General features: G+C 43.8%; 795 protein-coding genes, 33 tRNA genes, 1 other RNA gene and 7 pseudogenes (1 of these 836 cut by a window edge). 359 read left to right on the top strand and 477 right to left on the bottom strand.

The window, feature by feature from the left end; translation table 11 throughout:
• From ACM0P2_RS10085 to sdhC, 11 genes are all read right to left on the bottom strand, one after another.
• On the bottom strand, nt 1-317 hold the beginning of the coding sequence (locus ACM0P2_RS10085) for a tryptophan halogenase family protein (RefSeq protein ID WP_419227663.1). Its footprint begins 1,186 nt before the window's first position; the window shows 317 of its 1,503 coding nt (coding positions 1-317); its start codon is at nt 315-317; its stop codon lies off the left edge, out of view.
• Between the two features lie 174 nt (nt 318-491).
• Nucleotides 492-3,359, bottom strand: coding sequence for a TonB-dependent receptor (locus tag ACM0P2_RS10080; RefSeq protein WP_419227662.1), 2,868 nt, complete (start codon nt 3,357-3,359; stop codon nt 492-494).
• A gap of 507 nt (nt 3,360-3,866) precedes the next feature.
• On the bottom strand, nt 3,867-4,778 hold the full coding sequence (locus tag ACM0P2_RS10075) for a sialate O-acetylesterase (RefSeq protein ID WP_419227661.1): 912 nt from the start codon (nt 4,776-4,778) through the stop codon (nt 3,867-3,869).
• Nucleotides 4,779-4,940: 162 nt separating this feature from the next.
• Nucleotides 4,941-5,813: a succinate--CoA ligase subunit alpha gene (gene sucD / locus ACM0P2_RS10070; RefSeq protein ID WP_419227659.1), complete on the bottom strand. Its 873-nt coding sequence runs from the start codon at nt 5,811-5,813 to the stop codon at nt 4,941-4,943.
• Nucleotides 5,813-6,979, bottom strand: coding sequence for an ADP-forming succinate--CoA ligase subunit beta (gene sucC / locus ACM0P2_RS10065; protein ID WP_012518365.1), 1,167 nt, complete (start codon nt 6,977-6,979; stop codon nt 5,813-5,815). Before sucC ends, sucD begins: the two co-directional genes overlap by 1 nt.
• 151 nt (nt 6,980-7,130) lie before the next feature.
• Nucleotides 7,131-8,633, bottom strand: a complete 1,503-nt coding sequence (gene odhB, locus ACM0P2_RS10060) for a 2-oxoglutarate dehydrogenase complex dihydrolipoyllysine-residue succinyltransferase (protein ID WP_159120327.1) — start codon at nt 8,631-8,633, stop codon at nt 7,131-7,133.
• Nucleotides 8,634-8,642: 9 nt separating this feature from the next.
• Entirely contained in the window at nt 8,643-11,462 is a 2,820-nt protein-coding gene (locus tag ACM0P2_RS10055) for a 2-oxoglutarate dehydrogenase E1 component (protein ID WP_419227658.1), read from the bottom strand.
• A gap of 174 nt (nt 11,463-11,636) precedes the next feature.
• Entirely contained in the window at nt 11,637-12,347 is a 711-nt protein-coding gene (locus tag ACM0P2_RS10050) for a succinate dehydrogenase iron-sulfur subunit (RefSeq protein ID WP_012518362.1), read from the bottom strand.
• A 14-nt stretch (nt 12,348-12,361) separates the two neighbouring features.
• Nucleotides 12,362-14,134: a succinate dehydrogenase flavoprotein subunit gene (sdhA, locus tag ACM0P2_RS10045; RefSeq protein WP_014949447.1), complete on the bottom strand. Its 1,773-nt coding sequence runs from the start codon at nt 14,132-14,134 to the stop codon at nt 12,362-12,364.
• A gap of 1 nt (nt 14,135) precedes the next feature.
• The gene (gene sdhD / locus ACM0P2_RS10040; protein WP_105931245.1) at nt 14,136-14,483 is read right to left on the bottom strand and encodes a succinate dehydrogenase, hydrophobic membrane anchor protein; all 348 of its coding nucleotides are present in this window, start codon (nt 14,481-14,483) and stop codon (nt 14,136-14,138) included.
• On the bottom strand, nt 14,477-14,851 hold the full coding sequence (sdhC, locus tag ACM0P2_RS10035) for a succinate dehydrogenase, cytochrome b556 subunit (RefSeq protein WP_105931244.1): 375 nt from the start codon (nt 14,849-14,851) through the stop codon (nt 14,477-14,479). The genes sdhD and sdhC overlap by 7 nt, the downstream gene beginning before the upstream one ends.
• Nucleotides 14,852-15,554: 703 nt before the next feature.
• Between sdhC and ACM0P2_RS10030 the strand changes: the two genes are divergently transcribed.
• Both ACM0P2_RS10030 and ACM0P2_RS10025 read left to right on the top strand, forming a co-directional pair.
• Nucleotides 15,555-16,832, top strand: a complete 1,278-nt coding sequence (locus tag ACM0P2_RS10030; RefSeq protein ID WP_159120330.1) for a citrate synthase — start codon at nt 15,555-15,557, stop codon at nt 16,830-16,832.
• A 100-nt stretch (nt 16,833-16,932) separates the two neighbouring features.
• A complete protein-coding gene (locus ACM0P2_RS10025) occupies nt 16,933-17,355 on the top strand; it encodes a DUF3429 domain-containing protein (protein ID WP_419227657.1) in 423 nt (140 codons plus the stop codon).
• Between the two features lie 272 nt (nt 17,356-17,627).
• On the opposite strand, the gene ACM0P2_RS10020 is transcribed toward ACM0P2_RS10025, so the two are convergent.
• The 4 genes from ACM0P2_RS10020 to ACM0P2_RS10005 form a co-directional block, all read right to left on the bottom strand.
• Nucleotides 17,628-19,088, bottom strand: a complete 1,461-nt coding sequence (locus tag ACM0P2_RS10020) for a phosphomannomutase CpsG (protein ID WP_419227656.1) — start codon at nt 19,086-19,088, stop codon at nt 17,628-17,630.
• A 242-nt stretch (nt 19,089-19,330) separates the two neighbouring features.
• The gene (locus ACM0P2_RS10015) at nt 19,331-19,525 is read right to left on the bottom strand and encodes a hypothetical protein (protein ID WP_419227698.1); all 195 of its coding nucleotides are present in this window, start codon (nt 19,523-19,525) and stop codon (nt 19,331-19,333) included.
• A 102-nt stretch (nt 19,526-19,627) separates the two neighbouring features.
• Nucleotides 19,628-20,491: a pirin family protein gene (locus tag ACM0P2_RS10010; RefSeq protein WP_159120333.1), complete on the bottom strand. Its 864-nt coding sequence runs from the start codon at nt 20,489-20,491 to the stop codon at nt 19,628-19,630.
• Between the two features lie 83 nt (nt 20,492-20,574).
• Nucleotides 20,575-21,540 (bottom strand): glutathione S-transferase family protein, encoded by a 966-nt coding sequence (locus ACM0P2_RS10005; protein WP_159120334.1) that lies wholly within the window; start codon nt 21,538-21,540, stop codon nt 20,575-20,577.
• 215 nt (nt 21,541-21,755) lie between these two features.
• Here ACM0P2_RS10005 and tcdA point away from each other — a divergent pair, with 215 nt between their 5' ends.
• The gene (gene tcdA, locus ACM0P2_RS10000; RefSeq protein WP_159120335.1) at nt 21,756-22,532 is read left to right on the top strand and encodes a tRNA cyclic N6-threonylcarbamoyladenosine(37) synthase TcdA; all 777 of its coding nucleotides are present in this window, start codon (nt 21,756-21,758) and stop codon (nt 22,530-22,532) included.
• Between the two features lie 226 nt (nt 22,533-22,758).
• The gene (locus tag ACM0P2_RS09995) at nt 22,759-23,172 is read left to right on the top strand and encodes a hypothetical protein (RefSeq protein ID WP_105931474.1); all 414 of its coding nucleotides are present in this window, start codon (nt 22,759-22,761) and stop codon (nt 23,170-23,172) included.
• A 31-nt stretch (nt 23,173-23,203) separates the two neighbouring features.
• Here ACM0P2_RS09995 and ACM0P2_RS09990 read toward each other — a convergent pair whose 3' ends face one another.
• Nucleotides 23,204-23,674 (bottom strand): DUF2919 family protein, encoded by a 471-nt coding sequence (locus tag ACM0P2_RS09990; RefSeq protein ID WP_159120336.1) that lies wholly within the window; start codon nt 23,672-23,674, stop codon nt 23,204-23,206.
• Between the two features lie 368 nt (nt 23,675-24,042).
• Between ACM0P2_RS09990 and rimO the strand changes: the two genes are divergently transcribed.
• The gene (gene rimO, locus ACM0P2_RS09985; RefSeq protein WP_419227654.1) at nt 24,043-25,488 is read left to right on the top strand and encodes a 30S ribosomal protein S12 methylthiotransferase RimO; all 1,446 of its coding nucleotides are present in this window, start codon (nt 24,043-24,045) and stop codon (nt 25,486-25,488) included.
• Nucleotides 25,489-25,645: 157 nt separating this feature from the next.
• Here rimO and ACM0P2_RS09980 read toward each other — a convergent pair whose 3' ends face one another.
• The 6 genes from ACM0P2_RS09980 to ACM0P2_RS09955 form a co-directional block, all read right to left on the bottom strand.
• A complete protein-coding gene (locus ACM0P2_RS09980) occupies nt 25,646-26,305 on the bottom strand; it encodes an SDR family oxidoreductase (RefSeq protein ID WP_419227652.1) in 660 nt (219 codons plus the stop codon).
• A gap of 125 nt (nt 26,306-26,430) precedes the next feature.
• Nucleotides 26,431-27,180, bottom strand: a complete 750-nt coding sequence (gene kdsB, locus ACM0P2_RS09975; protein WP_419227651.1) for a 3-deoxy-manno-octulosonate cytidylyltransferase — start codon at nt 27,178-27,180, stop codon at nt 26,431-26,433.
• A gap of 41 nt (nt 27,181-27,221) precedes the next feature.
• Nucleotides 27,222-27,416 carry a Trm112 family protein gene (locus ACM0P2_RS09970; protein WP_419227650.1) on the bottom strand — a complete coding sequence of 65 codons (195 nt, stop codon included), beginning with the start codon at nt 27,414-27,416 and terminating at the stop codon, nt 27,222-27,224.
• 5 nt (nt 27,417-27,421) lie between these two features.
• On the bottom strand, nt 27,422-28,453 hold the full coding sequence (gene lpxK / locus ACM0P2_RS09965) for a tetraacyldisaccharide 4'-kinase (protein ID WP_419227649.1): 1,032 nt from the start codon (nt 28,451-28,453) through the stop codon (nt 27,422-27,424).
• Entirely contained in the window at nt 28,450-30,198 is a 1,749-nt protein-coding gene (gene msbA / locus ACM0P2_RS09960) for a lipid A export permease/ATP-binding protein MsbA (RefSeq protein ID WP_159120341.1), read from the bottom strand. Before msbA ends, lpxK begins: the two co-directional genes overlap by 4 nt.
• 196 nt (nt 30,199-30,394) lie before the next feature.
• Nucleotides 30,395-32,983: a DNA internalization-related competence protein ComEC/Rec2 gene (locus ACM0P2_RS09955; protein ID WP_419227648.1), complete on the bottom strand. Its 2,589-nt coding sequence runs from the start codon at nt 32,981-32,983 to the stop codon at nt 30,395-30,397.
• Nucleotides 32,984-33,090: 107 nt separating this feature from the next.
• On the opposite strand from ACM0P2_RS09955, the gene ACM0P2_RS09950 reads away from it, so the two are divergent.
• Nucleotides 33,091-33,618 carry a DUF2062 domain-containing protein gene (locus ACM0P2_RS09950; protein ID WP_159120342.1) on the top strand — a complete coding sequence of 176 codons (528 nt, stop codon included), beginning with the start codon at nt 33,091-33,093 and terminating at the stop codon, nt 33,616-33,618.
• Between the two features lie 210 nt (nt 33,619-33,828).
• Here the strand turns inward: ACM0P2_RS09950 and ligA (ACM0P2_RS09945) are convergent.
• Nucleotides 33,829-34,839: pseudogene (gene ligA, locus ACM0P2_RS09945) on the bottom strand (NAD-dependent DNA ligase LigA); the annotation flags it as partial.
• A 113-nt stretch (nt 34,840-34,952) separates the two neighbouring features.
• On the opposite strand from ligA (ACM0P2_RS09945), the gene ACM0P2_RS09940 reads away from it, so the two are divergent.
• The 6 genes from ACM0P2_RS09940 (at nt 34,953) to ACM0P2_RS09915 (ending at nt 42,622) form a co-directional block, all read left to right on the top strand.
• Nucleotides 34,953-37,139: a hypothetical protein gene (locus tag ACM0P2_RS09940; RefSeq protein ID WP_052009988.1), complete on the top strand. Its 2,187-nt coding sequence runs from the start codon at nt 34,953-34,955 to the stop codon at nt 37,137-37,139.
• A 3-nt stretch (nt 37,140-37,142) separates the two neighbouring features.
• Entirely contained in the window at nt 37,143-39,164 is a 2,022-nt protein-coding gene (locus ACM0P2_RS09935) for a hypothetical protein (protein WP_419227647.1), read from the top strand.
• Between the two features lies 1 nt (nt 39,165).
• The gene (locus tag ACM0P2_RS09930) at nt 39,166-39,702 is read left to right on the top strand and encodes a hypothetical protein (protein ID WP_032094202.1); all 537 of its coding nucleotides are present in this window, start codon (nt 39,166-39,168) and stop codon (nt 39,700-39,702) included.
• An 11-nt stretch (nt 39,703-39,713) separates the two neighbouring features.
• Nucleotides 39,714-41,057: a site-specific integrase gene (locus ACM0P2_RS09925; RefSeq protein WP_232043425.1), complete on the top strand. Its 1,344-nt coding sequence runs from the start codon at nt 39,714-39,716 to the stop codon at nt 41,055-41,057.
• Between the two features lie 282 nt (nt 41,058-41,339).
• A complete protein-coding gene (locus tag ACM0P2_RS09920; protein ID WP_032094204.1) occupies nt 41,340-42,242 on the top strand; it encodes a GIY-YIG nuclease family protein in 903 nt (300 codons plus the stop codon).
• Nucleotides 42,243-42,367: 125 nt separating this feature from the next.
• Nucleotides 42,368-42,622, top strand: coding sequence for a helix-turn-helix domain-containing protein (locus ACM0P2_RS09915; RefSeq protein ID WP_032094205.1), 255 nt, complete (start codon nt 42,368-42,370; stop codon nt 42,620-42,622).
• Here ACM0P2_RS09915 and ACM0P2_RS09910 read toward each other — a convergent pair.
• The 8 genes from ACM0P2_RS09910 to ACM0P2_RS09875 form a co-directional block, all read right to left on the bottom strand.
• Entirely contained in the window at nt 42,605-42,736 is a 132-nt protein-coding gene (locus ACM0P2_RS09910; RefSeq protein WP_232043427.1) for a MerR family DNA-binding transcriptional regulator, read from the bottom strand. The two genes, ACM0P2_RS09915 and ACM0P2_RS09910, sit on opposite strands and share 18 nt — an antisense overlap.
• A 258-nt stretch (nt 42,737-42,994) precedes the next feature.
• Complete coding sequence (locus ACM0P2_RS09905) at nt 42,995-46,105, bottom strand: efflux RND transporter permease subunit (RefSeq protein WP_032094206.1); 3,111 nt, start codon at nt 46,103-46,105, stop codon at nt 42,995-42,997.
• 60 nt (nt 46,106-46,165) lie between these two features.
• Nucleotides 46,166-47,113 (bottom strand): efflux RND transporter periplasmic adaptor subunit, encoded by a 948-nt coding sequence (locus ACM0P2_RS09900; RefSeq protein WP_032094207.1) that lies wholly within the window; start codon nt 47,111-47,113, stop codon nt 46,166-46,168.
• A complete protein-coding gene (locus ACM0P2_RS09895) occupies nt 47,106-48,533 on the bottom strand; it encodes a TolC family protein (protein WP_032094208.1) in 1,428 nt (475 codons plus the stop codon). Before ACM0P2_RS09895 ends, ACM0P2_RS09900 begins: the two co-directional genes overlap by 8 nt.
• Nucleotides 48,534-48,604: 71 nt before the next feature.
• Complete coding sequence (locus ACM0P2_RS09890) at nt 48,605-48,982, bottom strand: hypothetical protein (RefSeq protein WP_032094209.1); 378 nt, start codon at nt 48,980-48,982, stop codon at nt 48,605-48,607.
• 19 nt (nt 48,983-49,001) lie between these two features.
• Nucleotides 49,002-49,913, bottom strand: a complete 912-nt coding sequence (locus tag ACM0P2_RS09885; RefSeq protein ID WP_032094210.1) for a cation diffusion facilitator family transporter — start codon at nt 49,911-49,913, stop codon at nt 49,002-49,004.
• Nucleotides 49,900-50,265, bottom strand: a complete 366-nt coding sequence (locus ACM0P2_RS09880) for a DUF3703 domain-containing protein (RefSeq protein ID WP_032094211.1) — start codon at nt 50,263-50,265, stop codon at nt 49,900-49,902. Before ACM0P2_RS09880 ends, ACM0P2_RS09885 begins: the two co-directional genes overlap by 14 nt.
• A complete protein-coding gene (locus ACM0P2_RS09875; protein WP_032094212.1) occupies nt 50,262-50,888 on the bottom strand; it encodes a cation transporter in 627 nt (208 codons plus the stop codon). Before ACM0P2_RS09875 ends, ACM0P2_RS09880 begins: the two co-directional genes overlap by 4 nt.
• Nucleotides 50,889-50,969: 81 nt before the next feature.
• Here ACM0P2_RS09875 and cadR point away from each other — a divergent pair, with 81 nt between their 5' ends.
• Entirely contained in the window at nt 50,970-51,395 is a 426-nt protein-coding gene (gene cadR / locus ACM0P2_RS09870; RefSeq protein ID WP_032094213.1) for a Cd(II)/Pb(II)-responsive transcriptional regulator, read from the top strand.
• Nucleotides 51,396-51,496: 101 nt separating this feature from the next.
• Here cadR and ACM0P2_RS09865 read toward each other — a convergent pair whose 3' ends face one another.
• Entirely contained in the window at nt 51,497-51,952 is a 456-nt protein-coding gene (locus ACM0P2_RS09865) for a hypothetical protein (RefSeq protein ID WP_013783939.1), read from the bottom strand.
• Between the two features lie 942 nt (nt 51,953-52,894).
• Between ACM0P2_RS09865 and ACM0P2_RS09860 the strand changes: the two genes are divergently transcribed.
• From ACM0P2_RS09860 to ACM0P2_RS09835, 6 genes are all read left to right on the top strand, one after another.
• The gene (locus tag ACM0P2_RS09860; protein ID WP_032094215.1) at nt 52,895-54,715 is read left to right on the top strand and encodes a copper resistance system multicopper oxidase; all 1,821 of its coding nucleotides are present in this window, start codon (nt 52,895-52,897) and stop codon (nt 54,713-54,715) included.
• Between the two features lie 10 nt (nt 54,716-54,725).
• Nucleotides 54,726-55,475 carry a copper resistance protein B gene (locus ACM0P2_RS09855; protein ID WP_032094216.1) on the top strand — a complete coding sequence of 250 codons (750 nt, stop codon included), beginning with the start codon at nt 54,726-54,728 and terminating at the stop codon, nt 55,473-55,475.
• Between the two features lie 22 nt (nt 55,476-55,497).
• Nucleotides 55,498-55,914 (top strand): hypothetical protein, encoded by a 417-nt coding sequence (locus ACM0P2_RS09850; protein WP_032094217.1) that lies wholly within the window; start codon nt 55,498-55,500, stop codon nt 55,912-55,914.
• Nucleotides 55,915-55,935: 21 nt separating this feature from the next.
• Nucleotides 55,936-56,445, top strand: a complete 510-nt coding sequence (locus ACM0P2_RS09845) for a DUF305 domain-containing protein (protein WP_032094218.1) — start codon at nt 55,936-55,938, stop codon at nt 56,443-56,445.
• A gap of 46 nt (nt 56,446-56,491) precedes the next feature.
• Nucleotides 56,492-57,232, top strand: a complete 741-nt coding sequence (locus tag ACM0P2_RS09840) for a MauE/DoxX family redox-associated membrane protein (protein WP_032094219.1) — start codon at nt 56,492-56,494, stop codon at nt 57,230-57,232.
• 95 nt (nt 57,233-57,327) lie between these two features.
• Nucleotides 57,328-58,665, top strand: a complete 1,338-nt coding sequence (locus ACM0P2_RS09835; protein ID WP_032094220.1) for an APC family permease — start codon at nt 57,328-57,330, stop codon at nt 58,663-58,665.
• 106 nt (nt 58,666-58,771) lie between these two features.
• Here ACM0P2_RS09835 and ACM0P2_RS09830 read toward each other — a convergent pair whose 3' ends face one another.
• From ACM0P2_RS09830 to ACM0P2_RS09805, 6 genes are read right to left on the bottom strand one after another with little or no spacing between them, the layout of a single operon-like run.
• Nucleotides 58,772-58,975 carry a hypothetical protein gene (locus tag ACM0P2_RS09830; RefSeq protein WP_032094221.1) on the bottom strand — a complete coding sequence of 68 codons (204 nt, stop codon included), beginning with the start codon at nt 58,973-58,975 and terminating at the stop codon, nt 58,772-58,774.
• A 52-nt stretch (nt 58,976-59,027) separates the two neighbouring features.
• Nucleotides 59,028-59,393: a hypothetical protein gene (locus ACM0P2_RS09825; RefSeq protein WP_032094222.1), complete on the bottom strand. Its 366-nt coding sequence runs from the start codon at nt 59,391-59,393 to the stop codon at nt 59,028-59,030.
• Between the two features lie 58 nt (nt 59,394-59,451).
• A complete protein-coding gene (locus ACM0P2_RS09820) occupies nt 59,452-60,105 on the bottom strand; it encodes a methyltransferase family protein (RefSeq protein WP_032094223.1) in 654 nt (217 codons plus the stop codon).
• Nucleotides 60,095-60,394: a DUF2933 domain-containing protein gene (locus tag ACM0P2_RS09815; RefSeq protein WP_032094224.1), complete on the bottom strand. Its 300-nt coding sequence runs from the start codon at nt 60,392-60,394 to the stop codon at nt 60,095-60,097. The genes ACM0P2_RS09820 and ACM0P2_RS09815 overlap by 11 nt, the downstream gene beginning before the upstream one ends.
• Before the next feature lie 29 nt (nt 60,395-60,423).
• Complete coding sequence (locus ACM0P2_RS09810) at nt 60,424-60,780, bottom strand: cupredoxin domain-containing protein (protein WP_172602873.1); 357 nt, start codon at nt 60,778-60,780, stop codon at nt 60,424-60,426.
• Between the two features lie 9 nt (nt 60,781-60,789).
• Nucleotides 60,790-63,141, bottom strand: a complete 2,352-nt coding sequence (locus ACM0P2_RS09805; protein WP_172602874.1) for a heavy metal translocating P-type ATPase — start codon at nt 63,139-63,141, stop codon at nt 60,790-60,792.
• Between the two features lie 793 nt (nt 63,142-63,934).
• On the opposite strand from ACM0P2_RS09805, the gene ACM0P2_RS09800 reads away from it, so the two are divergent.
• Nucleotides 63,935-64,936: a hypothetical protein gene (locus ACM0P2_RS09800; protein WP_032094225.1), complete on the top strand. Its 1,002-nt coding sequence runs from the start codon at nt 63,935-63,937 to the stop codon at nt 64,934-64,936.
• Nucleotides 64,937-65,111: 175 nt separating this feature from the next.
• Here the strand turns inward: ACM0P2_RS09800 and ACM0P2_RS09795 are convergent, their stop codons facing one another.
• From ACM0P2_RS09795 to ACM0P2_RS09745, 11 genes are all read right to left on the bottom strand, one after another.
• On the bottom strand, nt 65,112-66,182 hold the full coding sequence (locus ACM0P2_RS09795) for a hypothetical protein (RefSeq protein WP_032094226.1): 1,071 nt from the start codon (nt 66,180-66,182) through the stop codon (nt 65,112-65,114).
• Between the two features lie 507 nt (nt 66,183-66,689).
• Nucleotides 66,690-67,037 (bottom strand): cupredoxin domain-containing protein, encoded by a 348-nt coding sequence (locus tag ACM0P2_RS09790; protein WP_052009990.1) that lies wholly within the window; start codon nt 67,035-67,037, stop codon nt 66,690-66,692.
• A 164-nt stretch (nt 67,038-67,201) separates the two neighbouring features.
• The gene (locus ACM0P2_RS09785; protein ID WP_032094227.1) at nt 67,202-67,555 is read right to left on the bottom strand and encodes a hypothetical protein; all 354 of its coding nucleotides are present in this window, start codon (nt 67,553-67,555) and stop codon (nt 67,202-67,204) included.
• A gap of 94 nt (nt 67,556-67,649) precedes the next feature.
• A complete protein-coding gene (locus ACM0P2_RS09780) occupies nt 67,650-68,018 on the bottom strand; it encodes a hypothetical protein (protein WP_052009991.1) in 369 nt (122 codons plus the stop codon).
• A gap of 321 nt (nt 68,019-68,339) precedes the next feature.
• Complete coding sequence (locus ACM0P2_RS09775) at nt 68,340-68,822, bottom strand: YybH family protein (RefSeq protein ID WP_032094229.1); 483 nt, start codon at nt 68,820-68,822, stop codon at nt 68,340-68,342.
• 46 nt (nt 68,823-68,868) lie between these two features.
• Nucleotides 68,869-69,795 (bottom strand): copper resistance D family protein, encoded by a 927-nt coding sequence (locus tag ACM0P2_RS09770; protein WP_032094230.1) that lies wholly within the window; start codon nt 69,793-69,795, stop codon nt 68,869-68,871.
• Between the two features lie 28 nt (nt 69,796-69,823).
• Nucleotides 69,824-70,246 (bottom strand): copper resistance CopC family protein, encoded by a 423-nt coding sequence (locus tag ACM0P2_RS09765; RefSeq protein WP_032094231.1) that lies wholly within the window; start codon nt 70,244-70,246, stop codon nt 69,824-69,826.
• A 182-nt stretch (nt 70,247-70,428) separates the two neighbouring features.
• Entirely contained in the window at nt 70,429-73,566 is a 3,138-nt protein-coding gene (locus ACM0P2_RS09760) for an efflux RND transporter permease subunit (protein WP_032094232.1), read from the bottom strand.
• A complete protein-coding gene (locus ACM0P2_RS09755) occupies nt 73,563-75,395 on the bottom strand; it encodes an efflux RND transporter periplasmic adaptor subunit (RefSeq protein WP_032094233.1) in 1,833 nt (610 codons plus the stop codon). Before ACM0P2_RS09755 ends, ACM0P2_RS09760 begins: the two co-directional genes overlap by 4 nt.
• Nucleotides 75,392-76,753, bottom strand: coding sequence for a TolC family protein (locus ACM0P2_RS09750; RefSeq protein ID WP_032094234.1), 1,362 nt, complete (start codon nt 76,751-76,753; stop codon nt 75,392-75,394). The genes ACM0P2_RS09755 and ACM0P2_RS09750 overlap by 4 nt, the downstream gene beginning before the upstream one ends.
• On the bottom strand, nt 76,753-77,277 hold the full coding sequence (locus tag ACM0P2_RS09745) for a DUF411 domain-containing protein (protein ID WP_052009992.1): 525 nt from the start codon (nt 77,275-77,277) through the stop codon (nt 76,753-76,755). Before ACM0P2_RS09745 ends, ACM0P2_RS09750 begins: the two co-directional genes overlap by 1 nt.
• 761 nt (nt 77,278-78,038) lie before the next feature.
• On the opposite strand from ACM0P2_RS09745, the gene ACM0P2_RS09740 reads away from it, so the two are divergent.
• Nucleotides 78,039-78,722, top strand: a complete 684-nt coding sequence (locus ACM0P2_RS09740; protein WP_013783912.1) for a heavy metal response regulator transcription factor — start codon at nt 78,039-78,041, stop codon at nt 78,720-78,722.
• Complete coding sequence (locus ACM0P2_RS09735; protein WP_032094236.1) at nt 78,706-80,103, top strand: heavy metal sensor histidine kinase; 1,398 nt, start codon at nt 78,706-78,708, stop codon at nt 80,101-80,103. The genes ACM0P2_RS09740 and ACM0P2_RS09735 overlap by 17 nt, the downstream gene beginning before the upstream one ends.
• A gap of 281 nt (nt 80,104-80,384) precedes the next feature.
• On the opposite strand, the gene ACM0P2_RS09730 is transcribed toward ACM0P2_RS09735, so the two are convergent.
• The 4 genes and pseudogenes from ACM0P2_RS09730 to smc form a co-directional block, all read right to left on the bottom strand.
• Complete coding sequence (locus tag ACM0P2_RS09730; protein WP_032094237.1) at nt 80,385-82,319, bottom strand: BRCT domain-containing protein; 1,935 nt, start codon at nt 82,317-82,319, stop codon at nt 80,385-80,387.
• A 187-nt stretch (nt 82,320-82,506) separates the two neighbouring features.
• Nucleotides 82,507-83,535: pseudogene (gene ligA / locus ACM0P2_RS09725) on the bottom strand (NAD-dependent DNA ligase LigA); the annotation flags it as partial.
• Nucleotides 83,536-83,765: 230 nt separating this feature from the next.
• The gene (gene zipA, locus ACM0P2_RS09720) at nt 83,766-85,325 is read right to left on the bottom strand and encodes a cell division protein ZipA (protein ID WP_419227645.1); all 1,560 of its coding nucleotides are present in this window, start codon (nt 85,323-85,325) and stop codon (nt 83,766-83,768) included.
• A gap of 20 nt (nt 85,326-85,345) precedes the next feature.
• Nucleotides 85,346-88,897 (bottom strand): chromosome segregation protein SMC, encoded by a 3,552-nt coding sequence (smc, locus tag ACM0P2_RS09715; protein WP_419227644.1) that lies wholly within the window; start codon nt 88,895-88,897, stop codon nt 85,346-85,348.
• A 241-nt stretch (nt 88,898-89,138) separates the two neighbouring features.
• Here smc and cysZ point away from each other — a divergent pair, with 241 nt between their 5' ends.
• Nucleotides 89,139-89,876, top strand: a complete 738-nt coding sequence (cysZ, locus tag ACM0P2_RS09710) for a sulfate transporter CysZ (protein WP_159120346.1) — start codon at nt 89,139-89,141, stop codon at nt 89,874-89,876.
• 132 nt (nt 89,877-90,008) lie between these two features.
• Here cysZ and ACM0P2_RS09705 read toward each other — a convergent pair whose 3' ends face one another.
• The gene (locus tag ACM0P2_RS09705) at nt 90,009-91,607 is read right to left on the bottom strand and encodes a sel1 repeat family protein (protein ID WP_419227643.1); all 1,599 of its coding nucleotides are present in this window, start codon (nt 91,605-91,607) and stop codon (nt 90,009-90,011) included.
• Nucleotides 91,608-91,619: 12 nt separating this feature from the next.
• A complete protein-coding gene (gene nlpI / locus ACM0P2_RS09700) occupies nt 91,620-92,522 on the bottom strand; it encodes a lipoprotein NlpI (RefSeq protein WP_159120348.1) in 903 nt (300 codons plus the stop codon).
• Between the two features lie 135 nt (nt 92,523-92,657).
• Here nlpI and cdd point away from each other — a divergent pair, with 135 nt between their 5' ends.
• Entirely contained in the window at nt 92,658-93,065 is a 408-nt protein-coding gene (cdd, locus tag ACM0P2_RS09695; protein ID WP_332874098.1) for a cytidine deaminase, read from the top strand.
• Nucleotides 93,066-93,158: 93 nt separating this feature from the next.
• Here the strand turns inward: cdd and ACM0P2_RS09690 are convergent, their stop codons facing one another.
• The 26 genes and pseudogenes from ACM0P2_RS09690 to ACM0P2_RS09565 form a co-directional block, all read right to left on the bottom strand.
• Nucleotides 93,159-93,827 carry a hypothetical protein gene (locus tag ACM0P2_RS09690; protein ID WP_159120349.1) on the bottom strand — a complete coding sequence of 223 codons (669 nt, stop codon included), beginning with the start codon at nt 93,825-93,827 and terminating at the stop codon, nt 93,159-93,161.
• 2 nt (nt 93,828-93,829) lie between these two features.
• Entirely contained in the window at nt 93,830-94,432 is a 603-nt protein-coding gene (locus tag ACM0P2_RS09685) for an RNA polymerase sigma factor (RefSeq protein ID WP_159120350.1), read from the bottom strand.
• A 9-nt stretch (nt 94,433-94,441) separates the two neighbouring features.
• Nucleotides 94,442-95,134, bottom strand: coding sequence for an energy transducer TonB (locus ACM0P2_RS09680; protein ID WP_419227642.1), 693 nt, complete (start codon nt 95,132-95,134; stop codon nt 94,442-94,444).
• Nucleotides 95,135-95,230: 96 nt separating this feature from the next.
• Nucleotides 95,231-95,401, bottom strand: coding sequence for a hypothetical protein (locus ACM0P2_RS09675; protein ID WP_419227641.1), 171 nt, complete (start codon nt 95,399-95,401; stop codon nt 95,231-95,233).
• A 96-nt stretch (nt 95,402-95,497) separates the two neighbouring features.
• Nucleotides 95,498-95,641: a hypothetical protein gene (locus ACM0P2_RS09670; protein ID WP_419227640.1), complete on the bottom strand. Its 144-nt coding sequence runs from the start codon at nt 95,639-95,641 to the stop codon at nt 95,498-95,500.
• Nucleotides 95,642-95,675: 34 nt separating this feature from the next.
• Entirely contained in the window at nt 95,676-96,356 is a 681-nt protein-coding gene (locus tag ACM0P2_RS09665; RefSeq protein WP_419227639.1) for a DUF4328 domain-containing protein, read from the bottom strand.
• Nucleotides 96,357-96,451: 95 nt separating this feature from the next.
• Nucleotides 96,452-97,501, bottom strand: a complete 1,050-nt coding sequence (locus ACM0P2_RS09660) for a DUF2157 domain-containing protein (protein WP_419227638.1) — start codon at nt 97,499-97,501, stop codon at nt 96,452-96,454.
• 77 nt (nt 97,502-97,578) lie between these two features.
• Nucleotides 97,579-97,836 (bottom strand): hypothetical protein, encoded by a 258-nt coding sequence (locus tag ACM0P2_RS09655; protein ID WP_159120353.1) that lies wholly within the window; start codon nt 97,834-97,836, stop codon nt 97,579-97,581.
• Nucleotides 97,837-97,856: 20 nt separating this feature from the next.
• Nucleotides 97,857-98,081: a hypothetical protein gene (locus ACM0P2_RS09650; RefSeq protein WP_159120354.1), complete on the bottom strand. Its 225-nt coding sequence runs from the start codon at nt 98,079-98,081 to the stop codon at nt 97,857-97,859.
• Nucleotides 98,082-98,182: 101 nt separating this feature from the next.
• Nucleotides 98,183-98,587 (bottom strand): MAPEG family protein, encoded by a 405-nt coding sequence (locus ACM0P2_RS09645; RefSeq protein ID WP_159120355.1) that lies wholly within the window; start codon nt 98,585-98,587, stop codon nt 98,183-98,185.
• A 34-nt stretch (nt 98,588-98,621) separates the two neighbouring features.
• Nucleotides 98,622-98,939: a hypothetical protein gene (locus tag ACM0P2_RS09640; RefSeq protein ID WP_159120356.1), complete on the bottom strand. Its 318-nt coding sequence runs from the start codon at nt 98,937-98,939 to the stop codon at nt 98,622-98,624.
• 133 nt (nt 98,940-99,072) lie between these two features.
• On the bottom strand, nt 99,073-100,017 hold the full coding sequence (locus tag ACM0P2_RS09635) for a hypothetical protein (RefSeq protein WP_159120357.1): 945 nt from the start codon (nt 100,015-100,017) through the stop codon (nt 99,073-99,075).
• A gap of 109 nt (nt 100,018-100,126) precedes the next feature.
• Nucleotides 100,127-100,612 carry a shikimate kinase gene (locus tag ACM0P2_RS09630; RefSeq protein ID WP_159120358.1) on the bottom strand — a complete coding sequence of 162 codons (486 nt, stop codon included), beginning with the start codon at nt 100,610-100,612 and terminating at the stop codon, nt 100,127-100,129.
• 67 nt (nt 100,613-100,679) lie between these two features.
• On the bottom strand, nt 100,680-101,534 hold the full coding sequence (locus ACM0P2_RS09625; protein WP_159120359.1) for a DUF1444 family protein: 855 nt from the start codon (nt 101,532-101,534) through the stop codon (nt 100,680-100,682).
• Nucleotides 101,535-101,716: 182 nt separating this feature from the next.
• Nucleotides 101,717-101,908 carry a YHS domain-containing protein gene (locus ACM0P2_RS09620; protein WP_071951487.1) on the bottom strand — a complete coding sequence of 64 codons (192 nt, stop codon included), beginning with the start codon at nt 101,906-101,908 and terminating at the stop codon, nt 101,717-101,719.
• Between the two features lie 65 nt (nt 101,909-101,973).
• Entirely contained in the window at nt 101,974-102,351 is a 378-nt protein-coding gene (locus tag ACM0P2_RS09615; RefSeq protein ID WP_159120360.1) for a hypothetical protein, read from the bottom strand.
• A gap of 104 nt (nt 102,352-102,455) precedes the next feature.
• Nucleotides 102,456-102,692: a hypothetical protein gene (locus ACM0P2_RS09610; protein WP_159120361.1), complete on the bottom strand. Its 237-nt coding sequence runs from the start codon at nt 102,690-102,692 to the stop codon at nt 102,456-102,458.
• Between the two features lie 61 nt (nt 102,693-102,753).
• Nucleotides 102,754-103,014, bottom strand: a pseudogene (locus ACM0P2_RS09605) (GNAT family N-acetyltransferase); the annotation flags it as partial.
• Between the two features lie 93 nt (nt 103,015-103,107).
• The gene (locus ACM0P2_RS09600; protein ID WP_159120362.1) at nt 103,108-103,557 is read right to left on the bottom strand and encodes an MBOAT family O-acyltransferase; all 450 of its coding nucleotides are present in this window, start codon (nt 103,555-103,557) and stop codon (nt 103,108-103,110) included.
• Between the two features lie 8 nt (nt 103,558-103,565).
• Nucleotides 103,566-104,102, bottom strand: coding sequence for a GNAT family N-acetyltransferase (locus ACM0P2_RS09595; protein WP_159120363.1), 537 nt, complete (start codon nt 104,100-104,102; stop codon nt 103,566-103,568).
• 250 nt (nt 104,103-104,352) lie between these two features.
• Entirely contained in the window at nt 104,353-104,733 is a 381-nt protein-coding gene (locus ACM0P2_RS09590; RefSeq protein ID WP_159120364.1) for a VOC family protein, read from the bottom strand.
• Between the two features lie 84 nt (nt 104,734-104,817).
• Nucleotides 104,818-105,753 (bottom strand): hypothetical protein, encoded by a 936-nt coding sequence (locus tag ACM0P2_RS09585; RefSeq protein WP_419227636.1) that lies wholly within the window; start codon nt 105,751-105,753, stop codon nt 104,818-104,820.
• 77 nt (nt 105,754-105,830) lie between these two features.
• Nucleotides 105,831-106,193, bottom strand: a complete 363-nt coding sequence (locus tag ACM0P2_RS09580; protein WP_159120366.1) for a hypothetical protein — start codon at nt 106,191-106,193, stop codon at nt 105,831-105,833.
• Between the two features lie 181 nt (nt 106,194-106,374).
• Complete coding sequence (locus ACM0P2_RS09575; RefSeq protein WP_167390646.1) at nt 106,375-106,545, bottom strand: hypothetical protein; 171 nt, start codon at nt 106,543-106,545, stop codon at nt 106,375-106,377.
• 90 nt (nt 106,546-106,635) lie between these two features.
• The gene (locus tag ACM0P2_RS09570; protein WP_419227635.1) at nt 106,636-106,878 is read right to left on the bottom strand and encodes a hypothetical protein; all 243 of its coding nucleotides are present in this window, start codon (nt 106,876-106,878) and stop codon (nt 106,636-106,638) included.
• A gap of 210 nt (nt 106,879-107,088) precedes the next feature.
• A complete protein-coding gene (locus ACM0P2_RS09565; RefSeq protein ID WP_159120367.1) occupies nt 107,089-107,538 on the bottom strand; it encodes a hypothetical protein in 450 nt (149 codons plus the stop codon).
• Nucleotides 107,539-107,801: 263 nt separating this feature from the next.
• Between ACM0P2_RS09565 and ACM0P2_RS09560 the strand changes: the two genes are divergently transcribed.
• From ACM0P2_RS09560 to ACM0P2_RS09525, 8 genes are all read left to right on the top strand, one after another.
• On the top strand, nt 107,802-108,779 hold the full coding sequence (locus ACM0P2_RS09560; protein ID WP_419227634.1) for a transposase: 978 nt from the start codon (nt 107,802-107,804) through the stop codon (nt 108,777-108,779).
• A gap of 141 nt (nt 108,780-108,920) precedes the next feature.
• On the top strand, nt 108,921-109,166 hold the full coding sequence (locus ACM0P2_RS09555; protein ID WP_159120373.1) for a type II toxin-antitoxin system CcdA family antitoxin: 246 nt from the start codon (nt 108,921-108,923) through the stop codon (nt 109,164-109,166).
• Nucleotides 109,166-109,483 (top strand): CcdB family protein, encoded by a 318-nt coding sequence (locus ACM0P2_RS09550; RefSeq protein WP_173358613.1) that lies wholly within the window; start codon nt 109,166-109,168, stop codon nt 109,481-109,483. Before ACM0P2_RS09555 ends, ACM0P2_RS09550 begins: the two co-directional genes overlap by 1 nt.
• Before the next feature lie 298 nt (nt 109,484-109,781).
• Nucleotides 109,782-110,102, top strand: a complete 321-nt coding sequence (locus tag ACM0P2_RS09545) for a hypothetical protein (RefSeq protein ID WP_419227633.1) — start codon at nt 109,782-109,784, stop codon at nt 110,100-110,102.
• A gap of 158 nt (nt 110,103-110,260) precedes the next feature.
• Nucleotides 110,261-110,503 (top strand): type II toxin-antitoxin system Phd/YefM family antitoxin, encoded by a 243-nt coding sequence (locus ACM0P2_RS09540; protein ID WP_173358614.1) that lies wholly within the window; start codon nt 110,261-110,263, stop codon nt 110,501-110,503.
• A 6-nt stretch (nt 110,504-110,509) separates the two neighbouring features.
• On the top strand, nt 110,510-110,743 hold the full coding sequence (locus tag ACM0P2_RS09535; RefSeq protein ID WP_419227632.1) for a type II toxin-antitoxin system RelE/ParE family toxin: 234 nt from the start codon (nt 110,510-110,512) through the stop codon (nt 110,741-110,743).
• 629 nt (nt 110,744-111,372) lie between these two features.
• The gene (locus tag ACM0P2_RS09530; RefSeq protein ID WP_419227249.1) at nt 111,373-112,527 is read left to right on the top strand and encodes an IS110 family transposase; all 1,155 of its coding nucleotides are present in this window, start codon (nt 111,373-111,375) and stop codon (nt 112,525-112,527) included.
• Between the two features lie 571 nt (nt 112,528-113,098).
• Nucleotides 113,099-113,317, top strand: coding sequence for a hypothetical protein (locus ACM0P2_RS09525; RefSeq protein ID WP_419227631.1), 219 nt, complete (start codon nt 113,099-113,101; stop codon nt 113,315-113,317).
• A gap of 368 nt (nt 113,318-113,685) precedes the next feature.
• On the opposite strand, the gene ACM0P2_RS09520 is transcribed toward ACM0P2_RS09525, so the two are convergent.
• From ACM0P2_RS09520 to pnp, 6 genes are all read right to left on the bottom strand, one after another.
• Nucleotides 113,686-114,327 carry a DUF2971 domain-containing protein gene (locus tag ACM0P2_RS09520; RefSeq protein ID WP_419227630.1) on the bottom strand — a complete coding sequence of 214 codons (642 nt, stop codon included), beginning with the start codon at nt 114,325-114,327 and terminating at the stop codon, nt 113,686-113,688.
• 129 nt (nt 114,328-114,456) lie between these two features.
• On the bottom strand, nt 114,457-114,939 hold the full coding sequence (locus tag ACM0P2_RS09515; protein WP_419227629.1) for a hypothetical protein: 483 nt from the start codon (nt 114,937-114,939) through the stop codon (nt 114,457-114,459).
• 2 nt (nt 114,940-114,941) lie between these two features.
• A complete protein-coding gene (locus ACM0P2_RS09510) occupies nt 114,942-115,208 on the bottom strand; it encodes a hypothetical protein (protein WP_419227628.1) in 267 nt (88 codons plus the stop codon).
• 129 nt (nt 115,209-115,337) lie between these two features.
• Entirely contained in the window at nt 115,338-116,510 is a 1,173-nt protein-coding gene (locus ACM0P2_RS09505; RefSeq protein ID WP_419227627.1) for a hypothetical protein, read from the bottom strand.
• Between the two features lie 273 nt (nt 116,511-116,783).
• Nucleotides 116,784-117,077 (bottom strand): DUF1244 domain-containing protein, encoded by a 294-nt coding sequence (locus ACM0P2_RS09500; protein ID WP_012518312.1) that lies wholly within the window; start codon nt 117,075-117,077, stop codon nt 116,784-116,786.
• Nucleotides 117,078-117,238: 161 nt separating this feature from the next.
• On the bottom strand, nt 117,239-119,350 hold the full coding sequence (pnp, locus tag ACM0P2_RS09495) for a polyribonucleotide nucleotidyltransferase (protein ID WP_173358616.1): 2,112 nt from the start codon (nt 119,348-119,350) through the stop codon (nt 117,239-117,241).
• 339 nt (nt 119,351-119,689) lie between these two features.
• Here pnp and ACM0P2_RS09490 point away from each other — a divergent pair, with 339 nt between their 5' ends.
• Nucleotides 119,690-120,244, top strand: coding sequence for an HNH endonuclease (locus tag ACM0P2_RS09490; RefSeq protein WP_173358617.1), 555 nt, complete (start codon nt 119,690-119,692; stop codon nt 120,242-120,244).
• Nucleotides 120,245-120,300: 56 nt separating this feature from the next.
• Here the strand turns inward: ACM0P2_RS09490 and ACM0P2_RS09485 are convergent, their stop codons facing one another.
• The 5 genes from ACM0P2_RS09485 to ACM0P2_RS09465 all read right to left on the bottom strand — a co-directional run bounded on the left by ACM0P2_RS09485 (nt 120,301) and on the right by ACM0P2_RS09465 (nt 126,775).
• Nucleotides 120,301-121,251 (bottom strand): mechanosensitive ion channel family protein, encoded by a 951-nt coding sequence (locus tag ACM0P2_RS09485; RefSeq protein WP_159120597.1) that lies wholly within the window; start codon nt 121,249-121,251, stop codon nt 120,301-120,303.
• A 128-nt stretch (nt 121,252-121,379) separates the two neighbouring features.
• Nucleotides 121,380-122,627 carry a glutamate-5-semialdehyde dehydrogenase gene (locus tag ACM0P2_RS09480; RefSeq protein WP_120959453.1) on the bottom strand — a complete coding sequence of 416 codons (1,248 nt, stop codon included), beginning with the start codon at nt 122,625-122,627 and terminating at the stop codon, nt 121,380-121,382.
• Complete coding sequence (gene proB / locus ACM0P2_RS09475) at nt 122,624-123,733, bottom strand: glutamate 5-kinase (RefSeq protein WP_173358618.1); 1,110 nt, start codon at nt 123,731-123,733, stop codon at nt 122,624-122,626. The genes ACM0P2_RS09480 and proB overlap by 4 nt, the downstream gene beginning before the upstream one ends.
• A 16-nt stretch (nt 123,734-123,749) precedes the next feature.
• The gene (gene putP, locus ACM0P2_RS09470) at nt 123,750-125,264 is read right to left on the bottom strand and encodes a sodium/proline symporter PutP (RefSeq protein ID WP_173358622.1); all 1,515 of its coding nucleotides are present in this window, start codon (nt 125,262-125,264) and stop codon (nt 123,750-123,752) included.
• Nucleotides 125,265-125,722: 458 nt separating this feature from the next.
• Entirely contained in the window at nt 125,723-126,775 is a 1,053-nt protein-coding gene (locus ACM0P2_RS09465; protein ID WP_419227626.1) for a DNA topoisomerase IB, read from the bottom strand.
• Between the two features lie 520 nt (nt 126,776-127,295).
• Between ACM0P2_RS09465 and ACM0P2_RS09460 the strand changes: the two genes are divergently transcribed.
• A complete protein-coding gene (locus ACM0P2_RS09460) occupies nt 127,296-127,886 on the top strand; it encodes a hypothetical protein (protein WP_173358620.1) in 591 nt (196 codons plus the stop codon).
• Nucleotides 127,887-128,061: 175 nt separating this feature from the next.
• Nucleotides 128,062-128,892: an HAD family hydrolase gene (locus ACM0P2_RS09455; RefSeq protein WP_173358623.1), complete on the top strand. Its 831-nt coding sequence runs from the start codon at nt 128,062-128,064 to the stop codon at nt 128,890-128,892.
• Between the two features lie 82 nt (nt 128,893-128,974).
• Here ACM0P2_RS09455 and ACM0P2_RS09450 read toward each other — a convergent pair whose 3' ends face one another.
• A complete protein-coding gene (locus ACM0P2_RS09450) occupies nt 128,975-129,679 on the bottom strand; it encodes an SDR family NAD(P)-dependent oxidoreductase (RefSeq protein WP_159120603.1) in 705 nt (234 codons plus the stop codon).
• Nucleotides 129,680-129,698: 19 nt separating this feature from the next.
• Nucleotides 129,699-130,229, bottom strand: coding sequence for a DUF2878 domain-containing protein (locus ACM0P2_RS09445; protein ID WP_419227625.1), 531 nt, complete (start codon nt 130,227-130,229; stop codon nt 129,699-129,701).
• A gap of 149 nt (nt 130,230-130,378) precedes the next feature.
• Here ACM0P2_RS09445 and ACM0P2_RS09440 point away from each other — a divergent pair, with 149 nt between their 5' ends.
• The 3 genes from ACM0P2_RS09440 (at nt 130,379) to ACM0P2_RS09430 (ending at nt 134,058) form a co-directional block, all read left to right on the top strand.
• Nucleotides 130,379-132,007 carry a diacylglycerol kinase family protein gene (locus ACM0P2_RS09440; protein WP_419227624.1) on the top strand — a complete coding sequence of 543 codons (1,629 nt, stop codon included), beginning with the start codon at nt 130,379-130,381 and terminating at the stop codon, nt 132,005-132,007.
• A gap of 7 nt (nt 132,008-132,014) precedes the next feature.
• Complete coding sequence (gene gdhA / locus ACM0P2_RS09435) at nt 132,015-133,358, top strand: NADP-specific glutamate dehydrogenase (RefSeq protein WP_159120606.1); 1,344 nt, start codon at nt 132,015-132,017, stop codon at nt 133,356-133,358.
• Between the two features lie 244 nt (nt 133,359-133,602).
• A complete protein-coding gene (locus ACM0P2_RS09430; RefSeq protein WP_159120607.1) occupies nt 133,603-134,058 on the top strand; it encodes a hemerythrin domain-containing protein in 456 nt (151 codons plus the stop codon).
• A gap of 389 nt (nt 134,059-134,447) precedes the next feature.
• On the opposite strand, the gene ACM0P2_RS09425 is transcribed toward ACM0P2_RS09430, so the two are convergent.
• The 9 genes from ACM0P2_RS09425 to rlmE all read right to left on the bottom strand — a co-directional run bounded on the left by ACM0P2_RS09425 (nt 134,448) and on the right by rlmE (nt 143,726).
• Nucleotides 134,448-134,606 carry a YqaE/Pmp3 family membrane protein gene (locus ACM0P2_RS09425; protein WP_014949371.1) on the bottom strand — a complete coding sequence of 53 codons (159 nt, stop codon included), beginning with the start codon at nt 134,604-134,606 and terminating at the stop codon, nt 134,448-134,450.
• 195 nt (nt 134,607-134,801) lie between these two features.
• Nucleotides 134,802-137,096 (bottom strand): putative bifunctional diguanylate cyclase/phosphodiesterase, encoded by a 2,295-nt coding sequence (locus ACM0P2_RS09420; protein WP_159117471.1) that lies wholly within the window; start codon nt 137,094-137,096, stop codon nt 134,802-134,804.
• A 228-nt stretch (nt 137,097-137,324) separates the two neighbouring features.
• Nucleotides 137,325-137,410, bottom strand: a tRNA-Leu gene (locus tag ACM0P2_RS09415).
• An 11-nt stretch (nt 137,411-137,421) separates the two neighbouring features.
• Nucleotides 137,422-137,835 (bottom strand): preprotein translocase subunit SecG, encoded by a 414-nt coding sequence (gene secG, locus ACM0P2_RS09410; protein ID WP_105931183.1) that lies wholly within the window; start codon nt 137,833-137,835, stop codon nt 137,422-137,424.
• A 10-nt stretch (nt 137,836-137,845) separates the two neighbouring features.
• Complete coding sequence (gene tpiA / locus ACM0P2_RS09405) at nt 137,846-138,589, bottom strand: triose-phosphate isomerase (protein ID WP_159117470.1); 744 nt, start codon at nt 138,587-138,589, stop codon at nt 137,846-137,848.
• Nucleotides 138,590-138,684: 95 nt separating this feature from the next.
• Complete coding sequence (gene glmM / locus ACM0P2_RS09400; RefSeq protein ID WP_159117469.1) at nt 138,685-140,028, bottom strand: phosphoglucosamine mutase; 1,344 nt, start codon at nt 140,026-140,028, stop codon at nt 138,685-138,687.
• Between the two features lie 9 nt (nt 140,029-140,037).
• Complete coding sequence (gene folP / locus ACM0P2_RS09395; protein WP_173358625.1) at nt 140,038-140,862, bottom strand: dihydropteroate synthase; 825 nt, start codon at nt 140,860-140,862, stop codon at nt 140,038-140,040.
• A gap of 186 nt (nt 140,863-141,048) precedes the next feature.
• Nucleotides 141,049-142,995 (bottom strand): ATP-dependent zinc metalloprotease FtsH, encoded by a 1,947-nt coding sequence (gene ftsH / locus ACM0P2_RS09390; protein ID WP_105931179.1) that lies wholly within the window; start codon nt 142,993-142,995, stop codon nt 141,049-141,051.
• A 101-nt stretch (nt 142,996-143,096) separates the two neighbouring features.
• A complete protein-coding gene (gene rlmE / locus ACM0P2_RS09385; protein ID WP_159117467.1) occupies nt 143,097-143,726 on the bottom strand; it encodes a 23S rRNA (uridine(2552)-2'-O)-methyltransferase RlmE in 630 nt (209 codons plus the stop codon).
• Between the two features lie 95 nt (nt 143,727-143,821).
• Between rlmE and yhbY the strand changes: the two genes are divergently transcribed.
• On the top strand, nt 143,822-144,115 hold the full coding sequence (gene yhbY, locus ACM0P2_RS09380) for a ribosome assembly RNA-binding protein YhbY (RefSeq protein ID WP_105931177.1): 294 nt from the start codon (nt 143,822-143,824) through the stop codon (nt 144,113-144,115).
• A gap of 112 nt (nt 144,116-144,227) precedes the next feature.
• Nucleotides 144,228-145,004 (top strand): 3-hydroxyacyl-CoA dehydrogenase, encoded by a 777-nt coding sequence (locus ACM0P2_RS09375; protein WP_159117466.1) that lies wholly within the window; start codon nt 144,228-144,230, stop codon nt 145,002-145,004.
• Nucleotides 145,005-145,127: 123 nt separating this feature from the next.
• Here ACM0P2_RS09375 and ACM0P2_RS09370 read toward each other — a convergent pair whose 3' ends face one another.
• The 3 genes from ACM0P2_RS09370 to ACM0P2_RS09360 form a co-directional block, all read right to left on the bottom strand.
• A complete protein-coding gene (locus ACM0P2_RS09370; protein WP_159117465.1) occupies nt 145,128-146,042 on the bottom strand; it encodes a GGDEF domain-containing protein in 915 nt (304 codons plus the stop codon).
• Nucleotides 146,039-146,845 (bottom strand): alpha/beta fold hydrolase, encoded by an 807-nt coding sequence (locus ACM0P2_RS09365; RefSeq protein WP_159117464.1) that lies wholly within the window; start codon nt 146,843-146,845, stop codon nt 146,039-146,041. Before ACM0P2_RS09365 ends, ACM0P2_RS09370 begins: the two co-directional genes overlap by 4 nt.
• A 130-nt stretch (nt 146,846-146,975) precedes the next feature.
• Complete coding sequence (locus ACM0P2_RS09360; RefSeq protein WP_159117463.1) at nt 146,976-149,372, bottom strand: Lon protease family protein; 2,397 nt, start codon at nt 149,370-149,372, stop codon at nt 146,976-146,978.
• Between the two features lie 264 nt (nt 149,373-149,636).
• On the opposite strand from ACM0P2_RS09360, the gene ACM0P2_RS09355 reads away from it, so the two are divergent.
• The 16 genes from ACM0P2_RS09355 (at nt 149,637) to ACM0P2_RS09280 (ending at nt 166,162) form a co-directional block, all read left to right on the top strand.
• On the top strand, nt 149,637-150,218 hold the full coding sequence (locus ACM0P2_RS09355; RefSeq protein WP_419227623.1) for a hypothetical protein: 582 nt from the start codon (nt 149,637-149,639) through the stop codon (nt 150,216-150,218).
• A 279-nt stretch (nt 150,219-150,497) separates the two neighbouring features.
• Entirely contained in the window at nt 150,498-153,101 is a 2,604-nt protein-coding gene (leuS, locus tag ACM0P2_RS09350) for a leucine--tRNA ligase (protein WP_159117461.1), read from the top strand.
• Nucleotides 153,102-153,112: 11 nt separating this feature from the next.
• Entirely contained in the window at nt 153,113-153,646 is a 534-nt protein-coding gene (lptE, locus tag ACM0P2_RS09345; RefSeq protein WP_120959488.1) for an LPS assembly lipoprotein LptE, read from the top strand.
• A 2-nt stretch (nt 153,647-153,648) separates the two neighbouring features.
• Nucleotides 153,649-154,677 (top strand): DNA polymerase III subunit delta, encoded by a 1,029-nt coding sequence (holA, locus tag ACM0P2_RS09340; RefSeq protein WP_419227622.1) that lies wholly within the window; start codon nt 153,649-153,651, stop codon nt 154,675-154,677.
• A 12-nt stretch (nt 154,678-154,689) separates the two neighbouring features.
• The gene (gene nadD, locus ACM0P2_RS09335) at nt 154,690-155,382 is read left to right on the top strand and encodes a nicotinate (nicotinamide) nucleotide adenylyltransferase (protein WP_419227621.1); all 693 of its coding nucleotides are present in this window, start codon (nt 154,690-154,692) and stop codon (nt 155,380-155,382) included.
• A 17-nt stretch (nt 155,383-155,399) separates the two neighbouring features.
• Nucleotides 155,400-155,717, top strand: a complete 318-nt coding sequence (gene rsfS / locus ACM0P2_RS09330) for a ribosome silencing factor (RefSeq protein ID WP_105931167.1) — start codon at nt 155,400-155,402, stop codon at nt 155,715-155,717.
• 116 nt (nt 155,718-155,833) lie between these two features.
• A complete protein-coding gene (rlmH, locus tag ACM0P2_RS09325; protein WP_419227620.1) occupies nt 155,834-156,304 on the top strand; it encodes a 23S rRNA (pseudouridine(1915)-N(3))-methyltransferase RlmH in 471 nt (156 codons plus the stop codon).
• Between the two features lie 30 nt (nt 156,305-156,334).
• Nucleotides 156,335-158,251 carry a penicillin-binding protein 2 gene (gene mrdA / locus ACM0P2_RS09320; RefSeq protein WP_159117457.1) on the top strand — a complete coding sequence of 639 codons (1,917 nt, stop codon included), beginning with the start codon at nt 156,335-156,337 and terminating at the stop codon, nt 158,249-158,251.
• Complete coding sequence (gene rodA / locus ACM0P2_RS09315) at nt 158,248-159,363, top strand: rod shape-determining protein RodA (RefSeq protein WP_105931164.1); 1,116 nt, start codon at nt 158,248-158,250, stop codon at nt 159,361-159,363. The genes mrdA and rodA overlap by 4 nt, the downstream gene beginning before the upstream one ends.
• A gap of 5 nt (nt 159,364-159,368) precedes the next feature.
• A complete protein-coding gene (locus tag ACM0P2_RS09310) occupies nt 159,369-160,322 on the top strand; it encodes a septal ring lytic transglycosylase RlpA family protein (RefSeq protein ID WP_173358629.1) in 954 nt (317 codons plus the stop codon).
• Between the two features lie 391 nt (nt 160,323-160,713).
• The gene (locus ACM0P2_RS09305) at nt 160,714-161,898 is read left to right on the top strand and encodes a D-alanyl-D-alanine carboxypeptidase family protein (RefSeq protein ID WP_173358630.1); all 1,185 of its coding nucleotides are present in this window, start codon (nt 160,714-160,716) and stop codon (nt 161,896-161,898) included.
• 101 nt (nt 161,899-161,999) lie between these two features.
• Nucleotides 162,000-162,263: a DUF493 family protein YbeD gene (gene ybeD / locus ACM0P2_RS09300; RefSeq protein ID WP_105931162.1), complete on the top strand. Its 264-nt coding sequence runs from the start codon at nt 162,000-162,002 to the stop codon at nt 162,261-162,263.
• 87 nt (nt 162,264-162,350) lie between these two features.
• Nucleotides 162,351-162,935 (top strand): lipoyl(octanoyl) transferase LipB, encoded by a 585-nt coding sequence (gene lipB, locus ACM0P2_RS09295; protein ID WP_419227696.1) that lies wholly within the window; start codon nt 162,351-162,353, stop codon nt 162,933-162,935.
• The gene (lipA, locus tag ACM0P2_RS09290; RefSeq protein WP_105931160.1) at nt 162,928-163,890 is read left to right on the top strand and encodes a lipoyl synthase; all 963 of its coding nucleotides are present in this window, start codon (nt 162,928-162,930) and stop codon (nt 163,888-163,890) included. Before lipB ends, lipA begins: the two co-directional genes overlap by 8 nt.
• Nucleotides 163,891-164,234: 344 nt before the next feature.
• Nucleotides 164,235-165,242, top strand: coding sequence for an asparaginase (gene ansA / locus ACM0P2_RS09285; protein ID WP_120959498.1), 1,008 nt, complete (start codon nt 164,235-164,237; stop codon nt 165,240-165,242).
• An 80-nt stretch (nt 165,243-165,322) separates the two neighbouring features.
• Complete coding sequence (locus ACM0P2_RS09280) at nt 165,323-166,162, top strand: DUF2797 domain-containing protein (protein WP_173358632.1); 840 nt, start codon at nt 165,323-165,325, stop codon at nt 166,160-166,162.
• A gap of 80 nt (nt 166,163-166,242) precedes the next feature.
• On the opposite strand, the gene ACM0P2_RS09275 is transcribed toward ACM0P2_RS09280, so the two are convergent.
• Both ACM0P2_RS09275 and ACM0P2_RS09270 read right to left on the bottom strand, forming a co-directional pair.
• Nucleotides 166,243-166,794 (bottom strand): NAD(P)H nitroreductase, encoded by a 552-nt coding sequence (locus ACM0P2_RS09275; protein WP_105931157.1) that lies wholly within the window; start codon nt 166,792-166,794, stop codon nt 166,243-166,245.
• 177 nt (nt 166,795-166,971) lie between these two features.
• Entirely contained in the window at nt 166,972-167,583 is a 612-nt protein-coding gene (locus ACM0P2_RS09270) for a DoxX family protein (RefSeq protein ID WP_159117449.1), read from the bottom strand.
• Between the two features lie 44 nt (nt 167,584-167,627).
• On the opposite strand from ACM0P2_RS09270, the gene ACM0P2_RS09265 reads away from it, so the two are divergent.
• The 3 genes from ACM0P2_RS09265 (at nt 167,628) to ACM0P2_RS09255 (ending at nt 170,415) form a co-directional block, all read left to right on the top strand.
• Nucleotides 167,628-167,804 carry a hypothetical protein gene (locus tag ACM0P2_RS09265; protein ID WP_173358633.1) on the top strand — a complete coding sequence of 59 codons (177 nt, stop codon included), beginning with the start codon at nt 167,628-167,630 and terminating at the stop codon, nt 167,802-167,804.
• A 214-nt stretch (nt 167,805-168,018) separates the two neighbouring features.
• Nucleotides 168,019-169,884: a signal peptide peptidase SppA gene (gene sppA, locus ACM0P2_RS09260; RefSeq protein ID WP_173358634.1), complete on the top strand. Its 1,866-nt coding sequence runs from the start codon at nt 168,019-168,021 to the stop codon at nt 169,882-169,884.
• Nucleotides 169,885-169,923: 39 nt separating this feature from the next.
• Nucleotides 169,924-170,415 carry a SprT family zinc-dependent metalloprotease gene (locus ACM0P2_RS09255; RefSeq protein WP_308469227.1) on the top strand — a complete coding sequence of 164 codons (492 nt, stop codon included), beginning with the start codon at nt 169,924-169,926 and terminating at the stop codon, nt 170,413-170,415.
• 59 nt (nt 170,416-170,474) lie between these two features.
• Here the strand turns inward: ACM0P2_RS09255 and yfbV are convergent, their stop codons facing one another.
• Nucleotides 170,475-170,924 (bottom strand): terminus macrodomain insulation protein YfbV, encoded by a 450-nt coding sequence (yfbV, locus tag ACM0P2_RS09250; protein ID WP_105931153.1) that lies wholly within the window; start codon nt 170,922-170,924, stop codon nt 170,475-170,477.
• 672 nt (nt 170,925-171,596) lie between these two features.
• Here yfbV and trxB point away from each other — a divergent pair.
• The 4 genes from trxB (at nt 171,597) to infA (ending at nt 174,365) form a co-directional block, all read left to right on the top strand.
• Nucleotides 171,597-172,562: a thioredoxin-disulfide reductase gene (trxB, locus tag ACM0P2_RS09245; protein WP_173358635.1), complete on the top strand. Its 966-nt coding sequence runs from the start codon at nt 171,597-171,599 to the stop codon at nt 172,560-172,562.
• Between the two features lie 43 nt (nt 172,563-172,605).
• Nucleotides 172,606-173,352 carry a leucyl/phenylalanyl-tRNA--protein transferase gene (aat, locus tag ACM0P2_RS09240; protein ID WP_159117446.1) on the top strand — a complete coding sequence of 249 codons (747 nt, stop codon included), beginning with the start codon at nt 172,606-172,608 and terminating at the stop codon, nt 173,350-173,352.
• Entirely contained in the window at nt 173,349-174,071 is a 723-nt protein-coding gene (locus tag ACM0P2_RS09235) for an arginyltransferase (protein ID WP_236547036.1), read from the top strand. Before aat ends, ACM0P2_RS09235 begins: the two co-directional genes overlap by 4 nt.
• 75 nt (nt 174,072-174,146) lie before the next feature.
• A complete protein-coding gene (gene infA / locus ACM0P2_RS09230) occupies nt 174,147-174,365 on the top strand; it encodes a translation initiation factor IF-1 (protein WP_008844395.1) in 219 nt (72 codons plus the stop codon).
• 188 nt (nt 174,366-174,553) lie between these two features.
• Here infA and clpA read toward each other — a convergent pair whose 3' ends face one another.
• Complete coding sequence (gene clpA, locus ACM0P2_RS09225) at nt 174,554-176,830, bottom strand: ATP-dependent Clp protease ATP-binding subunit ClpA (RefSeq protein ID WP_173358636.1); 2,277 nt, start codon at nt 176,828-176,830, stop codon at nt 174,554-174,556.
• 23 nt (nt 176,831-176,853) lie between these two features.
• Nucleotides 176,854-177,174: an ATP-dependent Clp protease adapter ClpS gene (gene clpS / locus ACM0P2_RS09220; RefSeq protein WP_014949331.1), complete on the bottom strand. Its 321-nt coding sequence runs from the start codon at nt 177,172-177,174 to the stop codon at nt 176,854-176,856.
• A gap of 219 nt (nt 177,175-177,393) precedes the next feature.
• Here clpS and cspD point away from each other — a divergent pair, with 219 nt between their 5' ends.
• The gene (cspD, locus tag ACM0P2_RS09215) at nt 177,394-177,612 is read left to right on the top strand and encodes a cold shock domain-containing protein CspD (RefSeq protein WP_105931148.1); all 219 of its coding nucleotides are present in this window, start codon (nt 177,394-177,396) and stop codon (nt 177,610-177,612) included.
• Between the two features lie 570 nt (nt 177,613-178,182).
• On the opposite strand, the gene ACM0P2_RS09210 is transcribed toward cspD, so the two are convergent.
• Complete coding sequence (locus tag ACM0P2_RS09210) at nt 178,183-180,402, bottom strand: NADP-dependent isocitrate dehydrogenase (RefSeq protein WP_419227619.1); 2,220 nt, start codon at nt 180,400-180,402, stop codon at nt 178,183-178,185.
• Between the two features lie 515 nt (nt 180,403-180,917).
• On the opposite strand from ACM0P2_RS09210, the gene ACM0P2_RS09205 reads away from it, so the two are divergent.
• From ACM0P2_RS09205 to ACM0P2_RS09175, 7 genes are all read left to right on the top strand, one after another.
• Nucleotides 180,918-181,460 carry an rRNA large subunit pseudouridine synthase E gene (locus ACM0P2_RS09205; RefSeq protein WP_159117443.1) on the top strand — a complete coding sequence of 181 codons (543 nt, stop codon included), beginning with the start codon at nt 180,918-180,920 and terminating at the stop codon, nt 181,458-181,460.
• Between the two features lie 424 nt (nt 181,461-181,884).
• The gene (gene mnmA / locus ACM0P2_RS09200) at nt 181,885-182,994 is read left to right on the top strand and encodes a tRNA 2-thiouridine(34) synthase MnmA (protein WP_419227618.1); all 1,110 of its coding nucleotides are present in this window, start codon (nt 181,885-181,887) and stop codon (nt 182,992-182,994) included.
• Nucleotides 182,994-183,620 (top strand): high frequency lysogenization protein HflD, encoded by a 627-nt coding sequence (hflD, locus tag ACM0P2_RS09195; RefSeq protein WP_159117441.1) that lies wholly within the window; start codon nt 182,994-182,996, stop codon nt 183,618-183,620. The genes mnmA and hflD overlap by 1 nt, the downstream gene beginning before the upstream one ends.
• A 13-nt stretch (nt 183,621-183,633) precedes the next feature.
• Nucleotides 183,634-185,001, top strand: coding sequence for an adenylosuccinate lyase (gene purB / locus ACM0P2_RS09190; protein WP_105931143.1), 1,368 nt, complete (start codon nt 183,634-183,636; stop codon nt 184,999-185,001).
• Nucleotides 185,002-185,104: 103 nt separating this feature from the next.
• Complete coding sequence (locus tag ACM0P2_RS09185; protein ID WP_173358639.1) at nt 185,105-185,908, top strand: adenylate/guanylate cyclase domain-containing protein; 804 nt, start codon at nt 185,105-185,107, stop codon at nt 185,906-185,908.
• Between the two features lie 280 nt (nt 185,909-186,188).
• Nucleotides 186,189-187,355 (top strand): cupin domain-containing protein, encoded by a 1,167-nt coding sequence (locus ACM0P2_RS09180; RefSeq protein WP_159117439.1) that lies wholly within the window; start codon nt 186,189-186,191, stop codon nt 187,353-187,355.
• 9 nt (nt 187,356-187,364) lie between these two features.
• A complete protein-coding gene (locus tag ACM0P2_RS09175; RefSeq protein ID WP_159117438.1) occupies nt 187,365-187,823 on the top strand; it encodes a GNAT family N-acetyltransferase in 459 nt (152 codons plus the stop codon).
• Nucleotides 187,824-187,871: 48 nt separating this feature from the next.
• Here the strand turns inward: ACM0P2_RS09175 and ACM0P2_RS09170 are convergent, their stop codons facing one another.
• Nucleotides 187,872-188,288, bottom strand: a complete 417-nt coding sequence (locus ACM0P2_RS09170) for a DUF4826 family protein (RefSeq protein WP_159117437.1) — start codon at nt 188,286-188,288, stop codon at nt 187,872-187,874.
• Between the two features lie 331 nt (nt 188,289-188,619).
• Between ACM0P2_RS09170 and ACM0P2_RS09165 the strand changes: the two genes are divergently transcribed.
• The 3 genes from ACM0P2_RS09165 (at nt 188,620) to ACM0P2_RS09155 (ending at nt 191,978) form a co-directional block, all read left to right on the top strand.
• Nucleotides 188,620-188,835, top strand: a complete 216-nt coding sequence (locus ACM0P2_RS09165) for a PGPGW domain-containing protein (RefSeq protein ID WP_159117436.1) — start codon at nt 188,620-188,622, stop codon at nt 188,833-188,835.
• Between the two features lie 378 nt (nt 188,836-189,213).
• A complete protein-coding gene (locus ACM0P2_RS09160; protein ID WP_159117435.1) occupies nt 189,214-189,720 on the top strand; it encodes a (2Fe-2S)-binding protein in 507 nt (168 codons plus the stop codon).
• Nucleotides 189,717-191,978, top strand: coding sequence for a molybdopterin cofactor-binding domain-containing protein (locus ACM0P2_RS09155; protein WP_419227617.1), 2,262 nt, complete (start codon nt 189,717-189,719; stop codon nt 191,976-191,978). Before ACM0P2_RS09160 ends, ACM0P2_RS09155 begins: the two co-directional genes overlap by 4 nt.
• Before the next feature lie 1,114 nt (nt 191,979-193,092).
• On the opposite strand, the gene ppsA is transcribed toward ACM0P2_RS09155, so the two are convergent.
• Entirely contained in the window at nt 193,093-195,465 is a 2,373-nt protein-coding gene (ppsA, locus tag ACM0P2_RS09150) for a phosphoenolpyruvate synthase (RefSeq protein ID WP_105931136.1), read from the bottom strand.
• Nucleotides 195,466-195,737: 272 nt separating this feature from the next.
• On the opposite strand from ppsA, the gene ACM0P2_RS09145 reads away from it, so the two are divergent.
• Nucleotides 195,738-196,550 (top strand): pyruvate, water dikinase regulatory protein, encoded by an 813-nt coding sequence (locus tag ACM0P2_RS09145; protein WP_105931135.1) that lies wholly within the window; start codon nt 195,738-195,740, stop codon nt 196,548-196,550.
• A gap of 274 nt (nt 196,551-196,824) precedes the next feature.
• Here ACM0P2_RS09145 and ACM0P2_RS09140 read toward each other — a convergent pair whose 3' ends face one another.
• Together ACM0P2_RS09140 and ACM0P2_RS09135 are read right to left on the bottom strand one after the other, a co-directional pair.
• The gene (locus ACM0P2_RS09140) at nt 196,825-198,822 is read right to left on the bottom strand and encodes a tetratricopeptide repeat-containing sulfotransferase family protein (RefSeq protein ID WP_173358641.1); all 1,998 of its coding nucleotides are present in this window, start codon (nt 198,820-198,822) and stop codon (nt 196,825-196,827) included.
• 172 nt (nt 198,823-198,994) lie between these two features.
• On the bottom strand, nt 198,995-201,697 hold the full coding sequence (locus ACM0P2_RS09135) for a TonB-dependent receptor (protein WP_173358642.1): 2,703 nt from the start codon (nt 201,695-201,697) through the stop codon (nt 198,995-198,997).
• 319 nt (nt 201,698-202,016) lie between these two features.
• Between ACM0P2_RS09135 and ACM0P2_RS09130 the strand changes: the two genes are divergently transcribed.
• Both ACM0P2_RS09130 and ACM0P2_RS09125 read left to right on the top strand, forming a co-directional pair.
• Complete coding sequence (locus ACM0P2_RS09130) at nt 202,017-203,987, top strand: BCCT family transporter (protein WP_159117431.1); 1,971 nt, start codon at nt 202,017-202,019, stop codon at nt 203,985-203,987.
• A 30-nt stretch (nt 203,988-204,017) separates the two neighbouring features.
• Complete coding sequence (locus tag ACM0P2_RS09125; protein ID WP_173358643.1) at nt 204,018-204,494, top strand: MarR family winged helix-turn-helix transcriptional regulator; 477 nt, start codon at nt 204,018-204,020, stop codon at nt 204,492-204,494.
• 77 nt (nt 204,495-204,571) lie between these two features.
• Here the strand turns inward: ACM0P2_RS09125 and ACM0P2_RS09120 are convergent, their stop codons facing one another.
• Complete coding sequence (locus ACM0P2_RS09120; RefSeq protein WP_173358644.1) at nt 204,572-204,919, bottom strand: RnfH family protein; 348 nt, start codon at nt 204,917-204,919, stop codon at nt 204,572-204,574.
• Complete coding sequence (locus ACM0P2_RS09115) at nt 204,916-205,347, bottom strand: type II toxin-antitoxin system RatA family toxin (RefSeq protein ID WP_173358645.1); 432 nt, start codon at nt 205,345-205,347, stop codon at nt 204,916-204,918. The genes ACM0P2_RS09120 and ACM0P2_RS09115 overlap by 4 nt, the downstream gene beginning before the upstream one ends.
• Before the next feature lie 145 nt (nt 205,348-205,492).
• Here ACM0P2_RS09115 and smpB point away from each other — a divergent pair, with 145 nt between their 5' ends.
• Nucleotides 205,493-205,972 (top strand): SsrA-binding protein SmpB, encoded by a 480-nt coding sequence (gene smpB, locus ACM0P2_RS09110; RefSeq protein ID WP_131092847.1) that lies wholly within the window; start codon nt 205,493-205,495, stop codon nt 205,970-205,972.
• A 109-nt stretch (nt 205,973-206,081) separates the two neighbouring features.
• On the opposite strand, the gene ACM0P2_RS09105 is transcribed toward smpB, so the two are convergent.
• Nucleotides 206,082-207,305, bottom strand: a complete 1,224-nt coding sequence (locus tag ACM0P2_RS09105; protein ID WP_419227616.1) for an NADH:flavin oxidoreductase/NADH oxidase family protein — start codon at nt 207,303-207,305, stop codon at nt 206,082-206,084.
• Between the two features lie 381 nt (nt 207,306-207,686).
• Between ACM0P2_RS09105 and ssrA the strand changes: the two genes are divergently transcribed.
• From ssrA to ACM0P2_RS09085, 4 genes and pseudogenes are all read left to right on the top strand, one after another.
• Nucleotides 207,687-208,045: a transfer-messenger RNA gene (gene ssrA, locus ACM0P2_RS09100) on the top strand.
• Between the two features lie 227 nt (nt 208,046-208,272).
• Entirely contained in the window at nt 208,273-209,850 is a 1,578-nt protein-coding gene (locus ACM0P2_RS09095) for a replication endonuclease (RefSeq protein ID WP_419227615.1), read from the top strand.
• Nucleotides 209,851-209,893: 43 nt separating this feature from the next.
• Nucleotides 209,894-209,941, top strand: a pseudogene (locus tag ACM0P2_RS09090) (hypothetical protein); the annotation flags it as partial.
• Nucleotides 209,942-210,313 (top strand): hypothetical protein, encoded by a 372-nt coding sequence (locus ACM0P2_RS09085; RefSeq protein ID WP_419227725.1) that lies wholly within the window; start codon nt 209,942-209,944, stop codon nt 210,311-210,313.
• Between the two features lie 30 nt (nt 210,314-210,343).
• Here the strand turns inward: ACM0P2_RS09085 and ACM0P2_RS09080 are convergent, their stop codons facing one another.
• Entirely contained in the window at nt 210,344-211,273 is a 930-nt protein-coding gene (locus ACM0P2_RS09080) for a hypothetical protein (RefSeq protein WP_419227614.1), read from the bottom strand.
• 103 nt (nt 211,274-211,376) lie between these two features.
• Here ACM0P2_RS09080 and ACM0P2_RS09075 point away from each other — a divergent pair, with 103 nt between their 5' ends.
• Genes ACM0P2_RS09075 through ACM0P2_RS09060 form a run of 4 tightly spaced genes read left to right on the top strand, consistent with a single transcriptional unit; the run spans nt 211,377 to nt 214,525 of the window.
• Nucleotides 211,377-211,553, top strand: a complete 177-nt coding sequence (locus ACM0P2_RS09075; RefSeq protein ID WP_039229509.1) for a hypothetical protein — start codon at nt 211,377-211,379, stop codon at nt 211,551-211,553.
• A gap of 4 nt (nt 211,554-211,557) precedes the next feature.
• Nucleotides 211,558-212,619, top strand: coding sequence for a site-specific integrase (locus ACM0P2_RS09070; RefSeq protein WP_419227613.1), 1,062 nt, complete (start codon nt 211,558-211,560; stop codon nt 212,617-212,619).
• Complete coding sequence (locus ACM0P2_RS09065) at nt 212,616-213,704, top strand: DUF262 domain-containing protein (RefSeq protein ID WP_419227612.1); 1,089 nt, start codon at nt 212,616-212,618, stop codon at nt 213,702-213,704. Before ACM0P2_RS09070 ends, ACM0P2_RS09065 begins: the two co-directional genes overlap by 4 nt.
• On the top strand, nt 213,704-214,525 hold the full coding sequence (locus tag ACM0P2_RS09060; protein ID WP_419227611.1) for a HEPN domain-containing protein: 822 nt from the start codon (nt 213,704-213,706) through the stop codon (nt 214,523-214,525). The genes ACM0P2_RS09065 and ACM0P2_RS09060 overlap by 1 nt, the downstream gene beginning before the upstream one ends.
• A gap of 311 nt (nt 214,526-214,836) precedes the next feature.
• On the opposite strand, the gene ACM0P2_RS09055 is transcribed toward ACM0P2_RS09060, so the two are convergent.
• Nucleotides 214,837-215,439, bottom strand: a complete 603-nt coding sequence (locus tag ACM0P2_RS09055; protein WP_159117428.1) for a thiamine biosynthesis protein ThiC — start codon at nt 215,437-215,439, stop codon at nt 214,837-214,839.
• Nucleotides 215,440-215,755: 316 nt separating this feature from the next.
• Between ACM0P2_RS09055 and ACM0P2_RS09050 the strand changes: the two genes are divergently transcribed.
• From ACM0P2_RS09050 to ACM0P2_RS09035, 4 genes are read left to right on the top strand one after another with little or no spacing between them, the layout of a single operon-like run.
• Nucleotides 215,756-216,478 (top strand): ABC transporter ATP-binding protein, encoded by a 723-nt coding sequence (locus tag ACM0P2_RS09050; RefSeq protein ID WP_159117427.1) that lies wholly within the window; start codon nt 215,756-215,758, stop codon nt 216,476-216,478.
• On the top strand, nt 216,475-217,917 hold the full coding sequence (locus ACM0P2_RS09045; RefSeq protein ID WP_419227610.1) for an ABC transporter permease: 1,443 nt from the start codon (nt 216,475-216,477) through the stop codon (nt 217,915-217,917). The genes ACM0P2_RS09050 and ACM0P2_RS09045 overlap by 4 nt, the downstream gene beginning before the upstream one ends.
• Complete coding sequence (locus tag ACM0P2_RS09040; RefSeq protein WP_419227609.1) at nt 217,914-219,230, top strand: DUF3526 domain-containing protein; 1,317 nt, start codon at nt 217,914-217,916, stop codon at nt 219,228-219,230. The genes ACM0P2_RS09045 and ACM0P2_RS09040 overlap by 4 nt, the downstream gene beginning before the upstream one ends.
• A complete protein-coding gene (locus ACM0P2_RS09035) occupies nt 219,227-221,422 on the top strand; it encodes a TonB-dependent siderophore receptor (RefSeq protein ID WP_419227608.1) in 2,196 nt (731 codons plus the stop codon). The genes ACM0P2_RS09040 and ACM0P2_RS09035 overlap by 4 nt, the downstream gene beginning before the upstream one ends.
• 83 nt (nt 221,423-221,505) lie before the next feature.
• Here the strand turns inward: ACM0P2_RS09035 and ACM0P2_RS09030 are convergent, their stop codons facing one another.
• The 5 genes from ACM0P2_RS09030 to ACM0P2_RS09010 form a co-directional block, all read right to left on the bottom strand.
• Entirely contained in the window at nt 221,506-222,732 is a 1,227-nt protein-coding gene (locus ACM0P2_RS09030; protein ID WP_419227607.1) for a hypothetical protein, read from the bottom strand.
• A 245-nt stretch (nt 222,733-222,977) separates the two neighbouring features.
• A complete protein-coding gene (locus ACM0P2_RS09025) occupies nt 222,978-223,229 on the bottom strand; it encodes a hypothetical protein (RefSeq protein WP_236547035.1) in 252 nt (83 codons plus the stop codon).
• A 107-nt stretch (nt 223,230-223,336) separates the two neighbouring features.
• The gene (locus ACM0P2_RS09020) at nt 223,337-224,176 is read right to left on the bottom strand and encodes a DUF3307 domain-containing protein (protein WP_173358731.1); all 840 of its coding nucleotides are present in this window, start codon (nt 224,174-224,176) and stop codon (nt 223,337-223,339) included.
• 90 nt (nt 224,177-224,266) lie between these two features.
• Nucleotides 224,267-224,986, bottom strand: coding sequence for a hypothetical protein (locus tag ACM0P2_RS09015; protein ID WP_419227606.1), 720 nt, complete (start codon nt 224,984-224,986; stop codon nt 224,267-224,269).
• Between the two features lie 131 nt (nt 224,987-225,117).
• Nucleotides 225,118-226,542 carry a diguanylate cyclase domain-containing protein gene (locus ACM0P2_RS09010; protein WP_159117421.1) on the bottom strand — a complete coding sequence of 475 codons (1,425 nt, stop codon included), beginning with the start codon at nt 226,540-226,542 and terminating at the stop codon, nt 225,118-225,120.
• A gap of 146 nt (nt 226,543-226,688) precedes the next feature.
• On the opposite strand from ACM0P2_RS09010, the gene ACM0P2_RS09005 reads away from it, so the two are divergent.
• Together ACM0P2_RS09005 and ACM0P2_RS09000 are read left to right on the top strand one after the other, a co-directional pair.
• Nucleotides 226,689-227,264, top strand: coding sequence for an exopolysaccharide biosynthesis protein (locus ACM0P2_RS09005; RefSeq protein WP_159117420.1), 576 nt, complete (start codon nt 226,689-226,691; stop codon nt 227,262-227,264).
• Between the two features lie 180 nt (nt 227,265-227,444).
• A complete protein-coding gene (locus ACM0P2_RS09000; protein WP_419227605.1) occupies nt 227,445-228,218 on the top strand; it encodes a DNA/RNA non-specific endonuclease in 774 nt (257 codons plus the stop codon).
• A 60-nt stretch (nt 228,219-228,278) separates the two neighbouring features.
• Here ACM0P2_RS09000 and ACM0P2_RS08995 read toward each other — a convergent pair whose 3' ends face one another.
• The 8 genes from ACM0P2_RS08995 to ACM0P2_RS08960 all read right to left on the bottom strand — a co-directional run bounded on the left by ACM0P2_RS08995 (nt 228,279) and on the right by ACM0P2_RS08960 (nt 238,963).
• Nucleotides 228,279-229,130, bottom strand: coding sequence for a sterol desaturase family protein (locus ACM0P2_RS08995; RefSeq protein WP_159117418.1), 852 nt, complete (start codon nt 229,128-229,130; stop codon nt 228,279-228,281).
• 115 nt (nt 229,131-229,245) lie between these two features.
• Nucleotides 229,246-229,887 carry a CDP-alcohol phosphatidyltransferase family protein gene (locus ACM0P2_RS08990; RefSeq protein ID WP_173358732.1) on the bottom strand — a complete coding sequence of 214 codons (642 nt, stop codon included), beginning with the start codon at nt 229,885-229,887 and terminating at the stop codon, nt 229,246-229,248.
• Nucleotides 229,881-230,519 carry an ATP-binding cassette domain-containing protein gene (locus tag ACM0P2_RS08985; protein ID WP_419227604.1) on the bottom strand — a complete coding sequence of 213 codons (639 nt, stop codon included), beginning with the start codon at nt 230,517-230,519 and terminating at the stop codon, nt 229,881-229,883. Before ACM0P2_RS08985 ends, ACM0P2_RS08990 begins: the two co-directional genes overlap by 7 nt.
• Complete coding sequence (locus ACM0P2_RS08980; protein ID WP_419227603.1) at nt 230,509-232,272, bottom strand: ABC transporter permease; 1,764 nt, start codon at nt 232,270-232,272, stop codon at nt 230,509-230,511. Before ACM0P2_RS08980 ends, ACM0P2_RS08985 begins: the two co-directional genes overlap by 11 nt.
• On the bottom strand, nt 232,272-233,489 hold the full coding sequence (locus ACM0P2_RS08975) for an ABC transporter substrate-binding protein (protein WP_373995994.1): 1,218 nt from the start codon (nt 233,487-233,489) through the stop codon (nt 232,272-232,274). Before ACM0P2_RS08975 ends, ACM0P2_RS08980 begins: the two co-directional genes overlap by 1 nt.
• Nucleotides 233,490-233,579: 90 nt before the next feature.
• Nucleotides 233,580-234,470 (bottom strand): DUF547 domain-containing protein, encoded by an 891-nt coding sequence (locus ACM0P2_RS08970; protein ID WP_159117414.1) that lies wholly within the window; start codon nt 234,468-234,470, stop codon nt 233,580-233,582.
• A complete protein-coding gene (locus tag ACM0P2_RS08965) occupies nt 234,455-236,608 on the bottom strand; it encodes an FAD-dependent oxidoreductase (RefSeq protein ID WP_159117413.1) in 2,154 nt (717 codons plus the stop codon). Before ACM0P2_RS08965 ends, ACM0P2_RS08970 begins: the two co-directional genes overlap by 16 nt.
• 15 nt (nt 236,609-236,623) lie before the next feature.
• The gene (locus ACM0P2_RS08960) at nt 236,624-238,963 is read right to left on the bottom strand and encodes a TonB-dependent receptor (RefSeq protein ID WP_419227602.1); all 2,340 of its coding nucleotides are present in this window, start codon (nt 238,961-238,963) and stop codon (nt 236,624-236,626) included.
• Nucleotides 238,964-239,129: 166 nt separating this feature from the next.
• Here ACM0P2_RS08960 and ACM0P2_RS08955 point away from each other — a divergent pair, with 166 nt between their 5' ends.
• The gene (locus tag ACM0P2_RS08955; protein ID WP_159117411.1) at nt 239,130-239,540 is read left to right on the top strand and encodes a hypothetical protein; all 411 of its coding nucleotides are present in this window, start codon (nt 239,130-239,132) and stop codon (nt 239,538-239,540) included.
• A gap of 118 nt (nt 239,541-239,658) precedes the next feature.
• Here ACM0P2_RS08955 and ACM0P2_RS08950 read toward each other — a convergent pair whose 3' ends face one another.
• Nucleotides 239,659-240,123, bottom strand: a complete 465-nt coding sequence (locus ACM0P2_RS08950; protein WP_159117410.1) for an EVE domain-containing protein — start codon at nt 240,121-240,123, stop codon at nt 239,659-239,661.
• Nucleotides 240,124-240,420: 297 nt separating this feature from the next.
• Between ACM0P2_RS08950 and ACM0P2_RS08945 the strand changes: the two genes are divergently transcribed.
• Nucleotides 240,421-242,799, top strand: coding sequence for a YgiQ family radical SAM protein (locus ACM0P2_RS08945; RefSeq protein WP_419227601.1), 2,379 nt, complete (start codon nt 240,421-240,423; stop codon nt 242,797-242,799).
• Between the two features lie 116 nt (nt 242,800-242,915).
• Here ACM0P2_RS08945 and ACM0P2_RS08940 read toward each other — a convergent pair whose 3' ends face one another.
• From ACM0P2_RS08940 to ACM0P2_RS08930, 3 genes are all read right to left on the bottom strand, one after another.
• Complete coding sequence (locus ACM0P2_RS08940) at nt 242,916-243,335, bottom strand: hypothetical protein (RefSeq protein ID WP_159117408.1); 420 nt, start codon at nt 243,333-243,335, stop codon at nt 242,916-242,918.
• Nucleotides 243,335-244,990: a S41 family peptidase gene (locus ACM0P2_RS08935; protein WP_419227600.1), complete on the bottom strand. Its 1,656-nt coding sequence runs from the start codon at nt 244,988-244,990 to the stop codon at nt 243,335-243,337. The genes ACM0P2_RS08940 and ACM0P2_RS08935 overlap by 1 nt, the downstream gene beginning before the upstream one ends.
• 286 nt (nt 244,991-245,276) lie before the next feature.
• Nucleotides 245,277-246,341, bottom strand: coding sequence for an SMP-30/gluconolactonase/LRE family protein (locus tag ACM0P2_RS08930; protein WP_419227599.1), 1,065 nt, complete (start codon nt 246,339-246,341; stop codon nt 245,277-245,279).
• Between the two features lie 212 nt (nt 246,342-246,553).
• Between ACM0P2_RS08930 and ACM0P2_RS08925 the strand changes: the two genes are divergently transcribed.
• Nucleotides 246,554-247,132, top strand: coding sequence for a demethoxyubiquinone hydroxylase family protein (locus tag ACM0P2_RS08925; protein WP_159117405.1), 579 nt, complete (start codon nt 246,554-246,556; stop codon nt 247,130-247,132).
• A gap of 341 nt (nt 247,133-247,473) precedes the next feature.
• On the opposite strand, the gene ACM0P2_RS08920 is transcribed toward ACM0P2_RS08925, so the two are convergent.
• The 5 genes from ACM0P2_RS08920 to ahpC all read right to left on the bottom strand — a co-directional run bounded on the left by ACM0P2_RS08920 (nt 247,474) and on the right by ahpC (nt 252,391).
• Nucleotides 247,474-248,958, bottom strand: coding sequence for a PepSY-associated TM helix domain-containing protein (locus ACM0P2_RS08920; RefSeq protein ID WP_419227598.1), 1,485 nt, complete (start codon nt 248,956-248,958; stop codon nt 247,474-247,476).
• A gap of 10 nt (nt 248,959-248,968) precedes the next feature.
• Nucleotides 248,969-249,505, bottom strand: coding sequence for a hypothetical protein (locus ACM0P2_RS08915; protein WP_419227597.1), 537 nt, complete (start codon nt 249,503-249,505; stop codon nt 248,969-248,971).
• A gap of 9 nt (nt 249,506-249,514) precedes the next feature.
• Nucleotides 249,515-249,838 (bottom strand): hypothetical protein, encoded by a 324-nt coding sequence (locus ACM0P2_RS08910; protein WP_159117402.1) that lies wholly within the window; start codon nt 249,836-249,838, stop codon nt 249,515-249,517.
• Between the two features lie 226 nt (nt 249,839-250,064).
• Complete coding sequence (gene ahpF, locus ACM0P2_RS08905; RefSeq protein WP_159117401.1) at nt 250,065-251,654, bottom strand: alkyl hydroperoxide reductase subunit F; 1,590 nt, start codon at nt 251,652-251,654, stop codon at nt 250,065-250,067.
• Nucleotides 251,655-251,827: 173 nt separating this feature from the next.
• On the bottom strand, nt 251,828-252,391 hold the full coding sequence (gene ahpC, locus ACM0P2_RS08900; protein WP_014949268.1) for an alkyl hydroperoxide reductase subunit C: 564 nt from the start codon (nt 252,389-252,391) through the stop codon (nt 251,828-251,830).
• 311 nt (nt 252,392-252,702) lie between these two features.
• Here ahpC and ACM0P2_RS08895 point away from each other — a divergent pair, with 311 nt between their 5' ends.
• Nucleotides 252,703-254,031: a DUF2252 family protein gene (locus tag ACM0P2_RS08895; protein ID WP_419227596.1), complete on the top strand. Its 1,329-nt coding sequence runs from the start codon at nt 252,703-252,705 to the stop codon at nt 254,029-254,031.
• A 307-nt stretch (nt 254,032-254,338) separates the two neighbouring features.
• Nucleotides 254,339-256,930 (top strand): ExeM/NucH family extracellular endonuclease, encoded by a 2,592-nt coding sequence (locus ACM0P2_RS08890; RefSeq protein ID WP_419227595.1) that lies wholly within the window; start codon nt 254,339-254,341, stop codon nt 256,928-256,930.
• Between the two features lie 117 nt (nt 256,931-257,047).
• Here the strand turns inward: ACM0P2_RS08890 and ACM0P2_RS08885 are convergent, their stop codons facing one another.
• Both ACM0P2_RS08885 and ACM0P2_RS08880 read right to left on the bottom strand, forming a co-directional pair.
• On the bottom strand, nt 257,048-258,733 hold the full coding sequence (locus ACM0P2_RS08885) for a response regulator (protein ID WP_159117398.1): 1,686 nt from the start codon (nt 258,731-258,733) through the stop codon (nt 257,048-257,050).
• A gap of 276 nt (nt 258,734-259,009) precedes the next feature.
• Nucleotides 259,010-259,681 carry a 2OG-Fe(II) oxygenase gene (locus ACM0P2_RS08880; RefSeq protein WP_105931086.1) on the bottom strand — a complete coding sequence of 224 codons (672 nt, stop codon included), beginning with the start codon at nt 259,679-259,681 and terminating at the stop codon, nt 259,010-259,012.
• A 351-nt stretch (nt 259,682-260,032) separates the two neighbouring features.
• Between ACM0P2_RS08880 and ACM0P2_RS08875 the strand changes: the two genes are divergently transcribed.
• The 3 genes from ACM0P2_RS08875 (at nt 260,033) to rluF (ending at nt 263,547) form a co-directional block, all read left to right on the top strand.
• Nucleotides 260,033-261,589, top strand: a complete 1,557-nt coding sequence (locus ACM0P2_RS08875) for a bifunctional GNAT family N-acetyltransferase/carbon-nitrogen hydrolase family protein (protein WP_105931085.1) — start codon at nt 260,033-260,035, stop codon at nt 261,587-261,589.
• Between the two features lie 215 nt (nt 261,590-261,804).
• Nucleotides 261,805-262,614: a hypothetical protein gene (locus ACM0P2_RS08870; protein WP_159117397.1), complete on the top strand. Its 810-nt coding sequence runs from the start codon at nt 261,805-261,807 to the stop codon at nt 262,612-262,614.
• 180 nt (nt 262,615-262,794) lie between these two features.
• Nucleotides 262,795-263,547 (top strand): 23S rRNA pseudouridine(2604) synthase RluF, encoded by a 753-nt coding sequence (gene rluF, locus ACM0P2_RS08865; RefSeq protein ID WP_159117396.1) that lies wholly within the window; start codon nt 262,795-262,797, stop codon nt 263,545-263,547.
• Nucleotides 263,548-263,610: 63 nt separating this feature from the next.
• Here the strand turns inward: rluF and rpsO are convergent, their stop codons facing one another.
• The 14 genes from rpsO to ACM0P2_RS08795 all read right to left on the bottom strand — a co-directional run bounded on the left by rpsO (nt 263,611) and on the right by ACM0P2_RS08795 (nt 280,052).
• Entirely contained in the window at nt 263,611-263,880 is a 270-nt protein-coding gene (gene rpsO / locus ACM0P2_RS08860; RefSeq protein ID WP_025255019.1) for a 30S ribosomal protein S15, read from the bottom strand.
• A 111-nt stretch (nt 263,881-263,991) separates the two neighbouring features.
• Nucleotides 263,992-265,269, bottom strand: a complete 1,278-nt coding sequence (locus ACM0P2_RS08855) for a hypothetical protein (RefSeq protein ID WP_159117395.1) — start codon at nt 265,267-265,269, stop codon at nt 263,992-263,994.
• A gap of 158 nt (nt 265,270-265,427) precedes the next feature.
• On the bottom strand, nt 265,428-266,399 hold the full coding sequence (truB, locus tag ACM0P2_RS08850) for a tRNA pseudouridine(55) synthase TruB (protein WP_173358744.1): 972 nt from the start codon (nt 266,397-266,399) through the stop codon (nt 265,428-265,430).
• Nucleotides 266,400-266,801: a 30S ribosome-binding factor RbfA gene (gene rbfA / locus ACM0P2_RS08845; RefSeq protein WP_419227594.1), complete on the bottom strand. Its 402-nt coding sequence runs from the start codon at nt 266,799-266,801 to the stop codon at nt 266,400-266,402.
• 117 nt (nt 266,802-266,918) lie between these two features.
• On the bottom strand, nt 266,919-269,525 hold the full coding sequence (infB, locus tag ACM0P2_RS08840) for a translation initiation factor IF-2 (protein WP_159117393.1): 2,607 nt from the start codon (nt 269,523-269,525) through the stop codon (nt 266,919-266,921).
• A 24-nt stretch (nt 269,526-269,549) separates the two neighbouring features.
• Nucleotides 269,550-271,046, bottom strand: a complete 1,497-nt coding sequence (gene nusA / locus ACM0P2_RS08835) for a transcription termination factor NusA (protein ID WP_159117392.1) — start codon at nt 271,044-271,046, stop codon at nt 269,550-269,552.
• 45 nt (nt 271,047-271,091) lie between these two features.
• Nucleotides 271,092-271,550: a ribosome maturation factor RimP gene (gene rimP, locus ACM0P2_RS08830; RefSeq protein ID WP_105931078.1), complete on the bottom strand. Its 459-nt coding sequence runs from the start codon at nt 271,548-271,550 to the stop codon at nt 271,092-271,094.
• Between the two features lie 292 nt (nt 271,551-271,842).
• Nucleotides 271,843-272,844 (bottom strand): response regulator, encoded by a 1,002-nt coding sequence (locus ACM0P2_RS08825; protein WP_173358745.1) that lies wholly within the window; start codon nt 272,842-272,844, stop codon nt 271,843-271,845.
• A 14-nt stretch (nt 272,845-272,858) separates the two neighbouring features.
• Entirely contained in the window at nt 272,859-276,194 is a 3,336-nt protein-coding gene (locus ACM0P2_RS08820; protein ID WP_419227593.1) for an MHYT domain-containing protein, read from the bottom strand.
• A gap of 160 nt (nt 276,195-276,354) precedes the next feature.
• Nucleotides 276,355-276,431, bottom strand: a tRNA-Met gene (locus ACM0P2_RS08815).
• A gap of 47 nt (nt 276,432-276,478) precedes the next feature.
• A tRNA-Met gene (locus ACM0P2_RS08810) sits at nt 276,479-276,555 on the bottom strand.
• A 53-nt stretch (nt 276,556-276,608) separates the two neighbouring features.
• Nucleotides 276,609-276,685 (bottom strand) — tRNA-Met (locus ACM0P2_RS08805).
• Nucleotides 276,686-276,888: 203 nt separating this feature from the next.
• On the bottom strand, nt 276,889-277,191 hold the full coding sequence (locus ACM0P2_RS08800; RefSeq protein WP_105931075.1) for a 4a-hydroxytetrahydrobiopterin dehydratase: 303 nt from the start codon (nt 277,189-277,191) through the stop codon (nt 276,889-276,891).
• 167 nt (nt 277,192-277,358) lie between these two features.
• Entirely contained in the window at nt 277,359-280,052 is a 2,694-nt protein-coding gene (locus ACM0P2_RS08795) for a TonB-dependent receptor plug domain-containing protein (RefSeq protein WP_419227592.1), read from the bottom strand.
• A 431-nt stretch (nt 280,053-280,483) separates the two neighbouring features.
• On the opposite strand from ACM0P2_RS08795, the gene ACM0P2_RS08790 reads away from it, so the two are divergent.
• On the top strand, nt 280,484-281,470 hold the full coding sequence (locus ACM0P2_RS08790; protein WP_390604745.1) for a mechanosensitive ion channel family protein: 987 nt from the start codon (nt 280,484-280,486) through the stop codon (nt 281,468-281,470).
• Nucleotides 281,471-281,487: 17 nt separating this feature from the next.
• On the top strand, nt 281,488-281,652 hold the full coding sequence (locus ACM0P2_RS08785) for an entericidin A/B family lipoprotein (RefSeq protein WP_105931072.1): 165 nt from the start codon (nt 281,488-281,490) through the stop codon (nt 281,650-281,652).
• 167 nt (nt 281,653-281,819) lie between these two features.
• Here ACM0P2_RS08785 and ACM0P2_RS08780 read toward each other — a convergent pair whose 3' ends face one another.
• Nucleotides 281,820-282,269: a MaoC family dehydratase gene (locus tag ACM0P2_RS08780; RefSeq protein WP_159117386.1), complete on the bottom strand. Its 450-nt coding sequence runs from the start codon at nt 282,267-282,269 to the stop codon at nt 281,820-281,822.
• A gap of 232 nt (nt 282,270-282,501) precedes the next feature.
• Between ACM0P2_RS08780 and ACM0P2_RS08775 the strand changes: the two genes are divergently transcribed.
• Nucleotides 282,502-283,404, top strand: a complete 903-nt coding sequence (locus ACM0P2_RS08775) for a LysR family transcriptional regulator (protein WP_105931070.1) — start codon at nt 282,502-282,504, stop codon at nt 283,402-283,404.
• A 165-nt stretch (nt 283,405-283,569) separates the two neighbouring features.
• On the top strand, nt 283,570-283,962 hold the full coding sequence (locus ACM0P2_RS08770) for a DUF3718 domain-containing protein (RefSeq protein ID WP_105931069.1): 393 nt from the start codon (nt 283,570-283,572) through the stop codon (nt 283,960-283,962).
• A gap of 155 nt (nt 283,963-284,117) precedes the next feature.
• Here ACM0P2_RS08770 and ACM0P2_RS08765 read toward each other — a convergent pair whose 3' ends face one another.
• Nucleotides 284,118-284,330: a hypothetical protein gene (locus ACM0P2_RS08765; protein WP_236547032.1), complete on the bottom strand. Its 213-nt coding sequence runs from the start codon at nt 284,328-284,330 to the stop codon at nt 284,118-284,120.
• A 388-nt stretch (nt 284,331-284,718) separates the two neighbouring features.
• On the opposite strand from ACM0P2_RS08765, the gene ACM0P2_RS08760 reads away from it, so the two are divergent.
• Together ACM0P2_RS08760 and ACM0P2_RS08755 are read left to right on the top strand one after the other, a co-directional pair.
• A complete protein-coding gene (locus tag ACM0P2_RS08760) occupies nt 284,719-285,117 on the top strand; it encodes a DUF3718 domain-containing protein (protein WP_120959637.1) in 399 nt (132 codons plus the stop codon).
• Nucleotides 285,118-285,359: 242 nt separating this feature from the next.
• Nucleotides 285,360-285,758 (top strand): DUF3718 domain-containing protein, encoded by a 399-nt coding sequence (locus tag ACM0P2_RS08755; RefSeq protein ID WP_105931066.1) that lies wholly within the window; start codon nt 285,360-285,362, stop codon nt 285,756-285,758.
• Nucleotides 285,759-286,440: 682 nt separating this feature from the next.
• Here the strand turns inward: ACM0P2_RS08755 and ACM0P2_RS08750 are convergent.
• From ACM0P2_RS08750 to ACM0P2_RS08740, 3 genes are all read right to left on the bottom strand, one after another.
• A complete protein-coding gene (locus ACM0P2_RS08750; RefSeq protein WP_159117385.1) occupies nt 286,441-288,240 on the bottom strand; it encodes an acyl-CoA dehydrogenase C-terminal domain-containing protein in 1,800 nt (599 codons plus the stop codon).
• Between the two features lie 9 nt (nt 288,241-288,249).
• Nucleotides 288,250-289,431: an acetyl-CoA C-acyltransferase gene (locus ACM0P2_RS08745; RefSeq protein ID WP_159117384.1), complete on the bottom strand. Its 1,182-nt coding sequence runs from the start codon at nt 289,429-289,431 to the stop codon at nt 288,250-288,252.
• A 155-nt stretch (nt 289,432-289,586) separates the two neighbouring features.
• Nucleotides 289,587-291,710, bottom strand: a complete 2,124-nt coding sequence (locus tag ACM0P2_RS08740) for a 3-hydroxyacyl-CoA dehydrogenase NAD-binding domain-containing protein (RefSeq protein WP_159117383.1) — start codon at nt 291,708-291,710, stop codon at nt 289,587-289,589.
• Nucleotides 291,711-291,955: 245 nt separating this feature from the next.
• Between ACM0P2_RS08740 and ACM0P2_RS08735 the strand changes: the two genes are divergently transcribed.
• The 3 genes from ACM0P2_RS08735 (at nt 291,956) to ACM0P2_RS08725 (ending at nt 294,175) form a co-directional block, all read left to right on the top strand.
• Entirely contained in the window at nt 291,956-292,870 is a 915-nt protein-coding gene (locus ACM0P2_RS08735; RefSeq protein ID WP_159117382.1) for a haloalkane dehalogenase, read from the top strand.
• A gap of 46 nt (nt 292,871-292,916) precedes the next feature.
• Nucleotides 292,917-293,681 (top strand): SDR family NAD(P)-dependent oxidoreductase, encoded by a 765-nt coding sequence (locus ACM0P2_RS08730; protein WP_159117381.1) that lies wholly within the window; start codon nt 292,917-292,919, stop codon nt 293,679-293,681.
• 218 nt (nt 293,682-293,899) lie between these two features.
• Entirely contained in the window at nt 293,900-294,175 is a 276-nt protein-coding gene (locus tag ACM0P2_RS08725; protein ID WP_159117380.1) for a hypothetical protein, read from the top strand.
• A 32-nt stretch (nt 294,176-294,207) separates the two neighbouring features.
• On the opposite strand, the gene ACM0P2_RS08720 is transcribed toward ACM0P2_RS08725, so the two are convergent.
• Nucleotides 294,208-294,339, bottom strand: a complete 132-nt coding sequence (locus tag ACM0P2_RS08720) for a DUF4870 domain-containing protein (protein WP_236547031.1) — start codon at nt 294,337-294,339, stop codon at nt 294,208-294,210.
• 52 nt (nt 294,340-294,391) lie between these two features.
• Between ACM0P2_RS08720 and ACM0P2_RS08715 the strand changes: the two genes are divergently transcribed.
• From ACM0P2_RS08715 to ACM0P2_RS08705, 3 genes are all read left to right on the top strand, one after another.
• Complete coding sequence (locus ACM0P2_RS08715; protein ID WP_159117379.1) at nt 294,392-296,212, top strand: M2 family metallopeptidase; 1,821 nt, start codon at nt 294,392-294,394, stop codon at nt 296,210-296,212.
• A 155-nt stretch (nt 296,213-296,367) separates the two neighbouring features.
• The gene (locus ACM0P2_RS08710) at nt 296,368-299,322 is read left to right on the top strand and encodes a ligand-binding sensor domain-containing diguanylate cyclase (protein ID WP_159117378.1); all 2,955 of its coding nucleotides are present in this window, start codon (nt 296,368-296,370) and stop codon (nt 299,320-299,322) included.
• Nucleotides 299,323-299,523: 201 nt separating this feature from the next.
• Entirely contained in the window at nt 299,524-300,156 is a 633-nt protein-coding gene (locus ACM0P2_RS08705; protein ID WP_159117377.1) for an SDR family oxidoreductase, read from the top strand.
• 166 nt (nt 300,157-300,322) lie between these two features.
• Here the strand turns inward: ACM0P2_RS08705 and ACM0P2_RS08700 are convergent, their stop codons facing one another.
• The 14 genes from ACM0P2_RS08700 to yceD all read right to left on the bottom strand — a co-directional run bounded on the left by ACM0P2_RS08700 (nt 300,323) and on the right by yceD (nt 311,920).
• Nucleotides 300,323-300,880: a pyridoxamine 5'-phosphate oxidase family protein gene (locus ACM0P2_RS08700; protein WP_159117376.1), complete on the bottom strand. Its 558-nt coding sequence runs from the start codon at nt 300,878-300,880 to the stop codon at nt 300,323-300,325.
• 35 nt (nt 300,881-300,915) lie between these two features.
• Complete coding sequence (locus tag ACM0P2_RS08695) at nt 300,916-301,698, bottom strand: TatD family hydrolase (RefSeq protein ID WP_159117375.1); 783 nt, start codon at nt 301,696-301,698, stop codon at nt 300,916-300,918.
• Between the two features lie 60 nt (nt 301,699-301,758).
• Nucleotides 301,759-302,646, bottom strand: a complete 888-nt coding sequence (gene holB, locus ACM0P2_RS08690) for a DNA polymerase III subunit delta' (RefSeq protein ID WP_419227588.1) — start codon at nt 302,644-302,646, stop codon at nt 301,759-301,761.
• Nucleotides 302,646-303,317 carry a dTMP kinase gene (gene tmk / locus ACM0P2_RS08685; RefSeq protein ID WP_159117373.1) on the bottom strand — a complete coding sequence of 224 codons (672 nt, stop codon included), beginning with the start codon at nt 303,315-303,317 and terminating at the stop codon, nt 302,646-302,648. Before tmk ends, holB begins: the two co-directional genes overlap by 1 nt.
• A 71-nt stretch (nt 303,318-303,388) precedes the next feature.
• Nucleotides 303,389-304,408 (bottom strand): endolytic transglycosylase MltG, encoded by a 1,020-nt coding sequence (mltG, locus tag ACM0P2_RS08680; protein WP_159117372.1) that lies wholly within the window; start codon nt 304,406-304,408, stop codon nt 303,389-303,391.
• A 108-nt stretch (nt 304,409-304,516) separates the two neighbouring features.
• A complete protein-coding gene (pabC, locus tag ACM0P2_RS08675) occupies nt 304,517-305,365 on the bottom strand; it encodes an aminodeoxychorismate lyase (protein ID WP_159117371.1) in 849 nt (282 codons plus the stop codon).
• Nucleotides 305,366-305,703: 338 nt separating this feature from the next.
• Entirely contained in the window at nt 305,704-306,942 is a 1,239-nt protein-coding gene (gene fabF / locus ACM0P2_RS08670) for a beta-ketoacyl-ACP synthase II (RefSeq protein ID WP_159117370.1), read from the bottom strand.
• A gap of 79 nt (nt 306,943-307,021) precedes the next feature.
• Entirely contained in the window at nt 307,022-307,261 is a 240-nt protein-coding gene (gene acpP / locus ACM0P2_RS08665) for an acyl carrier protein (RefSeq protein WP_012518211.1), read from the bottom strand.
• A 200-nt stretch (nt 307,262-307,461) separates the two neighbouring features.
• Nucleotides 307,462-308,202, bottom strand: coding sequence for a 3-oxoacyl-ACP reductase FabG (fabG, locus tag ACM0P2_RS08660; RefSeq protein ID WP_105931048.1), 741 nt, complete (start codon nt 308,200-308,202; stop codon nt 307,462-307,464).
• A 12-nt stretch (nt 308,203-308,214) separates the two neighbouring features.
• On the bottom strand, nt 308,215-309,141 hold the full coding sequence (gene fabD / locus ACM0P2_RS08655) for an ACP S-malonyltransferase (RefSeq protein ID WP_419227586.1): 927 nt from the start codon (nt 309,139-309,141) through the stop codon (nt 308,215-308,217).
• Nucleotides 309,142-309,209: 68 nt separating this feature from the next.
• Complete coding sequence (locus tag ACM0P2_RS08650; protein ID WP_105931046.1) at nt 309,210-310,175, bottom strand: beta-ketoacyl-ACP synthase III; 966 nt, start codon at nt 310,173-310,175, stop codon at nt 309,210-309,212.
• On the bottom strand, nt 310,172-311,167 hold the full coding sequence (gene plsX / locus ACM0P2_RS08645; protein WP_419227695.1) for a phosphate acyltransferase PlsX: 996 nt from the start codon (nt 311,165-311,167) through the stop codon (nt 310,172-310,174). The genes ACM0P2_RS08650 and plsX overlap by 4 nt, the downstream gene beginning before the upstream one ends.
• Before the next feature lie 45 nt (nt 311,168-311,212).
• Nucleotides 311,213-311,383 (bottom strand): 50S ribosomal protein L32, encoded by a 171-nt coding sequence (gene rpmF, locus ACM0P2_RS08640; RefSeq protein ID WP_012518206.1) that lies wholly within the window; start codon nt 311,381-311,383, stop codon nt 311,213-311,215.
• Nucleotides 311,384-311,386: 3 nt separating this feature from the next.
• Entirely contained in the window at nt 311,387-311,920 is a 534-nt protein-coding gene (gene yceD, locus ACM0P2_RS08635) for a 23S rRNA accumulation protein YceD (protein WP_105931044.1), read from the bottom strand.
• 177 nt (nt 311,921-312,097) lie between these two features.
• On the opposite strand from yceD, the gene ACM0P2_RS08630 reads away from it, so the two are divergent.
• Nucleotides 312,098-312,718 (top strand): Maf family protein, encoded by a 621-nt coding sequence (locus ACM0P2_RS08630; RefSeq protein WP_159117369.1) that lies wholly within the window; start codon nt 312,098-312,100, stop codon nt 312,716-312,718.
• A 6-nt stretch (nt 312,719-312,724) separates the two neighbouring features.
• Here the strand turns inward: ACM0P2_RS08630 and ACM0P2_RS08625 are convergent, their stop codons facing one another.
• Nucleotides 312,725-313,330 (bottom strand): HAD-IA family hydrolase, encoded by a 606-nt coding sequence (locus ACM0P2_RS08625; protein ID WP_419227584.1) that lies wholly within the window; start codon nt 313,328-313,330, stop codon nt 312,725-312,727.
• A gap of 107 nt (nt 313,331-313,437) precedes the next feature.
• Nucleotides 313,438-314,379, bottom strand: coding sequence for a 23S rRNA pseudouridine(955/2504/2580) synthase RluC (rluC, locus tag ACM0P2_RS08620; protein ID WP_419227583.1), 942 nt, complete (start codon nt 314,377-314,379; stop codon nt 313,438-313,440).
• Nucleotides 314,380-315,171: 792 nt separating this feature from the next.
• Between rluC and rne the strand changes: the two genes are divergently transcribed.
• The 5 genes from rne to ACM0P2_RS08595 all read left to right on the top strand — a co-directional run bounded on the left by rne (nt 315,172) and on the right by ACM0P2_RS08595 (nt 323,320).
• Nucleotides 315,172-318,627 (top strand): ribonuclease E, encoded by a 3,456-nt coding sequence (gene rne, locus ACM0P2_RS08615; RefSeq protein WP_419227582.1) that lies wholly within the window; start codon nt 315,172-315,174, stop codon nt 318,625-318,627.
• 93 nt (nt 318,628-318,720) lie between these two features.
• Nucleotides 318,721-319,902 carry an oxidoreductase family protein gene (locus tag ACM0P2_RS08610; RefSeq protein WP_419227580.1) on the top strand — a complete coding sequence of 394 codons (1,182 nt, stop codon included), beginning with the start codon at nt 318,721-318,723 and terminating at the stop codon, nt 319,900-319,902.
• A 114-nt stretch (nt 319,903-320,016) separates the two neighbouring features.
• A complete protein-coding gene (locus ACM0P2_RS08605; RefSeq protein ID WP_159117364.1) occupies nt 320,017-321,588 on the top strand; it encodes a sensor histidine kinase in 1,572 nt (523 codons plus the stop codon).
• 42 nt (nt 321,589-321,630) lie between these two features.
• Nucleotides 321,631-322,320: a response regulator transcription factor gene (locus ACM0P2_RS08600; protein ID WP_159117363.1), complete on the top strand. Its 690-nt coding sequence runs from the start codon at nt 321,631-321,633 to the stop codon at nt 322,318-322,320.
• Between the two features lie 175 nt (nt 322,321-322,495).
• Nucleotides 322,496-323,320, top strand: a complete 825-nt coding sequence (locus ACM0P2_RS08595; RefSeq protein WP_159117362.1) for a haloacid dehalogenase type II — start codon at nt 322,496-322,498, stop codon at nt 323,318-323,320.
• A gap of 145 nt (nt 323,321-323,465) precedes the next feature.
• On the opposite strand, the gene ACM0P2_RS08590 is transcribed toward ACM0P2_RS08595, so the two are convergent.
• The gene (locus ACM0P2_RS08590) at nt 323,466-323,930 is read right to left on the bottom strand and encodes a GNAT family N-acetyltransferase (protein WP_173358767.1); all 465 of its coding nucleotides are present in this window, start codon (nt 323,928-323,930) and stop codon (nt 323,466-323,468) included.
• A gap of 229 nt (nt 323,931-324,159) precedes the next feature.
• Nucleotides 324,160-325,068: a LysR family transcriptional regulator gene (locus ACM0P2_RS08585; protein ID WP_236547030.1), complete on the bottom strand. Its 909-nt coding sequence runs from the start codon at nt 325,066-325,068 to the stop codon at nt 324,160-324,162.
• 142 nt (nt 325,069-325,210) lie between these two features.
• Between ACM0P2_RS08585 and ACM0P2_RS08580 the strand changes: the two genes are divergently transcribed.
• The 4 genes from ACM0P2_RS08580 to ACM0P2_RS08565 all read left to right on the top strand — a co-directional run bounded on the left by ACM0P2_RS08580 (nt 325,211) and on the right by ACM0P2_RS08565 (nt 329,889).
• A complete protein-coding gene (locus ACM0P2_RS08580) occupies nt 325,211-325,672 on the top strand; it encodes a DUF1348 family protein (RefSeq protein WP_419227579.1) in 462 nt (153 codons plus the stop codon).
• A gap of 52 nt (nt 325,673-325,724) precedes the next feature.
• Nucleotides 325,725-326,387: a glutathione S-transferase family protein gene (locus ACM0P2_RS08575; RefSeq protein WP_419227578.1), complete on the top strand. Its 663-nt coding sequence runs from the start codon at nt 325,725-325,727 to the stop codon at nt 326,385-326,387.
• A 9-nt stretch (nt 326,388-326,396) separates the two neighbouring features.
• Nucleotides 326,397-327,434 (top strand): pyridoxamine 5'-phosphate oxidase family protein, encoded by a 1,038-nt coding sequence (locus ACM0P2_RS08570; RefSeq protein WP_419227577.1) that lies wholly within the window; start codon nt 326,397-326,399, stop codon nt 327,432-327,434.
• A 130-nt stretch (nt 327,435-327,564) separates the two neighbouring features.
• Nucleotides 327,565-329,889, top strand: a complete 2,325-nt coding sequence (locus ACM0P2_RS08565; protein WP_159117359.1) for an FdhF/YdeP family oxidoreductase — start codon at nt 327,565-327,567, stop codon at nt 329,887-329,889.
• A 1-nt stretch (nt 329,890) separates the two neighbouring features.
• Here the strand turns inward: ACM0P2_RS08565 and fdhD are convergent, their stop codons facing one another.
• From fdhD to ACM0P2_RS08550, 3 genes are all read right to left on the bottom strand, one after another.
• Nucleotides 329,891-330,709 carry a formate dehydrogenase accessory sulfurtransferase FdhD gene (gene fdhD / locus ACM0P2_RS08560; RefSeq protein WP_159117358.1) on the bottom strand — a complete coding sequence of 273 codons (819 nt, stop codon included), beginning with the start codon at nt 330,707-330,709 and terminating at the stop codon, nt 329,891-329,893.
• A gap of 64 nt (nt 330,710-330,773) precedes the next feature.
• Nucleotides 330,774-331,373, bottom strand: coding sequence for a molybdenum cofactor guanylyltransferase (gene mobA / locus ACM0P2_RS08555; protein WP_236547029.1), 600 nt, complete (start codon nt 331,371-331,373; stop codon nt 330,774-330,776).
• Between the two features lie 72 nt (nt 331,374-331,445).
• A complete protein-coding gene (locus tag ACM0P2_RS08550; protein ID WP_159117356.1) occupies nt 331,446-332,261 on the bottom strand; it encodes a leishmanolysin-related zinc metalloendopeptidase in 816 nt (271 codons plus the stop codon).
• A gap of 3 nt (nt 332,262-332,264) precedes the next feature.
• On the opposite strand from ACM0P2_RS08550, the gene ACM0P2_RS08545 reads away from it, so the two are divergent.
• A complete protein-coding gene (locus ACM0P2_RS08545; protein ID WP_419227576.1) occupies nt 332,265-332,444 on the top strand; it encodes a hypothetical protein in 180 nt (59 codons plus the stop codon).
• A gap of 283 nt (nt 332,445-332,727) precedes the next feature.
• Here the strand turns inward: ACM0P2_RS08545 and ACM0P2_RS08540 are convergent, their stop codons facing one another.
• Both ACM0P2_RS08540 and topA read right to left on the bottom strand, forming a co-directional pair.
• Nucleotides 332,728-333,279, bottom strand: coding sequence for a DUF2058 domain-containing protein (locus ACM0P2_RS08540; protein ID WP_159117355.1), 552 nt, complete (start codon nt 333,277-333,279; stop codon nt 332,728-332,730).
• Nucleotides 333,280-333,410: 131 nt separating this feature from the next.
• On the bottom strand, nt 333,411-336,071 hold the full coding sequence (gene topA / locus ACM0P2_RS08535) for a type I DNA topoisomerase (RefSeq protein WP_159117354.1): 2,661 nt from the start codon (nt 336,069-336,071) through the stop codon (nt 333,411-333,413).
• 396 nt (nt 336,072-336,467) lie between these two features.
• On the opposite strand from topA, the gene astB reads away from it, so the two are divergent.
• Complete coding sequence (gene astB / locus ACM0P2_RS08530; protein WP_173358772.1) at nt 336,468-337,808, top strand: N-succinylarginine dihydrolase; 1,341 nt, start codon at nt 336,468-336,470, stop codon at nt 337,806-337,808.
• A 53-nt stretch (nt 337,809-337,861) separates the two neighbouring features.
• Here astB and ACM0P2_RS08525 read toward each other — a convergent pair whose 3' ends face one another.
• Nucleotides 337,862-340,402 carry an Ig-like domain-containing protein gene (locus ACM0P2_RS08525; protein ID WP_159117352.1) on the bottom strand — a complete coding sequence of 847 codons (2,541 nt, stop codon included), beginning with the start codon at nt 340,400-340,402 and terminating at the stop codon, nt 337,862-337,864.
• 114 nt (nt 340,403-340,516) lie between these two features.
• Here ACM0P2_RS08525 and ACM0P2_RS08520 point away from each other — a divergent pair, with 114 nt between their 5' ends.
• Complete coding sequence (locus ACM0P2_RS08520) at nt 340,517-341,863, top strand: dicarboxylate/amino acid:cation symporter (RefSeq protein ID WP_105931027.1); 1,347 nt, start codon at nt 340,517-340,519, stop codon at nt 341,861-341,863.
• A gap of 182 nt (nt 341,864-342,045) precedes the next feature.
• Here ACM0P2_RS08520 and ACM0P2_RS08515 read toward each other — a convergent pair whose 3' ends face one another.
• The 9 genes from ACM0P2_RS08515 to dnaQ all read right to left on the bottom strand — a co-directional run bounded on the left by ACM0P2_RS08515 (nt 342,046) and on the right by dnaQ (nt 348,865).
• Entirely contained in the window at nt 342,046-343,272 is a 1,227-nt protein-coding gene (locus ACM0P2_RS08515) for a lipoprotein-releasing ABC transporter permease subunit (RefSeq protein WP_159117351.1), read from the bottom strand.
• On the bottom strand, nt 343,259-343,969 hold the full coding sequence (gene lolD / locus ACM0P2_RS08510; RefSeq protein WP_159117350.1) for a lipoprotein-releasing ABC transporter ATP-binding protein LolD: 711 nt from the start codon (nt 343,967-343,969) through the stop codon (nt 343,259-343,261). Before lolD ends, ACM0P2_RS08515 begins: the two co-directional genes overlap by 14 nt.
• Nucleotides 343,970-344,056: 87 nt before the next feature.
• On the bottom strand, nt 344,057-345,610 hold the full coding sequence (locus tag ACM0P2_RS08505; protein WP_159117349.1) for an EAL domain-containing protein: 1,554 nt from the start codon (nt 345,608-345,610) through the stop codon (nt 344,057-344,059).
• 301 nt (nt 345,611-345,911) lie between these two features.
• Nucleotides 345,912-345,988 (bottom strand) — tRNA-Asp (locus ACM0P2_RS08500).
• Nucleotides 345,989-346,018: 30 nt separating this feature from the next.
• Nucleotides 346,019-346,095 (bottom strand) — tRNA-Asp (locus tag ACM0P2_RS08495).
• A 30-nt stretch (nt 346,096-346,125) separates the two neighbouring features.
• A tRNA-Asp gene (locus ACM0P2_RS08490) sits at nt 346,126-346,202 on the bottom strand.
• Between the two features lie 30 nt (nt 346,203-346,232).
• Nucleotides 346,233-346,309, bottom strand: a tRNA-Asp gene (locus ACM0P2_RS08485).
• 215 nt (nt 346,310-346,524) lie between these two features.
• Entirely contained in the window at nt 346,525-348,024 is a 1,500-nt protein-coding gene (locus ACM0P2_RS08480; protein ID WP_159117348.1) for a TIGR03503 family protein, read from the bottom strand.
• Nucleotides 348,025-348,160: 136 nt separating this feature from the next.
• Nucleotides 348,161-348,865, bottom strand: a complete 705-nt coding sequence (gene dnaQ / locus ACM0P2_RS08475; protein WP_120959714.1) for a DNA polymerase III subunit epsilon — start codon at nt 348,863-348,865, stop codon at nt 348,161-348,163.
• A gap of 97 nt (nt 348,866-348,962) precedes the next feature.
• Between dnaQ and rnhA the strand changes: the two genes are divergently transcribed.
• Nucleotides 348,963-349,433, top strand: coding sequence for a ribonuclease HI (gene rnhA, locus ACM0P2_RS08470; protein ID WP_159117347.1), 471 nt, complete (start codon nt 348,963-348,965; stop codon nt 349,431-349,433).
• Nucleotides 349,434-349,644: 211 nt separating this feature from the next.
• Here rnhA and ACM0P2_RS08465 read toward each other — a convergent pair whose 3' ends face one another.
• On the bottom strand, nt 349,645-350,622 hold the full coding sequence (locus ACM0P2_RS08465; RefSeq protein ID WP_159117346.1) for an NAD(P)H-quinone oxidoreductase: 978 nt from the start codon (nt 350,620-350,622) through the stop codon (nt 349,645-349,647).
• Nucleotides 350,623-350,774: 152 nt separating this feature from the next.
• Here ACM0P2_RS08465 and ACM0P2_RS08460 point away from each other — a divergent pair, with 152 nt between their 5' ends.
• Nucleotides 350,775-351,968, top strand: a complete 1,194-nt coding sequence (locus ACM0P2_RS08460; RefSeq protein WP_159117345.1) for a class I SAM-dependent rRNA methyltransferase — start codon at nt 350,775-350,777, stop codon at nt 351,966-351,968.
• Between the two features lie 229 nt (nt 351,969-352,197).
• Here ACM0P2_RS08460 and ACM0P2_RS08455 read toward each other — a convergent pair whose 3' ends face one another.
• The 6 genes from ACM0P2_RS08455 to ACM0P2_RS08430 all read right to left on the bottom strand — a co-directional run bounded on the left by ACM0P2_RS08455 (nt 352,198) and on the right by ACM0P2_RS08430 (nt 361,234).
• Nucleotides 352,198-352,437 carry a DUF2061 domain-containing protein gene (locus ACM0P2_RS08455; protein ID WP_419227575.1) on the bottom strand — a complete coding sequence of 80 codons (240 nt, stop codon included), beginning with the start codon at nt 352,435-352,437 and terminating at the stop codon, nt 352,198-352,200.
• A gap of 329 nt (nt 352,438-352,766) precedes the next feature.
• The gene (locus tag ACM0P2_RS08450; protein WP_120959722.1) at nt 352,767-353,069 is read right to left on the bottom strand and encodes a PilZ domain-containing protein; all 303 of its coding nucleotides are present in this window, start codon (nt 353,067-353,069) and stop codon (nt 352,767-352,769) included.
• 185 nt (nt 353,070-353,254) lie between these two features.
• On the bottom strand, nt 353,255-357,262 hold the full coding sequence (hrpA, locus tag ACM0P2_RS08445) for an ATP-dependent RNA helicase HrpA (RefSeq protein WP_159117333.1): 4,008 nt from the start codon (nt 357,260-357,262) through the stop codon (nt 353,255-353,257).
• A gap of 100 nt (nt 357,263-357,362) precedes the next feature.
• Nucleotides 357,363-358,709, bottom strand: coding sequence for a Na+/H+ antiporter NhaC family protein (locus ACM0P2_RS08440; protein WP_419227574.1), 1,347 nt, complete (start codon nt 358,707-358,709; stop codon nt 357,363-357,365).
• 289 nt (nt 358,710-358,998) lie between these two features.
• Nucleotides 358,999-360,273 carry an AraC family transcriptional regulator ligand-binding domain-containing protein gene (locus ACM0P2_RS08435; RefSeq protein WP_419227573.1) on the bottom strand — a complete coding sequence of 425 codons (1,275 nt, stop codon included), beginning with the start codon at nt 360,271-360,273 and terminating at the stop codon, nt 358,999-359,001.
• A gap of 49 nt (nt 360,274-360,322) precedes the next feature.
• Nucleotides 360,323-361,234 (bottom strand): diguanylate cyclase domain-containing protein, encoded by a 912-nt coding sequence (locus ACM0P2_RS08430; RefSeq protein ID WP_159117330.1) that lies wholly within the window; start codon nt 361,232-361,234, stop codon nt 360,323-360,325.
• Between the two features lie 447 nt (nt 361,235-361,681).
• Here ACM0P2_RS08430 and ACM0P2_RS08425 point away from each other — a divergent pair, with 447 nt between their 5' ends.
• The 3 genes from ACM0P2_RS08425 to ACM0P2_RS08415 all read left to right on the top strand — a co-directional run bounded on the left by ACM0P2_RS08425 (nt 361,682) and on the right by ACM0P2_RS08415 (nt 367,860).
• Nucleotides 361,682-364,387: a TonB-dependent receptor gene (locus ACM0P2_RS08425; RefSeq protein WP_419227572.1), complete on the top strand. Its 2,706-nt coding sequence runs from the start codon at nt 361,682-361,684 to the stop codon at nt 364,385-364,387.
• 81 nt (nt 364,388-364,468) lie between these two features.
• A complete protein-coding gene (locus tag ACM0P2_RS08420) occupies nt 364,469-365,587 on the top strand; it encodes a metallophosphoesterase (protein WP_419227571.1) in 1,119 nt (372 codons plus the stop codon).
• A 5-nt stretch (nt 365,588-365,592) separates the two neighbouring features.
• Nucleotides 365,593-367,860 carry a phytase gene (locus tag ACM0P2_RS08415; RefSeq protein ID WP_419227570.1) on the top strand — a complete coding sequence of 756 codons (2,268 nt, stop codon included), beginning with the start codon at nt 365,593-365,595 and terminating at the stop codon, nt 367,858-367,860.
• Nucleotides 367,861-367,924: 64 nt separating this feature from the next.
• Here the strand turns inward: ACM0P2_RS08415 and ACM0P2_RS08410 are convergent, their stop codons facing one another.
• A complete protein-coding gene (locus tag ACM0P2_RS08410; RefSeq protein WP_120959734.1) occupies nt 367,925-368,344 on the bottom strand; it encodes a CBS domain-containing protein in 420 nt (139 codons plus the stop codon).
• A gap of 161 nt (nt 368,345-368,505) precedes the next feature.
• Nucleotides 368,506-369,498, bottom strand: a complete 993-nt coding sequence (locus ACM0P2_RS08405) for an isoaspartyl peptidase/L-asparaginase family protein (protein WP_419227569.1) — start codon at nt 369,496-369,498, stop codon at nt 368,506-368,508.
• 419 nt (nt 369,499-369,917) lie between these two features.
• Here ACM0P2_RS08405 and sbcB point away from each other — a divergent pair, with 419 nt between their 5' ends.
• Both sbcB and ACM0P2_RS08395 read left to right on the top strand, forming a co-directional pair.
• Nucleotides 369,918-371,348, top strand: coding sequence for an exodeoxyribonuclease I (gene sbcB / locus ACM0P2_RS08400; protein WP_159117326.1), 1,431 nt, complete (start codon nt 369,918-369,920; stop codon nt 371,346-371,348).
• Between the two features lie 125 nt (nt 371,349-371,473).
• Nucleotides 371,474-373,129: a DUF342 domain-containing protein gene (locus tag ACM0P2_RS08395; RefSeq protein WP_159117343.1), complete on the top strand. Its 1,656-nt coding sequence runs from the start codon at nt 371,474-371,476 to the stop codon at nt 373,127-373,129.
• 158 nt (nt 373,130-373,287) lie between these two features.
• Here ACM0P2_RS08395 and ACM0P2_RS08390 read toward each other — a convergent pair whose 3' ends face one another.
• The 4 genes from ACM0P2_RS08390 to ACM0P2_RS08375 form a co-directional block, all read right to left on the bottom strand.
• Complete coding sequence (locus tag ACM0P2_RS08390) at nt 373,288-374,724, bottom strand: diguanylate cyclase (RefSeq protein ID WP_419227568.1); 1,437 nt, start codon at nt 374,722-374,724, stop codon at nt 373,288-373,290.
• Between the two features lie 99 nt (nt 374,725-374,823).
• Nucleotides 374,824-376,059: a kynureninase gene (kynU, locus tag ACM0P2_RS08385; protein WP_159117325.1), complete on the bottom strand. Its 1,236-nt coding sequence runs from the start codon at nt 376,057-376,059 to the stop codon at nt 374,824-374,826.
• Complete coding sequence (locus ACM0P2_RS08380; RefSeq protein ID WP_419227567.1) at nt 376,052-377,329, bottom strand: alpha/beta hydrolase family protein; 1,278 nt, start codon at nt 377,327-377,329, stop codon at nt 376,052-376,054. The genes kynU and ACM0P2_RS08380 overlap by 8 nt, the downstream gene beginning before the upstream one ends.
• A 91-nt stretch (nt 377,330-377,420) precedes the next feature.
• Complete coding sequence (locus ACM0P2_RS08375; protein WP_159117324.1) at nt 377,421-378,596, bottom strand: thiolase family protein; 1,176 nt, start codon at nt 378,594-378,596, stop codon at nt 377,421-377,423.
• 375 nt (nt 378,597-378,971) lie between these two features.
• Here ACM0P2_RS08375 and ACM0P2_RS08370 point away from each other — a divergent pair, with 375 nt between their 5' ends.
• The 7 genes from ACM0P2_RS08370 to ACM0P2_RS08340 all read left to right on the top strand — a co-directional run bounded on the left by ACM0P2_RS08370 (nt 378,972) and on the right by ACM0P2_RS08340 (nt 387,587).
• Nucleotides 378,972-379,379, top strand: coding sequence for a MerR family transcriptional regulator (locus ACM0P2_RS08370; RefSeq protein ID WP_105931008.1), 408 nt, complete (start codon nt 378,972-378,974; stop codon nt 379,377-379,379).
• The gene (locus ACM0P2_RS08365; protein ID WP_120959748.1) at nt 379,376-380,545 is read left to right on the top strand and encodes an isovaleryl-CoA dehydrogenase; all 1,170 of its coding nucleotides are present in this window, start codon (nt 379,376-379,378) and stop codon (nt 380,543-380,545) included. Before ACM0P2_RS08370 ends, ACM0P2_RS08365 begins: the two co-directional genes overlap by 4 nt.
• 231 nt (nt 380,546-380,776) lie before the next feature.
• A complete protein-coding gene (locus ACM0P2_RS08360) occupies nt 380,777-382,384 on the top strand; it encodes a carboxyl transferase domain-containing protein (RefSeq protein ID WP_173358776.1) in 1,608 nt (535 codons plus the stop codon).
• A gap of 11 nt (nt 382,385-382,395) precedes the next feature.
• Entirely contained in the window at nt 382,396-383,196 is an 801-nt protein-coding gene (locus ACM0P2_RS08355) for an enoyl-CoA hydratase/isomerase family protein (protein ID WP_419227566.1), read from the top strand.
• On the top strand, nt 383,186-385,207 hold the full coding sequence (locus tag ACM0P2_RS08350) for an acetyl/propionyl/methylcrotonyl-CoA carboxylase subunit alpha (protein ID WP_419227565.1): 2,022 nt from the start codon (nt 383,186-383,188) through the stop codon (nt 385,205-385,207). Before ACM0P2_RS08355 ends, ACM0P2_RS08350 begins: the two co-directional genes overlap by 11 nt.
• Nucleotides 385,208-385,211: 4 nt before the next feature.
• Complete coding sequence (locus ACM0P2_RS08345; protein ID WP_159117320.1) at nt 385,212-386,108, top strand: hydroxymethylglutaryl-CoA lyase; 897 nt, start codon at nt 385,212-385,214, stop codon at nt 386,106-386,108.
• A 501-nt stretch (nt 386,109-386,609) separates the two neighbouring features.
• Nucleotides 386,610-387,587, top strand: a complete 978-nt coding sequence (locus tag ACM0P2_RS08340) for a transposase (RefSeq protein ID WP_159117319.1) — start codon at nt 386,610-386,612, stop codon at nt 387,585-387,587.
• A 4-nt stretch (nt 387,588-387,591) separates the two neighbouring features.
• On the opposite strand, the gene ACM0P2_RS08335 is transcribed toward ACM0P2_RS08340, so the two are convergent.
• Both ACM0P2_RS08335 and ACM0P2_RS08330 read right to left on the bottom strand, forming a co-directional pair.
• Nucleotides 387,592-388,746 carry an MFS transporter gene (locus tag ACM0P2_RS08335; protein ID WP_159117318.1) on the bottom strand — a complete coding sequence of 385 codons (1,155 nt, stop codon included), beginning with the start codon at nt 388,744-388,746 and terminating at the stop codon, nt 387,592-387,594.
• Between the two features lie 71 nt (nt 388,747-388,817).
• Nucleotides 388,818-389,348 (bottom strand): SRPBCC family protein, encoded by a 531-nt coding sequence (locus tag ACM0P2_RS08330; protein WP_159117317.1) that lies wholly within the window; start codon nt 389,346-389,348, stop codon nt 388,818-388,820.
• A gap of 862 nt (nt 389,349-390,210) precedes the next feature.
• On the opposite strand from ACM0P2_RS08330, the gene glgC reads away from it, so the two are divergent.
• The gene (gene glgC, locus ACM0P2_RS08325) at nt 390,211-391,497 is read left to right on the top strand and encodes a glucose-1-phosphate adenylyltransferase (RefSeq protein WP_120959761.1); all 1,287 of its coding nucleotides are present in this window, start codon (nt 390,211-390,213) and stop codon (nt 391,495-391,497) included.
• Nucleotides 391,498-391,547: 50 nt separating this feature from the next.
• Here the strand turns inward: glgC and ACM0P2_RS08320 are convergent, their stop codons facing one another.
• Nucleotides 391,548-392,351 carry an alpha/beta hydrolase gene (locus tag ACM0P2_RS08320; protein ID WP_159117316.1) on the bottom strand — a complete coding sequence of 268 codons (804 nt, stop codon included), beginning with the start codon at nt 392,349-392,351 and terminating at the stop codon, nt 391,548-391,550.
• Nucleotides 392,352-392,421: 70 nt separating this feature from the next.
• Nucleotides 392,422-393,744 (bottom strand): spinster family MFS transporter, encoded by a 1,323-nt coding sequence (locus ACM0P2_RS08315; RefSeq protein ID WP_105930998.1) that lies wholly within the window; start codon nt 393,742-393,744, stop codon nt 392,422-392,424.
• Nucleotides 393,745-393,914: 170 nt separating this feature from the next.
• On the opposite strand from ACM0P2_RS08315, the gene ACM0P2_RS08310 reads away from it, so the two are divergent.
• Nucleotides 393,915-394,730 carry an acyl-CoA thioesterase gene (locus ACM0P2_RS08310; RefSeq protein ID WP_105930997.1) on the top strand — a complete coding sequence of 272 codons (816 nt, stop codon included), beginning with the start codon at nt 393,915-393,917 and terminating at the stop codon, nt 394,728-394,730.
• Between the two features lie 39 nt (nt 394,731-394,769).
• Here the strand turns inward: ACM0P2_RS08310 and ACM0P2_RS08305 are convergent, their stop codons facing one another.
• Nucleotides 394,770-395,615, bottom strand: a complete 846-nt coding sequence (locus ACM0P2_RS08305; RefSeq protein WP_159117314.1) for an HDOD domain-containing protein — start codon at nt 395,613-395,615, stop codon at nt 394,770-394,772.
• Between the two features lie 480 nt (nt 395,616-396,095).
• Here ACM0P2_RS08305 and ACM0P2_RS08300 point away from each other — a divergent pair, with 480 nt between their 5' ends.
• Entirely contained in the window at nt 396,096-397,367 is a 1,272-nt protein-coding gene (locus tag ACM0P2_RS08300; protein WP_419227564.1) for a glycosyltransferase, read from the top strand.
• A 19-nt stretch (nt 397,368-397,386) separates the two neighbouring features.
• On the opposite strand, the gene ACM0P2_RS08295 is transcribed toward ACM0P2_RS08300, so the two are convergent.
• Both ACM0P2_RS08295 and ACM0P2_RS08290 read right to left on the bottom strand, forming a co-directional pair.
• A complete protein-coding gene (locus ACM0P2_RS08295) occupies nt 397,387-397,779 on the bottom strand; it encodes a SufE family protein (RefSeq protein ID WP_159117312.1) in 393 nt (130 codons plus the stop codon).
• A gap of 10 nt (nt 397,780-397,789) precedes the next feature.
• Complete coding sequence (locus tag ACM0P2_RS08290) at nt 397,790-398,185, bottom strand: DUF2750 domain-containing protein (protein WP_105930993.1); 396 nt, start codon at nt 398,183-398,185, stop codon at nt 397,790-397,792.
• A gap of 256 nt (nt 398,186-398,441) precedes the next feature.
• On the opposite strand from ACM0P2_RS08290, the gene ACM0P2_RS08285 reads away from it, so the two are divergent.
• The 5 genes from ACM0P2_RS08285 (at nt 398,442) to ACM0P2_RS08265 (ending at nt 403,596) form a co-directional block, all read left to right on the top strand.
• Nucleotides 398,442-399,218: a hypothetical protein gene (locus tag ACM0P2_RS08285; protein WP_159117311.1), complete on the top strand. Its 777-nt coding sequence runs from the start codon at nt 398,442-398,444 to the stop codon at nt 399,216-399,218.
• 173 nt (nt 399,219-399,391) lie between these two features.
• The gene (gene xthA / locus ACM0P2_RS08280) at nt 399,392-400,201 is read left to right on the top strand and encodes an exodeoxyribonuclease III (RefSeq protein ID WP_159117310.1); all 810 of its coding nucleotides are present in this window, start codon (nt 399,392-399,394) and stop codon (nt 400,199-400,201) included.
• Between the two features lie 41 nt (nt 400,202-400,242).
• A complete protein-coding gene (locus ACM0P2_RS08275; protein ID WP_105930990.1) occupies nt 400,243-400,884 on the top strand; it encodes an energy-coupling factor ABC transporter permease in 642 nt (213 codons plus the stop codon).
• Nucleotides 400,885-400,975: 91 nt separating this feature from the next.
• Nucleotides 400,976-402,151 carry an FIST signal transduction protein gene (locus tag ACM0P2_RS08270; protein WP_419227563.1) on the top strand — a complete coding sequence of 392 codons (1,176 nt, stop codon included), beginning with the start codon at nt 400,976-400,978 and terminating at the stop codon, nt 402,149-402,151.
• Nucleotides 402,148-403,596 carry a sensor histidine kinase gene (locus ACM0P2_RS08265; protein WP_419227562.1) on the top strand — a complete coding sequence of 483 codons (1,449 nt, stop codon included), beginning with the start codon at nt 402,148-402,150 and terminating at the stop codon, nt 403,594-403,596. Before ACM0P2_RS08270 ends, ACM0P2_RS08265 begins: the two co-directional genes overlap by 4 nt.
• 4 nt (nt 403,597-403,600) lie before the next feature.
• On the opposite strand, the gene ACM0P2_RS08260 is transcribed toward ACM0P2_RS08265, so the two are convergent.
• The gene (locus ACM0P2_RS08260; protein WP_159117307.1) at nt 403,601-404,170 is read right to left on the bottom strand and encodes a phosphoribosyltransferase; all 570 of its coding nucleotides are present in this window, start codon (nt 404,168-404,170) and stop codon (nt 403,601-403,603) included.
• 77 nt (nt 404,171-404,247) lie between these two features.
• Nucleotides 404,248-405,726, bottom strand: coding sequence for an FtsX-like permease family protein (locus ACM0P2_RS08255; protein ID WP_419227561.1), 1,479 nt, complete (start codon nt 405,724-405,726; stop codon nt 404,248-404,250).
• Between the two features lie 174 nt (nt 405,727-405,900).
• Between ACM0P2_RS08255 and ACM0P2_RS08250 the strand changes: the two genes are divergently transcribed.
• The 4 genes from ACM0P2_RS08250 (at nt 405,901) to ACM0P2_RS08235 (ending at nt 412,406) form a co-directional block, all read left to right on the top strand.
• Nucleotides 405,901-406,500, top strand: a complete 600-nt coding sequence (locus ACM0P2_RS08250; protein ID WP_419227560.1) for a PilZ domain-containing protein — start codon at nt 405,901-405,903, stop codon at nt 406,498-406,500.
• A 62-nt stretch (nt 406,501-406,562) separates the two neighbouring features.
• The gene (mfd, locus tag ACM0P2_RS08245; RefSeq protein ID WP_419227559.1) at nt 406,563-410,060 is read left to right on the top strand and encodes a transcription-repair coupling factor; all 3,498 of its coding nucleotides are present in this window, start codon (nt 406,563-406,565) and stop codon (nt 410,058-410,060) included.
• Between the two features lies 1 nt (nt 410,061).
• Nucleotides 410,062-411,777 (top strand): CsiV family protein, encoded by a 1,716-nt coding sequence (locus tag ACM0P2_RS08240; protein ID WP_419227558.1) that lies wholly within the window; start codon nt 410,062-410,064, stop codon nt 411,775-411,777.
• Nucleotides 411,778-411,890: 113 nt separating this feature from the next.
• Nucleotides 411,891-412,406 (top strand): cob(I)yrinic acid a,c-diamide adenosyltransferase, encoded by a 516-nt coding sequence (locus ACM0P2_RS08235; protein WP_159117302.1) that lies wholly within the window; start codon nt 411,891-411,893, stop codon nt 412,404-412,406.
• A gap of 164 nt (nt 412,407-412,570) precedes the next feature.
• Here the strand turns inward: ACM0P2_RS08235 and nagZ are convergent, their stop codons facing one another.
• A complete protein-coding gene (gene nagZ, locus ACM0P2_RS08230) occupies nt 412,571-413,581 on the bottom strand; it encodes a beta-N-acetylhexosaminidase (protein ID WP_159117340.1) in 1,011 nt (336 codons plus the stop codon).
• 98 nt (nt 413,582-413,679) lie between these two features.
• Between nagZ and ACM0P2_RS08225 the strand changes: the two genes are divergently transcribed.
• Nucleotides 413,680-416,094 (top strand): penicillin acylase family protein, encoded by a 2,415-nt coding sequence (locus tag ACM0P2_RS08225; protein ID WP_419227557.1) that lies wholly within the window; start codon nt 413,680-413,682, stop codon nt 416,092-416,094.
• Nucleotides 416,091-416,561, top strand: coding sequence for a Cys-tRNA(Pro) deacylase (gene ybaK / locus ACM0P2_RS08220; protein WP_419227556.1), 471 nt, complete (start codon nt 416,091-416,093; stop codon nt 416,559-416,561). Before ACM0P2_RS08225 ends, ybaK begins: the two co-directional genes overlap by 4 nt.
• Before the next feature lie 17 nt (nt 416,562-416,578).
• Here ybaK and ACM0P2_RS08215 read toward each other — a convergent pair whose 3' ends face one another.
• The 4 genes from ACM0P2_RS08215 to pheS form a co-directional block, all read right to left on the bottom strand.
• Nucleotides 416,579-417,124, bottom strand: a complete 546-nt coding sequence (locus ACM0P2_RS08215; RefSeq protein ID WP_173358785.1) for a hypothetical protein — start codon at nt 417,122-417,124, stop codon at nt 416,579-416,581.
• A 117-nt stretch (nt 417,125-417,241) separates the two neighbouring features.
• Nucleotides 417,242-417,541 (bottom strand): integration host factor subunit alpha, encoded by a 300-nt coding sequence (gene ihfA / locus ACM0P2_RS08210; protein WP_012518129.1) that lies wholly within the window; start codon nt 417,539-417,541, stop codon nt 417,242-417,244.
• Between the two features lie 3 nt (nt 417,542-417,544).
• Complete coding sequence (gene pheT / locus ACM0P2_RS08205; RefSeq protein ID WP_419227555.1) at nt 417,545-419,932, bottom strand: phenylalanine--tRNA ligase subunit beta; 2,388 nt, start codon at nt 419,930-419,932, stop codon at nt 417,545-417,547.
• Nucleotides 419,933-419,946: 14 nt separating this feature from the next.
• Entirely contained in the window at nt 419,947-420,927 is a 981-nt protein-coding gene (gene pheS, locus ACM0P2_RS08200) for a phenylalanine--tRNA ligase subunit alpha (protein ID WP_015066912.1), read from the bottom strand.
• Between the two features lie 326 nt (nt 420,928-421,253).
• Here pheS and ACM0P2_RS08195 point away from each other — a divergent pair, with 326 nt between their 5' ends.
• Both ACM0P2_RS08195 and ACM0P2_RS08190 read left to right on the top strand, forming a co-directional pair.
• Nucleotides 421,254-422,087, top strand: a complete 834-nt coding sequence (locus ACM0P2_RS08195) for a class I SAM-dependent methyltransferase (RefSeq protein WP_419227554.1) — start codon at nt 421,254-421,256, stop codon at nt 422,085-422,087.
• A gap of 158 nt (nt 422,088-422,245) precedes the next feature.
• A complete protein-coding gene (locus tag ACM0P2_RS08190) occupies nt 422,246-424,093 on the top strand; it encodes an acyltransferase family protein (RefSeq protein ID WP_419227553.1) in 1,848 nt (615 codons plus the stop codon).
• A 546-nt stretch (nt 424,094-424,639) separates the two neighbouring features.
• Here the strand turns inward: ACM0P2_RS08190 and ACM0P2_RS08185 are convergent.
• Together ACM0P2_RS08185 and ACM0P2_RS08180 are read right to left on the bottom strand one after the other, a co-directional pair.
• Entirely contained in the window at nt 424,640-425,653 is a 1,014-nt protein-coding gene (locus tag ACM0P2_RS08185; RefSeq protein WP_419227552.1) for an acyltransferase family protein, read from the bottom strand.
• Nucleotides 425,654-425,663: 10 nt separating this feature from the next.
• Nucleotides 425,664-428,234 (bottom strand): AMP-binding protein, encoded by a 2,571-nt coding sequence (locus ACM0P2_RS08180; protein ID WP_419227551.1) that lies wholly within the window; start codon nt 428,232-428,234, stop codon nt 425,664-425,666.
• Nucleotides 428,235-428,575: 341 nt separating this feature from the next.
• On the opposite strand from ACM0P2_RS08180, the gene ACM0P2_RS08175 reads away from it, so the two are divergent.
• The gene (locus ACM0P2_RS08175) at nt 428,576-431,044 is read left to right on the top strand and encodes a right-handed parallel beta-helix repeat-containing protein (protein ID WP_419227550.1); all 2,469 of its coding nucleotides are present in this window, start codon (nt 428,576-428,578) and stop codon (nt 431,042-431,044) included.
• 89 nt (nt 431,045-431,133) lie between these two features.
• Here ACM0P2_RS08175 and ACM0P2_RS08170 read toward each other — a convergent pair whose 3' ends face one another.
• From ACM0P2_RS08170 to ACM0P2_RS08125, 10 genes are all read right to left on the bottom strand, one after another.
• A complete protein-coding gene (locus ACM0P2_RS08170) occupies nt 431,134-431,751 on the bottom strand; it encodes a hypothetical protein (RefSeq protein WP_419227549.1) in 618 nt (205 codons plus the stop codon).
• 191 nt (nt 431,752-431,942) lie between these two features.
• Nucleotides 431,943-432,587, bottom strand: coding sequence for a sulfotransferase family 2 domain-containing protein (locus ACM0P2_RS08165; protein WP_419227548.1), 645 nt, complete (start codon nt 432,585-432,587; stop codon nt 431,943-431,945).
• Between the two features lie 9 nt (nt 432,588-432,596).
• Entirely contained in the window at nt 432,597-433,817 is a 1,221-nt protein-coding gene (locus ACM0P2_RS08160) for a glycosyltransferase (protein WP_419227547.1), read from the bottom strand.
• Nucleotides 433,818-435,242, bottom strand: a complete 1,425-nt coding sequence (locus ACM0P2_RS08155; RefSeq protein ID WP_419227546.1) for an oligosaccharide flippase family protein — start codon at nt 435,240-435,242, stop codon at nt 433,818-433,820.
• A gap of 15 nt (nt 435,243-435,257) precedes the next feature.
• Nucleotides 435,258-436,139, bottom strand: coding sequence for a glycosyltransferase (locus ACM0P2_RS08150; RefSeq protein WP_419227545.1), 882 nt, complete (start codon nt 436,137-436,139; stop codon nt 435,258-435,260).
• A gap of 11 nt (nt 436,140-436,150) precedes the next feature.
• Nucleotides 436,151-437,011, bottom strand: a complete 861-nt coding sequence (locus ACM0P2_RS08145; protein WP_419227544.1) for a glycosyltransferase family 2 protein — start codon at nt 437,009-437,011, stop codon at nt 436,151-436,153.
• Nucleotides 437,012-437,986 carry an acyltransferase family protein gene (locus ACM0P2_RS08140; RefSeq protein WP_419227543.1) on the bottom strand — a complete coding sequence of 325 codons (975 nt, stop codon included), beginning with the start codon at nt 437,984-437,986 and terminating at the stop codon, nt 437,012-437,014.
• A 9-nt stretch (nt 437,987-437,995) separates the two neighbouring features.
• Nucleotides 437,996-439,102 (bottom strand): glycosyltransferase family 4 protein, encoded by a 1,107-nt coding sequence (locus ACM0P2_RS08135; protein ID WP_419227542.1) that lies wholly within the window; start codon nt 439,100-439,102, stop codon nt 437,996-437,998.
• Nucleotides 439,102-440,442 (bottom strand): O-antigen ligase family protein, encoded by a 1,341-nt coding sequence (locus ACM0P2_RS08130; protein WP_419227541.1) that lies wholly within the window; start codon nt 440,440-440,442, stop codon nt 439,102-439,104. The genes ACM0P2_RS08135 and ACM0P2_RS08130 overlap by 1 nt, the downstream gene beginning before the upstream one ends.
• Before the next feature lie 2 nt (nt 440,443-440,444).
• Nucleotides 440,445-441,584 carry a glycosyltransferase gene (locus ACM0P2_RS08125; RefSeq protein WP_419227540.1) on the bottom strand — a complete coding sequence of 380 codons (1,140 nt, stop codon included), beginning with the start codon at nt 441,582-441,584 and terminating at the stop codon, nt 440,445-440,447.
• Nucleotides 441,585-441,918: 334 nt separating this feature from the next.
• On the opposite strand from ACM0P2_RS08125, the gene ACM0P2_RS08120 reads away from it, so the two are divergent.
• The 5 genes from ACM0P2_RS08120 to ACM0P2_RS08100 all read left to right on the top strand — a co-directional run bounded on the left by ACM0P2_RS08120 (nt 441,919) and on the right by ACM0P2_RS08100 (nt 447,129).
• Nucleotides 441,919-442,599 carry a transglutaminase-like cysteine peptidase gene (locus tag ACM0P2_RS08120; RefSeq protein ID WP_419227539.1) on the top strand — a complete coding sequence of 227 codons (681 nt, stop codon included), beginning with the start codon at nt 441,919-441,921 and terminating at the stop codon, nt 442,597-442,599.
• Nucleotides 442,599-444,536, top strand: coding sequence for an EAL domain-containing protein (locus tag ACM0P2_RS08115; protein ID WP_419227538.1), 1,938 nt, complete (start codon nt 442,599-442,601; stop codon nt 444,534-444,536). The genes ACM0P2_RS08120 and ACM0P2_RS08115 overlap by 1 nt, the downstream gene beginning before the upstream one ends.
• A gap of 119 nt (nt 444,537-444,655) precedes the next feature.
• Nucleotides 444,656-445,225, top strand: a complete 570-nt coding sequence (locus ACM0P2_RS08110; protein WP_159117284.1) for a hypothetical protein — start codon at nt 444,656-444,658, stop codon at nt 445,223-445,225.
• Nucleotides 445,226-445,272: 47 nt separating this feature from the next.
• Nucleotides 445,273-446,700, top strand: a complete 1,428-nt coding sequence (locus ACM0P2_RS08105; RefSeq protein ID WP_419227694.1) for an O-antigen ligase family protein — start codon at nt 445,273-445,275, stop codon at nt 446,698-446,700.
• Between the two features lie 18 nt (nt 446,701-446,718).
• Entirely contained in the window at nt 446,719-447,129 is a 411-nt protein-coding gene (locus ACM0P2_RS08100) for a 3-phosphoshikimate 1-carboxyvinyltransferase (RefSeq protein WP_159117283.1), read from the top strand.
• Here ACM0P2_RS08100 and ACM0P2_RS08095 read toward each other — a convergent pair whose 3' ends face one another.
• From ACM0P2_RS08095 to ACM0P2_RS08075, 5 genes are all read right to left on the bottom strand, one after another.
• A complete protein-coding gene (locus tag ACM0P2_RS08095) occupies nt 447,130-447,885 on the bottom strand; it encodes a VpsP family polysaccharide biosynthesis protein (protein WP_419227537.1) in 756 nt (251 codons plus the stop codon).
• The gene (locus tag ACM0P2_RS08090) at nt 447,878-448,618 is read right to left on the bottom strand and encodes a tyrosine-protein phosphatase (protein ID WP_159117281.1); all 741 of its coding nucleotides are present in this window, start codon (nt 448,616-448,618) and stop codon (nt 447,878-447,880) included. Before ACM0P2_RS08090 ends, ACM0P2_RS08095 begins: the two co-directional genes overlap by 8 nt.
• 9 nt (nt 448,619-448,627) lie before the next feature.
• Nucleotides 448,628-450,844: a GumC family protein gene (locus tag ACM0P2_RS08085; protein WP_419227536.1), complete on the bottom strand. Its 2,217-nt coding sequence runs from the start codon at nt 450,842-450,844 to the stop codon at nt 448,628-448,630.
• A gap of 24 nt (nt 450,845-450,868) precedes the next feature.
• A complete protein-coding gene (locus ACM0P2_RS08080; RefSeq protein ID WP_159117335.1) occupies nt 450,869-451,330 on the bottom strand; it encodes a polysaccharide biosynthesis/export family protein in 462 nt (153 codons plus the stop codon).
• 83 nt (nt 451,331-451,413) lie between these two features.
• The gene (locus tag ACM0P2_RS08075; protein ID WP_159117280.1) at nt 451,414-452,619 is read right to left on the bottom strand and encodes an outer membrane beta-barrel protein; all 1,206 of its coding nucleotides are present in this window, start codon (nt 452,617-452,619) and stop codon (nt 451,414-451,416) included.
• Between the two features lie 675 nt (nt 452,620-453,294).
• Between ACM0P2_RS08075 and ACM0P2_RS08070 the strand changes: the two genes are divergently transcribed.
• The 3 genes and pseudogenes from ACM0P2_RS08070 to ACM0P2_RS08060 all read left to right on the top strand — a co-directional run bounded on the left by ACM0P2_RS08070 (nt 453,295) and on the right by ACM0P2_RS08060 (nt 455,767).
• The gene (locus ACM0P2_RS08070) at nt 453,295-454,749 is read left to right on the top strand and encodes an undecaprenyl-phosphate glucose phosphotransferase (RefSeq protein WP_159117279.1); all 1,455 of its coding nucleotides are present in this window, start codon (nt 453,295-453,297) and stop codon (nt 454,747-454,749) included.
• Nucleotides 454,750-454,836: 87 nt separating this feature from the next.
• A pseudogene (locus ACM0P2_RS08065) lies at nt 454,837-455,055 on the top strand (cupin domain-containing protein); the annotation flags it as partial.
• A gap of 340 nt (nt 455,056-455,395) precedes the next feature.
• Nucleotides 455,396-455,767 (top strand): glutathione S-transferase N-terminal domain-containing protein, encoded by a 372-nt coding sequence (locus ACM0P2_RS08060; RefSeq protein WP_159117277.1) that lies wholly within the window; start codon nt 455,396-455,398, stop codon nt 455,765-455,767.
• A gap of 151 nt (nt 455,768-455,918) precedes the next feature.
• Here the strand turns inward: ACM0P2_RS08060 and rplT are convergent, their stop codons facing one another.
• The 4 genes from rplT to thrS all read right to left on the bottom strand — a co-directional run bounded on the left by rplT (nt 455,919) and on the right by thrS (nt 459,178).
• Complete coding sequence (gene rplT, locus ACM0P2_RS08055; protein ID WP_012518092.1) at nt 455,919-456,275, bottom strand: 50S ribosomal protein L20; 357 nt, start codon at nt 456,273-456,275, stop codon at nt 455,919-455,921.
• Nucleotides 456,276-456,293: 18 nt separating this feature from the next.
• Complete coding sequence (gene rpmI, locus ACM0P2_RS08050) at nt 456,294-456,491, bottom strand: 50S ribosomal protein L35 (RefSeq protein ID WP_012518091.1); 198 nt, start codon at nt 456,489-456,491, stop codon at nt 456,294-456,296.
• A 117-nt stretch (nt 456,492-456,608) separates the two neighbouring features.
• Nucleotides 456,609-457,148 (bottom strand): translation initiation factor IF-3, encoded by a 540-nt coding sequence (gene infC / locus ACM0P2_RS08045; RefSeq protein ID WP_105930956.1) that lies wholly within the window; start codon nt 457,146-457,148, stop codon nt 456,609-456,611.
• Nucleotides 457,149-457,261: 113 nt separating this feature from the next.
• Nucleotides 457,262-459,178 carry a threonine--tRNA ligase gene (gene thrS, locus ACM0P2_RS08040; protein WP_419227534.1) on the bottom strand — a complete coding sequence of 639 codons (1,917 nt, stop codon included), beginning with the start codon at nt 459,176-459,178 and terminating at the stop codon, nt 457,262-457,264.
• A gap of 440 nt (nt 459,179-459,618) precedes the next feature.
• Between thrS and ACM0P2_RS08035 the strand changes: the two genes are divergently transcribed.
• Genes ACM0P2_RS08035 through ACM0P2_RS08025 form a run of 3 tightly spaced genes read left to right on the top strand, consistent with a single transcriptional unit; the run spans nt 459,619 to nt 462,372 of the window.
• Nucleotides 459,619-460,503, top strand: coding sequence for a fructosamine kinase family protein (locus ACM0P2_RS08035; protein ID WP_159117275.1), 885 nt, complete (start codon nt 459,619-459,621; stop codon nt 460,501-460,503).
• 49 nt (nt 460,504-460,552) lie between these two features.
• Entirely contained in the window at nt 460,553-461,302 is a 750-nt protein-coding gene (locus ACM0P2_RS08030; RefSeq protein ID WP_159117274.1) for a pteridine reductase, read from the top strand.
• The gene (locus ACM0P2_RS08025) at nt 461,299-462,372 is read left to right on the top strand and encodes a DUF3080 family protein (RefSeq protein ID WP_159117273.1); all 1,074 of its coding nucleotides are present in this window, start codon (nt 461,299-461,301) and stop codon (nt 462,370-462,372) included. Before ACM0P2_RS08030 ends, ACM0P2_RS08025 begins: the two co-directional genes overlap by 4 nt.
• Before the next feature lie 148 nt (nt 462,373-462,520).
• Here the strand turns inward: ACM0P2_RS08025 and ACM0P2_RS08020 are convergent, their stop codons facing one another.
• Together ACM0P2_RS08020 and ACM0P2_RS08015 are read right to left on the bottom strand one after the other, a co-directional pair.
• Entirely contained in the window at nt 462,521-463,825 is a 1,305-nt protein-coding gene (locus ACM0P2_RS08020) for a mechanosensitive ion channel family protein (protein WP_236547020.1), read from the bottom strand.
• 160 nt (nt 463,826-463,985) lie between these two features.
• Nucleotides 463,986-464,612: a CPBP family intramembrane glutamic endopeptidase gene (locus ACM0P2_RS08015; RefSeq protein WP_159117272.1), complete on the bottom strand. Its 627-nt coding sequence runs from the start codon at nt 464,610-464,612 to the stop codon at nt 463,986-463,988.
• A gap of 383 nt (nt 464,613-464,995) precedes the next feature.
• Here ACM0P2_RS08015 and ACM0P2_RS08010 point away from each other — a divergent pair, with 383 nt between their 5' ends.
• The 11 genes from ACM0P2_RS08010 to ACM0P2_RS07960 all read left to right on the top strand — a co-directional run bounded on the left by ACM0P2_RS08010 (nt 464,996) and on the right by ACM0P2_RS07960 (nt 479,205).
• Nucleotides 464,996-465,829: a MurR/RpiR family transcriptional regulator gene (locus tag ACM0P2_RS08010; RefSeq protein WP_159117271.1), complete on the top strand. Its 834-nt coding sequence runs from the start codon at nt 464,996-464,998 to the stop codon at nt 465,827-465,829.
• Nucleotides 465,830-465,982: 153 nt separating this feature from the next.
• Nucleotides 465,983-466,546: a DUF924 family protein gene (locus ACM0P2_RS08005; RefSeq protein ID WP_159117270.1), complete on the top strand. Its 564-nt coding sequence runs from the start codon at nt 465,983-465,985 to the stop codon at nt 466,544-466,546.
• Between the two features lie 183 nt (nt 466,547-466,729).
• Nucleotides 466,730-467,989 carry an amidase gene (locus ACM0P2_RS08000; protein WP_159117269.1) on the top strand — a complete coding sequence of 420 codons (1,260 nt, stop codon included), beginning with the start codon at nt 466,730-466,732 and terminating at the stop codon, nt 467,987-467,989.
• Nucleotides 467,990-468,106: 117 nt separating this feature from the next.
• Nucleotides 468,107-469,684 (top strand): gamma-glutamyltransferase family protein, encoded by a 1,578-nt coding sequence (locus ACM0P2_RS07995; protein ID WP_159117268.1) that lies wholly within the window; start codon nt 468,107-468,109, stop codon nt 469,682-469,684.
• A gap of 70 nt (nt 469,685-469,754) precedes the next feature.
• Entirely contained in the window at nt 469,755-470,573 is an 819-nt protein-coding gene (locus tag ACM0P2_RS07990) for a sulfite exporter TauE/SafE family protein (protein ID WP_159117267.1), read from the top strand.
• 10 nt (nt 470,574-470,583) lie between these two features.
• Nucleotides 470,584-471,864, top strand: coding sequence for a pyridoxal-phosphate-dependent aminotransferase family protein (locus ACM0P2_RS07985; RefSeq protein ID WP_159117266.1), 1,281 nt, complete (start codon nt 470,584-470,586; stop codon nt 471,862-471,864).
• The gene (locus tag ACM0P2_RS07980) at nt 471,857-473,092 is read left to right on the top strand and encodes an allantoate amidohydrolase (protein WP_159117265.1); all 1,236 of its coding nucleotides are present in this window, start codon (nt 471,857-471,859) and stop codon (nt 473,090-473,092) included. Before ACM0P2_RS07985 ends, ACM0P2_RS07980 begins: the two co-directional genes overlap by 8 nt.
• A gap of 135 nt (nt 473,093-473,227) precedes the next feature.
• The gene (locus ACM0P2_RS07975; RefSeq protein ID WP_159117264.1) at nt 473,228-473,593 is read left to right on the top strand and encodes an AraC family ligand binding domain-containing protein; all 366 of its coding nucleotides are present in this window, start codon (nt 473,228-473,230) and stop codon (nt 473,591-473,593) included.
• A gap of 238 nt (nt 473,594-473,831) precedes the next feature.
• A complete protein-coding gene (locus tag ACM0P2_RS07970; RefSeq protein ID WP_236547019.1) occupies nt 473,832-475,280 on the top strand; it encodes a uracil-xanthine permease family protein in 1,449 nt (482 codons plus the stop codon).
• A gap of 242 nt (nt 475,281-475,522) precedes the next feature.
• Nucleotides 475,523-477,940, top strand: coding sequence for a TonB-dependent siderophore receptor (locus tag ACM0P2_RS07965; protein ID WP_159117263.1), 2,418 nt, complete (start codon nt 475,523-475,525; stop codon nt 477,938-477,940).
• A gap of 146 nt (nt 477,941-478,086) precedes the next feature.
• Entirely contained in the window at nt 478,087-479,205 is a 1,119-nt protein-coding gene (locus tag ACM0P2_RS07960; protein WP_419227533.1) for a purine nucleoside permease, read from the top strand.
• 34 nt (nt 479,206-479,239) lie between these two features.
• On the opposite strand, the gene ACM0P2_RS07955 is transcribed toward ACM0P2_RS07960, so the two are convergent.
• Both ACM0P2_RS07955 and ACM0P2_RS07950 read right to left on the bottom strand, forming a co-directional pair.
• On the bottom strand, nt 479,240-481,243 hold the full coding sequence (locus ACM0P2_RS07955) for an ATP-binding protein (protein WP_419227532.1): 2,004 nt from the start codon (nt 481,241-481,243) through the stop codon (nt 479,240-479,242).
• 217 nt (nt 481,244-481,460) lie between these two features.
• Nucleotides 481,461-482,381: a diguanylate cyclase gene (locus ACM0P2_RS07950; protein WP_419227531.1), complete on the bottom strand. Its 921-nt coding sequence runs from the start codon at nt 482,379-482,381 to the stop codon at nt 481,461-481,463.
• 394 nt (nt 482,382-482,775) lie between these two features.
• Between ACM0P2_RS07950 and ACM0P2_RS07945 the strand changes: the two genes are divergently transcribed.
• Entirely contained in the window at nt 482,776-483,138 is a 363-nt protein-coding gene (locus tag ACM0P2_RS07945) for an Hpt domain-containing protein (RefSeq protein WP_419227530.1), read from the top strand.
• 296 nt (nt 483,139-483,434) lie between these two features.
• Here ACM0P2_RS07945 and ACM0P2_RS07940 read toward each other — a convergent pair whose 3' ends face one another.
• Nucleotides 483,435-484,433 carry an adenosine deaminase gene (locus ACM0P2_RS07940; protein ID WP_419227529.1) on the bottom strand — a complete coding sequence of 333 codons (999 nt, stop codon included), beginning with the start codon at nt 484,431-484,433 and terminating at the stop codon, nt 483,435-483,437.
• 323 nt (nt 484,434-484,756) lie between these two features.
• Between ACM0P2_RS07940 and ACM0P2_RS07935 the strand changes: the two genes are divergently transcribed.
• Nucleotides 484,757-486,088 (top strand): NCS2 family permease, encoded by a 1,332-nt coding sequence (locus tag ACM0P2_RS07935; protein WP_159117257.1) that lies wholly within the window; start codon nt 484,757-484,759, stop codon nt 486,086-486,088.
• 104 nt (nt 486,089-486,192) lie between these two features.
• Here ACM0P2_RS07935 and bamE read toward each other — a convergent pair whose 3' ends face one another.
• The 3 genes from bamE to ACM0P2_RS07920 form a co-directional block, all read right to left on the bottom strand.
• The gene (gene bamE, locus ACM0P2_RS07930) at nt 486,193-486,450 is read right to left on the bottom strand and encodes an outer membrane protein assembly factor BamE domain-containing protein (protein WP_105930933.1); all 258 of its coding nucleotides are present in this window, start codon (nt 486,448-486,450) and stop codon (nt 486,193-486,195) included.
• A 94-nt stretch (nt 486,451-486,544) separates the two neighbouring features.
• Nucleotides 486,545-487,474, bottom strand: a complete 930-nt coding sequence (puuE, locus tag ACM0P2_RS07925) for an allantoinase PuuE (RefSeq protein WP_419227528.1) — start codon at nt 487,472-487,474, stop codon at nt 486,545-486,547.
• A gap of 1 nt (nt 487,475) precedes the next feature.
• Complete coding sequence (locus tag ACM0P2_RS07920) at nt 487,476-488,120, bottom strand: TetR/AcrR family transcriptional regulator (protein ID WP_120959870.1); 645 nt, start codon at nt 488,118-488,120, stop codon at nt 487,476-487,478.
• Nucleotides 488,121-488,500: 380 nt separating this feature from the next.
• On the opposite strand from ACM0P2_RS07920, the gene xdhA reads away from it, so the two are divergent.
• The 7 genes from xdhA to ACM0P2_RS07885 all read left to right on the top strand — a co-directional run bounded on the left by xdhA (nt 488,501) and on the right by ACM0P2_RS07885 (nt 496,783).
• Nucleotides 488,501-489,946 (top strand): xanthine dehydrogenase small subunit, encoded by a 1,446-nt coding sequence (xdhA, locus tag ACM0P2_RS07915; RefSeq protein ID WP_419227527.1) that lies wholly within the window; start codon nt 488,501-488,503, stop codon nt 489,944-489,946.
• Complete coding sequence (gene xdhB / locus ACM0P2_RS07910; protein ID WP_419227526.1) at nt 489,939-492,305, top strand: xanthine dehydrogenase molybdopterin binding subunit; 2,367 nt, start codon at nt 489,939-489,941, stop codon at nt 492,303-492,305. Before xdhA ends, xdhB begins: the two co-directional genes overlap by 8 nt.
• Nucleotides 492,302-493,243, top strand: a complete 942-nt coding sequence (gene xdhC / locus ACM0P2_RS07905) for a xanthine dehydrogenase accessory protein XdhC (protein ID WP_419227525.1) — start codon at nt 492,302-492,304, stop codon at nt 493,241-493,243. Before xdhB ends, xdhC begins: the two co-directional genes overlap by 4 nt.
• Nucleotides 493,230-493,736, top strand: coding sequence for a 2-oxo-4-hydroxy-4-carboxy-5-ureidoimidazoline decarboxylase (uraD, locus tag ACM0P2_RS07900; protein ID WP_159117251.1), 507 nt, complete (start codon nt 493,230-493,232; stop codon nt 493,734-493,736). Before xdhC ends, uraD begins: the two co-directional genes overlap by 14 nt.
• Nucleotides 493,737-493,823: 87 nt before the next feature.
• Entirely contained in the window at nt 493,824-494,156 is a 333-nt protein-coding gene (uraH, locus tag ACM0P2_RS07895) for a hydroxyisourate hydrolase (protein ID WP_159117250.1), read from the top strand.
• A 5-nt stretch (nt 494,157-494,161) separates the two neighbouring features.
• Nucleotides 494,162-495,451 carry a guanine deaminase gene (gene guaD / locus ACM0P2_RS07890; RefSeq protein ID WP_159117249.1) on the top strand — a complete coding sequence of 430 codons (1,290 nt, stop codon included), beginning with the start codon at nt 494,162-494,164 and terminating at the stop codon, nt 495,449-495,451.
• Nucleotides 495,452-495,499: 48 nt separating this feature from the next.
• Entirely contained in the window at nt 495,500-496,783 is a 1,284-nt protein-coding gene (locus ACM0P2_RS07885; protein WP_419227524.1) for a urate hydroxylase PuuD, read from the top strand.
• A gap of 36 nt (nt 496,784-496,819) precedes the next feature.
• Here the strand turns inward: ACM0P2_RS07885 and ACM0P2_RS07880 are convergent, their stop codons facing one another.
• A complete protein-coding gene (locus ACM0P2_RS07880; protein ID WP_419227522.1) occupies nt 496,820-498,097 on the bottom strand; it encodes a diguanylate cyclase in 1,278 nt (425 codons plus the stop codon).
• A 224-nt stretch (nt 498,098-498,321) separates the two neighbouring features.
• Nucleotides 498,322-498,681 (bottom strand): winged helix-turn-helix transcriptional regulator, encoded by a 360-nt coding sequence (locus ACM0P2_RS07875; protein WP_105930922.1) that lies wholly within the window; start codon nt 498,679-498,681, stop codon nt 498,322-498,324.
• A gap of 433 nt (nt 498,682-499,114) precedes the next feature.
• On the opposite strand from ACM0P2_RS07875, the gene ACM0P2_RS07870 reads away from it, so the two are divergent.
• Both ACM0P2_RS07870 and ACM0P2_RS07865 read left to right on the top strand, forming a co-directional pair.
• Nucleotides 499,115-499,606, top strand: a complete 492-nt coding sequence (locus ACM0P2_RS07870; protein ID WP_419227521.1) for a (2Fe-2S)-binding protein — start codon at nt 499,115-499,117, stop codon at nt 499,604-499,606.
• Nucleotides 499,603-501,900: a xanthine dehydrogenase family protein molybdopterin-binding subunit gene (locus ACM0P2_RS07865; protein ID WP_159117245.1), complete on the top strand. Its 2,298-nt coding sequence runs from the start codon at nt 499,603-499,605 to the stop codon at nt 501,898-501,900. The genes ACM0P2_RS07870 and ACM0P2_RS07865 overlap by 4 nt, the downstream gene beginning before the upstream one ends.
• A 75-nt stretch (nt 501,901-501,975) precedes the next feature.
• Here ACM0P2_RS07865 and ACM0P2_RS07860 read toward each other — a convergent pair whose 3' ends face one another.
• Nucleotides 501,976-502,485: an acyloxyacyl hydrolase gene (locus ACM0P2_RS07860; protein ID WP_159117244.1), complete on the bottom strand. Its 510-nt coding sequence runs from the start codon at nt 502,483-502,485 to the stop codon at nt 501,976-501,978.
• Nucleotides 502,486-502,798: 313 nt separating this feature from the next.
• Here ACM0P2_RS07860 and ACM0P2_RS07855 point away from each other — a divergent pair, with 313 nt between their 5' ends.
• The 5 genes from ACM0P2_RS07855 to ACM0P2_RS07835 all read left to right on the top strand — a co-directional run bounded on the left by ACM0P2_RS07855 (nt 502,799) and on the right by ACM0P2_RS07835 (nt 512,150).
• Nucleotides 502,799-503,437, top strand: coding sequence for an NAD(P)H-dependent oxidoreductase (locus tag ACM0P2_RS07855; RefSeq protein ID WP_159117243.1), 639 nt, complete (start codon nt 502,799-502,801; stop codon nt 503,435-503,437).
• 1 nt (nt 503,438) lies between these two features.
• On the top strand, nt 503,439-505,379 hold the full coding sequence (locus ACM0P2_RS07850; protein WP_159117242.1) for a monovalent cation:proton antiporter-2 (CPA2) family protein: 1,941 nt from the start codon (nt 503,439-503,441) through the stop codon (nt 505,377-505,379).
• 246 nt (nt 505,380-505,625) lie between these two features.
• Complete coding sequence (locus ACM0P2_RS07845; protein WP_159117241.1) at nt 505,626-506,759, top strand: efflux RND transporter periplasmic adaptor subunit; 1,134 nt, start codon at nt 505,626-505,628, stop codon at nt 506,757-506,759.
• 3 nt (nt 506,760-506,762) lie between these two features.
• The gene (locus ACM0P2_RS07840) at nt 506,763-509,810 is read left to right on the top strand and encodes an efflux RND transporter permease subunit (protein WP_159117240.1); all 3,048 of its coding nucleotides are present in this window, start codon (nt 506,763-506,765) and stop codon (nt 509,808-509,810) included.
• Nucleotides 509,811-510,218: 408 nt separating this feature from the next.
• Nucleotides 510,219-512,150 (top strand): EAL domain-containing protein, encoded by a 1,932-nt coding sequence (locus tag ACM0P2_RS07835; RefSeq protein ID WP_419227520.1) that lies wholly within the window; start codon nt 510,219-510,221, stop codon nt 512,148-512,150.
• 113 nt (nt 512,151-512,263) lie between these two features.
• Here ACM0P2_RS07835 and ACM0P2_RS07830 read toward each other — a convergent pair whose 3' ends face one another.
• From ACM0P2_RS07830 to ACM0P2_RS07815, 4 genes are all read right to left on the bottom strand, one after another.
• A complete protein-coding gene (locus ACM0P2_RS07830; RefSeq protein ID WP_159117238.1) occupies nt 512,264-513,985 on the bottom strand; it encodes an EAL domain-containing protein in 1,722 nt (573 codons plus the stop codon).
• A 196-nt stretch (nt 513,986-514,181) separates the two neighbouring features.
• A tRNA-Val gene (locus ACM0P2_RS07825) sits at nt 514,182-514,258 on the bottom strand.
• A 158-nt stretch (nt 514,259-514,416) separates the two neighbouring features.
• Entirely contained in the window at nt 514,417-515,490 is a 1,074-nt protein-coding gene (locus tag ACM0P2_RS07820; protein WP_159117237.1) for a patatin-like phospholipase family protein, read from the bottom strand.
• 144 nt (nt 515,491-515,634) lie between these two features.
• Nucleotides 515,635-516,063, bottom strand: a complete 429-nt coding sequence (locus ACM0P2_RS07815) for a MarR family winged helix-turn-helix transcriptional regulator (protein WP_419227519.1) — start codon at nt 516,061-516,063, stop codon at nt 515,635-515,637.
• A 329-nt stretch (nt 516,064-516,392) separates the two neighbouring features.
• On the opposite strand from ACM0P2_RS07815, the gene hmgA reads away from it, so the two are divergent.
• Complete coding sequence (hmgA, locus tag ACM0P2_RS07810) at nt 516,393-517,688, top strand: homogentisate 1,2-dioxygenase (protein ID WP_419227518.1); 1,296 nt, start codon at nt 516,393-516,395, stop codon at nt 517,686-517,688.
• Nucleotides 517,689-517,946: 258 nt separating this feature from the next.
• A complete protein-coding gene (gene hppD, locus ACM0P2_RS07805; protein ID WP_159117234.1) occupies nt 517,947-519,020 on the top strand; it encodes a 4-hydroxyphenylpyruvate dioxygenase in 1,074 nt (357 codons plus the stop codon).
• 70 nt (nt 519,021-519,090) lie between these two features.
• Here hppD and ACM0P2_RS07800 read toward each other — a convergent pair whose 3' ends face one another.
• Nucleotides 519,091-519,450, bottom strand: a complete 360-nt coding sequence (locus ACM0P2_RS07800) for a VOC family protein (RefSeq protein WP_159117233.1) — start codon at nt 519,448-519,450, stop codon at nt 519,091-519,093.
• Nucleotides 519,451-519,985: 535 nt separating this feature from the next.
• On the opposite strand from ACM0P2_RS07800, the gene ACM0P2_RS07795 reads away from it, so the two are divergent.
• From ACM0P2_RS07795 to ACM0P2_RS07765, 7 genes are all read left to right on the top strand, one after another.
• Nucleotides 519,986-520,375, top strand: a complete 390-nt coding sequence (locus ACM0P2_RS07795; RefSeq protein ID WP_159117232.1) for an ACT domain-containing protein — start codon at nt 519,986-519,988, stop codon at nt 520,373-520,375.
• 4 nt (nt 520,376-520,379) lie between these two features.
• A complete protein-coding gene (locus ACM0P2_RS07790) occupies nt 520,380-520,880 on the top strand; it encodes a PTS sugar transporter subunit IIA (protein ID WP_419227517.1) in 501 nt (166 codons plus the stop codon).
• A gap of 282 nt (nt 520,881-521,162) precedes the next feature.
• Nucleotides 521,163-521,510 carry an ArsC family reductase gene (locus ACM0P2_RS07785; RefSeq protein WP_334047834.1) on the top strand — a complete coding sequence of 116 codons (348 nt, stop codon included), beginning with the start codon at nt 521,163-521,165 and terminating at the stop codon, nt 521,508-521,510.
• Nucleotides 521,504-522,640, top strand: coding sequence for a succinyl-diaminopimelate desuccinylase (dapE, locus tag ACM0P2_RS07780; protein ID WP_419227516.1), 1,137 nt, complete (start codon nt 521,504-521,506; stop codon nt 522,638-522,640). The genes ACM0P2_RS07785 and dapE overlap by 7 nt, the downstream gene beginning before the upstream one ends.
• 15 nt (nt 522,641-522,655) lie before the next feature.
• A complete protein-coding gene (locus ACM0P2_RS07775; RefSeq protein ID WP_419227693.1) occupies nt 522,656-523,354 on the top strand; it encodes a M15 family metallopeptidase in 699 nt (232 codons plus the stop codon).
• Nucleotides 523,351-523,665 (top strand): DUF2897 family protein, encoded by a 315-nt coding sequence (locus tag ACM0P2_RS07770; RefSeq protein ID WP_419227515.1) that lies wholly within the window; start codon nt 523,351-523,353, stop codon nt 523,663-523,665. The genes ACM0P2_RS07775 and ACM0P2_RS07770 overlap by 4 nt, the downstream gene beginning before the upstream one ends.
• A gap of 188 nt (nt 523,666-523,853) precedes the next feature.
• Nucleotides 523,854-525,113, top strand: a complete 1,260-nt coding sequence (locus tag ACM0P2_RS07765) for a dicarboxylate/amino acid:cation symporter (protein WP_419227514.1) — start codon at nt 523,854-523,856, stop codon at nt 525,111-525,113.
• A gap of 105 nt (nt 525,114-525,218) precedes the next feature.
• On the opposite strand, the gene ACM0P2_RS07760 is transcribed toward ACM0P2_RS07765, so the two are convergent.
• From ACM0P2_RS07760 to seqA, 8 genes are all read right to left on the bottom strand, one after another.
• The gene (locus ACM0P2_RS07760; RefSeq protein ID WP_419227513.1) at nt 525,219-527,636 is read right to left on the bottom strand and encodes a prolyl oligopeptidase family serine peptidase; all 2,418 of its coding nucleotides are present in this window, start codon (nt 527,634-527,636) and stop codon (nt 525,219-525,221) included.
• A 150-nt stretch (nt 527,637-527,786) separates the two neighbouring features.
• Nucleotides 527,787-528,113, bottom strand: coding sequence for a heavy metal-binding domain-containing protein (locus tag ACM0P2_RS07755; RefSeq protein WP_105930899.1), 327 nt, complete (start codon nt 528,111-528,113; stop codon nt 527,787-527,789).
• A gap of 53 nt (nt 528,114-528,166) precedes the next feature.
• A complete protein-coding gene (locus ACM0P2_RS07750) occupies nt 528,167-528,577 on the bottom strand; it encodes an HIT domain-containing protein (RefSeq protein ID WP_159117224.1) in 411 nt (136 codons plus the stop codon).
• Nucleotides 528,570-529,601 carry a succinylglutamate desuccinylase gene (astE, locus tag ACM0P2_RS07745; protein WP_419227512.1) on the bottom strand — a complete coding sequence of 344 codons (1,032 nt, stop codon included), beginning with the start codon at nt 529,599-529,601 and terminating at the stop codon, nt 528,570-528,572. The genes ACM0P2_RS07750 and astE overlap by 8 nt, the downstream gene beginning before the upstream one ends.
• 275 nt (nt 529,602-529,876) lie before the next feature.
• A complete protein-coding gene (locus ACM0P2_RS07740) occupies nt 529,877-531,181 on the bottom strand; it encodes a putative bifunctional diguanylate cyclase/phosphodiesterase (RefSeq protein ID WP_159117222.1) in 1,305 nt (434 codons plus the stop codon).
• Between the two features lie 514 nt (nt 531,182-531,695).
• Nucleotides 531,696-534,173, bottom strand: a complete 2,478-nt coding sequence (locus tag ACM0P2_RS07735) for a glycogen/starch/alpha-glucan phosphorylase (protein WP_159117221.1) — start codon at nt 534,171-534,173, stop codon at nt 531,696-531,698.
• Between the two features lie 218 nt (nt 534,174-534,391).
• Nucleotides 534,392-536,044: a phosphoglucomutase (alpha-D-glucose-1,6-bisphosphate-dependent) gene (pgm, locus tag ACM0P2_RS07730; protein ID WP_159117220.1), complete on the bottom strand. Its 1,653-nt coding sequence runs from the start codon at nt 536,042-536,044 to the stop codon at nt 534,392-534,394.
• 47 nt (nt 536,045-536,091) lie between these two features.
• Nucleotides 536,092-536,877 carry a replication initiation negative regulator SeqA gene (seqA, locus tag ACM0P2_RS07725; protein WP_159117219.1) on the bottom strand — a complete coding sequence of 262 codons (786 nt, stop codon included), beginning with the start codon at nt 536,875-536,877 and terminating at the stop codon, nt 536,092-536,094.
• 509 nt (nt 536,878-537,386) lie between these two features.
• Between seqA and ACM0P2_RS07720 the strand changes: the two genes are divergently transcribed.
• From ACM0P2_RS07720 to cynS, 6 genes are all read left to right on the top strand, one after another.
• Nucleotides 537,387-538,334 (top strand): AAA family ATPase, encoded by a 948-nt coding sequence (locus ACM0P2_RS07720; RefSeq protein ID WP_159117218.1) that lies wholly within the window; start codon nt 537,387-537,389, stop codon nt 538,332-538,334.
• Nucleotides 538,335-538,370: 36 nt separating this feature from the next.
• Nucleotides 538,371-539,504 (top strand): DUF58 domain-containing protein, encoded by a 1,134-nt coding sequence (locus ACM0P2_RS07715; protein WP_159117217.1) that lies wholly within the window; start codon nt 538,371-538,373, stop codon nt 539,502-539,504.
• Nucleotides 539,501-541,567 (top strand): transglutaminaseTgpA domain-containing protein, encoded by a 2,067-nt coding sequence (locus tag ACM0P2_RS07710; RefSeq protein WP_419227511.1) that lies wholly within the window; start codon nt 539,501-539,503, stop codon nt 541,565-541,567. Before ACM0P2_RS07715 ends, ACM0P2_RS07710 begins: the two co-directional genes overlap by 4 nt.
• Nucleotides 541,568-542,007: 440 nt before the next feature.
• On the top strand, nt 542,008-542,856 hold the full coding sequence (locus tag ACM0P2_RS07705) for a formate/nitrite transporter family protein (protein ID WP_014949030.1): 849 nt from the start codon (nt 542,008-542,010) through the stop codon (nt 542,854-542,856).
• Between the two features lie 126 nt (nt 542,857-542,982).
• Entirely contained in the window at nt 542,983-544,893 is a 1,911-nt protein-coding gene (locus tag ACM0P2_RS07700; protein WP_159117215.1) for a protein kinase domain-containing protein, read from the top strand.
• An 18-nt stretch (nt 544,894-544,911) separates the two neighbouring features.
• Nucleotides 544,912-545,361 carry a cyanase gene (cynS, locus tag ACM0P2_RS07695; RefSeq protein ID WP_014949029.1) on the top strand — a complete coding sequence of 150 codons (450 nt, stop codon included), beginning with the start codon at nt 544,912-544,914 and terminating at the stop codon, nt 545,359-545,361.
• 113 nt (nt 545,362-545,474) lie between these two features.
• On the opposite strand, the gene fusA is transcribed toward cynS, so the two are convergent.
• The 5 genes from fusA to ACM0P2_RS07670 form a co-directional block, all read right to left on the bottom strand.
• Complete coding sequence (fusA, locus tag ACM0P2_RS07690; protein WP_159117214.1) at nt 545,475-547,562, bottom strand: elongation factor G; 2,088 nt, start codon at nt 547,560-547,562, stop codon at nt 545,475-545,477.
• A 183-nt stretch (nt 547,563-547,745) separates the two neighbouring features.
• Nucleotides 547,746-548,843 (bottom strand): 23S rRNA (cytidine(2498)-2'-O)-methyltransferase RlmM, encoded by a 1,098-nt coding sequence (gene rlmM / locus ACM0P2_RS07685; RefSeq protein ID WP_159117213.1) that lies wholly within the window; start codon nt 548,841-548,843, stop codon nt 547,746-547,748.
• Nucleotides 548,836-549,279, bottom strand: coding sequence for a DUF423 domain-containing protein (locus ACM0P2_RS07680; protein ID WP_159117212.1), 444 nt, complete (start codon nt 549,277-549,279; stop codon nt 548,836-548,838). The genes rlmM and ACM0P2_RS07680 overlap by 8 nt, the downstream gene beginning before the upstream one ends.
• Nucleotides 549,280-549,312: 33 nt before the next feature.
• Entirely contained in the window at nt 549,313-549,996 is a 684-nt protein-coding gene (locus ACM0P2_RS07675; protein WP_159117211.1) for an alpha/beta family hydrolase, read from the bottom strand.
• A 2-nt stretch (nt 549,997-549,998) separates the two neighbouring features.
• Complete coding sequence (locus tag ACM0P2_RS07670; protein WP_159117210.1) at nt 549,999-550,901, bottom strand: transcriptional regulator GcvA; 903 nt, start codon at nt 550,899-550,901, stop codon at nt 549,999-550,001.
• 216 nt (nt 550,902-551,117) lie between these two features.
• Between ACM0P2_RS07670 and ACM0P2_RS07665 the strand changes: the two genes are divergently transcribed.
• Nucleotides 551,118-551,396: a hypothetical protein gene (locus ACM0P2_RS07665; protein WP_159117209.1), complete on the top strand. Its 279-nt coding sequence runs from the start codon at nt 551,118-551,120 to the stop codon at nt 551,394-551,396.
• A 61-nt stretch (nt 551,397-551,457) separates the two neighbouring features.
• On the opposite strand, the gene kdsA is transcribed toward ACM0P2_RS07665, so the two are convergent.
• From kdsA to hemA, 6 genes are all read right to left on the bottom strand, one after another.
• Nucleotides 551,458-552,312, bottom strand: a complete 855-nt coding sequence (gene kdsA / locus ACM0P2_RS07660) for a 3-deoxy-8-phosphooctulonate synthase (protein WP_159117208.1) — start codon at nt 552,310-552,312, stop codon at nt 551,458-551,460.
• Between the two features lie 20 nt (nt 552,313-552,332).
• Nucleotides 552,333-552,704, bottom strand: a complete 372-nt coding sequence (locus ACM0P2_RS07655) for a SirB2 family protein (protein WP_159117207.1) — start codon at nt 552,702-552,704, stop codon at nt 552,333-552,335.
• 316 nt (nt 552,705-553,020) lie between these two features.
• Nucleotides 553,021-554,586: a response regulator gene (locus tag ACM0P2_RS07650; protein ID WP_159117206.1), complete on the bottom strand. Its 1,566-nt coding sequence runs from the start codon at nt 554,584-554,586 to the stop codon at nt 553,021-553,023.
• 160 nt (nt 554,587-554,746) lie between these two features.
• Nucleotides 554,747-555,586: a peptide chain release factor N(5)-glutamine methyltransferase gene (gene prmC, locus ACM0P2_RS07645; RefSeq protein ID WP_159117205.1), complete on the bottom strand. Its 840-nt coding sequence runs from the start codon at nt 555,584-555,586 to the stop codon at nt 554,747-554,749.
• 19 nt (nt 555,587-555,605) lie between these two features.
• Complete coding sequence (prfA, locus tag ACM0P2_RS07640) at nt 555,606-556,691, bottom strand: peptide chain release factor 1 (RefSeq protein WP_105930879.1); 1,086 nt, start codon at nt 556,689-556,691, stop codon at nt 555,606-555,608.
• 15 nt (nt 556,692-556,706) lie between these two features.
• On the bottom strand, nt 556,707-557,981 hold the full coding sequence (gene hemA / locus ACM0P2_RS07635) for a glutamyl-tRNA reductase (RefSeq protein ID WP_159117204.1): 1,275 nt from the start codon (nt 557,979-557,981) through the stop codon (nt 556,707-556,709).
• A gap of 131 nt (nt 557,982-558,112) precedes the next feature.
• Between hemA and lolB the strand changes: the two genes are divergently transcribed.
• From lolB to ACM0P2_RS07615, 4 genes are all read left to right on the top strand, one after another.
• The gene (lolB, locus tag ACM0P2_RS07630; protein ID WP_159117203.1) at nt 558,113-558,739 is read left to right on the top strand and encodes a lipoprotein insertase outer membrane protein LolB; all 627 of its coding nucleotides are present in this window, start codon (nt 558,113-558,115) and stop codon (nt 558,737-558,739) included.
• Nucleotides 558,739-559,605, top strand: coding sequence for a 4-(cytidine 5'-diphospho)-2-C-methyl-D-erythritol kinase (gene ispE / locus ACM0P2_RS07625; RefSeq protein ID WP_419227510.1), 867 nt, complete (start codon nt 558,739-558,741; stop codon nt 559,603-559,605). Before lolB ends, ispE begins: the two co-directional genes overlap by 1 nt.
• A 33-nt stretch (nt 559,606-559,638) precedes the next feature.
• Nucleotides 559,639-559,714, top strand: a tRNA-Gln gene (locus ACM0P2_RS07620).
• A 33-nt stretch (nt 559,715-559,747) separates the two neighbouring features.
• The gene (locus ACM0P2_RS07615) at nt 559,748-560,695 is read left to right on the top strand and encodes a ribose-phosphate pyrophosphokinase (protein ID WP_105930876.1); all 948 of its coding nucleotides are present in this window, start codon (nt 559,748-559,750) and stop codon (nt 560,693-560,695) included.
• Nucleotides 560,696-560,770: 75 nt separating this feature from the next.
• Here the strand turns inward: ACM0P2_RS07615 and ACM0P2_RS07610 are convergent, their stop codons facing one another.
• A complete protein-coding gene (locus ACM0P2_RS07610; protein WP_105930875.1) occupies nt 560,771-561,076 on the bottom strand; it encodes a hypothetical protein in 306 nt (101 codons plus the stop codon).
• A gap of 660 nt (nt 561,077-561,736) precedes the next feature.
• On the opposite strand from ACM0P2_RS07610, the gene ACM0P2_RS07605 reads away from it, so the two are divergent.
• From ACM0P2_RS07605 to ACM0P2_RS07535, 15 genes are all read left to right on the top strand, one after another.
• Nucleotides 561,737-562,192: a ribose-phosphate pyrophosphokinase gene (locus ACM0P2_RS07605; protein WP_159117200.1), complete on the top strand. Its 456-nt coding sequence runs from the start codon at nt 561,737-561,739 to the stop codon at nt 562,190-562,192.
• Nucleotides 562,193-562,325: 133 nt separating this feature from the next.
• Nucleotides 562,326-563,327: an NADPH-dependent aldehyde reductase Ahr gene (gene ahr, locus ACM0P2_RS07600; protein ID WP_159117199.1), complete on the top strand. Its 1,002-nt coding sequence runs from the start codon at nt 562,326-562,328 to the stop codon at nt 563,325-563,327.
• A gap of 342 nt (nt 563,328-563,669) precedes the next feature.
• A complete protein-coding gene (locus tag ACM0P2_RS07595; protein WP_159117198.1) occupies nt 563,670-564,302 on the top strand; it encodes a 50S ribosomal protein L25/general stress protein Ctc in 633 nt (210 codons plus the stop codon).
• A gap of 5 nt (nt 564,303-564,307) precedes the next feature.
• Nucleotides 564,308-564,889 carry an aminoacyl-tRNA hydrolase gene (gene pth / locus ACM0P2_RS07590; RefSeq protein WP_159117197.1) on the top strand — a complete coding sequence of 194 codons (582 nt, stop codon included), beginning with the start codon at nt 564,308-564,310 and terminating at the stop codon, nt 564,887-564,889.
• A 41-nt stretch (nt 564,890-564,930) separates the two neighbouring features.
• Complete coding sequence (gene ychF / locus ACM0P2_RS07585) at nt 564,931-566,022, top strand: redox-regulated ATPase YchF (RefSeq protein ID WP_105930870.1); 1,092 nt, start codon at nt 564,931-564,933, stop codon at nt 566,020-566,022.
• A gap of 194 nt (nt 566,023-566,216) precedes the next feature.
• Nucleotides 566,217-567,236, top strand: coding sequence for a peptidylprolyl isomerase (locus tag ACM0P2_RS07580; protein WP_419227509.1), 1,020 nt, complete (start codon nt 566,217-566,219; stop codon nt 567,234-567,236).
• 171 nt (nt 567,237-567,407) lie between these two features.
• Nucleotides 567,408-567,484: transfer RNA gene (locus ACM0P2_RS07575), tRNA-Met, on the top strand.
• Nucleotides 567,485-567,519: 35 nt separating this feature from the next.
• A tRNA-Leu gene (locus tag ACM0P2_RS07570) sits at nt 567,520-567,604 on the top strand.
• A gap of 4 nt (nt 567,605-567,608) precedes the next feature.
• Nucleotides 567,609-567,684: transfer RNA gene (locus ACM0P2_RS07565), tRNA-Gln, on the top strand.
• A 34-nt stretch (nt 567,685-567,718) separates the two neighbouring features.
• Nucleotides 567,719-567,803 (top strand) — tRNA-Leu (locus ACM0P2_RS07560).
• A gap of 2 nt (nt 567,804-567,805) precedes the next feature.
• Nucleotides 567,806-567,881, top strand: a tRNA-Gln gene (locus ACM0P2_RS07555).
• 52 nt (nt 567,882-567,933) lie between these two features.
• A tRNA-Met gene (locus ACM0P2_RS07550) sits at nt 567,934-568,010 on the top strand.
• Nucleotides 568,011-568,044: 34 nt separating this feature from the next.
• A tRNA-Leu gene (locus ACM0P2_RS07545) sits at nt 568,045-568,129 on the top strand.
• 3 nt (nt 568,130-568,132) lie between these two features.
• A tRNA-Gln gene (locus tag ACM0P2_RS07540) sits at nt 568,133-568,208 on the top strand.
• Nucleotides 568,209-568,528: 320 nt separating this feature from the next.
• Entirely contained in the window at nt 568,529-569,935 is a 1,407-nt protein-coding gene (locus tag ACM0P2_RS07535) for an alanine/glycine:cation symporter family protein (protein ID WP_159120169.1), read from the top strand.
• A 65-nt stretch (nt 569,936-570,000) separates the two neighbouring features.
• Here the strand turns inward: ACM0P2_RS07535 and ACM0P2_RS07530 are convergent, their stop codons facing one another.
• The 3 genes from ACM0P2_RS07530 to ACM0P2_RS07520 form a co-directional block, all read right to left on the bottom strand.
• Nucleotides 570,001-572,574 carry a PKD domain-containing protein gene (locus ACM0P2_RS07530; RefSeq protein ID WP_159120170.1) on the bottom strand — a complete coding sequence of 858 codons (2,574 nt, stop codon included), beginning with the start codon at nt 572,572-572,574 and terminating at the stop codon, nt 570,001-570,003.
• Between the two features lie 218 nt (nt 572,575-572,792).
• Nucleotides 572,793-573,449 (bottom strand): cupin domain-containing protein, encoded by a 657-nt coding sequence (locus ACM0P2_RS07525; protein WP_159120171.1) that lies wholly within the window; start codon nt 573,447-573,449, stop codon nt 572,793-572,795.
• 50 nt (nt 573,450-573,499) lie between these two features.
• Complete coding sequence (locus tag ACM0P2_RS07520) at nt 573,500-574,120, bottom strand: flavin reductase family protein (RefSeq protein WP_159120172.1); 621 nt, start codon at nt 574,118-574,120, stop codon at nt 573,500-573,502.
• 92 nt (nt 574,121-574,212) lie between these two features.
• Between ACM0P2_RS07520 and ACM0P2_RS07515 the strand changes: the two genes are divergently transcribed.
• The gene (locus tag ACM0P2_RS07515) at nt 574,213-574,806 is read left to right on the top strand and encodes an acyl-CoA thioesterase (RefSeq protein ID WP_159120173.1); all 594 of its coding nucleotides are present in this window, start codon (nt 574,213-574,215) and stop codon (nt 574,804-574,806) included.
• A 115-nt stretch (nt 574,807-574,921) separates the two neighbouring features.
• Here ACM0P2_RS07515 and ACM0P2_RS07510 read toward each other — a convergent pair whose 3' ends face one another.
• On the bottom strand, nt 574,922-575,314 hold the full coding sequence (locus ACM0P2_RS07510) for an Lrp/AsnC family transcriptional regulator (protein WP_236547210.1): 393 nt from the start codon (nt 575,312-575,314) through the stop codon (nt 574,922-574,924).
• 242 nt (nt 575,315-575,556) lie between these two features.
• Between ACM0P2_RS07510 and ACM0P2_RS07505 the strand changes: the two genes are divergently transcribed.
• The 3 genes from ACM0P2_RS07505 (at nt 575,557) to ACM0P2_RS07495 (ending at nt 579,653) form a co-directional block, all read left to right on the top strand.
• Entirely contained in the window at nt 575,557-576,900 is a 1,344-nt protein-coding gene (locus ACM0P2_RS07505) for a purine-cytosine permease family protein (RefSeq protein WP_159120174.1), read from the top strand.
• Nucleotides 576,901-576,973: 73 nt separating this feature from the next.
• On the top strand, nt 576,974-578,557 hold the full coding sequence (locus ACM0P2_RS07500) for a hydantoinase/oxoprolinase family protein (protein WP_159120175.1): 1,584 nt from the start codon (nt 576,974-576,976) through the stop codon (nt 578,555-578,557).
• A gap of 1 nt (nt 578,558) precedes the next feature.
• Nucleotides 578,559-579,653 carry a DUF917 domain-containing protein gene (locus ACM0P2_RS07495; RefSeq protein WP_159120176.1) on the top strand — a complete coding sequence of 365 codons (1,095 nt, stop codon included), beginning with the start codon at nt 578,559-578,561 and terminating at the stop codon, nt 579,651-579,653.
• A gap of 108 nt (nt 579,654-579,761) precedes the next feature.
• Here ACM0P2_RS07495 and ACM0P2_RS07490 read toward each other — a convergent pair whose 3' ends face one another.
• Nucleotides 579,762-582,323 carry a TonB-dependent receptor plug domain-containing protein gene (locus tag ACM0P2_RS07490; RefSeq protein ID WP_159120177.1) on the bottom strand — a complete coding sequence of 854 codons (2,562 nt, stop codon included), beginning with the start codon at nt 582,321-582,323 and terminating at the stop codon, nt 579,762-579,764.
• Between the two features lie 494 nt (nt 582,324-582,817).
• Nucleotides 582,818-582,988 carry a hypothetical protein gene (locus tag ACM0P2_RS07485; protein ID WP_173358795.1) on the bottom strand — a complete coding sequence of 57 codons (171 nt, stop codon included), beginning with the start codon at nt 582,986-582,988 and terminating at the stop codon, nt 582,818-582,820.
• 184 nt (nt 582,989-583,172) lie between these two features.
• On the opposite strand from ACM0P2_RS07485, the gene ACM0P2_RS07480 reads away from it, so the two are divergent.
• Nucleotides 583,173-583,355, top strand: a complete 183-nt coding sequence (locus ACM0P2_RS07480; RefSeq protein WP_159120178.1) for a hypothetical protein — start codon at nt 583,173-583,175, stop codon at nt 583,353-583,355.
• Between the two features lie 14 nt (nt 583,356-583,369).
• Nucleotides 583,370-583,840: a hypothetical protein gene (locus ACM0P2_RS07475; RefSeq protein ID WP_159120179.1), complete on the top strand. Its 471-nt coding sequence runs from the start codon at nt 583,370-583,372 to the stop codon at nt 583,838-583,840.
• Between the two features lie 111 nt (nt 583,841-583,951).
• Here ACM0P2_RS07475 and ACM0P2_RS07470 read toward each other — a convergent pair whose 3' ends face one another.
• Nucleotides 583,952-584,503, bottom strand: coding sequence for a carboxymuconolactone decarboxylase family protein (locus ACM0P2_RS07470; protein ID WP_159120180.1), 552 nt, complete (start codon nt 584,501-584,503; stop codon nt 583,952-583,954).
• 152 nt (nt 584,504-584,655) lie between these two features.
• Between ACM0P2_RS07470 and ACM0P2_RS07465 the strand changes: the two genes are divergently transcribed.
• Nucleotides 584,656-585,246 carry a TetR/AcrR family transcriptional regulator gene (locus ACM0P2_RS07465; protein WP_159120181.1) on the top strand — a complete coding sequence of 197 codons (591 nt, stop codon included), beginning with the start codon at nt 584,656-584,658 and terminating at the stop codon, nt 585,244-585,246.
• Between the two features lie 10 nt (nt 585,247-585,256).
• Here ACM0P2_RS07465 and ACM0P2_RS07460 read toward each other — a convergent pair whose 3' ends face one another.
• Together ACM0P2_RS07460 and ACM0P2_RS07455 are read right to left on the bottom strand one after the other, a co-directional pair.
• On the bottom strand, nt 585,257-585,433 hold the full coding sequence (locus ACM0P2_RS07460) for a hypothetical protein (RefSeq protein WP_173358796.1): 177 nt from the start codon (nt 585,431-585,433) through the stop codon (nt 585,257-585,259).
• Nucleotides 585,433-586,632, bottom strand: a complete 1,200-nt coding sequence (locus ACM0P2_RS07455; RefSeq protein WP_159120182.1) for an FAD-dependent monooxygenase — start codon at nt 586,630-586,632, stop codon at nt 585,433-585,435. Before ACM0P2_RS07455 ends, ACM0P2_RS07460 begins: the two co-directional genes overlap by 1 nt.
• A 307-nt stretch (nt 586,633-586,939) precedes the next feature.
• Between ACM0P2_RS07455 and miaB the strand changes: the two genes are divergently transcribed.
• From miaB to lnt, 5 genes are all read left to right on the top strand, one after another.
• The gene (gene miaB / locus ACM0P2_RS07450; RefSeq protein ID WP_159120183.1) at nt 586,940-588,373 is read left to right on the top strand and encodes a tRNA (N6-isopentenyl adenosine(37)-C2)-methylthiotransferase MiaB; all 1,434 of its coding nucleotides are present in this window, start codon (nt 586,940-586,942) and stop codon (nt 588,371-588,373) included.
• Nucleotides 588,374-588,402: 29 nt separating this feature from the next.
• Entirely contained in the window at nt 588,403-589,530 is a 1,128-nt protein-coding gene (locus ACM0P2_RS07445) for a PhoH family protein (protein WP_159120184.1), read from the top strand.
• Entirely contained in the window at nt 589,527-590,003 is a 477-nt protein-coding gene (gene ybeY, locus ACM0P2_RS07440) for an rRNA maturation RNase YbeY (RefSeq protein ID WP_159120185.1), read from the top strand. The genes ACM0P2_RS07445 and ybeY overlap by 4 nt, the downstream gene beginning before the upstream one ends.
• A 115-nt stretch (nt 590,004-590,118) precedes the next feature.
• Complete coding sequence (gene corC, locus ACM0P2_RS07435; RefSeq protein WP_105932015.1) at nt 590,119-590,976, top strand: CNNM family magnesium/cobalt transport protein CorC; 858 nt, start codon at nt 590,119-590,121, stop codon at nt 590,974-590,976.
• A 104-nt stretch (nt 590,977-591,080) separates the two neighbouring features.
• Nucleotides 591,081-592,595, top strand: a complete 1,515-nt coding sequence (lnt, locus tag ACM0P2_RS07430) for an apolipoprotein N-acyltransferase (RefSeq protein ID WP_159120186.1) — start codon at nt 591,081-591,083, stop codon at nt 592,593-592,595.
• Between the two features lie 262 nt (nt 592,596-592,857).
• Here the strand turns inward: lnt and ACM0P2_RS07425 are convergent, their stop codons facing one another.
• The 4 genes from ACM0P2_RS07425 to ACM0P2_RS07410 all read right to left on the bottom strand — a co-directional run bounded on the left by ACM0P2_RS07425 (nt 592,858) and on the right by ACM0P2_RS07410 (nt 596,937).
• Entirely contained in the window at nt 592,858-593,058 is a 201-nt protein-coding gene (locus tag ACM0P2_RS07425) for a type II toxin-antitoxin system RelE/ParE family toxin (protein ID WP_159120187.1), read from the bottom strand.
• Nucleotides 593,058-593,306: a type II toxin-antitoxin system Phd/YefM family antitoxin gene (locus tag ACM0P2_RS07420; RefSeq protein ID WP_159120188.1), complete on the bottom strand. Its 249-nt coding sequence runs from the start codon at nt 593,304-593,306 to the stop codon at nt 593,058-593,060. The genes ACM0P2_RS07425 and ACM0P2_RS07420 overlap by 1 nt, the downstream gene beginning before the upstream one ends.
• A gap of 260 nt (nt 593,307-593,566) precedes the next feature.
• Entirely contained in the window at nt 593,567-595,711 is a 2,145-nt protein-coding gene (gene pta, locus ACM0P2_RS07415; protein ID WP_159120189.1) for a phosphate acetyltransferase, read from the bottom strand.
• A gap of 44 nt (nt 595,712-595,755) precedes the next feature.
• A complete protein-coding gene (locus ACM0P2_RS07410; protein ID WP_159120190.1) occupies nt 595,756-596,937 on the bottom strand; it encodes an acetate kinase in 1,182 nt (393 codons plus the stop codon).
• A 387-nt stretch (nt 596,938-597,324) separates the two neighbouring features.
• Between ACM0P2_RS07410 and ACM0P2_RS07405 the strand changes: the two genes are divergently transcribed.
• Nucleotides 597,325-597,777: an Hsp20 family protein gene (locus tag ACM0P2_RS07405; RefSeq protein ID WP_105932012.1), complete on the top strand. Its 453-nt coding sequence runs from the start codon at nt 597,325-597,327 to the stop codon at nt 597,775-597,777.
• A gap of 152 nt (nt 597,778-597,929) precedes the next feature.
• Here ACM0P2_RS07405 and ACM0P2_RS07400 read toward each other — a convergent pair whose 3' ends face one another.
• The 8 genes from ACM0P2_RS07400 to dapB all read right to left on the bottom strand — a co-directional run bounded on the left by ACM0P2_RS07400 (nt 597,930) and on the right by dapB (nt 609,183).
• Complete coding sequence (locus ACM0P2_RS07400) at nt 597,930-598,322, bottom strand: DUF3224 domain-containing protein (protein ID WP_159120191.1); 393 nt, start codon at nt 598,320-598,322, stop codon at nt 597,930-597,932.
• A gap of 91 nt (nt 598,323-598,413) precedes the next feature.
• Nucleotides 598,414-598,953, bottom strand: a complete 540-nt coding sequence (locus ACM0P2_RS07395; RefSeq protein WP_159120192.1) for an NUDIX domain-containing protein — start codon at nt 598,951-598,953, stop codon at nt 598,414-598,416.
• A gap of 72 nt (nt 598,954-599,025) precedes the next feature.
• Complete coding sequence (locus ACM0P2_RS07390) at nt 599,026-601,026, bottom strand: methyl-accepting chemotaxis protein (protein ID WP_159120193.1); 2,001 nt, start codon at nt 601,024-601,026, stop codon at nt 599,026-599,028.
• 274 nt (nt 601,027-601,300) lie between these two features.
• The gene (locus tag ACM0P2_RS07385) at nt 601,301-602,710 is read right to left on the bottom strand and encodes a cytochrome-c peroxidase (RefSeq protein WP_159120194.1); all 1,410 of its coding nucleotides are present in this window, start codon (nt 602,708-602,710) and stop codon (nt 601,301-601,303) included.
• Nucleotides 602,711-603,056: 346 nt separating this feature from the next.
• Nucleotides 603,057-603,533 (bottom strand): transcription elongation factor GreA, encoded by a 477-nt coding sequence (gene greA, locus ACM0P2_RS07380; protein WP_159120195.1) that lies wholly within the window; start codon nt 603,531-603,533, stop codon nt 603,057-603,059.
• Nucleotides 603,534-603,650: 117 nt separating this feature from the next.
• Entirely contained in the window at nt 603,651-606,872 is a 3,222-nt protein-coding gene (gene carB, locus ACM0P2_RS07375; protein WP_159120196.1) for a carbamoyl-phosphate synthase large subunit, read from the bottom strand.
• Between the two features lie 13 nt (nt 606,873-606,885).
• The gene (carA, locus tag ACM0P2_RS07370; RefSeq protein ID WP_159120197.1) at nt 606,886-608,016 is read right to left on the bottom strand and encodes a glutamine-hydrolyzing carbamoyl-phosphate synthase small subunit; all 1,131 of its coding nucleotides are present in this window, start codon (nt 608,014-608,016) and stop codon (nt 606,886-606,888) included.
• Nucleotides 608,017-608,379: 363 nt separating this feature from the next.
• A complete protein-coding gene (gene dapB, locus ACM0P2_RS07365; RefSeq protein WP_419227508.1) occupies nt 608,380-609,183 on the bottom strand; it encodes a 4-hydroxy-tetrahydrodipicolinate reductase in 804 nt (267 codons plus the stop codon).
• A gap of 365 nt (nt 609,184-609,548) precedes the next feature.
• Between dapB and ACM0P2_RS07360 the strand changes: the two genes are divergently transcribed.
• Nucleotides 609,549-610,229 (top strand): cytochrome b/b6 domain-containing protein, encoded by a 681-nt coding sequence (locus ACM0P2_RS07360; protein WP_159120199.1) that lies wholly within the window; start codon nt 609,549-609,551, stop codon nt 610,227-610,229.
• Between the two features lie 68 nt (nt 610,230-610,297).
• Here ACM0P2_RS07360 and ACM0P2_RS07355 read toward each other — a convergent pair whose 3' ends face one another.
• From ACM0P2_RS07355 to grpE, 6 genes are all read right to left on the bottom strand, one after another.
• Entirely contained in the window at nt 610,298-612,214 is a 1,917-nt protein-coding gene (locus tag ACM0P2_RS07355; protein ID WP_419227507.1) for a propionyl-CoA synthetase, read from the bottom strand.
• 149 nt (nt 612,215-612,363) lie between these two features.
• Complete coding sequence (locus tag ACM0P2_RS07350; protein ID WP_159120201.1) at nt 612,364-614,934, bottom strand: GGDEF domain-containing phosphodiesterase; 2,571 nt, start codon at nt 614,932-614,934, stop codon at nt 612,364-612,366.
• 379 nt (nt 614,935-615,313) lie between these two features.
• Nucleotides 615,314-615,796 carry a c-type cytochrome gene (locus tag ACM0P2_RS07345; RefSeq protein ID WP_159120202.1) on the bottom strand — a complete coding sequence of 161 codons (483 nt, stop codon included), beginning with the start codon at nt 615,794-615,796 and terminating at the stop codon, nt 615,314-615,316.
• A 466-nt stretch (nt 615,797-616,262) separates the two neighbouring features.
• Nucleotides 616,263-617,396, bottom strand: a complete 1,134-nt coding sequence (dnaJ, locus tag ACM0P2_RS07340) for a molecular chaperone DnaJ (protein WP_159120203.1) — start codon at nt 617,394-617,396, stop codon at nt 616,263-616,265.
• A gap of 204 nt (nt 617,397-617,600) precedes the next feature.
• Nucleotides 617,601-619,526 carry a molecular chaperone DnaK gene (gene dnaK / locus ACM0P2_RS07335; protein WP_159120204.1) on the bottom strand — a complete coding sequence of 642 codons (1,926 nt, stop codon included), beginning with the start codon at nt 619,524-619,526 and terminating at the stop codon, nt 617,601-617,603.
• A 116-nt stretch (nt 619,527-619,642) separates the two neighbouring features.
• Entirely contained in the window at nt 619,643-620,266 is a 624-nt protein-coding gene (grpE, locus tag ACM0P2_RS07330; RefSeq protein WP_159120205.1) for a nucleotide exchange factor GrpE, read from the bottom strand.
• Between the two features lie 302 nt (nt 620,267-620,568).
• On the opposite strand from grpE, the gene ACM0P2_RS07325 reads away from it, so the two are divergent.
• Nucleotides 620,569-624,132, top strand: a complete 3,564-nt coding sequence (locus tag ACM0P2_RS07325) for a PAS domain-containing hybrid sensor histidine kinase/response regulator (protein ID WP_419227506.1) — start codon at nt 620,569-620,571, stop codon at nt 624,130-624,132.
• A 158-nt stretch (nt 624,133-624,290) separates the two neighbouring features.
• Here ACM0P2_RS07325 and ACM0P2_RS07320 read toward each other — a convergent pair whose 3' ends face one another.
• The 3 genes from ACM0P2_RS07320 to ACM0P2_RS07310 all read right to left on the bottom strand — a co-directional run bounded on the left by ACM0P2_RS07320 (nt 624,291) and on the right by ACM0P2_RS07310 (nt 628,601).
• Nucleotides 624,291-625,184: an aspartyl protease family protein gene (locus ACM0P2_RS07320; protein ID WP_159120207.1), complete on the bottom strand. Its 894-nt coding sequence runs from the start codon at nt 625,182-625,184 to the stop codon at nt 624,291-624,293.
• 209 nt (nt 625,185-625,393) lie between these two features.
• The gene (locus ACM0P2_RS07315; RefSeq protein WP_159120208.1) at nt 625,394-626,062 is read right to left on the bottom strand and encodes a response regulator transcription factor; all 669 of its coding nucleotides are present in this window, start codon (nt 626,060-626,062) and stop codon (nt 625,394-625,396) included.
• A 178-nt stretch (nt 626,063-626,240) separates the two neighbouring features.
• On the bottom strand, nt 626,241-628,601 hold the full coding sequence (locus tag ACM0P2_RS07310; protein ID WP_159120209.1) for a TonB-dependent receptor: 2,361 nt from the start codon (nt 628,599-628,601) through the stop codon (nt 626,241-626,243).
• Nucleotides 628,602-629,130: 529 nt separating this feature from the next.
• Between ACM0P2_RS07310 and ACM0P2_RS07305 the strand changes: the two genes are divergently transcribed.
• From ACM0P2_RS07305 to ACM0P2_RS07290, 4 genes are all read left to right on the top strand, one after another.
• Nucleotides 629,131-630,426, top strand: coding sequence for a GntP family permease (locus ACM0P2_RS07305; protein ID WP_159120210.1), 1,296 nt, complete (start codon nt 629,131-629,133; stop codon nt 630,424-630,426).
• A 176-nt stretch (nt 630,427-630,602) separates the two neighbouring features.
• Nucleotides 630,603-631,913 carry an E22 family MetX-like putative esterase gene (locus ACM0P2_RS07300; protein ID WP_419227692.1) on the top strand — a complete coding sequence of 437 codons (1,311 nt, stop codon included), beginning with the start codon at nt 630,603-630,605 and terminating at the stop codon, nt 631,911-631,913.
• Entirely contained in the window at nt 631,913-632,971 is a 1,059-nt protein-coding gene (locus tag ACM0P2_RS07295) for a prolyl oligopeptidase family serine peptidase (protein ID WP_373996028.1), read from the top strand. The genes ACM0P2_RS07300 and ACM0P2_RS07295 overlap by 1 nt, the downstream gene beginning before the upstream one ends.
• Nucleotides 632,964-633,731 carry a 3-hydroxybutyrate dehydrogenase gene (locus ACM0P2_RS07290; RefSeq protein ID WP_105931991.1) on the top strand — a complete coding sequence of 256 codons (768 nt, stop codon included), beginning with the start codon at nt 632,964-632,966 and terminating at the stop codon, nt 633,729-633,731. Before ACM0P2_RS07295 ends, ACM0P2_RS07290 begins: the two co-directional genes overlap by 8 nt.
• Nucleotides 633,732-633,833: 102 nt before the next feature.
• Here the strand turns inward: ACM0P2_RS07290 and ACM0P2_RS07285 are convergent, their stop codons facing one another.
• Nucleotides 633,834-634,994 (bottom strand): iron-containing alcohol dehydrogenase, encoded by a 1,161-nt coding sequence (locus ACM0P2_RS07285; protein ID WP_159120212.1) that lies wholly within the window; start codon nt 634,992-634,994, stop codon nt 633,834-633,836.
• Nucleotides 634,995-635,265: 271 nt separating this feature from the next.
• On the opposite strand from ACM0P2_RS07285, the gene ACM0P2_RS07280 reads away from it, so the two are divergent.
• The 6 genes from ACM0P2_RS07280 to tmpT all read left to right on the top strand — a co-directional run bounded on the left by ACM0P2_RS07280 (nt 635,266) and on the right by tmpT (nt 642,596).
• On the top strand, nt 635,266-637,623 hold the full coding sequence (locus ACM0P2_RS07280; protein WP_419227505.1) for a fatty acid cis/trans isomerase: 2,358 nt from the start codon (nt 635,266-635,268) through the stop codon (nt 637,621-637,623).
• 90 nt (nt 637,624-637,713) lie between these two features.
• Nucleotides 637,714-638,589: an NAD(+) kinase gene (gene nadK / locus ACM0P2_RS07275; RefSeq protein WP_105931988.1), complete on the top strand. Its 876-nt coding sequence runs from the start codon at nt 637,714-637,716 to the stop codon at nt 638,587-638,589.
• A gap of 272 nt (nt 638,590-638,861) precedes the next feature.
• Entirely contained in the window at nt 638,862-639,371 is a 510-nt protein-coding gene (dps, locus tag ACM0P2_RS07270) for a DNA starvation/stationary phase protection protein Dps (RefSeq protein WP_105931987.1), read from the top strand.
• A 304-nt stretch (nt 639,372-639,675) separates the two neighbouring features.
• Nucleotides 639,676-641,361, top strand: coding sequence for a DNA repair protein RecN (gene recN / locus ACM0P2_RS07265; protein WP_159120214.1), 1,686 nt, complete (start codon nt 639,676-639,678; stop codon nt 641,359-641,361).
• A 124-nt stretch (nt 641,362-641,485) separates the two neighbouring features.
• Complete coding sequence (locus ACM0P2_RS07260; protein WP_105931985.1) at nt 641,486-641,842, top strand: outer membrane protein assembly factor BamE; 357 nt, start codon at nt 641,486-641,488, stop codon at nt 641,840-641,842.
• Between the two features lie 100 nt (nt 641,843-641,942).
• Nucleotides 641,943-642,596 carry a thiopurine S-methyltransferase gene (gene tmpT / locus ACM0P2_RS07255; RefSeq protein ID WP_159120215.1) on the top strand — a complete coding sequence of 218 codons (654 nt, stop codon included), beginning with the start codon at nt 641,943-641,945 and terminating at the stop codon, nt 642,594-642,596.
• Between the two features lie 95 nt (nt 642,597-642,691).
• Here the strand turns inward: tmpT and ACM0P2_RS07250 are convergent, their stop codons facing one another.
• Entirely contained in the window at nt 642,692-643,978 is a 1,287-nt protein-coding gene (locus ACM0P2_RS07250; RefSeq protein ID WP_173358801.1) for a DUF445 domain-containing protein, read from the bottom strand.
• Nucleotides 643,979-644,986: 1,008 nt separating this feature from the next.
• Between ACM0P2_RS07250 and ACM0P2_RS07245 the strand changes: the two genes are divergently transcribed.
• Nucleotides 644,987-645,658 (top strand): DUF4097 family beta strand repeat-containing protein, encoded by a 672-nt coding sequence (locus ACM0P2_RS07245; protein WP_159120217.1) that lies wholly within the window; start codon nt 644,987-644,989, stop codon nt 645,656-645,658.
• Nucleotides 645,659-645,697: 39 nt separating this feature from the next.
• Entirely contained in the window at nt 645,698-646,264 is a 567-nt protein-coding gene (locus ACM0P2_RS07240) for a sugar O-acetyltransferase (protein ID WP_159120218.1), read from the top strand.
• Between the two features lie 156 nt (nt 646,265-646,420).
• Here ACM0P2_RS07240 and dkgB read toward each other — a convergent pair whose 3' ends face one another.
• From dkgB to ACM0P2_RS07210, 6 genes are all read right to left on the bottom strand, one after another.
• Nucleotides 646,421-647,224, bottom strand: coding sequence for a 2,5-didehydrogluconate reductase DkgB (dkgB, locus tag ACM0P2_RS07235; protein ID WP_419227504.1), 804 nt, complete (start codon nt 647,222-647,224; stop codon nt 646,421-646,423).
• A gap of 225 nt (nt 647,225-647,449) precedes the next feature.
• The gene (gene rluB / locus ACM0P2_RS07230) at nt 647,450-648,346 is read right to left on the bottom strand and encodes a 23S rRNA pseudouridine(2605) synthase RluB (RefSeq protein ID WP_105931979.1); all 897 of its coding nucleotides are present in this window, start codon (nt 648,344-648,346) and stop codon (nt 647,450-647,452) included.
• Nucleotides 648,347-648,384: 38 nt separating this feature from the next.
• A complete protein-coding gene (gene scpB / locus ACM0P2_RS07225; RefSeq protein WP_159120220.1) occupies nt 648,385-648,978 on the bottom strand; it encodes an SMC-Scp complex subunit ScpB in 594 nt (197 codons plus the stop codon).
• The gene (locus ACM0P2_RS07220; protein WP_159120221.1) at nt 648,965-649,825 is read right to left on the bottom strand and encodes a segregation and condensation protein A; all 861 of its coding nucleotides are present in this window, start codon (nt 649,823-649,825) and stop codon (nt 648,965-648,967) included. The genes scpB and ACM0P2_RS07220 overlap by 14 nt, the downstream gene beginning before the upstream one ends.
• A 110-nt stretch (nt 649,826-649,935) precedes the next feature.
• A complete protein-coding gene (locus tag ACM0P2_RS07215; protein ID WP_105931976.1) occupies nt 649,936-650,556 on the bottom strand; it encodes an L-threonylcarbamoyladenylate synthase in 621 nt (206 codons plus the stop codon).
• 156 nt (nt 650,557-650,712) lie between these two features.
• Nucleotides 650,713-651,570: a PHP domain-containing protein gene (locus ACM0P2_RS07210; RefSeq protein WP_159120222.1), complete on the bottom strand. Its 858-nt coding sequence runs from the start codon at nt 651,568-651,570 to the stop codon at nt 650,713-650,715.
• Between the two features lie 278 nt (nt 651,571-651,848).
• On the opposite strand from ACM0P2_RS07210, the gene ACM0P2_RS07205 reads away from it, so the two are divergent.
• Genes ACM0P2_RS07205 through ACM0P2_RS07175 form a run of 7 tightly spaced genes read left to right on the top strand, consistent with a single transcriptional unit; the run spans nt 651,849 to nt 658,935 of the window.
• Nucleotides 651,849-653,552 (top strand): anthranilate synthase component 1, encoded by a 1,704-nt coding sequence (locus ACM0P2_RS07205; protein ID WP_159120223.1) that lies wholly within the window; start codon nt 651,849-651,851, stop codon nt 653,550-653,552.
• The gene (locus ACM0P2_RS07200; RefSeq protein ID WP_159120224.1) at nt 653,549-654,181 is read left to right on the top strand and encodes an aminodeoxychorismate/anthranilate synthase component II; all 633 of its coding nucleotides are present in this window, start codon (nt 653,549-653,551) and stop codon (nt 654,179-654,181) included. The genes ACM0P2_RS07205 and ACM0P2_RS07200 overlap by 4 nt, the downstream gene beginning before the upstream one ends.
• Entirely contained in the window at nt 654,174-655,205 is a 1,032-nt protein-coding gene (gene trpD / locus ACM0P2_RS07195) for an anthranilate phosphoribosyltransferase (RefSeq protein ID WP_105931974.1), read from the top strand. The genes ACM0P2_RS07200 and trpD overlap by 8 nt, the downstream gene beginning before the upstream one ends.
• Nucleotides 655,198-656,619 (top strand): bifunctional indole-3-glycerol-phosphate synthase TrpC/phosphoribosylanthranilate isomerase TrpF, encoded by a 1,422-nt coding sequence (trpCF, locus tag ACM0P2_RS07190; protein ID WP_159120225.1) that lies wholly within the window; start codon nt 655,198-655,200, stop codon nt 656,617-656,619. The genes trpD and trpCF overlap by 8 nt, the downstream gene beginning before the upstream one ends.
• Nucleotides 656,620-656,640: 21 nt before the next feature.
• Entirely contained in the window at nt 656,641-657,822 is a 1,182-nt protein-coding gene (gene trpB, locus ACM0P2_RS07185) for a tryptophan synthase subunit beta (protein WP_105931972.1), read from the top strand.
• Nucleotides 657,822-658,631, top strand: coding sequence for a tryptophan synthase subunit alpha (gene trpA / locus ACM0P2_RS07180; protein WP_159120227.1), 810 nt, complete (start codon nt 657,822-657,824; stop codon nt 658,629-658,631). Before trpB ends, trpA begins: the two co-directional genes overlap by 1 nt.
• Before the next feature lie 4 nt (nt 658,632-658,635).
• On the top strand, nt 658,636-658,935 hold the full coding sequence (locus ACM0P2_RS07175) for a YciI family protein (protein ID WP_159120228.1): 300 nt from the start codon (nt 658,636-658,638) through the stop codon (nt 658,933-658,935).
• A 273-nt stretch (nt 658,936-659,208) separates the two neighbouring features.
• Here the strand turns inward: ACM0P2_RS07175 and ACM0P2_RS07170 are convergent, their stop codons facing one another.
• Nucleotides 659,209-659,673, bottom strand: coding sequence for a pyridoxamine 5'-phosphate oxidase family protein (locus ACM0P2_RS07170; RefSeq protein WP_159120229.1), 465 nt, complete (start codon nt 659,671-659,673; stop codon nt 659,209-659,211).
• A gap of 804 nt (nt 659,674-660,477) precedes the next feature.
• On the opposite strand from ACM0P2_RS07170, the gene ACM0P2_RS07165 reads away from it, so the two are divergent.
• The 3 genes from ACM0P2_RS07165 to ACM0P2_RS07155 are packed head-to-tail and all read left to right on the top strand — an operon-like array spanning nt 660,478 to nt 662,751.
• Nucleotides 660,478-660,747 carry a PepSY domain-containing protein gene (locus tag ACM0P2_RS07165; RefSeq protein WP_105931968.1) on the top strand — a complete coding sequence of 90 codons (270 nt, stop codon included), beginning with the start codon at nt 660,478-660,480 and terminating at the stop codon, nt 660,745-660,747.
• Nucleotide 660,748: 1 nt separating this feature from the next.
• Nucleotides 660,749-661,423, top strand: coding sequence for a response regulator transcription factor (locus tag ACM0P2_RS07160; protein WP_159120230.1), 675 nt, complete (start codon nt 660,749-660,751; stop codon nt 661,421-661,423).
• Complete coding sequence (locus tag ACM0P2_RS07155) at nt 661,420-662,751, top strand: ATP-binding protein (RefSeq protein ID WP_159120231.1); 1,332 nt, start codon at nt 661,420-661,422, stop codon at nt 662,749-662,751. Before ACM0P2_RS07160 ends, ACM0P2_RS07155 begins: the two co-directional genes overlap by 4 nt.
• Before the next feature lie 246 nt (nt 662,752-662,997).
• On the opposite strand, the gene ACM0P2_RS07150 is transcribed toward ACM0P2_RS07155, so the two are convergent.
• Nucleotides 662,998-664,038 (bottom strand): AI-2E family transporter, encoded by a 1,041-nt coding sequence (locus tag ACM0P2_RS07150; protein ID WP_105931965.1) that lies wholly within the window; start codon nt 664,036-664,038, stop codon nt 662,998-663,000.
• A 73-nt stretch (nt 664,039-664,111) separates the two neighbouring features.
• Between ACM0P2_RS07150 and folX the strand changes: the two genes are divergently transcribed.
• Both folX and ACM0P2_RS07140 read left to right on the top strand, forming a co-directional pair.
• The gene (gene folX, locus ACM0P2_RS07145) at nt 664,112-664,480 is read left to right on the top strand and encodes a dihydroneopterin triphosphate 2'-epimerase (protein ID WP_105931964.1); all 369 of its coding nucleotides are present in this window, start codon (nt 664,112-664,114) and stop codon (nt 664,478-664,480) included.
• Nucleotides 664,481-664,503: 23 nt separating this feature from the next.
• On the top strand, nt 664,504-665,394 hold the full coding sequence (locus ACM0P2_RS07140) for a TIGR01777 family oxidoreductase (protein WP_159120232.1): 891 nt from the start codon (nt 664,504-664,506) through the stop codon (nt 665,392-665,394).
• 340 nt (nt 665,395-665,734) lie between these two features.
• On the opposite strand, the gene ACM0P2_RS07135 is transcribed toward ACM0P2_RS07140, so the two are convergent.
• Nucleotides 665,735-668,257 carry an ABC transporter permease gene (locus tag ACM0P2_RS07135; RefSeq protein WP_419227503.1) on the bottom strand — a complete coding sequence of 841 codons (2,523 nt, stop codon included), beginning with the start codon at nt 668,255-668,257 and terminating at the stop codon, nt 665,735-665,737.
• Nucleotides 668,258-668,956, bottom strand: a complete 699-nt coding sequence (locus tag ACM0P2_RS07130; RefSeq protein WP_159120234.1) for an ABC transporter ATP-binding protein — start codon at nt 668,954-668,956, stop codon at nt 668,258-668,260.
• A 16-nt stretch (nt 668,957-668,972) separates the two neighbouring features.
• On the opposite strand from ACM0P2_RS07130, the gene ACM0P2_RS07125 reads away from it, so the two are divergent.
• From ACM0P2_RS07125 to ACM0P2_RS07115, 3 genes are all read left to right on the top strand, one after another.
• Nucleotides 668,973-669,629 (top strand): arylesterase, encoded by a 657-nt coding sequence (locus ACM0P2_RS07125; RefSeq protein ID WP_159120235.1) that lies wholly within the window; start codon nt 668,973-668,975, stop codon nt 669,627-669,629.
• 45 nt (nt 669,630-669,674) lie between these two features.
• Complete coding sequence (locus tag ACM0P2_RS07120) at nt 669,675-669,857, top strand: hypothetical protein (RefSeq protein ID WP_159120236.1); 183 nt, start codon at nt 669,675-669,677, stop codon at nt 669,855-669,857.
• Nucleotides 669,858-670,185: 328 nt separating this feature from the next.
• Nucleotides 670,186-671,160, top strand: coding sequence for a transposase (locus ACM0P2_RS07115; protein WP_159120237.1), 975 nt, complete (start codon nt 670,186-670,188; stop codon nt 671,158-671,160).
• A gap of 20 nt (nt 671,161-671,180) precedes the next feature.
• On the opposite strand, the gene dusC is transcribed toward ACM0P2_RS07115, so the two are convergent.
• From dusC to gltX, 10 genes are all read right to left on the bottom strand, one after another.
• Nucleotides 671,181-672,119: a tRNA dihydrouridine(16) synthase DusC gene (gene dusC, locus ACM0P2_RS07110; protein WP_159120238.1), complete on the bottom strand. Its 939-nt coding sequence runs from the start codon at nt 672,117-672,119 to the stop codon at nt 671,181-671,183.
• A 298-nt stretch (nt 672,120-672,417) separates the two neighbouring features.
• The gene (locus ACM0P2_RS07105; protein WP_159120239.1) at nt 672,418-672,588 is read right to left on the bottom strand and encodes a DUF1289 domain-containing protein; all 171 of its coding nucleotides are present in this window, start codon (nt 672,586-672,588) and stop codon (nt 672,418-672,420) included.
• On the bottom strand, nt 672,585-672,806 hold the full coding sequence (locus ACM0P2_RS07100) for a hypothetical protein (protein ID WP_159120240.1): 222 nt from the start codon (nt 672,804-672,806) through the stop codon (nt 672,585-672,587). The genes ACM0P2_RS07105 and ACM0P2_RS07100 overlap by 4 nt, the downstream gene beginning before the upstream one ends.
• Before the next feature lie 59 nt (nt 672,807-672,865).
• Nucleotides 672,866-673,771 (bottom strand): M14 family metallopeptidase, encoded by a 906-nt coding sequence (locus ACM0P2_RS07095; RefSeq protein WP_159120241.1) that lies wholly within the window; start codon nt 673,769-673,771, stop codon nt 672,866-672,868.
• Nucleotides 673,772-674,100: 329 nt separating this feature from the next.
• Nucleotides 674,101-674,176 (bottom strand) — tRNA-Glu (locus ACM0P2_RS07090).
• A gap of 152 nt (nt 674,177-674,328) precedes the next feature.
• Nucleotides 674,329-674,404 (bottom strand) — tRNA-Glu (locus ACM0P2_RS07085).
• A gap of 148 nt (nt 674,405-674,552) precedes the next feature.
• Nucleotides 674,553-674,628, bottom strand: a tRNA-Glu gene (locus ACM0P2_RS07080).
• A gap of 152 nt (nt 674,629-674,780) precedes the next feature.
• Nucleotides 674,781-674,856 (bottom strand) — tRNA-Glu (locus ACM0P2_RS07075).
• A gap of 89 nt (nt 674,857-674,945) precedes the next feature.
• Nucleotides 674,946-675,021 (bottom strand) — tRNA-Ala (locus tag ACM0P2_RS07070).
• 85 nt (nt 675,022-675,106) lie between these two features.
• Nucleotides 675,107-676,516: a glutamate--tRNA ligase gene (gene gltX, locus ACM0P2_RS07065; protein ID WP_173358809.1), complete on the bottom strand. Its 1,410-nt coding sequence runs from the start codon at nt 676,514-676,516 to the stop codon at nt 675,107-675,109.
• 555 nt (nt 676,517-677,071) lie between these two features.
• Between gltX and ACM0P2_RS07060 the strand changes: the two genes are divergently transcribed.
• The 5 genes from ACM0P2_RS07060 to ACM0P2_RS07040 all read left to right on the top strand — a co-directional run bounded on the left by ACM0P2_RS07060 (nt 677,072) and on the right by ACM0P2_RS07040 (nt 679,496).
• Nucleotides 677,072-677,147, top strand: a tRNA-Val gene (locus ACM0P2_RS07060).
• 36 nt (nt 677,148-677,183) lie between these two features.
• Nucleotides 677,184-677,259: transfer RNA gene (locus tag ACM0P2_RS07055), tRNA-Val, on the top strand.
• A 36-nt stretch (nt 677,260-677,295) separates the two neighbouring features.
• A tRNA-Val gene (locus ACM0P2_RS07050) sits at nt 677,296-677,371 on the top strand.
• Between the two features lie 36 nt (nt 677,372-677,407).
• A tRNA-Val gene (locus tag ACM0P2_RS07045) sits at nt 677,408-677,483 on the top strand.
• A gap of 390 nt (nt 677,484-677,873) precedes the next feature.
• Nucleotides 677,874-679,496, top strand: a complete 1,623-nt coding sequence (locus ACM0P2_RS07040) for a response regulator (protein ID WP_173358810.1) — start codon at nt 677,874-677,876, stop codon at nt 679,494-679,496.
• Nucleotides 679,497-679,540: 44 nt separating this feature from the next.
• Here ACM0P2_RS07040 and ACM0P2_RS07035 read toward each other — a convergent pair whose 3' ends face one another.
• Complete coding sequence (locus tag ACM0P2_RS07035) at nt 679,541-680,068, bottom strand: GNAT family N-acetyltransferase (protein WP_159117949.1); 528 nt, start codon at nt 680,066-680,068, stop codon at nt 679,541-679,543.
• A gap of 125 nt (nt 680,069-680,193) precedes the next feature.
• The gene (gene moaA / locus ACM0P2_RS07030) at nt 680,194-681,162 is read right to left on the bottom strand and encodes a GTP 3',8-cyclase MoaA (RefSeq protein ID WP_159117950.1); all 969 of its coding nucleotides are present in this window, start codon (nt 681,160-681,162) and stop codon (nt 680,194-680,196) included.
• Nucleotides 681,163-681,512: 350 nt separating this feature from the next.
• Here moaA and ACM0P2_RS07025 point away from each other — a divergent pair, with 350 nt between their 5' ends.
• The 3 genes from ACM0P2_RS07025 (at nt 681,513) to ACM0P2_RS07015 (ending at nt 683,982) form a co-directional block, all read left to right on the top strand.
• Entirely contained in the window at nt 681,513-683,309 is a 1,797-nt protein-coding gene (locus ACM0P2_RS07025; protein WP_159117951.1) for an ABCB family ABC transporter ATP-binding protein/permease, read from the top strand.
• A gap of 60 nt (nt 683,310-683,369) precedes the next feature.
• Entirely contained in the window at nt 683,370-683,585 is a 216-nt protein-coding gene (locus tag ACM0P2_RS07020; RefSeq protein ID WP_159117952.1) for a DUF3820 family protein, read from the top strand.
• Nucleotides 683,586-683,658: 73 nt separating this feature from the next.
• Entirely contained in the window at nt 683,659-683,982 is a 324-nt protein-coding gene (locus ACM0P2_RS07015; RefSeq protein ID WP_419227502.1) for a hypothetical protein, read from the top strand.
• Here the strand turns inward: ACM0P2_RS07015 and ACM0P2_RS07010 are convergent.
• The 8 genes from ACM0P2_RS07010 to ACM0P2_RS06975 all read right to left on the bottom strand — a co-directional run bounded on the left by ACM0P2_RS07010 (nt 683,979) and on the right by ACM0P2_RS06975 (nt 691,794).
• Nucleotides 683,979-685,343, bottom strand: a complete 1,365-nt coding sequence (locus ACM0P2_RS07010) for a TrkH family potassium uptake protein (protein WP_173358812.1) — start codon at nt 685,341-685,343, stop codon at nt 683,979-683,981. The two genes, ACM0P2_RS07015 and ACM0P2_RS07010, sit on opposite strands and share 4 nt — an antisense overlap.
• Nucleotides 685,340-685,996 carry a potassium channel family protein gene (locus ACM0P2_RS07005; protein WP_173358813.1) on the bottom strand — a complete coding sequence of 219 codons (657 nt, stop codon included), beginning with the start codon at nt 685,994-685,996 and terminating at the stop codon, nt 685,340-685,342. Before ACM0P2_RS07005 ends, ACM0P2_RS07010 begins: the two co-directional genes overlap by 4 nt.
• Nucleotides 685,996-686,691 (bottom strand): response regulator transcription factor, encoded by a 696-nt coding sequence (locus ACM0P2_RS07000; RefSeq protein ID WP_159117956.1) that lies wholly within the window; start codon nt 686,689-686,691, stop codon nt 685,996-685,998. Before ACM0P2_RS07000 ends, ACM0P2_RS07005 begins: the two co-directional genes overlap by 1 nt.
• A 4-nt stretch (nt 686,692-686,695) precedes the next feature.
• Complete coding sequence (locus ACM0P2_RS06995) at nt 686,696-687,694, bottom strand: sensor histidine kinase (RefSeq protein WP_419227501.1); 999 nt, start codon at nt 687,692-687,694, stop codon at nt 686,696-686,698.
• 171 nt (nt 687,695-687,865) lie between these two features.
• The gene (locus tag ACM0P2_RS06990; protein ID WP_105931942.1) at nt 687,866-689,209 is read right to left on the bottom strand and encodes a class II 3-deoxy-7-phosphoheptulonate synthase; all 1,344 of its coding nucleotides are present in this window, start codon (nt 689,207-689,209) and stop codon (nt 687,866-687,868) included.
• Between the two features lie 177 nt (nt 689,210-689,386).
• Entirely contained in the window at nt 689,387-690,322 is a 936-nt protein-coding gene (locus ACM0P2_RS06985) for an ATP-binding cassette domain-containing protein (protein WP_419227500.1), read from the bottom strand.
• Between the two features lie 10 nt (nt 690,323-690,332).
• Nucleotides 690,333-691,304, bottom strand: a complete 972-nt coding sequence (locus ACM0P2_RS06980) for a FecCD family ABC transporter permease (protein WP_419227499.1) — start codon at nt 691,302-691,304, stop codon at nt 690,333-690,335.
• Nucleotides 691,305-691,317: 13 nt separating this feature from the next.
• The gene (locus ACM0P2_RS06975) at nt 691,318-691,794 is read right to left on the bottom strand and encodes a low molecular weight protein-tyrosine-phosphatase (protein ID WP_419227498.1); all 477 of its coding nucleotides are present in this window, start codon (nt 691,792-691,794) and stop codon (nt 691,318-691,320) included.
• A 93-nt stretch (nt 691,795-691,887) separates the two neighbouring features.
• On the opposite strand from ACM0P2_RS06975, the gene pepE reads away from it, so the two are divergent.
• The gene (pepE, locus tag ACM0P2_RS06970) at nt 691,888-692,610 is read left to right on the top strand and encodes a dipeptidase PepE (RefSeq protein WP_419227497.1); all 723 of its coding nucleotides are present in this window, start codon (nt 691,888-691,890) and stop codon (nt 692,608-692,610) included.
• On the opposite strand, the gene bioD is transcribed toward pepE, so the two are convergent.
• The 4 genes from bioD to bioB are packed head-to-tail and all read right to left on the bottom strand — an operon-like array spanning nt 692,581 to nt 696,831.
• Nucleotides 692,581-693,342 (bottom strand): dethiobiotin synthase, encoded by a 762-nt coding sequence (gene bioD / locus ACM0P2_RS06965; RefSeq protein WP_419227496.1) that lies wholly within the window; start codon nt 693,340-693,342, stop codon nt 692,581-692,583. The two genes, pepE and bioD, sit on opposite strands and share 30 nt — an antisense overlap.
• Nucleotides 693,339-694,331, bottom strand: a complete 993-nt coding sequence (locus ACM0P2_RS06960; RefSeq protein WP_419227495.1) for a methyltransferase domain-containing protein — start codon at nt 694,329-694,331, stop codon at nt 693,339-693,341. Before ACM0P2_RS06960 ends, bioD begins: the two co-directional genes overlap by 4 nt.
• Before the next feature lie 2 nt (nt 694,332-694,333).
• Nucleotides 694,334-695,707, bottom strand: a complete 1,374-nt coding sequence (locus tag ACM0P2_RS06955; protein WP_419227494.1) for an aminotransferase class I/II-fold pyridoxal phosphate-dependent enzyme — start codon at nt 695,705-695,707, stop codon at nt 694,334-694,336.
• A complete protein-coding gene (bioB, locus tag ACM0P2_RS06950) occupies nt 695,707-696,831 on the bottom strand; it encodes a biotin synthase BioB (RefSeq protein ID WP_419227493.1) in 1,125 nt (374 codons plus the stop codon). Before bioB ends, ACM0P2_RS06955 begins: the two co-directional genes overlap by 1 nt.
• A 98-nt stretch (nt 696,832-696,929) precedes the next feature.
• On the opposite strand from bioB, the gene bioA reads away from it, so the two are divergent.
• The 4 genes from bioA (at nt 696,930) to ACM0P2_RS06930 (ending at nt 700,779) form a co-directional block, all read left to right on the top strand.
• A complete protein-coding gene (gene bioA, locus ACM0P2_RS06945) occupies nt 696,930-698,195 on the top strand; it encodes an adenosylmethionine--8-amino-7-oxononanoate transaminase (RefSeq protein ID WP_419227492.1) in 1,266 nt (421 codons plus the stop codon).
• A gap of 116 nt (nt 698,196-698,311) precedes the next feature.
• Nucleotides 698,312-698,833: a DUF2937 family protein gene (locus ACM0P2_RS06940; protein ID WP_159117965.1), complete on the top strand. Its 522-nt coding sequence runs from the start codon at nt 698,312-698,314 to the stop codon at nt 698,831-698,833.
• 207 nt (nt 698,834-699,040) lie between these two features.
• Nucleotides 699,041-700,294, top strand: a complete 1,254-nt coding sequence (locus ACM0P2_RS06935; RefSeq protein WP_419227491.1) for an ABC transporter substrate-binding protein — start codon at nt 699,041-699,043, stop codon at nt 700,292-700,294.
• Between the two features lie 203 nt (nt 700,295-700,497).
• Complete coding sequence (locus ACM0P2_RS06930) at nt 700,498-700,779, top strand: hypothetical protein (RefSeq protein ID WP_159117967.1); 282 nt, start codon at nt 700,498-700,500, stop codon at nt 700,777-700,779.
• Between the two features lie 61 nt (nt 700,780-700,840).
• On the opposite strand, the gene ACM0P2_RS06925 is transcribed toward ACM0P2_RS06930, so the two are convergent.
• Together ACM0P2_RS06925 and ACM0P2_RS06920 are read right to left on the bottom strand one after the other, a co-directional pair.
• Nucleotides 700,841-702,061 (bottom strand): GNAT family N-acetyltransferase/peptidase C39 family protein, encoded by a 1,221-nt coding sequence (locus ACM0P2_RS06925; protein ID WP_419227691.1) that lies wholly within the window; start codon nt 702,059-702,061, stop codon nt 700,841-700,843.
• A 107-nt stretch (nt 702,062-702,168) separates the two neighbouring features.
• Nucleotides 702,169-703,656, bottom strand: coding sequence for a RimK family protein (locus ACM0P2_RS06920; protein WP_105931930.1), 1,488 nt, complete (start codon nt 703,654-703,656; stop codon nt 702,169-702,171).
• Nucleotides 703,657-703,906: 250 nt separating this feature from the next.
• Here ACM0P2_RS06920 and ACM0P2_RS06915 point away from each other — a divergent pair, with 250 nt between their 5' ends.
• On the top strand, nt 703,907-704,875 hold the full coding sequence (locus ACM0P2_RS06915; RefSeq protein ID WP_159117969.1) for a calcium/sodium antiporter: 969 nt from the start codon (nt 703,907-703,909) through the stop codon (nt 704,873-704,875).
• Between the two features lie 114 nt (nt 704,876-704,989).
• Here the strand turns inward: ACM0P2_RS06915 and ACM0P2_RS06910 are convergent, their stop codons facing one another.
• Nucleotides 704,990-705,478 (bottom strand): hypothetical protein, encoded by a 489-nt coding sequence (locus ACM0P2_RS06910; RefSeq protein WP_159117970.1) that lies wholly within the window; start codon nt 705,476-705,478, stop codon nt 704,990-704,992.
• Nucleotides 705,479-705,865: 387 nt separating this feature from the next.
• Here ACM0P2_RS06910 and asnS point away from each other — a divergent pair, with 387 nt between their 5' ends.
• On the top strand, nt 705,866-707,263 hold the full coding sequence (gene asnS, locus ACM0P2_RS06905; RefSeq protein WP_159117971.1) for an asparagine--tRNA ligase: 1,398 nt from the start codon (nt 705,866-705,868) through the stop codon (nt 707,261-707,263).
• 111 nt (nt 707,264-707,374) lie between these two features.
• Here the strand turns inward: asnS and ACM0P2_RS06900 are convergent, their stop codons facing one another.
• The gene (locus ACM0P2_RS06900; RefSeq protein ID WP_236547070.1) at nt 707,375-708,400 is read right to left on the bottom strand and encodes a phage scaffolding protein; all 1,026 of its coding nucleotides are present in this window, start codon (nt 708,398-708,400) and stop codon (nt 707,375-707,377) included.
• Nucleotides 708,401-708,550: 150 nt separating this feature from the next.
• Between ACM0P2_RS06900 and ACM0P2_RS06895 the strand changes: the two genes are divergently transcribed.
• From ACM0P2_RS06895 to ACM0P2_RS06865, 7 genes are all read left to right on the top strand, one after another.
• A complete protein-coding gene (locus ACM0P2_RS06895) occupies nt 708,551-709,693 on the top strand; it encodes a paraquat-inducible protein A (protein WP_159117972.1) in 1,143 nt (380 codons plus the stop codon).
• A complete protein-coding gene (gene pqiB / locus ACM0P2_RS06890; protein ID WP_159117973.1) occupies nt 709,690-711,342 on the top strand; it encodes an intermembrane transport protein PqiB in 1,653 nt (550 codons plus the stop codon). Before ACM0P2_RS06895 ends, pqiB begins: the two co-directional genes overlap by 4 nt.
• 194 nt (nt 711,343-711,536) lie before the next feature.
• Nucleotides 711,537-712,136, top strand: a complete 600-nt coding sequence (locus tag ACM0P2_RS06885; protein ID WP_159117974.1) for a PqiC family protein — start codon at nt 711,537-711,539, stop codon at nt 712,134-712,136.
• Nucleotides 712,137-712,148: 12 nt separating this feature from the next.
• Entirely contained in the window at nt 712,149-713,276 is a 1,128-nt protein-coding gene (locus tag ACM0P2_RS06880) for a sensor domain-containing diguanylate cyclase (RefSeq protein ID WP_159117975.1), read from the top strand.
• 119 nt (nt 713,277-713,395) lie between these two features.
• Complete coding sequence (locus tag ACM0P2_RS06875; RefSeq protein WP_159117976.1) at nt 713,396-714,544, top strand: efflux RND transporter periplasmic adaptor subunit; 1,149 nt, start codon at nt 713,396-713,398, stop codon at nt 714,542-714,544.
• A gap of 9 nt (nt 714,545-714,553) precedes the next feature.
• On the top strand, nt 714,554-717,724 hold the full coding sequence (locus ACM0P2_RS06870; protein WP_173358823.1) for an efflux RND transporter permease subunit: 3,171 nt from the start codon (nt 714,554-714,556) through the stop codon (nt 717,722-717,724).
• A gap of 89 nt (nt 717,725-717,813) precedes the next feature.
• Nucleotides 717,814-718,302, top strand: coding sequence for a GNAT family N-acetyltransferase (locus tag ACM0P2_RS06865; protein ID WP_105931919.1), 489 nt, complete (start codon nt 717,814-717,816; stop codon nt 718,300-718,302).
• Here ACM0P2_RS06865 and ACM0P2_RS06860 read toward each other — a convergent pair.
• The 3 genes from ACM0P2_RS06860 to ACM0P2_RS06850 all read right to left on the bottom strand — a co-directional run bounded on the left by ACM0P2_RS06860 (nt 718,299) and on the right by ACM0P2_RS06850 (nt 721,767).
• Nucleotides 718,299-718,529: a hypothetical protein gene (locus ACM0P2_RS06860; RefSeq protein ID WP_419227490.1), complete on the bottom strand. Its 231-nt coding sequence runs from the start codon at nt 718,527-718,529 to the stop codon at nt 718,299-718,301. The genes ACM0P2_RS06865 and ACM0P2_RS06860 overlap by 4 nt on opposite strands.
• 50 nt (nt 718,530-718,579) lie before the next feature.
• Nucleotides 718,580-720,685: a TonB-dependent receptor gene (locus ACM0P2_RS06855; RefSeq protein WP_173358824.1), complete on the bottom strand. Its 2,106-nt coding sequence runs from the start codon at nt 720,683-720,685 to the stop codon at nt 718,580-718,582.
• 467 nt (nt 720,686-721,152) lie between these two features.
• Nucleotides 721,153-721,767 (bottom strand): TetR/AcrR family transcriptional regulator, encoded by a 615-nt coding sequence (locus tag ACM0P2_RS06850; protein WP_173358825.1) that lies wholly within the window; start codon nt 721,765-721,767, stop codon nt 721,153-721,155.
• A 211-nt stretch (nt 721,768-721,978) separates the two neighbouring features.
• Between ACM0P2_RS06850 and ACM0P2_RS06845 the strand changes: the two genes are divergently transcribed.
• Together ACM0P2_RS06845 and ACM0P2_RS06840 are read left to right on the top strand one after the other, a co-directional pair.
• The gene (locus ACM0P2_RS06845; RefSeq protein WP_419227489.1) at nt 721,979-723,067 is read left to right on the top strand and encodes an efflux RND transporter periplasmic adaptor subunit; all 1,089 of its coding nucleotides are present in this window, start codon (nt 721,979-721,981) and stop codon (nt 723,065-723,067) included.
• A 3-nt stretch (nt 723,068-723,070) separates the two neighbouring features.
• Nucleotides 723,071-726,112, top strand: coding sequence for an efflux RND transporter permease subunit (locus ACM0P2_RS06840; RefSeq protein ID WP_173358827.1), 3,042 nt, complete (start codon nt 723,071-723,073; stop codon nt 726,110-726,112).
• Between the two features lie 101 nt (nt 726,113-726,213).
• Here the strand turns inward: ACM0P2_RS06840 and ACM0P2_RS06835 are convergent, their stop codons facing one another.
• Together ACM0P2_RS06835 and ACM0P2_RS06830 are read right to left on the bottom strand one after the other, a co-directional pair.
• Nucleotides 726,214-726,633 carry a CBS domain-containing protein gene (locus ACM0P2_RS06835; RefSeq protein ID WP_159117983.1) on the bottom strand — a complete coding sequence of 140 codons (420 nt, stop codon included), beginning with the start codon at nt 726,631-726,633 and terminating at the stop codon, nt 726,214-726,216.
• Between the two features lie 189 nt (nt 726,634-726,822).
• Complete coding sequence (locus ACM0P2_RS06830) at nt 726,823-727,320, bottom strand: M48 family metallopeptidase (RefSeq protein WP_419227488.1); 498 nt, start codon at nt 727,318-727,320, stop codon at nt 726,823-726,825.
• A gap of 386 nt (nt 727,321-727,706) precedes the next feature.
• Here ACM0P2_RS06830 and ACM0P2_RS06825 point away from each other — a divergent pair, with 386 nt between their 5' ends.
• The 4 genes from ACM0P2_RS06825 (at nt 727,707) to asd (ending at nt 732,513) form a co-directional block, all read left to right on the top strand.
• Entirely contained in the window at nt 727,707-728,951 is a 1,245-nt protein-coding gene (locus tag ACM0P2_RS06825; RefSeq protein WP_173358828.1) for a hypothetical protein, read from the top strand.
• 9 nt (nt 728,952-728,960) lie between these two features.
• The gene (locus tag ACM0P2_RS06820) at nt 728,961-729,404 is read left to right on the top strand and encodes a hypothetical protein (protein ID WP_236547072.1); all 444 of its coding nucleotides are present in this window, start codon (nt 728,961-728,963) and stop codon (nt 729,402-729,404) included.
• Nucleotides 729,397-731,001, top strand: coding sequence for a diguanylate cyclase domain-containing protein (locus ACM0P2_RS06815; RefSeq protein WP_419227487.1), 1,605 nt, complete (start codon nt 729,397-729,399; stop codon nt 730,999-731,001). The genes ACM0P2_RS06820 and ACM0P2_RS06815 overlap by 8 nt, the downstream gene beginning before the upstream one ends.
• A 387-nt stretch (nt 731,002-731,388) precedes the next feature.
• Nucleotides 731,389-732,513, top strand: coding sequence for an aspartate-semialdehyde dehydrogenase (asd, locus tag ACM0P2_RS06810; protein ID WP_159117987.1), 1,125 nt, complete (start codon nt 731,389-731,391; stop codon nt 732,511-732,513).
• Between the two features lie 133 nt (nt 732,514-732,646).
• Here the strand turns inward: asd and ACM0P2_RS06805 are convergent, their stop codons facing one another.
• The 3 genes from ACM0P2_RS06805 to ACM0P2_RS06795 form a co-directional block, all read right to left on the bottom strand.
• Entirely contained in the window at nt 732,647-733,003 is a 357-nt protein-coding gene (locus ACM0P2_RS06805; RefSeq protein WP_159117988.1) for a VOC family protein, read from the bottom strand.
• A 122-nt stretch (nt 733,004-733,125) separates the two neighbouring features.
• Entirely contained in the window at nt 733,126-734,352 is a 1,227-nt protein-coding gene (locus ACM0P2_RS06800) for a porin (protein WP_159117989.1), read from the bottom strand.
• A 126-nt stretch (nt 734,353-734,478) separates the two neighbouring features.
• The gene (locus ACM0P2_RS06795) at nt 734,479-735,495 is read right to left on the bottom strand and encodes a 2-dehydropantoate 2-reductase (RefSeq protein ID WP_159118040.1); all 1,017 of its coding nucleotides are present in this window, start codon (nt 735,493-735,495) and stop codon (nt 734,479-734,481) included.
• Nucleotides 735,496-735,717: 222 nt separating this feature from the next.
• On the opposite strand from ACM0P2_RS06795, the gene ACM0P2_RS06790 reads away from it, so the two are divergent.
• On the top strand, nt 735,718-736,773 hold the full coding sequence (locus tag ACM0P2_RS06790; protein ID WP_419227486.1) for a patatin-like phospholipase family protein: 1,056 nt from the start codon (nt 735,718-735,720) through the stop codon (nt 736,771-736,773).
• 102 nt (nt 736,774-736,875) lie between these two features.
• Here ACM0P2_RS06790 and ACM0P2_RS06785 read toward each other — a convergent pair whose 3' ends face one another.
• The gene (locus ACM0P2_RS06785; RefSeq protein WP_159117990.1) at nt 736,876-739,389 is read right to left on the bottom strand and encodes a TonB-dependent receptor; all 2,514 of its coding nucleotides are present in this window, start codon (nt 739,387-739,389) and stop codon (nt 736,876-736,878) included.
• Between the two features lie 450 nt (nt 739,390-739,839).
• On the opposite strand from ACM0P2_RS06785, the gene ACM0P2_RS06780 reads away from it, so the two are divergent.
• Complete coding sequence (locus ACM0P2_RS06780) at nt 739,840-740,274, top strand: hypothetical protein (RefSeq protein WP_159117991.1); 435 nt, start codon at nt 739,840-739,842, stop codon at nt 740,272-740,274.
• A gap of 187 nt (nt 740,275-740,461) precedes the next feature.
• Here the strand turns inward: ACM0P2_RS06780 and ACM0P2_RS06775 are convergent.
• The 17 genes from ACM0P2_RS06775 to aspS all read right to left on the bottom strand — a co-directional run bounded on the left by ACM0P2_RS06775 (nt 740,462) and on the right by aspS (nt 752,811).
• Nucleotides 740,462-740,551: transfer RNA gene (locus ACM0P2_RS06775), tRNA-Ser, on the bottom strand.
• Between the two features lie 122 nt (nt 740,552-740,673).
• Nucleotides 740,674-741,729 carry a quinolinate synthase NadA gene (gene nadA, locus ACM0P2_RS06770; RefSeq protein WP_159118038.1) on the bottom strand — a complete coding sequence of 352 codons (1,056 nt, stop codon included), beginning with the start codon at nt 741,727-741,729 and terminating at the stop codon, nt 740,674-740,676.
• 302 nt (nt 741,730-742,031) lie between these two features.
• Nucleotides 742,032-742,107 (bottom strand) — tRNA-Lys (locus tag ACM0P2_RS06765).
• Nucleotides 742,108-742,145: 38 nt separating this feature from the next.
• A tRNA-Lys gene (locus tag ACM0P2_RS06760) sits at nt 742,146-742,221 on the bottom strand.
• Nucleotides 742,222-742,245: 24 nt separating this feature from the next.
• Nucleotides 742,246-742,321, bottom strand: a tRNA-Lys gene (locus ACM0P2_RS06755).
• Between the two features lie 292 nt (nt 742,322-742,613).
• Nucleotides 742,614-743,408, bottom strand: coding sequence for a tol-pal system protein YbgF (gene ybgF / locus ACM0P2_RS06750; RefSeq protein WP_159118042.1), 795 nt, complete (start codon nt 743,406-743,408; stop codon nt 742,614-742,616).
• Entirely contained in the window at nt 743,408-743,974 is a 567-nt protein-coding gene (pal, locus tag ACM0P2_RS06745; RefSeq protein ID WP_024015998.1) for a peptidoglycan-associated lipoprotein Pal, read from the bottom strand. The genes ybgF and pal overlap by 1 nt, the downstream gene beginning before the upstream one ends.
• Before the next feature lie 40 nt (nt 743,975-744,014).
• Entirely contained in the window at nt 744,015-745,370 is a 1,356-nt protein-coding gene (tolB, locus tag ACM0P2_RS06740) for a Tol-Pal system beta propeller repeat protein TolB (RefSeq protein WP_159118043.1), read from the bottom strand.
• Between the two features lie 4 nt (nt 745,371-745,374).
• Nucleotides 745,375-746,244 (bottom strand): cell envelope integrity protein TolA, encoded by an 870-nt coding sequence (tolA, locus tag ACM0P2_RS06735; RefSeq protein ID WP_159118044.1) that lies wholly within the window; start codon nt 746,242-746,244, stop codon nt 745,375-745,377.
• Between the two features lie 7 nt (nt 746,245-746,251).
• Nucleotides 746,252-746,671, bottom strand: coding sequence for a protein TolR (gene tolR / locus ACM0P2_RS06730; RefSeq protein ID WP_071814188.1), 420 nt, complete (start codon nt 746,669-746,671; stop codon nt 746,252-746,254).
• A 29-nt stretch (nt 746,672-746,700) separates the two neighbouring features.
• A complete protein-coding gene (gene tolQ, locus ACM0P2_RS06725; protein ID WP_025254600.1) occupies nt 746,701-747,390 on the bottom strand; it encodes a protein TolQ in 690 nt (229 codons plus the stop codon).
• Nucleotides 747,380-747,778: a tol-pal system-associated acyl-CoA thioesterase gene (gene ybgC / locus ACM0P2_RS06720; protein WP_159118045.1), complete on the bottom strand. Its 399-nt coding sequence runs from the start codon at nt 747,776-747,778 to the stop codon at nt 747,380-747,382. Before ybgC ends, tolQ begins: the two co-directional genes overlap by 11 nt.
• 580 nt (nt 747,779-748,358) lie before the next feature.
• The gene (gene ruvB, locus ACM0P2_RS06715; protein WP_419227485.1) at nt 748,359-749,363 is read right to left on the bottom strand and encodes a Holliday junction branch migration DNA helicase RuvB; all 1,005 of its coding nucleotides are present in this window, start codon (nt 749,361-749,363) and stop codon (nt 748,359-748,361) included.
• 68 nt (nt 749,364-749,431) lie between these two features.
• Nucleotides 749,432-750,052 carry a Holliday junction branch migration protein RuvA gene (gene ruvA, locus ACM0P2_RS06710; protein WP_419227484.1) on the bottom strand — a complete coding sequence of 207 codons (621 nt, stop codon included), beginning with the start codon at nt 750,050-750,052 and terminating at the stop codon, nt 749,432-749,434.
• Nucleotides 750,053-750,088: 36 nt separating this feature from the next.
• Nucleotides 750,089-750,607 carry a crossover junction endodeoxyribonuclease RuvC gene (gene ruvC / locus ACM0P2_RS06705; RefSeq protein ID WP_419227483.1) on the bottom strand — a complete coding sequence of 173 codons (519 nt, stop codon included), beginning with the start codon at nt 750,605-750,607 and terminating at the stop codon, nt 750,089-750,091.
• Nucleotides 750,607-751,047, bottom strand: coding sequence for a dihydroneopterin triphosphate diphosphatase (gene nudB / locus ACM0P2_RS06700; RefSeq protein WP_159118047.1), 441 nt, complete (start codon nt 751,045-751,047; stop codon nt 750,607-750,609). Before nudB ends, ruvC begins: the two co-directional genes overlap by 1 nt.
• A 3-nt stretch (nt 751,048-751,050) precedes the next feature.
• Nucleotides 751,051-752,811, bottom strand: a complete 1,761-nt coding sequence (gene aspS, locus ACM0P2_RS06695; protein ID WP_159118048.1) for an aspartate--tRNA ligase — start codon at nt 752,809-752,811, stop codon at nt 751,051-751,053.
• Between the two features lie 247 nt (nt 752,812-753,058).
• Here aspS and ACM0P2_RS06690 point away from each other — a divergent pair, with 247 nt between their 5' ends.
• Both ACM0P2_RS06690 and ACM0P2_RS06685 read left to right on the top strand, forming a co-directional pair.
• A complete protein-coding gene (locus tag ACM0P2_RS06690) occupies nt 753,059-753,910 on the top strand; it encodes a DUF72 domain-containing protein (protein ID WP_159118049.1) in 852 nt (283 codons plus the stop codon).
• 83 nt (nt 753,911-753,993) lie between these two features.
• Nucleotides 753,994-754,470: a GAF domain-containing protein gene (locus ACM0P2_RS06685; RefSeq protein ID WP_419227482.1), complete on the top strand. Its 477-nt coding sequence runs from the start codon at nt 753,994-753,996 to the stop codon at nt 754,468-754,470.
• A gap of 87 nt (nt 754,471-754,557) precedes the next feature.
• Here ACM0P2_RS06685 and ACM0P2_RS06680 read toward each other — a convergent pair whose 3' ends face one another.
• The 8 genes from ACM0P2_RS06680 to ACM0P2_RS06645 form a co-directional block, all read right to left on the bottom strand.
• On the bottom strand, nt 754,558-755,898 hold the full coding sequence (locus tag ACM0P2_RS06680) for a sigma 54-interacting transcriptional regulator (protein WP_159118051.1): 1,341 nt from the start codon (nt 755,896-755,898) through the stop codon (nt 754,558-754,560).
• A complete protein-coding gene (locus tag ACM0P2_RS06675; protein WP_159118052.1) occupies nt 755,895-756,479 on the bottom strand; it encodes a hypothetical protein in 585 nt (194 codons plus the stop codon). The genes ACM0P2_RS06680 and ACM0P2_RS06675 overlap by 4 nt, the downstream gene beginning before the upstream one ends.
• Nucleotide 756,480: 1 nt before the next feature.
• Nucleotides 756,481-757,878 (bottom strand): sensor histidine kinase, encoded by a 1,398-nt coding sequence (locus ACM0P2_RS06670; RefSeq protein WP_159118193.1) that lies wholly within the window; start codon nt 757,876-757,878, stop codon nt 756,481-756,483.
• Nucleotides 757,879-757,939: 61 nt separating this feature from the next.
• Nucleotides 757,940-758,221, bottom strand: a complete 282-nt coding sequence (locus tag ACM0P2_RS06665) for an EF-hand domain-containing protein (protein WP_236547075.1) — start codon at nt 758,219-758,221, stop codon at nt 757,940-757,942.
• Nucleotides 758,222-758,534: 313 nt separating this feature from the next.
• Nucleotides 758,535-760,604 (bottom strand): putative bifunctional diguanylate cyclase/phosphodiesterase, encoded by a 2,070-nt coding sequence (locus tag ACM0P2_RS06660; RefSeq protein WP_159118053.1) that lies wholly within the window; start codon nt 760,602-760,604, stop codon nt 758,535-758,537.
• A 170-nt stretch (nt 760,605-760,774) separates the two neighbouring features.
• Nucleotides 760,775-761,224, bottom strand: a complete 450-nt coding sequence (locus ACM0P2_RS06655; RefSeq protein WP_159118054.1) for a TerB family tellurite resistance protein — start codon at nt 761,222-761,224, stop codon at nt 760,775-760,777.
• 151 nt (nt 761,225-761,375) lie between these two features.
• Entirely contained in the window at nt 761,376-763,052 is a 1,677-nt protein-coding gene (locus ACM0P2_RS06650) for a fused response regulator/phosphatase (RefSeq protein ID WP_159118055.1), read from the bottom strand.
• A gap of 21 nt (nt 763,053-763,073) precedes the next feature.
• The gene (locus ACM0P2_RS06645) at nt 763,074-763,379 is read right to left on the bottom strand and encodes an STAS domain-containing protein (RefSeq protein WP_105931888.1); all 306 of its coding nucleotides are present in this window, start codon (nt 763,377-763,379) and stop codon (nt 763,074-763,076) included.
• Nucleotides 763,380-763,548: 169 nt separating this feature from the next.
• Here ACM0P2_RS06645 and yciH point away from each other — a divergent pair, with 169 nt between their 5' ends.
• The 3 genes from yciH (at nt 763,549) to pheA (ending at nt 766,236) form a co-directional block, all read left to right on the top strand.
• Complete coding sequence (yciH, locus tag ACM0P2_RS06640; RefSeq protein ID WP_159118056.1) at nt 763,549-763,881, top strand: stress response translation initiation inhibitor YciH; 333 nt, start codon at nt 763,549-763,551, stop codon at nt 763,879-763,881.
• Between the two features lie 61 nt (nt 763,882-763,942).
• Nucleotides 763,943-764,743, top strand: a complete 801-nt coding sequence (locus ACM0P2_RS06635; RefSeq protein ID WP_105931886.1) for a response regulator — start codon at nt 763,943-763,945, stop codon at nt 764,741-764,743.
• A 311-nt stretch (nt 764,744-765,054) separates the two neighbouring features.
• Nucleotides 765,055-766,236: a prephenate dehydratase gene (gene pheA, locus ACM0P2_RS06630; RefSeq protein WP_105931885.1), complete on the top strand. Its 1,182-nt coding sequence runs from the start codon at nt 765,055-765,057 to the stop codon at nt 766,234-766,236.
• 59 nt (nt 766,237-766,295) lie between these two features.
• Here the strand turns inward: pheA and tyrA are convergent, their stop codons facing one another.
• On the bottom strand, nt 766,296-767,450 hold the full coding sequence (gene tyrA / locus ACM0P2_RS06625) for a bifunctional chorismate mutase/prephenate dehydrogenase (protein ID WP_159118057.1): 1,155 nt from the start codon (nt 767,448-767,450) through the stop codon (nt 766,296-766,298).
• A 41-nt stretch (nt 767,451-767,491) separates the two neighbouring features.
• On the bottom strand, nt 767,492-768,580 hold the full coding sequence (locus tag ACM0P2_RS06620; protein WP_105931883.1) for a 3-deoxy-7-phosphoheptulonate synthase: 1,089 nt from the start codon (nt 768,578-768,580) through the stop codon (nt 767,492-767,494).
• A 473-nt stretch (nt 768,581-769,053) separates the two neighbouring features.
• Between ACM0P2_RS06620 and ACM0P2_RS06615 the strand changes: the two genes are divergently transcribed.
• Complete coding sequence (locus ACM0P2_RS06615) at nt 769,054-769,770, top strand: enoyl-CoA hydratase/isomerase family protein (protein ID WP_173359502.1); 717 nt, start codon at nt 769,054-769,056, stop codon at nt 769,768-769,770.
• Nucleotides 769,771-769,846: 76 nt separating this feature from the next.
• Here the strand turns inward: ACM0P2_RS06615 and ACM0P2_RS06610 are convergent, their stop codons facing one another.
• From ACM0P2_RS06610 to rpsP, 5 genes are all read right to left on the bottom strand, one after another.
• Nucleotides 769,847-770,497: a trimeric intracellular cation channel family protein gene (locus ACM0P2_RS06610; RefSeq protein WP_120960172.1), complete on the bottom strand. Its 651-nt coding sequence runs from the start codon at nt 770,495-770,497 to the stop codon at nt 769,847-769,849.
• Between the two features lie 129 nt (nt 770,498-770,626).
• Nucleotides 770,627-770,986, bottom strand: coding sequence for a 50S ribosomal protein L19 (gene rplS, locus ACM0P2_RS06605; protein WP_024015986.1), 360 nt, complete (start codon nt 770,984-770,986; stop codon nt 770,627-770,629).
• Nucleotides 770,987-771,004: 18 nt separating this feature from the next.
• Nucleotides 771,005-771,766, bottom strand: a complete 762-nt coding sequence (gene trmD / locus ACM0P2_RS06600; protein WP_159118059.1) for a tRNA (guanosine(37)-N1)-methyltransferase TrmD — start codon at nt 771,764-771,766, stop codon at nt 771,005-771,007.
• Nucleotides 771,767-772,288: a ribosome maturation factor RimM gene (rimM, locus tag ACM0P2_RS06595; protein WP_105931879.1), complete on the bottom strand. Its 522-nt coding sequence runs from the start codon at nt 772,286-772,288 to the stop codon at nt 771,767-771,769. It lies immediately after the preceding gene.
• 23 nt (nt 772,289-772,311) lie between these two features.
• Nucleotides 772,312-772,563, bottom strand: a complete 252-nt coding sequence (gene rpsP / locus ACM0P2_RS06590; RefSeq protein ID WP_105931878.1) for a 30S ribosomal protein S16 — start codon at nt 772,561-772,563, stop codon at nt 772,312-772,314.
• Nucleotides 772,564-772,945: 382 nt separating this feature from the next.
• Here rpsP and ACM0P2_RS06585 point away from each other — a divergent pair, with 382 nt between their 5' ends.
• Entirely contained in the window at nt 772,946-773,440 is a 495-nt protein-coding gene (locus ACM0P2_RS06585) for a hypothetical protein (protein ID WP_159118060.1), read from the top strand.
• Between the two features lie 25 nt (nt 773,441-773,465).
• Here the strand turns inward: ACM0P2_RS06585 and ACM0P2_RS06580 are convergent.
• Nucleotides 773,466-774,101 (bottom strand): annotated as a pseudogene (locus ACM0P2_RS06580) (DsbA family protein).
• A 237-nt stretch (nt 774,102-774,338) separates the two neighbouring features.
• Between ACM0P2_RS06580 and ACM0P2_RS06575 the strand changes: the two are divergent.
• The 4 genes from ACM0P2_RS06575 (at nt 774,339) to ACM0P2_RS06560 (ending at nt 782,138) form a co-directional block, all read left to right on the top strand.
• Complete coding sequence (locus ACM0P2_RS06575; protein ID WP_159118061.1) at nt 774,339-775,616, top strand: O-acetylhomoserine aminocarboxypropyltransferase/cysteine synthase family protein; 1,278 nt, start codon at nt 774,339-774,341, stop codon at nt 775,614-775,616.
• 399 nt (nt 775,617-776,015) lie between these two features.
• Complete coding sequence (locus ACM0P2_RS06570; protein WP_173359501.1) at nt 776,016-777,830, top strand: ABC transporter transmembrane domain-containing protein; 1,815 nt, start codon at nt 776,016-776,018, stop codon at nt 777,828-777,830.
• A gap of 140 nt (nt 777,831-777,970) precedes the next feature.
• Nucleotides 777,971-779,029 carry an efflux RND transporter periplasmic adaptor subunit gene (locus tag ACM0P2_RS06565; protein WP_419227481.1) on the top strand — a complete coding sequence of 353 codons (1,059 nt, stop codon included), beginning with the start codon at nt 777,971-777,973 and terminating at the stop codon, nt 779,027-779,029.
• Nucleotides 779,022-782,138 carry an efflux RND transporter permease subunit gene (locus ACM0P2_RS06560; RefSeq protein ID WP_419227480.1) on the top strand — a complete coding sequence of 1,039 codons (3,117 nt, stop codon included), beginning with the start codon at nt 779,022-779,024 and terminating at the stop codon, nt 782,136-782,138. The genes ACM0P2_RS06565 and ACM0P2_RS06560 overlap by 8 nt, the downstream gene beginning before the upstream one ends.
• Before the next feature lie 118 nt (nt 782,139-782,256).
• Here ACM0P2_RS06560 and ACM0P2_RS06555 read toward each other — a convergent pair whose 3' ends face one another.
• The 7 genes from ACM0P2_RS06555 to ffh all read right to left on the bottom strand — a co-directional run bounded on the left by ACM0P2_RS06555 (nt 782,257) and on the right by ffh (nt 794,216).
• Entirely contained in the window at nt 782,257-783,492 is a 1,236-nt protein-coding gene (locus ACM0P2_RS06555; RefSeq protein ID WP_419227479.1) for an alpha/beta hydrolase, read from the bottom strand.
• A gap of 30 nt (nt 783,493-783,522) precedes the next feature.
• Nucleotides 783,523-783,915, bottom strand: a complete 393-nt coding sequence (locus ACM0P2_RS06550; protein WP_159118066.1) for a TerB family tellurite resistance protein — start codon at nt 783,913-783,915, stop codon at nt 783,523-783,525.
• 435 nt (nt 783,916-784,350) lie between these two features.
• A complete protein-coding gene (locus tag ACM0P2_RS06545; protein ID WP_159118067.1) occupies nt 784,351-785,568 on the bottom strand; it encodes a phosphoenolpyruvate carboxylase in 1,218 nt (405 codons plus the stop codon).
• A complete protein-coding gene (locus ACM0P2_RS06540; RefSeq protein ID WP_159118068.1) occupies nt 785,565-786,200 on the bottom strand; it encodes a condensin complex protein MksE in 636 nt (211 codons plus the stop codon). Before ACM0P2_RS06540 ends, ACM0P2_RS06545 begins: the two co-directional genes overlap by 4 nt.
• Complete coding sequence (locus tag ACM0P2_RS06535) at nt 786,197-789,919, bottom strand: ATP-binding protein (protein WP_173359500.1); 3,723 nt, start codon at nt 789,917-789,919, stop codon at nt 786,197-786,199. The genes ACM0P2_RS06540 and ACM0P2_RS06535 overlap by 4 nt, the downstream gene beginning before the upstream one ends.
• Nucleotides 789,920-790,511: 592 nt before the next feature.
• Nucleotides 790,512-792,587, bottom strand: a complete 2,076-nt coding sequence (locus ACM0P2_RS06530) for a hypothetical protein (RefSeq protein WP_419227478.1) — start codon at nt 792,585-792,587, stop codon at nt 790,512-790,514.
• A 189-nt stretch (nt 792,588-792,776) separates the two neighbouring features.
• Complete coding sequence (gene ffh, locus ACM0P2_RS06525) at nt 792,777-794,216, bottom strand: signal recognition particle protein (RefSeq protein WP_159118071.1); 1,440 nt, start codon at nt 794,214-794,216, stop codon at nt 792,777-792,779.
• 234 nt (nt 794,217-794,450) lie between these two features.
• Between ffh and ACM0P2_RS06520 the strand changes: the two genes are divergently transcribed.
• Both ACM0P2_RS06520 and ACM0P2_RS06515 read left to right on the top strand, forming a co-directional pair.
• Complete coding sequence (locus ACM0P2_RS06520) at nt 794,451-795,242, top strand: cytochrome C assembly family protein (RefSeq protein ID WP_159118072.1); 792 nt, start codon at nt 794,451-794,453, stop codon at nt 795,240-795,242.
• Nucleotides 795,243-795,415: 173 nt separating this feature from the next.
• Nucleotides 795,416-796,711, top strand: a complete 1,296-nt coding sequence (locus ACM0P2_RS06515; RefSeq protein WP_159118073.1) for an HlyC/CorC family transporter — start codon at nt 795,416-795,418, stop codon at nt 796,709-796,711.
• An 18-nt stretch (nt 796,712-796,729) separates the two neighbouring features.
• On the opposite strand, the gene ACM0P2_RS06510 is transcribed toward ACM0P2_RS06515, so the two are convergent.
• Complete coding sequence (locus ACM0P2_RS06510; RefSeq protein ID WP_159118074.1) at nt 796,730-796,924, bottom strand: hypothetical protein; 195 nt, start codon at nt 796,922-796,924, stop codon at nt 796,730-796,732.
• 147 nt (nt 796,925-797,071) lie between these two features.
• Nucleotides 797,072-797,587, bottom strand: a complete 516-nt coding sequence (gene sixA / locus ACM0P2_RS06505) for a phosphohistidine phosphatase SixA (protein ID WP_236547078.1) — start codon at nt 797,585-797,587, stop codon at nt 797,072-797,074.
• A gap of 171 nt (nt 797,588-797,758) precedes the next feature.
• On the opposite strand from sixA, the gene ACM0P2_RS06500 reads away from it, so the two are divergent.
• From ACM0P2_RS06500 to ACM0P2_RS06490, 3 genes are all read left to right on the top strand, one after another.
• Nucleotides 797,759-800,506 carry an insulinase family protein gene (locus ACM0P2_RS06500; RefSeq protein WP_159118075.1) on the top strand — a complete coding sequence of 916 codons (2,748 nt, stop codon included), beginning with the start codon at nt 797,759-797,761 and terminating at the stop codon, nt 800,504-800,506.
• 228 nt (nt 800,507-800,734) lie between these two features.
• Nucleotides 800,735-805,291 carry an EAL domain-containing protein gene (locus ACM0P2_RS06495; RefSeq protein ID WP_159118076.1) on the top strand — a complete coding sequence of 1,519 codons (4,557 nt, stop codon included), beginning with the start codon at nt 800,735-800,737 and terminating at the stop codon, nt 805,289-805,291.
• Nucleotides 805,292-805,599: 308 nt separating this feature from the next.
• On the top strand, nt 805,600-805,764 hold the full coding sequence (locus ACM0P2_RS06490; RefSeq protein ID WP_173359499.1) for a hypothetical protein: 165 nt from the start codon (nt 805,600-805,602) through the stop codon (nt 805,762-805,764).
• A 99-nt stretch (nt 805,765-805,863) separates the two neighbouring features.
• Here the strand turns inward: ACM0P2_RS06490 and ACM0P2_RS06485 are convergent, their stop codons facing one another.
• The 3 genes from ACM0P2_RS06485 to fadI all read right to left on the bottom strand — a co-directional run bounded on the left by ACM0P2_RS06485 (nt 805,864) and on the right by fadI (nt 809,740).
• Nucleotides 805,864-806,061: a hypothetical protein gene (locus tag ACM0P2_RS06485; RefSeq protein ID WP_159118077.1), complete on the bottom strand. Its 198-nt coding sequence runs from the start codon at nt 806,059-806,061 to the stop codon at nt 805,864-805,866.
• Between the two features lie 207 nt (nt 806,062-806,268).
• Nucleotides 806,269-808,410, bottom strand: a complete 2,142-nt coding sequence (gene fadJ / locus ACM0P2_RS06480) for a fatty acid oxidation complex subunit alpha FadJ (protein WP_159118078.1) — start codon at nt 808,408-808,410, stop codon at nt 806,269-806,271.
• 19 nt (nt 808,411-808,429) lie between these two features.
• Nucleotides 808,430-809,740 carry an acetyl-CoA C-acyltransferase FadI gene (fadI, locus tag ACM0P2_RS06475; RefSeq protein WP_120960201.1) on the bottom strand — a complete coding sequence of 437 codons (1,311 nt, stop codon included), beginning with the start codon at nt 809,738-809,740 and terminating at the stop codon, nt 808,430-808,432.
• A 408-nt stretch (nt 809,741-810,148) separates the two neighbouring features.
• Between fadI and ACM0P2_RS06470 the strand changes: the two genes are divergently transcribed.
• From ACM0P2_RS06470 to ACM0P2_RS06390, 17 genes are all read left to right on the top strand, one after another.
• Complete coding sequence (locus ACM0P2_RS06470) at nt 810,149-811,105, top strand: AAA family ATPase (RefSeq protein WP_419227477.1); 957 nt, start codon at nt 810,149-810,151, stop codon at nt 811,103-811,105.
• A gap of 3 nt (nt 811,106-811,108) precedes the next feature.
• Nucleotides 811,109-812,083: a DUF58 domain-containing protein gene (locus ACM0P2_RS06465; protein WP_159118080.1), complete on the top strand. Its 975-nt coding sequence runs from the start codon at nt 811,109-811,111 to the stop codon at nt 812,081-812,083.
• Nucleotides 812,083-812,736, top strand: a complete 654-nt coding sequence (locus tag ACM0P2_RS06460) for a DUF4381 domain-containing protein (protein ID WP_159118081.1) — start codon at nt 812,083-812,085, stop codon at nt 812,734-812,736. The genes ACM0P2_RS06465 and ACM0P2_RS06460 overlap by 1 nt, the downstream gene beginning before the upstream one ends.
• Nucleotides 812,729-813,778, top strand: coding sequence for a vWA domain-containing protein (locus ACM0P2_RS06455; protein WP_159118082.1), 1,050 nt, complete (start codon nt 812,729-812,731; stop codon nt 813,776-813,778). Before ACM0P2_RS06460 ends, ACM0P2_RS06455 begins: the two co-directional genes overlap by 8 nt.
• Nucleotides 813,778-815,796 carry a VWA domain-containing protein gene (locus tag ACM0P2_RS06450; protein WP_173359498.1) on the top strand — a complete coding sequence of 673 codons (2,019 nt, stop codon included), beginning with the start codon at nt 813,778-813,780 and terminating at the stop codon, nt 815,794-815,796. The genes ACM0P2_RS06455 and ACM0P2_RS06450 overlap by 1 nt, the downstream gene beginning before the upstream one ends.
• Nucleotides 815,797-817,623, top strand: a complete 1,827-nt coding sequence (locus ACM0P2_RS06445) for a BatD family protein (RefSeq protein ID WP_159118084.1) — start codon at nt 815,797-815,799, stop codon at nt 817,621-817,623.
• A gap of 199 nt (nt 817,624-817,822) precedes the next feature.
• The gene (locus ACM0P2_RS06440) at nt 817,823-819,676 is read left to right on the top strand and encodes a DUF885 domain-containing protein (RefSeq protein ID WP_159118085.1); all 1,854 of its coding nucleotides are present in this window, start codon (nt 817,823-817,825) and stop codon (nt 819,674-819,676) included.
• A gap of 115 nt (nt 819,677-819,791) precedes the next feature.
• Nucleotides 819,792-820,349 carry a sigma-70 family RNA polymerase sigma factor gene (locus ACM0P2_RS06435; RefSeq protein WP_159118086.1) on the top strand — a complete coding sequence of 186 codons (558 nt, stop codon included), beginning with the start codon at nt 819,792-819,794 and terminating at the stop codon, nt 820,347-820,349.
• Nucleotides 820,342-821,046 (top strand): DUF3379 family protein, encoded by a 705-nt coding sequence (locus ACM0P2_RS06430; protein ID WP_159118087.1) that lies wholly within the window; start codon nt 820,342-820,344, stop codon nt 821,044-821,046. The genes ACM0P2_RS06435 and ACM0P2_RS06430 overlap by 8 nt, the downstream gene beginning before the upstream one ends.
• A 194-nt stretch (nt 821,047-821,240) precedes the next feature.
• Entirely contained in the window at nt 821,241-823,208 is a 1,968-nt protein-coding gene (locus tag ACM0P2_RS06425; RefSeq protein ID WP_419227476.1) for a GGDEF domain-containing protein, read from the top strand.
• Between the two features lie 116 nt (nt 823,209-823,324).
• The gene (gene putP, locus ACM0P2_RS06420; protein ID WP_159118089.1) at nt 823,325-824,830 is read left to right on the top strand and encodes a sodium/proline symporter PutP; all 1,506 of its coding nucleotides are present in this window, start codon (nt 823,325-823,327) and stop codon (nt 824,828-824,830) included.
• Nucleotides 824,831-825,094: 264 nt separating this feature from the next.
• Nucleotides 825,095-826,009 carry a sulfate adenylyltransferase subunit CysD gene (cysD, locus tag ACM0P2_RS06415; RefSeq protein WP_159118090.1) on the top strand — a complete coding sequence of 305 codons (915 nt, stop codon included), beginning with the start codon at nt 825,095-825,097 and terminating at the stop codon, nt 826,007-826,009.
• Nucleotides 826,009-826,605, top strand: a complete 597-nt coding sequence (gene cysC, locus ACM0P2_RS06410; RefSeq protein WP_049585841.1) for an adenylyl-sulfate kinase — start codon at nt 826,009-826,011, stop codon at nt 826,603-826,605. Before cysD ends, cysC begins: the two co-directional genes overlap by 1 nt.
• Nucleotides 826,605-827,396, top strand: a complete 792-nt coding sequence (gene cysQ / locus ACM0P2_RS06405; protein WP_419227475.1) for a 3'(2'),5'-bisphosphate nucleotidase CysQ — start codon at nt 826,605-826,607, stop codon at nt 827,394-827,396. The genes cysC and cysQ overlap by 1 nt, the downstream gene beginning before the upstream one ends.
• A gap of 1 nt (nt 827,397) precedes the next feature.
• Complete coding sequence (gene cysN, locus ACM0P2_RS06400; RefSeq protein ID WP_419227474.1) at nt 827,398-828,813, top strand: sulfate adenylyltransferase subunit CysN; 1,416 nt, start codon at nt 827,398-827,400, stop codon at nt 828,811-828,813.
• 16 nt (nt 828,814-828,829) lie between these two features.
• Nucleotides 828,830-830,554 carry an SLC13 family permease gene (locus ACM0P2_RS06395; protein ID WP_419227473.1) on the top strand — a complete coding sequence of 575 codons (1,725 nt, stop codon included), beginning with the start codon at nt 828,830-828,832 and terminating at the stop codon, nt 830,552-830,554.
• A gap of 323 nt (nt 830,555-830,877) precedes the next feature.
• Nucleotides 830,878-831,582, top strand: coding sequence for a YIP1 family protein (locus ACM0P2_RS06390; protein WP_120960227.1), 705 nt, complete (start codon nt 830,878-830,880; stop codon nt 831,580-831,582).
• Between the two features lie 168 nt (nt 831,583-831,750).
• On the opposite strand, the gene ACM0P2_RS06385 is transcribed toward ACM0P2_RS06390, so the two are convergent.
• Nucleotides 831,751-832,668: a DUF3025 domain-containing protein gene (locus ACM0P2_RS06385; protein WP_173359492.1), complete on the bottom strand. Its 918-nt coding sequence runs from the start codon at nt 832,666-832,668 to the stop codon at nt 831,751-831,753.
• A gap of 70 nt (nt 832,669-832,738) precedes the next feature.
• Between ACM0P2_RS06385 and ACM0P2_RS06380 the strand changes: the two genes are divergently transcribed.
• Entirely contained in the window at nt 832,739-834,406 is a 1,668-nt protein-coding gene (locus tag ACM0P2_RS06380) for a M28 family metallopeptidase (protein ID WP_419227472.1), read from the top strand.
• Nucleotides 834,407-834,792: 386 nt separating this feature from the next.
• Entirely contained in the window at nt 834,793-836,463 is a 1,671-nt protein-coding gene (asnB, locus tag ACM0P2_RS06375; RefSeq protein WP_159118097.1) for an asparagine synthase B, read from the top strand.
• Between the two features lie 81 nt (nt 836,464-836,544).
• Here asnB and ACM0P2_RS06370 read toward each other — a convergent pair whose 3' ends face one another.
• Both ACM0P2_RS06370 and queE read right to left on the bottom strand, forming a co-directional pair.
• On the bottom strand, nt 836,545-837,432 hold the full coding sequence (locus tag ACM0P2_RS06370; RefSeq protein ID WP_419227471.1) for an amino acid ABC transporter substrate-binding protein: 888 nt from the start codon (nt 837,430-837,432) through the stop codon (nt 836,545-836,547).
• A 37-nt stretch (nt 837,433-837,469) separates the two neighbouring features.
• Nucleotides 837,470-838,144: a 7-carboxy-7-deazaguanine synthase QueE gene (gene queE / locus ACM0P2_RS06365; protein WP_120960235.1), complete on the bottom strand. Its 675-nt coding sequence runs from the start codon at nt 838,142-838,144 to the stop codon at nt 837,470-837,472.
• A gap of 94 nt (nt 838,145-838,238) precedes the next feature.
• Here queE and queC point away from each other — a divergent pair, with 94 nt between their 5' ends.
• The gene (queC, locus tag ACM0P2_RS06360; RefSeq protein WP_159118098.1) at nt 838,239-838,895 is read left to right on the top strand and encodes a 7-cyano-7-deazaguanine synthase QueC; all 657 of its coding nucleotides are present in this window, start codon (nt 838,239-838,241) and stop codon (nt 838,893-838,895) included.
• Between the two features lie 121 nt (nt 838,896-839,016).
• Here the strand turns inward: queC and ACM0P2_RS06355 are convergent, their stop codons facing one another.
• The 3 genes from ACM0P2_RS06355 to ACM0P2_RS06345 form a co-directional block, all read right to left on the bottom strand.
• On the bottom strand, nt 839,017-839,943 hold the full coding sequence (locus ACM0P2_RS06355; RefSeq protein WP_159118099.1) for a LysR family transcriptional regulator: 927 nt from the start codon (nt 839,941-839,943) through the stop codon (nt 839,017-839,019).
• A gap of 262 nt (nt 839,944-840,205) precedes the next feature.
• Nucleotides 840,206-842,221 (bottom strand): excinuclease ABC subunit UvrB, encoded by a 2,016-nt coding sequence (gene uvrB, locus ACM0P2_RS06350; protein ID WP_159118100.1) that lies wholly within the window; start codon nt 842,219-842,221, stop codon nt 840,206-840,208.
• 132 nt (nt 842,222-842,353) lie between these two features.
• Nucleotides 842,354-843,637 carry an MATE family efflux transporter gene (locus tag ACM0P2_RS06345; protein ID WP_236547083.1) on the bottom strand — a complete coding sequence of 428 codons (1,284 nt, stop codon included), beginning with the start codon at nt 843,635-843,637 and terminating at the stop codon, nt 842,354-842,356.
• Between the two features lie 1,102 nt (nt 843,638-844,739).
• Between ACM0P2_RS06345 and ACM0P2_RS06340 the strand changes: the two genes are divergently transcribed.
• The 3 genes from ACM0P2_RS06340 (at nt 844,740) to ACM0P2_RS06330 (ending at nt 845,157) form a co-directional block, all read left to right on the top strand.
• A tRNA-Asn gene (locus ACM0P2_RS06340) sits at nt 844,740-844,816 on the top strand.
• A 27-nt stretch (nt 844,817-844,843) separates the two neighbouring features.
• Nucleotides 844,844-844,920, top strand: a tRNA-Asn gene (locus ACM0P2_RS06335).
• 93 nt (nt 844,921-845,013) lie between these two features.
• Nucleotides 845,014-845,157, top strand: a complete 144-nt coding sequence (locus ACM0P2_RS06330; protein ID WP_419227470.1) for a hypothetical protein — start codon at nt 845,014-845,016, stop codon at nt 845,155-845,157.
• Between the two features lie 333 nt (nt 845,158-845,490).
• Here the strand turns inward: ACM0P2_RS06330 and ACM0P2_RS06325 are convergent.
• The 3 genes and pseudogenes from ACM0P2_RS06325 to ACM0P2_RS06315 form a co-directional block, all read right to left on the bottom strand.
• Nucleotides 845,491-846,450, bottom strand: a pseudogene (locus ACM0P2_RS06325) (recombinase family protein); the annotation flags it as partial.
• 18 nt (nt 846,451-846,468) lie between these two features.
• The gene (locus ACM0P2_RS06320; RefSeq protein ID WP_419227469.1) at nt 846,469-846,822 is read right to left on the bottom strand and encodes a hypothetical protein; all 354 of its coding nucleotides are present in this window, start codon (nt 846,820-846,822) and stop codon (nt 846,469-846,471) included.
• A gap of 515 nt (nt 846,823-847,337) precedes the next feature.
• Complete coding sequence (locus tag ACM0P2_RS06315) at nt 847,338-848,336, bottom strand: tyrosine-type recombinase/integrase (protein WP_419227468.1); 999 nt, start codon at nt 848,334-848,336, stop codon at nt 847,338-847,340.
• Between the two features lie 493 nt (nt 848,337-848,829).
• Between ACM0P2_RS06315 and ACM0P2_RS06310 the strand changes: the two genes are divergently transcribed.
• Nucleotides 848,830-849,099: a helix-turn-helix transcriptional regulator gene (locus ACM0P2_RS06310; protein WP_419227467.1), complete on the top strand. Its 270-nt coding sequence runs from the start codon at nt 848,830-848,832 to the stop codon at nt 849,097-849,099.
• Nucleotides 849,100-849,209: 110 nt separating this feature from the next.
• Nucleotides 849,210-849,347 carry a hypothetical protein gene (locus tag ACM0P2_RS06305; RefSeq protein ID WP_419227466.1) on the top strand — a complete coding sequence of 46 codons (138 nt, stop codon included), beginning with the start codon at nt 849,210-849,212 and terminating at the stop codon, nt 849,345-849,347.
• On the opposite strand, the gene ACM0P2_RS06300 is transcribed toward ACM0P2_RS06305, so the two are convergent.
• The 24 genes from ACM0P2_RS06300 to ACM0P2_RS06185 all read right to left on the bottom strand — a co-directional run bounded on the left by ACM0P2_RS06300 (nt 849,316) and on the right by ACM0P2_RS06185 (nt 860,082).
• Nucleotides 849,316-849,897: a hypothetical protein gene (locus ACM0P2_RS06300; RefSeq protein WP_419227465.1), complete on the bottom strand. Its 582-nt coding sequence runs from the start codon at nt 849,895-849,897 to the stop codon at nt 849,316-849,318. The two genes, ACM0P2_RS06305 and ACM0P2_RS06300, sit on opposite strands and share 32 nt — an antisense overlap.
• A 92-nt stretch (nt 849,898-849,989) precedes the next feature.
• On the bottom strand, nt 849,990-850,169 hold the full coding sequence (locus ACM0P2_RS06295; RefSeq protein ID WP_419227464.1) for a hypothetical protein: 180 nt from the start codon (nt 850,167-850,169) through the stop codon (nt 849,990-849,992).
• 1 nt (nt 850,170) lies between these two features.
• Nucleotides 850,171-850,713, bottom strand: a complete 543-nt coding sequence (locus tag ACM0P2_RS06290) for a Bro-N domain-containing protein (protein WP_159578654.1) — start codon at nt 850,711-850,713, stop codon at nt 850,171-850,173.
• A 243-nt stretch (nt 850,714-850,956) separates the two neighbouring features.
• Nucleotides 850,957-851,109, bottom strand: a complete 153-nt coding sequence (locus ACM0P2_RS06285; RefSeq protein ID WP_419227463.1) for a hypothetical protein — start codon at nt 851,107-851,109, stop codon at nt 850,957-850,959.
• On the bottom strand, nt 851,106-851,513 hold the full coding sequence (locus ACM0P2_RS06280; RefSeq protein WP_419227462.1) for a phage protein NinX family protein: 408 nt from the start codon (nt 851,511-851,513) through the stop codon (nt 851,106-851,108). The genes ACM0P2_RS06285 and ACM0P2_RS06280 overlap by 4 nt, the downstream gene beginning before the upstream one ends.
• Nucleotides 851,513-851,773 carry a hypothetical protein gene (locus ACM0P2_RS06275; protein WP_419227461.1) on the bottom strand — a complete coding sequence of 87 codons (261 nt, stop codon included), beginning with the start codon at nt 851,771-851,773 and terminating at the stop codon, nt 851,513-851,515. The genes ACM0P2_RS06280 and ACM0P2_RS06275 overlap by 1 nt, the downstream gene beginning before the upstream one ends.
• The gene (locus ACM0P2_RS06270; RefSeq protein WP_419227460.1) at nt 851,766-852,320 is read right to left on the bottom strand and encodes a hypothetical protein; all 555 of its coding nucleotides are present in this window, start codon (nt 852,318-852,320) and stop codon (nt 851,766-851,768) included. The genes ACM0P2_RS06275 and ACM0P2_RS06270 overlap by 8 nt, the downstream gene beginning before the upstream one ends.
• A 2-nt stretch (nt 852,321-852,322) precedes the next feature.
• Nucleotides 852,323-852,541: a hypothetical protein gene (locus ACM0P2_RS06265; RefSeq protein ID WP_419227459.1), complete on the bottom strand. Its 219-nt coding sequence runs from the start codon at nt 852,539-852,541 to the stop codon at nt 852,323-852,325.
• A complete protein-coding gene (locus ACM0P2_RS06260) occupies nt 852,538-852,711 on the bottom strand; it encodes a hypothetical protein (RefSeq protein WP_419227458.1) in 174 nt (57 codons plus the stop codon). The genes ACM0P2_RS06265 and ACM0P2_RS06260 overlap by 4 nt, the downstream gene beginning before the upstream one ends.
• 40 nt (nt 852,712-852,751) lie before the next feature.
• Nucleotides 852,752-853,018, bottom strand: a complete 267-nt coding sequence (locus tag ACM0P2_RS06255) for a hypothetical protein (protein WP_419227457.1) — start codon at nt 853,016-853,018, stop codon at nt 852,752-852,754.
• Nucleotides 853,019-853,067: 49 nt separating this feature from the next.
• Entirely contained in the window at nt 853,068-853,466 is a 399-nt protein-coding gene (locus tag ACM0P2_RS06250) for a DUF2528 family protein (protein ID WP_419227456.1), read from the bottom strand.
• Between the two features lie 47 nt (nt 853,467-853,513).
• Entirely contained in the window at nt 853,514-853,876 is a 363-nt protein-coding gene (locus ACM0P2_RS06245; RefSeq protein ID WP_419227455.1) for a single-stranded DNA-binding protein, read from the bottom strand.
• Entirely contained in the window at nt 853,854-854,045 is a 192-nt protein-coding gene (locus ACM0P2_RS06240; RefSeq protein WP_419227454.1) for a hypothetical protein, read from the bottom strand. Before ACM0P2_RS06240 ends, ACM0P2_RS06245 begins: the two co-directional genes overlap by 23 nt.
• Nucleotides 854,042-854,275 (bottom strand): hypothetical protein, encoded by a 234-nt coding sequence (locus ACM0P2_RS06235; protein ID WP_419227453.1) that lies wholly within the window; start codon nt 854,273-854,275, stop codon nt 854,042-854,044. Before ACM0P2_RS06235 ends, ACM0P2_RS06240 begins: the two co-directional genes overlap by 4 nt.
• 214 nt (nt 854,276-854,489) lie before the next feature.
• On the bottom strand, nt 854,490-857,243 hold the full coding sequence (locus ACM0P2_RS06230) for a toprim domain-containing protein (RefSeq protein ID WP_419227452.1): 2,754 nt from the start codon (nt 857,241-857,243) through the stop codon (nt 854,490-854,492).
• Between the two features lie 17 nt (nt 857,244-857,260).
• On the bottom strand, nt 857,261-857,527 hold the full coding sequence (locus ACM0P2_RS06225; protein ID WP_159118122.1) for a hypothetical protein: 267 nt from the start codon (nt 857,525-857,527) through the stop codon (nt 857,261-857,263).
• Between the two features lie 5 nt (nt 857,528-857,532).
• Nucleotides 857,533-857,799 carry a hypothetical protein gene (locus ACM0P2_RS06220; protein WP_419227451.1) on the bottom strand — a complete coding sequence of 89 codons (267 nt, stop codon included), beginning with the start codon at nt 857,797-857,799 and terminating at the stop codon, nt 857,533-857,535.
• Nucleotides 857,789-857,938 (bottom strand): hypothetical protein, encoded by a 150-nt coding sequence (locus ACM0P2_RS06215; RefSeq protein ID WP_419227450.1) that lies wholly within the window; start codon nt 857,936-857,938, stop codon nt 857,789-857,791. Before ACM0P2_RS06215 ends, ACM0P2_RS06220 begins: the two co-directional genes overlap by 11 nt.
• Complete coding sequence (locus ACM0P2_RS06210) at nt 857,935-858,567, bottom strand: tyrosine-type recombinase/integrase (RefSeq protein WP_159578672.1); 633 nt, start codon at nt 858,565-858,567, stop codon at nt 857,935-857,937. The genes ACM0P2_RS06215 and ACM0P2_RS06210 overlap by 4 nt, the downstream gene beginning before the upstream one ends.
• Nucleotides 858,560-858,742 (bottom strand): hypothetical protein, encoded by a 183-nt coding sequence (locus ACM0P2_RS06205; protein WP_419227449.1) that lies wholly within the window; start codon nt 858,740-858,742, stop codon nt 858,560-858,562. Before ACM0P2_RS06205 ends, ACM0P2_RS06210 begins: the two co-directional genes overlap by 8 nt.
• Nucleotides 858,735-858,989 carry a hypothetical protein gene (locus ACM0P2_RS06200; RefSeq protein WP_419227448.1) on the bottom strand — a complete coding sequence of 85 codons (255 nt, stop codon included), beginning with the start codon at nt 858,987-858,989 and terminating at the stop codon, nt 858,735-858,737. Before ACM0P2_RS06200 ends, ACM0P2_RS06205 begins: the two co-directional genes overlap by 8 nt.
• Entirely contained in the window at nt 858,970-859,476 is a 507-nt protein-coding gene (locus ACM0P2_RS06195) for a phage regulatory CII family protein (RefSeq protein ID WP_419227447.1), read from the bottom strand. Before ACM0P2_RS06195 ends, ACM0P2_RS06200 begins: the two co-directional genes overlap by 20 nt.
• A complete protein-coding gene (locus ACM0P2_RS06190) occupies nt 859,469-859,906 on the bottom strand; it encodes a hypothetical protein (RefSeq protein ID WP_419227446.1) in 438 nt (145 codons plus the stop codon). The genes ACM0P2_RS06195 and ACM0P2_RS06190 overlap by 8 nt, the downstream gene beginning before the upstream one ends.
• 5 nt (nt 859,907-859,911) lie before the next feature.
• Nucleotides 859,912-860,082, bottom strand: coding sequence for a hypothetical protein (locus ACM0P2_RS06185; RefSeq protein WP_419227445.1), 171 nt, complete (start codon nt 860,080-860,082; stop codon nt 859,912-859,914).
• A 120-nt stretch (nt 860,083-860,202) separates the two neighbouring features.
• On the opposite strand from ACM0P2_RS06185, the gene ACM0P2_RS06180 reads away from it, so the two are divergent.
• On the top strand, nt 860,203-861,069 hold the full coding sequence (locus ACM0P2_RS06180) for a hypothetical protein (RefSeq protein ID WP_419227444.1): 867 nt from the start codon (nt 860,203-860,205) through the stop codon (nt 861,067-861,069).
• On the opposite strand, the gene ACM0P2_RS06175 is transcribed toward ACM0P2_RS06180, so the two are convergent.
• The 26 genes from ACM0P2_RS06175 to ACM0P2_RS06050 all read right to left on the bottom strand — a co-directional run bounded on the left by ACM0P2_RS06175 (nt 861,066) and on the right by ACM0P2_RS06050 (nt 889,705).
• The gene (locus tag ACM0P2_RS06175; RefSeq protein ID WP_419227443.1) at nt 861,066-861,605 is read right to left on the bottom strand and encodes a hypothetical protein; all 540 of its coding nucleotides are present in this window, start codon (nt 861,603-861,605) and stop codon (nt 861,066-861,068) included. The genes ACM0P2_RS06180 and ACM0P2_RS06175 overlap by 4 nt on opposite strands.
• Nucleotides 861,598-862,041 (bottom strand): DUF5675 family protein, encoded by a 444-nt coding sequence (locus tag ACM0P2_RS06170; RefSeq protein WP_419227442.1) that lies wholly within the window; start codon nt 862,039-862,041, stop codon nt 861,598-861,600. The genes ACM0P2_RS06175 and ACM0P2_RS06170 overlap by 8 nt, the downstream gene beginning before the upstream one ends.
• A complete protein-coding gene (locus ACM0P2_RS06165) occupies nt 862,038-862,400 on the bottom strand; it encodes a hypothetical protein (protein WP_419227441.1) in 363 nt (120 codons plus the stop codon). The genes ACM0P2_RS06170 and ACM0P2_RS06165 overlap by 4 nt, the downstream gene beginning before the upstream one ends.
• Nucleotides 862,401-862,484: 84 nt before the next feature.
• Nucleotides 862,485-862,748, bottom strand: a complete 264-nt coding sequence (locus tag ACM0P2_RS06160) for a hypothetical protein (RefSeq protein WP_419227440.1) — start codon at nt 862,746-862,748, stop codon at nt 862,485-862,487.
• A gap of 13 nt (nt 862,749-862,761) precedes the next feature.
• Nucleotides 862,762-865,449 carry a PKD domain-containing protein gene (locus ACM0P2_RS06155; RefSeq protein ID WP_419227439.1) on the bottom strand — a complete coding sequence of 896 codons (2,688 nt, stop codon included), beginning with the start codon at nt 865,447-865,449 and terminating at the stop codon, nt 862,762-862,764.
• Between the two features lie 11 nt (nt 865,450-865,460).
• Nucleotides 865,461-868,361 (bottom strand): hypothetical protein, encoded by a 2,901-nt coding sequence (locus ACM0P2_RS06150; protein ID WP_419227438.1) that lies wholly within the window; start codon nt 868,359-868,361, stop codon nt 865,461-865,463.
• Nucleotides 868,354-869,778 carry a hypothetical protein gene (locus tag ACM0P2_RS06145; protein WP_419227437.1) on the bottom strand — a complete coding sequence of 475 codons (1,425 nt, stop codon included), beginning with the start codon at nt 869,776-869,778 and terminating at the stop codon, nt 868,354-868,356. Before ACM0P2_RS06145 ends, ACM0P2_RS06150 begins: the two co-directional genes overlap by 8 nt.
• Nucleotides 869,775-873,068 carry a phage tail protein gene (locus tag ACM0P2_RS06140; protein WP_419227436.1) on the bottom strand — a complete coding sequence of 1,098 codons (3,294 nt, stop codon included), beginning with the start codon at nt 873,066-873,068 and terminating at the stop codon, nt 869,775-869,777. Before ACM0P2_RS06140 ends, ACM0P2_RS06145 begins: the two co-directional genes overlap by 4 nt.
• A complete protein-coding gene (locus ACM0P2_RS06135) occupies nt 873,068-873,475 on the bottom strand; it encodes a DUF6950 family protein (RefSeq protein ID WP_159118140.1) in 408 nt (135 codons plus the stop codon). The genes ACM0P2_RS06140 and ACM0P2_RS06135 overlap by 1 nt, the downstream gene beginning before the upstream one ends.
• Entirely contained in the window at nt 873,472-874,083 is a 612-nt protein-coding gene (locus ACM0P2_RS06130) for a hypothetical protein (protein WP_419227435.1), read from the bottom strand. The genes ACM0P2_RS06135 and ACM0P2_RS06130 overlap by 4 nt, the downstream gene beginning before the upstream one ends.
• Complete coding sequence (locus tag ACM0P2_RS06125; RefSeq protein WP_159118142.1) at nt 874,080-874,682, bottom strand: hypothetical protein; 603 nt, start codon at nt 874,680-874,682, stop codon at nt 874,080-874,082. The genes ACM0P2_RS06130 and ACM0P2_RS06125 overlap by 4 nt, the downstream gene beginning before the upstream one ends.
• Entirely contained in the window at nt 874,679-877,915 is a 3,237-nt protein-coding gene (locus tag ACM0P2_RS06120; protein ID WP_419227434.1) for a tape measure protein, read from the bottom strand. The genes ACM0P2_RS06125 and ACM0P2_RS06120 overlap by 4 nt, the downstream gene beginning before the upstream one ends.
• Entirely contained in the window at nt 877,902-878,186 is a 285-nt protein-coding gene (locus tag ACM0P2_RS06115) for a hypothetical protein (RefSeq protein ID WP_419227433.1), read from the bottom strand. Before ACM0P2_RS06115 ends, ACM0P2_RS06120 begins: the two co-directional genes overlap by 14 nt.
• An 83-nt stretch (nt 878,187-878,269) precedes the next feature.
• Nucleotides 878,270-878,590: a hypothetical protein gene (locus ACM0P2_RS06110; RefSeq protein WP_419227432.1), complete on the bottom strand. Its 321-nt coding sequence runs from the start codon at nt 878,588-878,590 to the stop codon at nt 878,270-878,272.
• Nucleotides 878,590-879,543, bottom strand: a complete 954-nt coding sequence (locus ACM0P2_RS06105; protein ID WP_419227431.1) for a hypothetical protein — start codon at nt 879,541-879,543, stop codon at nt 878,590-878,592. Before ACM0P2_RS06105 ends, ACM0P2_RS06110 begins: the two co-directional genes overlap by 1 nt.
• Entirely contained in the window at nt 879,540-879,740 is a 201-nt protein-coding gene (locus tag ACM0P2_RS06100; RefSeq protein ID WP_159118147.1) for a hypothetical protein, read from the bottom strand. Before ACM0P2_RS06100 ends, ACM0P2_RS06105 begins: the two co-directional genes overlap by 4 nt.
• A gap of 64 nt (nt 879,741-879,804) precedes the next feature.
• Complete coding sequence (locus tag ACM0P2_RS06095) at nt 879,805-880,212, bottom strand: hypothetical protein (RefSeq protein ID WP_419227430.1); 408 nt, start codon at nt 880,210-880,212, stop codon at nt 879,805-879,807.
• On the bottom strand, nt 880,209-880,700 hold the full coding sequence (locus tag ACM0P2_RS06090) for an HK97-gp10 family putative phage morphogenesis protein (protein WP_159578718.1): 492 nt from the start codon (nt 880,698-880,700) through the stop codon (nt 880,209-880,211). Before ACM0P2_RS06090 ends, ACM0P2_RS06095 begins: the two co-directional genes overlap by 4 nt.
• Complete coding sequence (locus ACM0P2_RS06085) at nt 880,697-881,299, bottom strand: hypothetical protein (protein ID WP_419227429.1); 603 nt, start codon at nt 881,297-881,299, stop codon at nt 880,697-880,699. The genes ACM0P2_RS06090 and ACM0P2_RS06085 overlap by 4 nt, the downstream gene beginning before the upstream one ends.
• Nucleotides 881,286-881,738 (bottom strand): hypothetical protein, encoded by a 453-nt coding sequence (locus ACM0P2_RS06080; RefSeq protein ID WP_419227428.1) that lies wholly within the window; start codon nt 881,736-881,738, stop codon nt 881,286-881,288. The genes ACM0P2_RS06085 and ACM0P2_RS06080 overlap by 14 nt, the downstream gene beginning before the upstream one ends.
• Nucleotides 881,739-881,812: 74 nt before the next feature.
• The gene (locus tag ACM0P2_RS06075; RefSeq protein WP_419227427.1) at nt 881,813-884,359 is read right to left on the bottom strand and encodes a phage protease; all 2,547 of its coding nucleotides are present in this window, start codon (nt 884,357-884,359) and stop codon (nt 881,813-881,815) included.
• Nucleotides 884,360-884,429: 70 nt separating this feature from the next.
• The gene (locus ACM0P2_RS06070; protein ID WP_419227426.1) at nt 884,430-885,479 is read right to left on the bottom strand and encodes a hypothetical protein; all 1,050 of its coding nucleotides are present in this window, start codon (nt 885,477-885,479) and stop codon (nt 884,430-884,432) included.
• A gap of 10 nt (nt 885,480-885,489) precedes the next feature.
• On the bottom strand, nt 885,490-885,771 hold the full coding sequence (locus ACM0P2_RS06065; RefSeq protein WP_159118154.1) for a GroES family chaperonin: 282 nt from the start codon (nt 885,769-885,771) through the stop codon (nt 885,490-885,492).
• Nucleotides 885,755-887,152 (bottom strand): hypothetical protein, encoded by a 1,398-nt coding sequence (locus ACM0P2_RS06060; RefSeq protein WP_419227425.1) that lies wholly within the window; start codon nt 887,150-887,152, stop codon nt 885,755-885,757. The genes ACM0P2_RS06065 and ACM0P2_RS06060 overlap by 17 nt, the downstream gene beginning before the upstream one ends.
• Nucleotides 887,153-887,157: 5 nt before the next feature.
• On the bottom strand, nt 887,158-888,759 hold the full coding sequence (locus tag ACM0P2_RS06055; RefSeq protein ID WP_419227424.1) for a hypothetical protein: 1,602 nt from the start codon (nt 888,757-888,759) through the stop codon (nt 887,158-887,160).
• On the bottom strand, nt 888,752-889,705 hold the full coding sequence (locus ACM0P2_RS06050) for a hypothetical protein (RefSeq protein ID WP_419227423.1): 954 nt from the start codon (nt 889,703-889,705) through the stop codon (nt 888,752-888,754). Before ACM0P2_RS06050 ends, ACM0P2_RS06055 begins: the two co-directional genes overlap by 8 nt.
• Nucleotides 889,706-890,069: 364 nt before the next feature.
• Here ACM0P2_RS06050 and rsxA point away from each other — a divergent pair, with 364 nt between their 5' ends.
• From rsxA to ACM0P2_RS06010, 8 genes are all read left to right on the top strand, one after another.
• On the top strand, nt 890,070-890,651 hold the full coding sequence (rsxA, locus tag ACM0P2_RS06045; protein WP_105931838.1) for an electron transport complex subunit RsxA: 582 nt from the start codon (nt 890,070-890,072) through the stop codon (nt 890,649-890,651).
• The gene (gene rsxB, locus ACM0P2_RS06040; RefSeq protein WP_105931837.1) at nt 890,651-891,232 is read left to right on the top strand and encodes an electron transport complex subunit RsxB; all 582 of its coding nucleotides are present in this window, start codon (nt 890,651-890,653) and stop codon (nt 891,230-891,232) included. The genes rsxA and rsxB overlap by 1 nt, the downstream gene beginning before the upstream one ends.
• A 5-nt stretch (nt 891,233-891,237) precedes the next feature.
• A complete protein-coding gene (rsxC, locus tag ACM0P2_RS06035; protein ID WP_159118199.1) occupies nt 891,238-893,841 on the top strand; it encodes an electron transport complex subunit RsxC in 2,604 nt (867 codons plus the stop codon).
• Entirely contained in the window at nt 893,838-894,923 is a 1,086-nt protein-coding gene (gene rsxD, locus ACM0P2_RS06030; RefSeq protein WP_159118159.1) for an electron transport complex subunit RsxD, read from the top strand. The genes rsxC and rsxD overlap by 4 nt, the downstream gene beginning before the upstream one ends.
• On the top strand, nt 894,923-895,702 hold the full coding sequence (locus ACM0P2_RS06025) for an RnfABCDGE type electron transport complex subunit G (protein ID WP_159118160.1): 780 nt from the start codon (nt 894,923-894,925) through the stop codon (nt 895,700-895,702). Before rsxD ends, ACM0P2_RS06025 begins: the two co-directional genes overlap by 1 nt.
• A gap of 2 nt (nt 895,703-895,704) precedes the next feature.
• Nucleotides 895,705-896,397 (top strand): electron transport complex subunit E, encoded by a 693-nt coding sequence (locus ACM0P2_RS06020; protein ID WP_159118161.1) that lies wholly within the window; start codon nt 895,705-895,707, stop codon nt 896,395-896,397.
• Nucleotides 896,398-896,442: 45 nt separating this feature from the next.
• Nucleotides 896,443-897,153, top strand: coding sequence for an endonuclease III domain-containing protein (locus ACM0P2_RS06015; protein WP_173359488.1), 711 nt, complete (start codon nt 896,443-896,445; stop codon nt 897,151-897,153).
• 204 nt (nt 897,154-897,357) lie between these two features.
• Nucleotides 897,358-898,773 carry a M20/M25/M40 family metallo-hydrolase gene (locus ACM0P2_RS06010; RefSeq protein WP_159118162.1) on the top strand — a complete coding sequence of 472 codons (1,416 nt, stop codon included), beginning with the start codon at nt 897,358-897,360 and terminating at the stop codon, nt 898,771-898,773.
• 234 nt (nt 898,774-899,007) lie between these two features.
• On the opposite strand, the gene ACM0P2_RS06005 is transcribed toward ACM0P2_RS06010, so the two are convergent.
• Together ACM0P2_RS06005 and ACM0P2_RS06000 are read right to left on the bottom strand one after the other, a co-directional pair.
• Entirely contained in the window at nt 899,008-899,187 is a 180-nt protein-coding gene (locus tag ACM0P2_RS06005; protein ID WP_120960249.1) for a hypothetical protein, read from the bottom strand.
• A 139-nt stretch (nt 899,188-899,326) separates the two neighbouring features.
• Nucleotides 899,327-899,539, bottom strand: coding sequence for a cold-shock protein (locus ACM0P2_RS06000; protein ID WP_105932040.1), 213 nt, complete (start codon nt 899,537-899,539; stop codon nt 899,327-899,329).
• A gap of 489 nt (nt 899,540-900,028) precedes the next feature.
• Between ACM0P2_RS06000 and gloA the strand changes: the two genes are divergently transcribed.
• Together gloA and glpQ are read left to right on the top strand one after the other, a co-directional pair.
• Nucleotides 900,029-900,430, top strand: coding sequence for a lactoylglutathione lyase (gloA, locus tag ACM0P2_RS05995; RefSeq protein WP_159118163.1), 402 nt, complete (start codon nt 900,029-900,031; stop codon nt 900,428-900,430).
• A 62-nt stretch (nt 900,431-900,492) separates the two neighbouring features.
• Nucleotides 900,493-901,605 (top strand): glycerophosphodiester phosphodiesterase, encoded by a 1,113-nt coding sequence (gene glpQ / locus ACM0P2_RS05990; RefSeq protein WP_159118164.1) that lies wholly within the window; start codon nt 900,493-900,495, stop codon nt 901,603-901,605.
• Between the two features lie 61 nt (nt 901,606-901,666).
• On the opposite strand, the gene ACM0P2_RS05985 is transcribed toward glpQ, so the two are convergent.
• Nucleotides 901,667-902,539 (bottom strand): flagellar protein MotY, encoded by an 873-nt coding sequence (locus ACM0P2_RS05985; RefSeq protein ID WP_159118165.1) that lies wholly within the window; start codon nt 902,537-902,539, stop codon nt 901,667-901,669.
• A gap of 387 nt (nt 902,540-902,926) precedes the next feature.
• Here ACM0P2_RS05985 and rnt point away from each other — a divergent pair, with 387 nt between their 5' ends.
• Nucleotides 902,927-903,562 (top strand): ribonuclease T, encoded by a 636-nt coding sequence (gene rnt, locus ACM0P2_RS05980; protein ID WP_159118166.1) that lies wholly within the window; start codon nt 902,927-902,929, stop codon nt 903,560-903,562.
• A 130-nt stretch (nt 903,563-903,692) separates the two neighbouring features.
• On the opposite strand, the gene ACM0P2_RS05975 is transcribed toward rnt, so the two are convergent.
• On the bottom strand, nt 903,693-904,298 hold the full coding sequence (locus tag ACM0P2_RS05975; protein ID WP_105931825.1) for a peroxiredoxin: 606 nt from the start codon (nt 904,296-904,298) through the stop codon (nt 903,693-903,695).
• Nucleotides 904,299-904,571: 273 nt separating this feature from the next.
• Here ACM0P2_RS05975 and ACM0P2_RS05970 point away from each other — a divergent pair, with 273 nt between their 5' ends.
• A complete protein-coding gene (locus ACM0P2_RS05970; protein ID WP_105931824.1) occupies nt 904,572-904,766 on the top strand; it encodes a bacterioferritin-associated ferredoxin in 195 nt (64 codons plus the stop codon).
• A gap of 177 nt (nt 904,767-904,943) precedes the next feature.
• Here ACM0P2_RS05970 and ACM0P2_RS05965 read toward each other — a convergent pair whose 3' ends face one another.
• The 5 genes from ACM0P2_RS05965 to ACM0P2_RS05945 form a co-directional block, all read right to left on the bottom strand.
• Nucleotides 904,944-907,814 carry a TonB-dependent receptor domain-containing protein gene (locus ACM0P2_RS05965; protein WP_419227422.1) on the bottom strand — a complete coding sequence of 957 codons (2,871 nt, stop codon included), beginning with the start codon at nt 907,812-907,814 and terminating at the stop codon, nt 904,944-904,946.
• A 282-nt stretch (nt 907,815-908,096) separates the two neighbouring features.
• Nucleotides 908,097-909,152 (bottom strand): FecR family protein, encoded by a 1,056-nt coding sequence (locus ACM0P2_RS05960; protein ID WP_159118168.1) that lies wholly within the window; start codon nt 909,150-909,152, stop codon nt 908,097-908,099.
• A 1-nt stretch (nt 909,153) separates the two neighbouring features.
• Nucleotides 909,154-909,714, bottom strand: a complete 561-nt coding sequence (locus ACM0P2_RS05955; protein ID WP_373996009.1) for an RNA polymerase sigma factor — start codon at nt 909,712-909,714, stop codon at nt 909,154-909,156.
• Between the two features lie 159 nt (nt 909,715-909,873).
• On the bottom strand, nt 909,874-912,444 hold the full coding sequence (locus ACM0P2_RS05950) for a TonB-dependent receptor plug domain-containing protein (RefSeq protein WP_159118170.1): 2,571 nt from the start codon (nt 912,442-912,444) through the stop codon (nt 909,874-909,876).
• A 333-nt stretch (nt 912,445-912,777) separates the two neighbouring features.
• Entirely contained in the window at nt 912,778-913,128 is a 351-nt protein-coding gene (locus tag ACM0P2_RS05945) for a Grx4 family monothiol glutaredoxin (protein WP_014948765.1), read from the bottom strand.
• Between the two features lie 349 nt (nt 913,129-913,477).
• On the opposite strand from ACM0P2_RS05945, the gene sodB reads away from it, so the two are divergent.
• From sodB to ACM0P2_RS05925, 4 genes are all read left to right on the top strand, one after another.
• Nucleotides 913,478-914,059, top strand: coding sequence for a superoxide dismutase [Fe] (gene sodB, locus ACM0P2_RS05940; protein WP_159118171.1), 582 nt, complete (start codon nt 913,478-913,480; stop codon nt 914,057-914,059).
• Between the two features lie 242 nt (nt 914,060-914,301).
• Nucleotides 914,302-916,224, top strand: coding sequence for a PrkA family serine protein kinase (locus ACM0P2_RS05935; protein WP_419227421.1), 1,923 nt, complete (start codon nt 914,302-914,304; stop codon nt 916,222-916,224).
• Nucleotides 916,225-916,308: 84 nt separating this feature from the next.
• Complete coding sequence (locus ACM0P2_RS05930) at nt 916,309-917,595, top strand: YeaH/YhbH family protein (RefSeq protein ID WP_159118172.1); 1,287 nt, start codon at nt 916,309-916,311, stop codon at nt 917,593-917,595.
• A 1-nt stretch (nt 917,596) separates the two neighbouring features.
• Nucleotides 917,597-919,144, top strand: coding sequence for a SpoVR family protein (locus tag ACM0P2_RS05925; RefSeq protein ID WP_159118173.1), 1,548 nt, complete (start codon nt 917,597-917,599; stop codon nt 919,142-919,144).
• 28 nt (nt 919,145-919,172) lie between these two features.
• Here the strand turns inward: ACM0P2_RS05925 and ACM0P2_RS05920 are convergent, their stop codons facing one another.
• From ACM0P2_RS05920 to prmB, 3 genes are all read right to left on the bottom strand, one after another.
• Nucleotides 919,173-920,402 (bottom strand): MFS transporter, encoded by a 1,230-nt coding sequence (locus ACM0P2_RS05920; protein ID WP_159118174.1) that lies wholly within the window; start codon nt 920,400-920,402, stop codon nt 919,173-919,175.
• Nucleotides 920,403-920,553: 151 nt separating this feature from the next.
• Nucleotides 920,554-921,651: a chorismate synthase gene (gene aroC / locus ACM0P2_RS05915; protein ID WP_105931815.1), complete on the bottom strand. Its 1,098-nt coding sequence runs from the start codon at nt 921,649-921,651 to the stop codon at nt 920,554-920,556.
• A 9-nt stretch (nt 921,652-921,660) separates the two neighbouring features.
• Complete coding sequence (gene prmB / locus ACM0P2_RS05910; protein ID WP_159118201.1) at nt 921,661-922,596, bottom strand: 50S ribosomal protein L3 N(5)-glutamine methyltransferase; 936 nt, start codon at nt 922,594-922,596, stop codon at nt 921,661-921,663.
• Nucleotides 922,597-922,746 lie beyond the last annotated feature (150 nt).

Genomic DNA, 922,746 nt, shown 5'->3' with positions numbered 1-922,746 from the left:
CCAGCTGCGCCGAAGGTATGAAAATAATCCTCGCCTTTTACCCGCCAATTTTCGAACTTGATGGCAAGCTTCATCGTGGCATTGGTTTCTCGTAAGAATTCCTTTTCATCTATACCGAGAACATTATTTAACGTAATAATAGGAGGTATTGTCGCCTCGCCTACTCCGACTGTTCCAATGTCTTCAGATTCAACCAAAGTAACTGTTAAGTCTGTACCAATTAAGCGCTTGATGACTGCTGCAGAGATCCACCCTGCAGTTCCACCGCCAACCACTACTACCTTTTTTACAGCTTTATCGTACATATTTTCTGCCATCACTCTACACCGCTGACCTACCACACTTTGATAACACGACCTGTATTGCTATACAACAAAAAGCCCCAACACATATTACAGTTTTGGGGCTTTGAAATTTCATAATATTGACTAGCGTCTCATTTACAACATTCTTTATCTGCCGCTTGTTAACAACAAGCGGCAGATAGCTATTTAGAACGTGTAGTTGAAACCAAGTAGGAAGTTACGTCCGTAGCTTTGGTACTCAGTAATTTGACGACTGTCACCTGGGTTAACACGAACAGTAGGCTCGTCAGTCAGGTTTTGACCTTGAAGCGTAACACGAAGCCCTTCAAGATACTCAATTCCAGACTCACTGAAATCATAGCCAATCTGCGCATCTATCTGTTTAACACCGTTATCTTCGATAGGTGCTAGAGAAAGGCTGATGGCACGAGTTTCTGTAGCAAACGCATCACGCTTAGTTCCAGACACACGAATTTCAAAACCATTGCTTTCATAGAAAGCGGTTAGTGAGTAAGTCTCTTCAGATAAACCTGGTACCGCTTCACCATTTTCTAACTCACCATCAAGGAACGTTGCACTTGCAAACACGCCAAACCCTTCTAGTGAATCGTGGATCATGTCAAACGGTAGACTACCTTGAAGCTCCCAGCCACGTACAAACCCTTCAAGTCCATCTTCACGGAAGCTCACAATTCCGTTAAATGTTCCTGGTGGTACGATATCGTTTTCATCAAGTACACCATCGTTATTGATGTCAGTTTCACCAGACGTTTCGTGGAAACCTTCAATATAAGACTCACTAAAATCGCCAACAGTTTGTCCAGCTACGTGCCAGTTAGTCAGGTCTTTATAGAAGAAACTAGCGGCAAAGTAACCTGAGTCTGCGAAGTAATTTTCGTAAGCAATATCAAACTGATTCGCTTCAAGCGGTCTTAGGCGCGCATTACCTGCGCTTGCAGACCATGGACCATTAGCAACATTGGTCGATATGATTTGCTGGTCGTTAAAAGTAAAGCTTACTGTGTTATTCGGGCGCATGTCATCCATACGAGGACGGCTAATCACTTTTCCTAAAGCGGTACGAATAAACTGGTTCTCAGCGATTTCGAAGCTCAAGTTCAATGTCGGTAACACATCTGTGTAGGAATCGCCATCCGACAGTGGAGTTACTGCTGTAAACCCAGTAGGACCGGTAGTTGTGTTAAAGCCCGAACCTGATTGGTCAACGTTAACAACTTGTAGTCCAAGATTACCGAATACCAGTACGTCGCCAATTACTGTTTCAATGTCTAACTTCGCATATGCGGTTAGGATATCTTCTGAGATCGTGTATGAGTCACCCAAGCGACCATTTTCAAATAGTTCCGCTTCTGTCTCGATGTAGTAACCGCTTCTGTACAAACCAAGGCCATCGTAAGCTACGACACCGTCAATTCCGATGTGGCTCAGGTCTGCTGTACCGATTGGGTTTGGAACCAGTTCTTGACTTGGCCATGCTGGCGATGTTAGATAAGCACCATTGTTATCTTTAGTTTTTTCACGCTCTTGGTAGTTAACACCTGCAGTCAACTTAGTGAAGACGCCCCACTCAACAAAACCTTCTAGGTCAAGGCGAACAGCATCAAGTGACTCTTCAAAAATCGGCTCGTTAACGAAACCGTCCTGTGCTGTATTTGGTCCAAAGCCTTCTACGCCTTGGAAGCGTTCTACAGGGCCTAGCGAGCCCCCCCACGCCTGCGGACCGGCAAGGAAGATAGCATTCGGGTCTGCCAGATCAACACTATCAAGAGTAGGATGATCGCTGTAAACCGCACCTGTAGATGTCATAGTCCATGCACGTGGCGTAAGTGGACGACCGTCGATACCGGCTCGACCCACACCTGAGTAACTTTCGATGTCAGTGATAGTCTTGTCCACTTCACCTGTTGATACGTCTAACGTAGCAGTCCAATTATCATTGATAGTATATTCAACATTAAGCCCGAAAGTAGTCAGTTCAGCTTTTTGTTGACGAGAATCGTTACGAATTACAGATAAGAAACCATCATAGTAGCCAGATGTCACAAGACCATCTTCAACACCAGTAATAGTGTAAGCACCGGTTCCCCACTCTGCGCCACCTTCTTCAACGCCACGGCGTGCATCATTTTCTTCAAAATCAATGTAAAGGGCATCGAACTGAATCTTTAAATTATCTGTAGGTGCATATTCAATTACACCGGCAACAGATGTGCGTTCTAACATAGCTGAACGCGTAAATGAATCATGACCACCAAGAATCACTGTTCCTTCAGGAACTTCAACCCCTTCAGCAGCGTTCGCTGGGTTAGCATTTGCATATCCCCATCCACGGAAATACTGTTCTTGACGTGGTGATTCCATATCTGCGATGACTAACGCTACACCAAGTTTGTCGTCAGCGAATTGATCTACGTAGTTAAAAGATAAGCGATGACCTTTATTATCAAAATCAGGGTTACCGGCTTCTTCTTGGTTTGCTTCATACGTACCGTTGATTGTTACCGTTTTTTGCGCACTGAGTGGGCTAACAGTTTGAATATCAACAGTACCACCAATACCCTGAGTCATTAGGCCAGCTTCAGGTGTTTTATAAACTAAGATATTTGAAACAATTTCCGTAGGGTAAAGGTCAAACTCGACACCACGGTTATCGCCCATACCTAATAGCTCGCGACCGTTTAGCGTAGTACCCACATAGTTTTCGTTGAAACCACGAACAGAGATACCGCTAGTACGACCGTTACGGCGTTCACCAGCTAAACCTGGAAGACGAGCGATTGACTCAGCAATACTTGTGTCTGGAAGCTTACCAATGTCTTCAGCAGATAACGCTTCTACAATTGACGTGTTATCCATTTTAATTGCCTGAGCACGCTGCAGACTGCCGCGAATACCGCTTACTTGAATAACTTCAAGACTGGCTTCATCAACAGAATCAGTGTTTGCTTCTTGAGCTAGTGCAGGTGCACTACCAAACGCCATTCCGCCAGAAATAAGTGCAGCTTTAATTAGGTTGGGTTTAAATTGTTTCATAAAACGGGTGTCCCATACGGTTATAGTTGTTGTCTTTTTGTTATTCTTATGACAAGAAAATGACAATACATCATGTGGGCTAATCCTATAGAGGACACACGTCTTGCACAATTGCCTGCATACGTATTCAATAAAATTTATGCAACACAGTATTAACAAGTGCAGGATGAAAAGTAACGTAACATTACGACATATAGCCAATAAAACCGTGAAATTGTAAAATATTTATGAAATATAATTTCACATCAGGCTTTGACTGAGATGTTTTTTTGCCAAATAACGTTCGTTCGGACATGACAGCATTGTAACGCTTGCGCGAATACGAAACCATTACGTTGAGGGGCAAAATAGAGAAATTGTGGTGGCAGGGTCAGGGGCTATTTCCAGATAGCTAATGAAATACAATAAACTATAAGAGAAATATTCATAAGAGGAATAAATTTTCGAAAACCTAAACGTCGTGAAGTACAAAGCCCCATATTATTAGCGAATTTTGATGTCGAATAATTACTTACGTTTAAAAGTCCTGCAGGTCTGTGCAATCTGTTTATACGATAAAGCAAAGTCTTTCCCCATTTGTATAAAACTCTTACTCGTATAGTGCCAAGGATCATCACCGTAGGTATAGGTATCAGAATTAGACATATAAGTAGCGCAGTTATCTGATTCAACAAAAAGTTGCTGTGCTAAGTGCACCCGATGGATGTAAGGCATAATATCTTCTTCGCCCATTTCGGAATCGGTGATTTTACCGATGACCACAGGCAAATCATCTTCCCTAAGTGCAGCACGGAACAAGTTCATCATAGTTGTTAAATTGGTAAGGTATGCATTGGCTGACGCTTCACTTGCGTGTGCATCGGCTTCACCTTGCATCCAAATAATACCCATAGGTTTTAACGTGTCTGACTTGCCATCGCCATTGATATCACTAACCGCGTAGGCGTTTTTAATAGCCTCTAGTGCAAAATCGTACTGATTGAGGCCGCTACCTTCAGTAAAATTCGGGTACCAGTTACTGTAACCTGTGTTAAGCGCAAGGCCAGTTCCACCAACTGCATACTTTATAATGGCAATTTTTTTATTGGGATATTGCTGCTGTATTGCGTTGGCGAAGGTTAACTCTGCTCCAAATCTCTTTGAAAGCGTATTGCTTCTGCCATCCGATTTAAAACCTGTACCGTGGCCAGGTTTAAGTTTGTCCCACTTCCCTACACCGCCGTTGTCTTGATTGTCAAAGACCCCATTTCCATGAAAAATCATTACGTCTTGTTCTTTTACTAAGTCGCTTGGAAGTTCAGAAACGTACCCATAGCCATCCATATTGGATTGCCCCGCCATAAAAAAAGTCAGGTATTCATCAGCTATCGTTGAGCATGACAGCAGGGAAGCGAAACAAGCTAACGCAGTTTTTTTCATTAGAATTATCTTCATTTATTTGGTTGATAAAAATAGAGTACTTATAAACGTCACCTTAACAAAGTGAATACGTTTGCAAGCAATTTAAAGCAATGCATGTTTCATACAGGTATAAAAAAGCCCGCTTAAAGCGGGCTTTTAAACGTATTAATAAGCGTTAGCTTACCAACCTGTAGTTTCGCGAAGCGCCTTGCCGATTTCAGCAAGTGAACGTACAGTCTTAACGCCTGCGTCTTCTAGTGCTTTGAATTTCTCGTCAGCAGTACCTTTACCGCCTGCGATGATTGCACCAGCGTGACCCATACGCTTGCCCGGAGGAGCAGTAACACCAGCAATGTAAGAAACAACTGGCTTAGTTACGTTCTCTTTAATGAACGCAGCCGCTTCTTCTTCTGCAGTACCGCCGATCTCACCGATCATTACGATAGCTTCAGTTTGTGGGTCATCTTGGAACATCTGAAGGATGTCGATGAAGTTTGAACCAGGAATTGGGTCGCCACCGATACCAACACAGGTAGACTGGCCAAAACCTTCGTCAGTGGTTTGCTTAACCGCTTCGTACGTAAGTGTACCAGAGCGAGAAACAATACCAACTTTACCAGGCTTGTGGATGTGACCAGGCATGATACCAATTTTACACTCTCCAGGAGTGATAACACCTGGGCAGTTTGGACCAATCATGCGAACGCCTTTAGCGTTTACGTATTCTTTAACGTAAAGCATATCTAGCGTTGGGATACCTTCAGTAATACATACGATAAGCTCGATACCCGCGTCTGCAGCTTCAACGATTGAATCTTTACAGAAAGGTGCTGGTACGTAGATAACTGTCGCAGTTGCGCCAGTTGCTTCTACCGCTTCACGTACAGTATTAAATACTGGAAGACCTAGGTGCTGAGTACCGCCTTTACCTGGTGTTACACCACCAACCATTTGCGTACCGTAAGCAATTGCTTGCTCAGAGTGGAAAGTACCCTGACCGCCAGTAAAACCCTGACAAATTACTTTAGTATCTTTATTAATTAATACAGACATTATTTGCCCTCCGCTGCAGCAACAACTTTCTGCGCTGCATCAGTTAGCGATTCAGCAGCAATGATATCTAGACCAGAGTTCGCTAAAACTTCACGGCCAAGCTCTGCATTGGTACCTTCAAGACGTACAACAACAGGTACTTCTACGCCAACTTCTTTAACCGCACCGATAATACCTTCTGCAATCATGTCACAGCGTACGATACCACCGAAGATGTTAACCAATACCGCTTTAACATTGTCATCAGAAAGGATGATTTTGAATGCTTCAGCTACACGCTCTTTAGTCGCGCCGCCACCAACATCTAGGAAGTTAGCTGGCTTACCGCCGTGTAGGTTTACGATGTCCATGGTACCCATTGCTAGGCCTGCACCGTTAACCATACAACCTACGTTACCGTCTAGCGCTACGTAGTTTAGTTCCCACTGAGCTGCGTGAGCTTCACGCGCATCTTCTTGAGAAGGATCCTGCATATCTTTCAGCTTAGGCTGACGATATAGTGCGTTACCATCGATACCTACTTTTGCATCTAAGCAGTGTAGGTTACCGTCAGTTTTGATAACTAGCGGGTTAATTTCGATAAGCGCAACGTCAAGCTCTTCAAACATCTTAGCTAGGCCAAGGAAGATTTGAGTGAATTGCTTAATTTGAACGCCAGAAAGACCTAGAGCAAACGCCATTTCACGTGCTTGATAAGGCTGAGGGCCTACAATTGGGTCGATTTCAGCTTTAAGGATTTTCTCTGGTGTTTCTTCTGCAACAGTTTCAATCTCAACGCCACCTTCAGTAGAAGCCATGAATACAACGCGACGGGTTGTACGGTCAACTACTGCACCAAGGTAAAGCTCGTTTGCGATATCCGTGCAAGATTCAACTAGGATTTTGCTCACAGGCTGACCGTTTTCGTCAGTCTGGAAAGTCACCAAATTTTTGCCTAGCCAGTTTTCAGCGAAAGCGCGAATGTCGTCTTTGTTTTTAACTAGCTTTACACCGCCAGCTTTACCGCGACCGCCCGCGTGTACCTGACACTTAACTACCCACTCTTCACCGCCGATGCGGTCAGCCGCTTCTACAGCACCTTGAGCAGTGTCTGCTGCGTATCCTTCAGAAACAGGCAAGCCGTATTCTTTGAATAGCTGCTTACCTTGGTATTCATGCAAATTCATGGTGTTTCTATCCGATTTTTAGTAAGACAAAAGCCGCAAATGCGACTTGATTAGTTTGACTGATATTATAGGAAAATATCAGCGTTGCGTTAGGCGCAAAGCTAGCATACACAAGCTTAGCACCTAACCACAATTCCGTGAGACGAAAGTCTTACACGTCTAGAAGTAGACGTGTTGGATCTTCAAGCATCTCTTTAACGGTTACCAAGAACCCTACTGATTCTTTACCATCGATAATACGGTGGTCATAAGAAAGTGCTAGGTACATCATTGGTAGAATTTCTACTTTACCATTAACAGCCATTGGACGATCTTGGATCTTGTGCATACCAAGAATTGCGCTCTGTGGCGGGTTAATGATTGGTGTAGACATTAGTGAACCAAACACACCACCGTTGGTAATAGTGAAGTTACCACCTTGTAGTTCAGCCAGTGACAACTTACCGTCACGACCTTTAAGTGCTAGTTCTTTAATTCCTTTTTCAACACCCGCCATTCCCAGTGTATCAGTATCTTTAAGTACTGGAGTCACTAGACCGCGTGGTGTAGAAACAGCAATCGATACGTCAAAGTAGTTGTGATAAACGATGTCATCACCGTCGATAGACGCATTAACTTCAGGGAAACGCTTAAGCGCTTCAGTTACCGCTTTCACGTAGAAAGACATGAAACCAAGACGAATACCGTGACGCTTTTCGAAGCTGTCTTGATACTGCTTACGAAGATCCATGATTGGCTTCATGTTCACTTCGTTAAACGTAGTAAGCATTGCTGTAGAGTTTTTCGCCTCAAGAAGACGATTAGCAATCGTCTTACGAAGACGGGTCATAGGAACGCGCTTCTCTGTGCGGTTGCCGGTTGGCAACTCTGCAGGTACAGATTCAGAAGCCGCAGGCGCTGCCTTCGCTGAACTATCACCACCTTTAAGGTACTTTTCTACATCTTCTTTAGTGATACGTCCGTTTTTGCCCGTACCCTTAACTTTAGACGCATCTACGCCTTTCTCAGCTAGTAGACGACGTACAGATGGGCTAAGCGCATCGCTGCTGTCATCGCTCTCTTCTGAAGCCGCTGGAGCAGATGCGCCGCTCGCAGCACCTTCTACAAATTTAGCAATCACTTCTTCAGCAGTAACCGTTGCGCCTTCTTCGGCAATGATTTCAGCAAGAGAACCGTCAGCTGGAGCAACAACTTCAAGTACGACTTTGTCAGTTTCAATATCAACCAAGTTTTGGTCGCGAGAAACGGCTTCACCTACCGCTACATGCCATGTTGCAATTGTCGCGTCAGCCACTGATTCTGGAAGTACTGGAACTTTAACGTCAGAGGTTTTGCCAGAAGCCGCAGGCGCTGCATCTGATTTAGAATCTTCGTCTTTTTTGCTTTCTGTTTTAGCTTCAGACGATGCAGCTGCACCACCCTTTTCTAGTTTAGCAATAACTTGCTCACCTAAAACAGTTGCACCCTCTTCGTTTAGGATCTCACCAATTGTACCGTCCGCTGGCGCCACAACTTCTAAAACTACTTTATCAGTTTCAATATCAACCAGGTTCTGGTCTCGTTTAACTGCGTCACCGGCCTTTACGTGCCAGGTTGCAATGGTGGCATCGGCAACTGACTCAGGTAGAACCGGAACTTTTATCTCAATTGTCATTACTGTTCCTTATTTAATTGTGAGTGCGTTTTCAACCAGGGCTTTTTGTTGCTGGTTGTGAACGGATACATAACCTACTGCAGGTGACGAGGATGCATCACGGCCTGCATATGTTAATTTTGCACCATCTGGAATTGCTTGCCAGAAGTGGTGTTGGCTACAGTACCAAGCGCCTTGGTTTTGAGGCTCTTCTTGACACCAAACCCAATCTTTTACGTGGCTGTATTGTGCCACAACTTTAGCGCATTCTTCTTGTGGGAATGGGTAAAGTTGCTCCAAACGGACGATTGCGACGTCTGTTTGCTCATTTTTACGGCGCTGGTCTAGTAAATCGTAATAAACCTTGCCCGAACACATTACAACGCGCTTAACGCCTTTCGGATCGATATCATCAATTTCATCAATTACGTTGTGGAATTTACCCTCTGCTAGTTCTTCAAGTGAAGATACCGCTAAAGGATGACGTAATAGTGACTTAGGCGACATTACGATGAGTGGCTTACGCATCGGGCGTACCACTTGGCGACGAAGCATGTTGTAAACCTGTGCAGGTGTAGACGGTACACACACTTGCCAGTTGTGGTCAGCACACATTTGAAGGAACCGTTCAAGACGTGCAGAGCTGTGTTCTGGGCCTTGACCTTCGTAGCCATGAGGAAGCAATACTGTTAGACCGCACAGACGACCCCATTTCGCTTCACCTGAACTCAAGAATTGGTCGAATACTACCTGCGCACCGTTAGCGAAGTCACCAAACTGAGCTTCCCAAATGGTCAAACACGTAGGCTCAGCCGTTGCGTAACCATATTCGAAGGCCATTACGGCTTCTTCTGAAAGTACAGAGTCGTAGATTTCAATTTCACCCTGCCCCTCGCGAATATGCTGTAAAGGCATATAGGTAGAAGCATCTTTTTGGTTGTGCAGTACCGCGTGACGATGGAAGAACGTGCCACGGCCAGAATCCTGACCTGTAATACGAATATCTTCACCTGCATCAACGATTGTTGCATAGGCTAAGTTTTCAGCCATACCCCAATCAAGTTTCTTCTCGCCGGCAACCATTGCTTTACGGTCTTGATAAAGCTTATTAACACGTGACTGTAGTTTGTGCTCTTCCGGAATGGTGGTGATTGATTCACCTAGCTCTTTAAGCTTTTCAACTGAAAGCGCACCGTCGTATGGCGTGTCCCAGTCATGACCAAGGTAAGGAGACCAGTCTACACTGTGCTCAGTCATTGGGCGCCACTCTTCTACCACGCATGCGCCATGGTCTAGTGCTTCACGGTATTCTTCAAGATAGCGGTCCGCGTCACGTTGCTCAATTACGCCTTCAGCTATTAGCTGGTCGGCATAAATTGCACGTGGCACTGGGTGCTTTTTAATTTTTTGGTACATCAACGGCTGCGTAGCATTTGGCTCATCCGCTTCGTTGTGACCATGACGACGGTAACAAACTAGGTCAATTACTACGTCTTTCTTAAACTTATTACGGTATTCCAGGGCTAGCTGTGTAACAAACGCAACGGCTTCTGGGTCGTCTGAATTCACATGAAAAATGGGTGCCTGAACCATTTTTGCAATGTCAGTACAGTATTGGGTCGAACGAGTATCTTCCGTTTTCGAAGTAGTGAAACCAACTTGGTTGTTTACCACAATACGAACTGTACCACCCACAGCAAAACCGCGAGTTTGTGACATGTTAAAGGTTTCTTGAACCACGCCCTGACCTGCAATAGCAGAGTCACCGTGTATTGTAATAGGCAGCACGGTGTTAGTGTCGTTATTGCGACGAGCCAACCGTGCACGCACAGAGCCCATAACTACAGGGTTAACAATTTCAAGGTGAGACGGGTTAAACGCTAGTGCTAGGTGAACATTGCCGCCTGGCGTAGCGAAATCTGAAGAGAAACCTGCGTGGTATTTTACGTCACCTGCGCCTAGCGAGTCGTCGTGTTTACCAGAGAACTCATCAAACAGCACTGATGGGTTTTTACCCAATACGTTTACTAGCACATTCAGACGGCCACGGTGAGCCATACCGATAACTACTTCTTTGGTACCCGCTGTGCCAGCTTTAGTGATAAGCCCTTTAAGCATTGGAATTAGTGCATCGCCACCTTCTAACGAGAAACGCTTAGCACCTGGGAATTTAGAACCCAAATATTTTTCCATGCCGTCAGCAGCAGTCAACCCTTTAAGAATCGCTAATTTTTCATCGCGAGAAATTTCGGGTTTTGCCTGAACAGACTCAATCTTTTGCTGTAGCCAGCGTTTTTGTTCTGTATCGGTGATGTGCATATATTCAGCACCGATAGAACCACAATATGTACGGTTAAGTGATTTGAACAACTCACCCAACGGCATAGATTCCTTGCCAATAGCATATGAACCTACGTTGAAAACGGTATCAAAATCGTTTTCAGAAAGACTGTGATGAGAAAGTTCTAAATCGCGAACACGCTCTTGTTGCCAAAGACCAAGTGGATCTAAGTTTGCGTGTTGATGACCGCGGAAGCGAAATGCATTGATTAACTGGAGAACTTTAACTTGCCTGTCGTCTGACACATTCGCAGAAGGCACTGAAGGACTAGACATACGGGCTGTTGGCCCTAACGCAGCAAGTTGCCTAAATTGATTCTTAATAGTTGTATGATTAGTTTCTAACTCTACGCCATCGACTTTGGGGAGGTTATCGAAGATTTGTCGCCAATTTTCAGAGACACTTTGCGGGTCTTCTAAATAGGTTTCATACAACTCTTCAACATAGGCAGCGTTGGCACCTGCCATGTGCGAGGAATCCCACCACGCTTTCATCACGCTTTCTTGCATTTAATTTGCCTTGCTACGTTTTATAAAATCTAGTTAACAATCAAGATGTATTATAAGGTTATTCTCAGCATAACCAAGTGTTATAACGGAGAATATATAAAAAAATAGCCATCCTAAGTGGATGGCTATTTAGCTTATCGCATCTATAACTTAAAAAGTTATCAGACTATAGTACTAAACAGCCCGTTGTAAAAGCATAGACTTAATTTGGCCTATCGCTTTCGTCGGGTTCAAGCCCTTAGGACATACACTTACACAGTTCATGATACCGTGGCAGCGGAATACGCTGAATGCATCATCAAGGTCGTTAAGACGCTCTTCAGTTGCAGTGTCACGGCTATCGATTAGGAAACGGTAAGCATGTAGTAGACCGGCTGGACCGATGAACTTGTCAGGGTTCCACCAGAATGATGGGCATGACGTTGAACAACAGGCACATAAAATACACTCGTAAAGACCATCAAGCTTTGCACGCTCTTCTGGCGACTGCAAATGCTCACGCGCTGGCGGCTGCTTGCTGTCGTTAATCAAGAACGGCTTGATTTTTTCGTACTGTGTATAGAACTGCGTCATGTCAACAACAAGGTCGCGCACTACTGGCAGACCTGGAAGTGGACGAACTACTATTTTGCCTTTGCCCAGTGCAGAAAGCGGAGTAATACATGCTAGGCCGTTTTTGCCGTTCATGTTCACACCGTCCGAACCACATACACCTTCGCGGCAAGAGCGACGGAAAGAAAGCGTCGGATCTTGCTCTTTAAGTGCGAGTAGCGCGTCTAGCACCATCATGTCTTGACCTTCCTCTACTTCTAGAGTGTAGTCTTGCATGCGAGGCTTCGCATCTACTTCTGGGTTGTAACGATAAATCGAAAAAGTTAATTGCATGATCGTTGCCTCTCTTAATATGAACGCACTTTAGGCGGGAATGCTTCCCTAAGCTTAGGCGCCATATTCACTTCACGTTTAAGCATTTTATCAGTGTTCGGATCGTAGATGCTGTGGCACAACCAGTTGTCATCGTCACGGTCCGGGAAGTCGAAGCGGCTGTGCGCACCACGGCTCTCCGTTCTGAAGTTCGCTGCTACTGCTGTGCTGTACGCGGTTTCCATTAGGTTATCAAGCTCTAAACATTCAATACGCTGTGTATTGAAGTCTGCGCTCTTGTCGTCAAGGCGTGCATGCTTAAGACGCTCGCGAATTTCGCTAAGCTCTTTAAGCCCTTCTGCCATTGCTTCACCTTCACGGAATACTGAGAAGTTAAGCTGCATGCATTTCTGCAAGTCTTTCTTAATTTGTACTGGGTCTTCGCCCTTACCTTTCTCTGAATTTTCCCAACGATTGAAACGCGTCATCGAGGCTTCAAGATCAGACTCAGATGCGTCACGTGTTGGTGCCATTTCAGATAGTGTCTTGCCAAGGTGTAAACCAGTCGCACGACCGAATACAACAAGGTCAAGTAGTGAATTACCGCCAAGACGGTTAGCACCGTGTACAGATACACAAGCGATTTCACCACAAGCAAACAAACCGTTAACGACTTTATCGTTACCGTTTTCGTCAACTGTTAGACATTGGCCATCAACATTTGTAGGAATACCACCCATCATGTAGTGACAGGTTGGAATTACAGGAATAGGCTCTTTCACTGGGTCAACGTGCGCGAACGTACGTGACAGCTCAAGGATACCAGGTAGACGAGATTCAAGAACGTCTTTACCTAGGTGGTCGAGCTTAAGTTTAATGTGAGTACCCCATGGGCCTTCACAACCACGACCTTCACGGATTTCAGTCATCATTGAACGTGCAACAACGTCACGACCCGCTAGGTCTTTTGCGTTAGGTGCATAACGTTCCATGAAGCGCTCGCCGTCTTTGTTAAGAAGGTAACCACCTTCACCACGACAACCCTCAGTAACCAATGTACCCGCGCCAGCTATACCCGTTGGGTGAAACTGCCACATTTCCATATCCTGAACCGCAACACCAGCACGAAGAGCCATACCAACACCGTCACCGGTATTAATGTGTGCGTTTGTCGTTGAGGCGTAAATACGACCCGCACCGCCTGTAGCAAGAACAACTGCGCGAGACTTGAAGTAAACTACTTCACCAGACTCGATATCAATTGCGGTACAACCAACCACGTCACCGTCTTGGTTTTTTACTAGGTCAAGTGCATACCACTCTGAGAATACTTTTGTTTTGTTCTTTACGTTTTGCTGGTAAAGAAGGTGTAGAAGCGCGTGGCCAGTACGGTCAGCCGCAGCTGCTGTACGAGCGCCCTGCTCACCACCAAAGTTCTTTGACTGGCCGCCAAAAGGACGTTGGTAAATTTTGCCATTTTCAAAACGAGAGAATGGTAGACCCATGTTCTCCATTTCGATAATAGCTTCTGGACCAGTCTTACACATATATTCAATCGCGTCTTGGTCGCCGATATAATCAGAACCTTTAACGGTGTCATACATGTGCCATTCCCAGTTATCCTCGTGTGAATTACCAAGTGCTACGGTAATACCACCCTGTGCTGACACAGTGTGAGAACGGGTTGGAAATACTTTAGATAACAGTGCGCATGATTTACCAGATTGTGAAATCTGCAGTGCCGCGCGCATACCTGCTCCGCCAGCACCAATTACTACTGCATCAAACTCGTGAACGGGTAAACTCATTTTACACTCCCCACAGTACGAATAGGCCAACAGCTACATAGCCGAATGCGATGATATTTAGTATATATTGTAGTCCAGCGCGCAGACCTGCTGATTTAACATAGTCTGTAAGCACCTGCCATAGGCCGATGCGCACGTGGATCATCACTGCTACTAGTGCTGCCAATGTGAAAACTTTCATAGCTAGGCCAGAGAATAACCCTCGCCATTCAACAAACGTCAAATTGTCTGTGGTGATAAAAAACCACGCCATGAAAACCGAGTACGCGAAAATTATTGCTGCTGTTGCGCGAAGAGAGACGTAGTCTTGTACGCCGTCACGCTTAATGCTTGCTTGGTTGGTTACCATAATGCAACTCCCAATACTACGGTCAATACAACCCAAAGCGCGATTACTGCTTTCGCACTCGTGTTGCCCGACTCTAATTCTTCCCAGTGACCTAAATCCATAACAACGTGTCTTAGGCCGCCTAGAATGTGATACGTCAGCGCTGAGGCTGTGCCAATTGCGACAAATTTTCCAAGGAAACCGTCCATGATTGCTTGTACGTTCGCAAAACCTTCAGACGAATGAACAGAAACTGCCCATGCCCAAATGACAAATAGTAGCGCGAAAAACATTGCAACACCGGTAACACGATGGAGAATTGACGAAATAGCAGAGGGCGGAAATTTAATAGTATTGAGTTCTAAATTTACTGGTCTTTGCTTTTTCACAATGTATGCCTGTTTAATCCGTAGGGGATAATGAATTTCTTACCTTTTTTATGTCCTGAGTAAGTAAATTCGATTTTTAACCTGTTAATTGCCTCATCCACTGAGTTGTTAACAATTTGTGAATTATTCTTTAACGCTTGTAACAGAATAAATATTCTGACGTTCAAGCACCGCTGAGTATATCCAGCGTAGTATATAATTACAATTTTTTGTGCCGTAGTAAGACTTTAGTCGCTATACACACATTTTTGATAATTATTTACTATTAAAAGAGATCAAAATTGGATGCAACACGTTTAAACGAGCGCAATTACAGTGTCATAAGTTTATCAGTAGCCTTTCGGAATAACTATGTATATCAATGGCAAATTAAGCACTTTTAATCTGAATGCGTATTTATTCAACGTTGGAAGGTTACTTTTTAATCTAAGCTGTTAATATAATTATCGATCGGTGGTTTACCTTTTGTGAAAAGCCATTGATAATTGCGATGTATCGGGCAAAGTGACAATCCATAAAGTTAATTAATCGTTATCTGATTGCTAGTATTCTTTTAAGCAATTTGGAATATTTATTGTGCAAATATGCAATTAAATTGACTTGTTGGTACATAATAAAGTACAAATACGCCCACTTTTCCCAACGAAGCGGATATTTTCGTCCGTTTTCGCTGCAAACAGAACCATTCTGAGGAGAGCATTTTATGGCAGATCAGAAAGCCATTCTTAAAGCCGGCGGTAAGGAAATCGAACTTCCTATCTTGTCTGGCACCGAAGGACAAGATGTAATCGATGTCCGTACGTTAGGCCAACACGGTTATTTCACGTACGACCCTGGTTTTATGGCGACAGGATCTTGCGAGTCTTCAATTACGTATATCGACGGCGCTCAAGGTGTGTTATTACACCGCGGTTTCCCAATCGAAGAACTAGCGCGTGACGCAGACTACCTAGAAGTTTGTCACATGCTACTTCACGGTGACGCACCGACTAAAGAACAGTACGAAGAGTTCAAAGAGACAATCACACGTCACACCATGGTTCACGAACAAATAAACATGTTCTTCCACGGTTTCCGTAACGACGCACACCCTATGGCTATGCTATGCGGTACAGTTGGTGCAATGTCTTCTTTTTATCACAGCGACTTGGACGTATCAAATGAAGAGCAGCGTGTTCGCAGTGCCCATCGTTTAATCGCTAAGATGCCAACTTTGGTTGCAATGTGCTATAAGTACAACGTAGGTCAGCCATTCGTGTATCCGCGCAACGACTTAAGCTATGCAGCTAACTTCCTGAACATGATGTTCTCTGTACCAGCAGAAGAATATCAAATCAGCCCAGCTGTTGAGCGTGCGATGGACCGTATCTTTACGCTACATGCTGACCACGAACAGAATGCTTCAACGTCTACCGTTCGTCTTGCCGGTTCTTCTGGTGCGAACCCATATGCATGTATTTCTGCTGGTGTTGCTTCACTTTGGGGTCCTGCTCATGGTGGTGCAAACGAAGCATGTCTGAACATGCTAGAAGAAATTGGCACAGTTGATCGTATTCCTGAGTTTATTGCACGCGCTAAAGACAAGAATGACCCATTCCGTCTTATGGGCTTCGGTCACCGTGTTTATAAGAACCACGATCCACGTGCAACAGTAATGCGTGAAAGCTGTCACGAAGTATTAAGCGAGCTTAACGTAAAAGATCCACTACTAGAAGTAGCGATGGAACTAGAAAAGATTGCGTTGAGTGACCCGTACTTTGCAGAGAAGAAACTGTTCCCGAACGTTGACTTCTATTCAGGTATCGTACTTAAAGCGATTGGTATTCCTACCAATATGTTCACGTGCATCTTCGCCCTGTCTCGCACAGTAGGCTGGATTTCACACTGGCACGAAATGATGAGCGACCCTAAACAAAAAATTGGTCGTCCTCGTCAGCTTTATACTGGTCACAACCAGCGTAAATACACGCCAATTAAGTAGTTAGTTAGAAAATACTGAACTAAGAGCTACATGTAATAGTAGAAATAGCGCCTTCACGGCGCTATTTTTGTTTTAACCATTTTATTTTCAAGGAACATCAATGCCCTACTCTGCAGTTTTTCTAGGTATTGCAGGCCTTATTCCTTTTGTAGCGATGCCTCTGGCATATCAACTTAACCTGTTATCCATAACACAAAGTGCGGTTTATTTTGTGCAATATTCTGCTGTGCTGCTTTCATTTTTTGGCGGCATACACTGGTGGGACGCAATAAGCAACCAACGTTACGATAAACAAATGTTGATCGCTATGTTACCGACTATTATTGGTTGGCTGTGTTTGGTGTTCTCACATGATGTAAAAGTATTTGGCGTATTGTCACTTAGCTACGTCGCGATATTAATCTATGACAAGTTCACTCTTAGTATGCCCAAAGAACAGGTCGTTAGTTATATTAGTTTGAGAATGGGATTAACGAGCGTAGTCGTTATCTGCCACGCATGGATGATTTATTTGCTTGTATAGAACAGAAAAATGTTTGTGGTCCTTGTTTATTTCAAACTGGTAGCACAGTGTTGAAGTCATGCGTGGTAGTGGTGAAAAAATAACTTCAATACTTGCCATTAACATGGGATGACGCTAAAAAACAGCTAATGAAACGTTACGCATAACTATCTTAAGCTTTTGAATAATATATTTTTTATGAAATGACATAACAAAAAAGGCGATAATATTTCAATACTATCGCCTTGGCTTTTTATCTAACGCTTTGTTATTTAAATTATATAATGCAGTGTTTATTCATCGCGAATAATCGATAGTAACTCTTCTGTTTTCTGTTCCATTAGCGCAATGTCACCCTTACTCTCAACGTTTAAACGAATTACTGGTTCTGTATTCGATTTACGTAAATTAAAGCGCCATGTACCAAACTCGAGACCTAAGCCATCGGTAGTATCAACTACGCTAGCTAGTGGCTTATACTTGTTTGTAACACGCTCAAGTGCTGCATCAGCATCCTTTAACTTGCTATTAATCTCACCTGAAGATGGGAATGCTTCGATACGCGCTTTAACCATGCTAGCCAGAGTTTGCTTTTTCACACACACCAATTCAGCAATCAGCAACCAAGGGATCATACCCGAGTCACAATATGCGAAATCTCTGAAATAGTGATGAGCACTCATTTCACCGCCGTAGACAGCATCTTCTTTGCGCATACGCTCTTTAATAAAAGCATGGCCTGTTTTCGACTTAATGGGTGTACCGCCTGCATTGGCTACAATGTCTTCTGTATTCCAATATACGCGTGGGTCGTAAATAATTTTGCTGTCTGTGTTCTTCTCGATGAATGCTTCAGCAAGCAAGCCTACGATGTAATATCCTTCAATAAATTCACCGTCTGCGTCGAACAAGAAGCAGCGATCGAAGTCGCCGTCCCAAGCGATACCGAAATCAGCACCTGACCCTTTAACAGCATCAGCCGTGTCAGCGCGATTCTCAGGTAATAACGGGTTAGGTATACCGTTTGGAAATGTGCCATCTGCGTTGTGGTGTACTTTTATAAATTCAATTGGCACACCCTGCGCTTTCATTTCTTTTTCGATAGCGTCTAGCGCTGGTCCCGCCGCACCATTTCCTGCATTCACCACTACTTTTAGCGGCGTAAAATTGCTTAACTTCACATAAGAAAGCATGTGAGAAACATAGTCAGACATACACGATTTAACAGCATATTTGTCAGTCTGAGAAAGCATCTCTTCTACCACATGGGCAGTACCGTTAAAGAATGCGTCCGCGTTTATCGCCGCACCGTTTGTATAATGCGCTAACCTTTCTGACACATAGCTATCTTCTAAAGCTTCTGCTTTTTCTTTAATAGCGTTCAGGCCTGTATCACCGCTGATGGGCACAGAACCCGCTTTTACCAGTTTCATGCCGTTGTAGTTAATAGGATTGTGGCTAGCGGTCACTTCAATACCACCATCAACACCAAGATGCTTTGTAGCAAAATAGATTTCTTCGGTTCCTGCCATACCAATATCAGTCACCGTTGCACCAGCATCAATAAGACCTGCGCTTAAGGCTAATTTTAATGGTGTTGATGTAAGACGCACGTCACTACCAACAACAACAGTCTTTGCATTTAATTCTTGCGCAAAAGCATAGCCAATTCGATAGGCTACTTCTTCGGTTAGTTGAGCGTTTAGTTCGCCACGAATATCGTACGCTTTAAAGCAGGTAATTGGGGTTGCCATTTAAATCGAAATTCCCTGTGTTTTAACTATTTGTGATTACATTATCGCCTTTTACGACTAAAAAGCGCATACCGCTCTTTTGTTATTGTCGTAAAAGAGATTAGACATATTGATATTAAATCATTAGAGGAAGTGAATTACTAATTCAATTTGAGTAGCGGAACGTTTTGCGGTCGCACTTTAAATTCATGAATTTAAAGTACGAGTTCAAAGTAGATACTGTTATGGAAAACGCCTTGATGTTAATACTTTCGGCGAAAGCACTGAGTAGGACTAAAACCACTCTTGATAAGTACTTTTTCAGAAGCGGGGTTGTTGTTCATAACTTCAGTGTTAAGCAAAGTTATGCCCATTCTTTTGGCCTCATCAATTAAAAATGAGACGCAGTGAGAGACAATCCTTTTTCCACTTTCCTTCTTTACAACTCGATAGCCTATTTCAGCCTCGTTGGTTGCTCCTTGCTGAACCCAATAAAAAGGTATTATTCAAAAGCCCCGTTTAACTACACAAAGTCTAATCAAGACAGACAATCCTTGTCCCTACTTCGCTAATGAGCCGCTTTGATAATCGTTAAATGCCTGAACAATTTCCTGCTGAGTGTTCATCACAAAAGGTCCATATTGCACTACAGGCTCATTGATAGGTTTGCCTGACACCATAATAAACTTGGACTCTGTATTAGTAAAAACAGAGAGCGTCGTGCCCGTTTTCGACAGCACGCCAAGTTCTCCATCACGCAGTACAGATTCTTTACTCGCGTTATCTCTATTAATAGTTAAGCTGCCATCATAAACATAGATAAACGTTGCTTCATCTGAATTTACGTCAATTTCAGAACTCCCACTTCTTAGCGCGATGTCTAAAAAGGTGGGAGAAACCGCCGTTGTCTTAACTGGGCCTTTCACACCATCAATTTCACCTGCTAACACTTTTATGACAGCACCTTGACTGTGTACCGTAGGCACGCAATCTGGCTGTATGTCTTGATAGTTTGGCGCTGACATTTTCTCTACTGCAGGAAGGTTTACCCACAACTGAAAGCCCTTTAATAGCCCTTCTTCCTGCTCCGGCATTTCTTCGTGAATAATACCTCGCCCAGCGTTCATCCATTGAATGCCGCCCGCATCAATCACTCCCTCGTTACCTACAGAATCCTTATGGCGCATTTTACCTGCCAACATGTAAGTAACAGTCTGAAAACCGCGGTGAGGATGAGGTGGAAAACCGGCAATGTACTCACCAGGATTATCTGAGCCAAAAAAATCTAACATAAGAAACGGATCTAAACGAGGAAGGTCAGGCTGACCGATAATACGCGTTAGTGACACGCCCGCACCGTCACTGGTAGCTATACCCGAGACGATCTTTTCTATCGTTTTTGGTCCATTTAATTCAACAGACATATCTTGTACTCACCTACAATTCGCTATAACAAACAGCATTTTATGTTTAATTTTTAATATTGGCATTTGTCTACATTGACGCCCTAGCTTCCCATTTTTTCACGGCCGTGGGATGACATGAGATCTTGCTCTGGCCCCACGGGAATGACCTGTGTCGGGTTTATCATTGTGTGACTATAGTAGTAGTGCCTTTTAATATGCTCAAAATTCACCGTTTCAGCGATACCCGGCACTTGATAAAGCTCTTTCATATAGCCGTAAATATTGGGGTAGTCTGCAATTTGCTTTTTGTTGCACTTAAAGTGTCCGTGATACACCGCATCAAAACGAATCAAGGTAGTGAATAACCGCCAGTCAGCTTCTGTTATTTCACTACCCACTAAGTAACGCTGTTTACTTAGTCTTTCTTCAACTAAATCCAACGCGTTAAACACTGCATTAACAGCTTCTTCATACGCTTCTTGCGTAGTTGCGAACCCGGCCTTGTACACGCCATTATTAATATCGTGATACACCATGTTATTAATGGTATCTATTTCTTCGCGAAGAGCCTCGGGGTAATAATCAACTTCATTGCTGGTAAGAGAATTAAATCCACTGTTAAAAATACGTATAATCTCTGCTGACTCATTATTAACGATAGTTTCAGTTTTTTTATCCCAAAGGATAGGCACCGTAACACGCGTTGTTATCTCAGCTTCCGCTTTAGTATAGATTTGATGTGCGTAATCAAATCCGTAAAGCTTATCGCCCGTTGAGCCTGGGTAGTCTTTAAACTCCCATCCATTGTCGAGCATTTCAGGATGAACTACGGAAACATCAATATGCTTCTCTAAGCCCTTAAGTTTTCTAAATATGAGCGCTCTGTGTGCCCATGGACAAGCTAACGATACATAAAGATGGTAACGACCTGGTTCAACAGGGAACGGCGCCTCCTCATTATCGCTGATTTTGTCGCGAAATTTAGACGCTTGTCGCTCAAACTTACCGCCGCTTTTGCTCGTGTCGTACCATTTGTCTTGCCATTGCCCATCAACGAGTAAGCCCATATTCCCAATCCTTTCAACGTTTATTAAACTATTTTATTATTAAACCATGTATTGTGTAGAACGTATGTTGCGTTAAATCGGATTTATTATTCGAAAAAACTGGAGTGTATTGATTTTTGGTCATCACTTTTGAGATGATGCGCGCCCTGCAGCAGTGACTACGATCATTAGCGCATATCCATACCCTTGTTATTTTTTATTTAGTGAATTAAAGCATGTCTGATGATCCTCGTTTAGGCGGCATTGTGCGTTTGTACGGTGCACAACAAACTAACAATTTAGCCAATAGTCATGTGGCCGTTGTCGGCATAGGTGGTGTAGGAAGTTGGACTGCCGAAGCATTGGCCCGTTCGGGTGTTGGTACTATCACGCTTATTGACCTCGATGATGTCTGTGTAACGAACACAAATCGTCAGATTCACGCACTTTCAAATACGATAGGCGAACCAAAGGTCGAGGCCATTGCGTCGCGTATCGCGCTAATAAATCCTAATTGCAAAGTAAACTGCGTTGAAGATTTTGTCACACCTGAAAATACCGCCTCGCTCTTAACCAAAGAAATGCACGCTGTGGTTGATGCTACTGACAGCATACGTGCTAAAGCCGCAATGATAGCGCACTGCAAGCGCAATAAAATTCCTATTGTTACAGTAGGCGGCGCTGGGGGTCAGATAGACCCAACACAAGTTACTAAAGGCGATTTAGCTAAAACAACGCAAGATCCGCTTGCTGCAAAGCTACGCAGTGAACTGCGTCGAAACTATAATTTCAGTAAAAACCCCAAGCGCCGATTCGGCGTTGAATGTATTTATTCAACAGAACAGCTGCGCTACCCACAGCCTGATGGCTCTGTTTGCTACAATAAATCAGCAATGGAAGGCGGCACGCGTCTCGACTGTGCGGGTGGATTTGGTGCGGTAGTCACAGTAACAGCCACCTTCGGTATGTTCGCTGCTGCTAGCGTAATCAATAGATTAACTGGACAAAAATAGACTTTGGCCGATAAGTTACGCACAATAGCAAAATAACAGTAACGTGCTGACGGCAGATAGTTTTAATTAAAGTGTTTTATTCGTTAGACCCAGAAAATGAATTTTAACTTAGCGCTAAGCAAAACAATCTGGCAGAAAACGCTTTAACAAAGCAACCGTCACGGGTTTTAAAAATTAAAATATTGGTATGTATGCCAATGCCATTCTCGGTGAGAAGGAGAATAAGATGTCACCTGATGAACTCAATAAATTAATGTCAGATTGCGCAAAAGACGCGATAGTAACCGCATCCGATGAGTTCAATATTGTACTGGATAAGACTCCCGAGAGTATTGCGCTAGTTGACGACGTTTTACTTAGCTTTGTAGATAAGTATCACGATTTAGCGTTGGAAGATGAAGCAGTATTTACTATTTGTAATATCTTTGGTGCGTATATTGGTGAAATCCTAAAAGCGCAATTAGACGGCGAATGGATATATGACCAGTCAAATCCTCAAGCGCCAACCGTATTTTTAAAAGTCGGTGATAATACCTATGCATTTGCGGGAATTTGCTATGAACGTTTGGTTAACGACAGTCAGGTAAGCGTTTTCGCTTACTACGAAAAGGCATTGGCCAATCACAAATTCACTCACTAGTGGCTAAAACCTTAAACCAAAAATAGCGCCTTCATGGGTTAGGCGCTTCCCAATCTTCTATCATCCATCTTAAATGGCGACTTTTCGAAATAGCGTAAAGCGCGACGCCATAAAAAACAATTTTTACGCCAGTAATGGCCTCAAATCCCCAGTGGTGGTGCATGGCATAATAAAGTTGTGTGTTAAATAGAAGCAGTACGCCAAACTGTGCAAGTGGAATGACTAGGCGGCGCCATTTTGTATACCCTTTTTTCCACAGCCTATCTCTTTGGCTAACCAACACAAGCGCTAAAAGAACCGGTAAGCTAGCGACTAATCCAATGCCTAAACTTTCTTTTTGTGGATAGAAAAAGGCGAGTAAATCACTGGTTTGGGTTCGAGACGCCAGTGAAAAAATAAACGCTAGCCAATCGATGCATAACAGAATAGACACAGCGTATAACCATCGAGGTGGCAGTATTCGCCCTGACTCGTCGTAACATGAGAGTGGAAGTTTTAGCATGCGTTCACTTTTGTCATCTCTACTATTCATCATAGAACGTAAGCGTTCTAACTAATGGAAATTTTTTCTTCTGAAGAGTTCAAGGTGGGGGTGACTTCATTTTTTTAAACACATTAGTTATCAAATACGCTCTGTAACCTAAACGCTTGTCTTCATCTCGCCTTTTTTTATTAAAGTTCGTACCGTTCCAAGTTCGTACCGTGTCACAACACTGTACAACGCTTGTAACCTGCTGTTCGTGTTTTTATGCTTTATCCTCTACATTAAACTAGCAACGATTTATCGCTTAAAACTACTGCGTATTAATGCGAGTTACTGTATAATCCGCGGCCATTTTAGACACAGTCATTTGCCAGGTGATATTTTAGATGACAGTAGAAACGTTTGATCCGAACAAAGTAGTAAACAAAACCACAACGCTTGAGACGCCCGTGAAAGTGCTTAGTGAAAACAAGCCTTCAGACCAACGCATTGGCAGCAGAATTGGTTTTGTTAGCTTAGGTTGTCCTAAGAACTTGGTTGATTCTGAGCGTATTCTTACTCAACTTCGAACCGAAGGGTATGATGTTGTTCCTACCTATAACGACGCCGATTTAGTTATCGTTAACACCTGCGGATTTATAGACGCAGCTGTTGAAGAGTCGTTAGACACCATCGGAGAAGCGCTAAAAGAAAATGGCAAAGTTATTGTAACTGGTTGTCTCGGTGTAAAAGAGGATGAAATCCGAGAGCTTCATCCAAACGTGCTTGCCATTACTGGCCCCCATGCTTATGAAACTGTTGTTGAGCAAGTGCATGAACACTTGCCAAAGCCCCAACATGATCCTTTCGCAGACCTCATCCCTGACCACGGGGTAAAATTAACCCCTCGTCATTACGCTTACTTAAAAATATCAGAGGGCTGCAATCACCGCTGTACGTTCTGCATTATTCCTTCAATGCGGGGCGACCTTGTTAGCCGCCCTGTCGGCAACGTGCTAGATGAAGCGAAGCGCTTAAAAGATGCTGGGGTTAAAGAGCTTCTGGTTATATCTCAAGACACCAGTGCTTATGGCGTGGATGTAAAACACAGAACAGGTTTTTGGAATGGCATGCCTGTTAAAACTCATATGCAGCAGCTATGCGAAAAGTTAGGTGAAATGGGTATTTGGGTTCGCCTTCACTACGTTTACCCTTACCCTCATGTCGACGACCTGATCCCACTGATGAATGAAGGTAAAATCCTTCCTTATTTAGACATTCCATTCCAGCACGCAAACAAGCGCATCCTGAAGCTGATGAAACGCCCTGGTAGTGCTGAACGCGTGCTTGAACGTGTCAAGAAGTGGCGTGAACAGTGCCCTTCTCTCGTAATTCGTTCAACATTTATAGTGGGTTTTCCAGGGGAAACTGAGGAAGAATTTGAAGAGTTGCTAGACTTCTTACGTGAAGCTCAACTTGATCGCGTTGGTGCTTTTGCTTACTCACCTGTGGAAGGCGCTCGCGCAAATGATTTACCTGATCCTGTACCAGAAGAGGTGAAACAAGCTCGTCTTGCTCACTTTATGGAAGTACAAGGTGAAATAAGCGCTGCTAGGTTACAAGCGAGAATTGGAAATGAGTATCAAGTCGTCATCGACAGCGTTGATGCGGAAGGCGCCGTTGGTCGAACCTACGCTGATGCACCTGAAGTGGATGGTTTAGTTCATCTCAACGGCGTTTACGATGTAAAGCCTGGCGACCGAGTGTGGGCTGAAGTCATCCACGCTAACGAACACGATGTGTGGGCTGTACTTTCTGAAGACCAAGACGAAGACGGCGATACCGCAGAATAAATAATCAAGCCAGAGTTACGCATATTACATCAATGCGCTACCTGGGCTCTTGCTGCGTTACTTGGCAATAAAAAACCCTATCGATTACTATTTTTCGATAGGGTTTTTCGCATTTAAGGCTTAGTAAACTCGTAGTCAACGGTGATTTTGAGCCACGCTACCAAGGTAATTCTTCACCGTTTGAGTGAATAAAGCGGCCAGAGTTGTCTACAGTAAGCTCATCAATACGACTAGCCAAACGCTCTGCGCACGTATCAGCGTCGATGTCGCCTGCTCCGTTAACCATTTCGGTTTGCACAAATCCTGGGTGGAAAATGCCAACTGCAATTCCCTTCGCCCTAAGATCGTTTGCCATCGATACACCAGCGGCATTTAACGCGGCCTTTGACATGCGATAGCCATAATACCCACCCGAGCCGTTATCAGACATAGAGCCCATTCGACTTGATATCAACGCTATTTTTGCATCCTCTGCTAGTGCTGGTAATAGCGATTGAGATACTAACAACGGTCCCATCGCGTTAACGCGAAACTGATAATCAATCGTATTGGGATCCCAGTCATCAATACTCTCTCGGCCAAGCACTCCTGCATTATTGATAAGCAAATCAATTTTTACGTCCATCAAGGGCGCCAGTTTTTCAGCCAACGTCTCCGGCCGTGCTACATCGACACCACTGACAATGTTAACGCCGGCACTGTTTAACTCGTCGCAACTATTACGGCACGTCGCATAAACTTTCGCGCCTCTTGCTTTATATTGCTTGGTAAGCGCAAGGCCAATGCCTCGGTTACCACCTGTAATAACTACATTCATAACGAATCCCTTGTTATTTTTTATGTGCTTAAATCAGTCTTATAATTTTAAAAATAAACGTGTGAGTAAGCCAATTACACCTAATTGGCGAAGACCAGATAAAACGAATCATCACGTTTACTTCGCTATTTTATAGTCTTTAAAAGACGTTCTAGATCTTCAGGCGTATCAATTCCAACAGGCGGTGGCGCCGACGCTACTTCACAGTGGATTTTATCGCCGTACCATATTGCGCGAAGCTGCTCTAGTGACTCAATTTGTTCAAGAGCGCTTGGCGCATATGAAACGTACTGTTTAATGTAATTGGCACGATAGGCGTAAATACCGATATGACGATTATAAAGTCCGGTATTAGCAGACGTAGGGTTAGCCATCATATAATCCCGCTCAAACGGTATTGGCGCGCGTGAAAAATAAATCGACTCTCCTTTTTGATTAACCACTACCTTTACAATATTGGGATTAAATACATCTTCAACACTCGCGATAGGCGTCGACAATGTCGCCATTTGACATTGCGGCGCATTCGCCAAGTTAGTAGCAACCTGATTAATATTTTCGGCAGGAATAAAAGGTTCATCTCCTTGAACGTTCACCACTATTGTGTCGGAAGAAATTCCCTCTTTTTCTACGACCTCTGCGATACGCTCAGTCCCAGACTGATGGTTTACTGAAGTCATGCATACATGAGCAAAGCCAAGAACTACATTTTTAATCCGTTCATCATCTGTAGCTACAATGATGTTATCAGCACCCGCTTCTGTGGCACGTTCAACCACATGTTGTATCATGGGTTTTCCGTCGATAAGTGCTAATGGCTTGCCAGGAAAACGACTTGAACCGTATCGAGCGGGGATCACAACTGTAAATGACATATATTTCTTTCGCCCTTACTGTCTACTAGTTAAACGGGTTATCAGCGCGTCGCGTCTACTTCGTCTAGCGACAGTGATATTGCCTTGCTTTCTATTAACACTGGGATACCGTCTTTGATTTCATAGGCTAACCTATCAAACCGACACACTAGCTGGGTGTTATCTTCTTTTAATACGAGTTTTCCCTTACATACTGGGCAAGCTAAAACTTCTAAAAGCTTTTTATCGAACGCCATTGTTGTTATTCCTGTCCGTTCTGGTGAATATTTAAACCTGCGTTTGCAAGTTTCACGTTTATTAAGTTAAAAAAATCTGGGGCTAAATGCGCACTAACAGGCAAAAACCAACAGTCATTATGTGCAAATGGTGCGGCTTTTACTGCATCCTTTTCTGTCATTAGCACCCTTCCATCTGGAATATCAGACGACGAGATAGCGTGATGATCTGCTAAGGGATGGGTAACCGATAAGTCAATTCCCATTTCCCTAAGCTGACTGAAAAAGCGCTGAGGAGAACCGATACCTGCGATGGCACTACAGGGAATCTTTCTAATTTCTTCTACCGTTGTGGTTTTCATCCTATTAGAAACTGATGTGAAGTCTCCAGGAACCAATGTCATAAGAAATTGTGGCGATACTGCACTGTCAAATGTTGGCATAGAACGGCTGTTATGAACAAGAGCATCTACGGTACCCAGTCTCCATTGGCCTTCTCGAAGTGGTCCCATTGGGAGCAAATATCCGCTACCTACCTTTCTATCATCCATGACTACAATTTCAACATCTCGATGGAGCGCATAATGCTGCAATCCATCATCGCAAATTATCAGTTCACACTCTAATTCATTCGTTAAGTAGGCAGCTCCCCTCGCCCGCACGGGATCAATAACTACATCACTCTGGCTGCGAATTGCCAGTAATCTGGGTTCATCGCCTACTTCAGACGCGTCGTCGTCACCTTTCACTAACCTTGGGTATAAGGGTGAATTAGCGCCGTAGCCGCGACTTAAAATACCTACCTTTAGGCCTTGCGCTTGATAGTAAGTCGCCAATGCTAAAACTACTGGGGTTTTGCCATTGCCGCCAACAGATATATTGCCCACTACGATGACGGGTACCTTAGCTTTAAATGCTTTTTTTATCCCTATTTTAAATAGCAGTCGTCGAATAGCGGATACGAAGTAAAATAGCAAAGCGAGCGGAGCAAAAACCCAAACAAACCCGTGACCAAAATACCACTTATCGTGAAGGGTAGCGTTTTGCCTTTGGCTCACTTTGTCTCACCAAACTGCAGTGCATGAAGTTGTGCGTAATGACCGCCTTTTTCAAGCAACGCGTCGTGTTTACCCTTTTCAATAATCTCACCTTGTTCTACCACCATAATGCAATCTGCATTTTCAATTGTAGACAACCGGTGTGCTACTACGATGCTGGTGCATCGTTTTTGCAATGTTTCTAATGCGTCTTGGATTAAACGTTCCGACTCTGTATCAAGGGCTGATGTGGCTTCATCTAAGATAAGTATAGGTGCGTCTGCAAGTATGGCGCGAGCAATCGCTATGCGCTGGCGTTGACCACCAGAGAGCATAAGGCCATTCTCCCCAATAACAGTATCTAAACCATCAGGAAGGTTTGCCAGGAATTCCTCAACATGCGCAATTTTAGCTGCATTTTCTATCTCTTTCCGCGAAACATTCTGTCGAGCGCCATAAGCTATATTGTTGGCGATAGAGTCATTAAACAGCGTGACGTTTTGAGATACCACTGCAAACTGAGCGCGCAGATCTTTCAAATCGATGTCGTTAAGCCCAACATCATCTAGCCGAATTTGCCCTTTTTGCGGAACATAAAAACGAGTAAGCAAAGAAGATATGGTAGATTTCCCGCTTCCTGAACGCCCTACTAGTGCAATGGACTGCCCAGGGTTGGCGGTGAAGCTTACATTGGTTAATGCTGGCGTCTGCTTTCCTGGGTAGTAAAAGGTAACGTCATCAAACTCTATTTTGCCCGTAGCTCGCTTGATTTTGGTTTCACCTTTGTCTTCTTCATCCGCTTCATCCAGGATTTCGAAAATACTAGCGCACGCAGCCATTCCCTTTTGAAATTGATTATTAATAGTGGTCAATTGTTTAAGAGGCTTAAGCAGCATAACCATACAGAACACGACATTAATAAAAACACCAGCGGTAAGCTTTTCTAGCATGCCAGGTGTACTGGCAATGAATAAAACAACGGCAAGCGCTATGGATGCGATAACTTGAATAGATGACACACTTAAAATAGACGTGACGTTGAGCTTCATTGACTGCTGGCGATTATGGTTGTTTTTCTGTTTAAAGCGCTCTTGCTCTATGTCCTGACCGCCAAACATGATCACAACTTTATGACCTTTTACTGCCTGCTCTACCGAAGAGGTAAGGTTTCCCATAGATTGCTGAATATTTTTGCTAACAACGCGGAACCGTTTACTAACAATAGACACGATAATCGCAACCACCGGGCCAATGAGAAGAAAAATTAGCGATAGTTGCCACGAGTAATAAAACATGACGCAAAGAAGTCCTATTACTAACGCTCCCTCTCTCACTAAAGTAAGCAGCGCTTTACCAGAAGCGTTAGCCACTTGCTCAGTATCGTACGTAACCTTGCTTATTAAGCCACCCACCGCGTGATGATCGTGAAAAGACACTGGTAAATGAATATATTTTTCAAACAACTGCTGGCGCATGCGCATCACAACTTGTGCACCAATCCAACTCAGCGTATAGCTGCCTAGAAAATTGAACACACCACGCAATAAAAACAGCGGTACAATTGCGAAGGCTGCTAAACGAAGATAGTCGTGGTCGTTTTTCCCAAGAGATTCGTCAATCATCGGCTGAAGCTGAGAGAATACAAACGTATCTACCGCGGAATAGCCAATCATACCGATAATGGCAAAAACGAATGGAACTTTGTACGCCTTTAAATACTGTAAAAAACGTTTAATTTGATAATCCGAGTTGTCGGCTTTCTGCATGTAGTTATTTTAACCTGTCTAAAACGTTGGCAAAAACGCGTTTTTTCTATTGTACTCGTTCTCGCTTTAATTCACTAATATAGCGATAAAATTGATTAGTCTGTCGACGACTTGAGTAATGTGTGGTCAGTTGCTGCTCATTTAAAGGTTCTGCCAAAACTACGCTCAGCAGTCAGTGGATTCCATAGAAATCAGCTTAAAGGTGTCGCGGAGGCTTGCCCTTTAAATACCATCGTTTTTTCAAATCACTACGTAGCGTGTTAACTTCAAAACTTCCTTTCCTAAAGGTTACGAGGGTATAGCCTTCTGAGCTTGTAAAATATTGCTGTACGTTGTGCTGCCTGTAGCGCTCTACAACATTTAACGCAGGGAACCTCCATCGATTTTCGTACCCTTGGGTATAAATTACCGCTTTCGGTGCCACATGCTTAATGAAAATATCCGTTGAGGAGGTCTTGCTACCGTGGTGTGGTGCAATCAATATATCTGCATTAAGCGCTGACGTTCCTCTCGCTAACTCCTTGGTAATTAAAGCATACTCACTTTCTTTTTCGATATCGCCTGGAATAAGTACACTGCCAGATTGAGCTGCAATTCTGACAACACACGACATCGCGTTATTATCTTGAGAATTGCCTTTTAGTGGCCACAAAAAACTGATGGTTAGCCCCTGCCAATCAAACATTGTATCTCTCTCGCAGCCAAAGGTTGGAGAGTAAAACGTGGCATTACCTGCAATGGGGTGTGCCATCACTGTACTTAGACCGCCGGCATGATCATTGTCACTATGGGTATGAATAACATGGTCCACATGCTTCACTTTAAGATTTTCAAGTAGTGGAAAAAGATATTGCGTAGCTGTCATAGCATTACCACGAAATTGCGCGCCAGAGTCGATGATGATGGCTCTATCACCTTTGGTAACCGTGATGGCACTGGCCTGCCCTGCATCAAGCACATGCAGCGCCCAAATCTCATCATTAGGCGGTAACCATTGGATTAAGGAGGTACCCAACGGTAGCGAAAGTAACACTATGCAAAGGCGCTTAAATCGCCAGTAGGGTAAACAGAAAAGAATGATAGCGCCTAAAAAACAAAGTGCACCTGATGTGTCTATGAATAGCGTAAAGGCACTCAAATCTAGATCACTCAAAAAAGCCAAGAGTGAAAGCAAATAGCCGAATAGGTAGTCACTCCATTTCAGTACTTCTACAGCAAAATTACCAACAAAAGATGTACTCAAATAATAGCTAATGAGTAGCGAAATCAGGCAAATCGGTAACAAAAGCGTTATAACGGGCAGCGCTAATAGATTAGCGACAAGCGATACAACGCTCACATTGCCAAACCAAATAGTCGTCAGCGGCATCATGATAACCGTCAACGCTATTTGAAGTTTTATTATTGCGAAATACCAAGGTTCTCGATGTATGCTAAGCGTGTTTATAAAAAACCAGATGCAAATAACTGCACCAATACTCAAGTAAAAGCTCGCGTTTAGTACAGAAAAAGGAAATAGCAGTAAGCATAGGGCTAGCATGGCCAGGCCAATATTAACCGACCGCCACGCCACTTTGAATATCGTGAGTAGGCAACCAAGTGTAAGTAGAAGTAAAGCGCGTACTACTGGCAGAGCCATACCACTGAGTAACGCATATAAGTAACACACGGCAATTACACAAACTAAAATCCATACTCTAAGGCCAGTATTTTTTAAACTAAACAAGCAACCTTTATGCTGTATTTTATATGCGTAAAACCCCACTAGCTGTAAGGAAGCAAAGCGCCTTAGCCTGCGTAATAACTCAAATACTTGAACTAGGATAAAAATAAAGGGAATGAATACAAAGAAGCACACTCCAGCTACTATCGACAAATGCATACCTGAGATACTAAACAAATGCCCCGTTCCTGTGCGCTGCAATAGGATCCAGTCGTCTTGGGTAAAGTGCGTTTTATTACCAAGTAACAATGCACTCCACCATGAGTGATGTGTAAGATTCAAACTCGACAACCAATCGGCTAGTTCGTTACGATGGCTGTGCTCGTGGAAAGTCGTTTCTGTGTGCAATACCTTAATGTAGCCGGTTGCATAGATAAAGTGACTCACTAAATATTGCTGTCGACTAAAACCAACGGGGTTCGCAACGCCATAAGCGGGCTTTAGTTTAGCTACAGCAGTAAAAACGTCTCCATCGTGCAGGCAGGATGCCTTTGCTTTTTTGGGTAGAGATTCATCGTCGCTACGCTTAAAAGTAAATAAATGGCTGGTAACGCCATGATTTTCAGCGCGATACTGGGAATGGCTGAGCCTAACCTTAAATTTAAGGCCGGCGATCAACAATGCTTTAAAGAATGGAGGATTAAAAAATTCTCGTGTGCTTTGTCCGTCTACAGACTGAATAGCTACAATATATTGATGGTAATCTTGCGCGTTAAGCAAATCATCTGATAAACATCCGCCAGAGATAACGTGCCCTACTATTGTGACATCTTGTTGAATTTTGTGCTGAGGCAGTTGCCAAGCATAGTAAAAATGCCCTAAACTCGCCACCCATAGAACACCTACAAACAAACCATTAATCGCCAAGCACAGCAGGACTTCCATCACTGCTTGCCCAGTAATGCTACCGTGGTTTTGATAGAACAGTATAATTGAGCTGGTTACTACGAGTAAGGCAAGCATTACCGCCATGCTTTGTGTAGAGGGAAGTTCTCGCCAGAAAACTGCACTTATTGCGCCAGCGCAAAAACAGCTTAACCAAATTGTGATACTATTGACCATGTTTTTACGTAGGAATTTCTAGTTATCGGATATGGTTTAAGTAAAAACACGCAGTATTGGTCCATGTTCTGTCTTTTTTGATTTTTTTTCGAGATGCATTGATATTTATGCCTAAGAAATTTATTCGACGTTTTTTGCCAAGCCATCAAAGCATCAAGCAAAACAAAGCTTTAAAAATATTCGGAAGCGTCCTACACGAGCCTAATTTATGGCACCTAAATCGCCGTTCAGCGGCTGGCGCTTTTGGAATCGGCCTATTCTTCGCGTTCTGGCCAGTGCCTTTTCAGATGTGGCTTTCTGCTGGTTTAGCCATTCCTTTTCGAGTGAATTTACCGCTTTCAGTCGCAACCGTATGGGTAACTAATCCCTTCACTATTCCTCCTATATTTTACGGCGCTTACAAAGTTGGAACTACTGTACTCGGGACTAAACCTGAACACTTTGAATTCCAGTTCAGCTGGCATTGGGTAGTGGAAAGTATTAATACCATAGGGCCTGCGTTTTTAGTGGGTTGTGGTATTTGCTCGGTGGTGTTTGGCTTGGCGGGGTATTTTTCGTTAAATTGGGTTTGGCGTTTTCAAGTTAAAAAGGCATGGGAAAGACGTCGTCAATTGCGCAGTCAGCAAGCTAATTAAAACCAATACCTTACTGAAATATTGTTAAACCTTAAGTTTTAAGGTGTTTTTCACCACTGGATAAATAAGAACGCCACTTCATTGAAGTGGCGGTTTTTATGATGAAATCAGATTCACTGATAAGCACTTTCGATATGGGCACTTTCGAAATTGATATCTTCGAATTACTCTCCATGCCCTTTACAAAAAAATCATAAAGGGCACATCAGATTATTCATGCTCAGACAAAAACGCTATCAGGGCAGCTTCGTCCCATACCTCGACATCAAGTTCCTGCGCTTTTGTAAGTTTTGAGCCCGCTTTTTCTCCAGCAACCAAAAAGTCAGTGTTTTTACTTACCGAACCGGCAACTTTAGCACCTAATAACTGTAACCGTGCTTTTGCATCTGAGCGTCCCATTTCGCTAAGTGTACCGGTAATTACACAAGTTTTACCTTCCAACGGCAGGTTTTCCGCATCAGGTTTTTCGATGGCTGGCCAATGCACGCCTTCTTTTAAAAGTGCATCAATTACATCTGTGTTATGAGACTCATTAAAGAAATTGAAAATATGCGTAGCTACCACACCTCCCACATCTTGCACTTCAACTAGCGCATCAAGCGATGCGTCTCGAATAGCTTCAAGGGTTTCGAAGTGCGCGGCTAAATTAGCAGCGGTCGCTTCCCCAACTTCCCGTATACCTAATGCATAAAGAAACTTAGCAAGGGTAGTCTTCTTCGATGCTTCCAACGAAGATAACAACTTGCTTGCTGACTTTTCCGCCATTCTTTCAAGGCCGACTACGTCACCCAGTGAAAGCGTAAAAAAGTCTGCGGGGCTATGAACCAGGTCAGCATCTACAAGCTGGTCAACTAATTTGTCACCCAGACCGTCGATATCAAATGCTTTACGCGAGGCGAAGTGCTTAAGTGCTTGTTTACGCTGCGCTGCACATATTAAACCACCTGTGCAGCGTGCAACGGCCTCGTCTTCAAGCTTTTCAACCTGAGAGTCACACACTGGGCACTGGCTTGGAAAAGTGATGTCGGTTTCATCACCTGTACGATTAGCCTCTACTACTGATACCACTTGAGGAATAACGTCACCGGCGCGACGAATAACAACCGTATCACCAATCTTAACGCCCAAGCGCGTAATTTCATCTTGATTGTGAAGCGTTGCATTCGATACCGTTACGCCACCAACAAATACCGGCTCTAGTCGCGCAACTGGGGTTACAGCTAAGTGTCACCAGAGCAACCTAATTTCAATTAGAGAACATCCGGTTATATTAGACTTTATATCAAAAATAAAATAGCTTCACCTATTTGAAAACATACAGGTAGGAAATGCAAATGGATACGACAATGAGCTTAGATGAAAAATATGCCTTTATCAAAATCCATTATGGAGAGTCTATACACGGTGGCACGGTTGAACTGTTCAAAGAAATAAGCTACTCCCAAGTCATGAAAATATCAAAAAATCTTGTTGCATATAGCAATATCCTCTGCCCTGTATTGCTATCTAGTGGTAGAAAGGACTTAACTTATTGTTTGAAACTTGTAGCTATAGATTTAAGCCAGCGACTTGCTAAACCTACTGCATATTCAAACTTTATATCACTAAAAACACATATTATTAAATTGATAGAGCGTGGCGATATAACTTGGGTACCTTATTCTACAGAACATCTCTCTTTTCTCAGTGTTGCTATCCCCAAAATGACTTATGAAGAACTTAAAAAGCAAGCAATCCCTAGAAAAATTCAATTAGGATTCAAGCATGTAAATCCTAAAATTGGAGTATTTAAAGAAGTCCTGAATAAAACATGTAGCCCTGAAATCTCTGGCGCTTTGATAAATCACGCGATGGCATACAAGAAGAAAACGAAGCAGAGGATAATAGCTCAATTAACAGATTTTCTTAACGGTATAACTACAGATAAGCCTGATTGGTATAATCATCCACTGGTTTTACAAAGTGAATTAATTAAGTTCCGGGCGAACCTGCTTGACCGGTATCAAAGAAATACAGCTTATTTGCATTTCCATATTATTAGTAAAGCAATAAGAACACTAATGGAACAAGGACTACTAGACAGCCAAATAGACCTGCCTGACAACTATAAGGGGTCATGGCGTGATCAAACATTGCATGCAAACAATCCCTTAGTATCTAGCTTAGATTTATACGATTTAAAAAGTATATCTTCTAATAAAGATACGCCACGATTTCTCGAACTGTTGAAAAAAGAAATCCATACGAACCTTGCCTGCTTGACGGATGTAGCAAAAGATATTGTTTGGAAAGGTTATCAAGATTATTTATTAGGATCCGAAGTTGTTACTCAATATAAAAATTTCATTGTACAACATACAGATAAAAACATTGATATCGAAGCTGAGCTTGCTCCCAAGTTTCAAGCTAAATTAAGCGCGATTTGGCCAGAAAACAACATATCTGACTTTTTAACATCTAAGCGCGTTGCGTATTATGACAGCAACTATGAGTTTTATATCGCAGGTGGGACCAATGACCCAAATAGCCCTTACAAAGTAAGTAATTCTGTAAACAGATATTTGGGACTGACCATAGAAGTAGCTTCAGCTATGCAAACGATAATCGTGGAAGAAATTGGCATCAATCCATTTTCTCTCTACGATATCTCGATATCATCTGACGGGGTTGGTAGAGAGTTTGTTCAAATTACTGATGAAGGGTCTGTCCGACTTCGCGCTTTAAAAAAACGCGCAAAACAATCAAAAACAAGGAAAGCTAAAGGAGGCCCCGTCTTACTCTCACAGATACAAAAATCAGATATAGATGCTGCTACTTGTCTGAAAATGGCTTTAGAAATGACAAGTAGAGCCAGAAATTCGAGCGAAATTAGAAAGCTTTGGATAATTCGGACAGCAAATGGGGTGCAACATGTTTCAGACACTGCATTTCAACATAACTTTAACAAAATGAAAGCGAGCCTACCTAGTGAAAATAATGCCTTACAACACTCAACATTAAAAAAAATAAGAGGTTCCAAAGGGGTGTTAATATTTCTTCAATCAAGAGGGGATGCATTGAGAACCGCAAATTACTTAGGTAATAAAGTCGAAACAACCTTAAATAGATACATTCCCCCTTATCTATCAGAGCTAATCTATAGAAATAAAATTAGAGCGTTTCAAAATATATTGCTATACATGGCGATTGGTTTGGAAGATTCGCCCTCAGACGCGCTTAATATGAGTGAGGAGGAATTAAAGTCTCAGCTTGAAGTTGCTTTTAACAATGAAGATATGGGTGGTAATTTTTACGACAAACTTAAAAACCCGAATGATGAAAATACCCAGAATAAAGAGGTGTATTTTTGTGTTTCTATCGACAATATAAAAACAGCTCTTATCTATATTAAAACTGGTAGTGATCCGATACTTAAGGAGCAATGTGTCAATGCTGTTTCAGCAATATCTGAAAGCACTGTCATAATGAAACAAATGCTCCGAACTGCTCAACTTGCAGTGCAAAAAAGCGAGGTTAAATAAAACATGAGTGAAAGTGCAAATTTAATAGACGATGATTTTGTTGACTTTTCCAAATTGATTGATTCCGCAGGAAAGTTTGAATACGAAATGCCCAGATGGCTATTAAATGACAATATTTACGACCAAGAATGGTTAGCTTCAAAAGTGGCTATAGATATTGACTACTATCGTAAGAACAAAAACAAAGCACTAAAGATAAATTTTAAAAGAAAGATTTCTGACGTGGAGTATTTGACTGACGGAAATAATGAACCTTTATTGAAAGACATTATGCATAGCTTATTATACTTGGACGCACGAGGAAAAATAACACGACCATTAAGAGCTAAAGCCATTCTGGTCGCCATTACAGACTTAATTAAACATGCTAATGAGGTTCGGCAAAAAAAATCAAGATTGCTTGTACGGGGACTAGATCAAATAAAATTAAACGAGCTTAAAGATTTTATTATGGATTATAATACACAGCCTCATGTATTTGCTGCCGCCCTTAAAATCATAGATTTGAACTATGGTTCATCTTCACGAATCGACTGGATTAAGATAAAAAATGAGCTTAATTTAACAACAAGATCACTAATGTCATTGCAGCACTCTTTGAAAAAACACTATAAGAGTAACCCACCTAAAAACGATAAGAGTTCTTATCAAGAAGACCACTCAGTGACAAAGAAATGGAACCAACCCAATAAGGTTCGTGAATTTCAACCTGCGAATACAATGGATTTCGATATAGACACAGATTTACAACCTTCAGAAAAGACAATATCAAATATAGTATCTTTGCTTGAGGCGGTCTACACAGCAAGGGCATCTCAAAAGTATAAATTTGCTCACTCGCCCGCAGCATTATTTAGCAATGGTGAAACTCTGTTTGATAGCATGAGACAATCAATAAAAACCCCCATAATGCCTACTTCTAATTACCTGCATTCTATTTCAACAAGCCTTAAATTTGCTAGGAAGTATGGTTATGCTATCCGCCAGCATTTATCCGTTCTTGCGAAAAATGAGCTTAAAAAAGTAGATAACAGCGACGTTTACCGCTCAAGCTCATCATTACAAGAGGAAGTGTTTAAAGAAACACCTTTGCCAGACGTATTAAAAGAACTGAATACTACGTCGTGGTGTGACGACAATTTGGTGTGCTTCAGCCAATTTAGACGAGAAATGTCCATGGCCGTTGCGATAAGGTTATATTTAGCCTCAATTTACATACTAGTAGCAGGTTTTGTTGCTAGTAGAGTTATGTCTATGAGAAGTTTAAAACGGAACTGCTTTGTTCAATCGCCTATTGATGGACTTTTCGATTTAGTCTTAAGAATTCCAAAAACTTCTGAACGTATTGAACTTGAAGATGTTCACCGCCCAATACCAGACTTGATATTCGATTATGGCTTAGAGTTTGCACTTTTAAATAATGTTCTAGAAGAGAGAAGAGGCTTTATTGTAGATGAAAACGAACAGTTCTTATTTGGTGGTTTTTTGTCACACACGTCTTTTAAAGCCTATACATCAGAATTTGCTCAATCGCGTGTTACCCCTCTCAGCGATGATTATATAAATGGTTGCCTAGACTTGTTTGCAGACTGGAGTTTCTCTCCCTTAATTAATGGAAAACGATGGTATCCAAGAAGTCACCAATACCGACGAACGTTTGCTGTACTGTATTTCAACATGACTGACAATACGGGGTTAGAAGAATTGTCCTGGTTTTTGGGGCACGCTGACCTAGAGCAAACTTTTCACTACGCAGAAGTATCTCCAAGTTCCGAGTGGATTGACGAAGCAGAAGTTACAATTGCAAGGATTGGTGCTTCTCTTGGTAAGGCGATACTGGGTGATTCAAGCGTAACAAATATTGTAAATACAGCTCGTAAAAAAGCAAAAACATCTCTGGTAATTGAACCTTTAGTAAGAGATTTGATCGATGAGCATAAAAAAAATACTGGTGAGACAGTTCGATTTCATCGAATTGAAGGAAATGCTGTGTTTTTTTATTTTCAGAAAAAAGAGGCATATTGACGTGGCGAGATTTCAAAAAGGGCAAACTTCTCAATCTGTAATTTTGAAAAAAAAAATGATCACTGAATCAATGATTCGTAAAAGTGAAATCCTCAATAGCATAAAGCATTATGATGAGATTCCCGATAGCTTAACGACCAGTAAATCCACCATCACTAAGACAATGGTAAATAAGTGGCACGACGACTCATTAGGCGTAATAAGGTATTCTTACAACTCTTCAATGACAGAACACAACGCATTAGCTTTACGCGAATTATCAGTTGCTATTGAAGACCTTAATGTAAGGCTTAAAAAATCAGAAGCAAACAAAAATAAAAACGTTGCGATAAAAAAGACTCGGTTAACAACCCATGATATTAATGAGTTGAAAAGAGAAAATGAAGACTTAAAATCTGCACTTGCAGAAGTTTACAGGGCATACATGCAACTTTTAGATAATTGTAGAGAGGACGAACAAATAGACAAAGCTTATAGAAAACTGATTTTGGATCAGGCTCGTATTTTAGGAAATAACAGATTGGCTTTGATAAAATAATGTCATATGTCATGACGGCTAAATCACCCTGCCTTGATTTCCTTATAACCAGTCAGCGCAGAAATGAAAAACATGATTGCTCACTGTCTTTAATAATGAAGAAAGGCGGTGGCATAGATTGGCACGCCAATGCTTACCTAACCAAATTGGGCGGAGGCGCTCAAATATTTAATATTAGGCCGTTAGCACCGACGGTTACAAAGAAAGCTTATAGCCTAAATATATTTTGTTCTTTCCTTGAAGATAAAAAAATTTCTCTATCCGACATCAATGATTCGGCTTTATATCAATTCATAGGCGTATTAAAAGATCGAAAGATTGCCGATGAAACAGTATTAACGCACGCCAGAGTCGCTTTGGGTTACGTTATATTTTTATCTGATGAAAATCCCCACTGGAAACTAGCAACTGAAGAAAAAGACACGGTGAGAGCATACAGTGTTCATTACTCTGAAAAGAAGTTTAAAGCAGGTAATAGAGAAATAACTTATGTAGATCATGTATCATTTGCGGGGTTGATTAGCATTGCCGTGGACGTAGAGTATATTCACGATCATGAATTTGTTTTATGGTTGGACGCCATTAATGAAAGCACGTATCACCCAGAGCTTAATGAATTTTTAATATACAGATGGCAAGCCTTCTCCACACTACTTGAGATTACTGGGGCAAGAATAAGTGAAGTTCACCAGATAACAAAATCTTCAGTTGAAAACGCTTCTAAGTCGCTCCTGAATTCCAAGAAGTGTGTATTAAGAGATATTCCGATTCTAAAGGGTAAATATAAAGGTAAAAAAAGAGAAGTAGAAGTCACAGGTGATGACCTACAGATCATAATGTATTACCTAAAGTTAGTCGAAAACACATTTCCCAACCAAAACCATGACGCCATTTTTGTTGATGCACGAAGTGGCAAACCATTGGCAAAATCATATCTAAAAAACTATGCAAAAAAAGTAATTAATGCCAGTAAGTATAAGGAAGAGTTGCGCCATGTCACAAATCACTCTTTCCGACACAGATTTATTACAATGAATGTAGCTAAGGCGATTAAGAAACTAGCAGCATCAGGAAGCTTTAATAATATTTTGAGTGTTGCTGCTACAGCATGCCGAAAAGTCACAATGCATGCTTCAAATGCAACTATGGCAAGATATGTCCATTTGGCGTCTGAACTGAATCATCAATCAACTCAGCTAGATAGTGTTTTACTTGCAATGTCGTCTCAGGTCAGAATTAGAATGATTAGAATGATAAATATCAGTAAGTCCTTGAAAGCGAAAAAAATCGATGAGACTGAGGCGATTCAATCGTTATTGACTAACATTGACGAGATTGCAAAATTCGATTTATAAGTTGTCTTAGTGTGGTTGCCAGATCAAGTCTGAGCTAGTACAAGTTACTAGTACAAGTTACCGCACTTTACGCTCAATAATCTTTCCACTAAGACCACTACAATCGTTCCCTGTAGTGGCAGAATAAACCCGTACACCTTCTTATAATTCGGCTACCAATAGATAACAGTCACAAAGTTAATTAAACACCGGCAAATATTTATTTGGTTTAAATAAGGTAACTGTATATTATTCAATATAATCGGGACAAAATAATTGAGCCGAAGATATTTGGGAATTAATATGACCGTCAGCTCTTATGAAAAAGACCTCGCTATATGTGAACATGTATTTAATCATTTTATTTTAAGTGACCAATTCTTTGGATTTGTCACCATTGGTATCCTTGCAAAGTATGCTAACAAAAATAATGTTTATTCTAGTGATTTTAAATTATTGGTTCGCGAACGAGGTTTTGATTTAAAATCAAAATGTAACGAAAGAGGCGTATACTTCTCTCGCTCGTGCTCCAAGGCTCTCGCAAACAAACATCCAGTTAAATTATTACGATGTGCTGAAATACAATCAGTGATTGCTGAAAGCGGTATAAAGGGGGCTTTATCGCAGTTAAAAATTAAAAGGAGCATAATCGACCAACTCTTTTACGAAATGCTAGGGTCGGTGCAGTACCGAACCAATTTTTTAGAGCTTGGATGGGATATTGCCGACTTACCCCACCTTACCACTCCTCTTTATAAACAGATGGTCAAATACATAGTAAACAATCAGGTTACCGATAAGCATGCATTACGCAATGCAATTGTGAGAGATATGAATGATGGAAAAAAATGGTGGTTGCACGAACATTTAGTGAATACTGACAAGCCTGGCTTCATTTACGTAGCTATGCTGTCAGAGGAAAACAATTTGTATCGGGTTAAAATAGGCCAGACTGAGCGTGAAATAAAAAAACGCCACAGTGAACATCTCAGAGCAAAAAAAGTAAATATCGATACCACGTTTTTGTGTAAATATGTCGAGTCTCCTGTTAAAGAAGAATCCGCTATTTTGTCTTATTTCAGGGAGCATGGGCAGCTGATTAGTGGCAGAGAAGAATTTATCATTAATAATAAGTTGGCAGCGACACTCAAGGACTATTTAGTCAGCGATGTTAGCTTTGCTACTTTCGTTTCTCAAGCACAATAATAGCCTAAAGATGTCCATAAAAGGCGTAGCAGTCCAAATTACAATGGCAAGTTGGCAACTAATCTCTTAGCATGAACGATATTCCCTAATTTCGGGACATAAGGTTTCACTGTCATAATGCAGTGATGATTAAATCTCTTGCACATCCCGATTATTTAGCCCTTACAAGTTGGCTTAAAAATTCCCGTAAACAGAAAGGGTTAACTTTGAGAGATGTTGCTGAAAGAATTGACGAACCATTTCAAACAGTGAGCAAGATTGAAAATGCACAGCGCAATTTAACGATCTTAGAGTACGTAGAGTATTGCAGAGCAATAGAAGTAGATCCGGCAATTGGCTTAGATTTGATCATTAAACTATCGTCAAAGAGAAGATATTGATAGTACACCTTGAGATGGTTTTATCGGTTGCTGCAACAAGGCCTTCTTTTCATAGAATCGAATAGTATCTACACCCACATTTGCTTCCTTTGCGAGTTTACTTATTGTGTACATATAAAGCCCTAAATAGTTTGACTCACTTACTAAACGAAAAATAGCATCAAGTCATAATTTATACCGAGTTTGCATAAATTCATCACGAGCATCAACAATAACTGATGATGGCAATTCGACAAAATCGAACGGTAAAAACAACACAACCCCTTGGTCGTCATGCTCAGTCACACCCTAAAGTCGTCTATAAAGAGCCTGATATCACAGAGTTAGCATGGCAGATGTCTTTTTTAAAGAAATCTGCCGTTCACTTCTCCTTTATTTAAGTTTTCTGCCGTGCACAAGTCGATATAAAACAGGCAAGACTATCAATGTCAGCAAAGTAGAAGAAATTATTCCGCCAATGACCACTGTTGCCAAAGGTCGCTGCACTTCTGCTCCCGTTCCCACATTAAGCGCCATTGGCACAAAACCAAGGCTAGCAACCAATGCCGTCATCAGTACCGGCCGCAAACGCGTTAAAGCACCATCAACAATAGAGTTAATTAACTCACCTGTCTCTTCCAGCCTTTGACGGATAAACGACAACATAACCAAACCGTTAAGCACAGCAATGCCAGACAGTGCAATAAAACCAACGCCTGCTGATATAGACAAGGGCATGTCTCTCACCCATAGCGCAAAAACGCCACCTGTTAATGCTAAAGGCACACCGGTGAAAATTATCAATGCATCTTTCACCGAGCCAAAGGCAATGACTAGCAATGCAAGAATTAAGAAAAGCGTCGCTGGGACAACAAGGCTCAATCGCTGACTCGCACTTTCTAACTGCTCGAACGTACCGCCATAATCAACCCAATAACCACTTGGCAATACGACATTTTCTGCTATTTGCATTTTTGCTTCAGTAACAAACGAGCCTAGGTCGCGCTCTCTTACATTCGCCGTTACCACAATACGGCGCTTGGCGTTTTCTCGGCTGATTTGACTGGGTATACTGGCATATTTAAGCGTTGCAACCTCTGCTATAGGCACATAATCACCATCCCCTGTCATAATGGGTATGGTGCCTAGCGTATCAAGATTATTGCGAATATCCTCTGAGTAGCGCACGACTATCTCGAATCGCCTGTCGCCCTCGAATATCAAGCCAGCTTCTTTGCCGCCAATCGATGCGCTTAACCAAGTTTGCAAATCAGTGACATCCAAATTATAACGCGCTAAAGCATAAGGCTTGGGGTTCACAGTAAAGATAGGAATTTCATCAACTTGCTCAACGCGTGCATCCGCAGCGCCGGGTATATCTTGCAGTACCGCTAATATATCACCGGCTGAATCGCGCAGTTTATTTAAATCATCCCCATAAATTTTTATACCTAAGTCGGCTCTAACGCCACTAATTAATTCGTTAAACCGCATTTGGATAGGTTGAGTAAACTCGTAATTATTGCCGGGCACGTTTTGAAGCTCACGCTCCATTTGCTCGACAAATTCGGCTTTAGATAAAGTAGGATCTGGCCATTGGTCGATAGGTTTCAACATCACAAACGTATCGGTAACATTTGGCGGCATCGCATCTGTGGCAACTTCTGCCGTGCCGGTTTTAGCAAAGACAGTGCTCACTTGTGGGTACTGCATAATGACGTCTTCCAGCCTTTTTTGCATATCCACGGCTTGCTCTATGCCAGTGCCGGGCACTCGCATAGCGTGCAAGGCAATATCCCCCTCATCAAGTTGAGGAATAAATTCAGAGCCAAGTCGCATGCTTAGCCAAACGCTTACAACAACCAATAATGTCGCTGAGCCTATTACCAACCAACGTAGTTTAAGCGACCATAAAAGAACCGGACGATACACCGATTTCGCCCCAACTATAATTGGGCTCTCTTTTTCACTGACTTTACCCGACATAAACATCGCAACGGCTGCTGGCACAATAGTGATTGAGAACACCATCGCAGCAAGTAATGCCAAGATAACGGTGGCCGCCATCGGGTGAAACATCTTCCCTTCTACCCCTGTTAAACTAAAAATAGGGATATATACAATGGTAATAATCATCACGCCAAAAAGACTAGGTCGTATTACTTCGTTGGTTGCTTCATATACAACTTCAAGTCTTTCCTTGATGAGCAGCACTGAGCCGGTTCGCCGCTGCGCTTCACTTAAGCGCCTGATACAGTTTTCAACGATGATAACCGCACCATCTACAATTAACCCGAAGTCTAACGCTCCTAAGCTCATTAAGTTTGCGCTTACTCCTGTTTGCACCATCCCTGTTATTGTGGCGAGCATAGCGAGCGGTATCACAGCGGCGGTAATAATAGCTGCTCTTATATTCCCAAGCAGAAGAAACAACACCACAATCACCAGTAATGCGCCCTCAACGAGGTTTTTACGCACGGTATTGATGGCTTTATCTACCAGTGCGGTCCTATCGTAAACGGTTTCTATTATCACACCTTCGGGCAAGCTAGCTTGGATTTCATCCACTTTGTCAGCCACTGCCAAGGCCACAGCACGACTATTTTCACCAATGAGCATCATGGCAGTGCCTAAGACGGTTTCCTTACCCTCTCGTGTCGCAGCCCCCGTTCGAAGCTCTTTACCAATAGCCACTTCGGCAATATCGTTAACGGTCACTGGAGATTGGTTAGTGAGTGTCACCACGACATTACCAATATCTTCAATTGTGGCCAGCTGCGCTTGAGAGCGCACCAGTATTTGTTGACCGTTACGTTCGATATATCCGGCACCTTGATTGGCATTATTTCGCTCCAATGCCCTCAGCAGATCGTCAGTGCTCACACCATAATTAAGCATACGTTGAGGATCAGGATTCACATGATATTGCTTGGTAAAGCCGCCAATAGCGTTTACTTCGGTGATACCTTTTACTAAAGCGAGTTGAGGTTTTACCACCCAGTCATGCAGTTCTCGTAGTGCCATCGCATCAAAGTCTCTGCCGTCAGCCGTCAATGTGCCCGGCTCAGCGCTGAGCGTGTACATGTAGATTTCACCCAGACCCGTGGCAATCGGCCCCATTTCTGGCTCGATACCCTCAGGTAGCTGACTTTTAATAATGCCTATCCGCTCATTAATGAGGTTTCTGGCAAAGTACAGGTCGGTGCCTTCTTCAAATACGGCGGTCACTTGAGACAAGCCATAACGAGATAGTGAACGGGTATAATCCAAGTTTGGCAAACCCGCTAAAGCGTTTTCTACCAAAAAGGTGATGCGCTGCTCAGTTTCAAGCGGCGAATAACCAGTTGCTTGTGTATTGATTTGAACTTGGATATTGGTGATATCGGGTACGGCGTCAATAGGCAGCTTTTGATAACTAAATAAGCCAAAACCAATGACTAAAAAACTCAGCATCAAAAATATACCGCGCCTGTCGATTGCAGTGCGAATAATGGAGGCTAGCATGTTAAGCCTCCCTTAGAGCCTTGCAGTAGCAAACATGTATATTCAGGTTGTATTGAGGCATTAATGATCATGACCGGCCTCCGATTTTTCTAGATCTGCTTTGATCAGGTAACTATTTGTAGCCACCACACGCTCACCTATTTCAATGCCGCTTATGACTTCAATATAGCGACCATCAGTTACACCGAGCTGCACGGGTCGTGGTTTATATTCATTATCATGGTTAACAAATACCACTTGCTTTTCTTCATACTCTTGCACGGCAGTCACAGGCACCATATGACTCACGGCCTTGGTGGTTGTCGTTACCTGCGCTTTTACCAAGGTGCCTAATGGCCAATAGCCACTGCTATTGTCAACAGTGACATTAGCAAGCGAATGCGGACTACTATCAGCAGATGGTGTCAGGTAAGCAATTTCAGATAGCTGCTCAAAGTTTGCATGCCTTAATTCAACAGCTTGTCCGACCTTAATTTTGCCGAGGTGCTGCGAGAACACGGTTAATTGTGCCCACACATCCTTGTAGTTGGCTAAGGAAAAAAGTACTTGTCCGTTTGATAACTCACCATTGTTGGCATGCCGAGCTATTACGTTGCCATCAAATGGAGATGTAATTGAGTAGCTTTTTAAACTCTCATTTGATTCTACGACCGCTAAAATATCTCCTTTTTTAACGGTGTCGCCAATGTTGACTTTGACATCGTTGATCACACCGTCAAAACGCGCTCTGATATGACTCAAAGAAGCAGGATCTGCACTTATTCGGCCATAAAGTGTGGTCGAGAGTGCAATGTCGCCAGCAATAACATTTGTGGTAGTAATGCCATTTTGCAAAGCAGTCTCGTCGCTCATCGCAACGACTTCACCAGCGTGTTTATCATCCTCATGAGAATCACCGTCTGCGTGTTTGTCTCCCGCGCTCACCGCCCCATGTATCATCATTAGCGTGATGCTTAAAACGAGTACTTTTAATATTGTGAATGTTTTTAATAGAGTAAATTTATTCATGATAGTTACTTCTTATCGAAATGTTTGATGGCTGCTGCATAGTGATGTCGTGCGCTAGCTTTTTGGAAGCGTTGCTCTTTGCAGTATCCGTTTTTGCAGTGCTGCTTTGTGAAGCCTTAAGTGCGAGACCGGTAAGCGTTTCAATTTCTGTTTTGCTTAGGTGCACTTGAGACGCCGCCTCAATTAATGTCAGGCGCGTATTTAAGAACTCTTGTCGAGTAGATACCCACTCCAAATAGCTAAACCGGCCATCTAAATAGGCGCTTTCGACTAACTCCAAGGCTTCTGTAAGAGGCGGTATGACAGTTTGTTGGATAGCGTCAACCTCTAATAATGCGCGGGTGTGCTCACCTAAGGCTTGATTAACTGAATGTAAAAGACTGCGCACATTACTCTGTTTTTGCACCTCTATTGCATCAAGGCGAGCTTTTTGCGCCTCGTATTCACCTAAGTTTCGTTTTTGTTGAAACAATGGCACGCTGATCCCGGCTATTAAAGCAGTTTCATCAATACCTTGTATTCGTCGAATACCCGCCGACCACTCAATGTCAGCTCGATTATTGGCTTGCACTAATCTGAGCTGTGCTGCTTGAACACGGCTTTGTTTTGCAAACAAGTCTATATGCGGACTGCTTTGGATAGCGGCAGAAAGCATCTCGAATGACCCAATGTCTTGAAACGCAAAAAGCTTACCTTCCACACGCTTAAAAGTGGGCGTTTGTTCGCCCCACATGGTGGCAAGACTGCGCAGTGCAAATTGAAGACCTTCTTGAGCTAATTTAACATCGAGTTTTGCTTGGGCTAGCGCTGCTTGGGCGCGTTTTTGCTCTAGCAATGGTGACGCGCCTGCATCAACGCGCTTAGAAACTGCGTTATAGGTATAGAGTGCAAGTGTCTCTGCATCGTTTTGCACGTCTAAGGTGGCTTGCAATACAAGTGCATCGATGTACCGACGATTCAGCTCGCCAAGGACATCCAATGTGCGTATTTTCTTTTCCACCTCTTGTTGTATTTTACGCTCAGAGAGTACGTCCAATCTTGCGCTAGGCTTGTCGTTGAGCTGTAGTACAGATGACAAGGTCAAACTGACTTCGAGCTCCTTAATGCCCGACACCTCGCCGGTTCCCATAAAGTTTTCTAGTTCAATCCCAGCATTCAGTGCGGGTTTAAGCGCGGCAGTTTTTGATTCACCGTCAATCACTCGCTGTCTAAATTCAAACTCATACAAACTTGGATTATTGGCAAGTGTAAGTCTGATTGTATCTTCAAGGCTCAGCGTTTCTCGTACGGGCGCTTGAACACCTTCATCTAAATAGCGACTAGTTTGCACCGCTTGTGCGGCAATTGGACTCAATGTTAAGCCCAGCATGCAAGCAAACGCAATGGCGCGTGCATGCACAAAAATATGAAACATTTTCATTAGAATATCCTAATAATTTATCAATATTCAGTGACGCGCTTTTTCTCAGCGAGACACTATCGAAAGCGATATTAGGATAGTGTTTTGGGTGGGCGTAGTAATCGGTTGATGGGTGCGTCGATAATCGCATCCAAATAATTAAAGTTGTGGGTAGACACCACAGATTGTAGATTGTTGATGTCGTGCTGGCCTAACCACTGCGCATGCGTACCGTGGCAGTGGCCACAATGATGGCAATCGGCAGGGTTATGGTGATCTGCTTTTGCTGACTCACCAAGCACTTTAGTTGGCATATCATTTGAAGCTTGATTGTGCTCTGAATGCTGATGTTCATGTTGCAAATGTTGTGTGTCTATTGCATGAAAATCTAACGAATTGGCCACAGCAGAAAACGACTGAAAGAGTATCAGCGAGATCATGATGTAACTTATTCGTTTTAAATTTTTCATAAGTGCCAGTCTACCAAGCCTATTTCACTTCGTCACGACATTGTTCGTCAGCAAATTCCAGCTCTACTGTGGTATGTTCAAAATGATACTTTGCTAATGAGCTTTGTATGCCCTCTTTCAATGACTGTATGTGCTCAACACTGACTTCACCTTCCAACACAAGGTGGACAGTCATCACATTGCGCTCTCCGTCTAAAGACCAAATATGAAAATGATGGAGGTCGCTTATCTTATCGTTTGCAAGCAAGTCGTTTCGGATTTTTGACATTTGCTCTTCATCTGGCGTTGCCTGTAAAAATAGCATCAGGGTTTCTTTTAGGTTACGAAACACATTGAAGAGGATGAACAAAGTAAAGCCAATGGACAGGATGGGATCTAAAATCGCCCAAGGCTTAAACATTAAGACGATGGATACAATAAATACGGCAACCCAACCGAGAACATCTTCTAGCAAATGCCAATTAAGCACGCGCTCATTTAATGACGTTCCTTCGCTTAGTTTATAAGCGGCGAAACCGTTTACTGCCATACCAAAAATAGATAAGGCTAACATCCCCTCTACTTGTGGCATTTCAGGCACAGCCAAACGTGGGATTGCTTCAAACAATATCCAAATAGAACCTACCGTGAGCACTAAACCGTTAATCAACGCGCCCAATAAAGAAAAGCGCTTATATCCATATGAGAAGGTTTTATTAGCTGATTTATCGCTAAGTTTGTTCAATCCCCAAGCTGTGCCAATTGACAAACTATCGCCGAGGTCATGCACCGCGTCTGCCATGATAGCGGTGCTGTTGGTTAGCCAACCACCGATAAACTCGATGATGGTGAACACCACATTTAAAAAGAACGCCCAGCCAATGCGCCTTGATGCATCGTCTGAATTTCCATCTGAGTGCGTATGGCTATGTGAATGATTATGACTGTGCATGTTTGATCTTATCCAAGATTACTTTATTTGCAGGTGAAAGCGGCATGAGTTTGAACGGGCTTACACTTGCCCCGCCCGTATTGCCCTCCGGCAACAAGCCAATAGCCGTTTTGGTAACAGCACCAATCAGCCTGAAGAGCTGCCCGAAGACTTCTATAAAGTCCTTACGTTTTAATCCAAACTTGAGCATTTCATAGTGTACTCGGGTATGGTGATAAGTTGAATGTTGCCCAATCACATGTGCATCTTCCAATGCTGTAAATCCAGCCTCATCATCTTTGTCAGTAAATAATTTATGTGCTTCATTCAATTTCTGGGTTACGTAAGGCTTTGCTGCTTGCGTAAAATTCATAAAACTTCTCCATTAGATGCGCTGTTATTACGAAGTTCTTGCTTGGCATCTTTTAAGATTAAGATTGCACCCCGCAAGACGATAATTGAAACAATAAAGCCAATCACTAAATCAGGCCAGCGAGTGTCAAATAGATAAACCGTCACTCCCGCTACAATTACGCCCACGTTGGCAATAACGTCATTCGCCGAGAAAATCCAACTCGCTCGCATATGTACTTCGCCACTCTTCTGTTTTCTAATGATTGCTAAACATATAACGTTAGCGATTAAGGCAACAAACCCCATCCCCATCATTAACAATGACTCGGGGTCACTGCCTAATATCGAACGACGAGCAATATCTAATAAAATAATAAGGCCTAGAATCAATTGAAAATATCCGCTAATTTTTGCGGCATTTGCTTTGTGAATGATGGTTTTACCCACTGCATAAATACCAATGCCATACACCACCGCATCCGCAAGCATATCCAATGAATCAGCAATAAGCGCTGTTGAGTCAGCCAATAACCCTACACTCATTTCAACAACGAACATAACGGCATTAATGCCTAATAACCAATACAACACCCTTTTTTGTTCTTGGTCTTTGATTTCAATGTCGCACCCACAGCCGCTCATAAAAACACTCGCTTTACTGACTTATGACACAAGTGTAAACTCTATACTTGGTATAGAGTCAAGCGCATTAGGTAAAGTAAAATGAAAATAGGACAGTTAGCAGATAAAACGGGCTTAAGTATTCAAACTATTCGCTTTTATGAACGAAAGGCGTTGTTAGCAGCACCACAGCGCACGCAATCGAATTATCGAAGTTATTCGGACGAAGCACTAAAGCAGTTGCTGTTTATTAAGCAATGCCGTTCGCTAGATATGACGATTGAAGAAATTAGTTTAGTACTAGAAACACGAACTAACCCAGAAAGCAGTTGCGAAAACGTCAATGCTACAATGGACAAACATATTGATGATATTAAGCATCGAATATCTGAGCTAAACGCTCTACAGAAAACACTTAAATCCATGCGAGCCGCTTGTAACGACGATAAGAAAATCAAGGAATGCGGTGTTTTGCACAGAATAGACAGCATTGTAGATTCGCACTGCCCTGCAAAACGTAACGACTGAGCCTCAATGACTCGTTCGCTAGCGAACGGTATAACAAGTTGTTGCCTCACAATAAATAGTATTTCCAATGAAACGCTAGTTTTACCGATTGGGTTATAAAATTAAATATCCTGAAATCTATTTAATCCTTGAGCCATCCGCACAATTTCTTGATTTTCCAGTGCCAGTAAGTTGTCCAAAAGTTCTTTATGATGAGGGATTACAGCCTGCTCTCTTAGATAAGAATAAAGTGCTATCACTTCTTGATGTTGTTCAATTACGATTGCTGCAATCTCTGAGTCTGCCTTTTGTTCAAATGCGCCGTCGCAATGTTCGTGTAAAACTATTGGATTCTTTTCCAAATATTCTATAAAGAGCGTTTCCAACTCTCCAGATTCCGCTTTCACTGAAAATGATTTAATAAGCGCTGCTAAATGCTCCTCATGAGCAATCAAGTATTGCATTGCCATTTTTGAGCGCTCAGAATTATTTGGTTCGCAATGCGTGAGGCAGCTTGCTAGTTGTTTATGGAAATCCATGGTCCACTCTAAAATATCTCTTACACTTTCTATTTTCATACTAACTCTCGATATCCCGCACAGATTAAAAAGGCTCCAGACAGAAATTTAAAGTAAATACCGCTTAAAATCATAACGGCTAGATTACAGTTGCATTACAAATTTGTCAGATCCGCTCGTTTATGTGTCGTTTCACGTTGGGTCACTTTAAATTAAAAATTAAGCCATGAATACGTCACCACTTATTCGCTTATTTCAATTAAGAAAGAGGCTAAAACTCTCATCTAGGCTTGACTAGTCATAGTCGGACTGCTTTTTGCACTACTCTCAAATATGACTAGGAGAGAGTGACTATATGGACATTAAGTTGTGCTCTACTTCCCAAGACTTAGGGCGTTTTGACTTGATTTGTTGTAGAAGAGCGATTTTTTATTTCTGTAAGGTTGATTGCATTATTTACCTACATATGTGAACTTTTTACCCGATATTGACGGGGTTTGAGCAACATTATGAACGCAAATAAAACAGATAAAGGATTACTTGATGCATTTGTAAAATGCGCTGCGTGCCTCGCTTTGCTTGTTTTATCATTGTCTAGTGTTGCATGTGAGCCTTCAAACAAAAATGACGCAACTGCCAACTTCATTGAGTCCGCAACGACTCAGCATCATTCTGACAATACGCAACATTTGGAACATTCGCAACACTCGGAACATCAAGATCATACAGAGTGCGACGGTAAGTGTTGTGACGGTGTTTGTGAGTGTAAATTAGGCTCGAGCTCTAACCTTTCATCAATGGTTGCACCTGTTTTGAAATCAATCAATGCACCATCTTTTTCAAACTTTTATTTCTTCAATTTTTATCATTTCTACTCGGGGTTTAGCCTCCTGAGGCCGCCTAAAATCAACTTCAATTCTTAAGCAGTTTGTCAGGTTACTACCTTACAAACATGTAAACAGTGCAGCGTATCGCACATATCGCTAAAGAAGTGAGGTTCTTATGAATAATCGAATGAAGCAACATAGGCGCATTTTTTTGAGAAACGCGGCTTATGCCACTGGTGGCTTTGCCCTGCTAGGTCAGATGAGAGCACCTTGGGCTTTCGCAGAGGGTTATAGCAATAGCAAAAATGACAACAGTATTGCAGAGGTAAACTACGGGGATGCAGTAGTAAGTGGGAAAAACATCAACATGACTATTTCTCGCCAGCAAAAGAAAATTGCCGGCGATGTTGCAAGCCCTATTACCATCAACGACATATCACCTGGCCCATTGCTCCGGTTAAGAGAAGGTCAGCAAGTTAAGATTCATGTTACCAACGAATTACCAGACAGCACGTCTATTCATTGGCATGGTTTTATTCTCCCATTTAACATGGATGGAGTACCTGGCGTTTCATTTCCTGGTATCGACCCGAACTCTACGTTTACCTATGAATTTGATATAAAACAAAACGGCACCTATTGGTATCACAGCCACTCGGGACTGCAAGAGCAACTGGGGCACTTAGGCCCGGTCATCATTGACCCTTCCGACGGTGACATAGGTGCAGACAGGGAGCATGTCATTCAGTTAAGCGATTGGACCTTTGAAGATCCACACGATGTGTTCAGGCATTTGAAAGTGGCAGAGGGTTACTACAACTATCAACAACGCACCATAAGCGACACTGTTAACGATATTAAAAAGCAAGGTTTTTTTAATACAGTAAAAGAAAGAGCTATGTGGGCCAATATGCGGATGAATCCCAGAGATATTCTCGATGTAACAGGCTCCACATATACATATTTAATAAATGGCAGAGATGCTCAAACCAACTGGACCGCGCTCTATAAGCCCAATGAAAGCATTCGATTAAGGCTCATAAATGGCTCCGCCATGACGTATTTTGATTTTCGTATTCCGGGCCTCGAAATGACGGTAGTGGCTGCTGATGGACAACCAATAAAACCCGTTAAAGTCGATGAACTTCGAATCGCGGTTGCTGAAACCTATGATGTAATTGTAAGGCCAATCGGCACGACTACATACACTCTTTTTGCAGAAAGCATGGACAGAAGTGGCTTTGTTCGTGGAACGCTTAGTACTGAACTTGGGAAAGAAGCGCCTGTGCCGACATTGCGTGAAATGCCAGAGCGTGGCATGGCGGCCATGGGGATGAATTCAGATATGGCCGGGATGGAAGGCATGAACAAGCAATCTAATAAGCCAATGAATAAAGAAGAGTCTTCTGAGTCATCAATGGACACAATGAATGACCATTCATCGATGCATATGCGAGCACTCCCGGTAGATAATATTAATATTGAGCATGATGAGGAGGGTCATGGACCCGGTGCAAGTATGCTTGCAACAAACCCTACCAGTCGACTTGATGAGCCAGGCATTGGCTTAGAGGACGCAAAACATCGGGTACTATTATATAGCGACTTGACCGGCGCTGAGGAATGGCCCGACACCAGAGAGCCGACCCAAACTATTGAATTACATCTTACTGGCAATATGGAACGTTATATGTGGTCGTTTGATGGACTCAAATTTAACGAAGTCGATGGCCCTATTCATTTTAGGTATGGCGAACGAATTCGTTTGATTTTAGTGAACGATTCTATGATGAACCATCCAATCCACTTACACGGTATGTGGATGGAGTTAGAAAACGGGAATTATCCGCCCCCCCGAAAACATACGATAAGTTTAAAACCCAGCGAAAAAGTGTCGCTCTTGATAAGCGCAGATGCCCCCGGAAATTGGGCATTCCATTGTCACCTGCTCTATCACATGGATGCGGGCATGTTCAGAATCGTATCGGTCTCGTAGGGGAAATTATATGAAAAACACGTCTAAAATTTTCAGTACTTTACTAATTGGTCTTTGCGCATCGTCTAATGCGCAAGAGATTCCATCAGATTGGCCAAAACCAGTCGAACAGTACAACACGGGCATGATTTTATTTGACCGTTTTGAATATACACGCACAAACGATGAAGAAAACATCGGAGTGTGGGACATGATCGGATGGTACGGCGGTGATACCTATCGCCTTTACTTCAAAAGTGAAGGCGAAAACAAGCAAGATGATGGCGAACCAACAGATTTAGAGCGAGCTGAGCTCCTTGCTAGTAAATTAATTGCGCCATTTTGGGAATTTCAAGTCGGTATTGGCACAAGAGGACTGCTAAGTAGCGATACGAGTATGGAGAACTATGCCGTCATTAGCTTGTATGGGGTTGCTCCTTATCAATTCGAAATGGATAACTCCATTGTGATTAATGAGGATGGTGATGTCAGTTTCTCAGTAGAAGCCGAATATGAAATAAGAGTAACCCAAACGTCATTCTTACAACCGAGACTTGCCCTTGCTGGTTCGCTTTCAGAATCTGAAAGGTTTGACCGCCCCTCTGGCCTCAATTCGATACGTTTAGGTTTGCGATATCGCTATGAGTTTGCAAGAGAGTTTGCACCATACGCAGGCATTTATTGGAGTCGGAGTCTCGTTAATAGCGCTGATATTGCTCGAAACAAGGGTGAGTCGGTAAGTGAAACTGGTTTCGTGGTGGGTGCTCGATTCTGGTTTTAAGCGCTTTTAAAAGGAGCAATCAATGGAAGTAATTATTCAGTTGATGATAGCTTTAGTGGCAATAGGCCTCGCTACGACGAGTCATTTTTTAAGCCTCAGAGCGTTAAAAAATTACGTTGTTAGCTCAGACCTTTCTGCATACTTAAAGCTCATTGCAGTAGTTTATGGCATAACCTTTAGCCAGTTGATAGCTGCCTTTTGGTTCGCCGTAGGGTTTCTGTTATCTATAGAGATCGGTCTAGGCGATTTGCAGGGATCAAGTTCTCTTTATTTTATTGAAATTTATTACTTCTCACTCATTAACTTAACCACCTTAGGATTAGCTCAACTAGAGCCAATTGGGCATTTAAATTTCTTATCAGGTTTGGAGGCAATGACGGGCTTTTTGCTTGTTAGCTGTTCGGCCTCTCTAATATTTAAAACAATGAATCAGTCCTAGAAGGACAGACAGGATAACGTGATGACTAAATATACAAAATTTTTAGCAATGATCTTTACATCAACTGCGGCCATGCTGTTAATGATGTATTTCAATACATATGCATTTGACCACATTTTTTTTAGCGAAACGCGGTTTTACATGGCTATCTATATGGGCTCAATAATGGCAATCATTATGTTGCTATTTATGCTTAACATGTATGAGAACAAAGCCAAGAATTGGACAATTTTGCTAGGTAGCGGACTCATCTTTGTGATCTCACTGTACCTAGTCCGCTCTCAATCAACCATCGCTGATGAAGCGTGGATGAAAGCAATGATACCGCATCACTCTATTGCGATTTTAACTAGCGAGCGAGCCAATATCTCAGATAAGCGAGTCCTCAAGCTAGCAAACGAAATCATTGCGGCGCAAGAGCGAGAAATCAAGGAAATGAAATGGTTACTAGAGGACATAGAGAAGAATGGTGAAGTAAAAACTGAAGCTGAAGTTGAAAGTCGTCAAGTACCGGATTTCAGTCAAAAATAGACACGCCATTGGAAAATTACAAATTACTTATAATTAGGAGAAGACCATGGAATTAAGAGCAAAATTATATCGAATGCATACAGATGAACACATTTGTCCCTATGGCTTGCGATCTAAAGACCTACTGGAACGAGAAGGGTATCAAGTAGAGGACCACAAGCTAGCAAGTCGTGAAGAAACCGATAAGTTCAAAAACGAACACGAAGTAGAAACAACCCCTCAAACGTTTATCAATGGAGAAAGAATCGGAGGGTATGACGATCTACGTGAATATTTTGATTTAGGGGAAGCAGGACAAACGGGCACCACCTATACACCTGTCATTGCAATATTTTCAGTTGCATTGTTAATGGCACTAGCAATCGCATATGCCTTTGTTCAAAGCAATTTTTTCATTCAAGTTATAGAATTATTTGTTGCATTTAGCATGAGCTTATTAGCGATTCAAAAGCTTAAAGATCTCTATAGTTTTACGAACTCCTTCATCACCTATGACTTACTCGCTATGAGGAATATACGCTACGGCTACATTTACCCCTTTGCCGAAGCGTTCGCTGGAATCGGAATGCTCGCAGGCCTGTCTGGTTATCTCGTTGGCCCTGTCTCTCTATTTATCGGGACAGTAGGCGCGGTTTCAGTATTCAAAGCGGTGTATATTGATAAGCGTGAACTCAAATGTGCATGCGTGGGCGGTGATAGTAACGTACCGCTTGGCTTTGTATCACTCACAGAAAATCTCTTTATGATTGCCGCAGGGTTATGGATGCTCTCAACCGCAATGATTTAAAGACGGTGGAGACATATTTAAAGCTTTAAAAACAAAATAGATTTGTGTCTCCACAAAATAGTCTTTCTTAAACCGCATTTTAAGGAATATTTACAATGAGTTCTCACAACGAAGATTATGAAAAAGGAAGCTTAAGTTTAACCGGTACAATAGCGATGGGCACTGGTGTAATGATTGGAGCAGGAATATTTGCGCTCACCGGTCAAGTCGCGGAATATGCAGGTTCGCTTTTCCCGCTTGCATTCATCATAGCCGCCATCATTAGTGGATTTAGTGCCTACAGTTACATCAAGGTTTCAAACAAATATCCATCTGCGGGCGGGATCGCAATGATATTAAAAAAGGCCTATGGACCAAGTGCCGTGACCGGAGGTGCCGCATTATTAATGGCACTTTCAATGATTATCAATGAAAGTCTGGTGGCCCGAACGTTTGGCACATACACCCTTCAGTTATTTGATGTGCAAGAAAATAGCATATTAGTCCCGATACTAGCTATCGGACTCATCATTTTTGCATTTGTTGTAAATGTTGCGGGTAACAAGGTAATTGGAAGTGTATCTAAGGTTACAGCCGTCTTGAAAATTGGTGGCATATTAATTTTCGCCCTTGTAGCACTCTGGGCAGCAGGGTTTGCTTTTCAAGCCGCTAGTGCTGATGTAAGTGAAAATTCCTCTGCTAGTGGATTTTTAGCTGGGACCGCTTTGGCGATTTTAGCCTACAAAGGATTTACAACTATCACCAATAGCGGCGACGAGGTGGTCGACCCAAACAAAAATGTTGGGCGAGCCATTATAGTGTCTTTATTAATTTGTTTGGTTATCTATTTATTAGTCTGCTATGCCGTAGGCTCCACATTAACGGTCAAACAGATAGTTGCAGCTAAAGACTATGCACTCGCTGAAGCGGCTCGTCCCGCTATCGGACAGTATGGTGTTTGGTTTACGGTGGGTATTGCAATAATAGCGACCGCATCGGGTCTACTAGCCAGCGTTTTTGCGGTTTCGCGTATGTTGGCAATGTTGACAGATATGAATTTGATCCCCCATCGGCACTTTGGTATGCCCGGTAATATTCAAAAACATACTTTGGTCTTTACTGTAGTTGCTGCCGGACTACTTGCCGCTTTTTTTGATCTTTCAAGGATCGCATCTTTAGGAGCCATTTTTTACTTAGTAATGGATATTATCATTCATTGGGGCGTATTAAAGGTACTTAGAAAAGAGGTTGGAGCAAACCCACTGGTGGTGATCACCGCAATTATATTAGATGCTGTTGTTCTTCTCGCATTCATTTGGATCAAAGGCAGTGATGATTTACAGATTATCATCATTGCTGGCATTGGCATTGTTGCCGTTTTTGCCTATGAGCGCTTTTTCCTCAGGCATAAGCGCAAAGATGATGACGATGAAGGACATGCCCATGATGGCTAGAATAAAAAAACTTTGAGGATATAGTGCGGGAAATGCACGTTTATCGGCCTGAACATTCTATAAAATTGAATCAGTCCGATAGACGTGTAGATATGAGCTCTACTAGTTACACCTTCACAGATATTGATTGCTTAATTTCACTCGGCTCGGTCTGGTTATTACCGTTCACTTTATTCGCCTCCGCAATGGCGCTTTCTCCAGCTTCTTTCTTTTTACAGTTGGATGTTTCTGCTTCTGCTGTTTGATGATTTTTTTCCAATTTGTCACTCACAATCGGTCGATAAACTGGCGTGTTGTTAGAAATCTGCATTGATAATGTCTCCTTAAGATTAAAAAGGTTTTGAACGATGTTTTAAGTCTTTTTATTTAGAGCGCTTGCCCAGATCAGTTGTATGGCAGCTCCATGGCTTATGTTTGGCATTTTCGCGAATATTTTCGTCAACAAATTGATAATAGCCTTCTTTGAAATGCGTCCACCAATCGTCCGAAATGTCGGCTCTGTGCGTTCGAACTATATTCTCGATGCCATCCAGTTCACAATGCGTCGCATCATAACCAATATGAAGCGTGTTGGATGACTCTTCAAAGGACACTGCATCAACGCCGATGGTTGAATCTATATCTCGGACAATTAAGTCTAAATTGTCCGCAGTCACACCCGTCAGTCGAAGGTGACGAATTACTAAATTTAATTCATTTACACCAACTCTATGATGTTTGTTACTCATTGTTTTTTCCTGCCTATAAATATGTTGATACCTTCGACCATCGCGTTTTACAAAAACGTTAATTGCCATATTGTAGATTTGAACTGCTTAATTTAGGGAGCCAAGCAGGCGTGTTATCTTTGTATGCTAAATAACGCTCCCCAAATTCGGCTATCGCAGCCTTTTCTTCACGTTTCGCTAAGCGAATATAGACTAGTGTCAATATTGGAAACATGATCAATGTCGGGATGGTGGGCCATTGCAATAAAAAGCCAAACATTATGATAATAAAAGCTAAATACTGTGGATGGCGACATCTTGCATACCAACCTGTATTGGCAAGCGAATGGTTTTTCTGCGCATGATGTAAAACGTTCCACGCAGAAGATAAAATAAAGAAACCAGCAACGATGAGTACATTGCTAGTAATGTGCAATATGCTCCAATGGGCATCCCCCTCAAGACCTAAAATCGTTTGGAGCAAATGTCCATTTTCATGTGCAAAAAAATCTGTGTTTGGGTAAAGCTCTGTTAACCAGCCTGACAAAAAATAGATGGTGAGTGGAAACCCATACATTTCTGTGAACAAAGCAAGTATAAAAGCGGAAAAAGCACCCAAGCTTCTCCAATCGGTCTTTGATTGTGGTTTTACAAAGCTAAATGCAAAAAATATAAAAATGGCCGAATTTATGAAAACTAAGCCCCATAGGCCATAGTCGGATTCACCGTGCATCGTTTTCTCTCTTTTCTTCGATGTTTGTAGTTGTTTTTTGTTGAGGCCTTTCTTTGAACGTCATTTGGTCTTCTTCTGTCTCTTTTTGCTCGTTATTATGACGATCGTGCCCGTGACTCCCATGCATAAAAAAATGCATAAAGGGGCAAAGTAACAGAATCAGGTAAGGCAAATATGACCACACATGCTCGCCATGCTCAAAAAATAAAAAGTAACTCGCAGCAGCAATGAGTCCCAGTGCAGCCCACCCAGAAGGCGTTTTCCAAAATGATAAATTTGAATTGCTCATATTTATTCTCCTTTTTGAAAGCTAACGAATCATTGAACCGTTATCTTCCCTTTATACATTTGCATTTGACAGTGAAACGCGTACTCACCTGATGGTAGCGCTGGAAGAGATATAACTGTCTTCTTATTTAAAGGTAGCCGTTCTGAAATATCTAAATCGGGTATTGATAGCATTTCTGCGCAAGGAGTCGCATCAGCTCGATGAAATACTATTTGTCTTTCTTCATTCGCTCTGATTTTGATGTGTGCTGGTTGGTAAATACCGTCTTTTACCAAGACCTCTAACGAGCCTTCAGCGATACTAATATTGTGCTCTTTGTACAACCAAAACCACCAGACGATTAGAACAATAAGCGCAATTCCTACAAGGTTGATCCATAGCATCATCACAATCTCCTAATGCTCTTTTGCTTTAAACAATCGCAAACGATTGGCGTTGGTGACGACTGTTAGTGATGAAAACGCCATCGCAGCACCAGCTATTACTGGACTTAATAAAAGACCGAAAAATGGATATAAAACACCGGCAGCGAATGGAATACCCGCAACGTTGTAAATAAATGCTCCGAATAGGTTTTGCTTAATATTGGTTAGAGTGGCTTTACTCACCGCAATTGCGTCAGCAAGACCATGAAGAGAGCCCCGCATTAGCGTAATGTCAGCGCTTTCAATGGCTACGTCAGTACCTGTACCTATTGCAAAGCCTACATCTGCGTGAGCTAGGGCGGGTGCGTCATTAATACCGTCACCTGTCATACCCACAATTTCTCCCATCGTTTGATACTCAGCTACTTTATTTGCTTTTTCCTCAGGCATAACTTCAGCCACAAACTCTGTGATACCTGCTTTTTCAGCTACTGCCTTTGCCGTTGAACGATTATCGCCAGTTAGCATTACTACCCGAATTCCATTGTTCTGAAGGCGCTTTATTGCATCAATAGAATCAGTTTTAATTGGGTCGGCAACTGCAATTACTGCAACAAGTAATGAATTAACCGCAAAATACATTGGGGTTTTAGCTTCAGAGGCTAAGCCTTGGGCTTTTTCGACGTAGTCGCTAATGTCAATATTTCGCTCTTTCATTAGCTTTTCGTTACCGAACAAAAGCGTGTCACCCTTAAGCTGTGCTTCAACGCCCTGCCCAGCAATCGAGGAGAACTGAGTGACTTTTTTAGGTAATATGTTTTTTGATTTGGCACTTTCAACTATCGCCATCGCTAAAGGATGTTCTGAGCCTGCTTCGATACTCGACGCGAGCATTAGCACTTGTTTTTCATCTTGACCGGGTGCTAACAATACATCGGTTACCTTAGGTGCTCCCTCAGTAATAGTGCCTGTCTTATCTAAAATCATCGTAGTAATTTTACTGGCTGTTTGCAGCGCCTCGCCGTTTCTTATCAACACACCAGCTTCTGCGGCTTTGCCTACTCCTACCATTACTGACATCGGTGTCGCTAAACCAAGTGCACATGGACAAGCGATGATGAGAACTGTTGTTGCCGACACAATTGCGTAAGCAATAGCTGGAGACGGCCCAAAGTTTAGCCAAACTAGAGCGCTTATTACGGCGATGATCATAACAACGGGCACGAAGTAAGCTGAAATGATATCGGCTAAACGTCCTATCGGAGGCTTTGAATTTTGAGCGCGTTTTACCATGTTGATAATTTGAGCAAGCGCCGTATTTTTGCCTACGCGCGTTGCCTTAAAAATAATTGAGCCTGATTTATTAATCGTACCAGCGACGACTTCTACCCCCTCTGTTTTTTCTACAGGCATCGGCTCACCGGTCAACATAGATTCGTCAACTGTGGAGTGTCCTTCTACCACCACGCCGTCTACTGATATTTTTTCACCTGGCCTGACTCGAATAAGCTCATCGAGCAATACTTGTTCTATTGGAATGTCTTCATCTTTATCGTTTCTAATAACACGGGCTGTTTTAGCTTGCAGGCCAATTAAACGCTTAATCGCTTCTGAAGTCTTACCTCGCGCTTTAATCTCAAGAGCTAAGCCAAGATTGATTAAACCAATAATCATTGCAGTCGCTTCAAAATATACGTGTCTTGCCATTAGGGGAACCACATCAGGAGCAAACACAACCACCATTGAGTAAAGCCAAGCAGTTCCTGTTCCGAGAGCTATTAATGTGTCCATATTCGCAGAATGATTTTTAAATGAATTCCAAGCGCCCACATAAAAGTGTTTACCCGCAAAAACCATTACGCCAAGAGTCAGCAATCCGACGGTTAACCAAACGAGTCTTTCTGTAGTAGTTGTTACTGTCATTTCGCCAAAGACCAGACTGTAAATCATCAATGGCACACCAAGCGACAACGCAACGGCCATTTCGCGCATTAATTTTTTGTAGTATTGCCAGTCGGCTTTTTCTTTTTCGTCCAGAGCTTCTTGCTCAGAGTCGCTGTCGTCTAATTTTGCTTTGTATCCGGCTTTTTCCACCGCTTCTATAATATTTGAAACCGATGTATCTCCAGTTACCGTGACAACACGCTGAGCGAAGTTCATCTCCGCTCGTTCAACCCCAGGCAGATTGTTTAATGCCGCCTCAATTTTGTTGACGCAGCTGGCACAACTGGCTCCTTCAATTATAAATCGATTTTCTGATAGATTATTGGGCTCTTGGTTGGTTATGTCTTTGACCGCAGGAGTTTCGCTCGCTGATTGGGCTTGCTTGTTACAACAACAGTTATTCGCTGTCTTTTGGGTAACTTTTTCAGTTGCTGTCATTTAGACTCCGTCGTGTTATTGGCGCGTTTAACTTTTTTCTGTGCTCTGTATTTGCATAGATTCATATTTTTTTGACTCTAATTGCATAGTAATTAGGGGCAATACGGGAACAAGACAAAAAGCAATAAGGTTGCTTTTATATTAAACATAATTTTAACGGTGTAAGATGTTAGGAACACGGCACTGGCATTACAGTTTGATTACTTTTCTGTCATTTATGAGATAAATAATTGGTATGCGCAAAAACGACAATGTGAACGGCTACTAATTGACTAGAAGACTTTTAGCTAGAAATTGGACTCACCCAACATTATGAACATCTTTAGGCTATTATTCGCGAGAAACGAGGTCATCAGTAATCAATGATGTAGCCCTGAATTTTAAATTAAATTACCACTGACTACGCACAACTTTTTGCGCTTCGAGATAAATATTGATAAGTGAAGATTCACAAAAATGTATCATACTTTGTGGACGTTTCGACTGGCTGGATTGCCCAAGATAGCGGACGGATCTGTTTAGATGAATTTAATCCCTTCAGAGCGATAAACAGACATCAGATGGTCAGCTCGGGAGAATAGACCCCTAAAGACAAATATTAGAAATTCAGATTTGAAAATTCGGGGCTGGCCACACTTCGTAAAGCAGAAGCTCTAGACTCAATCAGATTTGGCCTGATGAGGCGTAAATTTCTTGATTAAAGTTAATTATGCACAAAATATAGGATCTGTAATTGCGATTGTTGATATTGCCCCAACTGTATTAGTAATCCGAATTGTAGGTGAAAAATAGTTTGAATAGTAATATTGAACATTTGGAAAAAACTCTTCCAGAGGACTTGACCATTTCACTCAGGCAGTTTGAGAGTGAAGAGTTTGCAAAAAAATTTGGAGAAACTTGCATATATATTTTGAGCGAGCTCTCCAAACGTTTCAACTTGTCTAATTTGGACGGAGTAACGATTGCTTATGATTATTCGAGTGAGGTCGCGGCAATAGATCGAGGTTCTAATGGTTTTGGTGAATTAAAACCAAGCACAGGTGATGTAGAAGGAATCGCAATGGCTCCCGCAGTTATGCGAGACGGTAAAATCAAATCTCATCTTATATTAAATGCTAATTATCTAGTTCCTATGCTAGATTTTAACGGAGAGCATATAGAAAAAGGTATAAACGTAATCGCACACGAGTGTGCGCATGTAGAATCAAATCACGCATTTTACGAGTGCTTTCCAGAATATTCATACGGTAAGATAATTCATAGCGTAACCGAATATCTAAGAATACTTGCTGGTCAGGCATCTTGGGATGAGTATTTTGCAACAAAGCTTTCCGCCACGATCGGAGACAGTGATCCAAAAGCTTTTCAAGAGACTTTTTTGCGTGTTCTAGATACATCCGAAAAGTCCATCTACTCAGTTCTTATTGACTACCAGCACCATCATGATGTAACTAAAGGTATCGAAGAAGTGGGAAACGCAGTTATTGAATTAATGAAGTTTGCTTCATATATGATTGGTGACTGCATAGGTAGAAAAGAAAGCCCTTCAGAAATACCAAATGTAAGAGCAGCATTGGATAAAAGCTGGTTCACACCTTATTTTTTCGAGTTGGTTAACTCTCTTAACGCACTTGATGAAGACTATCCTAATTGGCCTTCGTTTGAACCTTTCGAACGAGTTATGAGGCTTTACGATAGCGTTTTAGCCCACTATGGTGTAGTTGTTGAAAGTAGCGATTCAGATTCACCTTACGTTCATTTTTATAAAATGCCATTTTATGATGACTACTTTTAACAATACGTTTAATTTTTTAACTGACCGAGAAAAGAATGCTGAACGTCATTCCATTGATAACATATTAAGCTCAAACAAACCTGAGTCCTCTATAGGCAAACAATGGACATTAAACGCCTTAATAATCGACATCCGGTATGGCTGTCCTGCGTCGTACAAGCTATTGATTGACTTATTAAGCATAAATTCCCGGATATACCAAATTAATTGCTTCACGCACATCATCTGTATAGTTGTCTTCCACAGAATCTAGATACCTGTGAAACTCATCCCAGTTTCCTACAGAAAATATCTTTGTATCATAAGGTTCTAAAAGCATTGATTCAGGGTTCTCGCACCATTGCTTCATGGCCCTGTCTATAAAAATTGCATCGCTGTAAGGACCGAAAACAGAAATGCACTCAGAATCATAGAATAGTCCAGCCAGTTTCCGGCGTGCATTGATGGGGTTAGTGTATGCTCCGTTCTTGACCATCTTTCGTAAAACCGCAAAGATTCCACACGAAACCTTTATATTTGGAATGCTTGTAAAATAATGCGATGAAAAAAATGCGCTTATTCTTCTTAATCGCTCATCAATTTTCATGGTTGTTCTATCACAATGAAGTAGCGATTCTACGTACATCGTGTCCATTGGGGCATCCATATAACTCATCAGGTTTCCAGTTCCAACATTGGCAACCATCTGCAAATACTGATTAAGCAAAGATATCCCGTATCCTCTGGCCTCCATACTTACATCTTCTTCGAAGGAAGTTGTCAGTTTTGCCCAGTCCGGGAACAGATTTACCAGACCTTCGATTGCAGCAGCCTTTCCTTGTCGCATAGCCTCTAAGTCTCCCAAGTAGGGACGTAAATCGATCCAAATATAATCATCCCATCCATGGATTTCATCGCGAAATGCATCGCGCTCTTCGATAGGTTGAATAATTTCTGAATTGGACCTAAATGCGTCAAATAATCGATGCATTTGTTCCAGCTTGATCTCGTAGGCTTCTCTAAATTTATAGCCGCGTGCAGTTTGCTTTATGAATTTATAGAGGTTTTCTTGTTGCTCGTGTCTCCACAAGTGCGTTTCGTCTGTATGAACGGATGAATATGGACATACAACTAATTGCCTAGCAGCCATGTCTTTTATGCGATTGGCCGCATCTATAAATGATCGCTCTTGATCCCTAAAAGCATGAGACAGAAAAAACTGATCAAGATAAATTATCTTTTTTCGAATATCTGGGAGAGGGAACATTGTCCGTTCTCCACAACTATTACACCCTCTATTTAGGATGTTTCTACTGACATTGACGTTCCCATACTTTCCTGTAACACCGCACTTGGGGCATGGTTCATCAAGATATCTGGATATCAGCACGCTTTTTTCCTTGTGAGCTTAACAACTTAATATCGAACCCATGGGTCATTTATATAATTTGTTGGTTTTAATATATTAACTGCCGTGTTGCCAAAGATATATTTTTAATCATTAATTAATTTTTTAAGAAGATAAAACGATCATAGGAACGTTTTTTTGAATATAGGAGTAAGTCATTGAAACGTCTGTTTTACGCACTTTGTAGTCTATCAGTCATCTTTGACTGGCATCAATAGACAAGGATCAGGCTTTCCAAAGGCAGGCTCCAAACTGCTGTTTCAGATAAGAGAAGAGCCGCCGGTCGGAGTATATCAATAATCAAAAAGTAGTATGATACTCTTTTGTAAAGCATGACACTTTCGGTGTTTGTCAGCCTACACCGAGCTACACTATTGTAAGCTTCCCAGAATACACATTCATCGCGCTATAAAACTCATACTCGCCTGGCGGATAAGCAGAAAAGTTCACCGATACTTGTTTATTAAGTTTGAGTCTTATCGATAATCCTAGCTCCGGAAAAAGTAGGTATTCAGAGCATAAATTTGAATCCGTTCTCAGAAAAACAATTTGATTAGCTTTACGAGCTTTCAATTTAACCCTTGCGGGTTGATAGTGTAAGTCTTTTACCTCGACTAAGATGCTGTCGTGTCGATGTCGCTTTTTAATGTACTCGCGAAAACTTAGTATTAGTAGTAAACATATTAAAAACAATGCGCCGCTAATCCATGGCATTTTAGAATCCTTTTATACAGTTCGCTGAACAGCTACTTTTTGATTATAAAGAAATGCTCGTTCGAGCGATATTTAAGTTAGCTGGTACGTCTTGATTAATCAGGAGAGCGAATGAAAAAATAGGGCAGCAATTGCTACCCTTTATTGGTTTGAGCAATGTTTAATTATTTATCGAACTCCACCATATCATGTTGGTATATTTCTCCTGTGACCACACTAGCGCTTGCAAAGTGTTCATCCTGCTTTTCTCCGAGCCTCACTTTTCCCACAAACTCACGAGAATAGCCAGTTTCACCCTCATTTATAACAAGCTTATCCATTACCGTTCTGTAAACGTTAAATACATCGCCTGTTTCGAGGCTTTCTGTGTTTGCAACGCAAATAAGAAGAGTGTTGTCACCTTTAACACTAGCAACTTGGCCGCTCATTACATAATCATGGTATAAACTGTTGGCACAACCGCTTAGAAGCGCAGTTGCGATTAATATCAGTGTCGCTAATTTAAGTGTTTTATTCATTTCAAATTCCCTTAATACGTTTATCCTTAGCTCAAAACGCAACTACCTTGCTATTAAGCGGCGCAAACCAGCATGCATATTAGTTGCTTGATATCTATTTGTGTTCATGCACCTTTTTGGATTTTTCTACGGTATGCTCCATCATTTTTTCCATCATCTGAAGGCGCTTTTCCATCATGGACATTTTCATTTCAGCAGACATTTCCTTGCCATGCATCATGCTTGAATCACCTTTAGAGTGATGCATCGTGCCCATCATGTCTTGCATGCTTTTAGCATGCTCATTGAGCATTTGTTCTCGTTTCGCTGGGTCGTTTTCTTGTTTTATTTTCTCTAAGGCACTGTTCATTTTTGTAATGTGTTCATTCATCTTTTCTATCGATGCATCATCCATCATATTCATCGGCATATGCGATTTATCGCTGTGTTGATGCGCACTGGTGATACTTAATGGGGAAAACATCAAAAGTGAGGAAAAAGCGATTATAAGTAGGTTTTCATATTCAATTTCCTTGTTGTTGAGTTAATGATTTCTGTCTTTCGATGCAAACAAAATCTGCTTATTGCATCAAATTTTGAAATGTAACTGTAATTCAAAATAAACGTTGTTTCACGGCAGAAGCATTACAATTTAATTACCTTTTGGTAATCAAACTTTGTGTAGTAATTAACTTGCAGGAGCGTTAAGCGGACTAGCATGAAAATGCGAAAGGTGGAAAAAAATTTGGCAATAAGATAAACGCTGCCGCCCCATTAATAACAAGAAGTCGACAGCGCGGTGTTTTTAATTAGACCAATGAATATGCGTGATTTTCCAATCATCATTCAACTTTTCTAAACCTATGGTTTCGTTCCCAATATGGTTTACTTCTTTTCCTTTGTATTGCCCTTTCACCAAGCTTCTCGACAAAGATATTGCATATGTGCCGTTTTCTTTTACATGATGCTCTATAAGCTCAATTTGCATTTGTGACAAATACTTCATATCAGAGAGCATATGATGACTTGCATACTCTTGGGCGCTTCGCTCCACACCCTTTCCTTCAAAAATTAAAACATCATCTGCCAAAAGGCTTGCAGCTAAGTCGCCATTCCCTGTTTCTAAAGCTTTATGAAATTTAAGCACTAACGTCGCTGCATCAGAATCTGTTCCGCTAAAGTACTGTGATTCTTCGTTGTGTTTCTCATCTCCATGAGCACTAACTACTGCACTAAATGACAATAGAAATGCAAAAACAGTCAAGGGTCTTAAAGCAGTCATTTTCATAAACATTTTCCTTTTCTTATTTTGGCGAAAACGCCGATTATTTATGTTAAAGGTTCGGGCTCAGCGCAGTAGTTAACAGCGCTGTAAGAGACAAAATGAAAAGCCCAATAATGAACTCAAATTTGATTGATTTGAGTAATTTAAAGCGCACATTTTGATCCTTAGGTAGCCTAGGTACCCAAAAAAGCTTATGCCCAGCTGCTAACGTGAGCATTAGAGCAACTGCAAAAAGTTTGGATAAAAAGGCAAGTCCATATTCAGTGAATATAAGGGTCGATGGGGAAGACAGTAGCTGTATCAACATTACTACACCAACTGTGACTAAGATAAACACCAACACTATGGCAATGTTACCGTAACGTTTCATGACGAAAGCTAATTCGGAGTGATTGAGTAATCTACAAGCAGTAATCAGTGGGTATAACGAGCCTACCCATGTCAAACCAATGAGGGAATGGATAAAAATTTGAATTTCGCCCAACGTGACAAACTGACTAGCATGTCCGGTCAGGGAAAAAGTAAACGCTAGCGGCAATGAAAACATTGCGGTGCTTGTTAGCAGTAGCTTGGATGACACTAAACTCTGGTCACGTTTGAGTTTTTGTAATAGAAACCACGTAAGCAACGCGAACAAAACAAAGATAGCGCTACGAATTGCGGCAATAGTTCCTACCTGTGAGTGCCACATCATCTCCACCATGAAAGGAGAAAACATACCCGCTAATCCTTTCTCCGCCATATAGCCAGTCTGAAGAAAAAAACCAGCGACACTAGCAAAAAAGCCAACAACTGAAAGGCGAACAGAATAGTTTAAGGTAACCAGTTGCCAGCTTTTATGAGCCTTGAATGCTACGCGCTGCTTGCTGCCTTTTAAAAGTAACAAAGTAGCGCTAGAGCCCATAACACCCATCATACCTAAATAGACTAGGAATTTGCCTAACACTAAAAATGCGGTCCACCATTCTGGCAACATATCGATTTACCTATTTAACTCTTAATAACTAATGAGTCATACCTGAATGATCCATCGAAGTATTTTTCATGTCTTTGTGCTTCATTCCTTTCATTTTTTTGCTCACATGCACCATAAATGAAAGCTGTCCCTTCATTTTATGACCGTCATCTCCCATAATGGTCCATGAGACTACGTAAGTATCCACAGCAAGCAAAGGTAAGCTGAAACTATAGTTTTTGTTTGCGTCCATCGAAGGTTCAAAGCCAACATCCACAAGCTCACCTTTTTTACTTTTAACCTTTAAGTCAACAAGACGCACATCATCTGCAAAATTGAGATCCAGGTTGTCTGGACTTTCCATCAACATAGCATTGTCTTTCGGCATTGATGAGGCCAACGATGTATGAGCATATGCTTGTATGCTTAAGCTCAGACTTAAAACGAAAAGTGCGATGATTATTGATTTCATATTATTTCCTTAATAGATAGTTTGTTTAAATAATGTAGTTGTTCTTGTTTGTTGTCGTAAAAAGTGAATCGTTGGTGATAGGCCGAATGTCACGGACGCATAGTCGCGGGCGAAAAAGTTCGCCACGCTACTACATGTCAATAGTCCTCTTATGAAATGTCGTTCCTTGCTTGAAGCTAGCATCAGAAAGTATCCAGCAAGTGTTGAATTTGCCTTCTCTTCCACAGAAAATAAATTGCGGGTAAAACCAACAAGGTCAGTAGTAAAGCGCTAACCATGCCACCAACCATCGGAGCAGCAATACGACTCATGACTTCAGACCCAGTGCCTGAGCCGTAAAGTACGGGTAATAAGCCAAATATTATGGTCGCTGTGGTCATCATAACCGGTCGGACACGTAATCCAGAGCCATGAATAACCGCTTCAGTTAACATGTTTATGGTGGGTTTGACGCCCTCAGATTTACATTTTTCGATTAAGGCTTGATACTCCTGATTTAAGTAAACAAGCATAATTACGCCAATTTCTACGGCAACACCTGCAAGTGCAATGAAGCCGACGCCGACGGCAACTGAAAAGTTAAAACCCTCTATGTACATCAGCCAGATACTTCCCACCATAGACAGTGGTAAAGTCCCCATAATGATCGCTACTTCGATGAAGTTGCGAAAATTGAGATACAGTAGAATAACGATGATAGCTATGGTCAAAGGAACCACATAGGTTAATTTCTCTTTAGCCCGCAACATATACTCATATTGTCCAGACCACTTCACCGAATAACCTGCCGGTAAGACTAATTGCTCGCTCACTGCTTTTTGGGCTGAAACCACATAGGAACCAATATCTACACCATCGATATCCACATACACCCAGCCATTAAGCCGTGCATTTTCACTTTTAATACCTGGAGGACCATCTTCAATATACACATCCGCCACATCGGCCAAAGCAATTCGTTTACCCTGTGGTGTAACGATAGGTAATAAAGATAAGGACTCAGGCGATGAACGATAAGACTGAGGATAACGAACATTTACAGGGTAACGCTCTAAACCTTCAACACTCTGAGTCACATTCATCCCGCCGATAGCACTTGAGACAACTTGTTGGACGTCAGCGATGTTTAGACCATATCGTGCTGCCTTTTCGCGCTGAATATCTACTTTGACATAACGTCCTCCTGCGACACGCTCAGAATAAACAGAAGCAGTGCCGTTAACATCGGAAAGTATGGTTTCAATTTGCTGTCCGATTTTCTGAATTTCCTTGAGATCAGGGCCACCAATTTTAATACCAACGGGCGTCTTTATACCTGTTGCCAACATGTCAATTCTAGTCTTAATTGGCATTACCCAAGCATTCGTTAGGCCCGGCAATTTGACCACTGAGTCAAACTCCTTTATTAAATCATCAGTTGTTAAGCCTTCTCGCCACTCCTCTTTAGGTTTTAATTGAATGAAGGTTTCTATCATCGTTAAAGGAGCCGGATCGGTTGCGGTATCAGCGCGACCTACTTTCCCAAACACGGTTTCGACTTCTGGGACCGTTTTGATCAGCTTATTGGTTTGTTGCAACAACTCTCGGGCTTTGCCAATCGATATACCCGCATAGGTTGTTGGCATGTACATCAAATCCCCCTCATCCAAAGGTGGGATAAACTCGCTGCCAATCTTGTTCACAGGCCACAAACCTATCGCTAGTACTAAAGCCGCAGCTAACATCGTTACCTTAGGGAAACGCAGAACAGTTCTAAGCGTCGGCATGTACAAAAAAGTTAAGAAACGATTGACTGGATTTTTGCTTTCAGCAAGTATTTTACCGCGCACAAAATATCCCATAAGAACGGGCACAAGCGTAATTGCAAGAGCTGCTGAGGCTGCCATTGCATAGGTTTTGGTAAAAGCAAGCGGTGAAAACATGCGCCCCTCTTGTGCCTCAAGCGTAAACACAGGCACAAAACTGACTGTTATAATTAGAAGACTGAAAAACAATGCAGGGCCCACCTCAGATGCTGAATCCACAACTATTTGCCATCTATTCTCTTTGGTTAAGGGGGTGCGCTCCATGTGTTTATGCATATTCTCAATCATCACAATCGCCCCGTCGCTCATCGCACCAATAGCAATAGCAATTCCACCCAATGACATGATGTTGGCATTAATACCTTGCATGTACATCACGATAATTGCTGTGATAATCCCTACTGGAATACTAATGATCGCAACAAGTGACGAACGTACATGAAACAAGAATGCAATACACACCAGTGCAACGACGATAAACTCTTCCACTAATTTCGATGCAAGGTTGTCTACCGCTCTTTCTATTAGTGCAGAGCGATCGTAAACCGTGACAATTTCGACCCCATCGGGTAAGCCTTTTTTAAGGTCTTCAAGTTTTGCTTTGACGCCGTCAATCGTTTTTTGCGCATTTTCACCAAAGCGCATAACAACGACACCGCCAACGGTTTCCCCTTCACCGTTTAACTCAGCTACCCCCCTTCGCATCTGTGGACCAAGACGAACATCAGCAATGTCTTTTACCAAAAGCGGCGTTCCATTTTCGTTTACACCCAAAGGAATGAGCTCAATATCCCTTTTACTCTCTATGTAACCTGTGGCACGGACCATGTATTCAGCTTCAGCCATTTCGATGACCGATGCGCCTACTTCCTGATTTCCGCGCTTAATCGCCGTTTGAATGTGAGAAAGCGGAATGCCATATGCTCGCAACTTCTCCGGATCGACCTGCACTTGATATTGCTTTACCATGCCTCCAATAACTGAAACTTCAGAAACGCCTGGCACCGTTTGAAGCTCATACTTAAGGAACCAATCCTGTAAGCTTCGTAGTTGGCTGATATCGTTTTGTCCCGTTTTATCAACAAGTGCATAGAGATAAACCCAACCCACGCCGGTAGCATCTGGCCCCAATTGTGGTCTTGCGTTTTCGGGTAGATTAGGAGCAACTTGCGATAAATATTCAAGCACTCGACTACGCGCCCAGTACAAGTCGGTGTCGTCATCAAAGATGATATAGACATAAGAATCGCCAAAAAACGAATATCCTCTCACTGTTTGTGCCCCGGGCACTGACAGCATTGCGGTAGTCAAAGGATAGGTAACTTGATCTTCTACCACTTGAGGCGCTTGTCCTGGATAACTAGTTTTTATAATTACCTGTACGTCCGACAAATCGGGTAATGCATCAACCGGCGTGTTTTTAATGGCAAACAACCCACCACCCACGAGAATAAGCGTAGCCAGTAGAACAAAAAATCGGTTATTGACCGACCATCTAATTATGGCAGCTATCATTGATGAGCTCCTTGATGGTCTGAATGATTAGAATGATCCATGTCTTGGGTATCGTTCATGTCTGTCATCGAGCCCATGATGTGGACAGTTGCCACTTCAAAACTTCCAGAGTCGGTTTTGACAATTTCCATGTGCAGTGACATACCGGCTTTCAATTCTTCAATAGCAACGCTATCGGCAACATCGAAATCCATTGTCATACTCGGCCATTCCCACTCATCAATAGGACCGTGATCAACGTTGATTTTTCTGCTCTCCATCATCACGTTATTTATGGTTGCCTCTGTCCAAACCGACATAATAGGCTCTTCCATACTGTGCATTGCGTCATGACCTGAATCAGTGCTCTCCTCAGAGCTATCCATGTCATTCATCGAATCCATGATATGAACGGTGGTTACTTCGAAACTTCCAGAGTCAGTTTTAGTGATTTCCATATGAAGTGACATGCCGGCTTTCAACTCATTAATGTCGACGCTTTCGGCAACGGTGAAATCCATTGTCATGCTCGGCCATTCCCACTCTTCAATAGCGCCATGATCAACATTTATCATTCTATGATCTGTCATCACACTGTTTACGGTCGCCTCGGTATATACCGACTGCGCAGTCGCTTCAGGCTCCTCCATCCTTTTGAAATCAGAACTAATGCTGCTTTCTGAATCGAGTAAGAATTGTGCTGACGTAACGATTTTGTCGTTGAGTCTCAAGCCTGATAAGATCTCTGTATATTCATCAACTACCTGTCCTACTTCTACTGACACCGACTTAAACTTACCGTCTCCAAGTGCTAAAACCACTCTATCTTGGCTACCAGTTCTAATTACCGCCTCAGAGGGCACGAGTAAATTCTCACCTGTTAAATCGGAATGGATCGTTACCTGAGCGAACATGTTAGGTTTTAGTGCATAATCATCATTGGTAAATCTCAGTCTGACTTTAAGCGTCCTAGTCGTTTCATCTAGGGTTGGATAGATATAATCAACCTCTCCTGTCCACTCTTTACCTGGGAGATATTCTAAAGTCATAGTCACAGGCAAACCCTCTTGAATTTGAGCAGACTGTCGCTCAAACACCTCAGCATCGACCCAAACTTTATCCAAGGCACCAATTGATAAAATTGTCAGTCCTGGCTTTACGTAAAACCCTTGACGCACATTCAAGTTATCAACAAAGCCAGTTTGGGGTGCATAGAAGGTTATTGTTTGCTGAACTTTACCAGTTGAGATAAGCGATTGAATCTCAGATTCTGGCATTTGCAGCGCTTTTAACCTTGTTTTTGAAGCCTCTATCAGCTCCTTATTTGAGCGTTTTAAGGCAATAAGATATTCTTCTTGAGCATTTACAAGTTCGGGAGAATAAAGCGCGTATAGTGGCTCGCCCTTTTTGACATATTCGCCCGCTGCTTTTACGTATAGCTCATCTATCCAACCCTCTACCCTTGGGTGAATATGAACGAGTGTGTCCTCATTATATTGGATATAACCTACTGTTTTTATAGGTACGTGCAAAGACCGCTTTTCCACTTTAGCAGTACGCACACCTAGATTGTTCACTACAGTTGGCGAAATCTTCACCGTACCTGGGCTATCGCCAGCGCCTTGTTCATCTTCGTAAACAGGTACTAAATCCATGCCCATAGGGGACTTCCCAGGCTCATCTCTTCTATAGTTTGGATCCATTGGCGCAACCCAATACAAAGGCTGCTTTTCTCCAGCATCCGCCGCACTATCATGTGAGTCATTTGAGCTTGGTAATATTGAGTAGGTAAGAGCTGTCATTACAGCGCCTGCTATCACGCCTATAGCGATTGCGTTAACAGTTTTCATTGGTTTGCTCCAAATTCAGATACAGCTTTAAGACTCTGCTCAGAAAAAAAGTAATTTAGTTGAATGTTTGTTTTAAGTAGTTCGACTTCGATTTCTAATGCGTCAATACGAGCATTTAGATCAGCAATCCTAGCTCTCACAACTTCAGCAAAATCACCGTCATCATTGGTATAAGCTGTTAACGAGGCTTCGGCTTGTTCGCTTGATTGCTGGAGAATATTCGTGCGATATAAGGTCTGTCTCTCCAACAGCCGTTCTCTTGCTGCAAAAATGGATTGCATTTGAGCAAGCATGCCTCTAAGCACTAATCGTTTTTCAGTTTTAATTGCTTCTGATTCGTTAACGGCGGCGCTTACTTCTTTATCTTGTTTATTTTCTGTAAACAAAGGGAGGTCAAAGCTAACGCCGATTGAAAGAAAATCTGCTCGGCTTCTGTCCATTTGGTCATCTGCTCGATATGCATAACTGGCATTTACTCCCCATTGCGGCTTGTATTGTTGTTTCGCTAGTTTAATGCCAGTCTGACTAGACTTTATTCGGCTTTCAACAGCTCTTATTAGAGGATGCGAGATGAGTATATTTGCCAACATTTGTTGATTATTAGCTTTTAATATCTTGTAGTAGGCGTTCTCTATTCCTTCAATTTCTGGCAACGTTTTTGGTAGTTCAAGAGAGGCAACATTTACCGAGTTATTGAACGCGCCTGAATCGCCGCCGGTCAACCATTCTAAAAGTTCGGCCGAGGCTCTTTCTTTTTGAGAAGATAGCTTTGTGAGTCTGTCTTCAAGTCGCGCTAGTTCCAACTGCGCTCGGATAATATCTTGTTGCCTGACTTTACCGACGGCAGAGGAGTAATTCGCTTCTGCAATTTCACTGAGTTGTTCAAACAAAGATCTGTCTTTCTCAATTAGCGAAATGCTTTGCTGCGCTAGATAAACGTCTAACCACTTCATAGAAACGGCAACTTGTGTTTTGGCTATTCTGTCCAATCGCATAAATGGATGCTGCGTTGCCAATTCTTCGAGTTGCTTGCGTCTAATACTCAAGCTTTCTCCACGAGGAAACATCTGTGAAATGCCAGCTTTAATTTGAGTCATAGGCTCTTGGTCGAATGCGAAACCATCAGTAGGGACGTTTGCCAACCCTAATGACACAACTGGATCAGGCAAAGTATCTGCGGCGATACTTGAAGAAATAGTTGCGTTTTCCCGATATTGGCTACCTTCCAACCACGGGTCCTTTTGAATAGCTTGGGCAACAGCCTGCTGCAAAGTAAGGGGGGTCTTTTGTTCTGCTGATATTTGACTACTTGTTGTAACAAGCAAAATTAGGCATGCAAGGCCTTTAAAAGCACTCATCAGAATTGCTCCTCATACGAATTCACCTCTGCAAAAACCTCTGCTGTACCGTCATCTTTGAGCAATAACACTTGATATGGTCTGAATTGATCGCCGTTCTCCATTCCTGGACTGCCAACAGGCATACCCGGCACCGAGAGGCCGATTGTGCCTTGCGGAACATTATCTAAGTATTTAACAATAAATTTGACGGGTATATGACCTTCGAAAACATACCCTTCAGTTGACACCGATGTATGGCAGGAGCGGTACATTGGCTCGATTCCGAGATCTTGTTTTTTAGTAGTGAGAAAAACAATATCATCTACATCGGTTTGGATGCCTTGAGATTCAGCATGATCAATCCATCCCTGACAACATCCACACGACTCGCGTTTAAAAACGTCCAACTTTAAACTTGGCTCAATATCTTGGGAATTGGTCTTGTTTTGTTCAGTAGTAATTGATTCATTTGTGCATGCAACGACGATAGTCACTGAAATAAGCAGCACTAATTTAGTAAAAAGCAATTTTATTGGCTTCATTTGATTTCTCTTTCTAACAATTTAAATGTCGGCCACAGCCTTCATTGGGCGGCGTTCGATATTGGAATTTTGACGAGCTTCGCCAAATTTTTGGAGTTAGGCTAAAGAGCGTTTTGGGGGACGTTGCAAGCGACCAAGGACAGCATCATCTGCATCCGTGATAAAAGTGTTGGGCTTAAGGGATTTGAAGTCGATTGGAGTTAAAATGTCAAAATTCACGAGCATCGCGATGGACACGATGCCTAGTGGACAAGCACACCCGTCGCCACAGCAATCCGCGTCCATCTGACTCGTCTCATGGCTATTTTGTGATGAATTATGGTCGTTATCCATAAGGTGTTGCTCATGCATATCGTTTTGCATGTCGCAGCCAGGGCTGGACATCGCAAACGAATCTGCAACTTGAGTGCTTAAAAATATTATAAGCAAAACAGTTTTAATGCATTTACTGACCAAACCGACCCTTAATGAATAATCTAATACGACTTTACTATTCTTGAAATACCTTTGATAAGGTATTCTAAATATAGTTCCAGTTGAAGAGTATAGTTAAGCAACATGGCAGTGCGATTACCTGCTCATTACAATGTTGTAATCTAGTCAGAGCAATCGTTGGTTATTTTTATGCATTGGAATATATTGCTTGTGAGTGAGGTACGTTTTGTTGGCCCGAGTTGCAACATCCAATCTCGAACACCCACTTGTTAAACATTTAGCAACACTAAGTACCGAAATCGCATTAAACATGACGTGAGTGAACTATGAAAATTTTGGTAGTCGAGGATGAAAAGAAAATCGGTGACTATATAAAGCAAGGACTAACAGAGTCTGGATTTGTCATTGAACTCGTGCGCAATGGTTTAGACGGTCATCATAAAGCGATGACAGGCGAGTTTAATCTAATAATATTAGACGTCATGCTCCCAGATATTAATGGTTGGCGGATTTTAGAGTCATTACGTCAATCTGGCAATCAAACGCCGGTATTGTTTTTGACAGCGAGAGATAGTGTAAATGACAGAGTAAAGGGTCTAGAGCTGGGCGCTGACGATTATCTAGTCAAGCCTTTTGCTTTTGCAGAATTGTTGGCTAGAGTCAGAACCCTTTTTCGAAGAGGAAATACAGTAGCTGCCAACCTGCTACAAGTCGCAGACTTACAAATGGACATCCCGTCTCGTGTTGTAAAACGCGCTGGCCAATCCATTAACTTGACAACAAAAGAGTTTTCGCTTTTAGAACTCATGGTCAGAAGACAAGGAGAGGTGCTTCCTCGCTCCTTGATTGCGTCTCAAGTATGGGATATTAATTTCGACAGCGATACAAACGTCATCGATGTAGCGATACGCCGCTTAAGAGCTAAAATTGATGATGCATTTTCCCCTAAATTGATTCAAACGGTTCGTGGTATGGGATACAAGTTAACAACTGATGAAGAGCAAAATTAAAAGGCAAAAGCCGTATTCAATTTCCTTTCGAACAATGGTATTTGTGGGAATAGCTATCTTTGTGTGTTTGGGCGTTATGGGCACACTCGTAGTCACCTCCATCGAAGATCATTTTCAAGAACAAGATGCCGATGAGCTTGATGAGGTGTTTCATGCCATTAAGTTAAAGCTCGAAAAGTCACATAATCAGTCAGTACAACCCAGTAAGCTTTTATTTCAGGCGGTTTCAGGACATCATGGTGTGTACTATTATGTTGAGGATGCCGAAGGAGATACAATATTTTCAAGCGAAGGAGCCGACTTTTCTTTCTTTCCTAAAACAGCCAAAACATACACATCAATTAATCCCGCAGACATGCTGTTATTTAGCGATGAAAACCATATGCATAGAGCCATTAAATTAGGTTTTAATACGCATGATACTAGCTATACCATCATCGTTGCTTCAAACATGGAATTTCATATGACATTTATGAACAGCCTTTTGAAATCGATTATTGGCATCATTATTTGTTCGGGCATTATTACAGTCTTAGCTGCGCGTTTTGCGATTTACAGAAGCCTATCACCATTGAGAAAGCTTACGCGAAAAATTGAAACCATCACCGCCGATAATCTTGATATACGACTAAACCCAGATGTGGTACCGGAAGAATTAATCACTCTAGTAAGTTCTTTCAATACCATGATTGAGCGGCTTGAGGATGGATTTGAAAAACTATCCCACTTCTCAGCCGATATCGCGCATGAATTACGAACCCCAATAACTAGCTTAACTACCCAAACCCAAGTGATGTTGGGACAAGCTCGGTCAAATGACGAATATGCTGAAATACTTTATTCGAATTTAGAAGAATATGAGCGTATGACGAAAATGGTAAGTGATATGCTGCTATTAGCTAAAACCGAGCACGGTCTTATAAAGCCATCAATTGAACCTTTAGATATTCAACAGGAAATATCAAGCCTACTCGATTACTTTAATTTACTCGCTGACGAAAAGCATATAAACATCCAAGTCACCGCATCCGCCCTTACTATTCAATGCGATAAAACCATGTTCCGACAGGCAATAGGAAATCTGATTTCAAATGCGATTAGACACGCTCCTAGTAATAGTACGGTAGAGATCAAAACGGAGTCCAAAGGAAAAAAGCAGAAAATAATGGTGTTAAATAACGGGGAGAAAATTGAGCCTCAGCATATTCCCAAATTGTTCAATCGTTTCTATCGAGTTGACCCATCTCGACAAAGAGATGGGCAAGGTACAGGCCTTGGATTGACTATTGCTAAATCTGTGATGAAAATCAATGGAGCCGATATGTACGTCGAATCAGATGAAAGTAAGACGGTTTTTATTATCGAGTTTAGCGATACTTAAAAATAAGATGATGACGACGGGTAATCATGTTTGGAAAATTGCTAATTTATCGGGCTATTTATTGAGGTCGCAATATGAATTAAATTAAGACTTATGAACATGTTAATTAGAGCATGTTCAAATATTAATAAAATAAATGAAAATTATTTTGAACATGCTGCATTACATGAGCCCAATTTGTCGTTAGATTATTTATTGGTCTGACTAACGGGAAAACCTATTTTAATTATCGTGTATTCTTACAACCGTGTTACCCATTTCGCCAAATCAATAAAGGAGCTTTACCTAATAAAGTCAAGATACTGCTGCTCAGACAAAACTTTTACTCCTTTGTCTTTTGCTGCGTTAATTTTAGTTTCGCCAACTTTATCGCCTGTCACAAGATAAGTTGTCTTTGAAGTTACCGATTTTCCAACTTTTGCGCCTAGGGCTTTAGCCTTCTTTTCCATATCTGATCGGGAACCTTCAATCATAGTGCCTGTAAAAACGATTATAGCTCCAGATATCGGTGATGACAATTTTTCAGTATTTTCTATAGCTGTTGGTCTTAATGCAAAGCCTAAATCATAAACCTTAAAAAATTCTTCCCTTATATTTTCTAAACCCTCTTTAATAGCCTCAGCGCTAATTTCAGCGAATCCATCAATTTGGATCATGTCAGAAACTGTGAGTTCAAATAAACTAACTAATGAATGATGTTCTAGAAGTTTTTCGCAATTCCCTGAACCTAACCGGCTAACCCCAAACGCAGATAGGAATCGCCAGTCTTCAATCTCAATACTTCTGCTCGCTTGGAGTTGATTAAATAAATTTATCGCCGTCTTCTCACCAAAGCCAATCCTTAAGAAATCGTCAACTTCTAAGCCATATATTTCATGGATATATTTAACTCCAAAGCTGGTCAGCTTTTCAATCGTCTTAGACCCAAACCCATCATTATTACCAAGAGTTTTGAAAAAATGAACTAAGGTGTTTTCAGTTTGCGCGGGGCAGTCTATTTTATTAGGACAAATTAAATTATCTGATTCCCACAACAAATGAGATCCGCAACTGGGGCATGAATCAGGAATATCAGGTGCAACCTTCGTTAAGACCTCTTCAATTTTGGGAATTACTAAACCACTTCTCACCAACCTAATTATAGCGCCAGCTCCAACGCCATTTGTTTTGACCATATTGTAATGGTGAACTGTCACTCTGCTTATAGTGACTCCACTTAATTTCGTTGGCACAAGTTCGGCTACAGGTGCTATCCTTCCAGTTCTTGATGTTTGTGGTATAACCCTAACTACTTCGACATTTGCAGATTCTTCATTTACTTTAAATGCTATTTGCCACCTATGGTTACGTCTTGTCGCGCCCATATACTTTTTAATAGTCTCATTTGTAGTCTCTAAAATTACACCATCCACATCAAAGTCTACCGAACTCCAAATACCCTCAACGATTGATTCAAACTCATCCATCAACACCGAAATTTTGACTGTATTATTTTTAAGAAGAGCGAAGGGATAAAATACACATGCGCCATCTTTTATAGCCTTCTGGATTCTGTTATCAACCTTCTTTTCAGCTATAATAGCGGCTTGGATATTTCTAGAATTTTCAAAATAACTACTGAGTACCTCAGTGAAATAACTTTTTTTAATGACTATTTCACCGGGCCCCAAACCACGCTCTCCGGAGTTGGCTACCTTCAATCCGCGTTTAAATGCTCTTGTTACATCTTGTCCTCTATAACCATCCCCTCTGGTATATAGAGTATCACCGTCATCAAAGGCTGCATAACCATCGAGTTTAGGTGTCACCCTAATATCAATCTCTTCTTCAGGTACATTCGTCTCTTGAGCTGCTTTTTGTATTCTCTTTACCCACTTCTCGATATCTTGAAGTGAATATGCTTTTTCCGTTGACAACATTCTTTCTGGAAGTTCGACTGTTTTAGACTCAATTAAAGGCTCTGGCTCAACAGTGTTAAGGTATGGATGAAGATGATTTTGATCTCGCAATAATGAAATGTATATATCATATTGCTTATCTGACAGAATCGGACTACCCGCCCGATAAAGGGCGTTGGATGCTTTTAGAATAAATACTAACTCTTCAGTATTTAAGTCTGACCGAGAGAACAACGATACTAATTTTTCTGGCTTAAATTCTTCACCTATCTCATTCAATATTTCCAATTGTTCTTTGGTAAAGTCAATATTCAGCATATCAAAGCCCTCCATTTAAACGAACAACTAAGGTGGTATTGTTATATCCTAATGATGGCTGATAAATATCCGTTTGGAAAAACGATGTAAGGGTATCGTTGAGACCTTTTGTGAAGACATTAATTAAATAATGTAACTTGAGTATTTGAACAAATCTATTTGAAACAATTTTGTCCATGGTGACACCCATAGCACCCGTACGTCCAACTTGGAATTCAACATCAAGTAAGGTAGTCACTTCTTCCTGCGCCGGGAATTTTTGTGCTATCGCCCAGCGTGGCGCCCTAGCCACAAATCCAAGCGCAGCTTGAAGATCGATGCGGTCAACTTTAAAAACCACGCCATCTATATCGTACGGCAGGTTGTCACGCTTTTCTAAAATACGGTTGTAGTAGTCGAGGCAACCCCTACCGCCTTCTGCAGTATCGATATCAGGGCACAACGGTAAACCCCATTGGCCAAGTTGCGCTAATCGCGCACTGTGTGTAGAGGGTAAAGTGAAACTCTCAGGCTGTACTACACCTAATGAATAGGCGTAGAACATCAGCGGGCGTTTAGCCGTTATTTTTGAATCTAGCTGGCGCAGGCTTCCTGCTGCTGCGTTACGAGGGTTAGCAAAAACCTTTCCTCCGGTTTCTTTCTGTTGCTCATTTAGTTTTGCAAAACCTTCTCTTGGCATAAATACTTCACCGCGCACTTCAACACGAGCGGGATAATGATCGCCGCGAAGCGTTAAAGGCACATTAGAAATAGTGCGAACATTTGCGGTAATGTTTTCCCCTACCTGACCATCACCGCGCGTTGCTGCACGAACCAACTCGCCATTTTCATACAAGATGCTCACTGCAAGACCGTCTAACTTAGGCTCACAGCTGAAGTCCATAGTTGCAGAGTCTTTCAATCGATCTTTCAGCCGCTTTTCAAAAGCAAGCAAAGATTCTTCATCAAAGGCATTGTCTAGCGACAACATTGGCACATCGTGCGTAACCTGTTCAAAAGATGAGAGAGCCGCTCCCCCCACTTTTTGACTCGGTGAATTTGGACTTAAAAGCGTTGGATATTGCTTTTCTAGCGCAATTAGCGCCTGCATGTCTCGGTCGTAGACCGCATCAGGAACAGACGGTTCATCAAGTACATAATACTGATAGTTGTATTCATTTAAGGTGTTGCGAAGCTCGGCAACTTTTTGTTGTGCTTGTTCTAAAGTGTCAGACATGGAAATTGTTGTCACGTATTAATCATTGAGAGTTTTACAGGGTGTTGTCTTTTAAAATCACTTGAGACAACGATTTATTTTTTTCAGGCACCAATAACAACGCGCTAGCGTCATTCCACTAAAAGTGAGAATGAATCGGCCACTCTTTCGCCCAATCTAATTGAAAAGGACTTGGGTATAAGCCAAGTCCTTGAGCGTAGTGAAAGCGCAAAAAATAGCGTTTAGGTAAGCTAATTACGGCAGATCATTCGTTTGCGTTCAAACTCACGAATTTTCTCAACATATTGCTGCAAACCCTGTTTAGTTAAAACGCTACGTCTTCCATCTAAAACCTGAGCGCCAAATTCATCGGCTAGTTTACGTGCCGCATTATGCATCATATTAAACACCTGATGCGGATCGCCTTCGATAGGTAGAATCATGAATAAGGAAACACCTTGGGTTTCAAACGTTTCAAGGTTGTCGATATCAAATACCCCAGGTTTAAACATATTGGCTAAGCTAAATAATACAGGCCCCTTACCATTGGAGTTAACGTGACGATGGAATATATCTTGGTCGCCAAATTTAAATCCAAGCGTAAGCAACATGGGTAACAGTGCAGCGCCAGAAATTGGTTCACCTTCTGGGGTTCTAACGTTTAACACCAAAACTTCAGGGTCAATACTAGACGACTTGCTCTGAGACGCTGAACTTTCATTCGCTGTATTTTCAGTGCCATTTGCATTGAAGCTATCTTGTTCATATTCAGAGATATTTTCTTCGCTGGTGTCGAAGTCTATGCGCATCTGATCGTCGCCAAAGTTTGGCTCTTCGCGTCTTCTAATTGGCGATTTACTGCGCTTGCTACGCGCAAAACGCCTTGGCTGTTCATTTTCTTGTTGCGCATCACTCGGTTTATGAGGCTCTTCAGGCGCATCTAAACTGAAGTCAGCCACTTCCCTCTCATTTCTTGCAGGTGGAGCAGTGTCTACCGATTCTTCTTCAACCGTAGGATCAATGTAAAACTTTTGCGCCGCTCTGCGTTGCTCTTCACGGGGCTTTTCACTTTGAGTATCAGCGTATTCGCCTGTCGAAGCAGTATTGCCTTGTAAATGATGGAATTCGCTGTCTGCATTATCAGATACATTGTTTGATTCTGCGTTACGGTAACTTTGTTCAGCTGATGTTATACCTTGAGACGATGTCGAAACCTCTTCATCCGCACCTTCGCGAAGTAAAAAACCTGGAGGTTCTGGAAATGCAGTTCCACCACCGTTACCGTCACTCGATAAAGTATCTGCAGGACGGGACACCCCCTTCATATGTGGCTTTGGATTGGTGACCACAGAACCATAAAGTTTTGGCTCATCGGGCTGCGGCGCTTTGTGAGGTTGATTTGAGGACTTGTTTTTGTCCCCATCGCCTACAGCGTCTTCTCGGCTTTCGCCGGTAATCGTCTCTTTATAAGCGCTAGATGATTCAGAATGTGGCGCTTTTGTGTGAAGGTCTGCATCAACCACGTCATGCTCAACTAAACGTTCATCGTCGTTATAAGTATTTGACGACGCGCTTTTCGCATCTTCTGGTTGTCCAACAACTCTTACTGCACCAATTCCTAGCTCGTCAAATCCTTCCTGTGATTCTGAATCGACATCGTTATCATCAGCATCCTGCCATTGTCTTGGCTCTAACCGCTCTTTTGCAGCTGGCTTACTGTTTTTACGAATTTTCCAAATACCGTGGGCTAGCACTGCAATAATGAATACCGTGCCCCCTAGGAGTAAAAATAGACGTAATTGATCTTCCATTTAATTTCTTTCGCCCTTTGTTATGCTTCTGCGAAGGCGACAGCTTCGTCAACATCTACCGCTACCATGCGAGAAACACCAGGTTCCGCCATGGTTACACCGGTAAGGTGACTTGCCATTTCCATCGCTATTTTATTATGGGTGATATAAATAAACTGCACTGTTTGTGACATCTCTGACACTAGGTTACAAAAGCGCCCTACATTTGCATCATCCAATGGTGCATCTACTTCATCCAACAAACAAAATGGTGCTGGATTTAATCTAAAAATAGCAAACACCAATGATAAAGCGGTTAACGCTTTTTCTCCACCGCTTAAAAGGTGAATCGTACTATTTTTCTTACCGGGAGGGCGAGCCATAATAGTCACACCCGTTTCAAGTAAATCGTCATCGGTTAACGCAAGATAAGCAGAGCCCCCACCAAACACTTTTGGAAAAAGTGATTTCAAATCTTCGTTGACTTGCTCAAATGTTGCAGAGAAGCGAGTGCGCGTCTCTTTATCGATTTTACGAATAGCTGACTGCAAGGTTTCTAGCGCTTCGGTTAAATCGTTATGCTGGGTATCTAGATGAGATTTTCGCTCAAACTGGGTTTCATATTCTTCCACCGCGGCTAGATTGACTGCGCCTAAACGCTGTAGATTTGCTTGGGTTCTTTCGAGGTCGTCCTGCCACCGCGTTTCCTCCGCTTCATCTGGCAGCGTTTCAAGGATACTTTTTAATGATTGCTGAGTTTCATTAAGCTGCTCCAAAATAGTGCTCGCGCGAACTCGATACCCTTCAATATCTATATTAAGCTTATCGATGTTAGTTTGGCGCGCCTGAATATCTTTTCCAAGCAATTGGTGGCCTTTTTCAGCCTCACGTAGCCACTGTTCTATATCGTCTAGCGCCGCTTGCTTTGTGCGCTTCATTTCTTCAAGTTCCGCCTTACTATCAAGCAACGACTGAAGCTCGGCCGCTTGCACTTCCTGTGGCGAAGTAAGCTGAGAAAGCTCCTGCATTAACCTATCTTTATTTTTTATGTATTCTTCGCGCTGCTGAAGGTTACGCGCAACCTGTTGATTATATAGATTTTGATGGTTTTCTAGCTGCTGTTTTTTAAGCGCAAGCTCATGATTTTGCGAGGTAAGTGAGTCTACCAAAGCGCGTAGTTCTGTGGTGTTTCGCTCATTAGCTTCACGCTTGGTGTTCACTTCATCTATGTGCACTTCATGTTCAAGAATTTGTGCTTCTTGAAGCTCTAGCTTTTCCGAAAGTTGCGCTAGTTGCTCCTCTTCTTTAGCTAGCATAATTTCTTGCTTCTCACGTTCCTCATTAAGCTTTGTAGTACGTGAAGACTGCTGTTCTTGCTGCATCTCAAGCAGTGATAGCTTGTTCTTTAACTGGGTAAGTTGATTCTCTTTTTCACTTATATTGCGTTTCAGTGTTAGGGCTTGTGTCTCAGTTTCTGCAAGTGAATCCTGCGCGTTATTCAGTGACACCTCAACTTCCGCGATTAGATGCTCGGTAGCCTCAACAGTAGAACCAAGTGCCTGAATTTTATTTGCCCTTTGCAATGCACCGTCGTTCACCTCACCAGGCTTCACAACCCATTGCTCACTTGCCCATAGTCCTGATGGGGAGATGAAGCTAGTAAACCCTTTTGAAAAATAGTAATGCAGCTTTTTACCATCATCAGCAACGCTATTAATTAGCGAGGTAAGTTCCTCATCATTTTCGCAAAGAAAAATATCATTAAAAAATGCCGGCACGCGATTGCGCGACGACACGTTGTTTTGATGGCTTTCACCTTGCTCACAAACTTCATTAACTAACTCGCTCGCCAGTGAACCTGATTTTGCGTTGGTAACAAACGCCGAATTCGAAAAGACTTTTATTCCGCTGGGCAAGCTTTCTTGTTGACTAAGAAGCGCCTCAATACTGTGGCTCGTTGCAACAACAGGGTCTTTTATATGTTGTAGTATGGCTTCTACACAAGGTGCTAAGCTCTCTTTAGGCTGAAATTGTTGCCATAGCTTTTCGATTCCCTCAAGACGTGTATCGTCATTATTAGCCGCATCTTGTTGAAGCGCTTCGAGTGCAGCCATTGTCGAGCGTGCAGTTTGCAGCTTTCCCTGCGCCTCGCGAAGCGTCAACTCCAATTCCTTAACCTGAGCTTTTTGATTTGAGGACATCTCGTTAACAGCACCGAGCGAGGCTTGAATCTCTTCTATCTCAAGTTCAATTTCTTCACATTGACCGGTCAACAACGCAATTTGATTCGTATAATCTTCGTTATTTATCTGTGTTAATTCATCGTTTATTTCACTAATTCGCTGCGATGTTCGCAGCTGCATGCTCATTGTCGACTGAATTTGGCTGTGACACTGCTGCACATGTTGTCGTAGTTGATTGTAAGTTTGCTCTTGCTCTCGGGATTTTGCGTTAAACTCTCTAAGCGCTTGCTCAGCATCTTCGAACCGCTCTTTCGCGCTGTCTAATTCAGCTTCTTTCAACGCAATTTCGGGTTCAATACTCTCTAGCGCCTCGCTTGATACTGCAAGTGCCTCTTGCGCTTCCTCAATGGATTGGTTGAGCACTTCATGCTGCTCACTAACTCTTGCTAACTCTTGCTCTACCTGCACTTTACGCTGTTTAGCATGAAGCGCATTTTGCTCTAGACGGGTTATCGCATTGCTAGTTGTAAAAAGCTGTTGCTGCAGATCATCAATAATCTGTTTGGTTTCTACCTGCTTAACTTTGTATGACTCAAGCCCTGCCTCGTCACCTTGTAACCTTGCAACTAAGTCATCAATTTCAAGCTGAAGGGCTTGCTGCTGCTTTTGTAACGCTTCTATGTGTTCACTATTTTTTAAAAAGCGGATAGCCGCTAGCTGACCTTTGAGTTCTCTGGCTTGTGCTCGTAGTGTTTTATAACGGGTAGCAGCGGCAGCTTGCCGCTGCAGTTTCTCAAGCTGTTTGCCAAGTTCATCACGAACATCATTCAATCGTTCAAGATTATCTTGTGTGTGCCTTATGCGATTTTCAGTTTCTCTGCGACGTTCTTTGTACTTTGACACGCCTGCGGCTTCTTCGATGAAAACGCGGAGATCCTGTGGTTTAGACTCAATTAGCCGTGAAATCATGCCTTGTTCGATAATGGCATAAGAACGTGGTCCTAACCCTGTTCCTAAAAACAGATCCGTTACGTCTCGTCTACGGCATTTGGTGCCGTTAAGAAAATAGGTAGAAGTAGCATCTCGCGTAACTAAACGTTTAACAGAAAGCTCATTATAATTGGCAAATTCACCGGCTATTCGCCCCGCGCTATTATCGAAAACAAGTTCGACACTGCACTGCCCGACCGGCTTACGGGAAGATGAGCCGTTAAAAATCACGTCGGTCATAGCGTCACCACGCAAGTTTTTAGCGGAACTCTCTCCTAAAACCCAGCGAACGGCGTCGATAACGTTTGATTTCCCGCATCCATTAGGGCCAACAATAGCCGTCATTTCTCCGGGAAAAGGAATAGTAGTGGGCTCGACAAAGGATTTGAAACCCGCGAGCTTTATCTTTTTAAGTCGCATATGTCATTCCTCTGTAAAACAGAGTCAGCGGCCGAAAGAGCAAAAAGTACGACTGAAAAAGCTGACGAATTAGGAATGATGCAATCACACGTAAGATTCTTTTGTTATTATGTCTCGACTCTACCAAATCTAACAGCTTGTAACAATTACCATTTAAGTGAGTGAGGCAGAGTTTGCGCCTTGCGCGTATGATAAAGCAGATAGTCATAAAACTTGGCGTTTTCACGCAAAAGGAGTAGGAATGAGTTCAGGTGGTGTACATTATTTTTTTGAAGGCTTCTCGCTTATTAAAACCAAAGGGCTTAAGCGTTTTGTTTTTGTGCCTCTTACCATCAACTTAGTGCTGTTTTCCGTGGCCTTTTATTTCTTATTTGGCCAGATTGAAATGGGCATTGCCTATGTTATTGACCTTGTCCCAGAATGGTTGGGTTGGATAAAAACAGCAATCAGCTTTTTCTTATGGCCCTTAGCGGTAATCAGCGTACTCTTAATTTTCGCGCTTATTTTTGGCACCCTCGCTAATTGGATAGCCGCACCTTTCAATGGGGTGCTATCAGAAAAAGTAGAGCGACATTTGACTGGTCAAGACTTAGGCGATGAAGGCGTAATGTCTTTAGTTAAAGATATTCCTCGCACCGTAGGCCGAGAATTCACAAAATTCATTTGGTACGTGCCTCGCGCCATTGGCTTTTTACTATTATTTTTCTTTCTCCCCGTCATCGGTCAAATCCTGTGGTTTTTATTTAACGCATGGATGATGGCTATTCAATATTGCGATTATCCTTACGATAATCACAAGGTAGATTTTACTCGTATGCGTTTGCACTTAGGCGAACACAAAGGTAAGGCGATGACCTTCGGAATGATGGTTAACGTTTTTTCTCTTATACCTGTGGTTAACTTTATTGTAATGCCAGTGGCAATTTGCGGCGCTACGTCTATGTGGATTCGCGAACTTAAGCATACTCTTCACGACTAAGACCACACGTCTCGTATCAAAAATGGTTACGAACACATTCAATTAGAAAGCTAGAAAATATTGCGCCTATATTAATTTACTTATTTAAGTGAATATGCGGCGCATTTGCTGCTATTGAAAAACAGGTTAGTACTACCCTTTAGAGCCAGTAAAAGCTTCATATTCTGCTAACCAGTGTGCCGCTTCTTTTTGATTTCCACTGTTGTGGAAGGCCTGAAAAAAATTCATCGATATAGGTCGCTGTACATTTTGTCTTTCGAGCTGCTGTTGCCAAAGCACAAGATATAAAGGAGGGATAACACCGCTGTCGTGATGCTCCATAAAAGTGATCCGTCGGCTTGGCTTATAGCTGTTTTTCCCTAATATTGTACAGGTTTTAGCGCGCGCGATTATTGTAGCAGGGTCTATATCCAGCCAGTTGTTAACCGTGGCGTAAGGCGCATACCAGAACTCCGAGTCAACAATGAGATTAGGGGGCGAAAAGTCACTGATATCGTTTTCATCACACAGCCTTGTCGCCATTCCTTTGCCAATAGGATACTCATCAGCAAAGCCTGCGAAATGGGCCAGTTCATGAACGAAAACCGAGTATGCGTCGCTGATATCTAAATACATTACCCCATTTTGAACATTCGCTTTTCCTTGCTCGGCCACAACAACGGCATGACTAAACTTACGCTTTTTGGCAATACTTGCTAAAGGCGTGATATTACACCCTAAAACGCCCGTGTTGTTGAAGTCTGGATTGCAGCGCAATACGTCAGCTTTAAGCCAAATTGGCGGGGCAAGACAGATAGAAAGCCCTTTTAAACGCTCATCATTTTCAAACGACTGATAAAGACTGTGCGCGCGCATAATAGTAGCCAAGCTTGTTGCAAATGGCTGTATACGCTGCAGGCAATCTGCATTACTCTCCCAATTATATGAATCTGCAAGCTTTATCGCTTGGCTTTCAGAGAGTGGCGTGTACAGGCCAGTCGATTCTAGGGCTTTCTTTGCTTGTAGGTGACCCTTTTTAGCAGCGAATTTGAAGTGTTCTTTGGCTTTTGAGTATTCGCCCTCATCCCACAGCAATCGGGCATACTTAAAAGCGCTTTGCATATCGAGTGTCGCTGTTGCCGCTAAAAGAGGCTTTGCAAGGGCTTGTTGTCCATGCAAAAGATACCAGTCAGCCAATGCTGCTTGAGCAGGCAAGTAATCTTGCGAAGCTGCCCGAATTAACCACTTTTCACGCTTTTCTGGTGATTCTGTCGACATAGCAAATGCAAGCTGAGCTTCAGCGACATCACCCAGTGCCGCTAAGCGCATAAAGCGCTGAGACGCGCCTTCCTCTCCTAGAATCTGATAAAGCAGCCATGCCGCATCTGCGTTTTCAAGGTTAACGAGTTTTTCGAGGTAATAAGTAGCGGTTGATTCCTCTATACCGTTTTGTTGGGCAAATTGTTGTTCGTACGCCTTTTCAAATTGCATTAATAAAGCAGATTGCGCCACCTCACTGCCCTGCTTAGATGCCAACCAGAGTAACGCGAGCGCTTCAGTAGTTTGACTGGCAGGAAAGTGTGACAAAGATGACGTTTGATCATTTGGCGTTTTTGCAACTCCAACTAAATCGTCGTTAATTTGTGGCAGTTGGAGCACGCTTAATGCATTGGCGATAAGTTGAGGAGCATATCGCCCACTGTCGCTAGCAACAATAAGCAGCGCGAACACGGCTAGAAATAGGCCTCGCATAATGTAGGTCTATTACTCTTCGTTTGCTGGTGTGCTTACTGCGTTCTCACGCAAACGGTTAAGCTCCATTCTTGCGTATCTGTGTTCAACATAATCGAAAACGTTAGTACTAAGCGCTAGCTTAAAATAGTTAGACGCTACGCCACTGTTTCCGCGGTGACTGTGGAATTTGCCCAAGTAGAAATACGCTTCGCACAATCTGTCTGTCAGCTCTTTTTGGCTTTTCACTCCGTCAAGCAACGAATTAAGCACGTCATTTTCATTAACGGTACCTAGAAACAAATCCACCAGCGTTGTTGCCCAATGGTCATTGTTTAGCGTAGGTCGAATAGACGCTAAGTAGCTTTGTCCATCAAGCTCAGACACGTCATGATGAGCAAAATACGCCCATAGAGCACGGAATGGGTCAGTGTCATCTTTTTCAAAGAAGCGATTCAAATCAGTAATTGCAAGCTCTGCTCTTCCGCCGTAATACAATGCAATACCCCGATTTAAAAATGCAAAATCATAATCCGGGTTAATTTCTAAAGTAGAGTCGAATGCGTCATAGGCTTGAAGAAAATCGTTTTGCTGAATGTAATGAATGCCCATCGAATTATGAGCCTCAGCGAGGTCAGGCTTTAAGTTTATCGCCTGGGAGTAATCAAATTGAGCAAGGCCCCCTAAGCCAACGCTGTCATAGAGCATTCCACGTTGAAAATGTAGCTCAGCTTTGTCTTCATCGGAAAGCGCAGGACTACTTAAAACTTGGTTGTAACGGGCAATCGCCATTTCCGAACGCGGATTAACGGGCGCAGGCTCGGCTAAAAGCAAGTTTCCCATTTGAGGCCTTTCTGAAACAGGTGGTGTTTGTGCACAACCGGTTAAAATAGCAGCGAATAAAGAAAAAAAGATGAGACTAACGTTTCTGCGCATGGTAAAAAAGCATTCTATAAAAAAAGAAAAAACCGCCTGAGTATTTAGTATACGCTTGTCGCGGCATTAATGCCGCCAACCTTCTCGCATTTGATGATAAAAGTAAAGCGTATTGGGTGGTTAACACAGGTAGCTATGAAGAAAAATAATTTAGAAAAACTATCACAACTTGCTTTTGACGCACAGAAAAACTCTCATTCACCTTATTCCAACTTTAAAGTTGGTGCTGCAGTGCTCACTCCAACAGGCGACACTTTCTCTGGTTGTAATGTAGAAAGTGCCGCGTTTCCATTAGGGCAATGTGCAGAAGCCACCGCCATTGGCAATATGGTGACACAAGGCCAAAAGCGTATCTCACATATTGTTATTGCTAGCCCTAACGACGAATTCTGCTTCCCATGCGGCGGATGTAGGCAGAAAATTGCTGAGTTCGCGCCAGATGAAACCCCCGTTACCATGGTAAGTCAAAGTGGAGAAACATTTGAAACCACTATTGGTGAATTACTTCCCAACGCTTTCCGGGCCCACGATCTAGACAAATAAACATACTGCGAAACGCTGTTCGTAAGCGAGGCTTGAGCGAAACATTACCGCCCTTGCCTCGTTTACGAATTTATATACCCTGCTCTATTCCTATCAGCATATCAGCGGCTTACTTGATTGCTTTATTGAAAGTATTCTTCCCTGTGCATCTAAGGCCAGCGCCACGTTAGCACCAACACTAATATCACCCTGTATGCGACCGTTGATATTCAACGATGTAATTAGGTTTTCAGAAACCACAACCTGCTGCTTTTTACAATTCACTAGAAGCCAGTCCCCATCTTGCGATTGCAACGTAGCTGGCTGCAGAGTTACCGCTTTAGCGACTAAGTCACTCTCAACATATTGGCGCGTGTAGGCGTTGAAACGCGCTTGATAGTCGTTACTCGTTTTATTAGCGAACAATTTATCTTCGCCTTTAAAACCGTGGTAGTGAACAATGTCTACATTATGTGCAGCGGTTTGCCTACTTGGCAAAAAACGGCTTTGGAATGTTCCAACATTATATACTCCTAGCATAGCTACAATAGCAAATGCCACCGCGGTAAATCGCAGGGTTGAAGAAGCAAAATAGGCGCGAATGTGCGAGCCAACGTGCTCGAACATACGTTCTTTTTCATTTTCACGTCCTTTAGCCTTGTTATGTGCAAGCACATTGGCGCGTATTCGGGCGTTTACCTTGTCGGATGATGTATCATTTTGCTTCTGTATTTGCTGGCTGCGTCTAAATGCATCTTGTAGCTCTTTATCTGAAATAGACATGATTACAATTTCTCCAGCATTGTTTTAAGACTGTCTTTTGCATACCGTATTCGTGTTTTGACCGTTTCTTTTTCAGCTCCACATATGGCGGCTATCTCCCTAAGCCCAAACCCTTCAAGCTGTAGCGAAAGCGCTTCTTTTTGCTTGTAAGGCAATTGCTGAATACAAGCCTTGAACACGTCTTTTTCTAACCCTTTTGCCACATCTTCTTCTATCGTTGACTGGGCATGCTTTGTTAATTCACCTGACGAGAACGATTCAACCGCGTCGTTGTTATATTCAAGCTTGGCGCTTTTTCTTAACTCATCTATAAGCGTTCGCCTACCAATGGTGAAAAGCCATGCTTGAAAGTTGTCGCCGCTCTTAAACAAATGACTATTTTCGATAACTTTTATCCAAGTGCGCTGACAAATATCTTCAGCTACTGTGCTATCACTCAACACCTTTAGAAAATAGAATAGCTTGTTGTTGTGTAAATCAAAAAGTGCGGCTAAGGATGCTTCATCACCCTTTGCGCTGTACTGCAGCATCAGCCTTTCACTCACACCCAACGCTTTTTCGCGCTTACCTTGAAACAGGTTTTGTAAGCTTGCGCCTATACTCATAGGCAATCCTTATTGTTCTAGTTTGAAATCTAATACTACAACCATACCTGGTTGACTAACAGGCTTACCGCCATCTAGCTTGGGTTTGTATTTCCATTTTTTAAGGGCTCTGCGTGCGGCTCTATCAAACACCCGTTTGGGCTGTGAATCTAGTACCTCAATATCAGATACAGCGCCACCAGCAGTAACCGTAAACCCAAGTTTGACCCAGCCCTCAACACCATCACGACTAGCTTCTGGCGGATAAGTAGGATCTACCCTAAATTGGGGTGTAGCCTGCATATCACCTTGAGCACTATTTAAATTTATCGATAGATCTAATTTTGTATTAGGAATGTGTGTTTTTATTTCAAAATTGCCAGGGCCGTCGTTGGGCTCAGGATCAAGTTCGACAACTTTTTGTGGCGGCGTTTTAAGTACTTGCTCAATGGGCGCAATGGGCTTTTTAGTAATAGTGCGCTCATCTTCAGGCTGGAAAATGATGGGTTCAAAAAGCACAGGTGGCGCTTCGCTTATGTTTACCTGATCTTGCTTAATAAGTTCTGCCATCAAGACAAAAAGCCCTGCGGTGACGGTTCCCCCCACAACTGCGATTACAGCGGTACTAATAGTGCGTTTCAGCAGAGGCGCTTTCTCAAACGGTAGAACACCATATTGTGATAGGTGCTGTGAATTAGCGCTTGGTAGTATGGTAGTTTGCATAATGTTCCCCCTTTTTTCACTAAACGGGGGAACTCAAAGAAAGGGGTGAAAATAATTATTTTTTATTTACGCTAAGCGTAGGTAAAGAGAAAACCCTTATTTATTTTGATCGCTGGGCCTTTCGCCTTCACGTGCATCTTCACTAGAAGTTCTTGCACTATTAGCGTCTTGGCGTTTATTTAATTTAGCTGCCGCCATAAAGCCAATAATAAAAATGGCGAAAATAACCACGCCTACCCAAATTAATACGTTAAAAAGAAAGTCCATATCATTCCCTAGTCACAATTTTGTGAAATAACTTTAACATTTATTGGTTTAAGTAGGCGAAATAGATCATAACGCCTGTTTTAGCCATAAACTCGGTTATTCAGAATGCTCAACACCTATGGCCATTACGGATTGCCCATCCTTAATTGCAGGCATTTGATTGACCATCATCACGGTACCATCAACAGGTGCTTGTATAGTTTCAAGGTGATTACCAAAGTAATCGACTACCGTTCCCACATCTTGCCCTTTCTCAACCTTGTCTCCTATTGCCTTAGACGTTCTGATAAAGCCTGTGGTTGTGCAACGCTAGCTGCGCTCTAGAAACGTTTTTAATCAATAACCATGTGATTAACGCTAGAGGAATAGAAATGATTTCTGAAGCCTGTGAGACCAAATTTACATTCATAATTTCTGGTATTTCCTCCGCTCTTCTGGACATTCGAAAAACCGCCTGTCCCACCATGCTATTCGCAATCCAAAAAAACCACCAAATACCTAAAATTGAACTGACTTTTTCAACCGGCCAATCACCTGGGTTTTGACTAGCCTGCCAGATTTCTTTCATCGCTTGATAGGGTTTCCATAGCGATACTATTGGAATGAAATAAAAACCTATCGACCAGCCTGGCGAAAACGACATATCTTTCGCACCAAAATGACGTGCATTTTGATTTGATTGATAAATCCACTTGAGAATTAAAACACCGGATAGGATAAACACTCCAAAATACAAGAGTGCAATGGCCTGCTGTCTTTTGTCATTGACTTCAGCATCGGCTACCGCCATTTCTTGGCTAAAGTAAACACCATTTTGAAAGTCGGTTAGAAGCTGATATTCCATTAAATTTGAGCCGATAGCGACGAGTGCCAGAACAACTTGCAACACAAGCAAATATTTAATCCACACCATAAGGCGGCTAGGGTCTTTAAACTCTACCTGCTTCTCTGACATATCTATTTACTACCTTCAGTTTTCGCCACTTTAATGGCTGTTATAAAAATGTATTTTACCGATTGTCTTTTCGCGCATTTACTAAGCGTTCTTCGTTACCCAAGTTTTTTATCTAGCAGTTCCTGTAGCGGCTTTGGCAAAACATGACGTGCTTTGCGCGTAATCTTAATTTCATTCTTTTGCCACCATATGCCTGCATACACTACACCCAAACCAATTGCCGTTAACGCAATGGGAAAAAGCCAACTGTCCTTAAACACGTTGGATGCTAAGTGCCCAAGATAAAAGCAAGATCCTAACGCACCGAATATCACAAAGACTTTTCGAACCAGAAATGCACCTAGCCCCACCATGGCGAGGTTTATACAAAAATATAAAAACTTTGAAAGTTCACTGTCTGAGTGCTGGCTTGAAAGCCCGCCCCAAAACGCAATAACGCCAAATAAATACAACCAAAATGCGTAATCAGCAGTGTGCCTTGAACGTATATCGACCCAAAAAGCCAATAAGGTCATGAGTATGCCGAAGTACATAGATACTTTTGCGCGAAATTCCCACGTATGAGAATTCCATATATCGTCTTGGTCAATGATAAGCATGACGACATCCATGCTGATGTACCAAAGCGTTACAGCAATAGGCATAATTAAAAACGGGAACTTATAACGCCATGCTATGATTAAGCCAGTCATCAATGTACCTAGTTCCATGTACAACCACAGCCATTTAATACGCGTATGGAACTGACGGTAGACCGTATCGTCATCGGGCCACAGGCCAAGCCACTGTTGAAAGCCGTAGATAGCAAGCGGCGTTAAACACACCACAAAGGTAGCGCAAATACCTGCCGGAATGACTAGATTCTTATGTGCTAACGAATTCGCAAGCTTTAGGCCTACACCGGCATAAAGCAGCGATATAAAGACGATTCCTAAGCCGCCAAACTGCTCCCACCCCAAATTCATAAATAAGGTCATAGCGCCTATCGCGATTAGACCACCTAAATAATAAAGAATATGGGTAAAGGTAAATGCAGGAGTATGTTGGCTTTCTGCCTGAAAAAAATTATAAAGGTCAACGCCCTGCTGTTCAGAGATAATGTTGTTGGCCACAGCTTTTTGAATACTTGCTTTCGATACTTCCATGTAATTCTCTGAAATAGCTTGTAATACTTAGAACTTTTACTTTACGCGGTTATGGCTAAAAAGCCAGCCTAGAAAAGTTACAGAGCTTTTCTTATCTCTTTGTCGTACGCTTTTTCAGATTTTTTCCACATTAAGTGGCCAAAAGCGACGCCTGCAATGGGAAAGATAATTAATGCGATGATTGGCCGTACCCAAATATTCTCTGATGGCTCGATATACTCCATTAACGCGGCCCAAAGGATGGCTGTGGTGACACCCCACCCTAAAACCCCGTTAATTAAAACGAAGCGTTGCTTGCCTTTTTCGCGCGTTTTTGCCCACTTTTCCATGTTCATTAAGATATCCTTTTTTAAAATCAAGCAATCATTACTAAGCCGACGAAAACAGCGACTACGCTAATAAAACCAACCGCGAAAGTCCGTCCTTCATCTTTTCCCGCTCTTGGATATTTGCCGAAGGTTAGGAGTTTAAGCACCACATGGCCTATACCTTTTAAAACCAATTCGACGATAAATTCTACCAGTATCCACTTTATTATTCGAAGTATAAAGCGGCTCAGCGGCTCCAATACGTCTTCCATAACTTTAATACCTTTTAATTTTATTTTTTATTAGCGGTCGCCTTTTAACCATGGCGCTGATAACGTCCTTTGCTCGATAATCAGGTTGCTTTGACCTTGAACTACCAGCTAAAATTACGAATAAAAATCAAAGTCCACATTGCCAAAACCGCAATAAAATTGATAGTAAATACCACACCGCGCAATCTGATATTGTCGGTAAATATCTGAACAATGCTGTGTAGCACTCTGCCAATCACAAATGTCCATGCCAAGTAGATTTGCACACTGGCTATCGGCTCATCCATTGCGATTAGCAATACGCAAGCGGTATAAAAGAACATTGGCCATTCAAATTGGTTGCTTAAGTTTGCGCTGATTTTAGGCTGAATAGTGTGAAAAGGGTTCGAGCCGTTTATGCTTCGACCTACTCCCCATACAACGGGTGCGCGAGCTACGGTTAACAAAGCATAAAGCACGGCACACCAAACGATGTGAAGGAAAACGGGAGTGAGAAGTGGGCTCATGACTGCTACGTGATATCCGTATTATAAATTTCGCCTATAAAGAAACGGCTTTAACTCGGCGTTCGCTGTCTATGTAGAAAAGTGAATACCCCTTTGTTTTAAACTGTTCTCGCAGCGTTAAAAGATACTCTATATCTTTTTCAATCACTATTAGCTTCTTACGCCCGGTATTATCGAGGGCGGACATCAATGCCTCGCCGTTGGCTTTATCAATCTGTGTACCAGCAACGATATAGCTGGTATCTGTAGACATAATTAATAAGCCTTTACCAAGATCCGCTGATTTCTTACTTGTAGAAGCACAACCAGTAACTAGAAAGCAAATTAAGAGAAGAGAAGTCCAACTTTTCATAGATATCCTTTAATATTGTGTATCGCCTTATGTTTGAAAGTACCACGTTTCGCCTTAAACGAAAAACCTTCGTCATCTGTGAATTTTTTGAGCCTATTTACAGCGACTTGAGATGTCAAAGCTATATTTGCTCTCATATAGCACTATGAATATATGCTTGCTCGTTAGGATAGTCGACAACAATGTGCAAATACTTCAATGCAGACCCACCTAGTGCCCCATCAATCCGCCTGTCCATCATCGAAGACATAAATTGATGAAAATTAGGGTCGGGTCTGCGCGTGAACCACACAGGCCCTATCGTCGATTTGCCAACGGTTATAGCCGGAACGCGAATCATATCTTGGTTTGAAACTCGGCATCCGTTTTCAATCACTAACCAATCGGAGTGGGCTTTCGTCCATTCATCAAATATAGAAGCAGCTATAAAGGACGTTCCACTTTGTACTTCTGGTAAACCTGCCACTGTTGCTGCTTCACTTGAAGGCCATGCTGACGCACCTGTATCTAGAAGCATGGGAATTAATTTTCCATCCACTGAAATATCAATACTAGGGAATGCTAACGTGTAGTGCCCTTCTTCATTTTTCTGAAACCCTAATGGTATGGTGATTATCGTGTCTGATAGAGGTGCTTCATTTAGTACAGAAATGCTTTTATTGTGGTAATCGAATTCAATAATCTTTTCAGCATGCCAGCGCCCACCTAAGGTCCCGTCGCTCATTCCATTCCGGCTAATATCCCCTTTTGGCACAACTTGCAACTTGCCTTCCCACCAATTATTTAGACCTGCACCTGGTATCGAAACAGATTTATTAAACTGAGGCATAGCAGTAACCTCGATAGGCCCATCTTCGGCTTCTTTTGTCTGCGTATGCCAATGGTATTTATCACTTAGTTCTTTAGAAATCGCATTCCACCCGCCACCTGTATCCGTAAAAAAAGTAATGGTTGTACCATCAGTAAGCTTTGGTGTTAGGTAGATCAAATCATTTTTAAATTCACTGGGTAACTCATCAGAAAAGCAAAAAGAAGAAGGAAATAAAAATAAAAATAAAAATAACAATATAGATTTCATGCTGGCCTTCCTTTGGCAATGTTTTTTGTGCGAAGAATTGTGGCTATTATTAATTAAGAGATTTAAGCAAAAGCTTTACTTGTTCTTAAATGTTAGCTAAGCCGAACTATCAGCTTTTTTCATTTTGGGTAACCATTTTTTTATGACCACTATAGCTTTCATAAAATTGCTGGTGCGCAGAATAAGAAAACGTATCGTCTCTTTCCGTATATTGCCCTATCCAATCTATCAACATTGGTAAATTATCATCTTGGGCTTGTTTGGTCTTGTACTTATGGGGTTCCCAAGGTCTTGATTTCGCATTAGCTATACACAACTTTACAGGTAAATTCATAAATATAATCTCAGTAGACTGCGCTTCGACAAGTTGTAATAAGTCTGTGTAACACCCTTCAATAACCCAAGTTTTATTAGAGCCGGTAAACGCCTGTATCTCTTGTGCAGATTCTTTGATCGGCTTCCTTTCAGGCGGGCTAGTGGGTTTCCATGCGAGGGTATCGAGTTCTAAATGTGATAGACCGCGTGTTTCACGCAAATGTCTCGCCAACGTAGATTTACCAGAACCGGAATTACCAAATATTAAAATTTTAGCCACGGTGTTTTCCTTAATTCGTCAGCAAAAGGTGTCAAGAAACACTGCTTATTCTATCGCCGTTAGCCTGCTACTCGTAAAACTTAACCCATTTACCTTCTTTGCGAATAAACCCAATGTTAGACACGGGATGTGGCCAGTGATTATCTGGGTTATGCACGATCTCTCTCACCGTCTCTAAACTATCCACATCCTCTGAGCCCGTTACAATTACAACGTCTCTAGAGGGCACATAAACTACTATATCGCCTTTCACAGGAAAGTTTTCTTTTGACCATAGCGCGTCATAAATTAAAAAAGACGCTTCGTAAGTACCATCGGCCACAACCATCGAGATGGTAGAAGGGTCACCTTTAATTTGTAGTGACTCAACAGTATTCATCAAATTTGACAATGAAAGGTCTCTAAGGTCTTTTTGCTCTACACCTAAGTTAGCAATATCGTCTTTTGGCATGAACTTAATAGAAGAAGGCGTATCAATGGCATAAAGAATATAAAGAACGTCATTTAACTTTTCATAAAAGAAAGGAAACTCACCCTCATTATTTTTGCTCATTAATTCCGTTATATGGTTAATATAACCTTTATCTTTAATAACGGGGACGATATGAGTTTTCTCCATATTGGCCTTTACGTCACTACTGTTTTTCGTTAACGCACTAATATACGACTCAATAATTACGTCGAGCTCTTCAGGGTCAGAAAGGTAATTCATGTAAGCGTTATTGAGATAAGCGGTAGACGTTCCTCCATCACTATAAGTCATTTCAATCTCTAGACGACCTTTTATATCGGCGCTTACAACCTCAGTTTTGGTGATAACTGCGTTCGCATACCTTTGAGTAAATGCACTTTCATTTAAAATACTTTGAGCAAACGCACTACTTATAAAAAAACACACAAACGCCAATATGAATATTTTCATTTTTTACTCACTTATTTCCTTATTAATTGGAAATCTTACGACTTCCTTTTTTGATCTAATGTCGCATTGATGAGCTTTTCAAATGACGTATTTGCTTACTCTAGATACTCTAACGTACGCTGGTTTCGGAGTTATTATTTACATTCATGCCTGTTAGTACGCGTTAAAAAAATCCTGATATTTCACTTCCCAAACTTTTCTTTTATTAGCACATCAAAGTACTGAGTATCGTTCGGGCTTGCTTGGAAGTTTTTAGCAAAATCGCTGCTACACCCAGGATTACAAAAGCCTACCGTATAGCCACGATAATCGGTTAGCGAATCAGGCTTTACTGGTTTGCCAGATCGAGGGCAGAACTTGTTAATTGGCTCCACTGCTTTTCCTTAAAAGGTACTTACCACATTGCTTTCAAATTCCAAATGAACGAGCGCAAGGTTCACTACTTACCATGATTAAAATGAAAAAGTTCGCCGATTGCCCACCCAATTGATATAGCGGCTATATATGCGATTGGGCTGTATAAAATCATAAGGCCAGCACCAATATTCGCGCCACCACCAACAAACACAAAAACCTGCCCGTAACTAGCAGATGTCACTAACAATGCAGCTAAAGTCATAAAGAGAAGGCTTCGCTGGCTCAGTTTTTTGTTAAAGGCCCCTAAAACAGCAAGTACTACAAAAGGCAAACCGGGCAATATGCCCCAATATAATAAATTAAGAGATGACGTGGACCCGCTCCCAGCTATGAAGGCAGTGAATGAAAATATGGCACCACCGAGAGTATTAAACGCTAACAAAGCAATTCTACTGTTCATATATAAACCTAAATCCTTTTAAACTTGCAGAACAAAAAATCGACGAAAAGTATACGCTTTTTTTAACGCTTATCTCGTGAATCACCCATTCACAACAAGAAGCCCTATTTTCGCTGCGCGTCTCTTTGGTCTAAGTCGTTACACAACTGGCAGTTGATGTTCTTTTTAAAATTGTATGCACGACGAGTGGCAAATATGGCTATAGAAATAAAAGCCCAGGTTAGTCCAAATGTTACAGAGTAAGAAACGGTTTGACCTTTAATATATTGAACGCCTGAAAACAAAGTAAACAGCATGGGAAAAGCAAGACTGTATTGCAAAATCCATTTTTTAATTGGCATGTGAGTTCCTTTTTATATCTTCCACACTGAGCTTGTTATCTATTTAAAATAACGTGCTTTGTTAGCTACTTTTTGAGAGTTTAAAAGTTAAGTTCTCTTTAACAGCGAGCCATTCTGAATTAATAATGGAAAACACGACCGTATCTCTATAGCCACCATTAGCCATTTTCTGATGGTTCCTAAGCACGCCGTCTTGCTTTGCTCCTAATCGAGCAATAGCGGTACGTGAAGCTTGGTTATGCCAGCTTGTTCTAAACTCTACAGCAATTGCTTCGAGCGTTTCAAAGGCGTGAGTGAGCAAAAGTAACTTACATTCCGTGTTCCATGGTTAAGGGAGTAAGCGTTATATTTTCAGATTCTAATTCTACGTCTTTAAACCACATATCACTTTCCATGTCTGATTAGTCGTATGTTATCAAGCATACAGGGTTTCCAAAAAGTACGTTATACCTAGCGAAATTAAAATAAACGATGCATTAATTAGTGCGCGAACAGGCCAACTAACAAGACCGTATGATACCCCTGCCCATTTAGAAAAAATAACTGTTAATCCCATTAACCCAAACCACGGCGTAAAGAAAAAAATGGTTTTCCACTTAATGATTGATACGGCGATATCGTGAAGAGCTCCGCTAACTAGAAATGTAATAAAAGTAGCTAAAGAAATGGGCAAGAGATTCGCAATTGGGCGCATAACATTGCGTGATAAATAGTAACCCCAGATAGGATTCCAATATCGCCAAAAAACCGGAAAAGAAGATGCACCAAAAGAGCGTAAAAGCATGTTTTTCATGGAATCACTCGCGCCCAATGGTACGCCATTCCGTTTCTTTACATATTGCGCAAGTGAGAGTTTGCTTTTCATAGTTAATGTTACCAAAGACCGGGCTCATTTAATGCTTCGACACATTTAGTAGGACCGGCCATAGGCTCAATTACCTGCCCTTCTAGCGATTGAGCAAGCCAACCAATAGGCTGACTCAATGGGCAAGGCGCTTTCACAATATGTTCACTAATTTGCTCGAAACCAGTGTTAGAATAATAACTTGGGTCGCCATAGGTAAAAGCCAAACTTACGTTTAAGGACCTTAAATGATATAGGCCATAATTAATTAGATTCTGGCCTATACCAGTCCTTTGCATATCTGATGAGACGGCGACCGGCGACAAAATGAAAGCGTTCTGCCCACTTGGTACCGTTAGACGACTGAAAAATATACATCCGACAACAGTCTGGTTTATTTCTGCAGTGCACCCTATTAAATCTTGTGATGCAGTAGTAGCGATAAGGTTGGTAACGAAATCTGCAATAACTTGACCTTCTGCTTGCCCCTCAGATTCAGAGAATACTTTCCTGAAAAGTTCGATAACCTCAAGAGATTTCGATTCATCAAATAGTGAAAATTTCATATTGCCTTATACTTTATTTTTTAACACAAGGGAGCACAATGCCGCAAAGACTCAGTGATACACGAGCTACACTCGGCAACGACGTAACGGAGTGTACATGTTTCAGTATCAGAGAGGCCTAAATGAACATTTCTAAACTGGTAAACACTATAGCCTAAGAAGCGAAAGCATATCTTCACCATCTTCGTCCAAGCCGAAGCTTGAATGAAGTCGTTAGCAAAAGGATTTTTCTGGCTTATGCAGCAATATGCTATAAACGCTTCTCTACTTTCCAAGGAGGATTTAAGCGGTTCTCACCTGCCCAGTAAAGTTTGATTTTGTTACCAGATGGATCTTTTAGTATTGCTTCTTTCCATAAGTACCGTTGCTCTGTCGGTTGCTGTTCAAACTGAACACCTTTCTTAGTTAACTCAGCACACAGTTCATCAAGCTTTTCATGCTCGAAGTAAATCACAGAATTATTTTCAAACTCACCAGATTCGAGTGATAAGGAGAAAGTAGAGTTCCCGTCTGGGCAAGAAAACCTTGCGTAATGAGGAGTATCAACAATTTGAGTAAAGCCGAGCTTTAGATAAAAGTTAGCTGCAATATTCATATCTTTTACTGGCAAAGTTACCTGATTAAGTTCCATTTAAACTCCTAGCGTATAATAACTAAAAAACAGACTAAGTAATGATTGACCCGAATGCGAAATAAACTGATACATAGCTAGCTGCTACGTGCCCCTAGTTATTTTCTTATTATGGCGCTTCAAAAGGACCTCCAGCTTGTCATGCGTAATATTAAATACTTGAACAACTTTAGTTCCGTCTGGTGAAAGCTCCACTTGCTCCTCATTCTCAAATTTAATATTAAGCCCAAGATATTGAAGGGTTTCTTTGTCGTAAGAAAAGAGCATAGAATCCCTTTCCTCATTCAACCCTGGCATCATACCCAAAATCGTGACAGCTTGGTTTACACCAACTGTCTCAAAGAACTCTAATTCTCTCTCTTGCCATCTGAGCAAATAAGTGTCCATATCTTCATTATAATCAGCCTGTCTGAAAAATCTTTGTATTCGCGAAAACCAAGATATTTCCTCTTCAAAAGGAGTGTACATCGGTTGTGTCGAACCTCCATGCCACCCGAGAAACGCACCTTCAGATACGACAACATCATTACTTGCCGTAACAATGTAATTTGCACAGGAAGACGTGCCATTATAATCAGCCTGTCTGAAAAATCTTTGTATTCGCGAAAACCAAGATATTTCCTCTTCAAAAGGAGTGTACATCGGTTGCGTCGAACCTCCATGCCACCCGAGAAACGCACCTTCTGATACGACAACATCATTACTTGCAGTAACAATGTAATTTGCACAGGAAGACGTGCAATAGCGTTCTATAACAACCTTCAAATCAAACTTATGCACTAAATACCCAATATGCATTCCCCCGAAAACTTCACCTCCTGAACTAGTTACAATTAACGTGTCAATTTCCTTGGGGTGTTTGGTTAATATACTTTCAAGTAACTTTGCATTTTCTTTTGACGTGTTGCCAATGAAACGAACAGTATATTTATCAATTAAATCTATCTCATTTATCTTAACTTGAGGGGAGCCTGCACACCCAAGGAATAAGAGTAAGGCGAGAAATAAAAGATTACGCATTCTTGCTCCATAAAGCAGATTTTGGGGTTCACGTGCGCGGCTATAACCCGAAAGAAGTGATTGAGTTTATTTTGTGTTTACACCATTACCCCATTTAACAGCATACCAGGCATGAAAAAGCTAAATGCAAATACACCTGAACCTGTTAATGCTAACGCCAGACAACAAAATGAAGCCTGTAACGCAAAGACACTGGGTTTAGCAGAATTACTATGCCTAATAGAAATGGCTGCGATACTTATAATGTTTTTCAATTGCACGTAGGTGCGCTGGAGCCAAGCCGAAAAAGGTTGAAAGGCGACAAGCAAAAACGTGAACGCTACTTCAATGCCGCCAAACTGTAAAAGTAACGCAATTTCGGGAGCAAACGCTGCGACTGCTACTATGCAGGTGCCAATTAGAGCCTTTTGAACGAAGGTTAAATCTTCCCAATTTTTCATCTAATTCCTTTTATCAACGCCTAAACAATGGGGAAATATCAGTTAGTAAAACTTAACAATGCAGGAGCAAGGAACAACTGTTTCCGCCCTGCTGAAGTCACATGTTGTGTAGCGAAAAAAACAACATACAAACTTGGGTTAACACAGAAACTAAACCTTGCAAATATCGAGCGCCGACAGGTTAAGTCTCTTTTCGCCTTTTGATTGGAAACAAGCCAAACCAAAAGGCGCCTTCAAGAACAAGGCCCAATATGATGAACAAAAACACACCTGACTGAATTCCTTTGCTGTAAGATGCGATAGCGGCTGCTAGAAGAACTAGCGCAATAAGAATTCGATAAATAGCTTTCATTTAAACTCTCCTTTTTAAATGCCAAACGCTAAGCTGAATGGCAGTGATGTTGCGGCATTTAATGGCTCACGCGTTAAGCGCCGGCCGATACTACAAATAACCTGCTTTTTGGTACTTTCCATACCCTGCCCTAGTCAATTCCTTAAGCTCTTGAAAGAGTCTGGCATCTGTTGCTTTAAAATTAAAGCACGATTTGCCTTGCATTCGTTTTTGAAGCTCTGGGGATATACTTTCTAATAATTCTGGAAATACATAAACGGGCATCAGATGAAAGCTGACATAATTCTTATTGATCTTGACTGAGCCAAAATACATTGGCTTCTTGTTTTTCATAACGTGATGCGTGTTCAAATAAAAATTATCGGGATTGTCAGTAACCACTGACCATGCCATTGGAATATGGAGTCAGTATATCTTTGAGATGATGAAAAACTTCGTCTGGATTATTCACTTTTTTAAAACCTCATAGGCTTAAACATTACAAAGTCACATAACACCCTACTTTTTGTTCCAGAGAGCAAAGCGATTGACTTAGTGTGCTAGTTATATCGCGATTTTCGCCTCAGTTTCAGAAGCTATAGATTGGTTTATCTTGTGTTGAAAGTAAATGACATGAAAGAAACTGCTGAGAATAGGATCTAGCCACAGCGTATTGCCTTTTGAAACGTTATTTATTCTGTTTATCCTATTTCTCACTTTGATAATCCATATAATATGAAAAATGGTAGACAGTAGATGAAGAAGTTTAGCAGTGAGCAGTAGTGTCGCTGGGGCGGGGAAAAGAAAGTAGTAGATGAGTCCAAGAAGAGAAACTAAATGAATAGAAATTGTGATTGTTGTGAAAACCTTTGAGATAGGATTTTCCGTTTTTGAATTCAGTATATTAGTTAATTGCCACAAGCGAAAAATGACATAAAGCCCAAAAGAGAAAACACATAAGGCTAGGACTGCAATTAAAGATTTTTCTTTAAACACACTATTTGACTGAGACATTTCTTCTTCCTTGAAATAAACATAAAGACATTGATGCGGTCTATTGATTAATTTTCAAGGAGGCAAATCAATCAGAGCCAGTCAACTGTTATGCCTAAAGCCCGAAAGTTGCAAAATATAGAGACACCTTATTAAACTCACTGAAAAAACTTAACATGACAGGCATAACTTAGAAAAAATCAAAACTGTCCCCTTGTACACTTTCTCAAATCTAACTCTCCATTCAAACTGATATACGAGTTAATCAGAGTAAGACAGCCGCAATGCCTAAAGCCCGAAAGTCTCAAATTAGTTTATCGGATACGCCCTTTTACCATTGTGTTTCCCGCTGTGTTCGTCGTGCCTTTTTATGTGGCGAGGAAAACGGTAGAAGCTTTGAACATCGTCGCCAATGGGTAGAAGACCGTATTCATGTTCTAAGTGAGGTGTTCGCCATTGATGTATGTGCTTATGCGGTAATGAGTAATCATACGCACCTGGTATTACACGTAAACAAAGAGAAAGCAGACGCACTAAGTACAGAGGACGTGATTAAACGTTGGCACAAACTGTACAAAGGCACATTACTCTCGAAGCGCTACATATCACCAGATTCATGCAAAGACTTACATGAAATTCAAATTAAAACTGTGGAGATAACGGCTGAAGTATGGCGTAAAAGGCTGTTTGATATCAGCTGGTTTATGCGTGCACTGAATGAATACATTGCCAGGGCCGCTAATAAAGAGGATGGCTGTACGGGGCATTTTTGGGAAGCACGATTTAAATCTCAAGCGCTATTGGATGAGTCAGCCCTTGCCGCCTGTATGGCTTATGTTGATTTAAACCCAGTACGAGCAAAGATGGCCAAAACGCCTGAAACATCAGACCATACCAGCATTAAACACCGAATTAACGCAGCCAAGGTAGGCAAAACACCGAAAAAACTTATGCCTTTTGCGGGCAATCCAAGGCAAGAGATGCCACACGGTTTACCTTTTACTCTTCCAGACTACTTACAGCTTGTAGATATAACCAGCCGATACCTTCACCCAAACAAGCGTGGCAAGGTTCAGCATAACCTACCCTCTATTCTAGAGCGTCTCAATATTGAACAAGAACATTGGCTAACTCTAACCACGCAGTTTGAAACCTGTTTTAAGCACGCCGCCGGTAAAGCAACTCACCTAGAGCAATACGCTCAGAATCAACACCAGCAACGTGTGCAAGGCCGACAAAGTGCAATGCGATTACTTGGTTAGCTCTACCGCTTAGTAGATAGCAAGACGGACACAAAATGTATATTTCTGCACAAAGATTTCTGTCTCGCTAAGTAGAAGGCATTTTTACAATGCGCATCCGCATGCGTATACTAAATATGTAAGACCATTTGGAGTGATAACATGCAAGATTTATATGACGTCCATGCCCCAAAAAAAGCGACTAACTTAAGCTTAAATAGCGACTTATTGCAAAAAGCTCGTGACTTAAAAGTTAACCTATCTGCAACGTTAGAACAGGCACTTAAAGACAAGTTGAAAAGTGTTGAAGAAGAACGGTGGAAAAAAGAAAACAAAGCTGCCATAGCTGCGTATAACGAGTTTGTTGCTGAAAACGGCTGTGTAGGTGATGAGTACAGGAACTTCTAATGGCACAGTTTGATGTTTACAGAAACCCTAGCTTAAAAACAAATAAAGCTTACCCTTTTCTTGTAGATGTTCAGAACTCTGTAATTGACCAGTTAGCAACAAGATTAGTTGTACCGCTGACAAAGAATAAGACTAGAAATAGTCTTTATATGAAAAACCTAACACCGGAGATAGAACTCGAAGGCGAGACGTACCTATTCCTGGCTCAACAACTGAGTTCCATACCCGAAGATGTGCTCAAGGACTACATCGGTTGCTTAGACCAATCCCGGGAATTGCTAATAGGTGCAATAGACTTTGCTATTACTGGAATATAGCTTTCAATAACAACTCAGATAGGTGGGTATACAGAAACATGCCTGTCTAGAAAAGAAGTATGCCTGTCTTGTTTAGTCATTCACTTTCACAAAGATGCCTGCCTTGTTAAGTACTTTTGAAACTAATATGCCTGTCTTATTTAGTTTGACCTAAGCCATCTCACCAAATTTCATTTCAAGCACAACTTGCATAAGCCGCGCTCTATTCGAAGGAGTGTGGAAATAGCTTTTAGACGTTTTTGATTCCAGAATGGGGATTTTGGTATTTAGCCATTCTTCTCTGAGCACGACTACAAATATGCCTGTCTTGTTTAGTACTGGCAATCCAAGGCAAGAGATGCCACACGGTTTACCTTTTACTCTTCCAGACTACTTACAGCTTGTAGATATAACCAGCCGATATATTCATCCAAACAAACGCGGTAAGATTGAGCATAACCTACCCTCTATTTTAGAGCGTCTCAATATTGAACAAGAACATTGGATAACTTTAACCACGCAGTTTGAAACCTGCTTTAAGCACGCCGCCGGCAAAGTGACTCACCTAGAGCAATACGCACAAAATCAACATCAGCAACGTGTGCAAGGTCGACGAAGTGCAATGCGCTTACTTGGTTAGCTTTGTGGTTAAATAGCGAGCGAAACTTACACACAGAAAGATGCCTGTCTTTTCTATCAGTAAGTTAATCTTTCGCACAAATCGCACGATTTGATTATATTGACCATTTCGCGCGATTCATTATAATCTTAGCCTTACTTCAGATTTGGAGATTAATCATGCACACATTAACAGCAAATGACGCCAAACGTAATTTTGGTGAGTTACTTCTTAGTGCCCAGCGCGAGCCAGTCAAGATTAGCAAAAACAACAAAGATGTCGTAGTTGTAATGTCTATTAGAGATTATGAAGAGCTAGAAGCAATGAAAGCTGACTACCTTAAATATTGCTTCGAAGCAGCCAAACAAGACCTAGCACAAGGTAATGCCGTTGATGGCGAAGATTTTCTGAAAGCCTTATAAAAAGTTATGCAGAAGAATAAATACAAAATAAATAAACTAGCTCAGGCTCATTTGCGAAAAATCAAAAGCTATTTCGTTAACAATTTCTCTGGAGTGCAGTGGCGCAACTACAAAGATACATTACTAACTGGATTTCAGATGCTTGCGGATAACCCTGCCGTAGGTCGAAGTTGTGATGAAATTTACCCAAACGGGTTTTACTTTCCTGTAGGCAAACACACGGCTTACTTTACAAAATAAGACGGCTTTATTTTGGTCGTAGCTATACTCGGTCAATCACAACTACCTGAAAACCATTTGTCATCTTATTTATAAGTTCTTCAACGCATAAGAAGCAAAAAATTAATAACTTCATACAGAAACATGCCTGTCTCTTTTAGTCATTAAGCTTGGCTAAAATTAGCGAAGAATGAGCGCCAGCCAAGCTTTAGACGTCCCACACATAATTGCCTTGTTATAAGTACTCTACTTCACTCTTTAAGTATCTTACAGATATAACAATACCATCATCATCAGATAGTTTCAGGACGTGTTGAACGTCATCTAAGCCAAACCAAGAATCACTGATATATACAGGGTCATTAACAGAGCAATAATCAACTCCGAATAAGCTCAATCTAAAGTTGGTGCTTCTAAAGTCTCTAACTTCCAAACGGAATATCGACTCTTTGACATCGTGTGAATACATTAGAACCGAGCTATCTGACCAGATAATATTTTTTAAATTGCTATCCTGCTTAGACATGACTTCCTGTACTTATAGACACAATGACTCCCTGAGAAATGCTAGCCTCCGCATTTTCGTGGGTTAACTTTTCAGCCAGAGCCATAATTAGTTTGTTCAATACTAAATCAATTTGGAGGCTAGCATGAACAAACATAGCATGATTTTTATCGGGTTGGATACGCATAAAGAGTTTCATGAGGTTGCTTATTGTGAAGAACAGCGTGGAGCGACACCAGTTCATTATGGGCGTATTCCCTCGTCTAAGGTCAGTGTAAAGAAGCTGCTCCGCCAGTTTGAATCCAAATATCCTGGCGCAACGCTTCACGTTGTTTATGAAGCTGGACCGTGTGGTTATTGGATTTACCGGCTGATTACGAGCTTGGGACATTGTTGCTATGTCGTGGCTCCATCTCTTATCCCTAAAAAGCCAGGGGAGCGAATTAAAACCGATCGCAGGGATGCGCTTAAACTCGTTAGGTCACTAAAATCTGAAGACCTTACACCCATCTATGTGCCTGAGCCGGAGGATGAAGCAGTTCGAGATTTGTCCCGAGCCCGTGAAGCAGCAATGAAGGATTTAAAAGAAGCCAAGTATCAGCTTAAAGCCTTACTGCTTCGCAACAACATTCGTTACGAAGGCACGGCCAATTGGTCCAAGAAGCATCTGCGCTGGCTTACCGAACTCATATTGCCTCATCCTGCCCAGCAAATTGTCTTGCAGGAACAATTGCAAACCATAGAAGAGCGTATTCGCCGGCTAGAAAGGCTCGACAATGAGTTAACCCATCACGTTCACCAGTGGCGTTATTATCCTGTGGTGAAGGCTATTCAGGCTATGCGTGGCGTTCGATTGCTAGTCGCCGTTGGTGTGGTGGCAGAGCTTGGTGATTTACACCGCTTCGATCACCCAAGAAAACTCATGGCGTATTTAGGTTTAGTGCCCAGCGAACAATCCTCCGGTGGTAAACGTCACTTAGGTGCCATTACCAAAGCAGGTAACGGCAGAGCAAGGCGTCTACTAATTGAAGGTGCGCACAGCTATCGCTATCCAGCGAATGTCTCTACCGAATTACAGTTAAGGCAAGAAGGCTTACCCAAAGACATCGTCGATATTGCTTGGAAAGCACAATTGCGTCTGTGCAAACGCTATCATCGTATGAGTAAAAAAGGTAAACACTACAATTTAATCATTACCGCGATAGCTAGGGAGATGGCGGCTTACATATGGGCCATTGCAAAGGAAGTGGTACTTACTCCGGTTAATCCAAAACTAAGACTGAGCCGAGTACCTGCATGATAAACGAGTTTGAGCTAACGCATTCGGATCAGGCCGCGGGATGTGGCACAACCTACGAGGGCGTTATGATGGCAATCACTTAATCGTGATTGACCCACGAGCATAGACTGATGAGAAGGTGCTACGGCGGAACATGTAAGGTCAGCACTGCTCATTCAACGAATGAGTAACCTACGAATACCAGCATACTAACCGACGACATTACTGCCTCATCCGGTGCGTTAGCTCATTTATTTTAAGTGAGAAACAAAGCTAATTATGGACTGAAAGAATGTCAGGGATACGCTCGTTCAGGGTTGACAAAGGGAGTCATACCAACGCCCCGCTATGGGGCTAATTAATAAGTTGGCTAAAATAACGAACGCAGTGAGAAAAAGCCAACTTTAATTAGTCCCACATGAGCGCCTTGTTAGGTGATTGCTTTTTGTAGTGCTAATAACGCCACACAACTAAAACCACCAATTGGTGGAAGTGAGAAATACCATGTACTTCCGCCAATTTTACCCAAACGTTAATTTGAGCCGTTTCGCTAAACTTTAGTTTTAAGCCACAAAACTCTTACGGCGAAAACATGAAAGCAGAGTATGCCAAACTAATTGTTTTGCTACAAACTTGCCGCACCAAAGATAAAGCCACATCAGCCAAAATTTTAGATAAACCACCAAACTCACAAAACAATAAATTAAAGAATTGGCGGCACCTAACAGCTTACTCATCCCCAAACCGTCATGCTAATCCACACCATTTTGGGGCACTTCTCTTTTTTTCTTCTTACAACTCTAAACCATAACCAACAGAGAAATAAAGAAAAATCCGTAATGGCGTTTTTAGCTCATTTATTAAAAACACCAAATCGACATGCAGATGATTTCGGTGTATTTAACGCTACACAAACATGCCTGTCTATTTAAGTCTTTTTGTGTCTTTTTAAGTCCTGCACAAACATGCCTGTCTTATTTAGTTCTCATTGTGCACAAACATGCCTGTCTTATTTAGTTCTCATTGATTCAAAGTGCAAAAGTGACTGTCTTGTTTAGTTGTGTACATCATCCATACGTGTAACTTCCCAAAAAGGAGCGCAAACACGTGTGCGATAATGGAGTAGCCGCGCACGTGTTAGTTTTCCAGCTAGCGGTAGCGAGTGACATAATTTGTTTGTTAAGTGCGTTCACTTTTTTTGCTCCGATCCCACACAATGCGGAAGTCTCGAAATGATGGCCTAGTAACTTTTGTTATTACGCTTTTATTACCACTTTTATAAGCCGAAGAAATATCGGCAAACGTTAAAGCCGACTTGCAACCTATGTAGACCTCTTTAAGAACCATCTCATCACTGAAACTCTCAAAGCGTAACCCACCACCATTTATTTTGTTACTATTTAAATCTATTATGAGTCTTCGTTCTTGCTCATAGCTCCAGTGGTTAAATTTTGTAGTAAGCAATTTCTCATTACAGTCTGGTTGATCTAGGGTCTCTCGAGCGAGCCGCTCTGCAACATACTTAACCTTCTTTAGCTTCTTTTCTGGGATATCAAAACCTAAACAAACTCCTTTGTGATTTTCAGCATAATGCGCCCATTGAACAGGGTTGTACTTGTCTGTACTAAAACAAAGCAAACCATACCTTTCGGATATTTGGGACTTTTCGAAATTTACTGCCTTTCTCACGACTTTATCTCGTAACTCAATTCCGAGTAACTCAAACGGGTCATTAACATTGGAGAAATCAGACACCTTTAGGCGTCTATTCTTTAAGTTTTCAATTCCATATTTAGCAGAAGTAAAGTAGTAAACAATCATTTTTTGCTAGAGCACCTAACGCTCGGCTCACCAGCGCCCAAGCCGGAGAGCTTTTTGTGGTAATGTGAGCGCAGCGAAACCCACAAAAAGAGCGTAGGTTTGGGCGTCTGCGTGCAGCCGTTTGTTAGATTATTTGTCGGCCCATTGCTCATACACTTTTTTGACATTTCGATATGGTGTTGCTGTCTGAAAATCTTCAGAGAAATCTCTTACTGCCGAGTTTATTATTTCTCTGTATTCCAACCTCATATCTTCGCTATCCAAGAGACTTTTTAATACACAAAAGCAGAGGCGATCCAAGCCGTTCAAATACATTTGCTTTGCCTCATCAAATTTAAGCTTACATGAGTCTATTTTATTTTGATCATCAGAGCCTTTGAGCTCGGCTAGTTCGACACCAGCCTTACTTAAACTTAGGCGCCTATCTGCAATTTGTTGCTCTAAAGATAGGAGCGCATTAAGTTGATTGATTGAATTTGACTTAACTGCCTGTTTGACTTGATCGGTTAACCCCTTAAGTTGAGATAGGGCTACGCCCAGCATAACTAACGCAATCAATGCAGAAATTGAGTACAGCCAAACATTTACTAAATTATATGTTTCTGTAGTCATCGTTATTCCTTAACCTTTTTCGCAATAACCTCTTTTGCGGCGGCGACTATTGCAGATAGCGAGGACGAGGCTTGCTTTTCCATTAGCACATAATCATCACCACCAAGATCTTCATACAAATCAACCCAAAACTGCTTCTTGGAAGATTCGCTTATATCTGAATCCTTTAGTACCTCATCTGCGGTTTTTAGTACAGACCTTACTTCCTGCTCTGAACTGCTAGCCTTCAGAAGGCCAAGAATTTTCTTTCTATATTCATCGATAGTCATATCACTTCCTCAGAATTGTTTGTGGAGTACATGGAAATCTAACGCCTCAATCAGAGGCAAAAAATAGTTGGTTAAAATTAGTGACGCAGGAGCAAAACCAACTGTTTTTTGTCCTGCTGAATTGACTTGTTAGCTTTCGTCTATAAGTAAATAGCCCCATACATGTTCATCGTATGATGCACCATCCTTTTGAGGGTATAAGTGAATGTATAGGTATCGTTCATTCGAATTAAACCCAGAAACAATTCTGTCTACTGAGTAATAAAACTCTTCTTGTACTTCGGTTAATACGCTTGAATCTTGCGATGGCCTTTCAAAGACAGGTTTACCTACATATATTGGCGGAGTTAAGGTTTCTTTATCATTTTTGGGGAATTTCTTTCTTAAATCGAATTCTTGTTTTTTCAACAAGAAATCTATCAGTATGTCTAAACAAAAATTGAAGTTTTCACTATTAAGTTCATTAGCAGCATAATTAGGTGTGTAATCAATATGCCAAGCTTCATTTTCAGTTCTTACGATTTCAGGTGTAAGCCGCCTAAAGTTTTCGATATCAACGGTACTAACTCCCCACTCCATACAATCAGTTTTTAGTTGCTCATGATTAATTTGAACATAGTCGATAGGTTTTTTTACGTGCTTTTGGATCCACTGCTTATTTCTAGTCCAATAATGGGCTTTCATACCACCTGATAAGCCTGAACCCAAAAAACCAAGTAAACCCTTTTGGTTTTCGTCATGTTCTCGAAATGGATAAACGTTATACTCATATTCATAAGCTGTAAAAAAAGCTTTTCTCAGGCCAGTTAAAGAATCTAGGTGCTTTTCGTCTTCTGATAATTTTAAAGCCTCTTTTATAATCTCTTTCACTGGGCCATCGTTCAATAGATCAGTTAAGAAAATGTCTTGAAGTTTAGAGCCAACAACATTTTCTAGGAGCGCATCAACAAACCTTAGAGCTACGTTATAATAGTTGACTACAGATGCTGGTTCAGAAAGTTGACCATAGTGTTTGCAGATAACCCTTTGCTTATTTAGTGCTTTGATAGTTCCAGACTTAACAACGGGTACTTTTCTTTTTTTTAATTCACCTAGTAATTCGTCAAAAGATTTAGATTCAAGACTTCTTTGCTCATCGACATCTAACTCATCTAATGCTGCAAGTACCACTAGTTCTACAAAATCCTGCAATAAAATAATCCCAGCGGTACAAGAGTGCTTATCTCCTGAGTTCACTAAATATTTTGTTTCACCAAGAATCGATTTAGCGACTAACAAGGTATTTAAAGTTGAGGATTTCATCTGACTCCAATTAGAAAGCTAACAGCTTACTCGCCCCCAAACCGTCATGCTATTCCACACCACTCTGGGGTACTTGTCCTTTTAATCATCCACTACTCTAAACCACAACCACAAGAGAAATAAAGAAAAAACTAAATTGTCGTTTTTTGCGAAAAAGTTAAAAAACACCAAATCGGCATACAAATGAATCTGGTGTTTTTCACGCAAGCCAAACAAAAAAGCCAGCATAAGCTGGCTCCAAAACACAAAAATAAATGTCGTTCTAACTAAAAACTACTTCCCCTGCCTAGCAGCCAGCTTTTCCAACTGCTCATCAGTAGCAGGAAGCTGATGCTTTTCCTTCCACTCTGAATACGGCATTTTGTATACCACTTCACGTGCGGCTTCGTAGTCGATATCAGCGCCCTGCTCGCTTGCAGCGGCCGAATACCATTTCGCCAAACAGTTACGGCAGAAATCCGCCAAAATCATCAGGTCGATGTTCTGAACGTCTTTGTTCGCGTCTAGGTGTTCTACTAAGCGGCGGAATACCGCTGCTTCTACTTCGGTTTGCGTTTGCTTATCCATTTTCAAATACCTCTAAAAAAGCGCTTTTCGTTATGGTTTGAATATGTGTATTAACGAGTAAAACCCAACCCGTTACCTCTTTTAAAACCTAAAACGAAAAAAGGGAGCCAAGCTCCCTTTTTACTTAAACATATCTAACTAGGTTTAAAACCTAATTGCTATTACTCTGCGTCGTCAGACTTAGGCGCAGGCTTTTCTAGAAGCTCTTTAATGCTTAAACGTACACGGTTCTGGCGGTCGATTTCCATAACCTTAACGTCAACCATTTCACCTTCTTTAAGGTAGTCAGTAACCTTGTTCACACGCTCGTGAGCGATTTGTGAAATATGAACAAGACCTTCTTTACCTGGAAGTACTTCTACAAACGCACCGAAGTCTACAATACGTGTAATCTTACCGTTGTAAGTCTTACCAACTTCAATTTCAGCCGTTACTTGCTCAATCTTGCTAATAGCGATGTCTGCTTTCGCACGCTCTGTCGCGAAGATTTTGATAGTACCGTCGTCTTCAATCTCGATGTTAGTGTCAGACTCTTCAGTAATTTGACGGATCATTGCGCCGCCTTTACCGATAACGTCACGAATCTTGTCTTGGTCAATCTTCATTGTGTAAATGCGTGGAGCAAATTCACTTAGCTCTTCACGGTGACCACCAATCGCTTCGTCCATTACTTTAAGAATGTGCAAACGTGCTTCTTTTGCTTGTTTAAGCGCAATTTGCATGATTTCTTTAGTAATACCTTCAATCTTAATGTCCATTTGAAGTGCAGTAATACCGTCGGTAGTACCCGCTACTTTAAAGTCCATGTCGCCAAGGTGATCTTCGTCACCAAGGATGTCTGAAAGTACAACAAAGTTGTCGTCACTCTTAACTAGGCCCATTGCGATACCCGCAACCGACGCTTTAATTGGAACACCCGCATCCATAAGCGCTAGTGAAGTACCACATACCGACGCCATTGAAGATGAACCGTTTGATTCTGTGATTTCAGAAACCACACGTACTACGTACGGGAATTCTTCTTCACTTGGCATTACTGCTTGAATACCACGCTTCGCTAGACGACCGTGACCAATTTCACGACGCTTAGGCGAACCAATCATACCGGTTTCACCAACACAGTATGGAGGGAAGTTGTAGTGAAGCATGAAACGGCTGTCGCGCTTACCTTGAAGCTCGTCAATCATCTGTGCATCACGCTCTGTACCTAAAGTAGCAGCAACAATTGCCTGTGTTTCACCACGGGTAAATAGTGCAGAACCGTGAGTACGAGGAAGAATGCCCGTTGCTACGTCTAGCGCACGAATCATTGCAGGCTCACGACCGTCGATACGTGGCGCGCCAGAAAGGATGCGTGAACGTACTACGTCAGACTCAAGTTCGTGAAGAAGGTCTAGTACTTCTTTCTTGTCTTGTTCTTCGTCTTCAGCAAGGATAGCTTCTAATGCCTTTTCAGTGGCTGCAGTTACCGCGTCTTTACGCTCTAACTTGTCAGAAATCTGGTAAGCCGCTGTCATTTCAGCTTCAGCTAGTGCTTTAACTTTGTCTTTTAGTGCAGTGTTTTCTGCTTCTGGTGCCCAGTCCCACTTCTCAGTGCCAACTTCAGCAGCAAATTCATTTACTGCGCTAACCACAGTTTGAAGTTGCTCGTGACCGAACATTACCGCACCTAGCATAGTATCTTCAGAAAGCACGTCAGCTTCTGATTCAACCATAAGTACTGCACCTTCAGTACCCGCAACAACAAGGTCAAGCTGGCTTTCAGCCTGCTCTTCTGCGCGTGTATTTAGAATGTATTCACCGTTGCTATAACCTACACGAGCAGCACCAATTGGGCCGTTGAAAGGAATACCAGAGATAGCAAGGGCTGCTGAAGTACCAATCATAGAGATGATGTCTGTAGGGATATCTGGGTTAGCAGACATTACAGTAACAACAACCTGTACTTCGTTTTTGAAACCTTCTGGGAATAATGGGCGAATTGGGCGGTCGATAAGACGCGCAGTCAATGTTTCGCCTTCAGATGGACGGCCTTCACGCTTGAAGAAACCACCTGGGATTTTACCCGCAGCGTATGCTTTTTCTTGGTAGTTAACTGTTAGAGGAAAGAAGTCTTGATCTGGCTTGGCTTCTTTTTTACCAACTACTGTTACCAGTACAGACGTATCGTCCATGCTCGCAAGAACCGCAGCTGTTGCCTGACGAGCAATTACACCCGTCTCTAGAGTTACAGTATGCTGTCCATACTGAAATGATTTAGTAATAGGAGTCACTATTTGTCCTTTAATTTCAATCTTTATTTTATCGCTTTTAAACGCGGCGCATAGTATAGCTTTGAAGTGGCATTAATACCATTCCCAAATTTAGCGCTGCGAGGAATTTGTTGCGTTATTCGTTGTGTATTTATCCACGTTCATTGCAACATGACTATATGAAATATCTGTGAAATTTCAATATTTGGCTATATTTTCATCATATTGACACAAAACGGCGTATGCTAGAACAAAAAGCAAACAAAACAGAAATATAAAAACACCTACAGAGCTACATATAAAGAGGCAAGATTAACCACAACAAGAACGTCTAATATTAGTGTGCTAAAGGAGATAACCATGTTGGTACTTCGACTTAACAAAGCAGGCATGCCACAAGAGTGGATAGATGTTGAACAAGCCGCCAAGCTTTACAGTCAGGACAAGGTGCTATTTGAACTAGGTAGCGACGCTATCACGCTTAGAGGAGGCTGGAATCATGAAGGGCTGCAAAGCCAGCTAACGCTTTCTAGTATTATCGCATGTGATGGCAAGGTAACCGATTTGTCAGGTAAAGTTGCGTTAACTAATCGCTATTTATTTAGGCGTGATAGTTATTTATGTCTTTATTGCGGCAATAAGTTTACGCCAAAGCAGCTTACCCGAGACCATATTATCCCCCGCTCTCGCGGCGGTAAAGACACTTGGACAAATGTTGTCTCTGCGTGTCAGCGTTGCAATCACGCTAAAGCAGATAAAACGCCAGAAGAAGCCAATATGCCTCTTCTTGCTGTGCCATTTAGGCCGAATGTTTACGAACGTTTTTATTTGATGAACAGGCGGATACTGGCTGATCAGATGGCTTTTTTAGAAGGGCATTTTTCTCATAAACGGAACTGGACGTGTCAATACTAGCGCAGTAAACACATGTTATTCATACAGTGTGCGTACTGCGCTAGCGCTATGTTCTACTATAGCCCAGTGCTTGTGGTTGTTTGTTGCTCTGTGGTAGCTGCTTGCTGAATATTGTTCGCATTTAAATCGCTTTGCTGTTGCATAAGCGATGCTTGCTCTTCTTTCTGTGCTCTAAACCACAAACTCAACCAATCTGAACACATTTTATGCTCTAGTTCATGCGCTTCGGCTGTCGGGCAAAACAAGCTTACCTTCACTACTACTTTGGCAAGTTCATTGGTTTTAATCTCAACCTCTGGGTCAATGCGAATAAACTCTTGGTCGAGATGCCGTTCGATTAATCCTTTATAACGCTCTGCAACATCGCGGAAATATTCGCAGTGCGCTTGTGCTCTGGCATGGAAAGCTGGCAGTAAGCTGTAAGCATTTACCGTCGGCTCATTAACAATTTCAAAGGAGTGTAGGCGGTAACGGCGCATAAAGTTTAGGTTGCGAACGGTTTGGGTAACAAGTTGGCTGTTTGGCACATACACGTGCTTACCCGTGTAGTTGAAGCTTTCTGGGTCTACTTCAAGTAAGGCGGTTTTTGCCCAATCCATTTCTACCACTTCACCAATAATATTATTCATTTGGATCCAATCTCCTACCCTGAATGGCCTTGCGCCCAAGTAGTAGATGAACCCCATAAAACATTGAATAAACTCGCGGGTAGCAAGTACAATTGCAACCATAAACGCAGCAATTGAAATAGCCAGTGTTTGTATTTCAGAGCTCCATACCATCATTAACACTATGATAATGAAAGCATTGCCCAACTGCTCTAATATATTTATTTGATTTCGACGGTCTTCTCCGCGCTGCGAACTAATGCGTCTTATAAGTAGCAATACCCCTTTTTTAGTGAAATGCAGTACAATCAAAAGCACTAACGATGTCAGCAGCTTGTACTCGCTCGCAAAAACGATAAGCTGTTGCCATAACTGCGCGGGGTCTATCACTATCTCCATGTAAGCTCCGTTTGTGCTTGGGGTAAATCTTTGAATAGGCGAAAAAAAGCGCCGACGAATGTCAGCGCTTATCATTATGAAGCATGTAAACTCACGGCACAATGCCGACCAGTTATTGCTTAACGTTATTATTCACGAATTTGACCCTCACCATTTACTAAGTACTTCTCTGAAGTTAGCGACTCTAAGCCCATTGGGCCATAAGCGTGAAGCTTAGTCGTTGCAATACCAATCTCTGCACCTAGGCCCAACTGACTGCCATCAGAGAAGCGTGATGAAGCGTTAACCATCACAACACTTGCATCTACTGCACGCTGGAAAAGCTTACCTTTCTCGGCGTCTTCAGTAATGATAACTTCGGTGTGGTTACTGCCGAATTGCGCAATATGCTCAACCGCTGCGTCAAAATCATCAACCACACGGATAGCAATCTCTAAACCAAGGTACTCTTCGCCGTAGGCATCCTCAGCGATAACATCGGCACCTTCAAAGTACTGACTGCCTTTTTCATTTACGTGAACCGTTACGCCTTTTTCTTTAAAGGCATCTGCCACTTTGGGTAAAAAGTCACCTGCCACTGCTTGGTGCACAACTAGGCCTTCTAACGCGTTACACACGCCTGTACGCTGTGTCTTACCGTTTAGCAGTATCGCTAATGCTTTATCTAAATCCGCATCTTTATCAACATACAAGTGACACACACCTTTAAAGTGCTGAATAACCGGCACTTTAGCGTTATCCGTCACGTAATTAATAAGGCCTTCACCACCACGTGGGATTATCACGTCAATGTAATCACGCTGTTCCATTAACTCTTGCATAAGTGCGCGGTCTGGGTTCGGCACAACAGTAACAAGGGCCTTCGGTAGATTGTGCTTTTCAAGCACATCCTGCATTAGTTGTGCAATCGCCAAACTCGTATCGAGTGCTTCTTTACCACCACGTAATATTACTGCATTGCCCGATTTGAAGCACAGTGCGCCAGCATCGGCAGTAACATTAGGTCGTGCTTCATATATCATGCACACAACACCTAAAGGAATGCGCATTTTCTTGATTTCGATACCATTTGGACGAGTACCGATAACACGCTCTTTACCTACAGGATCATCAAGTTCTACGATAACCTCAATGCCTTCAGCCATGCCTTCGATACGCTCATCATTAAGGATTAAGCGGTCGATCATTGCTGCATCTAAGTTATTTTCTTTGGCTCGTGCCACTTCTTTTTCATTTACTTCAATGATCTTACTTTTGTTTGCACGAATTGCCGCTGCCATATCGGTTAGTACCGCGTTTTTCTGGCTTTCACTTAGAATTGCCAGTGTACGTGCAGCTTTTTTTGCTTGTTGTGCTAACTCTGTAATAATACTCATTCTTTCTCCAAATTTGCTATGTGCTGATCAGAAATGATTGGCCCTGTTTTTTCTTCGAACTCGTGGGCGAAGTCGTCATTTTCCTGATTAGCAATAAAATTCAACAAACAGCTACTGTAGTTCGATTTTGCTTTTACCAATTTAGTGCCGTCTTCTTTACGCACTAAAATTGTATCGCCTACCGAAAACTCACCTTTAACGTCGATGATTTCACTACTCGTGAGTTGTTCAGCGTCGCCAGCTAAAGAGGCATCGAAATCCCCTTCCACAATCACTTCACCTTGCGCATTTGACGTATGGCGCATCCAATGCACGTTTTCTTGCATTGGTTTAGCGTGTGGTTTGAAATGCGTGCCAGGGTTTTCACCTGCAAGAAGCATATTAAACGACAACTCAGTAAAGCCATTAATAATATATGTATCTATACCATGCGAAACCGCTTTTTCAGCTGCTTCAATTTTAGTGCGCATGCCGCCAGTTCCTACCCCGCCTTTAACAGCGCCACCGGCCATGTCATAAATACTTTGATCGATAGTTTCCACAGACTTAAGCATTTTAGCATCGTCAAATTCATGTGGATTCTTATCATATAATCCGTCGATGTCCGAGCAGATTATTAATGCATCCGCTTCAGCAGCAGACGCCACCATTGCCGATAAATTGTCATTATCACCCACTTTTAGCTTGTCGGTGGTAACAGTATCATTTTCGTTAACGATTGGCAGAATGTTGTTATCTAACAAACTAAAAATCGTTTCACGAATACTGACGTAACGCTCTCTATCTCGTAAGTCAGCGTGCGTTAAAAGCATTTGCGCAGAAGGAAAGTCAAACAACCTATCCCATGTGGCAATCATTTCTGTTTGCCCTGCTGCCGCCATCGCTTTTTTAACTGCAATGTTGCTTTTCTCTTGTTCTGGAAACAGGTGCGCTCCCGCTGCAACCGAACCAGAAGACACAAGAACAACTTGTGTACCGTTAGCTCGGCATCGCACAATAAACTGTGCAATGCTCAGTAAATAGTGACTGCTACAACCTTGCTGGTTGGGCGATATTAGTGCACTACCTACTTTGATGACTACGCGTTTCCAATTAGGATGACTCATAATAAACTTTTTAACCTTAAGATTGTTGATTCGCTAATTCTTCACCGGCTTGCGCAAACGTTGCCTGTACGTTTTTAGATGGGTTTTCACCGAAGCGACTTACCAAATAAAGCGTTAACGTACTTACCGCAAACCCTGGAATAATTTCATAAATAACGCTGCTTAACGTTTTACCGTCAGCCAGAACCGGGGCATATATCCAAAACAATACAGTGACTGCGCCACTGATCATGCCTGCCATCGCCGCTCTTGCTGTTAAGTCCTTTTTATACAGACAAAACAGCACTAACGGACCAAAAGCGGCACCAAAACCTGCCCAAGCATTACTTACCAAAGATAAAATTGTATTCGATGCGTCCATGGCCAATAGCAATGCTGCAACTGCAACGCCTGCTACACCATAGCGCCCTATTGTTACCGTTTGCTTCTCACTTAGCGCTTGCTGCGACGATTTTTTACTCATCATCACGCGATAAATGTCTTCGGTTAACGAACTCGCACTTACTAAAAGCTGCGAAGAAATCGTACTCATAATCGCTGCTAAAATAGCTGCCATTAAAAAACCACTAATTAGTGGGTGAAACAGTAACTGTGAAAAAATAATAAATATGGTTTCTGGATCATCAACCGCTAGCCCAAATTGATTCGCGTAAGCAATGCCCACGAATCCTGTCGCTAACGCACCAATGATCGTCACCGTCATCCATGACATACCAATGTTTCTCGCCGTGCTGATCGCGTTTACCGAGCGAATAGCCATAAAACGTACGATGATATGTGGCTGACCAAAGTAGCCCAACCCCCAGCCTAAGCTCGACAATAAACCCACCACGGTTAACGTTTCCAACGACTCGGAAAAATTAGGTACAGATTGATAAGCCGCGCCTGTCATCTGCGAAACGCTATCGAATTCACTGAACGCCACAATAGGTACTAGCACCAATGCGACAAACATAATGCAGCCTTGAACAAAATCAGTCAGACTTACTGCTAAAAAACCGCCCAATAAAGTGTAAGAAACCACTACACCCAGCGTTATAAATAAGCCTAACTGATAATCTACAGAAAACGCGCTTTCAAAAAGCTTGCCCCCTGCAACCAACCCGGCTGATGTATAGAGCGTGAAAAATAAAACAATGATGACTGCAGAAACAATACGCAAGCTCGAATTAGGCGTATTAAATCGCTTTGCGAAAAACTCGGGTACAGTCAACGAATCGTCCGCCACTTCTGTATATACGCGAAGCTTTGGCGCGACTAATAAATAATTTGCCAAGGCACCTGCAACAAGCCCGATTGCTATATAAACAGCGTCGAACCCTGTTAAGTACATTGCCCCCGGCAAACCCATTAACATCCAACCTGACATGTCAGACGCACCAGCTGAAAGTGCAGTTACTTGAGGGCTTACTTGCCGCCCACCTAAAATATAGCCAGAAATATCACTGGTTGACTGGCGATAGGCAAACAACCCTATTCCCAACATCGCTAAAAAATACACAGCCAGCGACAGGTAACTTTCCATTGGCATAATGTCTAATGTTTCCTCTATTACTATCAAAATCTCTTTAATGATTCTTTGTCTTGCTGCTAAAGCAATGAAGAGGTGCTTATTTATCAGCACTCTCTCACAGCCTCATAAATAAAAAAGGCGAGACTTGCACAATGCTGTTCGCCCTCGACGATTGACTAGCTTCTGTAATTTAGAAGCAAATTAAATCGAACAATAATCATTAGAGTTCTAATAATATAAGGATTTGAAAAAAAATTTCAAGTTTGAATTTTAAACAAATAGATTTAACAAGCTCTTAGCTCGTTTTAGAGACAAGTAATGTTTCACAATAAAACTGCATCCAATATATTTATATATTCACTATTTTTCAGATAGATACAAAATCTAAATCAATCATGAAACAATATAACTTTGCACCAGCGTGGCCTAATTTGGCCTACTTTACTTCTTACTGAAACATTTTCACTTAAAACCCATTACTGAACGCTATCAGTAGAAATAACACGCAAAAGAAGCTTTTCTACGGGCAGTAAGTGATCAAGCTGCACACAATCTTCATTGTTAAGCGCATTTAGCTTTTCGATAAGTTCGTTGAAGGATTCTGGGGCGGAATACACACTAAATAGCTTCGGATGAATATAATATTTTCTGCAAACAGCGGGGGTATTACCAAGCTCTGCAGAAACAGTTTTACTTAAAGTACTTTCCCATTTTTTAGTTCGAGAGTTTGCCACCTGCTCGTGAACGTCAGGCATAACTGTTAGCGCAAAGCGACTAGATGCCCAAGTTCTGAAGTCTTTACAGCTAAATTGCTCACCCAATTCACGATGAATAAAAGCATTTACATCTTCGCTGGAGACATCGCTCCATTGATTATTCGGGCCCTGGTAGCGGAACAAACAGTAACCCTGCTGTTGAGCGCAATCACATATAAGTGAAGCCAGTTCTGGATCGTTCACTTTTAACGTACGCGGTTTGCCATGTTTTCCCACATAAGCCAACTCTACACTGTCATCGCATTGGGCCTGAATGTGCTTTCGCCTCAGTGTGGTTAAACCGTATGTGTTGTTCTCTTTACTGTACTGAGCATTTCCCACTCTCGCTCCTGTATAGTCAAGTAGCAAACACACTAGCGCACATGCTCTCTCTAGCGTCCATGAGGGCATTTCAACCAAAGTTTGGCAATGTTTGCGAAACTTAGGTAAAGCATTACCAAAAGCAACTAACCTTTTAAATTTCTCTACCTGTTGTTGCTCGTGCCATTTCTCATGGTAGATGTATTGCTTTCGTCCTTTTTCGTCATAGCCTGTCGCCTGTACGCTGGCTTTACTGTCCCGACTTATAAAGGTATCTTGCCAATTAGGTGGAATTACGAGCTTTCTAATTCTCTTTATTACCCGTTCGCTCGACACTTTTCGTCCACTTGCGTAAAGATAGTAGAAACGTTTATTCCCACAGGCAATTCGTTTGATGGATAAGTGGCAATCATCCGAATAAACATTGCAGTAGCCCTTCGTCCGTGCTGTCAAAGCATTCTCCATATTCTTTGTTGAGATTTACAACACCTTGCAAACATGTGTGTTATTTTTCTGACTGAATAAAATTACAGTTAAAAAGAAAGAAATGATCACCTAACATTGTCAGGTTATTTAACCGTTATCCTAAGATTCTTCGCTGTGTAACCTTTTTCATCGCCGTGTAAGATTGTCACACTACCGCAATATTTTTATTGCGATAACCCTTACAGTCGACAGTCCAGATTGAAATATGTACTAAAAACATTTGCCTCAACCTTGTCTAAAAACCTTGTAATATTCATGAATTCCTTTGTTAATTCATAGTGATAGCTGTAGCGCTCAAGCTTTTAACCTTGGTAGAAAGCACATTTAAACACCACCCGGAATACTACTTGAATACTTATCTTCATTAATCGTATGAATTCATGTGCTTGGATGGATTACCGGGCACAAAATTGAATGTAGAAGTTGAGCTGTTGAGCGTCACAAACTTAAGTTGGGTGAGCTCTTAAACTGACTGAGAGGAATTAAGATGACTATCGAAAACTCAAAGAACACGAACTTAGATAAGAATGACGATAACGGAAACGAAAATTTGAGGACTAAGATCGTCTCTGATAAAGAACTTCAGGTTGCCGCTATCTTTCCTTCAAAAGAAAAAGCGAGAGAAGTAATTGATGTGGTTAAAGGTCAAACATCAATAGAAAGCGCTCAGATAGAAATTGTTGAGGCAAAAGATCCGCGCATGAGCGAAAAGCTGGAACGCAACAGTGAATCAATTGGGAAAAGAATGTGGTCGTCTCACTTACTACTAGGTTTTATTGGGCTAGCGGTGGGCCTAATTGCTGCGTTTCTACTCACGCAATTCGGCCCTGCACTTACGAAGCAAAATCCTTTATTTACCTATATTGCGTTAATTAGCCCAGGCCTATTTATTGGCTTATTTATCGCAGGACTGATGGGTCTAAGGCCTGATAGAAACGAAGTAATTCAAACCGTTAGGCATGCAGTGCGATATGGTAAAGTGGCACTTGTTATCAACTTAAAGAAATCTCAGTCTGCTTCTAAATTGTCTTCGTTGCTTCGCCAACATTCAGACAAAGTCGTCGAGTCTATTCGATAAAAAGTTAAAATACCTGTAATAAGCAGGGGCAGATAGTTAGAGTATGATAGTGTACACAACGCAAAAGCGAACGTGTTCAGCAAACAATTCTGAGAGGCGATGCACATAGTAATATGTGTATTGCCCTTTCGCATTTTGTATTCCTTATTGTTTAAAGACACCGAGTACTGATTGTATGGATTTAATTTTTTTTGACTTGGACGGGACTCTTTTAAATAAGTCTTCCCAAATCTCGACATTTACCAGAAAAACGCTGGGTTTACTTAGCGAAAAGGACATTGCGTTTACCGTCGCTACCGGACGTACTATGCATTCAGCGCAATTTGTACTGGAAGGCCAGTCGTTCGTACTACCTCATATTTACAATAACGGGGTCGCAATTTGGGATCCAACCGGTAACGCGTTAACTTTAGAAAACCTTCTTGCGCCAAGCGAAGTGAACCTTATTGTCGAATATGCGGTTAAAAACAACATCACGCCGTTTATCAATACAGTGAATTTGGAAAGCCCTGAGCACGAACATATTATTTATTATCCAACGCCAAAACATCTGATAGAGCGAAACTTGATAGACAAGTACTTCTCCAGAACTAAAGCCAGACTGGCGCCTATCGAAGAGCTACCCGCGGCGGCTCACATCACAAATATCAGTATGATTGGCGATGCGACACTCGTTTACGATATTTACCAGCAGTTAAATAATCACGATGAGTTAATTGCATACTCCGGACCAGCCATCGAAGGCGACGAATACCGCTGGATGGACGTTCATCATAAATTGGCAAGCAAAGGAAGTGCAGTTGAACTTTTGCGAAATCAGTTGGGTGCAAGTAATGTGATTTGTTTCGGCGATAGTGACAATGATTTAAGCATGTTCGAATTGGCTGACGAGGCTTATGCGCCCGCTAATGCGAAACCTTATATTAAAGAAGCTGCAACGTCTGTTATCGGTCATCACGATGAAGATGGAATTGCTCGTTTCCTTCGAGAGCGTTTTTCGCTCTAGCACAGCATTCTCTAGCACATCTCAACAAAGGCTACATCACGTAGCCTTAAAGTTTAATACCGCGTTCACGTAATTAAAGGTTCTACCAATCTATGGATTTTCTGTCTTTCAAGAACTGACCGTGAGGGCCACCCTCTTCCATAGTAGCTAACCAAATTGCCGTGTCAGCCCCCTCTTCAGGTGTTTTAGGCGCATCACTCCCTCCCATTCTGGTGTGGACCCAGCCTGGTGTCATACTGTTTACTGTAACGTCTAAAGGCTCGCCGTTTGCTGCCTCGTCAACCGCCGCTGCCATCTTTACCGTTAGTGCGTTAACGGCTGCTTTCGAGATGGCATAGCTAAAAGGCCCTTTTAGTTCCTCTGCAAAGCTTCCATAGCTAGAACTTACGTTAATGATCCGTCCGAAACCGCGTTCAATCATTTGAGGTAGGGTTTGTTGAATGAGCGTTAGCGGAGCATAAACGTTGACTTGCATTGACTTTGCTAGCGACTCTGCGGTTACCTCTTGCCATAGAGTATCGTCTAATACGCCTGCATTATTTATTAGAATATCTATTGGTCCAAACACTGCCTCGGCGCGCACAAAAGCGTCGACGATGGCTGTTTCATTATCAAGCGGCATTTCGATAACGTGCAAATCTCCACCCACAAGTTCCTTCTTTGCTTCAAGCCCTGATTCCTCATCACGGCATCCCATTAGCACTTTGTACCCTTTAGACAACATTCCTTTTACTATTTCGAAACCGATGCCACGATTACCACCAGTTACCAATACATTTTTCGTCATACCAATACACTCCTTGCATTTACGTTTCGACTTGGGTTGCCTCGAAACGGTTGGATAAATAAAAGCACAGTGGGAATACCACACTCCATACTAGTGCTATGAAAATGTAAGCAAGTAGAAGATCAACGCCAAGCTCTACCGCTCCAAACTTTGCGCCAGCAATATAGCTAAGTGGAGCAAAAACAGCGCCACCAATTGATGCCAGTATTAATCGCCCCTTAAAGACCATCATGCTGTGATAGATGGTTCCTGCAAAAGCCGCCCACAGCAGACTTAACCAAATCGGAATGGGCCAAAACGTTATCAACGCTTCAGACTCGTCAAAAATAAACAGCCCGCTCTGCGTCAGCGCAGCATCAACAAAAGTGCCTAACAAGAATATGGTTCCCATAAGCTTTGCATCTTCTAAGCGCTTGGGAGAAAGAAAGAACCACAACACAATTAGAGCAAGCACGGGTATGACGGCTTGGTTCTGAAATAGAATCACTAGCCACCAAATTCCCTGAAACCACGCAAAGTTTATTACCTTAAATACTGCACTATTTTTCATTACTAACGCTCATAGATTTACTACAAAAGCATACGTACCCATTTAATTCTAAGTTCATCTAGCAACAGTAAAAGTAAACGAAAACATAAGAGTGAAAGTATAGATGCATACACTGTTCGCTTTTTTTAACAACAAAGGATGTGTTAATTGTGAAAATGGTAAAGTATTACGTGCTAGGCGCAATTTTATCGTTAGTTTTAACGGTATTTGTTACCGGTGTTCTTTTGAAATTATTGTTTGGATGGACTGCATTTTCACTTATCGCTGTGAGCAGTGCTTATTTGCTTAACTATCCAAGTCTGTTTAGAAAGCGTGAAGATGGCTCTATTCCATTTTATATACGATGGATTTTTGTACCTTTTCTTTTGGGGTCATGGCTTTACAACGAGTATGCACGCAGAAACGATAAAGTCCCCCCGCTTCAAAAAATTGAGCCACACCTGTTTTTAGGGTGTCGCATGTCTAATACGCATGTAGCGCTGCTAAATGAGAATCAAATTGACGCTATTCTCGACGTTACGGCTGAATTCGACGGTCTTGATTGGACTGCGTATCAAGAAGATTATCGATATCTGAATATACCGGTACTCGACCATACCAGCCCAACCTCAGAACAGTTGGTGCTTGCCATTAATTGGCTCAACCAACAAATTTCTGAAGGTAAAAACGTGGTGGTTCACTGTGCACTTGGTCGAGGTCGTTCAGTATTGGTTGTCGCAGCCTATTTGTTAGCTAAAGATCCTAAACTTAGTGTTGATGATGCGCTCAAACAAATAAACAAAATACGCCAAACTGCTCGCCTTAATAAGCGCCAACTCGCCTCACTACAGCAAGTAAGAGATGGCGGTTTACTCTCTTTAGAAAAGACGCTGACGCTGATTGTTAATCCTGTCGCAGGTGGCGGAAAGTGGTCGCAATATAAAGAAGACGTGCTATCTCGCCTGAATGAAAAATTTAAAGTAACTGTCAAAGAAACAACGCCCGAAGTTGACGGAAAAATGCTGGCTAAAGAAGCGAGAGATGAAGGCACTGACATCATTGTTGCTTGTGGCGGAGACGGTACTCTTACAGAGGTTGCTTCAGCCTTAATTAATACTAACGTCACCATGGGAATAATCCCTTTTGGAACAGCAAATGCGCTTAGCCAAGTTCTTCATGGTTATATCAGCAAAGTCATGCCCATCAGTACAGCCTGCGATATCATTATTGATGGGGCTACGTTAAAAATAGACACCGCCACGTGTAATGACAAAGTCATGCTTTTAGTCGCGGCTGTGGGATTTGAAGAGAAGATGATTTCCGCAGCAGATAGAGAAGAAAAGAATGTGGGCGGACAGTTTGCTTATTTAAAAGGGCTATGGAATGCAATTTCAAATAATGAAAGCATGACGTTTGACGTAGCAATTGAAGACAACGAGCCTGAGCGCTTTCAAACTCCTAGTTTCGTTATCGCCAATGCAGCCCCAATGACAACGGCGTTAGCCCAAGGTGCAGCACAACCCGATATAACTGACGGTAAATTAGATATAACGTGGCTGTTGCCACAAACCTCTTCTGACAAACAATTTCAATCTTTAGCGGAATTGGTTTTTAGCCCGGTAGAATCAAAAAAGGAGTCAGACTCTATACGTCACAAACAAGCGTCCAGTCTCACGTTGACGTTCGATAAACCCACCGCTTACGCAGTAGATGGTGAAATTTATGAAGACCAATCTCTCGTCATAAAAACACTCCCTCATAGCCTTACTGTATTAGTAAACCGTGAACAAAAGGATTAAGTAGTTAATGGCACATCAAAGCAACTTCGATGAAATATATTCATTTCTTAACGAAAAATTTGAGGGTGAAAGTGAATACCTTCAAGCGGTACATGAAGTACTTGAAGACATAATTCCCATTTCTAACGCTCATGATGATTACAAAGCATTCGATATCGTTAGGCGAATATGCCTACCCGAGCGCGTTATCTATTTCACGGTTTCTTGGATGAACAGCAAGGGCGAGATTGAGGTTAATCAAGGATGGCGAGTTCAGCACAATTCAGCAATGGGCCCGTACAAGGGTGGCTTGCGTTTCCACCCAACCGTAAATCTCTCCGTACTAAAATTCTTAGCGTTTGAGCAGTGTTTTAAGAACGCACTCACAGGCCTTCCGATGGGTGGAGGTAAAGGTGGTTCTGACTTTAACCCTAAAGGGCGGACGGACAGAGACATTATGCTTTTCTGTCAATCTTTTATGCGTGAGCTACAAAGGCATATTGGTGCTAACACTGACGTACCTGCTGGCGACATCAACGTAGGTGCGCGAGAGATTGGTTATTTATACGGCGAGTACCGAAGACTCAATAACAGGTTTGAGGGTGTGTTAACTGGAAAAGGCTTAGAATTTGGTGGAAGCTACGTTCGCACCGAAGCTACAGGCTTTGGTCTTATCTATTTTCTAGAGGCCGTTTGCAAACATCAAGATTCGCATATTGACGGTAAAACAATTGCTGTTTCTGGCGCAGGCAACGTTGCATTGCACGCTGCGTTAAAAGCTACGGAGAAAGGCGGGAAAGTAGTCACGCTTTCAAATAGTCGTGGTTTATTGCACAACGAAAAGGGATTGAACGATACAGCCATTAAGTGGGCAATTGAGAACCACGCATCTCGTAATAATATACTTAAAGACATGGCTGAAAATGACATGGGAACTTGGGTAGATAATAAAAAACCATGGCACATTGCATGTGATGTTGCCCTACCCTGCGCTACGCAAAATGAGCTTACCGAAGATGATGCTAGAGCATTGCTAGACAATGGATGCAGCATGGTGCTAGAGGGAGCAAATATGCCGTGTACGAATAAAGCTCAGGCCCTTTTTATTGAAGAAAAAATAACGTATGTCCCTGGTAAAGCCTCCAATGCCGGTGGCGTTGCCTTATCTGGCTTGGAAATGGGGCAAAATGCCATGTTTAATCAACGTGAGGCTGACGTACTCGACGAGCAACTCTACTCCATTATGACGAGTATTCACGAACGATGTGTTTCTGAAGGCAAAGCGGAAGGTGACTTCATTAACTACATGAAAGGTGCAAATATTGCCGCCTTCCGTCGACTCGCGGACGCAATGGTCGCACAAGGCGTCTAACTCAATACTTCGGTCGCTGGAATTACGCTACTCATTACGCAGTTTTAGCGGCCATATATGGGCGTGTACAACGTGAATTTATCGGAAAAGTTTTTGTAAAAATTGCGCTCTAAATATCAAAACGTCGAGGAATTGTTTCTTTCGAACAAAAAATCTATTAAAAATCATAATCTAACGAAGCTTGAACACATGGAATAGAAATAGCATTACTGAAAGTAGTAATTAACTATTTGGGGATATATCCATGAAAATTTTTGAAGCATTGCGTCAAGATCATGAAAAACAGCGTCTGTTATTGAAAATTCTTGCAGAAACAAGTGGTAACACAGCTGCACGCAGAGAATATTATTTAGAGCTTAAAACGCAGTTGGAAAGTCACGCCATTGCAGAAGAGCGTCATTTCTACACCCACCTTTTAGAAAAAGATGCCGCGGTTGATTTGACTCGCCATGGTATTGCAGAACACCACGAAATCGATGAGCTTCTAGAGAAATTAGATGAAACAGACATGAGTTCACCGGCATGGCTACGCCATTTAAAAAACCTGCAGGAAAAAGTTGAGCATCATTTAGCTGATGAAGAGCAAGAGTTTTTCCAAGTTGCAGGAAAAGTGCTAAACGACAGCCAAAAAACAAGGTTGGCAAAAGAATACAGAGAAGAGATGAACAAAGAACTGGATGCCGAAAAACTCACGGTGTAGCCATAATGGAAAACGGAAACAAGCAGTTTCATTTATACCAGTCCGCATAGATAATTACCCACTCAGCGAGAGTTAAAATGTTCGTAATCGCGGCGTGTTACCGCAGGTATAGTGGTTCTACATCAAGGTGACACAACAAAGAGTACGGACATTTTAAACTCGCCCTTCGGGAAGGTCTGGCAAGCTTCCTAGCTTCATTCTGGGAATTTGAAAGGGAACAGCCATTCCTGCATTCCCACGCTTCGCTAGGAAACTTGCCAACGCCTTCTGAGTGGGCACTTTTCTATGCGGATTGGTATTAAGTGTTTTCTATTAAAAAGCCAGCTTAAATAAGCTGGCTTTTTTTGATTCAAAGATAAGGTTCGTCGTTCGAAACGATGTCTTTGATGTTATTTCTTAGCAATGATGTATACAGCGTGGATAACGCCTGGGAAGTAACCCAAAATAGTTAAAAGAATATTTATCCAAAAATGTGCGCCAATACCCACTTGTAAAAACACGCCTAGCGGTGGTAACAAAATCGAAAGTAGTATACGAATGATATCCATAATAAATTCCTTGTTATTGAAGTAATTTCACAACTCAATGGGTAAAAAGCTCACGTCTTGCCGTGGAATTAGCTCCCAAAGAGGGTTTTACACGCTTCGCTATGTTTCGTTGCATTTACAATGCCATCTCGAATGCGAAAGCGCCATAGCTTTTATAATTTCAACAAAAACAATAAATTTTATTTAATAAAATAGCTATTCGCCGAAAGGTGTATTTTGAAGCCACTCTTCTAAATCAGCGAGCTTAAGCGGTCTGCTTATATAATATCCTTGGGCAACGTCGCACCCCCAATCCTTGAGAATATTGAGAGAGGCGAGGTCTTCAACGCCTTCTGCAACGACTTTCAAATTAAAGACAGCGGCTAAGCTAAGCACCGTATGAACAATTTGCTGATCATTTTCGTCACTGGCAAGAGAAAGAATGAAGCTCTTATCTATTTTGATAGTCTTAACAGGCAGGTTCTTCAAATACGCGAGTGAAGAATACCCAGTACCGAAATCATCTATAGCGAAGTGAAACCCTCTCGCCGTCAACTCATTCAAATTCTCTATCGCTAACGATGCATCTGCCACCAAATCGCTTTCCGTAATTTCAAGTTCGAGGGCATCTGGAGATAGGCCTTTTTCGTTGAGTAGGGACACCAAGTTGCTTAGCAGCACCTTATTTTGAATATCTTGAGTAGACAAGTTCATTGCCACAGTAAAGTCGTACCCTCTTTCCCGAAAATAGGCCAAGTCTGAAATAGTTTGCTTCATTACCCACGATGTAACTTGCTCGATTAGACCTGCCTGTTCAGCGATAGTAATAAACTCATCCGGAGGAACGAAGCCCAACACACTGCTATTCCAGCGAATGAGCGCTTCCATGCTGCACACTTTCATCGTTACTAAATCAATTTTAGGCTGATACACCATAGACAGCTCGTTTTGCTGACTTGCCAGCGCGCGCTTAAGCTCAGTGGTAATAGATAATCTACGATTATATTTATCCTCTAATTCAGCACGATATCGAACGCACCACTTATCGCTATGAATCGCTTCGTCCGTAACGATATTCATTTTCCTGAACAGCTCTTCTGACGTGAATGCGTCTTGCGGGCACTCTAAAACTGCCATTGCCACTTTTAAAGGAATCGCTATCAAGTTACTTTCAACCGGTTGCTCTAGAATGTGCTTAAGTGTCTCGAGCTGTTCATCATTAAGCGATTCATGCGAGATGTATAGCACTTCTCCGCCCGCTAATCGGGCTGATATACCAGGCCAACGCTGTAATCTCTGCGCTAATGCTTTTAATGTATTGTCGCCGTTAGAATAGCCGTACAGATCGTTGATAGTACGAAAACCGATGACGGTAATGGCGACAACTTGTAAGGCACGCTCCTTATTAATTTCAGACTCGAAGTAGTTCTCAACGTAATTGCGGTTAAAAAGACCAGTAAGCACATCATGCTCAGCTTGGTAACGGATATCTAACTCACGACTTTTTATGTTTGCTTGCATGCTATCAACAGCGTTGGCAAGCTCAGTGATTTCTCGTAATTTCGATGGCTCATCAAGTGTCGAACCATAAGAGCCAGACGCTACTCTGTTGACCGCTTTCACTAGATTAGACACTGGCTTAGTCACATTTTTCGCTAGCACGAGAGAAAACGCCAATGCAATAATCATTGCTCCCAAGCAAAACACTAAAATAGTAATCTGAATTCTGGAAAACGCATTGAATGCTGAGGTGGTATCAACCGCAAGAGTAATGTTAACGGGAAGTCTATCGGTAGCACCAATGTTTACTCGGCGAGTAAAATAAGTAAGCTCATCATTAAACGTAACATCTACCCATGATGGATCGCGTTTTAAAGCTAAAACTCTCTGCGCTTCACTCGTACTTAAAGTAGTGGTGAGAATTTCGTTTGTTTCGGTTTTTGAAATAATGATCTCGGCATCTACAAGTTGCTTAAGCTCTTGTAAAAGCGCATCGTCAAATTCAACGCCTATCAGCATGTAATACCTAAGTGTAGGTATTTCAACACGTATAAGACTGAGTTGAACTAAATAGTCATTTACAACAAACAAACCACTTTCTTTCTGGTTTACCACCAGAGCGACGCTGCTCTTAAGACTTTGTCCAACCTCAAAAAGTGGGGAATGTGAAGCCACAACCTTATGGTCTAAGCTTACCAGGGCAATAATGTCGGTATTAAGTCTTTCAGCGTAACTTCTAAACGCGGCCTCGATAGAGGGAATATTTTCTGTGCCCACCGCACGCCTAAAGTCAAATGAGCGTGACAACACTTTTGAAACACTTAAGATAACAGCCTGCCTGTCTGCAACAACCTTGTCGAAGACTTTTTCTGCTAGGGAGACATCGTGGTCAATATTTTGCACAACAAGTGTACTGGCAGAACGCCAAACGGCGCCAACAATCAGAAGCGATGCTATAACAATTCCTATGAATAAGGTTTGAAATAAACTCTGACTAAGTGTTTTTTGCACTGGGGTGCCCCATAGTTGTAACGGTAATTAGGTGGCAACAAACGCGACCATAGGCTAAGAGAATAGCCGAAGAATAGAACGAGTAACAGGGGTAACACGCTGTATATTTTGAAATTTAACGCTTTGTTACAATTGCACTATTGAACGCCTTAAAAGATTCGCAAAATCTTATATCAACGTCAATTTCTGAAATAAAAAAAGCCAGCAATCTGCTGGCTTTCTTATATATGGTGCGGAAAGCGGGACTTGAACCCGCACGAGCTATGCTCACCACCCCCTCAAGATGGCGTGTCTACCAATTCCACCACTTCCGCAAAAACTTTACTTAGTTTGAACCTTCGCTGTCGTCAGCCGCTGGTACGTCGGTTCCGTCAGTCTCGATAGCAGGTACGTCATTTTGTACCGCGTCTTCGATAACCGGAACGTCTTGGTCAGCAGGACGCTCAACTTCCTGCTCTACAGCAGCAGGAACTTCAAGGTTGTTCCACTCATCATCAGCACTTTCGCGATTCGCAGTAATTGCGCCTAGCGTTAAGCTGATAAAGAAAAACAAACCTGCCAAAATACCAGTGGTACGTGTCATGAAGTTACCAGAACCTGACGAACCAAATACTGTATTCGAGCCACCTGAACCGAATGAAGCGCCCATGTCCGCACCTTTACCCTGCTGGATTAAAACGAATCCAATTAATAAAAGAGCAACAATTAGGTATGCTACTAAAAGCACTTCGTAAATCATAAATACCTCGTCAGTTTGCCGCTTGGCAAATTGAAATAAAATCTTCAGCTTTTAAACTGGCCCCGCCAATCAAGCCACCATCTACATCTTTTTGAGCAAATAGCGTCTCAGCGTTATCTGGCTTCACACTACCACCGTATAAAATACGAAGGCTCTGAGCCAGAGTCGCATCTACTTTCGAGAAGTAAGTGCGAATAAATTCATGTACTTCTTGTGCTTGTTCTGGGCTTGCCGTTTTACCCGTTCCGATTGCCCAGATTGGCTCATAAGCGATAACGGTTTTGCTTAGCTCTTCTATAGACATCTTGCCTACCAGAGCGTCGAGTTGTTCGCCTACAAATGCTTCAACCTCACCGGCTTCTCTTACATCAAGAGGCTCGCCCACACAAATAATAGGGACAATACCAGCAGCAACACATTTTTTAGCTTTAAGAGCAACAAGTTCGCTTGACTCACCTTGGTCTTCGCGCCTTTCTGAGTGCCCAACTATAGCATAACTACAGCCAGCTTCTTTAAGAAGGTCTACCGAAAGCTCACCAGTATGAGCACCATTATCAAGGTGACTAACGTTCTGAGTACCAATTGAAAATGAATCCGTCTGAAACGCATATAAAAGCAATGAAGGTGCACATACAACTACTTCAGCTTTTGCTTTTAAACCCGCTAATTTCTGATTGAACTCAGCGACCAGCGCCAAATTCCCATTCATTTTCCAATTGCCAGCCACGAATGGCTTTCTTACATTATCACTCACAATGTAGACCTTAGCCCTGTCTTAAAGCGGGCGTGATATTAACTATTTAATTAAAAAGATACAAGCACAAAAAGCAAAATTTCCAGCTACGCCAACTAATTGGCGAGTTTACGAACAGTTTCGGCAATATGCTCTGCCCATTTTTGCGATTGGGATTCGTCGTTAGACTCAACCATTACACGGATAAGAGGCTCAGTACCGCTTTTTCGTAACAGTACCCTACCCGTTTTACCCAATGCTGATTCAGCCTCTTGTTTAGCACTTTGTACTTCATTGTGCGCGAGGTAATCCACGTCTTGATTAACATAGCGAACGTTGATGAGGGTCTGGGGGTACATGTCGAAGCCACTTGCCAAATCGTGCAGGTCCATGTGAGAACGAAGCATCGCTGCAAGAACTTGTAAACCCGCTACGATACCATCGCCAGTAGAACTCATATTAAGGTTCAATACGTGCCCTGAGTTTTCACCGCCAATAGACCAGCCTTTTTGCTGTAAAAGCTCCATCACGTATCGATCGCCCACATTACTTCGCGCGAAAGGAACACCTAGCTTAGACAAAGCGTTTTCAAGTCCAAGGTTACTCATTAGTGTGCCTACAACGCCGCCCTGCATTTTGCCGTTTTTAAGCGCGTCACGAGCAATAATATAAACAATCTGATCGCCATCCAGCACATTACCTAAATGGTCGACCATCATTAATCGATCACCATCACCGTCTAGCGCAAAGCCTAGGTCTGCGCCTGTTTCTTTAACCTTTTCAACGATAGCGTTCATTGATGTCGCACCAACGCCGTCATTAATATTCAAACCGTTTGGCGAAGTACCTAGCTCAATAACCGTAGCACCTAGTTCCCGTAGCACATTAGGTGCAATGTGATAGGTAGCGCCATGAGCACAATCAACCACAATTTTTAGACCGGTAAGAGAAAGCTCAGATGGGAATGTTCCCTTGCAAAACTCAATATAACGACCCGCGGCGTCGTTAATTCTTGTTGCTTTACCGAGTTTATCTGACGCAACACAAGTCATGGGTTGCTCAAGCATGTGCTCAATGGCTAGTTCTATGTCGTCGTCAAGTTTGAAGCCCTGTGCAGAGAAGAACTTAATGCCGTTATCATAGAATGGGTTGTGCGATGCACTAATCACAATACCGGCTTCAGAACGAAATGTTTTGGTCAGATACGCAATAGCTGGTGTTGGCATTGGCCCGAGCAAACCGATATCAATACCCGCTGCTGACAAGCCAGCTTCTAATGAAGACTCAAGCATGTATCCCGAGATACGCGTATCTTTACCGATAAGAACCTTATTTGTACCGCGACCTGCCAAAACTTTTCCGGCTGCCCAGCCTAACTTGATTACAAATTCAGGATTAATGTTGCTCTCGCCAACCTTTCCGCGAATGCCATCTGTTCCAAAATATTTGCGCTGCGTCATTATTATTCCTTATTTTATGGTATTCAGCATTTTCACAATATTGACAGCATCCGCTGTTTCTTTAACGTCGTGAACCCGAATAATCTGTGCGCCCATTTGTGCGACAATTGTAGCGAGGCTTATGCTTCCCGCCAAGCGCTCATCCACTTTTCTATTGAGTAAATTGCCAATCATTGATTTTCTAGACATACCAACAAGCACTGGATAACCAAGGTCCATTAACTTAGGTAAATGCTTCACCAATGCATAATTGTGTTCTAGCGACTTTCCAAACCCATAGCCGGGGTCAAACAATATTTTTTCTTGCGAGATTCCTGATGCTTTACACGCTTTCGCTCGTTCTAATAAAAACTGGGCAACGTCTTCAACCACATCATCATATGACGGATTGTTTTGCATGGTGCGAGGTTGACCTTGCATATGCATAAGACAAACTGGTACGCCAGCTTCTGATGCAGCCTCTAATGCACCTGGCTCTTGTAGGGCCCTAACGTCATTAATTAATCCGGCTCCCACACTAACGGCCTCTCGCATAACCTCGGCCTTACTCGTATCGATAGAAATTACACAACTTGCATTTTTCGCTACCGCTTCAATGACGGGAATAGTGCGATCTAACTCTTCCTGTAAAGATACCTCTGGCGCACCGGGCCGCGTAGACTCACCACCAATATCAATGAAAGTCGCTCCTTCATCGACCATTTGAAGTGCGTGTTCTGCGGCTTGATTAACATTTGCATGTTTTCCGCCATCAGAAAATGAATCGGGCGTGACATTTAAGATACCCATTACTTGGGGCTTTGAAAGATCGATAAATTTGTTACCAAAGTGCATGGACTACCTGCGTTATTATTTTTTACTTTACCAAGAGCATTAGAGCGAACTGATATAAATGCCTTTATAGCCTACTAATACGACTCAAGAGAAAGTTATAACTATAAAACATCTAGGCGATGATAAGCCCGCGCCAATAAAAAACGCCAGATATACTGGCGTTTTTATTTCAATATTAATGGGGACTTAGCTTGGGATATCGCCCGGCTTGCCCACTGACGGTTTGTCTACACCGTCGTTTTTAATTTCACCCTCTCGTACTGGCGCACCGCCACTTGGCTTATCACCGCCAGATGGCTTGCTGTCATCCCAATCTGCGGGAGGACGAACGTCAGTACGGTTCATTAGGTCATCAATTTGCTTTGCATCAATGGTTTCGTACTTCATTAGTGCGTCTTTCATTGAATGCAAGATATCGATGTTGTCTTCAAGGATCTTCTGAGCACGCTCATAGTTGCGATCAATTAATGACTTAATTTCCGCATCGATAGCACGCGCTGTGTCGTCAGACATGTTTGTTGCCTTCGACATAGATTTACCCAAGAACACTTCACCTTCGTCTTCAGCGTAAAGCATAGGACCCATCTTACTTGATAGACCCCACTGGGTTACCATCTTACGAGCAATTTCAGTAGCGCGCTCGATGTCGTTAGAAGCCCCGGTTGTGACCTTGTCGTCGCCGTAAATAACTGCTTCTGCAATTCTTCCGCCAAACAAGCTGGAAATCATGCTCTCTAGATGCTGTTTAGAGTGGCTTACGCGGTCTTGTTCAGGTAAGTACATAGTCACACCTAATGCACGACCACGTGGAATGATAGACACTTTGTAAACCGGATCATGCTCTGGCACTAAGCGACCAACAATGGCATGACCTGCTTCATGATAAGCTGTCATTTCTTTTTCAGACTCAGACATCACCATCGACTTACGCTCAGAGCCCATCATGATTTTGTCTTTCGCTTTTTCAAACTCTTCCATTGAAACAAGGCGCTTGTTGCCGCGTGCAGCAAACAGCGCAGCCTCATTTACCAGGTTAGCAAGATCAGCACCTGAGAAGCCTGGCGTACCACGAGCAATAACTGATGGTTCTACATTGTCAGCCACTGGCACTTTGCGAATGTGAACTTTAAGAATTTGCTCACGACCACGAATATCTGGAAGACCTACCACTACTTGACGGTCGAAACGACCAGGACGAAGAAGCGCGGGATCTAGTACGTCAGGACGGTTTGTCGCAGCAATAACAATGATACCTTCGTGACCTTCAAAGCCATCCATTTCAACAAGCATTTGGTTAAGGGTTTGTTCACGCTCGTCGTGACCACCGCCTAAACCGGCACCACGCTGGCGACCTACCGCGTCAATTTCATCGATAAAGATGATACATGGCGCCGCTTTTTTCGCCTGTTCAAACATGTCGCGAACACGTGAAGCACCAACACCTACAAACATTTCGACGAAATCAGAACCAGAGATAGTAAAGAACGGTACTTTAGCCTCGCCTGCAATCGCTTTGGCAAGCAAAGTTTTACCCGTACCCGGAGGACCTACCATCAATACGCCCTTCGGAATTTTACCACCTAGTTTTTGGAACTTAGACGGGTCACGTAAGAAATCTACCAGTTCAGATACATCTTCTTTCGCTTCGTCACAGCCAGCTACGTCAGCAAACGTTGTCTTAATTTGGTCTTCACCAAGTAAGCGGGCTTTGCTTTTTCCAAAAGACATGGCGCCACGGCCGCCGCCACCTTGCATCTGACGCATGAAGAATATCCACACACCGATAAGCAAAAGCATGGGGAACCATGAAATAAAGATTGATGTGAGAAGAGACTGCTCTTCTGGTGGCTCGCCATAAACCCTTACGTCATTCTTGACTAAGTCAGAGACCAACTTGTCATCGAAGTAAGGTACGAAAGTTTGGAAAGTTTCGCCTGAACGCTTAGTACCGCGAATTTCGCCGCTATTATTAATGCGAACTTCACGAATATTTCCCTGCTCTGCTTCTCTCAAAAACGTTGTATAGTCAGTTTGCGAACGAGACGATTCACTCGGTGAAAAGCTCTGGAAAACCGACATCAAAACAACGGCGATGACTAACCATAAGATTAAATTTTTTGCCATATCGCTCAATGCTAATAACCTCTATAAACCCGAATTGCTTGTATATCCAACAAGTTGTTTATTGAATAAACGACACAACTCGCAACGAAAACCGCTTAACCCAAAGCGTACTACACTTTATACCCACAAGCCACCAAATACACCTCACGAGACCGTGATCTGGACGAGTCTGGCTTACGTGTCTTGATGGTGGTGAAAGATTGTTTAAGTTCGTTCATGAACTCAACAAACCCTTCCCCTTGGAACACCTTTATGACAAACGAACCGCCGGGCTTTAAAACCTGATGACACATATCGAGCGCTAGTTCGCAAAGGTACATAGAGCGCGATTGATCAACAGACGCATTTCCTGCCAGATTCGGTGCCATATCTGACAACACTATATCTACGGTCTTCCCACCGATTCTGTTCAATAGTGCATCGAGAACAGCGTCCTCTCTGAAATCTCCTTGTAAAAAGTCGACGCCAACGATAGGGTCCATGGGCAAAATATCGCATGCGATAACTTGACCATTGTCGCCAACAAGCTGAGCTGCCAACTGCGACCAGCCACCTGGGGCCGCGCCGAGATCTACAAGCGTCATTCCTGGTTTGATAAGCTTATCTTTTTTATGGATTTCTTCCAATTTGTAGATAGCTCGCGATCGCCAACCTTCCTTCTGCGCTTTTTGCACATAATGGTCGTTAACATGTTCTGTGAGCCAGCGTTTACTGCTGGCGGAGTGTTTCTTTTTTGTCATTCCAATACAATGTCATTAGGATTGTAGAGAAGATGGCGTTAGAATACGTTATTTCAAGCATAAACTAACAGATTAATTGTAAGAATTATTAATACATGAAACTTTCAAACAAACAGAAACAATTTCTTAAAGGCCTTGCACACCCGCTAAAACCTGTTGTGCAGCTAGGCGCAAACGGCCTTACCGAAGGGGTGGTTGCAGAAATTGACAACGCCCTTAATCACCACGAATTAATTAAAGTTAAGGTGCCTACTGATGACCGCGAAGAAAAAGCGCTAATCATGGACGCCATTGTTCGTGAAACCAACTCAGTTAAGCTTCAAGTAATCGGCCACACGCTAATTATCTACCGTCAAAGTGAAGACTGTAAAATTCAGTTGCCAAGGTAGCTGCGAAATAACTGAATTAAAGGTGCCGATCCACATCGGCACCATAGTCTTTTCTCTTACTTCCCGTTAACATCACGTTAATAATAGTGAAAACACGGTTTAAGGGAAAATTATGACGCTAAATAATCTTACTGCCATTGTTACCGGTGGTTGCTCCGGACTTGGCCACGCCACCGCTATCGCCCTTCGAGACGCTGGTGCGAATGTCAGCCTTTTCGATCTTAATGACGAAGTCGGCGCACAACGCGTTGAAGAATTAGGTAAAGACAACACCATTTTCACCAAAGTAGACGTACGCGATGAAGCATCGGTTCAATCAGCTATCGACGCTACAACGGAAACGTTCGGCCCTATCTCGCTCGTCGTCAATTGCGCTGGTATTGCCCCCGCTAAACGTTTACTTGATAAAGAAGGCAATCCTGCCCCCCTTGGTGATTTTCAAAAAACAATAGACATTAATTTAGTGGGAAGCTTCAACGTTTCACGCTTGGTCGCCGCTACCATGGCAAAACAACCACCGATTAATGATGAAGGTGAACGCGGTCTTATTGTAAACACAGCATCAGTTGCTGGCTACGAAGGTCAAATAGGTCAAACGGCTTATGCTGCCAGTAAAGGTGGCATTATCGGGTTAACGCTCCCAATGGCGCGAGATTTAGCGCCATTAGGTATAAGGGTAAACACAATAGCGCCCGGCGTAATGGGCACACCGATGCTGCTTGCCATGCCTGAAAAAGTGCAAGATGCGCTGTCTGCCAACGTGCAATTCCCTAAGCGATTAGGACTGCCCGAAGAGTTTGCTAAATTGGTTATACATATGGCAAATAACAGCTACTTAAATGGTGAAACAATCCGCTTGGACGGCGGTTTGCGTATGCCGCCTAAATAAATATTAGGCGTATTATCAATTGGGGAGCGCAGTGCTCCCTTTTTTGTATTTTATAGCCAAAAAGAAGACAAAGAATTAAAGACGTTTAAGAGTCGCGCCGTTTTTCTGCGCGCTTGAAGGCGTTTAGAGCCTTATAAAACCTTTCTCTTTATCAAATATCCGCGTGTGCGCTCTTTGATTGTCTTTCGCTGAATATAGTGCTTTATCGGCTTTTAATAATTGCGCAGCAATAACGTCTGACTCTTTCAGTCCATCTTGCTCTAGTACCGCACCACCAATGCTTACAGTTAATGGATTACCATTTGGAAGTACAATGGTCTCGATTGCATTGTGTAGCCTGTCGCTGAAAGACTTGATGGATTCAATATTCGCGTTATATAGAACAATCAAAAACTCTTCTCCGCCCCATCTAGCAACCACATCCGTTTCACGAACTTGTTCAAGGAGTAGTTTGGAAAGCGCTACCAAAACCTTATCTCCCTCATCGTGCCCGAAAGTGTCGTTAATATCTTTAAAAAAATCGATATCTAAGAGCAAAAATGATAAGGGGAAAAAAGCACGAGATGATTGGGTTATTAATACGTTTATGTCGTCTTTCGCTGCTCGTCGATTCAGTAATGGCGTTAGCGAGTCTTTGCGACTAACCGCTGTTAGTTCTTCCGTCTTTTTTTCAAGCAGATCTCTTGCTTCTAGCAATTCCTGATAAAGCTTATCTCGCTCTTCGGCTACATAAATAGCCCAGTACACAATGTTGTCTGACAACGTTAAATTCGCCACGGCGGGAACACGCATCCCCCCTTCAGAAATCAACGTAATTTGGACTTCTAAGTACTTTCCGTTAGCGAAAATGATGGGTTTTATATAGCTTTCATAAAAAATTAAGCTGGCTTTAGACACAATTTTGGCTATTTTCGCCTCAACCGGCTTTTTCAAACCAAGGTAGTCGTACGCAAAAGGGTTCAACCAGATAATTTTAGTAGTTTCAATATCTGACTTTATTAATAAACAGGGAAAATCTTCCCCAACCCACTCATTCAACTGACAAACTCCCTTACGATTGAAGATACAATGGCGGGATTTGTCATATGCAAACAATGTCCGTGTGCATCAACAACTTTTAGCTGGGAGCTTGGAATTATTTGATTCATGTACTCTCCCACTGCGGTGGAAGCTAGATTGTCGTGTTTGCTTTGTACGATGAGTGTGGGAAGGGTAAGCTTAGAAAGCATAGCCCTGTCGTCAGCGAAAAACGTAGCTTTAGCAAAGGGTTTTGCAAACTTTGGATCAGTGGAGCAGAAACTGGTCTCAAGTTCTTGCGTTAGTGCTGCATCGCTATCTTGCCCCATCACAAGAGGTGCCAAGTAGTTCGCCCACCCTACATAGTTTTTGTCCATTAAATTAATTAACTCTTCTAAATCTTCCTTGTCGAAGCCACCTTCATATTCAGGAGGAAAATTAAGAAAACAGGGGGAGGGACATATCATAACAAGCTTTGAAAAAATATGAGGAGACTGAATGGCCGCATGCATGCCAATCATGCTGCTTACAGAGTGACCAACAAAAATTATATCTTCTAAGCTAAGTTCCTCGCAGATATCTAGTACGTCTTGCGCGTAACCTTTCAGCGTTGAATAACGCTGTTTGCTATAAGCTGAATAGTCAGAAGAACCGCACCCCACATAATCGAATAGAATCACTTTATATTGCTTATCGAGATACGGTAGCAGGTGGCGCCACATTTTCTGATCACAGCCAAAACCGTGAGCCAGCATTATTACCTTATCGCCAGAACCATGAATCGTGACATTATTTCTCGCCTCTACATTATGAGAAGGTTGCATAGTATTGCCTCAAAATCTTTTACGTTTGCAAAATAAGTATCGCGAACAAGGCGACAATTATGGTCGCCGTTGTTCTTCTAGTTGTTCTAAACGTAGCACGATTACCTGAAAGGAAAGGTTAATATTTCATTTATTCTCCATCCCCACCATTTACGATAAGCGCGATATTGTATAAACGATTCACCGCATGGTAGTTAATAGAGTTTTTCGGGTAGCGTCCTTTGCTGCTGATCTTACCCGCTTCCTGCTCCATCAAAATAGTAAGCGCATCGTCCACGGTTTCAACAGTATAAATATGAAATAGCCCCTTTTTCACCGCATCGATAACCGTGGCATCTAACACCAGATTAATCGCATTCGATTTAGGGATGATTACGCCCTGAGTACCGGTTAAACCACGGTGTTGGCACAAGTCAAAAAAGCCTTCTATCTTTTCGTTTACACCGCCAACTGCTTGCACTTCGCCATATTGGTTAATCGAACCTGTAATGGCCAAGGTTTGTAAGCATGGGATTTCGGTAAGCGCTGAGATAAGGGCAACCAGCTCGCCAAGAGACGCACTGTCGCCGTCAATGTGTCCGTATGACTGCTCTAGCGCAATATTCGCTGATAGCGTTAGCGGGAAATGCTGCGCATACTTGTTGCCTAAATAACCGTTGAGCAACATAACACCTTTAGAATGTATAGGTTGTCCAAGCTCTACTTCCCGCTCAATATCAACCACACCACTAGCCCCCGCAAAAACAGTAGACGTAATACGAGCCGGAGTACCAAATGCTGTATCGCCAATGTCTAACACCGTCAGGCCATTAACCTTACCTACCGCTTTACCTTCAGTGGCAATGAGCACGTGCCCTTCTTTAATGTCGTTTAGAAGGGTTTGACTTACGCGGCCAGTACGACGCTTTTTCGCACTCAACGCGGTCTTTAAGTGATCAAGCTCTAGCGTATCCGCATTAGATTTCTGGCAAAAATAGTAGGCTTCGTTAACCAGTTCGATCACTTCCGCGAAATGGGCTGAAAGCTTCTCTTTGTGCTCTGCCATTCTCAGCGAGTATTCTACAAGCCTACACATGGCGTTAGCTGTGATACCTTTGAGCCCAAGGTGTATGAGATGGGCACGTACCTTACCCACGAAATCGAAAAGCGCTTGCCTTGTGACCGGAATCTCCAAGTCAAAATCTACCAACACTCTGAACAGTTCATCAAACTCGTCATCATAATCTTGCAGTGTGTAATATAAATCGCGGGAGCCTAACAAAACGATTTTCACATTTAGGTCGATGGGCTGTGGGTTAAGCGTAATATTATTCACCATACCCACGTCTTGCTGGGGTAAATCCATGCGTAAACGTTGAGATTTGATGGCGAGCTTCAAAGTATCCCACACGAAAGGCTGTTCAATGAGCTGGTCTACATCTAGCAATAGATAACCGCCGTTTGCTCGGTGCATAGCACCAGGCTGTATCATTCGATAGTTAGTAAATACACTGCCATGAATGTTGGTGTACTCGATTTTACCAAACAGGTTTTGGTAGGTGGGGTTTGGCTCATAAATAACGGGGGCCGCATCGTCAAGTTTATTCGACACCAAAACGTTGGGTAGAAACTGCTCTTCTAAGAAAATCTTTTTGTCAAAATCGTCGCTTTTCTCGTCCTTCTGCTCTTCACTGTGAATAACTAAAACGGCGTTGACCAAGGCCGTTTTGAGCTGTTTGAGGTACTTCATCACCCCGAGTTCAGACGTGTATTTATGTTCAAGCACTTTTAGCAGGGGCTTAATGCCCTGCTCTGCAGTCTTTTTATCGAGCTCACGCAAACGCTCTGAGTTTTCGCGCTTCCACGTTGGCAAGCTCAATAAGCTTTCACTTAATCTGTTTTCTAGCTCGTCGATAAGCGTGTAAAAGCCTTCTCTTTGCTCATCTGTTAACGTGGCAAACTCGGTATCGCTTATAGGCTTACCGTTTACGATAGGTGAAAAGGTGATTGAACCGCCTTCTTCATAAAGCGCAACGTCGTTTGCTTGTGCGTAACGCTCTACTGCGTCAATCGCAGCATCATATTTTTGTTCAAACTCTCTTGATATCGACGCGCGACGACGTTGATAACCCGGGTTGTCAAATGCAATGGGCAATGAGTCCAAAACATCATCGATAAGTGCAGCCATGTCTTTGTGAAACGCTTTGCCGCCACCAGGAGGGAATTTTAGCGCTACAGGTTCACGCTCTTCCTCAAAATTATTGATATAGCACCAGTCATCAGGTGCAGAAAGTTGAGATACTTGGCGCTCTATGTAGTCTTTTACTAGGGTAAAACGCCCGGTCGCAGGCTCGCCCATAACATAAAGGTTATAGCCCTTTGTGTTAATGCCTAACCCAAAAGTTAGCGCTTCACGGGCACGCTCTTGTCCGATAAAGGTAGCATTAAGCGCTTCCTCATCTTTTAGGGCACTATTAATCGCGCGGCGGTTAATGGTAGGTGATAACGCGTCTACGTCTAACGCAAATGGTTTACTGTCTACAGACATCTTATTCTATATTCGTTACTTTACTTAAGTGAAACCCTAATTAACATTAGTGTCAAACGCTTATCCGTAATAAAGCACCTTTGCACCGCCAATTGCACAACAAACAACCAGCTATATGTAGATATGGTATATTTTGTTTTTAGTGGTATGCCACTTACCACGCATGCTCTGCTAAGAGTCGCTTTACTCTTATCGGATAATATCAATGTGCTGCAGTAGCAATACAAGAGCGAAAACAAGCAATAGTTAATCAGAGTATTCATAATGACAAAAATAACAACTTCAACATCGCAGGTTCGCCTTACTCCTCTTTTAATACTGCTCATTGGTGCCGCTTTTTCGCCTTCGAGCATCGCAAACGTCAATTACGCGGACAACTCGGGTTTTTCAATTACCAACGTCAGTGAAAGCCATGCCCCTATCGAAGTGGTTTATTCTCACTTTATTGAACATGTTGATATGTGCTGGCCTAAAGATCATACGTGGTGGAAAGGCTCCCTGAGAATTGATGAACAAGCTGGCGGTTGTTTCTGCGAGACCACCGATAATGCAAGCGCTGTGCATATGCTCATAAGCTACGTTGAGCCACAAAAAAAAGTAATAATGACCGGTGGCTTAGGACCGCTTCAAGAAATGGGGGTAACTGGTGCGTTAACGTGGGAATTTAGCACTATAGAGGGAAACACGTCCAAAACAAAAGTTACCCTTACCTATAACGCGTCGGGTAACATCCATTTTGACGGAAAAAAGGCGTCGAATGAGGATGCCGCTAATTTGGTCAATGTAATTGATAAGGTGCAGGCGCAGCAACTTAACGCATTGACTACATTTAGTGATGCGAATTAGTTAAAAAATAGCAGTTTACTTCGCTGGTTACATACTAACTTATTAATTAATGCTCACTTTTCAAGCAAGCGACAATAAAATTCGCCTAGTTCGGTGTTAAGCTATTGAGGCATAGCTTAGCGCTGGGTTATTCTATTGGGCTATATATGTGTAATGTGGGAATATCCCACGCTCGGTTAGCCGGCAATATTGCGAAATTACCCATCAGAGTATTTGCAACAAATTCGCCTCACACCGACCCATAAACGTTTTAACTTTTAATGCGGAAGCCTAAGTTTCATGGCCGATAATCAGTACAACCCGAAAGACATTGAACAACGCGTTCAGCAATACTGGGAAGATAACCAATCTTTTAAAGCAAATGACGACGTAGAAAAAGAAAAGTTCTACTGTCTGTCTATGTTCCCATATCCAAGTGGCCGACTTCACATGGGTCACGTGCGCAACTACACCATCGGTGATGTAATTAGCCGTTTTCAGCGCATGCAGGGTAAAAATGTATTGCAGCCTATGGGTTGGGACGCTTTCGGTCTTCCGGCTGAAAACGCTGCGATCAATAACAATACCGCACCGGCTAAATGGACATACTCAAATATTGATTACATGAAAAACCAGCTTCGCTCGTTAGGTTTTGGCTACGACTGGGACCGCGAAGTAACGACATGTAAGTCAGACTACTATCGTTGGGAACAGTGGTTCTTCACGCGCCTTTATGAAAAAGGTCTTGTGTACAAGAAAAACTCTACTGTGAACTGGGACCCTGTTGACCAAACTGTTTTGGCTAATGAGCAGGTAATTGATGGTCGCGGGTGGCGTTCAGGTGCGCTTGTTGAGCAAAAAGAAATTCCACAGTGGTTTATTAAGATTACTGATTACGCTGAAGAGCTGTTACAAGACTTAGAACAGCTTGAGGAATGGCCAGACCAAGTTCGCGCAATGCAAGCTAACTGGATTGGTCGCTCTGAGGGTGTTGAAATTACCTTTGATTTAGCGTCAGCGGTTAACGATATTGCCGATTTAACGGTATACACTACACGCCCAGACACTTTCTACGGTGTAACCTACGTTGCGGTAGCAGCGCAGCATCCACTTGCCGAATTTGCAGCAAAATCTAACCCAGATTTAGCGGCCTTCATCGACGAATGCAAAAACACAAAAGTTGCTGAAGCTGAATTAGCAACGATGGAGAAGAAAGGCTTCGCAACAGGGTTTGAAGTGGTACACCCATTAACGGGTGAGAAGCTTCCAATTTGGGTGGCTAACTTTGTATTGATGGACTACGGTTCTGGTGCCGTTATGGCAGTTCCAGGTCACGATCAGCGCGATTGGGAATTTGCGACTAAATACGGCCTTCCAATTCAACAAGTTATCGCGCCAAATGCAGGTGATGAAGATAAGTGCGATTTATCAGCGTCTGCCTATACCGAAAAAGGCTGTTTGATCAACTCAGATAGGTTCAACGGTCTTGAATTCGCCGCTGCATTTAACGGCATTGCTGACGAGTTGGAGAGCAAAGGCTGTGGTAAGCGTAAGGTTAACTATCGTCTCAGAGATTGGGGCGTAAGCCGTCAACGCTACTGGGGCGCACCTATTCCAATGCTGAATTTGGAAAATGGCGAGTCAGTTCCTGTACCTGAAGACCAACTGCCTGTCGTTCTGCCAGAAGATGTGGAAATGAACGGCGTAACGTCGCCAATTAAAGCAGACCCTGAGTGGGCGAAAACCACTTATAACGGTGAACCTGCATTGCGTGAAACCGATACCTTCGATACCTTTATGGAGTCGTCGTGGTATTACGCACGCTATTCGAGTGCTACAAGCAATGACGCTATGCTGGATCCCACTTCTGCTAACTACTGGCTACCAGTAGACCAGTATATTGGCGGTATCGAGCACGCTATTTTACATTTGCTTTACTCTCGCTTCTTCCACAAGCTTCTTCGTGATGAAGGTCTCGTGAATTCTGACGAGCCGTTTAAGCGCTTATTATGTCAAGGCATGGTGCTGGCCGACTCTTACTACCGCGAAGACGCGTCTGGTAAGAAAACTTGGTTCTCGCCTACCGAAGTAAGCACAGAAAAAGACGACAAAGGCCGTATTGTTAAAGCATGGCTTACTGCTGACGGTGAAGAAGTTATTCACGGCGGCATGACTAAAATGTCTAAATCGAAGAACAACGGTATCGACCCACAAGAAGTTATCGACCAGTATGGTGCTGATACTGTGCGTTTGTTTACCATGTTTGCCGCGCCACCTGAACAAACGCTTGAATGGGTAGACTCTGGAGTTGAAGGTGCCAATCGTTTCTTGCGTCGTGTATGGAAACTGGTAACCGAACACGTTGAAAAAGGAACGCCTGAAGCTATTGACGTTAAGGCACTGTCGAAAGATCAGCAGGCCCTTCGCCGCGAAGTGCACAAGACCATTGAGAAAGTGTCTGATGACTTAGGTCGTCGTCAAACCTTTAATACTGCGGTTGCAGCCGTAATGGAATTGCTAAATCACCTTCAAAAAGCGCCTCAAGAAAACGCACAGGACATCGCTATTATGCGCGAAGCTTGTGAATCAATCTTGTTGCTTCTTAACCCAATTACGCCACACATTGCTCACGAGCTATGGAAGGTATTGGGTCATAGCGAAGATATCGATTTAGCTCCATGGCCGAAAGCTGACAAAGATGCGCTGGTTGAAGATGAAAAACTTATCATTGTTCAGGTTAATGGCAAGGTTCGCGCTAAAATGACGATAGCCGCTGATGCAACCAAAGAGACCATTGAAGCTTCTGCTAAAGCGCAGCCAAACGTTCAACAATTCATCGAAGGTAAAACCATTCGCAAGGTAATTGTTGTTCCTGGCAAGCTTGTGAATATTGTAGCTAACTAGGTCTGCATACTATGAAAAAGCACTTACAATTCGCAGCAGTTGTAATGAGTATGGTACTGGTAACAGGCTGTGGCTTTCACTTAAGAAGTAGCCCTAGCCTGCCAGATGACGTCAACACAGTTGTCATTGAAAGTGCTAGAGCACACGCGCCGTTGGCGCGTGCTCTCAACAAACGTTTAAATGTTTACGGGTTAAATCGTGTCGATGTGAGCGACTCTGCGTCATCAAGTCAAAATATCAACATATACCTCCTTCCTGAAAAGCTAGAACGGCAACTTCTTTCTGTCTACCCTTCTGGGCAAGTGGCAGAATACGAGCTTATCTACGTTGTTCGCTATCGCGTTCAGTTTCCCGGAAAAGAAGCCGTTATGGCCCAATTTGAGGTGGTGAGAGATTATCAGGACGATCCTGACCAAGTACTTGCAAAATCACGAGAGCTTGATTTGATGTTAAGTGAAATGCGCGACGAGGCAGCAGACATCATGATTAGGCGCCTCTCTAGCCAAGCCACTGCAGCGCCGGCTTTATCAACGAATCAGCCATAAGCATGCAAATCTATCCAAATCAATTTAGCCAAGATATAGCAAAAACACTTCGTCCAACCTATTTAGTGTTCGGCGATGAACCCCAGCAAAAATTTGAAGTTATCGAGCAAATTCGTGCTAAAGCCAAAGCCAATGGTTTTGAGGAACGCACAGTGCTGGTTGCAGAAACCGGGTTTAATTGGAACCAACTTATAGAAGCGACACAAAGTATGTCGCTTTTTTCAAGCCAGCAGTTTATTGAATTAGAATTACCTACTGGGAAGCCAGGTTCTGAGGGCAGTAAAATGCTGCAAGAGGTTGCTGCGTCGCTAAACCCGGATATCTTGTTACTGGTACACGGCCCTAAAATTGGCAAAGACGTACAGCGCGGCAAATGGTTCAAAGTTTTAGACGATATGGGTGCGTCAGTCTTGTGCTATCCCCTTGAAGGCAAACAGCTTAATGCGTGGCTAAACCAGCAGCTAAAGTCTCACAACCTCACAGTATCAGCGTCTGGCGCTAAAATGATTGCCGATTTCTGCGAAGGTAACATGCTGGCTGCCAAACAGGAAATTGACAAACTCGCCCTGCTCTATCCTCAGCATTCAATCACTGAAGAGCAGATCGAAAAAGCCATGGTAGACCAGTCACGCTTTAGCGTATTTCAGCTAGTTGACGTAATGCTAAGCGGTGATAGCACGCGCTGTATAAAGATGCTTTATCGGTTAGAAAGTGAAGGTCTAGAGCCCAACATTATTATCTGGGCGCTCATCAGAGAATGGGAACAGCTTTGGAAGTTAAAGTTAGCACAGCAAAGCGGTACACCTATTCAATGGCAAAAGTTTGGTATATGGCGTAACAGGCAGGGTTATTACCAAAGTGCTTTAAATCGGCTTAGCCTTGCTCAGCTAGAAGATATTCAAAAAGCGCTCACGAAATCAGACCATGCGTTTAAGCAAAATGTGGTTGCTCGCCCATACGTTGAAATGTGTCATCTTTGCATGATGTTCATGGGGATTGACTTACGCAACATTCCACTGCTTCAGGCATAAAGGCAGTATGTAGTGCGTGAGACAATACAACCCCGAGTTAGGTCCACTGTGAAAGCCATTCTTGGCGGAACATTTAATCCTCCACATAAAGGCCATATATTTGCTGCCTTAAAAGCTGCAGATGAAATTGGGATTGCGCATGTACACCTGATGCCCTGTAAGCTTGCGCCGCATAAGTCCGTTGGTGTGTCAGAGACTCACCGGGTTAAAATGATTGAACTGTGCGCTCAAACCAATGAAAGACTTATTCCAGAATTGATCGAGCTGTCATTACCATCGCCGTCTTACACGGTAAAAACGCTGCGCGCCTTAAAGCAAAAAAGCGCTGACACAATCTGTTTTTTCATTGGCGCAGATTCGCTGTATAATCTAGATAAATGGTACGAGTGGGAACACCTGCTCGATTATTGTCACTTAGTGGTAATGCGTAGAGACGATGAAATATTTTCGCCTCCCCCCGCAGTACAAACGTGGTTAGATTGTCATGTGACTCGCGAAAAACGTGTTATACACGAAAAGCCTGCTGGTCACGTGTTATTAATCGACACACCACTTTATAGTGTTTCATCAACTGAAATTCGAGATGTGCTATCTGGTATAGCAAAGCCTGCGAAGGCCGATGTATTAAATCGTTCCTCTATCAACGGATGGCTAGAAGAGGATGTACTTAAGTACATCAACGAACATCAGTTATATAAAAGTTAAGTAAGTGAGGAAAACTCTTGGAGAGTCAACAGCTCAAACAGTTTGTTAAAGACAAAATTGACGATATGAAAGGCCGTGATGTTATTGAATTAGACGTTCGCGGCAAATCTAGCATTACAGACACAATGATCATTTGTTCTGGTAATTCGAAGCGCCATGTTTCTTCTATTGCAGAAAATGTAATGGTAGAAGCAAAAAATGCCGGCCACGCTCCCGGGAGTGTGGAAGGTAAAGAGACTGGCGAATGGGTACTTGTCGACTTTGGCGATGTTATTTTGCACGTTATGCAAGACGAAACCCGTGATTTCTATCAGTTAGAAAAACTGTGGTCATAGCGGTTTAACCTGCCGCTTGTCGCAAGCAGTAGCACGGTCGGTAAAGGCCATACTTTGTTGTGTATGGCCTTTATTGCGTAAGTGAAACAGTAAATCCTGAAGTAAGGTAAAGTTAAGTGCGTATACAGATTGTCGCCGTTGGAACAAAGATGCCGAACTGGGTTAGTGCGGGTGTTGATGAATTCATACGCCGTTTTCCTAGTGATATGCCGGTTTCTTTTACCGAAATCCCTGCAGGCAAACGGGGGAAAAACGCCGACATTAAACGCATCTTAGAAAAAGAAGGCGAGCTTATGCTTGCCGCCATTCCAAAAGGTAACCGCATTGTGACCTTAGAAGTTACAGGTAAACCCTGGGATACACCGACACTTGCTAGGCAACTCGATAACTGGAAAATGGACGGAAGGGACGTCAGTCTTCTCATCGGTGGGCCTGAAGGGCTTGCTCCAGAGTGTATTTCCGCGTCAGAACAAAAGTGGTCGTTATCGGCTCTAACCCTTCCACACCCTCTTGTCAGGATTATCCTAACAGAGAGCTTATATCGTGCTTGGTCGGTGACGCAAAACCACCCTTATCACCGTGAATAAGATGTTGTTCCGCTAATGCAAAGGAAGTCAATGCAACGAAAACGCCAGGCAATACGCGACCACTCTGCTGAAGCAAACTTATTCGCACGTCGCGCTTCCATAGCATTTATCATCGTGGTCGCAATGTTAGGAATAGTGCTAAATAACTTATATTCCCTGCAAGTTACTCAGTTCGAAGATTATCAAACCCGCTCAAACGGCAATAGGATAAAAGTTCTGCCTATCGCGCCAAACCGAGGGCTAATTTACGACCGTAATGGTGTTCTTCTGGCGGAAAATCGCCCTGTTTTTAGCTTGGAAGTTATCCCTGAAGACGTCGAAGATATCGACAAAACACTTGCCGATTTAACCGCTCTAATGGGAATAACAAGCGATGAATTAGAGCGCTTTCAGTCAACGCTTAAAGGTACTCGTCGATTCAAACCTGTGGCGTTGCGTACACAGCTTACAGAAGAAGAAGTTGCGTTATTTTCGGCGAGTAAGCACAAATTCCCCGGTGTACAAATTGAAGCCCGGTTGGCCCGTCATTACCCTTATAAAGAAACGCTTACCCATGCACTAGGTTACGTTGCGCGTATTAACAAGCGAGACTTACAAAAATTAGTTGAAGCTGGCCAAGAAGATAACTACGCGGCCACGCATGACATTGGCAAGCTGGGCATAGAAAAGTATCACGAAGAATTACTGCATGGAGAGGTGGGTTATCAGCAGGTAGAGGTGAATAACCAGGGGCGCATTATTCGCGTCCTAAGTGTAGAACCGCCAACACCTGGCAAAGATATCGTGCTGAATCTCGATTTAGAACTTCAGTTAGAAGCGCAGCGTATTATCGACGGCATGCGCGGCGCGGTCGTGGTAACTGATATCAAAACCGGCGGTGTACTCGCCCTTTATTCGAACCCCAGTTACGATCCAAACTTATTCGTCCACGGTATCAGCAGTAAAAACTATTCTGCGCTTTTAAATTCACCCGACCGCCCACTTATTAATCGCGCCACTCAAGGGCAATACCCTCCAGCATCAACGATAAAGCCACATCTCGGCTTTGTAGGCTTGGAAGAAGGTGTGATCACAAAAGACTACACCATTACTGACACAGGTCGCTACAAGCTACCTAACGTATCACACGTGTGGCGTGACTGGCGCAGATGGGGGCACGGTAAAGTTGACGTATCGAAAGCGATAGAGGTGTCGTGTGATACCTATTACTACGAACTGGCCTATAAACTTGGTATCGATAAAATCAGTGAGGCCATGTATGAATTTGGTTTCGGCGATTTCACCGGAATTGATTTGTACGAAGAGTCAGACGCTAATATGCCCAGTCGTGGATGGAAGCGAGCGCGCTTTAACCAACCATGGTATATCGGTGATACCATTCCTGTTGGTATAGGGCAAAGCTACTGGACTACCACCCCTATCCAACTAAACACGTCCGTCAACGCACTGATAAACGCTGGCGAACGTTATATTCCTCAATTAATAAGAGGATATATGAATTCCGATACGTCGGTTGACCTTATTCCACTCAAATCGCTTCGTCCTATCGAGATTAAAAACCGCGACAATCTGGATGTAGTACTAAACGCAATGCGAGACGTGGTAAGTGGTGAAGAAGGCGGCGCTAGACATGCCTTTGCCGATACACCATACGATTCAGCGGGAAAAACCGGGACGGCCCAGCTATTTACAGTTGGACAAAACGAAAAATACGACGCATCTAAAATAGACGAGCGACTAAGAGACAACGCAATGTACGTTGGTTTCGCGCCGTTTGAAGACCCTGAAATATCTGTGACTGTGGTGCTAGAAAATGTAGGGGGCGGAAGTAAAAATGCGGCACCGGTAGCCCGTCAAATAATGGACTTTTATTTTCGAGACCGTATCTTCGACACTAATAATGAAGAAACCGCACAAAATGATTTAATGTTAGGGGCATCGCAGTGAAAAGAACGACTATAAACCCCAACAAAATTAATTTACTGCAGCGGATTCATATTGATGGATGGCTGCTGGTTGGCTTACTTGTTTTAAGTGGTGTGGGTCTATTTACGCTGTATTCAGCATCTGGCCAAGACATGGAGCAAATGGAACGACAGTTCATTCGCCTTGGCTTTAGCTTTGTTGTTATGTTTGTGTTAGCTCAATTCCCCCTCGGCGTTTATCGCTTTTTCTCCACCTATGCCTATGTTGGTGGCCTACTCATGCTTATCGCCGTTTTGCTGTTTGGCGATATGGGTAAAGGTGCGCAGCGATGGTTAGATTTGGGCTTTATACGCTTTCAGCCTTCAGAATTAATGAAGTTAGCTGTTCCCATGATGGTAGCTTGGTATATCAGCAAGTTTACCCTACCGCCTCGCAGCGCCCATATTATTTTGGGGTTTGCCCTTGTTGTCGTACCCACAATCCTTATTGCTAAACAACCAGACTTGGGTACATCACTGCTTATAGCAAGTTCGGGGGTATTCGCTATCTTTCTTGCAGGCATGAGCTGGAGGCTTATTTCTGTAGTCGGCGCCCTCATTGGCGCGTTTGCGCCGGTCATGTGGTTCTTCTTAATGAAGGATTATCAGAAACAGCGCGTATTAACATTTCTAAATCCAGAGAGCGACCCGCTGGGTTCAGGTTATCACATTATTCAATCGAAGATTGCCATCGGCTCAGGTGGCGTTGATGGTAAAGGTTGGCTACAGGGCACTCAATCTCAATTGGAGTTTTTGCCTGAGCGACACACCGACTTCATATTTTCTGTATTTAGTGAAGAATTCGGCCTGACAGGCGTAATGTGTTTAATGGCTATTTATCTTTTCATAATTTTGCGCGGCCTAATTATTTCAAGCAGAGCACAAGACGCCTATGCAAAATTACTAGGTGGCAGTATAACTCTGACTTTCTTTGTATACGTGTTTGTGAACATGGGCATGGTATCGGGGTTACTACCTGTTGTAGGTGTTCCCCTACCTTTGGTGAGCTTTGGTGGTACATCTATGGTGACTTTGATGGCCGGATTTGGCATTCTAATGGCAATAGCCACACAAAAACGATTAATGTCTAGATAAACCCTATGTTGCATCATCTGATTTCAGTACGTGTAATGCTTATCGAAAAACTGGCAAACCGGAAGTACTATAAATATGGTGCAGCCCTTCTAGTAGGATTACTGCTAAGCGGGTGCCAGAGCACACCAACACAAAGTAGCCGCTATACACAGCACAAAGACTCTGCACCAAAGCACGTAGCCAAGACACCTGAAACATTGGATGCCGTGCCTAAGTATGAGGCGTATCGCATGTTTAACAGCAGGCCATACAAAGTGCTTGGTAAACATTATACGCCAATGAACAGTGGTAAAGGTTATGAAGAAGTAGGCTACGCGAGTTGGTACGGTCAAAAATTTCATGGCCATTTAACCTCAAATGGCGAAACTTACAATATGTTCGCCATGAGCGCCGCTCACAAAACTCTACCTCTTCCCTCTTATGTTCGCGTGACCAACTTAGAGAATAACAAACAGGCGATTGTGCGCGTTAACGACCGCGGCCCGTTTCACGACAATAGAATTATTGACCTGTCTTATGCAGCAGCAGTCAAATTAGGCTATCACAGTAAAGGCACGGCCAAGGTCAAATTAGAAGTTATCCATTTTGACGAACGCAACAATGTTACCGTAGGTAATGGTCCCACGGTCTCTTATGACGAATATCTTGGTATTGATGTAGTGCCGTCTCCTAAAGTTGTAGTGAATACAAATTCCCCTGAAACGGCGACAGAAAGCAGTAGTGAAGTCGGTAACGGTATCTATATACAGGTCGCAGCACTATCTAACGCTGAAAAAGCGAAATCTATTTCTAATGTTTTATCGGCGCTATATCAAATTCCGGCCCACCTCCCTGTTGCGGATAACATTTATAAACTTCAACTGGGCCCTATCCACGACGAGGCCGTCGTTGCAGAAGTGCTGCAGCAACTCAAGCAGAATGGCTACCCGAACGCCTACGCTATCACTCAAATGCTGTAAGCAAAATGAAGGCTCTTTATTAACACGTGAGCATGAAAAGCCCACGCCTTGTAATCCATTTTTCCTCTCCTTTTCCATGACACTGCAGGTTGCTTACTAAATCGTCTATTTTGTGGCATTTTTGTGTCATTCAGCAGGCAATATCACGGTTTCTTCGTCTAACACCTACTAAGACGTAAACTTTTTTGATAAAACCTAGTCTTACAGGCAGCCTTTCGTTAGGATCTAGCTTAGCCCTTTGATAAATCAGGGTTGGCATTAATGATTCGGTTACGAACTGGACAAAAGCTAAATTTGGGTAGCCATGTTTTGCGGTATTCGCTTCGCGGTCTCCGCAACAATAGGGTAAGCTTTAACTCACACGGATAAAACGGTCAAAGAAATTAGAACCATGCTCAGAATAATTCAACGCGCTAAACCGTCATTACTTTCATTTGCCTTTTTGGTAATGGGCTCTTTACTAATTACAGCAAACGCTGCAGTAGTAACACCGCCTGCACCAACAGTTGCTGCTGAAGGTTTTTTACTTACCGACTATGAAACAGGCAATGTCATCGCATCGAAAAATGCAGACATGCAGCTTGCGCCCGCAAGCTTAACCAAAATTATGACTATCTACGTAATCGGTAAAGAACTTCAAGCAGGCAATATCAGCTTAGATGACGAAGTTACCATTTCTGAAAATGCATGGGCGAAAAAATTCCCTGACTCTTCAAAAATGTTTATCGAAGTGGGTACACAAGTTTCAGTAAGAGATTTATTACGAGGCATCGTTGTTCAATCAGGCAATGACGCATGCGTAGCCATGGCAGAGCACGTTGCGGGGTCTGAGTCTGCCTTCGCTAGCATGATGAATGCGCATACTGCGTCTCTTGGTATGACGGGTTCACATTGGGTAAATGCACACGGGTTACACGACCCAGATCACTACACTACTCCTCGTGATATGGCCATTTTGTCTCGCGCACTTATTGCAGAAACGCCAGAGATGTACAAAATTTACAGCGAAAAAGAATTTACGTACAACGGTATAAAGCAGTATAACCGTAACAGCCTGTTGTGGGATAAAAGCCTAAACGTAGACGGCATCAAGACAGGTCATACTTCAGATGCAGGTTACAGCCTAATCACTTCAGCAGAGCAAGGCGGTATGCGTCTTATCTCTGTAGTAATGGGCACTGACAGCGAACGTGCCCGAAAAGTGGAAAACAAAAAGCTGCTTAAATACGGTTTCCGTTTTTATGAAACACTTACTCCCTATCAAGCTGGTCATAGCTTTGTAGCACATCGTATCTACATGGGTGATAGAGAAACGGTAGACCTTGGAATTAATCAATCTACCCCCATTACTATTCCCCGTGGACAAGCGGCTAATTTAGAAGCTAACTTTGAGCTGGACAACAAGCTTGAAGCACCTCTGGCAAAAGGTCAGGTTGTTGGAAAACTCTACCTGCAGCTAGACGGTGAAGATGTAGCTAGTTACCCACTGGTAACCCTTCAAGAAGTTAAAGAAGGGAGCTTCTTTAATCGCGCTAAAGACTACATTATGCTTCAGCTAGGATTTGACGACGAGTAAGTTCACGTACTGAAAACGTTAAAAAGCTAGTTGTGAAGCGGCCAGATTTGTTACAATCTGGCCGTTTTTTTATATGATATTTTAAGTACCAAGGATATCGCATGGATACCCGTTTCGACGAATTACTAGATTTTCCAACTCACCAGACGTTTAAAGTAATGGGCGTTGCCCATGAGAAACTACCTGAACAGGTGGTAAGCTGTCTTCAGGAGCATGCTCCTGGCGACTATTCACCTAATGTAAAACCAAGTAGTAAAGGTACCTATCACTCGGTTTCAGTTAGTGTGCGTGTGACGAGCAAAGAGCATATGGAAACCATCTACACTGAACTGGCTAAATTAGAGCTTGTTAGGGTTGTACTTTAAGTGAATGAGCAGTCGACGTTAGCTGTCACCGATGGCGTTATTATACGTCAGCTAGGACGTCAGCCGTATGAGCCCATCTTTGAGGCAATGAAACGCTTTACAGATGAACGTGGAGAGACCACCCTAGACGAGATTTGGCTAGTAGAGCACGACGCCGTTTTCACCCAAGGACAGGCGGGAAAAGCTGAGCATATACTCATGCCTGGTGACATCCCGGTAGTACAGGTCGACCGTGGCGGTCAAGTTACCTACCACGGGCCAGGCCAGCAAGTTATCTATCTTTTACTCAATATAAAACGTAGAAAGTTAGGTGTGCGCCACTTAGTAACGGCCATGGAGGAAGCTGTGGTCGGACTACTTGAAAAGTATGGTGTAAAGGCATACCCGAAGCCCGATGCGCCGGGTGTTTATGTTGATGAAAGAAAAGTTTGTTCGCTAGGTTTAAGAATACGTAATGGCTGCTCGTTTCACGGCTTGGCATTAAATGTTAATATGGACCTAACACCGTTTCAGCGTATTAATCCCTGTGGTTATGCCGGTATGGAAATGATAGATACCGCTCGACTCAATGGTCCAACTACGCTTGAAACCGCGGGTAATGAATTAACGCATTTATTACTAGAAGCACTTTCTATTGCGGAACCAACATACAAAGAAGGTTTTGATGAGTAACGCACGACCTCAAGCGGGGGTAAAACTCCGTGATGACGAAAAAGTAAAACACATTCCAGTCACTATTATCCCTTCCGAAAAAGAAGAGATGCTGCGTAAGCCAGAGTGGATAAAAATCAAACTTCCTCGTACTACCGAGAAAATTGATCACATAAAGCAAACGCTTCGCAAAAATAACCTTCACTCGGTATGCGAAGAAGCTAGCTGCCCTAATCTTGCTGAGTGTTTTAACCACGGTACTGCCACCTTTATGATTTTAGGTGATATCTGTACTCGTCGTTGTCCGTTCTGTGACGTAGCGCACGGTAAGCCCCTGCCCCCAAGCGCAGAAGAGCCAGAAAAGCTAGCGAAAACCATTGCTGAAATGAAGCTTCGTTATGTTGTTATTACGTCTGTTGACCGTGATGACTTACGCGACGGTGGTGCGCAGCATTTTGTAGACTGTATCAATGCCATACGTGAGCACAGCCCAACCACGACTATCGAAGTATTAGTTCCTGACTTCCGTGGGCGTATGGACCGAGCGCTAGAAATTTTCAAAAATGGAGTCCCAGACGTATTTAACCACAACTTGGAAACCATTCCTCGCTTGTACCGTGAATGTCGTCCGGGTGCTAACTACCAATGGTCATTAGACTTACTTAAAAAGTTCAAGGCGCAACACCCTAACGTAATGACCAAATCAGGTCTTATGATGGGCATGGGTGAAGAAAACGAAGAGATCCAAGGTGTACTTGATGACCTTCGCGCTCATGATGTTGATATGCTTACGCTAGGACAATATTTGCAACCTAGTCGCCACCACTATCCGGTAAAACGCTATGTGCACCCTAAGGAGTTTGATGCCCTAGGTGACTATGCAAAAGAAATCGGTTTCAAGCATGCAGCATGTGGTCCTATGGTTCGTTCAAGCTACCATGCCGATCAGCAAGCAGCAGGCAAAGAAGTCAAATAACGACAGCGTGTATTAAGACAACTCGCATGGTTATGAACATCTATGAAAATCACGGCCGTTAACGACTGTCGATACTCTCTAAAGCGGTGCTCATCACCGCTTTTTTGTACCTAGCTCATCTCAGATAGCGCGAAATACTAGTTCTCAACAGTCGTTAGTGGACCATATTTCCACTTACTTGATGAGCTTTAACTAAGTATTATACCAATCCGCATAGATAAGTGGGTGATTATCTATGCGGACTGCTATTACGGGGTGACAACGCCGTGGGTATTGATAGAATGCCCGTCAAATTCGCTATCTCCCTTTGAAAGTTTTTTCAAACAGGTGTTAAAGGTCACGTAATGCGCAAACATATCTACATTGCCTATACCGGTGGAACAATTGGTATGAAGCCTTCTAAACAAGGCTATGTGCCTGCTGCCGGCTTCTTGTCAGATACATTGAAAAAGATGCCGGAGTTTCATCGAACTGAGATGCCTCTTTTCACATTGCATGAGTACGATAATCTTATCGACTCATCAGATATGGACCCCTCTGATTGGCAACGCATTGCAGATGATATATCCGCCAACTACGATAAGTACGACGGCTTCATCATTTTACATGGTACTGATACGATGGCGTACACCGCCTCAGCGCTAAGTTTTATGTTAGAAGATTTGTCAAAGCCAGTCATTGTGACAGGATCTCAGATTCCTTTGGCTGAGCTTCGTTCTGATGGACAAGTCAATCTACTTAATTCGTTGTATGTTGCCGCGAACTTTCCCATTGCTGAAGTGGGGCTTTTCTTTAACAACAGGCTACTGCGCGGAAACCGCAGTCGAAAGGTCGACGCTGACGGATTTAGTGCCTTCGATTCACCAAACTTCCCTCCTCTCTTGGAAGCGGGAATTAACATTCGCCTTAAAGCGGGTACGATGGCAAGCGCACCAGATAACGGCCTTACGGTTTCAAACGTTAAAGCTCAGCCCATTGGTATGGTGAACCTTTATCCGGGCATAGCGCCTGAGGTAATAAAGAATACGCTTCAACAACCGGTCAACGCCCTTATACTTTTAAGTTACGGTGTGGGCAACGCACCACAAAACCCTGAACTTATTGCCCAGCTTAAATATGCTAAATCAAGGGAAATTCCGGTATTGAACTGCACGCAGTGTATGCGTGGTCGGGTCAACATGGGCGGTTATGCAACAGGGCATGGCCTCCAAGAAGTCGGAGTACTCTCTGGAAGTGATATGACGCCAGAGGCAGCGCTTGCAAAACTTCATTATTTACTAAGCAAAGACCTGGCTTTTGACGAGGTGTGTCGATTACTTACTCAGAACTTGCGCGGTGAATTAAGCGACTAATTATTCGCTTATTCACAATACGCCATTAAATCTTCAACGTTTTGATTTTGATAACGTTAATTTGAGAAAAGGTTATAACCGTGACAACTATATACTCAGGTGCGCTAAAAAAGATGCGCACCTCTGCCGATGAAAGTAATACCGTACATTACACACTGCCAATTGGCGAAGAGCTGATAGATATAAACGCGCTTATCGGCAAAGAGATAACCGTGACCTATTCCGGCGACATAAATTGTGTGCACTGTAACAGAAAAACCAAGAAGAGCTTCAATCAGGGTTATTGCTATCCTTGCTTGATTTCACTTGCCCAATGCGACAGTTGTATCATCAAACCTGAAAAATGCCATTTTCACGAAGGCACGTGCAGAGAGCCTGAGTGGGGAGAAGCACATTGTTTTAGTGAGCACTTTGTTTACTTAGCAAACACTGGCACAGTAAAGGTGGGCATCACTCGTCAGGTTACTGATGGTGTTTCAACGCGCTGGATGGATCAAGGCGCAACCCAAGCCACTGTTATGCTGCGTGTGCCTGATAGGCTTACCAGTGGATTGGTTGAAACTTTGTGTAAAGACCATATCGCTGATAAAACGAATTGGCGTACCATGCTTAAGGGCAAACCTGATGAGGTTGACTTAGAGCAGGTAAAAACTGAACTAATGGAAAAAATCGAAAACGATTTAGACGCATTGAAACAGGAAAAAGGGCTTCAAGCCGTATCAGAAGTGAACAGCACCATTCACGATATTCACTACCCTGTTGAAGACTACCCAGTCAAAATTAAATCACTAAATTTGGATAAGACACCTGCGTTTTCAGGCGTTTTACAAGGCGTGAAAGGGCAATATTGGATGTTAGATGAAGACCGCGTTATTAATATTCGAAAATTTGCCGGTTACAACGTTCAGCTAGCATTTTAAAATACTCATACCTTATGGCCTGCTACATTTTACCTAGTAGCAAGCCATGCAGAAAGACGGCGGTACTATGATGATTTACGTTACTGCCAAAACTCGAAGTAGTCGCTTGAGTTTCTCTGCGGTTTAGGGGCCGGTTCAAATGTAGGCGTGCCGAGGTACAAAAATCCAACTAATTCGTCTTCTTCACTTAAGCCAAGCCCATTTCTTACTGTTTCGCATTGTGCGTAACTGCCCGTGCGCCACATACCGTTAAACCCTTGTGCAACGGCTGCCATTTGCATTGCCATAACGCCACAGCTTGCTGACGCTATCTGTTCAACCCTCGGAACCTTTTCATGTTCAATATGTTTAGCGATAGCAACGATAACCATAGGAGCACGATGAGGAAGTTGAACAGCCCTCTCTATCTCTTTCTGCGTTTTATCGTTTTCTATGGCAGATTGCTCGTACAAAGCACCAAGCTTATCTAGCCCCTTTCCCGTACAAACAATGAATCGCCAAGGTGTTAAACACGCATGATCAGGAGCACGCAAAGCTGCCTGCATAATATTTTCTAGCGCATCACCGCTGGGCGCCGGAGATTCTAAACGTGGCTGAGAGCTTCGATTCAGTAATAGTGTTAATGCGTCCATTTACGTCCCTTCTTTTATGAATAACACGGTCGTCAACACAATAATCGTGTTGCCGCTACCCATTATTAACTTTAAAACTTGCTTAGAGTAATTTGAAGATCCTACGGTCCGCAAACAAAAAAGACCAGAATATTCCGGTCTTTTAGCTATGCCTTCAAAAAAATAATCTGTTTACTTCTACGACTTTTGAGAAGAGCGCCATTTGCTTATAAGGTAATCCACGCTGACAAAGCGCCCGCCCCCGTATACCAACAACACAAATAGCATGACAAAGTAGGTCGCGGCAAACTCTACTCCATTATTTAAAATGACAAGGTTTCCACTTGAAGTCAGCCAGTCGTAGTGACCATATTCTTGTAGAAGCGACTTTGCTGCGTTTAGCTTTTGTGGAGCTTCCATAACGCTTTGGTTATAGAAAATTGTGCCATCAGCTAGCCAAGATGATGCATCAGCAATGGCTAGCCAACCGTTTTTTGCATGCACACTAAACATGGCTACGAGCATGGTTATTAGCAAAGGTATACTCACAAGGCGAGTAAGTGCCCCAAACAGAAGAAATATTCCGCCTACCAATTCGGCAGCAGTGGCCAAAAATGCCATTACTAAAGGTGCGGGTAAACCCAAACCATAATCTTCATTGCCAAACCAATCGACAATATTTTCAAAACTCGAAGCCTTGTTCCATCCTGCTTGAATCATGACTGGTGCTAAATATAAGCGTATTAAAAGTAAGGGTAAACCGTCGACTAAATACAGCCGCGCTACACTCTGATGATAAAGCTGAAACATGGTATTCTCTGGTTATTGTGATTTTTATAAAAGAACGAGAATTCATGAAAAAAATTTCATCACGTAGAAGTAGCTCGTCACCATTTTCTAAGATCATGAGAAAAGGACATCAAAAGACTGGCTACAAGGACCGAAACGGCGCGTTGCTGATGTGTATGAGTGAAAATGACCATAAGCGAATCGCCAAACTCATTGCTAAATGGCTCGAAAACGGCGTTTAATACTAATCCACATAGTGAGCCCAGTTGAGTTCACAGGCTGTAAAAGGGCGGTAAATGCCATTTGTCTATTCAGATTAATGTCTCGCTCACAAAAAATTACAATTAAGTTAGCGATCTTATTCGTTTTAGGTAACATAATAGAACGCAGTACATTGAGTAAGCTAAGCCTAAATTGTCTTGCTCTAGTTAGTTAATCAAAAAAGGTAGTGACAACATGGCAGCCAAAGGAAATTGGACCAAATCCTTGTTTATTGGCTTGTGGACGGTGCTTAACTTTACCCGCAAACTTTTCTTTAATTTGATTTTCATCGTTATTTTTGTCGGATTGATTATCGCAATATCCGGGCAAGACGACGAAAAGCTCACCGTCAACAAAGACAGTGCATTATTCCTGACGCTGAACGGTAAACTGGTTATCGAGAAAGAAAGTATCGATCCCTTCGAGCAGTTTTTACAGGAATCGTTGGGCAGTGAACCGGAAAATCCTGAAGTGCTCGTTCGCGATGTGGTAAAGGTACTGGAAAATGCCCAGAAAGACCGTCGTATAAAGGCGTTAGTGCTTGACCTTCAAGGCTTAACCGGTGGAGGTCTAGATAAACTTCGCGCAGTGGCTAATGCTATCGACGCATTTAAAGAATCTGAAAAGCCTGTATATGCCATCGGCGACTACTTTTCACAAGACCAATACTATCTAGCTGCTCACGCCGATAATATCTACCTAAACCCAATGGGCGGTTTAATGTTTGAGGGTTATGGCCGCTATGGCATGTACTTTAAAGACATGCTCGAGAAGCTAAAAGTAACCACGCACATCTTCCGAGTGGGAACCTACAAGTCTGCCGTTGAACCTGTAATGCGCAATAACATGTCGGATGAAGCTAAAGCTGCCGAGAAGAAGTGGCTTGATGGCTACTGGTCACAGTACAAATCTGATGTAGCTGCAGCTCGTGGCATCGACGAAACTAACTTCGATGAAACACTAGAAGGTTTACTGTCTAAGTTTGAAGCCGCAGGTGGTGATTTCGCTCAGTATGCGCTTCAGAATAACTGGGTAGACGCGCTTAAAACACGTGAAGAAGTGCGCCTTGAGCTTGTTGAACTGGTGGGTGAAGATGACAACGAGCTTGGCGTTAATTTAACGTCATTTAACAGCTATCTGAAGGTCATCAACCCGCCTATGCCTGTGATTGAATCTGATATAGATAAAGTAGCTATTGTCGTGGCAAAAGGCACTATCTTAGATGGCAATCAAAAAGCGGGAACCATTGGCGGTGACAGTACGGCTCGACTTTTGAGAAAAGCGCGTTTAGACGATAAAGTGAAAGCCGTAGTGCTACAGATAGATTCACCAGGGGGTAGTGCTTTTGCGTCTGAGGTAATCCGTCAGGAAGTATTGCAGCTTCAACAATCAGGTAAGCCCGTAATCGCATCAATGAGCACCTACGCGGCTTCAGGCGGTTATTGGATAGCAGCGAGTACGGATAAGATTATTGCAAGCCCAAGTACTATCACCGGCTCTATTGGTGTGTTCGGTATGTTTATGACCTACGAGAACTCACTGGATTATTTGGGCATTCACAGTGATGGCGTTGGTTCAACCGAACTTGCCGGATTTTCTGCAGTTCGTCCGTTAGCCCCTGAGTTCGGTCAAATTCTTCAGCACAACGTAGAAAATACCTACGGCAACTTCTTGTCGCTTGTTTCTCAAGCAAGAGGCATGACCGTAGAGGAAGTAGATAGCGTTGCACAGGGTCGCGTGTGGATTGGTTCTGATGCTATCGAATTGGGTTTGGTTGACCAGCTTGGTACCGTTGATGATGCTGTCGTCGCAGCCGCTGAGATGGCTGAGCTTGAAAAATACGATACTTTCTATGTCAAACGCACGTTAACTGCTCAAGAAATTTTCTGGAAAGAATTTTTTGGCCAAGCAATGACCGTCGTTGGTAAGTGGCAGTTCGCTCATGCAGATTCTGCACTTGTTAATGAGTTTAAGCGTGTGCTTAGAGAAATAAGCGTAGTGAGTAAGCTTAATGACCCCAAGGGCACCTATGTGCTGTGTTTGCCCTGCGATATTAAATAGTAGATTGAAAAATTTAGATAAACGCTAAGAGATAGTAACATCGCAGCAAATGATTTAACCCAAGAACAGCGTCGCATCATTACCGACGCTGTTTTTTATTGCTTTAAACAAGCAGAAGATTACTTCTCGCGTACCTTTTCCTACCCTACCGTCACGTTTCGACGCTCAGGAAAAAATGCAGGAACGGCCTTCTTGCAGCAAAATCGCCTTAACTTCCATCCTATTTTATACAGAGAAAATACAAACGCCTTTTTAGATGATGTGGTGCCACATGAGGTGAGCCATCTTTTGGTTTGGACACTTTTTGGAAGAGTACAGCCCCATGGAAAAGAGTGGCAGTCCATGATGATTGATGTGTTTGGCTGCAAACCTGACGCGACACACCAGTTTGATATAAAAGGCGTTGCCCGCACTTTTGAATACCACTGTGACTGCGACACCTATGCATTAAGTACCCGCCGGCACAATAAAATCTTAAGAGGTGCGCAATACAAGTGTAAGAAGTGTAGTGCCCTTTTACAAATGGCCTGACAACCAGGACTTATAAACTAAAATCATAAGCTCAAGCTGTTTAGCAACAATAAATGTCTTTAATTAAACCAATGCTTAGTAAATACGTTATCGAGATCGTTAAATGCCGTTTTGAGAAGCTGTGCTAGTTCTTTGTATTTGGGTTTTGATTTAGCATTCGCAATGTTCACGCCCTGTGAGCGCATTTTGGTGTGAATTTCTTGATACCAACTTTTAAGCTGCGGCGGTAAATATTGATCTGAACGATGCCCCAACCACAGTAGACCTTGCATCGGCAAACTAAGAAAAAATGCACCTATCGCGATGGTTTGAGGCAAATAATCTGAACCTAGGTTTTGAAACAATAGTGCGCAAGATACCATTGCTACAGGAGGCATCGTTTTTATTGCAAACTTGGTAGCGGCAACAACGCGGCACTCAGGGAAGAATGCATAGAGTTCTTTTCTCACAGGCCATGTCTTCATGTACTGCTGACCGTTTTTCAACATTGTCATTACTGATTGAGACATGGTCTACCTCTCTTCAACCCGTTCACTTTAAAATTTAGGAACGCAGTTCATATATTTTTAATACGTATCTAGCTGAGAGCCCGTTCAACAGCGCTCATACTTTTTTAACAGTGTACGCAAATATTATGAATCACGTGTAGTTAAATTGTAATAATCATTTCGACTAAAACAAGCTGAATTCGTTTAATGTTACAAAATAGTCGAAGCGAGGTCTTTGGTGTTCTCAGTGCACTTTGAGATTTTCAGACCTAATAAACTCACTGTGCAAAAGCCATTTTTCACTATTTGGGCTAGTTCAATTGGTATATCCGCTCAATTAAAATAGATTTAACTAACGTGGCATTTCTATTTCAATACGATTAAAGCTAGGGTTTACATATAAATCGGCGGGAAAAGTGTAGAAGTAAATGATGTAAGCTATGGTTATCTTTAAGTGACATTTTCTTCGCTTGGAGGCATCATATACGCCTAAAGCCTGAGTGATATCGAACCAGAGTGCCCATCGTTTTACAAAAACGATTCAGGGCGTAAATACCGTTTCTATGTCGCTGGCAGATAACCATTGTAAAAGTAACTAGGTGTTGTGCTTGATTTAAATATTTTTGCCCCTACCTAGCCTTCTAAGAGAAATTATATAAGTAACCCAAACGGGTGAATTATTTGGAGAGGAAAATGGCAGAAAGCAGACACGTCCGTCTACTTATTTTAGGTTCTGGACCTGCAGGATACTCAGCGGCAGTTTATGCTGCACGCGCGAATCTCGAACCTGTATTACTGACTGGTATTCAACAAGGCGGACAGCTTACTACCACAACAGAAGTAGAGAACTGGCCAGGGGATCCTGAAGGTCTCACTGGTCCTGATTTAATGGTTCGTATGCAAAAGCATGCAGAAAAATTTGATACTGAAATCATTTTCGACCACATCAATAAAACAGACCTTTCCAAGCGTCCATTTACTCTATATGGCGACAGCGGTACATACACATGTGACGCGTTGATTATCGCAACGGGTGCATCTGCTAAGTATCTGGGTCTTGAATCTGAGCAAGCATTCATGGGTAAAGGTGTTTCTGCCTGCGCAACCTGTGATGGTTTCTTCTATCGCAACCAGAAAGTCGCGGTTATCGGTGGTGGTAATACCGCAGTTGAAGAAGCGCTTTACCTTTCAAATATTGCGTCAGAAGTGCATGTTGTTCACAGAAGAGACAGCTTTAGAAGTGAAAAAATTCTTGAGCAGCGCCTTCGTGATAAAGCGGAAAACGGTAACGTTGTATTACACCTTAATCGCACATTAGACGAAGTGCTTGGTGACGAAATGGGTGTGACTAAAATTCGCATCAAGGATACTGACAGCGAAGCAACAGAAGAGCTTGACGTAATGGGTTTATTCGTTGCCATTGGTCACAAGCCGAATACGGATATATTCGACGGCCAGCTTGAGATGAAAGATGGCTACATCGTTGTAAATAGCGGCACGAACGGCAATGCCACGCAAACAAGTGTTGAAGGCGTGTTTGCCGCTGGCGATGTGAGTGACCACATCTATCGTCAGGCGATCACTTCTGCGGGTACAGGCTGTATGGCGGCCCTAGACGCTGAAAAGTACCTAGATGGTGCTATGCCTGAACAAGGTTGATAACAGACCTGTCAGCCCTACTTTTCGGTAGGGCTTTTTATTTATGATAGCGTTGCATTATATTGAAGAAGGCGCGCCCTTCCCTGCTGTAGATACTGCACTAGAGGATCCAAATGGTCTGCTAGCTTTTGGTGGTGACCTTAGTCCGGCGCGCTTATATTCTGCCTACTCTCAGGGCATATTTCCTTGGTTTAGCGATGAAGAGCCACTATTGTGGTGGTCACCTGATCCAAGAGCGATAATAGAGCTCGACGATTTTGTTGCTTCAAAGAGCCTCAAAAAGCTCGCTCGTAAACAAAAGTATAAAGTTACCCTTAACTATGCGTTTGACCGAGTGATAAAGGCATGTTCAAGCACGCCACGGAAAAATCCAACTTCAGGCAGTGTTTCCATTGATACGTGGATAACTGACGACATGATAGCCGCCTATCGACAGTTAAACGGTATCGGGTTGGCTCATTCTGTGGAAGTGTGGAACGAGGATGAATTAGTCGGTGGGCTATATGGTGTCGGTATTGGCAACGTATACTGCGGCGAATCTATGTTTCATCTTGAAAGCAATACGTCTAAGCTTGCGATGTTAGCGTTAGTTGAGCATATGAAGTCTCAGAACATGGCATTCATTGATTGCCAGCTACCTACTGATCACTTAGCTTCACTAGGTGCAAAGGTTGTTTCAAGGCCAGAATTTATTGAAAAATTAGAAAATAACAACCAAACTCTAACGGACGAAGGGCGTCTTCTAGAAGACTATCTAGTTCGATGGAAACCAAGAGTGATTACACCGTGAAGTTTGGTATAACCCAGTCTTTTTCTTGCAGCTATTTACCCGACGAACAAGAGCAGCTTCTTGTTTACGCGGAAGATAGTGAATTGCACACCCTGCGCTACTCACAACTCATCCAGGCAGGCTTTCGGCGTAGCGGCGAACAAATTTATCGTCCGCATTGCCCAGCTTGCACTGCGTGTAAGTCTATCCGAATTCCCGTAGATAATTTCATTGCATCTAAGAGTCAAAAACGGATACTAAAAGCAAACGAAGGTTTCAAGGTTCAGTTTTCAAAAAGCATCAAGGAAACCTATTTTCCACTTTACGAGCGCTACATCAATGAACGTCACTCTGACGGCAGCATGTATCCCCCCTCTCGGACACAGTTCGACAATTTTGTACAATCTGACTGGATGAAAACCCATTACCTTGAGGCATATGATGGCGATAAGCTAATTGCTGTTGCTGTGACTGATATAGTAGATGCAAACGTTCCAATGAGTTCTCTATCTGCCCTTTATACGTTTTTCGACCCAGACTACGCTTCAGCATCATTAGGCACCTGGATGATCTTAATGCAAATCATGCAGGCGAAGCAGTTAGACTATCGTTACCTCTACTTAGGCTATTATGTGGAAGGCTGTAATAAGATGTCGTATAAACACAAGTTTTTGCCATTCGAGCAATTTAGTGACAACCAATGGCATATATTTAGTAAAAGTAGTAAAATACCCACTTAATTGCTTTACAGCGAACCCAAGATTGGGTAAGGTCTGCGCGGCAAAAATTTTGAATTACTGAGGTAACTGCTTTACATGGCAAAAGAAGATTGTATTGAAATGGAAGGTACTGTGTTAGACACACTACCTAACACTATGTTCCGCGTTGAACTGGAAAACGGTCACGTAGTGACTGCGCACATCTCTGGTAAAATGCGTAAGAACTATATCCGTATTCTTACTGGCGATAAGGTCACCGTTGAGATGACTCCATATGATTTGACTAAAGGTCGTATCATTTATCGCGCAAGATAATGAGCCATCTAAGCGGTAACGCATTAAAAAAGCCCGATTAAAATCGGGCTTTTTCGTTTTTATCCGTAGGTGCTGACTTAGTCTCTATCGTGAAAAGCAGCTTTAACGACCTTGACTAATCGAATTGAACGAAGCGCCTTCAACTAAGTAAATAATTTACTGTCTCAGGCGCAACCGTTTTAGTTTTGTTAACTAGGCTCAGCCTCTGCCGATGTGGCATCAACCCCTGTGTATTGGAAAGTCAGTTTATCATCTACACAGTCAACCTTAACGTTTCCGCCTTTAGATAACTCGCCAAACAGCAACTCGTTAGCCAACTCTTTCTTAAGCTCATCTTTGATCAGACGTGACATTGGTCTTGCACCCATTGCCTTGTCGTACCCTTTCTCGGCCATATAAGCGCGCGCGTTGCTGGTAACCTCAAGCGAAACACCTTTGGCATCTAGCTGAGCCTGCAGCTCAATAATAAATTTGTCGACCACTTGCAGGATAATTTCTGGATCAAGATGATTGAACCAAATAATGCCGTCTAAACGGTTTCTGAATTCAGGTGTAAAGACCTTGTTTATCTCAGACATCGCATCATGACTATGGTCTTGTTGCTTAAAGCCAATAGACTTACGCACCGTTTCCTGAACGCCGGCATTTGTTGTCATCACTAACACAACATTTCTGAAGTCGACTTTTCTGCCGTTGTTATCCGTCAAGGTGCCATGATCCATAACCTGGAGAAGAATATTGTAGATATCGCTATGCGCTTTCTCAATTTCATCTAACAGCACTACCGAGTAAGGATTTTTAATAACGGCATCTGTTAATAAACCACCTTGATCGAAGCCAACGTAACCAGGGGGCGCCCCAATGAGTCGACTCACGGCATGACGTTCCATGTACTCAGACATATCGAATCGCACCAGTTCCACACCCATTATTTTTGCAAGCTGCTGTGTAACTTCGGTTTTACCTACACCCGTTGGGCCTGCAAACAAAAAGCTACCTATTGGCTTAGTTTCTGCACCAAGACCCGAGCGCGACAGCAAAATTGCATCGTTAAGCGTCTCAATAGCCTTATCCTGGCCAAAAACAACCATCTTAAGGTTTCGCCCAAGGTTCTTGAGAACTTCTTTGTCAGAGGCCGATACAGACTTCTCTGGGATACGCGCCATTTTCGCGATGATCTGCTCAATGTCACCCACGCCAATCGTTTTCTTACGCTTCGAAGGTGCTAGCAAACGCTGACTTGCGCCTGCCTCGTCCATCACGTCAATCGCTTTATCAGGCAAGTGACGCTCATTAATGTATTTCGCCGATAGCTCTGCCGCTGCTTGAATCGCTTTTTGTGTAAAGCGCACGTTGTGGTGCTCTTCGTAACGGCTTTTAAGTCCCAGCAGAATTTTCGTTGTATCGCTGACGCTTGGCTCAGTAACGTCGACCTTTTGGAAACGACGAGCTAAAGCGCGGTCTTTCTCGAATATTCCCTGATACTCCTGATATGTTGTAGAGCCAATACAGCGTAGTTCACCGCTAGATAGCTTAGGCTTGAGAAGGTTTGATGCATCCATTACTCCACCCGACGCCGCACCGGCACCAATAATGGTGTGGATTTCATCGATAAACAAAATCGCGTGCTCATCTTTACCTAGCTCTTTGAGTATTGCCTTCAAACGCTTTTCAAAATCGCCGCGGTATTTAGTACCTGCCAAGAGGCCGCCCAAATCCAGAGAATAAACCGTGCTTTCAGCAATAACTTCAGGTACGTCGTTATTAACAATGCGATACGCTAAGCCTTCGGCGATAGCAGTTTTACCCACACCGGCCTCACCGACCAGTAATGGATTGTTCTTGCGACGACGGCACAAAATCTGGATCGTTCGCTCAACTTCAGCGTCTCGACCAATAAGGGGGTCAATTTTACCGTCTTTAGCATGGCGATTAAGGTCAGTGGCGTATTTGCTTAACGCTGAGCCACTCTCCTCGCCAACTTCTCCTTCTTCTGAAGCTTCAGGATTAACAGAAGCGTCATCCTCGGCTTTGCTCACGCCATGGCTGATGAAATTAACAACGTCTAATCGCGTTACATCAGACTTTTTAAGGATATACACTGCCTGTGATTCTTGTTCACTGAAGATAGCGACAAGGACGTTTGCACCTGTCACCTCATCTTTACCTGATGACTGAACGTGGAAAACCGCTCGCTGCAGCACACGTTGGAAACCCAATGTAGGCTGTGTCTCACGTTCGTTTAGTTGGTCGTCAAGAATGAGAGGCGTGGTGTCTTTTACAAACGAAAGCAATTCGCTCTTAATCGCCTCTATATCGGCACCACATGCCTTGAGCGCGTCGCGAGCAGCTGAGTTATCAAGCAATGCCAACAACAAGTGCTCTACCGTCATAAACTCATGACGGTGCTCTCTGGCAAATACAAACGCGTCATTTAACGTTTGTTCTAATTCTTTATTTAACATATTGCTCGCCCTCTAAAAAAACCTTATGCCTGCTCCATCGTGCACATCAACGGGTGCTGATGTTTGCGTGCGTACTGATTAACCTGCATCACTTTTGTCTCTGCTATTTCAGCAGTAAAAATGCCACACACGGCTTTTCCCTGATAATGAACGGTCAGCATAAGTTGGTTGGCTTTCTCAGCGTCCATATTGAAAAACTGCATGAGTACCTCAATGACAAAATCCATGGGTGTATAGTCGTCATTGTTCAACAACACTTTATACATGGGAGGCGGCTGCGGCTTCTGTCGCTGCGCGTCTTTTTGTTTTTCCTTTTCGATACTAATAGCGTTGTCTTTACTCATAACTTAATAATAGTGGTTAACTGGCATATGTGTGTACAAACTTTTGGATAAATTTATTCACATTAGCCCTTGACATAATATGGTTAAAAAATCTACATTTTGTAAAGTGAATTTAAGTACTGAACAGTATTACTGTATTCAATACTTAATTCACTGTGTCTCCGGATCTATAATGGGGGCATATACTCGTGAGTTCAAGGATTAAGAGGAAGTCGAAGTATGGCGGTTGGCAAAGTTAAATGGTTTAACAACGCAAAGGGTTTTGGATTTATTGTGCCTGAGGATGGCGGCGAAGATATTTTCGCGCACTACTCCACAATTCAAATGGAAGGCTATCGTTCACTCAAAGCAGGTCAGGAAGTGACTTATGAGGTACAGCAAGGTCCCAAAGGGCTCCATGCTGAAAATATAGGCTTCAAAGAAGAACCAGAGCGTTAATAAAAGAATTCATTGAGCCTGACTTAAAAGTTAGGCTTTTTCTTTTTATTAATACTTACTTTTTAAAAGCACGCTGTTGCGTGTGGAATCTGGCGTCTTAAATTCTGCTAGCACTATACGTTTGCTTAAATATTCTTAAGTAAAAAAGTGCTAACCGTATGTGTAGTGTGAAAGCTTATCAAATTCCTGTGATTTGGTATTAAACTCGCCTTAACGGCTCCCAGCCTTCCCCTTTCCTCTGAGCAATTCAGTATTCCGTATTAATAGCAGTTTATGTTTAAACCCTTCTAAGCTTTTGGGTTTGAAGCACTTGTGTCGATACTCATCAACTCACTTCTTTTATTTGCTTTCCAATAAAAATTGAAACACGTCATTTTCAGGTTGAAGATTACTGAGCGTTTAAGTCTTCCTAGTGTTTTCATAGGTTTGAAATACACAATAGACCTAATTGGTAAACAACTACAAAAAAGCCCGCTCAACTGGTGGGCGGGCTCTTCAATATTGGCGACCCATTATCCAACAGGCTCGCATCGCATTAGTAGCTTGGCACTAACGCATTTTTTGATACGACTACGCGTCAAGAATTGCTTTAAGTGTCTTACTTGGAGACATTGTTGCAAACATCTTGTCTTCATCTGGATAGTAGTAACCACCTATGTCTTGCGCACTGCCTTGTGTTGAATCAATTTCAGCAAGAATGTCATCAATTTTCGCAGATAACTCTTCATACACTGGCTTAAACTGCGCCGCTAGGTCTGCATCTTCAGTTTGGTTTGCTACTTCTTCAGCCCAATAAAGACCTAGATAAACATGGCTACCACGGTTGTCTAGCTGACCTGCTTTACGAAGCGGAGACTTGCCGTTGTTAAGCAGTTTTTCCGTTGCTTTATCAAGCGCTGTAGCTATGACTTTTGCCTTGGTATTGCTATGTTTGATGGCAACATCTTCTAGCGATACCGCAAGAGCAAGGAACTCACCTAGAGAGTCCCAACGCAAGTGACCTTCTTCAACAAACTGTTGAACGTGTTTAGGTGCACTACCACCAGCACCCGTCTCATAAAGACCGCCGCCAGCCATCAATGGAACGATTGATAGCATCTTAGCGCTTGTACCAAGTTCTAGGATTGGGAACAAATCAGTTAGATAGTCGCGAAGAACGTTACCGGTTACTGAAATAGTATCAAGACCGCGAATTGCACGTTCCATGCTGTATCGGATAGCGCGTACAGGAGACATGATTTGAATATCTAGACCATTTGTATCGTGATCTTGCAGATATTTTTCAACTTTCTTAATAAGTTGCGCATCGTGAGCACGTTCGTCATCTAGCCAGAATACCGCAGGCATACCAGATTGACGTGAACGCGTTACCGCAAGCTTAACCCAATCTTGAATAGGTGCATCTTTCACCTGACACATGCGCCAGATATCGCCTTCTTCAACATCGTGAGAAATAAGAACGTTACCGTCTTGGTCAACAATTGATACGGTGCCGTCTGCTTCTAGCTCAAACGTTTTATCGTGTGAACCGTACTCTTCTGCTTTTTGCGCCATTAGACCAACATTAGGTACCGTACCCATAGTCGTTGGGTCGAATGCACCATGCGTTTTACAGAAGTTAATAACTTCTTGGTAAATGGTGGCGTAAGTACTTTCAGGAATAACCGCTTTAGTATCGTGTGCCTTTCCATCTGGTCCCCACATTTGACCAGAATTACGGATCATTGCAGGCATTGAGGCATCAACAATTACGTCACTTGGTACGTGAAGGTTAGAGATGCCTTTATCAGAGTTAACCATCGCAATTGGCGGACGGTCGGCATAACATGCGTTGATGTCTTTTTGAATTTCAGAACGCTGACTCTCAGGTAGGCTTGCGATTTTGTCGTAAACGCTACCAAGACCATTGTTTGGATTTACACCAAGCTCTTCAAAAAGATCGCCCCATTTGTTGAATAGATCTTTGTAGAAAACCTTTACACAGTGACCGAACACGATTGGGTGAGACACCTTCATCATGGTCGCTTTTACGTGTAGTGAGAAAAGAATACCGGTGTTCTTCGCATCTTCAATTTGTTCTTCAAAAAACTCGCAAAGCGCTTTTTTGCTCATGAACATACCGTCGATTACTTCGCCAGCAAGCAGATCTACACGCGGCTTAAGGGTTTTCTTGCTGCCATCTTTGCCTGTAAATTCAATGCTAACGTAACCGTCTTTTTCTACCGTTACTGACTTTTCACCTGAGTAGAAATCGCCGCCGCGCATGTGCGCTACATGTGACCGTGATGCTTGAGACCACTCACCCATTGAATGCGGGTGTTTACGTGCGTAATTTTTAACTGCGGTTGGCGCACGACGGTCTGAGTTACCTTCACGAAGTACAGGGTTTACCGCACTACCTAGAACTTTTCCGTAACGCTCGCGAATTTCTTCGTCTTCAGCTGTTTTAGGTGAATCAGGAAACGCTGGAACGTTAAAGCCTTTCGCATTTAATTCTTTGATCGTTGCACGAAGCTGTGGAATTGAGGCACTGATATTTGGAAGCTTAATGATGTTAGCGTTCGGGTCTTGAGTCATCTCACCCAGTTCAGCTAGCGCATCTGGCACTCTTTGTTCTTCAGAAAGATACTCTGGGAAATTTGCCAAAACACGGGCAGCAAGTGAAATATCGCTTAGCTCTACGTCGATATCAGCCGCTGCAGCAAACTTCTGGATGATTGGAAGCAATGAATAAGTCGCCAGCATTGGCGCTTCATCAGTCTTCGTGTAAATGATCTTAGACTTGGTCATTATATACCTCAATTTTTTCGACAGGGTACTGCCGTTTTAGTCCATTAGATCGCAACGACCCGCAACAAATTAAATTGTCGCGCCCACAGTCATTGCGAAACGTATTTGATGTTTTCCGCCTTATACTCTTTAAGAGCACTAGGCCACTTGCTGTTTTCTTCCCCACATATTATTCAATTCCCTATGTTAGCAATAAGGAACTCAGCGCCCTGAACTTGACTGACTAGTCGCGCACTACGGCGAGTTCCAATGTATAAGCAAGCCCGCTTATCACTGCTAAAACTGTCTAATAATTATGCAGATGCGCTCTCTTATAAAACTGGGAGCGACCATTAGTATAGGGTCGAAAGTTAGACTTACAAGTCATACCATTGTCTTAACACATAAGATCAATGAATTTATCAACAAAGTTGGCGACCTATATTGCAAAATGAACACTATTTTCTTAAGCGTAAGCGCTTCGTTTATCGTAGACTTACACTGAAAATTTTATAAACCATTCAAGCGGACTTTTCATGTCATCAACCTCTACAGTCGTGCTCTTCAATAAGCCTTTCCAAGTACTTTCACAGTTTACCGACGCGGATGGAAGAGAAACCCTCAAAGACTATATCGATATTCCCAATGTTTACGCTGCTGGACGATTAGACAGAGATTCTGAAGGCCTACTTGTATTAACCAACGATGGTAAACTGCAGCACAAACTTGCCAACCCTGAAGCTAAAACAAGCAAAACCTACTGGGTACAAGTTGAAGGGGTTATGGACGAAAAGGCCATGCAATCGCTGCGCGATGGCGTCGAATTGAAAGATGGAATGACGTTACCAGCCAAAGTTAAGCCCATGGACGAACCTGATGTTTGGGAACGGAATCCACCCGTACGTTTCAGGCAGTCTATCCCTACGAGTTGGGTCTCTATAACCATAACCGAAGGAAGAAATCGACAAGTACGTCGTATGACGGCGCACGTTGGCTACCCTACCCTTCGCCTTATAAGATACCGCGTAGGCAGCTGGACTATTGATGGTATTGAGAACGGTAAGTACGTAAGCTTTTAACGATAAAGCCAATAATCAATGCCATAAAAAGCTTAGTGAGGCGCTGAACTAGCGCCCCCAAGCGTTAATAAAATTGCGCATAACGGTACCGCAACACGGTGGTTCTTACTTGAATTTGCTTTTCAAAGCCTTACTTTCAATTCTACTGAAGGACGCGAATCTACACATACATATTTAATTACTTATTCAGATAAGGATTAAATGTGAATTAGCTATCGTAATCTGATAAAATCCGCGTCCTCGAAATCGGGCCGACCAAGTAATGTCTTAAATCGAAATCTATGTGTGATTGATCTTTGGTACTTACTCAACCTGGTACACGCTATGTGTCTATATGAGTGAGTATTATTTACGCCAATACACCAAAAGGATTTCCAACTATACCGGCTTCTTTTTTATTAAATAAATGAGTGTGCAAACTGCAGTGAGTGATATTGAATCTAACGCCAGCAAAAAAGTAATCGTCGGTATGTCCGGCGGTGTCGATTCGTCTGTTTCAGCCTACCTACTTCAACAGCAAGGTTATCAGGTTGAAGGCCTTTTCATGAAAAACTGGGAAGAAGATGATAATGATGAATACTGTGCCGCAGCAGAAGATTTAAAAGATGCGCAAGCGGTTGCTGACAAACTTGGCATCGAATTGCACACTATCAACTTTGCTGCTGAATACTGGGATAACGTGTTTGAGTATTTCTTAGAGGAATACAAAGCAGGCCGTACGCCTAACCCAGATATTATGTGCAACAAAGAAATTAAGTTTAAAGCATTTCTCGAGTTCGCAGCAGAAGATCTTGGCGCAGACTATATCGCTACCGGGCACTATGTACGCCGACGTGAAGTGGATGGTAAATGGCAAATGCTTCGAGGTTTGGACAACAATAAAGACCAAAGCTACTTCCTTTACACACTAGGTGAAGAGCACGTTGCCAAAACGCTCTTTCCTGTGGGCGACATTGAAAAGCCATTGGTTCGCAAAATCGCTGAAGAGCAAGGTCTAATTACACATGATAAAAAAGATTCTACGGGGATCTGTTTTATAGGTGAGCGCAAATTTAAAGACTTCCTAGCCCGTTATCTTCCAGCTCAACCAGGCGTTATAGAAACTGCAGAAGGCGAAGAAATCGGCCAGCATGAAGGTTTGATGTATCATACGTTAGGTCAGCGTAAAGGCTTACACATTGGCGGATTGGCCAAATACGGTGACGACCCGTGGTATGTGGTAGATAAAGACGTTGCTCGCAACGTGTTAATTGTGGGTCAAGGTGCCGACCACCCTCGCCTTTACTCAAAAGGCTTGGTAGCTAAGCAACTACATTGGGTAGATAGAAAAACAATGACTGAGCCAGTGCGCGCTGTAGTTAAAACCCGTTACCGTCAGGCTGATATACCTTGTACCATTACGCCAACGGATAATGACACCATAGAAGTGTTATTCGATGAACCACAAAAAGCGGTAACACCAGGACAATCTGCGGTGTTTTACAGTGATGAAGTATGCCTAGGCGGCGGTATTATTGAGAGTTATATTCGATAATGTTAGATACCGACATAGAAAATAATCTCGCCCTTGCAGGGGTATGCCAAGCTGCGGCGCTCGTTCAGCAGCTTGCTCGACGGGGCTCAGCAGACAATGAGGCCATAGAGTCCAGCTTATCGAGTGTACTGGTTACCGATCCAGAGACGCCACAGCAAGTATTTGGGCAACTGAACAACCTAAAGGTAGGTTACACCACGCTCGCGGCGCAGCTATCAGATAAGCAAGCAACAAAAGATACAGAAATTACACGTTACATTGCTAGCATCCTTGGCCTAGAGAGAAAGCTCGCAAAAAAACCGAAAGCCATGCAAGAATTGGGGGAACGCATTTCCCATGTTCAGCGCCAGCTGGCTCACGTCGATTTTCAAAATCCGCAAATTGTAGCCTCATTGGCGAGTATATATAGCGATATCATCAGCCCTCTCGCTCCTCGTATTCAGGTTGCAGGCAACCCCGATTATTTAAGCCAACCAGCGACTCAACACAAAGTTCGTGCCCTTCTACTTGCGGGCGTGAGGGCTGCGGTAATGTGGCGTCAAATGGGTGGCAAACGCAGAAATATATTATTGAAACGCAAACATATTCTTAACAGTGCTGTGAAGGCACTACGATTAATAAACTAGTGAGGAGCTTAAGGTGGAACTGAGTCAGTTAACTGCAATTTCCCCTGTCGACGGTCGATATGCTGGCAAAAGCGTAGAATTACGCAGTATTTTCAGTGAGTTCGGCTTGTTAAAATACCGTGTAGAAGTAGAAGTACGTTGGTTACAGATGCTTTCTGCCAACCCACAAATTGAAGAAGTTCCTGCTTTCACAGACAAGTCAAATGCACTGCTTGATAAAATAGTAGCAGAGTTTAGTGTTGAAGACGCTATGCGTATTAAAGAGATTGAGCGCACGACTAACCACGATGTAAAAGCCGTTGAATACTTCTTGAAAGAGAAAGTATCTGACAACAGTGAACTATCAGCTGTAAATGAGTTCATTCACTTTGCATGTACGTCTGAAGACATCAACAACCTTTCACATGGCTTAATGCTTCGCGAAGCTCGTGAGACGGTTATCCTACCTTACTGTGACAAGTTAATCGAAGCGCTAATAGAGCTCGCTAAGCGTTATCAAAACGTGCCTATGATGGCAAGAACACATGGTCAGCCTGCATCCCCCACTACCATGGGTAAAGAAATGGCTAACGTGGCGGTACGCTTAAAGCGTCAGCGTAGCCAAATTGCCGGCGTAGAACTGCTTGGTAAAATAAATGGTGCTGTGGGTAACTACAACGCGCATTTATCTGCCTACAAAGACGTGGATTGGCACAAGGTTTCAGAACAGTTTGTTACCTCACTCGGCTTAACCTGGAATCCGTTCACAACGCAAATTGAGCCTCACGACTACATTGCTGAAATGTTTGACGCCATTGCGCGCTTCAACACCATTCTTATCGATTTCGACCGTGATGTATGGGGTTATATTGCGCTAGGTCACTTTAAGCAGAAAACAGTAGCTGGCGAGATTGGTTCATCTACTATGCCGCATAAAGTAAACCCAATCGACTTCGAAAACTCGGAAGGCAACTTAGGTCTGGCTAACGCTATTTTCGACCATTTGGCTGCAAAACTTCCTATTTCTCGTTGGCAGCGCGATCTCACTGATTCTACGGTACTTCGCAACCTAGGTGTAGGCGTGGGCTACGCGGTTATTGCTTATCAAGCAACATTGAAAGGCATTAGCAAATTAGAAGTAAACGAAAAAAGCCTGCTTAACGAGCTAGACAACAACTGGGAACTGCTCGCAGAGCCAATTCAAACCGTTATGCGTCGCTACGGTATTGAAAAGCCATACGAGAAGCTTAAAGAGCTAACCCGAGGTAAAAAAGTCAATGCAGAGGTTATTGCCGAGTTTATCGACAACTTAGACATGCCTGATGCTGCAAAAGCTGAGCTTAAAGCATTGTCGCCAGCAACGTATATCGGTGATGCAATCAGGCTAGTAGATCAGTTATAAGCTTCATTACTTTGTACTACATTAAAAACGCGGTCATTACGACCGCGTTTTTTTATTGTCGTCTTAATAAGCCACTTTTTAAATACTGTTCTGGAGCATGTAAATGGATTTACACAAAACAATGGGATCATATTGCCTTGCCATTGATGCGCATCGCCGCCCTACTCCAGCTTCATACTCACAAACTCCAACAAAATCACTGGTAAAGCAAGACAAAGGTGTAAGCGTAAAGCCTACTGTAAAAAACGCCGTAGTTATCTTTTGCGATCTTTCTAAGTTTCAACAACTCACAGTGAAATATGGTGACATCACCTGTTCTAGTATCGTGGAGAGTTTGTTCAGCCAATTTGACGATATTGCCACCTCTTTACAACTCACTCCTTTAAAAACCAATGGCGACCAATACATCGCTGTGAGCTTTTGTGCCGATGATACCAGTTCTACAACTTCACTCTCCCGTTGCGTAAGCAATACCATTGAGTTTGCGTTAAAAGCGCGCAACCTCGTTAATAGCAACCCAGTGCTGGTTTCGTCGTCTTGCCACCTTCGGGTGGGTATTGCAACGGGCGATGTGGTCGCAAGAGATTCTGCTCGCTCGTTCGCGGGGTTTGATATTTGGGGTAATACGGTAAACAAAGCGGCAATGCTCGAGCAGTTCACCGCGCCAAGCACAATAGCAGTATGCAAAAAAACCTACAATATATTTGCTAAGCGAGCTTTGTATTCAGGGGCTACGAAAATCGATGATAGCGCTAACGAAACGTTGCAAAGTCATCTCAATGGGAATAGCGATGAGGAATTACTGGCAAGGGATATGAGCGTTCAAGGTAAAGACCGGCAACATATCATGTTTTATAAAACTCAGCTTCAGACCAAGTCAGCGCTCTCAATTGCGTTTATTTGCTAATGACCTGGAAAAAACAGCGGACGAAATATCACGCGCCAATAGCTATTCCTCACTAACGTATGCTCTGGATATACACGTTTATTTTTGACTTCCCACGCGAAATGCCTAGGGTTTGACTGGGATAAGGTAGCAATCGCGTTTTCAATAATCGATAATGCAGCACTTGAAATTCAGCGACCTACTACCTTCATACTTACGTTTTTCTGCATGTCTATTATGCCTTACGTAAACCAAAACCAGCAGGTCTATATCATTACATGGCCTTACAAAAAGAGATACTATGCGTACTAACGACAACACCTACTTTATCGATGCACAAACCGGTAAAGGCTTTGATGCAGAAACTTTCTTGAGGGACTATTGGCAACAAAAGCCGGTAGTTATAAAGCATTTTTTCCCAGACTTCGCTGACCCCATCGATGAAAACGATTTAGCAGGTTTAGCGCAAGAATCTGAAGTTGATGCCCGTATCATTAGCAACGTGCAAGGTAATTGGCACGTGGAGCAAGGCCCCATTAATGATTTTGATAACGCATGTCAGGGTAAATGGACTCTGCTCGTTCAGGGAGTAGACAAGTATGTACCCGACGTTACACCAATATTGGACCCCTTCGCTTTTATTCCCAATTGGCGATTAGACGATTTGATGGTGAGCTTTGCCACAAAAGGCGCGGGCGTCGGTGCTCATATTGACCAGTACGATGTCTTTCTCGTTCAAGGGAAAGGGAGTAGACGCTGGCGAGTGGGTAAACCAGCAGAATACAAAGAAGTGTATCCCCATCCAAAGTTAAGGCAAATTGATGGGTTTGCCCCTGTGATTGATGTCATGGTTGAGCCTGGCGATGTGGTTTATGTCCCACCGGGCTGGCCTCACGATGGTGAAACTGTGGAAGATAGTTTAACTTACTCAGTTGGCTATCGCGCACCTGACAATCTACAGTTAGCTGAAAGCCTAGCCATGATGCTAGATAAAGGTGCCCACAATTATCGTTTCACTGATGCGGGACGCACTCTTCAAGGAAGTCGTGCAACGGTAAATCCAGGAGATATTGCAGCGCTAAAACAACAACTCATAGAAGCAATCAACGGCGAAGATTTCACGTTGGCGCTTTTAGAAGCTATGAGCGAACAAGGTATACCTGAATATCCGCTAGAAAACGAGGTATCGCTAGAGCAAGTTGCAAATGAATTTGCTTCAGGTATTAGCTTTGCGCCCGCACCAGGCGTACGCGCGCTAATTTGCGACGGCAAACGCGGACTTCCCCGAGCACTCTACGTTAACGGAAGTCAGTTCGAGTTCGCGAAAAGTGACCAAGAGTGGTTTGAAGCGTTGGCATCAGGTAGCGTTTTAAATGAAACGTGCTGTCAAGATGCCCCCTCTTTTACATTTTTAGAAACCTTGACTACACTTGTAAATAACGGTTACTGGGAATGGTATGAGGGATAATAGCTACGTATGGCGTTTACTATTCAAAACGTCGATTGGGAAAAGGATAAAAATCGACTAAAAGCATTGAGGGAACATGTATTCGTTTTAGAGTGGCGAGTACCCGAGGCAAGCGAGTTTGACGAGCACGACAGCTCTGCTTGCCACGTGCTTATAGTAGACGATAAAAACGTTCCAATAGCGACAGGGCGTCTGACCAAAAAAGGCGAACTCGGCCGAATAGCCGTCAAACGTAGCCATCGAACACTTATGGTATACCGCTTACTTTTTGAAGCGTTAATTAACATGGCTCGACAGAATAACTGTCCAATTATTAAAGTGGTTTGCAACTTAGAAAGCGTTTCATACCACCGTTCTATTGGTTTTATTCCCGACGGACAAGTGTTTATGGACGCAGGAGTACCGCGGCAAAGGCTTAAATGTCCAGCTGAGCGTTTTCCCCTGCCGGACGTAACGCAGTTACATTAGTACCTCGAACAGGCGTGCTTAAAACTCACTACCTTCCTAATGCTCAGTTTAAACCCAAAAATCTGGAGTGTTTTGCATGGCAAATAAGCTTTCAGCACGGTTAACTAGCAGTTCCCCGAATGCCTTTTGATTGTCGTCCGCCCCTTCAGCGTTCATTAAGTTTTCAGCCTTAAGTTGCCAATGCATAGCGAAGTGACGCAAGACTTCTTTAGCGTCTGTAGCATTTTCCACCGAAGTAAAATCTGTGGGTAGATCTCCACTGATTACCCAATAAAGCTTGCTATCCATCGCTCTAATTTTCCAGACGGCTAAATAAGGCATTAAGTAACGGCTTTCTTCAGTAATCACGGTGTCGAACAATACGCCATTTTCAGCTAGAAACTTATTTGCTTTCTGAAACTGCTCTCTTACCCAATTAGCCCGCTCTTCTTCGCTGATAGGTTGTCTTTCTTGTTGCTCAGCCATGCTCACTCTCTTTCTTGTCGTTATTTTAGTTGTGCGAACTTTTTAGTAATGCACGCATAATTGTGTACTGTAAGGTCATTAATATGTGAATCTTACCCCTTACAACTCTCTTACTTTGTACTGCATTTCTACTGCGCTTTCCACAGCAAAGGCATCATTGTCTGCCCATTAGCAATCAAACGATTACTTATTCACCAATATTGTAAAAATCACGAGGTTCCTTTATCTCTAAACAAATCCAGTACAAACATTTACATTTTTATTATTGGCAAACAAAGTAGGTTGAGCGACACTACAATAATAATTAGCCTTATAAGACGAGTTTAGACACATGCGTATACTAAGACTTACTCTTGGCGCAATACTATTTGCTGGTGGAATTGTTTTAACATTGCTCCCTGGCTCAATTCTCTTCATTATTGCCGGACTTGTTCTATTGAGCTATGACTGGCCTAGAGCGCGCGGTTGGCTTAAGTATAGCCAGCGCACCATGACATTAAGTGCTCGCAAAATAGATCGCTTCCTTCTTTTGAGAAAGCTTCGATAACATTTGCGTCTGCCAAAGCGTACACGCTTTTCCATTCATCGCCATGCTTATCACGTTCTGGGGTAAGCTAAAGGTTTAAAATCACCAAGATTTTTTTCTATTTTGTCGCACCACGTTAGCAACTAAACTTATGTAAATGCGTAAAAATACAATGCGTGTTAACGTAAACTAAATTATCAATTACGAAGCCTTTAACAATAATAGTAGTGGCATATATCTCAGCATGCTCTGCATCTTAGATAGCTCGTATCATCAGGCAATGTAACCGTATAGATATGACACTGTGTAAAGCGTATAGAGACGCTGCACTGTTTGGGTAGACCATATTTAGTTAATCTGGTCAGGTCATATCTCTCGCTTACCTATGGAGAAAAGATCATGATCACGTTTACCGTTAATGGTAACAAACACGAATTTGCTGGTGACCCGTCAACACCAGTGTTGTGGTACCTTCGTGACGAATTAAATCTTACAGGACCTAAGTTTGGCTGTGGTATGGCACAGTGCGGGGCGTGTACTGTACACATTGATGGCGTAGCGCAGCGGTCTTGCGTAATGCCAGTATCTACAGTTCAAGGCAAAGAGATTACGACTATCGAAGGGCTAAGTGAAAGCGGCGACCATCCGGTTCAAAAGGCATGGGTAGAGCATAAAGTGCCCCAGTGTGGATTTTGCCAATGCGGCCAAATTATGCAGGCAGTCAGCCTATTATCTACCAATCCAACACCTAGCGATGAAGAAATTGTCCAGAATATGTCTGGCAACATCTGCCGTTGCGGCACCTACCCCCGTATTCACAAGGCTATAAAATCAGCATCGAAATCAATGACAGGCAATGCAGGCGTAGGCTTCTTTGACCCAAGCCAAGCGGGAGAAGAAGCATGAGCGAGAATACCTATTTTGATATGAATCGCCGTAGCTTTTTGAAATCCACAGCAGCGGCAGGCGCTTTGGTTCTTGGCACTTATTTCATAGGCAGCGCGCCACGTGCGATGGCTGGTGTTTTGGCGAAACCAGCTGAAAATGCAAAACGTGCAAACTTATTTATTGCACTTCGTCCTGACGGTATGGTTGAAGTGACCTGTCACCGCAGTGAGATGGGCCAGCAGATCCGCACCGCAATAGCACAAATAGTCGCAGACGAAATGGAAGCGTCCTGGGAAAAAGTAATTGTTATACAGGGTAAAGGCGACCCTAAATACGGCGACCAAAACACGGATGGCTCGCGCAGTATTCGCTTTAATATGCAGCGTTTACGTGAAATGGGCGCAAGCGTACGCTATATGATGCAACACGCTGCAGCAAAACGCTGGGGTGTTGAGCCAAATACCTGCGTTGCCGCGCAGCATGTTGTCACACACACATCAGGTAAAACCCTGGCTTATAAAGACTTAATCGACGATGCGCTTACCATTACGCCGCCAGAAGCAGATAAGTTGAAGCTTAAAGATAGAAAAGAGTGGCGTTACATCAACACAGGTATGGCGCATATCGACCTTCAAGATATCGTTACCGGTAAAGCCACGTTTGCAGCTGATGTCCGTGAACCTAAAGCGCTTGTTGCAATCATTGAACGCCCACCTGTAGTAGGCGGTAAGGTGAAAAGCTTTAACGCAGAAAAAGCAAAAGCAGTAAAAGGTGTCGTTGACGTTATTGAAATGCCTGCGCCTAAAGGTGCGCCTCAGTTCCAACCTAAAGGTGGAATAGCCATCATTGCTAACAACACATGGGCTGCGTGGCAGGGCCGCAAAGCGCTGGAAGTAACCTGGGATGACGGAGCAAACGGCGACTATAATTCAGAAAGCTTTAAAGCGCAGTTGCTTAACACGGTAAATGCCCCCCAGGCCCTTGTAAGAGAAAAAGGTGATGCGCTAAGTGTTTTAGAAGAAGCCAGCGACAAGCTTGTTGCTGACTATTATGTGCCGCACCTTGCTCAAGCGCCGATGGAGCCACCGTGCGCTACAGCCATGTACTACAAAGACCGAGTAGACGTGTGGGCCGCAACGCAAAACACACAGGCTGATATGGAAACGGTAGGCGCCATGGTTGGCATGGACAAAGAGAAAATCAACGTTCACGTTACCATGTTAGGCGGTGCATTCGGACGTAAGTCTAAACCTGATTTCTCTGCTGAAGCGGCATACCTTTCGATGAAAACAGGTAAACCAATTCGCGTTCAATGGACCCGTGAAGATGATATCCAGCACGGTTTCTATCATGCAGTCTCTGCTCAGCACGTTGAAGCAGCCCTCGATGAAAACGGCAAAATTGATGCTTATCTTCACAGAACGGCGTTTTCACCGATTGCCTCAACCTTTCAAGAAGGTGCTAATGCGCCGTTTAGCTTTGAACTAGATTTGGGCTTTACAGACAACCCTATTCTTACGCCAAACATAAAGCTAGAACGCGGTGAAGCCCCCGCCAAAGCGCGTATAGGATGGATGCGTTCCGTATCAAACATTTTCCATGCCTTTGCGGTTCAGTCGTTTATTAATGAAGCGGCGCACAAAGCAGGCAAAGATTCGAAAGAGTACTTGTTAGAAGTCATCGGCCCCGACAGAATTTTGGATGTTACTGAACAAAAAGCCGAGTACAACAACTATTGGGGCGATAAGTCTGTCTATCCATTAGACACAGGCCGCCTACGTAACGTTATCGAAAAAGTGTCTGACATGGCTGGCTGGGGTCGAGAGATGCCTAAAGGGCGCGGCTTAGGTATTGCCGCACACCGCAGCTTCTTGACCTATGTAGCCACTGTGGTTGAAGTAGAAGTGTCTGCGGCTGGCGATCTTAACGTTATTAAGTCTTGGGTTGCCATCGATGCTGGTACCGTGGTGAACACTGATACGGTCAAAAACCAAACCCAAGGTGGCTCGGTGTACGGTATCACTACTGCTATCAGTGACGGTATTACCTTCGATAAAGGCCGTGTACAGCAAAGTAACTTCCACAACTATCGTGTACCGCGCATGAGTGACTCACCGTTAGACGTTGAAGTAGAAATAGTTGAAAGCGATGCACCACCTGCTGGTGTAGGCGAACCAGCAACACCGGTATACGCGCCAGCACTTTGTAACGCTATATTTGCAGCATGTGGTAAGCGTATTCGTCAGTTACCTATCGGAAACCAGCTTAAAGCCTAATGGTAAAAGTACTAATGGCCTAAAAAACTGAGTCATTACCAGCACTGAAAATTAACTGTAAACCGGCGCGTGTAATGCACCAAAAAAGGGTAAACACAACATGTGTTTACCCTTTTTTATGAATGTACTTATGTGACATCCTCAGCTTCAAGTGTAACTTTGGCCTGAGTTAATTCCCTTGTTTTAACCGTAATAGTAAACCCAAATTTTAATCAAACGATTCAGGCGTTAATTGAAGACTTTTAAGGATGAGAGAAAAGGCAATAAAGGTTGTAGATACTCAGGCAGAAACATGCGACGGATATGATGAGGCACGCAACGAAAAGATGGATAAAAATACCATAACTTGCGTAAGCAAAAACTGCGCATATTAGACCGATTGTGAATTCTACTAGCGCTGCTTCACAGAGGGTTCTTATATTACTGATTACAGGTTGAGCAAAAAACTTGAATCGGTAAGTCATTTTGTTTCCTTTCCTGCGCTTAAAATACTGCTAACGTTACGTAATTACATTAGCACATTAAAGACAATTCGAAAGAAACAGAATGCTTTGTAGATAAGCACCATAAAATGAAAGTGAGCATGAAAACTTTCATATTATAACTTCTAATAAACAATAAAACTCGGACTCGTTGAGCCCGAGCAGATCAACTCAGTATTTATTCGTAGTTGCGTTCCATCCACATCAACTGCATTTTTAGTTCGTTAATTTCTTTTTGCGCTTCCGCCAGCTGCTCTGCTGCAGAGCGTGATTGCATAACATTCTCTTCAGAAGTATTTACTGAAACTGTGCTGTCATTATGTGCCATAAGAGTTCAACCAAGTTAATAATTAATCTAAGATTCGATGTGAAAGTCACTTTGTAATATTACATTTTTTATTACACAAAGTCATGTCGTCAATTGGCAAAAACACATACTTTTGCGAAATAACCACTGTTTTTTTAAGGAATGTACCACTGGCATGTAACAATGCTAAATCGGCAATATATTCAGTAATAACCAATAAAAAAGAGACCCGAAGGTCTCTTCTAAAAATCGTTATAGCTGGCTCTAATGTTAGAAAAATCGCTAACTAAACGCTTATTAAGCTAAGAGCCTTAACGTTACGCTATTAACCGTGCTTTTCAGCAAGATATAGCCATGTCTCTACAACGGTGTCTGGGTTGAGTGATACCGAGTCGATACCTTCATCTACCAACCAAGCTGCGAAATCTTCGTGATCAGACGGTCCTTGACCACAAATACCTACGTACTTGCCACGTTTCTTCGCTGCTTGAATTGCCATTGAAAGTAATGCTTTTACTGCCTCATCACGTTCATCAAACAAGTGAGCAATTAAGCCACTGTCTCGGTCTAACCCTAGCGTTAGCTGTGTTAAGTCGTTAGAGCCAATTGAGAAGCCATCGAAGATGTCTAGGAACTGATCGGCAAGTAGCGCGTTCGATGGTAGTTCACACATCATAATAACGCGAAGACCATCTTCACCTTTCTTAAGCCCCTGCTCTTCTAGTAGCTCGATAACCTTACGACCTTCCTCTAAAGTGCGAACAAACGGGATCATAATCTCAACGTTAGTTAAGCCCATTTTATTACGAACGCGCTTGATAGCCTCACACTCTAGTGCAAAACAATCGCGGAAGTCTTCGGAGATATAACGGCTTGCACCACGAAAGCCCAGCATTGGATTTTCTTCATCAGGCTCGTACTGGTAACCACCAACCAAGTTGAAATATTCGTTCGACTTGAAATCTGACATACGAACAATGACTTTCTCTGGCGAGAATGCCGCACCAATAGTTGAAATACCTTCTACCAATTTCTCAATATAGTATTCCGTAGGCGATTCGTAGCCCGCTATCATGTCGTTAATCTCTTCTTTCAACTCTTCCGGCTGACTGTCGAAATTAAGTAGCGCTTTAGGGTGCACACCAATCATTCGGTTAATAATGAATTCAAGACGAGCTAGACCAACACCAGCATTGGGTAAGCGAGCGAAATCAAACGCGCGATCTGGATTACCCACGTTCATCATTACTTTAAGCGGTAGGTCCGGCATCGCATCAATGCGTGATGTCACAACATCGAACTCAAGCTCATCACCATAGATAAAGCCGGTATCACCTTCAGCACAAGACACAGTTATCTTGTCGCCGTTTTGAATGCTATCAGTCGCGTTACCGCAACCAACAACCGCTGGTATGCCAAGTTCACGTGCGATGATTGCCGCGTGACAAGTTCGGCCACCTCGGTTGGTAACAATGGCAGACGCTTTTTTCATGATAGGTTCCCAATCAGGGTCCGTCATGTCAGTTACCAATACATCACCCGCCTGGATTTTGTCCATCTCTTCAATTGAATCGAGTACTTTGGCTACGCCTGCGCCAATCTTGTGACCAATTGCACGGCCTTCACACACGATGTTGCTTTGACCCTTAAGCTGGAAACGCTCTATGCTTTGCGAGTCTTCACGGCTGCGTACCGTCTCTGGACGCGCCTGAACGATGTAAAGTTTGCCGTCTGCGCCATCTTTAGCCCACTCAATATCCATCGGACGCTTATAGTGGTTTTCAATAATCTGTGCCTGCTTCGCTAGCTCCATTACTTCATCGTCAGTCAATGAGAACGTTTTGCTATCAGCAACATCAATATCAACGATAGACACTTGCTTACCGTGTGCTTCATCGTCTGAATACACCATTTTGGTAAGCTTGCTACCCAGGTTACGACGAACAATTGCCGGTAACCCTTTATCTAAGGTTGGCTTGTGTACGTAAAATTCGTCAGGATTAACCGCACCCTGCACTACCATTTCGCCTAAACCAAATGAGCTGGTAATAAATACAACGTCTTCAAAACCAGACTCTGTATCAATAGTAAACATAACACCTGACGACGCGATATCACTTCGCACCATGCGCTGAATACCTGCAGATAGGGCTACCCCTTTGTGGTCGTAACCTTGGTGTACGCGGTAAGAAATGGCGCGGTCATTGAAAAGTGATGCGAACACGTGCTTTATCGCCACAAGCACAGCTTCATAACCTTTAACGTTAAGGAAAGTTTCCTGTTGGCCAGCGAATGACGCATCCGGCATATCTTCAGCAGTCGCAGATGAACGTACAGCAAATGACGCTTCTTCGCCCGCATCGCCCTGAAGCGTCACAAACGCAGTTTTAATTTCTTCTTCTAGCTTTCCTTGAAAAGGCGTGTCGATGATCCATTGACGAATGTTCTTGCCCGCTTCAGACAGTGCGTTCACATCATCGACATCAAGCGAGTCTAGTACTTCATGGATCCTTGCTTCTAAGCCACTTTGCTCTAGAAACTCATTGAATGCTTCAGCCGTAGTTGCAAAGCCGCCCGGCACCTGCACTCCGGCGTTAGCCAGGTTTGAAATCATCTCGCCTAATGATGCATTTTTGCCGCCTACGCGACCCACATCATGCATGCCCAGTTCTTGATACCAAAGTACGTATTCTTGCACAGCCCAAGCCTCCAGCTTTTTTATGTGTAGGGTATGAGGTACGTTTCAGGTTTGTGCTTTTTATTACCTGAAACACATCAAATTCTTGTCGATGGGTGGTGAATCCCACCTTTACTCATGTTCATTCAGTTTGACGGCAAATAAGTTGATATTTGTCGCCATTCACGAGAACCGTGTAGCTTTTCGACGAAATCATCTTAGAATGGGGGAATTCGGAATGTAAACCCTTTATTAATTTTGTAATTAAATTACACCAATGTTAAGGAATTGTTGTGCGCACAGCTTTTTATATATCAGATGGTACCGCCATTACAGCAGAGGTCTTCGGCCACGCCCTGCTTTCACTCTTCCCTGTTTCTTTTAATCACAACACCATCCCTTTCGTTGAAACTGAAGAACAAGCTCATAAAGTTTTGCAGCAAATTTCTGAAAGTTTTCAAGACACCGGCGAGAGACCGCTCGTTTTTTATACAATTGTGAATGTAGATGTACGCAAGATCATCTCTAAGTCTGTGGGTATTAACTATAATTTCCTTGACCAATTTGTGGCTCCCCTTGAAAAAGTGTTGGGGGTACCTTCTAAACCTGAAAAGCATCGCACACACAGTATTCATGAAACCACCTACGACATCAGAATAGAAGCGGTAAACTACGCGCTGGCCAATGATGATGGCTCCAACCTTAAGGATTACGATGAAGCCGACATCATCCTTACTGGCGTTTCTCGCTCTGGAAAGACCCCAACGAGCCTTTATTTGGCCCTTCAATACGGAATAAAAGCAGCAAACTATCCGTTTACCGAAGAAGATATGGGCGACATGCTGAAACTACCCCCTGCGTTACGCCGGTTTAAGCATAAACTTTTTGGGTTGACCATTGCGGCCGATAGACTTCATCAAATACGTTCAGAGCGTCGGGCAAACAGTAAATATGCATCGTTACCACAATGTAGAATGGAACTTCGAGAAGTTGAAAACTTATACAGAAAGGAAAAAATTCCGTTTTTAAACAGCACCAAGTATTCGATTGAAGAGATTTCGGCGAAGATATTGGCTGAAACGGGTCTTAAGCGTAGAAAGTATTAGCGAGCTAGATGCAGGTAATAACAAAAGCGTTGCACTATATTTATATTGCCTGCATTTAACTGAATAAGACTCAAAAGTTAATTCGGTGCATTTTCTCTGACCAACTTTCTGTAGCGTGGAAGCTGTAAGGGTGGAAGCTCTTCTACAGATACCCGCTTAAGCCAATGTCTTGCTTTTTCAGCATCATTATCAAGCGTTGCGTTTTCCGCTATACGTAACTTGATACGGTTAACTTGTGCAATATCCTTCGCTTGCTCGGCACAGGCTAAACCTTTTAGAAAAGCTTTCTCGGCCTCTTAGTGCTACTTACGTTAAGCACATCCTTTAATTCACTCAAATTAGATTCAAAAGGTATCCACTGCCCCATTCCCGTTCTGTAAATAGGCTGACGAACCTGCTCAGAGCTCGGCGTTTTTATTACGCGCTTCGTTTTATGGAATGTTAAGCACGCCTCTTCAAACTCTAAGCCACAAAAGTCCAATAGACGACGCACTTGCCCTTCCAAATCATCTAGCACATCCTCATGTTGTACTGTCAGAATTTCGCCTGGCAACACTGTATTCCAGTGGGCCATTAGCTTTTCATAGGCTTTGTAATATCGACCAATATCAGTCAGAGAGTAGCTAAACTCTTGCCCATCACCAAACAGTTGCTTAAAGCCGCTAAAACAACAGTCCATTGGATCTCTTCTTGCGTCGATAATTTTAGCGTTGGGAAGGATCTTTTTAATAAGCCCAATATGAATGAAGTTGTTAGGCATTTTATCAATAAAGAACGGCGCCCCTTGCCGATAAGCTTGGGTCTGCTGAAGATATTGCTCACCTAGTTTTGCCAGCGTACCTTCGTTCAATGCTGATACATTTAGTGGGTAAGGCGTAGACTGATGGCTGAGTGACGACGCGATTCCTAATATATCGTGTAGTTCCATAGTGCCGTCGACTTGAGAGTGCGATGCTAAAATTTGCTCAAGGAGTGTTGAACCTGCGCGAGGTAGGCCAACAATAAAAATAGGATCGGGCGCCTGGCAGCCTTGTGTTTTGTTGAAGCATTCTTTGGTAAAAGCCTGCTGCTGAGCCTGTAATGCCTTCTCTGTTTTAACGATATCAAACTGCAGCGTACGCTTTTTAAGTTTATTGCCGCGCTCGTAGTACTCAAACGCGCGGGTGGCGTTCGCACTGTCTTCAAACCCCTTTCCTAAAGCAAAGCAAATATGAATTTCATCATCCAATTTTGTCGCTTCAGCATCTACCAACGAGACCATTTGCTTGAGTAGTTCATCACTAAAACGATAGGTCTTCGTATTGGCTAGGCTCCAATACGCATCGCCAAAGTCCTTTTGAAATAAAATGGCTTTCTCATAAGCCTTTATCGCATCGCCAATATCACCTTTAGCTTTTAGGGCATGTCCTTGTGCCACCCAAACTGCCGGCCTATCTTCGTTCTCTCTAAGAAGCCCTTGATAGATGTTAATTGCCTGCTCTAGTTCGCCAACACCAACGAGTGCATGAGCCAAGCCTACTTTCACGGTGAAGTTATCAGGTGCGTATTTCAGTCGCTGTTTCGCAACGGCTGCGGCATCAGGGAACTTTCCAAGCTTAGATAAAAGGCTTTGGTAGGCAGCGGCAGCTCTATCATTTTCTGGGTATAGCGTTACACAGCTTTCTAATAAAAATTCAGCGTCGCTATAAACTTTTAATTGAATACCAATTTCAGCAAGCAACATCATTGCTTCTGGATGATGCTCATGACCGGCTAGAAATTGTCGACACACTTGTTCGGCTTTGTGCAATTGCCCTTCGTGCATTAAATCTGTAGCGCCTAGTAACGGCTTGGGTAACGATGTGAGAAATGCAATTTGCTGCTGACAAAGCGCGAGCGCTTGTGGTTGATTATCTGCCTTGTACACTTTTTCAAGCTGGAGCCAGGCAGTTAATAAAGCAGGGTTAAATCGTGTAGCCTGATAAAAACTGTGGGCAGCCTTTTTGCTGTCAGCGGCTAAATAGCAATAGCCCAGCTCTTGATAAGCGCGAGCATAATTGGGAACGTAAGCAATCAGTTCATTTAGCGTTTCGATGGCGCTGTTTACATCAGCCAACAGACGGTATGCCACGGCTTTTAAATAAAGCACCTCTTTAAGGATGTTTTGGCTTACCCCCAACTGTTCCCTAGCGCGTAGCAGTATGTCATTGCACCCAGAAATGACGGACTGATGCTGTGATTGCATAAGCCACTGCTTTAACTGCTGTATTTCTTTTTGTTCTTCTAGTGTCATTAAAAACGCCTGCTTTAAATTCAGCGTAAAATAAAAAACGGCGAACTCAGTGAGTTAGCCGTTTTAAACTTGAGGCCGTGCAGTTTTCAAACGATAAAAACACGGAAAGCGCATTGCCTCATAACGTTATACGCTATTCGTACATGACCAATCTAGCTATACTAACTTAGCCTTAATAGTAATCGTATGAAAAACGAAGACCAATAGTACGAGGCCTATTGGTTACTACCTTCGGCGTAAATTGCTGAGTGTCAATATTTAAAATAGCACGCTCATCAAATACATTATCAATGTAGAGCTCGGCTTTCCAAACGTCATTTGTTACACCAACAGCAAGGTTGGTTAATATATACGACTCTTGCACGTAACGGCCGCCGCGGAACGTTTCACCATTTGAGTCGGCATACGTTACCCCTTCGAACACGCCAGCCTCTTGTTCAATCTTAAGACCTGAGCCTGTATCATAAATAAGGGACGTTGCATCCTCCATTACGTAGGCATCCATAACCATGCCTGCCAACCGGTCGCCGGTATAGCTTACAGATCCATTAACATACCCACGCTTATCACCTTCTAGTTCAAAGAAATAACGCGCGTTGATGTTTCCAGAGAAATCCGCTGAGTATGGCAGCTTCGAACCTACACCTGCCGCAATACCCTCAAGCTCCGAGTTTACGCGAGTAAGTTCAGTATCTAATACACTAAATGCAGCATTAATGATTAGGTCGTCAGTGGCAAGCCACGTCATGTCAGCATCAATACCTTTAATCTCAGCATCACCCACATTATCAGTGAATACCAAGAATGAGATATTTGTAGGGTCGAAGCGCGACGTTTGCAGCTCTTCAATTTCAGAATAATAGGCCGTAGCGTTTACACGGAATTGGCCATCAAAAAAGTCACCCTTAAGACCCAATTCATAGTTATCCAGCGTATCCGTTGTGGAATATACAGGAATACGGAAGTTTTCGAATTTGCCAGACTGATTATTTGACAGACCACCACCAACGCGGTTAGTAACCGGTGGTCGGAATCCTTCTGAATAATTAGCAAACAATAAGATGTCTTTGTTAACCTTCCAGTCTAGCGAGAACTTAAAGATTGTGTCGTCAACGGTTAAGACGCCGTTCTCGTCAAGCAAATCTACCTCTAACTGCCCACTTTGAATAGCGGCGGCAACAGCTTCAGGATCCAGGCCAACGGCTGCAAGCTCATCGGGGTCTTGCGTACCGAATGCACGAATACGTCGCGTTACGTCAACAGTTGACGTTGAGCCTACGTAGATATCATCAATTTCATACCAACGGGCACCAATACTTGCAGTAACCGTGTCGGTAATATCGTATTCCAGCTGACCAAATACAGCAATTTGTTCAATGGTATGCGTAATATCGTTGATAAAGCTTACTTCAGAAGGGAAAGGGCCACCATCGCTGTTAATGCCTTCATTACCTACTAGGGTACGTTGAAGGTTATCAAAGCCAAATGTCGTCATTTCAGTGTTGGCAATCTTGAACTGACCTACTGTTGCTACCTCTTGTTCGTCATAAAACAATCCGGCAGTTACTCGCCATGGCGTATCCATGGTGGTATTGAAACGTATCTCATGGGTATTACGGGTAGAAGACGTGTCTTCTTTATAGTATTTGGTTGGATCTAAACAGCGCTCATCAGCTGTGTTATCAGGCGTATCGTAGTGGTTACACACGTAATACGCAGAAAATAAACCGCCGTTTGTATACCCTGTGTAGTCTGCTAGCGTATCAATTTCACGGTCTAAGTAGCCACCGGTATATACAACGTTCAGCTTTTCTAAGCGCCCTTCAAGCGTCCACGTAGTTAAACCGAATTCGTCTTTGTTCTCTTCCTGTTGGAAACGCAGAGCAGAGCTTTCACCTTCAAGTGTGGGGTCGTACGCAAATACACCCTCTGTATCTAACGTTTGCTGGGTGTGCTGTACAAGTAAGTCCCAGTTATCATTAAAATGATAAGACAGACCAAAACGTGCACCTGTATACATTGCATCATTAAAGTCTTCTTCTACCAGTGCATCATTTTGTGGAGAAACGACTGCGGCTTCGGTATTAGAGCTAATGTTCGGGTTGGTAATTCTGTTAGCATCCATGGCCACTGGATCAGCCAACGGCCCACCAGAAATACGGTCAATAACCACGGCGCTTCCAATGTATCCGCCCTCGCCAGGCACATTCATTACATTGTCTATCCAGCCACCTTGCTTATCGTTGTACGCAGCAACTCGAACAGCCAAGTCGTCGGTAAGCGGCATATTAAAATATGCTTGAACCGAGTTACTCATTTCACCGCCTTTGGTAAAGCCGATATTTGTATCAAAGCCTGTAGCAAAGCTCGTATGGTCGGGTTTGTTAGTAATTAAACGAATAGTACCCGCCTGAGAGCTTGCACCAAACAATGTGCCCTGTGGCCCAGGAAGTACCTCAACCCGCTGAACGTCAGTAGCGTAGACATCTAAATTACGCCCTGCCATGGAAACTGGCATTTCATCAAGGTAGAAAGCAACTGATGGTTGTAAGGCCTGTACAGACGACAACATGATATTAGATTGGGTTGTTGCGGCACCGCGAATGTAGATTTCATTCTGTCCCGGCCCGGTTCCTTGGAATACCACATTTGGTAAAAATTCAACATAGTCTTGGAAATTATCTATACCAAGATTTTCTAGTGCTTTACCGTTGAGCGCGGTAACTGCGACCGGAACGTCTTGTATAGATTCACTTCGCTTAGTAGCGGTGACTTCTATTGTTTCGAGTTTAGCAGGCGCTTTTGATTCTTGCGCGGCCAGAGGAGTGGTAGCCAGTGCAGCGACAATTGCACAGCTAAGCTGAGTTTTTCGCATTTGTGTGTGTTTCCTTCATTAGTTTTTATTTTTAACAGCGTTTAGTTAAAACACTTATCAAAAAGGTCATATATTAAAATACACAATAGAATTATAATTACTACTCTAACGATTAATTTTTAATCTAAAATCTTTGAAACTTAGCATAAAGTATAGTTTTTGAAGATTTTCATGCTCGATAAAGATGAAGCAAACGCCATCTGAAAAACAAATACATACAAAGCTAATTATTTCATTTGATGTTTATAAAAAGTGTTCCATGCGGTATATTTCACCGTATTACTAATAATTAATATGAAAGGTGAAAGGAAATTACTGCGTGAGCGAAAACGAAAAGAAATCCCCTCTCAACAAACCGGTGTTTTTAACATCGTCAGCATTAATCCTCTGTTTACTGATTTTTGCTGCTGGCACTCCGGAAACGGCGGATGCTCTCTTCCAAAAATTGCAAAGTGTGATAGTGACCAACGGGAGTTGGTTTTACGTGTTTACTGTTGCAGTCATCGTGGTTTTCGTAGTCTTTTTGGGCATGTCTCGCTATGGTGAAATTAAGTTAGGCCCAGACCATGCCACACCAGAGTTTGGTTTCGGTACATGGCTTAGCATGCTGTTTGCTGCTGGCATGGGTATTGGCTTGATGTTTTTCGGTGTCGCAGAGCCCTTAATGCACTTTTTAGCACCTCCTACTGCGCAAGCTGAAAGTATTGACGCGGTGCGTGAGGCGATGAAAACGACCTTTTTCCACTGGGGTGTTCACGCATGGGCAATATATGCCGTCGTAGCATTAATCTTGGGTTACTTCGCTTATCGCCAAAACTTACCACTCACTCTGCGCTCTGCGCTTTATCCTCTCATTGGCGATCGGATTTACGGCTGGCCTGGTCACGTTGTTGATATCTTTGCGGTAACATCCACGGTATTTGGTGTATCTACCTCATTGGGCTTTGGTGCATCTCAGGTAAACGCTGGCTTTAATTATTTATTTGGATTGCCGTCGAACACTGGCGTTCAAATCGCTATTATGGCGGGCGTGGTTGGTCTTGCAGTAATTTCAGTTACCACGGGCTTAGAGAAAGGCATTCGCCGCCTATCAGAAACCAATATGATACTGGCGATAATATTGCTCCTGATTGTTTTAGTATTGGGCCCCACGGTATTTTTACTTCAAGCCTTCATGCAAAACACAGGTGCTTACCTATCTGATTTAGTTCGTAATACCTTCAATTTGTTTGCGTACGAAAAAACAGATTGGATTGGCGGTTGGACCATATTCTATTGGGGATGGTGGTTAGCCTGGGCACCATTTGTGGGGCTATTTATCGCGCGAATCTCTTACGGTCGAACTATTCGAGAGTTTGTATTGGGTGTACTTTTAATACCGTCGGCATTCACGCTCTTTTGGATGACAGTTTTCGGTAATGCTGCAATCGATCAAGTACTAGTTCAAGGTAAAGACGTTCTAGCCCAAATGGTTAACGAAGATACATCTGTAGCGCTGTTTGTCTTTTTAGAACAGTTCCCGTTTTCATCTTTGCTGAGCTTTATCGCAGTTCTTATGGTTATTGTATTCTTTGTTACATCATGTGACTCAGGTGCAATGGTTGTAGATATGCTCTGCTCCCATGGTGAGAATAATACGCCGCTATGGCAGCGAGTTTATTGGGCCGTAGGAGTAGGTGTAGTGAGTTCAGTGCTGCTTTACGCCGGTGGACTGGGTGCATTGCAAACAATGACGATAGCCGCTGCTTTACCCTTTGCAATTGTTTTGCTTATCTCGATATTCGGCTTGCTTAAAGCCTTGAGAATTGAAGCGTATAAACGAGAGAGTTTACAAGTAATGGCTGGTACGCCTCAGCACAGTGATTCAGATAAAAACTGGAAAGATAGGTTAGAAAACATTGTGTCTTTTCCTGACGAAAGTGCGGTGCGTCGTTATGTTAATAAAGTAGTTAAGCCAGCACTTACCGAGGTAGGTGACGAGTTTAAAACGCAGCAGTTCGAAATAAACATAGAAGACAACGAAGAGGCGCTCATATTAACGGTAGATATGGGGAACGACCCTGAGTTTGTTTATGCTGTTTATCTGGTGCCAACAGAACAGCCTGAATTCGGCCCAAGTGAAACATCAGAACTAGACGAAAATAAAAAGGCGACGTACTATCGCGCCGAGGTGCATTTGTCTGAGGGTGGCCAAAACTATGATATTATGGGCTGGTCTAAGATTTCGGTCATCAATGACGTAATCGACCACTATCACAAGCACCAACATTTTATTCACTTGCTTAAGTAACCATAAGGTTGCTTAATCGTTGGAAGTATAATGCGAAAAGAAGAAGAACTATTAGTAGCACTACGGCGCGTTATTCGCGCTGTAGATCTACGCAGCAAGCAGCTAAGTAAACATGTGGGTCTTACCGGCCCACAGCTTCTAGTCATGCAAAATATTGAAGAGCGGCCTGGTATCATGGTTCGTGAAATAGCGGAAAATATTAATTTAAGCCCCGCAACCATCACCAATATTTTAGATAGATTGGAGTCACGAGATTTAGCCACGCGCATCAGAAGTACGCAAGATAAACGTAAAGTTGGCGTTTATCTTACAGAAAGGGGTAAAATAGCTGTTGTTGACGCCCCTCGTCCTCTTCAAGAGCACTTTGTTGAGCGTTTCTCGCAGCTAAAAGAGTGGGAACAAAGCCAGATGGTGGCGACCGTCCAACGAATAGCAAGCATGATGGACGCAGAAGATATCGATGCATCTCCGTTCTTGGAGTTGGGAAGTATCTCGGAAAAAAACTAGCATGCTTCTTATTTAAAAGTGGCCTTCTTTTTGAAGGCCATTTTTATGACTAAGTGATCACTATTACTTACATAGATTCACGACTTGGCTTTAAGCGGGTTCACCTTTCCACCCGTGATTTTATCTGCGCGACCTTCTTCTTTTGCTTTTTCAGCTCGACGTTTTCGGATTTCTTTTGGATCCGCAATGAGTGGGCGATAAATTTCAATCCTGTCGCCATCTATCAGCGTATCGCGCAGTTTAACAACTCTGCTCCAAATACCCACTTTGGTCGACTTTAAATCAATCTCTGGAAACTGCTCAGTAATATTTGACGCATTAATTGCTTCTTCAACGGTTGCATTTTCGTGAATTGCAACATCAACAATCGCTTGCTTTGTTGGTAGCGCGTATGCGACTTCGATGTTGATGAGTTTATTACTCATGCGTAAACACTCCTAGCCCGCTCAGTAAACGCTGCCACCATACTGCTCGCTAAACTATTGAATACCTTGCCGAACGCCATTTCCGCTAGTTTATTACTGAATTCAAATTCTAAGTTGAGTTCAATTTTACAGGCTTCTTCTGAGAGCGCAGAAAAGGTCCACCCTCCCGTAAGTGAGCGGAATGGACCATCGACCAACTGCATTTGAATACTCTTACCAGGCTCTAATACGTTATGGGTTGTAAACCACTGCTTAATACCCGCTTTCGCGACTAACAAAGACGCCTTCATATTTTTGGCAGATGTGTCGAGAACTTTACTGTCTGCGCAACCTGGCAAAAACTCGGGATAGGAAGCTACATCGTTGACTAAGTTAAACATGGCTTCTGCGCTGTGTGCTACTAGCGCGCTTCTGTGAATACTTGGCATTGATTCCACTATTATTAAAACTCTTATCGGCATTGTATCACAGAAAAATTGCATCGCTTGTATTCGGTTTTGAACCAAACGCCCCAATATAAGATAACAATGACAACTAAAGACATTCCTTTGAACAATCAGTATAATAGCCAGCATGAAAAAGAATAAAGCCAACAAAAATACCACAGGAAATATCGCGCAGAACAAAAAAGCGCGTCACGATTATTTCCTAGAGGACAAGTTCGAAGCAGGACTTGAGCTTCAAGGGTGGGAAATTAAAAGTATTCGTGCCGGTAAAGTAAACATTACCGATGCGTACATTATTATCCAAAATGCCGAAGCGTATCTGGTAGGTTGCCGAATTAGCCCGCTAAATCAAGCATCTACACACGTTGTTGCAGCACCAGAGCGGGCACGTAAGTTGCTGCTAAACAAACGTGAAATAGACCGTTTGATGGGTGCACGAGACCGCCAAGGTTATTCAATCGTTGCTACGTCTATGTATTGGAAAAAGTGTTGGGTGAAGCTAGAAATTCACTTGGCAAAAGGTAAGCATGCGCACGATAAACGTGACACCATTAAAGACAAAGACTGGCAGCGCCAAAAAGAAAGAATGATGAAACACAGCGTTTAACGCTGTGTTTTTCATTTTGCCACTAGAAAACTTTCGTTATTTTTCCAGTGATTAAGTGCCAAACTGAATATCTACGATAAACATTTTAATAAATTGTACTAAGTGGCACTTATCCTACGTCCCGTTTCGTCATTTTCTTGCGATGAAGCATGTCGAGAATTAGGCTCCACAGCGGTGATGGGTTTCTAAGCGTAGTAAGGTTATTTCCTAATCGCCTCAACTGCCGGCGTACCATCGCCATATTGGCTAAGCTGGCGAGGGATTTATCTTTCCACGTGCAATGCGGAATGATGCCCGAATAGCTCCATTCTTGCTGCCATTTTTTCGAAAGGTCTGGCGTTACCGCTAGCGCACTGGCTAAACCCACCAGCGCGCAACCTTGTTGCACAACCTTCTCCGCGACTTCCGCCCGTTTTATACCGCCAGTTGTCATTAGCGGAATATCAGTTTTGCATTCTAAGACGTTAGCAAATTCTAGAAAATATGCTTCTCTGGCAAGCGTAGTATCGTCGCGAGTCTGCCCCTGCATTGCCGGTGCTTCATAACTACCGCCAGATAGCTCAACCACATCAACGCCCAATGCTTCCAACCTGTTTACTACTTCACAGGCATCATCGAATGAGAATCCGTTCTTCTGAAAATCAGCGGAGTTAAGCTTTACCATAACAATGAAGTCTTTCGCGCACACCGCTCTCACCTGACTCACTATATTTATTAGTAAGCGTGCCCGATTGATAATAGACCCGCCCCACTCGTCCTGACGCTGATTGGTTAGCGGCGATAAAAATTGCGTTAGCAAGTAACCGTGAGCAGCGTGTATCTCCACACCATCAAATCCTGCTTTTTCAGCTTGCTTCGCTGATTGAACAAAACGTTTGCAGACATCGTGAATATCTTGGCATGTCATTTCACGAGGCTGGGCAAACAATTTCGAATGTTTCCCCATATCAAGCGGTACGGCAGACGGTGCAATCGCTTTTCCGCGCATAGCCTTGAAGACTTGTCTTCCGGGGTGGTTGATTTGCATCACTGCCAGTGCCCCGTTCGACTTAATAATTTTTGCCCACTTTTTAAACGGAGTAAGCTCTGTGTCTTCTTCTAATGCGACGCCACCTGGCCCTGTCATCGCATTTTTATCCACCATGACATTTCCAGTGATCACCATGCCTAGGTGGCCATGAGCCCAGTAACGATAGAGAGAATAAAGTGACTCGCCGGGAATATTTCCCTTGCTCGACATGTTTTCTTCCATGGCAGCTTTTACAAGTCGGTTTCTTACCGTTACGCCACAGGGCAAAGTATACGGAGAATACAATATAGAATCTGAAGACATTTACACTACAAGCCTTTTCATTATGCTGTGGTACTTTAATTGTTCTTGATGCTAATTGCATCCTTACTTGTCTATTTTTACCTTAAAAATAAACTAAAGTAATCAGACCTATAAGAATCAAAATGACTGTCTTATTACGTCTCTTGCCACTTGTTTTCGTTACCAGCACTTGAAAAATGACTAAAAGGCCACATCTCTTTTAAGGCTCAGTAATAGACTGCGTTGATTGAAACGTCTTCGTTTTCACAAAGCCGTGTAACCTTTTGAAAAGATAAATGTTATTTTTGGTTGTTTTATGGCCAAACCCTTAAAATTTATAGCAATTTTCAAAAGAATGTATTTAACCACTCAGCAAATGTGCTATTATTGACAATCACACTCGGGGCTGATTAGGATTCGACAGGATCTAGGAAGCCGGAGGTGCATGCAGAGGAGCGGTTTGCCTCTTAAAAAGCCGCATTTAAATAGTCGCAAACGACGAAACATACGCACTAGCCGCTTAATAACCGGCATAGGCCCTTCCACCCTAGTCTTTTCCTGCTAGCGGGGATTCGGAAGGTCATCCAAGTAGGATAGCGAGGGAACCTTGTCTGAGGGTGAACCGCGAAATAGTATCAGGCCAGCTGCAAGGAAATCCTGTTTGTCGGAGTTCCAAGCAGTTAAATAAATGACAAACTAAGCATGTAGTACCAAAGGTAGACATTTTCTGGACGCGGGTTCAAATCCCGCCAGCTCCACCAATTTCAGAAGCGGTCTAGACCAATCTAGACCGCTTCATCCCTTTAAATTCGCCACCTCTGGCGATACCACTCAAAACCAACCACAGGTCTCTAACGGTCTTAATAGGGCTGTAAAGTGTCGCGAATCTGTACTTGAATGTCGCGAGACTGTCACTTCTCCCGAACAAATCACTTATGGTTTAGGTACGCGGGAATGTCATAGATTTCGTGCTGATTTATTCAGTGCAATGCCCTCAATAGCCTATGACGCTGCGCACAAATACGTAAAAATTTCAAAGCAAGCAAGTTATGTTCAAGCAAACCTGTTCCTCTCCAACCTCAGCAAAGAGCTTCAAATAGCTGACTTGAATCTTTCAAAAGATATTCGTGAACTTAAGCTTTTTGCCAAGCAGAAAGCCAACCAATGCTTGAGAAATACCGCTCACCTAACTACTGAACAAGCTTTTGACTACTGCTTAAACAAATTTGAAAAATACGGCTTCTCTATTCCATGTGATATGACACATGTGGAAGCCCTCACACTTTTTAGAACTGAAAAGTTTTGGTTTAACAAATTCAAAACGCTGGCTACGCAAAAAATGGAATCAATTAGACGCCAGCTTGATTTGGTAAATCAGTCGAAAAGCGCTTATTGCAGCGACGAAAGACTCAGACAACACCAGTGGGAAAAAGCGCAAGCAGAAGAATACATGCAAAACAAATGGTTTTGCAGCGCAGATGGTGAATATGTCTCCATGCTTGATGTATACAATTCTAACGTATCAAACCCCAAAGTAAGACGCGCTGAATTAATGGTGAGGATTAAAGGCACTGAGGAATACTCACAACTGCAAAAGCATGAGAGTTGGTTTTACACGCTTACTACACCCTCCAAGTATCATTCCCATTATCCGTCAGGTAAACCCAACCCTAAATACAAAGCATACTCGGTAAAAGATGCTAATGATTACCTTAACGGGCAATGGCAAAAGGCACGCGCTCAATTTGACAGAGAAAACATCACAGTTTACGGGATACGTGTCGTTGAGCCACACCATGATGGAACACCACATTGGCATTTGATGCTATTTATGCCACCACATCAGTCAGCCAGAGTTACAGAAATACTCCATCAGTATGCTTTAGAACAAGATACAAATGAACGTGGTGCGGCAAAGAATCGCTTTAAGGCTGAGAAGATAACAAGCGATAAAGGCTCTGCACAAGCGTACATCGCTAAATACATTTGTAAAAACATAGATGGTGAATTTCTAGATACTGACACCTACGGAAACGATGCAAAAGTATCAGCATCAAAAATTACTGCATGGGCTTCGCTTTACAATATCAGGCAGTTTCAATTCTTTGGATTACCTTCTGTTTCATTGTGGCGGCAACTTAGAAAAATCAATCATACCATCGACTATTTTGAATTGAACAAGCTAAGACAAGCCGCTGACGCATCTGACTGGCTAGCCTACTTATTGATGATGGGTGGCACCAATATTCGCAAATCTGAACGCCCTTTCGCCATGGAATATGAAAAGCAGTTAAAAGAACTGTATGAGCATATAGAGTCTGACAACTTGTCTAAACATGCATATAACAAAATCCCCAAAACAATCTTATCTGTTTCCGCAAGATACCCCATCGAAAACAAACAATGGCTGCTTTTGGAATCACCCGCTGAACGAGTTGACAGTCTGCCCTTCCCTTGGGAAGGACGGACTGTTGACGAAGTCTCAGGGGGTAGCCGAAGGCAGTTGGGAGGGCCTCCGCCCTGCGGGGAGGGGCCCAAAAGCCGAAGGCGTCTTGGACTTGTGTAAATAACTGTACTGAAACTAAACCACCATATAAAGAGAATAGAAAATGAAAGACCCGCTAAGCATCCCATGTAATTGTGGAAGTGGAAAAAAATTGAAAGATTGTTGTCTTTTTGGACGAAAAAAAACCGCAAACACCAGCATATTAGATAGCAATAACGTACCTGACTACACTGGCGTTTCTGTATTCTATGGCTTTCGCTCACAACTCAAAGACGTTAACCCATTTGAAATAGACTTTGAAACAGCATGTTGCCAAGTAATACGAGCCAATAAGTATCTTGCTGATACTCACAATACAATGATTCAGTTCCAAATGTTGAAGCCTGGCGATTGGTATGTCATGGGTAAAGAGGACGGACAAATGAAATATAGCTTTCGTTTCGACAACGAAGTTGAAGCAATGGAAGTCGCTAAAGAAAAGTTCAAAGCAGTTAGGTTCTTGCAAATGCCAGAGTTTATATAACTCTGGCTCGTTCTTTAACAATTTGACTTATTAGCGTAAGAACTTACCCGTTTTTGTAACGTGGTCGAAAGAGTAAATATGCTCAGTAGGTGCAACAGTGCATTTACCGATAAAGCGTCCATTAAACTCTTTGCTTTTTTCTATAACAATATTTTCACCACAAATACCGCATTGAGCTTCGAAGGTCACAGCTTGCATTTTGAGTGAAACATTTTCATCTTTTCGCTCTTTATAAAGCACAAGCAAAGCATTTTTAGTTCGAATTGGAGCCATTAACGTGGGCAATTCGGTTATACCTTTATCAAGAATTTCTTTTAGCTTTAAAAGCAAATAAGCACTTGGAAAGAAAGTCGTAATCAAGGCTAGTTCCAAAACTCGTTCATCCCAATCAAAGACGTCGAGTAAAGTAAGAATTGCTATTAAACTGAGTAGTATCAATATAATAGAAACAATCATTACTCTGGAGAGTTTTAACTCCATATCTAAGAAAGGCTTCGTGAACAGGTACACCTTTGGGAGCTGTATTGCAGAGTACTGAACATTTGGTTTTTCGCTATTAAAGTTGTGCGTAGTGTTCTTACTTTGTATAACCGATAAACTTATTTGGGTTTTGCGCCCCCCAGTAGAAGATTCAACAATCAAAGAAAGTGGTGATTTCCCATGTTCCTTTAACTTTATATTTAATGAGCTCGTTATCGCAAAACACTCATTTGTAACTTTCATGTGTCTTCGTATATCGGCAGAGGCTTTAACGCTATCAACCTCTTTGCCCCACACTTCTTTGTATATTTCTGAGTAATCGAAGTAAATATCTTTTAAACCGACACCCTCATTGATATAGCCAAGAGATAGTTCACAGACTGCCCTTGCTATTTCATCACCCTTTTTAAGAAGTTTTTCATTAGTTTCGAAGTGTTCTAAGGCAATTTCAATAGAACTCTTAAGCTCTTGTATATCCATAATAATTTGAGACTTTGTAACCCGTTCCCTACCCGTTAGGCATCTGTTTTACCAGACCATTGAAGACCAAGCTAGTACTTCATTTATACGGGGGTACAAATTAATGAGCGGATTAGTCACAACAAACAAGCTTTCTGAAATGACAGGCTATAGCAAAGAAGCAATTCGAATGAAAGTTAAAAAAGGCGTTTGGATAAAGCAGCAACACTACCTGAAAGCGCCTGACGGTAAGCTAATTTTTATCGTCGAAATGATTTACCAATGGATGAGAGGGGAATAATAAAATGAGTGTTAAAGAAGTAAATGGTGGGTATGTTATCGACTTCACGCTAAACCATGAGCGATATAGAGAAACGATTCCAGCTCCACATAATAAAACAGCTTCTAAAAGAATTGAGGAACAAGAAGCTATATACAAAATGGCGATCTCTCTAAATGATAAAGCTATAGCTGGCCGCTTTCCAAACAGCAAGATAATTCAAAAAGCTTTTGATACAGGCTGCGATTACACCATCCATGATTACTCAAACATTTGGTTTAAACAGAAGCAGCGGAATTGGTCTCATACTACTATTCGTGGCTATACCCAGAAGTATAATTCTTATATCAAGCCTAATTGGGGGCATTTGTTATTATCTGACTTCAAAGCAAGTATGTTTGATGAATGGGCCTCGAGCAGCCTTTTATCAGGTAAGTCAATTAATGAAACAAGAAATGTTTTGAAGCAAATTTATAACAGAGCTTTTATGGACGAAGTCATTCTCAAAGATCCAACAGACTTTATTCAGCGTTACAAGCAAACTCATCATGAGCCAATCCCTTTCACAAATCATGAAATTGCGAAAATACTTGGTGCACTTAAACTTCCATACAAATCATATTTTCAGATGGCATTTTATACTGGTTTGCGGACTGGAGAGTTATTGGGTCTGAGGTGGGAAGATGTCGATTTATTTAAAAGATGTGCGTACATAAGAGTAAACTTAATTGCAGGTATAGAAAAAGCTCCAAAAACTTCAGGTAGCATTAGAAGAATAGAGCTACATGACCTAGCGCTTCAAGCGCTTACAGATCTTAAAAATTCAGAATACTATGATCCTAAAAGAGTTTTTATTGACCCCAGGACTATGAGGGAGTACAAATACGCTGACGGGTTGAGAAAATACGTTTGGAAACCTACGCTTCAAAAACTCAACATACAGTATCGGTATCCATATCAGTGCAGACATACATACGCCTCAATGATGTTGACTCAAGGTAGAAATCCAATGTGGGTAGCCAAACAAATGGGTCATGCTGATTGGGGGATGATTAGAAAAGTATACGGACGTTGGATAGAGCAATGAAAAAGAGTTTAAAAGTGAACCTTGAAACACTTCAGCAAAAAGCTAAAGAAAGGACTGTAAGAACGCAAACAGTCGAATATGACCTAGAAACAATTGTAAAAAAAGTAGATAAACAAGTAATTAAATTAAACCCAGAATATCAACGTAGACACAGATGGGACATTCCTACAGCATCAAGACTAATTGAAAGCCTTATTTTAAATATTCCAGTGCCCTTTATTTACATTTCTCAAGACGTTGACGTAGATGACGAAGTTGAAGAAGGAATAGCAAGATACTCTGTAATTGATGGTCAGCAACGATTGACGGCGATTTTCAATTTTTTCAAAAACGATTTTGCTCTTCAGGACCTTGAGGTATTAGAAACTCTCAATGGATGCCGTTATGCTGACTTGCCATCATTTCTAGTAAGAAGGCTAGAAGAGCGTAGTATAAAATGTCTCAGGATAGATTCCACTTTAGACCAGCAAGTAAAATACGACATATTTGAAAGACTGAACTCGGGTTCTGTAAAGTTAGAACCTCAAGAACTCAGAAACGCGACTTGCAGGGGGCCTTTCAAAGACCTCAGTTTAAAGTTAGCAAAATTAAAGCCTTTTCGTGAGATGAGTAACTTGACGGAAGATAGTAAACGTCTGAAAAAAATGGAAGACGTTGAGCTTGTTCTACGCTATTTCGCAATAAACTACCAAGACGGCTATTTGCAATACAAAGGCGGATTTAAGAAGTTTCTTACGCAAAAAATGGTTGAGTTTAATTCTTTAGACTCAGCTGCATTATTGGACTTCGAAACGGACTTTGTAGCTATTATTAGTTATTTGAAACAACAGAATATTGCTCATCCTTTTGCCAAATATAGAGTAGATAAAAATGATACTTTAGAGCAAATGTCTACATTCAATGTCGCTGTATTTGATGCCGCAATAGCCTTTTACAGAGAGTCCCTTAAGCGAGGTGGCGCGAATAAGGAATTCACTGAGATTTTCAGGGACCCAGAGTTTTTTGCTGCGGTTGAGGGGAGTACCAACGATGTTAAAAAGTTAGTAACTCGGGTTTCAAAGGCTATAGAACTTGCGAGAAAGTAATGCAATCAAATGTATATTCACTACTAATATCCTCTAAGGAAAGATGGGAAGAGATTGAATTACTTTTAGAAAAAGCTACCCCCGACAATAGCGATTGCCAGATCGAGCAGAAGTTTAAGAACTCACTCTGTAGAGCTAGTTGTGTTTTGATGGTTTCTCACCTTGAAGGCTTTCTAAAGGATCTTTCGAAAGCCTTAATTGACGATTTAAACCATAATTTGGAGTACAAGGATATTCCTGAAAGTGTAAGAAGGACAGCTTGTTCTCACTTTCTTCCTGAAGGTGCAAAATCTTCAGCCCATTACGTAAATAGACTGGACGAAGAGTTTTCAAATTCTCCGAGTTACAAATTGAATAGTGATGCATTTCAACTTGACAACAAGAACCCAAAAGAAGATGTTGTGAGAAAGATAATGTCTAATTTTGGAATACAAAACATATTCAAAAACTTACATAAATCAAGGTTCGAAGTAGTGTTTGAGAGTTACTCGAAAGCTATTAGATACTTAGACAGAATGGAAAAAGTAGCATTAGCGACAACTGAAATTTTTCCATATAATTGCAGAACGAAATCTTTTAATTTCAAAACGACAAACTATAGTGGCACTACGTTATGGGAAACGTTTCTCCAAGACATAAACTTTGTTCGACATAAAATTGTCCATGGTTCTTCATTAGATTCAGAACGCAGCATAGGATCTATAAAAGACTCGTTAACGAAAATCAGGTTGTTTCAATATTTGGTCACATATATCTCATGTTCATATGTAACACCAAATCGTATTGGTCAGCAAGATAACATTACTTTGTTAAATGATTAAAAAACATAGAAAAATTGCGGGTTCAAATCCCGCCAGCTCCACCAATTCAATAAAAAAGACGTCCCATGACGTCTTTTTTTATGTCTCAAACTCAGTAACTTCACCTCGACAATAGCCATGATGTGAAAACATGCTATGGAATTCACACGCCCTCTGTAACCCTACTATCGACACAACCTTAATCAATTAGAAAAGTCGTTAGCGGCAGGTTAAATACACTAAACAGCATATCGCTGCTCACGCCCCTACCGACCACTAACACGCTTCGACGTTTTATTTAATGAAGTACCTTAATTAAAAGATACTAAGCCCTAGCCTGCTTTTCGATTTAGGCTGATTAAGCAGAAAGCCAATAATAACGTTGCAATCATCCCTGAAGCGCCAGCTACACCTGATGGTAGAAAGCCATCGCGACCAAATATTATTAATATGGTATTGGCAAACATAGCGACTACGCCTGCTATAGCTGTAAGACCACCAATCGCTTTACCACCTTTTGCCACAAAAGATAGGCCGAAAACAAAGGCTGCTAAGCCTAATAACAATTTTGCTGCGTAGTAAATCATGAAAGACAAAGACACTACGCCGCCAATTAAAGGCTTAGCACCTTCTACTGCACCAGCAACTTGGCCGAAGGTTGAAAATAACGTTAGGCCAATGCTTACCTGCACTATATTCAGAACCGCGCTTAAAGTAATAGCCGACCAGCCTAGCTGCGTGTTTTTTGCCTGCACCATAGCGGTACTAGCAAAAGCAGCTAGCACGGTAAAGATTACGGCTTCAAATCCCCAGGCATACTGCCTTGAAAAGCTAATTCCGCTGCTGTAAAGCGCTGTAAAAACAGCCTGTGTTATCGCTAGTAGTAATAATAGCAACGCTGTAATTTGAATGGTGCGCTTATGTGTAAATTCCATTATGACTCTCTTTTCTTTTAGATATGTAAGTAACATTTATTGATGTGGCTATAAGACAGGTATAGCTAATTAATAATTTCACTAAATTCGTTAAAAATTAAAAACCATCTATAAAGGAAGGAAGCTTTGTACTCTGAAAGGCAGTCTTATACCAGGCGGCAAGTCATCTCGTTCATATCTTCATCAGTTTTTTATTGAGCCACAGGTTTCACTACGTGATTGGTCATTCCACTCGCACTTGATAGTAAAACGTATTCCCATTTAATTGGTTATATTATAACATTGCGCACAAATTTCAGTTACAGCACGTTATACAATGCAAACAAACTCAGTAATATGCGCAGACGCGCTTACCGTGCGCGTTGAAAACCGCACGCTCCTAGACAATCTAAACTTCAACGTTGGTAAGGGCGAAGTTTTCGCGCTTTTAGGCGGAAACGGTGCCGGTAAATCTACTACGCTTAAAACCTTTTTAGGTTTGATGAAGGCAAGTAGTGGTAGCGCTACTGTGTTGGGGCACAACGCCACTACTCACCCTAACGATGTTCAAAAGTCAGTCGCTTACTTACCTGAATCTGTAACGCTTTATGGTCACCTTTCTGGCTTAGAAAATATCCGTTACTTTCTTTCGGTAGCTGGTGTAGAAAAATCAGACGAAGACATGTTTGCAGCACTTCGCAAAGTAGCGCTTCAAGAAGATTCATGGAATAAGGCGTTATCAAACTACTCGAAAGGTATGCGTCAGAAAACAGCCATTGCGCTTGCTTTGTTGCGTAATGCCCCGGTACTGTTTTTAGATGAGCCCACCTCAGGCCTAGACCCTGCTGCTATTGACGAGTTTAATGCGTTGGTTTCTGAGCTAGCAGCCAATGGCGCTACCATTTTTATGGTAACCCACGACGTATATGGTGCTTGCCAAGTCGCTCACCGTATTGTGCTTTTAAGCAACGGTAAGCTAACCGGCTCCTTCGAGCGTGTTGGCGATACGCCTATCGACACAGAAGCGGTACACGCAGCATTTTCAGGGCGCAAAGCATGATATTTAGTGTAGCAAAAACCATTTGTGCAGATCAGTGGCGCTATTGGCTGCGCACGAAAGTCGCTGCTACGGTACTCTTGCTAGGGGCGATACTGACCCTTGCGGCATTGGTTGTGAATGCATTTCACATTGAGGAAGCCGCGCACGCTAGAGAGCACCTTCAAACTGAAGCAGAAGAACGCTTTAAAGCGCAGCCTGATAAGCATCCTCACCGCATGGTGCATTACGGTCATTACGTTTTTCGTGCCCCTACTCCATTAAGCGTGATTGAACCTGGTGTAGACACCTACACGGGTAACGCTATTTTCTTAGAAGGGCATCGACAAAATAGCGCCATGTTTGCCAAGCAGAGGCAATCAGCTGGTCTTACGCGTTTTAGTAGCTTAACCCCTAGCTTTCTTGCGTTAGTACTTGCGCCGCTGTTTATTATTATTATTGGTTACGGCAGCGTATCGCGAGAGCGCGAGGCCGGCACACTTACTTTGTTATTGTCGCAAGGTACTACGCGCTGGCAGCTAATGTTAGGAAAACTGTTAGCGCTAATTACAGCTAGCGGCTTGTTCTTACTTCCTTTGCTTTTGGCCTGCTTGTATGTGGCTTTTTCAAGCGAAAGCCCGCTTGTGGTGCTGCTATTTTGCTTAAGTTACGCCGTTTACTTCTTGCTATGGGCTACCGTTGTAACCGCGTGTTCAGCGTTATTTGAAAAAAGCAGTGTTAGCTTCACCATGCTTATTGTTATTTGGATGGCCGCATGTGTTTTACTTCCTCGCTTGGGAAGCAGTGTTGCCACTAATGCTGCCCCTTCTATTGGCAAACTTGAAGCTGACTTCAAAGTAGAAGAAAAGCTTAGAAGTTTGGGCGATGGTCACGACGTTAACGACCCTGCATTTAAAAAGCTAAAAGAAGATTTGTTAGCAAAATACAATGTAGATTCCGTAGACGACCTTCCCGTTAATTTCCGCGGTGTTGTTGCTCAGTATTCAGAAGGCAGACAGGCAAAAGTGCTGAATGAATTTGCCGAAAACAGAATGGGTGAAGAGTTAGAACAAGCACATATTGCACGTCAGTTTGGTTGGCTATCGCCTACCGTTGCGGTTCGCGCAATCTCTACAATATTAGCGGGTACCAGCCTTGAAACCCATCATCGTTTTTTACGAGAAGCAGAAGCTCTGCGCCTTGAGTTCGTGCAAGGGCTAAATAAAGTGCATGTTGAAAAACTGGATTACAAACTCGACATGAACCGTAACGCAAGCGAAGAAGCGGCTGATAAAGCGGTTGTGGATGCAGACAACTGGGCATTACTATCAGAATTTAACTTTAAGCCCGAAGCAGCAAATACACGCATTTCAAATGCGCTTGTTTATTTTCTACAACTCTTTGTTTGGGTCTGCATTACCGCCTTACTTTTAAGAGCGGCTGTTAGGAGGTTAAACCCATGATGCGTTTTACCGATCTTAAACGTGAAGCTAATTTTGTTTTTGGTCACCGCCAAATAAAACTTACGTTATTAGTCGTATTTCTTTTAAGCGCGGTGTCTTTGTGGTCTGGTTATGCAGAAATGCAGGAACAACAAGCCACTATTGAACGCTTATTAGAAAAAGACCAAATAGAGCGTGAAGCCGTTATCACGCACCAGTCTAGCTATGGCATGGTCGCGTATTACGCATTTCACCTTACTTATGCACCTCCCTCCCCACTTGCTTTTGCAGCCGTAGGTGAACGCGATGTATTCCCTTGGAAGCATCGTATACGCATGCTGGCGCTAGAAGGCCAAATTTACGAAAGCGATACCGATAACCCCGAACTGGCGTTTCTAGGACGTTTTGATTTTGCCTTTGTAACCAGTGTATTGCTGCCGTTATTTATCATACTGCTGCTCTACGATTTAAAAGCTAAGGAACGTGAAGCTCGCCGTTTTGATTTACTCAATGTAACAGCGCGCAATGCCCACGCTATATGGACAGCGCGAGTGATCGTTACCTTGGTTCCTTTGGCTCTTGTTACGCTTGTTCCCTTTGTGGTTTTCGGTTTATTTAACGGCGCTTCTATTTCATCAATATCAACCGTTTGCGCAATAGTAATAGGTAACATTGCAATTTGGAGTGCCATTGTTCTTGTAATTGGCGCCGCAAAACGTTTTGCAAATTTCAGTGCAACGCACCTTGCCTCTATCATGCTGGGCGTTTGGCTTGTTACCACCGTTGTTGTGCCTGTAACTGCACACTCGGTAATTAATGCGGTGGTTGAAACACCTGAAGGTGGCGATATTGTGCTTACCCAACGTGAAGCAGTAAATAGCGCGTGGGACAAGCCTGTTGAAGATATGTGGGCGGCATTTATTGCTACTCACCCACAATGGGCAGACTTCACAACGTTTGATCCTGAGAGAGATACTTCATTTAATTGGAAGTGGTATTACGCATTTCAGCAAGTAGGCGACCAAACGGCTAGTGACTTGTCGAAAGCTTATCAGGCCGCCACGCTTCAAAGAGACACCATTGCAAGCTACGTAGCCTTGCTTTCTCCTTCCTTGCTTACGCAACGTTTATTATCAAGCGCTGCTGATACTAATGTAAGCGCGATGGTGGGCTATGAAAATGATGTACGCGCTTTTCATCAGGCGCTACGAAAATTCTATTACTACCACCTTTTCAAAGACCCTGAATTTTATCAGGAGAGCTTTGAAGCACTGCCACAATTTACACCAAACACTAAAAGCTCACACGAGAACAGCACAGGAACAAAAGAATGAAAACTTGTTGGGTGAAAACATCACTTGCAGCCTCTATATCAGCTTTATTAAGCACGTCGGCTTTAGCGCAAAGCGATAACAACCAAAATGAAGCTGATGTTGAAAAAATAACCGTGCACGGAATGCACCGCGCGTATCAAGGGGCTTTTGAATACAAAGAAGTGCCTGCAGCTGCCCAAGATATAGATTTAGGGCTACTGAACGATGCTGGTGCTATTAATTTGAATGACGCATTAGACCTTTCTGCATCTGTCGCGCGTCAAAACAATTTTGGTGGTCTTTGGAATAGCTTTGCTATTCGTGGCTTTTCAGGGGATGAAAACTTACCCAGCGGTTTTCTGGTAAACGGCTTTAATGCCGGTCGTGGCTTTGGCGGCCCGCGTGATTTATCTGGTATCGATCATGTAGAAGTATTAAAAGGCCCGAAAGCGGCGCTTTTCGGTCGTGGTGAACCGGGTGGTGCAATTAACCTGGTAACTAAACGTCCTCAGTTTCGTGAAGGTGGTGAGATTAGAGCTACTTACGGAAGCTGGGAGCAAATGCGCGTTGAGGCTGACGTACAAACCGTTGTAGGCGCAACCGAGAATGTCGGCGTACGCCTAGTTGGTTTTTATGAAGACGCGGACAGTTTTCGCGATACAGTAGAAACCGAACGCTTTGGGTTCTACCCGTCGGTAACTTGGGAAGCATCGGCAGATACAACCGTGACTTACGAACTAGAGTACACAGAACAAAAGATTCCGTTTGATCGTGGTGTAGTGGCTATTGACGGCGAATTAGGTCATCAACCCATTGAAACCTTTACTGGCGATCCGAATGGCGACACTATCGATACCGAAGTTGTTGGTCATCAAATTGAAGTTTCTCACAAGCTTGCTGATGACTGGAACTTGTTGTTAGGTGCAGGACTGCGCGACACCACGTTTGAAGGTAATGCGCTTGAGACTAACTTTGGCGGCCGTCAAACATTATTTATTGACCCAAATCAAGCCTTGTTATCGCGCTTTAAACGTTATCGTAATTTTGAGACAGATTACCTTGTTTTACGAGGCGAAATAGCGGGTGAATTTGAAACAGGCTCACTGACCCATCGCGTAATTATTGGTGCTGACTACGACAAATTTGAAAACGATCAGTTAATTCTGCGCTATCGCCCGCCGTTTTTCTCAAGTGATACTGACATTAACGATTTAGATTTAGACCAGTACCTTGTTGTCGATATATTTAACCCTGATTACTCGCCCCTGCCCGATGTTGAGCTTTCAGATAATTTAGATCGTCTAGAAGTGCAAAAAGCGTGGGGTGTTTACTTCCAAGACCAAATAAACCTTACCGATAATCTTCAAATTCGTTTAGGTGGCCGATTCGATAAGTTCGAGCAGGAGATTGATAATCGCTTAGCAAGCCCGGTAAGCACAACCTCGCAAGATGATACCCGTTTCTCGCCGCAAGTGGGCGCCATTTATGTGTTTAACGACAGCACAAGCGTGTATGCCACCTACGGCGAAAGCTTCCGTCAATTAACAGGTTCAGACTTTGCGAGTAACCCTTTCGAGCCGAACGAGTCAAAATCTGCTGAGATTGGCCTTAAAACCGATTTAACGTCTATGTTCGATAATGTACGAGGCGATATCACGCTTTCAGTTTTTAATATTGAGCAAAGCAATATCCTAGTGTTTGACGACAGCGAAGAAGCATCAGACGGCTTTTTCTTAACTCCGGCAGGCGAAGCGCGAAGCCGCGGTATCGAACTAGATATCAACGCCGAGTTTGAAAACAAAGTTTCACTTTGGGTGTCTTACACCTTTGTTGATGCAGAAAGTACAAATGATGCGGCAGATGCTAACTTTGTGGCTGCGATAGAGTCTGGCGACCCGCTAATTAACGTTCCAGAAAACCAGTTAAGTATTCAACTAAGTAAAGACCTTACTTTAGCTGATATGCCAGTGCGCATAGGTTCTGGGCTGCTGTACGTTGATGAACGCTTAGGGCAAACTGCCACCGACTTCTATTTACCTAGCTATACTACAGTGCGTGCTTTTGCTGAGATAGAGCCTGTTGAAAACCTATTGGTTAAAGTGGCGGTAGATAACCTGTTTGATAAAGAGTTTTACACTAACTCTTTTGCTGACGTATGGGTTGAACCGGGAACACCGCAGCGCTTCAGGCTAACGGCTGCCTATCGCTTCTAATCCACCGATTTGTAAGAATAGGGAAGCTTACTTTCGTTAAGCTTCCTTTTTTATAATGCCAAACCCGTTTATCTAACGTTGATTCAAGAGCTTTGCAAGGTTTGAATTGGCTCAATATCAGTCGTGTTATTTCTAATAAACGACTCTATATCGTTGATTTTCTCTTTAGAGAAACCCAACCTTGCTTCTATTGCAGTAGTACCATCAGCGTTTTCAATAATATCAAATTCATTTACGCCCAAGGTGCGTGAAAATGCGGTGTGAACTTGATTATTGTTAATGTCGACAATCTTGATTTTGGTCGACGTTCTATAAATAGCTAGCGGACCTAATTGAGTCTGTACCCAGTTAACTGACCAGTAATAGTGGCTGTAATTAGGTAGGCCAAGCTTAGTGTAGAGCGCCTCTTTAAAATCGACATTATCGCACTTGTTCATCACGGCATTTTGACGTCTACAGTTTGAGTATTCTGCAACATCCTTTCCGCCCAAACTTACGTCCATAGGTACAATAGTATTACCGTCAAGGCTGACTAATACATAGTCGTCGAACTTAGTAAGACCAAACGTACTGCCTATTTCTTTAAAAGAATCGAATAGACCTCCTACACTGTCATTAGCATCTCGCGGATCCTTTTCAAGGAGAATAAAACCGGTGGAGGCGGCATCACCTTTTTGATGCTGTGCAATATGATAATTATCTAAAAGCGTTATATTCTTTACACTGTCACTATTGATGAAATAACGAAATGCTGACCCTGGACGTCCAATGATGAAGCCATCTGACGTCGGAATTACGCTGCTTCCTGTTGCAGTCTTGCCCGTAACCGTTTTAACTTCATATCTGTCGCCACGTTTCCATACGGTAGCAATTTTCATCGGCGCTTCAGCCGATTTAGCCTTGTGGTATTTAAGGGTAAAAGAGCCGTCAAAGTTCTCTACTGCATAGGTAAATTCACCGGTGAATCTGTTGCCGCCAAAGTTAGCCACTTGTCCTTCGAAATCATGAAACATATCACCATCAATCATGATCCCATCTTTTTTGCGGTAAAAAATTGCTGGGCCGCCAGTTTCATCAATTTTTTGCTTTTGGGCGGTAAGATCGTTAGCGCTGATCACCACCTCCGGTTTAGGTGCTGCCTGTTGTTGCTGCTGAGCACCAACGGGTAGTGACATTCCCTGAATTTTAGCAAGAAATGCCTGTCTCATCTGATTTGCCATCGCTTGCTCTTCAGGTGTTGGGGGCGTGCTTCCACAGGCGGTTAGGAGCGAGACAGCCAGTAAAGTTGGAGCGAAAAGTTTTGCGTTCATGTGTTTTCTCTTTTTTTACGCTTTAGCCAATTATTTTGAACTGAAGCTTTTTTATGAAAACAAAGGATTACGAACGTTATGGCACTAAAACCACGCTACCCTGCATAGTTAAGTGTTTTTGAAATGCCGCAATCCCTTGCTCCCACTATTAAAGAGTATTCTGACCTTAATTTCAATTACAACATTTCTTTTTATGTATATTTTTTAATCACTTAGAGCGCAAATACATTTTCTCAAGACCACCTTCAAACCTCGTCAGAAGCAGGCCATTCTTGCTCTGTTAGAATACTTGCTTCAATAAGACGCTTACGCTTATTCTCAATGACTAATTTCAATTCATCTCTAATTAATCTTACTGCAGGCGTAATAAGATGACGACTGGGAAGCATCAGCCACATTTCTGTTAACGGTATACGGTAGTCGGTCAAAATTCGCTGCAGCTTTTTACTTAATAAATCATTTGCCACATCAATTACTGACTTTAATGAATAACGCATAGGTTAGTTTCATTTAATAATTAATAAGCAGAGTAGCAACCGCTAGTCTGCTCAATTGTTTGTTTAAAGGCGAGGGTTTTGCGGGCTTTCTAATAATACGTGCCGATCTATTTTACAGGTACGCTTCCCAACACGGCCCCACATGCCAATCCGACTGCCATGGTAAGTGCAACACTGGTAAACGTTCCCAAAAGCACATATTCGGTAAGCTTTCTGTCTTGATGTTTAGTTAGATCTCCAAAACGAAAAATGGACTTCGCCGCAATAAGAAAGCCAATAGCAGAAAATTGGTTTAACAGCACGAAAGTCAACATGAGTGTACGCTCTAGGTAGCCAATACGCTGCCCCGCCAGTGATAAGGTTTGTTGTGCTTCGGTAATGATTGTGGGCGGGTCGTTAGGATGTTTAGGTGAAGGGCTAGTTGCCAGTACTTCGCTGCTCCAAGGCGATAACAACTGTTTGATAATAATAGAGCTAGGTTTTAGTACTGCTAAATAAGCAAGTATGACTGCTAAGTGCGCTACGCTGAGCTTCTTGAAAAGATGAATGGCAACTTCCCATTGATTCGTTGCATACAGGAACACGGCAACAAGAATCAGTATGTGCGCAAATTGATCAGCAATAAACGCCTTAGTACTCTGTGCACAATACGACTTAATTACATCAATTTTAAAATGGGAAACCGCTATAACTATCGAGCTAACACCTAAAGTCCAACCATTTACGTTTTGAGTAAGCAACAGCATTGCCCCTGCTGCTAGTATCCCGTGTAAAAGCGTATGTAAATAAAGAGGTAGTGCCAACGCATGCCGTTCATTTCTCTCTTGTACCCATGCGTAAGGCTGAAAATAAAAATCTGCAAGTATATGCGCCAGCAATAACCCGACTAAAACTTCAGGTTGTTCCAATGATAAGTCAGCCGGGATATTTACGTTTTGAGCCAGCATGTTACTTCCCTTTATAAACGTGAATTTTTGATGTTAAATTGAGAGTGATTTTCTCAACCTGCGTCGCTCTCTTGCGTAATATCGCTATTGTCATTTTTCCGCGTCGCAGCTTTGCTGCCAAGATGCAATTTCTTCTTCCATGTAGCTGAGATATTCTGCAACTAACTTATAATTACTGGCGTTTAGAATACGGCTTATATTGCTTCTGTTTTTATTAAGTATGGTCGCAATGTTCTCATGACTTTTATCTTTTGCCTCCAAGTAAGCAAGCACAGTTTGCGATTGTATTTGCGTAAGACCGGATATGTGCGCATCGGCAAATCGTGTGAGTAATTTCGTTTTATTCTCTAGTTGCTCATTCTGACAAGAAAACGCAATATATTGGGGTTTTATTGTATCAAGGCCCCGCCCCGATAGAACAAAGGCCTCGCCTGTACCAATTTTTACCTCTTGCTGTCGAAATTGAGCTTCTCCTATTGCAGCGCTTACCCTCACATCTGCACTCAAAGGGAGAGCCTTCAAGGCTAATCGTATACCAATTGCAATTTGCATGCAGTGCTGAGGCTGCGTCACAGCAAGTTGAAACGCATCGCCTCGATACATATCGAAGTTGCCTACATACTGTGACGCGTATTTTGAAAGTTGTAATTTTAACGCTTCGAGTATGTGATTAAGTTCGTCATTGGAAAACGTTTGAGAATTCGAAATGTCGCCGGTTATCACACCTAGCATATTATATTTATGAGGCGCTTGGGATAGACCGTCCGCACTATTGGATTGCGTAGTACTTGTTGTTTTTGAGTTTGACATCGCCGCTTCCTTTACATCACATATCTCGATATGACGCTTTTGATATAGCAAGTATACACCTTACACTCAACACAACAAAAAACAATCACAAAATAGGATGTGATTATTTTTAATCACATTTGTTACTGTGATTAAAATGAGTAATAGATCAATGTTGATAGGGCAATGAATAAGGATTGATATGAGTGGTGGTTGAAGCAAGAACAAACAACACTTACCGTAAGTTTTTTGTCATACGCGGAAGCCTCGCGCGGTATATTCAAAAGCGTGACATTGCGTAATATGCGAGAAGCAATTGCTTTAGCGGCAATGTTGTCTGTTCCGGGTAAAATAATCGCAAACTCTTCACCACCATACCGGGCAACTAAATCATCACTGCCTAAACAACTGTTAGATAAGGTCTCTGCAATTTTTATCAGAACCTTATCGCCGGCAACGTGCCCGTAGTCATCGTTATACTGCTTAAAGAAATCCACATCGATAAGAAGTAGGCTAAGCGCAAGCTCCTGCTCTTGGCATCTTTGAATATCACGTTTTAATGTAGTGTCGAATAGACGCCTATTTGCAATACCGGTAAGGCCATCTATGTTTGCTAGCTGTTCAAGCTGCTTATTAGCCTCAAGAAGTTCGAACTGCATTTTTTGTAAAATTTTGCGATTGTGTAGACTTTGTAACGTGTTACCTAGCATCTCCCCTATTCGGCGCAGATATTGAATATCAAATGTATTCCATGAATAAGGACTACCTATGATGTCACAGCCAATGAAACCGTATGGGGTATCGTTCACCATAATACGAACACACAAAATAGAAAAGATGCGCTCCTCTTCAAAAACCGCTTTTTCCGCCGCAGCACTCTCGGGGAGCGACGACACGTCGTCTACTTTAAATAAACCGTTTGCAATATGACTCGTGAAGAAGGGCAGCGAGCTAGTTGGCATATTTTGCAGCTCATCAATAAAAGGTGAAACCCCCGCTGCAACCCATTCATGGGTGTTCGACATAAGCGCCATGTCTTCGCTGAACTCAAATAGGTAGCACCTATCCACATTGCTAAACTCTCCAAATCCAGCAAGAGCCTGATCAATAATATTGTCTAACTCGTTAACACTTGCATTAATAAGCTTTGAAGAAAAGTCTGAAAGCAATTGATTAAAAACAATATGCTTGCCCGCTGCAGAGCCTTGTTGATTGTTGGCAACCAAATCACTTCCGTCAGGTCTAATATAAAGTACCAGCCAGTTGTCTTCTGACGTGGTGATAATTCCACCCTCTACGTGGCAATTCATGGCTCGACATTGAGTTTGCACCCTGTACTGTTGGGATACGGTCCCCTCAGTAGCAGCGATATAGAAAGGAAGCGTATTTGCGGCAGCTTTTTGTTTAGACTGGCTGTCAAAAAACATTATTGAACTCTCGTCGAGACCGTTCAATTTTGTAATCCCAAACGTTTTTTCAAACCCCGTGCTGCAATAAACTTCCTCCCTATTAATACGTTTAAACAAAATACTTGATGGCATTTGCTTTAAAACGGCAACAATATCTTCACTACTCAAGCGCATCCCCAAACATGAACATTCTTTAAATGTAGCAAAGCACGACCAATAGTAAAAAGTACACCTCGCGTTTTATTAAACTTATTTAAGAAATTGGCGTATTCATTACAGACGTGGCCGTTTAAAAAAGGATTTGACTGCATATTATGAGTAACTCCATCGCTGATTTGTTAGATGAGATGTATGATGAAAATTCTGACAAGACGTCTCTAGGAAAAGTTATAGAGCGCTTTGAAGACAGAGGGTTTGGCCCCTTACTGCTGGTTCCAGCGTTAGTCGCACTACTCCCTACCGGCGCTATCCCAGGCGTACCAACAATATGCGGAATAACGTTGTTTTTTATTTGCATACAAGTGGCTATCGGGCAGAAAAGCCCATGGCTCCCCCGCACTCTAAAGGAAAAAGAAGTTGATTCCGATAAGTTAGAAAGCGCAATAGATAAAGCTAAACCCTATGTAAGAAAAACTGAAAAGTTACTTAAACCTCGCCTAACTTTTTTATCTGACACTTCTGCTAAAAATGTTATTGCCGCGTATTGCGCCATTGCTGCACTTTGTATGATCCCGCTAGAAGCGCTTCCCTTTGCCGTCGCCCTACCTGCCTTTGCGCTTTGTATAACAGCCCTAGGTATGACTAATCGAGATGGCGTGTTTCTTGCGATAGGCATGACGCTTCAGCTAGGTACCGGTTACTTAGTTTTTAAAGCGATGACTATGATGTAAAACTGTAAAACCGCGCGAAAGCACATTCCTACTTAGCAAACAATCTCTTGTTTTTTGATACGTCTTACGTACTATTCGTGGAATTAGAAAACTGTACTTCGGGCCAGTTGACTTTAGTCATCTCAAAATGTGAACAGCCTCACGTGCGAGAAATTGCTACCACTAAAACAGAGTCAAAAAATGAAGAGAAGTGTTGTTGTATCTCTTGCTATATCCTTTGTTTTCACTGCATTTGATACTTTTGCTGAAAACTGTGTTTTCAGCTGCCCCATTGGTTTAAACGGGCAAACCATTACCCGCTCTATATACACGCTGCATAATAACCCTCAAACAAAGTTCGCAAACTGGGTGGCGTATCACGTCACCCCAGAGACTATCGACGGCCCAACTAGAAGCCGCAACTGGAAAGCAGACCCTGAATTGGATGATGAAAGCACGCTAGAGCCTAATGACTACAGGGGCGCGTGGCGGGGCATAGGCACCGATAGAGGGCATCAAGTTCCTCTTGCTTCTTTTAGTAACTCACCTAATTGGCGAGAGTTGAATTACCTTTCAAACATTACGCCTCAAGACTCTGATTTAAACCAAGGTCCATGGGTGAAGCTGGAAAACGCGGTTCGCAGTCTCGTTAGAACAGGTCAAGATGTCTATGTGGTATCAGGTCCTTTGTATGAATGGTTTTTCGCTGCGTTACCCGATGCAGATGAGTTGCATAGCATCCCTAGCGGTTATTTCAAAGTTATCGTGAGTGAAGTTAACGGTTTAATGGAAGCCTCTGCATTTATCATGCAGCAAAATGCTTCTCGCCGTGATGATTACTGCGCCACGCAAGTTACCATTGACGAAGTAGAAGCGAGAACCGGGTTAGATATCATGCCAGTATTACCCGATGAAAGTGAGCAAACCATTGAAGGCAGGGTCGGTGAGCTAGCTATGCGACTTGGCTGTAGCTAAGCCTTTCTTCGCCATACAAGCGTAAAACTATTATTGATAGACAGCCTTTTTACTTGCTAACTAGTTGCTTTTAAAAGGTTGCAGTAGCAAGGCACGAATTGAAGCATTTTCTTTTACCGCAGGCACATCCCGTTGGCCTATGGAAAGTGTTTCGTCGCTTTGCTTCGCTCTGGGGGTAAAGCTTTTAAAAAGTCTGTCCCACCAAGATACGCTAAAGCCATAGTTAGAATTTGATTCTGCCTTTGCTTGGCTATGATGTATGCGGTGCAAGCGTTGTGTAATAAGCACCCAGCCCACTCTGTCATCCCACTTTTGCGGCAATCGAATGTTAGCGTGGTTAAATAGCGCAAACCCATTAAGTGCAACTTCAAAGATAACAATAGCAATGGCTGGTATGCCTAATATCGCTACGGCCAAAGCTTTAACACCTAGGCTAATAGCAATTTCCACGGGGTGAAATCTAAGGCCTGTAGTGGTATCCACATGGCTATCGGCGTGATGCATTTTGTGGAAGCGCCATAGAAGAGGCACTGTATGAAACAACCGGTGTTGCCAGTAAATAAGCATGTCTAGCAGCAGTACGCTTGTTACCACTATACCAACAAAAAAATAACTGCCGTATTGGGTATTATTCGTTGGTTCTTTGGACAACGAAATGCTGTCTATTTGACCTGTCATTAGGTTAAACAGCCCAACGCCCTCTTGCTGAGCCCATATGGATACGCCAACTAACGTTGCGGGAAGTAAAACTCTAGATACTAGTGCCCCTAACACCACCATGGATAGGTTTCCTACCCAGCGTGTTTTTCTATCTAGCACGGCATTACGCGCTGGAAACAAGGACTCCAGTACGGCCATAAAGGCAAAGATACCAAGAAATACACTTAGACGAATAACAGACGCATTATCCACTGTAGCTCTCTTTTCGACTTGATTTCATATTTACTTCTTAACTACTAATTACGCTTTGTCCACAGAGAAGGCGCAGTTCTGGCACCCTACCCTTATAAGTTGTGACGCCCTCAATCTAATCAGTTGCCGAACACTGACTTTGTTCTACTTTATTTAAGGTGCTGAACCCACCTGCAATTCGGGTGATCACCGTTACCGCGCAAGCAGCGGCAAAAATATAAGCAAGTGCCGCGAAATGCTCGGGCCAGATGCAGAAAGCTAGAAACATGAGAATTGTTTCTGTGCCCTCGGTTAACCCCTGCATATAATAAAAGCTCTTGTTAGCGAACTGTGGTCTGTCGATATCAAATTTTTCAGCTGCAATGGCAAAAGCCAAAAAGCTACTGCCCGTACCGATAAATGTGGCAAGTAGCACTATTGCTGGTATGCCCCAGTTGATAGGATCAGCAATACCAAATGCCAAGGGGATAGATGCATAAAACAAAAAGTCTAGGCATATATCAAGAAACCCACCTGCACTGCTGCTACTTTGTTGATAGCGCGCTAACTCACCGTCAATACCGTCAAACGCCCTGTTGAGTATAATGCAGCTAAGTGCCATTCCCCACCAGTTAAGAATAATAAAGGGAACAGCGAAAATACCTATAATGAAGCCTGCCACAGTAACTTGATTCGGGCTAATGCCTGTTGCATCCAGTTTTGTGATCAAGGGCTTTAATAGCGGTTTAATAAATGGGGTAATTTTCGCGTCTAGCATGATGATAGCTCTATTATTTGACCGCCGGCTGCAATGGCGTCCTCTTTGTCGTGTGTTACAAGAACTGCGGGAATGTTTCGCGCTTTAAGCTGCACGAATGTCCAGCTACGAATTTGCTCACGAAGAGCAAAATCTAGCTTACTAAAAGGCTCGTCTAACAATACGACGTCAGGTTCGGAAGCTAGCGTTCTTAGCAGAGAAACACGGGATTGCTGCCCTCCTGATAATGAAGTGACTGCGCGTTCCCCTATGCCCTTCAAGTCGACAGCGCTAAGCATTTCATCGATAGCCTGCATTTTAGCTTTTCGGTTAGCGTGACTGTCTGAAGGCATGGCGAAGGCAATATTTTCAGCTACCGTCATGTGCTCAAAGAGCAAGGCGTCTTGGAACATTATGCCTACTTTACGCAAGTGAGCGGCTTTGTCGTTTACCACCGCCCCATTAATTTTGATGATACCGCTAAAACTGAACGGCGCGTTAAGTTGACCAGTAATAGCCTGCAGCAAGGTAGACTTTCCGGCCCCACTAGGCCCCATTACCGTTAAAATTTCTCCGTCTTTCACACATACATTCACTTTTAATAGTGTGTTTTGTGCATGAGAAACCACCAAATTTTCTAATCTAAGCGCCATGTAATACTGCCCTGCTCTTTTTTTCTGAAGTACGTACTTTGCTACCCGTTTTCACTAAAGCGGCGGGTAAATACCACGCTATTACAAAGCCAACTAAAGGCATAATCGCTTGGATAATAACGAATACCGCCGTTAAGCGCGTACTGCTTCCCGACACTGACGCTACGGCTTCTGTAGTGATAGTGGCAATAGTGCCTCCCGAGGCCAATAATGTAGGTAAATACTGGCTGAAGCTAATAGCAAGCCCAAGCGCCCAGGCCACCATAATGGCGGAAAACAGGGATGGCAATTTAATATGGTAGAACACTTGCCAGGGCGTTTTCCCCAAGCTTTGTGCAACCTTTGCGTATCGTATGTCGAATTTGCGATAGGCTACCGCCATAGACAAAAACACGTAGGGAACGACATAAACCATATGGGCAATGTAGGTGTGAAACCAAACAGCGTCTTGCAGCACGAGTTGCTGGAACCAAACCAAGCCATATAAAAAAGCCACGCCGGGTACTAATAGCGGCAAAAACAGTGAGACGGAAAAAGCCCTGTCTGCATTTACACCTGCGGGTTTAAGCTGTTCACTTTCAAGTGTAAATAGCACTAGCCCCAATGCTGAGGTACTTACCAGTATGCCTAGTAATAAACTATTAGAAAGTGGCGTTGCGAGAGTTTCAAGTGCTATTCGCCAATGCAATAGCGTTGTACCTTGTGGCAATAAATCAGGGTACAGCCACTGCTTAGCAATTGAGTACATAAGCACCGAATAAACCACCGCGCCAATTAAAGCAACGTATAGTGCTACCGTACTATAAGCGGCGCATTGCACAAGGCGATCAAAAAAGCGCCTATTCCCCTTCGAAAGCCTTTTCCTTCCCGCATATATCACTATACGCTCGACACCTAACAACAACAGTAACGCCAAACCACTAACGGCAACCTGAAGCACGGCTGCACTGCTTGCCAATAGGCGCATAGATAAATCGATATGATTAAACCAATGCATAATGGCCACGGCCAGGGTGCTGGGGTTATTCCCTCCTAATATAAGCGGAATTTCCACGTTAGAGGTGGCAAAGACCAACACTGCTAATATAGGTAATCTGATTTGTGTGAAGACAGTGGGCATTAAAAGCTTAAAAAAGGTTGCCACGGGCGAATAGCCAAGTGCCGTGCCCACTTTGATATAGCCAGAAAGTTTACTTTTCACTAATGGCTGGGACATCACACTTAACGCCATTAAAATAATAAACGGCAGCTCTTTTAAGCTTAACGCCAGCAGTACGCTTAGCCCCCCAGAGTCGTATGGAAAAAAAGCATCATATGGGAAAAAAGCGTCGCCGGCACCAGGAATGGCAAAGTTCGTTCCAACTGCAGCTATCCGAGCAAATATGCCTGACGGGCTGAATACAAATAGCAAGGCAATGGCGGCAGCGGCGTGTGGAAAAACAAGAAACGGGCTCAATAAGCCTTGTATTTTGTTAAGCCAATTCGATTGATAAAACGAAGCTAATAATAAAAACGCGCCAGCTATCGCCAGCAATGTGGACCCCACCCCAGTAAAAAGTGAAAGCCACACCATCTGCCAAATATCATCAAGAGAAAATAGCGTTTTAAATATGTCGAATGAAAAGGTGTTGGCACCTATGGCAGGGAAATAGCCTAACGCAGGAAATGCCACCCCAACCAATCCAGCTAAAACAGGAATGCACAGTAAAAGTAATAAGCACCAGCGTGCAAACCGGGTAAATTGAGCGAACATTAATAGCGTGCTCCGTAGCGTTCGTACCAAGCTTCTCGCAATGCATCAGTCCAGCTTGAATGAGGTTCAGCCAGCAATACGGTTGGTTGAGACTTATCCAGCGCCGATGGGTGAATATTATCTTGTACGAAAAGCGCTCGGTCTGACGCTGAGAGGCTTTCAAGATCAAGCACGGTATCGTCTCCCCACACCTCTACCGCCTGTTTTTTAGCTTGTGCCTGCGGTGAAAGCAAAAAGTTAACCACCGTTTTGGCCGCCGCTTTGTTCTTTGAATTATATGTAAGCCCTACAAAATGTACGTTTGCCAGGCTGCCGTCTTGCATAACATAAGTACGAACATCGTCAGGTAAATCGAAACGAGTTACCGCCGAAGGAATTTCTGCAGCGGTAAAAGAGAAGGCCATTGAAAGCTCGCCCGTTCCCACTAAACGTTGCAGTTGGGAGGCTTGCCGTAACATGTGCTTACCCTGCTGCCACATAGTAGGATGCAGCGCATCAAGATACGCCCACAAACTCGGTAAAACCGCGTTTAACGCTTTATCGTTTACTGGTTGATAGAACAGGCCTCGTTTGTCTTTATTGAGTCCAAGCGCTGCATACTTGATAAAACTAATACCTAAATAATCGCTCGGTACTGGGTAGGTAAATCTACCCGGTGACTTTTGGCTAAATCGTAGAAGTTCTTCAATGGTTTTCGGTGCCATTAGCCCTAGCGTATTAAAGTGTGCGCTACGGTAGTAAAAAACCATAGACGCTTTGCCCCAAGGCGCCTCCATTCCTAAAGTAGGCTCACCAAAGTCTGTGGTTACAGCGGGGTTTTCATCAGGATTAGTTAGGCTAAAGTTGTCAAGTTCACCTACCCACGAAGCACTAAGCAGGTCGTGCTTTTTCATTGCCGCGAAGTTTTCGCCGTTTATCCAAATAAGGTCAACACTGCCGTTATTGTGATTCCCTGACGCCTTTTCAGCAAGCACACGAGAAACTGCATCACTGGTGTCAGCCAGCTTTACATGCTGAAGCTCAATATTAAAACGGGTTTTTACTTGCTCGGCTACCCACTGAAGATAGCCATTGACCTGGGCGCTACCACCCCAGGCATTAAATCGAACAAGAGGTGCTTTTTCGCCGGCTGCTTCATCGTTGGTTTTGCCCACCGCGGGCTGGGCTAAAGCAAATACTGACAAAACGACTATGCAGGTAAAAAAGAATACCTGCATGGGGGTACACAAGGGTCTATTTGTACTTAACTGTCCCTTAGCTTGCCACCCTGAATTCATTTGGGTGCCCCCTTAGCGCGCCTGTTAATGTTACCGCGTAGCATTAAGCGCCCAGTCATAGTTTAGGTATTCAATGTCAGCAGTATCATTTTTTAACGCAGAAACTTGCGCTTCGGTTAACTGCATTGCGTCTTTGTACAGCAAAATAAACTCGGTAAGCTTTGATGTGCCGCGCCATTCGCCCTCTTTACGTTCAAAATCCTCACTGTACCAATCAAATATTTTTGATAAGTGAAGTGTGTTATCGCTCATTTTATTACGAGAGCCATCAGCCAAAAATCGCTTAGTTTGTGCCTCTAGCTGTACGTCTAGTTTACCCCCTGTGTAAGCTTCTTCACGAAGCGCCGGGCAACCTACGCTGGCACAATTCACCGCGAAATGAATGCGAGGCTCGTTATAGGTTTTTGTAGTTTGGTTTGTACCGCGAATAAGTTCGTGTTCAATTTCATCTAACGTGCGAGTTTCGCCTAGCAGCGGCGCTGTTTCTTTTTTCCAAGGCGAGGAAAAGAAACTGCCTAAATCTCGAATGGATTCGATATCTGGGTACTCAGTTAAAATAAGCTCGATAGTGTAGGCGTTGTATGCGTTAATCAGAAAAGCGAGCTGTTTATCCTTATTCCATGAATCGAATGTACTTTGCTCGACCTTAGCCAATCGCGCTAAATACTCGTTAAGCCTGGTCCGCTCTTTTTTAAAGCCATCGTAATCTACTTGTGTACTTGCGCCGTTGGAAATCGGCGTTACATACTTACTTAGTAAATTATCAAACGTGCTATGCAAGCCCTCTTCAGCGCTAGCATAGAAACTTACGCTTGCAGCAAACAGCGCTATGCTGCTTGCTGCAATACTACGAAATAGAAACGCCAATTTACGCTTTGGAATCACTTGGTTAGTTTCCACAACGATTACCCTCTGCGCCATGTGTGGAATTTCTCTACGTAGCTAAGTAGTTTTTCAGGTGCATTGGCGCGCTTCCAATTGCCTGCTGCATATTTTGCGCCTTCAGCCCACGTAGGATAAGCGTGAATAGTGCCAAGAATTTTGTTAAGCCCCAGATCATGCTTCATGGCAATAACAAATTCGGCAATTAAATCACCTGCATGTTCAGAGACCACAGTCACGCCCAGTATTTTGTCTTTACCTGGCGGCGTAAGCACCTTTATAAAACCCTTACGCGCACTCTCGGCAACTGCACGGTCCAATTCTGCAAATTCATAGCGGGTAACTTCTACATCGATATCTTGTTCTGCAGCATCCCGCTCGCTTAAACCAACCCTGGCTACTTCTGGGTCGATAAACGTTGTCCAGGGGATAACGCGATAATCGACTTTGAACTTTTTAAACGTGCCAAAAAGCGCATTAACCGCCGCATACCATGCTTGATGTGCGGCAACGTGGGTAAATTGATAAGGCCCTACTACATCGCCAGCAGCAAAAATATTTGGCATGAGGGTTTGCAAGTATTCATCGGTTTCAATGGTTCTATCAAATTGAATACCTAAATCTTCAAGACCAAATCCATGCAAGCGTGCCTTTCGCCCCACAGCCACAATAACTTGGTCGTAGGCAATGGTAGATTCAACACCTTCTTTTGCTACCACTAGCACTTTTTCGCCATTTTGTTGCTCAAAGCGAAGAGCATCATGAGAGGTTAATACGTTAACGCCATTCTCACGCAGCACAGATTCCGCGTATTCGGCCACGTCTGCATCTTCGCGGCCCATTAAGCGAGGAGCCCGTTCAACTTGTGTCACTTCGCTGCCAAGACGTGAAAAGGCTTGAGCTAGTTCACAACCAATAGGCCCACCTCCCAGCACAACTAAGCGTCTTGGCGCGTTTTCAAGCTCAGCAAATTTGGTCCATAAGGTGTCAGAGGTGACATAACCACTTTGCTCAATACCGGGTAGGTCAGGAACAAAGGGCGCTGCGCCTGTAGCCACAACAATATTCTTTGTGGTCAGCGTTTGCGTGCCGCCATCGTTCTTTTTAATTTCCACTGTCCATGGGTCGATGATCTTCGCATAGCCTTTTACGACATCTACACCCAAGTTAGTGTAACGCTCCACGCTGTCATTAGGCGCAATTGCCGCGATCACGTCATGTACACGTGCCATCACTTTTTTAAACGACATGGCAGGGGCTACTGGCTCCAAACCGTAACTATCAGCATGGCGCATTTGGTTGGCCACTTTAGCCGTTTTTATTATGGCTTTACTGGGCACGCAGCCATAGTTGAGGCAGTCGCCCCCCATTTCCCCAGCTTCTATAAGCGTGACTTTTGCTTTCACCGCCGCAGCAATGTAGCTGGTAACCAAACCACCCGCACCCGCACCAATTACCACTAGGTTGCGATCGAACGTCTTCGGTTTATTGTAGCCTTTGTAAACGCGACGACGATTGACTACCGCCACGATAGCTTTAGCAATCCAAGGGAATATGCCTAAAAGGACAAATGAAAAGATAAGCCCTGGCGAGACAATGCCAGACAAACTGTCTATTTGTGCAAGCTGGGTACCTGCGTTTACATACACTGCAGTACCTGCGAGCATGCCCACTTGGCTCACCCAATAGAATGTCCATGTCTTAAGTGACGTCAGCCCCATTAATAGGTTGATCAGGAAAAACGGGAATACTGGCACTAGGCGCAATGTAAACAAATAAAACGCACCTTGTTTCTCCACGCCTTCATCAATCTTTTTAAGCTTTTCTTTAAACTTGTTGCGTACGGTGTCGCGCAAAATAAAACGCGATACTAAAAACGCCAGCGTTGCGCCTATGCTCGAGGCAAACGATACAATAACCAAGCCCTGTACCAGGCCAAACAAGGCCCCTGCTGCCAAGGTTAAAATAGCCGCCCCCGGCAATGACAGTGCGGTTACTGCAACATAAATGGCAAAGAACACACCAATGCTCAACACCGGGTTTTGTGCTATTTGCGATTGGAACGTATCTAAAGAATCCTTCATGCCTTGAAGGGTTAAATAGTTATTTAAATCAAAGTAAAAAAAGCTGAATATGGCGGCAACAATTACCCCTAAAAGCGCTATTTTTTTAAACATAAAAATCCTTAGCGCTTAAAACGCGTATTGCATGGTAACTTGAGCGTGACGAGGTACGTTTGGCATGACAAGTGTCGCACCGAAATACCCACCTTCAAACAGCGGCTGCCAGTTTTCTTCATCGGTCACATTAATGATATCTAAACGCAATCGAAGGTCATCTGTTACTTGATAGTCTGCATTTACGTCAACCGTATATTGGTCGCGAATATGCACAGTTTGCAGAAAGTCTAGTGGGAATGACTTGGTATAGAGAGCACTTGCACCCACTTGCAAGTCATCTGTAATTTGCCAGCCAGCGTTAATTGAAGCGATTTGTGGCGGAATTCCCTGAACACGACTGTCTGATGCAGGGAAGGCAGCAAATGATGGCGACCCTACCCCCGTACCTTCAATAATGTCTGGGCGACTGTTGTCGAAGGCGTCGATAACCTGCGCGGTACCTTGGAACGCCGCTGAATTATCAAAACGCGCGTCTAAATAACTATAAGCCGCATTGACCCAAACGTTATCAGCTTGATAGAACATTTGTAGTTCGAAACCTTGTGTTTTAACACCGCTGTTACTGCCATCGCGATTGCGTAAGCTTCGGGTCTGGTCAAACACAGCGGCCTCTGCGTACCAGCTACTGTTCGGCGCGTATTTTACGCCCACTTCATATAGCGTATTTTCAGTGGCAAAGTTAAGCGGGTTAATCTCGTTATTACCGCCTAACACCGTGCCCCCCGCCATACTGTTCGATGTCGCGTCGTTTTCTGAAAACGCGGCGTATATATTGACATCGCTTGTCAGCTTATAAACTGCACTTAACTGATAGCTGGTTAATGTATCACTGTACGAATCTGAAGCCGCTTCAACACCAATAGGTGCTAGTGGGTCACGTGCCTCAACGTCGTAGTAATCGACACGCACGCCAGCAATGGTAGAAAACTTGTCTGTCCATGTAGAGCGTTGCTGAAGCGCGAGGCCTGTTTGCCATGCGGTAGAGTCGGTGGTGTCTGACAAATTAAAGTCGCCGCTTCCATCACCATCTAGATCGTATTGCGCACCCGGTGAAACATACACGCCAGGACGCAGCTCAACTAATCGGGCTTTTTGGGCATCGGTAAGCGGAATAACGCGATTTGAGATAGGCCCGGTTAAATCAATCGGATTATCGGCCTCAGTGGTAAACTGGCTATAGCCCAGCACGTCGTTGTAACGTAGCGCTAACCCTATCGTCGTGGTTTGGCTGTCGTTCCACTTATAATCTAGCTCAGTGCGGTTTTCGAACGTGTCAGCCCCGTCAATGATCTCAACAAAGCTATTTTGCGCAATTTCTTCACGCTCAAGGTATTGGTAATAAGTAATGTTGCGAAGCGCCACGTTATCAGCCACTTTGTATTCTACATTGCTTCGAATAACTGTGGTTTCGGCACCATTGATGTCATCAGGGTTAGTAAATACACGGTTACGAGGAATAACCACTTCACCGGTAGGAGAAATAATAGCACCAGCACCAGGTACGGAACTACCATTTGGCTGAGTGCCTTGACCGGTAATATAAACGCCGTTGTCGATAAGGTCTTGTGTTGGGCGGTTTATACCTGCGTTATCTGGATAATCTGTGTCGTAATATTCAGCGCTGATATCCCACGTTAGTGCATCGCTCGGTGTATAACGATATGCAACAAATAGGTTTGTACTATCGCGCTCAGCAAAGTCATAGAAGCTGCCGTGGTCTAGGTATTCAGCACTAAAGCGAATGCCACTTTTGCCTTCTTCTATTGCCGTACCGTAATCGACTTGCGCTGAATACTGATCCCATCGCCCGGCGCGAAGGGTGACTTTACCGTTGCTTTCTGTGGTGGGCGCAACCTTAGTTTGAAGGTTTACAAAGCCACCATTGCGTTGGGTACTGCCAAATAGCACTGGTGATGGCCCTTTCACTACATCAATTTGCTCAACGCTATTAAACGACAACGGCAAGCCAAAGCCGTTATTGCCAGCTTGACGACGCACGCCATCTTGGAAAAGCTCGCCGAGTTGGCCCCGTATACTCGGTAAGCTTGGCGTACCAAACCCGCTTGATGCGTACGCATTGGGCGCTGCTTTTACGATGTCGTGTAAATCGTTAATGTTAAGTGCTTCAATGGCCTCTGCCGAAAGTGAAGTTACCGCCCGCGGGGTCTCTGCTGCACTTAAACTGCTACCAAAAATGCCTTTAAGTGTGTTGTCGCCGGGATTTAGCGTGTTTATATTTTGCTGGTTGCCGGTGACTTCAACAACTTCAATATCTGATACGTCTTGAGCATAGAGCGATTGACTGATGGCAAGTGCGAGTGTGCTAAGCGCAAGGCCGATTACTTTTTTCATTAACAATTCCGTATTTTTAATTCTTATTCGACAAGACCGATACGCGTATCAAAAAATTTCAGAACAATTAATTTTCAAAAAATATTTAAAAACAGAAAATTAATTGAAATTTTTATTTTGAACGGTCGTTCTAGTATGCTTGCACTATTATACTTTTGGGGCATGTATGCAAAACAACACCGATATTCAAAACCGACTGCAGTGGTCGTTACTTTCTCTTCGCGTAACTATTTTTATTGTTATGTTCGTTTGGACCCTTGATAAATTTGTTAATCCTGCACACGGCATGGCCATTTTCGAAAAATTCTATGGTATCGGCGGCGTACCTGAAGTCGCTGTTTATATTATGGGCGCTTTACAGCTAGCATTGGTTTTGTCCTTCCTAGCGGGCATTGCGAAAAAATACACCTACGGCCTTATTTTTATTCTGCACGGTGGGTCAACCCTTTCTTCATTTCCCCAGTATCTAGACGCCTTTAATCACTTGCTGTTTTTTGCAGCCTGGCCCATGTGGGGCGCGTGCTTTGCCCTTTTCCTATTGCGCGATGCCGATACAAAATTTGCCTTTGGCAAATAATAACTTTGCGGCGAGGCGAACTGCGCGGTGTTTACAAGCGAGCTCAACTTATTGATATCATCTCAATGTCGGCGCTTTTTTATAGCAAGAGAGCGGCCCACACTCTTTTGTCATTGATCTAGTCTTTGGCGGCAGCATAAAGTTGCTGCCACTCAACCTCTTCCACGGGCATAATAGAAAGTCTTCCGCCTTTCTTTACTAAAGGAAGCTCTGTAATACCTTCCATACTTTTGATCACAGAAAGTGGAAGTACGCTGGAAAATTTCTCTGCAAATTTCACATCGACGCGATACCAACGCGGTTTGTTCTGACTCGATTTAGGGTCGTAATATTTTGATTCAGGGTTAAACTGTGTGGTGTCTGGATAGCCGTCTTTTACCACCTCGGCAACCCCTGCAATACCTACCTCTTTGCAACTGGAATGATAGATAAATACTTTATCACCCTGTTTTACACCGTCTCTTAGAAAGTTACGGGCTTGGTAATTTCTTACCCCATCCCACGGTTCCGTCTGATCAGGTCGACTTTCTAAGTCGTCGATAGAAAATGCGTCGGGTTCCGTTTTAAATAGCCAATACGCCATAGTTGTTGTTATTTCTCTTCGTTGTAAATACACAAGCCATACAAGCACCTATTATTGAATGCACTCCGGTTATCGATGAGCCGTCACTCAGGTTGCTTTTTCATACGGAACACTCGCAAAAACGTGTGCTCACACATAGTCTTTTGGCTTTTTTGTTTAAGTGAGTATACAAAGCTATTTTATTTAATGACAGCGCTATACCTTAGCTTGGCCAACACTGCTATAATTGCGCACTAATTCTGAGCTTCTGCCTACCTTTAGCTCAGCAACTTCCTGATTTATCTAGATGTGATTACTATGCAAGCCACCATTAAGGCCGATCGCGGTCTGTTTTCCTACCCAAAATATTGGCCACATTGTTTGGGTACTGCACCTTTTCTCCCGATGTCAAAGGAAGAGATGGATGCCCTTGGCTGGGACAGCTGTGACGTTATTTTGGTAACGGGCGATGCATATGTAGATCACCCAAGTTTCGGTATGGCGGTTATCGGTCGTGTACTGGAAGCTCATGGTTTTCGTGTTGGCATTATTTCTCAGCCAGACTGGACCAGCAAAGATGACTTTATGAAGCTGGGCAAGCCTAACCTATATTTCGGGGTAACAGCCGGAAATATGGACTCTATGATTAACCGCTACACGTCAGACAAAAAACTTCGCCACGACGATGCCTACACGCCAGGCAATGTGGGCGGTAAGCGCCCTGACCGCGCGGTTACTGTGTATTCACAGCGCTGCCGTGAAGCGTTTAAAGGTGTACCTGTTATTGTTGGCGGTATTGAAGCTAGCTTGCGACGTATTGCGCACTATGACTATTGGAGCGAAAAAGTACGCCGCTCTGTGTTATTCGATTCGAAAGCGGATATGCTCTTTTTTGGTAACGCCGAACGACCTCTTGTTGAAGTCACCCATCGCTTAGCGGCAGGTGAAGATATTGCGGATTTGCGCGACATTCGCGGAACTGCGATTATCGTGAAAGAGGCCTTACCTGAGTGGCAAGGCGTTGACTCTACATCGCTTGATAGACCTGGCAAAATAGATCCAATTTCAAGCCCCTATCAAATGGAGCCTGAATGCGACTCGCAAGAGAAAGACACCAAAAGTAGCGAAGCGCCAGAAGCCGCGCCTATTGTTATTCAGCCTGCGCAGAAAGAAAAAGAAAAGCGCAAGCCTTGGGAGAACGTGTACGTTAAATTGCCTGCATATGAAACGGTAAAAGACAACAAAGTGTTGTACGCCCATACGTCGCGTATTTTGCATCAGGAAACTAACCCGGGTTGTGCTCGCGCGCTCATGCAGCGCCATGGCGACCGACACATTTGGATTAATCCACCTGCCATGCCGCTTGAAACCGAAGAGATGGACGCGGTGTTTGATTTGCCCTATCAGCGCGTGCCCCACCCTGTATATGGCGATGCCAAAATCCCTGCATACGATATGATTCGTTTCAGCATTAATATTATGCGCGGGTGCTATGGCGGCTGCACATTCTGCTCAATTACCGAACACGAAGGCCGTATTATTCAAAGCCGCTCTGAAGACTCTATAATTCGTGAAATTGAGCAAATTCGCGACACCGTACCTGGCTTTACCGGCGTGATTTCAGACTTAGGCGGACCAACCGCAAATATGTATCGCCTGCGTTGTAAGAGCCCGAAAGCAGAAGCAACATGTCGTCGCCCTTCTTGTGTGTACCCTAGCATTTGTGCGCACATGGATACGGATCATAAGCCAACTATCGATTTATACCGCCGTGCTCGTGAATTGCCTGGAATTAAAAAGATATTGATTGCTTCAGGCGTGCGTTACGACCTAGCAGTAGAAGATCCAGAATACGTGAAAGAACTGGCTCTTCACCACGTAGGCGGCTACTTAAAGATCGCTCCAGAACACACCGAAGATGGCCCGCTTTCAAAAATGATGAAACCGGGCATGGGCAGCTACCACCGCTTTAAAGAATTGTTTGATAAATACTCGCAAGAGGCGGGCAAAAAGCAGTACCTCATCCCTTACTTTATTGCTTCGCATCCGGGTACAACAGACGAAGATATGCTAAGCCTTGCGATTTGGCTTAAAGAAAACAAATTTAAGCTCGATCAGGTACAGAACTTCTATCCGTCGCCAATGGCAACGGCGACCACCATGTACCACACAGAAGTGAATTCACTTCGTAAAGTGACTAAAGAAAGTGAAGAGGTGCCTTCTGCAAAAGGTGAGATTCACCGTCGATTGCACAAGGCGATGTTGCGATACCATGACCCGAAGAATTTTGCGCAAATTCGCGAGGCGCTCAAGCGTATGGGGCGCGAAGATCTAATTGGCCGCGGTCCTCAACACCTTGTTCCACCTGAAACAGCAGATGAAAAGCGCCAAAAAGCGCAAAAAGGCCGCCGTGGTGAGCGCGCGCTTACCAAACATACTGGGCTTCCTCCTACTTTTCAGGGAAAGAACAGTAAAGGTAAGGGCCGAGATGGCAACACTGCGAACAAGGGGCGGCGCAATTCAAATGCGAATAAGCACGACCAAAGCAACGCACAAGAACAACCCAACGGCAATTCCGCCAACAGAAGCACAGGCAAGGCCGGAAATAGAAATGGGGCCAATACGTCTAAAGCGAATAACGGCAGTGGTAACAACCGTAACCGCTCCCAAAAGCAGCCTAGCATGCATAAACGTTAAACTAAAAAACGCCCGATATTTCTAAACATCGGGCGTTTTTTTTCAGTCTACCTTCGGCTTCTTAGCACTTAATGTTGTTCATAATTTACGGGGTAGTCCACAACGAAAGTTTATCGCTACACCTTTTCATTAACGTGACACTTCACGTTTGCAAGCTCCGCTAGCGCTTCAGTTTGATCATTTCGCAGCAGACACTGCTTACCATCGCTAAGCAATGTAAAGCTATACAAAGGGTTATCGTGCCTTCCTTCAATGGGTAGCCCCCTGCTATCTAGTTTTGCTCTTCTTTCAATCGTAACGCTAGAAGTTTCACTAAAAGCATTTGATGCAATAGTAATTCGCGTACCGCCAAACCAATTGCTGATCGTATCTTCTATGGTTTGCTTTTCGCTATCGCTAATAGATGTAGCAAGTGCCTTTTGCAACGTAATGTCCTTAGTAGAAGCACAACTCGCTACCGATAAAACAGACGCTGATAGCAGAACTAGAGCAACAAACGAATTTGACTGTCCTGCAATTTTACTGTTCAAACCCATTATTTTCGTTCCTGAATAACTGGCTGATTAATTTTGTTTTGTAGAACGAAGTTATCCCTGCGCGTATTCGGAGTGTCGATAGGAATAAGCGTTTCGCCCACTAACGCACTTTGATCACTACGCAGCGCTTTTACATCAGCTATACCGTTACCCGTCACCACTACAGGGCACGAGCCAGTAGCAGCATATTCGAGCGTTGCAGCTAACATTCCTTCCTCTGGCGCACCTAAGCTTGTGGTAAAGTCATCCTCAACTTCACATCCGGGCAGTTCAAAGTCAAAATTAGGCGTGGCGGTTGGCATAAAGCCATCTGCATAGTCGCCAAAGCCTTTGTTATTTACCCCTTGGAACTGAATAGTGAAATAAGTCTCACCGCAGTTGTCTGTAGGATAAAAACCGTATGGCTTACCACAAGTTGTAGAACCAATTTGAACTACCTCTACGTCTATACCGCGAAGAGCATTCATTACTGCTTCGCTCGCTGAGCAAGTGGCGTCTGTTGAAATAACGTAAACTCGCGTCAGTGATAGGCTTGGAAGTAGCGTATTAGTAAGTAAACCTTCGTTATAATCGATAACGGTGCTGTAGAACGGCGTTGGACTAATAGACTGCCCTGTTACTGGGTTGGTCGTAGGATTCTTATCGTTAAATCTCAAAGTTTCAAACGTAGCATTGTTCGTTTGATTTGGGCCCGCTACCATGTATGAAAGCTGTGAAGCTAACGCCAAGCGGCCACCTCCGTTATAGCGTAAGTCCATGACCAACTCTGTCACGTTTTCCTCTACAAAGGTATCAAACGCATCAATCAGCCCTTCTTGCGCTGTAACAATAAAGCTATTGAACTGAAAATAGCCTACCTTACCGTTATCGGTATTTAGCACTTTAACGTTTTGCACTGGGGTTACACTGATATCATCAGACGTTATGTCAGCGGTTAGTGTGGTGCCGTCAACCAGTTCAAACTCAAAGCTTGTGGTTGTTCCAGCATCATCAGGAAATAATCCATCGTTGATAGCATCCACGCCTTGTTGAGTATTATCATTTACAAAATCAACGCCGTTTATACTCACAACCTTGGCGCCTCGAGGTACGTTTGCTGATGCAGCAGGCGAGTTTGGCTCGGTGAATCGAACGGTTAGCTCTCTTGGCACCGTGGTAGAACCGAATTCCCAACTAAATCCAAAGCCCGATAATATCCCAGATTGAGATAACTCATTATATTCTGCGGTGTCTTGTGAAAAATGAAAATTATCTTTTGCCGTGCCGCTTGGCGTTAATTCGTTTGTTTTAAGTTGATCGAAGTACGCCAATACGGAGAAATTTTCAGGATCGTTATCGTCGACTTCGTCATACCAGAGGTAGGTATCGTTAGTCCAAGAACGCAACCAAAGCTTCTCATCCATGGCGGTACCTTGCGTATCTGGGTAAGCATTTCCTGTGAAAGGATCGATGCCGCTTCGTGGAGTTTCGCATTTCGCAATGAACTGTGATTGCGGCTCGTAAACACCTCTTTCCCATTCTGGGTCAGGCGTTACGGGTGTAGTAGGTGTAGTAACGACAGGTGACGTGTTAGACGAGCCACCTCCTCCTCCGCATCCTGCCAATAGAGAAATTGTTACCGCTAATGCAACTGAAGAATACACACACGCTTTCATAGGTTTAACAGTCCTTATTTTAAATGGCTAACCAAGGCCAACAGCTCAATACTTAAACAATAGCATAGCCGATAATGACATATCCTTATAAACCTAACTACATAACAAAAGTTTAAAATGTTTCTAATTGTAAAATAAACGAGCGTTAGCAAAAAATATTTCTAAGGTCTTCGGTCCACTGGCTAAGTCACCTTTCTATATAGCAATTTATCAAGCTTTCCCTAACGTTCCTTTTAAATAGCTTTAAATTAGACTTGCATTGATACGGTTATTACCGGTGCCGTTGTTACCGCAAAAGCCCAACATTTTGTGCAGTAAGACTGCTAACATAGAGCCCATCTTTTGTTTTAATCGCACCAGTTACGAAGGGGAAAGCGCCGGTCGGGTCTTGCCAACTTTCTTCTATCTCACCGATTTCGCTTATTTTAACGAGATGACCATAAGGCTTACCTTGAGGACGCATAAAGCCAGGAAGGCGCTGTACTATTTTTCGAATAAATGGTTTATCAGAAAGTATATCGACGGGGGCTGAGCGCGGCGACGCAAGGCCAATGTAGTAACTGCCATTATCTGCACGGCTGATGTTATCTGGAAAGCCAGGCAAGTTATCGATAAGTATGTCAACTTGCCCTTTATTCGGCCCCACCAGCCAATAACGCAGCACCCTATATTTTCCGGTTTCGTTAACCAGTATCGATTGCTCATCGTGACTTACTGTCACACCGTTCGCGAACACCAACTTATCCATGAGTATTACACTATTGCCAGTATCAGGGTTGTACTCAATTAACCTACCATTACCTTTATGTTCGAATATCTCAAGCAAGCTGGCACTAAGGGTACCGCCGTTATCCATAGCCGGAAATTTAGTGGTCGCATCGGTAAAATAGATATTGCCGTTTTGAGCAATATCTACATCGTCTGCATACACGACAGGAGTTTTGTTTACCTCATCAACCAGCACAGAGACTTCACCCGCCGTATTTATCTTGAGTAACCCAAGATGAGCGTCAGCGACAAGAAGATTGCCTTTATTGTCATATTCGATGCCTAAGGGACGACCGCCCGTGTTTACCCAAGGGGAAAAAGTGCCCTCGCCTTTCTTCTTCAAAAGAATAGCGCCGGAATGACTCGATGTGGCTACGGTGCCATTCTGATTCAACGCGAAATCTTCAGGTCCATAGTCGGTTCCCATGTCAACGAGCGTTAACTCAGATAGTCGTGTATTTTGCGCGAACTTACCCTCAAAACCCACATTGACTGGTGCTTGCCATGCAACGGGCTCTATGGGCAAAGGCCATAACAGTAAGTAAACAGTACATAGTAAAAGGACACACCACACTGCTTTCATTTGTTTTACCTCATGGGTGTTTAGGCTGTATGAGAGCCAAGGTAACAAGCAATCATACAACTTACTGCTTTCGTTTTTTAATAGTGAACTATTAATCAACGTGTTCAATTTCGTGTTTAGCGCAATGATCTAACCGTGCATTACAATTTCGTAAAGTGGCATCTTTAAATGGCTTTTGTGCGTTTTAAAACAAAACGTTGTTGAGGTACACCATGCCATTTTACTCAAAAGTATTGGAAACCTCCTGCGCAAAGCACGTAGACAAAGAGCTGCGTGCAAGCCATGCAGGAGAAACTGGTGCAGTATGGATATATCGCGGCGCACTCTGCGCGGAGTTTTTATTAAGTCTTTTTATTATTGGAAATAGACCGAGCAAAACAAAGCCGTTTATTCATGAGCATCTTAGGACAGAAAAAAGTCACCTCGCTATTTTCGAGCATGAGATGCCGCTCTTCAGAGGTAGCTTTCTGTTACCAGCATGGATAGCCGCTGGGTTTGTTACCGGTTTTTTGCCGCGATTATTGGGTCGCAATTGTTTTTTTTATACCATTTACTGTGTGGAGCAATTCGTAGACAAACACTATGAGAAACAATGTAGCAGTATGATAATGTTATCAGAGCCTCCTTCTAACGTTATAAATCGCTTTAAGGAATGTCAAATTGACGAGCAACATCACAGAGATGAGGCACTTTCACTGATGACTCAACAGCCCACGTTGTTTATGACATTGTGGGGGAAGCTGGTAGGTTCAGGCTCATCACTTGCCGTTGCAATGGCAAAACTGATTTAGGATCGGGTGAGGTAATAAGAGCCAAGAACTATTTTCGAAAGTTACGTTTCAGGGTTAAACCATTTGGGTAAAAAGGAAAGGTTAAGGCCTTTGAAACCCTGCGACAACTGCGGGGCTGAGGCTGATGTACAATACAGAATTAGCAGCAATAAAAGCGAGAGCTGGCAAATAGTGTGTAAAGCATGCCAAGAAAAAGCAAAAATGCTGACAGGCTATATCTATGGTGGGACATGGAAAAGAAAAAAGCGTAACTAGTCGCATAGACCGTATTGCATCATAGTTACGCTCATTAGATTTATATTTGAAACCACCACGTGGTGATCTAGCAATTTAAGCCCTTGTCACAGGTTTACGCTTTCGCCGTGACTTGCATCGTAAAGGTTAGGTTTCACCTTACTTTTGTTTTCTGCATGATTCATTTTCTCTCGTTTTAGCAAAGTCAGGCCACGCCAAATACTCCACAGTACATAAATTGTCATAGGGAGATTTAACTGCAGTGAAGAAACCGTAAATGTTGCGTTCCCATGAACCGCTGTGTAGACAACAAGCAGCGCCAAAACACTTAAACCTGATAGGAATAGCCATACCGGCTTTGTGAGTGATTTGATGCCAACAGTGAGTGCGATATTCAATAACATTACACCCCAAAATACTGCAATCAATGAGCCAGCAAATAACATATCTGCCACCGCCGTTACCGCCAACGCGCTAACGCTCCCCCATACAATGCTGTACCACAGACGACTCGCTAATCGCGGATGGGCTTTTTTCGATAACCAAATTTCCATGCCCGAGACACAAAGCACGGTCAGCATTACGCCTAAAATGAAGTAAAGCCACTTACTAAGCATGCCAGCAAAGTCGCCAAAGTGGAGTCGATACATTGACCATAATAACTGCTTACCCCATTCCCCGTGTTCGTACCCTGCTACACCGATAAAGTTTCCAGCAGTGTCAAAACGATAGCCTTCAGCGTAAATCATTCTGTTCGGCGCTTTCGCGTAAATTTCAATAAATTGCTCTGGCTCACCTACTTCGTGGACGGTTAAAAAAATGGGCGACTTTTCTGGTGCCAAAGTTTTCATTTGGCCAAACGCTTTGCCTATAGCTGGCTTACCGCTTTGGGGCGCAAGCACCGGATCCGGTGTGAAAATTTGATCGACGACAGCATCTCTGTCGCCACCGTAATTTACCGTAGCAACTAAAGTTAAAATGATACCGGCCATACCAAAGTAAGTACCGCTGATACCGATGAGCAAATGAAACGGCGCGGCCCATAAACCTAAACGATTGTGTAAATCGATTTGCGCCTGTTGTCCGTTGCCACCTCTTCGCAATTTGAATGCATCTTTTGCAATTCGTTTATGTGCAATAATACCCGTGATCACCAGAGTACAGATTATGGCACCTAAGGCGCTGACTAAAATCATGCCCCAGCTATGCGCCAGGTTCAGATATAAATGAAGATCAACGAGCATCTGAGTAAAGGACACACTTTCTTCTTCCAGCAAATTACCTTCGCCATCAGCGAAATAGGCTACGTGGTCATTTTCAACGACCAATCGGGGTATATCCGATGTAGGAAACACAACAAAGAGATGATGAGATTCTTCTGTGTGTTTTGCTAAAAAGCTATCCATAGCTTTTTCAACCGCCTCTGGTGAGACATTTTCCATCTCTTCAATATGAGGTTGCTCCCAACGCTCGAACTCTAAGTGAAAAACAGCAATGGTGCCTGAAAGGCATACTAAAAAAAGGAGTACACTTAAAAAAACACCAGCCCAAGTGTGTGCGTTTAATGCATTTTGTTTTGTAACTTTATCCATCGATATCCACCTACATGGGCAAGAAAGCAAGTATTGGTAGACAAAACGCAGCTAAAACGGCGTATATACCAACAACTTTGAATTTGTGACTAGAAGCGAGGTAGTGATAAACAATAAGCCCCCACAAGACAGGTAAAAGAATGGTTCCAGTTGCCAACTTTCCAGCAATAGCAAATGGAAGTAACGCACAAACCCCAAGGGTAATTAGCACGCTAATTACCAGCAAAATAACCATTACAACAAAGTAATTGGTAACATTTACTATAACCGCACCACGGGAAAAATCGAAACTTCTGGGCTGAGGTACGTTTTTAGGTTGAGGAAGTTGTACTTGGTTAAACGCAATGAATGGCCACACTAGAAACGCTGGAACACACAGTGCGTACAACAAACCAAACTCCCACCCTTGTGCATAAGACCAGCACACTGTGGAAACCAACCAGAAAACTATGCCCAAATAGAGGTAGCGTGATACTTGAGCCCGCCAACTTCTATATGCGGCCACCAAGGCCACAAGTGATAAGCCACCTGCTGTAATTGAAAGCATGAGTATTCCTTAAAACGAATAGGTAAGCGACGCGTTTACTTTATTTAAAACAAAGGAAGCACTTCCCCCTGACATATCAGTGGCAGACTGAGAGAGGTTTAACACTCCCTTTTGCTTTAAGTCTGACGCGGTTTCGATGGAAATTGTTCGTGCAAGTTCAACGATAGGTGTGTTTGTTTTTGTTGCGCCAAACGGGCTTCGCTTGCCGACAACTTCAACTTTTTCGATAGTGGTGTCGTCTTCGAGATCATCATTATTAACGCTAAGTTCTTGTGCAAAAAGCGGGGAAATTAAGAGCGTAGATAAAGGCAAAATTAAAAATGTTTTGTTCATGCGCGTATTCTGTCTTTTATTTTTGGCGAGAGAGCACTGTTTTTAATATTCTTAAAACCAAGTACTTAATACTTTCGTCTACGTTAACAAATTTTTTCGCGAATGAGAACAGATATCATTTACATTTTTGATTACATATTTAGTTTCTTATATTTCGGGCATTAAAAAAGCCGAACTTACTAAGTAAGTTCGGCTTTGCTTTTGTGCAATTCGCTACTGCTTTACATTATGCTGCAGCACTCTCGCTTTCGGTTTCAACCACTTCATGGCTCAACAGGTACTCAAAAGCTGCAAGCGAAGCTTTAGCACCCTCACCCATTGAAATAACAATTTGCTTATAAGGCACAGTTGTAACGTCACCTGCCGCGAATATGCCGGGTTCAGACGTATGGCACTTAGCATCGACAATAATTTCGCCATACTGGGTCATATCCACCGTGCCTTTCATAAACTGACTGTTTGGCACCAAACCAATTTGAACAAACACACCAGAAAGCTCACGTGTATGCACTTCATTGGTTGAACGGTCTTGGTACTCAATGGCATTCACTTTGCCATTTTCGGCATTAATCTGTCGCGTTGCCGCATTCTTGATAATGGTAATATTATCTCGTTTTTCGGCTTGGTCGATCAGCACTTGGTCAGCTTTAAGTTCTGGCATAAATTCAAACACCGTCACCGATTTAACAATACCCGCTAAATCTAGTGCAGCTTCAATACCCGAGTTACCGCCACCAATCACAGCAACATCCTTACCTTTGAAGAACGGACCATCACAGTGCGGACAATAAGCTACGCCATTACCTATATTTTCTTTTTCGCCAGGTACCCCAAGCTCTCTCCAACGAGCACCCGTCGCCACAATGATACTACGCGTACGAATCTGCTCTCCAGATGATAGTGTAATAGTCTTAATATTACCCTGCTCAATGTTGTCTACACGTACGTGCTCTTTAAGCGTAATTTCATAGTCACGAACGTGTTCCATCAAATTACCAACAAGCTCTGGGCCTGTGGTTTTAGGCACTGAAATTAAGTTTTCGATGCCCATAGTATCTTTTACCTGACCGCCAAATGTCTCTGCAACTACAGCTACTTTTAAACCTTTACGGGCACTATATATGGCAGACGCTACGCCAGCAGGACCACCACCTATTACTGTCACGTCTTGCAGTGGCAATACTTCACCTTTGTTCGCCTCTTTAAGACTAGGGTCGCGCTCGATCAGTTTGTTTATAAGTACTGAAGCATCGACTTTGCCGTTGGCAAACAGTTCGCCATTAAGATATACGCTAGGTACACCTTGAATATCACGCTCTTGGATTACGTTTTGGTACAGACCGCCATCAATCATTTCAGTCTTGATATTTGGATTTACTAACGCAAATTGGTTGAGCGCCTGTACTACTTCAGGACAGTTGTGACAACTTAAGCTGATGAAAACTTCAAAGTTCAAAGGTTCATTGACCGCCTTAACCATTGATTTCACACTGTCGTCTAATTTCAGTTCAGTGCCTGCTGCATGAAGCATGGCAAGTACGAGAGAATTAAACTCATGACCTCCAGGGATCCCCGAGAAGCGTATCCCTGTATCTTCACCATCAGCTTCAAGTAGAAAGCTGATAGCACTGCGTAACTCACCACTGGTGTCACGCTCTTCAACGTTTAGTTTCTCGCTTACAGAAGCAATGTCGGACAGAAACTTAACAAGTTCTTCACGCTTGCTATGTTCACCGGTCTGCACGACAAAGGTTACGTTTTTCTGCATTGATTCCGCGTACGATTTCAATGCTTGTAAAATTTCTTTAGTTAACACGGTTAATCTGCCTTATTTTCGACACGCCGATCCCCGCCAACCTTTAAAAAGGTCAACTCATAAGCGGAAATTGGAAATTAATATCAGGGAGTGGAGACCCACTCCCTACTTACGGATAGCCTAGCAATTTAACAGTCAGACAGCGCCGACATACTAGGCTTTAAGCATGTTGCTTAGATTTTGCCTACTAGGTCTAGTGAAGGAGCAAGTGTTGCTTCACCTTCTTTCCATTTAGCTGGGCACACTTCGCCTGGATTATTTGCTACATATTGTGCCGCTTTAACTTTACGCACTAGGTCATCTGCGTCACGACCGATACCTTCAGACGTGATTTCCATCGCTTGAATGATACCTTCTGGGTCAACGACGAACGTTGCACGGTCAGCAAGACCCATGGTTTCACGCATACAATCAAAGTTACGAGTGATTTCGCCTGTTGGGTCGCCAATCATTGCAAACTTGATCTTGTTAATTGTGTCTGAAGAATCGTGCCACGCTTTGTGAGTGAAGTGAGTGTCAGTTGATACTGAGAATACTTCAACGCCACGAGACTGAAGCTCTTCGTACTTGTCAGCGATATCACCTAGCTCTGTTGGGCATACGAACGTGAAGTCAGCTGGATAAAATACGAAAACTGCCCATTTACCTTTGATGTCTTCACTGCTTACGTCTACGAACTCGCCGTCTTTAAATGCAGTTGCTTTGAAAGGTTTGATAGCAGTATTGATCAATGCCATGTTTAATTCTCCATTTGGTTTAAATTAGTCGCAAGCATAGTGCATGCGATTACAATTTTACGTTTATTGTAAGAACAAAGTTTTATGCTTTTGTGAAAGTCATCACTGAAGCTTAAAATCTCGTCCTTCGAAACTGGTGATAAGAATAGCGCGCTCTGTCAAAAAAAACTAATTGGTAAAAATGAATCGCTTAATCAGATTATTGAATCGAAAGTTCACCGGGTATTCAAAATTGACAAATTACACTAACAACAGTAGGTATGGGCGTAATACTGAATTTAAAGACTCGTTCAAAATATATCGAGGAATAAATGTCTGACCATAGACTTCAACACTTAATCAACACCATTACGCGGGTTGACGGGCAAAAACCGTCCCCTCGCCTTTCAAAACATCAAAAAATGGCGACAAGTCCTTTTGTTTTCTATCGAGGAAGTGCGCAACTTTTTTACGCCGATATAAAAGGTGGAATAATCAGTATTCCAAAAGAATGTGAAGCAGTGCCGCTCACCAGTGTTATGGGAGATTGTCATACTTCGAATTTTGGATTCTTAACCGAAGAAGGTTCACACGGTGATACGGTGATTTTCTCACCCAATGATTTTGATGATGCGTGCGTGGGTCGTGCAGAGTGGGATATACTTCGCTTCCTTACTTCATTGCACCTTGCTAAAGTGCACTGCGACGGTGTTGTTGACGGCAGGTATTTGAGTGACGATATTAACCCAACTAAGCCTGTTGTTAGTTTTAAACAAGTCAGTGATGCGCAACAGGCATTTATCGCCAGTTACGTTAAAACATGTAAGCGCGTTGTTGATAACGCAGCGGTATTGAATGAAGCGGTAGACTATTGCCCTAATGCAGTACCAAGTAAATTGACGAAACTTTATAAAAAAGCAAAGGCGCGAAGCGCAGGAGGCGAGGATTTCCTCACAAAAAGTGCGCTAGCCAAAGCCGTACATTTAGTCGATGATGGTCTGGCATTCAGAACAGATGAAGAAAAATTTTCTTTGTTGAACGAGCACACATATTCAACACTTCTTAACGTCTTCGCCCCCTACATGGATGACGCTGTAGTCGATATTGTGAAACGACATAATGCAGGAACAGGGTCTGTTAATATGAGCCGCTATTACTTTTTAGTAGGGCCTTCAAAACCTCACAACCCGACAAGTTTTTCACATTGCCATATCGTAGAAGTCAAGCAGCAACGCGAGGCTGCTCCCTTGCATTACTTTCCTTCGATAAACCCTGTTAATCGGCTCAATGCGGCTCACCTAACTGCTCGCTGCCAAAGAAGAATGCAGAGAAAACCAGACTTGGTACTAGATGAAGTCATGTTTAACAACGCGCATTACTTAACGCGCTCAAGGCACCACGCCAAAGTGGGTGTAGATCCGCATGATATTGCCATGGGAACGAAAGCGGTAGAGGGTGGCTTCACCTATTTTGCCGACCTTTGCGGCTATACACTTGCGTTAGCACACTGTCGTGGCGATAGACGAAGCACGCGCTTTGCATCTCATGCAGCAAATACCTTTGGTCAGATTAAAGATTTACTCATAAAAATAGCTAACCTTTATGCAGAACAGGTAGTTGAAGACCATGCGCTATTTGAAAGTATGTTGAAAAACAACTAGCGCCTTTTTTGAGGCGCTTTTCACATTAAAAAGTAAATGTAGGCTTACTTGTCGTTTATTTTCGTCAATTGATAAGAAACATAAACATAAGTAAACTTACCCGTAACCATTAATCATCTGATTAATAAAGATATTTTTAAAAACAGCTTGAATAAGGTTAAGTCATTCCTACCCATTAGGAATGCCCGTAATGTAGTACCGCAATATAAAATTGCACATCGCAAATGGTTTCGTTCGTCTTCTTCAAAAGCGGTACGAGCAACGCTAAGCGATTTAAAAATAACGAAAACTACAAAGGGAAAATGCCGTGAGAGCATCATTAACTTTATTATCTGCAGGGATCTTATCTGCACTTTCTACCACCTCGGTTAACGCTAGCGATTTAGTTATCAGTGGCGTTATCGATGGGCCGCTCAGTGGCGGCGTTCCAAAAGCCGTTGAACTTTTTGTTGTAAACGATATCGCCGATTTATCTGTTTATGGTATCGGCTCAGCCAACAATGGTGATGGCACTGATGGAGAAGAATTCACTTTTCCAGCCGGCGCATCAGCAAGTGCTGGAAGCTACATCTATATCGCATCAGAGGTAGAAGGGTTCACTGCTTTTTTCGGCTCTGCACCCGATTATGACAGCTCATCAATGGCCATCAATGGTGATGATGCTGTAGAGCTATTCAAAGATGGCAGCGTTATTGACACGTTTGGTGATATCAACACCGACGGCAGTGGCACTGCGTGGGAATATCTAGATGGCTGGGCTTACCGTACATCAGGTCAAACCGCAAATGGCGGCAGCTTCGAAGTAGCTAACTGGACTTACAGTGGTGTTGACGCCCTAGACGGCTCGACCACTAACACGGACGCTGCAACCCCATTCCCAGCGGGCACATTTACCACTGAAGGTGGTGGTGACGTTGTTGTGATACCAGAAGAGCCAGCTATTGAGCTTGGTATTTGTGGTGCAGACGCAACACTTATCAGTGGTATTCAAGGCAGTGAGAGCAGCTCTGCTGAAGTTGGCAATAGCGTTACTATAGAGGCTATAGTCACAGGCACGCGCGCTGGCGGTTTCTTCGTACAAGAGGAAGCATCAGATTACGACGCTGACGACGCAACGTCTGAAGGCCTATTTGTTGAAGGTTCGGTTGATGTTGAAACCGGTAATCTAGTTCGCCTTTACGGTGAGGTAGAAGAAAACTACGGCATGACAACACTTGCTCTGGACAGCGATGTAGGCGCACTTGATTGTGGCGCAGTAGACGCTGTAGCGGCGGTAGAACTTTCTATGCCGTACGAGATTGACCTTGAAACTGTTGAAGGCATGGTAGTTAGTGTGACGGATGCAACAGTAACAAGCACAAACAACCTTTGGCGCTTCGGTGAAATTGTTGTTAGCGACGCAATTAAACGTCAACCGAGCGACGTGGCGGCCCCCCTGTCAGACGCTTATACAGCGGCAGAAGAAGCTGGCGAGACCAGTCTTCTTACCATCGAAGATAACAGTAGCTCGCAGTACCCGGATGCACTGAATTACTTTCCTACGTTCAGCTACGCTAACGCCATTCGTATTGGTGATTCGGTTTCTGCAGCGGGTCCACTAAACTATAGCTTTGGCACTTACAGAATTAATCCTAGCGACATTATTGAGGTAACCTCCACCCGTGAAGCTAACCCTGTTGTTACAGAAGGCAACCTCTCCATTGCCACCTTTAACGTACTTAACTACTTTAATGGCGAAGTAGACGAAAACGGCGATGTAACGTTTGATTATGACCAAAACCGTGGCGCTAGTGATGCAGTGGCGTTTGAATTACAACAAGGTCGTATTGTTGAAGCTATCGTGAATCTAAACGCTGACGTTGTCGGCTTAATGGAAATCGAAAACGATGGCTTCGGTGAAGATAGCGCTATTCAATCTCTTGTTGATACCATCAACGCTGAACTTAGTGAAACCGAACAATACTCATTCATCGCTACCAGTGATGGCAGTGAAATTGGTACGGATGCGATAACCGTTGGCTTGTTGTACAAAGCTGCCGTAGTAACGCCAGAAGGTGACGCGATGGTTGTGGCTATGCCAGAGCAGCAGGTTGATGAAGATAGCCTGGCACGTATGCGCCCAAGCCTTCTTCAATCTTTTACTCATGCAGAAAGCGGCAAATCATTCCTTGTTGCCGTAAATCACTTTAAGTCAAAAGGTGGTCAATGCGCTGAAGACGCGGTAGAAGCACCGTCTGAAATAACTACAATCCAAGGCAGCTGTAACGCACTTCGCGTATCGGCAGCTATCACATTAGGCAACGCATTAAGTGATGAGAGCCTGCCTGAGCGCAAGGTTATCTTAGGCGACTTAAACGCGTATAGCGCTGAAGATCCTGTTGCAGTGCTAACCGATTACACACCTGAGTCTCGCGGATATACCATTACCACCGCGGTTAATACAGGTATGGATGAAGGTGCTTCAGTAGAAGTTGAGTCTGGCTTCGGCTATCACAACTTAGCTGAAGAATTTGATGCAGACGGCTTCTCATATTGGTTCTACGGTACGGAACAAGTGGGTAGTTTGGACCACGTACTAGCAAGTGATGCTATGCTTGCAGATGCAATTGATGGTACACACTGGAACATCAACTCTGTTGAAGCATATCAACTACAGTACGATCAAGCGCTTCGTTACTATGCGGATGAAGACGGTTACGCGTTCACTGATGTGGGACCATTCAGAAGCTCAGATCACGACCCTTTTATCGCTACCTTTGACCTTCAGGCAGACGTTGTTGAGGAAGAAGTGGACAACGATGATAGCTCAGGCGGCGCTATGGGAGGAATCCTTGCATTGCTAGCCGCAATGATAGGCTTTCGCCGTCGTCAGAGTAGCCTTAAAGCGCAGAAGCTTTGATCACTAACCATCACCGTTATTAGTCATTTTTAGCGGAATATGTTGCTAAAAAGCTGCCTTAATTGGCAGCTTTTTTAATAGCGTACAATTTTCGAATTTGAGATAGGGAATGACGTTTTACGCTTTAGACACGACCATGCCAACTAAATCGGAAGCTTTAGTATCATCCACCTCAATGCCAATCAGCTTGACATACTGATCGCGCTTTTCTGCTTGTGTGGCAGATAATCCATTGGCTTGCAATAGTTTGGCTGCTCGCTGGGCGGTTTCCATTTGTTTATCGGTTAAGGTGTCATCTAAATGAATCTGCGCTATCACTTTAAGCAAGCTTAACGCGATTTGCTTGTCTTTAGGCGATAGCGTTAACGCTTGTCGCAAATTGTTATAGGCAGGTATTAAGCGGTTCTCTTTATAGTTTACCGTTGCCATCTGCTTGAGTTCTTTCGTCGTAAACTGAATTTCAGTTCTTTCAATCGACTCTTGATTCAAGTATTCATTCACCACCTGCGACGTAAAAGTATCACCTTCAATCTGCTTTCTGAGCTTGTCTAAGATACTAACGCACTGTTCACGCATACCGAGTTCATGAAACGCTTTCATTTTATCAAGACTGTCTTCCATCGACAGACCTTCCGTAGAAGCAGAGCGATCTTTCATTATCTTCTCGGCACTTCTTTTATCATCTCTCAGGCAGAGAACCCGCGCCTTAACCACGTCAATTTGCTCACCTAGTTGATTCTGCATACCTTTTTGATTTTTAAGTTCTTCAAGCTCTGCTTCCGCTTTTTGAAGATACTTTTCCGTCTCGGTATTTCCAAGGCTGGTAGCTAAATCTATAGTGGAACGAATTACGTTTAGTGTAAGTTGCGGGGAGTCATGAATTGAATTTTTGGCGAATTTAGCCATGTTCTGTACGGCCGATAATTGCCCTGCCTTATCGTGATTGAGTCGAGCTAGGTCCCAAAGTCGCTTGTTGCGTTCAATATTCCTAGGGGCGAGCTTACTCGCTTCCTTCATTTGCTCATAAGCAATGTCAAACTGCTCTTTTTCTATAAAATACTGCGCTAGCAAATCAAAGGTTAAAAATCGCGTATCCGGGCGCAAAAGCAAATCATCAACAAGAAGCTGCGCTTCTTCTAATTCATCCTGTCGCAAAAGAGATCGTGTTAAACCTATATGGACCCACGCATGATCCATGCTTTGCAGCAAACCTCTAAAATAGTCTTCAGCAGTCCCATAATCGCGAAGCTGCAAAAGGCAGTCGCCAATTAAGCGTTTTATTCGGGTGTGATATTCTGAAAGCGATGGGTCTTTCAACTGTCGCTCAGCGTAATACATGGCTGTCGAGTAGTCGCCCATTTGCATGCAGTGCAACATTTTATGCAGTTTGAGACGAACCTGAATCAAATACTCTAAGCGTGTTTCAATCTTATTTCGCTGTAAAGGTTTAACCCAAAAGTCATCTGGTTGAAGCTCAACAATGCAATTGACGAGTTCTGGAGACGTTTCGGCACTGAGGAACACCACCGTTGTTGTGTCATTAATATGGTTTAAATGCTTGAGTTCTTCGAAAAGATGAAAGCCATCTTTATCGTGACTAACATTAAATGCGAGTAAAACAAAATCATACTGTCGTGATTCACACAGTCGCTTTGCATGAAACGCGTTGAATGCACTACTTACATTTTTAATTCCAATTTCATGCAGTGCGGATGCAATAACATCGTGGACAAGCCCCTGGTTATCAATAACCAGTACATGTAAATCTTCTCGTGGCGTGGGGGCAGGTATTTTTTCCAGCATTAAGCGATCACTTCTAACGTCTTTTCCCTAAGCGACACAATAGATTATTGGGAAGATCTATTGCGAACTGCACTATATTACTCTTAAAAGGTGTTCTAAATCTTCTAACTCATTATTGTAGCACTTACTTGAAATGGAGCATGCAGATATAGGATTTATACTATATTAGCCTTTACAAGTAGTATGCGCTTTTTTCTAAGTAATACAGCGAAAAGTTATTATACATAAGTCTATGACTTTTGATACTAAGCTCGCTTAACAGACGTCGACCAGTCCTTAGCGAGGTGGATCTAAATTGTCATTTACACTGCCATTTACTCTAAACCAGCCAGCAACAGAGTGACGTGTTCGCGCTGCTGGTAATACTTCATGGGGGAAGTCTTCGCTTAGAAAAACAACAAACGTCCCAATTTTGGGTAACACGCGTGTGCCAATAAGGTCTTCACTGTCAGCATACAACACCAGCTCTCCCCCATCCTCTCTTTTCCAATCGTCATTTAAATACGCAACCAGCGATAAAACGCGATTACCTTGACCTTTGAAAGCATCTACATGACGTTTGTAAAATTTACCGGGTTCGTAGCAAGCAAAGTGACTTTCAAAGGAAAACAGGCCCATGAACAAAGAGCGATTAATATAATTCTGCATTGCTGCGCACCAATCGAGCCAAAGCGCGCCTTCTGGAGTAGAACCAGTTATCCAACAGATTTCATCGCCCCTTATCTCTTCCGCTTTTTGATAGTTAAACGAACGACCTATACCCGCCTTTTTATATTCCTCATCAGCAATCCAACGCTGACGGGTTAAGAGCGCATCAGTTATAAACTCAGGTAAACCGTTTTCTTGGATAGAAAAACCTTTTGATACAAGGTCATCAACGATATTTTCAAAAATTAATTCATCAAAAATGCGAAGGGGTTGGTGCGAAGCGAGTTGTTCTCTGTTCATCTAATTGTCATTACCTAAATAATCTTCCCGGTTATTTTATTTAGCAGTGGCAGCAAAGGGCCACGAGAGTGGCGAAGTTATACGCTGAGGTTCATCATATAGCAACGATCAATCACGCTGAAATGCCGCAATTTTTTAATCGAGAATAGAAAAAATATTAATCGTAAGACATTGCACTTCAAGGTCGCACACTTCTTGCTTGATTTCGCTAACCGTACTTGAGTTATCTATATTTCACGTTCACTTAAATGAGAAAAATTAAGATGAACAGTGGCGTTTCTAAGCGTACTATCACATGGTGATGTAGACACTCTTAGTTTCGTAAGAAATTTTCAGCAAAATGAGTAACCCATGAGTCAAGACCAAACACAAATAGAAGAAACTGAACACCATCTAGATTTAAGACATTTGAGGCTAGATGATTACGACGATGTAAAAGCATTGATGGATAAGGTGTACGCCAATGTTGGAGGCGCATGGCCTTATTCTAACTACAAAGCCCAAGTAACCACTTTTCCTGACGGTCAAATTTGTATTGAAGACAAGGGCAAAGTGGTAGCGTTCGCGATTTCAGTAATTGTGGACTACGACCAGTTTGGCGATAAACACAGCTACGATGAAATAACTGGCGATGCTTACTTGACCACTCACGATCCTAATGGCGACGTTCTCTATGGTGTTGAGGTTATTGTTTGTCCAGAATACCGTGGATTAAGACTGGGTAGACGCCTTTATGAAGCACGTAAAGAGCTATGTCGAAACTTGAATTTAAAGTCAATAATGGCAGGCGGGCGTATTCCAAATTACAAAAACCACGCACATGAACTGTCGCCTTATGAGTACATCGAGCAAGTTAAACTTAAAGATATTTACGACCCTATACTCACCTTCCAGCTTTCGAACGGGTTTGAAGTAAAGCAAGTGATGTCGGCTTACCTACCTGAAGATGAAGCCTCTAAAGGGTATGCAACGTTACTTCAATGGCACAATATTTACTATGAGCCGGGCACACCCTCGCTTATTGCAAGTAGAAAATCCAACGCACGTATAGGCTGTATTCAGTGGCAAATGCGATATTTCAACAACGTTGAAGAGCTGTTGCAGCAAGTAGAATATTTTGTTGATGCACTATCGGATTATTCATGCGATGTTGCTCTGTTCCCAGAGTTTTTTAATGCCCCACTGATGGGCCTTAGCCCGTCAGAATCGTCGATAGACGCAATATGGCACTTAGCTACTTACACGAACGAAATTTTAACTGCCGTTTCGCATTTAGCCGTGTCTTACAACATCACTATTATCGCAGGCTCAATGCCAGTGGTTGAAGATGAAGAGCTCTTTAATGTGAGCTACATCTGTAAGCGTGATGGTACGATTGAAAGCCAGTACAAGCTGCACCCCACGCCTCATGAGAAGAAAGATTGGATTATGAAAGGTGGAAACAGCCTTAAAACGTTTGACACGGATTTTGGCAAAATTGGCGTGTTAATCTGTTATGACGTAGAGTTTCCAGAGCTTGCGCGTATTTTATCAGAGCAGGAAATGCAGATTCTGTTTGTGCCATTTTGGACAGACACCAAAAACGGATATTTGCGGGTACGTCGTTGTGCGCAAGCCAGAGCGATTGAAAATGAGTGTTATGTCGCCATCGCGGGCAGCGTAGGCAACCTGCCTAAGGTTGATAACGTCGATATTCAATATGGACAAACGGCTGTATTTTCACCGAGTGATTTCGCTTTCCCTCATGATGCGATTGTGTCGGAAACGACACCAAATACAGAAATGACGCTTATTGTTGACTTAGACTTAGACAAACTTACCAAACTTCAAAATGAAGGTTCTGTCCGAAACTATTTGGATAGAAGACGTGATTTATATCGCGTCGAGTGGATAGGCGACAAAAGCTAAGAAAGCAAGATAGACGCAACAACACTAATCGTACAAAAGTTAATGTATGTCACCATGGCTTATGTGGAAATTAAGCGCCCCATAAGCCGTGGAATTTCCTTCGATTTAGCGATAACATAGAATCGTGCGCAAATACAATAAGGGCTTTCCTGTTAAGTGACGTAGCTCCCATGACTTAATTCGAAAGTGCTTCATAAAGAGATAAATAACTGACTATGGCAAACAATTCAAAAAACGACGATTTTCCTACCATTAGGCTTGATGAGGAAGACCGTCGAGATTATCAGACTAAAAGGCAGGCGACTCCAACAACGTCACCATCGACTCCTCGTTCTACGCCACCTTCTCAACCACCCTCCAATAATGGTGGCGGAAATGGTATCTGGGTCACTTTGATTGCTGTTATTGCGCTAGCTGCGTGTGGTGGATGCTATTATCTTTATACGCTACTGGAACAGCAAAAAACTGTCGCTGACCAAGCTGAAAAGCGCATTATGCAGCTTGAAAACAAACTCTCTGCGACAGGTGAGGAAATTGGTGAATCTACCGTTGCGCTACAAGTTAAGGTTACTGAACTCAGTAACAAAACCAACGAATTGTGGGAGCAAATGGATAAGCTTTGGGCTTCAGCATGGCGTCGTAATCAAAAAGAAATTGCAGATTTAGGCGACCGTGTTGGTGACGTGCAAACTGCCGTAAATAAAAACATTAGCGCTGTGTCTGACGATGTTAAATCTCAGTCGGCAGCCATTAACTCTGTTAAAAACCAATTAGCTTCTCTAGCCGATGAACTATTGTCTGTGAATGTTCAGTTAGAACAAGCAGCGAGCGATAAGCAAAGTGCTCAGCAAAGCGTACGAAACCTCAGTGATAAGCTTTCTGTACTAGAGCAACGCAACACCACCCTTTCAGGCAGGATCACTAGCCTTGAAAATGAAATTCGGGAAATCGCAACAAAGGTGGTGTCTAGTGGCGGTGCATCAAGTGGAGGTGGTTCTGCGCCATCAACAGAACCAAACAACTAACTTTGTTTTGTACTTACCGCGACAGGAGCGACTGCTTTTAACGTTTTTGTGGTAAATGAAACCGACGTCAAAGTGAATTTGAATATGAAAGGGGCTATTAGCCCCTTTCGTTTTTTTAAAAATTAGACTGAGGCGTGATAATATCGACCTCTTTCAAGAATCTACAGGAAACACTGCGCAATGAGTGACCAAGCGCTAAAACGTTTAAATAAATATATCAGCGACACGGGCCTTTGTTCACGCCGTGAAGCCGACAAACTCATTGAGCAAAACCGCGTTATTGTAAACAATAGTCCCCCAGAGCTAGGTACAAAGGTTGGCCCCAATGACATTGTGAAAGTTGATGGAAAAGTGGTTGGTAAAGTTGCAAAAGACAAATCTGACCGCGTTTACATCGTCTACAACAAACCAATTGGTATCACTTGTACAACCGAACGTGATGTTAAAGGAAATATCATTGACGCTATTGGCCATAAAGACCGGATATTTCCTGTGGGAAGACTTGATAAGCCATCGGAAGGTTTAATAATTCTTACAAGCGATGGCGATATTGTTAATAAGATTTTACGTGCCGAAAACGCTCACGACAAAGAATATGAAGTTACGGTCAATCAGCCGATAAGCGAACGCTTTGTGAAGCGTATGTCTCGTGGCGTGCCTATACTGGGAACAGTAACAAAACCTTGTATCGTAAAACCTACTGGCAAGGCTAAATTTACGATTATCCTTACCCAGGGCCTTAACCGACAGATACGCAGGATGTGTGAATTTCTCGGTTACGAAGTGACCAAACTAAAGCGTACCCGCATCATGCATCTTGAACTTGGCACACTTAGACCAGGTCAATGGCGTAATTTGACGGAGAGAGAACTCAAAACGCTCAACAATGCGGTAAAAGATTCTTCGAAAGTAGCGAAAGAGCTACCAGAGTAAATACGAACCTGTTTTCAGATACAAAAAAAGCGCCCATTGGGCGCTTTTCTTTGAAACCTAGTCTTATCGACGTAGACCTAGACGCTTGATAAGGTCAAGGTAACGCTCAGCGTTCTTGCCTTTAAGGTAGTCTAGAAGCTTACGACGTTGGCTAACCATACGTAGAAGACCACGACGTGAGTGGTGATCTTTCTTGTGATCAGCAAAGTGACCTTGAAGCTTGTTGATGTTGTGAGTTAGCAAAGCAACTTGAACTTCTGGTGAACCAGTGTCGCCTTCTTTAACGCCGTACTCAGCAATAATTTTTGCGGTTTCTTCTTTAGTTAGTGACATATCATTCTCCTAATATTAATGCTTCGCCGATCACTAATTCAGCAAAGCGGAATGAGCGCAGTATTATAATGACCTTTTTACAGTTAGCAAGAACTCTACAGGGTATTTTCATTAGTTGGTGCTATTAAATCCTCGGTACTGCGGGCCGAGCTTTTTCTTTATCTCATTTTTGTAAGTAAGTCCGTCTAAAAAGCGTTCGGCGCGCTGACGGCTTTTGTCTTCATAGCTGCGGTACACAAAGAGTGCTATTTCTATCTGGGATTTTTGGTCATGAACTAAAGAAAGCTTATCTTCGACGAACTCTGGGTGATTGCGCGCGCCACGATATAAAACGTTCATAATGGCACGCTGTGTATCAATACCTGTTCGTTGTTGAACCCACTCAAGCGCCTCTTGTGGCTCTATACCAGCGATAAGATCAGCGGCATGCTCAACATCTGTTTTATAATTTTCTTCTACGCTTTGTGCAACATACCAAGACGCTGCTTCTACAGGAGCAACGTGAAAATAATTATTGAATATTTCCTTTTTGATTTCGCGAGTTTCGGCGTTATCTTCCAGCGAAGCAACCCAGGTTTTTACGCCTTCTACGTCGTTTCGAGCCCATTGCTGAAGGTGACTGCGTTCAATTTGTTTATCATTTTGATCCTCAACTACCGGCAAAATATCAATAAACTCACTCGACGTTTCTAATGCGCTAAAGACACCGTTGAATGCAAGCCGCTTTTGGTTGTCTGTTTTAAGTAAAGAGATAGAGTTAATAGCATTAAACACGTCTTTCTTGGCCATCTCTTGAAATATTATCATGGCATAAACGCTATTTTGCAGCGATGGCGACTGGGCATCAGCGTTTTGATTCATAAACCAATCTAGGGCTTCGGCTGGGGCTTGATTTGCCCAGTTTACAATGACTGACACCTTGAGTTGCATCTTGAATTCAGGGTTGCCCTCTAAATTACTTGCAAAATCAATAGCCCGGTTGGGATTAAGCTCGACTAGGCGAGTTACCATTGAGGAGAGTAAAACCGCAGTTTCGATTGATATAGCTGAAACATCCCAGTCAGATAACGCTTTTATTACGGAAGCTTCATCCATCTCACTAATAAGCGTAATGAAAGCCCCGGTCTCTTTTAAACTGAGCCTTTTTTTATCACGCAGCCATAAATCGATATCAACCTTAACAGGCTCATTTGTTTTTACAGAAATATGCGCAGGATTGGTGACGTCGGTATCGACGGATGCTTTATGAGCTGTCTTGTTTTGAACCTTACTGTTGTCGTCTAATTGAGATACGACGCTATTTGGCGTGTTTGTTAGTGAAGCATTTAACCAAAAACCTAATGTGAATGCGATGCCCACAGAGCAACACCAAGTGACTATCCTTTTCATTAAACTGCAATCCTGTTTGGGTAAAAGAGTAACAACACAAGTTACAACGCTACAACTGCCTTGTAACTAATTTTTATGGTTCCTATATAAACATGAAAAAGCTCGGCTTCATAGCCGAGCTTTGATGATATATGACAATAGTGACAGAGGCAGCAGCGTTAGTTGTACACGACCCGGCGTTTAGGGTTAACAAACACTTCTTGTTTAGGGATACCTTGGTCTTTAGGGTCGAGAACCCCTTCTCCTACGCCTAAGAAAATACCACTGGTATCGTCGCCATGGTAAACGCGATAAGCAGTGCCTTCACAAAGTGCTTCGCTGCACTCGCCTTTTACAGATTGGCCGTTATCAAAACGGTTTCTTTCAGCGTCGTTAATCGTCACAAATGGCAAACGACTTACGGCGGTATCCATAGGAATAAGCAACTCATCAAGCGCTTTAAAGTCACCTTCTTCCAGTGATTCCTGAATTTCAATCAACTTATCAAGCGATACCATTTTATCCGTAGGGTAGTCTGCTACTTCAGTGCGATGCAAACGAGTCACGTAAGCACCGCAGCCAAGGTTCTGACCTAAATCATCTACGATGGAGCGAATATAAGTGCCTTTGCTGCACTTAATGCGCATTTCTACAAACGGCAGTTCAATGCGCAGTACATCTAATTCATACACTTCAATATCACGGGGTTCACGCTCGATTTCTATACCTTGACGGGCATAGTGATAGAGCGGCTTACCTTGATGTTTAAGCGCTGAAAACATGGACGGGATTTGTTTGCTCTTACCAAGAAATGCCAAGCACGCATCGCGCACTTGCTCTTCGCTCACATCAACAGGCTTTTCTTCAACCACTTCACCGTCTGCATCAGACGTAGTTGTGCGCACGCCCAGTTGAGCCGTTACTTCGTAGGTTTTCTCGGCATCCAGAAGAAACTGAGAAAACTTAGTGGCCTCACCTAAACACAGCGGCAACATGCCACTGGCAAGTGGGTCAAGTGCGCCTGTATGCCCGGCTTTAGCCGCTTTGTAAAGCCAGCGCACTTTTTGAAGCAGTTGATTAGATGACCCACCAAGCGGTTTATCAAGCAATACTATGCCGTTAATCTCACGGCCTTTACGACGTCTTGCCATTTACTCCTGCTCTTGTGGATCGTCTTTAACGCGCTTTGACTCATCTTTTGCGATGGTCTGCGACACAAGATTAGAAATTCTCATACCTTCTATAATCGACTTGTCTTCAAAGAAATGAAGATCAGGTACTGAACGCATGCGAAGACGTTTAGCTAGGATACTGCGAATAAACTTCTTGTATTCAGCAAGTTGCTTGATTTGCACTTTGCCTTCTTCTTCAGTGCTATTGTAAATAGTCACGAAGATTTTTGCGTGCGCTAAGTCGCGCGACACGTCAACATCAGAGACAGTTATTAATGGCATGTCCCCAACACGATGCTTATATTCATTTTGCAGAATGCTCGCCACTTCTTTATGAACTTGCTGAGCGACTCTGTCGGTACGTGAAAATTCACGGGCCATTTGTACTCTCCTTTCCTTATTTACTTTCAAACATGAATTGCGCCTGCTTTTTTAGAATACAGACAAAAACGGGAGCACTCGGCCCCCGTTTTTCACATGCCGAATTAACTAAGGCAATTAAATTTCGCGTTTAACCTCAACGATTTCGAAGACCTCAATTTGGTCACCTACTTTCACGTCGTTGTAGTTCTTAACGCCAATACCACATTCCATACCGCTACGAACGTCTTGAACATCGTCTTTAAAGCGACGTAGTGATTCAAGCTCACCTTCGTAAATTACTACGTTGTCACGAAGTACACGGATTGGATTGCTACGCTTAACGTTACCCTCAGTAACCATACAGCCCGCGATTGCACCTAGTTTAGGTGACTTAAATACATCACGTACTTCTGCAAGACCAATGATTTCCTGCTTGAACTCTGGTGCAAGCATACCGCTCATGGCCGCTTTCACTTCATCAATTAGGTTATAGATAACGCTGTAGTAACGTAAATCGATTTCTTCCGCTTCTAGTACGCGACGCGCTGTTGCATCAGCACGAACGTTAAAGCCAAGTACGATAGCACCTGATGCAGCTGCAAGGGTTGCGTCCGTTTCAGTGATACCACCTACGCCGCTACCTACAATATTCACTTTAACTTCAGCAGTAGAAAGCTTAACAAGTGATTCAGAGATCGCTTCAACAGAGCCCTGTACGTCGGCTTTAAGCACGATGTTAAGTTCGCTAACATCGCCTGATTCCATGTTTGCAAACATGTTCTCAAGCTTCGCTTTTTGCTGACGAGCCAGTTTAAGTTCACGCTTCTTCTGATGACGCTTAGCGGCAACTTCACGGGCTTTGCGCTCATCTTTAACAACAGCGGCATCTTCACCTGCAACAGGAACGCCTGACAAGCCAAGTACTTCTACTGGTGTAGACGGGCCAGCAACTTTCATGTCTTGACCGTTTTCATCGCGCATAGCACGAACACGGCCGTACTCTTCACCACACAGAAGGATATCGCCAGGACGTAATTGACCTTCCTGAACCAATACAGATGCGACAGGACCACGACCTTTATCAAGACGAGACTCAATAACGATACCGCGACCAGGGCCTTCAGCAACCGCTTGCAAATCAAGTAGCTCCGCTTGAAGAACGATAGCTTCTAATAGCCCATCAACGCCCATACCGGTTTTGGCCGATACGTTACAGAACTGGTGCTCACCGCCCCACTCTTCTGAGATAACTTCTAGTTGAGAAAGCTCAGTTTTAACGCGGTCTGGATCGGCTGTTTCTTTATCCATTTTGTTAACTGCAACGATAAGAGGTACGCCAGCAGCGCGAGCGTGCTGTACTGCTTCTTTCGTTTGCGGCATTACACCGTCATCAGCAGCAACAACCAAGATAACGATATCTGTTGCCGTAGCACCACGGGCACGCATCGCTGTAAATGCAGCGTGTCCAGGTGTATCTAGGAAAGTGATTTCACCGTTGTCCGTTTCTACTTTGTAAGCACCGATGTGCTGAGTAATACCACCAGCTTCACCATCTGCTACTTTCGCGCGGCGGATGTAGTCAAGTAATGATGTTTTACCGTGGTCAACATGACCCATGATAGTTACAACAGGTGCACGGCTGGTTTTGATGCCATCCATACCCTCTGCTAACAACTCGTCTTCTAGCGCGTTGTCGTTTACAAGCTCGTATTTATGGCCCATTTCTTCAATAACTAGTACCGCAGTATCTTGGTCTAGTACTTGGTTAATGGTTGCCATTTCGCCCATCTTCATCATCGTTTTGATAACTTCGTTAGACTTAATAGCAAGCTTACTTGCCAGTTCGCCTACGGTGATGGTTGCGCCAAGCTTAACTACGCGCTCTACAGGCGCAGCTGGCTTGTTAAAGCCTTGCTTAAGATGTTCACCAGCGTTTTTCTTCGACTTGCGACGACGACGAGATGAACGCTCAACCTGCATATCTTCTTCGTCTTCTGCTTCTTGCGCATAACGGTTAGAGTGCAAGTGAACTTCTTCTGCTTCTGCTTTCTTACGACGCTCTTCTTCTTCTTTCCAGCGACGCTCGTTTTCTTCAGCTAATTTACGCGCTTCTTCCGCCGCTTTCTTAGCGTCTTCTTCAAGTTTCTTCTGCGCTTCTTCTTCTTGCGCTTTGCGTAAACGTTCTTCTTCTTGACGAGCCGCTTCCGCTTCTGCTTTCTCAGCCTCGCTTAATTCAGGCTCGTCTTTCTTACGCGCCTCTGCTTCTTTTTTCGCTTGCTCAGCACGACGAGCGCGCTCTTCATCAGCGGCTTTTTTCGCTTCTTGCGCTTTACGTGCTTTTTCTTCTGCAGCTTTTTTCGCTTCCGCCGCAGCTTTCTCTTCCGCTTCGCGCTTCAAACGTGCTTCTTCTTCAAGACGCTTCGCCTCTTCTTCCGCTTGGCGCTGCTGTTCTTCAATGTCGCTACGCTTAACGTAAGTGCGCTTTTTGCGTACTTCTACTTTCACTTCTTTAGACTTACCAACACTGAGTGTGCTCGTTGTCTTACGCTTAAGTGTCATACGCGTTGGTTCAGCTGCGCTGCCGTGTTGCTTACTTAAATGATCCAATAGTTTTTGTTTCTCGTCTTCGTTTACCTGATCGCCGGCACTCTTAGAGATACCCGCGTCTTTAAACTGGCCAACCAATCGGTCAACGGTCGTACCAATGTCGCTGGCGAGCTTTTCAATAGATACATCTGCCATTACGTAATTTTCCCCCTGTTGACCTTACTCTTCTTCACTGAACCATACGATATTACGAGCCGCCATGATTAATGCACCGGCTTTCTCTTCGTCTAGTTCATCGATATCACTGATATCATCGGTACCTTGTTCTGCTAATTCTTCTAGGTCGGTAACACCGCGGCTGGCCAACACATAAGCCACGTGTTTACTCATACCTTCAAGATTTAATAAGGCTTCGGTAGGTTCTGCACCTTCAAGCGATTCTTCGTTCGCAAGTGCACGCGTGGTTAAGAAAGCACGCGCTCTATTGCGCAGCTCTTCAACCATTTCTTCATCTAACCCTTCAACCGCTAGAAGTTCACTTGCTGGCACGTATGCCACTTCTTCTAGTGTTGTAAAGCCTTCATCTACTAGGACTGACGCGAAATCTTCATCGATGTCCAAACCTGCAGTAAATAGATTAAGTACCTTCGCGTTTTCTTCTTCGTGTTTCTTGTTGAGATCGTCAACCGTCATCACGTTAAGTTCCCAGCCAGTCAGTTGGCTAGCTAGGCGTACGTTTTGACCACTACGGCCAATTGCTTGCGCTAAGTTGTCAGCTTCAACGGCTACGTCCATATTGTTGCTGTCTTCGTCGACAACAATAGACGCTACCTCAGCTGGTGCCATTGCATTGATAACGAATTGCGCTGGATTTTCATCCCAAAGCACGATATCAACACGTTCGCCGCCAAGTTCACCCGACACAGCTTGTACACGTGATCCACGCATGCCCACACACGCACCAACTGGGTCCAAACGTTTGTCGTTAGTTTTAACAGCAATCTTTGCACGTGAACCTGGATCCCGCGCTGCAGATTTAATCTCTAGTGTTTCTTCCGCTATTTCTGGCACTTCTAAACGGAATAGTTCAACTAGCATGTCTGGATGCGTACGGCTAATAAATAGCTGTGCGCCACGCGCTTCTGGGCGGATAACATATAGAAGACCGCGTACACGGTCGCCCGGACGGAAGGTTTCGCGAGGAAGCATATCATCGCGATAAATAACACCTTCAGCATTGTTGCCTAGGTCGATGATGATGTTATCGCGGTTAACTTTCTTAACCGTACCTGTTACCAGCTCACCTACTTTGTCTTCATACTCAGCGATCATTTGCTGACGCTCAGCTTCACGCACTTTTTGCACGATAACTTGCTTAGCGGTTTGTGTAGTTATGCGGTCAAATTTAATAGATTCAATCTGTTCTTCAACATAATCACCAAGTTGTATTTCAGGCTCGTCGATTTGCGCTGCAGAAATCGTGATTTCGGCAAATGGATTTTCCTGTACTTGATCATCAGGAATTACCAACCAGCGACGGAATGTATCAAAGTCACCTGACGATCTGTCGATGCTTACACGAACTTCAATTTCGCCTTCGTTTTTCTTTTTGGTTGCGCTAGCGATTGCAAACTCTAGCGCTTCAAAAATTTTCTCTCTAGGCACTTGTTTTTCATTTGAAACGGCTTCCGCCACTAACAAAATTTCTTTATTCATTTTCGCCTCACTTTTGCTTTCGTCGATGAAAGCAGAGCTGTTCCGTTAATCGAACGTGGGAACAACGTTACCTTTTTCGATATTCGCCACAGCTAACTGGAACTGCTGGCCGTCCACTTCAATACTTACCATGCCGTCTTCGCAAGCAAGTACTTTGCCTTTAAAATTACGTCTGTCGCCCATCGGCATAGACAAACGAACTTGAACTACTTCACCCACAGACTCAATGTAGTGCTTTTCTTTGAAAAGCGGTCTGTCCATACCTGGTGATGACACTTCCAAGTTGTATTCAGTACTAATTGGATCTTCTACGTCCAAAATTGCGCTAACCTGATGACTTACATCTGCACAATCATCTACGGTAATACCGTTTTCATGATCTATAAAAACACGAAGAATCGAATGTTTCCCCGCTCGTACAAACTCGATACCAACCAGCTCGAAACCCAGTGCTTCCACACCCGGCTCTAACATTTCGGTTAGTTTCTCTTCAAGTTTTGCCAATGCAAACCTCCAAAAACGAAAAAAGGGCCTAAAGCCCACCTGTCATCACCCGGCTCAGCCAGGCTGACTCCAGGTTTTAATACAACAAAAAGCCCCGGACTAGCGGGGCTTTTATTAAAATTCTGAACCCATACCTGCCAGCAAGGGCAGTTGCAAACCTATGGGTAAAACCACCGTTAGGTGATAGCTTGCTATGGATAAGTGCGTTACTTTCCTAACTTGAGGGAGCCCGCTCTCATCACTCGATGAAAGCATTATACGTATAGGTGACACATTAAGCAACAGCCAATACCTACTCTTCGTCTTTGAAGGCTGCTCTTATCTCCAAGACTTTGGGCAGTATCTCTATCATTAAATCGACTAACTTAGGTTCAAAGTGCTTACCTTTTTGACTTTTTAGAAAATCAACGGTTTCATCAATGGTCCACGCTTCTTTGTATGGCCGTTTACTGGTCAGCGCGTCAAATACATCAGCGATGGCACAAATACGTCCCTCAATAGGAATATCCTCACCAACTAGCCCTCTAGGGTAGCCTGTTCCGTCCCATTTTTCATGGTGTGTTAGTGACACTGATTTCGCCACCTGCAACAACAGAGAATCGCCGCAATCACCAATGATTTCCGCACCAATTTCTGGATGCTTTTTCATAGTTGAAAACTCTTCATCAGTCAGCTTTCCAGGCTTTAGCATTATACTATCGGCAATACCTATTTTTCCTATATCATGCATTGGTGCAGCATGTAGTAGTATCTCTGCCTGCTGAGCTGTCAGCCCGTAAGCGAGTGCCAATTCTTTAGCAAAATGACTCATGCGCATGACGTGCATACCGGTCTCGTTGTCTTTATACTCCGCCGCTTTACCCAATCGTTGCACAACCTGAAGGCGGCTGTTAAGCAACTCATCTGCTTGCACCAGGCTAAGGTGAGTTTTCACCCTAACTCTTACAATAGCTGGGGATATTGGCTTAGTTATGTAGTCTACTGCACCGGCATCAAATCCCTCGGCTTCATCATGCTCATCATTTAATGCAGTAACAAAAATAATGGGAATATGCTTAGTATTGCTTTGCTGCTTTAGATGACGGCATACTTCAAAACCCGTTAACCCTGGCATCATAACGTCAAGAAGAATTAAGTTAGGTAGCCTAGTCTCGGCGAGCTTTATCGCCTCTTCACCATTTTTTGCGAATATCAGCTGATACTCAGACTCAAGAAGCCTTTTTAAAACACGAAGGTTAACAGGCTCGTCGTCAACAATAAGTAATGTCGGTTTAGCAATTTCAGTTTCTAACATCCCGTATCTCTTAACTACGTTAACTTTTTAATGAGCGCTCTGATACCCTGTTGCGCTAGCTCAAATTCAAAATCATCAATATCAAGGAGAATTTGATTAATCTCATCATTATATAGGGTTGGCGCGGCTTCACGCAGAACGACCAATTCCTCTTCATTGACCATGTTTTGCTCAACACTAATTAATAATATTTTGAGGTGCTCAAGTATGAGTTCATTGTCGATGCTTTCATTTATAGCATCTTCAGCGTAAAGCGGAGACTCACTTAACATTAATTCAATTTTATCTAACGCCTCTCTTAACGCATTAATGTCATCAATATCCACCGTCGACTTTAGCGCTTGAGACTCAATATCACTTGCTATATTGAAGAATGTTGTCAAACCGAGGTTGCCTGACATACCTTTAAGTCGATGTGCTTGCTTCGCTATAGCAGCAAAGTCTTCTTTTATGGCTGAGTTCATCAACGCGTTTATTTGATCGCGACACGTAGAAGTAAATTTGTCTACCTCTTGAAGAACCGCCGCTTCACTGCCCCATAACTCAATGGCTCTGTTTAAATCTAAGACGTGCTTTTCAACCAAAAGCGTTGACGCAGTTTGAGGTTTTACGCGACTTTGACTGTGAACAGGTGCTTTGTTGCTTTCGACATTAAGTACTCGCGCAATCTCGTCCATCAATGAAGAAAAATCAACAGGTTTGTTGGCAAAGCCCTCCATACCCGCTTGCTGAGCAGCGTGCTTGTCCTGTACAAGTACACTAGCAGTCAAAGCAATTATGGGCGTTGCCGGTAGCCCCTGCTCTCTTTCAAAGATCCGACGTTGTTTGGCTGCCTCCAACCCATCCATTCTCGGCATTTGCAAATCCATCAAAACAATGTCAAATGCTTCCTCGCGCATTTTTTCCAATGCTTCAATGCCATCCGTTGCTGTTTTTACTTTATGGCCAGAGCGTGTAAGCAGCAGTGTTAGCAACTCTATATTTTGCAAAACATCGTCAACGACTAATACGTTCAATGTAGCGTCAAGATACGTCGTTTGTTCATTAATCATTGGAACACTACTTTCAACAAATTCTGAGACTTCAAGGGGAAGCCTGAAAGAAAAAACAGACCCTTTGTTCACTTCACTTTTCGCGAAGATAGTACCGCCCATTAGTTCTACTAGCTGTTTAGAAATTGTCGTTCCTAATCCTGTACCACCGTACTTCCTGCTCATCGACGCGTCAGCTTGTGAAAATGGGTCGAAAACCCTGTCGAGTTGCTCACTCGTCATGCCAATACCGGTATCTGAGACATCAAAACGAACGAACTTTTCGTCGCTTTTCACATTGATGATCACCTGGCCTTGGTGGGTAAATTTCACCGCATTTCCAATTAAGTTATTAAGAACTTGTCGAATACGCTCTGGCACACCTCGATAAGACGTGGCGACTTGATCATCCACATGAAGTATCAATTCAACCTTTTTCCGTTTGGCCTCTAACCAGAATGTTGAAATAACTAAGTCGAGCTCTTCACGGATTATAAAATCTCGATAATCCAATTCGAGTTTTCCTTTGTCTAACTTTGCGCTGTCCAAAATGTCGTTGAGAAGGTGGAGAAGAGAACGCGCGGAACGATTTATGGTGGTAAGGTGAGACTTTTGCTCGTCTAATAATTCCTCGCCAAGCATGAGATCACTAAAGCCAATAATGGCATTCATTGGCGTGCGGATCTCATGGCTCATGTTTGCAAGAAATGCGGTGCGAGTTGCTGCCGCTAACTCTGCTTTTTCTTTTGCAGCTTTAAGCTCTTCTTCCATAACGCGCCTATGCGTTATATCCGAGATGAAGCCATCCATATATAGTACGTTTCCATCATCGTCTTTAACATGGACGCCATGTTCTGTTACCCATTTCACGTCGCCAGACTTTGCAATAATGCGGTATTCAAATGAAAACCCGCCAGCGTCGCTATCAATATTTGAAAACATTTCCACATCATCGGGGTGGTAAAGCTCTGAAAACGAACGTTTAGGACTGGGCAAAACAAAATCTTCGGGAGGATAGCCTGTAAGTTCTATTACTGCATCACTAATAAAAACCATCGGCCAATCTGGATTAACAAGACAACGGTAAGCCACACCGGGAATATTGGAAATTAAACTTCTAAATTTAGCTTCACTTTCTCGAAGCGCATTTTCCATTTCTTTTCTTTTACGCAAATCAGAAGCGAAGGAGACAAACGTTGGCCTTCCATCTAGTTTGGTGTAGCCCACACCAACGCGGACGGGTATCTTTTCGCCATTTTTCCTTAAAATTTCGACTTCTCTTCCAGTACCTATAATTTGTTCTGTAGGCACACTTCGTTGACTAAAAAAGTCGTCACCATATAGATAGCGTTTTTCATGGGGGATAACTACGGATGCATGCTGTCCAACCAACTCGTCGGGTGTGAAGCCGTATATATCTTCAACCGCAGGGTTGGCTGTTTTAATGATACCCTTATCATCGACAGTAAGAATAGCATCGACCGCCGTATCCGTGATTGCTCTTTGAACCCGCTCGCTTTCTATGGCTCTAACCATCACATCGCGGTATTTGAACAGAAGGCTTACACCTAAAACCATCGTAATCAGTATCAGGGTAACAACGGCGATAGAGACAGCAAGATAACCTGCAATACCTGATGATTGCGTAGACGTTTCCATGCCCGGCGGTAAAACAAATCGTGCGGCGGCCATACCGGTATAGTGCATACCTGATATTGCACCGCCCATAATTACGCTGGCCAATACCACATACTTTCCAAGAAAATTATGAGACTTTGTTGCTTTTTTAATGCCGAATTTTATCCAAAGAGCAAGCATTGCAAGGAGCACGGCTATCACAATAGAAAACGCGAACATAGTAAGGTCATATCGCAGCAATGGCGCCATTTCCATTGCTGCCATGCCGCTGTAATGCATTGTTCCAATACCTGAACCAACCAGTACACCGCCCAGTACAATCTCACCTGCGCTAATACGCGACTTAGTTAAAAGGTAAAGCGCTACCCACGCGGCCGCTACGCCCGGTAATGACGACAACCCCGTTAGCGTAGCGCTGTAACTTACAGGTATGCACAATTCAAAGGCTGTCATACCTAAAAAATGCATAGACCAGATCCCACCGCCTAGCGCGACACTTCCAGTCCCTAGAAGAATATTCCGACGTAAACTGTCTTTTGTAACAGCCGCTTGTTCAGCAACGTTAAACGCCATAAACGAAGCAAACATGGCAACTAAAAGTGATAAAACAACCAAGGGAAAATGATACGCACCTTCAAGTAAGGTAGCGTGCTCGTCAAAAGTAAAAAAGCGGGAAATCATAGGGCGGCCAAACTACCTTATATGCAATTATTCTATTGGCGTATTGAAGTGACAACCATACACAGTTGTAGTGTAGTCGTTAATTTATTGTTTGTGATGTAGACAAAAGTCAGATAACAGCAGAAATAAAAAAACCCAGCAAATGCTGGGTTCTTCTATGTGGTTGCGGGAGCAGGATTTGAACCTACGACCTTCGGGTTATGAGCCCGACGAGCTACCAGACTGCTCCATCCCGCGTCTGTTCGGTAAAGCTTGCTGAGCAAGACTTTTCTGGTATGTAAAAGTGGTTGCGGGAGCAGGATTTGAACCTACGACCTTCGGGTTATGAGCCCGACGAGCTACCAGACTGCTCCATCCCGCGATTGTACGGTAAAGTGTGCTATGCACAACCTTGAAATTCTGGTTTATTTTCTGTGGTTGCGGGAGCAGGATTTGAACCTACGACCTTCGGGTTATGAGCCCGACGAGCTACCAGACTGCTCCATCCCGCGCCAGAAAATATCTGTTGAAAGCGTTTCGTTTAATGCCTCGCTTCAACGTGGTGCGTATTATACATAGGGACTTACTCAACACAAGTGCTTAGCACCGAAATATTTCATTTTTCTGACTGTTCGCAGCTTAATTGACCAATATGCGCAAAGTTAATACGAAAAAGCGCGTATTCAACCCTACGCCCCCGGTTTTCCCAGCCGACCTATTGAAATTTTTCCATTTTTTCAGCAAGAGAAAAGTCGAGTTCTGTCAATCCATCGGCATCGTGCGTTGTAAGTGTTACCTCAACCCTGTTATAAACATTAAACCATTCTGGATGATGCTTTAACTTCTCGGCCCAAATAGCAATTTGAGACATCCAGCCAAATGCTCTGATAAAACTTTTAAACGTGAATGTTTTTTTGATGCAATCACCACTTCGCTCCCAATGCGTGCCGTCTGTAACTAAATCATTAAGTGCAGCCAATTTAGTGGCAATAGTATCGTCCGCTAGCTTTGTCGGCATTCTAATCTCCCAGTAGGTTTCTATAAGCCTTTTACTTACTTTAAATAATGAGAGTTAGATTAGAAAAGGGATATGCATAAAACTTGAAAAAATGTGTGGAGCTTTTAGTTTACAAAAAGCCGGCTTTGGAAGCCGGCTCTATCTTTCAGCAATTTTCAGCAATAACCTTAAAACTCTATTGCTAGCCTCGCATAAATTTGTCGACCACGAGGATCATGCACTTTTGAATCAAAGCCGCTGTTTGTGAATACCTGCGGTGGTTCTTCGTCAAATAGATTGACTCCACCTATGGTCAATACATAACTTTGATCGGTGTCGAAAACGCTACCTAAGTCAATGTTGTACTGAGCGTCAACCGTTAGCATGCTGTCGATTTCATAAAAACCATTTGCACATCCACCGGTATTACTTGTTCCATCTGCACAGTTTTGATCATCGTCATATGATGATATGTATCGCAAGAACAGGTTTGCTGCATGTACATCATGTTGCCAGTTAAGACCAATATTCATACGTAACTCTGGCGATGACACACCTATGTTATTGAAGTTACGGCGACCAGCACCATCTATATCCCCTGCTTGCGGGTCGTTCAAGTCATACTTGGTAATATAAGTTGCTTGAATAGTCGGTGTAAAGTTCCCGAGCTCCGTCTCCATTTTATAGCTAGAAACGAAGTCTATGCCCGATGTTTCAAGCGAACTTGCGTTAACATAAGTATTGTTAATCTGTAATACTGGCCCCGTTAAAGGGTCTCCAGCACGAACGATCCGCGAAGTATCAGTAGGATCTGCGTTCAATAGCGCTTGCGCATTCTCCTGAATGATCAAATCTTCAAATTCAAAGTTCCAATAATCTAACTCGATTGATAGGTCTCTGAACGGCTCGTAAGAAAAACCTATGTTGTACGCTGTAGATTCCTCAGGTTTCAAATCCTCATTACCCGATGTACGCACTGCGACAAAAGCCTGCGCACCTTGCACTGGGTCGACAACTTGTTGCAGTGACGTAGCTCCCCCTTGCGCTAGGAATACGGTTGGCGCTCTAAATGACGTCGAGATCGAGCCTCGTAGCGAAAATTCGTCTGTCGCGCGCCATGATATAGCCAACTTAGGATCGACTGTGCTACCAATACTACCGCCGTAATCTTCATAACGAACAGCCAACTGCACGTCGAGTTCGTCACTAACCGGTAATGCCAATTCCCCAAATGCTGCCCAAACATCTTGGCTTCCATCTAAGTCAGGGTTACCGATAACAAAGGTGAAACTGTCTTGATTAGATAATTCATCGTAATCCTGTCTCAGGCTGTTTTCACGATACTGAACCCCGAGTGCGAGCGCGGCATAACCGCCACCCATTTCGAAGGTATCAAAAGAAGTAAACGCTTCGAATACTTCTAAATCAGATTTCGAGTCGATGACCTGCTTAGCCGTAAATGAATTAAGTACATAGTCTGAGTTAGGTGCACTTGTGTATGACGTTGCAAATGGATTGAAAAATTCGCAGCTACCCTCACCTGGTGTTCCCAAGACTGGATTACAGTTTGAGCCACCGAAACCTAACAGCGCGAGTTGAAATTCAGTGTTCAATACATCGGGTACTGAAAATACAAAATCATTCACCGCTCTTGTATAACTTATTTCCCAGAAACCACTATCAGTTACGCCTTGTAAATTTGTGCTAAAGCGGAATGTATCTGACTCGGTATTTGCAGCATCACCTGGCTGCCCGTTGCCTTCAGCACGGCCAAAAAACGACACCGCACGCCCAAATGGGTTTTGTGGGTGATAGTCTGGAACCACTGGTGCAGTCAAAATAGGAAAGCTTGGCGCACCACCGCGCTCGGCTCGGTTCCGTGCCATGCCAATTTCAGTCGTCCATGTAATATCGTCTGTAAATTCGTACTCGGCGCGAGTATATGCATTGATGCGGCTTTCATCCGGCACATAAGAATAAAACGGCCCGAAATCGAAACCACAAAGGCCAACATCAAGCCCAGGAACGGTACCTTCCGGTGCTAGTATCTGTGGAAAACCGCCAAATTCTTCACATCCAAACGGATCAATAACTGGAACACCAGGCGCAATGAAGAAGCTAGCTGGATTCCCTAAGGCACTGGTATCGTCCTGCGGACGACTCAAGCGTCTATCGTTTATAAAAAGCGGAGAACGATTTGTATAACTAATTGCCGCAATAACATTACCTTTATCGCCTGTCGCTCCCCATAGGCCCTGAAGGACATATTCCTTATTATCGCCATGTGCACCGTCTTGATAATCGACGCTCACCATCGCACCATCGTAATTACGCTTTGTAATAAAGTTCACTACGCCCGCTACAGCATCAGAACCGTATAAAGCAGATGCACCGTCCTTTACTACTTCCATGCGATCGATGGCAATCATGGGAACTAATGAACTTGTATCTACGAAGTTCAACCCTTCATTTGTAGGCTGAGCGGTTACAACTTGTCGCTTGTTATTAAGGAGTACTAGGGTTGAGGCAACACCAAGACCGCGAAGGTTTATGTTAGATGTGCCTGCGGTTGCGTTTTGAGTAAACGCATCAGGGTTATTTTCAGCGCCGGTATTAATAGTAAGGGTCTGAGTAATATCTGCAATATTTTTCGCGCCAATCGCGTCAATAGCGACGCTATCGACGACAGCGAGGGGTGAAGGAGATTCAAAGTTTTCACTTCGACGAACGAAACTTCCGGTAACTAGAATGAGTTCGACATCTTTTTTAGCTTCTTGCTCATTCTCTACTTCAGCTTCTTGGGCTGATGCAAGGTAAGGAGAACAAAATAAAGCAGTGCCTACCATGGCGGCAACCGCTGTCTTACGCGTTTTAAATTTCATAGTGTGATTCCAAATCTGGGCTTATCACTACCGGCACTACTACCCACACTTTCCGCTAGCAACAGGCTGTTCGATTTTGTGTTGTTATTGTGATAGGCCATCCACAAATTGTGACCTACCGTTTTGATACTATGCGCGATTCCTAACTTTGTAAATTTATTGTGAATAATATGTTTACATTAATTTTACACATGGTCTGACCAGGTAGACTTTAGACTAATATGGGATGCCCATCTCACAATTTCTTGAACCTACTTTATGTGAATATGTTTCACTCAATCGGTAATTCATACACACCAGCTACTATTTGGCTCTTAACCTTCGGCCACCCACCTTTATAAAACTCATAAATTTCATAAACATACCCCATCTATATACTAGGAATGAATCTTGAAACTCTCTAAATAAAATATGTGAAGGTAATGAGGGTTATGGAGTTTCCAAAAGTTGATGAGGTCTATAAGCTTTTAAGTGAAAAGCTTGAGAGTTGGATAGAAGGAGGTATCACCCTTCTCCCCAATATCGTTGTTGCGTTTCTTATCGCTATTTTGTTTGGAATTATTGCGAAAGTCGTCGGCAACGTAGTTGGAAAACTCATGCGACGTACTTTCGAGTCTCGTCAAATAGCTGGTCTTCTTACTTCTATTATTAAATCTATTATCCTCGTGGCGGGTATCTTCATTGCGTTAGACTTTGTTGGGCTCAAAGGTACAGTCACATCTCTTTTGGCCGGGGCCGGAATTGTAGGTTTAGCCATAGGCTTTGCCTTCCAAGACATGACTGAAAACTTTATCGCTGGTGTAGCGATGGGTATTAGAAAACCCTTTGAAATCGGTGATGTTATTGAGGCAGAGGGCGTTTTTGGGAATGTTAAGGAAATCAACCTTCGAAATACGCTGGTCGAAACCTTTTACGGGCAGTTAGAGGTAATTCCAAACAAAATACTATTTCGCAACATACTGACTAACTATTCAACGTTGGGTTATCGACGAATAGAGGTGCCGGTAGGCATATCATATGCAGATGATATCGAGCAAGCTGCAAAAGTCATCACAGATGCAATGAACGATAAAGACTATGTCATTAAGAAAGACGAAACCGCCGTTTATGCAGAGTCTTTCGGCGATTCCAGTATTAACCTTCTTTTATGGTTTTGGATTCGATATCCAGGAGAGCCTGGGTTTATGGTAGTGCGCCACGATGCCATAAATACGGTCAAAACAGTATTAGAGGATAACGATATTCTTATTCCGTTTCCTATCAGGACATTGGACTTTAACGCCAAAGGCGGCGATAAGCTTAATGCAATGATTAACCAAAAAGAGGAACGCGGAACAGGCAAGGCAGATTCAACTTCGACACAAACAACGTCGGATAAAAAAGCAGGTAACGATTCAGATCAACCTGGTGAAGAGTAAATCCAAAGGAGAGACAAATGGAAATGTTAAATTCAAATACACGTAAACACGCATTTTTGGCCCTTATACTTGCAGCAAGCATTGGTAGCCTAGGTGGCTGTGCAACCATTGAAGGCGCAGGCAAAGATATTCAAAGTGCAGGCGAAGCGGTAGAAGAAGGCGCAGAAGAAGCATCGAACTAGTACGTTCACAATGTCGCTTCTAACGCTCATTGTTCTTTAGAAATTTAAAAAGCCTGAAGATAAGCGAAAGCATCGTTCAGGCTTTTTTATTTCTAGTATTTCAGTGATGAGTTTTATATGGAAAAGCTAAAACGTTGGGAAAATTCTAAACGTGCACGTGCGCAGGCCTACGGCTTTAACACGGCTAGCATAAGGAAGCTACCGACAAGCGCTGGATTCCCGCTCGATTTGAGTAAACATGATGCTTCTACTTTAAACAGTTTGCCCTGTGGCTTTTCAGTAACCTCAACGAGAGTAAAATGATACTTCAGCGAGTCGTTACTTTTAACTGGTTCTAGAAAGCGCAATTTATCTATGCCGTAATTTATCATAGACGCAATTTTATCACTGGGAGATATGACTTCCGCGAAAGCCTTTGGCATTAGACTTGCGCTTAAAAAACCGTGAGCAATGGTTGATTTAAAGGGGCTTTCCATCTCGCAACGCGCTACATCTAAGTGTATCCATTGGTGATCTCCCGTCGCATCTGCAAACTGATTAATCATGTCCTGAGTTATTGGCAGCCATTCAGACTGCTCAAGTGAATCTCCTACCGATAAATCCAAAAGTGTTTTCATGTTCGCGTCTCTTTCCTGTTGAATATTGTTAAAACTACTATTATTCACTTGAATGTTTCAATTAACTTTTAATAATAGGTATTTATAAACATTCTTGTTACACTAACGTAAATTATTCGTAGATGCTATGTAGCGGCACGAGAAGTTGTTGCAATTGTTTTCGCTGAGTCGCACTCAGTGCTTTTTCATCTATTGGCTTTTTTTCAGGGCATTCGCTCTTAAAGGATTAGTTATGAATCTCAATAGAATAGATTTGAACCTTTTTGCTGTATTCGACGCCATTTATACCGCCGGAAGTTTGACCAAGGCAGCAGATGTTTTGTGTATCACACAACCTGCTGTGAGTAATTCATTAGCTAGATTAAGAGAAATGCTAAATGACCCGCTTTTTGTGAGAACGGGCCACAGCATGACACCAACACCCGTTGCGCAAAACATTATTGTACCTGCCCGCCAAGCCTTGGCGTTACTTCGCAAAAGTGTGCAAGAAAGCCATACCTTCGACCCGCTAACAGCGGAGAAGTCGTTTAACTTTGCGAGCCGAGATTTGCTTGAAGCTAGTATCATGCCTCGCTTAGTTGCAAGACTTCAAAACCTGGCACCAAATATAGGTCTAACTAACTATGAGATACCGCGAAGCCAAGTGGTATCGGCAATGGCGGCAGGTACACTAGACTTTTTTGCCGATGCATCTACCTTTACCGACCCTCACTTGTGCAAAGAAAAGATAGCGCAGGACAGATTCGTCGTATTGGCTCGAAAAAATCACCCTGCCCTCAAAAATGGACTGGATCTCGAGACTTTTCTTCGACTTGGGCATATCAATGTTTCCCAGCGGAAATCAGGGGCAGGTCCTATTGATGTCGCATTAGACAAGATGGGGAAAAGAAGAAAAGAAGTCATGCGCGGTCAACACTTTCTTACTGTACCAAGCACAATTGTGAAAACTGATTTGATAGCGTGTTTACCATTTCATTTAGCAAAACATTACGACCTTGCTATATATGAGATGCCGTTTGACCTTCCCCCTGTAGAATACTATTTATATTGGCATGTAAGCGCAGACCATGACTATGCTCACATGTGGATGCGTGAGCAGATTATGGAAGTGGCAAGTAACTTCAAACCGCACTAAAAACACTCAATAAAAGCGCTTAAATTTAAGCGCTTTTTTCAGTATCCAGTCTTAGTTATAACCCTGCATACCGGTGTATTGTTAATAACATTTCCATACTCCTCGCTTTATCTTTTAATTATCTCGAGCGAACAAACAAATCTAAATTTACTCGAGGAATTAACCATGTTGAAAATAGTTAAAACTTCTCTTGTTATTGCTGCATCATTTGGTATGTCGGGTATCGCACATGCCGATGTTAGCGAAGCACTAGCAAATATTTGCACTATCGTACAAGCAGACGATAAAGGCGAACTTAGAAAAAAAATGCGTTCAGTTGAATCTGACTATCGCATGAAATTGAAAGACTACTATTCCGGTATCAGCTGCGGTGGTAACAGTCTTATTCGTACCGCACTTCTAAGCAACGCCGTTGAAGCTGGCGAGCTGCTTGTTAAAAAAATGCCTAAGAGCGATTTGGAAGCACCAGAAGCTGACGGAAAAACGCTTCAAGCTTGGGTGGCTGAAAACGGTCTGCAGGATAATCCCATTGCAGCGGTAATTAACGACCGTCTGTAATACCTTTTCACACCATGTGAACCATTTCAACATGGTTGCAGAGAAATCTGCACTTTAAAAAGCGACCTTCGGGTCGCTTTTTTCTTTTCATCTTAAAAAGATAAAAGGAGAGTTATTGTTAACTCTCCTTTTATCTAATTATGAGTAACTAATACCTAACTGGCCTGAGTCACCGCTCGCTTTTCTCCGGAAACTCCTTCGCTTATCGAAAGTACAGGCTCATTTTTGTAAACACGCTCTAGAAACGCTTTGTACACATCAGCAAATTTTTCTTGCTGAGCAAACTCACCAAACACTTTTTCTATCATCAAAAAGCGTAAGGTACCTGTTTCGTTTTGCTGAGCAGCGCGATGAAATATCTCGGACAATACATCGTTTTATTTCTAATGACTTTCCATCTTGATAGATAATATATCGTCTCTTAATAACGTCGATTTTATTGATGATGCGCTAAGCAAACTCGCTGGTTCGAGTATGCATAGCGAGAACAGCAAACGCAAAAAACAGCATGAACGCTGTTTTTTTACACTTTATTTGATCATTTCCCATCCACCAGTTCTGGTATGCGTTAACCTCGCAAGCCCTTTAATATTAAAGGCTATAACGAAGCTCACGCTATCTACGCCTTTAGTATAAGGTATTAAGTGACATACATGGTTATTTGAGTGAATGTTTTTTAATCATCTCGATTGTCTTTTAATAAAACCCGAACAAACAATCTCTCTGAATAATTAAATATACGAAGGAAATTTAACCATGTTGAAAATCGTTAAAACTTCTCTAATCATCGCTACATCAACACTTGCTTTTTCAAACACAGCGCAAGCGAATGACATAAACGAAGCACTTGCAAACATTTGTACTATCGTTCAGGCAGACGATAAGGGCGAGCTCCGCAAAAAGATGCGTAGCGTTCAGTCAGACTTTAAATTAAAGCTTCGCGATTACTACTCAGGCATTTCATGCGGCGGGCAAAGCTTAATCCGCACCGCGCTTAGCAGTAATGCAGTTGAAGTAGGTACGCTACTTGTTAAGAAAATGCCGAGTAAAGATCTAGCTGAACCAGAATCAGACGGCAAAACATTACAAGCTTGGATTGCTGAGCAAGGACTGCAGAGCTCTCCAATTTCAGCTGAGCTTAACGACAGAATTTAGGTATCATATCACATCACCATGTGAATCAATTCAACATGGTTGCAGCGAATGCTGCACTCGAAGGCCCCACTGCTACGGGGCCTTTTTTATTGGCGCGCTGCCTTCGCTAAGACTGACTACCGCTTAAAGTATGCTTTCGTATACCCTGTTATTTTACAGCATGTTTTTCAATTAGTTAGATTAGGGTTTAATACATCTCAACGAACAAACATTAACTAAACAACAACCGAAGGAATTTAACCATGTTGAAAATCGTTAAAACTTCTCTAGTAATTGCGGCATCTACTTTAGCTTTTTCTAACGCAGCACAGGCGAATGATATCAACGAAGCGCTAGCAAATATCTGCACAATCGTTCAAGCAGACGATAAAGGTGAACTTCGTAAAAAAATGCGTAGCGTACAGTCAGACTACAAGTTAAAACTTCGCGACTACTACTCAGGTATTTCTTGCAACGGCCAAAGCCTCATTCGAACGGCTATTACTAGCAACGCAGTTGAAGTGGGTACGCTACTCGTTAAGCAGATGCCTAGCAAAGACTTGGCTGAGCCTGAGTCAGATGGCAAGACATTGCAAGCTTGGATTGCTGAACAAGGTCTTCAAAGCTCACCAATTTCAGCTGAACTTAACGGCAGAATCTAATATAAAAATTTAGTCACACCATGTGATGTAACGCTTCAACATGGTAGCGGCGGGACGCCGCACTAGAGGCCCCTTCTTGGGGCCTCACCCTTTTCTAAGCCTCAAAATATTCTGCTATTTTTTCTCACATCTCAAAAGCTATGGTTTTTGAAAGTTGAGTAATGATTGCTCACTTAAATATACGTCAATTGTTGTAAAACCAGTTCGCATAGATAATTGCCCACACAGTTCGAAAGCATCAATCTACTTTCCCATAACGTTAAAATCAGAGAGTAAATAAAGATAAACAGGTATGCACTTGATGATCTTCTTCGTGTTCAAGGAGACTAAACAAATTCTAGCTTTAGTGATATCAGGAAGGAGAGTCAGGCCCAATTACATAACTATGAGAAAGTTATCAATCATGGAGCCATTTATCGTAGCAGCTCTGTCAGGCAACCTGTGGTGCAAATTAATAGAGAAGTTTCAGCCATTCTCCTCTCACTGAGGTATACAGCAAGTCCGCCGTCTATATTAGAATAGTGTAGCAACTATCACGTTGCACGCTTGATTTAAGTTTTAAAAACAAAAAGACCGAACTAAATGGGGTATCCAACTATAAATTGGTTACCCCATTCGCTCGGCCTTAGATGCGCATCTTTAGCTACGCGCGTATTTTAGAGCTCGTTTAACTACTCTGCCATTACTCGACAGCAAACATACTCTCTGGCATAGACATCAAGTTATCTGCACCTGATTGCATCGCAGAAACCAGCGAGCGAGTACGCGTTAACAGACGGTCAAAGTAGAAGCCTGTCGTTAAGATCTTGCTCTTGTAGAACTCGGTTTCTGTACTACCTGCATCAAGCTGCTCTTGCGCTTTTACTGCCATTTTGAGCCAGAAATAAGCCACCGATACATAGCCTGAATACATTAAGTAATCGACTGACGCAGCACCAATTTCATCTGGATTAGACGCGGCTGCTTTACCAATATCCATAGTAATTTGCTGCCACTCGTCAAGGTGTGAGCTAAGCGCGTTAGTCCAAGCACTGAACTGTGCGTTGTCACGTAGAGAGTTGCAGTAGTCGCGCACTTCTTGAACAAATACGTTAAGCAGCTCACCATTAGAACCCATCACTTTACGGCCTAATAGATCAACCGCTTGGATACCTGTAGTACCTTCATACATGGTACAAATACGTGTATCACGGGCTAGCTGTTCCATGCCCCATTCTTTAATGAAGCCATGACCACCATAAACCTGCATGCCGTAGCTAGTTGCTTCTTGGGCTGTTTCAGTTAGAAACGCTTTCACGATAGGTGTTAAGAAGGCCAGTTTAGCTTCGGCTACTTGTTTTTCTGCAGCGTCATCACCGTATAGCGTAACGTCTACTAGTTGCATGCAGTAGGCAGCAAGCGCGCGATTACCTTCCGCGAAGGCTTTTTGCGTCAACAACATACGGCGTACATCTGGGTGCACGATAATAGGATCAGCCGGGCCATCTGGGTTCTTGCGCCCCGTCAATGAACGGAACTGGATACGGTCTTTTGCGTAGCGTAATGCCCCCTGGAAGGCTGCTTCAGACGCGGCTAAGCCTTCAAGCCCCGTACCTATCCGTGCAGTATTCATGAAGGTGAACATGCAGTTAAGACCGCGGTTTGGTGGGCCAATCAAGAAGCCTTTAGCACCGTCAAAGTTAATCACACAGGTAGCGCTGGCTTTGATACCCATCTTATGTTCAATGCTGCCACAGCTCACTGCGTTTCTATCTTGCTTTTCCCCGTCTTCAGAGACGTTGAATTTAGGCACAACAAATAGCGAGATACCCTTAGTGCCTTCTGGTGCATCTGGTAAACGAGCCAACACAATGTGAACGATATTTTCCGACATATCGTGCTCGCCAGCAGAGATAAAGATTTTTGTCCCCGTTAAGCTGTAGCTACCGTCTTCCTGAGGTTCCGCACGGCATTTAAGCATGCCGAGGTCTGAACCGCAGTGTGCTTCAGTTAGGCACATCGTTCCTGTCCACTCGCCACTGATGAGTTTCTCAAGGAACATCTTTTGCTGTATTTCAGTGCCATGAGCTTTTAACGTTTCCATACAGCCTTGGCTGAGACCTGGATACATTGCCCACGAATGATTCGCACCTGAGAACCACTCAGCAATGATAGAAGACAGTGAGTACGGCAGCGCCTGCCCGCCAAACTCTTCCGGGTGAGACATACTTGGCCAGCCGCCTTCTACGTAGGTTTGGTAGGCTTCTTTGAAGCCTTTCGGCGTCGTTACTTCACCATCAACCCACTTACAGCCTTCCTCGTCACCCGACGCGTTGATAGGCGCCAGCGTGTTTTCAGAGAACTTTGCGGCTTCAGCGAAAATTGCCGACACCAAGTCTTCTGAAGCTTCTTCGAAACCTAACTTCTGATAGTGATTTTGATAATCTAATAGCTCATGTGTTACAAACATGGCGTCACGTTGTGGAGCTTTATAACCTTCCATACCCAATACCTATAGAACTTCAAATAAACCAGCAGCGCCCATGCCGCCACCGATACACATGGTACAAACTACATACTTTGCACCGCGTCGTTTACCTTCGATGAGTGCGTGACCCACCATGCGAGCACCGCTCATGCCGTACGGGTGACCAATAGAAATGGCACCGCCGTTTACATTTAATAATTCGTCTGGAATGCCCAACTTATCGCGACAATACAGAACCTGTACTGCGAACGCTTCGTTAAGCTCCCATAGACCAATATCGTCCATGGTTAATCCATGCTGCTTTAATAGCTTAGGAATGGCGAATACTGGGCCAATTCCCATTTCATCTGGCTCACAGCCTGCTACTGCAATACCGCGATAGATACCAAGTGGCTGAGCACTCCCCTTCGCCGCTGACTGCTCATCCATAATAACGGTCGCGCTAGCGCCGTCAGAGAGCTGACTTGCGTTACCTGCGGTAATGCAGCCACCTTCGATAACAGGGTTAAGTGCCTTTAGGCCCTCTAACGTGGTCTCTGGACGATTACCTTCATCTTTTGACAAGGTGACTTCACGCTCTGATGTTTCACCTGTTTCTTTGTTAAATATCGCTTGGACTGCGGTAATTGGCACAATTTCATCATCAAACTTACCCGCTTCCTGCGCCGCTGCGGTTCGCATTTGACTTTGATAACCGTATTCGTCTTGAACGTCGCGGCTAATATTGTAGCGCTTGCCCACAACTTCAGCAGTTTGAAGCATTGGCATGTAGATATCTTTGTGCTTAGCGACAAGCGCAGGGTCTACCGCACGAAACATGTTCATATTCTTGTTTTGCACTAAAGAAATCGAATCTAAGCCACCTGCTACCATAATATTGGTATCGCCAGTGCGGATTGAGTTTGCTGCGGTGGCAATTGCATACATGCCAGAACTGCATTGGCGGTCAAGCGTCATACCCGCCACTGTCACCGGTAAACCACCAGCCAAACCAGCCAAACGACCAATATTCATGCCGCCACTGCCTTGTGTCAGTGCTGCGCCCATCACCACGTCATCGACACTGGCAGGGTCGATGCCCGCACGTGCTACTGCGTTTTGAATAGCGTGCCCACCTAATGACGGTGCGGGTAAGTTGTTTAGGGCACCTTTATAAGCCCGCCCAATTGGCGTTCGTGCTGTACTTACGATAACTGCATCACGCATATTTATATTCCTTTCATTTAGGCTGAGAGTTCAGCCAGAATTTAGCTAGGCTTGTGTACTTTTCACTGGCTGCCTAGCTTTCCCAAGTCTTTATATCTAGTGACGAAAACTTTTACCCGCTCTCGTCGCTAATTTCTTGCTACATCAAGTTACGACTACTTCGCTTGATAGCTTTTAAACGTGCCGCCGTTTTGCGCTAATTTCACTAGCAGATCACTTGGCTCAAGCCACATTTTTCCGTACTCACCCAATTGATCACGATAAGTAGTCAGCTTTTCTAAAATAGTGCCAACCCCTACTTCATCGGCATATTGCATAGGGCCGCCGCGATACACTGGGAAACCATAACCGTAAACGTAAATCACATCGATATCGCTTGATTTAGCCGCAATGCCCTCTTCTAAGATGGCAGCACCCTCGTTTATTAATGAGTACATAACGCGAACGAGAATTTCCTCATCGCTGATGTCTGAGCGCTGCTCAACCCCAAGACGTTCTGCCTCTTGTTTTGCAATTTCTAGTACCTCAGGGTCGGGGATTGGCACTCGACTGCCTGGCTCATAGTTGTAGGTCCCACGTCCGGTTTTAAGACCGTTGCGCCCCTTTTCTACCAAACGATCGGCTACTGCGCCATAAGCAGGATCGTGTGAGATATATTCTTGGCGAGATTGACGCACGTAGTAACCAATATCTAAGCCTGCCATGTCGCCCATGGTGAACGGCCCCATCGGCATGCCAAACTCGGTTAGGACGCGATCAACCTGTTCAGGCGTCGCTCCCTCAAGAAGCAATCTGTTGGCTTCACGACCGTAAGGCTCAATCATGCGGTTACCCACAAAACCGAAGCAAACGCCAACCAACACCGCTACTTTTTTAATGCGTTTAGCCATTTTCATACAAGTCTTAATGACTTCTGCAGATGTCTTCTCTGCTTTTACGACTTCAAGCAGCTTCATTACATTAGCCGGCGAGAAGAAGTGAAGACCAATAACATCTTCTGGGCGCGATGTGGCAGTCGCAATTTCGTCAATATCTAATGTTGACGTATTAGACGCTAAGATGGCGCCGGGCTTACACACTTTGTCAAGCGTCGAAAACACCGTTTTCTTCACTTCCATCTTCTCGAACACGGCTTCAATAACAAGATCAACATCAGCTAAGTCGTCATACGAAGTCGTACCAGACAGGAGCGCCATACGGCTTTCCACTTGTTCTTGAGTTAACTTGCCTTTTTTCGCTGAATTTTCGTAATTCTTTCGAATTAGCGCCAACCCTTTTTCCAGCGCCTCTTCTTTTAATTCAAGCATCGTGACCGGAATGCCAGCATTGGCAAAGTTCATGGCAATACCGCCACCCATGGTACCTGCGCCAATGATGGCGACTTTCTCAATACTGCGTTCAGGGGTGTTTTTATCGAAATCACTTACGTGACCCGCCGCGCGTTCGGCAAAGAAAAAATGCTGCTGAGCACGAGCCTGTGGCGTATTCATGCATTCCATGAAGAGTTTGCCTTCGTTTTTAAGGCCGTCTTCAAACGAAAGTGTGTAGGCACCGCGCACAGCTTCAATACATTTAAGCGGTGCGAAGAATCCTCGCGTTGCTTTTTTAGTTTGTGCAGTAACTGCATCGAAAACCGCCTGCGTTTCGTCAGACATGGTTAACGCAATGTCACTGGTACGCTTTATCGCTTTTTCTGGCGTTAGCGATTGTAGGTAATTTTTTGTATCTTCAAGCAAATGCTCTGGCTTGTCAGAAATTTTATCGAACACACCAGGAAGCTTAACCACCGACGTTGGTTTACCAGTTACAATCATTTCTAAGGATGTTTGAGCGTCAGCTAAGCGTGGAAGTCTCTGCGTACCGCCTGCGCCAGGCAAAATGCCGAGATTAACTTCAGGTAAACCGACTTTGTTGTCGGCAAAGGTGATGCGATGATGACAGGCTAATGCTACCTCTAAACCGCCACCAAATGCAGGCCCAGGGAGGACAGCAACAACCGGCTTAGACGCATTTTCTATCTTGTCTAAAACTTCAGGCAGCATGGGCGATAAATCGCCGCCAGAGAATTCGCTAATATCGGCACCGCCGGAGAAAATAGGTAGTGAAGAAGTAATGACAATAGCGTTTACACTATCATCGCGTAATGCGTTGTCTATACCGCCTATCAACCCTACTCGAAGCGCGCGTGACAGCGCATTCACCGGCGCGCTCTGCATTGTCAGCGTAGCAACACCATGTTGTACTGCATATTCTACGGCTTTATTTTCCATCTCAGTCATAACCATGTCCTGTTTATCACGTTAATTGGATGTTATTGCAGTGTTGTTAATCATCCAAGTTTATTGGTGTTATAGACATTTATCATAATTTTTAATAATCACCGCTAGCCCCTTTGCTGTTTCATTTCTTGATGTAGAGCTTGTCCTACCTTGCTTAAGGTTTATTTGACAGAAAATAAAACCAGTGTTTTTGTTAATTGAGCAACACTTGTTATTACATTTTATTTACAAAAGGATAATTGGCTATGCAAGTGCTTAAAACACCGGAAAGCGCCTTCAACAAAATTACAGACTTTCCCTACTCTCCATGCTTCACTGAAATAACAGACACAGTCAGCAGTGAAATGACAATGGCCCATTATCAATGCGGACCAGAAGATGGACACACAGTCCTTTTAATGCACGGTGAACCTACATGGGCATATTTATACCGTAAAATGATGCCTGTATTGGCCGAAGCGGGATTCAACGTCATAGCACCGGATCTCATTGGTTTTGGGCGTTCAGATAAACCTGTTAGAAAAGAAGATTATTCCTACGCTCGACATCTTATATGGATAAAGGATTGGTTTACGCAGGTTGTGAAAGGGCCTACCACGTTGTTCTGCCAAGACTGGGGAGGATTGTTAGGGCTGCGACTCGTCGCTGACATGCCAGATTACTTTTCGGGTGTAATGGTTTCGAATACCGGATTACCAACCGGTGACCATTCGCCAAGCGAGGCGTTTATTAAATGGCGCCGCTTTTCACAAGATGTGCCGATATTTCCCACTTCAACAGTTATCCAAAATGGGACGACAACAGAATTAGATGAAGCGACACTTGCTGCTTACGACGCTCCCTTCCCTGACGAGCAATACAAAGCAGGGGCGCGGATGTTTCCCCTTCTTGTCCCTACAAGCCCAGACAGTGCAGAAGCACAGGCTAATAAGCAAGCATGGGATAAATTAAAGCAATTCAAAAAACCATTTATAACGGCTTTCGGCGATAGCGACCCCATAACGAAAGGCGGCGATAAATTATTTCAAAAACTTATCCCCGGCTGTAAAGGGATGGCCCATAGGTTAGTAGAAAACGGTGGTCACTTTATTCAGGAAGACCAGGGGGAACTGCTAGCTAACTTGCTTATTCAGTTTATTAAGAAAACCCAACTTAAGTAAGCAGGTTTTCAACAGACACTAAACCATTAACCATTAGGAGATAACCATGGATGCTCTACTCGATTTTTCAGGGCAAGTTGTATTAATTACAGGCGCTGGAAGCGGTTTTGGCCGCTTGTTATCACTCGGCCTTGCCAACCGCGGCGCAAAACTTGTTCTGTCAGATATTAATGAGACTGCACTAGAGGAGACGAAAAAGGACGTAAAAGCCCTCACTGATGTGGTGGTACTAGCGGGTAATATTGCCAGTGAATCACTTAATAAAGACTTAGTTGATAAAGCCATGGAAACCTTTGGCAGGCTGGATATCGCCGTGAATAACGCCGGTATTGCCCATAATCCAGCGCCTATTCACCAAATGACTGAGGAAATCATGGACTCCCAGTTTGCAGTGAATGTTAAGGGCGTTATGTTTGGAATGAAGTATCAAATTCCGGTAATGCTCGCACAAAAACAAGGGCACGTTTTAAATGTGAGTTCACTAGCAGGGTTAGGTGGAGCACCTAAAGGTGGCGCATATGCAGCCGCTAAACATGCGGTATCGGGTATAACGCGAACCGCCGCAGTAGAATACGGCCGCAAAAACGTACGCATTAATGCAATTTGCCCATTCTATAGTCCAACCAACATCCTGAACGTGGATGGTTATAATACCCCTGAGGCACGGGAACAGCTTGGCATGGGCAGCCCAATGAAACGTTTGGGCGAGCCGCAAGAAATCGTAAACACCATGATGCTAATGTTGTCACCAGGCAATAGCTATATGAACGGGCAAACAATAGCCGTAGACGGTGGTGTAACTGCGTGGTGATGCACTTCAAATATCCACAAAAGGCTTATTTAGCTAAATAAAGGTATAATAATGAATACCCTGGTATAACACGTAACGTTTCGATTTCATTCTACTTTAGGTGTAATGACTTTGAACAAACAAAGCCGACGAATGAGGTGGGTGCAACCGCCTCTTACGTCGAACCAGTCTTAGACAAGATGTAAGCCACGCTAATTGATTTTTAAGAGAAACGTGTTATGAAAACGCTGAGTAAATACATGCTTTTATCAATCGCGCTTAGTTCAATTGCATCCTCACCCTCTTTTGCCCTAGAGAATGAGGCATCATTTTCGATGATTCAAGCAAAGGAAATCTCGTCTAACCAAAACGTTAAAAAGCAACGCCTGAATAAGTCATTGGCGCTTAATGCTGTTAAACGCAGTATTTTTCCAGTGCCTCAAAGTAAAAAGCAGCCAAGCGGCCTTTTCTTAATTCATAGCGTTTTGCCCAACAACAGTTCAAAAGCTAACTAGCAACTATTCGACATTTAGCTGGGCTGACCGAGCTATCGCTTGATAAATTCAATGCTTAGTGGATAAACCCACAATTCACCTTTGTTAGCTTTTACCGCCGCCACGATGGCGAAGTTCAAATTTGTTTTACAAAAGCCACGTAGCGTTACACAATGCTTTCGCATGTCTATGTGAACGTTGATTCACGTTAAAAATAAAACAATTAAAGGACAAAGTATGCTCAATCATAAACGCACTCTGATAGCGGCTGTGGTCAGTCTATCACTTATAGGATGTGGCGAAAGTACTACACAGACAGAAATCAACCCCGAACTCACCGCACAAGATGCAAAACAGTTCTTGCAACAAGCACAAGACGATGTTGCAAAAATGCAGGTTCCGGCTGCGCACGCAGAGTGGAGCTATGCCACTAATATCAACTTCGATACTGCTGCAGTCAGCGCCTACTTTAATGAAGTGCTTTCAACGAAAGTCGCTAAGTTAGCTAAAGAGGCGGCGAAGTTTAATGATGTAGACGTTGATGCTGATACCCGCAGGCAGCTTGAACTGCTAAAAAACAGCTTAACTATGCCGCCGCCAGCCGATACAAAAAAAGCAGAACGTTTAGCAAAAATAGGCTCTGAACTTAGTGCCATGTATGGTTCGGGCGAATATTGTAGCAATGACGGTTCTTGCAAAAGCTTAGTAGAAATGAGCAGTGAAATGGCGACCCTGCGCGACGCCGATAAACTATTAGAGTATTGGGCGGGCTGGCGTGAGGTATCAAAACCAATGGCGCCACTTTATGCCGAACAAGTGTCGCTTGCTAACGAAGGTGCAGCAGAACTAGGATTTGAAAACGTAAGTGCGTTGTGGCGTGGCAAATACGATATGCCTGCTGATGAATTTCCAAAAGAATTAGATCGTTTATGGACCCAAGTTGAACCTTTCTACGAGTCACTTCATTGTCATGTTCGAGCGAAGCTTGGTGAACATTATGGTGAAGACCTTGTGCCGCAAGACAAGCCTATTCCGGCGCATTTATTGGGAAATATGTGGGCGCAGAGCTGGGGCAATATTTACGATATCGTTAAACCTCAACAAGAAATGCAAGTGCCAGATGTTACCGGTGCTTTGGCTGCACAAGGCTATGACGAAATTGCTATGGTGAAACAGGCTGAGTCGTTTTTCTCGTCCCTTGGTTTTGAAGAACTGCCAGATACGTTCTGGGAACGTTCTATGTTTCAAAAGCCCGAAGGCCGTGACGTACAATGCCATGCTTCAGCTTGGGACCTAGATGACAAAGACGATCTTCGTATTAAGATGTGTATCCAGAAGACTGGCGAAGAGTTCAACGTTATTCATCACGAACTGGGACACAACTATTACCAGCGTGCTTATAAGGATCAACCTTTACTCTATCGCGGTTCGGCGAACGACGGCTTCCACGAAGCCATCGGTGACACTATCGCCCTGTCTATTACGCCTAAATATCTTAAGCAAATCGACTTAATTGACGAGATTCCAGACGCGTCTAACGATATCGGTATGCTAATGCAGGTTGCACTAGACAAGATAGCCTTTATTCCTTTTGGTTTGATGGTTGACCAATGGCGCTGGAAAGTCATGTCTGGTGAGGTGACCCCAGAGCAATACAATCAGCTATGGTGGGAACTAAGAGAAAAGTATCAAGGCGTAATGGCTCCTAATGAGCGCAGCGCCGATGCGTTTGACCCTGGTGCAAAGTATCACGTTCCTGCCAATGTTCCTTACACACGCTACTTTTTAGCGCATATCCTTCAATTCCAATTCCACAAGGCGTTGTGTGATATCGCAGGTGACGAAGGCCCGCTAAATCGCTGCTCTATTTACGGCAGTAAAGAGGCCGGTAAAGCACTGAACGAGATGTTGGAAATGGGCATGAGCCAGCCTTGGCAAAATGCATTAGAGACATTGACAGGCTCACCGCAAATGGATGCCAGCACCATTGCAGACTATTTTGCACCACTAAAGGCATGGCTTGATGAGCAAAACGCCTCTCGCCAATGTGGCTGGTAAATGATCCGCTAAAAAGAGCAAGATAAAACGCTCAATGTAAGTGATAAAGCCTCGACTATTCGAGGCTTTTTTGTTCAAATTAAACTTTTGTCCCATTGTAAGTTTGCGGTAAAAGCGTACCGTTTACGCCACTATAGCGTTAAATTTATTTAAGTATGAAAGGCCTATTTACTCACTTGCTTATTACTATCAGTATTTTTCTTAGCCTTGCACTTAATGCTCAAGCTAAAATTGATGCGCCCGCCTTTCAATCTTTCAATAAAGAGAGTGGGATTGCTCACGTCTCCATTGCTGACATTGCAGAAGACAAATACGGCTTTCTTTGGCTCGCATCACAGTCTGGCATTGATAAGTTCGACGGCTATACTTTTTCTAATTTTGGTATGTGGGGTGAAGACAAAGCCTCAGGTTTACAGACTCTCCTAGCACTACAGATAGAAGCGAGTAAGGATGGCCAATATATGTGGATCGGCACATTTAGTGGTTTAAGCCGCCTTAATGTAGATACCGAAATGTTTGAACACTATACGCTTCCAACGTCGTCTTCACTTACTAAACACGTTATTAACCGTATCAAAAGAACTGAAGATGGAAAACTCTGGATTATTTCAGAACGTGACCTTTATACATACAATGAAGAAACGGACAGTGTAGAACTTGTAAGCTATCTAGCAGATACGACTAGCACGCTTACTGATGTTGCACTTTTAGGTAAAACCCTTTACGTAGCATCTACCGCTGGCCTTTTCAAATTTGACCCTATTAAGAAGAAATTAGAGTCAGCCGCGACGGATAAAATCAACATAACAAGGTTGGCCGTAGCCGAGCGCTCAACGCTGTTTTTGGGCACAGCCACTCGTGGCGTCTGTCTTTATAACCCAAGTCGTAAAAGCGAGAAGATTACGGCTCAGTGTACTTCGGAAGTGCATGGGTTGTCTGACAATTATGTGACAGACATTATGCTTAGCGCTAAGGGCGACGTTTGGGTTGGCACTGAAAGTGGACTCAATCTATTGACCTCTTTTAGCACCTACACGGTAGTGGAAATTCCAATGTCAGAAAAAGAGGCTGGCAATGAGCGAGTCTCAAGTATTTTTCAAGGTCGAACAGGCCTAGTTGTCGTGGGAACCAAAGACGATGGTTTTGCCATCGGTAATCCGGGGTTAAGCCACTTTCAGTCAACAGAAGTAGGTGACGGACGAATCATCGGGTCCATGACAAGTTATAAGGACAATAAAGTCTGGATTACCAATGAGAAGGGGCTGTGGCTTTTCGACACCGTTGAAAACAGCTATGAAGGCCCCTTCACATCAAGCGATGCTAGAGAAAATGACGATATATCGAGCGATAAGCTCCTGGGTCTCGTTTATGATGATAAGAGAGACGACCTTTGGGTCGCTACCCGCTCTGGGCTTGCAAAACTTAATAAGCAAACCAATCAGTTAGATATTGTAGCTATGCAAGGTAAAGCTGGATACAGTGTTAACGTAGATGCAGAGGGTGATATTTGGTTCGGCGGCTACAGTGATGGTGTATTCGTTTTTCGGCCATCCGAAAGAAGAATAATAAAGCAGTGGCCCTTGTCATTAACCACCCGAATTTTGATGGAAGATAAAGAAAGCGCATGGCTCAGTACGGTTTCTGGACTGCACCTTGCCAACAAACTTACCGGGGAAATAGCCAGCGTTAGCCAATATACTGACAAAATTACTGATAAAACCGTTGTTACTTGGATCTCTCGCTCGAAACGCGGTGGCTACTGGGTAGGCACTCAGGCGGCAGGCTTATTTTTCATCACCAAAGACGGCAATGATTTATCCTCCATCAAGGTCACACAATTGAAGCGAGAGAGCAGGTTAAGCAATATTTCGATCGGCGCAATAATAGAAGACGATGAGTATGGGTTATGGATATCAACGATCGAGGGCATAACTTATATCGCGCCAAACCTTTCTTCCCTCTCCTACTATGGCGCTGAGCATGGCGTATTGACAACGGGTTATTACATTGGCTCAGTGGCTCTGACACGAAATAACACCATTCTTTTTGGCGGCGCAGAGGGGCTTACACTTTTTAATCCATTAAATGTGGTAAGTACAAAATGGGATCCAAGTATCCATCTTACAAAAATAGAGGTAGTAAGTAAGGAGCAAGAGAGCGGTAAGACGTTTCAGCAAAAAGTAAGCTTAGGTAGTACTGTGAGTCTTAACCACAATGACATTGCACTATCTATTGAATTTGCAGCGTTGAATTACATCAATGCGAATGAACTCCGCTATGCTTACAAACTAGCCGACTTTGAAAACAGTTGGCGCTTTACCGACGCCAAAAATCGCGCAGCGACTTATACAAATCTAGATCCGGGTCGATACCGATTTACGGTAAAAGCCATTAATAAAGAGAATGAATGGAGCAGTAACGAAGCGCAAATTGAGGTTATTGTTGTACCGCCGTGGTGGGATAAACCGATATGGCGAACGGTATTCCTGCTCACCATTATTTTACTCTTGTCCTCTGCCGTCTGGTTCAGAATTAGGACATTAAAAAAACGCTCGGCCGAACTCGCGCTAAAGGTGGAAGAAAAAACAAAAGACTTAGAGGCAGCGGTTGAAAAGCTTACCCTACTCTCTACTCAGGATACGCTGACCGGCCTGAAAAATCGCCGTTACTTTTCGCAGCGCGCAAGTGCTCAATGGCATGAATACAAACGACACAACCGCACGTTCTCTCTACTCATTATTGATATCGACCATTTCAAGCGCATCAACGATAACTACGGTCATCAAGCTGGAGATATCGTACTAACGAAGGTGGCGCGAATTCTCGAAGATAACCTTCGTGAGAGCGATGTAATCTCTAGATGGGGCGGTGAAGAGTTTCTGATATTACTTCCCTCTTTAAGTCTAAAGGAAGCCTACTGGGTTGCTGAAAAATTACGTAAATGTATAGCCGAGACAAGTATTGCTATTTCTGATAATAAAATCAACGTGTCTATTACGTGCGGCGTCGCTGATATTACCGACTACGAAAGTATTGAAGCCTGTATTTACGCGGTTGATAAAAAACTATACCGAGGTAAAGAATCTGGACGAAATGCTGTAATCAAATAAGCGCTAACGTCAACTAGCACTCTACCGCGGGCAAAACACAGCCCTCCTATTTTCATTTTTCTATGGCAAGGCTGATGTCGTCAATCTCTTCATCATGCATTTAACCGCTCTTTTTGATCGCTTTACGCATGTGACCACTATCCATCTTTGAATTCATATTTAATAACGATTCGCTTATAGAATTTAAAGGAGTATCAAATAATGGCTAATGTATTAGTAATCGGCGCATCAGGACAAATAGGTAAACAGGCAACCGTAAAATTATTAGATGCGGGGCATAAAGTACTAGCCCCAGTAAGAAGCCCTGATAAATTATCAGATATAGAAAATGATAGTCTCACTGTTGTTGAGCAAAATTTGGAAGACGATTTTTCAGCGCATTTTGACGGTGCCGACGTTGTTGTATTTACCGCTGGGTCTGGCGGAAACACGGGCGCAGAGAAGACTATCATGATAGACCTGTGGGCGGCACGTAACGCAGTTAACTATGCCAAGGATGCAGGTACACCTAAATTTGTAATGATAAGTTCAATTGGTGCGGGTGATCCAGATGCGGTTTCTTCGGAAATTAAGCCCTATTTAGTCGCTAAACACATGGCAGACGAGCACTTAATTAATAGCGGTTTGCATCACGTTATTTTACGTCCTGGCACGCTATTGAATGAACCTGGAACACACCTGGTTCGCACCGATATGCCTGATAATAAAGACGATGCCGTTATTCCAAGGGAGGACGTTGCTACCGCCATTGTAGAAAGTGTTGCAAGAGAGAGTAGTGATAACATCATCACCTATTTATTTAAAGGTGATACGCCCATTTCTCAGGTTTTCTAGGCTAGCGAAAGTAACTCGCTTGGCTAAAGCTTATTAAGCGTTAGGATGAGCGGCCTTCTTGTATTATCTAAAGACAAATATAAGAGGGTCGCTTTTTTTGTTTATTCTATCTGTTTTAATACGAGGTTTGATCACAAATAATTAAGTGTGTTAGCCCATTGAAACATTATGGTATCAGCGATTGGCTAACCCAATTTCCATTCTCGTCTTTTTCATGCCACTCACGATTTTGTGGGTTTCCTCGCAAGTTTAAATAATCTACATTTTGTATAGCGAGCAATATGGTACAGAAATGTGAAGGAACCTGCTTAAAGTCCCCTTCAATATGAAGCGCAGAACCATCATTTCGAGGGGTACCCGGCTCTCCCCAAAAGAACTGTTTTTTTCCCGCATCAGATAGCTTGTCCCACTGCTGTTTTACCAAATCATAATTATCATCAGCGGTCATCACTGTCGCATTACATGAAAAACGATACTGCTCTCTGGTCTTCGAAAAATACCAGCACACTTGAGCGTTAGCGTTTTGAGAAAGCTGGTCAAATTTCTCGGAACGAGTATCTGAGATAACAACTAATTGGTCATCGTTTGTTATCCCTCGAAACACCACGGTTCGACAAAAAGGCGCACCGCTTTCCCCCACGGTAGCCAATTGAAAATATCGACTTTCGGGCATACTTCGGGTTTGGTGCAAACTTTTCGTTAATCCTTGTCGCCACTGGGGCATGATTACCTCCGATTGCTTGTCGTTAACCGTACGCGTTAGGCCACTTTTTGTTTGCTGGCAAGAGAAAACAAAGTATAAAAATTACGCGTAGTTATCTTTGCTAATTCTTCCACCGATACGCCTTTAAGTTCTGCAATAAACTCAGCAACTTCTACTACGTAACCCGGCTGGTTTTGCTTGCCTCTATAAGGGACAGGAGCGAGCCAAGGAGAGTCAGTTTCAATCAATAACCGCTCTAAAGGGATCGCGCTTACTACGTCTCGTAATTCAGCAGCAGAATTGAAGGTCACAATACCAGAGATAGAAATATAAAAATCCATGTCGATGGCTGCTTGTGCCATTTCCAGCGACTCTGTAAAGCAATGTAATACGCCTCTCGTATGTGGCGCCTTATGCTCTTTCAGCAAATTAATGGTATCTTCCCGCGCATCTCGGGTATGGATAATTAGCGGCTTATTGGTTTCATTCGCCACTTTGATATGATCCACAAATGATGTCAGCTGTACATCTTTGCTTTCTGGGCTGTAAAAATAATCCAACCCGGTTTCACCTATAGCGACAACCTCTTTACGTTTTGCTTTTTCCAAAAGCACTTCATAAGTGCATGCCTCGTCTTGGTGTAATGGATGAACACCACAAGACACAGAAACATCATCAAAACCACTTACCGCTTCCAACATGCTGTCATAATCGCCTACCGACACACAGACGCACAAGAAGTGCTCAACACCACGGGCTCTCGCAAAGTTAAGCGTTTCTGCCAGTTCTTGCGGGCTTTGCTTTAATCGGTCTAAATGACAATGAGAATCTACGAACAAACTACACCTATATTTTTGTAGTTAATACCCACAACATAAGATGGTTTCTTATATTGTTTATTAACGTTGAAATTGTTTGAGTAACCCAAAAAGCACCATGGACTTGTTGACACCTGCATGCTGAAGCGTTTTGACGGCCTCAACACAGGTTTTGTAACGATTAAAGTCAACAACTTGCTGGCGCTGCATATAGTCATCATGAGCTATTTGCTGACACCACAATGCAACTTGTTGAGCATTGTCCTGCCACTTACTCGCCAGCGTTTGTGCCTGCAAGTTGGCATCACCGGCTAGCAGCGCCTGGATACCATCGCTGAAATTGCGGTAGCTAAAATCATTATCGCCTGATAATGCTTCTTCCACGCGCAACGGGGCATAGCCATAGGCGGCAAGTAATGCTTCGCTTGCATCTTTTACGCCTTTGGCTTGCAAGTAGTTCAAACTCTCTGATACTGACGGCAGTGGCAATAATTGCCTCTCACAACGGCTTAGTATTGTAGGCATAAGCTTGTTAATATTGTCAGTTATCAAGAGCAAGAATGTGTTATTTGTGGGCTCTTCCAAAGTTTTCAACAGCGCATTAGCTGCCGCCTCAGTCATAGAGCCAGCGCTCGGGATAAGCAACACCTTGTTGCCTCCCATTTGCGCCGTTCCTGAGAGCTTGGCAATACCTTCGCGAATTTTATCCACGCCGAGTTGCTTCTCACTTTCAAGGATGTGGAAGTCAGGATGATTGCCAGCTTGTCTTAGCTGACAGCTCTGGCACTGCTCACACGGGCCGTCTGCACCTGGGCGCTTGCACAGCAGTGCGTTGGCAAGCCCAATAGCAAGACGGTGCTTACCGATGCCCTCTGGCCCAGTTAAAAGCAATCCATGATGCAGCTTTTTAGCCAGATATCGAGAGAGTAAGGTGGCATAGGTTGCAGTGAACCAAGGCAACATCTGCATTAACCGTCTCCTAACACAGATGTATTTCGCTGGCTGACATCGCCGCTGCATTCGCTAGTTATATAGTGATGAATAACTGCAATAACGTCTTGATGAACCTTGTCCATAGACTGCATAGCACTCACTACTACTATACTTTCATCTTGGTCTGCTAATTCGAGATATTTAGCGCGGGTACGCTCAAAGAACGCTAAACCAGCTTGCTCTATACGGTCTAGCTCGCCACGCCCACGAGCACGTTCTAGGCCCACTGCAGGGTCAACGTCTAGGTACAAAGTCAGGTCTGGCTTGAAACCTTTTAACGCGATGTCGCTTATCGCCGTCATCGTTTTTTCGCTAACACCACGACCGCCGCCCTGATAAGCTTGAGACGATAAATCGTGCCTATCTCCCACTACCCACGCCCCCGTATCGAGGGACGGCAAAATTTTATTCGTAAGCAGTTGAACCCGGGCAGCGTACATTAAAAGCAGCTCCGTCTCTTCACTTACCGTTTCATGCCAATCATGCTTCACACATTCGCGAATGGCTTCGGCCATTGGTGTACCGCCAGGCTCTCGAGTTTGTTCCACGCGCTTTCCGGCTTTTTTTAACGCCTCAACAATCAACCCGATTACAGAGCTTTTACCTGCCCCTTCAAGGCCCTCTACTACAATAAACTTTCCGCGCATGACGTTTTAAACTCTATTTATTTTTCAGTGTTTCGCGATAGATAATGAACGCATTGGTCAATTTCACTGCGTTATCTTTTAAGCTGATATTTTCGCACAGCAGCGTTGTGTTCTTCTAGTGTTGTGGAAAATTGATGACTTCCATCTCCTTTTGCCACAAAGTACAGCGCATCAGTTGATAAGGGATGCAGCGCAGCATGAATAGCAGCTTTTCCGGCCATGGCAATCGGCGTTGGCGGTAACCCTTTAATAACATAGGTATTATAGGGTGTAGCGGCACGCAGGTGCTTGCGCGTAATATTTCCGTCGAACGTAGGTCCAATACCGTAAATTACGGTGGGATCTGTTTGCAGACGCATATTTCTATTAAGCCTGTTAATAAATACGCCTGCTATCATATCCCGCTCTGACGGCACTGCAGTCTCTTTTTCAATAATACTCGCCAAAATGAGCGCTTCATATGGGGATTGCAACGGCAAATCAACAGCGCGCTGTTCCCATTCGCTAGTCACATAATCGACCAGTGCACCATGAGCCCGCTTCAAAATTTGGCTAGCCTTGATACCTTTCGTGAAAAAGTAGGTATCGGCTAAATAAACGCCTTCAGTGTGTTCAACGTTTTCACAACACCACTTTACGTCATTATCATTGGTTATCTCTCGTAACGTAGCATCAGTAATATCAAATTCTAGCTGATTGTTTTGTCTCAACGTATCAAGCCACTGGGAGAGCGTTAGGCCCTCAACTAAACTTACTGCAAACAAATGCTCATCACCCTCGGTAAAAAGGGTAAAGGCATCAACGAGGGATTGACCGGGCCGCAACATATAAGAGCCTGATTTAACCAACGTGTTACCTGCAAAAAGCTTTAGCCAAACCTTAGCCACAAACGGGGATACCTCACTCAAACCTTCATTACGCAACAGCTTTACCGTTCGATAGGCATTGCTTCCGCGCTCAATAGTAATGAGGGTTTCTTTTTGCAGCTTTAAGGGCGTAGTCACCTTCGAAGATACAAACATAACGCCCGATACAGCCCCGATGACAACCAGTAAGCCAAGGGTTAAAAGGAGAATTACTAAGCGCTTCATTCTTACCGCTCTCCTAAATTCACAGGTTTTAATTCCATTTTAAGCTCTCGCTTTTTATGCTTATCATTATTTTGAGTTTGTCGGCGTACCCTGCGCGAGTGCTTTGGGTTAGCGCTTTCCATCATTCAGTCGCTGCTGTAATGCTTCAATTGCCTTGTTCTTCACGTCAAAACTAACCATTGAAAAATCGGGCATTCGAAGTTCCTTCACGGGTATTACACCCATTAAAGCATTCGTCATCACGACAGCGCTGGCGCTTTGTAAATGAGAAAGCTGATACTCTCCCACATGTAATTCATTATTATCATTTAGCAATGAATCGATAAGATATTGCCTCACCACGCCATTAACTCCACTCCCTTTCAGTGAAGGGGTGTACCAGGCATTGTTATAGAAAAAAAACAGATTGCCCGCGCTTGCTTCAATCACATTGTCTTGAGTGTCACATACGATAGCGTCGTCTGCGCCTGCCTCATTCACTTCATGTTTAATCAGGACCTGTTCTAATCTATTCATATGCTTCACGCCCGCGAGCAGCGGTTGAATGGCTAACCGAGTTTGAGCACATATAACAGATAAACCTTTCCGAGACATATTGTCATAATAACTGGGAAAAGGATGCTGACTAAATCTGACCTGAACCACACTGTCTTCGCTTCGCGCATACCCTCTGCCCGTCTGTCCACCTGAAATGTGCACTTTTAAGACGTATTTAGATTCCAAATCGTTACGTGACGATGTGGCGATATGATCTATATGCTCAGAAATAGCGACGTCCAGGGCTTTGATATCAATATCAAGTTTAATTGCTGCGGCGTCGTGCTTTAACCTGGATAAATGATAAGGCTTTAGCTGTGCTTTATTGCGATGGACCAACAATGTGGTAAACACACCGTCTCCGTAATTAAATGCCCGGTCACTGGGTGAAATAGGCGTAGCATTTGGAATAATTATCAATGCTTGGTCTTACTTGCTGATTTACTGATTAGAAGGAGTATACCAAGTTGCGTTGGTCAAACAACTCATAGCGCTACTCAGCATAGGCTAATCATTGCATTTCAACACCTGGTAATCCTTTAACCCATTTGACTAGATTAATAATCAAACAACTAGGAGGGTTTAGGGAGCCTTGTGATTGTCCATCGCTAATACCAGTCCGCATAGATAATTTCACTTCGCTTACAGCGAATTTTTGCTGCTGGGGTTTATTGATGTGCGAAATCAGTTAACGAGAATGTAAGAAAAAGGCAGCGGTTCGCTGCCTTTTGAAAATAACATCTATGCTTTTGCTAGATCTAGATTCGTTTGAAAACCAACGAACCATTGGTACCGCCAAAGCCGAATGAATTACATAGCGCGTAATCTTCATTGAAGGCTTTCGCTTTGTTTGCGACAAAATCTAAGTCGCACCCTTCGCCTGGTTCATCTAGATTGATCGTTGGCGGCGCCATTTTGTCACGCAATGCTAAGATAGTAAAAATTGCTTCTACAGAGCCAGCAGCACCTAGTAGGTGGCCTGTCATTGATTTAGTAGAACTTACCAGTAGCTTGTAAGCATGATCATTGAAAACGCGCTTAACCGCCGCAACTTCAGCAATATCGCCGGCTGGCGTTGATGTACCGTGAGCGTTCACGTAACCAATGAGGTTCGCATCTACGTTCGCGTCATTGATAGCATTTTGCATTGATGCTGCTGCCCCCTCACCATCTTCTGGTGGTGATGTCATGTGATATGCGTCGCCGCTCATACCGAAACCAACAAGCTCAGCGTAAATATGCGCGCCACGGGCTTTCGCTGCCTCGTACTCTTCCAGCATGATGACACCAGCGCCCTCGCCCATAACAAAACCATCGCGGTCTTTATCCCATGGACGACTTGCAGCCTGTGGATTGTCATTGCGAGAAGACAACGCGCGCGCTGCTGCAAAGCCTGCCATTCCTAACGGTGTGATAGAGGCTTCAGCACCGCCAGCTAACATAGCATCTGCATCGCCGTAAGCAATAGTTCTTGCGGCAATACCAATATTGTGAACGCCTGTAGTACATGCAGTCACAACGTTTAAATTCGGTCCTTTCAACCCTTCCATGATAGACAAAAAGCCTGAGATCATGTTGGTAATGGTTGAAGGTACAAAAAATGGCGATACGCGCTTAGGACCGCTATTTGTCAGCTTTAAATGGTTTTGTTCAATTTGTTCTAAACCACCTATACCTGAGCCAATAGCAACACCAACACGGTGAGCATTATCTTTAGAAACACTGAAACCAGAATCGACCAGCGCTTGCTTGCCAGCTGCAATACCCAACTGGATGAAGCGGTCCATTTTTTTGGTTTCTTTCTTTTCAATGTATTGCTGCGGATCAAAATCATTGATTTGACCTGCGAAACGGGTTGAATAGTTACTACAATCGAAATGGGTGATTTCACCGATGCCGCTCTCGCCCGCGAGCAATTTGCGCCATGTGTCTTCGCTATTAAGACCTAATGGTGAAAGCATTCCAAGACCAGTAACCACTACGCGACGTTTTGTCACAAAAAGCCCTCGCTTTGGAACTAAGGTAGGAGATACAAAAACGGCTCTTAATAAGAGCCGTTTTGTCGCTACTTAAGACTTAAGCGTCTTTGTTAGCGTTGATGTAGTCAATTGCTGATTGAACTGTAGTAATTTTCTCTGCTTCTTCGTCAGGAATTTCAGTATCGAATTCTTCTTCCAAAGCCATTACTAGCTCAACAGTGTCAAGTGAATCAGCGCCTAAATCGTCAACGAATGAAGCTTCTGCTTTTACTTCTTCTTCTTTAACGCCAAGTTGTTCAACGATGATTTTCTTAACGCGTTCTTCAATGTTACTCATAATTCTAGGTTTCCCTTAAAACGTCACTAGATAATAAAAGTGCCGCTAGTTTATTTTGCAAGGTGCATCCTTGCAAGCACCAGTTTAAACAAATTTTCTGGTCAAACCAGCGACATTCGAAATTCGTAAAATACTATTTTTACATCCAAGTTCGGGTAAATACCACCCCAAACTAGGGAAAATTCGCAAAAATTGCGAATTTACCCCATATACATACCACCATTAACATGGATGGTTTCGCCTGTAATATAGGCTGCACCATCGCTCACCAAAAAGGCAACAGTGGCTGCAATTTCATCAGGCTCGCCTAATCGGTTAGCCGGAATATCTTTAAAAATGGCTGCTTTTTGATCATCACTTAGCGCCTTTGTCATATCTGTATCGATAAAACCAGGGGCAACAACGTTGATTGTTATACCACGAGAAGCCACTTCTCTCGCCATAGATTTAGAAAAACCAATGACGCCGGCTTTCGCAGCAGCATAGTTGGCTTGACCAGCATTACCTGCGCTGCCTACCACAGAACCAATATTTACTATGCGCCCAAAGCGTTTCTTCATCATACCGCGAAGTACAGCTTTTGACAGCGTAAATATTGAAGTAAGGTTAGTATCTATAATATCTTGCCACTCGTCATCTTTCATGCGCATCAAAAGATTATCGCGCGTAATGCCTGCATTGTTGACCAAAATATCAATCCCACCGTGAGCGTCGTTAATCGCTTTCAAGGTGGTATCAACACTTTCCTTGTCGGTAACATTCAGTGCAAACCCTTGACCACCGAACTCAGAAAGATAGTCACTAATTGCTTGTGCGCCATTTTCGCTCGTGGCCGTGCCAATAACCGTTGCGCCTTGTTGCGCTAGCTGTGTGGCAATCGCTTTGCCTATTCCTCGGCTCGCTCCGGTTACCAGCGCAATTTTACCGTCTAATTGACTCATTGCGATTCCTTATTATTTTAGTGCTTCTACACCGTCAGGTGTATTTACTGCAAGAGACGCTAAGCTCTTATCAATGCGTTTATTAAGACCTGTCAGCACTTTACCCGGGCCAACTTCAATAACGCGCTCTACACCTGCTGCAGCTAAGTATTCCACGGTACGTGTCCACTGTACTGGGCAGTAAAGTTGTCTCACTAGCGCGTTTTTGATTGCATCACCCTGTGTTTCAATGGTGACATCAACATTATTAACAATATTGATTGCAGGCTCGTGAACATTTAAAGAAGAAAGCGCTTCTTCGAGTTTATCCGCGGCCGGTCGCATTAGCTCACAGTGAGAGGGCACACTTACCGCAAGTGGAAGTGCGCGTTTAGCGCCCGCTTCTTTACAGGCGTTAGCAGCTTGCTCGGCGGCGTTCTTTTCCCCTGCAATAACCACTTGGCCTGGAGAGTTAAAGTTAACTGGTGCAACTACATCGCCTGTAGCAATAGCAGTTTGCTGACAAATATCTGCAATTTCAGCATCATCCAAACCGATAATGGCATACATAGCGCCTGCGCCTGCCGGCACAGCTTCCTGCATATACTTACCGCGTGCTTCTACTAGTTTAATGGCGTCAGAAAAGTCCATCGCCCCACCGCACACTAGCGCTGAATACTCTCCAAGGCTGTGCCCTGCAAGATAGTCTACGTCTAAACCTTGCTCACGAATTACACGCCAAATTGCAACACTTGCAGCAAGCAACGCTGGCTGAGTAATATTGGTTTCGTTAAGTTTACCGTCTGTATCGTTCTGGACTAAGTCCCACAGGTCATAACCAAGTGCGTCAGAGGCTTCTTTAAAGGTTGCTTCGATAATCGGAGACGTTTCAGCAAGCTCTTTTAGCATGCCTACGCTTTGAGAGCCTTGCCCCGGAAATACACAAGCTGTCTTTGTCATGTCGATTCCTTGTTATTGTTTTACTAGAAACGAGAATACATCAAAAATTTCTGAAGCGATTGCCGAGCTTAATAGCGTACCAGCGCCGATGCCCAGGCAAATCCGCCGCCAAATGCTTCTAGTAATAAATGCTGTCCGCGCTGAATACGCCCGTCTCTGATAGCGGTATCAAGTGCTGTTGGTACAGTAGCCGCAGATGTATTACCGTACTGCTCCAAGGTAAGCACGACCTGGTCAAGAGACATATTCAACTTTTTCGCTGTGGCTTTTATAATTCTAAAGTTTGCTTGGTGTGGCACTAACCAGTCAAGATCAGTTTTTTCCATACCGTTAGCAGCAAGGGTTTGCTCCACTACTTCTGAAAGCTTAGTTACCGCAACTTTGAAGACCTCATTGCCGCGCATCACCCCCCAGTTTTCGTGCACTGATTGCTCATCTCCACGAGTTGGGTTTCCAACGTACAACAAATCTCCGTGAGAACCAGATGCGTTAATGTGGGTCGAGAGAATACCAGGCTCATCGCTTGCTTCTATTATCGTTGCCCCTGCGGCATCACCAAATAGAATAACCATGGTTCTGTCTTCGGGGTTAATCAAACGACTTAAACAGTCAGTACCGACGACAAGAATGCGTTTTGCCATGCCTGACTTTATGTACTGATCGGCTACACTCAGAGCGTAGCAATACCCTGCGCATGCTGCAGCAACATCAAATGCGGGAATACCGTCTAAATCAAGAATGCGTTGAATTTCGCATGCTGTGCTTGGAAGCGCATAGCGACCACTTGTGGTAGCGCACACAATCATGTCGATAGATTTTGGGTCGATACCGGCCATTTCGATGGCCTTTTTACTGGCTTCTGCCCCCATGGTAGCAGCGGTTTCATCTGCTCCAATAATGCGTCGCTCTTTAATCCCAGTACGGTCAGTGATCCATTCATCACTGGTGTCTACCATTAATTCTAGGTCAGCGTTCGTACGCACGTCGCTGGGATAATAGCTACCTGTTCCTATAAAGCGTGAATATTTGCTCAAAGCTGCTCCAACAATACCGTTTCTATCTTTGTCTTTATCTTTTCAGGTAAATGCATCTTTGCTTCTTTCATTGCTTGCACGATGGCGTAATAAAAGGCGTCTTTTTGTGCATTTCCGTGACTCTTGATAACAATGCCGCGCAATCCTATCAGACTCGCACCGTTATACTGGTCGGGGTTCACACTGTTATAGATAGATTTCAGTAATGGGAAAGCAATTTTGGCTAATAATCGGGTATATAAATTCTTTTGTGTTTGACGTTTCACCTCGTTAATCACTAACTTAGCTAACCCTTCGCTAGATTTTAGTGCTACGTTTCCAGTGAAGCCATCGGTAACTACCACGTCCGCATGGTCGGTGAAAATATCATCGCCTTCAACATAACCAATGTAATTAATGCCAGGCGCGTCTTTGAAAAGCTGGTCGGCAGATTTTACCTGCGCATTACCTTTAATGTCTTCTTCACCCACATTTAGCAAAGCAACGCGGGGTGACGCAATGCCAGCAACTTCTTGTGCCAGTACTGATCCCATGACGCCATATTGAAATAGTATTTCAGGCGTGCAATTTACATTGGCGCCTAAATCGAGGAGAAATACGTTGTGATGTCCTGTGGTAGGCATCATGTTAATAAGCGCGGGTCTATCAATACCAGACAGTGTTTTAAGCAGGTAAAAAGATAGAGTGAGTAGCGCTCCTGTATTGCCTGCACTTACGCACGCATCAGCTTCGCCACTTTCGACAAGCTCAATAACACGGCGCATAGAAGAGTCTTTTTTATTTCTGAGCGCTGATGTCGGCGCTTCGCCCATTTCAACAACTTGCGAGCAGTGTTTTACAGAAACACGACGTCGCTCTGTATCAGAAAGAGGTTGAAGACCTGAATGGATAATTTCTTCGTCACCGCACAATGTAAAGTGAACATCGGGGTGAAGTTGGATAGCCTTGACGGCTGCAGAAAGGATAACAGGGGGACCATGATCGCCCCCCATGATATCTAACGCGATGGTTAGTGTAGACAAAATGTAGTCGCCGTATTACGCGCCGATTACTTTCTTGCCTTTATAATAACCGTCAGCAGTCACGTGGTGACGACGGTGAGTCTCGCCTGACGTTGAATCGACAGACAAAGTCGCGCCTGTCAATGCATCGTGTGAGCGACGCATACCGCGCTTAGAACGCGTTTTACGATTTTGTTGTACTGCCATAACTTACTCCTGGTCTCGCTTAAGTTCTTTCAAAACCGCGAAAGGGTTTTGTCGCTCTTGTTCCGGTTCAATCTTTCCAAACGACATGTCGTCTCGCTTTACCGTACACTCCGACTCTGCATGAAGGGGTACAATTGGCAAAGATAACAGTAGCTCGTCTTCAAAAATTTGAAGCAGACTAACTTCTCCGTGGTCGTTGACCTCTACCGGTTCGTAAGCCTCGGGAATGATGTCGTCGCTTTCCTGCTCTTCTCCCTGCACTGGAGTAAAACAGAATTCCGCTTCCACGGGATAATCAAGTTCACCATTACACCTTTGACAGATAAGTGTTACCTGCGTGGCTAGGCGGCCGTGAAAAACAGTAAGACCCTGCGCGTCTTTTTCGAACTGCACTTCTGCGTCCACATAGTCGTTGCATCGGACAACTGCTTCACTCAATCGTTCCATATCTTTAGACGCAATCACGCCCCGGTAATCGGAACGTTTCATGGCGCTTTTAGTCGGTTCAACCGAATGAGGGAGTTTCACTTTCTGCATAGGGCGCGCATGATAAAGGGTCAACCCCTTCCTGTCAAAGCATAATTGCGTTTTAACTTACAATAAAAGGCTGTATATATCGAGCAATGATAATGTACCATCGCAGAATAAAGCGTCGGTAAAAACACCGAATAACACATGTTCTGCAACATATTGATTTCAGCACAAGGAGTTTTTGTGGCTCATCTGGTTCTAGCTTCCTCTTCTCAATACCGAAAAATGCTGCTTGCCAATATTGGTATTCAGGTAGATACATATGCTCCGGATATTGATGAAACGCCCTTATGCAATGAAAGCCCCACTGCATTGAGTTTGCGTCTTGCAGAGGCGAAAGCGCGCAAGGTAGCGGCTGAATACAATTCTTCAGATAGCGATGTCATCGTTATCGGTAGTGATCAAGTCGCGCTCGTACAAACAGACATTGGCCCCCAGTTGCTAGGGAAACCAGGTAGCTCAGATAAGGCTGTGGAGCAGCTTATGTCGTGCCAAGGTAAGCAAGTTTCATTTTATACTGCCCTTTGTTTGCATCAGCCCGAAACGAATAAAACGATTACACAGGTGGATGAAACACGAGTATTTTTCCGACACAATAGTGAAGAAGCCATTCGCGCTTACATAGAAAAAGAACAACCTTTAGATTGCGCGGGCAGCTTCAAAAGCGAAGGGTTAGGTATTTTACTGTTTGAGAAAATTGAAAGCCGAGACCCTAACAGTTTAATAGGGCTTCCTATTATGCTGTTAAATGAATTACTCGGCGCACACTTCAACGTTGACTTGCTAGAGATAGCTGCGCGTTAAAAAGCGCTAATTAAAAAGTGCGGCTTCCAACTCACTTACAGAATGAACTAACGCAACGGGTGACAACGCTTCTAAGTGCACCTGCGCATGCACGCCGTATGACACCCCTATTCTGTCCATACCAATGGTTTTAGCCATTTGCATGTCGTAGGTGGTATCGCCAATCATAACTGCATCGCTTATTTCAAATTCAAGCTCATCTAAAAGCTGCAACAGCATATCAGGCGAAGGCTTTGACTCGGCCTCGTCGGCGGTTCTTGATGCACTAAAGAAGCTGCCTGTATTGGTTTGCGCCCAAGCTCGGTCAAGGCCGCGGCGTGCTTTTCCTGTAGCAACTGCCAACGTACAACCAGCTTCCTTTAAACTGGCCAATAGTGGATTAACACCATCGAACAACGGACAAGGCGTGGTATCACGGGTCACAAACGCATCTTTATAAGCATCAACTAGCTGCTCCGCTAATTTGTCATCTTCAATGTTGAACAGCTTTTTGATAGCCGGTTTTAGGCTTATACCAATAATATGCCCAACTTCGTCATAGGTTGGAATTGGCATACCGCACTGCGTTGCGGCAATTTGCATACAGCTTACTATTTTTGCAGCCGAGTCCATTAAAGTCCCATCCCAATCAAAAATAACTAACTTATATCGGGGCTGCTTTTCGTTTAACGAGGTAGAGGACCGCACAGCGGCTTCGTGAGCTTTTAATTCCATAACGACTAAAGGGCTTTAAGTGTGTTTACAAGAGTATCGTCTAACGGTGCAGTAAACGTAACGCGTTCTTCGGTTGCCGGGTGCAACAAAGAAATACTGCGAGCGTGAAGAAATAGTCTATTCAAACCTTTTCGACGCATGACTGCATCAAAATCCGCGTCACCGTATTTTGGATCACCCGCAATTGGATGCCCTGCATGCAGACAATGCACACGTATCTGATGGGTCCTGCCTGTAATTGGCGATGCCTCAACAAGGGTGGCACCCGCATATTTTTCCAATATCCGGTAGCGAGTTTCAGACGGCTTACCATCGTCACTCACACTGACCATGCGCTCACCTGATTGCAGCACGTTTTTGCGAAGGGGCGCTTTAACTTTAAATCTGCTATCTGGCCACTCTCCTGCCACTAGCGCATTGTAGCGCTTGTCCATCTTACCTGTGCGCAGTTGCTCGTGCATATGGCGAAGTGCAGAACGCTTTTTTGCTATTAAGATACACCCAGAGGTATCTCTATCTAACCGGTGGACCAGCTCCATAAATTTGGCATCCGGACGCAACGCTCTCAACCCCTCAATAAGCCCGAAGCTTAACCCGCTTCCGCCATGAACCGCTGTACCTGATGGCTTATTGATAACAAGGAGACGATCATCTTCAAACAAGATATGCGACTCTAACGATGCGATTTTATCCAACTTTGGTGAGGGTGCAGGCGCGCCTTCCGACACGCGAACCGGTGGAATTCTGATTAGGTCGTCAGCCTGAAGCTTATATTCTGGCTTCACTCGACCTTTATTTACTCGCACTTCGCCTTTACGCAAAATGCGATAAATCATGCTTTTTGGCACACCTTTTAGCTGCGTGCGCAAAAAATTGTCGATACGTTGCCCAGCCAAGTCGGCCTCAACGGTTACAAAACGTACTTTTTGGAGAGATTCTTCTTTCATTCACTCAGTATACCTCAATGCTATTTCTCTCGGCTAACTGAAAGTCACAAAATATCGAAAATAACCCTTTTCGCTTTAATTTTGAGCAAAGTACTAGTTTCGTGCGCAGACCAGTAAGAGATATAAAAGATATACACAATTTATTCACTTGCTTTCCTTGCTAAAAACGGGGTTTTGGTGCGATACTTACCGGCGTTTTTGGCACGGAATAATTCACACTATAATTTTTGGTAGCAGGCGGTTTCTCCCCCCTACCTCAAAATCGTGAAACTCAGCGTTATAAAAACAACAAACAAGACCGAATCAGCGAAAAATAATGGCGCTGTTCAAACTTGTATACGAAAAAGCATGGCGATCGTGTTGGTGGCATCCGCAATGAAAAAGTACTTTTCATACCAACCTAGCTAGAGAGGCAACGACTACACTGCCGTAATAAAGCAACCGCCATTGCTTGCGAACATAAAATAAGTTTGCCGTTAAAACAGAATTAAATGACACGTGAGCAATAAAAGATTGCTCGCGATAATGAATACAGTAATAAGGGCAAGTCGCTCCCGACATCCTTAAAGCAGTGTGACCATAACGATTCATTCGCTACGTTTTTTTAATACGAAGTACGAATGATATTGAGTGAGCTAAGACGTTAAAAACGACGTCAAAATGGTCAACCACCAAGGATAATGCGGCGTTACAACAAAGTCCCCGTCCAGCCGTGAGGTTGCGCGGTGAGGGTTTGCACATGTCACTTTAATTTTGTGTCTTAACGGCTGTACTAAACCAGAGTTAGATACAATGAAAAGAATGTTAATTAATGCAACTCAGCAAGAAGAGTTGCGCGTAGCCCTTGTCGATGGGCAACGGTTGTACGATTTAGATATAGAAAGCCCGGGGCACGAGCAAAAAAAAGCAAATATTTACAAGGGTAAGATAACCCGCGTTGAACCTAGCTTAGAAGCTGCTTTTGTCGACTACGGCGCTGAACGCCACGGTTTTCTCCCCCTCAAAGAAATAGCCCGCACCTACTTCCCTAAAGGTTACAAATTCGAAGGCCGCCCAAACATCAAAGATGTGATCAAAGAAGGCCAAGAAGTTATTGTTCAAATTGATAAAGAAGAACGCGGTCAAAAAGGCGCTGCCCTCACCACATTTCTTTCACTTGCAGGCAGCTATTTGGTACTTATGCCAAATAATCCTCGTGCTGGTGGCATATCTCGCCGTATTGAAGGCGACGAGCGCACAGAGCTAAAAGAGTCGCTTAGCAAGCTCGAACTTCCAGACGGCATGGGCCTTATTGTTCGTACTGCTGGCGTAGGAAAATCTTACGAAGAATTAGAGTGGGATTTAAAAGTACTTCTGAAACACTGGGAAGCTATTTCAGAGGTTTCTCAAGAGCGTGAAGCACCGTTTCTAATTCACCAAGAGAGTAACGTTATTGTGCGTGCGATCCGTGACTATCTTCGTCGCGATATTGGTGAAATCCTAATTGATAAAACCAGCATATATGAGCAGGCGCTACAGCATATTCAGCTAGTACGACCAGACTTTGCTAGCCGTGTAAAATTGTACCGCGGTGAAGTTCCACTGTTTAGTCACTATCAAATTGAAAGCCAAATCGAGTCTGCATTCCAACGTGAAGTTCGCTTACCTTCTGGTGGCTCAATTGTTATTGACCCAACAGAGGCACTAACTTCCATCGATATTAACTCTGCTCGCGCAACGAAGGGCGGTGATATTGAAGAAACTGCGCTCAACACCAACTTAGAAGCCGCTGACGAAATTGCTCGTCAGCTACGTCTGCGTGACTTAGGTGGCCTTGTGGTTATCGACTTTATCGATATGACCCCTGTGCGCCATCAGCGTGAAGTAGAAAACCGCATGAAAGATGCAGTGAGAAGCGACCGAGCACGGGTTCAGTTAGGGCGTATTTCACGCTTTGGCCTGCTTGAGATGTCTCGTCAACGCTTGCGCCCGTCGCTAGGCGAATCAGCTCACCACGTGTGCCCCCGCTGTTCGGGCCATGGCACTATTCGCGGAACCGAATCTTTAGCGCTTTCTATTCTTCGTATTTTGGAAGAAGAAAGCATCAAAGAAAATACAGGGCAAATTGAAGCGCAACTACCTGTTCCAGTAGCAACCTATCTACTTAACGAAAAGCGTAAGTCAATTCAACTGTTAGAAAAGCGTCATGGTGTTGATTTATTGCTTATTCCAAACGCTAATTTAGATACGCCGCATTACCAAGTATTACGCCGTCGTCCTGATGATGTTCTATCAGATGCTAGCTATGAAGTAGAGTTGATGCCAGCGGTAGAAACAGAAACTGAAGTTTCAACCACTGCCCCAGTTAAGCGAGAAGAGCCAGCACTCAAAGGCTTAGTTGCACCTACGGCAGCGCCAGTAGTTGCGCCTAAAGAAGAGCCGGTTAAGAAAGCTGATGATGTGCCTTCTCTATTTGCACGTATCGGCAAGTGGATAAACGACTTGTTTGGTTCTGAGAGTGAACAAGAAGCAAGTCAAGACAAGAAGCAACAGTCTGACGAAAATAGTAAGCCGCGAAACAACCGCAGTCGTAATAATGACGACCGACGCCGTAAGCCACGAAACAAGAACAACCGCAGAGGCAACCAAGCTCAAAACAGAGACCAAGCTAAAGACCAGAACCGCGAACGCGAGGAGCAAGACAATCGCAAACCTCGTAGTGAGCAGCGTCCAGAGCAAGAGGACAAACGCAGCAGCAAGGGCCGTAAGCCGCGCAAAGCACAGCAGCCTCGTGACGAGCAGCCAAAGCCTAAGCAGGAAAAGCAAGAAGGCGAACAGCAAGAAAACCAAGCGCAGAAAAAGCGTGAAGTAGCTGAACGTAGAAAGCGCCGTGACAAGCGTCGTAGTGTTCGCGTCAATAAAGATGAAGTTGCATCTGATACTATTGAGCAGATTGATGCAAAAGCGCCGTCAGCACCAAAAGGTGATGATGCGGTAAAAGCACCTCAACAAGAGAGCAAGGCGCAAAGTAAATCTAAGAGCGATGCTAAGCCTCAAAAAGCAACAAAGTCTGACGATGTAGAAGACAAAGCAGAAAGTGTTGTAGAGCAAGAACAAAAGCCACAGGCTAAGAAACCTGCAAAGAAAGCTACTGATTCTGCTGCAGAGGCAACAACGACACCTGACGTCGAAAAGCCAGAAGAAGGCCAAGCTGAAACGTTAGACTCTACAGATGCTAACGCTGACGAAAATGGACAGAAACGAGAGGGACGCGGACGTTCACGTCGTTCTCCTCGTCACGTCCGTGCAGCCGGTCAGCGTCGCAAGAAAGAGTCGCAGTTAGCGGATGATTCAGAAACACAGGTTAAGCAGCCAGGTGAGCTAGAGTCTCAGGATTCAGAGGCAAAGGTTGAGTCTCCTGTTAAATCTGACGCCCCTGTTGTTGAGGAAACTCAAGCTGAAGAGCCAGGTCAATTAGCTCCTGCTGATGAGCAGCCTGAATCAACGCAAGAGAAGCAACAAACTGCTAAACTTGATATGGAGGCGGTTCAGGATGAGCTACAATTTGACGCAGAGCCTTTAGCCGAGAAAGTAGAGCCTTCAGCTGAAGGTGAAAAACCGTCAGCCGAAGGTGAAAAGCCTTCAGCTGAAGGTGAAAAGCCATCAGCTGAAGTTGAAAAGCCTCTAGAAGAAGCTGATGACTCCGTTGAAACAGCGGACTCAACTGAGAAAGAACCAGTGGCTGAACAAACTCGCGCGTCAGAAAATAAAGCACCGGTAGCAGACACCGCTCCTGTTGCTGATAGCTTGGCCCCGAAAGAAGAAGAGAAACCAGAGGCTCCTGCTGCTTCTCAAGAAACAACGGCGTCGCCAGAACAAGCGGAGATTAACTTAGCTGATACATCTGAAACGTTAGGTTCTGAAAAGACGGAAGAGCCAGTGTCAGAAGATGCGACATCAGAAGCAGCAGTTGAAACACCTGTAGTTTCTAAGCAGGTTGATGATAGTGTTGCCTCCTCCACTGAGGTTAGCCTTGCGGCTAGTGGACAAGGTAAGCGTGGCGCATCACATCCGATGGCCCTACCTGCAACAGTGAACGACACATTCGTTGATGTTGCGCTAACGGCCAAAGCTGATGACGCTCGCCCTGCACTAACAGTATCAGGAAAAACTGCAGCGATGGCTCGCGTAGCGTCTCGTGCTTCGGCACCGACTACGTTACCTAAGTCAGTCGAAACTGCTGATGAGCCTGAAACGGCTGCCGAATAGCATTTTGCTAATCAGGTAAAAAAAGCCGCTTTCGAGCGGCTTTTTCGTTTGTTAAATTGGTACATACCTCTTCCCAAAAGTCGCAGGTGAGTAATGGAAAGTTCAGTCGATAAAGGCTATATAACCTGGCTTAGCGAAGCATGCCGTGCCCGTGTTGTCCATACACAAATGATCCAGCCTCTTTGGAGCGGCTATGGCGCGTGCTTTAGAGCCAAACTTGATTACTCTGCGTCTGTTGGCCAAGAAAAAGAACATAAACTTGAGCAAGAAAGCAATGGCTATGGGGTTGCTACTAATACTAAAAACAGCGCGTTTTATCCCATCGCTCATAGCAAGAGCTTCACACACGTCGTTGTGAAGTGCGCGTCGCCGCCACCTAATTTAGCTCACCCAAGAGGATGGAACGGACAACGAAGTGACGAACGAAAGCGTCGCTCTTTTCGTGTCGAAAACTATTTTTACGATAAAGTGCAGTGGTTAACTACTGACCGATGTAGGACGGCCACTTGCGTATCGCATGCGCAAAGAGGTACTTCAACGCTGCTTGTGATGGAAGATTTAGCACCCAGTGGCTTTACCCATACCTCAATGTCTCTTTCACCGGATAATGCAAAAACGGTTCTTAAATGGCTGGCTCATTTTCACGCCCGCTTTTTAACTAAAGAGGCCGTTGAGAAAAATCGCGATACCAATCTTTGGCACGAAGGCACCTACTGGCACTTATCCACAAGAGAAGATGAATATCAGGCAATGCCTGAAAGTTTGTTGAAGCAAAATGCCCAAGCTATTTCTAATCGTCTTTCCAGTGCCCGTTATCAAACACTCGTGCATGGCGATGCTAAAGTAGCTAATTTTTGTTTTACCGCAGATTTCTCATCCTGTGCGGCTGTTGATTTTCAATATGTCGGCTACGGCGTTGGAGTAAAGGACGTTACCTATTTTTTGGGAAGCGCACTAACCACGCAAGAGCAGCAGGAACATCGTAAAGCTTTACTCGACACTTATTTTAACGAGTTAGAAATAGCGTTGCTCGCTCGCTTGTCTGAAAAAGAACATCACTGCGACTTTACACACAGCGATGGCTCTTTAAACAACGATACTCTTACGTACAACGACGTAGTGCAAGTAATCAAAGAATGGAAAGACCTTTATAGTTTTGCCTGTGCAGATTTTTATCGTTTTTTAGCGGGCTGGAGCCCAGAGCATTGGAAAATTGACCAAGAACTTCAGCATCAGACAGACATTGCACTGGCCAAGTTAAGTAAAGGCATTTAGCGTTTTGCACACAGCACGCATTTCCGCCCTACGTTGAACCTCAAATAGCGCTAATTTTGCACCGTTACATACAGTTGTGCGTATATACAAGTAAATATATATAACGCACTTATCATGTATAAACGCAAACTTTACCTATTCGGCCTGCTTTCAACGTTTATTTTGCTGATCGCATTAGCAAGCGCGGCAATATCTGCTCATTTGACCCGAACTAATTTGGCACAAGCCCAACTTGCTCAGTCACTATTATCAGAACATCAACAGCTCTCCAGTATTTCTTACCGCTTGTTTAAGCAACTTACCGACGAGCTCATTTTCGGTAAAAATGCTAATCAGGCAAAGGTAAGAAACAAACAGCAACAGATTGAAAATTCACTAAACCGTATTAAATCACTGGAACTCGATCAGCGCGAGGCACTGGGTGTTGAAGCGACTCTCGGTAGTGTAGAAGACACCGATGAACTAGAGACACTTATTCAAAGCATTGTAGAGGAATTCAGGGCAATTGCGCTTAGCAACGACAACACTCCGCTTAATCAACAGGAAAGGTTACAAACCCTGCTTGAGGTAACCATCGACAATCAGTTTAGAGAAGCCATCAACTCTGCGGTAAATCGCCAAACAGGCGTGGTTTCACGTATCAATGCAAGTATTGAAACGCTCAACACCAGCATTGTGTGGTTTACGATTAGCTTAGGGCTCATCACCTGCCCATTCATTTTGCTCGGCTGTTATTGGCTTTTTAACGCACTTTATCAACCGCTTACTGTTATACGCACAGGTACCGATGCCATTGCATCGGGTAATTACCATTATCGGCTGCCGGAAACCTTGGATGGCGAATTCACTGATCTAGTGAAAGCTCTCAACTCAATGATAGTAAGGCTTCAAGAGCACGAAGACCAGGCTGATGCCCACCGAAAACATCTAGAGTTTGAAGTTGAAAGTCGAACACGAGCGCTCAAAGAGGCCAATGACAAATTAACCCAGCTAGACACTAAACGCCGCCAGTTCATGGCTGATGTTAGTCATGAATTACGCACGCCGCTTACTATCATTCGCGGAGAGGCGCAGGTAACGTTACGCCAAGCTGCAGCAACCAATGAAATTTACAAAGAAACCCTAGAGACCATCCTTGAGCAAGCCGTGAACTTGAGTAAGCTTGTCGATGACCTTCTGCTGCTGGCACGTGCTGAAATGCACGAATTCACCGTAGATCTAGTGAAATCAGACTTACACGGCCTGCTTACTCAAAACATGCACTTATGGCAAAAACTCACAAAGCCCAGAACCTTTGATTTGCAGTGGCTTGCCAACATGAACCTTAACGTGCTGATCGATAAAGACCGAATATTGCAGGTGTTGACCATCCTTATCGAAAACGCACACAAATATTCTTATGCCGATGCCCTTATAACACTTAAGGTTGAGAATGTTGGCTCTACTATCATGGTCTCCGTAATCGACACGGGAGATGGCATTTCATCAAGCGATTTACAACATGTCTTCGAGCGTTTTGTTCGACTAAAACGCAAAGGCAATGGTATGGGGCTAGGCCTGTCTATCGCTAGAGCAATAGCAGAGGCCCACAATGGTACCCTTTCAGCTCAATCGACGTTGGGTAAAGGGTCGCAATTTACGCTCACGCTACCTGTATTGGATGACCAAAACACCCCGTCAGCGTAAACCGTCTAGAATAATTTTCGAACCTTTAGGATTATAAAAACCATGAAAATTCTTATTGCTGATGACGAAGCCCCGCTATTGCGCTTTCTGTCCCGAGGTTTGAGCGCCGAAGGTTTCGAGTGTGTCGAGGAATCAGCGCTACATAATTTAGTGACGCGAATTCGTCATGAATCCCCCTCTATCATTGTGCTCGATAGAATGTTCGGTGACGAAGACAGTGTGGAATTGCTACCCGCTATAAAATCATTACCAAACGCCCCTATGGTGTTACTTTTAACTGCTGTAGATGAAGTACGCGAACGGGTAAACGGTTTAAAGCAAGGGGCCGACGACTATCTGTGTAAACCCTTTGACTTTGATGAGTTACTGGCCCGTATAACAGCCCTTGGTCGCAGGGTAACAAATGCACCGGCGTCAAATGAGGGGCTTTCCGTTGGTCCATTATTTATTGATGACGAGTCGAGGATAGCCACCTTGAACGACGTGGAGATATCCCTCACTAAACTGGAATACGATGTGCTCTATTATTTTGCCGAAAATGCAGAAAAGGTGTTGTCTCGAGAGCGTATTTTAAGTCGAGTATGGCGAAGTCATGCCGACCCGCTTACCAATGTTGTCGACGTATACATCAGCCGATTAAGACAAAAACTTCAGGCAAGCAATAGCATTGTAATTGAGACATTACGCGGAAATGGCTATCGCCTTACAATTAAGCACACTGGCAAAGAGTAAATGCGCGAAACTAAATAATAGGTTGCACCTTTCCCAGCACTGGAAACATGCAGCCTCTTACCACGATTACAACCCCATAAATCAGTAAATTCATCACAGGTTCTATTGCTTTCTTTATTGATTAGAACTAACTTGAACACTCGTTCAAATGGCATCTTAATTACTAAGGATAATGATGACTCGATTTCTTTCTAAACAGATCCCCACGTTTCTGTGCGCCACCTCTCTAGTTTTAAGCGTGGTATCCGCTCAATTGTCTGCACAAACCCATGAAAGTCGACATTCTCAGCAAGAACCAAATTCACAGGTGACAAGTAAATTAAAGGCACCAAAAATTATCTTTTTCGATGTCAATGAGACCTTACTCGACCTGACCGCCATGCGCGGCTCGGTAGGTGAAGCCTTAGGCGGTCGAGATGATTTGTTGCCACTGTGGTTCTCTACCATGTTGCATCACTCACTGGTGGATTCAACCACCGGTCGCTTTCATACCTTCGGAGAAGTTGGCGTTGCCTCACTGTTGATGGTCGCAGAAATTGAAGGGATCGAATTGACCAAAGCGCAAGCCAAAACGGCAATCGTCACGCCGCTTAGAAGCCTTCCGCCCCACCCTGACGTGCGCGATGGCTTGCAAGCACTTAAAGACAAGGGCTATAAACTGGTGAGCCTTACCAACTCATCTAATCAGGGTGTTTATACCCAATTTAAAAACGCTGATCTTTTGTCTTATTTTGATGAACGACTCAGTGTAGAAGACATTAATCTCTACAAGCCCGATACACGTACGTACGAGTGGGCTATTAAAAAAATGGGGATAGCACCAGAAGACGCTATGTTAGTGGCGGCCCACGGCTGGGATATTGCTGGTGCTAAACAAGCGGGCTGGCAAGCGGCGTTCATTGCACGTCCCGGTAAGGTACTTTACCCGTTAGCAATAGCGCCTGACACTGTTGTAAGCGGGCTAGATGAACTGGTCTCTCAATTACCCGATGCCAAATAATCGTTAGGGTTGATGGTATGTAGGTGCCACATAAAAGCACTGTTTATTGGCTTGCACGGGAGAGCAGGTTAGCTTAATGCTCAGGCTAAACGCCTGAGCCAAAGCTAAAAGTTATGCCAATCGATTTTTCGAGATAGGCACTTAGCTACGACCTCGCCATGCCAGCTCTTTTCATATCAATGTGAGGAATATCGTCTTCCAAATACATCGTCGAGGTGGCTTCAAACCCAAAACTTTCATAAAAACGTTTTAAGTACTCCTGCGCGCCAATTTCAATATCACAGCCCGGCCATAGTGCCTCACAATGTTTGATGGCTTCGCGCATAAGGGCCTTGCCCGCTCCCTTCCCTCTGAACGCCTCGCTGGTAGCAACACGGCCAATACTTACCGATGGATAACTTACGCCTTCGCTAAGTAATCGTGCACACGCTACTAATCGGTTGTCTTGAAACCCCATCAAGTGACGGGTTTGCGGATGGCGGTCTTTTTCATCAAGCTCAGGGTAAGCACAGTTTTGCTCAACAACAAAAACATCCACACGCAGCTTGAGCAAGTCGAAGAGTTGATTATTAGTCAGTTCACTAAATGTGAGTGATTGCCAAGAAACCATGTTGCCTCCATGGATTTTATTATTAACGTTTGAATAGTGCCTTTAACAGATCCTATCAAAGATACTGACTTTATGATGCCAATTTCAGCATGCACATTTAAGAGCTTAGCGACGATAACGATTGGTTTAGTGTAACGCAGTCCATTTAACTCAAAATGCCCTTTATATTTATGCTACACGGGTAAACAGCCTGAGCACAACGCTCGTAGACCATGGCATTCTGGATTAATCAAGTCTTGAGGTTTAGATACTCGTTGTTCACCAACCCAGCCTTTACATAGTCGATGAACATTTTGACCTTAGTCAGGTTTTTACGCCCTTCAACACTTACCACCTGTATAGGTAGTTTTTTGTCTTCCACATCCTCTAACAGACTGACCAGTTCACCACTTTTGAGCGCTTCGGCTACTTGGTAGGACATCAGCCGCACCACACCTAGGCCTTGTATCGCAGCATTAATCGCGGCGCGATTTTGATTAGATTGAAAACGAGGCGTGAGCTTAATAGCAATAGGTCTGCCGTTTTGGTGATACGTCCATACTGCTGGCTCGTTAAAGCGCGTAGGATACAGCACGCTGTGCTGTTTTAAGTCTTCTGGCTTTTTTATAGCCGGATTACTTGCCAAGTAACTAGGCGCCGCACAGGTTACACGCCGTACGTAACCTACTGTAACTCCGTAAAGTGAAGAGTCTTTGGGGCTACCTATACGTATTGCTAAATCAATATTGCTATCGATTAAGTTTACCACATCGTCATGAAAATGACCGTTAACCCTTATATCGGGATAGTCCTTAAGGAATTGGGATATAATGGGCGTTACATAACGTTCACCGAACAAAATTGGCGCCGTGACATTAAGCTCACCTCTGGGCACCAAGTCAATTCCAGACACAGCAGCTTCACTTTGCTCAATATCTGCCAGTATACGTGAAACATGAACAAGGTAATGTTCACCAACTTCGCTCAATTTCACTTGCCGCGTTGTGCGATGAAAAAGCCGAGTATTTAACTGTGCCTCCAAATGCGCAATACAGCGAGTAACCGCGGGTGCTGACATCGACATCGTGTCTGCAGCACCTACAAAGCTTCCCGACTTAGCAACCTCTGCAAATACTCGCATGCACAAAAGCTTGTCCATATTATTCCATTTAATGAAATTATAAATTTCAAAAATAACCAATTATTAAAAAAAAGGAAAGTATTAGTATCACTATCAGTTTTTACATATTTCTTTCTGGCTGTCGTTTTAAAAGGCGGCCCAACATTAACAGGAGATAATTATGAGACCGCCCCTTCCACCATTTTCACTTGAAACCGCAGCGCAAAAAGTGCGCCTTGCTGAAGACGCTTGGAACAGTAAAGACCCGGTAAAAGTTGCAGGTGCTTATACCTTTGACTGTAGCTGGCGTAACCGCGCAGAGTTCATTGAAGGGAGAGCTCAAATAGTAAGTTTTTTAACGCGAAAGTGGAATAAAGAGCTCAACTATAAATTAGTAAAAGAGCTATGGGCCTTCAACGAGAACCGCATAGCGGCGCGCTTTGCGTACGAATATAAAGATGATTCCGGACAATGGTATAGAGCTTACGGTAATGAAAATTGGCAGTTCAACTCTGAGGGTCTTATGGAAAAACGTATTGCCAGTATTAACGAACACCCTATTGCAGAAAGTGACCGAAAGTTCACTTGGGATGGAGAACGACGTCCTGACGACTACCCCTCTCTGTCCGAGTTTGAGCTTTAAGCATTGTTAATAACATCAATCATTTAACCATTTTTACAGTAAGGAAAAATTCGTGACGAACTCAACAAGTAAAGTTATGCCTAAAAGCCCTATTACTTTGATTCAAAACCCTAAGTCTGGCCACTGTCATAAAGTGTCGCTATTTATGGCGCTTAACGCCATTCCCTATGCCACCATTGAACCTGATATGGCCAGTGGCGAGCACAAGAGTGAGCGCTTTAGTGCACTTAATGTGTTCAAACAAGTCCCCGTGATAACAGACGGCGATATCACCTTGGCTGACTCTAATGCCATTTTAATTTATTTGATCCACGCATACGCAGACAGTGACTATTGGCTAGGAAAGGACGCTAAAGAAAAAGCGCTGATTCAACGCTGGCTCTCTGTCTCAGCAGGTGAACTTGCTAAAGGGCCGGCCGCCGCCCGATTAGAATACATATTTGGCGCAACCATCCATGTTCCTACTGTTCTTGCCACCAGCGCTACATTGCTTGAAAACATGGAAGCACATTTATCAAATTCGAAAAGTACATTTTTAGTAGGTGATCACATCACCGCAGCAGACATCGCTATGTATTCGTACATGGCTCACGCCCCTGAAGGTGGTATATCACTGGATAAGTACCCTCACATAACTGAGTGGCTAAGGGCCATCGAGGGTCTAAACGGTTTTGTTTCAATGCCATCATCAGATATTGCCCCAGCTCGAAATTAAGAGGTTGTTATGTCACTACCTAGGCTATCGTCAATAAACCCTGCGTTTCACCACGGTGAAATCGCTCTGCAAAAGAAGCTGGGTATTGATAAGGAAATAGGCGAGCGAACCAATGGTTTTATCCGTAGCTACATGCCAGAGCAACACAGGCAGTTCTTTACTTCCTGTCCGTTCACCGTCTTAGCCTTAGTAGATGACGAAGGCTACCCTATAGCCCTGCCAATTTGGGGAGGGGATGACTTAATTGAAAGCCCCTCTCCGACTCAGTTAAGGTTCCACCTGCCCGATGAAGTCTTAGACATGATACGAAACGCATTAAACTTAGATGTGATGGCAGGAAGCAAAATCGGCATAGTCGGGATTGAATATGCTACAAGGCGCAGAAATCGATTAAACGGTACAATAAGCCACGCAACTGATGGAAACCTAACAATATTGGTAGATCAAAGTTTCGGAAACTGCCCTCAGTATATTCATAAACGAAACACGACAAAAAAGCGACGGCTTGCCATAGACGGACAGTTAGAGAATAGCATGTCTGACAACGTCAATATGACTACTACCACTACACATACAATTAACGCCAGAGTACGCTCAATAATAGAAAGAGCCGAAACCTTTTTTATTGCTTCACGACATAATTCTCTGGGACAAGAGGCAAACGAAGGATTGGATGTTTCTCACAGAGGAGGGAACCCCGGCTTTATTAACGTGAAGGGAAATACAATAACCTTCCCTGACTTCAGCGGTAATAAGTTCTTTAATACTTTGGGCAACATCTTGTTAGATCCTCATGTAGGTATACTATTTTGGGACAATGAAACAGGTGATCTTTTTTTCGTCAAAGCAAAAGCTAAAGTAGAACCGACCGAATCTAAAGTTACTGTGTTTAGAGAGACTGGGGTTAAAGGGGCTGCCTTTAAAGGCGCAGAGCGTTTTGTGTCTTTATCGGTAATATCGGTTACACACATCAAGGGAATATACCCTTACTCCCATAAAATAACGGACATGTCTCCCTATGCTCTTCAGACTGGCGACTGGAAATAAGCGTTTAATTGATGAACCCTATAATTTAGTCGGCGTAATTAATTGGAACACCATTTAAAAATAGTTAAGGTGTTTTGCTACTAGGTCTTATATACATGAGCAAACACCCGCGCGGGCACAGGGGCAAAATATGAGTGATAAGCGCAACATCAAAACTTACGATAAACCCGCTGGCGGATGGGGCGCTTTGAAAAGTGTTACCCAAAGCTGGATCCAAAGCGAAAAGCCGCTTAAAAATTTGCGGGCCATGCTCAAAACCAACCAAGACAAAGGGTTTGACTGTCCTGGCTGTGCGTGGGGTGAATCACCGGAAAGTGGTTTAGTGAAGTTTTGCGAAAATGGCGCTAAAGCAGTGAACTGGGAGTCTACCGGTCGCTATGTTGACCCTGCGTTTTTCTCAGACCACTCAGTAAATTCGCTAAAGAAACACACTGACTATTGGCTGGAGTCACAAGGCAGACTCACCCACCCTATGCGCTTCAATGCTAAGACTGATCATTATGAACCCGTATCATGGGACGATGCCTTTGCGCTCATCGCTAAACACCTAAATGATTTACCCTCCCCTCATCAGGCCGAGTTTTACACCTCTGGACGAGCGAGTAACGAAGCTGCCTACCTGTACCAGCTATTTGTACGCGCATATGGCACCAACAATTTTCCCGATTGTTCAAATATGTGCCATGAAGCATCAGGCCAAGGCATGAAACCAACTATAGGTGTAGGTAAAGGCACGGTCACCTTCAATGATTTTGAAAAGGCCGATACCCTATTCGTAATAGGTCAAAACCCAGGAACTAACCACCCTCGCATGCTAGAGCCACTGCGTGACGCTGTTCGCCGAGGTGCTCAAGTTGTTTGCTTTAACCCGCTTAAAGAGAGGGGTTTAGAGCGCTTTCAACACCCTCAACATCCTATCGAAATGATCACCAATGGTTCTACGCCGACAAATACAGCTTACTTCAGACCGTCACTTGGTGGCGATATGGCAGTGATGCGCGGCATCGCTAAGTGGCTAATAACGTGGGATGACGAAGCAAAAGCGAACGGCGAGCCATTGGTATTAGACCATGACTTTATCCAAACTCACACAAGTGGGTTAGACGATTACTTAACTGCGGTTAAGGCTACCAGTTGGGAGCAGATTGAAGCGCAATCAGGTCTTTCAAAAGACGAGATACAACATGCTGCTATGATGTACAAGCGCGGTGAACGGGTCATCATGTGCTGGGCCATGGGGATCACACAGCACAAACACTCTGTCGCGACGGTACAGGAAATAGTAAACGTGCAGTTATTACGAGGCAACGTAGGTAAGCCTGGTGCAGGGCTTTCTCCCGTTCGCGGTCACAGCAATGTACAGGGCGATAGAACCGTAGGTATTAACGAGGCGCCGCCAGAAGCATTGCTCGACGCGCTGGAAAACAGATTTAATTTTAAGGTACCGAGAGAAAGAGGTCACAACACTATTCAAGCCATTCAGGCTATGGAAAGTGGTGAATCAAAGGTATTCATTGGTTTAGGCGGTAATTTTGCCCAAGCCACACCGGATACCCTCCGAACTCATGCTGCTTTGTCGAAGTGCAATTTGACTGTACATATTGCGACAAAGCTTAATCGCTCTCACCTCACAACGGGAAAAGATGCCCTAATTCTGCCCTGCTTAGGCAGAACGGAAATTGATATGCAGGCAAATGGACAGCAAGGTGTAACAGTAGAGGACACCTTTTCAATGGTCCATCTCTCTTATGGTCAACTCCCCCCTAGTTCAGAAATGTTGCGTTCAGAGCCAGCCATTATTGCGGGTATAGCGAAAGCCACGCTTGGCAATACTCCCGTAGACTGGGACTTCTTAGTTAGCGACTACGGCAATATTCGCGAGCTTATTGCTGATACTATTGACGGCTTTGAAGACTTTAATAAAAAAGTGTCTCAGCCTGGTGGCTTTCATCTAGGTAATACAGCAAGTGAGAGACGTTGGTTAACACCTTCGGGTAAGGCAGAATTTGCCACAAATACATTGCCAGCGTCTTTGTTGAACTCCGAAATAATAGCAAGAGGCGAAAAGCCTGACCTCATACTGCAAACGCTACGCTCCCACGACCAATACAACACCACCATTTACGGCATGGACGATAGGTACAGAAATGTGTTTGGTGCGAGAGACGTGCTGTTTGTAAATGAAAGTGATATAAAAAAGCTTGGCTTTAAAGACGGGGAGAAAGTGGATATTACGTCGTTGTGGAACGATGGTCGAACCCGTCAAATAAAACAGTTTATGCTGGTGGCTTATGATATTCCTGAGGGGCAAGCTGCTGCATATTATCCTGAAACAAATCCCCTTGTACCCCTTGATAGTTACGGAGACGGCACCTTTACCCCGACGTCAAAGTTTATTGCTATCAAACTGACTAAATCTAAATCTGATGGGCGTATTCCGATTTCTTCAACGTAAACTAAGGCGCGCCTGGCACGAATGCTCGGGGAGCATCGTACTTGGGCACATGGATAAGGGTTACACCATGTCGGTTCGCCCATTTTACTGAAAGAGCCGTTGGTGCAGACAGTGTTACTAACAACGCAAGCCTTGCTCTAATTGCTTTTTGAACAAGCTCAAGGCTGCAACGGCTAGTTAAAACCGCAATGTTCTCGGTATTGTAATAACCCTTCGATGCAATAGCCCCAATAAGCTTATCAAAGGCATTATGCCGCCCTATGTCTTCTCTACATGCTATGACATTTCGATCTTTATCAAAATATAAAGCCGCATGAACAGCGCCACTTTTTTGGGCGAGGCGCTGAGATTTTTCTATAGCAATTCGCAAGCCTTCAAACCAGTTAGCAGGAGGCAATGCTACGATGTCCACAGGTACCAGTGCCGGTAGTGCATTTTCGAGCGCTTCAATACCGCATAAACCACAGCCTGACGCACCAGTTAGCTGACGCTTCTTTTCTTTTAATTTCCAAAACGCCTTATTTGCTATTTCGACTTCAGCGTTAATATGCTCTTGATGATAAGACACTTCGATATTATAAATCTGCCTGGTGTGCTCAATAATGTCATTGGACAAGCTAAAGCCAATAATAAAATCCTCGATATCGTAAGGAGTCACTAACATTACCGCGTAATTTATGCCGTTATAGCTAATACTAAGCGCAACTTCTTCAGCAAGTATAAACCCTTCGCTATCTGCGCTATCTTGAATAATCACGGCTTGCGTTTTTTCAGCGCGTTCTCCTTTGTTTTCATTCTTATTTTCGTTTTTTACGGCCATAGATGCCCTGACATGTTGAGCTAAAATTTTTTTTGTTGAGGATTTTCTTGTTGACACTTTTCGCTCACAAAGAAGGATGTGGTTTGTTTGTAGGCCAATCGTTTGGTGTATTAACATTAAGCCATTGCGCTTCATTTTCAACACTTGATGAAGAAAGCGCTAACGCATTTACGTGCTCTAGAAAACCAATAACTCGTCTTTTACCTTGGTTAACAAGATAATCATTTAACGCCTCTTGTGTGTTGCTGCTAATCGGTAAATAAAAAGGGAGAAAGCGGTTTTCGACGAAACAAGCCCGTTCATTTTGCCTTCCTAGTGAAACTAATTGATTAAGTAACTGTGATGTCATTTTAGGCATATCGACTGGCAAAACCAAAAGTTCGCGCTTAAGCGCTTCCTCTTCCCCATTTTTCATGGTTTTGCATGGCGCGCTTTTTAATATTTCACAAACAGCGGCGTGCACACCTCCAAGTGGCCCAGCGTTTTCAATTTTATCAATGACGTACCCCGCTTCATTACGACTTACTAGTACGCTTTTACACCCCGCGGCCTCAAGCAGATGCGAAGCGTGTGTTATCAAAGTACGCCCTTGAAATTGCATCAGCGCTTTGTCCTTCCCCATGCGTCGAGATGCACCACCTGCTAGCACAACCCCATATAACATACCTATCTCCATTTTCTTGGGTTATAAAGAATTTCGTCTTTGAAATAAATTATAGGGCGCGCTTAATGCAAATTAAACGTAGTTGAAAAAGCGCCGCTGCCTTCCTGAGTTACTCCTCATAGCCACTAACCCCACAGAAAAGAGAAATATCCAAACCGTCGCGGCCTCACTTACAGCATGAGTTACTGTGGTGTAATAACCAATATCAGCAAACGACGCCACTGTGGTGTCACTTAAGGTAATTGGATACGGCCCCAAATATCCGGTCATTAAGTCCGATGAACCACCAGGCCAAGGTTCGTCCCAATGACTGTTGGCAGTGCCCGCTCCGCCACCAAGTTCGACTGGGATAAATTCAGCGTTTTCAACAAACTCACGGCGATAAATTTCTAAAGCATATTCTCCAGTATAGCGCCCAGACCCATTTACATAGTTCGACTGACTACCCGCGATAAAAAAGTCTGTCGTCCAGAGCGTTCCAAACCCTATCACATGGGCCATTTCGTGAACGATAACGTCAAAAAGCCGGCCACGATTTTCGAGGCTACTCAAATCAGCGCTATCAAACCGCATCCGTCCTCTATTTGCATAAACGAAAGGACTATCGCCTAATTGTGTTATTGCAGTAGGTCCAGCTTGACCAAGGATCCCCCCCGTCCCATCAATGGATACGCCGCTCGCGTCAATAAGAATACTATGATCAAATGTGCTTTGAACCCCTGTAAGATATGATTCCCAATATTCTATAGCATCATTAAAAATACTTGATTGTGATGGTGTTAATCCGCCCAGGTTATTGATTGAAATACTAAATAAACCTGCTTTTGCAGAAGTAGAAAAGAATAGAGCAAAAGTAATAGCTAACACTAATTTAGCTGCGCCGCCCATAGTATGACTCCTGAATCAGCAAACGTGAAGATGTACAATACCAATCCGCATAGAAAAGTGCCCACTCAGAAGGCGCTGGCAAGTTTCCTAGCGAAGCGTGGGAATGCAGGAATGGCTGCTCCCTTTCAAATTCCCAGATTAAAGCTAGGAAGCTTGCCAGACCTTCCCGAAGGGCGAGTTTAAAATGTCCGTACTCTTTGTTGTGTTACCTTGATGTAGAACCACTATACCTGCGGTAACACGCCGCGATTACGAACATTTTAACTCTCGCTGAGTGGGTAATTATCTATGCGGACTGGTATAACTATAGTTCAAGAATGTTTAAGCAGCTTGCATTGTTCAGTTTTAAATTACTTGAAAAATCATAACATCAGAAGGATAAATGACGAGCGCTAATTGCGAAAAACATAGGTAAGCCAACGCAACCCTGTAAAATTAGTGCTGCGTCGACGCTATTAGAAGTGGACTACCAAGTTAAATCGTCAGGAATTTCGTAGTCAGCATACCAATCATCTTCAGCCTCATCTTTACCGTCAGTGCCGCTTTTATCTAGATCAGCCCGATAAATGACTGACGCTTCGTCACGCTGAGCAATTTTGTCAGCAACAGGCATGGGGACGAGCTCATAGGCATCGTCTAACAAGACAATAGCCAAGCGACCTTTGGTCACTTGCTTGTGAATGGACTCGCTCACATACATACGCTTTACCACGTTATCGTGAGTAAAGTTCAAAATAACGTCACCGTTTCTGGGTTGTTTATTCGCTGTGATCAGCTGTCTAACTTGGGCCACAATTGAGCGCTTCTCACGCTCTTGCTGCTGCATTTGATTTAACTCACGAGAGCGCGCTTTTTTCTCTTCGGCAGCCTGTTGAGCCGCTAAGGTTGCTTCATCAAGTACCGGCTGTTTCTGTTTATTTTTTTGCTTTTGCTTCTTGCGCTTGTCTGCACGAGCTTGCTTTGCAGAACTTTTATCCGCCAAACCGGCTTTTAAAAGTTGGTCTTGTAAAGAGGACATAATCAACTCTCATTAATAGATATCTAAATTTCACGTCTAAACGCATCAAAATAATGGCTAATACGTAATAAGCCCGAAAAATTCGGGCTCATATTTTACGCTTGAGGCAATGCATTTACCTTAACTATGCGTTACTTTTTCTTGGCTTTTGACTTAGCCGCCGGTGCTTTCGTCGCCTGTTCTTGCCATTTCCCGTTGTCGTACCAGGCTGACCATCCTGTTGCCTTACCGCTGTCATTTTCAGACATTACGTATTGCTGCTTGGTCTTTCTGCTGTAGCGTACTATTGCAGGGTTTCCGTCCGGATCTGTTTTTGGTGCATCAGCAAGATAATAGAACTTCGGCGAAATTCTGTCTCTAAACCGTGCAAGTTCTTCCACTTTCGGCGCACGAGTCTCTCGCGACTTAGGGAAGTTATGGGCCGCCAAGAAAATGCCTGAAGCGCCATCACGTAACATAAAGTGGGCGTCTGACTTTTCACATGGAAGCTCAGGCAAATCCACTGGATCTTCTTTCGGAGGCGCAGCTTCGCCGTTTCTAAGCAGCTTGCGGGTGTTTTTACACTCTTCGTTAGTACAGCCAAAATACTTACCGAATCGCCCGTTTTTAAGCTCCATATCGCTGCCGCATTTGTCACACTCGATAATGGGGCCGTCATAGCCTTTTATCTTAAATGTGCCCGTTTCAACCAAGGTGCCATCACACGTGGGCGTGTTACCGCATACGTGAAGCTTACGGGTTTCATCTACTAAGTAACTATCCATAGCCGTACCGCACTTCGGGCAACGCTTTTTAGAGCGAAGCGCTTCTGTTTCAAGCTCTTCCTCGTCGTCCACCTTCACCACTTCATCGCCAGGCGTTAAATTCATGGTGTTTGTGCAGCGCTCTTTAGGCGGCAGATTGTAACCTGAACAACCCAGGAACACGCCCGTCGATGCGGTTCTTACGTTCATTTCTCGACCGCATTTGTCACAATCTATACCCGCAGGTATCGCCTGATTTAGGCGCATACCGCCTTCTTCCGGGTCTTTCTCAGCGTTTAACAGCTTACCGTAGAAGCCACTGTAGAATTCGTTGAGTACGTCTTTCCAGTCCTTGTTGCCTTCAGCAATATCATCGAGATGTTGCTCCATGTTGGCAGTGAAGTCGTAGCTCATCAAATCATCGAAGTTTTCCATCAGACGATCGTTAACAATCTCCCCCATCTTCTCGGCATAGAAACGTTTGTTTTCCAAACGCACATAACCACGGTCTTGTATGGTAGAGATGATACTTGCATACGTTGAAGGACGGCCAATGCCTCGTTTTTCAAGCTCTTTAACCAAAGACGCTTCGTTAAATCGAGCCACTGGTTTTGTGAAATGCTGCTTAGGATCTAGTGCTTTCAAGTCAAGCACATCGCCTTTCTGCACATCTGGCAACATTAGTTCTTCATCGCCTTTTTTGCGAAGCTGTGGCTGCACACGAGTCCAACCATCAAACTTAAGCACGCGACCTTTCGCGGTAAGCTCATAGTCGCCTGCCGCAACTTTAATGGTGGTAGCGTCATATTTTGCCGGTGTCATTTGGCAAGCCAAAAACTGACGCCATATAAGTTCGTACAAACGCTGCGCATCGCGTTCCATATCACCTAGGCTCGCCGCACTGATATTTACGTTAGAAGGACGAATAGCTTCGTGCGCTTCCTGTGCGCCTTCTTTGCTGCCATAGCGAATTGGTGAATCTGGCAGATATTTATCGCCAAACTTATCTGTAATATACGCTCTTGCGCTTTCAACCGCCTCTTGACTCAGGTTAGTCGAGTCAGTACGCATGTAAGTGATGTAACCCGCCTCGTAAAGGCGCTGCGCCATCATCATGGTTTTCTTAACACCAAAACCTAGTCGAGTACTTGCTGCCTGCTGCAGTGTTGACGTAATAAACGGCGCTGACGGACGGCTCTGCGTTGGCTTAGATTCGCGGCTTTCTACCGTGAATTTTGCATTTTCTAAATCAGCCAATGCCTTGTCGGCTTGCGCTTTATTTTTTGGTTTGAAGCCGTCGCCCTGATACTTGGCAACAAGCATGCGAAGTGCCGCTTTTTCCTGACTGGTTAGATCAGCGTGAACATCCCAGAACTCTTCTGGAACGAAAGCTTTTATCTCTCGTTCGCGCTCTACCACTAATCGCACGGCGACCGATTGAACACGGCCAGCTGAAAGACCGCGAGCAATCTTCTTCCACAGTAATGGCGACACCATAAAGCCCACTACGCGGTCTAAGAATCGACGAGCCTGCTGTGCGTTTACACGAGAAATATTTAACTCGCCTGGCGCTGAGAATGCATCCTGAATAGCGTTTTTAGTGATCTCGTTAAACACCACTCGCTGATACGTTTTGCCTTTAGTGCCAAGCAGCTCTTGTAGATGCCATGCAATTGCTTCTCCCTCGCGATCCAAATCGGTTGCGAGATAGATAGTATCGGCGTCTTTAGCAAGCTTTTTAAGTTCGTTTACAACCTTTTCTTTACCTTGCAGCACTTGGTAGTGGGCCTTCCAGTCTTTCTCTGGATCCACGCCCATCCTGTCTACAAGCTTTAAATATTCGTGGCGGCGTAGGTATTCTTGACGCGCTTCTTCGCTTAAAGTTTTGAGTTCTTTAGCCGGTTTTTTAGGCTCTACTTTGCCTAACGCCTTCGTCGGAAGATCTCGCACGTGGCCAACCGAACTTTTTACGATAAAATCTTTACCAAGATATTTATTTATCGTTTTTGCTTTGGCTGGTGACTCGACTATGACCAGTGATTTTGCCATATAATTGAACTAAACCTATTGATTTTTAATGACTATTTACGTCAAATTCTGAAAATTGGAGCAACCTTGCACTATATATAGGGTACCCGCTCTTTTTTAACATATATCTACAAAGTGAATGGAAAACAAGATCTTCTTCATACTTATTCTTTCCATCGCTCTAATTGCACGCAGATTCTGTACGTTAAATAACCACCACGATTGGCATTGGCTTTAAAAGCCGTATAATGCGAGCCATTCCAACCTAGCCTGACAACGTTTTCAGGTAATAAGAAGTGTATCGTTTTACTCTCTACTGCGAGCTCTAATGTGACCGATGATGAAAAAATCAAGGTCGCACGAGGATTAAAGGTAGCATATGAGTCAACCGGTAACACACCTAGAATGAGGGAAAGTATGAAGCAGTTTGAAGTTAACTTTGACGGTCTAGTAGGCCCCACCCACAACTATGCCGGTTTATCCTTCGGCAATGTTGCTTCACTGAATAATGCCAATGCGGTAAGCAGCCCAAAACAAGCTGCAAAGCAAGGTTTGGCTAAAGCCAAAGCCCTTGCCGACATGGGCATGATGCAAGGTGTCTTAGCGCCACAAGAGCGTCCAGATATTGCGGCACTTCGTCGTTTAGGCTTTACGGGGAGTGATGCAAGAGTACTAGAAAGCGCTGCAAAGCAGTCTCGCGAGATTTTTCTTGCCTGCTGCTCTGCTAGTAGCATGTGGACTGCAAATGCCGCTACTGTGTCTCCTAGCGCCGATACAGCCGATGGACGTGTTCACTTTACCCCTGCAAATTTGACCAACAAGTTTCATCGCTCTCTAGAGCCCCAAGTTACGGGAAACATTCTGCGCGGTACCTTTGCCAATGAAAAGTACTTTGCCCATCACCAGCACCTTCCTGACAATGAGCATTTTGGTGACGAGGGCGCTGCAAACCATACTCGCCTTTGCAGCAACTATGGCCAAGCGGGCGTAGAGCTGTTTGTTTATGGCCGTCATGCGTTTGATACCAGCAAACCTGCACCGACAAAATACCCTGCTCGCCAAACGCTAGAGGCTTGCCAGGCTGTTGCACGTTTACACGGTCTTGACGACGACGGTGTAGTTTACATGCAACAAAACCCTGACGTTATTGACCAGGGTGTATTTCACAATGATGTTATCGCGGTAGGTAATCAGAATGTGTTGTTTTTCCACGAACAGGCTTTTTTCCAAAAAGAAGCGGGCCTAAAGGAACTTCAGGCAAAATTTGGTGATGAACCATTGCATTTCATTGAGGTGCCAACGGATGAAGTCTCAGTATTAGATGCGGTTAAAACCTACTTGTTTAATACGCAAATCATAACGCTTCCCAGTGGCGATATGACCATTATCGCGCCAACGGAGTGTCAGGAAAACGAAGCGGTTAGTCGCTATCTGGACAAACTGGTTACATTGGGAACACCAATTAAATCTGTAAACTATTTCGATGTGAAACAGAGCATGCGTAACGGTGGCGGCCCTGCTTGCTTGCGCTTGCGCGTTGCGATGAACGATCAAGAGCTTGCTGCGGTAAACCAAAATACGTTAATTAACGATACGCAGTTCGCACGCTTAAACGCGTGGGTAGATAAACACTATCGTGATGAACTTACCGAAAATGATTTGCGTGACCCGCAGTTGCTTGTTGAATCTCGCACAGCGCTTGATGAGTTGACTCAGATTCTTAAAATTGGATCTGTTTATCCTTTTCAGCAGGGGTAAAAACCTTGATAAGCCCGTTATTCAACAGAATACCGGGCTTATTTATTTCCAACTTATGGTGCAGGATCTTCTACGGGACACTCACCTGTTCCAAACGGATTAGCAGGGGGGCTTCTTCCTTCATCAGTTATATCATCAGCAAGAATTTCTAATTGATACTTCATAGAAGCTTGAGCTTCACTGCCAGTTGACTGCCCAAACACAGTAATTTCAGCGAAATACCATACCGCGTAGCTTTCAGGGTAGCGGTATTCAAGCTCAGCAAAACCATTTTCGTCCGTTACTCCATTATTGGAAAGAGTTACAGTACCAACGATACCAGGAGTCAATTGCTGGTCTTTATTTAAGTCTTCGCCCTCGTCGAGTATTCCATTATCATTTTCGTCCTCGTTGTCACACTGGAAAATATCTACAACGTTCCAGATCGAGTCTATATCGTTGTATACCCAGCGACCTTTCCAATAAACTCCATCTTCATTGTATTTAACAGGATTTATTGAAGCTGTAAGGTTAACGTCACTAACAGGGCGGCCTGACGAATCTGATACGAATACAGCAAACTTTTTGAGATATGACGTTGTGGAAGGCGTTTCGATTTCATTACCCGTCCCAATAACAATATCAAAAGCTCGCGCCCCAACGGTAAGTGCGACTTCGTCAAAAATTGATTCGTCATCTGCTATCGAAGCAGTAATTATAACAGCCTCATTAGATGACACAGAACCTGAAGTAAACACCGTAGTTGCAATACCCTTGCTATCCGTAGTTGCTTGCGAAGGAGAAACGAAGCCTGTTGACACATCGGATACAGTAAAGTTAACAACGCTGTTTTTTACCAAGTTGTTGTTGGCATCCCTAACAACGGCGCTAATTGTACTCGTTTGCCCATCGGGACCAAGGTTGTCTAATGTCGCATCAGCTATAATGGTAGCCGGCGTGGTTGCAATAAACTCAATTTGAGTAAGTGCTGAAACCAACACATTACCGCTTCCGTCACTTGCAGTTGCCGTGATTGAAGAAATACCAGCATTGTTGGCGCTGATATCGATACTTGCCTGTCCTTCTGCATCGGTTTGTACTGTTGAGTTGCCGTCAATTACGCCACGAGAGGCACTAAATGTCACGTCTCGACCAACCACAGGCGTGTTATTCTGACGCCATTGCACGGTAATGGTTTGCGATTGTCCCAATGGCACCTCTTCTTCCGGCAAATCAACAAAGTTAAATTCATCTTGCTGAACCTGCACCGTAAAGCTTGCTTCAGCATTGAGTGCTGAAGCCGTAATCGTGTCTTGACCTGAAGTCGAAGCCTTATAGGTAACGGTAGCTTGACCATTCGCACCTGTATTTACCGTAGTACTGCTCAATGAACCATTAACAGCGCTGAGCACAACATTTTGATTGAGTATCAAAGTACCGTCCGAGTCCTGTACGCGAATTGTGTAGTCAACACTGTTATTAAGTATTACTGATGATGCTCCGTTGATTGTTACCTCTGTACCGGCGATCGTGATATCAACAGTTTGCGTAAGACTCCCAGCACCTGCTGTAATGGTGATGGTACGGTTTGATTTGTCGTTTTGCGATGTAAGTACAGCCCTCGCTGTGCCATCCGCTGCGGTTTCAGGTTGAATTAATTGAAGCTCAACACCGTCTCCTGTTGCCGCAGAAAAACTCACTTCAACACCTTCCATCAATACGCTTTGTTCATTTTTGACCAGCGCAATAAGCTCCACTTCATCGCTACCGCTCGAGGCAAGCTGAATGCTGTCAGCGAAAAGTTCCAAGGAGGCAGGCTCTTCGCTAACTGTTGTACTTCCTGTCGAGCTGAATGTAGTTGAATCACTCTCACCTGTGGGTAATGTGGCGGTTACCTGACCGTCACCTGACGCACTGCCTACCGTCATCCCGATAGTGGCTACGCCATCCTCGTTAGTCAATGCCGTTGCCGTATCATTAGAGAAAGTGGCTAGGTCGTCGTTGCTTAATGAAAAGGTAAGGAGAAGATCTGCTTGGGGTTCACCTTGAGAGTTAGTAACCGTGGCTACCGCTACCAATGCATTGTTTGTTGATAGGCTGTTGTCGGTTTCGCCCGCTGCGTTCTGCAATGTTAACGCCACGGCAATCGTTGTTGGGTCTACAGTACTCACCGCGGTGGCGGAAAATGTTGTTTTTCCGGTTTCCCCTGAACTCAATGCTGCAGTAATCTCACCATCGCCAGACGCAGTGCTAGCATTAAGGCGAAGCCTTGCTACACCATTTGCGTTTGTTCGTGCTGTGCCTGTGTCGTTGCCAAATTCAGCGAGTTCAGTATTGCTCAGCGTGAACGTTAAAAGCGCATCTGCAAACGGATTACCGTCTTCATCTGTCACCGTTGCGACCGCAAACAAGCTATTGTCTTCTGATAGGTTATTATCGCTCGTTCCGCTTTCGTTCTCTAAGGATAGTGAAATCGTATACGTTGGGGTTGTTGTACCGCCGCCTCCGGTTCCATTGTCCGTATCATCCCGAGAGACTGACGAACCGCCTCCACCACATGCTGTTAGCATAAATATTGCGCTAATTAAGCTTAGCGTTCTCGCTAATGTCGACATAATTCGTTCCTGAACCTCTTTTATTGACAATTGCGTCGTTTTTTATGTTTAAAAATCAACTGAATCTGGCACACTACGGAAGATTAAAAATATAAAAATGCACAGGAAACATTGATGTCTTCAACTGCACATAAGTATAGTTTAACCGCACGTATCTTTATCGGCATGGCTGCCGGTATCTTGACTGGTGTATTTCTCCAATTGTTATTTGATGATAGCGGAGATTTCGCTTTTTCGATATTCGGTTTCGAGTTCTCAACGTATAACATTCTTGTAGAAGGTATATTTTCGACTCTCGGGCAAATATTTATCGCCAGTTTAAAAATGTTGGTCGTTCCGCTTGTCTTTGTTTCTTTGATCTGTGGCACCAGTACCCTTTCTGACCCAAGTAAATTGGGAAGACTTGGTGCAAAGTCCGTCGGGCTGTATGTTGTCACAACGGCAATCGCTATAACACTAGCCATGAGTATAGCTTTGGTAGTGTCTCCAGGTGAAGGGCTAAATTTAACAACACAAACAACATTTGAAGCGAAAGAAGCTCCTAGTTTATCTGACGTTATCGTCAATATGTTCCCAAGCAATCCGATAAATTCGATGGCGCAAGGCAATATGCTTCAAATTATTGTTTTTGCGGTACTCTTTGGTATCGCAATGGCGATGACTGGCGACGCAGGGAAACGCCTGACAGCCATCTTTGAAGACATTAATACCGTTATTATGCGCTTAGTTACTATTATCATGAACCTAGCGCCATATGGCGTATACGTGTTAATGGCAAAGCTCTTTTCAACCATTGGTGGCGAGACCATACTGAGTTTAGCGAAATATTTCTTCTTGGTATTTGGCGTGCTTATTCTTCACGGGCTTGTGACTTACTCTGTATTACTCAAAGCGCTAGCTGGTTTGAACCCGCTAATATTAATGAGAAAAATGCGAGATGCAGCACTTTTCGCCTTCAGCACATCCAGTAGCAGTGCCACACTTCCTGTAACCATGGAAACTGCAAAGAATAAATTAGGTGTAGGTAATTCAGTCTCTTCGTTTACCCTACCGCTAGGTGCGACAATCAATATGGATGGCACTGCCATCATGCAAGGTGTGGCAACCGTGTTCATTGCGCAAGTCTATGCTGTAGATTTGAGTTTGAGCGATTACATGATGGTAGTGCTTACTGCTACCCTAGCCTCTATTGGTACCGCTGGCGTGCCGGGCGTGGGGCTTATTATGCTTGCCATGGTGTTGCAACAGGTAAACCTGCCCGTTGAAGGTATTGCCCTTATTATCGGTGTAGACAGACTGCTCGATATGACCCGCACCGCGGTTAACATCACTGGCGATTGTATGGTGTCGTGCGTAGTGGCAAAGAGCGAGGGCGCGCTAGATGAGAGTGTTTATAACGATCCGAAAGCGGGCTTGAAACAAGAAGACGTGGATTTCGAGCACTTTGAGAAAAACCAATAGCAGAAGTTTGAAAATCTAGCTAAAAAAAGGCCAGCGTCGCTGGCCTTTTCTAAAATTAAATAACCATCTACCCTGATAGCTTAACACCGAAGCCAAGTCGTTTTTCCTGAGAGCCATCCTAGGTCCCGAGAGCCTGCCAAAAATTTTCCCTTAAAACTATTAAGTGCAAGCAATTCAAACTTTTAATGAAGCGCAGAAGATGGCGAAATGTTTACAGCTTTCTGTGCAGGATACAGGGTAGCCCCTACGCTCAAGAACATAGCAACAACAATGGTTACAAGAACATCTTGCCAATGCAGGCTCGACGGCAAGAAGTCAATGAAATAGATGTCGCCAGACAATATTTCCACGCCCAACCCTGACTCAATAACACGTACAATATCTGAAAGATTAGGCGCGACTAAAAGCGCAAGTGTCACCCCTACCGTTATCCCGATAAAACCGTTTATAACGCCCTGTAGTACAAATGCATTGCGAATTAAGCTGTCGCTGGCACCCATTGTTTTTAAAATAGCGATAGACGCCTGCTTCTCTCTAACCGCCATAACCAGAGACGAGACGATATTGAAGCATGCAACGGCTATTACTAACGATAATGCAATATAGACAACCGCTCTTACTAATTGGATATCGCTGTACAAATGCCCCTGAGTGCGTGTCCAGTCAGACATATACACCGCTTGTGGATAGCTGTACCCAATATCGCGCATGGTGTCATAAGCAGAAAAAGGGTCCCTCAACGTAAACTGCAGACCTTGTGCTTTAGATGATATCCCAATGGCATTTGAGGCAGTCTCAAGGTGCATGAGGCCTAGCTGGTTATCAAGTTCTCCCCCCACCGACAGTACCCCCGCTATTTCAAGTGTAATAGCACGCGGGGCTTTGAATGTGAGATCGTGCGTGGTTTGAGGAATAAGAACCTGCACTTTATCACCAACTTGAAGGCCCATTGAGGAGAAAATTCCTTTTCCAACAATCAAACTGTTACTTTGACGGCTAAACCTCAGCCAATCTTGCGTTGACACTCTTTCAGCATATTTATCCGCTACTTGTTCAACGGAAATACCGGTAACACTGATCGCCTTTAGCTCTCCATTCGACTGAAGCATGCCTGTAAGGCCGGTATAAGGCGTCACACTTGCTAAGCGACTATCCTGAGAAAAGCGATATAGCTGCGCTTCAAGATTTTCAATACCACTTTCGCTTTTGCTGTAAATTTCACCGTGAGGAACCACGCTCAATATTCTGCCGGTAAGCTCTTTTTCAAAGCCGTTCATCACGCTAAGTAACACGATTAAAACGAAACATCCAAGCCCTATGCCAATGGTAGAAGACATTGAGATAAAAGATATAAAGCGCTGTTGGGACCGGGTTTTCCTAAACTTTTGCGCAAGTTCAAGGGCGAGCATTATGGCTCTCCTTTGGCATGACTTCACTTGCTAGACGGCCATCTTTTATTTTTAACACCCTATCCATTTTACCCGCTAACGCTATGTCATGGGTCACAACGACAAAAGCAGTACCTTTTTTTTCACTCAAGTTTTTAAGCAGTTTATAGATTTGCTCTCCGGTGGAATCATCAAGATTTCCCGTTGGCTCGTCAGCTAAAACAACAGAAGGCTCTGTAACCAAAGCGCGAGCAATGGCTACTCGTTGGCGCTCACCGCCAGACATGGCAGAGGGTAAATGGTCGAAGCGATGTGATAAGCCCACTTCTTCCAGCATATCTCTTGCTTTAGCCTCAGCATGCTTTGATGAAAGACCTCTGATACGAAGGGGCATTGCCACGTTTTCCAGAGCTGTAAATTCACCAAGCAAATGATGGAATTGATAAATAAACCCCATTTCGTCGTTGCGAAGTTTTGCCAAAGCATTACTTGATAACTGATTAAGCGCCTTACCTTTAAACTCAACGTCACCGGTTGATGGTTTATCCAAACCACCTAGAATATGCAAAAGTGTACTTTTTCCTGAGCCTGAGCTCCCTAATATTGCGACATGCTCGCCTGCTTTAATCGCGAGAGAGACATCATGTAGAACGGGCGTGGCGTTGCTACCGTCTTGGTAGGTTTTATTGATATTGCGGCAAATTAGCACGTCTTGCATGCGACTGTTCTTCTAAGTTTTTCAGGCGGTTAATGGTAGCGTTAAACACTACCAACACCAACCGAAAAATGACAGTCATAAAACGCGTTAGAGGGTCTCTTGAACGGTTTTTGCAAGTGCATTGACTGATTGTGGCTTACCGAATAACCAACCTTGCCCAAAACCAATCTTTAACCCTTTCAGTTCATTAAGCTGTTCAAGGTTTTCCACGCCTTCCGCTATCAACTCTACATTGAGGCCATCTGCAATACTTACGATATGGGGAATAAGTGACGAGCGGATGCTGTTTTCTTCCATATCCATGACAAAACTTCGATCAATTTTTAGATAATCACAGTTTAATGTTTTTAACTGTCCTAAATTCGAATACCCAACCCCAAAATCATCAATAGCAAATAGGAAACCTTTGCTTTTTAGTGACTTAATATGTTTTGCTGCGCTTTGCGTTGCTATTTGCTCGTCTTCGGTTATTTCTAACACTAACTTGAAATTTTTAATGTTCATATCAAGAACAAAATCTAAGTTGAGGCAACTGTCGCGGGTAAAATCGAACGGAAATAAGTTGAACGACACTTTAAACCCCTCGGGAATATCGGGGTTATCGTTAAGATCGTTCATGGCTTTGGTTATCATGTCGATGGTGAATTCCCACGTCATGTCTTGCTCTTTTATTTGGGGAATAAATTCATCCGGGTATATTGGCCCAAACTCGTCTTTATAACGGCTTAATACTTCACAGCCAATAACTTTACCAGACTGTAAGTCTACAAATGGTTGATAAAGTGAGTAAAATCTGTGTTCTCGCAGCCCTTTACTCACTCTTGATTCTAATGAACGTCTTCGCCTTAAATAGTTAAACGTTATCATATGTGTGAGTGCTGCCGTCATTAGCATCACGAAAACAAATAGCACAAGCTTTCCAAGATGAAGATCTAACACTCTTCCGTGATCAGATTTAACCTGAAGGCATGTACTGGTATAACGTTCATCACACAAAATAAACTGTAATGAGAAATACCCGGTGCGTGCATCCATGTCCTGCTGACTAAGTGTCGAGTCCACTAAAACTGGGTTTCCAGCCATGTGATAAAATTGGTCACCGTTGTAAAAAAGCTGCCAGTCCTGGATATAACTGTAGCCAATGATACTATCCATATCTAACACGGCATTGTAACGACCTCGTTTTACAATAGTCCCTGTCGCTTGCTTGTCAAAAAGCTGCAGCGGCGTATTGATCCAAAACGCATCATCAAGCTTGGTATAAAAATCGGGCTCGTCTGTCGCTAACGGCTCCTCTAAAATGCCCAGATAGGTGCTGCAAACAAGCGCATTTTCTTCATAAAAACCTATTTCTTTTACAAAACGAGAGCGAAAGAGCGTTTTTCTCATTTCAGCTAGGTTGTCTTTGCCACACGATTCGTATGGAAGTGCATTGAGGTAGTCTAATGTTATTTCTGCATCTCTAAAAACAGCACGCACATTATTGAGAATCTCTGATGCACGGTTTTCTTCCTGCTCTCGAACAAACAGAAACATAACAGCGCCAAGCAGCAGTGTCACAGCTGCTACACTGATTAATGAAACGAGAATGGCTTTTAGGTTATCTGCAAGAAAATACTGTTTTTGTTCGCTTTTTGTCATAAGTCTTTGCTTCTAGAACATGCAGAGCGTAACTCTAGTACATCTGTGAAAAAAAGCATTACGACTTTAGCGCATATTATACTAGCCCGCATAGATAAGTATTATTTCTAATTTGTCAGTTTTAATGAAAAAAATCGGTAAAGCAGAATTTTATAAACGGGAACTGGGATTAAAAATTCAATGGAAGTATAGAGTAAAGCATAAAGTAATACTTTGGGCGTAGACTACTGTTTTCGAGTGGGCTTTTGCTTTGAAAATAAGGATGACATTTCTGAGGAGGATATCTAAAGGCTTCCAAAAATGGCGGAGCGGACGGGACTCGAACCCGCGACCCCCGGCGTGACAGGCCGGTATTCTAACCAACTGAACTACCGCTCCGCATTATGGGAAGCGCGCATATTCGATTAATGGCGGAGCGGACGGGACTCGAACCCGCGACCCCCGGCGTGACAGGCCGGTATTCTAACCAACTGAACTACCGCTCCACATAATCGAGATTGCGCTGTATAACTAAATGGCGGAGCGGACGGGACTCGAACCCGCGACCCCCGGCGTGACAGGCCGGTATTCTAACCAACTGAACTACCGCTCCGAAGACCTTTTAGTTATACCATTGAAAGAGTGGCGGAGCGGACGGGACTCGAACCCGCGACCCCCGGCGTGACAGGCCGGTATTCTAACCAACTGAACTACCGCTCCACATCTTCAATGTTATCAGTTAGTTGACTTGGCTTATGTTGCCCTGTCCCCTGACTGCGGCGCAGATAATACGTATTCCCCCATGTGGAGTCAACGCTTTTTATTAATAAAATTGTCATCTGCGGTTTGTTTGCCTGTTAAATAAGCATTATGTCGAAATAAAATTCAATGTGGATAAATTAGCGACGGTGATTCTCTTATATAAATCGATTTGACTAAGCGCCGTCAGAATTTTTCTTCTTTTTAAACATGCCCAATATTTTTTTGAAGCCCTTAGGCTGTGCTTCCATTGTAATATCCGCATCAGTTGTTTGTGTGGGCTGCTTAACCGCAGCTTTCATCGTTGAACTTGATTTAGCAGTACTTCTTTTCTTACGCACAACAATAATCACAACCGCTGCAATAACACCAATAAGAACAATTGAGCCATTAACGACAACCAACAACAGCGTTAAGGTGCCTTCATCAATTTCATCTTCATCAATAGCACTATCTTCAATCACTGTGTTATCGGCCATTGGCGCAATGATAGGTGCGCTTCCGTCAACTATCGGGTCTTCCCCATTTATTAACGGGTCTTCAACTTCAGGCTCTACCGGTCCTTCCGCTACAAAACTAAATTCAGGCACATCTAAAATAAAGTCTCTTCCATCAACGGTAGCACCGTATGCGGTAACTTTTACGCGGAAAATGCCTCTTTCGTAAGCTACAATAAGATGCTCTCGTGGTTCGCTACCTCCCTCAGTAAGAGAGAAGTTCTGCATGTCTGCATTAGGGAACTTAACTTTTCCGTCCACCAACAAAGATTCGATGTCTACCAATTCCCTATTAACGTCAATAATAATTTTATGATAGCCATCACCGCCACCATTCATCTCGACATTAATTGACACAGGGTTGTCATGAAGCACGATAGGCGTGCCCTCTTCCTCTCGGGTATACATAGGCGTAGTGACTCTGAAGACAGGTTTCCATTCGCCAGCGGCAACTTTTAAATTAAATTGCCCTGTGAAAATACCGTCGGCGGGTCGCTCGTCCATTCCCCTCCCATCATCGCGAAAGGTGGCGATAGTCTGATCTCCAGTTCCAAAGTTACCAAAATTAGGGTTGTTGGTACTTTTAAACTCAATATCAAGCTCCACGACGTCTCTGAATTGTTTATGCTCAATTTTTTTACCGTTATTGGTAAGGTAGGCCGTTGATTTCAGGATTTCACCAGCAAACAGTATCTCAGGCAGAGGGTCTGCGTGAAGTTCAATATTCGATAAAACCATGACTCGACTTTCTGGTAGCACTTGGCCGACTGCCTGCCATGGCCCTGGTACCGGATCTTTTATTGTGATCATGTCAAAGGTATCAGAATCAAACCACTGGACCTTTTCTTCATCGAAACGCCCTTGAAATAGCTTTGAGCCATCGGGTCTAACTAAAACGACAGGGGCGGAGCCATACTCGCGAAAGAAAACCATGGTGATTTCCTTTATATTGTAGTCAACGCGGAAACGATTCTGTAAGAGCTTGATCGAATTCGTGTAGTCGTCGCCTAGCTCGGTAAGCACAGACGTGTCGACAGACTGATTATTTTCTTGAGTAGTTTGAAGCACGCTGTCAGCAAGCTGACGCGCAGCGTCTCGCTCATCTTCTTGAGACTGTGCTGCAGCAATAGAGTAAATCAATGATGCTAAAATAATTACCCAATAAAACCACACTCTCACGCTACGCTGCTCCTGCACTCTAATGGTGTGTTAAATATGATGTGAAATAGCAAATACCCGTCCGCATCGACTACGAACATTTTAACTCTCGCTGACTGAGTAATTATCTATGCGAACTAGTATTAGACCCCTCTTCTTACTGAGGACGCCATAGACATTTCCCCCCCGCCTTTTCAACAATATCTAAGCGAGCTTCATGCTGTGTTAACTCATCGGCGGTAGCTTTAACAACCTTTAATTTATTTGCACTGCGAACGACTCTGCGAATTGCAGTAGAGTCAGTCTCACTGCCTCCTGATGATGCGAGTTTTAATTTAGTTTGGCCACCGGTCATCAACAGATAAACATCGGCGAGTATCTCAGCATCGAGTAAGGCCCCGTGGAGGGTACGGTGGCTGTTGTCTATGCCGTAACGCTTACACAGTGCATCAAGGTTATTTTTCTGCCCAGGATGCATTTGGCGAGCAAGGGTAAGTGTATCCAGAACATCGCAAATTTTGCTGGTAATAACGCCCGACGTTGACGCCTCCATTTTGAATTCATGATCCATGAAGCCCACGTCGAACGGCGCGTTGTGAATAACCAGCTGAGCACCTTTGATGAAACTAACAAATTCTTGAGCAACTTGTGAAAACGTTGGCTTATCGGCAAGAAATTCGTTGGTAATACCGTGAACTTCAATAGCCTCTTGCTCTATGTGGCGACCAGGGTTGATATACACATGAAAGTGATTCCCCGTTAATCGGCGGTTTACTAACTCAACACAGCCAATTTCGATAATACGGTGGCCTTCTTTGGGGTCAATACCAGTGGTTTCAGTATCGAGTACAATTTGGCGCATGGAACCTCTACTATAATTACGCTTTCATTTTTTGATAGTATATCAACCCCTTCGCAATCCGCTAAGGGAAAAGACAAGATAAATTAAAGGAAGCGTTGTGGCTCAAAAAACCATCCATATATACACCGACGGTTCGTGTTTAGGTAATCCGGGGCCCGGCGGCTACGGTGCCGTACTCATTTATAAACAGCATAAAAAAGAGTTGAGCGACGGTTTTTCACATACTACAAACAACCGAATGGAGCTTCTCGCGCCTATCGAAGCACTTAATAGTCTTACTGAACCATGTAAAGTAGAACTTACTACCGACAGTCAATACGTAAAAAATGGTATTAATCAGTGGATCCATAACTGGCGTAAGAATGGCTGGCGTACCTCAGATAAAAAGCCAGTAAAAAACGCGGATTTGTGGAAGCGTTTGGATGAAGCGGTTAAAAAGCATGATGTAAATTGGCATTGGGTAAAGGGCCATTCTGGCCACCCGGAAAACGAACGTTGCGATGATTTAGCAAGAGGCGCCGCAGAGGCTAACCCTACGAAGGTAGATGAGGGTTTCGTCAGTAATTAGCATGAGCACAAGGGCTTAGCATGATCACAAAGGCAAAACGTTTTGGATTGAAATTACCTCATGCCCCTTTCAACTGATAACGATTTTGCCCAACCTTATCTATCTTTAGAAAGAAAGTGGGGCGATATCTCACATGAGATAACGCTCCTTTGAATACCCTAATACCCTCTCTATTTTTGACGCTGGCAAGCAGGCTTCCCAATAGTCTCCCCTACCAAGAAACCACTAATTTCCCTTGGGTATCATTATTTTCTAATCTGGCATGGGTCTTACTGACGTCATCAATATGATAATGTGTATCAATATTTACTTTTAACTCACCACTTTCGAACGCGGGTAGGCACACAGCCGCAAAATTTCGAATAAGCTCCGCCTTATAATCATCACTGCGATTTCGCAGCGTAGTGCCAATGATTGAGGCACGCTTTCCAAGCAACAACGCCATATCGAGATTATCTGCATAACGTCCTGCCAGCATGGCAAGATTAACCACTTTGCCGTCTTGTTTAAGCACTTTTAGATTGCGATTAAGGTAGTCTCCTCCCACCATGTCCAGCACCATATCTACACCTTCGGGCCATGCATTGTTGAGCACTTCATCGAACGCTTGTTGTTTGTAATTTATTATGTGTTCCGCACCATTTTGCTCACACAGCGACAGTTTCTCTTTGCTCGATGCCGTTACTGCGCTATGTACTCCCCAATAGCGACATAATTGCGTAGCCGCCAAACCAACACCGCTAGCACCGCCGTGAATGAGAGCACGCTGAGCAGGTTTAATGTGAGCTATGGCACGCAAGCATTGAAATGCAGTAAGGAACACCTCGGTAAGACCGGCAGCTTCGAAAAATGGCATTCCTTCAGGGATAGACATAAGGTGAGCGGGGTTTACCAAAACTTCTGTTGCGTATCCGCCACCTGCAACTAAGCCAAAGACCTTATCCCCTTCTTTAAACGTACTTACATCACTGGCGACTTCAGAGACCACGCCCGCGACTTCTAAACCTAAAATTTCACTCTCTCCTGGCGGTGGCGGGTATTTTCCCTGACGCTGAAGTGTATCGGCTCTGTTTACCCCAAACGCCTTTACGTCTACTTTTACTTTACCCTCTGACAAGGAGTAGCCTTGACGTTCATTTACGGTCAGCGCCTCGGGTTTGCATCCTTTTTCGAAATTCACATAGTGCATAGTGATAACTTATCCTTTTCAACAAAAGATTCGGTACGTATTTTCTTGACGAACAGTTTGGGTTTCTTTCGAGTTTATTCAACACAGAGCACACGAAATTGCGTATAATCGCGGCTATTCGCAGTACCGCATAACATATTACGAGAGCCCATATGTCAGCACAGGTTATATTACAACCATCTAGAGATAAATCACTACGCCGCAAACACCCTTGGGTTTTCGAAAGCGCCGTGGCTGAGTTAAAAGGACGGGCTCGCGTTGGCGATACGGTAGACGTGTACGATTCAGAAGGCGACTGGTTAGGCAAAGGCGCATATTCGCCAGAATCAAAAATCCGCGTTCGCATGTGGACGTTTAAGAAAGAGGAAAGCATTGATAATGGTTTCTTTCTGCGCCGTCTAGAAACCGCTTTAACATTGCGTAAACGCCTTTTTGACCCGAGTAAAACCAATGCCTTTCGTTGGGTTGCCTCAGAGAGTGATGGCCTTCCCGGGGTAACAATAGACCTTTACGACAATGTCGCCGTAGTTCAACTGTTAAGCGCTGGCGGTGAGAAACACAGAGATAAAATAGTCTGGGCTATCACCAAGCTTATGCCCGACATTCACATCTATGAGCGAAGCGATGTGGATGTACGCAAAAAAGAAGGGTTAGAGCCTGTGACAGGCGTACTTCATGGCGAACCGCCCATGCAGGTAACGGTTTTAGAAAACGGCATCAACATTGTAGTGGATATCGAAAACGGCCATAAGACGGGTTTTTATTTAGACCAACGAGACAGTCGTGCAGCCGCCGCTCATTACGCAAAAGACGCAGACGTACTTAATTGCTTTAGCTATACAGGTACGTTTTCATGCTACGCCCTATCAGGCGGCGCAAACTCGGTGACCAACGTCGACGTGTCTCAACCAGCGCTAGATTTGGCTAAACATCACATTGCAATAAATGGTTTAGACGAAAACAAAGCGCAATATATCAATAAAGATGTGTTTAAAGCGCTTCGCGAGTATCACGAACAAGGTAAGCAGTTTGATATGGTTATTCTTGACCCACCGAAGTTTGTAGATAGTAAAGCAACGTTGAATCGCGCTGCGCGCGGATATAAAGATATCAACATGTACGGCATCCACGCAGTCAAGCCTGGCGGGCTGCTGCTTACGTTTAGCTGTTCTGGGCTAATGCCTGCCGATCTCTTTCAAAAGGTCGTCGCCGATGCCGCGCTCGACGCAGGTCGTACCATAAAGATCATCGCACGTTTAAATCAAGCGTCAGACCACCCTATTATCGGAACTTACCCAGAAGGGTATTACCTAAAAGGGCTGGTATGTGAAGTAACCGACGATTGATACAAAAGCGCCTGTACAGAATATGCACAGGCGCACGTTTATGCTCGTTATTGAAAGAAAATCTTCTCATTGAACGCCGCTGGGCAACACTACATTAGGATGCGAACGTAATACCAGTCCGCATAGATAATTACCCACTCAGCGAGAGTTACAATGTTCGTAATCGCGGCGTGTTACCGCAGGTATAGTGGTTCTACATCAAGGTAACACAACAAAGATTACGGACATTTTAAACTCGCCCTTCGGGAAGGTCTGGCAAGCTTCCTAGCTTCATACCCTTAAATGACGACCCTTCTTTTCGTGCTTCTAACTTTTTCCAAACCATTTCGTGAAAGTAAAATGCAACCGTATTAATTGATGGCTCTACAAGCGCAACGGCTCCACCGACTACAACGCTGCCAGTAAGTAAATAAGCGACGGTAAACGCTACGGTAAAGTGCATAACGGCAAAAGTTATAGTTTTCTTCATAGTGATAACTCTCTTTACGTTGAAATCAGGATGCTTTCTTAATATTGAGAATTATTATCAATTAGAGATTAATTAGAAAATAGAAAAAATTAAACGCGCTATTCGTTTAAGTAGATGAAAGTGTAGATACTCATTGAAGAGCGAAGAACGTTTACTTTGATAGGACAACGCAGTAACAGAACAGCGTTGCAATAGAACAGCCTAATTTTGCCATTCCCTAAACGCGGAAACGAAGACGCGCAACGACAACACTACATAAAGGCAAAAGTAGCATAGCGGCAATCACGAAGGCGAAGCGAAAGCCTCGCCAAAACATATGCGAAGCTCTTTTATTTCATCTGCGAAATTTCAACGCCTATGATACAGCTCGATTCTGATTCAGGCTCGCAACGTACTACGGTTGCTAACGCTGCTAGAGAAGGTATTTGTGAGCTCGAAGATTCGATCGCAACGCTTACTTGTGTACCTACTTCAATTGAAGGTTCATCTACCTCTAACGACATACCCGTAGCACTGATATCTTTACACAATGCCTGCATGGTCCGGCTCGACTCATCGTCAGTTATTTGCAACTGACACGGCGAATTTACCATCATCCTGAAAAAATTTCGCTTATCGTCGTATCCCAACATCTCTACTTCTCCTGATTTTTAGCACTTCGCTTACGACTACATCTGTTGTTATAGGGGGATGCGCATAACTTGTCAATCTAACTGTTCAATATTTATTCAACAAAACTAAAAACCCTTGATTCCTATTGCTTTGAAGTCAATTCAAACGAATGAGGTAAACTGGCTATATTAAGAAGGAATAGCTCCTAAAAGTCAGCGAGATACAAGGTGATCCGTTTGGCTGATATTGGATAAGCAGTTCCCAACTGTTGGGCGAATAAAGAAACCCTTAACTCCTCTATCATCCAGCGCACATCAAGCAGGTCTTGAGGTACTTTACCTTTTGGATATTTCGCACACGCCTTTTCCCACTCTTTAATAGACTTTTCTACCGTAGCCTGGTGCATTCTGTCTTTGTTCGGATCAATAGGTAATTTCTCAAGACGGCGAGCAAGTCCTTTAATATATCGGTTCCAGTCATCGAGCCTTGACTCACCAATCTCTGAAACAAAACCAGGGAAAACTAACGATGCCAAGTGCGCTTTACAATCACCTAACGCATTAATCATGGTCAAAGGCACATTACCTTTCATTTGCTTTTGACATTGGTGAGCAAGGGTTAACCCTTGTTCAACCTGTTGTGCTATCTCTAATACTTTGTCGTTGATATTCGCACGTGCAATGTCTAAACATGCTTCAAAATCAGCTTTATTGCGGATATCTGTATTATTAGCTTTGCTATACTCGGTCACTATGGCATCAATGCCAGCAAAAATGCAGTCATCGATTAACGCTTTTATCTGGCCAAACGGATTAAAATACAGGCCGAGTTTAGCTTTATTGGGGAGCTTGCTTTGCAGGTAGTTAAGTGGCGATGGCATGGCATTTTTAATCAACACATTAACGCCCTGTTTGTGCAGTACTTGAGCCTTGTCTGCCTCTTCAATTAGAGCAATGTCGACCTTTTCACCTTTTTGAACCAGTGCAGGGAAAGCTTGCACTTCAAATCCACCGACTTTTTGAACGAACGTTTCAGGTAAGCTTTCAAAATCCCATTGCTCTATGTTGCTACGCTCTAATTCTGGGGTCGCGGCCTTCTCAAAAGTTTGCTTCACCTGTCCTGCGCACTGCTGTTTGAGTGCATGAAGATCATCGCCTTTGGCAATATCGTCACCGCTGTCATTGACCACGGCGAAGTGCATTTTTAAATGCTTATCAAGCTGTGACAGGTTCCACTCTTCGCTTTCAATAACGACTCCTGTCATTTTGCGCAATTTATCGGTAACGGCATCAAGTATAGGTATGGGGCGGTTGTTCTTGTCTGTCTCGCTTATATCAGCTAGGCACGCCTCTGCAAAGTTGGGGGCCGGAACAAAATTGCGGCGAAGGCGTTTCGGCAAGGTTTTAATTAAACCAACGATTAGATCGTGCCTCAACCCCAGCACCAACCAGTCGAATCCGACGTTATCTACTTGGTTAAGCACAGGCAGGGGAATAACTACGGTAACACCATCATCTTCAGCGTTGGGCTCAAAGTTGTAGCGCAGCGGTAAAGTAATGTTGCCTTGACGCCATACATCCGGAAAAGCATTGGCTACCGATTGACCTGGCTGCTGACGATAAACGTCTTCTTCTTTAAAAGTTAAGCCGTCATTGCTACCGTGCTGTCTAAACCATTTTTTAAACGCAGCATCGTTGTTCGCTTCAACAGGAATACGCTTAGCGTAAAAACTAACTAGTTCCTCGTCATCAACAATGAGGTCGCGCCGACGGGTCTTTTGTTCAAACTCATCCGCTTGTTCAAGTAACGCCTGATTATCTTGCAAAAAGCTATAATTTAGCTTGGTATTACCTTCAACCAAGGCCTCTCGAATAAACAACTCGTGACAGATTGCCGGGTCGATGAGACTGTATACCTTGGCCCGCTTCATGACGATTGGCAGGCCAAACAGCGTAACTTTTTCAAACGCGATAACCGCTCCGCGCTTTTTTGACCAGTGCGGTTCTGAATAACTTCTTTGCACCACGTGTTCGGCCAAGGGCTCAACCCATGCAGGGTCTATTTTCGCCACTACTCGGGCAAAGAGCTTAGACGTTTCAACGAGTTCGGCCGCCATCACCCATTTTGGCTGGGACTTTGATAAGCCAGAACCAGGAAAAATAAGGAAGCGAGAATTGCGCGACCCCATGTACTCGCGCTCTTTGTCTTTAAAGCCCATGTGTGACAGCAAACCGCTGGCAATGGCTTGGTGAATAGCCTGATAGTCTGCTTCTTGCTTGGAAATACCAAAACCAAGCTCAGCGATAGATTTTTTAAGCTGGCTCACAATGTCCTGCCATTCACGCATGCGCAGATAGTTAATAAAGTTCTGCTTACACCATTTACGTAATTGGTTTTGACTAAGCGAATTTTGTTGCTCTCTGAACGCTACCCACAAGTTGTAAAGACTTATAAAGTCAGAGTCTTTGTCGTGGTATTCACTGTGTTTCTCATCTGCTTGCTGGCGTTTTTCCTGCGGGCGCTCTCGAGGGTCTTGGATAGAAAGTCCCGCCGCTATCACCATCACTTCACTTAATGCGTTAGTGCGTTCGGCCTCAATCACCATACGTGCATAGCGCGGGTCGATAGGCAATCGTGCCACTTGGCGCCCTAACGAAGTAAGCTGCATTTTGCCTTGCTGTTTGCCCTTCCCTTTAGTTATTGCCTGAATTTCTTCAAGCAGGCGAAAGCCATCGTTAATATTGCGATTGTCCGGTGGCTGAACAAAAGGAAAAGCGGCAATATCACCTAAGCCCAAGGCGAGCATTTGCAAAATAACCGATGCTAAGTTGGTACGCAGAATTTCAGGGTCGGTAAATTCTGGACGCCCTAAATAATCGTCTTCACTGTATAAACGAATACAAATACCGTCTGAAACACGGCCGCATCGTCCTGCCCGCTGGTTTGCTGATGCCTGTGATATTGGCTCAATAGGTAGGCGCTGCACTTTGCTTCTGGCGCTGTATCGTGAAATACGCGCAAAGCCTGGGTCTATAACGTATTTGATACCAGGCACAGTTAACGAGGTTTCTGCTACGTTGGTAGCAAGCACGATTCGTCTGCCGCTGTGTGACTGGAAAATACGGTTTTGCTCTGCAGCCGATAGCCTTGCGTAAAGGGGCACGATTTCAGTATTGCGATAATGCTGCTTGCTAAGCGCATCCTGCGTGTCCCTGATTTCACGCTCGCCGCTTAAAAACACCAAAATATCACCTGGTGCTTCGCGCATAAGTTCGTCAACGGCATGGACGATAGCATCGCTTTGGTCCATGTCCTCATCAATATCTTCAGGGGCGTGATAGCGAATTTCTACCGGATAAGTACGACCGCTTACTTCGATAATTGGCGCATTATTGAAGTGCTTTGAAAAGCGTTCAGGATCGATAGTAGCAGACGTTATGATAAGCTTTAACTCAGGGCGCTTATCTAAAAGCTGACGCAAATAGCCCAGTAAGAAGTCGATATTAAGGCTACGCTCGTGAGCTTCATCGATTATGATAGTATCGTACTGATTTAAGAAACGATCTTGCTGCATTTCAGCAAGCAGCATACCGTCAGTCATCAGTTTTACGTAGCTTCGCTCACTGACCTGATCGCTAAAGCGAATTTTAAAACCTACCTTCTCACCTAAAGGGGTATTTAGCTCTTCGGCAATGCGGGTAGCAACACTTCGCGCCGCCAATCGTCTAGGCTGGGTATGGGCAATCATGCCGCTAACACCACGGCCTAATTCCAAGCAAATTTTTGGCAACTGGGTGGTTTTACCTGAACCGGTTTCACCAGCAACAATCACTACCTGATTATTAGCAATGGCCTCTTTGATATCTTCTTTCTTATCGCTTACCGGCAGCGGTGGGTACTCTATCTTGGGTAAATTGGCCTTCCGCCAAGTGCGCTTTTCTATCGATGCTTCAATATCGGCGTTTAGCTTTTCAAACTGCGCCCGTAAACTGTCTTCGTTAAGCACACTCTCGTTTTGTGATCCTTCACTGGCAGGCTTAAGCGTGCTTTTATTTACCGAACCGCCGTTTTTGGCTTGCTCTTTATTACCTAAAGACGCGCCATTTGCTTTTTGCATAAGTTGCATTATGCGGCGCTTTAGACGAAATTTATCGGCGCTTAAGCAGTCATCAAGTTTGTTATAGAGAGGTTTTATTGCAAGTGGTGAAGACAAAGTTGCATCCTACAGAGTTTTTCTATACGTCAATAAATTTCGGGCGGTGATCCTAGAAGATACCGCCCTAAAAAGCTAGTGTGTTAAGCGTTACGTGATTTTAAGCGCTTTGGGTTAGTTCATCGTCTTGTGGAGTTTTAAAACGGGGGAATCCAAACCAAATCGCCGCTACGCCAAACACAAATATGAGCATGGGGTACCAGCAGTAAGGCGTGATGGCTAAAGGTGAAATCCCCACTACCGCGGCAGCACTTAATAGCTGCGCTCCGTAGGGCACTAAACCTTGAAAACTGCAGGAAAAGATATCCAGTAACGATGCGGTACGACGAGGGTCAACGCCGTACTTTTTATTCAAATCTTTAGCAATCGGACCTGCGGTAACAATCGCGATAGTATTGTTTGCGGTGGTAATATCTAGAAAGCTGACTAAACCAGCAATACTAAACTCTGCACCCTTTTTAGACGTCACTCTGCGAGTTAAACGTTCAATTAACCAGGCAATGCCACCATTAGCGTGCATAAGCGCTACAATGCCGCCTATGGTAATAGCAATCATCGCCAAGTCTTGCATCCAGCCCATCCCCTTTTGAATGCTTTGCATCATCGAAAGCATGGTAAAGCTTTCTTGCACCAATCCAACCACACAGGCACTAGCAATACCAACCGCCAAAACGCTGATAACATTAAATCCGGTAAGCGCGAAAGCAATGATGCACAAATAAGGAACTATGCGCCAGAAATCATAGCTGCCACCCTCAACGATACCTGATGTGTCTACATCGACCATAAGCAGTAACCCCATGGTGACGATGCAGGCTGGCACGGCAACCATTAAGTTCGCCCTAAACTTATCTTTAAGATGCACTCCTTGGGTACGCGTTGCAGCAATGGTGGTATCTGACACGAACGACAAGTTATCACCAAACATAGCGCCACCTACGACAATACCTAGCGCCATTTCCACCGGCAGACCTAAGCTTGTGGCAAGGCCCGCGCCTATAGGAGATAACGCGGTAATGGTGCCCATCGACGTGCCCATAGAGAATGATATAAAACAGCAAATCAAAAACAGGCCTGGCAATATCAGTGCCGAGGGCACAAATTGCAGCGCCATATTCACCGTGGCATCTCGTGCACCAATATCAATGGTTACCGCATAAAACGCGCCAGCCAATAGGAATATGAGCACCAACAGAATAATATTTTTATCACCGCCCCCTTTACAAAAAGTCTGAACTTTTTCAGAGAAGCTAATCTTTTTTCCTTTCGGATTTAAACACAAGCCATACCCAGCGCTTATAAAAAACGCCACTAAAATTGGCATTGCTGTAATGTCGTTCGTAGTGATCCCAGTAACGACAACAAGAACCACGAAAAGCAGTATTGGCGTTAGACCCATCGCATTGGGCAATACAGAAGGTGGTGAAGTAGCGTTATTTTCGCGCACAGGAAAACTCTCTTTTGATTTTATACTTATCTACAATTGATTAGCGACAACGGTGCCGTCTTGGATTTGGCCTTTCTGGATCGCAAATAAACAGACAATCTAAGCACTTAAGACCTTTACACGCATGGTTTGCTGCAGCCTTAGCGGATTTTACGTCAATTTTTTACGTCAATAATATAGCGCAATGAACATTGCGTCTTTCATAATTTAAAAACGTAAAAAAACATAAGCGGGAGAGGATAAAAGTTTTTAGCGCTATTGAAAAGGGAATTACTCGGGTTTACACAAGTTACGTGTTTAAGAGTCTTAGCTCACTCGGGGTTTTGCCCGTTAGCCGCTTAATTGTACGGCGAAAATTAGGTAAATCGTTGATACCCATTTTACTGGCCGCCTCTTCGTTATTGGCTTTATATACAGACAGCAAAATCAATGCGTAGTTGCGCCAGACTTCTTCTGATAATTGACGATAGCTGGTATTAAACTCTTTCAACTTGCGCTTGAGTGTAGCTGGGCTAATGGTTAACTTTTCGGCAAGCTCGGGCAGAGCACTGCCCGAATGCCCCGATCTTATCGATTGGTAAACATGACTTCTTACATAGTCAGGAAGTGAGATAAGTGGGGAAAGTGTGAGGCCAGCATGCGTTGCTAATGCAGGCTCATTGGTCATATCCGATGCACTATCAATAGACGCTGACAGTGATTCATGTAACGCGCTTTTTTCAAAACTAATGCTGCTGACTGGACAATTAAAGGTAAGTTTAAGCCCTAAATGGGTTTCAAAATCAGCGATATTTTTTGGCCGAGGGCAGGTAAAAGAAAAAGAAGCCGGAACGCGTTGTTTACCGATGCCTTTTAAAAGTGCAATTAAGGTGGCAAATCCTATTTCGCTCACAAACTGTGCCATTTTCACATTGGCCGGGGTGAACAGAGGGACCAAAATTATCTTACCGTGAATATCAAAGCGCTGATATTGACATAAGGGCATACTGCTCCAACGAAATGCCTGATGCTGTACAAGGTGAGTCAGCAGTTCCTGCAGCGTATCGCAGGTTTGCAAAACGTGTAAAGGGCTGCGCAACCACTGAGAGGCTAACGCATTGCCCAGTAGAAAGCTGACGTCTGCGCCTTTTGTTTGACTTTGAACATTGGCAAGTAGCGACTGGTATTGTTTAATACTGATCAAAGAATTAGGCTGCAGCGTGTCTTCAAAAATACCTGTGCCCCTGAACAACTTGTTTTTGTTCGCGCCACGGGTAATTGAAACGTCAAGTACAGCCTTAACCAGCCAATAACCCGCAATGACCTTATCGTGTATTGACTGCACAACATCAGAACTAACAAAGACATCCACGCAAAATGCATCGACATTATCTTTTGTAGTGTTTTTTACTGAGTCTTTTGCTGTGTTTTTTGCAGAGCCCCCCATACCAGCATTGCGTTTTACGTCAACATCCATTGAAGCTAGCTCAGACGAACGCTTCTTGTTCTCACAATGTGTATCGCTGCCGTCATCGAGTAATGACGGTGTCGCTCCTACGGTAAAACTTGGTACGCTCAATTCCATCTGGTCTTTACTGCGCTAAATTTCGTTTTTTTATTCATTATATTGTCGATTACGCGGCGCTTTTTTGGGGCCGTTCAAGTTCAAAAAGCATTGCGTTTAAGACTGCGGAAAGCTTCTGATTGGGCAACAGCGTTACGCGTGTACTTCGGGCCGTCGTATAAATCGCATTAGCGTTTAAATTGTGTCTGAAAGCGAGATGCTGAATACTGACCTTTATCTCATTAATAATGATATCGGCCTGTGTCGACGACACATCCGGTAAAAGAATAGCAAAGCGATCGCCAGCATAGCGGCAGGCTAGGTCATGTTGACGCAAGTTCATTACCACTAGCTGGGCAATCTCGTGGAGATACCGGTCTCCTTCCGCGTATCCATATTGCTGATTAAACACGGAGAAATTGTTGATATCTATGATGGCGAGCACAGCGGTTTTATTAACTTGCTGGAGCTTGTGAATTTGTTCTTTCCAGTATTCTGCTCGATAAAGCTGGGTTATCGGGTCAATTTTGTCATGATCGCGATAGTCCCATTCACGGCGTCTTAGCTGCAAATTGAGCGCTCTCTGTTCAAGATGCCACTGGTAAAGGGCAGCTGTCATAACCACCATGCCAACGGCTGCAGGATAAGACTCAATCATGCTTATCCAATGCGCACTTTCAGGGTAATGTAAAAACTCATCCAAAAAATCTAAGGTAGCCGAGAACAAGAAGAATCCCAGCCCAAAAACAAGAAGGCTTGTAACTTTACCTGGCGGTCGGCTGGCAAGTGCTGCGAGTATCCAAGCAAGCGTTAGTAAGACGATGCTTCCCTCCCCTACGATATCTAACCCTGAAATGTTAGCACTTTGTTTAGCGTTACCGACAGAAAATGATAAACACATAGCAAATGCGACAACGCTAATGGTAAATGCGAGCCACAATTTATGATGTCCAAACTGGGTGTTATTGGTAAAGGTAAACATAATGCCTCTTGGTATCTCTTAATAATTTGCACACTGCAAGCTGTTCTGCTGTTGATAAGCGCGCTAAATTGCGTAGACCTTGATAGTCAAACGCAGAAAAATCGTTATCAAATGCCGCCACGAAGCGTTGACTTTTCAAGGTTGAAGCGTGGAGTCTTGCCTAAATAAGTTCGCAGTGTCGAGGGTCAGTTTGGCTCATCAATGTGACATCTTCATGGCAAATATTTCTACCCCTGTCTTTATTTCGCAAAAAAACCATTAAAATCAAAATCATAAGAAAGGGTCAATTTAGCTCAAAAAATTCTTGTCGCTAGGGTTTTAACCGGTACGTCTTTTTACAAACATCAAATCGTCATATAACTGTCATGCGGGATTCTTAGGGTACTCTCTCGTTAACTTAGCACTTACTAAACACTCCTTTTGACTGCTTAATTGATTGGAAAACAAATGAAAATTAAAACCGCGTACTCTTCTCTTGCACTTGCTTGCGTTACGGCACTAGGCCTAAGCATTGCTTCACCTGCTATGGCGGCTGATGGTGTTATTATTGGCTCAGTAAAAGATGCCGCCAAGGCTCGAAGCTATGCCGGCGCACGAATTAAACTTATTGAGCTAGGCCTTACCACTGAAGCAGGCAGAGACGGCACGTTTCGCTTTCCTTCTATTCCTGAAGGCACCTACACCCTAGAAATCTCTTATCTTGGTGAAGATACCGTCACGCAAACGATTAACGTGACAGACAATGGTATTGCCCGCGCTGCCGTCGAATTTGGTAACGGCGATACCATTGATGAGATTTTGGTGCGAGGTCAACGAAGCGGACAAGCAAGCGCCATCAACCAGCAGCGCGTATCTGACCGTATCTCATCTATTGTTTCGGCAGACGCTATCGGTCAATTTCCTGACCAAAATGCTGCTGAATCCCTACAACGTCTGCCCGGGCTCTCTATAGAACGTGACCAAGGCGAAGGTCGCTTTGTAGGAATTCGCGGTATCGACCCCAACCTCAATAACGTAACCATCAACGGTTTGAATATTCCTTCTCCAGAGTCTGGCGTGCGCTCTGTTGCCCTTGACGTTATTCCATCTGAACTCATCCAAACATTAGAAGTATCGAAATCTGTTACACCAGATATGGACGGCGACGCCATTGGTGGCTCGGTGGCGGTTAAAAGCGTAAGCGCCTTTGATAAAGCCCGTGATACTGCAAGCGTTACCGTTCAAGCAAGTCAAAATGATTTAGTGGATAAAACCAGTCCAAAGCTGTCCGGTACCTTTACTAAAAAGCTTTCATCTGAGTGGGGTGTTGCCGGCGCTATCTCTTACTTTGACAGAGACTTTGGTTCGGATAACGTTGAAAGCAATGGTGATGACGAGCTTGAGCAACGCGACTACACAATCACTCGCGAACGTTTAGGTAGTGCGCTGAACATTGATTTTCGTCCCGACTTCAACAACCAGTATTTCCTTCGCACACTATATAGTGAATTTTCTGATGACGAATACCGTCAGGGCAACATTTTCACTTTTGACGGTGAAGACTCGGAAATAGAAAGAGAAAGTAAAGATCGTTACGAAAGCCAAAGTATCTTTACTGTGGCACTAGGTGGTGAGCATCAGTTAGAGACGTGGAGAGCAAACTGGCAACTTGGCTATGCAAAGTCTGATGAAGACGAACCAGACGCTTTGTACTATGTATTTAAAACAGAAAACGACAGCATTAACGCTGATTTAAACACCATGCGCCCAACAGTGTCGCAAAACGCTGATGCCATGGACTTATCTACCTATGAAGTAGATGAAATCAGTTTTGAAGATAACTACACCAAAGATACCGAAACCAGTATTAAATTTGACGCATCACGCCCTGTTAACCTGGGTGGATACATTGGTGAATTCAAATTCGGTTCAAAATACCGCAGCCGAGAAAAAGACAGAGACAGCAGCATCACGATTTTTGATGGTGACTTTGACGGGCTAGATGCCTCTCAGTTTGGTACTGCTAGCCCAGAGTATGCACTCGGTGACTTCGGTCCAGGGCTTAATCGCGGCGTTATGCGCAGCTACTTTAACGATAACCGCTCCAGCCTTGAAGTAGACAGCCTTAATTCAGAAGTTGAATCTCGCGGTGCCACATATGTAAATGAAGAAGATATTTTTGCCGCCTACGTGATGGGCAGCGTTGATATTGAAAAGCTTCACTTGGTCGCCGGTGTTCGCTATGAGCGTACCGACTTTTCAACGTCAGGCATGCGCGTAGAGCTTGTTGAAAACGAACAAACCGATGTAGAAGAAGTGGTCAACACACCATGGGAAGCTGAGCGCGATTATGACTATTGGCTACCGAGTGTAAACGCCAGATATACGTTTTCTGATAAGCTACAGCTTCGTGCTGCCTACACGCAAACCATTTCACGTCCAAAATTTGAAGATGTGGCTGCGTTTCAAATTATCGAAAGTAAAACCGAAGAAGACGATGGCGTATTCGTTACGGAACGTGAGGCAGAAGTGGGGAACCCAGAGCTTCAGCCTTATGAAGCGCAAAATGTTGACTTGTCACTTGAATACTACCCTGGTGACATTGGTGTAATTTCAGCAGGATTGTTCTATAAGAATATCGACAACTTTGTTGTGTACGCAGATGTTGCAGGTACCACCGGCTGGGAAGGCTTTGAAGAAGTTATTCAGCCAATTAATGGCGACTCTGCTGACTTAACTGGTTTGGAACTTTCTTGGGTCAAAGCCTTCAATAACGGGTTTATTGTATCTGCCAACGCAACGTTCACCGACTCTGAGGCCACCACATTCTTAGATGGCGAAACGTTCGAAACTCAGTTACCTAACCAATCAGATCGCATTAGTAACTTAACCATTGGTTACGAAGCGAATGATTTCAGCGTACGTCTTGCCACCACGTATAAAAGTGAAAACTTTGAAGAAATTGATGGTGATATGTTGAGATTTGAAGATGACCACGTACAGATTGATTTCATGGCCCGTTATTACATTAACGACAGCATGCAGGTGTATTTCAACGGCATTAACCTAGGTGACGAGCCTTTCTATAACTACTTTGATACGCGTAGTCAAAACGCGCAGTACGAAGAGTATGGCCGTACCTTCGAGCTAGGTTTTACTTGGCAGCTTAACTAGTCACTTTTATTTGTTGTTAATGTTCAGATGTTCGCAAGCTTCTATCATGGGGCTTGCGTCATCTGCTTTTGAGAGTCTTTCATGCACGGTTTACCCACATTTCTCCCTACCACAAAGCCAACATTCGCAACCTTGTTTGCGGTTGCGTTTTGTTTCACTTGCAGCCTTACTTCAGAGTTTGTAAAGGCAGAGCAAACAAGCCCCGCTCATTCCGCGGCAAGAACTAACGTAGCTATTGAAAATGCGAAGGCTACCAACGAGCAGTATTCAAATAGTTACTATGCGCACACCACGATTGAAGGTTTATCGGTACCGGATGACGCGATTTCTTTTTTAACGTTAGGTGACTGGGGCCGCAACGGTCACTTTTATCAAAAACACGTTGCTAAATGGCTAGATATTGCAAGCTACCAATTAGATGCCGAATTTATCGCAACCACCGGCGATAACTTCTACGATAATGGCATTGCGTCAATTGACGACCCTTACTGGCTGTCTTCTTACGAAAACATTTATCATCAACCTCATTTATTCATCGACTGGTACCCTGTGCTGGGTAACCATGACTATCGAGGTAACTGGCAGGCGCAAATAGATTACAGCACTAAGAGTCGACGTTGGGAAATGCCGGCGCGGTATTACAGTAAGACGTTAAAGCTTGACGATGGAAGCTCAGCACTCTTGTTATTTATCGATACGTCTCCGCTAAACCCCGACTATGCAGATGAAACTAAATATCAAAAAGCGTATTCACAAGGGGCATCCGAGCAGCTTGCTTGGATAAATACTATGTTGGCTAAAGAGCAATACACCTGGAAAGTTGTCATTGGACATCATCCACTTTATTCAAGTGGTAAACGCTATGGCAAAACAGAAGCTATCAAAGACGTATTAGAGCCCATTTTTCACAACCATGGCGTGAACCTTTATATTGCGGGGCACGAGCACGATCTTCAGCACAATCAATTACCCGGGGATGACCTGGTGCACGTTGTATCCGGTGGCGGCTCAGAAGTGCGTCCGGTTGGTAATTACGACTTTACACAATTCGCAAAATCGACGGGCGGCTTTGTCAGTGTGAGCGTTACAGCTAAAAACATCTTCCTTAATTACATCGATCACAATGGGAAGACGATTTACACCCACACAATGAATAAAGCCAGTAAGGCGTCTTCGACGACCACGATTCAGGATCAATAATGACAATGGATAATCAAAAAACAAAAGTGCTACACCGCGCATTAGCAAAGACCGCCGTTTTTACCGGCACTTTAACCGCACTCTTTAGCTGTGCAGCGCAAGATACGACAGCCTCGAAGACTGAAGTCGCGTCCACAGTTACTGTACTTACGCTTACACACCTTAAAAAAGGTTTTGAACAAACGCTCTATTACCAAAGCAATGATCACACTTATAAAGACACCCAGGCTAACAGCACAAAAACCTCAGAGCCTGAGTCACGAACTTACAATGACACCCATGGCATTGACACGCTTGAAGTAACACGGACTTATAGTGACACCCATGGCAACGACACGCTTGAAGTAAAGCCATCAGAAAAAAGTCATTCTTACGAAGACACCCAAGCTATTAACCTTCAAATAAACGAGTATGAAGGCATTTCGCTAACTAACCGCCTAGGTAAAACTCAATTTATCGAGGGCAGCTTTGCGCTTGCACACGCCGAAGTAATTACCTCAGAAAATAAGCAATGGGTGTCTTTGGTAGTGTTTAATAACAACACGCAACATATAGAAGTTTATCGCTTGTCTGTTGATACACTAGATAAGGAACAACGACTTAGCCAACCGACTAAAGGCTCAGAAGCACTATGCGCAGCCACTAGTGCTAGCGGAACGCCCCATATCGTCAATGTTGATGCCACTGGCACCCTCAACCAGTATGAACTGCACAATGACCAGTTTTTACCGCTTCGTAATTTTGCCATAGGCCCAGGAATCAAAAGCTGTAGTGTCGATCTTAAGACGCAAAACATCTATTTGGCGGATGAGTTTGCTGGGGTTTGGAAGATTGATGCTCACATTGAAAGTGAGTTAGAAAAAACGCTTATTTTTCATGACGCAGATACGCCGGTTGAAGGCGTGAGCACTGTGTCGAACAACATCTCACATTTAAACAGTAGCCTTGTTGGCTGGGTTAGCCCAGATAAAAGCGGAGTATGGCTACAAAATCAATGTCATGCTGAGTTCATAACTTTGGTGCAAGACACAAATGGAATAGCTGAAACCATTGAGCCTGAATTTATTCACTTGGCAGTATCTTCACGTGGGATAGAGCCACGTATTTCGCTAATCGTAGACGATGACGCATCGGGTAACGTTTATGCGGCAGAACTGCCTAGTAAGTTGTCTGACGCTTATTTTAACGATGGGTGTCTTTCTAAAGAAAACGAAACAGGTACAAGCAATAATGGTGACTTTTCCAAGCATTCTACAGCCAATGTTTTCCCATCAGCTGAAACGCAGCCTGTGCAAAACTTTGGAGATGCGGCTGATGACCCTGCTATTTGGGTGAACGCACAGACCCCTTCGCAAAGCCGCATAGTGGGCACTGATAAAAAAGGCGCGTTGAATACCTATGATCTTTTAGGTAAGCAGCATCAAAGCCTAGCCGTCGGGAGAGTTAATAACGTCGACGTTGGATACAAGGTTGCCGTAAACAGTATGAACAGCGTTGGCGATAAAAGGTTTACCGACATTGCTGTTGCTTCAAACCGCTCACACAACAGTTTGTCTGTTTTTGATATAGATAAAAACGGCAACCTCACCCATTTAGGCGAGATCAAAACAACGCTTAGCGACATTTACGGTATGTGCCTCTATGTTGATGACGGTATAGCTCATGTGTTTGCGAACGATACCAGTGGTCGCTTCGAGCGATACAAACTATTAATCGGCGAAAACAAGGTAGTGGAAGGAAAGTTAAGCCAGTCGTTTTCTCTTCCTTCGCAGCCTGAAGGTTGCGTGGTAGATACGCAAACAAACACCGCTTACCTCGGTGAGGAAGCTGCTGGTGTTTGGGCGCTAGATATCAGCTCTACTGATAATACACCTACATTTATTGCAGCAATCACACCGCCAGTTGAAGCGGATATTGAGGGGTTGGCGCTATTTACCGTTGATGAACAAAAATATCTGATCGCATCTAGCCAGGGGAATAACAGCTATGCAATCTACGCGATTAACACAGAAAACACCGGCCAACTGACATATACAGGGCTTATACAAATCACTGCCGATGTAAATAATGGGATTGATGGCGTATCCGAAACCGATGGGCTGGAAGCTACCAACGCCAACTTAGGTGGTATTTACAGCGAAGGTCTGTGGGTAGTGCAAGACGGCAGAAACGTTATGCCATCAGAAACACAAAACTTTAAACTGGTCTCTGGGGCGACCTTAAAAGAAGCGATAAGACGCTTAGTAAACAATACAAACGAACTGATTAACTAATACGCGCAAATAACGTAGACAAGAACGAGTACCCTCTTCCTTGTCTACATTTTGACATCCCTTATCAGCCTGCGCGACGATACCCGTCGTTTAGCTGAACGTCTATAGCTCGCAGCACCGCCGTTCGGTTTATACAGCCTAAAAGTACGCCATCGTCATCAACTACAGGGTAAACCCGGGGCTTTTCTTTTAACAACAACTGCGCTAGTTCAATTACCGACATGTAAGGCTTTACAGAAACCACGGGAGTTTTCATGATTTCCCCCACCCTACAAATTTGTTCGCGGTAATAACTCGATGCAATCATTTGAGCAATGCAATCTTGCTCAGACAGGAAACCAACGACTTTACCTTTGTTATCAATTACCGGGCCACCACTCTGACCGCTGGCTAGTAAAGCTTCAACGGCCTGCGCGACAGGCATATCAACGTTGAGCTTTACTGGGTGAGTGTTCATATAATCACTGACTTGCAACGATTCCATCTTCATTCTCCAGCCGCGGCGCCTGCTGTGACCGATACTGCTAACTATTGGCGATACGGCACTTTAATTATTTTAAGTATACGTGAAAGCAATTTCCCCCACACTTTAAGACTAGTCCTTTACTGAGCGACAAGCCAGCACATTTAACATTAAAATAACAACTAGTCTTTATAGATAGACACGGTTGTGTTTCCCTCGGTATCTATGCTAGCGCGGTACATACCTGCTGAGTTAAATGGCATAGCAATATTACCTTTGCCATCAATAGCAATAACCCCACCGTCGCCACCGGCTTCAACTAACACATCATGTACAACCGTGTTGGCCGCCTGCTCTAGCGTTATTTCTTGATATTTCATGCGAGCACAAATATCAGCTGCCACATGATAACGAATAAAATACTCCCCATGCCCAGTGGCAGAGACAGCGCAGCTCTCGTTATCAGCGTAGGTGCCTGCGCCAATTATCGGTGAGTCCCCTATTCTTCCATAGCGCTTTGCCGTCATTCCGCCGGTAGAGGTTCCAGCGACAATGTTGCCGTCACTGTCCAATACAACAGCGCCAACCGTTCCAAAGCGTTCGTTACCTTGTTGTGAGCCATAACCATTAGAGGCTTGCTCCATTCGCGCCTTCACTCTATCAAGCGCTTCTTTGCGAAACTCTGTATCAAAAATAGAATTGTCGACTTGCTCAAGACCATTTTCTTTTGCGTATTCTTCAGCCCCTTTCCCAGATAGCATTACATGGGGTGACTCGTTCATTACCAGTAACGCAGCTTCAATGGGGCTTCGAATGGTTTTAACCCCCGCCACCGCACCTGCATTTTTGCTTCCGCCATGCATGATCGAGGCGTCAAGCTCGTGTTCACCGTCAAAGGTATACACCGCCCCAATGCCCGCATTGAATAAGGGTGAACTTTCGAGTATTTTGATGGTTTCCACCACGGCAACCTCACCTTTTTCACCCTGTTGCAAAAGCGTATACCCATGCTTTACCGCTTTAGACAATATCTCTTTGTACGCCGCCTCTTTTTCCGTCGTCATCGACGATTTCAAGATAGTGCCGGCACCACCGTGTATAGCAATTGCAACCTTGGACGACCGTTGGCCTCCCTTTTCAGCGAAAGCATTCCCACTCAACGCAACCGTCGTCATGGCTACTGCGCCTGCGGCCAAAACGGTTTTGCAAAGTCTTTTAACTGGCACGAAACAATGAGTTTTATTCAACGTGTGTACTCCCAAAAAAGGTTTCTGAATTTATTACCTTCAATACCAATCCGCATAGGTAACCTAGCATTTATGATAATAATGCTTTGAAAATAGTGATGTAATAACATGGCACAATAATAGGAGACAAGCTAGGCCGCTTCATGGTTAAAGATAATGGTTAAGGTGAGTGCGTATATAATTTTTACAGCGCTGTCGAGAAGATAAACGTGCGTGACAAGTGTGTTTGATATTCTTTAACACCACTTATCTTTAAAAGAATTGGCTATATAATCGTCAGCATTTGGTATTGTATTTTACGCAGTGTACACTGCCTTCAATATTTCACTTAAAACACACTGGTGGTTATGCATACACCTACATTTTTGTGGCACGACTTTGAAACCTTTGGCACGAGCCCACAAAAAGATCTCCCTTGCCAATTCGCCGCGGTTAGAACGGATATGGATCTAAACGTTATAGGCAAGCCCATCAATATTATAAGCGCTATCGCCAACGATTACTTGCCTCATCCAGAAGCGTGTTTAGTGACGGGAATAACCCCTCAACAGACAATAAGAGACGGCTCAAATGAGGCGGATTTCGCTGCAAAGATTTATCAAGAGATGTCTACACCCAATACTTGTTGCGTCGGTTTCAACAGTATTCGTTTCGATGATGAAGTGTCGCGCTATTTGTTTTATAGAAACTTCTACGACCCGTATTCACGAGAATGGCGAAACGGCAATAGCCGCTGGGATATTATTGACGTAGCGAGAGCTTGTTATGCATTACGGCCAGAGGGAATAAACTGGCCATTGCGAGAAGATGGAGCACCGAGCTTTAAACTTGAAGCCCTAACCGCTGCAAATAATATTGGACACGACAACGCTCACGATGCGTTAAACGATGTATATGCCACAATATCGCTGGCTAAGCTTATAAAAGAAAAGCAGCCACGTTTATTTGACTATGCGTTGTCGTTACGCAACAAGCATACGGTTATGCAGCAAATTGATTTGAGCAAACCTTCCGTCTTATTGCACATCTCTTCAAAACTACCCGCTTCTCAAGGTTGTTGTACTTGGGTGATGCCCATTGCTAAACACCCTACAAATTCAAACGCATTTATAGTTGTTGATTTATCCCATGATATCGAAAGCTTAATCAACGATTCGCCAGATGAGATTAAACAAGCGCTCTATGCACCTTCAGATACGTTTGACGACCCGCGAGAGCGTCCGGGCGTTAAACTCATTCACGTAAACCGCTCTCCTTTCATTACGACTGCAAAAGCGATGACAGAAGACAATGCAGAACGACTAGGGTTGAACAGAGAGCGTTGCCTAGAGAACTATAAAAAATTAGCCACTACACCAGAATTAGCTAGCAAACTTGTAGCCTTATACGAAAGTGAGCAACACGAGAGCGAACAAGATATTGACCATGCGTTATACAGCGGCGGCTTTTTAAACGACGAGGAGCGCCGCTGGTGTGAGAGCGTTATTGACGCTGAGCCAGAAGAGTTGGCGACGTTCAGTGACAAAACGCAACATCAGGGATTGAAGAAGCTGTTGTTTCGCTATCGAGCGCGAAACTATCCAAATACTTTGACAGCCGATGAGATGACAAAATGGCAATACCACCGTCAAGCACGTCTTACTGATCCTGCGTTTCATGGCTCAATAACTTTAGAATCTTACATGATGAAACTTGAGTCACTCGCTCAGGAGCACAGCGACAACCCAGATAAACAAGCCATTTTGCGTGCGCTTTACCAATATGCCGAAAACCTTTGACGGAGGTTTTAGAACATCATAAATTAGAGAGACTCAGAGAAGAACGGCAACCTGTGAACAAGGTCAAGGAATGCGTTTATGCTGCCGATAACAATAATTCACGTGCGCAAGGGAATAACGATGTCATGAACGGCGTAACAATAAGTTTCGATAAATCTAGAACCTATATTAACCTGATGCTTAACCCTTCTGAATTTACGTCAGAAGTGGACATAAGAGAAATAAGACAGCTGCTAGATACCGGCGAAACAAAACGACTTTATGTTTCAGAAAAAGCGTTAAAAACAGCCTGTGACACTGCAAATCACTATTTTAAAACCGGTGATGGCACTATCGTTCAAGAGCGAATTGGTGAGCGCAAAAACGCAGAGATAGAGTTCAGAGTGCCAGAAGATGGCATGAGGGCTAACCTTATCCTCACTACGCCTTACGGCGGTAAACTTCCGTCACTAAGCACAGTTAAATCTTTAGCCGTTAAAAACAGAGTTGTTCGCGGCTTAAGTACAAAAACCATAACCGCTATGCTTAGTGCTGCTAAGCAATCTCAGCCTGGTACTGTGCTTGAAGAAACCGTGGCGAAGGGCCTTCCCGCGCGTAATGGTAAAAACTCCAAATTTATTCCACTGGTTCCTAATGCATTAGAGCGTGTACTCAAACCTCAAACCAATGATGGCGAGCGCGTTGACATGCGTAACTTGGGTGAAGTTATTTGTGTAAAAGTTAATACGCCTGTTTTGAGGCGTACTGAACCCACGAAAGGTCGCTCAGGTTTTGACGTAAGGGGCAATAAGCTCCCCGCCGTATCTGGCGAGTGGGTTGACTTTAAAATGGGAAGCGGCACTGTAGTTTCAGACAGCGACGCCAACCTTCTTATGTCATCTATTTCTGGTATGCCTAAGTATCGCGATCAGATAATGAACATCGATGACACCTTTATCTGTAATGGCGTGAATGTAGGTACTGGCCACGTTAATTACGAAGGCGCAGTATTAGTGAACGGCGATGTCACTGAAAAAATGCAGATTAAAGCGGCAGGTGACGTAACCATAAATGGTTTTGTTGAGTCAGCGCATATTGAAGCTGGTGGCGACATTATCATTACCGAAGGCGCTATGGGCAAAGTTAACGATACCCAGGGTGAATATCAATGCAAATTAGTTGCAGCCGGCAGTATTCACGTACAGCACGGTCAAGGTATTGATGTTCAGTGTAGTGGGAACATAACAGTAGGTAGGCAGCTTGCGTACAGTCGTCTTCGCTGCGGCGGAGCCGTTATTGTTGGGCAAATCGACAAACCTATGGGCAACCTTTTTGCTTGCGACATTATAAGTCAAAGCAGGGTTGAAGCGGGTACACTTGGCGCTGTGTCTGGCAGTACGTTAAAAGTAGACTTTAGCCCTGGTTTTAACCAGTTACTAGAACGAAAAGACTCGTTAGATGAACTGCTGCGTCAGATTCGTGAAAACAACTTGAAGCATAAAGAAAAAATAACCCTTATCCAGAGTAAAAAAATCCCCAAAGAACTTCAGCGTAAAGCCGCTGAAGCAATCGAGCTGTTTAATAACGAGAGTGCATTGCTTGAGTGGTTAGAGAATAAAGCCAACGAGGTCAAAACGGCAAAAGAAACCTATCAGTCTGATATAAAGCTTATCGCCAACAAACGTTTATATCCAGGCGTGTCAGCTAAGCTAAACAATAGAAACTGGCGGTCTGAGCGAGAGTATGATCGCGCACAAATCCACTACGACGCTCATCAATGGCACTATGAACCTATTATCTAATCTGGCGTGCTGCCTAACGCGATTAATACGCTTGGCAGCCCATGGTTATCATTGACTGTAAAGCGTGCGGTTAAATGTAATTAAACAACTACTGAGCGCAGTATTGCTAACAGCTCGCGTTAAATGTCTGCGATAAGTCATTCAGCGAGCAAATAGTTTTATTGCGCTACACTTACGCTTCCAAAACCCTGCCGTTTTGATTGGTAAAGCGCTTTAACAGTGCGTTCCATCCATTCGGGAAATTCCTCAGACTCTTTAAGCTGTGACATACCAATGGCTACGTTAAAGTTTTCACTTAGCAGATAGTGTCCCATAAGACATACAAGCAACCTATCTGCAAGAATTTTCGCTGAGTCTAGCTCGGTTTGCGGGCAAAGGATGATAAATTGTTCCCCGTTAAAACGAGATACTACGTCCACTTCCCTTACTGTATTCAAACAGTGAGTAGCGACTACTTTCAGCGTATCTTCTCGCATCGATGCGTCGAGGGGAAGATCACCATCTTGGGATGGCGTTAACTCTAGAATGATGAGTGAAGCAGTGGTGTGGAAACGGTTGAACCGAGAAATTTCTTCCTCCGCACGTTGAATCATGTGGTTACGGTTATACAACCCGGTGACCGTGTCGTGAGCGGTAAGAAAGCCCAACGTTCTGTTTTTCTCCAGTAAGGTCGCCTGTAGTGCTGATATTTCTTCGTTTTTCTGACTTATTATACGTTTGTAGCCACCCACATGGCGATTTCGTGATATCAGCCAAAGCAAGCTTATTAGCACAATAACAGTAGTCAATATCATCACTGAATAATTGCGGCTGTAGCGAATTTGAACATTGTTCCATTGTTTATATATTTCTACTTTCCGCGACTCGGGAATATGCTCGATAGCATAATTCAATTTTTCAACCAAATGACCGTAGGATTTATTGACACCAAAGGCCAAAGAGTCGAATGGCTCTGCATAACCAACGATATTTAAGTCCTTTAGTTTCAGATTATTAATGTGCATATTAACGCTCATTAATGAACCAACCATGACATCAAATTCGTCGTTTTCGAGCTGTTTTAAGCCTTCCTCTTCCGACGGAATAAGCTTTAAACGTAGCCCGGGATAATGGCGAGAAATATATTCGACCTGCCTGTAACCTTGAACTATACCAACAGTGCGATTTCCAACACCTGAATACCCCTGAAGCATAGGCGTTCCGGCCTTTGCCACGAGTACATTGGGTGCTTCAAAATACGGAATACTAAAATCTAAAAATTGTTTTCGATAGTCAGAAGTATTCAGCATAGGAATAAGCTGACACTCCCCTCGTTGAATATACTCCAAGCTTTGCTGCCAACTGTCGGTTTTAACCAGTGTGAATTTCAAGCCAGTAATATCGGCAATTAGATTCATATACTGTGCCGAAATACCCACATGAATTCCATTTCTTATTGCTTCATAAGGTGCCCAGTTTGGGTCGATGCAGTAGGTAACTTCTTCGGAAGTCGTGGATGAAATTTGATCTTCGGGTGCAGCATATAGAAGCGCACTAAAAAAGCTTGCTCCTACGAAGAGAATATAGACCCAAAGACGCATTTCTATTTTTTTCAACCACACACCCAAATATTGACTAAAAACAATGACAACCGCGAAGTATTAAGCGTAATCGCTTAAATTGCAATTAAATAGCGGACGAACTTGTTTAATCGCTCAGGTTACACTCTGTCTTTGTTGGAAAGTAGCATTTTCATAGCGTTTTTCGACCATGATGTCGCTAAGCGTTTGTACTGCTTTTTCTACATTAGTGAAGCTAAGGTAAAGCGGAGCAAACCCGATACGTAAGATATTAGGCGCTCTAAAATCGGCAATAACGCCCTCCGCTATCCATGCTTGGCAAATCGCGTATGCCTCGTCATGAGCAAGGGCAAGTTGACTCCCTCTTACATCAATCGGCGGGCTAACCAGGCTGAAATAGTCTAAAACGCCAGCCCTTTTTGCCTCTGCAATGAAAAAAGCCTGAAGCTTCTTTGATTTTTCATCGATAGCCTTGAGCGACACGCCGTCAAACACATCTAACGCCGCATCTAAAATACTCATCCCAATAACACCTGGCGTTCCACACAAATTCTGCTTTACCGTGCTATCTGGTGCGTAGTCTGGAGAAAATGAAAAAGGAGCGCTATGTCCCATCCAACCGGACAAAGGCTGCTTGTACTGTGACTGGTGGCGCTCGGCAACGTAAATAAATGCAGGTGCGCCTGGACCACCGTTCAGATACTTGTAGGTGCACCCTACCGCAAAATCGACGTCACAGTCGTCGAGACAAACTGGAAACGCACCAGCGCTATGGGCGAGATCCCATAGCGTTAAAATGTTTCTATCGTGTGCTAACGCTGTGATGCTTTGCATGTCTAGTTTAAGGCCAGTTCTAAAATTTACCTGGGTGAGCATGAGTACTGCAATGTCATCAGATAGCTGAGCGCCGATGTTTGATTCATCGATATAGCGCACGCTGTATTCATCGCCTAACAGTTCGAGTAACCCTTGAACCATATAAATATCAGTTGGAAAATTATCCCGTGTAGTGGCAATGACTTTTCGCTCAGGGCGCATTTTTAGCGCAGCGCTCAGTACTTTAAATAAATTAATAGAAATTGAGTCACAGCAAATAACCTGACCGTTCTTTGCACCAATCAAATTACCAATCTTATCACCTACAAGCTGCGGCAAAGAAATCCACTGATGCTTGTTCCAACTTGTAATAAGGTCCTGCCCCCACTGCTGTTTCACCACTTCACTTGCTCGCGCTTCGGCTGACTTAGGTAATGGACCAAGCGAATTACCATCAAGATAGATGGTGTCATCTGGCAGAGAAAATGCTTCCACTTTTAGCGCTAGCGGATCTTTATTATCAAGCTGCTCTGCGGAAAAAACCTTGTTAATCATGTTCACTAATAACCTCAAGTAAAGCATCAAAAGACGTCGATTCAGGGTGCAGCCAGTCAAAATGGCCGCCATTATTTATTATGCGCTTTTCTGCCCCCGCCATTGTAGCGTGCTGTACTGGCACAATGCTATCAGCATCACCTTGTAGCAATACAACCGGAGTGTGAATAAGCGTTGCGTTCGGCGAGGCGTTGTTATACGCGTCTGGATTTTCAGTAGGCGTAGTTTTCATAAATGCCTCTGTTGCAGTTTGACAGCTATTCGTGCCATGGGCATATGAGCGGACATCCGTTATTGCCGCCAAGCCAACGACTTGTTTCACTCCATAGCGTGCTAACTGCTGTGGCATTTGCTGTGTCGCGAGCAAGGCAAGATGGCCACCCGCTGAATGGCCCGCTATAAACGTTTCTGAATAATCACCTTGTAGCGTAATACGCTCAAGTGAAGTATTTATTGCACTAACTACATCGTTTAGGCTTCCTGGCCAGCCACCACCTTCATCGCCTACACGCCGGTATTCTATTGCATAGACACCCATCCCTAAATTCGCCAACGCGCTGTATAAACCTTTCGCATGTTCGTAACCATAAGCATTTAGCCAACAGCCTCCATGCACGAACACCATTGCCTTCCCACTTAAGCTTGTATCTAACGCATCACGCCCATGCCAAACATAAACACGCTGCAAGGCTTCTGCGCCATAGCTAAACTGCTCATCATGCTCTCGCATTGGCAAGACACCCAACGCAGCATAGGGCACTTGCGATAGCTTTTCGTTCTGAACGGCCTCTTTTTCTTCGCTATTAAAATTGAGGCTTTTTGTGTGGGTGTCTTCTTTATTGCTATTAAAATTGAGGCTTTTTGTGTGGGTGTCTTCTTTATTGTCTCTATTAACATTGAGGCTTTTTGCGTGGGTGTCTTCTTTACCGTCAATTTTATCATGGGTGTCTTTTTTAGAAATTGTTGGCGGAGCAGTCCCTGCATTTGTTTGATATGAAACGTTAGAAAGCATCGCGGATTCGTCATTGCTGCCATGACTGAATAATGGGTTTGAAACCGTGCGATGGGTGTCATTGTTAATCGACATTGCTGATGGTGTTTGTGAAACGGTAAAAAAAGAAGCGTTTGTGCGATTAACAACGTTAGCGTCAGATTGCGTGAAAATAACTTGATGCTGCGATAACTGCGGTAGAGCTGTAGCAAACTTTTGAAAAAGGCAAAGCGCTGTTAGAAGCCCCCAATACTTGAACGTTTTGGCTGTATTCTTCATGGTGTATATTTTTTCTCTTATTAAAACACAGAGTGCCGCAAAAACAGCGGCACTCTACGATTAAATCATTTTCATGTAAGCCAATGTCGAGCTACAGCATTTCAACAGCAAGGGCAACACCCTCGCCTCCTCCAATGCATAGAGATGCGATACCTTTTTTGGCATTTTTTTGCTTTAAAGCGTGAAGAAGCGTAACAAGAATGCGCGCACCTGATGCACCAATAGGATGACCTAACGCACATGCTCCGCCTTTTACATTCACCTTGCTTTCATCAAGGCCTAGCTTTTTGATCGCCAGCATAGTGACCATGGCAAACGCTTCATTAATCTCAAAGAGATCAACGTCCTCTTTTTCCCAGCCCGCTTTATCTAGTACCTTTTCCATTGCTCCAACAGGGGCAACAGTAAAGTTTTCAGGTTCAATGCTGTGTGTTGCATGTGCAACGACCCTCGCAAGCGGGGCTAAGCCTAACTCTGTCGCTTTACTCTCACTCATTACAACAAGAGCGGCAGCCCCATCAGATATTGAACTAGAGTTTGCAGCCGTTACCGTTCCGTCTTTTTTAAATGCTGGTCTTAGCGTAGGAATTTTTTCAGGGCGCGCCGAGCCTGGGCCTTCATCGGTATCGACAACGCTATCACCTTTGCGTGAGGAGACCGTAACTGGAACAATTTCGTCAGAAAAAGTACCGCTATTTATAGCTTCGTGAGCTTTAGAGAGTGAGCTTAGTGCAAACTCATCCATCTCCCCACGAGAGATATTTTCTTCATCTGCGGTATCCTGTGCAAAACATCCCATCGCTTTACCGTCATAGGCATTTTCAAGACCGTCAAGCATCATGTGATCGAGCACTTGACCATGACCCATTCGATATCCCGTTCTTGCTTTAGGCAACATGTATGGTGCATTGCTCATGCTTTCCATACCACCGGCTACGACCGCTGTAGCGCTGCCCGCTTTGATTAGGTCATGCGCCATCATTACTGCTTTCAAACCTGAACCACACACTTTATTTATGGTTGTTACGCCAGCGCTAAGCGGAAGCCCGGCTCCCAATGATGCTTGACGAGCTGGTGATTGACCAAGACCCGCAGGTAATACGCATCCCATAATAACTTCATCAATTGCAGAGACATCCATCCCTTCACATGCGGCTTTAATCGCAACTTCTCCGAGTTTGGTCGCAGCCAACGAAGACAAACTACCATTAAAACCACCCATAGGTGTGCGTTTAGCCGCGACAATCACTACTGATTCGTTACTCATGCTCGTGCCCTTTAATTATTAATATCCATAATGTTAAGTGAAGGAAGACTTTCAGATGTATACAAAAGTAAACACCACAATCAGCTGCAACGCCCTGCCTTCACCATGAAAAATTGACGTTAGCAAAATGTTACTTTACCTTAACGTAAAATGTAATTAACGTTAACGTAAACCTGTACTGAGTATGTGTCAACTAAACACTACGTTTTAACTATAGCGTTGTGAAGAAGTGTATACGCTAGAACCATAGTGCTATTGCGATGACACCCACTCAATGCTATTGCGATGACACCCACTCAACGTACAGAACGTAATTACAATGACACCCATGTTAAATAACGGGTGTTAAACAGCGCTAAACACAAGGTACGTGTAATGAACAAGTACGACGAAGAACAAACGTATGCAATAGGTGAGCTCGCTCGAGAGTTTGATATCACTCCTCGTTCTATCCGGTTTTATGAGGAACAAGGGCTGATGTCGCCTTCAAGAACGGGGCAGAATCGCGTTTATCTCAATAAAGACAGGGTGAGATTAAAACTTATTCTACGCGGTAAACGTCTAGGCTTTTCGTTAGCGGAAGTTAAAACACTGTTCGACATGTACGACACTAATCCAAATTCGGCTGTTCAGTTAGAAGCGATGCTTGAAATGACTGAACAGAAAAGAGCGGTGCTAAAGCAACAATTAGAAGACATCCAGATGTTGATGACAGAGCTGGATGACGTCGAAGCCCGCTGCCGAGAAGAACTCGCAGAACTCAAACGAGGAAAAATCGCATGAATACCTCCTACCCTACTTTAAATTTTGGACTTGGCGAAGACATCGAAATGCTGCGCGACCAGGTCTATCAGTTTGCTCAAAACGAAATAGCACCTCTTGCTGAACAAGCTGATGCTGACAATCAATTTCCAAACCAATTGTGGAAAAAGCTTGGTGACATGGGTCTTTTAGGTGTGACGGTCTCAGAGCAATACGGCGGTTCTGACATGGGATACCTTGCACATACCATTGCTATGGAAGAAGTTAGTCGCGCGTCTGGTGGTATTGGCCTTAGTTATGGTGCCCACTCTAACCTTTGCGTAAATCAAATTTACAAGAACGGGAACGATGCACAAAGAGAAAAGTATCTCCCTAAATTAGTCAGCGGAGAGCATATTGGTGCATTAGCAATGAGTGAACCAAATGCGGGCTCTGATGTTGTCAGCATGAAATTAAAAGCCGAAAAGCGCGGTGACAAATATATTCTAAACGGCAATAAGATGTGGATCACGAATGGTCCCGACGCCCACACTTTTGTTATTTATGCGAAAACTGACCCTAATGCTGGCCCGAGAGGCATCACGGCGTTTCTTGTAGAGCGAGATTTCCCGGGCTTTAGTCGCGCACAAAAATTAGACAAACTCGGTATGCGTTCTTCAAATACGTGCGAACTAGTTTTTGAAGATTGTGAGGTGCCTGCAGAGAATATTCTTGGTAAAGAAGGCGAAGGCGTACGCGTATTGATGAGTGGATTGGATTACGAGCGACTTGTTTTATCCGGTGGCCCACTGGGTATCATGCAGTCTTGCATGGACATCGTTGTTCCTTATATCCATGACCGCCAGCAATTTGGGCAATCAATAGGCCAATTTCAGCTTGTTCAAGGCAAAGTTGCTGATATGTACACGCAAATGAATGCGGCCCGTGCTTATGTCTACACGGTTGCTCAATCCTGCGATCGCGGTGAAACAACGCGTAAAGACGCGGCTGGCGCTATTCTTTATTCAGCAGAACTTGCCACCAAGATGGCACTCGACGCAATCCAGCTGCTTGGCGGTAACGGCTACATCAACGAATATCCCACAGGGCGTTTATTACGAGACGCAAAGCTATATGAAATTGGAGCGGGTACTTCGGAAATCCGCCGAATGCTTATAGGGCGTGAACTATTTAACGAGTCTAAATAGAAGGGATTACAGGGTGTCGACCTATGTTTTATAGCTGGGTTGTTTTTAATATGCGTTAAAAGCAACCTAGCAAGACACCCACGCTTTAAAGCGTTAACAAACATAAAGCATTACTCAATTAGAAAAACGAAATTACAAAGACACCCATCGCAACAGCATCTCTTGGCATGGGTGTCATGCTAACCATGGTTTACTCGGCAACGTCGCCGATGCCCAACACAAGGAGGGGTTATGCCCGTTCTTCGCTCAAGTATAAATACGAAATCTGAAACATTTATCGCTAACGCCGAGCATATGCAGGCACAGGTGAATGATCTCCTCGAAAAAATTGGACAAATTTGCAAGGGTGGTGGCGAAAAAGCCGCCGAACGGCACGTATCTCGAGGAAAGTTATTACCTCGTGACCGAATAAATGCACTCATTGATGACGACACCCCATTTTTAGAAATAGGCCAGCTTGCCGCATGGGAAGTGTATGATGACTATGTACCCTGTGCGGGCGTTGTTGCAGGTATAGGTATCGTTGCTGGTATAGAGTGTATGATCGTTGCCAATGATGCCACGGTGAAAGGCGGAACCTACTACCCTCTTACGGTTAAAAAACACCTTAGAGCGCAAACCATCGCTGAACAGAACCATCTACCATGCATCTATTTGGTTGACTCGGGGGGCGCCAATCTGCCACGTCAAGATGAGGTTTTCCCAGATAGAGAGCACTTTGGCCGAATATTCTTTAATCAAGCCAATATGTCAGCGAAGAATATTCCTCAAATCGCGGTCGTCATGGGCTCTTGTACCGCTGGCGGTGCTTATGTTCCAGCGATGGCTGATGAAAGTATCATCGTGAAAGAGCAAGCGACTATTTTCCTTGGAGGCCCGCCTCTGGTGAAAGCTGCCACCGGCGAAGTAGTTACCGCTGAAGAACTCGGTGGTGGTGATGTACACACGCGTATTTCTGGTGTTGCAGATCACCTTGCCAATAATGATCATCACGCCCTTTCATTGGCCCGAAATGCGGTCTCTAGGCTTAACCGGAAAAAGCCTGAATGCGCCGATATTGCAGAGGTTAAGCCCCCTCGTTACGACACTAAAGAGATTTATGGCATCGTGCCTGCTGACAGTCGTCAAACATATGATGTACGTGAGATCATCGCTCGCATCGTCGATGACTCAGATTTTGATGAGTTCAAATCTCTATACGGCACAACGCTAGTTTGTGGCTTTGCACGTATCTTCGGTTTTCCTATAGGCATCGTGGCTAATAACGGCATCCTTTTTGGTGAAAGTGCACTTAAAGGCGCGCACTTCGTCGAACTATGCGCCAAGCGCAAAATACCTTTGGTATTTTTGCAAAACATAACTGGCTTCATGGTAGGTAAGCAATATGAGCACGGTGGCATAGCGAAACACGGTGCAAAAATGGTTACCGCAGTAGCATGTGCGAACGTGCCTAAACTCACTGTCCTTATCGGCGGTAGCTTTGGTGCGGGGAACTACGGGATGTGTGGAAGGGCTTACGACCCGAGGTTTTTATTCATGTGGCCTAATGCTCGTATCTCTGTTATGGGTGGTGAGCAAGCGGCGGGCGTTTTAGCTCAAGTCAAACGCGACCAAAAAGAACGCGCTGGTGAAACATGGAGCAATGAAGAAGAAAAAACGTTCAAACAACCTGTAATCGATACCTACGAGAAGCAAGGTCACCCCTATTACGCATCGGCAAGGCTTTGGGACGATGGCGTCATCGATCCTGCAGATACGCGTTTAGTGCTTGGGTTGTCGCTTTCAGCGTCTCTCAACAAGCCTATTGAAGACACCCAATTTGGCATATTCAGAATGTAGGAGTACCGATTATGGAACAATCAGTTATCTATAGCGTAGATGAAAGAAACGTAGCCACGGTCACATTAAACAGACCAGAAAAGCACAATGCTTTTGACGATGAAATGATCAGCGAGCTTACTCGTGTTTTCAAAAAAGCAGCGGAAGATTCGACAGTAAGGGCACTTATTCTAAGGGCTGAAGGAAAAAGCTTTAGCGCTGGTGCAGACCTGAACTGGATGAAAAAAATGGCGAGTTTTACCAAAGAGCAAAACGAAAGTGATGCTTTAGCGCTAGCAGTAATGCTGCAGACACTTTACGAAATGCCAAAACCAACCATTGCCAGAGTTCAGGGAGCCGCTTTCGGTGGTGCTGTTGGCTTAATAGCCTGTTGTGACATTGCCATTGGAAGCAAACTCAGCAAATTTTGTCTAAGTGAAGTTAAGATTGGCCTTATCCCGGCAACCATAAGTCCCTATGTAGTAGAGGCGATGGGAACGCGCGTTAGCCGACGTTATTTCCAGACAGCAGAAGTATTCTCTGCCCGTCGCGCCCGACGACTGGGTCTACTTAGTGAGTCAGTGACTGAAGATGAACTCGACAGTACCATTGATAATCTTTTATCAAACATTCTCAAGAACGGCCCGCAAGCAGTAGCGAAGGCTAAGAGTCTAGTTCAATGGGTGTCATCGCAAGAAATTAACGACTCGCTTCTTTCAGAAACTAGCAAACTTATTGCTGAAGTGAGAACGTCTGACGAAGGTCAGGAGGGTTTATCAGCCTTTTTAGAGAAACGCAGTGCTTCGTGGGTAGAGGTGAAAAATGATAAATAAACTATTAATCTCAAATCGCGGTGAAATTGCTTGCCGTGTTATCAAGACAGCCAACGCTCAGGGTATAAAAACGGTCGCCGTTTATTCCGAAGCTGATAAAAACGCGCAACACGTAAAAATGGCCGATGAGGCTGTTTTTCTGGGGCCCTCACCGTCGAAAGAAAGTTATCTACGTGGCGAATTAATCGTTGAAAAAGCGAAGGAACTCGGTGTAGATGCTATTCATCCAGGCTATGGCTTCCTCTCTGAAAATGCAGAATTTGCGAACCTTTGTGCAAAAAACGATATTATTTTTGTAGGCCCACCAGCTTCTGCTATCGAAGCAATGGGGTCTAAATCGGCTGCGAAACACATCATGGAACAAGCCGGCGTTCCTTTAGTGCCCGGCTATCATGGAGATGAGCAAAGCGAGGCTGTCTTAAAAGGCGCGGCTGATGACATGGGCTATCCCGTATTACTAAAAGCAGCTGCAGGTGGCGGCGGTAAGGGGATGCGACAAGTCTGGAATTCAAATGAATTCTCGCAAGCGTTAAATGCAGCTAAACGTGAGTCCATGGCTAGCTTTGGCGATGACCATATGTTGGTTGAGAAGTACCTTACTCGTCCTCGCCACGTTGAAATCCAAGTTTTCTGTGACACCCATGGTAACGGCGTTTACCTCTTCGAGCGAGACTGCTCGGTTCAACGAAGACATCAAAAAATAATAGAAGAAGCGCCGGCTCCCAATATATCTCCCTCAATTAGAGAAAAAATGGGCGAGGCCGCTATTTTGGCTGCACAAGCAATCAATTATGTGGGTGCTGGCACCGTCGAATTCTTATTGGACGAAGACGAATCTTTCTATTTTATGGAAATGAACACGCGTTTGCAGGTTGAGCACCCTGTTACAGAGATGATCACTCGCGAGGATTTGGTTTACTGGCAGTTAACCATAGCCGAGGGTAAGCCGCTACCCAAAAAACAAAATGAGCTTACATTAACGGGACACGCATTCGAAGCCCGTATTTATGCCGAAGATCCAGGAAACGAGTTCTTGCCTTCTACAGGCAACTTAGCATTACTTCGTACGCCAAAAGAGACCGATGTTGTCCGAGTTGATACCGGCGTGGTTGAAGGCGATGAAGTTAGCGTTTTCTACGACCCCATGATTGCGAAACTTGTTGTATGGGGCGAGAATCGAGAAATCGCATTGAAGCGTTTAATCAGTGCGCTTGGCGAATACTATATTGATGGTGTTAGCACAAACATCGACTTTTTAAAGCGAGTGGCTGGTCATCCTGCTTTCGTTTCAGCTGAACTAACAACAACATTTGTAGAAAAGCATCATGATTCCTTGTTTAATTCAGACGCAAGCAGCGCAAGCAATGACACCCACGTAAATACACCTGCGATAGCGTTACTAGCATTATTGCACAGAAAGAAAAATGCCAAGGGTTTAGAGAAGACTCCACCTGTATGGTCAGCTCCAGGGGCTTGGAGATCGAACAGTCGGCATTTTGAATACTTAACGTTACTATGCGATCAGCAAGAAATCCTGGTTGAAGTTCAACACCAAAATGATGGAGTATCCTGCGGTTTCCGATTAACCATAGGCGAAAACACTTATAATGCAACGGGTTCGATTGCTGGTGGCGTTCTACATGCCACCATTGATGGCTATAAAACCACATATTCATTTTCTGATAATGATGGTCAATATACTCTATTTAACAAAGACACCCATGCCAAGTTCAGCGTTATCTCTCCTTCGCTGGGCGACGAAAATTCCGCAGATGCTGATGCGAACTTTAGCGCTCCAATGAACGGAACCATTGTTGCTCATTTGGTAGAGAAAAATCAGCCGGTTGCTAAAGGTCAACCTATCTTGGTAATGGAAGCGATGAAGATGGAGCATAGTATTACCGCCCCCTATGACGGCTCAGTTGAGGAATTCTTCTTTCAGCCAGGCGAACTAGTTGATGGAGGTTCGACCTTATTAGCTTTTTCTTCTAAAGAAGCTGACGAGGGCTAACGGCATGTTTCCAAAAAAAGTAAGCATTGTTGAAGTTGGTCCACGTGATGGCTTACAAAATGAAAAGTTGGCATTAACTGCCGCTCAAAAGGTTAAACTTATTGAGTTGCTCTCAGTTACAGGTTTAGAACGCATAGAGGCCGGAAGTTTTGTATCACCTAAATGGGTGCCTCAAATGGCCAACTCCGATGAAGTTTTCAAGGCATTGGATGCTCACCCAGGGGTCCAATATTCGGCTCTCACACCGAACCTCAAGGGACTAGAAACTGCAATTGAAGCAGGAGTTAGGGAAGTAGCAGTCTTCGGCGCTGCATCTGAGTCGTTTTCACAGAAAAACATCAACTGTTCAATCAGCGAAAGTTTGAAGCGTTTCGAGGCTGTTTTCAGCATGGCTAAAGAAAACGACATAAAAGTTAGAGGCTATGTTTCGTGTGTGATGGGCTGCCCTTACGAGGGTGAAATTGCCCCCGGCGCGGTGGCAGAAGTAAGCAAATCTCTGATTGATATGGGATGCTATGAAGTGTCTTTAGGCGACACGATTGGTGTGGGTACACCATTAAAAACACGTCTCTTGCTAGAGAGTGTATTGGAAGAGGTCACCATCGATAAGCTAGCAGCACATTTCCACGACACATACGGACAGGCACTCGTCAATTTATATACCGCTTTAGAGTATGGCGTATCAACTATTGACTCTGCGGTTGCAGGCCTTGGCGGCTGTCCTTACGCTAAAGGAGCAAGCGGTAATGTGGCTACTGAAGATGTGCTTTACATGCTTGATGGCATGGGTGTCTCTACAGGAGTTGATATGAAAGCCTTACTTAGAGCATCTTCATATATCTCTGACACATTGGGACGCGCGCCTATTTCAAAGGCTGCTAATGCCCTTCTTGCGAAATGATTACTCGAGACTGCGTGTATGAAAATACACGCAACTCGTTTGACTAACAGCTTATAAACGCGACCTTCAAAAATACTGCATAAGGATAAGAAGACACCCAATACAAATTTACTCTGTTTAAAAGACATCCTTTCGTAATTTTTCTAGATGTATCTCTGCTACAAATAGATTTGGAAATAACTACATATCAGACACCAACCTTTTTGTCTGAAAGGAAATGAGACGATATAGCGCTGGGTGTCTTTGTGACTTATCTTTTGGATTACCATTCTAGCGTTGGATGTCTTCCTAACTTACCTTCGTAACTTACCTGCAATCAACGCCTTAAATATTTATATTTGCTTCTTCGTACTAAACCTCTCAGAAGTTAAAAATACAATGGGTGTCTTCATTGTTGTTTATCTCGTTAAACCTGTTCCTAAACAGTGCTTTCAGTCAGGTCACAAGATGCACTAAATGTTGATATGGTCGTGCGACCGTAAGCTTTTTTGACAAGATAAAATGGCTCAAAGTAGAAAATCTCTAATAAGTCTTGAAGACACTCCCTATTATCACTGCATCTCACGGTGCGTCCGTCGAAGCTATCTTTGTGGCTACGACGCAAAAAACGATGTTAGCTACGAACACAGAAAGTCGTGGGTCGAAAAAAGACTTTTGTTTCTTGGTACCATATTCGCGATCGACATCTGTGCATATGCCGTGATGAGTAACCACGTGCATATAGTGCTATGCGTTGACAAAAAAGCTGCCTGTTCCTGGTCTACAGACAATGTGCTAGTGCAATGGCATAAAATGCATAAAGGAACGCTGCTTACCAGAAAGTATTTAAGAGGTGAATCGGTAAGCGAGAGTGAATTAAAAACAATACAAAATACTGCTGAAATTTATAGGAGAAGACTTCACGATATTAGTTGGTTCATGAGGAACCTTAATGAATATATTGCCAGGAAAGCCAACGCAGAAGATGACTGTACAGGCCGATTTTGGGAGGGTCGATTTCGTTCTCAAGCCCTGTTGACGGAAAAGGCGTTATTGTCGTGCATGGCTTATGTCGATTTGAATCCAGTACGAGCAAAAGTAGCCACTCATCTACGCGATTCGTTACATACTAGCATAAACAGAAGGCTGCGCTACATCGCTAAAAGTAAACGTATAAAAGGGCTCATACCGTTTAAAACTATCGCCACCGTGAACCCAAGTCGCGCCATTAATTACTTCTTGACAGATTACTGTGCGCTTCTAAATTCCTCAATAGAAATGATGACTGACAACTCTTCAGATTCCAAGGTAATAAAACTCAATAACAGGTTAACGAAGCTTGGTATTAATCAAGCCAAATGGCTCCAAATGATCACAAACTTTGAAGACACGTTCTCCTTTGCCGCGGGAGACCGTGAATCCATGGAGCTCTTCAAGAAAAGTACGAACAGAAAGAGAATAGCAAAGCTAGAATCAGCAGCCTCGTGCTTAGGTGGTTAGACTGCTACTTTTCATTAGGTAGTATGACCGTTGCTAAAATCGCTAGCACAAGCATTACCGACATAATGTAAACGACGGTAAAAGATAGAATAGATGTCAAAGCTGCGTAAAGCGCGCCGAAACCTAATAGAATGAGTCCTATAGCCGTGTTAGAAAATCCAACGAGCTCGGTTCTTTCGTGCCCCTCCTTCACATCCAAGCTATATGTTTTCCTTCCTGTTCTAACTCCCGCATGCGCTATTGCTAGCACAAAAAACAAAAGGGCCGAAATGAAAATAGACGTTGAATCTAGGGTGAGAAGCCCTACACATGCAAATAAAGCGAGAACTCCAGAAAGCTGAAGTGTGAGCCTTGCACTCTTATCTGCAATTTTACCCCAGACTATGGACGATAACAGCGCTGCGAGTGCTTCAGCGCCAATATAAATTGGCAACAATTCCTGCACATTTCCATCGCGTTCAATCATGAAGTAAGGGGCGACTAATGCAGAATGGACGAACAACCCTCTTACAAATATAAATTTATAAACGGTAGAATCGAAATCAACACTAAAGGTGTCGCGTGACTTATCACCGACATCTACACGTGTTTTGATAGGCCACACGCAAATCAAAGTAGCACCAAACGAAAGCAAACTTGCACACAAAATTACTAAAAGCATATTTGAAGAAAGTGCACCTTCAAAAACAACTAATGGGATAGCAATGCATAGCGTTACCAGCCCTGAAATTGTCGACGCGATGCCAATTAAATTACCTCGTTTGCCCTTTTTCGCAACGTCCGCCTCAATATCTTTGACTGTTAAAGAACACGCTGAACGACCAATACTAAGAATAACAAGAGACAGTAACACTCCCGCCCCAGCTGTAAATCCAGTAAACAGAGTTACAGACGCTATAATTCCAATTACTGAGAATGCTTGGATGAACATGCCTAGACGCCAAACCTTGTGTCTTTCCGCATGATTTCGAAGATAAACACTGATAAGTACTTGAGGTAGAAGTGCGCCAGACTCCCTTATTGGAACAAGCCAGCCAATCATCCATACAGGAGCTCCTACACTCACTAGAAGTGCTGTAAGCGTTGTTTTGGCGGAAATTAAAAGGTCGGCTAATTTGTTGAGCGATAAGCCTGAGATGAGTCGTTTTTTTTGATTCATAGTTCGTTAGCGTTGACTCTTTGTCTCTAATACTAGGTGACGTTCTTTTGAGATCAGGTTGAGCTGTTTATTCAGCTCTTTTCAGCGAGGATTTTTAAGTTCTCTAACCCCATCTCGAAGTCTGGACCAATCATGCCATCCATCATCAGAGCGAGGTAACGATTAATAGGGTTATTATCTACTGTGCCTTCATCACGCCAAGTAACGATAGAACCGTTAGAAGTAGGCTTTATTTCTACCGCCCCATTAGAGCCCATATCAAAATCTGGAAAGTAAAGACGATAGAGAACTCGTCTGTTATGTTCTAACTGGGTAATTTCCATTTCACCGTTACCCTCAGTTTCACTTTTCCACTCAGATCGCATACCTATAGCTCTATCGGGCCCAGAAAATTCGAGCTCCATATTTGGATCTCGTTTGAACCATACTCCCCACTTGCTCCATTCCTTTAAGTCAACAACATACGGATAAATTTCCGATGGTTCTGCATTAATAACAATCGTTCTTTCGACACTGTAATCTTTAGAAATAAAGAAACTTGTGGCTACAAACAGTGTAATTAACACGCCTACTAACACTAAAAGTTTTTTCAATACACTCATCTGAGAATCCAAGTCAAAGTCAGCCGCCCAAATATAACATTTGATTAACATTTGTCACCTACAGATTGGTCTTCCTAGCGCACATATTGACCTTAAACTCTTGGCGAGACACCCAACCATAGCTCTCGACTAAAGGTATCAATAATAAAATTAGCCGTATTTAGTAAAGAATGACTTCAGATGTAAGCGCACCTAACCGACTCGCTGCCCAAAAGATGCGCTAAACGTTATCGAATGAAAAACTTTTTCAGGAACTAGAATATTTTTGAGTCAACACAGTCGATATCGTTTCATTGCGTTTCGCTAAGTGATGAGCAATTGGCTTTGGTTTATGAGATGGGTGTCTTGTTTTATTGGCAAAGGGTACTAGATAAAGTGGATTTAGCACCTCGCTAAGACTCAATGCTGCATTTTTATCTTGGGTGTCTTGGTAAGTATTATTTTTAAGTGGTCAGTACCAATTCAAAATATTTAAGCTTCGATTGGATGTCTTGCTTACGTATTGTTGGGTGTCTTGCTTAAATTTTTCCGTTTTTGACTAAATTTCTTAAAAAGAAAACTGACACGGTCAAACATTAAGGTGGGTGTCTTTGTATGGAGTGCAGTCAAACATTAAAGTGGGTGTCTTTGTATGGAGGGGCTCACTGCCAAAAACAAAATTTTAAATAAATTTACTATTTCATCACAAAGGTTATAAATCACACTGTCATTCTAAAATATCTTGTGTAATATGAAGTTATGTTATTAAAAAGCCCCTCAATCAAGGGGTTCAATGTATAGCGCTATCAATCGCAACACTTCGCTTTCTTTTTATATTTCTATCGATATTCAACTATCGCTTTTTGACAGGAGTTTATAGGAAATGGCAGATCAGAGTTCACGTTACATCAGTAACTTAACACGCGATACTTATGCGCTTATCCTCGCCGGAGGTAAAGGGTCTAGGTTGCACGAACTCACCACTTGGCGTGCTAAGCCAGCACTTTACTTTGGTGGTAAATTTAGAATTATCGACTTCCCCCTTTCGAATTGTGTTAATTCAGGCATAAGGCGAATAGGTGTTGTCACACAATACAAGTCTCACTCTCTCATCCGGCACTTAGTCAGAGGCTGGGGTCACTTCAAGAAAGAGCTTGGTGAATCCGTCGAGATTTTACCCGCCTCTCAGCGTTTCTCAGACAACTGGTACGAAGGCACTGCCGACGCTGTTTTTCAGAATATCGATATAATCCGAGATGAGCTCCCTAAATATGTGATGATACTTTCCGGCGATCACATTTATCGAATGGACTACGGCGACATGCTGGCTAAGCACAAGGAATCGGGTGCTAAAATGACCGTCTCTTGTATGTCAGTACCCGTTGAAGAGGCAGCTGGCGCTTTTGGCGTAATGTCGGTGGACGAAAACTACCGCATTATCGGATTTGAAGAAAAGCCTGCCAACCCTACTCCACTTCCCAATGACCCATCTCGATGCTTGGCCTCAATGGGTAATTACGTGTTTGATACCGAGTTTCTTTTCGAACAGCTACGCGTAGATTCCGAAAACATGGGTTCTCAACGGGATTTTGGGAAGGATATCATTCCATCTATCATCGCTGACCATCCCGTATACGCGTTTCCCTTCGAACAGAGCGGTAGCGACAACGCTTATTGGCGAGACGTAGGTACAATAGACTCTTTCTGGGAGGCCAATATGGAAATGGTCGCACCGGTTCCGCAACTTAATTTGTACGATAGAAAATGGCCAATTTGGACTTATCAGGAACAGCTGCCACCTGCGAAGTTTGTCTGGGAAGACCATGACCGAAGGGGCGAAGCAATTAATTCTGTGGTTTCAGGTGGCTGTATTATTTCTGGTTCCACACTGCGCTCGTCTATTTGCTTTTCTAACGTTAGGGTTCACTCTTACGGCCTCATTGAGGACGCAGTGATCCTTCCCGATGTTGAGATTAAACGTCACTGCAAGCTAAAGAAAGTAATTATCGACCGCGGTTGCGTGATACCAGAAGGCACCACCATTGGATACGACCACGAACAAGACAGAGCTCGTGGTTTCCGCGTATCAGAAAAAGGCGTGGTTCTTGTTACAAGAGAAATGCTTGGACAACCCGTTGGTGGCCTAAGCCCCACTAAAAAGTCTGATTAAAAAGCCATAAACTTGATTTTGGCGCATTAGCGCCAAAATCAAGCTTCTCGCTAACAATTCCAATGTGTAAGGGTTTCTTTGATAAACGCGGCAACCCTTTCTGGGTGTTCTAGAGGGAACATATGCCCGCCGTCCAAAACAACGTGCTCAATATTGTTGTGCTTCATTAGTCGAGCATACATTTCTGGTCTACATACCTTACTTGTACTGCCCGTTGCTAAAATCGCCGGGCATTTTAACTTCCCTTTATACTTGCCAAGATTATGCGGTATATTTCGAAACAGTGATGCCTCAACATCAGCTTTGAAGGTAAGCGATATAGCGTCTCCTTTTTCTGCTGTTACCGACTTCACATAGTCTCTTACACACCGCTTGTCCATATCTCTGAACAAGGCCTTGCCATGAAAATACGTGACCATATCGGTACTTTTTGGCCAACTCGTGTTTCGTGTTTGCGCAAGCTTAGCTGGAGTAAGCTTATTTATCAGAGGCGTATACTTGGCAAATCTAAAAAAATAACTAAGCGGGCCTACCACCAAAGGGGGGTCAAACAAAATGAGCCCTCTAAACAACTCTGGTGCTTCGCAAGCTGCCATGTAAGTGATGACGGCGCCGAATGAGTGGCCTACCCCAAATACACCACGAGGATCTTTGTTTTCTTTTTTTATATGCTTAATGAGCTCTTGAACTTGGTTTCGCCAATTACCGTTAACTGGCAGCTTGGGATCATGGCCAAAACGCTCAACGTGCAAACGATTAAAGTTATCAGGCAGTGCGGAAAACATCGCATTATAACTTCCCGCGGGAAATCCATTTGCATGGGCAAAGTGGAAACTTAAATCAGTCGAAGACACCGAAGACTCCCTCAAATATAAACAAATAAGGGGCTTAAAATCAGCCCCTTAGAAGAAAGTGATGATAATACTACAAGCCCCTTGCTTCTGCCATTTCCCAGTCTTTTACTATTTTAGTGCTCGTCCACAAAAATACAGCAATAGAAATCGCATAGGGTATCACTAGGTAAATAAGTGCTTGCCTAAGCGCTTCTGTTTCGCCCAAAGAAGGAACCAGAGCCTGACTAATAATACCCGTGAGTGTAGGCCCACCACCCAGCGCAATAATGTTGAGAACAAAGAAAAAGAGCGCTGTAGACATTGCCCTTACGTTTAGCGGTGCAAGGGTTTGCGCCATTGCAAAACTAGGGCCCAAGTAAGAGCCACTGGTAAATAGCAGCAGCGCCATTAATGCAACCGACATCCATAAATCTTGCACTTGAAGAGACATGTAGAATGCGGGAACACCAATGATCAACGCAATAGCAGGAAGTAACGCGTACGCTTTTTTATTGTGTTTCCCCCAACGGTCGGCAATATAACCACCTAACCAAACACCAAGGGCATAAGCGGTACCGTTAATAATACCAAACACGATGAGCAGCTGTGTTATATCTAACCCCGCAAAGGCGCGCACATAATAATCAATCACCCATGTTGAGATTGCGTAGTTTCCGAAAGAACCAAATGAGATACCCAGCGCCATTCCCCACCAAGTAGGTATTCTAAGCAAGGTTTTTAGCGACGACTTTACGCTTGGTTTATTGGCTATGTCATCGCTTGGCGCAGATGCTGTTCTGGAGGGCTCTTTCACTGTAAGCTTGAGTAATATAGCAAGGATAACCCCTGGAATGCCCACACTATACATAACGGTACGCCAGTCAGCCGAGCCACCTTGTAAAAAGAAGGCAGAGGCGAAAAATGCCAACATAACGCCAAAGGGAATACCTAACGAATAAATCGCAAGTGCGCCCGCCCTCTTTTCTTTGGGAAACAGGTCTGAAATGATGCTGTGCGAAGGAGGGCTACCACCCGCCTCTCCAATACCCACACCAATTCGTGCAATAGCTAGCTGCATGTAGTTCGCTGCTAAGCCCGATGCAGCGGTAAACCCGCTCCACAATGTGAGTGAGATAGCAATAATATTAACGCGGCTGTAGCGGTCAGCAAGCCATGCAATGGGGATCCCCATTACCGTATAAAGAAGGGCAAAGTAGATACCCTTTAGCCATCCTAATTGGGCATCATCCAAGCCTAAGTCGGCTTTAATGAAGGGAGAGAGGATCCCAATAATCTGTCTATCGATAAAATTAAAAGCGTAGACCAAGGTCAATATGAATAAAACGTAGTTCCGGTAACTTCTAGATACCCCAGCTTCTGCAGCAGGAACACCTTCAACGTGAGTATGGGCCATAACAGTCCTTTTAAGTGACGATATCCCCAGTCTACGCATCAGGTAAAAAAATAGACAACTAATTGTTACTTATTTGTAAACATAACGAGAATTACTAAGTCAGGCTTTCCGTCCGACAGCGCTTAGGGTACGATTATATTCATACAACTCATCAGACCAGACAAGTAAGCATGACAGTAGACGAATTGCTCAATATTCCTCAATTATCACAAACATCTGACAATACATGGCGCGTTGATGGACTCGTCATTCCGAAAACATGGGGGCAAGGCCGCACTGCATTCGGTGGTATTTCTGCAGGCATGCTATACACAGCGGTAAAGCAGCAAGTCACTGATAATCAAGTATTGCGCTCTTTCACCACTAATTTTGTTGGGCCCTTGTCACTTGAAGCGCCCTTTTCCATAGAAGTTACGTTGCTCAGAACGGGTAAAAACGTTTCTCAATTCACCGCCCATGCGACTCAAGAAGGCAAAAGCTGCGTTTTTTCTCAAGCGTGTTTTGGTGTTGCTAGACAGTCTGGCATTCGTGTTGAAAATACTGAGAAACATGACATGCCGCTTCCTACTAAAGCTAAATTTATTCCTCAAATCCCAAAAGTTACGCCTAAGTTTTTGCGTTATTTTGATTTAGCCATAGAGGATGGCGGTATTCCTTTCACCCGCAGAAAAACGAGTCACTACCACGGATTTATGCGTTTTAAACACGCTCCAGAGGCTATTACTGACGCTCACATTATCACCATGATTGATGCGTGGCCGCCAACGCTACTTCAAATGATGAAGCTACCTGCTCCAGCGAGCACGGTGAGCTGGAATTTAGAGTTTATTCATCCTCATAAAGCCGTAAGCCCAACGGACTGGTTTGGGTATAAGGCGCATACTCGACAAGCGGCTGACGGATATGGGCACACTGAAGCGACGATATGGGACAAGGACAATGAAGTAATTGCTATTAGTAGACAAACCGTAGCTGTATTCGACTAACAACTACGCTTTCACTTGAAGCGCAATATGCGCTTCAAGTTAATACAACATGAACGCGTTAGGATTAAACAAGGATATAACTGAGATACATTGTAGATTAGTGATATCTAATGCATCTTCCAAATCCTCTCGGTTTAATGAAAGCGCTTCATGCTGTTCTGGTTTTAGATTGTGATAGCTTGGATATATCTCAGGGTTAACATTATCAAGGGCTAAAACGTAAGAAAGCTGTAATATCTTATCTTCAATGCCTTCTGCATTATCATCTCCCTTGTGAATGTTAGCAATGGGGGTATGTATTGAGCTAGGAATGCCCCACTTTTCGATGAGCTTCGCAGACAACTCAGTATAGGTAAAGCCAAGAACACCAAACTGCAACTCAGATGGACTAACACGCGTGTTAAAAGCCTGACATCGTGTCGCTGATTCTGGCAGTAACGAAACCGTTACTAACTCACCAATATTATGCAGTAAACCAGCAACAAAAAGACGTTCCGGCTCGCGTATATTGCGCATGTCGGCAAAGTATTTGGCCAACAGTCCGCACGATACACTCTGTTCCCAGAATTTATCCAAATCAACTAATTGACCGTCGATATCACTAAATGCCTGACTCACGCCATAGGCGAGCGCCAGGTCATAAGTGGAACGTGTACCCACCACTTGAATAGCTCGGGTCACCGTATCTATTTTGTTGGGAAACCGATATAACGCAGAGTTTGCAACCCGCAGCAGTTGGGTCGCTAGTGAGGGGTCGAAAGCAATAATATCGCCGATGTCATCGATACTTGAAGCTTCGTCATCCATACAAGCTTTAAGCCGGGTAACCGAGTCTGGTAAAACGAAGAGATTTTCCGCCTTCGAAACTAGTTCTTCTAAATTCATTCGTGCACTCTCATTAATGCCGCCCTTCCCAATGTAGCGTTCAAGGCACCTCCATTCGCCTTCTTTGTTAAGGTATAGGCTTAAAAAACGGGTTGGTCAACAACTACGCTCTAGTAAAAAAGTATGATTTCCATAGATATCATTACGTTACTAAAACGCTTTATTTTTCGTAATGTGAGTCCTGTTAGCGCCTAGTTTCAAAATTTGAAAAAAGCCTTTGCCTATTTAGGCGTCGCTATCGGCCGAAATTACACCATTTATTTGTAGTAGCTGACGCGCCATTATTATAACGCGCCGCTCTAAAATCTATACCGATTATTGTAAAACAAAGAAAAACTCAGGGTAATTACCTAAAAGAATTAGATTTTCTTGGGCGTATTGTCTTGAATGATATCAAAAGAGAAAATTGTGCTAGCATGTATGCGTTTAAAATCATGTCGCTTTGACGTCAATTCTAATAAAAGTTAAAAAATCACTATCATGTTAAATGTAGTAATCATTGGTTACGTGTGGCCTGAGCCAAATTCATCAGCAGCGGGCCAGAACATGCAATCGATCATCACCCGCTGTGTATCCTATAACTTCAACGTGTCATTCCTCACTGCTGCATCTGAAAGTGAACATAAGGCAGACTTGTCAACGCTTGGTGTAGATACTTATTCAGTTGCACTGAACTGCAGCTCATTCAACACCTTAATTGAAAAGTTGAAGCCGGACGTGGTTATTTTCGACCGATATATGACGGAAGAACAGTTTTCATGGCGTGTGAGAGAGAGCTGTCCGAATGCAGTGCGTATTTTAAATACAGAAGATATGCATAGCCTTCGTCAAGCTAGACATGACGCCGTTAAGCGATGTGGCGATGCCAAATATGCAGCGTTAAATAGCGAGCTCGCGCAAAGAGAAATAGCGGCCATTTTAAGGAGCGACCTCACTCTGATCATTTCCGAATCGGAGATGGCACTTCTTACCGAACATTATGGCGTACCAAAGTCGCAACTTTATTACCATCCTTTGGTTGTGGGGCCAACACCTTCATACTCGACGACTTTTGAAGAGCGTGCACATTTTATTCATATCGGAAATTTCCGTCATGCTCCAAATTGGGACGCAGTTTTGCATCTTAAGCAAACGCTCTGGCCCGCTATTAAAAAAGCGCTTCCCGATGCAGAGCTTCACATTTACGGCGCCTACCCTCCTAAAAAAGCGACACAGTTGCATAACGACAAACAAGGTTTCTTAGTCAAAGGTTGGGCAGAAGACGTTACATCGTTAATGGCTAGCGCTAAAGTGCTAATTGCCCCCCTGCGCTTTGGCGCAGGGATAAAAGGAAAACTACTCGACGCAATGCGCTGCTCTACGCCATCGATTACCACATGGGTAGGTGTAGAAGGAATCATTTCTAAAAGCAAAAATGAAAGCACTGAGTGCAGCTCACAGACTGATTTATGGCCGGGTGCCGTGTGTAGCACCGACATCACAAAACCAGAGGTTATTCAAGATTACGTTAATCAGGCCGTGTCGCTGTATACCAACAAAGACGTGTGGGAATTTGCTAGCCTTCAAGCGAAGAAAACACTCGACATATTTAGTGCAAAACAGCCCGACATTTCATTAACGGATAAAATTATAAGCTTAAAAAACGAGATTGACGGACACAGAAAAACTTTGTTTATGCAAAGTCTTCTATGGCATCAGACACTAAATGCCAGTAAGTATATGAGTCAGTGGATAGAAGCTAAAAATAAATAAGCCAGTAAAAGCTCGCTAACTAAAGGCCTTTGAGTTTAGCTATTACTGACTTTATACCATTTCCACGAGACTGACTTAAATAACGTTCGAGCTGGCAGCGCGACAAATATTGTTCATAGTCGAAGGTTTCGCGCTGCTGTTGCGTCAAAGCGTTCGCTTTTTCCAATAACACCGCAAGTACACCCCTAATTACCTTACTCGGAGAGTAGGCCATCACACGTGTTTCGTTCTCCGAGAAAGCAATCCATACTGGGCTTTCGCACCCTTCCACTGCGTTTGTTTCGGTTCGTGCGTCTAGCGGCAATGGCGCTAGCGCTTTTCCCGATAACATCAGTGTTCGCGTAAAATCATCCCACCCTTTTGCATCTGCGAGCGATTGTGCAAGAGGTAACAATGCATCTTCAGAAATCATAAAAAACGAATTAATTACCGTTTAATTCTGCAGCCAAGTCTTCGGCAGTCATCACTAAGTTTTCAACATCGCTTGTGGTTGGAAACATCACAAGCTCCACACCGTTTTTCTCTAAACCGGGCAACCAAGTTTGCGTAAATTCGTCAAGCGCGATATTCACACACTGCCCCTGTATATCGTTCATGCTTACAAACTTTTGCGCTAAGTCCTTATGAGGAAAAACGGGTAATTGCACGTTTTCTCCATCTTCGAACATCACAAACCCTTCGGTGCCTTGCACCAACCAGATTTCATTCGCTTTAGCAATATAGCTGACCACCAGCTCTTGTCGTTCTTCGGCGCTTAGCTTCATCGCCTGCTCGATGACAGCATCACTTAACTTGTCTGCAATAGTTTCTGGGAACACGTGTTTTTACCTATCTTTAAATTTGCCGCAAGTATACCCGCACCATTATTAGGCGCAATGCAATAAACGTGAAAAACTTCCTCACGCTCTACCCTTTACAAAGACACCCATGATATTGTTGTTGTACCCTTTACAAAGACACCCATGATATTGTTGTTGTATAAAGACACCCACGATTACCATGTAAGCAAAGCATTCAGTAAAACGTTACATAGAATCGATGATGCATATGCAAGAATAAGAAGAACTTTAGGCCATGCGAAACCTTTTCACTGCTCTTAAGCAAGACACCCAAGCAAACCACACTGCTTTAGAAAACACTTTTCCTTTTTCGATTTATCATCACGAACACCTGTTTAATAAGGCAGCGTATTGCGCGGTACTTGCGATTATGAAGGAGTTTCACCAAACCACCGCTGGTGCAGTAAAGCAAGCGGGAGATGCAGAAGCAAGGCTAGCTCAAATAGCCGCGATGATTGACAGCAATGCGGTGTTAGCCGCGATTAGCAAAGACATCCATGCGCTAGATGCTAACCACACTATTTTGAATGGAATACATGACCCTTCTTACAGAGACACCCACCAAACAAAACCTGATAGTTCTTACGGTACTTTTGCAGCGGATAAAGAGACTAGCTCAGTAAAAAGTGGTCTTGGTGAGCGCACATCTAAAGACACCCATGCTCATTCAAACTTGCTACCTACTTTTCGTTCACCAATAACGTCTGCGATAGCCGCCATTTACGTTTGGCTTGGCTCATCAATGGGGGCAAATATCATTTCAAGACGGTTAAATGCGATGGAGCAAGCCATTCCTACTCATTATTACAAAGCGATGTCTGAGTGTGCTAAATCGTGGGTGTCTTTCAAACAATGTGTCGATGCATTGCTGCCTGAACTTGCTCTGAACAATGAAAACCTTGTCGATAATATCGTGCGAGATGCTAACGCATGGTTCGAATACTTAATTAAATTAGGTATGCAATTTCAGGCTACAAGTGCTTCGAAGAACATGGTAGTTGACACCCTTTAGTGGGCACCTCAGGCCAACGACAACACTCTTTACAGCTCATTTTCAGCGTAAGCTATAAATAAACTTAATCTATACAATCGGCCTATTGCATTAATATACAAAAAATTGAGCATTAAGGGCATCTTCGCTTTCTGGTAAACTTGCTCCAACGTGAAACAACTGACTAATTAAGCATGAAAGTAATTTCTTTTAACATAAATGGTATCCGCGCACGTCTTCACCAGCTACAGGCACTAATAGATGCCCACCAACCAGACATAATCGGCCTACAAGAGATTAAGGTTCATAATGAACAGTTTCCCGTAGACGCTGTTGAAGCTATGGGATATCACGTATATTTTCACGGGCAGAAAAGCCACTACGGCGTCGCTTTTTTGGCAAAAAAAGAGCCACTTTCGGTTTCAATGGGGTTTCCTTCTGACGATGATGAAGCGCAACGTCGTATGATCATATTAAAAACCACTGATGATGCGGGTGACCCCGTTACCATACTAAATGGCTATTTCCCTCAGGGCGAAAACGAAAAACACGAGACGAAATATCCTGCAAAACGTAAGTTCTATAAAGATTTAATGACTTATCTAAACGATAACCACACGCCTGATGAAAACATCATCGTCATGGGTGACGTCAACATTTCTCATACCGACTTAGATATTGGTATTGGCGAAGATAATCGCAAACGATGGTTAAGAACAGGTAAATGTAGTTTTTTACCAGAAGAGCGTGAATGGTTGAACACCGTGATGAGTTGGGGCTTTGAAGATAGTTTTCGCTCACTAAATCCAGAAACCAATGATAAGTTTTCATGGTTTGACTACCGTTCAAAAGGGTTCGACGACAACCGAGGCCTTCGAATCGATCTTATATTGGCCACAAAATCCTTACATGCAAATCTCGGTGACGCTGGGATTGATTACGAACTTAGAGGTATTGAAAAGCCCTCTGATCACGCTCCTATCTGGGCTGACTACAAAAGTTAGGTACGGAAAAAACGCGTGAAAGCCACAGCCAAGGAGTAAACGTGAGTACACTACAAGTCTTAGCTTTTATAGCTTATGGCGCGTTTTTGTTGGGCGCTATCAAACAGATCGACTTGGCTCACTTTGCCAAAAATAAAAATCAGCAACACCTTATTTTTGGCACTGCCGCTTCTTTATTCGTGCTGTGGCTCTTTAAAGCTGGTATTTATGAAGGCTTGGATGTCCATTTTCTGGGCCTTTCTGTACTTACCCTTATGCTTGGTTTTAGAAACGCGATTATCGCGTCTTTTATCGCTTTGCTCGGTGCCCATACCATCGGATATGGCGCGTGGGAGAACTTTGGGGTCAACGCGCTGCTCGGTACAATTCTTCCCATAGGCATCACCTACCTCTTCTATATGCTGTCTTTTCATCGCATACCGCGACAGCTCTTTGTTTATATATTCGTCTGCGCTTTCTTCCCCGCAGCACTTTCAATAGCGTTGAAGACGCTTGCTCTAGGTACTTTTTATTACGCTGAGGGCGTCTACTCTTGGGATATTGTCTTCGACAATTATATTTTGCTTGTGCCTCTTTTGGTTTTTCCAGAAGCATTACTAAACGGTATGGCAATAACTATACTGGTGATTTATCAACCAACCTGGGTTTATACTTTCCACGATAAATTCTATCTTGATAACTAGAGCGAGTTCGCCTAACCAATTCGACTAATAGTTAATAAAGCTTTTCTAATTTTCATCTATTCTTAGATTTGAAAGAAAAAGGTAGGTAAGAATGCAGATAGAAACGGTTGAAATTGAATGTGCTGATACGGCAGAGTTGGGTACCCGCGTATCTGCAGTATTTGAAAATAAATCGCCATCGTTGGTTATTGGCTACGGAAATTCCCAGCTACCTTTTGCAGAAATACAAGCGTCGCTCTCTCCTTATCAATTTCCTTTTCTTGTATCTAGTTCTTGCTTGGGTTCCCTTCTCTGCGACAGTCAAACGGTTAAAGCGACTTGCGATCTGGCTTTTTTCTGCGTGTTTGATGATGAAGGCGCTTACGGCGTAGGCAGTGCAAATGTAGTTGATAACGGCCCCTTTCAGGCTGGCGCAAACGCACTGATTAATGCTCTTAAAAACTCCGGTCGACCCTATGAAAGCCCCGCTTTGATTTGGTGTGCGCTTCCTCCTGGCGAAGAAGAGAGAATATTGGAAGGTTTTGCCAGCGTTGTGGGGGAAAATGTGCCAATTTTTGGCGGTTCCATGGCCGACAATACCGTACAAGGGAATTGGAATACCGTGACATCAGACGCAATAGGCCCACAAACCCTTGCAGTTGTGGCTATGTTCCCCTCCACCCCATTGGGTCTTAGCTATAGCTCAGGCTATAAACCTACGGATAAAGAATTTTCTGTGTCGAAAGCTCACGGAAGGCAGCTCGTTGAACTCGATGGTGTTCCAGCCAGCTACGCATATAACCACGCAACCAATAACCTAATTGAAAAACAACTTAATGGCGGGCAGATTCTCGGGCTTACATCGTCAGCTCCGCTAGGTCGCCCGGTTGAGTTAGAAGATGGAGCGATAAATTATCTTTTGTGTCACCCCGATTCGGTAAATGAAAACGGCGCGCTTAATGTATTTTCCGAGGTGAAAGAGAACGACAGCTTAGTGTTGATGGAAGGGAGTATTGCAAGTCTTACGTCTCGCGCTCAACGTGTTATCAATAATGCCATTATGCTATTGCCCGAAAACAGAAAGCCCGTGGGAGTGCTTATGATCTATTGCGCAGGATGCCGTCTTATGGTGGGAGATGAAATCAAACAGATGCTTTCCTCGCTACAAAAAGAGTTTGCTTCGCTGCCAATATGTGGCCCTTTTACCTTCGGTGAGCAAGGGCGCTTTCTTGACGGCAAGAATAGACACGGTAACCTTATGATATCAGCTATAGTATTTTCTCAATGAATAGAGATTACGAAAATGTTCTAGAAGACCTTGCTCTTGTTTATAGGCTAAAGCAGCAGGCTGAAGCGCACAAAAAAGAAACCGACGCCTTACTTGAAGGCACTCATGCTTTGCTAACGGCTGAAAATGAACAAGACCTTTACATGAAAATGTTTGAGGTATTTAAAGGGCTCTATAATTACGAAGTGTGCTTTGTGCTTGAAAACGATGGACCAAAGCGGATGAGATGTATTAACAGCACTCACAGCCCGCTGCTAAACACCATCTGGAACATAGACGACACTCTTTCTCGCGCAGTTAAAAGTACACCAATTGCATTATTTAATATTAGGCAGCAGCCTACGTGGCAAGAACATATCATCCTTTTCGACTCCCCCGTTACCTCAGTGCTTTACTGCCCGTTTAAAGTACATCAACAGCAAGCTGTTATTGTATTTTGTCATCAGTCATTGGGGTATTACACGCAAGAATATGTAGAGATGGCTAACCGCTATCGCACCTTTACAGAACAAATTGCCATGGGCATGCAAGCTAAAATGATGGCGCTGGAAACCGTTAGGCTAAAAGAGGAAAAAGCGCAGGTTGAAAAAAGCTTAATTGATTCTGAAAAAATGGCCTCACTAGGCCTTTTAGCTGCGGGTGTCGCCCATGAAATCAACAACCCTATAGCCTTTATCAATAGCAACATTCACTTTTTGAAAAATATAATCCCGGCTTTACTCGATATGCAAGGTATTGTGGAAAATCTAGCCAAAAGCGAAAGCGAGGAAGAGCGAGCCCAGCTAAAAAACGACGCCATAGCTTGGCAGGCGCAACATAAACTAGAGTCGTTAGTAGATGAAATTAACGATATTTGTAACGAGTCTGAAGATGGATTAAACCGAGTAACGGATATCATAACCAGTTTACGTTCGTTCTCCCATGATGCCGACATCCCTGATGACGAGACTATTGACGTTAACGATTGTGTAAACCACGCGCTGAGGCTGGTAAACAGTGAACTCAAACATAGAATAAAAATCCACCAAGAATTGGGGGATGTCTTACCCATCCAAGGAAAAACTGGCAAGTTAAACCAAGTACTCGTGAACCTTTTCGTAAATGCTGCGCAGGCGATGGAAGAAGGAGATTCGCTTACTATCAAGTCGTTTAACGAGACTAAAAGTCAAAGCGTAGTGATTACCGTAGCAGACACGGGATGTGGCATAGAACAGCACGCACTTCAAAAAATGTTTGAGCCTTTTTATACGACCAAACCTATTGGCAAAGGGACAGGGTTAGGGCTTTATATTTCATTTTCTATCGTAGAAGCAATGGGAGGAACCATCAGCGTTGACAGCGAGGTGAACGTTGGTACTACCTTTACCCTTTCCTTCCCAGCCGTGAATGAACATAAAAAAACCGCACAAACGTGCGGTTCTAATACATTAAGCGAGAAAACTTAACTCTTTAAGACTTTTTATCAAACAAAATGTCCATAACATCAGAAAGTTCGCCTTTCCCTTCGCGGATTTCTTCTTCCGTTAGCCCTGCAATTTCATGTGGAAACACAAGCCACTCGTCACTTTCGTTAACGTAGTAGTCAGGTACGATATCAGTGGTGTTGTTTTGAGGCTTGTACCAAGGGCATGCAATACGAATGTCTTTAGGCATGTTCAAACGCATAAGCTTGTTAATTTGGTTAATTAGCGCATCAACGCTTCGGCCTGAATCGAAAACATCGTCAACAATCAATAGTTTGTCGTCTGCGTTCGCGTTTTCTACCAAATAGTGCAAACCGTGAACACGAATTTCTTTCGATTGCTTGTTGATACCGTAGTAAGACGATGTACGTACAGCAATATGGTCGGTCGACGTGTTCTTAAACTCAAAGAATTCTTGAACCGCGATACCGATTGGAGCACCACCACGCCAAATACCAATAATAAAGTCAGGGCGGAAGCCGTCTTCATACACCTTTGCCGCTAAGCGAAAGGAATCCTGTAGAAGCGATTGCGAGGTGATAAAATTCTTGTTCATGACGTCTCACTGGGCAAAATTTAAAAGACCGCGAGTATAGTGAATTTCGCACTAATTTGCACGGCTAATTCAAGGAATTATTCGTTTTGAAGCGCCTGTGAGGGCGCAATTTTCATCGCCTTTCGCGCTGGATATATACTGGCTAGCACACAAAGCAGCAAAGAGAGCAACGTAATACTCACTATTTGTATTCCATCCATTTCTACAGGCAAGCCTCTACCATCTGCAGCTAACGCCAACGGCGAGCCAATCAAATCCAAGAAGTTATTCAACTGTAAGGTGACGACGATGCCAACAATAAGGCCTATACCCGCACCTTTTACGCCGTTAAATAGCCCGTTAAGCACAAAGATCCACATAATGGTTCTAGGCAGCATCCCCTGCGTTTGAAGCACTGCAATATCTCCCTTCTTTTCGGTTACCACCATCACCAAAGCAGAAACAATATTAAATGCAGCCACGGCGATGATGAGTAACAGCATGAGTGTCATCATGTTCTTCTCCATCTTAACTGCATCAAATAGCGGGCCTTGTCGTTCACGCCAGGTTTTAACGTTGCTTGCAGAGACACCCATCGTATCAGTGAGATAGTTCACAACCGACAGGTAATTAAATGCATCATTTAGAAAGAGGCGAAGTGACTGTCCATTTCCTTTAGGATCGCGCATTAAACGGTTCACGTCGGTCAGGTTCATATACATCACCTTATCGTCCATTTGCGACCCCATATCGAAGACACCCACTACAGTAACAAGTCGCTGACTGGGCATGCGACCGAAAGGCGTATAAACACTCGCCCCGGCCACCATAACACGTAATCTATCACCCACTCTCACATCCAATCTGATAGCAAGCGCACGACCAATTATTGCGGCAAAACTACCTTCCTTTAAGTCGTCAAATCGCCCTTGCTCCATATGGCTTGCAACCAAGGTATGCTCCAGCATCACCCCAGGTTCCACACCGTGTACTTGCACACCTCTCAGTTCAGAGCGAGATTGCACAACGGCTTCCGCTTCTCGATAAGCCATGCTGGCAACAACACTATCGATGGGTGTCTTGCTAATTTCATCTAAAGTAACGTACTGCTGTTGTGGCACGTTTTTATTGGGTGTCTCGCTACGACTTCCCGTATTAAACGTGGGTGTCTCATTAATTTTCGCTGTTGCGGTGGATGTCTGTGCAACTTCATTAATTTTCGCTGTTGCGGTGGATGTCTGTGCAACTTCATTATTTGAGGTGGGTGTCTTTGTAACTTCAAGAGAGTTGCTGACGTCTGAACTGTTTTGCGTGGGTGTCTTGCTAAGTTCGCTGACGGCTGAACTATTTTGCGTGGGTGTCTTTGTAATTTCGATATGGGGCACTATGCCTAAAATGCGTTGTTTCAACTGCCCTTCTAAGCCGTTCATTACCGATACTACAATGATAAGGGCCATCAGCCCCAGCGCGATGCCGGCTACCGAAAATCGATTTATAAAAGAGACAAAACTGGTTTGGCTTTGTTTGCTAGATTTGGCATAACGATAGGCAATGAATGCAGAAAGAGGATAAAACATAGCGCCTTGCTTTTCAGTAATACGGTAATCTGCCCCACGTTTGGCTATGCTTAACGAATGAAAAATTCAGATAAGTAGCCCAAAGGCGAGATGACGGGCTAAGCCCAAAATAGTAAAGTGGCTATACTACGTGTAAGCTACTGGCTGTACAAGAATTAGTGGCAGAGGAATGATGTGAGCGAACTAAGCCTAGAACAAAAACAAGCCCAATTCGATGAATACTTCTCAATAGCGCATTGTATTAATGCAAACGTGCGTCCTTTAGGTATGGATGAAACCGTACCCAATGAGGATGCACTGGAAGACTCGATGCCGTATGCCTTTCGTATTGCTAGCGAAATGGCGGCATTGGAAGCCCAAGCAATTCGACCGCTACGAAATCTTGGCGATCATGCTGAAACCTTGGCTGAATACCTAAATCATCAATCAAGAAAAATTGATTTGATGATGTCATTTGTCCTGCACCAGCAAGATGAGCCAGAGCACCGCTTTAAAACGGTAAAATTAGGTGGTGGCGGTGTGATAATCGACTCCAAAGAGGCATTGGACGTAGGTACTAAAGCTGAACTTAAGCTTTTCCTAGATGCCGAAGCCGCAGCTATTTTTTGTTATGGCGAAGTTATTACTTGCGAGCAGGTTGAAGATAGCTACCATATTGCTTTCATTTTTAATTCGATACGAGAGCAAGATCAGGAGCTTTTGGTTCGAGCAAGTTTACACATTCAAACCCAACAGCTAAGAAAACGGTCGAAAGAAAGAAAAGCGGGATCCTAAAAGGCCCTCGCATCAGTATATAAGCCGTAAAATCAAACTTGCATGTAAAAAAACAGGACCTCATGACTGCCACTTTATTATCGCTACCATTACCTGCGCCTAAAAAAGAAGCCTCATCACAAGATCACAAACACTGGGGCCAGCTTCAAGGCAGCAGTGCTGCGCTATGCATCAGCCAAGCACTTAGCCAATACAAAGGCCCTATAGTTCTGATCACCGCCGACACGCCCTCGGCCATGAAGCTTGAAAAAGAAATTGCGTTTTTCCTAAGCGACGATACAAAAAATACGCCTATTACGCTGTTCCCTGACTGGGAAACGCTGCCTTATGATTCATTTTCTCCTCATCAGGATATTGTATCGCAGCGTCTTGAAACTCTGTTTCGCTTTACGCAACAAGTAGACGGTATCTTCATCGTTCCCGTTAATACCCTCATGCAGCGCCTTGCGCCCACTGATTATTTAGCTAAATACTTACTTATGCTAAATAAAGGACAAACGCTAGACAGAGACCAGTTCAGAAGAAACTTAGAGCAAGCAGGCTACTTACACGTAAGCCAAGTAATGAGCCACAGCGAATTCTCGGTGCGCGGCAGTATTATCGACTTGTTCCCTATGGGAAGTGACCAGCCGTTTCGTATCGATTTGTTCGACGACGAAATTGATTCTATTCGTTATTTCGATACCGAAACTCAGCGCTCTGGCGAAGCGGTCAACGAGATTCGCTTGTTACCCGCGCGCGAATTTCCAACAGACAAAGACGCCATCACTCTTTTTCGTCAGCAGTTTCTGAAAAAATTCGATGCTAATAACGCCTCTGAAAGCGTATTTTCGCAGGTAAGCAAAGGCACAATGCCAAGTGGTGTAGAGTATTACCTTCCCCTATTCTTTGAAAAAACGGCAACATTATTTGACTACCTTCACCCTAAGAGTTTGCTTTTACTCCACGGTGACGTACAAGACGCCAGCGAATTTTTCTGGGCCGATGTGCAAGAGCGCTACGAGCAATACCGTTACAATTTAGCGCGCCCTTTACTTGCTCCTGATGAGCTATTCCTGCCTATTAACGAGTTATTCGGTGCCATTAAGCAATGGCCTCGCACCTCGCTATCAAGCCAAGTGCTAGAAGAAAAATCAGGCACCACCAACCTGCAGTGCGCAAAACTCGATGACATTGCAATCAATTCGCAGAAAAAAGTCCCTGCTGAACAACTCATTAAAACCGTTAATCACGCTACCGACAACGGTGCGAAAGTACTGTTTTGTGCCGAAACTCAAGGTCGTCGAGAAGGGCTCCTTACCGTGCTGGCCAAAGCCGGCATAAAGCCAAAGATTGTCGATAGCTTCAGTGATTTTATTGAAAGCCACGACAGTATTGGTATTACGGTTGGTATGGTTGATAACAGCTTTCGCTGGCAGACATCTGAAGGTGAGCTGCTGTTTATTACCGAAACCGAACTACTCGGACAGAAAGTAAGTCAGCGACGCCTTCGTGATAAGCGTTCCGCCACTGATGAAAGTGCTATTATCCGCAACCTAGCCGAGCTTTCTATCGGTCAGCCTGTGGTGCACCTCGACCACGGTGTTGGGCGCTATTTAGGGCTTCAAACCTTGGATGCGGGCGGCGTTACCACCGAGTACTTATGCATTGAATACGCCAAGCAATCAAAATTATACGTCCCCGTTGCGTCGCTACACCTTATCTCTCGCTATACCGGCGGCGATGCCGATAGCGCCCCTGTTAGCTCGTTAGGTTCCGACGCATGGACAAAAGCAAAGCAAAAGGCAGCTGAGAAAGTTAGAGACGTAGCAGCAGAACTGCTAGATGTGTACGCCCGTCGCGCTGCAAAACCAGGCTTTGCTTACAACATAAACTGGGATGACTACCAAGCCTTTTCAGACAGCTTTCCGTTTGAAGAAACGCCCGACCAAGCGCAAGCGATTGCTGCGGTTATGCACGACATGGGCAGTCCATCAGCGATGGACCGTTTGGTGTGCGGTGATGTTGGCTTTGGTAAAACCGAGGTTGCCATGCGAGCCGCCTTCCTTGCCGCAAATGCCGGCAAACAGGTTGCAATATTAGTACCTACCACCTTGCTTGCGCAGCAGCATTACGAGAACTTTAAAGATCGCTTTGCCGCATGGCCTTTTGAAATTGAAGTAATGAGCCGCTTTGTAAGCGGTAAAGCGCAGAAGTCGGTGGTAGAACGCATCGGTGAAGGTAAAGTCGACATCGTTGTAGGCACACATAAACTGCTGTCCAGCGATATAAAATACAAGGATTTAGGCCTTGTTATTATTGACGAAGAGCACCGATTTGGCGTGCGTCAAAAAGAGAAACTTAAGTCCCTTCGCGCCGATGTAGATATTCTTACGCTAACCGCCACGCCTATTCCACGTACGCTGAACATGGCGCTGTCTGGCATGCGCGATTTATCTATTATCGCTACCGCACCGGCCCGTCGCCTTTCTATTAAAACCTTTGTACAACAGCGCAACAAGGCGGTGATCCGCGAGGCAATAATGCGTGAAATACTGCGCGGCGGTCAGGTTTATTTCCTTCATAACGAAGTGGAAAGTATTGCACGAACTGTGGAAGAAATTGCAGAGATTGTGCCTGAAGCGCGTATTGCAATGGGCCACGGTCAAATGCGCGAGCGCGATCTAGAAGCGGTGATGAGCGATTTCTACCATCAGCGTTACAACGTATTGGTGTGTACCACCATTATTGAAACGGGTATTGACGTACCAAGCGCTAACACCATTATCATGGATAGAGCCGACCATTTAGGTCTGGCACAGCTACACCAATTGCGTGGTCGTGTTGGACGCTCTCACCACCAAGCCTACGCCTATTTGTTAACGCCACATCCAAAGCGAATGACAAAAGATGCCGTTAAGCGCTTAGAAGCCATATCTCAGCTAGAAGACTTAGGTGCAGGTTTTGCCCTCGCCACACACGATTTAGAGATACGAGGCGCCGGCGAGTTGTTAGGAGACGATCAGTCCGGTCAGATAGCAAGCATTGGATTTAGCCTGTATATGGATATGCTAGACAAAGCCGTTAACGCGCTGAAAGATGGCAGAGAGCCATCGCTAGAAGACGCCACATCGGGCCATACCGAGGTAGAGCTGCGTATTCCGGCACTGCTGCCTGAGGATTATATTGCCGACGTAAATACGCGCCTTTCGCTTTATAAGCGCCTGGCAAGCTGCACAACGCAAGACGACATTGACGAGTTCCAAGTAGAGTGCATTGACCGCTTCGGCTTATTGCCAGAACCGGCTAAAAACTTAATTGAAGTGGCTGAAATTAAACTAAAAGCACAGGCACTTGGCATTCTAAAAGTAGACTTGTCGGCACAAGGCGGTACCATAGAGTTTAAAGAAACCACTAAGGTCAACCCTGGCTATATCATTAGCCTTGTTCAAACCAAACCAAACACGTTCAAGTTTGAAGGTAGCCAAAAGCTTCGCTTGGTGAAGAAGACCGAAACAGCTAAAGAGCGCCTCGCGTTTATTAGCGATATTATTGCCGATTTTGCAAAGGAGTCGCGATAACATGAAGTTATCCCGCTGGTGCCCGTTAGTCGCATCCATAAGCGCCGTTTTCTTAAATACTGTGTCAACCACAGCCCTTGCCAACGACGATTGGTGGTTTGATGTGGAAGTCATTGCATTTAAGCGTAATGTCGCGCTTACCGAGTTGGAAGAACAATTTTCGCTTGCAGATAATTTATCGGCGCCGCGGGCTCAAGCAGACCTTATCAGCGAGATTATCGCGCCAGATATTAGTTATTTAAAACAGGGCTTATCCGTTTGCGGTGCCAACAACAGCATAAAATGGCCAGATGATACCCTGTTTGCCGTTCCATCAAGCGATGTAGATTTTTTATCGCTGCCTAAATCACTTGCGCCACAAGAGATTGATTGGCAACAGAATCCGCGCCAACAAGAATCTTATTCTGCGCCATCAGATAAAGAAATCGATGGGTTCAGTGATACTGATGCATTGGCTAGTGAGGCGACGGAAAACCGCGTTATCGAAGATGCCACCCTAGCCCCCGATGCCCAGACCATTGCTGGTTATTGGACGTCGTTTTTTGGGGTTAAGCGTGCAACGCCAATTAGCGTTCCCGCTTTTAAATACTGCGAAGAAGATAAGCCTTGGCTTAGCGCTGAAATTACTACAGCAATTGTTGCATCTGCGGCCTCGAATATGGGTAAGAACGATAATGCGGCTTTACCCTCTGCTGCCAGCAGTACGCTGCAACCCGCTATAGTCTGGAAAGTAAATAAACCTGATAACCGCACGCCTGCCCCCGCTAGCCTGCCTATCATAATAGAAGGTCACGACTGGCCGCTGGCATCGAAAGCACACTTACTCACCAGTAACGAGCAGGCTTTGTCGTCGATTTCGCGCCAAATTCGCTCCAGTCGCGATTTAGAACGTTTATTTCACGCCACATGGCGTCAGCCTGTGATGTTTGGTAAAAACAAGGCGTTTGACGTACGTGTTTACGGCGGTCAAAACTATGCACAGCAGTTCAATCTTGATGGCGAAATGCGCGCTCAAACGCAAAGCGCGTTATTACAAGAGACTTCAAACCAACCTTCAATGCAGTTAGCGTCAAATGAGGAAGCCCCTCTTGATAGCGACACCAGTATCGGCGGCGAAAGCCAAGCATTGATTCCATACAGTGCAGAAGAAGCCGCTAATACTAGAAGTGTTCGACGTTTAGCGAACGATGACACGCAGGTGCAGAAACCTAGCAATTCGGAATTGCTCGCCGTTTCAGATATTTTTACAGATCTCGAAATGCGCCTAGCGAATCCATCTCCTATCTCCTTTGACGATTTCAAAGCACTAGATACGCCACTCATTGTAGAGCAAGACGAAGATGGTGTAAGCGATGTAGCGTTCAGAACGCCCATCTGGGAAATAGACGGCACAATAAAAGTTTTTCTTAAATACATTAATCGGGTGCCTTATCTTCACGTAGACAGTGAGATGTATTATCGACAGCCTGTACCTATGCATTACTTTAGCAACGAATTTGGCGATGAATTTAGCAACGAAGATGCCAGCACTACTAACATTAGCAATGAAAAAGGCAGCGCGGCTACTTATTCTGAAGGCCAAGCGTATAAGCTGGTGTCGGTACCTCTGATTGAACAACGGCGGATAATAAGCACCCAACTGCATTATTTTGACCACCCGTTATTTGGGTTTGTAGTGCAAGTAAGACGTTACAACCGCCCGTCTACAAACGAATAATTCTTTAAACGTGCCGCTAACCTAAGGTTACGGATTAAGTATGGGGTTGAGCAAAGCGTTTGATTGCGGCTCTGCCCCCTTGTTTCAAATTCAGGTTTATATTCAAGGGCTTTATGAAAATTTACACTCGCACTGGCGATAAAGGCAGTACGCAAATATACGCAGACAAGGCTGTTCGTGTAGATAAAGACGATTTAGTAGTGAAAAGCTATGGGGATATGGACGAGTTAAACAGTCAAATCGGCCTCTTAGCAGCGCACGTTGCAACGAAACACCAGCCGATGCTACATGATATTCAGCGCAATCTTTTTCAGGCAGGGTTTGCCATCTCAGCAAGTTCAACATTGGCGCAGGATGACATCGAAAATCTTGAAAAGCTTATTGATAACATTACCGGCCAAATGCCGCCCAATACATCGTTCGTTTTACCAGGTGGTTGCAAGTCAGCGGCACAAGCTCATGTATGCCGAGCAGTTTGCCGTCGTGCCGAACGCTCAGTTATCAGCCTTTCAAAGCACTATGACGTGCCTGAAGTTGTTCACGCGTACCTAAACCGCCTGAGCGACTTTTTGTTTACCTTCGCACGCTTTTTGAATATTGAAGCCGGCGTAGACGAAGTAGCGGTGTAAATCGCGATATTCGTTTTTACAAAATTCGTATCCAAGCTTTTATCTAAGCTTTTATGTGAGCTTTTATACGAATTTTTAGATGAGCTTTTATATAAACGTCCATTGAATTAAAGATAAAAGCACCGGTGTAAAGGTGCTTTCTCACTACCTTCTTATTACCTGTTTTAACGCTCGCTCAGGCGCTTGACCAAATCTACTGCGCTTTCGTATTTATCTTGAAGCCCTGCAGGCAGCACGCGTCCGTATAAAGCCATAACCCGCTCTTGCTTTAACTCATCATCACGACTTGGGCTAGCGTAGCGAGACTCGATACCATCAAGAATGCTCTCAGCGCCTTTAGGGTTGTTGCATGCCAGCACCATGTCACAGCCAGCCTCTAGTGCAGCTTCAGCGCGCTCCACGTAACTACCCGCCACACTGGCACCATGCATGGATAAATCATCAGAAAAAATAGCGCCCTGAAAGCCAATATCGCCCTTAAGAATAGATTGCAGCCATGTTGACGAAAAACCAGCTGGCTTGTCGCACACCTGATTGTAAATCACGTGTGCTGGCATCACGCCCTCCAACATTTTGCGTTCAATTAAGCGTTGAAACACCACCATATCGGTAGTTCGAATCTCTTCAAAATCGCGTTCGTCCACTGGCAGTGCAATATGGGAATCTGGCGCAACGCTACCATGACCCGGGAAGTGCTTACCAATTGCAGGCATGTTTACCGCTTTAAGACCTTGAATTAAATGGGTAGCAAGACGAATAACGTCATTTGCGTTATCCGCAAACGCTCTATCACCGATAACCTGTGACACGCCGTTAATGTCAAGCACAGGCGCAAAACTGAAATCAATATCGAGGGTTTTAAGTTCGTAAGCTAACGCAAGTCCGCAAGCTTTTGCATAGGCAGCGCTTTCATCTTGATGCTCAGACTGGCGTAAAATCTCGCCCATGGCCGGAATAGCGGTAAAGCCTTCACGAAAGCGCTGAACTCTTCCACCTTCATGGTCAACAGCAATCAACACAGGAGTTTTCGCATAGCGCCTTATATCTTGAACAAGTGCCGATAACTGGCGCTTATCATGATAATTGCGACTAAATAAAATGACGCCGCCCACCACAGGGTGTGCCAGCTTTTCCTTTTCTTCAGGCAAGAGTTCTTCGGCCTGACAATCCAACATTAACGGGCCCACATCACCACCTTTACATGTGTCATAAAACATCACTTTAATTTTTCAGGTTCTGTGGTTAGGATAGAGAAAAACTAGGAGTTTTACACGTGATTAATTGGATCAAGTGGTTGGTTTTAGGTGTTTTTACCCTACTTTCTCTGGCCGCTATTGCGGTTTATATTTCACTACGCTTAAGTCTTCCCGCACTTGATGGCAATAGCGCGACTTATCACGTGGTTGCTCCTACAGAATTAAGCCGCGATAACCTGGGTCAGGCCGTTATAAACGCTAACGATATTTTTGATGCCGCCTACGCCCTTGGTTTTGCTCATGCGCAAGACCGTTTCTTCCAGATGGATCTTCAGCGTCGCGCTGCATCAGGCAATTTGTCTCAATGGGTAGGAGAAATAGCCCTAGATATCGACAAAAAAGCGCGCTTTCATCAGTTCGAGCAACGGGCAAAGGTCGTATTTGAAAATCTACCGGCAAGACAGCAGGACTTACTTGTTCGTTACGCACACGGCGTAAACGAAGGGCTATCGGAGTTCACTTTACCCCCGTTCGAATATTTGGCAGCAGGCGTTGAAATTAAGCAGTGGCAACCTACCGATAGCATATTGGTTATCTATAGCATGTACCTCGATTTACAGGGTAGCCAGGTAGAGTTTGACCTTGCCAGAGAAGCCCTGCTCAATACCTTTGGTGAAGAGGTTTATAATTTCATTACGCAGCCCAGCAATTACCAAGCCGCGTTAGATGCCAGTGAAATTCCCCTGCTCGAGGCTGCGGCCCCTTCCTATCCGGCTATTCTTCGCTCTCCCACTGATACCATGGACACTAGTAGCAACAGCAACACTAGCCAACAAAGCCAAGCAAAAGAAGGTACGACACCAGAGATTTCTCAAAGCCCAACTACCATAAATACTGCGATTGCCAGAGCCCAATACAATGCCACCGAACTGCCCGATATCGGTAGCAACAACTGGGCAGTCACGGGGGCGTATACCGCAACTGGCGCAGGCCTTTTGGCTAACGATATGCACTTAGGCCTTCGAGTACCCATCATTTGGTATCGCGCACAGCTTAATTACCAAGAGTCAGGGAGCGATGTTCAGGTTACCGGCGTATCGCTACCCGGGCTTCCTGGAATTGTTGTAGGAACCAACGGTCATATTGCGTGGGGCTTTACTAATGCCAACTTAGACAATGTGGATTGGGTTGAGTTAGACGAAGGCACCACAACGAAAACCATCACAGAACGAATTCCCCTTCCTGACAGCGAACATGAATTTACGCTACAAATCAGTGATTTTGGCCCCGTAAGAGAAGTAGACGGAAAACGTTACGCGCTAAATTGGGTAGCACATCACCCGTTTGCGGCCAACTTAAGCATTGTGAACTTCGGTACCGCCAAAACCGTTGAAGCTGCCATGAAAGTAGCCAAGCGTATTGCCATACCAACTCAAAACCTCGTGATTGTAGATGAAAATGGCAGTGCCTCATGGCAACCAGGGGGCGCAGTTATGGCAAGAGAACAAGCCACATTTACAGCAATAAGCGAGGCCTCTGCAAACACCTCCCCTACACAAGCAGAGAATTTACCGCAGGTTATCAACCCTGATGCGGGGCGAATATGGACAGCAAACGCACGAGTGATATCAAGTGAAGATTTTAAAACATGGGGCGACGGCGGCTATGCGCTCGGTGCGCGCGGTCAACAAATAAGAGACCGACTGTTTGAAAAAGACACGTTCAGTGAAACCGACTTCTACGCTATTCAACTTGATAACCACGCTCGCTTTCTTATTCCATGGCAACATCTGTTATATGGTTTGCTCAACATGAAAGATGTGGAGTTTAAGCCAGACCTTGCTTATTTAAACACATGGAAAGAATGTGCCTGCGAAGACTCTGTCGGCTATACGTTGGTTAAACATTTCAGGCAAGAGGTAATACAAACCTTATTCGGCGACATACTCTCAAAACTAGATGAGCAGGGTGTAAACAGCCGTACTCTGCTGCGGGGCATCGAACCCGCAACGTGGCAGCTTATTTATAGCCAACCCGACTCTTGGCTGCCTGCCGACACTGAAAGCTTCGACGAGTTACTGGTAGACGCTTACAGGCGCGCTAAACACAAACTGCTCGATAAATACTCGCCTGTAGAAGCTGACATGGAAACACTAGCATGGGGCAAGGTTAACGCCCTTTCAGTTGAGCACCCTTTTGCTAAACAAATTCCCTTGGTAGGAAACTTGTTAAATATGGAAAAAGTTGAAGGTTTCGGCGATACCTATATGCCTGCTGTTCAGGCACCTAGCTTTGGCGCATCTGAACGCTTTTTTGTGAGCCCAGGGCATTTAGACGATGCCATCCTAACCTTACCTGGTGGGCAGAGCGGACATCCACTGTCAGATTTTTTTACAGCAGGTTTTAACGACTATGCCACCCATGCGGCAACGCCTTTGTTACCTAGCGAACCTATTCACCACCGCACTTTTTATAGAAAAGAAACTGAATGACACCTGCAATCACACTGCTTACCAAAAAGCGTATAACCCATAAGGTATTAAAGTATGACCACGATGCAAACGCAGCATCATACGGATTAGAAGCGGTTGAAAAGCTAAACTTAGACGCGGATACCGTATTTAAAACCTTAGTGGTGAGTACAGATACCAACAAACTAGCGGTTGCCGTAGTACCCGTTAACACCAAGCTAAGCGAAAAGAAAATGGCGAAAGCATTAGGTGTAAAAAAGGTAGAAATGGCCCAAGCAAACGCGGTAATGGTTGCCACGGGGTATGTGCTAGGTGGGGTTAGCCCGTTGGGGCAGAAAAAGCGGTTAGCCTGCGTAATTCACAAAAGCGCTGAAAGCCTTGCTACTATTCACGTTAGTGCGGGAAAGCGAGGGTTAGAAGTGGCGCTTTCCCCTACTGACCTAGCAGCACTTACCGGTGCTCAATTTGCAGATATCTCGGTAGCTTAAGATAGCGTAATGCTTAGCTATTTACTCGCTTGCGCTAGCCACTGCTTGCGTGCTTCTTCAAGCGCTGCTTCATCAGGCTGCTCGCTACCTGAAATGGCTACAGCAATTTGCTGAATAATTGCATCGCGCTTTTCAATTAGCGCATCGGTGCGAGTGAATAGGTCTTTGGCTTCAGGGTATTGGGCTTTTAGCGGCTCTACGTCTTCCAATGCGTAATAGCGCGCTTCAAACGCTTCATTATACAACTGACGTTTAGCATTGAAAATCACATAGTCTTTCGCAGTTTCTGAATTAAGATAATCCATATCTTCTGAAGATAAATTAGCGGCCTGCCCTACTTCACGGGCTTGCTCCATCCAAGAGTCTACCCCTTCGGCGTTTTCGTTTTTCACCGCCTGCTTAACACCTTCTTGTAAATCGCTGGCGTGAAGAATTTCCATTACCGTAATTAATGGCACTTCAGCTGCGTCTTGATCACGTTGGTCGGCATCCAGCGACAGGTAAGCAAACCAAGAAAAAACAGCGGCGATAACAATAGCAAGAACAACAAGCGCTTTTTTCACACTTTCCTCCGAACAGATTGCATATGAAATTCAGTGCGGGGGCACTGTTAAAAAGAAGCAATACAAAAAAAGAGCGAGAGACCTCGCTCTTTTTTCAATATTGTAACGACCTAAAGATTATTGGTCGACAGGCTCAGAGTTTTCAACTCGGCTTTTTAATTTTTGACCCGGGCGGAATGTTACCACTCGACGCGCTTTAATAGGAATGTCTTCACCGGTTTTAGGATTACGGCCAGGACGTTCGTTTTTATCACGCAGGTCAAAGTTGCCAAAACCTGACAGTTTTACTTGCTCACCAGATTCCAGAGCGCCTTTAATCTCTTCGAAAAAAAGCTCTACCAGATCTTTTGCATCACGCTTGTTAATGCCTAGTTTCTCGAATAGGTGTTCAGCCATCTCGGCTTTGGTCAATGCCATAGTTTACTCTCTTAACGCGGCCCCAAACTCAGATTCCAGACCTTTAACCACAGTATCTACGGCTTGCTGAATTTCAGCTTCTTCCAAGGTTTTATCCGGATCTTGTAAATGAAGTGACAAAGCAAGGCTCTTGTAGCCTGGCTCAATTCCCTTGCCTTTGTACTCATCGAACAAGTTTAGAGCAACTAGTTGATTTACGCCAATATTTTCTATGTAAGAAAGTACATTTCCTACACGCACTTCATCTTTAACCGTAATAGCAATATCACGACGGTTTGATGGGAAGCGCGATACTGGTACGGCTGACGGTAAATTGCGTTCAGTAATGGCATCTATCACCAGTTCAAACACAAATACGCGGCCGTTAACACCAAGCAATTTAGTAAACTGCGGGTGTATAGCACCAATATAGCCAACTTCTTCATCATTAAGCAAAATTTTTGCAGTCATACCAGGGTGTAGCGCGCTGTGCTCCCCTGTTACGAATTGGAACTCGCCAGTTTTACCCGTTAGCGCCAATAACGCCTCAACGTCTGCTTTAGCGTCAAAGAAATCAACCGGGTTATCACCCAAGTCCCAATGTTCTTCATTACGACGCCCTGCTACTACACCACCAATTACTTGTTGTTGCAATACACCATTTGGCGCATCTTGTTGAGGAATAAAGCGTAATCCTGTTTCAAACAGGCGAACGCGTTGTTGCTGACGCTTCTGATTATAAGCAGTAGCACCCAATAAACCCGGCCATAAACTAACGCGCATTATCGACATATCAGATGAAATTGGGTGTGGTAACACCATGCCTTTCACATCTGGGAATAATGCGTTTTGAATTTTAGGGTCAACAAACGAGTAAGTAATCGCTTCGTTGTAGCCACGGCTTAATAGCAACGACTTCATAGTGTTTAGCGGCAGCTTGGCTTCCTGTGAAGGCAACATGGCCAAGGTGGCTTGTGGCGCAACGTTTGGAATGTTGTTGTAGCCGTAAACTCGGGCAATTTCTTCAATCAAATCTTCTTCAATTGAAATATCAAAACGATAGCTTGGCGCAACCGCTTCCCAACCTGCTTCGGTTTGCGTCACGTCTAAACCAAGGCGAGTAAGCATTTCTGTTACTTTTGCATCATCAATGCTAATACCTAGCACACGAGCTAAACGTTCACGACGAAGTGTAACCGTTGCTTGCTTAGGTAGCTTGTCTTCAGCCACAGCCTCAACAACAGGGCCAGCTTCACCACCACAAATTTCAAGTACAAGTGCTGTAGCGCGCTCCATGGCTTTACGCTGAAGCTGCGCGTCTACACCACGCTCGTACCGGTGTGATGCATCGGTATGCAAACCGTACTGACGGGCACGGCCCATAATCGCATCGCGACTAAAGAACGCACTTTCAAGCAAAATATCTTGAGTTTCGCCTGTTACACCAGAGTGAAGGCCACCGAAAATACCCGCCATTGCTAGCGCTTTGTTGTCATCAGCAATAACCAAAGTGTTGCTTTGCAGCTTCGCTTCAGTTTCATCAAGTAACGTAAGGGTTTCGCCTTCATTCGCCATACGCACATTAATGTTGCCTTCAATGCTGGCAAGGTTAAACGCGTGCATTGGCTGACCAAGCTCTAGCAATACAAAGTTAGTCACATCAACAATGGGGTCTATACTGCGAATACCGCAACGACGGAGCTTTTCAACTAACCACAGTGGCGATGCTGCTTTTACATTAACGCCCTTAACTACACGGCCTAAATAACGTGGGCATGCGTCATCAGCGCTTAACGTAATTGATAATTTGTCATCAATAGTAGCCTCTACCGCTGCTACTTCAGGTTCGCACACGTCAAGGTTATTGAGCACGCCTACTTCACGGGCAATACCGCGAATACCCAAACAGTCTGCACGGTTTGGTGTAAGGTCTACTTCAATGGCGTTGTCATCAAGACCAAGGTAATCGCGAATATCTTCGCCAATAGGTGCATCGGCTGGAAGCTCGATAATACCGTCGTGGTCGTCGCTAATACCTAGCTCAGAGAAGCTACATAGCATGCCAAAAGATGGCTCGCCGCGAAGCTTCGCTTTTTTAATTTTAAAATCGCCTGGCAATACAGCGCCAACAACGGCTACCGCTACTTTAATACCTTGGCGGCAGTTAGGCGCACCACAAACGATATCTAGTAGTTCATCGCCACCTACGTTAATTTTAGTTACGCGCAGTTTATCGGCGTTCGGGTGCTGACCGCACTCTACTACTTCACCTACTAGCACGCCTTTAAAATCGCCTGCTACTGGCTCAACACCGTCTACTTCCAAGCCAGCCATGCTCAACTGTTCAGACAGCTCATGTGCCGACAGCGACGGGTTAACCCACTCTCTTAACCATTTTTCACTGAATTTCATGTGTACTCTCTGCCTTAGTTGAACTGCTTAAGGAAACGAAGATCGTTTTCAAAGAACGCGCGCAAGTCGTTAACACCGTAACGAAGCATAGTTAAGCGCTCTACGCCCATACCAAAGGCAAAACCTGTGTACTCTTCTGGGTCGATACCCACAGCTTTAAGTACATTTGGGTGCACCATGCCGCAGCCTAGCACTTCAAGCCACTGACCGTTTTTACCCATTACGTCTACTTCTGCTGAAGGCTCAGTAAACGGGAAATAAGACGGGCGGAAGCGAATTTCTAGCGACTCTTCAAAGAAGTGATGTAAGAAGTCATGCAAAATACCTTTAAGGTCGGTAAAGCTAACATTCTTATCAACCATCAAACCTTCCACTTGGTGGAACATCGGCGTGTGTGTTTGATCGTAATCGTTACGATAAACACGCCCTGGCGAGATAATACGCAATGGCGGCTTTTCCGCTTCCATGGTACGAATTTGAACACCAGAGGTTTGCGTGCGAAGCATCATGTCTGGGTTAAAATAAAAGGTATCGTGATCGGCACGCGCTGGGTGATTCGCAGGAATGTTCAGTGCGTCGAAGTTGTGAAAACCATCTTCAATTTCAGGGCCAGTTTTAACTGAAAAACCAAGCTCGCCAAAGAAAGATTCAATACGCGCAATAGTACGGCTAACCGGGTGCAAGTTACCTGGCTTTTCAGTGCGACCAGGCAAAGTTACATCAATGGCTTCTTCGGCTAGCTTTTTGTTAAGCTCTTCAGTGCGTAAAAACTCACCTTTTGCAGAAATAGCTTGCTGAATAACCTGCTTAGCTTGGTTAATCTTTTGGCCTGCGGCAGGACGTTCTTCGTTCGATAACTTTCCAAGCCCTTTAAGTAAGTCGGTAAGTTTACCTTTCTTACCCATGAATTCGACCCTAACTTGGTCTAATGTGGCTGCATCTTGTGCAGCGTCAATCTGGCTTTGTGCCTGATTGATAATAGCGTCAAGCTCCATGTTTTCCTCAATTTACATGATGACTGCATGGCCAAAGCATAGGAAGAATTTTTCTGTGCGCTAAGGCTTGCCTGAAATAAAAGCGGTAGTTTACACGAGTGACAGACATTACCGCTACCCTATATAGCTGATAATGGCGAAATTTTGTGTGAGTAGGCTACAAAAATAGTGAGGGACAACCAATATATTGATTAAACTTATGAGATTTAGTACACAATTTCTTCTATCAATTTACCCTACCGCAGAAATGCCTTGAACATCTGTTCACATTCTTTAATATCTAACTAGCAAAAAACAAAAAAATTTGATTATACAGGGATAGTAAAATGCAGATAAGGAAACCACTTCCTTCAAACCGTACTTACGAACAAGTACTCAACCATTACCAAGTTGAAAAAAACCTTGCTTCGCAGCTAAAAGCAGCAAACAGGGAATCGCGCAAAGTAATCTACAGTAAAATGTACGATGAGTTGTTCTCAAAAGTTCCAGACCATCCACGTTTAACAAAACGAAATGATGAAACTGAAAGTCGTAAAAAAGTAAGCCATAGAATGGCTTTTATAAAACGCTTTCTTAAACGAGATAAAGTATTCGTTGAATTTGCCTCTGGAGATGGCAGGCTGCTTAAAAAAGCAGCTCAACACTGCCGACAGGCGATTGGTGTTGACATATCTGATCAGCGGGACAAAAGCGAACATTTTCCAGAAAATACCTCTGTTGTGGTGTATGACGGTTATGACTTATCTCAAATAGAGAATGAAAGCGTAGATTTTGTTTTTAGTGACCAACTAATTGAACATTTACACGACGAAGATGTTGAACATCACTTTGCTATCGTTAACCAAATTTTGAAAAAAGGCGGAGCTTACGCTTTCAGAACGCCGCACGCCTTTTGTGGCCCGCACGATGTATCTCAATACTTTACTGATGCTCCAGAGTGTTTTCACTTAAAAGAGTGGACATTCAAAGATGTTAAATCGGTAGAGGATATCGGCTTTGAGCAATTTAAATATTACTGGAGCGCAAAGAGCATTCACGTGCGTATGCCTCGCTTTTACTTTTCGACAATGGAATCCCTCTTAAAAAATGTTGATTCCTACAAGGGGCGCAAAATTGCCCAACTATTTTTACCTTCTGTCACTTGTGTATTGGTGAAGTGATTGATAAAAAAGAAATTTCTAAGAAGGCGCCGTTTATAGGTAATTATTTAGTAACTTGGCAAAGTAAATATCCCAAAATATTGTTATAGCGCTGTTCATAACAGCCTTTATAAGTATAAAATTGATAAAAACAATCTTCTGCAACAGGTAAACAAAAAATGACATTCAGGGAAGACATTCAAGGCTTGCGAGCATTAGCTGTATTGAGTGTAGTCATATATCATATTAGCCCTCACCATTTACCTGGAGGCTTCATAGGCGTAGACATATTCTTTGTTATATCTGGTTATCTCATCATGGGGCAGATATACAATAAAATTCAGCAAAACGCGTTTTCTATTTCAAACTTTTACGTGAAACGTTTTAAACGCTTATTTCCCGCTTTTTTTGCAACAGTTTCGGTATCTTCTTTCTTCGCTTTTTTGTACTTCCTCCCCGGTGAATTCAGTAAATATGCGTGGAGTTTAATATCTTCTTGTCTTTATGTTTCAAATTTCTATTTTTATACCAAATCAGGCTATTTCGATAGCGAACTACAAGGTTCTCCTCTGCTACATACTTGGTCGCTTTCGGTTGAAGAACAATTCTATGCATTCATGCCAATAATTATGATACTAGCGTATGGGGCATATAAAAGGTTTTCTATTGCTATTTTAACTACCATTGGCGTATTGAGTTTTATTGGATGTGTTTATTTAACAAAAAGTGATGTTAGCTTTGCGTTTTTCGCATCATTTACGAGATTTTGGCAATTTATTTTAGGGGGAACCATAGCTATTTATGGCTTGCATTTGAAAAGCCATCGCACACTTTGCGAATTATTGACAACTATTGGTGTAATTACCCTCCTCGCAAGCTGCTTTTTTCTAACTCACGATGAGTTTCCTGGAATAAAAGCTGTTATTCCTACATTAGCTACAGTTGCCGTGCTTGCTTTTTCAAGAAAGGGTTTATTCATCTATCGATTATTATCAATCAAACCTGCGGAGTTTATAGGTAATATTTCGTACTCTCTCTACCTATGGCATTGGCCTGTTATAATCTTCTATCAACTTCATTTTGAAACAGAACTGAAAGCGCTAGATAAAGTTATTGTATTAACCCTTTCAATTTTACTGGGTGTACTTTCGTATTACTTTATTGAACAGCGTTTTAGAAAATCAAAAAATAGTAAAGGTGTTGCGCGAAAAGCATATCTACAAGTAGCCTTTTCTAGCGCGATCCTATGCGCTGTAGTTTATAGTTTAACTTATGTATTGCCCATGCGCTTCAACGAACAGCAATTAGCCTATGAGGAATTCATGAACAATCATGATGCGTCTTACTTTAGGCCTGGCGTATGCTTTTTAACAAGTAAGTATTCTGATATTTCATATTTCAAAAAAGACACTTGCTTAATTGCTCAAGAAGAAAAAGAAAATATTCTATTGGTAGGCGATAGCCATGCCGCACATTGGTATGCCGGACTAGAAGCGAATAAAAAGCCTAATCAAACGATAAGTCAAATAACCGCTAGCGGATGTAAGCCAACGATAAGCTACCAAGGTGAAAAGCGGTGTGCTCAGTTAATGCGCATTGCGTTTGAGGAGATAATTCCGACTGGAAGATATGAAAAGATCATTATTTCTGCTAGATGGAAAATCGACGACTTACCGTGGCTACTGAAAACACTGGACAGAATAGATACCGCGAATACTGAAGTGACAGTGCTAGGACCAATTATTGAATACACGCAACCCCTTCCACGTATATTGGCCCATAGTGATTTTGAATACAAACTAATTCGAACGCAAAAGTATGAGTTTATTGAGAAAATTGACTCAAAGTTTGAAAATGAGCTTAGAAATAAAAACGTAAAATATATATCGATTTTTAAAAATATTTGTGACAGCACTGGCAATTGTAAAACGCTTGTAGGCGACAAGCCGCTTCAATTTGACTATGGGCATTTAACGCTTGAGGGCTCACGCTCGCTATTAAATAGGCAATCGAATATCAGTCTGTAAATTAGGCAAATGATATTTTACATAACTCTGCGAAGTCAAAATGCACCGAACAAATTACGTTTTGTTCGGTGCATAAGGTGCCACCGCTTTCTGAATTAACTTCTTCGTAATCCTATTTCGCGTAACTATTTTTTAATGTTGGCAAGTCCAAATTTATTAAACAGTTCACCAAGCCTTTCGCATTACTTAATAATCCTACTTTTATTTTTTACCCACAATTTCTTTTCTGATTTAGGTTAACGATACCATAAAGTCAGCGGCTCCCAACTAGCTCTGCTCTTTAATGAAAATAGTGTGAATTTCCGCGCATTTCTAGATTCCACACTAATTGCATGACCAAAATGTAAGAAGAAGCTTGATGAGACTAGGATTTCAGGCATTTAGTACGGTCTCATCTGAAGTCAGCCGCTTATAAAATCCCTGATGCGCAGTGAATAAACAACTGGTTCATGTCACACACTTGTACTTAATTACTAATAACCCATAACTATCGCATAATAAAAATAAGCAATATACAGTTTGTAAAAATCACCTCAACTGAAGCATTTAACAAGTTTTAACTTTTTTATTTAAAAACAAACCATTAAAAAAGTTTATTAAGAATCTTTCAAAAGTAAGGTGGAACGCTAAACCGGCTAAAATGCTACCCAGTACTAAAACGACTAGTAGCGGCCAAGCATCCAACATACCATTCAAAACTTTTTCATTTGCAATCATCGTAAATCGTATTATCAATGGGTGGATGAGATAAGTAGCATAAGAAGCATTTCCAAGTAACATCAGAAAAGTCAACTTTCTGAACGAAACATGTTTTTCCAGGCCTAGAAATGAAACCACAATTAAAGCGGCTGGTAGAGCCCAGGCCACAGGCCTCCAGACAGTGTAAGCGCTGGCATTTGGCGCAAACCATAGCCAAATTAAAGCAACTGATAATAGAAAAACGCAAAAAGCTTTGCTGAAGTTAAAACCGTTTATGTAAAAGTAGGCAATCCAGACACCGGCCAAAAACTCTAATGTGATTGGTAATAGAGGAACGGTAAAGGGGCTCACCTCCCAGTCGTTAAACAACAGTAAAATTAATCCAAGCATGACGAGTGCAAAAATTGTTATCGAGGCTCCCTTTAATAGATTTGCGTTAAAGAAAATAAGTGCACCAAATATTAAATAGAACCACATCTCGTAGTTTAGAGTCCAACCAACGTATAAAATTGGAAATAAATCACCGTGAGGTATAAACAACAATGAAAGTACAAACTCGTAAAATACTTCGTTCATTGTTCCTTTCGCTAATAAAACAGCCCCCATGAGTGCAATGCTGCTTACTAACCAGTATAACGGTACTATTCTAACGAGCCTTTTCTTTGCGAAAGTGCGCCAATCAACATTTCGAGATGTGAGATAAATAACAAAGCCGCTAATAACAAAAAAGAGGTCAACACCGAATTGTCCTACCTCAAAATTAAAGCCATCGATTTCTTTAGTGCCATGCCTAACAATAACTAGGAATGCTGCCAGCCCTCTGAGAATTTGAATCCCGTCAATCATAGGTTTGTTAACCATAACCATTTCCCTACCTCCCCATCAGAGACTGTCTAACAACTTTCGGTAATATATTTGCAGCCTTATACATCATAATTGGTACAAGCACACCTACAAAAAGCCCTACGATGAATAAAAACAACTGATTATCTAACCCGAGTTTCGTCAATAATGTTCGAGCACTGGCATTAGCCATCGGATGCCATAGATAAATGGCATAGGTATAGACTCCTACCCACTGTATTGAAGATAATTTCGGAACAAATCGATAGCACGTAACTATAAAACTTGTTGACACTACTAACCAAAGGAAAGAGACATTAAATGGCACGTTAACAACTTTTAAAAATAGGAGCGCTTTTAATACACACCCTAAAGCAGTTATCAACGCTGCAGTATAGATAACTCTTTTCTTTAAAAACAATTGCGTATGCTGATAAATAACTATTCCTAAGATGAAATAAGGCGTCAATTCAATAGCTTCTGCGACTCTTAAGAAATCTATCCCTTTTACCATTATCGAAAATACGAAAGTAATTGGTATAAAAATTATGTAGGTTGTTAGTGATGGTTTAAATAGAACTTGAATACCACCTATAACTACAACCATAAAAAACAGAGCATATAAGTACCACAAATGCATATAACCATGCAAAAGAGCAGTAGTAAGTTCCCCCCCTTCTTTACCTATAAAGCTTCTCAAATAAAAGTATATAATCGAAACTATTAAGGCTGGAACTAATAAAGTAGAAATTCTATTGAGAACGATTTTAGGGAATTCAAGCTTGTTTGGTGCCATAGCAATAAACAGCATACCGGCAAGGGCCGTAAACAATGGCATTCTAATTAAGTCTAATATCTGAAATGCAGACCTGTATGGGGAGTCCTTGGCTACATTTAATCCAAAGTCTGGTGTACTACCAAAAACGTGGTAAGCCACTACCAAGAAGCAGACAATCGCTCGCAGTGTATCGACGTTTGCTAGCTTAGCAACCTTTGGTTTATTTGAAACAGAACTTTGTTTAACATTATTAGCTAATTTTTCAAGTTCAAAAATTTTTAAATGTACCCAGTTTTCTGGTAGCTCACCAATAAGTTCCTCTAGGTAAATAGAGACTTTCACGTAATTTAAAGAATCACCTCCTAAGTCTGAAAATGACTTATTTTGATCAACTTTAGCCGCTCCGAATATTTCTGAAAAAATACCTATAACCGAACTGGTATCAGTTTCTGAATTTGTGGAAGCAATGGCCAGAATTGAAGCATAGTCTATTTTGCCTGTTTGAAGTGTTGGAAACTTTTTTCCGAAGACGATTTGAATGCTACTAGTTGGTATTTTTAAAACTTGTGACAGATGCTTTTCGATTAAATCAGACTTTTCGTTCTCTACAGTAAAAACAATTAGTTTATCGTCATGCCCTGTAGCAACACAGTTTAATTTCTCTGCCTTTAAAATAACTTCAACTTGATCAAGGCTCACACGGTTACCGAACAATTTTATGAATCGGCTTTTCCTTCCTGTGATTACAAACAATCCATTTTCTAATTTCTTGGCAATATCACCTGTCATTAAGCAATTTAACTCTTTACTCTTTGACAAGTCAGAGCGGTTTCTTGCGTAGCCCATCATCACATTAGGCCCAAAATAGGCAAGTTCGCCTTCTGCTCCATCCATTTCATCTTCACCGGCTTCATTTACCACTTTCAGCTCACCACCGGGTATAGCTTGGCCTATTGAATCTGGGTATTCAGAAGCAATTTCTGGCGATAAATAAGAAATTCTTGGGGATGCTTCAGTTTGCCCATACATCACAAAAAACTTAATACTATTCTGTTTCGCAAAGTCCGAAAACTCGATTACTTTATCTCGACTTAATTTTCCACCTGCCTGCGTGAAATACCTTATTGATGGAGGTATTTTTGTCTGATAATTGGTTCTTGCTAGTAGTTCGTAACTATGTGGAACCCCAGCGAAACTTGTTGCATTTTCTTTATCACAGACTTGCCAAAACTCATCATCAACTACAGAGTACTGGTTAAAGAGAATTGTTCCTCCCATGTATAAATGACTATTAACAATAGATAGTCCATAAGAGTAATTTGTCGGAAGATTGACAACACCAACATCATTAGATGTGATGTCTAAATACTCAGAGATTGACGCCGCGTTCGATGTCAAATTGGTGTGAGACAATTTCACACATTTCGGGCTTCCTGTAGAACCCGAAGTAGACAGCATAATACATAAGTCATCATTTAAAGTTGCAGTTTCATTATCCTGTTGTGTAATCGAAATTCCATCATCAGTATTTACAATATAGCTTGCACCGAACAACTCACTAAAATGCGTACTTAAATCTGGCTTATCGTTGGGTAAAAGTAGTGCAACGTGATTTCTCATTAATGTAGCTACATACACAATCAGCCAGTCAATAGAAGGGTTACATTCCAATATAATTACACTTCTTTCACTACAGAAGTTTTCGCTTACTTGCTTAGCTTCTAATAATAGCTCTGCATAAGTAACACTGCGATCGCCATCCTTCGCAGCTATATTGTCGCTCGGGTGTTTGTTAAGAAATGATTCTAAGTTTTCGAACACGTCACTACTGTCCTTTTAAATGTGTCGCTCAAAAAGCTGTTGTTATACGTTTTAAAGAAGCATTGATATTTAGCAGTTAGATAGAGTTCTAACACATTAATTGTTCAATAATATTAAACCTCAGATACATGTGGGGCGTTATTCGCCATTTTAAGTACAGAATGGCAAAGCTGAATGCACGCAAGATTAGTTCCACTTTATATTCTAATGTTTGCGTTAGATTACTTGTCCTACCGTGTTTAAAGTATCGCTGACTACTTGCTAGCTATAACCTTAACCACTACTCTTTTAAGTGGGGCGACTTTTTCTTTTCACATCTACCAAGTGGACGAGGCATCTATATGGAATATTGTAGAATCTACGCTAAAGCCTGGCTTATTATTTTGCTCTCATTTTTTCTTATTTCTTGCGCTAATCATTCGACTGAAAAAAGCCTAGAGCCAAGCGCCTTTCAGCCAGGTGAAAAAATCTACGCATATCTTGAAACTAATACTGAACCAAATCATAACATCGAAAGCGTTTTGAAACATTACACGGGGGACGAAAAGCTAGTACAACTTATTGAAAAATATAATACTAGTATTGCAAGCCTCTATGAAAAAAAAGTGCTGAACTATTCAGATTCACGAAACCAAAGCGGCATTGACGGGAACATTAGTTCACTCTCTTCGGCAGAAGTTACAGCACTTTTTGCATTATTTCCTTTAGACACAGCCAAATGGATGAAGAAAGTATCAACTCATTCCATGCTAAGCAAAAATGAAATTTATGAATCTGCTATTACGGCCGGATTAGATCCATCGATAGTGTTCGCTGCCTCAGCATCGGGTTTTTCCGACACTGCCACTCCTCTTATTAACTCTATCGGTATAGTTATTTACGGTCAGGATGAAGATAGTGTAGCCACTGTCCAGTTTAAAGCGCATAACGAAACAAATTGGCAAAAAGGGTTAGACTTGTCCTGGGAGCCAATTTACGGCTCCTATGCTGGAAGTTTAGTGTATCTTGAGGCAGACACAACTTATGACATTCAAGTTCAAATTACGAATGTTAATGGCGACATTGCGGAACATACCTTTCAATCTAAAACAAAAGCCAACACCCCCCTTATTGATCCGAGCAAAGTTTATTACTTATCAGAGATTTATTCAGGCGGGCAACTGGACCTAGAAGCCTTAAATATAGAGGGAAGTGTAAATGGTTATGCAAAAATAATTGGTGACGGCCCCATAATTGACGCTGGAAGTGATGTACTTTCAGCAGTGAATATTGGAAACAATTCATATGTCATGCTTGAAAACCTTACGATTAGAGGCGGTCAACGCTATGGCATACTTGCCCAAAAAGCTCACCATATTTGGATTAAAGGCTGCAATATTTCCGGATACGGTAGAGAAGCGGTAGATATTAGAAATGGTAAAGCTTATTCAAGCCCTACCAGCAGTTCTCCCATAAACTACGACTCTGGCATTTATCTAGAGCGCAGCGGAATTGCTGTAATTGAAGAGTGTGAAATACATAGCCCCAACCTAGGCGCAAACAACTGGTCAGTTGGTCACCCTAAAGGTGCAAACGCGCTTCAAGTTTGGGCATATCACGACAGCGATGAGTACAGGGGTGAATTTATAGTAAGAAATAATCGTTTTTATGGTGCTCCAAATCACAGGTTTAATGACGTCATTGAAGGTCGAATGAATTTCGAACGGCGCGGTGGCTTTGTCTGTAATTCTGCAATTTATGGCAACTACCTAGCCTATGCCAATGATGACTTAATCGAAATTGATGGTGGCCAGCAAAATGTGTTGGTGTATAACAATGAAATGGAACAGGGGTATGCAGGGGTTAGCGTGGCGCCAAACATGCTTGGACCTAGCTACATATTCCATAATCATATACATAATTTAGGAGACGATAGAGGCAAAGAATGGACCGCTATTAAAGCAGGCGGTTTGATGTCAAAGCCAGGAGGCAGAACATATGTATTTGAAAATTTTATAGATGTAAATCGTAATGGAATAGCTTCATCGGGTGTCAATGGTGATAGTACATTTTGGATTACTTCACAGAACAATATAATTTTTACGAAATATAAGAACAATAACGTGGGTTACTGCATCCTCGATAAGGAAAAATACATAGGCAGCTCATCAATTAATGACCTCTGCTATAACGAAGCAGCTATGGATTCGAGATACGATTTTGATATGGATAATTTGATCGAACACCCTTATTCAGATAACTATGAATACATCGCGCAATTAAAAAATACCAACGCACCTAAACTAGAAGTACAAGAGGAATTTAGAATTCCAAACTTTTCACCTACTGGGAACCCTATGTTATCAACGCGACCAAGTGTAACTTCTTGGCAACTTAATGCTTACGAGATAGAACACTCTGGCTTTGCTAATCAATACAGATATGGTGCTACCGTGATTTCAGAAGACAACACCGTAACGCTCACCGGTAATAATTGGCGAATGTTTCCTGTCGACTACACTTTAACAAAAGATTCAGTTTTAAGTTTGGTTCTGGAAGTTGAAGGGAACCCAGACATTGTTGGTGTAGGTTTCGAAACTGATACGAAATTAAGTAGTTCGCGAATTGTTAAGTTTTATGGAACACAAAATTGGGGAGTTCGTGCCGAAGAATTTTACGATTTAGAAAAAAAGAAGGTGCTATTTCCAGTAGGCCAACATATCACGGGGAAAATAACTTCCATTATTTTAGTCTTAGATAACGATAATGTTAAGAGCTGGAAGAATATTGACCGTGCAGAATTCAAAACATTAGAGATTTTGGAGAATTAATTCTCGGAGGATTCAACGGAGGAGACCAAAAGAAAAGTAAGCAATGAAACAAAAAAACCGCCTAGGCGGTTTTTTTATTTTAAAAAAGACTATCTCTTAAAACGTCGTGCCCCAATAAAGAAAGCACCAACTAAAGAAAGTAGAAGAACCGAAGGTTCGTGAACTTGTGCAACATTGCCAGATGATGCCGCATTTAAAGCTTGAATGTTCTCATCAGTCAAAGCCAGCAAATCACCACCTAACAAGTCAGATGAAAAAGCGATACTGCTAAGGCCACCACAGCACTCTTCCGCCCAAACAACATCAATAGTTGTTAATCCGATTGAAGTGATATCAACCGACTGAACGTCACTGTTTGACCACGTTCTTCTCCACCAAAGATCGTCCTCGGTATCCAGTACATTCGACCCATTCACGTAGATTTCTGCACCATAAAACGCGTCTAGGCCAGCAAAAAGCGTAAATTGAACAAGCGAGGAAAAATCAAATTCAAACGAGACAAGAGAAACTGACTGAGTCTCAGAATTAACCATATCAAAAGCAGATACATTTGATACGGTAGCAGACGAGCTATTGTTGATGTAATCCAATAGACTAGAACTAGCGTCGAAAGTGTTGTCTATGGCAGTGTACTTGTACTCGATTAGTGCCGCGTTTGATACGCTTGTGGTAAGCGCAAATAGCAGTGCTGCAATGTACTTCTTCATATGGACCTCATTAATGCTTTAAATAATTAATATGTTACTAAGAACTAGTTAAGCAAAATTCAGGCCACTACAAAAACCTATACCAATCAACAAGATAAGATAGTCATGGGATATTAAGGCTACACGTTGTAAATATTACTGACAGTAACAATCATTCCCTAATGTACCGCCTGCATAGCGCTAAAGTAGAACTAGTATTTAAATAATTCGAAATCTTTTGAGTACAAATCAAAAATTTTTTCGCGAACATTATCAGAAACATCCGACCCATTAGATAACTTTGAAACGTTAGACTTTGGTAACGTAGTACTTAAATCGAGTTTATCTGCTACGACTTTGAAATCTTCATCAATTCTTTCGTATTTACCCACAAAGTCGACCATAACTTCATAATATTCATTGCATAAAAAACTAAATTGCGGCCTGAAAAGTACTTCAGTATGTAACCGCATAGAATCAAGGTATTTTAGGACAAAGTCATCAAATTGATTGTATTCGCTATTTATAAGTGCACTTAACCGCTTATTATTAGTTCCATTTCCACCGGACAATAAATAACGGTGAACCGACAGCAATCTATCAACTGGATGGCGCACGAATGCGAACTTGAAACTTCTTTCAAAACGCTTTTTGTCTGCGCTTTTAAAATTGAAAGCTGAGCAGTGGTCACGTTGAACATGCTCAGTAGAACCAGATAAAGCATGTAGTACGCTAGTACCCGCCGCCTTGGGAATATGAATAAATATGCAATTATGCTTACACATATAGCGACGATAAGGATAAATATTGAGATGACTTTTAACATGATAACTTATTGCAGTTTTTATACCTAACATGTGCTCTCCCTAAATACCTAAAATCTTAATTAAGTCATCTCTCAAAACTTGTGAATTGAATGATTGCTCTATCTTTTTTCTAGCATTATCACGTATTTCACTGAGGTCCTGCCGCTTTGATATATCTAATATTGTATTGCTTATAGCATCACTGTCATGCTCTTGTACTAAGAAGCCTGTCTTCTGATTTTCAATAAGTTCCGGTATTCCACTATGATATGTTGACAACACGATTACGCCGCTAGCCATTGCTTCCATCAGAGATACAGGAATACCCTCTTTGTCACCATATCGGTCCTGTATTGAAGGGAGTAAAAATAGATCAGTGCGTTTTAATTCGTTAGCAACTTCCGCGGGCGAGCAAGCACCTAAAAAGCTTACCCTATGCTTATTTTCATGCCTTGCCACTATCCTTTTTAAATTTGGAAGCAAATTTCCATCACCAATCAACGTTAGGTGGCACTCTACTTCCGTGTCTAGAATTGCCTTTATAGCATACTTAAGCCCTTTCTTTTCTGTCGCTCTGGCCACAGAAAGCACCTGAAGTGGTGTAGATAGTTCTTTATCGCTGAAAGAAAAAGTATCGACATCTACGCCCATATGGACGACTTCTATGCTCGATTTGTTAGCACCAAAATTAACTAAAGATTCAGCCCAATGTTTGCTAATAGGTAGCAACTTTCCACCTAGCTTGCCATATTCTTCTTTCCATAACTTCAATTGGTCATAACGGCTTATTTCATAACCATGAAAAACCGTAAATAGGTTTTCACAGTCTATAAGCCCAGCATTTCGAAGATAATCTAGTACTACACCATTACTTCCAAAGTGCGCTATGCAATTTTCCATAACGACTTTTTTGTTCCGCAAATGCCAAACTAAACATAGTAAATCTTTTGCCGTAAAAAAATTTCTTTTCTTTATTAGCCTGCTTGCTAAACCTAAAATCGGCCAACGCTGCTTAACACAAGCGCACAACAATGCCCCGAGGAACATATATACCCACGACTTTTTTGAGTGCGGCTCTGGTAATATTGACGATACTTTTTCATCCACATCCGGTCCAAATATGGAAGTTAGTATTGAAGAAGTATGATCAATTGGATTTACAGCCAATACATGAACATCCATTCCCTGGTTCTTGAGATCTTTTACTTGATTAAGGACGAACGTTTGCGATAACACAGGGAACGTCCGTACAAAAAAGTAAACTTTTTTGGAAATTGACATTTAAAATCCTTTTACTCTTATAAGTGAGTTTTTTAGCTCTTTATAGAAGACCAACAACATAGCAGCTACAGCAAATGTAAGCATTGCTACAATAATTTCTTTTACCAAAAATACTTCGGGTATAAGAGGCAAAACAAAATACTTTAGTATGCCTAGCGGGACAGCCAGTGAAGCCACGACTAAAAGCATATTTTTAACTGAAAAAGAGAAGCTGACATTTGTGATAAATAATATGAAGTAATAATTCACAATAGGAAACAAGATAAGCTGGAATACAGCCATTGCCGAGACCAAAGCAACTACACCATACTGTGAGGAAGCATAAATAACTAGTGTATTAGGCAAAAGTAAGATTACATTCCAGAGAAAATTTCTTTTGGTAAAGCCAGTCGCCTGAACTAATGGTCCGACTAAGTTAGAACTAGCTACACGGATGAACCAAAATATTGAAAGTATTGATAATACCCAGCTATGTTGCACAAAATCGGAACCGAAGAACAACGCAGTGACTAGGTCTGACGCAATGATTACTGGTATGTAAATAATTGCTAATACAAACAGTTGTAGTATAAAGAAGTCTTTATAGACTCTGGCGAATCGCGTTTCATTTTCTTTTACTTCTGCAAACGCGGGTAATGCCACTTTACCTATAATAGGCTGTAGTGCCTGTGCAGGTCTGCTGGCAAGTTGCTTTATAACATGGTAAACCCCTAATTCGTTGCTCGGAAGGGTTACAGCAAGAATAATAACGTCAAGCTGCCTTCTAAGAATATTTAGAGCCTGAGATCCAAAGTCAAATATTCCATAATTGAAAGCTTCACGATAAATAGCAGTATTTACTTTAGTCGTTAGGTTTACTTCTCTTCCCAAAACCATCATGAACCCAACCAGACGAGCTAACTGGTATACGATAGTGGCTCCGACCAAACAAAGTAACTCCAAATGACTAAAACTGATCGCAAACACAAAGGATAGGACTTTCGCAAATATATCGACTTGCGCTACCCGTTGATGATGAAAGTTTTTCATTCCTACTGCTTGATATTGCGAGGCTACAGATGAAATTACTAGTAAAACAGTGGCCAATCTTAGCTCTTGGATTATGCTTTCATACCCAAGCGCAGTTGCTAAAAAGGGCGTTAATAAAAATAACACCGAGCTGAAGATTGCGCCTATCCCAAGAGCAAGAAAATATATGGCATTACTTGTGGGTTGGTCTGCATTCTTTTTATATACTAGAAAGTTCGAGATTCCTCCCAAAGCGAAAGCAACAAATACCTCTATCACCATATTAACAACGGCGAACTGACCAAATACTGCTGGAGCTAAAATGCGCACTAATATAGCGAGCTGCGCCATCGTTAGCAGTAGGTTTACTATTGTTGCTAATGTCGTCCATGAAGTAGCACTTACGATCCTGCTCAATTTATATTATTCCTTTTAGCTTCTTGTACTTTGTTGACCAGCTGTGAGCTTCGCTATTTCTGATAACGATACAAAGAATATCGCTGATATGATTCCAAAGACCGACAACCTTTGTTTAAGAGAGGCTTCATTCGAAAAAAACACAAGAAGCGTACGTTTGATATATAGTTTAACGGCCTCCCAAAGCAGCTTTATGGACTTGAGCTTAACGTCTGTTTTATCCCAAGAGCCACCGATAACCCGCCTTCTTTTCTTAAGAATTTCTTGCTTATTTCTGGCTGGGTGAGCAACTACTGCCTGCTTACAAAAAACAACACTTAAACCATTGTTAGTAAGTCGCTTTGCCATATCATGATCTCCTCCCGATTTAAGTTTGGCGTTGAACCCACCTAACTCGAGAAGTGCCTTTTTTTTCGACAGCCAATTTGCTGTAATGCAAACGCCTTTCCTCGCATACTCTTCTTGATTCATTGAGAAAAAGCTCTCGTATGCTAGAGATGCATCATCAATAATATCAGCGTCATCTTTGAAAAAGCTAACATCACCCGCGACTACACCTATATCCCTCTGAGTTTCGGCGCACTCAATTAGGGAAGCCAACCAGTTTTTATCTGGAACGCAATCAGAGTCTGTAAATGCTACATAGTGTCCTTTAGCAACTGAAAGCCCTTTGTTTCGTGCAGCATAGGAACCAGGCTGAAGCTCTTGTAAAACAGTGATACCTTCAATTCTTTGAATTTCTTCAAAAGTCCTATCAGTAGAGCCGTTATCAATAATTATTATTTCGTAAGCTTCAGGTACAAACTGTTGATTCTTTAGCGCGTTAATGCATTTAACAACTCTTCGTTCATCATTCCATACGGGAACAATTACAGAAACTTTTACGTTTGAAGTCATGTAAGACACTCTTATATGGACATTGGCTTGTTGAGTACTTTACGTCTCAACGCATTAAAAAAGAAAACGAAGGTAGCTTTAAAACCTGCCATTTTTAAAGCCTGGATTATCCAGCGAGACTTTTCATTCTTATGCTTCAGAGAAAACAAGATTTGCTCACAAACACGTTTTTTAAACCAATAGTCACCGAGAAAAACCTTATGCTTATATGCAGAACCTAGCCTTTTATCAATGTCAGAGGGTTTCATTTTACGTACTTTTGCACCTATACCATCCTCATTTTGGAAACGGTATAAAAATATAGGTGCTGGAATATTCTTAAATTTGATTCCTTTCTGGAACAGCCGAACATACATGTCCCAGTCTTGCCCATTATTCAATGTTTCGTCGAAGCTATTTTGCAGAAGTAAATCACGCTTGGCACTGAATCCACTCATCCCGCAGTAAGTATTACCTCTTAGAAGAGAAGATTTAGTAACAGTTAAATCTTTATTTGTTACAACTACTTCTTCTTTGCCTAGCTGTTTAAAGCCACTAACAATAGCATCTGCACCACCCAAATATTCTTCATGAATCACCTTGAGATAATTAGGCAACCAAATATCGTCATCATCTAAGAAGGCGACGATGTCACCTGACGATTCTTTAATACCAATGTTTCTGGCGGCATTTGCTCCCACACCTGATTTCTGTTTCAAATATCGCGCATCCAGCTTTTCTACCAATGGAAAAACCTCATCGTATGATTTTGTCGAACAGTCATCGATAATAATTATTTCGTAAGCAGAGAGCTCTTGCTGGCTTACACCTATCAGGGCTTCTTGCAAAAAGTCGGGGCGATTAAATGTCGTTATTACAACTGAAATTTTCATTTAGACTACTTCCTGTATAACCGTTTTTTTCCTACCTCTCTCGCCTAACAACAAGCGTCCTAAGGGAATTTTGTTTGCGATGAAGTAAACAATGATTGGTCCAACTATGCCCAGTATTAAACTGATTAAAAAGTCTACCTCGATGTAAAATTCCGGCAGTTGCTTCAAGATAATTCGGCTCCCTGCAGTGAAAAACACGTGAAAGATATATATGCTATAAGAATAGATGCCAATTTTAGCTAACCAACCAATTTCGAGTTGTAGTCCAAACAGAAAATAGCAGCCGAACAAACCTGTTATACAGCCTATTAAACTTCTACCATCCACATCGTTTACACAAAAATAAATAGCAAACATTAACAAAGTAAACCCTAAAAAACTTTGCAATACCGATAGTGTACGGACTTCAAAACGCACTAAACCCATTCCAAATAAAAAGAATGGCGCTAAATAAATAAAACCCTTGTATCCAAAATATTTTGAATAAGGTTGCTCAAGTGCTAATAAGATAAAAAAGCAAATAACTGTCGCTACAGTGAATTTATTGTCAAACAACCTTTTTAGTTCGAACGGAATAATAAATACAAACACCCAGAACAACGCTTCTACAAACCAAAAATGTTGGACTGGGACAATATGTAATAACCACCAGTTTTCCACCTCATTCGAAGTGCCCGGAACAAGCGATTGTATAACGGCAAAAGCAGTTCCGACTACTAGCATGGGGATGAGCAATCTACGTGCTTTCCCTTTCAAAAATGTTGGCCAATTTTCGGTAAGAGGACGGTATGCGTATACCATGCCAGACAGAAAAGTGAATAAAGGCATTCTAACCGTTTTTAAGAGGTCGCTTACTTCACGTAAAAAACCCGACTCTAATTGAAGACCGATCGAAGGGTTGTTCCCCACCACATGATATGCAACCAGAAAGATGCATGCTAAACCACGAAGCGTGTCAACTCTTATATCTCTCATTTAAACTGCTTACTTGGAACTTTCATCGATAGATTTAATGTACTTTTTAGTGTAAAGCGCAATCTGCTCCCAATCGAACTGAATCAAAAACTTATCTCTGTCTATATGTAGATCTAGACCATCAAGTTTTTCTATCTTTTCCGCAAGCATTTGTTCATTACCTACTCCGAAGTACGAATCTTCAGGCGCTTCTATGTCTAAATTAGGGGTGATATTACTTAGTAATACATTAGTGCCTGAACTGATTGCCTCCAACGCAACAATTGGAAGACCTTCGTGATAAGAAGGCAATACAAAAACTTTTGCATGTTGATATAGTGCCTTTAGTTCGCTGCCAGAACGCCGCCCTGCGAAAATAATATTTTCAGATGCCATTGCTTTTAGCGACGTTGAATATTCGTCTTCGTGGTCGGTACTACCTACTATCACTAGTTTAAGCTGGGTGCTTGCATTTTTATAAGCGTTTACTAGGTTATGAAAACCTTTTTCGGGTACTAAGCGCCCTACGGTTACAATGTAGCCGTTACTAGTAAGGTTAAGTTCAGCAGGCAAGTCACTCGCTGGTGATTGGCCAGTAAACGAAGGCAACATACCGTTGGGTACATAGTGTATTTTGTGTGCATGTTTTGGATACTGTTCTTGTAGCCGCACTGTTAGAGATTTGCCAACCACGAACATTTTCTGGGAAAAAACTACCCCCATTTTTTCACCAAACTTTAAAATGCTTTTTGCAAAACTATTCCACTTTTGCCTGTCGTAATCTGCACCATGGTGAGTAACTACCGCCTTCATACCCAGCAATTGTGCAAGAGGTGTGAATAGTGCTGGGCCTATAGCATGAAGATGGATGACATCGGGCTTTAAAAACAAACGTGCATAAAATATTGCTATGAAAGTGTGAAGAAAAGTTTCTAAGAATTTATTTCGCACAGCCCATACCGAACGCACTTTAACGCCTTCGTATTCATACGCATTTTCACTTAAGTATGGAGAGCGACCAATAACGGTGATATCGAAATCACCACTTTTCATTCGAGGGTAAATATTTTGGCAATGAGACTCAATGCCGCCCATTATGTCAGGAATTCCACGTAATCCGATTACAACAATATTCATTAGATAGCATTTCCCTGTGTTGGATTTAATCCCATAATTTTCTCAATTCCCGAAATAGGGGTTCTGCGTTTATTATTTGGTTTGCTTGCAAAAACCTGAGCACCTATTAGGCTAAAGAAAATAAGCCCCTCTATATTCCACAATGGCATTGTCGCCATATTCATTGCCAAAAAGCCTATGAACGATAACAACAATACCTTTCTCAATCCCAGTTCAAATACCGATATTGCTTGCAGTACTATAGAAAGGCATAACAGTATAAAAAGTGAAAGCCCAACAACTCCGTATTCATATAAATAGGAAACAAATGTGTTGTGAGCGTAAAGATCAAATGCTTTGCTCCACGCTCCAGGCCCAAATCCGAAAACTTGGTTTAAAAGATCAGCGTTAACAAAAGCATTTATATACAAACTCCAAATATAAACTCTGGCTGACATAATATCCTTTTCAGCCTCGCTAAAATAAATAGGCGCTTTTAATACTAAATCTAGATTTGAAATTAAGGTTCCGACGTCAGCGAATCGCTCACGCATCGAAATAGACACAGCCATAAAAGATACAATAATAACCATAGTTACAAGCGTCATTACCGATACTTTCTGAGATGGCTTAATTCGCTGCTCGATAAGGTTGTAGTAGAAAACAGCAACGATAGGCAGAATCGCAAGCATTGCTGTTCTATAATTTACCAACATTAGTAAGACTACAGCTAATGTGAATAATGTACTACGAAACCTAATACTACCCCGCTCAGTTAATCCAATAACAAAAACGAAGCTTGCGATAATCATAGAAAAGGCCGCTTCATGATTATAACCGCCAATATAGCTTGCCGAACCATCTGCCTCAGTAGCTTTAACCTCACCCAATAGCAGAGAAAAAACTTGTAAAGTAACAGGCATAACGAAAGCCACAGCAAGCTTTTTAAACGTTTCAGCATGCCCCTGCATGCGGATTGAAAGAAACAGTGCGCCAGATAGAACTAGGAAATAACACCATTTAACCAAAACATTAATGGTGCCGGGTATTTCAAAATTTACTATGCCGCTTGCCGTTATCGCAGCGAAGAAAAGATAATAGGGAAATAGTTTTCTTAACGTAAAAACAGCGGTTGGTATTAAAAGTAACCCTAAGCCAGCTACGCCAATACTTCCCAAAGCATTTATCGAAAACCCTGCAACCAAAGAAGGGTACGTAATAGTATGAAATGCTGACAAAAAGAAGCGCAGCCATATAGCACAAATAGCAAACGCTAAATATTTATTGCAGTTCCCCGTTATGGTGCGATACACCATAATGAAACTTATTAGGCCAACAACTACCTTTAACCCTTCAAACATGTTTATTTGCAAACCTTTTCAATAATGGCTATTACTTTTTCTTGAAAGGCATTGTAAGAAAATTGCTTTGCACAGCTTTTGCTTTTTGCGGCGTAGGATACCCGAACAGTTTCATTACTGAATAAGCTTAACGCTCTTGCAACGCCTTCAGCGTTATTTAACTCACACAGAATACCGTTTTTTTCCTCGCTAGCGCCAGTTACTCTGTAAGGGTATTGCTCAGCAATAATTTCCGCAGGGCCCGACTCACAGTTTGTTGCTATTACCGCTTTTTCTAAACACATAGCTTCAACAATGGCATTAGGGAACCCTTCAGCATTCGACGTACTTACAAAGTATTCGGCATTACTTAAATAAGGGTATGGGTTTGCTTTAAAGCCAAGAAACTGCGTTTTACTTTCAATTCCTAGTTCTTTGGCTTGCGCTTTAAGGTTTGCTTCTTCATCGCCCACGCCCAGAATTACCAAGTTTTCGGCTATGTTAGCTTTGGCATAGGCCTTAAGCAGTAAAGAGAAGTTTTTATTTTTAACTAAGCGCCCTACTCCAATTACATAGGGCTTCGGGGGTAAGTCTGAAACCCTCTCTGATGCCTGAACTTGAAGCTGCTCAATATCGTAAGGGTTATACAGTACTGAGATTTTATCGCTAGATACTGCATAGTTCTCGATAAGGTCGGCCTTAACTCCTTCTGATACGGCAACAACGCTGTCTGCCTTGTTGTAGAGCAGCCGAACAAGTAAGCGACTTACGCCATCTTTCATACCGCCTGATAGGTGGCTTGTAGTATTAACTCGCTCGCTAATTATAGCTTTAAACTTTAAGCGCTTAGCTAGTGTAACGTTCAAGAAATTACTTCGCGTTAAGAAACTAAAACAATACTCTGGGTTTAGTTTTGCTAAAACGGGCTTTAGCTGTTGATAGCCTGAAACTAAACTTCCCTGGGAATTAAGCACTATTTTGTTTACATAGTCGGGGCACACTTGAGATTCTGGCAAGTCATCTAGCAGAATAAGATGTACGGGAATGTTTTTCGCAACGAAATAAGATTGCATTATGGTTAATAGCTTAACCATTACTCGTTCAGCGCCACCACCTTCTAGTGAATTAATGATAAACACCGCTGGACGCGCTGAGTACTTCATGAAAGTTCCTTTTCGTTGTAAATTTACTACATAACTAAGCGATGATACCAGATGGCGTGTAATTTAATAACCCGAACAACCTGCATATCTGCTCAAAACCTTTAATTAAACATGATTTATGCCAAATAGATCAATTTCAGATTAAAATTCTTTCAGTAATTTAAAAACCTTTTAAGTTACCATCAATTTTGCCATCATTAACTCATCATTAGGTAAGCGATACTACCGCGTAGTAGTGAAACATTTTTTACACTTGCCTTAATCTTTTGCATAAAGTACCAACAGTTTGCACCAAAAAGAACGTTTATGGTCATCTATAAAAGGCTTTACAGTAATGCGCAGTGCATCTAGCACTTTACGCGCACTTCTTGTTGTGAGCTGTACTTTATTGGCTATTACCTCGCCCATTGCTCAACAAAAAACAGTGTTTACAGAGCAAGTTTATGCGCGCATCAATTCAATTTACGGCACTGAAGCAAAAGAGAACGTAGCCAAATGGCGACAATTAGTAGCTGAGTTACAGAGCGAAGACGTAGACGAAAAACTTTACGAAATAAACCGCTTTTTTAACCGTTTTGATTTTGTTGACGATCTTGTTCATTGGCAACAAAAAGACTACTGGGCAACGCCAATAGAGTTCATTTCCACCGGTGCTGGCGATTGTGAAGATTACACCATAGCGAAATACTTCTCTTTAATTGAACTTGGCATTTCTGAAGATCAATTGCGATTGATGTATGTTACTGCATTGGAATTGCGTCAACCCCACATGGTTTTAGCGTATTATGAAACCCCTACTTCTGTCCCGCTTGTTTTAGATAATATAAACAGGCGTATTTTGCCTGCTAACAAAAGAAGAGATTTGTCGCCCATTTATAGTTTTAACGGTAACGGACTGTGGGCCGCGAAAGCAATGGGCACTGGCCGGAAATTAAGAGGCAGTGGCCCAATGAAAATGTGGGACGATATGGTAGAGCGGCTAGACCGCGTAATGTACGGAGATAAAGAAGAATAATGAGACTATCTACCCAATTAAGTACAAGCTTACTCGTTTTTTTAATATTGGTTTTCGCCGGTTCCTTCGTGATTAATGTAAAGCTAACCAGAGAATACGTAAACGAGCAGCTTGCCACACACGCGCAAGATACCGCGACTTCGTTGGGGCTATCTATCACTCCATACTTAAGTGAAGACAATGGCATTGCGGTAGCCGAGACCATGGTAAACGCTATTTTCGATAGAGGTTTCTACCAATACATAACCATTACCGATATGGAAGGTAACTTACTGATTGAAAAGCGCAACCCAACTACCGTTGATACCGTACCTTCTTGGTTTACTGATATTGTAGAAATTACGCCACCTGTTGAAAAAACCGAATTAAACGATGGTTGGACAATGGCTGGAGAACTCGCCGTACAAAGCCACCCAAGGCTAGCCAATGAAACTTTATGGGAAAGTGTTAAGCAAAGTGCATTTATGTTTTTTGCAGCCTTCGTTTTTGCCTACATTGCGTTGCTTTTCATTATTACTGCCATCACAAAACCGCTTCGTATTGTCGTAAACAAAATTGAAGATATACAAAACCAAAAGTTTTCTCACATAAACTACAAGCCTTTTACCAAAGAACTTTCTTTTATAACCCAGGCGGTAAACCGGCTTTCTTCATCTGTTGAGGCCATGTTTAAAGAACTCACCCAAAAAGCAGAGCAGTATAGAATTCAAGCTTATGAAGATAGCCTTACCGGAACGCAAAACAGAAGTGCCTTTTCACGGCATATGACGGCGCTATTAAGCAAAACAGCCACCTCAGATGAGGGTTATGTAATATTAATACGTCTTGCTCAACTTAACGCTATTAATATGACGTTAGGCGCCCAAGAAGGCGATAATTATGTCATTTCGGTAGCCAATGAACTTAAAAGTTTCACCTCCAGCATTCAAGAAACGGCGTTTTTATTTAGAGTGTCGGGAGCCGATTTTGTTTTGGTAACAGAAGCCATGACCAAGCAAGACTGCGAGGCACGTTTGCAAGAACTGAGTACTAGCCTTTCTCATTGCAATCCGATTAAAGATGGCAGTAAAGCGGTATGGATAGGCGCTGCGCAATTTAATGATGAGCAGTCTTTTTCTGAGATTATGGAAAACGCTGACAGCGCTCTTATGGCCGCGACCAAACAAGCTAACGGCTGGCAGTTCGCATCGGAACTTTCCCATATTCACAGTAATACAGCCTGGAAAGAACGCTTGAACCAAATATTAGAGCAACAATACGCCGACATTGTTATTCAGCCTGTTATGAATATTGAGAAAAACGCGCCAAGTTATTATGAAGCATTTGCGCGCTTTAAAGAAAAAAGCAGTGGTAATGCCATACCTATGTCGCAGCTTATTCCCGCCTCGGAGCGCTTAAACTTAATTCCTGAAGTGGATAAGCTGGTAGTAACCTTGGTGCTTAATAAATTGGCGCAAAATAAACGGAATGTGGCGATTAATATTGCGAATGCATCTTTAGCTAACGCTGCTTTCAGGCAATGGTTATTAACTCTGTTGAACCAAAATACAGCGCTTTGCACCCAATTGGTGTTCGAGTTAGAAGACTCTGCGTTAATCCACCACAAGGACGATGCAATATCGTTTTGCAAATCGCTAGTAAATTTGGGCTGTAAGATAACGATTGAGCATTTTGGAGACAATCTTGCATCGTTAGCTGGGTTGAGGGCTATACAGCCTCATTTTGTAAAAATTTCCGGCAAACTAACAAAAGATATTCACGCAGACAAAGACAGTCAGCTTTTTGTGACGAGTTTATTGAGTATCGCTCGTGGATTAAATATTAACGTTATTGCCGAACTTGTTGAAAATGAAGCAGAGTCAGTTGCGTTGAGCCGATTAGATGTTGCATACCAACAAGGCTTTTATTTTGCAAAACCAGCCTTGTGGCAATATTAATTGGTGGAAGCGGAAAGTGGTACAACAAAAACGAGACCTCGCCCGTTCACTTGTTGTACAATGTTAAAGTATGGTGTTAGCAAGAAGCTAGCCCGAGGTTTTTAATCTAAGGATAAGTTATGCGTAGCAACGTTTTTTTATCTGTTCTTTTGAGCGCATTAATCGCTGTCTCAACCTTTTCTTTTGCACAAGAAGGCAGTGTACCTGGTTTGCAAGTAAGAAACCTTTTGGTTACCGAAATTGAAGAAGGCGCGGCGATTGAACAAGCTGCGGAAGAAGTAAGCCAAGCAGTGCTGAATGAAAGTATGTTTTTCGATGCTGCAGGTTTATCGTACTTAAGTGAAAATCAAGCAGCCTATCGGTCTCTAGTAGCGCTTTTGAATGACAACGCAACAGGCTTCGAATTAGCGATAGCCGGTTTTGGTGAATTACCTGATCAACCATCACAGGTAGTGACAATTGCTGTCTTAATGTTCCCAGAAGACGCTAATGAAATTTACAACATTGCCCTTCAGATGCAGGTTATCAGCGAAGAGGATGCGCTATTAGCGGTTATCAATGCGGGTGTAGACCCTAGCACATTAACTGCGACGGCGGCCGGCGCGGCTGGCAATACCTTTTCTCCGCTGGGTGTAGGCACTGGTGCTGCTGGTGCAGGTGGCGGCGATACAACTATTTCAGCGAACTAAAGCGGTCTTATTGGTTAAAGCTTTATATCAGCTGGTTGTAAGTGGCTATATTTAACTCTCAGAAAACCGAAAAGTTTCTTTTCGGTTTTCTTTTATTCACCCTGTTTTGGTTGCCTTTATCATTAGGTGCTAACCGCCCTTGGGCGTGGGCATTAATGCAAATGTCGTTTTTCTTTATTGGCGGTGTTTTGTTATTAACCCACGAAGGTCTGCTTTCAAAGCTTTACTCTAAATACAAACCATTAGTTGTGCTTTGGCTGGCTTTTTTAGCTTGGCAGCTTATTAATTTAGTTCCCCTTCCTTTCGCATTAGTAGAAGCTATTCGCCCAGAGCGCGTGCAACTTTTGTTAAACGAAAATATAGAGGGAATGCGAAATATAACGTCACAATGGCTTTCGTTGAGTTTCGATGTAGGGCAAAGTGACGTGACGTTTTTTAAATCCCTTGCCTATTGTTTCTTATTTTTTATTTCATTAGCGCTTATTAATTCCGCGAAACGTTTAAGGTATACCCTTATCGTTATTAGTGGTGCGGGGATATTCCAAGCTATTTATGGTTCGCTAGAAGTGTTATCTGGCTTAAAATATAGTTTGGTCTTTAAGCTGCCTGTGTCTCATATTGCAACAGGTAGTTTTGTTTATAAGAACCATTACGCTAATTTTTTATTACTTTGTTTAAGTGCCGCCATTGGCTATATGATTGCTAGTCTTCGGACGCAAACTAGTTCAAGCAACCGTGAGCGATTACGTAGAATTGTACGTTTTTGGCTAAGTAATAAAGTGCTGTTTCGTATTGGTATCATAATTATGGTTATCGCGTTAGTTATGTCTCGTTCTAGAATGGGTAACAGCGCTTTTTACATTGCTATGACTATTACCGCCACACTAGGATTAATTTACTTTAAGCCGCGCCAAAAAAGCTACGTAGTGCTGTTTATAAGTATGCTGGTTATCGATATTCTTATTGTAAGCAGCCTATTTGGGCTTAAGCAGGTACAGCAACGCATAGAGCAAACCAACTTGACTCAAGAAAGCAGAGATGAAGTCATCACTGATGCCCTGCCCCTTCTTTCTGAATATGGAATTATAGGTACAGGCGGTGGTACCTTTTATACGGTATATCCTCAGTTTCAAAGTGAATCTACTCAACACTTTTACGATCACGCCCATAACGAATACTTGCAGTTTGCCATTGAATTTGGCGTAATCGGCGCAGCACTCTTGGCTGCACTTCTATTGATGTGTGCTAAAAATGCAATGAGCGCTATTCGACATCGACGACATCCGTTACCACGAGGCGTCGCCTTTGCTACAGTTATGGCAGTTATCGGTATGGCCTTACATAGTACAGTGGATTTCCCTCTACAAGCGCCAGCGAATACCGCTATATTTATAGTGCTATTAGCCCTTGGTGCGTTAAGCCGCGATATCCCTATGGGAAGGCATAACATGGAAAATAACCAAGTACAGTCTTAACGATATAAGAGGCCTTGTGTGGTATTTAAGATAAAGCGACCGATAAAAGAAGAACCAAACGTGCAGCACATGCTTGAACGTATGCCAAAAAATGTTGCCGACTCTTTTACCGACGACCAGCTATTTTATTTAAATGCGGCGCTTGCAGGCAGACGCTGGGGCAGCCACAAAGTTGATGTAAGAGGCACTATCGGTTTGTTAAGAAGTAGGTATTACTTTGTATTACTAGCGGGTCGAGATAAGCGCGATCTATCACGTACCGAAAGCCGAATAGGTAAGTTAGTGATGGCAGCGGTTGTTGCTTTGTTCCTGTGCGTTTCATTAGTATTAGGCTTGGTACTGCTGTATATTTTAAAAAGCTGGCTGGGTATAAACCTTTTTGAAGGGTTTTCATTAGGTTTGTGGGATTGGCTAAATGGAAAAAGCTAGCTAATCATAAGTTATGCAGTTGGGAATGCGTTTTCTAACCGGGTAACTGGCGTCGCGCAACCACCTACAAACCGTTTCACTTGCATCGTGCTTTTGTATTGTTTTTAAAACAAAGTCTCTGCTAAGCGGGTTCTGAAGGCCTAAATTTAAATGCTGTTTCAATAACTCTTTAACTGTTACGTAGTGGACAGACCTAGCACTAAACATATCTAAACCGAACTCCACTATGAATTTATGCACTATTGCATCCTGCGGGCCGGCTTGCTTTGCATTTTTTAGATAATGATAAAACTCATTATCTAACTCACCCTGCTGTAGCTTTACAGAAGCCAAGCCAATCCAGCTGCCGCTCCAGGTAGGCCTCAATAATAAGCTTTTTTCATAGCTTAGTGCCGCGTTGTTTAAGTTAGCATTGTTGCGCTGCGTGCCTAATTCAACACTATCTAGTTCTTTACTTCTCTTTTCAACAACGGCTTTCCACTCGAACAACTGCCCCTGTATTTGATAGTAAAGGGCGTTGTTTGGGAAATAATCAATAGCATTCGCAATTTTACCTAATCCGCTATTTATTTTTTGCACTGACGCTTTGTTCGGTGATAGTTGCCATGCCTCTATATCGTTTTTCACGCTGTAATACGCATTACCCGCTATAAAAAGCTGCATACTCCATATAAAACCGAAACCGGCAAGTAGCACCATTATCCACTTAAGTATCAGGCGGTTATTTGTGAAGGCCTTGAGTAAACCGCTAGTCATTAGTCACTTCGTTTTGGTGGCCAACCGACACTATCGCACCAGGTCGTGTTACAAAAGTCTCTTGAGCAAAGTCATCACTAAATGTCGACACGACCTCGTAAGCAGCCTGCATATCGTTAGGTCGGCGTACAAGGTCGTGAGTGTCAGACGCAACTACATGAAATGCTTTGTTTCGCATCATAGATAATGCAAAGTCTTCTACCTTGTCACCAAAGCGGCCTGTTAACGCCCCTGCAGTAACCTGGAACATGCAGCCTTGTCGCTGCAGCCAACTAAATTTGTGCTGCTCGGCTAATAGCTCGCGATTGCGCTCTGGGTGGGCTATAAGTGGCTGAACGTTATTTTTTAAAAGCCATTTTATAAGCACTTCCAAGCCTTGTGGTATATGGCTATGTGGCATCTCAAGTAACAAAATACGCTTGCCGTTATATTCGCCTAGAAATGGCAGCTCCTGTTGTTTATACCAAATAGGAATTAGTTCGTTAACGCGCACTTCCGCTGCGTACGAAAGGGAGAGAGGGATAGACGCATCGGCAATGGCTTTTTGGAATTCGTTAAAAGCGTGCCTAATGGTGTTCAACGTATTGTCGAAGTACCCTTTGTGGATATGAGGGGTACAAACCATATGGCGAACGCCGCTATCTACAGCTTGCTGTGCCATTTGTAAGGAAATGTCTAAAGACCTGGCACCATCGTCGATGCCAGGCAGTATGTGGCTATGTAAGTCTATCAATAAATGCTGTTAGCTGTTTTTATGACTGGTATACCCATATTGATCATAAAACCCAGCGTACCTTTGTGCTGCCCCTGATTTGCGTAAGTCTACTTGATTTAGTACTACACCATCAAGACGATGACCTACTTGTAAGAAGCGAGACAACCCATTGTTGATTAGCTTTTCGCTAGTACTGTCAGCACGCACAACGTAAATAACCGAGTCGCAAGAATTAGCAATAACCATAGAGTCGCTAACCGCTTGAGTAGGTGCGGTATCAATCACTACATACTTATATTGCGTTTTTAGTTGCTCAATAAGTTCGTTGAAACCTTTATCTGACAATAGCTCCTGCGGATTAGAAGGAATAGTACCCGCAGATAGAATATCGATTTTGGATTCTTCATCTCTTACCAAACACTCATCAAAGGTATGAGACTTCAAGATAAGGTTGGCAACGCCCGGCTGATAGTTCGGAATGTTGAATTGCTTTCCTACACTAGGGCGACGTAAGTCTGCATCGATAAGTATAGTTTTATCCAACTGGCCTAACGCAAACGCCAAGTTAATAGAAACCGTTGTTTTACCTTCTTTAGGTACACTTGAGGTTACCATTATTGCTTGTTGTTCTTTATCTAAATTAAGTAACGACAAGCTGGTTCGTAGTGTACGCACAGACTCGGCAAACTGATGCTTTTTACCGTCGAAAAATGAACGAACAGGCAAGTCGGTCTTTTTCTTATGTGGTAGCCATGGAATAAGCCCCAACATACGTTGACCAAGCTTGCGCTCAACGTCTTCAACTGAGCGAATTCCGCTGTTAAGTGTTTCCATAGCAATCGCGAGAAACACGCCAAAACCAATACTGAATACAAATGCAGCACCAATTAACAACTTTTTATTAGGTTTCGAAGGTACATATTTTGGCAAGGCAGAATCTAATACACGTGCATTAGCAGATTCAAAACCACCTAACTCGTCAGTTTCTTTTAAACGAGTGAAAAATGAATTATAAAGCTGCTGATTTATATCCACTTCACGCTGAAGGCCTTTACGCTGATTATCAAGTTCTGATAAACCACGGAATTCTGCTTTTGCACGAGAAACTTCTTTTTCGAGCTGAGTTACTCTGTCTTCAGACACTTCATATTGAGTTGTAATACTTGTGATCAAGTCTCGTATTTGGCCATTCAAAGTTTCTCTGATAGAAGATAGCTCTGCATTTGCAGCAATCATTCGCGGATGTTTCGGGCCGTATACGTTACTTAGTTCACTTACACGGGTCATAGCTTTAGCTTCGTCGCGGCGAACGTCTCTTATCGTAGGGTGATTAAGCACTTCGGGTAAACGAGCAATGTCATCTAATGAAACATCGTTTCTAGTTTGTTTGTAAATTACTGCATTTAGCTTGAGTGACGTTTGTGCGTCTAGCAATTGCTTACTTAATTGCTCAAGTTCTTCTGAAGCTAAACCAACAACGCCATCTATGTTTACAACTTGGTTTTCTTCGTAGAATTTAGCTAAGTTACGCTCTGCTACATCTAATTTTTGCTTAAGCCCCTCAAGACTTTCCGTAAGAAAAGAGGTGGCTTTTGCAGTCATATCCAGTTTTGCTTGCAGATAATTTTCAATATAAACATCGGCTACCGCGTTAGCTAACTCGGCTGAAAGCGTCGGCGATTCGGTAGTGACAGTAATTCTCATCAACTGCGTATTGTCCACCATCTCAACCGTAAGCGCGCTCATTAACATTGAGGTTGCTTTGCGCTTTTTCGCGGCAAGAATTTGTTCTTCCGTGAGCTCTTTAGGCTCTTCCTGGGGAAGAAACGGCAAGGCTTCAACAAGATTTGCTTTTAAATCGTCAACGAAAGAAGGCTCTTCGTCTTTCGGCATAAATTCTTCGTTGTTGTAAAGCGACAAACTCTCAACAGTTCGTTCGGCAATTTGTCTAGATTGCAAAATCTCAAATTGAGTTTGCATATAGTCTTTACGCTTTGTATCTAAGCCATAGACTTCCTCAATTGAAACAACATTTGCCTTATCTGCCTCTACTAAGATTGTTGTTGTTGAGGTGAACATGGGCGTCATTCGCATAACTAGCAACGCCACTAATATGGTAAAAGCGAGTGCGAGTGAAACGATTCGAAATGCGTAACGCTTAATAATTCCTAAATAGTGAGCAATGTCGATGGTTTCATTTTCAAACACACCTGCATTAAGCTCTTCCCTGCTATTTACTACCATTTTTATTCCTGCACGCTACGTAATTTAGAAGAAACGTTGATTAATGGTGATAATGTCACCAGGTTGAATCATGTCGCTAACCGTTACCGTGAACTCGTTAGTTCTACCGTCTTTTTCACGGATAATAGTAATCTTGTCGCGCGCTGCGCGCTCGGTGTACCCGCCAGCTAGGGCAGCAGCTTTGTTTACCGAAAGCCCAGGTTGATAGGCATAGCCACCAGGGCGTTTAACTTCGCCGTCTATAAAGAACGGACGATATTCTACAATAGCCACAGATACCGACGGATTAACAAGGTAATCCCCAAGAAGCCCATTGTAGATGAGCTGCTCAACTTCTGCAGCAGTCATACCCACAAGTTTAATTTCACCTAAAAACGGATAGTTAATAGTACCAACGTCTGGCAAGCGTACTTCCATTGACAGGTCATCTTGCCCAAAAACGCTTATTTGAATTCTATCGCCAGAGCCCAGTTGATATTGGCTCATACTTAAATTGCCCTCTTGGGCTACTACAACATTGGAAATAAACAAATAGCAAATAAAGAAGAAGCTTAAAACTACACTATTCTTCACAACGTAACCTCAGCTGAAATTCCTACTAGGTTCCTATCATAACCAATAGATTCTCTATTACTGTCTCTGTCAGCTAACTGATAGAACAAAGAAAACGATAAATAACGGCGAGCTTGATAATTTAAAGATGCTGAATATCTCATTAGTTCGTCGTCTCGATTATCGATGCCCTCATCATCAAGTATATACTCATTTGTCTCACGTGAAATGCTGACAGAAGAAGATAAACGATCAAGCCATTCATGGTTCCAAGACGCTGAGTAATCTCGACCTCGGATGAAGTTACCTTCACCATTTGTCTCGCGAGTATCTGCATTAGTTGATAGCTTAAACGTAGAGTAAGATAAAGGCTGCCACTCAACGCCTACTTCCCAGTCTGTGCCATAAAATGTACTTCTAGTCGCTGCTTCAAAATCCTTTTCTTTATAACCTACTTTCGCAAACCCCGTGGTAGCAGCCGTCGACTCCCATCTTAATCCTAAAAGAACACGAGTCTCATCACTATCGCGAGTTTCTATACCCGTTTGATTATCGTACCTTACATAAGTTTGAGTAACATCTAAAACAGCTGTCGTCGCAGTTCCAATCCGATAGCCTAGCTCTGCACCAATTTGATTTTTAACACGATCTCGAATCAAGTAGGCTTGCTCAGTTCTATCATAATCTAACGTTTCGCGATTAGCTTTTAACGTTATCATGCCGTCTGATGTCACCGCCCCGTACATATATTCGCCACCGAAAGCCGTACTTATATATCTGTCAGGAGTTGTAATAGCAGTGCCAAGCCCTAAAGAGAACCCAGTACCCCGCTCTTCATGTCCATCTTCAAATTGGGCTATAGCGTTAACTCGATGCCTGCTATTCAATTCAAACTGTCCAGATGCTTCTGCAAAGTGATCAGTGTAGTCGTCAGCACTGCTTGAAAAAAACACACCTCGCTCCAGTCGATAACCTATTTGTAGAGGATTGCCATCGACCTCAGTCGCTGCGATGAGTTCTGGTGAAAGTGTAGCGCGCCAACTATATATTTTCGGATCGTTATCTCTCGCGTAAGCAACATTGTCGACATACGCCATCGACGATGAAAATGATGGAATTAAATCGAATTGCCCAGCTTGAATTCGACCGGCCTCCTGTGCATATAGGGTTGGAGTGGCGCAAATTACCGACAGCGCTATAATGCTTTTGGTCCTTTTAATCATGTTTTTCCCTTCCTTCGATGACCTTTCGTACAATGATGCAATGAATTTTGTATATATTCTTTCAAACGCGATAACTCACTGTGTACACATTCTTCTTAAACGTGTCCATCTTTTACAATAAATTGGTGATTATTACCGAAACTGTTAAAAACTGTTTTATCCAGCAATAGGTATGCCGCTTTTAAAAGGTGCGTCTAACGTAAGTAGACTGACATAAAGTAAATCTTGGTAACTCCTGAGAGAACAAGCCCTACACACCACGTTAGATGGCCTTAAATACCATACAATACCTATATATTGTTTCATCAATGTGTCTACTAATTAAACTATGATGTGTGCAATCGCATTTGAGACAATATTGAAAGCGTTAGGTTAACATTCTACTCGTTTTGCACCAAATTAGTACGAAATAAATTAGATTTTGTAATAAAATTACAATGTGCAGAGAATATTGTTATCATGCACCGAAATACCATTAATCTAGACACAGTCAAAAAGTCACCAGAACTTTTAATTCTAATCTGGAATAACTTTTTAGAGAATTTTTGGGCACCAATTTTGCTTACGCATTATAGTTAGAAATTGTCTTTACTGTTTTCTATACATAAGGCTTGGCTTTTTCATATAGCCAGCTGCATTCGCTTCAGACATCACTTTCATCTAGAGATTACCTAAATGGACAATAGAGTAGAATCTAACAAAGTACTTAAGGCTCATCCGGTAGAACCCAATACCAATGGCGGATTAGTTGTACGTAACCAAAGTGGTTTCTCAACCATATACAGGTTAATTGACCTTTCATTGGTCACTATCCTTTATTATTCGTGTGCTGCCTATTATGGTACACAGATTGACACCACAAGCCTCATCCTTCTATTTGTTAACGTTATATGCTTCCAGATTTCTGCAGAAGGTGTGGAGCTTTACCGTTCATGGCGTGGCCACGGAACACAAGAAATGCTGCGCGCAGCCGCGATAACGTGGGCACTGAGTATTTTAGGCACAATGACCATGGGCTATTTTTTCGTTCAAGAAATTCAGACTCCACCACCAGCCATACTCCTTTGGTTTGCGTCTTCGTTCGTTATTCTTATTATGTGGCGATTTGTGATGCGTAAGTTTCTTTTTCGCATTCGTAAAAGTGGTTTGAACTCACGTCGCTCTATTATTATTGGCGCTACTCAACTAGGTGCGAATGTCGCACTTCAAATACAGCAAAATGAACATTTAGGTATTAAATTCAACGGTCTATTTGATGACCGTGAGCCAGAGCGCCTGCCACACGAAATGCAAGGAGCGGTTTTAGGCAATATTGAAGCAGCGATAGAAATGGCAAAGCGTAACGAAGTTGATTATATCTATATTGCGCTACCAATGAGTGCAGAAAACAGAATCCGCACGATTTTAGAGCAATGTAGTGATACTACGGCAAACGTTTATGTTATTCCAAACTTCTTCATGTACAACTTACTAAATGCTCGCTGGCAAACGGTAGGCAACGTGCAAGCACTAAGTGTATACGATACACCATTCCAAGGCGCAAGTGATGTTTTAAAGCGACTTGAAGATATTGTGTTAAGCTCTTTGATATTAATCATGATATCTGTGCCCATGCTTTGTATTGCAGCAGCGGTGAAGTTAACGTCTAAGGGCCCTGCAATATTTAAGCAAAAGCGTTACGGCTTAGATGGTAAACAAATTACTGTTTATAAATTCCGGTCTATGACGACGCAGGACAATGGCGCGGTTGTTAAACAAGCCACAAAAAACGACGCGCGTTTAACGAAGATTGGTGGATTTTTAAGAAGAACGTCTTTGGATGAACTTCCACAGTTCATTAATGTTCTACAAGGTCGCATGTCCATTGTTGGCCCTAGGCCTCACGCTGTGGCGCACAACGAGGAATACCGCAAGATTATTACTGGTTACATGCTACGCCACAAGGTTAAGCCAGGAATTACAGGTTGGGCACAAGTGAATGGCCTACGTGGTGAAACTGAGACGACTAATAAAATGGTACAGCGCGTAGAATATGACCTAGATTACATACACCGCTGGTCTATTTGGTTTGATATCAAAATTGTATTTATGACCGTTTTCAATGGCTTTATTAATAAGAACGCCTATTGATAAGGTTCACTAAAGTTTTACAAAAGCGGCAATTTGCCGCTTTTTTTATATTCGTAAATAAGATGATGCAGTACACCGAGCATCCAGTGGATTGTGGTATCTGGCAGTGCCAACGTCACTATTGACGATAATACCCAGCTAGTTACAGAAAACGAATCTATCTATATCCCAATTGGTGCTGTACATGCTCTAGAAAACCCCGGAAAAATCCCTCTAGAGCTTATAGAGGTGCAATCAGGCGCTTATCTAGGCGAAGATGATATAGTTAGGTTTTCAGACCGCTATGGACGTGTAGAGAAGAAATAAGAGAGAGCGCTTTACGCTAACGTGATAAATATAAGCAGAGCTTTGGCTCTGCTTTTTTGTGCTTGAGGATAAAAAGGCTCTATTACCTACAACAATTGAAACTACAGTAACGGGTTGTCCACCCGAGATAAGAAAATCTCTTAACGGGCCTGGCTTCGATTTTCGGAAAACCCACTATTGGTGAGGTTAGTTGTTGGCTTATCCGTATCGGTCACTGCGATTTACTTTTTCGCTATGATTCTACACTTAGAGCTTATTCGCATTTTCCTTCACATAGAATCCTATATAGAAATTTTGCTATACTGCGCCGCTCAAATTCTCAACCTAAAAAGTCACAAAATTGCGCTTATTCATTTCCCTAATTCGTAACGCACTTGGCGGTGTTATCGCCTTACTTGATATAATAACTCGTGGCAGAAAACTTAAACGGTTGCCACAAGAACAACAGCAAGTCGAAAACGCCGTACAAGAATTAACACTTTATCAATTTTTTGCTTGCCCTTTTTGTATTAAAACACGCCGCGCTATATATAAAATGAATCTACCTATTCGCAAATGCAGCGTATCGAATGGGTCCCCGTATCGTGATGAATTGGCGCAAGGCGGAGGAAAAGTGAAAGCCCCTTGCCTACGCATAAAAACTCCTGAAAAGGATATTTGGTTGTACGAGTCTTCAGAAATTATTAAGTATTTACAGCAACGCTTTCAGTAAGTTGTTTATATTCGCCGATTGAGGGAATAGAAGATTGGCGACAAGGTAAATTTGCTTTAAAGTGAGTGTTTTATCTAAACTCCAAAAACGAAAAAAGGCGAGCATCCTGCTCGCCTTTTTCCGAAAGAACTTAAACTTAATTAGTTAATAATTAAGCTAATGCGCCTTTAGCCGCTTCGACTAGTGCGCTGAAAGCTGCTTTGTCATGTACTGCGATGTCGGCAAGGATCTTACGATCGATTTCAACAGACGCTTTCTTCAAACCGTTAATGAAACGGCTGTATGACATACCATTTTGACGAGCAGCAGCATTGATACGTGCAATCCATAGTTGACGGAATTGACGCTTGCGCTGACGACGGTCACGGTAAGCATATTGACCAGCTTTAGTTACAGCTTGTACCGCTACGCGATATACACGTGAACGTGCACCGTAATAACCTTTTGCCTGCTTGAGGACTTTTTTGTGACGAGCACGTGCGATAGTGCCGCGTTTAACTCTAGCCATTAATCAGTCTCCTAAGTCTTATACGTAAGGCAACATGCGCTGAACCAATTTGGTATCAGAGTCATGAACCAGTTTTTTGCCACGAAGGTGACGTTTACGCTTAGAGCTCTTCTTAGTCAGAATGTGACGTAAGTGAGACTGTTTGCTTTTAAAGCGGCCAGAACCCGTTTTCTTAAAACGCTTGGCGGCACCGCTTACAGTTTTCATTTTAGGCATTGCTAAAACTCCGCATTGTTAATATCGGTATTTATTGTGTTGCAGTCACGTCATACCGGTTAATGTTTAGCAGCAAGGTGTTTAAGGGTGCAGATTCCTTAAAACTTTAGACCGTTACTACTTCTTATTTGGGGCTAGTACCATGATCATCTGACGGCCTTCCACACGACGTGGGAAAGACTCGCATGTAGCGACTTCTTCTAAATCCGTTTTAACGCGGTTTAGTAAGTCGATACCGATGTCTTGGTGCGCCATTTCACGTCCGCGGAAACGGATCGTAACTTTGGCTTTATCACCACCTTCAAGAAAGCGACGCAGGTTGCGCAGTTTGACCTGGTAATCGCCTTCATCAGTGCCAGGGCGAAATTTAATCTCCTTGACCTGAATTTGCTTCTGTTTTTTCTTCTGCTCTTTTTGAGCTTTACTTTTTTCGAAGAGGAATTTGCCATAGTCCATAACTTTACAGACTGGCGGCTCGGCATTCGGACTGATTTCTACTAGATCTAGGCTCGCTTCTTCAGCGGCACGCGTAGCATCTGCTAGCGAAACCACACCAACCTGTTCACCGTCTTTGCCAATTAATCTTACTTCTCTGGCTTTAATCTCATCGTTAATGCGGGCTTTGTCGCCCTGAGCCTTATTGTTAGCGCCTTTAATGTGCTATTCCTCCAAACATTTAATTCTTCTGTCTGCTTTTGGGTGATTCTTATGAATCGGAAAATAAAACCAAAAGCAGACACCTTGGTGTGCATTATACACAAAATGCTCAACTATTTAATTGTCTTTTCTACAACTTCTTGTTGAGCCATGGCAATAAAGTCTTCCAGGCGCATTTTGCCTAGGTCGTCACCGCGGCGAGAGCGTACTGCTACTTCACCCGCTTCCATTTCTTTATCGCCTACCACTAGCATATATGGAATACGCTTCAATGTGTGCTCGCGGATTTTAAAGCCGATCTTCTCATTTCGCAAGTCAGACTTTGCTCTAAACCCTAAATCATGCAGTTTTTTTACACAATCTGATGCATATTCAGCTTGTTTGTCGGTAATGTTCATTACCACAACTTGCTGAGGTGCCAACCACAGTGGGAAGAAGCCTGCGAATTCTTCGGTTAAAATGCCGATAAAACGCTCTAGTGAACCCAAAATAGCACGGTGAATCATTACCGGCACTTTGCGCTCGCCATCTTCAGCAACATAGGTAGAGCCTAAGCGACCCGGCATTGAAAAATCAAGCTGTACGGTACCGCACTGCCATGCACGGTCTAAACAATCGTGCAGTGTAAATTCAATTTTAGGGCCGTAGAACGCACCTTCACCTGGTTGATAATCGAACTCGATATTGTTGGCTTTAAGTGCATCCGCTAGCGCAGCTTCTGATTTATCCCATATCTCGTCAGCACCTACACGCTTTTCTGGGCGAGTTGATAATTTAACTTTGATATTTTCAAAACCAAATGCAGCGTATGTCTCATACACCATTTTAATACAGCCACTTACCTCATCTAGGATCTGTTCTTCTGTACAAAAAATATGAGCATCGTCTTGGGTAAAGCCACGAACACGCATAAGACCGTGAAGTGCACCTGATGGTTCATTTCGGTGGCAGCAACCAAACTCAGCCATACGAAGCGGTAAGTCGCGGTATGATTTCAAACCTTGGTTGAAAATTTGTACATGACCCGGGCAGTTCATTGGCTTAACGGCATATTCACGCTTTTCAGATTCAGTTGTGAACATGTTCTCAGCGTACTTATCCCAGTGACCTGATTTTTCCCAAAGCGAACGGTCCATCATTAATGGGCCCTTTACTTCGTCGTAGCCGTATTCGCGTAGTTTCTTACGCACGTAGCTTTCTAGTTCGGTGTAAATCGACCAACCATCGTTGTGCCAGAACACCATGCCAGGGGCTTCTTCTTGCCAATGGAAAAGGTTAAGTGCTTTACCAATTTTACGGTGGTCGCGCTTTTCCGCTTCTTCTAAGCGCTGTAGGTAAGATTTAAGCTGCTTTTTATCAGCCCATGCCGTACCGTAGATACGCTGTAGCATTTTATTGTCGCTGTCGCCACGCCAGTAAGCGCCTGCCACTTTCATTAGTTTGAAGTGGTGACAGAACTTCATGTTCGGCACGTGCGGGCCACGACACATATCTGTATATTCTTCGTGGTGATAAAGTGCTGGGCGGTCGTCCTTGCTGATGTTTTCATCAAGAATTTCCATTTTGTAGCTTTCACCGCGCGCTTCAAACGCATCGCGGGCTTCTTGCCAGCTTACTTTGTTTTTAACCACGTCGTAATTGGTTTGAGCCAATTCAAGCATGCGCTTTTCTAATTTGGCTATATCTTCCTGGGTCAGGCTTTCTTCCATATCAACGTCGTAATAGAAACCGTTGTCGATAACTGGGCCGATAGCCATTTTGGTGTTAGGCCAAAGTTGTTTGATAGCGTGGCCTAACAAGTGCGCACAGCTGTGACGAAGAATTTCTAAACCTTCATCATCTTTTGCAGTGATAATTTGAAGCTGCGCATCTGCGTCAATCATATCGACGGCGTCGACTAACTCGCCGTTTACTTTTCCTGCAATGGTTGCTTTGGCTAAACCAGGGCCAATATCGTTTGCAACATCTAGTACAGAAACAGCGTTATCGAAAGCGCGTTGGCTTCCATCAGGAAGGGTAATTACAGGCATTTTAATTCCTTTACAGTGGTGACGCCTACTCTGCGCCACATGCATCTTTTTGAAAAATTTAAGCGTGCGCAATGGCACCCGTACATTGCTCTTTGTAAAAGCAAGGGGTGGATTATAACTAGTGTAGGTTCAACTTCAATATTCAAAAGCCGTTCTTGACCAAATAATGGTAGTTCGGGCTTTAAATTAATTATTTTGAATTAGGATTTATGCATTTATCGTTTTCTTATCCCATACTTCACGTAAATGCGATAGGTCTTCATGAGGCTGTTCTTATTCGATGATTTTTTAGTTGTCGATTGTACAAGCCTCGCAGTCGAACCTATTGTGAGATGGACGTCACAGCGCATAAAAAATAAGGTTAGTGAAATCGGCTATAGTGAAACCGGATTAAGTAACAAGGTCAACTTTTTTCAAAACATAGCGTACAGAGCGTTTATATGTGGCATTTTATTAGCGAGCATATTTCAGACGAGACTCAGCAGTTTTTTAGCTGCCAGAAAGCCGAACGGGTAAGCGGCGGCGATACTCACGACAGTTTTATTATTAAAGACAGTACGCATCGCTATTTCGTTAAAACAAGACGCTACGACGATACGCAGCAACTATTCCTTGAAGCTGAGGGGCTTAAAGCAATAGCAAGCTCACAAACTATTGCTACCCCACGTGTTATTTGCCACGGCATAACCAAAAACGAAACGCCCAACATGGAGTATTTGGTCCTTTCTCATATTCGATTTATTGAACCAAGCACCGAGAGCTACTTCAACCTTGGGCAGCAATTAGCGTCGCTGCACGCCCTTAATGCGTATACTAGTTATGGCTGGCCTCACGATAACTATATTGGTGCTAACGTTCAAACTAACGGTCGAATGGCGTCTTGGGCTGACTTTTTCGCCGAAAAGCGTATTGGAAGTATGCTGGAGCGCCTGGCTACGGCTGGGCTTTGGGATAAAAAAGAGGGCAATATCGACGATATTGTTACTTATGTACGAAACCTCCTTAGCCTACATCAACCCCACCCGTCACTATTACATGGCGACTTATGGGCTGGAAATGCTGGCTTTAATAACAAAGGGCCTGTCTTGTTTGACCCAGCGGTATATGTAGGTGATGGCGAGACAGATTTAGCTATGGCAGAGCTGTTCGGAGGTTTTCCCCAACCTTTCTTTGATGGCTACCATACACACACACCTATCGAAAAAAATTACCAATTAAGAAAACCAATCTACCAGCTTTACCATATTTTAAATCACGGGTTATTATTCGGCGCGCATTACATAGCACAAGCAAAACAGCTTTTAGATGATATCTACAGGTCCTAACGAAGCTAGAACCGCCGAACGCGAATTTAAAATAGAGAGCACTTAAATTATGACAGACTCAGGCCCTGTTGCACTGATTACCGGGGCGGCTAAGCGTATTGGTGCAGCCATGGCAACGCGTTTACACAGCGAAGGCTTTCGCGTAATTATTCATTATGGTCACTCAAAAGACGATGCACACACCCTTGCACAAAAACTCAATAACATCCGCCCCGAGTCTGCTACCTGCTTGCAAGCTAACTTGTGCGATAGCGAAGATGTGGAAGCCCTTAGCGAAAATGCAGTAAACGTATGGGGGCAACTGGATGTACTTGTTAACAATGCGTCGAGTTTTTACCCTACTCCAATTGGCAGCATTTCAGAGGAAGACTGGTTGTCTTTAGTAGGAAGTAATGTGAAAGGGCCTTTGTTCTTATCTCAAGCGTTAGCCCCTGCGCTTAGAAAAGCGAAAGGCTGCATCGTTAATATGGTAGACATGCACATTGACCGCCCATTACCCAAACACAGCGTTTACTTGCTGGCAAAGTCGGGGCTTGCCTCGCTCACACAGTCACTAGCCATAGATTTAGCCCCCGATATTCGGGTAAATGGTATAGGCCCTGGCGCAATACTCTGGCCAGAAAGAGAAATGGAAGACGATGAAAAAGACAAACTATTGTCGAGTATTCCCTTAGGAGAGCTAGGTAAACCTGAGGATATTGCTAAAACGCTTTCATTTTTAATATCGGCGTCTTATGTCACCGGTCAGATTATTTTTGTAGATGGTGGACGAAGCCTATACACAGGAGCATCGGCATGAAAAAGCCTGCACGTAACGCAGTAATACGCTGCGGTGCGGTTACTATTGCTGCGCTGTCACTGGTAGGCTGCTTTGGCAGTACTACCGTAAAACACAGCTTAGACGACTATGCTGAACGCCTTTCTCGGGTACTCGACATGCCTCTTCCAACGCTATTTGAGAAAGGTATTGTAAAGCCATTACCTAAATTAACTGACTCAGCTACCCTTAAACACAATATTGAAGGTATAAGTATAAACCTGCGGGAATTCTATGCGCTGCAAGATTGTGAGTTAGGAACGGTGGTGGCTGAACGCAATACATCGTTAGGCAAAAGTCAGCTACCTTCACAACGGTTGGTTCATGAAAGCAAATTGCTTACTGTGTTGAGAGACTGTGAAGCAGCATTGAAGGAAACACAGAACAATGCCACCAGTAAACTCGCCAATACAATAGCCTCTTGGCGCGAACAAAAAACGTTAGATTACGGCAAAACATGGGGAAATCTTATTCAGGGAAGCCAAGAATTGCGCCTGGCGCTAAATACACCTGAACGCTTGCTGTCCATTGAAAACAACAAAGACGCGTTATCAAGCATAAATGCGCTCTTTTACCTGAATACATTAAACAGTGCAGAAACTCTTGAGAACCCTGTAGATAGCACTGAACTGGAAGAGCAATTACAAATTATACGCAGTGCGCGTTTGCCAGCCACACTGTGGCAAACGCAGCAAACGCTAACTGATGCATTGTCTGAACTTACCCCTGTATTGACCACAAAGCTTGCCGAAGTAAGCTGCCCTAACGGCAGAGCCAGCGACCAGGCTGAAATACTGCGTAATGTGTTTTATCTCTTTTTTATCGAACAAATACAGCCCGTAGGCAGCTTGGTTAATCAATATCACTACAAGCTAATGTCTTTGTGGGATGCGTGGATTGACGACCCTTCGCTACATAGCGACCTTAAAGAATACATAGAGTCCGAAGCAAAAGAAGGCTTTGAACAATACAGCCAGGCAATGCAAGCACATGTGAACCTGTGGCAACAGTTTTTGGGCCGCTGTAACTTATCGCCTGTTGCCCCTAGCTGATACAAATAGACGCTACGTTGCACAAAAAACATTAAAGAAAACAGTGGAAGGCTGCTCACGAACGCGCCCAGAAAAGCGCATCTCAAGGTTAAGTGACAGTTAAAGCGGCAGGTACACCTACAGAATTAAAAAGCCGCTGTGAAAGCGGCTAAAGAATATTCTCTCCTGCCTCGGGATCTCTTGAGTTTCGTGCCTGCTCTCTTATTTCATGCGCGTCAGACGTTACGTCATCTTCACCCTGCTGAGCCTTAACCAGATTTTTAGCCGCGCTTGACGTTGCGTGCTGCGTATCTTTGCTCTTGGTGTGAACATCGGCGTTAATTGCATTTACCGCAACGGCATCGTCTGCCTTATCGTCTGCCTTATCGTCAATGTTCTCGTCTTTGTGGCCGTCTCCGCTATTGCCTTTCCGCTTTTCAATCTCGTCTTTCGGCTGGCCGTAAGTATCATTCTGTGATGTGAATTGAGACGCTGGCTTTTCTGTTCTCTCATTTTTTTCGTTAATGCCTTCGATTCTAGCTGTATTGGCACCTTTCACGGTTAACCCCTGTGGAAATATAATTTCCCGCGCATCGTCAGGCATGCTAATACCGGCTTCAAGAAAGGCTAGCGTAATGTTCCGCATTAGCACCGATGACATTTTGACCACACTGGTTTTCTCTACATCCACCCAAAAGTAAACTTTCAAATTGTAAGTGGATGAGCCTAGCTCATCGATAAGTATTTGTGGTTCAGGGTCGCGAAGTACGTTTTCCTGCCCTATTGTGATTTCACGTGCCATTTGTTGAGCATGCTGGATGTCTGCATCATAGCCAACGCCCACAACGAATTGCCCCCGCATAAGCGGGTTAGCGGTAAGATTTTTGATAACGCCTTTGTAAATAGTCGCGTTAGGGATTTGAATATGATTGCCATCGAAATCTACCAGCGTTGTGGCTCTGGCGGTAACCTTTTGAACAATGCCGGTAAAGTCATTAACCTGAACAATATCGCCAATTTTGAAAGGGCGTTGAATAGTAAGCAGCAAACTAGAAATAAAGTTTTCAGCAATATCTCTAAACGCAAAGCCTAGTATAAGGCCAACAACCCCAGTTCCACTTACCACTGCAATAGCAAACCCAGTAAGCCCTGCTAGAAACAAAAACAAATAGATGCCAAGCAAAATGAGTACTAAGCTTACGCTTCGCTGAATAACTGATCGCAGCAGTGGTGACGTTGTTGTGCGGGTTAGAGGCTTAACCAGAACCTTGGCAACATAGGGTGCCAGCAATATAAACACCAACATGACTACCACACCGAGAGCTAGACCGGGTAAACGATAGACAAAGTTATTCCAGAGCTCAGCAAGTAAAGATTGGGCGTTAGATAAACTTGTTACACCGCCGCCTTCAGTACTTTGCATGAAGGTAGAGAAAGGTGGAAGCCACTGAATCGATGATATTGTTGATAACATAACCTAGTTCCTTGGTACGATGTTTTGTGCATTTGCGCGTTGTTCTAGCTTCTAATTAAACCACGTCGGACCTAGCCCGGTCAGACACAGCCCGCCGCGTCTATTAAAGCAGTGTAAACAGGTATTCTCAGCGCAATTACAGAAGAGTTTGTAAAACGTTTTACGCTGCTATAACGAGATAAGATCCCAGTCCTATCGTGAAAAGAAAACTTCCCCAGATAGCATGCTCAATAACCACCACTGGCGTTGAGTTTGTATGCATGTAGCGATAGCCGAATATCGCGCCGCCTATCCAAGACACCACTACGGCAACCCAGTTTCCATAAACCAAGTGAGCTAATCCAAATAGAAACGTACTTAACGCCCATCTCGCATATTTAGACGGCAAAATGCGCTTATAGCGATGAAAGAAAAACGTTCTAAATATAATTTCTTGGGGAATAACCGAAACTATCGGGTAAATGAGCAGCGTTGCTACCCACATCCAAGGCTGATTCATAGGCCAATGCAAAAACAACTCTGGTTTTAAAAAGTAAACCACTAGCGCAAGCAAGCTCGCCCACGGTAAAAATAGCCGTAGCGTGCTTTTCAAATGAATTTTATAGTCGTCCCAATGCCATAATTTAATGCGCTTAAATTGTTTATCCGCTAACAAAATGGTCAAACAACAAAGCCCCATAATGCCCAAAATTGGCATGAGGTAGTCTGCAAAATGTTTAATCCAATACAGCACGGCAAAGGGAACCGCCACAAATAGCAAGATCAATTCAGACCAAAGCTTTGCCACAACACACCCCTTCTAAAAACGCTAGCCGTACGCACCCTGTTAGCCTATTAACAGGCAAGTGCGAAACAACAAATTAATTACCAACTGATGACAGTTTTATGAATATTATCTGTATATGAAATTGTAGTGCCAAAATGGCAGGTACAGTGAATTAATTGATTGCAACTTTAGCCTATATGCCAAAGCTGATAAGTAAGCACCTAATTTCCAATAATTTTTACTTTAGCTTTGCCTTGAATAGCAGTTAACTAACGACGAGAATAAGTGAAAAATCACGATGTAAATCTATGAATAAAGGCTAGCCAGACTTCTAAACTCAGGTAGTGTTTGTACAACGCACAGAAGTCGTGAAATAATTGCACAAGATGTATAAGGCGAAACCAATGACAAAAAGCAGCCCTAGCGACGTTCTAAAACAGATTGAAAAACATTACGCATCACTCTCTCCTTCAGGCCAATCGATCGCGCATTATATTCAGCAAAATCCTATTGCGGTGCTTAGCCAATCCATATCACTTATTGCGGAAAAAACAGGTACATCAAAGGCAACGGTAAGTCGCTTTTTTCGACAGCTAGGTTTCGACTCTCATCAGCAGGCAAAAGATGCACTGGTGCAGCTAAGGGAACAAGGCGTTCCGGTAGTTAGCCCTTCAAGTGGTGTATTGCAGCACGAGAGCGACAGCAAAAATCTGGCGAACACGTTTGAAGGCACGTCACCCGCTGCATTAAACGAAATAGCAGAAATACTTGCTACCGCCCAACAAGTCACATTAATAGGGTTTCGAAACGCCTATCCTATTGCCCTTCATTTCAGACAACAGCTAAAACAAATTCGTACGTCGGTTCGCGTGTTGCCTCAGCCTGGGCAAACGTTGAGTGAAGATATTATCGACTTAACTGAAAATGACGTTGTGGTTTTATTTGGGTTTCGCCGTAGGACGCGCCAGTTTAAATATGTTCTAAATAGTATTAAACATTGCAAGACGGTACTTATTACCGACCCAACGGGGCAAGGCTACCGGCAAGATGTTGATCACCTGCTGATAACCCATATTGGCGGAGACTCACCTTTTGACAGCTACGCGGCGCCTATGAGCCTTGTAGCCTCGCTGTGTAACTTAACTTACGAAGTGTTAGGTAGTGCAGCTGCAAACCGAGTGGATGCCATTACCGACATTTATATACAAATGGATGAATTAGAGAACCCTAAGCGCTGACACTTCCATTCGTACGCTTTTTAAGCAATACTACCAAATCCCCTAGCAGGTATTTTTTATTTTTCAAGCGAAGAAGGAACTTTTTAGCTAAAAAATAGGTATAAGTGAAATTAACGTTAATTTTGCTGCTTTGGACGTGTTGTTGGAGTAGATATGGATAAAACACAAGTGGTCATGGAAGAAGCTAACGGTGTGTTAGATTTTTGGTTCGGGGAACTTTCGCCCGAACAATGGTTTGAAGAAGACGCGGCGGTTGATAAAACCATCACGTCTCGATTTTCTAAACTGCGTTTAGCTGCATTAAACGGCGAACTATGGCCTTGGCGTGCCACCCCCATTGGTCGCCTTGCAGAAATCCTACTTCTTGATCAATTTTCCCGAAATATATTTCGGGGTCATGCCGATGCCTACAGCGCCGACAACATTGCTTTAGTATTAGCACAAGAAGCGGTAAGCGTTGAGGCCGATAAAGTGCTTACCCCACAGCAACGCACATTTTTGTATATGCCCTTTATGCACAGCGAGTCCCTCGCTATTCATGATGTAGCCCTTGAACTATTTTCACAGGAAGGGCTAGAGCAAGCCTTCGAATTTGAACAGCGACACCAAAACGTGATAGAGCGGTTTGGTCGATATCCGCATCGAAACAAGGTGTTAGGTCGTGAATCAACCCAAGAAGAAGTTGCCTTTCTAAAAAATACCCCTAAAGGATTTTAAGGGTTAGTGCTGCTCTTTCGAAGCGCCCTGCTCGTAAGCCGCTTTTTTCCATTTTCCACCATTCATCACATTTTTACTCCAGCGCCTGTTAAAAAGTAACAAACGTTTCCACTTGACTTTTTAATGAAACATATGTTTCATAGAAAGACAAATAAAAGTAAAAAATGATGTTAAGAACACGCTGTGAGCTCACCTTTTGTAATCAAGCCCTGTGACAAACGATATGAGCAGGCAATTAAATCTTTAGAAACCTCGTCTTGTAAGAACAGCAGTAATGCCAAAAACGTTGCAACAGACGATGCTTTACTTAGCGGCCTGGGCCTGGCGGTAAAAGACTTGTTTCATGTGAGAGGTTTGCCAACGGCAGCAGGTAACCCAGACTGGGAAGCCACTCATCTGGTACCAGAAACTACCAATTGCTGTGTAGCAAATATGCTTAATGCAGGTGCCACGTTTAAAGGCAAAACTATTACCGACGAGCTAGCCTACAGTTTACATGGTCAAAACAAGCATTATGCTTCTCTAGTAAACCCGACTGCACCGGCGCATATTCCGGGCGGCTCTTCATCTGGCTCTGCGGTGGCGGTTAGCGCTCACCTTGCAGACATCGGCCTTGGAACCGATACGGGTGGCTCCATTCGCGTTCCATCAAGTTATCAAGGTCTATGGGGGCTTAGAACTACTCATGGGCTCATACCTTGCGACAACATGGTCGCGCTTGCACCATCATTCGACACAATCGGGTGGATGACAAGAGACCTTGATACGCTGCAAAAAGTCGCTGAGGTATGCATAGCCGGTGCGTCTGCAACTGGTGTATCTCTAAATAACGAAGAGCAGGCAGCAATTGGTGATGACCCCTATTTTGGGGTAGCTACTCATTTATTTGAGAACGCGGCCCATGGGGCACTGTGTAAAACATGGTTACGTAAGCTTGGAAAAAGCAACAAGCACGTGGCGTTATCTGCCGATCAGTTAGACCTTCAATTATTACAAACCGCTGCAACTTTTCGCACATTACAAGGTGCAGAAATTTGGCAGCAGCACGGCGAATGGATTGAGACAACTCAACCCGATATTGCCGACGATATTATGTTGCGCTTGAATTGGTGTAAAACCATAACAACACATGATGTACAACAAGCCAAAGCGCAGCAAGAAGTGGTGATTAACCAGCTAAATATGCTCTTCGAGCATATAGATGTATTGGTAATTCCCACAACACCAGGCGTTGCACCTCGATGCGACGCCGATGAAATGACATTGGCAAATGATAGGAACGCGCTTCTTGCGCTTACCGCAGTAGCGGGGCTTGCTGGGCTACCCCAGCTTCATTTGCCTTTATTTACCCTACATAACGCTCCATGCGGTTTATCGCTTGTGGGCAAAAAAGGCAACGATCTTGCACTTCTCGCGTTAGCCAAAAAGCTGACCACTGGCTAAACGTGTATCGCACACGCTTACTGGGCTTTCTCGCTAATTTAGAAAGCAAAAAGAAGAATATTATGCAGTGTTTATAACAAGTTGACTGCCGTTGCTAAATTTTCGAAGGATATAACAATGAGTGAAAAACCAAACATCGCGTTTACCGCCCCACACTATGCCGCATCTCAAGTGGGATTAAATATATTAGAAAAAGGCGGTACAGCAATTGAAGCAATGGTAGCTGCTGCGGCGTCTATCGCCGTTGAATACCCTCACATGAATGGGATGGGTGGCGATGGCTTTTGGCTTATTAGCGAGCCAGGCAAGCCCCCCGTTGGCATTGATGCGTCAGGCGTTGCTGCGAAAGGTGCAACCCCTTCGTTTTACGAGGGTCTAGATGCAATTCCTAGCAGAGGCGGTAAGTCTGCGCTTACTATGGCCGGTGCAGTAGCCGGCTGGAAAAAAGCCCTTGAGATAAGCCACGAATGGCAAAGTGGAATGCCGCTGAGCACATTGTTTGATACCGCTATAAGCCAAGCCAATTGGGGAATAGAAGTTACACAAAGTTTGGTTGATGCCAGTAACAAAACTTTCGATGAGTTAAGTCTTGATGAAAATTTTGCGCAGTTTTTGATAAAAGGCAAAGCCCTTAAAAAAGGGAAGATACTTAAGCTGACTAAACTTTCTGAAACCTTAGCGCATTTAGCCGAAAAGGGCTTAGATGATTTTTATCACGGTGAACTTGCAGCACAACTTGCTGAAGACTTAGAAGCCGCTGGCTCCCCTATTCGCCTTGAAGACTTTAAAGATTACGAAGCAAAAATTGTTGAACCCTTATCGGTATCGACCAGCAAGGGTAAGCTATATAACTTGCCAGCGCCTACCCAGGGTGTGGCCTCATTAATTATTTTAGCCCTCTACGACAAAGTTCAACATCTTGGCAGTACCGATGCAGATATGGTGCATTTACTCATTGAGTGCACCAAGCAAGCCTTCATTGCACGTAACGCAAATGTGACTGACCCATCGCGTACGCCTGTAGATTTACAAAGCCTATTGAGTGACGACGCACTGGAGGTGATGGCAAAGCGTATCTCATTGCATAAAGCGTTGCCATGGCCTCATGAGGCAAAACACGGCGACACAATATGGATGGGATGCTGTGATTCGCAAGGGCGAATGGTGAGCTACATTCAATCGCTTTATTGGGAGTTTGGTTCAGGCGTGGTCAGCCCGCAAACCGGCATTGTGTGGAACAACCGCGGCACCTCTTTCTCACTTGATCCTTCTAGTAATCAGTACCTAGCGCCGGGGTTAAAACCGTTTCATACATTGAACCCAGCATTCGCTGAACTCATAGATGGTCGCCGAATGAGCTACGGCACTATGGGTGGTGAAGGACAGCCACAAACTCAAGCCGCCTTGTTTGCTCGCCACATCTATCATGGGCAGCCTATCGCCAAGGCGATTTCATTAGGCCGTTGGCTGCTTGGTAGAACTTGGGGCGATCAAAGTCACAACTTAAAAGCAGAAAGAGATCTTGTTGAATACGTAGGTGAAAGCCTGGTCGCTCGGGGCCATGACATGGTGACGGTAGACCCATGCAACGAGCTAATGGGTCACGCGGGCGCGATTATTCGCGACACTGAAGGCACGGTGACCGGAGCCAGCGACCCACGTAGCGACGGTAAAGCTTATTTAGGACATCGCTAGCACACCTTACTTTTGCCCAAGAGCTTAAGTAACAACTATCAGTTAATCATTTAATCGAGAAATAAATTACATGCAGTTTTTAATGGATAACCTTACGGTTATATTGTCTTTAATAGGTACTGGCATATTTGCGGGTTTGTTAGCGGGTATGCTCGGTGTAGGTGGCGGCATCGTTATTGTGCCGGTGCTGTTCTTTTTGTTCCAAGCTTTGGGGGTATCCCCCGAGAGCGCAATGGTTGTAGCAACAGCAACATCGCTAGCGACTATTGTGCCTACCTCAGTAAGCTCTATTCGCGCCCACCACGCAAAAGGTAATGTTGATTTCGAATTACTTAAGGCTTGGGCCATATTTATACTTATCGGCGTTCTGGCAGGAAGTTATTTAGTAACCGTAGTTAACCCTACGTTTCTCACTTTACTGTTCGGAGTAATTGCAACGCTTTCAGCAATCAACATGCTTATTGGTAAAAAAGACGCGCTGTTTCAGGGCCTTCCCGGACGCGCCGGGCAATCAATTATGGCCAGCTGTATTGGCTTGTTTAGCGCTATGGTAGGTATTGGTGGTGGCACACTTACTGTTCCTACTCTGACTTTTTGTAACTATCCCGCTCACAAAGCAGTGGGTACAGCAGCGGCAGTAGGCTTAATTATCTCCCTTCCTGCAGCGCTAACCTTACTTTTTGTTGGTGCAACTCCTGCAGATGCGCCTTATGCCACCTTCGGTTATGTAAACTTGTTAGGTTTTGCCTGCATTGTGCCACTAACCGTGCTGTTTGCTCCGGTAGGCGCAAGCATTGCCAACAAGCTAGATGCGGGGCTACTTAAGAAAATCTTCGCCGTTGTTCTAATCATTACAGGCTTGCGCATGTTAGCGCAAGTGCTTATCTAGGAGTGCTCTCATGTCTAACGAAATGGCTAACAGAACAATTAACGGTGCTTTAGCACCTTTATCTCCACCTCCCCGTTTGCTTATGGGCCCGGGCCCCATCAACTGCTACCCCCGTGTTTTAAGCGCAATGTCTACGCAGCTCGTGGGGCAATACGACCCTGTAATGACTGGATACATGAACGAAGTCATGCAGCTTTATCGCGATGTTTTTAATACCAAAAATCAGCAGACATTTTTGGTTGATGGCACGTCGCGTGCTGGCATCGAAGCCGTGTTGGTGTCAGCTATAGAGCCGGGCGATAAAGTGCTAGTGCCTATTTTCGGGCGCTTCGGGCATTTGCTTGCCGAAATTGCCGAACGCGCCGATGCAGAAGTGCATACCTTAGAAGTGCCGTGGGGCGAGGTGTTTACGCCTGAGCAAATTGAAGCTGCGGTTAAAGAAGTGAAACCAAAGCTCTTGGCTATTGTGCAAGGTGATACGTCTACAACCATGCTTCAACCTTTGGCCGACATTGGCGCTATTTGTGAAGAACATAACGTTTTGTTCTATTGCGATGCCACAGCTTCTATAGGCGGCAACCCGCTTGACGCGGATGCATGGAAATTAGATGCAGTGTCTGTGGGCCTGCAAAAGTGCTTAGGTGGCCCATCGGGTAGCGCCCCAATTACGCTTAGCGATAAGTTCGTTAGAACTGTGCGTACTCGCCACCATGTAGAAGCCGGTATTCGCGACGCGCATCACGAATCAGCCCGCGGACCGAAAATTCGTTCAAACTATTTTGATTTGCCTATGATCATGGATTATTGGGGTGAAGAGCGTTTAAACCATCACACCGAAGCAGCCAGTATGCTGTATTGCGCCCGCGAGTGCGCTCGCCTGCATCTAGAGGAAGGCCAGCAAAACGTAATTGCCCGACATAAGGTCGCTGGCGATGCCATGCTAGCCGGTGTTCAGGCTATGGGGCTTAAACCTTTTGGCGACTTGAAACACAAAATGTACAACGTAGTAGGGGTATATATTCCAGACGGTGTACAGGGTGAAGAAATACGCGAAACCCTTTTGTTGCGCTTCAACATCGAAATAGGCACCAGCTTTGGCCCTTTAAAAGGCAAAATATGGCGTATTGGTACCATGGGCTACAACGCCCGAGAAGATGCCGTACTGCACACGCTTCAATCTCTTGAAACCGTGCTGCGCATGCAAGGATTTAAGGCGCCGGCAGGCAAAGGAGTAGATGCAGCACTGGCCGTGTATGAAGACGCTAAGCTTGCGGGAGCGACGAATGGGTGAATTTGCTGAATTAGCAATTCAGGTTATGGCAAGGTGCGAAACATTAGGCACCTTAAGTCAAAACCCTTCCTGTCTGGACAGGCGCTATCTCACCGAACAGCATCGACTTGCAAATCAACTGGCCTCGGGCTGGATGATTGAAGCTGGCATGACGACGTGGCAAGACGCAGTGGGTAATATTTGGGGTCGCTACACCTCTAGCGTACCAAACGCCCCTCGGCTGATATTAGGTAGCCATTTAGATACCGTGCCTAACGGCGGTAAATATGATGGAATGCTGGGTGTTGTTGCTGCTATCTCGCTGGTCGCCATGTTCGATGGCACACAAACCAAGTTTCCTTTTCACATCGATATTGTGGGTTTTTGTGATGAAGAAGGCACACGATTTGGCACCACGCTTTTAGGTAGTAGAGCACTAACCGGAAAGTGGGAAGACCAGTGGCGCTTTTTAAAAGATGAAAACGGAATAAGCCTTGAGCAAGCCATGGTGAACTTTGGTTTGAACTTCGACGCGGTAAACAGTGCAGCTATCGCTCGTACTGATATTTTAGGCTACCTGGAGTTACACATTGAGCAAGGCCCTGTTTTGGAGCAAGAAAACTTGCCAGTGGGCGTAGTCAGTGCAATTGCAGGTGCAAAGCGTTTTAATTTCACTATAGAGGGCATGGCCGGCCACGCGGGCACAGTGCCAATGTCGATGCGAAAAGACGCGCTTTGTGCAAGTGCAGAAATGTTATTGGCGGTTGAGAATATCAGCCTACAGCGCCCAGGCGTAGTAGCGACAGTGGGTAAAATTGAAAACGCGCCCAACGGCGTAAACGTTATTTCAGGTCGCACCCGCTTTTCGTTAGATATTCGCAGTGAAGACGATAATTTACGAGATTCTGTATTGGCAGAAATATTGCAAAAATTTGATGAGATTGCGCAAAAAAGGCAGTTGACGCTTAGTCGAGAACAAACCCACAGCGCGCCAGCAGTTCACTGCGATGAATATCTAAAAAAAGCGCTGGTGCGTGGTGTTGAGGAAAGTGAAATTGCGCCGCGGGTGCTTGCATCAGGTGCGGGGCACGACGCGATGGCGATGGCGGATATTTGTCCTGTCGCCATGTTGTTCACTCGCTGTAAAGGAGGCATTAGCCACCACCCGGCTGAATCAATAACTCACGATGATGTCGCCGCAAGTTTGTCTGTACTTTATAAAACCATTAGCAAATTACAGCATGCTTAGTTGTAACATTGGTTGAGCAGCACTTTTTAATTTTAACAATGCTTTGCTTCAATAAACGCATATTCTATGTTTGCAAAGCTTTGTGAGGTCTTCTTTTGCTCAATATTGAACCACTATAGTTTTAAAGGGTTGATAATGAAAATAACAAGGATTTACAACGATGAAGCAGGCAAAAGCCACTTTGGTGAAGTGGAGATTGCTCTTAAAGACGGTGGCCCTATCGGGATGCTTTCAGAGAAGTTTGGCGCAGATAAAATTATCTTTCGCGAAACGCCGGCAGACTACGACTTCAAATGGCATCCAGCCCCTGCTCGCCAACTGCTTTTCATTCTGAAAGGTCGAGCAGAATTTACTGTATCAAATGGCGAGCGCCACGTGTTTGGCGCGGGGGATGTGTTGTTACTAGAAGACACAGAGGGCGAAGGCCATTGTTCTCGCGCTATGTATAACGAAGTGCGCCATTCAATATTTGTTACCTTAGGTGAAGGCGTTGCGCTATAAAACCTATTGCTTATCCCGTTTTCCTGCTGATAGTTAAAGTGCGCCAGATTGGCGCATTTTTTTGTTATAGCACCAAGATGGGGCTCCTTAATTACCAGTGCTATTCGCTGCTGACAAAATAATCATTTAACTTTCGTAAATTCAACCACTTAAAAAACCCTCACCATACAGACCATTTGGTCAACATCTTGCAATATTCCCGTTTTATCTACCTTTTGCATGGAGTAAGGGAATAAGCATGTCTTCCAGCAACAACGAGTTAATATACGACTTACATGACAATCCAGCTTTGCTGCCCGCTCTTACGGCTGCTTTCCAGCATTTATTAGCAAGTTTCGTTGGGGTAATAACACCTACGCTTATTGTCACATCCTCGTTGGGTTTAACTGAACACACACCTTATTTAATTAGTATGGCGCTTTTTGTAAGCGGCATTGGCACAGCCATCCAAACTAAGCGAATTGGCCCGGTTGGCAGTGGTCTTGTGGCCATTCAAGGCACAAGCTTTGCGTTTATCAGCGCATTGATTTTGGCCGGCGGTCAGGTAAAAGCAAGTGGCGGAACCTCTGAGGATGTTCTGGCGCTGCTATTTGGGCTCACCATGGCGGGCGCGCTGGTAGAAATTGTATTCAGTTTTTTTGTAGGCCGACTACAACGCATTATCACTCCGCTTACCACCGGCATTGTTATTACTGCAATAGGTCTAAGCTTGATTAATGTGGGAATGACAGACCTTGCGGGAGGATTTAATGCAAGTGATTTTGCCAGTACCGACAACTTGCTTGTAGGTCTGGGAGTCTTATTGATTATTGTATTTTTGAATGCATCGACTAATCACTGGCTTCGATTAAGCGCTATTTTTATCGGCATGGCTGTGGGCGCAATTTATATCGCTTTAACCAAAGGGTTAGATTTTAACGGCTTATCTTCACTTTCTATTGTTGCCATTCCCACTCCGTTTGCCTATGGCATCGATTTCGACATCAATTTGTTCCTTCCTGTCGCGCTTATTTACTTATTTAGCGCAATAGAAACGGCAGGCGACCTTACGGCAAACAGTCTCTTCTGTAAGCAGCCAGTGAGCGGGCCTGTGTATTTAAAACGAATTAAAGGCGGCATTCTTGGTGACGGCGTAAATTCGTTGCTTGCCGGTATGTTCAATACGTTTCCCAACACCACATTTGGACAAAACAACGGCGTGATCCAACTAACCGGAATCGCCAGCCGTAAAGTCGGCTTTTTCGTTGCGGGGCTATTTGTGTTTATAGGGTGCTTCCCCATCGTTGGCGGAGTTTTACAAGCAATACCGAAACCGGTTTTGGGCGGCGCGACCTTGGTTATGTTTGCCATGGTAGCCGTGGGCGGTTTAAAACTCTTGGCGAGCTATGCGCTTGATAGACGCAGTAGCCTAGTCACTGCTTGCGCGTTAGGCATGGCCATTGGCGTAATGATGGTGCCACAGGCGCTTGCGCAACTGCCTAGCTGGCTTGAAAATATTCTTCTATCGCCTGTTACTTCTGCAGGGCTTACCGCAGTCATCTTAGAATTAACCTTACCTGGTAAAAAAGTGAACGGTATCAGCGAGATAAAGCCTACCCCGAAATCATCTACTCCTGTAAGCACCATTGTAGGAATGCAGACAAAAGCGGAGGACGTCTCCTCCCTTTTTAGTGCAAAAGCACGCTAAAAATCACCTCAATGGTGCAAGTATATTGAAAACCTTATTTATTAACATAAAGACAACAATATAAGAACAATATTATATTTTAAAATCCATATAATTCAGAAACTTAAATGCATGTCAAAAGTTGACCAATTGGTTAAGTAGTTGGCATTCATCCTGCTAAACCTCTTGCATTACAGCAAGACGCAGTAGAAATACCGCGTTAATAAAGCCCTAAATGGGCAAATAAAAATAATGAGGAAACCATGAAAAACACTACATTCAAATTATCTCCTCTGGCAAAAGCATTAGCGATAACAACTGCAGTAGCATTGTCGTCACCCGCATTTGCTCAAGAAGAGAAAGAAGTTAAAGAGAAAGATGTTGAAAAGATTCAGGTCACTGGATCACTTGGCAGCTTACCAGGCCAAGACGTTGAGTCTGTATTCGGGTTCGGCAAATCTATTCTTGAAACACCGCGCTCTGCTTCAACCATTTCGCAAGAGCAAATGGAGCGCTTCAACGTTTCTGACATCGATGAATTGGTAGCTTTTGCACCAGGAACATTCACACAGTCTTTCTTTGGTGTAGCCGGTTCACTAGACGTACGTGGTACGCCTGGTGAAACCTATTTTCGTGGTGTTAGACGTTTAGATAACCCGGGTAACTACCCTACCCCTATCGGCGCTTCAAGCCGAATTGATATTGTCCGAGGTCCCGCTTCTCCTATTTATGGCCCTGCGAAAATTGGGGGCTATCTAAACTTTAATCCTAAGTCGGCGCGAGCCTCTGGCGGACAGTATTTAGATGCCCCAACAGGTGCACTTTCATACACAACTGGCTCATGGGATAAAAGTATCTTAACTGCCGAAGTGGGCGGTCCTGCGAGTGTTGCTGGTAAGGAGATGGGGTATTACATCTATGGTGAGCTAGAGAACTCCGATAGCTACTATGATAATACTCAAACTGATCAAACCGTGCTTCAGGCGTCATTCAACATAGATATTACTGATAACCTGCGCTTCGAATTTGGAGGTATGTATCACGACTATGATGGCAACCAAGTGGCGGGCTGGAACCGTCTAACACAAGAATTGGTAGATGATGGTACCTACATTACAGGTACTGCTCAGCCCCTGGATACTGATGGTGACGGTCAAATCAGTCACGAAGAATATGGTGCTGTAAATATTGCGGGCGAAAGTTTCTTCTACGTACCTGCGTCAAGCTTCACAGATGATGAAGCTACTGCGCTCATGCAGCTACAAAACGTAGGTACTACAACGCTTAGCGGCAACCAAGTACTTGTTGCACCTGATGACCAACTAGGCAACGAAGCCATTACACTTTATTTCGACACTATTTATTACTCGGATAACTGGGAAATTCGAAACCAGTTTTTCTATGATGCCTACGATAATATTAACGAAAACGCCTACGGTTTCTCACAATTCCACGATAGCTGGGTTGTAGAAGATAAGCTTATATTTGCAACAGAATATGAAAATGACGGGTTACTTGCACAGTTCCAGTTTTCACCTTCAGTACGTTACACCGACTTTAAACATGGTGATGACTTCACTTATGAGTACTTTAACCGTCGTGATTTGACTATGCCGTCATCAGCACTTGACCGTCGTCTTCTTTCGACGCGCTCAGGTAAAAACTTCGATAACTACGATGTGGGTAATTATCTAGACTTGGGCGTCGCTGCGATGACAGACTTAACGTGGGATTGGGGCTTGAATTTAGTCCTTGGCCTACGCTACGACACCATTGACATTGAAAGCACCTCTCGTACTGACTTACTACTCGGTGCAACGGGCGAGGAAACGCCCGTATATGCTGAGGAAACGGTTGACGGTTGGTCGTGGAACGCAAGTATTTCATACGAGTTCGAATTTGGTTTAATTCCTTATTTCACTGCGGCAGAGCAAGCGACGCTAGTTGCAGGTCAAGGTGCTGAGATTGGAGTTGGACAGCTAGGTGACGGTAGCGCCTTTGACACATCTGAACTTATTGAGTTCGGTATTAAAGGTTCATTGTTAGAAGACACGTTATATTTCGCACTTTCTTCATTTGAACAGGAACGTACCGACTTCAACGCGCAAAATACGGTTACTAACAACACGACTAACAACAAAGGTACTGAGTTTGAACTACGCTGGGTTGTAAATGACAACCTCGTCGTATCGGCTGGTTATACAAACATAAAAGTTATTAACTTAACGGCGCTTGAAAACGGTAATCAGTTTGGCTTCTTAGGTGCTGAAGACCTAGTTAACCTTGAAGACCCGTCTTTGATCTTTGGTGGTAATGTTATTGGTCTAAACTTAATCGGTGAAGGTTTCAATAACACTGATGGCCGCAAGGCAGGTATTCCTGAAAATATTTACACGCTTACAGCAACGTATGACTTTCAAAATGGCTATGCGGCTAACGTAAGTATTGTCGATGTTGAAGAAGTGGCGTCGGGCTTCTCTGCTGCGGTTACTTTGCCTGCGTACACCCTTGTAAATGCTGGTTTATCCTATCAAGCAGAAGACTGGGCGTTTAACTTAACAGTTAAGAACTTAACCGATGAGCGTTATTTCCGTTCTAACTTCCCAGACCTATTCGGAAGCCAAATAGTACTTCCTGAGTTACCGCGTCACTTCAACGCGAAATTCACTTACTCGTTCTAGGTAGCGAAATCTGCGAAGGTTGTCGTGTTAAAGCATAGACATTAGCGCGACAGCCTCTTGCAATTTGTCTCCTCTCTTTTACTAAAGAGTCCAGTATACTTTCTGAAAATCACTTCAATACTGGGCTCTTATTAGGATTTTTCCCCATGCATATTGCTCTTCAAAAAACTGTTAATTTCTTCAATCCTCTTTTAGTTTTCACCATATTGCTTAGCTTTTCATTTACTGCAACGTCGGCAGAGGTTAATGCTCATGGCATAAAACCGATGAAAGTGAAGGTGGTCATCGTGAGTATGTTTGAAATTGGAGAGGACGAAGGCGATGCACCGGGCGAGTTTCAACTATGGAAAACCAGGCAGGCGCTAACTTCGCGATATGCTATCCCACATGGCTTCCACGATATTTACGCTAACGAAGAAACCGGTGTAATTGGGCTGGTTACAGGGATGGGAATTGCGCGGGCTTCTGCTGCCATTATGTCGTTAGGTTTAGATAAGCGGTTCGATCTTAGCCAAGCCTATTGGTTGGTGGCTGGTATAGCGGGCGTGGACCCCGCCGACAACACTATTGGAAGTGCTATTTGGACCGATTATGTTGTAGACGGTGACTTGGCCCATGAAATTGATGCACGAGAAATACCTGCTGACTGGGAAACGGGGTACTTCCCGCTGTTTACCCATGCTCCCTACGACAATGCTGACGCAGTAGATACAAGCAATAGCCCTAACGGCGAAGTATATGTACTCAACATCTCCCTAGCAAAATGGGCTTTTGCTCTTACAAAAGATACCAAGCTTTTAAATAACGAAGCAATGGACATTTTAAGAGCAAAGTATACACATTCACCGCGAGCAAAGGCTTTACCAGGTGTGTCTATGGGCGCGCATTTATCTGCCTCTACGTTTTGGCACGGCGAGAAACTTAACGCATGGGCGAATGATTGGGTCTCCTATTGGACGAAGGGCAAAGGAAATTTCGTTACGTCAGGAATGGAAGACTCCGCAACCCTTCAAAGCTTAACTTATCTAGATAATGCAGGGCTTGTAGATAAAGATCGACTTCTCATCTTACGTACTGCGAGCAATTTTACGATGCAGCCTCCAGGTTTAGGCGCTGCAGAAAATCTAAAACGTGAAAGTTCGGGGGATGGCTATGCCGCGATGGGCGCAGCAATAGAGGCCGCATATCGGGTGGGCTCTCAAGTAACCGACTACATCGTTAAGCACTGGAGTGAAGTGCAACATTCAATACCTAACGCACAGTAAAAGCCAAAACCGCTTAGTATAAAAAGTTATGCTGCTAAGCGGTGATGGACTTTGCGTTCAATGCTACCCTAACCTGCGCCGTAACATCATTTTGTACAACGGGTTTTGAAAGAAAATCAGCCATTCCCGCTTCGCTACAGCTAACTTTATCTTCGGCTGTAGTGTTAGCGGTTACGGCAACAATTCTTCCGTATTTTGATAGTAGACCTTCTTGCTTAATAATTTTTGTTGCGCTCATCCCATCAAGCACTGGCATCGCACAGTCCATAAAAATGAGATCGTATTTCTTCGCCCGGGCCATTTCGACGGCAACCTCGCCATTATCGGCTTCATCTGGTACGTAGTTAAATTTTTCAAGCATGGAGGCGAGCACAAGGCGGTTAATATCGTTATCATCAACAACCAATATATTTAGCGGTATGTTAAGAAGCTCCGATGATAGCTCAACGTCGCTTTTCACCTCTTTTTCTAGCGACGCCATTTCAACAGGTATCGCTATATCAAAACATGTCCCCATACCAACTTTTGAACGAACCTCTAGCTCGCCGCCCATTTTTTCAATAAGCTGATTGACGATAGACAACCCTAAGCCATTACCGTTTAACTCTTCAGACGCACTTGCCCTATCGTTCTGGAATGGTCTGAATATGCGAGACAAAATATCCTCATTCATACCCACCCCCGAGTCTTCAATTGAAGCGAGTAAAACAGGAATATTGCTCTGTTGTTTAAGCGTAATTTGAATGGAGATGTAACCTTTAGAGGTAAACTTAACGGCGTTTGACAGCAAGTTAGTAAGGACTTGGCTTATCCTTGCAGCATCTCCGTTTACATAAGTTTTTTCGTCAAATGACAAAACAGCATACAGCCTAATTCCTTTATCTGCGCACCTACCTTTGAACACGTCGACGATATCTTCGGCCAACGAACGCACACAGAAATCGCTGTAGCTTAGCGAGAATTCGCCATTTATTATTGAGGTATAATCGAGTACATCGTTTATCAAAGCCAGAAGGCGGTCAGCGCTGTGCAAAGCAATATCGGCCTTTTTAATACGCACATTGTCTTTCTTTTCAAACCTAATTGCCTGAAGCATGCCAGTGATACCATTAAGAGGAGTCTTTAATTCATGACTGATCCTTGAAAGCAATAAGCCTCGCTCTTTTGAAGCAGCTTCGGCTTCTTTGCGGCGAGCGTCAAGCTCCAGCCTAAGTTGCACTGATTTGTTCACATTCTGGCAAGTACCAAATAAGCGAGTACACCTTCCGTTTTTAAACTCTGCCATTCCATGAGTTTCAATCCAAACCGAGTTTCCCTTGGCAGATATTAACTCAAGAGTTGCGGACCAAGGCTCTCCAGTTTCAATAGTATGGGAAACAATCCGACTAATTTCATCCCGGTTAAAACCTTCTTTATAGAAACTAATTGCGTCTTCTATCGTAGGTTTGAAATCATCACTCACCTCATGGATGCGTCGCGTTTGGGATGACCAAGTTAGAACATCATTGATAATATCAACTTCCCAAGTTCCTATGCTCGCAACGCTTTGTAGCTTTTCATAGAGGGTATTCTGATGAGACTCCCCTTTTTCTAACTCAAATTTTTCTAACGTGACGGCTAAACAGTCGTCTAAAAGTGCGACTTTATCAAGGTTAACTGGCAACTCAGGGCATGCATTAATAAACACGAGGAAAACGTGTTGTCCATCCAAATTGTGAACGCGACCGCGAATATATTTTTCAGCGTTAAAATAAGTCGCAAACCATTGTTTGAAGCCCGTAGAGGCTTTTGCGCTATTTGCTGGAAAACTATTTTCAATGGGAATACAGGAAGCAAATGATGGTAATGTTTTGAAATTAGGCGGGTAAGCAGATGACGCTTTAATAATAACATCAACAGCTTCATCTTCGATTTGCAAAAGCAAGCCTTGGAACACACCCAAGGTGTCGCACCCACGCTGAACAAGGTTGGATAAAGATGTTTTAAGCTGCTCTTCCAACTTAAAATTTAAACTCGACTGCTCGTCAAAATAAATCATCTTCCGATTCCTACGCTTAACACTCGTTATCCAAAGTCACAAATAAACGCCAAAACGCATACAATGCGAAATAAATATTGTTATCTGCGTTAAATAATAGCTTGGCTTAGTTGTGAAGGATATTAAACAATAGGATAGGTAAAACGTTACGCTTTAAAGAAAATTTAATCTATGGCGAGGCCTGTTGTGCCTCGTTAACACTAAAGTTTAACGGTACTTATCCTTTCGCTTGATTTCTACCACGCTCTTTGGCTTCAAAAAGAGAAATGTCGGCATCTTCAACAAGAGCGGAGTAATCATCGTCAACTACATCTGCAGCCTTCCAAACCGCAAACCCAGCGCTTATTGAGACTCGCCCTTCTATGCCCTTGCCGTGTGGAATGCTAGCGTTAGTTACCGCTTCGACCAATTGTTGTGCGACAATTTTTGTCCCTTGGTAATCGATATAAGGTAACAGTACTAAGAACTCCTCTCCTCCAAATCGGATAACCGCATCCTTCGGACGTTTGACTGTGTCTGAAATAATTTTCGCCACTTTTTGGAGACAAAGATCTCCCTCTAGATGCCCATAGTTATCGTTGAAGAGCTTAAAATAATCAATATCGATCATTATTGCCCCAATATTGCTTTGATCTCTAGCAACCTGCCTTATCAGTAGCGGAATTTCTTTAGTCAAGTACGTACGATTATAGAGACCTGTTAGCTGATCATGAAACGTCATTTTTTCTAGAAACTCAGTTCGAAGCTTATTTTGAATATGCGTTTTGATGCGATGGGTTAGTGTAGACGCATTGACTGGTTTCATAACGAAGTCGGACGCGCCAACCTCCCAACATGCATTTTCACTTTCCACATCCAAAGTAGAGGTTACAAAAATAACAGGGATTTGATTGGTAACAGGTGATTGTTTGAGAGTCTTACATACTTCTAAGCCGTTAATATCAGGCATATTCATGTCTAGCAGTACTAAGTCTGGCGCATTTTCAGCACAGTATAAAAGTGCCTCGTGGCCAGATTCAGCCGTCGTGCAGCGAAATACGGGTTCTAATATCGACTCCAAAAGCATTCGACTTATCGGCTCATCGTCAACGATAAGAACATTACATTCTGTGTAGGGCTTAATTTCTTGTAAATTCATTAAATTAGGTAATCTTTACTGATAAGACAGTAGGGCCGGACTGCAAGTAACCTTAGAAGAATCGATTATAACGTACCTGAGTTTAACATTATCAATTTACAAATCTATTGAAAATTCAGGATTTTATTCCTCGTCTTGCATACTTCTATAACAAGGGCTTTAAAGAACTACACATCATACAATTGCAGTACCAACACTTTTTGTGAAAAAAACCTTTCATGATAAATCTCGCACCTGTTTATTCACAAGCATTTCAGTATTATCTGATATACGTAGAATAGAATTAGCCTTTAGTATATTTGCCATATAAATCAATGCATATTGGCGACTTAATCATTGACTCTACTTTATAAATAACGAAATATTGTCTCAAGAAAATTGATTGGTGATAACAATGCATACCTTAAGCGATGGCTCCCCCCTTTCAAAAGAGCAGTTATGGAACAGAGATGCTGCTGTAAGTCGCCTTGGCGGAAATGAAGGGTTACTCAACCGTATCGTTGACATGTTTTTGGCGCAAATAGAGCAAAAGCGTGAATTACTAAAACAAGCTGTGACGGATAGCGACTTAGAAGCCGTGCGATTCAATAGTCATTCCATGAAAGGAGTAGCTGGGGATGTGGGTGCTGATGCTATTCGTAGCAAAGCGGCGACGATTGAGCTAAAAGCCAAGCAGAATAATGCCAATGAACTGCACGAAGACATGGAAGAACTAGAAGCCCTCATTAAGCAAACGATTCAAGTGATGCGTGCCTGACGTCAGTCCTGCTAAAGCCGTATGCCCTATTGAGGCCATAGCAGTTCTTACCTCGAAGGATGATTTGGCTGCAGTACATGAATTGGATTAGTGCCGGCTTAACTTGCCACTTTGCGTGCCTACACGTTCACTATTGAAAGCCCTTTATACCGTGAGCGGCGTTTTAAAGGGCCAAAGTATTTTTAATCGTTAAACACACTTTTAACCGTTAAAGACTTTATTCATCGTTAAAGACATTTTTAACCATTAAAGACTCTTTTAAGCGTTAAAGACACTTTTAATCGTTAAAGACTCTTTTAAGCGTTAAAGACTTTATCAATAAAGTCAGCTTTTACATTTTCAGGTAGAAAGCTCGCTTTAAAGCTATTCGCAGCCAGTGTTCTCACCGTGTGTTCATCCAAATTCAGTGACTGATGTAATGCATTAAAATTATCGTTAAGGAAGCCCCCAAAATAAGTCGGGTCGTCCGAGTTCACCGTTACCAGCAACCCCGCATCTAATAGCTCGATGATATTGTGCTCTTTCATATCATCTATCACACAAAGCTTTAGATTACTTAGCGGACAAACAGTAAGCGGTATCTGTTTTTCTTTTAAATGTGCCATCAATGCATCGTCTTCTTGACAACGAACACCATGATCAATGCGGTCAACATCAAGTAGTTCAATGGCTTCCCAGATGTAGGACGCTGGTCCTTCCTCACCAGCGTGAGCAACAATTTTAAAACCAAGAGATTTCGCATGTTTAAACACACGCTCAAATTTTGAAGGTGGATGACCAAGTTCAGAGCTATCAAGCCCCACGGCTGTTATATGCTCGTAGTATGGTTCCGCCTCTTCCAATGTTTTAAAAGCGTCGTCCTCTGATAGATGACGCAAGAAAGACATTATAAGATAACTACTGATACCGTACTCTTCTTTGGCCTTGGCCATTGCGCGTAGAAACCCTGCCATAAACACATCAAAGCTTATTCCCCTTTCCGTGTGGGTTTGCGGGTCAAACATGATTTCAGTATGAACAATGTTGTCGTCGAAACACCGTGATAAGTATTCCCACATTAAGGTGAAGAAGTCTTCTTCGTCCCTTAACACTCCTGCTCCTGCATAATATAAATCTAGAAAACTCTGTAAATCTTCAAAGTTATACGCTGCTTCTATCTCTTCCACGTTGGTATAGGGTAGTGTTACACTATGTTTCTTAGCTAGGCGCCACATGAGTTCAGGCGTTAAGCTTCCTTCTATATGCAGATGCAATTCGGCCTTTGGAATGTTGTTAATTATTGATGACAGCGACATGGCCCCTCACTTAATTGCACTATAACGATGCAATCGCATTAGTTTAGTGCGTATTAGTTTATCTTTAATGCTATCTGTAAACGAGTTCTATTGCTCATTTAGGTTTTGTTTGCGGTTTTTTTTAACATTGTTTTTGTTGTTTATAAACCGCATGGCTGCTCGTGGGCTGCCTGGCTAGTGACGTTGAGTCACACAGTGATTGTTACTTGATCACTGTACTACATTGTAAGTTAGCACAAAACGCACCAACAAGTTGACTAACTGGTCAGTTTATTGCTTTCCATGCACAAAATACTTAGTGAAACACATACAGAGAACTCTTGATGTCTAACAACGTTATTGAGCGGCTATTTAAGCTGCAGGAACACGGAACCACGGTAAGAACAGAGATTATTGCAGGACTTACCACGTTCGCAGCCATGTCATACATACTTGTTGTAAACCCTGGCATTTTAGGGCTTAGCGGCATGCCCGTTGAGGGGTTAATTACGGTTACAGCACTGGCAGCTTGTATCGGCACGCTGATGATGGCGCTTATGACAAACTACCCTATCGCTCTAGCGCCAGGTATGGGGTTAAATGCGTTTTTCGCGTTTACTATTTGCCTTGGTAGAGAGGTTCCTTGGGAAGCCGCGCTGGGCATTGTGTTTTGGAACGGTATTCTTTTTCTACTTCTTTCGCTTACGGGTGTTCGAACTAAAATTGCCGAATCAATTCCGCCATCGTTAAAAATAGGGGTTCAATGCGGAATAGGCTTGTTCATCGCTTTTATCGGTCTTAAAAATGCGGGTCTTATCGTTGATAACCCAGCGACCTTTGTTCAGCTTGGCGACCTTTCAGAACCCGCTGTAATGCTTGCTTTGGTTGGTATTATATTTACCATTGTTTTGATGGTTAAGCGCGTAACTGGCGCTATTTTAATTTCAATTGTAACGCTCACGCTTATTGGCGCCTTTATACCAACAGAAAACGGCACATTAACGGCAACTCCCACAGCCGTTGTGGGCATGCCAGAATCTATTTCAAATACCTTTATGGCAATGGATTTTTGGTATCCTATCGATCATTTAGCAGAGACCTGGGACCTTATTTTCGCACTTATGTTTGTCAATATGTTCGATACTATCGGAACGTTAATTGGTGTTTCTCGCAAAGCGAACCTTTTAACTCCTGAAGGTAAACTGCCTAAAATTGGTGCTGCCATGACAGCCGATGCCTCGGCAAGCGTTGCTGGCGCATTTGTAGGCACATCCCCTGTCACCAGCTACGTTGAATCTGCTACCGGCGTTTCTGCTGGCGGCAGAACAGGTCTGACAGCAGTGGTGGTTTCAGTGTGCTTTTTATTATCACTTTTTTTGACGCCATTGATGAAAGTCATTCCGCTTATGGCTACCACGCCAGCGCTGCTTATGGTTGGGATTTTGATGATGGAGTCTATTCGGCAAGTCGATTTTGATGACTTGGGCGCCTTGGCTACCGCATCAGTGGCACTTATTGCGATGCCGCTCACATTCAGTATCAGCGAAGGTATCGCCCTTGGTTTTATAACGTACGTGGGAATTAAGGTTGGCACAGGAAAATTTAAAGAAGTTACGCCGCTCACCTACGCACTAGCTATTGTTTTCTTACTTAGATATCTACTCGACTTGAAATAAGTCACCTTCGTTTGAAGGGTATAGCGCGCAACACTACCGTCGGATACAAAAAAGGTGGCTTCTAAGCCACCTTTTTTAAGATTGCTATAACGCAGGCTACACGCCTACTTAAGTCCATCGTACGTGAAGGTAACCGCTTTATCGCCCATGAATACAATCTTCACATGCTTGCTGTCTTCGTTACCCCAAGTACATGCCATAGTGCCCATTGTTTTGCCACAGTTGTCGGCAGACCCTAAAATGGCTTCAACTTCGTCTTGAGTCATCCCCATTTCTAACTTATCGTAATTTTCTTTCGTCAGCTTCGAGCACGCTGTCAGGGCTAGTGCACTTAAAGCAATAATGGCTAGTTTTGTTTTCATGTTTTTGTCCTTTGTAAAGCGAATCCGCAAGCGACTTATCAAACTCGCGAACATTTGTTCAATATACTTTGAAGATATCAGCGTACTTTAAACGCTAAATATGCGGCTTGTCATTACTCTCTTTAGGATGATTAGCTAACCAATGACGTGCAATTTGCTCCCGCGTAGCTATCCACACCTTATCATGAGATTTGATGTATTCGATAAAGCGTTTAAGCGCGGCCATACGCGCAGGTCGACCTACAATGCGATTATGCAAACCGATGGATAACATTTTTGGTGCTTCATCCCCTTCTTCATACAAGATGTCAAAGGCATCTTTTAAGTAGGTGAAGAATTGCTCCCCACTATTAAACCCTTGAGGTGTTGCAAACCGCATATCATTTGTATCTAACGTGTACGGTACCATCAACAGTGGCTTACTATAATGACAGTCGTAATAGGGCAAATCATCAGCGTAAGAATCAGCGCAATATAAAATATCGTCTCTTTCTGCGATTAGTTTAAGCGTATTCGGGCTCGTTCTTCCTGTGTACCAGCCTACAGGCTTCGCACCTGTTAACTGCTCGTGAAGCATAATCGCATCGTCTATTTGTTTACGCTCTTGCTCCTCACTCATGTCTTGGTAATGTATCCAGCGCATGGCATGACTCGCAATTTCCCATCCTGAATCCATCATGGCTTTTACGGCATCTGGGTGACGCTGCATAGCCATGGTTACCCCAAAGACAGTAACAGGAATTTGGTAATTATTGAGCAAGCGATGCAAGCGCCAAAATCCAGCGCGGCTACCATACTCATAAATTGATTCCATACTTAAATGGCGATCTTTGTAAGCTTGTGCGCCAATAATTTCTGACAAGAAAATCTCTGATGCCTCGTCGCCATGAAGTACGCAGTTTTCACCGCCTTCTTCATAGTTTAATACGAACTGAACGGCTATTTTTGCTCCGTCAGGCCAATTTGCATGGGGGACATGTTGGCCATAGCCAACGAGATCACGAGGATATATAGACTCTGTCATACTACACCTCGAAACTTTCAGGCACAGACAACCCACAACCGCCGAGCACTAGCTTTACAACCTGCTTTGTGGCGTCTTCAAAATCCGCTTTTGTCATTTTTTTACCGCGAAGACGAGTGATTTGCGCAGAAAAGTCAGCATAGTGCTGGGTACTTGCCCAGATGGTGTAGAGTAAATATTCACCTTCAATGGGAGGAAGCTTACCCGCGTTAACCCACGCATCAATAACGGCGAGTCGTCCTTTCATCCAAAGTGCGTGCTCTTCGTCAAAGTATCCACTTAGGTTTTGCGCACCATTTATTATTTCCATCGCGAAAATTTTTGAAGCCATAGGGTGGGTTCGCGATACTTCCATTTTCTCAGCAATGTAATTTGCCAATACCTCTGCCGGATCGTCTTCTACCGTGGCTTTATCAAAACGCGAGTTCCAGAGCGACAGGGTTTCTTCTAGAACTGCAACATAAAGTTCTTGCTTAGTTTTGAAGTAATATAAAACATTGGTTTTTGGCAGCCCTGCTTCGTCGGCAATCTTTTGAACGGCAGTTCCTTTAAAACCAAATTGCGCAAAGCACTTCTCGGCGGCTTGGAGTATTTTTCTTCTATTCATAGCGCCAACGCCAGCGTCGACACTTTTTACCTTCATCATTATTCTTTTAATTCCTTTGCAAATTGCCTTGCAAGCACACAGGCCCAACAAATGCTGCATGTATTTTGATAGGTTAGCATTTATTGATAACGCGATGCTACAGAGTATACACGCCACTCAACTAAGGTGTTTATTATACCAAAGCTCGACTTATGCATTTTTTTAAAACCTTGCACGAATCTTGCCTTGTCTTTATTAACTATGCAAAAGTGAGGGTTGCTGAAGCGTTTATTTACCCTCCACTTATTTGTGCAAAAACTTGGCCTTTTATAACCCGGCCTTTTTTTATAAGCAAAAAATTGACCATGTGGTCTACTTTTATTGAAAAAATACAGCTATATTAATGGATACAAGAATGAACATAGAAAGAAGGTGTGAGTATGATTCGCTTTCTAATAAATAACGATATCGTTGAGATTAATGAAGCGCGAGCCGACCTCACCCTTCTGCAATTTATACGCGAACATCGCAAACAAACAGGAACTAAAGAAGGCTGTGCGGCAGGTGATTGCGGCGCATGTACTGTCGTACTTACTGAGCCTGTAACTACGAATAATGGAACCAAGCTTCACTATCGAACGGTGAATAGCTGTATTACGCTAATGAGTGCAGTACACGGTAAACAACTAATATTTGTTGAACATTTAAGCGATGGTAAACACTTGCACCCAGTTCAACAGGCTTTAGTTGAACATCATGGCTCCCAGTGTGGTTTTTGTACCCCTGGTTTCATCATGTCTATGTTTGCGCTGTATCATAGTGATAGTAAGCCCGATAGAGATGATGTACTACATGCATTATCTGGCAACTTGTGTCGATGCACCGGCTATCGCCCTATTATCGATGCCACAATGGCGGTATGTGAAAGCGCGCCAAACGATAAATTTACCGCAGCCCAAGATCAAACCTTGGCTACATTAAAGTCGCTTGAGCGTACTGCCCCAACGGGTACAGGCAACATTCATACACCGTCCTCTCGCGAAGAATTAAAAGCGCTGATTACCGCCTTTCCAGATGCGCAGTTAGTAGCAGGAAGCACTGACCTAAGTTTGCAGTTCACGCAGCAGCTTAAAAAAGTCGATACCTTAATTAGCCTGACACATATTGATGCACTTAAACAGCGCACCAAAAATGAGCATTCTATCGCTTTTGGTGCAGCGCTTCCGCTAAGTGATGTCGCGCCTGACTTGTTAGCAGCGTTTCCACAAGTGGCAGAACTCGTCACTCGCTTTGCATCCTTACCTATTCGTAATCAGGCTACCATTGGTGGAAACGTAGCGAATGCTTCACCTATTGGGGATATGCCGCCGCTTTTACTCGCCCTGAACGCAACGCTGCATTTGGACAATGGCAATGAAATGCGCACCGTTCCTATTAGCGCGTTCTTTACTGGTTATCGCGAAACACAATTAGCGCACGGCGAGTGGATCAGCGCCATAGAAATTCCCTTAAAACAATCTAATCAAGTGTTAGCCGCTTATAAAATTTCCAAGCGATTTGAAGATGATATTTCGGCGGTATGTGCCGTGTTTAATGTCACCATTGAGGATGGCAAAATAGAAGCGATTAGCAGTGGTTTTGGTGGCGTAGCGGCAACACCGATAACCTGCAGTGCGCTTGAAAGCGCACTTATTGGTAAACAATTTTCTAGCAAAGAGTGCTTGAACTTAGGTAAGCAAATACTGTTTGATGCCTTCTCGCCCATAGACGATGTGCGCGCCACCGCCGAGTACCGCAAAACAGTTTTAGCCAACTTGTGGCATCGTTTCTGGTTAGAGCATCAGTCGGTAAGCAAAATAGAAACACGAGTGGTGCAACATGCGTAAGTTAATTAACACCCCTTTCTCAGAAGACGAAAACAAAAATCAAAGCGTCGTTCACACGTCAAAAAGACATGAAAGTGCTGAGCGCCAAGTTCAAGGCAGTGCTAACTACGTTGATGATATCGTTGAACCTCAAGGTACGCTCTACGCCGCGGTTGGCTTAAGCCAATGTGCTAAAGGCACAATCAACAGCATAAACCTTAACGCGGTGCGTGAAAGTGAAGGCGTGGTTGACGTGGTAACTATTGAAGATGTTCCCGGGCATAAAGACATCGGCCCCGTTTTTGAAGGCGATCCCTTACTTGCTAATGGCGAAGTTAAGTTTTTCGGCCAGCCGGTATTTGCCGTACTGGCTACGTCAGTCGCGTTAGCGCGCCAAGCAGCATTAAAGGGCAAGGTTAATGTCACTGAGGTCGCGCCAGTACTTAGTGCAGATGAAGCACATAGGCAGCAGACGTTTGTGCGCCCATTACATAGATTCGGCCAACACTCTGAGCGTGTTGATGACGCCTTCGCTAACGCTACGCATCAAGCATCAGGTACACTTAGCATTGGCGGCCAAGAACATATGTACTTAGAAGGTCAAGTAAGCCTCGCGATCCCTGATGAAGAAGATCGCATGAAAATCTACACCTCCAGCCAACATCCAAGCGAAGTTCAAAAGCTAGTTGCCGAGGTACTAGACGTAAAGTTGCACCGCGTAATGGTAGACATGCGAAGAATGGGCGGTGGTTTTGGTGGAAAAGAAACGCAGGCGGCACAATGGGCTTGTATTGCAGCGTTACTAGCGCACCGCAATAATTGTGCAGTAAAGCTTCGTCTTCCTCGCTTTACCGATATGCATGTAACGGGTAAACGCCACCCCTTTGAAAATTCTTTTGATATAGCGTTCGATAGTACAGGTAAAATTAACGCCACCCGCATGACAATAAATGGGATATGTGGGCACTCTCCTGACTTATCTGATGCGATTGTAGATAGAGCCATGTTCCATGCAGATAACGGCTACTTCCTTGGTGATAGCGACATAACGGGTCACAGGCTGCAAACTAACATGGTGTCACATACCGCTTATCGCGGCTTCGGTGGCCCTCAGGGAATGATCATGGCGGAAGCTATGATGGATAAAATTGCTCGTGCCATCGGTAGCGATCCTCTTTCAGTTAGAAAGCGCAATTTGTATGGACCTACAACGGGTACTACCACGCCCTATGGAATGGAAATTGAGCACAACCTTTTGCCAGAAATGATTAGCGAATTAGAAGAGAGCGCCCATTACTGGCAGCGTCGAGAAGCGATTAGTGCATTTAACAGAGAAAGCCCTGTAATAAAGAAAGGGCTTGCATTAACGCCGGTTAAATTTGGCATTTCCTTTACCGCCAAACACCTTAACCAAGCTGGAGCGCTCGTTCATATCTACACTGACGGAAGCATTCAGGTAAACCATGGCGGCACCGAAATGGGTCAAGGTTTGCACACAAAAATAGGCCAAATCGCGGCGAACGAGTTCGGTGTCGAATTGGACATGATTGAAGTGACCGCTACGCGAACCGACAAAGTACCCAACACATCCCCAACGGCAGCATCGAGCGGAACAGACTTAAACGGTAAAGCCGTCCAAAACGCGTGTATTACGCTTAAAGCACGCTTGGCCGAATGCTTTGCGAAAAGCCTCGATCAAGAAGCGAAGGCGGAATACGTTCAATTCAGCAATGGTTACGTGGTTTTAGGTGAACACCGAATACGTTTTCCAGAGCTTATACAACAGGCGTATTTTGCACGGGTATCTTTGTCTTCAAGCGGCTTTTACAAGACACCTAAACTTCAGTACAACCGCGATACCGGTGAAGGCCGACCGTTTTTCTACTTTGCTTATGGCGTGTCGATGAGCGAGGTTTCTATCGATACACTCACCGGCGAATACACGGTTGATAAAGTGAACGTGATACACGATGTGGGCAACAGTCTTAACCCTGCCATTGATATTGGTCAAATAGAGGGCGCATTTATTCAAGGAATGGGCTGGCTTACCACAGAAGACTTAAAGTGGAACGAAAACGGCAAATTAATTAGCGAAAACATGGCCACATATAAAATTCCAGCCATTGGCGATACGCCAAAGGAATTTAACGTGAAGCTATTTGGTAGAAAAAATGCTGAAGACAGTATCTATCACTCAAAGGCCGTGGGTGAACCACCATTCATGCTAGCGATATCGGTTTGGTGTGCGCTAAAGGACGCGATTTCAAGCTTGTCAGGCTACACCATCGATCCGCAGCTAGATACTCCAGCTACACCTGAACGCGTTTTAAACGCCGTGGCTGCAATTCAGCAGGCTGATAGCCGAGGCGGTGGTGCATGACGAGAGCGGCTACCTCTTTTCGCGCTAGACACTGGCACGAGGCAATTGCCGAATGCCAAGATCGCAACGAAGGCTACGTATTGGTTACCGTTGTAAATACGGCTGGCTCGACACCCCGTGAACCGGGAAGCAAAATGGTGGTTACCGCTTCAACCAGCATTGACACTATAGGCGGCGGGCATCTTGAATTTGATGCAATTGCAAGAGCACGGGAATTTCTGGCCAAAGGCGAGCCATGCACGGAACTGCACAGCTATCCACTAAGCAGTGCGTTAGGTCAGTGCTGCGGGGGTGCAGTAAAAGTACTGTTTGACGTTTGCAATGTGCATCAGCAGCATATCGCCATTTTTGGCGCTGGCCATGTAGCAAAAGCTCTAGTGCCTATTTTGGCACAACTTCCTGTGCGCCTATCTTGGATAGACAGTCGTGATGATTTGTTCCCCCCGTTGCTACCCGCTAATGTTCAAAAAGTGGTAGAGGAAATACCAGAAAGCGAAGTGAGGCACCTTGATGAAAACAGCTGGCTTGTCATATTAACCCATGATCACCAGCTTGATTATCGCATTACGGAACAGGCATTGAAGCTTCCGTCTTTGCCATTTGTAGGTTTAATAGGCTCAGACACGAAAGCTAAACGCTTTATCACAAAGCTTATCCAGCGAGGGTTTGACGAACGTGCACTATCGCGACTTGTCACGCCTATTGGTAATCGCGACATTCCGGGCAAACAACCTATTGAAGTTGCCGTTTCTATTGCAGCCCAATTAATTGCAAGGCTTCACGATGATAAGTCGGTAGCAGTGGATGACTCAAAAGACGCTGATAGCGCGCCATCCGACGTCAGGGCCACGTCTGCAAACGCTAACGAAGCAGGTCAAAGAAAAGAACAAGCCTTAAGCAATAGCAAAAAGAGGAGCACAATCAGTGACGTTAAATGATGTAAACGAACTAAACGCTGACGACGCGTCTTCATGGTTTGAACAGTGCTGCGCGTCAAAAGTGTGGATTTACCACATGGTTAACGCCCGCCCTTATCAAAATGTTGAGGCGCTGACTGAGCAGGCAAAAAAAGCATGGGCAAAATGCAGTTACGATGATTATCTTGAAGCGTTTACCGCACACCCTATGATTGGTGATGTAGATTCTCTTCGCAAAAAATTTGCTAACACTAAAGAAATCGCAGCTGGTGAGCAGTCAGGGGCAGCCAGTGCGTCAGAGTCTGTATTGTATCAACTAAAAGAAGCCAACCACGCTTATCTGGAAAAGCACGGATTTATTTTTATTATTTGCGCAACCGGTCTTTCTGCGCTCACCATGCTAGAAGCATTGCAGGCGCGCCTTCCTAACTCAACTCAAGAAGAGATGAGTAACGCCGCAGCAGAGCAAATTAAAATAACCTTGCTTCGAATTAACAAAGCGCTGGATGAATAGTGATCATCTAAACTCTTTTAGCTATGCGACGAGATTTATAATGCACGCTAGCTAGACGCGCAGAAGAATAGGATTAAGGAATTACGTATGAATACCCTTTCAAGTCACGTACTAGACACAACATTAGGTAAACCGGCGAAAGGCATTGCACTAACATTAACACTGCCTGATGGCAGCACGCTGTCAGGTGAGACGGATAATGATGGCCGTTTTAAAAACTGGGCGCTAGTCGATGATGGCGGCTTCCCTGCAGGCATTTACAACCTGAGATTTCACTGCAAGCCGTATTTAATCGAAACCCACGGCAGCAGTTTTTACCCACATATTGATATCACGTTTGAACTTACTGAGAATGGCGGCCACTATCACGTGCCATTGCTTATTTCTCCCTTTGGGTTCAGCAGCTACAGAGGCAGCTAGTATATATGCAGCTTTTTCGTGCAAGCATTGCGCACTTTCCAAAACAAACTACTCAGTTCGACAATGACATCGCTATTTTCAAAGACGGTGGTTTGTTAGTTAATGACAGCGAAATACAAGACATTGGCGAATTTCACGTAATAGCTGAGCGCTATCCAGCCGCCACTGTGACCGACTTTTCGGGCAAATGGATATTACCGGGTTTAATAGACAGTCACCTGCATTATCCTCAAACCCAGAGCATTGCTCACTATGGAGAACAGCTGTTGAGCTGGCTCGAAAACTACACGTTTCCCACAGAGATACAGTTTGCAGATAGTGCACACGCCACAACAATAGCCAAAGTTTTCTTAAACCAGCTATTGAGAAATGGCACCACCACTGGTTTTGTTTTTACCACCGTACATAAGGAAAGCTGCCATGCACTATTTAGCGCAGCGAGTGAGATTGATATGGCGATTGTGGCAGGCAAAGTGTGTATGGACAGAAACTGCCCTAGCGAGCTTCGCGACAACGCTGAAACTGCCCAAGCAGATAGTGCGCAGCTCATAGAAACTTGGCACAACAAAGGCCGTAGCCGTTATGCACTAACCCCTCGTTTCGCCCCCACCAGCACAGAAGCCCAACTTGCTGCGCTAGGTGAACTTGCCGAGCAGTATTCCGACGTTTTTATTCAAACGCATTTATCTGAAAATTTAGATGAGATTGCGTGGGTAAAAAGCTTGTTCCCTCAAGCTGATGGTTATTTAGATGTCTATGACAAATATAACTTAGTGCGAGAGCGTTCCGTTTTCGGACACGGTATTCACCTTACGCCAACTGAATGGGCGCGATTAGGTGAAAGTGGTGCAACTATTGCCTTTTGCCCAACATCGAACTTATTTTTAGGCAGCGGCCTTTTTGATATGACCGCGGCACGGGCGAATAATGTTCATGTTGCTATGGCTACCGATGTAGGCGCGGGTACTACATTTAATATGTTTAAAACCTATGGCGACGCCTATAAGGTTAGTCAATTACGTAATGAGCCTATCAGCCCGTTAGAAGGATTTTACCTGATGACTCAAGGTGCCGCCGTGGCTCATGCCCTTGATCATGAAATAGGCAATTTAAACCCAGGGTCTACGGCCGATTTTATTGTTGTTGAGCCGAGGTTCGATGAATTGACGCGCTTAAGAATAAAAGAAGACGCTGAGTTTGATGACGTGTTTTTTGCGTTGAGTATTTTAGGTGACGACCGTGCTATCGACCAAACGTGGTTAAACGGTACCTGCCGCTATAAAAAAGAAGATTAAAGTAACAGGCTACAGTAGGGCTTTATACCCTAAATAAGGAGAATAATAATGCCGTGGCTAGATTGGATTAGTTTATTTGTACGTTGGTTTCACGTCATCGCAGGTGTGGCGTGGATTGGCGCGTCGTTTTACTTTATTTGGCTAGACAATAACTTACGTACGCCACCAAAGTGGAAGCAAGACAAGGGGATTAAAGGCGATTTATGGGCTATTCATGGCGGAGGATTTTACGAAGTTGCTAAATACGCTTATGGCCCAGAGAAAATGCCCGAGACCCTGCATTGGTTTAAATGGGAAGCCTATACGACTTGGCTATCGGGCTTCGCCCTTCTCATTATCGTTTACTACTTTGGAGCCAGCGCCTATCTTATCGACCCATCGGTCAATGCCATGTCGCCAGCCACGGCAATATCTTTGGGGTTAGGGTTAATCTTTGGTGGTCTAGCCTTGTACGAGCTTGCCTGTCGTAGTCCGTTGGCGAAATATCCACTCACCTTCGGCATTGGATTAGTTGCGCTTATTTGCGTTGTTAGCTACCTGTCTACTCAGTGGTTTAGCGGTCGCGGCGCCTATATCCACGTGGGTGCACTTATCGGCACTATTATGGCTGGTAACGTGTTTTTTAATATTATGCCGAACCAGCGCAAGATGGTGGCAGCGGTAGCAGATAAAAAAGACATTGACCCAAGCTGGGGAGCAAGCGCTAAATTGCGCTCGGTGCATAATAACTATTTCACCTTACCCCTGCTTTTTATCATGATTTCCAATCACTATCCCATGACTTACCAGCACCCACAAAATTGGCTGGTACTTATTGCCATCATGGCGACAGCTGCGTGGATAAGACATTTCTTTAATTTGCGTCACGTGGGCACCACTAAACCAAGTATTTTAGTTTCTGGTGCAGCAGCGATGCTCGCGATAGCACTGTGGGTGTCTTGGCCGCAATCATCTTTAGAGACAACGTTTAGTCATGAAACGGCCCATTCGCCGAATAGTGCTGAGGTCGATGCAATGCACACCTCATCTAATCGAGATGGAATGAGCAATGAAAGCGGTGACTTACACACTAGCATGGTGATTAGTGATGAGAGGGTGGCAAGTTTGGTAGCAACGCACTGTGTGAGCTGTCATTCACGAACGCCAACGGATGATATCTTCAAAGTTGCACCATTGGGCGTGGTGCTAGATACATGGGAAGACATTGAGCGGTTTGCACCGCAGCTGGTTCGCAGAACCACAGTGACCAAGGATATGCCGTTTTTAAACAAAACCCAGATGACTGATGCCGAGCGTCAGGACATCGCTGCATGGTTTGCACAGAAACGATAGGCTCACCGAAAAGCGGTATAGGCACGCTCTACTTACCTATACCGCTTTATCAATTATTGCTTCGGCTTGCCGACAGTGCTTTTTTCCATACATTTCCTCGTCAGCTCGGTCCAACCACTCCTGAACCGAAGTTATATCTTCGTGCCACTCGACCCAACCCACGCTATATTCGATAGGGACAACTTCGCTTTCGCTTACCTTTATTTGAAACTTGCACTGTGCAGCTCGTTCAAAAAATGCTTCTGCTTCCTTCCCACTTGTTCCATAGAGCAAAATAACGAACTCATCGCCACCAATACGGCCAAACCGGTCACTATCCCTCAGTAGCTGGCTCATTGACTCTGAGAATGTGACTAAGGCCTTATCTCCAAGTTTGTGACCGTACTTATCGTTTATTTCTTTAAATTTATTAAGGTCTATATACACAAGGGTGGAGGTTTGTTGACCTCTATCCATTCGCGCTATCTCATCACTTAACTGACTAAAAATTTCTCGTCTGTTGGCCAGCCCTGTGAGGGAGTCAGTTTTTGAAAGGTGCTCTAGCTTGGTTACAGCACTCATTAGCGCTTGCTGTTGAACTTTTTCTCTCGTTATATCATCTGCCGTACCCAGAATACGGGATTCTCTTTCTCTATCATCGAATAAAAGACTTCCTCTATCATGAAGGTACTTTATTTCACCTTTCGAGTCATAGATCCGGTATTGAATATCCCAATTTTGAAGTGGTCGACGGTTGAATACGTTTAACACTCTGGCTTTGTCATCTTCGTGAACATAATCGAGAAACCGCATTGGATGGCAGTATAGTTCGTACTCATTGCGACCAAAAATGTTCTCATAGCCATCATTGACGTACTGCATTTTGCCAAGGTCGGGCGTGGCCACCCATATGAAGGTTCTATCTGAAAAGGCGCTGACTATTTTGCTAAATAATGCATCGATTTGAAAAAGCTCTGACTGGATACGCTTTTTATCGTCGATATCTTCAACCACTGAAATGAAATAATCGGGGTTGTTGCTTTTATCTCTGACAAGAGAAACTGTCAGTTGCGCCCACACATACTCGCCGTCTCGCCTTATGTAACGTTTTTCTAGCGAATATTTGTCAATTTTACCTTTCAACAAATTTTCAAGGTAATCGAGATCTTCATCTAAATATTCTGGTGCGGTTAACTCTTGAAAAGTAAGTTGTGTAAGCTCTTTTTCAGCGTACCCCAAGAAATCACAAAGTTTCTTGTTAACACGTATAAAGCTTCCGTCAATACTTACGTGGGCTAACCCCACAGGACAGGAGTGAAAAGTCTTTTCAAACATGGGGCTTAGCCCCCTTACGTGACTGCATTCCATCGCCTCTTAAGTGAGTAATCACACAATATGATCACAGCTTATACTTTCGTATAACTAATTATAGATTAGTTTTATTTTTCCGCTAAAAAATGTCCCTAAGAAAAAGGATTAGATACGTTCTGTAGAATCTGACCTTTCAAGCACGCCGAAGAGAAGCGGTGCATCACGAACGCACCGCATAGGCACTCGTTTTAATTATCTGAGTGACTTTCAGACCACACGCGAAGCTGTTCGAGTATGTCTAACGCAGAGCGACCAAATTCAGTAAGACTATAAGTGACAGCAATGGGTCGGGTATCAATAACGCTGCGCAAAACCATCCCATTGTTTTCAAGTTCTTTTAGGCGCTGATCGATCATTTTACGGCTTGCGCCACCAAGCATTCTGCACAAGTCGTTAAAGCGAACCGGTTCATCTTTAAGATGATAGATGATTGAGCCTGTCCACTTTCCACCTATTAACCGCATTCCACGCTCAATAGCACAGGGTTCAGTACACGTATTTAGTACCGTTTTTTTACCCTTGGCATCTGTTTTAATCTCAGTTTTCATTCATGTCCTTTAAAAGAGCGACCAGTAACCAAAAGTATACTAATTGCTAAATTAAACAAGGTTACTAAACTATACCATGCTTAGAAGCTAACCCAAAGGCTAGCTCCTTTCGCATTTTAGCCTTGTGTTTTTTAAAAGGTTCATGCCTGACGCGCAACTTAAAACCCTATTACACATATTTTTTTTGAGCTTTGAAACCCTCGCAAGCATCGAAAAATAGATCTTTTCAGAAGCTTTGCGAGTAAGGGTTTCCAATACACCAACTTAATGTTGAAGCTTAGCTTTGCCCTAAAACGGCGTTGTTTGTGAATAAACACAGGTAAAGACGAAAAATTTAGCATTAAGCACTATAGTAATTCGGTATGCCAAGCGGGCTAATCAAACCTTTCTTGGTGAGACTGTCTGTAACTCTAACTACTCGGTAATAACGACCATGATTGAATTTATATTGAATGGAAATAAAGTGCAGACGGATGCTGCCGCAGATACCCCACTTGTATGGGTAATACGAGACGAATTTGGGCTTAAAGGAACGAAGTTTGGGTGTGGTGTTGCCATGTGCGGAGTTTGCACTGTTCATATTGATGGTAACGCAATTCGTTCATGCTCATATCCGGTTTCCGCGGCCAATGGCAAAGAAGTCAGTACCATAGAAAGCTTGAATGGCGAGCACCCACTTCAGTCTGCTTGGGTCGAAGAGCAGGTTCCCCAATGTGGCTACTGTCAATCTGGTCAAATTATGCAGGCTGCAACCCTTCTTAAAAGCAACCCTAACCCGACAGACGAAGAAATTGTCAACCATATGAATTCAAATTACTGTCGCTGCATGGCCTATACGCGGATTAAAAAAGCAATTAAACGCGCCGCAACCTCTTCTGTAGAATATTTTGACCCAAACGCATCGAAAAAAGGTGAAAACGCATGAGCATAAAAGATATTTCTAAAGAAAAGAAAGACATGGTTAGCCTTTCTCGCCGCTCTTTTATGGTAGGGTCGGTGAAAACTTCATTACTCATGGCTTTTGGTGCTTCAGCCCTCCCTTCCTTGTTATCTGCAAAAGAAGCGCTAGCATCAAAAACCTTTGCGCCTAATATATGGTTTGAAATGGACACCACCGGCAAGGTAATAGTGAACATTGCTAAAGCAGAAATGGGTCAGCATGTTGGCACAGCCATCGCTCGAATCTTAGCTGACGAACTGGAATGCGACTGGAATAAAGTTGCTATTGTTCACGTTGATACAGATCCGAAGTGGGGCTATATGGTCACAGGCGGCTCTTGGTCAGTTTTTCAAACCTATAAACCCATGTCTCAAGCTGGCGCTGCCGGCCGGCAAGTGTTAGTTCGCGCGGGTGCTGAACTGCTTGGAGTTTCAGAGTCTAGCTGTGAAGCAAAGTCAGGGTTTATCGTATCTGGGAGCAAGAAGATAAGCTACGGCGATATTGTTGCCAAAGGAAATATTGACAAGACATTTTCAGCGGATGAGTTGTCGGCGTTACCAATCAAGCCTGGCAATAAGAAGCACCTTATTGGCATAGGTAACGATTATAAAGCGCTGGATATCCCACCTAAAACCGATGGAACTGCAGTGTATGGTATTGATGTTGAAGTCGACAATATGCTTTACGCTCGCCCTATCCTTCCGCCTACGCGATATGGAAGCACGGTAACGAATGTAGACGACAGCCAAGCTAAATCACTGCCTGGCTACAAAGGCTATAAAGTGTTGTCTGACCCATCGAATACTGTTGAGGGGTGGGTAGCTATTCTCGCCAGCGATTACCCTACTGCTATCAAAGCCGTGGACATGGTTAAGGTGACATACAACGCCGGTAAAACGGTTAATGTAAATGAAGCTGATATTCAAAAAGAAGGCGAGCGAATTTGTAGAGACCGTAATGAAGGTACACTTTTCGTCGATGAGGGTAATATTGTAGAAGCGCAACAAAAAGCGGCGAATACTATCGAGGCTATGTACACCACCTCTACTGCTAGTCACTTTCAACTTGAACCCGTAAACGCCGTTGCCGAGTTTAAAGACGGAAAGTGGCATATTCACACGGGAAATCAGTGGCAGGGCCTTACGCTACCGGCCGTTGCCAAGGCGGCAGGTGTCTCTGATTCTGAGGTTGTGATTCATCAATATTACTTGGGGGGTGGCTTTGGTCGCCGTCTTTTTGGCGACTGGATTATTCCTACAGTACTTACAGCGAAAGCGGTAGGTCAACCTGTGAAAATGTTGTTTATGCGGCCTGACGACGCAATGTTCGACCAACCGAGGTCTGCGTCTACATCGCTCTTTAACGCTGCTTTTGATGAATCTGGCAAGTTTTTAGGAATGGAGCATGCGCTAGCCGCTGGCTGGCCGACTCTCGCTATGGCACCGAGCTTCATGCCCGACGGTGTGGATGGAAAAGGTAAAGTAGACCCGTTTTCAGCTTCCGGCGCAGACCACTGGTATACCATGGAGCATCACAGAGCACGGGTTATTAATAACAAAGTAGCGCAAGACACCTTTACTCCCGGCTGGCTGCGTTCAGTGGGCCAAGGGTGGATAGTGTGGGGACTGGAAAGCTTTATCGATGAGGTTGCTCACGAAGCTAAGCAAAACCCTGTCGATTTCAGACTTGCCATGCTTGATGGTAAAGGCAAACAAGCGGGCAAAGCGCCTGAAAGTGTTGGCGGAGCTAAACGGTTAGCCAACACCCTTGAAATCCTTAAGAGCAAGACCGCAAATGTAAAGCTAGCTGAGAACGAAGGCATTGGCTATAGCGTCACCGCAGGGCAAGAGCGCACTATGCCTGCTTGGTTAGCTACCGCTGCCCACGTCCATGTTGATAAGGCGTCAGGCAAAATCACACTTAAAAAACTTTGGGTTGTGGCTGATGCTGGTATCGTGGTTCATCCAGATGGTGCTATGGCACAAATGGAAGGCTCTTTACTATGGGGCACTAGCCTAGCACTGTTCGAGCATAACGAAATAAAGAACGGTTATGTTGCGAAGAAAAACCTTACCACCTATCAACCGCTGCGAATGAAAGATGTACCTGAAATGGATATCGAATTCGTTGAAAGCGACGAATTCCCGGTGGGCTTAGGTGAGCCTGGTGTTATCGGTGTCGCACCTGCTGTGGGTAACGCGGTTTATCAGGCTGCGGGGGTGCGTTTGCGTCACCTTCCTATGTTATCTTCCCATGTTACTGAGGCGCTTAGTGCCTGAGATAGAATGTAAATCAAACAACCCGCGAAATCGCGGGTTGTTTTTTTGTTAGCTACGCAAAGCGAGAAGATCAGTTTAGAAATGATAGTGCGCGCTTAAAACGAAAGATTCAGAACCTGGGTTTCTATCCCCTAAGCCACCGTTTGAAATATGCCCAATCTCAGCTTCAAATGACAATAATTCAGAAACGTTATACAGCCCGGCAATTGAAGAATAAAACTCGACGGTATCACCTAAGTTTTCAGCTTCATCAACGATACCTGCGTGAAACGCAGCGCGTATTGAAAACCCCTTGTATCGGTAAATATCTTTGGCAATGCCCGCTGCAAAATAGTGCTGACCTTGATCTGCATTAATTAAAAGTACCGTCGGTCTTAAATCATAAAATTGCGCTATGGGCTTATGAATATAAGCGACATGCATGGCATAGCGGTCGGCATCGTCGAATAGGTTCCAAACTGCCGCACCGGCTTTTAACTCGCTTCCTTGCGGTAAAGCGTAACTTTTAGGCGCGAAAAGTGAAAGAATTGCAGATGAAAAGATTAAAGGTAATGTAAGTGTGAGTGTTTTACGTGTCATTTTCATGGTTATACTGTTCTCAGAGATTGTTTCGTTTTAATGTTTAAGAAAAACTAACAGTCCTCATAAAGGTGAAAAAATACCGTTCTGTCGAAGACGTCAATGTATCGTTAACAGAATAATGGATACTAGGTTACTTTTTTCAACCTGATTACTTTTAGTAATCTTATAACTTTGTAGAAAAAGACATTCACTATTGCTCTAAATATTTTGTTGCATGTGGATAATAGTATTAAGACACCAAAAGGTTTCGTTCTTTGGCGTACGTACAAGGCCGGTAAACCAGGCCATTTAAGTTGGATGATATCGAGTGCAGTGTATGAGTGACAAAAGTACTATTGAAGAGACAAAGCGCAGTAAAAAGGTCCTCGTGCTTTTTGCCCACCCTGCACAGACTGAATCTGAGGTGAATGTTCCCCTTTTTCACGAGGCCAATTTAAACAGGCACGTCACTGCCGTCGATTTATATGCAGAATATCCCGACTTTAATATTGATATTGAGCGAGAACAGCAGCGCTTAATCGATCACGATGTGATCGTATTTCTTTTTCCCCTTTACTGGTACTCAACGCCATCCATTTTGAAAGAGTGGCAGGATTTGGTGTTAGAATATGGTTTTGCCTACGGCCATGAAGGCACTGCACTTAAAGACAAAATCTTTCTCTGCGCGCTTAGCGCTGGCGGAAAAGAAGAAGCCTATCAAACCGATGGTTTTAATCACTACACGATTAGGCAATTGCTTCAACCCCTCGAACAAATGGCTCAGATCACGCAAATGACTTATGTTGCTCCGTTTGCCCTTTTCGGTTCTAGAACCGCTCAAGAAGAGGCGCGAGTTTATGAGCATAGGGGCAAGTGGACCACCCTATTGAATAAACTGACAACCAATAGCCTTGATATAGAAAAAGCACAGCATATCGAAAATCTTGCTGACCTTTGTACTTCGCAGGGAGAATAACGTGACGGGCTATTTTTTATACGCATTTATCTATCTGGTTGCCGCTGTAATAGCCGTACCCATTGCGAAACGCCTTGGATTAGGTTCTGTATTAGGTTATCTCATTGCAGGGCTGGTTATAGGCCCAATATTCGGCCTTGTTGGCGATGAAACGGTTGCCATTCAACACTTTGCTGAATTTGGTGTTGTGATGATGCTTTTTCTAGTGGGTCTTGAGCTTGAACCGCGCTCTCTCTGGGCGATGAAGTCTAAGTTGGTTGGCTTAGGTGGCCTGCAATTAGGTTTAACAACGGCCCTCATCACAGCAACAGCCATGTGGCTAAGCCAGCCATTCGGTATTTCGCTCACCATTGGCCTTATCTTTGCCCTTTCTTCAACCGCTATTGTCTTACAAACACTTCAAGAAAAAGGTCTTCAAAAGACTGAAGGGGGTAAAAGCGCCTTCTCCGTCTTATTGTTTCAAGATATTGCGGTTATTCCCATGCTCGCGTTTATTCCGCTCCTTGCCATTCCCGAACTGATAAACGCAGGCACTGAACATGGAGGTAACTCAAGCTCCCACGACAGTTTTAATCTGGTTGAAGGGCTTGCCCCGTGGGCCTCGGGGCTTGTTATTATCGGGTCTGTCGCATTTCTAACTATTGGCGCTCATTACTTAAGCCGCCCACTTTTCAAGTATGTTGCGGCTTCGGGCTTACGGGAAATATTTACGGCCACGGCGCTTATGCTCATTATCGGCATTGCCGCGTTAATGGGGCTTGTTGGCTTATCACCTGCCCTTGGGGCTTTTTTAGCGGGTGTGGTACTCGCTAACAGTGAGTTCCGACATGAACTGGAAGCCAATATAGAGCCATTCAAAGGATTATTACTGGGGCTTTTCTTCATAACCGTTGGAGCCGGCATTAATTTTTCTGTGCTTTCTGAAAACCCCATGTTGATAGCGGGGCTAACAATAGCGGTAATGTTATCTAAAGCCATTGTACTTTTTGTCGTTGCTCTAATCTTTAAGATTAAAGGCACCAACAAATGGCTGTTTACGCTGAGTCTTGCTCAAGCCGGGGAATTTGGCTTTGTTTTACTCAGTTTTGCTTCTCAAAATTACGTGCTGCCCAGTGATATCATTTCGATCCTCTCGTTGGTTGTCGCCATCTCTATGTTCTTAACGCCCGGGCTCTTCATTTTATTTGATAAGGCGATTATTCCCCGCTATAAAAATGCGAAGTCAACGCGCTCTGACGACGAGATTGATGAAAAAGGTACCGTTGTTATTGCTGGGATAGGACGCTTCGGTCAAATAATCAACCGTTTGCTCGTTGCAAACGATGTCAAAACCGTTGTACTCGATATTCGTTCTGAGCAAATAGACCTTATTCGTCGTATTGGTACCAAAGCCTTTTTTGGCGATGCATCTAAACCCGATATCTTACATACCGCAGGGGCGCACGAGTCCGCTTTATTAGTTATCGCTATTGATGACCGGGAAACGGCAGCAGAGATGGTCAAATACGCAAAACATGCTTACCCAAATATAAAAGTCCTTGCCCGCGCTTTCGACCGTGGTCACGGTTATCGGCTGCGTCAACTCGGTGCAGACTATGTGGTATCAGAAACCTATCATAGTGCGCTTGAAATGGGCGCTGAAGCTTTGCGTTCTCTCAACATTCATCCTTTTCATGTTGAGCGTCAAAAAATGGCTTATAAAAATATCGAGTCTCAGCAAAATGACGTGCTTTATCATGCCTGGGCAGACGATGCCAGTGGTGAACGAGTTGATAACAATTACCTTAAGCTCTTTATTGAACTTGAGTCGCTAATTGAAAATGCCCTAAAAGCAGATTTACACGACAAACATTCTAGAATGCGTGGCTGGACACCGCCACCCAAAGGCTATGCTGAAAAGCTTGCACCAGATGAAAAGCCGGATGAAACTGAAGGGCATTAAGAGAGAATCGTTCGAACGTTAGGGCAAATTGAAAATAACGAAAATATCGCAGCTGTGAATAAAAGTTAACTTTCACCTGATCGAATTGGGAAAATAACGCTATAACCTTTATGTACACATAGCGCAGCGTGTATTGCCTTTTACTCGCTTGCGTAGATTGAACAGGGATCGATTGTTCGATACATATAAATATCCCTCCGAGATATGTAGCTGAAGCAAACGTAATTTATTTGAATGGAGAGTACCATGTTGTCTGAAAAAAGCCGTTATCGCAGCCTAGCCACACCCGCTGTGATTGCTTTCATAGCACTTGTCGGGTTAAGCGCCTGTCAGGAAGCGCCAACCCCGCCCAAAGCGGCTTCCTCAACACCGGTAACCCTTTATAATGTTCAACACTCAGACGAAACCATCGCTAAATTTCCCGGACAAGTAGAAGCAGCGGAGTATTCAAATCTTTCATTTCGCATCGGCGGCAAGCTTCAAGAGCTAAACGTAAAAGCGGGCGAAGAAGTAAAAGAAAATCAGCTTATAGCGCGACTTGATGACAGAGATGCAAAAGCCCAGCTTGCTACGGCCCAATCTCAATTTGATGTGTCTTCTGCTATGTTCGAACGCATGGAGGCATCGGTAGAAAAAGGGGCGGTAAGCCGCTCTACGTTTGACGAAGCCAGGGCAAACTTTTTGGCGGCTAAAGCAAGTCTAACTAACGCAAAAGACCAATTGAGCTACACAGAACTTCGCGCTCCATTCGCCGGTCTCATTGCGTCTGTACCGGTTGAAAACTATCAAGTGATCGTGCCTCAGCAAACCATTGCTGAACTTCATTTGCCCGGCGCTATCGACGTGACATTCCAATTGCCAGAGCAAAAAATGCGTATGATTGACCGCTCGCGAGCAAGAGAAAATAGTTCATCTGAAATGGCTTGGGTTACCTTCTCTGGCATGCCAGAAAAGCGCTACCCCGCCATGTATAAGGACCACGAGAGCACCACGCGACAAGGGGAACTTAGCTACGAGGTCACCATTACCCTACCTGAGCCTGACGACATCAACGTGTTATCGGGTATGAGTGCAACCGTATTATTAGACATGTCTAAGCTTATTGAGTCTGATACAAAACTATGGCTGGTACCTTTTGGCGCAGTTGTTACAGATAACGCCGAGCCTGACAAGGCAATAGTGTGGCGTTTTAAACCCGACAACGGTAACGGCAAAAAGGGAACGGTAGAAGCCGTTCAAGTTATGATAACTCGCGGCATTTCTAACGGCTTATTGGTAGAAGGCCCATTAAACGATGACGATAGAATCGTCGCTGCTGGTGCCCACCTTGTCAAAGAGGGCCAAGCTGTTACGGAGTGGACGAAAGAAGGAGGCCTGTAGATCATGGTCGAGTATTTTTTTCGTCAAAAGGTTATTAGCTGGATGGTCGCCATCATTTTGGGTGTGGGCGGCGTAGTTACTTTTTTAGGCTTAGGTCAGCTTGAATTTCCCGAGTTCACCATTCGAAATGCCCTTGTTATTACACAATATCCGGGCGCGACACCAGAACAGGTTGAAGAGGAAGTCACTCTGCAACTTGAAAAGGCTATTCAGCGAATACCCAATGTTAAGCGCATTAGCTCGGTCAACATGGTAGGCCTTTCACAGATCACCGTTGAGCTTAAAAGCGGTGTTCAGGCAAAAGATTTAGAACAGTATTGGGACAATTTGCGCCGCAAAGTAGGAGACGCTCAAGCGTCACTGCCCCCTGGAACAAGTACCTCCATCGTGAACGACGACTTTGGCGATGTATTTGGCTTATTACTTACTTTAAAAAGTGAAGATTATTCGCTTAAGCAAATGGAAGACTTTGCCGACTTGATGCAGCGGGAAATACAGCTGGTTGAAGGGGTTAAAAAGGTTTCTATTGCGGGCACGGTCCGTGAGCAAATCATCGTGTCGTTAGATCACGATAAAATGAAAGCCCTTAACGTTTCGGCTGAGTCGATTGCTGGCCTGTTAACTGCGCAAAATGTTGTGGGCAACGCAGGCTCGATCAAAGTGCAAGGTAAACGCCTGTCCATTCAGCCAACTGGCGAGTTTGACAACTTAGAAGCCCTCGGCCAGGTAGTGATTGGCTCACCTGCAAGTGGCCTTATTCGCCTAACGGATATCGCGACTATTGAGCGAAAACTTAACGACACGCCGTCTATTCTTTATCACAGTTCTGGCACACCTGCCCTTTCCATTGGTGTATCGTTCGCTTCAGCAGTGAATGTGGTGGATGTGGGCAAGCGATTAGATACTAAAATTTCCGAATTAGAACAGCGCATGCCATTAGGGATGACGCTTAACACCGTTTACAACCAGCCAATCGTGGTAGATGATTCTGTTACCGGTTTCCTGATTAATCTTGTTGAAGCGGTAGCCATCGTCATCTTTGTGCTTCTTCTTTTTATGGGCTGGCGCAGTGGCGTATTGATGGGGCTCATTCTTGTACTGACTATTCTTGGCACCTTTATTTTGATGTCGGTAAAAGGCATTGAGTTACAAAAAATCTCTTTGGGCGCCCTTATCATTGCCCTTGGCATGTTGGTCGACAACGCCATTGTGGTAACTGAAGGTATGTTAATTGGTGTTAGAAAAGGGCAGACCAAGCTTCAGGCGGCGAAAGACGTGGTGTCTCAAAACGGTTTACCGCTTCTTGGCGCTACCGTTATCGCCATCACTGCTTTTGCGCCTATTGGTCTATCACCCGATGCCACAGGTGAATTCGTCGGCTCACTTTTCTGGGTGCTTTGCTTCTCGCTTTTCTTAAGCTGGATAACAGCCCTTACTATTACGCCTTTCTTTTTCGACCTGCTGTTTAAAACTGAAAAAGAACGTGGCGCTAATGATGAAGATGACGACCCATACAAGGGCATTATTTTCACGGTATATAAACGCGTGCTTACTGCTGCGATTAATCATCGTTACGCGACAATAGTACTGGTACTCGTTGCACTAGTCGGCAGCATGGCGTCAGGTAAATTTGTGAAAAACGCATTCTTCCCAGATTCGTCTACTCCCCTTTTCTTTGTCGATTTGTGGCTGCCCGAAGGCAGCGATATTTTAACCACCGAGCAGTCGATACGACGCCTAGAGTCCAAGGTGTTGGACATGAAGGACATAGCTAATATTACTAGCGTTATAGGCGGTGGTGCACAGCGGCTTACTCTGACCTATGCGCCAGAAGATAGATATGCCAGTTATGGACAGCTCATTGTTGAGACCAATACGGTTGAGTCGCGCGACGCGCGTATGCGAGAAATCATTGAGTTGGTGCGAGAAGACTTCCCTAATGTGCAATACAAAGTAAAAGCACTTCAAGTAGGCCCTTCTGCAAAAGCGGCAATTGAAGCGAGAATTTACGGGCCAGAGCCTGAAATTTTGCGTGAGATCAGCAGCGATATTGAAGCCATATTTCAAGCAGAGAAAACTATGGACAGCGTTCGCCTGTCGTGGAGCAATAAAGTTCCTTTTGTCGAACCTGTATTTTTGGAAGAACAAGCCCGACGTATCGGCGTAACACGAGATGCCGTTCACACTGCGTTTCTACTTAACAACGAAGGTGAAACAGTTGGGCTTTATCGCGAAGGTAGCGATTTAATCCCCATTATCATGCGCAATGATCCAAACCAACGCTATGATATCGACAACCTTGCCTCTCTTAACGTATGGAGCAAAGAACAAGGTAAGTACATCAGCATGGCCGACGTGATCAGTAACGTTGATGTATCGCTTGATAACCCTATCATCAAACGCCGTAATCGGGTGCGTATGCTGGCAGTTTATGCTGAACCCATGCCTTTATCCGGAGAAACGGCAGCTAGCGTGCAAGCGAAAGTTCGCCCTCTTGTAGAAGAACTTAAACTGCCTGATGGCTATCGCATTGAATGGGGCGGCGAATATGAAACCTCTCGCGATGCGCAGAGCGCCCTCTTCGCGAGTATGCCGATTGGTATTTTGGGTATGTTTATCATTACCGTGCTCCTTTTTGGCAGACTTCGCCAAGCGTTAGCGATATGGGGCGTAATACCGCTTACCACCATCGGCATTATTGGCGGCTTAGTATTAGTGGGTGCACCGTTTACTTTTATGGCACTGCTTGGCAGCTTGAGCCTTATTGGTATGGTGCTTAAAAACGGCATTGTGTTGATGGAAGAGATTAACGTGCAAGCCAAGGGCGATAGCGGCGCATTTGAAGCGGTTGTTACCGCGTCAGTGTCTCGTGTTCGCCCTGTTTCTATGGCGGCTATTACTACTATATTGGGTATGATCCCACTGTTTTCTGACGCGTTCTTCGCATCAATGGCGGTCGTCATTGTATTTGGTCTGACCGTCGCCACCGTGCTAACACTGCTTATTTTACCAGTGCTGCACTGCACGTTCCACGGTATTAAGTCTGAATGACCATTTGCTTATAAGCTTTAACGCGCGTTTAAGGTGGATGCGAAAGCAAAAAACGCAAACTGAAAGCCAGCGTATTGAGTTTACTTAATTACGCTGGCTTTTTTATTACACTACCATCAACACCGCTATTTTAACATCAACCTAAAGCGTAATTTAGATTAGGTAGCTTGAGTCTACAGAGTCATTATCACTCGCTTAACATTTTGTTTTGCTATACATTTGTGGTTACATTGTGTAAATAGCACTCACACATTCTATAAGCTACAATTAGGGCACATGACGTTAATTAAAAAAAGATGTCGCGCCATTTTGCTTTGGTATTAAATAGCTATTCAGGGGTTGTACGTCAGTGCATGCAATCGTTCAAGCAAACGTGAAGTTCTCAGTTAAAGGAGATGACTGCTAATAATGAAGCTATCTAGTCGAATTAATTGGGGCATTATTGCCCTAATGTTTATTGCGTTTATTGCGTTGTCTGTCGCTGAATTACGGCTGCTTCAGTCAAACACGTCAACGTTGATTAGCAATGTAACTGAGAAAGCGCTGGCTAGCTACACGAAAGCCACGAATGCGACGCCCGCTTCTTCGCAAACAAAGTCAATGATGTTAAGTGCTGTGGCGGAAACGTTGGCAGCGAGACCATCCATCGCATCTGCGAATGTTACAGACGAAGAAGGCAATGTGAGCGTTAGTCATGAGAGTGCATCTACAGGCCCTATTCCATCTTGGTTTTCGTTAATCGACCCAGCGCCCGCGTTTAAAAAACGTATTGCATTGCCGAATAACGACAGTTATCTGGTTGTCACATCAGATAAGCACGATACATACAGCAAATTTACTGCGATTGTTATTAAAAATGCCACTATTTTTATGTCGCTTTCTTTTATCGTTTATCTACTCGTTACGGTTTTGACTAAATCGGCGTTACGCCCTATTAATGATGTTATTAGAAAGCTGAGTGACATGGGCGGTCATAACTTCACATCACCTGACGCTAACACGTCAGCTAAAGATTTCGAATCGCTGAGCATCACCGTTAATAACCTGGCAGCCACCCTCGCCTCGAAATTTGATGATTTAACACGCCAAGCTGAGCTCTTTAAAAAAGAAGCGAGTAAAGACGCATTAACCGGGCTTTCAAATAGAGGGGCTTTTGAACGCCATATGCGAGCGCTGCTAAATGAAAACGCAACGTCGCAAGAGAAAGAACTCATTGTTGTTCGGTTAGCACAACTTGCCAACATAAATACCAAGCTAGGTATGGTGCCCGGTGACAACTATGTTAAAGCCATAACCAATATATTGATGGAAGAGACAAAGAATAACAGCAGCATTCGTTTCGTTTTTCGCTTGTCAGGCGGCGATTTTGCGCTAATTAGCGAGCCAATGGAAAAGCCAACAAGAGACTTGGTTCTCACGAACATTTCTACACAATGCGCAAGCGTTACTCCACTTAGGGACGGAACTAAGGCTACGTGGATTGGCGTTACGCGATTTACCGGCTCGATGACTATGCAACAAGTTATGGAAAGCGTAGATAGCGCACTAATCGCATCGATGAAGACCCAAAGCGGCTGGCAACTGGCATCTGATATTGCACATGTGCACAGTAACTCACAGTGGCGTGAGCGCCTTAATCACATCGTTTCGCAACAGTATGCTGATATCATGATACAGCCCGTCATGGATATCGAAAAAAACATGCCCGCTTATTACGAAACATCTGGGCGATTTAAAGACAAAAAGACAAACGACGTTATTCCTATGTCTCAGTTAATCCCTGCCTCTGAGCGATTAGACCTAATACCGGAAGTTGATAAGTTAGTAACAAATATCGTTTTTAAAAAGATGGAAGTAACTTCTCAACAAGTTGCGATAAACCTAAGCATTACGTCCATTGCCAATCGTGAGTTTAGAGAGTGGTTGGTTAAAGAACTAACGCAGCGAGAAAACCTCTGTTCGAAGTTATTCTTTGAAATTGAAGATGCAGCTTTGATACAGCAAAGAGAGTATACAGAACTGCTTTGCCGCCACCTGATGGGACTTGGTTGCAGAATTACCATAGAGCATTTTGGCGATAACTTCGCGTCGCTTTCTGGGTTAAGGGTAATTCAACCTCAATTCGTTAAACTTTCTGGAAGGCTTACGCAGGGCATTCACACTAACAAAGATAATCAGCTCTTTGTTTCTAGCCTTATCAGCATAGCGAAGAACCTCAATATTAAAGTCATTGCGGAGATGGTAGAGACTGAAGCTGAATCGATAGCGCTCACAAAGCTTGGGGTTGAACATCAGCAGGGCTATTACTTTGCTAAACCAGCGCTTTGGAATGTTTATTAGCCTTTAAAACCACCTTCAGGTAGCGAAGATGCCTTGGCACTTTTCATTATCATTGCGACATATGGTGTAGCGAAGAATGTGAGAAGTGCTAGCACTGCCGAAGCGCTAGCACACTAACCTTGCTTTTTAAGTAGCGCCTCCATCGCGTCAGCACTTATGGGTTTTGAATATAAATAGCCTTGAACAAATTCTACATTCAGCGATTTGCAATAGTCGGACTGTTGTTCTGTTTCAACCCCCTCAACAACGATGAACAAATCCAGCTTATGACCAACGTTCACTATTGCTTCCATTAATGCACTATCAAAGGCTTTTTCCGGCGCGCCTTTTAAAAAGGATCGGTCGATTTTTAAATGGCTAACGGGAAAGTGCTTTAAGTAACTAAGCGATGAATAACCTGTACCAAAATCGTCTAGAGAAATCTCAACGCCTAAGTCTCGTTGATGTCGAAGGTTTTCTAGTATTGCATTGTCTGACTTTATAAGGATATTTTCAGTGAGCTCTAAACCAATATCCTTGGGCAATAAATGATATTGATTTCGGCAATCCGCAAGGCGCTCAAAGTACGCCGTTTTTTCTAGTTCTTTACCAGAGACATTTACATCTATACGAACCTCAATCCCCTTTTCTTTCCATAATCTCGCCTGCTGACAAGCGTTTTCTAGCACCCAATTACCAATTTGCACTATTAAATCACTGCGTTCAGCTATAGGAATAAAGACATTCGGTGGAACTGCGAGGCTTTCATTTTGAGGCCGCCATCTAAGTAGCGCTTCGCACGATGCCACCTTTCCTGTTTTCAAATCATACTGAGGCTGGTAAAGCAATTCGAACTCGTTGTTACTTAGCGATGTACGTAGGTTTGCCGCAATATCCCTATGCTGTCGCAACTGCTGACTCAATGCATGGGTGAAGAGGTGATAGCGATTACGCCCTTCAGCCTTGGCTTGGTACATGGCAACATCTGCATTTTTAAGCAGATCATCAATTTCTTGGCCATGTTTAGGATACAAGCTTATGCCGATGCTAGAGGTAATGTGAATATTTTCAGCGCTTAGCTGAAAGCTTTGTTTAAAACAACAGGAAAGGTTTTTTGCGATATCTTCACAATCACTCTCATCACTTATGTTGGTAGCTACATAAACAAATTCATCTCCACCAAAACGAGTAAGCAAGCCATCACTGTCTATACAGTCAGATAAACGCTCAGCAACAGCACGAAGAAGCTCATCGCCCCATGTATGCCCAAGGGTGTCATTGATTTCTTTAAACATGTCTAAATCAATGAAAAATAGCGCAAAGCTTAAGTTATTTGTCGATGCTTCACTTATTGCATTTGCAAGGAATTGCTTGAGTAATCGACGGTTTGGTAATTCTGTCAGCAAATCTGTCGATGCCATGCGCTCTAGCTCTTGACGCACAGCATGCTGCTCACTTAAATCGATATCGACGCAATACATTTCCGGGGAGTCGGTATCTTCTTTTAACATCACGTGAGACGAAAAAACGTGTACAGGCTCCCCTCCCTTTTTTTTCAACACCAACTCTTCAGACGGTATCGCTTCACCGAATTCAATCCAGCGTTGATGCAACTTAATCACATCTGCTTTCATAAAGTCTGGAATAATTAAGTCTTCTAGTTTACGGCCAATGGCTTCACACTCGCTGTAGCCATAAATATCTTCACTTGATTTATTCCAGTAAATAACGTTTCGCGCTTTGTCATAACCTTGAACTGATACTTTAGGAAGGGCACTGATAAGCTGCAAGAACCGCCTTTCGGCTGAATCATGTTCTAAAAATGAAGCGGGTTCTCTGTATTCCGTTAAGCTCATCTAACTCCCTCGCGTGCTAAACTACATAAAAGCATCTTAAGCAAAAATAACTGCCACTGCTAAAGTGTAGTCTAAAATAACTGACTAGCAGAAACTGGTTTTTAAAATGAAAGCCAGGATTCGAGAAATCAGCGCTGCGAAAGTGTTACAAAATATGTGTTAAGGAGGATTAATGTGTTTCGATAGAGGGATTAGATGGTGCGTCTACCCTGATTCGAACAGGGGACCTCTACCATGTCAAGGTAGCGCTCTAACCAACTGAGCTATAGACGCATTACATGTTGCTAAACCAGAAAGGTCTGCGAATGCCTAACAACGCCGCGTATAATACTTAGCGCAGGCACCACCTGCAAGGAAAACTTCACAAAACAACGTTCAAGTGACTAATTTGACAGCAATTCGATTGTTTTTTAGTGGTTTGGGGGGGTTATTTATCTCATCTTAAAAGGTAATGGTTTAATTGAGTCAACCAGCGTGCCGTCATTTACTGCGCGCATAAAGTACTCCCCTAACCTGTCAGTTTCTTGAAGCACTGTTTGCCAGTACTTAATTCGGGTGTCTGCATCAAGAACTTCAAAATCCTTCCGGTCAGGTATTTTACTGTAGGGTAAATTAGCAACAAACGAGGCTGACGGAACTAGCATAACCACGTTGTCGTAGCTAGATTGATGAGGCACTCTGCCTTTTAATCCCTTATCAAACCAACCAGGGATGGGCTTATCGTAAAAGTGAGGATATAAAACTAAGCCTTCATCGGGCCCAAATGACAGATCAAAATGGTAATCGACTATCCCACCATCTCTATACATCCCAGGTGGGGCCCCCTCAATATTTTGAACCCCCTCAATAACAACTGGAATAGAGCCAGATGCCAATAAAGCACTGTGGATATTTCCGTGCGTTAAATCGTGGTACTTCGTGGGCAGCGCGTAAGGGTCTTTTATGGCAAAATTTGTATCGGGTGTAGAGAAAACGTATCGCGTATATAAGCGAGAAAGGTTCTTCCTATTTACCGTATTAGCCGCAGCACTCATTGCAAGCCCTGAAAGCTGTCTGAATTTGCTTTCAAAGCGAGTGGCACCTAGGCACCTTGCTACAATAAGATGAGCTTTGAAGCGAGGATTAGACAAGACCTCTTGCTTACCTTTCTCATCTACCATTTCCTTCAACAGATCTTCTGCTTTAGCAGTAATTTCTCTTGGCGTTGGTTTTTCACTGTACGTAGTGGTTGAATAAGATGATGCAAGGCGGTTAATTGCAGCAAGAGGATCGTTTTGCACCGCGCATATTGCGCGAAACGCGCCAGCAGATGAACCTATAACGTGAATCTGATGTTCGATGTTGGCAAACCACTCAGGAAACAGTACACGGTCTAAACCTGCAAGAGAAAACCATTTTGGTCCACCAGAAGCGCCTAAAAAGTAATTAAATAATTCCGGACGAAAGCCGTTTTTCATAATTACTTCACGTGCTTTTTTGCCTGCATATATGTCTAACGGTGCCACTTAAATTCCTTGCTGCTAACAGGTGAAAACCCGCTGCTTTGTCTATTCCGATGGAATTTAACAGCAAAAAGGGTAAAAGTAACTGTCAAAGCCTTTTCTTATGTGCTGTTCAGACCACACTAGTAACGGCCTATGCTTGATAAACTAAGGGGTAAGCGCTTCTATCACTTTTAGAAATACGCGATACTCATCATCAGTGATATTTTCGAGTCGCTTGTTTTGCCATTCCACTACGCGAGGAATTATCTGCTCATACATTGCTTTTCCCTCTTTTGATAGCGCGATTAGGCTAGACCTTTTGTCCTTTTTACTTAGCCTTTTTATCACCACGCCATTCTTATTTAACCGTTCTATTGCACGAGAAACCTGCACTTTATCCAAGCGGGTAGCATGGGCTATCTCTTTCGCCGTTTTATACTGATTTTGAGAGCCCTCTAGGCATGCACCGAGCGTTGCCATAACACGCCACTCAGGCATTGTAAGTTGATGGGCCTCATATTCTCTCGCAAGAGAGCCGCTTAAATCGCTAGCCAACATTGCGACTTTGTAGGCAAGCATGTCATTTAACTGCACCTCGTTACTCCTGATTTTTATATACGACTAAGGTTTGCGTATGTTTCGCCACAATAGTTCAACTCTTAAACCCTGCCCGCTGAAAGCGTAACAGTGTTGAACCATTAAGGCGCTTTTATGCCTTTATTTTTAGCAATGTACTTATTACTAGCGCGCTTATGACTGATACCTTTGTAAACCTTGCTTACCAAAACGTTAAATATACGAAAAAACTGCGCTACCACCTTTATTGATTTACATTTCATTTACCTCTAGCCTAGTTCATATAGTTTCATTTGTAACTAATTTCAGCGCATAGCTGCCTTCGAGACCTAATAGTGGAAAGCTTTATGGAAAACTTATCGTATTTAACCGGGTTTAATAACGAACATGAAACCGAAGCCTTGCCTGGGGCGCTGCCTAAAGGGCAATTCAGCCCACAGAAGGTCAACTATAAGCTATACGCTGAACAGTTCAGCAGCACTGCTTTCACTGCACCCAGAGCCGAAAACCGCCGAAGCTGGACATACCGACTTCGACCTTCTATCGCCATGGGAGACTTTATAAAAATAGACAACGGCTTAGTGCGCACAGCACCCGAGACAGACATTCCCTGTCCTCCTAATGTGCTTAGATGGGACCCTATTCCGCTTCCACAGCAAGATACTGATTTCGTTGATTCTCTCGTTACCATTGCCACCAATGGCGATGCCAAAACTCAAGTAGGAATGGGCATTCACTGCTACAGTGCCAACGCCAATATGCAAAATCGCGTGTTTTATTCATCGGACGGTGAAATGCTTTTCGTCCCCCAGCTCGGCAAAATGGAAATTACGACAGAATTTGGAAAGCTACACCTATCGGTAGGTGAAATTGCGGTCATTCCCCGTGGCGTGCGCTTTGCTATCAATCCGCTAGATGGTCCCATACGAGGTTATATTTGTGAAAACTACGGGCACCCTTTTGTTTTACCGGAACGCGGCCCTGTTGGCGCAAATGGCTACGCTAACCAAAGAGATTTTTGCTATCCCACCGCATGGTTTGAGGACAACGATACGCCGCATACTTTGATAAATAAATTCTGTGGCAATCTGTTTGAAGCACAGCTCGACCATTCACCTTTCGACGTCGTGGCATGGGTAGGAAATTCTGCGCCTTATAAGTACGATCTTTCACGGTTTAACGTTATGAACACCGTAAGTTTTGATCACCCCGACCCCTCTATATTTACCGTACTTACGTCACCTTCAGAACTTGAGGGCACGGCAAACGTAGATTTTGTAATATTTCCGCCTAGGTGGATGGTTGCAGAACATACATTCCGCCCGCCTTACTATCATAGAAATATAATGAGCGAGTTTATGGGGTTAATTGAGGGAATGTATGACGCCAAAGAACACGGTTTTGTACCAGGGGGCATGAGCCTGCACAACTGCATGACGCCTCACGGTCCAGAGGCAGAAGTCTTCGAAAAAGCGTCCAATGCTTCTCTTTCACCTCAGCGTTATGAAAATACATTGGCGTTTATGTTCGAGTCTCGATACGCCATAGCGCCAACCGAGTTCGCCATGAACAGTGATTTACGACAACGTGATTATCTTGCTTGTTGGAAAGGTCTTAAGAAATACTATAACGGGGAGAAATAGCGCTTCTCCTTCAATTGTATTGTTTTATGGACACATAAGATTGCAAACCAATCTTCATTTTTTTGTTTTTTAACAGTGGCATAGATTGAAAAAAGAGTGGATTATTGCGCTTTAAAGCAGCAACTGAAAACAAAACGTTACAGTCGAGCTTTCCAGCGCACAAACCCGTTGTCATGTCTGCTATTGCTTGCTTTTTCACTGGGCACTTACAATCAGCTAACAATTATAAAATGTGTTTTACGTTGAGGATGTAACGCTATGGCTGATTTATTTGAAAACCCCATTGGTTTAGACGGGTTTGAATTTTTGGAATTCACAGCGCCTAAGAAGGGAATGTTAGAACCAATTTTCGAGGCGATGGGATTTACCCGCGTTGCTCGCCACAAGTCAAAAGACGTAGAGCTATGGCGTCAAGGTGATATCAACTTATTAAGTAACTACGAAAAAAATTGCCATGCAGGGTATTACGCGGAAGAACACGGACCGTCTGCGTGTGGTATGGCATTTCGCGTAAAAGATTCTCAGCACGCCTATAAAGAAGTCCTTTCACGTGGTGCACAGCCTATGGACACACACACTGGCCCGATGGAGTTAAAACTTCCGGCCATTAAGGGCATTGGCGGCGCTATGCTGTATCTAATCGACAGGTACCAAGGCGAAAATACCATTTATGATATCGATTTTAACTGGATTGAGGGCGTTAACCGTCATCCTGAAGGCTGTGGTTTTCATACGCTAGATCACCTTACTCACAACGTTTATCGCGGGCGCATGGACTTTTGGGCTGGATTCTATGAAAAGTTATTTAACTTCAGAGAAATTCGTTATTTTGATATCAAAGGCGAATATACAGGGCTATTGTCTAAAGCGATGACAGCGCCTGATGGCAAAATCCGCATCCCCTTAAACGAAGAAGCCGTTGGTGGAGGCGGTCAAATCGAAGAGTTTTTGATGAAATACAACGGCGAAGGGATCCAGCACATTGCATTCGCCTGTGACGACCTAGTGGCCTGCTTAGATAAGCTCAGAGCGAAGGGCATGAAATTTATGACGCCCCCGCCAAATACTTATTACGACATGCTTGAAGAGCGCCTTCCAGGACACGGTGAAAATGTCGATGAGTTGCAAAAACGAGGCATCTTATTAGACGGCACTACAGAAAATGGCGAGCCAAGACTATTACTTCAGATTTTTTCTGAGACAGTGTTCGGCCCTGTGTTTTTTGAGTTTATCCAGCGAAAACAAGATGAAGGCTTTGGAGAAGGTAACTTCAAAGCGTTATTTGAATCAATTGAGCGCGACCAGGTAAATCGCGGCGTGTTAAACAAGTAACCTTCATCACAAAGAAAAAGTATTGAAGGCAGGGCACGTCGTTTTTGACTGCGTTGTCCTGCCCTCATCCCTATCCTTTCTCATAAAGCGCGCAAGCCGCCCCGCTGGGATCTGTAATTACACAAAAACTGTCGCTCCCATGATGCCGAATTTTACCCATTTGGGCCCCGCCGTTTTCCACCGCTGCCGCTAAAGCAACCTCTAAACTGTCAACGGTAAAATAATTTATCCACCCGCTAGGATAGTCGGCATTTACGCCCCGCTTATGACAGATGCCCCCTACTGGCGTGCCATCGGGTTTCATTACCACATAATCACTGTAGCCCCCCATATCTATTGCTTCTTTTTTCCAGCCCATAACGGCTTCATAAAAGCGCACAAGTTGGTCTGCATCTTCTGTGGTAATATCGCACCATGCTGAATCGGCCATAATTTCCCTTCCTCACATGAAAGTTGGGTTTCAAACTATAAATATAGCGTAAACGGCAGAAGACGTTTTTGAATTAGTGCTTAACGAGTAGTTGAACCTTTCTTGATGAGAAAGTGCATATGCCAATAAATATTCACTGCATAGTCACTGTTAATCGATCGCACGTCGATATTTTTACTATTGACGGTGGTCCGGAAGTCGATTTGTAGATAGATCAATCAAGCATTCACTCAATTCCCGACGCGGGATTTTTTGAAGAAACCGACTATTGTCAAGGGAAGAAATTGCAAAAAGACTAAACATTTTCTATTTTAATGGTAGACACAGCCTGTGGAAAATGCTTGTTAAATCGAGAATGTTATCCACTGCACATTGTTTGTACAGTTTAAATAATCTATATATTTCAAATGCTTAGAATAAGACCCCAAACTACTCAACAAACTTATCCACAGATTAAGTGGATAACACGTAGAAGTTAGCCACAGTTAGTGGTTTAATGTGAACATCTTCGAAGTTTTCATTTTCTTGGTTTCTCATGCCCAAACAAACACTTTTAGTCAGAGAATCATTATTCACTATTCACAGCTTAGATCCCCAGAGTAATATTCCAGCTTCTGTTCTCAATAGCCCCCTTTTTTTCTTGGGTAAAACAGAGGATGAGCTATCAATTGTGGTTCCCGACTCCGTCGAAGTTGATTCACTTGATAGTGACGAGGGGTGGCGAGCGTTAGAGCTTTTGGGTCCGTTACATCTATCGATGGTAGGCATAATGGCGCAAATTGGTGAGGTACTTGCCTCGGCGAAAGTGGCAATCTTTGTTGTATCAACATTCGAAACTGACTTCTTTCTTGTTAAAGATAAAAAGTTAAGAGTCGCGATAAGAGCTTTAAAAGAAGCGGGCTACTCGGTAAATGAGGACCATTAGATCTGTGAACGCCAAACAACTTCAGAACGCACCAGATAAATTCACTAAAGAATTTACTACGCTAAGCCCATTTTCAGGTCAGGTTATCCCTATTTCACAAGTAGATGAGCCCTTTTTCAAAAAAGGTTACATGGGACCTGGCGCTGCGGTAACTTCTACTTCTAATACCGTAGTATCACCATTTGATGGAAAAGTGCTGAGCGTGGCTCCCCTAGACTATGCTGTTGATATACAGTCAAAAGCGGGTCTTAAATGCAGAGTGAAATACGGGGGTGACACAAGTCATCTTCACGGCGCACAGTTTGGGTGCTCGCTAACACCTGGAGACGCTATATCCACTAAACAGCCCCTATTTACCGTAAATTCTGCGTGGCTTAAACAACGAGGGGTCAGCAATACCTGTGTGCTAACCGTGCTTAATTCACAAGCACTTCTTGGCGTGTTGCCTACTCATCAGCGATTTGTAGAAGCCGGAACCGACGTCCTTTTCACCCTCTACCTATAATGCGTGTTGATATTTTCAGTCCATTAAGCCCAAAATTCGTAACGCAAAGTTCAACATGTCTTAATGCCTCTGCGTTAAAAATACATGGTAAGTAAGTTTATCAACGTACTAACAGCTTGTATGATGTAGCAAAAGGTCAACGAATTTTCGGTGCGCTGCTTTAGATGGAGCTTTGTTATCTCTATACAGTATCAGTCATCTTTAGATTAGCGCCCAATATAGGCACTGTTGAAAATAGTGCCTTCTTTGTAAATACAACTAAGTAGTACGGAAGAATTCATCATGAGCACTATCCTTTACGGGATCCCAAACTGCGATACCATAAAAAAAGCTAAAAAATGGTTAACTGACAATGACATTTCGTTTTCATTTCACGATTATCGCAAAGACGGTATCGATAACGATTTTCTCGTTCGAGCAGAAGCGGAATTAGGCTGGGAAGCTATGGTAAACAAACGCGGCACAACATATCGTCAATTAGACGAACAAGAAAAGGCGTTTCTGGATAAAGATAAAGCCCTGGCGTTGCTTGAACTTCACCCTGCAATGGTGAAACGCCCTATTCTTTTGCACAACAATACTTTTCACATTGGCTTTAAACCAGCTCAGTATGAGGAAATATTTTGTTAAACGACTCTGTAATTGATATTGCTAAGCAATTAATTAATCGCCGCTCTGTAACACCGGAAGATGCCGGCTGCCAAGACGCTATGCGTGAATTCTTAGGCGCACTGGGTTTTAACAATGAAACTATGGTTTTTGAAGACACCACCAATTTGTGGTCTCGTCGAGGAAAAGAAGGCCCAGTTTTTTGTTTTGCCGGCCATACCGATGTCGTGCCGAGTGGACCTGAAGATTCGTGGAAAACGCCGCCGTTTACCGCAACGGAAATAGATGGTTATTTGCACGGGCGCGGAGCGGCCGATATGAAAGGTAGCCTTGCGGCAATGCTTGTTGCTACACGGGAGTTTGTGAATAAACATCCCGACCACCAAGGTAGTATCGCTTATTTAATTACCAGTGACGAGGAAGGGTCTTTCATTAACGGTACAACCCGCGTTATCGATACCCTTGAAGCTCGCAATGAGAAAATTGACTGGTGTATCGTTGGCGAACCGTCATCTACCAATGAAGTGGGTGATATCGTTAAGAACGGTCGTCGAGGCTCGTTAACCGGAGATCTGGTTGTCAAAGGCATTCAAGGTCACGTCGCCTACCCTCATTTGGCAAAAAACCCAGTGCACAGCGCAATGGCAGCGCTTGATGAGTTGGCTAAATCTCACTGGGATAACGGCAACGATTTTTTCCCACCAACAAGTTTCCAAATTTCTAATATTCACGCAGGGACAGGTGCGGGTAATGTTATACCTGGTGAGCTGCACGTATGTTTTAACTTCCGCTTTTCAACCGAGGTAACTGATCAAATCCTTATTGAACGGGTTACAGCGGTTTTAGACGCTCACGAACTAGAATATGAAATTAAATGGACGTTTAACGGCCAACCGTTTTTAACCGATACTGGTGCATTGCTTGAAGCGGCGCAAGGTGCAATTGAAGCCGTGAAGGGGTCTCCGACGGTTCTTTCCACTGCTGGCGGCACCTCAGACGGACGCTTTATTGCTCCAACAGGCGCGCAAGTGATAGAGCTAGGGCCGGTAAATGCCACTATTCACAAGATAGACGAATGCGTGAAAATGTCTGATTTAGAGCAGCTAGCTGATATGTACTTCGGTATCTTAGAACGCTTGCTGGCGAAATAGCCTCTATTGATAGATATGAACCCGATATCAGAACAATCATGGTTAGGCCAGCAAAACGATGCCCTCGTTGATGCTGGCAACGGCCATCGGCTGCATCGCGACGTAATATCGCCGTTTCTTGCGATGCAGGATGCTGCGCAAAAAGACGGCATAGACTTACAATTAGTCAGTAGTTTTCGCGATTTCGACAGGCAAACTGCCATATTTAACCACAAATGGACTGGCCAAGCCCAGCTTCTCGATATCAAAGGCGACGAACTGTCTTACGAAGCGCTCAGTGATAACGAAAAGCTACACGCAATTTTGACATGGTCTGCACTACCGGGCGGCAGTCGCCACCATTGGGGCACTGATATTGACGTGTACGACAGAGCCGCGGTGCGTAACTGGGGCGGTAAGTTTAATCTTGTCGAAAGCGAATATATAACGGGAGGCCCGTGCCATACGCTTTCCTGTTGGCTCGCTGACAATATGGAAAAGTTTGGCTTTTATCGCCCTTTTTCAGTTAATACTGGCGGTGTAGCGGTGGAGCCTTGGCATTTAAGCTTCGAAAACACCGCACGTGTTTTTGAAAATGCCAGAAACTTAGATGGCTTCACAAAGGCCATTGAACAAAGCGATATAGAAGGCAAAACTTGTATTTTGCCGCAGTTGCCTACCCTGTATAATCGCTATGTTTTGAACAAAGGGCGCGAGCCTACGGAATTTATATGAGTACGACCTGGGTTATTATCATTATTGTTTTGGTATTGGGCGTTGTGATTGGGAATATCACTTTGCTTAAGTATAGTGCTAAATTTAAATTTCCCACGCCTTCTAAACCTTTTGATGACGATGAAGACGATAATCAGCCCAAAAGTACTGGCGGCTCGCATGCATCGAGTAATACGCAAAATGAAAATTCAGCATTAGCTCAATCGCAGACTTCTCAGGGGCTTACCCCAAATAAAGAAAAGCAAAGTTCTCATGGCGAGAATGCCGAAAAAAACGAAAGCAGTGAAAGCAGCCAGAAACCTGGAAAATAACATCTTTCACGAATAACCACATTAGCGATAGTAGCACTTGACGCTTACGCTTAATTTGTTCCCCACCGAAAGAATTAAGCGCATGTAGCAATCATGTACATGAACATTTGCACTGAAGAAAAAGCCTTCGAATTAAACCGTTCACTATCTTCCTATCATTTGTAAACACACTCTAAGAGGTTCTAGACGTGTCTAAAAAGCAATCCTTACTGGGCAACATTGGCGTACAAGTCGTCATTGCCATGATTATTGGTACCGCCGCTGGCGCCTTCATGGGTGAAAGCGCTGAAATGTTCGCACCACTGGGTACCATTTTTATTAACCTGATAAAAATGCTGGTTATCCCGCTCGTGGCAGTGGCACTTATATCGGGAGCTGCGGGGCTTGGTAACAGCACCAACGCGGGAAAAGTTGGGCTATCTACCCTTGCCTATTTCGGTTTAACTTCAGCACTAGCCGTGGCGCTCGCACTAATAATGGGTGAAGTTTTTAAGCCAGGTGTGGGTATTGACGTTTCATCTGTACAAGGGATGTTCTCCGGTGAATATGCATCTAAGGGCGAACTACCTTCATTTTGGGCCACCGTTACGGGCATGATACCAACCAACGTATTTGCATCGTTAACTAATGCCAACATTCTGCAAATTTTGGTGTTCTGCTTATTCTTCGGTCTTGCCCTTTCTAAGCAGCCTAAAAAGAACCGTGAGCCTATTTTGAATGGGATAAACACCATTGTCGATGCCATGGTATGGATGATTAACTGTGTGATGAAAATAGCGCCTATCGGCGTATTTGGTTTGATGGCCGAAGCGGTAGGTACCTTTGGCTTTTCGGCTCTTATGGTGGTATTCAAACTATTCTTAGTGTTTACAGCAGCTATTTTCGTATTTGGCTTTGTGGTTTATCCGCTGCTCGTTCAAATATTCACAAAGACATCCGCTAAGTCTTTCCTTGTGGCAATGAAAAAGCCCCAAGCGGTAGCGTTATCAACCGCATCATCAATGGCCACACTACCAGTTACCATGAACACAGTAGAAAACGAACTGGGCGTAAGAAATGCCACGGCATCCTTTGTACTGCCGTTAGGCGCCACCATCAACATGAGCGGCAACGCTATTTATTATGGTTTGGTCGCCGTATTTTTCGCGCAGCTTTTCAATATTGAGTTATCTATGGGTGCGTATATTGCCATTATCCTAACCTCCACGCTTGGAGCAGTTGGTCAAGCCGGCGTGCCAGGGCCGTCATTTTTAGTGGTTGCTGTATTACTTGCTGCTGGCATTCCTATTGAAGGCTTACCGCTACTATTTGCTTTAGATAGGATTTTCGACATGATTAGAACTGCCCTCAATATTACAGGCGATGCAGCCTGCGCCGTGATCATCGACACGATAGCCATTGATGCGGCTGCAATTGAAGACGCAGACAACAATGATATGCGAGATTGATGAATGGCCAGTGAGCACTGGACGCGCTATGTAAGATTTATTATTACTGTAAAAAAGGTGGCCATAGCCACCTTTTTTAATGTTTCAGCGATAGATATCGCTAAATTATTGCGCGTCTTTGGTGCCTTTGTTTTTCACATACTTTTCAAGCCACTGATCTTGCTCCCAAAGGGTATGTAACACACTTTCTTTTGCGCGATATCCATGGCTTTCTTTTGGCAACATAACTAATCGCGTCACCGCACCTAAGCCTTTGAGCGCGTTAAAATAACGCTCACTTTGCATAGGGTACGTACCTGAGTTATTGTCCGCTTCACCATGAATGAGCAGAAGAGGCGTCTTCATTTTTTCAGCATGCATAAACGGTGACATGGAATAATAAACTTCAGGAGCATCCCAGTAATGGCGCTCTTCCGACTGAAAGCCGAAGGGAGTAAGCGTACGATTGTAGGCGCCAGAACGTGCTATACCTGCCGCAAATAAATCTGAGTGAGACAACAGGTTTGCTACCATAAATGCGCCGTAGCTATGACCGCCAACCGCAACCCGCTCTGGGTCAATCAGCCCTTTTTTGTTCAACGCATCAATTGCTGCTTTTGCATTGGCAACAAGCTGCGTTCTAAAGGTATCGTTTGGCTCTTCATCACCTTCCCCTACAATAGGAAATGATGCATCGTCTAGAACAACGTAACCTTTTGTTACCCAATAAATTGGCGAACCATACCATGGGTAAATAAAACGGTTAGGGTTTTGTGTGTTTTGGCCCGCGCTTGATTTGTCTTTAAATTCTTCAGGATAGGCCCACAGGATCATCGGGTAGCGTTTGCCTTCCTCATAATCTGTTGGCAAATACAGCGTGCCCGTTAGGTCTAAGCCATCATTACGCTGATAAGTAATCACTTCTTTCTTAACGTTTTGAATGCTTTCAAACGGGTTTGAAAAATGTGTTAGTTGAGTCAGCGCGTTGTCTTTTAAGCTTCGGAAATAGTAATTAGGGTAATCTTGTTTCGACTCAATTCTTACCAGCAAGCGATCGTTATTTATGTTGAAATCGCGCAATTCTTCGAATTTGTCCGTGTACTCACTTAGATAAACCCGAGATGTTTCAAGCGTTTCTAAATTAAATTTATCCAAGAACGGAAACTGTCCTTCAGGTGTAAACCCCTCTCCCAATAAAAACGCACTTTCTCCGTCTACAGCAAGAACATCTTTGAAGTATTCATTTTTGCGAGTAACAAAACTACCAGGATCACTGTAACTATCTTGATAGCTTCTGTTTGAGATAATCTGTGCGGTTTTACTTTGGTCAGGGCTAAACAAATACGTTTTAATATTGCGCGTATTCCACCAATAATCCATAGCGACGGCTGTGCTGTCGTCGCTCCAAATAAAGCGATAAAACCTGTCTTCTGTTTTGAGGATTTGCTCGGCGTCGCCATCAAATGGAGGCGCTAACTGCATAAGCCTGTCTCGATGGGTGACCTCTGTTTCCGGGTCGCCACCGTCTAGCGCTTCAGCATACACAATGGTATTGGGCTTATCGTTGCGCCACTGAATATCACGAGGCCCAGTGCGAACCGCCATGAAGCCTTGAGGTAAGTCTTCGATAAGCGGAACGTCGACAAGTGCTTTAGCTAGCTTACCTTTTTCATCATAAAGGCCAATGCTGTGAGGAAAACGCCTGTAGGTCACTAAGTAGGAAAAAGGAAGCTTGTATTCCTCTACCATCACATAATCGCCGGCAGGAGAAACACTTACATCTCCATACATTCCCGATGCAAGCCAAAGCGAAGGCTGACCATTAAGAGGAACCTTATAAATTTCAGAACGTGCTAATTGCTCGAAATTAAATTCGTCATTTTTGTTTTTCAGCAAATCTTGATATGTGCGGTTTTGTGCTTTTTTACCGTCGCTTACTGATATTGTTGGCCCGCTTGGAACGGCGATACTTGTGTCGATTAACGCTTTTCTATCTTTTGGCACAACTTTTACAAGAAGAGAAAGGCTATCGGCGTTCCAGTTCAGGGGTTCGCCCATATTCGCATTAATGGGTTTATCAAAAAGCTTTCTCGCTGACGCCGCTTCGATATCAAGCACCCAAAGTTCAACGTCTTTCTTTGCTGTATGAGTAAATGCCATGTAGCGCTGGTTAGGGGACCAAGTAAAATTGGTTAACCGAGGCGCTTCTGGCATACCTTTAATAGTAAGGCTATCTTTACTACCTACCCGCTGAACCTGAAGATTGTTGTAATACGTTACTCGGCTTCCAATGTTAGTAGTAGGGTCAATTCTTAGCCCTGCTAAACGAAGCTCTTCTTTCGATAAGTCTTCTATCGACTTATAGTTGTCGCGAAACAACAGCACCATATTCTGTTGTGCATCGTCTACCAGTGTCGCTGGAGCTAGCGTAACATCTACCAGATCAAGAATTTCTTTAGATGGCTTTTGATATTGCAGTGCATCCTGTGCAAATAGCTGAGAAGAGCATGCGGCAAATAGGACAAACATCCATTTTCTTAGCATTCTATTTCCTTAATGTAGTTATTGAGAATATCTAAAAAAAACGAGGTATCGCCTCTGTAAACAAACAGCTGGCTTAATACCTCGCTCTGATATATTTGATAAGCGCATACTTTAACGTTTACGAGCTTTGACGCTTACGAGCTTTGACGTTTAAAGAGGGCTTGTTTTCACCGCAGTGCCGCTAATGCTTACCATAAGCATGCTGCCTTTATCGCCGATGACTTGATAGTCTAAATCGATACCAACTACCGCATTGGCCCCCATGCTTCTGGCTTCATGCTCTAGCTCTGTAAACGCTAACTTACGTGCAGTAGTAAGTTCTTCTTCATAGGAACCTGAGCGGCCGCCAACGATATCCCGAATAGAGGCAAAAAGATCTTTGAATACGTTTGCGCCCATTACGGCCTCGCCTACAACAATACCGTAATACGCTTCAATCTTGTGCCCTTCTAGTGTTGGGGTAGTTGAAACAATCATGTGTAACTCCTTTTAATATGCACCATATTTTTAGCTTTAAAGGCTTTTGCCGTTTAGCTGTTGTCTTTAAACCATTGCTGAATCGACTCAACAAGCGCCTGCGCTTTACTGCTGTCATATGCCACGGTAGGCTGATTTCCCCAAACAGGTTTTGGCCACGCACAATCAGTATCAAACCGCGCAACATGGTGCACATGAAGCTGTCGCACCACGTTACCTAGTGCAGCCACATTTAACTTAAGCGGTGAAAACAGGGCCTGCAAGGCTTTAGACGCTAGGGCCGACTCTCGCAATAAGGTAACTTGTTCTTCTTCTGACAAGTCGATAATTTCCGCAATATCATTTTTCATAGGCACTAAAATTAGCCACGGAAACTGACTGTCGTTCATTAACAGTACACGACATAGCGAGAGATCACAGACAAAAAATGTATCATTGTGTAAACGGCTATCTAACTTAAACATCAAGATTATCCAATGTAGTAGGCACAACGGTAAGCAGAGCGCGTTGACCTATCGCTACCTTTGCATTAGGAAACACAATAGCCTCACCATCTTGCTCTGCAAGATATTGTTTACCCGGCTCAGAGGCTAATACCGTGCCCTTGGGATAGTCAGTGAAATTTGGCGTATCATCATCAAAATGAAGTTCAAACTGCTCTTCATTGCGATTTATAACCTGGTTCACGCGATAGATATCAAGGTCGTTGATATCAACCGTGGGCGCATAATCATCTTGAGTAATAAGCTGCGTTATGGCGTTTTTCGCATCTTCAAAACGTCGCATATCGTTTTGCCCGAATGGACGAACTTTACCAAGCTCGACGGTGAATGCATGGGCATTGTATTGGTATGATGAAAAATAGCTAAAGGTGGTTGTGGGGCTCTCTGATAGCAAAATAGTTTTAACACCGCATGCTGCTAAAAATGCAAGCTGACCTTTGCTATGAACCCTGTCATGTAAGTAAGGATAAACAGCAAATTTTTCGTTTTTGGATGCGCGAATTGCGGTATGCAAATCGTAGTGATAACGAATGCCTTCTTCCGCTTCAAAGAACGATGCTACAGCGTCTTCAAGCTGTTTAGCACGCACACGCTCTGCGTTGACCATGCCCTCGCCCTTTGAATGGGCGCCACTAAATAAACGGTTCATGTTTTCTTCAACAAAGCGCTCTGCAATATCCATCGCCGGCAAATTACCGAACAAGAACAACACATCGTGGGACAGGGTAATTGCGCCTGTAAGAATACCTTTAACCAAATCATCACAAATTTCGATGGGCGCGGTCTCGTTGCCATGTACACCACAGGATAAAACGATGCGCTTTTTTTGATGGGCGGGAGACTTTACAGAAAAGCTAATAATACCCGGTGCGGTGATATCGACCCGCGTCCCGTTTGAAAGCATAAAATGGCTAGGTTGTTCGAATAGTGCGGAGTCGCGGCGAGATAAAGCTAAAAAGTTGCCGCTGTCAATAAGTTCTTGCATGATTTTCTGCTTAACTACTCTGTCTGATCTAAATTGTTATCAGTGTACCGAGTGAGGCCTGTAAAATCACGTAGTCTCAATGTTTTATTGTTGCAACATGTAAGCGGGTGATGACGCCCATATAGTTAATGTAGCGAAGAAATATTGAACGTGATCATTTTGACGCAAATGCTAGCGCCACGGCAACGTTGATGAAAAGAGTAAGGGCGGGATTAACACACTGAAAGAGGGAGAGTATGCACTGTTTTTATGCACATTCTATTTAGGCGTAACCGCTACGCCTTTAACCGAGTGGGCGAATTGCCAATGATTATTTCTTGCTGAGCCAACGTAACAAAGTCATTAAATGGGATGGCCCTTGAAAACAAGTATCCTTGGCCTTGCGATACATTCACTTCTCTTAATATGTGAAGCTGTTCTATTGTCTCAATGCCCTCTGCCACAACACTGCACCCTTTCGCGTGACCGATAATTTTAGCCGCTTCGATAATGGCGCGATTGACTGGATCACCCTCTAGTTCCATTACAAATGACTTGTCAATTTTCAATGCGTCTAGGGTTAAGTCTCTTATGTAGGCAAGATTAGAATACCCCTTACCAAAGTCATCAACGGATATGGATACGCCTAAACTGCGTAGCTCATCTAACTGTTTTTTCACCATAAGTGAGTTTGATAAAGCAACATCCTCAGTCAGCTCCAACTCGATTGATGACAAAGGCATGGAGTAAGTATCACTTAACATAGTTAAAGTGGGCACTAACTGATTGTCATAAAGCTGGGTTGGAGAAATGTTTACCGACAAAACAATGGGCATTTTCAGTTCGTTTAGCTGAACCAAAGCTCGGAATGCTTGTTCAAGTGTCCAATAACCGAGTTCATTCATCATATTATATGATTCAGCCGCTTCAATAAGCGGGCCCGGAAATAACACGCCATCTAATGGGTGATTCCAACGCAACAGACACTCGGCTCCTATTACGCTAAGCGTTTTTAAATCCACTTTAGGTTGGTAGTACAACTCAAGTTCATTTTGAGCAAGCGCGCGTTTAAGGTCCGCTTTAAGCGCCAAGCTTCTTCCTGTGTCAGTTTTATCCGATTTGGTCAGCGCATAATAATTTTCGTACTTGTTCTCTTTCGCCTGCTTTAGGGCGGTTTCTGCACGAGAAACAAAGTGTGTTATATCAAAATCGCACTGTCCGCTGCACACCACGCCAACGTTGAAGTCTGCAATAAAGGCCGTTCCTTCATAGTGCATGGGTGTTTTAAAATGCTCGACTAGCCGTTCAAACATTTGACGCATGAATTGTTCGTTGTTCGTGTTAGGAAAAACGATGCCAAATACATCGCCGCTGATCCTACCTACAAAAGCGGTTTGACCAAAAAGAAGCTGAATACGATTTGCTATCTCGAGTAGAAAGCGGTCGCCAACATGGATACCTAAGCTAGTGGTCACGTCGGAGAAACGCACCACATCCACCAGCATCAAAGAAATAGAAGCACTACTAGATGCTTTTTTTGAAATGCTATCGATAAACGAGAATCGATTAGGAATAGTTGCCAGTGATGTATGTTGGCTCATGATGTTTTCCTTGAGCTTTACGCTTCTAGGTACTAAAAACAACTACTTATACCAGTCCGCATAGATAAGTGCCCACTCAGAAGGCGCTGGCAAGTTTCCTAGCGAAGCGTGGGAATGCAGGAATGGCTTTTCCCTTTCAAATTCCCAGAATGAAGCTAGGAACCTTGCCAGACCTTCCCAAAGGGCGAGTTTAAAATGTCCGTACTCTTTGTTGTGTCACCTTGATGTAGAACCACTATACCTGCGGTAACACGCCGCGATTACGAACATTTTAACTCTCGCTGAGTGAGTAATTATCTATGCGGACTGGTATCATATAAAAGCACGGTCGAGCAATAGGCGCAACGACGGTAACGTATTAATTTGAATACTTGTATATAGCATCAAACAACAATAACGTAAAAATTGAGTAAAGGCCTGTTTTAATTTTACGCTTATCTTTGTTGTCAGCATTTCAAAAACAAAAAACCCGGCTAGTTTAGCACTGCCGGGTTCTTTATTTTACGCCTTGCGATTAGCCTTCAATCTTACACGGTGAAAGCTTCCAAACGCGCTCAACGTAGTCACGAATTGAGCGATCTGAGGTAAATTTACCCATCTTAGCCGTATTTATAATGGCCATTTCAGCCCAGCGCTCTTTGTCGCGATAGGCAGCATCAACTGCAATTTGTGCATCAGAATAAGCTCGGAAATCTGCCAATACCATGTACGGGTCGCCATTATCCAGCAAGCTTTGCTTGATAGATACTAAGGCACCTGGTTTGCCCGGCGTGAAGTAATCGGTTTCTAACCAATCAAGCACAGCTTTGATTTCTGAATCTTTGTAATAGTAATCGTACGGGTTATAGCCCTTAGCTTTAAGCTCGTTTACTTGTTCTACCGTCAATCCAAAAATAAAGATGTTGTCGTCGCCTACTTCTTCGGCAATTTCAACGTTTGCGCCATCTAGCGTACCGATAGTTACTGCACCGTTTAGCGCTAGCTTCATGTTACCGGTACCCGATGCCTCTTTACCTGCTGTACTGATTTGCTCAGATACGTCTGCCGCCGGGATCATTTTCTCTGCAAGAGAAACGCGATAGTTTGGTAAAAACGCAATCTTAATCTTGTTATTAACCCGTGGGTCGTTGTTAATCTTGTCGGCCACTTTATTGATAGCATAAATGATATCTTTAGCTAGTTTGTAGCCAGGTGCTGCTTTCGCACCAAAGACAAACACTCGAGGGTGCATATCGTAATCAGGGTTTTCAAGAATTCGACGGTACAGTGCCATTATGTGCAACAAGGCTAGGTGCTGACGCTTATATTCATGAAGACGCTTAATCTGCACGTCAAATATGGCATTAACATCCACTTCTAAGTCGAGTGACTTACGAATTTCATCGGCCAACAGTTCCTTATTTTCTAGCTTCACTTTCATGAATTGCTTCTGGAACGTTTTGTTGCTCGCGAATTTAGCTAAACCTTGAAGTTTGTCTAAGTCACGTGGCCAATCATCACCAATTTTCTTATCAATTAGCTTAGAAAGCCCAGGGTTACACGCTTTCAACCAGCGACGTGGCGTAATACCATTGGTTACGTTAGTAAGTTTACCCGGATATAGCTCATCGAATTCTGGGAACAATGACGACTTAACAAGACGAGAGTGCATTTCTGCAACGCCGTTTACCGCAAACGAGCCGATAACCGATAGATGACCCATGCGCACCATCTTTTCGTTGCCTTCTTCAATTATAGAAAGCTTCTCTTTCATGGCATTGTCACCGGGCCATTTCTTATCAACCTCAGCCATAAAGCGATGGTTAATTTCGTAAATGATCTCTAGGTGACGAGGAAGGATCTTCTCTATCATTCGAGCAGGCCACTTCTCTAGCGCCTCTGGTAACAAGGTATGGTTGGTGTACGCGAAGACCTTAGTACAAATACCCCATGCTTCATCCCAACCAAGCTCTGCGCGGTCAACAAGAATACGCATAAGCTCTGGCACAGAAATAGCCGGATGTGTGTCATTTAGCTGAATAACAACTTGGTCAGCGAAACGGCTCCAATCATCGCCATGGGCGCGCTTGTAGCGGCGAATAATGTCTTTCAATGAACATGAGCAGAAGAAATACTGCTGGATTAAGCGAAGCTCTTTACCGGCTTCCGTCTCATCATTGGGATAAAGCACTTTTGAAATGGTTTCTGCCTGCACGTTTTCACGCTGTGCATCAACATACCCACCTGCATTAAACACGTCCCAGTTAAAGTAGCCCGACGCTTCTGACTGCCATAGGCGCAGTACGTTGACAGTTTTACCTTCATAACCCACCACAGGAATATCCCACGGCACACCTTTAACGATAGAGCCTGGGTGCCACTCTTTTAGCACTCGGCCATTTTCTCCGTACTTGGTTTCTACGTAGCCGTATAACGATACTTCTTGTGTAGATTCTGGACGGCAAATTTCCCATGGGTTGCCGTAGTCTCGCCAGCTGTCTGGACGCTCGATTTGCGCACCGCTTTTAATTTCCTGACGGAATAAGCCGTGTTCATAATGAATTCCGTAACCGATAGCCGGTAATTCCATTGTTGCTAGAGAGTCGATGAAGCACGCTGCAAGACGACCAAGGCCGCCGTTACCCAACGCCATATCAGGCTCTTCTTCGAGAATATCTGAAATTTCCACACCCAGCTCTTTTAATGCAGCACTTGCTACATCAAACAAGCCAAAGTTTTGCAGGTTGTTTGATAACAAACGACCCATAAGGAATTCAGCAGAAAAGTAGTGAACAGCGCGGGTGTCGTTCAGATAATGGGTTTTCTGCGTTTTGCGCAACCCTTCTAGCACTTGCTCTTGAATTGCTGCGCACGTGGCTTTCCACCAGGCGTGATTGTTTGCTTTGTTTTCGTCGGTGCCTAATGTGCAGTGTAGGTGTTTGATCACGGCAGACTTAAAAGCCGCTTTATCGATCACTGGAGAGGGTTGCGTCTTGGTCGCTTTTGCGTTCATTTTGCGTCTCACTCTTAAATAAGAAATGGCGTTTTAGCGCCGAAAAGTAATTTAATTACAAAATATCTTAAGAATATGACAGCAATATATCAGTACTAAAACGGTTATGTTGTAATAATTTTGTTAAAATTACAAAAAATCGCATGAATTCGTATTCATTCATGCGATTTTTAACAATTTTATTACAAATAACAATTGAAGTAGGTTTAATTTTGACCTTATTTAATGATTTTTCCTACAAGCAATTCAGCCTCAGCGATTAATTCTTGTAAGTGACTTTCACCATTAAAGCTTTCAGCATAAATTTTGTAGATTTGCTCAGTGCCAGAAGGTCGTGCTGCAAACCAACCATTCTCCGTCGACACTTTTACCCCGCCAATCGCGGCGTTATTTCCTGGAGCATGTGTTTGAACAGAGATAATTGGCTCTCCAGCAAGGGTATCGCTGGTAACCACCGACGCATCCATAGCTGACAATTTTTGCTTTTGTTCAAGGGTTGCTGCTACATCAACGCGGCTGTATACAGGCGCAGCAAATTTTTCAGTTAGCGCTTCGTAATGCTCACCAGGATCTTTACCCGTCACGGCAAGAATTTCTGCCGCTAGCAGGCATAGAATAAAACCGTCTTTATCTGTAGCCCAGGTGCTTCCGTTTCGTTCTAGGAAAATACCACCAGCACTTTCCTCACCCGCAAAACCAATAGTGCTATTAGATAAACCTTCCACAAACCACTTAAAGCCTACTGGCATTTCGGCTAATGGTTTACCCAAACTTTTGGCAACACGATCTATCATGCTGCTCGAAACCAGGGTTTTACCAATATTAAGTTCGCTCGGCCAATCTGGGCGATGTGTATACAAATAATTGATGGCAACCGCCAAGTAATGGTTAGGGTTCATAAGCCCTGCGCTTTTACACACTATACCGTGACGATCAAAATCGGGGTCATTCCCCCAGGCTAAATCAAAGTTGTCTTTAAGCTCGATAAGCCCCGCCATGGCATAGGCAGAGGAACAGTCCATGCGAAGCTTGCCGTCTTTGTCTCGGCGCATAAAACCAAATTGCGGGTCAACAGCGTCGTTAACAACCGTAATATCCAGCCCATATTTTTCAGCAATTTTTGACCAGTAGCCTACCCCAGCACCACCTAATGGATCTGTGCCTAGCTTTAAATTAGCCTTGGCAATGGCCTCCATATCAACGACTTTTGCTAAGTCTTCGATATAAGGTTCCATAAAGTCTTCTTCGCGAAATAGTTTGCGAGCGCTCGCTTGGCGGATATCAATACGCTGAACGTCTTTATTCCCATCTGCAATTAATGCGTTGGCGCGTTCTTGAATTTGCTTGGTCACGTCGCTATCGGCAGGCCCACCGTGAGGCGGGTTATATTTAAAGCCACCGTCTGAAGGAGGGTTATGAGAAGGCGTGATGACAATGCCGTCTGCTTTGTCGGTATTGCCCGCACGATTGTAACGGATAATAGAACGAGAAATAACAGGAGTTGGTGTATAGCCCATGCTTTCGTTGTCCGCGCGCTGTACAACAACATCAACACCATTGGCGCATAAAACTTCTATAGCGGTAACCATGGCAGGTTCAGATAGTGCGTGGGTATCTTTACCGACGAATAGTGGGCCGTCAATTCCTTCTTGCTGTCGATATTCTACCAGTGCCTGGCAGATTGCACTGATGTGCGTATCGGTAAACGTAGCGTTTGACGCTGTACCTCTATGACCAGATGTACCAAAAGAGACCGCCTGTCCCGGGTCACTCATATCCGGTTTATAGCTGTAATACTGACTCACTAGCTGCGCTACGTTAATGAGCTGCTCTTTTGCTGCATGCTCTCCAGCCTGCGGATGTAATGCCATGAAAAAAATCCTTATTTAGAAGTTTCGTTGTTCTATACCTTGGCTTGCTATTTACCTTCTGAAGAGAAACGTGCAATCACGGTTTCAATAACATCGGGTTGATAGCCTAAGTTACGCAAAACTTGTTCCAGCATATTCGTTTTCTTGGCAGTATTGTTATTTGTTACCACCCAGAACGGGCTATCAGGGATAGCTTTAGGATTAGTACTGCTGCCGTTTTCCAGCAATGCCGCCTTACTTGTTGCAAAGTACGTACGGTCTTTACCTTTTATACTTTCAACACGAGTAAAGTTTTCTGCATTAAGCTTGTGCGCTGCACTTAAAACAAACAAGAATTGATCAACGCGCTTGGTAAACGTGCCTAATGCATCTTTTGACACCGCTTCAAGAATGTCTCTTTTCGAGTGAGCTTCTGCTGCTGGCGTTACTGAAGAAACTTCCGAAACCTTTTTAGCTGCCCTTGAGCTCGCAGGCGCTTTTGCTGCCGTTGTTTTAGCTGGAGCTTTCTTCGCTGCAGCCTTTGGCGCTGCTTTAACTGCTGAACTGGCTGTCGCTTTAGTAGGCGCTTTGGTTTGTACTTTGGTCGCCTCTTGAGTTTCAACTTCGGGTGTTGACTCACTTGCGTTATCTGCGGTTTCTACAACGTCTGTACTTTTTGACTGGCTTGTTTTTACAGATGTAGATGAAGCCCCACCATGCTGGACACCATGAGACACGGCACCGTCTTCAGGCAAAAGTAAACGTCTTAAAATTTGTGATGCACTCTCACCAATATGCTTCGTTTGGCTGGCGATGAAGGCATATAAATCGTCATCTATTTCAATGCTTTTCATAACTACTTCCTTTTTAAGAGGCACCATTATAGACAACACAGATAAACTACGCAGCACTTAATAACAGATGTTTTGCGGGAATCTATGCTAATAAGGTAAGAAAGTGACGTTTTACTGCTTCCCATTCCGTCGTATTTGCTGTCGATAAAGTCCATGTAAGCCGTTTTTACTTTTTCAAAAATAGACGTCGCCTTAACAATATTAAGAACATAGGAGAAACAACTCAACGAACCATCAAGTCGCTGATATACCTGCGTATAAAATTTAACAGGTAATTCAATAGAAAGCCTTTCACTATCGTTGCTATTATTAAGTAGTGACCTTCGAAACACCACATCGTCGGCACTCGTTACCGTTCGCTAAACATGTAAACTAGAACATGAACTCAGACATGAACTCAGACATGAACTTAAACATCATTGCGCAACATCCTTAGAAAAGCCTTAATCGCTTTCTCACTGTTTAATACGTAGTGTGACAGAGTAACTTTAAACTTAAGTGACAATTATATGCGCCAAGATATCATTAATGTACAGCGGGCTCTTAGTCAGAAAATTATTGGTAAAGATCACCAATTAAAACTCGCAATAACCTGTTTACTTGCCAATGGCCACTTATTAATTGAAGACTTACCGGGAATGGGTAAAACCACCCTTTCTCATGCGCTTTCCCAAGTTTTTGGCCTACAATATTCTCGCATTCAATTTACTTCTGACTTACTCCCATCAGATATGTTGGGCGTAAACATTTTTCATAGTAATGAACAAGACGAGGCAAAGCGCTTTTCGTTTAGACACGGCCCAATTTTTAGCCAAATGGTGTTAGCGGACGAGCTAAACAGAGCCAGCCCCAAAACACAAAGCGCCCTGTTAGAAGCGATGGAAGAGCGACAAGTAAGTATAGATGGTGTAACCCACGCGCTACCTTCTCCATTTTTTGTTATTGCTACACAAAACCCAAGCTATCAATCGGGCACTTATCCCTTGCCAGAGTCCCAACTCGACCGTTTCTTTATGCGTATCTCTTTGGGCTATCCAGCATGGGAAGCAGAAAAAGCCATGCTATTGCAACAGGATGCATCAGCACCGCTTGCACAAATACTAAATGAGGAGAATTTGCGCGAGATGCAACGAAAGGTAGCCGCTATTCATACCAGCGATGCCATTATTCATTACATACTAAGATTGGTTAGTGAAAGTAGAGAAAGTAATGATTACCCTAATCCCCTATCGCCACGAGCGAGTAGAGCGATACTCCAAGGTGCCAAAGCCTGGGCGTTTGTTTCCGGAAAATCATATGTTACTCCCGAAGATGTACAGGCCGTCTTCGTGGCCATTACCGCTCATAGGCTAACATTGTCTTCACATCAGTTGGCACAAGGGCAGCAAACCCATGCTTTTGACGGTGAAAAACTGAGCCAGAAATTACTTGATAGTATTGACCCACTGGCAGCCTAGCATTCATGAATTTTCGGAGCGCTAAAGGTGCGTAGAATGCCAGCTTCACTGTCGAATTACCTACAACGCAGGCTATTAAAGTGGTTAGACAGGCGAGTTCCGGCTTCTCACGAACATCACCTCAACTTAAATAGTATTTTTATATTGCCGAGCGGATTCGGTTGGTCTTTTATTATTCTATCGCTGTGTTTGTTTTTACTTGGCACTAACTACCAAAACAACTTGATGTTGCTGCTTAGCTATTTGTGCTTAAGCATTATGCTATTAACGCTGTTTTACACTCATCAAAACTTTGCGCGTTTAGCGCTTAAAGCGACGCCCCCCAGTCCATTTCACTGTAACTTACAGGGTGAATTGCAGCTTCAGGTTATCCCTCACGCGACAGCGCCAACAAAAACGTGCAATGGTGTATTAGCAATAAAATGGCTAAATACAGTGCGCCCCATGGATACGACTGCTCATGCAAGCAATGAAAACATCTCAGTGGCTCAGCAGACGTACAGCTTTTCTTTAAACGGCAATGAAGTTACGGATACAAGACAAACGCAAACCCTCAGCGTGCCTCTTCCAATACCCGAACGGGGGCGATTTGCACTCGGCAGACTAACCATTGCATGCGATTTTCCGTTGGGATTATACAAATGCTGGACCCACCTCGATTTTGACCAACAAGTCACTGTCTACGCAAAACCTCAAGAAGGTCCGGTCACTGTTAATAAGGTAGCGAGTTCTAATGACTCGGATAGCGTCAGTCAGGTTAACGACCTTACAAGTAACGAGGACTTCTACGCATTAAGCGATTACGAAGTTGGACAGCCGCTTAATCGCGTATCATGGAAGCATGTGGCGAAAAACGGAAATTGGGTTTCGAAATCCTTTACCTCCTTGCAAAGCGACAGTTTTGTACTTTCAGTTCCCTCAAACATAGATGTGGAAACTGCCGTATCGGCACTTACCTATGCAACATTGTCTTGGACAGGCGCAGACCGGGTATTTGGGATACAGTACAAAGGGCTTAACATTGCCCCTGCTCACGGGGTAAAACAAATGCACGAATGTCTTAGTGCACTTGCTTGTTTGAATTCGCATTCATCACAAGCTTCTTCAACCTCAAATAAAACGGTCTCAATATCTTCCATAAAGACTGAAAAAGCGAGGTCAACGAAATGAGCTCCGCTATCTTAAGCCGTTTATCACAATTAACTGTTGTTAAAAGCGTGTTTAGCCAACCAACGTCCGTGGCTGTGCTTATGCTCTGCATAGCTTTCTCTCTTATTCTTTTTACTCTCACCGCGCCGCTTATGACATGGGTAATTATGCTAGGTGGATGTGCTGTGACAGTGAGAGCCGCAGGCCTTAGTGCGTTGAATAGTTTGCCAACATCACGCACGGTTAACTTGCTGGCGATCTTGGCAGTGTTCGCATTATCGTGGTTCGGCTTTTCAGTAGGATTGCTTGATAGCATGATCAACCTATTGACCGTCGCTTGCGCGCTCAAAATCATGCTGGTTGAGAAAAAACGAGATTTTCACTTAATTGTATGTACCTGTTTGTTCTTAATCGGCTGCGGATTTATTTCGTCTCTAAGCGTATTTGCGTGGATTGGCTATACAGGAATACTGGCCCTGCTGCTATTTGCGACTGCCATTTATCACGGTGCAGGAATACCTAAATCAAAAAGCATTAAATTCGTGACCGTGCTTATTGTCCAAGCTTTCCCTATCGCGCTGCTACTGTTCTTACTGCTTCCCCAACTCCCTCCGCTTTGGCAGATGCCCACGTCAAAGTCGACTGAAACCGGGCTTTCTGACACGGTGACGCCAGGTGATATTGCGTCACTTGCAAGTTCGTCTGAATTGGCTTTCAGCGCCACATTTGAAAACGCAGAAGCAGTCCCTGTTGCACCGTCCAGGTATTGGCGCGCTATGACCTTAGAATATTTTGACGGGAAAACCTGGTCTATTAGCAACAAACGCAAACAGGCAGAGCAGCAGTTAGCTTACATGGGCAAGCCAACACCCTTGTCAGCTCTGGCCGAGGAAAATACGCCTCAAGTGATAAGTTATGAATTGATCGTGGAACCCACACAGCAAACGTGGCTGTTTGCGCTAGCGCCTTCGACCCCCAACAACCGCGAGAACAGTATTTTCGTAAGAAGTCTTTTTGATTTTACGTTAAGGGCGAATAGCCCAATATCCAGTAAGAAGGCGTTTTATCTGCGCTACTATCCAACTGCTCAAATCACTAGCGGAATAGGAAATTTTGAATCGCAACTAAACCTTCAGGTTTCCATGAATGGCAACCCTCAAGCCAGAGCATGGGGACAGACACTTGCCAAACAATACTCGAGCGCACAACAAATAGTTAGCGCAATAATGCGTGAATTTAATCAAGGGGGCTTCCGCTACACCCTATCGCCGAACGCCATGCCTACCGACCCCATCGACCGTTTTTTATTTGAAGAACGCTCAGGTTTTTGTGCCCATTACGCAGGCGCCATGGTGTATGTGCTTCGCGCCGCAGGAGTACCGGCAAGAATGGTGACAGGCTACCAGGGCGGAAACGCACTTAATGACAATGTGCTTCAAATAAGGCAGTACGATGCACATGCGTGGGTGGAAGCATTTATTGATGGTGTGTGGATTCGACACGACCCAACGAGTATGGTGGCACCGTCACGCTTAACCTTCGGGCTTGAACGTGCGCTGGAAGAGCTTGGGGAGTCTCGTGAAGCCAGTATTTTGGGCGACCTTAGCAACGCTGCTATTTTTGCAACGTTACAAAGCTGGTTTCAACAGCTCGATTACTCATGGAGTAAATGGGTACTGGGCTTTGACAATACTGCGCAAACCAACATGCTTGAAGAATTACTAGGCTCGCTAACGCCGCAAAAAATGCGAGTTGTATTTCTTTCCGCCATTGGCCTAATTGGGCTTATTTTAGCGCTTTATTTTTTACCCAAAACGCATCGCAACACACTGTCGCCCTCACACAGAGTTTTACTAAACGCAATAAAATGGGTTGAAGCTAAAACAGGAAAAGAAAGAGGGAATAAAACCTTGTCCGCCTTTATGACTGAAGTTAACCCTTTGATAAACGAAGATGCTGCCAAGGCACTAAGACTACTGTGTGAACTATTTGAGCACGAAAAATACGCACACCGAACACAAGAGGCAAATGTTTATCCAACCATGAAGCGTCAGCTAAAAATGTTAAAACAGGCATTAAAGTAGGAAATAGCTAAACCGGTTGCACCTTTAACACTCACACTTCCCCCTTTTTAGTGCAGACTAATTAATAGTGCCTTGGCGCGAGCGCCTATCAACACAACCACAAATTTGTACAAGCCATTGTTTTTAATAGCAATAAGCAACGAATTTAAGCGTATTTTGGTTATTGGCACTTTTTTAGCTTTGTACAAGTGGATAACAAAAGTACGAAGGCGCTTATACAAGTATTAGTTGCCAACGGGCTTTAGAGTACAAAGGCGTACACATAACCGACGGTTTATTTGTTAGCTACCACAATGCATGAGTTTCGGACAAAGGCGTCCCCAGTTCTTTCTTACGAGAGCGCTGCGGACGCCTTTTTTTGATCTTCTGGAACGCATTGAAACAGCAAACGCCAACACACAGATGACAACTTATTAATAACGACAACGTGAGGTGAAACCATGGCTTATCTTCTCCCCGCTGAGTTTGCAACCAAGATGGTAGATGCAGGCGAAGCTAAAATTTATATGTCTACACGAGATACTCTAATCCGCGCTTATATGGCAGGTGCAATATTGGCCCTTGCCGCTGTTTTTGCCGTTACCATTGCCGTTCAAACCGGCGTGTTTCTTCTTGGCGCAGTGTTGTTCCCAGTGGGCTTTTGTATGCTCTACCTTATGGGATTTGACCTATTAACCGGCGTGTTTGTACTTACCCCACTCGCTTGGCTTGCACAGCGACCTGGCGTCACGCCAAAACAAATTCTACGAAATTGGGGATTAGTATTTTTAGGTAACTTTGGCGGCGCATTAACCGTGGCCTTTATGATGTCGTTTATTTTTACCATGGGGTATAACGTGGATGGCGGTGCCATCGCGACTAAGGTAGCCAGCATTGGGGAAGCTCGTACATTGGGCTACGCAGAGCACGGCGTTGCAGGCTGGTTCACCATTTTTATTCGCGGCATGTTGTGTAACTGGATGGTGTCGCTAGGCGTAGTGGGTGCAATGATTTCAACCCACGTTAGCGGAAAAGTACTAGCCATGTGGATGCCAATCATGCTGTTCTTCTTTATGGGTTTTGAGCACTCAGTAGTAAACATGTTCCTTTTCCCATTTGGCCTTATTATGGGCGGCGATTTCTCAGTTATGGACTACTTCATTTGGAACGAGATCCCAACTGCACTTGGAAATCTTGTTGGTGGCCTCGCCTTTACTGGACTAACCCTATACACCACCCACGTTAAGACGCTACCAAAACGTACTATCCCTGTTGATAAAGCCGCTGCATCGCAAACACTGCCTATTTAATTAAGGCGCTTATCTTAAAGCCATCATGTCTTGTCCCTACAAGACACGTCATGATGGCGTTATCCGTTTCCTTGGAAATAACTAATTGGGCTCATAATTAAATATGCAGGTAAGAAGCAATTAAACATGAATGAGCGAGCCGCGTTAAACGCCCCAATTAACCCACCAGCTAACATGCTCAGTGTAAGTGCATTTTCTACAGCCGGCGTTAAAGCGATAAACCAAGATGCATACGCTTTTCATGTTTCTGATAACCCAAATCAAAGCAGCGTTTTTGTTATCGCCGACGGTGTAAGTAGCAGTACGGTTAGCCAAGTTGCTAGCGACTTTGCTACCAGTCAGTTTATTAAACTGTTTAATATGGCGCCGGAACAATGGTCGGTTAAGACGCGCGCGGAAACCATTATTAAAGAGATAAACGCGCTACTTTATACTCGTACGCAGAGAAGCCCTTTTTGCTATACACCAGAAAAAGGTTATGTTTGCACGTTAACAGTGGCGGTGGTAACAGGCAATCACATGGATGTATTTCATGTAGGGGATTGTCAAATTCAGGTTATTTCTAAGAAGGCACAGTCGCCTGTCTTACTCACAAAACCTCATCGTCAAGTATCGGAAAGTGAGCCTTCGCAGAGTTATCTTACTAGAGCATTAGGCGTTAAAGCGAATATAGACATCGACCACACAACACTCACCCTCAACTCATCGAGCACGTTTTCGATAAGTAGCGACGGGGTTTATGAGTTTGTTTCGCTACCTACCATTCTTATGAAAATCAATGAGGCCGATACGCTTTCGGAAAACCAAGCCGCGTTGGTAGTACATGAGGCATTTACTAGAGGAAGCGATGACAACCTCACCTTACTTCTCGTAAAGGTTCTCGTAGCTAGCCATGATGGCCTAAACGATCACAGACATCCAACGTATGCCGGCGTTTCAAGTTCACCTCATTCATCTGTACTTCACAGGTCATTGGGCGACCAGCTGATAAGCAATTCTGAGGTATCTGATGCTGCGATTCATTACTCAAATCAGCAGTCTGATGAACAAGTATACGAAGAGCCTGCTGCCGCAAGCTTCAAAACGGGTGATGATGTTGATGGATTGAAGCTAGAACGACAGCTTTATACGTCGGCCCGAAGCCATGTCTTTATTGCCACCAATTCGTCTTGTGACGCTACGCACACAAAAAGCCCTGTGGTTGTAAAAACGCCGGCTACCGACTTTACCCTATCACCAGAAATGATAAATGGGTTCCTAATAGAGAGCTGGTTTTCGAGACGGATTAATTCGGCACACGTCATTAAAAGCCCAACGTTTACTGATTTGGGTTTACCGTACTCTCCTTCTGCTTTTTACAGCGTAAGTGAATATGTGCAAGGTCAAACGCTAGCTCAATGGGCTGTTGATAATCCTACGCCCCCACTAGAGCAAGTTAGGAATATAATCGAGCAAGTTGGTAAAGGTTTACAGGCAATGCACCGTCAGGGCATTGTTCATAGGGATATACGCCCCGACAATATTATTATTAGCGAACAAGGGCACTGTACTATTATAGATTTGGGTTCAGCAGCCTTAGCCGATGCCCCAAGCCTCTATAGTGACACACCTATTCCTGGCGCTGCACTTTTTTCCGCACCTGAATACTTTTTAGGAAATGTAGGCACGGAGCGCTCTGATCTGTTCTCCTTAGCCGTACTGACCTACTATCTTTTGTGCGGGCGTTATCCCTATGGCACAAAGCTCGCTCACTGTCGCACGTTGGCCGAGCAGAAAAAGTTAAAATACCAAACCGCATTGGCTCCTAATCGGCCAATACCTAATTGGGTTGATAGCGCCCTGAAACGTGCTTTGCATGTGAACCCTGATAAGCGATTTTCTGCACTATCTGAGTTTCTTTTTTCGCTTCGCTACCCAAATCCATCACAGCATACGGCGTACGAGCCGTTAGTAAAACGACACCCTCTTTTTGTGTACAAGGTGCTAATACTGGCACTTATTTTCAGCAATCTAGTTACGCTCATTTTGTTTAACTAACCCTTTAAGGAAATGCAAATGATTACATCGAGAACCCAAGTTACCGACATGATCCAGTCAGCCAAAATTTTAAAAGGCATAAAGTGGAGTCAGATTGCCGAAGTTGTTGGTCAGTCAAAAGAATGGAGTACAGCAGCTTGTTTAGGACAAATGGCCATGACAAAGCAGCAAGCTGAAGCCGTGGGTGAGTTACTTGAGCTTACCGACGAAGCGATTGCCTGGCTTCAAATCGTGCCTTACAAAGGCTCGTTACCCACAGAAGTCCCTACCGACCCGCTTATTTACCGCTGGTATGAATTGGTGAGTGTGTATGGCACTACATTAAAGGAATTAATTCATGAAGAATTTGGCGACGGCATCATGAGTGCCATTGATTTCTCGATGGATTTACAGCGCGAAAACGATCCTAAAGGCGACCGTGTAAGCGTAGTTATGTCAGGGAAGTTTCTGCCATATAAGATGTACTAAACGTATTTCAAGACGGGACACCCGACATAAAAAAAGCCGGTCTTGCGACCGGCTTTTTAGTATTTCTTGAAGCGTAAGCTAACCCAAGGTCAGCTTACGTTCGCAAAGGCTAATTACTTAGCAGCTTTACGCGCTTTCGCTTCTTCAATTACTTTGTCAGCTACGTTCTGAGGACATGCTGAGTAGTGGCTGAATTCCATAGAGAACTGACCACGACCAGATGTAATAGTACGTAGGTGACCGATGTAACCAAACATCTCAGATAGAGGTACGTCAGCCTTGATGCGAACGCCAGTAGCGCCAGCTTCTTGGTCTTTGATCATACCACGACGACGGTTAAGGTCACCGATTACATCACCAACGTTGTCTTCTGGGCTGAACACGTCAACTTTCATGATTGGCTCAAGAATCTGAGGACCCGCTTTTGGCATTGACTGACGGAATGCACCTTTCGCTGCAATTTCGAACGCGATTGCTGATGAGTCAACTGCGTGGAAACCACCGTCGTAAAGTTCAACTTCAACGTCTAATACTGGGTAGCCCGCTAGAGGACCCACATCCATCATGCCTTTGAAGCCTTTCTCAATGGCTGGGAAGAATTCCTTAGGAACGTTACCACCAACAACAGATGAAACGAACTTAAAGCCAGTGTTAGTTTCGCCCGGACGGATGCGGTAATCAATCTTACCGAACTGACCAGAACCACCAGACTGCTTCTTGTGCGTGTAGCTGTCTTCAACTGCTTGCGTGATAGTTTCACGGTAAGCAACTTGAGGCTGACCAACTTCTAGCTCAACGCCGTAAGTACGCTTCAAGATGTCAACTTTGATGTCTAAGTGAAGCTCACCCATACCTTTAAGGATGGTTTCGCCAGAATCTTCGTCAGTTTCAACTTGGAAAGATGGATCTTCTGCTACTAGTTTACCGATAGCAAGAGACATCTTTTCGTTAGCGCCTTTATCTTTTGGCTTAACAGCAATTGAGATTACTGGCTCAGGGAAGATCATTGGCTCTAGTGTACAAGGGCTCTTCGGATCACACAGCGTGTGACCAGTTTGAACGTTCTTCATACCTACGATAGCGATGATGTCACCTGCCTGTGCAGATGATAATTCAGTACGGTCGTTCGCGTGCATTTCTACCATACGACCAACACGTTCAGTTTTACCAGTAGCAGAGTTAAGGATGGTGTCACCCTTGTTTAGCTTACCAGAGTAGATACGTATGAAAGTCAAGGCACCGAAACGGTCATCCATAATTTTGAACGCAAGCGCACGGAACGGCTCGTCAACAGATACTGTTGCAACTTCGCCAGTAGGCTCACCCGTTTCTTCGTCAGTTAGATCTTGTGGATCAACTTCTGTTGGAGAAGGTAGGAAGTCGATTACTGCGTCAAGAACTAGCTGAATACCTTTGTTCTTAAATGCAGAACCACAGTATGTTGGGAAGAACGCTAGGTCACGAGTACCTTTACGGATACAACGCTTGATGTCTTCTAGAGACGGCTCTTCGCCATCCATGTACGCCATCATTAGATCGTCGTCTTGCTCAACAGCAGTTTCGATCATTTGCTCACGATATTCTTGCGCTTTGTCAACCATGTCTGCAGGAATGTCTACAACTTCGTAGTTTTCAGGAAGACCTGAATCGTCCCAGATGTACGCTTTCATGTCTAGAAGGTTAACAACACCTGTAAACTCGTCTTCGATACCGATTGGAAGCGTCATTACTAGTGGGTTAGCAGCAAGTACTTTCTTAACTTGGCCAACTACACGGTAAAAGTCTGCACCCATACGGTCTAGTTTGTTTACGAAGATTACACGCGCAACTTCTGATTCGTTAGCATAACGCCAGTTAGTTTCTGACTGAGGCTCAACACCGCCAGAACCACAGAATACACCGATACCGCCGTCTAGTACTTTAAGTGAACGATATACTTCAACTGTAAAGTCAACGTGTCCCGGAGTATCGATGATGTTCATGCGATGATCTTTCCAGAAACAGGTTGTTGCCGCTGACTGGATGGTAATACCACGCTCAGCTTCCTGCTCCATGAAGTCAGTTGTTGATTCACCATCGTGAACCTCACCAGTTTTATGGATTTTACCAGTAAGCTTCAAGATACGTTCTGTTGTGGTAGTTTTACCCGCGTCTACGTGGGCGAAAATACCAATGTTTCTGTAATGAGATAGTTCTGACATTAGTTCACTTTCATTGGTTCAGAGTAAAAAAACGGCCGGATTATAAAGGATTTCTGTACCAGATTTACACCTTTTTTAGCATAAACCTTAAATTCGTTTGCTAAAATCCGCACCAGCATTAATTCTTTTCTATAAATATCAAAAACTTAACAATTTATGACACTTTTTTGAAAAATAACAAAATCACACCTCATCTTTTGAAGTGCGAACAATTGTTACTGTAACTTCATCTCTGTCGTGGTAGAGATGCCTAACTTTTACCGCGAATGCATCATCTAGAGCATTTAAACGGCTTTTTAGCAACGCCATGGCTTCGACTAAAGTTTCATAGCGCTGTTTCATGGGTAGCTTTAAATTAAAAATCGCGTGAGTCGCCCAGTGCTTAACCAGCCAATCACCCATTAATTTCGCTACCCTATCAGGTTGCTCTATCATATCACATACAAGCAGATCTACACGACCAAATTGTGGTCTATAGGCAAACCCGTCTGCAGCGTGATGTTCAACCAACCCCGTATTCATTAAACTGTCGGCTACCAAGCCATTATCGATGGCTTCAACATACATGCCTCGCTTAACTAGTTGATAGGTCCACCCTCCAGGGCACGCTCCTAAATCGACGGCGCGACCTCCACTTCGAAGAACCTTAGCTTGCTGCTTATCACTAAGCATGTTCACCAATGCATCTTCTAGTTTTAGCGTAGAACGGCTTGGTGCATCACTTGGGAACTTTAAACGACAAATGCCCAAGTGATCGCGACTGGCATGACTGGGTAATGTATAGCCAATATGGCAAATTTCAAATGACTCGAAAAAAATATGGAGTTTAGGCTTACCTAAATTCTCCTTAGCCGTGAGCCAACCAGCCTTTCTTAACGCTTGGCGAAGAGGAACAGTAAACTTACGGCTGAACTTAGCGAGCGTTTTACCCTCTTCAGTGTCAGGGTATTCCACATCGACAGAGCCAAAATTAGAAAAAGGCTTTTCAACCTCTTCTAACGCATTGAGCACTTGCCCTACTCTGTCTTCTTTTTCTATGTCGGTTAGTGAAGCAAAAACAGCCACTAACTGACGTGGAAAGATACTCTCGTGAACCGCAAACCGTGTGATGGTTTGTTCTAACTGCGTGGCATCATATAAGTGATAAAGCACAAAACCGCTGTTCTTTTTTGACACAGGATAGCCATAGCATTGCGCTTCGCCGTATCGAGATGTAAGTTCGTTGGCCGTATCGTTTTCGTAACCCGGGCGGCAATAACCTAAAATACTGCTGTTAGACATTACTTGCTCCCGATTTATGACTCGTTTGCTGTTTTACGCTCTTCTGCGCTTTTAATAAACCTATAACCAGAAACCCCCAACCAACAATAAAGAACATGCCGCCCACTGGGGTTATCGGGCCAAACCATTTTATGCCGCTGATAGATAAAGCATAAAGACTTCCACTAAACAAAACTGTACCAACAACAAAACAAAATGCTACGCGATTACCCCATGTCGATGTAATAGAAAGTGCGGGTAAAGTTAACAGCGCTAACGCATGATACATTTGATAACGCACGCCTATTTCAAATGTATTAAGCTGCTGCGACGTTAATAGGCTTTTTAGGCCATGTGCACCAAACGCGCCCAGTACGACGGCTAAGCCTGCCAGTAGCGCGCCAATAATAAGATATGATTTTGCAACGGCGCCTAAACCAATGTGTTCGTTTTTCATTTAATTAATCTTTTGCCTTAATTTTTGATGTCATCACGGGTTACTTAAAACGCTAGATATAAAGGTCGCTGTTAACTCTGCGGCTTTGATTATATGTGCCTGCTGCGTTGTGCCGCTCGCTTTTCGAGGCTTGAAGCTGTGGTCGCCATCTTCTAGAAATACGCATTCTATACTTGAAGATAGCCCATAACCTTCTACTTCTAACTTTGTGCCGAACGTGTCTCTTTCACCTTGTATAATAAGCAAAAGTTTACAAGCCTTCAGCAAGTGGTCGGTGCGTGTATTTTCTGGCTTGCCCGGTGGATGAAAGGGATAGCCGAACGCTATCGCACCTTCCACATTGCCCAGCTCCTCATATACCATGGTTGCCATGCGCCCGCCCATCGACTTTCCTCCAACAAAAACAGGAAGTTTATTCAGCGTTTCCTTTTCATTACAACACGACTCAATCAATGCGGTGAAGTGTGACATAAGCTTTTCGGCTTTATCGGGTGGCCTACGTTTACCTGTTGCCTTCATAGTTTGCATATAAGGAAAATTAAAAAGTACGATAGATACTCCCTTTGCAATCAGGGCTTTCGCCATGTCTTGCATAAACGCGTGCTCTTTACCTGCCCCTGCACCGTGCCCCATTATCAAGCAAGCGACGGGGTTCTCGGCGTCAAGCACCTCAATATCAAAAGTATGGCCTTCAGGACTTTCATTTTTCCCAGACATGACTACAACAAATCCTCTTGCTCAGCTTCAACCAACGCTAACATCCAGTCTCTAAATGCAGCAATTTTTCCAAGTTCAGCCTGCGACTCCTCACACACCAAATAAAAGGCGTCTCGACTCTCTACCCTTTCTTCAAAAGGCATGACAAGTCGCCCCGCCTCAATTTCGGGCCTTGCAAGCACAGTATTCCCTAATGCAATACCCTGTCCTAGCGCCGCGGCCTGCAACACCAACATGGAGTGACTGAAAACGGGGCCTTGGTTGACGTTTACGCCAACTACGCCGACATGCTTCAACCAATTCTTCCAGGCCGTACGGCTTAAATCGTGAAGCAAAACATGATGCCTTAAATCAGATAAGCTAGATAAGGTCTTAGGGCCTTGAAAAAGTAAGGGAGAGCAAAGCGGGGTTAAAAATTCCCGATGGAGCTGATCTGCCTGAAGGCCCGCCCAGCGACCTTTTCCATAATAGATCGCCACGTCCACATCGTCCTCTAAGAAACCTTCGTCAAAATCGACCGCCTTTATTCGAACATCGATGTCTGGATGTGCCAAACTAAACTTATGAATACGAGGTACAAGCCACTGGCTCGCAAAGCTTGGGGGCATAGCTACTGTAATAGCGCCCTTACTCCCTTTTGCAAGCAGCCTTTCCGTTGCGTCTTGTAAATTCTTAAAAATGTCTTTCAACTCAAGAAAATAGGCCTGACCTTCCTCAGTTAATAGCAAAGTCCTATTACGTCGAAGAAATAGCTTCATCGATAAGAAATCTTCGAGTGCTTTTATTTGATGACTAACCGCTGCTTGGGTGACAAACAGTTCATCGGCTGCCTTCGTAAAGCTTAAATGGCGCGCGGCCGCTTCAAACGATTTTAGGGCATTGAGAGGGGGTAAACGTCGGTGCATATATCGTTTTTAATCCAGTGTGACCGAAGCATGACAAATTCATTAGATTTTCTAATGACAGCCCATACTTTTACTCGTTTTAACAATCACCACAATCTGACTATAATTTGCCCGAAATTAAAAAAGAGCATTTAATTTCAGTATTTTATGATGATTATTTGTTAAACATTTTAACATTCATCAACAATTATTTAATTATTTTTATTAGGTGTGAATATGAAAAAGTTATTATTAGCTAGTGTATCTGTTATGGCATTCGCAAGTGCTGCTGCAAATGCTAACGCACAACCAGAAAAGATCAATCTACAATCGTTAATCAATACTGCAATGACAAGCGTGAAAATGGCCGAAGTTCTGCCAGAAAACGACGCACACATTGTTGTTAAGAAACAATCAAAAGCAATTCTTGCAGAAGAAATTCAAGTTCAGCTTCACAAGAATCTATTAGCAATGGCAAAAGGTGAAGCGCGCACAAACGTCACTGAAGCGGAATAATCCACTTACACACCTGATACGCATGCCGGTGCTTGCACCGGCATACGCCATCAACAACTGCTTAGGTATTACTCGTATCTAACGCGTCAAAACCTTTTACTAGTTCGTCTAACGCTTTCATCTGCTGTAAATATGGTTCCAGCTTCGCAAGAGGCAATGCACACGGCCCATCGCATAATGCTTCATCAGGGTTTGGATGTGCCTCGATGAAAAGACCTGCTAAACCTAACGCCATACCACTTCGCGCTAGTTGTGCTGCTTGAGCACGACGGCCATCAGCTGATGTTGCCCTTCCACCTGGCATCTGAAGCGCATGCGTTGCGTCAAAAATAACGGGGGCATACTCTTTCATTGCATCCATACCAAGCATATCGACAACTAAATTGTTGTAGCCGAAGCAGCTTCCGCGCTCACAAAGAATAACCTTATCGTTGCCCGCTTCACCCAGCTTACCAATAATGTGGCGCATTTCATGGGGCGCAAGAAACTGAGGCTTTTTCACATTGATTACGCAACCTGTTTTTGCCATGGCAACTACAAGGTCAGTTTGACGTGCTAAGAATGCAGGCAACTGAATAACATCAACTACTTCTGCAACCGGTGCGGCTTGATGAGGTTCGTGTACATCGGTAATTAAAGGTACATTAAAGGTAGACTTGATTTCTTCAAAAATACGCAGCCCTTCTTCCATTCCAGGCCCACGGTAAGAAGTCACCGATGAGCGGTTAGCTTTATCAAAAGACGCTTTGAAAACGTACGGAATATTCAGTTTTTGGGTAACTTCAACATAGTGCTCTGCAATACGCATAGCGAGATCGCGAGACTCAAGTACGTTCATTCCACCGAAAAGCACAAACGGTAAATGGTTGGCAACGTCAACGTTACCAACACGAATAATCTGTTGAGATTCAGACATTATCTATTTCCCATTAAATCTTAAAAAAGAGGTTGTTTAGTAACGGCAACCATGGCTGTTGCCATTAGTACACCAATTGCAGCAATGAAAAAGGCCCATTTGCTTAACGTCGTTTTTGCTTTCTTAAGTGCAAACAAACCGAAAACAATGTACAGGATCACGCCAATTACTTTAAATGTCAGCCATGCATTAACGAATGGGTACTGAGATAGAATGATACATAACCATACTGCGCTTCCTAACAACACGGTATCAATAATATGTGGGAGTATTTTCATCCATTTTTTTGAAAGTGCATTGGCATCTAATTGACTCCAAACAAAACGGAAGATAAAAAATAAGATGCTTAAGCCAACAGCAGTTAAGTGGAGATGTTTAGCCATCATATACATAATTTAATTCCTGTTTTTATAAATAAGCAGCCCGAAGCCGTGGTAAAAAAGTGTTTTCGCTATTGCGCAAGTTGGACAAACCTCATTTACATGCAGCAAGCTGTAGTTAAAAAAACAGGCGCTATTAAGCACCTGTTTTCTTTAAAATTGAGCGCGAATTTCAAGGCAACATTGTAGCGTATATTACCAAGCAAAAAACGCAGAAATGTTGAAGAAATCACATTTATACGTTTCGATTCGTATACTCGTCGCTATCTATGCGTAACGCTACCTTATACCACCAACCCATTTTTCTTTATTTCTTTTGAAAACCCATCTACTTCTCGTCCGCATATTCCGTCTGGATAGCCATGAATGCAGACATATCGCTTAATAAACAGTCAACTAAATAGGGGTCGAAGTGCTGCCCTTTTTCTTCTATTAGAACTGCTTCTACCTTCTCAATAGGCCATGCCGGTTTATAAGGACGAGCATTCAGTAAAGCATCGAAGACATCAACCAAGGTAGCGATGCGGCTTTTAATATCGATCTCTTCTTTTTTAAGGCCATCAGGGTATCCCTTGCCATCCCAGCGCTCATGATGTTGTTTTGCGAGCATCGCTGCCAACTGAATAGTCGGACGACAGGAATCGCGTAAAATTTGATATCCAAACTCTGCGTGTTGCCGTATTTTAAATATTTCTTCTTCAGAAAGAGGACTGGATTTTTGAAGGATAGACTTCGGCACAATAGACGTGCCTATGTCGTGAAGCGGTATCGCTAGGCCGAGCTCGTGTATTGCATGTTCGTCAAGTCCCGCTTTTTTTGCAAGGAGCTGGGCCATTTTCACCATTCGTTTTAAGTTATTAGAACCATTAGATTCATGCTCCAATGCTCGCCCTAAGCGCTCAATAATTTCTTTCTGCGTGGCTTCAACGTCTACGGTTTTCAAAACATTATCAAAAGCTAGCTGCACGCTATCAGAGAACCGCTTAACCAGATGACGATCGCTTTCCCCTATTCTACGAGGCAAGCCAGATAAGTATAAAAGCGCTCCGTTATGGCTTTTACTATTACAATAGGCAACAACGTGATCTTCGGCGTAAACAATTTGCTTTTCGCGCATTGCCTTTACACACAACGCATATTCTTGATCATTTATCGCATCTTTTAGCGGCACACCTTCTTTGCTCGCATACTCGCCGTTACCGGCAAACACGTAAAGCTCATCGTCATCGAGCGCGTTGTTGGATGTACTCATTGTACGAGAGGTCGTTGCCACCGCTGTTGTTATATATGCCGCGTCTTTAGAGCATCCTAAAATAGAGGCAAGCTGCTGAATAATGCCCTGCATGAACTTCTCAAGAGAGCGGGACGAGAATAAATCCACCGAGGCATCAATAATTTTTTCTAAGCCCCGTCGATTTTCTTCTATAACAATAATATCCCGATACGACCGAAGTGCCGCAATAATCACAGTGAAAAGCTTCTGCGCAGTAAGTTCGGTTTTAGATTTATAATCGTTGATGTCATAATTAATGATGACATCTTTTTCAGGAGCCTGCCCAGGCTGGCCGGTCCTTAGAATAATACGGGTAAAATGGTTATCTAATTCGTTTCTAACGTATTCAGCTACCTTTAGGCCGGCATCGTCGGTCTCCATGACAACGTCAAGCAGCACAACGGCAATATCATCATGGCTTTTAAAAATCGCCTTTGCTTCTTCACCGCTATACGCACTCACAAATTCAAGGGTTTTGCCATTGAGATTAAAGTCGTTGAGCGCTAGCTTCGTTACCGCATGGACTTCAGGCTCATCGTCAACAATGAGTACTTTCCAACAGCCTAGCTCTTCGACGTGTATATCATCATCGTCTTCTGCGAAAAGAAAGTCATCATTCATCGGAAACATCCTGTTATATAAGTATTTTTTGTAATTGCGCTTAAAGAATAAACGTTGCTCAACAATACTAATGTAAAACAGAATATTAGCAAGTATGCAATTATGAAGATTAACTTAGGTAGTGTTTTGAAGTGATATCTGCAAACGTTATAGCCAGACGTTATAACCAAACTCCGAACGTGACGCGGTCGTTTTCTCCGTAATCTTTAACTGTACTTACCGATGAAAACCCAGCGGCTAACAGCAGGTCTCTTACTGCACGTCCTTGATTAAACCCATGCTCAAAAGCTAACAACCCACCTTTATTTAGAAACATCGGCGAGGTACTAATTATATGCTTTATGTCGTGTAAACCATCGACGCCGGACGTAAGTGCAGTTTTAGGTTCAAAGCGTACGTCACCTTCATTAAGGTAGGGGCTGGCCTCTTCAATATATGGTGGGTTTGAAACAATGACATCGAAAGATTGCCCAGTAAGTGCGCTGAACCAGTCGCTTTGTAAAAACTGAGCGTTAGTTACCCCATTAGCTTCAGCATTACGCGTGGCAAGTTCAACTGCGCCTGTCTGAAAATCAACGCCAACAACAAACGCCTGAGGCAGCTCACTTGCAAGCGCTAGGGCAATAGCCCCCGTTCCCGTACCTAAGTCACATATAGCTAATGGTTCACGCTTACTCTCAACTGCCCAATTCAGAACCTGCTCAACAAGCACTTCTGTATCCGGGCGAGGGATAAGTGTATCAGGGGAGGTAAAAAGTGAAAGCGTCCAGAAATCGCGCCTGCCAACAATATAGGCAACCGGTTCGCCCTTTTTACGTCTGGCTATCGCGTCTTCAAAGTGCGTTATTTGAAGCGCATCAAGGGTTTTGTCTGGCCACGTAAAAAGAAATGTCTGTGGCTTTTCAAGGATATTTGCCAGTATAACTTTGGCGTCAACAGAGGGTGATTCCCCACCCTCTAGTTGCTGTACCGCCCATGCTAGAGCTTGGTCTATGCGCATTATTGTATGTCAGATACCGTTATTCGTCAGACAGTGACGCTAACAAGTCGGCCTGATGCTCCTGCAATATCGGGTCAATAAGCTGCTTAAGGTCACCTTCAACAACTTCATCCAAACGATAAATAGTGAGGTTGATACGATGATCGGTTACACGCCCCTGCGGGAAATTGTAAGTACGAATACGCTCAGAGCGGTCGCCGCTACCGACTAGGCTCTTACGAGTAGATGCCTCCTCTGCCGCACGCTTCTCCTCTTCAATTTGATTTAGGCGCGCTTGAAGTACCGACATTGCTTTCGCACGGTTTTTATGCTGCGAGCGTTCGTCCTGACATTCCACTACCAAGCCCGTTGGCAAGTGAGTAATACGAATAGCAGAGTCGGTTTTGTTAACGTGCTGACCACCAGCACCCGATGCACGGAAGGTATCAATACGAAGCTCAGCCGGGTTAATTTCAATAGCTTGCGACTCTGGAATTTCAGGTAACACCGCTACCGTACATGCGGAGGTGTGAATTCGGCCTTGCGATTCGGTTTCAGGTACACGCTGCACTCGGTGACCACCTGATTCGAATTTTAAAACGCCATATACGCCATCGCCACTAACGTTAGCGATAACTTCTTTATAGCCGCCGTGTTCGCCTTCATTCGCGTTTACAAGTTCTACACGCCACCCGCGTGTTTCTGCATAGCGGCTGTACATGCGGAACAAGTCACCTGCGAATATTGCCGCTTCATCACCACCCGCACCTGCGCGAATTTCCAAGAAACAGTTGTTGTCATCGTTGGGATCTTTAGGCAGAAGCAATACTTGAAGCTCGGTTTCAAGGCGCTCAATTTCCGCCTTAGCTTCTTTCATCTCTTCTTGTGCCATTTCGCGCATTTCTGCATCGTCTTCGTTCAGCATTTCCATCGCTGACGCTAAGTTCTCTTGCGCTTGCTGATAGGCATTAAAGCCAGCAACCACATCTTCTAGCTGGCTAAACTCTTTTGACAAGTTGCGAAACTTGTCCTGATCGCCGATAACTCCAGGGTCGCCGAGCAACGCCTGAACTTCTTCGAAACGCTCGACAAGGTGTTCGAGTTTCCTAACTACCGACTCTTTCATATATTTATTATTACCTTATTTATTATTGTCTGACGAAAAGTCAGATAAATCTAATGCCTGTCCCATCCAGCGACTCAGTGCCGGATCGTCGTGCATGGCAGCTTCGCGTAATGCTAACGTCGTGGAGTGCATTAGCGTATTGGTAAGTTTGTACGCCATTTCCTCTAATACCGTCTCGGCATTTTTGCCTTCCGCTAGTTGCGCTTTGGCTTTTTCTACAATATCGTCACGCTGTGCCATGCCTTTTTGGCGATACTGTCTTACTAAATCTATCGATTGCTGGGACTGTTTCCACGTCATGTAGTCGCCAGCTTGCCTTTCAATGAGTTTTTCTGCTTCTTTCGCCGCTTGTTCTCTATTTTCTAGGTTCTTTTGAACAATGTGCTGCAAATCGTCAACAGTATAAAGGTAAGCGTCGCCTAACTCATTAACTTCCGATTCGATATCCCGTGGTACAGCAAGATCAACTAAGAACATGGGCATATTTTTGCGTTGCTTCAGCGCTTTCTCTACCATGCCTTTACCGATTAACGGCAGTTGGCTTGCGGTAGAGCTAATAACGATATCGAAATCTTTTAAATGCTCTGGAACTTGAGACAAAGTAAACACATTGGCGTCGAGTGTTTCAGCTAACGCTTCTGCGCGGGCAATCGTTCTATTTGCCACAGCCAAACTACGGACTCCTTGTTCCTTCAAATGTTGCGCTACCAGCTCTATAGTTTCTCCGGCCCCTACAAGCAGAACAGAACGCTTGGGTAACTCGGCAAAAATGTGCTTCGCTAACTGAACCGCTGCGTAAGCTACGCTTACCGCATTGGCACCAATATCCGTTTCACTGCGAACGCGCTTTGCCACTGAAAAAGTATGTTGAAACAGCTTGTCGAACTCACTGTTAATCATACCCGAGTGTTTCGCATCGCCAAATGCCTGCTTCACTTGTCCTAATATTTGTGGCTCGCCGAGAATTAATGAATCAAGCCCACTGGCTACACGCATGATGTGCTTAACCGCTTCTTCTTGCGCTAAAACGTAGCTATTATTAGCAATCTCTTCTACATCGAGGTGATGAAAGTCGCTTAGCCATTGAAGGAGCTCTTGGCCACTGTCGTCTTGCGTATTGACATAAAGCTCGGTGCGATTACAGGTAGAGACAATGACAGACTCATCGACGCCCTGCAGCTTTTTTAAACTCGCAAGCGCTTCCACCAGAGAATCTGGTGTAAAGGCCACTTTTTCGCGAAGTGCTACTGGTGCTGTTTTATGGTTAATACCAAGGGCGAGTAAAGTCATTAAAATCTGTGCTGGCAACGTCGGAGCGGCATTGTACGAAAAACCCAAAATGATTGAAAGTGTTGGTGAAACTGTGTTCCCATAATGTCACAACATAACGTGTTCTATTTTTATGCAGGTACTAAGCTTCGATGATTCGCTTATTTTCCGTTTTAATTGCCCTTTGTTTTTTGTTGAGCGCATGCACTACTGCTCCCAAAGGCCCGCAAACTGCGGTGAACTTAACTGCTCAGCTAGAAAAAGTCGCCGAGGTAAGTACGTGGCAAATGCGAGGAAAGATTGCCTTTCGCCAAGGCAAAGACGCCGCCAGCCTTAATTTAGTTTGGAAAAACGATTCGGGAGATTTTGATTTCCGATTAACGAATTTTCTGGGTGTTAGCTTGGTTAAACTAACGGTTACAGATGAAAAGTCCGTTTTAGAGGCGGATGGCGAGACATTTAGTAACGCCCTCCCCGAGCCGCTTATCTATCAAGTAACGGGTATGGTTATACCCGTAGCGCCCCTTTTATCTTGGGTAAAAGGATTACCTCTTGAAGGCGATAAGTTTACACTCACTGAAAAAGGCCTTGTTGATACCCTTGAAAGCTACTGCAAAGGTTGTCGCAATTGGCAAGTTTCTTATGGCAATTATGGTAGTGTTCTTATGGGCAACGAAGAGCCTGTATGGCTGCCCCACAGCATAACACTCACCCAAAACGAAACACCAGATATGCCGAAAACCCAACTCAAAATTAAAATTTATCAGTGGACGCTGTAGTGAACGCATCTGTTACAACACAAAAAGACTGGTGGCCTTCGCCCGCTAAACTCAATCTTTTCCTTCATATATTAGGTCAATACGAGAATGGTTATCATCAGCTGCAAAGTTTATTTCAAATGTTGGATTATGGCGATAGCCTTGCGTTTGCCGTCTCTAATGACAACACAGAAATAAAGATGGACAAACCGCTTGAGGGCGTGCCGGACGATGAAAACTTAATTATCAAAGCTGCGCGTTTACTTGCTCGAAAAACCAATTGCGATAAAGGCGCGGTAATATCACTTGATAAACGCCTTCCCATGGGAGGTGGTATTGGTGGGGGTTCATCAAACGCGGCAACAACATTAGTGGCACTTAATTATTTATGGGATACCGGGTTAAGTGAAGATGAGTTAGCTGGGTTAGGCTTAAGCTTGGGTGCTGATGTACCGATTTTTGTACGCGGTTTGACCGCATTTGCCGGTGGTATTGGCGAAGACATTACCCCTGCGCCCCAACCAGAACAGTACTTTTTAGTCGCAAACCCTAACGTCCATGTCAGCACTGCTGAGGTCTTTACATCTGAAGATTTGCCTAGAAATACACCGCCAATACGATGGGAAGACTACGAATTTGAAAAAACTTGGAACGATTGTCAGCAATTAGTCGCTAATCTTCATCCCGAAGTTGCAAATTTATTACAGTGGTTGGTACACTACGCACCGTCGCGAATGACGGGTACAGGTGCATGCGTGTTTGCCACTTTTTCTGACTACACTTTAGCCGAACAGGTTAGGGCTAAAATGCCTGAAGCTTGGCAGAGTTTTGTCGCAAAAGGTGTGAATCGCTCACCACTATTAGACAAATTAAAACAACAAAGATAGCGTGTACGCCACATCGGACAAGAACTTAAAAATTGGGGTATAGCCAAGTTGGTAAGGCAGCGGGTTTTGATCCCGCCATTCGTAGGTTCGAGTCCTGCTACCCCAGCCAAACCTCTTTTATCAACGCACTGAGGAACCACTTGTGCCAGATATGAAGCTCTTTGCAGGTAATGCCGTACCAGAACTTGCCCAGAAAGTCGCCGATCGCCTGTATACCAAACTTGGAAATGCCAAAGTTGGCCGTTTCAGTGACGGTGAAATTAGCGTAGAAATTCATGAAAACGTCCGTGGCTCGGACGTTTTTATTATCCAGTCTACGTGTGCCCCTACTAACGATAACCTAATGGAATTAATTGTGATGATCGATGCTCTGCGTCGCGCATCCGCTGGTCGTATTACAGCAGTTATTCCATATTTTGGTTATGCACGCCAAGACCGTCGTGTTCGTTCAGCTAGGGTGCCTATTACAGCTAAAGTAGTGGCTGACTTCCTGTCTAACGTTGGTGTTGACCGCGTACTTACTATTGACCTACACGCAGAACAGATTCAAGGTTTCTTTGATGTTCCGGTAGATAATGCATTCGGTACTCCTATCCTACTTGCTGATATGGTAAGACGTGACTTTGCCGACCCTGTGGTGGTTTCACCTGATATCGGCGGTGTTGTGCGAGCGCGCGCTACTGCGAAGTTGCTTAACGATACCGACCTTGCCATTATCGATAAGCGTCGCCCTAAAGCGAACGTAGCCCAGGTAATGAATATTATCGGTGATGTCAAAGACAGAGACTGCATTATTGTCGATGACATGATTGATACAGGCGGTACGCTTGCAAAAGCTGCAGAAGCGCTTAAAGCACATGGTGCTCGTCGCGTTTACGCTTACGCAACGCACGCTATCTTCTCAGGCAATGCTGCACATAATCTCAAAGAGTCTGTTATTGACGAGATAATCGTTACTGACTCTATACCTCTGAGCGCAGAGATGAAGCAAATTGGAAAAGTAAAACAACTTACTTTATCTGAAATGCTTGCTGAAACTATTCGTCGTATTAGTAACGAAGAATCAATTTCAGCCATGTTTGAATACTAATTCATACAAAAAAGCGAGTGAGACAATGTTGCTTATTAGCATTGTTTCACTCGCTTCTCTTTGAAGCGCTATTGACTAATTATCAATATCGTCTTCGTCATCTTCTGGCATTTCTACATCAACAACAGGAACTTCTACTTCTTTAGTCTCTGTTTTAACGTCAACATCCATTGTTTCAACGTCGTATTCAGGCAGCTTACCGCCTTCAACGTCAACATCTGGCATTTCGCCGTCATCCGTTTTCTTTACTTCATACTCAGGTAATTCACCAGACTTCACCTCTACGTCAGGCATTTCCCCGTCTTCAGTCTTGTTCACATCACATGCACTTGCCGCCAGCGCCAGACTCGATACTGCAAAAATTTTAGTTAAATGCTTCATTTTCTCTCCTTAAAAACTGCGTAACTAATTGATGGTTAATGACAAAACGCCGCTAATACGATTTATATGCCTTTTTCACCGCTATACTATTTAGTGCTTGTATATTGGTAGTAACACATCGTTGTTTACCTTTTGGAAACTACCTTAAGGTTTTTATTTCAAGGTATTTTTCCTTCGGTACTCACGTTTATGTCATTGCATGTATGTCACTGCATGCTCCATGCCATAACCGTTTTACTATGATTTCAACGCGAGCGAAATAATGTGTTTGACTAAACTCTGCGGTAATTTAAAAACGAAGCTGGCGTAAGGAACAACTCAATTTCTCATTCGTTTTTCTTTATATTTCTGTCACTTAGATTTATTCATTTAATCAGCCATCCGAGGAAAAAATGACAAAAAGCCTGTCCTCTCTCCCTTCGCCCCTTTTTTAAAGTGCAATTTGAAATTGGAAATAAAATAGAAATGAGAGTTAATCGCCTGCTACTTCTTTTGAAAATGTGAAAAAGATGTACGGGATTATTTATTATTTGTAGAAATTACGCAACGCTCGTGGAAGACTAGCTAATCAAAGTGATGTAGAAAGAACCTATCTTATCATCATTTTTCGAGGACATTATCCACAATAAGCGTGCTACGACTTGATAAAGGAATAAGAAAATGAAAATCAATCGACTCAAATTAGTACTCATTTTGACTTCCATGACACTGCTTGCCGCGTGTGCGGAAGAAGAGCAGAAAAAGGACATCACAATGGTAGATAAGAAAGAAGAGTTACAAAGTAGTGAAGATAACTTACCTACAGAACTAAAGGCAGAGCCTGTTACTCAAGCGGAAGCGGTAGAAAACACCGTGGAAGGTGAAGTTACCATGAAGGGCAGCATTATATTCAAAGATTTGGAAGGCGGTTTTTATGCCTTTATCGCTGAAGACGGCGGCCGATATACATTGCACGGTTTAGATAAAGCCTATCAAAAAAATGGCCTTATTGTTGAAGTTAAGGGTACACCTAAGCCTAACATGATGACCTTTACCCAGTTTGGCACGGTGTTTCAGGTATCTGACGTTAAGGTACTTGATACCAGCAAAGTAATTGGTAACGAACGAACACACTGATCGATATCAGAATGTTGAAGGTAGCAAATTACAACTATGCGTTCGAAAGGCACAAATTAAGAGAATTTGACTATATTCGAATATTTTATCCACGGGTTACCGAAACCGTATTACTTCTAAAGGACTGATATCAATGATAAATGCATATGCTGCCAAAGAAGCTGGCGGGAAGCTTGAAAAATTTCAGTATGATCCTGGTGAGTTAGGCGCACACGATGTTGAAATTAACGTTGAAAGCTGCGGTATCTGCCACAGTGACTTGAGCATGCTAGATAATGAATGGGGCATGACAGAATATCCTTTTGTTCCAGGCCATGAAGTGGTGGGCACAATTAGTCAAGTTGGCGAACACGTTACTTCGCTAAAGGTCGGTCAGCGGGTGGGCTTAGGTTGGCACGCGAGTTATTGCAATAGCTGTAGAACGTGTGAAGCAGGCGACCATAACCTTTGCGCCGACGCAACCATGACGATAGGCGGTCGACACGGAGGTTTTGCTGATAAAGTACGTGCACAAGCTCGTGCAGTGATCCCTCTTCCCGACTCAATAGATAGCACAAAAGCAGGACCGCTTTTCTGCGGCGGCATAACGGTCTTCAACCCCCTTGTTCAATTTAACATTAGCCCAACGAGTGAAGTAGCGGTGATTGGAATTGGCGGTTTAGGTCACCTAGCCCTGCAGTTTTTAAACGCATGGGGCTGCAAAGTGGTCGCTTTCACATCAAGCGAATCGAAAAAACAAGAGGCGCTCGAGTTAGGTGCAACTGAAACCATAAACAGCCGCGATGAAAGTGAAATAAAACAGGCCCGAGGCCGATTTGATCTCATCATATCAACGGTTAATGTAAAACTAGATTGGAATTTATACCTTTCTACACTTGCACCGAAGGGTCGTCTGCATTTTGTCGGCGCAACCTTGGAGCCCCTTGATATTGGCGCATTTAATTTAATTGGTGGGCAGAAAAGTGTGTCAGGCTCTCCTGTTGGAAGTCCTGCGACGATTAAAACCATGTTGGATTTCGCTGCGCATCATAATATCGAGCCTGTAACCGAAACGTTTAAATTTGACGATGTAAACAGTGCGATTGAAAGGCTTAGAGAAGGAAAAGCACATTACAGAGTGGTGCTGACAAAATAAGCCCCGACTTCGTTGGTCACTGATAAATAAATGCTAACGTGGATGGATTAATAAGTGACCAGCAATGTGAACATACACTGTTTACGAATAACGTAATAAAGGCGTGTTGCGGCACGCCTTTACGCTAAATGCATCACGTAAAGGTGTTCGTGCACCTGCTTTTTATCTGCGATGACAATTGTATGTTTTGGTAGGTGGTGTTAGAATTCGCCGCCCTTGAATTTTGGGCTGGTGTTTTCTTGAGCATAAAAATAGATTTTTAGCGCTTATAACATCATTTTACAGTGAGATTTGGTCGCAAAATTTCACATCATTACACTTATATATTTTTGGAGACAGACAATGTCTGAAGCAAATTTCAAACTAGATGCTTCTGTTCGTACAGATCTAGGGAAAGGTGCGAGCCGCCGCCTACGTCGCGAAGATAAGCTACCTGGTATCATCTACGGTGGTGAAGAAGCACCAGTTTCTATCACACTAGATCATAACAAAGTAAACAACTCAGCTGACTTTGAAGCGTTCTATTCTCACGTTCTTGAGATTAACCTTGATGGTAAAGTTGTTGAAGTTCTAGTTAAAGATATGCAACGTCACCCTTTCAAGCCAAAGATCACACACATTGACTTCCAACGTGTAATCGCTGGTCAAGACGTTCACACTAACGTACCACTTCACTTCGTAAATGAAGATCAATCTGCTGCTGCTAAAGCTGGCGGTATTGCTGAGCACCACGTAACTGAAATCGAAGTTACTTGTCTACCTAAGAACCTTCCAGAGTTCATCGAAGTAGACATGGCTGCTGTTGAAATGGGTCAAACTGTACACCTTTCTGACCTAACTCTTCCAGCTGGCGTTTCTTCAGTAGAACTTGCTAAGAACGACGAAGCTCACGACCTAGCGGTTGTAACTGTTAAGCCTGCTCCTAAAGCGGCTGACGCAGAAGAAGACGGCGAAGAAGCAGCTTCTGAGGAATAATCCTCTTGGCTGATATCCGCCTTATCGTGGGTCTGGGTAATCCAGGCCCCGAATATGAAAATACCCGACACAATGCCGGTGAATGGTTTCTTAACCAACTTGCCGACACCTTCAACGCCCCGCTAAAACCAGAAACCAAATTCTTCGGTAAGACTGCTCGCATTACTATTGCTGGCAAAGACGTCCGTTTGCTCTACCCCACTACGTTTATGAATAAAAGTGGACAAGCCGTAGCAGCAATGGCTAATTTTTACCGCATAGAACCAGAACAAATATTAGTAGCGTTTGACGAATTAGATTTACCTCCAGGCGTAGCAAAATACAAAGTGGGCGGTAGTTCAAGTCAAAATGGTGTTCGTGACATTGTGGCTAAAATGGGTAACAACAAGAATTTTTTGCGTTTGCGTATAGGTATTGGTCATCCAGGTCATAAAAGCCGCGTTACCGGCCATGTTCTTGGCAAGCCACCAGCAGATGAAAAAGCAGCCATTGAAAGTGCCATAGATGAAGCGGTTCGCTGTACAGAGATTTTGCTGAAAGAAGACCTTAAGCAAGCACAAAACAGGTTACACTCGCACAAAGGGTAAACCTAGCCAGTTATCACTTTTCCAAACTAAGGATCCATACCATGGGTTTTAAATGCGGTATTGTTGGCCTACCAAACGTAGGTAAATCAACACTTTTCAATGCATTAACTAAAGCAGGTATTGAAGCGGCAAACTTCCCGTTTTGTACTATTGAGCCAAACACAGGTGTTGTTCCTGTGCCAGATCTTCGTTTGGATAAGTTGGCTGAAATTGTAAAACCACAGCGCGTTATTCCCACTACCATGGAATTCGTAGACATTGCTGGCTTGGTAGAAGGTGCCTCTAAAGGTGAAGGTTTAGGAAACAAATTCCTAGCCAACATCCGTGAAACCGACGCTATTGGCCACGTAGTACGCTGCTTTGACGATGAAAACATTGTACACGTTGCGGGTCGCGTTAGCCCTAAAGACGATATCGATGTTATTAACACCGAGCTTGCGCTTTCTGACTTAGAAACAACAGAAAAAGCACTTCACCGTGTTGCTAAGCGCGCAAAAGGTGGCGATGCTGATGCCAAGTACGAAATGAAAGTGCTTGAGAAGATTAAGCCGCATTTAGACGAAGGTTTGTTGCTTCGATCACTTGAGCTAACTAAAGAAGAGCTTGCTGCAATCAGCTACATGAACATGCTTACTCTTAAGCCAACCATGTACATTGCAAACGTGAATGAAGACGGTTTTGAAAATAACCCTTACCTGGATCAGGTAAAAGAAATTGCAGCGGGCGAAAATGCTACTGTTGTTGCTGTGTGCGCGGCTATCGAGTCAGATATAGCTGAGCTTGAAGACGACGAGCGCGAAGAGTTCATGCAGGACATGGGTCTTGAAGAGCCAGGCCTTAACCGCGTTATCCGCTCAGGTTACAACTTGCTTACTCTTCAAACTTATTTCACTGCGGGCGTAAAAGAAGTACGTGCATGGACTTTCCCTGAAGGTTCAACAGCGCCACAAGCGGCGGGTAAAATTCACACCGACTTCGAAAAAGGCTTTATTCGTGCTGAAATCGTAAGTTACGACCACTTTGTCGAGTTTAACGGCGAACAAGGTGCGAAAGACGCAGGTAAATGGCGTCTTGAAGGTAAAGAATACATTGTTAAAGATGGTGACGTTATTCACTTCCGCTTTAACGTTTAATACCGTTGACACATTGATTTTATAGTTATCAAGCCACCGTAAGGTGGCTTTTTTGTTTCTTCTGATTGATTGTGAAGTAATACCAATCTGCATAGAAAAGTGCCCACCCAGAAGGGCGAGTTTAAAGTGTGTAATTCTCTATACGGACTGGTATAAGCCTGATATAAAATACTAAAAACGAAAAGGTTTAAGATATGTATTGTCCACGCCACCGCAGTACCACAAAAAAGCCACGTACGAGTAACAAAGCCGTACGTAATGCTTCACATAAAATAGTATTAATCATATCGGCGGCAATGAGTTTGCTCATCAACAGTGCCAATGCCAATGCCGACAAAAGACTCATGCAATCGTCACCCACGACAATAGATAGTAACGCTGAGGAAAGAATACCGACGCTTCCTGAAGGCACTGCGCTACATAGCAATAGCGAAAGCTGGTATCAGGTTCCTCAAGGGAATACCGTAACACTTAGCACAGCATACGGCGATGTTGTTATTGCACTTCACCCTTCCCTAGCACCAACCCATGTTGCTCGTTTTAAAAGCTTAATTGATGCTGGGTTTTATAACAAACAGGCGTTTTATCGCGTAGTGGATGGATTCGTTGCACAAGCTGGGAGTAACGACTCCCATGACGATACTCAATTTCCACCTAAATTACTAAAACCTATCAGTGCAGAATTTATACAGCCGTTAAATAGTAACGTAAATGTGGTGGAGCAAAACGATATGTTTGCCCCCAGTACTGGATTTTTAGATGGCTTTCCCGTTGGAATTGATAAAAATCGAAAAGAGATGTGGGGGCTTCACTGCCCAGGTGTGGTCGCTTTTGCTCGCAATAGCGAAAAGGATACCGCCAGTACAGAATTCTATATTGTAATCGGTCAAGCGCCACGCCACCTCGACAGAAATATGTCGGTAATAGGTCGCGTAGTCCACGGGATGGACCTGCTTCAAAAATTACCCCGTGGGAACATGGAAAACGGTGGTGTATTGGATAACATTACCCAAGAAAGTAAAATTAAGCAGGCATTCGTTCACTTAGATGGCGGAGCGCCCTATTTTGTGCAAACACCTCATCACGAAGAATACAAAAAACGTGTTAATACAGGGAAAAAACTTGATAACCCGTTTTTTCATGACAATACATATGGTCCGCGCCCAATAGACGTATGTTATTACCAAACAAAAGCAGGTAAAAAAGCGTGGTAAAAGTAGTGTAATTGAGGTGCAAGTTGTTCAATTTCACCGCTTTTTGTGCGTATTTCGCCCTAATGCGCACACTTAATGAGCATTTAAAAAAAGTTAGTAAAAAAGGGGTTGACGGTTGCCGGTCATATACGCATAATACGCGCCACTTCCTGAGAGGGAAGAGAATAGCAAGGCTACGTAGCTCAGTTGGTTAGAGCACATCACTCATAATGATGGGGTCGCAAGTTCGAATCTCGCCGTAGCCACCAATTCTCACTTATCTCTTTTAGGAAAGTCTAGCTGCGCGGAAGTGGTGGAATTGGTAGACACGCTGGATTTAGGTTCCAGTGCTTCACGGCGTGAGAGTTCAAGTCTCTCCTTCCGCACCACGACTGGGGTATAGCCAAGTTGGTAAGGCAGCGGGTTTTGATCCCGCCATTCATAGGTTCGAGTCCTGTTACCCCAGCCATTCTTTTTGAATGACTATTATAGCTAGCGTCTACGCGGAAGTGGTGGAATTGGTAGACACGCTGGATTTAGGTTCCAGTGCTTCACGGCGTGAGAGTTCAAGTCTCTCCTTCCGCACCATTTGGGGTATAGCCAAGTTGGTAAGGCAGCGGGTTTTGATCCCGCCATTCATAGGTTCGAGTCCTGTTACCCCAGCCAAATTCTTGAGAAGCCGCTCATTGAGCGGCTTTTTATTGAAGATAAAAGTTTAGGCTACGTAGCTCAGTTGGTTAGAGCACATCACTCATAATGATGGGGTCGCAAGTTCGAATCTCGCCGTAGCCACCAACTTTTACTTATTCCTTAATTGGAAGTCTACATTGCGGAAGTGGTGGAATTGGTAGACACGCTGGATTTAGGTTCCAGTGCTTCACGGCGTGAGAGTTCAAGTCTCTCCTTCCGCACCAAATTGGGGTATAGCCAAGTTGGTAAGGCAGCGGGTTTTGATCCCGCCATTCATAGGTTCGAGTCCTGTTACCCCAGCCATATTCTTGAAGAAGCCGCTCTTTTGAGCGGCTTTTTTGTTTGTATTTGTCTTTTCGATATCAAGCTCCCTCGCCTTCTCTTTCAAATGAATAAATTTGCTATAAGTGAGCATAAAACGTCATAGTTTCAGGTCGTTTTCATTGTCCAATCATTTAATTGTCGTGCTAGTATTGTTTCTTTATCGATATAGCTCGGCATACTCAACGTTTTAGCAAACCCCGTTTTGCATAAACCTTACGTTCGTTCTGACAACACACCTGTCATGTTCAGTTCATTTTTGCACGTCGAGCCACTATTAAAACAATAACGAAGGAAAGTGCGTGATAAACGAATTCGTTTCATTAGTTAACAACATTCTATGGGGTGACGGCCAGGTACTGATTATCATGCTGCTGGCATGTGGTATTTGGTTTACTGTAAAACTCGGTGGCGTTCAGCTGCGACACTTCGGCCATATGTTTAGCTTGCTAAAAGGCAGCACAACAGCGAGTAAAGATGGCATCAGTTCTTTTCAGGCCTTGTGTACCAGCTTATCTGCTCGTGTGGGCACTGGAAACTTAGCAGGTGTTGCAGTAGCTATATCGTTAGGTGGCTCTGGTGCTATCTTTTGGATGTGGATGATTGCCCTTTTGGGTATGGCTACGGGCTTTGCTGAAAGCGTATTGGGTCAGCTTTATAAAGTACGCGACGAAAACGGCGAGTTTCGTGGTGGTCCGGCCTACTATATCAAACAAGGTCTTAACAAAACTTGGCTAGCCGTCGCGTTCTCACTGTGTTTATTTTTTGGTTACGGATTTGTCTTTAGCGCCGTTCAAGCCAACACTATTACCGATGCATTAAACAATGCTTACGCTTTTCCAAGTGAGTATGTAGGTTTAGCCATTATTGCACTAGCAGCCTTGATTGTGGTGGGCGGCCTTAAGAGCATTGCCCGTTTTGCCGAGTTTGTGGTGCCATTTATGGGAATAGGCTACGTGCTTGTGGCATTGGCTATTACCTTTATCAATATTTCAGAACTGCCTGCTATGCTGCTTGATATAGTGAAGTCGGCATTCGGTTTACAGGAAGCTGGCGCTGGCGCGCTAGGTGCGGCTATTAAAAACGGTATTCAACGTGGGCTTTACTCAAACGAAGCGGGCAGCGGTTCAGTACCTCACGCAGCGGCCAGTGCGGTTCCAAATCCAAACCACCCCGTATCGCAAGGTTATATTCAAATGCTGGGGGTTTTCTTAGACACTCTAATATTGTGTACGTCTACAGCCTTTATCATTCTGCTTGCTGGCGGTTCAAGCTCTGACCAAATGGAAGGCATCCGCTTAACGCAAGATGCTATGAGCAGTCACTTAGGTGAAGGCGGTACCGATTTCGTAGCAGCCGCTATCAGTTTGTTTGCGTTTACGTCTGTTGTAGCAAACTATGCCTATGGCGAGAGTAACCTGCACATGTTTAAGCTAGATAACAAAATAGGCCGTGCGGCTTATACCATAGGTTATCTAAGCATGATTTATTGGGGCGCTCAGGCAGCACTACCTCAAGTATGGGCAATGGCTGATATGGCGTTAGGTTTAATGACCGTTATTAATATCATCGCTATTGTATGGATGACGCCAACTATTGTGTCTATTAGCAAAGATTACTTTAAGAAAAAAGACAGTGGCCAAACAGTAGAGTACAAGGTTGGTGACTGTGATATACAAGGGAAGTCTGAAGATGGTGTGTGGGATTAACCCAACATTTTAAGTTTAAAAAAAGGGGCATCATTGATGCCCCTTCCTGTTTCTATAAAGCAATTTTAATGGGTTTGATAAAGTACCTTTCCGGTAGCAAAGGTTAACCTGACATTGCCTTCACTATCTTCGTCACAGTAAATATTATTATTCAAACTAGCTTCTAATTCTGAGTCTGCCATTAAAAAGTCAGACTCCCATATAAGTTCACCTGAACGCATATCTAATGCGTATACTTTTGATTTAGCTTGCCTAGAATCATATTGCAAATCATCCGTTAGGTTAAACTCTGGGGTAATGACATATGTCACCCCATGGGCTTTTGTATCGGAGAACTCGCTACAGTAGTCAAGGCGAAGTGCTGATGTAATTCTAGAGGTCTCAATGCTTGAATCAGAGTAAACAGAAACGAAGCTATCATCGACAACATTATAAATATGATTAAAAAGAAGCTCTTGTGGGTTGGTACTGTTAACGTTAATTCTTTCCCTAACCATGATAGATATGAACGGAGTATCATCAAACGTCGTGTTCACAATAGCGGGCTCGTCTTCCACAAGATACAACTCTTCATCCGTTGGGTATTTAACTTTCCTAAAGACTTCAAAGCCTTCAGGTGTCTTTTGTAAAATAACGAGATGATCGTCGACAATAATTGCAATATAGTGTTTCTCTTGCCAAGTATAACTACTCAGCCCGCGGACTGGTCCGCTCCCCTCAAGGCCCCATAAGGTTAATTGTGCCTCTTCCTGCATGCTGTCTTGTTCAACAATGAACAGCTCTCGGCTCATCTTTACAAGGATATAGTCAACACCAGCCACGTTAACAAACTTAAATTCTGGAGGACCGCCATTTACACCAATTACATATTCTGACACTGCATTGCTATTAAAACTCTTTCTCACTAACGTAGAGTCAAATATTTCCCAACCGTAAGTATCAAGAGATGTGGTCGACAAAGAAATAAAGGTAGGCTCTAGTTCAGCAGCCGCTTTTTCAGTGAATGAGGAACTTCTATCTTCATTTAAACTAAATACCCCTTTCAAACTCCCCACCGCATAGCCGTCACTTGTGGCAGCAATGTTTCCCAACACCTCGTAATAGTCTGCGTCTGAAGTTAAATTTTCTACTACTGGGTCAGCTGTGCTGTTAGTAGCCACTGTAAGGGTGTGTTTGAGCCTTGTTGCATAATCGCGATTGCTCACTTCTATTTCAAAATTAACATCTAACGGATAACCCAAATTAGGCACAAAGGCTTTCCATTCAATGCTACCGTCATTGGTTATTTGCATATCTAACGGCGAGGTAACTAACCTAAATTCAAAAGGTCCGTTGCCCTCTGGATTTAATATCTCGATATTATTTGAATATACTTCTCCCACCTGAAGATTAGACGATAAACTTGCAAGCTCTATTTGTGGCAGGCTTTGTTTAACATAAACCGACACCGTTACAGGGTCTGATTCTACCTTTCCATCAAAAGCGATAACTTGAAGCTGATATTGGCCAGACTGAGTAAAGCTTACGCGAGTATTGTTAAAGCCGTTATTTTGAAATGTAACGTTAGCACCTTCAGGGGCCGATAGAACGCTCCACTGGAAAGTAAGAAGGTCGTTATCAGCATCACTACTTTCGCTTGCATCTAATAACACAAACTCGTTGCGGTCAGCTTCAAGTGACGTAGAAGCCATACTCACAAGCGGCGCCGTATTTTCAGTATCTAAATAGTTTTGATTACCGATAAAAGAAAAAGGAATAACTAGCATAGGCTCTTCAGCACTATTGATGTCGCTGAAAAGGCCAACAGAGACAAGCCCTTCTTCTTTTTCTTTGATTATAAGTGTGCTTGAACCCGCGATAGCTAGGGCTAGAGACGGTGAGGTGAATGAGCCTGGCCGCATAGTTGTAATATCAACATAACCATAAGGAGAAATGTAGATTCTTCCTTCAGGCACTAACACAGGGTTATTTTCGGAAATCGTGGTGTCTATGTCTACGTCATCAATAAACACCGTAACACCTGATGACGCGTAGGTAAGCAGTCCGTTTACTATGGCTGACTCTGTGTATTGTTCACCAACAGATGCTTCAATCGTACCCTCGAAGTTTGCAACCATTCGTGAATTGTCGATGGTTAGGCTATCAAATGACAGAGTCCCCTCAAACGACTCGCCATTAGAAGACACAGACGATACAGACAACGTACCTTTACCATTGAAGGTATAAGGCCCCAAAGCGCAGTTTATGTATTCAACGTCAGAGGTATCATTCTTTAACTCACCAACAATTAACTGTCCAGAATCACAATCCTCTCCTGTAGGTTGTTCGTGGTCGGTTAATACGCGATCGAAGCGGGCATAAGGGAATTCGTCTGAATGCACTAACATGACGGATGTATCCAGAGCCGATGTTACATAATAAGCAATATCATAGGCCGACGTGCTGTCTACTACCGCTTCATTCTTAAGCCCCTCATACTTGCTAAAAAGTCCGCTTGGGGCGGGCGCAGGTGTAGTAGGTGTTACAGGGGTAGGTGAAGGGGATGAGGAACCTCCGCCTCCCCCTCCGCATGCTGATAATACCGATAAAGTGACGACGGCAGCCGCACTATGTTTGATAAGGTTAACTATGCTGTTCATATTACACTCGTAATTATGAGCATGCTTTATAAGAACATCGGAAAAAATAGAAGAGGCAATGCTTTAGAGTGGTAAACTTATTTAACTTTATCCAAAACGCGACAACTAAAACTATCCATGTTTTTAAACGGTAAGAATGCTCGAATTTTCTGCTGATAATCAACGCGAAAAGTTAAACAGTAATCCCCCTCTTTTCAAGTCCTATTTTATCATTGTATTTACAACGCCACTGGCAAATGCCCTGTCTTAACCCAAATTATTGTTTCTTCATCAACGTAGGGATGATGCTGACTCATGTGTGGGCTTCTTATCCATGTACCTTTAGGGTATTCGCCGTGTTCGTCTTTGAACGTACCCGACAGTACGAAAATTTCTTCTCCGCCAAAATGCCTGTGAGGTTTAAAAACTTCTCCAACTGGCCATTTCACTAGGGCTACGTGTTCGTGTTCAAAATTATGTAAGGGCATCACTTTTAAACCACCCTGCCCTTGTAGCCATTCTGCTGTATTTGTATTTACCCTCACCTCAGCCAAATCGCGCTTATCAAACTGATTCAGTTTGACCAAGATCACACAACCTTCTTTACTGAACGGGCTGTGTTTACTGCCTGGTGGATTACGCAGGTATGTCCCTGCCGGATAGTCTCCGTGCTCGTCGGAAAAAACGCCCTCTAACACAAAGATTTCTTCACCATAAGGGTGGCCGTGCTCTTTAAAGCTGGCGCCCGGCTCGTACCTCACAACGCTAGTTGTGTGTCCCGACTCCTTTGCTTCTCGCTCCAATGGCTTGCGCCAAACCGTGGCAGACGGCGACGGCTGCCATTCTTGTGTTTGTGTATTAATGGCTAAGCGTTCATCAAAGTTCATATTTAACATTCTGATCACCGATTGATATTCGAGCTTTATCGCTATTTTGCAATAGACCGTTACTCAGGTCTTAGCATTTCAAAGAAGTTTTGCTGAGAGATGGTGTAGTAATCGCCTCTCCCGCCCCCACGACTTACAGGTGCGCTTTTTAGCGTACTGTAAACGCCATTTTCAATCAGCGATTTATCGATGTGCACACCTACCACTTCGCCCATGATAAACCAGCTATTCACCTCATCGCCTGAGGCTGACTTTAGCTGCACAACGTCGGTAAGCTTACACTCCATGCTCACCTTACTCGCTTTTACACGGGGAACCCGAACTATCTCACTGTCTACAGTCTGCAGCCCAGCATGGTCGAACTCGCTTTCCTCTGGTGCTAGAGGCTTACTTGTTGAATTCATTGCGTCAACCAAATCTTCCGATACCAGATTCCAGCAAAACTCTCCGGTTTGCTGCACGTTTACCAAAGAATCTTTTTTACTGCCCACTACAGAAAAGCCAATAATAGGCGGTGTATAGTTCAACGCGTTAAAGAAGCTGTAAGGAGCAAGGTTTAACACGCCCGCTTTCGACTGAGTAGATATCCATCCAATTGGTCGAGGCGCAATAATGGCGTTAAACGGGTCGTGAGCCAGACCATGACCTTCTTTTGGTTGATAAAAATGCGTTTGTGACAAAACCATTCCTTATTTTTTATGGTAGGGTGAAACTAATACTGATATGAACGCTTAAATGGCTCTTTTCAAGTGCTAAAAATTAAAGGTTGTTTATGACTGCACGTAGTGTTGCGTTTTCAAGAACAAGACTCACTGAGTTAATGGTGCCTTCTTTCGCTAACTTTGGCGGCAAGGTGCATGGTGGTGTTATTTTATCCCTAATGGATAAAGTTGCGTACGCGTGTGCAAGTAAGCACGCTGGCGCTTATTGCGTGACCGTCACGGTTGATGGGGTTGAGTTCTTACAGCCTGTTGAGGTTGGCGATTTACTTCATCTAGATGCAACGGTTCATTACGTGGGTAATACATCGTTGGTTGTGGGAATAAAAGTCACAACGGAAAACATTAAAACGAATGAAGTTAAGCACACCAACAATAGCTTTTTTACCATGGTAGCCAAAGATGACAGCGGCACGCCGGTTACTGTGCCTGAACTAGAGCTCACGAACCACCACGAGATGCGAAACTTTGTGACCGCTATTCGCCGAAGTAAAATCCGCAAAGAAGCACAGGTCAAGCTTCAACGTGATTACGACGCTTTCATTCCCAAAGAGGATTTTGCGCTTGTAGATGCCCACCGATGTACAATTAGTTTTGAAAGAGATAGCGCTTTTGATAAAACCAATTCTCAATATGAAGGAAAGTAAAGAGATAACTCGGGCGCCCGTTTAGGTAAGTTACATAGCCGTTAAAAGGCATATAAGAACACGGGCGAGTTACTACTTAGGCATTAATAGCGTTATATCTTGCGGGCGGAAATCGTTAGTCAATCCATTTCAGTTTTTCCAGAGGGTACCCTAAGTACCACTTAGTACGCTCTAGCACTGGACGGATAACAATTCGGTTTATCCCCAAATTTGGATCGTCAGATAAACTGTCACACATTTGCTTAAGTGCGTTGTAGTTAGGGAAACAGGTGAATGAAATATAATCAACATCACCGCTCATTCTTAAGCAGTCCATAAATTCAGGAATGCCTTGCAATGCGTTTTCAAACTGTCGCCGCTGCTGCGCTGTATTGCTTTTAAGATAAAACTCTACGTATGCCAACACATGCTCACAGATACGATCTAAATCCATCTCAGTATGAAAATTAAAAAAGTACCCTGCTTCCTGCAGTGCTTTCTTTCGTTGAAAGCATGCGCTTGCCGACAAGCCAACACGATCTGCTAATTCTTGATTAGAAATATCTGCGTATTTATGAATGGTAGCTAGAATTTTTTTATTGTACTCATCTAGCTTAATGGTCTTTTTGGCGATGCGATGTCTCCTACCAAATTTATCTTTTGTTTTGCGACTGTACTTAAAAAGAAAGTTTTTGAAAAGCGCTAAACATCCGTCAGAAATTCACTGTTAACTCACTTACACTAGGTTTTCTTTTCATCTGAGCAGAAGATATGGAACCACCATACGACACATCACAACAAGACATTGAAGGCGACGCATTAGTTTCATGGCCAAGAGTTGCTGCCGTGTCAGCTATGGTGTCATTTTCAATACCGACATTTATGACTGGCATAGAGTTATTCGCATTACTTTCTTGGCAACAAACTATAATAACACTGCTTATAGGAGGTTTGCTGCTCACCCTTGTTGGCGGGTTAATGGGTTCTATCGGCGCTATAACGCGTAAAAACTCTTACATGCTTGTTCGGGTAGCCTTTGGCAGTTTGGGGGCTCAAATCCTCAATTTACTTTTTGCCGTTTCACTGGTGGGCTGGTTTGGCTTAAATTTAGACTTATTTTCATCGTCTGTTGCCGCCATTTTAAAGTACGACACTTCAGAGCTCCCCCTTACCATAGGCACGGAAGCTATTGTTGGCATACTGATGATACTTACCACCATGTATGGATTTAACGTCATCAACCGTTTGTCGGTAGTTCTGGTGCCTATCATGATGGCCGTAAGTGCCATTCTTTTGTATCAGTCTCTTACAATTACCTCTTTTGAGCACTTTACCAATGATATGAGCCAAGCCCAAAGCTCTATTAGTCAAGGGGTCAGCCTTATTGTCGGAGTGATTATTATTGGTGCCATTATATTGCCTGATATTACTCGCTTTAGTCGTCAGCGTAGAGGCGGTGTTTATACCGCATTTTGGTCATATTTAATTGCTCAAAGCGCCGTAATTGTTATTGCCGGCTTCGCCGCTTATGCGCTTGAAGCGAACAATATACTTGATGTATTGCTGGCTCTAGGAATAGGCAGCTGGTCACTGCTTATCATTGTCGCAGGCAGCTGGATTTTAAATGCGCTGAACCTTTACAGCGCGGAGCTTGCAGTCAATGCAAGCTTGCCCCGCTTAAAACAAAATCTTGTGGCTATTGGTTTAGGTGTGGTGGGCATGTTCGCCGCTTTTGCTAATATTCTCGAAATATTCGTGTTGTTCTTATCCGTTCTAACAGCCGTGTTTATTCCTGTGGCCGGTATAATCGCCGTAGACTTTTTTGTGCTAAATAAAAGCGCGTATTTTGTGAAACTAAATTCTGAGTCACACCATTCTACCTCTCTTTCTTCTGAACAAATGTCATCCGATGCGCAAAACCTTAACCATTCCAGCCACAAAAGCGCGTTAATAGCTTGGGCAGTAGGTGCGGGAATTGCCGGCTATGACTTGTTAGAGCCGATCTCCCTTGTTACAGGGATTGCCGCGTTAGACACAATTTTAGTCAGTGCGATATTACACTTTGCCGTTTGTTCAGGCTTACGCTTGCTTGCAGTTAGACGAGTTCAAATATGAATTTAGATGACATAACACAACCTGTAATTATCTGCTTTCTTACTACTTCATCTTACCATTTTGAGGCACACTTATGCGTATAGGCATTGATGTTGGCGGTACACATACTGATGCTGTACTACTCGACAATGAGACGATTTTAGCCACTAACAAGTCATTAACGACTGCAGACGTGGCAAGCGGAATTATAGATAGCCTTAACGCCCTTCTTAACAAGGCATCGGTATCTGCAAACAATATTAATGCGGTAATGATTGGTACAACGCAATTTACTAACGCTATCGTAGAACGTCGCCAGTTATCTAACATTGCTGTTATTCGCTTAGCCCTTCCTAGCGGAAAAGGCTGCCCTCCTATGATTGAGTGGCCTGAAGATTTGGTCAACGTCATAAACCCCAGTATTTACGAATGTCATGGTGGCTACTTGTACGACGGCTACCCTGTTGCGGATATCAATATTCAAGAAATAGAAGCCGTCATTGCTGATATTAAACAAAAAGAGATTAAGTCGGTTGCGATTGCCTCCGCATTTTCAACCATGAATGCTGAGCCGGAATTGCTGGTAGCCAACCTTATACGCACGGTAATTCCCGACTGTGAAATCACTTTGTCTCACCAAATTGGTAGCATTGGCCTGCTTGAACGAGAAAATGCCGCCATCTTAAATGCGACGTTACGCCCATTTGCTCAATCTGTGGTTAATGCATTTGAAAACGCGTTGACGAAGCATGCCTTTAACTGCCCATTTTTTATTAGCCAGAACGACGGAACACTCATGAATGCCGACTTCGTGCGAGCGTATCCGGCCCTTACTTTTGCATCTGGGCCCACAAACTCACTCAGAGGCGCCTACAAACTTACCGGCAAAGAAAACGCTATCGTCGTAGATATTGGCGGCACCACATCAGATATTGGTGTTCTACAAAACGGGTTCCCGAGGGAGTCAAACCGAATTATAAAAGTAGGCGGGGTGCGAACGAATTTTCGCATGCCTGATATTAATGCTGTTGGACTTGGTGGTGGGAGTATTGTACGTGATGAAGGCAAGCGCATTGGGCCAGATTCCTGTGGGCACAAGTTGGTAGACGAGGCATTGATATTTAACGGCAACACCTTAACTACCACAGACATTATTGTTGCCAGTGGCCATGCAGACATTGGTGATAGTGAGAAAGTGAAGCATGTATCCAGTGACGTCATCCAAAGCGCCATAACAACCATGCGTGATACCTTGAATTACCACATTGAAATGATGAAGCCCGACGACAAACCAGTACCGGTAATTTTAGTGGGTGGAGGAGCCGTGTTGATACAAGGCGACTTACCTGCTGCCAGCGACGTTATTCGGCCCGTAAACGCTGGTGTAGCTAATGCCATCGGCGCTGCTATTGCGCAAATTGGCGGGGAAGCTGAAAGCATGTTGTCGTACCGCGCGATGTCACGCGACGACGCGATAAAAGGTGTAACTCAGCTTGCCATAGACAAAGCCGTTACCGCTGGTGCCGACAAAACCACAGTACGTACTATCGATATAGAAGAAATAGAGGTGCCTTACATGGAAGGTGATATGCGACGTGTAAGAGTGAAAGTGGTGGGTGACATCGCCACTGTTAAACCAAGTGCCAAAACCTCTGAACGACAGACAGGAGCCTACTAACATGCAGCGCAATTCATACGTAACGATAGACGATTTAGAGGCGCTAAGTATGGGCTCAGTTTTTCTGGCAACGGGTGGCGGTGGTGACCCCTACTTGCCCATGCTCTTAGCTAAGCAAGCTTTATTAGAATACGGCCCGGTGGCCCTTGTCGCGCCTGATAAGTTAAACAGCGAAGACTACGTGGTAGCACTTGGCGCCGTTGGTGCGCCCACGGTCAGTCTAGAGCTTCTACCCTCTATTGATGAGGCTGGCGATACACTTCTAGCATTTGAAAAACACACGGGCAAAAAAGTAGATGCCATTGCATCGTTTGAAATTGGCGGTGGTAACTCGCTTTTACCTTTAGTGGCCGCTGCCGGTGCTGGTATACCCATGATAGATGGCGATGGCATGGGCCGCGCTTTACCCGAAGCGCAAATGATGACCTATGCTATTGCTGGCGCAAAGCCGACCCCCGCGGTAGCACGAGATTACGCAGGAAACACAGCTGCGTTTTCGACATCAGATACAACAACTTATGAGCGACATATAAGAAGTTTTGCTATGGCGGCTGGCGGCATGATTACGACAGCGGAACACCCAATGTCGGGAGACTTCATTAAAACCGCTATCATCCCACATACGGTGTCGTTCGCCATTAGTTTAGGTAAGGTGCTTATGCAACACCGCGGTCACGTTCGACAAATGATGCCACATTTAAAAGCGTGTTTTAAGAACTCAGTTTACGGACAGTGCGAACTGCTATTTGAAGGTAAAATAACCGATAAAAGCGTAGCTATTGTTGGAGGGTACGACGTTGGTGAGCTTACTGTAGCGGGCTTTAATGGCGAACCTCCCGTGACCGTAAACATCAAAAATGAATATCTGATTGCAAAACAAAGCGACAAGGTGTTAGCAAGTGTACCCGACTTGATCGTACTTGTAGATATTGAAACTAGCGAACCTATTAATGCTGAACGCATAAAATACGGACAACGGGTAGCAATTATTGCCGTAGAATGCCCAGCGTTTTACAAATCGGAACGAGCCCTTGCGGCGGTTTCGCCCAGGGCCTTCGGTTTTGATTTTGACTATGTTGCGTTGTCTGAAAAATAAACGTTTTAAGTATTGATACAACAAGCCCCTGATAGATGATGTATCCACCTATCAGGGGCTTTTTCATTGCAGTTTACTTCTTTTTTAAGCCGTATTGTTACGCCTTAATTAAAAGCTATAAGACACTTTTCCGTAAACAAAACGGCCAGTAAAACCGTAAGGCGAGAAGCCAGAATATGAGAATAAGCGAGAGAATGTAGTTACATCATCCACCAAATCTCGGGTTGGTTCTGGGTATACATCAAAGATATTGTTAGCACCTACAGAAACAGTAAGCCCTTCTGTTAGCGCAATGCGAACGTCCAGATCTGTGATCCATTCTGAAGGAATAATTTCGTTGCGTGCTTCAATAGATGACGGGTCTTCCACTTCACCGTAACGCGTGGTACGTAATGTTGTTGTGTAACGGTCGTAATTCCACGTAACACCTAAGTTCAGTTTGCTGTCAGGTGAAGCTGTTTCAAAACGACGAAGCTCCACATCACTGAACAGGTTGTCTTGGTCGAACCCAGCGTTTTGCAGCACGTCAGGAGCATCAATGATATTTGTTACTTCGTTATCATTAAAGTTAGCGCCAGCGTTAAAGTTAAACGCACCGTAATCTGCAGTATTTAGCGTATAGGTAGAAACAATATCCACACCCTGTGTACGTGAATCAATCGCATTTAAGAAGAAACGTGCTTGGTTAGCCCCGGTGCCCTCTAGCAAGGTTTCAATCGCGTCACCAGATAGGTTATTTGACAACACAATACGATCGTCGATATCAATGCGGTAGAAATCTACGGTCAAGTTGAAGTCGGCATTTGGTGAGTAAGTGAAACCTGCGCTGTAGTTATTAGACTCTTCCGCATCTAGCCCTGGGCTACCTAAGGCTTGCGCTACATCGCTTGATGGTGCGAACGTACCGGTTTCTGTCGGTTCTCCATCAACAAAAACAGTGGCAATAGACGTAAAGAACTGCTGCTGCAATGACGGCGCTCTAAAGCCTGTTGATACCGACGCACGAAGTGCAAAAGTATCACTTAGCGTTACACGGTGCGACATTTTCCAGTTAAACGTGCTGCCAAAGTCAGAATAATCCTCAAAGCGCCCAGCAACAGCCACGTTCCAGTTTTCAACGACATCAGCTTCTAAATCAACATAAAAGCTGTAGTTGTGACGGCTATTGTCACCTGCAGATTCTGGTGTAAAACCTGGGAACACTTGTGATCCAGCGGCGCCAAACGGGCCGTTAACCGGATCAGTCACAACACCACCTGGACCAAAGGAACCTTGGATATAAGAATTCTCTTCACCCGCAGTAATTTCATATCCCTCGTGGCGATATTCTGCGCCCATTGCAAAGTTCATTTCGCTGTAAAACAACCCTGTATCGACAAGACGAGACGCGTCTGCGTTGATTATAGTCGTGTCGTATTCAAGGGTACCCGCGTCGAATTCGGTCTGGCTTGTTGGGCCAAGTGACGTATTTAGTGTGTTAACTACGCCGTATTCTAGTTCGTTACCACCGTGAGTTAACGATAGGTCGTAATTCCAGACATCGCCGTAGCCTTTAATGCCAGCGATAAGCGACATATCTGTTATATCGGTTTGAATGGCAGGTAAGAAACCATCTGGGTATATTTCGACAATGTTGCGCGAGTCTTGTGCACGGCGATAGAAGCCACTACCCAGAGAGTCTCGCGTGCTATAGCCTGCTGTAGTGTAAAACTCTACGCTATCGGTAAGCGCTTTACCTGCATTTATAAATAATGCGTAGTCTTCTACTTCACCGTTGCCGTAAACGTGGTTGTAACGGTTAACGGTAAGTTCACGAGGATCTAAGTTACCGTCGGCGTCCCGTGCATAGTTTTCACGCTGGTCGTAGTCTGCACGATTTGCTTGACCGCGGTCGCGATATTCACCAGAAACATTTATAAAGCCATCGTCGCCCCATTCAAAACCCACGTTGCCTCGAAGGGTAAGAGTTTGACCATCGGTTAACTCTCTGTCACTGCCCTCTTCAAATGCTAAATTACCATCGGTACCAATGCCTACGCTCTCAAGATTCGGCACACCGTCCATGGTGGTAACGTTGGCACCGTACGTTGCCGATACTTCACCGCCTTCTGCGGCATCTTTAAGAACAATGTTAATCACACCGGCAATAGCGTCAGAACCGTATTGAGCCGCTGCACCGTCACGCAATACTTCAATTCTTTTTATAGCGTTTGCTGGAATTGCATTTAAATCTACTGCAGAAGAACCGCGCCCCACTGAGCCGTTAAGATTAAGTAGCGCCGAAGTATGACGACGCTTACCGTTTACCAGCACCAGCGTGTGATCTGGCGCTAAACCGCGAAGTTGGGCCGGACGAACGTGATCTGTACCGTCAGTAATCGAAGGCTGCGGGAAGTTAAAGCTAGGCAGTAACTGATTTAAAATCATGTTGGTTTCAGTAAGGCCCGTCGCTTCAATAGAAGAAGCGTCGATAATATCGATAGGTACTGGAGAATCATTGATAGTCCGGCCTACACGGCGAGAACCTACGATTTGAATTTGTTCAACATCCTGCTCATCAACTGTAGTTTGTTCTTGTGCAAGTGTTGAAGTAGAAAATTGCATGCCTGCTATTGCAGAAGCGATTAAGGAAAGCTTAAAAACAGAAGCGTTAAATTTTGCCTGTTGCATTGTGGTGTTCCTGAATTTTATGTGTTTAATGCATTGAAAACTGTGCTTCTTACTCTACCGAGTAGAAAAAAGACTTACAGATACATTTTCTTTTTCTGTTGTTGGGGTACTGCTAAGCGCCGAATTGTCTGACTAGACTTATAATTATTAGAAGTGGTAAGCAAATATGCTGTGGGGTGAGTAAATCACAAAAATATTCCACCGCACAATACTAAAGTTGTAATAATTTAGAAATATCGATGACAGGTGGGTTTTAAGGGACAAAATATTGAACAAGGTTTTCTGCTTTTGCAATGAAAAAAGGTGGCCGTAGCCACCTTCTCAAGCATTACATAGCGTTATGCTTTTTTAAGCTTTTTCTTAAGCTTTTTTAGTTTGCTTTCTTGCTTAGCGATTTTTGCTTTAGCTACTTTCATCTCTTTTTTGATTTCTTTTTTCTTAGCCATTTTTTATATCCTTAATATTTTCTGTAGTGTTTTGCTGTCTGCCAGCATCTATTTTTCATTGTGTTCTTCAATGAATTCACGAATAAAGCGCCTTACTTCACGAGCCGCAGACGTATCCAAAGAATCGCAAAGCGCAATAAACTGCGCTCTTTCTTCGTCATTAATTCGAATAATCATCTGACTATTCTTTTTCTTCTTTTTGTTGTTATTTTCAGACATCTCGACTGCTTTAAAAGGTAAGAAACACCAATCCGAACAATTAAAGTATATCCAATGTATATACATTTCAAGGGTGATAGTGAACTTTTATTGATTTTTTTCATAAAAAAGTCACATAAACGTCACACGAGTGACTTGAGTATTCGACAAAGTTTCACTGTCAACGTAACACAATGAGAAGTATATGACACAAGCACAATCAACAACTCACCTTTCTTGTTTCATTGAAGCCATCGCGCTTGCTAAGTACACCAAATGTGTATCACGCGATGACTTACAAGCCCTGCTTCAACAAAAAGGTTATGAAGAAATAGTTGCTCTTAATACTGCTGAAGAGTTAGAGCCACAGTTGCCAATCGCTTCATAAAACAGCTGGTTAAAATGACCCGTTTTATACCCCATGGTGAAGTGCGTGTTCACCGGGAAGGTCGCATACTCGTTCTGGAAGGACATGGCCCTTGGAATGTTGAGGCACTTCAACATTCAACTGACAAGGCACAACCTATACTACAAGAACTTAGCGGCCCTTGGGGAGTGATGGCAAGCATTTATGGTGAACCCATTCATGTGCCCGATGCAGAGGCACATCTGATTCAGCTTGTGAAAAAAGATATAGAAAACGGTAGAGTCGGCACGTCGCTCATTGTCGAAAAGTCAAACTCGCCCAGTTTCGCTACGCAACATTTCAGCAGTATTTATCAACAAGCTGGAGATAACGTTGAAGTGTTTAACGACACAATTGCAGCAAAACGTTGGTTAATCAACACCATTCAGCTAGCGCAGTCAAACTTGGAAAAATGCAGTAGAGGAAAAAACGATGCTGTCTGCAATTCTAATTTATATATTTTTTAGTGCAGGGTTACTCGCTGCCTTGCAATGCCTGTACTTGTATAAAAAGTAGTGTTCGTACACGCATAAAAAGAAACAAGAGGCGTACTCTTGTTTCTTTATCATTAATTCTTTTTATTTGGGTGACCACTCAAATTTTTTGAAAGGCTCATCCACCGGTGTATCAGCGAGATGGTTGGTGTAATTACTCATCACCTTTTGCGCCAGAATTAGTATGATCTCCAAAAGTTGCTGATGCTTATATCCAGCTTCGTAGAAAGCATCTAGCTGAACTTGTTCAATATTGCCTCGACCACGGGTAATCGCTAGTACTGTTTCTTTCAGCGTATTTAATTTACTGTCAGACAATGTTTCATCATTGCGCAATTCTTCAATCAAATCATCACGCACCTTCATACTTTTCGCTATACCGGTGTGGGCTGGTACACAATAGTGGCAGGCGTGTTCGACGTTCACCGCTTGCCAGACCACCGTTAACTCTTCCGCATTGAACGAAGTTTCTTGAGCCAGCTTGTGAAGTACTTGATAGCCGTCAAGTAATGTTGGCGCTTCTGCCATTACCGCGTGTAGGTTAGGTATCATGCCAAACGCTGCTTGAGAATTGTCAAGCAAAGGCTTTGCGGCTTCTGGTGCTGTGTTTTTTGTATGTAATTTGAAATCGCTCATATCACTCTCCTGTTGATGTGACTAGAAATTCAAGTAACCCCTTTGATTACCCTTATCTCTGTAGTGTGTGAACAATAATAGGTTTACTTGAACGATCGTTCAAGTGATAATTGAACGCGTGTTCAAAACATTCACGTATAAGGTATGCTGCGATGAAATATGACCATGATGACATTATTGAAAAAGCCACCACACTTTTTTGGCAACGAGGCTTTCATGCAGCGGGTATGCGTGATATCCAACAAGCATTGGATATGCGCCCAGGCAGTATCTATGCTCGCTTTCAAAGTAAAGAAGGTTTATTCAAGCTTGTTGTAGAACACTATGCACAAAATAGCGCAGTCCGTTTAAAGCAAGTAGCAGAGGCCGAATCGCCTTTAAATGCGCTTTACAACTTTTTTGAAACGGCATTAACTGGCCCTGATGAACAGCGCTATATGCGTCAGTGCTTACTGGTAAAGTCTATTGCTGAATTAGAACTTATTGGTGATATTGCCAGAAAAGCAGTGATCGAAAGTATGCAAACTCTCAAGGCTGGTTTTAAAGACATAATAGAAGCTTGTATAGAAAAAGGTGAGCTGCCTGAACATACGCCAACGAAACTGGCCGCAGAGTGGCTTCAAAACCAGTTCGTGGGTTTACGAGCGTTCGCCCTTATGCAAGATGAAAACACAGCAACCATTCAAATGATCGGCAAAGTAATGGCCGATTTAAAAGGGCAATGGCCGCAAGAAACACATTGATGCGTTGCGGTTAAGAGAACAGCAACCGCAACAATTGCGCTATGAGTAAAATACCCATTAACGGCCAAATCCACTTGGCCCATTTGGCCGCATCTTCATTACTTATACGCATTTTAGAGCGCTCGATTAGCGGCACTATCAGTGCCAGAGCACCGAACAACACCGCAAGCAAAATTAACACTTCCATTACCGTATCCCTATCGCATATTTAAGTACTTCTTGTTTGGCAGGCTCTATGCGCTGCGCCACAGAAAGTAGCTGATTTCTTATCCATTTTATGGGGGCAACGTCATTGCTAAACAAGGTATAAAACCCGTCCATTGCCGTCATCATCATCAAATTGTCTCGCTTTCGCGGCCTTTCATAGCTGCTGATAAGCTTTTGCGAAAATACTTTATCGGTTATCGACAATGGGCTGTCGTTACCACTAGGCTTGAATGCTGCACTTACAGAAAGAAACGTTTCTACGTCTTTAAAACCCAAGTTAACGCCCTGCCCGGCAAGCGGATTTATAGTGTGTGCGGCATCACCAACTAGCGCGCAACAGCCTTTTACATAATGGTTAGCATGAGAACGCGTGAGTGGGAAAATTGCTTTATCAATAATCGAAAAGCTATTGTTATTTTTAGTCAGTTCATCTGGGAACGTTTTAAGGATTTCACTTTCAAGTTGGCTCGCTTTTAAACTTTTCAGACGTTTAAGTTCGTCAGGCGAGTCGTACCACACAAGCGACGCGTAATCGTCGAACATAGGCAAAAACGCTTTTGGGCCGCTTGAGGTAAACTGCTGCCAGGTTACAGGATCGACGGGCTCGTCCATTTTAATGGTGATACCCATTGCCTGTTGTGCATACTGCCAACCTGTGGTGCCAATACCAATAGCGTTTCTTACCTGAGAGTTCGCACCATCTGCGCCAATTAGCCACTTTGCCTTTATTGCTCTGCCGTTCGATAGTGTAACCGTAGCAGTAGTATCCAGATTGATGCCCTGCACCGTTTGACCACTGATAAGCTCTACATTGTCAAACTGCATTAGTGCCTGATGACATCCCAGCTGTAGTAGTCGATTTTCCACAAAAAAACCCAGTTGCGGCATACCGATGCTTTGTGCAGTAAAGTCTGTTCTATGAGCTGGGTCGTCCCACACGCTAAGCCCGGTATAAGGTTTAGCGCGCATAGCAGCAATGTATTCCCACGCGCCAAGTGCTTTCAAAAGAGTAACTGAGGCATCGCTTATTGCGGAAACCCTTAAATCCGGACCATCTGTCTGGCTAAAAGGTTTTGGCAAATGCGGCTCTACAACTACTACTTTGTATTGCTGCTGTGCTAGCCCTAATGCCAGCGCAGCACCCACCATTCCGCCACCGTTTATACAAAAATCAATCATTTACTTTCCTTAAAACACGCATTTGCATTATGTCGCAAAATGCAAAGTCATGTGAAGTGAAACGTATAAATACATAGCGCTAGATCAAATATAAATGAATCGTCGTAATACACTGGGAATATGGTTGTATAACAGGTAAAATATGCGGCTATTTTGAACATCTTCTTGTAACTGACATTTCCCGTGTTTCTACATGTGGGCGGTTTAAACGCAGCATGTAAATTCACTTTACGGTAGACACCTTAATTACACCGAGGCGAGTCTACTTTCACTTACAGGAACACTAACAGGTTATCGAATAGTTGTTATGACTAAAAAGCTGTATATCAAAACCTGGGGCTGCCAAATGAACGAGTATGACTCGGAGAAAATGGCAGACTTACTAGACTCAACGCATGGCTACAGTGCTGCAGAAAGCGCTGAAGAAGCCGATATTATTTTGCTTAACACGTGCTCTATTCGCGAAAAAGCACAAGAAAAAGTCTTCCACCAGCTTGGTCGGTGGAAAAACCTTAAGCAAGATAAACCTGAACTTATTATTGGCGTTGGAGGCTGTGTGGCCTCTCAAGAAGGCGATACTATTCGTCAGCGCGCGCCATTTGTTGACTTGGTTTTCGGCCCGCAAACACTGCATCGTTTGCCTGAAATGATTAATCAACTTCAAGGCGGTGCAAAGTCAGTGATTGACGTAAGCTTCCCTGAAATTGAAAAGTTTGATCGCTTGCCAGAGCCACGTGCGGAAGGTCCAACGGCGTTCGTTTCAATTATGGAAGGCTGTTCAAAATATTGTACGTTCTGCGTAGTACCTTACACCCGTGGTGAAGAAGTAAGCCGCCCTGTTGACGACGTGCTGCTTGAAATTGCGCAACTTGCAGGTCAAGGTGTACGAGAAGTAAACCTGCTCGGTCAGAACGTAAATGCATACCGCGGTGAAAATTACGACGGTACAGTATGTCGTTTTTCTGAGTTGCTTGAACTCGTTGCAGCAATAGATGGTATTGACCGCATTCGCTACACTACATCACACCCAGTTGAATTCACTGACGACATCATAGATGCGTACGCATCTATCCCTGAGTTGGTAGACCACCTGCATTTACCTGTTCAAAGTGGCTCTGATCGTATCTTGAATCTAATGAAGCGTGGTCATACGGCGTTAGAGTACAAATCTAAAATGCGTAAGCTGAAAAAGATTCGCCCTAACATTAGTTTGTCTAGCGACTTTATCATTGGCTTTCCGGGTGAAACCGATGCTGACTTTGAAGCCACAATGGATTTGATTCAGGCCGTAGATTACGACTTAAGCTTCAGCTTCATTTATAGTGCTCGCCCGGGTACACCAGCTGCTGATGCGGTAGATGATGTAAGTGAAGAAACCAAAAAACAACGCCTTCACCTACTCCAACAGCGTATTACGCAGCAAGCACTTCGTATTGCTCGCCACATGGTCGGTACAGAGCAACGAATTTTGGTTGAAGGCCCATCAAAGAAAAACCCAATGGAACTTTCAGGGCGTACTGAAAATAACCGTGTGGTGAATTTTGAGGGTACCCCAGATATGATTGGCGAGTTCGTTGATGTAAATATCACAGACGTGTTTACGAACTCACTTCGTGGTGAAGTTGTGCGCAGAGAAAGTGAAATGGGCTTGCGTGTTGCCGTTTCGCCCCAATCTATCATGGCAAAGCATCAGGCAGATCTGCCTGATGAACTTGGCGTGGGTCAATTTAACCCAGCCTAAATACATTTTAAAGCGAGGAAAAAAGTAGCTTGAGTACATTGGTTAGTAACGAATTTGATTTAGAACCGGCAGATAGCAAACGTTTGTCGAGTTTATGTGGCCCCTTTGATGACAACATTAAGCAAATTGAGCGTAGGCTGGGTGTAGAAATTACCTACCGAAATAATGCGTTCAAGGTGTTGGGTGAACCGCAGCAAATAAAAAGCGCTAGCGAATTACTTAAGCTTCTTTACATAGAAACACAGCCTATTAAGGGCCGTATTCCTGATCTAGAAGCCGAACAGGTTCACCTTGCTATACAAGAAGCCCGCGTTATCGAAAAAGATGCGACGGGCGGTTATGGCAAAGAAGTGAATATTAAAACTAAACGCGGTGTAATTAAGCCGCGTAACCCGAACCAAGCGCAATACGTGGCCAATATCATCAACCACGATATTACGTTTGGTATAGGCCCTGCAGGCACAGGTAAAACCTACCTCGCTGTTGCTGCGGCTGTTGACGCACTTGAGCGTCAAGAAATACGCCGTATATTGCTTACTCGCCCTGCTGTAGAAGCAGGTGAAAAACTAGGCTTCTTGCCTGGCGACCTTTCACAAAAAGTCGACCCATATTTGCGCCCTCTTTACGACGCTCTTTTTGAAATGCTGGGCTTCGAAAAAGTTGAAAAACTAATGGAGCGCAACGTCATTGAAGTTGCGCCGCTAGCCTACATGCGCGGAAGAACGCTTAACGACGCGTTTATTATTTTGGACGAAAGCCAAAATACCACGGTAGAGCAAATGAAAATGTTCCTAACCCGTATTGGCTTTAATTCAAAGGCGGTAATTACCGGTGACATTACGCAGGTCGATTTGCCCCGTGGTGCAAAATCAGGTCTTCGCCACGCTATTGAAGTACTAAGTGAAGTGGATGATATTTCATTTAACTTCTTTCATGCAGAAGATGTAGTTCGACACCCAGTAGTGGCGCGCATTGTAAGAGCCTATGAGGTGCACGACGCAGAACAAGAGCGTTTACGCAAAGCGCGTAAAGAAGAAGCATTGCAACTTCAGCGTGATCAAGCCGCTCAAGACAACAGCCCTGAGCGAGTAAATAACAGCCCTGAGCGAGCAAACATCGATAACGCAACGCAAACGAGAGACGACAACGCATCGTGACTGCCATAATTGATGTACAACAAGCATTTGAAGGTGACGAGACGATTTTATCAGCCATCCCCTCACCTTCACAACTTGAGCTTTGGGCTAATGCCGTGCTCGATTACGAAGGCTTAGATGAGCAGGAAGTGACTATTCGCTTCACGGATGAAGCAGAAAGCCAAAGTCTTAATCATGAGTACAGAGGAAAGGATAAACCTACCAATGTGTTATCTTTTCCTTTTGAAGCGCCTCCTGGTATAGAAATTAATTTGTTAGGCGACTTGGTAATTTGTGCCCCCGTTATAAGCCGCGAGGCAGAAGAGCAGCAAAAAGCAGTGAGCGATCACTATGCGCATATGACTGTTCATGGGCTATTGCATTTAATGGGTTATGACCATATTGATGATGCTGATGCCGAGGAAATGGAAGGCAAAGAGATAGATATTCTTGCGAGCCTTGGCATAGATAACCCCTACGAAATTAACAATTAATTTCTATCACAAGCGGTTGTTAAATATGAAATTTTACAGTTAACAATAATAAACCATTGACGACCAGCACGAACCATTTTAACGTTGGCGTTGAACTAACAATTAAACGGACATTATGAGCGACGATAATCCTCACTCTACCAACGGCTCCTCAGGCAAGAGTTGGTTAGATAAACTAAAAAATTCAATTTCTGGCGAGCCGAGAAGTAAAGAAGAGTTAGTATCGGTTATAACTGATGCAGAACATAACGAAATCATAGACCCACAAACCCGCGAAATGATTGAAGGGGTAATTGGGGTAAATGAAATGCGAGTGAGGGATATTATGATCCCCCGCGCTCAAATGACCACCATAGATGTTGAGAAAAAGGTAGAAGAGTTTCTACCTCTCATGCTTGAATCTGCCCACTCCCGTTTTCCCGTAATTAGCGAAGATAAAGACCACATTGAAGGTATTTTACTTGCTAAAGACCTACTCGCGTTTGCCTTTAACGCAGAGAAAGAATTCAATTTAAAAGATATTTTACGCCCGGCAGTTATCGTGCCTGAAAGCAAACGTGTTGATGTTCTATTAAAAGAGTTTCGTCAGCAGCGCTATCACATGGCCATTGTTGTGGACGAATACGGCGGTGTGTCTGGCCTAGTTACTATTGAAGACATTCTCGAAATTATCGTGGGTGAAATTGAAGATGAATACGATACCGAAGAAGATGGTACTGACGATATTCGCCCGTTAAATAAGTCGACCTACACAGTAAAAGCGCTGACTCCTGTAGATGACTTTAATGAATTTTTTGAAACAAAGTTTAGCGAAGAAGAAGCCGACACCATTGGTGGTATTGTGCTAAAAGCGTTTGGTCATATGCCTGAAACTAATGATGAGATCACCATTGGCGATATTCTGTTTAAAGTCACTAACTCTGATAAACGCCGTCTTATTCAACTAAAGGTTTCAGTACCTTCGCTGGAATAGTAAATCAGCGAGACCCATCTTGTTTCAGCACAAGGCTACGCAGCTTCAAACCCGTATTCTTGTGCTGAAGCTACGAACCCATTAACCACAATCAGATGACACCTATGCTGAAACGGTTTTTCCCCCACCTTATTCTTGTTCTAAGCGGTGCGAGCTTAACGCTGGCATTTGCTCCCTTTAACATGTGGCTTTTGACTATTCCTGCATTTGCACTTGCTATTCGCCAGGTCATAAAGCTTAGGCACCGCCCATTTCTTGCTGGTTGGCTATTTGGCGCGGGATGGTTTGGCGCAGGCATAAGTTGGGTTCACGTAAGCATTGCTGATTTTGGTGGCTTACCGCTTGTTGCTTCAATTGGTTTAATGGCGCTGCTTTGCGGTTATTTAGCCTTGTACCCTGCCCTTGCCACTAAACTCACCGCAAAATATTTTTCGCCCCGATTATGGCCGATGGCACTTCCCTTTTTCTGGGTTGTAGCCGAGTGGCTTAGAAGCTGGATGTTAAGCGGGTTTCCATGGTTATCGCTGGGCTATAGCCAGCTAGAAAGCCCATTGTCTGGCTTTGCACCCATTATCGGGGAAACGGGAATAAGTGCGCTTATCATTATTAGCGCCACCTTATTTGCATTAATAAACAATAAGCGAAGCCTTGCAAACGCTACACTTGTTGTACTTTGCCTGTTTATAAGCGGTTACATTTTAAAGCAGCACACTTGGGTTACGCCAGAAAAGACCTACTCGGTAGGCATGGCCCAGGGCAATATTGCACAAAGCTTACGATGGGTGCCTGAGCAAGATGGTCCTACTATGGATACATACTGGAAGCTAACCGAAAGTCTATGGGATAACGACCTTATAATTTGGCCCGAAGCTGCCGTACCGAAACTAGAACCATTAGCACAGCCCTATCTTGCTAAAGTTAACGAAAGAGCATTTCAGGAAAACACAGCGCTTATCAGCGGCATCGTAAATTATAATTGGGAAACCGACGAGGCTTGGAACAACCTAATTGTATTGGGCAAGCGAACACCCGATGCCGCCTACCCCGATTACCAGTATTTTCACAATAACCGCTTTTCAAAACACCATCTTCTACCGGTTGGTGAGTTTGTACCTTTTGAAGACTGGCTGCGCCCCCTCGCCCCGCTGTTTGATTTACCCATGTCATCATTCTCTCGCGGTGATTATCAGCAAGCCAACCTCGAAGCTAACGGCATTCACTTAGCGCCCGCTATCTGTTTTGAAATTGCGTTTCCTCACCAAGTGATGGCAAATGTATATGAAGATACAGACATGATCATTACCGTAAGTAACGACGCGTGGTTTGGGCACTCCCATGGCCCCGCTCAGCATTTACAAATTGCGCAAATGCGCGCACTTGAGCTGGGGCGACCGGTTGTGAGAGCGACCAACAATGGTATTACTGCTTTTATCGATCATAAAGGTCACATTACGGCGCGGTTGCCACAATTCATAGCAGGTAATATTTCAGCGCCAGTTGTTGTAACTCGCGGTTTCACTCCCTATTACCATTTACAGGAGTTGGGTGTTTGGCTATTGACGTTACTTCTTTTAGCTTCTGCGATAATACTTAAGAGGTCACATATAAACCGAAACTAGAGCTATACAGCATGATATGAAGGGGTTACGGAAAACTGAAAACATATGAGCTAAAGCATTTGCTGCTCTGAGTTGGAGAATTGTTATTTAGTGAACAGACGTGTCCGCTAATAAAGTGCGATGTGGTTAAACAATGACTTATTTCTAGTCACTTTGATGACTGAGGGCTCACCGACAATCTGGAAACCGTATCCATACTTTCGTGTAATATGCGCACGATGAAGATATTTGAACCACTCACTTCATAGGCTACCAAGTGATTTTATATCGGCATAAGTCTAAACGGAGCAACATTTTCATCTTTATATTCTGGGTAACGGAAAGGACTTGAGGAAAGTGAAGAAATTGCACCGTATAGGTCATCTAGGTATCTATCGGCTAATGACTCACCCCACACTTTATGACCATAAAGCCAGATATCGATTAAATCCTCTTTTGCAAGATTTGATATCGTAATTTGCATCAACAATCAGCTCGTTGCTTGGCCTCATTTTTTATCACCTCGATGTCTAAAGCCCCTGCGCTACCGCTCTTCCTACCTTCTTGGACAGCCAATACTAGCGCTTGACGCTTTAGCGCTGCGTATTCTCTACTGGACAATAATACGCCTTGCTCTTTACCGTTTCTGGTAATTGAGACAGGCTCAGATTGCGCACTCATTAGGAGCTCCCCGAATGAATTTTTAGCTTCAGTTGCTGAAATGACTTTCATAGACCTGATTCCCCACTTTAGATTTGGATAAGACAAAATAGCCAAATTAGCTATTTTGTTCAATAACAACTTGCAATCGTTGCAATGTGGTCAACGCAACAAACATCAATTCAAGCTCCATACATTAGAATACGACATAAATTTGCCTAACTCGTACCAACGGTTGAATAAGCATTTGTAGTGGTTATATTGCTGTCAAAAAAACGGCGCCTGACATAGGGCGCCGCTATCATTTTATATATATGGATTAGATACACAAATTACCGTTGATTACCCGCCGCCTGAATAGCGGTAAGAGCTATGGTAAATACAATGTCATCCACTAACGCACCTCGGCTTAAATCGTTGACTGGCTTTCTCATGCCCTGCAGCATTGGGCCAATACACACCAAGTCGAAGCTACGCTGTACCGCTTTATACGTGGTGTTACCCGTGTTTAGGTCTGGGAAAACAAACACGTTTGCTTTACCGGCAACCGGGCTATTTGGCGCTTTACTCTTACCTACGCTTTCAATGGCCGCCGCATCGTATTGAAGCGGACCATCAATCAGTAAATCAGGGCGCAGTTCTTGCGCAATTTTGGTTGCCTCACGCACTTTCTCTACGTCACTACCTGCACCTGACGAGCCTGTACTGTAGCTAATCATAGCAACCCTTGGCTCTATGCCAAACATCTGCGCTGATTCAGCAGACTGTATAGCAATGTCTGCAAGTTGTTTTGCATCAGGATCAGGATTAATCGCACAATCACCGTAAACCAAAACTTGATCAGGCAATAGCATGAAAAATACTGACGACACCAAAGACGCGTTTTCAGCAGTCTTAATTAGCTGAAGCGCCGGGCGAATCGTATTGGCCGTAGTATTAACCGCTCCAGAAACCAAACCGTCTACATCGTCTTGCTGAAGCATCATCGTGCCTAAAGTCACGTTGTCTTCTAGAAGCTCTTGCGCAACCACCTCAGTCACCCCTTTGTGACCACGCAGCGCAACCAAACCATTCACATAATCGTTCTTAATGGCGCTAGGCGACAAAATTTCCACGCCATCGCTAAGTACAACACCTTGCTGTTCAGCTACGCGCCTTATCTCAGTTTCATCACCAAGTAAAACAGGTCTAGCCAACCCACGCTTTGCGCAAATAGACGCTGCAACAACGGTTCTCGGTTCATTTCCCTCAGGCAGTACAATGCGCTTGTTAACCTGTCTTGCACGGTTGGTGAGATAAAAGCGAAACGCCGAGGGAGAAAGCTTTTTCTGACGAGATACTTTTTGGGTAAGCGAATTTACCCAACTAGCGTCCAGACTTTCCGCTGTGTGAACCATTACCTTTTCTATGCGTTGACTGTCATCAACTGGCACTTCTTGGTTAAAAGCGTGAAGCGCTTGTGCTGTTTGCCACGTATTAGAGTTTACTAGCATTACAGGCAGGCCCGTCTCCATGGCTTGGCTGCATAAGGCCATAATATTTTCATCCGGCTGGTAGCCACCCGTAAGCAGTAGTGCGCCTAACTTGGTACCGTTTAGCGCCGCAAGACAACAGGATACAAACACGTCACCGCGATCACCCGACATCACCAATAACGCACCTGGTTTGAGGGTATGGGTCATGTTGTGAATTTCGCGCGCGCAAAAGGTTACACTGCTTAAACGACGCTCAGAAAGCTCACCTTCATTAAGCAGTGTCGCTTTGAGGTGTTTAGCTACATCAGTCGCACGAGGAGATACTAAATCAGCGCTCCAATCGATGGTACCGAGTAAACTTAAGCCTTTTCTGAAGATGGGGAGTTTGCGAAGTGCTTGCGTACGCTCTTCGTCATGTTCGGGCGCTTCTATTGCGCCGATATCGGCACGAAGCCTTCCATGCTCATCAAACGGTGCATTGACTTTATTGAAGATACAACCCACTACCTTCTGCCCTTTATGACCGCCGTAAGTGTCGACCACGATTTCCAAACGATGATTGATATCAGTGATGGTATCGTTTCCAGGTACGGCGACAAATACAATGTCAGCATCAAGAGCACGGCTTATTTCTAGATTCAAACGCTCGGCGTAAGGATGGTGTCGCGTTGTCACTAAACCTTCAATGACGGTTACCGCCTCTTGCTCGCTATTTTCTTCGAAGCGTTCAATGATTTCTTCAAGTAATTCATCGATACTGTCATTACTTATCATACGTTCAACGTAGTCAAGCTCAAATGGCGTAATAGGCGACACGCTAGCGTGATGAGCGATGATGGCGGTTGAACGCTCTTCACCGTTATCGCCTCTTCGTGGCTGAGCCACAGGCTTGAAGAAATTTAGCTTTATACCCTGCTCTTCAATTGCTCGAACAAGGCCCATGCTGACCGTAGTGAGGCCCACACTAGTGCCTACGGGGATCAACATAATTCTGCGAGACATAGTTACTCCTGGTTTTACTTATTCAATGCGCTAGCGCATTTAGTTTAGGCGAAGGTTGCAGCTTCTGCGGCGATAACCCACTCTTCGTTAGTAGGTACTACGTAAACGGCTGTAGATGCATTTTCTGTTGATATTTTGCCGCCCTGACCAAATCGCGCAACGGTATTTTTTTGCTCATCTAAAGTAATGCCAAAGTGAGCAAAATATCCCATGGTCGTTTCTCTAATAAGCGAAGAGTTTTCGCCTATACCGCCTGTAAATACAATGGCATCTAATGTTGGTACTGCAACCATATAACCCGCAATATATTTTGCTAGACGATAACAAAAGATTTCTATTGCTAACTGTGCGCCCTCATGCCCTTCTAACGCTGCATCTTCTAGCGTTCTGCAATCATTACTTAGCTCTGAAATACCCAACAATCCTGACTGCTTATTAAGAAGATCGCTGATCTCATCTGCCGTTTTACCTAACTTTTTCTGTAACGTGCCAGGTAAACTTGGATCGAGATCGCCACAGCGAGTCCCCATGACTAAACCTTCAAGTGGGATAAAGCCAAGACTTGTATCTACTGCTTGACCTTTTTCGATAGCCGACACACTGCAACCATTACCTAAGTGCGCACTGATGATGCTGGTGTCTGACACAGGCTTATCAAGAATTTTCGCCATGCTATCGAGGATAAACTTATGACTCGTGCCGTGGAAGCCATAGCGCCTGATGCCATATTCGCGATAAAGCGACATAGGTAAAGCATAAATAAAGGCTTTCTTCGGCAAGGTTTGAAAGAAAGAAGTATCAAACACAACCACGTGAGGTAAATCTGGGTATGCCGCTTGTGCAGTGAAGATACCTTTTAAATTCGCCATATTGTGAAGCGGCGCCATGCTCGCATAGTCTTCGATTGCCTCGAGGACGCTGTCATCAACCAGTGCTGCTTGCTTGAATTTTTCACCGCCATGTACCACCCTATGCCCAATGGCTATAGGCTGAACGCCAGTACTAGCGATAACTTTAGAAATTGCATCAAGCGCTTCGGTATGGCCCGCTTTTTCTGGCAGCGCCTGCTTTTCTTTTTTACCGTTTAGCTTATATGACAAACTTGCGTCGCTGTTGCCCAGTGCTTCGGCAATACCCGACAGTCCTGCTTCGCCAGTTTCAGCGTCAATAATTGCAAACTTAACGGATGAACTTCCGCAATTTAAAACTATAACTTCTTTCTTCATGTTCAAATTTTACAAATGTAAGTGGTAAACTTCTATTAGCGCTAACTGTAGCATTTATAAACATTTTAGTTAGTTAAAGTAATGCTAAATGTTTTATAAAAACTTTCGAATATTTGTTTTACCTACGCGACTTTCGCTTGATTAAAGCTAAAAACAGGTTTACCGATGCGCCCATTAATAAAAGCCAAAAAATTAGTCAATAAAATCTGAAACTTAACCATTGAAAAGAAGTTAATTTGAAATTTTTTTAAATTTTTTGCTTGAAAAGTATTTCGGCCATTCCTATATATGTTTTGTCGGCGCTGAAAGGTCAGGTCGACAAAACCGCCGCCGCAAAGTCGGGGCATTTAAACTTTAAACATATTGCTTAATTTTGAGGATATGACTATGCGTACTATCGATCTATCTCCACTTTACCGTTCATTCATTGGCTCTGACCACTTAGCATCACTTATCGATGCAGCATCTCGAGCAGAGAAACAGAGCACTTATCCGCCATACAATATCGAGTTGCTCGGTGATGATAAATACCGCGTAACCATGGCAATTGCAGGTTTCAGTAAAGATGACGTTTCAATTCAAGTTGAAGAGAATACGTTAACCATTACTGGCACGAAGAAAGCGGAAACGGAAGACAAAGAAAGCAAAGAACGTAAGTTCTTACACAAAGGCATTTCAGAGCGTAACTTTGAGCGTAAATTCCAGCTTGGTGATCACGTGAAAGTGTTAGCTGCAGACATGGAAAACGGCCTACTTCATATCGATATGGAGCGAGTCATACCTGAAGCCAAGAAGCCGCGTCAAATAGAGATTGGCTCTCGCCTACTTGAAAATCAGTAATTAACTTCTTGGTTTGTTTCCCAACTTTTAGCGGCGCCTTACGGCGCCGTTTTTTTGTGTTTGAAATTGATACATTTCGTTGTTTTCACATCGATAGGATTGGCCAACTAAGAAGTCAGCATGGGTATTCATTTAATATCGCTTTTAAGAACCTACGTTTCATTCAGTTCGATGACATATTCTGCTTTACCAGACTCTCCCGACTTAAAGTGACCCGTAATTGATTTCCCAACTAACTCACCGGTAGCCGAGCCGTCTATGGAAGCGAATTCACTACTCGCAACACCATTGTCGAACCTACCAATATGTTGAAAAGTTACAGTTCCTCTTAAACCATTTATAACACCAATAAAACTTTCAAAGCCTGTGAATTGTGCAGACGTAGGCGCCTGATAAGACATCAAAAACTCAATGGTTGATTCTCCAACCATGCCGCCTGTATACGACTGCTCGATGCTTGCATGAGATGTTTTTATCCCTTCTGACTTTTCTTTAAGTGTTTCTTCATTCCATTTTAAAATGGAAAAGCTTCCCTCGAAGGCCATGGCGTTCTCTTTATAATTGTTAGTAAACTTAAGTCGGTAAACCCTAGCTTGTCAGTCACAATAAAACAGCCAGCAAATTGTAACAGAGTGTTTATATAAGCCCTTTAAGCATTGCTAAACCCACTGCGTTGCAAGTGCTCGCATCTTTAATATCACCGCTGATTATTTTTTCTTTTAGCTCGGTAAACGTAATAGGCACAACTCGCAGGTCTTCTTCCTCTTCGTCGAGTTTCTGTTTACCTTGAGTGAGTCCCCTCGCTACATAAATATGATAACCTTGGTCGCAAAACCCATAAGCTAAGTATTGGAAGCCTACGTATTCCATTGAATCTGCGATTAACCCAGTCTCTTCCTCAAGTTCACCCTTTGCGAGTTCAATAGGATCGGCGTCCGGATTCGCCTCCCAAGCGCCCTGCGGTAGCTCAAGCTGACGCTGTTTAATGGTATAGCGGTATTGCTCAACCATGAAAACCGTATCGCCTTGGATAGGTAAGATAATGGCGAAATCTGGCTTCTCCACCACACCGTATATACCTTCATTCCCGCTAGCTCGACGTATCTTGTCTTCCCTTACCCGAAGCCATTTGTTCTCATATACTATTTGTGAATGAAGTGTTTCAATGTCTGCCATTGTCGTCCTTATCAGTGCACTCAAGTGCTTTAATAACGTTACTCGACTGACATAGTGGGCGATGGAGATTACTCAGTCAATTGTGAAATTAGCGATAGTTCGACTGAGTACTAAATTGTTCTCTTTCATTGAATGAGATAGTTTTGATAACGCTTGGGCTAACTCGACTTCATGCTTTGCTGCAGCTTCAACGTCAACAATGTCTTTTGCTACTTCTTGTGTGGTAACTGACTGTTGTTCTGCCGCCGCAGACATGCTGTTGGCCATTAGCTCAACGTTAGATGCGGCGTCTTTTACCTTTCTAGCTGTTTCTCGCCCCCTTCCGGTAATTTCAACTGACTTATTCACTGCCAACGCATTTTTATTAACGTCCTGCACAACCACCAAACTTGCTTGCTGAAGCGCCGTAAGCAGCGTGGCTATTTGAGCTGAAGCATCTCGACTGCTCTGTGCGAGTTTGCGCACCTCATCGGCAACAACGGCAAATCCTCTGCCGTGCTCTCCTGCGCGGGCAGCCTCTATAGCTGCATTAAGCGCCAATAAGTTTGTCTGATCTGAGAGAGTGTTGATTGTTTCAAGTATGCTGCTGATATCGGTCACCTGCTTTTCCATAGCCGCAGCATTATCCTTAACATCTTTCATGTCGTCTTCTAACTGTTTCATCGCTGTTCTGACCGACTCGTTAATATCGAAAGCTTCGATTGCCAGTTGATCCAGTGATTTACTCGCAGCTAGGGTATCAAAGGCCGATTTAGCAATGTCGGTACTCGTTACCGATATTTCTTCTAACGCTGATGCGATATTAAGGGAGCGTTGTTGCGTTTTTCCCGCATCCTGTACCATTTCCGTACAGGAGGCTTCTAATTCTGATGATAAGCGAGAACTCGCGTCAATAGACTGCTCTAGCCCTCTGATTAAATCTTTAAGTGCCAATATCGTTTTATTAATCGCAATAGACACGGTGCCAAGTTCATTCTGTACCTGCATTTTTACGTCAACCGTCAAATCTCCTTTCTCGGCAATCTTTGAAAGATTTTGTGTAAGGCGGGTGAGTTGCGTGTTGAGTATGTATAAGAGCGCGCGATAGATGAGGGTAATAACCACAATGCCAACAAAAATAATGATGAGTGTAAGTATCAGTGCAAACGAGGCTTCACTGTGCATGTCTTTTGCATTTTTGTTTACTTGTACCCAAATATTGTCAAGTATCGACTTAACATCATTGATTTGTGATGTCGCTGCCCCAAACCATTCGCTGTTAGTAGGAAGCACAGTAACGTCGACTTTCCCTGAATTGAGGTTTTTAAGTGTTCGGTTTATCAACGTTGCTTCATCTGATGTCATTGATCTCGTGAACATCTCAACACTGTCGTTAGGTAAACTGTTTTCCAGTTTTCCTGAAATATATTGTACTTCTTGTTGATAACGCTTTAGCTCACTAATTACGGTATCGCTGGCCTCTTGTCGCGCTATTGCGCCATTCACTTTCCCCCGTTGTTGCCCCAATCGCTCTTTTAACTGCGCTAAAAGAATGGCGCTGGACAACTGTTCTTTTGACGCTAAGTTGTTAACGTACATCGTTAATGCCGTGGCGGCATTCAGCGCCGATGCGTTAAGAGAACTGTAGAACCTAAATGCCCGCGTACCTTGTTGACTATCCACCTCTCGTCTGAGCGCCTGTTTATCACCTAAGTAACCAAGTAGTGGGTTAAGAATTTTGGTTACCCTATCGCCGTACGCACTATCATTTTGCAGTAATGAGGTTAACAGCGCTGCTGCGTGATCTGCCTGTTTTCGCTGAGCCTCAACGTTATCTCGCCCTTTAGGGGTTGGGTTACCCAAGTAGCCGGCCGTTAACCCTCGTTCAACTGCATGATGGTGCGCCACAGACTCCACAGTGGCAATTAGCGCTATCATTTCAATATCGGCTGAAGCCGCTCGAGTGTCGTCTAACGACCGTTTGATATCTTTGAAAGCTAAGTATGCAACACTAATTAATAGTATGCCCGCACCCAATACAGACAGCCGAAGAATAGAAAATCGTTGTAGCAAGCGCACTAATAAAGACTCCATGTAAAACAGTACTGCTCAACAAGATGGATAAGGAAAGATATATCTCCTACAATTGCCGTAAAAACAGGCAGTTCATCTCAGTATAGGAAACATTAGAATAAGCGCAAATCCATTATCTAACCGGTGTTTTATGCGGCAAATAAAGACAAATCTAATGCAGTCATGGGGAATATGACTTACACAAAAAATCGTAATGAAAAGACAAAAAGTAACGAACCTAAGTTCTTAGTTTGTTTTCCTTTGCTTTGCGTCGCCGGTTGGCGCCTATTTCTATCTAGAGTGCGCAGTTTAGGTCTATCTTAGATTGCTCATCTGCTACAGGAAAACATGCTCCTGATGGCAAAGCATCGGGTATATATCTTTCCAGATGCGGGTCATAAAGTCCTTCTTCCAAAAATGTGACTAAATCATCAATTTCGTCGTCACTGAGATTCAAAGGCACAAAACGATCATCTATAATGCCATCCGCCAGTCTTTTTTGTGGCACACCGGCGTTCTTGTATAACACCACCTGTTTAACACTCGTGAAACTTCCACCGTGACCAAACACATTTGAATCTTTTAAGTTGTAGAGTTGTGGTACCTTAAACTTATAGTTATCTTCTGTTCTGCCAGTAAAACCGCCCCTACCCTTGGCATCATTTTCAGTTACTACACCAGTTATTGTGGGGCTTGATGTATCGAGGTCGGCAAAGCCAATGGCCATAAACATTTCTTCGTTAGCAGCCCCTATTTTCGAGCTCAACGCGGGGCCAGTATGACAGCTTGCGCAACCCGCTTTGCCAAAGAAAAGTAAAGCGCCTCGCTTTTCTTGGTCAGTGAGCGCTGCGTCTTCGCCTTGTAACCAACGCTGGAAAGGCGCTCGATTTGCTAGTACCGTTCTCTCATATGCGGCAATTGCCTTACCCATATTTTCAAGAATATCGTCGCCCCCCTCTGGAAATGCAGCTTCATACAACAATTGATATTCCATATTTTGCTGGACGAGTGAGTTGTTGAAGGTGTTGAGTCTATGTACTTTTGTACCAGCAATTGCTTGGGTTTCTAAGCCTCCTAAACCACGAGTATTTTCAGCTTTTGGCGTACCAGGCGTAGCTAATATCTCATCAGGTAATTTAGCATTAACTAGCCCTCCATGCTGATTACCAAACTGACCGTTCCAAAGCATTACTTCTTGATAAGCCGTATTTAGAATACTGGGTGAAGTTAGCGGTTGAACATCGGGAACTAGACTAGGATCGGTGCTCGATTTATCAAAGCCCTCGGCTAAGACACGCATTTTTCCAGCAACACCAAAACCTGTTCCGCCTTCTCCAATTCCCTGCACAACACCAGATTTAAAGCCAGCAGCGGCATGGTGACAACTTGCGCATGACCAAGTGTTGACCAGTTGCTCATGAACACCTTCCGTTGCAACGGCGGTTTCATGAAAGAGCATCATACCGAGAAAAACCTTCTCTTCAGTAAGGGTGTTATTTGGATCAGCGGGAATACTTGAGAAATCTGTAGACTGAGGCAATAGTAGCCCTACCGCGCCGCCATCTAATTGCTCGTTCAATGTTGTCATTAATTGCGTAGACAACGAACTTTCTTCGACAGTAACCGCTTTATCCGCCCCACAACCCGATATGGTAATAACACTAGTGAGTATCAATACATTTTGAATATAAGGAATCGACTTCATGACTTCACCTTGACTACATTCAACGAAGTTTAAATTTCAAAGCATCAGGGCCACGAAGCAGCGGTGGTGCTAGTTGAAAGCACACTTATTAAAATTGTTTAATAAATAATATAGTAGGTCGAAGCAGAAACTTCGAGTGATTGTCACTATTTTTGCAAATTTAACGTGGAGCACGCGCCTTTGAAAAACTGAGGTCTATAAACCATTCGAGAAATGATGTGGGAAAGTGATTAAGAGACTTTGTTATTTTTAAGTATGAAAAAACCCCAAATATTGGAATATCCAATTATTTGGGGGTACTTCGAATTGCTATTTTTTTAGTTTTTCACTTAAATTGCGAAATAATCTAAATGTACTCGACTTCTATGATTTCCACTTCAACTGCGCCCGCTGGCGTTTGAATAGTCACTGTGTCATCAAGCTCTTTACCTATTAGCCCTCGAGCGATAGGTGAGTTCACCGAAATCAGGTTGTTCTTGATATCAGCTTCGTCGTCACCCACAATGCGATAGGTCGTTTCTTCATCACTAGCAATATTAAGAATTGTAACCGTAGTACCGAAAATCACTTTTCCGGTGTTTTCCATTTTTGTGACGTCGATGATTTGTGCATTTGAAAGTTTGCCTTCGATATCTTGGATACGACCTTCACAGAAGCTTTGCTGTTCACGGGCCGCGTGATATTCCGCATTTTCCTTCAAATCACCATGCTCACGCGCTTCGGCGATAGACTCGATAATACGTGGGCGTGTTTTAGTTTTTAGCTCATTTAATTCGTCACGCAGCATTTGAGCGCCGCGCGCTGTCATTGGATACTGACTCATGAATACTGTCTCACTTAGCTAGTAATTTAAACAGAAAAGTGCGCCGCGAAGGCGCACTTTTTATTCGTTCACACAAATGTAATATTGCTAGGATACCTCGTATCCTAGCTTATGTCATTAGTGTTTAAGTCTAGCGTGCAGTTCTTGAACTGAAGCTACTTTATTACGGTCATCGGCAGACTTAGCTCGAATAGTAGCGAATGCTGCATTCATCGTGGTGGTGTAAGTTACCTTATTCACCAAGGCTTCACGACGAATATAAACCGAATCGGTAATAGCTTGACGACCTTCTGTTGTATTAATCAAGTAGGCGTATTCGCCGTTCTTAATGGCGTCAACAATGTTAGGACGGCCTTCCGATAGTTTATTAACCACCGTGCTCATTATACCTGCATCGTACAAAGTAGTTGCCGTACCGCGCGTTGCTTCAATGCTGAAGCCAGCGGCAACCAGGGCCTTAGCAAGTTCAATGATTTTAGGCTTGTCGGTTTCACGCACCGAGATAAGCGCTTTACCTTCTTTAGGCAAAGGTGCACCGGCGCCTAAATTCGCTTTAGCATATGCCTCTTCGAAAGTATCACCAACCCCCATAACTTCACCAGTAGAGCGCATTTCTGGGCCTAACAGTGGGTCAACACCTTGGAACTTAGCAAACGGAAGTACAACTTCTTTCACAGAGTAAAAAGGAGGAATAATTTCTTCCGTTACACCCTGTTCAGCAAGGCTAACGCCAGCCATGGCGCGTGCTGCGACTTTCGCTAATGGAACACCCGTTGCCTTAGACACGAATGGCACCGTACGCGCTGCACGAGGGTTAACCTCGATAAGGTATACTTCACCGTCTTTAATCGCAAACTGGGTATTCATCAAGCCCACAACGCCAAGTTCAAGGGCCATGGCTTTTACCTGTTCGCGCATTACATCCTGAATTTCTTTTGAAAGCGAGTGCGGAGGTAATGAACAGGCAGAGTCACCAGAGTGAACACCCGCTTGTTCAATGTGTTCCATGATGCCGCCAATCACAACCTCTTTGCCATCGCAGATAGCGTCGATATCAACTTCAATAGCATCGTCAAGGAATCGGTCTAGCAATACTGGCGCGTCGTTAGACACTTTTACCGCTTCGTTCAAGTAACGCTTAAGGTCTTTGATGTCGTAAACGATTTCCATCGCGCGACCACCAAGCACGTAACTTGGACGAACAACCAGCGGGAAGCCAATCTCTTCGGCCATAGTTAGCGCTTGCTCAACGTTAGTTACCGTAGCATTCGCTGGCTGCTTAAGATTAAGCTTGTTAACCATTTGCTGGAAACGCTCGCGGTCTTCCGCACGGTCAATCGCCTCTGGCGATGTACCCATGATTGGAACGCCAGCGGCTTCGAGAGCACGGGCAAGCTTAAGTGGCGTTTGACCACCATACTGCACGATAACGCCTTTTGGCTGCTCTTTAGCAACGATTTCAAGCACATCTTCAAGAGTTACTGGTTCGAAGTATAGGCGATCTGACGTGTCATAGTCGGTGGACACCGTCTCAGGGTTACAGTTAACCATAATAGTTTCGTAACCGTCTTCACGCATTGAAAGCGCAGCGTGAACGCAGCAATAATCGAATTCAATACCTTGACCGATACGGTTAGGGCCACCGCCCAATACCATAATCTTATCTCTATCAGTTGGCGCAGCCTCACACTCTTCGTCATACGTAGAGTACATGTAGGCTGTACTGGTAGAAAATTCTGCGGCGCAGGTATCTACACGCTTGTAGACTGGAGAGATACCAAAATCACGACGGGTTTCACGAATATCGCTCTCAGCCACTTTTGTTAATTCAGCAAGACGCGCATCTGAGAAGCCTTTACGCTTAAGGGCACGCATAAAGTCAGCATCAATACCAGGTAAGCCAAGCTCAGCTACTTTTGCTTCAAGAAGAATAAGATCTTCAAGCTGAACAAGATACCAGCGGTCGATATTCGTAAGGTTAAATACCTCATCAACAGACATACCCATACGGAATGCATCACCGATGTACCAAATACGCTCTGCACCCGGTTGGCGAAGTTCATAAACCACTTTATTGCGTGATTCAGGGTCTTCAAGATCAACCATTGGATTAAGGCCTGTCGCACCAACTTCAAGACCGCGAAGGGCTTTTTGCAGTGATTCCTGCTGGTTACGACCAATCGCCATTACTTCCCCCACTGACTTCATTTGGGTAGTCAGGCGGTCGTTAGCACCGGCAAACTTTTCAAAATTAAAGCGTGGGATCTTAGTCACGACGTAGTCGATAGACGGCTCGAACGACGCTGGCGTTAAGCCACCTGTAATGTCATTCGCTAATTCATCTAACGTGTAACCTACCGCAAGTTTCGCCGCTACTTTCGCAATAGGGAAACCCGTTGCTTTTGAAGCAAGCGCAGAAGAACGAGATACACGTGGGTTCATCTCGATGATGACCATACGGCCCGTTTTCGGATCTACACCGAACTGTACATTTGAACCACCGGTTTCAACGCCAATTTCACGAAGTACAGCCATGGCTGCATTACGCATTATTTGGAATTCTTTATCGGTCAACGTTTGTGCCGGTGCAACAGTGATTGAGTCGCCGGTGTGAACACCCATAGGGTCGAAGTTTTCGATAGTACATACGATGATGCAGTTGTCTGCTTTATCGCGTACTACTTCCATTTCGTATTCTTTCCAACCTAGTAACGATTCATCGATGAGTAGTTCGTTGGTTGGAGAAAGGTCGAGACCGCGGGTACAAATTTCATTGAACTCGTCAATGTTGTACGCGATACCGCCACCGGTTCCACCCATGGTGAAAGACGGACGAATAATACAAGGAAAGCCGATACGGCTTAACACATCGTGCGCTTCATCCATAGTGTGCGCAATTTCTGCACGTGGACATTCAAGGCCAATGTTTTTCATTGCTTTGTCAAAGCGTTCGCGGTTTTCCGCTTTATCGATAGCGTCTGCCGTTGCACCGATAAGCTCGCAGCCGAACTCGTCAAGTACGCCGTGCTTATCGAGCTCCAGTGCGCAGTTAAGTGCAGTTTGACCACCCATTGTAGGTAAGATGGCATCTGGGCGTTCTTTTTCGATGATCTTGCGAACTACTTCCCAGTGGATAGGCTCGATGTAGGTTGCATCTGCCATTTCTGGGTCGGTCATGATGGTTGCTGGGTTAGAGTTAACCAAAATAACACGGTAGCCTTCTTCGCGAAGGGCTTTACACGCTTGCGCGCCTGAATAGTCGAATTCACAAGCCTGGCCGATAACAATAGGGCCAGCACCAATGATAAGAATACTTTTTATGTCGGTACGTTTTGGCATAGCGGGCTAATTCCTACTGCTTGTGTTGTTCAATAAGTTCAATGAAGTGGTCGAATAACGGCGCCGCTTCATGAGGACCTGGGCTGGCTTCAGGGTGACCCTGGAAACTAAACGCAGGCTTGTCGGTGCGATGGATACCTTGCAACGACTTGTCGAACAACGAAATGTGAGTTACTTCTAGGTTATCTGGCAAGCTAGACTCATCCACAGCAAAACCGTGGTTTTGGCTGGTGATCATAACTACATTGCGCTTTAGGTCTTTAACCGGGTGATTTGCGCCGTGGTGACCAAACTTCATCTTCACTGTTTTAGCACCGCTTGCAATAGCAAGTAGCTGGTGACCTAAACAAATACCGAATACTGGCGTACCGGTTTCGACGATGGTTTTAATTGCGCTAACTGCGTAGTCACATGGCTCGGGATCGCCTGGTCCATTTGACAAAAATACACCGTCAGGATTCATGGCTAGCACGTCTTCGGCAGGCGTTTGCGCTGGAACCAAAGTCACTTTACAACCGCGGTCAGCTAGCATGCGAAGAATATTGTTTTTCACACCGTAATCGTATGCTACGACATGGTACTTAGTTTCACTTGGCGTTACGTAACCTTTGCCAAGTTCCCAACTACCTTCTGTCCATGTTTTTGGTTCAGTGATGCTTACGACTTTTGCTAAATCCATGCCTTTAAGACCTGGGAAAGCTTTTGCTTGCGCTAAGGCGCTAGACTCGTCTAATTCATCAGAGCAAATAATGCAGCCGTTTTGTGCACCTTTGTCTCGCAAGATACGCGTCAAGCGACGTGTATCAATGTCAGCAATACCCACAACGCCTTTCGCTTTAAGGTATTCAGACAGTGTTTGCTGTTGACGAAAGTTGCTAGCAACAAGAGGTAAATCACGAATTATCAGACCCTTCGACCAGATTTTATCTGCTTCGACGTCTTCTTCGTTAGTTCCGGTGTTGCCAATATGTGGATAAGTAAGGGTGATGAGTTGTTCAGCGTAGGATGGGTCGGTGAGAATTTCTTGATAGCCGGTCATGGAAGTATTGAAAACAACTTCCCCGACGGCGGAGCCAGTAGCGCCTATCGCCGTACCTTTAAAAACAGAACCATCCTCTAACACCAAAAGGGCAGAATTAGCCAAGTCAACCTCCAGATTAAGGATAACTATGTGTTTGCGCATTTTTTTGCACAAACCCCACAAAAAACGGGAGTTATTGATAACAATACATCCCGTTTTACGATCTTTGCAGCTAATAAAACCGCACTCTTCAGCCGGTTTGACAGCTTCAGAATACGAAATTCTGGCAAATTCCGGCGAGTATACATTACTGACCGAAAATGGCAAATTTATTTGTAATAATTTACTAAAATAACGCTTATACCACCTTTTTTGCGCAGAACCACCGAAAGTACGGCTTATTGCTCATTTATAATGCAACTTTAGTTTAACACTTTAGTAACGCCCTAACGTTAGCTTGCTTTTTACAAGGTAACAGAGAGCCATCTAAAGCTTCAATTCTAGTACATCAACCATGGAGTATAGACCAGGTTGCTTACCATACAACCATTTTGCTGCATGCACTGCACCTTTAGCGAAGGTTAAGCGGCTTGACGCTTTATGCGTTATCTCTAATCGCTCACCTATGTCTGCAAATAGCGCGGTATGCTCACCTACAATGTCACCAGCTCTAATTGTCGCAAAACCAATGGTCCCCTGGTCTCGCTCTGGCTCTTTGCCTTCACGTCCATAAACTGCACATGACTTTAAATCTCTGCCCAATTCATCGGCAATTGCTTCGCCTATTGCCATTGCCGTACCTGATGGCGCATCTTGTTTAAATCGGTGATGCGCTTCAGTAATTTCGATATCTGCGGTTTCACCCAGTACGCTCGCCGCCTGTCGAACGAGTGACAACATAAGATTTACGCCAACGCTATAATTTGCCGCAAAAACAATTGGGATATGTTTAGCCGCCTCATCTAACGCATTAAGTTGACTGTCGTTGAGACCAGTGGTCCCAATAACGACAGGCATGTTGTTGTCGACACACCACGCTAAATTGCTTTCAATAACAGAAGGTAATGTGAAATCGATCATCACGTCGGCGTCATTTCCGCTTAAGTCAGATAGCGCCGAGCAATCGATTTTTTTCTTACCAATACCTGCGAGCTCGCCTACGTTTAAACCGACCCATGGAGAATCGTCACGCACTGTTGCAACACTAAGTTCTGCATCATCAATTAAATCAAGTGCTTCAATAAGAACACGCCCCATGCGCCCATTGGCGCCAAACAATCCTACTTTCATTATTTGTATTACACTTTTATTTGCCTTCAACTAGCACGCATTTTGCCAAATACCCCCACTATTGCAATGCGAGTTTCATAATAAATACGCATAACAACAAACGTAGTAAACCCTTGGCTTTTATACAGTCCAGTGTTAATTCACGGAAAAGCGTGGGTATAGGCTCAGATAACATTGTTCTAAAGACAATTCGATGAAGTTTATGCACTGTTTGCACTCTTCACACACTAAAACTCATTCTCCCCAGACTCGATAGATATTTTCGATAAACCTACTCGCTTCAACGCTCATCAGGCTTGTTTTCTTAGCCTAGTTGAGTGACGCTGTAGTCACTTATTACTATTTTCAACGTAAATAAAAATACTATGCAGAAAGTACTTGTTTGGGATATTCCCACCCGCGTTTTTCATTGGCTTCTTGTTTCAAGTCTCTTGGCCCAGTATGCAACAGCCGAGTGGTTAGAAAATGCAATCCAGTGGCATTTCTATATTGGATATTTCACCCTATTCCTGGTTATCTTCAGGATTATATGGGGTTTTGTAGGAACGCAGTACGCTAGATTCAGCAGCTTTGTTACAGGTCCGCGAAAAGTAATCCGCTACATGAAAACCTTGTTTGATAAAGACTCAATGCCTTCAATCGGGCACAATCCACTAGGAGGCTGGTTTGTTGTCATAATGCTCGTTTTAGTAGCGGTTCAAGCAATTTCTGGCTTGTTTATGACGGACGATATATTTCTAGATGGCCCCTATCGACCGCTGGCAGATGAACAAACACTAGCGCTGATGAATTCTCTTCACCACCTTACTTTCGACTTATTGCTTTATGTTATTACTCTGCACATTGCTGCAGTCGTTTTTTACGGCATTTATAAAAAGCAAAAATTAGTGCCTGCTATGGTACATGGGAAAAAGGTATCAAAAACAGTGGGCATTACTGGCTCTCGATTAATTAGCGCACTTGTCGTCGCATTACTCGCCGCAGCTATTGTATATGTAGCAATTGAAGTTTATCCGCCAACTCCAGAAATAGAAGAATATTATTAGCTTGGCGTTCAAGGGCCTCAGACATAGCGTCCACAGGCCCAAGCCATCCCCACTTCAGCAGTTAAAAACTAAGCTTCACAATTAAGTGAGTTTGGTACTTCAACCAAACCTTTTTGACGCATTAAGGATTCAATTTCTTTTACGCTGGCGGGATCATCAATCGTCGATGGCACAGATACTGTCTCGTTCGCTGCAATTTGACGGAGCAATTTTCGTAGAATTTTACCTGAGCGAGTTTTAGGTAGTCGCTCCACAACAATAGCTCGTTTAAAGCACGCTACAGGGCCAATGGCGTCACGTACACGCTGAACTAGGGCTTTCTCCAATTCTTTTTCATCAACTGAAACCCCATCTTTTAACAATACTAACCCAACTGGTAGTTGACCTTTGAGTGCATCGTTAACACCAATCACACTGCACTCGGCGATGGCAGGGTGTGCAGCTAACACTTCTTCCATTTCCCCTGTTGAAAGCCGGTGCCCTGCGACGTTAATGACGTCATCAGTGCGCCCCATTATGAACACATAACCATCTTCGTCCACATAGCCATTATCGCCAGTGCTGTAGTACCCATCAAACTCACGTAAATAGCCGTCCTTAAAACGCTGATGATCTTGCCAGATTGTTGATAAGCAGCCCGGAGGTAGCGGTAATTTGATTGCTATCGCCCCCTTTTCTCCCGTTGTTTGTTCTTCATTGGGGCCTTTTAAAACTTTTACATTAAAGCCAGGCGTAGGAACACTTGAAGAACCGGGCTTGGTGTCCATGGGTTCCAACCCCATTGGGTTAGAACAAATGGGCCAACCGGTTTCTGTCTGCCACCAGTGATCGATGACTGGTACACCTATTTTTTCAAGTGCCCAATAATAGGTAGGAGGATCTAGTCGCTCACCTGCCATAAACAATGTTCGTAGGCTAGATGTATCATATTTGGAAAAAAACTCAGCATCTGGATCTACTTTCCTGATTGCTCTAAACGCTGTGGGGGCAGCAAAAAGCACATTGATTTTATGGTTTTCAATCATACGCCAAAACGCACCAGCATCAGGTGTGCCCACAGGTTTTCCCTCATAAAGCACAGTAGTAGCGCCTTTAATCAGCGGTGCGTAAACAATGTAGGAATGGCCCACAACCCAGCCTACATCTGACGCTGCCCAAAATACATCGTCCTCACTAATGCCGTAGATAGATCCCATAGAATAGTGAAGCGCGACAGCATGCCCGCCATTATCCCTCACCACACCTTTTGGCTTGCCGGTAGTTCCCGAGGTATAAAGCACATAAAGTGGGTCGGTGGCGTCAACCGCGACGGGCGCGGCTGGTGTACTATTTTCTACCAATGTATTCCAGTCATGGTCGGTCTCCTCGTCTACTTTTGCCGTTAGCTGCTCTCGCTGAAACAAAACACAAGCGCTAGGCTTATGGCTGGCTAACGATACGGCTTCATCAACAAGAGGTTTGTAAGGAAGTATTTTAGTTCCTTCGATGCCACAAGATGCGGTTACAATGACTTTGGGTTTTGCATCATCAATTCGCACGGCAAGTTCATTCGCGGCAAAACCGCCAAAGACAACCGAGTGAATTGCACCAAGACGGGCACAAGCTAGCATGGCAATTGCTGCTTGAGGGATCATAGGCATATAAATAATGACCCTATCTCCCTTTGACACACCCAAGGTCGAAAGTCCGCCCGCGAATGCAGTAACCTGTGAAAGTAATTCATTGTAAGTAAAGTATTGCGTTGTCTGTGTGACCGGCGAATCATATATCAGGGCCGTCTTTTCACCTCGCCCATTTTTTACATGATGATCTAGCGCTAGGTACGATGTGTTGAGTTGACCTCCCCGAAACCAGTCATAATAGCCATTATCTGTCGCTTGGCAGCCTTTTGAGGGAGGCTCGAACCAAGCAATGTTGCTAGCCTGTTGTAACCAAAACTCATCGGGATGCTGTGTAGAGGCAATGTATTCATTTTTATAAGTCATAACCATGTCCTGAGTAGGGTTTATGTTCAACCTACTTCAGTTCACGACAATATGGTTATAAGACTTCAGGCGTAGACTTCATAACCACATGATTTACATAATATTAAAATTTTACTTTCAAACTGAGCGCGAAATATTTACATATAACGCTATTGCGAATTATGCCCTAACTTGTCACGCCAATCGCTAATGCTCATGGGCTTGTCAAGATAAAAACCTTGAAAAGCACTGCAACCGCACGCTTTAGCTTGGTCGAGTTGCTGAGTAGTTTCAATGCCCTCTGCTACTGTATTTAAATGGAGTGCTTTGGCCATATTGCAAATACTTGTTACTAAAAGTGTTTTCTGTTCTGAACCTTCCATCGCTTCAATAAACACCTTATCAACCTTCAACTCTTTAATAGGTAAATCTTGAAGATAATTAAGGTTTGATTCTCCTATTCCAAAATCGTCGATTGATAGGGAAAAACCTTGTTCAGCAAGCTCTCTTACACGATACTGAATGATACTTACCCCCCTTATTAGCGCGCCTTCTGTCAATTCCAGCGTTAAACTTTCGTGCGGTACTTGCCATTTGTTTACGATCGCTAAAAACTTGCCGACGAAATCAGCTCTCGCCAAATGCTTAGCGCTGATATTAATGGATAACTTGGTGTCGATGTGCTGGGATTGACAATCTTTTAATAACTTACATGCTTCATTGCAAACCCATAAGCCAAATTCAGCAATGTATTCATTCTCTTCTGCAATTGGAATGAATTCAGCGGGGTTAACTACGCCGAGATGTGGGTGGTTCCACCTTAATAGTACTTCAGAGCTGATAACATTATTTAGCCCATCATATTGAGGTTGTAACTCGATAAATAGCTCGTCATTGGAGATCGCTCTTCCCAATGAACGCTTCACGTAGCTGTAACGTTCGACATCGCTTGCTTTGATATGAATATAATCATTTGCACTCGGTGGTTGGTCGCTAATTACGCGCCGAGGTTTATGCGCCAACGTCTCACGTATTTTTTTAAACGAAAAATGCGTAGTAGGCAAAGTACAGCTAATTGTTTGAGTTTCTATTGTTAGAAGGCTGTTGTGAAGCGTGATTGGCAGCAGAACGTGCTCTTGCAGCTGGTTGGCGTAGCTTTTTGCAACCCTTATCGCATCTGCTTCTTCGCTGAAACACTGGTCGATGTGAAGAAAAAATGCGCCCCTACTGCATTTGAATACACGCGCTTTATAACAGCCTTTATCTTCGAATACTCGAACGAAACGGCTGGCTAAAATACGTGATATGTAATCAATAGTTGGCTCTCCAAATGCTTCTTCATACTCGTTAAAGTTGCAAATATTTACGCACATAAACAACGAAAGAGGCTCAGATGAACTAGTTAGGCGCCCTTTCTCGCCAAGATAACGCTCAAATTGATGTTGATTAGGAAGACCTGTTACCGCGTCTGTTAGCGCAAGTTGCTTAAAGTGCTCCAACTCGAGGTAATGGGATGACACATCTCTAATGGAAGCCACCATAAGCCGCTGCCCATCAATGATACAAGGCTTTAAGCTCACCTCACATGAAACGCGCTTGCCACTCTTATGCCGCAAGCATTCCCTTACATCTCGTTTTTCAGCACAGGTTTTAAAAACTGCACTAAGATTCGAAAACAAAGAGAGGCTATCGCTATTTTGCACTTTTGTGGAAATCAATCTTACGTCTTGCCCTATCAACTCGTCAGGTTCGAAACCTAAAACGCTAGAAAGATGATCATTGGCTGACAAAATAGTCCCATTTTCATCTATACATAACACTACGCTATCAACACTGTTTAACAATGTGGCCAGGTAATTCGTATAGTTATGTTGCGACTCCGAAAGTCGTTGAATATCAGTTTCATCCTGGGCCGTGCCATAGATGCGTGCTATCTTTAAGCCTTGGCGTTTACTTTTTTCAATTTGTAGAAATACAGAAAGCTTAATACTTTTTGTTTGGCCTTGGTTATCTCGGAAGTTAAAGTGCATGGAAAACTGACGGTCACCCTTCAACGCTTTTATTATTTTACGCTTTAGCGTTACCTTATCGCTCGGCGCTATCATCGAAAGGACTTCACGGAGGCTGACATTTCTAATCTGTGGCAAGCCCAAGAACTGTTTCATGACCGCAGTTGAGGAAAAATTCCCTGCAAACCTATCAATCTCCCACGCGCCCACCTTAGAGATTGAACTCACTTTTTCTAAAAGGGACAGCTGCTCAGACAGTTTATCGGAGTAAGGGTGTCTTACTAGCTCATACTGATAACTCACCTCTACTTTTTGCCGCGTGATATCAATAAGCGCGTGTTGTCGGGCATTCAGCACATTGTGCTGCACAAAGGTAAGTAAAACGCCTATCACCTCACCTTGAACATCACGTATCATTGCCACCACAATATGGTGGTTGCAATATTGCTTAAGGGAGTCTGGTAACTCAAATTCGCTGCATGGAATAGGCGCACTCAAGTGCGTAAGTGGAAGCATAAGCAAAACGTGAGAGGGAAACACAATGCTTTGGGCATCATCTAATGAATGATTTGTATCGCTTGCGACAATCGTAGCTCGACCGCTATTTTGATTTATTGAAGCTAATAAAATGCAAAGGGCATGCGCTTTGGTTTTGTTCTCAGTGAGAAGCGCAGCGAAGTTGTGCTGCGTGGTTCGTACTGTCGATAACATGCGTTCACTGCGTAAATCCATCTAAGCAAGCCTTTTAATAATCCATTAATTTAAAAATAGTGACATCACATGATGTTAGTAGAGTAAAGGCAGCATTCCTTGTGTACCTTCTATTTACCTGTGTAGCGTATGTTTTAATTCACCTTTATGAAAGGTTTTATCAAAATTCTAATTGCTACATTAACTGTTTTTAGTGACAAGCGAAGTGTTGACATGTTCTGAAATATAGCCAACTACCGTATATTATTCCAGCAATTTCACGTAAATAAATGCTCAGACATTAGGCGAAGTTATTAAGAGAAGAAGTAAGGACTATTTACTGAAAAGGCGCTCCACTGTTCCACGCTATAAGAGAAAAAATGAAATGGAAAAAAGAAGCGCCTTTAAGATATTTGATTGCTTAATCTTTTTTATAATCGTCGTGACACGATTTACAGCTTGCGCCTATTTTTCCAATAGCACCGCGATACGCACTTTCATCGCCCGCTTTAACTGCCGCTTGTAAGCCTTGTGCTGCAGTTTTAAGCGCCATCACTTTTGTTTCAACATCTGAGAAATTGTCCCAAATTGTATCTTTCGCACCGGTTTCAACGTCAAACTTACGTGTATCAACGGAAAGGTAATCACCCATCATATCAGCAAGCTGCTCTAGACGTACTGCGTTGGTTTCCATAACGCTTTCATCAAACGGTAGCGCGCCTTTTGCCATTCCACCAAGCGGCCCCATATTGCTGCGTACCAGCTGAAACACTGCTTGACGGTACTGCGTAGCCGCTTTAGCGTGTTTTTCTGAAGACGCCTCTGTCACATCAGCTGCTACTGATGTTGACACTACCACACCCGCCGTTGCCACAGCGATAATCGCTTTATTGAAAAATTTCATGCCTGTTCCCTTTGTTTGAGTTGGTTATATCTACAAAATTCGTATGCAAATATCTAATCTTTTACTTATAAGTCTATCGTGACGAATAGTTTGTGCCAGCGCAAGAAATATAACGGTGAATTGACGTAGTGGAGAGATTAATCCCAATCTAAGACACATAAAGAACATCTGCAAAGTCCCACCACAGCGAAGTTTCGGACAGACACTTCCCCATTAAATCGAAGGACAGTTTCGGACAGTCATTCAGACAGTTTCGGACAGTCATTCAAATTTGCTCGCAACAAAGTTTTAGCTTGGTGCAGCGCAGTTCTGGACAGACACTTACCCATCAAATCGAAGGGCAGTTTCGGACAGTCATTCGTATTTGCTCGCAACAAAATTTTAGCTTGGTGAACGACTTTGTAGGCATAAAAAAGCCCTCTGAATGAGGGCTTTAAAATAGAACCAATGATAATCGCATATCTAATTAGTTAGTTAAGTCATCAAAGAATTTTTTGACGCCGTCGAAGAAGCCTTGCGCTTTAGGGCTGTGCTTGCTTGACGCTTTGCCCATAGACTCTTCTAACTCTTGCAATAGCTCTTTTTGGCGCGATGACAAGTTTACTGGCGTTTCAACCACAACTTTACACATTAAGTCGCCCATGGCGCCGCTTCGAACAGACTTAACGCCTTTGCCGCGTAAACGGAACATACGGCCAGTCTGCGTTTCGGCGCTAATCTTCAGCTTCACCTTACCATCTAACGTTGGTACTTCTAGCTCACCGCCTAGTGCAGCTGTCGTAAAGCTTAAAGGAACTTCGCAGTATAGGTTGTTGCCGTCGCGCTTAAAGATCTCATGCTCACGCACGTGAACCTGAACGTACAAGTCGCCTGCCGGCGCACCGTTTTCACCCGCTTCGCCTTCACCAGAAAGACGGATACGGTCGCCTGTGTCTACGCCTGCTGGAATCTTAACGTTAAGGGTTTTGGTCTTTTCTTTACGACCATGACCGTGACAGCTGTTACAAGGGTCTTCAATAATCTTGCCCTTGCCCGAACATGTCGGACAGGTTTGCTGCACAGCAAAGAAACCTTGGCGCATTTGAACTTGGCCGTTGCCATGACAGGTTGGACAGGTCTTAGGTGAAGAGCCTTTTTTCGCACCAGAGCCATCGCACACGTCACACTCAACCAAAGTCGGTACGCGAATATCTACGCTCTTACCGCGAACCGCTTCTTCAAGACTTAGTTCTAAGTTATAGCGAAGGTCTGAACCTTGACGCGCGCGAGACTGACGTCCACCGCGACCGCCACCGCCAAAAATGTCGCCAAATACATCACCAAAAATATCGCCGAAGTCGGCACCACCACCGAAGCCGCCACCACCGCGGTTTGGATCAACACCCGCGTGGCCGTATTGGTCGTATGCAGCACGCTTCTGCGAATCTGACAGAATTTCGTAGGCTTCCTGGATTTCTTTAAATTTATCTTCCAGGCCTTTATCGCCTTGCGTACGGTCAGGGTGATACTTCATCGCGAGCTTTTTGTACGCTTTTTTAATTTCGCGTTCGCCTGCGCTTTTATCTACCCCGAGTACTTCGTAGTAGTCTCGTTTCGACATATCGTTTACATATCCTACTTTTTGTCGACAAGCTTATAATGCTTGTCGAATCTACATCTGACTGTTGTGAAAATAACCTGATTAAGTTCTCAATAACCCTAGGCTATTTACACCAAGTTATTTACACAACAAAGGCGCAACAAGAATGTCCTGTTGCGCCTGAACTGCTTACACAGCCCGGCGCGCCGGGCTAATCACAACAGTTTATTTTTTATCGTCGTCTTTCACTTCTTCAAATTCTGCGTCAACAACGTCGTCGTCAGCTTTACCAGAGGCTTGCTGCTCAGCACCTTCCGCGCCACCAGTTGCTGCTTGTTGAGCTTGCGCCGCTTCCATCAGCTTGCTAGACGCTTGAATAAGTTCTTGCGTTTTTGCTTCGATTTCTGCTTTGTCTTCGCCTTTAACTGCAGTTTCAAGTGCAGTAAGTGCTTCTTCAATTGGAGCTTTATCTTCTGCACTTAGTGCATCGCCAACTTCTTCAAGCTGTTTACGTGTGGCATGAACCATACCATCAGCTTGGTTACGCGCTTGAATTAGCTCTTCAAACTTCTTATCAGCTTCTTTATTCGCTTCCGCGTCAGCTACCATTTTTTCTACTTCTTCATCGCTTAGGCCTGAAGAAGCTTTGATAGTGATCTTCTGCTCTTTACCTGTGTCTTTATCTTTCGCAGACACGTGTAGGATACCGTCAGCATCTAGGTCGAAGGTTACTTCGATTTGCGGTACACCGCGCGCTGCTGGACGAATTCCTTCAAGGTTGAACTGACCAAGAGACTTGTTACCGCTTGACTGTTTACGCTCACCCTGTAGTACGTGTACTGTCACCGCAGACTGATTGTCTTCTGCCGTCGAGAAGGTTTGTGACTTCTTCGTTGGAATCGTCGTGTTTTTCTCGATTAGCGCAGTCATTACGCCACCCATTGTCTCGATACCTAGAGACAGAGGCGTAACGTCCAGAAGTAGTACATCTTTAACATCTCCAGAAAGTACACCACCTTGGATTGCTGCACCTACTGCTACCGCTTCATCAGGGTTAACGTCTTTGCGTGGCTCTTTGCCGAAGAACTCAGTTACATACTTCTGTACAAGCGGCATACGCGTTTGACCACCAACAAGGATGATGTCGTTGATGTCGCCTACAGATAGATCTGAGTCAGCTAGTGCTTGCTTAAGTGGGTTAAGCGAGTTCTTAACTAGATCTTCAACTAATGACTCAAGTTTTGCACGAGTAAGCTTAATCGCTAAGTGCTTAGGACCTGTTGCATCAGCAGTGATGTAAGGCAGGTTAACTTCAGTCTGTTGTGAAGAAGAAAGTTCAATCTTCGCTTTTTCACCGGCTTCTTTAAGACGCTGCATAGCAAGCGGGTCTTTACGAAGATCGATGCCTTGGTCTTTCTTAAACTCTTCAACCAAGTAATTAATAACACGGTTGTCGAAGTCTTCACCACCAAGGTGTGTGTCACCGTTAGTCGCTAATACTTCAAACGTGTGCTCGCCGTCTACTTCATCGATTTCGATGATAGAGATATCGAAGGTACCACCACCTAAATCGTAAACTGCAACAACGTTGTCGCCTTGCTTCTTGTCCATACCATAGGCAAGAGCAGCAGCAGTAGGCTCGTTGATGATACGCTTAACTTCCAGACCTGCGATGCGGCCCGCGTCTTTTGTTGCTTGACGCTGAGAATCGTTGAAGTAAGCAGGAACAGTAATAACTGCGCCAGTTACTTCTTCGCCAAGGTAGTCTTCAGCGGTCTTTTTCATTTTCTTAAGTACTTCAGCAGAAATCTGAGGAGGCGCCATTTTTTCGCCTTTTGCTTCTACCCACGCATCACCATTATCAGCACCTACAATTTTGAAAGGCATGATGTCGATGTCGCGCTGTACTTCTTTGTCTTGGAAGCGACGACCAATTAGACGCTTAATTGCGAATAAAGTGTTGGTCGGGTTAGTTACCGCCTGACGCTTCGCTGATTGACCTACAAGTGTTTCACCATCGTTTGTGTAAGCGATGATTGAAGGGGTTGTACGATCGCCTTCCGCGTTTTCAATTACGCGAGGTTTGTCGCCGTCTAGAACTGCGACACATGAATTCGTTGTACCTAAATCGATACCAATGATTCTACCCATTTCGTGTCTCCGAATGATTTTCTTAATACTGTACTTTTAGTGGGGTTATTCCCCGTATTTTCAATAGATGCCAGTAAAAAAACTGGCATTTTTGTGTGTTCGTCGCAAAAAGCGTTTTAGGCCTGCGTATCCACACCGCCGCTTGGCGCACGCGATACCATAACCATGGCAGGACGTAGCAAACGACCATTAATTTGATAACCTTTCTGCATAACCGCCATTACTGTATTTGGCTCGTGATCTGCACTTTCTTGCATAGACATGGCCTGATGTAAATCAGGGTTAAAGGTTTCGCCCTGCGGATTAATAAGGCTTAATCCAAATTTCTCAATAGTGCTTAAGAAAGTTTTGTGGGTCATTTCCACACCTTCTAATAGCGGCTTCACAGCTTCATTGTCACCATCGGTCATTTCGATGGCGCGCTCTAAGTTATCGATAACCGGAAGCAGTTCGCCAGCAAAACGTTCAAGCGCAAATTTACGAGCTTTTTCTACTTCGCCTTCAGCGCGACGACGTGCGTTATCAGCATCTGCGCGCGCTCGAAGTACACCATCCTGCTGTTCTTTAATGGTTGCTTGCGCCTCAGAAAGTGCGGTTTCTAGTTCGTAAATGCGCTGCGCATTTTCGTCTAGCTCCAAACCTTCTGTTTCTGATGCTTCTACCTGCGCTTCATCAGCATTAATTACAGTTTCATCTACTGTATTTTCTTGTTCTGCCTGCACGTCGCGATTATCGCTCATGCCTACCTCCAAACGTTTTTCTAAATTAGGCGATGCCCAATAACACTAAAATTACTGGGAATAACTTTGTTGCGCTTAGTTATGGGGCTAGTTTTAAGGTGATCAAGGGTATCCACACATTTTTTGTGGATGATTTTTTAAAATCTTTGAAAGTGACGCTTTAGGTCTAGTAAATCGTGATTCATAAATGAAGATGTGACGCCTGTAAATTCCATGTTAATGTAAACTATTAAAAAAACGCCCTTTATCGCACGATAATAAATGCGTGCAGCTACACGGACTATCTATTACACGGAATACCTATGCTGAGTATCTGGACGGTTGGCACTATTGTCGGTTTTTACCTTCTCGCGCTTTTCGCTTTAGCATTTTGGGGCGACAGGCATTTACGCGATAATCGGCAGCACCCTGTGCTTTATAGCCTAGGACTTGGCGTACACTGTACATCTTGGGCTTTTTTCGGCACCACGTCGCAGGCTGCCCAATATGGCTGGGCAGTTATTCCCACCTATTTAGGCATTATGCTCACCATGGCATTTGCCTTTCCTGTAGTGCTTCATATAAGTCGATTATGTCAGCAGCACAACATTAGTTCGCTAGCAGACCTCATCTCACTCAAGTACCAACACTCTCATCTAATCGCCGCACTTATCACGTTGCTATGCTTTTTTGGTGTTGTGCCCTATATAGCATTGCAGTTAGACGCCATTACGAAATCAATAAATTTGCTTACCGCAGAGCCACAATCAAGCACACCTTGGTTGAGTATTTACGTAGCAAGTTTACTGGCCATATTTGCCATAACTTTTGGTACGCGTACGCTAAACTTGACGGAAAAGCATCCTGGATTACTTCTAACCATTGCTTTCGAGTCGGTGATAAAGCTTGTGGCGCTTTTGGCAGTAGGCGTTTTTGTTTGCTTCTTTTTATTCGATGGCGTCTTAGATTTAGTTTCTAACGCCTCGTCAAATGACAGTGCCAGGGATGTCATTTACGCTGATAGCGCACCCTGGGTTTATGCATCACATGTAGTTCTTGGCGTTTGTTCCATGTTCGTACTACCTAGGCAGTTTCATATGAATTTTGTCGAGCAAAACGGTGAGAGCGAGCTTCGTACTGCAAGGTGGTTGTTCCCACTCTATCTACTCGGTATGACGTTGTTTGTTATCCCCATCGCCCTTGCCGGCAAAATGCTGCTTCCATCAACAACAAGTTCAGATGCCTACGTACTTGCCCTGCCCCTATCGACCGACAACATTGCTCTTTCCGGCTTTGCTTTTATTGGGGGGTTATCGGCTACCACCAGCATGGTAATTGTAGCTACCTTAGCCCTAGGGATCATGATTTCCAATAATGTGGTCACGCCACTTTGGCTAAAGGCGCGACTGAAAACATCACCTAACCGCTCTATGGAGCCGAGCAACATTCTTTCAATCCGGCGGCTTACCGTTTTAATCGTACTTAGCATCGCACTGTGGTATCACTTAAATATTAGCCAAGCTGCGCCTTTGGTGAAAAGCGGCGTAATTGCCATTGCTTTATTGGGGCAATCTATGCCTGCACTTATGTTTGGTATTTACTGGCAACGGAGTACGAAAGCTGCAGCTATTTGCGCATTGCTAGTAGGCTTTATTTGTTGGGCTGTATTTCTGCTCTACCCCAGTTTAATGTCTAGCTACTATTTTAACCCAGTACCTACTGACCAAGCTTTAGGCCTTGGATTTGCTTATTCATTAATGGCCAACTGCATAACCTTTATTGCAGTAGCGCTGATCACATCAAAACGAGGCGCTAACGAGAATAATGTAGAAACACCACATGACGGTGCTCCTCATCTACTGGTAAAAGTCCGTGACTTAATAGCGCTTACCGAGCGTGTTCTCGATACCGGTACTCACAGTCAACTTGTGCAGCAACTTTCTGTGGATGTTAACCGCGCCGCAAGCAGCGGATATGCCAGTCAGGCTCTTATTAACAGAGTGAACAAACTCCTTGCCGCCCAGGTAGGAGCACCGAGTGCGCGAATATTATTGGGCGCGATAGCTGATACCGGCAGTGATAGCTTGCCTGAACTGGTTGATTGGGTAGAAGAAGCGTCCCAATCGTTTCAATTCAACCATGAAGTACTTCAATCGTCTGTGCAAAATATCGAGCAAGGTATAAGTGTACTTGATGACAAACTACAGTTGCTGGCATGGAATGACAGATACGTAGAGCTTTTTGCCTATCCCAAGGGATTTCTCAAAGCAGGCATGTCTATCACTGAAATACTCAACTTCAACGCCAAGCGAGGGTTATTCAGCCCCTCATCTATTAATAAACGGGTGAGCTATATGCGTGAGGGTACCCGCCACAAGCATATTCGCAAGCAGCCTGACGGAAAAGTTATAGAGCTAAATGGTGCCCCGCTTCCTGGCGGCGGCTATGTAACCACTTATAGCGATATTACTGAGTACATGGCAATACAAAAAGAACTAGAAAGCGCAAAAGAAGACTTAGAAGAAAGGGTTGCGCTACGCACTGCCGAATTAGAAGACGCAAAAAGCCAAGCTGATAAAGCTAATGAGAGTAAAACCAAATTTTTGGCAGCGGCCGGGCACGACCTCATGCAGCCCTTCAATGCCGCAACACTGTTTGCCAGTATGCTAAGTAAAAAAACGCAAGGCAGCGAGCTGGCTGTGCTATCAGAGGGCGTCGTAAATTCGCTGGATAATGCGCAATGTTTACTTTCGATGCTGCTTGATATTACCAAGTTAGATGCTGGTGTATTAACACCGCAAAAGACCATATTCCCTATCGACGACATGCTGTCTTCGTTAGTTCAGGAGTTTAGCGTGATTGCTAATCAAAAAAGTGTTGCGCTCAGGTATGTTAAAAGCGACGTGTATGTGTACTCAGATAAAACTTTGCTGCGTCGAGTAATACAAAACTTGCTGTCTAATGCTGTACGGTATACTACGAAGGGCTCTGTTTTAGTTGGGGTCAGGCGCAGTGACTTAGCATATACAAAACGTGCAATAAAGCTTTGTGTTTACGATACGGGTTCAGGGATCGCTGAGCATCATCAGCAAGAGATTTTCAGTGAGTTTCACCAACTCGATAGCAATAATAAAGGTGAAGGGATCGGGTTGGGCCTCACCATTGTCGATAAGATATGCAGATTGCTAGAACATGAAGTGGCGCTTTTATCATCGCCAAATAAAGGTAGTTGTTTTAGCGTTACTGTACCTAGAGTGCATCACCCCCAGAAGAACCCATCTCCCGGTGGAGCGCAAACGCCTTGCCTTCGTAACTTTTCGATTAATGCTAACAACCATGGCTTAGCAAGTAGCACTGAAGATAATACGCACGTAGTTTCTGGTGCAGAAAATGAGGAAAGTAGCCTAGCGGACGTTAAAGCTAAAACGATAGACGCGCACCCGCGCGTTGATCATGCGGGCCTAGTTCAGCCATATTCTTTTAGTACCGTGAAAAGAAGTTCTGAACTATTTTTAGCTGACACCCACTTTCTTCTTGTTGAAAATGATGAGCAAGTAGCAAATGCAATGTGCACACTCCTTAAGGATTGGGGAGCAAGAACAACATTAATCACTTGCAGAAAAGATGTCTTGAACCTTGCACAAAAACACTATGACGCACTTATTGCCGACTATCATCTGAACTTTGGGGAAACCGGTTTTGATGTGGCAACATCATTGTCTCGCGCCGAAGTGAGCTTTGCATTAAAGGTATTGGTTACCGCAAATAGAAGCAACGAAATAAGAGAAGAAGCAACAGCTCATCAATTTAACTATCTGCCTAAACCCTTAAAGCCAGCGGCACTGAAGCGACTACTAAAACAGTCTCTTACTCGTGAGCACTGGTAGATTACCGGGCTAAAAACGCAGAGCGATGGGGTTGATTATGTCTAGAGACATTGGCTACTCAATAAAAGGGTTTACTAAACGATGTCGTTTGCCGTAGTTTTTATAAGTAGCCAAACGTTTGTCTTTAGCTTTAGCTTTAGCTTTAGCTTTAGCTTTAGCTATTGAGGCAAGTCAATGTGAAGTTTTCCGTAGCGATAATCCAATGTCACAATAAAATCTTTTAGCAGGTCATAACCAATTAGCCCAACCACTCGCTTGCCACCGATTCGACTGCCCGTTCTCTCGTACTGACTTTCTAAGTTAGTGGTTTGCCCTTCTGCGGGAAAGCTTACTTTAACGTCACTAATTTCAAACGGTCCAAATTTTACTACATCAGACATAGCAAATTCGTTCACGCCTGAGCTATTTGCACCAAATGATGTACTCGCCCCTTCTACTTTTTCAAGCAACCCCGCTTTTGATGCAGCGCGACGGTCAATAAGGATCGTACCAGCGTTTCCTGTATCTATTAGAAGCCATAGGGATACACCGTTAATATCCACCTGCGCAATGGGCATACCTGACCCTTTTTGTGTGGTTGCAGGCACGTTTGCTACCTCACTCATATCGACCGAATCTCGGGTCACAAGGCGAATTTTTCTTTGTGGGTAGTCTAGTTGAACAACGAAACTATTGAAAAAGCCGGCCCCTAGAAGTAAACCATTTGAATGATGGCCAAGGTTTGTTTCCACTAATGAATCTAACTCAAAAGTAGTACCAAAAATTTCAACATCGACATTGTTATAGGCTGTTCTTTTTTCAACGCCGTAAACACCTCTTACATTTACAGGTCGGCCTTTATGTAAGTCTAAATTGTGCTTTCCAATAAACGCGCGATTAATGCTATTTATTTGCGCTCCAGAATCCAGCATTACCCGCGATTCTATACCCTCAATGGTAATTGGAAGAAATACATGGCCGTTGTCTAACGTAAAATCAGTCCACTGCGTAACAGCACTGAATGCATTGTGAGAGGTAACGAGAAAAGTAATAAAGAATAGAAAATGCTTCATAATATCCCTTTGTATTTTTATATTTTATTCCTTCGTCATTACGTTATCACAAGAATAAAAATAGGTCGAATTTACACTGTCCCCATTTTTAAATTTTGAGAATCATCGAGAAAGAGGCTCTCGAAAATAAGCTTAGCTAAAGCGGTTATAGTACATTCAGCTAACACCTCATTTTATCGAGGCTTTAACTACGTGAAAGCCACACACTCTTAATTCAAATGCATTGCATTTTTAAACGCTATGCCAGCCTTGGTTCTATTGATCACGCCAAGCTTTCTTAACACGGCTGACACGTGTTGTTTAACAGTGGACTCTGAAATTGCTAGCTCGTAGGCAATCTGCTTATTAAGCAAACCGTCTGAAACCATGCGAAGTACTTTAAGCTGATGAGGCGTGAGTTGCTTCAATCGTCGAGTAAAATCATCGTCGCCGCTACTACTATTATCATCAAGACCCGCGGACGTATTCAGCCCGCCTGATGACATTTGTGATGTGGCAGGAACCCAAGTCTCACCATCAAGTACGGTATTAACCGCGTCAATAATGCAATCGACAGAAGCTGACTTAGGAATAAAACCGCTTGCACCTAGCGCAAACGACTTAGCCATAACATCGCAATCTTCCTGCGCAGTAACCACAACAACCAGCACGTCGGGATGTAACGCATGCACCTCGGCAAGGCCATTTAATCCTTCGTTGCCAGGCATGGTAAGGTCTAGGAAAAGTATATCAATATCGTTATTTGACGATAAACAGTTAAGGGTATCAGGAAAGGTGGACGTTTCTACAAGCGAAATGTGATCGATGCTATTAAGCGCATGACACATTGCGGCCCTGAACAACGGATGATCGTCAGCAATCAGGATTTTTACAGACATAATGCTATCAACTTGTAACTACCTTGTTAATTTGCATACTACCACGCCAGTGAAAAAAGTTAACGTTATTGCTTAGGTAAAACTCGCATGACATGAGCATCTCTGCGTTAAGAGCTACAGCAAGCATGCCTAGGCACTTAGGCCTAGACATAGCAAGTGAATCTAAATAGTTCTCTACCTAGAATCTATAGCCAACCGTCAAGTGCACCGTGCGCGGGTCGCCATAGTAACCAATAAGCGTAGTGTCACCGCCTAAGCCGGGACCAAAGTTACCTTCGCCATCTTGAGTGACAAAGTCGTAACCACCAACCAGATATTCTTCATCGGTCAGATTCTTAACGTGTAATCCGGCATACCAGTCGCCTTCAACACTTTCCCAGCGGGCGCTTAAGTTCACCATGCCGTAGGCATCTTGCTGAATTAGGTCGCTGGTTTCAAAGATAAGGTAGTCATCGCGATAATAATAGTTGGCGTTGAACGTAACATCCCCAAAGCTTGTTTCCAGTAAGTAGTTGGCATTGAAATTAAACGTATTTTCCGGCGTGCTTGCCAAACCGATAAGTGGAGGAATGGCGTTATTTTTCTTAATCTCAAAGTCGATATAGCCATAGGCAACATCAAACTGTAGGTTATCTGACGCTACCCATGTCATTTCTAATTCTGCACCTTTTGCCGCAGTTTCCGCCGCATTGCGTAAGCGCTGATCAAGAGCAGTAGGGTCAGACAAATCTCCCTCAACACCTATGTATTGACGGTCCTTATGATCATAGGAGAACAAGGTTACGTTCAGGCGAAGCGCATCAGTTAGGTCACTTTTAACGCCCAGTTCAAAGCTATCTACTACCTCTGGTTCAACACCAGGCTCATTAATTTGAGCGCGTGGGTTAAATGTGCCAGATTTAAAGCCTTGGGAATAGCTGGCAAAGAACATAGTATTTCGGTTCATCTGGTATTCTACGCCCACTCGCGGCGTGAATCGCGACCAGCTTTCCACCGCAGGCGCATCAAGTACATCATCACCGTTAGTATCTGTACCAAGTACTTGAGGGACAAGCTGCCCATCAGGACGAACATAACCGTCAATCCAATCGGTATAAGGATACACGTTGTCAAACACCAAGCCGTTATTTACGAAGGCTGACTTTTCTTCATCAGTAAAGCGAGCACCTAAAGAAAGCGATAGCTTGTCGGTAACGTCATAGCTCATTTGCGCATAAGCGGCCCAGCTTTCTGAGTTGTTGCAACCGGTCACTTCCCTGGTTAATCCTGGCGCTCCTAATGATTGACCGAGCACACCTAGGATTGCGTCAAAGTTTCCGCAGCTTTCACCGTCATAGAAATATAATCCCGACACAAGACTAAAAGTATCTCCAATATAGTTTGCTTGAAGCTCGTGGGTATCATTGCTGTCATCATATTCTGCGGGCACGTCAAAGATGGGCAACGGCGTGTTGTCAAAATCGATATTGGTAGGTGAATAACTTTCTCGATGTGAGCCAATATACTTAAGCTCTAAGTTGTCATTCACGTTATAGCGCGCTAACCAGTTATACCCTTCTAGCTCAACTTTATTCCACGTCGGTAGACTGGTATACGAGTCGTACACTGAATCCGGCACAGGTGCATCGGTTAAGATACTTGGGATTAAGCGGTAGCCTCCTTTTGCATTAGACGTGTCTTCTGTTTTGTCCCATCCGATTCGGAAAAATAAATCTTCGCTAGGGTGAATTTCAAGAGATACTCTCGCTGCCCACAAATCTTTGTTGTAGTTTTCTTTATCTTGATTTGGCAGTGCGCTGATCAGGTATTCGCCGAAACCATCGCGGTTCAAGTTAGCATATCCCACGCCGAGATAAACCGTATCCTCGATAAGAGGAATTTGACCGGTAACTTTAATATCACGCTGACTATAGCTGCCTACCGTCGCCTCTACATTCATCTGAGTGTCGCCGGTCATCTCTTTGGTCACATACTTTACTGCACCACCGATTGTATTTTTACCGTATAGCGTACCTTGAGGACCGCGCAATACTTCAATTCTTTGCACATCTAACAGGTCAAGTACCGCACCTTGAGGACGCGCAATATAGACGTCATCAACGTAAATCCCAACCCCTGGTTCATAGCCCCATAGCGGATCTTGCTGGCCTAAGCCACGAATAAAAGCAGTAAGCGTTGAATTCGTTCCGCGGCTTGTTTGCAGTGTGGTATTCGGAGAAAACTGCTGGATTTCGGTTAGCACGCTGATGCCTTTTTCGCCAAGCTCAACGGCGCCAATGGACGTGATCGCAACCGGTGTTTCTTGAAGCGACTCCACGGTTCTTCGCGCTGTGACTTCGATGCGTTCTAACTTACCTTTCTCTGCATCCTGATCACTTGTCGGCGATTGATTTTCTTGTGCAAACGCTGGCGTAGAGCAAAGTACGCCGGCGACTGCAAGAGCACAGAGGCTACGAGCGGGCCTGTTAGCCACAGCGCATGTATTTGATTTTCTTTTGTAGGATGAAACCCAATTTAGTGTGTGTGTTGATTTAGACATAGTGAGTCCTTGTTGTTCTAAGTTATAGGGCCTGTTGATCTTTGCTGTACTTTTTTTACAGCGGTCTGTGTGCTATCTAGACAAGGCGGATGTTTGACGGTCTAGTGGTTCTAAATCGAAAACATTCAACGCAGTTTAGATGGCACACAGGCGCTGCCCTTAGGGGTCGTTATGGAAGACTTTTACTCGTTGTCACAGCCCTTTAACTTAGCCCACTAGGCTTGCAGGACTGTTTCGCGATTAAAAGGCTTCCATTTAGACCAAAACTTGTACAGAAAAAATCAACAGGTCCTCATCACTGCCGGATGTATTGCCTACGGTCAAAATCACTTTAGTTAATTAATTGTTAATAGTATGTAGTACCATCGTACTATGGGATTTTGGTAAAAGTGACGTCAAACTCTGGGTCTGTTATGAATGCTTTTTATCTGATTTGTATACACTTTGCGGTTTTGAGTGTGTGCAAATCACTAATCGACTTAACTGTTTCGGATCATCTGCGGTCACAGATTTTTAAGGAATAATAATTATGTTAAGTATGATTGGCTTGGTAGGCGGTCTGTTGTTGCTTATTGTTTTGACAATACGCGGAATGAACCTGTTTATCGCTGCCCCCTTGTGTGCCCTCGTCGTCGCTGTAACCAACAACATTGGGGTATTCACCGGTGACGTAAATTTTGTTGAGACCTATATGAGTGGGTTCTCAGGCTTTATCGCCTCTTGGTTTTTTATGTTTTTACTGGGTGCTCTGTTTGGTAAATTCATGGAGGACACTGGGGCCGCCGATGCGGTATCTCGCTGGATCATCACGAAGATTGGCTATAAGCGCGCCGTTTTAGCTGTTGTGCTCGCTTGCGCTATTTTAACTTATGGTGGCGTCAGCGTTTTCGTGGTGGCATTCTCTGTTTATCCTATGGCCGTAAGCTTGTTTAAAGATGCCAACTTACCCCGTCGCTTTATTCCTGCGGCTATGGCCTTCGGATCGGTGACTTTCACCATGACCTCTGCGGGCTCACCTGAAATCCAAAACTGGATCCCTATAAAGTACTTGGGTACTTCACCCTTTGCAGCGTGGGAAGTTAGTCTGATTGTCGCTATGTTTATGGCATGTTTTGGCTATTGGTGGCTTGCTAAAATGATAAGAAAGGCCGTGAACAATGGCGAGGTTTTCGAAGCTAGAGCAAGTGATCCGCAACTGCGTGAAAGAGCCCTGCCTCACCCACTTACCGGTATTGTCCCACTGGTTGTGGTGTTAGTTATTTCTTTTTTATTTCATGAAGAACTCGCGCAACTGGCGCTTATTCTTGCATTAGGCGGTGGCGTATTGTGTTTGTTAACTATTAATTTCAAGCATTTTCAGAGTCTACCAATGGCCATTAACGCAGGCACAACGGGCGCGCTTATTGCGATAGGTAATACTGCAGCAGTTGTAGGTTTTGGCTCAATTGCAAAGAACACTGACGCGTTTCAAACCACCGTTGCATTAATGACGCAAATTCCTGGAAACGAGCTAATTGGCGCCGCCATCGCTGTTAGTGTTATTGCTGGCTTAACCGGCAGCGCATCTGGTGGACAGGCCATCGCCCTTCCCTTAGTGGCACCTCATTATCTTGACCAAGGCGTTGAGCCTGAACAGTTACACAGAATTGTTTCTATATCGTCAGGTGCGTTAGATTCGCTACCCCATAATGGTTACGTCGTAACTACCATACGTGCGATATGTCATGAAACCCATCAGGCCGCCTATTGGGCCGTTGGCGCGCTGACTGTAGTAGTACCGGTTATTGGCCTTGCCATGGCCATTGGTCTGTTTAGCGTTTTGTAGGGTGGCATAAACGTTATGAAAAAAACAAACACTGGATATGCTGCGCTATGCAACAGACGCAAAAAAGGAAAGGTTCTATGAGTGCCAATAGTCGGTGTGTAAAAAATATAGCTCAACTTGCCATGAGGCTCTTATCGATTAATAGCAAGTTTCAAAGACTTTCGATTTTGCCATTTATGATGGAGTTAACAGACCGTTTTTCTATAAAACAACATGCTACTTCTAGTAGAAAATTGAACCTAAGACTTTCTTTAGGTTTTTGTTTAGTTTTGTCTTTAGTAACCGTGCTAAGTTCTCCGTCGCTTGCTAATGAAGCGAAGAATACCGGAAAACCAGGAGCGGCACCTTCATCTCCGTTGGTAGTAAAAAAGCAGGTATTTGAAATGCCACTTTTTAAAACGTTTGGTGGCCAGCATATAAAAGATGTGAAGGTCGGCTGGGAAGCGTACGGAAAGTTAAATGAGGATAAAAGTAACGTTATTCTTATCACACATTATTTTTCAGGTTCATCCCATGTAGCTGGAAAATACAATCCCGATGATGCTGCTACAGGATATTGGGACAGCATCATTGGTCCAGGAAAAGCAATAGATACGGACCGCTTTTACGTTGTCAGTGTAGATACATTGGCCAATTTAAACGCTTATGACCCTAACGTTATTACTACAGGGCCTGCTTCAATTAACCCAGATACAGGAAAGCCCTATGGTTTAGACTTCCCAGTGGTCACCATTCGAGATTTCGTTAACGTGCAGAAGGCGTTGCTTGAAAGCCTAGGCATTAGTAAGCTTTACGCCGTTATCGGGCCTTCTATGGGGTCGATGCAAGCCATTGATTGGGCAAGTACCTATCCCGACTGGGTTGAACGAATGATTTCTGTCATCGGGGCTGGACAAAGTGACGCCTGGACCACATCTGCCCTTGAGCACTGGGCTAATCCCATCAAGCTTGATAGCAAATGGAACGACGGTGCCTACACCGAAAACGATAGACCATTTAAAGGCTTGGTGGCCTCGCTTATGCTGATCACCCAACATGCGCTTACCCCAACATTTTTTAACGAGCAAGGCAGCAACCTAGGATATAAAAATATTGAATCTGCTCCGCTTGACGATATTCGACAGTCGCATAGCATTGTGAGATGGCTGCGTGAACGCGCTGAAGCCCGTGCAGAAAGTATGGATGCTAATCACCTTTTATACTTGGTTCGTGCCTGCCAACTATTTGTGGCAGGCCATGATAATAACCTTAAGCAAAGCCTTGCATCGATAAAAGCAAAAACACTTTTTATACCGGCAGAAACCGATTTACTTCTAATGCCTTATTTGTCACAAAATGCCCACCAAGGCTTACTCTCACAGAACAAGAATTCCACACTTTTAACACTAAACGGTAAGTTAGGACACTTAGAAGGCGTCAGTAACATTTCCGCTCAGGCAAAGGCCATTCGCCGATTTTTAGAGAATGAAAAGGAAGCAAATTTATGATGAAAAAACAATTTTATTTACGCCGGGCTCTGTGTCTTTCTTTTTTCAGTGCTAGCGCGCTTGCGTTCAGTGCTGCTTCAGTTGCTAACAACGATATTCCCAAGCTCGCACTCGATTTAGAAAATGTCACCGTGTCTGGCCTATCTTCTGGCGGGTATATGGCCACCCAATTCCAGTTAGCCCATAGCGACTGGGTGAAAGGCGTGGGCGTTATCGCCGGAGGTCCGTACTTCTGTGCTCAAGGAGACATAACCACTGCGCTAGCACAATGTGTCAATAAAGTTGAGGGCGAAATAGACATTAAAGCGCTAAACGAAAAAGCTAAACACTATGAGTCGGAAGGAAAAATCGCGCCGCTCAATAATATGAAAGATACGAAAGTTTGGCTTTTCCATGGCACCCAAGACACCAGAGTGGTCGCGAAAGTCAGCGACTTACTTTTTGAACAATACAAACTATGGACAGACACGCAAAACATTACATATATCAACGACAAGCCCATGGCGCATTTATTCCCAACAAAGGAAGAGGGCGTAAACTGCATGAAATCAGAAAGCCCTTTCATTGGTAACTGCGACTATGACGCCGCAGGCGCCCTGCTCTCTCACCTCATTGCAGACGTTACCACACCTGATGAATCACTTTCTGGGAAAATACATTCCATAGACCAGCAAAAAATAGCAGGGAGCAACGCAAAAACCTTAGCAAGCGAAGGCTTTGTGTATATACCAGAAAGCTGCGCACAAGGAGAGGCCTGTAAAGCACACATTAGTTTTCACGGCTGTAATCAATACGCAGACGCCGTTGGCGACGCCTACACAACTCAAACAGGGCTAAATGAGTGGGCCGATGACAACAATATCGTCGTACTTTATCCGCAAACTAAAAAATCGCTGTTTATGCCGCTAAACCCGCAAGGTTGTTGGGATTGGTGGGGCTACGCGTCCAGTGATTACGCTAACAGGGATGGCGCACAAATCGCCGCCGTTAAAGAGCTGCTATTTTCACTGAACACTCGTCTTCCTGTGAAGGACAATAAAGGAAACGCCGATGAGTAAGCGAACGATATTTATCACAGGTGGCGCCAGCGGTATTGGTTTCGGTATTGCTGAATCTATGATCAGACAAGGCCACCACGTTATTATTGCTGATATAAACGAACAGGCGGCTAAGGATGCCGTAACTAAGCTTGCCCATTTGGAAGGCTCGGCTAGTGCTATTGCCGTTGATGTTTGCGATGCTAAACAGGTGGCAGCACTACCTGACGCTCTAGGCAAATATACGGTTGATGTATTAATCAATAATGCGGGCATACAGCATGTATCTCGCCTTGAGGATTTTCCTGCGGATAAGTGGCAGCAGCTGATCAATATTATGCTGGTAGGCCCTGCTCTGCTGACCCAAGCCTTTTTACCAGCCATGCGCGAGCAAAATTATGGACGCATAATCAATATAGGTTCAATACATTCTCTTGTGGCTTCTCCTTTTAAATCCGCCTATGTAGCAGCCAAACACGGGCTTTTGGGGTTCGCAAAAACCATTGCTCTTGAAACCGGTGACTGTGACGTGACCATCAACACACTATGCCCCGCCTATGTAAAAACGCCGTTGGTAGAACAGCAAATTGCGGCCCAAGCAAAAGAAAATAATTTGAGCGAAGAAGAGGTAATAACAAAGATAATGTTAGAGCCCATGCCCAAAAAGCAATTCGTAAGTGTGGAAGAACTCGCAGATACAGCGAACTTCTTAATGTCGCCCAGTGCCCGCAATATAACCGGTCAAACCATGGTCCTTGACGGTGGTTGGACGGCAAGATAGGTGCGCAGTGCTGTTACGTACAGGCTTTAGAAGTGAAAAAGACTGTTCTGTGCAGTCTTTTTATTTAGCCTGATACGCTCTTTAAACTAACGTTATACTTCTCTAGTCCCACAACGAAATATAGATAGCTACCATTTCTTCAATGGTCGGTATACGCGGGTTATTTCCAGGTGATCCTGAGGCCAATGCTTGCTCAGCCATGGTGGAGGTTATCGTAAAGAACGCCTCTTTATCTATTCCAAAATCCTTCGGAGTTGGCACCTGGAGGTCGGCGTTAAGGGCCTTTAATTCACCAATTAATTTTTGATTAGCTAAGTCGTCTGAATCACCTTGTGTTGCTATTCCCATCGCGCGAGCACATTGTGCATAACGCACGGGAGCGCTAGGAATGGAAAATGCAGTAACAGCAGGCAATAACATAGCATTTGAAAGCCCATGGGGAACATGAAAGGCTGCGCCAATGGGGCGACTCATCCCATGCACCAGCGCCACTGATGCGTTGGAAAAGGCAATTCCCGCCAGCGTAGACCCCAACATCATGGCCTCACGGGCATTCTCGTTCTTACCATCTGCAAATACGGTACGTAAGTTCGGCGCAATTAGGGCCATGGCAGAGAGTGCCTGTGCGTCGCTGTATAGATTCGCTTTGCGACTCACATAAGCTTCAATAGCATGAGTGAGCGCATCTATACCAGTGTCTGCGGTTACTCGTTGAGGCAAACTCAAAGTAAGGGAAAAATCTATAAGTGCAGCAGTGGGCATAAACCCTGAGCCCACACACAACATTTTTTCACTTGTTTGTTCATCAGTGATGATAGTGAAGCGCGTCACCTCAGAGCCGGTGCCTGCCGTTGTGGGAATTGCGATTAAAGGAAGCCCTTCTTCGTTCACCACTCTGGGGAACTTATAGTCGCGCATCTCGCCACCGTATTTACCTAAGATACCAATTGCCTTAGCACTATCAATTGGACTGCCGCCGCCAAGCGCAATAATGCAGTCGTAAGGTTTGGCGCGCAAAGCCTCAACGCCGGCTGATATAGAGGCAACTGTCGGTTCAGGTACAGTATCAGAAAAAACATCAAGTGCTATGGAGTGCTCGGCTAAGTAGCTCGTTATCCGATCTGCATATCCCAGTTCAACCATCACGTTATCGGTAATAAGCAAAGGCTTAGAACAATTTAAGCTAGCCAACGTTTCCGTAATTTGCTTGCTAGCATCTTTGCCTATCTGCATCGTTCTTGGCAGTATAATTTGATGAGCCATGTTTCCCTCGCTGCAACTATTTGATGTGTGACTTACCGTAAAGCGAGTTACAAGATAAACAGAAATTGCTTCTTGCGCTTTTGCATTGCACGCTTAGACAGTATTTCTCTCAGCATACCTACCGCTGTACGCAAAGCAACAAACATGTGAAATTGATGTTAAAACAACGTCATTTTTGGATAGAACTACGACTATGTAAAAAGATAATGTGAACCTCCTTTTCCTAAAATTGAATGGTAAACTGTCACCACTTCTACTTTGGATAAAAATTATGAAAAAGTTCGGTGTAATTGCATTGCTTGCAATCGCTCTCTGTACAGCGTTGTGGCAATGGCCGAAACCCGAGGCTCCCTTATTAGCTGAAACGGAGAATGTTTCCTTTGCAAAACAGTTGCCTGACAATTTTTTTGATGAGCAAGTTAACCCCGTGCTTACGCAGCGCTGTGTGGTTTGCCACGCGTGTTACGACGCGCCTTGTCAGTTGAAAATATCGTCCTCGGAGGGCGTTGCTAGGGGAGCTAGTAAAGAAAAAGTTTACGAAGGAACCCGAATAACGGCCGCTCAACCCAACCGCATGTTTCTAGACGCACACAGCACACAGGCGTGGCGTGAGCGAGGCTTCTTTAATGTCTTGCCTGCAAATAAGGAAGCAGGTGAACCTAAAACACAATCATCAGTTCTAGCGCAAATGCTTTTGCTAAAAAAGCAACATCCACTTCCTGATACATCTCATTTAGGTTCTGGCTTTGACATTAGTCTAAGCCGTGAAAACCAATGCCCTACTATTGACGAAATGGGTGAATATATTGCTGAGCAGCCTCTAGGAGGGATGCCCTATGCCCTGCCTGGATTATCAGATGCTGAGCATAATACCCTCATGCAGTGGCTACATCACGGTGCTCCGCTTTCCTCAAGTAAAGTTATATCAGAAGAACTAAACGCTAAAATAGTGGCATTAGAAAAATGGTTAAATGGCGATAGCAACAAAATGCGGTTGTCTGCCCGCTATATCTATGAGCATTTATTTACGTCTCATCTATATTTTGAAAATGTCACAGCTGAAAAAGAGCAACCTCAGTTTTTTAACCTAGTACGCTCACGTACTCCCTCTGGCGAGCCCCTTGATATTATTGCTACGCGCAGACCTTTTGACGACCCAAAGGTCGATCGCGTTTACTACCGACTACAGCCTGTATTTTCCACTATCGTAAGCAAAACTCATCAAGCGTATGCCATCAATGAAACGCTAACCAATAAATGGCAAGCCTGGTTTGTCGACGCCGATTATAAAGTTGAAACGCTCCCCTCTTACGAATCAGAAGTCGCCGCTAACCCCCTTACCGCGTTTTCTCTGCTTCCTGTGAAAAGTCGCTATCGCTTTATGCTTGAGCGGGCGCAGAACACAATTATGGGCTATATCAAAGGCCCTGTTTGCCGCGGTCAGGTCGCACTCAATGTGATTAACGACAGATTTTGGGTGCTCTTCGTCGACCCAGAAATAACTGCCTCTGAAGAAATGAACGCGTTTTACACTTCGCAAAAAGAAAACCTTCACCTCCCTGCTGAAAAAGACAGCTCTGCCTTAGCTGTTAACTGGGTCAAGTATGCTAAACGTCAAGGCAAGTATATGCGCGCTCGCACCGCGTTTATGAATGAAGAATTTAAAAACGGTGAACACTTAAATATTTCCAGCATATGGGATGGCGATGGCGACAACACTAACGCAAGCCTAACGGTGTTCCGTCATTTCGATAACGCGACTGTGGTAAAGGGTATGACAGGTGAGCCTACTAAAACCGCATGGGTTATCGATTACGCTTTGTTAGAGCGAATTCACTATTTACTCGTTGCAGGTTTTGATGTTTACGGTAATTACGGCCATCAATTGATGACGCGTTTGTATATGGACTTTTTGCGGATGGAGGGTGAGTCAAATTTCCTTAATTTACTGCCTCCAGAAACGCGCCATACGCTACTTAAGGAGTGGTATCAAAATGCAAGTCCTGAGTTAACCGACTACCTAGAGGGAGATATAAACAGCTTTGAACAACCCTCGGGCATTGTATTTGAAACAGAAAACCCTCAACAAGAGCTCTACCAAATGCTTTCCACGCATTTATCCAATGTTCTGCCATCAGGCACGACCTACGATAAAAATATATTGTCAGAGAAACAGTTTTCAGCGCTAGCGAGTCTTGACTTTCTTCCCGCACAGCAAGCTACCTTAATGCCAGAGACCACCATAATTGTGATAAAAGACGATGAAGAACCGGAGAAAATTGACGTTTTCACGGCGCTTAGAAACAGTACTCATTACAACGTGAACAGCCTTTTCGAAGAAGAGGAAAATCGCGAGCCTTCTAAAGATACTATCACCCTCGTACACGGATTATTAGGGAGTTACCCCGACGCATTTTGGTTGATCAAAACTTCGGAGGTTATAGGTTCAATTGGACAGTTAAAATCAATTAAAAACGAGAAGGATTACAAAGCATTGCTTGATAAAGTGGGAATGCGCCGCACTAATCCACAGTTTTGGACGTTTAGCGATAACCTTCTAAGGTGGTCAGAAGAGCAATACCCTATTGAAGGGGGGCTTTTAGACTACAACAGGTTAGAGGATAGATAAACCTCATGCTCTGAATCGCTTTACGCTTTTCTTTTACGAAATACCTGTGCTAATGTCCAACCATTGGAAATGAAAGGACATTAGCATTCCATGCCCTATCAAACCGTTGCGTTAATCGGAAAGCCTCAGCACGCTGCAACTCATGACAGCTTAAACATTCTTGCGGACTATTTGCTGGCCAAAGGATGCAAACTGCTTGTTGAAGAAACCATTGCTGAAGAGCTCGAAACTGAAAATTTTGAAAGCTGTAATCTTGTTGCCATCGGTAAAAACGCAGATTTAGCGGTTGTTGTTGGTGGTGACGGTAGTATGCTCGGCGCCGCTCGTGTACTGGCGCGCTTCGACATTCACGTGGTGGGCGTCAATCGCGGAAATTTAGGCTTTTTAACAGATATTCACCCCGATGAAATTACTCAACAACTCGATCTCATTTTTACTGGGGAATGCGTAGTTGAAGAACGGTTTCTGCTTGAAGTGGGTGTTTACAGGCATGAAAAACTCAAAAGTAATAACTCTGCAATGAATGAAGTGGTGCTGCATCACGGAAAAGTTGCCCATATGATGGAGTTCGAAATCTATATAGATGAGCAGTTCGTGTTTAGCCAACGCAGTGACGGGCTTATTGTTGCCACACCAACAGGTTCGACAGCGTATTCACTCTCTGCTGGTGGCCCTATCATCATGCCTAAACTAGACGCCCTTACACTAGTGCCCATGTTCCCTCACACCCTTAGCAGTCGCCCTATCGTTGTTGACGCCGACAGCCAAGTATCGATGAAAGTATCAAAAGTAAATAGTCATTCTCTTCAAGTTAGCTGCGACAGCCATATTGTGCTTCCGGTTCTGCCGGGCGACGAAATTCGAATAAACAAAAGTACCGATAAACTTCATTTAGTCCATCCCAAAGGCTATAGCTATTTCAATGTACTTCGCAAAAAACTAGGTTGGGGCAGCAAGCTTTATTAGATTCCCGCGTAACAACCTCAATCGTGCATTTATTACATGAGCCTGTAGCATTTTCCCAAAGCTACAGGCTTGAAAAATAAAGATTTTTTAATATTACTAAAAATGATTATAGAAATCCGTTACTTATAAACATCCTCGTATACGGCATACCTGTTGCACCTTCTTAGTCAAGCTCTCAGCGAAATGATTTACAAGGCGAAGCTAGACTTCCTTAAGTCTCATAAGTTCTTGTTAACAATTCGCTGATATTTTATTCAGCAATAGGAGATATCATGAGTAATACCAATATCAAATTTACAGCCCCAGGAATGGATAACGATGCCGCTGCCAAAACTATCAAGGTATTGGATCAACGATTAGTCGCGCTATTAGATTTACAGCTTACGCTTAAACACGTTCACTGGAATGTTGTGGGACCGAATTTTATCGGTGTGCACGAAATGTTGGACCCGCAGGTTGATGCGGTTCGTGGTATGACCGACACCATCGCAGAGCGCATTGCCACGTTGGGCGGAGTACCTAAGGGTACACCAAAAGCGATTGTAGAAGGTCGCAGCTGGGAAGACTATCAATTAGGTAAAGGCTTGGTGCTTGACCACCTCAAGGCGTTAGATGCTGTTTATGATGGCGTGAATGGCGATCACAGAAAAGCACTAGAGATTTTGGGTGACATTGACCCTGTTTCAGAAGACATGATTACAGGTCAATTAGCTGATTTAGAACAGTTCCAATGGTTCGTTCGCGCCCATATCGAATCTGGCAGCGGTGAACTGCAACAGTAATCTCTAGCCTTGGGTGCACTGCTAGTTTAAAAGCAGTACATTACAAACTTAGATAGATTTTTATAAAGGGGAGCTTTTGCTCTCCTTTTTACTGTATAAAAAAAGTAACCTCGTATTCTGATATAGCTGTTACTCGTAACCAACCTTAACTAAAATATTTATAAGCCTCATAAATTCAAAAACTTACCCCTCTGCACTCTATTTTTTATCAATTTTTATACGACTTCACTTTACACAGTTAAATACTGTATATATTATCAGTTACTGTATATATCATCATGTTCAACTTTTTCCGAGTGTGGTTATGTTAGCGCATCTTTCTATTTCTAATTTTGCAGTTGTCAAACAGTTGTCCGTTCAGCTTGAAAACGGGCTTACTGCGATTACGGGTGAAACCGGTGCTGGTAAATCTATTGCTATAGACGCTTTGAGCCTTTGTTTGGGAGAACGTGCAGATGCAAATGCCGTTCGCAAAGGCAGTGCTAAAGCTGAAATTATTGCTCACTTTTCACTAAGTAAAAATGAATTGGCCAAAGCGTTTCTTGACGAACATGAGCTGACATCTGATGAAGATGAAAACAGCTGCTTCATTCGCCGCGTTATTTCAAAAGAAGGTCGCTCAAAAGCATTCATCAATGGTGTGCCTGCTTCATTGCAGCAGTTAAAGGGACTGGGGCAGTTTTTACTTGCCATTCACGGGCAAAACACCCACCTTCAACTGCTTAAAGAAGACCACCAACGCGACCTCGTCGATGGGTATGCAAAACACAATGATGTTTTAGAAAAGGTAAAAGACGCTTACTCCCAATGGAGAGACAAGCAGCGCACACTCAAAATACTTCAAGAACAAGCTCAGCAACGAGAAGACCGTCTTCAGCTTCTTACGTATCAAGTACAGGAACTCGACGAGTTCGCTATTGAGGATGGCGAATTTGAAGAGCTGGAAACGGAGCACAAACGTTTAAGTAACGGACAAAGCTTGTTAGAGCAAGCGCAAACAAGTGTGTATAACTTGTATGAAAACGATGAGGGCAACGCGCTTTCTGTCATACAAAGCAGCATAGAGCGATTGGGTGAGTTAGAAGCTCACGACGCTAGTCTTACCCCAATGATTGCACTATTAAACGATGCCGCCATTCAAGTAGAAGAAGCGGCAAGCGAGTTGCGCAGCTATTGTGACCAATTAGAAATCGATCCTTTACGCCTTCAACAGGTTGAAGCTCGTTATGCTAAGGCAATGGATTTGGCGCGTAAACATTCAGTCATGCCCGAGGCCCTTTATCAGCACCATCAAGAATTGGCTGCTGAGTTCGCATCATTGTCGGATCAAGAGACGCTTTTAGGCACATTAGAAAGTGAAGTTGCCGAGGCGAGAACAGCTTATTTAGTTGCAACACAAAGCCTTTCGGAAAGTAGGCAGCGGGCGGCGCAAAAGCTAAGTAAAGATATTGAAACGCAAATTCGTCAGATGAATATGCCTCACGCAAAAGTAGACATTCAAATACAGTATGATGAACTTAAAAAACCTGTAAGTACGGGGCTGGACTCAGTGGAATTTAAGGTCTCGACTAACCCGGGTCAAGACGCAGATAAACTGGACAAAGTCGTGTCAGGCGGTGAACTTTCTCGCATTGGGCTAGCGATTCAAGTGATTGCAAGCGACCATCACGCCACACCAACAATGATTTTTGACGAAGTGGACACAGGCATTAGCGGCCCTACAGCCTCTATTGTTGGCGGCTTGCTTCGTAAGCTAGGCAGCCAATCACAAGTAATGTGTGTAACGCATTTGCCTCAGGTTGCCGCCCAGGCACACAATCAACTTTTTGTAACCAAGATTACCGATGGTGAGAGCACAGAAACCCAAATGCTGCCGCTTACCAAGCAAGATAGAATTGACGAACTTGCGAGACTGCTAGCCGGCGATAAAGTTACAAAATCAGCGTTAGCGAATGCAAAAGAGCTGCTTAAAAGCGCTGCATCGAACTAAAATGCAGTTGATTGGTCATAGTTGTCAATGTAGCATGCCTTCGCGCTTGCAATAAAACAGCCGCGAAATTCGCATTAGCGAGCTTCGATGGCACTAACAAAGGCAATACTGGACAAATTAACGAATGAAGTTGCACCATCTATTAGTAATTCTTGGTATCACATTAACATCAACGGCTTGCTCGAACTGGATCTATCGAATCGACGTTCCTCAAGGAAACTTTCTAGACCAGAGAGACGTTGAAAAGCTACGCGTTGGAATGACAAAAGAACAAGTTATCTATGTACTAGGAAATCCGGTTGTCCAAGACTCGTTCGACGATGATACTTGGTACTATGTATATGATATGAAGCGCGGAATGAAAAAACGCGGAGAAGATTTTCAAAAGCAAATGGTCATAAACTTTGTCGATGACAAAGTGACAACTGTTGAAGGTGACTTCGAATTATCTGAAGACTTCAACACACCGCTTGATAATTAATATCACTTTAAAAGCAGCCATCTCGCGCTGCTTTTTTATCTTACTTTGAAAATAAAACTGTTTGTGGAGCTCGCTCTGCGTCTTGCTAAGAGGTTTTCTAATGGAGCATAGTTTTTGGCATAGTAAATGGCAAAAGAACGAAATTGGATTTCATGAACCAAAAGGCAATGCACTTCTTGTAAAGTACGCGTCTTTTCTACTCGGTGACGAAACCTCTAAAGCTTCTTTAAAACGTATATTTGTACCACTATGCGGGAAGACAAGAGACATAGGCTGGTTGCTTTCTCAAGGATGTGATGTAGTAGGTGCTGAGCTTAGCGAATTAGCAGTCATTCAGTTGTTTGAAGAGCTAGATGTGAAGCCTACCGTTACCACGACAGCAAACGGTAAAATTTATGCTAAAGATAGTTTGACCATATACGTCGGTGATATCTTTAAGCTAACGCCAACCGACTTAGGTGAGGTAACGGGTGTTTACGATAGAGCAGCATTGGTAGCACTACCTAGCCCGCTTCGCGAGCAATATGCTGCGCATTTAATGGCCATTACTCAATGCGCACCGCAGCTAATCATCTCATTCGAGTATGACCAGAATGAAATGGCCGGCCCTCCCTTTAGTGTAAATGAAGATACAGTTACGTCCCTTTACTCCGATAACTACACTATCAACCGTCTTGAACGCTCTGTATTAAAAGGGGGTTTAAAGGGTAAGGTTGAAGCTGATAATCTAGTATTCGCTCTTCACGTTAAATGAATCGAGCGTGCAGCAGCGAATATTGTTTTAATCTCCAAATAATCAATGTTTCGACAAGTTTTCAACTAAGCTACATTGTCTATTTGCGAAGAACGCTATACGCCAATCAGCGCTTCTATCCCAAACAGTATTGCACCAATTAGCCCACCGACAATCGTGCCGTTAATTCGCACTTTTTGGAGGTCTCGCCCAATATTCAGCTCCACCTGCTGCGCCATTTCTCGCTCGTCCCAGCTATTTATCGTGTCACGAATATGACGTGTGAGAAACTCAGCCAGCTCTGGCGCCATATATTTAGTCGCTTCACCAATATGCTTGTTAAATGCTTTTGCTAATTCACTGTCTTGCGTCAACGTAGTGCCTAAGTCTGTTAAGAGGCCAGAGACCTTTACCTCTGCTTTACCATTTTTCTCTTCAAGAGACGCTAACAGCCATTGATGGAACTTGGCCCACGACTGCTGAACATAGGCGTTTAGTGCTGGATCATTAATAATCTTTTCGCGGTAGCTGTTTACCTTTTTCTCCATTAATGGGCTGTGCTGTAACTCGTATAAAAATTCGTGCACCTGCTCATCAAAGGCATGGCGAATCGGATGGTGCTCATCTTCGTATATGTCTTCTAAAATACTCGAAACGGCTTTTACAGCAATTAACGCACCCTGTTCACTCAACCAGCTAGACGGCAACAACTTTTCAATTCGGCTGTATTCGGTTTTTAACCAAACAACTAATGTATCTGCTATATAAATCTGGGTCTCAGGCTCCGCGAGCAGTTTGGCTAGTTTTCCTAGCACCCTATCAAGGACAACTTGATGCTGCCGCTCTCTCGTCACAGCGCCTAATGACGTTACCATAAGCTGCCTGAGGTCAAGTTCATTAATACCTTTCTGAGCGGTTTTAGCGATAAACGCTTTCACCGGTTTATCATCAAGTACACGCATCACGCCAGCCAAAGCATCACACAAAAATCGGCTCAAACGAGCAGAGTTTTTCTTTTGGGACAACCATCTTCCCGCTCCTTTGGCAGGATCACTATCGCGAATAAGCTTTTCTATCGCTTCGGGATGAAAGAACTTTTCTTTTACGAATAATGACAAGTTATTAGCAATAACAGACTTATTGCTAGCGACTATGTTGGTGTGAGGAATGGGATATTTTGCAGGTATTGGTTTAAACAGTGCGGTCACAGCAAACCAATCGGCGAGGCCACCAACGAGCGCTGCCTCACTGGCCATCTTTATAAGCCCCAACCACCAGGCACCTTGCAATTCTGTATAAAACTTAGGAAATAATATTGTTGAAACAAATACACACGCGGCAAAAATTAAACAGTACAAGGCTAGCCGCTTAGCTTTATTCAATTGTGCATATTTGTCCTGCATCTACTGCTCCGTTTAGATTAATCGTTTGTCATCTTGGCCGATTAGATGTATGTCGTTTTTTTAAAACGTTCTTAACCACAGAAGGAAAATATCTAAGGCGCCTTGCTCAGGCGATGTAGCTTTACTATTTTTCTCTGACTATTAATAGCGTTCTTACCACCTCTTATCTGTGAAGATACAGAAGTCGGCAAGTCGTACTCATCATTTAGTATGCAAACAATAGGCCTTATCACCAAACCGGAGAGTCTCGGCATCACGTTAAAACGGATTTTTTGTTACTGAGTCATCAAGTAGCTCTAATTCAGCTATTGCCAAAGTTGTTATTAGGATCGCTTCTCGGATGAGAAGGTGGGCAGCGTTCAATAAATAAATTGCACACATATTCAGCCTTTACTTACTCTATCACCCCTATTTTATATTGCGAAACCATCATCAGTATCAGTGCATTTCTTGGTGTCATCTCTGGACACCCACTTAAATCTCTCAGCGGATTGACACAAAATCACATTTCTCAGACGCCTCCTCTCACTTTAAAGCGGAGTTTCGAGTGTCTGTCCACGTCTGTACTTTCGTAAATGTTTTACGTGCAAGTTTTGGACACCCACTTAAACCTTATTAAGTTAGCTTCAAACCACTTTTCTCAAGTGTCTGTCCCTTTCTTTAATGCAAAGCTTCAATTAAATGTATGTCCCTTTCTGTGCTCTAGCGAGCTTAGTGTCTGTCCACTTCTGTACTTTCGTGTATCGATATCTCAGATGGTCAAATGCACTACACGTTAGTTGATGAGGCTATTAAGCTAATAATTACGCCACCGCGTTGAGTTCCGCCTTTCGAACAAAAACGCTATCCTTTTGTTTTAATTATATTTTAAATAATGGCACGTAACGTGAAAAACGTGATGAGTAATGTGATAAATAACGTTGAAGTAAAACTCGACAGTTTACTGATTAATACATCGAAATAAGCGTGCTATCAAAAATATATAAAAACCGTTAAGGATATAAGAATATGAAAAAGTCTATTTTAACCTCAACAGCGCTTCTGCTTTCTGCATCTCTTCTTTCTGGTTGCGTTATACATGTGGGGAATGCTGGTGCATTGGATGGCAGTGACTTAAGCTCTATTCTAGGCAATATAGACATTGCAGAAGGAAAGCATGCCGGCGATATTTCTTCGGTAAACGGTAATGTTGAGATTAGCGACAATGCGGGTGCTGACGAAGTCAACATTGTTAACGGCAACCTTGAAATGGGTAGTCATGTGACTGTCCGAAATATTGATATCGTCAATGGAGACGTGAATGCATCTTCACATTTAACTGTGCTTAAAGACTTAGAGACTGTAAATGGAAACGTAGCGCTGCCTTCTCAAAGTAGCGTGGGCGGCAGCGTTGAAACAGTAAATGGTGATATCACGGCAGCAGATACCAAAATAGAGAAACATATCAAAACACTAAACGGTGATATTACGCTTTCTGGTAATTCTCACGTACATGGCGATATTATTTACAGAGAGAATGAAAGCTCATGGGGAAACAAATCTGATGACAAACCTACGCTGTCTATAAGCGCTTCAGTTACTGTTGAAGGCAATATTATTTTAAAACGCCCTGTCAATTTAGACATTGAAAGCGAAACGTTAAAACAAAAAGTCGTTGTAAGCTATGGTAGTGCGCAGTAACGTATCGACATTATTTTGTAGCGCTGTGTTTAAAACCTTATGACCGAACAAGAAAAAATGCTCGCTGGCGATTTATACTACCCGTCAGACAAAACATTAACGGCATTGCGTAAGCAATGCCGTATTCAATTAGACGAGCTCAATGCGACCTGTCAAAGTGACCATAAAAAGCGTACAGGACTATTAAAAGCCCTTTTCGGTTCGACGGGGAAAAGGCTTTACATTGAGTCTTCGTTCAAATGCGATTACGGTGAAAACATCTATGTAGGCGAAAATTTCTACGCCAATTTTAACTGTGTTATTTTAGATGCGGCCAGAGTAACCATTGGCGATAACTGTATGATCGCTCCTCAAGTTGGGCTCTACACCGCTACTCATCCAATTGACCCAGTTCGACGGGCTACAGGAATTGAGTTTGCAAAACCCATAACCATTGGTGATAACTGCTGGATTGGTGGAATGGCTGTTATAAATCCCGGCGTGAGCCTAGGGGATAACGTGGTTGTTGCCTCGGGCTCTGTAGTAACAAAATCTTTCGGTGATAATGTTGTTATTGGAGGCAACCCAGCCAGAATTCTTAAACACGTAGAAGTAGAGAAGAGCTAAACGTGCGGGATTTTATTGCGAGCAGATCGAAACTTACCTTCATTTCCTCAACTCAATTTTTTGCCGCCGCCTAAAGTTGATAATTGGAGGCGGCGACATGAAAAGCTAATCTATTACTTCACTATTTAACTTAACAGCTATAAAAACTGTATGAGGTTAATCCCTCGTAGGAGCGAAGTCTGGATTAACGATACGTTCACCATTGTCTAAATCGTCGATAAGCGCTAGCTCCTCATCAGTCAAATGCACACCACCATACGCTAAATTTTCCGCCAAGTGCTGTTTACTGGTTGATGAGGGGATAGCGTAAATATGACGTTTTTCCATCCACGCCAATACCACTTGTGCAGGTGTTGCATCGTGATTTTGAGCAATTCGCATCAGCGTTTCATCCTTCATGACTTTCCCCACCGCGAATGGCATATAAGCGGTCGCTCGAATTCCTTTCTTTTTACAGGCTTCCACTACTTTTTTATTTTGCATGAAAGGATGGATCTCAATCTGATTGGTATACACTTCACCCTCGCCTAAAATACTCTCTGCTTTGTCTAGCAGGTCGATGGTAAAGTTCGACACACCTATGTGTCGCGTCAAGCCGTCCGCTTTTGCTTGCGCAAGACTTCCCAAATAACTTTCTAACGTTATGTCATTTCCAGGATAGGGCCAATGGATAAGCAGTAAATCGACGTATTCTAGCTTCAATTTTTCCAAACTTTCATGCACGCTTGGAATAAAATGAGCGTCTCCCAATGACTCATGCCACACTTTCGTTGTAACAAAAAGCGAGCTTCTGTCTAAGCCACTGGTCTTGATCGCGTCTCCCACTTCCGCTTCATTTCCGTAAAACTGGGCGGTGTCTATGTGTCTAAAGCCAACATCCAGCGCCTTACTGACTGACTCTCGGGCTTCCTCGCCTTCTAAACGAAATGTTCCCATTCCCAACTGAGGCATGTCTTTCATTACCATCTCCTTTTCCGTGTCTTAGATTTTCGCTACGTCACGTAGCATATTCCTATTTTGCTACGCTAAGTTTCACTAAGAAGATCGGTATAAACACGGTATAAATTGACGCATTCAAAAAGAAAGGATAAATATTTGTTGAACCCTCAATAAGAGGAAGACATAAAAAAAGCCGCTAGTAATGATTAGCGGCTTTGTTAGTGCTGTGTAAAAGCGAGTAGTTAGCTATTTGCGTTTTGCTGGGCGCCCAGCACGTTTACTTAAGCCTTGTTGCTTACGTACTTTATGCTTTTTAACCGAGCGGCGCATGCGACTTAAACGCGCATGGTCAAGTTTGCCCTGTCTCACGTTGATCATAGTTTGCGTTTCATCTGGCAGCTGAACATGGCTACGTAGCGCGTTTACATCTTCTAACCCAAGCTCAACCCACGCACCTTGAGGCAAACGTTTTTGAAGCTCTATTGGGCCATACTTAACACGTATGAGTCGGCTAACCTGAACACCTTGTGATTCCCACAACCTACGTACTTCACGGTTACGGCCTTCTTTTAACGTTACGTTATACCAGCGGTTCATGCTTTCATCTTCGGCATGTTGTGGGGTTGGAGCGCCAGAGATGGTAAGGAATTTCGCTTCACCATCCTCAAGCTCAACGCCTTTTTGCAAAGTATGCAGCGTTTTACCCGTTACTTCACCAAATACGCGAACGGCATATTCGCGCTCTACTTCGCATTTAGGATGCATCAGGCGGTTTGCTAACTCACCATCATTGGTAAATAACAGAAGGCCGCTAGTGTTCATATCCAAGCGGCCCACCGTGATCCAACGGCCCAATCGAATAGCTGGAAGTCGGTCAAATACTGTGTCGCGCCCTTCTGGATCATGACGGCTGCATAGTTCACCTTCAGGCTTGTTATACATTAGAACACGGCATACCGGTTGTTCAGTTTGGCGAGACAATAGATGCCCATCTACGCGAATTTGTGCGGTGTGGTCAACTCGATCGCCAAGGGTTGCTTTGGTGCCATCGACCGATACACGGCCTTCTTCAATCCAACGTTCCATTTCTCGTCGCGAGCCTAGCCCTTGGTTAGCCAGTACTTTTTGCAACTTTTCAGTCATGGTTTTCACTCTTAATTGCTTGTTTACGGTCGCACGGTCTATTCAGACGGTGCCTCATTTAACACCTTAAGCGGCGAGTCTGACGCAATACTTTCGGCCATATTTTCAAAGGCATGAACATTGGGCAAATCGCTCAATGACGCCATTGAAAAGTAGTCTAAAAAGCCTTTCGTGGTAGCATAAAGTGCGGGTCGCCCCGGTACTTCTTTGTGACCAACTACCTTAATCCAGTCTCGTTCTGTGAGTGTCTTTATAATATTACTGCTTACCGCTACACCTCTTACCTGCTCAATCTCTCCGCGGGTAATAGGTTGACGATAGGCAATGAGCGCAAGTGTCTCAAGCATTGCTCTTGAGTACTTAGGCGCATTTTCTTGCCATAATTTACTTAACCACGGGCTTAATGCATCTAATGATTGAAAGCGATAGCCACTCGCTACTTCTACTAGCTGAATGCCCCGAGGTTGATAATCTAACTTTAGTTCGTTAATTACCTTACTCAAGGTTCTATCAGCTACGGTGAACTCGTTAAGCACCGTTTCTTTCAACTGCTGCTTCGTTACGGGCGTGTCGGCCACAAATATTGCGGCCTCGACCAATTGTTTCAGCTGCGCCGTGTTAATTTTCTTCATGCGATCCTAATTTTACATGAATTTTTGCATAAGAACCTGCCTGAATGCATAAAATTAGCTGTTCTTTTACCAATTCTAAAATTGCTAAGAAGCAAACCACTACACCGGCCCTTCCTTCTTCAACAGTGAAAAGGCGTTCAAGCGGCGTATATTCTGCAGACGTAAGCAACGATAAGATAAGCGACATGCGCTCTCGCGTGCTCAAGGCTTCCCTTTCAATAGTGTGATGTTCAAACGCTTCCGCCCGTTTCATCGCTTTGCTAAATGCCAGCACTATCTCGGCTAAAGATACGTCAGGCTCAACACGAATTGGCGCAACGTTCTCACTAACTTCCACATGTGCTTTAAACACATCCCTTTCAAGACGAGGCTGAATATCCAAGTCTTCTGCGGCCTGTTTCACCAGTTCATATTCTTTTAGACGTCTGATCAACTCGGCCCTAGGATCGTCTTCTTCCTCACTGTCGTCACTGCGCTTCGGTAATAAAAGACGAGACTTTATTTCAGCCAGAATTGCAGCCATCAGCAGATACTCTGCTGCCAACTCTAGCTTTAGCGCCATCATGGCGTCTACATATTCCATATATTGCTTAGTAACAGCAGCAATTGGCAGAGTTGTGATATCGAACTTTTGCTTACGGATCAGATATAACAGTAAGTCGAGAGGCCCTTCGAAAGTTTCAAGGATAACTTCAAGGGCATCAGGAGGAATGAACAGATCTTCCGGTTTCTCAATAAGCGCCTCGCCATTAATAAACGCAAGGGGAAGCGGCTGCTGAACAGGTGTCGAAAGCCCCTTTTCATGAGGCGTTTCTTTGTTGTTATTTGTTTTAGTTAATTCAGACACAGTCCCACAACCGTTTTACCTGCCGCAGCGAATATTATTGGTTCTAACGTTCATTCATTAACGTCACATGCCACCTGGCAACTTTCTTTGATTGGCAGAGCAACCGCCAATTATTCGAACGGAGACGGATCGCCAGTACCATGACGTAAAATAACGGGCGTATCTTCCGATAAATCAATCACAGTTGTGGGATGTTCGCCAATATAACCGCCGTGAATGATAAGCCCAACTTGCTTTTCTAAATTATCTCGAATCACGTCAGGGTCTGATTCAGCCATGGTGTTGCCTGGCAAAATCAAAGACGTAGACATCAACGGCTCGCCAAGTTCTTCCAGTAATGCTAGCGCAATGGCGTTATCCGGCACGCGGATCCCAATGGTTTTGCGTTTGGGATTCTGTAAGCGCTTCGGTACTTCTCGCGTTGCTTTTAGCACAAACGTATAGTGACCTGGCGTATTGTTCTTTATCTGCCTAAAGGCAGTGTTATCAACCTTGGCATAAATTGATAGCTCTGACATATCACGACACATCAAAGTAAAATTGTGGTCTTTATCTATTTGACGAATGCGGCAAAGTTGCTCTAACGCCTTCTTGTCTTCCATTTGACAGCCTATGGCATAGCCTGAGTCTGTAGGGTAGACCACAACCGCACCCTCGCGAATTAGCTCGCATGCTTGGCTTATCAAGCGTTTTTGCGGGTTATCTGGGTGTACATAAAAAAATTGACTCATGATTACTTCCTTTTATAAAAAACGCTATTCAACTTGTTCTGGTTGCTAGCACTTTTTATGGTTATTTATGTGGGCATTGATTGGCTGAGGACCGACTCGTTATCGCTTTGCTTCTATCAACGCCTTATTGCCACTGAATTTCAACTATAGATTTGCTTACGGTGCACTTTCAAGCTCTTTAATCTGCAGCCAATCGTGCCAGATAGGGATTAGTTGGCTACTAATTCCAAGGTTTTTACCTAACTCAGTCCAGCGAGAGGGGAAGTGAAAGTCGGAGCCCGCTGAAGCTAGCAAATTGTGAGTTTGTGCAATTTCATTGATCAGTTCTTGCTTAGTTTTGTTTATACCGGGGAACGCCGTCTCAATAGCATCTCCACCAGATTGTGCGAACAAATCTACTAATCGCCTTAGCCATTTAGCCGTCATATCGTAATGCGCGGGGTGCGCGAGCACGGCTTGGCCACCTGCATCGTGGATCCATTCAATTGCACTTTCTATACTTGGCCATTCGGCTTTAACCGCTGCCCTTTTACCTTTGCCTAAATACTTTTTAAAGGCAGCCTGCATAGTCGGCACGCCATAATTGTTCACTAAGACTCGAGCAAAATGAGCGCGAGTAACCTGCCCTACACCGGCTAGTGCTTTAGCTCGCGTTAAAACGCCTTCAAACCCACACTTCTCGAGTTTATCAGCTATTTTTTCAGCGCGTGCCTCGCGGACTTGAGCTTGACCATTGAGATGAGATAAGAACGTTGGGCATTGTCTGTCTACGTTCAAGCCTACAATGTGGATATCAAAACCGTGCCAAGTGGTGGAAATTTCAACACCATCAATGATGGTCAAAGACCGCTTTTGTTTCGCTTGAGTGGCATGAGCCTCGTCTAAGCCCGCTACGGTGTCGTGGTCGGTAAGCGCAAGTACATCCACCTGCATGGTGTGAGCTCGAAGGATTAATTCTTCTGGCGTGAGATGGCCGTCTGAGTATTTTGTATGGCTATGTAAATCTATTTTCAAAGTAATATGCAAATTTTAGGTTGACACGAAAGGCAATTTGTTTTCTTCTATACGCACAAAGTATACGTACTAACAGCTTCAAATCCTATTGAAGTTTGAAAAAACAACGAGTAATTCATGCATTCTTACAACATTTCTACAGCAATGACAGTTGCAGCTTGGTGGTGGCACTCCCTAACTTAACGGGCGGTGTGCACTGTAGTGCGTGAATGAAAACACATAAAGGCCCGTTTATACGGGCCTTTTTTTTATCTTTTTGCAATTGGAGAGTAGCAAAAATGAGTTTAGCGGAACTGGGGACTTCCCCAGGTAAAGTAGAGACAATAGAGCAGGTAGGTCACTATGTTGATGATCCACTCGCCGCGTTTGCCCACCTTTGTGGGAATACAAGTAACGCACTACTTTTAGAATCAGCAGAAATCGATTCAAAAGATGACCTGCAAAGTTTATTGATGGTTGATGCCGCCCTTCGCATGGAATGCAGAGGCAACCGAGTTGAGGTTAAGGCACTAACAGGAAACGGCGCTTCAGTTTTACCTTTGTTTGCTACGCACGCTCCCGAAGGCCTGAATATCATTGATAGGACAGACACTTCTATCGTTCTTCTTTGCGATGACGCAGATAACGAATTAGACGAAGATAGCCGGTTGAAAGCCGCGAGCGTTATGGACGCGCTGCGTATTGTTCTCAATAAAGTAACCCCCATCCGCCAACACCCTCATGCTATTTTTCTGGGCGGTGTATTCGCTTACGACATGCTTGCGGGCTTCGAAAAACTGCCGGATGTTGCTGAAGGTGAAAATGACTGCCCTGATTTTGTGTTCTATTTGGCGGAGACATTAATTACCGTTGATCATCAAACCCGCGAAACCCACCTTATCGGCAGCGTATTTAGCGGTGAGGATGTAGCTCAGCAATATTTTGCAATTGCGCAGCGGTTAGAGGCCATTCATCAACTGCTTCATGAGATGCCTGCTGAGCCACTATTAACAAGTAGACAGAATGAATCGCAAAATGGACAGACACTCGAATTAATAGAAGCAACACAAAATGGACAAACACAAAATGGACAGACACTTTCTTCTTTTGAGGCAAGCGTAGACATTAGCGACGAGCAGTTTTGTGACCACGTGCTTGATTTAAAGCAGCACATTCTTGCTGGCGATATTTTTCAGGTTGTGCCTTCGCGCACATTTTCTCTCCCCTGTCCTTCGCCACTGCTCGCTTACGCCAAACTTAAAGAATCGAATCCAAGCCCTTACATGTTTTTCATGCAAGATGCCGCTTTTAGTATTTTTGGGGCCTCACCCGAGTCGGCGCTTAAATACGAAAGAGAAAGCAATCAAGTAGAAATTTACCCTATTGCAGGAACTCGCCCTCGAGGCAAGCGTCCAGACGGCAGCATTGATAGAGATTTGGACAGTCGCATAGAGTTAAACCTTCGCGAAGATACGAAAGAAAAATCTGAGCACATCATGCTGGTTGACCTGGCGAGAAATGACGTGGCTAAAGTTAGCCGTCCGGGTACTCGATTCGTTAAAGATTTGCTTAAAGTAGATCGCTACTCACACGTAATGCACTTAGTGTCTCGCGTGGTAGGTCAATTGCGCGACGACCTAGACCCATTGCACGCGTATCAAGCCTGCATGAATATGGGTACTCTGGTAGGTGCACCAAAGGTCAGCGCAGCCACCTTGATCCGTGAAGTAGAGAAAAAGCGTCGTGGTAGTTACGGTGGTGCAGTGGGGTACTTAAATAGCCAAGGCGACATGGACACTTGTATCGTTATACGCTCTGCCTTCGTTAAAAACGGCACAGCTTACATTCAAGCAGGCGCAGGTGTGGTATACGATTCCATTCCCCAAGCTGAAGCTGACGAAACGCGAGCCAAAGCACAGGCCGTTATAGGTGCTGTTAAGGCGGCACTTCAAGAGGAAATAGAACACATAAGTGCCGCGTCAAATAAAGGAGGCAGCGCATGAACCACCAAGTTACCACTTTATTTTTGCTCGATAATGTAGACTCGTTTACCTATAACCTTGTCGATGAACTGCGTACATTAGACTTAGACATAAAAGTTTATCGAAATACTGTGTCAGCTGAGCTTCTTTTTAATAAAATGCAGGAACAAGCGACGAAAGGCCCTGTTTTATTGATGCTTTCCCCAGGCCCTGGCGCTCCCAGTGATGCTGGCTGTATGCCTGCTTTGCTTAAAATGGTCAGCGGCGTATTTCCTGTCATTGGTATTTGCCTTGGCCATCAGGCAATTGTGGAGTACTACGGCGGTACAGTGGGGCGAGCTAGCCAAGTAATGCACGGAAAGTCGTCGGCCATTACGCATTCGGAAGAAGCCATGTTTAAAGATCTTCAGCAGCCGCTGCACGTTGCACGCTACCATTCATTAGTAGCCCACGAATTGCCTGAGAAGCTTACCGTCTGTGCATCAACAATAAACGATGATGGAAGTGAGGCAGTGATGGCAGTTTACAATGATGAAGACCGCATGCTTGGTTTCCAATTTCATCCAGAATCGATTTTAACAGCACACGGCAGTTTGTTGTTGAAACAAAGTATTGATTATTTAACGCTACAGGGAGCGAACCATGCTTAACGCAGGCCCTCTACTTGAACAAATTATGCTGCGAGAATCGCTGTCGCAAACCGAAGCGTACAGCTTATTCAACAGCATCATGCACGGTGAGCAAAGTGAAGTAATGATTGCAGCCGTGCTTACCGCGCTGAAAATGAAAAAAGAGTCGCCAGGCGAAATAGCCGGCGCAGCGAGCGCTATGGTGGCCAATGCCCTGCCTTTCCCTACGCCGTCTTACGAGTTTGCGGATATTGTAGGCACTGGTGGTGACGGGCATAACACTATCAACATTTCCAGTGCTGCGGGCGTAGTCGCAGCATCATGCGGCGTAAAAGTGGCAAAACACGGGAATAGAAGTGTCTCAAGCAAGTCTGGTTCAGCCGATTTGTTTCGTCAATTTGGTTTAAATCTAGAAATAAGCCCTGAGACCTCTCGTAAATGTTTAGATGAAGCAAATTTCACATTTCTTTTTGCACCGGTATATCACGCAGGCATGCGCCACGCAGCCCCCGTGCGAGCTGCGATGAAGACCAGAACGCTATTCAATATATTAGGCCCATTGGCAAACCCTGCGGGTCCAACTCACGGCGTTTTCGGCGTATACTCTCCCCAACTGCTAGAACCCTATGCAAAAACACTGATGCTGCTTGGGCAACATCGCGCCATGATTGTTCACGGAGACGGACTGGATGAGTTGGCTCTTCATGGCGAATCAATCATTTACGATCTGGAACATGGCGACATTCGTAAGCTGTCGGTAACTGCACAAGATTTTGGTTTGCCCCACTATCCGCTATCGGCAATTGAAGGTGGCGAGCCAGAAGAAAATAAACAGTTTGTTGAAGCAGCCCTTAACGGTGAAGGCAAAGAGGCGCACCGCGCGGCTATTGCAATGAACTGTGGTGCACTGTTGAAAGTGACGGGCAAAGCTACCACGTTCAAAGAAGGCGCCGAAATGGCAATGAACGCCATGGCAGAAGGGTTACCTATGCAGTTGTTATCAAAGGTTGCCAAAATTACTCAGGAGGTAAGCACGAATGGCTAATGTGCTTGAGAAAATTGTTGCAGACAAGCGAGAAGAAGTCGCCGCGCGCAAAGAGGCGCTGCCGCTAGATAGTTTTAAAGCTAATTTGACTGCTTCCGAAAAAAGCTTATTTGCTGCGCTAAACGAGCCAAATGCAGGCTTTATTTTTGAATGTAAAAAGGCATCTCCTTCAAAGGGGCTTATTCGAGAAAATTTCGATTTAGACGAGATTTTATCGGCCTATACTCCTCACGCTGCTGGGATATCAGTGCTTACTGACGAGAAGTACTTTCAAGGGAAGTTTGAATACCTAGCTTACGTGACAGAGCGCGTTTCTCAGCCGGTTCTTAACAAAGATTTTTTTGTCGACAGCTATCAAGTGTATCTAGCCCGCCACTATAACGCTGACGCTGTGCTGCTCATGCTTAGCGTTTTGAGCGACGATGAGTATCGCGAGCTGGCTAGCGTAGCAAATTCGCTATCATTAGACATTCTTACTGAAGTGAGCAACGAAGAAGAGATGGAGCGAGCCATTGCGCTTGAAGCTAATATTATTGGTATCAATAACCGCAATCTTCGTGATCTCTCTACTGATCTAGCTACTACTGAGCGCCTTGTGCCGATGTTAAAGGAATCCACGCACGACTACGTGGTTATTTCAGAGTCAGGTATATACACCCATCAAGACGTATTGCGCTTGGCACCTGTATCACAGGGCTTTTTGGTTGGCAGCGCTCTGATGGCAGAGACTGACCTTCGACGCGCTGTAAAAACATTGGTTAATGGAGCAGTGAAAGTCTGCGGATTAACCAGCAAAGAACAAGCGCAGATGGCGTTCGATAGAGGCGCTAGTTTTGGCGGGCTTATATTTGCAGAGAAATCTCCCCGTTGTGTATCAAAGGAACAGGCGATATCTATCACGCAAGATGTAGAGGGTGCTTTTGTGGGAGTGTTTGTGAACCATGATGTTGATGAAGTGGCGTCTCTTGCTGCCTCACTAGGCCTCTTTGCCGTTCAGCTACATGGTAACGAGGATGAAACATACATCGCAGCATTAGCAGATAAACTACCTGAAGGTTGTGAAATTTGGAAAGCAGAAGGCGTACAGGCAACATCCGCAGACGCCCTTCCCGAATCAGTGGACAAATCAGTGGACAGACACTTAAAGAATGACCTACTAAGCCGCGTACTACTTGACTGCCAAGTAGGCGACACGAAAGGTGGTACAGGTGAATCTTTCAACTGGCAACTTATTAATGATATTCAAGCCAAGCATAAGTTAGTGCTTGCTGGCGGTATAAACGCCGACAATGTGGCGAATGCAATTGCAACAGGCTGTGGCGCCATTGATGTAAATTCAGGCGTTGAAACCGCGCCAGGCACAAAAAGTGAAAGCAAGCTCGACGCACTTTTTACTATTTGCCGCCGTTACTAATTTAAAAAACAGGACAACGTAATGAACCAGTTAGACACAAAATTTGGCGAATTTGGTGGCATGTACGTGCCCGAATTACTTATTCCAGCATTGGATCAGTTGGAAAAAGCGTTCTTAGATGCCAAAGACGATCCAAGTTTTAACGAAGAGTTTTTATCACTGCTAAAAGATTATGCAGGCCGCCCTACGTCGATGACGTTAACACGGAACCTTGTTAGCAACCCAAAAGTGAAACTTTATCTTAAGCGTGAAGATCTACTTCACGGTGGCGCCCACAAAACCAACCAGGTATTGGGTCAAGCGCTACTTACCAAGCGCATGGGTAAAAAAGAAGTTATTGCTGAAACGGGTGCTGGCCAACATGGTGTTGCAACTGCACTAGCGTGTGCCTTACTTGGTCTTAAAGCGCGCATTTACATGGGTGCGAAAGACGTAGAGCGTCAAGCGCCGAATGTTTTTCGAATGAAATTAATGGGTGCTGAGGTTATTCCCGTGAATGCCGGGTCTGGCACGCTTAAAGATGCGGTAAATGAAGCCATGCGTGACTGGTCTGCAAACTATGATACTGCACATTACCTTTTAGGTACTGCAGCAGGCCCTCACCCTTTCCCGACCATTGTTCGTGAATATCATCGTATGATTGGTGAAGAAACGCGCGCACAAATCATGGAAAAAGAGGGCCGCTTGCCTGACGCCGTAGTTGCGTGCGTTGGTGGTGGGTCAAATGCAATCGGTATGTTTGCAGACTTCATCGATGAACCATCTGTTCGATTAGTGGGCGTTGAGCCTGCCGGAAAAGGCGTTCACACCAAAGAGCATGGTGCCACCATAGTTACGGGTACAAAAGGTATTCTTCACGGCGCTTATACCTTCATCATGCAGGACAAAGAAGGTCAAATTGAAGAGAGCTATTCCGTATCGGCGGGGCTCGACTATCCAGCTGTTGGTCCTCAGCATGCCTACCTGCACGACATTGGACGCGCTGAATATGTGGCTGCAACCGATGAAGAAGCGTTGAATGCATTCCAGCTTCTAGCGCGAAAAGAAGGGATTATTCCAGCATTAGAATCATCACATGCTCTTGCACACGCGCTCAACATGGCTGACGAAGCTGACGAGGAAACGATTATTGTAGTTAACTTGTCGGGCCGTGGTGATAAAGACTTAGCGCACGTTATCAACATTTTAGGGGACGATTTATAATGGATAGATATGCACAAATGTTTGCTGGCCTTGAGGAAAAGAACCAAGGCGCATTCGTACCCTTTGTAATGGTTGGCGACCCGGACTTAGAGCAATCTGAAGCCATTATTTGTCAACTAGTAGAAAGCGGCGCAGACGCGCTAGAGCTAGGTATTCCGTATTCAGACCCGATAGCCGATGGTCCGACTATTCAAGCCTCGGCTATCCGCGCTCTTAAAGGCAAGGTTACCGTAGCAGATTGCTTAGAAGTAATTTCGCGAGTACGCGCAAAATACCCAGAAGTACCCATTGGGCTGCTTTTATACAGCAACTTGGTAATGGCACAGGGTGTTGAAAACTTTTACAGCAAAGCGCAAGCGGCAGGCGTCGACTCGATACTAGTGGCAGACGTGCCAATCCGCGAAGCTGCACCGTTTCAAAAGGCTGCTGAGGCGACAAACATCTCACAAATTTTAATTGCTCCACCGAATGCAACTGACGAAACCATGGAAAAGATTGGCGAATACTCAAAAGGTTATACCTATCTACTTGGTCGTGCTGGCGTCACAGGTGCAGAGACCGCAGCAAATATTCCAGCATCTGAACTTATCGAACGTTTGAATAAGCACAAAGCTGCTCCGGCACTGCTAGGGTTTGGTATTTCTACACCAGAGCAGGTTAAATCTGCCATTGATGCTGGCGCTGCCGGTGCAATTTCTGGCTCGGCAACAGTAAATATTATCGCGGCTAACTTGTCGGACAGTCATAAAATGCTAAGCGAGCTCGGCAGCTTTGTTGAAAGCATGAAAGCTGCAACGGCCAAAGGATAAGCGCATGCTATATATGATTTGTGCCACCGATGTGGCGGAGAGTTTAGAAAAGCGCTTAGCTGCGCGACCTGCACACCTTGAACGTTTAAATGCTTTGAAAGATGCGGGACGTCTGGTTATGGCTGGGCCTTTCCCAGCTGTTGACAGCCCAGACCCGGGGCCGGCTGGATTTACAGGCTCACTTGTAGTAGCAGAGTTTGACTCGTTAGAGGATGCACAAACGTGGGCAGACGCCGATCCGTATATTGAGGCCGGTGTTTATGAAAGCGTTATAGTGAAACCGTACAAAAAAGTTTTGCCTTAGCTTTTGGCCTAGAGTTTTTGATTTTATAAATAGCAAAAGCCCCAAAAAATCGGATAACTCCGAATTTCTGGGGCTTTTTCTTTGTAAAGTTCATTCAAGTTAGTTTTGAACTCGTTTTGGACAGACACTTGTTTTGAAGCGTGAATATAAATTTGTGGTCCAAGCCTGATTACTAAGCCGAATATAAGTTAACTATAGACAGACACTTAAGTGATCTATTCAATTGAGTCAGCATCGCTATAGGTCAAACGCAAGCTGCAAGCAAGCTTACCTTTACAAATCTACTTTCTCGTGCGCCCCCATTTCCTCAGGCTTTACTGTTTTTCCGGTAAGCATTTTAAACATACCTTTGAGCGACGGATCAGCGTCCCACACTTCAGCGTCTGTAAGTTCGAAACGAAGCATCAGTAGAGAAGGGTCATCTTTACCTTGCTCGAACCACGCTTCAACGGGATTTGACCAGTATTTGTCTATTATCTCTTTACGCGATTCAACGGTAAGCGTTCCACGAATACAGGCAAATACATCATGCCCTTTAGATGCAAAATGCACCATTGCCTTTCCGCCTTTAGCAATGCGATTGTCTCTAGAGGTATAAAACCAAAATTCACCATCAGCCTCTTTACCAAGCTGTGCATACATTGGCTCGGCATGCATATCTTCGCCTATCAAAGTAACCATGACTTTTGGGCTGTCTGACATTGCTTTCCACATTGTTTTCTTGATATCACTAGACATTGTTTCTCCTTAAAAGATAAAAGTAGAGGTTGATACCTGAAAAGTACTTCGGTACGAGTCAACCTAACGCATACTTCTATTCCATTTGTGAATACTCGGTGAATAGATTCACGCACATGTCATGCCAATGCTCTAAGCCTCGATCGCTATTTTGTAGAGCTTCGAACTTTCGTAACTGGCAAACTGGTTACCTCCCCGCATTAACACGCTCCTTCTAAGCCTGTACACATTTAATGATTACCGCTCAAACTACTGCAATCTGGAGCCAGTCCAATTTTGATGCACCTACTGTAGGAATAGAGTTGCGATTAGTCTTCCGATAACCACTATGGACAGACACTTTTTTGCAATACGTGAGTAAAATTTACTCTGTGTTCTTGGGAGAAGTCGTCATGGCCACAGTCTGCGTAATTATGGACAGACACTTACTTCATTGATCGGACGGGTTGTTATGGAAATCTCGGTAAATCGTAAACAGAGAAATCGTGGACAGACACTCTTATTAAGTCAGTTTTAAAGGTTATTTTGAAAATGCTCCTACTTTTATTGTCAATCAAGTGTGTGTCCTAAACTTTCACTGCTCAAATTTCTGTCCAAATTTTTCGAATGAAATTTTTTAACCTCTAACCTTTTTGAGTGTCTGTCCGTTTTTTCTTGCGTCTTTTCTTGGTGCGTAAGTAACTGATGCGTTATATACAGTTTTTGCTTGGCAAGGTAGACTTGACCTAATTCAGAATAGATTCAGTTTACCAAGTTATACTTATCTGTAGTTTGGCCTGAGTAGGACAATTATTGTGAGGGTGTATGACATTATCGCTTCGAATTTTGGTGTTTTGTGCAGCGTTAGCACTGTCAAGCATTGCCCCCGCTATGGCGTTACAAAGTTCAGGCGGTGATATCTCTAAAAGTGAGGCCGCGGAGCGTGCACGTATAGCAGCAGATGGTCGTGTTTTAAAAGTTGAACAAACCTCGCAGAACTACCGGGTTAAAGTTTTGAAGAAGTCTGGTCGCGTTGTATCAGTCGAAGTCGACAAACGCTCAGGTAAGGTCAAACAAAGTAAAGGTAAGGATTAATATGCGTATTCTCGTAGCTGAAGATGATAGCCGACTATTGACCCAACTTGACGCTTTATTGCAGCAAAACGGTTATAGCGTTGACTTGGCAGATAATGGTGAACACGCGCTATTTCTTATAAAAGAATATAGCTATGACCTTGCCATTGTTGATATAGGAATGCCAAAGCTTGACGGGTTTGAGGTTATCAAAAAAGCGCGTCAAGCCGACATTTCATGCCCTATTCTAATATTAACTGCAAGAGATCGGTGGCAGGAGAAAGTTGAAGGTTTGGATGCAGGTGCCGACGACTACCTCACCAAGCCATTTCATAATGAAGAATTACTGGCCAGAGCCAAGGCGTTAATCAGGCGGGCCTCAGGACAAGCCAACCCGACGATACAATTTGGTCCTATTGCTTTAGATACAGTAAGTGAAGAGCTATCGCTGAATGGGCAAGCACTGGACTTAACGGCATACGAGTATAAAGTGATGGAATACTTGATGCTAAACCCCAATAAAGTTATTTCAAAAACTGAACTTACTGAACACATCTACGATCAAGACTTTGATCTAGACAGTAACGTGATTGAAGTGTTTATCGGTAGGTTGCGTAAAAAGCTCGATCCTTCGGGCGATTTGAAGCCGATTGAAACCCTAAGAGGTAGGGGCTATCGGATAAATAAAAATTTATGAGACAATTGTCACTTCGCCTGCGAAGCATCTTTTTCGCGGTTATTATTTTGGCATTTTTTGCGCCATTCACTGTTATCATTCTTGACGAAGCCTACACTGAAAGCCTGACACAAGCCAAAATGAGCGAACTTAGATTAATGAATTTAGGTTTGCTTTCTGCATTTGAGTTGGATGGTGACCAACCTTACATGCCTGAAATCCTTTACGAGGAACAATTAAATCTACCAGGTTCAGGATACCTCGGAGTTATCGTATTTCGAGACGAAGTCATCTGGCAGTCAGCTTCTGCCCTCGAATACACCTTTTCATCACCAGAAATAGAAGTCGCGGTAGGAAACGAGCTATTTTTGGAGTCATTCACGCCAGCATTTAAAGAAAACGCTTCGTACTTTGTCTACGCTTTTACCGCAGAATTTGCTTCTAGCAGAGACTTTGAGCCAGTGCGATTTTATATCTTTAATGACAAGGCCCTTTTCGAAAGCGAGCGTCGTACTTTTATAAATACCACGTGGCAGTGGATATTCACACTCTGCTTCGTGCTTCTCGTTTTTATTATTGTTGGTGTAAGCGTAGTACTGCTGCCCGTAAGAAAGCTAATTGCTGAAATATCTCAAACAGCCAATGGTGTTAAACCACAGCTAAATTCACGCTATCCTGTGGAATTTGACTCATTGAAGCAATCTATCAATGGTCTACTTCAAAGTGAAGCGGCACAAAGAGCGAGGTATAAAAATAGCTTGGGCGATTTGGCCCATAGTTTAAAAACCCCGCTGGCTGTTGCCTCTGGCAACCCTGAGCTTCCGACTGAGGTGGATGAAGCGTTAAAACAGATTGACCGAATAATTAAGCGGCAGCTCAAAAGAGCCAGTGCAGGAAAGTCTGGCTGGCAAAAAGCCGTTCCGATTACACCGGTTCTACACAAACTTGCCGATGCGATGGATAAAGTCTATCAAGAAAAAGCACTTAACATTGAGTTTGACGTTGACGAAAACATTGCATTTAAAGGAGACGAAACCGATCTTATGGAGCTTTGTGGCAACCTTCTGGATAACGCATGTAAAGCAGCGAAACGAAATGTCATAGTTTACGGCGAGATAAATGCTGAGTGGCTTATTTTAAAAGTGGATGATGACGGGCCAGGGATCCCCGACGATAAAAAAGCATTTCTTTTAGAGCGAGGAGCACGCTTAGACACATACGCTGAAGGACATGGTATCGGTATGGCGCTAGCTGCCGATTTAGTTTCTATTTACGAAGGAAGAATGCACATAGAGGATAGTACTCTCGGTGGCGCAAGCATCATTGTTGAATTCCCAAAACACGGTTAACATCGAGCTAAGATGTCCATCGCATAAGTTTCTTCAATTTAGGGCGCTATTCAATCGAAAAAAATTAGGGACAGACACTTAGTCTCATAAGATGTGTCTGTCCAATCTAACCAGTCAAAAAAATGCTGTGGCTGTCCATTTTAGGCAAGCTTATCAACGCTCCCTAAATTGTTGCTTAAATCACTTCCACATCAGCGCAAAAGAAAAGAAGTGTCTGTCCTCTATTAACCAACAAAAATACCACGTTTATGATGAGGCTTTTTGGCCTTCACTCGACAGTAGTACAGCCAACCACTTACTCTCTTCTCGTGACTCAAGAGCGATTTTCACAACCATTGTCAACGGGACTGATAAAAGCATACCAACCGTTCCTAATAGCCATCCCCAAAAAATAAGCGAGAGAAATACGACAAGAGTCGACAACCCCATGCCTTTGCCCATTAACTTTGGCTCTACCATATTTCCCATTATAGTATTAACTAGCACAAAGCCTAATGCGGCAAACCCCGCCGACGCAGGCCCTAATTGAACAAAGGCGATGAGTACTGCTGGAACTGCGGCAATGATTGAGCCTATGTTAGGGATAAAGTTCAGCATGAAGGCCAATACAGCCCATAGCATGAAGTGGTCTACTCCCATTACGTATAACCACGTACCTATAATTAAGCCTGTCCCAAGGCTTACCACTGTTTTTATTGCTAGATAACTATTTACAGACCTAATGAACTTATCAATATGCTGAAGTTTCATACCAGGGTCAGCTAGGGCAATATGTAAACGACGAGGTATGCTATCTGCTTCAAAAAGCATAAATATCACGGTAAGCAGTATCAAAAATAGGTTTGAGAGCACGCCCCCCATACCACTTATAAAGTTTGTTGCGACTGACATGGCCGTTGCAGGGTCCAAATGAGAAGCAATGAGCTCTCTATTGATATGAATATTGAATTCAGCGAGCTTGGCGACCACCCATGCAAATTCAGAATCGAGCTTGCTTCTGTATTCGGGAAGGTTCTCGCGAAATTCAGTCATTGACTGCCCTACTAGGCCAGCCAAAAGAAAACCAAATACCACTATGAGCAGTATAACAAAGGTAATCGAGAGCCATTTCGGCACGCCAAATTTAGAGGTCCAGCGAATTATTGGACTACAAGCTATGGCAATAAAAATAGATAAAAAGAAAGGTACCATAATTGTACTAGCGGCTTTAACGCCTGCCATTACAACCACTAAGCATGCTAAAACGATAAGAATCTTTGCTGTTGGCGAGCGTAGTTCCATTGACATATTGTGCTACATTCCTGACTGAAACGACTACACTTTACAACGACTTATAGACAACTACAAACAAGAGACTCCAATGAATTTTAATCTTGCCACTATAAAAATTAAAAACCTAAGACTACGTACTTACATTGGCATCAATGAAGATGAGATAAAAAACAAACAAGACGTTGTTGTCAATGTAAAAATTGACTACGACGCCGAAAAAGCTACCAATACCGACGATATGTCCGATGCTTTAAACTATAAGACCATTACAAAGGCAATTATTAAGCTAGTTGAGGACAATCGATTTTCACTTTTAGAAAAATTAACAGCTGATGTGTTAAGTATCGCGGCTGAGCATTCATCAGTGCGTTACGCAGAGGTGGAAGTTGATAAACCCCACGCATTGAGGTTTTCTGACTCAGTTTCTTTAACGCTTTCATGCAATAAATCTGAATAGACTTATCCTCTAAGGAGCGTGTGTTGAACATATTAATGACTGGCGGCACCGGACTAATTGGCAGTGAGTTTATTCGACAATTTACGGATGAACATACATTTACTGTCGTTTCCCGAAATATTGCTAAAGCAAAAAAGTTATTGGGGAACGACGTTAAGTATGTGGAAAGTGTTGCCGCTTTGCAAAACTTCGATACGTTTGATGCAGTAATAAACTTAGCGGGTGAACCGATTGCTGATAAACGATGGACAGACACGCAAAAAAAGAAAATTTGCGACAGCCGCTGGAACATAACTGCTGAATTGGTTTCAAAAATTAACGACAGCACTTCCCCTCCTGAAGTCTTTATATCGGGCTCAGCTATCGGCTTTTACGGAAACCAAGGAGATAGGGTTGTTTCTGAGGATACGCCTCCTCACAACGAATTCACTCATGAGTTGTGTGCGAAATGGGAGGCAATAGCTAACAGCGTTGTTCAAGAAAACACTCGTGTAGTGACACTTAGAACAGGGGTTGTTTTAACCGAAAAGGGAGGTGCGCTAGACAAAATGGCTTTGCCTTTCAAGTTAGGTACAGGCGGAACATTGGGCTCTGGCAGACAGTATTTAGCTTGGATCCACCTTCAAGACATGGTTCAAGGAATTTCATTCTTACTTAATAACAGCTCATGTAGAGGCGCTTTTAATCTGACCGCTCCAGTTCCTGTGACGAATAAAGAATTTTCAAAGTCACTTGCAAAAGCACTAAAGCGGCCTTGTCTATTCAACGTGCCTAGCTTTGTGATGAAATTAGCCATGGGAGAATCGTCAACAATGATTTTAGAAGGCCAGCGAGTTATCCCTGAAAAACTAGTTGCTGCAGGATACAAGTTTACATTCCCTTCTCTAACAGAGGCGTTAAGCGACATTTATTAGTGCTACACCGCGCTAATCCAGTAATAGTTCTCTCATTATGGACAGACACTTCATTGTAACAAAATGTCTGTCCAATTTGCTTCTCCGATATTCTCCTAGTCTAGCTCTACCGCTAACGCCAGCTATCCTTCCCAAAGAGGTTTTTCAACTTTTATTATAAAACCGAACGGCTCTCGGAAATCACGATAAGACTATTGACAGGGAAACTATGGACAGACACTTACCCCTGGTCATTTTAAAACGACAGAACTTTTGGAGCAGCTGACAAAAGATAACAATGGACAGACACCCATGGATTTAAAGTGTCTGTCCACAATATTTATTCACAATATTTATTTTCTTAAACCATATTACGAAGCATTTGACTGGTATTTAATTTCAGTAACCTCCAGCACCCCACGGCACCTAAAATACCAACCACTACAGCACCTACCGCCGGGGCTATAACCCAATATTCAGGGTGAAGACTAGCCTGCATCTGGAATACTGAGGTTTGGAGTAGGTATAGACTCAATTCATTCGCCATGGCTGCCATAAAGCCAGCAACCACACCAATGATCACGAATTCGAAGATGACGCTTTTTCGAATTAGTCTACCCTTCGCGCCTAGAGTCCGTAATATCGCAATTTCCTGACTTCGCTCATCCATACTTGCCTGAACCTGAGCAATTAAAACCAAGCTTCCCGCAAGTAAAACGAGTACCAGAATAAACTCAACGGCCACAGAGACTTGGTCAACAATCTCTCTCAATTGGTTTATCCGCGCATCAACATCAAACATAGTGATTGACGCAAAAGGCTTCAGAAGATTAGTCAATTCAGCTTTTCTTTCAGTGGGTAAATAGAAACTAGTGATATAAGTTGGACTGAATGCCGCCATTGCATCCGGATGTATTACAAAAAAGAAGTTTGGCTGCATAGTTTGCCAATTAACCTTACGCAAGCTCGTTACCTTCGTTTCAACTATCTCGCTCCCTACGTTAAACGTAAGCCTGTCGCCCATCTGAATATTCAAACGTTCCGCAACGCCCTCTTCAACAGAGACGGGAAACAAGCCGTCGGCAAACGTCTCATCGCTATCGCCATGCCATTCACCTTCTATAACTTCGTTTTCTTTTTGCAGCGTATTGCTCCAGGTAAGGTTTGCTTCTCGACCTAGTCCTCTACGCCCTTCTCTGTTAGGCTCATCCTCTTTAGATACGTCGGTATTGACTCCTTCTCCGTTAACGGAAACGAAACGCCCTCTTATAACTGGATAAAATTCCTCTATCTTCACTCCGTTGTCAGAAAAGTGTCTGTCCAATTTTGGTTGGATATCAGGTGTGATATTGATCAAAAAGTAATTAGGTGTCCCCTCTGGCAACTGTGAACGCCATTGCGAAACCATGTCATTTCGCATCACCAAGACCACGAGTAGCAACATGATTGTGACCGAGAAACTGATGAGTTGAACACTGTTATCCATAGCGCGACGCTTAATTCGGGCCCAAGCTAATTGCCATGGCCCCATTTTTCCGCTGCCAAGTTTCCGTCCCACCGCTATTAATCCAAACGTAGCACCGAGCAAACTAAGCACCAACGCAGAGCCAGATACAAACAAAATTGCGCTGATTTTTAGATCCTGACTATACATCCACATTAGCGTAAAAATAGCGCCACCTGATGCAGCAAACTGAATACCTCTTGAGCGTAAATTGGTAGAAATATCCTTACGTAACACGCGAAGCGGAGGCACCGAAAATAGCTGTAGCAGTGGGTACAAGGAAAACAAAAGGGCGCAAGTAGCCCCCGTTGCAACAGCAATTACCAGCGGCCGCCAGTGCCAGACGTCAAGAGAAACATCAACTTTGTCTGCTACAAGTGAAACCACGATTTGCTGACCTATAAATCCAATCACCAAACCAATTAAAATCCCGAGAGCCGTAATCAATAAAATTTGATACAGATAAATTTTGCGAATAGTTGCACTCGTTGCGCCAAGTGTTTTCATTATTGCTACGGGGTCAAAGTGACGTTGCGCATAACGCTGGGCAGCAACGGCTATTGACACCGCAGCTAAGACGATTGCCAGTAGACTGGCTAAAAGGAAGTAACGCTCAGCACTTGCCACTGAACGACCTATCGCTGATTCATCGTCTTCAACCGTACGCCATGAATGCAGGTCATCATTTAACTTCGGTAACAGCCAGCTGTTAAAATTACTAATATCACTCGCGTCACCAGCAAAAAATCCTACGTAACGCGCCCTACTTCCTGGCCCTGTAACCGCTGTTTTTTCTAAATCTGCAAGGTTTATGAGTGCGATAGGATCAGTATTGAATACACTGAAGCCTGCATCAGGAATATCTACCAGCACCCTAGTAACGGTAAAGTTTCCGTCTCCAATTTCGATGCGGTCACCGATAGATAAGCCAAGACTTTGAAATAGCCGGGATTGAACCCAAGCCTCTCCGCTTTGCGGCAATTCTAAAGTGTCGCGTTTCTCGCCAAAAGGCTCATCAGTAATATTTACCGTTCCCTTCAATGGGTACGTGCTATTAACTGCTCGCAAGTCCACTAGCGACATTGCATCGCCGTTAAACACCATCGAGCGAGTTGATACCTGTTTCGCTGTTGATAAACCGTCTTGTTGCGCTTTGAGAAACCATTCCTCATCGAGCGGTTCATCTGATCGAAGTTGTGCGTCAGCCGCGATAAATGCCGCTGAGCGAGATTTGAGCGCATCCTGCAGTCGTTCACTAAAAAGTGATAGAGATAAAACAGCAGCTACCGATAATACAATGGCCAACAAGATGATAGTAAGTTCACCCCGTCTAGCCTCATGTTTAAAAAGCCGCCAGGCCAAGCTGAAAGACGTCGACATTTACACCGCCTCTTTCTTGTTCGCAATTTTACTTTGCGTTGTTTCTACAAGTTCGCCTGCATTCATGGTTAACTGTCTATCGCAATGTTCAGCAAGTTCATTATCATGAGTGACCAATACTAGTGTGGTCCCCTTTTCTCTATTCATTTGGAAGAGCAACGCCTCTATTTTCTCACTGTTTTTAGCATCTAAATTTCCTGTAGGTTCATCAGCGAAAAGGATTTTCGGCGAGGTGATAAAAGCACGAGCAATCGCGACCCTTTGTTGCTCCCCTCCTGATAACTGATTTGGAAAGTGATGGGCACGATGTTTAAGCCCAACCTGCTCTAAAATATCAATAGCAAGCGCTTTAGGGTTGTCAAGCCCAGCAATTTCCGCTGGCAACATCACATTCTCTAGCGCAGTAAGACTTTGAACCAGCATAAAGCTTTGAAAAATAAACCCTACTTTATTCCCCCTAAGTACCGCTCGTTCTTCTTCATCCATATTATGAAGCGCTTCGTTATCTAGGAAGATTTCTCCCTCTGAAACTTGATCTAGCCCGGCTAACAACCCCAATAAGGTTGATTTTCCAGAACCTGACGCGCCGATAACGGCAACTGACTCACCTGACTTGACTTCAAAAGAAATTGGGCGAAGGATCTGCAACGAACCTTCACTCGTATTTACTACTTTAGTTACTGAATTAGCTTTTATCATAAGGGGTCATCAATTCGTGTTAGTTAAGTTTCGTAATTTGTTCGTTTTTTTACTTATTCTTTTAATACCTTGCCACGCGTTATCAGATCAAGCTGAGCAGGACGATTCAGGTGAAAATGCGGTATTACTCATCTTAGGTGACAGCTTATCCGCAGCATATGGCTTACAGCAACATGAGGGATGGGTCAGTTTGTTACAAAACATGTGGCATGACGATGAGATTAAGATTGATATCGTAAACGCTGCGGTAAGTGGTGAAACGACTGATGGTGGATTAGCGCGTCTTCCTCGCTTGTTAAATCAGCATAATCCTTCCCACGTTCTAATCGAATTAGGTGGAAACGATGGTCTTCAGGGTCACAATATCGCCAAAATAAAAAACAATCTAAATGCGTTAGTTGAAGTTGCTAAAGAAAGCAACGCAACCGTTTATCTTCAAGAAATGCAGATCCCCTCAAACTATGGTGGTCGATATACGAAAATGTTTACAGAGAATTACGAAAAAGTTGCTAGCGAAAACAACGTTGAGAAAATACCATTTTTTCTTCAAGAGATAGCTTTGGATAAAGACTTAATGCAAAACGATGGTATTCATCCAAATGCAAGTGCTCAGCCCTTAATAGCAACATTTATGGACAGACACTTAAGAAGTTTAATACTCGATGGTCAATAATTGTGCTACCCTATAAACTTAGAATTCATCTCGTGAGGTTCGGTTATGGACGTATCTTCAGTCAATTCAACGCCAGTTTCGACAATTTTGGAGTCTAGCCAACAAACTCCACAGCAGAACGCAACTAGAAGCGAACAAGAAACTCCCACAACGCAGCCGGAAAACACGCAACAAGCGGCAACTACACCCGACAGTCGCGTGGGGTCAAGAATTAACGTTGTCGTTTGACCGCTAAATTCTGACCAATAAAGAGCTGAGCTCAATATTGGTATATAAATCCCGAAGCGAATCTGAGAGGCAGACCTTGCTCTTATCGATATTATTTAATTGGACACACACTCAACTTGAAGAGGCCACACATCTAGTGTTTACAATAAGTGTCTGTCCAATGTTTTAATTTAAGCCTAACAACTTTTATTTTCCCTTATCCTTTCTCAAAAAGTTTCGTAGGTAATACCGTTCAATTTATACCGCTTATTTAAAACTGTCCCAAAGACCACTTAAATTTCATTTCTTACATTTCATAATGCAATGTAAATAACTTTGGGATACGGATATGCCTTTACCTAGATATAAACAAATTAATACTGATGTTACGCCTTTTTATCACTGTATCTCCCGCTGTGTGAGGCAATCCTATCTTTGCGGACGAGACTCTCGTACGGGTATCAGTTACGAACACAGAAGAAAGTGGATACAAGATAGACTGCATAATCTCTCACAGGCTTTCGCTATAGATTTATGTGCCTACGCGGTTATGCACAATCATGTGCACTTAGTCCTTCACGTAGCGAAAGGGAGAGCCGATAAATGGTCGATGGAGGAAGTACTGTTGCGCTGGAGGATGTTTTATAAATGTCCCCCCTTAGTACAGCGATATTTCAATGAAATCGATTCGATAAAACCTAATGAAATGCTTGAGTTAAAATCGCTTTCAGTAATCTACAGAGAACGTTTGCAAAGCATCAGTTGGTTCATGCGAATGTTAAATGAATATATAGCCAGAAAAGCAAACAAGGAAGATAGCTGTAAGGGATATTTCTGGGAAAGACGCTTTAGATCCCAAGCAATACTTGATGAAAAAGCATTGGCCAGCGTTATGGCTTACGTAGATTTAAACCCTATACGCGCTAACATAGCCAATACACTCAATAGTTCTCACTTTACAAGTATCCAATATCGATTGAATGCACAACGTTCAAACAAAGTGCCAAAGTTCCTAATGCCTTTTAATGATAAACGCATAGATGGAAAAGTAGCGTTACCTTTCGACTTTCCAGACTACCTTCAGCTTCTTAACAACACGTTAAAGCAGGAGAATTCGAAAATTAAACAAGATCTCCCCCAGTTTCCAAGCCGACTACTTACAAAAATCGGCATGACGAGAGAGAATTGGCGAATGGTAACGAGCAATTTCGAAACACTTTTCACTGGCCCAGTCGGATGCCCTGAGCTTATGGATAATTTTGCCAATTGCTGCGAAAGAGGATGTCGACCGAACGTATCGAACGCTCAAAAGTATTTATCTTGAATTAATGCGACGATCTAAACCTATATATCGGCTTGACGGGCTAATACATCCACAATATCTTGAGATTTTGTCAGGCGCCTAATGTCATTGAATAAGACGTCTGCTTCTGGATATTGTCTTTTTAAATAGCCGCACCACTGCTTTATACGATTGGGGTAATATTTTCCCTTATCGCCGAATATTTCATAACCCGAGTATTGTATGAGCAAAGCTGCTAGCTCTGCCCATGGCATAGGTGCTTTATCACCTTTAATGCAGAGCGCTAGATTCGGCATAGCCAAAGCGCCTCGACCTATCATAAGGTTAGTGCACCCAGATTCGTCTTGGCATCGTTTCGCATCTGCTGAATTCCATATTTCACCGTTTGCCACGAGCGGAATATCAGTGTGTTGTTTAATTTTTGCAATCCAATCCCAGTAAGCAGGTGGTTTGTAGCCTTCTGTTTTTGTTCTTGCATGCACTACTAGTTCAGAAGCTCCAGCTTCCGTGATTGCTACAGCATTATCGATAGCTAACGACTTATCTTCAAAACCTAGCCTGATTTTAGCCGATACAGGAATATCTGAAGGAACAGCATCTCTCACTGCTTTCACAATGTTGTAAAGTGTTTGAGTTTCTTTGAGTAAAACGGCGCCGCCCTTGCTTTTATTCACTGTTTTAGCTGGGCAACCAAAGTTAAGATCAACGCCAGGAGAGCCCAGCTCTACTGCGGTTTGGGCATTTTCAGCAAGCCATTCTGGGTGCTGACCTAATAACTGAACTCTTACAGGAATTCCAGATGGCGTTTTTCCACCATTGTAAAGTTCGGGACAAAGTCTATAGAAGGTTTTTTTAGGCAGCTTTTGGTCAACGACCCTAACAAACTCAGTAACACATTGGTCGAAGCCACCCACGCGAGTCAGCATATCTCTCATCAAGTGATCTACAACGCCCTCCATGGGGGCAAGCATTACTTTCATTATGTATTTCTCGAACTGCTAAAACAAAAAATTGGAGCGGGAGTGTATCAAAAAGCGACAATGCCAGCCAGGCTTTGGTGTTTTGTTTCGCAACTTATATGACTGTCCGGTTATCGCGCGGTTATCGCGCAGACTAACCGCCATACTGAGCATATGAGGTGGTTGTTTGATCTCTGTTGAAATAAGCTAAGCTAATCAACCTTGAGTGGCTGTCCAACGGTCAATATTAAGTGTCTGTCTGATTATCCACTTACGCCATGAAACTGAAGACAGCTTTGCATTTAGTCAAAAACGGTAGTTAACTCGGCCTAGTCTTTTCTAGACTCGCTAGCCGAACGAATACAGCCTGCTTTTGATTTTCAGTGTATGTCCGCCAGTTTGTGATTTCTTCAATAGTGCGTTTACAGCCAGCACAAATATCGTCATCAGTTAGTTTGCAGAGAGCTTTACATGGAGATTCTAAATTCATAATACATTGGTTTTATCAAAATCATCTTTTTTACTGTTTGACCGAGTAGCCTCAATAACCGCTAGCGTATTGGCTGAGAGCTCTTTGTTGGACCACAAACAAACGTGACAACCAAAACGAGAATCGAGATACGACGTAAATTCAGTGTCTGTCCCACATTCATGTCTCACTAAATTTTGCTTTTTACCGTCGTAAATAACCGCTGAATACGTAAACACAAAGAGCCTCCTAAAAAAGAGGCTCAAATATACATCTAGACGTCTAAACGTTCAAGCGGCTAAATTAAATAATCGAGTGCTGCACAAATGGCACTTACCTGGGCGTCATTACAGTTTTCAGGTGTTGCATTATCACTATCAGGATAAACTTCTGTCGTTGTTACATACAGGGCATCTGTCATGCCCCCGCAAAGGTACAACGCCTTCTTGTCATAGCAAATTACACCTTCACTCACCACATCTGCACCTATAATCTTTCCGTTATCATCTGCTGGTGCGATATGTGTTACTTTTCTCACAGCATCAATCACAGCTTTTTGGAACTCTATTTGTGGACTTGGAGTGTTAGCAACCGTATAGAAACCATCTGGAATGTTCCAGTTGTCATGGGTTACCCCATCCCTCGCAGCCAATGCTGGTCTAAACTCGCTGTTATCCGTGTCTGTCGTTTCATGTAAATCAATATGAAGCGATAGAGATAACGCTAAATCAGATGCTAATTGCATAAGTTGAGCAGACTCTGGTGCAGGAGAGTCACTGTAAAACGAGCGATTTGGATCCAATGCTAACGGATTCCATCTGTTTATTGTTTCATATCCCCAAGGACTCACACATGGTACAACTATAATGTTTACTTGATCTGCATACTTTGACAGCTTAGTTTCAATAAACTGAAGTGCGCCTTGCACACCACTTGTTTCATAGCCGTGCACACCGCCTGTAACAAGCGCAGATGGCTTTTTAGCGTCAATATTCTTGGGGATTACGGCATATAGTGGATAGCGCGCAGTATCGTAAGGCAGCGCGCCATACTGCTTTAACTCAAACCCTTCAGGGATAATATTAAAAAGTTTATTAAGTACTTCTTCTTGATAGCTTCTTTTCACAGCCTGCTGTGCTTTCCATTGGGCTTTTTCTTCTTCGCCCCATGGCTCACCCGGAGTTCCAATTGTATAATTCTGCATATAGCACCTCTTTAGTAATTTAGAGATCATATCAGTTAGACGGGCGTGAGTATCTATCCCACTAAAGATTCATAAATGTTTATGACATGAGTTCTTTACGCATCAAATCTTAATAATAGTTTTCGATTAAACGTGTTGACCGTCCCTTGATAAGAATTTCCAAATTCTACAAAAGAGGTTGTTGTAAACATTGGCTTGGTGGCTTAGGAAAGGAAAGACGAGTGTCTGTCCATAAAATATTGCTTCTTGGCAAAAAGGAATAAATGTCTGTCCATTGCGTTTTAGAGGACAGAAACAAAAAAACCAGCCAAAAGGCTGGTTTTTTGATATGGCGTCCCCTAGGGGATTCGAACCCCTGTTACCGCCGTGAAAGGGCGGTGTCCTAGGCCTCTAGACGAAGGGGACAGAAATTTTGCTAGTGAAGCGAAGCTTCACTAAATTTCTGTAAGGCGAGATGAGCTCTGCTAATCGAGCGACCTTGTCCTTACTGAAATTTCCGTCCGGAGCTAAATACTCCAGCCTATTTCACAGTTTTATTCGACTGTGACGCGATAAAATGGCGTCCCCTAGGGGATTCGAACCCCTGTTACCGCCGTGAAAGGGCGGTGTCCTAGGCCTCTAGACGAAGGGGACTGAAAATTTTACTTCGAAAGATTTACTTTCGATAATTTTAGTAAGGCGAAGTTAGCTAAGTAACTTTTTTCTACCAAAATTTTCAGTCAGAAGTTGAAGAACAACTCCAGCCTATTTCACAGTTTTAATCGACTGTGACGCGATAAAATGGCGTCCCCTAGGGGATTCGAACCCCTGTTACCGCCGTGAAAGGGCGGTGTCCTAGGCCTCTAGACGAAGGGGACAGAAATTTTGCTAGTGAAGCGAAGCTTCACTAAATTTCTGTAAGGCGAGATGAGCTCTGCGAATCGAGCGACCTTGTCCTTACTGAAATTTCCGTCCGGAGTTAAATACTCCAGCCTATTTCACAGTTTCAATCGACTGTGACGCGATAAAATGGCGTCCCCTAGGGGATTCGAACCCCTGTTACCGCCGTGAAAGGGCGGTGTCCTAGGCCTCTAGACGAAGGGGACTGAATTCTTTCTTCGAAAATAAATTTTCGAATTTTCAGTCCGAAGTTTAATAAACTTCAGCCTATATCAAACCACAGCTTAGTGTGACTTGGTGGAGCCAGGCGGGATCGAACCGCCGACCTCCTGCATGCCATGCAGGCGCTCTCCCAGCTGAGCTATGGCCCCATCATGGTACTAGTCATTTTTTGTGACTGTTCCGTGACAGCGGGGCGCATTCTAGGCATCCCCCCCTGTCATGTCAACGGTTTTTTTATGAATTTTCTCTGTTTGCTATAAAAGTAAGCGCTTTGTCGATTCTCTCGCCAATTTTCTGTTTTGAGATAAGATTCAACGTGATATCCAAAGACGGAGAATTGCCTCCCCCGGTCACAGCTACACGCAGCGGCATACCTACTTTGCCCATGCCCACTTCTAATTCTTCCGCAGTACTATTGATGGCGGCCTGAATATTTTCTGGGTTCCACTCTTCTATTGCCATTAATTTATCTTTAGCTAGCTCTAACGGACCTCTAGCAACTGGACGAAGGTGCTTTTTCGCCGCGTTCGCATCAAAATCTTCATAGTCTTGATAAAAGTACGTAGAAATCTCTGCCAGCTCTTTGAGTGTTTTTACTCTGTCGGCTTGAATAGCAATCACAGACTCAAGAGCAGGACCTGCCGTTAAATCAACATTTAACTCATCAAAATGCCATTTAGCATGTGAAGCAACTTCACTCGCTGGCAGTGTCTTAATGTAGTGTTGATTTAACCAGATTAATTTCTCTGTGTTAAATGCAGAGGCAGATTGACCGATAGCGTCTAGGCTAAATTTCTCAATCATCTCGTCCAGTGAAAAAATTTCTTGGTCACCGTGAGACCACCCTAACCTAACCAAATAGTTAAGCACAGCTTGAGGTAAGAAGCCGTCATCGCGATATTGCATTACGCTTACCGCACCGTGACGCTTTGACAATTTTTTACCGTCGTCACCTAATATCATAGAGACATGGGCATATTCAGGGACAGGCGCACCTAGCGCTTCTAGAATATTTATTTGACGCGGCGTATTGTTGATATGATCTTCACCACGAACTACATGGGTAATTCCCATATCCCAATCGTCAACAACAACGCAAAAATTATAAGTAGGCGTACCGTCAGAGCGCTGGATGATAAGATCATCGAGTTCTGTATTGCTAATTTCAATTTTTCCACGCACGTGGTCATTAATAACCACTTTGCCTTCTAGAGGGTTTTTAAAGCGGATAACAAAAGGCTGACCTTCAGGATGGTCAGTTCTGTCTCTCCATGTACCTGGGTAACGAGGTTTCTCACCGCGCTCTTTTTGCGCCTCACGAATTGCATCTAGCTCTTCAGAACTCATGAAGCATTTATATGCCTTACCTTCATCTAGTAGTTTTTGAATTAGCTCTTTGTATCTATCGAAGCGCTCCGTTTGATAGATAGGGCCAGTATCCCAAGTTAAACCTAACCATTGCATGCCATCTAATATTGCTTGCTTAGCTTCTTCTGTGGAACGTTCAATATCTGTATCTTCGATACGAAGAACAAATTCACCGCCCTTCCCTTTAGCAAGAAGCCAAGAATAAAGCGCAGTACGTGCGCCACCAACGTGAAGATAGCCTGTTGGGCTGGGTGCAAATCGTGTAACAACCGACATGGTCACTCTCTATTGTTAATGTATTTCTAAAGTTAAGCGCATTCTACCAGTGTCCGTGCTACTTCAAAAGTAAGTTAAGAACAGAAGAAAAAAGAAAATCCGATAAAGAATTGGGAATAGATAAAAATTGGACAGACACTTATCGTTGAAGGCACTTTCCCTTCGATGCTAATCCACAATTGTAGACACACACTTTTGTCCCTCCTGAAGAACATTTTCTGTTAAGGAACGTAATGGACAGACACTTATAATTTTTAAGTGTCTGTCCATTTTGCTTTCATTTTGCTTTTCATTTTGCTTTTAAGATAAATTGTCTATGTTGAAACAAATAAGTGTCTGTCCATTTTTTCCATTTTACTTCGGCTTTTCTTACCACTTACTTTTTAAACGCTCACACACTTCTAAAACGTTGTTCTTATCATCAATTTAGTTAAGATGCAGCCATAGTGTTTAAATTTCGGGCATACAGTCATTTTTCTTTAATTTTGTTGTTGACACTAACGGAACCGACTCTATAATACCGCCCCACTTGCTTAGGCAAGGTTTGAAAAATATGGACGCTTAGCTCAGTTGGGAGAGCATCGCCCTTACAAGGCGAGGGTCACTGGTTCAAGCCCAGTAGCGTCCACCACTTCTTCACCGTGGCTAAACAGTGAAATTAAAATGCGGACGCTTAGCTCAGTTGGGAGAGCATCGCCCTTACAAGGCGAGGGTCACTGGTTCAAGCCCAGTAGCGTCCACCACTTCCTCACCGTGGCTAAACAGTGAAATTAAAATGCGGACGCTTAGCTCAGTTGGGAGAGCATCGCCCTTACAAGGCGAGGGTCACTGGTTCAAGCCCAGTAGCGTCCACCACTTCTTCACTGTGGCTAAACTGTGAAATCAAAATACGGACGCTTAGCTCAGTTGGGAGAGCATCGCCCTTACAAGGCGAGGGTCACTGGTTCAAGCCCAGTAGCGTCCACCATCTCTCCTTGTTCGAAACTTATCTTAAACATGCCTTACGTCACTCTGGACACTCACCAAGTGTAAGATGCATTAGATATTGAGAACATCGTAAATAAATCCAGTCTCTACTCGTATCCCCAATTTCTTAGCTAAATGCTCAACGCAGTCCACGTTTTAATCTCTTGCACTAAATTCCCTAGTAGAATCCTCAAGCGTCGTCAATAAAAACATCTATGCCCCTGTCCACTCCCCCTGTGTCGAAACAGATATGAGGGTTTAAACTCTCAATTTCCGAAGTCGTGATTACTATAAAGAGCCGAGTTATGCGATAGTCTTCATAAAGCACTATACTTAGACAGCCGATACCATGGTAAGGTAATAAATCCCCTGCTTCCGAGGCTTTCACTTTATGAAACTACAGTTAGCTAAAAACACCAAGCTATTGATTGCTGAGGATCAGGTTCTGGCCAAAAGCCACATACACTATGCGCTTGAGCAATTGGGCTTTAGGAACATGGATTATGTAGATAGGCCTTCTCATGCTTTATCTGCAATACAAGAGCATGATTACGACGCGATTATCTGTTCCTATAATTTACGCTCTGAGCAGGGTGGATATTTCTTATTAGAGCAGCTAAATGCAGCACATACCCTTCCCCTTACAAGCGCATTCATTTTCACAAGTGCTGACACTTCAACCGAAGTCGTACACGCTATTATTGAACTTCAGCCAGATGAGTTTATAGCAAAGCCTTTTTCAGTAAATGAGCTTGATAGAAGGCTCTCGCGAGTGTTGTCTAGAAAAAAGGCGCTGAAAAACGTCTATGCGTTCATGGATAAAAAAGACTATGAGAAAGCATTAGCTGAAATAGAGTTTTTCTTGTTGCAGCCTGAAAATGCTGACCACTTTCCACTTGCAATGAAAATTAAAGGGGACTTGTTTCTTCTCACTCAACAATATCAAACAGCCATCGCCTTCTTTGAATCTATTATTAATGTTCAAGATTTTAACTGGGCTAAAATGGGGATAGCTAAAAGCCTTATTGCGCTCAATGAATTCGATGATGCAGAAAGAGAGATTATCCAGCTGGCAACGCGTCCAGACTCCGCATTAGAAGCCTATGACCTTCTTGCGACTCTTCAAATCAAACTTGCGGCTTTCGATGATGCCTTAGAATGCACTTCATTGGCGTGCGCCATGTCTCCGCGTAACATAGAACGGTATCAACGAGCAATAAACTTAGCGCGAATTACTCATGACTACGAGAGCCAGTTCAATAGTGCTAAAAAAGTAGTACGTTATGCGCGAGGGTCGATTCATGATAAGCCCGAGATTTATCTATGCGCAGCTCGCGCTGGCGTTGATTTCGCAATGACGTCAGAACCAGAACATGTAAACAATATTGTTAAGCAAACCAATGAGTATTTGCGTCAATTAAAAAAAGCGCACCCTAGAGCAACGCTCAATGATGAATTGGCAGTAATAGACGCAAGGTTACACTATTTAAAAGATGACTCAGCTAAGGCTCAATCGCTGCTTTCAGACTTTCACGTAGATTACGACCAACACCATTCTACTGAAGCTTTACTAGACAGAGCGAAAGCGCTGCATGAAGTGGGGATGAAAAAAGAATCACTCGCCATATTAGATGCCATCTCCACCAGAGAGGAACCAACTTCTGATGGCACAAACCTAATGAGCACTTACTTAAAGCAAGAAAAGGCAGAAAAAGAAGCAATTACACTTAGCCCTAAAACACTCAATAATACGGCTGTAGCACAATATAAACGGGGCGATTTAACACAGTCGTATACTACTTTTTCTCAGGCGTTTCGAGTGATGCCAAAGAATCCGTCCATTGCATTGAATTATCTGCAATCGATTATACGAGCAAGGAAATCAAATACTTCTCTGCCTCCTAATACATTGGCTGATATTAGAAAATGCAGGGAAACACTAGAGACAGCACAACTATCAGCGGATCAGCAATCCCGCTATGACAACGTGAAAACTATTTTGAAGGGCGAATAATCGCGTTTAAAGCACAACTCGCCATGTGCCTTAAGAAAGAAGCGTTAGCTCTTATAAACCACTACAGTTTCGTGGAAAATTTTGTCTTTATATTCTTGTTCGTGACTGAATGTCATTCCCAATTTTTTCATAATATTTATAGATGCACTGTTTTGCGGGTTGGCAATGGCAGAGAATTTTTCAACACCTATTTCATACAAAGCATCTTTAACAGCTCCAGCTGCCTCAGTAGCGTAGCCTTTCCCCCAAGTATGGCGCTTAAACCGCCAGCCTAACTCCATGTTTTCGCTTTCTGGACTCTGAGTGAAGAAGCCGAAAGGACGAACTAAAATCCATCCAATACTTTCTTTATCCTCTAACGTCTCAACTCGCCATAGGCCCCAGCCTAGAGCGGGATTTGAATACGCTTGAAATCGTGGAACGAAAATATCAACTATCTCTTCTTTCGTTGACTTTCTGCCGCCATTAATAAATTTCATGACGAGCTCATCTTGGTCGAGCTCCCACAAAAAATCGGCATCTTTTTCGGTGATGTAGTGATAGGAAAGGCGCGCACTGTCCTTGATATGCATAAACTTCCTTTATACTTATTATTCTACTTATACTTATAAAAGTGAATATAGCTTATTTCTGCAACAAACCAAATAAATTAAACCTAATATGTTACAGATTTTTGAGGACGACCAAGACCCCAATACTATCCGCCAAGCATTGCTAGGTGCTTAGTTGCCCCTGTTTTTCCTTCGTGGAGATAATGCGTTTCGTGCTTTTGCCCAAGCACGTTTTTTAAAAAGGCTATAACCTCGTTTACATCGCCGTTAGCCAGAAGCTGCCTCATATCGATTCCGTTTTCGCTAAATAAGCAAAGATGCAGCTTTCCTGGGGCTGAAACACGAAGGCGATTACATGATTTACAGAAGTCCTTGCTGTAAGGCATGATCAAACCAATTTTTCCGGCATATTCGGGATGGTAAAACTCTTGAGCTGGACCAGCATCTTTTCTGCGTAGCAGAGGCTGCCACCCCATCTCTAACAAGGTGCTTTTAAGCGGTGATCCGCTTTGATGCTGCTTGCTGAAAAAGGTGTGTAAATCCCCTGTTTCCATAAGTTCTATGAAGCGAAGGGTTACTGGCATATCTTTAAGCCACGCTAAGAAACGATGAAGCCGGCTGTCAGAGAAGTCATTAAGCAGTACAGAATTTACCTTTACATCAAGACCAGCATCTATCGCCGCATCTAAACCGCGGAGCACGGCTTTAAGCTTATCTTGACCAGTAATGGCTGCAAACTGGCGAGGATCCAGGCTATCTATGCTTACATTGACTTGGTCGAGACCCGCATCTTTCCATTGGTGGGCAAACTTTTCCATTCGTGCCCCATGGGTTGTCATTGCCACCCGCTCAATTCCTGGTGTATTGCTGGTTAGACGTAGAATATCGAGAAAATCTCGTCGTAATGTTGGCTCTCCACCGGTTAAGCGCACTTTAGATGTGCCGAGCGTAGCGAAAGCCTTAAGCAAGGTGTCTATTTCATCAAGTGTCATGAACTGATCGCTAGACGGACCTTCATATCCATCAGGCAAACAGTACTGACAGCGGAAGTTGCACGCTTCGGTCACTGACAAACGTAAATAGTGAAACTGTCTACCGAAACTATCTTCTAACAAACTAACTCCTTAAACGTGGACGATATCTCTTCGAATATGCTAGTAACTTGCTGAATAGAACAACAATCAAAGGGCTACTCAGCAAGGTTACTAAATTAAACTGCCTCTTAGTGTACGCGCCGCATAGCTAAAATTAAACACATTCATGGCTATAAATAAGACCGTTTTAATCTCTAGTTCATTTCAATACGTACACCAACAAGTAAAATTCACTATACTAGTAAGTGTTACTCTTCATCGGCTTAAAGAAATCACAACGTTGATTCGTGTTAACACCTTATCCAGCTAGCCACATATATTGCAAACACTCAGTTAATTACTTTGAATTTAACAATTAAGCACACTATAAAATGAGAAAAAACCGTTTTCCTACTAATCACGATGAACCTGTTAAATGGCACGTTCTTTCGCAACTTTGGCCTTATTTACTTGAGTTTAAACAACGGGTTTTTCTGGCACTACTTTGCTTAGTAGCAGCTAAACTTGCCAGCATCGGCCTACCCTACGTGCTGAAATATACTGTAGATAGTTTGAATGGCGATTTAACTAAACTGGCCATCGCTGTTCCTATCAGCCTTATCGCGGCATATGGAATCTTAAGACTACTAAACGTTTTACTAGGCGAAATACGGGATACCTTATTCGGCCGTGTGACCGAGCGTGCTATGCGTCGACTTGGTTTGAAGGTGTTTAAACATCTACATAATCTCGATTTAGGGTTTCATTTAAATAGACGAACAGGTGGTCTGTCTAGAGACATTGAGCGCGGAACAAATGGCGTCAGTTTTCTTATGCGCTTTATGGTGTTCAATATTGTTCCCACGCTACTAGAGATAGCGTTAGTCGTCGGCCTGTTATTATTTCAATTTGGCGTTTCATTTGCCCTTATCATTGTTTGCAGTGTTATTGCCTATATTGGCTTTTCAATGAAAGCAACCGACTGGCGCACTCGCTTTGTTACTCAAATGAATGAAGCTGACTCAACCACCAACTCTCGCGCGGTAGACAGCCTGCTGAACTTTGAAACCGTAAAATACTTTAACAACGAGTCTTTTGAAGCTAATCGATACGACACGGATTTAGCTGCGTGGGAAAAAGCGAGAAGAAAAAATCGCTTGTCTTTATTCGCCCTAAATGGTGGTCAAGCGGCCATTATTGCTATTGCGATGACTTCAATGATGGCGAACGCTGCCCTTGGGGTAATGAATGGAGAAATGACCATCGGTGATTTTGTGCTTATCAACGCTTTTACCATGCAGATATTCATGCCGCTAAACTTCTTAGGTTTTGTCTATAGAGAAATTCGCGGAAGCCTTGCTAATATTGACAAATTATTTGAACTACTAGACCAAACACCCGCCATTAAGGATGCAGATAACGCCACTGAATTAACCTGCACGAATCCAGCCATCGCATTTAATAACGTGCACTTTTCCTATAGCGAAAATCGCCAAATTTTAAAGGGCCTGAGCTTTGAGGTGCCACCCGGCTCAAAAGTTGCTGTTGTCGGTGAAAGCGGTGCAGGTAAATCGACGCTGATGAAACTCCTTTTTCGCTTTTATGAGCCAAATGAAGGGAACATTACCATCGACAGAAAAGACATTTCATTGCTCACTCAACAAAGCTTACGCGCTCATATCGGTATTGTGCCGCAGGACACGGTGCTTTTTAACACCACGTTGCTGGAAAATATTCGCTATGGTAACCCCGAAGCTTCTGATGAAGAAATACAACAAGTATTGAAACTGGCTCACCTAGAAGCCTTTGTAGCAAGCCTTCCTGATAAACTAGAAACCACTGTGGGCGAACGCGGCCTCAAACTTTCAGGCGGTGAAAAACAGCGAGTTTCTATAGCCCGCGCGTTGTTAAAAGGCGCTCCTATCATGATATTCGATGAGGCCACCAGTTCATTAGACAGCACGTCTGAGCGTGCTATATTGTCTGCCCTACGCGACGCGGCGAAAGGCCACACGAGTTTAGTGATAGCCCACCGACTCTCTACCATTGTGGATGCAGATAAAATATTGGTTTTGAAAAATGGGGCTATCGTAGAGGAAGGGACACACACGCATTTACTTGAGCGTCAAGGAGAGTACGCCACACTATGGCAAGCCCAGCAGCGCGACAGTGAAGAAGATATTGAGTAAAACGCTAAGAACAGTGTTGAAACTAACCTCAACAATTTCGGTGAAGGAGCTAATGCATAGATGGATCCCATGCTTATTAAATCTGCTATCAATCAGGTTATGCCTTTTGGGAAATATGCCGGAAGGCGTTTATTTCATTTACCCGAGCCTTATTTGGTATGGTTTCACAAACAAGGCTTTCCCGAAAACAAGCTGGGCGAACAGCTTGCTTTAATGTATGAAATAAAGTTAAACGGATTGGAATCAGTTGTAGAGCCTCTGCTAGACGATGATTAAATGTCAGCTGGAAAACAAAGAAGCATCGCCCTCGTAATGTTGAAATGCGTAAATTAAAGCGAAAATACTATTTATGTTTGTAAGACCCAGAAAACAACGTCGAAGTGATGTAAACGAACGCATCAAAAAAGTTCACAGTGCAATAGCCGACAAACTACTATCTCACCCAGAGCTTTTTGAGCAAGCCGAACAAACCTTAGAAGCGCGTTATCAAAACAAAATGATGCGTTACGGCAGTTATCTGATGTGGAAAGGAATTATTGAAGCTCGCGATGAACCCACCGTATTTAAAGCGCTTTTATTGGCTGACGATGAGCGTACAGCCAACTTAAGAAGAAAAACTATCTTTACCGGAATTTTGAGTGAAGAAGAACGAGCCACCATTTTTGCAGGTTAACCAATGGCTAGCTTAGCTTCCGGGTATTTAATACGGCTTACTCGAGGGCTGGCAATAAAATAAGCTAATGTTAAAGGCCCTAATCTACCCGCGTACATCAGTAAGATAATGATCCACTCACCAATGTTTGAGAGCTCGCCAGTTAGGCCTCTGGAAAGACCCACAGTCCCTAGAGCAGAAACCGCTTCAAAAACGATATCTAAAAAGTCAGCCTTTTCTGACATTAACAGAAAAAATATAGCTATCCATGTAATACCAATAGAAATCATCGTAAGCGCCAGCGCTTTGCTAACGGTATCGTTTGAAATCGTCCTACCAAAAAGTCGTGGCGCAGCCCCTCGCTGAATATAGTTGTACGCGGCAATGAGTAAAACGATGAAAGTCATCAGTTTTATGCCGCTTGCAGTACTCATAGAGCCCCCACCGATAAACATAAGCAACAACATTAATGCAGTAGTTGGATCTTCTAACGACGCTATATCCAGCGTATTAAATCCGGCAGTTCTTGGAGTAACAGCTTGAAACCATGATGCCCATAATGCGCTTTGAGTATCGAGGTTCGCCAAGGTTGCAGGATTATCACTTTCAATAACAAAGATAAGCAAAAAGGCGGTTACATTGACAATTAGCGTACCCAATATCATTGTCTTGGCATACACAGAAATGCGTTGCCATCTGCGTTTTTTATGAAGCTCTATCCAAACGGAAAACCCGAGACCACCTATAATAAATAACGCAGAAATAGTGATGTTAATAATCGGGTCACCCACATAGGCGGAAAGACTATCCCCACTTAGTGCAAATCCTGCGTTGTTGAACGCAGAAATGGTATAAAAAAACGCGTGAAATAGGGCTTCACTCACGTCCTTTTCCTGTATCCAGTAGGCCGACAGAATACAAAAACCCACTAACTCAACTAAAAAAGCAAAAGCCAGTACCGACTTCGCTGTAGATACAAGCGTTGATAAATCCGTTTGATTAAACGCCTCTTTCACGGCCGATTGCTGCAAGAAGCTTATTTTACTTCCTAAAGCAATGAGCGTGACGATGGCAAACGTCATCAGCCCTAAGCCGCCCAGCTGAATTAAAACCGCAATCACAGCTTGTCCAGCAGTTGTAAAAACAGATCCGGTATCGACTACCACAAGACCCGTAACCGTCACTGCTGACGTGGAGGTAAATAAGCTTTGGATCCACGAGATGGGCTCATGAGTCATTATTGGTAATTTAAGAATAACCGTGCCTAAAAGAATCACAGCCACAAAGCTTAGAGAAAGAATAAGAGGTGGCCCTACCTGAATTTTGTTAAAACCCTTAGGCGAGCGCTCTATGGGTCTATAGCCAGGATCCCATCTGTTCATTGTGCTAACCTTGGCGCTATTTTGACTAGACTCTCTCGATGGCCGCAGAGGATAACGGTATCGTTTGAAGTAATCTCAAAGTCTAATGATGGATTGTGAAACAGTTGATTACCTCGCTTAACTAACAAACAAGATACCTGCCTTTTGCCGATGGATAACACATCTTTTAATGGCTGCGATGAAAAGTGGTCAGACAAAATAACATCAACGATATAAATGCCATGCCCAATGCCCAGGTAGTCATTCACCATTGGGTAGTTAAGCGCTTGCGCCACTCTTGCTCCCATCTCTTCTTCAGGATGAATAATTTTCGACACACCCAGCTTGGATAAAATAGCGTGGTGAGCAGAGCTATTAGCTTTCACCCAAATATTGGCTACGCCCAAGTTTTTTAATGCCAACGTACACAGTAAGCTAGCTTGCATATCCTCGCCAATAGCGACAAGCACGGCTTCGCTCTGACACAAGTTTAATTCCTTGAGTGCACGCTCATCACTGGCATCACACACAACGCACTGCGTAAACTCACCTGCATACTGTTCAACCAGCTTTTCACTTTGGTCAATTCCTGTAACGGTGTGCCCCATATGAATTAACTCTAAACTGGCCGTTAAGCCAAACTTTCCAAGCCCAATTACACTATAATGCGACATTAATTAGCCTCCGGTTTGTCAACCGCTATTCGGTAGCCTCGTTTAGGCATTGTCTCTATTAAATCTTTCTCAAACGGATCTATCTTCTTTCTTAGCTGCCTTACAAGAATGCGGATGTAGTGGGTATCTTCACTGTGATGCAGACCCCATATTCTTCTCAACAATTCTCTTTGGCTAATGAACGCCCCAGGGTGTTTTGTAAGCTCATCAAGAAGCTGAACTTCTTTCGGAGCGAGCACTATACTTTCTCTTTCAATACGAAGACGCCGCTCGGTAATATCCAACTCAATCTTGCCAATCTTTCGTGTGGTCATTGTAGGCTCAACCACAGGAATGAAATCTCTTAGTAGGACTTTCACACGGATTACAAGCTCTCTGATCCCAAATGGCTTGCTAACGTAATCATTTGCCCCTCGAGACAACAGGTCAACTTTGTCTATTTCTTGGTCTCTTGCAGACAGTACAAGAACTGGCAGACGACTGGTTTCTCTGATGCGTTTAAGCACTTCACTGCCCTCGCCATCAGGTAACCCTAAATCGAGTATGACAAGGTCAGGACGGTGCTGATTAAACAATGACAAGGCTTCTCGAACCGAAGCAGCTTCAACACAAAGGTAGCCTTCTGCACCTAGCGCAATGCTCAGCATCTGACGAATATTCGCATCATCTTCAACAAGTAGAATGGTGTGGCTCATTGCGCTAATCCCTTTTTGGAATTGAAATACTGACGAGAAGGCCTGGTGTGGTATTCGACAGCTTGATAGCACCACCATGGGCGTGAACTATGCCTGCTGCTACGCTTAGCCCTAAACCAATGCCGCCTTTTCCACTATCGCTGCGACGACGGGTTTGAAAAAGCTGTATTGGCGATTTTAGCTGTTCATCGCTGATTCCCTCGCCTGTGTCAGCTATTTCAAATTCATAGTTCTCACCAGTATGACTTACCCTTAGCCATACGCTGTCGTCGCTAAATTTAAGAGCGTTGTCAATTACGTTAAATAAGGCTTGTTGCAACAGCGATTCAGACACAGTAATTACAGGGCTATCGCATTTGTTGATCAATTTTAGCCGACGACTATCAATCCGATTTTCAAGGGCGGCTAAAAATGTGTCTAGATTTACATGGGTCAGGTTTAGCGCTAACGCGTTATGCTCAATTCGCGTAGCTTGAAGCAGGTTCTCAATATATACGTAAAGGCGTTTACCTTCATCGTGAACCCCTTGTAACAAAGCTTGTCTTTCAATGTCATCAAGCTTGTCTTGATATGTCATATAGGTTTCTACAGAACCTATTATGGTAGAAAGTGGCGTGCGCAAATCATGTGACACAGAGCGCAGAACACTAGATTGTGTTTTAACAACCTGTAACGCATGCTGCTGAGATTTTACGTAAACAGCTAGCTCGCTGATTAGGATAGCTACAATGAAAAATACGACGAAGTTAACGCTGTCTTCAACTTCTGCTATTTGAAAAGAGTAAAGAGGCGCGGTGAAAAAATAATTAAAGCTCAGTGCACCGGCTAGCCCGGCAAGCAAGCCATAAAACCTTGAAGTGGTTAACGCTACGATGGCACACGCAAGTTGAAGAATAAGTAGAATTCCGCCGAGCGGCAAGAACCAGTTACTAAGTACTAAACATCCTAAAATGGCCGTAGCCATAATAAAAAGCGTATAGAAACCATATTTGAATTGCGTCATAGATCCATCGTATTAATTTGAACACTATGAGCATATCAACCTAAATCAAAATATACGCGTAAAATTTAGGTAAAAAAACGGCATCTCATGATGCCGTCTTAGTTAATTGCCGATGCAATAAAGTCTGCTATGCGCATTACGCATTACGCATTACGCATTACGCATTACGCATTACGCATTACGCAAATGATCAGCAACCAAGAATGCCATTTCAAGCACCTGGTCTGCATTTAAACGGGGGTCACATTGCGTTTTGTATGCCTGCGCTAAGTCTTCATCACTTATTTTATATGCGCCGCCAGTGCACTCGGTAACGTGCTGGCCGGTCATCTCAAGGTGAATACCGCCAGCGTGCGTGCCTTCTGCTTCATGGGCTTGGAAGAATTGTTTGATTTCTTTCAAGATTGCATCAAAGTTACGGGTTTTATAGCCGCTAGAGGCCGAGAACGTGTTGCCGTGCATGGGGTCAGAGCTCCACACAACATGTCGGCCCTCAGCTTTCACTTTACGCAATAAGCGCGGCAAGTTGTCAGCCAAATTATCTGCGCCCATTCGCGTAATAAGCGTTAAACGACCAGGGTCATTTAGCGGGTTAAGCGCGTCAATTAAACGAATAAGCTCGTCCTCTTGCATACTTGGCCCCACTTTCACACCAATTGGGTTGTGAATGCCTCGGAAAAACTCTACGTGCGCATGGTCAAGCTGACGGGTACGTTCGCCAATCCATACCATGTGAGCCGAACAATCGTAAGGCTTGCCGGTAAGTGTGTCTATTCGCGTTAACGCCTGCTCGTAGTTCAACAGCAGAGCTTCGTGGGATGTAAACAATGAAGTTTCATGCAGCGTAGAACTGGTTTGTGCGTTAATGCCAATAACATCCATAAACTCAAGGGTGTCTTGAATTCTGTTGGCCATATCCGAATAACGTTCTTTAAGCGGATTGTTTTCAACAAACGCCATGTTCCAGCGGTTTACCTCATGAAGATCAGCCAAACCACCTTGTGCAAACGCACGAAGTAAATTCAAGGTAGATGCACTGCGATGATAAGCTTCTAACAAACGATCAGGGTCTGGACGACGGGCCGCTTCGGTGAATTCAAAGTTATTGATAATATCGCCGCGATAGCTTGGCAGGGTCACCCCATCGCGGGTTTCGAAATCCGACGAACGAGGCTTAGCATATTGACCCGCCATACGTGCAACTTTGGTTACGGGGCAGCGGCCAGCAAACGTCAATACAATTGCCATTTGAAGAATAACTTTGAACGTATCGCGAATTTTAGGTGCGTTAAACTCGTCAAACGACTCAGCGCAGTCACCACCTTGTAACAGAAAGCCTTTCCCCAGGCTTACTTCGCCTAGTTGGCGCCTAAGCTCACGAGCTTCAGCAGCGAATACCAGCGGTGGATAAGAACTCAGTGTTTGCTCTACTTCTTTTAAACGTACTTTGTCGTCGTACTCTGGTTGCTGAAGAATAGGTTTATTTCTCCAACTGTCTACTTGCCAATTACTCAACGGTGTTCTCCTGATAAAAATTACGTAGGGCAAACGTTTAAGTGAAAATATTTATTGAAGCCCAAGCTTCAATAGAAAGACTGTACCGCGCTTCTTTATATGTCTATAGCGCTTTAATCTAATCAGTCTAATGTGAAAATATGAATCTAAAAAAATGCTGGAGGCACTTTACCACATTTATTCTAGGGAAATAGGTGCGCAAACTTGAATTTCTAGAAAGTTATCGCGCTTGCTTATAGCAAAATGGCATTCAAACACTTTTTCAAGGTTGGTTTGAGTTGCTACCTCGAGCGGTCTGCCCGACGCCACCATGCGACCACTTTGCATAAGCCATAAGCTGTCGCAATAGTTAGCGCTAAGGGCAATATCGTGAGACGTCATAAGTATGGTATTCCCTTTTTTACAAAGGAATTTCACTAAACTCGCTAAGGCATACTGATGCCTTATATCAAGCCCTTGTAACGGTTCATCTAAAAGCGCTATACCTTCGCCGTGTTCTAGCTGAGGCCAAATTTGCAATAGCGCTCGACAGATTTCTACTCGCTGACGTTCGCCGCCAGAAAGCTGAGTGAGAATTTTATTGGAGAAGTCAGAGACCTCTAGCGCTTTTTCTAAAACAGCAGGTATAAGCACGCTTTGCTGAGCAGACGAATAAAAGCTTAAGTATTCCTTTACCGACAAGTGAAAACCACTCTCACTTTGCTGAGCTAGTAAGGTACGTACACTCGCAAGGGTTGCCAGCGACCAATTGTCCATTGGCTTGCCAAGCAACATGACGTTACCCTCGTCAGCTTCAATAAGGCCAGCAAGGGTAAGCAACAGCGTTGATTTTCCTGCTCCATTTGGTCCTATGATATGAATACATTCGCCTTTTTTCGCGCTAATCCCCTCAACCCAAAGCCGTGAAGCGACTTTTACATGCTGTACGCTTAAAACACTATGATCTTCCGCTTCGTCGTGTCTATCCGCTGCGCTCTTGCCATCAGCTATTCCGTCTTTGCTGCTAATGTTTTGCTTTGGGTTCGCGCTGATGATGTCATCCTCACTAATATTTATTTGTGGGTTAGTGGGAGAAACCGGGCGTTGCTGAGTAGTAAAATTCTTCGTCGTCATTTCACTTTCACTACCCTTTTATTTGACCTTTAGCTAAAGCCCAAATTAATAATGGACCGCCTAACGTGGCCGTTACCATAGATACCGGAAGTGTAATGGCACGGGTAAGTTCAGAACTTAACGCGACCAGAATTAACAAACTCGCACCGCTCATCGCACTTAGCGGCAACAAATAGCGATTATTGTGCCCTATAATCAAGCGTAAAATGTGTGGAACTAACAAGCCGACAAACGCGATAGAACCTGCCATAGACACCGCAGTACCTACAGCAACAGCACAAACAATGAGTGCCCGCTCGGTAAGTTTTTCTACATCCACACCACTACTTTTTGCTGCAAGCTCCCCCGCGTACAGCTTGTTTAAATCGGCGGCAAAATGAAGCTGTAATGCAACAGCGGCAGCTATGAGAGGGCCTCCCACCGACAAAATTAACCAGTTAGTTTGGTACAAACTTCCCATTAACCAGAAGGTAAGATTGCGAAGAGCATTGGCGTCGCTAAACATATAGAGCCAAGCGATGACAGCGCCGCTAAGCGTAGAAATGGCAATACCGGCAAGAATGACGGCTGTAGAAGAGCCCAGCAACTTCCTCGCTATGCGGTAAATAATAAATGTGGAAAGCAGCGCACCAACAAAGCACCCTAATGGCAGCACGTAATGAAGATATGCTGATGCCCACCGTGGTGTTAACAGCAACAAAAGTGCAGCGACCAAACTGGCTCCGCTGGTTATACCAATAATGCCGGGGTCCGCTAGCGGATTTCGCAACACCACTTGCAATGTTGCGCCGCTTACGGAGAGCGCAGCGCCAACAAGGCTCGCAGTTAGTATCAATGGTAGCTGTAATTGAACGATAATATGCTGTTTTAAATCTAACGGCGCTTCAGAGCACAATGTCGTGCCTAAAATTCCCGCAACACCTAGGAACAGCGCGAGACCTACAGAAATGATTACAACATTGACGACATTGCGCCTTATCAACGTAATTTCCGCCTTACAATATTTGGGTTTGTTTAATATGAGCGATTAAGCCGTCTGACGCTTCTTCAATAAGATCTAACACGAGTTCAAAACCGCGTTTACCGCCATAATATGGGTCTGGGACTTCTTTATCTTCAACTTCGGCAAAGTCTAAAAATAGCTTAATTTTATTATGATGCTGGCCTGGCGCCATGCCGTGAAGGTTTGCAAGGTTGCTATTATCCATTGCTAAAATATAGTCAAAACGCTCAAAGTCGCTTTCATCCACACGACGACACTTTAGCCCTTTAAAACTATAACCGCGCTCTATACCGGCAGCCTGAGAACGCTTATCTGCGGGCTTTCCAATGTGATAACCATGCGTACCGGCTGAATCAATATCAATATCCAAACCCGCTTCAGCAGCTTTCTTTTTAAAAACGGCTTCCGCTGTGGGAGAACGACAAATATTTCCCAAGCACACGAATAACACCGATGTAGATTGTTTCATTCATTGTCCTATTTCAATGCAGTGACGGAGCGCGACTAAACTTTATAGTTCGTTTCACGTATGATACGCCGTCTGAAAAATTGTGGAGTTAGTATGACCGCACATGTACTTATGCTTAGTAGCTCTCGCCAAGGTGACGAGGCCTACCTAGAACACGCTAGGACGCTTATTTTTGCACACTTAGGCGACGTACGCGACCTTCTATTTGTTCCTTATGCTGCTGTAACTCAGTCTTACGACGAATATGTAAGCGCTGTGGCCAATGCCCTCCCTGAGTGCAATGTGGTCGGATTGCACACCGTCGATGACCCCGTTACTGCCATTAATCATGCGAAGAAGAACGGGCAAGCCATTGTCGTAGGTGGAGGTAATACCTTTCACCTGCTTTCGACGCTTTATGCTAATGCGCTTATTGTGCCAATAAAGCACGCCATTGCCGATTGTACGCCTTACATCGGCTGGAGCGCTGGCTCAAATATTTGTGGGCAATCAATTAGGACCACCAACGATATGCCTATTATTGAGCCACCGAGCTTTGATGCGTTAGATATAGTACCGTTTCAATTGAACCCGCACTATACCGACTACCAGCCCCCCGGCCATAATGGCGAAACACGCGACCAGCGATTAGCCGAATTCACAGCGCTAAACCCAACGACACCTGTGGTTGCCATTCGCGAAGGTACAGCGCTTCGCCTATCTGAAAATCAACTTAAATTAGTTGGTGAAAAAGATGGTTTTATCTTTTTAGGTAATGAAAAAACGCCAATTAATTCAGGTGATGATTTAACGTATTTGCTCGATAGCGGCGAATAACGCCTCTTCATTGGGTTCAGATTGATAGGGAATTTCTGCTAGCAGCGGTTCGGGTAACATGGCTTTAAGAGAATAAAGATTTTCTTGGTATCGCGTCATGTTACCTGTAACGTCGTTTGCTACCCATCCTTTAATAGCAAGCCCATCAGCGCGAATTGCTTCTGCAGTGAGGAGTGCGTGATTCAAACAGCCCAAGCGCATACCTACTACTAAAATCACGTCCATTTTAAGCGATTTCACGACATCAGAAAGATAATACGTGGGCGTATATTCATCGCCCACTGTTAGTGGTAATCGCCAACCGCCAGCACCTTCCATCAGCAAGAGGTCTGGCTGATAGGTTTTGAGCAAATCAAGCCCTTGCGCAATTTTGTCGAAAGTTAGCGTCACGCCTTCCTCAATGGCTGCAATATGTGGCGCAATCGCTGGTTTGAGTGCAATTGGGTTTATTTGTCGCAAAGGAAGTGTCTGTCCACTTTTTCTGTTTTCACTGCCTGCCTTTAAGCCGTCAACATCTTCGATGACTTCGCCACCACGTATTTTGGCGCTCGCTTTTTGAATATTCAACGCGTCCTCATTGACCCACTCACCATTTACCAACTCGCATCCGGCTGCGATAGGTTTGTAACCAATAGCACGTAGGGATAAGCGTTGCGCGGCGTTTAATAGTTGGCAGGTGACATAGGTTTTCCCTACTTCTGTGTCGGTACCGGTAATGAAATACTGCTTCATCGTTTTTCCAATCTAAAATGACTCACGCGGTAGGTAAGTGGCAACTTACTTTCTACACCACTCGCATTAGAGTAAGCCATGGCTAATTTTTTGATATCTCTGCGATTTAGCGGGGGTTGCTTTCGTCCTGTTGCCCCTGCACCCACACCTTTCACTGAGCGCAGCAGAGACATTATGTCGCTATGCATATCTACATAGTCTTTGGTGATGACCCGTTTTAACGAAAGCCCCGACTGCTTAAAGCTGTATCCCCACTGAGCCGCTGTTGGCATAACAGTATCCGCTTGCGCGAGCTGCGCCACTTTGCGCGCGGTTTTAAGTTCATCAAATGAACCAGCCACCATAATGGCAAGCTCAGCTACACCGCTTTTTTTTAGTACTCTCGCTATTTGCTTGGCTGCAAGACCTGTATCGCTAACCCACTGAAGCGCCATTGACGAAAACACCGTTGAAAATGTGTTCTCCGAAAAAGGTAAGTCAATCGCGCTCCCCTGAATAAAAATGGGGTCAGAGTACTTTTTTCGAGCAAACGCCAACATGCCCTCGGCAATGTCCACGCCGGTTGCAGTTGCTCCTTTACGATAAAGCGCCTGCGTATGAATACCTGTGCCACACCCAATATCAAGGGCTTGCCCCTGCAAACGATGAGGTAAATTAATAAGTGCTTGCTCGGCGATAACACGCTGAATAGATGCGATACTATTGTATTGCTTTGCGGCTTTAGAAAAGCGATGGGCGATATCTTTCTCGTTAATCACTGGTACGGTATCAACGGATTGCGCTGCTGGAGAGCCATCAGCTAGTAAAGAGCCATCAGCTAGTAAAGAGCCATCAGCTAGTAAAGAGCCATCAGCTGACGAAAAGCCCTTAGCTTGAAATGCCCTCTTAATGGCAAGAGCTCCAGAAGATGTATCATGAGACATTTTACTGTCGAGAGTACATAGAGGCTTTGCAGGTATAACTGGTTGTAGCGCAGAGCTTGATGACATCGCTATATCTCGCTCTTACCATTGCCATTTCGTTCGCCAATTTCGGCGTTCGCAGCACTTACTGTTGAACTCTCAGGTTCCTTCAAGCGATTCAACGATAGCTCAAAAGCATCAATTAGCACATCAATGTCTTGGGCGGTATGATTTGCAGTTAAGGTTACACGAAGCCTGTCTTGATTTTTCGGTACTGTAGGCTGCCTTATTGCCGTTACCCAAATACCGCGTTGTTTCAACCCTTCACTAAGCGCCAAGGCGCGTTCGGGGCTACCTACGATGATAGGCTGAATTGCACTTTGCGACTGCCCCAAGGTTATTTCACCTGTTTCTTCTCGCTTTTCATTCACATTAAGTGTCTGTCCAAAACGTTTATGAAACGATTCTCTGAAATAAGCGATATTGTTATTCAGCGTTTCACGACGTGACGTATCGCTGGCAATATGAGTGAGGGAGTACAAGGTTGCGACTGCTTGTGCCGGCGGCATAGCGGTAGAATACACATAGTGTTTTGAGAAGTTCACAAGGTAATCAATCAGCGTTTGGCTTCCTGCGATAAACGCACCAGCTGTGCCCACCGCCTTACCAAATGTCCCCATCACAATAGGCACCTGATGCTGGCTTAAATTTAACGCTTCGGTTGTGCCAAACCCGTTATCACCTAGCACCCCCATGCCGTGTGCATCGTCTAACATGAACCATGCGTCATATTCAGCGGCAAGCTCAGCTATTCCCTCGCAAGGCGCCACGTCACCGTCCATACTGAACACCCCCTCACTGGCAATAAGAATATCTTGCTGACTTGTTTCAATGAGAGTATTTGAACCTCTACCCGCATCAGATACTTGTTTATGACAAGCGTCCGACAGCAGGGTCTCTAAATGACTGAGGTCATTGTGCTTAAAGCGACGAAGCCTAGCGCTTTCAGAAACACACTGTGACCCTTCTAAAAACGATGCATGCATTAGCTTGTCAGCAATAATCAAACCTGAATTCGCGCCTCTGTTAACGTTAAAAATGTGAGGAAAAAGTGCCATACACAAGGCTTGATTAGCGGCAAAGCCAGAGTTAAACAACAGCGCAGCTTCTCGATTTAAACCGTCGGCGATGTAAGCTTCAAGCGCCAAGTGGGCCTGAGTGTGCCCCGTAACCAAGGGAGATGCTCCGCTGCCGCCCCCAAATTGCGCCAGCCCTTCAACCCAACTTTGCAATACCCCTTCGTGCTGGCGCATGCCTAAATAGTCGTTGCTTGAAAAATTGAGATAATGCTCACCATTAATACAAATAATGCTGTCTTTTTCGTATTGTTGGCAGTGGCGCTGACGCAGCAAGCCTTGTTTGGCTCGCGCATTCAGTGAATCGTTTAACCAATTAAAGGCCATTACGCCTCCGTAACGTGCTGTTTTCTTGCCGCTACCTTAGGCTTGGTTGCATCAATAAACAAGTCATTGCCGTTGCTAGCTTGCTCTTGTTGCTGAATAATTTCTTCTTCTAGCACCTGTTGGTGTGCTTCATCCGAGAAGTCTCGCGTGCGCTCAGTGTTAATACCAAGCTTTTTGAAAAGCATGACATCTTCATGCGTATCTGGGTTCGAAGTAGTTAAGAGCTTGCAACCATAGAAAATGGAATTCGCCCCTGCCATAAAGCACAGCGCCTGCATCTGTTCATTCATGGCTTCACGGCCTGCAGACAAGCGCACATGTGATTTAGGCATCATGATACGGGCCACTGCAATTGTGCGAATAAACTCAAAATAATCCAGGTCTTCTACGCTATCCAGTGGTGTACCTTTTACTTTCACCAGCATGTTAATTGGCACACTTTGAGGCTGTTCTGGAAGATTAGCGAGTTGTACCAGCATACTAGCACGATCACTCACGGTTTCGCCCATACCGACAATACCACCAGAGCAAACGTTCATGCCTGCAGCACGCACGTTCTCAAGGGTGTTTAAGCGATCTTGATAGGTACGCGTAGTAATGATGTCGCCGTAATATTCAGGAGAGGTATCAAGATTGTGATTGTAGTAGTCCAAGCCCGCTTGTTTTAGGGCCACTGCTTGATCACGGGTTAACATACCCAGCGTCATACAGGTTTCTAGCCCCAGACTTTTGACCTCTTCAACCATTTTCAAAATATAAGGCATATCCCGGTCACGGGGGTTTCGCCAAGCAGCGCCCATACAAAAACGCGTTGACCCCACGTGCTTTGCCTCTTTCGCTCGCTGAATGACCTTTTCAATTTCAAGCAGCCGCTCTTTTTCAAGGCCAGTATCATAGCGGGCGCTTTGAGGGCAATATTTGCAGTCTTCAGGACATGCCCCGGTTTTGATCGACAAAAGCGTGCTTACCTGCACTTCATTAGGATTAAAATGCTGCCTATGCACTACTTGCGCATCGAACAGTAAATCGTTAAATGGCATTGCAAACAAAGCTTCTACTTCAGCCTTGGTCCAATCGTTTCGAATAGTTGTAGTTTGCGCGGTGGGTGCGTATGCCAATGTCATTGACTGTCCTTTACTAATTATTATTGCTGGCTTAGTCTATGGCTCAATATCGAGTTGTCAACTCTGACCAATTCAAAAACTTTACTAATGGTTATTTTGTGAGCAATATAGAATTTGATAAACAGCACATCTGGCACCCATATACTTCCGCAGTTAACCCCCTTCCCTGTTATGAAGTCGTAGGCGCAAAGGGCGCAGAGCTTACATTAGCCAGCTCTGAAGTATTGATAGATGGCATGTCTAGCTGGTGGGCAGCTATTCACGGCTACAACCACCCCGTACTAAACGACGCAGCGCACAAGCAAATTGACGCATTTTCTCACGTTATGTTTGGTGGCATTACTCATCAGCCAGCAGTAGATTTATGTAAATCTTTACTCAGCATGGTGCCTGCTGGTTTAGAGCGGGTATTTTTAGCAGACTCAGGCTCAGTCTCTGTTGAAGTAGCGATTAAAATGGCGATTCAATACTGGGCATGTCAAGGAAGACCAGAGAAATCGCGTATTGTTGCACCTCGCAATGGCTACCACGGTGATACCTTTGCCGCCATGAGCGTCTGCGACCCGGTAAACGGTATGCATAGCTTATTTGAAGGCGTGCTAAGCAAACAAATATTTGCACCTGCTCCCCAGACACGTTTTGGACAGACTTTTAGTGAAGATGACATTCTTCCACTCGAAGAGATTTTCGAAAAGCATCACCACACCATGGCTGCTCTTATCCTAGAACCCATTGTTCAAGGTGCCGGAGGCATGCGTATTTATCACCCCGAATATTTAAAGCGCTGTCGCCAGCTTTGTGACACCTATGATGTGCTATTCATTTGCGACGAGATTGCTACTGGCTTCGGTCGTACAGGAAAACTCTTTGCGTGTGAGCATGCGGGTATTTCGCCCGACATAATGTGTTTAGGCAAAGCGATTACCGGCGGATATATGACGCTGGCGGCAACGCTATGTACAGAAGATGTGGCTCTTGGGGTGTGCCAAGGTGAGCCAGGTGTTTTCATGCACGGCCCAACTTATATGGGTAACCCTTTAGCTTGTGCCGTGGCAAACGCTAGTTTGTCCTTAATTAATGAGAATCACTGGCAGCATCAAATTCCTGCTATTGAGAAACAATTACAAACCGAGTTGGCAAAATGTGCAGACTTACCCCGCGTTGCTGATGTTAGAGTGCTAGGCGCTATAGGTGTGGTTGAGACGGTAAATCCCGTCAATGTTGCCGAAATTCAACGCCACTTTGTGAAACAAGGGGTGTGGATACGCCCCTTTGGGAGATTGGTATACATTATGCCTTCCTATATTATATCTCCAGACCAGCTAAGTAGGTTAACCCACGCTATCTATACGGCTTTGAAATAGTAAACCGGCTAGATAGCAAGCGCTGTGTTGGAAAGCTGTAATATCGTTGGCATCAACTTTTCTCGCCATTGATATTTTGTGAACGAATTGAAATTAAGATCCATGGTGAGTGTTCAATGGTAGTGCGTATTCTCGATAAAGTGGTATTTGCAGTTTTATTCATTATTACGCTGCAGGTACCTATTTTAGCCGATCACTACCGGCAATACTTAAACGGCTACTATGATGCGCTGCGAGATGAAGTCTCAAGTTCTTCTGAACTTGCCAAGCAATACGGCTTTTCATCAGTAGACGCTATGTTGGAAAGCCTACAAAAAAATAGCGAACCTGTAGTCAGAGAAAACGCCTCAATGAAAGCGTCTCGCTTTGCGCAAATCACCACTCTTGAACAAGGTATGAGAAAGTTAGAGCACGGACACTATTTTGAACAACTCGTGTTTATGGCTTCTCCTTCTCAGTATGGAACACTTAATCGCGTTTTAGACAACTTCAGACCATCAGTACCATTAACCCCATCATCTATTGTATTTAGCTTAGTCACCGCTATTTTTCTAAACTTATTGATTTGGACACCGCATTTTTGCTACTGCCAAGTTAAAAAAGTAAGAAACAAGCCGAAACGCTATTCTTATAGATAATGTTTTAGTCAGCGTGGGATAATTTTCTATAACCTAACACGATTTAATTTTCCTTTTTCGCAAAGCTATTCTCTTGTATCTATTTTATATACATACAAAAGTTGAATAGGCATATTGGATAAACTATCTATAGTTGTTGTATGGCCTTAGATGCTGCTTGCATAAATTAATCGAGGCTCAATAATGTTAAGGGAATAGTAGAAAAATATGCTAAGACGCCGTTTCTATATTTTGCTCCTCTGTTTAGCAATGATCGCTTCGATTGCAATGATCACACCAAGCTATGCACAGCAGCTAAACGTTGGTGTCTCGGTATCAACAAGCGCACAAAGAGAAGCCTTTTACACACTAGCGCGCGATTTTGAAACCCTCCACCCTAACAGCAAAGTGCAGTTTACCGCGCTAAGTAGTGAAGATTATAAACTCGCGTTTCCCACTATGTTGACCAAAGATAAACGTTTTGATGTGCTGTACTGGCATGCTGGGCAGAGGCTTTTTAATTTCGTCGAAAAAGAGTTGATTCAACCCATAGACGATTTGTGGCTGGAAAACGAACTTGATAATGCGTTCGACGGAAACGTCAGACAAAACCTTAGCTATAACGGCCGCTATTACGCTGTTCCCATCTCGTATTACCAAATCGGTTTTTATTATTCAAAAGAAATATTTGAGCGCTTATCGTTGAGTGAACCAAAGACGTGGCAAGAATTTATAGCCCTATGTGAAATCATCAAAGCCGACGGCGTTTCACCTATTTTTATTGGAACGAAAAGCAACTGGCCCGCCACTGCTTGGTTCGACTATCTTAACCTCCGATTAAACGGGCTCGATTTTCATCATGCGCTAACACAAGGGAAAGTTCCCTTTAATGATGATCGCGTTAGGGACACTCTCAACGTTTTGCAAGCGTTAAAAACGAGAAAATACTTTATTGCAGAGCATCAAGATTTTCATTGGCGAGAAAGCTTACCGCTGTTATCAAGAGGATTGGTTGGTATGTCGTTAATCGGTAATTATGTTATTCAGGATATACGAAAGGACATGCTACCTAAAATCGGCTTTTTCCCCTTCCCTCAAATTAATGAAGGAGTCGGTAAATACGAAGAGGCTCCCATTGACGTACTTGTTATCCCCAAACAGGCGAAAAACTTATCTTTAGCCAAAAAGTTTTTAGCCTTTGCTGCAAGTCACGAGGTTCAAACAAAGCTAAATAAAAAGCTTGGCGTCATATCTCCAAATAAATCTTCACAGCAACAGACCTCACCGCTTACTAAAGAAGCCTATCTTGAGCTGTCAACGGCGGAAGGTTTCTCGCAATTCTTTGATAGAGACGCCAATGAAGCCTTTGCCAAAGAAGTAATGCCTATCATTGATGAATTCATGGTACATGGCGATGTAACGATTGCCGTCACAAAACTAGAATTGGCACGCAGTCAGCATTTTCCAACGACTACTCTCTAACGCTCCGCTTTCAAATACCTTCCTGTTACGACAAGGAAAATCAGACTGCCTGATTTTTTATTGAACATGGCATCAATAATGCAAACTTACATATAAGAGCAAGAAGTGAAGATTTGCATGGTTGGTTTATTTAAAGCAACGAACTCAAACTTCATTTATATATCAGTAACTTGCTTAAAAAAATGGTAAAAGGAGAAGTAATTATGCCAACAGATGCTCAATTATTAATCGGAAAAGTGTTGCAAATTAAAGACAAAATTACAGCCAAGCGTCATTGCATTCCATGTGACTTAAAAGCGGAATGGAATGCCTTGGACGCACAAACCGCGTGTTTTGAAAGTAAAGCGCTTTATAGAAGTGCTGTGAAAGGTCAGGAAATGAACAAGCACATAGACTATACAGGGTCAGTGAAAGAGCTTTCTCAGCTTGTTTCTAAGCTAAAAACGCTAAACAACAAGGTTAACGTTACGCAAGTTCACCACTAAGGTCTCTTGACGCCTTTGTTATCTTAAGACCTTAGCTAAAACTTAACTTTCGTAGTAAGTTTTATTTCTTCAATTTAAGGAGGACCAATGTTCTTACTTTACGCGTGCCATAACTGGCAAGTCTTAAAAAATCATCGCGAGCAACCGGAATGTGCTGATACTCAACGGGTTGACCTTCGCTTGCGTCAGGATCATGAAGGTAGTAGCAGTGAGCGTCACAGCTCGTAACTGCTACCCAATGGGGCACTTTCTTTTTATCGAAAGCATATGTGCTAATAAGGCACAAAACAGCACCACCAGATTTTAAAGTTTGGTCAATGATATCGACGCGCCAGTCTGAAATTTCGACAGAGATCCCTCTGGCAGAAGCGTCTGTCATAAATTGTGCCTCGACGTTTTCGACAATCGCCTTTTTGTTGGAGTCACGTACGCCATCGACAAAAAGCGGCACATTTTGGTTGATAACCACATCTGCCGTGTAGCCTTCGTTTACTGCCGCTAACGCTAAGCCAACTGGATGGCATCCTCCGTGTCCCGACATCATGAAAATAGTTGTTGCGGTGCGCCACAGAGAAAGTTCTTTTTCCTGAGTCATTTCAAAGTTATTGTTCAGCGCGCACATTGCCATCATTAGTGCTGATGGGCCACAGGTAAAATCCGTAGTTTGCTGATACCAAGGATAAACCTCAGGTTTAACCGATTTACTTGGGACCAATACCTTTTGCATGCGTAATGCGTCTGTATGATCGTCGTAATAATCGGTATACATACCAAATTGACTGAACCCTAGCTTTTTATAAAGCGCAATGGCACCAGCGTTACCTACCGCCACTTCAAGGCGCATGAATCGCTTTCCCCGCAAAAGCGCCCGCTCCCCCAAGCTGTTTATTAACTTTTCAGCGATTCCCAAGCCTCTCGCTTCAGGAAGTATTGCAATTGAATACAGTCGGGTAAGCTGTGTACCACGACGAAGCAAAAGCAAACCGTAACCGACTATACTTTGCTCATCACTATCGCCTGTATGCACGCTTTCAAGTGTATTGTCAGTCGTTTGACCACTTTTCCCGCGCTTATTTTCTTCAAAGTCGCTTAGCGAAGAAGGCAATTCACGTTCGGCAATAATAAGCTCGGCATGCGGAGCCTCTATATAAAATTTAAATCGGCTTTTACTGAGCCTGTCAGTAGTGAAACAGGTTTTCTCAATGTGCTGAAGAGCCGCAAGATCTTGCAACGTGGCAACGCGTAGCGAAATCTTAGGCTTCGCACAAGAGACGGGTGACATTTCCCCTTCAGCGTTCGACGTATTATCAGGCAAGTTTTCCATCACCGGATTTTCGCTATTCATAGTATGCACACTGCCCTCTTTACTCACAGCTTCAGCCGATGTAATCATCGCCCTCTTTGCTCCAACCTGTCGGCAAACTCCTGCATAATTAACTCGTACAATTCTTTGCCTAAATATTTATCTTCGACACCCGAATCGATACTTGGATTGTCGTTCACTTCAATCACATAAACGGCGTTGCCGGTCTGTTTTATATCTACGCCGTAAAGACCATCGCCTACTGCTTTGGCGGCTTTAATAGCAGCTTGAAGTACTGGCTTGGGCACTTCAAACGTAGGCATTGTGGCAAATCCACCCGAAGAGAATCGATCGCCCTGGTGGTTATAGATTTGCCAGTGGTTGCGCACCATAAAATACTGGCAAGCGTAAATAGGTTTGCCACCTAGCACACCAATTCGCCAGTCGAACTCAGTGAAAATATATTCCTGAACTAAAACAAGCGCAGACTCTGCCAACATTTGTTCTAAACGTACTTTCAACGCATCTTTATTTTCAGCTTTGTGTACACCACGGGAAAACGAGCTTTCCGGCAGTTTTAATACCAGCGGTAATCCAAAGTCAGCTATTAATTTATCGCACACTTCATCCGTGGCGCTCGATACGAAGGTCGCTTTCGGCGCTGGTACTTTTTGATATGCAAATGCATCCTGCAAGTACACCTTGTTACAACAGCGCAGAATTGACTGCGTGTCGTCCATTACTACGATTCCTTCTCTTTCAGCGGCTCGCGCTAAACGATAGGTATGATGGTCAATTGCTGTCGTTTCACGAATAAACAGGGCGTCATAGTGTCCAAGCTCCTCTTGCGACAAGCGGCTTACCACATCAGCGCGAAACCCCACTTTTTCAGCCGCTTTCACGAAATTTTTAATAGCACGTTCATCACTGGGCGGCGTGCTTTCTTCTGGGTTAACCAAAATCGCCATGTCCCAGCGCGTTCTCTTGCTGGTTTTACCTGCTTTCCATTGAATTTTTGTATGTGCTTCGAGCTGCTCAATAAAACGAGCCTGTTGCTTGGCATCTAAATCTTTAAACGCTTTCGCTTGGACACTGGCAAAGCCTTCTATTTGAACCTTCCCACTGTTCTTGGGCGACATTTTGGTATCAGTAACCGTTGGACTTAAGAACAAAGCGGGATACGGATATTTTTCAAACGCCTGGCGTGCCAAACGCTTAAAACGCTGATCTTTCACTTCGCCAAAAAGTACTAATATAGGTTCATCAGTTAACTCAGTATTGTCTTGCGGTACCGACAACGAAAAAACAATGCGATCGATACTTTTCTCTTCCGCCATACGTAAATCGTTGATGGTGTTTACTGAAGGCAATACAGAGTGGTTACGTGCCTGGGCCAACAATGAACAATAGTAGCCCTCACTCAAATAGCGTGTGGTATCGCAGATGTTAATGACCCGCGTCTTGGGCTCGTTCAGTTTAGGGAATTCAGCAAGGTAATCCTGAAAAGTAAGCACGGTTAAAGCGGTGTTACGAAAAGGAGTAACATCATCAGTAACAATCAAGGTATTGTGCATGTATATCGCTTCTAAAAAATGTGTGGATGGTTACAATTAGCGTAGCGTTTGCTTAAATAACAAACACAGTGAAAGTGGCGCTGAGTTTACGCTCAACTTATTTTTTTCAAAGCAGAATTAGCACGGCTTTTTTTCATCGTTAAGACAACAAAAACTTATGTCTAATAAATCTATCGAAACAGCTTTTATTTATTAATTTTGCCTATACATAGAAGTGGGCAAAAAGACACAAATGGTTTAAGGAGTACATATGCTATTAGCCAGCTTGGCTATTTTAATCGGGTTACCGGTTTTACTTTGGAGCGCAGGGAAGTTCGTAGGTGGAGCAGCATCTGTCGCCAACCATTTTGGTTTATCGCCTCTTCTTATTGGCATGCTGATTATTGGGTTTGGCACGTCTGCCCCTGAAATTATTGTTTCAATTTTTGCCGCCATTCAGGGAAACTCTGGCATTGCGTTGGGTAACGCCTATGGCTCTAACACAGCTAACATTCTACTGATCCTAGGCTTAACCGCGCTCATCAGCCCTATTGCAGTAAAATCTGAGATCATCAAAAAAGAACTGCCTGTATTATTAGGCATTACATTTTTTGCAGTATGGCAAATATGGGATCTAAACGTTTCTAAAGACGATGCGTTTTCATTGCTAGGGTTATTCATCTTACTGATTTCATGGAGTATTTATCACGGCATGAAGGGCGACAAAGACGCCCTGGCCGATGAATACGATGAAGAAATCAATAGTAACGAAGGCACGGTTAAGACACACGTAATGTGGTTAATCGCTGGACTACTCTTGCTGGTTGCAAGCTCTCGTATGCTGGTTTGGGGGGCGGTAGAGATAGCGACTTTCTTTGGTGTGAGCGATACGATAATAGGCCTTACTATCATTGCTATCGGCACATCATTACCTGAATTGGCTTCATCATTAATGGCGGTTAAAAAGGGTGAACACGACCTTGCCATAGGTAACGTGATTGGCTCAAACATGTTTAATACATTAGCGGTGGTTGGTATTGCAGGAACAATTCAGCCCATGGCAGTAGCATCAGACTTCTTGTATCGCGACGCCATGGTGATGTTTGCTTCTTCTGTTGCTCTGTTTATTTTCTGTATCGGCATTAAACGCCAAGGACGCTTAAACCGCTTAGAAGGTGGCGCATTTGTGCTGGCTTATGCAGCCTATACATACTGGCTTATACAGGCTGCGTTTATTTAATTTTTAGGGCTGTTCAAGCAGTTAGCAATGGTTTAGCTTTAGATGGCGGCTTGACTCTCTTGGGTCAAGCCGCTTTTGTTTATATTGTCAGACAGCTTTAACGTATTTTGAACGTTAAAGGCCTAACGTTGTAGCAAGCGTAATTAAGCTGATACCGGCAATGGCAAGCAAGATGAAAAGATTAATCCCAAAACTATCCGAGCGACGACGGTTTCTTCTTGCACGCATAATGATACTTACCAGGGTAACGATCAAACACACCTGAAGCATGATGGTCATTGCAGAAAGATGACTTTCAGACCAGGTTGTATCCCCTTTGATGCCCCAGTATTGCTGTACGCCGCTAATAAAGTCAGGTCGGGCATAATGAAACAGTACCAGTACGACAACCATGCCCACCCAACCAACTATATTCAGCCCTACCATGACCTTATAAAATGGCGTTTGAGAACGAGGCGTAGAACGACGTTCAGCAAGTTGCTCGTAAGTCATTTTACTTCTTTCATTTTCCGCATCATCAGAACGATTAATATCCTGTTGAGAGGCGCTCGGCTCTTGTGCTTGCTGGGGCACTGACGTGCTTGAATCATTTTTATTTCCCATTTGTCACTCTGTTCTCTGGCATCCCGCTTTATGTTGGGTATACTAGCGTGCTATTGGATTGTAATTCATTGCTTATTTTTATATCACCTTAGCAAATTGCGGTCGATAAAAAGCATGTTGCGTTCGGTAAGCTATTCAACTTTCGGCAGGTTTTTCGCGAAAGTATTTTGCATCGCTAGAGAATGTTCAAAATTCGCCAACGTTTTTGAACAGATTAAAAGCGTTACAGATTGTAAGTATTTATCGGCATCACAATCCAAAACATTGACTAAAACACAATTTAATATGTATCTAATCTTTTAACGGTAAATGATTAGATGCACTTGGTTGTTGGGCATAACCCAGCCACAAGAAACTGCATAAAATCAGTAAGACGGAGAAATTAACATGACGCATGCGCCCGTAGTTGACGTACTTAAAGGTAAGTACGCCGTTGGCGAATCGGTAACCGTAAAGGGTTGGGTAAGAACACGCCGCGACTCTAAAGCGGGGTTGTCTTTTATTGCACTACACGACGGTAGTTGCTTTGATCCTGTACAAGTTATTGCGCTAAATTCTCTGTCAAATTATGCCGATATCCAGCGCCTTACTGCTGGTTGTTCATTGTCGGTAACCGGAACAGTGAAAGAGTCGCAAGGTCAAGGGCAAGCATTAGAAATTGAAGCCACTGAGGTGGAAATTGTCGGTTTGGTTGAAAACCCTGACACGTATCCTATGGCCGCAAAACGCCACAGCATTGAATATCTTCGCGAGTATGCTCACCTGCGTCCCCGCACTAACGTTATCGGTGCGGTAACCCGCGTACGTAACTGCTTGTCTCAGGCAATTCACCGCTTTTTCCACGAAAAGGGCTACTACTGGATCTCTACGCCAATTTTGACAGCTAGCGATACAGAAGGTGCTGGTGAAATGTTCCGCGTATCAACACTTGATATGATGAACCTTCCTCGCGACGACAAAGGCAACGTCGATTACTCAGAAGATTTCTTCGGTAAAGAAACCTACCTAACGGTATCAGGTCAGCTTAATGTTGAAACCTACTGTACTGCCATGTCTAAGGTGTATACCTTCGGTCCTACGTTCCGAGCGGAGAACTCAAACACCTCTCGTCACCTTGCAGAGTTTTGGATGATTGAACCTGAAGTGGCGTTTGCTGAACTTAAAGACGTAGCGCAGTTAGCTGAAGACATGCTGAAATATGTGTGTAAAGCCGTACTTGAAGAGCTGCCTGATGACATGGCGTTCTTTGCTCAGCGTATTAAGAAAGATGCCATTGAGCGTTTAGAGAAACTAGTAAGCTCTGACTTCGTTCGCATGGACTACACTGACGCCATCGAAATACTGCAAAACTGCGGAAAAGAATTCGAATTCCCTGTTGAATGGGGCATTGATTTGTCTTCTGAGCATGAGCGTTACCTTGCTGAAGAGCATGTTGGTGCGCCGATTATTATGCAAAACTACCCGAAAGACATTAAAGCATTCTATATGCGCATTAACGACGACGGCAAAACCGTTGCAGCAATGGATGTACTGGCGCCTGGTATCGGTGAGATCATCGGTGGTTCGCAGCGTGAAGAGCGTTTAGACGTTTTCGATGCGCGCCTTGACGAAATGGGCCTCTCGAAAGAAGACTATGCGTGGTATCGCGACCTTCGCCGCTACGGCACTGTACCTCACTCAGGTTTCGGTCTCGGTTTCGAGCGCCTTGTGGCCTACGTCACCGGCATGCAAAACGTACGTGACGTGATCCCATTCCCACGTACACCGGGTAACGCTAGCTTCTAAGTCAGTCTAAAACGTTAAGCTAATACGATCTCGTGAATATAAAAGCCTGCTGACATGCAATTGTAAGCAGGCTTTTTTATACTAAACAGCTTCGCGATGAAATGCTCTATGTCACGGAGTAACACTTACCCCAATGGCGGCTGAACGGCATGGCTCTACCGAATAGACGTAGCCGTCTTCAGTCTCGGAAAGTTTCGCTATTTGCAAAATCTCATAGTCGTTGAGCTCAATCACCCGAGTCCCTTCCGGATGAGCACAACGAGAACGAGAATCTGCCTCAAATTCATAGATAAAGCTGGCTAGCGCTTGGCGCTGTGTTTTTTGGTAGTTAATGCTTTTTTCTTTTGCATCATTTAACAGTGTCGTTAAGTCTTTTTCTAATTCAGAGACTTCTTCTGTCTGTTTTTCTATTAACTGTGTTTCATTACTTTCAAGCTGCTGTTTAGTCGTATCCTCAACGGTAATGAGAGGGTTGGCGCTTTCACTATTGAATTCAGAGAGTAATCCCACATGCCCTGCTACAACGCCAAGTTGCAGTGCCACGCCTAGCGTCCAAACAAAGCGCGCTACGGCGGTAGATAAAACAAAACGATAGCCGGATTTGTGCCATAGCCTTTGTACACCAAAAGGTTTTAGCAGTAATAAGAAAAACAAATAAACAAAAATGACGAGCATTCCGCCAACTAATGCCATTAATGTCGTAACAAAAAACCAGCTTGGCACCATGAGTATAAGCGCAAAATTATGGCTGTAGGGTAGCGCGCTTGCAGAAACACCGGTTATACTATTGACCAGTCCGCTAGCAGAAGCGAGCGCAAAATTAGCGATAATGGCATAAATAAACAGGATCACTGCTTTTCCAGGTAGGCTGTTCCAAAGCACCATGAACCTTGGCCACGTCTCGCTAACAATACCTGCAAGCGCAAAACCAAACATAACCACTTCGAACAGCCTACTTTCGATACTAAAAAACAGCTGTAACAGAAGCATGCTGGTTGCTAAAAAGTAACAACGCTGGGCAAAAGTGATGCTTAGCCAAAAGCGTAAAAAGCCTATACGCCGTTTCAGAAACAAACGGTTTCCTTGTTTGTTTACTTTTTCAAACACACTACGAATTTCGCTTTTCATTTTCATCATTTAATCGTCAATTGTTATTGTTATACTTCTAAACACGACTGGCTTTACTTCCCGACATGCTCGCAATGCGTTATTCTGTTGATTCCAAAAATCAACGGGTTATATCTCTAGACTGCTTGTTAGCATGCTGAAGCAGTTTGCAAAAACCTTATGGCTGAATCTAATACATTATCTATAGTTTGTGAGCAATGCCATACTCAAGTGCACATACCTTTGCTGGCACATAGGCAACGGGCGGTGTGCCCGGTATGCAATCATACGCTATTATCTTATCGAAATGGCGCAAGCGAAAAGTTGCTAGCCTATACCACCAGCGCTCTCATTTTTTTACTGTTATCACTGCCGTTTAATTTTCTAACGTTTAAAGCTAGCGGGCAAAAGCACAGTATTGACTTACCGACCGGCATTACCGTACTTGTTGAAAACGATTACCTATCGCTTGCTATTATCACTAGCTTAGCCACCCTTTTGTTACCGGGTATGGTGTTAGTTGGAATGCTTCTACTATCTTTGGCTCAAATTCAAAATCGCCGGCCGTTTTATTTACCTAGGTTGCTACAGCTAGTAAAAGCGCTATTACCTTGGAGCATGGCTGAAATATTTCTAGTCGGTACATTAGTTAGTCTTATCAAAATTACTGAGCTTGCCGATGTGTCCATTGGGCTTTCATTCTATGCCTTCATCGGTTTTTCTGCTTTTACTGCACTCTGTATATCTCAGTTTGATGCCACCCGCTATGCAATGTGGTTGTCACAAGGTGTGCCACCACAACCCAAACCCTTGTGCGAAGCGCAGGCGAAAGCGAGTATTCAGCGCACGTGGGCCCTATTGCTCACCGCCTGCATTTTATATATCCCTGCCAACCTACTTCCAATTATGTATACTGAATTTTTTGGAGAGGAAACACCTAATACAATTATCGGTGGGGTCATCTCGCTTTGGGAATCGGGTTCGTATCCCGTAGCCATTATTATTCTCGTTGCTAGTGTCATTGTGCCTGTGGCAAAGATTATTATTCTTGCCTGGCTTAACTTTTCCGTGCAGCGCGAGAAAACCACATCGAAACAATTACGTATACGTTATTACCGCATAACCGAAGCTATAGGTCGCTGGTCGATGATAGACGTTTTTGTTGTGGCAGTACTGGTATCCCTCATTCAAATGGGCAACACCATGTCAATTTATCCAGGCCAAGCGGCTCTCGCCTTTTGTGCCGTAGTATTTGTAACAATGATAGCCGCGATGACGTTCGATTCTAGGCTAATTTGGCAGCAGTGGAAGCAATTATCATGACCGCAAACGATCCGAATATAAACGAAGCAAAGGTGAAACCAACTTCATCAGTCTCTCGCATTTGGATTATTCCTATTTTGGTGATCATTATTGGCGGCTGGATGGTGTATTACCAGTGGAAGAATCAGGGCCCACTTATTACGATTGAGCTCCACTCTGCTGCCGGTATTGAGATTAATAAGACTCCAATTAAAGTAAGAGATTTAGACGTTGGTCAGGTCAAAAAAATAACCTTGAAGCCCGATTTAGATGGTGTGCTCGTTACGGCCAGAATTGATGCGAGTGCAGCTCATCTTCTCAACGAACATGCAAAGTTTTGGGTTGTTGCCCCCCGTATTAGTTTTTCAGAGGTATCAGGGCTCAACACCCTGTTATCAGGTAGTTACATAGCCATGTCGGCAAACGACAAGGGCAAAGAGCAACTAAACTTCAAAGCGCTTGAGCGCCCCCCTGTTACCCCACCAGGGACGCCCGGTCTCCATGTTATGCTAAAAAGCGACGATGAGTTCGCTTATAAGCCCGGCGACCCTATTATCTATAAGGGTTTCAAAGTAGGTGAATTTGAAGACGCCACTTTCAATATCGAAGAGCGAGTGGTGTATTACGATGCCTTTATTGAAGCGCCATATCATAAGCTAATTACCAACACGACCCGTTTTTGGGACGTCAGCGGCGTTAAACTATTACTTGAATCAAACGGTGTTAGCGTTGAAACCGGCAGTTTAGAAACACTTCTGGCCAACGGCATCACTTTCGGCATTCCAGAAGGCGTACCAAAAGGCGAGCAAGTACTTGATAACGCGTTCTTTACGATTTATGGAGACAGTGCCTCGGCCTCTGACGCACGCTACAAAGTGGCGGCAGAGTACTTGTTGCTTATCGACGAAAGCGTTCGGGGCCTAACGGTTGGCGCCCCCGTTGAATACCGTGGCATTGAAATTGGCAACGTCACAGCAATAAATTCTTTCCCTGCAGTTGAAGGAAACATCCTTGAACGGGACTACCCAATACCTGTTCTTATCAATATTTACCCTGGAAAAGCACGACAGCCCGATACGGAAGAAGGACTCAGCGCCATCAAGCAAACCATCAGAAATTGGCTCAATAGAGATCTTCGGGCCTCATTGCGTATGGGCAATATCCTCACCGGCGGCCTATATGTGGATTTGCAGCACGTACCAGATGCAGGTAGCAGTGGCAAAATTGACGTTATTAACGGCTATGAAGTTATCCCCACTGTGAGCAATGAATTCACACAGCTAACGCAAAAAGCCGACGCAATACTCGACAAAATAAACCAGCTTCCACTTAAAGAGATGGTGGAAAATGTGCAGCTTGCGGTTGAAGACATGCGCCTTGCTGCCGAGTCTGTAGAGACAGCAAGTGATGATTTCGATGTTCTCATCGCTGACATTGATGCCAAAGCACTCAACAGTAACCTCAACCAAGTTCTTGTTAGCCTCGATGGACTGCTCAAAAACTACAGTGAAGGTGGCTTCAATCAATCAGAGATTAAAGAGACAGTGGATGCACTTCAAGAAACAATGAGAAATATGCAGCCACTTTTATTAAAACTCAATCAATCGCCTAGTAGCTTGATTTTTTCACAGGAAAGCGAAGCAGACGTTCAGCCTAAAGCTAAAAATTAGTGATGCTCGTTTTATAAAGTTTGGAAATTTTTAAAAATTATCTGGCATGAAAAGTGTTTAAAAAACACACAAAACTACTAACATTCACAACATGCCTATATTTGATTGCGCTATAGTCTAATGTGAACGTTTGTAAGAACAGTGTAAATTATTACGATTACATCCGCCCATCAAGGATGAAGGATTCAAAACAAATGATAATGCAGTTTATATCGGGCTTGGCATTTTTAAGAAATAAAGCGTCGCAAGTCAGTATATTAGTAGTTTCATTTCTGTTAATACAGGGATGTACGTCGGCGCCGGCTTCACTTAATTATTACTTACTTCATTCAACCGATAGCATGGCTTTAAAGCAAAGCGCTGCCAAACAAATCATTGTTTTAGATAAAATAACCCTCCCTGACTATTTGAAGCACAGGGGGTTGGTGTATCAAACAAGTGACACTAATCTTCACATTTCAACTAGTCATTTGTGGGCTGAGCCTGTCGAAGAAGGGTTGACAAAAGTGCTTTCAAGCGCACTGGCCGATAAACACATTTCACTGAATCGCGGGGACCAGTATTCCAAGGAAGAGTCAACGCACGTATCTTTGCATATCGGCGATTTTATTAGTACCTATGAGGGCGAGGTTGTGTTGTCAGGACAATATACGATCAGTAGCACAACGGACGGCACTTCTATTCACCCCTTTAAATTTAAGGCGTCATTAGACAGCGACGGATTTTCATCAAGTATTAAAGCCATGAGAAACACGGTTGCTCAGTTGGCTCAACACGTTGAACGGAACCTTTAGAATTTTACAATTATGCTTAGTGCTTTAAAGCAATATGTATTTAGCGGTGTAAGTCGTCACTACAAAGACGAAACCAATAGACGGATCATGGTTGTCAACTTGTTCGCAGCTGTGGGGATGTCTATTACCTTTATTCTAGGGTGTCGAGCGTTCTTTGCGGCAGAGTATTCCCTTTCAACAACTCTTTTCACCGCCAGCGTTGTCTTCGCCATATCTCAGCGGTTGCAGGTACGTATTGCAAGGCCTCTCGCGCGCACGGCCTCCATAACCTTATTAATCCTCTGCCTGATGGTGCTCACGTTATTGCTACTCATAACGGGCGGTAAAGATAACACAGGGCCTTTGTGGATATATTTAGTTCCACCTGTCACCATGTTTTTTGCTGGGTTTATTCGCGGATTATTTTCACTTATCGCGTTCACCGTAGTGAGCGCAATCGTCATGTTCGGATTCGATGAAGCTATACTGGTCACACAATATACCTACGCATTTAAAACAAGGCTGCTCTATTCGTTTATGACAGTCTCCTTTTTATCTGCGTTTTACGAGTATAGCCGCCAAAAAAGTTACGATACTGCACTGTATTTAAGCGAACAATTTGAACGCCAGGCAAAACACGACCATCTTACTCAGTTATTGAACAGGCGCGGTGCACAGCAGTGCCTTGAGCGAGAATTTGCCAGAATTGTGCGTAATAAGAGCAAGTTCTCAATTGCCATCGCCGATATCGACCGCTTTAAAAGCATTAACGACACGTTAGGTCACGAACAAGGTGACGAAGTACTGGTGCAGATATCTAAAGTATTTACTACTCGCCTACGCAGGCAAGATATATTGGCGCGGTGGGGCGGTGAAGAGTTTATGTTTATCTTTAATGATACTGATGAGGCAGGTGCTGTGGAGGCGCTTGAGCAAATAAGAGAAACATTGAATCAAGCACCGCTTTATATTAACGGTCATGAATTTCGCGTAACGAGCAGCTTTGGCGTAAGTGAAGTGACGCCGGATATCGATATTTCTAGCGCTATACGATGTGCTGACAAAGCGTTATACCACGCTAAAGATAACGGCAGAGACCAAGTTTGTGCCATTTCTACCCTCAACTCCCCTACCCATTCGGAGCAACGCACTTCGTTTTAACGCACGATCTTTTCATCTTTACACTAAATTGACTCACGTTTAGTTACATTTGCGCTGTATTCCTGAAACACTTTAGCGATACACTATATGAAGTATTCGCTCTAAAAGTAGATTTAGCTATGAAATGGATGAAGGTTGCATTGCCTATTGGTGTTTTACTGGTTGGCTATATGGGTATGAAAGGAATTGAGGCCTCAGCGTCTGACTCTGCGATAACGGAAGAAGTAGATACTCGCCCCACTGTAACAATTGAAGCTTTATCGCCAGAGGATGTGCGGATTCAGCTCACCTCCTATGGAGAGATAATGCCTCTTGAGACGACTAATCTTGCAGCGCAAGTTTCGGGTGAAGTTCAGCGATGGAACCCCAAATTCGTTAGCGGCGGATTGGTGAGACGCGGTGAAACACTTTTTGAAATAGAAGCAGATGCCTATGAAGCAGCCCTCTTGATGGCCGAAGCTAACTTAGCCAGTGCGCAGGCTCAGCTAATTCAAGAGCAAGCGCAAGCCGATGTAGCAGCAAAGGAAGCGAAAACGATGCCCAATGCGCGGGTTACTGACCTTTACCTTCGCAAACCTCAAGTTATGAGCGCAAAGGCAGCGCTTAAATCTGCAGAAGCACAACTTAAAATAGCAAGACGCGACCTTGAAAATTGTAAGGTCAAAGCCCCGTACGATGCGTTAGTGGTCAGTAGAAATATCAGTACCGGCGACTACGTGACCCAAGGCACTCCCGTCGCGGTTATAAACAATATCGAGTATGCCGAGGTCACTTTCCCAATAGCTGGCTTCGATCGCGTATTCTTAGCTGATAATACTATAGGCAGCGAAATTGCTATTGAAGTAGACGATATCGAGGGCGCTACTGTTAAGGGCACTATCCACCGAGATACGGGCGTGGTAGACAACACAACCCGTATGAGTTATTTCGTTGCACGCATTGAAGATCCATACGCAATAAACACGTCAAAACCCATCATAAAATTTGGCTCATATAGCACTATTGCTTTTGAAGGCAAAACGCTTAGTGATGTATATCGCATACCCCAAGAACTTATCACCAATCGCTTGATTTGGACGCTTGATGATGAAGACAGACTTAAATCACACAAAGTAAAGGTTGTTCGGGAAGAGAACGGCGACTTTCTGATTCAAGGTGATTTTAACGCGAAAAAAGTAGTGATGAGTTTACCCGAATATCCACAAAACGGAATGCCGGTTAGGGTGATCAAAACGACTAATGAACTTGTGACGGCTAACGCAAACTAAGGAGCTGTCATGGAAAATCATAACAACACGCAAAGCGGTATTATAGCCTGGTTCGCGAGAAACTCCGTCGCCGCCAACTTACTTATGTTCTTCATCATTGTGATGGGGATAGCTAGCTACTTTACTATCCAGCGCCAGATGTTTCCCAACATCGAAATTAACTATATCACCGTTGAGGCAAACTATCCTGGCGCCTCTCCTCAAGAAATTGAAGAAAGTATTTTCATCAAGGTTGAGGAAGCAGTTAAGGATATTACCGAAATTAAACGCATCGTATCAAGAGCATTTCGCGGTGGCGGTGCGGTCACGTTAGAAATTGATACTAAAGCTGAACTTACCGATGTACTCGACAAGGTAAAACTGCGCGTGGACAGCATTGCCACCTTCCCAGCCGGAATGGAACCTGTGAACGTGTCGCAAGTTGAGTTTCAACAGCAAGTTATCGAAATGCCTATTGTAGGTGATTTACCGCTGTCTGAACTGAAGGTGCTGGCTAAAGAAGTTGAAGATGAGCTATTACAGCTAGGTTCGATTTCCTTAGTTGAAGCCAATACGCCCGATGATGAAATTGCCATTGAAATTAAACCCGATACGCTCAGAAAATATGGGTTAACTATTGGCGATATTACTCAGGCTATTAATAGCTATTCAGCCAATATTTCTGCAGGTCAGCTTAGAACCAATGCTGGTATTGTATCGGTGCGAGTTGAGAACCAGTATTACAGCGGCGATGAATTTAAACAAATTCCCATTAAGATTGGCGCAGGCGGCGCTAAGGTCACGCTAGGTGATGTTGCTTATATTAACGACGGCTTCGTTGAGGGTGAACGCTACTTTAAATACAACGGCATGAACGCCATTTACATCGCCGTTAAAGCAACAAAAACCCAAAACACCATTCCCGTTGCAGAAACGGTTAAAACCTATATTGAACAGAAGAACGAAACCCTCCCTCAGGGCGTCAGTTTAGAAGTTTTAGTGGATATGACCTACTACCTTAACGCACGTTTGGACATGATGTTATCAAACCTCGTTCAAGGCTCTATTCTTGTAGCGCTTATGCTTACCCTATTCCTTCGCTTTAGATTGGCTGTGTGGGTGATGGTCGGTCTGCCAGTGTGCTTTCTTGGCGCAATGATGTTAATGCCTATCTTCGGCGTAAGTATTAATATTTTGTCGCTGTTTGCCTTCATCATGGTACTGGGTATTGTGGTTGATGACGCCATTGTTATTGGGGAAAGTGCCTATACTGAAATTGAGAGTAAAGGTGGTGGCATCGACAATGTTGTCAGAGGCGCGAAACGCGTGGCAACACCCGCAACCTTCGGTGTTTTAACGACAATCGCTGTATTTGCTCCGTTTACGTTAAGCAGTGGTCCAGAAGGCGCATTTTTCTATAACATTGCCGTAGTTGTTATTCTCTGTCTGGCGTTTAGCTTAATAGAATCAAAGCTCATTTTGCCCGCCCACCTTGCCCACACGAAGTTTTCGCCCGTTAAGCAAGATAGTTGGCGAGCCCGCTTTAATCGAAGTTTCTTTGCTTTTGTAAATGGCCCTTATAAGCGCACCGTTGTCAAAGCCATTGAATGGCGCTGGGCAGTATTGATGATGTTTATCGCAATGTTAATGCTAAGCATGGGACTCATTGCTGCTAATTACGTTCGCATGGTTCCAAACCCCAAAGTACCTCATGATTTTCCTAGCGTAAAAATAGAAATGAATGAGAACGTGTCTGATTTAGCCACCATCAATGCACTGAAAATCGTAGAGCAAACTATTTTAGATGTTGAAGAGCAAATTATTGATGAGTTTGGTCAAGGTATGATCAGAGATAGACTCGCCTTTAATGAAGATAGAACCGAAGGTCGAATTTTAGCCCCTCTGGTAAACGAAGAAGATCGTCCCATCGATACTTTCGAGCTTGCCCGTCGCTGGCGCGAAGCTATTCCTGAAATTAGCGGCATGAAGTCCTTTACCGTCGTTGATGATGTAAACGGTGACGGCGATGACGGAGAGTTTGGTTATTTGCTGTTTGGTCCAGACATCGACACATTAAATGCGGCGGGTCTGAAGTTCATCGAAATGCTGCAACAGCAAGACGGACTGTTTGACGTAAGTTCTACTATCGACCCCCCAAGTAAAGAAGTACAGATGACGCTACTTCCTGTTGCTTATGATTTAGGCCTCACCCTTTCTAATATTGCATCACAAGTGGGTGCTGGGTTTTATGGCGGTGAAGCACAGCGCGTTATTCGAAATGGCGAAGAAGTGAGAGTCATGGTTCGCTATCCAGAATTAACCCGTGAGCGCTTCGCTGACTTGAAGTACTCATTGATCACTACGCCAGGCGGACAAGAGGTTATGCTAGGCGACGTGGTAGCGTTAGAGGAAAAACCTGGGATCAGCTATATTCGTCGCGAGGGCGGATACCGCAGCGTTTATATTTGGGGCAACATCGATGAAGAAAAAGTTGAACCTAATGAAATAGTTGAAGAAATTAAGGACAAACTTCTTCCTCAGCTTAAAGAGTTATTTCCATCGGTAATGACAGAGCTTGGCGGCGATATTGAAGAGCAGCAAGCGCAGCAAAATGAGCAGATACTGTTTTTCTTAGCTGCTATGATCATGGTGTATATATTATTAGCGGTGCCGTTAAAAAGTTATGGTCAACCGCTCATTATCATGTCGGTGATACCCTTTAGCTTTACTGGTGCAGTTTTCGGTCACTTTGTACTGGGCTTAGACCTGTCTATGATGTCTAACTTCGGCCTGATTGCCGCAGCAGGGGTTGTAATCAATGACTCGCTAGTAATGACGGACTTTGTGAATCAGCGTCGTGCGCAAGGCTACAGCGTAAGAGAAGCGGTTACAGAAGCAGGTACCGCCCGTTTTAGAGCGATTACCCTTACCTCTATCACCACGTTCGTTGGGGTATTGCCTATCATGTTTGAGACCAGCTTGCAGGCCGCGTTTGTTGTTCCTATGGCTGCGGCATTGGGTTTTGCCGTTCTGTATGCCACATTGGTTACGCTAATTTTGGTGCCTTGCTTATACCTGATTCTGCTAGATTTACATATCCCATATACGTTTATTAAAAGCAAAATTGTGCGTAAGAAGAAGTCTGATGGCAGCGACAATACTGTCTCCGCCCCTCCTCAGCCAAGTAGTTCAATTGACTAGCCTTTTTGGCTGATGATATAAACGAGTACTGTTACGTAAAAATGAGCCTCTAAAGGCTCATTTTTTTCATGTATTGAAAGGAAAATACAATGAGCAATTCAATTTCTATAAGACCCGCAACGCCCAGTGACATATCGCAAATTCGCCAGTTTATTCTGGAACTCGCCATTTATGAAAAAGCCGAGCACGAAGTTGAAGCCTCGGAGGCGGCGCTGTTAAAGACATTATTTGGAGAAGGAGCCACTGCTCACTGTGTAATTTGTGAAAACAATGATGCCCCTGTTGGCTTCGCCGTTTATTTCTTTAATTACTCTACATGGCAAGGACGAAATGGACTCTATCTTGAAGACTTGTACGTATCGCCTGCCTCTCGCGGCCTCGGCGCTGGCAAAGCACTGCTTCAGCATTTAGCCAAAACGGCAGTGGAAAACGACTGCGGTCGATTTGAGTGGAGCGTTTTAGATTGGAACAAGCCTGCAATTGATTTCTATGAGTCGCTTGGCGCGAAACCCAAAAGTGAGTGGCTAGGCTACCGCATGGATGGACAGACACTTATCGACTTTGCCAAACAAGGTTAACATTGCCAGTGCAATAGGCAACATGCTGACTTGCTGACTTGCTGACTTGCTGACTTGCTGACTTGCTGACTTGCTGACTTGCTGACTTGCTGACTTGCTGACTTGCTGACTTGCTGACTTGCTGACTTGCTGACTTGCTGACTTGCATAGCGTGAAGGACAATCAACCATCACTGCAAGTTTTTTAAGCTCATTATCGATGCAATACCCCAAAATTAAGAAAGCCATTCGCATACACGAATGGCTATCTATCACTATATCAATTGTTGGCGCTTTACTTAGAAAGAACCAATTAACGATAAGCGAGCATTAATTGGCGCACCTACGGTTGCCTGATGCGTAGAATGCGCATTAGGGAAGTAAAGCGTATCGGTTAAGTTTTCCACATTTAACTGAAGACGCGTCTTGTCGCTAAGCGTGTAATAGGCTGATGCATCAACGCGAGTATAGCTGGGTAGTACAGGTGAGTCTTCGCCTGTTACGACAAAACTTTCATCTTGATATGTTGCACCAATACCAAAACCAAATACGTCATTGACTTCATAAGTTGTCCATACCGACATGGTATTTTCAGGAAGCTCTCGAAGCGCAACACCACTGGCATTTTCGCCATCTAGGTTGCTGTAGTTCGCAGTAATATGCCACTTGTCAGTGATATATCCCTGGAGTTGGATTTCAAAACCTGAAATATCTGAATCTACTTCTATAAAGCGTTCAACATCATTCGGGTCGTTGTCGAGTGACGTCTGTTCGTTTTCAAAGATAGCCGCGGTAAAGCTCATAGTGTCGTTGAAATCCCACTTAATACCGATTTCTTGGTTAGTAAAGGTATCTGGGTCTAGTGCGTCAGCGTCACCATTGATATTAGCGTATTGCTCGCCACTGCGCGGTAAGAATGATTCGCTGTAGCTTGCGTAGATTGAAATGTTTTCTTGCGGCTTATAGACAAGTCCCGCACGTGGTGATACTTCTTCATCCTTTCTGCTGCGCGTTTCTGCCGCAACAACGTTAAACACTTCAATATCGAAGCTATCAAAGCGCGCACCTAGCACTAGGTCGAAGTTTTCTGATAGTGCAATCTCGTCTTGCACGTAGAAAGAGTAAACGTCCAAGTCTACATGGGTGTCATCGTTAACATCACTAAAAGTAGCAGTAACTGTTTCGCCAACTGAGTTGGTACCAGTTAGGCCTCTGAAACTAAGTGGGCGAGTTACATTAAACATCTCCTGATCGTTTCGCAGCGTATCTTCAGGGTCATTAGCACCTACACGAGAATCGAATTCTGGATTAAAACGGTCTTGATTCGATTTGGTATTAATAACCTCACCGCCAAAGATTACCGTGTGTTCAATGCGACCTGTTGTGAATTCACCGACTAAGTTTGAAGATAAAATCAAATTTTCACGCTGGGTGTTATCTACATAGCCGTCCAACGTTACTTGATTGGCATCCCCGTCGTAACCAGCAGCATAAAAGTTTGCATAAACCTTGTCATAATCGCCATAAAACGCGTTGAAATTTCCTTTGAGGTTATCAGAGAAGGTATGTTCAACATTAGCACGGAATACATCGGCACCTAGTGTTTGATAGTTGTTCTCTGGGTCGCCGAATACAATATCTTCAAACGCTTCTACTGGCTCACCATTGGCCGTTGGCACGCCACGGTCAATAAAACGTTCATGATCAATGTATTCATAAGAAAGGTCTACAATGGTGTCGTCGCTTACTTCAAAGCGAGCCGTAGGGTTGAAGCCATAGCGATCGCCATAGAAAAAGTCGCGATGGTTATCCAGACTTTCGTACATAGCATTAATGCGAAGCGCAGACTTGTCGCCTGTATCAACGTTGGTGTCTAGCTGAAGATTATATGCGCCAAACGTATTAGCAGACACGTTGTAATTTACAAACTTCTCGCCAGTTTTGGCCTTTTTAGATACGCGGTTTAAGATACCGCCAGTACCACCCCGTCCAAATAATAAGGCATTTGGTCCGCGAAGAATTTCAACTTGTTCTATGTTGTAGAGCGCGCGATAGTACTGAACGTCGTCGCGGTTGCCATCTAGGTAGAAATCAGCAGTCGAGCGCACACCGCGAAATACCACAGAATCGCGGTGACCTTCACCTTGAGAGGTATTAACACCTGGCGTGTAATCGATAATTTGACCAACGCTGGTAATACCACGAGCTGTAATTTCTTCAGCCGTCATTATCGACAAGCTTTGCGGCACATCTATGATTGGCGTTGGGCTTTTAATTGAATTTGACTGATTTACTGAAAGGTATTTACCTTCAACCGTTAGTCTCTCAATATCTTCCATATCAGCAGCAAACGCAGCAGGGCTCAAAACTATCGCAGTAGCAATACTCGTAAGTCTAAATTTCACAATTGCTCTCCAAGTGTTCTTCAAAGTGTTGTGTGTTCTTTTTACAACTATGTAAATCTTATTATTTGCTGAGCATTTGTTGTCGCTTCCAATTGCGCCTGCAATTGCAAATAATAATAGTTGTCATTTGTGATGAGGATAATATAGAAAATTTTGTAAGATGACGAGCCCCAAACAAGTAAAATTTAAAAACTCTTTATAAATTTTCTTAATTTTGCGTCCACACGGTGTTTTTATGATCAAAATTCAAACAAAAACAGTGTCTTTATGCCTGTTTCACCGTTTTCGAGGTGTCTTTTGAAGTGGGATTTGAAATGTATTACTCAGGCATGCATTAAGAAATACAGGAAATTAATAGTGAGCTTATTGAAAACGAATAACGAAAAAATAAACGTAGAGGGGTGTAAGTGTTGAAATAAAATAGCTATCACATTACTCATGCAATAGCTTATTAGTTAGCAAGTCCATTACGCCACAGCGTAACGGCTTGTAATGAGAGCCACAGTGTTTTTAGCGATGTTTCGCTTATCTCTATCGCTTAATACGTCGTTTATCTTAAAAAGCTGCGGCCAAAAACACTGCCCTTTTACAAGACTGTCAATTTCATCGACAACCCGACTTAAGTCATCAAACTCAATTTTCTTGTCAGCTTTTGCAGCTTTTAACCAGCGATGCAGAGCCGTTTCTTGCGCCTTTAACTGCGCCACTTCGTCTTTGAGTTTCTCGGGCTCGTAGAAAAAATGCCCAATTGCAACCCTGGCGATATCCAAGTGCGACTCAGTTACGGTAAATTCGATATCTTGAAGAATTAGCTCACAGAGCTGTTCAGATAAATCGCGAGACGAATCGTACTCCACTGTTATACTTAACTTTGCTTCTTCAAACTGCTTGGTTATGAGGTGCATCACCAAATCTTCTTTCGTGGCGAAGTGATTGTACACCGTACGCTTAGACACATTCGCTAATTCAGCGAGCTTATCCATGCTTGTACCACTAACGCCGTATTCTTGAAACGCCTGTGTTGCTGCCTGAATAATTGCTTCGCGTTTTACGTCACTTCGCGTACGTGTGCTGCCCGTCATAACTTTGTTCTCGTATTAAGATACCTTCATTTTACACCGTGTAGTTTACTTTTCAATGCGACCGCACTAAAATGCACTCACTAGTTTACTTTTGGATTTGGCGACAACATTACTTTGTCCAAAGTAATTTGTGTTTGGGTACTCATATTCGCTGAGGTCTGAATGCACACGTCTATTTTCTATTTACCCTGACAATGGATTACATACACCTATGTCCGTGATGCGATTTACTCACATTTTATTTTTAAGCGTTGTTTCGGTTTCTATTCTTTCTGCCTGTTCTTCTGAAGAACCTGCCGAACAACAAATAAAGACTACTCCTCGCTACGTAAAGCTTGCCACTGTTAATAACATACCTGACTTTGATGAGTTCACCTTCCCTGCTGTTGTTTCAGCGGTAAAAACCGTAGATTTAAGTTTTGAAGTTTCAGGTAGACTTATTCAAACCGACTTAGTGACGGGTAGCGATATAGATAAAGGAAAATTGCTGGCGACAATCGACCGCAAGCCCTTTGAACGCCGTGTAGAAGAATCAAAAACGCGCCTTGAACAAGCAAAACGTGAGCTAGACAGAATCGAGAAAATTGTTGCACAAAAGCTGGTTTCGCAAAGCTCATTGGATTCTGCAAAAACCTCTTACGAATTAGCGTTGATTGATTTAAAAAATGCAGAACAGGATTTAAGCTATACACAACTTTATGCGCCTTTCGATGCGAAGGTGTCCCAGCGATTAGTCGAAAATAATAGCTTCGTAGCGGCTGGTACTCCCATAGCCCGCCTGCAAGATGTATCTAAGATTTACTTCAACATCAACGTGCCCGAGCGTTTGCTCACCGCTAATATTGGTCGCGGTATCAAACAAGCTAGCGCTACACTGGCGACTAATCGCAACCGTTGGTATCCGGTTAATTATGTAGAGCATTCCACCCAGCCTGATCCTGTGTCGCAAACCTACGAAGTGGTATTTGCCATGGAACCACGCGAAGAGCTTCCTCTCACACCGGGTGCCCGCGCAGTGGTTAAAGTTAGCCTACAGGGAAGTTTGTATCCCGAGGGCTTAGTGGTGCCTGTACAATCTTTGGTTGGCGATGAGGACTCAGGTTTCGCGGTCTGGGTATTTAACGATGAAACGAGTTCAGTGGTCAAACAAGCCGTCTCGGTTAAGCACATAGAAAACGAATTAGCGGTTATTGAGGGCAAGAACGAAAGCGATATTACGCTGGGCCAACAAGTAGTTGCCGCGGGCGCCACTCAAATGCGTGCAGACATGAAAGTACTTCCTTACCAAGGAGAGAAGTAGTTCATGGATATTGCACGCTATTCAATTGATAAACCCGTTAATATTTGGTTGATGGTCATCATTCTGCTTTTAGGCGGCATTTTGGCTATGAGCAAAATTGGTCGTTTGGAAGACCCTGCGTTCACTATCAAGCAGGTAAAGGTATACACCAATTACCCTGGCGCCAGCGCTGAAAAAGTAGAGCGTGAAGTTACCGAACGCTTGGAAATTGCCATTCAGCAAATGCCGCAGCTAAAGGAAGTAACGTCAATTTCATCCCCCGGCCTCTCGGAAATTACGGTTGAAGTAAAAAGTACCTACGACAGTAACTTATTACCTCAGATTTGGGATGAACTAAGAAAGCGACTTCGCGACACGGCAAGTTCGCTGCCAACCGGTGCGCGAGACCCAGTAGTATTCGACGATTTCGGTGACGTATACGGGCTTTACTATGCGTTAAGTGCACCAGACTTTGATACCCGAGAGCTTCGCGAGTTTGCACGAATTATTCGACGAGACCTGCTAACTACAGAGGGTGTAGCTAAAGTTAATGTCACAGGCGTTCAGAAAGAACAAATTGTGGCGTATATCAACCCTTACCAATTGGCTGGGTTAGGTATTTCGTTCCCCGATCTTGCTGCGCTTTTCGAAGAAAACTTGCGGCCATTTAACGGCGGCCGTATCAAGGTTGACGAGAAAAATGTGCGTCTTATCGTAGAACGGGAACCAGATAGATTAGAAGAAATATCTAACTTAACCGTGGTGATACCCGGCACCACTCGCTCGCTTCGGGTTGCTGATATTGCCACGCTAAAACTAGAACCTGCCGACATACAGCCTGTTTACGTGCGCTACAACGGTGAGGAAGCACTTACTTTATCAGTATCCGCTCTTACCGATGTAAATATCGTTGATGTGGGTGAGCGCGTAAACGCAAAAGTGGAAAAACTGCTTCAAGAGCTGCCTGTCGGCATTACGCTTACGCCGATATACGACCAAGCCTCAGTGGTTGATGAATCAGTAACAGGGTTCATTAATAACCTGGTCATGTCGGTAGCCGTGGTTACCTTAACTCTGTGTTTATTTATGGGGTGGCGCTCAGGTGTAGTAGTTGGCTCTGTGCTTCTTGTTACCGTGCTAGGTACTATTCTTGTTATGTGGCTCATGGATATTCAGCTTCAGAGAATATCCCTTGGTGCTATGGTTATCGCCATGGGTATGCTAGTAGATAACGCTATTGTGGTTGCTGAAGGTATGATGCTTCGCATGGCAACTGGCTCCACGGCTAAAGAATCAGCCAGCTTTATTGTTAAGCGCACTCAATGGCCGCTACTTGGCGCAACGGTTATTGGTATCGCGGCGTTTTCAGGCATCGGCCTTTCAAATGATGCTACCGGCGAGTTTCTTTACTCGCTATTTGCCGTAGTCTTAGTTTCACTAATGATCAGCTGGGTATTAGCAGTAACTTTGGTCCCTGTTCTTGGCGCGTATTTCTACCGAAAAGGTATGAGTCAGACTGCAGGCAACGAACTCTCAGCATCGCAGCGCTGGTTTAAGCGCACGTTGCTAGGCGCGCTTAAGCTTCGTTGGGTTACCATTGGTGCACTCTTTGTCATTACTGTTGTGGCTTATGCAAGCTTTGGTATGGTAAAGCAAGGCTTCTTCCCACCTTCCAACGCTCCACTCTTTTTTGTGCATTATTGGGGCCCGCAAGACAGAGATATTCGTGCAACAGAAGTTATCGCTAAGGAAGCGGAAAAACGTATTCTAGAGATGGAAAATGTAACGGATGTCACTACCTTCATTGGCCAGGGTGCTGACAGATTCACCCTTACTTATGCACCTAAAAGCGCTAATGAAAACTATGCCTTTTTCATGGTTCGAGCAAACGAACTAGATAACATCCCAGCTATTCAAGAGAAGCTTAGAAGTAAGCTTACCGACTTAGACTTCGATGCCAATTTCTATATGGAACGCATGCAGTTTGGGCCCGGTTCTGGTGCAAAACTGGAAGCAAGGTTTTCCGGCCCAGATACTGAAGTGCTTCGTGAATTGGCGGAAAAAGCTAAAGCGCTACTTTTTGCAGACGGTCAAGTTAAAGACGTTCGTCACAACTGGCGCGAAAAAGGCTTTGCCATTAACACCCAGTACGATAACTACAACGCGGGTATTGCGGGCGTATCGCACAATGACTTTAGCCAAACTATTCAATACGCGAGTAGTGGTGTTCAGCTAGGCACAGTGCAAGACGGCGACTACGCCTACAGTATTATTGCGAAAATGGGTAAAGCGGAAGACACCGAGCTTCAGTCGATACGCGAGTCGCAGGTATGGTCTACCCAACAACGTCAGTACGTACCTTTTACACAGGTGTCGCAAGGGTTAGAGTTAATGACCGAAGAAATGCGAATTCATCGCCGTGACCGCGTGCGCACCATTACCGTAGAAGCCGAGCCGGGTGACCATGAGACCGCCGCAAAAGCTCTAGCTCGAATTCGTCCGCTCATTGAAGATATTGACCTACCCGCGGGTTATGCTTTGGAATGGGGCGGCGAGTTTGAAAGCTCTAGCGATGCACAAAAAGCACTAGGTGCCGGATTGCCCGCTGGCTTTTTAGTCATGTTTATTATCTCAGTATTGCTGTTCGGTCATGCACGCCAGCCCCTGATTATTTGGCTTGTGGTACCTATGGCTGTGGTGGGCGTAGTAACAGGCCTTCTTAGTACAGATATGCCTTTCGGCTTTATGTCGCTACTGGGCTTTTTAAGCTTGTTCGGCATGCTTATTAAGAATGCTATTGTACTAATTGAAGAAATTGACCTTCAAATTGAAGAAGGCCTGGCTATTCGACAAGCTATTGTTGACGCTACTATCAGCCGTGTACGTCCTGTGTCATTGGCGGCGGTAACGACTATCTTAGGTATGGCGCCGCTACTGTTCGACGCTTTCTTTGCCGATATGGCAGTAACTATCATGGGCGGCTTGGCATTTGCCACAGTACTTACGCTTATTGCAGTACCTGTGCTTTACAGCCTGTTGTTTAAAGTCAGCTATCGTCAGAGCTAAGCCCTAAAAACTAATGGCCTCTTTACCGCAATATTTATAGACGCAGGTAGAGAGGCCACTTTTTTTGAAAAACTCATAAAATATAGACTAGGCGTACCGAGCTACCGCTTAGCCTCTACTCTACTTTGCATAAACTTCATCACATCGCGCCACGACACCATGCCAACTGGGTGCCTACCCTTATCGATAATGGGGATACAGGAAATCTTATGTGTATTAAAAAGCTCAATGGCCGCGAATACTGAGTCAGTAGGATTCAGCGTTATCACTTCACGGGTCATAATTTGATGGGCGCGTTTATCCAGCGTAGCGCGATCTAGCATACGCTCGCTTAACGTGTCGACGAAAGGACTAATCGATTTCATTAAGTCTCTGTCGGATATAATACCCTGCAGTTTATTGTCGTGAACGACCACTAGATGATGAAAGCCCGTTGCAGCAAATAACTCTCTTAACGACTGCAAGCTATCATCCATGTGCACGCTAACTACACGTGTAGACATAATTTTAGCAATGCTCATCAATACTCCTTATTCACTCAGCTTCTTTCTTTTGAAACATTCTGTCGCTAAATAATTGTCGCGACAACTCTAGACGGCAACCACAACTCTGCATACTAGCTCGGTAAATTAAGCCTTTCTGCCTGCTAATAGTATTAGCTAGGCCCATTAACATAAAACACTCTTAGATAAATATCCGTTGCGTATACTTCAAACGTACGGATTCTCGCCCATGGCCACCGCAACGCAGAATAACCTCAAGTCTAGTTCAAGCTGATGGTAATCAGGCTCCATGTGGCAACAAAATTTATAGAAAGCTTTGTTGTGGTCCTTTTCTTTGAAGTGCGCCAGCTCGTGTACTACTAAGGCCTTTAATAAAGGCTCAGGTGCAAGTAGCAAATCACTATTAATGGCTAAGTCGTGCTTTCGCGTTTTACCTTGCATACGGTAGGTATGCGTACCTAACGCATTGGTAACCATATCTCCCTGTTTCTTAAACGCGGCGCGTCCAAATGGGGGCGCATTTTTTAAGTACTGCTTTTTAAAATCCGTCGCGTACTGGTAAAGCAGCTTATCTGTAGTTATATCATGGGCTTTGGGATATTTTTTCAACAAGTAGCTTTTTAGCCGATTGTCCGAAATTAGCTGTAGGGCTTGTTCTACAATAGTTGAAGGGTAGCCATTAAAATACCGGGCATATTCATTCACGTTTATTTCTCCTTAGCAGAAAGAATTATAAAGCATTTGAACGTTATTGATCACAGAGAGCGGCATGAAAAGTTTAAGCTTGAGTCTACTGAGAGAAAGTGCCTTACGTTTCTTCTTAAGCTATTAAAAAATGACAAGCCAGTCTTCACAATGACTTCTTGGCTGAGCGGTTAGGTGCTATCTACTAACTGTATATAGCTAAATAGAATTATTTTTAAACCGCCTTAACTTGATGCATTTTATTAATTGGTTTTTAGGTACTTTAAATAAAAGCCGTAATTTTTAAATTGCTTCTTCGTTTCTCTACTATCCTTGTACTAAAGTAAAATTGTCAGAACAATGCTTTTTAGGCTACATTTCACGCAGACTTCAAATTGGGTAATACAATGATAAAAAAGCCGTACTTGTTTTTCGCGGCCATCTTCAGCTTGCTGCTGGCTAACAGCCCGTCAGCAGAACAAAATAAGTTAAACATTAGCGGTTTTGGCACCTTAGCAACGGCTACCGCTGATACCAACAAATATCAATTTCGAAACGACCGGTCTCAAGCTGAGTTTGCAAAAAAAGATGGCTTTGCATTCAAGCCCTTGAGCTTAATCGGGGTACAGCTCGATTACAGCCTCTCAAACAACCTCGACTTTGTAGGGCAATTTGTTTATCGAGAGCAAGACGAGCAGGACATAGACTCAATAACGCAGATGGCGTTTTTACGCTATGACGTAACGCCTTCATGGCAGATCAGAGCGGGAAGACTTGCAGCCGATATCTTCCATTTCAGTGATACCAGAGACGTATCTATCGCCTACCCTTGGGTAAAAGTGCCTACAGAAGTTTACGGCATTGTCCCAGCTAGAAGCCTTGACGGCGCTGATATTCGTTACTTAAAACGTTATGAAAACTTCAACCTATCGGTAAAGGGTTTTTGGGGTAAAGGAGAGAGTGACTTTTCTAGTGTCGATTTCGAACCCATTACCTTTGACAACCTGAATACACTGGGCATTGAGTTAACCGCTTTTGATTGGAGCGTTGCGTTAAAACACACGCGCACTGAAGCTGGAAATGATAATTTTGACATAGCACAAGTAACATCAGCGGTTGAATTATTACAACCCCTTTGGAGCGGCGCGAGAGATTTTGCCAATTCATTACAACTACTCGACGCTACTATTCACTATACCTCTCTGTATGCCCACCGTAATTTAGGTGACTGGGAAATATCCGGTGAACTTTCGCATATTGATTCAGAATCTGTCGCACTAAGACCCTCTTTTAATGGCTTTCTAAATATTAGTTATCTTTATGGTGCGCATACCTTTTACGGACTATTTTCTTTTGCAGAAACTGATACCTATTTTCTCAGGGAAGAACAGCCTGAATTTCCCATCATTCCTGCTACAGCTGAACTCGCTATGTTTGTTGAAGAAGTGGCCAGCACACTAGCCCACCGACAGAAGTCATTCTCTGTTGGCTGGCGCTGGGACCTTAAAGAAAATCTAGCTTTTAAAGCCCAAATAGAACGCAGCGATATAGAAGCCAGAGGCACAGGCCTTCGGGCCAGAAATGGTTTAGTTGTGGATGACGAGGCGAGTGTCGCTCATACCCTTTTCTTTGCTTTAAGCTTCAGTTTTTAGGGGAGTATCGTGAGATTTTTTGATCGTTACTTTCTAATGCTTACGGTGCTACTTGGGCTGCAAGGTTTTTCTTGTGCTGTAAACGCCTCAGAGAAAATTGTCGTTGTGACACATCCCAAAAACACCGTGCAATTTTTAGACAAAAAAGGCCTTATTGATTTATTTATGGGTAAGTATTCAGCGTTTCCAAACGGCAAGCTTGCCACCCCTATTGATGTCGAAATTGAGACTGAGCTTAAAACCCAATTTTACCAGGCGTTGGTAGGGCTACCCTTAGCACGTGTAAATGCCTATTGGTCTAGGTTGAAATTTTCTGGTCGAGTAAAGCCTCCCGCAATCGAAAAAACCATAGACGATGTGAAACAGCGGTTGAAAGAAGATGAGTCTGCTCTAGCCTATGTTTATGAGTCCGCTGTCACTGACAGCATGAAAGTGGTATATCGTTTTGATTAATGTTCAAGGATTAGGCTTCCGCTTCTCGCTATTTTTAATCGCGGCGTCAATGTTAGTGGTATTTACCACCGCTGAATTTTTTTATCGCACTACCTATGAAAATGAAATTCGTGATGCCAATAATGATATTGAAGAGCTTTATCAGACGGTAGGGGCGACAGCGTCTATTGCGGCTTTCCTAGAAGATGAAGATTTAGCAAAAGAGGCAATTAATGGCTTGGTTAAAAGCGACAAAATTCTAGGGGCTTCAATAAAAAGCGACGCGCTGTACTATCAATTAAACGTAAACGAAGCCATTGATAGTAATATCAATCCACGTGTTTTTATGGTGAGGCATCCCTTCATGCCAGAAGATATCTTGGCTGAAGTCAATGTATATCCGAATTTCGAGCATATTATTAATCAAGCTGAAAAAATCAGTATTGATAATAGCTATTCGCTTTATGCTGAAGCACTCGTGGTTGGCGGCGTAGCATTATTAATCACATACTACATCATCATCTCTCCCATGCTTCGGGTAGGCCGCTCTTTAAACGAAATCACCCCTGGAACATCACAGCGGATCTCCACTCCTAAATATCACTCCCGAAGTGAAATAGGTAAACTCGTCTACGACACCAACCAGCTGCTGAACAAAGTCGAAGAGCAATTTACCCAAGAACGACAATTAAGAGAAGAAATCGAGTTTCTTGAAAAGCGATTTAGAATGCTGTTTGAGAACGCCAAAACTGCAACTGTTTTGATGGCTGAGAATGGCACTATAGCGCTTCGAAACGAAGCGTTTAATGATTTAGTAGAGAAAACAGAGCTTGGAATAAAGCAAGGCTATGGCGAACTGTTAAACGAACTATTCGAAACACCAGAAGCAATGAAAGCTGCACTTCAAGAAGCCTTTGCGCGAAACGAGTTTGCGACGGGAGAGTACAAGCTAAAAAGTAGCGCAAATGACAATGCCATTTGGGTTCAACTTATTGCTAGCCCATTACTGACAGAAGAAGGTGAACGTTACTACCAGCTTACGTTGAATGACATTTCGAGTCGTAGACAAGAGTTACAAAAGCTTGCGCTACAAGCAGATTTTGACGCTTTAACGGGTATCTACAATCGAAATGGCGGTGAAAAGCTCATAGCCAAACTCATGAGAAAGGAACACCAGTTCGCGTTGGCACTGATCGACCTTAACGGTTTTAAAGCGGTAAATGATATTTACGGTCACGATGCGGGTGACGAGGTTCTCATTTTTGTTGCTGAGCAATTGAAAGAAAAAATACGCAAAAACGACGTCGCGATACGTTGGGGCGGCGATGAATTTATGTTGTTACTGCAAGCGGATGATGAAACGTCGGTTCAGAAAGTGGTAGACAAAGTAAATAGTGGTGTTAAACAGCCCTTCTATTTTAACAATGATACAAGGCCTACTGTGGTTTCTATGAGCGTGGGCGTGGCTTTTTATCCTCAAACAAGCAGTAATATGCATGCGTTGATTAAACTCGCTGACAGTGCCATGTATCAAGCAAAACAAAATAAGGTATCGGCACCTGACGACTACCTTATCTTTGCCAACCAATCTCGTTTCGACAATGGATATATGGATTAGAAAGCTTCTAACCACGCTAAGATCCAACCCCCTTGCCACTATTGATTTGTCAATAAAAGTTACTGTCCTTCGACATCTGCGTAATGAACGCAGCATCAACAAAATCTGTACACTATCAACCGTCTTTTTCGCTGTATTTAAAATGCTTATATCAGCGATAGATTATTTATAAAAACCATCTAGCCAGCGAGATAAATAACACTTAGACTGCGAGGATAAAAATAAAAACGACAGGTATTGCGCCAGCGCCCTAGGAGCGCGGCGTCCGACATCATTTTATGTTTTTTCACTACACGCTTATTAATCAAACGGTCCGTGTATTGGTCATTTATTATAAACATAGGTGATAAAGTACTTTTCATTTTAGTTACAAGGGTTCTCAATTTAATGTCACAACAAAAAGTAGGTTTAGTGGGCTGGCGCGGTATGGTTGGCTCAGTATTGATGCAGCGCATGCAAGAAGAGCAAGATTTCGCGCACATTGAGCCCACCTTTTTCACTACCTCTCAAAAAGGCAGTGCAGCGCCAGATTTTGCTGGAAAAGATGCAGGTGTATTAGAAGATGCGCACGATATTGAAGCGTTATCGAAGCAAGATATCATTATCACCTGTCAGGGCGGCGACTACACCAAAGCGGTATACGACGATTTACGAGCCTCTGGCTGGAATGGCTACTGGATTGACGCAGCGTCAGCCCTTCGTATGAAAGACGACGCTGTTATCATTCTAGACCCTGTTAATCGCAAAGAAATTGATAGTGGCATCGCAAAAGGTATTCGCACCTACGTAGGTGGAAACTGTACCGTTTCCCTCATGCTGCTTGCGCTAGGCGGTCTGTTTGAAAAAGACCTTGTTGAATGGGCTTCGCCAATGACGTATCAAGCCGCTTCGGGCTCTGGTGCAAAGCACATGCGCGAACTTATTAGCCAGATGGGCGCCATTCACAGCAATGTGAAAGAGAAGGTTGAAGACCCTGCTACTGCAATTTTGGAAATTGACCAGCAAGTGTCTGAATTTATCAGAAGTTCAGACTACCCTAGCGAACAGTTCGGTGTGCCACTTGCAGGTAGCTTAATTCCTTATATCGATTCGCAACTACCTTCAGGTCAGAGCCGTGAAGAATGGAAAGCCCAAGCTGAAGCCAATAAAATCTTAGGAATTCAAGGCGGCGAAGTACCTATCGACGGTATTTGCGTGCGTGTTGGCGCTATGCGCTGCCACAGTCAAGCCATTACGCTTAAGCTTAAGAAAGACTTGCCTGTAAGCGAAATTGAAGAGATTCTTGCAGCTCACAATGAATGGGTAAAAGTGGTTCCAAACGATCGCGACGCGACCATGCAAGAGCTCACCCCAGCGAAAGTTACCGGCACGCTGTCTATTCCAGTTGGCCGTATTCGCAAATTGACTATGGGCCCAGAGTATATTTCGGCATTTACCGTAGGGGATCAGCTATTGTGGGGTGCCGCAGAGCCGCTTCGCCGAATGCTGCGCATTGTGCTTGAGCAAAACTAACTGCTAGCTTTTAGCTAACTAAATAGAAATTAAAACGCCTTCTGTATTACTGCCAGCAAGGCGTTTTTTGTTTAAGGCACAATGGAATACCGTGCTGTTTAGCGCTGAGCTATTCCAAGTGCACTTTTATCTACTAGGCTGTCTCAGACCATACGGCAAGCTCATTCCCACCCGGCTCGACAAAGTGGAATCGACAACCGCCAGGAAAATCAAATAAGGGCTTGGTAATTGTACCGCCCGCGCTTTCTATATTAAGCTGAGTTTCAGAAATGTCAGCGGCATAAAGTACTAACAAGGGCGCCCCGCTTTCCGCTCGAGTCACTCGCTCAGCAGCAAATATCCCACCATCCAAACCCGCATTGCTAAACGCGCTGTATTCATTACCGTAGTCAGTAAAGCACCAGCCAAACGCAGATTCAAAAAACGTTTTAGAACGGCGAATGTCTAGAGATGCAAATTCGACATAGTTGAGTGTTGCATTGTTTTGCATGGATGTGAGGCCTGATTATAGGTGATATTAACTTTATAATAGCACCTATTGATATCTAATCGATTATATAGGTATTGATACAATCACGATGTTGAAGTGTTAAGGAAACAGCAAGTTTTAGGCTAAAAACTGATGTCCCACTGCAGAGAGTAGATGGTTTCGTCCCCTACTTCAGTATCAAACTGATCCAGTGAAACTCTGCTTACCTCTGCGGTTATTTTGTTTTCATGACCGTTAAAAAAATAGTTAATTGCTACCGACTTTTCAAAAAAGTGGTCGTTTTTTTCATTGTCACGTGGCGAATAAGTCCCGAAGCGTGTTGACATTTCAAGGGGCTCTGGCCACCAGCTGATTGATTCATTTAAAAAATATCCCGCCTGCACATAATAGCCGCGCAGCGTGGTTTTTGTATTGTTGTTCGCTAAATCCACAATATCTTTCTCATGATATTCCGCTTGAGCATTAAATCCTTTATAAAAATAGGCACCATCAATCACAAACTGCTGAATGTCGTACTGACCTTCTATCTCGCCCGCACTAAAGTTGGCTAAATTACCAGCACCAGAGGAAGAAAAACGTGTAAACTGGCTTTTGAACTTCGCCCCTGCTATTGCTAGGGCAGCTTTAGGATTAGCCGTTCGTTTAATGTCACTGTTTTTAAACCCAACAGATTCACCTAACATGTTCCACTGTAATCGACCTGTATACATATTCTCGCCATCGTGATTACTATAATCACCACGACCTGAGCCATTAAATACCCCTACCCAGTAATTAAAGTTGGCCGCGCCTGGGCCTTTAAGATTACCGTAAAGCGATGCCCCCATTTGCCTATCTAGAGTAAATATTCTATTAGTAATTGAGCGATCCAACATTTGTTGGCCGCCACTGCTAACACTGCGCTCTCTGGAATACTCAACTTTCCACTGACCAAATTTAAACCGAAGCGAGTCATACTTTTCGAAGGATAGTGTAGCGGTCAGCGTGCGCTGATCGGCAGCATCGTATTCCACACCGTATTGAATCCAAGGCAAACCAATGTGACCGTCTAACTTGACTCGCGCCCTGTTAACGCCAAATTGATTACCTGCGTTATGCTCAAAGTCAGCACGCTCTGTAGGTTGGCTTATACCGGGATTGGCATAGCGAAACTGAAGTCGGCCGCGCACGCGTAGTGAGAAGGTGTTGTTGTTGCTTTGAAATGAAAGGCCGTTGCCATGGTAACTTGAAAAAGTTGCGCTAGATTCACGCTTAATATCAACCTCAGACGCTACAACCGCCGTATGGAAAAGCGACGCCCATAGAACACTAATCAGAAGACAAGAGGAAAAACGATTTTGAAAAAGCAAGGCATGTCAATATAACAGAAGTTTGCGCGCAGGATATCTACTTTAGTATAAGAATCAAGAGCTCTGACATAAAAATGACATAAAACTGTAATATTTAACGTTGAACTACGTCGTTAGACTGGCATATCACGTTAATAGTAGAGCATTTGGGGGTAAGTAAGGACTTCCCTTTTGGGCAACTTCATGTTGTTTGATCAGGCTAACAATATGCTTATTCACTGGCGTAGCTATCTGATTTTTTTCACCGAGCCTGACTATCTCACCATTTAAATAATCTATCTCAGTTCGCCTCCCAAGCAACAGATCTTCATACATTGATGAGCGTGCTTCAGGGTCTATTTTGAGCGTTGATGCGGCAACCACGTTAAATAAAGAATTAGGCAATTTCATAATTGTTGGCATAAGTTTGGGAATGACCTTCCCCGTTCTTGCAGGTGTAATTCCTTCCGCTTTTAATACTGCTAACGCCTCAGACAGCACTTTTGCCATTACTAGCCTGTATTCACGGTTCCCTAGCTGCGACTTTAGCGGTATGCCCGATAAGGCATTTACCGCATTGTTTAGATTCATAATAAGTTTGCCATACTGGACGGCAGCCATGTCGTTATAAGCTGTTACTGGAAGCGATGCGTTTTCAAGCACCTCTATCAGGTCTTTGCATTTATTGTTCGGATCTTCTATGGCTATATTGCCTTCAGTACCACAGTGAAAGTGTCCGTGGCCCTTATAAAAGACATTAAAAGGCACCATGCCTGCAACAACTGCTTGATTAAGCTTCTGGCGAAGCATATATGCGTTACTCACACCATTTTGAAGACTAATGACAACGGCAGAGGGTTTGGCCCACAACTTAATAATATCTGCCGCCTGCTCGGTGTCTTGGCTCTTTACGCATAGTAGGATGACATCTGCACTGGCTAAGCTATCGTTATTCAATGAAAAATTGACGTGTTCAACATCGGTAATTTGATGGCGGCTTTGCCAGTCGGTCACTTTCAGTCCATTTGCTAAAATGTCGTCACATAATCGCTGTCGACCGATAAGCGTAAGTGTATTAGTCCCATTAAGCGTAAACCCGGACGCCAACAAACAACCTGCAACATAACAACCAATACTACCCGCACCTAACACCACGACTTTCATTGATGTAATTCCCATCTTCTAAACTTTTTGTTATCCGGTTAGACTGCTTTGTAATGATCAAAATGTAAACACCAAAATCACATCTATATAACAAAAAAATGTTTTTGTATCAGTTATTTCCTATTAGTGTGATTCAATCTTTCAATTTTCTTGTGTCGCATGATCTCCCTAGAATTAGACCAAGTAGTCAATTTATATATATGTTCAATTAGAGGGTCTCTAATGTTCGCTCAACAATCTGCGCCAACTAATACTTGCAACGCTGAAAATTCTGCCCATAACAAAGTTAAAGTTGCGTTAGTCGCAGAGGGTGGCGGTCAGCGCGGTATTTTTACAGCCGGTGTACTTGATACATGGTTAGATGCTGGGCATGACCCCTTCGATATCCTTATTGGCACATCGGCAGGCTCGCAAAACTTAACAAGCTTTGTGGCACGTCAAAAAGGCTATGCAAAACGTCTTATTCGAGGCTTGACCCGGCACAAACGATTTTTCCAAATGGGAAGAGGGTTAATGGGCAAGCATATTGTCGATTTAGACTGGTACTTTGATAAAACCCAAGAAGCGAACCGTTTACTAGATTTAGATACGGCTAAAAGCAATGTGGCAGATAGAGAACTACTGTTTACGGCTACGAACTCTAGAGACAGGAAAGCTTATTTCTTGAATCCAATGAAAAGCCAAAACAACTGGGTTGAGTTGATTAAAGCATCGAGCGCACTCCCCTTACTGTACAAACAAGGGGTGCCGCTTCACACTGAAATCGAGACCAAACAGGCCGCAAATACCGATTTTTATTTAGATGGTGGATTAGCTGCGCCATTACCCGTAACCGAAGCTTATAACCGTGGCGCTACAAAAATAGTAGTGATAAGAACCGTAGATAAAGGTTTTCAGGCACAGTCACCTTGGCTACAAAAACTAAGCGCAGTGATGTGCGCAACAGGCACCTGCCCAAAAACCATCGACTATTTACTGCAACACGAACATGCGTATCAAAAAGAATTAGCGTTTATTGAAAATCCACCTGATGGTGTTGAAATTATTCAAGTATTTGCGTCAGATAAACTACAAAGTAAGCTATTAGGTAGCACCGACGCGCAGCTACGTCATGACTACAAACTGGGAATAATGGCGGGGTCTTCATTTTTGACAAAGATTGAAATACCTTCAATCGCGTATGACAGAAACATGCGCTTTACATCGCCACCGGTTCAACGTCCAGCGCAACCCAAGCCTGCTAGACCAGTTGCTGCATCACAGTGTCTAAGTGCCTAAAAAACGGGTACAAAGGTTTTCAACACGATTAAAGCATTAAAATAATAAAAAGCCAGCTATTTTCTGAGTATAGCTGGCTTTTCGCTGCGAAATTACGAGTTACTAGTCAAACATGTAAGATACTGTTGCGCCGAAAGTTCTTGGCTGACTTGGGTAAGCATTGAAGCTGCCAGCCTGTATGGGAGGTGGAAATGCTGACAAATAGTATTCATCATTGTTTAAATTCCTCACCCATAGTTGAACACTAATTCCGTTAGTAAAGGTTAATCCTGCACTGGCATTTAGCATGTTAACTTCACGAGTGAGTTCAGGTGGAACATTCTCTACAAGTTGTGTTTCACTCTCATGTAGATAATCACTTCGAATAAAACCAGTAGTGCCATTTTCGAATTCTAAGTGATAAGTCAGGCCTGCAACGAAGCTTCGTTCATGTATGCCTGCGGGCTGCGTACCTGAAAGATCGATTGGTCCATTCACGCCATTTGCACCAACAAAAGAGTCGTAAACTGGGTCTAAAATTGTCCCAGCAAAGCTAAATACTAAATTCTCTGTTACATCTAGCGTTGAATCAAATTCAAGACCCTGCGTTGACTGTTTCCCGGCGTTCGCCAACACGTACCCCGTGCCTACAAATGTACTCGATTGAAAGCCTTCGATTGTTTGGTCGAACAGCGTGACGTTAAATGCTCCCCGTTTGAACCTTGCTTTTACCCCCAATTCATAAACCGTTGACTCTTCCGGCCCAGCATAGCGGGTTCCATACGTCTGATTAACACGCGCCAAATTGCCAGATTCCAGTGCCGATTGGTCAGAACCAAACGGTCGTGTGTCGCGGGAAAGGTTCCAAGACGAGGCTTTGAAGCCTGTAGCAGCAGTAGCGAATACGTTAAAGTTTTGATTAATCTCGTATGCGATACGCGCACTCCACGTCACTTTATCATCGTTAGTATTACCGTCTTCTACAGTATTAGGAAAAACGAGTTGCGGAGGCAAAAACTGAACGCCTTGGAGCGTGGGAATAAAACCAGCTAAAGCCGGTACCGCTGTTGATAACGGCACACCGAAAACTGTGGGATCATTTATGATATCGATAGAGGATAACACTTCGTTATTGTTTTGTTCTACCGATACGTCTTTCTCGTCTTCTGTGTAACTGACGCCCACTGTTGTAGTGAGTCTATCCGAAATATGGTAATCAAGATTAAAGAACACAGACAATGCATCATTTTTTTGTAGAAACTCGCTATTCACGAACTGATTTTCATTAAAAAAAGTACCCGGCGCTTGACCATACAAAGGTTCAAATGCGCCAAGAAATCCATCAGGGAAAACCGCATCAAATGGCAACGGAGTAGGTAACGAAGCGAGTGCTTGTGCTACCCCCGAATTCAACAGTACGTCAAAATAAGGCCGAATGTTTTGTCCGTAGAATAAGGTATCACCTGTATCTACCTCTTCTGAGAAGTAGAACATCCCGAACATCCAGTCCAATGTATTTTCGCCAAGGGAAGTAAGACGAAGTTCCTGAGTGAAGGTATCTATCTCTGTGTGCCCTTCCTCTGACAAAATATCAAGCGATGTATAATCTACATCCGCGAAATAGTCAGATTTATTGTTTCTGTAAGCGGTGATAGAGGTTAACGCGAATGTATCAAAATCAACGTCGATTTGGAGAGAAATTCCGCCATCCTCTACCGTGTTACTGGGATTAAAATTCAGCGCAGATTTGAAAGCAAAGGGATCATCAGTCTCTAACACGGTACCGCCCAATGCACGTACGACAGCCGTTGTAGGTCCATTAATAACGTCCGCCACAGTGCAACAGCGTTCATCTATCTCACTATAGTCAGCAATAAATCTAAACTTAACGTCGGTGCTAGGTTCGTATAAAGCCTGCCCTCTTATATTCCACCTATCACGATTATTTAGCGTATCTACGCCATCAACAACGCTTTCAGTATAACCATCACGTTTGTTCACTCCACCAGACAAACTAAATGCAAACTCATCGGTTATACCATTTGTATAGTACCCTTTTAGTAATCGCTGATCATAATTGCCCACTCCTAGCGTCAATTTACCCTCTTCGGTGAAAGAGGGTCCTTGCGTTCGCACACTTATTACCCCAGCCGATGCGTTTTTCCCAAAGAGTGTACTTTGCGGGCCACTTAATACTTCAACCTGCTGGACGCGCGGTAAGTCGCCAATTTGTGCGGCGGCCCTTGAACGGTATACACCATCAATAAAAACTCCAACAGAAGGTTCAATTCCCGTATTGTTCGCACCATTACCAAAACCGCGAATCGAGAAATTGGTATTTGCTGAACGTTGTAAAGGGTTCACTCTTAATGTTGGCACTAACGCCTGTAAATCCTGAATATCTAGTACTTGAGTTTGCTCGATAGCTTCTCCGCTAGTAACAGATACAGCGATAGGCGTTTCCTGAAGCCCCGTACTTCGCTTAGAAGCGGTGATTAGTATCTGTTCATACAACTCGTCTTCAGCTTGCTCGTTAGTTTCCTGTGACATAGCGGCGTGGCAATGCAAGCCTAGGCACAACGCAATTAATGTAGTAGTGCGGTTTAGGTTAAAGCGGGCGGGTAAGCGTTTACTCATCTTTCACAATTCTCTTGCTAATTTTTATTTTAAGGAGCCTCTGCTTACACGACACATTCCACATGGCTCAACATTTAGTTGTAATTACAATAACTACGCATCAATCGAAATGTAAACAGAATGTATACAATATGATAATAGAAGTGATGACGGGTGAAACGATTACAATTTAGTCGAAAGCAAGAAAATAGTGGGATGTAGAGGAACCAGGTAGGAACTAAAAGGTGATATTTAATATTTTAATATATTGAAATCATTGAAATCGATTAGGTAACGTCGATTTCGTTAAAGAAAGTGAATATTGCTAAATGTTTACCTTCGTTTTTCGGCTCACTAACATCAATAATAAAAATACAACCAGTTGATTATATTTGACTTTTTATCAACCAACTTGACAGAGGGTATTAAAAAAATTATAAAACGCGTTTTTAGTATAAAGCGAAGTCAAAAATGTCAGAATTATCAACACCTGTAAAACAAACTGAAGCGCACAAACTTATTGAAGGTTTATTGAAATCTAGTGATCCAGCGGCCGAACTAGACAAGATTTCTGAAGAGTACAACATCGCGAACTGGGGGCAAACAAATGCTGTTTCAGCCGACCTTTATAATGCAGTGCGCGACTTGCTTGGCAAGGGTGTAGTGACAGGTAACGACCTTGTGGCCGGCAAAGACACCATGGACCCAATTGTACATAAAGTACAGGAAGAAACAGAAAAGCTTATCGCTACCCCAAGCGAAGCAGACGCTGACCGTGTTCAAACCTTTGTACTTGGCTTCCTACGCACCTTCGTAAGCCAATTGCTTCACCCTGGTACAAAGAAAGCGATTTACGCGAAAAAACTTCCAGACCTAATTAAAGTATATCAGCAGGTTGCGAAATAATAAGCAGCAGCGCGGAATCAGAGACGAAAAGCCATCTGCTCAAGCATACCCGCGTCGCAATAAATGCGCTTAAAAAGAAACCCGCTACACAGCGGGTTTCTTTTTGCTTTAGCGAGAAGAATACACGCATCATTCAGCGCTGATCGGTAGACACAAAAAAACCGGCGTAAAGCCGGTTCTTTGTATTTGGCGGAGAGAGAGGGATTCGAACCCTCGTTAGGTTTAACCCTAAACACACTTTCCAGGCGTGCGCCTTCAGCCACTCAGCCACCTCTCCAAATTTTTTTTCAAGAAGATTTCGACTACGAAAATCCTTGAGCGCGCGTATAGTAGGTAAAGCCGCGCGCTTAATCAAGAACTTGCTGGAAATTATTCAACAAGTGCTTATAAAACGTGCGTTTACAGCCCACCTTTCGCTTTTAACTCAGCTGAAAAGTTAAGCATTCGATCTAGCGGAATAAGTGCCCCTTTGCGTAACTCATCATCAACAAAGATTTCATGACCGTCACCCTCACCTGTTAAAGACGCCTTAATCGCCTCTAAGCCGTTCATCGCCATCCACGGGCAGTGAGCACAGCTTTTGCACGTAGCGCCGTTACCGCCCGTTGGAGCCTCTATAAACGTCTTCTCTGGCGTAAGTTGTTGCATCTTGTAGAAGATCCCTTTATCGGTAGCGACGATAAAGGTGTCGTTATTCATGGTTTGCGATGCTTTAATAAGCTGGCTGGTTGAGCCAACCGCATCGGCCATGTCTACTACGCTCGCCGGAGATTCAGGATGAACTAGAACCGCAGCATTTGGATACAAGGCCTTCATGTCTGCAAGTTTCTGTGCAGAGAATTCATCGTGAACGATACACTCGCCCTGCCACATTAGCATGTCGGCGCCGGTTTGCTTTGCGATGTAAGAACCTAGGTGCCTGTCTGGACCCCAAATGATCTTCTTGCCCTGGCTGTCTAAGTGCTCAACAATTTCCAACGCTATGCTTGACGTTACTACCCAATCAGCGCGAGCTTTCACCGCTGCTGATGTATTCGCGTAAACCACAACAGTGTGATCAGGATGCTGGTCACAGAATTCGCTGAACTCTTTCACTGGGCAACCAATATCAAGGGAACAGGTCGCTTCAAGTGTAGGCATTAGCACGGTCTTTTCCGGGCTAAGAATCTTTGCTGTTTCGCCCATAAAGCGAACGCCAGCAACAATTAACGTTTGCTCTTCTACATCTCTACCAAAGCGCGCCATTTCCAACGAGTCAGCCACACAGCCGCCAGTCTCTTCAGCGAGAGCCTGAATTTCATGGTCTGTGTAATAGTGTGCGACAAGCACCGCGTTACGGGCCTTAAGCAAGGCTTTGATCTCTGCCTTTAACTCAGCTTTACGTGCTTCTGATAATGGCTGTGGTTTTGCTGGGAACGGGTACTCTACCTGATCCACTCGAAATGCTACTGACATTAACCTACATCTCTGTTGCGACAAGGGTGCGGATTATACCCAACTGTCATAAAAATTACATACTACCTATTCAACATAAGCGTAATTAAATAGTCGTAGATGTGCTTATCTGTTCTACTACATGGGGTTGAGCAAACCAGATCAAAGTGCAAATGAGATAAGTAACGTCTTGAAACACAAACAGTGTTTAGATTTTGAGTTGGGTTCGGGTATTTATGTCGTTGATGCTGGGAATTTATACTTACAACGATTTTAGGAAGAAGCCTAAATTCAATGCTGAATACGTACGATATAAGACTTGATGGTGGGTCGTGCTGGATTCGAACCAGCGACCAATTGATTAAAAGTCAACTGCTCTACCAACTGAGCTAACGACCCATCAAGTAACACATAAATAATTTCAGCAATTCAAATGATGGTGGGTCGTGCTGGATTCGAACCAGCGACCAATTGATTAAAAGTCAACTGCTCTACCAACTGAGCTAACGACCCATCATTTGTTGCTAGGAGAGAAAGTGGTGGGTCGTGCTGGATTCGAACCAGCGACCAATTGATTAAAAGTCAACTGCTCTACCAACTGAGCTAACGACCCTTTCTTTCCTGTTGTTGCCTATGTCTTGGCAACGGCGGCATATAATACTCAGATTTTTATTCGACGCAACCCATAACGTCCTTTTATTTTCATTTTTCTGTCAAATTACGACTAAACGGTCAAAATGAAAACAAATCGCTGGGTATTTATACCAGCCTTCGGTGAGTTTTCTCGATTTGTTACGGATAGAAGCAAGATTTGGTGCAGAAGATTTTAGCCGTCTAAATAGAATATTCCTAAAAAATAAAAAGATAAAACAATAAAAAAGCCTCTTTAAAAGAGGCTTTGTTCATTACAAGTTATTTAATCTAGATTCTGCTAAACGTTTTGCAGAAGAATCTGGGTATTCGTTTATAACTTGTTGAAACAGCTGTCGTGCTGTTGCACTGTCCCCTGTCCGCTCTGCAATGACACCGAGTTTTAGTAAGGCATCAGGTCGCTTAGTCGAATCGGTAAAGCGATTAGCAACGATATTGAATTGTTCGCTTGCTTCACTCCACTGCTGTTTATTAAACAACAGCTGCCCCAGCCAATAGTGCGCATTCGGCGCATAGCCACTGTTGGGGAAGCGTGAAATGAACGATTGAAATGCAGGAATGGCTTTATCGTACTCACGAGACTTAAGGATCAGATTTACCGCATTTTCGTAGGCTTCATCTTCACCCGCTTGAGCTGCTTGCGTTGGTGTAGAAGACGCTGGAGAGCTCACAGAGCCGGAATCAACGCCAGCACTAGGCATCGCACTACCCTGTAACGCTCCGCTTTGCTTAAGTGCTTCTACGCGCTTATCGATTTCAAGATAAAGCTCACGCTGACGCTCTAGTACTTTTTGAAGTTCATTGGTATTCACCTCAACCGCACCGCGTAGCTGATCCACTTCCATTTGCATGTTGTCTAACTGGGTTTGCAGCCTATGCTGCATCTCAGTTCGACTTTTAACAATGCGCTCTAGTACAACGATACGCTGCTCTAATTCGCTGCCGCCGTTTGCGTCTACCACCGGCGCTTGCGCGAATGCGGTAGAAACAGCAAGGGCGGCACATAACGTGACGCCCATTTTTAATGTCTTATTCGTAAGAAAAGTCATTAGCGGTAAACAACCACTCCGCGACGGTTTTGAGCAAATGCATACTCAGTAGAACCCATCACTGCTGGTTTTTCTTCGCCGTATGAAACAACGTTTACTTGGCTGCTGCTAACGCCTGCATTAAGTAGATAAGTTTCTACCGACTGCGCACGACGCTCACCTAGCGCAATGTTGTACTCTGGCGTACCACGGCTGTCAGTGTGACCTTCTATGGTCACTTTAGTACTTGGGTTTTTCACCAAAAACGCCGCGTGCTTGTCTAGTATACGTTGAAACTCTGGCTTAATGCTTGAGCGGTCAAAGTCAAAATAAACGGTTTGTTCGTTTTTCAGCGCTTCCATTTCTTGCTGAACCATTTCTTCTTGACGCTTCATACGCTGAGCAGCTTCTGCTTTAACACGCTGAGCTTCTGCTTCACGAGCTTCGGCTTCCGCAGCGGCTTGCTCTTGGGCTAGACGGTTACGCTCTGCTGCCAACTCTTCTTCGCTAGGGCCTGAAGAACATGCCATCATTGTCACTACTGGCAATGCGATAATGAAGCTCTTCATCACTTTATTCATTTGCATCCTACTAATCCTTAAATTTTATTGTTTAGTCGTTAAATTGTTAGAACAAAAATGGTGACCAACTTGGCGATTTAACTTGCCCATTGGCTGCTGGTAACCTAGCTTTAAAACGCCCATCAAGAGAAACCAACGACAACACTTGGGTGCCCTCATGAAGGGTGCTGTATATAATCATGCTTCCGTTCGGCGCTATACTTGGAGATTCATCTAAGTACGTCCGTGTCAGTACTTGCGGTGAACCACCATCCAAAGACTGCTTGGCAATGTGATAGTTCCCATTAGTTTGGTTAACCATCACCATTTGCTTGCCGTCTGGGGAAATTGTAGCGCCAAGGTTTTGTTCACCCACATAGGTGACTCGCCTTACTTTCCCAGAATTTAAATTTACGCTATATATCTGGGGTTTACCACCCCGTTCCGAGCTAAATATCAAACCACTGCCGTCGGGTAGCCATGCAGGCTCCGTATCAATCGCTCTATTGCGTGTAACTCGACGAAGATTTTTTGTCGCTAAGTCCATCACATAGAGTTCAGGGTTTCCATCTTTCGACAAAACCATAGCAAGTTGCTTGCCATCTGGTGAAAACACGGGGCTACTGTTTATTCCGGGAAAATCAGTAATTCGAGTGCGTTCACTGGTATAAATATCTTGGATGAAAATTTGCGGCCTGCGGTTCTCAAAGCTAACGTAAGCTAACTTCTCGCCATCTGGTGACCATACGGGCGACATGAGCGGCTCGGGAGAAGATAATAAGCGCGTCTCGTTTTCACCATCATAGTCTGCAATAACTAATTGATACGGTTTTTCAACCGTATCGCGGTCACGTACTATGACGTAAGCGATTTTTGTAAGAAACGCGCCGCGAACCCCGGTTAGTTTTTCATACACTATGTCGCTAATTCGATGCGCGTACTGTCGAAAATCTCGCCCGTTTATCACCGCCTGACGTGCAGCTAATACATGGTCGTTACTTGCCACTAAGCTACCGTTTTTGAGCACTTTCGCCTGACCGTTATCCACTTGCCCTTTCAAGATATCAATCAATTCGTAGCTTACCAGATAACGGTCGCCCTCTTGCGGCTCAATACTCCCAACCAATACCGTATCAACGCCAAGTGTTGCCCATGCTGTGTAGCTCACTTGCGCTACAGTCTCGGGGTACTGTGGCATTTTGTCGACAGATACCGGGTTAAACTTACCGCTTCGCATCAAGTCCGCCATCACAACTTTAGATATATCGCCAGGCATACTGCCCTGACCTTTCCATTTAAATGGCACAACCCCGATTGGACGCGCACTATCGACGCCTTCGGTTATCACAATTTCTAAGGATGCAAACACTTTGGCACTAAATACCATCGTAATAAGCGCTATCCATAAACCTAGTTTTTTCATACCACTATAATTCCACTTTTAAAGTAATGTCTTTTAACTGCTCATAAACGTCTGGCGCATCGGACACGGGTAGTTTTTCAGCCCGACGTACGGCACTTTCGGCGGCTCTACACAAAGCATCATTTCCACCTAGTACCTTGATACTAGTCACAAAACCTGTGGTCGCCAGTCGTATATTTAAGCGACAGGTTTTACCGTTATAGCTATCGTCTGAATACAAGTTGCGCTTAATGGTTTGCTGAATTAGTGCGGTGTAGCGCTCTACTTCAGTAAGTACCTGTTTACGCCTGCGTTCTTGTTGAGCAGCTTGCTCTTGTGCAAGTTGCTCTTGCATGATCCTTTCCATTTCAGCACGTTCAGCCGCTTCTTTTTTCTTACGCTCGGCCTCGGCTTTCGCTTTTGCTTCCCGTTCTTTTCGCTCTTTTTCTTTCTGCGCCGCTAAGCGTTCTAGATCTTTTTGACGTTTAGCTTCGGCTGCCTCGGCTTCACGCTTTTCCTTTGCGCGCTTTGCAGCAAGCTGCTGTTGGCGTTTTTTCTCGGCAGCCGCTTGCGCTTGTCTCTGTTTCTCTTGCTCTTCAGCTCTTGCTTGTGCTTCCGCTTGTGCCTGAGCTTTTTTCTGGTCGGCTATCGCTTGGGCATCAATAAAAGTCGCCTCAATTACAGGTGCATTCGACGGCATGCTCGGCAAAGGCTCAGGAGAGAAACTGACGCTAATAAGCAACAGAGCGGCGATAATGATATGCAAGCCAATCGATTTATATAAGCCCATTTGTTCTGGGCTTATATTGCTGGTCTTTTGCGTCTTCACATCGCCTTTTGCGCTATTGGATGCATTCGCGTTTGATGTGCTTTTCGACACTTCGGGTTTTGACATATCTATATTACTCAACCGGATCCGTCATCAACCCTACTGAAGGTACTCCAGCCTGCTGTAATAACACCATTAACTGTATGACCTCGTTATACGCTACCTGTCCGTCCCCCTTAACCACTACGGGTGTTTCGGGTGCTTTTACTAACTGCGCTTTTACAATAGCACCTAACTCTTCCTTACTAACCGGCGACTCCTGATCTTCACCTACATTAATGAAATAGCGACCTTTGACATCTACTGAAGCAATGATCGGCGGCGAATCTTCCTGTTCTATAGGATTAGCACTCGCTTTAGGCAAATCTACTTTCACACCCTGTGAAATAAGCGGCGCCGTAACCATAAAGATAATAAGCAGTACCAGCATCACGTCGATATAAGGCACTACGTTTATCTCAGATACCGGCCTGCGACGTTTTCTTACATACATAACAAGTCCTCCGTTTGGATTGTAAACGCTTAGGCTTGTTGTTGTGCTTGCGCAGCAACGGCTTGGCGGTGAAGGATTGCAGAAAACTCTTCCATGAAGTTGCCGTAGCTATTTTCTAGCTTTTCAACTTGGTGACTGAAACGGTTATATGCGATCACCGCTGGAATAGCCGCAAAGAGGCCGATAGCAGTTGCGATTAGCGCCTCTGCAATTCCAGGTGCCACCATAGCTAGCGTCGCTTGTTGTACCTCTCCTAGTGCGATGAAGGCATTCATAATCCCCCAAACAGTACCAAACAGACCGATATAAGGACTAATAGATCCTGCGGTGGCTAAAAAGGGTAAACGGCTTTCAAGCTCTTCAACCTGACGGGACATCGAAACGCGCATAGCACGGTATGTGCCGTCAACAATACCGTTGGTAGCTGTGTTAGATTTGCGCAGGCGGACAAACTCTTTAAAGCCTGAGCAAAAGATGCTGCCCATACCTGTTAGGTTGGTTCTCGCAGAAAGTTCTTGATACAAACGATTAAGATCAGCACCAGACCAGAATTTATCTTCAAATTGACGCATTTCGTTACGTGCTGCAGAAAGCGCCTTGCTTCTTTGAAATATAAAAGTCCACGACGCAACAGAAACGCTCAATAGCAAAAGCATAACAAGCTGGACAATAAAGCTGGCTTGAAGGAACAAGCCAATAAAAGTGAGATCAGATGACACGCGAAATTTCCCCTAACAATATACGTGGTAGTCTTTTTGGCTTCATAACTGCCAAATCGACGCAGGCAACCTTAATATTTCCTGTTACTAAGGTAACACCTTGTTCATTTTTAATAATTTGTTGAAACGTCATACTAGCGCCTTTCAATTCTACAACGCGAGTTTCAATACTCAACAGCTGATTGAACCGTGCAGGCGCATAATTATGCATTTCAACGTGTTTGACGACAAAAGCGATGGATTGTTCCATCAAGGTATCTTGTTCAAACCCCAGCTCGCGAAGCCATTCAGTTCGCGCCCGCTCCATAAACTTTAGGTAGTTCGCATAATACACAATACCGCCTGCGTCAGTATCTTCGTAGTACACTCTTACCTGATGTAAATGCATAAACATTCCTTTACCTAAAGAATTAATAATCCAAAACAGAGTTAAATTAGCTATTTATCGCGACAAAATGCAGTTAAAAAACCGCTTTAAAACCCCAGCAAAGCTAACATTTAATCAAATAAAAACCAATATTAAACACTTGGTTAACACATTAGTTTTTCTAATTTAAAAACACAATTTTACTCAATTGTAGTTTTTTCTGCTCTCCCTATAATGCACAGCATCAGTCGTACAGAGCGTGATGGTGCTTAGCACGATCATGCAAGAGATATTCTCCTGTTAGACATGAGTTCCCTGGATTTATTTCCTTCAACACTTGTTGTTTTAGCCCGCTCAATGAGCGGGCTTTTTTTTGCCTAAAATATATTAGCTAAGCACTTGAATTATCAATCTATATCGGCCATCCACTTTAAGCTTGCGCTTCACAATAATTCAGCACAAAACTCATGTGTAAGTCGGCACTGATACGACTACGCATTCCTTATTCAAGCATTGACTTGTAGTGATTAATACCAAAAAAAGCCCAGCAATCCTGCTAGGCTTAATGACAACATCGCTCTATTGCTATTAGAGTGGAAAATTACTCAGAGGGAGCGAAGCCAAAATGAAGATAGGCGCGCTGTGAAACAATACGGCCACGTGGCGTGCGCTGTAAAAAACCTTGCTGAATAAGAAACGGCTCAATTACGTCTTCTATGGTTTCTTTCTCTTCGCCAATGGCTGCCGCTAAATTGTCTAAGCCTACTGGACCACCATCAAACTTTTCGATAATAGCAGTAAGCAATTTGCGGTCCATGTAATCGAAACCTTCTTTGTCTACGTCAAGCATATCTAGCGCTTTAGCAGCCGTGTCGGCTCCAGCCGTACCGTCAGATTTAATTTCTGCATAGTCGCGGACACGGCGAAGTAGACGATTCGCAATACGAGGCGTTCCTCGAGAGCGCCGTGCCACTTCTTGTGCGCCTTCTTCGTTCATTTCTAAGTTAAGATAGCTCGCACTTCTGGCAACGATACTGGTGAGATCTTTCACGTTGTAAAACTCTAAGCGCTGCACAATGCCGAAACGGTCGCGTAATGGCGACGTCAACGAGCCTGCACGGGTTGTGGCGCCCACTAAGGTAAACGGAGGGAGATCTAATTTAATAGAACGCGCTGCGGGCCCCTCACCTATCATAATATCAAGCTGATAGTCTTCCATAGCAGGATAAAGAATTTCTTCTACTACTGGGCTTAAGCGATGTATTTCATCGATAAACAATACGTCGTTCCGTTCAAGGTTGGTAAGCAGTGCGGCCAAGTCTCCGGCTTTCTCAAGCACGGGCCCGGACGTGGTTTTAATGTTCACGCCCATCTCATTCGCCACAATGTTTGCAAGAGTAGTTTTTCCTAACCCTGGCGGACCGAAAATAAGTAGGTGGTCTAGCGCATCGTCGCGATTGCGCGCAGCTTGAATAAAAATTTCCATTTGCTCACAAACGTGAGGCTGCCCTGTATAGTCTGCTAGCATTTTAGGGCGAATGGCGCGATCGATGACCTCGTCTTCGGTACTGGCTTCAGGCGTAATCAGTCTGTCGGCTTCAATCATGATAGTTCTACTTTAAACGGTGATGCGAAGATAGCCTATCTCAATGTAGACATCTTCACTGTACGCCATTAAATGGCAGCTTTTAATGCTTCGCGAATGAGGGCTTCACTTTCCATACCCTCTTTATATACGCTGTCGACTAGCTTACTCGCTTGGGTTGGTTTGTAACCGAGTGCGATCAGTGCGCTTTGTGCCTCTTCGCGGGTGTCATTTAACGCTACTATACTGTTACCCGAAAGCAAATCGCTGCTATGTGGCGGCATAGTAATGCTTTGCGTTTTACCAAATTTCGCCAACCGGTCTTTCAGCTCTACCACTAAACGCTCTGCAGTTTTCTTGCCTATACCCGGTAAGCTTACCAGCGCAGATACATCTTCATTTTGTACGCTCGCCAAAAATTGCCCTGCTGACATACCTGATAAAATAGCTAAACCTAGCTTCGGACCCACACCGTTCGCTTTAATTAGCTCTCGGAATAACCCTCTTTCCATTTTATCAGCAAAACCAAACAGCAACTGGGCGTCTTCACGAACCACAAAATGTGTATATACCACTACTTCTTCACCTACCTCAGGTAATTGATAGAAACTAGTCATAGGCATGTGAATTTCGTAACCAACACCGGCTACATCCACAAGAATTTCCGGAGGCTGTTTCTCAGCCAACGTACCGCGAATTCGTCCAATCATGAATTATCTCTGTAAAACCGTGAGCTTTAGGCTGGTTTAGCGCAAACGACCACGAACGGTTTTTCGTGCTTGTCCTGCCATGTTTATCAGGCTCTGTTCGGTGTGTGCATGACACAAGGCAACGGCTAATGCGTCTGCAGCATCAGCCTGAGGTGTGCCGCTTAAACTAAGCAGATGTTTAACCATATGCTGAACTTGCGTTTTATCTGCGCCACCGCTCCCCACGACCGACTGCTTTATTTGCCTTGCACTGTATTCGGCAACAGGAAGCTGCGCTTGCGTGGCTGCTACTATAGCCGCACCTCTCGCTTGACCAAGCTTTAACGCCGAGTCAGGGTTTTTCGCCATAAATACTTGCTCAATAGCAAACTGTTCAGGTTTATATTGACGAATAATATCGCCAACGCCGGTAAAAATGTTAGCAAGACGAGAAGGCAAATCTGCCGTTCCAACGCGAATACATCCGCTTGCCACATACACCAGTTTACCTTGCTTACGCGCAATTAAACCGTAGCCTGTAATCCGAGAACCTGGATCTATACCCAGTATAACCATTAAGGCACACTCGGTACAAACAAAGATACCGCTTCTCTATTTGAGGGAGACCATAAACGCGTGAGCGCTTCATCTTTTGACACCCATTCGTACTGCAAGTGCTCTGTTAAAACAATGGGTAAATCGCTGTTTATTTGAAGGGAAAATACGTGCTCTGTATTGTGCACGGTCCCTGGGGGATAACGGTGTAGCCACCGACTACGAATAACATATTTGTTTTGCTTACCGTGGTCGTTAACCATAAATCCGTGTGCTTTGGCATCGATGCCAATTTCTTCACGCACCTCGCGATATGCTGTTTCTAAGGGCAGCTCGCCATCTTCCAATGCGCCTGTTACCGACTGCCAAAAGGTAGGGTCGTCTTGTCGCTGTAAAAGCAGCACTCGGTAGTGTTGGTCATACAACACTACCAGTGCAGATTCAGGCTTCTTATACGCCATAAATTACGATTGCTTTTTCACCGTTGCAATAGCTAGCTCTTCAAGCTGCTGAGGATTTGCAGGGCTAGGCGCCGATGTTAACGGACATGCCGCCGTGGTCGTTTTAGGGAACGCCATCACATCACGGATAGACGTCGCGCCAGTCATAAGCATTACCAGGCGGTCGAGACCAAACGCAAGGCCTGCATGCGGCGGCGCACCAAAACGCAGTGCATCAAGCAAGAAACCAAACTTGTTCTTCGCTTCTTCATCGTCAATGCCAAGAATGTTGAATACCGTAGATTGCATGTCTTCATTGTGAATACGTACAGAACCACCGCCTAATTCAACACCGTTCAATACCATATCGTAAGCGTCAGATAAGGCTTCAGCAGGGTTAGCTTTAAGCTCTTCTGGCGTTAAATCACGAGGCGCAGTGAACGGGTGGTGGATAGCGTGAAGCTGACCGTCAAACTCTTCGAACATTGGGAAGTCGACAACCCAAAGTGGTTTCCACTCGCCTTCAAGAAGCTCAAAGTCTTCACCAAGCTTAAGACGAAGTGCGCCCATGGCTTCGGTAACTACGGTGTAGCTGTCTGCACCAAACAATAGAATATCGCCACTTTGCGCGCCAGTACGTTCTAACATGGCGTTAGTGATGTCTTCCGTAAGGAATTTAAGAATTGGCGACTGCAAGCCTTCAAGTCCTGCATCCGCATCATTAACTTTGACCCACGCCAGGCCTTTCGCGCCGTAAATACCGACAAACTTAGTGTAATCATCAATTTGTTTACGCGAGAGCGACGCGCCACCTGGTACGCGAATAGCCGCAACGCGACCTTTAGGGTCGTTTGCCGGGCCGCTGAATACTTTGAAGTCAACGTCTGCAAGCAAGTCTGCAACGTCGGTTAACTCTAGCGGGTTACGCAAGTCAGGCTTGTCGCTACCAAAGCGCGTCATGGCTTCTTTATACGTCATGCGCGGGAAGCCACCAAGGTCAACGTTTAGCATTTTGTTGAACAGGTCGCGGATCATGCGCTCGGTAATAGACATTACGCCATCAGCGTCTAAGAACGTGGTCTCAATATCGATTTGGGTAAATTCTGGCTGGCGATCAGCTCGTAAATCTTCATCGCGGAAGCATTTAACGATTTGATAGTAACGGTCCATACCCGACATCATCAGGAGCTGTTTAAAAAGCTGTGGCGACTGCGGAAGTGCAAAGAATTCGCCCTTGTGTGTGCGGCTAGGCACTAGGTAGTCACGTGCACCTTCTGGCGTTGCCTTAGTAAGAATAGGCGTTTCAATATCAAGGAAACCTTCTTCTTCTAAAAAGCGACGTACAGCACCGGTTACTTTTGCACGGAATTGTAAGCGTTGGCTCATTACCGGGCGGCGAAGGTCTAGGTAACGGTAACGAAGGCGCTGCTCTTCTGAGTTTTCCTGGTTCCAGTCTAATGGAAGCACGTCAGATTTATTGATGACTTCAAGGCCTGTGCCTAAGATCTCAATCTCACCTGTGCGCATGTCTTTGTTAACTTGACCTTCAGGGCGCGCGCGTACTTTACCCGTTAGCTTTATACAGAATTCACCACGTAACGTGTTAGCTACCGATAGGACGTCTGGTAAATCTGGGTCGAACACCACTTGTACGATACCTTCGCGATCGCGTAAGTCGATGAAAATGACACCGCCTAAATCGCGACGCTTATTAACCCACCCGCAAAGGGTAACTTCTTGTCCAATGTATGATGAATCGATATTCCCACAGTAATCTGTGCGCATGGTCCTTGACCCCTGATGTTTTTTCTTGCTTCGCATGCAGTGAATTGGCGTTCAAAACCGCTTACTTTTGGGCTTAAGACTTTGCCAAAAATCGCGTAAACTTGCTGGCCAATTAGCTGGCCCGCCCACTACATGCATAATGTAATGATTTAAAGGTCGCATAGTATAAACAAATGCTTCATAAAGCCCAATGACAAATATGCACAATTCCGCTATATCCCGAGGAAATCTCTACATTGGGTTACCGATGTGGCAACACAGCCATTGGCCAAGCTCATGGTTTGCTAACTACCCCAAGTCTGATAATGGGTTGTCGCTGTATGCAAAGGAATGTAATACGGTTGAAGGTAATACCACGTTTTACTCACTTCCCAACGAAGATGCTGTGGCGAGATGGAGCGAGTCGGTGCCCGAAGGTTTTCGATTTACTTTTAAATTTCACCAGAACATTACTCATGTACATCAATTGCAGTATTGTGATGAAGAAGTTGCCCAACAGCTTTCTTTGCTAAGGCCGCTACGAGAAAAGCTCGGGTTAATGATGCTGCAACTTCCCGCTTCTTTCGGGCCAGAAAAACTGCCCGTTCTGGATACCTTTTTAGCGGCGTTACCCCAAGAGTTAAACGTAGCGGTTGAAGTGCGACACTTGGCGTTTTTCGCTAAAGGTGATAAAGAAAAAGTACTTAACCAACTTTTAATTCGACACGGTGCAAATAGAATTATTATGGACACCCGAGCGCTATTTACTGGGTCTTTAGATGCAGGGGGAACAGTTCGACGTGCGATGCTTGAAGAGGTCAGGCAGAAAAAGCCCCGAGTTCCCGTAAACGTTATTGCTACAGGTAATACTCCCATTGTGCGCTTTGTAGGGAACGATGTGGATGAAGATAATAGACGTTGTTTATTACCTTGGGTGAAGAAAGTGTGTCAGTGGCAAGAAGAAGGAAAAGACGTGTATTTCTTCTGTCACCGCCCCGACAACAAAGATGCACCTTGGCTTGCTCAACAGCTTATTGATATCTATAACGATTATTCATCACACTATAAGCTGAATAATCTTGCTTTAAGGTATCAGCCCGCGCAAAATGCGCTTTTTTGATTTATTAATATTTTCTAATCTAAACCTTTAGAGCGCTAGCTAGGGCGCTTTTTATTTCGGCTTGATTTAAATTAGGGAAGAGTATGGATATTCAGTATGAAAAAGAACGTCTAGATGCGCTGCATTCATTGAACATTTTAGACACATCGCCCGATGAGCGACTAGATGCCCTTACTAAAGAAGTACAAGCTGAATTCGATTGTAAAACTTGTCTAGTAAGCTTAGTAGCAGAAGACCGTCAATGGTTTAAATCTAGACAATGTATGGACGTAGCCGAAACCCCGCGCAACATTTCATTTTGTACGTATGCTATCGCGGAGGAAGAATATCTTATCGTTTCGGATGCTAAAGCAGATAAACTTTTTGCTAATAACCCATTGGTAACGGGTAGCCCGTTCATTCGCGCTTATGCGGGCGTTATTTTACGAAACCAGGATGGCTATGAACTAGGCACGCTTTGTTTGCTTTATGATCAGGCGCGTGAGTTTACTGGAGACGAAATCAATAAGCTAAAGCATTACGCTCGACTTGTTGAAACCATCATTTTCACAAACCCCTGAGAATTGATAAGTCCTTTCTTAAAACCCAAAAAGCGCATCGCTAAATGAATTAAACGATGCGTTTTTTGTTTTCAGATGTTGTTTGACTTACCTAAAGTCAGCTGCATCCAGCTCGTGCTTTTTCATTAACTTGTGCATATCAGTGCGGTTTCTGCCGGCTAATTCTGCCGCACGCGTCACATTTCCATCGGTCATTTTAAGAAGCTTGTGCAGATATTGTTGCTCGAAGGCATCCCGAGCTTCTGTGAGCGTAGGCCAGCTTTGCTTGGTAGCAGATAGCGCCTGCTCTACCAAATGAAGCGGTATCACTGGGGTTTGTGTTAACGCTACGCACTGCTCTACCACATTAACCAATTGACGCACATTGCCAGGCCATGATGACGTTACAAGCTGCTGCATTGCATCATCAGAGAACTGACTTGCATTTACGCCATGACGCTGCGCACTCTGTTGCAACAGAGAACGCGCCAGAAGAGGAATGTCCTCACTTCTCGATTTAAGTGATGGAAGCTTTAAATTCACTACGTTTAAGCGATAGTACAGATCCTCACGGAAGGTACCTTCTTCCATTTCTTTGTGAAGATCTTTATGCGTTGCTGAAATAATACGCACATCGATATCTACATGCTTGCTGCTACCCACTGGACGAATCTGACGTTCCTGCAGCGCGCGCAATAATTTAACTTGAAGGGTCATTGGCATATCACCAATTTCGTCAAGAAAAAGCGTACCGCCGTCCGCTTCTCTAAACAAGCCGGAGTGCGCAGCAACCGCGCCAGTAAATGCCCCTTTAGCATGGCCAAAAAGTTCTGATTCAAGCAAGTTTTCTGGCAACGCACCGCAGTTAATCGCTACAAATGGTTTATCACTGCGGTTACTCGCTTTATGAATAGCATTAGCAAGTAATTCTTTTCCCGTTCCACTCGCCCCACTAATAAGGACAGACACTTCTCGCTTGGCAATACGAAACGCTTGGTCTAACACGTTTAGCATCTCTGGAGAACGGGTGATAATATCTTTTGCCCAGTCTCCTGGCTGCGCCGCCTGAGACTGACTAAGTGCTTTTTGCAGCAAGGCCCGTAATTCGTCATGATCCACAGGCTTTGGCAAGAAACCAAACACACCACGCTGTGTTGCTGCAACCGCATCGGCAATCGTGCCATGTGCTGTCATAAGAATCACTGGAATATCCTTTCTAATCCCCATGATTTCTTCAAACAGGCTTAAGCCATCTAAGCCTGGCATCCGCAGGTCACTTAACACAACATCAAAACTTTCATTTTGAAGTTTTCGCAATGCCGATTGCCCGTCTTCAACCGCGGTTACTTCATAGCCTTCACCTTCTAAGCGAATGGTTAGTAGGCGCAATAAGCTTTTATCATCATCAACCAACAATAAGTTAGGGTTACTACTCGCCTTTTCGCTCACTGTTGTGTACTCCTGTTTTTATCCATCAATGTCGCTTCTATTTGCAACAATTCTTCTAATTTTTTGCGCAGATTATCTACTTCTTTTTCAAGCACTTTTAACTTCTCACCCCGAGACGTATTTTCTTGCTCTAACACAACCATCGCTGACTCTAGCTGCATAACCTGATTGTTTTGTGCACCGGCGACAACCCTTATTAACTCTTGCGCTGCCGGGGTAAGTTCCTTTGCAATAGCATCAAGTGCTAATTGCGCTCTAAGTCGATCTTGATACGGCGTATCATTGGGCAGCGTTAATATGTATGCGTGTAACGTATCGAAGGTCGATTTGCTCAAAGCACTCAACGTTTGCTTTCTCGCTAGCCAAGGTTGATTGGCAGCATCAATCCACGTATTTAACCAAAAGGTTGCATCGCAGTTATTTTCAAAATTCTGCGGCGGCTCATCAAACAAACAAAAACCGCGCTCTACTTTCACTACAGGCGTTACCTTCTCAGGCTCACCTGCACTGTCATTGTTTCTGGTTAAACTCTGACATCCTGTCAGAACCAGTAAGGCGACAATTAAACCACTTATTCTCATTTTACTTTTCCTGCTGCGGAATGGTCACTCTAAAGCAAACATCGGCATAGTCTACATCTACCACGCGTACATCACCATGCATTAGTCGAGCACAATCGGCAACAATAGATAGCCCAAGACCAGTTCCTATGACATTGTCATTTCTCGGCTCTGGACCACGAATAAAGGGTTCAAACAATGTAGGTACTGATTCTGGCGCTATGCGTTTGCCACGGTTAGCCACATCCAGCACTAGGTTTCCATTTTCGTTGTAAAGATGAATATTGATTGGTCTACCCACTGCGCCATGGGCTACAGCGTTAGAAACTAGGTTATCAAGTATTCGCCTGAATAGTTCTTCATCAACGTTTACATCAGTTGAGACGATATTTACGTCTACTTCTCTATCTTGAATAGCTAAGGCATAATCCTCTAAACACGCCGAGACCAACTTTTTCGCATCGCTTTTAACGACCTTCGGCTGAGCTTGCTGTAAGAGCAGATTGTAATCGAGTAACTTCTCCACCAGCGTATTTAAGCGATGTGTACTTGATGTAAGTAATGACAGAATTTCTCTTTGGCTATCATTTAAGTCTCCCACTACGTTTTCGGAAAGCAAACTACAGCCTTCTTTAATGCTAGCGAGTGGGGTTTTTAACTCATGAGCAGCATGTCGCAGCAATGCAGTTCTGATGTGCTCGAGCTGCTGTAAGCGGTCATAAAGCCAATGTAAATCTTTTTCAACGTCGATAAGCTCTCTTGGCGCTTGGGTTGAAAGTGGCGGTAATTCACCGTCACTGTGCGCCATGATCCTAATAATTTTTTTGAGGTTATTTACGGGGTTAACAATAAGCTGACTGCCCAGCAATATAAGTAGCAGAGAGACACTGACCAACATTGCTGTAGACCAAGCCTGTTTAGCTTGCATGGCATTGAGATCGTCCTGTTGAACTTGGACTCGCTCATTAATAACCGCTTCAACGTCGTCACGAAGTTGTTCCACGCTATCGCCTATCGAGGCCAAATAAGCATTGAGCAGCAGTTGATCTTCAATAGTGCGGTAGTCTGCTAGTTGGTTTAGTTGGCCAGATAAGCGGGAACACGTAGTGGGAACCGACAATGCCTGACATAAGTTATCGGCAGCAAGTGTGAACTGCTCAATAGCATTATCCGATAGTGAGGCGACCTGATCGCTTCTCAACACCGCGAACTGACGAATACTTCTCTCAACGTCCACAACAGCGTTATCTAAGCGCTGCATATCGCCTACAACATCCACCACAAAACGTGTTTCAAGCGTTGTCATTTGCCCAACTTTAGCTAAGTCGCTCTGACTCTGCCAAAGCAGAGCAATAAGAGGAATAAGGGCCAGTAAAAAGCTAACTAACGTCAACTGCCTAAGCGAACCTAGCTGGACTATTCGCTTGCCAAACGAAACCTTGTTTATCAGAACCTTACCCTCTTATGCTTATTTGTTTGAGTTATTCACTTGCCGTGAGTTTTTCGTTTCCAGGCGTTAACTTACTTTTAGCTAATTCAGATTCTGAAAGCTTTCCGTCTTCGTTGTCGTCAATCAACCCAAAATTTCGAAGTAGTCCGGTGTGACGAACCGCTTCTTTAAGTGAAATGAGCCCATCTTTGTTTGTGTCTAATTGTTGCAAGAGTGAGCGTGCTGGATTGGCATGCGCATCCGCTACCGATATGGCTTGCACTGCAGCTACAGCACAAAGTGCTAATAAAACTTTTTCGAGACGTTTCATCATGAATCCTCCGCATAAATGCTTATAAAATCCTTCTCTGAACACTTTTTCTATCTTCTGCTTTGTAACGTTAAAAATAGGAAAAGCGTATAAATAGTATCACTAGTTTTCAATCAACCACTATCATAATTGACCACATTTCTACTATGCGATTTATATTATGCGATTTTCAGACCAAGAGGATAAAACACTTACAAATCAGATTAATAAGTAATATTTTCTCACACCAACTCATATAAGAACACACAGTGTGTTGCAATTAAGAAACACACACATGAAAGAATGTCAGAGAAACTGAGTCTGCACTCCCGAGGGATTAGGCAAACTCTTCGCTACTAAAGTGGCGAGGGGAATCTATCAACGATGCAAGTGGAATGGGCTTGCTGAATAAGAAGCCTTGAACATTGTCGCAACCATGCTGCTTCAAATAGTCCCACTGTTCAAGGTTCTCTATGCCCTCGGCACACACTGATAGAGATAGGCGTTTTGCGAGGTCGATTATGGCCCCGGTTACAAGGCGACTTCGCTCTGACGTTTGAAGTTCCATTACAAATTGTCTGTCGACTTTCAGCGTATCTATGGTTATTTGAGTAAGGTAACTCAACGACGAGTAGCCCGTACCAAAATCATCAAGTGCTATTGCACATCCCATGTTTCCAATACGTCTAAAAAATTTATTAGAAAGTGCAAAATTTTCGAGATAGGCACTTTCCGTTACTTCAAACTCGAAATTTTCAGGATTAACATTGTGCGAAGTAAAAGTACTATAAATATAATCGAACAGTTGTGTACTTCTTAAATCGTGCCCCGATAAGTTAATAGACGCCCTAAATGGGGACGAAGCCCATTGCTTGAGGGTAGGCATATCAATGCAGACACGCTTTATTACCCAGCGGGTTATGGCCGTTATTTTGCCCCCCTGCTCTGCAATGGGAATAAATTCGTTGGGCATAACCAATCCAAATTCAGGATGCTGCCAACGAATCAATGCCTCTACGCCAATGACTCTGCCGTCATTATTCACTTTCACTTGATAGTAAAGCACGAACTCGTCATTGGTAAGGCCCTTTTCGATGCCGTTTGCCAAAAGCAGTTTTCGCTTATGGGATTCGACCATATCGGGCGTGAATAGCGTGTAGCTTCCTCTACCACGAGCTTTAGACCGATACATAGCCAAGTCAGCGTTGCTCATAAGTTCACTAAGATCGTACGATGCATCTGATGCTTTAGCTATCCCGACGCTAAGCCCTACCGTTAAAGACAGGCCACGAAGCTCAAAGGGTTCGTCAAAAGCTGTGATTAACCGATTGGCTAGACTCTGTGCGTGTTTTGTAGAGGCGTCTCTATCAGGAAGGACCAAAAATTCGTCGCCACCTAAACGGGCAAACAAGTCACCATCGCGCAGTAAACATTGCACTCTGTCGGCCACTTCGATAAGGATAAGATCGCCAGTTTCATGTCCTAAAGAATCGTTGATCCCTTTAAAACCATCTAAGTCAAAAAACAACAGAAGCAAGTCTTCTTCATTTCTTTTGGCTCTCGCCAATTCTAACCTTAGATTGTCGAGAACGAACTGCCTATTGGGTAACCCTGTTAAGCTGTCAAAGTTAGCAAGTCGTGACATGGTTTCTTGTTGATCAACTAGCGTTTGTTTTTGCTCAAAATTCACCAGTAATTCAACTTCAATTGCATCTAACAAGTTGTTGATATTGCGAGCTAGTTGACCAATTTCATTTGAAGCGTTTAAAGAATTTCTCAAGGCGTAATCTTTTGACTCAAACACGTCTTGAGTGAATCGACAAAGGGAGGTAAGAGGCGACACTAATCGGTATAAAATGATGATGCAGATGCTCACGCAGAACAGCCAAATGACGAGTATGACTGGCAATTGCCTAAGAATTTCGCGAGCGGTATCTTTTGTTTTTGCGTGCTCAACATCAATATAAAGGACCATATGTCCCATTGGATAAAGGCTACTTCCTACAATCTGATGCGCCACAAGCACATCGTCGTACTGCGTAATGCCAAAAGGAGCATCTTCTGGCAATCGAGGGACACGTTGGTCCTCGATTTCACTAACACGTTCGCCGTTTATCGTTGATATAACATTATAATCGTTATCGTAAAGCGTAGCTGATAACAAATATTCATGGGCTTTGATTGGCTGAAATACGGATGATATCAGCGCGTTATTTCCAGGGTTCCTTTCCATCAAAACCGCAAGCTGCAACGCCACTGAATTACTCAACGCAGCAGTATTATCCCTTACAACATCAATCACGGACTCGTTGTGATCTACTTTGTTTATTACAACGATGGACACAGCCAATATCGACATAGTCGCTACGATCACAAGACCAATAGAAATCTTCAGGGTTTTAAACACACATGTGTCCTTCACTTACTACTTAACGTTTCTCTCGCGAGCTGTACACGTGACACGAAATGGTTTATTCACCGTGTACGGTCGCCTACTTTTTTGTTCACAATAGTAAGGCAGGCGCATAGAAAGTAAAACGGAAATTTAAGAAAGTCCCAATTACTCTCTTTACGGTTTTAATTAGCAGGCGTGTTCTCAACGACAGAAAGCTTTGTTTTTATAAACTCGCTGTGTGGTACATATAGTAGATCTGCAATTTGCCTGATGGTGCTTTCCTCAAGTGGCGCGAGAGACGAATCGGCATACGCAATTATCCAAAGGCTTTTTACAACGCTAACTTTTTCATCCGCACTACAGTGTTTGTTCAACACTTGAGTAAAATGCACAAGGTCTACCGCTTCTTCTGAAGTCTCTTGCCCTCTTTTAAGAAGAAGCGCCATTGCATCCTCATCCACATTCACATGCTTCTTAAGTTGCTTTTCATATTCTTCTTTTTCAACGTCAGTAACTTCGTTATCTGCATTAACTATCTCACTCAGTAACGCCGCAGTTGCCAATTCGACCGTGTAAGCAGGTTCCCTGTCTTTGTGTGAATCTTCAAATAATTTTAAAAATGATTTCAGCATAAATCCTCAGTAATACATTGTGCAACCTTGCTAGTGGCACGATAATTTCTTTAATTTCTACTTGAGGAAAGGAAAATTCGATTAATAAACCGATTATCTAGATTATCGAGTGAATAGTGGCTAATTGAGAAAATTACTCTATAGAAAAGGCTCAATACTCGGTATCAAGCAGGCAAATTACTTTCTTGCCTCCATCCTCAAACCAAACCTTTTCGCAAAGTGCATGAATTAGGGGTAAACCACGACCATGACTTAATTCTTGCCCATTACTTTGAACTGATAAGGTTCGACCTCTATCCCAACTGAACCCTTCGCCACTGTCTTGTACTTGTAATAGTACTTTACCCTCTGACGGTAAAGATTCGATACGAATATTAATTCGGCCATGGCTTAGCGCCTTTAGAGAAGCATCTCGCTCTGCGTAATACTGATGAAAACCTTCGATGTCAGTTTTAACTTTAGATTCAAGCTTTAAAATGCCGTGGTCTAGCGCATTGTTGAAAAGCTCGGTAAGAACAGTGTACAAAACGGAACGTATGTTTTGTATGCCTTCGCACTGCCCAGCCAGTTGCAATATTCGCTGAAGAATATCAGGCTGCTTTAGGTGAGAGGCATTAAGGGCAATTTCATGGACGGAAGGCAAGCCCTCGCCTGCATTACGAAAAGTGGATATATTTATGGGTTTAGCATTGAAAACCACTAGAGTGACATCGTCACTTAATGTGGATGAAGGACCGTGCGCTATGGCTTGACGAAAGAGCGACTGGGCGTCTACTTTTCCTTGTACCTGCATTTGCGCTTTTATGATGTTAGCGAACCCTTCTTCCTGAAGCATTTCTCCGTTTGCATCTACTATTTCAATCAGACCATCGCTATAGATAACGAGCTGCTCGTTATGCCCTAAATTAATTGTGTCGTAGTCTGTATTGAGTTCACTTTCATCCAATATTCCAAGGGCCATATGCCGAGAGGGTATCGTGCGAAGTGCAATATCGGTCTTCGCTGGAACGACTACTTCTGGCATTCCCCCCTGCCATAGATTTACGCGATTACCCGCCGCATTAATTTCTCCGATGACGGCAGCCATAAACATGTCGCTTGGAAGAAAAGTTAAAAGGATTCGATTTAGTTCAGAGGTGATCTCAGCTATAGAAACGCCTTGCTGCGTCAATTCCCGAAATGCTCGGGTTACGGGTAGTGCGCCGATTGCTGACGCTAATCCATGCCCAGTAAAGTCCCCTACCACGAAGTAAATTCCTCCACTTGGACTTGCTTCGCAAAGGAAAAGGTCTCCATTAAAAGTCTCGGCTGGTTTTAATAGACAATCAAAGTGTGACAAAACTTCAGGACGATTAACAATAGCGTGGCTAAATATATGCTCAACGATGGCGTGCTCGCGCTCAACCCGCTGATTGAACAACCGAAGTGTTTTGTTTTGCTGCTCAATGCGATCGCTTAACGCCCGTATCTGCAGATGCGCTCTTATTTTTGCAATGAGGATATGACGGTCGAAGGGCTTTGTAGCAAAATCGTTTCCGCCAACTTCAAGACAGCGAACTAAGCTTTCATTGTCTTCAAGTGCGGTAATAAAAAGAATGGGTAGGTAAGTCTCATCGGCTAGATTTCGAATTTTTGACGCAACGTCAAAACCAGACAACCCAGGCATTACTACATCGAGTAAAACTAAGTCTGGCTTCTCTTCTACAAACAGCTCGATAGCGTCTACGCCATTCTCTGCTTCAACACAATCTTTATAACCCGCGTTATAAAGCATGTTGGCCAATAGAGTACGATTTATACTCTCGTCATCGACAATAAGAATTTTCACGGTGTGTGGATCTCTTAATGATTATTTGATGTCAAATTTCTTGTCGAAGCGAGATATTTGTAGGATTTTAGCAACCTGCGGACGCGCATTTTCGATGCTGTAACTCAGTTCTCTGCCTGCTAGTGATTTTTGCATGTTGAGCAGCATGCCTAATGCAGAACTATCCATGTATTCGGTGCGTGATAGATCAACACTGATGTGTGAAACATTGCTATCGAGATCGGAATAGGCGTTTCTGAAGGCCTCAACCTTACTGAAGTCGAACTTGGCGCCGACATCAATCACTAATGTTTTTCCTTGGTTTTCAAAACTTGACGTTATTTCCATACCCGTTCCTTAAATGTGATCATAAATGCTTCATCTGATGCTTTTATCTTTGCTATCCTTATCTTAGTTGAAGTTTTCTACATAGCCATCGTTGCTGTCTACAACTTTTGTATAATTGTGTTGTTTTCGATGCAATTAAGATGGAAAGACGAATTTTATTGAGGTATTTATGCAAGACTGGCAAGACGCACTTTTAGTTTACAGTACTGAAAGCGGCAAAATAAAGCCTGAGCACAAAACAGAGCAGCGCTCGGTTTCTTCGGACGGTATCGTTCGTATTCATCGAGAAACTAAAGGGCGCAAGGGAAAAGGCGTATCTTTAATCAAAGGCTTAGACCTTCCCACTGACGAGCTAAAAAAACTTGGCTCAGAACTTAAAAAGAAATGTGGTTGTGGCGGTGCAGTTAAAGACGGTGTAATTGAAGTTCAAACCGATGACAGAGAAAAGCTGCGCTCACTTCTAACAGATAAGGGTTTTAACGTTAAACTTGCTGGTGGCTAGTTGGCAACAACCAACAGTGAATGTTCCCTTTTTCATAAACATATAACAAAAAGAGTCTGAAATGGAAAAGCTGTCAATTTCTGATTTACATATTATTCTTGTTGAGCCCTCTGATACTCAGCGGAAAATCATTACTACGCTGCTGTTGAAAGAAAACGTTAAGGAAATTGACCCTGTCAGTACCCTTTCGGAAGCGCGTTCTGCAGTGAAAGCCCATGGTGCTGATCTTATCGTGAGTGCTATGTATTACGAAGACGGTACCGCGTTGGAACTGTTAAAGTTTATCAAAGAGAATGACGATTTTAAGAGTATTCCTTTCATGCTTGTATCGAGTGAAAACCGATTAAGCAAACTTGAAGAATTCAAGCAGGCGGGCGTAGCCGCAATCTTACCCAAACCGTTTGAGCCGCTTCACTTGTCCCGCGCGCTGAACGCAAGTTTAGATTTGATTAATCACGATGAGTTAGAACTTGAGCTATTCGATGTTCACGATGTGCGTGTATTGCTTGTAGATGATAGTAAACTAGCAAGAAATCATATCAGACGTGTACTGGAAGGAATGGGTCTTCAGCGAATTCAAGAAGCGGAGAATGGCGCGACGGCATTGACGCTAATCAAAGATCAGGCCTTCGACTTGGTTGTGACTGATTATAATATGCCGGAGATGGATGGGCGTGAGCTTTCTGAATTTATCCGCTTCAACCCAGAGACCACACATATACCTATTATCATGGTGACTTCTGAATCAGCAGATAGCGCGCATATGGCTAACATTCAGCAAACGGGCGTTAACGCATTGTGCGACAAACCTTTTGAGCCAAATGAAGTACGTCAAATGCTTTCTGCACTGTTAGGAAATTAAGTTGTTGAGGTAAAGCTTGTATAAGCGAGAGCGTTAGAGTTTGTTCGTAGCAAATATATGCAGCAAACTCATTTTCTTTGCTTTTTCAAGCCCACAACCTAAAAAACAATAATGCATTTTGTAAAAATGGGTTGACACACATAGGTGTTCAACATACATTCAACGTATGAAACAGAACATAAAGCACGTAGCAGTATTCTTTTTTGCGTTTATATCCTTAAATTAGGGAGGCGCGGCTACATGCATAAAACCTCCCATCTGGGAGGTTTTTTTTTAACAGCACTTTATTACACGTTACGCACGGGAACACTATGTCAGACAATGCATTAGATACTGTTAGAGAGCGAATTACCGCTTTAGACAGTGAACTACTTAATTTACTTGCAGAACGCAGAAAACTCACTAACGAAGTCGCTGAGACCAAAATAAAACACCATATCCCTGTGCGAGATCAGAAGCGAGAAGAGCAGCTCTTAGTTCGCTTAATAAAAGAGGGTCAAGGCATTGGTCTAGACCCTCATTACGTAACGCAAATCTTTCACGTCATAATTGAAGACTCAGTGTTGAATCAACAAGCTATGTTAGCTGAGCGTGCCAACCCGGGCAGCACTCTCCCCCTTAACCGTGTAGCGTTTTTGGGTGACAAAGGCTCATATTCGTATCTCGCAACTCAAAAGTACTTCTCTCGTCGACCAGGCGAGCTTTTAGAGATTGGCTGCCAAAGTTTTGCAGAAATAATTCATAAAGTAGAAAGCACTGAAGCTGACTATGCTGTACTCCCTATAGAAAATACGACCTCTGGCAGTATCAATGAAGTATACGACCAGTTGCAGCACACTCAATTAAGTATTATTGGCGAACTTACACACCCCATTCGACACACGCTGCTGGTAGGCACCAATACCAGCATTGATAAGATAAAAACGCTTTATGCCCACCCCCAGGTTTTCACCCAGTGCAGCCATTTCCTCGCTGAGTTGGGCAATGTAGAAGTAAAAACGATGGACAGTACGTCATCTGCGATGTTGACGGTAAGCGAGCTTAAACGGGATGATGTGGCTGCAATAGGAAGTGAAGCCGGTGGTAACTTGTATGGCTTGATGGCCATTAAAAGTAACCTTGCTAATCAGAAGGAAAACCACAGCCGCTTTATCGTTGTGGCGCGTAATCCCGTCGTAGTGCCGCTTCAGGTACCAGCAAAAACGACACTCGTTATGTCCACAATACAAAAGCCTGGCGCATTGGTTGAGGCCTTGTTAGTGCTAAGAGAGAATAGTATTAACATGACAAAGCTTGAATCTCGCCCTATCCCTGGGAACCCGTGGGAAGAAATGTTTTACATTGATGTAGAAGGCAATGTAGAAGATGGCCCAGTACAAAACGCCCTAGACGCATTACGCGGAATTACGCGCTATATCAAAGTTCTTGGCTGTTATCCGAGCGAAGAAATAAGTCCAACAAAAGTCGCTGCAGCAAGCGCCCTAGCCAACTAAAATAAAAAGGCGAGCGCTCGGGCTCGCCTTTCCTCTGAATGTTATAAAATTTAAGCGTGTTACTTATCCCTTAAAAGTTGGCCATCATCAGCTTTAAGTAACATTTGCTTGCTGTCTACCAAGCATTTTTTAGCATAATCACCAAACCAGCCCCCAACCTTCATAAACTGTTCAACAAACCCTTTTTTATCTCCGCTTTCTAAAAGAGACAAGGCTAGACCAAATCGTTCGTAGAAACGACGCAGAAGCGCAAAATTGTCAGGATTATTAAAAATGATATCGGCATAAAGCTGCGGTGACTGTGCAAATAGTCGTCCTACCATTGCGAGCTCTAACCGATAAATCGGTGAACTAAACATGGTTAAAGACTCTAAATTCGGATCTTCGCCTTTGAGGTGTTGCCCGTAAACGAATGTATTAAAGTGGCGCATAACCTGAATATAAGCCATTGCTTGGTCGTGTTCTTCTGCACTGGAGCCATGAATGGTGGCCCCCCAGATTCGCATTTGTTCAATCAACCAATCATATTTTTCACTGCCACGACCATCGCACACCACAACCACCTGCTTTATCATGCCAGGTGCATCAGGGCCGAACATAGGGTGAAGCCCTACAACGGGGCCGCGATGCACTGCAAGCATTGCCTCTAGAGGTTTGGCTTTAACACTGGTTATATCTGCTAGCACACAGTCGTTGGGCAGCATAGTAAGCTTGCTAATCACGTCTTCTGTTAAATTAATAGGCACGGCAACGACAACTAGCGAAGCATGGCTTAACAGCGATGATGCTCTGCCATTTTCCCAGTCATCTTTCTCAACAACCGAAACCTTGTAATTACTTCTTTCAAACAAGCTTACAAACACGCGGCCAAGCGCCCCTGCTCCACCGATCACAACAACGTTATCGATGTCGGGTTTCACACAGCGGTATTTGTTATTTTGCGTATGGTAAGACTCGCGCATTACGCGACGAAGTAAATCTTCAGTTAGGTCGGGAGAGACCCCAAGAGATTCAGCCTGAGCACGACGAGAGGCTATTAGCGCTTTTTCTCGTTCAGGTACATAAACGGGCATGCCGGCTTCGGCTTTGATTTGCCCAACTTGCGTAGTGATTTTATTGCGTTTAGCAAGTAATTCGACGAGCTGGGAATCCAGCTCGTCAATACCTTCACGCAGCGTATCTAGCTTGTTTAACTGCTGCGAAATATCGGCCATTATGTCTTATCCTTGAATCACATGGCACGGGTTGAGTTAGCTTATGCCACCGTGCGCTTATTTTGACGTAAGGGTAACACAGTAATTAATTTATCTCTGGCTTGAGCAATTAAGTTTTCTGTAGTTTCCCAATCAATACATCCATCAGTGATAGAAACGCCGTATTCAAGCTCTTCAGGTTTTTTACCTTCGGCTTTCTGATTTCCAGGCTTCAAGTGACTTTCAAGCATAACACCAATAATTGACTGGTTACCTTCAAGTATTTGATTCACGACATTCTGTGCCACCAAGGGTTGGCGACGGTAGTCTTTTGATGAGTTCGCATGGCTGCAATCAACAACTAAACCTGCAGTCAGCCCTGCGTCTTGTAATTCGATTTCGCACTCAGATACGCACACCGAATCATAATTAGGCTGTTTTCCGCCACGCAAAATGATGTGGCCATCTGGGTTTCCACTGGTGCCAATGATACTTACTTGGCCCTGCTTATTAATCCCCATAAAACGATGCCCGGAAGCCGCAGATTTAAGTGCATTAATGGCAATATCTAAACTTCCGTCGGTACCATTTTTAAAACCAACAGGCATTGAGAGGCCGCTTGCCATCTCTCTGTGAGTTTGCGATTCAGAAGTGCGAGCTCCGATAGCAGCCCAGCTAAATAGCTCTGCTAGATATTGCGGGCTGATTGGATCTAATGCTTCAGTGGCAACAGGTAACTCTAATTCTGCTAACCAAATTAGCAATTCTCTCGCTTTGCGAAGACCGGTTTCGATATCAAACGTACCATCAATGTGCGGGTCGTTAATAAGCCCCTTCCACCCTGTTGTGGTTCGCGGCTTTTCAAAGTAAACACGCATTACTATAAACAGAGTGTCTTTACACGATTCATGTAGTTCTTTGAGTTTAAGTGCGTACTCTTTAGCTGCTTCAATGTCATGAATTGAGCAAGGGCCGCACACCACTAGCAATCTGTGGTCACGACGATGAATTATATCTGAAACAATTTTTCTCGAATCAGAAATTGCAGCAAGTGCTTTTTCTGAGACAGGCAACTCTGCGCTAAGCGCATCAGGTGTAATAAGTACATCTTCTGTACTTACGTGAACATTATTAACAGTGTCCTTGATCATGGGAGTTCTCTTACTCTCTTAACTACAAATAAAAAATTGAAAATAAAACGCCAAAAGAGTGTCCAATCTGCTTGTAAACTTAATTATACGGCGAGCTTATTCTATATTTCTTTAACGTCATTGACTTTTTAACAATTAAAGCCTAAAGAGGCAAGCATTAACGAATAATACTTTAATCTAGGGTATATTCTAAGTGTATCAGCATGACCGTTTGTCCAACCTCCGCTTTCATTAGCACGTTTTTTAACCGGAAGTGAGGCTTGCTCTTTTTTCCTCGATGATAAGATGTTTAGCGTTAAGTCTTGTCCGCGAACACTAGGAACTAGCAAAAATAGTTCGTATCACGCCCTAACACCGCAATATATTTTTATGTCTATTCATCATAGATAATTAACCAACATAAATAAGCTAAATTTTTCATTTGTTGTTCGGGTTTTGTATTATTGCAGCAAATAAATAATAACGAGAACACAATGCAAAATTTAGCTCTAACCTACACGGGCGACGTAGCCATTCTTACCATGCAAAGTGGTGAAAACCGTCATAATCCGCTTTTTGCCAAGGAAATGTTGTCCGCATTAGAAACAATCAAAAGCAATGAAAGTTGCAAAGCGATGGTGATCACGTCCAACGATGATAAATGCTTTAGTTTAGGCATAGATACAGACTGGTTGATGCCTGCGATGAAGGCAGGTCGCACAGAAGAAATTAAGCAGTTCATGTACGATATGGATGAGGTGTTCAAAACTCTGCTTCTTTTTCCTCTACCCGTGATTGCAGCCATCAACGGGCACGCTTTCGGTAACGGTGCGATCTTGGCTTGCGCCTGTGACTTTAGGTTCATGCGTTCAGACAAAGGTTTTTTCTGTTTCCCAGAAGTAGATTTATCTATTCCATTCCTTCCCGGCATGATTGAGTTTGTAAAGAAAGCCATGCCTTATCATAGATTTAATGAAATGAAGCTTTCTGGTAGACGGGTATCTGGTAAAGAACTAGAAAATGACCACGTTGTTGAAAAAGCCTATGAGACACAAGAGGCACTCATGGAAGGTGCACTTAATTACGCAAAATCATTTGATAAAAAGCGTGGAATTTTTGGTGAACATAAAAAACGTTTGCATAAACACATTATCGAAACTATTGATAAAGAGAACGCCCCTCTCATTGACGCCCTATCTTTAATGGTGTAACCAATATAGACAGTGAAACGGTAGCGCTAGGTTTCACTGTCTTTGGTTGCTCAAAATAATAAACGCGTATCACACATCATAAGTCGGCATTACATTTCTTTTTAGATCGCGGTGTTCGTTTTCTGAATAAGTCAACCTTCACCCCCCAATGCAACGAAGCGGTTCTTAGTAAAACCGTTACAAAGATAGAACCTAATATGCACCAAATATAGGGAATATCTAACGCGAATAACGCGGCATAGGAAAGCCCCCCTGCAAAACACGCGCTGGCGTATACGTCACCTCGCATCACATAGGGCACTTCCCGACAAACCACATCTCTCATCAAGCCGCCGAAAATACCTGTGGTCATCCCCATTGTCAGTGCGACTATCATTCCCGTTCCGCTAATTAAGGCCTTTTCTATACCTATGACGTTGAAGATAGCGAGTCCTATTGTATCGATGAGAATAAAGTAGAAATTTGAGGGCGATGGCATATAGCGAACGAACAGCACGGTTGCGAAGATGGCAGAATAAGTAGCTATAAGATACTCCGACGTTTCTACCCAGAATATAGGTTTGCCCAACAATAAGTCACGCAGGGTACCGCCGCCTAGCGCAGTCATCACACCAACCACGACGATGCCAAAACCGTTTATGTTTTTATCATGGCCGAGTAACGCACCAGAAACAGCAAAAAATGCAACGCCCAAAATTCCCAGTACAATAAAATATTCTGAACTCATCCTTTTCTCTATTAACAAATATTAATATTTGTAATTGATGAGAGGACAAAAGGATCGAATTGCGGGCACAAAAAAGCCCGCGTGAAGCGGGCTTTTTCGAAGTTAACAATAACGCAAGGATTAGTAATCTTAGTTAAGCTTCTCTTTGATACGTGCAGACTTACCTGAACGCTCACGTAGATAGTAAAGCTTAGCACGACGAACCGCACCGCGACGTTTAACTTCAATTGAAGAAACTGCCGGGCTGTGTGTTTGGAACACACGCTCAACGCCTTCGCCGCTAGAAATTTTACGCACGGTAAAAGACGAGTGCAGACCACGGTTACGTTTAGCGATAACAACACCTTCATAAGCCTGAAGACGCTCTTTGTCACCTTCGGTAACGCGAACTTTAACAACTACTGTGTCACCTGGACCAAACGCAGGAACATCAGTCTTTAGCTGTGCTTCTTCGATTTTTTTGATGATATCTTGACTGACTTTGCTCATCATATCCTCTCGTCCTAGTTAACTGTCATCTTGCTGCAGTTGCGCTTGGAATAATTCAAGCAAACGCTGCTGCTCCTCAGTCAGAGCTAGGTGATTTAACAAATCAGGGCGACGATGCCAGGTTCTACCTAATGATTGCATCAATCGCCACTGCCTAATTTTTTCATGGTCCCCACTTAGCAACACCTCAGGAACCTTTTGACCATCAAGTATTTCGGGCCGCGTATAGTGCGGACAATCCAAAAGACCGTCAGTGAAAGAATCTTCAACTGCTGAAGCTTTATGCCCCAGCACACCGGGAACTAACCGTGCAACCGCGTCCATAAGGACCATTGCTGGTAATTCGCCGCCGCTTAACACGTAATCACCTACAGACACTTCTTCATCTACATGGCTTTCGATTACCCGCTCGTCGATGCCTTCATACCGGCCGCAAATTAAAATTGTGCGGTCGATGTTAGCAAGACGCTGTACGCCTGCTTGGTCAAGGGGTTTCCCTTGTGGTGATAAGTAGATCACCTTACTTTTTTTGCCGCCCACTTTCTTGGCGGCTTGTATTGCGTCAGTTAGCGGTTTTACCATCATCAGCATACCGGGTCCGCCTCCGTAGGGGCGGTCGTCTACTGTGCGATGGCGATCATGTGTAAAGTCACGGGGGTTGAAGGTGTCAACCGATAAGGTTCCAGATTTAACTGCTCGACCTATAACACCCTGCTGGGTAAATGGGGCGAACATATCTGGAAACAGGCTAACAACACCGAACCACTTTTCCGGAGTCACTTAAAACCCCGGGTCCCAGTCAACTTTAATGACCTTCGCTTCCTTATCCACCTCTTGTACGACTTCGTCGAACACAAAAGGTAATAGTCTTTCTTTTTGACCAAAAGCATCGCCTACATTTGCCTTAACGTGGATCACGTCATTAGCTCCTGTATTAAATACTTCTTTCACCACACCTAAGTCGTAACCTTGCGTTGTTACCACTTTCATGCCGGTGAGCTCACGCCAATAAATCCCTTCGTCACCTAAATCAGGCAGCTGTGAAGCGTTTATGTTGATATCCAAGTTTTTGATGCGCTCGGCATCATCTCGACTATCAACGCCCACAATTTTTGCAACGAGGCTTTTACCGTGCGGTCGCCACTGGTCAATTTGGTATTCTTTTTCTTCGCCAAGGAACCATGGCGCGTACTCAAATATACCTTCTGGCGTTTCTGTATAGCTGTTGATTTTGACCCAACCTTTAACACCATACGGTGCGCCAATTTTGCCAACAATCACTTTGTCAGACGCTAGACTCATCTATACCACCAGTTAATAACAGCTTACGCTGCAGATTTTTTCGCTTCTTTTACCAAGCTAGAAACGCGATCTGATAAGCTCGCGCCTACGCCAACCCAGTAATCTACACGCTCTAGATCTACGCGAAGACGTTCCGCTTGACCTTGTGCAGTTGGGTTGAAGAAACCGATGTTTTCAATGAAACGACCGTTTCTTGCACGACGGCTATCAGCCACCACTAGTTGATAAAATGGACGCTTTTTCGCGCCACCACGCTGTAAACGAATAGTAACCATAAATGCCTCAAACTCGTTGTAGCGTTACCGTTAACTTAAGCCTTCGAACAACGTCTAAAAAATAGACGCCAGCTAGAAGGCCGCCGAATTATACGGATATCGCCACTCAATGCAAGTAAAAACCTGATTTATCCTTTGTTTAGTTAAACCTTTATTCATTAGCGTGGTATTGGAGCTAAAACGGTTTCACAACTAACCTATCCATCACAAATTTCTTTAAAACATTTGATCATGGTGTATTGTTAATAGTGCACTGTTTTATTGTGCGAATTGAACAGCCATATGCAGTTTAAAGGATGGCACTTAGGATGTGTTTATTTTTATCTGAGGCTTTTGCTTGTTGAAGGCGTCAGTGTATGTCTCACGGAGAAGGATTATTCAAATGAAATTACCATCGCTTCTACTCGCTACTGCGATTGCTCCTCTTTTCGCTTGTACGTCTGTTTCAGATGTCATTAACCAACAAGCCAAAGTTCAACCTAATGAAGCACGTATAGATTTTTTCGCTAATCGCGGCGAAGCTTATGATAACAAACGAGAGTACGTAAAACTTATGTGTTTTAATCAGCGCCCAACAAGTGCATCAGCGCTGCGGGACGTGGAAGAGGGTGAGCATGTTCTATTTGTTCGCGCCATGGTTGTGAATACCGATCTTCCTGCAGATAACATGCGCGAGGCTATTGTTCGACTCGATGTAAATTTAGAAGGTGGTAAGCGTTACTCCCTCAACCAGATCCGCGACAATCGCGATATGAAGATTTGGCTGCAGGAATCAGACTCTGGCATTCCAGTATCGGAAATCGTAACAACACGCGTTGAATATCCAAAATCAGTGGGTGATTTACGCCTTGACCAATGCAAAGAAGGGACAGTTTAAAAGTTCGGCCTTCTTTCGATAACCGTTACAGACGACGCAGGGTTACACTTGCGTCATAATAGTCGTAAGGTATGTTTTGCCACTGAGCGTTTTTAAGCTCTTGTGACTCTGTCTCTTCTGCCTCAAAGAGTTTGTTGGACTTAAGTATTAAACTGGGGAAGCCTTGCGTACCGATACTACGAACCATATGCATTTCTTCGCTTAGTTTCTCAACTGTACTTGCACTGTTAAGCGCTAATTTAAAGCGCTCGAAATCAAGTCCTATTTCTTAAGCAAAGCCCGCCAAGGTATCAAAGTCTGATGGGTTTCTTGCATTTAGGTAATAGCCTTCTTGAATTGCCTTGATCATTGCCTTCTCTAATATTTTAGCTTCTCCACTATCCTTAGCCTGCGCTTTTGCTGCAAGAACTGCTCGACACGAAGGATAGGTCGAACGACGAGGCTGACACTTTGTCCAAAAATCATAGTTGAATTGTGTTCCAGGCACACGATCTTGAATAGTTTGCCAATAGCCTGCAATAGTAAGTTTCATTTGTTCCGGCATAGGTAAATCACTATCCGGTGCGAGCCCGCCAAGCAAGTAGACAACCTCAATATCGTTGGGTAACTCACGCTGTATTTGCTCCCAAGTAGGAACGAATGCCCAACACCAACTGCACATTGGGTCGTGCACGAAGTAGAGAATAGATTTACTACTTTGCTGTGTTAATTGTTGACCGAGCTGTCGCACTGGCTTTTCCAAAACACTCTCCTACATTTAATTAACAAATAACTTTTTAATACTTCACAAGTAAAGATTTTTGGATTACCTTAACCAACAGACCTATAGACGTCTAAACATCTAAACACCTAAACACCTAAACGCGCAAAATATAAATTAACTTTTAAGGTATGTTCAATGAAACCAGAAACCATTGCATTACACGCAGGCTATACTAGCGAAGAAACCACAAAAGCAGCAACTACTCCTATTTATCAAACCACATCATTTACGTTTGATAATACGCAACATGGTGCTGATTTGTTCGACCTTAAAGTGCCAGGTTATATCTACAGCCGCATAATGAATCCGACCAACGCAGTGTTAGAGCAGCGTTTAACTGAATTAGAGGGTGGTGTGGGCGCTTTAGCGGTAGCCTCTGGTATGGCCGCTATTCGCTACGCCATTGAAGCTATCGCAGAAGTCGGTAGCAATATTGTAAGTGTTGGACAGTTATACGGCGGCACCTACAACCTTTTTGCGCATACATTTCCTCGCCAAGGTATTCAAACTACCTTCGTACAAGCTAATGACTTCGATGGCCTTGCTGCCGCTATTGATGAAAATACCAAAGCCGTATTTTGCGAGTCTATTGGCAACCCTGCAGGAAACGTTGTTGATATTAAACGTTGGGCCGATATTGCACATGCCGCAGGCGTGCCGCTAATTGTTGATAACACCGTAGCCACTCCTATTCTTTGCAAAGTGTTCGATCATGGTGCCGACATCGCCATTCACTCGTTAACCAAATATATTGGCGGTCACGGTACTACAGTGGGCGGCATTATTGTTGACTCAGGTAACTTTGATTGGGCTGCCCAGCCAGAACGATTCAGTATGCTGACTACACCCGATCCTAGCTACCATGGCGTTACTTACACAGAAGCACTTGGCCCAGCCGCGTATATTGGCCGTTGCCGCGTTGTGCCTCTGCGTAACACAGGGGCTGCACTTTCTGCACAAAGTGCGTTTAATATTATGCAAGGTTTAGAAACCTTATCGTTACGGATGGAGCGCCACTGCGAAAACGCAGAAAAAGTGGCTGCGTTTCTTGAAAAGCACCCTTCAGTGAATTGGGTTAACTATGCTGCCCTGCCTGATAGTGAGCACTTCGACACCTGCCAACGCATTTGTGGCGGTAAAGCAGCCGGTATTATCAGCTTTGGTATTCAAGGTGGATTGCCAGCAGGCGCTAAGTTTATCGATGCCCTACAGCTAATTCTACGCTTGGTTAACATTGGTGATGCAAAGTCTCTAGCCTGTCACCCAGCTAGCACCACACACCGTCAGTTAAATGCTGATGAGCTTGCATCGGCTGGTGTTAGTGAAGATATGGTTCGTATTTCGGTAGGTATTGAACATATTGACGATATTGTAGCTGACATTGAACAAGCTCTTATTGCTAGTCAAAGCTAAGCACTTGAAGCTGCTAAACTTTGCACTTCAAAGTGCTTAATTACTATCAGGTACGTAGGGGTTCCAGATAATAAATGGAGCCCCAAGCCTTTTTTTACTTTGAGCCCAGCCGTTTTCTATTCTTGATTTTTCTTTTCTTGCTTTAACTATGCGACTTCCGCCATTCCCTAAAAAATTTTAATCCGACCTGCGCTAGTCAAGACAAGTCACAACGAATAAGGTTCAACCCACCTGATTTACTGCAACTGTAGTCGCATGAATAAATCAACTTTTCCCAGTTCAGCGTATAGTCTTAACCATTGAACGTTCTCAGCTTCTGTTCGAACGCATTGATAGCGCAAATCAGATACGGTTTTCCGTAGCATCGCTTTATCTGTTGAAAATTTAAAAGAGGTTATTTTGGCAATACCGTTAAATGAAGTGTCAACAAAACAAGTACTGCAGTGGATAGGTTCACACCTAAGCCGTTACAAAAAACGTGTCGCTGGGGCCATTACCGCCTTGTTTACTGCCGCTTTAGCATGGTTAATGTTAGGACAAGGCATTAAATACGCTATCGATAGCGGCTTTGTAGAAAGCGCTTCTGAAACCTTAAACCAGGCCACGCTTATTGTGTTGCTAATAACGCTGATTGCCTGCATTGCGACCTATGCCCGCTTTTACTTGATGACATGGTTAGGCGAGAGAGTCAGTGCCGACATTAGAAATCAGGTTTACTCTCATTTGCTCTCACTTCCCCCTTCATTTTTCGCAGAGCTTAGAACCGGTGAGGTTATCTCACGCTTCACTAGCGACACTACGGTAATTCAAACCGTAGTGGGGATGAGTTTATCGATGACGCTGCGTTCTATTGTTACCTTCGTAGGAGCATTGGCGTTAATGACCTTTTCCAGCCCACTGCTAACATTTTGTGTCATTGTTGCCGTGCCGGCAGTACTCGTTCCAATTAAAGTACTCGCGCCCCAAGTTCGTCGTTATGCAAAAGCAAGCCAAGATAAAGTGGCAGACCTAGGCGCGCGTATTGATGAAAGTTTACATGAAATAATGACCGTACAAGCTTACAACGCTGAAAATGCTGAGCGCCTGCATTTTTCTAAAAAAGTAGAGCTTGCCATGGACGTAGCCAAAAAGCGTATTCATTACCGTTCGTTGCTGATTGGCTGCATTATGTGTATCAGCATGACAGCAATTATCTTTATTGCTTGGGTAGGCGCAATGCAGGTGCTCGACGGAACCATGACAGTCGGCGAACTCTCTGCGTTTCTTTTCTATGCAGTGATGGCTGGCGGCAGCGTGGCCACAATTAGTGAAGTCATAGGCGAAGTACAGCGTGGTGTGGGGGCTAGCGAACGTTTATACGAACTATTTACTACTGAGTCAGCTATCAAACCCGTATCAGATAAGGTGAAGAAAATTACCGAGTCTGAGCGCGCAGAAGAATCTAACCCCAGAGAGGTTGAAAATAAAGTTTCAATTTCCAAGGCTGCCCCAAGAATTCAGTTGGATAAGGTCAGCTTCGCATATCCTAATAGTAAACCTCTGTTTAATAACTTAAACATTGATGTACAAGCCGGTGAACGCCTTGCTTTAGTTGGTGCTAGTGGCGCAGGTAAAACAACCCTGTTTCAACTTCTTATGCGCTTCTACGACCCTAGCGCTGGGCAGATCCTATTTAACGGAATACCTATTAATAAAATGCCCGTTGATGTCTTGAGGCGTCATATTGCGATAGTAACCCAAGAGCCCGTAGTGTTTGCAGATACCGTGTTGGAAAACATTCGTTATGGCAGTCCTGATGCAACCGACGAAGCCGTTGTGAATGCTGCAAAACAAGCCTTTGCACACGAGTTTATCGATAACCTTGATGAACGCTACAACACTCAGCTAGGAGAACGTGGTGTAAAGCTTTCTGGCGGACAAAAACAACGCATTGCCATTGCACGCGCCATTTTAGCAGACAGACCTATCTTACTTCTTGATGAAGCGACAAGTGCGCTTGATGCAATGAGTGAACGTATGGTTCAGCAAGCCATAGACAGGTTGATGGTCGGCAAAACTAGCATTGTCATTGCGCACAGACTCGCTACCGTACAGCATGCTGACCGCATAATTGTGATGGACAAAGGAAACGTCGTGGGAAGTGGAGATCATGCTTCGTTGATGAAAAGCGATACCTTGTATAGGGAATACGCCGAACTGCAATTGCTTAGCTGAACCGCCTATGGTGCTATACGGTACAAATATGAGATTAACCAAAAGTCTAATAATTAGGCAATTTGAAAAGACAACAACAAAGAACTTGCAGTAAAAAAGATAACGAAGAACCGCAAGTTCGATAACGCTACGGGTTTAAAATGAAAAATTCAGTATATGGTGCACTAAAGACATGGACTGGTCTTTGTGCTCTTTTTCTTATTGCGATACCGGTTGCTAACGCTCAATTCATGGGCGACAGACAAGCGAAACTTGTCGTCACCAAGTCTATCGAATTTATGAACGAGACGCGAAAAGTAGAGGCCGTTGGTAGCGCTGAAGCCGTGCGCTCCATCATCCTGTACCCGGCCGTTTCTGACGAAGTCACAGAAATCAATTTTGTCCCCGGCCAATCGGTTGAGAAAGGTAAGGTGCTTGTTCGTCTTGATGACAGACGCCAACAAACTGCGCTCAAACGCGCTAGGCTGAATCTAGAAGATGCACAGCGCACAGTAGAAAGATTGGCGTCTAGCTACAAGCAAGGCGCAGTACCTATCAGTGAATTAGACTTGGCTCGCACCCAGCGGGACCTTGCCGAAGTTGCATTAGAAGAAGCCCAAGCAGATTTGGACGACAGGCATATTATTGCCCCATTCGACGGTGTTGTGGGGATAACTGATGTTGAGGTGGGCGATCGGATAAACGAGCAAACGGTTATCACTACGCTAGATAACCGAAGCAAACTTTTCGTTAACTTCAAAGCCCCTGAAGCCGCATTGCGAGTGCTGCTCAATGCCCCTAATGTTACCTTAGAGCCATGGAGCGATAAAGAAACGCTAGTAAGAGCTGAAATAGCGCAGGTTGATTCGCGCATTAACGAAGCAGACCGTACCCTTCGAGCACGAGCACTGCTTGATAATTCATCAGATCAATTCCGTCCAGGTATGAGCTTTCGCGTTAACTTAAGTATTGAAGGCGACCGTTTTGCCGCTATTCCAGAAGCTGCACTGCTTTGGGGGGCTACTGGCGCTTACATATGGCTTGCTGAAGACGGAAAAGCCAAGCGAGTTGATGTGAGTGTTCATCAAAGGCTACGAGGCACCATTCTAGTTTCTGGCGAGCTCAAAGAAGGCGACAAACTGATTGCAGAAGGTGTACAACGTTTGCGTTCTGGTCAGGAAATTACAACTGAACTGGCCGGAGGGCCTCAAGGTGAGTGATCCTAATCTAGCTTCTTCTGTTAACGATTTACCTTCTTTATCAATACGACGTCCTGTTCTTATTGTTGTATTGAACTTACTTATTGCTATTGCTGGTCTTGCCGCACTAAGTGGTCTTGAAGTTCGTGAACTTCCTGACGTGGACACGCCCCGGGTTACTGTAACCGCCCAATTTCCTGGCGCGTCACCAGAAACAGTTGATGCCGAAGTAACAGGTCGCCTGGAAGGTGCGGTTGCCCGGGTAAGTGGCGTAAAAGATATTTATGCGCAAAGCGAAGAAAATTCAGCACGGGTTCGCGTAGAGTTTCGTCCTGGTGTTAATTTGGAAGATGCCGCGAACGAAGTGCGTGAATCGGTAAGCCGCGTACAAAGACAGCTTCCTGATGACGTTGAACAAGTGGCGATTATTCGCGCAGACAGCGACGCGCAAGCGGTAGTAAGCTTGGCTATATCAAGCGATACGCTGGATATGGAAACCCTTACCGAACGGGTTGATACCGATGTTGCACCACTATTTTTAAGCATTCCCGGCGTTGCCGACGTAACCTTAAATGGCGATAGAGAGCGCGTACTGCGTGTTTCAGTTGACCCACTGCGTCTCACTAGCTTTGGTTTATCAATGAGTGACATTGCCGATGCATTGTCACTGGCACCCTTTGATGTGCCCGCAGGAAGCATACAATCCGCTGAACAGGCATTAATCGTTCGCGCTGACGCCACATCTGTCTCAGCTGAAGACGTGGGCAATATTGTGGTCACCGGTGATATACGAATTAACGACGTAGCCAGTGTCTTTTTCGGTCCTGCTGACACCACCAGCGTGGTCCGCCTAGACGGCACACCTGTTATTGGCGTAGGCGTTATCCGTCAAGCTAGCTCAAATACTATCGAAATTTCGGATGAAGTGCTGGCGATGGTAAAAGACCTCGACAAGCGCTTTACTGATATGAATATTGTAGTCACCGCTGACGATGCAGAATTTATTCGAGACTCTGTTAAAGAGGTAGTGATATCACTGAGCCTTACTGTGGCGCTTGTGGTAGTTACGCTACTGGTGTTTATAGGCTCATGGCGCGCAACCATAGTACCAGCGCTGTCTATACCTGTGTCGCTGGCAGGCGCCCTTGCTATTATCTGGGGTATGGGCTTTTCCATTAATATCCTTACCCTTCTTGCGCTTGTACTGGCAACGGGAATGATAGTTGATGATGCGATCGTGGTTTCAGAGAATATTCAGCGACGCCGCAGCATGGGACTTGGCGCTCGTGCCGCTGCCGTCGTTGGCACAAGAGAAGTGTTTTTTGCCGTGGTCGCCACAACCGCAGTACTGGCCTCCGTATTTATTCCTATTGCATTTTTACCCTCTACCGCAGGGCGATTATTTAGGGAATTCGGTGGTGTGCTCGCTGGCGCAGTAGTTATCTCATCTTTTGTCGCACTGTCTCTAGTCCCCGCATTAACGGCTCGGTTAAAAGTAAAACCAGCCAGTAAAGATGGTCTGTTCAGTAAAACCTTTGGCAAATTTGGTCATGCCTGTTTACGTCTTTATCAAGCCTCGCTACTCAAAGCGCTAAAGTACGGCTGGGTTGTGGGGATTTTGAGTTTAGCAGCAGGCGGTGGAGCATATATTTTAGCGCAAAATATCGACAATGAGCTTCTGCCTAGTGAAGACAGGGGCACTATTCGCATTTTTGCCCGGGGTCCGGACGGGGCTGGCCTAAACTTCATGGACAGGCAAGCAGAGAAAATGGAAGAACTTCTCATGCCTTATGTGGAAAACGGCACGATAGACTCTATTTACACTGTGGTGGGTTCTTGGGATCCAAACATTGTTTTCATCACTGCGCCACTTAAGCATTGGGATGAACGAGACAAATCCCTTCAAGATGTGGTGAATGAAATCCGTCCAAAACTTCAGCAAATCCCGGGAGCACCGGGCAATGCCTTTGGCGGAAATAGCTTGAACCTTCGAGGACAAGGCGGCGGGCTTGAAATAGCGCTTACCGGTGATACCTATGAAAACATCTTCAGTGCTGCACAACGCTTTTCCCGCCAGCTTGAAGAAACGTTACCTGAGCTTGGCAGGCCTCGTATAAGCTACGACCCTACGCAGCCACAGATGCGTGTAAATATCGACAGACGCCGCGCTGAAGAGCTAGGTGTGCCACTTACTGATATTGCAAGCACCCTTCGCGCTGCGGTTAATGGCGATGATATTGCTGATTTAAACGTGGGCGATCAAGCCATTCCAATTATGCTGCAAACCAATAACCGCAGTACGCTTGCCCCTTCCGAACTTACCAGTCTGTACGTAAAAAGTAATGACGGTAATCTGGTTCCTCTTTCCAGCGTTGCATTTATAAGCGAAGAAGGTGTGGCTGCTGAGTTAGAACGACAGGCGCAAAGACGTGCGATAAAGGTTGAAATGGAACTTCCTGAGGATGTAGCGCTTAGCGACGTTGTTGAAAAAATTCGAGCGCTTGGTCTTGATACTCTTCCAGATGGTATAGGACTAGTATTTTTAGGCGAGGCGCAGACTTTTGAAGAAACCTCTAAACAAGTCGCGCTTACCTATATATTGGCATTTGTTATCGTTCTGTTGGTACTTGCCGCTCAGTTTGAGAGCGTAAATAGCGCGGTTGTGGTAATGCTCACCGTTCCTTTTGGAATAGCAGCGGCTGTGTATGCCCTGTTTTTAACGGGCACAAGCATTAATATTTATTCGCAGATAGGCCTAGTGATGCTGATTGGTCTGCTAGCCAAAAACGCAATTCTTCTTATTGAGTTTGCCGACCAGCTTCGTGACAAAGGATACGATGTTTACGATGCGATTGTTGAGGCCGGTAAAGTGCGTTTACGTCCCATTATGATGACACTGGTGTCGACTATTCTCGGTGGTCTACCGCTTATACTCTCGACTGGTGCAGGTGCAGAAGCCCGCAACGCGATAGGATGGGTGGTATTTGGTGGTTTAGGTATTGCCGTAGTATTTACCCTGTATCTAACCCCTGTACTTTATTTAGCCTTAGCTCGCTTTACCAAACCTCGAGCAGATGAAAGTGCAAAATTAGAGAAAGAAATGGAAGATGCTCAGGCACATAGCGCCTAGTTGGCGAGTAATTGAGCGTTTTATAGAAAGTAAACCTAAACTGTTAGCCTGTATGTAAACGATGCGTTCGCCAATTTGCATTCAGGTAATAGTTTAGGTTCGCAATGTAAGCAATTGCTCACTCGCTTTTGCAGAAAGCTGCGGCCTCTTCTTTTCCGATAAATGCAGTTAACTGGTCTACTACCTTTTCGAAATAAGGGTTATAGGTTAGCCTTGCGTAAATGTGAGGCTTTTCTTCTTCTGTTGGTTCATATCCCCAAGGCCCAAACCAAACCTCCTCTCCCGCGATACAGCGTGATTCTTTTTCGTCGCTTTGACCATTGTCACAAATTCGAAAATCACTTTGCGTGCCGTATAGTGAATTGTTAGCAGAAAACAGCGTACTCATGTGAGATGCCGCGCTAATGCGCTGCTCTGGTAATTTCATCGTTTGAACGATAAGCGAATTTGAAGATATGCCAGGCTCATTTTCCCCCTGCCAGACTAAACACTTTTTCGGGTGGATGAAATTGTCCTTAAATTGCTGAGCAATGGTTAGCGTATCAACAACGCTGTCTTTTTCTGCAACGACCATGAAAACGGGCAAATTCAATTTACTTTGTTTGCTTGCTGATGCAGAAAACAAATCTTGAAGCGCATTAACACTTTCTTGGTAGGCTGCGAAGCCTGACATAGCGGTGGAATTATATCGACTTGGATTGTCTTCCTCTTCAACATTAGGCCACGGAAACAGTGAGTCAACGTAAGGCGCTAAACGAGAGACGAAAAAGCGAGATTTGTACGCGGGTGAGAAATGAACGAGCCCTTTTATGTCAAGTTGGTCGGCCATTGTAAAACTAGCAATAGTGGTTAAGTTTGCTCCTGTCGAAAAACCACCCAGGTATAGGTTATCGACTTCGCTAGAAAACAGCTTGATGTGATGATTTGTTTCCTTTTGCCATTGCTGATAGCTGACATTTAGCATGTCTCCAAGTTTAGAGCCATGACCCGGCAATAAGATAGTTCTGACATGAACCCCCTCCCGACACAAAGCGCTGGCGATGTCTCGAAAGAAAAACGGAGAATCACCTAATCCATGAACAAGTAGTAGCCCTTTCTCGGTGTACTGAGAGCCGCATTCAAACGGCATATTCATGGTGACTTCTTTGGCTTTATCGTCAGAAATGAACGCTCTATGCTGGTAAAGGTAAGCTTCAACTTCTTCTAAATAAGCGCTAAAAGGCTGAATTCCAACAGGAAACTGTTTTTCGCTGGCACTAAATTGAGAACTGTGTGACGAATGACAGCCGCTTGACATAAAAAGCGACAGCGAAGCGGCACATGTAAATGCCGCTTTAATTACAAGGTTTGACATTATTTATAGGTCTATTTTCGATACGCTGAATTATTGAAGGGTATCTTTTCCTGAAACTAGTGCCTTAGCCAATAACTTATGGGTAAGAAGCGAGAGCAGTTCCGTTTCTTCTTCACTACGCTCCCCGTCTACACCGGTTATCGCCATCGCAACTTCTAATGTTTTTTCAGCATCAAATGACAAGTCATTCTTTAGACTGCGTAAAAAAGTAATTGCATCGCCCGTGTCGATAGCCTTTCGAGTTTGATAGATAGTGTCGTTCAAGAAAGCTTCGCGGCAGATTGGGCTTTGCCAATCGAGCGATTCTATTATTGAGCTAAGATAATCCTGTTCAGACAGCGTTACCATACCGTCAACTTGATAAAGTAATACTGATAATTTGATTAGGGCCTGATTAAAGCTTTGTTGTTCTGATAATTGCATAACACTCTTCCTCTTCGTACTGTACGCGGCAGTACCACAACATGTACTGCATCCTGCAGTAGCGATAGTTTTGCGTTTACTTCACTGACATTTTGTATTCCGCACAAGGACGGCGCGGTAACGAATCACTGCATAAATAACCTAGACCAATGAATTGACGGTAATGTTACGCTGCAATGAAGCTTTTAGTTCATCATGTTAAATAAGTGTAAACGCTTAATGTATTATAGGTGCTTTTTAACAGGTTCCAAGTATCGTGCGTGGCAAAAAAGTAAGAATTTTTTGACGATGATAGCAATATAGAAACTTGGGGCTTAAAATATTAGTGAAGGTCCATCCAGGACTTGTTAATAGTAGAAACAATTGAAAAAATGGTCGCCCAGCAGACATTAAAATATATTGCTAGGCGCTTTTTATATTGACGTTTTGCTGGCGCTATCTTAGCCCTAGAGTGATGTCATTGATATAAAAGTTTCCCGTATAAATCGAATCATTTTGACCATGAGGCTCTAACGCGAAAAATTGCTTGTCCTCAGTGGTTAGTGATTGATAGCCACCAATGACCTGATAAATCCACACTTCAGGGTCGAAGTCTAAAGAATGCTCTTCATAGTAATTTAGCGCTGTCTTAGGCTGACCTGAGTCAATGACCTCACAGAAATATTCTTCCACTGCTTGTTGTAGGGGATCTTTTTCTAACGACAATGTCGATTGTTCCGTAACATCAATATCGACCGGTTTAGTTTCTTCGTGCTTGGACTGACGTTTGTGAATGTGAGTCAACGAACCGACTATATGCTGATAGTCTGCTTCATGCTCTACATTGTTAACGTCAGGAGCAGCATTTGAAATGATAGAGTCTGAATGATTAAACAACACCGGGACATTGGTCAGATTAGCATAGTTGCCCGGCGCGAAGTCAGGCTGCTGCTCCATGTGCAGCAAAAAGCCTTTTAGCAAGCGTGTACGGCCTTGGAACTCTCTGAATCTGCCTAGCAAATCAAGCAAGCGAGCTTGTACTACCGATAACTCCTGCGCAGCTTTGGCAAAACGCTGCTGCAGCGACACCACCAACAGATGACGGAGCTCTCGGTTAGAGCCAGCCAATTCACTTAATTCATCGAAACGAAAACACTCAAGTTGTGCCAATAAGTCTGTGACCTGCCCTTGTGCCAGTTCATTTTCACGAATTTTTGCTTCAACCGAAGACACATAGCCGAATTCATTGTTAATGCGGCCAAACATGACACGCACACTATTGCTCAATGATTCTGAAAGCTGATAAACATGCTCGGTCAAATCGCCCATATGGGCGGCGGCTTCGTTATATTTACCGTAATGAAGCGCCTCTTTGTAATGCTCGGTTAAGGTTTTAAGGCTTGCCAACGACGCACCAATATTGGCGTTAATAGTACGATTGCGTTCGTCTTGCAAACTGCCTTCTAAAAGGGTTCTTACCGCACTTTTTAAACGCAGTTCACTCTGGGCCTCTGGGCGCCATAACACACCTAACTGAACGAGCTGTTCTAATATCTTAGGGCTGTGATCTCGCTCCTTTACCGAACCATTAATATACGCCTGCATAATAAGGTCGCTGTGACGACCCAGTGCATTTAATAGTTTAGTGCCTGCCTGAATTAATACCTGGGTCATATCAAGCTACCTTGCGAAATAGCGGCCTCCGCCTGCTCAGATAAACTCAATGCTTCCGTTTCATCAATAAAGCGAAGTATCTCGTACAAGTGTTCAATTTTACCCGTGCCTAAATAAATCTGCTTGTCCGGATTTGGCTTTATCAAATAGCCCATTTCGGTTAAGCGCTTAAATACCTGCTTGAGCTGGCCGTCTAAATTCACACTGGTAGAGCCGAACATACGGTAACGCGATATCTTCTCTAGCTGTTCAGCGTAGGCGGGTGTATCTTCGATAGTGGTTTGCAGTTCGTTCAAGCGAATGGCGCTGCCCATGGTAATTGGCATATCAGATTCATTCGCTTGCTGAACCAACAGCAACCATTCCACCAAAGGTACTAAGTTCGACGCTGTATCTTGAAACTGCTGGGTAAGCACTTTACGCTCGTTCTCTCCAATGGTGAGAAAACTGGCGAAGAAAACGTCACCTTCGGCGGTGGTCGATAGTGTACGGTTTAATAGCGCCAAATGAGGTTCTAACTGTGCTGCATTGTCTCTTGATTTAAGAAAACGCCACGCCTCTTCATCGGTCACCTGACAAATAAACGCGCCTTGTAAAAGTGCGCTTAGTACACGGCCTTGTTCTGTCATCATGCTGATGTCTCCTCACCTGCTACTTCACCGTTCTTTTCTGCTTCTTTTTTTAATTTTATGCGCGCCCCTATAGAGCTTGCTTTTGGCTGAACCACCTGCAGTTGGCGGGTCACCTTATCTATCAAGTAGCGGTTTTCAAACAGCGTCAGTACTTCCGATTCCGGGTTAGGGAATGCGCCGACAACACTAATGTTGTTGTTTTGACATGCTTCAAAGATTTTCTTCACGTTGTTTTGGTGAAGTGTACCTAATTCATCAATAGGCCAGTGCACTGTGGCATCGGCATCACCGCGCAGAAGACGGGTGAAAGCGAGTAAAAACTTACACAAGATAAGGTATGCCATACCGTGGCTTGATGATTCATTAAGCTGACGGTCGGTACGAATGACGAGGTCACTTTTACCTTCGCGTAGGTGTAACTCAATATCAAGTAGCTTGCTAATGCCGCCCGTAAGCGCCGCACGACCAAGAATATCAAGAACACGGCGCATACTTTGACCGTATTCTTCCTCTGGTAACTCGTTAGCCCCCTCTTCCATCCAGTGCTCATAGAGCTTTCTGAATTGCTCAAGTTCAGGCCAGAATTCAAGTTCACTGATACGTGAGCGAATTTTAACAGCCGAGTCTGATACACCATCAAGAGAAAGATCGCCGTCAACCTCTTGGGTAATACGGCGGCTTTGCGACACAATGCGTTTGTCGATGTCGGCAAGTACAAAGTAGTATTGCGAAAGATCGGCACCAAAGATACGGCCTTGCTCACGCAAGCCCTGTAGTTTCTGAGGAACAATAACATTTAGAAGCTGGGCTAAGTGCGACACCATACGGCGGTGATCAAAGCTCTTCACGCCGTGGGCGTTAATTGTGGCGCATTCCTCTCGAGCGCGCTCCCATGTGTCCGATAAACCTGTACCGGCTTGCGCGGCAATCAGCTGATCAAACCTTTCTACGTAAGCACGAATATCGCTGAGCAAGTTCTCTCTTTCTTGAAGCTGGCTTTGCACTTCCGATATTCGCTGACCGATGCTAACATCATCATGCTTGATCTCTGCGGTTTCGTCACCGGCGTGTAACGTAAGTTTAGCTAGGGATTTGCTTAAACTTTTAACCTGCTCTAGATGGTCGCTGGCGGTTTTAAGCGTTGCTTCTAGTTGCGCATGCTGTTCTTGAAGCTGCTCTCTTGCCGTCTTGTAGGTTGCCTGCTTACTCGCCAAGCTTCGTTCAGATTCACCGAGTAACTTGCGCGCTTTAGATAAGCCTTCCTGCCATACAACCTTTTGTTTCGTGAATACATTGGAATACCAGCGCTCATAGTCGGCCACTTTATGACGATGGGTTTCAGTGCGCGTTATATCTTCTTTTAGCTTATTGATTTGCTTTTTAAGCTGACCTATTTCGTCAACGTCGACACCGCGATTGCTTAACTCACTTTCCAGCCAGTCTTGCATACCCTTACGGTCTTGCGCCGCACTCTCTTTCGCTTTGCGCATATCGCTATCGGCTTGGGAAATCCTCGCTTCGCTATCAGCGATAAGCTGTTGCCAATGGAACTTATGCTCGGTTTCCGCTTCGCGCTGCTGATCTTTTATCTCATCTCGACTCAGCTCGAACTGTGCCTTTGCCTGCTTTTGCGCTTGCTGATTGGCTTCCAGCTTAGTTTTGGCTTTCTGCTTACGTACAGATAAGGCCTGCTGATATTCACTGAGTACTGTATCTCGGTCTTGCTGTGCACGTTTGCGCGTCGCCTCTGCGCTTTTTACCGTGTTATCTTTTTGCGTAACCACGAGTTCCGCGTTGCGCACGTCTTCGTTTGCTTTTGCAAGGCGCTGCTCACATTCGTTTTGTGCTGCATGTGCCGCAGCTTGTCGCACTTCCGCTTCGTGTAGCTGCTGTTTAAGCGCTTGCTCGGTAAAGGCATAATCAGGTGTATCAAGTTCAGTAAGCGCTAGTTTAACACCATTGAATGTGTCGCTAACGCCCACCGAATCTATCGCCAACGAAGGCGCCAAATCGGTACGTTCTAATAGTTCTGGTCGAATTATCTTTCCAAGCGACAATTCCCAGTCGTCAACATTAGCGCGCAGGAATTCAAGTAGCGACCCTTCGCCAGGGTATAAAAGCGCATTAATTTTACTAACCGCTTTTTCTTCTTGCTGAAAGGCATTACGCGCTTTATCCAACGCGTTTGAACATTCTTTGCGAAACTCTACCGACTTGCTATGGGCCTGCTGAGCTTGTCTTAATTCACCGCGGGCCGCATCTTCATTAATCGATGCTTCTTTTATGGACGCATCAAGAATATCTAACTGGGATTGCTCAAATTCGTTGTAGCCTGCGTTGCTTAGTGAAGCCTTAAGCTCAGCTTCTGCGACTTTCAGCTCATTTAAACTAGTTTGGTAATCATTCTGTAGTGCACTGAGCTGACCATTATAATCATCTTGAATACGGCTCAACGCTTCACGCTCGTTTTGCTGCTGCTGCGCTTTATTCTCAGCGGCCTCTTGGCGTGCGGCTGACATCTCTTCCAACGTGATTGAGAGCTTCTCGCCTAGTTCTGCTAAGCGCTTGTTGTACGCAGACTCTATATCTTGGTGCTTTTCTGTAAGCAAAACATAGCGACTATCGGCCATGGCCTTTTCATTTTGCCACTGCGACAAATTTGCAACGTCTTCTTTAAGCTGCTCAATATTTTCGTCTTGCCACTTATCGAATTCACGCTCTACTGTATCTAATTCACTCGTGAACTTTTCAACATCGGCGCGGGCAGAAGAAATAACCTGATTCAAGTGATCGCGAGTATCGCCCCACTCGCTGTCCGTTTGTTTACGCTGAAAACTGTTTTCATCAAGCTCGTTTTTGGTGGTTTCAACACGTGCAGCCAGGTAAGTTTTATCAAGTTCAAAGCTATGTTTCAGGTTAGCAAGCACTTGCTCTGTGCTTGTCAGAGCCATGTCAGCTTGTTCAAGTTTGGAAAACTCAGGGCGGATTTTGTCGAATTGTTTGATTAAGTGACATTCTTTAATCCAGTCATCAACGCGATGACGACTTAGGCCCGAAGTAGGTGGCGTGACGCCATCTTCTTCTAAGATAGCAGCGATCATTGCCTTGATGGTTTCCATCTTGCCTTCTTTCGAGTGAACCGCTTTAGCCAGCTTCTCGATATGGCGCATATGCTTGGAAGGTTCGCACAGACTAAAAATTTTCGCATAGCCTAGTAGTTCGCGGGCATTGTTGCTTTGGTTTAACACACCGTGATCGTTTTGAATAATTGCGCGGAAGTCTTTGGTATTCAGCAAACTGGTGACCAAAATGTTGTTACGCTTCATGGCGCGGGCAAGCTCGGCACTGCTTACACTGGCGTGTTTTCCATTCTTTTGCTCTATCAAATAGTCGCTGATTTCAAATGGCTTACCAATTAAACGGTAGTTTACGCCTGTACCGTTTGAGCTTAACACTGCTTGGCACAGGTCACCTTCAGCACGTGTGTATTCGTAGATAATAAAGCTTGATAAACGAGGTAAATACCAACGCTCGAAACTGTCTCGCGTTGCCGGTACCACGCGACTTGGGTATTCACCGTAAAACACGGGAATAAGTCGCTGAAGGGTAGTTTTACCCGACGCATTGGTACCACAAATATTGGTGTGCCCATCAAGCTTTAGCTCGACCACGCCAGGTAAATGCGTGTCGATTAGAATAATACGTTTTAAGCCTGCCATAGTGTTCCTGTATCAAAAACTCTGCCGTGTGACTGTTCACACAACATAAAACTGTGCTTAACAAAGGTTTAAGAAAATTGCCTACCTTCACATCCAAGCACGCGCGCACGATGTAGCCCGTCAGTGTATTATGAATTAGCTAACTTGCACAGACGCAGGTTGATTTGTTGGTTATAAAGCGCGCTATTGAGGGTTGATTTTTGCTTCTTTCTTCATGTTGATACTTGCACGCTCTCAATTGAGTAACGTTACATTTCAAACTTATGGGGCGTTTACCGCTATGCCGCGGAAAGAGATAAATTACGCCAGCAAGAGAAGCGGGTAAAGTTTGCAGATTTTGTTATGAGAAACAGTACGCTTAAGTTTTGCACTAAGAGGGATCTAAAACCGACTTTACTGGCTTTAAGAAGGTTACTATACAACCTAAGAGTGATAGTTATGTAGTAGTTACATAGCTAAATAAAAATGGCGGTACGCCATGTTAAATGTACGTACCGCCATGCTTAATGTGACAAATTGCTGTCAACTTGCCAATGTAAGAGAGCCATTAAACCAGCCCCTTTACGATTTACTTTTTATTTCACCGGCAATCTTACTTCACTGAAAGCACGCTAACCGACTCGGGCGCTGGATACATCATGCTAAAAGTCGGTGCAATATCACCCGATGCTGAGTTTAGAATGTTATCAAAGCGAAGGATCATACCGTTTGATTTTTCAGCAACATAGACGTGACCGTTGCTTAACATTAAGTCCACTGGATTACCCAACATTGAATTCGGACCAGCTATATTCACCGATACGTCAGTTAAGCCATCCGCACGACCTGCGCCAGATATAACATAAAGCTTACCGTCAGTGGCGTCGGCAGCACTACCCACATCAGAGATTACAAGGCTGTCGCTTTGACTATCATAGTCAATACCGTGAATGTTAGTTGGAGCAGCAAAAGCTGCACCGCCACTTGCAGGCACAATGAGTCTATCTTCGCCAGTTATTACGGTTTCACCACTCTCCATTCTTCTAACAACTTCCTCAAATACCGCAACCGAACCATTTGTTAATGCGAGATACGCGCTGTCAGTAACCGGGTCATAATCCACATCCCAAGGACGAGCCCCATTCGCGGCTTCAAGGGTTAATAGCGGCGCCACGTTGCCAGAAGCACACGGTGAAAAGACGCGCACAGCTGGTGTGGTTTCATTAACATCAGCGACAAATACCACACCTGCATCTGAGGCAATATCTAGCCCTTTAGGTGCAATCAGACCGGTTTCACTGCCTGCGATCATATGGTCGAAACTATCGCTATACTCCATGCCGTCTCGCATGGTTTTAAGACGGTTAACTATAAGCAGACCACCTGTTAATGTATCTACGTTATCATAGGTAATAACACCATCGCCATTTGCCGTAAAGGCAGCACTTTCAATACTCATACCCGCATCAAAGGTACTTAACTCACTAGATAGCACTGCGCTATATTGTGCGACCTGTCCTGTCGTTGCGCTCTCACTCGACGGATTGCTAGATACAGACAGTCCCATGATCGGCATGGTAGTTATGCCATCGTCTGACGCGTCTTCCATCGCTTCTCGTTCTTTAAATTCGGCTATCGACTCTGGTTTTACAGACGGCGTAGATAACGTAGGTTCAATGTCGCCGCTCTCGCCATTGAAAATATTTGAGAAAACCAAAATGGCATCATTTGATTTTTCCGCCACACGAAGATCAGATCCTGTAAGAATAATATCTACCGGGTTACCAAGCTGAGTCGACGCTCCGCCAATCACTCTCGTTGGTACCACTGCCCCATCTGCAGAAGAAACATTGTCCAACACAAAAATTTGACCATCATCTGCAACTGCAGCATCACCTACATCAGACAACACCATGCGATTAGACATAGGCTCGTAAGCAATACCGTGCAGATTTATAGATATTTGATTGCCGTCTGCATCAGAAGGCACCACTGAGCGCATGACCGTAGGCGCAAAACCCGAGCCAGCGACATTGTCATATACTGCTAATGTACCATCAGTCAGTGCTACAAATAATCTGTCGTTTTGCTCATCATAGGCCAGGTCCCATGGTTTTGCGGATACCATTATCTCAGCAACAGGTGCTACGTCTCCCGCTGCCTGACCACCAAAAACACTGACCTTTTGGCCGTTGAAATCGGCAACCATCACTAAGCCAGCATCTTCAGCAAAAGTGATACCTTTGGGGTTAACTAAGCCTGTTGAAGTACCGGTTATTTCCTTACCAGTACTCATCATATAATTCGTCTGAGTATCAAAATTACACAGCGTTCTTAATAAAGGTAAATCACTGTCACCAGCTTGAACCAACGCGCCGCCTTCAGTAAACACAATACCTTCATTTGCACCAGTTATTACGGTACTGAGTGAATTGGCATTTTGATCGACGACTGACACCGTGTTGCGGTTGGCATCGCCATTGTTGGCAACCAAAAAGGTGCTAGCTGCGAAACCCGGAGCGCCATCTTGACCTGGTACGCCGTCTTGACCGGGTGAGCCATCTACACCATCTGCGCCATTTAAACCGTCAGCGCCGTCATCACCATCACAGGCACTAAGTGCAAAAACCATAGCGGTAGCTAATAGCGATAATTTTAATTTTTGTTGTGATGTTTTATTAAGTTCCATCATCATCTCCATACTTGTTGTTTAGCGAAGAGACGTTGCTTATCGGCAGCGGGTGCAATAGATAGTGCTCACGTCCTGTTCAGTAAGCCAAACGAGCCAACAGAGAAACTGGATGCAAAAAAATAAAAAAACCTCAATGCATTGCTGCAGTTGAGGTTTTTAAACATCTTAAAATGACGAGGGAGCCCTTTACCGTGGCGGGAAGCCACCGCCACCGCCGAAGCCGCCACCGCCGAATCCACCTGGTCCTCCAGGGCCGCCAGGACCACCAAAACCGCCACCGCCTGGGGGCATCATGCCTTTCATCTGGCGCATCATTTTCTTCATACCGCCGCCAGACATTTTTTTCATCATCTTTTGCATTTGAGTAAACTGCTTAAGTAAGCGGTTCACATCTTGAATTTGGGTGCCAGAGCCAGCGGCTATACGACGCTTGCGAGAACCTTTGATAATTTCGGGACGTGCTCGCTCAGCAGGTGTCATTGAGTTAATGATGGCTTCCATTTGATTGAACTGCTTGTCATTTGCCTGATCTTTTATCTTGTCAGACATACCGCCCATGCCGGGTAGCTTATCAAGCATCCCCATCATGCCGCCCATGTTTTTCATTTGCTCAAGCTGATCTTTAAAGTCTTGAAGGTCAAAACCTTTACCTTTTTGTACCTTCTTGGCCAGCTTTTCGGCTTTAGACTTATCGACTTTACGCTCAACCTCTTCGATAAGGCTAAGTACATCACCCATGCCCAAGATACGAGATGCGATGCGCTCAGGGTGGAACGGCTCTAACGCATCGACCTTTTCACCCATACCGATAAACTTGATGGGTTTACCCGTAATATGACGAACTGATAATGCTGCACCACCTCGTGCGTCACCATCTGCTTTAGTAAGGATTACACCGGTAAGCGGAAGTGCATCATTAAAGGCTTTTGCCGTATTTGCAGCATCTTGACCTGTCATGGCATCAACCACAAACAAGGTTTCAATTGGCTTAACCGCAGCGTGAAGCTCTTTAATCTCGTCCATCATATCGTTGTCAACATGCAGACGACCTGCGGTATCTACAAGCAATACATCAAAGAAGTTCTTCTTTGCTTCGCTTATCGCGTCATTAACAATATCAATGGGCTTTTGCAAAATGGTTGACGGGTGAAAAGCTACGTTCACTTCACTTGCAAGCGTTTCTAACTGCTTGATAGCGGCCGGACGATATATATCGGCGCTCACCACCATAACTTTCTTTTTCTCGCGCTCAGTCAAGTACTTGGCAAGTTTACCTACAGAGGTAGTCTTACCCGCCCCTTGCAAGCCGGCCATAAGCACAACGGCAGGAGGTTGCGTGGCAAGGTTAAGCTTTTCGTTAGCTTCCCCCATCACTGACTCTAGTTCAGATTGAACTATCTTGATAAACACCTGGCCGGGCTTTAAGCTTTTGGTAACTTCGGTACCAACAGCACGCTCTTTTACTTGAGCAACAAACGCTTTCACCACGGGGAGCGCGACGTCGGCTTCAAGCAGTGCCATACGCACTTCACGCAGCGTTTCTTTAATATTGTCTTCTGTTAGACGCCCCTTACCACTGACATTTCGTAATGTCTGGCCTAAGCGTTCTGATAAATTCTCAAACATAGTATGAAACTTCTTTTTATTTCAGACGTAATGCCCACATTGTATCGTAAAAGGGAATATGAACGTACCCACAATTGTGGTTAAATTTTCAAACATTTGTATCGATTGTATACTCTCGGACAAAGTGGGTGTGAAATAAACAAAATCAAGGAGATGGTTGAATTTACTTGCAAGTTGCAGTATCAATACCGACTCAGTCGGTGAACTCGTCACCCACGCATTACAGGAAGCACCATGAACACCCTTTTCGCCATATCCGCTGCTCTACTTTATGCTCTCGCCGCTGCAGTGCTTATTGGCAAGTTTGTCCATCAAGATGGCCCTAACAAACGACTTGGATTGTCACTCGCGAGCGTAGGCGCAATCGCACATATTGCGTTTCTGATTAACGTTATCATTGTTGCTCCCGGACAGGACATGAGTGTTACCAATGTACTGTCGTTGGTTTCGTGGATCATTACTGTATCTATGCTGTTTTTTGCTCGAGCTATTCCTAATTTGATTTTGCTTCCCGTTGTTTTTGGTTTTGCGAGCCTTACTGTATTAGCGTCAAAGTTTATTCCAGTATCCTACATTATGCATATAGAGCTACAGCCAGGCCTGGTCATCCACATCAGCTTATCTCTGTTCGCTTATTGCACCTTGGTTATCGCATTTCTTTATGCTCTACAAATGTCCTACATAACCTATCGGTTAAAGCAAAAAGGCGCGGCACTGCTTCATTCTTCGCTTCCTCCATTGATGCTAGTGGAAAACATTCTATTTAAGCTTTTATTAGCGGGCACATCTCTTTTAACGGTTTCCCTTATTAGTGGTTTTGTTTTTTTAGATGACATGTTTAACAAAACCTACGCCCACAAGACCGTTTTATCGGGAGCGGCACTTGTGGTTTTTCTTATACTCTTAATAGGTCAGAAAGTACGGGGATGGCGTGGACGCCAGGTTATCGTTATGACCGTAGTTGGGGTTTCTCTTTTATCGCTCGCTTACTTTGGCAGTAAACTGGTCCGCGAGTTTCTTCTGTAAATACATACGCTTTATATGCATTTCAACCAGTCCACCGCTAATTAAATTTGTAAATTGCTAGCGCCGATGCCTTTTGTTTTCTGCACATTTAAGGAAATATCAACAATTTCCCCTTGAAACCAAGGCATCAAATCAATACATTTGAACCCTAAGATTAGACAGGAACCCATTAATTGGACGACATATCAACGAGTACGCTGTTTATCGCGCTCGGCGTACTCATATTATTATCTGCGTATTTTTCTAGTTCAGAAACTGGCATGATGTCGATAAATCGCTATCGGCTCAAGCACTTGCAAGGCGAAGGTAATCGCTCTGCGATACGAGTTGCGAAGCTTCTCGACCGACCAGACCGCTTAATAGGTCTTATCCTTATCGGTAATAACTTAGTTAACATTGCTGCATCTTCACTGGCAACAATCCTATGTATCCGACTATTTGGTGATTATTGGGGCTTATTTGCAGCCACGTTTGGATTAACCTTGGTTCTGCTCATTTTTGCGGAAGTGACGCCTAAAACACTGGCGGCGCTTTACCCAGAGAAAGTGGCCTTCCCCAGCTCTATTATCCTGCTCCCTCTGCTAAAACTGCTATACCCCTTCGTCGCCGCAATCAATGGAATTACCAACGGTATTCTTGCGCTTCTACGGATTAGCCCTGCAAGTGGTAGCGATGACTCGCTTAGCAGAGAAGAATTAAGAACCGTGGTTTTCGAAGCGGGTGCAATGATACCCAAGCGACACCAAGATATGCTGGTTAGTATCCTTGACCTAGAGAGCGTTACCGCTGAAGACATTATGGTGCCGCGAGCAGAAATTTTTGCCATAGATATTAATGATGACTGGAAAAAAATCCAAAAAGCGTTAACCCATGCGCAGCACACTCGCGTTCTGTTATACCGCGATAGTGTTGACGATGCGGTGGGCTTTGTTCATGTGCGAGACGCACTGCGCTTGTTATCGAAAGATCAGTTCACCAAATCAAGTTTGCTTCGTGCGGTTCGTGAAATTTATTTCACACCTGAATCGACGCCGCTTCATACGTTGATGTATAAGTTTCAGGCAGAAAAAGAGCGCATCGCTCTTGTCGTCGATGAGTACGGCGATATTATGGGGCTGGTTACGTTAGAAGATATTCTGGAAGAAATCATCGGTGACTTTACAACGAGTATGGTTCCCGACCACAGTAAAGAAGCTAATTTGCAGCAAGATGGCTCCGTTTTAGTAGATGGAAGTGCTAACGTTCGTGAGTTGAACCGAGAGATGAACTGGAATTTACCCACTGAAGGTCCTAAAACATTGAATGGACTATTACTCGAATATCTTGAGGATATTCCTGAAAACAAGGTGAGTGTAAGATTGGCTGGCTATCCGTTGGAAATTGTAGACATATCAGAGAGCATGATAAAAACGGTTAGGGTTATGCCGGAATATTACATTGCGCCCAAAGAATCTGGTAATGACCACTAGCGCATTTCACTAAGGTCACTACCTTTTTGCTTCCTCAGCTAGGCGCTGCGCTCGGTTTGCCAGTGCCCTAGCTTTCGCTTCAGCAACTTTATCTGATAGCACAGATAATTTGGCAATAATATCCTGCGTCTCCTCATCTTCACGTAAATCCGCCTCCGCCATATGCGACTGCAATGAACGCTTAAGGAGCTCAGGAATAGATTTGCTGTCCATTTCCCAACCCTTCAATAGAATAAACTTTGACACTCTCAAAGATACTATCGACCGGTTGAAAAGAACCTTAACTATTATTTGAGCAATTCCTCTCATTTAACATGAAGGCTAGCAAATATAGATTATACCAATCCGCATAGATAAGTATTATAAGCCCTGATAATGGGTGACCAAGGTGCCTTTATGTTCACGCAGCGAGTATTTTATTACGGCAATTGAAGCTGTAGAGAATAGGCTGGTCGTGTAAGAATCGCAAAGCTCGTCAACTAAATAGCTCACTAAAGGCATATGACTTACCACCAACAGCTTTTTAATGGGCTTTTTCGAGTTAACTGCAGCGTGCAGAAGTGCGTCAATGTAATCACTGACGAGTCGAGGAGAACCGTCTGGAACAATGTCCTCATTGCTTTCTACTTTGTCTGCAATGATATCTAACGATACCATATCGTGTGTTTGTTTAGCCCTGCGATATGGGCTAACAAGCGCAAGGTCTACAACACCTTTTTCACAATATTGATCTCTTAGCCATAAAGCTGCTGATTTCGCCTGCTCTCTCCCTAAAGGAGTAAGCTGCCTACTTTTATCATCGAGTCTGGGTGCTTCCGCTTCACCGTGACGCATAATGAAAAGATAAATGTCGTCGTTGCTACTTTGACCTGACATAACATTGCGCATAGTATTAATGAAAGTATGCGTAAGATATCAGAGACCTGATAGGACGCCTAGCGCTAAACGGCGAATAGTGAGAATATTCGTACATTATTTAACGTTTTTTAAAGTTCTACTTAACAGATGCTCCAGCAGTGAGGTGCTCTTGACTAATAACGAGACAATGTGAATAACATCATAAACTTAGAGAACGCACATCACTTTACCTTGCCCAATGGATTGGGTGTTATGTTATGCCATACGCCAGAAGCGAATGAATCGTTTATATCTATGGCTGTCAGAGCTGGGCATTTTTACGACCCCGACGACTGTCAGGGCTTAGCTCATCTTCTTGAACACATGCTGTTTATGGGTAGTCGTCACCTACCCAAGCCAAACGCCATCAACGGCTTTGTTGAGCAACACGGAGGGACAATAAATGCGTGGACTGGCACGGAATACGCTAATTACCACTACAGCTGCAGCGGCGACGCAATAGCGCAAACACTGCCCGCCTTTGCAGACATGCTTAAACAGCCGTTGTTTGAAGAAGACGCGCTTACCAATGAAATTAAGAATATTCACGCTGAGTTTGAGTTTAAAAAGAAAGATGATTTACGTCGGCTCTACCAGATACATAAAGAAACCTGCAACCCTGAACACCCTTTTGCTAAGTTTTCAGTAGGAAACAGCGATACGTTTTCTAAGCATGACTGCGCCGAATTAAAACGACGCTTAAAAGCGCTTCATCAAACATTATACTGTGCTCGAAATATGCGACTTTGTGTGGCAAGCCCAATGCCCATTCCTCAGCTTGAAGCACTTATATCACAATGCTTTGGTTCGTTAATCCAAGGTGAGTTAGCTAACGATCGCTGGCCACCACTTTACACAGAAAACGAATTGGGCATTCAAATAAACATCAACCCGTTACAATCAGCCAGAAGGATGATTGTAACGTTTGCACTCCCTGCTCTGCAAAACGACTACGTCACTAAACCCCTTAATTATATAAGCCATCTCATTGGTGATGAAGGCGAAGGCAGCTTACTGGCCTATTTAAAAGAGCAAGATTGGGCGTTAAACCTTATCGCTGGCTCTGGGATTGAAGGTGATAGCTTCAAAGATTTCAATGTTAGCTTTCAGCTCACCCAAGAAGGCCTTGAAAACAAGGCATTGGTGTTAGAAGCGCTGTTCAGCTACATAGACTTAATAAAGAAAGCGGCATCAGAAGAGTGGCGTTTTCATGAGAAATCGCAGTTGAACGCCCTCGCTCTGGAATATGAGGAAAATGTAAAACCACTCGGGCTGGTTATCGAATATGCACAGCATCAATTTATTTTTGATCAGCACGAACTCAATCTACTTCGCTCTACCATTGGAAGCTATGACGAGGGTATTTTAGAAAACGCGTTATCTTATTTTACGCCCGACAATATTCGCCTTAAGATAATTGCTAAAAGTGTCAAAACTACCAAAACCTGTGCATTTTACGAGGCCGAATATGGGATAGAGCAAATTGACCAGAATTTGCTGCGCTCCCTCGCCTCTCCAAAGCCGAATCCAGCGCTTGCCCTTCCTCCGCCGAACCCTTATTTAGCTAGCGAATATAAACTGATATTACCCGAGTTTGGCTTTAACATTCCAAATAAACTATTAGACGATGGTGACTACCGCTTCTGGTTTGCACAAGACCAGCAATTCCATAGTCCTAAAGGCGATATCTATGTCTCGTTTGACACAAGCTACTTTTCAGATTCGTTGCTATCAGTGGCGGCAAAACGCATTTGGCTAGGCGCCTTGAATGACCATCTTCAAGCAAAATACTATCGTGCGGAAATCGCAGGGCTACACTATCGAATTTATGGGCATCAAGCTGGCTTTACATTGCACACTCGTGGCTTTACTCATCAACAAACGCTGCTGGCAAGCCAACTGCTCGATGCGGTTGTGAATTTTATTCCCGATGAAAAAGCGTTTGAACACCATAAAGCTCTGCAAATCCAAAGCTTACATAATTCTTTGCTCAATAAGCCAACCAACCGTTTATTTTCTCGCTTAAGTGTACTGATTCAGAGAAATACGCAGGCGCCCGTTGAGTTATTAGACGTCATTGATGATATTTCATATGAGCAGATGCTTAGTTGTCGAGCTAAGGCTTTCAAGCAATATTTTATCGAGGCGTTCATGCATGGAAACTGGACAAGTGACGAAGCAAAACACTTTTCTTCGAGTCTGCGGGAGCGGTGTTCTGAGAGAGGCGGTGCCCCACTCTCCCGTGCAGTATCTAAACTGCCGGTGGGCGGCGCCCTCTACCATGAGGTAGTTTGTAATCACGATGACTCTGCCGTGGTGCTCTACTTACAAGCACCATCTCCCGGCTTAACCGACACGGCACTGTGTATGGTGCTAGAGCAGATGTTGGCAGCGCCTTTCTTTAACGCCTTGAGAACTGAGAAGCAGTTAGGGTATATCGTTGGTACCGGTTATGTTCCACATAATCAGCACCCAGGAATGGCGTTTTATATTCAAAGCCCACAGTGTGAACCCAAAGTTCTGTTAGAGGCTATGACCACCTTTCTGTTCCAGCAGTTAAATGAAATTGAATTCTATCGCTTTTACTGGCCCACAATTCAGCAGAACCTCATTAAGCAATTGGAAGAAAGAGATCTTACTCTGTCAATGAAGTCGCAACGTTTGTGGGTGAGTTTAGGAACGCAGGACTTAGGCTTCAACCGCAACACCAAACTTGCCGAACGGGTAAAAGAACTCAGTTTTGAAGAAATACAAGAATTTGCTCAGCAACTAGCCAAAAGAGAACGATGTGGCGAGCTTGTGCTGTTCTCGCGAGGAAGGTTCGACGCGTTACCTACAAATGAAAAACGAACAATCAACAGTATTTCTCAATTTAAACAAGAAATTCCTTATTATTGAATAGTCAATTTTTTGCAGCTATCTGTCGAGAACTGCACGGAAATTAAGACTTAATCGATTCATTTCTTCAAGTTGCTCAATAAGTAATCCACCGCCATGGTTATTTCCAAAAAGTCCTTGTAGCGACCACGTTAATTCGGCATATTTATTATTCTGGTTGTTAGGGATGCTGCCAGGATAAAAATAATAAATAATAAATAATAAATGGCGTATGCCAAAGGTGTGTAGGTGCGCTCAACCCTAATATATTCAATAGTGCTTTTGATGTTGGCTTTGCCCGGAATATTCATTCCCAGTGCGAAGGCGATAGAAGTTTCTGATCTTCATTTTACAGAATTAAATAAAAAACATGGCTTGTCTGACACCGCTGTTTTAGACATTGTAGAAGATGATATGGGCTTTATTTGGCTAGCCACGTCAAATGGCCTCAATCGTTATTCAGGTTACGATGTAAAGCAGTATCACCCTTCTGATGTCGACCCAAACTCCCTGCCTTCAGGTTATATTCAAACGCTATTTGTCGATTCAAAGGGCAAATTGTGGGTTGGAACTCACTCAGGTTTAGCGCTTTATGAGCCAGAGACAGACAGTTTTAAAGTCTTCAATAAAGATAACTCGGTTATAAAAACAGATCTTATCACTGCCATTTCAGAATCAAAAAATGGCGATTTATTATTTGCAGATAAAAAGTTTCTTTATCGCTATTCGAAACAGACCTCACAGATAAGCGTTCTCACTCAAGTTTTTAAAGAAGAAAGCTTTATAAAAGTGATATTTGAAGAGGCCAATCGTATATGGGTCGGGTCAAACAAATTTGGCGCTAAATTAATCGATACTGAAACATTTGAGGTTCACGATACAAGCAAAGTTAATCCTTGGAGTATTTCACTTGATATCCGTGCACTCCACGATATCACCGTGATTAACGGCAACTATTGGTTAGCGACAAATGAAGGTCTCATCGTTTTGGCCTCAAATGGACGAATGTTGAAACAAATTAACGGGCAAGCTCTAGGAGTTAATGAAGATATAAATTCGTTTTCAATAAAGGTTGTCGATGAGGATATTTGGGTTGGCACGTACATTGGTTTATTTCTACTATCTGATTCGGCATCAAAAGAGATAACGCAATCTTTCGAACCAGAGTTTTTACACTTAAACTCTGATACTTATAACTCTACTGGTCTTCCTCCAGAAATTATTATGAAAGTAATCGAAGACAGAACTGGAGTTGTATGGGCTGCAACTTTTCATCGCGGAGCATTCAAATACCATCCCGAATTTGCAACAGTTCACTTTCAACCTGTTTATAACTCAGAAAAACATACTGAAGATAACTACACAACTATATGGGGCTTTGCTGAAAACAGCTCCAAAGAGCTTTTCCTCATTTCTCAGCAAAAAGGTTTGGGAAAAATTTCAAAAAAGTCTGGCAGTGTATCTTTTTTCGACCTCTCCACGAGCATTAATGAAGCTAGTTCGTTTTGGGACGTAGAGATTGATCAGAACGACAACATTTGGGTCGCTTCCTCCAATGGATTACTTGTATTCAAAAGAACAAACAATGGATTGATGTTGTTACAGCAATATTTTGAAGGTTCTTTCATAGATCATATATTTAAAAGTGAGGATGCGATATGGTTCCAATTACCGAATGGTGAAATTCACTCGATTAAATTTGATAACGTTACCAATGAGCCAAATAAAACAACTTCAGCGCACAAAAATATACCTACCGAATATGGCAAAATGTTCGCTACTTATTCCGATAGTGATGGAAGAATTTGGTTTCGACTAGAAGACAAATTAGTTGTTTATTCTGTCAAAGAGCAGCGAATCGTTAATGTTTTGGGACCCAAAAATGGAATTAATTCCCTTGTCTACGGCATCCACGAAACCAATGACGGTTTGTGGCTAACCACTCGTTCAGACGGTGTATTACAGCTCGATAAACAAAGTCTAGTTTTACTAAACAAACAAAAAAGAGATAATCAAAGTGGTTTTATAACGTCGACTACAGCTGTAGGAAATAGTATTTGGTTTTCTGATGCCAGAGGTGTGCACAAGCTACTTCTTCCCTCTCTGAGAGAGGCAGAGAGTATACCAAATGACCAGTTAGAATTTAATTCTTTGGGTGAAGGAGCGGTTATCTCTACACGCGAGGGGATTATATACTTTGGGGGAAACAAGGGCTTTATCAGAATTTCAAAAACCTCCAAAGCAAGTAATGAGGAAATAGAACAAACTCTTTCACCTCAGTTGTATCACATAAATATTTTTGGCTCGATAGCTAAATCCAAAAAGAACCTGCATTACGGTGATGAGCCACCTCGCTCAAATTCTTCAAAACAAATATTAACTTATAACGACAACTTTACATTAAAACATGCTGAAACGAGGTTTAGCATTTCATTTGGTCTAGTAAATCCCGTGTATCCAAATCAAGTTACTTATCGTTACAAACTTTCTAATTTTGAAAATGATTGGATATATGTTGATAACGAACGGAACGCCCAATTCAATAATATTTCCTTCGGTAATTATACGTTTTCGGTACAGGCCAAAGAACCAGGAAAATCTTGGTCTGAAAGTAGAGACTTACAGATAACAATTGAGCGCCCCCCTTGGCTTCACACCGTGGCACTCGTTTTCTACTGCTTAATAGCCTTCGCTACTTTTGCTTTTATTATTCGTCAATACCAAATTAGAAAAGCCAATCAACTTGCCATCAAAGAGTCTGAAGAGCGCTTAAAGCTGACCCTGTGGAGCTCGGGCGATGAACTTTGGGACTGGGACGTATATCGAGGTCAAGTATACCGTGCTAATACATGGGGCACCTTAGATTTTCCTCAAGATGATATACGCACTACCGGGGCCTATGACGCTAACATTCATCCTAACGACATTAACCGGGTAAAAAGCGCATTGAGAGCGCATCTAGAAGGTAACAGCGATTTTTATGAACTCGCCTATCGCGCAAAAACTTTCAAAAATCAATGGATTTGGATATTAGACCGCGGAAAAGTGGTAGAGCGTGATCACAACGAGCAGCCTGTTCGGATGACCGGAACACTCAAAAATATCCATCACCTTAAAGAAGCGGAAGAACAACTTAACTTGTTTAAACGCTCTATTGAAAACATCTCTGAAGGTGTATTTATCACTAATACACAGTTTAAGTTTATTAGCGTAAATAATGCTTATTGTAGCTATACCGGTGAAACCCGTGAGCAAGCGCTCGCTAGCTATATGCACTTTCACTTATACCCCGATGCGTTTACAGAAGAGATCAAAAAAACACTTAAAGCTAAAGGTAACTGGTCAGGTGAGGTAGAAAGCGTTCGGGTCACCGGCGAGCGCTATGAAATGGAGCTTAATATTGACGCCGTTCATGACGAAGACGGCAAAATAAGCCATTTTGTGGGTGTATTTAGCGATATCACATCGCGCAAAAACACTGAAAAAGAGCTGTTAAAGCTTGCCAATGTCGACCCGCTTACAGAGCTGCCTAACCGCTCTTTCTTCCAGGCGAGTCATCAAAACCTAGTGCGAAAAGCTGCGCAACATAGTTTGCTGTGCCTAGACATGGATAACTTTAAAAAGATCAATGATTCCCTAGGTCATCAAACGGGCGATATTTTAATAAAGCAGATTGCAAAGCGATTGCAGAGAATTACTGGTAAAAATGCGACTTGCTATCGATTAGGGGGGGATGAATTCAGTATTTTAATGGAAGATAATGCCGATATTCATACGGTTACCCACTTTGCGCAAAGCTTGCTTGATACCTTGTCCCGCCCTTTTATTATCAACAAACAAGAGTTTGTCTTGGGCGCGAGTATTGGTATTGCCTTTTATCCTGATGACGGCGAGTCGCCACAAGAAATGCTAAAAAATGCAGATACTGCTATGTATTTTGCCAAGAATAATGGCGGCAACAGCTACCAGTTTTTCAGTGGTGAAATGAATCAAAATGCCGTTAGGCAACTGCAAATTGAAAACCTTATTCGCCAAGGGATTAAAGACGACCTGTTCACTGTGTATTACCAGCCCAAAGTGGATATTGCATCTGGCAAATTAGTTAGCATGGAAGCGTTGGTACGATTTGAACATCCGCAAAAAGGTATTGTTAGTCCGGGGCAATTTATTCCACTGGCCGAGCAAACAGGTCAGATTATTGAAATTGGTGAGCAGGTGCTGCGTAAAGCCTGCGCCGATACTAAACGCTGGGTTAATCAGGGTTTATTTAGCGGCCGTGTGGCCGTTAATATATCGGCCAAACAGTTCGAGTTGCCAGACCTAGACGACAGAATAAATAAAATTTTAAGCGATGTGGGCCTATCACCTTTGCACCTAGAGTGCGAGATTACAGAAGGCACGCTGATGGAAAGCCCTGAAAATGGCCTTCAAATGATGACTCGCCTGCGGGAAAGAGGCATTCATTTGGCCTTAGATGATTTTGGTACCGGTTACTCATCATTAGCGTATTTAAAGCGATTCCCTCTCAATACCTTGAAAATTGATAAAGCGTTTATTGATGATATTGCGAAGAGCAATGTAGACCGTCACATGGCCGCTGCTATTATCAATATTGCACATAATTTAGGCTTGAAGGTGGTTGCGGAAGGTGTTGAGGAAGAAGCGCAACTCGATATTCTACGTCGATATGATTGTGAAATGCTGCAAGGTTTCTTATATAGCCGTCCGTTAAACGCTGAGCGCTTTGAAAAACTGCTAACAGAAAATCAAAAGCTCCACACGCTTTTGAACAATACCCAGTACTAACGATACCCGTTGTTCTATAGGCCCTCTGTTCAAGGGGGCGTCAAATTTCCTTTTTCAACTACGTTTTTTGCAGCAAGAGGCAAAAAACCTCCTCTAAATCCTTCGTATATTAGACTTTAGTGCCATATTTATGGCGCTGGCGACTTTAACAACGCATCCCTATTGATTCAAAAAACATAAAACACTGATTTATATGCGTTATTCTGCAAAATAAAAAAGTGGCACGCAATTAGCAAATATTAATATGTCGATAAAAATATAAAACAATCGGCTTTGTTTGTTCGTTCAAAAAATCAGAGGAAATTAACATGTTAAAAGAGTACGCAGTTGCACTAGTACTTTCTACCGCTACCCCAGTTGCTGCCGACAAACAAGAAGGCGCTAAACAGGCTCCTGAGTCGCAAAAAGAAACCATTACTCAGCCAGAGTATGTTAAACCACATTCAGGCGGTGGTACCGGCGTAGGCTTCTAATTTGAAGTTAAAACGATTTTCAAAAAAAGAGAGTAAATACTCTCTTTTTTTATACCTGTTTCTTGATAAAAGCTTTTCTATCGAGATTATCTACTGGGTCTATGCAGCGATATAAAGGTTATTAAACCCAACCGCGTTGCGCCAATGTACATGACGGGAAATAGAGAACATAGGCAATAACACAGGGCCTAGTACAAAACCTGCAATAGCCCATTTTTTCGCGTTCATTCCCCACTTAAATGCTTCCACGTAAAAGTACAGTGAAAAGATTACGCTTACTACCACCAGTGAAATCACATCGCCCCCATAATTTGACAAAACACAATGACAAAGACTCAATTAGTCAAATATTTGCAATAAGCAGCTGATAAATAGCGACAAGAAATTGACACGTGCATTTTTTAAGCGGGGAGAGTTTACCCAATTTCGAACAATAAACCAGCAGAAATAAGCATTAGATATAAAAAAACCGGGCAAAGCCCGGCTTTTTAACACTTTATAAACTTATTCGTAAAACTTCTGATCGTTTTCAGCCATTTTCACTAACACATCAGCAGGGGTGAATTTTTCACCAACAGCGGTGGCGTAATGATTAAGACGAGCAACCACATGTTTAATACCAAGGGTATCCATATAGCGGAATGGACCGCCAAGAAATGGAGGGAAGCCAATACCGAAAATAGCGCCAATGTCGCCGTCACGGGCACTGCGGATAACGCGTTCATCCAAACAACGCGCCGCTTCGTTAAGCATCATTAAAACGCAGCGCTCTGCCACTTCTTTTTCGCTTAACTTAGCAGAGGGTGATAGCCCCAGTAGTTCGTAGATTGATTCATCCACTTCTTTTCCAGGCTTTTTACCTTCATAAGAATAAAAACCTTTCTGGTTTTTCTTACCCTTTCTGCCATCAGCAAGGACTTTATCGAAAGCGCTTGGCGCAGTGAAACGCTCTCCAAACGCCTCTACAAGGAATGGAATAATCTTAGTACCAACGTCAATGCCTACTTCGTCAAGAAGTTTAACCGGACCTACTGGGAAGCCAAACTTGACCAAAGATTTATCGATATGCTCAATTGGCTCACCGTCAAGAATAAGGTTAGCTGCTTCATTCATGTAAGGCGCTAATATACGGTTAACGTAAAAGCCTGCGCCGTCTTTAACAACCACCGGCGTTTTTCCTTGCTTCTTAGCAAACTCAACCGTAGACGAAATAACTTGATCAGAGGTTTTTTCGTGAGCAATAACTTCCGCTAATGGCATTTTGTCTACTGGCGAGAAGTAATGCAGGCCAATCACGTTTTCAGGGCGAGCCGCTCTAGCTGCAATTTGTGTAATTGGAATAGACGATGTATTCGACGCAAAGATTGTGCTTTCTTTACAGTTCTCTTCAATATCCGCCACCATCTTTTGCTTGAGCTCTAAATCTTCGAATACCGCTTCAACTACGATGTCGGTATCTTGATAGCCACTATAGTCAAGCGTACCAGTGAGAAGCGCTAACTGCTTCTGCATTTCGCTATTACGCATGAAACGCTTCTTCACCTTTTTGTTCAAGATGTCATAGCTGTACTTCATTGCGTTAGCTATGCCCTCAGCACGTACGTCTTTAATACGCACGGGAACACCAGCTTTCGTCGACGTTACATAGGCGATACCACCGCCCATTAAGCCGCCTCCTAGCACACCAACTTTCTTCATTTTTTCAGGTTTAACGCCCTCAACGCCATTTTCTTTCTTCATTTCAGTAGTCGCGAAGAAAATTTGACGAAGCTGGAACGATTCAGGCGTCATGACAAGCTTTCCAAAGGCTTCAGCTTCCGCTTTAAGCCCCGCTTTCATGCCTTCATTCATGCCTGTTTCAATAACATCGATAATATAGCCTGGTGCGGGATAGTTGCCCTTGGTCTTTGCAAACGTTGCTTCACGGGCTTTTTTGAACATCATGTTGCGGCCAGCGCCAGTTTTTTCCAACATTTTGTCCATAACGCTCTTCTGAGGCGCGTCGCGCTCAGGTTTGCGTTTAAGCGCAAACTGTTCTGCTACTTTTAGCAATACAGTCTGTGGTACAACTTCATCAACAATACCGTATTTTTTAGCTTGCTTCGCTCGCGCCGGAGAGCCTGTCAGCATCATTTTCATTGCTTGCTGAATACCAATTAAGCGAGGAAGACGCTGTGTGCCGCCACTACCCGGTAGTAATCCAAGCTGAACTTCAGGTAAACCTACCTGCGTACTTGGTGAATCGGTACATACGCGATAGTGACATGCAAGCGCGAGCTCTAAACCACCACCTAACGCAGGGCCGTGAATAGCCGCTACGAAGGTCGCCTTCATGTTCTCAATTCTATCGAAAATGGCTTGACCGCCAGCGGCAATAGTTGTTGCATCTTCAGCGGTTTTACAGGCGGCTAGCATGGTAATGTCAGCGCCAGCTACAAATGAACTTGGCTTGCCGCTCGTCAGCACAACACCTTTAATGCTGCTGTCACGCTCAATGTCGTCAAGCATGGCTGAAATTTCATCGCCAAACTCTGCTTTAAGCGTATTCATGGATTCACCAGGTACATCCATGCTTAGAATTGCGACGCCATTATCCTGCTTGGTAAGCGTAAATGCGCCTGAGGTTGGCTGAACTTCATTTGTCATTTCTTGTTCCTGACTCATCTTATTCTGTCTCCACAATCATAGCCGCACCAAGACCACCCGCAGCACATGCAGTTAATAAACCTGTACCACCGCCACGGCGGTTTAACTCGTTAAGCATTTGCGTGATCATACGTGTACCAGTTGCAGCGAACGGGTGACCGTAGGCAATTGAACTACCCATTACGTTGAATTTGTCCATATCAATTTCGCCAGTCGCTTTGTCGCGGCCTAGTTTCTCTTTGGCGAACTTGTCGCTTGCAAACATTTTAACGTTCGCTAACGTTTGTGCTGCAAATGCCTCGTGCATTTCGATAAGCGTTAGATCATTTAGGGTCATGCCTGCACGATCTAGGGCGATTGGTGTAGCATAAGAAGGCCCCATCAGCATGTCTTCCCACACATCGATTGCTGAGAACGCGTAGCTCTTAATGTAGCCCAACGGCGTATAACCGAGTTCTTTTGCGCGGCTCTCTGTCATCATCAATACCGCTGAAGCACCATCGGTAAGTGGTGTTGCGTTTGCTGCTGTAACAGAGCCATACTTTTTATCAAACACTGGACGAAGTTTCGCGTAACCTTCAAGTTTTGAATCGAAACGTACGTTGTTGTCGCGCTCAAGGGCACCTTTATATGGTTCAGCATAAGCGGTCATGACTTCGCCAGACAGTTTACCTGCTTCCCAACTTTCAGCCGCAAGACTGTGTGAGCGATGTGCGAGTTTGTCTTGTTCTTCCCGAGAAATTTGATGAGTTTTCGCCATTTGCTCTGCCGTTTGCCCCATCGACAATCCCGTAGAATACTCGGCTACTGCTGGTGGAACCGGCGCTAAATCTTTCAGGCTCAAACGTTTGAAAATATTAAGTTTTTGACCAAGAGTTTTGGTTTTTTGTAAGTCAACTAACGCACGCGCAAGGTTTTTTGATACGCCAATAGGTGAGACTGACGTTGAGTCTGCGCCACCGGCAATACCCACTTGAACCGTGCCAGCCATCATACTTTCAGCAATATTGACCGTTGATTGGAAACTGGTCGCACAAGCTCGTGATACGCTATAGGCATCAGTGTGAACATTCATACCGGTACCAAGTACAATTTCACGTGCGATATTTGGGGCTTCAGGCATTTGAACAACTTGACCATAAACAACCTGGTCAACCCATTCCTTCTGAACACCGTGACGCACGAGCAGTTCGTTCACAACCATTTTGCCTAAATCTACAGCCGGCACGCCGTGAAAATATGTCGCCATTTTAGCAAACGGAGTACGCAACCCCGCGACAATGGCGATGCGATCACCCTCTCGGGTAGTAACTGATTGTTTTGTAGCCATAATGCACCTAAATTGATGACCTACTTTAAAATTAGCGCTATGCCTTTCAAGTGGTCTGACCTGTAATAGTTACGATTTTTACAAACTATGAACAAAATAGCAAATAATGCGGATAGAAGAACAAAATAAATGCCCTAAAGTTATTACCGCGACTGGTGCCATGCTTAATGTCGGCCCGTTGCTTACAAGCATAACCAAATATCGTGTTATTAATACCGTTAAACGACTTGAAGAAAGTTACAATGAACCTTATATGGAAATGAAAGTCTGTTTTGTGTCATTGTGACGTAAACCTAAGGTTTAAATAATCTAGTCATGGCATAAGCGATCACTTTAAAGTCATCTGTTTACGTCGCCGTCGCACTGACACATCCCAATAACGAGAACTCAAACGGAAATTTTTGCATTATGGCAGCAGCGCAATTTCAACAGTTACACGCTTACTTAGACCAACAAATCATTGGTCAACACGCGTTAACAAAAAGCCTTCTTATCGCTCTTTTGGCCGACGGTCACTTGCTTGTTGAGGGACCTCCAGGACTTGCTAAAACTCGCGCAATCAATGCACTTGCTAATGGTATTGACGGTGATTTTCACCGTGTGCAGTTCACCCCTGACCTATTACCAGCAGATTTAACCGGTACGGATATCTATCGACCTGAGACGGGTGAATTTGTATTCCAGAAAGGCCCGCTCTTTCACAATTTAGTGTTGGCCGATGAAATAAACCGTGCCCCAGCAAAAGTGCAGTCGGCGCTATTAGAGGCCATGGCCGAACGCCAAATTACGGTAGGGAGCAAAACCTATCCTTTGCCACCACTGTTTTTAGTTATGGCAACGCAAAATCCACTAGAGCAAGAAGGGACTTATCCTCTGCCAGAGGCCCAATTAGATCGTTTTTTAATGCATGTTGATATTGATTATCCAGGCGCGGAAACAGAACTAGAAATTCTACTTTTAACACGCGGTGAAGCCCTGTCAGAGCCACCGGTAACACCACCTACGCTCACACAGGACGATATTTTTACGGCCCGTAAGGAAGCCTTATCGCTTTATATGGCTCCAGAATTAGAACAGTATTTAGTTCAGCTTATTATGGCGACCCGCCAACCAGCAAACTTCGATGCTGATTTAGGCCAGTGGATTGCAATGGGAACAAGCCCTCGCGCCACCATTAGTTTAGACCGATGCGCACGCGCTCACGCATGGCTAAGCGGCAGAGATTTTGTCGGACCAGATGACATTCAGGCTGTTGTACATAACGTTCTTCGCCACCGCATTATTTTGTCTTATCAAGCTGAAGCCGAAGGTGTAACAATCAACGATGTGCTAGATAAGATTGTCGCTACAGTCGCAGTTCCATAAGCTATGGAAAATGTGAAGTCGCAGCTAATTAAGCTGCAAAGCAACGGCGTCACCCTGTCAACAGCTGAGCTTCTTCGCTATCAGCAGTTATCTAAACTCTTTAGTTTAGCGCCCAAACGCATGCCTCAAGCCAAGCTTGCAGGAAGCTACCTTACTAAACACAAAGGGCGCGGAATGGAGTTTGACGAGGCGCGACATTACCAACCTGGCGATGATATTCGCGCCATTGATTGGCGCGTGACCGCGCGCACAGGGAAGACACACACTAAGGTGTATCGCGAAGAGCGAGAACGCCCTGTGTTTTTGTTTTGCGATTACTTACCCTCAATGGCCTTCGGAACGCAATTGTTAACGAAAGCAGTCCAAGCCGCTCATGTGTCTTCCTTAATTAGTTGGTCTGCTGCCGCTCGCGGAGATAAAGTTGGTGCGTTAGTTTTTAATCAGCAGCAGCATAAAGAAATCAAACCTCTCACGCGTAAAAAGGCCGTACTGCACGTATGCCATGAACTCATGTCCCTTCATGAGCAAAGCACGCAATATATGCCAGATAAAGCTCGTGATGAAAAAGCTTTTGCCGATGCTTGCGCTCGCGCTAGACGCTTAGCCAGACCAGGAAGCCTAGTTTACTTAGTGTCTGACTTTCAGCATCTTGGCACTCAAGCTATTCAACACTTAAGCCATATAACAAGGCATTGTGAAGTTAGAGCCATAGTGGTCAACGACCCCATAGAGCACGCTTTACCAAACACATCGTCGCTTCAAACGGTAAGTGTTTCAGACGGGAAAAATCAGCAGCGCTGGGTTTTAGGCGACAGTAAAGAGCAAGATCAATACAAGCAATGGCGTGACGACCATAACCGTACAATTTATGAAATGCTAAGAAAAAATAATATCGCTCGTTTCAGTGTCTCAGCCGGGCTTCCCTTAGATGATCAGCTTCAAAGTATGCAACAAGAAAAACGATTGGAGCTGAATTGATGCAAAACAGCAGTATTCCGTTAAACGCTACACAAACTATGCAGTTACCTAATCAGCAACCTCTACAAATGCAGCAGCAAGATCCACTCGCTCAGCTTAGAGATATCCACGTTCCTAACGACGTCAGTGCTTGGCCGCTAGATTGGGGGTGGTGGTTACTTACTGTTTTAGTTGTCATCACAATTTTCGGCCTGTACAAAACGCTTTCAGCTTACCTGCGTCATAACAAGCCGCGAAAGCAAGCTTTAGCACTTCTCGAGTCCGTTTCAGCACAACAGAATAATTGGCCCATAGCGCTTAATTCCATATTGAAGCGCGCAGCAATGAGCTACTACCCTACTGAACAAGTAGCTGGTTTATATGGTAAACAGTGGCAAGCGTTTCTAACCTCAGCGCTGAAGAAACGTGATAAAAACCTTGAGAGCGATTTAGCACTGTTGGTTAGCAATATTTATCACGCCAACCCAAATTCCAATGATTTTGATGCATGTAAAAACGCGGTAAAACGTTGGCTGTCTAAAGCTCGCTTTCCCAAGAACAAATTAACATTTGACGTGCCTGGCAATGAAGAATTCGAAGGCAGTAATACGCAAGCCGCCTTAAAGAGCGCATCAGCAAACAACAATCAAGCAAAGGAGACTCATCATGCTTAATTTTGCTTGGTGGTGGGTATTTTTTGCGCTCCCCTTGCCTATTATTGTGCGCCTGCTTTCTAAAAAAGCGCAAGACATGCCGATGGCTGCGCTGCGGGTTCCCAGTTTGCGGCCTGGCGAAGTGTCAGAGCAAACTCAATTAAAGCAAACCAAGATACCGCTTGTGGTAAGTAGTTTAATATGGCTACTGCTTGTGACTGCCGCAGCCCGCCCTCAATGGTTGGGCGAGCCCGTGAGCATTCCCAACGAAGGAAGGGAAATGATGCTAGCCGTCGACTTATCAGGCAGTATGAAAATTGATGACATGCAGCTTCAAGGCAGACAAGTAAATCGACTAACCATGACAAAATCTGTGGTTTACGATTTCATTCAGCGTCGCGTGGGCGATAGACTTGGTCTTATTTTATTTGCTGATACCGCATACGTTCAAGCGCCACTAACTTACGACAGAGACACAGTATCTACACTTCTTAGTGAAGCTGTTATTGGTCTAGTGGGCGAGCAAACCGCAATAGGCGATGCTATAGGTTTAGCGGTGAAACGTTTTGATGAGCGTGAAGAGTCAAACAATGTACTGATCCTTCTTACCGACGGACAGAATACAGCAGGTAACATCACGCCAGAGCAAGCCAAAGAGCTCGCTATTAGCAAAGGCGTTAAGGTATACACCATAGGTGTAGGCGCCGACAAAATGCTAATTCAGAGTTTCTTCGGCAGTCGCCAAATAAACCCTTCGCAAGAGCTTGATGAGGGAATGTTGACCGACATCGCAACTTCAACAGGTGGGCAATATTTCAGGGCAAGAAATGCGCAAGAGCTACAGTCCATATACCAACAGCTTGACGCACTTGAGCCAATTGAAGGTGAAACCCGCAAAATGCGCCCATTAAGCGCACTTTTTTACTATCCTCTTGCGGCAGCAATACTCCTATCTGCACTATGGGCATTTTTAACCCTGGCAATTTCGTCATATCGCTGGATAAAACGAAAGCAAAATCCGTTTTCCGCGCATGGTCCAGAATTAACTAAGGAGACGAAATAATGAAACTCGACTTCTTAAACCAATTTCATTTTTTGCGCCCCGAATGGTTTATCGCTTTGATTCCTCTAATGTTGCTGGTGATATTAATAAGAAAAACCACGGCTAAGCAATCGGGATGGCAATCGGTGATCCCCTCTCACTTGTATCAATACATGGTGATTGGAAAAAACGAATTAGGCGCAAAACCGCCTATGTGGATGCTGGCCTTTGTATGGATAATAAGTGTAACTGCGCTAGCTGGACCAACGTGGGAGCGCTTACCTCAACCGGTTTATCAGCTAAAAATGGGACATGTCATTGTTATTGATATGTCGCTATCTATGCGCGCTACCGACATGACGCCTGATCGATTGACCCGAGCTAAGTATAAGGCGATAGACTTGGTCAACGCTATTGGTGAAGGCGAAATGGGTCTTGTCGCTTATGCGGGAGATGCATTTGTTATAAGCCCATTAACCGAAGACGCTGGCAATATCACAACGCTACTTCCCAGTCTTTCACCCGAGATCATGCCAGTGCCAGGCAGCGATCCGCTGTTAGGTATAGAGAGTGCAGCCGAGCTTCTAACCAATGCGGGATATAACTCAGGCATGATCTATTGGATTACTGACGGTATAGAGTTAGAACAACAGCAAGAACTTCAAGAGTATGTGGCATCTATTCCTTTCACTGTAAATGCGCTTACGGTTGGCACGTCTGAAGGCGCTCCCATTCGCCAACAAAGCGGCGAGCTTCTAAAGGATTTTACAGGCAGCATCGTTATACCTAAGTTAAATGAAGGCGCAGTGAAAGGTGTTGTAAAAACGAGCGGCGGACGTTTCGAATCCTTCACATCAAACGACGCCGATATTGAGGCCCTAGCCGCAGTATCGCTACTCGACAAAAACGACGGTGAAGGGGGCGAAGAAGAGAGTAACTTACAAGGTGATCAGTGGAAAGAGGTTGGCCCTTACCTATTACTTTTACTCCTTCCGTTCGCAGCTTTTGCATTTAAACGAGGCCTGTTATTCATTGTGTTGATTGGCGTACTTAGCCCGTCTTTCGTTCAAAACGCTCATGCCTTGCAAAGTTCTCAAGACTTACAAAATGTAGCTGCACAGACATCGTCTGCACCAGCGTCGTCAAGCGGACCTAATCCGCTTTCATGGTGGCAAAAGCCGTTTATGAATGACAATCAGGAAGCATTGAACAGTTACCAAAGAGGTAAGTATAAAGACGCTGTTAACCAGTTTAATGACGAAACGTGGAAGGCCTCATCACTCTATAAATCTGGTGATTATGAAGGTGCGTTGAATGCCTACCAAAACATCCCAGGACCCAACAGCGCTTATAACCAAGGTAATGCACTAGCAAAGCTCGGTAAGCTAGAAGAGGCGATTAAAAAATATGACCAAGCTTTGCGCGAAGCTCCGGATTTTGAAGATGCGAGAACGAACAAGAAAATTATTGAAGATTTGTTGAAACAGCAGCAGCAGAATCAAAACGAGCAGCAGCAAAATCAAGATCAGAACGAGTCAGGTGATAATAGCGAGCAAAATGACTCTCAAAATAGTGACCAAAACAATCAGGATGGGTCAAATGACCAGAGCGGTCAGCAAAACCCTGGAGAGGGCCAACAGTCAGATGAAAATGAAAATCAAGAACAGAGCGCTAATAATGAACAGCAAAATAGCGGTGATGACTCGCAGCAGCCTGATGATTCGAAGATAAATGACGAAAGCAACTCATCAGATTCACAACAACAAAATGCAGAGCAGGATCAGTCTGAGCAAAATGAAAGTGCCCAGCAAAATAGTGGGCAACCGAAAGAGAGCGAGCAACAGTCAGAGCGCGAAGCACAAGCCGCGCAAGGCCAAGCTGAAGAGCTCACTGATGCTGAAAAAGAAGAACTACAGCGAATGGAAAGTTTAATGCGTCGCGTACCAGACGACCCCGCATTTTTGCTTAAACGAAAAATGCAATTAGAAGCACAAAAACGTCAGCGTCAACGTATGCCCTCAAATCGGAGTGATTGGTAGATGAAAGCTTTATTACAATCTACATGTTTTATTTTTATGCTAACCACCTTGTTTAGCGCAGTGGCAAGTACAAACGCATTCGCGGATGTGAACGCAGTGGAAGCCACCATTGATAGAAATCCTGTCATGATAGACGAGGCGATACGCTTAACTATCACTGCAGATGGAAGTGCAGACAGAGATGCATTTGATAGCTCTCCTCTGTTAAAAGACTTTGTAGTTGGCAGAACGTCTGTTAGCAGCCAAACGTCTATCGTTAATTTTGACACTAAACGCACCACCGTCTGGACCACCACACTTTTTCCTCGAAAGGAAGGCACGTTTACCATACCTTCACTTACCGTCGAGGGTAAGTCTACTAAGGCCATTCAGGTGAAAGTTATTCCGGTTCAAGAACAAAGCAATGTGGCCCGTGATTATTTCGTCACCACAGACATCGATATAAAAGAAGCCTACTTAAATCAACAGTTGCTTTACACAGTTAAACTTTTTCTCTCAAGTAATATTGAACGGGGCAGCCTTCAAGCACCCGAAATGCAAAATGCCGAAATTAAACAACTAGGTGACGATAAGCAGTACACCGACATTGTTAATGGACGGCGTTATCAGATCATTGAACGTCAATTCGCTGTCGTCCCTCAGGCATCTGGTGAATTCACCCTAAGAGGCCCTATCTTTACTGGAGAAGTGATGGCGGCTAACACTAATCAGCGGTTTGGCTTTTTTAACAGAACGCAACAAATTAATCGGGTTGGGCCTGATATCACGGTGAACATTAAACCGATTCCTCAGGGAATTGATTATCCATGGCTGCCCTCTGAAATGGTAAGAGTGGATGAAGAGTGGCCACAGGGAGATACCTTTGTTGCAGGAGAGCCAGTAACCCGAATCGTTACGCTAACTGCGCTAGGTGTGGTAGAAGAACAGCTTCCGGATATTCCTGAGTTTTATCCGCCAAACTTTAAATTATACCCAGACCAGTCGAATACGACGACAGTGGAAAAGGACCAAAGCCTTATCTCCCAGCGTCAAACGTCGTTGGCCATCATCCCTACCCAAGCGGGTAACTTTGTATTACCCGAAATTACTATTCCTTGGTTCAATACCCTTACTCAACAAACCGAGTATGCCACCATTCCTGCTCGCTCAATTACGGTAGCGCCAGCAAGTGGCGTAAATAAGGGTAATGCGGCGAACGCGAACACCCCAGTATCGAGCAGTACAACGGTAGAGAATGTTCCAAACGATGTACCTTCAACTGCAGCGCAATCTTCTGCCGACGCTGACAATAACACTAACGCATCAAATAATGCTTCAGATGACGCCAATACTAATAAGATTGCGCCCTTATATTGGGCTGTGACCGGCGTATTCATCGCGCTGTTCGTTATTGCGCTTGCGGGATGGCTATACACTTACAGAAAGCTTAAGCAATCGCGAACGTTTGGGCAAAACAGCAGTGTTAAACATGGTGTACCGGGCTCGCATGCTTTAACTAGTTTCGATGAAAAAGCTCAATATCAAAATCTTATGTCAGTGATAAAGGCAAAGGATATACGTTCATTATCCCCCTCTCTTAAGCAGTGGATAAATGCGTTAACTGCAGGTAATGTCAAACATTCACAGTTTGAAAGTATTAATCGTATAGTTAATGAGTTGTACGCACTGCGTTTTTCAGCCAATAAATCTGATGCTAGCGTACAAACCAAACAAATAACGAAGGTTTTGGAAGAACTTTCGAATGAAGTTAAGCGCACTCGTAACGAATGGAAGCGAAAAGACGCGAGTGACAATCACACGCTATCTAACCTATATCCTGCTTCATAAAACGCATTTCATTTGCTAATGGATTAGAATTTGCGTTATCAAAGCCCCTGCACTTTGCCATGTCGCAATGGCAAGGGTTTTGTTGATACGATGCCTGTATTCGATAAACAGCTAGGGCCGTATTGCCCTCAAAAGGTGTATTAACCGTAAAAGTCCTAGCCGATAAAAATAATCAATTAAACGCGACGGGGAATGAATAATGAAAAAAACACTTTTAAAGCTAACGCCAATAGCGCTAGCTATTACAACGCTTGCGGCATGCTCACCAGCAACGGAAACAGCCAATAACGCACCAGAGCCAATAAAAACAGAAAAGCCAGCTGGACAGTCTGAGTCAGAGCGTCTTAATGCGTTCTTTGAGCGCACCTTTGAAGAAGACCTAAAACGCTCCCCCCTATTCCAAAGCTACCTCGGTAAAAAGTGGGACTACGACAAATGGGATGACATCAGCGATGAAGAGGCCGATACCCGCGTTGCTATTGCCAAGAACCGACTTGAGAAACTAAATAGCTTCGACACAAGCAAATTGAGTGAGCAAGAAAAACTGAGCTTGCGTCTATACAAACTTGGCATAGAGCGCGATTTAGCTAACGACGAATTCAGACATCACCGCTATATTGTTCACCAATTCCGCGCTGCACATACTCAAGTGCCAAGCTTCCTTATCAATATTCACAGCGTAAAGAGTAAAGAAGACGCCCAAGCGTATATTGGTCGTCTGGATAATGTCCGCACGTACTTCGATCAAGTTATCGAACAAATGAAAGTACGCGAAAAAGCTGGCGTATTTCCTCCAGCATGGGCCTACGACCAAATGATTGATGCGTCCAAGAATGTAATTACGGGTGCACCTTTTGATTCTAGTGAAACGCCTTCTACATTATGGGAGGACTTTCAAAATAAAGTTAGCAAACTAGATATAACTGACGCTGAGAAAACCACTTTACTTGGTGAAGCCAAAGCCGCTTTGGTAACATCAGTCATGCCGTCGTACGAGAAGTTTATCGAAGAACTGGTACATCAGCGTGAAGTAACACCAGAAGGCGATGGTGTGTGGCGTTTGCCTAACGGTGATGCATGGTATCAGAACCGCCTCAACTGGTTTACCACCACTGACCTGACTGCAGATCAAGTACATCAGATAGGTCTAGATAATGTAGAGCGCATACACAGTGCGATGCGCGACATCATGAAACAAGTAAAGTTTGAAGGTACTCTTCAAGAGTTTTTTGTGTTCATGCGTGAAGACGATCAATTCTACTTACCTTCTACAGCCGAAGGCAGACAGCAATACCTTGATATGGCGAAAACCGCTATAGATGACATGCGGGACGCTATTCCTGAGTACTTCGGCATTCTTCCAGAAGCGCCAATGATCGTTAAACGCGTTGAAGCCTTTCGCGAACAGTCTGCGGGCAAAGCGTTTTATCAAAGCCCAGCCCAAGATGGCAGCCGCCCCGGTATTTATTACGCCAACCTTTATGATATGAAAGCTATGCCAACATATCAGCTAGAGGCACTAGCGTATCATGAAGGTATTCCTGGCCATCACATGCAGCGTGCAATTGCACAAGAGTTAGACGGTGTTCCTCAATTTCAGAAGTTTTTAAGTTTTACGGCCTACACGGAAGGTTGGGGGTTATATACCGAAGAGTTGGCAAAAGACATGGGATTTTATCAAGACCCCTACTCCGACTTTGGTCGTTTAGCCATGGAGCTCTGGCGCGCCTGCCGCTTGGTTGTAGATACGGGCATTCATGCGAAAAAGTGGTCCCGTGAAAAAGCGGTAGATTATCTTATTGAAAACACACCAAACCCTGAATATGACGCGCAAAAAGCTATAGAACGCTATATCGCCATGCCGGGTCAAGCCACTGCTTACATGATTGGTAAACTTAAAATCATGGAGCTTCGAGAAATGGCGCAGAACGAACTTGGCGACAAGTTTGATTGGAAAGGTTTCCATGATGAAGTGTTAAAATATGGCCCTGTTCCGCTTTCTATTTTAGAAGAAAATATAAATGCTTGGATTGCTTCACAAAAAGGTGTCTAGCAAAAACGACTGAGTGATCCGCTCACTAACGTTATGATAAAAACGCGTCTTTCGGCTAAAGAAATGGCGCGTTTTTTATGCCATAGTAAAAAAGTTTAAGATTTTGGATTTTTTTATGTTTAGTCGAAATAAATTCGATAGTGGTCAGGTCTTATCGGGTATGAAAGCAAAACACCAAAGATATGAAGCACTGGTAAAGGCATTTCACGCCGACATATACCGCTATGCATTCTGGCTTATTAAAGACCAGAGCATTGCCGAAGATGTTGTACAGGAAACCTTTCTGCGTGCTTGGCGCTCACTCGATGCCCTTAATGATGAAAAGGCGGCGAAGTCATGGCTGATTACCATTCTTCGCCGCGAGAACGCCCGTCGGTTTGAGCGAAAGCAATTCGATACGGTGGATATTGACGATTGCCATATACAAGATGACACCCAGCACGCAGACGGCGATTTGAGAGACAGAGAACTTCAGCGACTTATGGGTGGATTGAGCATTGAGTATCGCGAGCCCTTAATCCTTCAACTCATCTTTGGATTTAGTGGTGAAGAGATTGCTAATCAATTAGGACTTAACAAAAACACGGTAATGACGCGTTTGTTTAGGGCGAGAAATCAGCTGAAAGAGGCATTAGAGAAACAAAATGAACAGAGAGGTCGTGTAAATGGATGAGTTAGAGTTTAGGCGTCGAATCTACGCCGATCCAGAAACGACTGACAGTGATGTTGTAGAGGCGGCAAAGGAAGATGAAAGCAAACGGAATTTCTGGAATGAACAGAAGCAGCTAGATAAGCAACTAAAGCAAGCGCTTAAAGTCGACGTACCAGAGGATCTTGCAAGCAAGCTTATTTGGCAACAATCGACTGACGAATTCAATCGCTACAAGCGCAGAAGCAGGTGGTATTTGGCTATGGCTGCGTCGGTTGCTTTTACCGTGGGTATTGCCCTTACCATGTGGTACCACCAACCGCTTAGTATAGGCGGTCAAGCACTTGCTCACATGCAGTACGCTGAAATGGAGCATGCTCACTCTTTGCTTCCGGTTGACTTAAATATGGTTAATGCAAAGCTAGCAAGCTTTGGTGGTAGTTTTAGCGAAATGTTAGACGGTGTAGAAGTTGCAAACTACTGTCACTTGAGCACGGTTAGAAGTCTTCACCTCATTGTTGATACGCCACAAGGTAAAATGTCTATATTTGTGGTGCCGGAACGAGGCGACGTTAGCGTACCGAGTAGGTTCGGGGATAGCCAATATCACGGCGAGAGCATTAAGATGCAGCGCGCAAACGTTATGATTGTTGGTGACAAAAACGCGGATCTTAGCGAAATGAAAAAAGCCATTTCGGAAAGGATGCAGTTTTCAGCTTAACGCTTTTATGGGGCGTTCCAAAAAAACTGTTCTCCTTATTCCTTCTCTTCTTCGGCCTATTGTGGCCGATTTTTTTTGCCCAAATTTAAGGTGAAACTCACGCTTATAAAACTTATAATTACCGCCCTATTAAAACACTCGTTTTAAATTACAACAATGTTCAGCTTATCCGCAGTATAGAGGTAGCAATTACAATGAGCGCTTGGTATCGCTTTACAAGGCTAATGGTTTGGCTATTGTTGCCTTTGATAACTTGTTTTTCTTTACGCGCACAGAGCTCAGATATCAAAAACGCTTTAAGGTTAGAGAAACTTGACGGCTATAGTCACATTGCAGCCACAACCATCTTCCATTGGAACACACCAAGTAATGTGAGCAATACTGATATCACTGTAATGATTGATGAATCAGGATTACAGAATGATAAACAAAGTGAAGGAGTGATATTTAGACATTTATTAGCCACTTCCACGGCAAATGATGTTGACTCCCCAAGAGTTCCGATTTTCGTTAAAGAGCCGTTATTAGATAAACATTGGCAAGAACTAAAAGCGCTTACTCCTGAACTCTTCGCTGCTGCCAAGGCGTATTACATATATGCAAGGGCGGTTAACGACTTTGACGGTTCTTCTCTGCGTATCAGCGAAACTGTGCCTGCACTGAGACGTTTGAAACTTGAAGCTCTGGATACGGGTAGTAAAACAGCTACCGCAATAGCGAGTATATGGTTGGCTATGGAGCTTAATTTAGCCAATCCTATAGAGGCCATTAATGAACTTGAATATGCATTGGCGCACCTTCCTCATTATTCGCCAGACAAAAACTTACAAAATGCGTTATCAAAAACTATCGCTCATGACTGGCTCAGAGATGCCTACCTCGAGCTCTTCGTTCCTAGTAGAGCTTTCTACCACTCCCAACAAATTATTGATAGTAAAAAACAGGCTGAAAGCACAATAGCCAAAACTTGGGCTTTCTTTTCGGCGATAGACGCATTACTTGTTCAAGACAGTTTTAACGATGCATTAGCTTTGGTAGAGGATGCGATAGATTATGTATCTAAGGTAAATTCAGCCCATGAGAAGCTTTTGATATATGTTCAAAAGCTTCGTGCTATTGTTTTTCAGAAAGGTGAAGGCTATGAGAGCGCAGCACAAAAAGTCATGGAGCAAATTAGACAACTCGATACCTCAAAAATGAAGGAAAGAACCCAAGAGCTTTCTGTCTACGCAGATGCACTTTACGCAGCGGTACTGAATGATGAAGCAAAGTTCAATGATTCACTTCAGCAATATAAAAAGATCGTTCTCGCAAAAACCTCCGATTTAAGTTTTAAAGAGAAGATTAAGCTCAAAATGGAGCTCGAACTCTCAAGACTTTACGATGCTGCGGGCAATTACGAAAAAGCGTACGAGCACTCTCAGTACTACAATAAATTACTCGTTGCAAAAAATACGGAGCAATTTAAATTTTCTTCGTCTAACTTCAGAGATAACTTGGCAGAAGATATTGAATTAGCGCATTATCGGCAGAAAGAACTCGCTAGTTTACGGGAGCAGAAAGAGGGTCTTTCTACCGACAAAGAAGCCATGAAAACAACCATATTCGTGTTGTTGCTAACCATATTGCTCATCCTTGTCCTATGGCTCTGGGTCGCTAAAAAACAGAGCGATTTACTCGCTGAACGGGACTCGCTCACTGGCGCCCTCACCCGCCGAGCTATGTTAAACAGTTTGAAAAAGTCACTTAAAAGCAACAAGACCTCAAGTATTGCGCTATTGGACGTAGATAACTTTAAGAAGATTAACGACAGATACGGTCATGCTGTCGGTGATGAAGTGCTAACGACAATAACCCAAATTATCAAGAATAGAATTCGCAAATCTGACAAACTTTGCCGGTACGGAGGCGAAGAGTTTTTAATCTATTTCTCCGACACGGATGAAAAGTCAGCAAAACGGATACTCGATGAACTAAATGTGGCTCTTTCACGCCAAAAACATTGGAACGGTACTGATGAAAAGTTTTGCGTTAGCTTCTCGTCAGGGCTGTTGGATGTGAAAGGAGAAACAAACTTAGACAGAATTATCAAAGCCTGTGACGACTTGCTTTACAAGGCCAAACGCGACGGCCGTGCTCGCGTAGCCTCTTTGTCATTTTAAAATTCTCTCAAACTTTATTTACCTTTAGCCGTATAGAAAACATGCAAGGGCGCTGAATGACGTAGAGACTCTCAGTCATAGGTGTTAGCATGAAAGAAAAAACATAGGGAATTTATATGGCTACAGGCACGATAATCTCGTTGGGTTTATATTTTGTAGTAATGTTAGGGATAGGCCTTTTCGCCTATCGGCAAACAGATACCAACGTAGAAGGCTATATGCTCGGCGGCCGCCAGTTAGGCCCCGCTGTTACTGCTCTCTCAGCAGGCGCATCTGACATGAGCGGATGGATGCTCATGGGTTTACCCGGTGCAATGTATGTATCCGGTTTGTCCGCCGGTTGGATTGCGGTTGGTCTGACATTAGGCGCACTAGCGAATTATATACTGGTAGCACCACGCCTCCGTGTATACACAGAGGTCGCCAATAATTCTATTACGCTTCCCGATTACTTTGAAAACCGATTTGCAGACAATTCTCGTCTACTTCGCGTTATCGCCTCTGTTGTCATCGTCGTTTTTTTCACCCTTTATACATCTTCGGGTGTTGTAGCTGGCGGAAAATTGTTTGAAACATCATTCGGATTAACCTATGAAACGGGGCTGTATGTCACCGCAGGCGTTGTTGTAGCCTACACATTAGTGGGTGGTTTTATGGCGGTAAGCATGACTGACTTCGTTCAAGGCTGTATCATGTTTGTCTCGCTTATTATGGTTCCCGCTGTGGTTATCAGTGAGCTAGGCGGGGTCGGTGCTTCAATCGACGCATTAGACAACATCAACCCGGCACTATTCGATGCCTTTATGGATGCGTCTTCCAACGAAGCATTAACGTTCATAGGTATTGTTTCTCTTATGTCATGGGGCCTAGGCTACTTTGGCCAGCCGCACATTATCGTTCGCTTCATGGCTATCCGTTCAGTCAAAGATATTCCAACTGCAAGAAATATTGGTATGAGTTGGATGATAGTTTCAATTATCGGCGCCTTAATGACAGGCCTGTTTGGTTTGGCTTATGTGACAGGAAACGGCAATGAGATTGATCCCGAGACCGTATTTATCTACCTGTCTCAAATTCTGTTCCACCCGCTCATTGGTGGTTTCTTGCTTGCTGCTATTCTAGCCGCGATCATGAGTACTATTTCATCACAGCTCTTAGTAACGTCGAGCTCATTGACCAGTGACTTTTATCAGGCATTTCTGCGTCGTGATGCGTCAGATGGTGAACTCGTTATCGCAGGCCGCGTTAGCGTGGTAGTTGTAGCGCTTGTTGCTATCTATCTAGCCTACGACCGAGACAGCACTATTTTGACCCTTGTAAGTAATGCGTGGGCAGGTTTTGGCGCTGCCTTTGGTCCACTCGTTTTATTTAGCTTGTTTAAGCGTGAAATGACCCGTCGTGCGGCGTTAGGTGGCATGATAGTTGGGGCGGTAACCGTGTTGCTGTGGATTTATCTTCCAATCGAAGTGGGTGGTCAGAAACTTGGTAACTGGGTATACGAAATTGTGCCCGGGTTTATTTTATCTAGCTTAACCATCATGATTTTAAGTAAATCAGGTACTCCACGAGAAGGTGTAGTTGATACTTTCGATGCGTTTCAAACGAAATTAAACGAAAAGTGAGCTAAAAATTAGCGAAAAATAGCGCTACATTTCGCGAACGCAAAGCCCTGTTTGGTTTCCTAAACAGGGCTTTTTTCTTTTTATAGCCCTGAAAAAAAGTGGCTTATGCTTCAATTGCATGACAGTTTTATTTAATGGAATAAGATAGCTATTTTAAATAGCAAAATCGCATACTACTTTTGAAATTAAATATGTTATCGTTCTATGCAGAAAAATAACCCATATATAACTTTTTTGTATATAACATAAAATTCGGACTTCAAAATGACTGCTAGTATCCCGTCTGTAACGCATTTGAAACAACTCGAAGCCGAGAGTATCCAGATTTTCCGTGAGGTTGCTGCTGAGTTTGAAAACCCAGTTATGCTTTACTCTGTAGGAAAAGACTCTTCTGTACTGCTTCACCTTGCACGCAAGGCGTTCGCGCCAGGCAAAATTCCTTTCCCACTATTGCACGTAGATACCACGTGGAAGTTTGGAGAGATGATTAAGTTCCGTGATGAACAAGCTAAGAAACACGGTTTCGATTTGCTTGTTCATATCAATGAAGAAGGTGTTGAAGCTGGCGTTGGCCCATTTAGCCACGGTTCGGCAAAACACACTGACATCATGAAAACCCAAGCACTTAAGCAAGCGCTGAACAAATATAAGTTCGATGCGGCATTTGGTGGCGCTCGACGCGACGAGGAAAAATCACGTGCCAAAGAACGTGTTTACTCATTCCGCGACAGCAACCACCGCTGGGACCCAAAAAACCAACGTCCAGAGCTTTGGAATATCTATAACTCCCAGGTAAACAAAGGCGAAAGCATTCGTGTATTCCCAATGTCTAACTGGACTGAACTAGATATCTGGCAATACATTTACCTAGAAAATATCGATATCCCTCAACTTTACCTTTCCAAACCTCGCCCGGTTGTTGAGCGTGATGGCGTACTCATTATGGTTGACGACGACCGTATGCCGCTAGAAGAAGGTGAAGTACCAGAGATGCGCTCTGTGCGTTTCCGTACTCTTGGCTGTTACCCACTTACCGGTGCGGTAGAGTCTAAAGCGGCAACCCTACCTGAAGTTATTCAAGAAATGCTACTTACCAAGACGTCTGAACGTCAGGGCCGAGTAATCGACCATGACAGCGCAGGCTCTATGGAGAAGAAGAAAATGGAAGGGTACTTCTAATGGCCACCGACAACGTTGTTTGGCATAAACACGAAGTAAACAAGACCACCCGCTCTGAAAAGCTTGGTCAAACGCCTCGTGTATTCTGGCTAACGGGTTTAAGCGGCTCTGGTAAATCGACATTAGCAAACCTGCTTGAGAAAAAGCTTCACGAGCAGAACAAGCACACCTATCTGCTTGACGGCGACAACGTGCGCCACGGTCTGTGTGGCGATTTAGGTTTTAGCGATAAAGATCGCGTTGAAAACATTCGCCGCATTAGCGAAGTCGCTAAACTGTTTGTCGATGCAGGTACCATTGTGCTTACCGCTTTTATCTCGCCTTTCAAAGCCGACCGCGATTACTGCCGCAGCTTAATGGAAGACGGAGAGTTTGTAGAAGTGTTTGTCGATACACCTCTTGAAGTGTGTGAAAAACGCGATCCAAAAGGGCTATACAAGAAAGCGCGCAGTGGTGAAATTAAGGACTTTACAGGTATTGATTCAGCCTATGAAGCGCCAGAAGCGCCGGAAGTACACTTAACTTATCAGGATGAACCAGCAGAGCAAACCGCTGAGCGATTGTATGCTTTGCTTCAAGAAAAGGGATTGGTGTAATGACACAGCCTTTAAATAGTCTTGCACAAACAGTGCTAGCTATCGCCAAAGAAGCCGGCGATAAGATAATGGCGATTTACGAGAAAGACTTCGCCATTTATGAAAAGCAGGATACCAGCCCGCTAACAGAAGCTGACCTTGCCGCACATAACGTCATCGTTAACGCCCTTGAAGCTGAATCTGACCTGCCGATTCTTTCTGAAGAGTCAGCAGATATTTCATGGGAAGAGCGCAAAACGTGGTCGTCATACTGGCTGGTAGACCCGCTAGACGGCACTAAAGAATTTATTAAGAAAAACGGTGAGTTTACGGTAAATATTGCACTTATCGAAAACGGTAAGCCGACCATGGGTGTGGTTTACGCGCCAGCACTAAACAAAAGCTATGTAGGCATTGTAGGTGAAGGTGCATGGACCGAAGTGAATGGCGAATTCACCGCTATTTCTGCACGCAAGCACAATGGTGCCGAAGTGTGGAAAGTGGTAGGTAGTCGTTCTCACCAAAGCCCTGAAATTCAGAATTTATTGGCGCAGCTTGAAGGTGAAACCGAGCTTGTGGCGATGGGCAGCTCACTGAAGCTTTGCTTAGTGGCTGAGGGCGAAGCGCATCTTTACCCTCGTCTAGGCCCAACATCTGAATGGGATACAGGTGCAGCGCACGCCGTTGCACTAGCGGCAGGTGCAAACGTAACCGTACTTGACCCTGAAAACCCATTAGCTGACAACGCTGACGCTCTTACGTACAACCAAAAAGAGTCTGTGTTAAACCCCTTTTTCCTTGTGAGCGCATAACATGAACAATGAAAACGAATTATTAAGACAGGATATTCTGTCTTACCTAGAGCAACACGAAAAGAAAGATATGCTACGTTTCCTAACCTGCGGTAGCGTAGACGATGGTAAAAGTACCCTAATTGGTCGCTTACTTCACGATTCTAAAATGATCTATGAAGACCAGCTTGCCGCTATCACTAAAGACAGCAAAAAAGTGGGCACTACCGGTGAGAAGGTTGATCTTGCCCTGCTCGTAGACGGTCTTCAGTCAGAGCGTGAGCAAGGTATCACTATCGACGTGGCATACCGCTACTTCTCTACTGACAAGCGTAAGTTTATTATCGCCGATACTCCAGGGCACGAGCAGTACACCCGCAACATGGTAACTGGCGCGTCTACGTGTGACCTTGCTATTATTCTTGTTGATGCTCGTGGCGGTGTTAAAGTTCAAACTAAACGTCACTCGTTCCTGGTATCTCTTTTGGGTATCAAACACGTTATTGTTGCTATCAACAAAATGGATTTGATGGACTATTCAGAAGAAGTGTACAAACAAATACAGGAAGACTACCTGAAGTTTGCTGAACAGCTTGATATTCCTGATATTCAGTTCGTTCCTATTTCTGCCCTTGAAGGCGACAACGTAGTGGGTAAAAGCGAACATACTCCATGGTTTGACGGCACACCATTAATGGAAATGTTGGAAAACATTGAAATTGGTGAAGACGACAACCATGAAGACTTCCGCTTTCCAGTTCAATACGTTAACCGTCCTAACTTAGACTTCCGTGGTTTTGCAGGTACTGTAGTATCTGGCCAAGTTGCACCCGGCGACGAAGTGACGGCACTACCTTCTGGTAAGAAATCAAAGGTGAAGCAAGTCGTTACGTTTGAAGGGGACCAAGAACGCGCTTACGTACCTCAAGCGGTTACGCTGACGCTAGAAGATGAAATTGACATCTCTCGTGGCGATATGATTGTAAAATCAGATAACTTGCCATTGCTAAACACGCAATTTAAATCACACCTTGTGTGGATGTCGGAAGAGCCACTAATGCCAAACAAGCAATACTTGTTTAAGTTTGCGACCAAGTCTACACCAGGCGTTGTAGCTCATATCGATAATCAAATTGATGTGAACACGTTGGAAGAAACGGATGCTATGCACCTTAATCTCAATGAGATTGGCGTGGTGGATTTGAAATTTACCCAGCCCGTTGCTTGTGACCCGTATAAGCGCAATCGCCCTACAGGCTCATTCATCGTTATTGATCGTTTGACCAATGGTACAGTGGGCGCAGGTATGATCATCGACGAAATAGCCGGTGATGCACAGCATACCTCGCCGAACTTCTCTGAGTTTGAGCTTGAATTCAATGCCTTAGTACGTAAGCACTTCCCGCATTGGAACTCTGTGGATATTAGTAAACTATAAGCAGGACTGGAGCAATATGGATGTGACCCAGTTCATCGTACTGGCAATTTTTGCCAGTACGATATGTGCGCTGATTTTTACCAGTCAGCGCCCTTCTACTGTATTTTCAGGTGCAGTATTAGCTTTACTGGTTACCCAGCAGTTATCTCTTGATGACATCTTGCTAAATTTGACCAACAAGGGCCTTATCACCCTTGTTTTGTTACTTTTAGTAAGTAGCGCCATAGATAAAACCGCACTGATAAAACGCCTTGGTAGAAAACTAGTAAGTGCTAACTTCACGCAATCCTACTGGCGACTATTTTCACTAACCTTTATATCCTCTGCACTGCTTAATAATACGGCAATTGTGGCAAGCCTCATTGGTCCTGTAAAACAGAACCAATATCACCCTGCTTCCCGATTACTCATACCGCTATCATATGCGGCTATTTTAGGCGGGACGGTTACTTTAATCGGTACCTCTACCAACCTAATCGTCGATAGTTTTTTACAAGAACACGGGCATCCGGGCTTTAACTTTTTTGACTTCACACTTTATGGCACCGTAGCGGGCCTGAGCTGTGGTCTACTTATGTTTTTGTTGCTTCCATTGCTGCCTCATATTGGCAATAAAAGTAACAACTATCACGAGTACATGGTTGAAGCCGAAGTTGAGCCTGGTTCAGAGCTAATTGGCAAAACCGTCGAACGGAACCACTTGCGTAATCTGCCAGAACTTTTTTTGGTAGAAGTGGTTCGCAATGGCAATCTGATATCTCCTGTAGGCCCAGACTTAGTTATTCTTGAAAACGACAAGCTGATTTTTTCTGGCAATGTTCAAAAGCTTGAAAACCTTAGCCACATAAAAGGTTTGAGCATGTTTGCAGAAACCGATGGTGTGCTGCGCGAGAGCTTAACCGAAGTAGTAGTAGCCAATCGCGCTCAGGTAATTGGTCAAACGATTAAGAAACTTGGTTTTAGAGCGCTATTTGATGCCGCCGTTGTAGCCATACGACGTGATGGTGAGCAGCTTTCAGGCAAACTTGGAGAAATAAAACTTCAAGCGGGTGACTTCTTACTTTTAGCTACGGGCCCAGACTTTGCCACTCGTCAAAATTTGAATAAAAACTTTTTTATTTTGTCAGAGCAAAAAATCGCCCGCCCATTAACGAACAAGCAAGAATGGATTACCCTTGGCGGCTTCCTGACCACAGTTTTACTTGCTGCTGCAGACATGATTTCGCTGGCTATTGGCTTGTTGTTTTTAGCAGCTACGCTGATTGGTGTGAAAGTAACGTCAAACGGTGAAATGAAGCGAAACTTACCTTTAAATTTGATCGTTGTAATTGTTGGCGCTTTAAGCCTAGCCAGCGCGCTTGAAAATTCAGGTGTCATCAACACGACCACGGAAGCACTAATGCCGGTGTTGTCGGGTACCGACTGGTTCGTAGCATTGATAGTCATTTACTTACTTACCTTGGTTTTAACTGAGTTTGTTACTAACAATGCGGCTGCGGCGTTAATGTTCCCGTTTGCCTACGGTTTAGTTCAGATTATCGGTGCGCCATTAATGCCATTTGCGCTGGCGGTAGCTTTTGCGGCAAGCGCCAGTTTCATCTCGCCGTTTGGCTATCAAACCAACTTGCTTGTTTATAATGCCGCGAATTATAAGTTTTCACACTTTATAAAAATTGGGCTGCCTATTTCACTTCTGTATAGCGCAATTGTGCTTACACTTTTGAATGCGACTTATTTATAACATTGAGTAAGTATTTAATATAAAGGGAAGCATTGTGAAGTGTCCCCAGTAATTGGATAGTCCAACTATTGGTGGGCCACTTCATTGCTTCCCTTTTTGCTATCTGTTGAATTCACAATTTCACACATTGTTGAATAAGCTATATTCATCTTCTCTTACAAATAAATACCGTTTATCAGAACCTTGTGCTGTACAACACACCTAGCCGTTAGTAATCTGTAATGCCAAAACTATTAGCGTGTTAACAAGCAATCAAGCAGAACTAACTGCTGCTTTAAACAGCACCCGAATCAAAAAATAAAACGAAGTAAAAGGAGCAAGGGATGCACAACGTATCGAACCCTTTCCAAGCGTGTAATGATATATTCTTCAAGCCAAATGGCGTGTTCAAGGCCATAGGTGAAAACAATAACTGGAGTTGGATGCCATTTATATTGATCACCGCTATCACGCTGGTATCTCAATATTTATATGTAAACTTTGTAGATATTGATTGGTTCGCACAGATGAATATTGCTGCTCAAGGCGATATGAGCCCTGCAGAAGAAGAGCAAATGAAAGCCTTTTTCACTAGAGACGCCTTACTTTGGTCATCGATAATCGGCGCCTTTTTTGTTCCAATCATTGTAAATGCGGTATACGCGGTTTACGTAAACTTGATGACTCGCTCGGATGATAGCCATGTTTTCGGCTTTACGGACTGGTACGGTTTTGCGTGGTGGCTTTCTATGCCTTATGTACTCACTGGCTTGGTTGGCGTAGCACTGCTGCTATTTACTGGCGATCACCAAGTTGCTCCAACGATATTATCACCTACATCTCTTGGCTTTTTAGCGAGTATTCCTATGGACTCCCCGTGGTATGCTTTCGGCCAAGCACTAAGGCTTGAGCTTTTCTGGGGCATTTATCTAGCGACTGTCGGCATCACTCAGTGGACGTCTTTTCCTATTAAGAAAGCGGCACTAATTGCGAGCGCGCCGTATGTGGTTATCTACGGCATTTGGTTGGTTGCTTTAGCGCTATTCTAAGAAAACACACTGCATAGCCCGCTTCTATTTGGCTATTAGTTGGCGCTGTTTCCGATAAAAACTCGGGCAGCGCTAAGCTCTCAATAGCAAAGTATCAAAAACTAAGCCTTAAAAGCCAAGTGTAAAAAACGCACAGTTAACAAGCCAAAGTGTCAGTGCGCAACACGCTTAAGACCACAAGGGTAGCTGAATTGTCGACTTACTTCCCTCACGTAGCGGTCTAAAATAGTCTTTATTCTGATAAAACACTTCACCTTGTTGGCTGTGCCACAAAGGTACACCAAGCAGAGGCAAAGGCTTCAAAAGAGGTGCAGATTGAAAATAATCTAGCGCTTCAATACGCAGTATCAATGCGTTGTCTAATACCAAGCGCTGTTGCCATTTATCCAGTTTGCTAAAACCGCAAGGAACCGAAACCGCCAGCCATTTCCCCGTAAGCCCTATAAATGGGTTTAGCATCATTTCCAAATTCGCGTGTCCGAAAATAAATGGCGTGACTTCACTATGCCATCGCTCTCGATGGGTTAAAAAGCTTTGTTCCCATTTGTGGGCAGCAAGGCTCTGCAAAAAGGCCTCTAACGATTCAACATAATGTTGTCGGCTATCATGCTCCCTTTCAAGACCAACACTGTTTAGTGTAGCTTGCTTGGGTTCTTCTATCGCAAGCACTACACCACATTCATCGAAGTGAGTAATGCGATTGCGGCGAGCCGTTCTGGGGCTTACACCGTGTTCGTTAATATCGCGAATATGCAGCTCATTTAACAGAGATTTGGTTTTGGGGAACTGTAACCAGATAAGTGCATTAAATAAATCGTGCCAGCTTCCCTCCCGAGTTGGTACTACCTTGTCTTCACTAATGATCGTTTCATAGTATCGCTTGTCGTCATCTGAGAACTGACTTTGACCTTTAAAAGCAGGTCCTTGCCAGTGTTTATAATGTTGCGCTGTTAATTGGTTCAATAGTTCAGGCGTGGGAAAATAATTGCTACCTAATAAACCAACTTCTTCTAGAAGTGCTGTAACCGGTTTGCTTGCGTGGCTTATTAGGTAGTCTTTACAGAAGGGTATTGAGTCTGATTGCATATCAACTATTGGTTCGCTCTGGGGTTTTCTCTATACTGGAATCGTATTGTAGAGCAAACAGAGACTAACAATGAAAAAAATGTTTTTGCCGTTACTTGTACCTACTCTTTTAGGCGTAAGTGCATGTACACCATCAAGCGACAGCACACCACAAAATCAAACCGCCAAAAAGGAAATGCCTGCGGCCTCGAATTTCGACAGTGTTTACAACAATATTTCAGATGCCGATATTCGCGAGCCCCTGAAAGTACTTTCTTCAGACGAATTCGAAGGCCGTTTACCCACCACTGAAGGCGAAAAGAAAACCATCGACTATCTTGTCAGTGAGTTTACTAAAGCAGGCCTCAAACCCGGCAACGGTGATAGCTTTTTACAAAAAGTAGCGTTAATGGAAATTACCGCCGATCCAGACATGACCATGACGATCGGAGACAATAGCTTTGTTTATAAAGAGCAAATGGTTGCGTCATCTAAGCGCGAGCAAAGCTCAGTGTCACTTGAAGATTCTGAACTTGTTTTCGTTGGTTATGGCGTTAACGCACCTGAGTACGACTGGAACGACTACGAAGGGCTAGATGTCGAAGGCAAGACAGTGGTAATGCTTATTAATGACCCTGGTTTCGAAAATCCTGAAAGCGGTAAGTTCCAAGGCACCACTATGACCTACTATGGTCGCTGGAGCTACAAATATGAAGAGGCTAGCCGTCAGGGCGCAGCTGGCGCTATTATTATTCACGAAACAGCCCCAGCCTCTTATGGCTGGTCAGTTGTTGCGAATAGCTGGAGTGGCCCGCAGTACGGCCTAGTAAGCGCTGACAAAGGAGCAAGCCGTGTAGCCGTTGAAGGTTGGCTTACGCTTGATGCTGCGAAAAAAGTGTTTGCTGATGCAGGCCTTGATTTCGATACTGAAAAAGCTAATGCCATGAAAGGTCCATATAGCAAGGCTATGGATATCCAAGCTTCAGTGACGGTAAAAAATACGTTTAAAAAATCAGAGAGCAACAACGTAATTGCCACTCTTCCTGGCGCTGAGTTTCCTAACGAACATATTATCTATACCGCACATTGGGACCATTTAGGTAAAGACGAAAGTAAAGAAGGCGATCAAATTTACAATGGTGCTCACGACAACGCCACGGGAACCGCCGCTATCTTAGCCATGGCAAAAGCCTACTCAAACTTAACGCCAGCACCTAAACGCTCGGTATCATTTTTGGTGGTAACTGCTGAGGAACAAGGCCTTTTGGGTAGTAAGTTCTATGCTAGTAACCCTGTGATCCCGATTGAAAACACGGTTGCTAATATTAATATGGACGCAATGAACGTTTTGGGTAAAACCAAAAACGTCGCTGTAGTAGGTATGGGTAAGTCAGAAATGGAAGACTACCTTGAAAAAGCCGCTGCAAAGCAAGGTCGCTCACTAACACAAGAAGACCGTCCTGAAGCGGGATACTACTATCGTTCGGATCACTTTAGCTTCGCCAAACAGGGTGTTCCGGCACTTTATGCTGAAGGCGGTAATGAACCAGCAGATGAAGAAACTGCGAAATACAGAAAGCGTATGAATGTTATTGTTACTGGTTGCTATCACCAAGTATGCGACCAATATCGCGACGACTGGGATTTAAGCGGCATAGTGCAAGATACTCAAATGTTATTCGATGTTGGTGTGGGCGTAGCGAATGCTGATGCGTGGCCAAAGTGGAATGAAGCAAGCGAGTTTCAGCGCAAATATTAGTTATATGCACCCTTTACGCATTTAATAGAGCATGATGAAAGGGGCCTTCCATAAGGCTCCTTTTCGTTTAATCCCTCGAATTAACTTCGCTTCTCAATCATTCCAATAGCCTATAAAAACGCCAGCATTCTTCATTTCACGATATAAATGTGTCGCATCTAACGGCGTAAATAGGATAAAAATGTTAATAAAACGCTATTTTGAGATAAAAGGAATAAGTATTTCCATTTTCTCATCATAATGTACTTGCAATTTCCTGTCAGACTGGCACATTCAAGGCACGCGATAAAAGAATAAAAACAATCCTTCGCTCACTCGTACGCGAGTACCGACAGAAAAAACTTCAAATTATTTTTTTCAACAAGTGAACAGAGAGAATCCGTTATATGTGTGGTATTTTCGGTATCCTTGATATCAAAACCGATGTGTCTGAACTCAGAACCCAAGCCCTCGATTTATCTAAACTATTGCGCCACCGTGGCCCTGACTGGTCGGGTATCTGGAATAATGACAATACCATTCTTTGTCACGAAAGACTGGCAATTGTCGATGTAGACACGGGTGCGCAGCCTCTTATCAGCCAGAACGATAAGCAAATTCTTGCAGTTAATGGCGAAATTTATAACCATAAGCAGTTGGCAGCTGATTTAGATGAGCAATATCCGTTTAAAACACGCTCTGACTGTGAAGTTATTCTTCCCCTTTTCCAACAAAAAGGCGTGGACTTTATTGATGACCTAGAAGGTATGTTTGCTTTTATCCTATATGATGAAGAGCAAGATGCTTACCTCATTGCCCGTGATCATATTGGAATTATTCCCCTTTACACCGGCTACGATGAACACGGTAACTTCTACGTTTCTTCTGAAATGAAGGCGCTAGCTGGGGTGTGTAAGACAATTAGTGAATTCCCTCCTGGCCACTACCTCTGGAGCAAAGAAGGAAAAATCACAAAATATTACAAACGCGACTGGATGGAATACGACAACGTAAAAGACAACACGAGCGATTTAGAAGAACTACGCGTTGCTTTTGAAAAAGCCGTAAAGTCTCACATGATGTCTGATGTACCTTACGCGGTGTTGTTATCTGGTGGTTTAGACTCGTCGTTAGTGTCTGCTGTAGCTGCACAATATGTGGCGAAGCGCGTTGAAGACGAAGACAAAACCGATGCGTGGTGGCCGCGTCTGCACAGCTTCGCTGTAGGCCTTGAAGGTGCTCCTGATCTGAAAGCGGCTAAGAAAGTGGCGGACATGATTGGTACGGTTCACCATGAAATTCATTTTACGATTCAAGAAGGTTTAGATGCCATCCGTGATGTTATCTTCCATCTAGAAACCTACGATACAACCACCATTCGTGCCGCCACCCCTATGTACCTAATGACCCGCAAAATCAAAGCGATGGGCATTAAAATGGTGCTTTCAGGTGAAGGCTCTGACGAAATCTTTGGTGGTTATCTGTATTTCCACAAGGCGCCAAACGCCAAAGAATTCCACGAAGAAACGGTACGTAAACTTGACCGCCTGCATATGTTTGACTGTGCACGTGCTAACAAGGCCACTTCTGCATGGGGTGTAGAAGCACGTGTTCCATTCTTAGACAAAAACTTCATTGACGTCGCCATGCGCTTAAACCCGCAGGATAAAATGTGCATAGATGGAAAAATGGAGAAGTGGATCCTTCGCAAAGCGTTTGATAACGGCGAGACATTACCTGCAGAAGTATTGTGGCGTCAGAAAGAACAGTTTGGTGACGGTGTAGGTTATTCGTGGATTGACTCAATTCGAGACTTCGTAGAAAACGAAGTCACAGATCAACAGCTTGCTACCGCTGAGTTCCGCTTTCCAGTTAACACGCCTGACACTAAAGAAGGCTACTACTACCGCACAATTTTCGAGAGCTACTTCCCTCAAGAAAGTGCAGCGCGCTGCGTACCCGGCGGTAAGTCAATTGCGTGTAGTACGGCAGAGGCACTAGAGTGGGACGAAAGCTTTAAAAACAATGCTGACCCATCAGGTCGTTCAATGAAAGGTGTTCACTCAGGCGAATCGTAACGGCTATTGAACATTTAAAGAACAAAAGAAAAACGCGGCCTGTGCCGCGTTTTTTCATTTTTAAAGGGCATTAAGAAACCGCTATTCTTCTTTATTCTGCTTGTACCAAAGGGCTGGATTCGACAACGGTGTTTCAACTGGCAGTAGAGGGTTTTCTAGCGAAAAAACGGTTCTCTCTTCCATATTTAACGATGTTAAAATAGGTGCGTAGGTTGAATTAAATAACTCATCGAATGAGCCATCATCTATGGCTCTTTGTAGACCCGTCTCTATTAAGTTTGCTAATGTTTTGTTGTTTAAACTCACAAAATAGTACATTGCCGTTGGGTAATACAATGCCATGGATGGTTCAAGATAGAGATTACTACCCGGGCCTTCAGCCTCAAGTTCAGCGTTAACTTCAATCACTGAACGAGGAAAAATATCGCCCTTGCTCTGCCCTATCAGGTCATAGGCCTCCCGAAACTCTGGCACTGTGAATACGTTAAAGCCGTTCGCCTGAAGAATTTTTGTATCTGGCCATTCTTCGCCCTGAATAGGAGTCAGTTTACGCAAATCATTAAGAGACAATACGTTTTCAAACTTCGACTTTTTATTTTTGTTTATAACGAACACCCGAAGCCCAATTAGTCCTTTTGCAATGGGAATACGGATAGGCGTTAATTCCTTTTCTCGCTGACTATCAGTCATGCTCCACACCACGTTAACTTCTCTATTTTCGCGAAGTTGACGCATTGCTTTTCCTGTCAGAAGGATCCTGTCTGACGGACGTAGCTCGTAATTTACGCCGGTTTTATCTAGGGCAAGTTTTAATAAAGCGATTGGATATTGTGCACGTGCATCTGAGTCGTCAATAGGACGAGGATAGTTGATAGTCCACAGCGCCCCCTGCGCATAAGACGCTGTAAGCAGGCCACATAGAACACAAACCAGAAGGTTAACCCTTTTAAACAGGTTTAAATTAACCATTTTCGCAGCGCCATAAGTTGGTCTTTTGAACTGACATTTACTCGATACCAATATACTTGTGTGTTTGTAACGATAGTCGCCAGTTGCGCTCAATACAAGTCTTAACTGCAAGCTCCGTCGCTCGCTTTTGCTGGCTAATAGGTTGTAAACACACCTGTTTTCCTTCAAGGGAAGACACATTAGCAAGCAGCGCATCAAGTTCATCAATGTGCTTTTGCATGGCAATAGGATGCTTAATCTCATTGGCTCTTTCAAGAGCACTGACTAATACATCATAACCGCCTTTCATATTTATTTTTGGAGACACTGTCACATAAGTACGTGCATCACAAAGCACTTCGAACGTACCGCTGGTTTCGATTTGTGTAGAGTAACCGTTATCGTGAAGTAGCTTGGTGAGCGGTCGCAAATCGTACATACATGGTTCACCGCCGGTGATAACCACGTGTTTTGCAACATATCCTTCTATAGAAAACTGAGCTAATAAGGCCGCTTCATCAGAAATAAAGTAGGTTTCCGACTCTTGCCCTTTATTAATAACGGCCTCTGGCGTAACGCTCAAATCAGCCTTTATTTCCCAAGTGTGCTTAGTATCACACCACGGGCAACCGACAGGGCAACCTTGTAACCTTACAAAAATAGAAGGAATACCGGTATGGGCACCTTCACCTTGGATAGTTTCGAACATCTCATTGATGTTTAGCGTGGACATTACAGACAATTTGATACCCTTTAACAATTGTATGTTGGGATTTTACCAAGGATCACATAAAATTCGGGGATAATTTCTTAAATCTTCAAAAACTATGTCAGAAAACGTTGTTGTTATTTATTCTGGAGGCATGGACTCCTTCACAGTGTTACATAAAGCACTGAAAGAGGGAAAAAAAGTTCACGCCCTCAGTTTCGACTATGGTCAACGCCACAAAAAAGAGCTTGATTACGCTGCAAGGGTATGTGAATCACTCAATGTCCCTCATAAGATTGTGGATATCAGTGCCATCAATACCCTGATTGGTGGCTCAGCTTTAACTTCGGATATAGAGGTACCAGAAGGGCACTATGAAGAGCCGAGCATGAAACAAACCGTGGTGCCAAATCGTAATATGATACTGCTCTCCCTTGCAGTGGGCTATGCTGTGAGCCTAGAAGCTAAGGAAGTCTACTATGGGGCACACTCTGGCGACCACGCTATATATCCAGATTGTCGTCCTGAATTTGTTCATAAAATGAATGACGTTTGCGGTATAGCTAATTACACCCCGGTCACTATCATGACCCCTTATATTGACGTAAGCAAAACGGCGATTTTGACCGATGGTCTTTCCATGGGGCTAGATTACGGACAAACGTGGACGTGCTATAACGGCAGAGAAAAAGCCTGTGGTAAGTGTGGGGCTTGTGAAGAGCGCCTAGAAGCATTTAAAGAAAATAACGCCACTGACCCGCTTGAATACGAATAAAAAATTCCAAGCAAGAAACCTCTCACTAAGACGATCTTGTGTTTTACAAACGAGCGTCAAGTGAGAGGCATATTTGTGGGTCTTCGGTTATGAAAATTCGTTACCGTTGAAAATTGTACGGCTATTTCTGGCTCTCGGAAATGAAGTAGCTTAATTCTTTTATACAGTGTCGCAATACCGGGTTCAGGCGGGTATTCTTACCGTTCATTACGAATAATTCGTGGCTAAAATTAAATAGACTTCCTTTCGCAATAGGTACAAGCCCAAGTGCAGCGCCCTGCTCTTTAGCCATATAGTCAGGCAATAATCCAACGTATTCACCGGTCATAATGGCAGACATAGCGGCATCGAAAGAGTCAGAGAAAGTTTGTATCGATAATCTTGTTTCATCCTCGATATAGTTGGCCGAAGACAAACCTGAAATACCGATCGCGGGATAGTCACTTATTTTAACGCCTTCGGGTAATTCAGTATCCCGATATTTCGCCAAGGGATGCGTTGGCGAGCAATAAAGTCGTCCTTCAGTGTTAATACCTATAGGGTGAAACGTCACAGATTCCGGCTTAACCATGTCATAGGTAGATACTACCAAGTGACACTCACCCGATAGCGCCACGTGTTCCACTTCGTTGTATAAACGAGTTTGGATATTAACGTGGATATCATCAAACTTTTTCATCGTGCTTTTTACCGCCTTACTGACGGCTAAATGCATAGATAACGGCAGACCAGCCATTAATACTAGAGTGATGTGACCAGAGTAGTCATCATGAAGCGACTTCAGATTAAACACGAAATTATCAAAGGCATTAAAGATGCGTTTGGTTTCTTGAAAAACAACCTCACCTTCCTTTGTCATTTGGAAACCACCGCGACCGCGATGACATAGTACTAAATCAAGCCGTTCTTCCAGTTTCTTAATTGCAGCACTGATATTTGGACGTTGCATTCGCAACACGGGTTCTGCCGCAGTAAATCCATTGCAGCTTGCTACAGCGTAGAACACACGCAGTAGCTTTATATCTGATTCCTGAAGACGGTTAAGCATATTAGCACCTGTTTATAGGTATAGTTTTCGATACTCAATGTAGAACTATATGAAACTAATTGTGCTATTACAACGATATTTTACGGCTTTTCATCTCATTTAAAGCAAAAAACCTTAATTCTGTGGTAACGAACTGAACCGAACCGATTCGCAAATTAACGATGGGTAAGATAAAAGAGACGGGGAGTAAAGTAAGGCTGATGGGGTTATTCATTTACATACAATAAACCACAGTCAGCCTTATGTTAAGTAGAAGAAATAACTAGGAGAGTGTTACTACTTGTTTTCTTAATGATTCAATATCGTCTCGTAGTGATGCCGCTTTTTCAAACTCTAGTTCGCGGGCATATTCAAACATTTGCTTCTCAAGTTCGGTGATTTGATCCATAAGGTCAGTTGCACTGGCTGCTTTTTGTTGTTTCTTCTTCTCTTCAACTTTTCTGAGCCTTACCTTGCCAGAAGCAGGATGCGCACTTTCACCTAAGTCCATGATATCGGTAATAGGCTTATTTAATCGCATCGGCGTAATGTTATTCGCCTTGTTATGCGCAATTTGTTTTTCCCTACGGCGGTCTGTTTCATCCATGGCTTTGCGCATCGATTTAGTTATGCTATCGGCATAAAGTATTGCCCTACCATTCACATGTCGCGCCGCTCGACCTATTGTTTGTATCAGAGAACGTTCTGCGCGTAGAAAGCCCTCTTTATCAGCGTCTAGAATAGCCACCAAAGAAACTTCAGGCATATCTAAACCTTCTCGCAGTAGGTTTATCCCTACAAGTACATCGAACTTACCCAAGCGCAAGTCACGTATAATCTCGATACGCTCTACGGTATCTATATCAGAGTGCAGGTAGCGAACCTTTACGCCGTGCTCATTTAAATATTCACTTAAATCTTCGGCCATGCGCTTCGTTAGCGTGGTTATCAAAACCCTTTCATCAACCTCCACCCGCTTCTTAATTTCAGAGAGTACATCATCCACCTGTGTGGCTACAGGACGAACTTCTATAATAGGATCTAAAAGTCCGGTAGGACGAACGACCTGCTCGACAATTTCGCCTTCCGTCTTCTTTAATTCATAATCGCCCGGCGTGGCCGAAACATAGATGGTTTGAGGGCAAATTTGCTCAAACTCCTCAAATTTTAGTGGGCGATTGTCTAACGCAGACGGCAATCTAAAACCAAACTCGACAAGTGTTTCTTTTCTGGAGCGATCACCTCTATACATAGCGCCTACTTGTGAGACCGTTACGTGGGACTCATCAATGAACATTAGACCATCAGCGGGAAAGTAATCTAGTAACGTTGGTGGCGGCTCTCCTGGCGCTCGTCCTGATAAGTAGCGAGAATAGTTTTCTATTCCCGAGCAATACCCTAGCTCCATCATCATCTCAATATCGAATTGGGTACGCTGCGAGATACGCTGCTCTTCTATCAATTTATTAGCTTCTTGAAGCTGTTTCTTTCTATCACCCAATTCATCTTTAATATGCTCGATAGCATTTAAAATTTTCTCGCGAGGCGTCACATAATGGGTTTTAGGAAAAACCGTTGCGCGTATTACGGACTTGTCTACAGCCCCCGTGAGCGGATCAAACAGGCTTATTTTGTCAATTTCGTCATCAAATAATTCAACTCTCACGGCTTGTTTTTCAGAGTCCGCTGGAAAAATATCAATAACATCGCCACGAACTCGAAATGTCCCCCGCTCAAACGCAAGGTCATTTCGTTTGTACTGCAGTTCAGCCAACCGACGTAAAATATCACGCTGGTCCATGGTGTCGCCTTGGCGTAGATGTAACAACATTTTCATGTAGGACTCAGGATCGCCCAAGCCATAAATGGCAGATACACTGGCTACAATGACAACGTCTCTTCGCTCCATCAGCGCTTTGGTCGCTGACAGCCGCATTTGTTCGATATGGTCGTTGATAGACGCATCTTTTTCGATAAAAGTATCAGTGCTCGGTACGTAGGCTTCAGGTTGATAGTAATCGTAGTAAGAAACGAAATATTCCACCGCATTATTAGGAAAAAATTCTTTCATTTCTCCGTAAAGCTGAGCCGCTAAGGTTTTGTTATGCGCCAAAATAAGCGTGGGGCGCTGCACCTTATTGATGACATTAGCCATGGTAAACGTCTTACCCGACCCCGTTACGCCCAAAAGTGTTTGGCCGGCCAACCCGCTGTCTAATCCATCTACTAAAGCTTCTATCGCCTTTGGCTGATCACCTGCCGGCTTATATTTCGAATGAAGCTCGAACCCTCTACTCATTAAATTAACCTTTTATTGAATACGTTAAAGCAGCGTGCTACCCACTACATCATCTTTCGAAAACGTGTTGCGAGTTGGCTGTTAATGACCCTTTACTGCCCCAGTAAAGATTTATAACAACCAGTAGACATCTCAAAATGAGCGCTCAGATAAACTTGGTGCCTTTGCTTCAAAATCGGCAACAGCACGCTTGAAAACAACGAGAGAAACACATGCCATTGCGATATTCGCGATGACGGTTCCCGCAAACAACCCTTTCAGCTCGAAAAGAAAACTACCTGCAACACTGATGGGTACGAAAAAAACGAACAACCGGATGACACTCAAAAGCAACGCCGTCATGGGGCGGTGCATAGCGTTTAACGAGGAATTTGTCAGTATGATTATCCCCTGCATGCCATAACCTAATGGCACAATCATTAGGAAAAGCTGTATCAGCACACTTACTTCCACCTCGTTAGCAAATACGACAGCTATCCAGCTAGAAAGCCCCCACATAGCCAAAAAGATAATGAACTGCCACACAAGAACAAATTTTAAGGTTAGCGAATATGCTTTCTTGACTCGCTCAATCTGCCCTGCTCCCACATTTTGACTAATAAATGGCGGCAACGTCATGGATAACGCCAGCACAACAATGCTGGCAATTGACTCCATGCGATTGCCTACACCCCACGCTGCTACGGCTTCAGCGCCATAACTAGCCACAACTGCTGTCATGACTCCACCGGCTATAGGAGTAAGCATGTTAGCGCCGGCAGCAGGTAATCCTATCTTCAAAATCTCTCGGCTACTGTCACGTAACTCATTGAGAGTTAGCAATCGGGGCAGCATCAACTTGCGACGGACAGCTAAAATATGGAGTATCCAAAGGGCGCCCACTATCCATGCGATAAAAGTAGCAAGTGCAGCGCCTTTTATACCCATTGCCGGAATAGGGCCAAACCCAAAAATAAAAATAGGGTCAAGCAATGCATTAAGCCCACCACCAGCTGCCATAACAATACTTGGCGTTCGCGTATCTCCACAGGCACGCAACACGCTATTTCCCACCATAGGCATAGCCAAGAAAATGCTTGATAAATACCATAACCCCATATAGTCGGAGATATAAGGCATAAGGTTATCTGTGGCATTCAGCAATTCGAAAACAGGCTCTATAGTAAAAAGACCTATCACTGCTAACGCTCCGACGAGTAATACAGACAACATTAAAGAACCGGTTGCATAATGCTGAGACTTCGTTATTTGTTTGCTGCCCTGTAGCTTCCCGATAATTGCAGACGTACCAATGCCTAATCCAATATTTAAACTTATTACTGTGAACGTGACGGGAAAAGTGAAACTAATTGCAGCGAGCGGATCGGTGCCTAATAAACTCACAAAGAAAGTGTCGATAAGCCCAAAACTCATCATCATTACCATGCCCAATATCATGGGAATGGTCATACGCTTTAACGTAACACCAATATCTTCCTCCAATAGGTCAGAAGTACGTGGTTTAGCGTTATTTTTTATCACTTGAGCTCCAGCAAACTAAAATCCTGTAATCAATTGCGCGTTAGTGTAAAAGAGCAGGATATATATAGCTATGTGTATTCGACAAACAAATCAAACGATGAGAGCGCTGTTTGTAATACCACTTTTACTTATCAAAATACGTAAATTTGATAATTTTGCTAACAATGCAGACCCAACAATCGATTTTCGGCAAAGTGAAGCTAGAAACACCTTGCTACCTTAATTACAGTTTAATTTCTGTTCCGTTTCATTTTTACTACTTATTATTTACGCTCACCACGGCATTCTCAGGATCATACAGCGCGTACAATTGACAACCTCACATGTTAATGAAATGTAAGATATTGAGAAATAAGATGGATTTTACTGAGTAGCATTTAGACATTCGTTGAATTAACACACAAGCTACTTTTTGTTCAATCGATCATGTTCGATCAAGATTCACGATCATAAAATTAGCCATAACCCTCTGATAAAAAATAATTATTATCACCACACTTTAATAAGTGTCATAGATCAAATGCCCCCCGATCTAACAAAGGCACTCACAAAATTTAAGCTATCAACATAGTTATCCACAGATTTAGTGGATAACTAACGCCAGACCATATTTGGCGCGATTTTGTGCTCAGTTAATTCGATAACACGTAAGTGACGACTAACCTTTTAATCCTCGGGTACAGGTTACAGATTTATTAAATGCTGTACATAATAACAGTATGGAAGGTTTTTTTTATTCTATTTAGTTATAGAAGAAAGACATAAATAGATATTAAAAAAAGATTGTAAATCACATCATTTAAATTCCAAAAAACGCTCATCACTCATCATTGTCTAACAATGCGCACTTATTAATCACCGCTTTCACTAGATTGACGACAAAATAAGCACAAAAGCCTCAAAAAGCTATTTTTTGCGCAGTCAGAACAAATATTTCATTTATGTTGTTGACAGTTCCTAAGTACGTCTTTAATATTCGCCTCCGTTGAAGCACAGGTCCCCCTTAGCTCAGTTGGTTAGAGCGACGGACTGTTAATCCGCAGGTCCCCCGTTCGAGTCGGGGAGGGGGAGCCAACTTCAGCAAACAACTTAGGTGTCGATTCCCCCTTAGCTCAGTTGGTTAGAGCGACGGACTGTTAATCCGCAGGTCCCCCGTTCGAGTCGGGGAGGGGGAGCCACTTTCTCTCACTGGGAACTATTTCAGAGTTCACAGTAATAAGTGCCTCCGGTCTGTATTTCACTTTAATTTCATTGTCTTGCAGCGTAATGCTGTGAATAAACGTCTTAAAGAATTCACGAACTTTACCCGGGTTATTGGTGGTTTTGATGATATCAACCAGCAATTCGCTCAATTCGGTAAGGTCAGTTTCAGAAATTTCCAACTGTGGTGGTTTTTCCGTTTCGGCCACGGCTAATTCAGTATTTAATTTCCTAATCGTTTCGTTGTTAGAACGTAAACGCGGTGCAAGGTCTTGCACGTTGTAAATGCCTGTATCGTCTTCCAGTAGCTCATACAAGCGCGAGTTTTTGCGCTCATACTCTTTAATTTGCTGAACAATTTCGTTGCATCTGTCTCGCTTTTTTTGCGCCCAAGAGCCGCACAAGTCGTTAAGCTGCAATAGCAAGTCTTTCAAATTTCGTTCTGTAAGCACTTCTGCGCAGATAACATCAGTCATCCAAGGGTCGAATATGGCTGAATTAATTCTACGGTCTTCACAGCCCAAACCAGCCTGTTTAGTGCTGCAGTTGTAATAGTAGTAAGTCTTCGTCGCGCCTTTTGCCTTTTCTATCTTCATCGACTTGCCGCATTTGCCGCATTTCAATAGGCCAGTAAAGAAACGAGTACTTTTGGGTGAACCACCTTCTTGCACCGCTTTTTGAGTTTGGCTATCCATTGTTTTTTGCACAGCGTCGTACAGTTCGAAAGCAACAATCGGTTCGTGGCTATCTACCACTATCCATTCAGAACGAGGCAGTGAACCATCGCGGCCTTTTTTACCGAAAGCGATACGGCCAACCACACGTTCGTTGCGCAGCAAGCCAAGAATTGAAGTCTTATTCCACTTCTTACCACGATTAAGACGCCCTTCAGCGTTAAGCAGCTCAGCTATTTGTTTTCCACCATAGCCAGAAAGCTTTAATTCGAATATTCGGTTAACAGTGCCAACTTCCATCGGGTTGGGAACTAGCCTGGTCTTATTTTTCTCTCCCAGTACTTTTTCAACTTGGTACCCAAATGTTAGATAGCCACCGTTAAAATAGCCTTTTTGGGCATTTGCGATCATTGAACGCTTAGTGTCTTGTGAAACTTGTCGAGAATAGTACTCGTCGAATAGCTCTAAAATCCCCTCGTAAATAAAGCCAGAATCGCCTTTGTCGATGTTTTGGGACACATAGCTTATCTTGGTACTGCTATTCGCTAATCGTCGCTTATTTAGCTTTGCTTCAAGCGCATTTCTGGCAAAGCGTGAAGTACTCCAACAGATAAAATAATCAACGTCGAAGTTTTCACAGTATGAAATGGCTTGTTGGAAAGCAGGACGGTTATCAGTGGCGCCAGAGATACCTTCGTCTGTGAATACTTTCTTCACATCGGCCCCGAGCGATTTAGCGTGGGCTAGGCATTTGTCTATTTGGCTTTGAACAGGAAGTTCCTTTTCGGCTTGTTTCGCAGTGGAAACACGCGCATATATTACACAAGTGGTCATTGTTAGTTCCTAAAATCACTATCTAAGGGGTACTTCCCCCAATTCGTACTTTTTTGCTATTCGTCTTATTGTATCAGGAGAACGAGACATTCCATGTTTTTCTAGTTCTTTGGTTATCTCGGTGCAGGACATGTTGCTTTCAATGAAGCATTTGATGATTTGTACGCATTGAAACTCTTGGTACTTCTTAATGGAGGGCACGTAAATTTTATCTTGCTTCCACTGGTTTTCGGGGCAGCTGGCGACACGCCAAATTTTTATAAACATATCAGGGCCGGCGATTTGTAATATTTCTCGCCAAAACTTAGGTAAGTTCAGCTTATTCAGTTCGGCCATTTTCAGCGAATTTATTTCAGCCGCGCTTTCATTCATGATTTTTGCCTTATAACGAAGTTTAAAATCAGTGCAGATATGCTGGTACCCACCCTACCCTATCTGAGAAAGCCCTTATACTTGCCGAGCCCCCACCCCTTCTAATGATAATGCATGATGCTGGTAGATTGCAGGATATTCGTACAGTAAGTGTGTGTTTAAGTTGTATTTCTATTTTTTATTGCGCTTTTTATTAAATGAGTGTGGCTACAGGCTGTGTTCTATCGTGTGGTTTTTGTTGTGTATTGCGTATTTTGTATATAAAGCGCAGTAAGAGTTCCCGCGAACCAAAGTGCTATTGTCCGTTTAAAAAGAGAGTTTCAAGGGTTGCTGCGCACACCCTCAAACATTCATTATCTATTAGTTGGTGGTACAGACTATATAATTTCCACGCACCAGAAAAGAACCAAAGGCGTGTCTGTGTAAAGCTTTCTGGTAAATTTTAGGTTCTGGTGAGAGAGGGGTTTGCTTTAGCGCTGGGGTAATTGGCTCAGCGCTATAGTGATAGTAAGAGGTTATTTCTTCAGGGCGTTAAGGAGTGGTGTTACTGCAGTAGTAATCTTTCCTAGTGGATTACCCTTATCGACTTGCTTGGTTAGCTTACGTAATGCGAGTTGAGTGTATATCTCTGTGGTCTTGGGGTCGCTATGGCCTAGCAGAGTTTGACGGGTAATAATGTCTAAGTCTTCCTCTGCGTATTCGGTACCGGTAAGGTGTCGTAGTGCATGAGGGTGAGCCTGATTGGTAGGAACGCCAGCTGCAATGCCTCGTTTATGAATCATTTTCTGAATAGTGCGCGGTGATATTCTTCTGTTTTCACCGTAATAATCCCAGGGCTTAACTCTACGGTTATTAGTGCTGATGAATAACACCTGATCACCATTGGGTAGTGTGCGGTCGATATGGCGTAAATCAGGATGGCCGATATAAACACGCAGGAATAGTTGCACTTCCATAGGCAAAGGAACCTGCCGTTCTTTCTTCCCTTTCTCAACAACGCGAATAGCTAAACGTTCAACACCGTCGTGCTCATAAGAAACAATATTAGAGAGGTTTAGCGACACAATACCAGCCAAACGCAAACCACAGCCACCCATTAGCGCAATAATCGCAGCGTCTCGTATACCAATAAATGTTTCCAGGTCACAGCTTTGTAGCAGCTGCTCGAAATAACGCAGGCCCATAGCAACGGGGATTTTCTGCGAAGAGGCTGGGTAAGGTAATGAGGCGGTAAAATTGACGTGTGTATGGCCTTTATTAAATAGGTATTCATAAAATCCACGCAATGCAGCCACTGCAGTTCGTCGGCTTTGCGGTACCAGTTTCATTTGATGCAGGAATAACCCAGTAAACTGTTCAAGCTGCAGCTGTTTAGGTTCGTAAGGGTCAACTAGCGACTTTTCGCAAAATGCGAGATAGAGCGTTAGATAATAGCGGTACTTCTTAATAGTTTCGGCTGAACGGCCTTCATTCAGCTGTTTAAACTGCAACCACTCATTCACCAATATCTGCATTTTAAAGGATCCCCAGGGGCATATTTTCACGGACATTTGGACATTTAACCCTTTTTAGCGATGCAGGCCGCGCAGAACAAGGGCAAAGCACTGTCCAAAACTGTCCAAAATTTACGGACATGCTCTTTTTTTTCGGACAGTTCCGACCAGTGACGATTTTAAAACTGGACATCTCCCTTTTATCTATATTTCTTTATCTTATTAATTCTTAAAGAAAAATAATAATAATAAGAGAAACGATGAAACGCAGAAAACAACAAAACGGACAAAAAACGGCTGAAAACGGACAGAAAAAACCACAAAACTGACAGCAATAAAAAGCGCAATAAAAAATAAGGCATAAAAAACAGAAGCATAGGCAATAAAAGCAGGGTAAACGCTTCAAATGTCCAATGTCCAACAGTTGCGCCCCCGCATAAAATGTTAATAATGCGCGTCAGCAGCCTGTTCGGCTGTTTTAATTCGTAGGGTTCGGTTTGGCAGTGAGGTACACATGATTTGCCTGCCACCGTCGTTTGACGGGAAGCAATTAAGAGCTTTACGCAGGGAGGCTGGGCTTACTCAACAACAGATAGCAGAAAAACTGTGCATTAGCAGGGAAACGGTTGTAGCTATTGAAAATAATAAACCATCGGCAATAGAGGGGTTAAAACTAAAAACTATTCAAATGTGGTGCTGCGCGTGTAGGCCCAGTGTGAGGTATAGAACTTTAGATAGTTTTACCCATTACTTACTTAACTTGGTCAGCAAAAAAGAATATTAATAGCCTGGCTTATAGCAAAATGTTTAGTAATGTGGATTTGAATTAACAGATCGTACTTCTTTAGGCTGATAGTATTGAAATGTTTACAGCGCAGTACTAAAGGAATAAACATGCAGCAAAACACCTTTCTTTTATCCAGCCTTTTATCCTCTATCAAATCTATGCTTATCAACATGGAAGAAACCGGCACAGACCACACAGCAGCATTGCACTGCCTTATTGAGCAGTGCGAACGACTGTTGAATTAACGAACTTATCTTTTCTTGGCATTACAAAGCGTTCGTAAAAAGCTCTGTAGTTAATTAGATGATTAGCCGATAGACTTCTTTCTATAAAACCTTGGTGGCCGTATAGGCGAAGGCTTACATTAGAAGCCAACGCTATTTTTTCTAGTATTTCGGGAGAAATCTTATAAAGAGCCTTCTCCCGTATTGTCCGTGAAGACAGTACTTTTCTGTTTAGCGTCGAACCAGTTCCTGAAAATAGCGTTAATGGCTTACCATCTAACATCAACACAAGCGATTCACCTGGGTTTATAAATTGCCAATGATCACCTTCCAAAGTGGCCGCCACCCACAAACTATGTTCTCCATCTAGCACATCCGCAAAAATATCAAGCCAAAGAAATTGTAAGCTGAGCAAAGACTGCCCATCCAGATAACCAGCATTTAGGGCGGTGTATTTTTGATAATTTTTGTATGGGTCAATATGTGTAGTGTAGCCTAGCTCACGTTCTTGCTGAGTAGCTCCACAACCGAGAAGTGATAACGAGAGAAGTATTAGAGTTAATATTTTCACTGTGAATTCCATATCAATTAAAAATTCACAGTAATGAGAATTAACAAAAAGCGCAATAAAAAGCCCACTTTAATTTGTGGGCTTTCGTTTATTTAGCGTTCGGCTTTTACCAGTATGTCTATTTTTTCAGTGGCTGGTTTTAGCAGTTGCACCATCTGAAATGCCTGTAAGTGCTCTACTGGCCCATCATCCATGTTTTCAAATAAGCTTTGAAGGCCTTTTAAATATTCGCTTAGTTCGTAGGCGGTTTGATATCGGCTCTGACTTCCCATATTACACCCCTAGTTCTAACTGCTGGCCTAGTAGTTCGGTGTTTGGCATGGGTTCACCCAGCTGGTTGCAGATGTTACGCAACGTAGTGATATAGGCACTTTTGGCAAACTGGTCGCGACAATTCACCAGTTCCTGAATGAGTTTGATTTTTTGGTTACGCAGCGCAATAAGGTCTTTGGCTGGTAATGTGCCGAAATACCCCTGTTTACGAATAGAGGGTAATACTTCCTCGCACACCCACTGTGTAAATTTAACGGCTTCGGGTTTGTTAGAGCGAAATGCGATCATGTAAAGCGCAGGTTCGTTGATGAAAAAGGTCTCTTTTACACCAAAGCTAGTACGGAGATTGCGTACCACTTGCCACGTTTCTGGTAATTTTTGCAGGCTTTTTGTCCCTCTCCATGCAATTTCGAGGGCTTCAAATACCTCTTTTGCGACAAAAAATGCATCACCATTTTCATCAATGGCGGTATTTATTTCGGTATTGGAATAAGAGAACGGATTATTGTTTGCCTTTAATTCGGCATTAAGAAATGTGGTCATTACTGACTCCTATGGTTTTTAGTTAGTAGTGCCACCAATGGGTGGCGGGTCTCAACTAGAGCACCATAGACGCTCCGGGCCTATTCCCCTTGCGGGTATTGTATTACGCCTCTCAACCCGCCATAGATAAATTTATGGCGTGCGACTGCTTTACAGGCACAAAAAAACCGCAAAGGCTAACGGGTGCGGATAACCGCTATGGTGTTCTAGTGCCTGTAAAACTACACCTGAATTATTCGGGTGTCAAACTTTGGTTCTCCTTTCAATATCAGCAAGAATCATGGCGCCTATAAAGCAGTGAATGCCTATGGCTCCAAATTCAGGGGGAAGCCCATAGATTAGGTCGGCTAGCAAAGTAAGCCAGCCTGCTATTGTTAGTTGGATGCTAATTTTCACTCTTGCTCCTTGGCGGCCATCAAAAAAACAATCATGGCAGCGCGTAGTGGGTTTTTGTCGTCATAAGTATTTTCAACACTAGTATCAAACGCACCCCATATATCGTTTTCCTGCGGCCCAACGGTTATTTTATTTTTCATGATAATCGGCCATGCATCGCTTGGGTTGTTGCAGAAGTCGCGCACAAAACTCATACCTCTAGACCTGATGTTTATTACGCTATCTTTATACTTTTCAGGATTAAGCATCTTATCTATTTCATAAAACGCCTTTTTACCTTTTTCGTCATTTATAAATTTTGGCGGATACCCGTTAACATTTGTTGTGATAATCGCATCATCTGGAAATACAGACTCAGCAACAGCCTTATTAATCTCAAAGTCACTCACGCTTTCATAGTCCATCACTCTTGCTCCTTGCGTAGCTGCTCGTTTTCTTTTGCGTCACTACCAAAGAACTCGTTAAGAATTGACCTCATTCCTATCCTGCCAACCTGAAAAAACACAGCTGCCAAAGAAAAAAGCCATGTACCTAAACCTACAACAATGAATACTGCTAAATGTTTTTCAATAGTCATAGTTCCATCAGGGGCGTCAACTAGCCCCCAAGCGACCAAAGCAATCACGCTAAGTCGCAAAAACCATTTTATTTTAAGATTACCCATGCTCTTGCTCCTTGCGTAGTTGTTCTAGCTTGGCTTTAACTCCGCCAATCAAAATTACACCATCCAATGAATATGATTGGCAGTCGTTAATAACTTCCTCTATCATTTCAATCTTCTTCTCTATGGCGAATTTGTTTAGGGCGCAACCATCTTCTAACTTGCAGAGGGCATAAGTTAAGTTAGCCTTATCTTCTGGCTCATCGGTAGGTAAATTTATATAGCCATATTCAACGCCGTTTAAAATAAAAACAGCCCTATCTGAGGCAATAATTTCAAGCTCCCTCACACGCTCATTAGCCTTTGCTAGTTTCCCTGAAAGGCTTAAAACTTTCTCAGTGCAACCATTCAGAGATTCTTCTAAAGCCTCTTTTCTTGTCTCTACCTCCGCCACACAAACATTAGCCGCTGCTAGTTGCTTATTTAAACAAGCAATCTGCTCTAAGAGCCCAGGTATATCTTCAACGTAGTAGAGCTTTTTGCCATCAGCCCAGGCCTCTTTTAATTCACAGGTACCTTCCATACCCGGGTCAAAGTTTTTATCACTCATGATCACACCTTAAAAATAACCAGCATTAGCGAGATAGCGCCAACAGCTGCAGAGTAAAATAGGCCCGTTGATAAATGCTGCATTGTGTTTTTGAACCACTGGGGTTCGTGAGCGCAGCTGAAGGCAAACAAGCGAATTGACACTTGCATGCCTACTAACAGGCCGCCAGCACAAGCGCAGCTTATCGCTGCGCAAATGCCAATGAGAACGTAGGCTTTCATTCGTAAAGCTCCCACACCTTTAAGCCCATTTGCTTTGCCATCTCAAAGTCTTCAATGCGGTGGCGCTGTTCACGAGTTACTTTTTTACGTTCTTTCGAGCGCTTGGGAAGCGTGTTGCTGTTTCGGTTGCGTAGTGAACCTACTTGTAGAAATGGGTTTTCTTCAATCATTGCTAGTTCCTTGGTTGTTTATCCCGTCTGGTCCACGGGGTTAATTAGCTTTGCCTTTCCACGAAGTTTCTAAAATGTTGTATTTACATTCGTCGATATTTTCTAGGTAAGTTACTTCGGCTTTGATGGTGTAAACACCTTCTTCTGGTTTAACATGCTTTGGTAAGCGGTCGTGCCAGTCGTCGGTTCCCCAGTTCTCAATGTCGCCGGTGATTGTGTCTGGCGAATCTGAGGTGACACTTAAAACGCACACGCCTAACAGGCCAGTGCATACAACAATTTCTGCTGTATCTATTTCAGTTTGCATCATTAGTTCCTTGATAAATTAAGCCCGCCTGGTCCACGGGCATGGGTTATTACCATTCAGGTGCTTTAGGAATGGAAGGCATAGAATCGACTTCTTCAGCGCTGAAGAAATCAATATCAAGTTCGGGTTCCTCGCAAGAAATAATGGCAATTCCGTGCGAGCCATCCATTTTCGGCCACCCTTCTTGCCCTTCTCCATTATCCCAGTCGAAACAACTCATAACCCCCCAGTGGTTCAGCCCGTAGTTCACGTATTGGAGTGAGAAACATTGCTTGATAAGCATTTTCGCCACTGCTTTACCAACATCCCCATCGGCTTGTGAAAGACGCCATTTGCTATCGCTCCAAAAGTTATTAATTTCATGAAGCATTTCATCTGTGCACTTACTGTGGTCGATAGCAATTTTGCACTCTGCATAACAATGTGTTGCTGAAAAAACTCTAATCATCATTAGTTCCTTAGTTTGTAAGCCCGTCTGGTCCACGGGCATGGGTGTTAAATACCTTGTGCTTCTTTTTTGCCGAGCAGCTGCACGTCGCCGCTTTGGTCTACTATGATTTCGCAAATCGAGCGTTCTTGGCCGTTGCTGTCTGTGTATTCGCGTGTTTTCTTTTTGCCTTCCACATACAACTGATCGCCTTTCATTCTGAACTGCCCGACAATCTCTGCGCGTTTTCCCCAAATGATGCAGCGGTGCCACTCGGTTTCCTCTTTGGCGTTACCGTTTCTGTCCTTAAATATTTCGGTAGTTGCCAGGTTAACCACGCACTTAGCCGTACCATTTGGTAGATATTGAACTTCAGGGTCTGCACCCAAGTTGCCAATTATCTGGACCTTATTTAGTCCTTTTGTCGCCATTGATGCGCCTCCACATTTTGCTTTGTTGAACATGGCGAGAACGACGTTCTGCAACCAGCATCATAAAAATTAATAGAATTAAACACGCTTGTAGTGCGTCACTTTTAAAGTACACCGACGCTACTGTTACAAGCCCCAATAGCGCTAACAGAGCGTTAATCAATTTCACTTGTAAGCCCTCTTTAAAATACGGGTTCTGCGGTGAGGTAAACGGTGCTCACTATGCAGTACTTCACCTGGTAACATTTCGCGCCAGCCTTCCACCACGTTTGGCCCTTTCCCTTCCCATTCAAAATCCTTTGCTGGCCCTTCAAAAAAACTGTCGTCTTGCAGAATGACGCTAACGTTCTGCTCTTCGCTAACAGGCATTCGCCCGAAGTTTGGTAAAAATGACATCATAAAAAAATCCTCAATGGTTGTTGTTAGTTCACTTTAAGGTGTGACACGCAGACGCCCCCACTGCGGCCAGATAGTTTTACAAGTGCATGGCGGCTACTAGGGATGTCCCATGCTGGCGAAGAGGTACGCACAATTTCAAAGTTGTAATTTCCCTTCACAGGGAAATATTTAAATTGGGTACCTACTGGGTAAGTTTTGTTGAAGTATTGCGCTTTCATAACATCGGTTCTCTGTGGGCACGTAGCGTCTCCGGTGCTGTTACGCTAATGCCGTATTGTTCAAGTTTCTTAACGTCTAGCTGTTGCATGTGGCCGCTACGGGTACCGTTAATGCTGCGTACTACGCTGTCGTTGTGAATAACGCCTGCTTGCTCCATTTGGTGTTTAAGTACTCGCGCTGTTTTCACGGGCATGTTGTTGTATTTTTCACGAAGGGCCACGCTGGTAGATAAATGCGCCATCATGTGCTTAACACGCACACATAGGTAACGTGGCTCTTTATCGTTGTGAGGCTCACACTCAAATACATAGGGGTACACGTAACGACCAGCGGCAATTTCGTCCATGATGATTTCAACAATCCAAATCCATGGGTCGCGGTCGTTAGTGGTATCTGAAATGTGGCTGTTCATTTCTGCAATTAGGTCACGTTCGAAGTCGCCGTTAACGTCTTCAATACCTGTAAACGCGGTAAGCAAACGCCATGCAGTCATAAGCGCAGAATAGTTATCTACCATCCGATCGGCGCCCTTATCGTTGTCTTGTGCACGGTTGTAGGCTTTGCACTTCTGCTGTGCTATCTCATAGTTTTCTTGCACCGTTTTACGGCCCAGCTTCGCTAACCATTCCATCCATTCATACATGGGGAACTTAGGTAGGTTCTCGTTAAGCATGGGGCCTTTACGGTTGCTTAAATCGGTGCGCACGGTTTTACCCGTCAAGCTTTCTACCGGCACGTCTTCACCTGCCAGTAACACAGGCGCAGCGATAAGGAACGGGGTTTGAGCACTGCCACGGGTTGTTTCGGTGTAGTTATAGCTTTCTTGCAATAATGAGACGGCTCGTGCAATAACGTCAGCTTTTTTGGCGCTCAGTTCTTCCCAGCCTACGGGATGACTGGTACCTGATACCGACGTCATTAGTCGGTACTCGGTACCAATACTTTGACCACTGAGAATTTTCATGCCCGTGGTACGTGATAAGCGCTTAAGTAACGTTGATTTACCGCTGGCCTTGCCTGCTTGCATTATAAAATGCGGCCAAAAACCTAGATAAAGTTTCAATTGTGCGCCAACTATCCACACTAGCGCTCTGGCTGCAGCGTTGTCCTTGAATGTTTCCTGATAGGCTTCGACCACTTGCCCAGCATGTCCACGCATACCACGAGGAAACGCAAAATTGTGATACGGGCTTTGCTGTGCTGGTTCAGTAAAAAAGCAGTCTTTGCCTTCGTTTACTTTTGGCTTACCTGCCAGATAGCACAGGCCTACAAAGTTGGCCGCTTGCACACTGCCTATACCAATGGTGCGTTCGAATATGTTCAGCATGCGAGAAAACGCACGTGGGTTATAGATAGGGCCGCTTTTACGCCAGGTGTCTAAGTTGTGCAGCTGCTCGTCGTTCATTACTCTTCGCTGCAGCGCTTCATCGTGTCTGGCCGTTTGATACATAGCAACAAATTGAACATGAGGGCTGTCGTCATGCTCCCCAGTAGTCGTTGCGCTGGCACTGGCTATTTCAACACGGCTTAAGCCTGCGACTCTAAAGCCAGCCACATCAACAAATTCTAGTTTTTCTTGGCCGTCGTCGTCTCTCGACATTTTAGCCATGCTGGTAAAGTCGTCTTTAACACGATATTTCCAGTACTGCTGGTAGTCGTGAGTGGGCAACCATAAGCGCGGCTTGTGCGGTTTATCTTCACTGTTGCCGGCTAAGCCTGGTATTAACCACGGCTCACGCTTCTTAAAAGGCTCTTTACTTTGCGAGTCTTTATAAACGTCGTTAGCATCTTGCCCGTATTCCCATTCGCTACGGTCGACAAAAAAGCAAGGCACCCCCGCTGCAAGGCAACCTTCGTGAATGCGCCACTCGGCCTCTGCAGAATAACAACGGTCGGGTCCGGTGGGGTTTCTTTTATCTGGCTTAGGTTCGTCCTTGTCGTAACAACATATTACGGTTTTACCCAAGAATAGCTGCCAGTTTACTTGTACTTGGGTTCCTCTTAGCGCCACGGCACAGGTGGTAGGGTCGCTGCTAAACGCCGCTTCAATACTTAATGCATCTAACGGGCCTTCAACAACATAAACAGTTTTCGCTTGGCGCAGAGCACGGGGGTCTAGCATCCAAAACACGCCATTCTTTTGGCCTAATGATTTGGTTTTCATGCCGCCGTTTAGCTCGGGCACATAGTAGCGATAGTCAACAGCTGCTAGCATTTTGGTATTAGGCTGATACGTAATAAAGCTAACCGCTTCGCCGCCCCAGTGCGGTTCACCTTGGGCAACGTTCGGGTTGGTGTAGTTTGTCCAGCCTAACGTTTTCTGTTTAATACCTTCAGTAATGATGTGATCGGGAATACCACGTTCATTTTTTAGATAAACTCTGCAGCGCTCTTGGTCTTCTAGGCTTTTGCCAGCGATGTATGACAGCTTAGCCATGTCGTCGGTGGCTTCTTCGGTTTCTTCAGGCAGTGTTAAAAACGGTAAAAAATACAGTTGATGCACTTTTTTATTTGCCGCTGGGTAGTCTACGTCGAATACCCACATAGCTAAGTCGATGATGTTGCCGCCGTTCTGATTATCGCGGTCGCGCCATACATCATGCTTAACGCCAATAGTAATTTCTGGCCGTTCTGCGTGGGCGCGTTTCCACAGCTGCTGTTCGCCATTGTCGCTCACTTTGGTGAGGCCCATACGCTCGGCAGCGTTTGGCAGAGTGATGCGTTCTCTTAACTGATCTAACGTCAGCATTTCTTACCTCGTTTTTTTTAATTAAGTGGTGACGGCGTTTCTAAGCGACGGGCAAGCTTCAATACACCCGTTATAACAATGAGCTCAGCGAACTTTTCGATGATTTCCGTGTTATTAACAATGAAATCGCTTAGCGCTTCGGAATTAGGCAGTAATTCGCACCACTCCCCTTCAGACTTGTTTTTCAGCATTTTCAATTGCTGCGACAACTCCGCTTCGGCCGCAGCAATTTGCTCTTCTAACTGTTGCAAATAGTGTTGTGTAAAAGGGTTGTTGTTAGACATGTTGCTTAGCACCCAACCTTTAGCCATTCGCTCACAGTGCGAGTACTCGCGCCTGCATGCATAATTTGCTGAATCGCTTCTACGTTATGTTTTTCAGTGACTAGGCCTGTGTAGCTTTTCTGCATATTCCATTTGCCGGCGCATTTGTCTTCACAATTCACTGTGGCTAGATACACAGGCCCCATGCCAGGCATTTGCAATGGGAAGTAATTTACCCTGGCAAACGTAGTGCGCAGGTTTTCAAGCTGGTTGTATATGTAATTACTGCTCATGGTGAATAAGTCCTTGGCTGCGCTGGTTTTCTAAAAACTTGTCTTCTTGCTCACGTCGCTTGGCATCGGCCAGCAACCGTTCACGCTGACTCGCAATTTCTTCGCGCAGTGGCTTAAACGCTTTTTTCACGAAAATCATAGGGCTGCCTCCTGCATGCTTTTGCGCATGTCGTCTCGACTGGGCTGTGTATAAACTTGGGTGGTCGTAATGTGCTCGTGACCTAATACCTCTTGCACTTCACGCAGCGCTGCGCCGGTTGATGCATTCTGTAAACGACGAACTGCCCACGTGTGGCGAAGCCAATGGGGTGACGCTTTTACGATGCCGGCAACATTGCACCAGTGCGTCATACGCTCCTGATAACTGCGAATACTCATGCGCTGGCGACGTCTAGATAGAATTAGCGCTGTATCGTCGTACGCTTTTTCAGGTGCTGCAGCAATCATGCGCTTGCGAATTTTTAGCAGCGCTTCAAGAGCGCGACGGGCCGCATCGACAAGGTAAATTTCTTGCTTCTTATTTAAGCCGCGCTTGTTGCCTTGCTTGCCACCTTTTTGCATGTGTGAAGCAATGTGCAGGTAGCCTTTATCTAGCGCTAGCAGCGCGTCGTCTACGTTTAGCAAATGCACCGTTTCAACACGACGAGCCGTATAGCGCATTAATAGCATCCAGTTAAGGTCGCGCTCTGCTTCAATGTCTTTGAATTTACGGATGGTGCTAAACAGCACTTTTTCTTCTTCACGGGTGAAACTTTTAACCTCAGCCATGTGCCCGCTCCTTTTGCTGTTGCTTTGCCAGTAAACGTTCTGCTAGTTCATCGCCAAAAAATAAACCTAATGCACCAGGTTTAAGGGTAATAGTTTGATTGGCGCCACAGTTCGTACTTACTGAACGGATGCCAGCCTTGCGCAATGCGGTTGGAATGTTGGTTTCGTTACTCATGGGGCAACTCCATTTTCAACATGCCAGCATTGATGCGCACAATTTCGTGCAAGCCTTTACGTTGACGCTCGTTAAGCTCTGCGTATTGCAGATTAAGCAGCGCCTTTACCATGGTTTCATGCACTTGAAGCTGCATTTTTTGACGTTTAATAATGAGCTGTAGTTGAAGTGGTGACATTTCGCCTTGCTCTCGTTGTGGCGCATCAGCTGCAGGCACAGGTAACATTTCAACGTTTGAATGAGCCATGGTCAGCCTCCGCTTTGTTTTGAAGCACAATTTGCATTTTGAACCAGTGGGCAACTTTGATGTTGCCAGCCCTGGTTATGCTGTTGAGCTCGGTTGGGGTAATTACGTCGTCTTCGATTGCGTCGTAAATGGTTTGGCAGGTCTGCCCTACTGACGCTTGCCACGAACAAAACTGGTCTAGCAATTTGCCTTCTGCCTTCGGGCTAGCATCGACGGGCACAGCAACGAAACCCAGCATGGCGTTAATCTGATAAAGCAGCGAATAACATTGGGTGGTAGCCATCATTTCAATAGCGTCGATTAGCCCTAGCTTATAGCTGGGTAAATTAGGGTTGAGTTCGTTGCGTACTGTATTGGCCGTCTTACCCAATGCGCATGCAAACACCTCTGCAGCGTGTGGGTGGCTTTTGAGTAGCAGGTGCGCAGAATGCAAAACTGCGTTATAATTCCTTGGACTTTGCATTAGATCATCCTCATGGTTATGCATTGTTAGTTCCTGCCATGGGCACCTGGTCCGTGCTCGTGGCAATCACCTCTTCTTCGCTTGTACCAAGCAAATTCAGTTCATCGTCTACCTTCTCGGGGTTAAATGCGTGAAATAACGCTGTGAAGTCGTTTAGTGAAATGGATTGAACGAACGCAATGCAGCCGTCGAACATGAAGAACATTGACGCTTTCATTACATCGCCATCAGGCAAGCTCACTTTAAAATTTCTTATTCTTAGCGACGAGCCGTAGGCCATTTGATAACGGCCAGACTGCATGCACGTTATGCTGTAACCGTTGTTGTCTTTGTCTACGATGGCATTGCAAGAAAGCCTGACTCTCAGCTGGCCTTTGTCGGCATGTGAATTTTTAGACTTTTCTCTTACAGCCGAATGCGCACTGCTGTGCTTTACTTCAGTTAATGAAGGCATGCAGGTTACTCCTGAATTGCAGCTGAAGTGGTTTCAAAATTACGAATGCCTGCCTCGACAGCCAACGCAATGATTTGCGAGTTAGAGCGCTTTTCACGCTTAGCGGCCGCCTTGATACGTTTTTCTAATTCAGCACTGGGGCGAAAACACATAGGTTTGTTTTTTACGCTAGACACTGCGAAATCCTCTTTTTTGAGTTAGTATGTTTACAAATGAATACATTGTTTATTATAGGTTCAATATTTGGGATTTGAATTCATTTATTGGGATTTTTAATACCGATTTTGAATAAGACTATGAATTATCCAAACGAAAAAGAATTTACGCCGCGTCTTGAATGGGTGTTGGCTGACAGAAAAGTAACGCCGTGGGCTAAAAAATTGGGCTTATCATCGGGTACGGCCGCACGATTATTAAGTAACGTGGTGCCAGGTACTGACATTCTGACGGCTATCATGCGCACTGAGCATGTAAACCTGAATTGGTTGCTGGAAGGGAAAGGTACGCCGTTTATGTTAGATAGCTATACGAACGCAGACGCCTTCGAAAATATGTTATCTATTCACGCACAAGACGCCCAATACACTGCATATCTATCCGTTGATATGCAAAGCGGTATGGCTTCGGTTGTATTAATGCAGCCAGCTACGTTCGAATTTAAAAACAAGTCAATTGAATATCAGCAGATAGAAACACTCTATGGCCCGTGCAGAAACCCGTTGGCATTATCCGAGGCATTAAAGGGGTGTGACATTCACAGTTTCAGTTTAACGCAACTTGATGCAATGGCATTTAGCCGTGGTCAGTTCGGTACCTATAAGCTACTGGGCGACGACAAGCGTAAGGGATTGGTGAGTAAATCTGGCGTAGACCTAATGGTGCAGGATGGTAAGAGCGTTTATTTTACTGACGTTAAACGTTGGGAATGTGGCAATAAAACATCTATGGAATGTCTTAAAGCTAAAAACTACACTTTTACCATTGACGATAAATTGGAAGTACTCAATATGGTGATCATGTACGCCGAAGAGCATCATATTGCAGATAAACTGGACAAAGCCACGAAAATGGAAGTGGTAGAAACGCTGGAAGAAATGCATAAGCCCGCATCTGAACTTACTCCTACTGAAATAGAGTTCGCGCTACGGGCCAGTGTTCACTAAGCCCTTTTTTGTGGCCGTTGCCCAAACCACCAAAAGAATATAGTGGTGGCGATGTACGCCACCATTCGCCAAATCTCCATTGCGGCCGCTAAACGAACGTCTTCACCCAGTCCGTCGACTGATTCAACCAGCGCATTGGCTTCTACCAAAATAATAGTAATTGCAACAGCTACGTAAACCGTTAATGAAGGTCGTACGAGTCCCCGTATCACATCAACTACACCAAGTAGGCCAATAATCCACGTTGGAGCTCCGTTCTCTGGCATGTATTGGCGCTTGTCGTGTTCGTAGCTTACGGTTTGCATGGCATAAGCGTTGCTGTCAGCTTGGGCGCTGGCTTCTTGCTGAAGAATACGCAGATTCGCGGTAGATTCTAGTTCTACCATCTTCGCGTCGTGTGCCAGGCGCACATTCTCTTGTTCAATATCCAATGCCCGGGTTTTGTATTGAAACAAGCTTTGCACTGCAGAGCCTAAAATACCCGTTGCACCACCACCCACTACCGCCATTAATGCGTCACCTATCCACTCAATCATGCTGTTTCTCCCAAGCATTGATAATTGTTATGCGTGCTGGTTTGCCAGCAAGAATGTTGTTGAAGTCGCCTATTGCCCTGCGTGTATCGAAAATGGCGCGTTGGTTTTGGTAGGTACCGACGCGGTAACCCATTAATACACAGCCTAGAACGCTAGTCTTAAAGCCTTTTTCTTTGTTGCCGGCAAACGTGCCAGCATGAGCGAGAATACCGCTTCGTTCTGGCACATCTTCAATAATATAAAGGTGAGAGCGGCCACCAATTGGTTTACGGGTTTTCACCAAACGCATTGAGTACGTGCCTGCAGTAATGCAGCTAAGATTGGGTAAGTTATTGCGCCACGGCAATTCAAGAGTGTGTGCAGACCAGGGGCCAATGTAGATATTGCCTGGTGTACCTTGGTCGTCGGTCTCGTGCCGTATTAGCTGAATATTCAAAATTTCAACTCTACTTTGACCAGGCGATCGTTAATGTCTTTGTTCACCAGCTGCTGTTCACGCATCTGCGTTTTGACTTCTTCAAGCTGGCGGCGCCATATTTCTTGATCACGCGCTGCGTCTTCGGTGGTATAGCGTTTTTGATTAACCAGATTAAAGGTGGTGATAATTGGCCCTATGCTAGCTTTAAGCTCGGCCATTTGAATATTGAGTTTTTTAACTTCTTCCTGCAGCTGATTGTCTTTTGACTGAATATCTTCAAACACAAAGTTACTAAGAAAAATTAATAACGACAGTATTAACGTTCCCGAGTTGTGATAGAACCAATTCGTTGGCCCTGTTTTGTCTATGTCTGCCATTACCTTACCTGTTGAAATAACGTAGAAGTTAACAGGTTGCATTTTGACAATTGAACACGCGCAGTGTTAGGGCAATAGTGGCGTCTATTTTATCTTCACAGACGTAACAGCTTCGCGACCTCGGCCCCAATCAATGTGCTTTATTCCTCGTAGTTCAGCCCACTGACGAATAGCGACTTTTATAGGAGGCGATAGGTTACCGTGCCCTAGGTACACGGTAACGCCATCTACCCCTTCAGATTGAGCAATAAATTTAAACACGCCCTCTGGTGATTTCAGTCGCACAATCCTTGCTGTTATGTATTCTTCAACTTCAATATCGTTCAACTGCGTTACCTGATAAGACATGCTTATGCCCTCATTAACCTTGCTTTCTGAAATAAGACGCTTTCTGATATGGCTCTATGACTTTGGCTGTCATTACAAGACCGTCTTTATCGTCGGTGACATACAGCACGAATGTCAGTGTCAAATTACCATTTTCATCCGTTTGCAAATCACCAATTCTGGCTGCGATAACGTCACCACGTATCATGTGAGGGTCGTCGACAGAGCTTATTTTTGACGTTGGTGTGGATATGACTTCGACAGCATGTACACCTGGTTGGTCAAACAAAAAGTAACCCTCTGCAGATGTTTGTATTCCATCGCTAGGGGTAACAAGGAAGCGGAACGCTTCTCGGTTAGAGCGCCCTTCAAATGCTTGTACCGAACCGTCGTTAACCACAGTCCATTGACGTGTATCCAATAGTTTAAGCATTTCGCTAACAGCGAACGCGGCCACATCGATGTTCACGGTACCAGGACTACTTTCTGCACCTTCATCGTCAACAGTAACCAGCTGAAACGTTAAGCGCTGCGACGTTGTTTTGCTGGGCGACGTTGCCGTAGGCCGTGCAGGGTCGTCTAGGTTAAGGGTTACTGTATCGCCAGCAGTTTGTGTCCAGCGCCATTCTACAATTGTGCCGTCGGTATCTTGCGAACCGGTACCGTCGAGCGTGAATTGCGTCGCTGCAGCTACTGATTGGTCGGGGCCAGCGTTGGCTACTGGGGGCTGGTTTGCAGGCTGAGTAACTTCTGTTGTAAAAGCTGCATATCGCAAGTCTGCCGCTTCTATTGCATGAGCATCAGTTTTTAAGTGTGTTCCGTCACCTTCGTTTTCCACATCAATAGGTCGTAAATCGCCGCCAAAGTGACAGTGAGGGTTTTCAGCTATAACTTCATCAAAAGCTTCAAACACCGATGCGGCATTGATATAGTCTGTGCGAGGGAAGTAGGTTAGCCAGTGATCACAACCATAACGGCTATACAGGTCATTTATAATAGCGTTTAAGCCGTTTTTCACCGTAGCTTTATTGCTTGCGCCTTCACCGTAGTCACCACCGCTATTTGATTCACCACCCAAACAAACAGACATATTCAAACCACCAACGCCACTATTGGTAATTGCATCTATAAGCGTTGGGTAAAGGTCATTCGCTGAAGGAATCCATCTGCCTATGCTTGTTCCACCTACTGCTACGTTGATTACACAGACTGGTAAACCAGCATTAGCATAAAGAGTAGCTATTCTAGGCCATGTAGAGCCGTTAGACGAGTTTTGACCTACTGGGTCAGCAAGAGGCTTAAACGCTCCATCTTTATACATGATTGGCGTTATGCCAGTAGTAATTGCTGAAAGTTCGCCTGTTTGGTAGTTGGTTACTCGGCCAGCTTCGTTTGATTGCCACCATGCTCCAATAACTAAAGCCGCAGTAATTTTCTGTACGCTACTCGTGTTATTGGGGAAACCTTCAACCCATACGATTAAATTTTTCTGCTTTAAAACCGGAACAGTACCACTAAACGTAGTTGAAGGGTTTTCATCTAGCACGTAGCTAGTATTCCCGCCGTCAAGTGAGTAAAACACTCTAGCGCCGTCCGGCAAGTCAGTGATTACACCGGATACTTGAAAATTGGCGATACCGTTCTGGTCTATTTTCTGACAAGCGTAATCCGTATGGCTAGTTATAGATATTGTTGGCTCGGCCCCTGCTGCCCCATAAACGCCTGTTGAAGTATCGTTTGCTACGTGAGGTGCTAAGTGATTCCAGACCTCCGCGTAACCGTCTGCGTTCGGATACTTAGCATCTGCCATATTTCCAGCGCTATTCGCAATATCATAAGTACCCATTGCCGGAGCAGTACGAGCATCAAGTATGATTGTATTTTCGTACAAGGTATTCAACGATTGTATAGCGGCGGGTAGGTAACTTGCCCCAGTGTCACGCTCGTTAGGGATAGTTAGAAATACCGTACAGGTAGGTTTTGCAGCGTAAATAGCATCCAGCAACGAAGACATTTTTGTTACAAAGTCTGTTTGTGATACTCCGGAAGCAACATCATTATTCCCGAAGTTGAAAATTACTTTGTCGAAAGGCTCCGTTGCTACGGCATTCAAAAGCTCCCACGGTCTAACGTCTGTAATGTCGTTTGTATTAAACCCGTTACCTGCCCAAGGTATAATCACTGTGTCGCTTGCAGCGTTCCAAGCTTCGGCGTAAATTAAAAATGAACCAACAGAGGCAGAGGTTAATTCAACAGTATGCTGGCCTAAAGAAAGACCAGAAATCTCTATCCTTTCTAGCCTGTTATTGCTGTCATTTTCATCAACGACAAACCAATCACCTCCGTCTACTCGGTAACTCATGTTGGCGTAGCTTCTAACCGGGAAACCTAAAGCTATATCCGTTACGTCTTCAAACGTAAACGTCATAGACCCGCCAGCTAACGTTCTAAACCATGATCTACCAATCGTAGGGGCATTAAACTCGGTAATATCAGACACCGAAAGTTGTACACCGGAATCAGTTAGTGAGGATATTAACGGAGACAAGTAGCCGTTTATCCTCCCTACACCTACCACGGCTTTTGATTCTGCGTTAGGCATAGCTCCGGCTAAAATCCCTAACGGCGATAATACGCGAGCACCATCAAAGTTTAGTGATCCGGTGCCAGCCCCAAAGCCCAGTACGGTTTCATCGCCGATCATTAATATACGTTGTGGCATTCTCTATCTCTCTATACTGTAATTGAAATTGAAATTGTGTTAGACCACGCGCCAATAAGCGCACCGTTAAGACATCGGCATCTGATCTTATATGTGCCTGAAGAAAAATTAAGTGTTCTCTCGAATGCGCCTATAACACCGGGCAAGCCAACATTAGGAACGTTGAGCGTTGACCAATTAGCCCCGCTATCACTTGACACTTCAAACTCCATATCAGTCATAGCAACGCGGCAGTAGTCTTTTATTGTTGGGTAGGTTTTTAATATATCTGTACTTTCTGTGAACACATGGATAACACCTGTATTGCTGTACTTAGTGTGGTGTGGATTCACTTGTTTTTTCAGTTGCTCAATGCTTACACCTCTTTGCCCGTCAAAATGACAATTCCAAACGTTAGTAAGGCTGTGGGCGTGAGTTGGCGCTATACAATCTTTAGTACCGTCTGTTCTCACAAAGTCGCTATTAGCGACTAAGTTCGTGGCTACATTGTGCGTTCTTAAACTACGATAAGCCCCATAGAAAAGACTGTGATTTACTTCCATCCTTTTCTTGGTGTCTATGATCCCATCAGTGGCATTTTTACCGACCATACCAAGAACATAAGCTTCGGAACCATAGTTTTCAAAATTAGATTGACCGTTAAAAACCATTATGTCGCAGTTGCCGAACTCGCTAGTGTACGAGCCGTTATTTGATGTAAGCCCTAAATCACCTTTCACATAACAAGCTTGTATCTTATTAAAATGAGGGCCGCCATTTTGAGAAGGAGAAAGCGCACTTTGGTATCTTTCATAATCTCCTGTGTAGCCACCTGTTACGCTCAGTTTCCAAACATCGAGGTTATTGCCACCGCGTAAATTAATAGCGGTTTTCTTGGCTGCTGCACTGACATTTTCAAAAAGGTAACTTCCACCATCGTTATCCCAGTAACCGTCACGATTACCGTAATTCAGTTCACCAGTTATAGTGACTCTTGGTGTTTCCAAATCCTTTAATCGCGCAATCGGATCTAGATACCAAATAAGTTCAACGTTTGAACCGTTCACTGTGGCTTCTAACTCTGGTACGGCTGGTGTTTCAGTTCTAAGTAGCTTACGCACATAAACGTTCAACACATCACCTGCGTAGCTTTGCCCTGCTATTGTGATATCTGTTGCGTTAGCTGGCGCACGAATAAGCCACACTTCTGTACCTTCTAAACTATGACTGTACTGACCTTGTGCGCTGCCAATTGAAGGCAAAACGCCACCAGAAGTTCTGCCCTCTAGCTTTAACGATATTTGGTAAATCTCACCCTCTTCAAAAGCGTAGTTAGCACTTAGCGAAGTGTTAGCGTTATTAGCTGTATATCGCTCTCCATCCTTTGACCAACCGCTACCGCTAAAGCTATCGGGTTGAACCACTTTTGCGCCTACTTCTGGTGAGGGGTAAATTTCAAAACGGTGGGTATAAATATTCTCTTCCGTAGAATAGCGAAAGTAATCCGTTGCCATTTCACCTGGGTCTAGATGCAAAAAAGCTTCACAAGGGTTATAACGAACACCGCTTGGCTTATCAGGGGCTATTTTTGCACCACTAGGTAGGGTTATTACACTACCAAACGGTTGAGTGTTCCCTTGTACCGAAATAGCTTCACGCATACGAGGAATATGCTCGAAAGGCATATAAAGCATTTTGTTGGCGTAAACAGGTAATGGATCGGTAACCGATTCTGCTTTTTCACCGCGCCAACTTTCACCTAGAAACAAGTTAATAGTCTCGTTGTAAAGCACACCATTAATGGTAACGTTATTCAAAACAATGGTAGAGGCGCCTATTGCAGTTGCAAAAGGTAGCGGTAACTTCAACTGGTAGTCTCCACCGTTTACTGTCACGGTAGAACCTTCGCCCATAACAACCACGCCTAAACCTCCGGTTTCATCAAGGTTACAACCGCAGTTATTAAGTTCACCGTCTTTTTCAAAATAATATGCGTAGCTGTCACCCTCTATTTGACGTAGGAACGTAACCATACAATCACGAGCAGTGGCATATTCTCCGAAGTAGATACCAGCACCACATTTATCTGTTACTAAGCCTTTCACATCAGCTTCGCAGTAAAACTTAAATGCGCTACCGCTAAAGCCGTTAATGGTGTTGTAGCGAACCGTTGCTTCTGCACCAGACTCAAACACCACTCCGTGATATAGCGTCTTAGTTTCATCAAACTGGTGATACGTGTTATCAATAGTTAGCGCGATTACTTCTACTTCGCTATGGCCTGCACCCACTGTTAAGCCACAATCACCTTCACCTGTTGAATGAATATCTTGCAAAGAAACGTTGCTGGACGCTAAAGGTACATCAAGCATTTTTGCTATCACGCCGATAAACGTAATATTACGTAACACCCAACCAATCATGCGGTAGCCCTCAGTTTTAATAAGTGGCGTGTTGATAAGCACAGCGTCTTGAACTGTTATCCCTTCAACCTGTGCTGTTAATTCAATTGCAGGGTCTGAGTCTTTCATTTTCAGACCAAATAAACGGTAATGGTCTGCGCTAATTTCTAAAAAAGAATTAACGTTGTTAACGATGTATGGGGCGTGATTTTCAAGGCTTGTATCAACGTCTGATACGCCTTTTTGAATGCCAAAGTAGAACGAGAGCGGGGCTGATTTTGTGCCTGCAATATCAAGCAACCAAGGATCACGAATAGGATGCCAGTCACGGATCAGGTTTTTGTCTGCACCTATGTAAAAGTTATCGCCGGGTTCTACTCGCCAAGCTGGGTTTATGTCGTCGGGGTCAGATGAACCATAAGTACGGTGAAAAATCTCGTTAAATTCTTGTGGTGAGTTGCAATCAAGCCATTCTTCGCCTTCGGTCCAGCCATCATCGGTTTGCCGGTTCGTATCAAATAATCTATTCATAGCCTTTTACCCTCAAACGCAATGACTCAATTCTTACCGTGCCAGTAATAGGGGCAAAGCTAGCTTGTCTTTTTAAATAAATTCGCTCTTGCTCAATAATAAAGCGGTAAGTACCCTCAAAATAGGTGTAGTAGTCAGCGTTATTGCTTACTGTTAACGCCATTGTTTTAGTTACATCGGTAACGAGCACCATTTCAAAGTCGTAGTCATCCCAATTCTCGCTGAACAGCCTTAAAGCATCAGCACTACCACTCGCATTGTTTACTGTAAATAATCGAGGGTCTTGTGAATCTTGCGACCAACTAGAACCCATCGAATAAGGCGTGGCTGGCATAACGTCTTCGCTGTACCAATCACCGTCTTGTCTTAGCGTAAATTGCTTAAATTGGTTTGGCGCTTTGCTACCATCACTTTCGCCGTAATAAGCATTAATAGATGGAAAGCTGCTTCTCGCAGTAGATAAGGTTTCAAAACCTTCATCAGTTTCTATGTAGTCGATAAGACCAATGAACGAACTTCCAAACGATGTAACGCTTGTAACTGTTGAAGTTATCGTGTGCCACTGATAGTTATCCAGCGAAGGGTTATCAGGTAGACCGTTTCCACCGTTCCCCATTGGGTAAACACGCAAGGTCAAACTACCTGTGTACGCACTGTCAAACCAAATACGCTTACCGTTTGTCGTAAGTAAAAATTCACGCTTTTCAACAATGTTTGATATGGGTAACCACTCATCAGTTAATGCTACATAAGCCACTTGGCGTACATCATCAAACAACATTTCTCGTCTGTTGTTAGGTGAATACGTAGGAATATCTACCGTCTTTTTAAGTGTTGGGTAATCACTCAAAATATGCGTAAGACTTGGGTTTTGCTTTAATGGTGGGCTTAGTGCCTGCGTTCGTTTATTGTCCGTATCGATATCATCGGGCAGTTGTTCAACCGAAACTTTACCGCCCACTTCCGAAAAATTAGGAAAACGAGTTGCAGTTTCTGGCAATACTTCATTTATATCACCTTGCACTTGCTCCCAAGTAGGCCACTGTGTAGCGGTCGCAGGGGGATCGACAATCATTGAAAAGCTAATTTCACTAACATTACCAGGACCATCACCGTATGCTTCGGCTAGTCCGTTTTGTGCTTCTGTTAGTGAAGTAATAGCGGACAATAAGACATTGTTTTGACCAAGCGGTATAAGGGTCGCGCTTTTCTCTACTATGTCATTGCCCGTATAAGCAATAGCCAGCGTTAAGGTGCGATTAACGGTGTTTCCGCTTGTAACCACTCGAGGTCTATCACCTGCAATGAAAATCACGCTACCCGGCACTACTGAGAAGTTAGAATCGTTGGTGTTTATCTGTACCAGATTACTATTGTTTGTAAGTGTAACGCTTGGGAATTCTCTCACTGCGCTCATGACGGACGCCCCTCGACGCTAATGAGACTCAACCTTTGAGAGTCGATAAATTGCTGCAATAGCGCACGTTGTTGTCCTGTAACCCTCAGACGGTATGAAAATGTTCCCAGTGAAGTATTAGTATCTGTATAAGTGAATGAACCTCCCGTTCTATCTCTTTGATTACAACTAGGCTCAGCTCTATCATCCTGATAGAACTCGTTATACTCCACTGTGCCTGTAATAACTTTTCGCTGAAGTTCTGACCATCCCCCACCACCAAGGCTACGTTCAAGAATAAGCGTGGCTTGGGGAACGAAACTTGAATCTGTAGGGCACGCACCATCAGACGTGTGGTTTCCATCCCACCCAAAACTGCAGCTAACCGTTTTAGGGTTACCGTTAGTTGTGAATGGGCCAACTTCCACTGAAGGGTTAAGAGTTAGAAGTGTTGAGTCGCCACCGTTTATCAATTCCCCCGTTGTTAATGAGCCTCCTAGATATTCATTAGCAAAACTGTCCTTCCAACCGAATCTACCGTTTGATTTGCGAAGCTGGCTGTAGTCTGGCTCACCGTCTGTATTTAAAATAGGGTCGCCTTCCCATATCACTAAATTATCAGGCCCAAACCCGTCATAGTCTTGAACACGCATAAAATGCTCACGAACGGTTACTTCCCGAGCTGCTCTAATAGTTCCCGTAAACTCAGTATTTGCACCTATTTCTAACTTGCCAGTAATAGTATTGAGGTTAAAAAATACTACGCCGGCTTGACTGGCGAACTTAAGGTTGTCCATGTAAAGGTGAATTGATGAATTGTTGTTCCCGCCCTGAATACTTAAGCCCGTAAACTCTTCGTTTTCGTCTACAACGCCAAGGTAATAGGTGCCGCCTAACTCGCCAATCTGATTTTCAAGTGCTTGCATGAAGTTGATGACTGATAGTTCGTCACCATCTTTGTTCACTACCTTTACTTCGTCAAATGCTCGAACTAGGGGGGCACCCACTATCCAATCGCCGTTTTCATCTTCATAACCGATATTCACCTGCTTGAACTCAGTAAATTGTGCCGAGACGGTTTTGGTACCTACTTTTTGTTTAAGGCCGATTATCTCTGTGCTGTTTATCTGGTTCGCGCTTACTGCTTCGGTAACGTTGTATATAAGCTGCTGGTAGTCGTCACCTTGCTCACTGGTTTGGGTACTCCAATAAGACACATCATTAGTAATCGCTTCAATGTGATCACCCAGTGCTGCGGGTAAGCCAGGCCACTGCACCAAAGCAAAGGTTTCTGGCACAAAATCTTGTGCATCAATACCAATCAGGTTGGGAATAGTCACCGATAACCAATTAGGGTCTGCAGCTGTGTCGTTTACCAGTCGGTACCAAACCGTTACCGTGCCGTTGTGCGGCGTGTTGGTGATAGTAATTGTGAGGTTACGGCCAGCATTAATGGCGTCGTCAAAGTTCTCTTGTGTACTACCTTCAAATGAGTACTTCCATTCGTAGGTTGCTCGGCCATTCGGTGGAGTTGGCCCATTAACTATTACGCGCCCTGGCAAAATATTAATGCCAATGTCATCGGTCGGGGTTGATGTCGCTCCTACGTTAAACGCCTTTTGTGTAGCCACACTGTTTTTTTCAAAGCGGTTCTGAGCAGAAATTGCAACGCTGTAGTCGCCCAATGCTAAATTGTTAATATCCAATGCAGGTAGCGTCGGGTAATAGACCTGGCTAAAACTATCTGCAGGTTGTTTGGTGATTAGCACCACGTAACGGCGAACGCTATCTGGTGCACTATGCTCCCACGTTAGTAAACCTTGCCGATAAGCATCGTTTGGCGTTGGCGAATAATTAATATTCTGTGGCGCTGACACGTACGTATTGTCTATGTCAGTGTTTGGCGTTAAGTCTCGCTCTGAAGGTATAACGCTATCGCTATAAATCTCTGCAGTTGTTTCTTGTAGAACCAATGTCCAAGTAAATGATTCAGTGTCAAAGTCGAAGTCGATAACTTCGTATTCTTTACCGATAATATTGTGCTCTTTAAACTCAATGTTCACCACTTTGCCAGGCGAACACTTAATACCTTTCCAGCCAACCACGACCTTAAGCGTATCGCCAGCGGCTAACCGTTCCATGTAGACTCGATTTAAGCGCTGACACATGGTGTCAGAATTGGTGAATGCCAATTGCCTTGCATGCTGAAGATATTTTTTATCGCGTGTATCACGGTAATATTCACTGAAGATTTCAGTGCTATTGGTTTCTTGATAAAAGGAATCAGGGTCGATGAATTTGGCAACAACAGCATTGCACCTGTCTTCAAGCGGTGTGTATGGCTGACGGTCTACGTCAGCTTTTAAATCATCTTCAGTTAGTGTAACGGTTGCAGGACCTCGATAAGCTGCAGTTAAAAGCCAATACTTACCGCCAGCTTCAACCCAGCGACCACCGCAGCTTTTAAGTAGCTCGTCCTCAACAATCCGTTGCCCTTGTGATAGGTCTATTACACCGTTACAAGTCCAGCGCTTTTCAGTGTGCGTATCGCCGTTCTTATCTTCGAAGCTAATAACTTCATCGCATAAATTTGCTTCGTAGGCCAAGTTAGTCAGGTCAAACATTTCAATGGGTAATACTTCGTCACCGCCGAAGCGCTTCCAGTACAAATTGATAAGAACAGGGTTTTCGGTCCATTCCCACGTACTTTGGTCATCGGCTCTATGGTCACCGCTGCCCCCTACACTACTGTCTTTTCTTGGGTCGTAGCACTTTATGCCGGCAACTAAAAATTTAACGTCCTGTACGCCGTTCGGGAAGATGTCAGGGTTCACTTCGTACTTGTGATAAGCGTACGTTATGCCGAAACCTATGCAGTCTTCATCTACATTGGTCATTTCTGTACGGGCAGTAGCGTTTGCTGTTGTTTGGTCACCTAGCGCCACTTGAATTCTGTAGCCGTTACCACTTAGTGAAGACGTGTCTTTTCCATCAAGCTGGTAAAGCTCTACGCTCTCACAAGGGTGTGCAGCCAATGGTGTGAAGAACAAGTTGTATTCTTTCTTATTAAGCGTGCGCTTTTGGTACTTAGTAATAGGCCCACTTGTCACTGTTTTGCCTACAATCATAAGTCGCGGTGAATTACTTTCTGTGCGCAGGTCTTGGTGGCCAGTGCCAAGGGCGCTGGTATCTGGTATTTCTGGCTGAAGCAGTGAGCCGAACACACCACTAATTAAACCAAACGCAAATTTTAGACCGCCGCCGACTAAGCCAACCAATGCGCCACCAACAGCTTCAACCGCTTTACCCACTAGCCAACCCTCCAAACATTTTTAATTAAAAGTGGAGAGAATGTTTCTATCCCATATTCACCCGGGGCGAGTACTTCACCAAACATAACGCCTGCTATGTCTCTGCCGTCATTTTCAAATAAAACAACATCACCGCGACGCACCTCTAGCCTTGAAACGGTTGAACCAAAAGCGTGGGTTAGTACCGCTTCTACACTATCGAATCCCTGCTTTTTCAATTGTTTCATAGCGCCAAGTTCGCTCTTGTATTTGCCGCGAAACGTGGCTGCAGGATCAACACCTGTAATAGCAAGCGCCATGTCAGCTACAAACAAACAGCAGTCATTCACACCCCACTCAAAGGGCGTGTGCTTTTTACTTTTTACAAAATCTGTCAGACGAACTGTCCAGTCAGTGTGTCTTATCATCGCTGCCTCGTTGTTGTACCGCCACCTCTACCACCGCGGCCACCACTGCTTACGGCGTTACTTCCGCTGTAACTACTTAGCGGCCCTTTAGCTACGGCTTCGACGTCATCTAGAAAGCTGTCGTTAGGGTAAATTGCACGCTGACTCGCTGCGCTGTACGTGGTGTAGCGTTTTGGTTGGCTCCATCGATGGGTGTAGCTAACACATTCGACAGAAATAGTCGGTGGAGCGCTGTACTTGGCAGGGGTGTTGTTGACGATGCCGAGATAGATAAGCTGCTTTGCAACCAGCTGCTGGTCGTCATTAAAGACGCCAAGGTACAAACGCACTTCCCCGCCTGCCGCATCATTTTTAAGCGCCTCAGCAAGTACCGACGTGTCGGGGGTAATAAGTGTTAGCGTTACTCGAGGAGCGCTACCCTCTTTAATTACACTTACCATTCCATTGTTAGCTACGCCCCAATAGGTTTCGCCGTCTGATTTGATTGGGCCTGCACCATTGTGAAACCGCGCCATGCCAGCAGGCCACTCGATAGTACCCATAATGCAGGCGCACTTTTCAGATTGGCTAAGAATGGCTTCAACTTGCGGTTTGAGGTGATAAGTCATGCGCGAATACTCGTGTAGCCGCTGATAGAAAAATCATTCAGCACCAGTTTTCGTTGCGCGAAGCTCGGCCCCTGCTGGTTGTCAGGCAGCATCATTTTATTCATTGGGTCGTTAACGACTAAGCCGGTACCGCTTATCGGAATACTTAGCAATTGAGGCCTAAAGCGAAGCGTACATTCACCGATGTTGTCGGCAACGGCATCTTCTAAAAGTTTGTATAGATAGTTGTCTAGCTGGAAACGATCGCCAGCAGGCGCTATCAATGTGTTAGGAATGGCGTTCTTAATTTTTAATACCGTGCCTGATTGGTCGTTTCCATCAACCACGATGTTACCTGCCCAGTCACCTAACTGAGTATGGGTACTATCCCACATCATAAATTCGCCGCGGCTACCGTCTAACGAATCAATAAAGTTTGAAAGCTCTCGCCCTTGTGCATATCGAACCTTCGACCATGAACCGCTAAAGGTCCAATAAGCACCTGGTCGTGTCCACACTTCAGAGGTTCGCCCAGGGCCAGTCGATACACTTGAATTGGGTACAATTTTAAATTGCAGGGATGAAGGCAAAATATGCCGTGGGAAAATAGGTAAACTCATCGCGATGCCCTATAACCTGAATACACTGGGCCTGTACCCGTCTTAAATTGCTGACCGACTTTCGCTAACGTTTCTTGCTGCTGACGTTCAAGAATAGGTGCTAGCTGCGTCATTACCTCTTCAGTGTTGCCACCTGAAACATTGATTGTTCTGTTGTCGTTGAATACAACGCTGCGCCCACCGCCATCGTTGGCCGCTTGTCTGTTTAAAATGTTGGCGGTGTCTACACGGCTAGTAACGGTCGCTGGGCCTTTTACGAATTCAGGGCCATATTCACCGGCAATACCGAACTTACCTGATGGAATGTGACCACCTTTATCAAATAAACCTGCAAACATTGCGGCAATGGCTGCGCCTACTGCGGCAATGGCTGCTATTGAACCTATTGAGTTTGTACCAGCTGTTGCCAGAGTGGTGGCCGCTGCAGCTGGAGCCATGGATGCAGTAATAGCCGCACCTGATGCTGTTGCAGCTGCTGTTGCTGTTGCCGCTTCCGATGTGGCCGCCGTAGAGTTTATTGCAGCAAGCACTAAGCGTTTCGCGCCAATTTCAATTAATGTTGCTACAACATGCTTACCCATGCTTTGGAATACATTTCGTAAACCATCGCCTAAGTTTTCACTTTCAAAAATCGCGTCAGCAGTTGCGGTACCAATACCAGAAGCAAAGCGGTCAAACGTATCTGACCACATAGCATCAATTTCAGTTTTGGTTCCCGACTGAATGGATGTCATAGCGCTAGAGTGCCGGCGCTGCTCTGCTTCAATAAGCTGGTTGATTTCTTGGCGTTTCGCCAGGTCATTTTGAGGCAGGCTATCGCGGTACGTTTCTAGGTCTGTGATATTGCTCTTATGATTAGCCTGTTCTCGTTGTTGAGGGGTCATGGTGCCAACAGCAATGCTCTCTACACGAGACTGCAAGGCTTTAGCTTGTGCTAAGTTGTCGAGCTCTTTAGCTTGTAGAAGCAGTTTCTTTTTCAGCTCGTCATTAACGTTTTGTAGTGCACCAAACTCAATGTCGTATCTAACTTGGGCTTCACGGCTTGTACTGCCGTAAAGGCTGATTTCTTCTTTCTGCTTAGCTAGCAGCTTGTCAACTTCATCTTTCAGTGCTGTGGCTGCATTCTTTTGTTGGGTACGTGCATCAATGTCACTCTTGTGGGAGTCGAGTTTTTTAGCCGCAAGAATAAGTGCTTCTTTTTCAGCTGCAGTTAAATCCTTAAGCGAACCGTGTGTGGTTTCATAAGAGACACGGGCTTCTTCACCCACTTGACCGTAAAGCACACGTTGACGCTCTAAGTCGGCCAGAAGCTTGGCGGCCGCTTCGCGCTGCTTTGTTATTTCATCGGTATTAACGATAGGGTCGTTAGATGCATTACCTTTGGCAAGAATGGCCTGCAGCTGTGCGATAACGTCTGTCAGCCTCTGTACTTCTTTTTCAGCGGCTATAACGTCTTCAGTTGTGGTCTTAAAATAAGGATTATCGAAACGCTTACGCAGTTCTTCGGCTTGCTGTTTGGCAAGTTCTAACTGGCCTGTATAGCGCTGTAGTGCACCAACAGCTTGGGTTTTGGTGTACTGGGAAAACGGATTCAACGTATTTTGAAGCGCTTTTACTTCATCGTTAAGTTGTTTAGTGCTGTTTTTAGCATCATCAGAAGACGTCGCCCACTCATATAATGCGTAGGTACCTAATAGTACAACACCAGGTATACCCCCTATTGCCGCCCATAAGCCACGTGCTACGGCTGTGGCCGTTCGTCCTACCACTGAATATTGTGCAGTAGCTACGTTCAAAGCATTTTGGCTGGCAATAACCGCTTGGTTTGCGGTTGCTAAGCGAGTAAGTGCACCAGCACGAAGTGTGTCGTTGCTGGCAACTTCTAGTGAACGTTTAGCCGCTAACTGAAGTGACAAATTATGTTCATGCTGCTTTTTGGCCGCCGCTAGTGTTGACGCTGTTGCACTTTGTTGTGCCATTGTCTTTCGGCCAAGTTCAACGCCGTAGTTGCTTAAAGCAGCGGCACCACGAACCAATGCAACGGCTGTTAATGTCTCGACCGCTGTAGTGAGTGTTTCGGCGTTGTCTCTTACAAATATTAACGCTTCGCCTGTGGTTTCAAGCAACGTGCCGTAGGCATCACTAATAGGTTGTTCAAACGCTGCTATGGTTTGAACACGTAAATTTTCTAGCGCGTTTTCTTGCGCAGTAATGTTGTCGATATTGGCTTTTGCAGCACCGTCGTATTCTCCCAGTGCCTTAATAAGATCATCACGGAACATGGCGCTGGTTACTTCACCTTCTAAAACCAAATCACGGTACGTTTTGCCCTGCAGACCAGCCGCTTTCGTAATGGACTGCATTAAACCGGGTATTGGCTCCATCACTTGGTTAAATTCAGCGGTTTGTACTGTGGGCTGTGAAAGCGCTTGGCCCAAGCCATACATTAGGTTGCCCAGCTGGTCGGTGCTAACACCCAGTGCGCTTTGCGCATTACTTAAGCCCGTCATTAGCTGATACTGTTGCTGCTGATTAATAATATCGCCTTTGCGAAGCGCAGCGAGGCTGGCATAACTCTCGCCCATAACCAGTACAGACTTGCCATGATCATCTGCTAGCTGCGTTAAGAAACTCAGTGAATTAGCGTAGTCTTGGGTGTCTACGCTTAAGAAGCGAAGGCGTGTGCTGAACTGCTGATAATCAGAAAGGGTGTCTTTAATATTTACCGCGGCATTCTGCGCTGCAAGCACACCAAAAGCACCGGCAATGTAACCGCCAAGTGGCCGAACGGCTGCGCCCAGGCTTCGGCTTTGTACTTCAAGTTGCTTAATGTTTCGCGTTGCTGCAGATGCTGACGTATCAGTAGTACGTAAACTGCGAGATAAACTGCTTTGACTGGCAATAACGTCGCGCATTTCGCGCTGTAATTGCTCTAACACTTGCTCATAACGGTCTAGGCCATCACGGGCGGCATTCGTGTTTTGCTTAGAAAGACTAACTTCCTTGTTAAGTGCGGCCTGTTGGCTCACTAATTCCTTTAGATGATTATCCAACTTACCAACCGCGTTTTCCAAAGTGGTAAAACTGCCAGCTTGGCTAGTGGCTTGCGAGGTACCACGGGTAAGCTCTTTATTAAGGGCTACCTGCTGTGCAATGGCCTGCTGATACTCCTTGCGCATACCTTTAGTATTGGCAAGTAAGTTAATCATTATATCTAGGTCACTTTTGCTCACTGGCACGCTCGTTAAGTGTTGAGACTACGTGACGGCTAAGAATTCTTAACTTTTGGTAGTCCAATTTGCTGTACTTGCGGCCTGTTGCTTGTGCATCGGCCATTACTGCAGGGATATCTAGCGCAACTCTGAAACCTTCGGTGTAAACCCATAGGTCATCAACATCTAAAAACCAGTAAAATGCAGCTTGGTTTTCAGGAAGAAGTTCTAGCACTCGGTCTTGGAAGTCTTCGTCTTCTTGGAGAACCGCTTTTATCTGCGCTTCGTCCATCCCGTAGCCGTCTCTTAATTGCGCTATGTATTCCTGTTTGTCGCTACTTGTAACGCTAGGGCCTACCCAAAACTGGGCGGCCTCTAGGAGTTTTTTTCCGCTACGCCTGCGTCCATCTTTAAGTAGGCGTTATAAAGACCAACACGGTAATTGGTATCTGAAAGCAACTCTGCTTTGTCTTCATCACTTAGCTTTTCTAGACTGGCTTCAGTTTCACCAGCTTCTAGCATCACAGCTTTAAGTAACGGGGTTTGGCCTTCCTTGGCCGCAGCATCGAACTCTTTTTCAGATAAGCGCTTAAACCGAGCAAAGAAGTTATGTTCTTCAAGCGCCCCGCCGTCTGCAGGTACCTTTACAGATACAGGCCACACGACACTTTCTTTTCGTTTAATTTTTAATTGCATTAGCTCACCGTAATTTTGTTTTTACCAATGGCGCCATACGGCATCACAAACGTGCGTTTACCTTCAAATTCGCCGTAGCCCACGCCTAAAATTTGTAGCTCGGGGTTGGAAAAGGTAACGATATTGCCTGCTGTGGTACCGTGCTGAAGCGAGAAAGGTAGGAACACCTCCGCTTCGCTATTCACAATCGCGAACGGGTCGAAGTCGCCGTGATCAGGCACTAGAATTTCAATTTCACCTTCTGGCGCAATGTCATCAATGCTCACACCTTCATAACCTGGCAAATCGGTGTAGTTCACTTCGTTGTTTTGGTCTGAAGAGTAGTTAATAAGCGCATATTCACTGCCGTCTAGCGTGAACGTGGTGTATTGGTTACCCACCTTTACAGGCTTAAGTTGATTGAAAGAAGGAGTGGGCATAGCCTCTTTTAATACACCGCCGTAGGTACCTGTAATGGTTAGGGTGTAGGTAGGCAGTGCACCGTTGGCAACAGCAACACTTACATTGGCCTGTGCACCCAATACTTTATGGTTTCGGCCAGCGTGGTAGAAATAAATAGTCGCATCGGGCCAACTATCATCGTCCAGTTGTTCGTACTGCACATCAGTGCCGGGATTCACCGTTTCTGAGAACGCACCAATTTTAATTAGGTCGTTATAAACGGGGGCAGTACCAGCCGTACCGGAACCAGCAATTTCTACTTCAGTTGAAATAGTAAAATGCTGGCCCACTAGCATTTGGGGCTTATAACCTAGGGTTGCATCGTCCAGTTCACGGTCTAACGTTTCAATTTCTAGCGAAAGTTCGGCGTTTTTGGTTTGGATGTGCTTCGGCGTTTCGCCTGCCGCAATATAATCTTCACCAATGACTAGGGCTGGATTCGCTGCAGCGTTAAACACTGCCATGGTGAGCAGAAGGCGTTTCACCTTATACTTTTGATACTTAGCACTCATTGCTTAGGCTCCTTTGCTAATTTAGCGACAGGTGCCTGCTTTGCGGTGTGCTTTGTACTCAGTACCTTAACTGGCGCTAATTGGGCTAGTTGGGCACTGGAAAGCTCACCGTCTTCAAAAGTGTTTACACCTGGTGCGAAGTTAATGCCGGCGCTGCGCACTGGCTTCGTAGATGAATTGGTTACTGTAATAGGCATGGTCGCCCCCTTTTTCTGTAGTGCTCAGTGTCGCAATGAGGGGGGCGCAGCGTTAGGGCAAAAGTTAAAGGTCGTTAAAGCGCAGTTCGAATAAAACCCAAGCGTGAATAGGATCCATCTGGCGCGAGGTTCTGGCGCTGACCAGTTCAAGGTTAAGCGGTTCGTTTGTTTCACCATCTTGGGCAACTAATTCTTTAATTACCTCGAGCATAGAAAATTCAATGGCTTCTTTTTGCTCGCCAGTGGTGTTTTCGCTCACCAGCTGCTGGGCCACTATCATAAAGTTATGCACTTCGTCTTCCGTGTCGTACAAGCTACCGAACTGCGGAAAGCCAGAGGACAATACGGCATAAATGCGTTCATGCTTGTCCATTTCGGTGTCTAAATCGCTGTAATTTCGTGTGACATGGTGAATGCCAACTATTTGCTTAAGGTTATCTTTAACCGTGTTAAGCCGCTGTTCGGGGGTCATTTTGTTTTAACCTCTAATGCAGATTTAAAGTAAGTCAACGCTAGGTTTGGCGCTTTCGCTTTGATATGTTCAAGCGCTGGCTTCATAAACGGCTGCGCTGGGGTGCCTTGATAGAATATTTTGGTCTGTATGAGATAGGCCAGCTGTTCAATGCTCATGTCTTCGTCGTCGGGGGTAATACCTTTAACGTCCATCCAATCTAAAATAGTTTGGTCTGGTACCCATCCACCGCGGCCCGTTCCCTCTTCTACATACCTAGCATAATGAACACCAGCTACCACTTGATGAAAACTAGCGGATTGCTGCTTAGCGCGAATTGAATTGGTTAGGGTGCTTTCTGCTTTAGGGGTGTGGCGCTTCGCTTCTCTGGTACCTTCTTGCGATAAACGGCGAAGTAATTTTGCGGTAGTTCCATCGATGGCGTTAACACTGCGCTCTAAATAGTTGATTAGAGCGCGAGTATTAAGGTCTAGAATGATTTCGTTCATAGCGTTTCAGCTATACGGCCAGCTTCCTCTTGAAGCGCTTCAAACGCTAATTTGGGGCTGCCATACTGAATCTTGCCTGCATTCCCTTTGGTAGTAACTTGCGTGCCAGGCTCTCGCAGCACTAACAGTTTCATTACTTCCATTTGGCAGAGTAAAAGTAGTAGTGCCTGCTTGCGTGGCTCTATCTCTATGGCGCCATTATTCACTTGGTAGCGAGCATAGTAGAAATAGGTAAATCGACTGCCGAGATTACTAATCATCTGCGCAGTAGGTGCAAAGCTAAAGTAAATATTCCCCTCGTTATACGTCACATCAGGTAACCGAGAAATATAACCTGGTTCCCATGGTGCTACGCGCTGGTCAAAGCCCCACGCCGTTTCCTTGTAAGCCCAAATGTTAGAGGGCGCTGGGTATATCTGCACGCCAGGCTGCAGAGAAATGGTGTCGATACCTGTTGCCGGCGCAAGTCGTGACAGCGCATCAAGTGCGTTATCAACAATGGTGCTGGTTATCGTGATATCGTCAGTATCAAGCAGTTTAGTACTGCTTGATACCGATACCAATAAGCTTGCTACAAGATCCGCTTTACTGATTGACATGCTTTTGTTGCTCTGCCCGTTTTGCTATTTCATCGTTTACCATTGCTACCTTGGCTTCATCTTTAGCAACGTCAAGCAGCAATGCATCTAAGTCTTCAACGCTAGACAATGCTAATGCAAATTCTTCTAGCTCAACGCTGTACTCACGAGACTTAATTTCATCCGTAATGGCATCAATCGCGCTTGCACGGTTTTGGCCTTGTTCCTCTTCAGCCTGAAGCTGTTGAAGTTGGTCTTGGGTGAACGATTCAAGCTTTTCTTTCAATTTAGCTACTGTTGTAGCCAGTTCGCCCTTGACATCAAACGATATAGTTACCACTTGGCTAGATGCTGATTGCTTTGGTACTTCAACAATACGTGTTTCGCCAGGAGGAATCATTTTACCAGCTACAAACATAATTGCTGCAGAGGTATTGGTAATCGCTTTTTTCACTTTCATGGTTTTTACCTTTTAGCCAGTTAATAAAAAGGGCAGGCAATGTGGCCTGCCCTTTTTTGGGTTACATGACTGGCTTAGCGGCCAGTGCCCGAGTACACAACAACCGAGGTATAACGATCGGCCAATGGCTTAGGTGTATGAATAGCGTTGTATTCTTCACCGTAGGCTTCTTTGGTACCGTTCATTTCACCCGTCTCAGGGTCGCGACCTTCTTGCATTTCGCTCATAGAGAACGCTTTTGCTACACGATAGTGTGTAGTACCACGTTGGCCCATAAGGATACGTTCATCACCTAAGTCGATGCCTGGCGCATTCGTAGACCATGCTGGCATTGCTTTAATGGCAGCCAAATCACCCATGCCGTTAGTGTCGCTACCGTCACGCTTAAGGCTAACAATGAATTGGTCTGCGTTGGTACACATGTCGTTAAGCGTGTTGCTCATAAGCAGGAAGTTAGGCGCTTGGAAGCGGTCGTCTTTCATTACCGCTTTACGGTTACCAATCTTACGTAGCAAGCCGTTTAAGTGCTGTTCAAGCTTAGTGTCTGCTGGCAGGTCAATGTCGAACATTGCAACGTTCGTTGCACGAGAATATGAAATGGTTGCATTTGTCTCGTTAGGTGTAACCACTTCACCCGTTTCATCAACAAACTGAATGTAGCCCAAGTTACAGTTAGCCAATACGTAATACGTACCCGATGCCTGGTTACCCGTGCCATCAAACGGTAAAATTTCCGTAGAACCGAACATGATAGTAATTGGGTTCGACGTATTGCCAACGGTGTTTCCTTGAAGGTCAAACACCTGGTGTGGACGAACAACAGGGAACGTACTGGTTTTCACTACTGTGTTTGAACCATCAAGCTGTGAAGCGATGTTTTCCGCATTAACCGGAACGGCCGCTAGGCTGTCAGAAATACGTAGCATTTCGTTAGCTAGGCGACGTACTACAATTTCACGTAAAATACGTGAACAAGACGCCACATGACGGCCCCATGCATCCCAGTTAATACCGCTTACGCGAGTAAAGTGCATTAATTCATTAGACACGTTGAACGCGATTTTCATTGCGTTTACGTATGCCATATCGAAGCGAGTTTGAACACCTGCTTTCGGAATTCCACCGCGTTCAAACACTAAGCCATCGTTACGGCCTTTAAACGGTTTACGCTCTTCATACGGAATTTGCGTGGTCGATTGTGCACCCGGGTCTGTCTCGGCTGCTACCAGCTGAAGAATATTCATATCGTGCAGGGCTTCACGAATTACTTCACGACGGAAAGCATAAGGTAGCGCTGCATCAGAAATACTGCCTTCTTCACCGTTTAATACTTTGTATTCGCGGTTCAGCTGCTGGTTATACTGTCCATCAAACAAGGTAAGTACTTTATCTACGAACGGGTCAACCGTTTCAGATAGGCGAATTGAGCCGTTTGAGAATGACGACGTTTGCTTAAGTTGCTTACGCACATCTTCAGCAAGTTTCATTGCATTAGCGTTGTGACCAGAAGCCAGTACAACAGAGCCCATCGGGCCATTGCCGCCTTGGAAACCCATGCCAGCCAGTTTAGTTTGCGCTTCTAGCTCTTCACCCAGCACAATTTGCTGTGTTGCCAGTGCTTTCACTTGGCCTTCTGTCATTTCTGCAGTAATAAGGTCAGCCGACCTAAGCAGCTTCGCTTTTACACCATCAGAAAGGCCTTCGGTACCATTCACTTGCTCAGTGAACAGCTTAACATTTGCATCGCGCTTGGTTTGAGCGTCAGACAGCAACTTAGCTTTATCAGCTTCTAGCTTTTCAAATAGTGATTTTACTGCTTCTTCCGTTAAGCCAGTAGACGTATTAACCGTAACGTTAGGTACAGTCTCTGGTGAGGTTTCAGCAAGTGATAACGCCGTTTCTTGCAGATTCGCCATTAACGTTTTTTGCTGGGTTTCGTCTGAAATGCCTTCAAGCACTTTCTTAGCTGTATCTACCCATTTAGATATTGCCGACTCGCTTAGCTTTTTATTCGCAAGCGCCTCTTTAAATAACTTAAGTAATTTTTCCACGTTTGATTCCTTAGAGAATTGAACCGCCAGCTGCTGTGAAATTAGCTGCATGCCATCGAAGTCTTCACCTTCTGATAGCTCTACACGGTCTAGATTTTTAATACAGGGGCGAACCACCAAGCCAGCCGCCAAAAGCGTGGGGCCAAATTCGGTATGGGGTTCTTCGTTGCTGACGAAATTTTCAATAAATTCCGCTGACAAGTAGCGATAACCTTTCTTTTCAATCAGTTCTTGACCGAAAGGCGTCCACGCCACTTCACCACGCAGTTTGTTCCCATCCAGGAATAAGCGTGTAATTGTGCCTGCCGCACCGTCACTCGGGTTGTGGGCTTTATCTATGAAAATGTCCTGACCAAAAACACCTTTATTGAAGTTATTCACCATGCTTTGCAGCATTGTGGTGCTAATTTCAAAGTGTCCGTAGCGAGGGTCAAAGAATTTACCCGTTCGGGTGATAGTAACCACTGAGGTCTTTTGTTCGGCATCCACCGAAACTGCAGAGGCAAGAAAGCGCACCGTCTTCGTATGAGTAGGTGCTTCCAATTGGATTTTTCGGTTGTGTTGGGGCATGTCCACACTCAACTATTATTAACCTAGTTTGAGTGTGGCAGTGTAGAAAACGCAGCGTTAGGGCAAACTTTTAAACAAAACGTTTTTTCAAGGTCTTCACTTTTGACCTGATCATGGTTTCTTTTAACTGGTCATTTTGTAGCAAATTGTTCTTATAAACACCCAGTACACCAATGCGAATATTGCCCGATTGATTGCTTAACCACTCTATTCGGTCTTGCTTGGTGGCTCGGTCTTCGTCGGTCACTTCATCGGTAAATACCGCTTCTACATAGCTAAGGGTATTCGGGTGAGCAGGCCACGGGTTTTTGCCTTTAGGATAAACGCCTCTGCCTAGGCCAAAACGGTTTACACTTGCATGCATGTCGCAAATATCCACCCTTGGGTGATTAGGGCTAAGCATAAAGCGTGTACCTATAATGTCGTCATCATCTTCCAGGCTATTTTGATAAGCCATGCCATGAGCGCGATTTATCTCTGTTCTAAACAAACGCCTGGCTTGCCAATACGCCGCATCTTCATCCTTGCCTTGTGCTTTGAGTACGTTTCCTATTTTCTCTGCAGATGCATTATTAACTTTGTTTTTAATTTCTTTGGTGGGCAACTCGTTGTTGGTTACCAAACTGGCCGCTGCTTCGCTGGCCGAATGCCCTTGAATAACTGCGCTGTTTATCGCTCTTAGCACTTTATTCTTATTGTTGTCGTTAATTATCCAAAGTCGGTCAGATAGCTGTAAGCCGTCTTCGCCAGTGAATTGCTTAACGAACCGCGTTGTTCGCTGGGCAATATCTAGCGCAGACGCTGCAGCGGAATGCGACAAAAAAGGTTTTACACCAATATTAGCCGATGCCAACAAACTTCTGTTTAGCAGTTCGGTTTGCAGACTTGCCAAATTATTAAGCGCACGTTCTATGTCGGTGCGTAGTGCGGAAAGCTGTTGTAAGCGAATAATGCCGATACTGTCAGCGTAGAAAAGGAGAATACTAATCACCTCTTCTAAGCTGCTCTCATAGTAGCTTTGCAGTTCAGCCAGAGCGCTAAGGTCGAGGGCAAAGTACTCTTTTAAAGCCAATGCCTGTGCCCGTTTTATTATTGCTTTCTTGCGTGATAATTCACTCATGATCACTCACTCATAATATGGCTTGTACATCATTAATAGAAAGCAGGCGTACCGTGGTATCAGCAAGTTCATACCTAAAGCCAGCATACCTACCTAGTAAAACTCTATCCCCTGGCTTAACTATCATCGGCGCCCTTTTACCGTTTTTAAGCACGCGGCCTTCGCCAACCGCTAACACAGTGGCTTGGTTTGACGGGCGACTGTCAATAACATCTAAGACAGACGACGAATTTTCCGGTTTTTCATCAGTAACAACTAAATTATCACCAATGGGTTTAAGCGTTTCGGACATAGGTTGCAGACTCACCTTTAGGCTCATTACCTGGTGTAACTTTAACACGAGGTTTTGGGCTTTCGTTAGTTGGTGTGCCGTCATCATCGTCTTGTTCGCCAGGATAAGGATCACCACTTGATTTCTGGTCTTTGATTTTATCCATGACATAAGCAGGTTCGAAGCCTGCCGTTTCCCATACTAATGAGTCTGGTACCCCCAGCGCTTGATACTTAAGCGCCAAGTCTGCTTTCTGATTACGTGTTTCTGTTTTGCGCTCGGTGAACTGCACATTGAAGTTATAAGAGTCGGGATTAATGCCGGCTAACAGCAGCTGCAGGCGAAAGCCTTCAAAGTAAACTTGTGAAAGGGTATCTTGCAGGCCCTCTATTTCTTCAAAGTAGTCTTTTTTAAGGTCTTCTAGAATGTCTCGGCTTAACCCATCTGAATAACCAAATAAACCTTTCGGTGCTGGGGCGCCGCTAAAGAACGTATCGAGCAAATGCACAACATCGTTAATTTGGTCTAGGTTGGCATCGCCATTAACCCCAGTAACGCCACCCTTTCTGTTTGAATAGAAATCTGTGGTCATTAAACCTTTTTCGTTTTCAATGCCGTTTTTATACTTCTGAAGTTCTTCCGCTGTGGCACCATCAAGAACGTGGCTAAAGCGTTGGGGTGCGCGTGTTCGTCTGCGAATAACCAAATCGTCTTCGGTCATTTGCAGCTGCTTCCACGTTTTTCGTGTGGCATCTAAATAAGGGCGGCCATTACAACCAAAATCGTCGTAGTTGTCGGGGTCAATTCTGACAACGGAAAGCTGCCAAAAAGCAAACTCAGCAATAATCTGGTACCCACCAACGGGATCTAATTGCTTATAGGCTGCGGCGATGTTTTTAAGTTGGCCTGTTGGCAACGTATCAGCAAGAATAGTTTCTGCTGGCATGCGAAGGCCAGACACCATGTTTCGCTGGTCATTCACAACCCACTGCATTGCAAGCGCACCTTCCATCACGGCACCTCTTGCGTCAGAGTGAAGCTTTTGAGGGTTATTGAGGCCAAGACGGTTAACCCAAAGCTTAAATAGCCGGCTGATACGGTCGTTTTCTTTTCCATTCCACTGCAGACGAATACCATTTTTTGTTGCATCTCGGGCCATGCGCCTATGAATTCGTTTAACACGAGGGTCGGTGCGGTCCATTTCTCTAATGTGGTGTACTGCCGCTTTATAGTCAGGAGACACATAAAGTTCGTTGTATAAACGTCTTACATAATTTTCAGTGTTAACCGTGGTACCACCACGCGTGTTTTCTTTGTGCTGGGCTTCTTCGCTCTTACTTACAGCGTCTACCGAGGAAGTATGGCGGCCAAGCGCTCGGTTAATTGTTGAAATAATTCCCATGCTCTCTATACCCCTGGTAATAAAATGGTGGTGCCTAGCAACTCTTCGCGACTTCGGGAAGATGACATTACGGCTGTATTTGGTTTTGGTTGGCCTCGCGTAGCAAGCGCCCACACAGACGCCATAGCAGCGTCAAATAAGTCATCGCCTATTTTCTTTAGCACCATTACGTAACTTGAATAACTCTTACTGGTTTCTTCTGGCTTGATGTTCGATAGTTGCTTAATAAAGGTTTTAATATCTGAAATCGCTAAACTATCGATATCTAAGCCGGACGGCTCTAAATGTTCGACGTAAGGAATAACGGCGTGGCCGTGGTGGAAAACCCCTCTTAATGCTTGCGCCATACTGTGTTTTATTGAGCCCTCGAAACGCAAAGGTGCAAAGGCCCAATCATTCCATGCTGAAGCATTCGACTCACCATCATTAATCGCTCGTATATCAACTGGGGTGAGGCCTTCATAATAAAGGTCGTGGTTTAACTGGGTAAGCATACCTAAGCCGTAAGCATCGCCTATGGCGTAGTCGGGACGAAAGTAACGCCAGAACGCAAGCAAGTCATTTTTAACAACCGAGTCGTCGGTACCTGCAGCCCATGTCTTTGCAAACACAAAAACAACATAGTTTCCGACTTGCTCAGTAACAATAAATGCATGCTTTGATGCCGTAGCGCTCTCACCATGGCCTGCAGCATCGTAACCAAAACTTAATAAACCGCGTTTTCTATATCTGGCACCAGGCTCGGGGATAACCATTTCAATGTTGGTTTTTGCGCCCATCTGAATGGCTGCACGAATATACTTTTCCCAAATTAAGTTAGTAGAACTGGTGTTAATGCACAGCAGCTGGCGAATGTACTCTTCGGGTGAAAGCTGAACTTTCATGTCGTCGATAAACTTACCGTTTAGGATCCCAAGCTCTACCCCTAAGTGACAATCGACCGTAGGCAATAAGTGATATTTCTTCGTTTCTAACAAACTTGAAAGTACCGACGCCCCTTTAAATACACCTGTAATTCTAATTATTGGTTCGTTCTTGGCGTTTTCGTCAGCACCTAAGCGGCGTGTCGAACCCATGGTAAGTAGGAAACGGGAATTAAGGCGCTCTTGGTCTAAGTCGTCGACCTCTTCAATAGAGGCCAAGGTTAAATCGCCGCCGTCGATTTGGGAAAAGATACCGTAACCTCGCGCTATGCTTCGGTTGCAGAACCTAAAATAAGTATCGCTCATTTGCTTACGGCCATTACGGTATTCAATAAAGTTACCGAGAATTTCAGACCGACGAATAGCGTCTAGGTGGTAGTTAAGGTTAACCAGGCTTTGTGCTTCTTTGGGCGCCACAATCCCCAGTTCTTGGTCGGGATTCGTTGCCAGGTATTCGAGGTTCCACATTTCTTTAACTGCGGTTTTACCTGTACGACGGCAACTGTTATCGATGGTGTTTGGGTACCTATCCATTTCATAACACTTAAGTACCTGCATTGGGTCTAGTGTTATGTCGTGAACATGCTTATGCCAAAGGGAATGGTCACCCTTGTAACGCATAATTTCAGCTTCAGCCAAATGCTGCAGGCGCTGCCTTTCTTTTGCGGTTACACGTTCAGCCATCGCCGTTCGCTTTCTTGTGTTCTAGCAATATTTCATCTTGGCTAAGCGCATTCTGAGAATTCACTATTTTTTCGCGCAAGCTATCGAGTAATTCATGCTGTTTATTTTGGAAGTCGGCTAAGCTCTGCTTATCTTTGCCTTCTTGCTGTAAGCGGCCCATTTGAATTTCATTTTCTTCACGCACTTTTTGCGTCATACCCAAATCAGCAAGCGTAAGGTTGTTTTTGCTCATTAGGTCGAAGATATGCTTAAGCAGCGGGTTGGCTTTCGTATCCATAATGGTGGTTTTCTTGCCAGTTTCACTATCAGTGTACTGAGCAAGGTGAAAGCCACCGTCTTTATCAAATGAGAATGCCGGTGTTTCTAGCACGACACCTTTATTAATTACGCTTATCAGCATGTCATCCATTAACGAAGCAAAGTTAGCCTGTTGCATCGCTTGGTGCTCTCGCAGCATTTTGGGGTCGTGACTTTCAATGGCGATCAGATGGCGCATAAATAATTCAGTTTTGCGCATGCATGCCACTTGCTGGCTGCAGTAGTTAAAATCGATATCGCATGTTTCACACGCATCATATTTGCCAGGCTTCGCAGGAAAATAGAGCGCTTGCTTTGCCGCTGCGCCGTGTTTCAACGCATTAAATCGCGTTCTTAACGCTTCCTCTGGCGTAGGGTGTCCGTCCAAGTTTGCTGCAGAGGCCGCTTTACCTTCCAGTGTTTTGGGGCCTGTTGATTTTACATAGCTGCTGAATAAGCCGCGCTGCCATGGAATTTGCTGCGAATGCGCTCTACATGACGGGCAAGTGGCAAAATAACGGTAAGGGTGAGCTAAATTTTCATCACTTACCACTTCCTCGGGCTCTGAATCCCACACGTGCAAACACACATCACATTTAAATGTAATGTGGTTACGTGGCTCTAAGAACTTGCTTTTGTCCGTTTTCATACTGCCATTTTGGTGCAGCAGAACAAGCAGCGTTAGGGCAAATTCACATTAGGGGGAACTATTTAAAAAATATACAGCTATGCCGCTTTTCTCAATTGTGGCGGTAACTTACGGGTAAAGACGACCATTGGGACTCTAATAGTTCCCAGTAAGGAGGGTTCGGGGAGCCACTTAGTTGGCTCTCAAATCGTCCTACCCACATCCATTTATTTTAATTCCCAAAACAACGCGTTTAGACATTAAATAACCCTAATTCAATCAAGTTGTTAAACCCGTTCTAAAAAGGGATAATAGAAACAATCTATCTTTCTTTTTAAAGCACGGGCAATGTCCGTCTAGATTCCTCGAAGGAATTGCGTTTTTCATGACTGAATTTTTACTGCTATTGATTGGTACAGTACTGGTTAACAACTTCGTGTTGGTCAAGTTTCTCGGGTTATGCCCATTCATGGGTGTTTCTGGAAAACTAGAGACCGCCATGGGCATGTCTATGGCAACCACATTCGTACTCACTCTCGCCTCTGCAACAAGCTATTTGGTAGAAACCTATTTACTCGCACCTTTGGGTATTGGTTATTTAAGAACACTAGCTTTTATCCTTGTTATAGCAGTAGTGGTTCAGTTCACTGAAATGGTGGTACACAAAACCAGTCCTACCTTATATAGGCTACTGGGTATTTTTCTTCCTCTCATTACGACTAATTGCGCAGTATTAGGCGTTGCACTTTTGAACCTCACAGAACAGCACAATTTCATGCAAAGCCTCATATATGGTTTTGGCGCTGCCGTTGGCTTTTCGTTGGTACTAGTGCTTTTTGCTGCGATGCGCGAGCGACTCGCAGCAGCGGATGTACCTGTTTCATTTAAAGGCGCGTCAATAGCCATGATTACGGCAGGTCTTATGTCTCTTGCTTTCATGGGCTTTAGTGGTTTGGTGAAGCTATAATGACGATGTCTACTGCCATAATTTTTGCCGTTGCTGCAATCGGTGTATTAGCCCTAATATTTGGCCTTGTTTTAGGCTACGCCAGCATCCGCTTTAAAGTGGAAGGTGACCCGCTCGTAGAGCAAATAGATGCCGTGCTTCCACAAACCCAATGTGGCCAATGTGGCTATCCAGGATGTAAGCCTTACGCTGAAGCAATAGCCGAGGGCGATGATATTAATAAGTGCCCTCCCGGTGGTGAATCTACCATCAAAAAGCTTGCTGATTTGATGGGTGTTGAACCTAAACCCCTCGATGCAGCCCACGGCGAGGAAGACGTCAAAAAAGTCGCCTTTATTCGTGAGGATGAATGCATTGGTTGTACGAAGTGCATTCAAGCATGTCCTGTTGACGCTATTTTGGGCGCGGCAAAGCATATGCACACTGTCATTACCGATGAGTGCACAGGGTGCGACCTGTGTGTAGACCCCTGCCCTGTTGACTGTATTGATATGGTTCCTATCACTGAAACTACTTCTACGTGGAAGTGGGATTTTTCATCATCACCTAAAGGTGATATTCCCATAAAAATGGTGTCGTAATTGTGATGTATCCAAGTTTTGATTCAATTATAGAAACCTTAAATGCGGGAAAAACATACTCGTTTCCGGGTGGTGTACACCCAGACGATAAAAAGGCCCTTTCTAACACTTCTATTATCCAGAAGCCTTCTATGCCCGAATTATTGGTAGTGCCGCTTCGACAGCATATTGGCTCAGATGGAATATGCTGCGTAGAGGTTGGTGATACAGTATTAAAAGGTCAAGTTCTCTCGCAAAGCTCTTCGCCTTTTTCAGTGCCTGTTCACGCGCCAACTTCGGGTGAAGTCGTGGCTATTGCGCCGCATGTTGTGGCGCACCCTAGCGGCCTTACAGAAATGTGTGTTTCGATACGCCCTGACGGCAAAGATACATGGTGTGAACTGTCTGCTACTACGAATTACAGTAATGTCGACAAAAGCCAGCTGATTGATGCTATCTGTCAGGCAGGTATTTCAGGCATGGGCGGTGCGGGCTTCCCTACTCACATTAAAACATCGACCTCAAAACCAGTTGAATTTCTCATTTTAAATGGTATTGAGTGCGAGCCATATATTACTTCTGACGATCGCCTTATGCGCGAGCATGCGTGGCAAATACGCCAGGGGCTGGATATTCTTGTACACTTAATCGGCCCCAAAGCGATTATTGTGGCAGTAGAGGATAACAAACCAGAAGCGTTTGAAGCGTTAAATATTGCCTGCCAGGATAAGAAAGATTATCGGGTAGTCAGCGTAGAAACCAAATACCCTGCTGGTGGTGAGAAACAACTCATTCAAGTCATCACTGGCCGAGAAGTGCCAAGAAACGGCCTTCCAGCGGATATTGGTGTAATGATGTTTAACGTAGGCACCTGCTACGCTATTGCTGATGCCATTTTGCATGGCAAACCACTTATTGAACGAATTGTCACTGTGACCGGTGAAGCCGTTGAGTCACCCAGCAACTTCCGAGCACTGATAGGTACTCCTGTTTCTCATTTATTGAGCGAAGCCAAATACAATCCGAAAAAGCAAAAAGCGCCTAAAGTGGTAATGGGCGGACCCATGATGGGATTTACCTTATCGGATGCAACCATACCCGTGGTAAAAACCACCAATTGTTTACTTGTTCCTGCAAAAAAAGAGCTCGTCGACGACAATGTTGAGCGACCATGTATTCGCTGCAGCGCGTGCGCTGATGCCTGCCCAGCCTCTCTGCTACCTCAGCAAATGTTTTGGCATGCCAAAGCAAAAGAATATGACAAGGCGGAAGAATACGACCTGTTCGACTGCATTGAATGCGGTGCTTGCGCGTACGTTTGCCCGAGCGAAATACCGCTAGTCCATTATTATCGCCAAGCCAAAGTAGAAATTCGTCTACAGCGTGATGAGAAGAATAAAGCAGAAAAAGCAAAGCAACGTTTTGAAGCTCGCAAAGAACGCTTAGAGCGGGAAAAGCGTGAACGTGAAGAAAAGCACAGAAAAGCCAAAGAAGCGCGTTTAGCTGCTAATAAAGCGAAAGAACACAATGCTGAAGCAGTCGATAACGCCAGCAATACTGACGTAACAGAAGCGAAAGACAAAGTGGCCGCGGCGCTTGCTCGCGCGAAAGCTAAAAAAGCTGCTTTGCAGGCTAATTCAAGTAATGAGAGTACAACGTCGAACACTGGCGAACCAAGCACTGCAACAGACGATAAGAAGGCTCAGGTAGCGGCCGCTATTGCCAGAGCTAAGGCGAAAAAAGCGGCGCAAGCTCAAAGTGAAAAGGTCGACGAATCATCGTCTATTCAACCTGCTGCGCCATCGCCTGAAGATGAGAAAAAAGCCAAAGTTGCTGCAGCTATTGCAAGAGCAAAAGCGAAAGAAGCAGCACAAGCTGCTCCCTCTGAAGAGCCGATCCCCGGAAACCACTCAGACGAACACGCAGACAAACATGCAGACGAAGACGTCGCAAAAAACATAGAAGAATTTACCGCTGATAACAATGTAAAACTATCAGCAGAAGAACAGAAAAAAGCGCGAATTGCAGCGGCAGTGGCGAAAGCAAAAGCCCAAAAAGCGGCCAAAAGTATGTCCGAAAATGGGCTGCCAGAATCGTCATCTCCAGCACAATCTCCTTCTCAAAGCATCGCTCAGTCAGGCGAGCAGAAGAATGAGCAACAGGACGAGAAACGGGCAAGAATTGCCGCAGCAGTAGCTAAAGCGAAGGCCAAAAAGGCAGAGGCTGAAGTAGCGCAAACGGTTAGTTCTGCCGGTAATGAAAAAGAAAACGAAGAAATCGTTCATTTACCAGAAAGCAACAGTACTCAACAAGAAAGCAACGCAGACTCTTCCGGAAAAAGCGAGGCGGACGAGAAAAAAGCCCGAATTGCAGCAGCCGTAGCCAAAGCTAAAGCGAAAAAGCGTGCCCTAGCAAGCCAAGAAGAATCATCGCCTACCGAAAACAATGAGACAGAGAGCCAGGCGAAGGGCGAACCGAGTGAATCACCCTCGCAGGACAATGCAGAAACGAACACGCAAGACGGCGCTCCGATGTCAGGGCAGGATGAAAAGAAAGCACGTATTGCCGCGGCTATCGCTAAAGCTAAGGCGAAAAAAGCCGCTGCAGATAAAGAGAAAGAATCACAATGAAATTAAGTTTATCGAGTTCGCCACACCAGCGGGTTAAACGCGATACGGGTCAAGTCATGCGCATGGTGATTTACGCCATGATCCCAGGAATGATTGCGCAGTCCTTCTTTTTTGGTTGGGGCATGTTAATACAGTCAGTGATTGCTGTAGTAAGTGCACTGGTTTTTGAAGGCCTTATTTTATACCTTCGGAATCGCCCTATAGAGCGCACACTTACCGACTATAGCGCCGTTTTAACTGGGCTTTTAATCGCAATAAGCATTCCGCCCACCCTCCCTTGGTGGATGACGGTAACCGGTGTTTTCTTTGCCATTGCAGTAGCTAAACAAGTTTATGGTGGCTTAGGATTCAACATTTTTAACCCTGCAATGATCGCTTACGTTGTTCTGCTCATTTCGTTTCCTGCCGCCATGAGCTTATGGTTGCCTCCCACTACTCACGCTGGGATTACTCCGAGCTTCTTCGACGCTGTTTCGCTGATATTTACGGGGTTTACCACAAGTGGATATGACGTTACTCAGCTTAAAACCATTGCCGATGGTGTAACGATGGCGACACCATTGGACACGTTGAAAACCGATCTAACTCAAGGTGTCACCTACTCAGAATCACTCACTAAGCCAATTTTCGATGGCGGTTTTTTTGAAGCCGCTGGCGCAGGCTGGGGAATAGTGAGTATTGCTTATTTGCTGGGTGGACTATATTTATGGAAAACCCGCATAATCAGCTGGCATATTCCAGGCGGCATGTTAATGAGTGTGTTTGTCTGCGCTTCACTGCTTCATTTAGCCAATGCTGATTACTATGCCTCACCGCTTTTCCATTTGTTTAATGGCGCAGTTATGGTTGGCGCATTCTTTATCGCCACCGATCCTGTATCAGCATCGACCACACCTAAAGGGCGTATCATTTTTGGGGCGGCCATCGGCTTTTGGATTGTTATCATTCGGACGTTTGGTGGATATCCAGATGCTGTAGCGTTTGCAGTGATCATTATGAATATGGCTGTACCGCTTATCGATTATTACACTCGCCCACGTGTTTATGGGAAAAATGCCGATAAAGGTCGAGGTAAATATTAATGATGAAAGACAGCTTAACTAAAAACGGGTTGATGTTAGGTGCGTTTGCCGTCGTGACTACCGCTCTTATCTCGCTTACCTTTTATGGCACTAAAGATAAGATTGAGCAACAAAAGCAGCAGAAACTACTGAGCGTGCTCAATGAAGTAGTGCCCAGTGAATTTCACGATAATCCACTATACGCAAACTGCACTCAAGTGACGGCAACCGAATTAGGCGCAAAAAAAGCGCACAAAGTTTACCGAGCCACGTTGAACGGTAAACCGAGTGCAGTGGTGCTTGAGGCCACCGCTCCTGACGGTTATAGCGGTGATATTGATTTAGTTGTAGGCGTCAGTGTGAACGCATCTGAGTTTTTAAATTCAAAAGACAATGAGGGTGTAAATAAAGTTAATCAAGACGAGAGAAAACCTACTGAAAATAAAATGACGGTACTCGGTGTTAGAGTGATTGAACACAAAGAAACGCCAGGGTTAGGCGATAAGATTGAGCTTGCGGTTAGTAACTGGATCACCACGTTTAGCGACAGACCTTTCTCAAACGATAATTTAGCACCATGGCAAGTCAAAAAAGATGGCGGCGAGTTCGACCAATTTACTGGCGCAACCATTACGCCACGGGCGGTAGTAGGCGCAGTGCGTGAAGCCTTGTTGTATGCACAGGCTAACCAGTCGGCGTTATTCTCTGCCCCTAACACTTGCCAACGCAAAGATAACGCTAACACCGCTGAGCCTAACGACATTTATGAGGCACACCCTCAACAAGTAGAGGAGCTTTAAACGTGACCGATTTTCGCGACCTATCGCTACAAGGGCTCTGGAAAAACAATCCAGCTTTAGTTCAGCTGCTTGGGCTGTGCCCCTTGTTAGCGGTTACCGCTACCTTTATCAATGGCTTAGGTTTAGGCCTTGCCACCATGCTTGTTCTGATTGGTAGCAACGTAACCGTATCATTAGTGCGAAACCTAGTAAGAAATGAAATCCGTATCCCTGTTTTCGTCATGATTATTGCTGCCTTTGTTACTATTATTCAGCTGCTAATGAATGCATTTACTTACGAGCTTTACTTAGCCTTAGGCATTTTTATTCCGCTTATTGTCACCAACTGCGCAATCATTGGTCGCGCTGAAGCATTTGCCTCTAAAAACGACCCTCTTGCCTCCGCTTATGACGGGCTTATGATGGGATTAGGTTTTACTGCCGTATTGGTCATTTTAGGTGGTATGCGTGAAATTTTGGGCGCAGGAACATTATTAGCCGGAGCTGATAGGCTATTTGGTCCAATTGCTGAAAACTGGACAGTCGTGCTGTTTAGTACCGAGAACCCTTTCCTGCTGGCCGTTCTTCCTCCCGGTGCGTTCTTAGGAATGGGCTTGCTCATCGCTATAAAGAATATTATTGACGCAAAAATTGCTGCACAGCAAACTGTAACAACAGAAAAAGCTGCACGGGTGCGTGTTACTGCTGAAAGCTAGTCATCCTTTACCGAGACCATAAAATAAGAGTAAGAGTCTGTCTTAATGTTAGATGTTGCTAAGCCCATCTCAAAGCAAGAAAAAGTCAAAGAAATCATGCGAATTTTGGATGAACTTTATCCAGAAGTACCTATTTTCCTAGATCATAAAGATCCCTACACTCTTCTAATCGCTGTGCTGCTATCAGCGCAGTGCACTGACGAAAGGGTCAATCAGATTACTCCGAAGCTATTTGCTCGCGCCGATAACCCTTATGACATGGTGATGATGAGTATTGAAGAAATTCAAGACATTATCCGTCCTTGTGGTTTATCGCCCATGAAATCTAAAGGGATCTGGCATTTATCCGACATGATTATCAAGCTACATAACGGTGAAGTTCCAGCAAGCTTTGAGGCATTAGAAGCGATGCCGGCTGTAGGACATAAAACCGCAGCAGTTGTCATGTCTCAGGGGTTTGGCATCCCTGCATTTCCCGTAGATACCCATATCCATCGACTCATGTATCGCTGGGGCCTTTCAAACGGAAAAAGTGTAGAGCAAACCGAGCGTGACGCAAAACGCCTGTTCCCCCGAGAGAGATGGAACGACCTGCATCTACAAATCATTCTTTATGGAAGAGAATACTGCCCTGCCCGCGGATTTGACTTAAATAAGTGCGTTATTACACGAGAATTCGGAAGGAAAAGCTTCATTAACGAAGTACTCAAAGAGCAAGAGAAAAAACAAAAGCTGATGCTGAAGAAGCGGAAATAAAAACATTTTAAGAGGAGTCGAAAGACTCCTTTTTTATTTTTTTCTATCTCATATAACAGATCGCACCAAACGACTTTACGATTAACGAACCACTAGGGCTTATGGTTTGCCTCGAAAGCACCAATCAAATTGGCTATGATTGATATGTCATATTTGTGCCAACGCAAATAAAATAGAAATATAAAAATAACTCACGGAGAACACATGTCTCGATTAAATACTATCGCTAAAAGTTTAGCGCTTGGTGCATTGGTAAGTGCTTGCAGTTTTGGCGTTTTCGCTGAAAGCTCACCAATTACGCCTCAACAGAAAAAAAATGCTGAAGCACTTATCCAAAAAGCACTAAAAAGTGACTTAGGCTATAGCATTGTAGAATCACTTACTACAGAAGTAGGCCCTCGATTAGGCGGCTCTGAAGCAGAGAAACGCGCAAGAGATTGGGGCGTTGAAGTAGGAACTCGATTGGGCTTCGATAAAGTTAGTGTAGAAGAGTTCACTATGCCTTTTTGGGATAGAGGTCATTTACATATTTCACTTACTTCACCCTATGCACAACCGCTTTATGGCACTGCGTTAGGTGGTGCGGCCCCTTCAGAAAAAGAAATTAATGCAGACATTGTGTATTTCCGCGACATTCACGCTTTAACAGCTGTTGAAAACGGTGCTCTGGAAGGCAAAATTGCCTTCGTCGATGGCGACGCCATGGTGAAAAGTCAAACAGGTGCAGGCTACGGTCAGGCTAACCAACGTCGCCGTATAGGGTGGCAGCATGCTCAACGCGGTGGTGCTGAGGCACTGGTAGTGCGTTCAGTGGGTTCGGATTCTCATCGTTTTCCTCACTCAGGCATGATGAGTTCTGATGGCGAAAACTGGGCAGATATCCCCGTCGTTGCTATCTCAAACCCAGATGCTGATCATTTACGACGTCTACACAATCTTGGTAAACCACTCTCACTTTCGCTTCATTCGGAATCCAAGTGGAAGGGCGAAGTAAGCAGCGGCAACGTCATTTTAGATTTAGTCGGTAGTGAAAAGCCTGAAGAAATCGTGCTTATAGGCGGCCACTTAGACAGTTGGGACTTAGGTACGGGCGCGGTCGATGATGGTGCTGGTATTGCAATAACAACGGCGGCTGCCGCGTTAATTGCTTCACTTCCTGAACGCCCTAAACGCACTATTCGTGTAGTTATGTTTGGTGCTGAAGAAGTTGGCCTGTTAGGCGCATTTGCTTACGCAAAACAGCATGAGAAGAACCTTAATAATCATGTGCTGGCGACAGAGTCTGACTTTGGGGCGCAAACTATTTGGCAACTGGTGTCTAATGTAAACTCCGAAGCAACAGTACTAGTAGATGAAATCGCAAAGATTCTTTCTCCACTTGGCATTGTTCGAGGCGGCGCTGATATCGCCGGCGGCGGTCCGGATATTATTCCACTTGCAGCGAAAGGCGTGCCTACAATTAGACTGAATCAGAACGGAAGGGACTATTTCGATCTTCACCACACTCCGGATGACACTTTAGATAAAATCAATCCCGATGAGCTTGCGCAAAACATCGCAGCATACGCAGCTAGCATATACTTACTTGCTGATTCCGAGATAGATTTGAAAGCAAAATAATTTCGAAGAAACGTCTGTTTTTTCACTAATGCTTAATGCAATTAGGTCAGCATGCAAAACAAGTATGCTGGCCTTAACATAATCTAACGCTATTTTTGTATATGCTTTGTATTATTGTCGGCCAATAATGGCGTACTACGGTAATGATAAACGTAGCTTTTCATAACGACGTAAAGCTAATACTAAGCGCATAGATGATTAATATTCGACCTAAGATTTGCCCAACTTGTGCCGTTAAGACGCTTTTACCAATTCAGCAACGAATCGTCTAACTTCTTCACGTGAAGTGAGAACAACATGGCGATAGGTATTTGCCTCTTTAAAAGCAACAGTGGTTTTGTTGGTAGAGATATTTGAAATTAACGCTGAAGATGTCGCGCTATTGAATGTAGATACAGAATGTTGGATTTGCATATTAAGAACTTCTTTATAAATGTAGTTTGTTTTGAATTCCTCGCAGGTTGTGTTAAGAAATTTTAAAACGGAAAGTAGGCTCTCTGCGCCTCGCTCAGCGAGTCAAAGAGCCCATATTTAGTAGATAAGCGTTAAGGTCTTATCGAACTACTACGTTAGCAGCCTGTGGACCTTTTTGACCTTGTTCAACTTCGAAGCTAACTTCTTGGCCTTCAGCAAGAGTTTTGAAACCGTCAGAAGTGATTGAACGGAAGTGTACGAATACGTCCTTACCGCCAGCTTCAGGTGTTAGGAAACCGAAACCTTTTTCTTCGTTGAACCATTTAACTGTGCCGTTTACTGAATTAGACATAATAAAAACCTTTTTTAAAAAAATTGATGTTGTGGTGAAAATCACCGATAGCAATAGACATAACCAAGCTAGTAAAGCAGTTGTATATCTAAATAGAACTTCAATTTGAAGGAATAAAGAAAGGTACAGCGCAGTATTAGGTAAAGCATATAACATATCTAGAGCGAGACAGAAGGTACAGGTAAAACATCGTCATGTCCAATCATTTCGCGTTTATTTTTTAGTCGCGTGTTTTATTAATGTATCTATGTAACTTTTAAATGACTTTAATTCACCAACAAAAATTGTATAACTGTCTTAAAGGGTTAACATTTATTTATTAAAGTCACACTGCGTTGTGTTTTTTGCTCTGTTCTCAAACTAAATATCACTGTAAGCCCTTAATTGATATGCGGTGTTTTCGCTTGAATGGAGAGACATTAACCACGCAATAATCATGCAGTACGCCGCAAGCCATTACTTTCGGTGTCGGCAAAATAGGAATCTGTTATGCGAATGCTTCACACTATGCTTCGAGTTGAGAATTTAGAATCATCACTTCATTTTTACACCTCGCTAATGGGTATGCGCCTTCTTCGTCAATCAGAGAACAAGGAATACGAATATACCTTGGCATTTGTCGGTTATGGCGATGAGTCTGACAGCACAGTGCTTGAGTTGACCTACAATTGGGGCGATAACACTTATGATAAAGGCGATGCCTATGGCCATATCGCTATTGAGGTTGACGATATCTACAGCTTTTGTGAAAACTTAGCGGCAAACGGCGCTGACGTTTATAGAAAGCCCGGCCCCGTAAAGGGCGGCACCACCGTGATAGCCTTTGTCCGTGACCCCGACGGCTATGCGATAGAACTTATACAAAACAAATCTATCTCGCTCGAGCACTGATAGTAATGATTTAACTGAGGCCTAATAATTTAAAAGGCTTAGAAGAGAAAAGGCAAATAACAATGAACACATGGAGTAGTGCTACTGTGCAGTACAAAAAGTTAGTTTATTCAAATAGTGTGAAAGGTAAGGCTATACAGAAAAGTCTTTTACCTGCTTTACTATTAGTGTGTTCAAGCATTTTCACATCAAGTGCGCCACTTGCTAACACTAATGAAGCAAACGCTACTAAGTCCTTCACGGTTATTGCACATCGCGGCGCATCAGGATATTTACCAGAACATACACTTGAAGCTGCTACGCTTGCCTTCTCTTTGCGGCCCGACTTTATAGAACAAGATGTAGTCATTACCAAAGACGATATACCTGTTGTTTTACACGATATTCATCTGGAAACCGTTACCGATGTTGAAGACGTATTTCCCGCTCGGCACCGTGCTGACGGAAGGTATTATGCACGGGATTTTACACTTGCAGAATTGAGAGCACTAAGAGTACATGAACGTACAGGTGGCAACGGTACCCCCGTATTTAAGGATAGATACCAAGGTAAACACGCGAATTTTAAGATTGCTACATTAACTGAGCACTTTGAGCTTATCAGCGAGCTTAATCGCCAGTTTGAAGCAGCTGTTGGCGTGTATCCTGAAGTTAAGTCTCCTGCTTTTCACCACGACGAAGGCGTTGATGCGAGTAAGATTGTCATCGACACCCTCAATGCGTTCGGTTTCGGTGTGGAAAATAGCAACAGCTATATTCAATGTTTTGATTTTAAAGAAGTGAAACGCATTCGCGAAACATTGGGTTATAAAGGCAAAGTGGTGATGCTTATAGGCGAGAATAGCTGGGGCGAAAGTGACACCGACTATGATTGGGTTCGTTCTGAAGAAGGTATGAACGAAGTAGCATCTTATGCTGATGGTATAGGGCCATGGTTAGGCCACCTACTGAATAACAAAGCAATGGCAAAGGGGAAGATTGAAGCGGCAAAGTGGCTTGAGTTCGCTCACAAAAACGGGCTGACGATCCACCCTTACACCTACCGAAAAGACGCTTTGCCTGACAGCATGACAAGCGAGCAAGTGCTAGACATGCTTGATAAGGTTGTAAATGCTGACGGTGTATTTACTGATCACTTAGTCCCAGTTTTGTCATGGCGATCTACCAAGAAGTAGAGGGCGAAATTTTCCCCTCCATTTCTTATACTTTGGTAAGTTGGTAATAGCCAACCAGCGCTTAAGATTTAGACAGACGTACTACCACTCGTCGGTTTTGCGCACGGCTTTCTCTCGTATCGTTTGGCGCGATGTGGCGTTTTTCGCCATGACCGGTAAGCTTAATTCTATCTTCAGGCACACCAAGCGTTGTGAGGTAACTTTTGACCTCATTAGCGCGGCGTATAGAAAGCTGCTCATTGTTCCAACGGCCACCGTAACTGTCGGTATAACCATCAAGAAGCACCAGTTCTAGCTCGCTGTCCTCTTTTAAATACTCACCTATCATAGTAAGGCGCTTTTGTGAGTACTTAGTAAGCTCAGTGCTGTTGTTTTGATAAGACAGTACCGTATAGGCGATATCGTCAAAATTGAAAGGCAGTAAATTAGATACACACTTAACGAATTCGCGATATACACTCGAAAAATTACTTGCGTTTAGCGCTACACTGACTTGGTCGTACTTATTGTACCAATCTTGATAATAGATGGTGGGCCAAAAACCTTTTTCTAGTTCAGATAGCATCGTCCATGCAGCGTCTTTAGGCAGGTCACCATTATATTGTTTCCGAAGCGACATATCCGCAATAGGCTTAGGTGCAACGCCCGGCATCCACTTTGGTGGTACAGAATAAACAGCAGCCATATCAAATTTACTGGGCAGCAAATGCATATCCAGCTCAAATTCCATATTGAGCTGTTTTGATGCGGTGCTTGTGAACATGGCTTCACCATATCCTGGCAAATCATGATTAAGCGTACACTGTAAGCGTGTGTCGGTATCGATACGCCAGCTAGAGCTCTCTATTGTCGCAGAATACTGCCGCATGGCGGCTTGGGAGGAAAGTGAACTCACCATCCCGATCAACGCGATATATTTTAATTTCGAGACCATTTCGACACCATTACGAAAATCAAACTAAACCAGGTGCAGGCTACATTTTTCATCACCTCACCCTTTTGAAAGCCACATTATCCACGCTGCTAAGTAAACTCGAACAAGCTCAATTTACCTTAGTAAAAACTATCGCCATAGCAAATATGGCAGCGCGTAGTTCCACCTATAATGTGTTTATCGTCCAAAGTGTAGAAAAGTTTAGCGCCTAATACCATTCACTTTTCTTGTTTTAGCTACTAATCTCATCTTCATTTGATAGTCTTCAAATTGAAACTGGCAACTCAGTAACATCCTTGCGATAATTCATTATTCTCGTACGTTCTCATGTTGGTGCACATTTAAAGTCATCAACTTGTTTTTCTAATCTAGTCTACAAGAGTGTTTATGTCTGCTAACCCGCCCCTTCTTTCCCAGCGCTTTAGAGGTTATTTTCCCGTTGTCATCGACGTTGAAACAGCCGGATTTAATGCAGGTACCGACGCTCTATTGGAACTCGCGGCGGTAACCGTCAAAATGGACGACAACGGTATTTTGCACCCGGATCAAACTTTCCATTACCATATCGATCCTTTCGAGGGTGCGAATTTAGAGCCCGCAGCGCTAGAATTTAATGGTATTGACCCTAATTGTGCTCTGCGAGGCGCTATCGAAGAAAGTGAAGCGATGAAAGATCTCTGTAAAGGTATTCGCAAAGCGCAAAAAAATGCCGATTGTCAGCGGTCGGTTATTGTGGCTCACAACGCTACTTTCGATCAGAGTTTTGTCAATGCTGCGTTAGAACGCTGTAATATTAAACGAACGCCATTTCACCCTTTCGTATCCTTCGATACAACAAGCCTTGCTGGCTTGGCGCTAGGACAAACTGTTCTGGTAAAAGCTTGCCGTGCTGCTGGCATTGAATTTGATCAAAACGAAGCACACAGTGCACTGTATGACGCGCAGAAAACTACCGAATTATTTTGCTATATGGTGAATCGATATAAAGCATTGGGCGGCTGGCCTGTAGGAAGCGAAGATTAAACTAAAAGGCCTAATCTTTCGATGATGAGCATGCTGCTTAAATGCAGATGTGTAATTATCTATACGGATTGGTGAAAAACAAGAACGGCGCCAATTGGCGCCGTTCTTTTATTGATTTTACGGGGTTAACTTATAACTTGTCAGCTTCTTCAGATAAATACTTAGCCACGCCTTCAGGTGACGCATCCATACCCGCTTTACCTTCGGTCCAACCCGCCGGGCAAACTTCACCATGCTCCTCATGGAACGCTAGTGCATCAACCATACGCAGCATTTCGTCTACGTTTCGGCCAAGTGGCAGATCGTTTACTACTTGGTGACGTACCATACCTTGTTCATCGATAAGAAATGAACCGCGGAACGCTACACCGTCTTCAGGGTGCTCTACATCATAAGCTTGGCAAATATCATGTTTGACATCCGCCACCAAAGTATACTTAACAGGGCCGATACCACCTTGATTTACTGGAGTGTTTCTCCACGCGTTGTGTGAAAATTGAGAATCGATCGACACACCAATTACCTCAACACCGCGCTTTTTGAATTCGTCGAAACGTTTGTCAAACGCAATAAGCTCAGACGGGCAAACAAATGTGAAATCTAGCGGGTAGAAAAAGACGACTGCTTTTTTACCTTTTATAGCTTCGCTTAGCGTGAAAGTATCAACAATTTCACCGCTACCAAGCACTGCTGCCGCAGTAAAATCTGGCGCCGGGCGGCCAACTAATACACTCATGAGTCTCTCCATTTAAATGTGGATTGTAATAATAAAAATAATTACTTAGCGCAATTATTTAAGATAACTATCTATGAGCAAAGGTAGGTACTATTATTCGAATAACAATACCCTATGCTGCTTTTTCTGACAGATCATACCAATCAGAGAGCAAAAACCTTTTTGCATAGTTCAAACAGCAATCAATTTCACTGCATTAAATTTTAAATATCTGCTTGCCAAATTTATGAATAGCAATTATTATCATTTACAGATTCATTTGGAGTACGTTTAATGTTTGTTTGTATGTGCTATGGGGTAACTGATAAGAGCATTCGCGCGGCTGTTGAAGAAAACGGTGTGGGGAATATGCGTGAGTTACGTCAACATTTAGAGCTTGGTTCTCAATGCGGCAAGTGCATCAATATGGCACAGCAAATTATTGATCAAACAATTGTCGATGAAACCTTATTTAAAAACGTGGGCTAGGAACGTTCATTAGGCCCATTTCACTTTATTCCATCTGTCCCTTTTTTCTTCCGTCTCTATCACAATGCCTTCTACTTTCCGCAGCATTAATGTGGCGAAAAACACGAAGAACCTCACTTGATTATCCTTTCTATAACACCATTCAAAGCAGTGATTTGAAATACAACTGTCGGACTATCACTTGAAAGTATATTCAAGCCCTGCGTAATAGAAAGCACCATTAATGCCACTTGGAGATGTAGGTGGGTAAAGCGCCCCAACCTCTCCTTGAAATGGATTTTCTTCAGGAAGCGCGTCGAAGAGGTTTTGCGCTCCAAAGGTAAGCACAGTGTGCGGTAGTACTTGCCAAGAGAGTTGAGCATCAAACGTGGTTAGCGCACTGCCAAAAATATCCATACCCGCTGAGGCATCAAGATGGTCCTCATAAAATTTGCCGTAATAATTTAAACGCCAAGTAAAAGCCCAATTACCTTTTGATTGCTCGAGAGTAAGACTGCCTCGATGACCCGGCAGGTTATCTTCTAACATTTTAACGCGAGCCTGGGTTAGATTTGGTAAAAGTTGTATTTCGCCATTGACTAGAGCTGGGTAGCGAGTAACCCGTTCCACCTGCGTGTCTGTCCAGTTATAAGCGAGCAGCAAAGAGTTTGACCAATCCTCATGAGAAAAGCTGTAATTTACAACGATATCGACACCTTGTGTCTTCGTATCAAAATCATTAGTAAAATATTTAGCTGCATTATATTTAGCTGCATCAAGGCGCCCCTTAGCGATGAGTGCAGTAATGTCCTCTTCGGTCAACGGTATAGCTGATGTGGTACTTATTCTATCCGCAAGACGAATATTAAAATAATCCAAAGTGGCAAAAAAGGTCTCACTTGCCTGCATAACCACCCCTAAACTGAAGTTAACCGACTCTTCGGGTGTCAGTGGCGTTGCACCGAGCTGGAGCGATATTAGGTCGGTAGGCGGCAGCGTCGCCTGGTCCTCCAACCCGTTTATACCATAGGCAGTGGTAACATTGATTACGTTGCTTTGACCCACTGTGGGTGCTTTAAACCCGGTATTAACCGACCCGCGTAATGCAAACAGATCGTTTAATTTATATCGAGTACTTACCTTGCCGTCGAACGTTGAACCAAAATCACTAAAATGTTCAACGCGTGTCGCCATACCAAACTGCCATTCTTCTGTAACGAAAAGCTCAACGTCCGCATACAGCGCCCAATTATTGCGACTCCAATGGCCTGCTGACTGCGGCTGATAACCTGGGAAGCCGTTTGACCCTATAGAAAATCCTTGATTCAAGCCCAGTGGAGGCTCTAGTGCGTAGGGACCTGCAACATACGACGCTTCATCACCCGCTTTCTGAAAGTAGGTTTCTTTGCGCCATTCAACACCCAGGGCAATGCTGATTGGATCTTCAAAAATGGTTTGTATTAACTTGGTAAAGTCCAGATTAAACGTACGTTCTACCTGCGAAACGCCTCCAGGTGAGAAAGTTGTGGGTGTTTGAGGGCCCAATGATGGATTAACCGTATTTGAAATAGTGTACTCAATATCACTGTATCCAAGTGTGGCGCTTGCATCCATCGCCCAGCCATCGGGAAGTTCGTGCCTTATTCCCATAGCAACTGAGGCATCAGTAATCGATCCGCCAAATTGGGGCGTAAACCCGCCGGGAAACCACTCGTTAAAGGCAAAACAGTTTGCACCAAGCGCGGTTGAGTTATCTGCTATTCGTTGATAATCGGGATTTGATAAAACATTACTACTTGAAAGGGTAATAGAAGGGCATGTAATACCGTTTTCCAACCCATCTAAATCCGCAACAATAAGACGACTTTCTCCAGTAGCAGAGTCCGTGCGGCTAAACACACCTTCACGAGTTTGTGGATTTCGAAAATAGAATCCACCATTAATCTCACGGCGTGCCGCGGTAGCAAAACTATACAATTTCGATGAAGAAGACAGGTCAAGGCCAGCATTGAGTGCGAGTTTGATATCTTCGTTCACATCTAACGCCCCCCAAATTTGAGCAGGTGTTTGAATAAATGTATTACCTTGCTCTTGAAGGTTTTGAGCATCAGTGCGTTGAACAGAACGAGATGTACCATTTTGCTGCCTGTACTCAGCTGTGGCGTTGATAAAGCCTGTCTCTCCTATGCCGAAACCTTTATTCGCCTGAAATTGAAAAAGCTCGCCGTCACCTTCGCTGTATCCGCCAAGCTTCAAAGCGACACTGCCTCCTTCTCTTGCATCTTTCAAGACGAAGTTAATAACGCCAGCTATAGCATCTGAGCCATACTGAGCCGATGCCCCATCTCGCAGTACCTCTACTTGCTTCAGGGCATAAGCGGGTATAACTGAAATATCTGGCCCTTGTGCCCCATCAGATAAACCGCCACCTAGAAACGTGATAACCGCGGAGCGATGTCGTCGTTTTCCATTTAGAAGCAACAACGTATGATCTGAAGACATACCTCTTAAATTCGCAGGCCTCACCAAGCTGCTAGCATCATTTATTGGCTGGTCATTTACATTAAGAGATGGAACCATCACGCTCAACATAGAGAGCACGTCGGTATTACCTTGAGAACTTAGCGCGTCAGAGCCAATAACATCGAGAGGGACCGGTGAATCCACAGCACTTCTAGGCGAGTTTCTAGTACCAACGACAGCGATTTTTTCAAGTCCATTAGTCTTTTCCTCAACCTCATTCTCGTTGTCTTCGCTTTGTTTTGGTTTCGCTAGAAGGGATGAGCGCGAACGAATACTCAATACGCCGTTTTCATCACTAATAACGGCAAGCTCCGTTCCTTCGAGAAGCTGGGTCAAGGCTTCATCCAATGTAAACGTACCTTCTAAAGCATTCGTCTTTACTTTTCTTGCTAGATCAAAGGGAAACAACAACGTTGTATTGGCTTGTTTAGCAAGCTCAGTCAGCGCCTCATTGGCGTTTTGGGCAGGTATTGAAAATGTAATTGCATCAGAGGAAGACTGGGTTTCAGACAAAATGGGCGAGTCGCTAATATTTTGCGCAAACACCGTTTCCGTTGGCCATAAAAGGAGAAAAATACCAGAGACTATATGCGCAGGTAAAAACACACTAGATATAAAGCGTTTGAGTATTTTATTTTGCGAACGACAACAAGCCGAACACGCGAAAGCATGCAGCTTTTTTCTTTTATTTTTAGATTGCCTGCTTATTGCAAAATTGCCGTACTGCAAGATATTAAATCGATGTGCTTATTATTTTAATTATATTGTCACATTAAATAAAATGATGCCAATGAGTAATCATCGAAAGCACCCAGCTTTCAGAAATATTTAACTTTTCGCAGTGCTCAGTTCAATCGTTGTTTCAGTGACTCGTTGATAATTAATATTGAAACTGCTCTTTAGCGCAGAAAGTAAGCCATCTATATCGCCTACTTTGAAGTATCCTGCTACACGTCGTTTACGTAAACTATCGTCAGAAATGTGAAAACGAACAGGTGTATAACGTCCAATTTCTGCCAACACGGCATCTAATGGCTCGCCTTTAAATACTATCATGCCCTGCTGCCACGCTAAATCATCGTCAATATCATTTTGCGACATACTCTCGCGGGCTTCTACTTTACCTAACACAGTAGCTTTCTCTCCCGCAAACATCAGCAGACCTTCTTCCGAAACGGGGCGTTTTCCAAATAGAGATTCGTTTGATGATGATGACTTGAACCGGTCTTTAACCAATACTTTTCCATCAGTAACCACTAATTCAAATGCATTGTCGTCGACGTACTGCATATTAAAAGCCGTACCAACTGCTGTTACCGTATTATTACCCGCGGTAACCGAGAATGGGCGCGTTTTATCGTGAGCGACTTCAAAGTGAGCTTCGCCTTTCAACAACACGATATTGCGCGCCGTTGATGTGAAGTCTACGGTGACTGTAGAGTTTGTATTCAGGTGAAGCTGTGAACCGTCTGCTAGGGTAACGTTTTTCTGCTCCCCCACCCCTGTTTGCACTTTCTGGCTTACAGCGGCGAATTCAGGCGCGTTGTCTAACCATGTACGCTGAACAATAACGCCAACAGCAATTGCCATGACTAAGAACGTTGCTGCAATGCCCCAAACTGCTGTTTTCGGAAGGCTGTGTTTTTTCAACGGTTGGCGGGCTGTCGGCTGAGGGAATAGCCCACTTAGTTCATTAAGCACCGACATATCGTCCCATAAACTTGCAGCATCTAATAATGCTTGGCGGTGGGAATTACTTTCAGATAGCCAATCGTCTAATACTTCTTTTTCGTCACTTTTTAACCCGCGGTCGAGACGGCTTATCCAAAGGCAGGCTTGCTCTTGAATATCTTCTTTGCTTGAAAACTGGCGAATATTGTTCATGTTAACTACTGCTTATGTCCTGAGTCGCGGTAGCAGTGGCACGGGGGGATGCACTGTCCTTTGAAAGCTCAGCTAAATATCTAGAGCACATCATTAAACCTTTGGCGACATGCTTCTCTACGGTGCTTTCACTTAGCCCCACAAGCTCTGCAATTTCTCTTTGTCGCATGCCATATACTTTTTTGAGTAAAAATACGCGTTTTACATCAGCTGACAGCGTGTCTGTCGCTCGGCAAAAATGAATAAAGCGCTCTTTACTTTCTACATTCTTTTCTAAACTGTGCCCAACAAGTTCGTAAGGCAACATATCCATATCGTCCAACTGCTGTTTGTTTTTATTTTCAGCTCTTGCAACATGGTTTAGCGCTAAGTTACGCGCTGTTTTGAGCATGTATGTCCGCTCGTATTGTATTTCTTGTTTTAATTCTGCTTCGTAACTCTTTATAAAAGCTTCTTGCACGATATCTTCAATGTCGTCGGCGCCAACAATAGAACCTACCGCGCGCATTAACTTAGAGCGGTATTTTAAAAAGGTTTCAGCTACTGTCGACTTTCTCGTCATAATAATAAATGTTGCGTGTTTCGATTTGCTTACATGGGCATCAATAATGCCTGTTTTTTGGTAAATTTTCACGTAAATGATGATAGAAGATAAAAGGGGAGCTAATGCTCCCCTTCACTTCGAAACATTTGTGAAAGTTGTTTTCGCTATAACTAGCGATTAGAAAGAATAAACACCTCTTAGATAATAGAAGCCACCGTTAATACCGATTGGTGAGGTAGTTGGATACAACGAACCTGCGATACCGGCATACTGTGTATTCTCATCTGGGTATTCATCAAAGGCGTTTTTCGCGCCTACCGTTACAGTAAACTCTTCAGTGAAGTTATAAGCTACTTCTAAGTCCACAGTAAACTCTGAACCTACTTTATCAATAGGCAATGCAGAATCTAAGTGATCTTCAAAGATGCTACCGTAATAGTTCAAGCGTGCAAGGAAGCGCCAGTCACCGTTGGTGTGATTCGCTGTTGCACTGTAGCGCACTGCTGGAAGGTTGTCTTCTAGCATGCGAATACGCTCAGCTGAAATGTTGTCCGATGCACGGTCAACCTCTGTCGATGTCCAGTTGTAGGCAAGTGAGAACTTAGTCTCGCCGCCCATCATCTCCATCGAGTAGTTTGCTACTACATCAAGACCTTCAGTAGTTGTATCGAAGTCGTTAGTAAAGAAACTGATCTCTTGGAAACTAGAAGCATCGTTAATGCCTTGCGCAATAAGTGCTGCAATATCGTCTTCAGTTAACGCAATACCAGACGCTGTACTAATACGGTCAGTCAGCTCAATGTTGTAGTAATCAGCAGTAATGAAAAGACCATTTTCAAAGTCGGCTACTATACCAAACGTGATACTTTCTGATTCTTCAGGCGTTAACTGCTCGCCACCTTTAAGCTGCGATACTGGGTCTGTTGGTGGTAGCGTTGCACGGTCGATTAACTGACCACCCGTACCGAACGCTGTTGTAACGTTACGCACGTTACTTTGACCAAGCGTAGGCGCCTTAAAGCCAGTTGAGAATGCACCGCGGAACGCGATGTTTTCAAGCGCTTGCCAACGGAACGCAATTTTACCTTTTGTCGTATCGCCGAAGTCAGAGAAGTCTTCGTAACGAAGCGCACCGGCTAACATGAAGTTTTCAGTAATATAGGCTTCTGCGTCAACGTAAAGTGCAATGTTGTTGCGGGACACACGACCTTGGCTATTGGCCGCCAAGCCAGGGAAACCATTTGAGCCAATGCCAAAGCCTTGTGTCGCCAGCGGACCTATTTCATAAGAGGCTGTATCACCTGCAACGCTCTCATAACTTTCATTGCGATATTGGAAACCTGTCGCTACGAATAGCGGTTCGTACAAACCAACATCGAAAGGTTTAGTAAAGTCAATATCAAGAGTTTGTTCAGACTGTGTATAACGACCTGGGCTGAACGAGGTTGGCGTATCTGGACCTAAAGACGGGTTGATTGTATTGCTGATAGCAAAATCTACTTCGTTTTGGCCAAGGTTCAAACTCACGTCATAAGTAATGTCGTTATCCAACTCACCTTTGGTACCAAACACAAGAGACATGTCCGTTACCGTGCCGCCAAAGCGAGGTGTAAAGCCACCAGGAAGAATCTCGTTAAACGCGAAACAGTCTGGATTATTTGCTACTTCACTAATGTAACGTGGATTAGTAAGTACGTTGTCGCCAACCACGATATCAGTTGGACAGTTACCTGACATGTCGCCAGTCAAATCACCTACAAGCAACAATTGTTCGCCGTCAGCATTTGTACCACCGTCGTTTACTCCACCACGGTTGTGTGGGTTACGGAAATAGAAACCGCCTTCAACTTCACGTTCAGCGAAGTTACCAAACATATAAGCTTCTGAAGTAGCAGACAACTCAATACCAGCGTTAGCAAACAGTTTGATGTCGTGCTTAATTTCAGGAGAACCCCAAATTTGTGCAGGATCTGCAACGAAAGTGTTACCTGCTGCAACAAGTGCCGCTGCATCATCACGCTGAACGCTGCGAGAGGTATCATCAGCTGTACGGTATTCAGCTGATAGGTTAAGGAAACCATTTTCTGAAAGTGGCAAACCGACATTACCAGACAACTGGATCATGTCGCCGTCGCCTTCATAGTAAGAACCGTAACGGGCTTCAAACGTTCCACCTTCAGATGCATCGCTAAGTACGAAGTTAATTACACCTGCAATGGCGTCTGAACCGTATTGTGCTGCCGCACCATCACGAAGTACTTCTACCTGCTTCAGGGCTGCCGCTGGAATAACAGAAATATCTGGGCCTTGTGCACCGTCAGAAAGACCGCCGCCAAGGAAGGTAATGACTGCAGAGCGGTGACGACGCTTACCGTTAACTAAAACAAGCGTATGGTCTGACGCCATACCGCGAAGGTTAGCTGGACGAACAAGCGTTGATGCATCGTTAATTGGCTGGTCGTTCACGTTGAAAGACGGAACAACAGTTTGCATCATAGATACCATATCTGTGGCACCCTGCTGCTTGAATTCTTCGTCGGAGATAATATCAATTGGAACGGCGGAGTCAGCTACTGAGCGAGGCGCTGCGCGTGAACCAACAACGGCAATTTGCTCGAAATCTTCAGCTTTCGCACTTTCTTCTGCTTCTTGCGCATAAACTGGTGCAGTAGCCATTACTGAAAACGCAGCAGATGCAGCTAGAACGCCCCGTACGTTTCTGGTCAATAAAGACAAGGTTGTATTCATGGTGGTTTCCCGGATTTTCTCGAAAGCACTTTGTGTGTTTTGCACACATCAAAAAAGTGTTTAGAGTGGTTGTTGTTTTATACCTTCAACACTGACTCATTAGCGGTCAGATGACTGTGTTATAGAACGCAAGATTTTAAAAAACAAACCTTTTTCGATGAAATAAAAATATTTTTTTAGACTGTAGAGGATTTGGTTTTCTGGCCTGTCTATATAGATTTCGTGGGGATAAAAGTACGTAGTTATTGGCGGAAATTAATGAAAAAAGCCAGCTGTAAGCCGGCTTTTTAATCTATTTTTATGATTTTAAAAATAGGGGATTTAAGACAACGATTATTCTGCTTCTTTGTACTTAGCAGCAGTTTCTTTGATAAGCGGCTGTAGTTCGTTTTGCTGGAACATTTCAATAATAATGTCACAACCACCCACTAACTCACCCTCTACCCACAACTGTGGGAAAGTTGGCCAGTTCGCATACTTTGGCAGTTCAGCGCGAATATCAGGGTTTTGTAGAATATCGACATACGCAAATGGTTCGCCACATGACATCAACGCTTGCGATGCTTGTGAAGAAAAGCCACAGCTAGGCAGTTTTGGTGAACCTTTCATGTACAACAAAATTGGGTTTTCTTCGATTTGCTGCTTGATTCTATCCAGCGTTGATTGATTTTCAGTATTATCCATTTGATTCCTCTGAGCACAAAAGTGTATTCCCAGTTAAGTGGGAATGCATGAATGATTTATCAAGGTGGAGGGTATCATATTTTTAGCGTTAATTACTCATCACCATATTGATCTTTTCACTGCCTGTAATGCTATCTACCAGTACACCGAATCATTATCTTCGATGATAAACATTGGTTTTTAAAAAATTTCACAATTTTGTCATTGAGTTATAGGACTTTATCCCCACATTTGGGATATGCTTTATCATCTAAAGTGATATAGACAACCAAGGGTTGATTGGCACTTATTGAACAGGCGAAGATAAGTGTGCTTTAGACTAAAATACTAAACCAACATGGAGACCGTCATGGCTTTTGAATTACCAGCATTACCATACGAACAAAATGCACTAGAACCGCATATTTCTGCTGAAACGCTTGAATATCACTATGGCAAGCACCACGCTACTTATGTAACTAAGCTTAACGGCCTAGTTGAAGGTACTGATATGGAAAACAAAAGCCTAGAAGAAATCATCAAATCTTCTGAAGGCGGTGTTTTCAATAACGCAGCACAAGTTTGGAACCACACGTTCTATTGGCACTGCCTTAGCCCAAATGGCGGCAGCGAGCCTACAGGCGCGCTAGCTGATGCGATCAATGCAAAATGGGGCTCATTTGCAGACTTCCAAGCAGCGTTTAACGACAAAGCAGTGAACAACTTTGGCTCAAGCTGGACATGGCTTGTTAAAACTGCAGACGGCAGCCTAGATATCGTTAACACGAGCAATGCAGAAACGCCAATTTCTGGTGACGACCTTACACCAGTACTAACAGTCGACCTTTGGGAACACGCTTACTACATCGATTACCGTAATGCGCGTCCTAAGTACCTAGAAAACTTCTGGGCACTGGTTAACTGGGAATTCGCAAGCAAAAACTTCGCGTAAGCCAAATGCCTTAATGTGGAACATATTTAGTTCTGTATAGCGTTAATAAATTTGAATGAAAAGCCCCGCTCACGAGCGGGGCTTTTATTTATGTGAAATTGCTCGTTAAGAGACACTAAATTCTTATTAAAGTTGCATTTTTCGTTAGACGAAAAGATTAAAAACTATACACAATAATTACTATCCTTTTCCCAAATACCTACTAAGCTGAAGTTACGGGGTTCCGTATTTAAGGGGTATTCATGGGTATTTTTGAACACTATCAAAGTCGCTATGAAGAGCGAAAACAGGAAGAGTTCACCATTGGGGAGTTCCTTGAAATTTGTAAGGAAGATCAAAGCGCTTATGCAAACGCTGCAGAACGTTTGCTACAAGCTATTGGTGAGCCAGAGCTAATCGACACTGCCAACGACCCGGCGCTCAGCCGCATTTTCTCAAACCGCGTTATTTCTCGATATCCAGCTTTTTCAGAATTCTACGGTATGGAAGAAGCGATAGAGCAAATCGTTTCTTACCTTAAGCATGCCGCACAAGGGCTTGAAGAAAAGAAACAAATTCTTTATTTACTTGGCCCTGTGGGCGGCGGTAAGTCCTCGCTAGCAGAGCGTCTTAAGGAGCTGATGCAGCACGTACCTATCTATATGCTTAAAGGGTCTCCGGTCAACGACCACCCTTTCTGTCTATTTGATGTTAAAGAAGACGGTGACATCTTAGAGAAAGAATATGGCATTCCTAAACGCTATTTAAAAACCATAATGTCGCCGTGGGCTCGCAAGCGCCTACATGAATTTAACGGCGATATTACTCAGTTCAGAGTTGTTCGGGTTTATCCTTCGGTGCTAGACCAAGTGGGTATAGCGAAAACAGAACCCGGTGATGAGAACAACCAAGATATTTCAGCGCTAGTGGGTAAAGTTGACATTCGTCGGTTAGAGCAATATGCACAAAACGACCCTGACGCTTACAGTTATTCTGGCTCGTTGTGTAAAGCCAATCAGGGGTTAATGGAATTTGTGGAAATGTTTAAAGCGCCCATTAAGGTGCTGCACCCACTGTTAACCGCCACACAAGAAGGCAACTATAACCCAACAGAAGGCTTCTCTGCCCTTCCTTTCGACGGTCTAATTTTGGCCCACTCCAATGAATCTGAGTGGCAGACATTTAGAAACAATAAAAACAATGAAGCCTTCCTAGACCGAGTCTACATTGTAAAAGTGCCTTATTGCTTACGAGTTAGTGAAGAGATTCGCATATACAAGAAGCTGTTGGATAGTAGTGAGCTTAACGGTGCACCTTGTGCTCCAGACACTTTAGAATGCTTGGCTCAATTTACCGTGTTATCTCGTTTAAAAGAGCCTGAAAATTCCAGCTTGTTTTCCAAAATGCGAGTCTATGACGGTGAAAGCTTAAAAGACACTGATCCGAAAGCTAAGTCATATCAGGAATACCGCGATTACGCGGGTGTCGACGAGGGTATGGAAGGGTTATCTACTCGATTTGCATTTAAGATCCTCTCTCGAGTTTTTAACTTCGACCATCAAGAAGTGGCGGCAAACCCGGTTCATTTGTTCTATGTATTGGAGCGTCAAATTGAACGTGAGCAATTCCCACAAGAAACCGCAGATAAGTATCTGGAGTTCTTAAAAGGTTTCTTAATTCCACGCTACGTAGAGTTCATCGGAAAAGAAATTCAAACTGCATATTTAGAATCTTATTCTGAGTATGGACAAAATTTATTCGATCGCTACGTAACCTATGCTGACTTTTGGATCCAAGATCAAGAGTATCGCGACCCAGAAACTGGGCAGTTGTTCGACAGAGCATCTCTCAATGCAGAGTTAGAAAAAACGGAGAAGCCTGCAGGAATTAGTAATCCTAAAGACTTCCGTAACGAAATCGTTAACTTTGTTTTGAGGGCCCGTGCAAATAACAGCGGTAAAAACCCAGCGTGGACTAGCTATGAAAAGCTGCGCACTGTGATTGAGAAGAAAATGTTCTCTAACACGGAAGACTTGCTGCCGGTTATCTCTTTCAACACCAAAGGCTCTGCAGAAGAGCAGAAAAAGCACGACGACTTTGTAAACCGCATGACTGAAAAAGGCTATACGCAGAAACAAGTTCGATTGCTATGTGAATGGTACTTGCGCGTACGTAAAGCATCATAGGGCTTGAACTACGTGGTTTTAAAGCGTGCACTGGCACGCTTTAAAACGGGCATTTGACGTTCACAACAAAGTAAGCAGGTGTGTATGGCGCATTTTATTGACCGAAGGTTAAACAGCAAAGGTAAGAGCACGGTAAACCGCCAACGCTTTATCAAGCGCTATAAACAGCAGATAAAGCGCGCGGTTTCTGATGCGGTAGGCAAACGCTCGGTAACCGACTTAGACTCTGGCGAACAAATTAGCATTCCCGCCAGAGATATTTCTGAACCTATTTTTCATACAGGTCGAGGTGGCAGTAGAGACATTGTGCACCCCGGCAATGATCAATTCATAGCAGGTGACAAAATTGACCGGCCACCCGGTGGCGGTGGTCAGGGTGCAGGTGAAGGCGATGCAAGCAATGAGGGCGAAGGTCAGGACGAATTTGTATTTTCTATATCCAAAGACGAATATTTAGACTTACTGTTTGAAGATTTAGCGCTACCTAACTTAAAGAAAAATCAGTTTGATAAGGTTACTCAATTTGAAACTTATCGCGCTGGTTATCAAACCGACGGCGTGCCGAGTAATCTAGATATTGTTCGTTCGTTAAAAGGCTCTGTTGCAAGGCGCATTGCCCTTAGCGGCAGTGATAGAAAGAAACTCAGAGAGCTTGAAGAAAAGCTTGCACTGCTTGTCGAGGACAAACACGAGAATACGTTTGCAATAAATGCATTAAAAGAAGAAATCGAAACACTTAAAGCGAAAATTGCACGGGTGCCTTTTATCGACACCTTCGATTTGCGTTTTAAAAATTATGACAGACGTCCTCTTCCCTCGAGTAAAGCCGTAATGTTCTGTCTAATGGATGTGTCAGGCTCAATGGATCAGGCCACCAAAGATATGGCTAAACGGTTTTACATCTTGCTATATCTGTTTTTAACGCGCACCTACGAAAATGTAGAGGTGGTCTATATTCGCCACCATACTCAAGCTAAAGAAGTCGATGAGCAAGAGTTCTTCTATTCACAAGAAACAGGGGGCACCATCGTTTCGAGTGCTTTGAAATTAATGGACGAAGTGGTTCGCGAGCGCTACAGCAATGGAAATTGGAATATCTATGCTGCTCAGGCATCAGATGGCGACAACTGGGCTGATGACTCACCGCAATGTCGCGACCTCCTTACTGCCAAGTTACTACCAGCGACCCGCTATTACGCTTATATCGAAATAACAGAAAGACAACACCAAAGTTTGTGGCGTGAATATGAGAAAGTTGCCGCTACTCACGATAATTTTGTATGTAAGCACATACAAACCCAGGCCGACATCTACCCTGTGTTCAGAGAGCTATTCAAACGCTCTGCACAAGATGCGCAGCAAGGAGCCTAATATGACAACCGACGCTATGGCAAAAGAAAACAACAAGCCTGAAACATCAAGACGCCACTTATTAAGCGATGGGCCCGACTGGACGTTTCCACTTATCGAAGAGTATGAACAGCACATCGATCGCATTGCGAAGAAATTTAAACTCGACACTTACCCTAATCAAATTGAGGTAATAACCGCAGAACAAATGATGGATGCCTACGCCAGCATAGGCATGCCACTTAATTATACCCACTGGAGTTTTGGCAAAAAATTTATACAAACTGAGCAGCAATATCGTCGTGGTCAAATGGGTCTGGCCTACGAAATCGTTATTAACTCTGACCCCTGCATTGCATATCTAATGGAAGAAAACACCATTACGATGCAAGCACTGGTTATGGCACATGCCTGTTACGGCCACAATTCATTCTTTAAAGGGAACTACTTATTTAAAACCTGGACTGACGCCAGCTCGATTATCGATTATTTAGTTTTTGCCAAAAACTATATTGCAAAGTGCGAACAGAAATACGGCTATGAAGACGTAGAAAACATACTTGATTCCTGTCATGCGCTAATGAACTATGGCGTTGACCGCTACAAACGTCCACAGAAAATCTCGTTACAAGAAGAGAAAAACAGGCAAGAAGAACGGGAAGCATACCTTCAATCTCAGGTAAATGAACTATGGCGAACCCTCCCCGATAGTCCGCACAGCAAACACAAAGAAAAAATTCGGTTTCCACAAGAGCCCCAGGAAAACCTGCTTTATTTTATCGAAAAAAATGCACCGCTACTTGAACCTTGGCAGCGTGAAATTGTGCGTATTGTACGAAAAGTTTCCCAGTATTTTTATCCGCAGAAACAAACTCAAGTGATGAATGAGGGGTGGGCCTGCTTTTGGCACTATCATATTTTAAACCAGATGTACGATGAGGGTTTAGTAAGCGACCGCTTTATGATGGAGTTTTTGCACAGTCATTCAAGCGTAGTCATGCAGCCAGAGTACAATAGTCCCTATTACTCCGGTATAAACCCGTATGCGTTAGGCTTTTCCATGTTTATGGACATTAAGCGAGTTTGCCAGTCGCCTACCGAGGAAGATTATAAGTATTTGCCAAGCATAGCCGGTAAGGACTGGTTGGAAACCGTGCATTTCGCTATGGAAAACTTTAAAGACGAAAGTTTTATCAGTCAGTTTTTGTCGCCCAAAGTCATTCGCGACTTTAAGTTATTCGCTCTCGAAGACGACACCAAAAAGCCTTTTATAGCAGTGAGTGCAATTCACGATGAAATGGGTTATCAAATTATCAAGGAGAAACTGTCCGCCCAGTACAATTTGAGCAATTTGGAACCTAATATTCAGGTACATAATGTGGACGTAAGAGGCGATCGCTCGCTCACCCTTCGCTATATTCCTCAGCGGGGCATTCCCCTAGGGGATTCAAAAGATGAAGTCATGCGCCACTTACATAGGCTTTGGAAATTCGACGTACGCTTAGAGCAAGACAACGGCGACGACGGCGTTGAAGTGATAGCAGAGTGTAAGCGCACACCGCAGGCGTAAGCCTGCGGTCAGCCCTCAAGACAAGATTTTAAGCCGCCTTTGCACTTTCCATCTCTTTTCGTGAACAAATTAACAATGACAGCGCGCCTATTGCAGCAAATACCGCAGCAGTGACGAACGTCTCATAGGCATTCGTTCCCTGCTGCCATTGCTGACCTGCCATATAGTTGCCAAAGGCGCCACCAAGGCCAAAGGCTACACTGATATAAACGGCTTGCCCCCGGCTGTGATACGCCTTAGGTAAAAACTGGTGGATAAAGTGTACCGATACTGCATGGGTTAACCCAAAGCTTAGGGCATGAATAAGTTGGCTCAGCACGATAACCATAAAGAAATCAGCAAACGCCGCCATGACGTACCAACGTAGCCCTGTTAGCGCAATACTCACAAATAGTAGGTTCCATACGCCAAACTGACTGATAAGCCGGCGGGCGATAAGAAATACTCCTACCTCAGCCAGTACACCTAGCGCGATAAAGATCCCCGTTTCCTGGCCGCTGTATTCGAGGTCGCGCATATAAAGTGCAAAAAAACCGTAATAGGCTCCAAAACTGATTTGCAAACATGCAGAAGCAAAGATAAATACCGCAAAAGGTTTTTGCTTTGCGAATTTCCAAATACTTCCCACCGCAGAACTCTCAGGCGCAGACTCTTTCGGTGCGCGTATAAATAAAGTACTGATGAATAAAAGCGCCAGCACAAAAATACTCGCATGTACGGGCGTGTCGGTAGAAAAAATATCCAGGGCCTTTCCAACACCTACCGTTAAGCAAATGAAACCAACGCTTCCCCACAACCTTATTTGCCCGTAGGTGGTATTAGTGTTAGCCACCGAGTTCATAGTGATAACTTCAAGTTGCGGCAGCACTGCCGTCCAAAACATCATCATTAAACCGAAGGCCAAGGTAAGTCCCCAGAAGCTGGTGAAGTAGAGCACCGAACTGAACGTCAATACGGTAAGGAAGCAGCCCAAGCGCATAACACCAATAGCATTACCTGTTTTATCTGCTACGCCCGCCCACAGTCCCGGCCCTAGTATTCTCGCGAGGGTGATGACGGCAAAAAGCTCCCCAATCTCTGCCGAAGAAAAGCCCCGCCCATCAAGAAAGATTCCTAAATAGGGTACAAGTACACCAAGCTGCCCGAAATAAAGCCAGTAGGTGATAGCAAGAATAAAGAGTGCCGTTTTGCTACTTGCTGCGCTATTTACGGTGTTTGCACCAGCGCTTTCAGTATTCTTTAGGCCATTGTGTGACAATTCACATCTCCATATGCAAAAACGCCACTAGCACAAAACTGGCAGTGGCGAATGGTGAAAATAATTAGCGCAACACAAGGTTAATACTGCGCGTTTTTAATCCGTGTAATTGTTGCGGTATTAGGGTTGCTGCGTTGATAGTAAAAAAACGCTATGCCTGACCAGCAATGGGCTTAGTGGTCGAAAGCACGCCTGCATTTTGCGCACGGTGACGCAGCAAATGATCCATCAATACTATCGCCAGCATGGCTTCGGCAATTGGCACTGCACGAATGCCCACGCACGGGTCGTGACGGCCTTTCGTGACAATATCAATTTCTTCATTGTCTTTATTAATGGTTTTGCCCGGAACAGAAATGCTCGAGGTCGGCTTAAGTGCCATATGCACTTCAATATCCTGGCCAGTAGAGATGCCGCCTAGTACGCCACCTGCGTGATTAGACGTAAAGCCTTCAGGGGTAAGCGTATCGCGGTGCTCACTACCTTTCTGGTTTATGACATCAAAGCCGTCACCAATTTCCACGCCTTTTACCGCGTTAATGCCCATCATGGCGTGGGCAATTTCAGCGTCTAGCCTGTCAAATACAGGCTCGCCTAGGCCGACGGGTACGTTTTTCGCTACCACTGACACTTTAGCACCAATGCTGTCACCAGATTTTTTAAGGTCGCGCATGTATTCATCAAGTGCTTCAAGCTTAGATTCATCTGGGCAGAAAAACGGGTTGGTGTTGGTTACGCTGTGGTCAACCTTATCAACGGTGACAGGGCCAAGCTGAGACAAATAGCCCAACACCTCTATACCGTGCACTTCTTTTAAATATTTCTTAGCAATACCGCCAGCGGCTACGCGAATCGCTGTTTCGCGGGCTGACGAACGACCGCCCCCGCGATAATCTCGGCTACCGTATTTTTGATCGTAGGTATAGTCGGCATGCCCAGGACGAAAACGATCTTTGATATTACCGTAGTCTTGGCTTCGCTGATCTTTGTTTTTAATCAATAAGCCAATGCTTGTACCTGTAGTTTTACCTTCAAATACGCCAGATAGAATTTGTACTTCGTCATCTTCTCTTCGCGCCGTGGTGTAACGTGAAGTACCCGGCTTACGTCTATCCAAATCAACTTGAAGGTCTTCTTCTGTAATCTCAAGTCCTGGAGGGCAACCGTCTACTACACCGCCTATCGCAATGCCGTGGCTTTCACCAAACGTGGTTACAGTGAAAAGTTTTCCGAAGCTGTTACCTGACATAATTAACTATTAATCCTTACTACTAAAATACTGTACTAATGTGTCTTTGCGTACCGCGAAAATACCTGAACCGCCATTTTCAAACTCTAGCCAAATGACTTCCAAACCCGGGAAACGTTCGCTCATGTGCACTTCGCTGTTCCCAACTTCAACAAATATCCAGCCGCCATCATTGAGGTATGTTGGTGCTTCTTTGAGCATGATATCAACAAGTTCTAGGCCATCTTCACCGGCGGCAAGGGCCAGTTCAGGCTCGTGGTGATACTCTTCTGGCAGGTCAGCCATGTCTTCTGCATCAACATAAGGCGGGTTCGATACGATAAGGTCGTACTTCTGCCCTTCTAAACTTGAAAACAAATCAGACTGAATGGGATAAACACGGTGGCTAAGACCATGCTCCTGAATATTGATATCGGCCACTTCCAACGCATCTGTGCTGATATCTACCGCATCCACCTGCGCTTCTGGATACGCGTGAGCAAGCGCGATAGCAATACATGCTCCACCTGTGCACATGTCAAGAATACTAGTAGGCGCGTTCTCCACAAACGGGGCAAACTCATTTTGGATAAGTTCAGCGAACGGCGAACGAGGAATAAGCACTCGCTCGTCTACGTAGAATGGCATACCGCAGAACCAAGCTTCATTAGTAATATATGGCAATGGCATGCGCGTTTGTACACGCTTTAAAACAAGCTCTGCAATTTTCTCGCGCTCGCTTTTCGTCAAACGGGAATTTAAAACATTCTCACCCGCCTGCTCTAAAATCGGATGAGGTAAATGCAGTGCCTGCATTACAAGGTTAGTAGCTTCGTCCCACGCGTTGTCAGTACCATGGCCAAAGTACAAGGCTGCATCATTAAAACGGCTGGTTGCCCACCGTGTCATATCTAACAAGGTATGCAGATCTTCAATGGCTTCTTCAAGGTAGAACTTATCGGTCATGGCGTTTGGGTACATCAAAAATTTCAAAGCTGGTATCATACCCAAACTTCATACCGATTCACATAATTAACTACGTCCCGAATCTTTCTATTCGTTATAATTTAGGCGTTTTGTATTGTTTAACTCGAGTTTATTGACCAAACCTATTGC

This window comes from Alteromonas sp. OM2203 (assembly GCF_048517045.1).
Classification (GTDB): domain Bacteria; phylum Pseudomonadota; class Gammaproteobacteria; order Enterobacterales; family Alteromonadaceae; genus Alteromonas; species Alteromonas gracilis.
The sequence above is the reverse complement of the archived record's forward strand: the minus strand, read 5'-3'. Positions and strand labels throughout refer to the sequence as shown.

Bases quoted from the DNA above. Each gene is read 5' to 3' on its own strand.
- ACM0P2_RS10080 (WP_419227662.1), bottom strand. From the start codon at position 3,359: ATGAAACAATTTAAACCCAACCTAATTAAAGCTGCACTTATTTCTGGC.
- ACM0P2_RS10075 (WP_419227661.1), bottom strand. From the start codon at position 4,778: ATGAAAAAAACTGCGTTAGCTTGTTTCGCTTCCCTGCTGTCATGCTCA.
- sucD (WP_419227659.1), bottom strand. From the start codon at position 5,813: ATGTCTGTATTAATTAATAAAGATACTAAAGTAATTTGTCAGGGTTTT.
- sucC (WP_012518365.1), bottom strand. From the start codon at position 6,979: ATGAATTTGCATGAATACCAAGGTAAGCAGCTATTCAAAGAATACGGC.
- odhB (WP_159120327.1), bottom strand. From the start codon at position 8,633: ATGACAATTGAGATAAAAGTTCCGGTTCTACCTGAGTCAGTTGCCGAT.
- ACM0P2_RS10055 (WP_419227658.1), bottom strand. From the start codon at position 11,462: ATGCAAGAAAGCGTGATGAAAGCGTGGTGGGATTCCTCGCACATGGCA.
- ACM0P2_RS10050 (WP_012518362.1), bottom strand. From the start codon at position 12,347: ATGCAATTAACTTTTTCGATTTATCGTTACAACCCAGAAGTAGATGCG.
- sdhA (WP_014949447.1), bottom strand. From the start codon at position 14,134: ATGAGTTTACCCGTTCACGAGTTTGATGCAGTAGTAATTGGTGCTGGC.
- sdhD (WP_105931245.1), bottom strand. From the start codon at position 14,483: ATGGTAACCAACCAAGCAAGCATTAAGCGTGACGGCGTACAAGACTAC.
- ACM0P2_RS10030 (WP_159120330.1), top strand. From the start codon at position 15,555: ATGGCAGATCAGAAAGCCATTCTTAAAGCCGGCGGTAAGGAAATCGAA.
- ACM0P2_RS10025 (WP_419227657.1), top strand. From the start codon at position 16,933: ATGCCCTACTCTGCAGTTTTTCTAGGTATTGCAGGCCTTATTCCTTTT.
- ACM0P2_RS10020 (WP_419227656.1), bottom strand. From the start codon at position 19,088: ATGGCAACCCCAATTACCTGCTTTAAAGCGTACGATATTCGTGGCGAA.
- ACM0P2_RS10010 (WP_159120333.1), bottom strand. From the start codon at position 20,491: ATGTCTGTTGAATTAAATGGACCAAAAACGATAGAAAAGATCGTCTCG.
- ACM0P2_RS10005 (WP_159120334.1), bottom strand. From the start codon at position 21,540: ATGGGCTTACTCGTTGATGGGCAATGGCAAGACAAATGGTACGACACG.
- tcdA (WP_159120335.1), top strand. From the start codon at position 21,756: ATGTCTGATGATCCTCGTTTAGGCGGCATTGTGCGTTTGTACGGTGCA.
- ACM0P2_RS09995 (WP_105931474.1), top strand. From the start codon at position 22,759: ATGTCACCTGATGAACTCAATAAATTAATGTCAGATTGCGCAAAAGAC.
- ACM0P2_RS09990 (WP_159120336.1), bottom strand. From the start codon at position 23,674: ATGCTAAAACTTCCACTCTCATGTTACGACGAGTCAGGGCGAATACTG.
- rimO (WP_419227654.1), top strand. From the start codon at position 24,043: ATGACAGTAGAAACGTTTGATCCGAACAAAGTAGTAAACAAAACCACA.
- ACM0P2_RS09980 (WP_419227652.1), bottom strand. From the start codon at position 26,305: ATGAATGTAGTTATTACAGGTGGTAACCGAGGCATTGGCCTTGCGCTT.
- kdsB (WP_419227651.1), bottom strand. From the start codon at position 27,180: ATGTCATTTACAGTTGTGATCCCCGCTCGATACGGTTCAAGTCGTTTT.
- ACM0P2_RS09970 (WP_419227650.1), bottom strand. From the start codon at position 27,416: ATGGCGTTCGATAAAAAGCTTTTAGAAGTTTTAGCTTGCCCAGTATGT.
- msbA (WP_159120341.1), bottom strand. From the start codon at position 30,198: ATGCAGAAAGCCGACAACTCGGATTATCAAATTAAACGTTTTTTACAG.
- ACM0P2_RS09955 (WP_419227648.1), bottom strand. From the start codon at position 32,983: ATGGTCAATAGTATCACAATTTGGTTAAGCTGTTTTTGCGCTGGCGCA.
- ACM0P2_RS09950 (WP_159120342.1), top strand. From the start codon at position 33,091: ATGCCTAAGAAATTTATTCGACGTTTTTTGCCAAGCCATCAAAGCATC.
- ACM0P2_RS09940 (WP_052009988.1), top strand. From the start codon at position 34,953: ATGGATACGACAATGAGCTTAGATGAAAAATATGCCTTTATCAAAATC.
- ACM0P2_RS09935 (WP_419227647.1), top strand. From the start codon at position 37,143: ATGAGTGAAAGTGCAAATTTAATAGACGATGATTTTGTTGACTTTTCC.
- ACM0P2_RS09925 (WP_232043425.1), top strand. From the start codon at position 39,714: ATGACGGCTAAATCACCCTGCCTTGATTTCCTTATAACCAGTCAGCGC.
- ACM0P2_RS09920 (WP_032094204.1), top strand. From the start codon at position 41,340: ATGACCGTCAGCTCTTATGAAAAAGACCTCGCTATATGTGAACATGTA.
- ACM0P2_RS09915 (WP_032094205.1), top strand. From the start codon at position 42,368: ATGATTAAATCTCTTGCACATCCCGATTATTTAGCCCTTACAAGTTGG.
- ACM0P2_RS09910 (WP_232043427.1), bottom strand. From the start codon at position 42,736: ATGTACACAATAAGTAAACTCGCAAAGGAAGCAAATGTGGGTGTAGAT.
- ACM0P2_RS09905 (WP_032094206.1), bottom strand. From the start codon at position 46,105: ATGCTAGCCTCCATTATTCGCACTGCAATCGACAGGCGCGGTATATTT.
- ACM0P2_RS09900 (WP_032094207.1), bottom strand. From the start codon at position 47,113: ATGAATAAATTTACTCTATTAAAAACATTCACAATATTAAAAGTACTC.
- ACM0P2_RS09895 (WP_032094208.1), bottom strand. From the start codon at position 48,533: ATGAAAATGTTTCATATTTTTGTGCATGCACGCGCCATTGCGTTTGCT.
- ACM0P2_RS09890 (WP_032094209.1), bottom strand. From the start codon at position 48,982: ATGAAAAATTTAAAACGAATAAGTTACATCATGATCTCGCTGATACTC.
- ACM0P2_RS09885 (WP_032094210.1), bottom strand. From the start codon at position 49,913: ATGCACAGTCATAATCATTCACATAGCCATACGCACTCAGATGGAAAT.
- ACM0P2_RS09880 (WP_032094211.1), bottom strand. From the start codon at position 50,265: ATGAATTTTACGCAAGCAGCAAAGCCTTACGTAACCCAGAAATTGAAT.
- ACM0P2_RS09875 (WP_032094212.1), bottom strand. From the start codon at position 50,888: ATGAGCGGCTGTGGGTGCGACATTGAAATCAAAGACCAAGAACAAAAA.
- cadR (WP_032094213.1), top strand. From the start codon at position 50,970: ATGAAAATAGGACAGTTAGCAGATAAAACGGGCTTAAGTATTCAAACT.
- ACM0P2_RS09865 (WP_013783939.1), bottom strand. From the start codon at position 51,952: ATGAAAATAGAAAGTGTAAGAGATATTTTAGAGTGGACCATGGATTTC.
- ACM0P2_RS09860 (WP_032094215.1), top strand. From the start codon at position 52,895: ATGAATAATCGAATGAAGCAACATAGGCGCATTTTTTTGAGAAACGCG.
- ACM0P2_RS09855 (WP_032094216.1), top strand. From the start codon at position 54,726: ATGAAAAACACGTCTAAAATTTTCAGTACTTTACTAATTGGTCTTTGC.
- ACM0P2_RS09850 (WP_032094217.1), top strand. From the start codon at position 55,498: ATGGAAGTAATTATTCAGTTGATGATAGCTTTAGTGGCAATAGGCCTC.
- ACM0P2_RS09845 (WP_032094218.1), top strand. From the start codon at position 55,936: ATGACTAAATATACAAAATTTTTAGCAATGATCTTTACATCAACTGCG.
- ACM0P2_RS09840 (WP_032094219.1), top strand. From the start codon at position 56,492: ATGGAATTAAGAGCAAAATTATATCGAATGCATACAGATGAACACATT.
- ACM0P2_RS09835 (WP_032094220.1), top strand. From the start codon at position 57,328: ATGAGTTCTCACAACGAAGATTATGAAAAAGGAAGCTTAAGTTTAACC.
- ACM0P2_RS09830 (WP_032094221.1), bottom strand. From the start codon at position 58,975: ATGCAGATTTCTAACAACACGCCAGTTTATCGACCGATTGTGAGTGAC.
- ACM0P2_RS09825 (WP_032094222.1), bottom strand. From the start codon at position 59,393: ATGAGTAACAAACATCATAGAGTTGGTGTAAATGAATTAAATTTAGTA.
- ACM0P2_RS09820 (WP_032094223.1), bottom strand. From the start codon at position 60,105: ATGCACGGTGAATCCGACTATGGCCTATGGGGCTTAGTTTTCATAAAT.
- ACM0P2_RS09815 (WP_032094224.1), bottom strand. From the start codon at position 60,394: ATGAGCAATTCAAATTTATCATTTTGGAAAACGCCTTCTGGGTGGGCT.
- ACM0P2_RS09810 (WP_172602873.1), bottom strand. From the start codon at position 60,780: ATGATGCTATGGATCAACCTTGTAGGAATTGCGCTTATTGTTCTAATC.
- ACM0P2_RS09805 (WP_172602874.1), bottom strand. From the start codon at position 63,141: ATGACAGCAACTGAAAAAGTTACCCAAAAGACAGCGAATAACTGTTGT.
- ACM0P2_RS09795 (WP_032094226.1), bottom strand. From the start codon at position 66,182: ATGTTCCCTCTCCCAGATATTCGAAAAAAGATAATTTATCTTGATCAG.
- ACM0P2_RS09790 (WP_052009990.1), bottom strand. From the start codon at position 67,037: ATGCCATGGATTAGCGGCGCATTGTTTTTAATATGTTTACTACTAATA.
- ACM0P2_RS09785 (WP_032094227.1), bottom strand. From the start codon at position 67,555: ATGAATAAAACACTTAAATTAGCGACACTGATATTAATCGCAACTGCG.
- ACM0P2_RS09780 (WP_052009991.1), bottom strand. From the start codon at position 68,018: ATGTTTTCCCCATTAAGTATCACCAGTGCGCATCAACACAGCGATAAA.
- ACM0P2_RS09775 (WP_032094229.1), bottom strand. From the start codon at position 68,822: ATGAAAATGACTGCTTTAAGACCCTTGACTGTTTTTGCATTTCTATTG.
- ACM0P2_RS09770 (WP_032094230.1), bottom strand. From the start codon at position 69,795: ATGTTGCCAGAATGGTGGACCGCATTTTTAGTGTTAGGCAAATTCCTA.
- ACM0P2_RS09765 (WP_032094231.1), bottom strand. From the start codon at position 70,246: ATGAAATCAATAATCATCGCACTTTTCGTTTTAAGTCTGAGCTTAAGC.
- ACM0P2_RS09760 (WP_032094232.1), bottom strand. From the start codon at position 73,566: ATGATAGCTGCCATAATTAGATGGTCGGTCAATAACCGATTTTTTGTT.
- ACM0P2_RS09755 (WP_032094233.1), bottom strand. From the start codon at position 75,395: ATGAAAACTGTTAACGCAATCGCTATAGGCGTGATAGCAGGCGCTGTA.
- ACM0P2_RS09750 (WP_032094234.1), bottom strand. From the start codon at position 76,753: ATGAGTGCTTTTAAAGGCCTTGCATGCCTAATTTTGCTTGTTACAACA.
- ACM0P2_RS09745 (WP_052009992.1), bottom strand. From the start codon at position 77,277: ATGAAGCCAATAAAATTGCTTTTTACTAAATTAGTGCTGCTTATTTCA.
- ACM0P2_RS09740 (WP_013783912.1), top strand. From the start codon at position 78,039: ATGAAAATTTTGGTAGTCGAGGATGAAAAGAAAATCGGTGACTATATA.
- ACM0P2_RS09735 (WP_032094236.1), top strand. From the start codon at position 78,706: ATGAAGAGCAAAATTAAAAGGCAAAAGCCGTATTCAATTTCCTTTCGA.
- ACM0P2_RS09730 (WP_032094237.1), bottom strand. From the start codon at position 82,319: ATGCTGAATATTGACTTTACCAAAGAACAATTGGAAATATTGAATGAG.
- zipA (WP_419227645.1), bottom strand. From the start codon at position 85,325: ATGGAAGATCAATTACGTCTATTTTTACTCCTAGGGGGCACGGTATTC.
- smc (WP_419227644.1), bottom strand. From the start codon at position 88,897: ATGCGACTTAAAAAGATAAAGCTCGCGGGTTTCAAATCCTTTGTCGAG.
- cysZ (WP_159120346.1), top strand. From the start codon at position 89,139: ATGAGTTCAGGTGGTGTACATTATTTTTTTGAAGGCTTCTCGCTTATT.
- ACM0P2_RS09705 (WP_419227643.1), bottom strand. From the start codon at position 91,607: ATGCGAGGCCTATTTCTAGCCGTGTTCGCGCTGCTTATTGTTGCTAGC.
- nlpI (WP_159120348.1), bottom strand. From the start codon at position 92,522: ATGCGCAGAAACGTTAGTCTCATCTTTTTTTCTTTATTCGCTGCTATT.
- cdd (WP_332874098.1), top strand. From the start codon at position 92,658: ATGAAGAAAAATAATTTAGAAAAACTATCACAACTTGCTTTTGACGCA.
- ACM0P2_RS09690 (WP_159120349.1), bottom strand. From the start codon at position 93,827: ATGTCTATTTCAGATAAAGAGCTACAAGATGCATTTAGACGCAGCCAG.
- ACM0P2_RS09685 (WP_159120350.1), bottom strand. From the start codon at position 94,432: ATGAGTATAGGCGCAAGCTTACAAAACCTGTTTCAAGGTAAGCGCGAA.
- ACM0P2_RS09680 (WP_419227642.1), bottom strand. From the start codon at position 95,134: ATGCAAACTACCATACTACCAAGCGCTAATTCACAGCACCTATCACAA.
- ACM0P2_RS09675 (WP_419227641.1), bottom strand. From the start codon at position 95,401: ATGGACTTTCTTTTTAACGTATTAATTTGGGTAGGCGTGGTTATTTTC.
- ACM0P2_RS09665 (WP_419227639.1), bottom strand. From the start codon at position 96,356: ATGTCAGAGAAGCAGGTAGAGTTTAAAGACCCTAGCCGCCTTATGGTG.
- ACM0P2_RS09660 (WP_419227638.1), bottom strand. From the start codon at position 97,501: ATGGAAGTATCGAAAGCAAGTATTCAAAAAGCTGTGGCCAACAACATT.
- ACM0P2_RS09655 (WP_159120353.1), bottom strand. From the start codon at position 97,836: ATGAACATGGAAAAGTGGGCAAAAACGCGCGAAAAAGGCAAGCAACGC.
- ACM0P2_RS09650 (WP_159120354.1), bottom strand. From the start codon at position 98,081: ATGGAAGACGTATTGGAGCCGCTGAGCCGCTTTATACTTCGAATAATA.
- ACM0P2_RS09645 (WP_159120355.1), bottom strand. From the start codon at position 98,587: ATGAGCCCACTTCTCACTCCCGTTTTCCTTCACATCGTTTGGTGTGCC.
- ACM0P2_RS09640 (WP_159120356.1), bottom strand. From the start codon at position 98,939: ATGAAAAGTTGGACTTCTCTTCTCTTAATTTGCTTTCTAGTTACTGGT.
- ACM0P2_RS09635 (WP_159120357.1), bottom strand. From the start codon at position 100,017: ATGAAATCTATATTGTTATTTTTATTTTTATTTTTATTTCCTTCTTCT.
- ACM0P2_RS09625 (WP_159120359.1), bottom strand. From the start codon at position 101,534: ATGAAAATATTCATATTGGCGTTTGTGTGTTTTTTTATAAGTAGTGCG.
- ACM0P2_RS09615 (WP_159120360.1), bottom strand. From the start codon at position 102,351: ATGAACAGTAGAATTGCTTTGTTAGCGTTTAATACTCTCGGTGGTGCC.
- ACM0P2_RS09610 (WP_159120361.1), bottom strand. From the start codon at position 102,692: ATGCCAATTAAAAAATGGATTTTGCAATACAGTCTTGCTTTTCCCATG.
- ACM0P2_RS09600 (WP_159120362.1), bottom strand. From the start codon at position 103,557: ATGAAAAGCAAACTCTCACTTGCGCAATATGTAAAGAAACGGAATGGC.
- ACM0P2_RS09595 (WP_159120363.1), bottom strand. From the start codon at position 104,102: ATGAAATTTTCACTATTTGATGAATCGAAATCTCTTGAGGTTATCGAA.
- ACM0P2_RS09590 (WP_159120364.1), bottom strand. From the start codon at position 104,733: ATGGAACTTAATCAGGTAACTTTGCCAGTAAAAGATATGAATATTGCA.
- ACM0P2_RS09585 (WP_419227636.1), bottom strand. From the start codon at position 105,753: ATGCGTAATCTTTTATTTCTCGCCTTACTCTTATTCCTTGGGTGTGCA.
- ACM0P2_RS09580 (WP_159120366.1), bottom strand. From the start codon at position 106,193: ATGAAAAATTGGGAAGATTTAACCTTCGTTCAAAAGGCTCTAATTGGC.
- ACM0P2_RS09575 (WP_167390646.1), bottom strand. From the start codon at position 106,545: ATGAAAGCTATTTATCGAATTCTTATTGCGCTAGTTCTTCTAGCAGCC.
- ACM0P2_RS09570 (WP_419227635.1), bottom strand. From the start codon at position 106,878: ATGAAAAACAAGAAGCCAATGTATTTTGGCTCAGTCAAGATCAATAAG.
- ACM0P2_RS09565 (WP_159120367.1), bottom strand. From the start codon at position 107,538: ATGTCTCAGTCAAATAGTGTGTTTAAAGAAAAATCTTTAATTGCAGTC.
- ACM0P2_RS09560 (WP_419227634.1), top strand. From the start codon at position 107,802: ATGCCTAAAGCCCGAAAGTCTCAAATTAGTTTATCGGATACGCCCTTT.
- ACM0P2_RS09555 (WP_159120373.1), top strand. From the start codon at position 108,921: ATGCAAGATTTATATGACGTCCATGCCCCAAAAAAAGCGACTAACTTA.
- ACM0P2_RS09550 (WP_173358613.1), top strand. From the start codon at position 109,166: ATGGCACAGTTTGATGTTTACAGAAACCCTAGCTTAAAAACAAATAAA.
- ACM0P2_RS09545 (WP_419227633.1), top strand. From the start codon at position 109,782: ATGCCTGTCTTGTTTAGTACTGGCAATCCAAGGCAAGAGATGCCACAC.
- ACM0P2_RS09540 (WP_173358614.1), top strand. From the start codon at position 110,261: ATGCACACATTAACAGCAAATGACGCCAAACGTAATTTTGGTGAGTTA.
- ACM0P2_RS09535 (WP_419227632.1), top strand. From the start codon at position 110,510: ATGCAGAAGAATAAATACAAAATAAATAAACTAGCTCAGGCTCATTTG.
- ACM0P2_RS09530 (WP_419227249.1), top strand. From the start codon at position 111,373: ATGAACAAACATAGCATGATTTTTATCGGGTTGGATACGCATAAAGAG.
- ACM0P2_RS09525 (WP_419227631.1), top strand. From the start codon at position 113,099: ATGAAAGCAGAGTATGCCAAACTAATTGTTTTGCTACAAACTTGCCGC.
- ACM0P2_RS09520 (WP_419227630.1), bottom strand. From the start codon at position 114,327: ATGATTGTTTACTACTTTACTTCTGCTAAATATGGAATTGAAAACTTA.
- ACM0P2_RS09515 (WP_419227629.1), bottom strand. From the start codon at position 114,939: ATGACTACAGAAACATATAATTTAGTAAATGTTTGGCTGTACTCAATT.
- ACM0P2_RS09510 (WP_419227628.1), bottom strand. From the start codon at position 115,208: ATGACTATCGATGAATATAGAAAGAAAATTCTTGGCCTTCTGAAGGCT.
- ACM0P2_RS09505 (WP_419227627.1), bottom strand. From the start codon at position 116,510: ATGAAATCCTCAACTTTAAATACCTTGTTAGTCGCTAAATCGATTCTT.
- ACM0P2_RS09500 (WP_012518312.1), bottom strand. From the start codon at position 117,077: ATGGATAAGCAAACGCAAACCGAAGTAGAAGCAGCGGTATTCCGCCGC.
- ACM0P2_RS09490 (WP_173358617.1), top strand. From the start codon at position 119,690: ATGTTGGTACTTCGACTTAACAAAGCAGGCATGCCACAAGAGTGGATA.
- ACM0P2_RS09485 (WP_159120597.1), bottom strand. From the start codon at position 121,251: ATGGAGATAGTGATAGACCCCGCGCAGTTATGGCAACAGCTTATCGTT.
- ACM0P2_RS09480 (WP_120959453.1), bottom strand. From the start codon at position 122,627: ATGAGTATTATTACAGAGTTAGCACAACAAGCAAAAAAAGCTGCACGT.
- proB (WP_173358618.1), bottom strand. From the start codon at position 123,733: ATGAGTCATCCTAATTGGAAACGCGTAGTCATCAAAGTAGGTAGTGCA.
- putP (WP_173358622.1), bottom strand. From the start codon at position 125,264: ATGCCAATGGAAAGTTACCTGTCGCTGGCTGTGTATTTTTTAGCGATG.
- ACM0P2_RS09460 (WP_173358620.1), top strand. From the start codon at position 127,296: ATGACTATCGAAAACTCAAAGAACACGAACTTAGATAAGAATGACGAT.
- ACM0P2_RS09455 (WP_173358623.1), top strand. From the start codon at position 128,062: ATGGATTTAATTTTTTTTGACTTGGACGGGACTCTTTTAAATAAGTCT.
- ACM0P2_RS09450 (WP_159120603.1), bottom strand. From the start codon at position 129,679: ATGACGAAAAATGTATTGGTAACTGGTGGTAATCGTGGCATCGGTTTC.
- ACM0P2_RS09445 (WP_419227625.1), bottom strand. From the start codon at position 130,229: ATGAAAAATAGTGCAGTATTTAAGGTAATAAACTTTGCGTGGTTTCAG.
- gdhA (WP_159120606.1), top strand. From the start codon at position 132,015: ATGGCACATCAAAGCAACTTCGATGAAATATATTCATTTCTTAACGAA.
- ACM0P2_RS09430 (WP_159120607.1), top strand. From the start codon at position 133,603: ATGAAAATTTTTGAAGCATTGCGTCAAGATCATGAAAAACAGCGTCTG.
- ACM0P2_RS09425 (WP_014949371.1), bottom strand. From the start codon at position 134,606: ATGGATATCATTCGTATACTACTTTCGATTTTGTTACCACCGCTAGGC.
- secG (WP_105931183.1), bottom strand. From the start codon at position 137,835: ATGATTTACGAAGTGCTTTTAGTAGCATACCTAATTGTTGCTCTTTTA.
- glmM (WP_159117469.1), bottom strand. From the start codon at position 140,028: ATGACGCAGCGCAAATATTTTGGAACAGATGGCATTCGCGGAAAGGTT.
- folP (WP_173358625.1), bottom strand. From the start codon at position 140,862: ATGCACTTTGGTAACAAATTTATCGATCTTTCAAAGCCCCAAGTAATG.
- rlmE (WP_159117467.1), bottom strand. From the start codon at position 143,726: ATGACAAAAAAGAAACACTCCGCCAGCAGTAAACGCTGGCTCACAGAA.
- yhbY (WP_105931177.1), top strand. From the start codon at position 143,822: ATGAAACTTTCAAACAAACAGAAACAATTTCTTAAAGGCCTTGCACAC.
- ACM0P2_RS09375 (WP_159117466.1), top strand. From the start codon at position 144,228: ATGACGCTAAATAATCTTACTGCCATTGTTACCGGTGGTTGCTCCGGA.
- ACM0P2_RS09365 (WP_159117464.1), bottom strand. From the start codon at position 146,845: ATGCAACCTTCTCATAATGTAGAGGCGAGAAATAATGTCACGATTCAT.
- ACM0P2_RS09360 (WP_159117463.1), bottom strand. From the start codon at position 149,372: ATGTCTGTAGACAGTAAACCATTTGCGTTAGACGTAGACGCGTTATCA.
- ACM0P2_RS09355 (WP_419227623.1), top strand. From the start codon at position 149,637: ATGACAAAAATAACAACTTCAACATCGCAGGTTCGCCTTACTCCTCTT.
- leuS (WP_159117461.1), top strand. From the start codon at position 150,498: ATGGCCGATAATCAGTACAACCCGAAAGACATTGAACAACGCGTTCAG.
- lptE (WP_120959488.1), top strand. From the start codon at position 153,113: ATGAAAAAGCACTTACAATTCGCAGCAGTTGTAATGAGTATGGTACTG.
- holA (WP_419227622.1), top strand. From the start codon at position 153,649: ATGCAAATCTATCCAAATCAATTTAGCCAAGATATAGCAAAAACACTT.
- mrdA (WP_159117457.1), top strand. From the start codon at position 156,335: ATGCAACGAAAACGCCAGGCAATACGCGACCACTCTGCTGAAGCAAAC.
- ACM0P2_RS09310 (WP_173358629.1), top strand. From the start codon at position 159,369: ATGTTGCATCATCTGATTTCAGTACGTGTAATGCTTATCGAAAAACTG.
- ACM0P2_RS09305 (WP_173358630.1), top strand. From the start codon at position 160,714: ATGCTCAGAATAATTCAACGCGCTAAACCGTCATTACTTTCATTTGCC.
- ybeD (WP_105931162.1), top strand. From the start codon at position 162,000: ATGGATACCCGTTTCGACGAATTACTAGATTTTCCAACTCACCAGACG.
- lipB (WP_419227696.1), top strand. From the start codon at position 162,351: ATGAAACGCTTTACAGATGAACGTGGAGAGACCACCCTAGACGAGATT.
- lipA (WP_105931160.1), top strand. From the start codon at position 162,928: ATGAGTAACGCACGACCTCAAGCGGGGGTAAAACTCCGTGATGACGAA.
- ansA (WP_120959498.1), top strand. From the start codon at position 164,235: ATGCGCAAACATATCTACATTGCCTATACCGGTGGAACAATTGGTATG.
- ACM0P2_RS09275 (WP_105931157.1), bottom strand. From the start codon at position 166,794: ATGGACGCATTAACACTATTACTGAATCGAAGCTCTCAGCCACGTTTA.
- ACM0P2_RS09270 (WP_159117449.1), bottom strand. From the start codon at position 167,583: ATGTTTCAGCTTTATCATCAGAGTGTAGCGCGGCTGTATTTAGTCGAC.
- ACM0P2_RS09265 (WP_173358633.1), top strand. From the start codon at position 167,628: ATGAAAAAAATTTCATCACGTAGAAGTAGCTCGTCACCATTTTCTAAG.
- sppA (WP_173358634.1), top strand. From the start codon at position 168,019: ATGGCAGCCAAAGGAAATTGGACCAAATCCTTGTTTATTGGCTTGTGG.
- yfbV (WP_105931153.1), bottom strand. From the start codon at position 170,924: ATGTCTCAATCAGTAATGACAATGTTGAAAAACGGTCAGCAGTACATG.
- trxB (WP_173358635.1), top strand. From the start codon at position 171,597: ATGGCAGAAAGCAGACACGTCCGTCTACTTATTTTAGGTTCTGGACCT.
- aat (WP_159117446.1), top strand. From the start codon at position 172,606: ATGATAGCGTTGCATTATATTGAAGAAGGCGCGCCCTTCCCTGCTGTA.
- infA (WP_008844395.1), top strand. From the start codon at position 174,147: ATGGCAAAAGAAGATTGTATTGAAATGGAAGGTACTGTGTTAGACACA.
- clpA (WP_173358636.1), bottom strand. From the start codon at position 176,830: ATGTTAAATAAAGAATTAGAACAAACGTTAAATGACGCGTTTGTATTT.
- clpS (WP_014949331.1), bottom strand. From the start codon at position 177,174: ATGAGTAAAGACAACGCTATTAGTATCGAAAAGGAAAAACAAAAAGAC.
- cspD (WP_105931148.1), top strand. From the start codon at position 177,394: ATGGCGGTTGGCAAAGTTAAATGGTTTAACAACGCAAAGGGTTTTGGA.
- ACM0P2_RS09210 (WP_419227619.1), bottom strand. From the start codon at position 180,402: ATGACCAAGTCTAAGATCATTTACACGAAGACTGATGAAGCGCCAATG.
- ACM0P2_RS09205 (WP_159117443.1), top strand. From the start codon at position 180,918: ATGTCATCAACCTCTACAGTCGTGCTCTTCAATAAGCCTTTCCAAGTA.
- hflD (WP_159117441.1), top strand. From the start codon at position 182,994: ATGTTAGATACCGACATAGAAAATAATCTCGCCCTTGCAGGGGTATGC.
- ACM0P2_RS09185 (WP_173358639.1), top strand. From the start codon at position 185,105: ATGGATTTACACAAAACAATGGGATCATATTGCCTTGCCATTGATGCG.
- ACM0P2_RS09180 (WP_159117439.1), top strand. From the start codon at position 186,189: ATGCGTACTAACGACAACACCTACTTTATCGATGCACAAACCGGTAAA.
- ACM0P2_RS09175 (WP_159117438.1), top strand. From the start codon at position 187,365: ATGGCGTTTACTATTCAAAACGTCGATTGGGAAAAGGATAAAAATCGA.
- ACM0P2_RS09170 (WP_159117437.1), bottom strand. From the start codon at position 188,288: ATGGCTGAGCAACAAGAAAGACAACCTATCAGCGAAGAAGAGCGGGCT.
- ACM0P2_RS09165 (WP_159117436.1), top strand. From the start codon at position 188,620: ATGCGTATACTAAGACTTACTCTTGGCGCAATACTATTTGCTGGTGGA.
- ACM0P2_RS09160 (WP_159117435.1), top strand. From the start codon at position 189,214: ATGATCACGTTTACCGTTAATGGTAACAAACACGAATTTGCTGGTGAC.
- ACM0P2_RS09155 (WP_419227617.1), top strand. From the start codon at position 189,717: ATGAGCGAGAATACCTATTTTGATATGAATCGCCGTAGCTTTTTGAAA.
- ACM0P2_RS09140 (WP_173358641.1), bottom strand. From the start codon at position 198,822: ATGACACTAGAAGAACAAAAAGAAATACAGCAGTTAAAGCAGTGGCTT.
- ACM0P2_RS09135 (WP_173358642.1), bottom strand. From the start codon at position 201,697: ATGCGAAAAACTCAGCTTAGCTGTGCAATTGTCGCTGCACTGGCTACC.
- ACM0P2_RS09125 (WP_173358643.1), top strand. From the start codon at position 204,018: ATGCGAAAAGAAGAAGAACTATTAGTAGCACTACGGCGCGTTATTCGC.
- ACM0P2_RS09120 (WP_173358644.1), bottom strand. From the start codon at position 204,919: ATGAGTAATAAACTCATCAACATCGAAGTCGCATACGCGCTACCAACA.
- ACM0P2_RS09115 (WP_173358645.1), bottom strand. From the start codon at position 205,347: ATGCCAAGTATTCACAGAAGCGCGCTAGTAGCACACAGCGCAGAAGCC.
- smpB (WP_131092847.1), top strand. From the start codon at position 205,493: ATGAAAAAGAATAAAGCCAACAAAAATACCACAGGAAATATCGCGCAG.
- ACM0P2_RS09105 (WP_419227616.1), bottom strand. From the start codon at position 207,305: ATGTCTTCAGATTCTATATTGTATTCTCCGTATACTTTGCCCTGTGGC.
- ACM0P2_RS09095 (WP_419227615.1), top strand. From the start codon at position 208,273: ATGCCCTCAATAGCCTATGACGCTGCGCACAAATACGTAAAAATTTCA.
- ACM0P2_RS09080 (WP_419227614.1), bottom strand. From the start codon at position 211,273: ATGGATATACAAGAGCTTAAGAGTTCTATTGAAATTGCCTTAGAACAC.
- ACM0P2_RS09075 (WP_039229509.1), top strand. From the start codon at position 211,377: ATGAGCGGATTAGTCACAACAAACAAGCTTTCTGAAATGACAGGCTAT.
- ACM0P2_RS09070 (WP_419227613.1), top strand. From the start codon at position 211,558: ATGAGTGTTAAAGAAGTAAATGGTGGGTATGTTATCGACTTCACGCTA.
- ACM0P2_RS09065 (WP_419227612.1), top strand. From the start codon at position 212,616: ATGAAAAAGAGTTTAAAAGTGAACCTTGAAACACTTCAGCAAAAAGCT.
- ACM0P2_RS09060 (WP_419227611.1), top strand. From the start codon at position 213,704: ATGCAATCAAATGTATATTCACTACTAATATCCTCTAAGGAAAGATGG.
- ACM0P2_RS09055 (WP_159117428.1), bottom strand. From the start codon at position 215,439: ATGGAATTTACACATAAGCGCACCATTCAAATTACAGCGTTGCTATTA.
- ACM0P2_RS09050 (WP_159117427.1), top strand. From the start codon at position 215,756: ATGCAAACAAACTCAGTAATATGCGCAGACGCGCTTACCGTGCGCGTT.
- ACM0P2_RS09045 (WP_419227610.1), top strand. From the start codon at position 216,475: ATGATATTTAGTGTAGCAAAAACCATTTGTGCAGATCAGTGGCGCTAT.
- ACM0P2_RS09040 (WP_419227609.1), top strand. From the start codon at position 217,914: ATGATGCGTTTTACCGATCTTAAACGTGAAGCTAATTTTGTTTTTGGT.
- ACM0P2_RS09035 (WP_419227608.1), top strand. From the start codon at position 219,227: ATGAAAACTTGTTGGGTGAAAACATCACTTGCAGCCTCTATATCAGCT.
- ACM0P2_RS09030 (WP_419227607.1), bottom strand. From the start codon at position 222,732: ATGAACGCAAAACTTTTCGCTCCAACTTTACTGGCTGTCTCGCTCCTA.
- ACM0P2_RS09025 (WP_236547035.1), bottom strand. From the start codon at position 223,229: ATGCGTTATTCATTAAAGTCAGTAATTGATGTGGCAAATGATTTATTA.
- ACM0P2_RS09020 (WP_173358731.1), bottom strand. From the start codon at position 224,176: ATGCTGGCTCAAAACGTAAATATCCCGGCTGACTTATCATTGGAACAA.
- ACM0P2_RS09015 (WP_419227606.1), bottom strand. From the start codon at position 224,986: ATGTCAAACTCAAAAACAACAAGTACTACGCAATCCAATAGTGCGGAC.
- ACM0P2_RS09005 (WP_159117420.1), top strand. From the start codon at position 226,689: ATGAGTAACTCCATCGCTGATTTGTTAGATGAGATGTATGATGAAAAT.
- ACM0P2_RS09000 (WP_419227605.1), top strand. From the start codon at position 227,445: ATGAAGAGAAGTGTTGTTGTATCTCTTGCTATATCCTTTGTTTTCACT.
- ACM0P2_RS08990 (WP_173358732.1), bottom strand. From the start codon at position 229,887: ATGCTAGACGCGAAAATTACCCCATTTATTAAACCGCTATTAAAGCCC.
- ACM0P2_RS08985 (WP_419227604.1), bottom strand. From the start codon at position 230,519: ATGGCGCTTAGATTAGAAAATTTGGTGGTTTCTCATGCACAAAACACA.
- ACM0P2_RS08980 (WP_419227603.1), bottom strand. From the start codon at position 232,272: ATGTTCGCTCAATTTACCCGGTTTGCACGCTGGTGCTTATTACTTTTA.
- ACM0P2_RS08975 (WP_373995994.1), bottom strand. From the start codon at position 233,489: ATGCAGGTATTCTTTTTTACCTGCATAGTCGTTTTGTCAGTATTTGCT.
- ACM0P2_RS08970 (WP_159117414.1), bottom strand. From the start codon at position 234,470: ATGGCGCAGAGGGTAATCGTTGTGGAAACTAACCAAGTGATTCCAAAG.
- ACM0P2_RS08965 (WP_159117413.1), bottom strand. From the start codon at position 236,608: ATGTTTAAAAAAATAGCGCTTTTAGGGGTAATTGTTGCCGCCATATTC.
- ACM0P2_RS08960 (WP_419227602.1), bottom strand. From the start codon at position 238,963: ATGAAAAAAGTAATCGGCCTTGCGCTTAGCACACTCGCACTTGCCATC.
- ACM0P2_RS08955 (WP_159117411.1), top strand. From the start codon at position 239,130: ATGCAAAACAACACCGATATTCAAAACCGACTGCAGTGGTCGTTACTT.
- ACM0P2_RS08950 (WP_159117410.1), bottom strand. From the start codon at position 240,123: ATGGCGTATTGGCTATTTAAAACGGAACCCGACGCATTTTCTATCGAC.
- ACM0P2_RS08945 (WP_419227601.1), top strand. From the start codon at position 240,421: ATGCAAGCCACCATTAAGGCCGATCGCGGTCTGTTTTCCTACCCAAAA.
- ACM0P2_RS08940 (WP_159117408.1), bottom strand. From the start codon at position 243,335: ATGGGTTTGAACAGTAAAATTGCAGGACAGTCAAATTCGTTTGTTGCT.
- ACM0P2_RS08935 (WP_419227600.1), bottom strand. From the start codon at position 244,990: ATGAAAGCGTGTGTGTATTCTTCAGTTGCATTAGCGGTAACAATTTCT.
- ACM0P2_RS08930 (WP_419227599.1), bottom strand. From the start codon at position 246,341: ATGAAAGCAGTGTGGTGTGTCCTTTTACTATGTACTGTTTACTTACTG.
- ACM0P2_RS08925 (WP_159117405.1), top strand. From the start codon at position 246,554: ATGCCATTTTACTCAAAAGTATTGGAAACCTCCTGCGCAAAGCACGTA.
- ACM0P2_RS08920 (WP_419227598.1), bottom strand. From the start codon at position 248,958: ATGGATAAAGTTACAAAACAAAATGCATTAAACGCACACACTTGGGCT.
- ACM0P2_RS08915 (WP_419227597.1), bottom strand. From the start codon at position 249,505: ATGCTTTCAATTACAGCAGGTGGCTTATCACTTGTGGCCTTGGTGGCC.
- ACM0P2_RS08910 (WP_159117402.1), bottom strand. From the start codon at position 249,838: ATGAACAAAACATTTTTAATTTTGCCTTTATCTACGCTCTTAATTTCC.
- ahpC (WP_014949268.1), bottom strand. From the start codon at position 252,391: ATGGCATTGATCAATACTGCTATCAAACCTTTCAAAGCAACTGCATTT.
- ACM0P2_RS08895 (WP_419227596.1), top strand. From the start codon at position 252,703: ATGTCTGACCATAGACTTCAACACTTAATCAACACCATTACGCGGGTT.
- ACM0P2_RS08885 (WP_159117398.1), bottom strand. From the start codon at position 258,733: ATGCTGGAAAAAATACCTGCCCCCACGCCACGAGAAGATTTACATGTA.
- ACM0P2_RS08880 (WP_105931086.1), bottom strand. From the start codon at position 259,681: ATGAACAGAGAACAACTCGCTTCGCACCAACCCCTTCGCATTTTTGAT.
- ACM0P2_RS08875 (WP_105931085.1), top strand. From the start codon at position 260,033: ATGAGTCAAGACCAAACACAAATAGAAGAAACTGAACACCATCTAGAT.
- ACM0P2_RS08870 (WP_159117397.1), top strand. From the start codon at position 261,805: ATGGCAAACAATTCAAAAAACGACGATTTTCCTACCATTAGGCTTGAT.
- rluF (WP_159117396.1), top strand. From the start codon at position 262,795: ATGAGTGACCAAGCGCTAAAACGTTTAAATAAATATATCAGCGACACG.
- rpsO (WP_025255019.1), bottom strand. From the start codon at position 263,880: ATGTCACTAACTAAAGAAGAAACCGCAAAAATTATTGCTGAGTACGGC.
- ACM0P2_RS08855 (WP_159117395.1), bottom strand. From the start codon at position 265,269: ATGAAAAGGATAGTCACTTGGTGTTGCTCTGTGGGCATCGCATTCACA.
- truB (WP_173358744.1), bottom strand. From the start codon at position 266,399: ATGGCAAGACGTCGTAAAGGCCGTGAGATTAACGGCATAGTATTGCTT.
- rbfA (WP_419227594.1), bottom strand. From the start codon at position 266,801: ATGGCCCGTGAATTTTCACGTACCGACAGAGTCGCTCAGCAAGTTCAT.
- infB (WP_159117393.1), bottom strand. From the start codon at position 269,525: ATGGCAGATGTATCTATTGAAAAGCTCGCCAGCGACATTGGTACGACC.
- nusA (WP_159117392.1), bottom strand. From the start codon at position 271,046: ATGAATAAAGAAATTTTGTTAGTGGCGGAAGCCGTTTCAAATGAAAAA.
- ACM0P2_RS08825 (WP_173358745.1), bottom strand. From the start codon at position 272,844: ATGTTAGAAACTGAAATTGCTAAACCGACATTACTTATTGTTGACGAC.
- ACM0P2_RS08820 (WP_419227593.1), bottom strand. From the start codon at position 276,194: ATGATTTCCCGCTTTTTTACTTTTGACGAGCACGCTACCTTACTTGAA.
- ACM0P2_RS08800 (WP_105931075.1), bottom strand. From the start codon at position 277,191: ATGCCGACAAAGCTAGCGGACGATACTATTGCCACTAAATTGGCTGCA.
- ACM0P2_RS08795 (WP_419227592.1), bottom strand. From the start codon at position 280,052: ATGAAATTTAAAACGCGTAAGACAGCGGTTGCCGCCATGGTAGGCACT.
- ACM0P2_RS08790 (WP_390604745.1), top strand. From the start codon at position 280,484: ATGGAGTTTCCAAAAGTTGATGAGGTCTATAAGCTTTTAAGTGAAAAG.
- ACM0P2_RS08785 (WP_105931072.1), top strand. From the start codon at position 281,488: ATGGAAATGTTAAATTCAAATACACGTAAACACGCATTTTTGGCCCTT.
- ACM0P2_RS08780 (WP_159117386.1), bottom strand. From the start codon at position 282,269: ATGAAAACACTTTTGGATTTATCGGTAGGAGATTCACTTGAGCAGTCT.
- ACM0P2_RS08775 (WP_105931070.1), top strand. From the start codon at position 282,502: ATGAATCTCAATAGAATAGATTTGAACCTTTTTGCTGTATTCGACGCC.
- ACM0P2_RS08770 (WP_105931069.1), top strand. From the start codon at position 283,570: ATGTTGAAAATAGTTAAAACTTCTCTTGTTATTGCTGCATCATTTGGT.
- ACM0P2_RS08760 (WP_120959637.1), top strand. From the start codon at position 284,719: ATGTTGAAAATCGTTAAAACTTCTCTAATCATCGCTACATCAACACTT.
- ACM0P2_RS08755 (WP_105931066.1), top strand. From the start codon at position 285,360: ATGTTGAAAATCGTTAAAACTTCTCTAGTAATTGCGGCATCTACTTTA.
- ACM0P2_RS08750 (WP_159117385.1), bottom strand. From the start codon at position 288,240: ATGGAAGGTTATAAAGCTCCACAACGTGACGCCATGTTTGTAACACAT.
- ACM0P2_RS08745 (WP_159117384.1), bottom strand. From the start codon at position 289,431: ATGCGTGATGCAGTTATCGTAAGTACAGCACGAACGCCAATTGGGCGG.
- ACM0P2_RS08740 (WP_159117383.1), bottom strand. From the start codon at position 291,710: ATGACTGAGATGGAAAATAAAGCCGTAGAATATGCAGTACAACATGGT.
- ACM0P2_RS08735 (WP_159117382.1), top strand. From the start codon at position 291,956: ATGCAAGTGCTTAAAACACCGGAAAGCGCCTTCAACAAAATTACAGAC.
- ACM0P2_RS08730 (WP_159117381.1), top strand. From the start codon at position 292,917: ATGGATGCTCTACTCGATTTTTCAGGGCAAGTTGTATTAATTACAGGC.
- ACM0P2_RS08725 (WP_159117380.1), top strand. From the start codon at position 293,900: ATGAAAACGCTGAGTAAATACATGCTTTTATCAATCGCGCTTAGTTCA.
- ACM0P2_RS08720 (WP_236547031.1), bottom strand. From the start codon at position 294,339: ATGCGAAAGCATTGTGTAACGCTACGTGGCTTTTGTAAAACAAATTTG.
- ACM0P2_RS08715 (WP_159117379.1), top strand. From the start codon at position 294,392: ATGCTCAATCATAAACGCACTCTGATAGCGGCTGTGGTCAGTCTATCA.
- ACM0P2_RS08710 (WP_159117378.1), top strand. From the start codon at position 296,368: ATGAAAGGCCTATTTACTCACTTGCTTATTACTATCAGTATTTTTCTT.
- ACM0P2_RS08705 (WP_159117377.1), top strand. From the start codon at position 299,524: ATGGCTAATGTATTAGTAATCGGCGCATCAGGACAAATAGGTAAACAG.
- ACM0P2_RS08700 (WP_159117376.1), bottom strand. From the start codon at position 300,880: ATGCCCCAGTGGCGACAAGGATTAACGAAAAGTTTGCACCAAACCCGA.
- holB (WP_419227588.1), bottom strand. From the start codon at position 302,646: ATGCAGATGTTGCCTTGGTTCACTGCAACCTATGCCACCTTACTCTCT.
- tmk (WP_159117373.1), bottom strand. From the start codon at position 303,317: ATGCGCGGAAAGTTTATTGTAGTAGAGGGCCTTGAAGGGGCAGGTAAA.
- mltG (WP_159117372.1), bottom strand. From the start codon at position 304,408: ATGAAGCGCTTAGTAATTCTCCTTTTAACCCTTGGCTTACTGGTTGTC.
- acpP (WP_012518211.1), bottom strand. From the start codon at position 307,261: ATGAGTAACATTGAAGAACGCGTTAAGAAAATCATCGTTGAACAACTT.
- fabG (WP_105931048.1), bottom strand. From the start codon at position 308,202: ATGAGTCAATTAGACGGTAAAATTGCGCTGGTAACCGGAGCGAGCCGA.
- fabD (WP_419227586.1), bottom strand. From the start codon at position 309,141: ATGACAAAGACAGCTTGTGTATTTCCGGGGCAAGGCTCTCAAAGCGTA.
- plsX (WP_419227695.1), bottom strand. From the start codon at position 311,167: ATGGGGGGCGATCATGGTCCCCCTGTTATCCTTTCTGCAGCCGTCAAG.
- rpmF (WP_012518206.1), bottom strand. From the start codon at position 311,383: ATGGCAGTACAACAAAATCGTAAAACGCGTTCTAAGCGCGGTATGCGT.
- yceD (WP_105931044.1), bottom strand. From the start codon at position 311,920: ATGCAGAAAGTGAAACTCCCTCATTCGGTTGAACCGACTAAAAGCGCC.
- ACM0P2_RS08625 (WP_419227584.1), bottom strand. From the start codon at position 313,330: ATGGACTCGGCTGCAAAAATAGTAAGCTGTATGCAAATTGCCGCAACG.
- rluC (WP_419227583.1), bottom strand. From the start codon at position 314,379: ATGAAAGAAGAATCTCTCCAAAAAGTACGTTTTGTAACCGTTGAGGCC.
- rne (WP_419227582.1), top strand. From the start codon at position 315,172: ATGAAAAGAATGTTAATTAATGCAACTCAGCAAGAAGAGTTGCGCGTA.
- ACM0P2_RS08610 (WP_419227580.1), top strand. From the start codon at position 318,721: ATGGAAAGTTCAGTCGATAAAGGCTATATAACCTGGCTTAGCGAAGCA.
- ACM0P2_RS08605 (WP_159117364.1), top strand. From the start codon at position 320,017: ATGTATAAACGCAAACTTTACCTATTCGGCCTGCTTTCAACGTTTATT.
- ACM0P2_RS08600 (WP_159117363.1), top strand. From the start codon at position 321,631: ATGAAAATTCTTATTGCTGATGACGAAGCCCCGCTATTGCGCTTTCTG.
- ACM0P2_RS08595 (WP_159117362.1), top strand. From the start codon at position 322,496: ATGACTCGATTTCTTTCTAAACAGATCCCCACGTTTCTGTGCGCCACC.
- ACM0P2_RS08590 (WP_173358767.1), bottom strand. From the start codon at position 323,930: ATGGTTTCTTGGCAATCACTCACATTTAGTGAACTGACTAATAATCAA.
- ACM0P2_RS08585 (WP_236547030.1), bottom strand. From the start codon at position 325,068: ATGGACAAGCTTTTGTGCATGCGAGTATTTGCAGAGGTTGCTAAGTCG.
- ACM0P2_RS08580 (WP_419227579.1), top strand. From the start codon at position 325,211: ATGAGACCGCCCCTTCCACCATTTTCACTTGAAACCGCAGCGCAAAAA.
- ACM0P2_RS08570 (WP_419227577.1), top strand. From the start codon at position 326,397: ATGTCACTACCTAGGCTATCGTCAATAAACCCTGCGTTTCACCACGGT.
- ACM0P2_RS08565 (WP_159117359.1), top strand. From the start codon at position 327,565: ATGAGTGATAAGCGCAACATCAAAACTTACGATAAACCCGCTGGCGGA.
- fdhD (WP_159117358.1), bottom strand. From the start codon at position 330,709: ATGGCCGTAAAAAACGAAAATAAGAATGAAAACAAAGGAGAACGCGCT.
- mobA (WP_236547029.1), bottom strand. From the start codon at position 331,373: ATGTTATATGGGGTTGTGCTAGCAGGTGGTGCATCTCGACGCATGGGG.
- ACM0P2_RS08550 (WP_159117356.1), bottom strand. From the start codon at position 332,261: ATGGGCGGCGCAGCTAAATTAGTGTTAGCTATTACTTTTGCTCTATTC.
- ACM0P2_RS08545 (WP_419227576.1), top strand. From the start codon at position 332,265: ATGACTCCTGAATCAGCAAACGTGAAGATGTACAATACCAATCCGCAT.
- ACM0P2_RS08540 (WP_159117355.1), bottom strand. From the start codon at position 333,279: ATGTCCTCTTTACAAGACCAACTTTTAAAAGCCGGTTTGGCGGATAAA.
- topA (WP_159117354.1), bottom strand. From the start codon at position 336,071: ATGGCAAAATCACTGGTCATAGTCGAGTCACCAGCCAAAGCAAAAACG.
- astB (WP_173358772.1), top strand. From the start codon at position 336,468: ATGAAGCAGTTTGAAGTTAACTTTGACGGTCTAGTAGGCCCCACCCAC.
- ACM0P2_RS08525 (WP_159117352.1), bottom strand. From the start codon at position 340,402: ATGTCGACATTAGCGAGAACGCTAAGCTTAATTAGCGCAATATTTATG.
- ACM0P2_RS08520 (WP_105931027.1), top strand. From the start codon at position 340,517: ATGTCTTCAACTGCACATAAGTATAGTTTAACCGCACGTATCTTTATC.
- ACM0P2_RS08515 (WP_159117351.1), bottom strand. From the start codon at position 343,272: ATGCTCGCCCTTGAACTTGCGCAAAAGTTTAGGAAAACCCGGTCCCAA.
- lolD (WP_159117350.1), bottom strand. From the start codon at position 343,969: ATGCAAGACGTGCTAATTTGCCGCAATATCAATAAAACCTACCAAGAC.
- ACM0P2_RS08505 (WP_159117349.1), bottom strand. From the start codon at position 345,610: ATGACAAAAAGCGAACAAAAACAGTATTTTCTTGCAGATAACCTAAAA.
- dnaQ (WP_120959714.1), bottom strand. From the start codon at position 348,865: ATGCGCCAAATTGTACTCGATACTGAAACCACTGGTATTGACCCCAAA.
- ACM0P2_RS08465 (WP_159117346.1), bottom strand. From the start codon at position 350,622: ATGCACTATGTGAATTTCGAAAAAGGATGCAAACCCGAGGCGCTGACC.
- ACM0P2_RS08460 (WP_159117345.1), top strand. From the start codon at position 350,775: ATGTCAGCACAGGTTATATTACAACCATCTAGAGATAAATCACTACGC.
- ACM0P2_RS08455 (WP_419227575.1), bottom strand. From the start codon at position 352,437: ATGAAGAAAACTATAACTTTTGCCGTTATGCACTTTACCGTAGCGTTT.
- ACM0P2_RS08450 (WP_120959722.1), bottom strand. From the start codon at position 353,069: ATGTTGGGATACGACGATAAGCGAAATTTTTTCAGGATGATGGTAAAT.
- ACM0P2_RS08435 (WP_419227573.1), bottom strand. From the start codon at position 360,273: ATGGAATTGAGCGTACCAAGTTTTACCGTAGGAGCGACACCGTCATTA.
- ACM0P2_RS08430 (WP_159117330.1), bottom strand. From the start codon at position 361,234: ATGTTTACCTTTACCAATAACACCCAGTTTGGACATCATAAATTGTGG.
- ACM0P2_RS08425 (WP_419227572.1), top strand. From the start codon at position 361,682: ATGAAAATTAAAACCGCGTACTCTTCTCTTGCACTTGCTTGCGTTACG.
- ACM0P2_RS08420 (WP_419227571.1), top strand. From the start codon at position 364,469: ATGCACGGTTTACCCACATTTCTCCCTACCACAAAGCCAACATTCGCA.
- ACM0P2_RS08415 (WP_419227570.1), top strand. From the start codon at position 365,593: ATGGATAATCAAAAAACAAAAGTGCTACACCGCGCATTAGCAAAGACC.
- ACM0P2_RS08410 (WP_120959734.1), bottom strand. From the start codon at position 368,344: ATGGAATCGTTGCAAGTCAGTGATTATATGAACACTCACCCAGTAAAG.
- ACM0P2_RS08405 (WP_419227569.1), bottom strand. From the start codon at position 369,498: ATGACGACGGTTGCGTTGAGTGGGAATGCTTTCGCTGAAAAGGGAGGC.
- sbcB (WP_159117326.1), top strand. From the start codon at position 369,918: ATGCATACACCTACATTTTTGTGGCACGACTTTGAAACCTTTGGCACG.
- ACM0P2_RS08395 (WP_159117343.1), top strand. From the start codon at position 371,474: ATGAACGGCGTAACAATAAGTTTCGATAAATCTAGAACCTATATTAAC.
- kynU (WP_159117325.1), bottom strand. From the start codon at position 376,059: ATGATTAACAAGGTTTTTTCCGCAGAGCAGCTTGATAATAAAGATCCG.
- ACM0P2_RS08380 (WP_419227567.1), bottom strand. From the start codon at position 377,329: ATGAAGAATACAGCCAAAACGTTCAAGTATTGGGGGCTTCTAACAGCG.
- ACM0P2_RS08375 (WP_159117324.1), bottom strand. From the start codon at position 378,596: ATGAGTAACGAATCAGTAGTGATTGTCGCGGCTAAACGCACACCTATG.
- ACM0P2_RS08370 (WP_105931008.1), top strand. From the start codon at position 378,972: ATGAACAAGTACGACGAAGAACAAACGTATGCAATAGGTGAGCTCGCT.
- ACM0P2_RS08365 (WP_120959748.1), top strand. From the start codon at position 379,376: ATGAATACCTCCTACCCTACTTTAAATTTTGGACTTGGCGAAGACATC.
- ACM0P2_RS08360 (WP_173358776.1), top strand. From the start codon at position 380,777: ATGCCCGTTCTTCGCTCAAGTATAAATACGAAATCTGAAACATTTATC.
- ACM0P2_RS08355 (WP_419227566.1), top strand. From the start codon at position 382,396: ATGGAACAATCAGTTATCTATAGCGTAGATGAAAGAAACGTAGCCACG.
- ACM0P2_RS08350 (WP_419227565.1), top strand. From the start codon at position 383,186: ATGATAAATAAACTATTAATCTCAAATCGCGGTGAAATTGCTTGCCGT.
- ACM0P2_RS08345 (WP_159117320.1), top strand. From the start codon at position 385,212: ATGTTTCCAAAAAAAGTAAGCATTGTTGAAGTTGGTCCACGTGATGGC.
- ACM0P2_RS08340 (WP_159117319.1), top strand. From the start codon at position 386,610: ATGGCTCAAAGTAGAAAATCTCTAATAAGTCTTGAAGACACTCCCTAT.
- ACM0P2_RS08335 (WP_159117318.1), bottom strand. From the start codon at position 388,746: ATGAATCAAAAAAAACGACTCATCTCAGGCTTATCGCTCAACAAATTA.
- ACM0P2_RS08330 (WP_159117317.1), bottom strand. From the start codon at position 389,348: ATGAGTGTATTGAAAAAACTTTTAGTGTTAGTAGGCGTGTTAATTACA.
- glgC (WP_120959761.1), top strand. From the start codon at position 390,211: ATGGCAGATCAGAGTTCACGTTACATCAGTAACTTAACACGCGATACT.
- ACM0P2_RS08315 (WP_105930998.1), bottom strand. From the start codon at position 393,744: ATGGCCCATACTCACGTTGAAGGTGTTCCTGCTGCAGAAGCTGGGGTA.
- ACM0P2_RS08310 (WP_105930997.1), top strand. From the start codon at position 393,915: ATGACAGTAGACGAATTGCTCAATATTCCTCAATTATCACAAACATCT.
- ACM0P2_RS08305 (WP_159117314.1), bottom strand. From the start codon at position 395,615: ATGAATTTAGAAGAACTAGTTTCGAAGGCGGAAAATCTCTTCGTTTTA.
- ACM0P2_RS08300 (WP_419227564.1), top strand. From the start codon at position 396,096: ATGTTAAATGTAGTAATCATTGGTTACGTGTGGCCTGAGCCAAATTCA.
- ACM0P2_RS08295 (WP_159117312.1), bottom strand. From the start codon at position 397,779: ATGATTTCTGAAGATGCATTGTTACCTCTTGCACAATCGCTCGCAGAT.
- ACM0P2_RS08285 (WP_159117311.1), top strand. From the start codon at position 398,442: ATGCGAAACCTTTTCACTGCTCTTAAGCAAGACACCCAAGCAAACCAC.
- xthA (WP_159117310.1), top strand. From the start codon at position 399,392: ATGAAAGTAATTTCTTTTAACATAAATGGTATCCGCGCACGTCTTCAC.
- ACM0P2_RS08270 (WP_419227563.1), top strand. From the start codon at position 400,976: ATGCAGATAGAAACGGTTGAAATTGAATGTGCTGATACGGCAGAGTTG.
- ACM0P2_RS08265 (WP_419227562.1), top strand. From the start codon at position 402,148: ATGAATAGAGATTACGAAAATGTTCTAGAAGACCTTGCTCTTGTTTAT.
- ACM0P2_RS08260 (WP_159117307.1), bottom strand. From the start codon at position 404,170: ATGAACAAGAATTTTATCACCTCGCAATCGCTTCTACAGGATTCCTTT.
- ACM0P2_RS08255 (WP_419227561.1), bottom strand. From the start codon at position 405,726: ATGTTTTATCCTCTTTCTGCATTCATTGCCTATCGTTATGCCAAATCT.
- mfd (WP_419227559.1), top strand. From the start codon at position 406,563: ATGACTGCCACTTTATTATCGCTACCATTACCTGCGCCTAAAAAAGAA.
- ACM0P2_RS08240 (WP_419227558.1), top strand. From the start codon at position 410,062: ATGAAGTTATCCCGCTGGTGCCCGTTAGTCGCATCCATAAGCGCCGTT.
- ACM0P2_RS08235 (WP_159117302.1), top strand. From the start codon at position 411,891: ATGAAAATTTACACTCGCACTGGCGATAAAGGCAGTACGCAAATATAC.
- nagZ (WP_159117340.1), bottom strand. From the start codon at position 413,581: ATGTTGGATTGTCAGGCCGAAGAACTCTTGCCTGAAGAAAAGGAAAAG.
- ybaK (WP_419227556.1), top strand. From the start codon at position 416,091: ATGACACCTGCAATCACACTGCTTACCAAAAAGCGTATAACCCATAAG.
- ihfA (WP_012518129.1), bottom strand. From the start codon at position 417,541: ATGGCATTGACCAAAGCCGAGATGGCTGAACACCTATTCGAGAAACTA.
- pheT (WP_419227555.1), bottom strand. From the start codon at position 419,932: ATGAAATTCAGTGAAAAATGGTTAAGAGAGTGGGTTAACCCGTCGCTG.
- pheS (WP_015066912.1), bottom strand. From the start codon at position 420,927: ATGGAGCTTGACGCTATTATCAATCAGGCACAAAGCCAGATTGACGCT.
- ACM0P2_RS08195 (WP_419227554.1), top strand. From the start codon at position 421,254: ATGCAGATAAGGAAACCACTTCCTTCAAACCGTACTTACGAACAAGTA.
- ACM0P2_RS08190 (WP_419227553.1), top strand. From the start codon at position 422,246: ATGACATTCAGGGAAGACATTCAAGGCTTGCGAGCATTAGCTGTATTG.
- ACM0P2_RS08185 (WP_419227552.1), bottom strand. From the start codon at position 425,653: ATGGTTAACAAACCTATGATTGACGGGATTCAAATTCTCAGAGGGCTG.
- ACM0P2_RS08175 (WP_419227550.1), top strand. From the start codon at position 428,576: ATGGAATATTGTAGAATCTACGCTAAAGCCTGGCTTATTATTTTGCTC.
- ACM0P2_RS08170 (WP_419227549.1), bottom strand. From the start codon at position 431,751: ATGAAGAAGTACATTGCAGCACTGCTATTTGCGCTTACCACAAGCGTA.
- ACM0P2_RS08165 (WP_419227548.1), bottom strand. From the start codon at position 432,587: ATGTTAGGTATAAAAACTGCAATAAGTTATCATGTTAAAAGTCATCTC.
- ACM0P2_RS08160 (WP_419227547.1), bottom strand. From the start codon at position 433,817: ATGTCAATTTCCAAAAAAGTTTACTTTTTTGTACGGACGTTCCCTGTG.
- ACM0P2_RS08150 (WP_419227545.1), bottom strand. From the start codon at position 436,139: ATGACTTCAAACGTAAAAGTTTCTGTAATTGTTCCCGTATGGAATGAT.
- ACM0P2_RS08145 (WP_419227544.1), bottom strand. From the start codon at position 437,011: ATGAAAATTTCAGTTGTAATAACGACATTTAATCGCCCCGACTTTTTG.
- ACM0P2_RS08140 (WP_419227543.1), bottom strand. From the start codon at position 437,986: ATGAGAGATATAAGAGTTGACACGCTTCGTGGTTTAGCATGCATCTTT.
- ACM0P2_RS08135 (WP_419227542.1), bottom strand. From the start codon at position 439,102: ATGAATATTGTTGTAATCGGATTACGTGGAATTCCTGACATAATGGGC.
- ACM0P2_RS08130 (WP_419227541.1), bottom strand. From the start codon at position 440,442: ATGTTTGAAGGGTTAAAGGTAGTTGTTGGCCTAATAAGTTTCATTATG.
- ACM0P2_RS08125 (WP_419227540.1), bottom strand. From the start codon at position 441,584: ATGAAGTACTCAGCGCGTCCAGCGGTGTTTATCATTAATTCACTAGAA.
- ACM0P2_RS08120 (WP_419227539.1), top strand. From the start codon at position 441,919: ATGCGCAGTGCATCTAGCACTTTACGCGCACTTCTTGTTGTGAGCTGT.
- ACM0P2_RS08115 (WP_419227538.1), top strand. From the start codon at position 442,599: ATGAGACTATCTACCCAATTAAGTACAAGCTTACTCGTTTTTTTAATA.
- ACM0P2_RS08110 (WP_159117284.1), top strand. From the start codon at position 444,656: ATGCGTAGCAACGTTTTTTTATCTGTTCTTTTGAGCGCATTAATCGCT.
- ACM0P2_RS08095 (WP_419227537.1), bottom strand. From the start codon at position 447,885: ATGACTAGCGGTTTACTCAAGGCCTTCACAAATAACCGCCTGATACTT.
- ACM0P2_RS08085 (WP_419227536.1), bottom strand. From the start codon at position 450,844: ATGGTAGTAAATAGCAGGGAAGAGCTTAATGCAGGTGTGTTTGAAAAT.
- ACM0P2_RS08080 (WP_159117335.1), bottom strand. From the start codon at position 451,330: ATGAGCCAATATCAACTGGGCTCTGGCGATAGAATTCAAATAAGCGTT.
- ACM0P2_RS08075 (WP_159117280.1), bottom strand. From the start codon at position 452,619: ATGATTAAAAGGACCAAAAGCATTATAGCGCTGTCGGTAATTTGCGCC.
- ACM0P2_RS08070 (WP_159117279.1), top strand. From the start codon at position 453,295: ATGGACAATAGAGTAGAATCTAACAAAGTACTTAAGGCTCATCCGGTA.
- rplT (WP_012518092.1), bottom strand. From the start codon at position 456,275: ATGGCTAGAGTTAAACGCGGCACTATCGCACGTGCTCGTCACAAAAAA.
- rpmI (WP_012518091.1), bottom strand. From the start codon at position 456,491: ATGCCTAAAATGAAAACTGTAAGCGGTGCCGCCAAGCGTTTTAAGAAA.
- thrS (WP_419227534.1), bottom strand. From the start codon at position 459,178: ATGCCTGTAATTACCCTTCCTGATGGAAGCCAACGCGCTTTCGATAAC.
- ACM0P2_RS08035 (WP_159117275.1), top strand. From the start codon at position 459,619: ATGTGGCATTTTATTAGCGAGCATATTTCAGACGAGACTCAGCAGTTT.
- ACM0P2_RS08030 (WP_159117274.1), top strand. From the start codon at position 460,553: ATGACAGACTCAGGCCCTGTTGCACTGATTACCGGGGCGGCTAAGCGT.
- ACM0P2_RS08025 (WP_159117273.1), top strand. From the start codon at position 461,299: ATGAAAAAGCCTGCACGTAACGCAGTAATACGCTGCGGTGCGGTTACT.
- ACM0P2_RS08020 (WP_236547020.1), bottom strand. From the start codon at position 463,825: ATGTTATCAACAATATCATCGATTCAGTGGCTTCCACCTTTCTCTACC.
- ACM0P2_RS08010 (WP_159117271.1), top strand. From the start codon at position 464,996: ATGACAAAAAGCAGCCCTAGCGACGTTCTAAAACAGATTGAAAAACAT.
- ACM0P2_RS08005 (WP_159117270.1), top strand. From the start codon at position 465,983: ATGGATAAAACACAAGTGGTCATGGAAGAAGCTAACGGTGTGTTAGAT.
- ACM0P2_RS07995 (WP_159117268.1), top strand. From the start codon at position 468,107: ATGAGTGAAAAACCAAACATCGCGTTTACCGCCCCACACTATGCCGCA.
- ACM0P2_RS07990 (WP_159117267.1), top strand. From the start codon at position 469,755: ATGCAGTTTTTAATGGATAACCTTACGGTTATATTGTCTTTAATAGGT.
- ACM0P2_RS07985 (WP_159117266.1), top strand. From the start codon at position 470,584: ATGTCTAACGAAATGGCTAACAGAACAATTAACGGTGCTTTAGCACCT.
- ACM0P2_RS07980 (WP_159117265.1), top strand. From the start codon at position 471,857: ATGGGTGAATTTGCTGAATTAGCAATTCAGGTTATGGCAAGGTGCGAA.
- ACM0P2_RS07975 (WP_159117264.1), top strand. From the start codon at position 473,228: ATGAAAATAACAAGGATTTACAACGATGAAGCAGGCAAAAGCCACTTT.
- ACM0P2_RS07970 (WP_236547019.1), top strand. From the start codon at position 473,832: ATGTCTTCCAGCAACAACGAGTTAATATACGACTTACATGACAATCCA.
- ACM0P2_RS07965 (WP_159117263.1), top strand. From the start codon at position 475,523: ATGAAAAACACTACATTCAAATTATCTCCTCTGGCAAAAGCATTAGCG.
- ACM0P2_RS07960 (WP_419227533.1), top strand. From the start codon at position 478,087: ATGCATATTGCTCTTCAAAAAACTGTTAATTTCTTCAATCCTCTTTTA.
- ACM0P2_RS07955 (WP_419227532.1), bottom strand. From the start codon at position 481,243: ATGATTTATTTTGACGAGCAGTCGAGTTTAAATTTTAAGTTGGAAGAG.
- ACM0P2_RS07950 (WP_419227531.1), bottom strand. From the start codon at position 482,381: ATGAATTTACAAGAAATTAAGCCCTACACAGAATGTAATGTTCTTATC.
- ACM0P2_RS07945 (WP_419227530.1), top strand. From the start codon at position 482,776: ATGCATACCTTAAGCGATGGCTCCCCCCTTTCAAAAGAGCAGTTATGG.
- ACM0P2_RS07940 (WP_419227529.1), bottom strand. From the start codon at position 484,433: ATGTCGCTGTCATCAATAATTAACAACATTCCAAAGGCCGAATTGCAT.
- ACM0P2_RS07935 (WP_159117257.1), top strand. From the start codon at position 484,757: ATGTCTAACAACGTTATTGAGCGGCTATTTAAGCTGCAGGAACACGGA.
- bamE (WP_105930933.1), bottom strand. From the start codon at position 486,450: ATGAAAACAAAACTAGCCATTATTGCTTTAAGTGCACTAGCCCTGACA.
- puuE (WP_419227528.1), bottom strand. From the start codon at position 487,474: ATGACAGAGTCTATATATCCTCGTGATCTCGTTGGCTATGGCCAACAT.
- ACM0P2_RS07920 (WP_120959870.1), bottom strand. From the start codon at position 488,120: ATGATGAAGGTAAAAAGTGTCGACGCTGGCGTTGGCGCTATGAATAGA.
- xdhA (WP_419227527.1), top strand. From the start codon at position 488,501: ATGATTCGCTTTCTAATAAATAACGATATCGTTGAGATTAATGAAGCG.
- xdhB (WP_419227526.1), top strand. From the start codon at position 489,939: ATGCGTAAGTTAATTAACACCCCTTTCTCAGAAGACGAAAACAAAAAT.
- xdhC (WP_419227525.1), top strand. From the start codon at position 492,302: ATGACGAGAGCGGCTACCTCTTTTCGCGCTAGACACTGGCACGAGGCA.
- uraH (WP_159117250.1), top strand. From the start codon at position 493,824: ATGAATACCCTTTCAAGTCACGTACTAGACACAACATTAGGTAAACCG.
- guaD (WP_159117249.1), top strand. From the start codon at position 494,162: ATGCAGCTTTTTCGTGCAAGCATTGCGCACTTTCCAAAACAAACTACT.
- ACM0P2_RS07885 (WP_419227524.1), top strand. From the start codon at position 495,500: ATGCCGTGGCTAGATTGGATTAGTTTATTTGTACGTTGGTTTCACGTC.
- ACM0P2_RS07880 (WP_419227522.1), bottom strand. From the start codon at position 498,097: ATGTTTGAAAAGACTTTTCACTCCTGTCCTGTGGGGTTAGCCCACGTA.
- ACM0P2_RS07875 (WP_105930922.1), bottom strand. From the start codon at position 498,681: ATGAAAACTGAGATTAAAACAGATGCCAAGGGTAAAAAAACGGTACTA.
- ACM0P2_RS07870 (WP_419227521.1), top strand. From the start codon at position 499,115: ATGATTGAATTTATATTGAATGGAAATAAAGTGCAGACGGATGCTGCC.
- ACM0P2_RS07865 (WP_159117245.1), top strand. From the start codon at position 499,603: ATGAGCATAAAAGATATTTCTAAAGAAAAGAAAGACATGGTTAGCCTT.
- ACM0P2_RS07860 (WP_159117244.1), bottom strand. From the start codon at position 502,485: ATGAAAATGACACGTAAAACACTCACACTTACATTACCTTTAATCTTT.
- ACM0P2_RS07855 (WP_159117243.1), top strand. From the start codon at position 502,799: ATGAGTGACAAAAGTACTATTGAAGAGACAAAGCGCAGTAAAAAGGTC.
- ACM0P2_RS07845 (WP_159117241.1), top strand. From the start codon at position 505,626: ATGTTGTCTGAAAAAAGCCGTTATCGCAGCCTAGCCACACCCGCTGTG.
- ACM0P2_RS07840 (WP_159117240.1), top strand. From the start codon at position 506,763: ATGGTCGAGTATTTTTTTCGTCAAAAGGTTATTAGCTGGATGGTCGCC.
- ACM0P2_RS07835 (WP_419227520.1), top strand. From the start codon at position 510,219: ATGAAGCTATCTAGTCGAATTAATTGGGGCATTATTGCCCTAATGTTT.
- ACM0P2_RS07830 (WP_159117238.1), bottom strand. From the start codon at position 513,985: ATGAGCTTAACGGAATACAGAGAACCCGCTTCATTTTTAGAACATGAT.
- hmgA (WP_419227518.1), top strand. From the start codon at position 516,393: ATGGAAAACTTATCGTATTTAACCGGGTTTAATAACGAACATGAAACC.
- hppD (WP_159117234.1), top strand. From the start codon at position 517,947: ATGGCTGATTTATTTGAAAACCCCATTGGTTTAGACGGGTTTGAATTT.
- ACM0P2_RS07800 (WP_159117233.1), bottom strand. From the start codon at position 519,450: ATGGCCGATTCAGCATGGTGCGATATTACCACAGAAGATGCAGACCAA.
- ACM0P2_RS07795 (WP_159117232.1), top strand. From the start codon at position 519,986: ATGCCCAAACAAACACTTTTAGTCAGAGAATCATTATTCACTATTCAC.
- ACM0P2_RS07785 (WP_334047834.1), top strand. From the start codon at position 521,163: ATGAGCACTATCCTTTACGGGATCCCAAACTGCGATACCATAAAAAAA.
- ACM0P2_RS07775 (WP_419227693.1), top strand. From the start codon at position 522,656: ATGAACCCGATATCAGAACAATCATGGTTAGGCCAGCAAAACGATGCC.
- ACM0P2_RS07770 (WP_419227515.1), top strand. From the start codon at position 523,351: ATGAGTACGACCTGGGTTATTATCATTATTGTTTTGGTATTGGGCGTT.
- ACM0P2_RS07760 (WP_419227513.1), bottom strand. From the start codon at position 527,636: ATGCTAAGAAAATGGATGTTTGTCCTATTTGCCGCATGCTCTTCTCAG.
- ACM0P2_RS07755 (WP_105930899.1), bottom strand. From the start codon at position 528,113: ATGATTGTTTCAACTACCCCAACACTAGAAGGGCACAAGATTGAAGCG.
- ACM0P2_RS07750 (WP_159117224.1), bottom strand. From the start codon at position 528,577: ATGTTTAAGTTAGATAGCCGTTTACACAATGATACATTTTTTGTCTGT.
- astE (WP_419227512.1), bottom strand. From the start codon at position 529,601: ATGCAAGAACTTATTGACAGCGGCAACTTTTTAGCTTTATCTCGCCGC.
- ACM0P2_RS07740 (WP_159117222.1), bottom strand. From the start codon at position 531,181: ATGAGCCAACATACATCACTGGCAACTATTCCTAATCGATTCTCGTTT.
- ACM0P2_RS07735 (WP_159117221.1), bottom strand. From the start codon at position 534,173: ATGAACGCAAAAGCGACCAAGACGCAACCCTCTCCAGTGATCGATAAA.
- pgm (WP_159117220.1), bottom strand. From the start codon at position 536,044: ATGGCATTACATCCGCAGGCTGGAGAGCATGCAGCAAAAGAGCAGCTC.
- seqA (WP_159117219.1), bottom strand. From the start codon at position 536,877: ATGAAAAGCATTGAAATAGATGACGATTTATATGCCTTCATCGCCAGC.
- ACM0P2_RS07720 (WP_159117218.1), top strand. From the start codon at position 537,387: ATGCGCCAAGATATCATTAATGTACAGCGGGCTCTTAGTCAGAAAATT.
- ACM0P2_RS07715 (WP_159117217.1), top strand. From the start codon at position 538,371: ATGCCAGCTTCACTGTCGAATTACCTACAACGCAGGCTATTAAAGTGG.
- ACM0P2_RS07710 (WP_419227511.1), top strand. From the start codon at position 539,501: ATGAGCTCCGCTATCTTAAGCCGTTTATCACAATTAACTGTTGTTAAA.
- ACM0P2_RS07705 (WP_014949030.1), top strand. From the start codon at position 542,008: ATGGCTTATCTTCTCCCCGCTGAGTTTGCAACCAAGATGGTAGATGCA.
- ACM0P2_RS07700 (WP_159117215.1), top strand. From the start codon at position 542,983: ATGAATGAGCGAGCCGCGTTAAACGCCCCAATTAACCCACCAGCTAAC.
- cynS (WP_014949029.1), top strand. From the start codon at position 544,912: ATGATTACATCGAGAACCCAAGTTACCGACATGATCCAGTCAGCCAAA.
- fusA (WP_159117214.1), bottom strand. From the start codon at position 547,562: ATGTCAGAACTATCTCATTACAGAAACATTGGTATTTTCGCCCACGTA.
- rlmM (WP_159117213.1), bottom strand. From the start codon at position 548,843: ATGTCTAACAGCAGTATTTTAGGTTATTGCCGCCCGGGTTACGAAAAC.
- ACM0P2_RS07680 (WP_159117212.1), bottom strand. From the start codon at position 549,279: ATGAAAAACGAACACATTGGTTTAGGCGCCGTTGCAAAATCATATCTT.
- ACM0P2_RS07675 (WP_159117211.1), bottom strand. From the start codon at position 549,996: ATGTCTGGGAAAAATGAAAGTCCTGAAGGCCATACTTTTGATATTGAG.
- ACM0P2_RS07670 (WP_159117210.1), bottom strand. From the start codon at position 550,901: ATGCACCGACGTTTACCCCCTCTCAATGCCCTAAAATCGTTTGAAGCG.
- ACM0P2_RS07665 (WP_159117209.1), top strand. From the start codon at position 551,118: ATGAAAAAGTTATTATTAGCTAGTGTATCTGTTATGGCATTCGCAAGT.
- kdsA (WP_159117208.1), bottom strand. From the start codon at position 552,312: ATGTCTGAATCTCAACAGATTATTCGTGTTGGTAACGTTGACGTTGCC.
- ACM0P2_RS07655 (WP_159117207.1), bottom strand. From the start codon at position 552,704: ATGTATATGATGGCTAAACATCTCCACTTAACTGCTGTTGGCTTAAGC.
- ACM0P2_RS07650 (WP_159117206.1), bottom strand. From the start codon at position 554,586: ATGAATGATGACTTTCTTTTCGCAGAAGACGATGATGATATACACGTC.
- prmC (WP_159117205.1), bottom strand. From the start codon at position 555,586: ATGCGCATAGACCAAGCTCTAGCATGGGCGGTACAGCAACTAGAGGGT.
- prfA (WP_105930879.1), bottom strand. From the start codon at position 556,691: ATGAAAGAGTCGGTAGTTAGGAAACTCGAACACCTTGTCGAGCGTTTC.
- hemA (WP_159117204.1), bottom strand. From the start codon at position 557,981: ATGACTTTACTCGCCCTTGGTATTAACCATAAAACAGCACCAGTAGCA.
- lolB (WP_159117203.1), top strand. From the start codon at position 558,113: ATGATTCGCTTATTTTCCGTTTTAATTGCCCTTTGTTTTTTGTTGAGC.
- ACM0P2_RS07610 (WP_105930875.1), bottom strand. From the start codon at position 561,076: ATGAAGCATTTAACTAAAATTTTTGCAGTATCGAGTCTGGCGCTGGCG.
- ACM0P2_RS07605 (WP_159117200.1), top strand. From the start codon at position 561,737: ATGAAAATCAATCGACTCAAATTAGTACTCATTTTGACTTCCATGACA.
- ahr (WP_159117199.1), top strand. From the start codon at position 562,326: ATGATAAATGCATATGCTGCCAAAGAAGCTGGCGGGAAGCTTGAAAAA.
- ACM0P2_RS07595 (WP_159117198.1), top strand. From the start codon at position 563,670: ATGTCTGAAGCAAATTTCAAACTAGATGCTTCTGTTCGTACAGATCTA.
- ychF (WP_105930870.1), top strand. From the start codon at position 564,931: ATGGGTTTTAAATGCGGTATTGTTGGCCTACCAAACGTAGGTAAATCA.
- ACM0P2_RS07580 (WP_419227509.1), top strand. From the start codon at position 566,217: ATGTATTGTCCACGCCACCGCAGTACCACAAAAAAGCCACGTACGAGT.
- ACM0P2_RS07530 (WP_159120170.1), bottom strand. From the start codon at position 572,574: ATGAACAGCATAGTTAACCTTATCAAACATAGTGCGGCTGCCGTCGTC.
- ACM0P2_RS07525 (WP_159120171.1), bottom strand. From the start codon at position 573,449: ATGTTAAATATGAACTTTGATGAACGCTTAGCCATTAATACACAAACA.
- ACM0P2_RS07515 (WP_159120173.1), top strand. From the start codon at position 574,213: ATGACTGCACGTAGTGTTGCGTTTTCAAGAACAAGACTCACTGAGTTA.
- ACM0P2_RS07505 (WP_159120174.1), top strand. From the start codon at position 575,557: ATGGAACCACCATACGACACATCACAACAAGACATTGAAGGCGACGCA.
- ACM0P2_RS07500 (WP_159120175.1), top strand. From the start codon at position 576,974: ATGCGTATAGGCATTGATGTTGGCGGTACACATACTGATGCTGTACTA.
- ACM0P2_RS07495 (WP_159120176.1), top strand. From the start codon at position 578,559: ATGCAGCGCAATTCATACGTAACGATAGACGATTTAGAGGCGCTAAGT.
- ACM0P2_RS07490 (WP_159120177.1), bottom strand. From the start codon at position 582,323: ATGCAACAGGCAAAATTTAACGCTTCTGTTTTTAAGCTTTCCTTAATC.
- ACM0P2_RS07485 (WP_173358795.1), bottom strand. From the start codon at position 582,988: ATGTCTGAAAATAACAACAAAAAGAAGAAAAAGAATAGTCAGATGATT.
- ACM0P2_RS07480 (WP_159120178.1), top strand. From the start codon at position 583,173: ATGACACAAGCACAATCAACAACTCACCTTTCTTGTTTCATTGAAGCC.
- ACM0P2_RS07475 (WP_159120179.1), top strand. From the start codon at position 583,370: ATGACCCGTTTTATACCCCATGGTGAAGTGCGTGTTCACCGGGAAGGT.
- ACM0P2_RS07470 (WP_159120180.1), bottom strand. From the start codon at position 584,503: ATGAGCGATTTCAAATTACATACAAAAAACACAGCACCAGAAGCCGCA.
- ACM0P2_RS07465 (WP_159120181.1), top strand. From the start codon at position 584,656: ATGAAATATGACCATGATGACATTATTGAAAAAGCCACCACACTTTTT.
- ACM0P2_RS07460 (WP_173358796.1), bottom strand. From the start codon at position 585,433: ATGGAAGTGTTAATTTTGCTTGCGGTGTTGTTCGGTGCTCTGGCACTG.
- ACM0P2_RS07455 (WP_159120182.1), bottom strand. From the start codon at position 586,632: ATGATTGATTTTTGTATAAACGGTGGCGGAATGGTGGGTGCTGCGCTG.
- miaB (WP_159120183.1), top strand. From the start codon at position 586,940: ATGACTAAAAAGCTGTATATCAAAACCTGGGGCTGCCAAATGAACGAG.
- corC (WP_105932015.1), top strand. From the start codon at position 590,119: ATGAGCGACGATAATCCTCACTCTACCAACGGCTCCTCAGGCAAGAGT.
- lnt (WP_159120186.1), top strand. From the start codon at position 591,081: ATGCTGAAACGGTTTTTCCCCCACCTTATTCTTGTTCTAAGCGGTGCG.
- ACM0P2_RS07425 (WP_159120187.1), bottom strand. From the start codon at position 593,058: ATGCAAATTACGATATCAAATCTTGCAAAAGAGGATTTAATCGATATC.
- ACM0P2_RS07420 (WP_159120188.1), bottom strand. From the start codon at position 593,306: ATGAAAGTCATTTCAGCAACTGAAGCTAAAAATTCATTCGGGGAGCTC.
- pta (WP_159120189.1), bottom strand. From the start codon at position 595,711: ATGTCTCGCAGAATTATGTTGATCCCCGTAGGCACTAGTGTGGGCCTC.
- ACM0P2_RS07410 (WP_159120190.1), bottom strand. From the start codon at position 596,937: ATGAAGAAAGAAGTTATAGTTTTAAATTGCGGAAGTTCATCCGTTAAG.
- ACM0P2_RS07405 (WP_105932012.1), top strand. From the start codon at position 597,325: ATGCGTACTATCGATCTATCTCCACTTTACCGTTCATTCATTGGCTCT.
- ACM0P2_RS07400 (WP_159120191.1), bottom strand. From the start codon at position 598,322: ATGGCCTTCGAGGGAAGCTTTTCCATTTTAAAATGGAATGAAGAAACA.
- ACM0P2_RS07395 (WP_159120192.1), bottom strand. From the start codon at position 598,953: ATGGCAGACATTGAAACACTTCATTCACAAATAGTATATGAGAACAAA.
- ACM0P2_RS07390 (WP_159120193.1), bottom strand. From the start codon at position 601,026: ATGGAGTCTTTATTAGTGCGCTTGCTACAACGATTTTCTATTCTTCGG.
- ACM0P2_RS07385 (WP_159120194.1), bottom strand. From the start codon at position 602,710: ATGAAGTCGATTCCTTATATTCAAAATGTATTGATACTCACTAGTGTT.
- greA (WP_159120195.1), bottom strand. From the start codon at position 603,533: ATGAGTCAGTATCCAATGACAGCGCGCGGCGCTCAAATGCTGCGTGAC.
- carB (WP_159120196.1), bottom strand. From the start codon at position 606,872: ATGCCAAAACGTACCGACATAAAAAGTATTCTTATCATTGGTGCTGGC.
- dapB (WP_419227508.1), bottom strand. From the start codon at position 609,183: ATGAAAGTAGGATTGTTTGGCGCCAATGGGCGCATGGGGCGTGTTCTT.
- ACM0P2_RS07360 (WP_159120199.1), top strand. From the start codon at position 609,549: ATGCAGAAAGTACTTGTTTGGGATATTCCCACCCGCGTTTTTCATTGG.
- ACM0P2_RS07355 (WP_419227507.1), bottom strand. From the start codon at position 612,214: ATGACTTATAAAAATGAATACATTGCCTCTACACAGCATCCCGATGAG.
- ACM0P2_RS07350 (WP_159120201.1), bottom strand. From the start codon at position 614,934: ATGGATTTACGCAGTGAACGCATGTTATCGACAGTACGAACCACGCAG.
- ACM0P2_RS07345 (WP_159120202.1), bottom strand. From the start codon at position 615,796: ATGAAATTTTTCAATAAAGCGATTATCGCTGTGGCAACGGCGGGTGTG.
- dnaJ (WP_159120203.1), bottom strand. From the start codon at position 617,396: ATGTCGAAACGAGACTACTACGAAGTACTCGGGGTAGATAAAAGCGCA.
- dnaK (WP_159120204.1), bottom strand. From the start codon at position 619,526: ATGGGTAGAATCATTGGTATCGATTTAGGTACAACGAATTCATGTGTC.
- grpE (WP_159120205.1), bottom strand. From the start codon at position 620,266: ATGAGCGATAATCGCGACGTGCAGGCAGAACAAGAAAATACAGTAGAT.
- ACM0P2_RS07325 (WP_419227506.1), top strand. From the start codon at position 620,569: ATGCTGAGTATCTGGACGGTTGGCACTATTGTCGGTTTTTACCTTCTC.
- ACM0P2_RS07320 (WP_159120207.1), bottom strand. From the start codon at position 625,184: ATGAAGCATTTTCTATTCTTTATTACTTTTCTCGTTACCTCTCACAAT.
- ACM0P2_RS07315 (WP_159120208.1), bottom strand. From the start codon at position 626,062: ATGTCTGTAAAAATCCTGATTGCTGACGATCATCCGTTGTTCAGGGCC.
- ACM0P2_RS07310 (WP_159120209.1), bottom strand. From the start codon at position 628,601: ATGTCTAAATCAACACACACACTAAATTGGGTTTCATCCTACAAAAGA.
- ACM0P2_RS07305 (WP_159120210.1), top strand. From the start codon at position 629,131: ATGTTAAGTATGATTGGCTTGGTAGGCGGTCTGTTGTTGCTTATTGTT.
- ACM0P2_RS07300 (WP_419227692.1), top strand. From the start codon at position 630,603: ATGATGGAGTTAACAGACCGTTTTTCTATAAAACAACATGCTACTTCT.
- ACM0P2_RS07295 (WP_373996028.1), top strand. From the start codon at position 631,913: ATGAAAAAACAATTTTATTTACGCCGGGCTCTGTGTCTTTCTTTTTTC.
- ACM0P2_RS07290 (WP_105931991.1), top strand. From the start codon at position 632,964: ATGAGTAAGCGAACGATATTTATCACAGGTGGCGCCAGCGGTATTGGT.
- ACM0P2_RS07285 (WP_159120212.1), bottom strand. From the start codon at position 634,994: ATGGCTCATCAAATTATACTGCCAAGAACGATGCAGATAGGCAAAGAT.
- ACM0P2_RS07280 (WP_419227505.1), top strand. From the start codon at position 635,266: ATGAAAAAGTTCGGTGTAATTGCATTGCTTGCAATCGCTCTCTGTACA.
- nadK (WP_105931988.1), top strand. From the start codon at position 637,714: ATGCCCTATCAAACCGTTGCGTTAATCGGAAAGCCTCAGCACGCTGCA.
- dps (WP_105931987.1), top strand. From the start codon at position 638,862: ATGAGTAATACCAATATCAAATTTACAGCCCCAGGAATGGATAACGAT.
- recN (WP_159120214.1), top strand. From the start codon at position 639,676: ATGTTAGCGCATCTTTCTATTTCTAATTTTGCAGTTGTCAAACAGTTG.
- ACM0P2_RS07260 (WP_105931985.1), top strand. From the start codon at position 641,486: ATGAAGTTGCACCATCTATTAGTAATTCTTGGTATCACATTAACATCA.
- tmpT (WP_159120215.1), top strand. From the start codon at position 641,943: ATGGAGCATAGTTTTTGGCATAGTAAATGGCAAAAGAACGAAATTGGA.
- ACM0P2_RS07250 (WP_173358801.1), bottom strand. From the start codon at position 643,978: ATGCAGGACAAATATGCACAATTGAATAAAGCTAAGCGGCTAGCCTTG.
- ACM0P2_RS07245 (WP_159120217.1), top strand. From the start codon at position 644,987: ATGAAAAAGTCTATTTTAACCTCAACAGCGCTTCTGCTTTCTGCATCT.
- ACM0P2_RS07240 (WP_159120218.1), top strand. From the start codon at position 645,698: ATGACCGAACAAGAAAAAATGCTCGCTGGCGATTTATACTACCCGTCA.
- dkgB (WP_419227504.1), bottom strand. From the start codon at position 647,224: ATGAAAGACATGCCTCAGTTGGGAATGGGAACATTTCGTTTAGAAGGC.
- rluB (WP_105931979.1), bottom strand. From the start codon at position 648,346: ATGACTGAAAAGTTGCAAAAAGTACTGGCTAACCAAGGGCTAGGCTCG.
- scpB (WP_159120220.1), bottom strand. From the start codon at position 648,978: ATGAAGAAAATTAACACGGCGCAGCTGAAACAATTGGTCGAGGCCGCA.
- ACM0P2_RS07215 (WP_105931976.1), bottom strand. From the start codon at position 650,556: ATGAGTCAATTTTTTTATGTACACCCAGATAACCCGCAAAAACGCTTG.
- ACM0P2_RS07205 (WP_159120223.1), top strand. From the start codon at position 651,849: ATGAGTTTAGCGGAACTGGGGACTTCCCCAGGTAAAGTAGAGACAATA.
- ACM0P2_RS07200 (WP_159120224.1), top strand. From the start codon at position 653,549: ATGAACCACCAAGTTACCACTTTATTTTTGCTCGATAATGTAGACTCG.
- trpD (WP_105931974.1), top strand. From the start codon at position 654,174: ATGCTTAACGCAGGCCCTCTACTTGAACAAATTATGCTGCGAGAATCG.
- trpCF (WP_159120225.1), top strand. From the start codon at position 655,198: ATGGCTAATGTGCTTGAGAAAATTGTTGCAGACAAGCGAGAAGAAGTC.
- trpB (WP_105931972.1), top strand. From the start codon at position 656,641: ATGAACCAGTTAGACACAAAATTTGGCGAATTTGGTGGCATGTACGTG.
- trpA (WP_159120227.1), top strand. From the start codon at position 657,822: ATGGATAGATATGCACAAATGTTTGCTGGCCTTGAGGAAAAGAACCAA.
- ACM0P2_RS07175 (WP_159120228.1), top strand. From the start codon at position 658,636: ATGCTATATATGATTTGTGCCACCGATGTGGCGGAGAGTTTAGAAAAG.
- ACM0P2_RS07170 (WP_159120229.1), bottom strand. From the start codon at position 659,673: ATGTCTAGTGATATCAAGAAAACAATGTGGAAAGCAATGTCAGACAGC.
- ACM0P2_RS07165 (WP_105931968.1), top strand. From the start codon at position 660,478: ATGACATTATCGCTTCGAATTTTGGTGTTTTGTGCAGCGTTAGCACTG.
- ACM0P2_RS07160 (WP_159120230.1), top strand. From the start codon at position 660,749: ATGCGTATTCTCGTAGCTGAAGATGATAGCCGACTATTGACCCAACTT.
- ACM0P2_RS07155 (WP_159120231.1), top strand. From the start codon at position 661,420: ATGAGACAATTGTCACTTCGCCTGCGAAGCATCTTTTTCGCGGTTATT.
- ACM0P2_RS07150 (WP_105931965.1), bottom strand. From the start codon at position 664,038: ATGTCAATGGAACTACGCTCGCCAACAGCAAAGATTCTTATCGTTTTA.
- folX (WP_105931964.1), top strand. From the start codon at position 664,112: ATGAATTTTAATCTTGCCACTATAAAAATTAAAAACCTAAGACTACGT.
- ACM0P2_RS07135 (WP_419227503.1), bottom strand. From the start codon at position 668,257: ATGTCGACGTCTTTCAGCTTGGCCTGGCGGCTTTTTAAACATGAGGCT.
- ACM0P2_RS07130 (WP_159120234.1), bottom strand. From the start codon at position 668,956: ATGATAAAAGCTAATTCAGTAACTAAAGTAGTAAATACGAGTGAAGGT.
- ACM0P2_RS07120 (WP_159120236.1), top strand. From the start codon at position 669,675: ATGGACGTATCTTCAGTCAATTCAACGCCAGTTTCGACAATTTTGGAG.
- ACM0P2_RS07115 (WP_159120237.1), top strand. From the start codon at position 670,186: ATGCCTTTACCTAGATATAAACAAATTAATACTGATGTTACGCCTTTT.
- dusC (WP_159120238.1), bottom strand. From the start codon at position 672,119: ATGAAAGTAATGCTTGCCCCCATGGAGGGCGTTGTAGATCACTTGATG.
- ACM0P2_RS07105 (WP_159120239.1), bottom strand. From the start codon at position 672,588: ATGAATTTAGAATCTCCATGTAAAGCTCTCTGCAAACTAACTGATGAC.
- ACM0P2_RS07095 (WP_159120241.1), bottom strand. From the start codon at position 673,771: ATGCAGAATTATACAATTGGAACTCCGGGTGAGCCATGGGGCGAAGAA.
- gltX (WP_173358809.1), bottom strand. From the start codon at position 676,516: ATGTCGGTTGTTACACGATTTGCACCCAGCCCAACAGGCTATCTTCAC.
- ACM0P2_RS07040 (WP_173358810.1), top strand. From the start codon at position 677,874: ATGAAACTACAGTTAGCTAAAAACACCAAGCTATTGATTGCTGAGGAT.
- ACM0P2_RS07035 (WP_159117949.1), bottom strand. From the start codon at position 680,068: ATGCATATCAAGGACAGTGCGCGCCTTTCCTATCACTACATCACCGAA.
- ACM0P2_RS07025 (WP_159117951.1), top strand. From the start codon at position 681,513: ATGAGAAAAAACCGTTTTCCTACTAATCACGATGAACCTGTTAAATGG.
- ACM0P2_RS07020 (WP_159117952.1), top strand. From the start codon at position 683,370: ATGGATCCCATGCTTATTAAATCTGCTATCAATCAGGTTATGCCTTTT.
- ACM0P2_RS07015 (WP_419227502.1), top strand. From the start codon at position 683,659: ATGTTTGTAAGACCCAGAAAACAACGTCGAAGTGATGTAAACGAACGC.
- ACM0P2_RS07010 (WP_173358812.1), bottom strand. From the start codon at position 685,343: ATGAACAGATGGGATCCTGGCTATAGACCCATAGAGCGCTCGCCTAAG.
- ACM0P2_RS07005 (WP_173358813.1), bottom strand. From the start codon at position 685,996: ATGTCGCATTATAGTGTAATTGGGCTTGGAAAGTTTGGCTTAACGGCC.
- ACM0P2_RS07000 (WP_159117956.1), bottom strand. From the start codon at position 686,691: ATGAGCCACACCATTCTACTTGTTGAAGATGATGCGAATATTCGTCAG.
- ACM0P2_RS06995 (WP_419227501.1), bottom strand. From the start codon at position 687,694: ATGACGCAATTCAAATATGGTTTCTATACGCTTTTTATTATGGCTACG.
- ACM0P2_RS06985 (WP_419227500.1), bottom strand. From the start codon at position 690,322: ATGACGACGAAGAATTTTACTACTCAGCAACGCCCGGTTTCTCCCACT.
- ACM0P2_RS06975 (WP_419227498.1), bottom strand. From the start codon at position 691,794: ATGAAACAATCTACATCGGTGTTATTCGTGTGCTTGGGAAATATTTGT.
- pepE (WP_419227497.1), top strand. From the start codon at position 691,888: ATGACCGCACATGTACTTATGCTTAGTAGCTCTCGCCAAGGTGACGAG.
- bioD (WP_419227496.1), bottom strand. From the start codon at position 693,342: ATGAAGCAGTATTTCATTACCGGTACCGACACAGAAGTAGGGAAAACC.
- ACM0P2_RS06960 (WP_419227495.1), bottom strand. From the start codon at position 694,331: ATGTCATCAAGCTCTGCGCTACAACCAGTTATACCTGCAAAGCCTCTA.
- ACM0P2_RS06955 (WP_419227494.1), bottom strand. From the start codon at position 695,707: ATGGCCTTTAATTGGTTAAACGATTCACTGAATGCGCGAGCCAAACAA.
- bioB (WP_419227493.1), bottom strand. From the start codon at position 696,831: ATGACATTGGCATACGCACCCACCGCGCAAACTACAACTATTCGAAAC.
- ACM0P2_RS06940 (WP_159117965.1), top strand. From the start codon at position 698,312: ATGGTAGTGCGTATTCTCGATAAAGTGGTATTTGCAGTTTTATTCATT.
- ACM0P2_RS06935 (WP_419227491.1), top strand. From the start codon at position 699,041: ATGCTAAGACGCCGTTTCTATATTTTGCTCCTCTGTTTAGCAATGATC.
- ACM0P2_RS06930 (WP_159117967.1), top strand. From the start codon at position 700,498: ATGCCAACAGATGCTCAATTATTAATCGGAAAAGTGTTGCAAATTAAA.
- ACM0P2_RS06925 (WP_419227691.1), bottom strand. From the start codon at position 702,061: ATGTCACCCGTCTCTTGTGCGAAGCCTAAGATTTCGCTACGCGTTGCC.
- ACM0P2_RS06920 (WP_105931930.1), bottom strand. From the start codon at position 703,656: ATGCACAATACCTTGATTGTTACTGATGATGTTACTCCTTTTCGTAAC.
- ACM0P2_RS06915 (WP_159117969.1), top strand. From the start codon at position 703,907: ATGCTATTAGCCAGCTTGGCTATTTTAATCGGGTTACCGGTTTTACTT.
- ACM0P2_RS06910 (WP_159117970.1), bottom strand. From the start codon at position 705,478: ATGGGAAATAAAAATGATTCAAGCACGTCAGTGCCCCAGCAAGCACAA.
- asnS (WP_159117971.1), top strand. From the start codon at position 705,866: ATGACGCATGCGCCCGTAGTTGACGTACTTAAAGGTAAGTACGCCGTT.
- ACM0P2_RS06900 (WP_236547070.1), bottom strand. From the start codon at position 708,400: ATGATGAAAATGAAAAGCGAAATTCGTAGTGTGTTTGAAAAAGTAAAC.
- ACM0P2_RS06895 (WP_159117972.1), top strand. From the start codon at position 708,551: ATGGCTGAATCTAATACATTATCTATAGTTTGTGAGCAATGCCATACT.
- pqiB (WP_159117973.1), top strand. From the start codon at position 709,690: ATGACCGCAAACGATCCGAATATAAACGAAGCAAAGGTGAAACCAACT.
- ACM0P2_RS06885 (WP_159117974.1), top strand. From the start codon at position 711,537: ATGATAATGCAGTTTATATCGGGCTTGGCATTTTTAAGAAATAAAGCG.
- ACM0P2_RS06880 (WP_159117975.1), top strand. From the start codon at position 712,149: ATGCTTAGTGCTTTAAAGCAATATGTATTTAGCGGTGTAAGTCGTCAC.
- ACM0P2_RS06875 (WP_159117976.1), top strand. From the start codon at position 713,396: ATGAAATGGATGAAGGTTGCATTGCCTATTGGTGTTTTACTGGTTGGC.
- ACM0P2_RS06870 (WP_173358823.1), top strand. From the start codon at position 714,554: ATGGAAAATCATAACAACACGCAAAGCGGTATTATAGCCTGGTTCGCG.
- ACM0P2_RS06865 (WP_105931919.1), top strand. From the start codon at position 717,814: ATGAGCAATTCAATTTCTATAAGACCCGCAACGCCCAGTGACATATCG.
- ACM0P2_RS06860 (WP_419227490.1), bottom strand. From the start codon at position 718,529: ATGGCTTTCTTAATTTTGGGGTATTGCATCGATAATGAGCTTAAAAAA.
- ACM0P2_RS06850 (WP_173358825.1), bottom strand. From the start codon at position 721,767: ATGACGGGCAGCACACGTACGCGAAGTGACGTAAAACGCGAAGCAATT.
- ACM0P2_RS06845 (WP_419227489.1), top strand. From the start codon at position 721,979: ATGTCCGTGATGCGATTTACTCACATTTTATTTTTAAGCGTTGTTTCG.
- ACM0P2_RS06840 (WP_173358827.1), top strand. From the start codon at position 723,071: ATGGATATTGCACGCTATTCAATTGATAAACCCGTTAATATTTGGTTG.
- ACM0P2_RS06835 (WP_159117983.1), bottom strand. From the start codon at position 726,633: ATGAGCATTGCTAAAATTATGTCTACACGTGTAGTTAGCGTGCACATG.
- ACM0P2_RS06825 (WP_173358828.1), top strand. From the start codon at position 727,707: ATGATAAAAAAGCCGTACTTGTTTTTCGCGGCCATCTTCAGCTTGCTG.
- asd (WP_159117987.1), top strand. From the start codon at position 731,389: ATGTCACAACAAAAAGTAGGTTTAGTGGGCTGGCGCGGTATGGTTGGC.
- ACM0P2_RS06805 (WP_159117988.1), bottom strand. From the start codon at position 733,003: ATGCAAAACAATGCAACACTCAACTATGTCGAATTTGCATCTCTAGAC.
- ACM0P2_RS06795 (WP_159118040.1), bottom strand. From the start codon at position 735,495: ATGAAAGTCGTGGTGTTAGGTGCGGGTAGTATTGGTTGTTATGTTGCA.
- ACM0P2_RS06790 (WP_419227486.1), top strand. From the start codon at position 735,718: ATGTTCGCTCAACAATCTGCGCCAACTAATACTTGCAACGCTGAAAAT.
- ACM0P2_RS06785 (WP_159117990.1), bottom strand. From the start codon at position 739,389: ATGAGTAAACGCTTACCCGCCCGCTTTAACCTAAACCGCACTACTACA.
- ACM0P2_RS06780 (WP_159117991.1), top strand. From the start codon at position 739,840: ATGTCAGAATTATCAACACCTGTAAAACAAACTGAAGCGCACAAACTT.
- nadA (WP_159118038.1), bottom strand. From the start codon at position 741,729: ATGTCAGTAGCATTTCGAGTGGATCAGGTAGAGTACCCGTTCCCAGCA.
- ybgF (WP_159118042.1), bottom strand. From the start codon at position 743,408: ATGACTTTTCTTACGAATAAGACATTAAAAATGGGCGTCACGTTATGT.
- pal (WP_024015998.1), bottom strand. From the start codon at position 743,974: ATGCAAATGAATAAAGTGATGAAGAGCTTCATTATCGCATTGCCAGTA.
- tolB (WP_159118043.1), bottom strand. From the start codon at position 745,370: ATGAAAAAACTAGGTTTATGGATAGCGCTTATTACGATGGTATTTAGT.
- tolA (WP_159118044.1), bottom strand. From the start codon at position 746,244: ATGTCAAAACCCGAAGTGTCGAAAAGCACATCAAACGCGAATGCATCC.
- tolR (WP_071814188.1), bottom strand. From the start codon at position 746,671: ATGTATGTAAGAAAACGTCGCAGGCCGGTATCTGAGATAAACGTAGTG.
- ybgC (WP_159118045.1), bottom strand. From the start codon at position 747,778: ATGCATTTACATCAGGTAAGAGTGTACTACGAAGATACTGACGCAGGC.
- ruvB (WP_419227485.1), bottom strand. From the start codon at position 749,363: ATGATTGAAGCCGACAGACTGATTACGCCTGAAGCCAGTACCGAAGAC.
- ruvA (WP_419227484.1), bottom strand. From the start codon at position 750,052: ATGATTGGACGAATTCGCGGTACGTTGGCTGAGAAACAGCCTCCGGAA.
- ruvC (WP_419227483.1), bottom strand. From the start codon at position 750,607: ATGGTTATACTGGGTATAGATCCAGGTTCTCGGATTACAGGCTACGGT.
- nudB (WP_159118047.1), bottom strand. From the start codon at position 751,047: ATGGCGTATAAGAAGCCTGAATCTGCACTGGTAGTGTTGTATGACCAA.
- aspS (WP_159118048.1), bottom strand. From the start codon at position 752,811: ATGCGCACAGATTACTGTGGGAATATCGATTCATCATACATTGGACAA.
- ACM0P2_RS06690 (WP_159118049.1), top strand. From the start codon at position 753,059: ATGTGGCAACACAGCCATTGGCCAAGCTCATGGTTTGCTAACTACCCC.
- ACM0P2_RS06685 (WP_419227482.1), top strand. From the start codon at position 753,994: ATGGATATTCAGTATGAAAAAGAACGTCTAGATGCGCTGCATTCATTG.
- ACM0P2_RS06675 (WP_159118052.1), bottom strand. From the start codon at position 756,479: ATGAGAATAAGTGGTTTAATTGTCGCCTTACTGGTTCTGACAGGATGT.
- ACM0P2_RS06665 (WP_236547075.1), bottom strand. From the start codon at position 758,221: ATGATGAAACGTCTCGAAAAAGTTTTATTAGCACTTTGTGCTGTAGCT.
- ACM0P2_RS06655 (WP_159118054.1), bottom strand. From the start codon at position 761,224: ATGCTGAAATCATTTTTAAAATTATTTGAAGATTCACACAAAGACAGG.
- ACM0P2_RS06645 (WP_105931888.1), bottom strand. From the start codon at position 763,379: ATGGAAATAACGTCAAGTTTTGAAAACCAAGGAAAAACATTAGTGATT.
- yciH (WP_159118056.1), top strand. From the start codon at position 763,549: ATGCAAGACTGGCAAGACGCACTTTTAGTTTACAGTACTGAAAGCGGC.
- ACM0P2_RS06635 (WP_105931886.1), top strand. From the start codon at position 763,943: ATGGAAAAGCTGTCAATTTCTGATTTACATATTATTCTTGTTGAGCCC.
- pheA (WP_105931885.1), top strand. From the start codon at position 765,055: ATGTCAGACAATGCATTAGATACTGTTAGAGAGCGAATTACCGCTTTA.
- tyrA (WP_159118057.1), bottom strand. From the start codon at position 767,450: ATGGCCGATATTTCGCAGCAGTTAAACAAGCTAGATACGCTGCGTGAA.
- ACM0P2_RS06620 (WP_105931883.1), bottom strand. From the start codon at position 768,580: ATGATCAAGGACACTGTTAATAATGTTCACGTAAGTACAGAAGATGTA.
- ACM0P2_RS06615 (WP_173359502.1), top strand. From the start codon at position 769,054: ATGCAAAATTTAGCTCTAACCTACACGGGCGACGTAGCCATTCTTACC.
- ACM0P2_RS06610 (WP_120960172.1), bottom strand. From the start codon at position 770,497: ATGAGTTCAGAATATTTTATTGTACTGGGAATTTTGGGCGTTGCATTT.
- rplS (WP_024015986.1), bottom strand. From the start codon at position 770,986: ATGAGCAAAGTCAGTCAAGATATCATCAAAAAAATCGAAGAAGCACAG.
- rimM (WP_105931879.1), bottom strand. From the start codon at position 772,288: ATGAGTCTAGCGTCTGACAAAGTGATTGTTGGCAAAATTGGCGCACCG.
- rpsP (WP_105931878.1), bottom strand. From the start codon at position 772,563: ATGGTTACTATTCGTTTACAGCGTGGTGGCGCGAAAAAGCGTCCATTT.
- ACM0P2_RS06585 (WP_159118060.1), top strand. From the start codon at position 772,946: ATGAAATTACCATCGCTTCTACTCGCTACTGCGATTGCTCCTCTTTTC.
- ACM0P2_RS06575 (WP_159118061.1), top strand. From the start codon at position 774,339: ATGAAACCAGAAACCATTGCATTACACGCAGGCTATACTAGCGAAGAA.
- ACM0P2_RS06565 (WP_419227481.1), top strand. From the start codon at position 777,971: ATGAAAAATTCAGTATATGGTGCACTAAAGACATGGACTGGTCTTTGT.
- ACM0P2_RS06555 (WP_419227479.1), bottom strand. From the start codon at position 783,492: ATGTCAAACCTTGTAATTAAAGCGGCATTTACATGTGCCGCTTCGCTG.
- ACM0P2_RS06550 (WP_159118066.1), bottom strand. From the start codon at position 783,915: ATGCAATTATCAGAACAACAAAGCTTTAATCAGGCCCTAATCAAATTA.
- ACM0P2_RS06545 (WP_159118067.1), bottom strand. From the start codon at position 785,568: ATGACCCAGGTATTAATTCAGGCAGGCACTAAACTATTAAATGCACTG.
- ACM0P2_RS06540 (WP_159118068.1), bottom strand. From the start codon at position 786,200: ATGATGACAGAACAAGGCCGTGTACTAAGCGCACTTTTACAAGGCGCG.
- ACM0P2_RS06535 (WP_173359500.1), bottom strand. From the start codon at position 789,919: ATGGCAGGCTTAAAACGTATTATTCTAATCGACACGCATTTACCTGGC.
- ACM0P2_RS06530 (WP_419227478.1), bottom strand. From the start codon at position 792,587: ATGGAACTTAATAAAACATCACAACAAAAATTAAAATTATCGCTATTA.
- ffh (WP_159118071.1), bottom strand. From the start codon at position 794,216: ATGTTTGAGAATTTATCAGAACGCTTAGGCCAGACATTACGAAATGTC.
- ACM0P2_RS06520 (WP_159118072.1), top strand. From the start codon at position 794,451: ATGAACACCCTTTTCGCCATATCCGCTGCTCTACTTTATGCTCTCGCC.
- ACM0P2_RS06510 (WP_159118074.1), bottom strand. From the start codon at position 796,924: ATGGACAGCAAATCTATTCCTGAGCTCCTTAAGCGTTCATTGCAGTCG.
- sixA (WP_236547078.1), bottom strand. From the start codon at position 797,587: ATGTCAGGTCAAAGTAGCAACGACGACATTTATCTTTTCATTATGCGT.
- ACM0P2_RS06490 (WP_173359499.1), top strand. From the start codon at position 805,600: ATGTTAAAAGAGTACGCAGTTGCACTAGTACTTTCTACCGCTACCCCA.
- fadJ (WP_159118078.1), bottom strand. From the start codon at position 808,410: ATGACAAATGAAGTTCAGCCAACCTCAGGCGCATTTACGCTTACCAAG.
- fadI (WP_120960201.1), bottom strand. From the start codon at position 809,740: ATGGCTACAAAACAATCAGTTACTACCCGAGAGGGTGATCGCATCGCC.
- ACM0P2_RS06470 (WP_419227477.1), top strand. From the start codon at position 810,149: ATGGCAGCAGCGCAATTTCAACAGTTACACGCTTACTTAGACCAACAA.
- ACM0P2_RS06465 (WP_159118080.1), top strand. From the start codon at position 811,109: ATGGAAAATGTGAAGTCGCAGCTAATTAAGCTGCAAAGCAACGGCGTC.
- ACM0P2_RS06460 (WP_159118081.1), top strand. From the start codon at position 812,083: ATGCAAAACAGCAGTATTCCGTTAAACGCTACACAAACTATGCAGTTA.
- ACM0P2_RS06455 (WP_159118082.1), top strand. From the start codon at position 812,729: ATGCTTAATTTTGCTTGGTGGTGGGTATTTTTTGCGCTCCCCTTGCCT.
- ACM0P2_RS06450 (WP_173359498.1), top strand. From the start codon at position 813,778: ATGAAACTCGACTTCTTAAACCAATTTCATTTTTTGCGCCCCGAATGG.
- ACM0P2_RS06445 (WP_159118084.1), top strand. From the start codon at position 815,797: ATGAAAGCTTTATTACAATCTACATGTTTTATTTTTATGCTAACCACC.
- ACM0P2_RS06440 (WP_159118085.1), top strand. From the start codon at position 817,823: ATGAAAAAAACACTTTTAAAGCTAACGCCAATAGCGCTAGCTATTACA.
- ACM0P2_RS06435 (WP_159118086.1), top strand. From the start codon at position 819,792: ATGTTTAGTCGAAATAAATTCGATAGTGGTCAGGTCTTATCGGGTATG.
- ACM0P2_RS06430 (WP_159118087.1), top strand. From the start codon at position 820,342: ATGGATGAGTTAGAGTTTAGGCGTCGAATCTACGCCGATCCAGAAACG.
- ACM0P2_RS06425 (WP_419227476.1), top strand. From the start codon at position 821,241: ATGAGCGCTTGGTATCGCTTTACAAGGCTAATGGTTTGGCTATTGTTG.
- putP (WP_159118089.1), top strand. From the start codon at position 823,325: ATGGCTACAGGCACGATAATCTCGTTGGGTTTATATTTTGTAGTAATG.
- cysD (WP_159118090.1), top strand. From the start codon at position 825,095: ATGACTGCTAGTATCCCGTCTGTAACGCATTTGAAACAACTCGAAGCC.
- cysC (WP_049585841.1), top strand. From the start codon at position 826,009: ATGGCCACCGACAACGTTGTTTGGCATAAACACGAAGTAAACAAGACC.
- cysQ (WP_419227475.1), top strand. From the start codon at position 826,605: ATGACACAGCCTTTAAATAGTCTTGCACAAACAGTGCTAGCTATCGCC.
- cysN (WP_419227474.1), top strand. From the start codon at position 827,398: ATGAACAATGAAAACGAATTATTAAGACAGGATATTCTGTCTTACCTA.
- ACM0P2_RS06395 (WP_419227473.1), top strand. From the start codon at position 828,830: ATGGATGTGACCCAGTTCATCGTACTGGCAATTTTTGCCAGTACGATA.
- ACM0P2_RS06390 (WP_120960227.1), top strand. From the start codon at position 830,878: ATGCACAACGTATCGAACCCTTTCCAAGCGTGTAATGATATATTCTTC.
- ACM0P2_RS06385 (WP_173359492.1), bottom strand. From the start codon at position 832,668: ATGCAATCAGACTCAATACCCTTCTGTAAAGACTACCTAATAAGCCAC.
- ACM0P2_RS06380 (WP_419227472.1), top strand. From the start codon at position 832,739: ATGAAAAAAATGTTTTTGCCGTTACTTGTACCTACTCTTTTAGGCGTA.
- asnB (WP_159118097.1), top strand. From the start codon at position 834,793: ATGTGTGGTATTTTCGGTATCCTTGATATCAAAACCGATGTGTCTGAA.
- ACM0P2_RS06370 (WP_419227471.1), bottom strand. From the start codon at position 837,432: ATGGTTAATTTAAACCTGTTTAAAAGGGTTAACCTTCTGGTTTGTGTT.
- queE (WP_120960235.1), bottom strand. From the start codon at position 838,144: ATGTCCACGCTAAACATCAATGAGATGTTCGAAACTATCCAAGGTGAA.
- queC (WP_159118098.1), top strand. From the start codon at position 838,239: ATGTCAGAAAACGTTGTTGTTATTTATTCTGGAGGCATGGACTCCTTC.
- ACM0P2_RS06355 (WP_159118099.1), bottom strand. From the start codon at position 839,943: ATGCTTAACCGTCTTCAGGAATCAGATATAAAGCTACTGCGTGTGTTC.
- uvrB (WP_159118100.1), bottom strand. From the start codon at position 842,221: ATGAGTAGAGGGTTCGAGCTTCATTCGAAATATAAGCCGGCAGGTGAT.
- ACM0P2_RS06345 (WP_236547083.1), bottom strand. From the start codon at position 843,637: ATGATGAGTTTTGGGCTTATCGACACTTTCTTTGTGAGTTTATTAGGC.
- ACM0P2_RS06320 (WP_419227469.1), bottom strand. From the start codon at position 846,822: ATGAATGAAAGCGCGGCTGAAATAAATTCGCTGAAAATGGCCGAACTG.
- ACM0P2_RS06315 (WP_419227468.1), bottom strand. From the start codon at position 848,336: ATGCAGATATTGGTGAATGAGTGGTTGCAGTTTAAACAGCTGAATGAA.
- ACM0P2_RS06310 (WP_419227467.1), top strand. From the start codon at position 848,830: ATGATTTGCCTGCCACCGTCGTTTGACGGGAAGCAATTAAGAGCTTTA.
- ACM0P2_RS06305 (WP_419227466.1), top strand. From the start codon at position 849,210: ATGCAGCAAAACACCTTTCTTTTATCCAGCCTTTTATCCTCTATCAAA.
- ACM0P2_RS06295 (WP_419227464.1), bottom strand. From the start codon at position 850,169: ATGGGAAGTCAGAGCCGATATCAAACCGCCTACGAACTAAGCGAATAT.
- ACM0P2_RS06290 (WP_159578654.1), bottom strand. From the start codon at position 850,713: ATGACCACATTTCTTAATGCCGAATTAAAGGCAAACAATAATCCGTTC.
- ACM0P2_RS06280 (WP_419227462.1), bottom strand. From the start codon at position 851,513: ATGGACTATGAAAGCGTGAGTGACTTTGAGATTAATAAGGCTGTTGCT.
- ACM0P2_RS06275 (WP_419227461.1), bottom strand. From the start codon at position 851,773: ATGGGTAATCTTAAAATAAAATGGTTTTTGCGACTTAGCGTGATTGCT.
- ACM0P2_RS06270 (WP_419227460.1), bottom strand. From the start codon at position 852,320: ATGAGTGATAAAAACTTTGACCCGGGTATGGAAGGTACCTGTGAATTA.
- ACM0P2_RS06265 (WP_419227459.1), bottom strand. From the start codon at position 852,541: ATGAAAGCCTACGTTCTCATTGGCATTTGCGCAGCGATAAGCTGCGCT.
- ACM0P2_RS06260 (WP_419227458.1), bottom strand. From the start codon at position 852,711: ATGATTGAAGAAAACCCATTTCTACAAGTAGGTTCACTACGCAACCGA.
- ACM0P2_RS06255 (WP_419227457.1), bottom strand. From the start codon at position 853,018: ATGCAAACTGAAATAGATACAGCAGAAATTGTTGTATGCACTGGCCTG.
- ACM0P2_RS06250 (WP_419227456.1), bottom strand. From the start codon at position 853,466: ATGATTAGAGTTTTTTCAGCAACACATTGTTATGCAGAGTGCAAAATT.
- ACM0P2_RS06245 (WP_419227455.1), bottom strand. From the start codon at position 853,876: ATGGCGACAAAAGGACTAAATAAGGTCCAGATAATTGGCAACTTGGGT.
- ACM0P2_RS06235 (WP_419227453.1), bottom strand. From the start codon at position 854,275: ATGATGTCATTTTTACCAAACTTCGGGCGAATGCCTGTTAGCGAAGAG.
- ACM0P2_RS06230 (WP_419227452.1), bottom strand. From the start codon at position 857,243: ATGCTGACGTTAGATCAGTTAAGAGAACGCATCACTCTGCCAAACGCT.
- ACM0P2_RS06225 (WP_159118122.1), bottom strand. From the start codon at position 857,527: ATGTCTAACAACAACCCTTTTACACAACACTATTTGCAACAGTTAGAA.
- ACM0P2_RS06220 (WP_419227451.1), bottom strand. From the start codon at position 857,799: ATGAGCAGTAATTACATATACAACCAGCTTGAAAACCTGCGCACTACG.
- ACM0P2_RS06215 (WP_419227450.1), bottom strand. From the start codon at position 857,938: ATGATTTTCGTGAAAAAAGCGTTTAAGCCACTGCGCGAAGAAATTGCG.
- ACM0P2_RS06210 (WP_159578672.1), bottom strand. From the start codon at position 858,567: ATGGCTGAGGTTAAAAGTTTCACCCGTGAAGAAGAAAAAGTGCTGTTT.
- ACM0P2_RS06205 (WP_419227449.1), bottom strand. From the start codon at position 858,742: ATGAGTAACGAAACCAACATTCCAACCGCATTGCGCAAGGCTGGCATC.
- ACM0P2_RS06200 (WP_419227448.1), bottom strand. From the start codon at position 858,989: ATGGCTCATTCAAACGTTGAAATGTTACCTGTGCCTGCAGCTGATGCG.
- ACM0P2_RS06195 (WP_419227447.1), bottom strand. From the start codon at position 859,476: ATGCATAACCATGAGGATGATCTAATGCAAAGTCCAAGGAATTATAAC.
- ACM0P2_RS06190 (WP_419227446.1), bottom strand. From the start codon at position 859,906: ATGCCTTCATTAACTGAAGTAAAGCACAGCAGTGCGCATTCGGCTGTA.
- ACM0P2_RS06180 (WP_419227444.1), top strand. From the start codon at position 860,203: ATGAATTATCCAAACGAAAAAGAATTTACGCCGCGTCTTGAATGGGTG.
- ACM0P2_RS06175 (WP_419227443.1), bottom strand. From the start codon at position 861,605: ATGATTGAGTGGATAGGTGACGCATTAATGGCGGTAGTGGGTGGTGGT.
- ACM0P2_RS06165 (WP_419227441.1), bottom strand. From the start codon at position 862,400: ATGGCAGACATAGACAAAACAGGGCCAACGAATTGGTTCTATCACAAC.
- ACM0P2_RS06160 (WP_419227440.1), bottom strand. From the start codon at position 862,748: ATGTCTTATCAGGTAACGCAGTTGAACGATATTGAAGTTGAAGAATAC.
- ACM0P2_RS06155 (WP_419227439.1), bottom strand. From the start codon at position 865,449: ATGCCACAACGTATATTAATGATCGGCGATGAAACCGTACTGGGCTTT.
- ACM0P2_RS06150 (WP_419227438.1), bottom strand. From the start codon at position 868,361: ATGAATAGATTATTTGATACGAACCGGCAAACCGATGATGGCTGGACC.
- ACM0P2_RS06145 (WP_419227437.1), bottom strand. From the start codon at position 869,778: ATGAGCGCAGTGAGAGAATTCCCAAGCGTTACACTTACAAACAATAGT.
- ACM0P2_RS06135 (WP_159118140.1), bottom strand. From the start codon at position 873,475: ATGATAAGACACACTGACTGGACAGTTCGTCTGACAGATTTTGTAAAA.
- ACM0P2_RS06130 (WP_419227435.1), bottom strand. From the start codon at position 874,083: ATGACTTATCACCTCAAACCGCAAGTTGAAGCCATTCTTAGCCAATCT.
- ACM0P2_RS06125 (WP_159118142.1), bottom strand. From the start codon at position 874,682: ATGAGTTTACCTATTTTCCCACGGCATATTTTGCCTTCATCCCTGCAA.
- ACM0P2_RS06115 (WP_419227433.1), bottom strand. From the start codon at position 878,186: ATGGACGAAGCGCAGATAAAAGCGGTTCTCCAAGAAGACGAAGACTTC.
- ACM0P2_RS06110 (WP_419227432.1), bottom strand. From the start codon at position 878,590: ATGCAATTAAAAATTAAACGAAAAGAAAGTGTCGTGTGGCCTGTATCT.
- ACM0P2_RS06105 (WP_419227431.1), bottom strand. From the start codon at position 879,543: ATGAGTGCTAAGTATCAAAAGTATAAGGTGAAACGCCTTCTGCTCACC.
- ACM0P2_RS06100 (WP_159118147.1), bottom strand. From the start codon at position 879,740: ATGCCTATTACAGTAACCAATTCATCTACGAAGCCAGTGCGCAGCGCC.
- ACM0P2_RS06095 (WP_419227430.1), bottom strand. From the start codon at position 880,212: ATGACCCCCGAACAGCGGCTTAACACGGTTAAAGATAACCTTAAGCAA.
- ACM0P2_RS06090 (WP_159578718.1), bottom strand. From the start codon at position 880,700: ATGAACGAAATCATTCTAGACCTTAATACTCGCGCTCTAATCAACTAT.
- ACM0P2_RS06085 (WP_419227429.1), bottom strand. From the start codon at position 881,299: ATGTCAATCAGTAAAGCGGATCTTGTAGCAAGCTTATTGGTATCGGTA.
- ACM0P2_RS06080 (WP_419227428.1), bottom strand. From the start codon at position 881,738: ATGAAAGTGAAAAAAGCGATTACCAATACCTCTGCAGCAATTATGTTT.
- ACM0P2_RS06075 (WP_419227427.1), bottom strand. From the start codon at position 884,359: ATGCCCCAACACAACCGAAAAATCCAATTGGAAGCACCTACTCATACG.
- ACM0P2_RS06070 (WP_419227426.1), bottom strand. From the start codon at position 885,479: ATGAGTGAATTATCACGCAAGAAAGCAATAATAAAACGGGCACAGGCA.
- ACM0P2_RS06065 (WP_159118154.1), bottom strand. From the start codon at position 885,771: ATGTCCGAAACGCTTAAACCCATTGGTGATAATTTAGTTGTTACTGAT.
- ACM0P2_RS06060 (WP_419227425.1), bottom strand. From the start codon at position 887,152: ATGGGAATTATTTCAACAATTAACCGAGCGCTTGGCCGCCATACTTCC.
- ACM0P2_RS06055 (WP_419227424.1), bottom strand. From the start codon at position 888,759: ATGGCTGAACGTGTAACCGCAAAAGAAAGGCAGCGCCTGCAGCATTTG.
- ACM0P2_RS06050 (WP_419227423.1), bottom strand. From the start codon at position 889,705: ATGAAAACGGACAAAAGCAAGTTCTTAGAGCCACGTAACCACATTACA.
- rsxA (WP_105931838.1), top strand. From the start codon at position 890,070: ATGACTGAATTTTTACTGCTATTGATTGGTACAGTACTGGTTAACAAC.
- rsxB (WP_105931837.1), top strand. From the start codon at position 890,651: ATGACGATGTCTACTGCCATAATTTTTGCCGTTGCTGCAATCGGTGTA.
- rsxC (WP_159118199.1), top strand. From the start codon at position 891,238: ATGTATCCAAGTTTTGATTCAATTATAGAAACCTTAAATGCGGGAAAA.
- rsxD (WP_159118159.1), top strand. From the start codon at position 893,838: ATGAAATTAAGTTTATCGAGTTCGCCACACCAGCGGGTTAAACGCGAT.
- ACM0P2_RS06025 (WP_159118160.1), top strand. From the start codon at position 894,923: ATGATGAAAGACAGCTTAACTAAAAACGGGTTGATGTTAGGTGCGTTT.
- ACM0P2_RS06015 (WP_173359488.1), top strand. From the start codon at position 896,443: ATGTTAGATGTTGCTAAGCCCATCTCAAAGCAAGAAAAAGTCAAAGAA.
- ACM0P2_RS06010 (WP_159118162.1), top strand. From the start codon at position 897,358: ATGTCTCGATTAAATACTATCGCTAAAAGTTTAGCGCTTGGTGCATTG.
- ACM0P2_RS06005 (WP_120960249.1), bottom strand. From the start codon at position 899,187: ATGCAAATCCAACATTCTGTATCTACATTCAATAGCGCGACATCTTCA.
- ACM0P2_RS06000 (WP_105932040.1), bottom strand. From the start codon at position 899,539: ATGTCTAATTCAGTAAACGGCACAGTTAAATGGTTCAACGAAGAAAAA.
- gloA (WP_159118163.1), top strand. From the start codon at position 900,029: ATGCGAATGCTTCACACTATGCTTCGAGTTGAGAATTTAGAATCATCA.
- glpQ (WP_159118164.1), top strand. From the start codon at position 900,493: ATGAACACATGGAGTAGTGCTACTGTGCAGTACAAAAAGTTAGTTTAT.
- ACM0P2_RS05985 (WP_159118165.1), bottom strand. From the start codon at position 902,539: ATGGTCTCGAAATTAAAATATATCGCGTTGATCGGGATGGTGAGTTCA.
- rnt (WP_159118166.1), top strand. From the start codon at position 902,927: ATGTCTGCTAACCCGCCCCTTCTTTCCCAGCGCTTTAGAGGTTATTTT.
- ACM0P2_RS05975 (WP_105931825.1), bottom strand. From the start codon at position 904,298: ATGAGTGTATTAGTTGGCCGCCCGGCGCCAGATTTTACTGCGGCAGCA.
- ACM0P2_RS05970 (WP_105931824.1), top strand. From the start codon at position 904,572: ATGTTTGTTTGTATGTGCTATGGGGTAACTGATAAGAGCATTCGCGCG.
- ACM0P2_RS05960 (WP_159118168.1), bottom strand. From the start codon at position 909,152: ATGAACAATATTCGCCAGTTTTCAAGCAAAGAAGATATTCAAGAGCAA.
- ACM0P2_RS05955 (WP_373996009.1), bottom strand. From the start codon at position 909,714: ATGACGAGAAAGTCGACAGTAGCTGAAACCTTTTTAAAATACCGCTCT.
- ACM0P2_RS05950 (WP_159118170.1), bottom strand. From the start codon at position 912,444: ATGAATACAACCTTGTCTTTATTGACCAGAAACGTACGGGGCGTTCTA.
- ACM0P2_RS05945 (WP_014948765.1), bottom strand. From the start codon at position 913,128: ATGGATAATACTGAAAATCAATCAACGCTGGATAGAATCAAGCAGCAA.
- sodB (WP_159118171.1), top strand. From the start codon at position 913,478: ATGGCTTTTGAATTACCAGCATTACCATACGAACAAAATGCACTAGAA.
- ACM0P2_RS05935 (WP_419227421.1), top strand. From the start codon at position 914,302: ATGGGTATTTTTGAACACTATCAAAGTCGCTATGAAGAGCGAAAACAG.
- ACM0P2_RS05930 (WP_159118172.1), top strand. From the start codon at position 916,309: ATGGCGCATTTTATTGACCGAAGGTTAAACAGCAAAGGTAAGAGCACG.
- ACM0P2_RS05925 (WP_159118173.1), top strand. From the start codon at position 917,597: ATGACAACCGACGCTATGGCAAAAGAAAACAACAAGCCTGAAACATCA.
- aroC (WP_105931815.1), bottom strand. From the start codon at position 921,651: ATGTCAGGTAACAGCTTCGGAAAACTTTTCACTGTAACCACGTTTGGT.
- prmB (WP_159118201.1), bottom strand. From the start codon at position 922,596: ATGACCGATAAGTTCTACCTTGAAGAAGCCATTGAAGATCTGCATACC.